We start from the raw sequence: 914,523 nt of genomic DNA, 5'->3' as shown, positions 1-914,523 counted from the left end.
GGCGAGCGTGTTGAGCCAGCTTTCCAGCACCATGGCGGTGCCGCAGAAGGCCGCGCCGCTGGCGAAGCGCAACACCGCCCAGGAGACCCAGGGCTCGCTCACCAGAAGCAGCAGCACCGACATGGCGCTCATGGAGGCGAGCGCGGCGAAGACCCGGATGTGCCCGACGCGGCGAATCAGCAGCGGCGCCAGCAGCACCGCGACGATGAAGCCGGCGTAATAGGCGGAGCCGAACAGGCCGATCACCGTGTCCGACAGGCCGACCTCCCGCCCGCGCACGGCGACCACCGTCATGGCGAGCCCGTTGGCGCCGAGCAGCAGCGCGGCGGCGATCAGAAGCGGGACGAGGCGCGCGAGAAGCGGCGGGGAACTCCCGTGCGTGCGCGCGGCCGGTCCCTGCGCTGCGTCGACGGGCGCGCGCCCCTCGGGATCGATCTCGGACGTATCGTCCCGGGCGAGGTCTGCGGCGGAAGGGCTGGACATCGGTCGTGGTCGGTCGTGGTCGGTCTGGTCTGGCCGCCCCGTCGGGGCGCGGATCGCTTGACGGGCGAGGGCATTTGAAGCGGCGAGGATCGCTCGAACCACAGTGCGCCGCCGATTGCGGCGGAGCAAGGGCGGGGGCCGCCCGGTCCCTGCATGGCGGCCCCGCGACCGCCGCCGGTCCGGCGATGCGTCACCCCCGTGCGCAAATCCGGGTCTCGCAAGTCGGGCGCTCGCAAATCGGGTGTCTTGCGCCGTGCGTCGCTGCTACCGGTGCCTCGACACACCGGACCGGGAGACCCGCATGAGCCTGACGAACTGGGCGCTCTTGATCACATTGTCGATCCTTTGGGGCGGCACGTTTCTTCTCGCCCGGATCGCCGTCGTGGAGGTTCCGCCGCTGACGCTGGTCTTCCTGCGCGTCGCGCTCGCCGCATTGACGCTGCATGCCGTGCTGCGGGTTCGCGGCCTGCGGTTTCCGCTGGAGCCCCGCTTGCTCGGCGCCTTCGCCGTCATGGGGCTGTTGAACAATGCCATTCCCTTTTCGCTGATCTTCTGGGGGCAGACGGTGCTCACCGCCAGTCTCGCCTCGATCCTCAACGCGACGACGCCGATCTTCACCGTGATCGTCGCCGCCGCGATCGTCGCGCAGGAGCCGCTGCGCGGGCATCGGATCGCGGGCATCGCGGTGGGGTTCGCCGGGGTGGTTCTGCTGCTGCTGCCGGGACTGCGCGGCCTTGGCGTCTCTCCGGTGTGGGCGCAACTGCTGTGTCTGGGCGGGGCGCTGTCCTATGCGTTTGCCGCGACCTTCGCCAGGCGCTTCAGGGGCGTGCCCGTGCTCGTTGCGGCGGCTGGACAATTGAGCGCCTCGAGCCTCCTGGTGCTGCCCCTGGCGGCCTGGCAGGCGGCGACCTGGCAGGGCACCGGCTGGGCGGTCGCCGACACCGGCGCCGGCGTCTGGCTCTCCGTCGTGGCGCTTGGCACCCTGTGCACGGCGCTGGCCTATCTGATCTATTTCCGCCTGCTGGTGGAGGCGGGCGCAACCAACGCCTCGCTGGTCACGCTGCTGATCCCGGTGACGGCGAGCGTGCTGGGCGCGCTGACGCTCGGCGAAAGCCTGACGGGTCCGCAGCTTTCCGGCATGGCCGTGCTGCTCGTCGGTCTGGCGCTTCTCGACGGCCGGATCCTGCGTTGGCGCCGGTCGTCCGCGCTCGCGCCCGGCGACGATTGACGCCGGCTCATGCTTTCGCCGGGGACGGTCCGCCTTCGGGCAGGGCCGCGACGCGGGCGGCGAAGCGGTCGTAAAAGGCGCCGAGATGCGCCGGCGCCTCGGCCCGGCAGGCCTTGAGGGCCGCATTTGCAGCCGCCGCATCGCCGGCCGACAGCGCCTCGATCAGCCGGGCGTGCATGGCTGCGAGCCGCCTGAAGCCGTCGCTTGCCGCATGATCCGGATCGCCGACCAGCGCGAAGAGCCTCACCGCCACGCTCTTGCCCTTGAGCGGGATCGCATCGGCCTCGAGAAGCGCGAAGTCGGCGGCGGCTTTCGCGGTCGCTTCCGAGACGAGGCAGTCGGCGCCGATGGCCTTGCAGCTCGATTCGATGCGCGCCGCCACATTCACCGCGTCGCCGATCACCGAATAGTTGAAGCGCCGGTCGGAGCCCATGTTGCCGACGCAGGCCTCGCCCGTGTTGAGGCCGATGCCGATCCGCACGGTTTGCGCCGCAAGGCCGCGCGCCTGGAAGCCGAAGGCGTCGCGCGCGTTGAGCGCGTCCACTTTGCGCGTCATGGCAAGGGCCGCCCGGCAGGCGTGGCGGGCATGGTCCTCCACCGTCATCGGCGCGTTCCAGAAGGCCATGATGCTGTCGCCGATGTATTTGTCGATGGTTCCGCCCTCGGCCTGGATTTCCTCGCTCAGCGGCGACAGAAGATCGTTGAGGAAGGCGACGAGATCGGTCGGCGCGAGCTGTTCGGAAATCGGCGTGAAGCCGCGCACGTCCATGAAGAGGATCGTCATGTCGCGCATCTCGCCGCCGAGCCTGAGCGTGTCGGGCGCGCTTTCCAGCCGCTTGACCATTTCGGGCGCCAGATACTGGCCAAAGGCTGCGCGCACGAAGCGTTTCTCCCGCTCCGTCAACACGTAGAGCAGGGCGGTCGCCGCCGCATAGACGACGAAGAGCGTGACGGCGGTCGGATAGACCGGATCGAGCAAAAGGCCTTGCGTCTGGAAGAGGTGGATCGCGCCGCCGTAGAGCCCGGCCGCGAGCACGCCGCCGATGGCCGCCGCCCACAGCGCGCCGAGCGTCACCACCAGCGCGATGACGGCGAGGCCGAGCAGGAAGGTCGCGATGACCTCCGCCCCGTCGGCCCAGTCGGGGCGGCTGAGAAACGCGCCCGACAGGATCTGCTCGGTCGCCTGCGCATGGACGGAAACGCCCGGCACGAGCTCGCCGAGCGGGGTCGCGCGGATGTCGAGCAGGCCGACGGAGGAGGTGCCGACGAAGACGATCTGGCCCTCGATCAACGCCCGCACCGCGTCGCGGCGCGCGGGGTCGAGAATGTCCGCGGCGGAGACGTAGCGCTCCGGCCGGTCGGCGTTGAAATGGACCCAGAGTTCGCCGTCCTGCGTTGTCGGGAAGGGGATTGCCCCGACCTTGATGTCGGTGACGGCGGTCGTGCCGACGTCCAGCTCGCCGCTCGCGGCTGCGGTGCGCACGATGTGACCGCGCGCGCCCTGCGCCACCCGCAGGGCCTCCAGTGCGAGACTGGGATAGAGCCGGTCCCCGTCGGAAAAGAGCATCGGCACGCGGCGCACGATGCCGGTCGTGTCCAGCCGCGACAGGCTGATCCCGCCGACCCCGGTCGCGGCGGCCTCCAGCTGCTCGAGATTGGTCAGCGCGGAGGCGAAGGCCGGCAGACTTTCGGTCGGATCCGCGCCGGAATAGGCGAAGCCGGCCTTCAGCGGCGGGCGCGTCTCTCCCGTCCGGGGCATGACGGCGAAGCCGAGCACGACGGGGCCTTGCGCGATCGCCTCGGCGAAGCGCGCGTCCGTATCGGGCAGCGCGGCGCGCAGCGTTTCCGGCGTGGCGAGGTCCGGGCGTTCGCCGATCAGCTCGGGAAGGTAGCGATGCGGCGAGAGGCGATCCGCCTCGGCGAAGAGAATGTCGAAGGCGATGACGGCCGCACCCATCTCGGTGAGCGCGGCGGTCAGTTCCGCCAGCCGGTCGCGGCGCCAGGGCCACTGGCCGTGAACTGCGAGCGCGCGCTCGTCGATGTCGACGATGCGCACCGGAAGCTCCTGATGCGGGCGGGGCCACAGGCGCTGATAGCCGTCGAAGCCGATCAGCCGCACGGCCGAGACGAAGCCCGGATCGGCGGCACGCAGCAGCGTCACGCCAACCAGCACGAGACCGGCCGTGAGGGCGACGAACAGGCGTTTGCGGCGAATGATGCGCATCTCTTGCGGCCCCCCGCGTCAGACCTCCGCTTGGGCGGAGGGCCACGCGCGGAAAGCCTAGGAGATGGCGGTGGGCCTCGCAAGCAACGGAGGCGAAGCCGGGGAGACCCGGCGCGGGCAAGCCGACACGGGTCCCTCAACAGTGGGATGGCAGCGCGCGGACGCGCGCCGCTGACCCGTGCCGGCGATGTCCGGCGAGGGGTTACGCTTGCGCGGTCAGTTCCGCCGGGCGCTGTTCCAGATCGCGCGCGCTGCGCCGCACGGCCTTTTGCACCTTTTCGAAGGCGCGCACCTCGATCTGGCGCACGCGTTCGCGGCTGACGCCGAATTCGCCCGAGAGATCCTCCAGCGTCATCGGGTCTTCCGACAGCCGGCGCGCCTCGAAGATGCGCCGTTCGCGCTCGTTGAGCACCTCCATCGCCTCGCTCAGCATCTTGCGGCGCTGTTCGAGCTCTTCCTGCTGGGCGTAGATGGCTTCCTGGTTCTCGCTGTCGTCGACGAGCCAGTCCTGCCACTCGCCGCCTTCCGATTCCGCGCGGATCGGGGCGTTGAGCGAGGCGTCGCCGGTCAGGCGACGGTTCATCGAGATCACGTCGGTTTCGGTGACACCGAGCTTGGTGGCGATCTCGGTGACCTGTTCCGGCTTCAGATCGCCCTCGTCGAGCGCCTGGATCTTGCCCTTCAGCCGGCGCAGGTTGAAGAACAGCCGCTTCTGGTTGGCGGTCGTGCCCATCTTCACCAGCGACCAGGAGCGCAGGATGTATTCCTGGATCGCCGCCTTGATCCACCACATGGCGTAGGTGGCGAGACGAAAGCCCTTGTCGGGCTCGAAGCGCTTGACCGCCTGCATCAGGCCGACGTTGCCTTCCGAGATCACCTCGGAAATCGGCAGGCCGTAGCCGCGATAGCCCATGGCGATCTTCGCCACCAGACGCAGGTGCGAGGTCACCAGGCGTTCGGCCGCCTGCGGGTCCTCGTGCTCCTTGAAGCGCTTGGCGAGCATGTATTCTTCCTGCGGTTGCAGCATCGGAAACCGCCGGATTTCATCGAGATAACGGCTCAGTCCGCCTTCGGCCGAACTCGGAACCGGAATGTTCTGGGCCATCTGTGCACCCTTTCTCCCACTGGATCCCCAAAGACCCCTGGATCCCGAAAGACCGTTAGATCTTCAAAGACCACTAGATCCCAGAGGATCGACGACCCCTCCGGACCCGGTCGCACCGGATCGCCGCATGCGCGGGTCCCTCGACGGGCATCTTCACCGGCGCCCTGTCGGCACGCCGGTCTTCCAATATATGCGGCATCGTGACGAAAACACGGCCTGATTTGTCGTCAGACGTGGGAAATCGCGCGAAACGCCGCGACGAGGGCGGCAAGATCCGCCGGCAACGGACTTTCGAAGCGCAGGGTCTCGCCGCTCGTGGGATGCGCGAAGGCGAGCAGGCGGGCATGGAGGGCCTGACGGGGAAAGGCGGAGGCGGTTTCGCGCGCCGGATCGGGCAGTGTCGCCGCCTTGGTGCGAAAGCCCGCGCCATAATCCGCATCGCCGATGAGCGGATGGCCGATATGGGCCATGTGGACGCGGATCTGATGGGTGCGGCCCGTTTCCAGCCGGCAGGCGAGCAGGGCGGCGACCGGCGCGCGGCCCGCATCGCGCGCGCCTTTCGCGTAGAAGCGTTCCTCTACCTGCCAGTGGGTGACGGCATGGCGGCCGCCGGAGCGGGCGACCGCGATCTTCTGCCGGTTGGCGGCGGAGCGGGCGAGATCGGCGTCGACCGTGCCCTTGAGCTGCGACGGCGCGCCCCAGACCAGCGCGCAATATTCGCGCTCGAGCGGGCCCGTGCGGCCGTGATCGGCGAATTGGGCGGAGAGCGCCTGATGCGCCCGGTCGGTCTTGGCGACCACCAGAAGCCCGCTGGTGTCCTTGTCGAGACGATGGACGATGCCGGGACGGCGCACGCCGCCGATGCCCGACAGGCTGTCGCCGCAGTGATGCAGCAGGGCATTGACCAGCGTGCCGGTGGCATGCCCGGCACCGGGATGGACGACGAGCCCGGCCGGCTTGTCGACGACGATCACCTCGTCGTCTTCATGGACGACGGTAAGCGCGATGGCCTCGCCTTGCGGCTCGGCCGGCTCGGGTTCGGGCAGGTCGAGCGCGAGGGCCTCGCCCGCGTTGACCCGGTATTTGGGCTCGACTATGGTCCGCCCGCCGACGCGGACCCGGCCGTCCCGGATCAGGGACTGGACCCGGCTGCGGCTCAGCTCCTCGACATGACGCGCCAGGCACTGGTCGAGCCGCGCGCCGTCCTCTTCCGCTGCAACCGTAACCTCGACCCGATCGGTTTCGGGCGACTCTGGGGTGGACATCGACATGACTCATCCGGGTTTGAACGACGACGAGACGGATCGCGAGCCGCCGCTCGACCCGGCAGCGGAACGCCTTCAGGCGAAACTGAAACGCCTGCTCGCCGTTTCCGGTCTGATCATGACGCTCGGTTTCATGGCGGTCTTCGCGGCCATCATCTACAGGCTGTCCGAGGGCGGCTCCGCCCCGGATGCTGGCGATATAGCCGCAACCATTGCCATCGGCAAGGACGCGCGGGTGGAGAGCATGGCCCAGGCGGAGGGCATGCTGATCCTGCTGGTGCGCGAGGGCGCGGCCAGCAAGCTCCTCTATCTCGACCCGGCAACCGGGCGGGTCCTCGGCGAGACCGCCTTCGTCGCCCGCTGAAGTGTCCCGCCGCGCGGCGCGCGCGTCGCTGAGCCGGCTGTGGAGAATTTCGCAACACGGGTCTTGCATTCGCGGCGAAGAGCGTCTAGATACGCGGCTCTTCGTCACGAAGACCCGCGATGCCCCCATCGTCTAGCGGTCTAGGACGCCGCCCTCTCACGGCGGAAACAGGGGTTCGAGTCCCCTTGGGGGTACCATTTTCCCGGACGACCCATGCCCGGGACGTGCAGTGTTTTCCTGCTTTCCCAAGTAAGCCTCCCTGAAATCCGGTGTTTCCTGGCGCCTTGCCGCATGGCCCGTGCGATTGCGCGGGGGGATGACCCTTGCCGTTCCGGCGTCGGGCCGTCAGGCCGTTGATCCGGCCTGACGTCGGTACCGGCACGCGTTGCGCGGCCTTTCTCCCTCTTCGCGGCTCAGGTTCCGCAAAAGGTCTGCAGCACCCGCTCCCCGGCGGCCGGCGGCGTCGTGTAGGCGGCGCGGTCGGGGCGGTCCGTGTAAGGGTCGGCCAGCGCGTCGAGCAGATCATGCAGCGGGCGCAGGTCGTTACGGGTTGCGGCGGCAAGCGCCTCCTCGACCTTGTGATTGCGCGGAATGACGGCCGGATTCGCCGCCCGCATCAGACAGAGCGACGACTTTGTCGGCTTGGGGTTCTCGCCGAGCCGCGCGCTCCAGCGCGCGTGCCAGGCGGCGAAGCCTGCATCGTCGAAGGCCCCGCCCGCCGGGCGCCTGTCTTCGGCGAGGGCACTCGCGAGATCGCGGAAGGTGTTGGTGTAATCGGCGCTTGCGGTGTGCATCCAGTCGAGCAGATCCGCGATCAGGGCCTCGTCGCCCTCGCGCTCTCCGAACAGGCCGAGTTTCTTGCGCATCATCGCGAGCCAATGCGTCTTGAAGCGGGCCGGAAAGCCGTTCACGCATTTTTCGGCCTGCGCGATGGCCGCGTCGGTGTCGGCGTCGATCAGCGGCAGCAGCGTTTCGGCGAAGCGGGCGAGGTTCCACTGCGCGATCACCGGCTGGTTGGCATAGGCGTAGCGGCCCATGCGGTCGATGGAGCTGAACACCGTGGCCGGGTCGTAGACATCCATGAAGGCGCAGGGGCCGTAGTCGATGGTTTCGCCCGACAGCGCGACATTGTCGGTGTTCATCACGCCGTGGATGAAGCCGACGCGCATCCACTCGGCGATCAGCGCCGCCTGACGCTCGGCCATGGCATCGAGCACGGCGAGCGCCGGGGTGTCGGCGGACGCCGCTTCGGGAAAATGCCGCTCGAGCGCATGGGCGAAGAGGGCCGGCAGCAGCGCGGGATCCCGATGGGCCGCCGCATACTGGAAGGTCCCGACGCGGATGTGGGAGCGCGCGACCCGCGTCAGGATGGCGCCGGGCTGGGGCGTGTCGCGAAACACCGCCTCGCCGGTCTTGACGACGGCGAGCGCGCGGGTGGTCGGCACCTTGAGCGCGTGCATCGCCTCGCTGACGATGTATTCGCGCAGCATCGGCCCGAGTGCTGCGCGCCCGTCGCCGCCGCGCGAATAGGGGGTGCGCCCCGATCCCTTGAACTGCAGATCGACGCGGGTGCCGTCGGGGGTCACATGTTCGCCCCAGACGACCGCACGGCCGTCGCCGAGCATGGTGAAATGCCCGAACTGGTGCCCGGCGTAGGCCTGCGCGAAGGGGGTGGCGCCGGTGGGCGGCGTATTCCCCGAAAACAGCTTCGCCAGACCGTCGCCGTCGAGCGCGGAGAGGTCGAGACCGAGCGTTTCGGCGAGGGCGTGATTGACGATCACCGTCTCGGGGGCCGCGACCGGCTGCGGCGGCAGGGCGGTGTAGAAGGCTTGCGGAAGCCGGGTGTAGGTCGTGTCGAAGCGAAAGCCCGGGTCGATCGTCACTGCGTGGCCTCGATTGCGTGCTGGCGAAGGATCTCAAGGGGAACGTAGTCCAACGCATGGGCGTCGCAAGCCTCGAGAATGACCGGCGGCGCCACGTCCGCCTCGAGCGCTTCGCGCCAGCGCAGCGCGCACAGGCACCAGCGGTCGCCGGGAGCGAGGCCGGGAAACGCGAACTCCGGACGCGGCGTCGACAGGTCGTTGCCGCGCGCCCGGGTGAAGGCCAGGAACGCCTCGGTCATCTGCGCGCAGATCACATGTCGCCCCCGGTCGCGGTCGTCCGTGCGGCACAGGCCGTCGCGAAAGAAGCCGGTACGCGGGGCAAGGCAGCAGCTGCGCAGCGCGCCGCCGAGGACGTTGCGCGGGGCGGGATGCGGAATGACGTCGCTTGCCATAGGCGGATCCTCTTCGGTCACATGTGCGAACGGGGGCTCCGGCCCCGGATTGCAGGCTGCGCCAGGTTCCGCGCGGCCGCACACCCCCTGTCGTAGGCAGGTGGGCGGAACGCGACGGATCGGCGGTTTGCGTTGCCGCGTAACACGCATAAACTGCCGTAACGTCGCCGCCCGGGCAATCCGGCGCGAGGCGGACGCGGCATTTGTGAGCCGTCTTCTGCAGGGGCGGGTTTTGCAAGCAAGAGCGTCCGGATGCGGCGTGTGCGGTGAAAGGGCGCGCGTGGACATGGATGAACCCGTGCGGTCCGGCGAGGCCGGAAGCAGACAGACCCGCGGGGAGACCGCGGGGGAGGACAACGCACCGTCGTTCGATCCACATGCTGACCGTCGCGCGCCGGAGCCCCCCCCAGCGTCGGGTTTGCACGCGCAGGAAATCAAAGCGTCGGGCTTGCACGCGCAGGAGAACAAAGCGTCGGGCTTGCACGCGCAGGAGAACAAAGCGTCGGGCTTGCACGCGCAGGAGAGCAAAGCGTCGGGCTTGCACGCGCAGGAGAGCAAAGCGTCGGGCTTGCACGCGCAGGAGAACAAAGCGTCGGGCTTGCACGCGCAAGGAAGAAACCCGTCGGGCTTGCACGCGCAGGAAATCAAAGCGTCGGGCTTGCACGCGCAGGAAATCAAAGCGCCGGGCTTGCACGCGCAGGGGACAGAAGCCCGGGCGCCGGCCGAGCCCCTGACGCCGGGCGGTCCTGCATTGGACCCGGGCGTCTGCCGCGATCCGGATGACCGACGTGCCGGGGCCGCCCCGGACGACAAGGCGCGATCCGACCCACCGGCTCCTGCCGACTTCGGGCGGGCGGAGTGGGAAGGCGCGGCGCTGCGCCTCGCTCTGGAGACGGCGACGACGCCGATCTACGTCTGCGATCGCGATTACATCATCCGATTTGCGAATGACGCCTATGCGGGAATCGAAAGCAGGGATGCGTCCGATATCATCGGGCGGCCGGTGGCCGAAACCATCGGCCATGACCTGTTCCGGCTGCGCAAGCCGAACATCGACCGTGCGCTGGCCGGGGACGCCGTGTCGTTTCGCGCCTGGATCTGGTCGCGGACCGAGCGGCGGGGCGATCAGTACGAGGTGTCCTACCATCCGGTCCGCGATGCCGCCGGGCGGGTGACGGCCGTGCTGGCGCGGGCCGAGCCGATCCGTCCCAGCGAGGCGCCGCAGGCCAGCGAGCAGGCCTACCGGAAGATCTTCCGTCTGTCGCAGGACGGGCTTCTTCGCCTGACGCCGGTGCGCAGACCGGACGGGCGGCCGATCAATTACCTGATCATGGAAGCCAACCCCGCGATTGCCCGCGCGGCGGCGCGCGAGTTGCGCGAGCTGGAGGGGGCCTTGCTGTTCGATGTGCTGGCGCGCCTGCTGCCGGGCGATCTGCCGGCCCGTTTCGCCGAGGTGCTGGCGACCGGCGCGCCGCAGCAGTTCGAGTATCACCATCACCTCGATGCCGAGCGCGGCTGGTGGCGGATCAGCATGTTCCGAAGCGCCGAGGAGGAGCTGACGGTGCTGTTCAGCAACATCAGCGCCACCGTCGATCGGCGGCGCGAGTTGCAGGTGCTCACGCATCGTCTGGGCGAGGACAAGCGCCGCCTCGAGCGCCTTTACCGAACCGCGCCGGCGCTCTTGGTGTCGCTGTCCGACGCCGGCGTGGTGGAGGAGGCGAGCGAGGCCTTTCTCGACCGCCTCGACCGCCCGCGCGACGAGGTGATCGGACGGTCCTTCGGGGAGCTCGTGGCGCCCGAAGCGCTGGACAGTCTGAACGAGGAAATCTGGCCGCGCCTGTTTCGCACGCGCAGCGTCGCCAACGAGCCGTGCCGCCTGTGCGTCGGTCCCGAGCTTTCCGTCGTCGATGTGGAGCTTTCCGCGCAGCTTCTGGAGGACGACAGCGGGATGCGCAAGGTGACGATGATGCTGACCGACGTCACCCGTCGCAATCGCGCGCTCTACGAAAGCCGCCGCGCGGAACGCGACTATCGTCTTCTCGTCGACCGCCTGCCCGACCTGATCTCGCGGGCGCATCCCGATACCACGCTGTTTTTCGCCAACCGTCACTACATCGATTTCTTCGGCCCCGACGAAGAGGCGCTGATGGGTCGGCGCTTCATGGAACTCGTGCCGGCCAAGTTTCGCGAGCCGCTGATGGCGCAGCTCGCCGCCATGACCCGGGAACACCCCGTGTCGATGCAGGAACAGGTCAACCACGATCACGCGGGCCGGGCGCGCAACATCCTGTGGATCAGCATGCTGATCCACGACCTGAGCGGGCGGCCGCGCGAAATCCTGTCGATCGGGCGGGACGTGACCCCGCTCAGGGAGGCGAACAACCGCCTGCTCGATCACGCGTCGCGGCTGGAGGCGGCGAACGAAAGCCTCAAGCAATTCGCCTTCGTCGCATCGCACGACCTGCAGGAGCCCCTGCGCAAGATCCGGCTCTACGCCGATGTGATGCAGACCGCGCTCGGCGCCGAGGACGAGGCGGAATTGCAGTCCGCGCTGGAGGTGATCGTGCGCGCGGCGCGCAACGGCAGCCGCCTGATTTCCGACCTGCTGAGCTACACGCAGGCGACCAACCGGCCGCTGGAGCGCACCCAGCTCCGGGTGGAGACGGTGGTGGCGCAGGTGCTCGACGACCTCAAGGAGGAGATCCAGGCCGCCGGCACGGCGGTGGAGGTCGAGACCGACCCGGTCCCGATCAGCGCGGATCCGGTCTCCTTGCGGGAGATCGTCTACAATCTGATCACCAATGCGCTCAAGTATCGCGCGGCCGACCGGACTCCGCATCTGCGGGTGCGCTTTCAGGCCTGCGCCGACGACGAGGCGCATTGCCTGACCGTTGAGGACAATGGCATCGGCTTCGACCCGGAGGGGGCGGAGACCATGTTCCAGCCGTTCAAACGCCTGCACGGCCGGGCCGTGGCCGATGGCAGCGGCATCGGGCTCGCCATCTGCGAGGCGGCCGCCAACCGGCATGGCTGGACGGTGACGGCGCGCGGGTGGCCGGGCACCGGCGCGCGCTTCGAAATCCGCATGCCCCGCTGAGCGAATGCCCCGCTGAGCGCATGCCCCGTTGAGCGCAGGGCCCGACAAGCGCAAGCTTTGACAAGCGCAGGGTCGCGGATGGGCGGCGGCGGGCAATCTCATGCCGGCCCGGGTTCCGGGTGTCGCGATCCAGCCGCGATCCGGGACGCGCCCGGCGGTTCAGCCGCCGGCCTTGCGCTTCGACCGGTCGCCGGCGCGGTGCCCGGTCTTGCGCCCGGAGGGGGCCGTGGCGGCATCCGTGGCGGCGCTTGCCGTGTCGTCCGGCTCCGCTGCCGCCGGCTTGTCGGTCTTCAGCCGCTTGCGCGCGGCACCGATGCGCGCCGACAGCGACTGCGCCACGGAGGAGAGCGAGCGCTCCTCGTCGCCCCGGGCCGACACGCCCGCCGGCGGCGGCGTGGCCTCCGACGCCGGTTGCACGGTCGGCGGGGCGTCCGGCGAGGGCGCGGAAGACACCTCCGGCGCTTCGGCCGTCGGGGGGGCGGCTGTCGGGGTTTCGGGTGCGGGCTGCGCGTCGAGGCGCGCGCTGACGATGTCCGCCAGATCGGTCAGTTCGCGGCGCAGCGAGGCGAAGGCGTCGTTGCTGTGCAGGTCGGCCCGCAAGCGGGCGTTCTCCGCCTCCAGCCGGTCGGTTTCGGCATCGAGCCGGGCGAGGCGTTCGGCATCGACCGGCGACAGCCCGGCGTCGGACTCGGGCGCGGCGGCGCGCGCGTCTTCCAGCAGCACCGACAGGCGGGTGATTTCCGCCTGGGCGGCGATCAGCTTGGATTCGGTGTCGAACAGCCGGTCGTCGCGGGCGCGTCGGGCCTGTCGATCGGCGGGGCGCTCGCTCCCGGCGCTGTCGCCGCCGGTGCCGGCCTGCGCGACCTTCAAGGCGCGGCGCAGGGCGGCGAGTTCGCTCTCCAGCGAGGCGATGCGCGCCAGATCCGAGGACCGCCGCAGATCGCCCGTTCCGTCCTCCGGGACGGCGGCGGGCGCCTCCGACGTTTCCGGCGCGGCGCTCAGCCGCTTGAGGCTGCGCTCCAGATCGCGTTGGCGGGCCCGGGCGCGGGCCAGCGCCTCCTCGTGCTCCTTGAGGTCGCGGCGCAATTCCTCCTCGCGGGCATGCGCCTCCAACAGCGCCTGATCGCGCGCGACGAACTCCTTGCGCAGGTCGCTGGCCGCGGCCTCCGCGCGGTCGCGGGCGACCCGGTTGGAGACGAGCTCGTTCTGCAGGCGCTCCAGACCGGTCTCGAGCCGGCGCTGTTCAAGCGCGTTGCGGGCCTTGAGGGCGCCGATCTCGGCGCGGACATCGGCATGGCGCATGGGCGAGGTCGCCTCGACCGCCTGCCGCGTGAGCCGGACGGCGCGCCGCCACACGGCGGACAGGACCGCCAACGCCAGCAGACCGGCGGCGCAGAACCCGAGCGCGACATACATCGCCGCTTCGATCACGGCCGGTCACCATCGTGTTGCGAGGCCGCGCGTGGCGGGGCGGCGTGGTGCAGGGCGGGCATTCTGGGGCTCGTCGCGTTGGAGATTGCCTCCCTTGCTTACCCGACGCGCGCATTTCCGCCAAGCATCCAGCGTGGCGCAGGGTCAAAAAGGATTCCAGGTGGGCTCCGGCGTGAACTTCAGATAGCCGATGTTGACCCCGAGCCGGGCGCCGACGCCGGCGCGCACCGGCACCACGTAGATGTCGTGGTTGGACAGGACCGTCATGCCGAAGCCGCCCACCAGATAGGCGGATCCGTTCACCCCGACATAGCGCCGGTGGATCGCGTCCGTGGAGGGAAGATTGTAGACCAGCATCATGACGCGCGCGCCGTCGCCGCCGATGTCCCAGCCGAAGGACGGGCCCTGCCAGAAGACCTTGTGGGTACCGGCATTGCGGGTGAAGAGCTGCCCCTCGCCGTAACGCGCGCCGGCGAGCAAGGCGCCCGAGCCCTCCTGCCCGAGGATATAGCCGTTCGGCTGTCCGTAGGTCGACACGGCCCGCTCGATGACCGAGGCGAGACCGCCGGAAACCTGGCCGAAGAACCGGTGACCGGCATTGACCATCTCCGCCTGGCTGTATTCGTCGGGTCGGGCAACCGGTTCGCTTTGCGCCAGTGCGGGACGGGCGCCGTCGAGGGCGAGGACCGCGAGCAGGCCGAGCGCGAGGCACAGGGCGTGCATCCGGTCGTGCATCTTGGGGAGACGGAACGCGGCGAAGCCGAAAGAGACCATGGAAAATGTCCTTTCCTGCGGGTTCCGGCACCGGCGCGCGGCGCGGGCTTGCCGGACTCTGCAAATCGGGGGCACAGTCGCACCGGGCGACCGCTTGAGGCGGGGCGGCCCGGGAGGCGGTTCGGGATTGATTCGGTGCCAGAGTGTAATGGAAATCGGAGCAGAATAAGGTGGAGCCGGGCGGCCGTAGCGGCGGCCGTGGCCGGCGGCCTTTTCGTGGCCGCACCCGCCCGCGCGCCGGCTCAGGACTTCGCCACGGACGTGATGACCGGCTATGCGCTCGCGGGGCACGATCCGGTAGCCTACTTCATCGACAGGCGACCGCGCGAAGGCCGGCCCGATCACGAAGTGCGCTGGGGCGAGAGCGTCTGGGTGTTTCTCAACGAGGGCAACCGGGCGGCCTTCGAGGCCGATCCCAGGACCTATGCGCCCGCGTTCGCGGGCTGCGACCCCTACGCGCTGGCGGCGGGCTTCACGACTGCCGGCAAACCGCAGCTGTTCGCGCTGAACGGCCGGCGGCTGCTTCTCTTCCACTCCGAGATCAACCGGTTTCTGTTTCTCGCCGATCCGCGCACCTATCTGGCCGCCGCGGAAGACAATGCGGAGCGGCTCGGCTGCCTGGCGCCGTGACCGCGTCGCCGCGGCGGGGCCGCGGCTCGCTTGGCAGCGCGCCGGCGGGGATGTAACGCTTTTCCAAACGCGCGAATCAGCGGCCGCGCCGGGGCGGGCGTGCCCGGAAGGCCCCGGCCCGCAAGACCTGAACAAGGACATCCGGCGCCGCAGTCGCTGAGGCCCAAATTTACCAAGGACGACCGCATGACCTCCATCGACGACCTTTCCGCCCTCGACCTCGCCGCGCTGGTGGCCAGCCGGGTGTGCCACGACATCATCTCCCCCGTCGGCGCCATCACCAACGGGCTGGAAGTGCTCGACGAGGAAGACAGCGAGGACATGAAGGAATTCGCGATGGACCTGATCCGCAAGAGCGCGCGTCAGGCTTCCGCGAAGCTGCAGTTCGCGCGTCTCGCCTTCGGTGCGGCCGGATCTGCCGGGGCGGAGATCGATCTCGGCGACGCCCAGTCGGTCGCCTCGGGGTTCCTGGCCAACGAAAAGGCCGACCTGGAATGGAACGTGCCGCGCCTGCTGATGGGGAAGAACCGGGTGAAGCTTCTGCTCAACCTGATCCTGCTCGCCAACCAGTGCGTGCCGCGCGGCGGCCTGATCAAGGTGTCCATGGAGGGCGAGGCGAGCGCCCCCCGCTTCGAGCTGCGCGTGACCGGATCGACCACGCGCGTGCCGGCGGTGCTCACCGACATGATGTCCGGGCAGGAGCCCGAGCGGATCGATGCCCATACGGTGCAGCCGGTTTACGCAATGCTTCTTGCACGGGATTCGGGAATGAATTTAGAAGTCGTTAAGGAAGAAGACGGTGTAAAAATCACCGCCACGACAGCTGAATGATCCGCTTCTTCCCGTGTTCGACAGGTTTCAATCTATCTTAACTGTTTGAGCTTCATTCTCACGCCGAGGGATGGGTGGTCCGGTCGTTGGTCCGGGCTTAGTGCCAGTAACCAGTCGGGTGAGTTTGACCATGGACGACTTGCTTAGCGAGTTCCTGACAGAAACGAACGAGAGCCTCGATGTCGTCGACGTCGAACTCGTGAAGTTCGAACAGGAACCGAACAACGCGAAAATTCTCGATAACGTTTTCCGGTTGGTGCACACCATCAAGGGAACGTGCGGGTTTCTCGGCCTGCCGCGCCTGGAGGCGCTCGCCCATGCCGCCGAGACGCTGATGGGCAAGTTCCGGGACGGCGCGCCGGTCACCGGCGAGGCCGTCACGCTGATCCTGAACTCGATCGACCGGATCAAGGACATCCTGGCCGATCTCGAGGCGCAGGGCGGCGCGGAGCCGGAAGGCAGCGACCTGGACCTCATCTCCGAACTGGAGCGCATGTCGCTGGCCGCCGAAGCGCATGCCGACGGATCCGACGAGGCCACCGCCGAGGCGGAGGCCGACGACGGCATGGCGCACGGCGATCTGGTCGACCAGACGCTGGAACGCCCGCTGCGCCCCGGCGAGGTGTCGCTCGACGAGCTGGAACGCGCCTTCCGCGAGGCGGAAGTCGAGGTCGAACTGCCGGCCGAGGCGGAGGCCGAGGCCGACGCGGACGAGCCGGCCGCCCAGACGCCTGCGGCGGCGCTCGCCGAGCAGGCCAAGGCGAAGGCCCGGGACGCCGCCGCCGGCAAGACGCAGGACAAGGGCCAGGCGGCCGCGTCCGGCGAGAAGAAGGCGTCGGTGTCCAGCCAGTCGATCCGGGTCGCGGTCGAGACGCTGGAAGACCTCATGACGATGGTCTCCGAGCTCGTGCTGACCCGCAACCAGCTGCTCGAGATCGTGCGCCGCCACGAGGATTCCGAATTCAAGGTGCCGCTGCAGCGTCTATCCAACGTGACGGCGGAACTGCAGGAAGGCGTCATGAAGACGCGGATGCAGCCGATCGGCAACGCCTGGCAGAAGCTGCCGCGCATCGTGCGCGATCTCAGCCAGGAACTCGACAAGCCGATCGAGCTCGAGATGCTCGGCGCCGAGACGGAACTCGACCGTCAGGTGCTGGAGTTGATCAAGGATCCGCTGACGCACATGATCCGCAACTCGGCCGACCACGGGCTCGAGATGCCGGCCGACCGGCGCGCCGTCGGCAAGCCGGAAAAGGGCACGATCACCCTGTCGGCCTATCATGAGGGCGGGCACATCATCATCGAGGTGCGCGACGACGGCCGCGGGATCGATGTCGACCGGGTCAAGGCCAAGTGCATCGAACGCGGGCTCGCCACCGAGGCCGAACTGGAGAAGATGACGGATCAGCAGATCCACAAGTACATCTTCCACGCCGGCTTCTCCACGGCCGCCAACGTCACCTCGGTCTCGGGCCGCGGCGTGGGCATGGACGTGGTGCGCAACAACGTCGAGCTGATCGGCGGGTCCATCGACCTGCGCTCGGTGTCCGGCAAGGGCTCGAGCTTCATCATCAAGATTCCGCTGACGCTGGCGATCGTCTCGGCGCTGATCGTCGAGGCGGGCGGCGACCGCTTCGCCATTCCGCAGCTGTCGGTCGTCGAACTGGTGCGCGTCCAGAACGACTCCGAGCCTTGCATCGAGCGGATCAAGGACACACCCGTGCTGCGGCTGCGCAACAAGCTGCTGCCGCTGGTGCAGATGTCCCATCTGCTCGGCGTCAACCCGGACGTGGCGGAAGCCTCGGTCGACTCCGACACCGGCTTCATCGTCGTCATGCAGGTCGGCAGCCAGACCTTCGGCGTGGTGGTGGACGCGGTCTTCCACACGGAGGAAATCGTCGTCAAGCCGATGTCGACGATGCTGCGCAACCTGACCATGTTCTCCGGCAACACCATCCTGGGCGATGGTGCGGTGATCATGATCATCGACCCGAACGGCGTCGCGGCGGCGATGGCCAGCCACGCCTCGAGCATGGTCGCGGAGGAAGAGCGCAAGGAGCAGGAAGAGGCAATCACGGCGGCCCTCGACGGCCAGTCGACGGTCTCCATGCTGCTGTTCCGCGCCGGTTCGGCCGAACCCAAGGCGGTGCCGCTGTCGCTGGTCACCCGGCTGGAGGAATTCGATGTCGCGAGCATCGAGCACTCCAACGGCCGCGATCTGGTGCAGTATCGCGGCGCGCTCATGCCGCTGGTCTACATCGACCCGGCGCAGACGCGCCGAGCCGAGGGCACGCAGCCGATGCTGGTGTTCTCCGATGCCGGCCGCTCGATGGGCCTCGTGGTCGACGAGATCGTCGACATCGTCGAGGACCGGATGAACATCGAGGTCGGCTCGGACCGGCCGGGCGTTCTCGGCTCGGCGGTCATCAAGGAGCGGGCGACCGAGGTGATCGATCTCGGCTACTTCCTGCCGCAGGCCTTCGAGGACTGGTTCATGCGCAAGGAGATGGACATCGCCGCGCTGACCAAGAAGGTGCTGCTGGTCGACGACAGCGCGTTCTTCCGCAACATGCTGACCCCGGTTCTCAAGGCGGCCGGCTATGACGTGACCGCCGTGCACAGCGCGGCCCAGGCCTTCGAGCTGCTGGAAAACGGCGACACGTTCCACGCGGTCGTGTCCGACATCGAGATGCCGGAAATCAACGGCTTCGAGTTCTGCGAGGCGCTCCGGCGCGACCCGCGGTTCCGCAAGCTGCCGATCCTGGCGCTGTCGGCGGTCGTCTCGCCGGCCTCCATCGAGCGCGGGCGCCAGGCCGGCTTCGACGACTATGTGGCCAAGTTCGATCGTCCGGGGCTGATCGCCTCGCTCAAGGACATGTTCTCCGGTGAAGTGGAGATTGCGGCATGAGCAACGCCGAAAACAACGGGATGAACTCGGACGACGTCATCCAGTATGTGACCGTCGTCATCGGGGGGCAGCTCTTCGGACTGCCGATCAGCCAGGTGCACGACGTCTTCGTGCCCGATCGCGTGACGCGCGTGCCGCTGGCCGCGCCCGAGGTCGCGGGCGTCCTCAACCTGCGCGGGCGGATCGTCACGGCGATCGACATGCGCAAGCGCCTGCATCTGCCCGAGCGCGACGAGAACACGCCGGTGATGGCGGTGGGGATCGAACACAAGGGCGAGAGCTACGGCCTGGTGATCGACACGGTGGGCGAGGTGCTGCGCCTGTCCTCCGGGTCGCAGGAGCCCAACCCGTCCAACCTCGACAAGCGCTGGGCGGAGATCTCCGGCGGCGTGCATCGCCTGGACGGCAAACTGATGATCATCCTCGACGTGGCGCGTCTGTTCGGCGCCATGGTGGAACAACCCAAGGCGGCCGCGTAAGCGGTCGTCCTTCGCCCCTGGGCTGTCAGGCCGGGTTCGGCACTCGGGAGTTACTGAAATGAAGCATTGTCTCGTCGTCGACGATTCCAGCGTGATCCGCAAGGTCGCCCGTCGCATCCTGGAGGATCTCGACTTCACGATCTCGGAAGCCGAGGACGGGCTCAAGGCCCTGACCGCCTGCCGCGAGCACATGCCGGATGCGATCCTGCTCGACTGGAACATGCCGGAGATGGACGGACTGGAGTTCCTGCTCTCGCTGCGCCGCGAGGACGGGGGCGACCGGCCGGTCGTCGTCTTCTGCACGACGGAAAACGATGTCGCCCACATCACCCGCGCCATGCGCGCCGGGGCCAACGAATACATCATGAAGCCGTTCGACAAGGACATCGTGGAAGCGAAGTTCCAGGAAGCCGGACTTATCTGATCACCTCGCGGGGTTCCTTACATGATCGCTCCTTCTTCTGCGGCGGCCACCCAGGGCGGCGCACACCCCGATAGTGTCCGGGTCATGGTCGTGGACGACAGTGTCGTCATTCGCGGCCTGCTCAGCCGGTGGGTCGACGCCGATCCCGCGCTCAACCTCGTCGCCTCGCATCGCAACGGCCGTCTCGCGGTCGAGGACATCGAGCGCAGCAATCCGGACGTGGTCGTCCTCGACATCGAGATGCCGGAGATGGACGGCCTCACGGCACTGCCGCTGATGCTCAAGAAGAAGCGCGATCTCATCGTGGTCATGGCCTCGACGCTGACGCGGCGCAACGCGGAAATCAGCCTGCGCGCCCTGTCGCTCGGCGCGCAGGACTATGTGCCCAAGCCCGAGAGCAACAGCGAGGTCACGACCTCCGTCGACTTCCGCCGCGAACTGATCGAGAAGGTCAAGGCGCTCGGACAGCGCAGGCGCGCGTCGGCGCTGCGCGGCCGGCCGATGCGGGCCCAGACGGCGGCCGGCAAGACCGTGTCGCAGCTTCCCGTGTCGCGCGGAGGCGAGGCGGCCAAGGGCTACACCCGCATGGCCGCCGCGCCCGTGGCGGCGCCCGCCCGCGTCGGGTTTCAGACGCGGCCCTATTCGAACGTGCGCCCGCGCATCGTGGCGATCGGCTCGTCGACCGGCGGTCCGCAGGCGCTGCAGCAGGTGCTCGCCGACATCGGCCCCGCGATCCGCGACGTGCCGGTCGTGGTGACCCAGCACATGCCCCCGACCTTCACCGCCATCCTTGCCGAGCATCTTGCCAAGGCGGCCATGCGTCCGGCCAAGGAGGCGGAGGACGGCGAGGTGCTCAAGCCCGGCCATGTCTATGTGGCGCCGGGCGGCCGCCACCTGACGCTGACCAAGGACGGCGGCCAGCCGGTGGCGCGGCTGGAGGACGGTCCGCCGATCAATTTCTGCAAGCCCGCCGTCGATCCGTTGTTCGACAGCGTGGCCAAGGTCTATGGCTCCGCCGCCCTCGCGGTCGTTCTGACCGGGATGGGCCATGACGGCGCCAATGGCGTGAAGACGATCTCCGCCGGCGGCGGAAGCGTCATCGCGCAGGATGAAGAAACCAGCGTCGTGTGGGGTATGCCGGGCGCAGCCGCGCAGACCGGCGTGTGCTGCGACATTCTTCCGGTGTCGCGGATCGGCCCGAAAATCGTCGGCTTGTTGAGTGGAGGCCCCAGGTGATTGCGTCCCAGTTCGAGTTTCTCAAGCAGTACCTGAAGGCCAATTCCGGGCTCGTGCTCAGCAACGAGAAGCAGTATCTCGTCGAGAGCCGGCTGCTTCCGGTCGCGCGCCGGCACGGTCTCGCCAGCCTCGGGGATCTGATCCAGGCGATGCAGCGCCCCGGCGCGCGGCAGATCGCGACGGATGTGGTCGAGGCGATGACGACGAACGAGTCGTTCTTCTTCCGCGACGCCACGCCGTTCAAGCATTTCCGCGAGGTGATGCTGCCGGCCATGCTCAAGGCCCGCGCCGACCGGCGCGCGGTGCGCATCTGGTGCGCCGCCGCCTCCACCGGCCAGGAGCCCTATTCGCTGGCGATCTGTCTCAAGGAGGAAGCGCAGAAGATCGGCGGCTTCCGCTTCGAGATCATCGGCACGGATCTCTCCGGCGAGGTGCTCGACAAGGCCCGCGGCGGCATCTACTCGCAGTTCGAGGTGCAGCGCGGCCTGCCGATCCAGATGCTGCTCAAGTACTTCACCCAGAAGGGCGATCTCTGGCAGATCAATCCCGAACTGCGGTCGATGGTGCAGTGGCGCAAGCTGAACCTGCTGGAGAGCTTCTCGTCGCTCGGCACCTTCGACATCGTGTTCTGCCGCAACGTGCTGATCTACTTCGACCAGCCGACCAAGGTGGATGTGCTGCAGCGGGTGTCGCGCCAGATGGCCGGCGACGGCTATCTGGTGCTCGGCGCGGCGGAAACGGTGGTCGGCCTCACCGATGCCTTCCGCCCGGTGCCCGAGCATCGCGGCCTCTACCAGACGACGGCCGGCGCGTCGACGGCCGGTCTGACGCGCTCGCGCTTCACCGTCGCGGCCGGCTGAGGCGCCGCCGGGGCGGCGCGGCGCTCAAGGCGCGCGAGCCGGCACACGAGCGGGACGACGACACGGCAACGGCCGGCCCTTTGCGGGGCTGGCCGTTTTCGCGTTTTCGGCATCGCGTTTTCGCGCGGGGGGGCTACCAGGCGAGCGTCTTGACCTTGGGATCGAAGAGCAGGCTCTCGATGGCCGGCCAGCTGCCCATCTCCACCCCGTCGATATAGTCGTCCTTCGTCAGCCCCGCCGCCTGGGAGCAGGCGCCGCACATCACCACGCGGCCGCCGTCGGCCATGAAGGCGGTGAGCATGTCCTGGATCGAGGCATTGTCGTCGCGCATCAGACCGTGGACGTGGGACGGGCGCTTCTTGTCCGCCAGGTAGACGGCCCGCACGTTGAGCCAGATCGCCACCGGCTTGTGGCCACCCTTGAGGACGCGCTGATGGGCGAACATGATGGCCTTCGCCGCCGCCCAGGTGTCGTCGGTCGTCAGGTTCACGAACAGACCGGCGGTCTTGTCCGGCTCGGCCTGCGCGGCCGGCGCCGACGCGAAAACGGCGAAAACCGTGAGAAGGGCGGTGAGGAGGAGAGGGGGCAGGGCGCGCATGCGGGAGGCTCCTAATGGTTTCGAAACAATGAATCCTTAAGGAGCGGCGGGCCCGTCGACCTTGAGAAAGATCAAGGTCGGGGCGGGAGAGGCGCACTGTTCCGGCGACGACGCCCGGGCAAAAAGCGAAGGCCCCGCGCGGAGGGTCCGCACAGGGCCTTTGCGATGGGACAGACCATCGAGTGCAGGGGATTATTGGCGGTGCCGAAAGGCCGTGCGGCCTCAGGCCGCCTTTTCTTCCGGCTCGCGCAGAACGTAGCCGCGTCCCCAGACCGTCTCGATGTAGTTCTTGCCGGACGTCGCGGCGGCGAGCTTCTTGCGAAGCTTGCAGATGAAGACGTCGATGATCTTCAGTTCCGGCTCGTCCATGCCGCCGTAGAGATGATTGAGGAACATCTCCTTGGTGAGCGTGGTGCCCTTGCGCAGCGAGAGCAGCTCGAGCATCTGGTACTCCTTGCCGGTGAGATGCACGCGCTGGCCTGCGACCTCCACCGTCTTGGTGTCCAGATTGACCACCAGATCGCCCGTGGTGATGACCGACTGCGCATGCCCCTTGGAGCGGCGCACGATTGCATGGATGCGGGCGACCAGCTCGTCCTTGTGGAACGGCTTGGTCATGTAGTCGTCGGCGCCGAAGCCGAGGCCGCGAACCTTGTCCTCGATACCGGCGAGGCCGGACAGGATCAGGATCGGCGTCTTGACCTTGGAGACGCGCAACGTCCGCAGGACCTCGTATCCCGACATGTCGGGAAGGTTGAGATCCAGCATGATGATGTCGTAATCGTAGAGCTTGCCGAGGTCGATTCCCTCCTCGCCAAGATCCGTCGTGTAGACGTTAAAGTTCTCGGATTTGAGCATCAGCTCGATGCTCTGCGCCGTCGCGCCGTCATCCTCGATCAACAGGACACGCATGCCAATCCCCTATGTCTGCCTATCCTGGGCAAGCCGCGCCGGCGGGTACGCTCCCGGTGCGAAGGACTGCGGTTAACCTCCGACTCACTGTGTGAGACAATGGTTAACAAATTCTGATTCACACTCGCAAGCACCGATGAGGCCGTATTGGGAAACTTTCCCAATCTCTTGAAAAACCTGAGGAAATCCTTTCCTCAAAATCTTCAAGTGCCACATTAACAAGCCGGGGTAACCGACTCATGCGACTCAGCCTCTACGCCGGGCACGGGCCCAAGGACGGCTCACCATCCAACGAAAGCCCTCCCTGTTAAGATTAATCAGAGTCGTAAATGATACGTTACCTTGAAGCATAAACCTGCAAATCGCCATAACCTCTCGGTAGCAATTGGCGCGGAAATGCCGGGAAACCGCGGGTTTCATGGGTTAGACTGAAGGGCGCGCCGGCGTGCGCGGACGACGCGGAGCGAGGCCATGGAGCCGCTTTTTGCCGAAATCGAGTCCTTGATGGCCGCCGAGGTGTTCGGCCGGGTCGTCTCGGTTCAGGGTCTGTTGCTGGAGGTCGCGGGGCCGATCCACGAGATGAGCGTCGGCGCCCGCCTCGAGGTGGAGACGGGCGAGGGCGTGCCGCCGGTGCCGGCGGAGGTGGTCGGCTTTCGCGACGGCCACGCGCTGTGCATGCCCTTCGCCGGGCTGGAGGGCGTGCGCATGGGATGCCGGGCGGTGCTTTCCGCGCGCGAGAGCCTCGCCTATCCCTGCAATGCCTGGCTGGGGCGCGTCGTCAACGCCATGGGCGAGCCGATCGACGGGCGCGGGCCGCTGCCCACGGGCGGCTCGGCCCGCCGGCTGCGCTCGACCCCGCCGCCGGCCAACGAGCGCGGGCGGGTCGGTCCGCCGCTCGATCTCGGCGTGCGCGCGCTCAACACTTTCGTGACCTGTTGCCAGGGCCAGCGCATGGGCATCTTCGCCGGCTCGGGCGTGGGCAAGTCCGTGCTGATGTCGATGATCGCGCGCAACATGACCGCGGATGTGGCGGTGATCGGCCTGATCGGCGAGCGCGGGCGCGAGGTGCAGGAATTCATCGAGGACGACCTCGGGCCGGAGGGCCTCGCCCGCTCGGTCGTCGTCGTCGCCACCTCCGACGAAAGCGTGCTGATGCGCCGGCAGGCGGCCTATATGACGCTGACGGTGGCCGAGCACTTCCGCGACGCCGGGCGCAATGTCATGTGCATGATGGATTCCGTCACGCGCTTCGCCATGGCGCAGCGCGAGATCGGCCTGTCGATCGGCGAGCCGCCGACCTCCAAGGGGTATACGCCAACGGTCTTCACCGAACTGCCGCGCCTGCTGGAGCGCGCCGGGCCGGGCCGGGCGGGCACGGGCACCATCACGGGGCTGTTCACGGTGCTGGTGGAGGGCGACAATCACAACGAGCCCGTGGCCGACGCGGTGCGCGGCATTCTCGACGGTCATATCGTGATGGAGCGGGCCATTGCCGAACGCGGTCGCTACCCGGCGATCAACGTGCTCAAGTCGGTCTCGCGCACCATGCCGCGCTGCGTGCCGGAGCCGGTGGAGCCGGTGTTGCGCCGGGCGAAACAGTTGATGGCCACCTATTCCGACATGGAGGAGCTGATCCGGCTCGGCGCCTACAAGCGCGGCTCGGATCCGGTGGTGGACGAGGCGATCGGGCGTCACGACGCGCTGGAAACCTTCCTTGCGCAGGGCAAGGGCGAGGCGACGCGCCTTGATGAAGGATACACCGATCTTGCCAACCTTTTGGAAATGACTCTCGCGTAATCTGAGCTTGAAAAGGGAGTTTTCGAGTAATGAAGTCGCGTGAGAGTCTCATTCGCCTGAAGCAGTTCCAGGTCGACGAGCGCCGTCGGCAACTGGCGCAGATCGAGTCGATGGTCGACGAGTTCAAGCGCATGGCGCAGGAGCTCGACGACCAGATTGCGGCCGAGCAGGAGCGGGTCGGCATCACGGATGTGAGCCATTTCGCCTATCCCACCTTCGCCAAGGCGGCCGCGCAACGGCGCGACAATCTGCTGGAGTCGGCCGACGAGCTGACCGGTCAGCTGGAGGCCGCGCGCGAGGCCCTGCGCGAGGCGCTCGAGGAACTCAAGAAATTCGAACTGCTCGAGGAGCGCGACCAGATCCGCGAGCGCAACGAGCGCGAGGCCGCCGAACAGGACGCCCTCGACGAGGTCGCCGCGCGCCGTCACATGCGCTGACCGACGTCTCCGCGAGGACGCGGTGCGGCGGGGAAGACGGGAGGCCGCCGCCGGGGCTGGCCTTTGCCCGTTGGTTCGGGAATAGTCGCAGGGGACTGCTCGCCCGGGAGGCGTGGCGGGCTCCGCCCGCCGCCCGCCCCCGGTCCCAGGATCGCCCGCGCACCCGGATCCGTCCACATGTCTTCGTCCCCATGTCTTCGCGTCCCGTGATCCCGCGTCTTGCGATCGCGGTTCTGCTGCCCGTCGCCACCTTCAGCTTCGCGCTCGGCCTGGTGTTGCCGCTGATGCGCTTCGAGCGGCTTTTCCTGCTGGAGGACCGCCCGTCGTTGCTCGACATCGTCGCCGGTCTGTGGCGCGACGGGGACGCCGCGCTTGCCACCGTGATCGCGGCCGTGTCGATCGTCTTTCCCGCCCTCAAGATCCTGCTCGTTCATGTCACCGCGCTGACCGGCGCGCGCACGCGCCCGCTCGCCGTGATGAACGCGCTCGGCAAGTGGTCGATGATGGATGTGATGCTGGTCGCGCTGGTGATCTTCGCGGCCAAGTCCAGCGGTCTGGCGGCGGCCGCGACCCTGCCGGGCCTGTGGTTCTACGCGACCGCCACCTTCGCCACGGCGCTGGCGGCGACGCTGGCGCGCAGGGCCGGGTGAGAGGCGCCGGGCAGACCAGCGGTGGCGGCTACGACGGGCGCTTCCGGTCGGACGGGTCCGGGTGCGGCGGCGGGGCCTGCTCCATCACCCTTCGGAAGGTCTCCAGCCATCGCATCGCCTGGTTCTCCGGGATGCGCAGATGCTTGCATCGCAGATGGGCGAGCGCCAGAAAGACCTGATCCGACAGGCCGGCGGCGTGGCACATGTTGATCAACTCGTCGATGCCGGCCTGATAGATGGCCCGCTGCACCGCCTTGAGGGAATGCTGCGTATGCGCGGCGATCATCTGGAAGGCGTCGTGGCTGCGTCCCTCGGCAAGCAGCACGAGGATGATCGTCCCAAGCCGGTATTCGCCGTCCTTCACCAGCTGCTGCAGCTCCGCGACGCCGCAGGTCTCCAGAAAGATGTCGAAGCGCCGTCGCAGATCCTGACGCACGTTGTCGGGCGCGGCGACGTCGCGCGGGTCGCTGCCCGAGAGGATCGCCTCGAGCCGGACACGCGTGGAGGCGTTGACGTGGGGGATCAGCCACTCGCAGATCAGCGGCGTGAGATCCGGGCGCGCGCTCATCCGCGCCCGCAGCGGAGCGTCCGACAGGGAGCGCTTGGCAAGCGTGCGCAGCGCCCAGTCGGAGTAGGTCGAATTGACGTTCCCCGCCATCTCGCGCCAGACCTTGGTGCGCCCGACCTCCACCAGCGTGTCGGACAGCCGGCACGGCATGTCGGCGCGCCGCGCCAGCGCGACGAGGTGGGACTGGGGCATGCGTCGGGCCAGCTTGATCAGATCCGCCTCGCTGAGGCTCGGGCTGTGCTCCAGCATGGGCGCGGCCACCTTGATCTCGTCGCTGGCCAGCCGATAGGCGACCGCCTGCGGCGTGTCGCGCCACGGCGCCATGCGGTGCGACAGGCGCGCGCGTTCCTCCGTCTCGCTGCCGTCCAGAAGCTTCAGGATGATCTCGCAAAACAACTCCAGCTCCGCCGGGGTATGATGGCCCACGCGGTCGAGAAACACGTCGGCAACGCGCTGCAAAAGCTTTGCGCGCGCGTCCGGCGCAGGATTTCGTGCGAGCTGCAGCAGGTCGCGGAGCATGAAGTCATCCCTTTTCCCAGATTATCATGCCGGCCGGCTTGTTACCATTCGGTTGAAAAATTCTGGCATTACATCTTCTTCACAAGGTTTTCCGTTTGCATGAGTGCATTGTGCCCGTCGTCGGTTGACGGGGACTTCTGGTTCGATAGGTAAGGGAAACCGCAGACCGTACGTTCGCGTATCGGGCGGGCCTTGATAAAGTGACCGGCATCGGCCGGTTCTCTCGCGCCGGTACTGCGCCCCGCGTGCGCCATGGAGGTTACATGTCACGTTTCCCGTTTGCCGCCATCGCTCTTGCGATTGCCGTTCTCGTGTCGGGGCCGGCGCCGGTCATGGCGCAGGAGGCGTCGCCGGCAACGGCCGGGGCCCTGCAGGACGCGGCCGAGCGCGCGAACGCGCCGGAGGGCGGCTCCGGGTCGGCGCCGGCGGCACAGGCTGGCGGGTCTTCGCCTGCGCCGACGGCACAGGCCGATGGGTCGTCGTCTGCGCCGACGACGGGCGAACCGGGCGCGGATGCGCTGATCCGGCTTCTCAATGATCCCGGCGTGCGGGACGCACTGACCGACTATCTGCGCACGCAGGAGGCCGCGACCGCCGGCGGGCGCGGCGGCGGCTCGGGCGCGGCCCGGGGCACGCCCGCCCCGGCGGCCGAGGGGGGCGCGGACACGACCGCCGACGGCGGCGGCGGCGAGGCTGCGGCGGAGACGGGCGAGGATCCGCCCGCCCCGCATCTGGCCGTGCGGATCGCGGAGGCGACGCAGGCGCTCATCGAGGAGGGGCGCGATTTCCTCAACAAGATCAAGCGTGCCTTCACGGCCCTGCCGACCGCATTGTCCTATGCCAGCGGCGCGGACTGGTCGGACGTGCAGGAGGCCGCGATCCAGTTGCTGCTGATCGCCGTGGCGGCACTCGGCATTCTCTATGCGCTGCGGCGGCTCGCCGATCACCTCTTCGCCCGCCTGGTGGCGCGCACCCGGGCCGCGACGGTGCTGCGCCGCGCGGGCCTGCTTCTGGCGCGCGCCCTCGTCGAAGCCCTGGTGGTCGCGATCGCCTTCGGCGGCGGCTATCTGGTGGCGATTTCGTCCGGTCCGGAGGGCGGCCGGGTGGACCTGGTGGAATCGCTGTTCCTCAATGCCTTCTTCTTCATCCAGATCGCCAAGGTGTGCACCCGCTTCGCCCTCAGCCCGAAGTTCTCCGAGCTGCGGCTTGTGCCGCTCGACGATGCGCAGGCGCTTTACTGGCGGCGCTGGCTGTTCGCGATCTACAACCTGCTCGGCTACGGCACGATGGTCGTCGTGCCGGTGGTCTCCGACGACATTTCCTTCGTGCTCGCCAATTCGCTCAGGATGTTCATCGTGCTCGGCAGCGTGGGGCTGGCGATCGTCGCGGTGCTGCGCAACCGGGTCGCGACCCGCGACCGGATCCTCGGCTATGCGGAAGCACGCGGCAATGCCATCGCCTCCGGCATGATCGAGCTCGCCGCGCGCACCTGGCACCTGTTCGCGATCTTCTACGTGCTGCTGCTGTTTTCCGTGTGGCTGTCGCGCCCCTTCGGCGCGACCACCTTCATGCTGCGCGCCACCGTGCTGTCGGTGCTGGCGATCATGATCGGGACGCTGGTGTCGCTGGCGCTCACCCGCACCATCACCGGCGGCATCCGCCTGCCGGCGACGGTCCACGCGCGTCTGCCGATGCTCGAACGCCGGCTCAACGCCTTCATTCCGCGAGTCCTCTCGATCGTGCGGCTCGGCGTCTTCTTCGGGGTGCTGATCGCCATCCTGCATGCCTGGGGCGCCGTCGACGTCACCGGCTGGTCCGCCTCGCGCGACGGTCAGGAGTGGATCGGCCGGGCCATGTCGGCCGGCATCGTGATCCTGATCGGGTTCTTCATCTGGCTGGCGGTGATCTCGTGGATCGATTTCCGCCTCAATCCCGTCAGCCGCATGCCGACCTCGCGCGAGAAGACGCTGTTCGGCCTGTTCCGGAACGCCTTTTCCATCATTCTCGTGATCATGGTGTCGTTGCTGGCGCTGTCGGAGATCGGCGTCAACATCGGGCCGCTGATCGCCGGTGCCGGTGTCTTCGGTCTGGCGATCTCCTTCGGTTCGCAGAAACTCGTCCAGGACATCATCACCGGCGCCTTCATCCAGGTGGAAAACGCGATGAACGAGGGCGATGTCGTGACGCTGGGCGGCGTCACCGGAACGGTGGAGAAGCTGACCATCCGCTCGGTGCGGCTGCGCGACCTCGACGGAACGGCCCACGTCATTCCCTTCTCGACCGTCGACCGGGTGGCGAACTTCATGCGCGGCTTCGCCTATCACGTCGCCCAGATCGGGGTGGCCTACGACAGCGACATCGGCGAGGTGAAGATGGCGATGCATGTCGCCTTCGACCGGCTGAAGGAAGGCGACCTCGGTCCGGAGATCCTGGAACCGCTCGAGATGCACGGCGTGACCACCTTCGGCGACAGCGCCATCACGGTGCGCGCCCGGATCAAGACGACGCCGGGCATGCAATGGGCGGTCGGGCGCGCCTACAACGAGCAGGTCAAGCGCGCGTTCGACGAGCGCGGCATCGAGATCCCCTTCCCGCAGGTCACCTACCATCCGGGCAAGGAGGCGCTCGCGCCGCCCCAGACCTCTGTCCAGGGCGCGCCGCAAGGCGCGTCTCAAGGGGCATCGCAGGGGGCATCTCCGGGCGCGTCCGCCGGCGACGGCGCGGATGGAGCCTCGGGTCAGGCGTCCGAGGTCGGCGCGCAGGAGGCGCGCGAGCGCCTGCCGCGCCGCATCCGCCGCTCCGGCCGGCGCTGGCGCGGACGGCGGACCCGGGACAGCGCCCCCGATGTGCCCGACGACGGCGACGACGGCTGAGGCACGTCGCCGCAGGGCCGGATCGCGCCCGGGCGCCGGTTTCACCGGCGAAGCCGGCAGCGACGCGACGGCGGGGTCGAGGCGCGAATTTTTTCGAGACGTGAAAATTCTCTCAAGGTCGGGGCATTCGGGAAAAATCATTCCCCGAATGCCCGAATATAGAGTTTCACAACCTATTGTGGCCCGGTTCTCGCAGGACTAGGGTGCGCAAAGGGGCGTTCAGGCGAAAACTGATTGCCGGGGGCGATGCGTGTGAAAGACGCGTCCGCTCCGCCCCATTCAATAGATCGGGAGAGAATAGATGATCATCCGCCGCACCATGAAAGCTGCACTCATGGGCGTCAGTCTCGCCATGTTCGCGGCTTCGGCCGCCTCGGCGAAGACCCTGGTGTATTGTTCCGAAGGGTCGCCGGAAGGCTTCGATTCGGCGCTCTACACGACGGGCACGACCTTCGACGCCGCCGCCAAGCCGGTGTTCAACCGCCTTGTGGAATTCAAGCGCGGAACGACGGAGGTCCAGCCGGGCCTGGCCGAAAGCTGGGAGGTTTCGGAGGACGGGCTGGAGTACACCTTCAACCTGCGCAAGGGCGTGAAGTTCCATTCCACCGAAGGGTTCACGCCGACCCGGGACTTCAACGCCGACGATGTGATCTTCACCTTCGAGCGTCAGCGGGACAAGGACCATCCGTGGTATTCCTATACCGCCGGCGCGTCCTGGGAGTATTTCAACGGCATGTCCATGCCGGACCTCATCAAGGAGATCGTCCGGGTTGACGACTACACGGTGAAGTTCGTGCTGACGCGGCCCGAAGCGCCGATGATGGGCAATCTGGCGATGGACTTCGCTTCGATCCAGTCGGCCGAATATGCCGACAAGCTGGCCGCCGACGGTCAGATGGACATGATGAACCAGGTGCCGGTCGGAACCGGTCCGTTCCAGTTCGTCGGGTACCAGAAGGACGCGGTCATCCGCTACCAGGCGTTCGCGGATTACTGGAAGGGCAAGCAGCCGGTCGACAATCTCGTCTTCGCGATCACGCCGGACGCCTCCGTGCGGCTTCAGAAGCTGAAGGCGGGCGAGTGCCACATCATGCCGTATCCGGCGCCGGCCGATATCGCCGACATCAAGGCCGACGAAAACCTGACGCTCATGGAGCAGCAGGGCCTCAACGTCGGCTATCTGGCCTACAACACGCAGGTCGCGCCTTTCGACAATCCGAAGGTGCGCAAGGCGCTCAACATGGCCATCAACAAGCAGGCCATTCTCGACGCCGTGTTCCAGGGCTCCGGCATGGCGGCCAAGAACCCGATCCCGCCCACGATGTGGTCCTACAATGACGCCATCGAGGACGACCCCTACGATCCCGAGGCGGCCAAGAAGATGCTCGAGGCAGCCGGCGTGACCGACCTCGACATGAAGATCTGGGCGATGCCGGTGCAGCGTCCCTACAACCCGAACGCGCGTCGCATGGCCGAGGTGATCCAGGCGGATTTCGCCAAGATCGGCGTCGACGTGGAGATCGTCTCCTATGAGTGGGGCGAGTATCTGAAGCGCTCCACGGAGCTGGATCGCGACGGCGCGGTGCTGCTCGGCTGGACCGGTGACAATGGCGATCCGGACAACTTCCTCGCCGTGCTGCTCGGCTGCGATGGCGTTGGCGGCTCGAACCGCGCCCATTGGTGCCACCAGCCGTTCGAGGACGTGATCCAGAAGGCCAAGACGGTCTCCGACAAGGAGCAGCGCACCAAGCTGTACGAAGAAGCGCAGTTCATCTTCAAGCAGCAGGCGCCCTGGGCCACCATCGCGCATTCGGTCGTCTTCATGCCGATGTCGTCGAAGGTCACCGGCTACGTGATGGATCCGCTTGGCGGCCACTGGTTCGACGGCGTCGACCTCGCGGAGTAACCCGCCGGACTGACCGGCGCCGCGCCTGCCTGACCGCGGGGCGCGGTGCCGGTGCCATACTTTCGCACCGGCCGGCTGCCGGCCGGTGCCTGCCTCTGGACCCCTTCGATGATCCGCTTTCTCGTCAGCCGCCTGGCGCTGCTCGTGCCCACCTTCCTGGGCGTGACCATCGTCGCCTTCGGTTTCATTCGTCTTCTTCCCGGCGATCCGGTCCTTCTTCTGGCCGGCGAACGCGGGGTTTCCGATGAACGCTATGCCGAACTCATGGAGCAGTTCGGCTTTTCCAGACCGATCTGGGAACAGTATTTCGATTATCTGGTCGGGATCCTGAACGGCGATCTGGGCGTGTCCATCGTCACCAAGAAGCCGGTCGTCACCGAGTTCATGACGCTGTTTCCCGCGACCGCCGAACTTGCGCTCTGCGCCATCATCATCGCGGTGGCCTTCGGCATTCCCGCCGGCATCTTCGCCGCGGTGAAGCGCGGCTCGTTCTACGACCAGACGATCATGGGCACCGCGCTGGTCGGCTATTCCATGCCGATCTTCTGGTGGGGCCTGCTGCTCATCATCCTGTTTTCCGGCATCCTGCAGTGGACGCCGGTGTCGGGCCGCATCTCGCTGATGTTCTTCTTCCCGCAGCAGACCGGCTTCATGCTGATCGACAGCCTGCTGTCGGGCCAGCCGGGCGCCTTCACCTCGGCCGTGCGGCATCTGATCCTGCCGTCCATCGTGCTGGCGACGATCCCGCTGGCGGTGATCGCCCGTCAGACCCGGTCCGCCATGCTCGAGGTGCTGGGCGAGGATTATGTGCGCACCGCCCGCGCCAAGGGGCTGCGGCCGAGCCGGGTCATCGGCCTGCACGCGCTGCGCAACGCGCTCATTCCCGTGGTGACCACCATCGGCCTTCAGGTCGGGGTGCTGCTCGGCGGCGCGATCCTGACCGAGACGATCTTCTCCTGGCCGGGGATCGGCAAGTGGATGGTCGAAAGCATCGCGCGGCGGGACTACCCGGTCGTGCAGGGCGGGCTGCTGATGATCGCGGCCATCGTCATGCTGGTGAACCTCACGGTCGATCTGCTCTACGGGCTGATCAATCCGCGTATCCGCCACACCTGAGATCCGAGACCGGGACACCTCATGAGTGAACTCGACACGAGTGCCGCCGTCGAGGCGGAAAGCCGGAGCGCCACGCGCAAGATGCTGGCGGAATTCTGGTTCTATTTTTCCCAGAACACGGGCGCGGTGATCGGGCTGGTGTTCTTTGTCGCGCTGGTGGTGGTGGCGCTGGCCGCGCCGGTGATCGCGCCACACGATCCCGGTGTGCAGTTCCGCGAGTATTTCCTGGTTCCGCCGGCCTGGTCGGAAGGGGGCACGACCACCTTCCTGCTGGGAACCGACGCCGTGGGGCGCGACATTCTTTCGCGGCTGATCTACGGGGCCCGCTTTTCGCTGTTCATCGGCGTTCTGGTCGTCGGCATCGCGCTGAGCGGCGGCATCGTCATCGGTCTGATCGCCGGGTTTTTCCGCGGCTGGGTCGATACGGCGATCATGCGGGTGATGGATGTGATCCTCGCCTTTCCGTCGTTGCTGCTGGCGCTGGTGCTGGTCGCCGTGCTGGGGCCGGGGCTGATGAATGCGATGATCGCCATCGCCATCGTGCTGCAGCCCCATTTCGTGCGTCTGACGCGCGCCGCCGTGCTGGCGGAGCGCTCGCGCGACTATGTGGTCGCCGCGCGGCTCGCCGGCGCGGGCCGGTTGCGGCTGATGTTCAAGACCATCCTGCCGAACTGTCTGGCCCCGCTGATCGTGCAGGCGACGCTGTCGTTCTCGACCGCGATCCTCGATGCCGCGGCGCTCGGCTTCCTGGGCATGGGCGCGCAGCCGCCGACGCCGGAGTGGGGCACCATGCTCGCGGAAGCGCGCGAGTTCATCCTGCGCGCCTGGTGGGTCGTGACCTTCCCGGGCCTTGCGATCCTGGTCACGGTGCTTGCCATCAACCTTGTGGGCGACGGCTTGCGCGACGCCCTCGATCCCAAGCTGAAGCGGAGCTGAGCCATGGCGCTTCTCGAGATCCGCAATCTGAGCGTCGAGTTCGACACCGCGCAGGGGCCGTTCCGGGCGCTCAAGGGCGTGGACTATACGGTCGAGGGGGGCGAGGTGCTCGCCATCGTCGGCGAATCGGGCTCGGGCAAGTCGGTCGCCATGCTGGCGCTGATGGGGCTCCTGCCCGACAGCGCCACGGTCACCGCCGACGTGCTGGCCTTCGAGGGGCGCGACCTGCGCGACCTCTCGCCGGCGGCGCGGCGCAAGGTGATCGGCAAGGAGATCTCGATGATCTTCCAGGAGCCGATCGCCAGCCTCAATCCCTGCTTCACGGTGGGCTTCCAACTCGACGAGGCGCTCAAGGCGCATACCGATCTCAACCGCCGCCAGCGCAAGGACCGGGTGATCGACCTGCTCGAGGCGGTCGGCATTCCCGAGCCCGCGCGGCGGGTCTCGGCCTTTCCGCACCAGATGTCCGGCGGGCAGTGCCAGCGCGTGATGATCGCCATCGCCACCGCCTGTCACCCCAAGCTGCTGATCGCCGACGAGCCGACCACGGCGCTCGACGTGACCATTCAGAAGCAGATCCTCGATCTTCTGACCCGGCTGCAACGCGACACCGGCATGGGCCTCATCATGATCACCCACGACATGGGCGTCGTCGCCGAGACGGCCGACCGCGTCGTCGTGCAGTATCAGGGCCAGCAGATGGAAACGGCGGACGTTCTCACGCTGTTCGAAAACCCCTCGCATGCCTATACGCGCGCGCTGCTTTCGGCGCTGCCGGAAAACGCCACCGGCGACCGCCTGCCGACGGTGGCCGACTACGCGCAGAGCATCGCCGCCGAGACCGTGGCCGAAACCGGGGAGACGCGGACATGAGCGACGTGATCCTGAAGGTCCGCGACCTCAAGCGCGACTATGTCATCCCCGGCGGCCTGTTTTCCAAGCCGAAGCTGCTGCATGCGGTGAAGGGCGTGAGCTTCGATGTCGAACGCGGGTCGACGCTCGCGGTGGTGGGCGAGTCCGGCTGCGGCAAGTCGACGCTCGCGCGCATGCTGACGATGATCGATCCGCCGACGTCGGGCACCATCGAGATCGACGGCATGGAGATCGACATCGCGAGGAAGGGCATTACCCGGGAGATGCGCCAGCAGGTGCAGATCGTCTTCCAGAACCCCTACGGCTCGCTCAACCCGCGCCAGAAGATCGGTGCCGTGCTGGAGGAACCGCTCCTGCTCAACACCGACATGCCGGCCGCCGAGCGCCGCGACGCCGCGCTCGCGATGCTGGAGAAGGTCGGGCTCAAGCCCGAGCATTACGGGCGCTACCCGCATATGTTCTCCGGCGGCCAGCGCCAGCGCGTGGCGATCGCGCGGGCGATCATGCTGCGCCCGAAGCTGCTCGTCCTCGACGAGCCGGTGTCCGCGCTCGATCTCTCGGTGCAGGCGCAGATCCTCAATCTGCTCGCCGACCTGCAGGACGAGTTCAACCTCACCTATGTCTTCATCAGCCACGATCTGTCGGTGGTGCGCTACATCGCCGATCAGGTGATGGTGATGTACTTCGGCGAGGCGGTGGAGCACGGGACCCGCGACGCGGTGTTCGAGAACCCGCAGCACGACTACACGAAGACGCTGTTCGCCGCGACGCCGCGCGCCGACGTCGACAGCATCCGCAAGCGGCTCGCGGCGAAGGCCTCCGCCGCCTGAGGCGGAAGGGACCGGCCTCCGGGCCGGGGTCGCCGTCCCCGATCCTGCAAGCCCCCGCGCCCGCGCGGGGGCTTTTTCGTTCGTTGCATATGTGACGCGCGTGTGACGCGGGCGGTGTCATCGAACCGTCACTTGACGGCGCTAAATATTTCGATATTTCTCGAAATATGGATAAGTCAAACGCCATTCTCGCGCTCGCAGCGCTGGGTCAGGACACGCGTCTCGATGTCTTTCGCCATCTGGTGAAGGTCTCGCCGGAGCGCGTGTCGGCCGGTGACCTCGCCGAGCGGTTCGCCGTCAGGCCGAACACGCTGTCGACCCATCTGGCGCAGCTCCAGCGCGCCGGGCTGATCGCCTCGGAGCGCGAGGGGCGTCTTATCCGCTACCGGGCCGATCACGAGGGCATCGCCGGGCTATTGGATTTTCTGGTCGGCGACTGCTGCGGCGGGCGGCCGGAGGTGTGCGGGTCGCTGACGCTGGTGGCGGCGGCGGACGGGCGGGGTGTCGTCGGGACCGACTGACGAGCCGACAGGATCACTGTGCAACGGGGGCAAACCACCCATGAGTGTTTTCGAGCGTTATCTTTCCGTCTGGGTGGGGCTGTGCATCCTCGCGGGCATTCTTCTGGGCAACCTTCTGCCGGGGCTGTTTTCGGGGTTGGCCCGGCTGGAATACGCCTCGGTGAATTTCGTCGTCGCGATCCTGATCTGGGCGATGGTCTATCCGATGATGGTCGCGGTGGATTTCGCCAGCCTGCGCGACATCGGCCGCAGGCCCAAGGGGCTGGTGATCACCGTGGTGATCAACTGGCTGATCAAGCCGTTCACGATGGCCGCGCTTGGGGTGTTGTTCTTCCAGCATGTGTTCGCGGACCTGATTCCGCAGGAGAACGCGTCGCAATACATCGCCGGTTTGATCCTGCTGGGCGCCGCACCCTGTACGGCGATGGTGTTCGTCTGGTCGCAGCTGACGCGCGGCGATGCCAATTACACGCTGGTGCAGGTCTCCCTGAACGATGTGATCATGGTGTTTGCCTTCGCGCCCATCGTCGCGTTCCTGCTCGGGGTGACGGATATCGCCGTTCCCTGGGAAACCCTGCTGCTGTCCGTCGGCCTCTATGTGATCATTCCGCTGGCCGCCGGCGCGCTGACCCGGTCCGCCCTGCTGCGCGGGGGCGACGGCGCGGCGCTCGACCGGTTCAACGCCCGGGTGAAGCCTGCGTCGATGGTCGGCCTGCTGATGACGGTCGTTTTGCTTTTCGGCTTTCAGGGGCGGATCATACTGGAAAGTCCGGCCCTGATCGCGCTCCTGGCGGTGCCGATCCTCGTTCAGTCCTATGGCATTTTCGCGCTGGGTTACCTCTGGGCCTATCTGTGGCGCGTGCCGCATGCCGTCGCCGCCCCCTGCGCCCTGATCGGGACGTCCAACTTCTTCGAGCTTGCGGTGGCGGTCGCCATCGGGCTCTTCGGACTGAACTCCGGGGCGGCGCTCGTCACGGTGGTCGGCGTTCTGGTCGAGGTGCCGGTCATGCTGAGCCTGGTTGCCGTTGCCAACCGCACGCGCGCGGCCTTTCCGGAGAGCGGGGCGCAGCCGTCGTGACAGGAGCAAGGCGTGCCGTTCCCCTTCTCGGTCTCACCCAGATCGTCGGCTATGGCACGCTGATCTATGCGGTCGTCCTCACCGCGCCGCGCATTGCCGAGGACATGGGCTGGTCGCGCGCGCTGACGCTGGGCGGGCTGTCTTTCGGCCTGCTGGTCGCGGGTCTTCTTTCGCCGCATGTCGGCGCGCGCATCGAGAGCTGGGGCGGGCGCCGGGTGATGGCGACCGGCTCGCTCGTCGCCGCCCTCGGGCTTGCGGCGATGGCCTCGGTGTCGCACCCGCTCGCCTATTTCGCCGTGTGGGGCGTGCTGGGGGCGGCGATGTCGATGGCGCTCTACGACCCGGCCTTCGCCACGCTCGGCACGCTGTTTCGCGAAGGCGCGCGCAGCCGCATCACGGCGCTGACGCTGATCGCGGGCTTCGCCTCCACGCTCTCCTGGCCCGTGACGCACTGGCTGCTGGAGGCGCTCGACTGGCGCGGCACCTATCTCGTTTATGCCGGCGCCATGCTGGGCCTTGCCCTGCCGGCGCATCTGCTGCTGCCGGTGCCGCCGCGCGATGCGGAGGCGACCACCGCCCGGTCCGCGCCGACGCCGGCCGCCGGGGACCATCTCTTCGCCGATGCGGCCGCTCGGGGCGCGCGCGCCGCCTTCTGGGGGCTGGCCATCGGCTTCAGCGCCAATGCGTTCCTCTTCATCGGCCTGTCGGCGCATCTGCTCGCCGTGTTCATCGATCTGGGGCTGGCGGCGGCAGCCGCCGTTACCGTCGGCACGGTGATCGGCCCCTCGCAGGTGGGCGCGCGGATGCTGGAATTCGCCGTGGCGCGGCGGGTGTCGCCGCTCATCGTGGGGCTCACCGCCGCCGCGACCCTGCCGCTCGCCTTTCTGCTGCTGGCAACGCTCGGGCTGACCCCGGCCTCGGCGGCGGCCTTCGCCGTGCTTTACGGTGGGGCGAACGGGCTCGTCACCATCGTGCGCGGCACGCTGCCGCTCGCCCTCTTCGGCCCCGACGGCTATGCGCGGCTTCTGGGACGCATCGCGCGGCCCGTGCTGATCACCGGCGCGCTCGCGCCCTTCGCCATGGGCGCGGCCATCGATCTCGCCGGGCCGACCGCGCCGCTGCTGCTCGGCTTCGCCGCCGCCTGCCTGTCCTTCGCCGGGCTTGCCTGGGTCGTCGCCGTCCGCCGACGGGTCCACGCGTCGCGCGCGACCTGATCTTCCGCTCCCGCTCTCGACGTGTCCGGCGATCTCGGGCACAACACCGGAACGAAGTCGCGGCAACCGGGGGAGCGAAAACGTCCATGAGCGCGCGCGGACACGTGCATATTCTCGGGGCCGGCATCGTCGGGCTCGCCACGGCCGCGACGCTGCAGGCGCGCGGGCATGAGGTCACGCTGATCGACCGGGCGGAGCCCGGCTCGCAGACCTCGCGCGGCAATGCCTCGGGCATCGCCTGGACCGATGTGGCGCCGCTCGCCTCTCCGGATGTGTGGCGCAAGGCGCCCGGCTGGCTGCTCGATCCGCTCGGGCCCCTGTCGATCCGCCCCGCCTATGCGCTGTCGATCCTGCCGTGGATGCTGCGCTTTCTCGCCGCCTCGCGGCCCTCCGCGATGCGCCGCTCCGTGGCCGCGATCGCCGCGCTCAACGCCGAAGCGCTGCCGGCCTGGGAGCGGCTGTGGACGCAGACGCAGACCGGCGGGCGGGCGCGCCACGAAGGCTGTCTCGACGTCTTCGACAAGCCGGGCGAGGTGGCCCGCGCGCGGCCGGGCTGGCAGCTCCAGCGCGACCACGGCATCGAGGTGCGGGAACTCTCCGGCGACGAGATCCGCGCCATGGAGCCCGATCTCGGGCCCACGGTCGCCGGCGGCGCCTTCATTCCAGGCTGGGCCCATCTCGACGATCCCTTCGCCATGTGCGGCGATCTGGAGAGGGTGGTGCGGGCACGCGGCGGCACGATCCTGCGCGGCGAGGTGGTCGGCCTGACCGCAAACGCGGATGCGGTCCAGCTGTCGCTGCGCGACGGGCCGCTCATCGCGGCCGAGCATCTGGTGATCGCCGGGGGCGCCTGGTCGCGGCGTCTGGCCGCAGCCCTGGGCGAGGACGTGCCGCTCGATACCGAACGCGGCTACAACATCACCGTGCCGAAGCCCGGCGTGTCCTTCCGCCGCTTCATCATGTTAGCCGGCTATGGATTCGTGCTCTCGCCGATCGCGGCGGGCTTGCGGATCGGCGGCGCGGTCGAGTTCGCCGGCCTGACGGCGGAGCCGAACTGGGCGCGCGTCGACGCGCTGGTGGCCCGCGCCCGGCGCGTGGTGCCGGGTCTGAAGGCGGAGACGGGCGAGCGCTGGATGGGCTTTCGCCCCTCGCTGCCCGACAGCCTGCCGGTGATTTCCAGGAGCCGCACGGTGCCGCGCGTGGTCTATGCCTTCGGCCATGCCCATCACGGATTGACCCAGGCGGCGACGACCGGCGAACTGGTGGCCGATCTGATCGCGGGCCGGGCGCCCGGGATCGATCTCGCGCCCTATGCCGTCGACCGCTTCTGAAGGAGGATCTTCCATGGCGCGCCACACGTTCTTCTGTCTCGACGGGCATACCTGCGGCAATCCGGTGCGGCTGGTGGCCGGCGGCGGGCCGCAGCTTGCCGGCGACACGATGCTGGCGCGGCGTGCCGATTTCCTCGAGCGCTTCGACTGGATCCGCACGGGCCTGATGTTCGAGCCGCGCGGCCACGACATGATGTCGGGCGCGATCCTCTATCCCCCGACGCGCGACGATTGCGATGTCGGCGTGCTCTACATCGAAACCTCCGGCTGCCTGCCGATGTGCGGCCACGGCACCATCGGCACGGTGACCATGGCGCTGGAGGAAGGCCTGCTCACGCCCGCCGAGCCGGGTGTCGCGCGGCTCGACACGCCGGCCGGTCTCGTGCTGGCGGAGTACGTGCGCGAGGGCGAACACGTCGTGTCGGTGCGGCTGACCAATGTGGCGTCCTTTCTGGCGGCGACGGATCTGGAGATCGACTGCCCGGAGCTTGGCCGGCTTACCTTCGATGTCGCCTATGGCGGAAACTTCTACGCCATCATCGAGCCGCAGGCGCATTTTCCGGGCGTCGGCGCCATCGACGTCGACCGGCTGGTGGCGATCAGTCCGGTCTTGCGCGCGCGCATGAACGAGGTCTTCGAGATGGTGCACCCGGACGATCCGCGCATTCGCGGCATCACCCACATCCAGTGGACGGGGCCGGCGACGGTGCCGGGCGCCCATGCCCGCAACGCGGTGTTCTACGGCGACAAGGCCATCGACCGCAGCCCCTGCGGCACGGGCACTTCGGCGCGGATCGCCCAGCTGCACGCGCGCGGTCAGCTGGGCGTCGGCGATGCCTTCGTGCATGAAAGCGTGATCGGCTCGACCTTCACCGGCGGCATCGCGCGCGAAACCACCGTCGGCGGGCGGCCCGCCGTCGTGCCGACCATCGAGGGCTGGGCGATCCGCACCGGCACCTCCACCATTACGCTCGACACCCGCGATCCCTATATGGCCGGCTTTTCCGTCGCCGGCACCGGCGTGAAGCGCTATCCCGGGCCGTGAGCCGGACCGCTCGGTCCGTTGGGCGGGGAGGGTGCGCGGCGGCCGCAAACCGGATAGGTAGGGGCGGCAACTCAAGGGAATCGCGTCATGGATTGGTCCCCCCAACAGGAGGCTGCGCTCGCCGAGGTCGCGCGCTGGCTGAAATCCCGCGACAAGCAGGTGTTCCGGCTCTTCGGCTTCGCCGGCACCGGCAAGACGACGCTCGCCCGCCATCTGGCGGACGGGATCGACGGCGACGTCGCCTTCGGGGCCTTCACCGGCAAGGCGGCGCATGTGCTGCGCCAGAAGGGCTGCGACGGGGCGACCACGATCCACGCGATGATCTACCGTCCGCGCGGGCGCAAGGACGAGGATGAGGACGAGGAGGAGGGCGCGCTCAGCTTCTCCATCAACCGCGATTCGGTCGCCGCCAAGGCGAGCCTCATCGTCATCGACGAATGCTCGATGGTCGACGAGGATCTGGGCCGCGATCTCCTGTCCTTCGGCACGCCGGTGCTGGTGCTGGGCGATCCGGCGCAGCTGCCGCCGGTGAAGGGCGGGGGCTTCTTCACCGAGGCCGAGCCCGACGTGATGCTCACCGAGGTGCACCGCCAGGCGCGTGACAATCCGATCGTCCACATGTCGATGCTGATCCGCGAGGGCGAGGATCTGGCGCGCGGCGACTATGGCGACAGCCGGATCATCTCGCGGCGCGAGATCGACGCCGGCGCGATCCTGGCCGCCGATCAGGTGCTGGTCGGCACCAACCGCACGCGCCGGCTCTACAACGGCCGCATTCGCGAGCTGAAGGGCTTCACCACGCCGATGCCGGCGGTCGGCGACAAGCTGGTGTGTCTCAGGAACGACAAGACCAAGGGGCTGCTCAATGGCGGGCTTTGGACGGTCAAGCGCCTGCGCCCGTCGAAGGGCAACACGCTGCGCTTCGACGTGAAGCCGGAGGAGGGCGAGACGCGCTCCAAGGTGGTGTCGGTCAAGGTGCTGCCCGGGCTCTTCGAGGAAGGGGGCGAGCAGATCCCCTATGCCATGCGCCGGCGCTCCGACGAGTTCGACTACGGCTATGCGCTCACCGTCCACAAGGCGCAGGGCTCGCAATGGGACGATCTGGTGCTCTTCGACGAGAGCTGGGCCTTCCGCGAGTATCGCGACCGCTGGCTCTACACGGCGGTGACGCGGGCGGCCGAACGCATCACGGTGGTGCGGTAAGTCCGGCGGTGCGCTGACCGCCGCCCGCGCCCTGTGGGCAAGCGGCCTCGCGAGATCGGGCAAGACTGGTGCGGCGCCGGGCGGCCGCGTAGAGTGCGCTCCCCGCGCGGCGCTGCTCGCGGCGCGCCGGGGCTTCCTGTTTTTTGCGAAGGATCCGTTCCATGACCGAGACCGCGTCCGCCCCGACTTCCGGCGCCCCGAATGCGAAGACCGCCGGCCTGCCGCCGGCGGTGGCCGCCAGGATCTGCCGGCGCATCGCGGAGGATCTGGCGTGCCGGCCCGAACAGGTGTCGGCAACGGTGGAGCTGCTGGACGGCGGGGCGACGGTGCCCTTCGTCGCGCGCTACCGCAAGGAGGCGACCGGCGGGCTCGACGACACGCAGCTGCGCACGCTGGAGGAACGGCTCGGCTATCTGCGCGAGCTCGAGGACCGGCGCGCGTCGATCGTCGCCTCCATCGACGAACAGGGCAAGCTCGACGACGATCTGGCAAAGAAGATCGCCGCCGCCGACACCAAGGCGCAGCTTGAGGATCTCTATCTTCCCTTCAAGAAGAAGCGGCGCACCAAGGCGCAGATCGCGCGCGAGGCGGGGCTGGAACCGCTCGCCGACCGGCTGCTCGCCGATCCCTCCCGCGATCCGCAGACGGAGGCCGCCGGCTTCCTCGACGCGGACAAGGGCGTTGCGGACGAAAAGGCCGCGCTCGACGGCGCGCGCCAGATCCTGATGGAGCGTTTCGCCGAGAATGCCACGCTCGTCGGCCGGCTGCGCGACCATCTGATGCGCGGGGCCGTGGTGCGCTCGCGCGTGGTCGAGGGACAGGAGGAGGCCGGCGCCAAGTTCTCCGACTATTTCGACTATTCGGAAAAATGGGCCGACATCCCGAGCCACCGGGCGCTCGCCCTGCTGCGCGGACGCAACGAGGGCGTGCTGGCGCTCGATCTCGCGGTCGACGCGGAGGACCCCGCGCCCGTGCCGCCGGTGGAGCGCATGGTGCGGGCGGCGGCCGGGATCTCCGACGAGGGCCGGCCGGGCGACCGCTGGCTTTGCGAGACCGCGCGCTGGGCATGGAAGGTGAAGCTGGCGCTGCATCTGGAACTCGATCTGATGACGCGGCTGCGCGAACGCGCCGAGGACGACGCCATCCAGGTCTTCGCGCGCAACCTCAAGGATCTTCTGCTCGCCGCGCCGGCCGGGGCGACCTCCGTGCTCGGCCTCGATCCGGGCATCCGCACCGGGGTCAAGGTGGCGGTGGTCGACGCGACCGGCAAGCTGGTGGACACGGCCACCATCTACCCCTTCCAGCCGCGCAATGACGTCTCGGGCGCGCGCGCCGCGCTGCTGGCGCTGATCGCAAAGCATGACATCGCGCTGATCGCGATCGGCAACGGCACGGCGAGCCGCGAGACGGATCGCCTGGTCGCCGATGCGCTCGGCGACGTGCCGGTCGGCCGGCGCCCGGTCAAGGTGATCGTCAACGAGGCGGGCGCCTCGATCTATTCGGCGAGCGCGCTGGCGGCGCGCGAACTGCCCGACGTCGACGTGTCGCTGCGCGGCGCGGCCTCCATCGCCCGCCGTCTGCAGGACCCGCTCGCCGAACTGGTCAAGATCGAGCCCAAGTCCATCGGCGTCGGCCAGTATCAGCACGACGTCAACCAGACCAAGCTCGCCCGCGCGCTGGATGCGGTGGTGGAAGACGCGGTGAACGCCGTCGGCGTCGATCTCAACACCGCCTCGGCGCCTCTTCTCACGCGTGTCTCCGGCCTGTCGGCGGGGCTCGCGGAGGCCATCGTCGCCCATCGCGACGCCAATGGCGCCTTCGCCAGCCGCCGGGACCTGCTCGCCGTGCCGCGTCTGGGGCCCAAGGCATTCGAGCAATGCGCCGGCTTCCTGCGGATCGCCAACGGCACGAACCCGCTCGACGCCTCGGCCGTGCACCCGGAGGCCTATCCGGTGGCCGAGCGCATCGTCGCCGCCTGCGGACGGCCGCTCTCGGAGGTGATGGGCAATGCCGCGCAACTGAAGGCGCTCGACCCCGAGCGCTTCGTGGACGACACCTTCGGCCTGCCGACGGTGCGCGACATCCTGGCCGAGCTGGAAAAGCCCGGCCGCGATCCGCGACCCGAGTTCAAGACGGCGAAGCTGACGGACGGCGTGGAGACCATGGCGGACCTCAAGCCCGGCATGTCGCTGGAAGGGACCGTCACCAATGTCACCAACTTCGGCGCCTTCGTCGACATCGGCGTGCATCAGGACGGGCTGGTGCATGTCTCGCAGATCGCCGACCGTTTCGTGCGCGACCCGTCCGAGGTGGTGAAGGCCGGCGACATCGTGCGCGTGCGGGTGATGGAGGTCGACATGGCCCGCAAGCGTATCGGTCTTTCGATGCGCAAGGACGCGGGAACGGGCGATGCGGCCGGCGGCCGCCCCGGCGCGGATCGCGGACCGGGTCCGAAGCGCGGGGCGGGGGCGAAGGGCGCGCCCGGAAAAGGCCCGGCCAAGGGGCGGGGGCAGGGATCGGGCCAGCGCGACGCGGGCGGCAATGGCGCCATGGCCGCCGCCCTCGCCGAGGCCTTCAACAAGAAGAAGCGGTGACGGGGCACGCGGCCGGCGCGCCGGTTCACGTCGCCCCGTATTGCGCCTGCATGTAGGTCCAGTAGTTGCCGAGGTGGTGCTGCCAGAAAAAGTCCGACGGGTCGTCCGGATTGCCGCCGGGCGTGGCGAAGAGCGGGACGCGCGCGCCGGCGTCGGTGTAGTTCAGCGACAGTTGCAGGTGCGACAGGGCGGAATCGACAAGGTGTGAAAGCGCCGCTCCGTCAACGGCGGCGGTCTCGCCCGTAGGCACCGGAACGGCCCCGACGGGCCGCGTTTCGGCGGCGAGTTGCGCCTTGAGCGTGTCGGTGAGCGCGCGGGCCTGCAGCTCGGACTGCTTGCGCAGGGCCACGCTCATCGGCTCGAGCGCCGCCTGCAGGGTCGCGAGGCGCGGATCGAGGGTCGCGGGCGGCGTCCCCTCATAGGCGCGCAGCGGATTGGGCGTGTTCAGATCGCTCGGGATCTGCAGCGTGAAGGGCACCTGCGGCACCCATCCCTGCGTGCTCAACACCGTCCAGGCCAACCCGCGCACCCCGGCGATGGCGGCGTAGTCGTTGCCGTAATGGTCGTTGCCGGGCTTCGCAGGGGCAAAGACGTAGGTCTTGGCGGCGGCCTTGGAAATGCTCGCGAAGGGGCCGGAGGCATGGCGCACGAAGGAGGTCAGAAGGGTCGCCAGCGATGCGCCCTGGCTGTGCCCGGTGATGAAGATCTCCGCGTCCGGGTTGGCCGAAAGCGCCAGCAGCGTCAGGAGAAGCGGCCGGTCGGTGGTCAGCAGCATCAGGAGCAGGCCCAGCGTGAAGCCCAGATGCGTGCCGGCGACCACCGCGCTGCCCGCCTCGTCGCGGGCGAGGTGAAACGGGATGTCGATCTCCTTGCCGCCGGCGGGGATCTTCAGATCGAGCCGCGCGTCGACCAGCGGAAACAGCAGGTCGGCCAGAATGCTGGGCGTGGTGTCCACCGTGCCGCGCACGACGATGGCGTGGCGGTTCGGATTGGCCTCGTCGCGCCACACCTGCCAGAGATTGTCGAGCAGCGTCGCCCGGGACGGCGAGAGGATGTCCACCTTCGACCAGCCGAGCGCGGCCGGATCGGGGGTCGGCACGGGGATCGCCGGCACGCCGTAGATCGCCTGCGACAGCGCGAGCATGGCTTTCGCTTCGTCGAAATCGAAACCGGACTGGATCATCTAGCACGCCTTTCGCATTCAAGCCGGTGCAGGTGCACCTCGGACGCGCAGGATAGACCGGAAACAGATCCCATGATTGTAATATTGGAGACTGCACGCAAAAAAGCCCGCCGGAACCCGGCGGGCCTTGTCATTCGGTCGGTATCCGACATGCAGCCGAAAGCGCCTGCGCCCGAGACCGTCCGGCCCCGGGCGTTGGTCCAGGCGCCTCGCCTCCTGACGGGGGCGCCGCAGAGTCTTATTCGGCTTCGTCGGCCGAGCCGGAGTTGAGCAGCGCGTAGCGCTCGGCGCCGATCTTGTCGAGAAGCTCGAGCTGGGTCTCGAGGAAGTCGATGTGGCCTTCCTCGTCGGCCAGCAGATCCTCGAAGATCTTCATCGAGACATAGTCGCCCTCGTCATGGCAGATGTCGCGCGACTTGGCGTAGGAGGCGCGCGCGTCATGCTCGCCGGCGAGATCGGCCTCGAGCACTTCCTTGACGTTCTGCCCGATGCGCAGCGGCGCGACCTTCTGCAGATTCGGGTGTCCTTCGAGGAAGAGGATGCGCTCGACGAGCTTGTCGGCGTGCTGCATTTCCTCGATCGACTCCTCGCGCTCCTTCTTGGCGAGCTTGGTCAGCCCCCAATCGTCGAGCATGCGGTAGTGCAGCCAGTACTGATTGACCGCCCCGAGCTCCAGATAGAGCGCCTCGTTCAGTCGCTCGATGACCTTTTCACTGCCCTTCATGCGAAATCTCCTGAGGTTCCAGCGTCCGGCGATGGGTTCTGTCCGGGCGCGCAATGGGTACAGCTTAGAATTATTCCAAACTTCTGTGAAGGCTTTACGCCGAGATTTCCCCTTCGGATCTTGTGCCCCGCCGCGAGACATGGTGTCGCAAGCCATTGCGGCAAAAGCCGGCGCCTTGTGAACCGGAGGCCGTCCGCTTGCGTTTACCCAGTGTTGGAATTGCAGGGGACCGTGAATGTCTTATGTCATTGCTTATCTGGCGACGGCAGTCGTGTTTTTCGGGATCGACTATGTCTGGCTCACCCGGGTCGCCGGGTCGTTCTACCGCGACCGGCTGGGCGCGCTGATGGCCGACGAGGTCAATTTTCCCGTCGCGGGTGCCTTTTATGCCGTCTATGTGGTCGGCATCGTGATTTTTGCGGTGTCGCCGGCGCTCAAGTCCGGCCAGTGGCAGGACGCGTTGATCTACGGCCTGCTGTTCGGTTTCTTCGCCTATGCCACCTACGATTTCACCAATCTCGCCACCTTGCGCGACTGGCCCGTGGTGGTAACGCTGGTCGACGTGACCTGGGGCACGACGGTCACCGGCGTGTCGGCCTGGGCCGGCTACATGATCACGCGCCAGTTCGTCTGATTCTCCGGAACCGTTCGGGCAACCTTCGGGCTGGCAATCCGCTTGCCTTGACCGCGCCGCCTCGGCCATCCTGCGCGCCAGAAACAGCGCCAGACAGAGCGCAAGGCACAGCGCAAGGCAGGGGAGGGCGAACATGGCCGGAGCGGGCGACGTGGCATTGGTGACGGGGGCGAGCGCCGGGGTCGGGCGGGCCTGCGCGATTGCCTTTCTCAAAGCCGGATACAGGACGGTGCTGGCCGGGCGGCGGGCGGACAGGCTGGAGGAGACGGTTGCGCTTTCCGGCGCGGACGCCGATCTCGCGCTCTGCGTGCCCTGCGACGTGAGCGACCCGGTCGCCGTGGACGATCTCTTCGGCGCCATCGCGGACCGCTTCGGCCGGCTCGACGTCGTCTTCAACAATGCGGGCACCACAGTGCTGGGCAAGCCGGTCGGCGATCTCACCTTCGAGGACTGGCGCAAGGTGATGTCGGTGAATGTCGACGGCGCCTTTCTGGTCGCGCGCGCGGCCTTCAACCAGATGCGGGCGCAGGACCCGCAGGGCGGACGCATCATCAACAACGGCTCGATTTCCGCCCATGTGCCGCGCCCCGGCTCGGCCGCCTATACCGCGTCCAAGCACGCCATCACCGGGCTGACGCGCTCCATCTCGCTGGACGGCCGCCCCTTCGACATCGCCTGCGGACAGATCGACATCGGCAACGCGGCCTCCGACATGACGGCGAAGATGCCCGACGGCGTGCCGCAGCCGGACGGCTCCGTGCGCCCCGAGGCGGTGATGGATGCTGCCCATGTGGCGAGTTCCGTGCTGCACATGGCCGCGCTGCCGCTCGACGCCAACGTGCAGTTCATGACCGTGATGGCGACGAAAATGCCCTATATCGGGCGCGGCTGAGCCGGACATGGCCGGCTGCCACGCCGCGTCCTCCCGGACGTCGCGTGAGCGACGATCCGGGACCGGGGAGGCACGGCCTTTCGATCTCGCGGCGCTTGGAACGCGCGCCCGGTGGCTCTCCGATCCCGGCTTGCCGCTGCGCTGCAGCCGGGATTGTTCGTTTGAAGGAGTGTTAGAGTGGGGGCGGTCTCCCGGCCCATAGATTGCCGGGAGACCGGTGGCAGGCGACCGTTCCGGGATTGGGTTTCCACCCGTCGTCATCAGGGTCCCTGCCGCTTCCTTTTCCCGCTTGGAGAGTTGATGGGGCCTCTGGCTGTCACCACGCCCGCGAACAATCCGAAGCCTGATCAGGATACCACCGCCATGGCTTTTCTGGAACATGCCCCACCCCATGTCGTCGGCATCGATGTCTCGAAGCAGACGCTGGCCGTCTCCGCCTGTCGCGGCAATGCGGCGCGCAGCGTCGCCAACACGACCCGCGCGATCCGCAAGCTCGTCGCCGGCCTGCCTTCCGGCACGCTGGTCGTCTGCGAGCCGACCGGCGGATATGAACGCCTGCTGCTGGTTGAACTCAGGGCCGCAGGGGTCCCCTGCCACCGGGCCGACACCTTGAAGGTCAAGGCTTTCGCACGCTCCTTCGGACGCCTGGCCAAGACCGACGCGATCGACGCCGGTCTGCTCGCCGCCTACGGGCAGGAGCGCTGGCAGCGCCTGTCGCTGCATCAGCCAAGCGGAGACACACAGGCCAGGCTGGCCGCGCTCGTGGCCCGTAGGCAGGATCTCATGGCGATCCGGGTCGCCGAGCTCAATCGGGCCAAGTCTCCGGGCTGCGCGTTGATTGCCTCTTCCTGCAAGGCGCTCCTGCGGACGCTGGACCGGCAACTGGCGGCGCTCGATACAGCCATCGACGCGCTGTGCGTCCGCTGCAGACTGCTTGCCCGGCGCATCGCTCTTTACCGCAGCCTTCCGGGCGTGGGGCCGCGAACCGCCATCGCACTCGCCGCCACCATGCCCGAACTGGGGACGATGACCGGCAAGCAGGCCGCCTCTCTCGCTGGCCTTGCTCCGCACCCCAGAGACAGCGGGACACTCCGGGGCTACAGAAAGACCCGCGGCGGACGCCCGCAGATCCGCTCCCTCCTGTTCATGGCCGCCCTTGGCGCGGCACGCAGCAAGGGCCCGTTAAAGCCCTTCTATCAACGACTTGTCGAAAACGGAAAGAAGAAGCTCGTCGCTCTCACGGCCGTCATGAGAAAGATCGTCGTCATCCTAAATGCACGCATGAGAGACGAACTCAACGCAATGAGTTGATGACGCGGAGAGTGCGGTCTATCTTTGTCGGCAGTCTCGCGCGCGGCTGAGCCGCGCCGCTCACACGGTGAGATGCGCGCGCACGGCGCGCTCCTCCATTTCGTGCGCGTCGCCGGCGAGCACGACCTCGCCCCGGTCCATGACGGCGAAGCGGTCGGCAAGATCGCGGGCGAACTCGAAATACTGCTCCACCAGCACGATCGCCATCTCGCCGGTGTCGCGCAGATAGGCGATCGCCCGGCCGATGTCCTTGATGATCGAAGGCTGGATGCCTTCCGTCGGCTCGTCGAGCAGCAGCAGGCGCGGACGCATGACGATGGCGCGGGCGATCGCGAGCTGCTGCTGCTGGCCGCCGGAGAGATCGCCGCCGCGCCGCCGGAGCATGTCCTTGAGCACGGGGAACAGCTCGAACACCGTGTCGGGCACCTTCCGGTCGCGGCGCGGCAGCACGGAAAAACCGGTCTCCAGGTTTTCCTTCACGCTCAGCAGCGGGAAGATGTCGCGCCCCTGCGGCACCAGCGCGATGCCGGCGCGCGCGCGGGCATAGGGCGTCAGGCGGGAGATGTCGCGCCCGTCCCACAGGATCTTGCCGGACGAGATCGGATGCTGGCCGGAAATCGCGCGCAAGGTCGACGTCTTGCCGACGCCGTTTCGGCCCATCACGCAGGTGACGTGACCCGGCACCGCCTCCAGGCTCACGGCCTTGAGGGCCTGGGCCGCGCCATAGTGGAGGTCGATCCGCTCCACCGCGAGGCGGGCGGCGGCGGTCTCGATCCCGGTCCCGGGCCCGGTCTTTCGGGCGGTCTCGGGGGCAGTCTCGGGGGCGGGGTCAGCGGCCGAGATAGACATCGATCACCCTCTGGTCGTTGGAGACATGGTCGAGTGAGCCTTCCGCCAGAACGGAGCCTTCGTGCAGCACGGTCACCTTCACGTCGAGGGCGCGCACGAACTCCATGTCGTGTTCCACCACGACGACCGAATGGGTCGCCGAAATGTCGCGCAGCAGCGTTGCCGTTGCCGCCGTCTCGGCGTCGGTCATGCCGGCGGCCGGTTCGTCGATGAGCAGCAGTTCCGGGTCCTGGGCGAGCAGCATGCCGATCTCCAGCCATTGCTTCTGGCCGTGGCTGAGGTTGCCGGCGAGATCGCCGCGCCGCTCGGCGAGGCGGATCAGCGTCAGCAGATCGTCGATGCGCGCCGTTTCTTCCCGGGTCCTGCGGTGAAACAGCGTCGCCCAGGGCGTGCGCGGGGCCTTGAGCGCCAGCGCGATGTTGGTCTCCACGGTGTGGCTTTCGAAGACCGTCGGCTTCTGGAATTTCCGCCCGATGCCGAAGCCGGCGATCTCCGCCTCGTCATGCGCGGTCAGATCGATCCCGCCCTTGAAGGTGAGGTCGCCGGTGTCGGGGCGGGTCTTGCCGGTGATCACGTCCATCATGGTCGTCTTGCCGGCGCCGTTGGGGCCGATGATGGCGCGCATCTCGCCGCGCCCGATCAGAAAGGAGAGGTTGTTGAGCGCCTTGAAGCCGTCGAAGGAGACGCTGACGCCGTCGAGGTAGAGAAGCGTGTCGGTCACGGTCATCGGCTTACTCCGCGGCCTGGCGGCTGTCGGTGGACGCGGGGGCGTCCGTGTCCCGGCCCGAGTCGGTCCGTGCGGGCTTGCGCGTTGCGCGCGCCTTCAGGGACACGGCGAGGCCGACGATCCCCTTGGGCAGGAACAGCGTGACGACGACGAAGAGCCCGCCAAGCGCGAACAGCCAGAACTCCGGCAGGGCGGCGGTGAACCAGCTCTTCGCGAAGTTGACGAGGCCGGCCCCCAGGATCGGGCCGATCAGCGTGCCGCGCCCGCCGACGGCGACCCAGATCACCGCCTCGATGGAGTTGGCCGGGGCGAATTCGCCGGGATTGATGATGCCGACCTGCGGCACGTAGAGCGCGCCGGCAAGCCCCGCCATCATGGCCGAGAGCGTCCACACGAAGAGCTTGTAGTGCTCCACACGGTAGCCGATGAAGCGGGTGCGGCTTTCCGCGTCGCGCACGGCGATCAGCACCTGGCCGAGCTTGGAGGAGGTGAGCGCGATGGCGAGCAGCAGCGCGCCGGCGAGCGTCAGGGCGGAAGCCGCGAACAGGCCGGCGCGGGTCGCATCCGCCTGCAGGTCGAAGCCGAGCAGGTCCTTGAAGTCGGTGAGCCCGTTGTTGCCGCCGAAGCCCATGTCGTTGCGGAAGAAGGCGAGCATCAGCGCGAAGGTCATCGCCTGTGTGATGATCGACAGATACACGCCGGTCACCCGCGAGCGGAAGGCGAACCAGCCGAAGACGAAGGCGAGCACCCCCGGCACGACGAGCGCCATCAGCAGCGCGAACGGAAAGAGATCGAAGCCGGTCCAGTACCAGGGCAGGGCGTCCCAGTTCAGGAACACCATGAAGTCGGGCAGCAGCGGGTCGCCATAGACGCCGCGCGATCCGATCTGGCGCATCAGATACATGCCCATGGCATAGCCGCCGAGCGCGAAGAAGGCGGCATGGCCGAGCGAGAGAATGCCGCAATAGCCCCACACCAGATCGAGCGCCAGCGCCAGCAGCGCATAGGTGAGATATTTGCCCATCAAGGTGACGGCATAGGTGGGCACATGCAGCGGATGGCTCTCGGGCAGGGCCAGATTGAGCGCGGGCACGAGGATGGCGAGCGCCACGAGGGCGATCAGCAGGGCGAGGCGTCCGCCGGTCAGCCCGCCGGCAAGATAGCGGTGCATCATGATTCCACCGCCCGGCCCTTGAGCGCGAACAGACCGCGCGGGCGCTTCTGGATGAACAGGATGATGAAGACCAGCACCAGGATCTTGGCGAGCACCGCGCCGGCGAAGGGCTCCAGGAACTTGTTGGCGACGCCCAGCGTCATCGCGCCGAGCAGCGTGCCCCAGAGATTTCCGACGCCGCCGAAGACCACCACCATGAAACTGTCGATGATGTAGGCCTGACCGAGGTTGGGCGAGACGTTGTCGATCTGCGACAGGGCGACGCCGGCGATGCCGGCGATGCCGGAGCCGAGCCCGAAGGTGAGCGCGTCGATCACCGGCGTGCGGATGCCCATGGAGGCGGACATGCGCCGGTTCTGCGTCACCGCGCGCACGGTCAGGCCGAAGCGGGTCGCCTTCATCAAGAGCAGCAGCCCGGCGAAGACGACGAGCGAGAAGACCACGATCCACAGCCGGTTGTAGGTGATCGTCATCTGCCCGATCTCGAAGGCGCCGGACATGAAGGAGGGATTGCCGACCTCCTGGTTGGTGGGGCCGAAGATCGTGCGCACGCCCTGCTGCAGGATCAGCGACACGCCCCAGGTGGCGAGCAGCGTCTCCAGCGGCCGGTCGTGCAGGAAGCGGATGATGCCGCGCTCGATGGCGATCCCGACGAGGGCGGCGACCAGAAAGGCGGCCGGCAGCGCGACCAGCAGCGAATAGTCGAAGAATTCCGGCGCGTGCGCGCGAAACAGGCTCTGGATCACGAAGGTGGTGTAGGCGCCGAGCATCACCATCTCGCCATGCGCCATGTTGATGACGCCCATCACGCCGAAGGTGATGGCGAGCCCGATGGCGGCCAAGAGCAGCACGGAACCGAGCGAGATCCCGAACCACACGTTGCGCGCCATGTCCCAGGCGGCCTGAACGCGCTCGATCCGCTCGATGGCGGCGTTGGCCTGGTCGTGCAGATCGGCCTGGGCGGCGTCGCTGGAAAGCCCGGTCAGCAGCGACAGCGCGTCCCGGTCGCCGCGCGCGGCCAGCACGTCGATGGCCGCGCGCTTGTCCTCCAGCGGCCGGTCGGAGGCCAGAAGCGCGGCCGCACGCGCCTCGCCGAGGGCCGTGGCGACGGCCGGATCGGTCTCGGCGGCGAGGGCCGCCTCCAGCGCGTCGAGACTGTCGACGTCCTGCGCCTTGAAGATCGCGTCGGCGGCGGCCAGCCGGATGGCGGGATCGGGGGCGCGCAGGGTGAGCGTGCCGAGTGCTGTGCGAATGGCCCGGCGCAGCCGGTTGTTGACGCGGATCTTGTCGACCGCGCGGCGCGCGGCGGTTCCGGCGTCCGCGCCGGTCAGCGGATCGGTCAGCCGGTAGTCGCGCCCGTCCCGCGCGCCGACGAAGACCCGGCCGTCGCTTGCGCGGGCGTAGAGATCGCCCTCGGCCAGCGCCTCCAGCACGGGGGCCGCGCGGGGATCGCCGGTCGCGGCGAGCGCGTCGATCTGCGCCTGGGTCTCGTCGAAGCCGCCGCCGGCGAGCGCGTCGACGAGCGGGCGCAGCACCTCGACGTCGGATTTGTCGTTGGACTGGGCACGCGCCGTTGACGGGCCGAGCGCGAGGCTCAGCGCGCAGACAAGCGCCGCGAGGAACGGCAGCAGGAGACGCGCGGCGCGCGGGCGAAACGGTCGGACGCGGTCTGGCGGCATGGGGAGACGGTCACCGGCTTTGGAGAAACGGAAAGGACGATCCGGGATCGGAAGGGCCGCGACGGGCCTTGGCGTGTCATGGATCGGGCGGAACGTCGCGGGGGGGTCGGGGGAGGCGGGTGCATTGCCCGCCTCCCTCCCCCCTGGATGCGACGGCGGGCGTCAGGTGCCCGAGCCGCCGCATTTTCCGGTGGCGGTGTTGAAGTTTCCGCAGGACAGCGGCTTGCGCCAGTCGGCGATCAGGTCCTTCGAGCCTTCGAGGTAGTCGGACCAGGCATCGCCGACGACCATGCCGGAGGTCTCCCACACGATCTCGAACTGGCCGTCGTCCTGGATCTCGCCGATCAGCACGGGCTTGGTGATGTGGTGGTTCGGCATCATCGCCGAATAGCCGCCGGTGAGATTGGGCACGGTCACGCCGATGATGGCGTCGATCACCGCGTCGGGATCGGTGGTGCCGGCCTTCTCGACCGCCTCGACCCACATGTTGAAGCCGATGAAATGGGCTTCCATCGGGTCGTTGGTCACGCGGGTGTCGTCGCCGGTGAAGGCGTGCCAGGCGTCGATGAACTCGGCGTTGATGTCCGTGTCGACGGACTGGAAGTAGTTCCAGGCGGCGAGATGGCCGACCAGCGGCTCGGTGTCGAGCCCGGCGAGTTCCTCCTCGCCGACGGAGAAGGCGACGACCGGAATGTCCTCGGCGCGGATGCCGGCGTTGCCCAGCTCCTTGTAGAAGGGCACATTGGCGTCGCCGTTGATCGTCGAGACGACGGCCGTCTTCTTGCCGGCGGAGCCGAAGGCCTTGATGTCGGAGACGATGGTCTGCCAGTCGCTGTGGCCGAAGGGCGTGTAGTTGATCATGATGTCCTCGGCGGCCACGCCCTTGGACTTCAGATAGGCTTCCAGGATCTTGTTGGTGGTGCGCGGATAGACATAATCCGTGCCGGCCAGCACCCAGCGCTCCACGCCTTCCTCGTTCATCAGATAGTCGACGGCCGGGATCGCCTGCTGGTTGGGCGCGGCGCCGGTGTAGAAGACGTTGCGCTGGCTTTCCTCGCCCTCGTATTGCACGGGGTAGAAGAGCAGGCTGTTCAGCTCCTCGAAGACCGGCAGAACGGACTTGCGCGACACCGAGGTCCAGCAGCCGAAGACCGCCGCGACCTCGTTGACCTCGATCAGCTCGCGCGCCTTTTCCGCGAACAGCGGCCAGTCGGACGCCGGATCGACCACCACCGGCTCCAGCTTCTTGCCGAGCAGGCCGCCCTTTTCGTTCTGCTGCTCGATGAGCATCAGCATGGCGTCCTTGAGCGTGGTCTCGGAGATCGCCATGGTGCCGGAGAGCGAATGCAGGATGCCGACCTTGATGGTCTCCTCGGCCTGCGCCGGGCTGGTGAGCGCCGTGGTGGCGATCAGCGCGCCGACCACGGCCCCAATCGCGAAACGTCTGGACTGGATTTTCATTGGGTTCCCCTCTGTCGCGTCTGTTCTGGAAGGAAGAGACGACAGACGAGGAGATCAAGAACCGTGCCAGCCGCGGTTTCGGAGCGGCCTCGGGACGAAGGTCATTTTCCTAACAAAGCGTTACCTTACGTCCGTCGCCAGGTCGCGCGCGCAAGGCCGGTCGGCCTCGCGGTGCATAATTGTGCGCCGCGAGGATGAATTGCATAAACTTTTTGCAGTGCAATAAATCTGGGCGCCGCCGCCGGGGCGGCCTCAGCGGGCCTCGACCACGCCGGCCTTTTCGTGGGCCGCGATGGTCTCGTCGCTCAGGCCCAGGACCTCGGCGAGCACGGAGCGGGTGTGCTGGCCGAGCGCGGGCGGGGCGACGGTGTCGTCGACCGGCGTCCTGGAGAAGCGCAGGGGGCTCGCGACGCCCGGCACCTCCATGCCGCCGGCATGGGTCATGCGCGTGGCGAGGCCGCGCGCCTTGGCCTGGGGTTCCTCGAACACCTGGTCGATGGTGTTGATCGGCCCGCAGGGCACGGCGGCCGGTTCCAGCGCTGCGATCCACTCGCGGGTGGTGCGGGTCTTGAGGATCTCCGCGACCTGCGGCGCAAGCGTCTCGCGGTTGGCGACGCGGGCACTGTTGGTGGCGAAGGCGGGATCGGCGGAAAGCTCCGGCCGGCCGGCGAGCTCGCAGAAGCGGGCGAACTGCCCGTCGTTGCCGACGGCGAGGATCAGATGACCGTCCGCCGTCTCGAAGGCCTGATAGGGCACGATGTTGGGATGCGCGTTGCCGAGCCGGGTCGGCGGGGTGCCGGAGGCCAGATAGTTGAGCGCCTGATTGGCGAGCGAGGCGACCTGTACGTCGAACAGGGCGAGGTCGATGTGCTGGCCCTCGCCGGTGCGCTCGCGATGGCTGAGCGCGCCGAGGATCGCGACCGTCGCGTTCAGCCCGGTGAGAATGTCGGCGAGCGCCACGCCGACCTTCTGCGGTCCGCCGCCGGGCCTGCCGTCCGCCTCGCCGGTGACCGACATCAGCCCTGCCATGCCCTGGATCATGAAGTCGTACCCGGCCCGCTTGGCGTAGGGGCCGGTCTGGCCGAAGCCGGTGATGGAGCAGTAGATCAGGCCCGGATTGATCTTCGACAGACTGTCGTAGTCGAGGCCATATTTGGTCAGTCCGCCGACCTTGTAGTTCTCGACCAGAATGTCGGACTTTTCCGCGAGCCGGGTGAGCAGCGCGCGTCCCTCTTCCGTCGTGATATCGACGGCGACGGATTTCTTGCCGCGGTTGGCGGAGAGGAAATAGGCGCTCTCGCGGGTGTCGCCCTCCGGCCCCTCGATGTAGGGCGGGCCCCAGCCGCGCGTGTCGTCGCCCGTGCCGGGACGCTCGATCTTGATCACCTCGGCGCCCATGTCTGCCAGCGTCTGGGTCGCCCAGGGCCCGGCGAGCACGCGGGAAAGGTCGAGGACGCGCAGATGCGACAAGGGGCCGGTCATGAGGGATCTCGCTGAATGATGTGAGAATTTGGCGCAAGTGGTAGCCCGCCTGTGCCGGGGCGTCCAATGACTTAGCGGAGAAACCCCATTCCGGGCGGTCTTGTAGGGGGGAAGCCGGCGGGCGGGCCGTCTCAGGCCGCCTGGCGTAGCGAGAAGCCGCGCCCGTCGGCGCTGGAGACGAGCCCGAGCCGGTGCAGCGCGGCAAGCACGGCGGTGACGGCCGGCAGGCAGCGCCGGCCCTGCTTGAAGGAGGCGGCGATGGTGGCGGCGTCGAGGGGGCCGTCGGCCTCCATCAGGCGGGCGAGCACCGCCGGCGTCTGATCGCGCTCGGCGCGCGGGAAGGCGGGCTTGGGGCCGCGCGCGACGGCGACCGGCGCGACGCCCAGATCGGCCTCGATCTGCTCGGCCTTGTCGGCGTCGGAGCCGAAGCGCGGGATCTGATAGTCGGGGCGCAGCCAGCGCACATGACCGCGCGCTTCCTCGCGGGCCCGCTCCTTGTTGAGCGCGACGAGGCGGGCGAGGATCTCCTCTTCGCCCAAATCCGCCGGCCAGCCGTAGGCGGCGGCGACGGCCGCGTCGAGCCGCTCGTGCAACTCCTTGAGGATCAGCACCAGCCCGTCGTCGAGGATCGTCCGCTCCTTGTCGGAGAGGTCGCCGGCGGCGGCCCCGGCCTTCAGCCGCTCCAGCACGTTGTAGAGCCCGGTGAGCGTCAGGTGATCGTGGTCTTCGAGCACCTTCTTGCGATGCGCATCCAGCTCCTCGGCGATTGCGCCGATCTCCGCCCGCTGCTCCAAGGCCGCGTCGGGGAAGGGGAAGGGATCGAAGCAGCGGGATTTCGAGTAGCGCGGATCGTTGCCGACGCCGAGCCAGCCGCCAGCGCGCAAGGCCCAAAGCCCATGAATGCGCGACGAGAGAACGCCGAGGGCGAAGGGATCGTCGAGACCGATGGCGACCAGCATGTTGTCCGGCAGGATCTCCTGTCCAAGGAACTGGAACACCCGGTGCTTGGTCGTTTCCACGGTGGCGATGTAGCGGGGGAGATCGGCGAGGGCGGGACGAAGCTCGCTGCGGGGTTTGCCGAAGAGCCACCAATTCTGGGCGTAGGAGATCGCGTCCTTTGTCGGGGTTGCCGCATCGGCAACGTGCTTGTCGCGCGTCGCCTTCACCGTCACCTGCAAATGCTGATAGACCTCGGGAAACCGGTGACGCACCTCCTCCGCCGTGAGCCCGAAGAGATCGATCACCATGACGCCGCGCGGCCGGCCGGTGAGATCGCGGCCGTTGCGATAGGCGCGGATGTGATTCTCCAGCCCCGGCCGGCGCCCGAGACCGAGATGCGCGGCCTCTTGCGGCGTGACGATGAAGCCGGAGCCGTGGAGTGCCATGCCGCGGGACGACAGGCCCTCGTTGGCCTTGAGCTCCTGCACCGACGACACATCCACGCCGACCGTGAGGTCGGAATGGATGATCCCGCGCTTGTCGCGAAAGGCGATCACCGGGCTGTCGCTGTCGAGGCCGGCTTCCGCGACCACCTCGCGCAGCCGGCCCTCGTGGGTGCCGGCGCGCGCCACCGTCATGGCGATGCGCACCGCCGCGCTGTCGCGAGTGACCTTGGTCCAGGGGTGGTCGGGGATCGCCAGAACGAGCGACAGCGGCTTCTTGGCGGTGAGATGGCGCACCATCACCCGGCGCTGGAACACCTGGCTGATCGAGTTGGTCGTCACGAAGCCGAAGCGCTTCAGCCTTGTCCTGGGGCGCAAGAGGATCTCCGCCGCCCGGTCCCACCAGTACATGACGAAATCCGCGCTTTCGTTCATGTGCGGGTGGGCCGCCCAGAGCGCTTGCGCATAGGCCGAGCCCATGCGCGCGCGGATGTCCTTGCCGCCGACGAAGGGCGGATTGCCGACGATGTAGTCGGCCTTGGGCCAATCGGGCACGCGCGGGTCGGGCAGCACCTCCTTGCCGTCGACCACCCGCGGCAGCGGCTGGCCGTCCCAGGCGAGCACCGCGTCCATGCAGCGGATATTGTCGAACTTGCGCAGGATCGGCTCGGTCGGCGCGACGCCCCGGTTCTTGAAGTGCCATTGCAGATGGCCGATCCACAGCACCAGCTCGGCGATGGCGGCGGCGCGCGGGTTGACTTCCAGTCCCAGGAACTGATGCGGGTCGACCGCGTGCCGGTCGAGCGCCAGCGCCTCCTGCCCGCCGAGATCGACGAGCGTTTCCAGCACCTTGCCCTCGAGCTTCTTCATCAGCTCCAGCGAGACATAGAGAAAGTTGCCGGTGCCGCAGGCCGGGTCGAGCACCAGCGTCTCGCAGAGTTTCTCGTGAAAGGCCCGGGCGATGGCCACCGCGTCCCTGTCGCGCCCGTCGGCGCGCAGCCGCTCGATGGTGGCGAGGCTTTCGTCCCATTCGCCCTGCAACGGGTCGATCACGGTGGCGATGACGAGGCGTTCGACATAGGCGCGCGGGGTGTAATGCGCGCCGAGCTTGCGCCGCTCGCCCGGATCGAGCGCCTGCTCCAGAAAGGTGCCGAAGATCGCCGGCTCCACGTCCTTCCAGTCGTGGCTGGCGGCCGCGACGAGTTCGTCGATTTCCTCCCGCGCGAGCTTCAGCGCCCGGCGGTTGGCGAAGAACGCGCCGTTGAAGCGCTTGACCTTCTCGCGGATCGTGGCGGTGAAGCCGCCCTCGTCCATCGCCTTCCACAGATCCTCCATCATGCCGGGGAAGATCTCGGGCTTGTCGGCGCAGTCCTTCAGCAGTGTCTTGAAGCTGTCCCTGGGCAGAAGCTCGACATCCTCCGCGAACATCGTGAAGAGCACGCGCATGAGGAACATCGCGACCTCTTCCGCCGGATAGCCCTCGCGCTCCAGCGCCTGGCTCACCCGGGCGATGCGGCCCGCGATCTCGCGCGTCACCTTGGCGGCGTGGCGCGAGGGGTCGAGGTCCATCGGCGCGCGCCAGATCGCGGCGAGCCGCGCGCGCACTTGCGGGTCGCGCAGGTCCTCCAGATAGATGCGGAAGGAGCGGCGGTCGGGAAACTGGTCGTAGGCCTTCCCGTCGCGGCGGAAGTTGGCATAGACCTCGATGCAGTGGCCGACGTCGCAGACCAGCACGAAGGGCGGCGGCTCATGGCCCGCCGGCAGCAGGCGGACGTAGTTTTCCGCCTGCTTGTAGGCGTTGATCATCAGCGAGTCCCAGGCGCGGTCCGCGCCCGAGCGCCGGCCGCGCGGGGCGGCGTCGAGGCCGGGCGGGGGCGGCGCCTCGCCCATCTTCTTGTCGCCCGACCAGCGGCTCTGCTTGGCCTCCAGCACGAAACAGTCGCGCTTGTAGAGGTCGATGCGCTTGTGGGAGACCGTGCCGTCGCGCGCGGTTTCGCGCACCACGCGTTCGAAGACGTAGTCATTTTCGGCATGACTCGCGCCGGCGCCGTCGGGATGGGGTTCGCCCAGCACGTCGCACAGCTCGGTGAGGAAGAGGGCGTAATTGGCGCGCTCCTGGCCGCCTTCCCGACCCTGCCATTTGGCGATGAACGCTTCCACCTCGGATTGCATCCGGCCCCGACTCCCTCGCCTCAGTCCTGACGCTTTTCGCCCAAGACCGGCCGCCGTGCAAGCGCCGCGCGCGCCGTCAGCCGGCGCGTTGGATCGCGTGCGCCGTCAGTCGGCGCGTTGGATCGTGTGCGCCGTCAGCCGGCGCGGCGGGCGCGGGCGAGATCGCGGGTATAGTCGCCGAGCGCGGTGAGCGCGGCCAGCGCCGCGTCGGTGTCGCGGGCGGCGAGCGCGTCGGCCAGCGCCGCGTGCAGGTCGGCGATGCGGGTGCGGTCGCGCATGCGGTAGGTCAGCATGTTCATCAAGGGCTGCATCGCCTCGATGACCCCGGCCATCTGGAAGGACAGCACCGGGTTGTCGGCGGCCTCCACCAGCGCGCGGTGGAAGCGCACGTCGGAGGCGCAAAAGGCCTCGTCGGTCAGCGGGTCGTCGGTCAGGGCGTCGCCGCGCTGGGCGGCGGCCTCGGCGCGCAGAACCGCGAGATGATCGTCCGTGCGCCGTTCGGCGGCGAAGGGCACGCAGGCGGCTTCCAGCGCGAAGCGGGCCTCGATCGCCGCCTCGATGGGGATCTCGTTCATGCCGATCAGCAGCGTCGAGGTGGTGACCAGCGCGTCATGCGCCTCCGACCAGCTCAGCCGGTTGACGAAGGCGCCCCCCGTCGGCCCGCGCTGGGTGCGGATGAGATTTTGCGCCGCCAGCCGCTTCAAGGCCTCGCGCACGGTCGGGCGCGACACGCCGAAGCGCTCGGCCAGCTCCGTCTCGCTCGGCAGCCGCTCGTCCACCATCAGCCGGCCGTCGACGATGGCGTCGCGGATGGCGTCGGCGATCTGCTTGGACAGGCCCTCGCGGGTGATGCCGGAATACTCGATTGCCATGGGCTCTCCCTCGGCGCGCGAGCTTAGAGAGCTGATTGAGCGCGGTCAAATGTCAATCCAATAAATGTCAGACAAAATAATGTTTGACATTAACGGACCCGTTTTCGATGCTTCCGGCCGAAGAGGGGCGGGCCGATGGCGTGGCGGGATCGCGTGGCATCGCCGCTCCGGACAAACGTGCACCCAAGAGAGCGTGCACGAGGATCGGCAGGGCCGGGGGAAACGCGCATGGGAGACCGTGCTGGCAACGGCTTCGGGGACGCGGTGCTTGGCGCCGCTGGTGGAGCGATAACGACGGCGGGGGCGATGCGTGCGGGTCGGGCGCGGGCGTTTGCCTGGGTCTCCTTCTTCGCGCTGGTGCTCGCCGCCTGGGCGGTGCTGACGGCGATGGCCGCCGCCGTGCAGCTTCCGCCCGGAGCCGAGGTCTTCGGCGCCGACTACTGGCGCGCGCTGTGCACCGTGACGCCCGGGCTCGCGGGCCTGCCCGCCCTCGTCGCCATGTGGGGCGTCATGAGCCTTGCCATGATGGCGCCGACGGCGGTGCCGGCTCTCAGGACCTATCTCGATCTGGCGTCGGCGGGCGCTGGCGGGATCGCCGGCTTCCTCGCGCTTCTCGGCGGTTATCTGGCCGCCTGGCTCGGGTTTTCGGTCGTCGGCGCGGGGCTGCAACTGTGGTTTTCCGCGCAAGGGCTGCTGCGGCCCGACGGCGTGCTGCTGGCGCCCGGCCTCGCCGCGCTGCTGCTGCTGGGGGCCGGGCTCTATCAGCTGTCGCCGGCCAAGGCGGCCTGTCTCAGCCAGTGCCGGGCGCCGCTCACCTTCTTTCTGGGGCATTGGCGCGCGGGCGTCGCGGGTGCCGCGCGCATGGGGCTGCGGCTGGGGCTTGTCTGCGTCGGCTGCTGCTGGGCGCTGATGCTGCTCGCCTTCGTCGGCGGCACGATGAACCTCGCCTTCATGGGGCTCGCGACGCTGGTCATGGTGGTGGAAAAGCTGCCCGACATCGGCCGCTTCGTCACCCGGCCGCTGGCCGGGGCGCTGATCCTCGCGGCCGCGTGGCAGGGCGCGGCGGCCGCCGGCCTGATCTGAGTTCGGAACTGAAAAACGTCAAACCCAAAAGACAATCGGGGAAGGAAACGGCATGGCGAGTTGGGCCATCAAGGGGGAGTTGATCCTCAACTGCAATTGCACGGTGTTCTGCCCGTGCGTCGTGTCGCTCGGCAAGCATCCGCCGACGGAAGGCTATTGCCAGGCCTGGGCGGGCGTGCGCATCGACGCCGGTCACTATGAGGGGGAAGACCTGTCGGGCCTCAACGTCGGTCTCATTCTCGACATTCCGGGCCAGATGGCGCGCGGCAACTGGAAATGCGCCGCCTATATCGACGAGCGGGCGTCCGAGGCGGCCTACGACGGGCTGATCGAGATCTTCTCGGGCCGCGCGAGGGGCACCACGGGGCTGTTCAAGGTGCTGGTCTCGGAGTTCCTCGGCGCGGAGCGCGCGCCTGTCGACTTCGTGACCGAGGGCAAGACCCGGCGGCTGACGGTCGGCAAGGCGATCCAGGGTGCTGTCGCGCCAATCGAGGGGCCGGATCCGGATACCGACGTCATGGTCACCAACACCGGTTACTGGATGGGGCCGGATGTCACCGTCGCGACGGCCTCCAAGGGGCGGGTGCGCGCCTTCGGCCGGGTGTGGGACTTCGACGGCCGCAGCGCCGAGATTTGCCAGATCGACTGGGCCGGGCAAGGCTGAGGCGGAGCCGCGCGCGAAACAACCGCGCAAGACGACCACACGACAGGAGGGACGAGCATGAGCTTCAAGGCGCTGATCGTGGACAAGGACGACGAGGGCAAGACCTCGGCGGGCGTGCAGACGATCGACGAAAGCCGCTTGCCGGAGGGCGACGTGACGGTGGCGGTCGAGTATTCCACCGTGAACTACAAGGACGGGCTGTGCCTCGGGTCCGGCGGCGGGCTGGTCAAGACCTATCCGCATGTGCCGGGGATCGACTTCGCCGGCACGGTCGAGGCCTCCGACGATCCGCGCTACACGCCCGGCGACAAGGTGGTGCTCACCGGCTGGCGCGTCGGCGAGATCTGGTGGGGCGGCTATGCGCAGAAGGCGCGGGTCAAGGCCGACTGGCTTGTACCGCTGCCGGACGGGCTCACGACCCGCGACGCGATGGCCGTCGGCACGGCCGGCTTCACCGCGATGCTCGCGGTGATGGCGCTGGAGGATCACGGTCTCAAGCCGGGCGACGGTCCGGTGCTGGTGACCGGCGCGGCCGGCGGCGTGGGGTCGGTCGCGACCGCGATCCTGGCGCATCTCGGTCACGAGGTCGCCGCCGTCACCGGACGGCCGGAGACGGCGGACTATCTCACGGGCCTCGGCGCGAGCCGGATCGTGGCGCGCGAGGAGATCAACGAGACGGTGAAGCGCCCGCTGGAAGCCGAGACCTGGGCCGGCTGCGTCGACGCGGTGGGCGGGGCGATGCTCGCCCGCGTGCTGGGGCAGATGAAGTACGGCGCCTCGGTTGCCGCCGTCGGTCTGGCCGGCGGCGCGGGGCTGCCGGCGACCGTCGTTCCCTTCCTGCTGCGCGGGGTGAACCTGCTCGGCATCGATTCCGTCATGCGGCCCCATGACGACCGGCTGCGCGCCTGGGGACGGATCGCGCGGGATCTGCCGATGGACAAGCTCGCCGACATGATCCAGCCGGCGACGCTCGCCGACCTGCCGGAGCTCGGCCGCGCGATCCTCAAGGGCGGCGTGCGCGGGCGTGTCGTGGTCGACGTCAACGCGTAGGAGCCAGGCGGCGGGTCGGTGTCCGCGCACGACCGGCCCGGCCCGCTGCTTTTCTTTTGCCGGCATCTTCGCTACGACTGTTTCCCGCCGTAGAGGGACCGGGTCGCCGCGCCCTCCGGCAGGGGGAACGTGCCATGACCATGACCGCATCGTCGCTTTCGTCCGACAACCCGTTCCGCGTCAGCCGCGCGATGCGCGACGACGAGGCGCGGCGCTATGCCGACGACGGCTTCGTGCTCGTGTCCGGTGCCTTCGACCGCGCGGCACTTGCGACAATCGAGGCGGAGGTGGCCCGGCTCGAGGCCCTGCCCGAGCGCTCCGGACAGCATTGGGTCTACGGCGAGACGATCGCCGATCCCGACCCGCGCCGGATCGTCGCGCGGATGGAGAACCTCGCCGCGCATTCGCCGGTGTTCGACGCCCTCAACGCGGCGCTGCTCGACTATGCGGAGGTGGCGCTGGGCGAACCGGCGGTCCTGTTCAAGGAAAAGCTCAACTTCAAGCGCCCGGGCGGGGCCGGCTTCACGCCCCATCAGGACCAGCAGGCGGGCTGGTGGACCTATGCCAGCCGGTTCGTCTCGATCATGGTGTCGATCGACGCCGCGACGGTGGAAAACGGCTGCGTGGAATTCGCCGCCGGCCATCACCGGCGCGGCATGTTCCGCGAATGGGAGCCCTTGAGCGACGCGGACATGGCGGACATGACCTTCGTGCCGGTGGAAACCGAGCCCGGCGACGTGGTGCTGATCGACAGCTTCTGCCCGCATCGCTCGCAGACGAACCGCGCGTCGACGCAGCGGCGCCTGTACTTCGCCACCTACAACCCGGCGCGCGAAGGCGATCATCTCGCCCGCTATTATGCCGACAAGCATGCGAATTATCCTCCCGACGTGGACCGGGACGCGGCGCGCGACTACACGTTCCGCGTCTGACGACCGGCAGGGTGGCGGGTGCCGTGGCGTGCCGCCCGGCCCGGCGCGACCGGGACCCCGGTCCCATGCGATGACGATACCGGCCCACGCGATCACGATACAGGAAAGGCCCGACCTTGCTCCGCACTCCCGCTTCGACCCCGGCCGGCGACCGGCCGGCCAAGTTCACCCGTCTTCGCCAGCTCCTCACCCGTCCCGAGCTTGCCTTCCTGATGGAAGCGCACAGCGGGCTGTCGGCGCGCATCGTCGAGGAGGCCGGCTTCGAGGGGATCTGGGCGTCGGGCCTGTCGATGTCGGCGACGCTCGGCGTGCGCGACAACAACGAGCTGTCCTGGACCCAGGTGCTCGACATGCTGGAATACATGTCGGACGCCTCGTCCCTGCCGATCCTGGTCGACGGCGACACCGGCTACGGCAACTTCAACAATTTCCGCCGCTTCGTGCGGAAGCTGTGCGAGCGCGACGTCGCCGGCGTGTGCATCGAGGACAAGATCTTCCCCAAGACCAATTCGTTCCTGGGTGAGAACCAGCCGCTCGCCGACATCGACGAGTTCTGCGGGAAGATCAAGGCGGGCAAGGACACGCAGCTTCACCCCGACTTCACGATCATCGCCCGCATCGAGGCGCTGATCGCCGGGCGCGGCGTGGACGAGGCGCTGACCCGCGCCCACGCCTATGTCGAGGCCGGGGCGGATGCCATCGTCATCCACTCCAAGAAGAGCACGGCCGACGAGATCTTCGACTTCTGCCGCCAGTGGGACAACCGGGCGCCGGTGGTGCTTATTCCCACCAAGTATTACCGCACGCCGACCGAGCGCTTCCGCGAGATCGGCGCGTCGATGGTGATCTGGGCGAACCACAATCTGCGCAGCTCGATCCAGGCGATGCGCGACACCTGCGCCAGGCTCAAGGCGGAGGAGACGCTGCTGGAGGTCGAGGGCGCCGTCGCGCCGCTGGGCGACGTCTTCGCGCTCGCGGGCGCGGCCGAACTGGAAGAGGCGGAGAAGCGCTATCTCGCCGCCGAGACCCCGGCGCGCGCGGTGATCCTGGCGGCCACAAGGGGCGAGAGCCTCGGGGACCTCACCGCCGACAAGCCCAAGTGCATGCTGCCGGTGCGCGGCCAGTCGCTGCTGGAACGGCAGGTGGAGGCGATGACCCGCCAGGGTGTCGGCGACATTTCCGTCGTCGTCGGCTATCGCGCCGATGCGGTCGACGTGCCGGGCATCGCCAAGATCGACAATCCCGCGCATGACACGAGCGGCGAGGCGCGCTCGCTGTCGCTTGCACTCGCGGAAGGCGACGGCGACGTGATCGTCGCCTTCGGCGATATCCTCTACCGGCCGTTCTTCCTGTCGCTCTTCGACGATCGCGACGAGGACATCGTGATCCTGGTCGATCCTGCCCCCGACACGGACGGCGGCGAGACCGTGCGCGACGGCGTGGCCTGCAGCGCGCCCTTCCGCGACGAGATGGCGCTCGACAGCGCCGCGCCCGTGCTGGAACGTTTCGAGGCCGGTGGCCGGGACGGCGTCTGGGTCGGGCTCTTGCGGGCGAACGCGCGCGGCGCGGCGTTGATTCGCGCGGCGCTCGCCGCGCTGGAGGCCGAGGGCGCGCTCGATACCGCCGACATCGGCGCCGTGCTGACCCGCCTTGCCGAAGAGGGCACGCGGATCGGGGTGGTCTACGTGCGGGGCTACTGGCGCAACGTCAACGATCTGATGGATCTCGCCCAGGCGCGGGACGCGGTGTGAGGACGCGATGATCGAGGCTTCCGACTTTCTCGGCGCCGCCAAAAGCGCCGGCATCGACGTCTTCACCGGCGTGCCCTGCAGCTTTCTCACGCCCCTGATGAACGCGGCGATCTCCGATCCGCAGACCTCCTATGTCGGGGCGACCAGCGAGGGCGAGGCGGTGGCGATTGCCGCCGGAGCCTGGTTCGCCGGGCGCGAGACGGCGGTGATGTGCCAGAACTCCGGGCTCGGCAACGCCGTCAATCCGGTGACCTCGCTCAATCATCCCTTCGAGATCCCGACGCTCCTGATCACCACCTGGCGGGGCGAGCCGGGCGTCAAGGACGAGCCCCAGCACGCGCTGATGGGCGAGATCACGCCGCGCCTGCTCGACCTGATCGGCGCGATCCGCTTTCCCTTCCCCGACACGGCGGAAGCGGTCGGCCCGGCACTCGCCCGGGCGGTCGCGACCATGCGCGACACGGGCCGGGTCGCCGCCATGGTGCAGCCGAAGGGGGCAATCGCGCCGCAGCCGCTGGAAGAGTCCGAGGCGCGGCCCGCGCCGCGCGCGACCGTGCTGGACTTCACGCCGGACGCGGCACCCGAATCGCGGATGGACGTGATGGCGGCGCTGATCGCGGATCTGCCCGCGCGCGCCGGCGTGATCGCCACCACGGGCCACACCGGGCGCGAGCTGTTCACGCTGGAGGATCACGCCCGCAACCTCTATTGCGTCGGCTCCATGGGCGGGGCGAGCGCCATCGGCCTCGGCGCGGCGCTCAACAGCCGCCGGGAGATCGTGGTGCTCGACGGCGACGGCGCCGCACTCATGAAGCTCGGCAATTTCGCGACCATCGGCGCCGAGGCGCCGGCCAATCTGACGCATGTGCTGCTCGACAACGGCCAGCATCTGTCGACCGGCGGCCAGGCGACGGTCTCGCCGCATGTGGATTTCGCGGCCGTGGCGGCGGCGTGCGGCTATCGCTTCGCGGCGCGGGCGAGCGGCGTTCAGGCATCGCGTGCGGCGCTTGCCTCGGCGCTGGCGAGCCCGGGGCCGCGCTTCCTGCATCTGCGGGTCGCGCCGCAGGCGGTGTCCGGTCTCGGCCGGCCGACCGTTCCCCCGCGCGAGGTGGCGCGGCGGTTCCGCGGCTTCCTGACGGAGAGCGGGGCATGAGCGACAGTCCGATCCTGCTCACGCCGGGACCGCTGACCACCAGCGCCCGCGTGCGCCAGGCGATGCTGCGCGACTGGGGCTCGCGCGATCCGGCCTTCATCGCCCTGTCCGCCGGCGTCATGGACCGGCTGACGCGGATTGCCGGCGGCGACGGGCGTCATGTCTGCGTGCCGCTTCAGGGCAGCGGCACTTTCGCCATCGAGGCGATGCTCGCGACGCTCGTGCCGCGCGGCGCGCGGGTGCTCCTGCTGGTCAACGGCGCCTATGGCCGCCGCATGGCCGATATCTGCCGGCGGATCGCCCGCGACTGCGAGATCTACGAGGTCGGCGAGACCGAAACGCACGACCCGGCGGAGGTCACCCGGCGGCTGGAGGCCGATCCGCGTCTCGCCTTCGCGGCGATGGTCCATTGCGAAACGACATCGGGCCTGCTCAATCCGCTGGCCGAGATCGCCGCGGCGGTGCGCGCGGCCGGCCGGCATCTGCTGGTCGATTCCATGAGCGGCTTCGGCGCGCTGCCGATCGACATGGCGGCGCATGATCTCGCCGCCGTCGCGGCCTCTTCAAACAAGTGCCTGCAGGGCGTGCCCGGGCTTTCCTTCGTGGTCTGTCGCCGCGACCTTCTCGAGGCGGGGCGCGAGAACGCCGGCTCGGTCGTGCTCGACCTCGCCGCGCAGGCGCAGGGGCTTGAGGCGGACGGGCAATGGCGCTTCACGCCGCCGACCCATGTGGTCGCGGCACTTGCGGCCGCGCTGGACGAGCTGGACGAGGAGGGCGGCCCGCCGGCCCGGCTTGCCCGCTACGGTGAGAACTGCCGGCGCCTGACCCAGGGCATGGCCGATCTCGGCTTTTCGACCGCGCTGGACCCGGGCGTGCAGGCGCCGGTCATCGTCTCCTTTGTCGAGCCGGAGGCGCGCTGGTTCGACTTTCAGACCTTTTACGACGCCCTGCGGGCGCGGGGCTTCGCGATCTACGCGGGCAAGATGCGGGCGCTCGGCACGTTCCGCATCGGCGTGATCGGCGCCATCGACCCGCCGGTGATCGAGGCGTTCCTGGAGGCGGCCGACGGCGTTGTTACAGAAATGAAACAGAAATTGATCCGCTGACGCCCCGCGCCGCGACGCCCGCCGCACCGGCCCGTCCGGCGGGCGCGGCATCGCGATCCGGCGGTCTTCGCGCCGCGCCGGGCGGGCGGGCTGTCTCCAGGCGCGACGAGAAAAGTCCTTGAAAACCGACCCTCCACCGACCGGCGTCGCGCGTGTCTCCCGACCGGCACCGGCGGCATGCCGCCTGTGAGGCAGCTTCCGCCGGCCGGTGCGCGTTGCGCGCGTCGCATGTGGATGTGACCATTGCAACTTTGTGAAGCCGGGATCGCTTGTCCGGCTTACTCGACAGCCTGGGGACTTTCCGATACTTAGCGGGGTCTGCACACTGCGGAAGGCCGATCGCGCCGCGCCCGGGTTCCGCAACGGACCAAGGGCCGGCGCCCGCGACCTGTTCGGAGCCGATGGCACGAACACGGGGTCAGCGGTTGCGACGGATCTTGAGTCGATAGCCGGCTTCGGGAGCTTTCGTTTGCCTGCAGGCGGTTGCGCCGCACCGAGTTGACACGATCCGGATTGTCTCCGACAGTTCTCCGGATTTGGGGGTACACAAGAATGAAGCCTGACCGGCCGAGCTTTTCCGTGGTTGCCGAACGTCGATTTCGCCTTGCGGGAAAGGCGATCATCGAACAGCACAATCCCTACTTCCTGCCGGTCGACCAGCAGCGCGAGGCGTGCGAACGCCAGGGCATCCCCTTTGTCAGTTTTGCCCATTACGACTATCTGGGCCTCGGACAGCACCCGGATGTGATCGACCGCGCCCGCGCGGAACTTGAGCGCCTGGGTGCCGGCGTCGGCGCCTCCCGTCTGGTCGGCGGCGAGCGGGCCGGTCACCGCGCCTTCGAGACGGAGCTTGCGGAGTTTCTCGGCGTCGGCGACGTGATGACCCTGGTCAGCGGTTATCTGGTCAATGTCTCCCTGATCAATTTCCTGATGGGCCCGCGCGATCTGGTGCTCATCGACGAGCTGGCGCACAACTCCATTTTCGTTGGCGCCAAGAACGGGCGCTATGACCATCGCACCTTCGCCCATAACGACATGGACGATCTCCAGCGCCAGCTCGAGGAGCTGCGCGGGCAGTATCGCAACGTGCTGGTCGTGGTCGAGGGGCTCTATTCGATGGATGGCGACATCCCCGATCTGCCGCGTCTCGTCGAGCTCAAGGACGAGCACGATGCCTGGCTGCTGGTGGACGAGGCCCATTCCTACGGCGTGGTCGGCAAGACCGGTCGCGGGCTTTGCGAGCATTACGGCATCGATCCCAAGCGCATCGAACTGACCGTCGGCACGCTGTCCAAGTCCTTCGTCTCCTCCGGCGGCTTCGTCTGCGCCGAGAAGGGGGTGATCGACTGGTTTCGCTTCACGCTTCCCGGCTTCGTCTACAGCGTCGGTCTGTCGCCGGCGACGCTCGGCAGCGCGCACGGGGCCCTGGCGCATCTCAAGGCGCATCCCGAGCGGGTCACGCGGTTGCACGAGAATTCCGTCTACTTCCGCGACGCCGCGCAGGCGGCCGGGCTCGATACGGGGGCGGCGATCGGCTACGGCGTGGTGCCGATCCTCTTCGCCTCGCCCGAGCAGACGATGATCGCCTCGCAGGCGCTGCTGGAAAACGGGATCTATGCGCCCCCCATCGTCCAGATCGGGGTGCCGAAGGATCAGCCGCGCATCCGCTTCTTCATCTCCGCCGAGCACACCAGGGCCGAGATGGATCGGGCGGTGGAGATCGTCGCCGGGATCGTGACCGGAAACGACGACGCGAGAGCGCCACGCTCCGCGGCGGCCGGAGGCTGATCGCGCTGATCGTGCGCGGGGCCGGGTCGCGCGCCGGCGCGCAGGGCCGAGAGGTGATCGGAACGATGCGTCGCAAGCACGCACTGCGGAGAGCGGGACGGGGGGGAGCGAGACGGGCGGCGGGCCTGACCGCAGGTGTCGCCGCGCTCGCCGGTCTGCTGTGGACCGCACCGGCGGTCGCGCAGGAAGGCACCGAGATCCGCCACGCGCCACAGCAGAAGGCGGTCGGCTCGCAGGTCGAGATCGTCGACGAACTGCCGGTGATCCGCCCCGAGTTTCCGGTGCCGGACGAGCCGAACATGCTGTTCTATCTGCAGCGTTCGACCAATCCGAACACCATCGTCTATGCCGCGCAGTTTCGCGAGGACGGGCGGCTCGATCCGCGCGAGCCGGTCGTCGCCTACTGGCGGCGCTTCAACACCACCGGCGAGCGCAAGCCGCTGAAGATGATGGAAGATGCCTTCGCCTTCGGCGTGCGGGCGCAGGCCACCGGCGATCCGGACGTCTTCGACCTCTATGTGGTGTCCTACCCCGAGCGGAAAGCCACGGTGCGTCTGGTCGAGCCCGGCAGGGCGGAACTGGTCCTGCAGTCGGGCCGCCACGCAATGCGGCCGCTCTACGCCTATGTCGACGTGGACGAAAGCGGTCTGGTGCCGAGCGTGCGCAAGGTCGTGGTGCTCGGCCGCGACGCGGAGACCGGCAAGGCGCTGGTGGAACGCATCCAGATAGAGTAACCCTTCACCGCCGTCCCGAACCGGCCCCGCACGACCGCGCCGCGCGGCGCGTGCGCGGACCCTTCCGGGCATGCAGAAGAACGAGAAACCGCCGGCGGCGCGACGGGCGTGCCTTGAGCCGGACGAGGGTCAGAGGTTGACAGGAACATGACGATGTCTTCCGCCAGGGCGATCCGCACCGCGATCGTTGGAGCCGGCAATTGCGCGAGTTCGCTTGTGCAGGGCGTGGCCTATTGCCGCGCCATGGGCGATGCGGCGGTCGGGGTGCCCTTCCCCGAACTCGGCGGCTATGTGCCCGGCGACGTGGAGATCGTGGCGGCCTTCGAGGTCGATGCGCGCAAGGTCGGCAAGACGGTCGGCGAGGCGGCGGTGGCGCTGCCCAACTGCACGGAAATCTTCCACACCGATCTCGCCGCCATGACGGCGCCGGTGCTGCGCGGGCCGGATCTCGACGGCGTCTCGGCCTTCATGCGCAACCAGGCGCCGGACCGCAGCTTCGTCGTCTCGCCGGAGCCGGCGCTCGACAAGGCCGGCGTCATCGCCGCGCTGAAGGAGGCGCGCGCCGAGGTGGTGATCAACTTCCTGCCCGTGGGGTCCATCGAGGCGACGGAGTTCTACGCCGAATGCGCGCTGGAGGCCGGCTGCGCCTTCGTCAACGGCATTCCGGTCTTCATCGCCTCCGATCCGGCCTGGGCCGAGCGGTTCCGCGCGGCCGGCGTGCCGATCCTCGGCGACGACTTCAAGGCGCAGTTCGGCGCGACCATCACCCACCGCGCGCTCGCGCGGCTTGCCGACATGCGTGGCGTGAAGATCGACAGGACCTACCAGCTCAACGTCGGCGGCAACACCGACTTCCTCAACATGATGGACGGCGACCGGCTCGCGACCAAGCGCGAATCGAAGACCGAGGCGGTGCAGACGGCGATGCACGACCGCCTGTCCGACAACGAGATCCGCATCGGCCCGTCCGACTATGTGCCGTGGCTCGACGACCGCAAGGTCGCCTATGTGCGGCTCGAGGGGCGGTTGTTCGGCGGCGTGCGCACGCATGTCGAGATGCGGCTGGAGGTCGAGGATTCTCCCAATGCCGCGGCCATGGCGATGATCGCCATCCGCTGCGCGAAGATCGCCCGCGACCGGGGCCTTGCCGGCCCGATCGAGGATGCGAGCGCCTTCCTGTTCAAGCACCCGCCGGTTCAGGTGGAGGATGCGGAAGGCTACCAGCGTCTGCTCGCCTTCACGGGCGACGCGGAGGGCTGAGCCGTGGTGCGCCCGGCCGAGCCCGCGCGCCCGGTGGCGCTGATCACCGGCGGCAGCAGCGGCATCGGTCTGGCGCTGGCCCTGCGTCTTGCGCGCAAGGGGTACGATCTGGCGCTGCTGGCGCGCCGCATCGAGCGGCTCGACGACGCAGCGTGCAGGATCGCCGAGGCCGTTCCGGCGGCGCGAGTTGCGCGCCTTGCCGTCGATGTCGGCGACGAGGCGCAGGTTGCCGAGGCCGTCGCCACCGTGAACGCAACGCTCGGGACGCCGCGCTTCGCGGTGCTCAACGCCGGCATCGCGCGGCCGGGCAAGTTTCTCGAACAGCCCCTGTCCGACCACAGCGAACAGATGCGCACCAATTACCTCGGCGCGCTGCATGTGGCGCATGCGCTCGCGCCGGCGATGCGCGCGGCCGGCGGCGGGCACATGGTGTTCGTCTCCTCCGGCGCGGCCTTCTTCGGCATCTACGGCTATGGCGCCTATGCGCCGTCGAAATTCGCCATGCGCGGGCTGGCCGAGGTGCTCAGGGTGGAACTCGCGCCGCTGAACATCAAGGTCACGCTCGCCTATCCGCCGGACACCGACACGCCGCAACTGGAGGCGGAAAACCGCACCAAGCCGGCCGCCACAAGGGCGATCACCGCCGGCGGCGGCCTGTGGTCGGCGGACCGGGTCGCGGAGCGCATTCTCGCCGGCGCCGAGCGCGGCCGTTTCGTCGTGGCGCCCGGCGCGCAGATGCGGCTGCTGGCGCATGGGCACAGTCTGCTCGCGCCGCTTTTGCGCCGCTACCAGATCCGGCTTGCGCGAAAGCACGAGCCGTGACCCCCGCTCTTTCCCCCTTCGTCGTCGCGCCGGTCTCTCCGGTGCTGGCCGCAGGCGCGATCCTCGCCGTGCTGGGTGTCGGGACGCTGGCGCTGGCGGTCGCGAGCCTCGTGCCGGCGACCGCGCAAAAGGCCCGCGACCTGTGGCCGACGCTCGGCACGGAGGTGGTGATCGTCGCCGCCGGCGTCGTTCCGTTTCTCATCGGTGGGATCGTGCTGCACGCGGCGCTCGGTGCCCTGCTCGCACGCCTCGGCTACGAGGCCGCGCATGTGGCCTGGACGCAGGCACGGGGCGCGCGCGCAGGTCCCGCGATCGCCTTCGGCCTGTGTCTCACGGCCGCCGCCGTCGGGCTGGTGCTGTGGCCGTCGCGTCTCGAAGAGCTCGGCCTGGCGCCGCTCATCGCGGGCGGTGCCGGGGTGGCGCTGGTCGCTTGCCTTGTCGCGCGGGCGCTGCCGCGCGGGCGGGTCCGCAGCGCGGCGGAGCTGATCGCCTTTCCCGGCGTGCCGGCGGTGCTGTTCGCGGCCTGTGCGCTCACGCCCGGCTACGGCGGACTGGTGCTGCTCGCCTTCCTGCTGGTGGAAACCTACGACAGTTACGCCCTGTTCGGCGGCAAGCTGTTCGGCCGTCGGCCGGCCTTTCCGGTGCTCAGCCCGCGCAAGACGGTCGAGGGGCTGGCCATCGGCGGGATCATGCTCGCGCTCACCGCCGCGCTGCTCGGCCCTCTGGTCTTCGGCTGGGGTCTTGCCGCGTCGTTGCTGGCCGCGCTGGTGATCTCGGCGGCGGCGGTGGTCGGCGATCTCGCCGCCTCGCGGTTGAAACGCGCGGCCGGGGTCAAGGACTATCCGGCGGTCCTGCCGCGCCAGGGCGGCGCGCTCGACATCGTCGATGCCTGGCTGATCGCCGCGCCGGCGCTGGTTCTGGTCGCGGAGGTGGCTGCCTGACGACGGCGGCTCTAGAACAGAAACGCAAGGGCGGCCGGCAGCGGCCCCAGAAGCGCGATGGCATAGGCGGCGGCGGCCGCGTCGTCGGCCATGATCCCGAGCCCGCCCTTCACCCTGTCCTGCACCCAGTCGACGGGCCAGGGCTTGAGGATGTCGAAGGCGCGAAAGGCGATGAAGCCCGCGATCCACCACACAGGATGCTCGGGCAGGGCGATCAGCACGGCGGCGGCGCCGAAGGTCTCGTCGATGACGACGATCTGCGGATCCTCCTCGCCGGTGTCGCGGGCGACGACCGCCGACGCCCAGACACCGACGGCGAAGACCAGCGCCAGCGCGGCGATCTGGACCGGCAGCTGCAGCGGCAAGAGGGCGGCCGCCAGCGGCAGTCCCAGCGCCGCGCCGACCGTGCCGGGCCACACAGGCGACAGGCCGGCGCCGAAGGAAAGGGCGAGGAGACGGGCAAGACGGGCCATGGCGGGACGCCTATGATGGACGGCGGGAATCGCGGATGCGGCGGTGCCTTAGCATGAAACGAAAATGCGGGCGATGACGGGATCAATGGGACAGCCGGAGAGGACTTCGCGGACTGGCGTGCGCGGACCCGGGCGCGCACCCTTTCGCGTACTTTGGCGCGAAGCGGGGGGCGGCGCATGAGGGCGTTCGGCTCGCTCGCCGCGCGCGCGCTTTTTCTGCGCGTGGTCCTCAAGGCCGCGATCGTGGTCGGCGTGATCGAGATCGTGTTTCTCGCCGAGGGGCTGACCGGCACGCTGGAGCGTGTGCTCGCCAATGGGGGCACGGTGCCGGTCGCGGTGTCGGTGCTGCTGCTCACCGCGCCGGAGATCTTCGACTTCGCGCTGGCGCTCGCGTGCGTCATCGGCGGCTATTTCGCCTTCGTGGCCGCGCGCGAGGAGCGCGAACTGGTGGTTCTGTCGGCGGCCGGCGTGTCGCAGGGGCTCGCCGTGCGCGTCGCGCTGGCGGTCGGCGTGGTCGCCTTCGCCGCGAGCCTGCTGGTGTCGGGCTTCGTCGATCCGCTGGCGCGCAGCGTCAACCGGACCGTCGTATTCGACCTGAAGCGCGACCTGCTGTTTCGCCGCATCACCGAGCCGAGCGAGGGAACGCTCATCGAGACGATCCGGGGCAAGACCTTCGCCGCGCTGAGCGATGCCAGCGTCGCCCCGCCGCACGAAAGCCTCTTCGTGCATCAGCCGGGCGAGGACGGGAGCTGGCGCGTGACCCAGGCCGGCGACTGGCGGCTGATCGGTCCCGATGCCGACGGCACCTACAACCTCGGCCTCGGGCGGGTCATCGCCTATGATTTCATCCGGGTCGACGCGGCCCGGGATCGTGGCGTGCTGCAGGGCGGACGCGGGCCCAACCTGCGCGCCCTCGCCGACCCCGATATCGCCGGCGTGCCGCGCCTGCCGCAGGTGAAGGTGGAAAACGTCTCGGTGCCGGTCAGTCTGGAAAACGTGCTGCGTCACGTACCGCGCGGCGAGGTGGCCGAGGAATGGACCCTGCTGGAAGCGCTCGAGCCGCGCATCGCCGCCGATCCGGCGGGCCGCGAGGCGCGCGAGATCGCCGGGGAGCGCGCGGCGCGGGCGCTGGTCGTGTTCCTGGCGCCGCTTCTGGCGCTGCTGGCGTGCACCTTCGCCGGCGGCGGACTGGGGCGCTACTTCGCCCTGCCGCTCGCCTGCACCGGGCTCCTGGCGCTCGATGTCGTGGCGCGGGCGCTGCTGGGAGAGCTCGCCGTCGGCGCCCCGCTGGCGATGGCCGGCGTGGGAGTCGCGGGCGCGGCCGCGCTCGCGCTCATGCTGGTGCTCGCGGTCACCGCGCGCGCGGCCACGCTGCTGCGCCCGGTGACGGAGCGGGCATGATCATGGACGCGCGGCCGCTTGTCCCGGCGAGACTGGCGCCCGGCCTGCGCGCCGTTCGCGCGCCGGTGCTCGGCATCGCCGGGCGGCGCGCGCTCGGGCTTTACGTGCGGGTGACGGCGCTGGTGATGACCATGTTCCTGATCATCGCCTGGGCGATCGATCTGGCCGAGCAACTGGACGGCATCCTCGCCCGCGCCGAGGCGCTGGAGCGGTCGCCCGCCGGCCTGTTGGCGATCTATCTCGTCTACCGGATGGCGGATATCGTCACGCGGCTTTTTCCCGTCGCCTGTTTCATCGGCCTCTTCGCCAGCGAGCTCTATCGCCTGTTCAACCGCGAGACGACGATCCTGGGGGCGGCCGGCTGGTCGCCGCGCCAGACGCTGCTGGTGGTCGGCGTCTTCGCGCTGATGGCTGGGGCGTTCCAGTTCACGCTGGAGCGCTGGCTGCGGCCGGCGGCCGTCTTCGCGCAGGCCGACCTGCAGCTCGGCGGCTATGGCGCGCGTTTCGTCGAGGGGCGCGTGTCGGGAAAGCGCTGGTTCGTGGTCGATGGCAACGCCATCCGCGCCCATGTGGTGCGCAGCGCCACGCCCCATCTCACGGATCTGGAGGTCTATCGCGGCGTGGTCGCGGGCGATTTGCGCGACGTGCTCGTGGCGGAACGCGCCGAGCCGACCGGGCGGCCGGGCTTCTGGCGCTTCCGGAACGTCCATCTGTGGGCGAGCCTGCCCGGCGAGGACGGGCGCGGCGGGGAGGGAGCCGGCGCGGGTGAGGCGGCGGGCGCCGGTTTCGCGCAGCGTTCGCTCTACATGATCTCGCGCTACGACACGCTCGAGGTGCGCCTCGACCTGCTTCCCGAAACGCTGAGCTACTACGACGTGCCGGCCTTCTATCTGCCGCAGGCGCCGCTGGAAGCGCTGGCGCAGGAGAGCAACCCTCTGAAAACGCCGGACGTGGATGCCGCGCTGTGGCGGCGCTGGGCCGCCTTCATCCTGCCGGGCGCCTACGCCCTGCTCGGGGCCAGTCTCGCGCCCATCGCCGGCTCGGGCCGCATGGTCGCGCCGGGGCGGATCGTGGTGCTGGCGATGGTCGGCTATTTCGCGCTGGTGGCGACGAAAGTGTCCTGGGCGATGGGCGAGATCGGAGCCCTGTCCGGTTTCACCAGCAGCTGGATGGGGGTCTGGCTGGCGCTTGCCGGCGTCGTCGTCGCGCAGGCGATCCTGTCGCGCCCGCATTAGCGGCGGTCCGGTGGACCGGGAGCTACGGCGGCGTGGGCGCCCGTCGGCGATGCGCGCCCGGCGTCAGCCGTCCATGCGAGGATGCGCGCTGCGGGCCGCCGCGATGCGCGGATAGACGTGCTCGGCGGCGCGGGCGAGCATCTCCTCGTTGTCGACCTCGGCCCAGGCCAGATCCTCGATCTTCGGCAGGGTGATCGGGTGGCTGCGGCCGAGCGCGACCATGCCGCTTTCGTAGTCGGCCATGGCGTTGGCGGCGACCATCTGCGGGCCGATGGCCTTGAGGTGCGCCACCGCCGCGCCGGTCAGATAGGTCACGCCGACCAGTTCGCCGCGCGGGGCTTCGTCCCACTGCGTGCGCTGCTTGGACATGTCGCGCAGGCAGGGGCCCGGCTCCCGCTCCTGCGCCCAGACGTAGACCTCGTCGCCGGCCCCGGTCGCACCGGACACGAGCAGGGCCGACATGTCGCGCGCGGCGAGCGTCGTCTCGATGGCGCGCGGCTCGAAGATCAGGTCCGATTCCAGCACCAGACAGGGCCCGTCCTGGCCCTCCAGCCCGACAAGCAGGCTGTGCAGCGAGCCCTTCTCGCTGAAGGCGGGATTGTGACGCAGCTCGATCCCCGGCAGACGCGTGTCGACCAGCTCGCGATACTGATCGGCGAGATGTCCGGTCACGATCCGGATCGCCGCGACTTCATGCGCGCGCAGGGTCGCGACCGCGTCTTCCATGAAGGTGCGCGTCCCGATCGACAGAAGCCCCTTGGGGGTGATGCGCCCGCGCGCGCCCATACGGACGCCGCGCCCGGCGGCAAGAAAAATCGCTGTGATGTCGACCATGGACCCGTCGGCGTGTGATAAGGCGACGGCAGGTATAGGCGAGGGCCGAACGGTGAGCAAGAACCCCGGCGTTTCCCGGGAGGGGCGCGGGGTGTGCGGCCCGAAGCAAGGCCCGAAGCATGGCCCGAAGCAAGGACAGACAAGAATGCGTGCGGAACCCAACCGCCCCCCCCGATACCGGGATCTCCTTGACGCCCATCGACGTGAGAAAGGCGCCGCCGAATGGCGTGGCGACTGGGGGGTGGCCCTGTTCGCCCGGCCGGCGAGTTTCCCGCTGGTGTGGCTGCTGGCGCGCACGCGCGTCTCGCCCACGGCCGTCACCCTGTCCTCGGTGCCGCTGGTGGCGGCGATGCCGGCGATCGCGCTGCTTGCCCCGCCCGCGCTCGCGGGGCCGCTCGTCGTGCTGTGCGCCTGTCTGTTTCAGGTGATCGATTGCGTCGACGGCGGGCTGGCGCGCGCCACCGGGCGCTTTTCGCGGCTCGGCGGGACGCTCGATTTCCTCATCGACATGGTGCAATGGGGCGTTTTCTACGCGACCGTGGGGCTGCTGGCGGATCAGGCGCTCGGGACCGGTGCGCTGTGGACAGCGCTGGGTCTCGTCGCGGGCTGGACGCGTCTTTACGCGCGCGTCGTGCGCGATGCGGCGGAGCCGGCGCGCGTCGAAACCGCCGGGGAGGGCGGCGAGACCGCTCCCGCCGGCCGGATGACGCCGCTCGATCTGATCCATGCCTTTTTCGCCGGCCTGAGCGGGGCGCTTCCGGTGGCGCTTCTGCTGGCCTGGTGGGCGGAGGCGCTGCCGGCCCTGCTGGTGTTTCTGCTCCTCTATTCGGCGGCCGACGTGATCGAGGCGCTGGCGCTCACCGTGCGGCGTCAGGCCCAATGACCCGCGACGCGCGAAAGTCGGGCGGCCTGCGCATCGTCCAGATCTGCCCCTACGACATGGCCCGGCCCGGGGGCGTGCAGACCCATGTGCGCGATCTCGCCGCCTGGCTCGCAGGCGAGGGGCATGCGGTGCGCATCGTCGCGCCCGAGCCGGTGGAGGGGGTCCGCCAGCCCGGCATCGATCATTGCGGACGGGCCCGGCGGGTGAAACTCTTCGGCACCGGCTTCGAGATCAGCTTCGCGGGCCGCGCGCACCGGCGGCGTCTCGTTGCGGAGCTGAGAGATTGGGGCGCGGATCTGGTGCATCTGCACACGCCCTGGACGCCGCTGATGGCCTGGCAGGTCTGGCGGGACCTCGCCCTGCCGACGGTCACCACGTTTCATGCCACGCTGCCCGACGCCAGCGCGCGGGGGCTTGCGGCGCGGGCGCTGCGCCTTGCCGCGCGCCACTTTCTGCTGCGCTCGCGCGCCGTGATCGTGCCCTCGCCGACACCGCTTGCGCATTTGCGGCCCGAGGCGGTGGGGGTGGCCGCGCAGGTGCTGCCGCCCAGCATCGATCTCGCGCCATGGCGGGCCGCCGGCGAGGCGCCGTCGCAGCCGGCGGGCGAGCGCTTGGGGGAGGGGGAGATTTCCCTCGTCTTTCTCGGCCGCTTCGAGGCGCGCAAGGGGCTCGACGTGCTGCTCGACGCCTGGCCGGAGATCGCGGCGCGCGCGTCGGGCGTGCGGCTGACGGTCGCCGGCGGCGGGCCGATGGAACCGCTGCTGCGCTCAGCCCTTCAGGGGCCGGCGGGCGACCGGCTGACGTTCGTGCCGACGCCGGATGCCGCCACCGCGCGCCGGCTGGTGGCCGATGCGGATCTCCTCGCCGCGCCGTCGCGCTATGGCGAGAGCTTCGGGCTCGTCCTGATCGAGGCGATGGCGGCGGGCACCCTGCCGGTCGCCGCGGCGAATGCGGGATACCGGACGGTGCTCACCGGTCCCGGCGCCGATCTCCTGGTGCCGCCCGGCGATGCGGGGGCGCTGGCCGGCCGAATCGTGGCGCTCGCGCGGGACGCGGCGGCCCGCGCCGCGCTCACCGACTGGGCGGCGGCACATGCGACGACCTTCGGGATCGCGGCCACGGGACCGCGTTTCGTCGAGGTATACCGGCGGGCGCTCGCGCCGGATCAGGTGCCTCCGGATCGGGCCCTGAAAGGTCAGCCGGGCAGCGTCGCGTCGGCGCGCTCGAAGCGCGAGGGCTGAGGGAACCAGCCCCGCAGGGTGTTGCGCACATGGGCGACGACGCGGGGATTGGGCGCCTTGTTGAAACTGTCGTTGAGGGTGGCGGTCACCGGCCGCTGCCGGTCGAGCCGCAGCAGCTGGTACCAGGTCCAGGGCAGGAAGTTCTCCAGCGACGCGTAGCCCGTCATGCGGCGGCTGTCGGTTGCGTCGGCGAGCACCGCCCGTCCCGTCTCCAGAAGGTAATGCGGGTAGAGATACTCCGGCGGAACATTGTCGCCGGTGCGGAAGCGCGCGGTGCGGGTCGCCGCGATCTCGGCGGGGAAGCGGTCGCACATCTCCTCGAAGACGGCACGCTCGATCAGCCGCGGCCCATGCGCCAGAAAGCGTCTGCGGTGGGGAGAAAACTCCCGGTCCAGCGCGACATTCGCCGTGGCCAGCGCCAGGTTCCACGGGGTTTCCGTGTCCGCCTTGAGCTGCGAATGGACGGGCGCGAGGCGGGCCTTGGCGAAGATCTTCGCCCGCCCGTCACGGCTGAGAAAATCCGCGAGGCGCGCGTCGTTCAGGAACAGCATGTCGTCCTCGCAGTAGAGGAAGCGTTCCGAGACGCCGGGCAGTTTCGCCAGATGGCTGACGATGGCGAAGGAGTTGAAGGTCGGCAGGATCGCCGGGTCCATCACCGCGTCGTGGTGATGGACGACGACATCAGGATGCTCCGTGTCGAGCCACCCGGGCACCTGCGGGCGGCAGGTCAACAGATGCACCTTGCGCACGAAGGGCGCGAAGCGCTCCAGCGAGCGCAGGGAAAAGCGCAGGATCTCGAGATTGTCGCGGGTGCGGTTCGGGTTGCGGTCGTGTCCGGTCGCGGCATATTGCCCGAGCTGGTCGGCGTAGCCGGGAAAGGTGTCGTCCACCCAGGTGTAGACGACATCGATGGCGTCGGGGCAGATGGCGGTATCCGGCATGCGGGCGGGCCTTTCGTCGCAAGGGGCGTCGGCGCGGGCGGTCGGCGCGCGCGATCCGCCGGGCCGGCGTGACGGGCGGCGGGGGCGGCGGTCGGAGGGAGTTCATTTTTGTCGCCGATCTCTATAAACCCGGTCGCGAAGCTCACGCAATTCGGGACCGGACGGGGACGTTTTGACAAGCACCATGCAGCCGCGCGCCGAGGATCTGGTGATCGCGGCGGATTTCGGCACCTCGGGCGTGAAGGTCGCCGCGCTCGATCCGCAGCTTGCGCTCATCGCCACCGCGACGGCCGCCTATCCGCTCTCCTTTCCCGGTCCCGACCGGGCGGAACAGGCGCCCGACGACTGGTGGGCGGCGCTGGGGCAGGCCCTTGCCGAGCTCGCCCGCGCGATCCCGGACCTCGATGCCCGCGCCCGGGCGCTGGTGTTCTGCGCGCAGATGTGCGGCCTTGTCTGCGTCGACGCGCGCGCGCGCCTGCTGCGCCCGGCGATCATCTGGATGGACAAGCGTGCGGGCGCGCTGTCGCGCGACATGAACGGCGGATTTCCCGCGATTGCCGGATACCGGATCGACAAGCTCTTGATGTGGACGCGCATCGCCAATGGCGCGCCGTCGCACAACGGCATGGACCCGCCGGCCAAGATGTTGTGGCTCAAGCGCCACGAACCGGAGGTCTGGGCGGCCGCCGACAAGCTGCTCGACGTCAAGGACTGGCTGATCCTCAAGGCCACCGGCGCCTGCGTGACGACCGCCGACAGCGCCAATCTGACCTGGATGATGGACACGCGCCCGGGCCGCGAGGGGTGGTCGCCCCGCCTTGCCGGCCGGCTCGGGATCCCGCTCGACAAGCTGCCGGAGATCGTCGACGGCACGGCGGTCGCCGGGCATCTGGGCGCGGCGGCGGCGGCCGATCTCGGCCTGACAGAGGGCCTGCCGGTGATCGCCGGCGCGGGCGACGTCGGCGCGACGGCCATCGGCTCCGGCGCCATGGCCGACGGACAGCTGCACGCCTATGCCGGCACCAGCGCCTGGCTGAGCGGATTCTTTCCCTCCCGGCGGATCGACATCTTTCATGCCTTCGCGACCATTTCGAGCAGCGCGTCCTATCGCCCGCTGCTGATCGCCACGCAGGAGAGCGCCGGCACGGCCTTTGCCTGGGCGGCGCGGCTGATGGGTGGCGCGGCCGGCGACGGGGATGCCGCGCTCGCCGCGCTCTACGAGGGGATCGGCGAGGGGCGGGCGGACGATCCCGTCTTCGTGCCGTGGCTCGCGGGCGAGCGCGTGCCGGTCGACGACGACCGGCTGCGCGGCGTCTTCTACGGGTTGAGCGCGCAGCACGACCGCGCGGCGCTGCTGCGCGCGACGCTCGAAGGGGTCGCGCTCAACATGCGCTGGGCGCTCGACAAGGTCGCGCGGCAAAAGGGCGTGCGCCACGATCTGCCCATTCCGCTGGTCGGCGGGGCGGCGGTGAACCCCGTGTTCGCGCAGATGCTTGCCGATGCGCTCAAGCGGCGGATCGAGGTGCGCGCGCCGCGTCACGCGGGCGTGCGCGGGGCCGCCGCGCTCGCCGGCACGGCGCTCGGCTGGTTCGACCGGGTGGAGGCGGCGACACCGGTGCTTGCGTCGGGCCCGGTCGCGGTCTACGAGCCGCAAGAGGCGGGCATGGCGCGTCTCGATGCGCGCGCCGCATGGCTCGACCGCCACCGCAAGGCGCTGATTTCGCTCTATCGCTGAGCGTGCCCGGCAAGGAGAAGGCCCGATGATCGACGGATTGTTCAAGCGCCACATCGACCCGCTGTGGGAGAGCCTGTCGACCCCGCTCATCCGCCTCGGCATGACGCCGAATCAGGTGACGGGCACGGGGCTCGTCCTCGTCGCGGCGGTCTCGGCAGCCTATCTGTGGCACGAGAACGCGGCGCTCTTCGGCCTGACGCTGGCGGTGGCCTTCGCCTTCGACGCGCTCGACGGCGCGGTGGCGCGCCGCCGCGCCATGTGCACCAGGTCGGGCGGCTATTTCGATGCCATGGTCGACCGCTACCAGGAACTGGTGGTGCTCGCGGCCATCGCCGCCGTGCACGATCTGTGGGCGCTGGCGCTCTTCGCGCTCGCCGGCGGGGTCTTCACCAGCTACGCCAAGGCCCGCACGGCCATCGAGATCCCCATCTCCAACGAGGCCTGGCCGGATCTGTTCGAGCGGCTGGAGCGCGTCATCTTCCTGTGCGCGATGCTGCTCGTGGCCGGGGCCGCGCCGCTGGCCGGGCTGACGGCGACGGGCGTCGTCACGGTCGGGCTCGCGGTCTATGCGGGCCTGTCGCATCTCACGGCGGTGCAGCGCATGCGCCGGGCGGTGGCGATGCTCACCGCCGCCGACCGGGAGCGCGACGGCTGAGGGGCGTCAGCACAGCCAGCAATCTGCGGGCACGGTCGGCGCGCTGACCGGATTGCCGGCATCGATCCAGCCGACGATGCCGCGCGTGACGTGATCGACCTTGTCGTAGCCGGCGCGGGTGGCGAGATAGCGCGCGACCATCTCGGAGCGGTTGCCCGTCCGGCACACCAGCACGACCGGGTCGTCGGGTCCCGCGACGGCCTTGATCTCCTCAAGGAAATTCGGGTTTGCCTTGCCGTTCTCGTCGAAGACGGTGACGAGCCGCGCGCCCTCGATGACGCCGGTGTGGGCCCATTCGTCCGGGCGGCGGATGTCGACCAGTACCGCGCCTTCCGCCAGTTTGGCCTTCAGCGCGTCATTGTCGAGATTGCCGAAATCCGGGCCCTTCACGGCGAGCAGTTCGACGTCGAACTTCAACGTGGCATTCGGCGGGATGACACGGCCCGCGCCGCGCGCGCCGTAGCCCATCTCGGGCGGAATGATCAGCTCGCGCCGGCCGCCGACCTTCATGCCGGCAACACCCTCGTCCCACCCGGGAATGACCCGGCCCGCGCCGAGGGGAAAGGAGAAGGGCTCGCCACGATCACGACTGGAATCAAACTTCGTGCCGTCTTCGAGCCAGCCGGTGTAATGCACCGTGACGGTGGCGCCGGGCACGGCCTCGGCGCCGGTGCCGACGGTCAGATCGGTGATCTTCAATTCACCGGCCGCGGCCGGGACGATCAGGAACACAAGGGCGGCTAGCGCCGTCAGAAATCGGGACATGGAAAGCCTTTGCGGATGAAGCGTCTCTCACGTCCAAGACTAACGCGCCCGACCCATGCGGCAAACCGTGACATCCGGTCGCCGGGTCACAACCGCGTGTGGCTTGCACGGTGCGCGCCGGGTCGCCATCCTGCGTGAGCGCGCCCTGGCGCGCCTGTACGGCAGGTGAGTGTCGCATGGGGGAGCGCAATGGGGAGCGCCGCAATGACCGGGAATGATCCGCAACCCGTTTCGCCACAAGGGCTCGATCCGGCGGACGCGCGGCTTGCCGACGAGTTGCTGTCAATCGCGGACGGGGCCGGGAACCGCGCACCGATCACCGATGGGGACCCGGGCTTCGATCTGGCGCGTGCCTATCGCGTGTCGGCGGCGATCCGGGATCGGCGCATCGCGCGCGGCGCGCGCGCGCTCGGGTGGAAGATCGGCTTCACCAACCGCACCATCTGGGACGAATACGATGTGCATGCGCCGATCTTCGGGCCGGTTTACGACACGACGGTCGCGCGGATCGACGGCGAGGCGCGCTGCGGCATCGCGCATCTGATGGAGCCGCGCATCGAGCCGGAGATCGTGTTTCGCATCGCGGCACCGCTTGCGCCGGGCCTGAGCGAGGCGGAGCTTCTGGCGCGGATCGACGGCGTGGCGCTCGGCTTCGAACTCGTCCAGTCGCCCTATCCGGGCTGGCGGTTTCAGGCGGCCGACACGGTGGCGGCCTTCGCGCTGCACGGGCTGTTGCGGCATCGCCCGTTCGTCGCCATCGCGCCGGACACCCGCGCCGATTGGCTCGCGCGATTGTCGACCTTCTCCCTGACGCTTGCGAAGGACGGGGTCGCTGTCGACCGGGGACACGCGGACAACGTGCTCGGCGGTCCGCTCAGCGCCCTGAAGGCGCTGGTCGACGGTCTCCCGGACACCGCGCTCGCGCAAGCGATCGGCCCCGGCGTCCTCGTCACCACGGGCACGCTGACGCGCGCCTTTCCGGTCGCGCCGGGCGAAACCTGGGAAACCCGGATCGACGGTCTGCCGCTTCCGGACATCCGTCTCGAGATGACGGTCTGAGCGTCGACCCGCGGGCTTCGGCTGTCCGGAGAATGCGTGCATGACGCAGCGTAAGTGGCGGATCCGTCAGGCGAAACCGGCGCCGTTTTTGGGATTGAAACGCCGGGTGTCGGGCCTAAACTGCGCGCGACCCGCCCCGCCGCCCGTTCCTTCTAGTTGGGAGACTGTCTCGTGACCGAGCCCGTTCGTTACTCCGTCGATCAGGACATCGCGCTGATCGCCGTCGACAATCCGCCGGTGAACGCGCTGTCGCAGGCCGTGCGTGCCGGCCTCAAGGCGGCCATGGAGCGTTTCGCCGCGGACCCGCAGGCCAGGATCGCGGTTCTCTACGGCCTCGGGCGCACCTTCATCGCCGGCGCGGACATCAAGGAATTCGGCAAGCCGATGGCCGAGCCGTTCCTGCCGGACGTCATCGCCGCCATCGAGGCCTCGGACAAGCCGGTGATCGCCGCGCTGCACGGCACGGCGCTCGGCGGCGGGCTGGAAGTGGCGCTTGGCTGTCATGCCCGCGTGGCGCTTGCCACCGCCAAGGTGGGACTGCCGGAGGTCACGCTCGGCATTCTGCCCGGAGCGGGCGGCACCCAGCGCCTGCCGCGTCTGACGGGGGCGGAGGCCGCGCTCGACCTCATCACCAGCGGCCGGCACGTCGGCGCGCGCGAGGCGGAAACGCTCGGCATCGTGGATGCGGTCGTGGAGGGCGACGACGTGCTCGAGGCGGGTCGCGTCTTCGCGCGCGGGTTTCTGGAAGGGGGCGCCGCGCTTCGGCGCACGGGCGAGATCGATCCGGGCGCCAAGCCCGAGGAGGTCTTTGCTTCCGTGCGGGCCGCGACGAAAAAGCGGGCGCGCGGCCAGCTCTCGCCGATGGTGGCCATCGACGCGGTGGAAGCGGCCTATGATTTGCCCTTCGCCGACGGCATGGCGCGCGAGCGCGCGCTCTTTACCGAGCTGATGAACTCCGACCAGCGCGCCGGGCTGATCCACGCCTTCTTCGCCGAACGCGCGGTCTCCAAGATCCCCGAGGCCGGCACGGCGACGGCGCGGCGGGTGGAGAGCGTCGGCGTGATCGGCGGCGGCACCATGGGCAGCGGCATTGCCGTCGCGGCGCTCAATTCCGGGCTCTCCGTCACGCTGATCGAGCGCGACGCGGAGAGCGTGGAGCGCGCGCGCGGCATTGTCTCCAGGCTGCTCGACGACGGGGTGCGGCGCGGCAAGCTCACGCAAGACAAGCGCGATGCGCTGCTGTCGGAGGCCTTTTCCACCAGCACGGAGTATGCCGCCCTGTCCGACGCCGATCTGGTGATCGAGGCGGTCTTCGAGGACATGGACGTCAAGAAGCAGGTCTTCGCGAAGCTCGACGCGGTCGCGAAGCCCGGCGCGATCCTGGCGACGAACACCTCCTACCTCGACGTCAACGAGATCGCGGCGGCCACCACGCGCCCGCAGGACGTGATCGGCTTCCACTTCTTCTCGCCCGCCCATGTGATGCGGCTCCTGGAGGTGGTCGTCGCCGACAAGACGGCGCCCGACACGGTGGTCACCGGCTTCGCGCTCGCCAAGCGCATGAAGAAGGTCGCGGTGCGCGCCGGCGTGTGCGACGGCTTCATCGGCAACCGGTTGCTCAACACCTACCGCAAGGCCGCCGACTACATGGTCGAGGACGGGGCGAGCCCTTACGAGATCGACAAGGCGCTGGTCGACTTCGGCTTCGCGATGGGGCCCTTCGCCGTCGGCGATCTCGCCGGTCTCGACATCGCCTGGGCGGGCCGCAAGCGGCGCGCGGCGACCCGCGACCCGCGCGAGCGCGTCGTCGGCTTCGCGGACCGTCTTTGCGAACGCGGCTGGTTCGGCCAGAAGACCGGGCGCGGGTTCTACCTTTACGAAGAGGGCGCCCGGCGCGGCACGCCCGACCCGGAGGTGATCGCGATCATCGAGGCGGAGCGGGCGGAAAAGGGCATTACTCCGCGCGACTTCACGCATGAGGAGATCATCCGCCGCTACATGGCGGCGATGGTCAACGAAGCGGCGAAGACCGTGGAGGAAGGCATTGCGCTGCGTCCGCTCGACGTCGATGTCACCATGCTGATGGGCTACGGCTTCCCGCGCTGGCGCGGCGGGCCGATGCATTATGCCGACGCGCAAGGGCTCGACACCATCCTCGCCGACCTGCGCCGCTTCGGCGAGGAAGACGCCTTCTTCTGGGAGCCGGCGCCGCTGCTGGTCAAACTGGCCGAGGCGGGCGAGACCTTCGCCTCGCTCAACGACAGGAACTGAGCGTCGGGAGCGGCGTGTCCGGGGCTTCCCGGACGCGGGCGGTGCCCTAAAACCTGATCCATCGAAGGCCTCGCCGATCTCCCGGCGGGGCCTTTTCAAGATCGCTCGTGCCCGTTTCCCGGAGCCGGATGCCCGGCCCCGCAAGATCCCCGGAGCCCATGGATTCTCTCACGCAATTCGCCCTCGGGGCCGCCGTGTCGACGGCCTGTCTCGGCAAGACGCTGGGCCCGCGCAAGGCGGCGCTCGTCGGCGGGGTGCTCGGCACGCTGCCCGATCTCGACGTGTTCCTGCCCTTCGACGATCCGGTCGACAGCTTCGTGTTTCATCGCGGCTGGACGCATTCGCTGATCGTGCATGCGCTCGCCGCGCCGCTGATCGGCGAGGTGCTGGTGCGCCTTTTCCGCGCCTTGCGCACGCAGCGCCTGTGGGTCTACGCGACCGTCTATCTGTGCTTCGCCACCCATGCGCTGATCGATGCGATCACCGTCTATGGCACGCGCATCCTGTGGCCGCTTTACCCCGATCCGGTGGGTGTGGGATCGGTCTTCATCATCGATCCGCTCTATACGCTGCCGCTGCTCGCGGCGGTGATATGGGCGCTGTTCAAACGCGACTGGGGCCGCGGCTTCGCGCGCGGACTGACGGCCGCGCTCGTCGTCAGCACGGCCTATCTCGGCCTTTCCGTCGTCCTGCAGGACCGGATGGAGGCGCGCGCCCGCACCATCTTCGCCGACGCGGGCCTCGCGCCGGAGCGCGTCTTCGCCATCGCCGCGCCCTTCACGACCCTCGTGTGGAAGGTGATCGGCCTGGAGGACGGGCGCTACCACAATCTCTATCTGTCGTTTCTCGACGATCCGGACGCGCGCCCGCGCATCTACACGCATGCGCGCGGCGCCGATCTGGCGCGCTGCCTGGACGAGACGCCGGCCTTCGACAAGCTCGCCTGGTTCAGCCGGGGGTTTTACCGCGTGGAGTGGGTGGACGACAGGATCGTCGTCTCCGATCTGCGGATGGGGCTGACGCCGGGCTATGCCTTCCGCTTCGCCATCGCCCGGGAGACGGGGGACGGCGCGACGGTCGCCATCTACCCCGAACGGGACCTCAGCCATCGCCGCAACGCGGACGGGGACGTCGACTGGCTGCTGGCGCGCCTGCAGGGCCGGCCGGCGGTGCGGATGGCCGAGGATCTCTCGCCGGATCCGGACGGACCCGTCCGGCGGATGTGCTGACGGCGACCCGCGCCGGCGCGAGCGGGATTGCCGGCGGGCGCGCGCGGGTGTAGGTCGAAGGACGCGCATGCGCGGGGGACGCGCAACCGGGGGGCGTTCGAATGCGACAGACGGAAGGGTTCGGCGACGCCGTCAGGCGCAGCTTCGCGACGGGCGGCGTGGACAGCGCCTATGCCTGGGCGCGGCTCGTCCTGTCGATGCTGCTCGCCACCATCGGCGGGGTCGGCATGTGGTCCGTCGTCGTCGTGCTGCCGGCGGTGCAGGAGGAATTCGGCGTCGACCGGGCTGACGCCTCGCTGCCCTACACGGCGACCATGGTGGGTTTCGCGCTCGGCAATCTGCTCATCGGCCGCTTCGTCGACCGCTACGGGGTGACGGCGCCGCTGGCGCTCGCCTCCGCGGCCCTTGGAACCGGCTTCCTGCTGGCCGCGCAATCGCCCGATCTCATCGTTTTCACCGCGCTTCAGGGGGCGGCGATCGGCTTCGGCGCGGCCGCGACCTTCGGGCCGCTGCTCGCCGATGTGTCGCACTGGTTCGAAAAGCGGCGCGGGCTCGCGGTCGCGGCGACCGCATCGGGCAACTATTTCGCCGGCGCGCTGTGGCCGCTGGTCCTGCAGGCCGTGATGCAGGATCACGGCTGGCGCGGGGCCTATCTCTTTGCCGGCATCGTCTGCCTCGTCGTGCTCATTCCGGTCGCCTTCCTGCTGCGTCGCCCGCCGCCCCACATGCGCGCGGCGTCCGATCTCGTCCCGCGCGCCGAGCCGATGCCGGCGCGACGCATCGACCTCAGCCCCAACCAGCTGCAGGGGCTGCTGATCGTGGCGGGGCTCGGCTGCTGCGTGGCCATGGCCATGCCGCAGGTGCATATCGTCGCCTATTGCGTCGATCTCGGCTATGGCGTCGCGCGGGGCGCGGAGATGCTGTCGCTGATGCTCGCCGCCGGGATCGCCAGCCGGCTGATCTCCGGCGTGCTCGCCGACAAGATCGGCGGCGTGCCGACGCTGCTGATCGGCGCGGTGCTGCAATGTCTCGCGCTCTTTCTCTACATCCCCTACGACGGGCTTGCCTCGCTCTATCTCGTGTCGCTGATCTTCGGCCTGTCGCAGGGCGGGATCGTGTCGAGCTACGCGATCGTGGTGCGCGAGTATCTGCCCGCGCGCGAGGCGGGGCGGCGCGTCGGCACGGTGATCACCGCGACCATCGTCGGCATGGCGCTGGGCGGCTGGATGTCGGGCTGGATCTACGATCTCACCGCGTCCTATCAGGCGGCCTTCCTCAATGGCATCGCCTGGAACGGGCTCAACATTCTGGTGATGGTGTTCATTCTCTGGCGCACGCGCCCGGCCCGGCTGGCGCCGGCCTGACCCCGCTAGTCGGACGATCCGCCGGCATGGACGCGGGCGATGAGCGCCAACGCCTGCCGGTTGCAGCCCTTGTCGATCATCCAGGCGAGCAGCGCGCCCGGCGCGGCGCCGGCGAGGTCCGCCGGGCGCAAGGCGACCTGAAAGTCCCGCATCGTGCCGTCGAGCGAGACCAGCAGGCGACCGTCCCCGGCGAGCGTGTCGCGGGGCAGCGCCAGATCGTTGTCCCCGGCCGGCCAGACGAGATCCGCATGGCGGGCGTTGTCCGAGCGCAGCGTGACGGAGACGGCGTGCGCCGCCTCGCGTCGCCACAGCAGGAAGCTTTCCGGGCGGGCGCAGCGCGGACCCGAACTGTCGGCGCTCATGTGCCACAGGCCGGGCGGCGGCGGCAGGTCGCCGGCATCGGCGCGCGCCGCGCCGAGCACGCTGGAGCGGGCCGTCTCGCCGGCGAGCAGGCCCTTCAGTCCGGATAGCAGTCCGCCGCGCGGCGTGCCCGGGGCGGCGCCGTCCCCGGGTGTCGCGGCAGGGCCCTGATGCGGCCCGGTGAGCGTGATCATGCGCCCGTCGCGGGCGATCAGCGTCAGTCTGGCCCCGGCGGGCAGGTCGAGCGTTGCATCGGCGGTGAGCTCCGTGCCCGGCGCGTAAGTCTCGGGCACGGCACTTGCGGCGGCCACGACGAAATCGGCGGCGCGCGCCGGCGACGGCGTCAGCGCGCAGATCGCCAGACCCAACGTCAGACCCAACGTCAGACCCAACGCCAGGACGACGGCATGCGGTGCCCGGCGCGGCGACGGGCGATGCGCGGTTTGCGAAGTGGGCCGTGTATCCACGCGCGGCATCCTTATTTGCTTTCGAGGGTCACTGTCGCGCCCCTTGCCCCGGCGTGCAAGCGGGCGAGATGGAACCGCGCCAGCGGATCGTCGGGGCGCTCCGCCAGAAGGGTCTCCAAGGCCCGCGCGGCCGCGTCGGGATCGGTGTCGAGGCTGGCATAGGCCGCGCGATAGGCGGCGAGCCAGCCGGCGCTTGCCGCGTCCGGGGCAAGCGGCTCGAAACAGGCGAGCGGCGTCGAGCGGCCCTTGAGCAGGAGGCGGGCTGCGGGGCGCAGGATCTGATCGCCGGCGCAGGCGGCGGCGACCGTCTCGCTGACGAGCAGGCGCGTGCCGAGCGCCTTGTTGGCGCCTTCGAGCCGCGCGGCGGTGTTCACCGTGTCGCCGAGGCCGGTGTAATCGAAGAAGCGGGCGCCGCCGAAATTGCCGACGATGGCCGGCCCCTTGTGCACGCCGATGCGGGTCACGCCGAGGGTGAGCCCTTCCGTCGCGAGGGCTTTCCGGTGGTCTTGCGAGAAGGCGTCGAGCGCCAGCGCGAGGCGCACCGCATGGGCGGCCTGATCGGGATCGTCGTCGGGCGCGCCGAAGAAGCCGATCACCGCGTCGCCGACGATCTTGTCGATGGTCGCGCCATGTGCGGTCATCCTGTCGCACAGACCGTCGAGATAGCCGTTGAGCACCCGGCCGACCTCCTGCGGCGGGAGGGTTTCGGCGAGCGTCGTGAACCCTTCCAGATCGGTGAAGACATAGGTGACCTCGCGCGTTTCGCCGCCGAGCGCGAGCGACAGCCGGCCGCTGGCGATCCGCGAGACCACCGCCGGACTCACATAACGGGCGAAGGCGTCCTGCAGAAACGCGCGCTCCGCCCGCTCGGCGCGCCAGCGCGCGAGCCCGAGAAGCAGCGCGGTCGCAAGGCCAGCAAGCGGCGGACCGGCGAGCGGCGGCAGCATCACGCCCGCGCGGATCAGCCCGGCGGCACCGGCGGCATAGGCTGCAAGCCCGGCAAGACCGCCGAGCCACAGCCACGCGGGGCGGGCGGTGCGCCCGACGCCCGCCACCAAAAGCGCCACGGCAAGGGTGAGCGCGAGCGACAGGCCCGGCGGCGGGGTCGGCAGCGTCAGTCCCGCGAGATGCTGTGCGGTCAAATGGGCATGGATCGTCACGCCGGGCAGGCTGCCGGCTTGCGCGCCCCGGGTCGCCACGAGGGGTGTCGGATGCCGGTCGATTGTGGGCAGATCGGTGCCGATCAGCACGATCCTGTCGGCGAACCAGACATCGGGCAGCAGGGCGGCGGTGTGGGCCGGATAGGTGGCGAAGGCCGGGGCCCCGTCCGACCCGTGCGAGTAGAGGATACGGCCCGCCCGCTCCGGCGCCGGAAGGGCCGGCGGCGTGCCGACGAGTGCCTCCGCGAAGCTTGGCGTCTGCGTGCCGTGAGGCCCTCGCGGACGGGGCAGGTGGCGGACGATGCCGTCGACCTCGTCGCGCTCCAGCGCGATCCAGCCGCTCGTCCGCCCCGCGAGCCCATCGGCAAGGTAGGCGGCCTGCCGCGCGCTCAACCCGTCGTCCGTGTCGGCGCGCGCCAGCACCACCGGTGTCGCGACCGTCTCCAGCGCGGCGATCAGATGCGCGTCCTTCGCCGGGTCGCTCGGCTGGTCGAGCAGGATGTCGAGGCCGATGGCCCGTGCGCCGGCGGCATCGAGGCGCAGGATCAGGTCAGCGAGAAAGCCCCGGTCGATGGGCGAGCGATAGGCGAAGCCGGCGAGCGTGTCCTCGGTGATCGTCAGCACGGCGATCTTGTCGCGCACCTGAGCGTCCGGCGTCGGCGCGAGCGCCAGCGCGCGGTCGCCAAGCGCGGGATCGAGCCGATGTCCGACGGCGAGGGCGACAAGGCTGGCGAGCAGGGCGGCGACCAGCATCTGCGCGCGGCCGACGCCGCGCGGCGGACGCGGGATCATGAGGCGGGGTTTGCGGTCATTGCGGCGTGTCGAAGCGCTTGATGTCGGACTGCGTCCCGTCGCGATAGGTGAGCTGGACGCTCACATAGCCGACCGACTTCGCAATGTCCGCATGAACCGTGGAGCCCGGCCCGCTGCGCGGGATCGCATGCGGATTGTCCGGGTCGCAGGGGCCGATCTCGAACACCCGGTCGGGCGTGTCGGTGTCATAGCCGTAGCGCACTTCCTCGATGGCGCAGCGGTAGCTGATCAGATGCGTGAAATAGACAAGCCGCCGGTCGTCCCAGTCCTGAAACGACAGCCAGCCGGTGGACAGACGCTCCAGAATGTCCTTCTGGCCCGCGATGAGCGCGCCCGCCGGGGTGAAGGTCACGGGAAACGGCCCCTGCATCTGCCCGCGGATGTCGCGGTAGCTCACCGCGATCTCCGTGTCGCCCACGGAGCCTGGAAGCTCGATCATCGGATAGGGCACCGGCTGCCCGGTCGTGGGATCGACGGCGCCGGGCACGAAGCCGGTGGAGCGCATCTCCTCGCCGGGCAACTGGACGAACACCTCCTGCGCCCGGTCGGCGATGGCGAGCGTCAGCATCCAGCCCTGATTGGAGCGCATGGCGTTGAGTGTCACCGGATTGGCGATGGCCGCCGTGTTGAGCGTCGACAGGGCGGCGAGCCGGCTCTTGGCGTCCTCGATCTGCTCCGCCGCCATCTGCTGGTCGATGAAATAGCCGAGGAACCGCCCCTCCTCGACGCCCGTCATGAAGCGTTCGAGCAGCGCCTTCTCGCGCGTCTTGTCGGCGGTGGTCTGTTGGCCGAGGCGGGCCTGGCTGTAGTCCTGCGACAGCGCATAGGCCGCCGGCGTGAAGTCGGGATGGGCCTCGAGAAAGGCGCTCAGCCGGCGCACCCGCTCCTCGCGCTCGGCGAGCAGGATCTCGGCGAAGAGCGTCGTCGGGTCCTGGCGGCCCTGCGACAGCGCGCGGTAGACCTCGCGGGCGCCGGCCGGGCCTTCCTGGATCTTCAGCACCGCCTGAAAGCGCAGATGCGGGTCGACCTGCGGCATGCCGAAGGCGAAGTACTTGAGATAATCCTGCCGGGCCTTGGGATAATCGCCCCGGATCTCGCGCAGCCGTGCGTTGGAATAGAACTCGTGCGGCCGAGTCGGTGTCTCGACGAGCAGCGAGCGGCTGGCGAGCCGGGCGAACAGGCGCTCGACCTCGCCGGCGCCGCCGGCCTCGGCCGCCGCCAGCCGGTCGCGGGCAAGGGCCGCGAAGGTGCCGTCGGGAAAGCGGGCGAGATAGGCGCGGATCTGATCCGCGTCGCCGCTGTCCTTCACGTCGTTCCACAGTTGCAGTTCGAGCTGAACGTCGGAGGTCTGCGCCGGGGCCCGGGCGTCCGGCGCGGTCGCGACGCCGCCCGGCAGGAAGACGACGTCGGCGGTCAGCGAGGAATGGTCCCAGGGCACCTGCGCGCCCCCGGTCTCTTCCACCACGCGCCGGCGCACGGCCTTGAACACCGCCTCCACGGTCGCGCCGGGGGCGAGCAGTTCGGCCGCGATGGCCGCCGTATAGGGGCTGTTGAGCCCGGCGCCATCGGCCGCCACGCTGCCCGGTGCGGTGGCGAAGGAGATGAAACTCCCGCGCGGCGTCGATTGCAGCAGCGCAAAGCCCCCCGCATTGCCGGCCGAGCGCGTCAGCGCGGTGTTGCGGCAGGCATCCAGGATCACGACGTTGGCGCCGTCGTGGGCGGCTTCCACGCGCGACAGCAGCCAGTCGACGCTGAGCGCCTCGAACTCCGCGTCCACCTCGTCGCGCAGATCGGCGCCCAGCGGCGCGAGATAATTCTTGCCGCCGGCCTGGAAGCCGTGACCGGAATAGTAAAGCGCGGCGAGCGTGTCGTCGCCGGCCGCGGACAGCGTGTCGGTGAAGTCGCGCACGGCGCGTTTCATGTCCCGCAGGTCCGCGTCGAGCACCAGCGTCACCTCGAAGCCGGCGCGCTCCAGCGTGTCGGCGATGAGCGCCGCGTCGTTGCCGGGGTTGGCCAGCGGGCTCAGCGTGTCGCTGTCGTAATTCGCGTTGCCGATGACCAGCGCATGGCGCGCGGCCATCGCGGGACCCGCGCCCAGCACGACCGCCAGGGCAAGAAACAGGACAAGCCGGGCGGCGACGCGCGCGGGCCAATGCGGCCGGCGAGAGCGGGAACGCAGGGGCGGGTGTGCGGTCATGGCAATCGGTCCTGTCTTCGGGCGCCTTGCGGCCTCTTTGGACATGCAGTCCGTTTCGGGAATTGCAGCCCATCGGGCGCGGCGCGTCAATGCACGCTGCCCCGCGCGGCGCGGCGATGTTTCCGATCTTCGCCCGCCTGCGCTACCCTGTCCGTGATGAAGACCACATTTCGCCCCTCCCACCCCTATCTCGCCGGGCCCGGCTTTCACGCCTTCGCCCATCGCGGCGGCGCGCTGGAGTTTCCCGAAAACAGCCGCCAGGCGTTTCGCGCCGTGCGCGATCTCGGCTACCGCTTCATCGAGATCGACGTGCAGGCGACGTCCGACGGACAGGTCGTCGTCTTTCACGACGACACGCTGGAGCGCACCACGGACGGGCGCGGCGTGGTGTCGGCGCAGCGCATGTCCGATCTCGCCGGCGTGCGCATGGAGGGCGGCGAACCCCTGCTGACGCTCGCCGAAGCGCTCGAGGATTATCCCGACATGCGCTTCAACATCGACATCAAGACCGATCAGGCGCTTGCGCCGACGTTGGCGCTTCTGAAGGCGATGAGCTGTCTCGAGCGGGTTTGCGTCGCCTCCTTTTCCGACCGGCGGCTGGCGATCGCCAAAGCCGAGCTGGGGCGGGAGCTTTGCGTGAGTTCGGGGCCGCGCAGCGTCGCGGCGTTGCGCTTCGGGTCGTGGAAGATGCCGGTGCGCACCCCCGACGTCGCCTGCGCGCAGATCCCGTTGACGCAATACGGCGTGCCGCTCGCCACGCGCGGCTTCCTGCGCCACTGCAATGCCCGGGGCATCGCCGTGCATGTGTGGACCATCGACGACGAGGCCGAGATGCGCCGGCTGATCCGCAAGGGGGTGAACGGCCTCGTCACCGACCGGCCGGCCCTGCTCAAGCGCGTGGCGCAGGAAGAGGGCGTCTGGTGACGGGCCCGACGCGGCGCGCCGGTTCTTGATTCCGTTTCGCGGCTCACCGATATCTGGGCGGCCCGGGCCGCGCGCGGCCCCGGCGCCGACTTTCCAACGACGTCACCAAGAGGAGCTTCGCGCACCCATGACGAGCGAAACGACGAGCGCGGCGCAGGATGCCGCGCCGCAGTCCCACGCCTTTCAGGCCGAGGTTGCCCGGCTTTTGCACCTGATGGTGCATTCGGTCTATTCCAACAAGGACATCTTCCTGCGCGAGCTGATTTCCAACGCGGCCGACGCCTGCGAGCGGCTGCGCCATGCCGCGCTGACCGCCCCCGATCTGACCCGCGAGGATCCCGACTTCCGCATCCGTCTGGAGGCCGATGCCGACGCGAAGCGGCTCGCCATCGTCGACAACGGCATCGGCATGAGCGAGGAGGAGATGATCGCCAATCTCGGCACCATCGCCCGCTCCGGCACCCGCGCCTTCATGGACAAGCTGGAGGAGGCGAAGGACGGCTCGGCGCTGATCGGCCAGTTCGGCGTCGGCTTCTACTCCGCCTTCATGGTTGCCGACCGGGTCGAGGTCACGAGCCGCGCGGCCGGCAGCGATCAGGCCCACCGCTGGATCTCCGACGGCACGGGCACCTTCACCGTCGAGCCGGTCGACCCGTCCGGTGACGACGTGCCGGCGCGCGGCACACGGGTCGTGCTGCATCTGAAGGACGACGCGGGCGACTATGCGACGCCGGCGACGCTGGAGCGCATCGTGCGCGCCTATTCCGCGCATGTGCCCGTGCCCATCGTGCTTGTCGGCGCGACACCGGCGGAGACGGAGGACGGGGACGCGGAGGCGACCACCGAGCGCCAGCTCGCCGATGGCACCGCCTTGTGGACCAGGTCGAAGTCCGAGGTCAGCGCCGAGGAATACGCTGAATTCTACGGCCATGTGTCGGGTCAGTTCGACGAGCCGGCGCTGACGCTGCACTATCGCGCGGAAGGCCGGCACGAGTATTCCGTGCTGATCTTCCTGCCCTCGATGAAGCCCTTCGACCTGTTCGATCCCGACCGCAAGGGCCGGGTGAAACTCTATGTGCGCCGCGTCTTCATCGCCGACGACGCGGACCTCCTGCCGGCGTGGCTGCGGTTCGCGCGCGGCGTGATCGACAGCGCCGATCTGCCGCTCAACCTCTCGCGCGAGATGCTGCAGCACAATCCGGTGCTGGAGGCGATCCGCAAGGGGGTGACGAACCGCATTCTCTCCGAGTTGCAGAAGCTCGCGGACAATGACAGCGAGACCTACCTGAAGATCTGGGAAAACTTCGGCGCGGTGCTGAAGGAAGGCATCTACGAGGACTTCGAGCGCAAGGACAAGCTGCTCGGCCTCGCCCGTTTCCGCTCGTCGAAGGACGGTGGCGCGACCTGGCGCTCGCTCGCCGACTATGTCGCCGACATGAAGGAGAACCAGACGCAGATCTTCTACGCCACCGGCGCGAGCCAGGAGGCGATTGCCGCAAGCCCGCATCTGGAAGGTTTCCGGGCGCGCGGCGTGGAGGTTCTGTATCTCGCCGATCCGGTCGACGCCTTCTGGGTGCAGATGGCGCAGGGCTACGACGGCAAGCCGTTCCAGTCGGTGACGCAAGGGGCGGCGGCGCTCGACCAGATCCCGCGCGACGACGCGGCGGACACGGAGGCCGAAACGGCCGACGACGCGGGCGCGTCGAAGACCGACGAAGGGCTCGTCACCGCCTTCCTGAAGGAGACGCTCGGCGACAAGGTGGCCGATGTGCGCGCGTCCGTGCGGCTTGCGGAAAGCCCGGTCTGTCTGGTCGCGCCGGAGCATGGTCCGGACCGGCAGCTCGAAAAGCTGATGGCGCGCCAGGCCGGCGGAGCGGCGGGCTTTGCCCCCGTGCTGGAGTTCAACCCCGGCCACGGGCTGGTCAAGGCGCTGTCGGGCAAGCTCGAGGCGGCCGGCGACAAGAGCGATCTCGCCGATATGGCCTGGCTCCTGTTCGACCAGGCGCTGATCCTCGACGGCGAGGTGCCGGGCGATACGGCCGCCTTCGCCCGGCGCATGGCCGGGGTCATGCAGAAGGGCCTTGCCTGACGCGCGGCACAATTGGTCGGGCACGATCGGTCGCGAAAGGAAGCGGCCCGGCGCGTTTCGGCGTGCCGGGCCTTGTCATGCGGGTTTTTGCGGTGGGGCGGCTCAGTCGCCGAGCACGACCAGCACCATGGAGATCACCAGCAGGAGCGCCATGGCGATGTTGAAGAGGCGTGCGTGACGCGGGTCGTGCAGGAAGCGCCCGACCACGGCCCCGAAGGCGAGCCACGGCAGGCAGCCGACGATGGCCGCCAGGATGAAGACGGCGGCCAGCACGCCGGCCTGCGCAAGCACCGCCTCGCCCGGCTGCAGATAGGCGGTGATCGCGCCGGCGGCGATCAGCCAGGCCTTGGGATTGACCCATTGAAACAGCGCGGCGCCCAGGAAGCTGCCCTTGCGGCCGAGATCGCGCGCGCCATCCGCGCCCTCGCTGGCGCCGACGGGGGCGGTGGCGATCTGCCAGGCCAGCCAGGCGAGCACGGCGAGGCCGACGATCTTCATCGTGTCGACCACATAGGCGATGGTGAAGACGGTCTCGCCCAGACCGACGGCCAGCGCGAAGATCATCGCCGCGAAGCCGAAGACGATGCCCCACAGCACCGGCAGGCCGCGCCGCACGCCGACCGCGCCACCCACGGCCGTCAGCAGCACGTTGTTGGGACCCGGCGTCGCCGAGCCGACGAAGGCGAAAAGGGCGAAGGCGTAAAGCTGTTCGACGCTCATGTGATGGTTCCGACCCCTGACCGGCCCGGCGTCTCACGCCGACCTGCGTTCACTCCGCTTTCTGTTCCGCTTCCTGTATCAGCCCGTAACTCCGCGTGTCGACCCTGGCGAAGGGGCCGGCCGCATAATCGTATCCGCCCAGCTCGTTCGGCCCGATGGCGGGATCGCGCGGGGCGGCGTAATAGACCCGCACCTCCCGGATCTTGCCCGTCGCTGCGAAGCGGAAGACATCCACGCCGCGAAACCAGATCTTCTGCGCCGGCTTGACCGCCGTCCATTCGGCGACGGCCGTGCCGGCCTGCGGATCGGCGAAGACGGTGTCCAGCACCCAATAGGCGCCGTTGTCCTCCGCGTCCCGCCGCCACTGCACATAGAGGCTTTCCACATCCGTGAACGGCCCGAACATCCCCTTGGGCAGATAGTGACAGGCATTGTCCTCGAACAGGGAGAAGAAAGCCGATTTCTCGCCTGAGTTGCAAGCCCGAAAATAGGCCTCGACCGCCTGGACCAGCGCTGCCCTTGCCGGGTCTTCCGATTTCGGAAAAGGGGCAAGCGTCATGACGCGACCGTCTCGCGCGCGGGCCGGCTTGCGGCGAGACCGGCGCGGGTGAAGGCAAGCGCGGGCGGGGCCGGATGGCGCGCGAGCGCGGAAGCCTCGACCGCGGCCGGGCGGGCGAAGCGGCCCGTGCCGGTCGCCGGGGGCAGATACCGGCGAACCAGTTCCCTGGCGGCGGCGAGATAGGCCTCGTCGGGGCGGCGTTCGATTTCCGACACCTCGGCGATGAAGGCCCGCGCCGCCGCCGGTATCCCGGCGAGATCGAGGCGGAGCCGCCCTTCGGGCCCGTGCGAAAGCAGGCCGTGTTCCTCGAAGACGGCGAAGAGGATCAGCCCCGTGCCGGAATCGAAGTTGCGGTTCCAGTCGGGCTCCAGCGGATAGCGGAAGCTGCGGTCGAGCAGGATGAACTCCGCCACCGCCTCGGCGTCGACCAGATCGCTCTCCCGGCAGGCCAGATAGGACTGCAGGTCGACCTTGATCTCCTCGAGCAGGCCCGTGAACCAGCGGGTCTTGATCGCGACATTGGTGTCGAAGGGGCGCGCGCCCTGATGGTGGAAATAATCGTGCAGATAACCCCAGACGCAGCGCGCCTTGTAGTTGGCGCGCGGATCGGGACCGGTCGGATTGCGGATCGCGAGACCGTCGGCGGCCGCGCGCACGGCGGGCAATGTGATCTCGTTGTAGATGCGGTGGAACTTGTTGAAGAAGAAGACCGCATAGTCCTGCTTCGCGACCGGCGTCGCGGCCTGGATGTTTTCGGGAAAGAACACGATGTTGTTGCCGCTCATCAGCCCGGCCGTTCCGTCGATGAGATGCGACGACTGGCAGATGTTTGCCGGGTGGGGAAAGCGCGCGTAGAGCCGCAGATAGGCGGGGTCGGAGGGTTCCTCGCGCCAGGCGAGGAAGGTTTCGAAGCGCCAGCCCGTGCGTCCCCCGTTGGCGAGACGCAGCGGCCCGAAGAAGAAGAAGGGCGCGCCATCGCGCGGCGGCACGATGGCGTCGCGCGCCGCGCCGAAATCCGGCGGCGTGTCGAGACCGGCCGCGATCCATCTCTCGATGTCGGCGGCGAGGGCCTTTGCATAGGCGGCTTGCCCGCAGGCGCGGGCGGTCGCGCCCGCGAGATCCGCCGCGACGGGCAGGAGTTCCCGGGCCCGCGCATGCCGGGCGGGGGCGATGGTGCCGTCCGCCTCCTGCAGGTCGGCGAGCGCGTGCGTGGCCGCGATCAGCGCCGGATCGAGCAGCGTGTCGAGATCACAGGGTCGGAACATGGATCGTGAACCCCATCGGCACGGCGCCGTGATCCTTGACGACGGTGAGACCTTCCTTCTCCACCGCGGCGAGCGTCGTAATGCAGCCGTCGAAGTCTCCGGCCGCGCAGCGGCGGGCCGCCTCGGCATTGCTGGTGACGAGCGTCAGGTCGTGGAAGGGCGAGACCAGCGAACTCGGCGCCGGGTGGCTTGCCACCGAGCGGATCGGCGCCTTCGGGTCGCGGGCGGCGAAGACCATGTTGAAGGTGTCGAACAGGAAGAGATCGGCGAGCACCATCTTCCCCAGATAGGGAAAGACCAGATTGTGCAGGTCGGGATAGACGACGCAGCCGAGAAGCGCGGAATCCGGCTCGGCGACGACCATCTCGATCGCCTCTTCCAGCGTTGCGTGCAGCGCGACCTCGGCGGTGAGATCCCGCTGGCCGATGTAGTGGCGGGCGGCGGCCTCGCAGTTGGTGCCGCCGGGCCCCAGCGTGCGGATCAGGCGGATGCGCTCGAGCGCGGATGGCGGCTTGACGGCGATGTTCATGTCGGTCTCCGGGCTTGGGTCTGGCGCCGGCCTGACAGGAGCCCGGATGGGCCCCGGCCGGTCGCGGTGCGGCGCACGCGCAGGGGCGGCCGCTCCCTGTCGGACGCGCTCCGTCGTGCGTGTGGTCTGGATTGGCTCGGGAATGGCGGCCAGTCGCGGCGCGCCAGTCGCATGGGGTCGTTAAGTCATTTTCCGACTAACTGGTCCTTGGCTGCCTTTTCCTTGACGGTCTCGTCCCTGGTGGGGCGATGGCGGGGCGATGGTCTCGTCGTGCGGTGCGTCCTGGGTCCGATGCGCAACTTGAATGTGCATGGTGTCAGATTTATGATTTTTGCGTGTATTTGAAATTCGAAATTCATTCGAGTTCGCCGGTAAATATCTATTTCTGCTACGCTCCGGACGGTCGTGTGGGGCCGCGTCCCTCGATTGCCGGACCGGGCGCCGCCGACTAGGTTTATGCGCGCGCGGCCCCGGGCGGCGGCGCGCAGGGACGCGCGAGAACGCCAGGGCCTGCCAAGCGCAGCGGACAACGCCGGAGAGACGTCAGTGTTCGAACTCAAGGACATCGAGATCCTGCAGGACATCGTGCGCGCGGGCGGCTTTCGGGCGGCGGCGCAGAAGTACGGCCTGTCGCAATCGGCGATCTCCAACCGGGTGCTGGCGCTGGAGAAGCGGCTCGGCATCCAGATCTTCGACCGCGGCCGGCGCCAGGTGCGCCTCACGCCGGTGGGGCGCCGGTTCCTGGAGGAGGCGCAGCGTCTCGTCGCCGCGCGCGACCGTCTGGTTCAGGAGATCACCCGGCCGGGCGGGCTGAGCGGCACGGTGCGCATCGGGGTCGCGGAGACCATCGTGCACACGCTGCTGTCCGATCTTCTCAACCAGCTCAAGGCGCGCCATCCCAAGGTGCGCTTCGAATTGTCCGTCGACACCTCCCGGCAGTTGAGCGCGGCGCTTGCTGACGACGATCTCGACGTCGCGATCCTGCTGAGCGAGAGCGTGCCGCGCGGGGCGGCCTCGGTGCCGCTCGCGCCGCTGGAACTCGGCTGGTACGAGGCGGCGACGCGCCCGCCGCGCGACGCGGCGATGCCGGTCGCCGAGCTTGCCCGATGCACGATCGTGAGTTTTCCCAAGGCGACGCCGCCGTTCCGCGAGCTGGAATCCGTGCTCGCGGCGCCGGATCTGCCACCGCCCGAACTGCACGGCTCCGCCTCGCTGTCCACGGTGATCCATCTGGTCGCCGACGGCTTCGGCATCGGGGTGCTGCCCGAGCGCATGGCGGACGCGCCGCCCTTCGATCGTCAGATCCGCGCGCTGCCGGTCGCGGAGGCGGCCCGGCTGACGCCGCTGCGCTTCGTGGTTGCCTATATGCCGGAGCGAAATCGCGAGGTGGGGGCGGAAGTTGCCGCGGTCGCGAAGGCCTGTGATCAAACTGATGCATAAAAACGATCAAAAAACTTTTAGTATGATAACTTGACAAGATCAAAAGCGCTCGCGATCCTTCCCGCACAAGGTTCACCAGTGGGAGGCGCGTGCCTGTGTCCGTTGCAGCTTCGTCGAAGGACCTGTCTTTCCAGCAGGTGCGCGATCTCGGCCCGCGCGATCTGCGCAGGGCGATCCGGGCCGGGCGCTACGCCGGTCCGACGGCCGGCTGCGCCCCGGGACGTCTGCAGGGCAATCTGGCGATCCTCCCCGGCGATCTCGCCGACGATTTCCTGCGGTTCTGCCTGAGAAACCCGAAGCCCTGTCCGGTGATCGGCGTCTCGGAGCCGGGCGACCCGCATATCCCGGCGCTTGGCGCGGATCTCGACATCCGCACGGATCTCGGCGGCTATCGCGTGTTTCGCGGCAGTGACGGCGGCCGGCATGTCGGGACCGACGATCTGACCGCGATCTGGCGCGACGATCTCGTCGCCTTCGTGCTGGGCTGCTCGTTCTCCTTCGAGGACGCGGTGGTGCGCGCCGGCATTCCGCTGCCGCATGTCGCGGCGGGGCGCAATGTGGCGATGTATGTCACCTCGCTGCAGACCGCGCCGTCGGGACCGTTTCGCGGGCCGGTGGTGGTCTCCATGCGCGCCTTCTCGCCGTCCAACGCCATCCACGCGATCCTGCTGTCGGACCGCTACCGTCTGGCGCATGGCGCGCCGGTGCACATCGGCGATCCGGCGGCCATCGGGATCGCCGATCTGTCGAAGCCCGATTTCGGCGACGCGCCGGATCTGGCGCCGGGCGACATTCCGGTGTTCTGGGCCTGCGGCGTGACTCCGCAGATGGCGATCCGCGCCGCCCGACCCGACCTCGCCGTCACCCATGAGCCCGGCCACATGCTGGTCACCGATCTTTCCGCCGATGCCGCCGAGCACACGCTGGGCGGGGTCGGTCCCGCGTCGACGTCAACCATATCCAGAGGAGCCACATCATGACGCGCATCTTCACCCGCCTTGCCGCCGCTTCGGCGGTGTCGCTCATCGCGCTTTCCCCGGCGCTTGCCGAGGAGCTGTCGGTCGTCGGCAGCTGGAGCAACCTGCCGCTGCACCAGCAGTTCGAGGCGCCGTTCTGGACCGAGACCCTGCCCGCGGCGTCCAACGGCGAGATCTCCGTGCAGATGACCACCCACAACCAGATGGGCATCCAGGGCAGCGACGTGTTCCGCATGCTCGGCGACGGCGTCTTCGACGTCGGCATGACGGTCGCCGACTATGCCGTCGGCGACGCGCCGGAACTGGAAGGCCTCGACGTGCCGCTCGTCGCCACCACCCCGGCCGAGGCGAAGGCCATGGTCGCCGCCGCGCGGCCGATGGTGGAGGAAATCTTCGCCGACCGCTTCAACGCCAAGCTGCTCGCGATCGCGCCCTATCCGCCGCAGGTCGTCTTCTGCAAGGGCGAGGTGACCGGCCTCGACGATCTCGCGGGCAAGAAGATCCGCGGATCGGGCCGCATGACCACCAAGTTCCTCGAGGCGCTGGGCGCGGAAGGCGTCAACGTCGGCTTTTCGGAAGTGCCGGGCGCGCTGGAGCGCGGCGTCATCGACTGCGCCGTCACCGGCTCCGGCTCGGGCTACAGCGCCGGCTGGTGGGAAGTCACCGACACGCTGATGACGCTGCCGCTCGGCGGCTGGGACTCGGTCGTCACCGCGATGAACATGGATCGCTGGGAGAGCCTCTCCGAGGAGACCCAGGCGCTCATCCAGACCGAGATCGAGACCAACTTCGAGGCGGCGGCCTGGGACGTGTCGGCCGGCTCGCTGGAGACCGATATCGCCTGCCTCACCGGAAACGGCGAGTGCCCGATGGGTGAGCCCGCGGCCCTGACCCACGTCGCCCCCAACGACGCGGATGTCGCCAAGGCCCGCGCGATCCTGACCGACACCGTGCTGCCCGAGTGGGCCGAGCGCGCCGGTCCGGACTGGGCGATGCGGTGGAACGCGAGCGTCGGCAAGGCCGTCGGCGTCGAGATCCCGCTGCAGTAACCGAAACGATCCGGCGGAGGCGACACTCTCATGATCGATGCAACCGTTCACGCGCTCCGGCGTGTCAATGCGGGGCTCGCGCTCGTTCTCGGCGTGGTTCTGATCGTCACCGCCGGCTTCGTCATTCTCGACATCACCCTGCGCCAGTTCGCCCGCTCCCTCGGTGGGTCGGACGAGATCTCCGGTTATGTGATGGCCGGGGTGGCGAGCTGGGGGCTCTCCTATGCGCTCACCGAGCTTGCCCATGTGCGCATCGATCTGGTGCGCCAGCGGCTGGCCGCCGGCGGGCGGGCCCTGATGGATCTCTTTTCCATCACCGTGCTCGCCGGCACCGCCGTGATCATCGCCGTGCAGGCCTGGCCGGTGCTGGAAAAGACTTTGGCGCGCGGCTCGCGCGCCAACACCGCGCTTGAAACGCCCCTGTGGATCCCGCAGCTCGTGTGGTTTTCCGGCTGGCTGTGGTTCGCCGTCTCGGCCTCGCTGCTGGTCGTGCTGACCGCCGTTCTGGTGGCCCGGCGCGATCTCGGCACGGCGGAAAACCTCGTCGGGGCGGGCACCGACACCGGTGAGCGGGAGGACGCGCGATGATCTGGAGTGTCGCCGCCGCGCTGATGGGCCTGCTCGCGCTGTCGATCCCCGTCGGCATCGTGCTCTTTCTGCTGGGCTTCGGGATCGACCAGTTCTTCACGCCGTTTCCGCTGCTGCGCGGGCTCGGCCAGGTGGTCTGGTCCGCCTCGAACTCCTCGACGCTGATCGCCATTCCCTTCTTCGTGCTGCTCGGCGAGGTGCTGGTGCGCGGGGGCGTGGCGGAAAAGACCTATGCCTCGCTCGACAAGTGGTTTTCCTGGCTGCCGGGCGGGCTGATCCACGCCAACATCGGCACGGCGACCATGTTCTCGGCCACCTCGGGATCCTCGGTCGCCACCGCCGCGACGGTCGCCACCGTCGCCATGCCCCAGGCCGAACGGCTCGGCTACGATCCCAGGCTCTTCTCCGGCGCGATCGCCGCGGGCGGCACGCTCGGCATCCTCATTCCGCCGTCGATCAATCTGATCGTCTACGGCTTTCTCACCGAGACCTCGATCCCGCGCCTGTTCCTCGCCGGTCTCTTGCCGGGTCTGCTGATGGCGCTCGCCTTCGTCGTGGTGACGGCGATCCTGTGCAAGATCCGTCCCGGGCTCGGCGGGGTGAGCCGCAGTTTCACCTGGGGCGAGCGGCTCGCCAGCTTGACGCAGCTCGTGCCGATCATGATCCTGTTCACCACCGTGATCGGCTCGATCTACGCCGGCTGGGCGACGCCGACGGAATCGGCGGCCGTCGGCGTCGCGATCGCACTCGCCATCGCCGCCGCCCATGGCGGCATTTCCGGGCGGATGATGCGCGAGAGCCTGCTCGGCACCATCCGCATCACCGCGATGATCATGCTGGTCATCGCCGGCGCCTATTTCCTGAACTTCACGCTTGCCTCGGCGGGGCTGGGGCGGGAGTTGCAGGACCTGCTCGGCGGTCTCAACATGTCGCCGCTCGGCACGCTGCTCGTGGTCATCGCGCTCTACATCGTGCTCGGCTTCTTCATCGAGACGCTGTCGCTGATGGTGGCGACGATCCCGATCATCGTTCCGGTGATGGCGGGGCTCGGCTACGACAAGGTCTGGTTCGGCATCCTGATGATCGTGCTGGTCGAGATGGCGCTGATCACGCCGCCGGTCGGGCTCAATCTCTATGTGGTGCAGGGCGCGCGCAAATCGGGGCGCATGACCGAGGTGATGCTCGGCACCATCCCCTATGTGCTCGTCATGCTGGCCATGGTCGCGCTTCTGGTGCTCGTGCCGGACGTCGCGCTCTTCCTTCCCGACAGCCTTTGAGGACACCCATGCAGTTTACCGCGAATGACGTGCCGCTTCCCGCGCGGCTCGACGCGCTCACCGTGGCCGGCTGGACGGGCCGCAACGAAGACACCATCCGCCATCACATCGAGGAACTGGCCGCGCTCGGCGTGACGCCGCCCTCCGCCGTGCCGCTCTACTACCGGGTCGCGACCGATCTGCTGACCTTCGCCGATGCCATCCAGGTGGTGGGCGAAGGAACCTCGGGCGAGGTCGAGCCGCTCTTGGTGACGACCGGCGGGCGGCTTTACCTCGGGCTTGCCTCCGACCACACCGACCGCGATCTGGAGACCCACTCCGTCGCCCTGTCGAAACAGGCCTGCGCCAAGCCGGCGGCGAAAACCCTGTGGCCCTTCGCCGAGGTCGAGGATCATCTGGAGGCGCTGGAGCTGCGCTCCTGGATCCGCGAGACGCCGGAGGCCGAGTGGACGCTCTATCAGGAGGGAACGCTCGCGTCGATCCGGCCGCTGGACGAGCTGATCGAGGCGTCCGGTCTCGAAGCCGCGCGGGCGGGCGGGACGACGGCGGCGATGCTGTGCGGCACGCTCGGCGCGATCGGCGGGGTGCGTCCCGCCGCCGCCTTCCGGATGGAGATGCGGGACCCGGTCCTTGATCGCACGCTCTCGCACGGGTACCAGATCGAGACGCTTCCGATCGTGGCCTGAATCTCGGCCAAAGATCTGGCCAGTGTCCTGGCCACGGCCCCGGCGGGGGGCATGGCGGGGTCGCACACCCCTTTCACCAACACCGAGGAGCTTCATGGGAGAGATCGTCGAGAAGGCAAAGTCCGCCATTGCACGGGTCGAGGCGCTGGGAGAGGGCGAGGGACAGCTGTTCACGGAGTTCAGCGCGCCGCGCATCCTGTCCGCCGCGCTGGAGGCCGAGGCCCGCGTCGCCGCGGCCCCCGAACCGCTTCCGCTCGCCGGATTGCTCGTCTCGGTCAAGGATCTCTACGATGAAGCCGGCCAGCGCACCACGGCCGCCTCGCGGCTGCTCATGGAGCGGGCACCGGCCAAACAGGATTGCCCGGTCGTCGGGGCCGTGAAGGTTGCCGGCGGCGTGCCCTTCGGTCGCACCACGATGAGCGAGCTGGCCTATTCCGGCGTCGGGCTCAACCCGCATTACGGCACGCCCGGCAATGCCTTCGACGCCGAGGGCATTCCCGGCGGATCGACGTCGGGCGGCGCGCTCACCGTGGCGCTCGGGCTCGCCGACGTGGCGCTCGGCACCGACACGGGCGGCTCCGTGCGCATTCCCGCCGCGATCAACGGGCTCTACGGTCACAAGCCGAGCCAGGATCTGGTGTCGATGCAGGGCGTGCATCCGCTGGCCAGATCCTTTGACAGCTGCGGCCCGCTGGCGCGCGATTTCGCCACCATGCTGGCCGCGCTGCGGGTGATGAGCGGGCGGACCGGTCTCGACGGGACGCCGGCGGACGGGAGCTTGCGTCTGGCGGTGCCGACCGGCGCCTTCACCGGCGATCTCGACCCCTGGGCGGAGGCGCATTTCGAGGCGGCCAAGGAACGGCTCGCCGCCTGCGGCCACGAGCTCATTCCCCTCGATCTCGGCTTTCTCCACGATGCGCTGCCCGCCAACCGGCTGCTGGTGTCGGCGGAAGCGCATGAGGTCTACGGCCGGGATCTGGAAACGCTGGAAGAGATCGGCGACCCCCGCGTGCTGGCGCGCATCCGCATCAGCGAAGGTGCGACCCCCGAAGAAATCACGACGGCGCGCAGCGTGCGGGCCGATGTGATCGCCCGTCTCGCCACCGCGCTGTCGCGCTTCGACGCGCTGATCGCGCCGACGCTGCAGATGCACCCGCCGAAGATCGCCGAGGCCGAGGCCGACTTCGACCGGGTCAATGCCGCGATGCTGCGCAACACCTCGATGCTCAACTTCGCCGATGCCTGCGCGCTGACGCTGCCGACGAGGACGACCGGCGAGGGACGTCCGGGCGCGCTGATGGTCGGCGGGGCGAAGGGGGCGGATGCCCGCGTGCTCGCCGTCGGCGCCCGGCTCGACCGGGATCTCAACGGCTGAGGCCACGGCCGACGCAGGGAACAAGGGACGGCGTCGCGCGGGCGGCGCCGTCTTTTTTTGGATGTTCGCTCCGGTGTCCGGCTCAGGTCCACTCGACCCTTGCGCCAAGCTCCGTCAGCTTCTCCACGAAGCGCGGGTGGGCGCGGCGGATCGGATCGGCCTTCTTGATCAGCGACTCGCCCTCCACCTGGATCGCGGCGAGGAACAGCCCCAGCACGACGCGGATGATATAGGGCGCTTCGACCACGGCCGGGCGCAGGGCATTGCCGCCGAAGACGATCAGCCGGTGCGGATCGGACAGATGTACCCTTGCGCCGAACTTGGCCAGTTCGGAGCTCCAGGCGAGCGCGCCCTCATAGATCTTGTTCCAGAACATGATCTCGCTGTTGCAGCCGACCGCCACGCCGATGGCCTGCGGCAGCAGGTCGGCCGGGAAATAGGGCCAGGGCGCGGCCTCGATCTTGGGTAGCATCTCGCGGGTGTAGGGACGCTGGATCTCGCGGGTCCAGCCGGTCACGGTGATGGCCTCGTCCGTGACCTCGAATTCCAGCCCGAGTTTCGCGAGCTGGCGCAGGATCAGCGTCATATGCGGGGTGATGTCGGTCTTGACGCTCACCCGGCCGCCGGTGACGCCGCCGATCGCCAGGAAGGTCGCCACCTCGTGGTGATCGTCGGGCACACGCACCCGCGCTCCGCCCAGTTCGTCGACGCCGGTAATCGTCAGCCGCGAGGTGCCGAGCCCCTCGATCTTCGCGCCCATCGCCGTGAGCATGGCGCACACCGCCTGAACATGCGGCTCGGAGGCCGCGTTCATCAGCACCGAGGTGCCCCTGGCGGTCGCCGCCATCATGGCGAAGGTCTCGGTCGCCGTCACGGAGGCGTAGTCGGCCCAGATCTCCTGCGCCGCCGGCCGGCTGGAGCAGCGGATGTCATAGGGCTGTGTGGAGACGATGCGGCTGCCGAACTGCTCCAGGATCTCCAGATGCGGATCGATCTCGCGCAGGCCGAGCGCGCAGCCCTTGGCGTCCGTGTCGAAGATCAACTGCCCGGTGCGCACCATGACGGGCGCGAGCAGCAGCACCGCGGAGCGAATGCCCAGCGGAAGCTCCGCGCGCGCGGCGCGAAAGGCGGTGAAGTCGTGGCGGATCGTCAGCGTCGCCCCGTCGTCGGCGCGCGCGACGCTTGCCCCCATTTCCTCGAAATAGGCGAGGATCTTCGCCACGTCGCTGATCTGCGGCACATTCTCGATGGTGACCGGCTCGTCGGTCAGCAGCGTTGCGCACAACATCGGCAACACGGCATTCTTGTTGCCCGACGGGACCACCGTGCCCGAGATCGGGATGCCGCCGTGTACGAGAAGGTCGGCCATGCGATACGCGCTCTCCAGATGACGGCGCCGGCGCGGCCCTTCAAGGCCGACCGGCCCGGGCCGAAGCCGCAACGGCTCCGGCGGGGTGACGGCCGGGCGCGCGTCCCGCGCGACCCGACGATTCTCGATATCCTTCCGAAGGTCGTTTCCTACTGGAGAAAGCGCGCGACGGCAAACCTTCCCGCATGACCGGGCCGCGTGCCGTCGGTCGTGCGGCGGGCCTCAGCCCGTCTGGCGCGCCGCGCCGGTCTTGCGCGTGTCCGAGACGATGCGGCCCGCCTCCATGCGGATCAGCCGGTCGCACTGGTCGAAGCGGTGTTCGTCGTGGGTGACCGCGATGACGAGATGCCCGTCGCGCGCCATCTGCGGCACCAGGACGTCGTAGAAGAGCGCGCGCCGGACCGGATCCTGGTCGGCGGCGAATTCGTCGAGCACGACGATGGGGTGCCCCTCGGCCAGCGCGACGGAAAGCGCCAGCCGCCGCTTCTGCCCGCTCGACAGCTCCAGCGTGGAGAAGCGGTCGTCCTCCACCCGGACGCGATGGGCCAGGTCCAGCGTCTCCAGATGCGCCGGCAGGGCCGCGCGTTCCTCCGCGTCGAGGCCATAAAGCCGCGAGAAGAGGTGGAAGTCGCTGAAGACCGTGCTGAACAGATGCCGGTAGCGCGGCAGATCGGCCGCCGTGACCGGCGCGCCGTCGATCAGGATCTCGCCGGCATCCGGCCGGCGCAGGCCGGTGAGCACGGAAATCAGCGTCGACTTGCCGGCGCCGTTGCCGCCGCACACGAAGACCACCTCGCCGGGCGTCAGCGTGAGGTCGATGGGCCCCACGGTGAAGCTCTCGTCGGTGCCGCCCGCGCTGGTGCTGGTCAGCGTCGCCGTCACGCCGCGCAGCTCGATCCGGCGGAAGGCCGGGCCCGTTGCGCTTTTCGGCGCAGGAACCGCGTCCGGTTCGCTCTCGGCGATGAGATCGCGCTCCAGATCGTCGATCATGCGTTTGGCCACGGCCGCGCGGGCGAAGGACGAGAGATTGCCCATCACCGTCTCGATCGGCCCGTAGGTGAGCAGCACGACGGTGAGGATCTGCAGCACCGTGCCGGTGTCGGTGCCGGCCAGAAGCGGCAGGCCCACCACGATGACGCACAGGAGGCCCATCATCGCGCCCTGGCCGATCACATTGCCGAGGCTGAAGTAGCGCTCCGACACCACCTTGAGCGCCCGTTCGCGGGCCACCGTCTCGTCGATGTCGGCTTCCAGATCCGCCCTTCGGCTGCGGCGCAGGCGCAACTCCTTGTAGCCGCGCAGCACGTCGTTGACGCGGTCGAAGAAGCTCCATTCGATGCGCGCGGCTTCCTCCGCGGTCGCCTGCGCCGGACGTTGCGCGAGCACATAGCCGAGCCCGCCGATGACGACGGCGGCAAGCGTGGCGAGCCCGCTCGGCCACGACAGATAGAACAAGTACGGGATGCAGAAGGCGATCAGCAGCGCGGCTTCCAGCGACTCGATGAAGTTGGTCGAGGCGTTGGCGATGTGGTTCACGCCCTGGGTGACGATGGAATAGACCTTGCCCTGGTCGCGGCGTGCGAGATAGTCGGCGCGCGCGTCGAGCAGGCGACGGGCGAGGCGCACGCGCAGCCGTCGCTTGGTCGTCTCGACCAGACGGAAGCTGCCGACCCGGGCGAGATGCGAAAACGTCAGCGTCAGCAGGATGGAGCCGGCCAGCAAAGCGATGTTGCCGGTGGCAAGGGCCGCGCCGCCCGCGATCGCGTTGATCGCATAGATCATCGAGGTGCGCGTCAGGCTTGCCAGGATGGCGTAGACCAGCACCGGCGAACGCAACAGGTTGCCGTCGCGCACCAGGAACGAGACGAGCAGAACGAGGCTTGCCGTCGGGGCGTCGCTCTTGTCGGGGCCCTGTGCCGGCTTGGTTTTTTCCTCGCGTTGCGTCACGCGCTCGCTCTCCGCCTTGTCGCGCCTGATTCCGTCGCGTCTGCCCCGTCGCGTCCGGTGCCTCCGTTCGTGCGATCGCCCCCGCCCGTCGCGGCCCCTCGTCCTAGGCCAGTTGCCGGTTTCGGGCAAGCCGAAAGCCGGGGCGGGGGGCGCCGGGGGAGACCCGCGGGCGCCGGTGTTCGCGTCTCCGGGGGACATGGTCGCGCCGCCAGCGCCCGGTGGCCCGGAACGCGGGGGCGGGGAGGGCGATCTCCACGGCGTCGCGCAACGCCGGGCGGGTCAGGTCTTCGTCGCAAGCGTCCCGCGCACGAAGGCCTCGATCTCGCCGGCCGGGTGGGCGCCGGCCAGCCGGGCCACCTCCTTGCCCTTGTGCCACAGGATCAGCAGCGGAATGCCGCGGATCCCGAGATCCTGCGAGACGCGGGGATAGTCTTGCGTGTCGATCTTCGCGAAGCGGACGCGCGGCGCCATGGCCTTGGCCGCCCTGGCGAACTCCGGCGCCATCATGCGGCAGGGGCCGCACCAGGGGGCCCAGTAGTCGACCACCAGCGCCACCTCGTCGGAACGCGTCGCCTTGTCATGGGTCGTCAGGTCGAGGACGGCCACCGTCCCGTCGGCGAGCGCGGCGCCGCACGCGCCGCATTTGGGCCTGGCCGACAGCCGTGCGGCCGGAAGCCGGTTGGTCCGACCGCAGACCGCGCAGGTTGCCTTGACAGTATCTTGCATGGCCGATCCCTCGATATATTCATCTTGACGAATATATGGGCGCGAGCCTGACCGGGAACAAGACGGGTCCGTGGCGCGCGCTCCGGCGGGATCGACGGGGCTCTGCGCCGGCACCGCACGCCGGCTGGGGAAACGCGCGCAGGCACCGCCGAGATCCCTTGACAGGCCGCGTCGGCGCCGACTATATGCGGCCATCGTTCGCGCGCAGGCCTCGCCGCGCGCCGGATGGCGGAGTAGCTCAGTCGGTTAGAGCAGCGGAATCATAATCCGCGTGTCGGGGGTTCGAGTCCCTCCTCCGCTACCATTCCTCCAGAAATCGCAATACTTTAGAGCAATCCTGCTGCCGTCGGCGTTGGGCTGGGGGCGATGTTGTCAGGTCGGATTTCAACGTCCAGCGCGTTGACCGGCGAGCGCCTGTCATGCGCGCCAGCGTGAACAGCGCGAAGCCGCTTTTTCCTTTCGACAGGGCCCGGTTGAGATTCCGCCGGCCGTCACCTCGGCCTCGGCGAAGCCGTCCGTGCCGGTCGGGTGGAAGCGAAGACGGTTCCCGGCCTGTGTGCCATTGCCGAGCCGTCGATGTGACCGGGTGGCTGGGCGCGTGTCACTTCACATGGGCCTGGTCTTCCGGGCGGGTCGCCAGACGGTCCGTTTCCGCAAGGCGCCGGCGCTGACCGGTTCGTTCTTCGGCCAGGAGCACGGATGTTTCCGTTGTGCTCCGCACCCCAAAAGGACATCCGTGCGACCCGGCATCCGGCCGACGCAACGCGCCGGCCGAATGCCGTGTCAGGATGGCGGTCGCGGTAGGCCGTTCAGGCGAAGCGGCGACAGGCCTTCCGTAAGCGGAGCATCAAAGGCCCTCAAGACATGCCAGCAGCTTGTCCGGCTCCAGCGCCTTGCAGATGTGACCCGGCGGCCGGGCCGTCGGCGTGTCCTCGGCCGCGAGCATGGCATTCAGGATTGCCTCGTCCACGGCCTCGACGGTCGCCAAGTAAACCGGGTCCAGACATTCGTCGTTGAGCGAGACCAGCGTCTTGAACGGGGCGCTCACCTGCGGCAGGTCCATTTCGTTGGCCGTGCTGAAGGCCAGAAAGATATCGCCGGAGTTGTTGCCGCCGGGCGTTCCGCCGCGCCCGATCCCGATGCTGCCACGGCGGGCCAGCCGGTCGAGTTGCGAGGGAAGCAGCGGGAGATCGGTCGCGATCACCGCGATGATCGAGCCGCGCTCCGTTTCAAACCCCGGCAGCCGGTCGTCGCGCATCGTCTCTCCGACCGACTTGCCGAGCACCTTGAGCCAGGGCCGCAGACCGTGGTTCGCCTGAACGAGCACGCCGATGGTGTAGGCACCGCCGTCGATCTCGATCACGCGCGACGCGGTTCCCGTTCCTCCCTTGTATTCGTAACAGATCATGCCGGCACCGCCGCCGACATTGCCCTCGCGCACGGGGCCGCCCGCGGCGTTGGCGAGCGCGCGCAAGGCGTGGTCGGGTCGCACGTGGAGCCCGTTGATATCGTTCAGAACGCCATCGTAGGTCTCCGCCACGACCGGCATGGCCCACAGATGATGGCGCTCCCAGGTCTCGCGATAGGTGTCGAGGATCCAGCGGACGGCGCCCTCATGCGCCGCGCCCACGCTGTGGGTGTTGGTGATCAGGACTGGTCCGACGAAATAGCCGCCATCGCGAATCCAGTGGCTCCCGGTCATCTCGCCATTGCCATTGAGCGCGTGAATGCCGGCAAACACGGGCCTCGGGGTCGGTTCGTTGCCGCGCGGAAGGATCGCGGTCACGCCGGTCTGGACCGGCAGGCCGCCGGTGGCGAGTGCCGGATCGCGACAGGACGACAGGGTCTCGAAGCCGACGAGCACCCCACCGACATCGGTGATGGCATTGTGCCGCCCTGGCACTCCGGGAAGCGTCAGGCCAAGGTCGCGGGCGCGGTTCTTTTTCATGGGGGTGCTCATCTTTTGCGGGCCCGCAGGTAGAGGCCGATCGATGCGATCACGAAGGACGCGAGCAGCATGATCGTCGCGATCGCGTTGATCTCCGGTTTGATCCCGCGCCGCAGCATTCCGTAGATGTGAACCGGCAGGGTCGTGGAATCGACGCCGGAGATGAAATAGGTGATCACCAGATCGTCCATCGAGATGATGAAGGCGAGCATGGCGCCGCCGATGACCCCCGGCGCGATCATCGGAAGCGTGATCCGCCGGAACGTGGTCCAGCCGTCGGCGCCGAGATCGGCGGACGCCTCCTCCAGACTTTCATCCATATCCGCCAGACGCGCGCTGACGACCACGAAGACATAGCTGCACAGGAACGTCGTGTGCCCGATCACGATCGTCTGAAGACCGAGGCTGAAGCCGAAGGAGACGAAGAAGATCAGCAGCGCGATGCCCAGAATGATGTCGGGCATGATCATCGGCATGAACATCAGTGCCCGGTAGAAGCCCTTCAGCCGAAACCGGAAGCGGGCCACCGCCAGCGCCACGGCCGTTCCGAAGATCGTCGAGACGAGCGTCGTCAGGAAGGCGACCGTCAGGCTGTTGAGGACGGCACTGTAGAGCTGGGCGGTCGATTCCACATAGAGCGTCTGCTCGTTCAGCGTCGTGGGAAAGCCGAAGATCGTCCGGTACCAGTCGAGCGTGAACCCTTCCCAGATCATCATGTTGACCGGGTTGGCGTTGAACGAGAACACGACGATCAGCAGGATCGGGACGTAGATGAAGGTCAGGAACAGCCAGCCGAAGACGGACAGGAAAACGGCGCCGGGCCGCATCCGGGTTTTCATCGTTCATCCTCCTCGCGCGCCTGTCGCGCCTCGGCCCGACGGTCCTCGCGCGACAGAACCCTGACGTAGATCATGAGCAGGACGAGAACGGCGGCCATGACCATCATTCCGAGCGCCGAGCCGAACGGCCAGTTGCGCGCCGACAGGAATTGCTGCTCGATGAGATTGCCGATCATCACCACCCGGGCGCCCCCCAGAAGCGAGGGCACGATGAAGTTCCCGAGACTTGGAATGAAGACGATGATCGAGCCGCCGACGATGCCGGGCAATGTCATCGGCAGGATCACCCGCAGGAAGGTCTGCAAGGGGCTGGCGCCCAGGTCCTGCGAGGCCTCGATCAGGCTTCCGTCCAGCTTCTCGATGCTCGAATAGAGCGGCAGGAACATGAAGGGGATGAAGACGTAGGTCATCCCGATGACCACCGCGATATCGGTGAAGATGATATCCAGCGGAGCGTCGACCAGTCCCAGGCCCAGCAGTGCCTGGTTGAGAAAGCCGGTCGGACGCAGGATGAGAACCCAGGCGAACAGGCGCACGATCAGGCTGATGAAGAACGGCAGGGTGATCAGGAAGATGAAGAAGTTCCGCCATCGTTCCGGCTGACGGGCCACCCAGAAGGCAAAGGGATAGCAGATCACCAGACAGGCGAGGACCGTGGTCGCCGCAAGTCGGATGGAGCGCAGGAAGATGGAGATATAGACCGGATCGAACTGGTCGTAGCGCGTGTCCGCCCAGCCCAGGATCCGGCCGTAGTTGAGGTGGGAAAAGGCCCAGTCGACACCCCCGTAAAGGCCGGGAGTGAGGAAGGTGTAGACCACCATGATGCCGAGCGGCCCGAGAAAGAAGATGGCCAGGAACACGGTGGGCGCCGACAGCAGCCCGTACAGGGACAGGGCGCGCCGGGCTCTCAGCGAAGTGAACCGCGCCATCATGCCGGTGCGTCCTCTGCTGCGATCAGGTGCATGGCGTCGTGCGGCACGAACAGATCGAGCGGTTGGCCTTCGGCGAAGCGGGCGGCATCTGTCTGAGCCCGGACTGTCGCCCGGAAGGGCGGCAAGCCGTCGCGCCGCACCACGAGCTGATAGTCCGTGCCGATGAAATAGCTTTCCGAGATCGTGCCGCGGATCGCCTGACCGGCGGTCGTGCTGTCCGGTGACGCGATCACGCTCTCCGGACGGATCAACACCTTGACCCGGGCTCCTTCGACGAGGTCGCCTCGGCGACAACCCGCAAGCACCGTGTCGTCGGACAGGCGAACGTCGCATGTGTCGCAGTCGGTCGCCACGATCGTGCCCGGCAGAAGGTTGCTCTCGCCGATGAAGCGGGCGACGAATTCGTTCCTCGGGTAGCGGTAAAGCGCTTCCGGCGCGTCGAGTTGCTGGATCTTGCCGCCTTCCAGGACCGCGATCCTGTCCGACATCACAAGCGCCTCTTCCTGGTCGTGCGTCACGAAGATGAAGGTGATGCCCAACTCGTGCTGAAGGCCTTTCAGTTCCTCCTGCATCTTGTGGCGCAGGTTCTTGTCGAGCGCGGACAGCGGCTCGTCGAGAAGCAGAACCTTGGGGCGCGCGACAAGCGAGCGGGCCAGCGCCACGCGTTGTTGTTGGCCCCCGGAGAGTTGCGCGATGCGGCGTTCGCCGAAGGCCCCGAGCCCGACCATCTCCAGCATGTCGCCGACGCGCTTGCGGATTTCCGCCTTGTCGACGCCGGCGACCTCGAGACTGTAGGAAACATTCCGCGCGACGCTCAGATGCGGAAACAGCGCATACCGCTGGAACACGGTGTTGACGGGACGCTTGTGCGCGGGACGGCCGCCCATGGCCACCCCCTCGATGTAGATTTCGCCGGCGTCCAGATCCTCGAAGCCGCTGACGGCGCGCAGCATTGTCGTCTTGCCGCAGCCGGACGGTCCAAGCAGGGTGAGGAACTCATTGTGGGCGATGGTCAGCGAGACGTTGCGAAGGGCGTGGATCTTTCCGCCTTCGGGCGCATCGAAACTCTTCGATGCCCCTTCGATCTTCAGGACAGCGGACATGGAAGCTCCGGATGGAATGGGGACAGGGGCACGGCCCGGTCGGAAAAGCGGGCCGTGCAGGCAAACCCGGTCGGGACGCGCCTATTGGGCGGTTTTGATCCGCACCCACTCTCTGTTGTAAAGCTGGAGATCCCGGCCGAGATCCTCGAAGATCTGCAGCTTGTCCATCACGTCCTGCGGCGGATAGATCGTCTCGTTGGTGGCGATGTCCTGTGGAATGAATTCCATCGCCGCGCGGTTCGCCGTGCCGTTGAGCTGCTGCGCGACGTTCAGGGCCGCGATTTCCGGCTGAAGGTAGAAGCGCAGGAAGCGGTTGGCGTTCTCCATGTTCGGGGCGCTTTTCAGCACGCACATGTTTTCCTGGTACATGGTCGCTCCCTCCTCGGGAATGACGTAGGCCAGAATGTCGGGCGCCTGCTTCACGAAGATGTTGGCCCCGACATACCAATGCGCGGCGGCCACGTCGCCGGCCTGGACCAGCGGCACGCTGTCATAGGTGAAGGCCGTGACGTTGCCCTTACGCTCGAGAATGAAATCGGCGGCGGCCTTGATCTCGTCCGGATCGGTCGAATTCACCGAGGTGCCGTTCATGATGTGGCCGATGCCGATGGTCTCGCGCAGGTCGTCGAGCAGGATGATCTTCTGGTCCTGTTCCGCCAGCGCGAAGAAATCCGCCCAGCTCTCGAGCGTGTCGACCTTCTGCTTGTTGTAGACGATCCCGACGGTGCCCCATGAGTAGGGCAGGCAGTACTCCGCGTTCGGGTCGGTCTTGGCGCGGAGGAACTGCGGGTCGATGTTCTCGAAGGCCGGATCGGATCCGATGTCGGTCTTCGCCAGCAAGCCCAGCTGGTACATGATGTCGTGCATGTGCACCGAGGGAAAGACGATGTCGTAGCCGGTCGCGCCGGCCTGGATTTTCGCCAGCATCTCCTCGTTGGAGCCATAGGTGTCGAGATTGACCCTGATGCCCGTTTCCTCGGTGAAGCGGGTCAGGACCGCCGGATTGATGTAATCGCCCCAGTTATAGAGGTTGAGTTCTCCCTCGGCCCCTGCGGAGGCGGTCGCCGCGGTGAGCGCCGCAAGCGCGGCAACGGCCGTCGCGGCGCGACGGATCGATGTGTGAGTCATTGCTTGTCCCCTGGAATTATTGCTTTGGAAGTTCTTCCCGGCACCTGTGAGCGGCCGGGTTGTGCCGTTTAGGAGATTGAAATATGACATTTCAGTCAAACGTTATTTTTCTTTCATATCGAGGCGCTCATGGAGACCGGTTTTTCATCATTCCCGCTCGTGAAATTCGATGAATTTATCAAGCGTTTGCAGGACGAAACGCCGAGACTGCCCAAACAGGAGGCGCGGCTGGCGCAGTTCATCAGTCTCAATATTTCGTCTCTCGGCCTGGAGACCGGCAAGTCGCTTGCCGCCAAGGCGGGTGTCTCGGAGGTCACCGTCGGACGGCTTCTCCGGCGCCTCGGGTGTGATGGAATGAAAGGCCTGAAACAGCTGTTGCGCGAGCACTACTCGGTCACCACGGCGTCATTTGTCTCCGATGGCGATATTCCCGATCGATACCAGCAAACCCATGAAGCGGAAGTTCAGGCGCTGACGAGCGTCTTCATCCAGACCGGCGGAGAAGACTGGGAGACCATCACGCGGCTCGTCACCGGGTCCGACCGGATCTATGTGACCGGTTTCCAGTCCGTGCGTGGGCTGGTGGAGGACTTTCACCGGCGTCTGGCGCTGGCGCGCCGGGATGTGTTTTTCCTGTCGGCGCATGACGACATGCTGGTGGAGTGGCTGACGCCCGATCCGCGGCTGGCGGCGCGGACCTGCCTGATCCTGGTGGATGTCGTGCCCTATGCCACCGAGACGGTGAAGCTCGCGCGCCTGGCCAAGGCGCAGGGGCGCTCCATCGTCGTGATTTCCGACGAATACTGCCACTGGAGCCGGGATCTGGCGGACGCGGTCATCTATGCCCCCTCCAGGACCGGGCTCTTTCTGGAATCGACGGTCGGGATCGTCGTCGCACTGAGCCTGATCGTCGATGCCGCGGCCGCCGGCGATCCGGATCAATCCGGCCGCCGGCTCACGGAGTGGAAGGCGAACTCCAAACGTCTGGGGATCTTCTAGCGGGCCAGGCCCCAGTCAGCGGGCCGGGCCCCTTTGTGTCATGAGAACGCACAGGCTTGCCCGCGCGATCAGTCGACGCTGTCGAGCGTCCTGCGCAGCGTGTCGACCATTTCATCGATATGCGCCTCTTCCAGGATGAGAGGCGGGGACAGGGCGATGATTTCGCCGGTGACCCGGATCAGCAGGCCCGCCTCGAAACACTTGACGAAGGTGTCATGGGCCCGCCGTCCAACCGCGCCGTCGCGTGACTCCAACTCGATCCCGGCGATGAGGCCGAGATTGCGGATGTCCCGGACGTGCCGCGCATCGCGAAGCGAATGCATCTTCTCTTCCCACAGTCCGGCAAGCGACGCGCCCCGGCGCAGGAGGTTCTGGCTTTCGTAGACATCAAGCGTGGCAAGGCCGGCCGCGCAGGCCGCAGGATGGCCGGAATAGGTGTAGCCGTGGAAGAGCTCGATGGTATCGGGCGGCGCGGTCATGAACGCCTCGTGCATATGATCGCGTACAAAGACCGCGCCCATCGGGACGACTCCGTTGGTGAGCCCCTTGGCGGTGGTGAAGAGATCCGGCAGGACGCCGAAGTAATCGGCGGCGAACGGCGTTCCGAGGCGGCCGAAGCCGGTGATCACCTCGTCGAAGATCAGCAGGATCCCGTGCCGGTCGCAGATCTCCCGCAGACGCTCCAGATAGCCCTTGGGCGGCACGAGCACGCCGGTCGAGCCGGCGACCGGCTCGACGATCACGGCGGCGATCGTCTCCGCGCCATGCAGGGCCACCAGCCGCTCGAGATCATCCGCAAGCTCGGCCCCGAACGCCGGCTGCCCACGGCTGAAGGCGTTGCGCTCAGGGTCATGCGTATGCCGCAGGTGATCGACACCGGCCAGGAGCGCGCCGAAATGGCGTCGGTTGTTGACGATGCCGCCCACCGAGATGCCGCCGAACCCGACGCCGTGATAGCCGCGTTCACGCCCGATCAGGCGCGTGCGGGAACTGTCTCCCCGCGCCCGGTGATAGGCCAGCGCCATCTTCAGGGCCGTGTCCACCGACTCCGACCCCGAGCCGGTGAAGAAGACATGGTTGAACCCCTCCGGTGCCACGGCCGTCAGCCGTTCGGCGAATTCGAAGGCGATCGGGTGCCCCATCTGGAAGGAGGGCGCGTAATCGAGCGTTTCGAGTTGACGGGCGACGGCCTCGGTGATCTGCGCATGGCCGTGCCCGGCGTTGCAGCACCACAGGCCCGCGGTGCCATCGAGAATGCTGCGATCGTCGTCGCTGCGATAGTGCATGCCCCTGGCCGACACCAGCAGGCGCGGAGCCTCCTTGAATTGCCGGTTCGCGGTGAACGGCATCCAATAGGCATCGAGAGACTGATTGCTGGACGATCTTTCGGAAACTGCGGCTGCGGTCATGGTCGGTCCTCCTGAGTGACTGTCAGTGAGCACCGAACCTTGAATGAAGAAAAGTCTGTTTTTCTCTTGGAATAAGCCGTTCTTTTCATTGAATGCGAAGACCGAATGTTTATGATCGTAAACATGCTAAACGGGGACGATCTGTCAAAAGACGTCGGCTTGCGGTTGCGCTCCCTGCGCAGGGCGCATGGGCTGTCGCAACGCGAACTGGCGAAGCGCGCCGGTGTGACCAATGGCTTCATTTCCCAGTTGGAGGCGGCCAAGATCAACACCTCGCTGAGCGCCTTGAAGCGGGTGCTCGACGGCATCCCCATCGGGTTGTCGCAGTTTTTCGCCTATGAACCGGAGCGCGAGGAGCAGGTTTTCTTCGCGGCGGAGGACCTGACCGAGATCGGCAAGGGCCGCATTTCCTACAGGCAGGTCGGCGGCAATCTGTTCGCGCATGACCTTCAGATGCTTCACGAAGTCTACGAGCCGGGTGCGGATACCGGCCGGGTCATGTTGAGCCATCAGGGCGAGGAGGCCGGGATCGTCATCGAAGGACGGCTGGAGGTCACCGTCGGCGACCAGACGAAAGTGCTGGGGCCGGGCGATGCCTATCTCTTCAAGAGCGCGACGCCGCACCGGTTCCGGGCGATGCGCAATCAGCGTTGCGTCGTGGTGAGTGCCTGCACGCCCCCGACCTTCTGACCGTGGGGCGCGGAAACGCGGGTCGCGACCTTGGTGCGCCCGGCGCGGCACCGGGCGGGTCGTTGATCCGCCGGGAGCGCGACCGGGTGCGCCGCGCCTTTCGGATGCGCGCCGCTCTTGCGCATCGCCTGACCTGCCGCATTGCCTGACCTGCACCTTCCGGGGCACGCGGGCGAGGCTCCGTGGTGGACGACCGTTCTTGCGGTGAACCAGGCGGGGCCCGAAGCGGGTTGGCTATTCAACTTCGTTATATCCAATTCGCTACATATCAATTGCTGTGAATGTGTGAGGCTTCCTACAACGGGTGCGACAGGGCCGAAGTACAAAGGCAGTTGAATGACGCAGTATCCCGACCTCCGACTCTTCATCGGCGGCGCCTGGCGCAAGACCCCCGACACGCAGCCGGTGACCAATCCGGCGACCGGACAGACGATCGGCACGCTGCCCGTCGCGCGGCGCTCCGATCTCGACGACGCGCTCGATGCCGCGCGCTCCGGCTTTCGCATCTGGAGCCGGACTGCGCCGCGCGAGCGGGCCGATACCCTGATGCGCGCGGCGGCGTTGCTGCGCGAGCGGATCGAGCAGGTTGCCCGCGATATCACGATGGAGCACGGCAAGCCCCTGCATGAGGCGAGGGCAGAGGTGATCCGCGGCTGCGAGTTCCTGGAATGGGACGCGGGCGAGTGTCAGCGTCTCTACGGCCGCACGATTCCCGCGCCGCAGGGCATGACGCTGTCCGTCGTGCGCCAGCCGATCGGCACGGTCGCGGCCTTTTCGCCGTGGAATTTCCCGATGAGCCAGCCGGCCCGCAAGATCGCCGGCGCGCTGGCGTCGGGCTGTTCGATCATTCTCAAGGCGGCCGAGGAAACCCCGGCCGGGGCGGTGCATATCGCGCGTGCCCTGCAGGACGCCGGGCTGCCCGACGGGGTGCTCAACCTCGTCTTCGGCGTGCCCTCGGAGATTTCCGGTTACCTCATCCCGCAGGATCAGGTGCGCCTTGTCGCCTTCACCGGCTCGACCGTCGTCGGCCGTCATCTGACCGGGCTCGCCTCCGATCACATGACGCCGGTGCTGATGGAGCTCGGCGGGCATGCGCCGGTGATCGTGTGCGACGATGTCGACCCCTCCGCCGGCGGCGTGATGGGGGCAGCGCGCAAGTTCCGCAATGCCGGGCAGGTGTGCACCTCGCCGACGCGCTTCTACGTCGACCGCACGATCGCCGAGCCCTTCACCGAGGCCTTCGTCGCCAGGGCGCGGGCGCTCGCCGTGGGAGACGGTCTCGAGCCGGGCACCGAAATGGGACCTGTCGCCAACGACCGGCGGCTCGCCGCCCTGTCGGAGCTGGTCGAGGATGCGGTTGCAAAGGGGGCGGAGCTGCGCACCGGCGGGCGGCGGATCGGCAATCGGGGCTGCTTCTTCGAGCCCACGGTGCTCGCCAATGTGCCGCATGACGCGCGCATCATGAAGGAGGAGCCGTTCGGGCCGGTGGCCATCGTCAATCCGGTGGGCTCGCTCGACGAGGCGATCGGCGAGGCGAACCGTCTGCCCTTCGGGCTCGCCGCCTACGGCCTCACGCACACGTCCGCGAATGTGAACCGTCTCGTCGAGGAGGTGGAGGCCGGCAATCTGTCGATCAACACGCTCGAGGCGTCCTGGCCCGAAACGCCGTTCGGCGGCGTCAAGGCGAGCGGCTACGGCCGCGAGGGCGGGGAAGAGGGGCTTCATCACTACACGGTGGTGAAAAACGTTGCGCACAGGATGGCGCTGGGCTGACGGCGGCGCCGCGACCGCGCACCCGCAAAGGTGGGACGCGGCCGGGTGTTGCCAATGCAGGATTGTTCAAAGCCGGAATTCACCAAGGCCGGAATTCACCAAGGGAGGACAAGATGTCGATCGTATCTCGGTTTGCCAGGGCCGGCGCGCTGTGCGCGGCGGGCCTCATGGGGCTCGTCTCGGCGTCGGACGCCGGCGCGGCGGAATTCCGCCTCGGCCTGATCACGCCGCCCAACCATGTCTGGACCAAGGCGGCGCAGAGCTTTGCCGACGACCTGTCGACCGCCTCCGACGGCGCGCACAGCGTCACGGTGTTCCCCGCACGCCAGCTCGGCAACGAGGCGCAGATGCTGCAGCAGCTCCAGTCGGGCGCGCTCGACATGGCGTTTCTCACGGTCGCGGAAGTGTCGAACCGCGCGCCCGATTTCGCGGCCTTCTACGCGCCCTATCTCGCCGAGGACATTGCCCATGCCGGGCGCATCCTGCGCTCTGACACGGCGCGCGGCATGCTTGCGCAATTGCCCGAGACGGTGGGCGTGGTCGGCGTCGCCTTCGGCGGCGCGGGACTTCGCCAGATCGTGTCGCGCGGCAGCGTCGAGAGCGCGTCGGATCTTGCGGGGCTGAAGCTGCGCATCACCCCCTTCGATCCGATCCTCGACTTCTACAAGGCTCTGGGTGCCGCGCCCACGCCGATGCCGCTTCCCAGCGTCTACGACGCACTCGCCAACGGTCAGGTCGATGCGATCGACATGGACGCGGAACTGATCTGGGCGCTCAAGTACTACGAGCATGCCGACACCATCGTGCTCAGCAACCACATGATGTTCCCGATGGTGGGGCTGGTGTCCGGTCGCGTCTGGCGCGGCCTGTCGGAAGCCGACCGCACGATGATCTCCGAGTTGATGGCGAAGCACGTCGACAGCACCATCGACACCTATGGCTCGCTTGAGGGTGGCTGGATCGAGAAGTTGCGCGGCACGGACAAGACCGTGATCGATGTCGGGCCGGAGTTCTTCGGCGAGACGATTGCGCAGTGGGATGCGACCTGGTCCGAAAAGGCGCCGTCTCTCTCCGCCATCCGCGCCGAGGCGGATGCGCTGAAGTAACTCGGCAAACGAATGCGGGCGGGGCCGGCCGGATGCCGGTTTCCGCCCGTCCCTGTTGCCCGTCCCTGTTGAAGGTCGCGTGCATGCTGGATCGGATTTCCGCGTTCTGGGCGAAGGTTGAGATGGCGCTGGCCGCATGGCTTGCCATGGCGGTCTCGGCGCTCATTCTGCTCAATGTCGTCACCCGAACCGCCGGTGCGGCCCTGTTCTGGGTGGACGAACTGGCCGTCTACGCGATGGTCTGGATGACGTTTTTCGCCGCCTCGGCCGCGATCCACCATCGCCAGAGCGTGTCCGTCACCCTGCTGCAGGACCTGCTTCCCGCGCGCGGCCGCGCGCGCCTGTCGCGGGCGGTGGATGCGGTGGTCTTCGGCTTCGCGGTCTTCATGCTCTGGGTCTGCTGGCGCTGGTATCTGCCGCTCGATTTCGCGCGCGCGGGATTCGATGTTTCCGACTTTCAATCCGAGACCTTCAATTTCATCTACTCCGAGCCGACCACGACGCTCGGCATTCCCAAGGCATACGTGTGGTCGGTGATGTGGCTGTTCGCCATCGGCGCGACGCTGCACAGCCTGGCCAACCTGTTCCGTGCGCCCGCCGAGGGGACCCTGCCATGATCACGCCCGCGCTGTTTCTGGTGTTCCTGCTGTCGGCGGTGCCGATCGCCTTCGTCCTCGCGCTGACGGCGGTGGCCTATATCTTCGAGAGCGGCAATAGTGTGCTGCTCGACAGCTTCGCGCAGCAGCTGTTTTCCGGGGTGGAGAACTACGGGCTGCTCGCCATTCCGCTGTTCATGCTGACGGGCGAACTGATGAACGACGGCGGCATGACGCGCCGTCTGATCGCCGCGGCGCGCGTCTTCGTCGGCGGATTTCGCGGCGGGCTCGCCTATATCAATCTCGTCGCCAACATGTTCATGGCCGCGATCATCGGGTCGGCGGCGAGCCAGATCGCCGTGATGAGCCGCGCGATGGTGCCCGCCATGGAAAAGGAAGGCTACGACAAGGGCTTCGCCGCCGCGACCACGGCGGCCGGCGGGTTGCTTGCGCCCGTGATCCCGCCCTCGATGCTTTTCGTGATCTACGGGGTGCTTGCGCAATTGCCCATCGGGGACATGTTTCTGGCCGGGATCCTGCCGGGCCTGATGCTGGCGGCCGCCTTCGCGCTGGTGATCGCGGTGATCGGTGTCGTGCAGGGCTTCCCCAAGGGGGAGTGGATGTCGGCCCGCGATGCGGCGGGGGCGCTTCTTGCCTGCCTGCCGGCCGCGCTCATTCCCACCGCGATCATCGGCGGCATCCTGCTCGGCGTCGCGACGCCGACGGAATCGGCCGCCGTCGCCTCGCTGATCGCCTTCCTGGTCGGGTGGCTCGGCTACAGGGAACTCGCGCCCGCGCGGCTCTTCGCGATCTTCAAGCGCACGGCAATCACCTCCGCGATGGTGATCTTCATGATCGCCGCCGCCAATGTCTTCGGCTGGGTCGTCATCTACGAGGCCCTGCCGCAGAAGCTCGCCCTTCTGGTGACCCTGGTGACCGAGGACCCCTTCCTGTTCCTGCTGATCGTCAATTGCGGCCTTCTGCTCGTCGGCATGCTGATCGACGGCATCGCGGCGATCATCCTGGTGACGCCGATCCTGCTGCCGATCGCGACCGGCACCTACGACATCGATCCGTTCCATCTCGGCGTGGTGATGAGCCTCAATCTGGTGCTTGGCCTGCTCACGCCGCCGGTCGGCGTCGGCCTCTATCTTGCCTCGGCGATGAGCGGGGCGTCGACCGGGGCGATCCTCAAGGCGCTCTGGCCGTTCCTCTTGGCGGTGACGCTGATCCTGGGGGTGCTGAGCTACTTCCCCGTGCTGACGACGGCGCTCTTGTGATCGTCGCCGCGCGGGCGGCATGACAGATCGCGACCGGCGGCCCGCAGCGCGTCCAGCATGGCCTCGCCGGCCGGCGACAGCCGGCCGTGCATGCGGAAGGAAACGCCCACCGGGCCGGTGCCGAAGGGGACGTCCCAGTCGATCCGCGCCAGACTGCCGGCGGCGATGTCCTGTTCCGCGACATGCACGGGGAAGAGACCGATCAGGTCCCTCGCCTGGAGCATGGCCCGGTTGGTCAGGTAGGAGATCGATTCGAACATCACCGCGGGAAAATACTGGTCCTCGTCGATGAAGAATTTGTCGAGCTGCCGCCGCAGGCTCGTCTCGACCGGCGGCAGGATCCAGCCGAAGGGCTTGAGATCCTCGAAGGTCACGGCGCGCCGGCCGGCGAGCGGATGGCCGGGCCCGCAGACCGCGACGATGCGCTCGTCGAAGAGCTTTTCCTGGGTGATCTCGCTGCGGTGGCGATGGGTCGGCAGACGTCCCACGACCATGTCGATCTCGCCCGAGCGCAGCGCGGGCATCAGCGCCTCGTTGGTCCCTTCCACCACCTTGACCGCGACGTTGGGTCGCTCGGCCAGAACCCGTTCGATGGCCTGCGGCAGCAGCGTCGGCGAGGCGGCGAGCAGCGTGCCGATCACGACGCGCCCGCTGCTGCCCTCGATCAGGTCGTCGAGCTCCTGAGCGGCGTTGGACACCTGCGCGAAGATCAGCTTGCCGTGCCGGATCAGCGCGTCGCCGAAGGCGGTTGGAACGACGCCGCGATTGGTGCGGTCGAAGAGTCGGACCTCGAAGTCGAGTTCCAGATCCTTGATCATCTTGGTCGCGGCCGGTTGCGAGATGTTCAGCTCACGCGCGGCATTCTGGATGCTGCGGTGCTTCCCGATGGCGACGAGGAGGCGCAACTGCTTGAACTTGAGCCGCGTCAGAACCCGATCGACGATCCGAGTGTGACGCGTCGCCATGTGGGGTCCCCTAGAAAACAATGATGCCCGTCCGCTGCTCGACGGTGCTGACGACGCTCATGGCAGCAAGCGCGGAACTGCGTGGATTGTCCGCCAGGGCGGTCCCGCGGATCCGGAAGTCGAAGTCCCCGAACGCGCCCTCGGCGTACACCTCGTGGATGTTAGCCGAAATGCGCGGATCGGCAACGAGCTCGACGCGCGTGTCGTCGAAGCCGACGCCGGCAAGGGCCACGGCCGCCGCGACATTGGCGTTCCTGGGGTAAAGCGTGGCGGCGGCGCGGGCCGATCCGGAGAAATGGGTCCGGGGCGTATCGCGAAGCGCACTCAGGTCGAAGGCCTCTTCGGCGGGAGAGCCGGCCCAGCCCTGCGGCGGCTTGCGCCCGACGTAGCGCACCGAGGCGAGCCCGCCGACGCGCGCGGCGCGCAGGACGTCGAGCGCTCCGATGGCGCCGCTTGCCAACCGCAGGCGCCCGCCTCCGGCGCGCGCGGCCGCCGCGAGCGCGTCATGCAACTGCGTATCGGCAAGCGCGCCGGTCGCCAGCGTCGTGAGGTCGCGGCCGCCGCGCAGGACCGCCGGGCCATGAGCATGCAGCCCCGGATGCCCCGCGCAGTCGATCACATGATCGACCTCCGCCGGCAACTCCGAGACACAGGACACGACACGCGGACGCGCGTCGTCCCCGCCGTCGCTCCCGGCGACGCGCTCCGGGCGCAGGATCGTCGCGGCGATGTGGTGACCCCGCTCGGTGAGCTGGGTCGTGACATAGCGGGCGATGGCGCCGCAGCCGATGAGTGCGATGGTCATGGGACGTCCTGTCTTTGGGTAGAAGGTATCCCGGTATCCAGGCGCAGGGCTATTCCGTCTGGTTATATCGATCTTCCATGTTTCGATTTCGGCGGCCGCGCGCGGTCTGGTTCACTCGCGCCAGATCGGTGGCGCTCACACGCGCCGTCTCCCTCGCGCGTCGCGCGAACCGGAAACCGGCCCGCCGCGCAGCCTCCCGCACGGTCAAGACACAGGACGCGAACACGATGAAATACAGCAGACTGGATGCGAAGGATCATGCCCGCGCGCACATGCGCGGGATCTGGGCGGCGGCGCTCAATCCGTTCCGGGACGATCTCTCGCTGGACGAGGCGGGCCTGCGCGCCAACATCCGCCACTGGATCGACGATCTCGGCATCGCCGGTCTGTTCATCGCCGGCAAGCAGGGCGAGTTCTTTTCCATGTCGCTGGCCGAGCGCAAGCGCAACTTCGAGATCGCGGTCGAGGAATGCGACGGCAAGGCCGGCACGATCATGTCCGTGTCGGACCAGAACTATGACACGGTGCTGGAACTCGCCCGGCACGCCCAGGATTGCGGCGCCGATTACATCGTGGTGCATGCGCCGGTGCTGAGCTTCGTGCACGACCGGGGCGAGGTGCTGTATCAGTACTACAAGGGCCTGTGCGACCGGCTCGACATCGGCATCGCCATGTGGAGCCACCCGGACTCCGGCTATCTGATGACCCCGCAGGAATGCGCGCGTATCGCCGAGCTTCCCAACATCGTTGCGATCAAATACTCGGTGCCGCGCCCGATGTATGTCGAGCTGACCCGTCTCGTCGGCGACAAGATCCAGGTGTCGACGGCCTCCGAGGAGGAGTGGCTCGACAACATCGAGGAGCTGGGCTGGCGGCTCTACCTGTGTTCCTCGCCGCCCTATCAGCTGCAGACGGCCAACGACCGCCGCATGGACGCCTACACACGGTTGGCCTTCGAGGGAAAGTTCGCGGAAGCACGCAAGGTCCGCGACAGTCTCGAGCCGGTGCGCGAGGCCATGCGCCGCTCGCGGCCGGACGACAAGCCGCAGGCCTTCGGCAAATACTGGCAGGAGCTTCTGGGTCAGGTGGGTGGACCGGTCCGTCGGCCGATGCTCGATCTGACCGACGCGGAGCGCGCGACGATCCGCGCGGCCTTCGAGGGCTGCGGCCTCAAGCGCTGACGCCCCCGGATCCCCGACCGTGACGCTCACCGGCGAGGCGCTGGCGATCCTGTCCGCGCTGTTCTACGGGCTCGCCGGCGTCGCCATCGCGCGCGGGCGGGCGCGGGCGCAGGCCGACAACGGTCTGTTTCTCTCCGTCCTGACGACGGCGGTCTTCGCCGCCGGCGTGTGGGGGATCGTGGGCGAGGTGCCGCGTTTGTCCGAGGCCGAGGCGCGGTGGGGGCTATTCTGGTTTGCGCTCGCCGGTCTTCTCGCGAGCGTCTTCGCGCGCCAGGCGCTCTATCGCTCCACCGAACTTGCCGGTGCCGTGACCGCGAGCCTGTTGCGCCGGCTGATCCCGGTCTTCGCGGTGCCGGTTGCCCTGGTGCTGCTCGGTCAGGCGGCGCGCGCGGAGGATCTGATCGGCGGCGGGCTCGTGCTGCTTGCCGTCGTCTGGCAGGCGGGCGCGCCCGCGCCGGTCGACCGGCGGTATCTTCTGCCCGGCGTGCTGTTCGGCGTGGCCTGCGCGGCCCTTTATGCGCTCGCTTACGGTTTGCGGGCGCTCGGGCTTGAGCGACTTCCCGACCCGGCTTTCGGCACGGCCTTCGGCGCGCTGGTCGCGATCGTCTGGATGCTCGGCGGCGCGCTTCTTCGCGCCGATCGGCGCGCGCGCTGCGCCCGGTTGCTTGCCGATCGCGGTCGCTGGCAGGTGCTGGCCGCGCTCTCGCTGAGCGCGGGCCAGACGCTCCAGTTCTTCGCCCTGCAATCCGCCCCGGTGGCAAGGGTGGCGTTTCTCGGGGTTCTGGACACGGTGTTCTGCGCGCTTCTCGCCGCCGTTCTGCTGCGCGGGGAGGGGCTTTGCCCGCGTCGCCTTGTCCCGGCGCTGGCCCTGGCGATCGCGGGAACCGCGCTGCTGGTGTCTCCGCCTTGATATTCCAAATTTCGATAGCCGATTGCGTCGAGCCCGCTCACACGGAATGGTCAACTCGCATAGGCTTCATGTCACACACACATGTTTCGGGAAGGACCGCATGAGCCAACATCCCAAGCTGCGCCCGTTCAATTTTCACAAGTGGGTCGAGGACAACGCCGACAAGCTGCGCCCGCCGGTGGGCAATCAGTTGCTGCACAAGGACGGCGACATGATCGTGATGGTCGTCGGCGGCCCCAACACCCGCATGGATTTTCACGACGATCCGGTCGAGGAATGGTTCTTCCAGGTCAAGGGCGACATGATGCTCAAGATCGCCGACGGCGGGAAGATCTATGATGTTCCGGTCCGCGAGGGGGAGGTTTTCCTTCTGCCCGCGCATGTGCGTCACGCGCCGCAGCGGCCGCAGGAAGGGTCGGTCGGCATCGTCGTCGAGGCGCCCCGCCAGCCGGGCATGACCGAAGGCTTCGAGTGGTACTGCTTCGAGTGCGAGGGCCTCGTACATCGCGCCGAGGTGTCGCTGGACGGACCGGAAGGCATCGTGACGGAGCTGCCGAAGATCTACGAGGCGTTCCACGCCAGCACGGAAGCGCGGACCTGCCCGCATTGCGGCGCCCTGCATCCCGGCAAGGGCAAGCCGCCCGAAGGCTGGGTCGCCTTGTGAGACACGCCGCGCGCGCCGTTGTCGTTTCGATCCACGCCTCCGCGAGGGAGGCGACCGCCCGCCGTCCGGGCCGGGCTGCCAATCTTGGCGTTTCGATCCACGCCTCCGCGAGGGAGGCGACATTCACGCCAAGCGTCGCGCCGCTTGGGCGGATGTAGTTTCGATCCACGCCTCCGCGAGGGAGGCGACCTACGACGGCGTGTCTGCAACCCCGGGCACCGGCGTTTCGATCCACGCCTCCGCGAGGGAGGCGACATCTCACCCTGTCGATGGAACCGCCAACCACTGCGTTTCGATCCACGCCTCCGCGAGGGAGGCGACCACTTGTGCCGCGATGTCCGACACAACGGCCACCCTGTTTCGATCCACGCCTCCGCGAGGGAGGCGACGTCCGGATGTCCGAGATTTCGGCGCGGGCCTCGCTGTTTCGATCCACGCCTCCGCGAGGGAGGCGACTTGTCGATCCAAACGGCGAGCCGGTCAAACATCCGTTTCGATCCACGCCTCCGCGAGGGAGGCGACCCTGGTCGGCCGGGTGTCCGGTCGGGATCACAAGTTTCGATCCACGCCTCCGCGAGGGAGGCGACTGAGTTCCGCCTCGCCCTCGTCCTCGACGGTGTAGTTTCGATCCACGCCTCCGCGAGGGAGGCGACTCTCCTCCCGCCGCACGGCGAGCGCGCGCCGTGTGTTTCGATCCACGCCTCCGCGAGGGAGGCGACCCGGGGCCGTCCGTCGCCGATGTCAAGCAGGAGGCGTTTCGATCCACGCCTCCGCGAGGGAGGCGACACAGCGTGGACAAACGCCATCTTGCCGGGCGACGTTTCGATCCACGCCTCCGCGAGGGAGGCGACGTGGCGGAGGTGGGGCGCCTGAGGGCCTCGCTGGAGGTTTCGATCCACGCCTCCGCGAGGGAGGCGACCGTCTTTGAGGACGTAGACCAGCAGGAACGAATGGTTTCGATCCACGCCTCCGCGAGGGAGGCGACCTGAGCGTCGAGCCGTTGCTGGGGCCGGTGGATCGTTTCGATCCACGCCTCCGCGAGGGAGGCGACCAAGCTCCGCGATCCGGTCTTCCAAAAACTGCGCGTTTCGATCCACGCCTCCGCGAGGGAGGCGACTGTTGTAGCTGGACCATTCGGCCGGGCGGATCGCGTTTCGATCCACGCCTCCGCGAGGGAGGCGACGCCTGGTCGGCCGGATGTCCGGTCGGGATGACAAGTTTCGATCCACGCCTCCGCGAGGGAGGCGACTCGACATGGCCTGAGGTGTAAACGCAGGGAATACGTTTCGATCCACGCCTCCGCGAGGGAGGCGACATGCGGGTCGACTGGGACGGCGCCGACGCGGACAAGTTTCGATCCACGCCTCCGCGAGGGAGGCGACTCCCCTCCATATACCGCTTTGAAATGACTGGAAAAAGGTCCGTCGTTTCGCGAAGGATTGCCGCCTGGTCGCGCGCGACGTGCCGGTTTGCCGATACGCGCCAAAAGGATCAAGGATTTCAAAGAGCCCGGCGGGTGCGAACCCTCCGGCCTTTTCAGGCACGCTTCCGGTCCGCGCTGCCCCGCCGCGAGGTCGGGCGGCTGTCACACGATCAGCGGTCCACCCAGGTCCGCCGCCGGCTTCGCGCCGACATGCTCCACCCGCCGGTGCCAGTTCGCACCGAGATAGTAATACCTCAAGCTGTCGTGGTCCGGGTCGATGATGCCTTCCAGACGTGCCTTCAGCCTGGTCCATTGTGCCGGATCGACCTCGATCTCGAAAACCGAGTACTGAACGCGTTGGCCGAAATCGCGGCAGGCCTTGGCGACCGCCCGCAAGCGGCGGGCGCCATCGCCTTGCGACGTGCGGACGTCGTATGTCACCAGCACCAGCATCCGGCGCCTCCTACTTCCAGAACCACGGTGGATAGGCGTCGAGATCGCCGCGCAGGTGGCGCGCCAGCATCTGTGCCTGAAGATAGGGCACCAGCCCGAGCGGTGCCGTCTCGCCAAGAAAGGGGTGGCGGCGCTCCTCCTTCTTGCGCTCCTGCCAGGCGGTCAGAACGGTCTTTCGTGCCTCCTCCGTCAGAAGAACGGCTCCGCCGTCCCGGACCTCGAAGTCCGCTGCGCGTACCTGTCGCCGGTTGAACAGGGACAGCGCAAGCCTGTCCGCCAGGACGGGCCGAAGCTCTTCCATGAGGTCGAGCGCCAGACTTGGCCGGCCCGGGCGGTCCCGGTGCAGGAACCCGACGGCGGGGTCCAGTCCGTGGCTCTCGCAGGCGGACCGGCACTCGTGCGTCAGCAGCGTGTAGAGGAAGGACAGCAGCGCGTTCACCGGATCGAGCGGTGGCCGGCGGCTGCGGCCGGTCCAGCGGATGGTCGCGTCGGGCGATCTGATCAGGTGGTCGAAAACCGAGAAATACAGATTGGCCGCTTCGCCTTCCGATCCGCGCAATTGTTCGCACGTCTCGTCGGATGCCTCGGCGCGGCGGACAATCCGGGCCATGCGCTCGGTCGCCGCGCCGAGCCGCTCGAGCGCCAGCGGCTCGAAGTCGCCCCGGTAGTCGCGCAGCGCGCGCATCAGGACCGAGCGCTGGTTCGCCACCTTGCCGATGACGATCGAGCGGACGATCTCCACCGGCGCGTCCGAGGCCCGGTACTGCGCGCGACGCAGGAGAACGTTGCCCGAGGTCGGGCCTTCGATCCGGGCAAGAAACCGGCCGTTGCGCTCCAGCAGGACAAGAGTGATGCCGGCCGCCGCGCAGGCGCCGATCAACGCCGGCGACAGATAGACCGCCCCGAACACCACCACCGAGGCCAGCATGTGCAACGGCACGCGGGCCCGCTCCGTGCCCTCCACCTCCGCGACCAGATTCTCGCCGTCCTTGCGCAGGCTGGCGCCCTCGGTGGTGATGTAGACGGTGTTCAGCAGTTTCTTCACGGGCCGTCGTCCTTCAACACATCCTCCAGCATCCGCCGGCGCCAGGGCTTCACGGCGGTTGAAACGACCGCGGGCCGGCAAAGCGACTTGAGCGAACAGGCCCGGCAGCGGGAGCTGTGAACCGTCGGCGGGGGCGTCCGCCGGGACCGGAAAACGGCGGCGAGCTCCGTCACGGTGTCTTCCGTCATCCGCCGCAGCTCTTCGTCGAAGGGCACCCGGACCCTGCGCTTCGTGGTGGCGTAATACAGGGCGCCTTCCGGAACCGGCTGTCCCGTCATCTCCTCCAGGCACAGTCCTTGCGCGCAGAGTTGCACCTCGTCGGCCCGGTGGAGCTTCGGCTTGCCGCGTTTGTACTCGATGGGGTAGGGGACCTCCCCGGTCTCGCCGGGGAGAAACTCGACCACATCGGCCACGCCGGCGAGATTGAGCCGTCCGGAGGCGAGCGGCAGTGCCATCACGCGCCGGACGCCGCGGGCCTGACGGCGACCGCCCTTGTCCGCGACCGCGTGCTGGACGTGGCCCTCGGCCGTGAAGCGGTTGTCGGCCCACAGTCGTTCCAGATGGATGAGGGCGGCCTGACGCAGGCAGTAGACGGCATGCTGCAGGGCCGACAGGGGCATCGGCTCCTCCGTGCGTTGCGCCTCCGCGCTGTCCCGCGTCAGGTCCATCGCCCGGACGCTCAGAGCTTCTCGATGATCTCGACACCGGGCGGGCAGGCGTCCCGGTCGATCTCGACGATGTAGTCGGAGAACCGGCGGGCCGGCGGTTCGTTGCCGATCCGCTTGTCGTCGACGGATCTGAACGCGCCGTCGACATTGCGGCCGATGCGCAGGAGGTCGAAGAGCTTGTGCGCCGGCGCGTTGCCGAGCGCACTGTCGTGCTTGAAGACGATCAGCTTGCGCGTCGCCATTTCGCCCCGCGCGGCGGCGCGGTCATGCTCGAACATGTTGGCGAGGGCCTCCCACAGAAGCTCCAGGTCGGCCTGCGAGAAGCCGGTGCGTTCGGCGAATTTGGCCGATACGAAACCATGGGCGACATAAAGCCCGTAGGGCACGATATGCTTGCGGCCCATCGTGCGGTTGTCGGTCCGCTCGACGCTGTCGTCGCCCTCCACCTTCTCCTTCTTTTCCGCCTCGTTGGTGGCCGCCATGCGGGTGATCGAGATTTCCAGCGGCAGGATCGGCTCGACGGACGTGGCGAATGTCATCTGCACCGGTCCCTTGACCTGACCGCAGTTGATGCCGGTCGACATGACCGCGCCGAAGGTGCGCACGTCGAAGAAGTTCGCGCACATGAAGCCGCGCAGCTTCGCAAGTTCGCCGTCGTCCTTCGGATTGAGCTTCCTGGCCGTGTCGAGTTTGGCGTCGTCGGGGGAGAGCGCCTTGTAGGCCTGACGGTGCTTCTCGTTGAGGATCGCGCCCTCCTCGACGTAGATGTGGAATCCGTCCTCGCCGGTGCGGGCGAGATCCACGTAGTTGCGGATCTTGCGCTTCAGGCTGACGTCCGAAACGAGGCCCTTGTTGGTCTCCGGATCGAGACGCGGCAGGTTGCCGGCGTCCGGATCGCCGTTGGGGTTTCCGTTGACGACCTCGAAGACCAGGGCGAAGTCGTGGCGGTTCTGAAGTGCGGTCATGCTGCGGTGTCTCCGGAGTTTTGGGTCTCGGACGCCTTGTTGAAGAAGTGATTGCGCTGGTGGTAGTAGCCGAGCCCGAACAGCGCCTGTTCCTCGGCCGTCAGCGCGGCGGGAAACGGATCCGCGCCGGGCTCCATCCTCTCCATGATCGAGGCGATCAGCTTTTCGAGGTTCACGCGCCGTCCGGGCGCATGCTTTCCGACCTTGGACAGGTGGTTCGCCGAGCCGCTTTCGAGCAGGGCAAAGACCTTGCGGGGCTGCGCGGAGGCCGCGCCATAGAACTTGTCCTTGATGGTCGCGTTGACCTTGCCGCCGAGGGCGGCGGACTGGGCCTGTTCATAGGCCGCGAACAGACGACCGAGCAGATAGCCTCGATCCTTGAAGTCCGGATCCAGTGACACGGGAACCTCCCTTTTGAAGTTGCGAACCAGAACTGCTTTCAGGATGCCGGCGCGCAGCGCGCTCACCCGCCCGTCCGCGCGGATCCGAGTCAGGACCGCCGCCATCAGGGTGCGCGGGTAGTCGGTGGCGGACAGGATGGAACGCATCCACTCCCCGGCGAGATTGGGCTGGACGTTCTCGCGCTTGCCTTGAACGGCGGTCTCCTGGAGGTATCGCCAGAGCGGCGGATATCCCTCGCGCGGCGGCGGTTCGATCCGCATGTCCTCGACGAACTTCTGGTAATTGGCCGTGAGGGCGCCGAACGTATCCTCGAAATGGAAGCGCACCGACAGGCGGGCGGCATTGGGAGCGAGCCCCAGCACGTGGAAGCGCACGCCGTCGGCGAGCTTCGGTTCGACGTCCGCCAGGTGCTCGCCCTTGCGAAGGCGGTCCAGCTGGACGGCGATCTTCTTGCTCTCCGCCGCGTCCTCCGCCTCGGCGGTGCCCGTTTGATCCACGAAGCCGCCGAACATCGCTTCGGCCTTCTCGGCCGCCGACGGGTCCGGGGCTTGCGCCCAGAACACCGTCGACGCATCGCCGATCTGAACGCGGTGCCCGCTGTCGCGCTCGAGAAAGCGGTTCAGGACGGTCGTGTACTTGAAGGCGGCCTCCTCGGAGACCGGCGCGTTGTCCCCCTGATCGTGGCCGTAGGAGGTGAAGGCGTCGAGATTGAAGGAGACAAGCGCGGCTCCGGAGGATTGCGCGCCCCAGACCCCCTTGATCGAGGGGTGCAGACGGGCGACGGGCGCGACCGTTCCCGAAACGAGGCAGATCTGCCGTTCGGCGGCCCCGCGCGCCTGCAGCGCGCTCCAGGCGTCTTTCGCCGCCGGGCGGTCGTGCAGATAGGCGCCTCGCAGGCGGTCTCGCTCGAACGCGAAGATCACGTTCTGATCCTTCATCTCCTCCGGCCAGGCCGGCGGCTGAAACCGCTCCGGCGTCCAGTGGTGCAGAAACTCCAGGAACGCGCGCAGCCCCGGATCCTCCGTCCCGGCCAGCAGCGCCGCGTGATGATCCACGAAGGCGGCGTGTTCGGCGGCCGTGCGCTTGCCGTCGCCGGCCGTCACGCCGAGCACGTAGGATGTCTTGTCCCAGAACGTGTTCGGCGAAATTCCGGCCGTCCTCTTGACGGCTTGCGGCACCAGCATCGGCCTCGGTTTCGGCTTCTTCCCGCTCGTGTCGCGCAGATCGATGACATGCGCGACGGACCCGTCGTCGTCGAGAGAGATGCAGAACCCGATCTTTTCGCTGGAAAAGCCCGGGGCGGGCGCATCCGGCAGGCGGTCGTAGGCGGCCGCGAGAGAGGCGAGAATGCTCATCGGCAAATCTCCGGCGATCCCGGAGGCGGCACGCGCATCACGCCGTCCTCAAGCTTTGCGCGGAAGAACATCGACGGCCGCCCCGGTGCCTGATGGTCGATGTCCCAGAGCATGAAGCCCAGATCCAGGCTTTCGCGGATCGCTAGCGGCAGGTCCTGCCCGGGCGGGATCGGCTCGAAGCTCGCCGCGAACTCGCGCGTGCCGAGGCACGGCTGATGAAAGCACTGGCCGCGCGCGGCCCGCCGATTGAAGATGTCGAGGTGCTTGCCTGCGTTGTCCTCCGCGCCGGCCTTGTCGGTCAGCTCGAAGCGGGCCTCGATGACATAGGCGGGGGCGACCAGAACGGTGGCGGCGCGCTGCTGGCGGTCCTCGTCGGCCAGAAGCTGAAGGCCGCCGAGGTCGCCGCGCTTCATCGCGCTCCTGATCTTGCCCGTGGGCGCCTTGTGCCCGACCTCGTTGCGGCGGATCGACTGAAAGCGGATCGGCTCCAGGACATGGATGGCCTCCACCACCCAGCGGATGGCCGGCTTCCAGTGGATCGCCTCGAGAATGCCGCGCGCGGCCGAGGGCGTCATCACGTCGTAGCTGACCCGCTCGACCTTCATTTCCGGTCTGGTGAAGCAGCCATACCGGCCCCAGACCTTCAGACGGATTCCGTAGGACATCCGCTAATCCTCCAGACTTCTTTGTATGGGAACGTTATGTTCCCTTCTACTTCTCTTGACAACCCCTGTCCATTAGCCTACGAATGGCGCTGCAAAAATGGGACTCGCTATTATGAAACGCCAAAATATCCCCAAACGTCGCCGATACACATTCACAGTAAGGGTTGGTTCGTTTGCGGTCGCTATCGAGTTGGATATTGACCCCATATAGCTAAGTTGGTGTCGCCCCTCGTATGGGGCGTGGATCGAAACTTTGTTTGCGAGCGTAAAGTGCTCCTTCTGTAAGGGCGGTGAGCTCGACTGTCGGGCTCGCCGCCTTCTCCTAAATCACGTTGCTTGGCATGGGCAGATCGTCGGCTTCCTCCCAGACGAGGCCGACGGACTCCCGGTACAGGCCGGGGGTCTTCAGAACCGCGAACTGGTCGCCGCGCAGGTCGGGGCGTTCGAAGGCGACGTGGCCATTGCGGATCAGCGCGTCGCGGTCCGTGGGCGCGACCTGGACCGTGTATCCCTGAAGCGCGCGCGCGAGCGTGCCGGAAGACATCTCCGGCGCATGCAATCGCGCGATGGCGTCTTCCGCCGGCGCGTCGTAGGCGACGATCACCGGGACCAGTCCGCTGTCGATCATCCGGAACCGCTCGGCCGCCGTGCGAAAGGCGAAATCGGTCCCGCGCGCCGTGCCCGTGAACAATTTGAGAATGCCGCGCGCGTCCAGTCTGTCGCCCATGCGCCAGTAGACCTCGGCGAAATAGTCCTCGATGGCCGCAAGCGACAGCAGGTCGTCGTGGCGCCCGAGCATGCGCTGCATGTCGGTGACGAGGCTCCTGACCTCTCGCGGCGGCGGATAATCGGGGGCGGAAAAGACGGTGACGATGCTGTCCCCGGCCTGCGCGCGGCCCTCACGATTGCAGCGCCCGGCCGCCTGCACGATCTGGTCGAGACCGGCCTCGGCCCGCCAGACCTTCGGGAAATCGATATCGACGCCGGCCTCGATCAAGCTGGTCGCGATCACCCGGCAGGAGGACTTGGCCTCCAGCCGCTCGCGGATGCGCGCCAGAACCTGACGCCGGTGAACTGCGCATTGCCGGGTGGTGAGGTGCACGAGGCCCTCCAGGCCGCTTGCCTGCGCGTCGCGGAACAGCGCGCGCGCATGCTTGCGACTGTTCACGATCACAAGGCCCCTTGGGGCCTCGCGCAAGGCCGCGATCAGCTCGTCGTTCGCCATGTCGCCGACCCGGCGGACGGTGGCGCGCCGGAGCGTATTGGAAAGCTCTTGCGGGTCCGGCGCCAGTTCCCGCCCCCGAAGCGGCAACCCGCCCTCCAGCTTGTCGGCGTCCAGCGCCGGTTGGGTGGCCGTGCAGAGCACAATGCTGCAGCCATAAGACTGCGCCAGTTCCCGAAGCATGCGCATTGCTGGCTTCAGAAGGTCTCGCGGAAGGGTTTGCGCCTCGTCGAGGATGACCACGCTTCCCGCGATATTGTGCAGTTTGCGCGCGCGGGAGGGCTTGGCCGCGAAAAGGCTTTCGAAGAACTGGACATTGGTCGTCACCACCACGGGCGCGGCCCAGTCTTCCATGGCGAGCTTCAGCTTCTCCGCCTGCTGCCGGTCGTCCGTCCGCCCCGGCGGTCTGCGGTCTTCATCGATCGCGGAGTGGTGTTCCAGCACATGGTCGGCGCCAAGAACGCTCCGGAAGATGTCGGCCGTCTGATCGATGATCGAGGTGAAGGGAAGGGCGTAGATCACCCGACGGTGCCCGTGAAGACGGGCGTGATCGAGGGCAAAGCCGAGCGAGGCCAGTGTCTTGCCGCCGCCTGTCGGGACCGTCAGGGTGAACAGCCCCGGCGCTTCGCCCGCCCTGGCGCGGACATGATCCAGAATGCGCGCGCGCAGCCTGTTGAGGTCGGTGGAGAGGTCGCGCTTTCTCTCCATGCATGCGTCGAAGCGCTGGAGAAGCTCCGGCAGGCGGGCCTGAAGCGTTGGCCATGATCTGTCCTTCATACGCTGTTCGAGCGCGGCGTAATGGGCTTCCGTATCCTTGAAATCCGCGTCCACCAGGCATGAGAAGATCATGCGCGTGGCGACGGAAAGCGAGAAGAAGGCCTCCTTCGGGTCCGAGAAGGTCGCGAACAGGGCGGGAGCGATGTCGCCGGGCGGCGAGGGGAGATCGGTCCGCCACACCGGATCCAGGGTCGGCAGCTCGGATTGCAGGCGCCTGTCGAGGCAGGCCGCGGTGTCGTTCAGCCGATCCGGCAGGCCGGCGTGGTGCCCCGCGATGCAATAGGCGATCAGCTCCGCCGTGGCCCTGTCGAGGGGGCGTTCCCAGGCGTGTTCGATGACGGCAAGGGCGCCGGCGGTCGAATGATCGACGCGGATATCCTCCCCTTGCAGCCGGCGCTCGAACGCCTCGCAGTATTTCCCGAGGTCGTGATAGAGCCCGGCCAGAAACGCCGCGCGGTCCAGGCCCAGAGGGTCTGCAAACGCCGCGGCCAGGACCGCGACCGCCGTGAGGTGGTCAGGCAGCGGCTGCCAATCGGTCCGGTCGGGGGCCTTGCCCGAATGCGCGAAATACACGCCGATGCTCCAGTCAATCTATCATTGCAACAAAACGTCATCCGGGCCGCGGCCAACGGCGCCGTCGGCGTGCAGGTCGGCACGCGTGTCTCAAATTTCTGCCATTTTAGGTTTAGGAGAAAGGTCTTGGCAATGCATCTCAGGCGCGAGACCGGAACCCAGGGCGGCTGGGTTCATGCCGGGCATGTGCGCAGACGCCGGATCGCATCGTTCATGATCGAGTCTTCCATTTGGGCATGATCATGACGCGATGGGACACCGGTGAATATCCCCTGGATTGGTGGACGCCGTCTTCCCTGAATTCGACGCAAGGAGGCCATGCAGGGATCCGGCAACTTCAGTGGTGAGTTCAAGCGCGATGCTGTCGCGCAGATCGCCGGGCGGGGCTATCCGGTTGCGGAGGTGTCGCAGTGGTTGGCGTGAGTCCACACGCGCTATGCGTGGAAGACGAAGTCCTCGAAGCCCTCGGGAGGCGATGAGGATCACGCGGCAGAGAGACGTTGTCTGAAGACGGAGCTGGCGCGCGTCACCGAGGAACACACCATCTTAAAAAACCACCGCGTGTTTCGCCAGGGATGCAAAGCGAGATACGCGCCTGATGCCGAGCATCGGCAGCGGTTAACGGTGCGCGGATGTGCCGCTGCCTGCGTATCCGGCCCGGTGGTTCGATGTCGATGCGCCGGACCGGGCATGGGGGACAGACATCACCATTAGCCGGACCCGGGAGGGTTTTGCCTATCCGGCCGTGGTGATCGACCTGTTCTCACGCCGCGTCATCGGCTGGTCATCGCACGGTCGGCAGATCGCTGATGTCGTGCTGCAGGAATTGCCGATGGCGGTGTGGCGTCGAAAGCCGAAGGGCACGGGTCTGGTCCATTCTGATCAAGGCTCGCAATTCACCAGCATGGACAGGGCGGCGGTCCTGAAGCAGCACAATCTCGAGCATTTCGAAACGATGCTCGCCGACGGATCGGCAACCGTCATTCTCGCCGACGGCTCGGAGGCGACGGTGACCGCCGCGCGGATCCTCTCTTCCGCCGATCCGGTCGGGGACGGCCGCCGTGGGGCGGCCGTCGATGCGGGCGCGGTCAGCCGCCGAGGATCAGGCGCGGCAGGGTGAGCGACAATGCTGGCAGGAAGGTCGTCAACAGCACCACGGGCAGATAGGCCAGGAAGACGAACACCAGCGTGGGCAGGAGCATGCGGGCGAGCGGCACATTTCCGATCAGCCCGGCGAAATACAGGATCGGAGCCGTGGGCGGGGTGATCAGGCCCATTCCGAGGTTGGTGGCGATGATGGCCGCGAATTGCACCTGATCCACGCCGGCCTGCTGCATCACCGGCAGCAACAGCGGCGCGGCGAGCAGGATGCCGCTGACATCCTCCATGAACATGCCGACGATCATCAGGAAGATATTGGCCATCAGCAAGAGCACGATCGGATTTTCGCTGATGGCGAGGAAGCTCTCGAGGATCTGCTGCGGCACGTCCTCCAGCGTCCAGACCCGGCCCAGCATGGAGGCGAAGAAGATCATCAGCAACAGCACGCCGGTGGTCCGCCCGGCCCGCCAGATCACGTCCGCCAGGTCGCTCCAGTCGATGTCGCGATAGAGATAGATCGACACGGGAATGGCGTAGAGCACCGCCACGGCGGCGGCCTCGGTGGGGGTGGTCACCCCGCCATAGATGAAGCCCAGGATCAGCACCGGCATCACGAGGCCCATGCCGGCCCTGCGGCCGCGCCGGGCGACTTCGCGCGCGAACTGGCGGGCGTCGACCGGTGGCGGCGTCACCAGCGGCATGCGCCGGGTCAGCACGCGGTTCCAGAACGCCAGCAGCGAGCAGAGCAGGAGGCCCGGCACCACCGGCGCCAGGAAGCTCGCGAGGATCGAGGTGCCCGTGACCCAGCCGAAAAGGATCATCGAGGCGCTCGGCGGGATCAGCAGCGCCAGCACCGCCGAGGCGGAGACCAGCGCCGTGGCGTAGCCGCGATCGTAGCCTCGGGCCTCCATGCGCGGGATCATGATGGTGCCGATCGCCGCGACGGCCGAGGAAGCCATGCCGGAAATGGCGCCGAACACCGCCGTCGCCATGATCACCACGATGCCCAGTCCGCCGCGCATCCGGCCGACGAGACTGTCGGCGAGATCCACCAGACGTTCGGCGATGCCGCCGCGGCTCATGATGCTGCCGGCGAGGATGTAGAGCGGAATGGCGATGACGACGATGGACGAGAGCTTCGAATAGCCCGCTCCCACCAGAAAGCTGGCGGAGCCGAAATCTCCGAACAGCACCAGAAAAAGCACCGCGCCGGCGAAGCAGAAGGGCACCGGAACGCCAATCACCAGCAGCAGCGTCAGCAGCAGGGCGTCATAGATGATGATGTCGCTCACGCCATCGCCTCCCCGTCGGCCGCCGGCCCCAGGACGAGGCGTCGGACGCGCTCGAGAAATTCAACGGTGAAGTAGAGCGTCATCAGGCTGAGCCCGATCGGCATGATCGCATAGACCCAGGACATGGGCAGGCCGGTTTCCAGCGACATGGTGCCCCGGCCGATGCTGTAGTCGAGATATTGCCAGGCCCACACCGACATCCAGCCGGCCAGAACCACGGTGATCAGGCCGGCAAGGGCACTGAGCGCCAGCCGGGGCCGGCCGTAGGGCAGGATCAGGTCCACCAGGCTTGCCGAGATGTGGCCGCGTTCCCAGGCGCCGTGGCTGGCGCCGAGAAAGTAGAGATAGACCGCGACGAAACTCGCCAGTTCCTCGATCCCGAAGATCGAGATGCCGAGGACATAGCGGGTGAAGACCTGAATGGCGATCAGCAGGGTGAGCACCGCGCCGCAGGCGACCAGCAGGATCCGCTGCAGGCGCAGGGTCCAGTTCCAGGCCGTCAACGCGCCGCCGCGCAGGAAGCGGGGGGTGTTCACCGTGTCCGGCGAGGCGGCGAGCGGCAAGGCCCTGTCTCCCGCTGCCGCGATTTCGGTTTCCGTCTCGTTCTGCATGTCCGGGCGTCCTCCCGATCGCCGTGTCACTGCCCTGCGAGAAAAAGCGGATCGCGCGGGGGCCGCGACGATCCGATCCGTCTCCCGAATGGCGTTCGGATTACTCCACGCCGAGCGAGGCCTTCAGCTTGCCGAGCGTCTCCTCGCCGAGTTCGTCGGCGATCTCCGGCCAGACGTCGCGCCGCACGATCGCCGCCAGTTCCTCAAGCTCCGCCTTGTCGAAGGTGACAACGTCGATCCCGGCCTCGCGCATTGTCGCCAGGGCGGCGGCGTCGGCGGCCGCGACATCCTCGAAGCGCTCGGCGCTGACCTGCTGCGCGGCGTCCAGCAGCACCTTGCGGTCCGCATCCTCGAGGTTCGCGTAGGTGTTGGCGTTGACGATGAACCAGTCGCCCTCGAAGTGGGTGTTGTACTGGACCCACGTCTTGGTGATGTCCTCAAAGGACTCCAGCGTCATGTTGGCCGTGCCGCCGACCTGGCCGTCGACCACGCCGGTCTGCATGCCGGTGTAAAGCTCCGCCCAGGGCACCGTCGCGGTGTTGTAGCCCAGTCGCTCCAGCAGCACCCGGTGGGTGATGCCGCCCGGCCAGACGCGCACCTTCAGATCGTGACTGGCGTCGAAATCCTTGACGTTTTCGACCGGCTTGGCGAAGCCCGCACCGCCCATGCCGGCGCCGAAGACGCCGAGCGGGGTCAGGCCCTGCGGTTCCAGAACGTCCTTGACGATCGAGAAGACCGCGCCGCCGGGCGAGAGCGATTCGCGCGCGGTGTCGTAGTCGATGAAGGCATAGGGGAACCAGGTGATGGCGAGGCGCTTGTCGCTGCTGGTCGCCAGCGGCTGCATGGCCATGTCGACCGCGCCCTGGATCACCTGCTCGTAGACCTCCGTCCAGTCGCCGAGCTGGCTGGCGGGGTAGACCTTGATCTTGATGCGTCCCTCGGTGCCCTGCTCGACCAGTTCGGCAAAGCGCAGCGCCGCGGCCTCACCCTCGGAGCCGGGCTTTTTCAGCGTCGACAGGCGCAGGGTTTCCGCCTGCACGCTGCCGCCCATCAGCACCGCGGCCGTCGCGGCGGCCAGCGCATAGGTGGCAAGTCTTTTCGCGTGATGTCTCATCCGGGTGCTCCTCCAGCAGTGCGCCACTCCTTCGCGCCGGTGCGGCGCGACCTCCGCGAGTGGAGATTGTGTGACCATACAAAACGATCAATCAAACGCTATCAGTGATTTTTTTGGTCCGTCAATCGGTGATTTGCGAAATATTCCGAAAGAATCGATTGGCGGGCTGATCTTGCGTCGCGTAAGATGTCGTGCTTGTCTGGGTATTGTCCGGTATTTACGTCAGACAAAAAGCGGTGCTATGCCATAGGGCGGAAGGTCTGACGGACGCGGGCGGCCGGGCGTCAGCCAAGAGGCGCCGGCCAAGAAGCGCCGGCCAAGAGGTCCGGGGGCGACACGCAAGCGGGGCGCGACGCAAGGCCGGGCGGTCGAGCGTTGCGGCGGCGTGGCTGACGAGACGACGGGAAGAGAGGAGAGGTCTGCTGTCCGCATTGTTCGACAAGACCGCGTTCGCCGACGCGGATACGCCGATCTACCGTCAGATTGCCAACGCCATCGCCGCGAAGATCGCCTGCGGCGAGTTGTCCGCCGGGGAGCGGTTGCCGCCGCAACGCGATATCGCGCGTCAGGCGGGGGTGAATCTGACGACGGTCACCCGTGCCTTTGCCGATCTGCAGGAGCGGGGCCTGGTCACGAGCCGCCCGGGCCGGGGGTCGCTGGTTGCCTCTGGCCGGGAGGCGGCGCATTTCAAGTCCGCGCCGCTGGACGAGCAGGGCTATATCGACCTGTCGGTGAACCGTCCGGCGACGACCGGCTATCTGGAAGCGCTCGCAGCGCTGCTGCCGCGCCTGCCGGAAGACCCGCGTTACGCCGCGCTGCAGGATTTTCACGAACCGGAAGGCCCAGACTGGGCGCGCGAGGCGGTTGCCGGCTGGCTTGCCGCGCAGATCGAGGGTGAGGCCCCGGCGCAGCGGCTGTTGGTGACCAACGGCGCGCAGCACGGGCTCTCCTGCGTGCTGGCGGCGATCGCCCGGCCGGGCGATGTCATCCTCGCCGATGCGCTCACCTATCAGGGGATCGGCGCATTGTGCCGGTCGCTCGACCTCGTTCTGAAGCCGGTGGACATGGACGACGAGGGCATGCGGCCCGAGACCCTTGCCGGTGCCTGTGCCGAGCTGGCGCCGCGCGCGGTGTTCCTGGTGCCGACCTTGCACAATCCGACCACCGTCACGCTGGCCGAGGAGCGCCGCCGCGCCCTTGCCGGGATCGCCCGGAACCACGGTGCGCTGCTGATCGAGGACGATGTCTATCGGCCGCTGAAGGACGGGGCGCCCCGGGCGTTCGTGGCGAGCGATCCCGATATCACGATCCACCTGAGCGGCTTTTCCAAGAGCATTGCGCCGGGTCTGCGCTTCGGGGCGGTTCTGGCGCCGGCGTCGCTGGTTGGCGATATCGCGGCGATGCTGCGCATCAACTGCTGGAGCACGGGGCCGCTGACGGCGCTGATCGCCGCGCGCCTGATCGAGGACGGCCAGGTCGGACGGATCCTGGAGGGGCAGAAGCGCGAGTTCGAAGCGCGTCAGATGCTCGTGCGCGAGCTGCTGGGCGACGTCGACCTGTCGCAGGATCCGCAGGCGCCCCACGCCTGGGTCCACCTGCCGGAGCCGTGGCATGCGAATGCCTTCGTGCGCGCCGCCGCGCAGGCCGGCGTCGGCGTGCTGTCGGGCGAAGCCTTCGCCATCAGCCGCAACGCCGTGCCGCATGCGGTGCGCCTCAATGTCGGGGCGGCGCGTTCGCGCGCGCAGTTGCGCGAGGCGCTGACGCGTCTGCGCGAGGTGTTGCGGGACGACCGGCATCTGCTGGAGCCGGTGATCTGAGCCGCCGGAGGGCGGAGCGCCAAGGCCGGAGCGGGAACCCCGCGCGGTTGCGATCTTCACGAATTCGAACGGGGGAGGCGATGTCCATGTCGGCAGCGACGGACACGGAAATTCTGGTCATCGGTGGCGGTGTCATCGGCCTGTCAGCGGCCCTGCGGCTGGCCGACGAGGGGCGCGAGGTGACCTTGCTGGAGCCCAACGAGCCGGGCTCCGGCGCCTCCTATGGCAATGCCGGCACGATCGCCGAATATGCCATCATTCCGGTCGGAACACCGGCCGTGCTGCGCAATCTGCCCGATCTGCTGTTCAGCCGGGTTTCGCCGCTGTCGGTGCGCAAGGCGGCGTTGCCGACGCTGTTTCCCTGGTTGCTGCGCTTTGCCTATGAATCCCTGCCGGGCCGGATGCGTCGCAACGTCGCCGCCCTGGCGCCGCTGCTGGCCGAGGCCTCCGGCGGGTGGCATGAGCTGTCGGCGCAGATCGCGGCGGACGATCTGTTCCGGCACAATGGCTGCGTCTACGCCTATACCTCGATGCGCGATTTCAGGGCCGCGCAAGCGGACATTGCCCTGCGCGGCACCCATGGCATCGCGCAGGAACTGCTGTCGAGCGACGACCTGAGCCGGCTGGAGCCGCACTTGCCGCCCTTCGAAGGGGGCGCGGTGCTGTTTCCCGACGCCATGAGCATGACGGACCCGGGCGAGGCGATGCGCCGTCTCGCGGTGGCGGCCACGCGGGCGGGCGTCCGCATCCTGCCCCGGCGGGCCGTGCGGCTGGAGCGGCAGAGCGCCCGCGTGCGGGTGACCACGCCCGAGGGCGCGCTCACCGCGCGCCGCGTCGTGATCGCGGCCGGGGCGCACTCCAGGGCGCTTGTGGCGCAGGCCGGCGAGCGGGTGCCGCTCGACACGGAGCGTGGCTATCACATCGAGTTCGACATGCCGACGCCGCTTCTGTCGCGTCCCGTCTCGCCGACCTCCCGGGGCTTCTACATGGTGCCGATGCAGGGGCGTTTGCGCATCGCGGGGCTGGTGGAACTGGGCGATCTGGCCGCACCGGCCAACGCGCGGCGGTTTGCCCAGCTGGAGGAGGGCGCGCGGACCTTCTTCCCCGATCTGGGCAAACCGGATCGCACCTGGCTGGGGTTTCGTCCGTCGATGCCGGATTCGGTGCCGGTCATCCGCCCGGTGCGCGGGGCGCCCGAGGTGATCCTCGCCTTCGGTCACGGCCATCTGGGGCTGACGCTGGCGCCCGTCACCGCCCGTATCGTCGGCGATCTGGTCGCCGGGCGCACCGCATCCGGGTGAGGCGCGCGCCGGCGGGCGGCCATCCCCTATCCGGCGCGCCGCAGGGGCAATTCCGCGCCGGCGGTCACAGCGTGTCGAGAGGAAAGACCGGGCGACGGACCCGTGTGTAGGTGCGCCGCGACAGATCGGGCGAACACAGGCCTCCCGCGTCGGTCACGATGATCTGCGAGGCAATGGGCCGGAACGCGCCCTTGAAGTGGTTCATGGACTTCACGGCGACGATCGATTTCTCGGCCGGTTCTATTCCCACCACGCGCAGGATATTCAGGTCGTAGAGCTGCATCCGCTCGGACACGATCATGATGTCGAGGCCGTCGACGCGCAGGCACACGCTGGTGCCCGTCGACGCGGGCAACCCGGTGAACATCGGGCCCTCGAAGTGGAAGCGGCCGTCGCTGACCGCCATGACCGTGCCGGTCACCTCGATCGGTCCGCCGCCGACGGTCGGGTCGATCTTGCCGCCGATGGCGAGGGTGACTTCGGCCCCGACGCCACGCCGGGCAAGCAGGGCCGCCGCCTCGGGGTCGAGCAGTGCGGCTGCCGCCGCGTTTTCGACGCCGGCCTCCAGAAGAGCCGAGATGAGCGCGGTGCAGTCGCTGTGCGCGCCTCCGCCGGGATTGTCGGCATAATCGGCGATCACGATGGGACCGTTGCCCGGTTCGGCCGCCTTCAGTCTGCGCATGCACTCCTCCAGCGGGATCGGACCGTTCCAGGTGTCGCGGTGCTCCCAGATCTCGTCGCAGATGCGCAGGGCGACGGCGTCGGCGGTTTCGCGGGTCGCGGTCCGCGCGTCGTAGGTCACCAGAACGCTCGGCCCCGACGCCCAGACGTCGGCGTCGGGAAAGCCGGCGTTGATCGCCACGTTCAGGATGCCGGGCGCTTCCATCTCCCGCGCCGCGCTTTCCAGCAGGCGGCACATCGGACCGTCGTCGGAGGTCCGGCCGTCGTCGCACCCCAGCAGGACCGGGGGGCGGTGCACCGCTATCCGCGGGACGCTGTGCCCGGCCATGGCCTCATGCAGGCGCTCGCTGGCCTCCCGACCGACCGCGCGCAGGTCGACATGCGGATAGGTGCGGAAGGACACCGCGATCTGCGCAAGCTCCGAAAGCGCGTCGAAGACATTCGCATGCAGGTCCAGCGTGACAGCGATGGGAATGTCGTTGCCGACGACCGTCCGCAGTTCTCTCAGGAACTGGCTTTCACCATCCTGATCGGTCTCGGTCACCATCGCGCCATGCAGCGCGACGAAGACGCCGTCATAGGGGCCGCCGGCCTTGAGGCGGCGGAGGCATTCGCCCGTGATCTCGGTGCGGGCGGCTTCCGAGACCGGTCCGCCCGGCTGGGCATGGGCGCCAAGGATGTAGTCGGCCGACCATCCCTTGTCCTCGGCCACATCGATGCAGCCGCCGATTTCCGACCCGGTGTTTCTGAATTCCGCAAGAACATCCTGCCCCAGGAAATACTGGGTGGAGCGGAAGTCCTGCATCTCGGTCATCAGCGACGTGAAGGTGTTGCTTTCATGGATGAAGCCGATCACGGCCACGCGAAAACGCATGCCTTGCCTCTCGTTTGTTGGCGTCGTGCCCCCGATAGGCCGGGGCGCCCGGTGGATCAGTGATTGATGATCTGCTTGAGGAACCTGGCCGAGCGTTCCTCGCGGGGGTTCGCGAAGAAGCCCTCCGGCTCGTTGACCTCGACGATCTCGCCGGCATCCATGAACACCACCCGGTCCGCGACTTTGCGCGCGAAGCCCATCTCGTGCGTGACGCACATCATGGTCATCCCGCCGCCGGCGAGGTCGACCATCACGTCGAGGACTTCGGAGATGCTTTCGGGGTCGAGGGCGGAGGTCGGCTCGTCGAACAGCATGATGTCCGGCTTCATGCACAGCGAGCGGGCGATGGCCACGCGCTGCTGCTGTCCGCCGGACAGTTGCGAGGGGTATTTATGCGCGAACCCTTCCATGCGCACCTTGGCGAGATAGTCCATCGCCTGCTCTTCCGCGTCGGCCTTCGGGATCCTGTGCGTGCAGATCGGCGACAGCGTGCAGTTGTCGAGCGCGGTCAGATGCGGGAACAGATTGAAATGCTGGAAGCACATGCCGACGTGATTGCGGACCTTGCGGATGGTGCCTTGCGTGTCGTCGAGCTCGATCCCGTCCACGTAGAGGTGCCCGGACTGGTATTTCTCCAGGGCATTGACGCAACGGATCAGGGTCGACTTGCCCGAGCCCGACGGGCCGCAGACCACGATGCGTTCGCCCTTCGCGATCTGCAGGTTGATGTCCTTCAACACATGGAAGGCCCCGAAGTACTTGTTCATGTTCTCGAAGTTGATGGCGGTCTCGGCAAGCATCTCCGATCTCCTTGTCGGTTGACCCGGGGCCAGGCCCATCAGGCCATCCATTTGATTCTGGTCTCGATCCGGCGCAGCACCCATTCGATGAGCAGAACCAGCACCAGATAGTGCGCGGCCGCGATGTAGTAGACGCGCAGGTCGAAGGTCTCGGAGAAGATCATCCGCGCCTGTCCCATCAGGTCGAAGACGGTGATGATCGCCAGCAGCGATGTCGCCTTGACCATCAGGATGTATTCGTTGCCGAGCGGCGGCAGCGCCTTGGCGAAGGCAATGGGCAGCAGCACCCGGCGAAAGCTCGTCCAGCGGGTCAGGTTGAGTGCCGCGTTGGTTTCCAGAACCGACGTGGAGATGGTGTCGAGACTGCCCCGGATGATCTCCGCCTGATAGGCGGTCGTGTTCAGCACGAGCGCGAGAAGGCCGCAGTAATAGGCGTCGCGGAAGAACCACCACAGGCCGAGGGCGCGAAGCTCCCGGCTGAACTGGCCCGAGCCGTAGTAGATCAGGAACATCAGCACGAGCAGCGGCACGCCGCGGAAGATGTTGACGTATCCAAGCGCGAGAAAGCCGAGGATCCCTTTCGATCGGGACCGGGCCAGCGCGATCGGCAGGGCCACGAAGAAGCCGATCACGACCGACAGGGTGCTCATCACCGCCGTGAGGACGAGGCCGTCGTTCCAGCGCGACAATTCTCCGAAATAGAGGTCAAACATCGCCGGTCTCCTCCCGGATGAAGCCTCTGGAGACGCGCTTCTCGACCTGCTTCTGCGCCCGGGTCGAAAGCGTGACCAGCACGACGTAGATGACCGAGATCAGGCCGAAGAACAGGAACGGCTGGCGGGTGGCATTGATGGCGACCGTCGCCACATGGGTCAGCTCGAACAAGGTGATGACCGACACCAGCGAGGTGTCCTTGAGCAGGATGACCCAGAGATTGCCGAAGCCGGGAATGGCGTGGCGCCACACCTGCGGCAGGATGACCTTGACGAAGGCGTTGACCGGAGACAGGCCGAGAGACGCGGCGGCCTCGAACTGCCCCTTGCCGACGGCGTTGAGCGCGGCGCGGACCACTTCGCTGCCATAGGCGCTGATCACGAAGGCGAGCGCCATCATGCCGGCCACGAAGGGGCTGATCGACAGGTTGGAGCCGGGGGCGATGACCTCCACCAGCCACGATACGATTGCCTGCGACTGGTAGTAGAGGATCAGCAGCGTCAGGATTTCCGGCAGGCTCTTGAAGACCGTCGTATAGGCGCGCCCGAACAGCCTGACCGGCATATGGCGCGACACCTTGGCCCAGTGGATCAGAAACGACAGGACGATGGCGAAGGGAAAGGTCGCGATGGCCAGGGCGAGCGTGACGCCCAGCCCGTACAACAGTTCATCGCCCCAGCCGCCGCTTCCGTAGGAAAGAGAGTTCAACCAGGTCATGTCGTCCTCTGTCGGGCCGCGCCGGAGAGGCGCGACGCCCGCTGTGGCGAGGGGATGGCGGCAGACCGGACCCGTGCATCAAGGTGTCCGGCCTGCCTGCGACGACCTGCGCCGCAGGGACGCGGGCCTGTGCGGATTACCGGTTGAACAGTTCGCTCACGTAGACGGGCTTGCTCATGATGTCGAAGTCGAAATACGTCTTGCGGATCTCGTCGTAGGTGCCGTTGTCGATGATCGTCCTGAGCGCCTCGTTGACCCGGGCCCGCAAGGCGTCATCGTCCTTGCGGAAGGCGATGCCGGCGCCGACGGTGCCGTCCATCAGGAAGCTTTCGCCGACGAACTCGCAACACTCCACGCCGTCGTCCATCCAGTCGCCGATGGCGAACTGGCTCGACAGGACCAGATCGATGCGGCCGCTTTCCAGGTCCATCAACGCTTCGCCGAGCTTGGGAAAGAGCTTGATGTCGCTGTCGGGGAACCAGTCGTCCAGCACCTTCGCCGAGACGGCGCCCTGTTGCGCGCCGATGGTCAGCCCCTTGAGCGTTTCCGGCCTGGCGTCCGTGAGCGCGACGTCCTTGAGCTTCACGAAGCGCATGGCGTTGTAATAATAGGGATCGGTGAAACTGACCGCCTTCTGGCGCGCGGGCGTGATTGCCATCGACGCCACCATGACATCGAATTTCCTGGCGTTGAGCGCGGGAATGATGCCGCCCCAGTCATGGACGCTCCACTCGCACTCGACCTTCATCTGCGCGCAGATGGCGTTGCCGATATCCACGTCGAAGCCCTCGATCGCTCCGTTTTCGGATACGGAGTTGAACGGAGCGTAAGCGCCCTCGGTTCCCATCCTGAGCGTCTCGGCCGTTGCCGGGACAAGACCCGCCATCGTCATGGCGACCGTGAGCGCCGAGATCCTGAAGAGCGATTTCATGCTTGGTTTCCTCCACCGCAGGCTGTCCGAGCGCGCTGTCTCGCGACGTGATTTGTTCCCTGTCTCCGCGCCGGTCATGATTTTTTTTCCATCGACCGTTCGGAACATCATGATTTTTTTGAAAGTATCCCTGCGTTGCTTGATCGAACAATGCAAAAGAAGTATTCCAAGGCATGAGGAAATCTAATGACCCGGCGCATGCCAGATCCGAGCGCAAGCGGATCCCGAGCCTGAAGGCCATACGGGTCTTCGAAGCGGCCGCCCATCATCTGAGCTTCACCAGGGCCGCCGACGAGCTCTCCGTCAGCCAGGGCGCCGTCAGCCATCAGATCAAGCTGCTGGAAGAAAATCTCGGCGTTCGCGTCTTCGTGCGTGGCAGCAAGGGGATCTCCCTGACACCGCAGGGCATGCTTCTGAACGAGACCTGCAAACGCGCCCTCGACGAGATCAGCGAAACCCTGTCCCTCATCCGGAAGGTTCGCGACACGAAGACCCTGAACGTCAGTGCGGGGCCGTTCTTCGCCCTGAAGGTGATCGCGCCGCGAATCTCCGACTTCATGAACGAGAATCCGGGATTGCAGCTGCATCTGAACAACGTCCGCTCCAGCGCCTCCTCGCCGGGACCCGACGACGTCTTCATCGAGTATTGCGAGGACGCGCCGGCCGGGACGCATTCCTTCGAGTTGCTGCGCGAAAAGCTCGTTCCCGTGTGCGGCGGCGATCTCATGGGGAGCGTCGAGAGCCCCATGGACCTGCTGCGCCGTCCGGATGTCACCCGTTTGAACTATCGCGACCTGAAGGACTGGGAGAGCTGGCTCGACCAGGAGCGGATCGAGACCGGCGGCAATCACCCCAATCTCGTTTTCGACGACCAGCACACGATCATCGAGGTCGTCCGTTCCGGTCAGGGGATCGCGCTCGCGGATCGCTCCCTCATCGACCAGGACGTGAAGGCCGGCCGGATCTTCGTGATCTCCGAGAGCTATATCCAGCCGTCGCTGTCCTACAAGTTCGTCTGCGCCGAAGGCACCGTCGCCGCCACGTCCTATGTGGACGTGTTCAGAAAATGGCTGATGAAGGAAATCTCCGAAATCCAGGGGCGCAGCACAAGCGCCTGATCCCTGTCCGTCACCGATCAGCGCGCCCCCTGACGGCGAAGCCGACCGGCGGGTCTTTCCAGCGCGCCCTTCGTGTCGGCCGGTGAGAACAGCACCAGGCCCCTTTTGCTTTTCCGCGCGCCGTCGTAGAGGACGGGCATGACATTCGACGTGATTGTTCTCGGGGCCGGCGCTGCCGGCCTGATGGCGGCGGCGACGGCGGGACAGGCCGGGTCGCGGGTGCTCCTGCTCGATCATGCCGAGGCGGCGGGCAAGAAGATCCTGATCTCGGGCGGCGGCAGGTGCAACTTCACCAACATGGAAACGGCCCCGGACCGGTTTCTGTCCGAGAACCCGCATTTCGCCAAATCGGCGCTCGCCCGCTACACGCAATGGGACTTCCTCGCGCTGGTCGACCGCTACCGCATTGCGTGGCACGAAAAGACGCTGGGGCAATTGTTCTGCGACGGCTCCGCGCGGCAGATCGTGGCGATGCTGCTCGAGGAATGCGCGCGGGGCGGGGTCGAGATCCGGCTGTCGACGCCGATCGGCGAGATCGGGCATGGCGACGGCGTGTTTCGCGTCGCGGGCGAAACGGCGCCCCATCTGGTGATCGCCACCGGCGGTCCCTCCATTCCGAAGATGGGGGCCTCCGGGATCGCCTATGAGATCGCGCAGCGCTTCGGGCTGCCCGTGGTGCCGCCGCGGCCGGCGCTGGTTCCGCTGACGCTGGGGGAAGAGGCGCAGGCGTTTCGCGGGATCACCGGCGTGTCCTGTCCGGTCACGGCGCGGGTCGGCGACACGGCCTTTTCCGAGGCGGCCCTCTTCACCCATCGCGGGCTGTCGGGGCCGGCGATCCTGCAGGCGTCCTCCTATTGGACGCCCGGCGCGCCGGTCGTGCTGGAACTGATCGCGAACGCCGCGGAGATCCTGAGTGACGCGCGGCGGCGCTCGCCCCGCTCGCGGCTGCGCGCCGTCCTGAGCGAGCACCTACCCAACCGTCTGGCCGAGGTTCTGGCGGCGCATATCGGACTGAAACGGGAATTGGGAAACACCTCGGATGCGGATCTCCAACGCGCCGCCGACACCCTGCGGGCCCTGACCTTCCATCCCACCGGCACCGAAGGCTTCGCCAAGGCCGAGGTGACGGCCGGCGGGATCTCGACCGACGCCCTGTCGTCGCGCACGATGGAGGCGAAGAGCGTTCCCGGTCTCCATGCCATCGGCGAGGCCGTCGATGTGACCGGCTGGCTGGGCGGCTACAATTTCCAGTGGGCCTGGTCTTCCGGGTGGGCGGCCGGCCGGGCCGTCTCCGCAAGGCGCCAGGGCTGAAGACCGAGCCCGCCCCGGCGGCATCGCGGCGTCCGCGCCGGGCCACTCTGCGTCGGGACATCCGCAGGCGCGGGGAGGGCCGCCCGGGCGCCGGTGGGGGACTCAGAACGCCTGCGAGGGCAGCCAGAGCACGAGGGCGGGGAAGGCGACAAGCAGCGTCAGGCGCAGGATGTCGGCGAGGATGAAGGGGAAGATGCCCCGCACGACGGTGCCTTGCGTCACGTCGCGGGCCGTGGCCTGGACGACGAAGAGGTTCATGCCGATCGGCGGCGTGATCAGGCCGATTTCCGCCACCGTGACCACGATGATTCCGAACCAGATGAGATCGAACCCGAGTTCCAGCGCCACCGGGGCCAGCAGGGGTACCGTCAGCAGGATCATGGACATGGAATCCATGAAACACCCCAGCACGATGTAGAAAATCAGGATCAGGATCAGCACGGTGGTGGGGTCGAGCCCGGAGGTGCGGATCTGATCGATCAGGAACTGCGGCAGGCCGGTGTTTTCCAGGAAGAAGTTGAACAGCGCCGCGCCGATCAGGATGAAGAAGATCATGCCCGTCAGGGCCGCCGTTTCGAAGACGGAGGCCTTGAGCTTCGCGCGGGTCAGCTCGCCCGAGGCGAGGGCGAGAAGAAAGGCGCCCACCGCGCCGACGGCCGCCGCCTCGGTCGGCGAGAACCAGCCGAGATAGATGCCGCCGATCACCACCACGAACAGCAGGACGACCGGCCAGACCTTCTTGAGGTGGCGCATGCGGTCCTGCCAGCCGGTGCGTTCGGCGCGCGGGGCGATCTCCGGCTGCAGCCGCACGCGCACCATGATCGCGCCGGCATAGAGCAGCGCGCCGAGCACGCCGGGCACCAGCGCCGCGATGAACAGCTGCCCGATGGAGCTCTGGGTGAGCAGTCCGTAGATGACCAGCAGCACCGAGGGCGGGATCAGAACGCCGAGCGTTCCCCCGGCCGCGACCGTGGCGGTGGACAGCGACGGGTCGTAGCCGTGCCGTTTCATTTCCGGCAGGGCGACCCGGCCGATGGTGGCGACGGTGGCCAGCGACGAGCCGCAGATCGCGCCGAACACCGCGCTCGCGCCCACCGTGGTGACGGCCAGCCCGCCCTTGCGGTGGCCGATGTGGGCGTTGATCACAGCGAACAGCGACCGCGACAAGCCCGCGTGCGAGGCGAACACGCCCATCATCACGAAGAGCGGGATCACCGAGAAGGAATAGGGAAAGATCGATTCGAACGGGCTGGAGCCGAGGATGTAGGACACCCCGATCCAGCCGTTCAGATACCAGTAGCCGAGCGCGCCGATCACCCCCATGGAGATGGCGACCGGGAAGCCCAGACCGATCAGGATCAGGGCGGCGGCGAAGCCGGTGAGGCCGAGAAGCGATTCAGTCATGATCGGGCTTCCCCTGCAGGGCGTCACGGAACTGGAGGAGGGCGCCGAGCATGGAGGCGGCGAGGCCGATCAGCAGCGGGTACCAGTACCAGGCGATCGGGATGCCCAGCTGCTGCGAGCGGTCGCCGAACATCGTCCGGGTCTGGAAGGTCAGGAAGCCCTGCCACAGCATCAGCCCCAGGAGGGCGAGCGTCGCGACGACGGCTACCGCGCGCAAGGCGAGCATCAGCTTGCGGGGCATCGATGTCAGCAGGAAATCCACGCTCACATGCGCTGCCGCCATGAAGGCATAGGGCATCACGAGCCAGGCGCCGGTCACCACGAAGAGCTGCACCAGATCGACCACGCCTTCGATCGGCAGGCCGATCCGGCGGCCGAGAACATCGGCCACCGTGACCAGGGCGGCGGCTCCATAGGCGGCGACCCCGGCAACGGCCATCGCCGCGACGAGCGCTCTCGCCCCTTTCATCACACGTCTCACCGGTTTCCCTCCTCACCGATCGCCCGACGCAGACTTGCCCACGCAGACCCGCCAACGCCGGCGCGCCGACGCAGACCCGTCAACGCCGGCCCGCGCGTCACGGCGCGGGCCGGCGTCGAACGCGGGTGCGGTCCGCGTCAGTCCTTGTTCGCGGCCTCATACTCGCGGATCTTGGCGCGCATGGCCTCGAGGATTTCCTCGGCATTGTCGACGCCGGCGTCCCGGACCGACTGGAGATAGGACGCCATCATCGGCTGAAGCGCCTCTTCCCAGCGCGCCCGCTCGTCCTCGGACAGCGTGCGGATCTCGTGACCGGCGTCGATCGCATCCTGCCGGCCGGGCGCATCCCACTGATCCCACCAGTCGCCGAATTTCGCGACGAGGTCGGCGCCGGAGTACTGGTCGATACAGGCCTGTGCCGTTTCGCTCAGCCCGTCGTAGGCGCGCTGGTTCATCACGTAGAAGAAGGACACCGTGTAGGCGCCGAGGTCCAGGTGATAGTTCAGCACCTCGTTCAGGCCGAAGCTCTTGACCGGATCCCACGGAAAGACGGTGCCGTCGATGACGCCGCGCTGGAGGCTTTCGTAGACCTCGCCCGGCGGCAGGCCCTGGGGATCGGCGCCGAGGAAGGACAGCATCTGCGACACGGCCGGGCTCGGCGTGCGGATGCGCAGCCCCTGCATGTCCTCCATCGTCTCGACCTTCTTCTCGCCGGTGTGCAGCAGGCCGCCGTTGTGCGCATGCAGCGCCAGCACCTTCAGGCCGCGATATTCCTCGGCGAGATACTCCGGATAGAGCTCCCACAGTGCGTAGCTCGCGGCGCCCGCGTCATCGGTCAGGAAGGGCATGTCGATCAGCGAGGTGCGCGGGAAGCGCCCGCGCGGGATGCCGTGAAGGCCGTGGGCGATGTCGACCACGCCGGCCATCACCTGCTCCTGCTGCCGCGCGACATTGCCGAGCTGCGAGCCGGCGGGGAAGATCTCGAACTCGACCTCGCCGCCGGTGCATTCGGTGATCTGCTCGGTCCAGGGCACGATGAAATCCGTGTGGATGCCGTGCACGGCCGGAAGATAGTGGCTCACCTTGAGCGTCGTCTGCGCGTTTGCGCCGGTCGCGCCGGCGATCGCCAGGACGGCCGAAACGGCCGCGCCCGCAAGCCATGTGGATTTCCGTGTCATGTCGTTTCCTCCCATTGTAGTTCCAGGTTGAGGCGAACGTGCAGGGACAGGGCCCCTACAGCGCCAGCTTGATCCGCGCCCCGTTTCTGGCGCGGGAACAACAGGCCATCATGCGACGGCTCTCGGCACGCTCGCCGCGCGTGAGAACCTTGTCGCGGTGGTCGATCTCGCCGTCGAGCACGGTCACCTCGCAACTGCCGCACAGACCTTCGCAGCAGTCGGAGGCCACGTCGATCCCCGCCGCCTGGATCGCGTCCAGCAGGGTCTGGTCGGCGCCGACGTGCAAGGTCAGGCCGGAGTCCTTCAGCTCGACATCGAAGGCGGTTTCATTGTCCGGGTCCAGTCCGGCGTTGGCGGTCGAGAAATGCTCGAAATGCAGCGTGCCCTCAGGCAGATCGGCCGTCAGGGTCTCAAGCGCGGTGATCATGCGCTCGGGTCCGCAGCAATAGATCTGGCCGCCCTCGGGCAGCGCGTCGACGATCGCCGCCAGATCGGCGCGGGCGCCGTCTTCCTTCGCGTGGATCGTCACCCGGCCCGCATGATCGGCCTCCAGCCTGTCGAGGAAGGCCATCGTGCGGCGCGCGCGGCCGCAGTAGTGCAGGGTGTAGTCCTTGCCGAGCGCCTTGAGCCGGTCGGCCATCGCCAGGATCGGCGTGATGCCGATGCCGCCGGCGATCAGCACATAGTGGCCGGCGTCCTCGTCGAGGCGGAACAGATTGCTGGGGCCGCGCAGGCGCAGGTCCATGCCGGCGCGCAGGGTCTCGTGCATGTAGCGCGAGCCGCCGCGGCCCTCGTCCTCGCGCAGGATGGCGAGCGCGTAGCCCGGCGCATCGGGGTGTCCGCACAGCGAGTATTTCCGGTCGTAGCCGCCGGCGACCAGCTCCACATGGGCGCCCGCGCTCCAGCGCGGCAGCGGCCGGCCCCTGGCGTCCTCCAGCGTCACTCCGAGGATACCGTCCGCCTCGGCCCGCACCTCGGTCACGCGGACCTTGCGGGCGATGTCGCGGCGTGCCGGCGCGCCGACGGGAAAGTGGAGGTTGGTGTTCGCCAACTCCGGCCGCCGGCGTTCCGGGTTCTGCGCCGGGTCCCATTCGACCCACAGATGATCGGGACCGCGGAAGGAGGTGTTGGGCAGATAGGTGAAGGTCTGCTCCGACAGCCGCAGGTGCGGAAGACGGCGGGTCATCTCCTCGAGGAAGATCCGCATCTCCATCCGGCCGATGTTCTTGCCCATGCACTGGTGGCTGCCGTAGCCGAAGGTGAGGTGATCCACCGCGTTGTCGCGATAGATGTCGAACCTGTCGCCATCCTCGAAGTGCCGCTCGTCCTGATTGCCGGAGGCCTGGACGATCAGCAGTTTCGCGCCCTCGGGCAGATCGACGCCGCCGAGGCGCGTCGGCGCCGTGGTCTGACGCCGCCAGGCAACGATGGAGCCGGCGTAGCGCAGGCATTCCTCCACCGCGTTCGGGATCAGGCTCGGATCCTCGCAGATGTCCTCCCAGGCCTGGCGGTGGGTGAGCAGCGTCTTGAACATGTTGGCGGAGGCCAGCGAGGTGGTCTCATGCGCCGCCACGATGATCGCCATCATCATGGAATGGACGTAGCTGTCGGTGACCACGTCCGGCATCTCGGCGTTCTTGCGGATGGTCTCGTGCATCCAGCCGGTGCCCTCGGGTTCCTTCTTCATCCGCTCGATGATCTGGCCGGCGTATTGCCAGAAGCGCCCCACGTCGTGGGCGATGGCGATCTGCTGCTCGTCCGTGGGGCGGCCCCAGGTGTTGACCGAGTGGGCGACGGAGAAATTGCGCAGCACCGCGATGTCGTCCTCGGGCACCCCGAGGAAATGCAGCGCCACGTTCAACGGCACCTCATAGAGCATGGCGTCGACCAGATCGACGCGGCCGGCGTCGATGAAGGCGTCCATCTTCTCGCGCGTCAGCCGGCGGACCATGTCCTGGTGGTGTTCGAGATTGGCCGGGATGAAATGATCCAGCAGCGCGCGCCGGCGCTTCATGTGCGCCGGTTCGTCCTCGTTCACCATGGTGCGGTTCATGGCGTAGCCGTAGTCTCGCAGAACCTCCATCGCCTCGGGCGGGGCCGGGGTGATCTTCTCCAGCACGTTTCTGGGCGAAAACAGGATGTTGTCGCGGAACACGGCCTTGATGTCGTCGTAGCGGCTGACGACCCAGTAGCCGAGCGTGTCGGCATAGAATACGGGAAGCTGGTCGCGCGACCAGCGCAGCGCCTCGGCCGGATCGACCTGGTAGGGGCCTTCGAAGGCGTCGAAGGCGCGCGCCATTGCCTCGGGATCGGAGACGGGGCAGCCGCCCTGTCCGGCGCGTGCCGCCGTGGCGTCGTCGAACGGGCAGCCTCGCACTTCGGTCCGTGTCTGTTGCGCCATGTGACCCATACCTCCCCTCGTGTCGAACCCGATCCGCGAAACCGGTTTACTTGACGTATATCGGACATTCAATCGCAAATAATGCAATATGGATTGCGAATATCGGGACGCGCCGTTGCCGAAGTCGCGGAATGTGGCTAAGGGCGGGGCGGACGGACAACGGCAAGGCAAGGCGCTGAATGGCACATGGCACGCTTCAAACCCTCGATCGCGGCATCGAGGCCCTTCTGCTGGTTGCCGGCACGCCGGGCGGGCTCAAGGTGAGCGATCTCGCCGAGCGGCTCGACCTGCACCGGGCGGTGGCCTATCGGATCGTCGCCACGCTGGCGGCGCACGGCATGGTGCGGCGCCTGGACGACGGGCGCATCGTGCTCGGCGCGACGGCGTTTCAGCTCGGCGCGCAGGCGGCCGACAGCGTGCGCTCCATGGCGCGACCCGTGCTGGAGGACCTGGCCGAAGCCACCGGCGCGACGGCCTTTCTGTCGATGGCGGAAGGTCGGGAGTGCGTCGTGGTGCAGACCGCCGAACCGCGCCGGGCGGCGGTCAACATCCACTACCGCGTCGGCATCCGGCACCCGATCGACCGTGGCGCGGCCGGCATCGCCATCCTGGCGGCGCGTGAGGAGCAGCCGGAGGAGCCGGAGGAGGTCCGCTTTGCCCGGGCCCATGGCTACAGCGTCACGCGGGGCCAGCTTCACAAGGGCGCCGTCGGGGTTTCGAGCCCCGTCCGCCTGCCCGGCGCGGCCTTCGCGGGGCTGGAGTACTCAATCGGCGTCGTCGCGCTGGAGGCCTTCGATCTGGACACCGCCTGCCGGGCCGTACCGGACGCCGCCCGCATGCTCTCGGCCCGCTTCGCCTGACACGCGCGCGGGCGGATGTCAGGCACGCCGGCCTCGTCCTGCATAGGCGCCCGCGCGCCGCGAAGCGGGCCCCGCCGCGGCGCGGATGCTGACGCAAGGGGACCGGCGGGCTTTCGGTCAAGTTCAAGGACTTCGATATCAGTCGGGACGCTGCCCGAAGCCTGTCGACGCGCCGGCTGGTCGCGGGCATCAGTCGTGTTATAGCTGACGTGCGCGGGGCCCTGCCGCGGCCCCTTTTCGAGCCGGTATCGATTGCACGAATGATTTCGAGAGAGAGCCGCTCCATGAGCACAGCCCGTCCAGGCGCCCAGGATCGCACATCGCTGGTGTCCTCCGCGTTTGCCGCGTTGCGCGGGGCGGTTTGGGGCACGGGGGCGATGAGCCTTGTCATCAATCTTTTGATGCTGACGGGCCCCTTGTTCATGCTGCAGGTGTACGATCGGGTTCTGGCCAGCGGCTCCGTCCCGACGCTCGCGGCGCTCGGCGGTCTGGTGGTCGCGCTCTACATGTTCTTCGGGTTGCTGGAGGGGGTGCGCGGGCGCCTGCTTTCGCGCATGGGTCAGCGGGTCGATGCGCGGCTGTCGACCCCGGCCTTCGAGGTTTCCTCGCGGCTGCCGTTGCAACTGGGCGCGCGGGCCGAGCAGGTGCGACCCGTTCAGGACATCGACACGCTGCGCCAGTTCGTGTCGGGGCCGGGGCCCGCGGCCTTCTTCGATCTGCCGTGGCTGCCGGTCTATCTGGCAATCGTCTTTCTCTTTCACACGCTGCTCGGCTTCGTGGCGCTGGCCGGCGCGCTCGTCATCTGTGTTCTTATCGCGCTGAACGAGGCGTTTTCGCGCAAGCCGGCGGCCGAGGCGGCGCAGGAAGCAGGGCGGCGCGCAGCGCTTGTGGAAGCCGGGCGGCGTAACGCGGAAGCGGTGCAGGCGATGGGGATGCGCGCCGCGCTGTCGGCGCGCTGGCAGGCGGCGAACGACCGGTTTCTCGAGCGTCAGCGCCGGGCGTCGGATCGTGCCGGGAGCTTCGGCTCGGCGATCAAGGCTGTGCGCTTCGTGCTGCAGTCGGCGGTTCTGGGGGTGGGCGCCTGGCTCGCCATCGACCAGGAGATCACGCCCGGCGTGATGATCGCGGCCTCGATCCTGACCTCGCGGGCGCTCGCGCCGGTCGAGCAGGCGGTCGCGCAGTGGCGGGGCTTCGTGGCGGCGCGCCAGAGTCTTGGGCGGCTGCGCGGGCTGCTGGTCGATGCGCCCGATACGGACACGCGTCTCGCGCTGCCCGCGCCTGAACAAAATCTCAGGATCGAGGGCCTGGCCGCCGCGCCCGCCGGGTTGACGACGCCGGTCGTCCAGGGCGTGTCGTTCGCGCTTTCGGCCGGCGACGGCCTGGGCGTGATCGGGCCGTCGGGGTCGGGCAAGTCGACGCTGGCGCGCGCGATCGTCGGTGTCGTGCCCGCGCTCAAGGGCGCGCTGCGCCTCGACGGGGCGGAACTGTCGCAATGGTCGGATGAACAGATCGCCGGCTTCGTCGGCTATCTGCCGCAGGACATCCAGCTTTTCGAGGGCACAATCGCGGAAAACATCGCCCGCTTCGATCCGGACGCGCGGGACGAGGACGTGATCGCCGCGGCGAAGCTGGCGGACGTGCACGAACTGATCGTCTCGCTGCCCGAAGGCTACAACATGCAGATCGGAGCGGCGGGGCTGACGCTGTCGGGCGGTCAGCGCCAGCGGATCGCGCTGGCACGCGCCCTCTACCGGTCGCCCTTCCTGGTGGTGCTGGACGAGCCGAACTCCAATCTCGACGCGCAAGGCGAAGCGGCGTTGACCCGGGCCGTGTCCGCGATGCGGGCGCGCGGCTCCATCGTGATCGTGATCGCGCACCGGCCGAGCGCGATCGCCGCCGTCGACACGCTGCTGTATCTTCAGGACGGGCGGATGGCGGCCTTCGGTCCCAAGACGGAGGTCATGAAGAAAACGATCGCGCCGGCCGCGTCGAGCGGTTCCGCAGGGCACGGAGGGGGGTGAAATGGCGGCTAGGGAAGATCCGCAGCGGGGGTCGACATCGCCGGACAGCGACCGGGTGCTTCGCAGGAGCATCCGGCGCAATCTGGCGGTCGGTCTGGCGCTGGTCGTGTTGCTTGTCGGCGGCGCGGGCGCCTGGGCGGCGATGGCGGAGATCGCCGGCGCGGTGGTGGCGACCGGCACGGTGGTTGTCGAAAGCGAGGTCAAGCAGGTCCAGCACCAGGAAGGCGGGATCGTGCAGGAGATCCGCGTGCGGGACGGCGATGCGGTTGTGGCGGGCGATCTGCTCATCCGGCTCGACGATACGGTCACGCGGGCGAACCTTGCCGTTGTGACCAAGCAGTTGCTGGAACTGGGCGCCCGGCAGGCGCGGCTTGCGGCGGAACAGGCCGGGGCGGCAGAGGTCGTGTTCGCCGCGCCGTCCTCAGTCCCAACGGATGCGCAAGCCGATCTGTGGCGCGAAATCGCGGAAAGCCAGCAGGCACTGTTTGCGGCGCGCCGGGTGGCGCTCGCGGGCCGCAAACGTCAGCTGGAAGAGCAGATCGTGCAGTTCGAGCGCCAGATCGAGGGGTTGGCGGCGCAGCGCGACGGCAAGGCGGCGGAGATCGCGCTGATCGAGGAGGAATTGGCCGATCTGGAAGCGCTGTTTGCCAAGAAGCTGGTGGCGAAGTCGCGGGTCACGGCGCTGAAGCGCGACCGGGCGCGGCTCGTCGGCGAGCGCGGCGGGTTCATTGCGCAGATCGCCCAGGCGCGCGAGGCGATCAGCGAGCGGCGCATCCAGATCCTGCAGCTCGGGGAGGAGCGCCGGGCCGAAGTGCTGACCGAATTGCAGGAGGTGCGCGGGCGCATCGCGCAGCTCGAGGAGCAGAAGATCGCGGCGGAGGACCAGTTGCGCCGGGTCGAGATCCGCGCCCCGCGCTCCGGTGTGGTGCACCAGTCGGCGGTGCATACGATCGGCGGGGTGCTGGCCGGCGGCGAGACGGCGATGCTGATCGTGCCGCAGGAGGACGGGCTTGTGATCGAGGCGCAGGTGGCGCCGGTCAACATCGACCAGATCGGTCCGGGCCAGGCGGCGCGGGTGCGCTTCCCGAGCTTCGATCAGCGCACGACGCCGGAACTCGCCGCGACGCTCCTGACCGTCTCGCCCGATCTCAGCCGCGACGAGACGACGGGCCTGACCTTTTACACCGCCCGGCTTGCGATCGCCGAGGACGAACTTGTCCGCCTGTCGGGGAGGGCGCTGGTGCCCGGCATGCCGGTCGAGGTGTTCCTCACCACGCAGGACCGCACCGTGCTCTCCTATCTCGTCAAACCGCTCACCGATCAGATCGCCCACGCCTTCCGGGAAAGGTGAGGGTGCAGCACCCATCGCATCCGCTCAGGGCGAGCCGTTGCCTCAGGTTTTGCGGGAAGGGAGTGCGGGATCGGCGGGCCGCGTTCGCGGGGGGAGCGCCTCGGCCGCGGCTTCGGTCCCGCTTGGGCGTGAGACCGCGCGTTTCACCAGGCGGGTGACATCGTCGACGCATGCCAGGCAGGGCTTTTCCACGACATGCCAGCTCGCCACGGCGAGCGGCAGCGAGAGGGCGAGGCTGGACAGCCCGATCAGGACCGGAGGCAGGTCCGGGACGTTGGCATGCAGCGTCTGGGCGATGGGCCAGTGCACGATGTAGAGCCCGTAGGAATAGTCGCCCAGACGGTTGTAGCGCCGCAGCCACCCCGCCGGCAGGAACGCCAGCCAGAAGAAGCTGTAGCCGGCCGCTGCAATGCGCGCGAGGTCCGACAGGGGCGTGCCGGCGAGCAGCCAGGCGCCGGCCCAGCCCGCAAGCATCAGACCCGCTGACAGGGGAATGACCCGGCGAAACACCCAGACGAACGCACCGAAGGCGAAGCTGACCGAAAAATGCGCCGCGTGATCGACAAAGGCGATCTGGTCGCGCAGGTCGGTCAGAGACGTCAGCGCGCCATAGGACAGCAGAAGGACCGCGAAAGCGGCGGCGAATGCGCGCTCATGTGTCAGGAGACCGCAGCAGAACGCCAGAAAGACACCTGCGTAAAGGATCAATTCGTAGCGCAGGGTCCAGATCAGCACATTCACCGCACCGGCGACGGGCTGGGCTTCGAACACCCCCGGCAACGGCATGTCCGGATAGGTGGTCAGCCCGGTGACCAGCGGATACAGCCAGGTCTCGCCGCTCAGGACATAGTCGGCGAGCGGAAGGTCGGTGTTGAGAGGGCCGATCACAACCACAATCGCGACGCTGACCACCAGAAGCGCGGGGAACAGGCGCAGGCCCCGGGACACCCAGAACCGCACGCCGTCGCGTCGTTGCAACAGGCTGGCGGTCACCAGAAACCCGCTGAAGATGAAGAACAGGTCGAGCGCGCGAAACCCGCTCGCATAGACCAGGGCTTCGACGGGGTCCTCGCTCTCGACCCGGCCGCTGGTGATGTTGTAGCCGTGCGCGAAGACGATCGCGACGGCGCCGAGCATGCGCAGGGCATTGAAATTATTGTCTCTGCGCGCGAGTTCCGAAGGTAGTCTCATGATGCCCCGCCGTTCGGTGCCGCAGGGGCCGTGCGATCCCGCAAGTGACCGCGGATCGATATCACGGCGGGGCTTTATGCTTTGCGAATGACGGCCGGGCGCGCGGGGCGGTCAGCTTTCGAGGAACTCGACCTCGATGAAGGCGCATTCGAAGTCGTTGGCGTTGATCACGTCGTGTTCGACGCCGAGAGTGCGGAAGTACGGCACGCCGGTCTTCAGCTGGGCGCGATGCGTGACGCCGCCGGGCTCGTGCAGCTCCAGCTCGCCGTCGAAGAGCGGGACCACCACGTAGTCATGGGCGTGGGTGTGCCAGCCCGTGTTGTCGCCTTTCGCCGGAAACCGCCACTCTGTCACCCGCGTGCGGGCGTTCTCGATGAGCACGGTACCGCGGGCCGTGCCTTGGGTGGCTGTGCCGTCCGATGTGCTGTTGGCCGATGTGTCGCACATGATCGCGTTGCTCCCTGTCCTGATGCCGTCTTCACGCCCTTCCGACGCTGTCGCGGGCCGGTTGTGCAAGCGGCGGCGACCGGTCCGGCCGCCGCCGTGCGTCTCATCGTGGCGTCAGGCGCGCGGTTCAGGCAAGGGCCGCGCGGATCGCGTCCAGCGTGCGGGCGCGCGCGTGGCGGGCGGCCAGTGCCGTTTCCATGTCGACCTTCACGAAGCGGGTCGGCGTGTGCGGCTGCAACTGGCCGATCAGATCCATGTCCGCCGAGATCACCGTCCCGATCATGAAGTAGCCCCCGCCCGACACCGCGTCGCGGTGCAGAACGATCGGTTCGGTGCCGCTCGGCACCTGGACCGAGCCGTAGGGGTAGCAGGCGTCGGTGATGTTGGAGGGGTCCGCGCCGGCGCCGAAGGGCTGTTCGCGCGGCACGAACTCCAGCTTGCGCCCGCCCTGGAAACGATAGCCCATGCGGTCCGCTTCGTTGGCCACCTTCCAGGTGTCCTCGAAGAAGTCGCGCTGCGCGGCTTCCGTGATGCGGTGCCAGTAGAGACCGGGCAGCACGCGCAGTTCCGCCGGGTTGCCCGGCGCGCGCCGCAGGTCCGCCGCCACCTGCGCGCCCGCGCGCGCCGTGCGGGCCGGCGTTCCGAGCGGCAGGGTGTCGCCCGGCTGCACGTTGCGTCCCTCCACGCCGCCGAGCGCGCCGATGGCGTAGGTCGAGCGGCTGCCGAGCATCGGCGGGGTGTTGATGCCCCCCGAGATCGCGATGTAGGCGCGCGCGCCCGCCTTCAGGAAGTCGAAGGACAGCACCTGACCGGCCTTGACCGGGAAGGCGGTCCAGGTCTCGCGCGCCTCGCCGTCCACCTTCGGCGGCAGCTCTGCGCCGCACACGGCGACCATGGCGTCCTCGGTGAACTCCAGCTCCGGTCCGACGAACACGCATTCCAGACCGGCGGCGTCCTCCGGGTTGCCGACGAGCAGGTTCGCCGCGCGCAAGGAGAGGCGATCCATGGCACCGCCCATCGGGATGCCGAGGTGGTAATAGCCCGGCCGCCCCATGTCCTGGATAGAGGTGGCGATGCCGGAGGAGATCACGTTAATCGGCATAGAGGGCCTCCATCAGCTTGGCGTTGGTGCCGTCGATGTCCGCGTTGAAGTCGTCCAGCGAGAAGCGGACGTTGCGGATGCGCGGGCGGAAGGTGTTGGCCTGGACCTCCTCCACCGCCGCGTCGTACTCCTCGCGGGTGATCGGCTTGAAGCGGACGATGTCGCCCGGCTTGAAGAACACCATGAAGTCCTTGAGGTAGGACACCTCCTGCTGCGGATCGAAGATCGGCATCGGCGTGATGCCGAACATCTGGTAGCCGCCGGCGCCGCGCACCGAATAGATGCAGGAGAAGCTGCCGCCGTAGCCGACCGTGAGGCGCGGCGTGTCGGTGCGCGGACGCAGGTACTTGGGCACCTGGATCTGCCGCGCCCGCTCGACCATCTGGTAGAGGAACGGCAGGCCCGAGACGAAGCCGACCATGGAGACGAACCACGGGGCGCCGGAGTGGGCCTTGATGAAGTCGTCGACCGTGTCGTAGCCGTTGATGCGCGCGGCATATTCGATGTCGGTCGCATTCGGGTCCTGGTGCCGCTCGCGGAAGCGCATCAGCGTCTCGTGCGTCCACGGGTCCTGATAGTAGACCGGGATCTCGACGATCCGCGTGTCGAGCACCGGCTCGGCGCTCTCGGCGGTCGCCTCCAGGCGCTTCAGTTCCGCCATCAGGTCGTCCGGCGCAATCACGTCCGGGTCGAACTTGATCTGGAACGAGGCATTGGCCGGGCAGATCTCGGTGACGCCCTTGATGTTGGCCTCGCGCACGGCGTTCGTCATCGACAGGCTGACGAAGAACGCCTCGAGCGACATCGCCTCGTCGACTTCGACGAAGATGTGCTCGTCGCCGCCATAGGTGTATCGGCTACTCATGTCGCAGAGCCTCCCTTCTGCTTGATCAGGTCGAGATTGGCCTCGAGCCAGGGCTCCAGCCAGCGGGTGTGGACGGCGCTCTTTTGCAGCTCCTCGCTCTCCAGCAGCGCCTCGAAGAGCGGGGCCGTGGTCGGCAGGCCGTCGATGCGCAGCTCGCCGAGCGCCCGCTTCAGCCTGAGCAGCGCGCGGTCGCGGTCCTCCGCCCAGACGATCAGCTTGCCGAGCAGCGAATCGTAGAACGGCGGCACCGCATAGCCGGGGTAGAGCATGTGGTCGAAGCGCACGCCGGGGCCGTCGGGCGCCAGCAACTCGCCGACGACGCCGGGAAACGGCATGAAGTTGTTGGCCGGATCCTCGGCATTGAGGCGCACCTCGATGGCGTGGCCGGCCCGTGTCACGTCGCTTTGGGCAAGCATCAGCGGTGCGCCGCCGGCGATGCGGATCATCTCGGCGACGAGATCGACGCCGCAGATCATCTCCGTCACCGGATGCTCCACCTGGATGCGGGTGTTCATCTCGATGAAGTAGAAGTCGCCGCTTGCGTCGTCGTAGAGGTATTCGATCGTGCCGGCGCCCTTGTAGCCGACGGAGGTCGCCAGCGCGACGGCCGAGCGGCAGAGGTCTTCGCGCACCGTTTCCGACAGCACGGGGGAGGGGGCTTCCTCCCACACCTTCTGCCGCCGGCGCTGCAGCGAGCACTCGCGCTCGAAGAAGTGGACGACGCGTTCGCCGTCACCGAGCACCTGCACCTCGATGTGGCGGGCGCGCTCGATCACCTTCTCGATGTAGATGCCACCGTCGCCGAAGGCGGCCTTGGCCTCCGAGGAGGCCTGCGGCGCGAGACGGGCGAATTCGTCGGCATCGTGGGCGATGCGGATGCCGCGCCCGCCGCCGCCGGCGGCCGCCTTGATCATCACCGGGAAACCGATCTCGGCGGCGAGCCGGGCTGCCGCCTCCATGTCCTCCACGATCCCGTCGCTGCCGGGAACGGTCGGCACGCCGGCCTTTTGCGCCTGGGCGCGGGCGGCGGCCTTGTCGCCCATCAGGCGGATCGTGTCGCCGTCGGGACCGACGAAGATCAGCCCGGCGTCGGCGACCGCATCGGCGAAGGCGGCGTTTTCCGCCAGGAAGCCGTAGCCTGGGTGGATCGCGTCGGCGCCGGTTTCGCGCGCGGCCTTCAAAAGCGCGTCGACGTCGAGATAGGATTTCGCGGCCTGCGGCGGGCCGATGTCGACCGCCTCGTCGGCCATCAGCGCCGCGCGGCTCGTCGCGTCGGCGGCGCTGTGGACCTGCACCGTCGCGATGCCGAGATCGCGGGCGGCGCGGATGATGCGCACCGCGATCTCGCCGCGATTGGCGATCAGCAGCTTGCGGATGGGGGAGTGTGCCACGGGCGCCCTCAGTCGAGTTCGAGGACGGTCTGCCCGGCCATCACCGGCTCGGCATCGCCGATGGGAAAGGCGCTCGCGGTCCCGTCTGCATCGGCCTTGACCTCGTGGAAGGTCTTCATCACCTCAACGAGGCCGATGGTGTCGCCCTTGGCGATCGCGTCGCCCACCTCCTTGAAGGGGGGCTGATCCGGCGCGGGCTTGCGGTAGAAGGTGCCGGGGATGGGGGATTTCACCTCGTGCTTGGCCATTTTGGTCTCCTCCTGGGATTGGTGTGTGTCCGGGATGGCGTGTGTCAGGCGGCCGCGATCTCGCCGACCGCCGCGTGGACCGCGCGGGCGATCTCGACGGCGTTCGGCGTGTCGGAATGGACGCAGATGGTTTCGGCGCGCACGGTGAGCGGCGTGCCGTTGACGGACTCGATCCGCCCGTCGCGCACGGCGGCCACCGCGCGGCGCGCCGCATGGTCGGGGTCGACGGCGTCGTGTTCGCGGGTGATGATCAGCCGGCCGTCGTCGTCATAGTCGAGATCGGCGAAGAACTCGGCGAGAAACCCGATGCCCCGCGCGGTATAGATCTCCTCGTGCAGCGTGCCGGCCAGTCCGAGCACCGGAACGCCGTAGACCTCGGCGGCGTCGGCAATCGCCTCGGCGATGTGCTCCATGCGCGCGGCCATGCCGTAGAGCGCGCCATGCGGCTTGAGATGCGACAGCGTCAGGCCTTCCGCGTCGAGAAACCCCTTCAGGGCGCCGATCTGATAGAGGACGATATTGGCCATCTCCGCGCGGTCGATCTTCATTTCGCGACGCCCGAAGCCCGGCAGGTCGGGCAGGGAGAAATGCGCGCCCACCTTGACCCCGTGCCGGCGTGCGAGCTCGACGGTGGCGCGCATGTGGTTGGGGTCCGATCCGTGGAAGCCGCAGGCGACATTGGCCTGGGTGATGAAGGGCATGATCGCCGCATCGTCGCCCATCTTGTAGAGCCCGAAGCTCTCGCCCATGTCGCAGTTGATGTCGACTGGCATCTTGGCGGTTCTCCTCAGTCTTTCAGCGATGCGACGTAGCGCAGACGGATCTGGTCCGCGATCACCGCAAGGATCAGCAGGGTGCCGAGCACCACGGTTTGCAGGTAGGATTCGATGCGCGCCAGGTTCATGCCGTTCTGCACCAGGCCGATGAACAGCGCGCCGAGCACGACGTTTTCCAGCCGCCCGACGCCGCCGCGCAGGCTGACGCCGGCGATCACGCAGGCCGCGATGGATTCCAGCGGCATGGAGGCGCCGATGTTCGCCTCGCCCGTGTCGAGGCGCGCCGTCAGCAGCATCCCCGACACGGCGGCGAAGAAGGCGCACAGCGTGTAGGTCAGGAACAGCGTGCCCCCGGTGTTGATGCCCGACAGCGAGGCCGCCTTGGCGTTGCCGCCGACGGCGTAGAAATAGCGGCCCTGCGGCGTCCAGTAGAGGAAGGCGTAGAGCCCCAGCACCAGAAGGGCGGCGACATAGACGGGGGTCGCGATCCCGAACAGCGAGCCGAAGCCGAAGATGTCGCCGAAGGCCTGCGGCATGCCGTAGACGGGCACGCCGCCGGTCAGATAGAGCGCGATGCCGAAGCCGACCGAGGCCATGCCGAGCGACATCATGAAGGGCGAGACGTTGAAGAAGGCGACGCCGAGCCCGTTGACCATGCCGATGGACACGCCCGCCGCGATGCCCGCGACGCAGCCCACGGCAATCGCCATGCCGGCCATCTCCGGAAACAGCGCGTAGACCGACGACATGGTCAGCGCCCCGACCACCGAGGACAGCGCCAGGATGGTGCCGACGGAGAGGTCGAAGCCGCCGGTCAGGAGCGCCAGCATCTGCCCCAGCGAGACGATCATCAGATAGACCGACTGGCGCAGGACGTTCATCAGGTTGCGCGGTGTCAGAAAATTGTCCGACAGCAGGGTGAAGACGACAATCGCGATCACCAGCAGGAAGGGCAGGATGCCGAGGCGCACGAAGAGGCGCTTGAGGAGGTCGCCGGCGCCGCCGGTCTTTCGTGCCGGCGCGGGTGCGGCTGGGTGTGCGGTATTGTCCGCCATCACGCGTCCTCCCGTTCGAAGAAATGGGCCAACACGTTTTCCTCCGTGAGTTGGTCGGCCGGAAGTTCGGCCTGCGCGCGGCCGCGATAGAAGACGTAGGCGCGCGTGGTCAGATGCAGGATTTCGGGCAGGTCGGACGAGATCAGCACGATCGCGACGCCGGATTTCGCCAGCTCGACGATGAACTCGTAGATCGAGGCGCGGGTGCCGACGTCGACGCCGACGGTGGGTTCGTCGAAGACGATCAGGTCATAGGCGCGCGTCAGGCTGCGGGCGAGCATCGCCTTTTGCTGATTGCCGCCGGAAAAGTGCTCCACCATCCGTTCGATGCGCGGCGGCGAGAGATTGAGCCGCCCGGCAAGCTCGGCGACCTTGCGCCGCTCGCCGGCACGGTCGAGCAGCGGACCGTGCGAGAAGGGGGCGATGTCGAGCGAGGCGAGCGCCACGTTCTCGCGCACCGAGCGCATCATCATCAGCCCTTCCGTGCGCCGGTCGGAAGGCAGGTAGAGAAAGCCGTCGCGGATATTCTGCCTCGGGCTGTGACCCGTGACGTCGCGATCCTTGAGACGCACGCGGCCGCGCGCGATGGCGCGCGCGCCGAAACAGGCCTGCATGAGCTCCGACTTGCCGGAGCCGACAAGGCCGGCCATGCCGACGATCTCGCCGGCGCGCACGCGCATCGACACGTCGACGACGGTGTCGTCCTCGGTGGTCAGGCCGTCGATTTCGAGCACCGTGGGCCCGGGCGGGGGAAGACGGAGCTCCGGGAAGATGCTGCCGACCACCCGGCCGGTCATCAACCGGACCAGATCGTCCTCGCTGACCGTCTGCGCATCGACCGTGTCGATGTAGCGGCCGTCGCGCAGCACGGTGATGCGGTCGGCGATCCGGCGGATCTCGGCCATGCGGTGGGTGATGTAGACGATGCCGACACCGCGTGCGGTGAGCTTTTCGATCAGCTCGAACAGATGGTCGGTCTCGTGATTGGTGAGCGAGGCGGTGGGCTCGTCGAGGATCAGCACCGACAGGTCGGAGCGGAACGCCTTGGCGATCTCCACCATCTGCTGCTCGGCGCGCGTCAGATGGTCGACGCGCCGCTCCGGGCGCAGGGCGAAGCCGAGCTCGTCGAGGATCTCGGTCGCCTCGCGGCGCATCCGGGCCCGGTCGATCAGCCCGCCGCGGGTGTGTTCGGCGCCGAGGAAGAGGTTTTCCTCCACGCTCATCTGCGGAATGAGCGAAAACTCCTGGAACACGGCGGAAATGCCATAGGCCCGCGCGTCATGCACGGAATGGAGCGTCACCTCCGCGCCGCGCAGCCGCAGGTGCCCGGCGGTCGGCGTGTTGGCGCCCGCGAGAATGGAGATCAGCGTCGACTTGCCCGCGCCGTTCTCGCCGAACAGCACATGCACCTCGCCCGCCCTGAGGTCGAAGGACACGCCGTCGAGCGCCCGCACGCCGGGATAGTCCTTGGTGACCGCGACGGTCTGCAGCAGGGGCGGTGCAGCCGACGGCTGCACCTCCTTCTGCGAGATGGCGGTTTCGATCGTCATGACCGGCTCCCCGCGTTCGCGTTGCGCAGGCGCACGATCATTCGACCGAGAACACCGGGCGGAAGCCGTTCGGCGCGAGTGTCGAGGCGGGGTCGAACTCGCCGTGGTTTTCCTGCGTCACGACGTAGAGCGCCGGGCCGACGTGCTTGTCGTAGTCCTTGCCCTCGAGAATGCGCACCGCCTGATCGACGGCGATCCGGCCCTGGATGACGGTGGAGTCGGTCGGCGCGGCAAGGATCTGGCCGCGGGCGATGCCCCGGTCGACGCCCGGCGTGTAGTAGTAGGAGACGACCTTGACGCTGTCGGTCAGCCCGCGCGCGCGCAGGATCGGCACCGCCGCTTCCGCCGTCACCGCCGTGCCGACGATGTAGTCGAGATCGGGATAGGCCTCGAGCGTGTCTTCCACGAGCTTGGCCTGGGCTTCCTTGCCGGTGTCGCCGTATTTGGTGTCGACGAGGTCGATGGCGCTGCCCTCGATGGCGCCCTGGAACCCGGCGTTGCCGGCTTCCACCCAGCCCGCGCCCGCCGGTCCGGGGAACCAGGCGACCCGCGCCGGATCGCCGCCGGCGGGATGCAGCTCGGCCAGGAAGGCGCCGGCCTTGGCGCCCATTTCGCCGAAGGAGACCAGCGACTTCGCCGAAAGCTCCGGCGACGACATGCCGTTGATGACGTCGATCACGGGAATGTCCTTGGCGCGGACCTCGCCGACGAGGTTGTTGAGCCCGTCGAAGGAAATGGCGCCGATGATCACCGCGTCGGCGCCGGCCGACACGCAATCCTCGATCTGGGAGATCTGGGTGCTCAGTTCGGTGTAGCCGCCGGCCTCGACCACGTTGAGCGTCACGCCGAGACGGCGGGCCTCCTCGACGACGCCGTAGTTCACGCCGAGCCAGTAGGCGTCCTTCATGTGCGGGAAGGAGACGCAGATGTCCCACTTCTGCGCGGCGGCCTCGAGCGGGGTGTAGTCCTTGGAACTGCGCGGGCTTTCCATATTGAACGGCGGGTCCCACACCTCGACGGGATAGGGGAACCAGTCGTCGGCGGCGGCGCCGGCGGTCAGGGCGAGCGCAAGCGCCGCCGACGATGTCACGGTTTTGAACAGATGCGTCATCTCAGGCCCTCTGGAATGGCTGGGGACGGTGTGCGTCCATTGTCCTGCCCGCCTCTCGACGGGCGGTTCCGAGATGAAAAAACGCGGGGGAAGAATTGTAAAATACGAATATACGAGATACGTTTTCTGAAAATCAGAACGAGATGCCCGATGGGTGGGCAGTGCCCGTTCCGGTGTCAGCTCCCGGCGCAGGCGAAGGGGCGAGCGTCCAGAGAATTGTATTATATACGATTTTCGGAACGGGTCGGGTGCGCAACATCAAAAGACGGCCATCACCCTCGGTCGTTTTACGAATGATGTTTCTCTGGAAGCGATATAATCGGAATCGCGAAAATGAATGAGCCGACCATTCGACAGATGCGCTACTTCATTGCTGTCGCCAACACGGGCCAGATCAGCCGCGCGGCGATGGAACTGAACGTGTCGCAATCGGCGGTGACGACGGCGGTCAAGCATCTTGAGGAGATCGTCGGCGCGACGCTGCTCAACCGGCACGCGGGCGGGGTGGCGCTGACCTTCGAGGGCGGGATCTTTCTCGACCATGCCCGGCGGGTGCTGGCCGCCGTCGACGAGGCGGTGCGCTCCCCCCGGCGGCTGCGCGACAATGTCCGGGGCGTGCTGCGGCTGGCGATGAGCTACACGGTCGCCGGCTATTTCCTGCCGCCGCATGTCGAGCGCTTCGCCCGGGCCTTTCCCGACGTCGACCTGCGCCTCACCGAGGCGCCGCGCGGCGTGATCGAGGAGGGGCTGGTGTCCGGCTCCTTCGACCTCGCCGTGATGCTGGTGTCGAACATCTACAATCAGGAGGGGCTGACCTATGAGACGCTGCTGCAGTCGCGGCGTCGGCTGTGGCTGTCGGCGCAGCATCCGCTGCTGGAGCGCCCGCGCATCGGGCTCGCGGATGTCGCCAAGGAGCCCTACATCATGCTGACCGTCGACGAGGCCTCGAACACCGCGCAGCGCTACTGGAACCGCACGAGCTACCGCCCGCGCACCGTGTTTCGCACCTCCTCGGTGGAGGCGGTGCGCTCGATGGTGGCGAACGGCATGGGGGTGACGATCCTGTCGGACATGGTCTACCGGCCGTGGTCGCTCGACGGGCGGCGGGTGGAGGTCAAGCAACTCGCCGACCGCGTGCCCACGATGGACGTCGGTCTCGCCTGGGCGGCGAATGTGGAGCAGAACGCCGCCGTCACCGCCTTCCGGGAGTTCATGCATCTGGGCGACGATCTGACCGCGCGCTGATACGCCAGATGCGGTCGGCCCGGCTCGCCTATCGCGCCAGCCAGCCGCCGTCGACGGGCACGACCGCGCCGTGCAGGAAGCCGGCGAGATCGCTGGCGAGAAAGGCCACGGGGGCCGCGATATCCTCCGGCGTGCCCCAGCGCCCGGCGGGAACGCGGGCCATCAGCCCGGCGGTGCGCGCCGGGTCGTCGCGCAGGGCGGCGGTGTTGTCCGTGGCGACATAGCCGGGCGCGACGGCGTTGACGTTCACGCCATGGGCGGCCCATTCGTTGGCGAAGGCGCGGGTGAGCTGGACGATGGCACCCTTGGCCGCCGCATACCCGGGCACCTGGATGCCGCCCTGGAACGCCAGCACCGAGGCGACATTGACGATCTTGCCGTGACCGCGCGCCACCATGCCGCGCCCTAGATCGCGCGTGAGAAGGAAGGCCGCGTCGAGATTGACGGCCATCACCGCGTCCCAGTCGTCCGTCGGGTGTTCGGCGGCCGGTGTGCGGCGGATGATGCCGGCGTTGTTGACGAGGATGTCGACCGGCGCGTCCCGCCCCTCCAAGTCCCTCACGAGATGCGCCAGCGCCTCGCGGTCCGAAAGATCGCAGGTCCTCGCGGTGAAGCGCCCGCCGCCAAGTGCGATGCGCCGGCGCAGGTCCTCCGCCTGTGCCTCGATCGTGGTGCCCACCCCGATGACGTCGGCGCCGGCCTCGGCCAGCGTCGCGGCGATGGCGGCCCCGATGCCGCGGCTTGCGCCCGTCACAAGCGCGGTCTTGCCGGTGAGATCGATGGTGACCGCCATGGGGGGGTGTCTCCCGTTTGCCTCAGCCGATGAGCAGCCGGCGCGGGTCGGCCAGCAGGCGGGCGTAATGGCCGAGAAAGCGGGCGGCGTCCGCGCCGTTGATCACCCGGTGGTCGTAGGAGAGATCGAGCGGCACCATCGGCACGGGCACGAAGGCGTCGTTCTCCCACACCGGCACCTGCTCGGTGCGGGTGAGGCCGAGGATCGCCACCTCCGGCGGGTTGACGATGGGCGTGAACCCCGTGCCGCCGATGCCGCCGAGATTGGAGATCGACATGGAGGCCCCGCCCATCTCCTCGGGCCGGATCTTGCGCGCCTGCGCGCGCCCCGCGAGATCGGCGATGTCGGAGGCGATCCGCCACAGACCCTTGGTGTCCGCGTCGCGCACCACCGGCACCATCAGGCCGGCGGGCGTGTCCACGGCGATCCCGATATGGACATAGGACTTGAGGTGCAGCGTCTCCCCGTCCGGGCTGAGCGAGGCGTTGAACCTTGGAAACGCCTTCAGGCAGGCGGCCAGCGCCTTCACGTGAAAGGCGAGTGTCGTCAGCTTGATGCCGCGTTCGCCCGCTTCCTGCCTGAGGCTGGCGCGAAAGGCCTCGACCCTGCGGATATCCGCCCGGTCGTGATGCGTCACCTGCGGGATATGCGCGTTGGCGGCGGCGAGATTGTCGGCCGCGACCCGCGCCATGCGGCTCAGCGACTCTTCGGTGACCGGCCCGTGCACGGCGTGGTCGACGTCCCAGTAGCGGCGGCCATCGCCGGCCTGCGGCGCGGGGTGGCTTGCGGGGGCGGTCTCGCCGGACAGATGCCGGTCGACGTCCTCCCGGGCGAGGGTTTCGCGGCCCGAGGCGGCGGCGAGCGCGTCGAGATCGACGCCCTTGCGCCCGGCATAGGCGCGCACGGAGGGCGCGGCGATGTAGCTCATGACGTCCTCCTCACCAGCTGGTCGAGATGTACTGGCTTTCCATGAATTCGAGCATGCCCTCGTGCCCGCCCTCGCGGCCGAGGCCCGACTGTTTGGTGCCGCCGAAGGGCGCGGCCGGATCGGAGACCAGCCCGCGATTGAGCCCGACCATGCCATAGTCGAGGCGCTCGCAGACCTGCAGGCCGCGTTTCATGTCCTGCGTGAACACATAGGCGACGAGGCCGTATTCCGTCGCATTGGCCCGGCGGATCACGTCGTCGGTGTCGGAAAACGTCTGAAGCGCCGCCACGGGGCCGAAGATCTCGTCGTGCACGCAGTCGGCCGTTTCGGGCACATGCGTCATCACGGTCGGGGGATAGAAGAAGCCCTTGCCGTCGGGCACCGTGCCGCCGAGGGTGATCCTGGCGCCCTTGTCCACCGCGTCCTGCACGAACTGCGCGACCTTTTGCTGCGTGTCGCGGTTGACCAGCGGACCGACGTCCACATCCGGATCGAGCCCGTTGCCGAGTTTCAGCCGGCCCATGGCGGCGGTGAATTTTTCGGCGAAGGCGTCGGCCACCTTTTCGTGCACGTAGAAGCGGTTGGCGGCGGTGCAGGCCTCGCCGAGATTGCGCATCTTGGCGAGCATCGCGCCTTCCACCGCCGTGTCGAGATCGGCGTCGTCGAAGACGATCAAGGGCGCGTTGCCGCCTAGCTCCATGGCCGGCTTCAGCACCTGGTCGGCGGCCGAGCGCAGCAGCTTGCGCCCCACGCCGGTGGAGCCGGTGAAGGAGACCACCCGCACGCGCGGGTCGTGCAGCAGATGATCGACGAGCTGGCCCGAGTGCTTCGTCGGCAAGACGTTGATCAGCCCCTTCGGCACGCCCGCCTCTTCCAGCAGGGGCATCAGCGCCAGCATGGTGAGCGGGGTTTCCCCGGCGGGCTTGATGATCACCGGGCAGCCGGCGGCGAGCGCCGGGGCGATCTTGCGGGTGCCCATGGCGGCGGGATAGTTCCACGGCGTGACGAGAACGGCGATCCCGGCCGGCTTGTGCTGCACCAGGATGCGCGCGCCCGACGCCGGCGCATGGGCCACCATCCCGTCGGCGCGCACGGCTTCCTCGGCGAACCAGCGGAAGAATTCCGCCGCATAGGCGGCCTCGCCGCGCGCGTCGTTTCCGGCCTTGCCGTTTTCCAGCGTGATCATGCGGGCGAAGTCGTCGAGCCGCGCGGTCATCAGCTCGAAGGCCTTGCGCAGCACCTCCGAGCGCTGGCGCGGGGTGCGCGCGGCCCAGTCGGCGAAGGCCGCCTCGGCCGCGTCGAGCGCCGCATCGGCATCGGCGGGATCGGCGGAGGCGACGGAGGCCAGCACCTCCTCGGTCGCCGGGTTCACCACGTCGAAGCGTTCGCCCGAGGTCCCGGGGCGCCAGTCGCCGCCGATGTAGAGGTCGGTGTACTGCTGAACGGCAAGATCCATGGGGAAAGCCTTTCGGGTTTCAAAGAAGATGGCGGAGCGGATCGCCGAGGCGCTCGGCGAAGCCGCTGGTAAGCGCAAGCGCCTCTTGCGCGGACAGCTGCGCGGCGCCGCATTCGCAGGTAACGGTGAGCGCCTCGCCGTCTCGGGTGAGCGTCAGCACCGGGGCGGCCTCGCCGCCGAGGCTCAGCGCGGTGACCGGCGTGCCGGTGAGATCGCGCAGGATCACATCCGGCGCGGGCGCGTCCTCGCCCGCCGGTTCGCAGGCGCCCAGACCGGCGCGATCCGGATCGGCGTAGAGCGTGGTACCGGCGCGGGACGACGTCTCCACGGTGATGGCCGCAGGCGCCGGCGCGGCATCGGTCGCGGCGCGCAGCGCGGCGGCGGCGAAGGCGGCCAGCACGGCCGTGCGGCGCGGTGGCGCGCCGGTCTCCTCGGCCAGCCAGGCCAGCAGCGCGTCGAGGTTGGCGGCCGGGACGCGCGCCTCGATGCGGCGCGTGGCCCCGCCGGTGCCGGCGGTCGCGGCGCTCGCTTCCGGAGTCGACGCGGGAAGGGCTTCGAGCGTCGTCAGATCGGCGACATGGAATGGCTGCGGCACCTTGGCGCGCACCAGCATCGCAAGATCGAGGCCGCGTTCGCGGGCCAGGCGCCTGGCCTTGGGCGAGGCGAGGATCTTGCCGCCGGGCGTGGGGGGGGGCGCCGCCGTCGCCTCAGGTGCCGCGGGGGCGGAGGCTGCCTTTTGTGCTGCATCCTCTGGCGTGGGCGCTTGCGGCGCGGCGGTCGGTGCCGGCTTCGCATCGCCGCCCGGCCAGGCGGTCAGCGGCGTTTCGGGCATGGTGTCGGCAATGAGCGCGATCACCTCGCCGACGGGAACGGTGGCGCCGGCTTCCGCGAAGAGACCGGCGACATAGCCCTCGATGCCGGCCGGCACCTCCATGGCGCTCTTGTCCGTCTCGACCTCGAGCAGGATGTCGTCGGCGCCGACCCTGTCGCCCGGCGCCTTCTGCCAGGTCAGGATCACGGCGCTGTCCTGCGCCATGCCGAGCGCCGGCATGATGATGGGCGTGCCCTCGGGGGCGAGGGGCGCCTGCGGTGCGTCGACGGCATCGGGGGCCGGGGCTGTGTCTTCGGCCGCCGCGTCCGTGTCGGCGTCCGCCGTTTCGGAAATCCGGGCGACGACGTCGCCGACCGGAACGCTGTCGCCGGCCTGCGCCCGCACGTTCGTCAGATAGCCTTCCGCCTGGGCCTCCACCTCCATGGTGGCCTTGTCGGTCTCCACCTCCATCAGCGCATCGCCCGGCTTGATCGCATCGCCCGGCTGCTTGAGCCAGGCGACGATCAAGCCGCTGTCCTGCGCCATGCCGAGGGCGGGCATGATCACGTCATGCGGCATGGACGAGCTCCCCGCGGCAGATCTTGCGCGCATTGTCCGCGACCGCCTCTGCGGTCGGCACCGTCAGGTCCTCCAGCGCCGGCGAGAAGGGGACGGGCACGTCCATCGCGCCCATGCGGATCACCGGCGCATCCAGATGGTAGAAGGCCTTTTCACTGATGCGCGAAGCGATTTCGGCGGTGACGCCGTAGCTCTGGTGCCCCTCGTCGATGACGATCGCCCGCGACGTCTTGCGCACCGAGTCGAGCACCGTTTCCTCGTCGAAGGGCACGAGCGTGCGCGGGTCGATGACTTCGGCAGCGATCCCGTCGCGCTCCAGAAGCGCGGCGGCCTGTTCCGCCACCTGCACCATGGAGGAGGTGGCGACCAGCGTCACGTCGCGGCCCGAACGCGTCACATTGGCCTGGCCGAAGGGGATCAGATACTCCTCCTCCGGCACATGGGCCTTGTCCTGATACATCAGCTTGTCTTCGAAGATCACGACCGGGTTGTCGTCGCGGATCGCGGTCTTCATCAGACCCTTGGCCTCATAGGCGGAGGACGGCATGGCGACCTTCAGCCCCGGGATGTGGGCGACGAGCGCCTGAAGGCTTTGCGAATGCTGGGCGGCCGAGCGCCGCGTGGCGCCGAGGTTGGTGCGCAGAACCAGCGGCACGGTCAGCTTGCCGCCGGACATGTAGTGCGTCTTGGCAGCCTGATTGCAGAGCTGGTCCATCACCAGATAGAGGAAGTCGCCGAACATCAGGTCGACGATGGGGCGCGAGCCGGTCATCGCCGCGCCGACGGCGATCCCCATGAAGCCCGGTTCCGAGATCGGCGTGTCGATCACCCGTTCGGTGCCGAATTCCTCCACGAGACCCGACAGCACCTTGAAGGGCGTTCCGGCCTCGGCGACATCCTCGCCGATCAGAAAGACGGTCGGGTCGCGGCGCATTTCCTCGGCGATCGCCTCGTTGACCGCCTTCGACAGAGTGATTTCGCGGCTCATGAGCGGGCTCCTGCGAGATAGTCGAGGGCGTGATCGACGCCGGCGAAGACATGCATGTCGACCTCGGATGCGTCCGGATAGGGCGCGTTGAGCGCATGCTCGACGGCGGCCTCCGCCTCCGAGCGGATCTCCTCGTTGACCGCGACCAACTCGTCGGCGGAGAGGATCTTCTGCTCCTCCAGCCACTTGCCGAAGTTGACGATGGGGTCGCGGTGGGTCTTCCACTCCGCTTCCTCGTCCTTGGAGCGGTAGTAGTCGCGGTTGATGTCGCCGACGTGGTGGCCGTGATAGCGGTAGGTCTTGAGCTCGATGAAGAACGGCCCCTCGCCCTTGCGGCAGCGTTCTGCCAGTGCGTTCGCAAGCTCGTTGACCGCGAGCACGTCCTGCCCGTCGACCGTATGGGCCTCGATGCCGAAGGCCTCGGCGCGGGCGGTGAGCGATCCGGCGGCGATTTCCTCGGTCTTTGTGTATTCGCTGTAGCCGTTGTTCTCGCAGGCGTAGATCACCGGCAGTTTCCAAAGCGCGGCCATGTTCATGACCTCGTACCAGAGGCCCTGCGCGGTCGCGCCGTCGCCGAAGAAGCACACGGTCACGAAGTTCTCGCCGAGCCGTTTCGACGACAGGGCGGCGCCCGTCGCGATGCCCATCGAGCCGCCGACGATGGCGTTGGCGCCGAGATTGCCGTGGCTCTGGTCGGCGATGTGCATCGAGCCGCCCTTGCCCCGGCAATAGCCCTCGGCCTTGCCGAGCAGCTCGCAGAACATCGCCTTGAAATCGGCGCCCTTGGCCACGCAATGGCCGTGGCCGCGATGGGTCGAGGTGATGCGGTCCGCGTCGGTGAGCGCCTCGCAGATGCCGACGGCGACGGCCTCCTGGCCGGAGTACATATGCGTCAGCCCGGGCATCTTCGCGGACAGATAGAGCTGGTTCGCATTGTCCTCGAAGGCGCGGATGCGGACCATCTGGCGATACATGCGGATGTAGTCTTCCGCGTTGTGCGTGCGCGTATCGGACACGGGACGGGTCTCCTCCTCAGGCGCGCGGGGCCCTTCGGGTGCGCGCGACGGGCGGTCCGGCGGCGACGTCGCGAAACGCCGCCACCGAACGCCGTCAGTAGCGGTTGGCGATCGGCAGATCCTCGGCCGGAAACAGGCTGATCACCTCCACACCGGTTTCGGTGACGACCACCTCCTCCTCGATGCGGGCGGCCGAATAGCCGTCGGCGGCCGGGCAATAGGTCTCCAGCGCGAAGACCATGCCGGTCTTGATTTCCATCGGATGATCGAGCGAGACGGCGCGCGAGATGATCGGGCGCTCGTGCAGCGCAAGCCCCAGCCCGTGGCCGAACTGAAGGCCGAAGGCCGCCTCCTCGCTGGGGAAGCCGAACTCCTCGGCCCTCGGCCAGGCCTGGGCGACGACATCGGTCGAGACGCCGGGGCGGATCAGGTCGATGGAGGCGTCGATCCACTCGCGCGCCTTGACGTAGGCATCGCGCTGGGCCGAGGTCGCCCGGCCGATGTTGAAGGTGCGGTAGTAGCAGGTGCGATAGCCCTGATAGGACTGCAGGATGTCGAAGAACGCCTGATCGCCGGGGCGGAAATAGCGGTCGGTGAAATTGTGCGGATGCGGATTGCAGCGCTCGCCGGAAATCGCGTTGATCGCCTCGACGTCGTCCGAGCCCATCTCGTAGAGCATCTTGTTGGCGAGCGCGACGATGTCGTTCTCGCGAATGCCCGGCTTCAGCTCCTCGTAGATCATGTGATAGACGCCATCGACCATCGAGGCGGCCTGGGTGAGAAGCTGGATCTCGTCCCAGTTCTTGATCTCGCGCGCGGCCAGCATGATCTGCTGACCGTCGACGACATTGAGGCCTTCCTCCTGCAGCGCGTGGAACATGGCCGTCTCGGCGTAGTCGACGCCCACCGGCATGTCGGCCATGCCGGCATCGCGGATCAGCCCGGCGATTTCCTTCGCGTATTTGCGCATCAGGCCGAACTCGGGCGGGATGGTGCCGCGCATGCCGACGACGCCGGCGCGGCAATGGTCGGGCACCAGCCAGTCGGAATACTTCTGGTGGTGCACGGCGGCCGAGCCGAAGTCCCAGACATAGGGCGCGTCGTCGCCCGTCAGCAGGCAGAAGCGGCACATCTTGTCGCGCTCCCATTCGCCGATCTTGGTCGCCGAGACGTAGCGGATGTTGTTGACGTCGAAGAGCAGCAGCGTGCCGGCCTTGGAGGCCTGAAGCGCCTGGCGGGTGCGGGCGAGCCGGTAGCGGCGCAGCCGGTCGTGGTCGATCCGCCGTTCGAAGTCGACCGAGGTGTGACCCCAGGCCGGGATCCGGCCCTCCCACTTCCAGTGGGGCTCGAGATCCTGCGGGGTCAGCACATTGGGGGTGAGGGCGAGGGTCATCGCGAAAGCTCCTTTCGCCGCCAGCGCGGCGGTCAGGACACAGGGGAATTCGGGCACGCGTCTTCTTCGACGCGCGGGGCGCGGGCGGCGCGCCTCACTGCATGATCATGCCGCCGTCGATCATCAGGAGCTGGCCGGTCATGTAGTCGCTCTCGTTCGAGGCGAGGAAGGCGGCGGTGCCCTTGACGTCGTCGGGCGTCGACAGCTGCTTCATCAGGATCATGGTCTGGGCGAGGTGGTCCATCGACTGGCCCTCCTCCTCGAACATGCCGATCTCCACGAGATCCTTGTCGAGCTGTTCCCACAGTTCCGTCTTGACCACACCGGGGCCATAGCCGTTCACCGTGATCTTGTGCGGCCACAGCGCCTTGGCGCCGCCGATGATCATCGCGAGCGCGCAATACTTGGAGCAGGAGTAGGGGATCACGTCGAGGAAGGCGGTGCGCGAGACGATCGATCCGACGTTGATGATCTTGTAGGGATGATCGTCCATCGGGCCCTGCTCGATCATCTTGCGGGCAGATTCCTGCATGCCAAGGAGCATTCCCTTGGCATTGATGTTCATGATCATGTCCCAATTGTCTTCGTCGATGTCCATGAACATGCGGGGCTTGTTGATCCCGGCATTCATCAGGGCGACGTTGATCGAGCCGAATTCCTCCGCCGTGGCCTCGACGGCGGCGCGGTTGTCGGCGCGTTTGGTGACGTCGAGCTTCAGCGCGATGGCCTTGCCGTTGCCGGCGGCGTTGATGCGGGCGGCGACCTCAGTCACCCCGTCGACGTTGATGTCGCCGAGCGTGACGTTGGCGCCCTGCGCGGCGAAATACTCCGCGTTCGCGGCACCCATGCCCTGGGCGGCGCCGGTGATCAGGATGTTCTTGCCCTTCAGGCGATTGGGGTCCATGCGTTCCTCCCATCAGAGTTTTCCCGCCTCCCGCAACAGCCGGTCGGCGCGGTCTTGTGCCGCTTGCAAAGCGGATTTCGGGGATTGGACGCCACGCAGCATGTCGTGGCATTCCTCGCCGCAGATCTGGATGATCCCGCTGATCTCGGGGATCGGCGGACGCGGCCAGAACTGCAGCTCGTCGCGCCAGGACATGGCGTCGACGGTCTCGAAGATCGGCGACAGGCGCCGCACTTCCGGATCGGCCCCCACCGAGTAGCGCGGATTGGTGCGGCTGCCGTGCTCGACGTAGAGCTTCTGGGCTTCGGGCGAGGTGAAGACGATCAGCGCCTCCACGGCCGCCTCCAGCCGCTCCGGCGCGATGTTCGCGGGGATGGCGAGCAGATAGCCGCCCACCGGCGCGATGGGGCTGCCGGAGGGGCCGGACGGGTGCGGCAGGTAGCCGACCTTGCCATGGGCGGCACAGGCCGGGTTCTGCTCGAAATAGGGGGCCAGCAGCGTGTAGCCGTAGGCCATGGCGACCTTGCCGTTGGCGAAGGGTCGGACCCGCTCGTACCAGGACATCGACAGGATGTCCGGCGGTGAATACTGCAGCAGCGTCATCAGGTACTCCGCCGCCTCCAGGCTGCGCGGCGTATCGATGAGCGCGCGATAGCCGCCCCCGGCGAGGCGGGTTGCGTCATAGCCGCCGGCCTGTTTCGGCAGGTCGAGGACCGGCTGGCCGAAGTCGGCGCAGGTCATGATGAAGGTGTGGCCGAGCGCGGTGCCGCGCGCGGCGTTCCAGGCGATGCCGTAGCGCCCCTGGGTGGGCTCGTGCAGCACCTCCGCCGCCTTGAGCAGGGCCTTCGTGGTGTGCGGCGGCTCGAGCCCGGCTTCGGCGAAGAGATCCTTGCGGTAGAACAGCATCTCCGGCGTCGTCTGGGAGGGCACGCCATAGGGGCGTCCGCCCCAATGCGCGCCCTGCCAGCCGGCGGTGTGGAAATCGCTGGGCGCGAGGCGGTCGACGTCGAGCACCTCGTCGAGCGGCAGCAGATAGCCGCTTTCGGCGAACTCGCCGACCCAGGGCAGATCGAGCGCGACGAGGTCGTAGCGGCTGGTGGGGCGCTGGGCGTTCTTGAGCGCTTCCTCGTGGAGCCGGTCGATGGAAAACGCCCGCTGCTGGATCGGGCAGCCGATAACCTGCTCGAACTGCCGCTTGAGGCCGTGCATCACCATGAAGGTGGGGTCGCCGTGCACCAGCACGCGCAGGCCGCCGGTGAGCTTGAGCGGTTCCAGGAGCACCTGCGGCGGCTGAATGGTCTGGGCGGCGAGATAGGAGCCGCCGAAATAATAGTCCTGCGTGTCGGCGCGGGCTTCCGCCGTGCCGAAGCTCTGGGCTGCCAGCCGGCGCAGCCGGGTGCTGAAGCGCGTCCAGGCGTCCAGCATCTCGGCACTGGGGTGCAGGGAGAAGCTCTTGCCGCTCGCGGTGCGGGGGCGCTGCTCGATCAGGCCCGCGTCGATCATCTCGCGCATGCGCCGGGTCGCCGTGGCATAGGGAACGCCCGACGCACCGATCAGGGACGTCGGCGTCACGGCCTTGGCTTCGAGATGGCGTTTAACGAGATAGGCGGACATCTTCACGTATGGGTTGGGAGCGGATATCTCCATCAGGCCGTCGAGCTCTTCGTCGAAACTCTCCAGAAACCCGAGGACCTGGAGGATTTCCGTCTTGGCTTGTGGCGTGAGGGACGCGCGCTCCCTGACCATCTCTCCCTTGGCGTCGCTCATCGGGGTGCTCCAGATTGTCCCGGTTCCGGAACCACGCTTCGATTTCCCCAAATCGGACTTTTTCTGGATCGACATTGATCGTCTCCTGAACACTGGGTGAGAGGACGCGGTCGCAAAACGCGCGAATTATCCATTTTGGATACTACAATATCCGAAATGGACTTCATTGCGGGCGCGGGCATCGCTTCGTGGGGGCACGCTGAAGTTGGACGCGCGGGATCGCGTCGCCGCGGGCCTGGAGGGGCCTTGCGCGCTTACGAATTAAAGGTCGCACAGGCGGCCGAAGTGGGAGGAAAACCATGACCAAGACGATGCGTGCCCTGATGGGCGCGACGACCGCGATTGCGGGCATTGCCCTTGCCGGCACCGCGATGGCCGAGACGATGAAGATCGGCATCACCCAGAACAACGTGGGCGTCGACAGCTATCAGACCACCTACGAGCAGGCCTTCATCTCCGCGGCCGAGGCCAATCCGGACGTCGAGACGGTGGTGCTCGACGCCGGCGGCGACGTGGCGCGCCAGATCGCGCAGATGGAAGACCTCATCCAGCAGGAGGTCGATGCAATCATCATCTGGCCGACCAACGGCGAGGCGGTGATCCCGGCGGTGCGCAAGGCGCAGAACGCCGGCATTCCGGTGATCGTCACCAACTCCAACATCGCCGAACAGGGCTTCGACTTCGTGAAGTCCTTCTCCGGGCCGGACAACATCACGCAGGGCGCGCGGGCCGCCGAGATCATGTGCGACAAGTTCAAGGACATGGGCATCGCGGGCGAGGCCCAGATCGTCCAGATCTCCGGCCAGCCGGGCTACACGACCGCCATTGAGCGGGCCAAGGGCTTCGAGGATCGCCTGCCCGAGGTCTGCCCGGACGTGACCCTGGTGGAGACCCAGCCGGGCGACTGGAACCGCGAGAAGTCGCAGCGGGTGATGGAGGCCTTCCTCGTCAAATACGACGATATCGACGGCGTCTATGCCGGCGACGACAACATGGGCGTCGGCGCGCTGAACGCGGCAAAGGCGGCCGGGCGCGACGGCATCATCTTCGTGGGCGCAACCAATTTCTCCGTCGGCTACGAGGCGATGGAGCGCGGCGAATACTGGGGCTCGATCTATCAGTCCCCGGTCGACGACGCGGAGGCCGCGCTGCAGACGGCGATCGACGTGCTCGAGGGCAAGGATGTGCCCTTCCTCAACTACTTCGACACGCCGAAGATCACCCAGGACAACATGAGCGAGTTCGACAAGCCCGTGTTCTGATCGCAGCCGATCCTGCCCGCGCGGGCCCTTGCACGGGCCCGCGCGGTGTCTGACAAGAGGCACGCGCATATGGCGCCATGGGCCAGCGGCCCGGGCGCATGTGCGTCGTCGCGGCCGCGCCGAGGACAGGGCCCCTTGCCCGCTCCGCGCAGGGCGTTCCCCGCCGGACGCATCGGCAGCGCGACGCCTCGGCGCCTCAAGGGGGCCCGGCGTTCCGGAGGGTGGAGCGTCGCGATGTGCGGCGGCGTCAGACGCATAATAAGAAATTTCAACAGGTTAGGGAGGATCTGTTGGCCGACATCACGAACAGGACGGATGGCCGCCGGCGCGCGTCCGGGGAGGAGCGCATGGGATCGACGACGCTTGCGGGCGTGGGGCGCCTGCTGGCCCGGCAGGGCATTCTGATCGCCTTCGCCCTTTTCATGATCGGGTTCACGATCGCCAACGAACGGTTTCTCGATCCCGACAACATCATGGGGGTCGTGCGGTCCTCGGCGATCCTGGGCGTGATGGCGCTGGGGGTCACCTTCGTGGTGATCAGCGGCAATCTGGATCTCTCCGTCGGCTCGATGATGTCCTTCGCGACCATCGTCGTGCTCGATCTGCACGACAAGGTCGGTCCCGCGCTGGCGATCCCCGGCATGTACGCCATGGTGCTGCTGCTCGGCGCCTTCATCGGGTTCCTGGTCGGTTATCTCAAGCTCAACTCCCTGATTGTCACGCTCGGCATGCTGTCGGCCATCCACGGGCTGACGCTGACCTATTCCGGCGGCAAGAACATGGACATCGCCGACAAGGAGGGCACCTGGTTCTCCGTCTTCGGCCAGTCGGACATCCTCGGCATTCCGGTGCCGATCCTGCTCTTCGCGCTTCTGGCCTCCGTGCTCGGCATCGTGCTGGCGAAGACGCCCTTCGGGCGTAAGGTCTATGCGGTCGGCGGCAACGGCACGGCGGCGACCTTCTCCGGCATCCGCCGGGCGCGCGTCGTCTTCGCCTGCTATCTGATGTCGGCCTTTTGCGTCGCCACCGCCGGGCTCATCCAGGCAAGCCGCTCGCTCGGCAGCCAGAACACCGTCGGCCAGGGGCTGGAACTGGAGGTGCTGGCCGCCGTCATTCTCGGCGGCGCGTCGCTGCTCGGCGGCTCGGGCACCATCTTCAAGACCGTGATCGGTGTGCTCATTCTCGGATTTATCCAGAACGGACTTTTGCTGGTCGGCCTGCAGTTCTACGCCCAATACGTCGTCACCTGGATCATCATCATCCTTGCCGTCTGGCTCGATATCGCGGCCAAACGCGGCAAGCTCTGGTCGCCGATCGCGTGAGGGAGACGCTCATGGAACCTGGAACCCTCAGCACCTTTCTCAAGCGCGGCGCCATCTGGGGCTTCATCGTGCTGGAGCTGATCTTCTTCTCCGTCGCCGGCGAATATCTGTCGCTCAGCGACAAGGCCTTCATGGATCTCGACAACATACTGCTGCTGCTGAAGCAGTCGGCGCCGATCGGGATCATCGCCGTCGGCATGACCATCGTCATGATCAACGGCAACATCGACCTGAGCGTCGGGGCCATCTTCGCGTTCTCCGCCGTGATCCTGCTCGACAGCATGACCTGGCCGATCTTCGCCGGGCTCGGCGACGGCGTCATCCTGGTGTCCTGGGCGCTGGCGCTGATGACCGGCATGCTGCTCGGCGCGATCAACGGGCTGATCGTCTGGAAGACCGGGGTGGACGCCTTCATCGTCACGCTGGGCGCCATGCTCGGCTATCGCGGCCTCGTCTTCATGTACAACGGCGAACAGCCGACCTCGCATCTGAACTGGACGCTGGTCGACTTCGCCGAGGCGCAGTTTCTCGGGCTCCACACGGCCACCTGGTTCCTGCTCGCCACCGTCGCCGCGATCTGGTTCCTGATGAATCGCACCGTGCACGGGCGCAATGCCTATGCCATCGGCGACAATCGCGAGGCCGCGGTCAACGCGGGCATTCGGGTCGGACCGCATTTCCTGATCAATTTCATGATCATCGGCTTTCTCGCCGCGCTCTCGGCCGTTGTCTTCTACTCCGAGTCCGGCTCGGTGAACCCCAATGACGGCGAGCTCTACGAGCTGTGGGCGATCACGGCGGTGGTGCTCGGCGGCACCAAGCTCACCGGCGGGTCGGGGTCCATTCTCTCCACGCTCGGCGGCGTCATCGCCATCCAGCTTCTGCGCAAGGGGCTCGGCCATATCGGCGCGGACACCGAGACGGTCAATCTGGTCATCGGGTTGATCCTGATCGCGGTGCTCTTTCTGGATCGACAACTCAATCTCAAGGGCCGGGAGGCATTGCGGGTATGAGCGCGCCACATCGAACCGAGGCCGTCCCGGCGCTGCGTCTGGAAGGCATCGTGAAGACCTTTCCGGGTGTGCGGGCGCTCGACGGCGTGTCGCTCGAGGTGCTGCCGGGCGAGGTCCATGCGCTGATGGGCGAGAACGGCGCGGGCAAATCCACGCTGATGAAGGTGCTCGGCGGTCTGCATCAGCCCGACGCGGGGCGGATCGTCGTCAACGAACAGCCCGTGCGCATGGCCTCGCCGCTCGACGCCAAGTCGAAGGGGATCGTCTTCATTCACCAGGAACTGAGCCTGGCGGGCGAACTGACGGTCGCGGAAAACATCTATCTGGGCGAATTGCCGAAGAAGCGCTTCGGGCTGGTCGACTGGGGCACGCTTTACGAGAAGACGTCCGCGATCCTGAAAAAGCTGAACGTCGGCTTCGGCCCGAAGGCCCGGGTCGGGGATCTCTCCATCGCCAACCAGCAGATGGTGGAGATCGCCCGGGCGCTGACCGTCGACGCCAAGGCGGTGATCTTCGACGAGCCGACCGCCTCGCTCACGGACGCGGAGAAGGTCGTCCTCTTCGACGTCATCGCCGATCTCAAGGCGCATGGCGTCGGCATCATCTACATCTCCCACCGCATGGAGGAGATCTTCAAGATCACCGACCGCATCAGCGTGCTGCGCGACGGCTCCTATCGCGGCACGCTGGAGACGGCGGAAACGAACGAGGACGAGGTCACGCAGCTGATGATCGGGCGCAGCCTCGACCTGAGCCGCAACACCAGCCACCACGCGCCGGGCGACGTGGCGCTGGAGGTGGAGGGCCTGTCCTGCGGCACGCTCTACACCGACATCAGCTTCCAGGTGCGGCGCGGCGAGGTCGTCGGCTTCTACGGGCTGGTCGGGGCGGGGCGGACGGAGATCGCGGAGACGCTGTTCGGGTTGCGCGAGCCGAGTGCCGGCAAGATCTATCTCGACGGCAAGGAGACCCGCATCCACTCGCCGGCGGACGCGATCGCCAAGGGGATCTCGCTGGTGCCCGAGGATCGCAAGGGGCAGGGCCTAGTGCTCGGCATGAACTGTCGGGACAACATGACCCTGCCGCAGGTGGACGACCTCAAGGCCGGGCCCTTCGTGGCGGAAGGCGCGGAGATCGCCATCTTCGACCAGTACCGCGACCGGCTCGACATCCGCACGCCGGGCTGGAAGCAGACGGTCGGCAATCTGTCGGGCGGCAACCAGCAGAAAATCGTCATCGGCAAGTGGCTGTCGATGCATCCGAACGTGCTGATCGTCGACGAGCCGACGCGCGGCATCGACGTCGGCAGCAAGTCGGAGATCCACAATCTGATCCGCGATCTCGCCGGACACGGCTATGCGGTCATCGTCATCAGCTCGGAGATGCCCGAGGTGCTGCACGTCAGCGACCGGATCGTGGCGATGTACTCGGGCCGGATCATCCGCACCTTCACCTCCGAGGAGGTGAGCGAGGACAATCTGATCCAGGCGATCTCCGGCATTTCGCCCGACAGGGCGGCCTGAGGCGCGGCCGCGCGGCCCGTCCGACGTTCGAAAACCCGAACGCGGGCGGCGGAGCGGCGTTCGGAAATCCGAACATTGCGCCGCGGTAAGCCCGCATGAATCCTCGGAAATCCGCGCTTTGCCGGTTTGGCACGATGCTTGCGGAAGGAACGGCACCGTACATGTGAGGTGCCGCAATGATCCCAGACACGCTCGATAGTTCCGCCCTGGCGGCCTGGTTGCCGGGGGCCACGCTTCCAAGCCTTCTCCTGATCGCCTTCCTGGGGGCGGCGATCAGCTTCCTCCTGCTGCCGCGCGTCGGCAAGGCGGCCGGTGCGGTCGCGGCGATTTTGCCCGCGAGCCTGTTCGCCGCCTTCGTGACCTTCGTTCCGGTGCTGGCGGTCGGCGACGGCGTGCCCAACGTCCTGCAGACCGTGCAGTGGGTGCCCTCGCTCGGGATCGATTTCGACCTGCGTCTCGACGGCTTCTCGCTGCTCTTCGTCCTGATGATCACCGGCATCGGCACGCTGGTGGCGCTTTATGCCGGCTCCTATTATGCGGAGAAGCCGGCGGCCGATCGCGGACGGTTCCTCAGCTACATTCTGCTGTTCATGGCGGCGATGCTCGGCACGGTGCTGTCCGACAATCTCGTCGTGATGTTCGTCTTCTGGGAGATGACGAGCCTCATTTCCTTCCTGCTGATCGGCTTCAATTCCACCTCGGCGGACGCGCGCAAGGCGGCGCTCCAGTCGCTGGTGATCACGGCGGGCGGCGGTCTGGCGCTGTTCGGCGGCATCCTGCTGATCGGCATGGAGGCGGGCACCTTCTCGCTGATGGCCATCACGCAGGATCCGGGCCTGGTGACCGCCAGCCCCTGGTTCGGCGTCATCGCCACGCTGGTGCTGCTCGGCGCCTTCACCAAGTCGGCGCAATTCCCGTTCCACTTCTGGCTGCCCAACGCCATGCAGGCGCCCACGCCGGCTTCCGCCTATCTGCATTCCGCCACGATGGTGAAGCTCGGCGTGTTCCTGCTGGCGCGCTTCGATCCCGTGCTGACCGCCTCGCAGACGGTCGCAATGGTGATCGTCGGCGTCGGTCTGGTCACCATGCTCGTGTCGGCGGTGCTGGCCCTGCGCTCGGAAGGCCTGAAGGCGATCCTGGCCTATTCGACGGTCGCCTCGCTGGCGCTGCTGGTCACCCTGATCGGCCTCGACGGGCCGACCACGACGGTCGGCATCGCGGGCTTCATCCTGGCGCATGCGCTCTACAAGGCCGCGCTGTTCTTCTGCGCCGGCATCGTCATCCATGCGACCGGCGCGACCCGCATTCGCGATCTCGGCGCCCTGTTCGGCCTGCTGCCGCTCACGGCGATTTCCGCGATCCTGGCGAGCCTGTCGATGGCCGGCCTGCCGCCCTTCGTCGGCTTCATCGCCAAGGAGTATGTGTTCGAGGCCAAGCTCGACTCGTCCTTCGCGGCCATCGTGACGCTGGTCGCGGTGATCGTGAACTCCGTGCTGGTGGCCATCGCCGCCATCGTCGCCCTGCGGCCGTTCTTCGCCAGGACGTCGGCCTTCAAGGGCACCCCGAAGCATGGCGAGACGCTCGGCATGACCACCGGACCGGTGGTGCTGGCCACGCTCGGCGTCTTCTTCGGCCTCTTCGCCGACATCCCGCAGTATTACATCGTCGGTCCGGCCGCCATCGCGCTTGCCGGCACGCCCTTCTACGTCTCCTTCGAGATCTGGCACGGGCTGACGCCGATGCTCGCCCTGTCGGCGCTGGTTGTGGCGCTGGGCGGCCTGCTGGTGTGGAAATGGGTTCCGATCCACACCGCGCTCGGCCGGCTGTCCTTCCTGGACCGCTATTCGGTCGAAAAGGGCTATGACGCCCTGTTCAACGGTCTCCTGGGGCTGGCGCGGGTCAGCACGCAGACCATCCAGAACGGCGACATGCGGACTTATCTGGTCGCGACAATCGCCGTCGTCACCGGCGCGCTGGGCTATGCGATCCTTGCCGGCGGGTTCGGCGCGGATGCGGCGGGTCTCAGCCTGCCGGCCTTCGCGGGCGAGGAAATCCGGCCCTATCTGGTGATCGTGTCGCTGCTGGTGGCCGTCGGCGCGGTGGTCGCGGCGCTTGCGCGCTCCATGGTCGTGTCGCTGGTCGGCGTCGGCCTGTCGGGCTACGGCATCGCGATCCTGTTCCTGAAGAACGGCGCGCCGGACCTCGCCCTGACGCAGTTCCTCGTCGAGACGCTGTTCGTGGTCATCGTCACGGCCGTTCTGGTGCGGCTGCCGGCCATCGCCGACGGTCTGCGCAGCTACTCGCGCTTCGACCTGCGCCCCGGGGATGCCGTTCTGTCGGGCGTGTTCGGTCTGGCGCTCTTCGTCGTGCTTTTGTCCATCGCGGCCAAGCCGTTCAACCCGACGGTGACCGACTATTACGCGGCGACCAGCCTGACCGAGGCCTTCGGGCGCAACGTGGTGAACGTGATCCTGGTCGACTTCCGGGCGCTCGACACGCTCGGCGAGATCGCGGTGGTGGCCTTCGCGGCGATCGCGGCCTGGGCCGTGCTGGCCGGCGGCGGCGGTCGCAAGACGGCGACGGGGACGTCCGACCGGGCGCTTCCCTCGCTGATCTTCGCGACCACGGCGCGCATGTTCTTCGTGCTGATGCTGGTCGTCTCGCTGATCGCGCTGTTCCGCGGCCACAACGAGCCGGGCGGCGGCTTCATCGGCGGGCTCATCGCCTCGGCGGGCTTCGCGGTGCTGGCGCTGGCGCTCGGCATCGAGCGGGCCCGGCGGGCGCTGCTGCTGCACCCGGTGGTGTGGATGGGCGTCGGTCTGGTGCTTGCGATCCTGTCGGGCATTCCCGGCGCGGTGCTGGACGAGTCCTTCCTCACCCACAAGTGGGCGGAACTGAACCTCGGCTTCACAACGCTCAAGGTGGGGACGACCTACCTCTTCGACATCGGGGTCTATCTGACGGTGATCGGCGGCGTGCTCGCCTTCCTGATCCGCATTCAGGAGCAGTCCGCCGGTGGATCGGCCGGCGACGCGCCGGCGCCCGTCACGGCGCCTCAAACCCCCGCAAGCCCCTATTCCCCGTCCACGCGGTCGTCCGCAATCCAAGGAGCGTCGGCATGATCTTCATCTACGCCGCGACCATCGCCATCGTCGCCGGAGCCGGGATCTACATGATCCTGGCCCGCAACCTGGTCCGCATCGTCATGGGCGTCGCCCTGCTCGCCGCCTCGGCCAACCTGCTGATCTTCCTGTCCGGACGGCTCGGCTCGGTGGCGCCCCCGATCATCCCGGACGGGGCCGACACGCTGGCGGCGAGCGCCGCCAATCCGCTGCCGCAGGCATTGGTGCTGACCGCCATCGTCATCGGCTTCGCGCTGACGGCCTTCGCCGTGGCGCTGGCGGTGAGGGCCTACCGCTCGCTCGGCACGCTGGATTCCACCGCGATGCATGACGCGGAGGCGCTCGGCTCCCCGTTCGCTGCCCCCAAGCTCACCGCTTCCAAGACCACCCCGCAGGGCTGAGGCGACCATGACCGAACATACCTACAACCTTCTGGTTCTCGTCTTCCCGGTTCTAGTGCCGCTGGCGCTGGCGGCCGTGACGGCGGTGCTGTGGCGCAGTCCGGGCCTGCAGCGCCCGGTCGCCATCCTCGGCCTCGGCGCGATCCTCGGCTGCTCGGTGCTGCTCGTCATGGCGGTGCTGCGCTACGACATTCTGGCGGTCGAATTCGGCTCCTGGCCGGTGCCCTTCGGCATCTCCTTCGTCGCCGACCGGCTGGCGGCGGCGCTGGTCGCGATCACCGGCGTGCTGGCGCTGTGCGTCGGCATCTTCAGCCTGCGCGACATGCGCAAGATCCATCTGCGCGGCGGCTTCTACCCGCTGTTCTTCGGCATGATCGCCGGCGTCAACGGCGCGTTCCTGACCGGCGACGTTTTCAACCTCTATGTCTGGTTCGAGGTGATGCTGATCACCTCGCTCGGTCTGCTGGTGATCGGGCGCACGAAGGCGCAGATCGACGGCGCGATCAAATACGCGCTGCTGAACCTGATTGGCACCGTGCTGTTCCTGATGGCCGTCGGCCTTCTCTACGGCGCGGCCGGCACGCTGGCCTTCGCCGATCTGGCCCGCGTGCTGCCGACGCTGGAGCCGACGCCGGGTCTCGTGGGGGCGGCGATCCTGTTCCTCTGCGCTTTCGGCATCAAGGCGGGCGTGTTCCCGCTGTTCTTCTGGCTGCCGGCGAGCTACCACACCGCGCCCTTCACGATCTCGGCGATCTTCGCCGGTCTCTTGACCAAGGTCGGGGTCTATGCCGCGTTTCGCGTCTTCACCCTGCTGTTCACGGTCGAGGAGTCGGGCATTCGCGAGATCGTCGCCGTGGTCGCGGCGCTGACCATGGTCACCGGCGTGTTCGGAGCGGCCGTGCAGTGGAACATCCGCCGCATCCTGTCGTTCCACATCATCTCGCAGATCGGCTACATGCTGATGGGACTGGCGATCGCGACCCCGCTCGCGCTGGCCGGCGCGGTGTTCTACATCGTCCACCACATCATCGTGAAGGCGAACCTGTTTCTGCTGGCCGGCGCGATCCGCCAGGCGAGCGGCACGGACGACCTGAAGAAGTCGGGCGGGCTGCTCAAGAGCCATCCCTGGCTCGCGGTGCTCTTCCTGGTGCCGGCGCTGTCGCTGGCCGGCCTGCCGCCGCTGTCGGGCTTCTGGGCGAAGTTCCTGGTGGTCGACGCGTCCTTCAAGGGCGACATGGCGTGGCTTGCGGCGGTCGCACTCTTCACCGGTCTGCTGACCCTCTACTCCATGACCAAGATCTGGATGGAGGCCTTCTGGAAGGCGCCGGCCACCGAGCGTGTGCGGGTGCGCCGCGTGCCGCTGGCGATGACCGCGCCGATCGTGGTGCTCGGCGCCATCACGCTCGCCATCGGCTTCAACGCCGAGCCCTTCGTGCAATTCGCCGAAATGGCGTCGGTCACCCTGACCGACCCGGACGTCTATGTCGCCGCGTTCTTCGGAACCGAGACCGACGTCGGCGCCGTCACCCTGGAAAGGAGCGAATGATGATCAGCCTTGCCAAGCGCCTGTTGGCCTTCGCGGTGCTCTGCGGCGTATTCCTGGTGGAACTCGTCAAGGCCTCCGTCGATGTGGCGATCGCGGTGTTTTCCGACACCACGCGCCTCAGGCCCGCCATCGTCGCCGTGCCGCTCGATCTCAAGACCGACATGGGCATCGCGACGCTCGCCAATCTGGTGAGCCTGACGCCGGGCACGACCTCAATGCATGTGTCGGATGATCGCCGGACGCTGTACGTCCATGTTCTGGATCGCGACAGCGACGAAGAGGTCATTCGCGGAATCAAGGACACGTTCGAAACCCGCGTGCGGGCGGTGGAGCCGGCCGGCTCCGACGACGCACGCGGCAACAAGGGAGCCGTGGCATGACCATCGAACCGCTCGTGTCGATGCTCGACACCTTCAACACGATCCTGATCCTCTTCGTGATCGGGGCGTTCACGCTGACCGCGGTCCGGCTGGTCAAGGGCCCGACCTACGCCGACCGTTTCGTCGCCATCGACATGCTGACCGGGCTCGGCGTGGCGGCCTGTGCGCTGACGGCGCTGGCGACGGGACGCGACGAGTTCCTCGACGTCGCCTTCGCGCTGGCGCTGATCGCCTTCGTCGCGACCGCCGCCTTCGCGGCCTTCCTGGAGCGCAAGGCGGCCGCCACGCAAGGGCGGACCGCGCGGCAAACGGCGACCGGCAAGCCCGTCGCCCGCACCAAGTCCAAGACGGCCGAAGGAGTGGCATGATGGTCGAGATTGTCGCACTTCTCGTGAAACTCGTCGGCGTCGGCTTCCTGCTGGTCGCCACCGTGGGGCTGCTGCGGTTCTCCGATCCCTTCCAGCGCATGCACGCCGCGACCAAGGCGGGCACGCTGGGCGCGGGACTGGTGCTGGTCGGCACGATGGTGAACAAGTCCAGCATGGACGCCACCATCACCGGCGGCCTGACGCTGCTGTTCCTGATCCTCACCATTCCGGTGGCGAGCCATCTTCTGGCCCGCGCCGCCTATGTGTCGGGCGCGCGGCTCGCCGGCGTCGGCGAGGCGGACGCCCTGCGCGACGTCATCGACCGGTTCGACGAGCCGCTCGAGCGGCAGGCCGAACGGGTCGACTTCGTCGCCGGGGGCGCGCCCCAGGGTGGCGGAACGGCCGCGCCGGAGGCGGTGCTCAATGCCGATCCGGTCCTTGGACAACTGCCGGAGCAGAACTTTGCCTCGCTCAAGGACGCGATCGCGCCGGAGCGCGTGCGCTTCGCCGCGGTTGGCAGTGCCGCGCCGCTGCTGGCGCGCCGCGCGGCCGGCTTTGCGGCCCGCACGGCCCTGCCGCTCACGGCCGTGGTGGCGGTCGACACCAAGTATGTCGACGCGACCGACAACAGCGCGGAGACCATGCGGCTCATCCGGGACAAGGTCAGCCACTGGCTGCCGGACCTGCGCGAGCTGTCGGACACGCTCGGCGTTCCCATCGATCTGGTCTATGAGGAAGGCAACGCCGAGGCGCTGATGGCCGGCGTCGGCGATGTGCGCGAGTTCCTGGTGCTGCCCATCGAGGGCTGGGCCGATCACGGCGTCGGCGTCGCCACGCCGCATGCGACCAAGGAGCCCGACGGGCTGCTGCGGGTCGCCGGCATGCACCCCGGTCCGGTGATGTATGCGGTGGACGAGCAGAAGGCGGGGCCCGTCGCCGTGGTCTTCGACGGCTCCTACAACGTCTGGCGCGGGCTGGATCTGGCGCTGGTCGAGGGGCTTTGGACCATGAGCGAGTTGCGGGTCTACGGCTTCGTCGACGCGGCCTCGCGCGCGGAGATCGAGCGGCGGGCGGCCGAGGCCAGGGTGCCGGTGGTCTTCTCCGGTGCCGACGAACAGGCTCCCGAGGGCGCCATGCTGCCGGAGGCGGTCGCCCGCGACGCGGTGGCGGTGATCCTGCCGGATCTGCCCCGGCCCCTGCGCACCCGCTGGTACGGCGTGTTCTGGCTGGACAAGATCTCGCCGGGATGGCGCGGCGACGTTCTGGTCTGGACGTGATCCGGCCCGCCGCCTAACCTTCACGGTACCGAAAACCGAAGCGACGCGCGGGGGATGGCCATCGGCCATCCCCCGTCCGCCTTTGAGCGCCAAGCGTTGGATATGCTGCCGTGAGCACAGGGATTGGAAAGCCGCGATGACGTCGAAAGGAATGCCGGGCGGGTCGGCGGATCGCCCCGCCGGTCCGGCCTCGCGGTGGCGACGTCCGCACGATTGGCCGCTGGTCTGGCGGTTGCCGGTGATGATGGCGGCCCTTGTGCTGGTGCTCGCCGTCGTCCTCACGACCCTCGGTCTGCGCGAGCTCGAAAAGCGCGACGTCTTCGTGCGCATCGATGTCGCCAGTGCCTTTCTCGACACGCTCGCCGGGGTCGTCGAACCGGTTGTGGCGCAAGGCGGCGCGGTGGCGGAGATGGAGGCGCTTCTGTCGGCGGCGGCACGCTTCAAGCCCGCCCTGCGCAACGAGGCGGTGGCCGCCTGCTGTGCCGCCGGGGGCGAGATCGTGATCACCTCGTCCTATCCCGACGAACAGGACACCACCTTGCGCGAAACCGAGGCCGCGCTGACGGACTGGCTTGCGGCCAATGCCGACCTTGCCGTCGGCGAAACGGCCGTGCGGGTCGTCGAGGAGCGATCCAAGCTGCTCGTCGTGCAGGCTTATCCGCCGCGCAACGGCGCGCCGCTGCGGCTCGGCGCGGCCTTCGATCTGGAGCATGAGTTCGCCCGGCACGCGCAATTGCAGCGGGCGGCGATCGCCATCGACATCTCGCTCTCCGTGCTGGCGGCGCTGATCACCTTCTTCGTGTCGCGCCACAGCCTGAAGCCGATCGACACGCTGACGCGGGCGCTGGCCGATCCCGATCACGACCTGGAGGCGATCGGCGACGCGGCGGGGCCGCACACGGAAATCGGGCGGCTGCATGCGGCCCTGAAGAGCCGGGCGGAGGTGGATGCGCGCGCATCCGCGCTGGCGCGCGCGGAAGGGGAACGGGCGCGCGAGGCGATGCTCGCCAAGCTCGCGGCGGGGCTGGCGCATGAGGTGCGCAACCCGGTCGCCGGCATGAGCGCGGCCGCCTCCACCCTGCGCCGCTACGGCGACAACGACGAGGTGCGCGAGGAAACCATCGCGCTGATCGAGCGCGGCCTGCAGAGCATCGACCGTGTCGCGGCCAGCATGCTGTCGACCTACCGCCCGCCGGAGGGCAAGCGCGATCTGCTGCCCGCCGATCTGGACGACCTCAAGACGCTGATCAATCCGAAGGTGCGCGCCAAGCGCATCGCGCTGGAGTTTTCCAACGGGCTCGCAACACCTTTCGCCACCAATGCCGATGCGGTGCGCCAGATCGCGCTCAACCTGTTGCTCAACGCCACCGAGGCGACGCCGCAGGGCGGGAGCGTCGGCTTCGAGGCGCGCGTCGCCGAGGCCACGCTCATCCTGCGCGTCACCGACGGCGGCCCCGGACTGCCCGACGAGGCCTTCTCCGTGCTCACCGGCGAGGGCCGCGCGAAGGGGCCCCAGTCGCGCCGCCTAGGGCTTTGGCTGGTGCATCAGCTCATCGACGATGTCGCGGGGCGGATCGCGATCTCCACGAAATCCGACAAGGGCACGGCGATCACCATCACCATCCCCGCGCAGGAGAGCGAGACGGACAATGCCTGACATGATCCTGCTCGTGGAGGACGACGAGATCCTCGGCCCCTCCCTGCGCCAGCGGCTGGTGCTGGACGGGTTTTCCGTCGAGCACGCGACGACGCTTGCCGGCGCCCGCGACATGCTGGCGAAACGCGCGCCGAGCTTCGTGTTGTCCGACATCCGCCTGCCCGACGGGTCGGGCGCGGATCTGCTCGCCGAGATCATCGCGCAGCACGGCTCGGTGCCGACCATCTTCATGACCGCCTATGGCAGTCTCGATCAGGCGGTGGACCTGGTGCGGGCCGGGGCGCGCGACTATCTCGCCAAGCCCTTCGATCTCGACGAACTGGTGGCGCGCATCAAGGACATGCTGACGCCGGCCGACGCTCCGCTCGGCGAGGGGCCTTTCGCGACGCTCGGCCTGTCGCCGGCGACCCAGGCGCTGCGCGGCACGCTGGACCGGCTCGCCGGGGTCGACCTGCCGGTCCTGCTGATCGGCGAGACGGGCACGGGCAAGGAGGTCGCGGCGCGGTATCTGCATGCCGCGGGCTCAGGCGGAGAGCGGCCGTTCGAAGCCGTCAACTGCGGGCAGATTTCCTCCGAACTGGCGGATTCCACCCTGTTCGGCCATGAGCGCGGCGCGTTTACCGGCGCGCACGACCGGCGCATCGGCGTCATGGAAAGCGTCGCCGACGGCACGCTGCTGCTCGACGAGATCGGCGAGACGCGGCACGACCTGCAACTCAAGCTGCTGCGGGTGCTGCAGGAGCGCAGGTTCCGCCGCCTCGGCGGCTCAAGCGATCTGGAGTTTCGCGGGCGGATCGTCTGCGCCACCAACATCGATCTGGCCGAGGCGGTGAGCGACGGCACCTTTCGCGAGGACCTGCTGTTTCGCATCAACGTGGTGACCCTGCGCCTGCCGCCCTTGCGCGAGCGCCCCGAGGAGATCGCGCCGCTGCTCAAGACCTTTGCCGCAAGCGCCGCGACGCGCATGGGGGTCACGGCGAAGGAGGTGTCGCAGGCGGCCCTCGATGCAGCCCGCGCACACGACTGGCCGGGCAACATCCGCGAATTGCGCAACCGGGTGGAACGCGCCGTGGCGCTGGCGAGCGGGCCGGTGATCGCACCGCAGGATCTCTTGCCCGAAGTCTCGACGGGAAGCGCCGTGTCGCCGGGGGGCGCGGCGCGCGCGCCCCACCCTGCGCGCGATCCGGACGACCCCTTCCCCTCGCTGGCCGAGGTGCGCGACCGGGCCGAGCGCGCGCATATCGTGCGGGCGCTGGAGGCGAGCGACGGGCGGCTGCAGGATGCGGCGGAGCTTCTGTGCGTATCGCGCACGACGCTGTGGGAGCGCATGCGCCGGCACGGGATCGAACGCGGCTGAGGGCCGGCCGGGCGCGCGGTTTTCAATCGTCCCATCGGCGGCGGCGTCAGTCGTCCCAGTGTGGAAAGACGTCGGGGCCGTAGAGTTCGGCGATGCGGGCGCGCTCTCCTTCGTCCGGGCGGGCGTGCGACAGATGCCGGCTGGTGAGCGTGCCGCCGTGCAGTCCCGCAAGCTGGACGGCGGTCTGCGCCATCAGGATCAGCCCGGCGATGCCGTTGAGCACCACCGCGCCGCTGTCGAAGCGGGTCAGGCCGGCCTTGTCCATCAGCGCCATCACGACCCCGCCGGCCGGGATCACCACCTCGGCCGCGCCGAGATCGCGGGCAACGGCGTGCTCGATGGCGTCCAGGAGTTCGGCGCGGGCCCGCGCGTCGTCGAAGGCCGCGCCCAGCGCGGTCAGCCGGGGCGTGTCGAGGACGGCGATGCCGGCCAGCCGGGCGTCGAGCCGCGCGGCGCGCAGGGCGCGGTCCAGCCGGGCGGCATATTTGGCGTTGGGACAGATGAGGCCGTAGGACTGGCCCATCATGTGGCTGAGCGCAATGCTCGTCTCGCCGAGCCCAAGCACGGGAAAGGGCGCGATCTCGCGGGCTTCCTCCAGGCCGATATCGAAGAAATTGCCGATCACGAAGGCGTTGGCCTTTTCCGCCACCGCGCGGCGCAGGTTGGCCAGCACATCGCCCTTGGACTCATGCGCCAGTGTCGCGTGATACTCCGCGATGCCGCGCTGCGTGCCCTTGAGAACGATCTCCGTCGCCGGCGCTTTCGCGCGCGCGAGCATCGCCTCCAGATGCGCCGGATAGCCGCCCCAGGCGTCGAGCCGGCCAAGGCTCTGGTACCAGATCCGCATGACGCCCCCCGCTCAGTCCGGTTCGCCGGCCGGCGCCGCCGTCGCGGACCGGCGCAGGCGCCGCCGCAGCCCGGAGAGGAGCGGCATCAGCAGAAAGACGAGGGCGAGCGCCAGAAACCCGGCGGCGATGGGCCGGTCGAGAAAGATCGCGAAGTCGCCCTGCGACATCTCCAGCGACCGGCGCAGCCCGCCCTCCATCATCGGACCGAGGATCAGCGTCATGATGATCGGCACCAGCGGGAAGTCGAGCTTGCGCATGACGTAGCCGATCAGGCCGAACACCGCCAGAAGGCCGAGGTCGAACTGGCTGTTGGCGAGGCTGTAGGCGCCGACGACCGTGAACCCCAGAATGACCGGAAAGAGGAAGCTGTAGGGGATGCGCAGGATCGACACCCACATCGGGATGAAGGGCAGATTGAGCACCAGCAGGATGACGTTGCCGACATACATGGAGGCGATCAGCGTCCACACGAGATCGCTTTGCTCCTGGAACATCATGGGGCCTGGCACGATACCGTTCATCAGGAGCGCGCCTATCAGGATCGCGACGACGCCGGAGCCCGGGATGCCGAGGGTCAGAAGCGGCAGCAATGCGCCGTTGGCGGCGGCGTTGTTGGCGCTTTCCGGCCCTGCGACGCCCTCGATCATGCCGGTGCCGAATTTCTCCGGCGTGCGCGACAGGCGCTTTTCGGTGACATAGGACATGAAGGCGGCCGGGATCGTTCCCATCCCCGGAATGATGCCGATCAGGAAACCCATGATCGTGCCACGCGCCATTGCCGGCGCGGAGCGGCGGGCGTCCTCCCGCGTGACCCGCAGCTTGCTGACCGCCGTCTTGCCGAAGCTGGTCGAGGGGTCTTCCAGGTTCTTGAGGATTTCGCCGACGCCGAACAGGCCGATGATCGCGGGAATGAAGGCGATGCCGTCGAGCAGATGCATCTGCCCGAAGGTCAACCGCGGCAGACCCATCACCGGATCGGTGCCCACCATCGCCAGCAGCAGCCCGAAGACCGTGGTGATCAGCCCGCGCAGCACCGAAGAGCTGCCGAGGGTGACGACGAGCACGAGGCTGAGCACGATCAGCGCGAAGAACTCCGGCGGGCCGAAGCTGAGGGCGAGCGAGGTCAGCGGCAGGGCGATCATGGCGAGCACGCCGACGGTGACCGTGCCGCCCACGAAGGAGGCGACGGCGGCGATCGCCAGCGCCGTGCCGGCGCGCCCCTGCCTCGCCATCATGTGCCCCTCGACGGCGGTCATCGCGGCGCCGCCGGTGCCCGGCGTGTTGAACAGCACGGCGGTGATCGTGTCGCCGTACTGGCAGCCGTAGTAGATCGCCGCGAGCATCACGATGGCGGCGGTGGGGTCCATCGCCGCGGTGATCGGCAGCAGGATCGCGATGGCGGCCGAGGGACCGAGCCCGGGCAGCATGCCGACGAGGGTGCCGAGAAAACACCCGGCAAAGGCGAAGAGCAGGTTTTCCAGCCGCAGGGCGTTGCCGAACCCGTCGAGGAGCAGCCCGAAGTTTTCCGTCATGGTCGAAAGGGTCCGTTACAGGCCGAGCACGCCGCCCGGCAGGGGAACGTTCAGCAGGCCCTTGAAGAAGGCGTGATAGGCGAAGGCGAGGACGAGCGCGAGGCCGGCGCTCAACAGCAGCCGGTGCCGGCCCAGGACGGCGAACATCACCAGGAAGAACAACACCATCGCGGGGCGAAAGCCGATGTCCTCGATGAAGACGGCAATGGCCAGCAGGGCCACCAGCACGGTGGCGATCCGCGCATAGGCCCAAGGCTCCCGCGCGAAGGCGACGTCCGGCAAGGTGTCGGGCCGCGCGACCGCCTGAAAGAGCAGCCCCAGCGACAGGAGCGCCAGAATGCCCGCCAGAATGGCGGGGAAGAACCCCGCGCCGGGACCGAGGAACGAGTAGAACTGCATGCTCGCGGCCTGCTGGGCGATCACGCCGGCCACCAGCAGGAGCGCCAGGGCCGCGATCGTATAGGCGCCATGCACTCTGCGCATTGGCCGTCTCCCCATGTGTCCGTGGTTCGAGCCGGGTGTGAAGCTCAAGGCTGTGCTCGAGACGGGCTCGGAATGTGGTCGAGAAGGTCGGGGCCGTGCTCCCGGCGCCGGAATCCCGTCTCGGGATCCCGGCGGAGGAGACGTTACTGCTGGGCGCTGCGGGCCAGCTCGATCAGCCGCGCCTGGCGCGCCTCGAAGGCGGCCCAATAGTCGTCGAGCGTGTCGGCGGCCATGTAGTTCGATTCCAGCGCGAGCGCGGTCAAGCGCGCCTGAAACTCCGGCTTGGCGATGACGGTCTCGATGGCGCCCGACAGGGTCGCGACCGCATCGGCCTCCATGCCGGCGGGGCCGATCACCGCGAAGGACGACGGCGCGGCGACGTCGATGCCCTGATCGTTCAGCGTCGGCAGATCGGGCAGGAAGGCCGTGCGTTTCTCGCCGAAGAAGCCGATGGCGCGCATCTTGCCGGCCTCGATGTGCGGGATCGTCGTCTGCGTGCCGTTGATCGCGACATCGACATCGCCCGCGAGAAGCGCCGTGACGAGGGGCGCGGCGCCGTCGAAATGCACGAAGGCGAACTGAACGCCCGTGGCGTCTTCCAGCGCGATGCCGGGCAGGTGCCCGTTGCTCATCAGGCCGACGGTGCCCATGCGGATCGTGCGCGGGTTTTCCCGCGCCGCATCCACCAGGTCGTTGACGGTCTGGAAGGGACTGTCGGCCTGAACCGCGAGAAGGTTCGCGCCGGAAATGTAATGGGCGATCGGGGTGAAGCTCGACCGGTCGTAGGGCGCCTGACGGGCCTCGTCGACATAGGTCATGACCAGCGAGGGCAGCGAGGCGAGCGACAGCGTGTGGCCGTCCGGCTCCGCCCGGGCAAGCGCCGTGCTGCCGATCTGCGTGGTGGCGCCGGGGCGATTGACAACCTCGAAGGGCACGCCGAGTTCGGGTTCCAGAAACTCCGCCAGCAGGCGGGCGCTGACATCCGTGGTGCCGCCGGGCGAGAACGGCACGATCACAGTGATCGGCTTGTCGTCCTGCGGAAAAGCGCCCACCGACGCCGGCGCGAGCGAAAACAGTGCGGCCGCGATGGCGACGCTCTTGATCAGGTTGCGCATGCATCCTCCTCCCAAATGCGGTGCAACGGGTCGGACGACGAAACGTCCGGCACGACCGACCATCGCAAAGTGTCGACAGTAGAGTCAACAGAATTGCGTAATTCGAATGACGAATGCGAAATTTTCGAGAAAATCAGGCGTTTGAGCGGTCTTCAGTGACATTCTTCGAAAATGTGTCGACACTTTTGCGGCCGATGGCGCAATGTGGCATCCGGTCGGGCGCGGACCTTGCCTAAAGCGCCGCGCCGGTCGCGTGTCCTTCGGCCGTGGCGGTCATCAGGTCCGCGGGCGCGCGGGCATCGCCCACCCGGTGCACCTCCAGGCCGGCGGCGATCAGGGGCGCTGCCAGCGCGTCGTCGGGGGCTCGCGGGCTCGCATAGGCGAGAAAGGCCAGATCCTCGACCGCGCCGCGCTTGCCGGAGTAGACATTCGCATACTCGAGCCGCCCCGCCTCGAGCGCCTCGCTCCACACAGGATCGGCGAGCGTGACGATCTCGACCGATTCCTGCGCGAGGCGGCGCAGGATGCCCTGGCGGGCGACGATCCACAGCTCCGAGGCAATGGAATCGCGCGGCGTGATCAGCACGACCCGCTCGAAGATCCCGGCCAGATGTTCGGCCGCCGCATAAACGCCGTCGGACTGGTCCATGTCGTGGATCACGGCGGTGCCCGGCTGGCGTTCGGACAGACGCAGCACCTCGTCCATCGCGGCGTGCAGGTCGGGCACCAGACCCTCGGCGCGGACCGCCGGCGGGATCCAGTCCGGGGGAATGGGCGTGGCGCCGGTGGCCAGCACCACCGCGTCGGGGGCATGCGCCAGCACGTCGTCGAGGCCGGCGGTCGCGCCAAGCTCGATCCTTGCGCCCGCGCGCAGGGCCGCCGCATGCTGATAGTCGTAGACGCTGGTGATCGTCTCGCCGCCGGGCAGGCGGGCGCGCAGGCGGGCCTTGCCGCCGACCTCCGTCCCGCTGCCGAGCACGGTGACGTCGTGCCCGCGCGCGGCCGCCAGCCAGGCGGCTTCCATGCCTGCGATCCCGGCGCCGACCACGACCACGCGTTTGCGCCGCGCGGCGGGGGCGGGTTTGAAATCGGTCTCGTCGGGCGCGGCGACGCGCGGATTGTTCACGCAGCGCAGCGGCCCCTGAAAGAGCGTGCCGTAGCCCCAGCAGGTGTTGCAGGACAGGCAGTAGCGGATCTCGTCGCTGCGCCCGTCCGCCGCCTTGTCGAGCCATGCGGGATCGGCGAGCAGCGCCCGGCCGACGCCCACCAGATCCGCCTCGCCGGCGGCGAGCACGCCCTCGGCCTCCGCCGGATCGGTGATGCGGCCGAGGATCATGGTCGGCACGTCGCCACAGGCCTTATGCAGCCTGCGGTGGAGGTCGCGATAGGGCAGCGGCGGGCCGTAGCGGTCGGGAATGTGCATCTCGAGGGAGCGGGCATGCGACCCTTGCGTGAAGGACACGTAATCGGCGTTCCCGGTCGCGCAGAGCCGGGTCGCGATCGCCGCCGCCGCGTCAGGGCCGACGCTGCCCGCCACGCCGTCGTCGCCCGGCAGCTTCAATCCGAGGATGAAACTGGGCCCGCAGGCCGCGCGCAGCGCCGCCAGCAGATCGCGCAGAAGACGCGTGCGCCCCTCCAGGCTGCCCCCGAAACCGTCCGTGCGCCGGTTGGCATGGGGCGACAGGAACTGATGGAACAGATGCCCGTGGCCGGCGGAGATTTCCACGCCGGCCATGCCGAAGGATTGCAGCCGCGCCGCGCTTTCGGCGAACTCCGCGATCATCGCGCCGATTTCCGCTTCCGTCAGGGCGTGCGGGACCGTCCAGCTCAGATCGTCGGGCAGGACCGAGGGGCCGATGGCCGCGCGCGTGCGTCCGCGCACATGGCGTCCGCGCCCAGGGTGCTGAAGCTGGGCCAGCAGCAGGCCGTCATGCGCGGCAACCGCCTCGACCCACCGGCGGAAGGCGTCGGCATTGGCCGGATCGCGGACCTGAACCTTGGGCTGATCCGCCTGCGAGGACAGCATGGCGAGCGGCTCGGAGACGATCATCGCGGCCCCGCCTTGGGCGCGGTTCGCCGTGTAGCGGATCAGCGCGTCGGTGATCCGCCCGCCTTTCTGCATCCGCGTCGTCATGGACGCGTGGACGAGCCGGTTGCGCAGGGTTCGCCCGGCCAGGCGAAACGGGCTTTGCAGCCCCGGATAGGCGGACCCGGCCCCGGGCGATGCTGTTGCGCTCATGGTTCCTCTCCCGACAACAGCGCGACGCTGGCGGCCAGGGCCGTGCGGTCCGCGTCGCGCGCGATCAGCACCAGCGTGTCGGCGATCTCCGCCTCCACCGGCCACGTCACGGGGCGGGGCGTGTCGAACAGAAGCCGCACGCCCTGCACCGCGTGGATGCGCCCGTCCTCGAAGGTGACGAGCCCTTTCACCCGCAGCAGGCTGTCGCCGAAGGCCGTGCGCAGATGCGCGACGAAGGCGGCATAGCCCGGCCAGGTCACGGGGCAGGACAGCCGCACGGCGCAGGTCACATAGCCGTGGGTGTGGGGATGCGCGGAGGCGTGGTCATGCGCATGCCCGTAATGCTCGTGATCGCAGGCCGGCGCTGGCATCGCGGCTGGCAATCCGGGACCGGCCGCGCCGGCCGTCAGGACGATGGCCGGGTCGATTGCGCCGGAGACGGCGGTCAGCCGCCCGGCCCGCGGATTGAGGGCGGCGACGGCCGCCTGCGTCGCCCTCAGCGCGTCGTTCGACGCGATGTCGCTCTTGGTCACGATCACCCGGTCGGCCAGCGCCACCTGCATCCGCGCCTCGTCGAAGTCGGCAAGCTGGGCGGCGCCGTGCACCGCGTCGAGCGTGGTGAGGATCGCCGCCAGCCGCACGAAGCGGGCCACGAAGGTGCCGCCGGCGAGCGCGGTGGCGATGGGGGCGGGGTCGGCGAGGCCGGTCGTCTCGACGACGATGCGGGAAAAGCGCGGGATCTCGCCGCGTTCGGCCTTGTAATAGAGCTCTTCGAGCGTGTCCTCCAGCGAGGTGGTCAGCGTGCAGCAGATACAGCCCGAGTCCAGGAGCACCGTGTTGCCCTCGTCGCCTTCGCTCACCAGCGCGTGGTCGAGCCCGACCTCGCCGAACTCGTTGACGATGACGGCGGTATCGGCAAATCCCGGGTGCCGGATCAGCCGCGACAGCAGCGTCGACTTGCCGCTGCCCAGAAAGCCGGTCAGCAAGAAGAGCGGGATCGGCGCGCTCATGCGCCGCGCGCCAGATAGCGGCCGGAGGGTTTTTCGCGCACGTCCGGCGGGATCGCGCCATCGCGTGCGATCACGCGGCCGCGCAAGAGCGTCATCACCGGCCAGCCCTTCAGGGTCATGCCCTCGAAGGGCGAATAGTCGGCGAAGCTTTCCAGCGCCGCCGGGTCGACGGTGCGCTCCAGATCTGGGTCGACCAGCACGAGATCCGCGTCGCGGCCGATGGCGATCTGGCCCTTCGACGCAAGACCGTAGAGCCTTGCCGCATTGGCCGATGTCAGCGCCGCGATGCGTTCAAGCGGCACGCCACGCGCGTGGTACCCCTCGTGCAGCAGCACCGGCAGCAGGGTGGCAACGCCGGGCAGGCCCATGGTCGCCGACCAGATCTCGCGCTTGGTCTCGCGCTTGCGCGGCACGTGGTCGGTGCCGATGGTCGTCACCGTGCCGTCGAGAACGCCCTCCCACAGCGCGTCGATATCGCCCTGGGAGCGGACCGGCGGGTTGACCTTGGCAAGCGGCCCGGCCGCCGCGTCGCGGGTCAGCGCCAGGTAATGCGGGCAGGTTTCGACCGTCAGGGGCACGCGGGAGCGGCGGCGATGCCGGCGGGCTTCCTCCAGCGCCTCGCGGCTCGACAGGTGGACGATATTGACCGGGCAGCCGGTTTTCTGCGCGAAATAGCCCACGCGGTGGACGTTCTCCGCCTCCAGGAAATCCGGGCTCTGCTCGTCCCAGGCCGCGAGATCGGCGCGGCCGGCGCGCCTCAGCGGATCGCGCAGGGCCGGGATCACCTCGACGTTCTCGCAATGCACGCCGAGCACGCCGCCCGGCACTCCCCGGGTTTCCAGCATCGCCTGATAGAGCAGCCCGTCGTCGATCTCGGTGAAGCCCTTCGAAAGACCGGCCTGGCCCTTGTACTGGAGGTAGAGCTTGGCGGAGTTGATGCCGAAGCGCCCGGCGACCTCGGCAAGCGTTTCCACATGCAGGCGATGGGTGAGGCCGATGTGGAAGCCGATGTCGATGCAGCTTTGCCGGACCGCGAGATCGCGTTCGCCCGGCAGGGTCTCGCGCGGGTCGGCCGTGCGGTGAAAGGAGAGCACGCTGGTCACGCCGCCAAGGGCGGCGGAGCGCGCCTCCGTCTCGTAATCCGTCTCTGGCGATCCGTAGCCGAAATGCACGTGCGGATCGACCAGCCCCGGCATCAGCAGCAGGCCGTCGCAGTCGATGGTCCGCTCGGCCGGCAGCGTCGCGTCGGGGGCGAGAATGGCCGCGATGCGCCCGTCCCTGATCCCGACCGCCCCCGGCATCACGCCGACATCGGGGAGAACCAGGCGGGCATCGCGCAGAAGCAGGTCGAGGATCATGCGGGCGTCTCTTTGCTGTCTGGGGGCAGGGTGACTGGGGGCAGGGTGTCTGGGGGCGTCTCTGCGGGTTTCGGGCTGTTCAGGGTGCTCCAGGTCGGCTCTTGTGGCGGCGCGCGCCGTCCGGTGCCGCAATGTCCGAAATTGTGTTGACACTTTTGCCCCTTCGTCAAGGGGCTCTGCGCCCCTGTGGCTTGCAGCCGGCTACGGTGCGATCAGGGGTTTGACGAAAAGGGATGGCGGGAAATCACCGTTTGACGCGTTGTGAGCGGACGGATGTTTCTGAAAAATAGCCTGTATTTCTTCGATCAGCCTGCGGGCGGATCGTCGGGTCAGGCGGGGTGGGCCGTCCGGAAGGCCGGGGGCGATTGTCTGTGCCTGGATCCCGGTCGCCGCAGACGCAGCGCGACTCCCGTCAAATTCACCCAAAAGTGTTGACAGTTATGCGAGGCGGTCGCAGTCTTCGTGCCGGTCCCGGGAGGGGGCCGGCGCCGCATGCGGCGTGGTTCGTACCATCATCAAGGGAGGACACCGCGATGCCCATCGTGACCGTTGCAATTCCGGAAGGGGTCTATTCGCGCGAGCAGAAGGACACGCTGATCGGAGAGCTGACCGAGGCGATCGTGCGGGTGGGGGGCGAGCGCCAGCGCGCCATCACCCGCGTGATGATCCAGGACTATCCGGAAGGAAACTGGGGCTCGGCCGGCAAGACCTTCGTGCGCAAGCCGCCGGTGGACGACGGCTGAGTTTCCCTTCCCTCAGGCCCGGCCGCACGAAGCTGCGGCCGACCTGCTTCCCCGCGCCTCGGGTCGGGGCGGGCTCCCCTCATGTGGAGACATGCGCGCGCGCGACGGCGCGCCGATGCTCCGTCCGGCGCATGCGCAAGCGGGCGAAGCGCGTCGGCGCGTTGCAGCCGAAAGAGGCCGCAGCGCAGGCTTTGAGGTCGCGGGCCGCCGCTCATCTTTTGAGGTCGCGGGCCGCCGCTCAGGCGAAGATCCGGCGAACCTCCGCGCACACCCGGTCGATCCTGTCCTCGCTCATGTGATAGCCCGAGGGCAGGTTGACGCCGCGCGCCGCCATCGCGTCGCCGACGGTCTCGGCCGGCAGGTGGCGCAGGCTGTCGCGTCGCTTCGCGTAGGGCGGCAGGGTGGACAGCCGCGAGAAGAAGGGGCGCGAATCGATGCCCTTCTCCTTCAGCGCCGCCATGATCGCGAATTTGTCCAGGCCGAAGGCGGCGTCCGGCACGATGGTGACCATCCAGTAGGAATTCGTCACGCCCGCCGGCTCGGCGTTGAGCCGCAGTCCGGCGACGTCGGAAAGCCGGTCCGCGTACTGGCGGAAGATCCGCCGCTTCTCGGCGATCAGCGTGTCGAAGCGCTCCATCTGAGCAAGCCCCACGGCGGCCTGCAGGGCGCTCATCTTGTATTTGAAGCCGACCTCGTCGTTGAGAAAGAAGCGGTCCCCCGGCGGCCGGCCGTGGTCGCGCAGCTTCAGGACGCGCGCCAGAATGTCCGCGTCGCTGGTGACGAGCATGCCGCCTTCGCCGGTGACGACCGTCTTGGATCCGTGAAACGAGAAGACGCCGACATCGCCATGGCTGCCGGCGGGGCGGCCGTTCAGTCGGGAGCCGAGCGCCTCGGCCGAATCCTCCAGCAGGAACAGGCCGTGCCGGTCGGCCAGCGCGCGCAAGGCGGGCCAGTCGACCACGGAGCCGTAGAGATCGACCCCGATGATCGCCTTCGTCTTCTCCGTGATCGCCGCCTCGACCTGCGCCGGATCGAGGCACCAGGTGTCCTCCAGAATATCCACGAAGACCGGCGTGGCGCCGACATAATCGACGGGCGCGACCGAGGCGATCCAGGTGACGTCGGGCACGATCACCTCGTCGCCGGGCCCGATGCCACGGGCGGCGAGCGCCAGATGGATGGCGGCCGTGCAATGCGGCAGCGAGACCGCATGCTTCACGCCGACCGTTTCGGCGAAGAGCGTTTCGAAGCGCGTGTTGTACATCGCGTGGTTCTCGAACCACGCATTGCGCGCCGCGTCGGCGGCATAGGCGACCTCGAGATCCGTGATGGACGGACCGGCAACGGGAATGACGTCGGACGACACCGGAACACCTCCTGGCTGGATGTCTCCGTGTGCCATGCACGGTGCGGATGCGCAATCGCCAACGACCTGTCGACGGACGGTCGTCCGCCGCTTGGCGACGGCGGGGTTGGGCGTTATGGTCGCGCGGGATTCGAGAAGGGATGCATCACGTGGCAGACGATCGCGCGGAATTCGAGGACATGAAGCGGCGCCAGAGCCTGGCGCTCGGGCAGGACGCGGAGGTGTTCGGGCGCAGCCTCGACATGATGGTCGACCTCGACCGCTACGACTATTCCTATCTGTGGAGCTGGCTGGGCGTGCCGATCATCCAGTTCCCGGCGGATGTGATGGCCACGCAGGAAGTCGTCTGGAAGACCCGGCCCGACGTGATCATCGAGACGGGCGTGGCGCGGGGCGGATCGGTCATCTTCATGGCCTCGCTGCTGGAGATCATCGGCAAGGGCAAGGTGATCGGCGTCGACATCGACATCCGCGCCCACAATCGCGACACCATCGAGACCCACCCGATGTCGCGCCGGATCGACCTGATCGAGGGCTCCTCGGTCTCCGACGAGACGCTGGCGGAGGTGCGGGCACGCATTCCCGAGGGCGCGTCGGTCATGGTGGTGCTGGATTCCGACCATTCGCGCGACCATGTGCTTGCGGAGTTGCGCGCCTATGCGCCGCTGGTGACCAAGGGCTGCTACATGGTGGTCGCCGATACCGCCGTCGGCCATCTGGACGCCGACAAGGCGCCGAAGAAGCGCTCCAAGATCTGGTACAAGGGCGACGAGCCGCTTGCCGCGCTCAATCTCTTCCTGCAGGAAACCGACGCCTTCGAGGTCGACGCCGAGATCAACGGCAAGCTCGTGCTGTCGTCGTCGCCGGGCGGATACATCGTCAGGACCTGACATGCCGCAAGGTGCCGGCCCCGCGGTTCGGTTGCGCAAACCGGTGCCGGACGACTTTCCTGTCATGCGCACGATCCGCGAAGATGTGGAGACGCAGCATTTGCTGCTCGCCTATCCGCATGCCGAACGCGCTCCGGCCGAAGCCTGGTTTGAGCGCAAGATGGCGGACACGCAGACCGTCTTTCTCGTGGCGACCGACGATGCCGGCCACGGGGTCGGCTACGTCCAGTTCTCCGGTCTTCACCGCGCCGGGCGTCACGCGAGTTTCGGCATCGCCATCGCCGCGCGGCGGCGCGGTCAGGGGTATGGGCGCGCCGCGGTGATCGCGGCCCTCGACCATGCGCGCAAGGCACTCGATCTGCGCAAGCTCCTCCTCGAAGTGCGGTCGGACAATCTGGCGGCGCGGAAGATCTATGCCGATCTCGGGTTCCGCACGGTCGGTCGGATGGTCGACCACTACTTCGACGGCGAACGATTTCACGACGTTGATCTCATGGAAAAGGCGATAGGCGGAGACGCGGGATGAAGGTCGTCATTTCCCAGCCGATGTATTTCCCCTGGGCCGGGTTCCTGGCGCAAATGGCGCTGGCCGATGTCTTCATCTGGCTCGACGACGCGCAGTTTTCCAAGGGCAGCTTCACCAACCGGGTCCAGGTCAAGACCGCGCAGGGCGTCAAGTGGATGTCCATTCCGCTTCAGGGGAAGGGCAGCTTTCGCCAAATCCGCGAGTTGGAAGCGGGTCGCGCGGACTGGCATCGGGCGCATCGGGCGCTCATCGCGCAGGCGCTGCGCGGCCGGCCGCATGTCGCGGACGCTCTGGACATCTTCGATGCACTCGACCATTCGGCCCCCTTGTGCGACGTGCTGGTGCAGTCGGCGGAAGCGCCGGCGGCCGCGATCGGGGTGCTGCCGAAGACGCGGATGACCTCCACCGAGCTCGGTGTCGAGGGCCAGTCCTGGGAGCGCGTTTTGAGCCTGGTCAAGGCGGTGGGCGGCACGGAGTATATTTCTGGACGCGGCGGCCTTGGCTACATCGACCACGAGGCATTCGAGGCGGAGGGGGTGAGCGTCCGCTACATGGATTACGCCCCGCATCCCTGGCCGCAGGATCCGCCGCCCTTCACACCCTATGTGACGGGGCTCGATCTCATCGCGAGCGTTTCGCGGGACAAGGCGCGCGACCATCTCAATCCGGCGACCCTGGACTGGCGGGAGGCCAAGGCGCAGATGGCGAAGGCTCAAGCGGAGGATACGACGTGACACTGGAACACGAACTGGATCGCACCGCCTTCGAGCGGGACGGCTTCACGATCATTCCCGGGTTCTACGACTACGAACGGCAGGTCGAACCGATCCGGCAGGGTGTGCGCTGGATCGTCGAGACCCTTTGCAGGAAACACGGGGTCGATGCGCCGGTCGAGACGGTGGAAGAGGCGATGGGGCCGGGCTACCTCGCGCTGGCCGCGGCGAACCGGAGCTGGGGCGGCGAGGTCTATGATGCCGTCAAGCAGATCCCGGGTTTCATGAGCCTCGTCAGCGACCCGCGCAACGCCGAGGTGTTTCGCGCCCTGCGTCCCGACGCGGTGCCGGGTCTGGCTGCCGGTGGATACGGCATCCGCATCGATTCTCCGGGCGAGGAGAAATTCCGCGCCGCCTGGCATCAGGAGTTCCCCGCGCAGCTGCGCAGCCCGGACGGGATGGTGTTCTGGTCGCCCCTGATCCCGATCACGGCGGATCTCGGTCCGGTGGAGCTTGCGGTGGGCTCGCACAAGGAGGGCATCGTTCCCGTTCGGCGCGACGACGGCGGCGTGGGCAAGTCCGGCGCCTATGCCCTGCGTCTCGACCGCGAGGAGGAGCGTCTGGCGCGCTACGAACACGCCGCGCCGCTGACCAATCCCGGCGACCTGATCGTCATGGATTTCCTGACCTTGCACCAGTCCGGTTTCAACCGTGGCTCCATGCCGCGCTGGTCCATGCAGTTCCGCTATTTCAACTTCAACGATCCCACCGGCGTGAGGTTGAGCTGGAAGGGCTCGTTCGCCGCCGGACAGAGCTTCGAAACCCTCCTGCCCGAACTGGTCGCCGATTGATGAGCAGCATCTGCCGGATTTGCGAGAGCCGCATCGAGGCGCCCGACTTTCGGGCACCGGCACCGGCCATGACCTCCCTGTCCACGCTGATCGCGGCCGAAACCGAGGTCGGCGTGTGTCCGGGCTGCGGTCACGTGCAGTCGCCGGATCTTCCCGACGTGCAGGCCTTCTACGATCGCGAGTATCGCATCTCGCTGCAGTCGGACGATCACGATCAGCTCTATGAGCAACGCGACGGGTCAACCGTGTTTCGCACGGACCGGCAAGCCGAACTCGTGCTGGAACTCGACCTGCCTGAGGGCGCACGCATTCTCGACTTCGGCGCGGCCAAGGCGGCGACGCTGAAGAAGGTCGTCGACGCCCGGCCCGATCTGGAGCCGCATGTCTTCGACGTGTCCCGCGACTACTGCCCGCATTGGGACGGCTGGATCGCGGCCGACAACCAGGCGACCTACGACCTGCCGGAGCGCTGGGCCGGACGGTTCGACGTGATCACCGCGCATTTCGTGCTGGAGCATATCGCCGATCCGGTGGCGGTGTTCGAGACCCTGCGCCGGTGCCTCGCGCCGAAGGGGCGGCTGTTTTTCACCGTGCCCGATCCGCTCGCCAATCCGGGCGACCTTCTGGTGGTCGATCATCTCAACCACTTCACGGAGCCGAGCCTTCGCGCGGCCCTGTCGCGGGCCGGCTTCGGGACGATGGACTTTCGCGCCGAAGGCTTTCGCGGCGCGCATGTGGTGGTGGCGCGGCCGGGACCGGGAGACGAAACCGACGGTTCGCCGGCGGTCGCCGAATGCGTAACCTCTGTGCGCGCGGCCCTCGCTGGCTGGGGGGGCATGCTGGAAGGCATCGCCCGCGCCGAGGTCGCCGGGCGAAGGGTGGCGATCTATGGGGCCGGCTTCTACGGGACGCTGATCGCCAGCCGGCTTGGCGAGAAGCCCGTGTGCTTCCTGGACCGCAACCCGCATCTGCAGGGACAGACGCATCTCGGCTGCCCGGTGCTGACGCCGGAGGCGTGCCCGGACGACATCGAGGCGATCTTCGCCGGGCTCAACCCGCTGCACGCCCGTCGCATCCTCCCGCACAGCGAGAGCTGGATTCCGGCCGGCGCGCGTCTGATCTATCTGGAGGGCTGAGGGGGCTGGAGGGCCGAGGGGGCTGGAGGACCGAGGGGGCGCCCGCTGCCTTGTCGGCTTACGCTTCGCGCGTGAAGGCCGGCCAGGCGAGATCCGCCTCCGAGATCACCGCCGGCTCGGCGGGCCAGTCGATGGCGAAGGCCGGGTCGTCGTAGCGAAAGCCGCGGGCCTGGCCGGGCACATGCAGCCGGTCCATCTGGTAGAGCACCGACGTGTCGTCGGCGAGGGTCAGGAAGCCGTGCGCGCAGCCTTGCGGGATGACCAGAGCGCGGCGGTTTTCGGCGGAGAGGTCGAATCCCTCCCATTTTCCGTAGCTCGGGCTGTCGGGGCGCAGGTCGGCGACCACGTCGAAGATGGCGCCCGCGACCACCCGCACGATCTTCGCTTCCGCGTGCGGCGGATCCTGCCAATGCATGCCGCGCAGCGTGTGGCGCCTGTGGTTGGTCGACAGATTGATCTGCGAGGAGGGGAAGACGATGCCCGCCGCCTCGAATTCCTGCGGACAGAAGAGCCGCATGAAGGCGCCGCGCGCGTCCTCGTGAGCGCCGGTCTCGACGCGGACCAGCCCCGCGATGCCGGTCTCCGTGAAGTCTAGCACGGCAGGATCCGGGTCTGCGGAATGGCGGTCACGAAGCGGGTGCCGCCGGCCTCGAGCTCCGAGAGCTGCGCGCGGATTTCCTCGGCGAGGTTCCAGGGCACGATCACCACGTAATCCGGTTTCAGCGCCTTGAGGCGCTCCGGCGCGACGATGGGAATATGGCTGCCCGGCAGCAGCTTGCCCTGCTTGGCGTGGCTCCGGTCGGCGATCAGGGCGATGTCCTCGGCGGTGACGCCGCAGACATTGAAGAAGGTGTTGCCCTTGGCCGCCGCGCCATAGGCGGCGACGGTCTTGCCCTCGGCGCGCGCCTCGGCGAGGAAGGCGCGAAAACTCTCGCAGCAGGCGGTCACCCTGTCCTGAAATCCGTCATAGGCGGCGCGCGTGTCGAGGCCCGCCTCACGCTCCTCGGCGAGCGTCGCGGCAACGGCCGGCGTGGTCGGGTGGCCGGCACGCGCCTGGCAGGCGAACACGCGCAGCGAGCCGCCATGGGTCGGAAGCCGCTCGACGTCGAAGATGCGCAGGCCGGCGCTTTCGAACACGCGCTCCACCGCCAGCAGGCTGAGATAGGAATAATGCTCGTGATAGATCGTGTCGAATTCGACGAGGCGGATCAGATTGAGCAGATGCGGGAACTCGAAGGTGGCCACCCCCTCGTCGGCCAGCACCTGGGGAAAGCCGCGGGCGAAATCGGCGATGTCGGGCACATGGGCGAGCACGTTGTTGGCCGCCATGAGGTCTGCCTGGATGCCCTCGGCCCGCAGGGTCCGGCCGAAGGCCTCGCCGAAATACTCGATGCGGGTGTCGATCCCCCTGGCGCGGGCCGCCTCGGCCGTGCTTGCCGTCGGCTCGATGCCGAGCACCGGAATCCCGGCGGCCTGAAAATGCTGCAGCAGGTAGCCGTCGTTGCTCGCCACCTCCACGACCCGGCTTTGCGGGCCGAGCGCGAAGCGCGCGGTCATTGCCTCGGCGTAGCGGCGCGCATGCGCCACCCAGGAGTCCGAATAGGACGAAAAATAGGTGTAATCCTCGTCGAAGATGTCGCTGTGGGCGACCACCTCGTCGGCCTGAACCAGATGGCAGGCATCGCAGACCCGCACGACCAGGGGATAGGACCGGTCGCGCCCGGCCGCCACATCGGCTTGCGTGACATAGCTGTTGGACAGCGGCGTCTCGCCGAGGTCGGCCAGAACGGTGGAGAGCGGGGCTTTGCAGAAGCGGCAGGTGGGCTGTGTCGTCATGGGGTCCGGTCCGCCAGCGTGAGATAGGCGTCGATCTGGGAAAGCGTGTGCTGGTGCATGTCGCGACCTTGGGCGAGCGCGCGGTACCAGTCGGCCGTCCACGCCAGCAGCGCGTCGCCGTCCAGCCGGTCGCGCCAGGCGAGCGCGCCGCGGGCAAGGGTCGTGTCGAGGGAGAGCTGTCCCATCTCCCGGGGGCCGGTGTCCGCCGGCCGGTCCCAGCCGTCGGTGAGATCGAGCGCCTGCATCATGCCGTCGGCGATCTGCGCGACGGTGCGCACATGCGCCGGCTCCGGGCCGAAGTTCAGGGCGAGCGGCACGTCGCGGCCGTTCCCGAGCGCCTCCAGATAGAGGAGATAGCCGTTCAGGCAGTCGAGAACGTGCTGCCAGGGGCGGGTCGCGCCGGGGTTGCGCAGCAAGGGCCGGGTGCCGGCGCGCATCGCCCGCCACAGGTCCGGCACGATGCGATCTTCCGCGAAGTCGCCGCCGCCGATGACATTGCCGGCGCGCGCGGTCGCCACCACGGCGCCTTGCGTCTCCGCGTAGCTCTCGCGCCAGGATTCCACCAGCAGCTCGCAGGCCGCCTTGGAGGCTGAGTAGGGATCGTGCCCGCCAAGCGGGTCGCTTTCGCGAAAGGGGCGGCCGCTCTCGTCGTTGCGATAGACCTTGTCGGTCGTCACCACGAGGGTCAGCGGGAAGGGGGCGCACCCGCGCAGGGCCTCCAGAAGGCAAAGGGTGCCCTGCACGTTGGTGCGCCAGGTCTCCTCGGGGGCTGCATAGGAGCGGCGCACCAGCGCCTGCGCGGCCAGGTGGATCACGACGTCGGGACGGGCCTCGCCGATGGCGCGGGCGAGACGGTCGCGGTCGCAGATGTCGCCGAGGGTGCCCGGTGCGTGCCGGTCAAGCCCGGAGAGCGCGAAGAGGCTCGCCTCGCCCTCGGGCGCGAGCGCATAGCCGAAGACCTCGGCGCCGAGCCGCGACAGCATCCACGACAGCCAGGCTCCCTTGAAGCCGGTGTGGCCGGTCAGGACCACGCGCTTGCCGCGCCAGAACGCGGGCGATCCGGATACCATGGATCACCAGACCTTCCAGGGGGCTTTGCCGGAGGCCCACAGGGCCTCGAGATGGTTCTTGTCGCGCAGCGTGTCCATGGCGTACCAGAAACCGTCGTGCCGGAAGGCGCGCAGGTCGCCGCGCGCGGCGAGCGTTTCGAGCGGGGTTCCCTCGAAGGGCGTGGCCGGTCCGTCGATCAGGTCGACGACGGACGGCTCCAGCACGAAGAACCCGCCGTTGATGCGGGCGTTGTCGCCGGCCGGCTTCTCCACGAACCGGCGCACCGTGTCGCCGTCGATCTCCAGCGCGCCGTAGCGGCCCGGAGGGACGACGCTGGCGATGGTCGCCGGCTTGCCGTGGGCGCGATGAAAGTCGATCTCCGCCGCGATGTCGATGTTCGACACGCCGTCGCCATAGGTCATGCAGAACGGCTCTTCCGGCTTCAGGTAGTCGCGGATGGCGCGGATGCGGCCGCCGGTCATCGCGTTTTCGCCGGTGTCCACCAGCGTGACCCGCCAGGGCTCGGCATTCGTCTGAAGATAGCTGATGCTGCCCTTCGACAGATCGACCGAGATGTCGGAGGCGTGGAGATGATAGTTGGCGAAATATTCCTTGATCATGTAGCCGCGATAGCCGAGGCACACGATGAAGTCCGTCACGCCGTTCGCGGCGAAGATCTTCATCACATGCCACAGGATCGGACGGCCGCCGATCTCGATCATGGGCTTCGGGCGCAAGTGGGATTCCTCGGAGATCCGGGTTCCCAGCCCGCCGGCGAGAATGACTGCTTGCATGACGGTCCAGAGCGTCTGTGGCGTTTGGCGGATACTTATCGGGATTGACCGGCGAGTGCCACCCATAATCGGGGAGGATCGGGACGGGGCACCCGTGTCCGCCGGCTCACGCGCGGCCCAGCAGCGCCCTGCGGAGCTTCAGCTTCAGGATCCTGAACTCCGAGGAGCGGACACGCTTGGCGGCGTAGCGGTCGATCAGCAGGTCGAGCAGAAACCGTTCCGCGCCGCTCCACGCGCGGTCGGCCACCGCCTGCCGGCACAACGGGCGGAAGCGGTCGAGATCGGTGCGCTTGTTCTCGATCTGCGTGCTCAGCGGCAGCCGGACCTTGGTCGGCGGGGTGCTGCTCGCGCGCACGCCGATGCGCTGGGTGAAGGTGGCCGCGTTGCTGCCCACGACCGCCTCGTCGAGGATCACATGCAGCAGGACGAGATGGTCGTTCGCCCAGCCGACGGGGTAACTCTCCCAGGTGTTGTGGTAGTAGTGCCGCAGACGGTCGGTGCGCCACAGGCCATAGATCCACGAGGGATGGCTGAAGAACATCCGGCGCAGGATATTGATCACGCGCGGTGCCGGCCAGTCGGCGATGTAGCCGCTCTCCTTCACCCGGTTCTTGCCCGGTCGTTCGGAGCGCACATGCGTGGCCGCCAATGCAGCGTCGGGGGCCGCGTCGAGAAGCCCGACGGCGGTCTCGAGAAAATTCGCGGAGGCCAGGTCGTCGTCGGCGCGCCACAGGAAGTACTCGGTGTCGGCGGCCGCCAGGGCATCGAGAAAATTCTGGGCCGAGCCGACGTTTTCCGGGTTGCGGTGATAGATGAACCGCGGATCGCGCTCGGCGAAGGAGCGGGCGATCTCGCCCGTCCGGTCGGTCGAGGCATTGTCGAAGATCCGCACGACGAAATCCGTGTAGGTCTCCTCGGCGATGTTTTTGAGGCATTCGCCGATCAGATCCTCGCCATTGTACACCGGCAGACCGATCGTGACGCGGGGCGGGTTCACAGACATGCGTTTCTGGCTCCGGGGACGCTTGGGCGGATGGGGGCACGGCGGTGCCCCCGTCTCGTGCGCGGAAGTCTCGTGCGCGGAAGTCTCGTGCGTGGAAGTCTCGCGCGCGGGACCGGACAGGCGCGAAGGCGGGACGCCCCGCCGGCGGATCGGCGGAGGCCTTAGCATCAAATGGCGGTTCGGGGAAGCCGCCGCGACGCCCCGCTCGCTTGCCCGGCTGCCGGCGAGCGTGCATAACGCGCGCGCGACGCGCCGCGCGCTGGCGCGGACGCTCCCTGGCGGCGCAGGACCTTGCGCGAAACATCGGTGATGCGAGACCCTCATGGCCCGCAAGAAGTCTGCCTTTCGGACGTGGCTGTCCGGTCGTCGGCTGCGCTGGCTGGTGCTGCGCGCGGTCGGAGCGGTTGCGCCGTCGCTGGTCGCCCGGGTTCATTTTTCCGCGCGCTCGGTGCGCGCCGAGGAGGCCGCGCGTCACGTCGTTGAAAACGCGCGCGAGCCGGTTGTCCTGCGCCATTCGCCGGCGGAGGCGCGCGACATACTCGCGCCCGCCGCCCGCACCGACACGGGCGACACGCGCGGAACGGCGGCCGGCACGGGCGCGATGCGCTATCAGACGATGTATCTGGCCGACTGCGCGATCCTCGGTCACACCCGCAGCGTGGTGCGCCGGCGCGATTGCGCCCTGGTGAATTACGACGCGTCCCCCGGCAACTGGAATTACGCCAAGCCGGCGCGCCTGCGCGCGCTGTCCGCCGGGCCGGAGCCGCATGTGCTGCTCGACGGGACCGGGCATTTCTTTCATTTCTTCGCCAACGGGCTCATGCCGGTGCTGCGCTATCTGGAACGCGATCCGCAGGCGCGGATCACGCTGGTCGTGCCGACGCGGCTCTTCGGATTCGAGGCGGAAACGCTCGCCGCGCTCGCCGCCGCCTTTCCCGGTGTGACGTTGAAGCCGCTTGCGCGCGACGAAAAGATCGTCGGCGCCGAGGTGCTGTGGCTGATGGCGCTTTGCACCGATTATGAATGGATGCCGGTGACGCGGGCCCGGGCCACGGTCCTGCGCGAGATGCTTCAGCGCCACTGGGCGGCCGGCGGAACGCCGGTCGCGCCGCCGACCGCGCGTCTCTATCTCGATCGGGGGGAGGCGAAACTGCGCAGGCTGACCGACGCGGCCGAGGTGCGCGGGGGTCTGGAGCGGGCGGGGTTCCGGTCCTTCGTCGCGCATGCCGGCAATTTCCCGGAGCAGGTCGCCGCGTTTCACGGGGCCGAGGAGATCGTCGCCGTGCATGGCGCCGGCCTGACCAATCTCCTCTTCTGCCGGCCGGGCACGCGGGTGATCGAGGTCTTCCCCGAGAACTTCATCAAGAGCACCTACTTCTGGCTCGCCCGCCAGCTGGAGCTCGACTATCGCTATGTCATCGGCGGACCCGGCGATTACGATCAGGCCTTCGCGGCGGGCGCCGATCGTCTCGCCCGCGCGGTGACGGCCCGCGTCTGACGGGCTTGTGCGGGGACTTCCGGCACGCGCGTCGCCGCGCTTGCTTTTTCGCTCACCGGCAGGTGGCCAGGAGGTCGCCGAGAGGGGTTTTCGGATCGCCGATCCTGTCCGTCGGCGGCGTCAGCCCCGCCTTCAGCAGCTTGCGGGCGCTCATGTAGGCGCGCGGCGCGCCGAGCGCGTCGACGGCCACCAGGCGTCCCGAGCGGATGTACCAGTGCGAGCGGCCCTCGCCGGCGACATCGCGCACCACCACCGCGTCGCCCGGCGCCGACAGGCCGGCGATCTGGAGCTTCGTGGCGTATTGGTCGGACCAGAACCAGGGCTCGGGGGCATAGGCGTCGTCCGCGCCGAGGATGTTGCGCGCGACGAGCGCGCCCGTGTCGACCGCGTTGCCGACGCTTTCCAGGCGCAAGGGGCCGTCGGGCAGGTCGAAGGTCGCGCAGTCTCCGGCGGCCCAGACGCCCTCGCGGGAGGTGCGCCCGCGCGCATCGACGCGGATGCCGTTCGCGCAGGCGAGATCCGCCTGCTCGGCAAGCGCGGTTTCCGGCAGGGCACCGATCCCGACGACCACGCAGTCGACCGCGATCCGGCTGCCGTCGCCGAACTCGGCGGCCGTCACGCGATCCGCGCCGTGAAGCCGGACCAGCTGACAGCCGAGCCGCAGGTCGACGCCGTTCCTCCGATGGGTCTCGGCCAGCCAGTCGGCCGTCTCCGCTCCCGTGACGCGGGCGAGCAGCCTCGGCGCGCTTTCGATCAGCACGACCTCCAGACCGCGCGTGCGGGCCGCCGCCGCTGCCTCCAGACCGATGTAGCCGCCGCCGATCACCAAAAGCCGCGCGCCCGGGACGAGATCCGCGCGCAGCCGGTCGATGTCGGTGCGTGCGCGGATGGTGTGGACGCCGGCGAGCCGCCCGCCGATGGCCTCGGGCAGGGGGCGGGGGCGGGCGCCGGTCGCAATGACCAGATGGCGCCAGGCCAGCCGTTCGCCGTCTGCGAGGCGGACATGGCGACTTTCGAGTTCGATCTCCGCGACCCGCAGACCCGTGCGCAGGGTCACGTCGTGACGGGCGAACCACTCCGGCGGTTTCAGGGCGAGCCGGTCGCGTCCGACGTCGCCGAGCAGGTAGCCCTTGGACAGGGGCGGGCGCTGATAGGGGGCATCGGCTTCCGCGCCGATCAGCGTCACGGGCGCGGCGTAGCCGCCCTTGCGCAGGGTCTCGGCGACAGTGAGGCCCGCCTGGCCGGCCCCGACGATAAGCGTGCCGGCATCGGCGGCGTGAGAGGCGGCGGGCATGTCAGAACACCACCACCGAGCGGATCGACTTTCCCTGGCGCATCAGCTCGAACCCGTGGTTGATCTCGTCGAGCGACAGGGTGTGCGTGATCATGGAATCGATCTCGATCTTGCCGTTCATGTACCAGTCGACGTAGCGCGGCACGTCGGTGCGCCCCTTGGCGCCGCCGAAGGCCGTGCCCTTCCACACGCGCCCGGTGACGAGCTGGAAGGGACGGGTGCTGATTTCCGCCCCCGCCGGTGCCACGCCGATGATCACCGAGACGCCCCAGCCGCGATGGCTGCATTCCAGCGCGGCGCGCATCACCTCCACATTGCCGGTCGCGTCGAAGGCGTAGTCGACGCCGCCGATGCGGTCGGCCTCCGTCTTCGTGAGATCCACGATGGCCTGGACGATGGAGCCGTCGATCCGGCTCGGGTTGAGGAAATGGGTCATGCCGAAGGCGCGCGCCATCTCCGCCTTGTCGTCGTTGAGGTCGATGCCGATGATCATGTCGGCGCCGGCCATGCGCAGCCCCTGGATGACGTTGAGGCCGATGCCGCCCAGGCCGAAGACGGCGGCCGTCGCGCCGACTTCCACGCCGGCGGTGTTGATCACCGCGCCGATGCCGGTGGTGACGCCGCAGCCGATGTAGCAGATCTTCTCGAAGGGCGCGTCGGGGCGCACCTTGGCGAGCGCGATCTCCGGCATCACCGTGTGATTGGCGAAGGTCGAACACCCCATGTAGTGGTGCACCGGCGTGCCGTCGAAGAGCGAGAAGCGGGTGGTGCCGTCCGGCATCAGGCCGCGTCCCTGGGTTTCGCGAATGGCGGTGCACAGGTTGGTCTTGCCGGACAGGCAGGACGGGCACTGGCGGCACTCGGGGGTGTAGAGCGGGATGACATGGTCGCCCGGCGCGAGCGTCGTCACCCCTTCGCCGACCTCCAGCACGACGCCGGCGCCCTCATGGCCGAGGATCGCGGGAAACAGCCCCTCCGGATCGGCGCCCGACAGGGTGAACTCGTCGGTGTGGCAGATGCCGCTGGCCTTGATCTCGACCAGCACCTCGCCGGTCCTGGGGCGCTCGAGCAGGACGTCCATGACCTGAAGCGGCTCTCCGGCCTTCAGAGCGACGGCGGCGCGCGTGCGCAGGGGAGCTTGCATGGGGAAAACCTCGATCAGTTGAGCGTTTGCGGGAGGAAGAGCACCAGGGGCGGCAGCAGGACGATCAGCGCCAGGCGCAGGATGTCCGCGACCCAGAAGGGCGTGATGCCGCGAAAGATCGTCGCGGTGGCCACATCCGGCACCACGGACTTGAGAATGAAGACGTTGAGCCCGACCGGCGGCGTGATCAGGCTGATCTCCGTCACCACCACCACGACGATGCCGAACCACACGGGGTCGAAGCCGAGCGCTGTGATGACCGGAAAGAACACCGGCACGGTGAGCACGATCATCGACAGGCTCTCGAAGACGCAGCCGAGCAGCAGGTAGATGAGCAGGATCATGGCCATCACCGCCATGGGGGGCAGGTCGTTGGCCGTGATCCAGCCGACCAGCGCCTCCGGCAGGCCGGCGATGTTGATGAAGTTGGAGAAGATCCAGGCGCCGATCAGGATGGCGAAGAGGGCCGCCGAGGTCATCGCCGTCTCGGTGAGCGCGGTCATCGTGATGCGCCAGGTCAGCTTGCGGCGCCAGAGCGCGATGGCGAAGGTGCCCATCGCGCCCATGCCGGCGGCCTCGGTCGGCGAGAAGGTCAGATTGAGCGGGGCGAAATCGAACAGGCCGTAAAGCCCGCCGATCACGAAGACGAAGAGCCCGAGCACCGCGAACACGCCCTTGAGCGCGGCGAGACGCTCGCGCCAGTCGCTGCGCTCGCCGGCGGGGCCGGCCTGCGGTCGGCGCGCCACGACGAAGGCCACGGCCCCGAGATAGAGCAGAATTCCGAGCAGGCCCGGCACGAGGCCGGCCAGAAACAGCGCCGCGATGGAGCTTTGCGTCAGCAGCCCGTAGAGGATGAGGATCACCGACGGCGGGATCAGGATGCCCAGCGAGCCACCGGCGGCGATGGTCGCGGTCGACAGCGCATCGTCGTAGCCGAAGCGGCGCATCTCCGGCATGGCGACGCGGCTCATGGTCGCCGCGGTGGCGAGCGAGGAGCCGGAGATCGCGGCGAACAGGCCGCAGGCGGCCACCGTCGCCATGGCGAGCCCGCCGCGCAAATGGCCGAGAAAGGCATAGGCCGCGCGGTAGATCTCGCGGCTCATGCCGGACTGATTGACGAAGAGCCCCATCAGCACGAACAGCGGAATGACCGACAGGCCATAATCGCGCGCGGCGTCGGTGATGAGCCGGGCGGACATGGACAGCGCGGCGGACATATTCGTGTGGAGCGCGTAGCCGACGATCCCCACCAGCCCCATGGAAAAGGCGATCGGAACCCTGATGAGGGCGAGCAGGAGCACGACGGCGAAGCCAATGAGAGCGGAAACCATCCGATGTCGACCTTCCGGAACTGAAGGGGAGGCATGTGACCAGCGAAGACGGTCAACGAAGACGGGCCAGCGAAACGGGTGCGACGCTGGCGGACGCGACGACGGGGAAAGGCCGACCGGCGCCTTACACGAGCCGGGGTCGCACGATCAGCAGGACGCCCCTGAGCACCATCGCGGCCGCGCTTGCGCCAAGCCCGATCACGATGCCGATGGCGATCCAGCCGACGGGCAGACGCAGATAGAGCGTCACCTCGCCGTAGCCGAGCGTGCGCAACGCCGCGACCCAGCATTTCTCGAGCGGCCAGAGCAGAGCCAGGCCGAAGACGATGTTCACGGCGGCGTCGCGCCAGCGGGCGAGCCAGGGCGGGATGGCCGTGTCCATCAGGTCCACCGCGATGTGGCGGTCGAGGAAACACAGCGCCGGCATGGCGGCGAAGACGGTCGTCGCCAGCAGCACCTCGGTGATTTCCGCCGCCCCCGGGATGGGGGCGTCGGCGAGGCTGCGCATCAGGACGTCGGCGAAGGTGAGCCCCATCATCGCGAAGAGGGCGAGGGCCGCCAGCCCGAGGGGGAGGCGCGCCGTGCGGCGCACCACGTTCGCGATCAGCTTCGCGATCGGGCTCGCGATCATTCGCGATCCCCGTCGCCGGTCTCGGCCATTACCTGGGCGACCCGCCGGTCGAACTGCGCCTTGGCGGCGGCCGCGTCGATGCCCTTCTCGGCGATGCGCGCCAGAACCTCCTCGCGCGCTTGCGTCACGATTGGAGCGAAGAGGGCGAGATCCTCCTCGCTGGCGACAAGGATCGGGCCGCTGTTGGCCTGCGTGCTTTCCCGTGCGACGGCGTCGCCGCCGTCCCACAGCTTGCCGAACAGCCGGCTCAACGGCGCGCCGACCAGCTCGGCGTCGAGTTTTTCGCGGATGTCCTCGGGCAGGGCCTCCCAGCGGTCGCGGTTCATGAGGACGGCGAAGGAGCCGCGGTAGAGCCCGCCCGGGACCTCGAACATCACCGGGGCCACCTCGTCGAGCTTGAAGCCGAGACGGCTGTCGATGTTCATGGTGACGCCGTCGGCGGCGCGCGCGGAGAGGGTTTCATAGACCTTGGTGGCCGGCACCTGGATGCCGATGCCGCCGAGGGCGGAGAGCACCTGCGCGCCGACCCCGCCCGGCGAACGCAGCTTCAGCCCCTCCACATCGGCGAGCCCGGAGATCGGATCGGCCAGATGCAGTTGCGCGGGGCCATGGGTGAACATGGCCAGCGTCTTGAACTCGCGCTGCTCGCCGGCGGCCGCCAGATGATCGCGCCAGACGTCCCAATAGGCGGCGGAAACAGCCTCCGCCGTCCCCTCCACGCCGGGAAGCTCGGCAAGCTGGGCGGTGACGAAGCGGCCGGGATTGTAGCCGTGGAAGATGTAGGTGATGTCGGCGGCGCCATCGAGCACGAGGTCGGCCATCGCCGGCGGCGGGGCGAGGCCGAGCTTCACCTCCGCCGTCACCCGGCCGTCGGTGATCTCCTCCAGGCGCTCGATGAAGGCCGGCCACATCTGCGAGTTGGCGACATGGGTGGGCGGCGCCCAGGACGCGATGGTCAGCGTGGTTTCGGCCTCGGCCCGCACGGGCTGCGGCGCGAGCGCGGTCAGGCTGATGAGGGCCGTCAGGGCCGAAGCGGCAATGCGTTTCATGTCGGTTTCCTCCCGGATTGTCCCTCTTTCGGGGCTTGCTCCGTCTTGGCTGGGGGTGGGTGTCAGACCTGGGTTTCGGGGATGGTGATCACGGCGCCGTCGAGCTGCGGGCCGACCGCGATCTGACAGGACAGCCGGCTGGTCGGGCGGGCCGTCACGGCGGCGAAGTCGAGCATGTCGCGCTCCGCCTGTTCCGCCTCCGGCAGTCCGGCGAAATGGGCCTCGTCGACAAAGACATGGCAGGTGGCGCAGGCCATGGAGCCGGCGCATTCGGCGACGATTCCGTTCACGTCGTTGGCGATGGCGGTTTCCATCACCGACCGGCCGTCGACGGCGTCGATCTCCTTGCGGGTTCCGTCGGGCTCGACGAAGGTGATCCGGGCCACGTGGTCTCTCCTTGGTTCGGGCGTTGCGGGGTCGGCCGACGGCTAGGCCGCCGCGCCGCCGAGGCGGACCCGCAGCGCCTGGGGTCCGCGAAACGACAGGGTCGGCGTCCAGGACATGGGCTGATCCGGCACCAGGCTCATGTGCGGGAAGCGCGCGGTCATTTCCTCCAGCAGGATGCGCAGTTCCAGCCGCGCCAGCGGCGCGCCGAGGCAGGTGTGCAGGCCGTTGCCGAAGGCCACGTGGTCGCGCGGGTTGGGCCGCGTCACGTCAAAGGCCTCGCCCTGCGCGAAGGTCGCCTCGTCGCGGTTGGCGGAGGCGATCGACAGCAGCAGCCGGGCGCCCTTCGGCAGGTCCTGGCCGGCCACGGTGACGGGCTCGCGCGCCGTGCGGCGCCAGGCGACGACCGAAGGCGCGAAGCGCAGGCCTTCCTCGACGGCCGCCGGGATCAGCGCGGGGTCGTCCAGGAGCTTGCGCCACTGGTCGGGATGGCGCAGCAGCGCGTGGAACATGTTGCCGGCGGCATTGGTCGTCGTCTCATGACCGGCGAGCAGAATGCCGAAGACGAGCGAATTGATCTCGTTGATCGTCAGCGTCGCGTCGTCGCCGTCGCGCGCGGCCAGCAGGAAGCTCGGATAGTCGTCCTTCGGCGCGTCCATGCGCGCCTTCACCAGAGCGACCGCGTAATCCCAGAAATCGGCGAGATCGGCCGCCGCCTCGGCAAGCTCGGCGTCGGTGGGGCGGCCCCAGATCATGTTGAGGCGCAGATCGCCCCACTTCTTGATGGTGCGCGGATCGAAGTCCGTCTCGCCGAGCAGCAGGAAGGCCGCCTGGGCGGGGAACTCGTAAAAGACCGCGTCGACCAGATCGACCTCGTCCCGCCCGGCCGCGCGTTCCGCCTCCAGACGGTCGAGATATCCGCGCACCAGATCGCGCAACGCGTCTTCATAGAAGGAGAAGCGGCGGACGTTCAGAAAGCGGGCCGCGATCTTGCGAATGCGCGTGTGGCGCGGCGGATCGCAGGCGACCTGCACCGCCTCGTTGGTGAAGTTCCGGCTCTTGAGATAGGCCGCGACGCTCTGCGGCCAGGGACAGATCGGCTGGGTGGCGATTTCGGCGGAAAAACGCTCGCTATCGGCGAGGATGCGGCGCACGTCCTCGCGGCGCGTGACCACCCAGTAGTCGATCCCGGGCGAATGGAAGATGGGCACCTCGGGGCGGATGTCGGCGAAAAAGGCGTGCATGCCCTCATGCGCGAACGGGGCATGGGTCGCGCTCGCGTGCTGCATGGGGCATTGCGCGCGCTGGCGGTCCGCCACGGGCCCGGCGGTCTCGGTCATCGGCTTTTCTCCCTCGCAGGCAGCGGATGGCTGCCTTGGGACGGGACGCTAACGCCGTCTTTGTTGTCATGTCAACATAATGTTGACATGACAACGATCGGCGTTGCCAAGAGCCGGAGGGCACGGCAGACTGAGGCCATGACAGGTGAGACCGATCTTGACTTGCCGGACGAGATGTTCCTCGTGCGGGTGGACCACGAGGAGACGGGCGACACGCGGGAAACCCTGAGTTTCTCGCGCTCGCCGACCGTTCTTCTGACCTTCGCGGCGAACCGCTTCACGCGCATGGCCTCCAAGATCTACCAGGAGCGCTACGATCTTGGCGCGATGGACTGGCGGATGCTGGTGATGCTGACGCGCGAGCCGGGGGCGACCGCGGCGCGGGCGTCCGAGACCATCGGCATCGACAAGGGCGCGATCAGCCGCTGTCTGCACCGGCTGGAGGGCAAGGAACTGGTGCGCGCCGGCGCGCTTCATGCGAACGGGCGCAGCCGCGGCTGGTATCTCACAGCCGCCGGCCAGACGCTCCACGACACCATCCTGCGCGAGGCGCTGGAGCGCCAGCGCCGGCTGTTTCAGGGGTTCAGCAAGGCGGAGGTCGAGGCCCTGTGCGACATGCTCCAGCGGTTTCTGGAAAACCAGAAGTCCCTAGTGGCCGAGCCCGGTGGCAGCCGGCCCGACTGAGCCCGCGCGGGGGACGAACGCAAACGGCGCCGGTCTTGCGACCGGCGCCGTTTTCTCTTTCGGACCTGTTGCAGCCGTCCCGGGTCAGAACAGGACCGAGGGCAGCCACAGGGCGATCTGCGGGAACATCACCACCAGCGCCAGACCCAGGATCTGCAAGGCCACGAAGGGCAGGGCCGCGAAGTAGATGTCGTTGATCGTCACCTGCGGCGGCGCCACCGAGCGCATGTAGAACAGATTGTACCCGAACGGCGGGGTCAGATAGGCCGACTGCATCGACAGCACGAAGAGGACCGCGAACCAGGTCGTGTCGAAGCCGAGATCGCGCACGATGGGCACGAAGATCGGCACCGTGATGAAGATGATCGCGAAGTCGTCCAGGAACATGCCGAGCAGGAAATAGACCGACAGCATGAACAGGATCACCACCATCGGCGACACGTTGAAGTCGTCGATCAGATCCGCGACCACGAAGCCGCCGCCCAGACCCACATAGACCTTGGAAAAGAAGACCGCGGCCAGGGTGATCCACATCAGCATGCCCATCAGCTTGGTCGTGGACAGCATGACGTATTGGAGCGTCGGCCAGTCCAGCCGGCCGCGCATGGCGGCGATCGCCAGCGCGCCGAAGGCGCCGATCGCCGAGGCCTCGGAGGGCGAGGTCACGCCGCCGATGATGCAGCCGAGAACGGTGGTCACCAGCAATCCCGGCGCGATCAGCGAGCGCAGGGCCTTGATCTTCTCAAGTCCGCTCACCCGCTCGCTCGCCGGGGCCGGCGGGCCCATCTCCGGCCGAAGCCGGCAGCGGATGAGAACGTAGAGAATGTAGATGCCGGCCAGCATCAGGCCCGGCACGACGCCGGCGGCGAACAGCTTGCCGACCGATTCGCGCGCCAGGAACGCGTAGATGATCATCAGAACGGACGGCGGGATCAGAAAGCCGAGCGCGCCGCCGGCCATGATCGTGCCGGTCACCAGCCGCTTGTCGTAGCCGCGCTTGAGCATCGCCGGCAGCGCGATGATCCCAAGCGACACGGTCGCGGCACCCGACACGCCGGCCATCGCCGCGATCAGCGCGCAGATCAGCACCGTGCCGATGCCCAGACCGCCCGGCAGGCCGCCCATCAGCTTGTGGATCATCCCGAACAGGTCGTCGGTGATGCCGGAGCGTTCGAGCACGAGGCCCATGAAAATGAAAAGCGGCAGCGAGACGAGCAGGAAATTGTCCATCGCCCCGTAGGCGGAGGCGACGAGCAGATCGAGACCGCCATCGCCGAAAATGAGGAAGGCGGCGCCGGCGCCGGAGATCATCAGGGCGAAGGCCAGAGGCGCGCCCATGATCATCAGCACCAGCATCGAGGCAAACATGATGCCCGTGATGGCCGCCGGATCGAGATCGACCATGAGTTTCCTTTCTGCACGCGTCGCCATGCGGCGACAGGCGTGGAACAGGGAGGCGGTGCGCTCAGTCCTCGGTGATCGGGCGTCCCGCCAGCCGAAGCCCGGCGCGCACGATCTCGGCGAGCACCTGCAGCATCAGCAGGGCGACCGCCACCGGGATCACCGTCTTGAAGGGATAGAGCGGCGGCTGCCAGATGGACCGCGCGGAGTATTCCCGGGCCGCCCACGACTCGGCCGCGAAGCCGATCGCCATGTCGAGGAACACCGCCAGCACCAGCATCAGCAGCCCGAACACGATGAGATCGCACAGCGCCTTCAGCCACTCGGGCATCAGCCCGTAAACGACCTCGGAGCGCACATGCGCGCCGTGCCGCAGCGTGTAGCTGCCCGCCAGGATGCAGAACGTGCCGTAGAGCATGGTCGACAGCTCATGCGCCCAGATCGTCGGGGACCCGAAGAAATAGCGGGCCACGATTTCCCACATGAGGGCGCCGACCATCACCAGCGTCAGCCAGGCAATGGACCGCCCGACAAGGTCGGACAGCCCATCCTGCGCCACGAGATATCGGGCGACCACCGTCATCACTTCAGACGGCCCTGCGCCTTGGCGTTTTCCACGAGGATCTCGATCGCCTTGGCGGTGCGCTCCGACTTCGCGGCCTCTTCCTGCCAGACCGCCTGGGCGGCCTCGGTCAGGCTGGCCGAATCCTCGGCCGGAAGCGTGGCGAAGGTGAAGATCTCGCCGTTGCCGGCCTCGATAATCCGGTCGTTGCCGTCCTCGAGCCAGGCATGGATGTCGGCGGCATACTGGTCGATCGCCTCCTGCAGGATCGCGCGATGCGCGTCCGACAGGCCGTTCCAGGTCTCGGGGTTGGCGATGATCGTGTCCGTCCAGCCCGGGTTGAGCATGTTCAGGAACGTGTAGTGGGTCGCCACCTCGTTCAGCTTGAGCTGCTCGTATTCGACCGGACCGCCGTAGATCGCGCCGTCGATGACGCCCGTCGACAGGCCGACATAGAGCTCTTCCGCCGGCAGGTAGACGGTCGGAATGTCGAAGGACTGCAGCACCTTGGCGACCTGGCCGGTGGCGCGGATCTTCATCGACTTGAGATCTTCCAGGCTCGACACCGGCTCCTTGGTCAGAAGGTCGTAATCCGACCCGTAGCCGCGGCCGATCAGCTTGACGCCCTTTTCCGCGTAGGCCTCGTCCAGCAGCTTGGCGAAGGTCTCGTTGGCGAAGATCGCGGCCGCCTCGTCCCTGGAGGTCCAGAAGCCCGGCAGACCGGCCTCGATGTTGCCCATGTCGACCATGCCCGGCCAGTAGCTGCCGACGCCGTAGGCGATGTCGATGGAGCCCTTGGAGACCGCGTCGACGAATTGGTCGGAGGCGACGAGTTCGCCGCCGCGCAGGTAATGGATGCGCAGCTTGCCGTCCGACTTCTCCTTCACCGTGTCGCGGAACTTCTTGGCGATATGGTCCACCTCGGTCCCGTAGAAGGTATGGAAGCGGATGCGCGTGGTGTCCGCAAGCGCGACTTCGCCCAGCAGAACCACCGCGGCGAGACCGGCGGCGATACGTCCGACCGTCTTGAACTTGAACATGTTTCCTCTCTCATAGACCCTGCCCGCCCGAATGTTCCGGGGCGGGTACGCGAGGTGAGCGCGTCGCCCGTTTCGCCGGACGACCGCCTGGTCGCGACCGCCGCGATCCGCGCGGCCGACCGACCGCCCGGACCCGGAAGTCCTCCCGCCCCAACCCCTAACTTCGCGCAGTATTTTGCGCAATAAAAAATATGATTGTTCTGTTATTTTTGGCGCATGGTCGGGAAAATTGCGTAAATTCCGAGTCTTGTGCCGGATTATTGAGCGCGGGGAAGTGGAGCGCGCGCAGGCGCGAGGGCGGCAGTACGGCAGCGGTGCCGGCGCCGGAGAACTACGCTCGAAGGCCAAGTAATGCGCGGCCCCGATTATCGAGCGACTTGCCTGTGTCCCGCCGCGCCGGAGGCGGCGCGTGGTCTGACGATGGCGGAGACTATCCCCCCATGCGTCGATCCGCCAGTCGACGAAAGGCGGAGGCGCTCACGATCCTGATCGTTGTGCCGGGGTCGACCGGGGCGCGGCGGGGGCATGACGCCGGCGCGCGCGGTCTTTCCCCGGTCTCAGAGGTAGGGTGGTGTGCAGGCCGAGACCACGACGGCGGGGCGGTCCGAGATGTTGCGGAAGCGGTGCGGCACCTGGGAGTTGAACAGATAGGCGTCGCCCGCCTTGAGGATCTTCTTCTCCGTGCCGACGGTCACCTCGATCTCGCCGGAAATGACGATGCCGCCTTCGTTTGCCGGATGTTCGAGCATGTCGGGTCCGGTGTCGGCGCCGGGCTCATAGGTCTCGTGCAGGATCTGGAGACCGTGCGCGCGGGCGTCGCCGACCTGGCGCAGGGTCAGCGCCCCCGCCACCTGTTCGTGGCTGGTGTAGAGGCGCGAGGTGAGGTCGCGCAGCTGCGTCGGCGTGAAGAAGACCTCGCCGGTCGTTCCCTGATCGGGCTCGAAAAACTCCGACATGCCGACACCCAGCCCGCCGAGGATCTTGCGCAGGCTCGCGACGGAGGGGCTGCTCTTGTTGGTCTCGATCATGGAAATCTGGCCATGCGGCACACCGGCGGCCTCGGCCAGCTGACGTTGCGACAGCCCGTATTGAGCCCGCAGTTCCCTGAGCCGTCCACCAACGTCGAAATCGTCCATCGTCACCTCCGCTGCCGCACCGGATTTACCCGCTCCCCGCGCATTGCTCAAGATCTCTTGCGCCCCCGGGGATTTGGCTTGCTCAAATTCCTGCGCGAAGTTATGGCTATTATCTGAGTTTCACTGATGCGGAGGAGCGGGCATGTCTCGGACCGAAGAACTTATCCAGCGGCGCACGGCGGCCGTGGCCACGGGCGTTGCGACCCGCGGCATCTATGCCGCCAAGGCCGAAAACGCCGAATTGTGGGACGTCGACGGCAATCGCTTCATCGATTTCGCCGCCGGCATTGCCGTCAACAACACCGGCCACCGGCACCCGAAGCTGCTCGCCGCGGTCGCCGAGCAGGCCGAGGCCTTCACCCACACCTGCTTCCATGTCGCGCCCTTCGAGGGCTACGTGAAGCTGGCCGAGCGGCTGAACGCGGCGACGCCCGGCGATTTCACGAAGAAGACGATGCTGGTCACCACCGGCGCCGAGGCGGTGGAGAACGCGGTCAAGATGGCCCGTGCCCACACCGGGCGCTCCGGCGTCATCGCCTTCTCCGGTGCCTTCCATGGGCGCACGCTGATGGGCATGGCGCTGTGCGGCAAGGTCGCGCCCTACAAGAAGGCGTTCGGCGCGATGCCGCCGGAGGTCTATCACGCGGCCTTCCCGAACGCCTATCACGGCGTGACGAGCGAGATGAGCCTCGCCCAGCTCGAGCAGCTGTTCAAGACGACCATCGATGCCGATCGCGTCGCCGCGATCATCATCGAGCCGGTGCAGGGCGAGGGCGGCTTCAACATCGCGCCGCCGGAGTTCCTCAAGGCGCTGCGTGAGATCTGCGACACCCATGGCATCGTGCTGATCGCCGACGAGGTGCAGGCGGGCATGGCGCGCACCGGCAAGCTCTTCGCCATGGAGCATAGCGGCGTGGCGGCCGATCTCGTCACCATGGCCAAGGGTCTGGCCGGCGGCTTCCCGCTGTCGGCGGTGACGGGCCGTGCCGAGATCGTCGACGCGGCGCCGGCGGGCGGCATCGGCGGCACCTATGCCGGCAATCCGCTGGCGGTCGCGGCCGCCAATGCGGTGCTCGAGGTGATCGAGGACGAGGGCCTGTGCGCCCGGGCCGACGAGATCGGGACGCGGATCAAGGGCCGCCTGTCGGCCATTGCCGAGCGTCAGGGCATGGAAGCCATTGGCGACGTGCGCGGGCTCGGCGCGATGATCGCCTTCGAACTCGTCAGCGACCGGGCGTCGCGGGCGCCGGATGCGGCCCTCACCCAGGCGCTCGTCAAGGAAGCGGAAGCGCGCGGGCTGATCATCCTGCCCTGCGGCACGCGCGGCAACGTCATCCGGCTGCTGCCGCCGCTGACCACGCCGATGGAGCAGGTGGACGAGGCGCTCGACATCCTCGAAGCCGCGCTCGAGGCCGCCGTCGCCAGCGCCGCGCGCGCCGCCTGAGGCGGTCGACGTCTCACATGCGATACGCGGATCCCGGGCACGCCTGTCGTGCCCGGGCCTTTTTTTAGGCCGCGCCCGATTGCGCGGCGACGGGCGCGACGATACACGCGCCCCGGAGCTCACGCACAGGAGTTGATCCCATGAAGCAGAATCTCATCGCCGGCGAATGGCGCGGATCGGCCGATGCCTCGGAGAACCGCAATCCCTCCGACGTCACCGATCTGATCGGCCTTTATGCCAGCGGCACGGCGACGGATGTCGAGGATGCCGCCCAGGCCGCCCGCGCCGCCCTGCCGGGCTGGGTCGCCGCCGGCCCGCAGCGGCGGTCGGATCTGCTGGAGGCGGTCGCGCAGGCGCTGTTTGCCCGCGTCGAGGAGATCGGCACGCTGCTCGCCCGCGAGGAAGGCAAGACGCTGGCCGAGGGCAAGGCCGAGACCATGCGCGCCGCACAGGTGTTCCGCTTCTTCTCCGGCGAGGCGCTGCGCATGCCGGGCGATTGCGTCGCCTCGGTGCGTCCCGGCGTCGGCGTCGAGGTGACCCGCGAGCCGGTGGGCGTCGTCGGGCTGATCACGCCGTGGAACTTCCCGATCGCGATTCCGGCCTGGAAGATCGCGCCGGCGCTCGCTTATGGCAACACGGTGGTGATGAAGCCGGCCGATCTGACGCCGGGCTGCGCCCATGCACTGGCCGAGATCCTGGTCGAGGCCGGCGTGCCGGCCGGTGTCTTCAATCTGGTGATGGGTCGCGGCTCGGTGGTCGGCAGTGCGATCGTGCGCCATCCGCAGATCGATGCCATCTCCTTCACCGGCTCCGTGCCGGTCGGTCGGGGGCTCGCCATCGAGGCCGCGCAGTCGCTCAAGAAGGTGCAGCTGGAGATGGGCGGCAAGAACCCGATGGTGGTGCTCGACGACGCGGATCTCGACGTCGCCGTCGAGGCCTGCCTGAACGGCGCCTTCTACTCCACCGGCCAGCGCTGCACCGCGTCGTCGCGGCTGATCGTGCAGGCCGGCATTCACGACGCCTTCGTGGAGCGCCTTTCGGCCGCCGCGCAGGCGCTGAAGGTCGGCCATGCGCTCGACCCGGCGACCCAGATCGGACCCGTGGCCTCCGAATCGCAGCTCGCCGGCAATCTCGACTATGTCGACATCGCCCGCAAGGAAGGCGCGGAGGTCGTCGGCGGCGAGCGCCTCAACGGCGAGACGCAAGGCTTCTTCCAGCGTCCGGCGCTGTTCCTCAACGCGACCAACGCCATGCGCTCCAGCCGCGAGGAAATCTTCGGCCCCTGCGCCAGCGTCATCAAGGTCGCGGATTTCGACGAGGCGCTGGCGGTCGCCAATGACACCGAATTCGGCCTGAGCTCGGGCATCTGCACCGCGAGCCTGAAGTACGCGCGCGAGTTCCGCCGCCGCTCGGCCGCCGGCATGGTGATGGTCAATCTGCCCACCGCCGGCGTCGACTATCACGTGCCGTTCGGCGGGCGGAAGGGCTCCTCGCACGGCCCGCGCGAGCAGGGCCGCCATGCGGCGGAGTTCTACACCGTGGTCAAGACGGCCTACGAATTCGCCGGCTGACCCGGGCGACCCGCGCCGGTTCGAAACCTCACAGACCGTCCGCGTACCCGCGCGGGCGGTCCTTTCGTTCGGGGGGAGGGCCGTCGACGGGCGAGCCCGGACGGTCGCGCCGGCGCGTCAGTCGCGGGCGACGTCCTTTTGCCGGGCCGGGTCGCGCTGGAACTCGGACGGGGTGACGCCGAACTTCTGCTTGAACAGGCGCGAGAACTGGGCCTGGTCGGCGAAGCTGAAGCGGTGCGCGACCTCCGAGATCGCCACGTCGCGCGAGGCTTCGAGGCGGTCGCGCGCGGCGATCAGGCGCTGGTCGCGAATCTGCTGGCGCACGGTGCCGTTCACGTCGCGGAACAGGTCGTGCAGGTAGCGCTTGGAGATGCCGCAGCCTTCCGCGATCAGCTCCGGCGTCAGGTCCGGGTTCTTGAGATTGGCGCGGATGAATTTCTCCACCCGCAGAAGATGGGCGGCGCGCACCGAGGAGTAGCCGCTTTCCGAGGCGCTGTCGCTTTCGGTGAGCGCCAGGCCGAGGAGTTCCAGCAATTGCCGGCCGATGGTGTTTCCGCCGGTCTCGGTGAGCGTGTCGATCTGGCACTGCGCGTGGCCGACCATCGCGGCGAAGAGCGCCGCCGACCCGGAGGTGGCATCGATGACGCGGGCGCAGAAGCGGTCCGGCTGACGGACCCGCTCCGACAGGGCCTTGCGGTTGACCTTCAGCACGAAGAGGTCGTTCGGGCGCTCGTACATGAAGCGGTAGGGCTCGTCGCCGCGCTCGATGATGAAGCCGCCCGGATCGCAGCTCACATCCCGGCCGAGCTGACGGAACTTCACCGAGGTGACGCGCGGCAGGGTGACCAGATACTCCTCCTCGCGCGCGCCGCTGATGTGCGAGCGCCGCCGCTCGTATTTCACCGGATCGGAGGTGAGCCGCGACAGGCTGGCATGCCCGAGGGCGGCGCGACTGAGCCGGCCGTTGAAATGAATGCTGTCCTGGAAGTCGAGCTCGAGCGGGAAATAGGCCTCCGAGATCACGCTGCTCCAGCGGCTGGAACGGTGCTGCGGCTCGGCTGACGTCGTCGAGAAGCGGAACCCGGCGGTCATATCAGTAGTCCTCCCGCAGATACTGTTACGCAAGCCCGCGCGTTCATACAAATTATTTCTCGATTCTGCGCTGAGCGACAAATCGGAGTGCGCACAACGTCAAATATTTATGCGCCTCCGGTCAATCACTTGTGCGTGCAGCGTCAAGACCCGAAGCACGTAATCGTGGACTCTTGCTTTCGAGATCGACGTGCAGGAGGAGCGCGCCGGTTCGGGAGGACAAAAAAGCGAACCCCGCTGGCGGGCCTTCTGCGTTCAAGCAGAGGACCGAACTCATGGCATCTAGAAAAGTGGATCCGATCACCCTGTCGGTGGTGCGGGGCGTGCTGGAAACGACGCAGCGCGAGATGACGCTCGCGCTCGAGAAGACCGCGCGCAGCTCGGTGTTCAATCTGGCGCACGACTATTCCACGGCGCTGTTCAACCACACGCCGGAGATGATCCTTCAGGGGCAGGACATTCCCATTCACCTGGGCAGCCTGATCCCGGCGATGAAGGCGGTCGACAGGTTCTTCGACGGCGACATCCACGAAGGCGACCTGATCCTTCACAACGACCCGGACTACGCCGGCAGCCACATCATCGATACCTGCATGTACTATCCCGTCTTCTATGAGGGCGAGCTGGTCTTCTGGACGGTGTGCAAAGGCCATCTGACCGACATCGGCGGTCCGGTTCCCGCCGGCTACAACCCGGAAGCCAAGGAGATCTACGCGGAAGGCCTGCGCATTCCGCCGATCAAGATCTGGGACAAGGGGGTGCCGCGCAACGACATCCTCAACATGCTGCTCACCAACATGCGCGCCCGCCGCGACCAGGAAGGCGACTTCAACGCGCTGATCGGCGCCTGTCAGGTGGGCGCGCGCAATCTGACCGCGCTGATGGACAAATACGGCAAGCGCACGGTGCAGGACTGCATCGAGGTGCTGCTGGACATGGCCAACAAGCACATGAACAGCCTGATCGCGAAGGTGCCCGACGGCACCTACACCGGCACGGCCGTTCTGGAGGACGCCGGCCACGGCTTCGGCGACTTCGACATCACCGCGACGGTCACGATCAAGGGCGAGAGCTGCCACATCGAGATCGAGAGCCCGCCGCAGATCCCGTATTTCATCAATTCCTACGAGGGCAACAGCTACTCCGGCGTCTACCTCGGGCTGATGATGTTCGCCCAGCTGCCGCCGCCCTACAACGAGGGCCTCTACCGCAACGTGACGGTGGACATGGGCCCGCGCGGCACGCTGTGCAACGCCAAGCCGCCCGCACCGCACGCCAACTGCACCACCACGCCGATGGAAACGCTGACCGACGCGGTGCGGCTCGCCTTCGAACAGGCGGCGCCGGACAAGGTCTCGGCGAGCTGGGGCCATGCCAACGGCTGCAACATCGCCGGCTGGGACACCCGTCACGACGAGGAATACGTGACCATGGTGCTGGCCTCGATCATCTGCGGCGCCGGCGCCACGGCGAGCCAGGACGGCTGGCACGTGCGCGGACCGGAGTGCTGCTTCGGCGCGCTCACCTCGGGCGACATCGAGATGCTCGAGCACTCCTATCCGATCATCATTCACCGCTACTCGATGATGACCGACTCCGGCGGGGCCGGGAAGTTCCGCGGCGGCTCCGGCGCCTGCTGGGAGGTCGAGCCGCTCGACAAGCCGATGACGCTGGTCACCTTCGGCGAGGGCCGCCGGATCCCGGCCATGGGTGCCGGCGGCGCGAGGTCGACCATGATCGAGACCAAGGTCGGCCGGCTCGAGATCACCCGCAACGGCAAGACCGAGGTGATCACCGACAACGTCATCGAAACCATCCACCCGGGCGAGCGGGCGGCCAACAAGAACCCGGGCGGCGGCGGCTTCGGCAACCCGTTCGAGCGCGAGATCGGCCGCGTGGTCGACGACATCCGCAACGGCCTCGTCAGCATCGAGGGCGCCCGGCTCGACTACGGCGTCGTCATCGCCGACCCCGAAACGCTGGCGGTGGACGAAGCCGCCACCGCCAAGGCGCGCGCGGCCGCGGCCTGACGCCCCCGACAAGAAAGGACATTTCCAATGCGTAGCAAATATCGTCTGGGCATCGACGCGGGCGGCACGTTCACCGACTTCATCCTGGCGAGTGCCGAAGGCCAGGTGCAGATCTTCAAGGTGCTGTCGACGCCGACCGAGCCGACCAAGGCCATCCAGAACGGTCTGGCGCTGATCGCCGAGGAAACCGGCCTCTCCGCCAAGGAGATCGTCTCCAACTCCGACCTGTGCATCAACGGCACCACCGTCGGCCTCAACGCGCTGATCACCCACACCGGCGCCAAGACCGGCCTGATCGCCACCGAAGGGCACCAGGATTCGCTCGAGATCCGTCTCGGCCACAAGGAAGACGGCTACCGCTACGATCCGGACTATCCGCCCGCGACGATGCTGGTGCCGCGCCATCTGCGCAAGGGCATCCGCGAGCGGGTCATCTCCGACGGCAGCGTGCGCACGCCGCTCAACGAGGACGACGTGCGCGCGGCCTGCGACTACTTCATCGCCGAGGACGTGGAATCGGTGGCCATCAGCTTCGTCTGGTCGGTGCTGCATCCCGAGCACGAGCGCCGCGCGGCGGAGATCGTGCGCGAGATGATGCCGAATGTCCGCCTGACGGTCGGCAGCGAGCTCTATCCGCAGGTGCGCGAGTACACCCGCACCTCCACGGCCGTGGTCAACGCCTATCTGGCGCCGATCCTGCAGCGCTACGTGGAGGCGATCGACGCCTATTTCCGCGAACTCGGCTCAAAGAACCCGGTGCGCTACTTCCAGTCCAACGGCGGTCTGGCGCTCGGCAAGGTCGTGTCCGACCAGTCGGTCTATGCGATCAACTCCGGTCCGGCCTCCGCGCCGCAGGCCGCGCTCGACGTCGCCAAGCCGTGGGACGAGAAGAACATCATCACCTGCGACATGGGCGGCACGTCCTTCGACATCACGCTGACCAAGGACGGCAAGGCCAACATCAACAAGAACATCGACTTCCTGCGCTACCGCATCGGCATTCCGATGATCCAGGTGGAAACGCTGGGCGCCGGCGGCGGGTCGATCGGCTGGATCGACGAGATGGGCCTGATGCAGATGGGCCCGCAGTCGGCCGGCTCGGAGCCGGGACCGGCCTGCTATGGCCAGGGCGGCGAGCGCCCGACCACCACCGACGCCAATCTCGTGCTCGGCTATCTCAACGCCGACGGCCTCGTCGGCGGGCGGCTGCCGCTCGATCTGGACAAGGCGCGCAAGGCGATCAAGACGCATCTGGCCGACCCGCTGGGCATCAGCGTCGAGAAGGCGGCGCACGGCATGTTCACCATCGTCAACAACAACATGGTGAACGCCATCCGCCGGGTGTCGGTGGAACGCGGCTACGATCCGCGCGACTTCGTCCTGATGGGCGCGGGCGGCGCGACGGGCGCGCATATCACGGCGCTGGCGCGCGAGATGGGCATCTCCAAGGTGCTGGTCAACAAGCTGGCCTCGGGACTGTGCGCCTACGGGCAGATCATCTCCGACGTGAAGTACAACTACATGGCCCCGGCGCCGCTGCGCCTGCAGGGCGCCGAGGCGGCGAAGACGCTCGACGCCCTGTTCAACGACCTGGAGACCAAGGGTCGGGACGATCTGTCGGGCGACGGCTTCACCGAGAGCGACATCACCATCAGCCGCACGCTCGACATGCGCTATGTCGGCCAGGTGCACGAATGCACGGTGGAGATCGACCCCTTCGAGGTCACGGAAGACAGCCTGGAGACCATCAAGGCCGCGTTCCACGCCCGTCACCGTGAGCTCTACACCTACGACGAGCCGCACAATCAGGTCGAGGTGGTGAACGTGGAAAGCACCATCACCGGTCTGGTCGACAAGCCGCCGCACATGAAGCTGGCGCGCGGCAAGGGCGCGGCCTCCGCCCTCAAGGGCCACCGCGACATGGTGTTCAACGCCGACGGCATCGCGCAGAACACGCCCGTCTACGACGGCTCCGCCTTCGGCGCCGGCGACGTGCTGCACGGGCCGGCGGTGATCGAGGAGGTCACGACCACCATCGTCGTGGAGCCGGGCTGGACGGTGACCCTGCACGAGACCGGCACCTACGTCCTGACGGCCGACGCGCCGGAGGCGGGCGCGCTGCCGGCCAAAGAGCTGGCCGAGGCCTGAGCCATGCAGGCTGAGGCGCGTGTGGGGGGCGTCCTCGAGGCGTCCAAGGTGAGCGTGGCGTTCGGTGGCTTCACGGCGCTGAGCGACGTGACCCTCACCATCACCCCCGGCACGGTGCACGGGCTGATCGGGCCGAACGGGGCGGGCAAGACCACCATGGTCAACGTCCTCACCGGCTTCCAGGCTCCGACGTCCGGCCGCGTGACCCTGAGCGGTCAGGATGTCGGAACCCTGCCGGCGCACGCGTTGCGCCGGCAGGGGGTTGCCCGCACCTTCCAGGCCGGGCGGCTGTTCGGCGGGCTGGACGTGCTGGACAATCTGGCCGTCACCGGGGTCGGGCTCGGTCATTCCCGTCATGCGTCGGAGGTCGAGGCGCTGCGTCTGCTCGAATGGATGGGCGTGTCCCATCTCGCCGAGCAGCCGGCGGCGGGGCTGCCCTACACCGACGAACGCCGCGTCGGCATCGCCCGGGCGCTGATGTTCGCGCCGCAGTTCCTGCTGCTCGACGAGCCGGCGGCGGGCATGTCGGAGGAAGAGGCCGCCGATCTCGCCGGGCTGATCCGCCGCGTGGCGACGGATCTGGGCACCGGGGTGCTGCTCATCGAACACAACGTCGCGCTGGTGCTGTCGGTGACGAGCCACGTCTATGTGCTCGACGCCGGGCGGCTGATCGAGGAAGGCGACCGCGGCGTGATCACCGCCAGCCAGCGGGTGCGCGACGCCTATTTCGGTGCCGACCAGGAGGCCGCGTGATGTCCAAGCTCGGAGTGTTCGATCTCTCGGTGCGTTACGGCAAGGTGCCGGCGATCACCGATCTGACCATGCAGGTGGCGGAGGGCGAGCGCGTCTTCGTCTCGGGACCCAACGGGGCGGGGAAGTCCTCGCTGCTGCGGGCGATCAGCGGGGCGGTTCCGACCACGCACGGCCGCATCGAGATGGACGGCGACCTGCTGACCGGCCGCCGGCCGGAGGCGATCGCCCGCCTCGGCCTGTCGATGGTGCCCGAGGGGCGCGAAATCTTCGCCACCCTGTCGGTTGAGGAAAACTTGCGGGTCGGCACCGGCATCCGCCGCGACCGGGAGGCCATCGAGACCGACCTCGCGGAGGTCTTCGACGCCTTCCCGATCCTGCGCGAACGGCGGGCGGCGAGCGCCGGCGCGCTGTCGGGCGGGCAGCAGCAGATGCTCGCCATCGGCCGCGCGCTGATGACCAATCCGAAACTGATGATGGTCGACGAGCCCTCGCTCGGTCTGGCGCCGAAGATCGTCGACCAGGTCTACGACACGCTGTGCGCGCTGCAGGAGGAACGCAGCCTGACGCTTCTGATCGTGGAGCAGAGCTCGCTGCGCGCCGCGCGCGTCGGCGGACGGATGCTCCTGATGCGCGGCGGCCGGATCGTCGGCGAGGGCAATGCCGCCGACATGGTCGACCGCGACGCGCTGGCGCAGGCCTATTTCGGCGCGCCTCAACCCGCAACGGAGGCGGCTTCATGACCAACCTCGCCCAGCTTCTCTTCGACGCGACGGCGCTCGGCGGAATCTACGCCATGGCCGCGCTCGGCATCGCGCTGATCTTCGGCGTGATGAATCTGGTGAATTTCGCGCATGGCGAATATATCGCCTTCTGCGTCTTCGCGCTGATCGTGCCGTCCACCGACGCGGTGGCCGTGATGTTCCTCGGCAACGCGCCGGCGCTGATCCTGGTGCCGCTGGTGCTGCTCATCGGCGCGGCCATCGCGGTGGCGTCCGAATACGCCGTGTTCCGGCATCTGCGACGGGTCGAACCGGTGGCGCTGATGATCGCCTCCTTCGCGCTCGGCTTCGTGATCCGCAACGTGCTTCTGGCGGTCTATGGCGGGCGGCCCAAGGCGATCAGCCTGTGGCCCGATCTCAACGTGCCGATCTCGATCGCCGGCGCCGACGTGCCGCTGCTGCAGATCATCGTCATCGTCGCGACGCTCGCCGTCGTCACCGGGCTTGCGCTCCTGCTGAAAAAGACGCGCTTCGGGCTGGAAATGCGCGCGGCGGCCGAGGATTTCACCATGGCGCGGCTTTTGGGGGTGCGGGCCAATGTGGTGATCACCGGCGCCTTCGCCCTGTCGGGCGCGCTCGCGGCGGCTGTGGGTCTGATCATGGCCACCCAGACGGGCGTCGCGGATGTGCGCATGGGCGGCCAGATCATGCTGGTGGCCTTCATCGCGACGGTGATCGGCGGCCTCGGGTCGCTGCCCGGGGCGGTGGCCGCCGGGTTTCTGATCGGCGCGGTCTCGGTGCTGCTCCAGGCGTTCCTGCCGCTGGAGGCCCGCCCGTTTCGCGATGCCTTTCTCTACACGCTGGTGATCGTCTGCCTGCTGGTCCGTCCGCAGGGGCTGTTCGTTCCCGCCTCCGCCAAGCCGAGGGTCTGAGATGACGTCGAAACACGCGCAGAACCGTCTCGCGGCCTATTCCACGCCGCTGATCCTGGCCGCGATCCTCGCCGCGCTGGTGGTGCTCGTCACGCTGTTCGGCGACAAGGCCATGGCCCGCACCGCCGCCGAGGTGCTGGTCCGGGTGACGCTGGTCGTGGCGCTTTGGATCTTCGTCGGCAACTCCGGCATCATCAGCTTCGGCCATGCCGGCTACATGGCCATCGGCGCCTATTGCTCGGCCTGGCTGACGCTGAAGCCGCAAAGCAAGGCGCTGTTCCTGCCCGACCTGCCGCAATGGCTGATGCAGGCGCAGTGGGACGTCTTTTCCGCCTCGCTCGCCGCCGGCGGGCTGGCGGCGCTGGTCGCCTTTCTGTCGGGGGCGGCGATCCTGCGGCTGTCCGGGATCGCGGCGGCGATTGCCACCTTCGCCTTCCTGGCGATCGTCAACACCGTCTATTCCAACTGGGAGGGGGTGACCGGGGCGACGTCGTCGGTGGTCGGCCTGCCGCGCTACGTCGACCAGTGGGTTGCGCTCGGCTGGGCGGTCGCGGCCATCGTGGTGGCCAATGTCTACGCCAACTCCGCCTCGGGGCTCGCGCTGCGCGCCTCGCGGGAGGACGAGGTCGCCGCGCGGGCGTCCGGTGTCAACATGTACCGCCACCGCCTGCTGTCGCTGGTGATCTCCGGTTTCTTCGCCGGCGTCGCCGGCGCGCTGCTCGGCCATTCCATCGGCGTGCTCAACCCCGACAGCTTCTATCTCGGCATCACCTTCATCTCGCTGGCGATGCTGGTCGTCGGCGGCATTGGCAGCCTGTCCGGCGCGGTCACGGGCGTGCTGGTCCTGTCGCTGCTGATCGACCTGCTGGTGCGCGCCGAACAGGGCATCGCAATCGGCTCCACCAGCTTTTCGCTGCCCTCCGGCAGCCAGGAAATCCTGATCGGGATCGCGATGATCCTGGTTCTGATCGTCCGCCCGAGCGGGCTGACGGCGGGGCGGGAGTTCAAGATCAGGCTCAAAAAGACCTGACCGCCCCCGCGCCAACAAAAACCGACCACCACCAGAGGAGTACTCCCATGAAACGACTGGCTCTCGCCACGGCCCTTGCCGCCGCCACGCTGCCGGCCGGGGCGCTCACCGCCGCCGCCGACGACATCACCGTCGGCTTCGCCATCGCCCAGTCGGGCTGGATGGAAGCCTATGACACCCCGGCGGCGACGGCGGCGAAGATCCGCATCGAGGAGATCAACGCGAACGGCGGGCTGCTCGGCCGCCAGATCGACTGGATCGTCGCCGACACCAAGACCGACCGGCAGCAGTCGGCCAAGGCCGGGCTGCAGGTGATCGACGCCGGCGCGGACATGATGATCGTCAGCTGCGACTACGACTTCGGCGCGCCGGCGGCGCTTTCGGCGGAAGCGGAGGGCATGGTGTCCTTCTTCCTGTGCGCCGAGGACGTCAAGGCCGGCATCCAGGGCGTCGGCCCGCATGCCTTCTCCGGCTCGGTGCTGGCCGCCGTGCAAGGCGCGACGGTGGCCGAATGGGCCCATGCCAGGCGCGACGCGCGCACCGGCTATGTGCTGCTCGACACCACCATCGAGTACAACAAGGGCATCTGCACGGGCTTCGACTGGATGTTCCCGCAGCTCGACGGAACCGAGATCGTCGGCCGCGACACCTTCAAGAACGACGACGCCTCCATCGCCAGCCAGATCTCGCGCATCAAGGCGCTGCCGAGCCAGCCGGACGTGATCATGCTGTGCTCCTACATTCCCGGCGCGGCCTCGGCGGTGCGCCAGCTGCGCGCCGCAGGCATCACCTCGCTGATCCTCAACGGGTCCGCCGCCGACGGCTCCTACTGGCTCGACGCCACGCCGGATCTCTCGGGCTTCATCGTGCCGGTGCAGGGCTCGATCTACGGCGACGATCCGCGCCCCGAGGTCGAGGCCTTCAACACGGCCTACGCGGAAAAGACCGGCGCGCGTCCCTCCAGCCAGTACGCCTATCCGGGCTACATCCTGGTCGACCTGTGGGCCAAGGCGGTGGAACGCGCCGGCACGCTCGACGGTGCCGCGGTGACCGCGGAGCTTGAAAAGATGCGCGACGAGCCGACCGCCTTCGGCCCGCGCAGCTTCTCCGCCGAGCTGCATCACCAGAACACCGCCGAGATGCAGATCATCGAGATCACCGACGGCACGCCGGCGGCGGTCGACAGCTGGACCATCACGCAGCCGGTGCCGCTCGAGGTGCTGCTGAACTGATCGCCGATCCACGTGCCCCATCGTATCGGGACTGCCCCGTCCCTTGGGGGCAGGACCCGGATCGGCCACTTGGCGTCCCCGGCACCGGGGACGCCTTTTTTGTTGCCTTAGTCGGCGTCTTCGATGCCGAAGGCTGAGAGAAAGCGGTCCACCGCGCGGGTGATTGCCTCGGACGGGTCATCCGGGCAGGGCATGCGGTAGATGTGCTGGCGGATGCCGATGTAGACGATGCCGCCGTGCAGGTTCCAGATGTCCTCCATGGTCGGCGCGTTGCAAGCGGGCGCCTCCGCCTCGATCTCGGCGCGCAGAGGTCGCAGGATCACCTCGCCCAGATGCTTCAGGTAGCGCCGGTTCAGTTCCGCGCCGCAAAGCCCTGAAAACATGAAGATGCGCATCCATTCGTATTCGAAGATGAGCCGGCTGTACTCGGTGTAGAAGGCGAGCAGACGGGCGCGCAAAGGCACGCTGCGGTCGGTCAGCCGTTCCGGCCAGTCCGGGGCCAGCCGGTCGAGATAGACACGCTCGTAGACCGCCTCGATCAGCTCGTCCTTGGTGGCGAAATAGTTGAACAGCAGCGACTGGGTCACGCCGAGACGCCTGGCGAGATCGCGGGTCTTTCCGTCGAATCCCACCTCCGCGAAGAAGGCCACCGCGCCGTCGATGATCTGCCGCCGCCGTTCCTCCGGCGGCAGCCGTCGCCGCGTGCCTCGCGTCGCTTCCGCAAGCCCCTGCGCCCCGTCCGTCGTGTCCATTCGTGGTCCCCGTTGTCTCGGCCGCCCACAATCTACTTGCATTTGTCCGATTTTTATAGATCATTCGATCAACAAGGTTGAGCAGCTGCTCAATAAGGGCGTGGGCAAGCGCCGTCACAAGGGAGGAAGCCATGAAGGCATCGGCGGGCGGTTACGCCCGGGCCACCGACGTGCGCCATGCGCTGGAGCTGCTCGAGGCAGCCGACGGCGCGGGCCGGGTGCTGGCCGGCGGGCAAAGCCTGGTCGCGGCGATGAACATGCGCCTGTCGGCGGACGATCTGCTGGTCGACATTTCCCGGATTTCCGAACTGTCCGGCGTGCGCGACACGGGCGACGCCCTGCACATCGGCGCGCTGACGCGCCATGTCGCGGTCGGCGCCGATCCGCTGGTGCGCGACCATGTGCCGCTGCTGGCGCAGGCGGTGTCGCGCATCGCCCATGCCGCGATCCGCAATCGCGGCACCATCGGCGGGGCGCTCGCCCATGCCGATCCTGCCGCCGAGTTTCCCGCCTGCGCCCTGGCGCTCGATGCGGTGCTGCACATCGAGGGGCCGCAGGGGCGGCGCGATGTGGCGGCCGGCGATTTTTTCGTGGATCTCTTCGAAACCGCGATCGGGGAGGGCGAGATCCTCACCGGTCTCACCGTGCAAAAGGCGGTCGCCGGCGAGGCGCATGCGCTTGAAGAGGTCGCGCGGCGCTCCGGCGACTATGCGCTTGCCGGCCTGTGTCTGGTGAAGCGCCCGGCCGGGCATCGGGTCTCGCTGCTCTCCGTCGGACCGCGCCCCGTGCTGGCGACGAATGCCATGGCCGCGCTCGACCGCGGCGATCTCGACGGCGCGGTGGCGGCGCTCGGCGAAGAACTCGATCCGCCGTCCGACACGCAGGCGACCGCCGCCTACCGGCGTCATGTCGCCGGCGTCCTGCTGCGCCGGGCCGTCGCGGCCATCGAGGGAGGAAGCGCATGAGTGAGATGTTTCGCGACACGGTCGACATCGAGCTGACCGTCAACGGCGAGCCGGTCGAGGCGCGGGTGCCCGCCGGCCAGCATCTGATCGATTTCCTGCGGCTTCAGGTGGGCCTGACGGGCGCGCATGCGAGCTGCGAGCACGGCGTGTGCGGGGCCTGCACCGTCGATGTCGACGGGCAGGCCGTGCGCGGCTGCCTGATGCTCGCCGCCCAGGCCGACGGGGCCGAGGTCTGGACCGTCGAGGGCCTGTCCGACACCGCCGCCATCCGCGATCTTCAGGACGCCTTCGTCGCGCGCAACGCGCTGCAATGCGGCTTCTGCACGCCCGGCATGCTGGTCTCGGCGCGCGAGCTTCTGGCGCGCGGCGGCGTGCCGACGCGCGCCGAGATCCGCGAGCACATGTCCGGAAACTACTGCCGCTGCACGGGCTATGAGGCCATCGTGGACGCGGTCGAGACGGTGGCGCGCGCGCGGGCCGGAAAGGGGGCAGCATGACCATTCCGTTCGGCAATCCGGATCGGCCCAACTCCTACATCGGCAAGACCGTGCCGCGCCCGAACGCGCGCCGGCTTGTCGAGGGGCGGGGCAAATACGTCGACGACATCGTGCTGCCGCGCATGGTGCATGTCGCCTTCGTGCGTTCGCCCTTCGCCCATGCCCGCATCGCGGGGATCGACGCAAGCGCGGCGCTCGGCGTCAAGGGCGTTCTGCGGGTCTTCACCGGCGCGGAGATCGCCGAGGTGTGCACGCCCTGGGTGGCGGTACTCGCCCATCTCAAGGGGCTGAAATCCCCGCCCGAACATGCCATCGCCGTGGAGCGGGCCTGCTGGGTCGGGGAGCCGGTTGCCGCCGTGGTGGCGACGTCGCGCGCGGCGGCCGAGGACGGCGCGGCGCTGGTCGAGGTGGATTACGAGCCGCTGCCGGCCGTCACCGACATGATGCGCGCGCTCGATCCCGAGACGCCCGTGCTGCATGCCGACATGGGCGACAATCTCGCCTTTCGCCGGCTGCACGAACAGGGCGACGTCGATACGGCCCTCACCGAGGCGCATACGGTCGTCTCCGCGCGCTTTCGCACCGCCCGCCACACCGGTGTGACGCTGGAGCCGCGTTCGATCCTGGTCGACTGGAACCCGGCCGAGGGCCAGATGACCGCCTATCACGCGACCCAGGCGCCGCACATGATCCAGGCGGTGCTGGCCAAGCATCTCGACCTGCCCGAGGGGCGCGTGCGCGTCGTCTGCGATGATGTCGGCGGCTCCTACGGCATCAAGGTGCATGTCTATCCCGATGAGGTGGCCACCGCCGCGATCGCGAAGATCATGGGTCGGCCGGTGAAATTCGTGGCCGATCGGCTGGAGAGCTTCACCACCGACATTCACGCCCGCGATCACGAGATCGAGGCGCGGCTCGCCGTCGCGCAGGACGGGCGCATCCTCGCCATGGACGTGGACGACTGGACGGCCATCGGCGCCTATTCCGTCTACCCGCGCACCTCTGCCATCGAGGGCAACCAGGTGGTGAACCTGTGCGGCGGGCCCTACGACTTCGAGAACTACCGCGCGCGCACCAGCGTCGTCTTCCAGAACAAGACGCCGACGTGCCAGTATCGGGCGGTAGGGCACCCGATCGCGGTCGCGGTCACGGAAGGGCTGGTGGACATGGCGGCCGCGAAGCTCGGGCTCGATCCGGTCGAGATCCGTCGTCGCAACATGTATGCCGACGATGCCTATCCCGTGACCTCGCCGGCCAACATGCGCTTCGAGGGCCTGTCGCATCATGCTTCGATGGCCAAGCTCGTCGAGCTGATGGACTATGACGCGCTGCGCGCCGAACAGGCGGCCTTGCGCGAACGCGGCATCCATCGCGGCATCGGCATCGCGAGCTTCATCGAGCTGACCAACCCCTCGCCCTTCATGTACGGGATCGGCGGCGCCCGCATTTCCGCGCAGGACGGCTGCACGGTGCGCATGGATCCCGACGGCTCGCTCGTCGCGCTGTCGGGCGTCACCGAGCAGGGGCAGGGCACGGAAGCGATGCTCGCCCAGGTCGTCGCCGAAGGCGTCGGCGTCGCGCCGCAGCGCGTGCGGGTGATCACCGGCGACACGCAGGTCACCCCCTATGGCGGCGGCACCTGGGCCTCGCGCGGCGCCGGCATCGGCGGCGAGGCGGCCCTGCGCTCCGCCCGGGCCCTGCGCGATTCCATTCTGGAGGTCGCCGCCGCGCTGCTTCAGACGGAGCAGGCGCAGCTTGATGTCCGCGACGGCGCGGTGGTCGACGGCACGTCCGGCGAGGTGCGCATGCCGCTGGAGGAACTCGGCCGCATCGTCTATTTCCGCGGCGATACGCTGCCCAAGGGCCTGCCGCGCGAACTGGTGCAGACCCGCCATTACATCACCTCGGATTACCCCTTCGCCTTCACCAACGGCGTGCAGGCGTCCTATCTGGAGGTCGACACCGAGACGGGCGTCGTCACGCTCCTGAAGCACTGGTGCGTGGAGGATTGCGGGCGCATCATCAATCCGCAACTCGTCGACGAGCAGATCCGCGGCGGCATCGTCCAGGGGCTGGGCGGCGCGCTCTTCGAGGAAATCCACTACGACGCGGACGGCCAGCTGCTCAACGGCTCGATGGCCGACTATCTGGTGCCGATGGCCGGGGAAATGCCCGACATGGTGATCGGTCACGTGGAGACGCCGACCATGGAAAGCCTGCTCGGCGCCAAGGGGGCGGGCGAGGCGGGCACCGCCGGCGCGCCGGCCGCCGTGATGAACGCGATCAACGACTGCCTGCGGCCCTTCGGCGCGCAGGTCACCGACATGCCCTTTACGCCGGAGCGCATCCTGCGCGCGCTGGGCACGCTCCGCGACTGAGCCCGATCAAAAGCCGGGGCGCGGGAGGAACGACGCCCCACACCGAGGGAGGAAAGCATGAACTTCAAGACATTGACGCTTGCCAGCGTGGTGGCCCTCGTCTCCGCCGGAGGCGCGGCCGCGCAGCAAACCATCACCGTCAACATCGGCTCGTCGCACCCGGAGCAGAACATCTGGGTCTATGCGATGAAGAACACCTTTCAGCCGGAGGTGAACCGCCTTCTCGCCGAGGCGGGCGACTACCAGGTCAACTGGGTCGAGTCCTACGCCGGCACGCTCTACAAGTTCACCGACACCCGCGAGGCGGTGATGGACGGGATCGTCGACGTCGGCATGGTCGGCACGGTCTGGGAAGGGGCGAACATGCCGCTCCAGAACGTGACCTATTTCACGCCGTTCGCCACCGAAGACCACAAGATGCTGATCGACATCTTCGACGATCTGTCGCAGAACCTGCCCGAGCTGCGCGACAGCTGGGCGCAGAACGGCATGGTGCATCTGTCGTCGCTGATCACCGACAGCTACGACATCTACGCGACCTTCCCGGTCGCCTCCTTGGCGGATCTCCAGAACCGCAAGCTGAACGCGCCGGGCACCTCGGCCAACTGGCTGCGCGAGACTGGCGCGACGCCCGTCGACGGTGCGCTGACCACCTATTACACCAACATCCAGACCGGCGTGACCGAAGGCACGCTGTCCTTTGCATCCGGCATCCTGCCGACCCGCGTCTATGAGGTCGCGCCGGAACTGACCCGCGTCGGCATCGGCTCGATGTATTTCGGTGGCATCGCGGCCAACAAGGACTTCTTCGAGGGCCTGCCGGAGCCCGTGCAGGCGGCCTTCCGCGAGGCCGCGAAGGCGACGTCACTCGCGCACGGGCAGTATGTCGAGGATCTCGCTACCCGCGCGCTGAAGGAAATGCAGGAGGCCGGCCTGACCATCCACGAGCTGCCCGAGGCGGAAAAGGCGAAGTGGGTCGAGGGTCTGCCGAACATCGTCGAGCCCTGGCTGGAGCAGACGGGCGACGCCGGCCGGGTCGTGCTGAAGGCCTATTTCGACGCCCTGCGGGAACGCGGCGCCACGCCGCTGCGCGCCTGGGACGCGGGGCTTTGATCCTCGCCCCTCGACCGATCCGATGACCGCCGCACCGCCCGCGCTTTCGTGCGGGCGGTGTCCCGTCTTTCCTTTCCAGCACATGCGGTTGCGACGATGAGCGATGAAAGCCAAGCGGACCCGGACGACGGTTTCGTCCCGCCGTTCTCGCAGGCGCCCTTCGGGGCGATCCTGGCCAGCGTGGCGGCGGTAATGTCCTCCGTCGGAACGCTGGGGATCGGTGCCTTGATGCTGCTGATCGTTGCCGATGTCCTCGGACGCAATTTCTTCAACGCGCCGATCACCGGGGTGGCGGAAATCGCCGCGCGCGCGGTGGTCGCCATCGTCTTTCTCCAGATCGCAGCCGCCATCCTGCAAAAGCGCCTGACGCGCGCGGATTTCCTGGTGCGTCGCCTTGCCAAGGTCTCGCCGCGCACCGTCTGCCTGCTGGAGGCGGTGTTCGCGCTGACCGGGGCGGTGGTCTTCGCGCTGATCGTCTGGGCGTCCTGGCCGAAGCTCGCCAGCGCCTGGGCGACCTCGGAGTTCTTCGGCGTGCAGGGCGTGTTCACGATCCCGACCTGGCCGTTTCGTGCGATCACCGTCGTCGGCGCCGGCGTTGCCGTGCTGGCCGCGCTCTACCGGGCGCGGGACGAGATCTGCAAGCTGAGGAGGCCGGCATGACGACGCTTGCCATCGGCTTCGCGCTGGTCGGGGTTCTGATCGCCCTCGTGCTGCTCGGCATGAACATCGCCTATGCGCTCTTTGCCGTCGCCTTCGCCGGTATCTGGATCATCCGCGACAATCTCGACCTCGCCTTCCGGATGCTGGAGCTCACCGCCTACAGCGGCATCGCCGACTATCTCTTCGCGACCATTCCGCTTTTCGTGCTGATGGGATTGCTGGTCAGCGTGTCGAACGTCGGGCGCGACACCTTCGAGGTGGCGGAAGAGCTGCTGCGGCGGATGATCTGCGGGCTCGGCGTCGCGACCGTCGCGGCCAATACGGTGTTCGCGGCGGTGACGGGGGTTTCCATCGCCTCGGCGGCCGTCTTCACCCGCGTCGCGGTGCCGGAGATGACCCGGCACGGCTATCGCCCGGCCTTTTCCGCCGGCACGGTCGCGGGCTCGTCGGTGCTCGGCATGCTGATCCCGCCGAGCCTGCTGCTCATCGTCTACGGCGTGCTGGCGGAGGTTTCCATCGGCGGCATGTTCATCGCCGGCATCGTCCCGGGCCTGCTGCTCGCCGGCGGCTTCGTGGCGATGCTGATCGCGGTCACCATCGCCTTTCCCGGCTTCGTGCTGACCGATCCGGAGGCTGCGCGCGAACGCCGGCTCGACCGTGCTATCGAGCCGATGCCGGTGTCGCGGATGATCGCCAAGCTGCTGCCGATCCTGGCGCTGGTGGTTCTGGTGCTCGGCGGTCTCTACACCGGTTACTTCACGCCGACGGAGGCCGGCGGCGTCGGTGCCTTCGGCGCGCTGATCGTCGCGCTGTCGCGCCGTTCGCTCGACCGCCACAAGCTGTGGCAGGTGATGAAGCAGACCGGCGTCATCTCGGTCTCCATCCTGATCCTGCTGATCGCAGCGAGCTTCTACTCGCGCATGCTTTCCATCGCGGGCCTGCCCAACGCCATTGCTGGCCTGGTCGCGGACACCGGCCTCGGGCCGATGGGCTTCCTGGTGTTCTATGCGGCGATCATCCTGCTCATGGGCATGATCCTCGACAGCACCTCGATCCTGCTCATCATGGTGCCGATCGCCGCCCCCATCGCGCTCAGCATGGGGCTCGACCTCAGCCATTTCGGCATCGTCACCGTGCTCGCGGTGGAGATCGGCCTGCTGACGCCGCCCTTCGGCATCTCGGTCTTCACCGTGCACAACACGTTGAACGATCCGTCAGTCTCGGTGGAACAGATCTTCGCCGCAACGCTGCCCTTCATCGGGGTGATGATGGCGGTGCTTGCGCTGGTGATTGTCTTTCCGACGCTCTCGACCGTGTTTCTCTAGAACCGCAAGCCTTGCGTCAGAACTCCGGCGGACAGCAGGCGTCGCCGATGGATACGAGGTTCGAGGTGCGCAGGATCCGTACCTCGCCCAGATCGCCGCACAGCGGGTCGTCGAAGGGCCCGTTGGGTTCCGGGAGCAATTCCACCGCAAGCGCCGTCAGCGGCGTGTCGGGATCGAAGCCGATCTCGTCGAGCCGGGCGGCGATCTCGTCCACCTTCCAGATCGCTTCGGCCGTCGGCGGCAGGCCGGCCGTGCGTCCCCGGCTGCGGCGCTTGCGCAAGGGCGCGCCCTTGCGCAGGTCGATCTGCACGTTGCGATGGGTCGCGCCGTCAGCCTGCACGATGCGTCCGTAGAGCACGAACCAGACCTCGGTGTTCGGATCGCGCGGGCCGACCTCGCGGGCGTTGAGGATCGGTGTGGCATAGACCGAGGAGGCGGCGAGCAGGCTCTTCGTCCGGCGCACCGCGCAGGACAGGCGCGGGGCGGGGTGCTGCACGCCTTCCAGCACGAAGGCGGGGCCGAAGCGCCCCTGCGCGGTCGACCAGAAGGGCGCGGCCGCCGTCCCGCGCGGATGGCCGACGCGCAGTTCGTAGGTGAAGAAGCCGAAGAGTTCCGCCGATTGCGAGGTCAGATGCGCCGGCAGCGGCACCGCGTAGTGCCGGTCGGAATCGGCGGCCGGGATCAGCGGCTGCATGGCCGACAGGCCGGCGAAATCGTCGCTCTGGCCCGGCCGGATCACGCGCACCGTCTCAGGGTCGAGATCGATCTCGGCGTAAGGCGGCGGGTCGGCGGCCGGCTCGTAAGCCGGAAGGAGCATCGGGTCGGGCGTGTTCCACAAGACCCGGGCGTAGTAGATGTCGCGCGGGTCCTTGTCGGGATCGTCCTCCAGTTCCAGCCACAGCATGCGCTCGCGCGGGGCGGTCGCCTCATAGTCGCCGAGAATGCGGTAATCGGCGAAGGCAAGCCCCGCCGATACGACCTTGGGCGCGACGCGCGGCGGCGTGGCGACGGGAAGATGCGTCTCCAGCGCGATCGTCTCGCTCGCTCCGTTGGCGAAGCGCGCGACGAGCTCATAGGTCACGCGGGCTTCCCTAGGAAAGCCGTCGGTGTCCACGGGCGGGTTCATCGCATCGAGGAAGACGATGTCGACGCCCTCGCGCTCCGGTGTGGCCCGCAGGGCCTGCTGGTTGACCGCATGCTCGACGGACAGCGTGCCGAGGCTCTTGGTGGAGACCTGTCCGCCCGGTACCAGTTCCACGCGCCGCCGCAGGCTGAGCGCCGGGGCGGCCAGCCCGATCCAGCTCCAGTCGCGGTCGAGCGTCACGGTGACGACATTGAGCCAGATCCGCTCCAGTTCGCTCGGGCTGGTGATCGTCAGCGCGCCATAGTCCGGCGACAGATGATGGCGCAGGCCGGCGCAGCCGAAGACGGTGCGTCGGCCCGGCGCGCCATAGAGCGTATTGTCGTCGGCGACGAGTTGCACTGCCGCCGCCAGCCGCTTGGCGAGCACCGGCGAGGGGCCGGCCTGCGCCACCGCGACGCGCGTCGGGGCGGCGGCCGGCGGATCGGGCTGCAGGAAGACGGAGGCGAGCCGTTCCTGCGGTGTTGTGGGGGCCAGCAACGCGCTTTCCGTCGCAGCCGGTGCGCGCAAGGCGCCGGGCCACAGTTCGCCGATGGCGCCATGGCGGGCCGCGTCGGAGCCGAAATAGGCATGATCCACCCGGGAGACGGCGCGCAGGGCGACCTTCACGTCGCGCGCCGTCGGCAGCTTGATCGCGCCGGTTTCGGAGCCCGGCGCCGCGCCGGCGGTCGACCAGACGACGTCCGCCAGATGCGCGCAATCGATCCACTCCAGTTCGAGATCGACCGGGTCGGCCCTGTCGAGGTCCACGAGCGCAGGGAAGCTGCGATAGGTCGTGTAGAGCGGCACGTAGCCCGTCTCGCCGCCGGCCGGGTCGAAGCGGGGTGCTGCGACGAGGACGGTGATCTCCAGATAATCGGCGTCCGGGTCCGGCATCGCCGGCAGCACCTGCGCGCCGGGACCGGCGAGCAGATTGGCGCGGGCGATGTCGCGCAGATGCTCGAAGGCGCCGGGATAGTCGGTGTAGACCGCCTGCGGGTACTGGATCGTCGGGCGGGTCACCGCGAAGCGGCGCGGGACGGCCAATGCGCCGCCGTCGCGGTCGCGCGCCGTCACGGGGCCCGGTTTGACGTGCCGCTTGAAGGCGTGGCGCGCCACCGGGGCCGGAGCCGGATTGGCGGACGTATCGCTCAGGTCCGGACCGCCGCCGGTGGTGTCGGCAAGGCGCACGCGGAACTCGTAGCTGCGCCCGTAGCGCAGGGGCACCGCATCGGCGCCGACGCCCTCGAAGGGCAGCGCGCGCGGACGCGGCGGTCCCGACAGAAGCATCTCGTCGTCGCTCGGGGCGGTCAGCGAACCGCCTTCCCAGCGCGTGAAGAAGGCCGGCAGCCAGAAGGCGTCGCCGAGCGTCGTCGGGTGAACCTCGACGGTCATTTCGCCGGTGAAGGGGGGGATCTGGGCCGTGCCGAGCGACAGGCCGGAGGAGGCGATCCCGGTCAGCGAGGTCCAGTCGCGCGTGCCGGCTGCGCGCACGTCGACCCGGTAGCCGAGCACCGCGCTCGGCGCGTCCGGCGGGGTCGAGCCGTCCATCTCGGTACCGGCGCCCCGGTTCATGCCGACGAGCACGTCCTCGTCGTCCCAGGCGAGCTGGATGCCGGGGTCGATCTGCACCTCCGGCTGGTCGGCGCCCTCGTCTTCGTCCTCGTCCGTCGCGATCAGCGCTGAGAGCGGCTGGCGGGCGTGCACGATCTTGGCGAAGCCGTCGTCGAAGGCGGCCGCCTCGGGAAACACCTGGTCCAGCGCGCCGAAGGCGGCCGCGCCGGCGGCATCCGTCGCGACGGGAAACAGCGTCGCGGTGAAGACGGAACGGGCCGTTCCCTGCGTCAGCTCGGGGATCCGGGTGGCGTGCAGCTTGAGATAGTCCGGGTCGACGGCGGCCTGCGCGGCGAAAGGGCTGCCGGGCGCCAGCGTGAAGAACAGCCAGCCGCCGGGAAAGGCGGGGTCGAGCGGGATCTCGACGCTGTGGATCAGCCCGGCGGCGCGGGCGACCGCCGGCTGGCGCATGGCGATGGCGAAGGCCTCGCCCCAGCTGATGTCGTCGCTCGGCGGCTTGATCGGTCGGCCGGGCGGCGGCGCGCATTTCAGCAGGCAGGCATAGGTGTCGTCGGTGGAGGCGAGCGGCGTCTTCGGCGCGACGAAGGCATGCGACCGGCGATAGCTGTTGGGCAGATACTTGCGGATACGGAAGGTGTCCGAGCGCTTGTGGCTCGCCGGCGGGCGCGTGATCTTGAACTGCGCGCGCAGCCAGTCGAAGACGCCTGTCTGGCTCGCAGGCGGCACCAGCGTCGTCGAGGCGCCGGTGGGCGGCACGTCGGCGACGGTCGGCACGCGGCCCGCATCGGCCGAGACATGCGGCTGCAACTCGAGCTTGGTGCCCGCGAAGGACGGTGCCGCCGGCGCGCCGGGCGCGGTGGAGGCGAGCGGCTGGGCCGGATCGCCGACCGGCACCAGCAGCACGTTGAGCGTCAGCCGCGCGGTCGCGGCGTCGTAGCTCTGCAACAAAGGGATGATCGTCAGGCGTGGCGGCGTCATGGCCTGTCTCCCCTCACAGCCTGTTTTCCTGCGAAATGCCGACGCTCATCTCGATGGAGAAGAACAGCAGCTTCACGTAGATGCCGACCTCGCCGGCGTATTTGGCGTAGTCGCCATCGCTGCGCTTGACGATCATCAGCGAGAACTCCCCGGCCACGCCCACGGTCACCACGGTGAGGTCGACCTCGGCCTTGAAGAAGATGAAACCGCCGAACGCCCAGGCGCTGTCATAGGCGATCACCGGGCCGAGACCGACGGCGACGACGGCCTCGAAGCCGCCGACCCCGCCGCCGAAGCCGATCCCGATATAAGCCTTGAGGCTGAAGTCGATGGTCGATACCACGCCGGCGGTCGCCGGCATGCCGCCGGGCGTCGTCGCCGGCACCAGTTCCGGGTAATAGGTCTTGCCGCCGATCTTCAGCTTGACGCCGTAGACGAATTTCCACGGCGTCGTCGGCGTCGTTCCGTCGAGCGAGATGACGATGCTGCCGCCGACGTAAGTCGCGTCGGAGACCGTGGGATCGCTGCCGGGCGGCAACAGATCGGGGGGAATGTCGACCTTGCCCTGGCCGGCCTCGAAGACGGCCGCGATCTTGAGCTTCAGGCCGAGGATGGAGAACTCGCCCGGCGCGACGGTCTTGATCTTGCCCTTGAACTTGACGTTGGTCGCGGCAAGGTCGATCGGCGGCACGGTGGAGCGCGGCAGGAAGCCCGGCAGGAACTCCAGCATGCTCTCCAGCGTCGGATGCATCAGCGAGCCGATCTCGACCAGCTGCGGGCGCACATGGGTGCCGCCGACCAGGGAGGCGCGCATCCCCGACATGTCCTCCAGACCCAGAATGTCGGTCCACACCTTGAGGTGCGGCATGGTCAGCGACCATTCGCTCTCCTCGATCCTGAGATCGATCGAGGTCTCGTCGTAGTCGAGCCGGGTCGCGGCGTCCGCGCTGTCGGACAGGAGCACGTCCTGCGCGCCGGGCGCGAAGCCGACCGGCGGCACCAGCCGAAAGAAGCCGCTCGCCGGCGACACCTCCAGGCGATGCGCGCCGGCGGGGCCAAGCGTGAGCGCGACATCCTCCGGCGGAAAGAGCCCGGCCCCGGCGGTGCGGGCGAAGATGTCGGCGAAAAGGGCGGGCAGGCCGGCCCGGATCGCGCGCGACCCGATGGGGATATGGGGACGCCGGAAGGCAAAGGAGTGGGTCGGTGTCGCCTGGACGAAGGCGTAATCCACCCGGGGTGCTGCGCCACGGAAGAGGTCGCCGGGATCGAGAAAGCGGATCTCGCTCGCGGGCGCCGGCACGACGATGCGGTCGTCGACCGGGTCGGCGGCGAGCCCTTCGCGGACGATCGGCACGCCGTCGGGCACGGCTTCCGCGCCCTCCGGTCCGTCGGGATCGCCGGGGCCTGAAAAGGCGGCGACCGCCCAGGCTCCGGACGGGCCGAACTGCGGCGCGCCGCGCAGCGCGCCGACCAGCACCGGCGTGCCGCCGTCGTCGGCATGGCCGGCTTCCACCCGGCGCACGCGACAGCGGAAGCCCGAGGCGTCGAGCGCCAGCAGCGTATCGACGGGACCGCCGGCGGGGCCCTGCGTCTCGAGAAGCACGCCGAGGTCGCGCGGCGTGATCGGGTTCCCGACCGGTTCCAGATGCAGGTAGCCGACGGCCCCGCGCATCGGCGTGCGTCGATGACCGGCCTGCGTGCCGATCTCGGCAACGCAGTCGAAGGCCATCGGATAGACCTTGCCGCCGTCGGGCAGGGTGATCGCCGGCCGGTCCGCCGGGCGGATGCGGGTCACGTCGAAGACCCCGCGCACGAGCCCCGGGTGAATGTCGTAGGGCGTGGGGCTGGGCGCCGGCTGGCCCGGTTCCACGCGGCGGAAGTCGAACAGGCCCGGCGAGGCGGCCTGCCAGCCGCTGTCGCGGCGCAGCACCCCGCCGCCGCCCTGGCGTTCGATGGTCACGGTGCGGGTCGCGCGGATGCCCCAGGGATAGATGGTGGAGACGAATTTCACGACCTCCAGCGCCGTGCGGCCGACCATCACCTGGAACTGCACCTTGGCGGCCTCCGCGAAGGCGGCGAAGGGGTTGGCCCAGTCGCTAAAGGTCGACCCGCCGTAGCCGGACAGGTCGAGCCGGGTCGCGGGCACGCGCGGCCGGGCGATGGCGAACTCGCCGTTGAACATCGCCTCCACCGAGGTGTCGGGACCGGCGGTCGCGCCGAGCACGGAAATGTTCAGCGGCGCGCCGCTCGTCAGGTCGACGCCGTTCAGCGTCTGCAGGGCGATCCCCTCGAAGGAGGCGCTTTCGCGTGGGGGAGGCGCGGTCGGCTTGCCGGCATGCAGCGTGAGGTGATGCGCGCCGGTGAAATCCTGGCCCGCGTCGAAGGTGGGGCGCGTCAGCTCGGCGCGGTCGGCGGCGCGGGTGGCATCCGGCGCGGGGCGCAGCGACAGGGCGGCGCGAATGCCGAACGGCAGCGTTGTGAGAACGTCGAGCCGCTCGCCGGAGCCGAAGCCCGCGATCATGTCTTCCAGCGCGATGTCGGGAATGGCGGGCGCAAGCCGGGCGGAGCGACCCGACACCACCGCGCGCCCGCCGTCGCTCGCCGAGGCGAGCGGGGTGGGGAAGTATCCGAGCGTGAGAAGGTCCTGATCCGCGTCGAGCGTGCGCACCGGCTCCCACTGGATCTGGGGCAGGGCGAAGACCCTGAGCCGCGCCCGGCGCGCGCCGACTGCAAGGCCCTGCAGCACGAAGGGATGGGCGGACGCCGGGCCGTCTCCGCCGGGCCGGTCCGGTTCGGGGGACGGTTCGCCTCCCGGCGGGATTTCCGAGGGCGGGACTTCGGAGGGCGGCTGCTTGCGGTGTGTGGCCGCGTCGATACGGTCGCCCCCGCGCGTCAGCAGTTCGACGCCGATCTGGTGGCGCGCGGTGGAGACGTCGAGCAGCGAGACGTCGCCGCGCCGCACCAGGGGGCCGGCGGTCTTGGAGAAATTGCCGATGGCGGTGGCGGTGTTTTCCGGCGGTTGCGCCGCCTGCCCGCGCTTGCGCGCCCGGCCCCACTCCGCCTGTTCTTTCTCGGAGCGCAGGACCACCCCGCCGGCCGTCTGGCCGGGGCGTGCGCGCACCTTGGGATCGATCGGGCGCACATAAGGCTTGGTCGGATTGCAACGCGCCAGCTGCGGCGCCGGCAGATCGGCGGCGAAGGCGACCTTGGGCGGATGGGCCGGATCGGCGCGCCAGCCGACGGCGGCGCGCACCGGCACGCGCGTGTCCGTCTCCTGCGACAGCACGGGGCCGCGATAGGCGCTCGATACATAAGGGTCGGGCAGGGTCGGCAGCCAGTTCGCCAGTTGGAAACCGAGCTCCAGCGCGCCGGAGGTCAGCGTTTTCCCGTCCTCCAGCCGCCCGTCGAGGGCGCGAAAGGCCGGTCCGTGAACCCGCATCACCGCGTTTTCGCCGACGAGCCGGACGGGCGCGCCGGTCGGGGACGCAGGCGTTGCGCCGATCACCGCAAGGCGCTCGGACTTCCCTTCCTCCGTGTGCAGCGCAAGCACAGTGGAGTCGGGCAGATCGAGCGGACGCCCGCGATGGTCGACGGGGCGCGACAGCAGGGCGGCGGCGGAACCGCTGAAGGCGAGGAAATGCCGGTCGTCTCCCGCACATCCGAGCGCGAGCACCGGACGTTCGCCAAGCGCGATGTCAAAGGGTTGGCGGCGATCCGCATCGCCGACCGCAAGCGGCCACAGGGCGTAGCGGCTGGTGGCACTCGCTGCGGCCTGCGCGTTCACATCGAGCAGCGCGAAGCGACCGAAGCCGATGGTGAGCACCGGGTCGCTCAGTTCGACGGTGCCCTCCAGGCTGGCCCAGCCGACCGCCGCCCGGCCCGCCAGACGCGTCAGCCAGAAGCCGAGGCCGCTCGCCAGCGGCAGGTCGAGCGGCGTCGTGGTGCGGGTGACCGGCACGAACCAGCCACCGTCCTTGACCTCCAAAGCCTCGGCAACCTTCGCCAGCCGCCAGTCGACCGCGTCGGCGCGGAAGGTGTCCGGCCGGGCTTTCGTCTCGAACAGCAGGCCGTTGAGCGCGCCGACGAAGCGCACGCCGGTCGCGCGGGAAAACTCGATCGTCTGGCCGTCCAGCGTCGCCGATCCGCCGTCGAGAGAGAGCTGTACGCCAGCGGGTCCGAACGCGATCTTCAGCGTCTTGGGCGGCTTGATGTCGGCGGCCTCGCAGGCGTGCTCGGGGTCGGGCGCATAGGCGAGGTCCAGTTCGAGCGTGCCGTCCAGCGGATCGTCGAGCGCGGAGGGATCGCCCCCTGTAAACCGGCCCGTGCCGCCGGTGACGGGCAGGCCCGCATAGGCATCGCCGGTTGCCGCCGGATCGAGCAGACGCGCGGCGATCCAGACCGTGCCGGCGGAGACGGTCACGGTGGTCTTGTCGGCGCGGCGGCGGATCTGGGCGCTGGAGAAAAGCAGGGCCGGCGCGCCTGCGCCCTTGACCGTCAAGGCGGTGAGGCCGGCGGGCAGGAACAGATCGAAGTCGCGGCGCAGACCCGCCAGATCATCGAAAGGGCCGAGCCGCCGGCTCGGCGCGAGCGCGGCGACATCGGCGCGCGGACCGAGCCCCAGTGCCGCGAGCGAGGCGAAGGCATCGCGCGGGCGCACGAACCCGGCCGGATGCAGGTCGGCCCTTTCAAGGTCCGTGTCCGCGCCCGGACCGAACACCCGCTCCAGATCCGCGTCGTCCGCCAGACTGTCGGCGTCGGGGGCCGTGTAGTCCGGTCGGCGCCGGATCTCGGCCGCGACGATCCGCGTCAGAACATCGAGATCGGAGGGATCGGCACGTCGCGACGCGCGCAAGCCCAGTGTGGCGGCGGCAAGACGCGCCCTGGCGCTGTCTTCCTTCGCGGTCTTCTCGGGCATGCCCCCCTCCCAGGTATCGTAAGACTGTCGTGCAAAAATCTCAGCCTGACGCGCAGGTTCGAATGCGGATGCGAGACACCCCGGCAGCGCCGCGCGGCTCGGGTCCGGTGTTCCATCTCCCGATCCGGGGAGCGGTCCGGGCTGCCCTGCCCCCGCGCCGCAACCCGCTCGGCGTCCAATCCAGATTTGGTTGTAATAATCTAATGTACAATCAAAGGTAACATCGTTTCGTGTGCGTGTCATGACGTCACGTGATGTGGGGGTGCGTTTGCCTTTCCCTCTGTCTCTTCCTGTGTCTTTCCCTCTGCCTTTCCGGCTGCTCTTCCGGGGAGCGGCTGCTGCAATCGGCACCCTTGATGGATCTCCTTTCGATGGAGGCATGGGTTCGCGTGCCGGGGCCTGGAAAAGGCCCCGCCACGCAGGCCGGAACGGGATGCGCCGGGGCGGTCGCCGAAGCGCCGTCTTCGTCGCGCAGAGACTGTAAATTTCATGCAATCATTAAATATAACTCAGGTTGTATATCAAGAGATTCAGTTGTAGTGGGTTTTGTTTTTGAAATTAACGTCGTTCATTCGGACAAAGAACTTGTGCGCGGGGCAATTGTTTGGAATATTTCAATTATAAGTGGTATTTTTCATTGTTTCACGATTAGCGAGATATGGGGTCGCCATGTTCGACATCACCACGGTGCGCGAGATCGATTACGGCGCGAGCGGCGTCGTCTATGTCTATCAGGACCATGACAACCCGAAGCTCTGGTACATGGTGCCGGTTCCCACGCTTCGAACGGTGAACGGGGCGCCCGCCTTCTCGCTCGTCGAATACACGAAGAACGGCGGCGGTCTGTCCGGACTTTGCACCTTCGAGATGGAACTGGTGCAGCCGCCCGCCGCCAAGGAAGCGGCGAAGCAGGTGCTCGGGGACGACATCAGCTGGGGCGGGTTCACCTGGGTCGGGGGCACCGCGTATTTCTATTTCGACGTCGAGGGCGAGACGGATGTGCTGGCCGTGGAGCCGACGCTTTACGGCACCAATGTCGCCGCCTTCCAGATCCCGCTGGAGACGGCGGAGGCGCTGAACACCTTCAAGACCGCCTATTCGCAAGGCGGCGGCGCGTCGCCCTTTCGCGTCGAATACGACATGCAGGTTCTGACCAAGCTGCTCGGCGCGAAGGCGACGGTGAAGTACCGGGCCGAGGCGGCGATCGAATACGAGAAGACCTACAAGACCGTGCGCGACACCTGGGGCAACCAGAAGAAGGTGTTGCAGGACGTCAAGCAGGTGCTGCAGCAGTCGGGCGCCGGCGAGGTCAAGGTCGAGATCGGGCCCGGCAGCACGCAGGAGCTGGAGCAGCGCGTGCGCGACTGGGGCTGGACGACGCTGGAAAACCAGGTCGCCAACACGGTTGCCGCCGCCGCGACCATGGCGACGGGGCCGAACCCGGTCTCCGCCACCACCTCCTTCGAGCAGACCTATGTCGAGGACACGGTGATCGACTGGTCGACGCCGGTGTCGAGCTTCATGCGCAAGTTCTCGGCCGAGGAATGGAGCAAGCTCTTCATCGAGGTCGACAATCGCAAGTTCTCCGTGGTCTTCAACCTGATCGGACAGTTGAGCCGCACCGACGACGGCGATCCGATCGCGGACTCCGTCACCGTCACCGTCGAGTATCCGACCCGCACCACCGACAATACCTTCACGCTGATCGTCACCGACGGCGACCAGTCGTCGAAGGTCTACGAGGCGCCGGGGGACTTTTCGGGCGGCGACTACAATCCGCAGTTCACCTATTCCTTCGTGATCCAGTTCAAGGACGGAACCTCCTACCAGAGCGACAAGATCACCACGAGCGACACGCTGATCAACATCACGCCCAATGTCTTCGGCACGCGGCAGGTGGCCTTCATCGGCCAGGACGTGCCGTTCGTGAGCGGGTCCTCCGGCACCGTGAAGGCGGTCAATATCGACTTCTTCTTCGCCCCGCCCTCGGGCAATCCGGCCATCGTCCAGACCAAGACGATGACCGCCAATGGCGACGACAACGCCGTCACCTTCGACAGCTACTACAATCTGCCGATCGGGCAGGGGTACACCTACCGCCTGCGCTACCAGATGTCGGACAATTCCGTGGTGGTCTCGCAGCCGCCGGGCGCCCTGTCGAGCGCGCCCGACAACACCGGCTCCGGCAATGCCGACATCGTCTTCGTGCAGGATCCGAAGGGGTTGTTCACCCAGTTCACGCTGCGCGCCTTCAACTACGTCGGCGCCCCGGCCAATCTCGTTCTCGTGGACGTCAACGCCCAGTATTTCGATCCGGCCAACGATCCGGGGAGCTGGCTGTTCGAGAACACCTGGTCGAACTGGCAGCCGGAGGGCTTCCTGAGCTTCGCCGAGCCGCGCTGGAACTTCCAGGCCGTCGATAACGCCAATTCCGCCTATTACAATATCTCGGGCACGGTGTTCTACGACGACGGCAGCAACTTCACGCTGACGAATTACAAACAGTCCAGCGAGTACAAGACGCTGACGATCACCAACACGATCGAGAATTACAGCATTCTCGTGGACACCGGCCTGATCGACTGGACGCAGGTGGCCAACGTCAATCTGACGTTGTTCCAGCTCAAGAAGGACGCCAGGGAGAAATTCGGCGACGCGCTGCCCGACTTCTTCACCAAGCCGCGCGAGGAGATGACCCGCGAGGAACGGGCGGTCGCGGAGGGCTCTCAGGAGAACCTGCTGCTGTTCAACATCCTGGGGAGCAGCGACGGCCAGCCGGTCGACAATCTGCAGCGCTACTACGGGCTTCAGCGGCCGCGCGAGGACCCGGAGGTGGAGTTCTACTACACTGCTGTCTACGTCATGAAGCAGGGCGGCGAGAAGCGCACGCTGAGCGACCAGAAGGTGGAGGGCAAGCTCTCGGTCGAGCTCCCGGCGGTACCACCGCCGACGACCACACCCGGCATCGTGCGCCACGCCGTCAAGCCGGACGCGCTCGCCGCGCACATGCGTACGCAAGGCTAGGGGCCATGACCGCCCTGTCCGCGGATGGCGGCGGCGGGGCCCCGGGCAACCGGTCCACGCCGGTTGCCGCTCTTGCGGCTCTCGCCGGCGGGGCGGGGTCGCGTCCGCAGACCCTCGCAGCGCTCGTCGCGGCAGTGCGCGCGGCGGGGCCGGAGGCGCCGCATTCCGGAGGCGCCTTGCCGCCAAGCGATCTCACGCCGTCCGGCGCGCCCTTCGAGGCGGCCGTCGTCTGGCCGTCCGGGGACCTTCGCGTCAGCCTCGATCCGTGTCCGGGCGCGCCGGCGGCGGCGCGTCGCGCGGCCTGCCTGTCCGCCCTCGACGCGATGGCGCGGCGGGCGTCCCTGTGCCGCCAGCAACGGACCATTCTTGCGCGCGTCCGCGACTGGCAGGACGCGCATCCGGCCCGCTATGGCGCCTGGCTCGGCCTGCGGCCGTTAGGCGGCGGGGATGCGGCTTCGGTGCGCGCGAAACTCTATCTCGACGTGCCCGTCGACGCGCCGTGGCAGGCCTTCGAGGAAGACCTCGTCGGCGCGCCGCCGGTGCTGCCGAACCGGGACATCCGGCTCACCATGATCGGGCTCGATCCGCTCAAGGGCGGCGCGGAGCTCTACTGGCGCTGCGGGCGGCTCTATCCGGGCGAGATCGACACGCTCTTGCGCCGCTTTCGCCTGCCCGAACGCGGACGGGAAATCGTCGCCTGGATCGAGGCGCTGACACAGCGCAGCCTGCGCTTCGAGCTGCCGGCCTATGACATGGGCTTCAGCTGCGCCGTCGACGCGGGGTTCGTGCCCCGCGTGTTCACCTGGTACGCCAATGCGACGTCGTTCCTGGGACCTCCCGAACGCTGCCGCGCCGCGCTCCTGCGGGTCGGGGAAGCAGCCGGCTGGCCGATGGACGATTATCTCCGCCTGACCCGGCCGGACGCGCGCGGCCGCGTGCCGATGCACGGGCTCATCGGCGCGATCCTCGCCGACGGCGCGCCGCTCGCCGCAACGGCGACGGTTGCCGTCGATGCCGCCTTTGACGGGGAGGGGCGCCATGGCTGATGCCGTGCTCGACCGCCTGCTTTCGCTGCAATCGCAGAGCGGCGCCTTCCCCTCCACGGTCGAGGGACCCGACGGGTCGGTCGTCGACGAAACCTGTTTCGTGACGGCGCAGGTGGCGTTGCTTCTGATCGAGGGACGCGCCGGCGTGACAGGGGCGGCGGCGCATCGGCGCGCGCGCGCCATCGAACGGGCGCTCGATTTCGTCGAGACCTGCGCGGCCGATGACCCGGCGGGGGCCTTCTGCTTCTATCCGCCGGGGCGCGCGACGCCGCGTCTCGATATCGCCCTGCCGCCCGATGCCGACGACACGGCGCTCGGCTGGCTCGCGCTGATGGCCGGCGGCCGGCGCACGCCTGCTGATGCGCGCGCGGCGCTGACCGCGTTGATCCCGCGGCTTGAGGTGCGCGCGGCGCGGCGCGGCGATCCGCCCTTCGCGCGCGCGCCGCTGTTGCGGACCTGGTTCGCGGCGCCGGACGCGCCCAACCCCGTCGACCTGATCGTCAACATCAACATTCTGGCCGCGCTCGCCGCGGCCGGCTGTTCGCCCGAGTTCTGGCGTGTCCGGGCCGCGCGCCTGCGCGCGCTCCTGCCCTCTCATCAGCCGGACCGCTCCGAGCTGCGGAGCCTTGCGCCCTATTACGCCGACGGGGCGGAACTGGCGATCGCAGGTGCGCGCGCCGTGCGCGTCGGCGTGGCGGAGCTGGTCGGTGTGGCCGGGATACCGGCACCGGCCGGCGATCCGCTCGGCCGGCCGCTCTACTGCAATGCGCACGGCCGCCCGATCTGGCGCGCGCCGGCGCTCCAGCTTGCCCGACGTTGGCTTCGCCCCGCGTTTCCACGCATCGATACAACCCTGATTTCGGGAGGTTCCCATGACGTTCATGCCCAGATCCGCCTTCGCTGACCTGTCCGCGGGTGAGCGCCCGGCGGCCCGCGCCAGCACCAAATACATGGAGACCTTCCAGCTCTCGAAGCCGGCGCTCGGCGGCACCGACATCCGCACCTATGCGAATACCGCCGGCAATCTGGACCTCTACACCATCGGCACCAACAACGAGATCTACCGCCTGCGCCGGGGGGAGAACGCCGAGGCGCCCTATCACGACACCAACCTGAAGATCACCGGGCGCCAGCTTTTCCTCTACACCTCGGGGACGGAAAGCAGCGATACGCCGAACATCCTGGCGCTCGGCGACAACGGGCAATTGCGGCTCGCCGAATACAAGGCCACCACCCAGACCTATTTTCAGCAGGAGACCCGGCCGGCCGACGCCACCCAGACCATCCGCCAGTTTCGCGGCGTGCGCGGCATCACCGGCAATATCTACGTCAACGTCATGCTCGACGTGCCGGGCGAAACCTATGGTCTGCTCGCCAACAATTTCTTCAAGCCCGGCAGCAGCGAATGGGCCGGTCGGGTCTGGGCGCCGATCATGGGGCCGGGCGGCACGCAGGCCGAGGTGCTGTCCATCGCCATGGTCGAAAACAGCGCCGTGCAGTCGGCGATCTTCGCCATCGGCAAGGATTATGACGTGCTCTTCTCCGAAAGCAGCGACCGGACCTCGCAGCTCCGCGCGCTCGGGTTCAAAAAGGCGACGGCGCTCTCCGTTGTCGTCGACCGGGACGACCGGCTCAACATCTTCGCGGTGGAGAAGGACACCGGGAAGCTGATGCTGAAGAAGGAGAAGAAGTACCAGTCCGGCACCGTCAAGCAGTTCGACGACTGGGTCTATGTCGATGCCGGTCAGAGCGTGAAGCTCACCCAGATCTATGCCTCGCAGTGTTTCAACGACCTGCTTCAGGTCTTCGGCATCGGCGACGACGGGCGGCTCTGGCGGGCCGGCGAGGTGCCGGGCACGGGCCGTTCGGCGGAGCCGGTGTGGAACACGCTGTTTCCCCTCGGCAACGAAATCCCGACCGATCCGGCCTCGCAGGCGACGATCTTCACGGTCGGGCGCGATCTTGCCGGCTACGCGGAGGCCTACACCGTCTCGGCGGTGGGCGAACTCACCCGCTTCTGGCAATCGCCGACCTCGCAGCAGTGGTTCGAGGAAAGCGTCGAGCTCTTTCGCGGCGACAACGAGATGGTGCCGGTCGAGACCCATGCGCTGGAGCTTGTCGTGCTCGACGAGGACGGCATGCCGATGTCCTTCGCGCCCGTCTCCATCCAGGCGTCGTTCCTGGTGACGCTCTTCGTGGACGGGCGTTCCTACCGGTGCAGCCAGCTCAACCGGGTCACGGTCGAGACCGGCCCGAACGGCAAGGTCGTCGTCTACCAGAAGGCCAATGCGCTGGCCGGCGCGACGCTTTATGTCGAGACCCCGTCGACGCTGGCGGGCAGTCCGCTCGCGGTGGAGCCCAACCTGCAGCTTCAGGAGAAGCTCGCCACGCTCTCGGTGGACGACATCAAGAACGCCAGGGACGCGAAGGGCGACTATCTGCTCCCGGCGGAGTATCGCACCAGCGACGAATACGCCCAGAGCCTGCAGCAGATCACCCAGGCCTCCATGCAGATCGCCGGGCAGCAGGAAACCCGGGTTGGCAAGGTCGCCTATCACACGGTCAGCCGGGCACGCGCGGCGCGCGGGTTCAATCCACGTCTGAACCTCGCCGCGCTCGAAGGCACCAGCTGGGCGATCGATTTCTCCTCCGGCTTTCCGCAGTACCAGGACATGACGCTGGACGAGGTGGCCGCGTGGAAGACCTCGCGGCTTGCGGCGATGCAGAGGGACGACGCGGACGGGGCGGTCGGCGGGTTTCTCGGCATCGACTGGGGCGATGTGTGGAACGGCATCAAGAACGCCGCCGAATTCGTGGTGAACGGGCTGACCAAGATCGTCGTGGAGATCGTCGAGGGCATCGGGCGGGTGCTGTTCGAGATCGGCGGCAAGGTGTTCGAGGCGATCATCGAATTCGCGCAGCAGGCCTTCGACTTCGTGCAAGGGGTTTGGGAGTGGCTGAAGGTGAAGCTGCGCCAGCTCTTCGAATGGCTCGCCTTTCTGTTCAACATTGGCGATTTCGTCCGCATGGCCGAGGCGGTCGAGCACAACACCCGGGTGCTGCTCGATTTCACCGTCGATGGTGTGGAGCACGTCAAGAGCCTGATCCTCGGCGGCATCGACACGATGAAGGACAGTCTGCAGGCGACCGTCGACAGCTTCGTGAAGGAGCTTCTGAAGGAGGACAATCCGACCTACGACCAGTTTTCCAAACAGGAGGAAATGTCGGACGACGAGGCCTATCAGCTCGAACACAACATCTTCGCCAACGCCTATGAGCAGAACGGCGGCAATGCCAGCGAGAAGGGGGAGACCTCCGTCACCGTGATGACGCAGACGGCCTTCGCCTCGTCCCTGCAGGACCTCGTCACCATGCTGGAGGATCTGGCCGACAACTTTCAGTTCGGCGACGGCAAGGAGGCCTTCGACGAGGCGGTCGGCTATTTCACCGCAATCGGCGACAATCCCAATGACGCGCTCAATCTTCTGGTCAGCGGCGTGGTCAAGACCATGGAGAGCGTCGCGCTCTTTGCCCTCGATGCCGCCAGGGGCGTCATCGCGACGATCATGGATCTGATCCGGGAGGTGGTGGAGGCCTTTCGCGACGTGCTGTTCGCGGAGTGGGAAATCCCGATCGTCTCGCAGCTCTACAAGTTCTTCACCGGCAAGACGCTGTCGATCCGGGTGAGCCAGATCGCGTCCTATCTGATCGCGATCCCCTCCACGCTGATCTACAAGCTCGCGACGGGCAGCGCGCCCTTCCCGGACCAGGCGTCGCTCGACGCCTACAAGAGCTACATCACCGTCGACTGGCTGAAGTCGAAGTTCGGCATCCAGAGCGAGAAGGCGCTGGCCGTCGACATGGCCCAGGAAAAGGTCGTCGCGCAGATCGCGCTCGGGGTCTATGCCGGGGCGATGGGCGTGCGGCTGTTCACCGACAGCCTGACCGGCTTCCTGAGCTCCACCGCCGCCGTGCAGCCGGACCAGCCGACGAAACTGCCCGCGAACATCAAGACCTACGTCGGCAAGTGGAAACCGAAGGGCAAGTCGCTCGCCGGTCTCGCGGCGGTGATCCTGCGCTACACGACGACCTTCGCGACCATGCCCTGGCTGATCCGGCCGGGCGCGCCGGCGCCGAGCTGTCCGGCCGGCGACAAGGGGTTCGCCGGCACGATCTGGATCTGCCAGCTCATCTTCGGGCCGACGCGCGGGCTTTTCGTGCTGGCCGTGGTGCCCGGCGGGCGGCCGCGCGTCTACACCGGCGAGATCACGCTGACGCTGTGGGGCGTGGCCAACATGATCATGGTGGCGTGGAACTACAACGACAGCCAGACGAAGGACAAGCTCGCCAAGCTCGGCCTGTCGCGGGCGCTCACCAACATCATTCCGGGCCAGGTGACGCGGGTGCTGTTCGTGCCCGACATCCAGGAGGCGACCTATTTCGTGCCGGCGATCATCGGCGAGGTGCTGCAGGTGGTCGGCTATCTGGGCTCCGCCGGCGTGGCGATCGCGGAACTGGTCGAAGTGGGCAAGACCGACTTCGACAGCCTGAAGATCGAGGGGTAGGCGGGGGGGGCGGCTGCGTTTGCGGCAACGTGGCATGCCCACCGCAGCGGGCGTGCCTCTCCGACCCCGGCTCCCGGCTCTGGCGCGCGCTGACGCTTGGCCGGGGTGACGCAAATGTGACGCGTCGGGTGTACCAACCGGCGTCATCCCGGCTGCAGCGCAGCGGAAAGCCGGGATCGGGGAGCCGAAGTGGCGCGGCAAGGCCCGGCGATGACCCCACTCACCGGCGTCATGCCGGGCAACGCGGAGCCGCGACCGGGTACCCAATCGCTGCCAGAGCGGCGGTGTGAGGCGCGGGGCAGGCGGGGCGCACGGGCCTTCTCTTGAATTCTGAGGGCGCCAATGGGCCCCGGGTCTCCGGCTTTGCCTCCGTCCGGGGTGACGCGCGTGTGAAGCGCCGGATGTCGCCGTCGACCGTGTTCCGCACAGTTAAAAAAAACCCGCGGCCGGGATGGCCGCGGGCGAGTCTGTGAGTGCTGTCTCGCAGGTGGAGCAAGGCCCCCCGGATCAGGCGAGGTCGAAGCGGTCGGCCTCCATGACCTTGGTCCAGGCCGCGACGAAGTCCTTGACGAACTTCTCCTGCGCATCCGCCTGGCCGTAGACCTCGGCGAGCGCGCGCAGCTGCGAGTTGGAGCCGAAGACCAGATCGACGCGTGTGCCGGTCCACTTCACGGCGCCGGTCTTGCGGTCGCGGCCCTCGAACACGGTCGAGGCCTCGTCGGCCGGCTTCCACTCGGTCGCCATGTCCAGCAGGTTGACGAAGAAGTCCGTCGTCAGCTGCCCCGGACGGTCGGTGAAGACGCCGTGGCGGGAGCCGTCCCAGTTGGCGTCGAGCGCCCGCATGCCGCCGACGAGCACGGTCATTTCCGGCGCGGTGAGCGTCAGCAGATGGGCCTTGTCGACCAGCAGCTCCTCGGGCGACAGCGTGTAGTCGGTCTTGAGGTAGTTGCGGAAGCCGTCGGCCATCGGCTCCAGCACGTCGAAGGACTCCGCGTCGGTCTGCTCGGCGCTGGCGTCCATGCGGCCCGGCGTGAAGGGCACCTCGACGTCGTGACCTGCATCCTTCGCCGCCTTTTCGACGGCGGCCGTGCCGGCGAGCACGATGAGGTCGGCGAGCGACACCTTCTTGCCGCCGGAGGCCGACGCGTTGAACTCGGCCTGGATACCCTCCAGCACCTTCAGCGCCTCGGCGAGCTTCGCCGGCCGGTTGACCTCCCAGTCCTTCTGCGGGGCGAGACGCACGCGCGCGCCATTGGCGCCGCCGCGCATGTCCGAGCCGCGGAAGGTCGAGGCCGACGCCCAGGCGGTGCGCACCAGCTCCGAGACCGACAGACCGGAGGCGAGGATCTTCTCCTTGAGTGCCGCGATGTCGGCGGCGTCGACCAGCGGATGATCGACCGCCGGAATCGGGTCCTGCCAGATCAGGTCTTCTTCCGGCACTTCCGGACCGAGGTAGCGCGTCTTCGGGCCCATGTCGCGGTGGGTCAGCTTGTACCAGGCACGGGCGAAGGCGTCGGCGAACTCCTCCGGGTTTTCATGGAAGTGGCGCGAGATCTTCTCGTAGGCCGGGTCCATGCGCATCGCCATGTCGGCGGTGGACATGATGATCGGCACCTTCTTGGACGGATCTTCGGGATCCGGCGCCATGTCCTCTTCCTGGAGGTCCTTCGGCGTCCACTGCCACGCGCCCGCCGGGCTCTTGGTCAGTTCCCATTCGTATTTGAACAGGACGTCGAAATAGCCCATGTCCCACTGGATCGGATTGGGCGTCCAGGCGCCTTCCAGACCCGAGGTGATGGTGTCGCGGCCCTTGCCGCTCTTGTGGGTGGACAGCCAGCCGAGCCCCTGGGCCTCCAGCGGCGCGCCTTCCGGCTCCGGGCCCACATTCGAGACGTCGCCCGCGCCGTGGGTCTTGCCGAAGGTGTGACCGCCGGCGGTGAGCGCGACCGTCTCGTAGTCGTTCATCGCCATGCGGGCGAAGGTCTCGCGGATGTCCCTGGCCGACGCCAGAGGGTCCGGGTTGCCGTCCGGGCCTTCCGGGTTGACGTAGATGAGGCCCATCTGCACGGCCGCGAGCGGGTTTTCCAGCTCACGGTCGCCGGAATAGCGGCTCTGTTCGTGGTCGGTGGTGGCGAGCCACTCGTTCTCCGAGCCCCAGTAGATGTCCTCCTCCGGCTCCCAGATGTCGGCGCGCCCGCCGCCGAAGCCGAAGGTCTTGCCGCCCATCGACTCGATCGCGGCATTGCCGGCGAGGATCATCAGGTCGGCCCAGGAGATCTTGTTGCCGTACTTCTGCTTGATCGGCCACAGCAGGCGCCGGGCCTTGTCGAGGTTGCCGTTGTCCGGCCAGCTGTTGAGCGGGGCGAACCGCTGGCTGCCCGTGCCGCCGCCGCCGCGGCCGTCGGCCGTGCGGTAGGTGCCGGCGCTGTGCCAGGCCATGCGGATGAACAGGCCGCCATAATGACCGTAGTCCGCCGGCCACCAGTCCTGGCTGTCGGTCATCAGCGCATAGAGATCCTGCTTGAGCGCCGCGAGATCGAGCGACTTGAACTCCTTGGCGTAGTCGAAGCCCGTGCCCATCGGATCGGTCAGCGACGAGTTCTGGGCCAGGATCTTCAGGTTGAGCTGTTTCGGCCACCAGTCGCGGTTGGTCACGAAGATCTTGCCGGTAAACGGGCAGCCGCTCGGCTTGTCGTCGGTCAATGCGTCCATGGGTCTCTCCGATCGTCTTGCGCATTCCCCCCGGAATGCCGGAATGTCTTGCGCCCCGCGCGGGATCGCGGGGTCGTATGCCCGGAAGCAAACGGAGCGGCGCCTCGCCTGCCCGGTCGCACCGCCGGGGCGAACCTTGCAGGCGGGCAGGCGGGCGGCATGTCATCCACCGAAGGCGCCGCGCTCCGATCCTTCCACGGAAATGCTACCGCCCTGCGACCATCAGAGAAATGCGTATTTATTGATTTTTCGATCAGGAAAACTGATTGAATGATTTCGGCCGCACCGGGGCCGGTCGCTGTCCAGCAGCGGGCTTCCCGGAGCGAAAGCGATTGGACTTCAGCGTCTTGATCCAGGTCATATCGTGCCGGCCGAAGGCTTCCTATCGTGGCACAGAGCATCGGGAGGCCCGGGGAGGGGCCGCCGGCGCTTCGTATCGCGACGGCGATCGCGCATCGCATCGGAAGGAGGAGTCGACGTCGCATCTGCGGCGCCGACGCGGAGGACGCCATGATGGGGACGCCATGACGGGGACACAATGACCGGGCCGACCGGCCGCACGCCCCTTTCCGAGGAGGCGCTGCGTCCCGCCGTGTCGCGGGCGGACTTCGACTTCGACACCACCGAAAGCCTGCCGGAGCCCACGGGCTGGCTCGGACAGGACCGCGCCGTCGACACGCTGCACATGGCGGCGACGATCCCGCATTCCGACTTCAACGCCTTCGTGCTCGGGCGTCCCGGCAGCGGCCGTCATGCCATCACCCGCGAGATTCTGGGGCAGGCGGCGGCAGCCCGCCCGCGCCCCCGCGACTGGGTCTATGTCAACAACTTCGAAGCGCCGCACAAGCCGACCGCCATCGACCTGCCGCCCGGGCGGGCCGTCGCCCTGCGCCGTGCGATGGAAACGCTCGTCGACGATCTGGCGAACGAGATCCCGGCGCTGTTTGAGTCCGAGGACTATCAGGCGCGCCGGCGCGCCATCGAGGAAACCTTCTCGCAAGCCCATGAAGAGGCGATGGGCGCGGTTTTCAAGAAGGCGCGGGCGCGCAACGTGGCCATTCTGCGCACCCCGATGGGCTTCACCTTCGCCGCGCTGAAGGACGGCGAGGTGCTGTCGCAAGAGGCCTACCGCGCGCTTGACGATGCGGAGCAGGCCGCCTTCGAGGCGGCGATGGAGGAAACGCAGAAGGAACTGTCGGAAGCGCTGCAGTCGGTGCCCGGCCAGCAGAAGGAGCATCGCCGCCAGGTCGAGGAACTGAACCAGTCGCTGGCGCGCGAGGGCGTGGACGCGGCGATTGCCGGGGTCAGCCAGGCCTTTGCCGGCCACGAAAAGGTCGAGGCCTATCTCGAGGCGGTGCGCCGGGATCTGATCGACAACGCCGAACTGTTCCTGATGCGTGAGGACGGCGCGGAGGCCGGCACCTTCCCGGTCGCCAACACCCGGCATTTCGCCAAGCCGCAGTTCCAGCGCTACACGGTCAATGTGATGGTTTCCCACGATGGGGCCGGGGGCGAGGGGGTGGGCGAGGGCGCGCCGGTTGTGGCCGAGGACCTGCCGACGCTCGCCAATCTGATCGGGCGGATCGAATATGCCTCGCAGATGGGCGCGCTGGTCACCAATTTCACGATGATCCGGCCCGGCGCGCTGCATCGCGCCAACGGCGGCTATCTGATCCTGGATGCCCGGCAGGTGCTGCTGGAACCGATGGCCTGGGACGCGCTCAAGCGCTGCCTGCGCAGCGGCGAGATCGCGATCTTTTCTCCGGGCGAGCGGCTGAGCCTGATCTCGACCGTGTCGCTCGATCCCGACCCGGTGCCGCTGCGGACCCGCGTGGTGCTGATCGGGGAGCGGCTGCACTACTATCTTCTGTCGGCGCTCGATCCCGATTTTCCGCATCTGTTCAAGCTGGCCGCCGACTTCAGCGACCGTCTGGCGCTCGATGCCAGCGCGAAGGCCGGCTATGCCCGCCTGATCGGCGATCTGGCGCGACAGGCGAAGACCCGCGCGCTGGACGCGGGCGCGGTGCTGCGGCTCTTCCAGGAAAGCGTCCGGGCGACGGGCGACGCGGAGCGGCTGACGCTCAACACCGACCATCTGTCGGATCTGGTGCGCGAGGCCGACTATTGGGCCGACCAGCGCTCGGCCGCGACCATCGGCGCGCGGGACATCGACACGGTCGTCGCCGAGCGCGAGCGGCGCGCCGGCCGGTTGCGGGATCTCGATCAGGAGATGATCACCCGCGACACGGTGCTGATCGACACGGACGGGCAGCATACGGGTCAGATCAACGCCTTGTCCGTGCTGCAGATCGGGGGATTTGCCTTCGGCCGGCCGTCCCGCCTGACCGCGCGCACGCGGCCCGGGAGCGGCAAGGTGGTCGACATCGAGCGCGAGACCGATCTCGGTGGCCCGCTGCATTCCAAGGGCATCCTGATCCTGCAGGGCTATCTCGCCGCGACCTATGCCACCAAGGCGCCCATGTCCTTGTGGGCGAGCCTCGTCTTCGAGCAAAGCTACGGCGGCGTCGACGGCGACAGCGCCTCGGCCGCCGAGCTCGTCGCGCTCCTGTCGTCGCTGGCCGAGGCGCCGATCGACCAGTCGCTGGCGATCACCGGCTCGGTCAATCAGTTCGGCGACATCCAGGCGATCGGCGGGGTGAACGAGAAGATCGAAGGCTTCTTCGACATCTGCGCCGCGCGCGGTCTGACCGGGCGGCAGGGGGTGCTGATCCCGGCGGCCAACGTCAAGAACCTGTGCCTGCGCGAAAGGGTGGTTGAGGCGGTCGCGGCAGGCGACTTCCGGATCGTGCCCCTCACCACGATCGACGACGCGCTGGAGGAACTGACCGGCTGTCCCGCGGGCGTGCGCGGCGACGACGGGACCTATCCGCCCGGCAGCGTCAACCGCCGGGTGGAGGAGCGGTTGACAGGGTTTGCCGACATTCGCAGGCGGTTTGCCGGGGAGGGGCGTCATGACGGACGACAGGGCGCATCCTGAGGCAGGTGCCGGAGGGTCGGCGGCGCGCCTGCGCGTGGTGGTCGCCGCGAGTTGCCATGCCGACGCCGAAGCCGCTCTGGCGCTCGCCGCCGCGCTCGCCCGCATGACGGGCGCGGAGTTGCAGGGCGTTCTGGTGCGCGATCAGGCGGTTCTCGATGCGGCGACGCATCCCGGCGCGCGTCTTCTGGGCTATGGCGGCCGCCCCGTGCCCCGGATGAGCGGCGCGGCCATGCTGCGCGCCTTCGAGGCGGACGCCCGCCGCTTCGAGCGCGATCTCGCCCGCCTGTCCCAACCTGCACCGGCCGACGCGGTGCGCATCCTGACCGGGCGGCTTCCCGACGCCATGCGCACGGCGGCCGCGGCCGGGGATTTCGCGGTTCTCGGCTTCCGGCATCTGAGATACCATGGACGACAGGATGCGGCGCGCGCCGGGGCCGACCTCGTTCTGGCGCTGGGCGCCGGCATTGATCCGCCGGCCTTCGCGGCCGACCTCGCGCGCGCGCTCGGCAGGCACCTGATCGTGCTGGCGGCGGCCGGCGAGGAGGCGCGGGTCGCCGCCTGGTTCGATGCGCGCCCCGGGCCGCGTCCCGACATTCGCGCCTATCGCGGCGCGCAGGGACTGGTCGCCGCGCTCGACCGGCTCGGCCCGGAAGGCGTCGTGCTCGCGACGGAAGAGCGCGATCCGCGCGTCCTGGACCGTCTCGTCGAAGCGGCCAGATGCCCGGTGATCCTGCGCGTTCCGGCGGCCGGTTGAGCGGAGGTTCCGCTACAAATCTCCCGTGGGCGATGACGCGTAGACGCGAATAAAACACACGCAACGGGAGGATGACATGGCGAGCACAGCCGCTCCGGGCTTTGGCGCGCAGATCCGCAGGTCGCCCTTTTTCGACGCGACCCTGCGCTGGGGCGCCAGGGGTTTCTCGGTCTACAATCACATGTATATTCCGCGCGACTTCGGAGATCCGGTCGCCAATTTTCACGCCCTCGTCCATGACGCGATCCTGTGCGACGTCGCCGTCGAGCGTCAGGTCGAGATTTCAGGGCCCGATGCGGCGCGCTTCGTGCAGATGCTGACGCCGCGCAACCTTTCGCGGCTTTCGGTCGGGCAGTGCAAATACGTGCTGATCACCGGTCCCGACGGCGGGATCCTCAACGATCCCGTCCTGCTGCGTCTCGGCGAGGAGCGCTTCTGGCTGTCGCTCTCCGACAGCGATATCCTGCTGTGGGCGCAGGGGCTTGCGGTCCATGCCGGCATGGACGTGCACATCCACGAACCCGACGTCTCGCCCCTGCAACTGCAGGGCCCGAAATCGGCGGCCGTGCTGCGCGCGCTGTTCGGCGACCGGCTCAAGGATCTGAAGTACTTCGGGCTGCGCGAGGTCGATCTGGACGGCATCCCCCTGGTGGTCTCGCGCACCGGCTGGTCGAACGAGCTCGGCTACGAGCTCTATCTGTGCGATGGCAGCAAGGGCGATGCGCTTTGGGAAAAGATCATGGCCGCCGGTCAGCCGCTCGGTCTCCGGCCCGGCCATACCTCCGCGATCCGCCGGATCGAGGCGGGGATGCTCTCCTATCGCGCGGACATGGACATGACCACCAATCCGTTCGAACTCGGGCTCGACCGGCTGGTCGATCTCGACATGGAGGCGCCCTTCATCGGCAAGGCGGCCTTGCGGCGGATCAGGGCAGAGGGCGTGCGCCGCCGACAGGTCGGGCTGGAGATCGACGGGCCTCCGCTTCCGGGCCCGAACACCACCTTCTGGCAGGTTCGATCCGACGGAGACCCGGTCGGTACGCTGACCTCGGCGGTTCACTCGCCGCGCCTTGAGAAGAACATCGCGCTGGCGCTGGTCGGCACGGCGCACGCGGCGCTCGGAACGCGTCTGGAGGTCGCGATGCCGGACGGCGTGCGCGGGGCAAGCGTTGTCCCGAAGCCGTTCTACGATCCGAAGACGGACAGCCCGACGGGACACGCCTGACGTCGAGACCCGCTCGCCTGCGCCCCGCCGCACCTGCTTCCCCTGGCCCGGGGTTTTGTCCGGGCCGGGGGATTTGTTTCAGGGTTTGCAGGCGTTTACGGCGCGTTTTGCCATGACGGTGATGAGGTGGGCGCGGTAGTCGGCGGAGCCGTGGATGTCGGCGAGCAGGCCGTTTGCGTCGGTGGTCACGCCGGCGATGGCGTCGGGTGAGAAGTCGGCCTCAAGGGCTGTTTCCAGGCCTGTGTGGCGGAAGACGCCGTCGGCGCCGGCGCCCGTCACCGCGACGCGCACGCCCGCGTCGGTCCTCGCCACGAAGACGCCGACCATGGCGTAGCGCGAGGCGGGGTTGGGGTATTTGGCGTAGGCGCAAGTTGTGGCGGCCGGGATCTCCACCGCGGTGACGATCTCGGTGTCGTCGAGCGCGGTCTCGAACAGGCCGGTGAAGAAGTCCTCGGCCGCGATCTGGCGCCTGTCGGTGTGGATCGTCGCGCCGAGCGCAAGGGCGGCGGCGGGATAGTCGGCGGCCGGGTCGTTGTTGGCGAGCGAGCCGCCGATCGTTCCCATGTGGCGCACATGCGGATCGCCGATGTGGCCGGCAAGGCTTGCGAGCCCCGGCAGCAGACGCTGGACGATCTGCGAGGTGGCCACCTCGGCATGGGTCGTCGCCGCGCCGATGCGCACCCCGCCCGCGCCGGTCTCGGCAATGCCGGCCATGTCGGCGATGTGGCGCACGTCGATCACATGGGAGGGCGCGGCAAGCCGCTGCTTCATCGTCGGCAGCAGCGTCTGCCCGCCGGCCAGGATCTTGCCCTCGTCGCTGGCCGCAAGCTTCGCCGCCGCGTCGGCCACGCTCGTCGCCCGGTGGTAGCTGGTCTCATACATCCTCGGGTCTCCTCACCCTGATCCCGTCTTCGCCGGATGGCCCGTCTCCCGTGAGGCTTGCCCTGTGAGCCTTCCTCAATGGGGCTTGCCGGACCGACCGGCACATCATCCGTGCTGTCGTCGTGGCGCTCCTCCCCGCGACCGACCCGGGCCGGCCGCGGGGGCTTGAGCGCCTTACTCGGCCGCCTGCGCGGCCTGCGCGCCCTGGAGCGCGCGCCACACGTTGGCGGGTGTGGCCGGCATCTCCAGCGCGTTGGTGCCGATCGCGTCGGTGATCGCGTTGATCACCGCCGGCGGCGAGCCGATGGCCCCGGCCTCGCCGCAGCCCTTCATGCCCAGCGGATTGCCCGGGCATTCCGTCACCGTCGTCATCAGCCGGTAGGACGGCACGTCGTCGGCGCGCGGCATGCAATAGTCCATGTAGGAGGCCGACAGCAGCTGCCCGTCCGCGTCATAGGCCGCGTTCTCGTAAAGCGCCTGGCCGATGCCCTGCGTCAGCCCGCCGTGCACCTGACCCTCCACGATCATCGGGTTGATGATCGTGCCGAAGTCGTCGGCCGCCACGAAGTCCACGATCTCCGTCTTGCCGGTCTCCGGATCCACCTCCACCTCGCAGATGTAGGTCCCGGAGGGGAAGGTGAAGTTGGTGGGATCGTAGAAGGCCCCCTCCTTCAGCCCCGGCTCCATGCCGTCGGGCATGTTGTGTGCCGTATAGGCGGCCAGCGCCACCTGGAAGAAGGGCAGCTCCTTGTCCGTGCCCGCCACCTTGAAGGTGCCGCCCTCCAGCGTGATGTCGCCTTCCGACGCCTCCATCAGATGGGCGGCGAGCTTCTTCGCCTTGGCCTCCACCTTGTCGAGCGCCCGCGAGATCGCCGACATGCCGACCGCGCCCGAGCGCGAGCCGTAGGTGCCCATGCCGAACTGCACCTTGTCGGTGTCGCCATGCACGATCGACACCGTGTCGAGCCCGACACCCAACCGCTCCGCCACCAACTGGGCGAAGGTCGTCTCGTGCCCCTGGCCGTGGCTGTGCGAGCCGGTCAGAACCTCGATGGTGCCGACCGGATTGACCCGCACCTCCGCCGATTCCCACAGGCCGACGCCGGCGCCGAGCGAGCCGACGGCCTGCGAGGGCGCGATGCCGCAGGCCTCGATGTAGCAGGAGAAGCCGAGACCCCTCAGCTTGCCGCGCCGCGCGGCCTCCGCCTTGCGCGCCGCGAAGCCGTCGTAGTCGATGGCCTTGAGTGCCGCGTCCAGCGAGGCGTCGTAGTCGCCCGCGTCGTAGCACATGATCACCGGGGTCTGATGCGGGAAGGCGCGCACGAAGTTCTTGCGCCGGAACGCGGCCGGGTCCACCCCCAGTTCGCGCGCCGCCGTCTCCATCATGCGTTCCACCAGATAGGTCGCCTCCGGCCGGCCCGCGCCGCGATAGGCGTCCACCGGCGTGGTGTTGGTGTAGACCGTCTTCACGTTCGCATGGATCGCCGGGATGTCGTATTGGCCCGACAGCAGCGTGGCGTAGAGATAGGTCGGCACCGAGGAGGAGAACAGCGACATATAGGCGCCGAGGTTCGCCACCGTCTTGACCCGCAAGCCGGTGATCCGGTTGTCGGCGTCGAGCGCCATCTCGGCCTGCGAATGATGGTCGCGGCCATGGGCGTCGGTGAGGAAGGCCTCCGTGCGGTCGCAGGTCCATTTGACCGGCACGCCCGTCTTCTTCGAGGCCCACAGGCAGACCATCTCTTCCGGGTAGATGTAGATCTTGGAGCCGAAGCCGCCGCCGACATCCGGCGCGATCACCCGGAGCTTGTGCTCCGGCGCGATGTTGTAGAAGGCCGAGAGCACCAGCCGCGCCACATGCGGGTTCTGCGAGGTGGTCCACAGCGTGTAGTGCTCTTCCGCCGCGTCGTAGGAGGCAAGCGCCGCGCGCGGCTCCATCGGGTTGGGCACCAGACGGTTGTTGCGGATCTCCATCTTCGTCACATGCGCGGCCGCGGCGAAGGCCGCGTCGACCGCCGCCGCGTCGCCGATCTCCCAGTCGAAGATCAGGTTGCCCGGCGCCTCCTCGTGCAGCTGCGGCGCGCCCGGCTCGAGCGCGTCCAGCGCATCGACCACCGCCGGCAGCGGGTCGTAGTCGACGACCACCGCGTCGGCCGCGTCGCGCGCCTGCGTGCGCGTCTCGGCGACGACCACCGCCACCGCCTGGCCGACATGGCGCACGGTCTCGCCCTCCAGCGCCCGCCAGGCGCCCATCTTCATCGGCGTGCCGTCCTTGGAGTGGATCATCCAGCCGCAGATCAGGTTGCCGACCCCGTCGGCGACCAGTTCCTCGCCGGTCAGAACCGCGATCACGCCGGGCATGGCGCGCGCGGCCTCCGCGTCGATGCCCCGCACCTTCGCATGGGCGTGCGGCGAGCGCACGAAGGCGGCATGGCACATGCCCGCCACCGCCATGTCGTCCGTGTAGCGCCCCTTGCCGGTGATGAAGCGCTTGTCCTCGCGCCGCTTCACCGGCGCGCCGATGCCTTCCGTCGATCCTGCCATTGCATCCTCCCTCAAGGGTCCTGACCGGCTCCGGGGCGCAGCATCGCGTCCTCCGTCTCCGGCGTGCCTGTTTGGCTCACCTGTCCGGCTCGCCTGTGTGGCGTGCCTGTGTGGCTCACCTGTGTGGCGTCTCCGCCTGCGGCCCTCGCGCCCCCCGGCGCGCGCCGCCGTCTCCTCCCGCCGCGCCTCCCCGGAGGCTCCTCCGCAGATGCTCTTCCGAAGAGGCTCTTCCGAAGACGCGCGGGGTTTCCTCCAGGGCCGTCACCGTCCAGGGGCGCCGTCCTCCAACGGCGCTCTCTTGCCGGTATGCCTGCAGCGCGCCCCGTCCGTCCCGGGTTCGTCCGGGCCGTCCCGGCCGGGCGCCGCCGGCCTATTCGGCGGCCGTCTTCATCCCCGCCATGGTCTCGCTCGCCGCCGCGATCGCCTTGACGATGTTGTGGTAGCCGGTGCAGCGGCAGATGTTGCCCTCCAGCTCCGCCCGGATCGTCGCCTCGTCGAGCGGCGCGCCCAGGCGCTCGATCATGTCGACGGCGGCCATGATCATCCCCGGCGTGCAGAAGCCGCATTGCAGGCCGTGATGCTCGCGGAAGGCCGCCTGCACCGGGTGCAGCTCGCCGCCCGACGCCAGACCCTCCACCGTCGTCACCGACGCGCCCGAAGCCTGCGCCGCCAGCATCGTGCAGGCCTTCACCGCCTTGCCGTCCACATGCACCACGCAGGCCCCGCACTGCGAGGTGTCGCAGCCCACATGCGTGCCCGTCAGACCCGCGCCCTCGCGCAGGAACTCCACCAGAAGCGTGCGGTCCTCCACCGTCCTCGACACCGACTTGCCGTTCACCGTCATGGTCACTTCGGCCATGCGCATCCTCCCTCGTTAACCCTCGTTCGGTCTCTCTCGTTCAGGCCCGATATCCGGTCAGGCCCGATATCCGGTCAGGCCGGTCCCGGTCCTCGATCCCCGGCCCATCGCGCTGGCCCGTCGCGCAGGCCCGTCGCGCTGGCCCGTCGCTCCGGTCCTCTGTCCTGCGCTCAGGCCCGGCATGCTTCGCACCCTCGTCCCGTCCACGCGTCGACCCATCCACACTTCAACTCGGTGTCCGACCCGGGACCCGGTGTCCGGCCCGGCCGGCGGCCCGGCGCCCTCGGGGGCAGCGGGAACCGGGGACACGGGGGCACCGGGGACACGGGGGGCACCGGGGCGCGCGACCTCAGCTCAAGAGCGCCAGAAGCGCGATCAGACCGGCCAGCGCGATCAGGCCCCACATCATCGGGCCGCCCAGAAAGCCGCGTTCGGCCGCCTGTTCGACCCGTTCCTCCACCTCATGCGCCGCCTTGCCGAGATCCTCCGCCGCGTGCTCCACACGCTCCTCGACCGCATGCGCCGCCTCCGACACAGACTGCGACACCCGCTCCGTCATGCTCTCCTGCGTTTCGGTCGCGGCCTCGGCCGTGTCGGTCGCGGCCGTCGTCGCAGCGGTCGCGGAAGCCGCCGTCGCCGCGCCATCCCCGGCCGCCGTCTCCCCGGCCGCCGCGCCGTCGCCCTCCACGATCTCCTTGAACGCGCTGAAGAACTCGTCCGCCATCTTGCGCGACGTCGACACGATCAGCCGGCTGCCCAATTGCGCCAGCTTGCCCCCCACCTGCGCATGCACCTTGTAGGTCAGAACCGTCACCGGACCCGCATCGGCGCCTGCACCGGAGCCGGCGTCGCCCGCCTCTTCCGCAGCCTCCTCGGCCAGATGCACGTCCGCCGAGCCCTTGGCAAAGCCCGCGACACCGCCCTTGCCCTCGCCCACGATCGTGTAGCTCTCCGGCGGGTTCAGGTTCTCAAGCGTCACCCCGCCCTTGAACGTCGCCTTCACCGGGCCGATCTTCGCGACAACCGTCGCCGTCATCTCCGTGTCCGAGACCTTCTCCAGATCCTTGCACCCCGGAATACACCGACGCAGAACATCCGCGTCGTTCAACGCATCCCAGACCGCGGCCCGAGCCGCAAAAATCCGGTACTCCCCAACCAAATCCATAAAGCGTCCTCCCTCGCGGACGGGTCCGGCTCCGTCTGGTGCGGCCGTCGCCCCTTCCGCGCGATCCATGAAACGCCATGGGGCGCGGGTCTGTACACTGTACTTTCTGGCAGAGTGCCCGGGGCAGGGGGAGAGAGACGGCCGCCGTTTTGCCGCAGCGGCCGGCGGGCGCGCTTGAAATCGGGGGGCGGACCCCTAGACTGATCCGGTGCCGCAAAGACCCGATCCGAACGGGCGCGCATCGGCACGAGGGAGGAGACCGTGCGGTCGACGGATGGCATCACCGATGCGGGCGGGGCGACCTACGCCTGCGGGGTCACCCATGCGTGCGGGGTCGCTGTGCTGAGCACAGCCGATCCCCGGGACGCGGGCTTCTGGCGCGCGGTCGCCGAGGCGCGCAGGCGCGGCGACGCCGGCTTCGCGCTGGTCTTCTTCTCCGCCAGCCGGATCGCGCCGGACGCCGTGTGCGCGGCCATGGCGGAGGCTTGCGCGGGCCTGCGCTATGCGGCCTGCTCGACGTCGGGCGAGGTCACCCGCGAGGGCCTGTCCGAAGGCAATCTCGTCGTTGTGCTCTTTCCAGCCGACCGGTTTCGCGTCGACGCCCTGCGCCTTGCCGGTATTCGCGGCGCGGGCATGGAGCGGATGGTGCGCGAGGTCGGCGCGGCCAAGCGCGCCTTCCGCCCGGACGCGGAACGCGTCGGCGACGGCAGGGCCTTCGCGCTGTGCCTGATCGACGGGCTGTCCTTCGCGGAGGAAGCCGTGTCGGCCGCCCTGCACTGGGCGCTCGACGACATCCCGCTGCTCGGCGGCTCGGCCGGCGACGACATGCGCTTTTCCGCGACGTCCCTGATCCTCGACGGGGAGATCGCCACCGACTGCGCCCTCGTGCTTCTGGTGGAGACGGACATCCCCTTCCAGGTGTTCAAGACCGACAATTTCGTGCCGACGCCGGCGAAGCTCGTGGTCACGCGCTCCGATCCCTCGCGGCGCGTCGTACATGAGTTCAACGCCGCGCCGGCGGCGGCCGAATACGCCCGGGTGATCGGCATGGACCCGCATGCGCTCTCGCCGATGAGCTTCGCCTCGCATCCGCTCGTGGTGCGGGTTGGCGGCGAATACTATTGCCGCTCCGTGCAGAAGATGAACGCGGACGGGTCGCTGTCGTTCTTCTGCGCGATCGACGACGGCATCGTGATGACGGTCGCCGAGCCCGCCGGCATGACGCGCAGCACGCGCGACGCCTTCGATGCGGTCGACGCGCGGCTCGGCGGAATCGATTTCGTGCTCGGCTTCGATTGCGTGCTGCGCCGGATCGATGCGCGCAACCGGCAGGTGACGCACAGGATTTCGCGGATCTACCGCGAGAACAATGTGGTCGGCTTCTCGACCTACGGCGAGCAATATCTGTCGATGCATCTGAACCAGACCTTCACCGGCATCGCCTTCGGCACCGGGGCCGCCAACGGAGCCGCCACCGGAGCAACTGTGGAGAGGCGCGCATGAGCGGGCTCGACGTCCAGGATCCGGAACGGCTGAAGAAGATCAACGCGGCGCTGATGCACCGGGTAGAACGGGCCATGGATCAGCAGGGCAATGCCTTTTCGCTGTTCCAGACGGCGATCTCGCTGGACTCGGAGGTGCGGCGGCGCACCGACGAACTCACCACCACCCTGCGCAATCTGGAACGCGCCAACGCCGAACTCGCCCGCCAGAAGGAGATCTCCGAGCGCGCGGACGCCTCCAAGACCCGCTTTCTGGCCGCCGCCAGCCACGACGTGCTGCAGCCCCTGCATGCGGCGCAACTCACCATGTCGGCGCTGCACGACCTGCAGGAGAGCGAGCGCGGGCGCGCGATGGTGGCGCAGGTCGAGCGCTCGCTCGACACGATGCATGAGCTTTTGCACACGCTGCTCGACATCTCGCGTCTGGATGCCGGGGTGACCGTGCCCGACTACGCGGCCGTGCCGCTCGCGCCGGTGGTCGCCTCGCTCCTGTCGGACCTGCGGCCCACCGCCGAGGCCAAGGGGTTGCGGCTGCAGACCGCCATCGCCGACGCCCATGTCTGGTCCGACCGCACCATGTTGCGCCGCATCCTGCAGAACCTGATCTCCAACGCCATCCGCTACACCGATCAGGGGGGCGTGCTGATCGGCACCCGGCGGCGCGGCGCGCGGGTGATGATCGAGGTGGTCGACACCGGCTGCGGCATCCCGCTGGCGCAGCACGAGCGGATCTTCGACGAGTTCCATCGCGGCGCCAATCCGGGAAGCGGGAGCGACGGGCAATGCGCGCTCGGGCTCGGCCTGTCCATCGTCAAGCGGCTGGTGGAGGCGCTGGGGCACGATCTTTCGCTGATGTCGGAAGTGGACAAGGGCAGCCGCTTCCGCATTCTCGCGCCCCATTGTCCGCCGCCGGCCGATCCGCCGCAGCGTCCGGCCCCGCCGGCGCGCTCCGGCACGGACGGCGCGCTCAAGGGGCGCCGGGTCCTTTTGGTGGAGAACGACGGCGACGTGATCCGCGCCATGTCGACGCTGCTGGAGACCTGGGGCTGCGTCTTTCGCGTGGCGCGCACGCAGGAGGCGGCGGTCGCGACCCTCGAGGGCGGCGGCTGGGCACCCGATCTGATCATCGCCGATCAGCATCTCGACCGCGGCGATCTCGGCACCCGGGTCGTCCGTGCGGTGTGCGCGCGCCTGACGCGCCGGGTTCCGGCCATCCTGGCGACGGCGGATGCGGCGGAGCCGGTGCTCGCGCAGGCCGCCGCGCTCAAGGCGGAGGTGATGACAAAGCCGGTGAAACCGGCGCAGCTGCGCGCCCTCATGACGCATATGCTGATGGCGCGCGACGACGCGTGAAGGCCGCAAGGGCCGGGGGGGCGGGTGACCGGATGGCGCCGGGGAACCTGACCTCAGACCCGGTCGGGCGGGGCGTCGTCCCGGGCCCGCGCGAGGGCGCCGAGGCCGGTGAGCGCATCGAGCCGGGCGATCTCGATCACCGCCTGTGTCCGGCTGAAGACGTTGAGCTTGCGCAGGATCTCCGAGACATGCGCCTTCACGGTCGTCTCGCCGACCTGCAGTTCATAGGCGATCTGCTTGTTGAGAAGGCCGTCGCACAGCATCCGCAGAACCTTGAGCTGTTGCGGCGTCAGGCTGCTCACCCGCCGGATCATCTCCTCGACATGGGCGTCGAGGCGGGAGGCCTCGTCGCCCTGGAGGTCCTGAGGCACGAAGACCGCGCCGTTGATGACCTGCTGGATCGCGTCGGCCAGCGTCGCCTTGCGCGCCGATTTCGGCAGGAAACCGGCCGCGCCATAGGCCATCACCTGGGACACGATCCGAGGGTCCTCGTGGCCGGAGACGACCACCACGGGCAGGCGCGGGAAATGCGTGCGCAGATGCAGCAGGCCGTCCATGCCCTTGACGCCGGGAATGTTGAGATCGAGCAGGGCGAGGTCGAAGCCCGCATCCTCCTCCAGAATGCGGCAGGCCTCGTCGAGCGATGCGGCATCGCGCGTGTCGGCGGCCGGGTAGGCGAGTTCCACGGCGCTGTGCAGCGCCTCGCGAAACAGCGGATGATCGTCGATGATCAGGAATTTCGCCATGGCGCCGGGTGTCATGTCGTGAAGGGGCGTGTCGCCGAAGGTCATGTCGTGCACTCGCCGGGAGCGACCATACGCGTCCCCCGTGCGGCAATGCAACGTGCAACTGGGCACGGCACTTGCCGTCCGGTCGCGCTTCCCGCATGCGGCCTCCCGTTCCGCGCGGGTTTGAGGGCAGGGGAATATGCGCGTAGCGCCATGCCTTCCCGCTTCAAGCATCGGAAATGCGGGGGGCGCCGGCAAGCGGACTAAAGGCCAAGAGACCGGGGGGCTCGAAGGCGGCGCGGGTGCGGCCGGATTCACGCCGGTTCGAGCTCCTTCGCGGGCGCACGGGTCTCGTCGCCGAAGGCGCGGGCGATGTGATCGGCGAGGCGGCGCGCGGTCAGCCCGGCGTCGGAGGCGGTTTGCAGCACGATCTCGGTGTCGGCCAGCGCCGGCATGGCGTGACCTGCGTCGAGCGCCAGATCGGCCGGGGCCATGTGGCGCGGCAGCACCGTCACGCCCAGCCCGGCGCGCACGGCGGCGAGCGCGCCCGTCAGCGCGCCGCAGACATAGGCGGCCCGCGCCCGTCGGCCGGTGGCCGCCAACGCGTCGAAGGCGCGTTTGCGGTAGACGCAGGGCTCGGGGCTCACCACCAGCGGGACCGTTTCGCGCAGGGCAAAGGCCTCGGGGCTGGCGGCGACCCAGACGAGCGGCTCGCGCCAGACCCGCTGCCCGTCGACGGGGCCGCTCGGCTCCCGCTTCAGCAGGGCGACGTCGAGCGCGCCGGCGCGAAACAGGTCGATCAGGTTCAGCGTCAGGTCGCAGGTCACCTCGAGCTGGACGCCCGGATGGCTGGCGGCGAAGGCGGCGAGCACCGTGGAGAGATCCGTCGTGGCGAAATCCTCCGGCGTGCCGAGGCGCACCAGCCCCGCCACCTCGCCCTCGCGGAAGGCGGCGAGCACCTGCGTGTGCAGTTCGAGGATGCGGTTCGCGTAGTCGAACAGCCGCTCGCCCGCCGGCGTCAGCACCACCGCGCGGGCGCTGCGGCGGAAGAGGCGGGCGCCGAGCGCGGTCTCCAGCTTGCGGATCTGCAGCGACACGGCGGACTGGCTTCGGAACAGCTCCACGCCGGCGCGGGTGAAGCTGCCCGTGCGGGCTACAAGAACGAACGCGCGCAGCAGCGGCAGGTCGACGGTTTCGGGCAGTGCCTTCATGAGTTTTGCCAATGGATGATGCGATCACAATTCATTTATCAAATTCATCGGCCCTGTCTACGGTCGCCGCCATCGCCCGATCGGCGGATCGCCGTGCGCGCCGCGCGCCGCGCACCGTCCGCGTCCTCCCCCTCGGGTATTGCTAGCCGGAGACGACAGAATGAACGTGCATCCCGCGGCCCGTGCCGCTTCCTCCGATACCGGGTCCATCGGCGCATCCGACGCCGTGCCGATCGCCATCGCCCATGGCGACGGCATCGGCCCGGAGATCATGTCGGCCGCGCTCAAGGTGCTGACGGCCGCCGGCGCGCGGCTGGCGCCGGAGGAAATCGAGATCGGCGAGGCGGTCTACGAGCAGGGCCTGACCTCGGGCATCGCGCCGGAATCCTGGGATGTGCTGCGCCGCACCAAGGTCTTCTTCAAGGCGCCGATCACCACGCCGCAGGGCAAGGGCTACAAGTCCCTCAACGTGACGATCCGCAAGACGCTCGGCCTTTTCGCCAACGTCCGGCCCTGCGCGGCGCTGTCGCCCTTCGTCGCCACCAAGCATCCGGACATGGATGTGGTGATCGTGCGCGAGAACGAGGAGGATCTTTACGCCGGCATCGAGCATCGCCAGACCGACGAGGTCTACCAGTGCCTGAAGCTCGTCTCGCGGCCGGGCACGGAGCGCATCGTGCGCTATGCCTTCGACTATGCCCGGGCGAACGGCCGCAAGAAGGTCTCCTGCTTCTCCAAGGACAACATCATGAAACTGACCGACGGTCTGTTTCACAAGGTGTTCGACGAGATCGCGGCGGAGTATCCGGAGATCGAGACCGATCACTGGATCATCGACATCGGCACCGCGCGGCTGGCGGCCAGGCCCGAGATCTTCGACGTGATCGTGACCTCCAACCTCTATGGCGACATCATCTCCGACGTTGCCGCCGAGATCAGCGGCTCGGTAGGGCTCGGCGCCTCGGCCAATGTGGGCGAGCATTGCGCGATGTTCGAGGCGATCCACGGCTCCGCGCCCGACATCGCCGGGCAGAATGTCGCCAACCCGTCCGGCCTGCTGCTCGCCGGCGTGCAGATGCTGGTCCACGTCGGCCAGCCGGAGATCGCAAGCAAGATCCACAACGCCTGGCTCAAGACCATCGAGGACGGCATTCACACCGCCGACATCCACAAGGCGGGCGACAGCGCGGAGAAGGTCGGCACGGATGCCTTCGCCGAGGCCGTGATCGCGCGGCTCGGCGAGAGCCCGCGCACACTTCCCGCCGTCTCCTATGCGCTCGACGCCAGGCCGGTCGAGATCGCGCCGCCGCGCCGGCCGGCGCCGCAGGTCAAGACGCTCGTCGGCGTCGACGTCTTCGTGCACTGGCGCGAGGCGGATGCGGATGCGCTCGCCGCGGCGCTCAAGTCGGCGAACGCGGTTGAGGGGCTGGATTTGATCCTGATCACCAACCGGGGCACCAAGGTCTGGCCGGAGGGACTGCCGGAGACCTTCGCGACCGATCACTGGCGCTGCCGCTTCATGTTCGACGGCACGGGCCAATCGGCGCAGGTGGCGGCGCTGCTGACGCAGCTTGCCAAGGCCGGCATCGATTTCGTGAAGACCGAGCATCTTTACGAGTTCGACGGCCAACTCGGCTATTCGCTGGGGCAGGGCCAGTAAGAGGGACAGTAAGCGGGGCGCGCGGGAACGCGCCTGCACGAGTATGTCGGCGCCTGGACGGGCGGGCGCCGACGGGCAGGGCGGCGGCGCTTTCGGGCTCCGCCGCCCTTGTCGTTCCCTGGTGGGAGTTCGCCTGACCGTATCGCCACACTCTCCCCGGCACCGAAGCGCCGGGGAGAGTGTGCCATCACAGGCGTGGCGTCAGAGATCCGTGTACTTTTTCTTCTCCGCCCTGGCACCGGGCTGGGTGAGCGCGCCGGTCACCGCCGGGCCGACGGTCTGCACGTAGCGCCACAGCGCGCCGGAGGCGCCCACATCGCTCTCGAGCGGCGTCCAGTCGGCCTTGCGCGCGGCAAGCTCTTCGTCCGAAAGCGCAACCTCGAGCGTGCCCGCGTCCGCGTCGATGGTGATCATGTCGCCGTCGCGCAGCAGCCCGATGGGACCGCCGACGGCGGCTTCCGGTCCGACATGACCGATGCAGAAGCCGCGCGTCGCGCCGGAAAAGCGGCCGTCGGTGATCAGCGCCACCTTGTCGCCCATGCCCTGGCCGTAGATCGCGGCGGTGGTCGCCAGCATCTCGCGCATGCCGGGGCCGCCCTTAGGGCCCTCGTAGCGGATGACGAGCACCTCGCCTTCCTTGTAGTCGCCGCGCTCCACCGCCTTGTAGGCGGCTTCCTCGCGGTCGAAGCAGCGCGCGGGGCCGGTGAACTTCAGGTTCTTCATGCCCGCGACCTTCACGATCGCGCCCTCGGGGGCGAGATTGCCCTTCAGGCCCACGACGCCGCCCCAGGACGACAGCGGGTTGGACACCGGGCGGACCACGTCCTGATCGGTCGGAAAGACCACGTTCTCCAGATTCTCGGCGAGCGTCTTGCCGGTGACGGTCAGGCAGTCGCCGTGCAGGAGACCCGCGTCGAGCAGCGCCTTGAGCACGATGCCGACGCCTCCGACCTCGTAAAGATCCTTGGCGACATAACGCCCGCCGGGCTTGAGATCGGCGATATAGGGCGTCTCGCGGAAGATCCGCGTCACGTCGTTGAGGTCGAAGTCGATGCCGGCCTCATTGGCGATCGCCGGCAGGTGCAGACCGGCATTGGTCGACCCGCCGGTGGCGGCGACGACGCGCGCGGCGTTTTCCAGCGACTTGCGGGTGACGATCCTGCGCGGCGTGATGCCCTTTTCCAGGCAATGCATGACCGCTTCGCCCGAGGCCTCGCAAAAGGCGTCACGGCTTTCGTAGGGCGCGGGGGCGCCGGCGGAGCCGGGGATCGCGAGCCCGATCGCCTCGGACACGCAGGCCATGGTGTTGGCCGTGAACTGGCCGCCGCAGGAACCGGCCGACGGGCAGGCGACGCATTCGATCTCCTTCAGCTCCTCCGCCGACATCTTGCCGCTCGAATGCTGGCCCACGGCCTCGAACACGTCCTGAACGGTCAGGTCGCGCCCGCGCAGGCGGCCGGGCAGGATCGAGCCGCCGTAGATGAACACCGACGGCACGTCCATGCGCACCATCGCCATCATCATGCCGGGCAGCGACTTGTCGCAGCCGGCCAGGCCGACGATCGCGTCATAGCCGTGTCCGCGCACCGTGAGCTCGACCGAATCGGCGATGAGATCGCGGCTCGGAAGCGAGGCGTACATGCCCGCATGCCCCATGGCGATGCCGTCGGTGACGGTGATGGTCGTGAACTCGCGCGGAGTCCCGAAGGCGGCCTTCACGCCCTTCTTCACCGCCTGCGCCTGACGGCCCAGCGAGATGTTGCAGGGCGCGGCCTCGTTCCAGCAGGTCGCGACGCCGACGAAGGGCTGGGCGATCTCCTCCTCGGTCATGCCCATGGCATAGTAGTAGGAGCGATGCGGGGCACTCGACGGTCCGACCGACACATGCCGGCTGGGCATCCGCGACTTGTCCCAGGTCTTCTTCCCCGTTGTTGCGCTTTCGCGATCCCCATCCGCCATGTCGTGCCGTTCCTCCGCTGTTGGTTTCGACCCCAAGTGGTATCAGGTCGCTCGCCGTCTTACCAAGTAATACTACGGATATAAATGCCGGGGAGCATCGATTGCGGGAGATCGGCGCCCGGCATGGGCGCCGGGGCGCGGCGGGTCAGGGCCCAAGCAGGCGGTCCACCGCGGCGCCGATATCCGCCACCGTCGCGGAAGGGGCGGGCGTGGCGCGGCCTTCGTCGCCCTTGCGATACTTGCCGCTTCGCACCAGGAGCGCCGTACCGGCCCCGGCGCGCAAGGCGCCGGCCACATCGGCCTCGGCATCGTCGCCGATCATGGCGACGTCTGAGAGCTTCAGCTCCATGCTTGCCGCGGCCGCCGCGAAGAAGGCGGGGGCCGGCTTGCCGAGCACCCTGGCCGAGGTCTCGCTGGCATGTTCCAGCGCGGTGACGAAGGCGCCGGCATCCAGGCTGAGTTCGCCGTCGGTGTCGCGGAAGACGCGATTGGTGGCCAGCGCCAGGAAGGGAGCGCCGTCGACGATCTGGCGGAATGCGGCGTTGAGGCTCGCGTAGGTGAAGGCGGGTCCCGCGTCGCCGACGACCACGGCCCGGGGACCGGTGGTGCGGCAGGGGGCGAAGTCCTTCATCAGATCGGCGTGGATGAGCAGATGCGGGGCGTAGCCGTTCCCGCCGAGCCAGGCAACGGCGGCCTGTGCCGGGGTGAAGACATGGTCGCGCGCGACGTCGAGATCGTGGGCGGCGAATTGCGCCAGCAGGGCGCGCACCGGCTTGCGGGTGGTGTTGGTCACGAAGCGGTAGGGCAGGCCGGCGGCATCGAGCCGCGCGAGCGCGGCGCGGGCGCCGGGCAGCAGCGTCTCGCCGGACGTCACGACGCCGGCAATGTCGATCAGCACGCCCTTGACCATGGCGCTCACGATGACGGCGGGCACGGGAAGGGTCAAGATCGCGCTCGTTCCGCCGGGTTTCGCCCCGGACCGTCAGGCGGCGGCGACGCGCTGCAGGAAGGTCTCCACCGTCTCGCGCAGGCGCTGGTTCATCTCGATCACCTGCGTGCTGGTCGCATCGACGCGTTCCGACGAGGAGCGGGTGCGTTCCACCGCCGTCATCGCCCGGTCGATGTTGCTGACGACGTCGCGGGTGCCGTTGCTCGCGGTTTCCGCCGAGGCGCTGATCGATTGCGTGGCCCCGCGCTGGCGGTCCACGGCCTCCGCGATGGCCGAGGTGGAGCCGCTGGCGGCGGCCATGGTTTCGGCGATCCGGGCGATGGCGTCGACGGCTTCGTTTGTGGACGCCTGGACCTTGCGGATCTGGTCGGAGATCGACACGGTGGCCTTGGCCGTCTGTCCGGCGAGCTGTTTCACTTCGGAGGCGACCACGGCGAAGCCCTTGCCGGCGTCTCCGGCGCGCGCCGCCTCGATGGTGGCGTTGAGCGCCAGCATGTTGGTCTGCTCGGCGATATCCGTGATCAGCTTGACCACCTTGCCGATGTCCTGCGCGGCCTCGGCCAGATCCGCGACCGAGGCGTTGGTGCTTTCCGCGCGGCGCGCGGCGTCGCCGATCGTCGCGATGGTCTCGCCGATCCGCATCGTGATTTCCTCGATGGACCCGGTCACGCCGTCCGCAGCTTCGGCCGTGCTCGCGACCTCGCGATGCGCGAGCTGGCAGGCCTCCCGGGCTTCGGCGGTGCTCGAGGTGGCCGTGTCGGCGATGCCGGTCAGCTCGTGCGCGGCGCTGTCGAGATCCGCCATCAGCCGGTCGACGCCGTCGACGAGGGTGCTCGCCTGGCTGCGGAAATCGTCGATCATTGCCTCCATCGCGGCCTGGCGCTCGCGGGCGGCAGCGCGTTCGCGCTCCTGCTCTGCGGCCAGACGCTCGCGCTCGACCAGCCCCGTGCGGAAGGCGGCGACCGCGCGGGCCATCAGGCCGAGCTCGTCGGAGCGTTCCGTGCCCTCGACCGGGACGGAGAGATCGCCCTCGCCGAGCCGGTGCATGCTGTCGGTCATCCGGCGCAGCGGCTTGAGCACGCGGGCAAGCACGCCGAAGGCGGCGGCCGCGAGACACCCAGCACCAAAGAGAAAGGCAATCGCGATGGTCCACAGCGCGGCGCGGGCATCCTCGGCGGCGCGGGTCTCGATGCGCGCGACACCGGCGCGCACCGACGCGGAAATCTCGCTCAGGGCCGTCGCCATGGCGTCTGCCGCGCGGCGGTCGCTCGCCCGCTGGGCGATCATCGCCTCGGTGATCCCCGGCACGTCGCCTTCCAGCACGCGCGCCTGTTCGGCGAGCGGCGCCAGCAGCGTGTCCCAGTCGGCCTGTCCCGCGACTTCGGTGCGGGCGGCCTCGACGCGCACGGCGAACTTGTGGATCTCGGCGGTCAGCGCCTCGCGCGCCTCGGGCCCGGGATCGCCGCGAAACGCCACCACCGCGAGCCGCAGATCGGTGAGAATGCGGGCGGCCGCCGTCACATGGCCGTCGAGCGTATCCAGCATGGCCCCGCCCTGTTCGATGCGGGCCTGCGCGTCGATCGTCTCGGCGAGCGGCGCGAGCCCGGCCTGGGCGAGCGCCGCCAGCGCGGCGTCGGCCTCGGCGCGCGCCTGTGCGAAGAGGGACTTCTGGCTGTCCGAAAGTGATCCGTCCGCCGCCTCGGCGAGCAGCGCCTCGATGTCGGACAGCGGGGCGGTCAATTGTCCGAGCGCCGGGCGGGCCGGCGGCGGCACCTTGAAGCGCATGCGCTTCGCCGTGGCGCTCAGGCTCGCGGCGGTGTCGGCGAGGGGGTCGGGCAGCAGCCCCTCGGCCACTGCGGTACCCAACTGGTCCAGCGCGGCGCCGATGCGGTCGATCTCCCGGGCGAGCCCCGCGGCCTTGGCGAAGGGCCCCTGGACGACGGCTTCCTCGGAGCGGAAGGACAGCGTGGCCTGACGCACGGCATCCGCCGTTTCGGCGACGGCGCGTTCGCTCGCCACCGCCAGCGCCTCCAGCGTCTCGGCGTTGTCGCGATAGGCCGCGCGGGTCGCGGCGACCTCGGCCGCCTGGGCGGGAACCGCGTCGAGCCCGGCGACAATGGCCGTGAACTCCGCCCGGGCGGCGTCGTCGGCGAGACGCTCCGTGGCGCGGGCCAGCCGGCCGCGCTCGTCCGCGATCACCTGCGTCAGAGCGGTCTGGGCCTCCGGCGTGCCACCGGCCAGAAAGGCGTTGGCGCGCACCATCACCGCGCGGATGCCGTCCAGTGTCTCGCTGGCCGTCGAGGCGGCGCCGAGATGCGCCGACAGGGTGCGGATCGATGTGAGGCCGCTCGCCCCGATCGCCGCCATCGCGAGCGCGATGATCGCCAGGCCCGCAAGGGTGGTGAAGGCGAGACCCTGCCGCACGCGTGCTGAATGTCGTGTCATGTGTCCACTGCCCCCGGATCGCCGCCTTGCGGCGTTTGCGTGGTCTACTTTCCGCAGCGTGAGAGAGAAGGATTAAGGCCGGGTTATCGCATCGCAACAGGGCGGCGCGGGCACGTGCGAAAAAGGCCCTTGAAGCTCTAGCGACTGGAGATCCTATCCTTGTCTCCAAGGTCGAAAGACTCAATCCGGCGAGACGATGACAGGACAGGTGACATCATGACCCGTATCGGGGACACGCAAGCCGTCGCGGCGCGGCAGGGGCACGGATGCCGTGCCGACGAAGCCCCCGCCGAGGACACGGCGAAGGCTCCTTCCCTTGCGCGCGACCGCGAAGAGGGGGCCTTCGCGCGCGACCGCGAGACGGCGGAGGCAGGCTGCTGTGCCTCCCGGGCGCCGGGCTGCGGCGATGTGCCGCCGGCCTCGCGCGCCACCGGAGACGGCCGCAGCTTCCGGGTGACCGGTCTCGACTGCGCGGAGGAGGTCGCCATCCTCAACCGCGTGCTCGGGCCGGAGATCGGCGGTGACGAACACCTCGCCTTCGACGTGATCAACGGTCGCATGACCGTGCTCGACAGCGCGCGTCCCATTTCGGACGCGCGGATCGCGCAACTCGTCGCGGGCACGGGCATGCGCGCGAAACCCTGGGATGCCGAAAGTGCGGAGGCCGACCACGCGGCGCATCTGACCCGTCAGATCCGCTTCACGGCAGCGAGCGGGGTCTTCTGGCTCACGGCAATCGTCTATCACGTGATCGAGACGGGCGGGGCGGGCGCCCTGTCGCTCTTCGCCGGGCATGGCGACACGCCGATGCCACTGGCCGAGGTGGCGCTGTTCCTCGCGGCCATCGTCTTCGGCGCCTGGCTCGTCGCGCCCAAGGCGCTGTCGTCGGCCCGCCGTCTGTCGCCGGACATGAACCTTTTGATGATGGTGGCGGTGACGGGCGCGGTCGTGCTCGGCGAATATTTCGAGGCGGCGACCGTGGCCTTTCTCTTCGCGCTGTCGCTGACGCTGGAAAGCTGGAGCGTGGGGCGGGCGCGCAACGCGGTCGCGGCCCTGCTCGATCTCGCGCCGCCGACGGCGCGGGTGATCCGCGAGGACGGCAGCGAGGCGGATGTGCCCGCGTCCGAGGTCGTGGCGGGCATGCGGTTCGTGGTGCGCGGCGGCGACCGGATCGCGCTCGACGGCGAGGTGGTGTCGGGCATCGGCGCGGTGGATCAGGCGCCGATCACCGGCGAAAGCGCACCGCAGCCAAAGGAGCCGGGCGATCCGGTCTACGCCGGCACGATCAACGGCGACGGCACGCTGGTGGTGCGCGCCAGCCGGGCGGCCGAGGACACGGTGCTCGCCCGCATCATCCGCATGGTGGGCGACGCCCATGCGCGCCGCGCGCCGGTGGAGCAATGGGTGGCGAAGTTCGCGCGGATCTACACCCCGGCGGTGCTGGCGCTTGCCGTTCTCATCGCGCTGGTGCCGCCGCTGCTGTTCGCGGGCGCGTGGGAGAGCTGGATCTACAACGCGCTGGTGCTTCTGGTGATCGCCTGTCCCTGTGCGCTGGTCATCTCGACGCCGGTCTCCATCGTCGCGGCGCTCGCCTCCTCTGCGCGCCAGGGCGTGCTGATCAAGGGCGGCGCCTATGTCGAGGCCCCCGGCCACACAACGGCGCTGGCGCTGGACAAGACCGGCACGCTGACCTTCGGCACGCCGGAAGTCGCGCGCATCCATCCGCTTAAGGGCGCGTCGGAAGAAACGGTGCTGGCCGCAGCGGCCGCGCTGGAGCGCCGCTCGTCGCATCCGCTGGCGCGCGCGATTCTCGCCGCCGCCGAGGCGCGGGGCCTTTCGGAGAGCATTGCCGAGGACACCCGCAGCCTGCCGGGGCGCGGCATCGAGGGCGTGCTCGAGGGCAAGCCGGTGTGGCTCGGCTCCGACCGGCTGGCGCGGGAGAAGGGATTTGGCGATGCGGTTCCCGCCGACCTGCGCGCCCACATCGAGGACGCGGGCAACACGCTGGTCGCCGTGGGCGACGCGGACCGGCTCATCGGTCTTCTCGAGCTGCGCGACCGCATTCGGCCGGAGGCGAAGGCCATCGTGGGCGCTCTGCATCGTCAGGGGGTTGCGACCATCGTGATGCTGACCGGCGACAATGAACGCACCGCCCGGACGGTCGCCGCCGAGGTCGGCATCGACGAGGTGCGCGCCGATCTGTTGCCGGAGGACAAGGTGGCGGCCATCGAGGATCTGGTCGCCCGTCATGCCATGGTGGCGATGGTCGGCGACGGGGTGAACGATGCCCCGGCCATGGCGCGGGCCCATTATGGCATCGCGATGGGGGCGGTCGGCTCCGATGCCGCGATCGAGACCGCCGACATCGCCCTGATGACCGACGACATCGCCCGGCTTCCGTGGCTGATCGGCCATTCGCGGCGCACGATGGGCGTCATCCGGCAGAACATCGCGCTGTCGCTCGCCACGAAGGCGTTCTTCGTGGGGCTGACCGCCTTCGGGCTTGCCTCGCTCTGGGGGGCGATCGCCGCCGATGTCGGCGTCTCGCTGCTGGTCGTGGCCAATGCCCTGCGCCTGTTGCGCGGCCGCGACGTGCCCGCGCCGCAGGTCGCATGAGGCGCGCCCGGGGCACTGCCCCGGGCCGCGCTCAGCTGCCGGGATGGCGGGAGAAGACCTCGGTGCTGCCGTCGCGCCGGATCAGATGGACCTCATAGGCCTCCTGGTCGTCGCCGAAGTCCATGCCCGGCGAGCCGAGCGGCATGCCGGGCACCGCCAGTCCGACCGCGTCGGGGCGTTCGTCGAGCAGGCGGCGCACGTCGGCGGCCGGCACATGGCCCTCGATCACATAGCCCCCGACCCTGGCGGTGTGGCAGGAGGCCATCTCTTGCGGCACGCCGGAGCGCATCTTGAAGCGCACCAGCGCGCCGTTCGGCACGTTCTCGCCGCTGACCGAAAAGCCGTTCTCTTCCATGTGTTCCATCCAGGCGACGCAGCAGCCGCAGCCGCTCGTCTTCTTGACGGCGACGTCCGGCGCCTGGAGGGCGGACGATTGCGCGGGTGGCGATTGCACGGGCGTCTCGGCCTGCGCGGGCAGGGTCGCAAGGCCAAGCAGGCCGGCCCCGGCGAGGGGGATTGCCACGATTGCTCTCAGGTTGGCGATCAGACGTGTACGCGGCGTGGTCATGTCTTTCTCCCGCAGGCGGTTCCCGGTCCGGTCTGGCCCCGATATGGGGTGATGCGCGCGAGCGTAAAGGCTCCAGCTGGGTGAGGTTCAAGCCCCGGTTTCGCGCGTCGCGTGTCGGCGTGGTGAAGGGGCCGGGAAGATGCCATGGAGGACGCAACCGACGATGCCATTTCCGGGGCGGAGAAATTGACGCGCGGGCGGATCGAAGCTGTTATGGTCGCGCCGAAGCGAGCCGCCGAAGCGAGCCGCCGAAGCGAGCCGCCGAAGCGGGTCGCCGGACGGGGCGGCGCCGCCGGCGGATGTGTGCCGTGTCCGGGCCCGTTTCGGGCCGGGTCCGGACCTGATGTGGACCTGAATCGGGCGTAGGAGGAGGGACGAGCCATGCGGCGATCGCGCATCGACGCGGCCTACAAGGGGCGCGCCAAGTGCGAATCCTGCGGCATTCGAAGCCTGGTGCTCTTCGCGGATCTCAAGCGCGAGGACTTCGACCTGATCCACATGCCGATCGAGGAACTGGTCTTCGACCCCGGAGCCCAGCTCTATGCCGCCGGCGATCCCGCGACGAGCGTCTTCACGGTGCGCAGCGGTCTCGTGAAGCTGCTCCAGTATCTGCCCGACGGATCGCAGCGCATTGTGCGTCTGCTGCGCCCCGGCGCCACGGCGGGGCTGGAGGCTCTGGTCGCCGAGGAGTTCGCCCACACCGCCATCGCGCTGCAAAAGACCGAGGTCTGCCGCGTGCCGCGCGAGGTGGTGGAACGGCTCGACCGCGAAACCCCGCGCCTGCACACCCAGTTGATGCGGCGCTGGCACGACGCGCTGCGCCAGGCCGACGACTGGCTGTCGGGCTTGTCCACCGGCAACGCCCGCGAGCGCCTCGCCCGCTTCGTGCTCAGCATGGCCGACGACCACGGCGCGCTGACCCTGCTCACGCGCGAGGATCTCGGCTCCGTGCTCGGCATCACCACCGAACATGCCAGCCGCACCGTGTCGGAGTTCAAGCGCCAGGGGCTGCTTACCGATCACGGCTACAACCGGTTCGACGCCGATCTCGGCCGGCTGCGCCAGGTGGTTGACGGCACTGCCGCCTGAGAAACGTCCTGGGAGACTTCCTGTGAGCCTGCCCGCCTCGCCGGCCCGGACCACCAGCGGGCGGGCCGGTCCATGAGCGGTGCGCGGCGCGACCTCACAGATCGCGCTTGGAGAAGTACCAGTCGACGTAGTCGTAGCCCTTGCCGGCGCGGGCATCCGCCTCCTCGGTGGTGGCCGGCGGCGGGACGATCACCTTCTCGCCCGGCTGCCAGGCCTCGGGGGTTGCGACGCCGTTGGCGTCCGATGTCTGCAACGCCTTGAGCAGGCGCAGGAATTCATCGATCGAACGGCCGTTGCTCATGGGATAGTAGACCATCGCCCGCAGCTTGCCCTCGGGATCGATGAGGAAGGTCGCGCGCACCGCCGAGGTGTCCGAGGCGCCGGGCTGTATCATGCCGTAGGCATGGGCCACCTCCATCGACAGGTCGGCGATGATCGGGAAGTCGACCTCGACGCCGAAATTCTCCTTGATGCTGCGCACCCAGGCGATGTGCGCATAATGGCTGTCGATCGAGAGGCCGAGCAGCTCGCAGTTCAGCGCGCGGAAGTCGTCCGAGGCGCGGGCGAAGGCCATGAACTCGGTCGTGCAGACCGGCGTGAAGTCGGCCGGATGCGAGAAGAGAATCAGCCACTTGCCGCGATAGTCCGACAGCGAGCGCGTGCCATGGGTGGTCGGCGCGGTGAAGTCCGGCGCGGGCTCGTTGAGACGCGGCAGGCCGGGTTGCGAGGTGTGGATCTGGTCGCTCATGAGAGGCTCCTGTTACCTTTATTCGAAACTATGAATATTATGGTCGCAGCTCCGCCGCGGCCGTCTTGCGGAGGCGCTACTGCGTCGCGAAGACGCAGGCGCGGTGCGGCGCGGGTGGCTGCGCGCCGGGGCCGCCCGCCTTCAGCACGGCGGCCAGTTCGGTGTTGCCGGAGACCAGTTCGTCCAGCGTGATCCCGTCGAGGGTCTGGTAGAAGGCCTCGATGGCGCGTTTCAGCGCCGGGCGCAGCCAGCAGCAGGCGATCAGCGGGCAGGTGTTCTCGCCGCCCTCGAAACACTCGGCGAAGGGGAGATTGGCCTCGAACACCCGCACGACCGAGCCGACGTTGATGGTTTCCGCCGGCCGGGCGAGCCTGAGCCCGCCGTTGCGCCCGCGCACCGCCTTGATGAACCCGTGCTGGCCGAGCAGCCGCACCACCTGCGCGAGATGGTTTTCCGAGGCGTTGCAGGCGCGCGCGATCTCGCGGCGCCGGGCGCTGCGCTCCGACAGGACGGCGCAATACATCAGCGTGCGCATGGCGAGGTTCGTGCGGGTCGTGAGGCGCATGCGTCTGCTCCGCTCGGGTGTGAGGCAAGGCCAAAAATACGCACCCTTGCGCGGAACGATTTGATAAATGTCATGACAAATGGCGTGAGCGCCCAATAATTGACTTTCAGATGCGCATTTACGGATAGTCTCTTGCCCGGCTCCGAGCCCTCTTCCGAAGCTTCCCTGGATCGTGACGCCGTTCAGGCCCGCCTGCGGGCGATCTGCGCGCCGGCGGCCCGTCTCCTGTCGCGGGCAAGCGGGCTGGCGACGCTCGCCGCGCTGCTCTGGCTGGCGCAGGCCGCGCTGGTCGCCGATGTGATCTCCGGGCTCGTGCTGGATCGCGATCCGTGGCTCGGCCTGTGGCTGTCCTGCGCGGGCTTCGCGGTGCTCGGGTTGACGCGCGTGGGGCTGTCGACGGTCTCCGCGCGCATGGCGCATCGTGCCGCCGACCGGGCGGTCGCCGCCTTGCGCCACGATCTGTTGCGCCGCTCGGCCGTGCGGGCCGCGCAGGGGGCGGCAACAGTCGGGTCGGCCGAGATCGCCGCGCTGGTGTCGGAAAAGGCGGCGAGCCTCACGCCCTATCTCACCCGCTATCGCCCGGCCATGGCGCGCACCATGGTGATGCCGCCGGTGATCCTCGCCGTCGCTCTCTCCATGTCCTGGGCGGTGGCCGGCATCCTGCTGGTGGCCGGGCCGCTGATCCCGGTGTTCATGGCGCTGGTCGGCTATGCCGCGCGCGAGGCGAGCGAGCGGCAGATGCAGGAAATCGGCAGCCTGAACGCGCTGGTTCTGGAGCGCATCAACGCGCTCGTCGACATTCGCCTGCTCGACGCTGGGGCGCGCACGCTCGCCGGCTTCCAGGGCGCCGCCGACCGGTTGCGGGCGCGCACGATGGAGGTCCTGCGCATCGCCTTCCTGTCGTCGGCCGTGCTGGAGCTGTTCGCCGCGCTGGGCGTGGCGATGGTCGCGGTCTATGTCGGCTTCGCGCTGCTCGGCGAGTTTACCTTCGGCGCCTATGCGACGCCGCTGACGGTGTGGGAGGGCGTGTTCCTGCTGCTTCTCGCGCCGGAGTTCTTCCAGCCCCTGCGCGATCTGGCGAGCGCCTGGCACGACAAGGCCGCCGCCTCGGCGGTGGCCGGCGAAGTCGCGCGCCTGGAGGCGGAGGAGGGCGCCGAGATCCTGGGGCACGGCGCGGGGGCCGATCCGCTCCCCGGGGCGGCCGATATCGCGCTGTCCGGTGTGCGGGTGGCGGTCGGCGGCGCTTTCGGGTCTTCCGGCTCGCTGTCGGAGGAGATCGCCTATCCCGACATCGCGATCTCCGGCGGCGAGCGGATCGCGCTCGTGGGGCCGAGCGGGTCGGGCAAATCCACCCTGCTCGCCGTGATGGCGGGCTTGCGGGCGCCGTCCGGCGGTACGGTCCGCGTTGCGGGGCACGCGCTTTCGGCGGAAACGGCGGACGCCTGGCGGGCCCGGGTCGCCTGGATCGGCCAGACGCCGCATTTCCTCAACGCGAGCTTGCGCGCCAACCTGCGTCTCGGGGCGGCGGAGGCGTCACCCGACACGCTCGCGCGGGCGCTCGAGGCCGCGCGCGGGCGCGGGATCGTCGCCGCGCTGCCGCGCGGGCTCGCCACACGGATCGGCGAAAGCGGTCACGGGGTGTCGGGCGGCGAGGCGCGGCGGTTGATGATCGCGCGCGGGCTTGCCGCCGACCGGGACGTGGTCTTCGCTGACGAGCCCACCGCCGATCTCGACGCGGCGACGGCGGAGGCCGTGGCCGAGGGACTGCTGGCGCTCGCCGCGCGCGGCGCGACCCTCGTCGTGGCGACGCATGACATGCGGCTCGCCGCCCGGATGGACCGCGTCGTACGGCTGGAGGGCGGGGCATGAGGGCGCTGTGGCGGGTGTTTCGCCGTATCCTGGCCGGCAATCGCTGGGCGATGACGCGGGGCGCGCTGCTCGCCGCCACCGTGCTGATGGCCGGCGTCGCGCTGCTCGGCCTGTCGGGCTGGTTCATCACCGCCGCCGGCATCGCGGGTCTCGCCGGCGGGCTCGTCGCCTTCGATGTCTTCCGTCCGAGCGCCGGCGTGCGCTTTCTGGCGCTGGGGCGCACGGCGGCGCGCTACGGCGAGCGCCTGCTCACCCACGATGCCACCTTGCGTGGGCTCGCCGCCCTGCGCGGCGCGCTGCTCGCCGCGATGATCGAGCTGCCGTTCCGCCGGCTCGCGGCCCTGCGCAGTTCGCTCCACATGAACCGGCTGACGATGGACGTGGACGCGCTCGACGGCGTGGCGCTGCGGCTGGCGATTCCCGCCGCCGCCGGCTTCGCGACGCTGTCGCTCGCCTTTCTCGTGCTGTGGGCGCTGGTCGGGCTGGGGCTTGCGGCGTGGCTGCTCGTCTGCGGCACCTTCGGGGCCGCGCTCGGGCTCGCCGTCGTCTACGTGAAGGGGCGCGCGCCCTCGCGCCGCTCGGCCGCCGCGCTGCAGGCCTTTCGCATGCGGGTGATCGACCTCTTGCGCGCCCGCGCCGATCTGGTGGTCTACGGCCGGCTTCAGGATCAGGTGACGCACGCGCTGGCCGCCGAGGCCCGGCTGCGGGCCGACCTCGACGCCAACGACCGGGCGGAGCAGTCGGGCGCGGTGGTGCTCGGCGTGACCGAGACGCTGGTCTCCGCCGGCGCGCTGACGCTCGGCGCGTTTCTGGTGGAACGCGGGGAGATCGGCCCGGCGCTGGCGGCGCTTGCCTTCTTCGCAAGCCTTGCGCTGGCGGAGGCCTTCGCGCCCCTGCGGCGCGGTGTCGCGGAACTGGGGCGCATGGTGGACGCCGCGCGCCGGGTGGAGCGTCAGTTGGCGCGCCCTGACGAGGGGGACGTATCCGCTCCCCGCGCGCCGGCAACGCCCGTTGAAACGCCCGTCGAACCGCCCGAGACCGAAACCGCGGCGCTGCGGTGCGCGGCGCTGACCTATCGCCATGCGCCGGGGGCGGCCGCCGTGCTCGACGGCGTGACGCTGTCGGTCGCCGCCGGCGAGACCGTCGCGCTGACCGGGGCGAGCGGAGCGGGCAAGAGCACGCTGCTCTTTCTCGCGGCCGGACTGCTGGCTCCGCAGTCCGGCACGGTGCATCTCGCCGGGCAGGATATCCGCGCGCTCGCCGAGCCGGAGCTGCGCGCCCGCGTCGGCCTGTTGCCGCAGCGCAGCGCCTTGATGAGCGGCACGCTGCGCGAGGCGCTGACGCTGGCGCGCCCCGACCTCGACGACGCGGCGCTCTGGGCGGTGCTGGAGACCGTGTGTCTCGGCGACGTGGTGCGCGCGCGCGGCGGGCTGGACTTGCGCCTCGGCGAGGCGGGCAGCGGCCTGTCGGGCGGCGAGGCGCGGCGGCTGGCGCTGGCGCGGGTTCTGGTCCGCCGGCCCGCGATCCTGCTGCTCGACGAGCCGACGGAAGGGCTGGACGACGCGTTGGCCGCGCGCGTGCTGACGGGGATCCGCAGCCATCTGCCGGAGGCGGCCGTGCTGATGGCCTCCCATCGCGCGGTCGAGCGCGACGCGGCGGACCGCTGCATTGCGCTGGGGGGTGTCGCGCTGGGCGGTGTCGGTCCGCGGGAGGAAACCGTCCAGGTGGCCGCGAGCCAAAGCGTCGCAGGTCAAAGCGGTATGCCCGATACCCCTTAATGACAAATGTCAATGCCCGGGACCCGGCGCTCGGGCATGACTTTCCCGTCAAATGCGCATCGTGGATGCACATTTCCCACGAGGCAAACGGGGACTCGCTGTCATGGACCTCGACGTCGTTGAGCTGTCGCGCCTGCAATTCGCGCTGACGGCCATGTATCACTTTCTGTTCGTGCCGCTGACGCTCGGCCTGTCGATCATCGTGGCCATCATGGAGACGGTCTATGTGATGACCGACCGTCCCATCTGGCGCCAGATGACCAAGTTCTGGGGCACGCTCTTCGGCATCAACTTCGTGCTCGGTGTGGCCACCGGCATCACCATGGAGTTCCAGTTCGGCATGAACTGGAGCTACTACAGCCACTATGTGGGCGACGTCTTCGGCGCCCCGCTGGCGGTGGAGGGCCTGATGGCCTTCTTCCTGGAGGCGACCTTCGTCGGCCTGTTCTTCTTCGGCTGGGACAAGCTGTCCAAGGTGGGGCATCTCACCGTCGCCTGGCTGGTCGCCATCGGCTCCAACTTCTCCGCCCTGTGGATCCTGATCGCCAACGGCTGGATGCAGAACCCGGTGGGCGCGACCTTCAATCCGATGACCATGCGCATGGAGATGACGAGCTTCTTCGACGTCGTCTTCAACGACGTGGCGCAGGCGAAGTTCGTGCACACCGTGTCGGCCGGCTATGTCACGGCGGCGGTCTTCGTGCTCGGCGTGTCCGCCTGGTACCTGATCAAGGGCCGGCATGTGGATCTCGCCCGCCGCTCGATCGCGGTCGCCGCGAGCTTCGGCCTCGCCTCGGCGCTGTCGGTCGTGGTGCTCGGCGACGAGTCCGGCTATTCGGTCACCCACTCCCAGAAGATGAAGCTCGCCGCGATCGAGGCCATGTGGGAAACGGAACCCGCGCCGGCCTCCTTCACCGTGGTCGGCTTTCCCGACCAGGAGGCGCGCGAAACCCATTATGCGATCCATGTTCCGGCCGTCATGGGGCTGATCGGCACGCGCTCGCTCACCCAGGAAATCCCCGGCATCAGCGAACTGGTGGCGCAGGCCGAGGAGCGGGTGCGCTCCGGCATCATTGCCTATGACGCGTTGATGACCCTGCGCACCGAGCGCGAGGCCACGCCGCAGGCGGTGAAGGACACCTTCGAGCAGCACAGCGCCGATCTCGGCTTCGCTCTCCTGCTGAAGCGCTATGTGGACGACCCGCGCGATGCGAGCGAGGCGCAGATCCAGCAGGCGGCGAACGACACCGTGCCGACCGTCTGGCCGCTGTTCTGGGCCTTCCGCATCATGGTCGCGCTCGGCTTCGGCTTTATCGCCCTGATGGCCTATTTCTTCTACCTGTCGAGCTTCCGGGGCATGCGCTTCCCGCGCCCGGCGCTGTGGCTCGCGGTGATCGCGATCCCGACGCCGTGGATCGCGGCGGAACTCGGCTGGTTCGTCGCCGAATTCGGTCGCCAGCCCTGGACGGTCGACGGCGTGTTGCCGACGGCGCTCTCCGTCTCCCACCTCGGCGTCACCGAGGTGCTGATCACGCTCTCCGGCTTCATCCTCTTCTACACGGTGCTGTTCATCGTCGAGATGGGCCTGATGATCAAATACATCCGCAAGGGGCCGTACATGGACGTGAAGGAAACCGAAGAGTGGATGGCGCGTCGCGCCGCCCGGCTCAACGGCAACGGCACCAGCACCGGCAGCAGCACCGGCGGCCTTGCCGCCCAGCCCGCGGAGTAAGCGTCATGATCCTGCATGAACTCATCGACTTCGACATCCTGCGGGTGATCTGGTGGGGCCTGCTCGGCGTCCTGCTGATCGGCTTCGCGCTCACCGACGGCTTCGACATGGGGGTGGGCGCGCTGCTCCCCTTCGTGGCGAAGACCGACATCGAACGCCGCATCGCGATCAACACGGTCGGTCCGGTCTGGGAAGGCAACCAGGTGTGGTTCATCCTCGGCGGCGGGGCGATCTTCGCCGCCTGGCCGCCGCTCTACGCGGTGAGCTTCTCCGGCTTCTACCTGGCGATGTTCCTGGTGCTCGCCGCCCTCATCCTGCGTCCCGTGGGCTTCAAGTACCGCTCCAAGCGCGACGACGCGAGGTGGCGCAGCACCTGGGACTGGGCGCTCTTCGTGGGCGGGGCCGTGCCGGCGCTGATCTTCGGCGTCGCGGTCGGCAACGTCCTGCAGGGCGTGCCGTTCCGGCTGACCGAGGATCTGATGCCGCTCTACGAGGGCTCCTTCTTCGGCCTGCTCAACCCCTTCGCGCTGCTGGCCGGCGTTGTCTCGCTCTCCATGCTGGTGATGCACGGCGGGGCCTGGCTGTCGCTCAAGGCGGAAGGGCCGGTCGCCACCCGCGCGCGGACCTTCGGCGCGGTGGCGGCACTGGTCGCCATGGCGAGCTTCGCGCTGGCCGGCGTGTGGCTGGCGGTCGGCATCGACGGCTACGCCTTCACCGGCCCGGTCGCGACCGACGGGCCGTCCAATCCGCGTCTGACGGAGGTCGTGCACGCGGGCTCCTGGATGAGCGCCTATGCGGAACGTCCGTGGATCGCGATCGCCCCGCTGATGGGCTTTGCGGGGGCCGCGCTTACCTTCCTTGGCCTCAAGGCGGGCCGCGAGGTCTCGACGCTGCTCGCGTCGAAGATGGCGATCCTCGGCGTGATCTCGACGGTGGGCCTGACGATGTTCCCCTTCATCCTGCCCTCGACCATCGACCCGCGCTCGTCGCTGACGGTGTGGGACAGCTCCTCGTCGCACCTCACGCTGTTCGTCATGCTGGTGATGACGGTGATCTTCATGCCGATCATCCTTGCCTACACCGCCTGGGTCTACAAGGTGCTGTGGGGCAAGGTCGGCGAGGCCGACGTCACCGAAAGCGAAACCGCATATTAGAAGGACACTCGCCATGTGGTATTTCGCCTGGCTTCTCGGACTGCCCGTCGCGGCCCTCTTCGCGGTCGTGAACGCAATGTGGCTGGAAATGGCGGAGGATCGGCGCCTGGAAGAGAGCACATCCCGGCCCAACGACCGCTGAGCATCGCGCGTCTGCCGACGACGGATCGTGACACGCAATCCTTGCGCCCCGACGCGGACCCCGCGCCGGGGCGTTTGCGTCGCGCCTTGAGCCATCGGAGCGGGTCCGCGCGCGATCGAGCCGCGCCTGCGCCAGCGGGCAGCCAAGGGATAGCCGACGAACAACCGACAGACAGCCGTCATACGGTCGGGCTAGACCGGTCGGCATTCCCGGGTCCGCGCGATTCGGGCCTGTCCGTCACCGACCGTTGCGGGATCCTCCATGCTGCGCCTCGTCCATGCCTTTTTCAATTCGCTGTCCGGGCTGAAGTTCGGCCTCGCCCGGGAGGCCGCCTTGCGCGAGGAGATGATCCTGATCCTGCTGTCGCTGCCGCTGGCGCCGCTGCTCACGCTCGATCCCTGGCGGCTGATCGCGCTCTGGGGCTCGCTGCTGCTGGTGCTTGCCATCGAGCTGCTCAACACCGGGATCGAAAAGCTCGCCGACCGGGTCACCCGCGACGACGACGATCTCGTCAAGGTCGCCAAGGATTGCGGGTCGGCGGCGGTGCTGATGGGGCTGATCATCGCCGCGTCGGTGTGGGGCGTCGTCGCCTGGGAGCGGTTTGCCGGCTGATCCCGCCGGCCCCGCTCGGCCGACACTCAGCCGCCGGCGGCGCGCAGCTGGGGCCGGGCGCCCGCCGTCTCGTACTGCCGCACGAGATCGGAAAGGTCGTCGCGCGCCCGCAGGCCCGCCTGCCGCGTCGAGTTCCAGACCACGGTGCCGCGCGCCCGGCGGCCGTCGGCCCACTCGACAGTGACCTCCCGGTCGAGCAGCGCGACATCTACAAGGTCTTCGCTGAACGCGATCTTGATGCCGCTGCGGCAGATATCGACCAGACGCGCGCGGAGCCTGTGTCCGCCGACGCCGACGGTCACCGGATCGCTGGCCGCGATGCGCGTTTCGGCGCGGCGCTCGGCCACGTCGCTCGCCACGCCGGTGGCGAACTCCTCAACCGCGCGCGACAGTTCCGAGGCGACGTCCGAAACGCTGTCGGAGACGTGGCGCACGCGGCCGGCCTCCGCGTTCGCCGTATCGACGGCACGGGCGAGACCCGTCAGGCTGCCGGCGACGGTGTTCGACTTCTCGATGGCCCGGTCGATGGCTCCGGCGATGCCGCGCGTCGCCTCGTCCTGCACCTCCAGCGCGCTGGCCAGCGCCTGCATGCGTTCCGCGATGCCCTGAACGTTCTCGCCGATGGTTTCCATCGCCTGCACCGTGTCGCTGGTCGCGGCCTGCATTTCGCCGATCTGGGCGGCGATCTCGTCGGTGGCCCGGGACGTCTGGTCGGCCAGTTCCTTCACTTCCGCCGCGACGACGGCGAAGCCCTTGCCGGCCTCGCCGGCCCGCGCGGCCTCGATGGTCGCGTTGAGCGCCAGCAGATTGGTCTGGTCGGCGACGGAGCGGATGAGCGCCAGAACGTCGCCGATGCGCTCGGCCGAGCGCGCCAGTGTGCCGACGTCGGCGGAGGCGCGTTCGGCGACATCGCGCGCGGTGTCGACCTGCGTGCGCGTCACCCGGGTCTGTTCGGTGATCTCCTCGATGGCGCTGGCGACCGAGCCGGCCATGTCGCCGATCGAGCGGATCTCGGTCAGCGCCTCGGTCGACGCGCCGTCGGCGGCGCGGGCCTGATCCGCCGCCGCGCCGCTTTCCTGCGCGAGGCGCGAGCTGGTTTCCGCCATGGTGGCGGTCTCGCTCGACAGAGCGCTTTCCACCCGCCGGGTGGTGTCGCGGAAGCGCTGCACCAGGCCTTCGATCCGGTCCTGGCGGCGAAGCTCCTTGTCCCGGTCCGTCTCGCTCTGGTGCTCCAGCGCGGTGCGTGCCACGGCGTTGTCGCGGAAGACGGCGAGCGCGCGGGCCATGTCGCCCACCTCGTCGCGGCCGTCGAGCGCGGCGACGTCGATGTCGGTCTCGCCGTTGGCGAGCCGCGTCATGGCGGCTGTGGCCCCGACGATGCGCGCGGCGACGCGCCTCATGAAGTAATGGACGGCGAACCCCGTCACGGCGAGCGCCAGGCCCGAAACGGCGAGGATGGTCAGCAGGTTGGTCAGGGCTTCTGAGCGCATCTGTCGGGCGAGCGCGATGTTGGCGGCGCCGGCCGCGATGACCAGATCGACGGCGGAATCGAGCGCCTCGGTGGAGCGGGCGAAATAGTCGTCGAAGGAGATCGGATAGGCTCCCGTGCCGGCCGCCTCGTAAAGGCGCGCGCGCAGGGCGAGATAGCTGTCGAAGTAGCGCGCGCGCATGGTCTCCAACGCGGCGGCGACCTCCGGAACGAGGTCGGTGTTGTCCGCAAGGCTCTGAGTCAGGCCCCAGGACTGAAGCACGCGGCCGTGCGACTCGTGCATTTCCACGAGGTTCTCCGACGCCACCGGCGCGCCGAGCGCGGTGGCGATGGCGAAATAGGTCCGCTCGCGCCCGCCGTATTCGCGGATGATCCAGGCGCGTTGCATCAGGAGATCGTTGGCGATCACGGCGGCGGGCGTCAGATGCGCGGGCGGTCGTACCAGACCGCCGAGGGTGTTCATCCCGGCGATGGTCTCCTTCAGTGCGTCAATGCGGGCGCCGATGGCCGCTTCGCGGTTCGCGGCGGCGACGGCGAGATTGGGATCGATGTCGCGGCGGATCTCGGCCAGCCGGTCGCGCAGCTCCGAAACCCGGTTGCGAAACTCCGCCTCGCCGGGCAGGTCGACCGCGTCGAGATGGGCGTCGAGGGAGGCGAAGAGGGCGTTGGACTTGTCGCGCTGGGCCAGCAGCATGTCGTTGAAGGCCTTGGGAAAGGCGGTCGGCAGGGCCAGCCCGACCTGGGCGAGCGAGCGTTCCAGCGAGATCTCGATGGTCGCCTTGTTCAGATAGGACAGGGCGGTCACCGCATCACCTGCGGTCCGGCTGGCCTCAAGGCGCCGCAACTCCCCGACGAGCGCAATGACGGTCGCGATCACGACGACGACGGCGGTGCCGCCGGTGAACACCAGACTGGCATTGCGGATCGAAAGCATGGCGAGCGCTCCAGGTCGTCGGGATCAATGTGGGCGCAGAAAGCGACGCGCATTCGCACGGACGCTCTACGCGGAAATACTCACACGCAAAGGTCGTGTGACTCGGTGTCCGAATCGTTAAGGCGCGCCGTCCCCCGGTGACGGCGGCGCGTCAGACGCAGGCGGTGATTGGCGGGGCGGATGCTGGCCGGGGCGGTCGGATCGGCGCCGGCCGTTTGGCGCAGGCTGGGCAATGGATCCGGCCGCATGGGCGCGGCACGCGGGGTGCAACCGCCTGAAACCTGAGGGTTCTGCAAGGTCCGCCGGCAACGGTCGATCTCCGCCCGCGCATCCGAGTTCCCGGGCGCAGCCCCCGGGCACGGGGCGCGGCGGCGATGTGGGAGCGCCAGGCCGGGCGTGTCGGTCTCTCTGCCGCTTGAGCGAGAATGAAAGTCAATTTGTTCCGAAACTGCAAAAGAAATGAGAGTGTTCTTAGCCGAGATCGCAGTCGAGCGCTTCGAAGCGGTCGAAGCGCAGCGGATTCCGGTCGTCCTGCGCAAGCCGTGTCTGGACGGTCTTCGCGCGCCCGCCCGCAAATCCCGGCAGGGGGTGGCCCGGCAGGGCGGCGAGCGCCCGGTTGAGGCCGACGTAGACGAAGAGCGGGCGGCGGTGATGGCGGCAGGCGGCGCCCAGCAGGGCGCGCAGGTCCGCGCGCGGCAAGGGCGCGCCGGGCGCCACGAACACGGCGCAGACGAGCACCACCGGCAGGCCGCGCTCCCGGCGCGGCGACGACACGAGCAGGCCGGTGTCCGAGCGATGCAGCGCGTAGCCGAAAGCCGGGCTCGACAGGCGATCACGCAGCGCGTCCGCTGTCCAGGCGATGCCGTCCACGCCCTCCAGCCACCGGGCGACGGCGGCGAGATCCTCGTCGGCGGCGGGATCGTGCAGCGTCCGTGAGCGAACCGTGTGGCGCCCCGCCACGGGCGATCCGATCCCGAGGCGCGGGGTGAGCGACAGCGTGTCGGCGAGCTTCAGGAAGCGGGCGTTCAGCGGTTTCGAGTTCGGATTGGGTAGGGCATAGATCGCCCGGCTCGCCGGGGCGTCGCGCAGGCGGCGGTCGAGCGCGGCATAGAGCCGTCGCACGGCGGCGAAGCCGCGATGCTCTGGCACGAGGAACAGATCGACCAGCTCGCCGGCCTGAAGGAGCGCGTCCCCCTGGCGCAGGCGGCGGTGGACGATGGCCGCGCTGCCGACGATGCGGTCGCCGTCCATCAGGCTCACGAGGCGTGGCGGCGGCATGCCGACCCGGTGTTTCCAGGCGAAGTGACCGGGCGCCAGCTCCGGCCGGTCCCGCCCGAAGGCCCGGCGCGCGGCGTCGGCGAAGGCGCCGGGGTCGGCGGGACACGTGTCAACGATCGTCAGCGGGGGCGGCGGCGGGGCGGGGGGCGGAGCAGGGGGCATGCGGCGGTCCCGAAAGCGGCGGTGTCCGGCACCGCGCAGCGATTGATAGACCTTCGCGGAGACCTCCGGCAACCCGAAGTCGCGGCGGGCGGCGCCGGACGGCGGCGACGATCCGACGCGACGGGTGCGAACAATCGGACCATTCACGGATTGGTGCCATTTCCATCGCTGGCTCGACGGCCGAAAATTTTGGAACGGATCGGATTCCGGTAATGAATGGCAATATTGCCCGGCAAATTCCTGAGAAAATTTTAGGCAAAACCGGATTCGGGCTTGTCATCCGCGATCACACGGCTAACCATGGAACCAATAAGGTTAAAGGTGCAGAAAAGGTCCGCCCCCGTGGAGGTCACGTCCCGGTCGCAACGCAACTCCAGTCTGGCGCTCGAGCGCCTGCGCATTCTCGTCGATCAGGTCGAGCGCGAGGGGCGCGACCAGCTGCCGACCGAGCGCGAGCTGTCCGAAGAGATCGGCGTCGGCCGCCGGGCCGTGCGCCGGGCGCTCGACGTGATGGAGGCGGAGGGGCGGATCTGGCGGCGTCAGGGTGCCGGCACCTTTCTGGCGGCGGCGCGCGCGCCCGGCGATGGTGATTTTCGGCGGCTGCCGGAAATGAGCAACATGGTCGAGGTCATGGAGGTGCGCCTGCGTCTCGAGCCGGCGCTGGCGCGGCTGGCGGCGGTGCGGGCAAGCGCCGCTGACGTGGCGCGCATGCGCGCGCTCAGCCGCAAGGTCGAGGCCGCACAGGACATGGACAGCCGCGAGCTGTGGGACGGCGCGCTGCACCGGGCGGTGGCGGAGGCCGCCGGCAACACGCTGTTCCTGGCGCTGTTCGATGTGGTCGACCGGGTGCGTCAGGACGAGATCTGGCGGCATGTGCGCGAGGCGCTGAGAACCAGCGACACGCTGGTGCTCTATCGCTCGCAGCACGCCGATCTGGTCGATGCCATCGAACGGCGCGATCCCGTCGGCGCGGAGCGCGCCATGCGGCGTCACCTGCTGGCGCTGCAGGAGCGGCTGCTGCTGCACCCGGTCGGGGAACCGGAGGAGGCCGACGATGGCGGATAAGGCGGGGTCGCGGGGCGACGGCGCGCGGGCGCTGTTGCGGGTCGAGGATCTGGCAATCCGCTTCAAGGGCGCGCGCGCCAATGTGGTCGACGGCGTGTCCTTCTCGGTCGCGCCGGGCGAGACGCTCGCGATCGTCGGGGAAAGCGGCTGCGGCAAGTCGGTCACCGCGCTGTCGCTCATGGGGCTTTTGCCGATGCCCCCGGCCGAAATCGTCGCCGGTCGGGCGGTGTTCGAGGGGCGCGATCTCTTCTCGCTGCCCGCGCGGGCCATGAGCGAGATGCGCGGCGACCGGATTTCCATGATCTTTCAGGAGCCGATGACCTCGCTCAATCCGGTGTTCACGGTGGGCGACCAGATCTGCGAAGTGATCCTGCGTCATCGCAAGGTGAGCCGCGCCGAGGCAAGGGCGCGGGCGCGCGAGATGCTGGAGCGGGTCAAGGTGCCGGCCGCCGACAAGCGGCTCGACGACTATCCGCATCAGATGTCCGGCGGCATGCGCCAGCGCGTGATGATCGCCATGGCGCTCGCCAACGATCCGACCCTGCTGATCGCCGACGAGCCGACGACCGCCCTCGACGTGACCATTCAGGCGCAGATCCTCGACCTCATGCGCGCGCTGCAGGACGAGACCGGGGCGGCGCTGATCATGATCACCCACGATCTCGGCGTCGTGGCCGAAGTCGCGGACCGGGTGGCGGTGATGTACGCCGGGCGTGTCGTCGAGGACGGCCCCGTCGGGCCGGTGTTCGAGGATCCCCAGCATCCCTACACCATCGGATTGATGAGTTCCGTGCCCTCGTTGGGGCCGCGCACCGGGCGTCTGGCGACCGTGCCGGGCCTCGTGCCCACGGTCGATGCCATGCCGGCGGGATGCCGCTTCGCGCCCCGCTGTCCCTTCGCCGTGGAGCGTTGCGCCAGCGAGACGCCCGCGCTGACGCCGGCCGGCGCGGGCCATGGCGTCGCCTGCCTGCGCGCGCCGCTCGAAGAGACCGCCGGAGGGGCTGCCGCATGACGACCGACACCGCACGCGACACCGCCCCGCTGTCGGCTGACAGCCCCTTCCTGCTCGAGGCGCGCGATCTGAAGCGCCACTTCTCCAGCGGCTGGTCGCCCTTCGCCGAGCCCTCGGTCGTGCGCGCGGTCGATGGCGTGACGCTTGGCGTGCGCAAGGGGGAGACGCTGGCGATCGTCGGGGAGAGCGGCTGCGGCAAATCCACGCTCGCCCGGCTGCTGCTGCGCCTGATCGACCCGAGCGCGGGCCAAGTGCTCTACGACGGCAAGGACATCGCGGCGCTGCCGGCGGGCGAGATGCGGCGGCTGCGCAAGGACCTTCAGTTCATCTTTCAGGACCCGTTTTCCTCGCTCAATCCGCGCATGACGGTCGGCGCCATCGTCGAGGAACCGATGCGCGTCCATCTCAAGCTGTCGCGTCGCGCGCGGCGGGAGCGCATGGCGGAACTGCTGACCCGGGTCGGGCTGCGCCCCGAATTCGCCGACCGCTACCCGCACGAGTTTTCCGGCGGCCAGCGCCAGCGCATCGGCATCGCCCGCGCGCTCGCCTCGGGGCCGCGCGTTGTGATCGGCGACGAACCGGTCTCCGCGCTCGACGTGTCGATCCAGGCGCAGGTGATCAACCTGCTGGAGGATCTCAAGGCGGAGTTCGACCTCACGCTGGTGCTGATCGCGCACGATCTTGCCGTCATCCGCCACATGAGCGACCGGGTGGCGGTCATGTATCTGGGCGAGATCGTCGAGCAGGGGCCGACCGATGTGCTCTACGATGCTCCCGTGCATCCCTACACGCAGGCCTTGATGCGCGCGATCCCCGTGCCGGCGCCGGGCGCGCGGGCCGCGGGCGGACATTTGCAGGGCGATGTTCCGTCGCCGCTCGATCCGCCGCCGGGCTGCCGGTTCCACACCCGCTGTCCGTTCGCGACCGCGCGCTGCGCCGAGGAGCGGCCCGCGCTCACGGCCGCGCCGGGCGACCGGCTTGTCGCCTGCCATCACTGGGAGCAGGCCGCGCAGGCGGCGTCCGATCTCGTGCGCGTTCCACCGCGCAGCCCGGCCGCCGAGCGCCGGTTCGCCCTTTACCGGGACATGAGCGACGCGGCGAGAACGTCGCAGCCCGGCCCCTGACCCACGTCCGATCACGCTTCACCGGAGGAGTTCCCATGAAATCGAGATTGCTCACCCTCGCCCTGCTCGGGCTCGGCGCGGCGCTGGCGCTGCCGGCGCAGGCGGCCGATCTCAGGATCGGCCTGCAGGACGACGCCGATGTGCTCGATCCCGACCAGTCGCGCACCTTCGTCGGGCGTATCGTCTACGCCTCGCTGTGCGACAAGCTGGTCGATATCACGCCCGATCTGGAGTTCGTGCCGCAGCTCGCGACCGGCTGGTCCTGGTCCGAGGACGGCAAGACGCTGACGATGGATCTGCGCCAGGGCGTCGTCTTCCATGACGGCACGCCCTTCGACGCAGAGGCCGTGAAGGCCAACATCGACCGCTCCAAGAACCTGCCCGAAAGCCGGCGCAAGAGCGAGGTCAAGTCGATCGAGAGCGTCGAGGTGACCGGAAGCCATCAGGTTGCGATCAAGCTCGCCCAGCCCGACGCGACGCTGCTCGCGCAGCTCGCCGACCGCGCCGGCATGATGCTGTCGCCGACGGCGGCGGCCGAAGCCGGCACGGACTTCGGCAACAATCCCGTGTGCTCCGGCCCGTTCTCCTTCGTGGAGCGCATCCAGCAGGACCGCATCGTGCTGGCGAAATTCGCCGACTACTGGAACGCCGAGGCAATCCATTTCGACACGGTGACCTTCCTGCCGATCCCCGACACCACCGTGCGACTGGCCAATCTGCGCGCCGGCGATCTCGACATGCTGGAGCGCCTCGCCGCGCCCGACGTCGCGTCGGTGAAGGCGGACGACAGCCTGCTCTACGCGGAGGCGGTGAGCCTCGGCTACCAGGGCATCACGGTGAACATCGACAATGGCGAGCGCGGCGATAACATCTTCGGCAACGAAGCGAAGCTGCGTCAGGCGTTCAACCTGGCGATCGACCGGCAGGCGCTCAACCAGGTGGTGTTCGAGGGCGTCTTCGCGCCGGGCAACCAGCCCTTCGCGCCGACGAGCCCGTGGTATGACGACAGCAACCCGGTGCCCGCGCGCGACATCGAGAAGGCCAGGGCGCTGATGGCCGAAGTGGGCGTCGAGACGCTCGAGGTCGAGGTGCAGGTCGCCAACAATCCGGTCCAGACGCAGATGATGCAGGTCGTTCAGGCCATGGTCGCGGAAGCGGGCATCACGGTGAAGCTCAAGTCCATGGAGTTCGCCAGCCTGCTCGCCGACCAGTCGGCCGGCAACTACCAGGCGAGCCAGGTGGGCTGGTCGGGCCGGGTCGATCCGGACGGCAACATCCACCAGTTCATGACCTGCAAGGGCGGCATCAACGACTCCAAGTACTGCAACCCGGAGGTCGACCGGCTGCTCGACGCGGCGCGCACCTCGAACGACACCGCCGCCCGCAAGGAGAGCTACGATGCCGCGCGTGCGATCCTCAACGAGGATCTGCCGATCATCTACCTCTACCACCCGACCTGGATCTGGGCGCTCGACGGCAAGATCGAGGGCTTCACCCCCTATCCGGACGGCATGATCCGGCTGGAGAACGTGAAGTTCAAATCCTGACCGTCCAACGTCGCTGACCCTCGCGGATCCCGGCCCGACCGGGATCCGCGCCTCCCATCCGGATCCGTTCGATGCTCGCCTTCATCGCCCGCCGTCTCCTGATCGCGATCCCGACGCTGTTGCTGGTGTCGATCTTTGTCTTCGCGCTGCAAAAGCTGTTGCCGGGCGATCCGGCGCTGGTGCTCGCCGGCGAGGAACGCGATCCCGAAACGCTCGCCTTCATCCGCGAGAAGTACCGGCTCAACGATCCGATCCTGTTTCAGTACTTCTATTGGCTGGGCTCCGTGCTGCAGGGCGACCTCGGCGTCTCGCTGCGCACGAACCAGCCCGTCACCCAGCTGATCGCCGACAAGCTGCCCGTCACCATCCAGCTCGCGACGATGGCCATGATCATCGCCATGCTGATCGGCATCCCGGCCGGCATCCTGTCGGCGGTGAAGAAGGGCGGGCCGGTGGATTACATCGCGAATTTCGTCGCGCTGTCGGGCCTGTCGATCCCCAATTTCTGGCTCGGCATCATGCTGATCATGCTCGTCTCGGTGCAGCTCGGCTGGCTGCCGGCCTCGGGCTACGAAAGTCCCTTCGTCGATCCGTTGCGCTCGCTGGAGACCATGATCATGCCGGCCTTCGTGCTCGGCACGGCGCTCGCCGCGACGCTGATGCGCCACACCCGCTCCTCCATGCTCGGCGTGCTGAAGGCGGATTACGTGCGCACCGCCCGTGCCAAGGGGCTGGCCGAGCGCGTCGTCGTGCTGAAACACGCCTTTCGCAACGCGCTGCTGCCGGTGGTCACGCTCGGCGCGCTGCTGTTCGGCGAATTGCTCGCCGGCGCGGTGCTCACCGAGCAGATCTTCACCATCCCCGGCTTCGGCAAGCTCATCGTCGACGCGGTCTTCACCCGCGACTACGCGGTGGTGCAGGGCGTGGTGCTGTGCACGGCGGCCGGCTTCATCCTGATGAACCTGATCGCGGACGTGCTCTACGTCCTGCTCAACCCGCGCATGAGGACGGGCCGATGACCGCCGCCGCGCCTTCCGCGCCCCCCAAGGCCGCGCCCCCGAAGAGCGAAGCGCCCGAGACCGCCGCGCCTCGCAGAAGCCGGGTCTGGACGAAACTCAAGCGCAACCGCAGCGCGCTCGTCGGCGCGGTGCTGGTCGCCTTCTTCGTCGCCGTCGCGCTGCTGGCGCCGGTCCTGCCGATCGCCGATCCGATGGCGACGAGCTGGACGGCGGTGCGCCAGGCGCCTTCGGCAGCCTATTGGCTCGGCACCGACGAGATCGGCCGCGATATCCTGTCGCGCATGATCTGGGGCGCGCAGGCCTCCTTGCTCGCCGGCGTCGTGTCGGTGCTGATCGCGGTTGTCATCGGCGTGCCCTTCGGTCTGGTGTCTGGCTATTTCGGCGGCTGGATCGACCAGATCATCTCGCGCATTACCGATGCGCTGCTCGCCACGCCCTTCCTCATCCTCGCCATCGCGCTCGCCGCCTTTCTCGGTCCGAGTCTGACCAATGCGATGATCGCCATCGGCCTGTCGGCGACCCCGATCTTCATCCGGCTGACGCGCGGACAGGTGCTCAGCGTCAAGACCGAGGACTACGTGGAAGGCGCGCGCGCCATCGGTCTCACGCACACGGCGATCATGGGCCGCTATATCCTGCCCAACGTCTTCGCGCCGGTGCTGGTGCAGGCGACGCTGACCATCGCCACGGCGATCATCGCGGAGGCGAGCCTCTCCTTCCTCGGCCTCGGCCAGCAGCCGCCGCACCCGAGCTGGGGCTCGATGCTCAACGTCGCCAAGAACTTCATGACCCAGGCGCCCTGGATGGCCTGGTGGCCGGGGGCCGCCATCTTCCTCGTCGTCCTCGGCTTCAACCTGCTTGGCGACGGCCTGCGCGATGCGCTCGATCCGCGCGAAGGCTGACGCCACGCGCCAACCAAGAACCAACATCCCAGGGAGTGCCGATGTCCGTCTTCACCACCAGACCCGAGATTCAGGGCACCTTCGGCGTCGTGACCTCGACGCATTGGATCGCCTCGGCGGTCGGCATGAAGATCCTCGAGGCCGGGGGCAATGCTTTCGACGCGGCGGCCGCGACCGGTTTCGTGCTGCAGGTGGTCGAGCCGCATCTCAACGGTCCCGGCGGCGATCTGCCGGTGATCCTCTACGAGGCGGAACAGGACCGGATCCAGGTGATCTGCGGGCAGGGTCCGGCGCCCGCCGGCGCCACGCTCGAGCACTATCGCGGCGAAGGCATCGACCTCATTCCCGGCAACGGGCTGCTCGCGACCGTGATCCCCGGCGCCTTCGACGGCTGGATGGTGATGCTGCGCGACCGGGGCCGCCTGCCGCTGCGCGACGTTCTCGAACCGGCGATCTATTATGCGCGCGCCGGCCATCCCCTGTTGCCGCGCGTCAGCGCGACGATTGCCGGGCTCGCGGAGTTCTTCGAAACCGAATGGCCGACGTCGCATGCGACCTGGCTGCCGGGCGGCTCGGCGCCGGCGGCGAACACGCTGTTCGCCAATCCGGGTCTCGCCGACACCTGGGAGCGGCTGTTGCGCGAGGCCGAGAGCGTTTCGGGCCGCGAGGCGCAGATCGAGAAGGCGCGCGACGTTTTCTATCGCGGCTTCATCGCCGAGGCGATCGGCGACTTCTTCGCGCGCAGCGAGGTGATGGACGGCAGCGGCGCCCGGCACAAGGGCGTCTTGACCGCCGACGATCTCGCCGGCTGGCGGGCGGGCGTGGAAGACCCGCTGACCCACGATTACGGCGCGTGGACCCTCGCCAAGACCGGGCCCTGGGGGCAGGGTCCGGTGCTGCTGCAGGCGCTGTCCCTGCTGGAGGGCACGCAGATCGGCGACGTCGACCCGGGCGGCGCCGATTTCGTGCATCTGGTCGCCGAGGCGATGAAACTGGCCTATGCCGACCGCGAGGTCTATTACGGCGATCCGGACTTCTGCGAGGTGCCGCTGGCGCATCTTCTGTCCGACGCCTATGCCGCCGAACGCCGCAAGCTGATCGGCGCGCGCGCCTCCTTCGATCTGCGCCCGGGCATCGTGCCTGGCTACGAGGGGCAGGCGCACAAGACCATGGTGGCCATCGAGGCGCTCGGCATTTCCGAAGGCGGCGTCTACGAGCCGACCATGGCGCATCTGTCGGAAAAGCGCGGCGACACCGTGCATGTCGACGTGATCGACCGCTGGGGCAACATGGTCTCGGCGACCCCCTCGGGCGGCTGGCTGCAATCCTCGCCGGTGGTGCCGGAGCTCGGCTTCGCGCTCAACTCGCGGGCGCAGATGTTCCTGATGACGCCGGGTCTGCCGACGTCGCTCGCGCCGGGCAAGCGCCCGCGCACGACGCTGACGCCGAGCCTCGCGCTCAAGGACGGCCGGGCGACGCTCGCCTTCGGCACGCCGGGCGGCGACCAGCAGGACCAGTGGCAATTGTCGCTCTTCCTGCGGCTGGCCCATCACGACATGTCGCTGCAGCAGGCCATCGACATGCCGCTGTTCCACACCACCCATTTCCCGGCGTCCTTCCACCCGCGCCAGCGCCAGCCCGGCCACATCATGGTGGAGGAAAACTTCGGCGCCGACGTGATCGGCGACCTGCGCGCGCGCGGCCATTCGGTCGAGGTCGCGCCGCCCTGGAGCATCGGCCGTCTGACGGCGGCGAAACGCGAGCCGGACGGGCTGCTCAAGGCGGCCGCCACGCCGCGCCTCATGCAGGCCTATGCCATCGGACGCTGAGGGAGGCGCGCCATGACCTATTCCATCGTCGCCCGCGACCCCGAGACGGGGGCTTTCGGCGTCGCCGTCGCGAGCCGCTTCTTCGCCGTCGGGGCGCTTGTGCCGCATGTGCACGGGTGCGCGGGCGCGATCGCGACCCAGGCCTTCGTCAGCCCGCTCTACGGCACCGACGGGATGGACCTGTTGCGCGCCGGCAAGAGCGCGGAGGCGGTCCTGCGCGCCGTGACGGAGCGCGACGCGGGACGTCACTCCCGCCAGATGCATGTCATCGACGCACTGGGGCGCGGGGCCGCCTTCACGGGTGACACATGCGTCGACTGGGCGGGGCATGAGATCGCCGAGGACGTTTCGGTCGCGGGAAACATGCTGGCCGGGCCGCAGGTGCTGGAGGCGACGCTCGCCGCCTATCTGGAGCACGCGGATCTCGCCTTCGACGCGCGGCTGATGCGGGCGATGGAAGCCGGCGAGGCGGCCGGCGGCGACAAGCGCGGGCGCCAGTCGGCGGCCCTTCGCATCTGTCGCGGCGAGGCCTATCCCTGGCTCGACATCCGCGCCGACGACCATGCCGATCCGCTTGCCGAACTGCGCCGCCTGCGCGCGGTCGCGGGCGAGCGGTTCCTGCATGTGGCCGAGGCGCTGCCGACCGCCGACAATGTATCGGGCACCCTCGACCGCGGGCCCCTGGACGCGAAGATCGTGGCGCTGGAGGCCGCGCGGGAGGACGCGGGGCGCCCCAGCGCCTCTCACGCGAGCCCGCCCGCCGGCCCGCGCCGGACGTAACGGAAAGTCGCGGAACAGCACTCAATGTTACCCAGCAGCGTTGCGCGGCGATACGGATGCATGTGCAACCGTTCCCCGGAGCGGTCGCTTGCGTGTTTCTTGCGATCAATCAGAAGATTTGTCGTATAAATCAAGAGATCCCCGATAATCTTCATCGATGGCTGAAAAATAAGTCGAAAAATATTTAACATGCCCAAAAAATGGACAAATTAACAAAGTGACCTACTGTTAATGCTGCATTGCACAATATATGAGATCTGATAATTTGCGTGAACGCTTGGTTCGTATGGGACTTGTTCTGGTGTGTTGGCTTAGCGGGCGCATATTATACTAAAATAGTGTTGCGGATCCTCCGTCTTTCCTGAACGCTGGCGGTTCGGGACGCGCGGCGCCATCGCCGCCACGTCCCCACGAAAAACCCGCAAAACAACCCGGCGGGAACAGCGAAAGTCTGGAGGAGACACGTCCATGATCAAGCGACCAGTCAGTCGCCGCAGCGTCCTGAAGGGCACGGCGGCCGCAGGTATCGGCCTTGCCGCGCCCAACCTGTTCATCCGCAAGGCCAATGCCTTCACCAACGAGCCGACGGGCAGCACGGTGACGCTCGGCTTCAACGTTCCGCAGTCCGGGCCCTATGCCGACGAGGGGGCGGACGAACTGCGCGCCTATGAACTCGCCGTCGAGCACCTCAACGGCGGAGGCGACGGCGGCATGCTGACGACCTTCTCGTCGAAGGCGCTCAAGGGCAACGGCATCCTCGGCAAGAAGGTCGAATATGTCACCGGCGACACGCAGACCAAGTCGGACGCCGCGCGCGCCTCCGCCCGCTCGATGATCGAGAAGGACGGCGCCGTGATGATCACCGGCGGCTCGTCGTCCGGCGTGGCGGTCGCCGTGCAGGCGCTGTGCCAGGAAGCCGGCGTGATCTTCATGGCCGGTCTGACCCACTCCAACGACACCACCGGCAAGGACAAGAAGGCCAACGGCTTCCGCCACTTCTTCAATTCCTACATGTCGGGTGCGGCGCTCGCGCCGGTGCTCAAGAACGCCTATGGCGCGGACCGCAACGCCTATTACCTGACGGCCGACTACAACTGGGGCTACACGACCGAGCAGGCGATCCGCGAGGCGACGGAAGCCATCGGATGGAACACGGTGGAGACCGTGCTCACCCCGCTCGCCGCGACGGACTTCTCGTCCTACATCGCGCCGGTGCTCAACTCCGACGCCGACACGCTGGTGCTCGTCCACTACGGCGGCAACATGGTGAACTCGCTCACCAACGCCGTGCAGTTCGGCCTGCGCGACCGGGTGGTCAACGACAAGGACTTCCAGATCGTCGTGCCGCTCTACTCGCGGCTGATGGCCAAGGGCGCGGGCGAGAACGTGAAGGGCATCTTCGGCTCCACCAACTGGCACTGGTCGCTGCAGGACGAGGGGTCCAAGACCTTCGTGAAGTCCTTCGGCACCAAATACGGCTTCCCGCCGAGCCAGGCGGCCCACACCTGTTACGTGCAGACGCTGCTCTATGCGGACGCGGTGGAGCGGGCCGGCTCGTTCAACCCCTGTGCCGTGGTCGAGGCGCTGGAGGGTTACGAGTTCGACGGCCTGGGCAACGGCCCGACGCTCTATCGCGCCGAGGATCACCAGTGCTTCAAGGACGTGCTGGTGGTGAAGGGCAAGGAGAACCCGACGTCGGAGTTCGACCTTCTCGAGGTTGTCGAGGTGACGCCGGTGGAGCAGGTGACCTATCCGCCCGACCATCCGCAGTTCGCCGGCGGCGAACTCGGCACCTGCAACCCGGGCGCCTGATCCGGGTCTCCCCGACACGATCCCTCCGGCCGCGCGTCGCGCGGCCGGTTGCCTCGTCCTTTCGGGCCGCTTCGCCGAAACGGGAAGAACAATGGACGCATTCATCCTTCAGGTCCTCAACGGACTGGACAAGGGCAGCGCCTACGCGCTCATCGCCCTTGGCCTGACGCTGATCTTCGGAACGCTCGGCGTCGTCAATTTCGCGCATGGCGCGCTGTTCATGCTCGGCGCCTTCTGCGCCGTCACGCTGAGCCGGCTGCTGTCGATCGCCCATGTCACCGTCGATCCGGAACGCACCGACTTCCTGGGCAATCCGCTCAAGGTCCGCACGCCCTATGTGGAGGAATGGTTCGGCCCCGAGATCGGCTCGGCGATCATCGACTGGTCGGTGCCGCTCGGCATCCTCTTCGCCATTCCCGTCATGGTGGCGATCGGATTCGCCATGGAGCGCGGGCTCATCAAGCATTTCTACAAGCGCCCCCATGCCGACCAGATCCTGGTGACCTTCGGTCTGGCGATCGTGCTGCAGGAGATCGTCAAGTACTTCTACGGCGCCAATCCGATCCCGACGCCTGCGCCCGACGTGCTGGTCGGCTCGCTCGATTTCGGCCTGCTGGTCGGCTTCGATCCCGGCACCGTCATCTACCCCTACTGGCGGCTGATCTACTTCGTCTTCGCCGCGATCCTGATCGGCGCGGTTTTCGCCTTCCTGCAGTTCACGACCTTCGGCATGGTGGTGCGCGCCGGCATGGCGGATCGCGAGACCGTCGGTCTGCTGGGCATCAACATCGACCGCCGCTTCACGATCATGTTCGCCATCGCGGCCTGCGTCGCGGGGCTTGCCGGCGTGATGTACGCGCCGATCAACTCGCCCAACTACCACATGGGCATGGACTTCCTCGTCCTGTCCTTCGTCGTGGTGGTGGTCGGCGGCATGGGCTCGCTGCCCGGCGCCGTGTTCGCGGGCTTCCTGCTCGGCGTGCTGGAGAGCTTCGCCTCCATGCCGGCGGTCGTCACCACCATTCCCGGCATCAACCAGATCATCATCTACCTGGTGGCGATCGTCATCCTGCTGACCCGGCCGCGCGGCCTGATGGGTCGCAAGGGCGTCATGGAGGGCTGATCCCATGCTCGGACTGAATGCCAGGGACACGACGCTCTTCCTGATCGTCATGGTGCTGACGCTGTTCGCGCCGTTCCTGCTCAACCCCTTTCCCGAAGGCTCGGCGCTGGCGCAGTTCAACGCCGGCTACCCCGACCTGATGCAGCGTTTCGTGATCTTCGGGATCTTCGCCATCGGCTTCAACATCCTGTTCGGCCTCACGGGCTATCTCTCCTTCGGCCATGCCGCCTTTCTGGGCGTCGGCTCCTATGCCGGGGTGTGGATGCTGAAACTCCTGTCGATGAACGTGGTGCCGGCGATCATCGTCTCGGTGATCGTGGCGGGGCTGTTCTCGCTGCTCGTCGGCTATATCTCGCTGCGCCGCTCGGGCATCTACTTCTCGATCCTGACGCTCGCCTTCGCGCAGATGTCCTTCGCGCTCGCCTATTCGGTGCTGACACCGATCACCGGCGGCGAGACGGGCCTGCAACTGGCGCTGGACGATCCGCGCATCCTCGGCGTCAGCCAGACGGCGGACGGCTCGATCCCGCTCACCAATTTCTTCGGGATCGAGATGCGAGACGGCTTCGAACTGGCGCTGGGCGGATGGCTCTTCACCTTCAACTTCGGCTACTACCTGTGCGCCGTCGTCATGCTGGTGGCCTTCTACGTGGCGATCCGCATCTTCCGCTCGCCCTTCGGGATGATGCTGAAGGCGGTGAAGTCGAACCAGCAGCGCATGCTCTACACCGGCCTCAACCCCAAGCCCTACACGCTGGCCGCCTTCGTGATCTCCGGCATGTATGCCGGGCTCGCCGGCGGGCTGATGGTGGCGATGGACCCGCTCGCGGGGGCCGAGCGCATGTTCTGGACGGCGTCGGGCGAGGTGGTGCTGATGACCATTCTCGGCGGGGCCGGCACCCTGATCGGGCCGGTGCTCGGCGCGGGCGCCATCAAATACATGGAGAACATCATCTCCAAGCTGAACGAGAACATCCTGCACGCGTGGTTCGCGATGCTGCCCGACGGGCTGGAGGATTTCGTCGTGGCGGTGATCTACCCCTTCATCGGCAAGGGCTGGCACCTGACGCTCGGCATCGTCTTCATGCTCGTCGTCATCTTCCTGCCCGGCGGCATGGTCGAGGGCGGCCAGCGCATCGGTCGGCTGTTCACCCGTCGCAAGACGGCGAACAAGGACAAGGCGGCGGCCGGCTCGGCCCCGTCCGCGGCGGAGTAAGCGCGTCATGGGTATTCTCGAAGTCAAGGGCGTCAACAAGAGCTTCGGCGGTCTGAAGGCGTTGCACGAGGTCAATCTCGATGTCGAGGAAGGCTCGGTGCACGCCATCATCGGGCCGAACGGCGCCGGAAAGTCGACGCTGCTCAACTGTTTCGTCGGCAAGCTGGAGCCGGACACCGGCTCCGTCACCTTCGACGGCAAGTCCCTGCTCGGCATCAAGCCGCATGAAATCAACCAGACCGGCGTCAGCCGGGTGTTCCAGACGCCGGAAATCTTCACCGAACTCACCTTGCTGGAAAACGTGATGATTCCGGCCTTCGCCAAGCGCGACGGCGCCTTCCAGGTCAAGGCCTGGGGCGGGGTCGGCGACGAGGCGGAGATCGGCGAGGCGGCGATGGAGATGCTCACCGACCTCGGCCTCGGCGCCAAGGCGGACCAGATCGCCGGGCAGTTGTCGCGCGGCGACAAACGTCGTCTGGAACTGGCCATGTGCCTGATCCAGAAGCCGAAACTCCTGCTTCTCGACGAGCCCACGGCCGGCATGGCGCGGGCCGACACCAACAACACGATCGATCTGCTCAAGCAGATCTCCAGGCGCGGCATCACCATGGTGGTGATCGAACACGACATGCACGTGGTGTTCTCGCTCGCCGAGAAGATCTCGGTCCTGGCGCAGGGCACGGTGATCGTCGAGGACGTGCCGGAGAAGATCAAGGGCAATCCCAAGGTGCAGGAAGCCTATCTCGGAGGGGCTCATCTATGACGGACACGACCACCCCCGACGCGCCGGCAGGCCACAAGGCCGATGGCGGGCTGATCTCCGACGATCCCTGGAAGGGCACGGCGCCGGGCGTTCCGCCGGTTGCGGCCAAGGGCGGGCAGCGCGCCTATTTCCAGGTCTGGGACCTGCACGCCTATTACGGCGAGAGCTACGTCGTGCAGGGCGTGAGCTTCAACGTGCGCGAGGGCGAGATCGTCGCGCTGCTCGGGCGCAACGGCGCGGGCAAGACCTCCACCCTGCGCGCCATCGCGCGCGCCGACGAACCGGAGGTGCGCCACGGCGAGGTGTGGCTCGACCACAAGCCGCTGCACGAGATGAAGTCCTATCAGGCGGCGCAGAACGGCATCGGGCTGGTGCCGGAGGACCGGCGGATCATCCAGGGGCTGACGGTGGAGGAAAACCTGCGGCTGGCGCAGATCGCCCCGCCGCACGGCTGGTCGCTGGAGCGCATCTACGAGCTGTTTCCCCGCCTGGCCGAACGCAAGACGCAGGAGGCGACCACCATGTCGGGCGGCGAGCAGCAGATGCTGGCGCTGGCCCGCGTGCTCGCCCGCGACGTCAAGCTGCTGTTGCTCGACGAGCCCTACGAGGGCCTCGCGCCGGTGATCGTTCAGGAGATCGAGAAGACGCTGGAGGAGATCAAGTCGCTCGGCATGACGACGATCATCGTCGAGCAGAACGCGATCGCGGCGCTCCATCTGGCGGATCGGGCGCTCATTCTCGACATGGGCGAGATTGTCTTCGACGGCACCGCGCAGGACGTGCTCGACAACGAAGAGCTGCGCCAGGAGTATCTGGCGCTTTGAGCCGCTTTCCCGGGCCTGAGCGGGACCGGGCGGCACGACACGCCTCCGCCGGGCGACCGGCGGGGGCGTCTTTTTTGCCGGCACCGGCGCGAACCGCCTGGCCGGCATGGGCGCCGGCGTGCGTGCGCCATGGGACGCGGGGTGGCGCGCGACGGGCCGCCGCCGGACGTCGCATATTCACCGTTCCTTCACCACAAGCAGAGGAGGGCGTTGCGGAAGGCGCTGCGTTTAACCCGGTTTGAGGACGACCCTTGTCATGTTTCCCGAGCTGAAGGGGAGTGGCATGACGAAATCGTTCTTTCGCAAGGAAGCGCTGCAGGCCGCCACGCGCGTGGAGGACGTGCAACGCACGATGCGCGTGTCGAGCGGCGCGACACGCCTGACCGCGGCGGCCCTCGCCACCGCGCTGGCCGGCGCCGTCACCTGGAGCGCCTTCATCGACGTTCCGATCCATGTCGAGGGCAACGGCGTGCTGGTGCGCGGCGGTGGCACCCTGGTGACCCCGGTCGCGGCGAGTGCGGCGGGCTACATCGCGCAGATCCCGGTGCGTCCCGGCCAGACGGTCGCGCCCGGCGACGTGCTGGCGCGCCTCGTGCTGCCCGAGCGCGAGGCCGAGGTCGCCAAGAACACGCGCATGCTCAAGGATCTCAAGCGCAGCGCCGAACACAAGGCACGGCTGCGCGAGGCCGACGCGCGGGCCGAGACGGCCTCCTTCGACCGGCAGACCCGGGCGCTGGAGACGCGGATCGCGGCCCTGTCCGGAAAATACGACTGGCTGCAGAAGCGGCTCGCTGATCTTCAGAAGCTGCAGGCCGACGGCGTGGTGTCGAAGGACGCGGTCTCCACCGCACGGATCGCGGCCGGGGCGGCGGGCGACGATCTCGCCGCCGCGCAAGCCGAGCGCGTGGCGCTCGACATGCGCCGCGAGGAAGCGGCCTCGGCGCGCAAGCGCGCGGCCCTGCAGGACCAGCTCGAAATCGAGCGCGTGGCGGCGGATCTGGCCGCCGCCCGCGCCATTCTCACCGCCGGGTCGGTGATCAAGGCGGATGCCGGCGGCGTGGTCACGGCGATCAACACGCGTCCCGGCGCGCTGGTCGCGCCGGGCGCGCCGGTCTTCGAGATCATGACCGGAGATGCCGCCGCCACCGGCCGGCTCGAGGCGCTCGCCTTCGTCCCGCTTCAGGCGGGCAAGCGGCTTGCCGCCGACGATCGGGCGCTGGTGACGCCCGCCGATCTGCCCGTCGACCGGCACGATCGGCTGATCGCCCGGGTGGCGGAGGTCTCCGACGTGCCGGTGTCCACCGACAGCTTGCGCACCGCGCTCGGTGACGACACGCTGGTCGAGAAGGTGACGGCGAGCGGCCCCGTGTTCGAGGTGCGCCTGACCTTCGAGCCCGCCGGCGACGACGGGGCGGGCTATGCCTGGACGACGACGCGGTCGCCACACATCGCGCTCACGCCGGGCACGCCCTTCGAGGCGCGGGTGACGGTGGAGCGGCGGCCGCTGCTGGCGCTGGCGGTGCCGGCCTTCAAGCGGTTCCTGCATCTTCCCGAGGACGACTGGACGGGGCGGCGCGAATGAGCGCGGGCGTGAAGTCACCGCGCACGGTGCTGCAGATGGAGGCGACCGAATGCGGCGCCGCCTGTCTGACCATGGTGCTGAGCGCGCACGGGCGCGAGATCCCGCTGGAGGACGCCCGCGAGCGCTGCGGCACGTCGCGCGACGGCGTGGACGCGGCGGCACTCGCCCGGGCCGGCGAAAGCTACGGTCTCAGGGTCAAGGCCGTGCGGCGCGAGCCCGACACACTCGCCGAGCTGCCGCTTCCCGCCGTTCTGCACTGGAATTTCAACCATTTCGTCGTTCTGGAAGCCGTGCATGGCGACCGCTACGTGCTGCGCGATCCGGCGGTGGGGCGGCGCGTGGTCGACCGGGCGGAGATGGACCGCAGCCTGACCGGGCTGGTGCTCGTCATGGTGCCGGGGCCGGATTTTGAAGCCGGCGGCGTGCGTCCGCGCATCCTGCCGGCGTTGCTGCGCCAGGCGTCGGGCTCCTGGGACGCCATGGGCATCGTGTTCCTGTGCGGCGTGGTCGGCATCGTGCCGGGGCTCGTGCTGTCGGGTGCGATCCAGACCTATTCCGATTATGTGGTGGCCGAGGGGCGCGTGGAATGGCTGGAGGTCATTCTGGCGGCCCTCGTGGTCACCGTTCTCGTGCAGGTCGCGCTCGCGGGTCTGCGCGAATGGATCGTGGCCGGGCTCAAGTTGAAGATCGGCGTGGTGATCGCCGCGCGCGCCTTCGAGCATGCCCTGTTCCTGCCGCTCACCTTCTTCGCGCAGCGCAATGCGGGCGAGGTGGTGTCGCGGCTGAGGATCGGCTCGGAAATCGGCGGAACGGTCGCCGGTCCGCTGGCGCAGATGCTGCCCAATATCGTGGTGGCGCTCGGCTACCTCGCGATCATCGCGCTCTATGACCTGGTGCTGGGGGCCATCGTCGCGGCGGTGGCGCTCGCCAATCTCGTGGTGCTGGTGCGCCTGTCGGAGCGTCTCGCCGAGGCGAATCGTCTGCAAAACGTGCTCGAGGGGACGGCGAGCGGGGTCGCCACGGCCGGCTTCATGGCTTTCGATGCCTTTCGCCTGCTCGGTCGCGAGGATCTGTTCGCGCGCCGCTGGCTTGCTGCGGAAGAGGCCGCGCTCGATGCGGAGCAACGGCTCGGCACGATCCGCACGCTGGTGACTCTCGGTCCGACGGCCGCGACGCTGCTGATCTCCATGTGCGTGCTGGGCGTCGGGGCGATGCGGGTCATGTCCGGCGATCTGGCGCTCGGCGGACTGCTGGCGCTGCAGGTACTGGCCGGTCTTGTCGCCGCGCCCATCGCCGCCATCGCCGCGCATTACTGCGCGCTCCAGGAAGCGGCGGGGGCGATCCTGCGACTGGAGGATCTGACCAACCACCCGCGCGACCCGCTGATCCGCCGCGACAGCGATGCCGCATCCGCAACGGTCCGCGACGGCGCGGGGCTGTGCCTCGAGCGTGTGCGTTTCGGCTTCGGCACGGGGCCGGATCTCTTCGCCGACGTGACGCTCGACTTCGCGCCGGGCAGCCTGACGGCGGTCACCGGCGTCTCGGGGGCGGGCAAGTCGACGCTGGCGCGCATCGCCGCCGGCCTTCTGGCGCCGCGTGGCGGCACGGTGTCCCTCCACGGCCGGACGCTCGCCGACTGGCCGCACGCCGAGCTGCGCCGCAAGCTGCAATATGTGCCCCAGTCGAGTGCGGTGCTGACCGGCACGATCCGCGACAACATCACCATGTGGGACCCGTCGATCGACGACGCGGCGATCACGGAGGCGCTTGAACTTGCCGGCGCGCAAGACATGGTGACCCGCGCCGGCGGGCTCGCCGTGCGGCTGTCCGCCGACCGGCCGGGTTTGAGCGGCGGCGAGATCCAGCGTCTGGCGCTCGCCCGCGCGCTCGCCCGCCGCCCGTCCGTGCTGGTTCTCGACGAGACGACCAGCGCGCTCGACGCGCTGATGGAGGAAGAGGTGCTCGACGGATTGCGCCGCTCGGGCGCCGCGGTGCTGCTCGTCACCCATCGCATCGGCTCGGCGCGGCGCTGCGATCGGGTGGTGCATCTCGACGGGCGCGGCGGCGTCGCGCTGGCGCCGGCGGCGGAACCCCCCATGATGGACGAAACGCCGGGGAGGGCGGTCGCATGAGCCAGCAGACCGGCACCGACGATCTCTTCGCAGCCTCCGCCCGGCGGATCGAAACGCTGCTGACGGCCGAGAAACCGGCCATGTCCAAACCCGACCCGGCGCTTGTCGAGGCGCTGGGCGCGGCGGCCAGGGCCGTCGGTGGAACGCTTGTCCCGGGCAGCGCGCTGGTGCCCGGGGAAGCGCGCATGGCCTCGATCGAGCGGCTGACCCGGGTGGCCGGGCTGCAACCGCGCGCCGTGCGGCTGACCGACCAGCGCATCGGCGAGGCGCCGGCGCCGATCCTCGCCTTCCGCAAGGCAGACGCGGAGCAATCGGGCGATCCCGTTCTGCTGTCGCGGTCCGGCGCGCGCTGGAGCTTGGCGGACGCGGAAAGCGGCTGGCGTCCGCGAAAGGTGGCAGAACTCGCGCTGGAGGACTTCGAACCCGATGCGGTGCTGGTCCTGCCGGCCCTGCCCGACACGCCGATCACCGGCAAGGCGCTCCTGCGCTTCGGTCTGATGCAGGGGCGCGGCGATCTCGCCGCCTTCTTCGCCTTCACGCTGACCGCCGGCCTGATCGTGGCGCTGCTGCCGGTGCTGACCGGTCCGCTGTTCGACACGGTGGTGCCGGAGGGCGAGCGGGGTCTGCTCGTCGACATGATGATCTTCTTTGCGGTGCTGTTCGCGGCCAATCTGTTGACGCGCTTTGCCGCCGGCATCGCCCAGCTGCGCCTCGACGGGCGCATCGGCTTCTTTTTGCGGGCGGCCGCGCTCGACCGGGCGATCCGCATCGGCGAGGCGGCGGCGGCGCGCGGCGAGGGACTGCCGGCCGCGCCGATCGCCGCGCTCGCCAGCCGCTCGATGGCGCGCTGGCATCGCGGCTGCTGGGGCATCGCGCTCTCCGTGTCGGCGAGCCTGCTGGTCGCCCTGCCGAATGTCGTCGTGATCGGACGAACCTCCGGCACCGGCGCGGCCCTCATGGGCGGCGTCCTGCTGGCGCTGGTTGCCGGCGGGGCGCTGATCGCCCGCGCGCGGGTGCGGGCGCTGCTCCACGGGCTGGTCGCGCCGCAAAGCTGGATGACCACCGCCTACGAGGGCCTGTCGATGATCGACACGGTGCGTGCGACCGCCGCCGAGGGCCGCGTGTTCGACCGCTGGACCGACGGCTTCGTGTCCCTGCGCCACCGGTTCCTGAAGGCGGACCGGGTGGGGGCTGCCGCCTCCGCGCTGGAGGGCGCGGTCGAGGGCACGCTGGTGTTCACCGCCATCGTCGCGCTGGCGCTCGCCGGCGGCGTGGCGGCCGGTGGCCAGCCGGTCGCGCTCGTCGTGGCCGCCGGCAGCATCGCCGGTGCCGTATCGGCGCTGCTCGGCGCCTTCAATCAGGCGACCATGCTGGGGCTTCAGTACCGGATGATCACCCCGCTTCTGACGGCGGCCCCGCGCCCGGCCATCGACGGGGCCGCGCCGCCGCCGCTTCAGGGGCGGGTCGCCTGTCGCGATCTGACCGTGCGGCACAGGCCGGGCGCGCCGGCGGCCCTTTCCAGCGTCAGCCTTGACATCGAACCGGGCACGCATGTCGGCATCGCCGGCCCCTCGGGCGCGGGCAAATCGACGCTGATCAAGGCGCTCATCGGTCTCGTGCCGCGCGAGGACGGCAAGATCTGGTTCGACGGGATCGATCTCGACGGGCTCGACGATCGCGCGCTGCGCCGTCAGGTCGGCATCGTCGGCCAGGGCGGGCGGCTCTTTCCCGGGACGCTCTTCGACAACATCGCGGCCGGCACGGATCTGACGTTGGACGAGGCGCGCACCGCGCTCAAGCGCGCCGGGCTCGCGCGCGACGTCGCCGCCCTGCCGCTGGGGCTCGGCACGCCCATCGGCGACACCGACTGCGGCTTTTCCGGCGGGCAGATCCAGCGCATCCTGCTGGCGCGCGCCTTCGCCGGCCATCCGCGCCTGCTGATCCTGGACGAGGCGACGAGCGCGCTCGATCCCGCGCTTCAGGCACAGATCGCCTGGGCGGTCGACGAGATGGACGTGACGACCCTCAGCATCGCCCACCGGCTGGAAACCCTGCGCAATTGCGACAGGATCCTCGTGCTGGAGGCCGGGCGTATCGTCGAGGACGGCGCCTATGCCGATCTTTGCGCAAGGGGCGGATTGTTCGCCCGGCTCGTCGACGCGCAGGCCGCGGCCTGACGGCGCCCCTCCGCAGGAGCGTGAAAGATAGATGTCACGCCCGCCGCACCGGTCCTCGCAGGAAGACCGGTGCGGTGGGCGTTCGCGTCTTGAGTATTTGTCTTATCATTCGTTTAACCATCTGACCAAAATGAAGAATTGATTCCTCTGCCTTTGCGGAATCGCAAGAAACGCCCGCTAGCGTTACCCCCGCAATCACGTTTCGGAGGTGGCGGAATGAACAAGGAACTGCACGCGAAATTCGACGAGCTCGACGATGCCATTCCGCTGGATCGCCTGGCGGGCGTTTCCGGCGGCACGCGGGTCTTCTCCAACGATGACGGCGACTGGAGCGATCCGGATGCCGGCGTTCACGCCGGGGTCTCCGGCTCGACGGGCGACGCGCATCTCGGCGCCTCCGGCAGCGCTCATGTCGGCGACGGCGTGTCGGGGCATGTGGGCCATGGCAGCGTGTCCGGCGCGGCCGGCGTCGGCGCGGATGCGCATGGCGAGGCGCATGCCAGCGCGGGTCCGGTGAGCTCGACCGTGTCGGGCGACGCACAGGCCGGGGCGGGTGTGTCCGGCGAGGCGCATTCCAATGCCTCCGACACCGGGGCGTCGGCCTCGGCCGGGGCCTCGGCGAGCGTGTCGGGCGACGCCAGTTCCACGGTCAGCACCCATGGCGTTTCGGCCTCCGAGACGGCCGGCGGGTCGGCGACGGTCGGCGCGGACGCCAATGGCTCCGCCGACATCCAGCACGGGCATGGCGCCTATGGCGCGGGCGGCTCGGGCAGTGCGATGGCGGGCGCCGGCGCGGAAGCCCATGCCGGCGGCGACGGGTCGATCCATGGTGTCGGTTCGGCCGGCGGGTCCGGTGGCGTCGATGCCGGCGAGGTCGGCATCGGGGGCGAGGCGCATGCGGGCTATTCGCATCACCACCTGAACTTCGGTCTGGGCGGCGACATCGCGGCCGGTCTCGGCATCGACTTCGACTTCCACTTCTCGATCGACACGAAGCCGTTCGAAAACGCCTTCCATTTCTTCGACCATCACTTCGGGCCGGCGATTTCCCATGCCGCGCAGGAAGTGGGTCACGAGGCCAGCCATCTGGCGCATGAGGCGGGTCATGCGATCAGCCACGAGGCCCATCAGGTGGAGCATGCGGTCAGCCATGCCGCCCACAAGGTCGGCCACGCCGTGAAGCATTTCTTCCACCACTGGTGATCCGCTCCCGGATCGACCGTCAACGAGACCCCCGAAAGTGAGGAGCGAAGATCATGAGCATGGGTAAGGATGCGGTTCAGCAGGTGAAGGACATCGTCACCGGCATGGTGACCGGCGGCGCGTCGCTTGCCGGCTGGTCGGCCGGCGAGGCGGTGCTGCTCGGCGCCAAGGCCGAGGAGGCGACCACCGCGCGCCTCGCGCTCGGTCAGGATTTCAACGCCGCCGTCGACGCATCCATCGCGGAAGCCGAGATGGTTCTGGTGATGGACGTCTTCTGCAAGGCGCTGGCCGAGACCGGCGATGCGGATGCCGCCTTTGACAAGGTGGTGGCCATGAAGATGCAGGCCGCCGGTGACGCACCGGGCAACGAGACCGCGCAGAAGGTCGCCCGGGCGACCTATGCGGATGCGATCAAGGGCGGGCTCGCGCCGCAGGCGGCGATGCTGAGCGCCTTCCTGTCGGCGGGCGCGACCATGCGGCTCGCGGCCTCGGGCGCAGCTGCGGCCACGCATTGAACCGACACCGCACGGAACGTCTTTGCGGAAAGGGCCGGATCTCCGGCCCTTTCTTGTTTGCGGGTCACTCTGATGATCCGGCCCGATCGAGCCCGGGCAGGCGGCCGGGCGACAGGATGCCGGCCGGGTCCAGCGCCCGCTTGAGGGTCGCCAGCACATGCCCCCAGTCGTCCGGCGCCTCGCCCAGGGCCGGCACCGTCGGCCAGCCGAGGCGATAGGGCGAAAAGCCGGCGGCGGCGCACGCGGCGATCAGGCGGTCATGGGCGCGCATGGCGTCGGCGTCGGAGGCCGCGTCGTCGCGATCCCAGGCCAGCGAGACATAGGCATGCAGCGCGCGCGACGAGACGGCCTGAAGCCCGAGCGCGGGATGCAGCCGTGTGCCGGCGACCGTCGTCGTCACGATCTCCTCCAGCGTTCGGATGGCGGCCCCGTCGAAGGGCAGCGCCGGGCAGAGCCACAAGAAACCGCAGCCGTCGAGATCGGGATTGCCGGGCGTCTCCGGGCGCGTGGCCTTGCCCCAATAGGCGCTCATGACGTTGGCGCCGTCGGAAAAGCCGGTGATCGGGGTTTCAAGCCGCGTGCCGTCGTCGGCGCGGTCGCTCGATGCCTTCAGGTCGCGGCAGTGGGGGCCGAGTTCGCCGACGACCAGCTTGCCGGCGACCCGCATCAACTCCGGATGCGGCGCGGTGAGCACCACCGACAGCGCCCAGTCGTCGGGCGCGATTGTCAGCGCCTCCGGCGTTGCGTGATGACGCCCGACGAGGGAGGACACGCGCTTGGCCCCGTTCCAGATCGCCGCGGCATGGGGGGCGACGAGGCCCGCCGTCACCAGCCGTCGCAGGGCGGCGACGGCCCCGTCGAGCCGTTCGGCCGGGCCGATGTCGGCGAGGATCGTGCTGGCATGCGGCAGGGTCGGTTGCAGCGTGACGCGGCCCGACAGCACGACGCCGAGGCTCGACTGGCTGAACAGCCCCTCGACCAGCGGGCCGGCGGGGCGGGCGTGCAGCGCCGAAAGCTCCGGCAGCTTGTGGCGGCCGTGGCCGGTGCGAAAACGCTGCCCCGTCGCCAGCGCCACGTCGAGATCCCACAGCCCGGCGAAGCGGTCTCCTTGCGTCCCCGCGCCTTCGCCGCGTTCCAGCGCATTGGCGAGCACGCTGGCATCCGTCGGTCCGCCGAAGGAGGGCAGATGCCAGGCGAGGCCCTCCGCCTTCAGCCGCGCCTGAAGCGCCGCGAAGGTCACGCCCGGCTCGATGCGGGCGGTGCCGTTCTGGAGATCGAGGTCGAGGATGCGGTCGAGGCGGGAGAGATCGAGCACCACCGCATCGCGCGGCGGCAGCGCCGAGCCGAGCCCCCAGCTCCGTCCCCGGCTGACGGGATGGACGGGGACGCCGTGCCGGCTCGCCAGCGCGAGAAGACCCGGCACGGCCTCGGCCGTTTCCGGTGCCAGCACGGCCAGCGGCCGCGCGGCCCAGGGGATCGTCGCGCGCAGGAAACGCGGTTCGATGGCGTCACCTCGCGCCACGGCGGCCGGGCCGAGGAGGTCGGCCGCGCCGGAGAGAAAGGCGGCGAGGGCTTGCGCCTCGCGCGCCGATTGCGCGTCCATCCGTCCCGTCATCGTCGCACCCCCGTCGTCCCTTTATGCTCATCGGCGCGCCGATTAGACGCGATTCGGCGCGGGCGTGCGACGCTGCACGGGTCGGTCAGCCGAGCACCTCGGCGACCGCCTCGCGGGTCTGCGCGACGATGGTGTCGGCCTCCGCGTGGGTCAGGCAGAAGGGCGGGGCGAAGCCGAGGATGTCGCCCTGCGGCATGGCGCGGCCGATCACGCCGCGCTTGACGAGGGCGGCGGCGATCCGCGGGCCGACCTTGTCGCCGGCGTCGAAGAAGGTGCGCGTGTCCTTGTCCTTGACGAATTCCACGGCGCAGAGAAGCCCCTCGCCGCGCACCTCGCCGACGTTGGCGTGGCCTTCGAGCGCGTTGCGCATCTCGGCATTGAGATAGCCGCCAACCTCGCCGGCGTTGGCGACGAGGTTCTGCTCGTCGATCAGCTTGAGGTTTGCGACGCCGGCCGCCGCGCCGATCGGATGCGCGGAATAGGTCCAGCCGTGGCCGATCGGGCCGTTTTCATCCGTGCCCTGTTCCAGCACCTTCCACACCTTGTCGTTGACGATGGAGCCCGACAGCGGCGCATAGGCCGAGGTCAGCCCCTTGGCAATGGTGATGATGTCGGGCGTCAGGCCGTAGTGGTCGGAGCCGAACATGGTGCCCAGACGCCCGAAGCCGGTCACCACCTCGTCGGCGATCAGCAGGATGTCGTGGCGTGCCAGCACCTCCTGGATCGCCGCCCAGTAGCCCGCCGGGGGCGGCACGATGCCGCCGGTGCCGAGCGCCGGCTCGCCGATGAAGGCGGCGATGGTGTCGGCGCCCTCGCGGGCGATCAGCGCTTCCAGATCGGCGACGCAATGGGCCACGAAATCCGCTTCCGACATGTCGAGGTCGGGTCGGCGGAAATAATAGGGCGCGGTCGTGTGGTGAACCTGCGCGAGCGGCAGGTCGAACTTCTTGTGGAACAGCTCCAGCCCCGTCAGCGAGCCGGTCATCAGGCCCGAGCCGTGGTAGCCGCGCCAGCGCGAGATGATCTTCTTCTTCTCGGGGAGACCGCGGATGTTGTTGTAATACCACACGAGCTTGATGTTGGTCTCGTTGGCGTCGGAGCCCGACAGGCCGAAATAGACCTTCGACATGCCCGCCGGCGCGCGGTCGAGCACCATCTTCGCCAGTGTGATGGAGGTCTCCGTGCCGTGGCCGACATAGGCGTGATAATAGGCGAGTTCGCGCGCCTGCGCGGCGATGGCGTCGGCGATCGCGGTCTGGCCGTAGCCGACGTTCACGCAATAGAGCCCGGCGAAGGCGTCGAGCAGCTTCGTGCCGTCGCGGTCCTCGATGAACACGCCCTCGCCGCCGGTGACGATGCGCGTCGGGCTTTCGCCGCGCGCATGCTGGGCCAGATGCGTGGAGGGGTGCATGAAGGCCTCGCGGTCCCACTTGTCGAGCTGGTCGTTGGTCAGCATTTGTGTCTCCCGTTTGGTGTCTGGGTTGTTTGTGCCGGGTGTTTCGTGTCGGGTTCTGCGCGCCGCGCGGCCCCTCAGGCCCAGTCGCGGCACACGTATTTGAGGTCCATGAAGTCCTGCATGCCGAGCGCGGCGCCCTCGCGCCCTAGGCCGGATTGTTTCATGCCGCCGAAGGGGATCGGCGCGCCGGTCACCTTGGTGCGGTTCACCGCCACCATGCCGTAGCGCAGGGCCCGTGTCAGGCGATAGATGCGCCGGGCGTCCTGCGTGTGCAGATAGGCGACCAGACCGTATTCGCTGTCGTTGGCCCGGGCGATGGCCTCCGCCTCGTCGTCGAAGGGCGCGATGGCGGCGACGGGGCCGAAGGTTTCCTCGCGCATGATCAGCGCGTCATGCGGCACGTCGGCGAGCACCGTCGGCTTGAAGAACAGCGGTCCGGCGTCGTGCCGTTCGCCGCCGGTCAGAAGCCGTGCCCCGCGCTCCAGCGCGTCGCGCACATGGGCCTGCTGCTTGGCGACGGCATTCTCGTTCATCAGGGGGCCGATGTCGGGGTCGTCGAGCCCGCGTCCCACGGTGAGCGCGGCGGTGCGCTCGGCAAACGCCTTGCAGAAGGCGGCATAGAGCGGGCGGGCGACATAGAAGCGGTTCGCGCCGAGGCAATCCTGCCCGGAGGTCGCGAACTTCGCCTTGACCGCTTCCTCCTCCGCGCGCTCGAGATCGGCGTCGGAGAAGACGAGAAACGGCGCATGCCCGCCCAGTTCCAGCACCATGCGCTTCACCGTCTCGGCGCATTGGCGGTAGATCAGCCGGCCGACCTCGGTGGAGCCGGTGAAGGAGACGGCCCGCACGCGCGCATCCGCCGTCCAGGCGCCGACGATGGTCGCCGCGTCGCCCGGTACCACGTTGAAGACGCCCGGCGGAAAGCCCGCGCGTTCCGCGAGCTCGGCGAGCGCCAGCGCGGAATAGGGCGTCTCGTGCGAGGGGTGGACCAGCACGGTGCAGCCGGCGGCAAGGGCGGCGGCCGCCTTGCGGGTGATCATGGCGCAGGGGAAATTCCACGGCGTGACGAGGGCCGCGACGCCCACCGGCTCCAGCCACAGCTCCATTTCCGCGTCGGGCAGATGCGAGGTCACGCTGTCGATGTTCGGCCGCTTGGCTTCCTCGGCGTAGAACTCGGCGAAGGAGGCGGCATAGTCGATCTCGCCGCGCGATTCGGAGATCGGCTTGCCCTGTTCCAGCGTCATCAGCCGGGCGAGATCCTCCTTGTGCGCGACGATCAGGTCGAACCAGCGGCGCAGCGCGTCGGAGCGCACCTGCGGCAGGGCGCCGGCCCAGTCGGGAAAGGCGGCGTCGGCCGTGTCGATCGCGGCGCGCGCCTGATCGCGCGTCAGCGCGGCGACCTCGCCGAGCGTGGTGCCGCGCGCCGGATCGCGCACGGCAAGGGTGTCGCCGGTCTCGCCCGACACCCAGCGTCCGCCGACATAGCCGAACTGACGCACCAGGCGCAGGTCGCTCACCCCGGTGATGCCGCTGACCGGGCCGGCATTGCGCGCCGCCGCGCCGGTCCGCATCTCCCGGTCCGCGCTCGCATCGCCCGTCACGGTCTGGCCGGTCGCCGTTTGGCCGGTCGCCGACCTGTTGGTCACTGTCTGGCTGGTCATGGCGTCGCGCTCCCTCCTGAGACGTTCCGTTGCCGTGCAGGATGGCGCGGATCGCGCAGGAGATGCGTCCAATTCATGCGGCGCGAGCAGACGATCCGTCTTTTCTCGCCGGCCTCAGGCGTCCGATCGGTCGCCTGAGGGCAGAAGGGCGTCGAGCGGCGGCGGGCCGTCGGCCTTCACCGGCTTGGTGACGATGTAGGTGTAATAGCGCGCAAGCCCCAGACCCTGCTCCAGCATCCGGTCGATCAGCCGCTGGTAGCTGTCGACGTCGCGGGTGACGATCTGCATCAGGTAGTCGAAGCCGCCGCCGAGCGCCCAGCACTGGACGATTTCCGGCTCGCCGCGCACCATCTGTTCGAACGCCTGAAAGGCGCCGGCGCCGTGGTTGTCCAGCTCGAGCGTGACGAAGACCGTGACATGCGGGGCGAGCTTTCTGAGCGCGATCTCGGCGCGGTAGCCGGCGATGATGCCGGCCTTCTCCAGCCGCTTCAGCCGCTCCCAGCAGGGCGTGGGGGAGAGGTTGATGCGGCGCGCCAGATCCGCCTTGGACAGGCGGCCCTCGCGGGCGAGGACGGAGAGGATGGCAAGGTCGCGGTCGTCGAGGCGCAGCATGTCCAAGGTCTTACAGGGGGAGGCGCGCGTCTGTCCATGTCGTCGGTCTGGCGACAGGGCGCGTCCCATGGCGCGGCTCACGCGGTGCAGCGACCCCGCAACGGAATGCAATCGCCGCAAGCGACATCTGCTGGTCTGATCGCGACACGGCCGCAAAACCCCTGTCCAAGACCGCCACGTCGTGTGTACAACGCGAAGAAGCTGTTTTTTCTCGCACAATGAGGGGATACATGCCGGCTGTCGAACTACCGTTCTCCCGGGCAGAGTTTACGCGGCGTCTCGAAAAGGTGCGCGCCGCCATGCGCGAACAGGAAATGGATGTCCTGTTCGTGGAGGATCCCTCGAACATGGCCTGGCTGACCGGCTACGACGGCTGGTCGTTCTACGTGCACCAGGGCGTGCTCGTCTTCCACGACGAGGACCCGATCTGGTGGGGCCGTCTGCAGGACGCCAACGGCGCGATCCGCACGGTGTGGATGGATGACGACCGGGTGTCGGGCTATCCGGATTTCTTCGTGCAATCGACCGTGCGCCATCCGATGGAGACGCTGGCCGCCATCATCCGCAGGCATGGCTACGAGGCCCGGCGCATCGGCGTCGAGCTGGAAAACTACTACTTCTCGGCCAAGGCCTATCTGACGCTGCAGGCGGAATTGCCCGACGCCCATTTCGTGGATGCGACCGCGCTGGTGAACTGGCAGCGGGCGGTGAAGTCGGAGGAGGAAATCGTCTTCATGCGCCGCGCGGCGCGGATTTCTGAGAAGGTGATCGACGGCATCCTGGCGCGCATCGAGCCGGGCATGCGCAAGACCGATCTCGTCGCCGAGATCTATGCCGACGCCATTCGCGGCACGGAGGATGCCTGGGGCGACTATCCCGCCATCGTGCCGCTGCTGCCGAGCGGGTCGGACGCGGCCGCGCCGCATCTCACCTGGGACGGGCGGCTGATCGAGAAGGGGTCGGCGACCTTCTTCGAGATCGCCGGCTGCTACCGCCGCTATCACGCGCCGTTCTGCCGGACGGTCTATCTGGGCAAGCCGCCGCAATATCTGCTGGACGCCGAAGCGGCGCTGGTGGAGGGCCTGGAAGCGGGGCTCGACGCGGCGCGCGCGGGCAACACGGCGGCCGACATCGCCGAGGCGCTGGGCGCGCCGCTGGCACGCGCCGGCATCGACCGCGCCGCGCGCTGCGGCTATCCCATCGGCGTGTCCTATCCGCCCGACTGGGGCGAGCGGACGATCTCGCTGCGCCCCGACGACGACACCGTGCTGGAACCCGGCATGACCTTCCATTTCATGCCCGGGCTTTGGATGGACGACTGGGGGCTGGAGATCACCGAGAGCATCCTGATCACCGAAAGCGGCCCGGCGGAGTGTCTGTGCAACCGGCCGCGGGCGCTTTTCGTCAAGGATTAGGGCTGCTAAACCTTGGCCATGTCCCTGCTCGACGACACGCGCGCGATTCTCGCCGACCTGATCGCCTTTCCCACGGTGTCGGCGGACAGCAATCTGGAGCTGATCGCCTATGCCGCCGACCGGCTCGGGGATCTCGGCGCGCGCACCAGCGTGATGACCGACCCGAGCGGCCACAAGGCCAATCTCTTCGCCACGCTGGGGCCCGAGGGCGACGGCGGTATCGTGCTGTCGGGGCACAGCGACGTGGTGCCGGTGGAGGATCAGGACTGGTCGTCCGATCCTTTCACGCTGCGCGAGGCCGACGGTCTGCTCTACGGACGCGGGACCTGCGACATGAAGGGCTTCATCGCGGCGGCCCTTGCGGTCGCGCCGCGTTATGCCGCCCTCGATCTCGCCCGGCCGGTGCATTTCTGCTTCACCTATGACGAGGAAGTCGGCTGTCTCGGCGCGCGCCAGCTCGTCGACGATCTCAAGCGGCTGAAGATCCGCCCCGCCGTTGCCATCGTCGGCGAGCCGACCGAGATGCGGATCATCGAGGGCCACAAGGGCTGCTGCGAATACACCACCACCTTCACCGGGCTCGAGGGCCACGGCTCCAACCCGGACGCGGGCGTCAACGCGGTGGAATACGCCGTGCGCTACGTCTCGCGGCTGATGGAACTGGCCGAGGCGCTGAAGTCCCGCGCCCCCGCCGACAGCCGCTTCGAGCCGCCCTGGACGACCTTGCAGATCGGCAGCCTCTCCGGCGGGGTGGCGCATAACGTCATCCCCGGCCACGCCAGCGTGGAGTGGGAGATGCGCCCCGTGGTGGAAGCCGACCGGCTCTTCGTGCGCGCGCAGATCGAGGCCTACGCCGCCGAGGTGCTGCTGCCGGCGATGCGCGCGGTCGCGCCGCAGGCGAGCATCGAGACGCAGGTGATCGGCGAGGTCTGCGGGCTGGAACCCGCAGACGACAACGAGGCCCGGCGCATCGTCGCCGAACTCACCGGGGCGAATGGCGCGGATGTGGTGGCCTTCGGGACCGAGGCCGGCCTCTTTCAAGGGCTCGGCATGTCGGCGGTCGTCTGCGGACCGGGCTCCATCGCCCAGGCGCACAAGCCGGACGAATACGTCAGCCTCGACCAGCTGCAATCCTGCCTCGACATGCTGACCGGGCTGGAGCGCCGGCTGACGGCCTGAGCGGCCATTTCTCAGAAAGGACGCGGATGCAACCGGCGCTGCGCGGTGTTGTGTCCGTGGTTGCAATTCCTGACTGCGTTTGCAGAAAATTCCCTTTCTGGTTAGGCTCGTTTCGGCGCTGCATGTTTCGCTCGCGCCGAGTCCTGTTTTGCGTTCGTCAGCCATTTCGCTTGAGGAGTTCATCATGGTCAGTTCCAGGGAAGATCGCCCCAGCAACAAGGACATCATGACGCGGATCGTCGTGAAGTGCTGGACCGATCCCGATTACAAGGAAAAGCTCGCCAAGGATCCCCGCCGAATGCTCGAGGAGGAGGGGTTCGAGTTCGAGAAGGGCGGCGACGTCAAGGTGCAGTTCCACTTCGACAGCAAGGATGTGAAGCATATCGTCATCCCGACGCCGCCGGACATCCTGAAGCTCGACAAGGACGACCTGATGACCATCGCCGCGCAGGTGATCGCCATTCAGCTTGAGCTCTTCTGACGCGCGCGGAGTGCCCATCATGACCGTGCCCGGAATCTCGCCGCCCGAGGGGGCGGCGAGCCTTGCGGCGTTGCTGGCGCCGCTCACCGTCGAGACGTTCTTTGCCGACTATTACGAGAAGCAGCCGTTGCATCTGTCGGGGCGCGGCGTCGCCGACCGCTATCCGGCGTTTCCGGGGATCGATGGCTTCGAGCATCTGCTTTGGAGCCAGGAGGAAAAGCTGCGCCGGGTGCTGCGCGTGAACCGGCAGGGGACCTACTTTCCGATGCCGCATCCCTCGCAGGGCAAGAGCCTGTTCCGCTGGTCGGTGGACCGGCTCGCGGAGGGCTGCACGCTCATCCTCAACGGCATGGACACCATGTCGGTGCCCGTGGCCCGGGCCGCGCGCGCCATCGAGGCGGAGTTCGGCGGCAAGGTCGCCGCCAACGGCTTTCTCACGCCGACCGAGCAGCAGGGTTTTCTCGCCCATTTCGACACGCATGACGTCTTCATCCTGCAGCTCGAGGGCACCAAGCGCTGGCCGCTGTTCGACCAGCGCATCGAGCTGCCCATCGACCGGCAGATCCATCTGATCGATCAGGCCAGCGTCGGGGCGCCGAGCGCGGTGTTCGATCTGGAGCCCGGCGATCTGCTTTATGTGCCGCGCGGCCTGGTCCATGGCCCGCACACGCTGGAGGGGCATTCCTTCCACATCACCATGGGCTTCCGGCCGCTGCGCTGGGTCGACTACCTGACGCATCTGGTGCAGATCGCGGCCGAGCAGGACCCGGCCTTTCGCGCCTCCATCCTGGAGCGCGAGGGCGAGGGGTTCGAGACGCTGCTGTCGGACAAGCTCGACCGGCTGGTTGCGGCCGCCGGCAAGCCGCGTCCGCGCCGGCTCGCCATGGAGCGGTTTCACGAGACCTTCGGCGCGCAGCTCCGCCCGCTGCCGGGCGCGCACATCCGCACCGCCACGCAGGCCGAAACGATCCTGGCCGACACGCCGCTGCTGCGCCGGCCGGAGTGTCCCTGTCATGTCTATGAGCAAGGCGACGCGGTGCGCATCCAGTTCCCCGGCATCGGCATCGCCACCGACGAAAACCTGCAACCCGGTTGCATCGAGGCGCCGCTGATCGCCGGCGGCGCGCTGCGGAAGATCGCGCGCTCCACCGGGCCCTTCACCGCGCGCGATCTGCCCGAGCCGCTGGAACTTGCCTCGCGCGTCGATCTGGTCCGCACGCTGGCGAAAGCCGGACTTCTGGTCGTCTGCGGCGAGGAATGATCTGCCACGGCGATGTCACCCGGGTGCCGGGACACGCCGGGTGCCGCCGCCTCGTGCGCCACGCGCTCGCGCCCCTGCGGGAATCAGCGCCGACCGATTGGCTGTCGCAGGCCGCCTGGGAGGCGCTCGAGACGGAGGGGGCGGAGGCGCTGACGCGTCTCGCCGTGCCGGAAACGGTGCTTGTCCAATGCGCCGGCGGCGCGGCGCCGCTTGCCGGGCTCGAAGCGGTCGACGATCCGGTCAACCTGCTCGATGCGGCAGCGGCGGGGAGCCTGCTGGCGGCGCTTGGCCGCTTCCTGAGCGACTGGCGCCAAGGCGTCGCGGCCATGCTTGAGCGGCTCGCGGCCGACCGTCATGCCCTCTCGACGCAGCTCGCCATCGCGCCCGGGGCGCATGTTTCAGCCATCGAGGGACCTTGCAGCGAGTATCACGGGGCGGCCTGCGTGCGGCGGATCGTGTTTTCCGACGGGCGGGCGGTCGCCTACAAGCCGCGCCCGGTGACGCGCGAGGCACAATGGGCGCGACTGGCCGGGTGGCTGGCCGAGACGGAGATCGCGGAACTCTTCGCCGCCGACACGCTGGTCCGCGACGGCTACGGCTGGTGCGCGTGGATCGCGGCCGGGGAGGTGCCGGACGACGCGGCGCTTGGTGTTTTCTACAAGCGGGCCGGGGAACTGCTGTTCTGGCTGTGGCTCACCAATTCGCGCGATGCGGTGGCCTCCAACCTTGTGGCGCGCGGCGCCGAGCCGGTGCTGATCGACTGCGAGACCTGCTTTTATCCGGGCCATGCCGACGCGGCGTCGGATCTGTCGCGCACCGGCTATCTGCCGACACCGGGCGGCGATCCGGCGCGCTCGCGCAGCGGGCTCGCCCGGGCGGCCGAGGTGCGCCATGCGGTGCGCGCCGTGGAGGTCGATGCCGCGGGGCGTGTCGCTCTGGTCCGCCGTGAGGTCGCGGACGCATCCCTGCGCCACTTGCCCCGCCGAGGCGGGCTTGCGCGGCCCGTGCAGGGCGCTGCCGTGCGGCGCGGTTTCCGCACGGCCTGGCAACGGGCGGCCGCGCGCGCGTCCGACCTGCTGGCACCCTCCGGTCCGCTGCGGGTGGACGTTTCCGGGACCGGGACCAAGACGGAAGCCGGGGCGGGGCGTTTCGTGGTGCGTCCCACCGTCCTCTATGGCGAGTTGCTGGCCGGCTATCTGGCCGCCGCACGCCGCACCGGTTGGCTCGACGAGATGCTGTCCGCCCTGCCGCCGCCTGCGGGGCCGTCCGATCCGGACGCGCAAGCGAGGGTGCGCGCGCAGGAGCGCGACCAGCTCGCGGCGCTTTCCATTCCCGCCTTCGCCTATCGGGCCGTGGGGGAGGAGGTACGTCTGGTCGCGCCGGATCTTCCGCTCAAGGGCATGATCTCCGGGGAAGCCTGTGCGGCGCGCCGGCTTGCCGCGCTGGACGAGACGGGGCTCGCCGCAGCACTTGCGGAGATCGAGGCGGCCCTTTGCGCGGAGAGCGACCCTACTCAAACGGAATGAAGCTTCGCGCCTCGTAGCGCTTGCGCCAGCGCGGGTCGGCCTCGACGAAGGCCACCGGCAGCAGGTCGAAGGCGATGGAAATGCGCGCGTCGGCGCCGTCGTAGGGCGCGACCGAATGGGCCAGACCCGGCCGGGCGAACAGGGTCAGATCGCCGGGCCGATTGGCGATCTCGACCGGCGCCGACGTGCCGTAGCGGGTCGTGCTGCCGCTGGTCGAGACGTTGAGATGCCCGTGCAGCGGATAGGGGTGGGCGTGCTGCGGCAGGCCCTGGCCGGCGCGCAGGATGTTGGACCAGCACTGGATGTAGGCGGGCTTGGGTTTGAGGTCGAGTTCGGCGCGCAGATGCGAAATCGCGGCGCGCACGGCCGCGCGCAGGGCGTCATAGGCCGGTCCGGCCCGGGCGAACAGGTTGTAATGCGCATAGCGGGAGGAGGCGACGTCGTCGTGGCGCGCGTCCCAGTCCGCGCTCATCGGCAGGGCCAGAACCTCGGCCTCGCGGGCGAGGATGTCGTCGCGCAGGGCGGCGAGCGCGTCCGCCGCCTCCCAGCGGTAGATCCTGAGCGGCACGCCGTCGATCTCATGCGCGGCGCTCAGGGAGAGGCATTGTCCATCATCGGGGCGGGGGCCGGTCGACGTCGTGCCGGTGCTGGCGGCGCGACTGGCGAGGGGGGCGGTGTGTGCGGCCATGGCGGCGGTCCGTGCAGCGTTTCGGCAAGATGGGTGACGAAATCGGGCGCCTCGGCGGCGCGGGCCGCCAGATCCTGTGTGTCGAGCGGCGGGGCGTCGGTTTCCGGCGCGTCGAACAGACCCATGCCGGAGAGCACGGCGTTCCAGTTGCGCGCGCGGTAGAAGTGGCCTGGGTCGTTGTCGATGCGCTCGAAATCGCCGTGCCGTGCCTCGGCCAGCAGACGGGCGAGTCGCGGGCCCGGCGCGCGGGTCTGGATCTCGCGCCAATAGGCGCTGTCGCGCCGCCGGCTCAGCCGGTAGTGGGCGAAGACGAAATCGGCGGTGGTGTCGAAGCGCTCCCGGCACAGCCGGTCCCAGCGCCCAAGATCCGCAAGGCCGGGCACCAGCGACATGATGTTGGCCTGTGTCATCGCCAGCCCGGTCGATTCCAGCGGTTCGATGAAGCCGAAGGCGCCGCCGAGCGCGACGCAGTTTTCCGCCACGGCGCGGGCATGGCGGCCGTGCCGGAAACGGATGTGCATCGGCTCCAGATCGTCGTCGGCGGAGAGGCCGAGATGCGCCTTCAGCCGCGCGGTCGCGTCGTCGGGTGTGAGATGACGGCGCGCGTAGCAGTAGCCGGCGCCGAGCCGCGACCACAGCGGGATTTCCCAGATCCACCCCGCCTCTTGCGCCGCGCAGCGGGTGAAGGGGAAGGGTCGCGTCGCGATCCGCTCGTAGGGCACGCGCAGCGCGACGGCCGCGTCGTTCGGCAGGGTGTCGTCGAGCCCGTGAAACGGCGTTTGCAGGGCATCGCCGAGCAGCAGGCCGCGAAAGCCCGTGCAGTCGATGAAGAGATCGGCCTCCAGATCCTCCACCGCCGCGATGGCCCGCCCGCTCCGGCGCACGCGTTCGGCATGGGCCGCGATCCGGGTGACGCCGCGCGCGGTCGCCAGATCGCGCAGAAAGCCGGCGTAGCGCGTGGCGCAGACATGATAGCCGCGCGCGCCCTGTCCGGGGTCGAAGCGGTTGGCCCGGCACAGCCAGGTCGCGGGGAAGGCGTCCTGCGCATGCGGATGCGCGTCGACAGGGCCGGCAGGCCGGCCGAAGGGGTGGAAGAAGCCGGTGCCCAGATCGGCGAACTCCTCGAAGGCGATGCCGATCTTGTAGGTGCCGTCGACGGCGCGCAGGAATTCGGCCTCGTCGATCCCGAGCGCCGCATTGAAGCGGCGCGACACGGAATTGAGCGATTCCCCGACGCCGAGCGGAGGGACATCGGGCGATTCCATCACGGCGATGTCGAGGGACGGCAGAAACCGATTGAGATAGGCGGCCGCCATCCAGCCGGTCGCGCCGCCCCCGATGATCGCGATGTCGACCCGCGCGTGCATCCTCCCCCGCTCCCGTGCCCTTTTCCGTGCTGTCAGGATGTCCTGCAACTATGAGTGGGTCAAGCGGGAAGGCGCGCTTCCCGCAAGGGCACCCTGTCCGACGGGGCTGGGACTGACGCAGCGTTGCGGCGGCGTCCGCAATTCCGCGAATTGGGCATGTGACAATTTGATGACACTCTGAGGGGGGCTTTCCCTCGGCGGAAAGCCGTCTTCCACGGGAGGAGCCGATGATCAGTCTGGAAGACTGCATCGCGATGAGCGGGCTGAGCGAAGAAGAAATCCACGCCATCGCCGAACACGAACACGTCAGCGACGCGGTCGCCTGCGGCCTCGCGCAGTATCTCTCGGCGGCGAAGACCGGAACACAGAGCGTCCGCGACATGATCGTCGACGACATTCGCGCCGCGCAGGCGCGCGGGGATGCCGGACACGTGCGCGAGCTTTTGCATGTGCTGCATCATTTCCTGCGCGCGCATCCCGAGGCGCGACCGGCGGTGCATCCCTGGAGCGGCAGGTTCTGAGCTGTGCGGGCCTGCCGGGCGAGGCCGGCGTCGGTGCGAGAGGAAAAACGCCCGGGCCGCCGAAGAGGAGGGAGACAGCGGGTGCCCGGGCGGGGCCGACGCGCCGGGGGCGCGTGCGGCCGATGTCTGTGCCGCGCGCGTCTCAGAAGGACAGGATGCGCGCGTTCTCCGCGATCAGGTGACCGGCCATCTGCGGCGGCTTGGCGACGCCGACGCCGTCGAGCAGCACCTCGGGACCGCTGTCGCGGTTGGGAAGATAGATCGCGCAGACCTCCACCGGCGTGCCCTCGGACATCAGCTTCTTCATCAGGTCCTGCGGACCGATGCCGAGCGGCTTCTGCGGGGCGGTGGCGGAGGCGGGCGCGTCCTTGAGCGCAAGATCGGCGGCCGGACCGCACAGCAGGATGCGCGTGCCCGCGCCCTGCTGCATCGACTGCATGGTGAGCACCATCGCCATCATCTGCGTCTGGGCGTCGGGCGCGGCCAGCACGGTCACGAGGTCGGGCTTGGTGCCGTCGGCGGACTCGGCCTTGACCGGCAGGGCGGCGGCGGCCGTGACGGCGAGCGCGAGAACCAGTTTCCTGAACATGTAGGGTCGTCCTTGTGCTTGGGAGGAAAGGGATAAGGGAAAGAGGCGCCTAGGCGTCGTCGCGGCGGGTGAAGGCGGCCAGTGCGACATAGGCGAGGATCGTCAGGCCGATGGCGCCGGTGACGCCGATGGCGATCAGGACGATCACGTCGATCGGGCCGCCGATGTCGGAAAAGCCCGAACTGGTGATCCATTGCACGAAGAGGATGGCGGCGATGGCGCCGACCGGGGCCATCAGTTCCGCGCGCAGCAGGCGGCTGCCTTCGAGCCTGTGCTCGCGCACCACGACATAGACGAAGGCGATGGTGATCGCGACGGCGGCGACGACGAGCCCCCAGAACAGGAGGGGGCCGAAGATTTCCTCGAACACCGCGAGAATGGTGGAAAAGGTGAGATCCTTCATGGTCGCTCCTCCCTTACGCGCGGCCGCGCAGCATGGCGTTGTAGGTGGCCTTCAAGGCGATCTCCTTCATCAGCCAGGAGATCCACAGCTCTTCCAGCGGCGCGATCACGCCGGGGAAGGAAGGCGTGAGATTGTTGTTGTAGTCGAACTCCACCAGCATCGCCCGGCCGATCCGGGTGATGAGCGGGCAGGAGGTATAGCCGTCGTAGCGCGCGTCGCTCTCGCGTCCGGCGATCTGGGCGACGAGATGGTCCTCGACCACCGGCACCTGCCATTTCACGCTGGCCGCCGTCTTGCCCTTGGGCACGCCGGCGACGTCGCCCACGGCGAAGACGTTTGGATAGCGGGTGTGGCGCAGGCTGTGCTTGTCGACCTCGACCCAGCCCTCGTCGACCCATTTGCCGGTCTTCCACGAGAGCGGGCTGTTCTTCACGACATCGGGCGCGCGCATCGGCGGAATGACGTTGGTGAAGTCGTAGCCGATCTCCCTGGGCCCCTCCGGCGTGTCGAAGGTGGCGATCTTGCGGCCCGGGTCGATCGCGGTCATCACGTGGTCGTAGACGGGCGCGACGGCGCGATCCTCGAACAGCATGCGCACCTTCTCGTTGACGATCGGCACCGAGAAGAAGGTCTTGTTGTGGGCGGCGTAGACGATCTCGGTCTTGGCCCGGGTGCCCTTGCGCCGCGCATAGTCGTCGGTGAGGAAGGTGTATTTGAGCGGCGCGCCGGCGCATTTCATTTCCGTCGCCGGACGGGTGAAGAGCGCGACGCCGCCCTTTTCGGTGAAGCGGTCCATCTCCGCCCAGGTTCGGGCGGCGTAGTCCGGGCCGGCATAGACCGCGCCGATGCCGTTGGTGCCGACGAGATCGAGCGACATGCCCTCGATGGCCTCGAAGTCGAGCTTCAGACCGGCGGCCACCACCAGATAGTCATAGGCGATGGATTTGCCGCTCGTGGTCACCACGCGCTTCGCGTCCGGATCGATCTCCGCGGCGCCTTCCGCGATCCAGTCCACGTCGCGCGGCAGCCAGTCGGCGGTGGCGGTGGTGGAATAGTCGGCCGGCTTGAGGCCGGCGGCGATCAGCGTGAAGCCGGGCTGGTAGTAATGGTCCTTGCGCGGATCGAGAATGGTGACCTTCGCGCCGTCGAGCCGATCCATCAGCCGGTTGGCGAGCGCCGTGCCGGCCGCGCCGGCGCCCAGAATGAGGATGCGGGCGTCCGTCTTCACCGTCTGCGCGGCGCGCGCGGCGGGAACCGTGGACAGGGCCGCGAGGCCGGCGGACAGGGCGAGGAAATTGCGTCTGGTGGTCTGCAAGGCGTTTCTCCCGGTTCCCCGGCGACCCGCGTTCCGGCGCGCCAGGCACGCCCGAACGTCCCCGCACGGAGTGAATACATTCGTTAATGTGAATTAAAGAGCGCCCGCCCATCGGTCGCGTTGATTTTTCGCAATCCGCCGAAAAAAAAGTGGTGTTTCAAATGCGCCTAAAGTCGCAAGCCGCCTGAACAGCCCGGTTTCCGGGCGTCATTCCGGGTCTCAGGTCTCGGACGGCGTGTCGGTTTCCGAGTGCACCGCGAGGCGGACGCGCTCGGCGGCGAAGCGGGTGCGGCTGTACTGGATCGGCCGTCCCTGCGGATCGGCGTTCACGGCGATGGTGACGAGCACGACGGCGCCCGGCTGCAAGCCGAGATCGGCCCGGTCGGCGCTTGTGGCGGGGGCGGCGGAAATCTCGGTCGCGACGCGCACATAGTCGGTCACGCCGCAGGCCGCCAGCGCCCGGGTGATCGACGGGTCGCGGGCGTAATGGGCGGGAAGCTCGGCGAAGCGGTCGGCGTCGAACCAGCTCGTCGCCCGCGACAGCGACGTGCCGTCGGCCTCGCCCACGCTTTCCAGCCGGATCACGGGCGTGTCAGGCGCCAGATGCAGCGCCTTGGCGACTGCCTCGCTGGCCGGCTCCGTGACCGCCTCGACCAGCCGTGTCGTGGCGCGGGCGACCTGTCCGCCGAGACCGGCGGAAAAGCGGGTGCGCGGGCCGATCGGATAGGTGACGCGGTTGTGCGGCACGATGGAGGTGCCCCGTCCCTGGACGGTGGTCACCAGCCCGTCGCGGGCGAGCGCTGCCAGCGCCTGGCGCACGGTATGGCGGTTGACGTCGAATTGCGCGGCCAGCGCGGCTTCCGTCGGCAGCTTGCCCGTCTCGTCATAGGCGCCATTGCCGATGGCCGCGCGGATGTCGTCGGCGATCTGCCGCCAGAGCGCCACGCCGCTGCGCCGTTCCAGTTCCCCCACCCGCTGCGTCTCCTTCGTTGCCGCAGGCTGTCGGCCGCGTCTCTTCGCCGTTTGTAGCGATCTGTCCGGCGTCATCAACCCGTCATCTCGAAGGGGTAGATTTCCCTTCGTTGGTTGTCTATAAAACTATATAAATATGCCGAGCGGGTTAGAACGGCCCGGCGGACCAGACGCGACGCCGGTTCGACCCTGACCCATGGCCCGGGAAAGAGCCGGGGACGGGCCGGAAGGGGCCGGTGCCGGGGTCTGGCAGTCGGGACGGCGGCAGGATGCCAGGCGGCGGAAAGACGGGGCCGCGCGGGGTGGCCGCACGATTAAGGCACCGCGCGGGGCGCGCGGTTGCAGTGACAGGGAACCGCGCGCCCCGCGTGGTTGAAGCGAACAGGGACTGCGCGGGGCGCGGTCCGGGGACAGGTCGGGCGCGCGGCGTGCGGCCCGAAAAGCGGAGCAAGGGATGTCGGTTGATGCAACGCCGGTGCCGCCCGATGCGGCGGGACTGAAGACCCTGATGGATGTGCTCGCGGCCTCGCCGCGCGCCGAGATTGCCGCCTGTGCCGAGGCGCTGGAGCCGTTGCCGGACGCCGCGCCCGTGCGCGGTCCGGAGGTCGGTCTGGTGATGGTGCGCGGGCGCATCGGCGGCGACGGCGCGCCCTTCAATCTGGGCGAGGCGGCGGTCACCCGCGCCACCGTGCGGCTTGCGGACGGGACGGTCGGTCACGCCTATGCGCTCGGCCAGGACCGTGCCAAGGCCCGGCTGTCGGCGATCCTCGCCGCCCTTTGGTCGCAAGGTACCCGCCGCGCCGACGTGGAGCGGGCGGTCTGCGCGCCGCTCGCCGCCGCGCGCGCCGCCGAGGTGTCGCAGGTGCGCCGCGAGGCCGCCGCGACCAAGGTCGATTTCTTCACAATGGTGCGGGGGGACGACTGATGTCCGCGACAGGCTTTTCCGCAGCCGCCGTCGAGGGGGGCTTCGCCGATCCCGTGCTCGATGCGCAGGCCGCCTTTCATGCGCTGATGCAGGCGATGGCGCGCCCGGGCACGGTGCAGCCGCTCGCCGTCGAGGCCGGGCCGCCGCAGCCCCCCGCGCCGATGACGCCCGGTCTCGCCGCCGTGGCGCTGACGCTCGCCGATCCCGACACGCCGGTCTGGCTGTCGCCCGCGCTCGCCACCCCGGCGATCAAGGCGTGGCTTGCGTTCCATTGCGGCTGTCCGGTCGTCGACGATCTCGGCACGGCGGCCTTCGTCTTCGCCGATACGGCGGAGGCGGTGCCGGACATGGCCGCGCTTTCAGCCGGAACGCAGGAGTATCCGGATCGCGGCGCGACGCTGGTGCTCGCCGTTGCCGCCCTTGAGGGCGGTCCGGCTCTGACGCTCGAAGGGCCCGGCATCGACGGGTCGACCGCCCTCGCGCCCTGCGGCCTTGCCGAGGACTTCGTCGCGCAGCGGGCGGCGAACCGCGCGCTCTTTCCGCGCGGCGCCGATCTGATCCTTGTGAGCGGAATGCAGGCGGTGGCGCTGCCGCGCTCCACCGTCGTCACCCGTCGCGAACTCCAAGAGGCCGTCTGACATGTATGTTGCCGTCAAGGGCGGAGAGGCGGCCATCGCCAACGCCCACAAGATGCTCGCCGACCGGCGCCGGGGCGACCGGTCGCTCCCCTTCATCACCATCGACCAGATCGTCGAGCAGCTCGCGCTCGCCGTCGACCGGGTGATGGCCGAGGCGTCGCTCTATGCGCCCGATCTCGCGGCGCTCGCGGTCAAGCAGGCGCGCGGCGACATGATCGAGGCGATCTTCCTGCTGCGCGCCTATCGCACCACGCTGCCGCGCTTCGGCGCGTCGCGCCCCATCGAGACCGGCGAGATGATCGCCGAGCGCCGGATTTCGGCGACCTACAAGGATCTGCCCGGCGGTCAGGTGCTGGGCCCGACCTTCGACTACACCCATCGCCTGCTCGATCCCGAGCTGGCCGGAGAGGCGGAGGTCGATCCCGCGCCGGCGCGCGCGGAAGAAGGCGCGCCGCTGACCCGGGTCGCCGACATTCTGGCGCATGAGGACCTGATCGAGGCGGCGTCGAAGGACGACGCGGCCACGCCGGAGCCCTCGGGCGACCTGACGCGCGAGCCGATGGAGTTCCCGATGGCCCGCGACCTGCGCCTGCAGGCGCTGGCGCGCGGCGACGAGGGCTTTCTGCTGGCGCTCGGCTATTCGACCCAGCGCGGCTACGGCCGCACCCACCCCTTCGCCGGCGAGATCCGCATGGGCGAGGTGCTGGTGGAAATGGACGTGCCCGAGCTCGGCTTCGCCGTGGCGCTGGGGCGGATCAAGGTGACCGAGTGCCAGATGGTCAACCAGTTCGCCGGCTCGGCCAAGGCGCCGCCGCAGTTCACGCGCGGCTACGGGCTCGTCTTCGGCCAGTCGGAGCGCAAGGCGATGTCCATGTCGCTGGTCGACCGGGCCTTGCGCGCCGGCGAGCTCGGCGAGGACCGGGTGGCGCCCGCGCAGGACGAGGAATTCGTCATCTCGCATGCCGACAACGTGCAGGCCACCGGCTTCGTGGAACACCTGAAGCTGCCCCATTACGTCGACTTCCAGGCCGAACTCGATCTGGTGCGCCGTCTGCGCAGGGAATTCGACGCGCGACAGGCGGCGGATGACGCCGCCGGACCCAGCCAGGAGGCGGCGGAATGACCATGCTCAGCCAGGACATCGCCAGTTACAACTTCGCCTATCTCGACGAACAGACCAAGCGCATGATCCGCCGGGCGATCCTCAAGGCGATCGCCATTCCCGGCTATCAGGTGCCCTTCGCCAGCCGCGAGATGCCGATGCCCTATGGCTGGGGCACCGGCGGCGTGCAGGTCACGGCCTCGATCATCGGACCGGGCGACACGCTCAAGGTGATCGACCAGGGCGCCGACGACACCACCAACGCCGTGTCGATCCGCGCCTTCTTCCAGAAGGTCGCCAATGTCGCGGTGACGACGCGCACGGGCGAGGCGACGATCATCCAGACGCGCCACCGCATTCCCGAGGAGCCGCTCGGCGAGGGGCAGGTCATCGTCTATCAGGTGCCGATCCCCGAGCCGCTGCGCTTCCTGGAGCCGCGCGAGACCGAGACGCGCAAGATGCATGCGCTCGAGGAATACGGGCTGATGCACGTCAAGCTCTACGAGGACATCGCCCGTCACGGTCACATCGCCACCACCTATGCCTATCCGGTGCTGGTCGCCGGCCGCTATGTGATGGACCCCTCGCCGACGCCGAAGTTCGACAATCCGAAGATGGACAATTCGCCGGCGCTGCAGCTCTTCGGCGCGGGCCGCGAGAAGCGGATCTACGCGATTCCGCCCTACACGAAGGTGGTGAGCCTCGATTTCGAGGACCATCCCTTCGAGATCCAGTCCTTCGAGGAGCCCTGCGCGCTGTGCGGCGCGGAAGGGACCTATCTCGACGAGGTCATTCTCGATGACCGGGGCGGCAAGATGTTCGTCTGCTCCGACACCGACCATTGCGAAACGCGGCGCGCCGCCGGGCATCGTGGCCGGCTCGCGGCCGAGGACGCCTATGCCACGAAGGAGACGGCGCAATGAGCGCGTTTCACGACGACGCCCGACCGCTCCTGTCGGTCGCGGGCCTGACCAAAATGTATGGAGCGCGCACCGGCTGCCGGGACGTCGATTTCGACGTCTACCCGGGCGAGGTGGTCGCCATCGTGGGCGAATCCGGCTCCGGCAAGACGACGCTGCTGAACTGCATTTCCACCCGGCTGGAGCCGACGCGCGGTTCGGTGCGCTACCGCATGCGCGACGGCGAGATGCGCGACCTCTACCGGCTCGGCGAGGCCGAACGCCGGCTCCTGATGCGCACCGACTGGGGCTTCGTGCATCAGAACCCGGCCGACGGGCTGCGCATGACCGTGTCGGCCGGCGCCAATGTCGGCGAGCGGCTGATGGCGGTCGGCGAGCGTCATTACGGCACCATCCGCGAGACGGCGCTCGGCTGGCTCGGCCGGGTGGAGATCGCCGAGGATCGCATCGACGACCAGCCGCGCGCCTTTTCCGGCGGCATGCGCCAGCGGCTGCAGATCGCGCGCAATCTCGTGACCGGCCCGCGCCTCGTCTTCATGGACGAGCCGACCGGCGGTCTCGACGTGTCGGTGCAGGCGCGCCTGCTCGATCTGTTGCGCGGGCTTGTGGCCGATCTCGGCCTGTCGGCCATCGTCGTCACGCATGATCTGGCGGTGGCGCGGCTCCTGTCGCACCGCATGATCGTGATGAAGGACGGCGCGGTGGTCGAGGCCGGTCTCACCGACCGGGTGCTCGACGATCCGCAGGCGCCCTACACGCAGCTTCTCGTTTCCTCGATCCTGCAGGTGTGATCATGACCGACACGACCCTCTCCGGTTCGACCTCCGATGCCATGGCCGCCGCCGTGGTTCGGGTCGAGGCGCTCTCCAAGGCGTTCACCATGCATCTGCAGGGCGGCCTCGTGCTGCCGGTGGTGGAGGGCGCGACCTTTACCGTCGACGCGGGCGAATGCGTCGTGCTCGGCGGCCCCTCGGGGGCGGGCAAGAGCTCGATCATGAAGATGCTCTACGGCAATTACGCCGCGCAGGGCGGGCGCATCCTGGTGCGCCATCGCGAGGAGATGGTCGATCTCGTTGCCGCCGAACCGCGCCAGGTGATCGCGATCCGTCGCGACACCATCGGCTACGTCAGCCAGTTCCTGCGCACCGTGCCGCGCGTCACCGCGCTCGACGTGGTGGCCGAACCGCTGACCGCGCGCGGCGCCGATGCGGAGGCGGCCCGTGCCCGCGCCGCCGAAATGCTCGCCCGCCTCAATGTACCGGAGCGGCTGTGGTCGCTGCCGCCGGCGACCTTTTCCGGCGGCGAGCAGCAGCGGGTGAACATCGCGCGCGGCTTCATCACCGATCATCCGGTGCTGCTGCTCGACGAACCGACCGCCTCGCTCGATGCCACCAACCGGCGCATCGTCATCGAGATGATCGCGGAGAAGAAACGGGCCGGCGTCGCGCAGATCGGCATCTTCCACGACGAGGAGGTGCGCGAGGCCGTCGCCGACCGGATCATCGACGTCACGGCCTTCGCGCCGCAGCGCGCCGCGTGAGGGAGGGTCGCATGACGAAACTCGGCGAAACCCCGCTCGTTCACACAACGGCCGAGGTGCACGACAGCCGGCTCGGTCGCTACACGGAAGTGGCCGAGCGGGTGCGCATGAGCGAGACCGATTTTGGCGACTATTCCTACGTGATGCAGGACGGCATCATCTGGTGCGCCGAAATCGGCAAGTTCGCGAACATCGCGGCGGCGGTGCGGATCAACGCCACCAATCATCCGACCTGGCGCGCCACCTTGCACCATTTCACCTATCGGGCGAACGACTACTGGCCGGACGCCGAACCGGACGAAGCCTTCTTCGACTGGCGGCGCGAGGGGCGGGTGCGGATCGGCCACGACGTGTGGATCGGGCACGGCGCGACGATCCTGCCCGGCGTCACGGTCGGCGACGGCGCGGTGATCGGCGCCGGCGCGGTCGTGTCGCGCGATGTGGCGCCCTACCAGATCGTCGGCGGCGTTCCGGCGAAACCCATTCGCGCCCGCTTTCCCGAGGATATCGCCCGGCGCATGCAGCGTCTGGCCTGGTGGGACTGGGACCACGACCGGTTGCGGGACGCCCTTGCCGACTTCCGCGAGCTCGACGCCGAAGCCTTCCTGAAGCGCCACGAAACGGTGGGCTCGGACGCTTAGGTGGCTCCGTAAAAATACTGTCAATCAACTGTCATGAAACCGCAGAAGCCCTGTCATGAATGACCGGTATCGAATGTCCCAACACAAAAATTGGGGCGTCTATGTTCAAGTTAGAGGGTGTCACGCGCAAGTTCGGAGCGAACACGGCGGTGAAGGCGGTGTCGCTGGATATTCCGGACGGGCAGATGGTCGGGATCATCGGGCGGTCGGGCGCGGGCAAGTCGACCCTGCTGCGCATGATCAACCGGCTGATCGATCCCAACGGCGGTCGGATCGTCTTCGGCGAGACGGAAGTATCGAGCCTGCGCGGTCAGGCGCTGCGCGACTGGCAGCGCGACTGCGCCATGATCTTCCAGCAGTTCAACCTGGTGCCGCGGCTCGACGTCTTGACCAATGTGCTGCTCGGCCGGCTCAATCACCGCTCCTCGGTGAAGAACCTGCTCGGCATGTTCTCGCGCACCGAGCGGGCGATGGCGATCGCCGCGCTGGAGCGGCTCGACATCGCGCAGACGGCGCTGCAGCCGGCCGGCACCCTGTCGGGCGGCCAGCAGCAGCGCGTCGCGATTGCGCGCGCGCTGATGCAGCGGCCGAAGATGGTGCTCGCGGACGAGCCCATCGCCTCGCTCGATCCGCTGAACGCCCAGAAGGTGATGGACGCGCTGAAGGACATCAACGCGCGCGAGGGCATCACCGTCATCACCAATCTGCACACGCTCGACACGGCGCGCAGCTATTGCGAGCGGATCGTCGGCATGGCGCAGGGCGAGGTCGTGTTCGACGGCACGCCGGAGATGCTGACGAGCGAGGCGGCGCGTCGCATCTACGGCGCCGACAGCCAGGAGCTGTCGGAAGCGATCACATCCACCAGCATCACGGCCGCGCCGCGCGCGGCCAAGGCATCCGAGGGGGCGCTGCAGCCGGTCTACGCCGGCTGACCTTGCGCGCGCGCTCCCGGATGCGGGGGCGGGCGTTCGGCGGTCTCGTATCCTAGTGGGAGCGTCGGTCCGTGCGGGCCGCGTGTCCCCGCGCCCACGGATCGGTGTCCCACGTCACGGGGCCCAAGGGACTCAAACGGCCGGGTGATCCGGACCACAATGGAGACGTCAATGCTCAAGAGCACTCTTCTTGGCGCGGTTGCGGCCGCCACGCTTCTTCTGACCGGCGGCGCGATCGCGCCGGTGCAGGCGGAAGACCTCAAGGAATTCCGCATCGGCATTCTGGGCGGCGAGAACGAAGCCGACCGTCTGCGCAACTTCCAGTGCCTGACCGAAAAGCTCCCCGACGTGCTCGGCGTGGAAAAGGTTTCGCTCTTCCCGGCCGCCGATTACGACGGCGTCGTGCAGGGCCTGCTGGGCGGCACGCTCGACTACGCGGAACTCGGCGCCTCGGGCTATGCCAAGGTCTACCTGAGCGATCCGAAGGCGGTCGAGCCGATCCTCACCACCATCCAGACCGACGGCTCCACCGGCTATTATTCGGTGATGGTGGCGCATGCCGACAGCGGCATCACTTCGCTGGAGGACATGAAGGGCAAGAAGCTCGGCTTCGCCGATCCGGACTCCACCTCCGGCTTCCTCGTCCCCTCCGTGACGCTTCCCGAGGCGATCGGCGGCCCGATCGACGGCTACTTCGCCGAGACCGGCTTCGGCGGCGGCCATGAGAACCTGGTGCTCGAGGTCGTCAAGGGCACCTTCGACGCCGGAACCACCTGGGCCTCGGGCGTGGGCGACTTCAAGGACGGCTACACCTCCGGCAACCTGCGCAAGATGGTCGACAAGGGCATCCTCGACATGGATGACCTGGTCGAGATCTGGAAGTCGCCGCTGATCCCGAACGGCCCGATCGTGGTGCGCAGCTCGATGTCGGACGACATGAAGGCCAGGTTCAAGGCCTTCATGATGGCGCTGCCGGAAAGCGACAAGGACTGCTTCTCCGCGATCCAGGGCGGCGACTACGCCGGCTTCACGGAAGTGAACGAGGACTTCTACAAGGCGATCATCGCCGCCCGCAAGGCGAAGATCGGCTCCTAAGCCTCACCTGTCCGGGGCGGGCGCCGGCCGATGCCGGCGCCCGTCTCGCGCCCGCCAGACTGCCTCGCCGGACTGCGCCGCCAAGCCCGCCTCACAAGACTGGCCCCGCCGTCAGATACGTCCGCACAGAGCCACGAGACCGCCCATGTCGTTCGCGACGACCGCCCCGCCGTCCGCCGCCGCCCCCGATGTTCCCGAGTTGTCGCCCGAGGGCGCGCTGGTCGAGCGGCATTACCGCGAGCAGATGGCCCGCCGGCGCCTCTACACCTGGGGCGGCATCCTGGCGATTCTCGTCGCGCTGTCGGGCTCGCTGTGGTTCGCGAACGAGACCAACGCGGGCAAGTTCTTCGACCGTCTGCCCTATTTCTTCGACTTCCTGGGCGATCTTGCGCCGCGCGACGCGATGGAAGTCTGGCGCGCGCTGTTCGATCTGCCGTCACCCTATGACGACGGAAGCTTCAAGTACAACTATCCGGAAGGGCGTGTGTATCTCACCGAAACGTTCTACGTCCCGGAATATTTCTACAAGATGCTGGAGACGCTCAACATCGCGCTGCTCTCCACGCTGATCGGCTTTACTTTCGGCTTCCTGCTGTGCTTCGTCGCGGCGAAGAACCTGGTGACCAATCCCTGGCTGCGCGGCGCTGTGCGCCGCCTGATGGAGTTCCTGCGCGCCTTTCCGGAGATCGTGATCGCCGGCTTCTTCGTCGCCGTCCTCACGCTCGGTCCGGTGCCCGCCATCATCGCGGTGTCGATCCACACGGTGGGCGCGCTCGGCAAGCTGTTCTTCGAGGTGGTCGAGAACGCCGACATGAAGCCGGACGAGGGGCTGCGCGCGGTCGGCGCCACCTGGTTCGAGCGGGTGTGGTTCGGCATCGTGCCGCAGGTCATGCCCAACTTCATGAGCTACGCGCTGCTGCGGCTGGAGATCAACGTGCGTGCCTCGACCATCATCGGCGCGGTCGGCGGCGGCGGCATCGGCGAGGTGCTGCGCCTGTCGATCAGCCGCGGCCACGAGGCGAAGACGCTCGCCATCATTCTTCTCCTGTTCCTGACGATCGTCGCCGTGGACCAGTTCTCCGCCTGGCTGCGTCGCCGTCTCGTCGGCGATCAGGCCTTCGAATTCGGACGCTGAGAGGCTTGAGGTCCATGGCTGTCACGCATACCGCCGACTTCGACGCGGCCGCCGTCGATGACATCGCGTCCCGGCATCCGCAGGTCTTCACCCGGAGCGCCTGGAAGCGCTACCGGGCGCCTCTGGCGCTGGTGCTGATCGCGCTCTACAGCGTCTACTGCTGGTGGTTCTTCGGCATCGGCAAGGTGCTCAACGACGCCAATTGGGACATCGCCGGCAATTATCTCGCCGACTGGGTGTCCTACGAGGTGCGCCCCGATTTCGAGATCGAACGCGACGGGGCGATCTTCCTGGAGTGGTCGCGCTTCTCGCCGCTCGGCTCCGATCCCGATCCCGACTGGATTTCGATCGAGACGGCCCGCATGGAGCGCACCGTCGCGGCGCCGGCAGCCGGCTCCGCCGCGACGTTGGACTCCAAGGTCTCCAATTCCTTCATGGTGCCGGGCGCGCAGGGCACGCAGCCCGACACGGCCGCCCCCACCGCCGACGCAGGCGACACCGATGCTGACGACGCGGATGCCACGTCGTCGGGCGGCGGTTCCAGCTTCTCCTTCATGGCGCCCGGTGCGCCGACCGCCAGCCGGCCCGCCGTGCCGGAGACCGCGCCAAAGGCGCCCGACACGGTCGTGGAGGAGGTGATCACCGCCGCGACCGTCACCATGGGCGCGGACAACCGGATCGAAATCGGACCCCGGGAGGTCCTGCTCGTGCGCGGGTCGGAGTCGGTTCTTGTGCGGCTCGGCGAGGACGACATCGTGTCCGTCGACGGGGATCTGCCCGACTGGGCGGAGCAGCGGCGCGCGGGACGCAAGGTGGTGGCCTATTTCGGCTTCGCCGGTCGCGTCGAGGTCGATTACGACGCGGTGAAGGTGCGCCACCGGTTCCTCGGCTGGGAAAACTTCGTCTTCGACGCCAGTTCGCCCTTCTGGGGCAAGAGTGCCGGCGAGGTCGCCAGCCTGATCGTCTCGGGCGAGCGGATCGATCCGGAGCGCTCCAACCTGGCGCTGGCCTGGAACAACATTCTCTACAATGCGGACTGGCAGCATCTCGATGTGTGGACCAAGCTGCTGCAGACCATCGTGATGGCCTTCGTCGGCACGCTGTTCGCCGGGATCGTCGCCTTTCCGCTGGCCTTCCTGGCGGCGCGCAACATCACCCGCAGCCGGCTGATCAACCAGATCAACAAGCGCTTCTTCGACTTCCTGCGCTCCGTCGACATGCTGATCTGGGCGCTGTTCTTCACCCGCGCCTTCGGCCCCGGACCGCTCGCCGGCATTTCCGCCATCTTCTTCACCGATACGGGCACGCTCGGAAAGCTCTATTCCGAGGCGCTGGAAAACATCGACGACAAGCAGCGCGAGGGCGTGAAATCCGTCGGTGCGTCGCCGACCTCGGTGCAGCGCTTCGGGGTGCTGCCGCAGGTCCTGCCGCTCTTCGCCAGTCAGGCGCTGTACTTCTGGGAGTCGAACACCCGCTCGGCCACCATCATCGGCGCCGTCGGCGCCGGCGGCATCGGTCTCAAGCTGTGGGAAGCGATGCGCACCAATCAGGACTGGGAGAATGTCGCCTACATGGTGATCCTGATCCTGATCGTCGTCTTCGTCTTCGACGGGGTCTCCAACGCCCTGCGCTCGCGGCTGATCGGCACGCAGCGCCACTGAGCCGGCGCCGCCGCACGGGTCGCCGACGTCCCGTGCGAACGCTTGGGCCCTGCGTCTTCGCCATCGCCCGAGGGGCGGGGATGGGGTAGGCAGGGCGGCGATGGCCAGGGATACGGGCAGGGCTTTGCACCTCGGGCTTCGGGACGGGACACCGGCGGTCCGGGAGGCGCTGTGGCAGCCCGCGCAAGCCGGCACGGGCCCGGCGCACATTCGGCGCAAGGCCGATCAGGAAAGGTATGACACACGCATGCGATACGCCGTCTATTTCACGCCGCCTTCGTCGCATGAGGTGGTTCGGCGTGCGGAAAGCTGGCTCGGCCGCAGCGTCTTCGGACGCGTGGTCGCGCCCGCGCCCATCGGTGGCCTGTCGGCGGACGCCCGCGCGCCGCTGGTGCGCGCGCCTGCGCGCTACGGGTTCCACGCCACGCTCAAGGCGCCGTTCAAGCTCGCGGAGCAGGCGCGCGAGGCCGACCTGATCGCCGGGGTGGATGCCTTCGCCGCCGGCCATGCGCCGGTGCCGGCCCTGCGGCTGGAGGTCTCGCGGCTTGGCGGCTTCTTCGCGCTGACGCCGGCGGCGCCGTCGCCGGAGCTGCAGGCGCTGGCGGACGCGGTGGTGCATCGCTTCGAGCCGTTTCGCGCGCCGCTCACCGAGGCGGACATCGCCCGGCGCAACCCCGACGCGCTGTCGCCGCGCCAGCGGGCCTATCTGACGGATTGGGGCTATCCCTTCGTCTTCGAGGAGTTTCGCTTCCACATGACGCTGAGCGAGCGGCTGTCGGACCCCGAGGCCTCGACCGTCGGATCGGCCCTGCGCGCTCACTTCAAGGAGGCGCTGGCGGCGCCCTTGCCCATCGACCGGATCGCGGTTTATCGCGAGACGGCGCGGGGCGCCCCCTTCACCTGCATTCACGAGGCGGCGCTTGTCCGCGACGCCGCGACCCACCCGGCCTGAAAGACGCAAGAATGGAAAAGACGCTGACCAATGCCCGGATCGTTCTGGGCGACGAGGTGATCACCGGTTCGGTGCATGTGAAGGACGGCGCCATCGTCGGCCTGGACACCGCGCCGAGCAGTGTGACGCAGGCGGAAGACATGGAAGGCGACTTCCTCATTCCCGGCCTGGTCGAGCTGCATACCGACCATCTCGAGAACCACTACATGCCGCGCCCCAAGGTGCAATGGAACCCGATCGCGGCCGTATGCGCGCATGACGCGCAGGTGTCGACCAGCGGCATCACCACCGTGTTCGACGCGCTGCGCGTCGGCCTCGACGAGGATGCGGACGTCACCGGCCACGACATGCGGCGGCTGGCCGACGCCATCGAGGCGGGCGTGGCGCGCGGGCGGCTCAGGGCCGATCATTTCATTCATCTGCGCTGCGAGGTGTCCGCGGCCAACTGCATGGAGATGTTCCAGCTTTTCGATGGCGATCCGCGCGTGCGGCTCGCCTCGCTGATGGATCACTCGCCCGGGCAGCGCCAGTTCGCGAGCCTCGATGCCTATGCCGTCTACTACAAGGGCAAGATGCGCATGACGGACGCGGAGTTTACCGCGTTCTGCGAGAAGCGCCTGAAGGAGTCGGCCACCTATTCGGACAAGAACCGCAAGGCGGTGGCCGAGGTTGCGCGCGAGCGCGGCATCGTGCTGGCGAGCCACGACGACGCGACGCGCGACCATGTCGAGGAGGCGGTCGACCTCGGCATCCGCGTGGCCGAGTTTCCAACCACGGTGGAGGCGGCGCGGGCGTCGAAGGAGCAGGGCCTTGCCGTGCTGATGGGCGCGCCGAACGTCGTGCGCGGCGGGTCGCACTCCGGCAACGTGTCGGCACGCGATCTGGCCGAGCGGGGGCTGCTCGACATCCTGTCGTCCGACTACATCCCCTTCAGCATGATCCAGTCCGCCTTCTTCCTGGGCGAGGTGGTCGAGGAGGTGTCCCTGCCGCAGGCGGTGGCCATGGTGACGCGCAATCCCGCCGCCGCCGCAGGTCTGGACGACCGCGGCGAGATCGCGCTCGGCAAGCGCGCCGATCTGGTGCGGGTGCGGGTGGAGGAGCATATCCCCATCGTGCGCTGCGTGTGGCGCGAGGGGCGCCGGGTGGCGTGAGCGCGCGCAGCCCCATGCCGTCCGCGACCCCGGGCTGCCTGATCGCCGTGGTGGGCCCGAGCGGGGTCGGCAAGGACACCTTGATGAGCGCGGCGCGGGACCGGCTTGCCGGACGCGGCGACCTCTTTTTCGTCCGCCGCACCATCACCCGGCCGCAGGCAAGCGATGCCGAAGTGCATATACCGGTCACCGATGCCGCCTTCGACCGGGCGCGCGCGGACGGCGCCTTCTGCTTCTGGTGGGAAGCGCATGGCCTGAAGTACGGCCTGCCCGCCTCCCTCGTCGGCGATCTCGCGGCGGGGCGGCACGCGGTGGTCAACGGCTCGCGCAAGGTGCTCGCCGACATGGCGCACAGGTTTCCGCGCCTCGCCATCGTGTCGCTGACGGCACGGCCGGAGGTGGTGGCACGGCGTCTGGCGGCCCGCGGCCGGGAAAGCGCGGAGGAGATCGCCCGGCGCCTGTCGCGCACGGTGGAGATTCCGGCCGTCGCGCCGATGCGCACAGTAGACAACAGCGACGATCTCGGCACCGCCATCGCCGACCTCGTCGCGGCGATCGAGAGCTTTGCGCAAACGCCCGCCCGCTCCGCGTGAGCGGGGCGGCGCCTCGGCTCGCCCGCGTTTGCGCCGCGTCCCCATATCCTGGTTCGTGTCCCGTTGCGCCCGCGTGTCGCCCTCGCGTCGCCTTGCCTCGCGCCCGCAGCCAGGACGTGCCTTTTTCGGAAAATGCATCCTGAGGGTTAGATTTAGTCGCGAATCATCCCAAGCTTGGTGGCGTGCGATCCCTGCCAGCCCGACCGGCGGTCCGGTTCCGGCGCAGCGATCGCCGCACTCAAGCCAAAGGACGCGGGATGAAACGCATGCTGGTCACGCATGCCACCAGCGGGCTGGTCCTCAGCCTCAATGCGCAGGTGGCGACAGATCGAATCGTGGCGGAGATCCGCGCGGGCCGCTATGAGGCGCGCGAACTGGAAACGGCCTCGCGACTGGTGGAGCCGGGAGACCGGGTGCTGGAACTGGGGGCCGGCATCGGCTTCGTGTCCGCCGGTGTGATGCGCAATGTCGCGCCGGCCTTCTATGCCGCGGTGGAAGCGGATGCGCGTCTGATCCCGCATATTCACGAAACACATGCGCGTAACGCGGTCACCGGCGTCGAGGTGATCCATGCCGCCTTCGCGACCGACCCGGCCGTTCTCGCGGCCGGATCGGTCGCCTTTCGCCGACATCGGGAGTTCTGGCGCTCCGGCATCGGGCAGGATCAGCCTGGCAGCCTCGACAGCGTGGCGGTGCCCGTGCGCGATGCCTCCGCCTTCATTGCCGAGCACGATATCTCCGTCCTGATCGCGGACATCGAGGGCGCGGAACTGGAGCTGTTCCGACATATGGCGTTCGGCACGCTTGCCAGGATCATCGTGGAGCTTCACCCGCAACGCTTCGGCCGTGCGGGGGTGCGCGAGATCTTCGCCCGTCTGGGCGCGGCAGGCTTTGTCTACAACGAAGCGCTGTCGGCGGGCGCGGTGGCCTGTTTCGAATCGCCCCGGGCCATCTCGACGACGCGAAACGCGGGCCTCCGGCTTGCCGACCAGGACGCCTTGCCATGATCGTGGAGGCAGAGATCCGCCGATCCCGTCGGTCGCCAGGCTTACAGGAATGATCCATATGCAGGACTGAAAGGAGACTGGACCCTGCAAAATTTCGCGAGCTTTTCTGTCGGAGCTCGAGTTAGATCAACAAACATGATTATTTTTATCGTAATATAGGAATTGGATTCAAATTATGATTATATTTTAGAATATTTTTAAAAGAATCAACGGCAGTGCAAAGACTCTATTTCATGATGTTAACAAAATTCCGGGTGACGATTATTTTTTGATATGGTGTCTTGTTAGGAAAACATTATTACAGGTTGAGCCAAAGTTGGGCCGTGCCAATTGCAGATTGCGGGTATTGTCCCGTGCGGTGACAACCGGAGGATGTGTGCAATGAAGCTGCGGGCCCTTCTTCCGGCCGTGATCCTGGCCCTGATCGTCGGGGCGGGTTCGGCCAAAGCCCAGGACGGGACTCGGAATCCGGCGCCGGAAACGGCTGGCGAGAGGGTGATCCTCACCGTCGACGGAAACCTCGCCGACGGGGCGCCGGTGGATTTCACCCGCTCCGAGCTGGAGGCGCTCGGCGTCGAACGGGAAGAGACGTCGACGCCATGGTTCGACGATGTGGTCGTGTTCGAAGGGGTGCGTCTGTCCAGGGTGCTGGACCACGTCGGTGCGCAGGGACGCACGCTCGTTGCGACCGCGCTGAACGAGTATTACGCGGAGATCCCCCTGTCCGACGCGCGGGACCATGACGTCCTGATCGCGCTCAAGGCGAACGGCGCCTACATGAGCGTGCGCGACAAGGGGCCGCTGTTCGTGATCTATCCCTTCGACCGCAAGCCGGAGCTTGAGAACGAGCTCTTCTACACCAAGTCGGTATGGCAGCTGCGCCGGCTGACCGTGAAGTGACCGTCATGTCCGAGCCGCCGCTCTCGAAGGGGCCGTTCGCCCTTGCCGACCGGTTCCGCCATGCCGCGATCGCCTTGATCGCCGTGCTCGTGGTCGTGATCCTGGTGCAGACCGAGATCGTCGTGTCGACGGAGGACGCGGTGGAGCGCTCGATGCGCTACGACATCGCGATGACCGGGCTCAACGGCCGGCTCGACGCCGTCAACGCCATGGAGCGCCTGTCGCGCTACGCCGCCAGCGGCGCGGCGCAGGATGCGGAGACCGCGCGGCTGTTCTACGACATTCTCGCCGGGCGGATCGACACCTGGCTGTCGGGGGCGTTCGGCGCCTTCGTCGCCGAGGAGCCGGCGCGGCGCGAGACCCTGCTGCGCCTCAGGCGCGAGGTCGCCGCGCTCGCGCCCGCCTATGCCCGTCTCTCCGAGCCCGGGCAGGTGGCGGCGATCGACGCGATCCTGTCCGACGTGGTGGCCGACATGTCGCGCATCGGCGGCGAGGCGATGATGGACAATCTGCGCAAGGCCAACGAGATCCGCGAGACCCTGCGCCAGCACCAGAGGCTCCAGCATCGCTTGATCGTGACGCTGATTTGCTTCGGCGCGCTGTTGCTGGTGTTCATGTCGATCCAGGCCCGCAGGCTGAAGCGGGCGCGGGCCGAGGCGGAGCGCAACGCGCGCGGCTTCGAGGCCGTGTCACGGCGCGATCCGCTGACCGATCTGGCCAACCGGCTGGCCTTCAACGCGGCGCTGGAGGAGGCGTTGCGGGCGCGTGCCGCGCGCAACGACGGCCATGGCCTGTTCCTGCTCGCGCTCGATCTCGACGGCTTCAAGGGCATCAACGACATGCTCGGGCATGTGGCCGGCGACCGGCTTCTGGTCTCCGTCGCGCGCCGGCTGGAGGAGATCGCCCACGGCTGGGGCGGCGAGGCGCTGATCGCCCGGCTCGGCGGCGACGAGTTCACCGTGTTGCTGTGGGTTCCAGGCGGCACCGAGGCGGCCGTCGCCAGGGCGCGCGAGGTGATCGAGGCGCTGCAGCGCCCGCATGAACTCGACTACGGCAGCGTCGTGGTCAACGCGAGCATCGGCCTGGCGTCGGCCACGCCCGACATCGCCCAGGGCACGGTCTTCATGCAGAACGCCGATCTCGCGCTTGGCCAGGCCAAGGCCGCGGGCAAGGGCCGCGTGCGCGTCTACGACAGCTCAATGCGCGTCAATGCGACCCGTCGCCAGACCATCGAGGCGGGGATCGAGGACGCCCTGCGCGATGGCGACATCGTTCCCCACTACCAGCCGCAGGTGGACATGGCGAGCGGCCGGATCACGGGGATGGAGGCGCTGGCGCGCTGGTACCATCCCCGGTTGGGCTGGGTGCCGCCGAGCGAATTCGTACCCATCGCCGAGGCCAGCGGCCAGATCGTGGAGATCGGCCGGCATATCCTGCGCTCGGCCTGCCGCGACGCGACGCTGATCGGCGATGCGGTTCCGGTCTCCGTGAACCTTTCGGTCGCGCAGCTGGCGCAGCGCGATCTCGCCGAGACCGTGGCCGCCATCCTGAAGGAAACCGGCTTGCCGGCCCGGCGGCTGAAGCTGGAGGTGACGGAGAGCATGGTGATGTCGGACCCGCACCGGGCCGTCGCCATGCTGGAACGCCTCAAGCGCCTCGGCGTGTGGCTGGCGCTCGACGATTTCGGCACCGGCTATTCCGCCCTGTCCTACCTGCGCAGCTTCGACTGGGACGAACTGAAGATCGACCGCACCTTCGTGCAGACGCTGGAGACCGATCCCAACAGCCTGTCGATCATCACCTCCATCGTGGAGCTGGCGCGGCGGCTCGATATCGCGGTGACCGTGGAGGGCGTGGAAACGCCGGCCCAGGTGAGGCTGCTCACCGAGGTGGGATGCACGATCGCGCAGGGCTTTCTCTACGGTCGCCCGGTTCCGGCCCCGGAGTTCGGAGCGATGCTCCTGCGCTCCCTGCAGGGCAAGGGGCACGGGCCGGCGCCGGCCTCCGGACCCGGCAACGTCGCCCGCGCCGCCGTGCGCTCCTGAAGGCGCGCGCCCGGCGGTTTGCCGTTGGCCCGCGAACCTGATATCGACAAGCCTCCTTGTTGTCATCCCCGCCCGCGCGGGCGCGCGCGGACCGGTTGCGGTCCGCATGCCGGGCGTCCGCCGCCTTGCCTTTCAGGAGCTTGTTCGAATGTCCGAGCCTTGCGTCATCTGCGTGGCCATCACCGGGTCCGTTCCGCAGAAGTCCGACAATCCGGCCGTGCCGATCACGATCAGCGAGCAGATCGAGAGCACGCAGGAAGCCTTCGAGGCCGGCGCGACCATCGCGCATTGTCACGTGCGCGAGGAGGACGGCACGCCGACGTCGGACCCCGAGCGCTTCGCCCGTCTCGTCGAAGGCCTGAAGACGCATTGCCCGGGCATGATCATCCAGCTGTCCACCGGCGGTCGGTCGGGCGCGGGCAAGGCGCGCGGCGGCATGTTGCCGCTGGCACCCGACATGGCGTCGCTGTCGGTGGGATCGAACAACTTCCCGACCCGCGTCTACGAGAACCCGCCCGAGCTGGTCGACTGGCTCGCATCGGAAATGCGCACCTACAAGGTGAAGCCCGAGATCGAGGCCTTCGACCTGTCGCATATCTTCCAGGCGGCGAAGATGGTCGAGGACGGGCGGCTCGACGGACCGCTGCACGTGCAGTTCGTCATGGGCGTCAAGAACGCCATGCCGGTGGATCGCGCCGTGTTCGAGTTCTACGTCGAGACGACGAAGCGGCTGATGCCGGACGCGACCTGGACGGCGGCGGGCATCGGCCGGCACCAGCTCGAGCTGAACCGCTGGAGCCTGGAGCGCGGCGGGCATTGCCGCACGGGGCTGGAGGACAACGTGCGCCTCGACCGCGACACGCTGGCGCCCTCCAACGCCGCGCTGGTCAAGCGCACGGTGGACCTTTGCGCGGAGTACGACCGGCATCCGGCCTCGGTCGAGGAGGCGCGCCGTCTTCTCGGTCTGGCCGCATAAGCGGGCGGTGAGCGCGAATTCGGCTCGGCAGGTCGTCCACTACGTCACACTTGCGTCCGACAGGACCCCGGGGCTCGAGCGTTATCTGGAGACGCTGGGATCTTTCGGCGTGACGCCGCATGTGGTGTGGACCGGGTCTCCCTATCCCGGTCACCTGGCGGCGATGCGGTTGCTGAAAGACCATCTGGAGACCCGGCCGGCGGAGGAGATCGTCGTCTACACGGATGCCTATGACGTCGTCATGATCCGCGACCCGGCCGATCTCGTCGCGCGGTATCGCGCCTTCGGCGCGCCGATCGTGTTTTCCACCGAGCCCGGGTTCACCTACAAATTGCCGGGGCGATACCGGGCGTCGCGGCGCTATCCGCCCGCCGGCGGCCGCAGCGGGATGTACCGCTTTCTCAATTCGGGCGGATACATCGGGACCGCGGGGGCGCTCACGGCCATGCTCGGCGCGCTGCGCTACGAGGGGGCGCCGGACTGCGACCAGACGCTGATCAACCGGTGGTTCATGGACCACGCCGCCGCCGCGCTCGACTATGATCAGACGATCTTTGCAAGCAGCGCCTGTCAGGTGGGGCTGGAGCGGCGTCTCTACCGCGTCGAGGACGGACGGCTGGTGCACACCCGCACGGGCGCAGCGCCCGTGTTCTTTCACTTCCCGGCGGAAAACAGGATCGCCTCCGCGCGCATTCTGGACATGCTGCCGGGCGCCTTCAAGCGACTGCCGCCACGGCCCGGCGAGCGCTGGCGCTTCTTCAAGAACATGCTCGAAACCCGGCTTCCCTATCTGCTCGACCGCCCGGCCTATCCGCTCGAGGATCTCGTCGGACTTCTGCTGTTTCGCGCGCTGCCCGCGACCGTGGCCGTGGGGGCGGCGGTGGCCATCTGGCCTTTCTGACGCCGCGGACGGGCCGGTCGCGCGATCGGCGGATCGCACGACTGTCACGTGAAATTGACATGCGTCAAAATCAATTGACAGCGACGGGTGTAGACTTTCCGTGACAAGGGAGGTCGACCCATGCGCATTGTGCTCATTCATCCGAACTATCACTCGGGCGGTGCCGAGATCGCCGGAAACTGGCCGCCCGCGTGGGTCGCCTATCTCGCGGGCCATCTGAGGGACGCCGGCTTCACCGACATCCATTTCATCGACGCGATGACCAACGACATCGGCGACGAGGAAATCGCGCGGCGTCTGGAGGAATTGCAGCCTGACATCGTCGGCACCACGGCGATCACGCCCTCCATCTACAAGGCGGAGACGATCCTCAAGATCGCCTCGGAGGTGGTTCCGGATGCGCTCAGGGTGCTCGGCGGCATCCATGCGACCTTCATGTACAAGCAGGTCTTTTCGGAGGCGCCCTGGGTCGATGTGATCGTGCGCGGCGAGGGCGAGGAGATCTTCCGCGAGCTGGTGCGCACCGTCGCCGAGGGCCGTTGGCCACGGGACCGCAAGCAGATCAAGGGCCTGGCCTATGCCGACGACGACGGCACCTTCGTCGCCACGCCGGCGGCGCCGACGGTCAAGGAGCTCGACGCGATCAATCCGGACTGGTCGTTGCTGGAGTGGGGCAAATACATCTATGTGCCGCTCGGCGTGCGCGTCGCCATCCCCAACATGGCGCGGGGCTGCCCCTTCACCTGTTCCTTCTGCTCGCAATGGAAGTTCTGGCGCGATTACCGGGTGCGCGACCCGAAGAAGGTCGTCGACGAGATCGAGACGCTGGTCAACGACCACGACATCGGATTCTTCATCCTGGCGGACGAGGAGCCGACCATCAACCGCAAGAAGTTCATCCAGTTCTGCGAGGAGCTGATCGCGCGCGGCCTGCCCGACAAGGTGAAATGGGGCATCAACACCCGCGTCACCGACATCATGCGCGACAAGGAGTTGCTCTCGCTCTACCGCAAGGCGGGGCTCGTGCATGTCTCGCTCGGCACCGAGGCGGCCGCGCAGCTCAAGCTCGACCGCTTCAACAAGGAAACCAAGGTCCAGGAAAACAAGGAAGCGATCCGCCTGCTGCGCGAGGCCGACATCTTCGTCGAGGCGCAATTCATCGTCGGGCTGGAGAACGAAACGGCCGAGACGCTGGAGGAAACCTACCGCATGGCGTGGGACTGGCAGCCGGATCTCGCCAATTGGGCGATGTATACGCCCTGGCCGTTCACGCCGCTGTTCCAGGAACTGGGCGACAAGGTCGAGATCTTCGACTTCGAGAAGTACAATTTCGTCACGCCGATCATGAAGCCGCAGGCCATGGACCGGGGCGAATTGCTCGACCGGGTGATGAACAACTACCGCCGCTTCTACATGCAGAAGGCGCTGTTCCATTACCCCTGGCGGGGCACGGGCTTCCGCCGGCGCTATCTGCTCGGCTGTCTCAAGGCGTTCCTCAAGGCCGGGTTCCAGCGCAAGTTCTACGACCTCGGCAAGGCCAACTACTGGGGCCCGCAGTCGAAGAAGACGGTCAACTTCAACTTCGACCGCACGCGGACCATCGCGCCGGCCCAGCTCGAGGATTGGGCCGCGATCCACGACCGCAAGCTGGAACTGCAGAAGGCGCGCGCGAAGCTGGCGGGCGAGGGCGAGGCGAAACCGGGCGAGGCACCGGACGCCGCCCGCACGATGGCCTGCGGCGGCGGCACGCAGCAGATGACCGATGCCTGAGGCGGCCGGCGCGGCCCGGGTCGCGCCACGCCCCGTCGATCCCGGTGCCGCGCGGCGTGCGGCCGCGAGCGATCCCGGTGCCGCGCCGCCTGCCCGCGACACCGGAGCCCGCACCGACCGCATCGGGCCGAATGCCGCCCTGCAACTGGCCGCCGCCCTTTCCGATTGGCGCGGCGACGCGGTGGCGCGCGCTTTGTTCGCCCGCGTCGGCCTGGTCGATTGGCTGGACGATCCGCCTGGTGCGCTGGTCCCGGCCGCCCCCGTCGAGCGCCTCTACGCCTGCCTATATGCCGATTTCCCGCAAGATGCGGCGCGGCTGGCCGCCGAGGCCGGACGGCGCACCGCCGATTACGTCATCGCCAACCGCATTCCCGCGCCGGTGCGCGGCCTGCTCACCGCGCTTCCCCCGGTTCTGGCCGCGCCGTTGCTCATCCGGGCCATCGAAAAAAACGCCTGGACCTTCGTCGGCGGCGGCAGGCTGACGGTGGTGTCGCGCAAGCCGGCGACCTTCGCGTTGCAGGATCATCCGCTGACGCTCCCCGGCGTGCCCTGGCACGCGGCGGTTTTCGCGCGACTGTTCCAGGTGCTCGTCAGCCCGCGGGCGCGGGCCTCAGTGGTCGAGGATCGCGGCTTGGCGGGCGCTGCGATCGCCGTCTCCTGGACGTAACGCGCAGGGCGTGCCGTGCATCGCGGGAGGCCTCTCTTCCTCTTGAGTTTTCTCAATTTTTAATCGATTGTTCCGGCATTGTAATTTTTGGGGAGGGGTGTGTGGAGCGCGACACTCGATCGGGCGTGCCGCACAGCGTGTTTTCGCTCGAGGCGGTGGCGCCGTCCGAGCGCTTCGATCTGTGGCGCGACAGCATCAATTGCGTATTCGAGGTGGATGCCCCGAAGGAGCGGCGCAAGGCCGGCTTCGAGGCGGAGGTCGATGCGCATCTCGTCGGCGATCTCGCGGTGGTGCGCACCCGGACCCTGGCGCAGTCCTGGGCCCGCTCGCCGGAGCTGATCGCCCGCGACGGCATGGATCATTTCATGATCCAGATCTACGAAACCGGGACCATGGAGTTCAGCCATCGCGGACGGGCGCAGACGTTCCGGCAGGACGCTCTGGTGGTCTTCGACCTGGCGCAGGCCATGCAATCGCGCACCAGTGACTTCACCAACCTGTCGCTGCTTCTGCCCCGCCCCGTGCTCGAGCCGCATCTCAAGCATTCCGTCGACCACCACATGCAGGTGATCGACGCGCGCAACCCGCTCTCGACCTTGCTGATCAACCATGTTCGAACGCTGAAAAACGTCGCGGGCAGTCTCACTCCGGCGCAGGCGGTCGAGGCGAGTGCCGCGAGCACCGGTCTGGTGGCCGCCTGTCTCAATGCCAGCGAGCCGGAAACGGAGGCGCAGGCCGCCGGTGTGGCCTTCGCGCTCATGGTGCGCGCCAGGCAGGAGATCGAGCGCCGTCTCGGCGATCCCGACCTGTCGCCGGCGGCGATCGCGCGCGCCGTCGGCGTGTCGCGCACCCGGCTCTACGAGATGTTCGCCGCCTTCGGCGGGGTGCGTGCCTATATCCGCGAACGCCGGCTGCGGCTTGCCGCGCGCATGCTGCTCGACCGGCGCTGCGCCGACCGGCCGGTGTCGCGGATCGCGCTCGATTGCGGCTTCGTCAACGACAGCGCGTTCTCCCGCGCGTTTCGCGCGCAGTTCGGCGTGACCGCGAGCGATCTGCGCGCCGACCCGGGGCGCGGGCGGGCGGACACCGACATCGTCGAGATGGTCGACCGGCGCTACGAGGACTGGATCCGCACGCTGAGCGCCTGACGCGGGGGCTGACCCGGGCGCCTGATCCCTGGCGCCTGAACCCTGGCGCCTCCTGATCCCTGGCGCCTCGTGTCGGCCTTCATCCCGCGCCCATCGCGCCGGGACGCCCGTGTTCTGACATCGGGGAAGACCGCGTGGCCGAAACCGGCCGGCCGCCCGGTGGTCGATGGTCAGTAGTCAGCGCTCGGCGCTCGGCGTCCGGTACCCGGCGACCTCCGGTCAGCGCCAGGCGGTGAGGGCGGAGCCGTTCGGCGTCGTTCCGTCCAGCCGGTTTCCGCCGGTGGCGCGCAGAACGGCGAGTTGCTTGTCGAACAGGCCCGTCAGAATCACCTCGCGGCCGCGCAGCGACCAGCCGGTGACATTGCCGAGATCCGTCCCGAGACAGCCGAAGGTGGTGGCCGTGCCGGAGGGGCGACCGCCGGGGGCCTGAAGCGTGAGGTCGCATTGCTTGCCGGCGACGTCGAGACGCCAGGTGCCGGCGTAGTCGCCCGCGCCGGGCTGGCGCGCCGGGGCGGAGGGGGCAATGCCGCTGCCGCCAAGCAACATGGCGACGGCGCTGCCGACCGCATTGGGGTCGAGCGACACGGACGCGGTGGAGCGGCTGGTCTTGGTGTGGCGGGTGCCGTCGGCGTCCACCCAGGACTTGCTGTCGGAGGAAAGCGTCGTGGTGCGCCGGATCGGCTGGGCAGCGGGTGCCGCGCCGAAGACCGGCCCCGGCTGGGCGAAGCCGGTCGCGGCGGTGGGGGCAATGGCCGCACGCTGGGTGGACGGGGCGGTCTGGCAGGCGGCGAGCGCGAGCGCCAGGACGGGCGTGAGGGCGAGGGGGCGGAGGCACGAGGCGAGGCGTTTCACGGAAGCGGTTCCCGACGATCATGCCGACGCGCGCAGGGCACGCCGGACGCTGAAGACCGTCTTGCTTCCCGTGTATTGACGTTGCGTTCAAGCGGCGGCGCCCGGGTCGGGACGGGGCACACAGAATTCCGGATGCGGGGCAAAGCGTGCCACGCCCGGGCCTTGCCCACCCGTGCCGGCAGCGATCAGCGCGCGTGGGCGGCGATCACGACCTGCCGCCCGTCGGCGCGCAGGGCCGCATCGAGATCCTTTGGCAGGGGGTGATCGCAGAACACCGCATCCACGTCCGTGATGTGGCCGCCGCGCACATGCGCCGCCCGGCCGAACTTGGTGGCGTCGAGCACCAGAAACGCCTTGCGGCAATTGGCGAGGATCGCCTGCCGTGCCGCCACTTCCTCCTCGTGGAAGTCGAGCAGCGTGCCGTCCGTGTCGACGCCGGCGACGCCGAAGATCCCGATATCCACCTTGTAGGCGCTGAAGAAGCGCTCGGTCTCCGCGCCCAGCGTGTCGCGGTCGCCGTGGCGCAGCCGCCCGCCGGCGATGGTGACCTCGAAACTCTCGGCCTGGGAGGCGGAAAAGGCGACATGCAGATTGTTGGTGAAGATGCGCAAGGCGGTGTGGCGGGCGAGCGCCTGCATCACGATCTCCGGCGTGGTGCCGATGGAAAAGGCCAGCGACGCGCCGTCGGGAACCTCTTGCGCGACGCGCTCGGCAATCGCCCGCTTGGCGGGCAGATTGAGGATCTGGCGGCGGGCATAATGCAGATTGCCGACGGGGGCGGGCGGCTCCACGCCGCCGTGGGTGCGCCGGAGAATGCCCTGTTCGCACAGCCGCGCGAGATCGCGGCGGATCGTCTGCGTGGTGACCTGGAAGCGCTCGGCCAAGGCCTCGACGGAGGCGAAGCCGTCCGACTGCACCAGATCCGCAATGTCCCGCTGACGGTCCGTGATTGTCAGATCACCAGTCATGGACAGGGAGTTTAACGATTTCACATGAACAATAAACTACGTTCATATGAACGTCCCGTGACGGGCTGGAGGCGACGGCCGCCATAAAGCGGCGAATCGCGGGGAATGTCCAGCGGTGAGGGCCGCAAGCGCCCCGGAACGTCCGGCGACGTCGGATCGCCCGCTGCATCGCCGCGACGTGCCGCGCGCCGCAGGTTTCGGCCATCACATATTGTCGACAGAGACGACTAGACGAACGGCTTTTCATTACTGCCAGTCCAAAGTCCGCAGGCCACCAGGGTATTGATCTACGCACTTTTGACGGGTCCGATCCCCGGTCCCGTCGGTCTGTGCCGTGTCGACGCGGGCGCCTCGTGGGGGTGATATTCGGAAAAATACATATATAAGTTGTAGATAGGCTCGATCACGCAAGTTTCGTAGAAAATAGATTAGAATTCTGACCTAAGGAAACTCAGGAAATTTCGGATTTATATTTCGTTAACCGGCGCGGAGTGCAGTCTTCTCGAGAATGGCGGGAATGTGGAGATCCGCATTTTTGGGCCGTGAACACTTCATGCCGAGGACTGTGACATGCGACGATACTCGATACGCAACAAACTCTACTGTGGCTTTGGCGCCGTCCTTGTCCTGACGACGGTGCTGGCCGGCTTCGCTTATTGGGCGGCCAATCAATCGCGCGACCGGTTTTCCGACTATCGCGGCGCGGCGCGGCAATCGGTGATCTTCGCGGATATCGCCGATCAGGTGCTGGCCGCGCGCCTCGGTGTGATGAAGTATCGCGCGCTGGACGATGACGCGGCGGCCGAGGAGGTGCGGGCTGCCGTCGCGACGTTGCTCGACCAGCGCGCCCGCGCGCTCGAGCTTGGCGGGGCGGCGGCGGATCGCGTGGCGCTCGAGGATCTTGCAGAGCAGGCGCGGGCCTATCTCGCGGCCTTCGAGGCCGCCCTCGGCCATGAAGAGCAGCGCCACGACCTGACCGATACGATGCTTCCGCTCGGCACGGAAACCCGCAAGACGCTCACGACGATCCTCGTCGGCAGCTACGGAAACAACGACATCGCGGCGGCCGTCTATGCCGGAAAGGTTCTGCAGCATCTGTTGCTGGCGCGCTACTACACGCTCGAGTATCTGCGCGGCGCGAGCGAAGCAAAGCGCGCGCGCGTTAATCGGGAACTCGACCTTGCCGAGAGCGAACTTGCGGATCTGACCGCGGCGCTGTCCGACGCCGGGCGGCGCGCGTTGGCGACAGAGGTTGCGGAGGGCCTCCAGCGGTTTCGGCAACTCTTCGCCGGGGTGGTGGCCGCGACGGGAGAGCGGGACCGCCTCTACACCCAGGACCTCGACCGCATCGGTCCGCAGATGCTGTCGCGCGCGCTTCAGGAAAAGGCGGATATGATTGCCCGGCAGGACCGCATCGGGCCCGAGATTTCCGAGAGATTCGAGACGCAGGTCGGTGTGGCGATCGGCGTCGGTCTGCTGTGTCTCATCATCGGCGCCGCGATTGCCTATGGCCTGTCGCGGATGCTGTCGCGGCCGGTGGTTGCCCTGACCGGCGCGATGGCGCGGCTTTCCGACAACGACTTCGATCTCGACGTCCCGGCCCGCGATTCCGCCGACGAGATCGGCGACATGGCGCGGGCGGTGGAGGTGTTCCGCGACCGCATGGCCGAGGGCGAGCGGCTCAAGGCCGAGCAGGCGCGCGAGGCCGAGGTCAAGGCGCGGCGGCAGGCCGCGATCGAGGCCGCCACCGCGGATTTCCGCGCCGCGGCGCAGACGGCCATCGCCTCGGTGACCAGCGCCGGCGCGCAGATGGAGGCGGCGGCGAGCGGTCTGTCGCAAAGCGCCCGCGAGGCCGCCGCACAATCCGGGCGGGTGAGCGAGGCCTCGGAAGAGGCGAGCAGCAACGTGCAGACCATCGCCACGGCGGCGGAGGAACTGTCGGCCTCCATTCAGGAGATCTCGCGGCAGGTGGCGACCTCCGCCTCCATGTCGCAGACGGCGGTGGTCAGTGCCGACCAGACCTCGGCCCGGGTGCAGTCGCTGGCCGGCGCGGCGCAGAAGATCGGCGAGGTGCTGAGGCTGATCTCCGACATCGCCGAGCAGACCAACCTTTTGGCGCTCAACGCCACCATCGAGGCGGCGCGCGCCGGGGAGGCGGGGCGCGGCTTCGCGGTGGTCGCGGCGGAAGTGAAGGAACTCGCCGAACAGACCACCCGCGCCACCGATCAGATCGGCCGGCAGATCTCCGAGATCCAGGGGGCGACCGGCCTCGCCGTGACCGACATCGAGGGCATCACGGCGACCATCCGGGAGATGGACCAGATCGCCGCCACCATCGCCTCGGCGGTGGAGGAGCAGGGGGCGGCGACCCAGGAGATCGCGCGCAACGTCCAGACCGCCGCGGCGGGAACCGGGGCCGTGAGCGAAAGCATCGTCCATCTGAGCGCGACCGCCGAGCAGACCGGCGGGGCCTCCAGCGAAGTGCTGTCGGCGGCAACCGATCTGAACACACAGGCCGAAAGCCTGCGCGCCGAGATCGACCGCTTCCTGGAGCGGATCCAGGCGGCCTAAAGCGTTTCTCGTGTCCGCTGGATCGCTCGAAACGCTCCATGCCTCCGTTGTTCCGCAATGTCGCGCGCGCAAAAGTCTCCGGCTCTTGCTGAATTGCTCTGGCCGAGCGCTGTCGGGACGACGCCCATCCGCCAGGGAGGGCCGGTCCTCTCCGGGAGACGTCCCCGGCTGACGTCTTCGGGACACGGACCCGACGACGCCGAGAAACCCCCGTGGAAACCCCCGTGCGATGGCGCGGGGGTTTTCGTGTGCGCGCGTCGGCGGGAGCCGGGCATCGCTCTCGCCCTCGCCCTCGCCCTTTCCTTTCCCCCGACGCTGCCCGTCGATCCGCCGGACTGTGCGTCGCGTATCGTCCCCGCCAGACGTCATCGCCGGAACGCTCCGCGTAATTTTTGCAAATGAGTTGCATCTTCATTGACAATTGCAAATCGTTCTCATAATCATTCGGAACTGTAGTCGGCCGGAGCGCCGGCGGGCGGCGGTTGCGTCGACGGGCGACCCATCCCGGGAAACGACGGGATGGAGCGGGGCGGATGCGACAGGATTTCGGGTTCGGAAGATGTCTGGAAGCCGCGATGCCGCAAGGCGGACCGGCGTCGGAAAGGGAAGGTGCGATGATTGGAGTAACGAGGCGCGGCGTGGTTCGGGGCGCGATGGCCATGGCCCTTGCCGTGGGCGTGTTCGCGGGGAGCGTTCTGACGCCGCAGGCGGGCCGGGCGGCGGAGCCGCTCACGGTCGTGGCCACGACGGGCATGATCGCCGATGCGGCGCACCAGGTCGGCGGCGAGGAGGTGACCGTTCGCGCGCTGATGGGGCCGGGCGTCGATCCCCATGCCTATCGCCAGACGCGCAGCGACATCGTCGCGCTGGCCAATGCCGATCTCGTGCTGTGGCACGGGCTCTATCTCGAGGCGCAGCTCGAGACCTTCATGCTGGAACTCGCCGAGGGCGGCAATGTCGTCGCCGTGGCCGAGAAACTGCCGCGCAACCTCTTGATCGCGCATGACGATTACGACGACAAGTTCGATCCGCATGTGTGGATGAACCCGAACCTGTGGTCGCGGGTCGTGCTGGCCGTGCGCGATGCGCTGATCGCCACGCGCCCCGAGGCCGAGGCCACCTTCCGCGCCAATGCGGACGCGCATCTCGCCGAGCTCGACGCGCTGGCCAATTACGCCGTGCGCGTGCTCTCCTCCGTGCCGGCGGAAAGCCGCGTGTTGCTGACCGCGCATGACGCCTTCAACTATTTCGGCTCCGCCTACGGCTTCGAGGTGATCGGCATTCAGGGCATCTCGACCGAGAGCGAGGCCGGGCTGCAGCGCATCGCGGAGCTGGTGGACATGCTGGTCGCGCGTGACATCAAGGCCGTCTTCGTGGAAAGCTCGGTGTCCGACCGCAACATCCGCGCCCTTGTCGAGGGGGCTGCGGCGCGCGACCATGAGGTCGCCATCGGCGGCGAACTGTTCTCCGACGCGATGGGCGAAGAGGGAACCTACGAAGGCACCTATGTCGGCATGATAGATCACAACGCCACGGTGATCGCCCGCGCGCTCGGCGGCGAAACGCCGGCACGCGGTATGTCGGACCGACTGACCATCAACTGAAAGGCGACGCAATGACGAGCAGTCCCGTCAATCTGGCGGCCGCCGACGGCCGGGCGATCAACCCGGCCGTGACGTCGTCAAGCCCGCTGACCATTCGCGGCATGACCGTGTCCTATGGCGAGAAGCCGGCGGTGTTCTCGGTCGACGCGAGTTTCGCGCCCGAGGCGATGACAGCGATCATCGGGCCGAACGGCGCGGGCAAGTCGACGCTGCTCAAGGCGGCGCTCGGGGTCATCCCGCGGGTGTCGGGCGAGGTCTATGTCTTCGGCAAGCCGATCGAGGCGATGCGCGCGCGTATCGCCTATGTGCCGCAGCGTGCCAGCGTCGACTGGGATTTCCCGACCACGGTGATCGACGTGGTGCTGATGGGCCTGTATCGCCGGGTCGGGCTGCTCGGCCGCCTGACGGGCGCGCATCTTGCACGCGCCCGTGCCTGTCTCGACCGGGTGGGCATGGCCGATTTCGCCGACCGGCAGATCGGGCAATTGTCCGGAGGGCAGCAGCAGCGTGTGTTCCTGGCGCGCGCGCTGGCGCAGGATGCGGATCTCTACCTGCTCGACGAACCCTTCGCCGGCGTCGACGCGGCGACCGAACGGGCGATCATCGACGTTCTGAAGGCGCTGAAGGCGGAGAAGAAGGCCGTCGTCTGCGTGCATCACGATCTGGCGACCGTGCAGACCTATTTCGATCACGTGTTCCTCATCAACGTGCGCAGAATCGCGGAAGGCACCGTCGCCGAGGCCTTCACGGCCGAGACGCTGCATGCGACCTACGGCGGGCGTCTGGCGAGCGCGCATATCGATCAGCTCAACATCGCCGGCGGGGCGGCCGGCGGGGCGGCATGAGCGCCCTTGTCGACGCATTGTTGCTGAACGCCGGCTACAATGCCGCGCTGGTGGGCATCGGCGCCGCGCTGCTCGGCTTCGCCGCCGGGGCGTCCGGCACCTTCCTCTTCCTGCGCAAGCGGGCGCTGGTGTCCGATGCAGTGGCGCATGCCACGCTGCCGGGCGTCGGTCTCGCCTTCATTCTCATGGTGCTGCTGGGCGGCGACGGGCGCAATCTCGTCGGTCTGCTGGCCGGCTCGGCCGTCTCCGCCTGGATCGGGCTGCTGCTGGTCGAGGCCATGGCCCGGCGCACGCGGCTGTCGGAGGATGCGGCCATCGGCGCGGTTCTCTCCGTCTTCTTCGGGGCCGGGATCGTGCTGCTCACGGTCATCCAGACCATGTCGCAGGGACGTCAGGCGGGGCTGGAGAGTTTCCTGCTCGGCTCCACGGCGGGCATGCTGTTTCAGGACGCGGTGGTGATCGCGGTCGGCGGGTCGCTCGCCGTGCTCGTCACCTGGCTGTTGCGCCGGCCGATGACGCTCGTCGCCTTCGACGCGGAGTTCGCCGCCGCCAACGGCTACGACGTGCGCCGGCTGGACCTGGCGATGATGGGGCTTGTCATGTCCGTGACGGTCATCGGCCTGAAACTCGTCGGGCTGATCCTGATCGTCGCCATGCTGATCATTCCGGCCGTGACGGCGCGCTTCTGGAGCGAGAAGAGCGAGCGGATCATCTGGTCCGCCGGTCTGGTGGGCGCCGTCTCGGGCTATGTGGGCGCGGCGATCTCGGCCTCCGCGCCGTCGGTTCCCACGGGGCCGATCATCGTGCTCGTCTGCGCCGGGCTGTTCCTGCTGTCGCTGTTCTTCGCGCCGGCGCGCGGGGTGGCGGCCGCCGTCCTGCGGCGCTGGCGGTTTCAGCGTCAGGTGCACCGCCGGCAGGGGCTGCTGGCGATGGCCCGCGACGAGGCGATCCACGATCCCCTGACGCTGAAGGTGCTGCGCCGGGAAGGGCTGATCCGGCCCGATGGCGTGGCCACCGACACGGGCCGGGCGCAGGCCGCGAAGATCGCCCGCGACGAGCGGCGCTGGGACATCGCGCGCGAGGTGCATCAGGACGCCGGGCTCACCGGCCGCTACGACGGGCTGACGCCCATCGAGACCGTGTTCACGCCAGACGAGATCGCCGATTTCGACCGCCGGCTCGCCCGCCCGGTGCCGGTCGCCGGCTCCGGCGCAAGGGGAGGGGCCGCGTGATGGGCGCCGAATTCGTGCAATTCTCGTTGACACCGATCCTGATCGGGGTCTTCTCCGCCATTGCCTGCGCGCTGCCGGGCAATTTTCTGGTGCTGCGCCGGCAGGCGCTGATCGGCGATGCGATCAGCCACGTCGTGTTGCCGGGCATCGTCGTCGCCTTCCTGCTGACGGGCACCGTGGCGGCGCTGCCGATGCTGTTCGGCGCCGCGGGCGCCGCGGTGTTCGCCGTGATCCTGATCGAGGCGATCAAGCGGCTCGGGCGCATCGAGCCGGGCGCGGCGATGGGCGTGACCTTCACCGCGCTCTTCGCCGCCGGCGTGCTGCTGCTGGAGCAGTCGGACACCTCGACCGTCCACCTCGACGTGGAACACGCCCTGATGGGCAATCTGGAAAGCCTGATCTGGTTCAAGGCCCAGGGCTGGCACTCGCTGCTCGATCCGGTGGCGCTGGCGGCGCTGCCGCCCGAACTCACGCGCATCGCCGTCGTCTGCGCGCTGGTCGCGGTGCTGACGCTGGTGTTCTGGCGACCGCTGAAGATCTCCACCTTCGACGAGGGCTTCGCGCAGGCGCTCGGCCTGCCGGTCGGTCTGATCGGCTTCGCCCTGGTGGTGGTCGCGGCCATCGCCGCGGTCGCGGCCTTCGACGCGGTCGGCTCGATCATCGTGATCGCGATGTTCATCTGCCCGCCGGCAGCGGCGCGGCTGATGACCAACCGGCTGGAGGTGCAGGTTGCCTGGAGCGTTGCCTTCGCGACCCTGTCGGCGGTGCTGGGCTATGTCTTCGCCGGCTACGGGCCGCTGTGGTTCGGCGCCGACAATGCGGTCAGCGCGGCCGGCATGATCGCCACCGTCTCGGGCGTCATCCTCGGGCTCGCGTGCCTCTTCGCGCCGCATCGCACCCGCATCGGCGTGCCGCAGGGCCAGGAGTGAGCAACGGGCAGGAATACCGACACGGCAGGAATGACGAGACGCCGGGGGCCAAGGCCTCCGGCGTTTCGTCGTGTCGGTCGTGTCGCGCGGGTCTGCTCGCGCGGGTCAGTCGGTCGCCGGCGTCTTACGCGTGCGCGATCCGGCCGGGCGTTTGCGCGGCGCCGCCTTCGCCCCGGCGGGAGCCGCCGCCGGTTCGGCGCGCGTCTCGTCTCCCGTCTCGCCCGTCGTCTCGCCGACGTTGAGGATCTCGTGCATGCGCGCCAGAAGCTGGCGGGTGCGTGGCTCCATCTCGTCCGGGTCGCCGACGATGTATTCCACCGTGCGGATCGCGCGGTCGCGCTCCTGCGGGTCCGACAGAAGCTCGGCGAGCGCCAGCAGGCCCCGTTCCGGCTCGAAATGGGCGATCAATGTCTGCTCGTGGATCATGCGTGCGCGGGATGCCGGATCCATGTCCGCGAAGGGCGCATGCGTGGAGAGAACCTCCGCCGAGCGTTGCAGGCGGTCGCGGCGCACGTCGCCGCGCGTGTCGGCCATCAGCACCAGCATGCGCACCACGGCTTCCGGGTAGCCGCCGGTCTCGGTGTGATCGAGCGCGGCGAGCACTTCGGGCAGCATGCGAAGCTGATCGACGGTCTTGCGGGCGCGCTTGTCGGCGCGGGCCTTGCCGAACCAGGCGGAGAAGGGACTTGCGTAGAGCGACAGGAAGGCGAGTTCCGTCGTCATGGCGCGCATGTCGCGCACCACGTTCCAGGTCTGCTCGATCCCGTCCGCCCACAGCCGCTCGAGCGCGACGAAGGGATTGTCCGGCGCGGCCTGCTGACGGGTCGCGCGCACCTGCTCGGCGAGCGGGCCGATGCCGGCGGTCAGCGGATTGTTGGAGGCGAGCGCCCTGCGCTGGAGGCGCAAGGGGTGCATGGCGCGCATCAGGTTGGCGGAATGTTCGCTCACGCTCGCCTGAACCATCGGGCGCAGCGTCGTGTCGTAGGCTTCGGCCAGATGTTCCGACATGCGCGCGACGGAGGCGAAGGCGAATTCCTCTTCCCGCCCGTCGTCGCCGACGTTTTCCAGTTCCGCGAGCTTGCGCTTGTGGAAGCTGACGGTGAAGCGCGTCTCGTGGCCCTCGCCGATCTGATCCTCGATCTTCATCTCGTAGAGGCCGGGCGGCAGGGCCTCGATGGTCTTCAGCGTCGAGGCCATCTGCGTGTGTTCGCGTCGGGCCACCGAGGAGGAAACGAAGATGCCGAGGTGGCCGACCTGCTCGTGGATCATGTAGATGATGCGCTGGCCGCGGATCTCGATCTCGCGCTCGTCGGAATAGGTGTCGGAGATCCAGTTGAGCGCCTGCGGCGGCGGCGTGATGTTGTCGCCATGCGAGGCGAAGACGATGATCGGCGCGCGGATCGCCTTGGGGTCGATCGGGCGGCCGGTCTCCAGCCGTGCCTCGTTGCGCGCGAGCTTGTTGCCGACGAAGAGGTTCTCGACGATCCAGCGGATCTCGGCCTCGTTCATCAGATAGAAGCCGCCCCACCACTTCTCGAAGTCGAGGAAGCGCTCCTCGGCGTGGTCGACGTCGGCATAGAGGTCGTAATACTTGCGGAACCAGGTGCGGCCGGGGTTGAGCATCTCGAAGTTCATCACCAGGTCCGCGCCGTCGAAGACGCCGCCGCCGAGGTCCGAGGACACCAGCGCCGGCAGAACGCCGCCCACCATGCCGCCGGTGTAGCGCATGGGGTCCTGACCGATCTTGCCGGACCAGTAGGCCATCGGCGCGCCGTTGAGCACGATCGGGCCGGTGAGATCCGGATTGGTCGCCGCCAGAATGGCCGTCGCCCAGCCGCCCTGACAGTTGCCGACGACGACCGGCTTGGGCGCGTCGCGGTGGCGGCGGTGGATCTCGCGCAGGAAGGCGGCCTCGGCATGGGTCACGTCGGCCAGCGTCTGGCCCGGTTCGGGGACCGGGCGGAAGGCCACGAAATACACCGGATGCCCGTCGCGCAGCGCGACGCCGACCTGGCTGTCGGGCTTGAAGCCGCCGATGCCCGGGCCGTGTCCGGCGCGCGGATCGATGATCACATAGGGGCGCTTCCAGTCGAAGGTCTCGACGCCCTCCGGCGCGGTGATGCGCAGCAGAATGTAGTTGCAGGGCCGGGGCAGGTCGGCGCCGTCCACCGCCACCTCGTAGTCGTAGACGAGCACGGGCGGCGCGCCCGCGGCCTCGTGCTCGATGAAGCGGTCGCCGCGCTTGCGCAGGGCATCGAGCGTCAGCAGCGTGCGCTGGCTGGTGTCGGTCAGGTAATCCGCGCCGGCCCTCGCGAGCGCCTCCGGCTCGCGAAAGTCCGCGAGTTGCGCGAAGACCTTGCGGCTTGCCTCCGTGAGGGCGCGCGACCCGTCCTCGAGCGTTTCCTGAAGCCGGCGCGCGTGCCGGTCGAAGGCGGTCTGGACGAGCCGGTGCTGCAGCGTCGCGGTTTCGTTCAGGCTCTCGGCGATGCGCAGGCGGTTCTCGAGAAGGTGGTCGTGCATGGCGTGATCCTTTTTGTCGTTAGCCGACGATGTGGTAGCCGCCGTCGATCGGGTGAACGGTGCCGGTGACATTGGCCGCCTCGCGCGAGGCCAGGAAGGCGGCATAGGCGCCGACATCCTCGATGGTGGCGAGCATATGCGTCGGCGTGCGGGCGGCGTTGTCGGCCATCAGCTCGTCGAAATGGGCGATGCCGCTGGCGGCCCGGGTCGACAGGGGCCCTGGCGACAGGGCGTGAACGGAAATGCGCTTCGGCCCGAGTTCGGCGGCCGCGTAGCGGGTCGCGGATTCCAGCGCGGCCTTCACCGGTCCCATGATGTTGTAGTGATCGACGACCTTCTCCGATCCGTAGAAGGTCACGGTCATGCAGGTGCCGCCCTCCTGCATCAGCGGTTCGGCGCGCTGGATCATGCGCAGGAAGGAATGCACCGAAATGTCCATGGCGCTGGCGAAGCCGTCGCGGGAGCAGTCGATCACCCGGCCGTGCAGATCGTCCTTCGGGCAGAAGGCGATCGAGTGCACGAGCACGTCGAGGCGCCCCCATGTCTGCTCGATTTCATGGAACACCGCATCCATCTGGGCATCGTCGGTCACGTCGAGCGGCGCGATGATGGGGGCGTCAAGACGCTCGGCGAGCGGGCGCACATGCGGCTCGGCCCTGGCGTTTAGATAGGTGACGGCAAGCTCCGCGCCCTGGCGGTGCAGGGCCTCGGCGCAACCCCAGGCGATCGACTGGTCGTTGGCGATCCCGACGACGAGCGCGCGTTTTCCGGCGAGAGAGAACATCTGCACTTCCATCCATCCTGCTTCGATATTTTGCGGTGCAGCATAGACTCGATAAATGTCGCAAAGGTGAATGTCGCGAGACCTCCGGTTTTGCACGTAGATCGGGCTCCCGACCGGAGGCTGTCTCTACGGGATGCGCAGCGGTGCATGGGCCCGCGCTGGCGCGCGGAAATTGGTGGTATCTTAACGGCCTGCCCGCATGGTGTGCGGTGTCCGGCCACACCCGGAGGTGGTCGGCGAGGCCGATGTGCGGGTTTGCGTTTCGGGATCGATGCACCGGCGAGCGGGCAACAGGCCGGCGAGAAGGCAAGAGGATGATGGTCGCGATGCGCATGGCTGACACAGGTACCCGGGACGCGGACGCGGACGCGGTCGAGGAGTGCCCCGCCGAGGGTCCGTGTACCGACACGGCGCGGGATCGGTCCGTGGCCGCGCGTCCCCGGGACGCTGTGTCGGAAAGCCCGTCCGGCGCCGCGCCGCCGGTCGTGCGCGAGGTGTCCGCGCAGGACTGGGATGCCTTCGTCCTGCGCTTCGAGGACGCCATCCAGGAACAGCTTCAGGACTTCAACGCCGCGCGACGCTCGGACGACAAGCTGCGCCGGCTCGGCGTATTTCGCGGCGACACCCCCGTCGGCGCGGCCTTGCTGCGCAAGGTGCGTGTGCCGGTGACGGGCGGCGCCATCTATTCCACCCGCTGGGGGCCCCTGTGGCGTCCCGCAGGCGCCGATCCGGCGCCGGACGACCCGGAGGCGGTCTATCGCGCGCTGGTGGACACGGTCGTGCGCGATGAGGGGGCGGGGCTCGTCTTCATGCCGCGTCCCGACCCGGCCTTCGGCGAGGCCGATCTCGCCGCGCTCGACCGGCTCGGGTTTCGCGCCGCCCCGCCGCTGCACAACGCGGCGCGCTATTTCGTCAATGTCGATCTCGCGCCCGACGCCATCCGCAAGAGCCTGTCGCAGAAGTGGCGCTACAACCTCAAGAAGGCTTTGCGCGAGGGGTTGGAGACCGGGCTCGTGCACGGCGAGGAGGGCCGGGCCGAGGTGCTGGCGCTCTACGAGGAAATGGTCGCGCGCAAGAAGTTCGTCGATTATTCGCCGATCGACACGCTGGCCCGCCGGCTCGCGCATCCGCTCGATGCCCTGCGCCCGCGCATGTTCGTGACGCGCAAGGACGGCCGGGCGGTCGCCATGGCGGTGGTCGATGTGTGCGGCGACACCGCGTCCTTCCTCTATGGCGCGACGAGCGACGCGGCCCTGCCGCTGCGCGCGGGCTACGCGCTGCAATGGGCGGTTCTGGAGTATCTTTCGGCGCAGCCGTCGATCCGCTGGTACGGGCTCGGCGGCGGCGGCGACACCGAGAACTGCTCGCTGCATCAGTTCAAGCGCGGCATGACCGGAAAGGCCGGGCGGACCGTGCCGGAGCCCTCGCCGCGCTACATCGGCGGGCGGAAGTGCCCGACCGCGCTGGTGCGCGTCGCCGTCTCCAGCCGCGACATGCGCAACCGTCTGCGCGAGGGGCTGGGGGCCGCGTTCTCCCTGCGGCTGGGCGGTTGAAACCGCCCGGCACCGCCCCCGGCTCCGCCCCGGCCACCGCCTGACACGCGTCTGTTACACGTCGCCCCTAAAGACAAGGTCTTGTCCTTTTCCGGAGGGGTTTTCATGACCGTTTTTCGCCTGGGCGCGCTGTCGGCCGCGCTGCTTGCCTCCACCGTGGTGGCATCCGCCGAGCCCGTTTTCAATCGCATTGCCTCGTTCCCGGTGAACACCAATCTGCCGGCGGACATGGATCCAGCCACCGAGACCTCGGCGGAGATCATTTCCGCGACCGCCGACGGCATGACGCTCGTCTATTCCGACAGCCCGCTGGAAGCGATCGGCATGATCGACATCACCGATCCGGCCGCGCCGAAGCCGGCCGGCGTCGTGATGCTCGAGGGTGAGCCGACGGCCGTCTCCGTGATCGGGGCGAAGGTGCTCGCCGGCGTCAACACCTCGGCAAGCTTCACCGACCCGTCCGGCCATCTGGCGGTTATCGACATTGCCTCGCGGCAGATCGAGGCGCGCTGCGATCTGGGCGGCCAGCCGGATTCGGTCGCCGTGTCGCCGGCGGGCGACATCGTCGCCATCGCCATCGAGAACGAACGCGACGAGGACCTGAACGATGGCGTGATCCCGCAGATGCCGGCCGGCAATCTGGTGATCTTCTCGCTCGCCGACGGCGTGCCGGATTGCGACAGCCGCATCGTCGCCGATCTGACCGGGCTTGCCGAGGTGGCCGGCGACGATCCCGAGCCGGAGTTCGTCGACATCAACGCCAACAACGAGATCGCCGTCACGCTGCAGGAAAACAACCACATCGCCATCGTGAACGGCGCCGACGGCTCCATCGTCAGCCATTTCTCCGCCGGCGCGGTCGATCTGGACAATGTCGACGTGGAAGAAGAGCGCGCGCTGACCTTCGACGGCACGCTGAAGGGCGTGGCGCGCGAGCCGGACGCGGTGCAGTGGCTCGACGACGAGCGCCTGGTGACGGCCAACGAGGGCGACTACCGGGGTGGATCGCGCGGCTTCACGATCTTCTCGAAGTCCGGCGAGGTGCTGCACGAATCCGGGCTCGACTTCGAGTATCGCGTCGCGCTCGCCGGGCATTATCCCGAGCGTCGGTCGGGCAACAAGGGCGTCGAGCCGGAGGGCATGGAAGTCGGCACCTTCGGCGAGAGCACCTATGTGTTCCTGCTGTCGGAGCGCGGCTCGGTGATCGGTGTCTATGAGGACACGGGCGAGACCCCGGCCTTCAAGCAGCTTCTGCCGACGGCGCTCGCGCCGGAAGGGGCGGTCGCGATCCCCGGTCGCAACCTGCTCGCGGTCTCCAACGAGGCGGACCTGATCGAGGATGGCGGCGTGCGCTCGCATGTCACGATCTATGCCTATGCGGAAGGGGCGCCCGCCTATCCGATGATCGTGTCGACCATGGACGCGGAAACCGGGCGCCCGGTCGGGTTCGGCGCGCTCTCGGGCCTTGCGGCCGATCCGAGCGAGCCGGGCCGTCTCTACGCGGTGAACGACAGCTTCTATGCCATGCAGCCGACGATCTTCACGATCGACGCCACGCAGCAGCCGGCCCGCATCACCAAGGCGACGCGGGTCACCCGCGCCGGCCAGCCGGCCCAGCTGCTCGATCTGGAGGGCATCGTGTCCGACGGCGCGGACGGCTTCTGGCTCGCCTCGGAAGGGCGGACCGACCGTCTCGTCCCGCATGCGCTCTACCATGTCGATGCCGAGGGCGAGATCCGGACGCAGGTGCCGTTCCCGGCCGAACTCCTGGCGGTGGAGCGCCGGTTCGGTGCCGAAGGCATCACGCTGATCGGCGACACGCTGTGGATCGCGATCCAGCGCTCCTGGAAGGACGATCCGGAGAACACCGTGAAGCTCGTCGCCTACAACACCGAAACCGGTGAATGGGGCGCGGTACGCTATCCGACCGAGCCGGCGGAAAGCGGCTGGGTCGGCCTGTCGGAGATCACCCTCCACGGCGATCACGTCTACATCGTGGAGCGCGACAACCGGATCGGCGCGGCGGCGAAGATCAAGAAGCTGACCCGCGTGGCGCTGTCGGAGTTGCAGCCGGCCCCGCTCGGCGGCGAGCTGCCGCTGGTGACGAAGGAAGACGTGCGCGACTTCATCCCCGATCTCACCGCCACCGGCGGCTATGTCGTGGACAAGATCGAGGGCTTCGCCATCGACGCGGACGGTGTGGGCTATGCCGTCACCGACAACGACGGCGTCGACGACAGCAATGGCGAGACGCTGTTCTTCTCCATCGGAAAGATGTGACGGCGTCAGGCCACGCACATGTGAAGACAGAAAGGCCCGGCGGATCGCCGGGCCTTTTTGTTTGCGAAATCCGGTTCTGATGGGCGCGCGCCCGGGTCAGGCGCGGCGGAAGACCATCCCCCCAGCCGCGCGTCAGGCGCGGCGAAAGACAAGCATGGTGAAGAGGCCGAGCGGGCCGAGACGTTCCTCGTGCTCCAGCGTCATGGTGGTGTTGTCGAGCACCGTCTCGCGGCGGAACAGCGGGTCCCAGCCGAGCTTGTGCGCGAAGCGCGCCAGGCCGCGTTCGATCCAGGCGAGAAGCCCGCGCTCACGGGCGAAGTGGTTGACGATGATGACCGTTCCGCCCGGGCGCACGACGCGTTCGAGTTCGGCCATCACCTGCGCCGGATCGGGCACCACCGTCATGACATACATGACGGTCGCCAGATCGAATTGCCCGTCCTCGAAGCGCATGTCGGCGGCATCCATGGCGTGGAGACCCGCCACATTGTCCAGGCCCTTGCGCGCGACGCGTTCGTGCGCGCGCTTGAGCATCGGTTTCGACAGGTCGATGCCGGTGATCGTCAGCTTGCGGTCGTAGAGCGGCAGGGACAGGCCGGTGCCGACGCCGACTTCCAGCAGATCGCCGGAGAGCCGGTTTGCCGCGCGGGCCGCCGCGCGCTGCCCGAAGACGAGCGGGGCGGTGAACACCCAGTCGTAGACCGGCGCCCAGCGGGCATAGGCGCTTTCAACGTCTTCATGCGTTCCCGCACTTCTGGCGGACGGCGCAAGGATGCGGTCCAGCCAGCGGCGCAGGCGGGTGACGGGAAAGAAATCGGTGGTCATTGGGCGGCTGCCGTCGTTGTCTGGGAAGGGGAGGAGGTCGCGGCGCGGCCCGAGGCGAGGCCGGCGGGCACGGTGCGGTCGATCCAGCCGCCGCCGAGCACCCGGGCGCCGTCGCCCTCCTCGTCGAAGAAGACGCAGGCCTGGCCGGGCGCGACGCCGGTTTCGCCGTCGAGAAGCTCGACGACGCAGGTGCCGTCGCCGACCCGAAGGACCGCCGGACGCGGCGGCCGTGTGGAGCGCACCTTGGCGAAGATCTCGCGGCCCGTCTCGCCGATCTCCGCAAGCGTGTCGGGTCCGATCCAGTTGACGTCGCGCAGCACGATCTCGCGGGTGCCGAGCGCCTCGCGCGGGCCGACGACGACGCGGCGTTCGGCGGCGTCGAGACGCACCACGTAGAGCGGTTCGCCCATGGCGATGCCGATGCCGCGCCGCTGTCCGATCGTGTAGTGGATGATGCCGTCGTGGCGGCCGAGCACGCGGCCGTCCACATGCACGATCTCGCCGGGCTCCGCGGCGTCGGGCTTCAGGCGCTCGATCACGTCGGCGTATTTGCCCTGCGGCACGAAGCAGATGTCCTGGCTGTCCTGCTTCTCCGCGATCTCCAACCCGAATTCGCGCGCCAGCTCCCGGGTCTCGGGCTTCGTCATCCCGCCGAGCGGAAAGCGCAGGAAGTCGATCTGCTCCTGGGTCGTGGCGAAGAGGAAATAGCTCTGATCGCGGTCGAGATCGACGGGGCGGAACAGGGCGCGCTTACCGTCGACGAGCGCGGAGCGGATGTAGTGGCCGGTGGCCAGCACGTCGGCACCCAGCGTCTTTGCCGTCTCCAGCAGATCGGAGAACTTGACCGTCTGGTTGCAGGCCACGCAGGGAATGGGCGTTTCGCCCGAGATGTAGCTTTCGGCGAAGCGCTCGATCACGGCCTCGCGAAATCGCTCCTCATAGTCGAGTACATAGTGGGGAATGCCGAGCCGTTCGGCCACGCGCCGGGCATCCTGGATGTCCTGACCCGCGCAGCACGCGCCGGCGCGGTGCACGGCCTCGCCGTGGTCGTAGAGCTGGAGCGTGACGCCGATGACGTCATAGCCCTCGCGCTTCATCAGGCCGGCGACCACCGAGGAATCCACCCCGCCGGACATGGCGACGACCACGCGCGTCTCGGCGGGGGGCTTGGGCAGGTCCAGGCTGTTGCGCATCATGGTCACCTTGCGGTCTCTGTCCGCGGGATGCACGGCGTCGGCCGTGGGGAGGCATCGCACGGAGGTGGTTCGCGTCTTGCCGCCGCGGGGTGGGTCCGCGCGGGCGGCAGCGGGTGCGGGTGTGCTGAAATCGCGGCCGGTCCAGGCCGTCCGTCCGTCGCGCCGCAAATTCGTTGGCGCGACTATAGCGGATCGGCCGAAGGAAGGCCAAGGGCACAAGGCCAAGAGCACGTCGCGTATCGCCATCCCGACCCGGCAGATCTTTCCCGCCTCGGCAAAGCTTTCCGCGCATGTGGGGGCTTGGGCGGGCGCAGGCAAGCCGGTCGCCGGCGAAAAACCCCGGAAATTCGCCGATTTCGCGTCTTGGCCCGGCTCTTGCTGACATCATTGCGACGAAAAGTGCGCGGATGCCGCCCGGCGGCCCGCGCGATCACCGACGGAGAGACGCGTGACGCTTTCCACCTCCCTGCCGATCCCCGCGCCGTCACCGGAAGGCGCCGCCACGGCACGCGCCAGACCCGGTCCGGGCCAGGCGATGGCCGGTGTCGGGACGGCGCCGTCCATGTTCGGCCAGCTGCTCGGCGAGGCGAGCGGGCGTGCCGCCGCGGTGACCGGCGCCGCCACGGGCCAATTGCGCCCGGCCGAGGCCGGGGCGGGATCGCCCGCGCCCGCGATGGCGGCGGTCACGACCGCTTCGGCCGCGGACAACAGTCAGGCAGCGCGCCTCGCGGCGGCGACCGCGACCTCCTCGGTGACGGCCGACGCGGCGGCGCTGAAGGCCGTTTCGACGGCCGGCGCGGGGGCTCCGACCGTTCCGGATACGGCGGCGCCCGTGTTTTCCTCTTCTTTCATCGACGGGGGCACGGTGGCGTCGCGGGATGCCACGGCCGCGCGGATCGCGCAAAAGGGCCTGTCGACGGATGTGTCCGTGCCCTCCGGCGATCCGACGATGCTGCCCGCCTCCGGCGCGGCGCAATCGGCCGACGGCACGCCTCCGCTCAGCCTCGCCGCCGCGCCCCTGGAAGGTGCGACGGTGGCGGGAGCGGCCCTGGTGGGCGCGGCTCTTCAGAATGAGCCGGAGAATGAGCCGGCGAATGGGCCGTCCGCCGCGATTTCGATCGCCGGCGCGGGCGCGGGTACGACCGGCGCGCCGACGCTCACGTCCGCCACGGGACTGCCTGTATCGCAGAACGGGGACCCGGTGACCTCGAGCGCCGGCGCGACCCCGACCGCGACGTCAAAGGGTGGCGAGGCGTCCATGTCGCTCCGCGCGGACGCGCTTGCGGCCGAGGGGGCTGGCGCCGTGGCAGCGGCCCGTCCGGCACCCGGGGCCGCCATGGCCGCCGCAGCGCCGGCATCCGGACGCGTGCCTGCCGGGCTGGCGACCGCGCCCGGCGGCGCAGCGGCAGCGCCGGTTTCCCTGACACAGGGAATCGCCACCGCATCGCCGACGGTCGCTGCCGTGCCCGCCGATGGTCTTCCCGACACGTCGGCTCCGGTCGTGCGCGCCGCAGGCGTCGCCGCGTCCGCCGGCACGGACCTTACGCAGCCGGAACCGGTCGCGCCGATGGCGACGACCGGGCGCGCCGGCCTGTTGTCGGGCACGGGACCGGCGAGCGTTTCGAATCAGGTTCCATCCGACCCGTCGATCTCCGGGGTGCGTTCTGAGCAGGCCCTGGCCGGGCTCCCGGCGTCCACCGTGTCCGCAGCGGCGTCCACCAACGACGGTCCGGTCGATGCGACCACTCAGACAATCACTCAGGCGACGACCCAGGCAACCACCGATGCGACCGGCGGGGCGCCGCGCCTCGGCGGATCGGCAACCGGAGCGCCGCCGTCCCTCGTCGGGGCCGTGACGCCCGGTGCGGCGACAGCTGACGGCATGGCCCGGTCAGCGCCGAGCGGTGGGCTCGCGGCGATGCCCGAAAGCGCGCCAGCCACCGGGACCGCAACTGCGGAGACCGCCATGTCCGGCGCCTCCGAAGGCGGCGCGGACGCACCGTCGACGGCCGCCAGGACGACGCCGGACGGCGCATCCGCCGCGAAGGCCACCGGTGCCGATCCGGCGGCGGCGCAGCCCGCGACCTCGGCGGGCGTTGCGGCCCAGACCATGCTGCGCCGGCCGGCAGCCTCCGCGGGGGCGTCCGAAGGGCGGGCGCCCGACGCGATCACGATCGAGACAGGCCCGCGCCCGGTTGACGGATCGGGGGCGCAATCGTCTGCCGCGCCCGGCACGGGCGTCGGATCCGCCAGCACTCCCGCGTCCGCGCCGGGGCTGCCGGCGGGAGAGGCGGGGATGACCGCTGCCCAGTCCGCCACCGCCCAGTCCGCCACCTCCCTGTCCACCGGATCCCAGACCACCGGGGCCCAGACCGCCGGGGTCTTGTCAGGCGGGTCGCTGTCCGGCGACACGATTGCCGCGGGCGATGCCGCCCCGGACGCGGCGGCGAGCGGTTCGCCGCGCCCGTCGACGTCCCCCCCGGTGTCTGCGTCAGCATCCCCGGAGGAGGGCGCGGCCCAGCAGTCCCAGTCCCAGTCCCAGTCTCAGTCCCAGTCTCAGGCCCAGCCGCAGGCGTCTCCCCCGGCGGCAGCGACGCCGGCACCGGTGCGTGTCGGCGTCAGCGCGGCGGCGCTCGCCTTCGCGGCCGCCCTTTCGGATGGCGCGTCGGGTGACGGCGGGAGCGACTTCGACGGCTTCGGCGAGTTTCTGGCGCGCGGCGACGGGGTGAGCCAGGCCGGCGCGAACGGCCGCTCCACGGCGGTTCTGCCGCAGAGCGCGCCGCAGCAGGCCGCCGCCGCCACCCATCTGGCCGCCGAAGTGGCCCGCTTCGCCGCCAAGGGCGAGACCAGGTTCCAGATCCGCATGGATCCGGCGGAGCTCGGGCGCGTCGACGTGGAACTCAAGATCGGCACGGACGGAACGGTTCGGGCCCATCTGGCGGTCGAGCGCAGCGAAACGCTGGATCTTTTCATGCGCGATCAGCGGGGCCTTGAGCGGGCGCTGGACGCGGCCGGGCTGAAGCTCGACGGCGGGTCGGTGCAATTGTCCCTGAAGGACCAGGGCGGCTTTGCGGGATTCAACCGGCCGGATGACGGACGCGGCGAGGGATCGCCCGGCGGCGAGGGGCAGGGTGGTGGAGGCGACGGCGAGGATGACGACGCCGGGGCCGCCATCGTGTCCCGTGTGCAGGTAAGCGGCGCGCGCGGCGCGCTGGACATTCAGATCTGACCCGACCGGGCCCTTGCGCGGAACGGATGACGAGGAGATGAGCATATGAGCGGGATCGAGGGCCTGAGCGGCGCAACCGGCGCGGCGGCGGCGGCTTCCGGGGCGGGGCAGAGCGACAAGTCGCGGCTCGATGCCAATTACGAGCTGTTCCTGTCGATGCTGACGACGCAGATCCAGAACCAGGATCCGCTCGATCCGACGGACTCGTCCAAATACACCGAGCAACTGGTGCAGTATTCCTCGGTCGAGCAGCAGATCAAGACGAACGATCAGCTCGCCGGTCTTCTGTCGGTCATGGCGGCCTCCAGCGCGTCCAACTATGTCAGCTACATCGGCACCGACGTGGTTGCGTCGGGCGCCACGACGCGCCTCGACGACGGCGAAGCGAACTGGACCTACGAGACCGCCGAGGGCGGTCCGGCGCGGGTCGAGATCCGCAACAGCCTCGGCGCGGTGGTCTACGCCGGCAATGCCGAGCTGAACGCAGGGCGCGATACCTTCACCTGGGACGGTCGCACCAACAGCGGATCTACGGCGCCGGACGGCGACTACACGGTCACGATCGCCCGCTACGACGCCAACAACGATCCGAAGATCCGGGTTCGCACGGAGGTTTCGGGCACCGTCGACGGTGTGGAGTTCACCGACACCGGCGCGGTGCTGACGATCGGCGGCGCGCGCATTCCGGCGAACGCGGTGATTTCGGTGAGCCGCAGCTGATCCTCGCCGGGGGCGGTGCCGCGACACCCGCGCGCCGCTTCATTTCTTTTGCGCGGGCAAGCGTTTCTCCTTGCGCGCGTTCCGCCCTTCTCAATTTGCGAATCCCCGTGTATCGCATCAACGTGGCGGAAACCGGCCGGTCCGGCTGCGTTTCGCTGGGCTTGAGTCGTTGCAATTCTTACCGAATTGTTGCGCGTCGCTTAGGCAAATTTTAAAAAGCCGCGGTTATTCTCATAGTCAACGTGGTCATGTTGAGTGTGAGAGTACAATGACCGACCGAGCGAGTGCACGAGTCAAATATGTGATCGGTCCCGACGGGTCTCCCCTGACGATCGCCGATCTGCCGCCCGCCACGACGCGGCGCTGGGTCATCCGGCGCAAGGCGGAAGTGGTGGCGGCCGTCCGGGGCGGTCTGCTGTCTCTGGACGAAGCCTGCAAGCGATATACGCTGACGGTGGAGGAATTCCTGTCCTGGCAGAGTTCCATCGACCGCCACGGACTGGCCGGTCTGCGCGCGACCCGCGTTCAGCAGTACCGCAACTGACGGCGCGGGCGGCCACTGTGCCGCCCTGGCGATCCGCTTCCCAAACCGCCCCGCGATTGCGGTGACGAGGCCGGCGACACGCCGGCCTTTTCGCGTTGGCGCGGCCGCGCCGCGCGGCGCGCGTCCGACCGCGAGGCGGGGGCGGGGGTGACTCGCGGCGCAAGCGGCGAAATGGTTAACGAGGGGGTCGATTCTGCCGGGTCGCATTCGCATTTCGCTAGGAAAAAGCTCAGGAATTCCGGGAATTTAACCAATCGCTAACGCGCGTTAACACCTTGTTTACCATCTGGCGGGCAAATTTTGCCTACCGGCCGTCCGGGGGAGCGTTTTCACCATCCCCCTCATCCCCAGGCTCCCCTGGATGGCGCGGGTCTTCTTGGTATCGCCAAGCGCATCGGATGGGTGGCTCGTGAACGCACTGAACGATCTCGTCAAGGCTCTCGGCCCGGCCCGGCTTGCCGCCATGGGCGCGGTGGCGGCCATTCTCATCGGCGTCTTCGCGTTCATCATGCTGCGCGTGACCGCCCCGCAGATGACGCCGCTCTACACGGATCTGACCTTCGACGATTCCGCGGCCATCGTCTCGCAGCTCGAAAGCCTGGCGATCCCCTTCGAGATGCGCAACGACGGCGCCACCATCATGATCCCGCAGGAGGAGGTGTTCCGCACCCGCATGCGGCTCGCCGAACAGGGGCTGCCGCTCGGCGGCTCGGTCGGCTACGAGATCTTCGACCAGGCCGATACCCTCGGCTCGACCAGCTTCGTCCAGAACATCAACCGCACCCGGGCGCTGGAAGGCGAACTGGCGCGCACCATCCGCTCCATCGGCCGCATCAAGGCGGCGCGGGTGCATCTGGTCATTCCGGAGCGCAAGCTGTTCCAGCGCGACCAGCAGCCGCCGACCGCCTCCATCGCGCTGACCGTGCGCGGCTCGCTCGATCCGGGCCAGATCCGCGCCATCCAGCACCTCGTCGCCACGGCGGTGGAGGGGCTGCAGCCCAATTTCGTCTCCATCGTCGACGAGACCGGTCGGCTGCTCGCCAGCGGCGCGGGCGAGGAGGGCGAGGGCTTTCTGGCGTCCTCGCTCGCCGAGCGCCGCCAGTCGATGGAATCGCGGCTGCGCACGCAGATCGAGGAAATCCTGAATTCCGTCGTCGGCGTCGGCCGGTCGCGGGTGCGCGTGGCGATGGAGCTCGACCACAATCGCATCACCGAGACCCAGGAGACCTTCGACCCGGACGGCCAGGTCGTGCGTTCCACCCAGACGCGCGAGGAGAACTCCTCCACCATCGGCCGCACCGGGGCCGTGACGGCGGCGAACCAGCTGCCCGAGGCGGGGCAGGACGGCGGCGAGGCGGCCAACCGCGATATCTCCAACCAGGCCGAGGAAATCGTCAACTTCGAGATCTCCAAGTCGGTCAAGACCGAGGTGATCGAGGCCGGCGGCGTGGAGCGTCTGTCGGTGGCGGTGCTGGTCGACGGCGTCTATGCGCCGAACGAGAACGGCGATCTCGTCTACGAGCCGCGTTCGCAGGAGGAGCTCGACCGCATCGCCGTGCTGGTGCGCTCGGCGGTCGGTTTCGACGAGGCGCGCGGCGACACGGTGGAAGTCGTGAACCTGCGCTTCGCGCAAGGCCCGACCGCGCTGATCGGCGAGGAGGAGCCGGGCCTGTTCGAATTCACCCGCGCCGACATGATGCGCTTCATCGAACTGGGCGTGCTGTTCCTGATCGCCCTGCTGCTGACGCTCTTCGCGGTCCGCCCGCTGGTCAAGCGCATCCTCACCGTCGAGGAGCCCGAGACGCCGGCCCTGCTCGGCGCCGACGGCCAGCCCATCGAAGGGGCGATGCTCGCCGACCAGTCGGGCGAGAGCTCCGCCCAGGAGCTGGACGAGGACGGCGAGCCGCGCATCGAGTGGCTGGAGGAGGCCCAGGCCCAGGGCGCCGTGCAGGTCGCCACCATCTCCAAGGTCGGCGCGCTGATCGAGGAATATCCGAATGAAGCCGTCGGGATCATTCGCAGCTGGATGAACGAAGCCGCATGAGCATTGCACAAAGCGTACAGAACCAGCCCGGCCAGCAGCTGACGATCAGCAACACGGAGGCCGAACGGGAACTCAAGGGCGTCGAGCGCGTCGCCGTGCTGCTGCTTGCGCTCGGCGAGAAGCACGGGCGGCGCATCTGGGAGCAGCTCGACGAGATGGAAGTGCGCGAGATCTCCGCCGCCATGGCGCGTCTCGGCCCCGTCACGCCGAAGATGCTGGAGGAGCTGTTCGTCGACTTCGTGAAGAAGATCTCCTCCAATGGCGCGCTCAACGGCAACGTCGACGTGACCGAGCGGCTGCTGTCGAGCTTCCTGCCGGGCGACCGAGTGTCGGTCATCATGGAGGAAATCCGCGGGCCGGCCGGCCGCAACATGTGGGAGAAGCTCTCCAACGTGCAGGAGAACGTGCTCGCCAACTACCTCAAGAACGAATACCCGCAGACGGTCGCCGTCGTGCTGTCGAAGATCGACCCGGACCATGCCGCCAAGGTGCTCGGCATCCTGCCGGAGGAACTGGCGCTCGAGGTCATCTCGCGCATGCTCAAGATGGAGGCGATCCAGAAGGAGGTGCTGGAGAAGGTCGAGCAGACGCTGCGGGTCGAGTTCATGTCGAACCTGACCAACACCAGCCGGCGCGACAGCCACGAGATGATGGCGGAGATCTTCAACAACTTCGACCGTCAGACCGAGGCGCGCTTCCTGGCCGCGCTGGAGGAGGACAACCGCGAGTCCGCCGAACGCATCAAGACGCTGATGTTCACCTTCGACGACCTGATGAAGCTCGACGCCGGCAGCTGCCAGACGCTGCTGCGGCACGTGGAGAAGGACCGCCTGGCCATCGCGCTCAAGGGCGCGTCGGAGACGGTGCGCGAGTTCTTCTTCGGCAACATGTCGTCGCGCGCGGCCAAGATGCTGCAGGACGACATGGAAGCGCTCGGCCCGATCCGGCTGCGCGACGTGGACGAAGCCCAGTCGGGCATGGTGGCAACCGCCAAGGACCTCGCCGCCAAGGGCGAGCTCATGCTCTCCAAGAGCAAGGGCGACGACGAAATCATCTACTGAGTGGCCTGACCTGCAATGATGACACGATATGCGAGTTCGCAAATGAAGGCCCACCGGTTCCTGTTCGACCGCGATTTCGCGACGATCGACGTCGGCGAGACGGAGCCGGAGGCGCCGTCCGAGCCGGTGGAACCCGAGGTGCCGATGATGCCGGTCGCCGAGCACGAGGCGCTGCTGGCCGCCGCCGAAGAGGCCGCCTTCGAGCGCGGGCGGGCGGCACGGGCGGCCGAGGAGCAGGAAAACGAGGAGGCGCGGCTTGCCGGCGAGGCGGCACGGCTCGCCGGCGAGGTCAACGCGCTGATCGGCCAGCTCGACACCGAGCAGGAGCGCCAGGAAAAGGACGCGGTGGCGCTCGCCTTTCTGGTCGCGCGGCGGCTGTGCGCGCATCTGATCGCGCGCGAGCCGCTCGGCGAGATCGTCGCGCTGATTTCCGAGTGCCTCGGGCCCTTGCGCAAGGCGCCGCATCTGGTGATCCGCGTGCGCGACGGCGACATCGAGGCGCTGAAGGCCAGGGTCGATCCGCTGGTGAAGGAAAAGGGCTTCGAGGGCCGGGTGGTGTTTCTCGGCGAGCCGGAGCTCGCGGCGGGCGACTGCCGCATCGAGTGGGCGGACGGCGGCATCGTGCGCGACCGCCGCGCGCTGGAAAAGCAGATCGACCAGGCGGCGCGTCGCTACTTCGAGGGGCGCCGGGTTGCCCGGACGCCCGACCCCACCCCCAACCAGGAGGCCGCTGACCGGCGGAGCGCGGAATGAGCGATACGGATCAAGCCGCCAAGGAGCGCGGTGGGCTGCCGCTCACCGAGATGGAAGCCCAGGGCGTGCACCACGACGACGGCGAATACTCGCAGGCCCGCGGCGCGGCCGATCTGGAGGCCGTCTTCGACGTGCCGGTGCAGATCTCGGCCGTGCTGGGCCACGCCCGCATGCATGTGTCGGAACTCTTGAAGCTCGATGCGGGCACCGTGCTGAAGCTCGACCGCAAGGTCGGCGAAGCCATCGACATCTACGTCAACGACCGGCTGGTGGCGCGTGGCGAGGTGGTCCTCGTGGAGGACAAGCTCGGCGTCACCATGACGGAAATCATCAAGTCCGATCGCTGATCGGAACAGGAGAAGACCCATGCGACTGTTGATCGTCGGCACGCTCGAAGGCCAGTTGATCACCGCCTCGAAGATCGCCATGGACGGCGGCGCGGCGGTCGTCCACGCGGACACCGTTGACGACATGCTCAAGACGCTGCGCTCCGGGCGCGGCGCGGACCTGGTGATGGCGGACGTCGATCTCGACATCGGCGACCTGATCGCGCGGCTCGAGGGTGAGCGCATTCACGTGCCGGTCGTCGCCTGCGGCGTGAAGACGGACGCCACCGCCGCCGTCAATGCCATTCGCGCCGGCGCCAAGGAATACATTCCGCTGCCGCCCGATCCGGAGATGATCGCCGCCGTGCTGGCGGCGGTGGCGCGCGAGCGCTCCTCCATCATCTATCGCGACAACGCGATGGCCGCCGTGGTGCGCCTCGCCGAACAGATCGCCGGCTCCGACGCCTCGATCCTGGTGACCGGCGAATCCGGCTCGGGCAAGGAGGTGATCTCGCGCTTCGTGCATGCCCGCTCCAACCGGGCGGACAAGCCGTTCATCTCCATCAACTGCGCGGCCATTCCCGAGCACCTGCTGGAGTCGGAGCTTTTCGGGCACGAAAAGGGCGCCTTCACCGGCGCGGTCGCCCGGCGCATCGGCAAGTTCGAGGAAGCGAGCGGCGGCACGCTGCTGCTCGACGAGATCTCGGAGATGGACGTGCGGCTGCAGGCGAAGCTCCTGCGCGCCATCCAGGAGCGGGTGATCGACCGGGTGGGCGGCAGCAAGCCGGTGGCCGTCGACATCCGCATCATCGCCACGTCCAACCGCGATCTGGCGGAGGCGGTGCGCGTGGGCACCTTCCGCGAGGATCTGCTCTACCGGCTCAACGTGGTCAATCTGAAGCTCCCGCCGCTGCGCGAGCGCCCGGGCGACATTCTCGAGCTCGCCGGGCATTTCGTCGAGCGCTACGCCCAGGAAAACGGCGTGCCGAAGCGTCCGATCTCCGACGAGGCGCGGGCGATGCTGGTCGCCAATCCGTGGCCGGGCAACGTGCGCGAGCTGGAAAACACCATGCACCGCGCGGTGCTGCTGGCCACGGGCGATGCCATCGACGTCGACGCGATCCGCATGCCGGACGGCAGCCCGATCGCCGCCGGACAGGGCGCGGACGCGCGCGTCGCGGCCAGTGCGGCGGCGACCGCCGAGGCCGTCAGCCGCGCCTTCGTGGGCCGCACCGTGGCGGATGTGGAGCGCGATCTCATCCTCGACACGCTCGACCATTGCCTGGGCAACCGCACCCATGCGGCGAAAATCCTCGGGATCTCGATCCGCACCTTGCGCAACAAGCTGAATCAATATGCCGATGAGGGGCTGGACGTTCCCGCGCCCGGCGAGGCGCGCGTCGCCGTGGCGTGAGCGTGACCCTGAGCGTGAGCGGGAATGGATCGGATCGGACGGCGCGGCGCCGGCGGTGTGAGGATGGACGATGAGTGAGGTGACGGCGAGCGGCGGCGGCCAGGGCAACGTGCCGGCGGATCCGCAAGCGGCGGGTCAGCCCGCCGGCGGCGGCCTCAACCTCGGCGCGTTCGGCGTCAACGTCGCGAGCTTGTGGGACAGCATCAAGCGCGGCGAGATCGCGCTCGCGCTCGGCGTGATGATCATTCTGGTCGTGCTGATCCTGCCGATGCCGGCGTTCATGCTCGACCTGTTCCTGGCCATCTCGATCATCTTCTCCGTGCTGATCCTGATGACCGGCCTGTTCATCCAGAAGCCGCTGGAGTTCTCGTCCTTTCCCACCGTGCTGCTGATCGCCACGATGCTGCGGCTGGCGCTCAACCTCGCCTCGACCCGGCTGATCCTGTCGGGCGGACACGAAGGCACCGATGCCGCCGGCCAGGTCATCCAGGCCTTCGGCAACTTCGTGATGGGCGGCAATTTCATCATCGGGATCATCGTCTTCTCGATCCTGGTGATCGTGAACTTCATCGTCATCACCAAGGGCTCGGGGCGTATCGCCGAGGTCGCGGCGCGCTTCACCCTCGACGCCATGCCCGGCAAGCAGATGGCGATCGACGCGGATCTCTCGGCCGGGCTCATCGACGAGGCGACCGCGCGTCAGCGCCGTCGCGATCTGGAGGACGAAAGCTCCTTCTTCGGCGCCATGGACGGCGCCTCGAAATTCGTGCGCGGCGACGCCATCGCCGGCCTGCTGATCACCTTCATCAACATCGTCGGCGGCATCATCATCGGCGTCGCGCAGATGGATCTCTCCTTCGGCGACGCGGCGACGACCTACACGCTGCTGACCATCGGCGACGGGCTGGTGTCGCAGATCCCGGCGCTGATCGTCTCCACCGCCGCCGGTCTGCTGGTCTCCAAGGCGGGCGTCTCGGGCGCCGCCGACAAGGCGCTCGCCAAGCAGCTCTCCGGCTATCCCAAGGCGCTCGGCATGTCCTCCTTCGTGATGGTCACGCTGTCGCTGCTGCCGGGCATTCCGATGCTGCCGTTCCTGGGGCTTGCGGGGCTCGCCGGCTATCTCGCCTTCAAGGCGGGCAAGCAGCAGCAGGTGGTCGCGGAACAGGCGAAGGTCGCGGAAATCGCGGCCGCCGAACCGCCCGCGCCGAGCGAGCCGCCGATCGCGGATTCGCTCAAGATGGACGAGCTGCGCATCGAGCTCGGCTATGCGCTGCTGCCGCTGATCAACGACCAGGGCGCGCAGGGCGACCAGCTCACCGAACAGATCAAGGCGCTGCGGCGTCAGCTGGCCTCCGACCTCGGCATTCTCATGCCGCCGGTGCGCATCCTCGACAACATCCAGCTCGGCGCCAACGACTATGTCATCAAGGTCAAGGAAGTGCCCGCCGGTCAGGGCCAGCTCTTCCCCAACCACTACATGGTCATGGATCCGCAGGGCGGGCAGGTGAACCTGCCGGGCCAGCACACCACCGAGCCGACCTTCGGCCTGCCGGCGACCTGGGTGGAGGGCCAGTACCGCGAGGACGCGGCGCTGCGCGGCTACACGGTGGTCGATCCGGCGACCGTGCTGGCGACCCATCTGACCGAGACGATCCGCGGCAATGTGTCGGAACTGCTGACCTACGCCGATGTGCAGAAGCTCCTGAAGGAAATCACCGGCGAGCAGGCCAAGCTGGTGGAGGACATCGTGCCCTCGCAGATCACCGTGTCGGGCATCCAGCGGGTGCTGCAGGCGCTGCTGGCCGAGCGCATCTCGGTGCGCGATCTCGGCACCATTCTGGAAGGCATCGCCGAGGCGACCGGCTTCACGCGCAATCCGGCCCATATCGCGGAGCATGTGCGCTCGCGGCTGGCGCGGCAGATCTCGGCCGCCAACACCGCGCCGGGCGGCTATCTGCCGCTCATCGCGCTGTCGCCGCAGTGGGAGCAGGCGTTCCTGGAATCCATCGTCGGCGAGGGCGAGGACCGTGCGCTCGCCATGGCGCCGTCGAAGCTGCAGGATTTCGTCCGCCTCGTGCGCGACGCCTTCGAGCAGGCGGCCCAGGCCGGCGAGGTGCCGGTGCTGCTGACCTCGCCGCAAACCCGCCCCTTCGTGCGCTCCATCGTCGAGCGCTTCCGCGCCCACACCACCGTCATGAGCCAGAACGAGGTCCACCCGCGCACCCGGCTGAAGACGGTGGGCACGGTGTAAGGTCGCTTGCATGCATCAAAGAGTTTCAATAACGTCATACACTCAAAAATTGTTTAAGTTGAATTGATCAATTGAGGTCTCGAATGGTCGACCAAGAAAAAAAGACCCCACTCCCCAATCTCAATGGGGTCGGGGAGCGGTCACGGCTTTTTCCCGTCCTTGCGGAAACATCGAAAGAAGGACGAGCACTCTCAATTCTGCTGGCGTGTGTCGCGAACGTTCGCGAGCTAGGCCAAAGCCTGCTGTCAGATCTCGGTGTGAGGGTCGGTGTACGGGCCGAAGTAGAGACTTTCACTGAAGTTGTGTTCGAGAAAACCGGAAGCGACAAGAGCTTGCGTCCTGATGGTTTGATCTTAGTCCGAAATGGATCTCGGCAATGGCCCGCCATTGTAGAAGCAAAAATTGGGAATTCGGAACTATCACAGGAGCAAATTGAGAATTATCTTGATATCGCAAAACAGAATAAGATTGACGCTGTAATTACAATATCAAATCAGTTTGCGCCGCTTCCAAGCCACCATCCGGTGCAGCTCGGCGCAATTTCGCGCAGAAAGTCAGAGTTATACCATTGGTCTTGGATGCATATTCTGACAGAGTCAAAAATACTTCTAGACAATGATAATGTTGCAGATGAAGATCAAAGACTCATTCTGAATGAACTTGTCCGCTTTCTCGCTCATGACAGCACTGGCGTGAAGCATTTCAGTCAGATGCCTTCGGAATGGACCACTGTGCTGTCAACGGTTCAAGCAGGAGGTGGCCTCTCTCAGACCTCTGCAGACGTGAAGGCTGTCGTCGGAGCATGGCATCAGGAAGGGCGTGATCTTAGCCTGACCCTTAGTCGACAGATCGGGCGCAATGTTAAGATCAGGGTTCCGCGTGCACAACGGGCAGATCCAACGGCGCGGCTGAAGGCAGACTGCAAGGATTTATGCTCGGATAACTGCCTAAGGCTCTCGCTTTCTGTTCCTGATGCTGCCTCACCAATCGAGGTTGTCGCTGATCTTAAAACAAAATCGATTGCGGCGGTGATGCGCTTGAAAGCGCCTGCTGACAGAAAGACAACAAAGGCACGTATCAACTGGTTGCTGCGGCAGCTGAAGAAGGCAGAATCGACCGAGCTACACGTTCGTCTGTATTGGCCGGGACGGGGCCCCTTTTCACAGTCCACGCTTGAAGAATTGCGTCGAAACCCTGATTTGGTTCTCGAAAATAATAATAAGTCGAATGTTACCTCGTTCGAGGTGCTTCTAGTGCGGGACTGCGGTCCGAGATTTTCCCAGAGAAAGAATTTTATCGTGGATCTTGAGACCGTTGTTCCAAGCTTTTATCTCGAGGCTGGACAATATTTGCGGGAATGGCAAGCGCCTGCTCCTAGAATCCGGGAGGAAAAATCAGGGCCGAAAGATGTGGATACGGAGGCGCTGCAAGAAGAGGCGGAGCGCGAGGCCGGAGATTTTTATGAAAATTAAGTGGTCGATATCTTCGAATGCCTATTCTGCGAAATTTCACTAATCCTTTAAGCGCCTCACTATGCCTGAATTGGAAATAGCTCCGCGTGGCGGGCTTCGATGCGCGGCCAGAGGGTCGCGGCCTCGGGCATGTCGAGAGCGAAGGTCTCGCGCAGGCAGGCGACGAGGTCGTCGGCGTCGTGCAGCAGCGTGTCCTCGGTGGCCTCGGCGGTGACCGTCTTCAGCACCTTGCCGCGCAGGATCAGGTGCCGGTCGGCAAGCCGGCGCTGGGCGGTCAGATTGCGGACGAAGGGCGAGCCCGGATCGCTCTGCAGCGTGTGGCTCGCGCCCTCGAAGCGGTCCGCCGGCACGGGCTCGGGCAGGAAGTCGAAGCTCGAGACGTTGCCGTGCGCGTCGTCGGTGAGGCGCCAGAAGCCGTCGCCGGTCTCCGAGATGTGCAGGGCGTAGGGCGCCTGGAGAGTGCTGCCGGCGGTGAGCGGCAGGGGCGCGAGCTGGCTGCCGCCATAGCCGACGTCGACGAGAAAGGCGCCCGCGTCGAGATCGACGCGCAGGCACTTGTGGTTGTCGGTGAGCGCGGGCGTCTCGGCGCTGCGGCCCACATGGCCGGAGAGCGGCGCGACGGAAAAGCCGATCTCGCGCAGCGCCCATTCCAGCAGCGTGTTGACCTCGAAGCACCAGCCGCCGCGTCGCCGGACGACGATCTTGTCATAGGCATGCGCGGCGTCGGTCGCCACGGCGCGGCCGAGTTGCTGATCGAGATTCTCGAAGGGGACGGCGGCGAGATGGGCGCGCATCAGCGCCGTCAGCGTGTCGAGATCGGGGCGGAGGGCACCGGACCAGCCGATGCGGTCGAGATAGGCGGAGAGCTGCATGGGCGTGACCTATCGCCGGGTTGTGGCGAAAATGCAGCAAAGACAGAGGGTTGAAGGATTACGTAGCGTCACACCTTGATGTCGAGACTGTCGATCGCCTTGTCGATGGCGTCGTTCTGCTCGCCGACCTTGGCCTGGGCTTCCGTCTGCACGCGCTGCACGACCTTCTGGAACAGAAGTTCCGTGGCGCGTTGCGTCGAGGCGACGTTGACGCCGAATACATTGGAGGCGACGGCCTGCTGCGTCAGGAATTTCTCGGAATGCTCGCGCTGCTTGGCACGCCAGGCCTTGTTCCGTTCGTAGAACGAAAACTCCTGAGACCTGCCGAAGGAAGAACCGATGCCAGGCATGGGGCGCCCATGTTGGTGTTAACCGCGTCCCAGCCTCGCCGATCATGGTTAACACGCCCTTACCGCCGGCGCATTTTGCGAGGCGGGCCGAACCGGCCGTGCCTCATCTCGGAACCTGCTGGGTGATGCAATGGATGTTGCCGCCGCCGAGCAGGATCTCGCGCGCCGGCACGCCGACGATCTCGCGATCCGGGAAGAGGCCGCGCAGGATCTCCCCGGCCTCGGCGTCGGTGCGCGGGTCGAGCAGCGGATAGACCACGCGCGTCGTGCCTATGTAGAAGTTGCAGTAGCTGGCCGCGAGCCGTTCCCCGGCCCGGCGGACCATGCCGTCCGCGCGCGCGTCGATGCCGTCGGCTTCCGCGGCGCTCATGAACAGCGGCCCGGGCATCGGCAGCTTGATGACGCGCAGGCGCCGCCCTCTTGCGTCTTTCGCTTGGGACAGGAACGCCAGCGCCTCGGCGGAGCGGGCATGCTGCGGGTCGCCTGGATCGTCGGTCCAGGTGAGGGCGACGAGACCCGGCGCGCAGACATGCAGCAGATTGTCGACATGGCCGGTGGTCTCGTCGCCATGGACGCCGCGCGGCACCCAGAGCACGGTCTCGACGCCGAGGTAGTCCTCCAGCAGGGCCTCGATCTCCGGCTTCGAGAGCCCGGGATTGCGGCCGGGGCTGAGCAGGCATTCCCCGGTTGTGTAGGCCGTGCCGTCGCCATCCACATGGATCGCGCCGCCTTCCAGCACGAGGGGCGCGCGGTAGCGGTCCGCGCCCTCGATCTCGGCGACCTTCGCCGCCACGGCGTCGTCGCGGTCCCAGGGAAAATAGAGCCCGTCGTGAAGCCCGCCCCAGGCGTTGAAGCGCCAGTCGACGGCGCGGCGGGTGCCCGCGCCGTCGACCACGAAGCTCGGTCCGATATCGCGCATCCAGGCGTCGTCGCTCGACAGTTCCACGACGCGAATGCCCGGCGACAAACGGGCGCGCGCGTTGGCGTATTGCCCGGCCGAGACCGCCATGGTGACGGGATCGGAGGGGTGGATCGCCTCGGCGACCGCGACGAAGGCGTCCTGAGCCGGCTTGGCGTTGAGGCGCCAGTTGTCCGTCCGCTCCGGCCAGACCATCCAGCATCCGGCGTGCGGCTCGAACTCGCCAGGCATGCGGAACCCGTCGGCGCGGGGCGTGGAGGCGAGCAGGCGGGGCATGGCGCGAAACTCCCTTGCCGCTCGTCAGCCCCGGCGCGACGCGCCGTCGAGGGTCGTCAGGGGGCCGTAAAGCTCCGGCCGGCGGTCGCGGAAGACGCCCCAGCCGGCGCGCAGGGCGGCGATCTCGTCCAGATCGACGGTCGCGGTGAGCACGGTCTCGCTGGCGCGGTCGGCCTCGGCGATCTTGGCACCGGTCGCGTCGGCGATGAAGGAGGAGCCGTAGAAGGTGAGCTTGGTGCCGTTGCGTCCGGGTTCCGTACCGATGCGGTTTGCGGCGACCAGCGGCATCAGATTGGCCCCGGCGTGACCCTGCATGACGCGCTGCCAGTGCGCGGCCGAATCCCATGTCGGATCGAGCAGTTCCGAGCCGATGGCGGTCGGGAAGAACAGCATCTCGGCGCCCATCAGCGCCATGGCGCGGGCCGTCTCGGGAAACCACTGGTCCCAGCAAATGCCGACGCCGATGCGTCCGAAGCGGGTGTCGAACACCCGGAAGCCGGTGTCGCCGGGCGAGAAGTAATATTTTTCCTGATAGCCCGAGCCCTGCGGAATGTGGCTCTTGCGGTAGACGCCGAGATTGGCGCCGTCGGCGTCGATGATCGCGATGGAATTGAAGCGTGCCTGACCGGCCAGTTCATAGAAGCTCACGGGAATGACGACGCCGAGTTCGGCGGCGAGCGCCTGCATGCGCGCAATCGTCGGCTGCGCGTCGGCAGGCTCGGCGCGCATCAGCAGGTCCGGCGCTTCATCCTGACAGAAATAGGGATACTCGAACAGCTCCTGCGGCAGGATGATGTTGGCGCCCCGGCCGGCCGCCTCGCGGATCAGTGCCTCGGCGCGCGCGACATTGTCGGCGCGCTCCGGCGCGCAGGCCATCTGCAGGGCGGCAAGCGTGACGTGTCTCATGAAATCCTCTGTGGTGCGTCCCGTGGCGTGGCGTCCCTTGGCGTCGCGTGGCGTCGCACAGGCGGGAGCGAGCCCGGTCGGGCGGGGCGGCGGGGCGGGGGTTGATTGCAACGCGCGCTTGCGCCTATCTGACAGACATTCCCGCCGCCTGCCAAGGGGACGCGTGCCATGTCCGTCGTTTCGCTCGATCTCGCCGGTTACACCGACCTGCCGCCCGGCAAGGTCGCGATGATCGTCACCTATCTGGAAATGCGCGCCCAGCCGCTGGTGCGCCGGATCGAGCGCCCGGATCTCGCGCTTGAGCGCATCACGGACCCGGACCCGGCGGCCTATCGCGCGCTGTTTCGCCGGATCGGCCACGACTGGCTGTGGTTCGGGCGTCTGGGCGCGGATGACGCGGAATTGCTGAAGCTGCTTCAGGAGCCGGCGCGCGAACTCTACTTCTGTCGCAGCAACGGCGAGGCGGTCGGACTGCTGGAACTCAATTTCGCCGATCCGGAGAACGCGGAACTCGCCTACTTCGGCCTGGTGCCGGAGGCCATCGGCAGCGGCGCCGGGCGCTGGCTGATGAACCAGGCGCTCGCCCGGGTCTGGGCGCGGCCCGAGACAAAGCGGATGTGGCTGCACACCTGCACCGCCGACAGCCCGCAGGCGCTCGGCTTCTACCGCTCCTGCGGCTTCACGCCCTACAAGCGCGCCATCGAGGTCGCCGACGATCCGCGTCTGAGCGGCCTGCTGCCGGAAACGGCGGGGCCGAACATTCCGGTCATCGACGTCTGACGAAGGCTCGGGCCGTCACGCCCGCATCCTGAGCGGCGTCGCGCCGGTGGCGCGCCGGATATCCTCCGGCGTCGCCTGAAAGACGCTGTTCGGCGCGCCGGCGGCGGCCCACACCGTGTCGAAGCGCAGAAGATCCTCGTCGATATGGACCGCCACGTCGCCGGCATGACCGAGCGGGGACACGCCGCCGATGGCGAAGCCCGTGCGGGCGCGCACCGTGCGCCCGTCGGGACGGCGCAGGGGCTCGCCGATCCGCTCAGCAACGCCCGCCTCGTCGACCCGGTTCACCCCGCTGACCAGAAGCAGGATCACGCGGTCGCTCTCGGCGCCGAGATAGACCAGCGACTTGACGATCTGCGCCACCTCGCAGCCGCAGGCAGCCGCCGCTTCCTCGGCGGTGCGCGTGGAGGCGGGCATGTCGTGGATGTCGATGGTCAGGCCGGCCGCGCGGGCCGCCTGCGCGACGCGCTCCTTGCTGCTCCGCGCGCCGCGCTCCTTGCTGGAAACGGTTGCCATCAAAAAGTCCTAACTCGCGTTAACCATGTTTGCGACTTCCGCAGTGGAAGAATCAGTGGGAGTGCTCCGTGCTGCTGCGGTGCGTGACAGACTATGGTAAACGTTTCCGTTAAGAGTTCGTTTACTGAATGCGTGCGCGTCCAGGGCGGTGCCGCGCGCCATTCGATCACGAGCCTCGATCGCTACAGGCCCCGAGCACTTCGAGCCTGGATCGCTATGAGCCTCGATCACGACGAGCCGAGTGCCGGGCGGGGCCTCGGTGGATTTGGCCGGAACAGGAAGCCGCATGACGAGATCGCGTGACAATGTCGTACCGCACGCCAAGGTGCGCAGCCTTCGCGATGCGATCCGCAAGGTCAAGCTCGCCGAGGTCGAGCGCACCGATGTGGTGGTCGAATTGCAGGAGTCCGAGCGTGCCCGCCTCGAGTTGCTCAGCGAGGAACTGCAGGACGTCTTCAAGGAAGTGCCCGAGGACGACGACCAGTTCTCGTTCCAGATCGTGCCGGGCAATGTGCCGCGCCTGTGGATCGACATCACCAGCCATGTGGCGATGGGGCGCGACAAGCGCACCTACCGCTTCATCAAGGATACGCGCATCGGCCGCACGGTGATCCTCGAGACGACCGAGCTCGAGGACATGGCCGACTGCATCACCGAATATATCGCCGAGCGGGTCCTGGAGCGCGAACGCGCGGTGGAAGGCGACTGGTTGTCGAAGCGCCTGCGCGAGGCGCCGCCGGCCCAGGCGGCTCAGGAGGCGGGAAGCGCGGAGGCCGACCCGCCGCAGGTGCCGCATGTGCGCGGCCTGTGGGGTCCGTTCGCGGCCTTCGCCGTCGGGCTTCTGGTCGGCGCCGCGGCGCTCATCGGCTATGCGTGGTTCGCCAATCCGCTCAACTGACGCGCGTCACGGTCGCTGGATCAAGATCTTCCGAGAGCGATATCTCCCCAGGCGCGCTCCCCAGGCGTTGTCGCCAAAGGGCGTCAGGCTACGGCTGCGGGCGTGCCGGGAATCGCGAGACTGTGCCGCGCGAGCGTGTCCACACCTCCCGCGTCTTCCAATGTCTGCGCGCGAAAACCGCGCTCTTCCATCTCGCAGGTCCAGGCGCCGTGCGCACCGTCGATCGAGAACAGATTGTAGCGCGCCGCCGGGCGCTTGTGGCCGGGGCCGTTGGAGGCCGAGGGCACGCAGATCACGGGAACCGGTCCGTGCGGGCCCTCGATATGGGTGCGCGTGGCCAGATGGGTGTGGCCGTGCAGGACGAGTTCCGCGCCCGCGCGCTTGATCGCGGCGCGCACGCGCGAGGCGTCCGTCAGCCGCTTGTGCCAGGCGGTCGCGCCGCGCTGCGGCGGATGATGGATCATCACGACCCGGAACACTCCTTGCGCGCCCAACGCCTCCAGCGTTTCGCGCAGGTGGCGTGTCTGACGGCTGCCGATGCGTCCGGTGGCGAACCACGGGCCGCTGGCGCGCGCGCTCGACACGCCGACGAGGGCGAGGGGGCCGCGTTTGCGCACATAGGGAAAATGCACGCCCGGCGCGCCGTCCCCGGTCATGTAGGGCGCCCAGGCCTCGCTGGCCCGGCGCAATGCGCCCGGCACATAGGCGTCGTGGTTGCCCGGAACCACGGACAGGCGATCCGGTGGCGCGAGGGCATCGAGCCAGCGCCGCGCGGCGGCGATCTCCTGATCGAGCGCGATGTTGACGAGATCGCCGGTCAGCGCGACATGGTCGGGCGCCTGGCGGCGCATGTCGTCCACAAGGCGGTCGAGCCAGGAGGCGGTCAGGGCGCGCGCGCGGTTGCGATGCCAGTTGACGTAGCCGATCATGCGCTTCGACATCAGGTCGCGCAGGCGCGCGTCGGGCATTGGACCCAGATGCGGGTCGGACAGGTGGGCAAGGCGGAACATGGCGTCACATCAGAAGGAAGCGGTCCGCCGGTCAAGCAAAAAGCGCCGCGGTGGAACCGGGCGCCTTGCAGGGGCGCGACAGGTCGCGCCCGAAGGAATCGTGGCCGCGCGCGGGGCGCGCCCCGGGATGTGTCAGTTTGCGCTGAAGGTGGTCAGCGTCGCGGCAATGCGCGGGTTGGTCAGATCGACCGCCGGCCGCCATGCGAACCGCCGCTTCCTGCGAGCCGTGAACAACGCCGTGAACATGGGAGTCTCCTTTGGGCGTCCGAAGGCATCGCGTCGCGCCCTATTGCGCGGGATCGCCTGCGGACGCGCGGAATGTGGTCGCAGTCGGCGCGCTTCACAACACACGCTTTCGCAGTGCTCCCCTGCGCGGCCCGCATGGCCGGTTAAGAAAGCCTTGCCGGTGCGACGGCCGGCGTCCGGCGGGAGCGGGGCGCGGTGAGTGCTGCGCGGGGATACCGGCCGTCGTGGTTCGCGCGCCGGGCGAGCGCGCTCATGATCGGGCTCGGTCGGGTCCGGCGCGCAATGACGCTCGGCGTGCGGGTCGCCGCCTTCGACGATGAGGGACGCGTCCTGCTGGTGCGTCACAGCTACACGCCGGGCTGGTATCTGCCCGGCGGCGGCGTCGATCCGGGCGAGACGCTGGCGGCGGCGGCGCTGCGGGAATTGCGCGAGGAAACCGGGGTCGCGACGAACACTCGACCGCGCCTCGTCGCGATCTATCAAAACGCCCGCATCGACCCGCGCGACCACGTCGGCTTCTATCGTCTCGATGGCGTGGCGCAGCCGCCGGGCGGCTTCACGACAGGCCTGGAAATCCGCGAGGTCGGGTTTTATTCGCCCGACGCCCTTCCCGAAGGGGCGACGCCCGCCACGCGGCGGCGGCTTGCCGAACTCGCGGGGCAGGCGGAGATTTCCGAGACCTGGTAGACGCGGCGTGGGCGCCGTGCAGAGCTCACGCGGCGAGCGGCAGCCGGTCCCGGTCGTGCGGCGCGTCGAGATCGAGCACGGGCCCGAGCGGCACGATCCGTGTCGGGTTCACCGTCTCGTGCGAGCCGTAGTAATGCGTCTTGATGGTTTCGAAGTCGCAGGTGCCGGCGACGCCCGGGTGCTGATACAACTCGCGCAGGTAGTTGGAGAGGTTCGGATAGTCCACGATCCGGCGCAGGTTGCACTTGAAGTGGCCGACATAGACCGGATCGAAGCGCACCAGCGTGGTGAAAAGACGCCAGTCGGCCTCGGTGATCCGTCCGCCGACGAGATAGCGCTGGCGCGCCAGCCGGTCCTCCAGCCAGTCGAGGCTCTCGAAGAGCTGCGTCACCGCCTCTTCATAGGCGCCTTGCGTGGTGGCGAAGCCGGCCTTGTAGACGCCGTTGTTGACCGTGTCGTAGACGCGCGCGTTCACCGCGTCGATCTCCTCGCGAAGCTCCTGCGGATAGACGTCGAGGCGCGTCTCCACGCCGTCCAGGGCGTCGAAGGCTGCGTTGAACATGCGCAGGATTTCCGAGGATTCGTTGGAGACGATGGTTTCGCGCTCGCGGTCCCAGAGGATCGGCACGGTGGCGCGGCCGGAATAGACCGGATCGGCCTTCACATAGACCTGCCAGGCGGTTTCGGCACCCGTCACCGGATCGGGCTCGGCGAAGGTCCAGCCGTCGTCGAGCATCAGCGGCTCGACCACTGAAACGGTGATCGTGTCCTCCAGCCGCTTCAGCCGGCGCAGGATCAGCGTGCGATGGGCCCAGGGACAGGCGAGCGAGACGATCAGGTGATACCGCCCGGCCTCTGCCGCAAAGCCGCCGCTGCCGCTCGGGCCCGGCGCGCCGTCGGGCGTAACCCAGTTGCGGAAGGCGGAAGTCTTGCGCACGAACCGTCCGCCGGTCGATTTCGTGTCGTACCAGTCGGTGTGCCAGACACCGTCCACGAGACGTCCCATGGGTGGCCTCCCTGTCGCTTCCTGTCGATTGCATCGTTGTCTGTGCGGAAAGATGGGGGAGGGACATCTTTCTTCAACGCTCTGGAAAGTGCGTTCACCTTGCGTGAACGATGGTCCCGCCGGCCGGGTGTCGGGAGGAGGCCGCAAACGGCTTTACGACGCGCCGGCCCCATGCTATCGACCCTGCCACCGCGGGCGCAGGGTCCGCGAACGGGGACCCACCGGCATGACCGCCTTCAACCGGCAGCGACGACGAGAACTGCGACGAGGCTTGTCCTCGCGCTTCGCGCCGCGCGCGGTCCCGGCTGCCGTCGTCTGAGGCAAGACGACAGGGGCGGTCGGCGACGCGGCGGCTGATCTGCCTTTCGTTCATCGTCGAGATCCCCATCATGCTTGCCAATGCCTGGCTCATCCGGACCGAACAGCCGTCCGACCTTCCGCATGTCGAAACCCTTCAGGCCGAAGCCTTCGGGCCCGGCCGGTTCGCCCGCACCGCCTTCCGGCTGCGCGAGGGTGTTGCGCACGATCCCCGCCTCAGTTTCGTCGGGCTGAGCGGCGAGGCGATCGCCGGCTCCGTGTGGCTGACCCGGATTTCCATCGGCGACACGCCGTCGCTGCTGCTCGGGCCGCTGACCGTCGCGCCGGCCTTCAAGAGCCAGGGGCTCGGTCGGCTGCTCGTCGCGCATGTGCTCAAGAGCGCGCGTGCGCTCGGCGAAGGCTCCGTGCTGCTCGTCGGCGACGCGCCCTATTACGGCCCGCTGGGGTTCGAGCCGGTGCCGCCGGGGCGCATCACGCTGCCCGGTCCGGTCGATCCGGCCCGGCTGCTGATCGCGCGGCTCGATCCGGATGCGGAGATGCCGGCGGGCGCCACGCGCGGCGGAGCGCCGCGCGTCTGAGATGGCCGGGCCTGACGCGATAACAACCGGTCAGCGCCCTTCGCGGTACCACAGCAGCGAGACGGCGCCGAGCAGAAGCGCAAGGCCCAGAAGGCCCTGGAACAGCGGATAGCGGTCGACGCCCTTCAAGACGCTCGCATCCGTGGTGCGAAAGCCGATCCAGCCGTCGCCGGCAAAGGCGGAGGCACGGCGCAGCGGCACCACGCGCGGCATCAGCAGTTCGCCCCCGGCATCCGCGACGCGGCGCACCGAGCCGCCCGTTTCCGAGGCGAGCCCCGCCAGCGTGGCGGTCGTGCTGAGGACGTCGGTGAACTCGCGCGGGTTGGGCGGGCCGACATGGACGAGCGCCTTGCGCGTGCCGTCGTCGACCGTGTAGAGGCCGAGATCGGGTGCGGGCGTGTTCGCCCGCCACAGGCCCGGCGACACTTCGGTCGGCGTGAGCGTGCGGGTCTCGCCGCCCGGCAGCGTCAGCGTCAGATCGCCGACGGCCTCCGAGATCGTCTGCCGTTCGGCGACGACCTCCGCGCCGCGCGCGGAAAGCCGAAGCGCCTCTTCCTCCAGATCCGGTTCCTGCATGAGCCAATGGGCGAGGCGGCGCAGCAGCGGCACATGCGGTCCGCCGCCCTCGTAGCCGCGCGCCCACAGCCACACGTGATCGGACAGCAGCACCGCGACGCGGCCCTCGCCCTCGCGCGAGAGCACCAGGAGCGGTTTGTCGTCTACCCCGTTCATCAAGGTGTCGCCGGCGGCCACATTGGCCTCCACCAGCCGGAACCAGCGGCTCCAGTCGGGCGGCGTCGCGGTTGCGCCGGGCAGTCCGCGCGTCACGGGATGGCGCTCGCCGGTGTCGGAGATCGCCGCGCGGAAGGGCTCCTCGTAGATCATCCCCGTCGGCTCGGCCGGAAGCACGGGCGAGAGCGGCGTGCGGTAGAGGCTGCCGCCATCGGCATAGTCCGGGCCACTCGCCACCAGCACGGCGCCGCCGTCGCGCACGTAGCGGGCGATGTTGTCGAAATAGAGCAGCGGCAGCACGCCGCGCCGCACGTAGCGGTCGAAGATGATCAGGTCGAATTCGTCGATCTTGGTCGAGAACAGCTCGCGCGTCGGGAAGGCGATCAGCGACAGCTCGTTGATCGGCGTCCCGTCCTGCTTGTTGGGCGGGCGCAGGATGGTGAAATGCACCAGATCGACCGAGGCGTCGGACTTCAGGAGATTGCGCCAGGTGCGCTCGCCCGCGTGCGGGCTTCCCGAGACGAGCAGCACGCGCAGGTTCTCGCGAATGCCCTCCACGGTGACGACGACGCGGTTGTTCAGTTCGGTCAGTTCGCCGGGCAGCGTGTCGGCGGAGAACTCGAAGATGTTGTCGCCGCCGTGGGCGATCTCGACGGGAATGTCGAGTGTGGCGCCGGGGCGCGCGCGGTGTTCGGAGACGATCTCGCCGTCGCGGCGCACCAGGATGCGGGCATCGCCGCCCGCCTCCGTCCGGCCGTGATCCTGAAGTTGCAGCGTGACGACCTGCTGCGAGCCGACAAGCGCGAATTTCGGCGCCCTGGCGATGGCCAGCCGCCGATCGACCTCGTCCTCCCGGCCCGTGACCAGACCGTGCAGCGGCGCGTCGAAGCCGAGATCCTCCGCCTTTTCGGGGATATCGTGCACCTGCCCGTCGGTGATGAGAACGGCGCCGCCGATGCGTTCCGGCGGCACATCGGACAGACTGTCGGCGAGCGCGGAGAAGAGCGCCGTGCCGTCCGCCGTGCGGCCGTCGCCGCGTCCGGCGCGGGTGACGCGCACCTCGTAACCGGGCAGGGCGGCGAAGCGCTCCTGCAGCGTGGCAAGCGCCGCCTCGGTGGTCTCGGCCCGGTCCCCCAGCCGCTGGCTCTGGCTGTCGTCGACGATGACCGACACGACGCTGGCAAGGGGCTCGCGGTCCTCGCGTTCGACCGCCGGGCCGGCGAGCGCGGCGACGAGCAGCGCCATAGCCAGCCCGCGCAAGGGCCAGGCCGGCAGACGCATCACCGCCGAAAGCACCGCGAGCGCGACGGCGAGGACCGCGGCGGCGGAGAGCGCCCAGATCGGCAGCAGGGGGTCGAAGGACAGGGACCAGATCACGCGCGCGCTCCTATTGTCCGAGCCGTTCCAGCAGGGCCGGGATGTGCACCTGATCCGCCTTGTAGTTGCCGGTCAGCGCATACATCACGATGTTCACGCCGGCGCGAAAAGCGAAGTCGCGCTGCACGGGATCGGCCGGCACGGTCGGGTAGAGATAGGTGCCGGCCTCGTCGATCGCCCAGGCGGCGGCGAAGTCGTTGCCGGTGATGAGGATCGGCGACACCCCGTCGCCGGCGCGCACCGGACGCCCCGAGGCCGCGCGCGGATCGGTCTCCACCGCCTCGACCCACAGCGGGCTGCCGGTGTAACGGCCCGGGAAACTGTCGAGCAGATAGAACGCCTTGGTCAGCACATGGTCGGGCGGCACCGGTTCCAGCGGCGGGATATCCAGCCCGTCGAGCATCGCGCGCAGCCGCAGCACCGAGGGGGAGGTGCCGAAGCCGCTGATGCCGGAGGACAGCTGGTCGGCCGTGTCGAAAAGGATCGTCCCGCCGTTGCGCATGAAGGCGTCGACCCGGGCAAGCGTGTCGGCGTCCGGGATCGGCGTTTCCTCGGAGACCGGCCAGTAGAGCAGGGGGAAGAAGGCGAGTTCGTCGGCCGCGACGTCGACGCCGATCGGCGCCTCGGGCTCCAGCGCCGTGCGGCCCGCGAGGAAGCGGGTCAGGCCGTAGAGCCCCTGCCGGCTCATCTCGTCGCGCGCGCCGTCGCCGGTGATCACATAGGCAAGCCGCGTATCGAGGGTCGCGTCGAGCGCGCGGATGTCGTCCGAGGTGTCCTGTGCCTGCGCGGCGACCGGAGCCAGCAGCGGCAGCACCAGCAGGCCGGCGGCGAGCACGCAGGTCGCGCCGGCAAGCCGGCCGCGCAGGCCGCGCCGGTCGCCGCGCAGGGCCATCATGGCGAGGGCGTCGGCGAAGAGCAGCAGCAGCGCGAGCACGAAGAGCGCGGGGCGCAGGTCGGTCGCCTGCGCGCTCGGATAGGTCGAAAGCGTCGCGCGCTCGGCAAGCGGGCTCAGGTCCAGCCGGCGCGCGTTGTCCGGGTCGGTGAACAGATTGACCGCGCGAAAGGCGTCGTCGCTGCCGTAGAGCCCCGGTGGGTGGCGGCGGCCCGGCGCGATCTCGTCGGTGGCTCCGATGGGAATGGCGGAGGCCGGCGGCGGGCCGAGGCGGCCGTAGCCGTCGAGCAGCCGCGAGGGGGCAAGCTGGGGCATTGTGTCGGCGGCGCGCGTGGCGGAGGCGGGTGCGCCCGTCTCCGGGCCGGCCGTGGCCGGCGCTGTCGTCGAAAGGGCCACGACCCGGCGCAGCATCTCCACGAAGGTGCCGGACAGCGGCAGGTTCGACCAGCTCGTGTCGGCGGAGACATGGAACAGCACCAGCGTGCCGCGCCCGCGCGGCGCGGCGGTGACCAGCGGCGTGCCGTCGGCGAGCACGGCCCAGCTGCGCTCGGCGAGATCGGGGCCGGGCTCGGCCAGCACCTGCCGGCTGACGGTGACGTCGGCGGGCACCTCGAGGCCCGCGAAGGGCGAGCCTTGCGAGAACTCGGCGAGCGGTTGCGGGTCATCCCAGGACAGGCTGCCGCCGAGCGCCCGGTCGCCGGCGCGCAGGGGCGTGGGGATCAGGTCGTCCGTGCCACCGGCCAGGCGCGGGCCGGCGAAGCGCACCAGCACGCCGCCCTGCTCCACCCAGCGCGCGACCGCGTCGCGGGCGCTCGGCGGCATGCGGCCGACGTCGGCCAGGATCAGCACCGAGGCGCCGCTTTCGATGAGCGCGGGGATCGCGTCGTCGAGCGCATCGGCGCGCGGGCGGCGCAATTCGGTGAAGGGCGACAGCGCGCGGTCGAGATAATAGAGCGGCGAGAGCAGCGGCTGCGCCTGATCGACGGAGGCGCCGGAGACCAGGCCCACGGTGCGCCGCTGCCACCGGTCGTCGAGCAATTGGACGCCGGCTGCGCTCTGCTCGCCGACGATCTCCAGCCGCGTCACGTCGTTGCGCAGCTCGACCGGCAGGTCGAAGCGCGCCGTGCCGCGCGTCTCGTCGCCGTCGTAGGTGGCCAGTGTCTCGCCCAGAACGAGCCCCTTGCGGTCAAGCGCCCGCACGCGCACCGGCGGCGCGCTCGCCGCGCCCGGGAGAACCGTGGCCGTCAGGGCATCGACGTCATTGCGCGCGTCGGCCAGCACCGACGGCCTTGTGGGGTCGGTGTGAATGCGCAACTCGGCGTCTCCGGCAATGGTGGCGAGATCGTCCAGAAAGCGGGGTGTCGTCGCCTCCGCCTCGTCGGCCGTCAGCCAGACGACAGCGCCGGGGGCCTGCGTCGCGGCCGCCTTGCGAAGCGCGATGGTCACCGCGCCGCGCGCCGCCGGCCAGGGGCGCGGCTCCAGCGCGCGCAGCCGCTCCAGCGCCGCGGTCGCCGTCTGTGGTCCCTCCGGCTGGTCCGGTCCCTCGGCGGTGGCGACCAGATAGACGGTCCGGCTGTCGGCGGCGGCCGCGTCGATCAGCCGTTCCGCCGCCTCGCGACGGGTATCCCAGGCGTGGGCGGAGGCCCAGCCGTTGTCGAGCAGGATCCACAGCGGCCCGTCGCCGGCGGGCGTTTCGGTCGCCGGGCGCCAGATCGGGCCGGCGAGTGCCAGAATGAGGGCTGCGGCGAGGAGAAGCCGCAGGATCGTCAGCCACAGCGGGCTCTTGTCCGGGGTTTCCTCGCGCCGGTCGATGTCGGCCAGCAGCCGGGCCGGGGGAAAGGCGATCTGGCGCGGACGCGGCGGAATCAGCCGCAGCAGCCACCAGATGGCCGGCAGAAGCAGCAGGGCGGCGAGCGCCAGCGGTGCTGTGAAACCCAGAGGGATCAGCGAACTCATGCCCCGTCTCCCCTGCCATCGGCCATCAGAAGTCCGCTCAGCCGGCTGTGCAGCACCAGCATCGGCTCCGAGGCGGGCCGGTCGGTGTGATGGACCAGAAACGTCCAGCCGGCGGTGCGCGCCATGTCGGACAGGGCCGTGCGATGCGCGTCGAGCCGCTCCGCATAGGCCGCCTTCCACTCCTGCGCCTTGCCGGAGGTCAGGCGGAAGCCGGTTTCGGGATCGCGGAACTCGGTGCGGCCGGTGAAGGGGAAGGTCTCCTCCACCGGATCGAGCAGCATGACGATATGGGCGCGCGCGCCGGTTGCCGCGACGGTGCGCATCCACGCGAGCGTCTCTTCCAGCGGATCGAGCAGGTCGCCGATCAGCACCACGTCGGAGAAGCGGCGGATTTCATGCGGGTCGGGCAGGCTCACGGGATCGCGCACATGGGCAAGGGCGGCGGCGATGCGCTCGGCCGCGTGGCGGTCGGACACCGGGCGGCGCAGGCCCGGCAGACCGACGCGCTCGCCGGTCTCGGCCAAGAGATCGGCAAGCGCCAGCAGCAGCACCAGCGCGCGGTCGCGCTTCAGCGTCGGTGCGAGGTCGGAGCGGAACGCCATCGACGGCGACAGGTCCGCCCAGAGCCATACGGTGTGCGCGGCTTCCCACTCGCGCTCGCGCACATAGAGATGATCGTCGCGCGCGGAGCGGCGCCAGTCGATGCGCTTGACCGGCTCGCCGGCGAGAAACGGACGGAACTGCCAGAAATTTTCGCCAGACCCGGCGCGCCGGCGCCCGTGCCAGCCGGCGTTGGTGGTCATGGCGACCTGTTTGGCCTCGACCAGCAGGTCCGGCAGCGCATCGGCGAGCGAGCGGGCGGCGCCGACGATTCGCGGCCAGGGCTCGCCGTCGCCGGAGGCCGATGTGTCGCGGGCGGAGCCCAGACCGAAGCGGGCGGCGGGACCGGTCATGCGCGCTCCTTACCCGATCCGCGACTTCACGCGGCCGATCAGGCTGCGGATGGTGTGACCGTCGGCGCGCGCGGCGAAGGTCAGCGCCATGCGGTGCTGCAATACCGGTTCGGCGAGCGCCAGCACGTCATCGACCGAGGGGGCGAGGCGGCCGTCGACCAGCGCGCGGGCGCGCACGGTGAGCATCAGCGCCTGGCTGGCGCGCGGCCCCGGCCCCCAGGCGATGAGACCGGCGAGCTCGTCGTCGGTCTCGCCCGGACGCGCGGAGCGCACCAGCTCCAGAATGGCCTCCACCACGCTTTCGCCGACCGGCATGCGGCGCACCAGCTGCTGGCAGGCCATCAGCTCGTCGGCGGACATGGCCGCCTCGGCGCTGCCGTCCTGGGCGCCGGTGGTCTCCAGCAGGATGCGGCGCTCCGCGTCGCGGTCGGGATAATGCACGTCGATCTGCATCAGGAAGCGGTCGAGCTGCGCCTCGGGCAGCGGATAGGTGCCTTCCTGCTCCAGCGGGTTCTGGGTCGCGAGCACGTGGAAGGGGCGCGGCAGGTCGTAGCTGTGGCCGGCGACGGTGACGTGATACTCCTGCATCGCCTGCAGCAGCGCCGACTGGGTGCGCGGGCTGGCGCGGTTGATCTCGTCGGCCATCAGAAGCTGGGAGAAGATCGGCCCCTTGATGAAGCGGAAGGCGCGGCTGCCGTCGGCGGCCTGGTCCATCACCTCGGCGCCGAGAATGTCGGAGGGCATCAGGTCGGGCGTGAACTGGATGCGCCGCGCATCGAGGCCGAGCACGGTGCCGAGCGTTTCCACGAGCTTGGTCTTGGCAAGCCCCGGCACGCCGACCAGCAGACCGTGGCCGCCGGACAGGAGCGTCACCAGCGCGCGTTCGACCACGCTTTCCTGGCCGAAGATGATCCGCGAGATCTCGGTGCGGGCCGCGGCGATCTGCGCCATCGCGGCTTCCGCGTCGCGGACCACCTGGTCCTGATCGACCTCCGGGGGAGTGATTGCGCTCATGATTGCTCGTCCCTTCCTGTTCCGCCGCCCGGTATTATAGACCGTGTTCGATGGCCGGTTACGCCAGCTTGTGTCGCCGGCCGGCTCGCTGACCGGTTTGCCGGCTCGTTTGCCAGCCTGTTTGACAGTGCCGCCGGCGAGGCCTAAGGCCAAGAGGCATGTTTTCGCGTCCGGCTTCCGTCCGCATCCGGCGTCTGGTCTCATCCGGGTTACGCCATTCGGCGACACCTGGATGCCGGCGTCCCGGATCGAGCCGGCGGCGTGCGAGGATCCGGCTCCCCGCGCGTCTCGCGGGGCGGGTCCCTCTTGCACCGCGGCGTCGGCGCCCCACCTGACAGGACGGGCGCGCCGAAATCAGATGACAAATCAGGGTATGGGCCAAATCATGGCGGCGACAACTGGATCGGATGAAAAAGCGATGAGCCAACCTCTCCAATCCGGCGAAGCCACGCTCCCCGCCGGTCTGGCGGATCTGGTCGCGCGCGCGGGCGATGCGCGCACTCCGCCGCCCGTGGAGCGCTGGAACCCGCCGTTTTGCGGCGATCTCGACATGCGCATCGCGGCCGACGGGCGGTGGTTCTATCTGGGGTCGCCGATCGGGCGCGACCGCCTTGTGCGCCTGTTCGCCTCCGTCCTGCGCCGCGACGCGGACGGTCGTCACTATCTTGTGACCCCGGTCGAGCGAATCGGGATCACCGTCGACGACGCTCCCTTTCTGGCCGTCGAGCTGCATGCCGAGGGCGCCGGCGACGGGCAGCTCCTGACCCTGCGCACCAACGTGGGCGATGTGGTGCGCCTCGATGCCGAGCATCCGCTCAGGTTCGAGAGCGAACCGGAGACCGGCGGCCTCAAGCCCTATGCGCTGGTGCGCGGCCGGCTCGAGGCGCTGTTCACCCGCGCGCTGCTGCATCAGCTCGCGGAGCTGATGGTCGAGGACGCAAACGGCGCGGTCGGCGTGTGGAGCGGGGGAACATTCTTCCCCGTCCCGGCGGAACAGGCGCAGAGGAGCGGGGGCGCATCGGGGTGAGCGTGTCGACGCGCGCAGGCGCGCGTGCCTATCTCGAGTCGGCCGATGCCTTCGTGGCCGAGGCCCGCATGCGGCTGGAAACGGCGCCGCGCGACGAGGTGGGCGACCACATCCTCAATCCGGACATGGGGCCCTTCGCCTTCGCCCGGCACGCCCCGCGCGATGCCGCGGTGCTGATCCCCGTGATCGATCGACCGGGCGGGGCCACCGTGGTTCTGACCCAGCGCACCGAGCATCTGCCCTCGCATGCCGGCCAGATCGCGCTGCCCGGCGGCAAGATCGATCCCGGCGACGGCGGTCCGGTCGGCGCCGCGCTGCGCGAGGCGGAGGAGGAAATCGGCCTGGCGCGCGATCTCGTGGCGCCGGCGGGGATCCTGCCGACCTATCTCACCGGCTCCGGCTACCGGGTCGCGCCGGTCGTGGGGCTGGTCGATCCGTCCGCCCGCTTCACGCCGGAACCGGGCGAGGTGGCGGAGGTCTTCGAGGTGCCGCTCGCCTTTCTCATGGACGAGATCAACCACCAGCGTCAAAGCCGTTTGCTTGCGGGAAAACCGCGCTACTTCTACGCCATTCCCTATGGAGAACGCTACATCTGGGGCGTTACCGCCGGGATCCTTCGCACCTTGTACGAGACGGTCTGTCGCTGATGCTGCGTATCATCCTCACTCAACTGTTTCTCTTCCTTCTTCCCTTCGTCGGCTATGCCATCTGGCTCTTCATCAACAAGAAGGCGCAAACCTCCGAGAACTGGCGCAACGGTCCCATCGTCTGGCTGGTGATTGCCGGGCTCGGTCTCGGTGTCATCTTTCTGGTGACGCTGGCCACCCGCGAGGGCGTGCCCGAGGGGCAATGGATCAAGCCGACCGAGTTCCGCGACGGCGAACTCGTCCCGGGTCACTACGAGTGAGGGCCGGGCGTGGCGACGGGATGTGACCATGGGGCCTGACCATGCAGCGTGACGGGGGGGCCGGCGCGACGGCCGCCCGCATCGAGGCGGACTGGCTGAAGGCGCCCGAACTGCAAGCGGTCTTCGACGCGCTGGAGCGCGACGGCGACACCGCGCGCGTGGTCGGCGGCGCGGTGCGCAACACGCTGCTCGGCCTCGCCGTCACCGACATCGATGTGTCCACCACCGCCGAACCGCAGACCGTGATGGAGCGCGCCCGGGCGGCGGGGCTGAAGGCGGTTCCGACCGGTTTCGAACACGGCACGGTGACGGTGGTCAGCGCCGGGGTGCCCTTCGAGGTGACGACGCTGCGCGAGGACGTGGAAACCCATGGCCGCCACGCCACCGTGCGCTTCGGCCGCGACTGGCAACACGACGCGGAGCGGCGCGATTTCACGATGAACGCGCTCTATGCCGACCGCCGGGGCATGGTCCACGACCCGGTCGGCGGACTGCCGGATCTCGCCGCCCGCCGGGTGCGCTTCATCGGCACGGCACGGCACCGCATCGCCGAGGATTATCTGCGCATCCTGCGCTTCTTCCGCTTCCACGCGCAATATGGCGAAGGCGATCTCGACCCCGACGGCATGGCGGCGGTCACCGAATTGCGCGACGGGCTCGACGGGCTGTCGGCGGAGCGCATCGGCATGGAGATGCGGAAGCTGGTCGCGGCCCCGCGGGCCGTTTCGACGCTGCGCGAGATGGAGCGCGCCGGCATCATTGCCCATGTGCTGGCGATGCGCGGCGGGCTCGAGCCCTTTGCCGCCCTGCGCGCGCTTGATACAATCGCGCCCGAGGCCCGCGAACCCGGTCTGGCGCTCGCCGTGCTCAGCGACGGCGGCGAGGCGGATCTGGACCAGACGGCGGATCACCTGCGCCTGTCCAACGCCGAGCGCAAACGCATGAAGGCGGCGCATGCGGCCTCCGCCGCCGTGGCCGCCTGGCGCAGCGCCGGGCTCACGCGCGTGCCCGAGCGGCGGTTGAAGGAACAGCTCTACCGCGAGGGGCGGGCGGCGGCGGTCGACGGGCTGCTCTATGCCTGGGCCAACGTTGGCGCGCCGGCGGACGATCCCTTCTTCGCCGAAGCGCTTGAGGGCCTGCGCCGGCTGGACGTGCCGGTCTTTCCGCTGACCGGACGCGATCTGCTCGCCGCCGGGATCGCTCCCGGGCGCGAGGTCGGCGCGCGTCTCGCCCGCGCCGAAGCCGCCTGGATCGAGAGCGGTTTCGCGCTTTCCGGCGACGACCTGCTCGCCGCCGCGATGACGGAGTGATCCGGCCCGGCGGCGAGCAGTCCTCCCCGGCGACTTGACTCAGGTCATCGTGTTTCCGCCGTTTTTACGGTTCGCTGTGTCCCGGACGACCGACGAACGGTTGCGGAAAAGGGAGGAGCGCCACGATGATCGACCATGTTCTTGTCGCGACCGACGGGTCCGATACCGCGCGCAAGGCCGTCGATATGGCCGCCGGGGTGGCCAGGGGCTTCGGCGCCCGGCTCACCGTGCTGCATGTGCTGCTGCACGGGCGCCGGGCGGAGGAAGCGAGCCGGCTTGCCGAGGTGGAGCATCTCGTGCGTCATGTCACATCGACGACCATGCCGGATGCCGCCAATGTGCCGGCCACCATGAACGAGCTTTTCCGCAGCGCGCAGAGCGGCGAGGAGACGGCGCGGATCGTCTCGGCGCTGGGCGACCGGATCGCCGAAATGGCCGCTGAGCGGGCGCGCGAGCTTGGCGTCGCGGACGTGCGGATGCGCGTCGTGCCGGGCGATTATGCGGAGGCGATCCTCGACAGCGCCGGGGACCTCGGTGCCGATATGATCGTCATGGGCAGCCGGGGTCTCGGCGGGCTCAAGGGGCTCTTGACGGGCAGCGTCTCCAACAAGGTCACCCAGCACGCGTCCTGCAGCGTCCTGACCGTGCGATATGGCCCCGGCGGGTCACGGATCGACGAATTCCCCGGTGACCGTCAGCCCCTCGATGGCCGTGGCGCCGTCGGTCTTCAGGATCGTGCGCGGCACGGCGCCGGCATGGGCGGCCAGATGGTCGGCGAAGCTTTCGGAATGGGTGACGATCCACACCTGCGTGCGCTCCGCCGCGCGGGCGACGACGCGCGCCAGCGGCTCCAGAAGGTCGGGGTGCAGGCTCGCCTCCGGTTCGTTCAGCGCCAGGAAGGCCGGCAGGCGGTAGGACAGCAGCGCGCCGACGAGCGCCAGATAGTTCAACGTGCCGTCGGAGAGCTCATGCGCGGCGAAGGCGCGCGGCAGGTCTGGAAAGCGCAGCGCGAAGCGGCAGTCGGCGCCGCCGGTGACGACCTCCAGCCGGGCGCCGGGAAAGGCGTCGTCGATGGCCTCTTCGACGTCCACCGGATCGACCTTCACGTCCCACAATGTGGCGAAGACGGCGGCGAGGTCCGCGCCGTCGGAGGCGAGCGTCGGCGTGGTGAGCGCGAGCGCCGGGCGGCGCAGCGGGCTCTCCGGATCGGTGCGAAAGGCGTGGTAGAAGCGCCAGTCGAGAAGCGCGCGGCGTGCGATGTCGAGTTCGGGAAAGCGGGCGCCGTCGCGAAAGGCGGCAAGCGCGGTTTCCGAGCCGAGCAGCTCGTTGTCGTAGGTGATCCGGCCGCCGTCGGCGGCGCGCAGCCAGGCGGTGGGCCCGCGCCGGTCCATGAGCGCGATGTCACGCGCCCCGCTTGCCAGCGTCAGCCGTTCCTCCTTGACCAGGGGTTCGAGCGGCAGCGCCGCGTCGCTGCCGCGTTTGGGCAGGCCGATCTCGACCGCATAGGTGAGATCGCCGAGCGTGGCCGACAGCGTCAGGCGGACCGGACCGCGCGTGCGCGTGCCCGCCCACAGGACGCTCTCCACCCCGCCGTCCTCGGCGATGGCGCGGGTGATGCGCCCCTCCGCCGCCGCGCGCAGCAGCGACAGCGCGCGGTAGAGGTTGGTCTTGCCGGTGCCGTTGCGGCCGACGAAGACGGTCAGCGCTCCCACCGGCAGATGCAGGGCGCGGATGGAGCGGTAGTTCGCGATCGACACCCGCGTCAGCGGCGGCAGGGACATGACATGCCTCGTGGTACATGCCTCGCGCGGTGATCGACGCCGGCCGGCCGTCAGCCGGCCGTTAGCCGATCAGGGCCATTTCACCACCGGCGGCATGGACGACAGGATCGAGGCGACGTTGCCGCCGGTCTTCAGCCCGAAGATCGTGCCCCGGTCGTAAAGCAGATTGTACTCCACGTAGCGCCCGCGCCGGATCAACTGTTCCTCGCGCTCCGCCTCGCTCCACGGCTTGTGGAAGTTCGCCCGCACCAGCCTGGGGTAGATGTCGTGAAAGGCGAGGCCGACGTCCTTGGTGAAGGCGAAGTCGGCCGCCCAGTCGCCGGAGTGCAGGTAGTCGTAGAAGATACCGCCGATGCCGCGCGCCTCGTTGCGGTGTTTGAGGAAGAAATAGTCGTCGCACCACGCCTTGTAGCGGTCGTAGTCGGCGACCTCATGGGCGGCGCAGGCCGCTTCCATCGCCGCGTGGAAGGCGCGGGTGTCCGGGTCGTCCTGGGTGCGGCGGGCATCGAGCACGGGGGTCAGGTCGGCGCCGCCGCCGAACCACTGCCGGGTGGTTACCACCATGCGGGTGTTCATATGCACCGCCGGCACATGCGGATTGTGCAGATGCGCGATCAGCGAGATGCCCGAGGCCCAGAAGCGCGGGTCCTGGTCGGCGCCGGGGATCTGGCCGCGAAACTCGGGCGAAAACTCGCCGTGCACGGTCGAGACATGCACGCCGACCTTCTCGAACACGCGGCCCTTCATCATCGACATGACACCGCCGCCGCCCTTGGCGCCGCTGGAATCAATGCGCTCCCAGGGCGTGCGCTCGAAGCGTCCGGCGGGCGTCTCGGCAAGCGCGCCCGGAAGGGCGGCATACTCGCCCGCCTCGTCCTCGAGCGCCTCGAACTCCGCGCAGATACGGTCGCGCAGGCTGGCGAACCACACCCGGGCCTCGTCCTTCTTGGCCTCGATGTCGTCTGGAACCGGGCCCCCCTTGACCTCGCCCTTGACCTCGGCCTTCACGCCGCCCGCATTGCTCATGTGTCGTTCCGTCCCCGTCGTTTCGAACCAAGAATGGCGTTTCAAACTGGAAATGTCGTCTCGTTCGCGCCCCGTGTCATCGCAGATCGCGGCGCGCGGGAAAACCCTTCGCGGCCCCCGCGCGGGCCTATCGGCTGTAGATCAGCGGATAGGCCTCGGGCTCCATCGCGTTGCCGTCGCACTCGGGCTTGGCGCGATATTCGATCATCCGGAACTCCGCATCCACCAGCCGGTGGCGCTCGAAGGTGCCGCAATCGCCGAGCCCGCGGTCGACGGTGAAGCTCGAGACGACGCGCCGCTCCATGTCCCACACCGGATTGAACAGGATGTAGGGAGACATGCGCGGGTGGCCCTTCACGTTCTGGAAGCTGAGCAGCGTGTGTTCGCCCGGATCGAACAGATAGACCTGCGCATAGGCGTAGGCGACATTGTGCATGCCGAGCGCGCAGCCGAGCTCCCAGATCGCGCCTTCCTCGCTCGTCTGGTAGCCGGTGACGCCGAAGCGGTCGATGGCGGCCCGCCAGTCGCAATCGTAGACCTCGGCGAGCCTTTGCAGAAGCGCCTCCGGCACGTCGCCGGGCCGGACCTGGTACTTCTGAAACAGATTGGAAAAGTCGACCGGATCGTCTTCCCCCGCCGCCGGATCCCCGGCCGCCGCCGGGACCATGCAACCGGCCCCGCCCTTCACGTCCATCCGGAAGGGCAGAAAGCCCTGGCGCACGATCGTCAGCTTGCCGCTTTCGATCTCCACCGCCTCGCCCTCCTCGGGCGCGAAGGCGAGGTCGAGAATGACCCGGGTGTCGCCGTCGGCGCTTCGATAGAGCTGGACGGCATGAAGATCGTAGCCGGCCGCCGCGCCGCCGGTCGCGATCCGGGTGAGGTTTACCACGTCGTCGCCGATGCGCAGGCGCGCCGGGGCGCGGAGATGATCGAAATCGAGATCCTCGAGAAACACGGTGGCGAAGCGGTCGGAACCGGGATCGCGGTTCGCCTGCCAGAGCGTGACGCGGCAGGCGGCGGGCGGCGGGATGTCGCTTTCCCTGAACAGGCGGATGTCGAGGGTGGTCGTGTCCTCGGCGGCCGATGCGGGCGACGCCACGAGGTCCGCCGCCAGACAGGCGGCAAGGGCGGAAAGCAGGACGGCGCCAGAGGCGGCGGACTCCGGGCCGAAATACCGGGCCCGCAGGCCCCGCGCGAAGCGCCGGAACGCCATGATCATGCGACAGTCTCCCCTCCCAGAACCGGGATAGGTTAGCCGCCTGCCCGGGCGAAGCAAAGGGGATCGGCGTGGGCCGCGCCGGCGCCGCCGGTCAGCCGTCCGCCGCGAAGCCGCCGGTCTGGCGCAGCGCCTCGCCGAGCACCATCGCGGCGGAGACCGCGACATTGAGCGAGCGCACGCCCTCGACCATGGGAATGGTCACGCGCGCATCGACGGTTTCGTGCACCGTTGCCGGCACACCGACCGATTCCCGCCCCAGCATCAGCAGGTCGTCGGCGCGAAACGAAAAGCGGGAAAAGGCCTTCTCGGCCCGCGTCGTGAGCAGCACCAGACGCCGGCCTTGCGTGCGGCGCCAGTCCTCGAAGGCGTCGAAGCCGAGGTGGCGGACGAGGGCCGCGCGCTCCAGATAATCCATGCCGGCCCGCCTCAGCGCATGGTCGGACATGGGAAAACCGGCCGGTTCGATCAGATGGACGGTCACCCCCAGACAGGCGCCGAGACGCAGCATCGTGCCGGTGTTTTGCGGAATGTCGGGTTGATACAGAACGAGATCGGGCATGAGGCAATCGACCGTGGAGCAGGGGGCCGGGCGGAACGCACGTGTTTCATGGGTGATAGACTGCGGGTTCGGCGGTGTCATGCGAAATGCCGCGCGGGCCCGGCGAACCGGGACGGCCGCGCGCGGCCCCGCATGCGGCAAGAGGAAGGACGACGGGTGATCGACCGGCTTCTGAGATGGTTTGAAACGCGGATCGATCCGCTGGCCCCGCTTCCCGCGCGGCCCGTGCCGTCGGGCGCCTTCGGCTATCTGTGGTTCTTCGTCTCGCAGGCGAAGCTCGCCTTCGCGGCCATGCTGGCGCTGGGCGGGATCACCGCGGTGATCGAGGCCGCGCTCTACGTCTATGTCGGCGATCTGGTCGATCTGATGCAGACGGGGGAGCGGTCCACCTTTCTGCGCGACCATGGCGGCACGCTGTTGCTCATGGGCGCGACGGTGCTGCTGCTGCGCCCGCTGGCGGCCACGCTGACCTCGCTGGTCGAGGAACAGGTGATCGTGCCCGGCTTCTTCAACCTGGTGCGCTTTCAGGGCCATGCGCAGATCACCGACAAGTCGCTCGCCTTCTTTCAGGACGAATTCGCCGGGCGAATCTCGCAAAAGGTCTGGCAATCGGGTCAGGCGGCGGGCGACTTCATGGTCAGCCTGCTGCAGATCGTCTGGTTCATTCTGGTCTTCGCGCTCTTCACCCTGTCGCTGGCGGCAAGCCTCGACGGATGGATCGGACTGGCCGTGCTGGTCTGGCTCGCCGCCTTCGCCACCACGGCGCGAATCCTCGTGCCGCGCATCCGCAAGACCGCCAAGGAGACCGCGAACGCCGCCTCCGGCGTCACCGGCCGCCTGGTCGACAGCTACGGCAACATCCAGACGCTGAAGCTCTTTTCGGACGCATCGCATGAAGACAAGGGCACGCGGGCGGCCTATCGCAATTTTCTGGCCGCCATCCGGCGCTTCACGCGCACGCTGACGGCCATGCGCGTGTCGGTAAACCTCCTGTCGGGGGTCATGATCACGACGATCGCGGGCCTCGCCGTCACCTCCTGGCAGGCGGGTGCCATCACCACCGGCAATGTCGCGCTGGTCATGGCGCTGGTGCTGCGGCTGCATGTCCTGCTGGGGCGGCTGATGGGGCAGTTGAACGGGCTGTTCCGCGCGCTCGGCACGCTGCACGACAGCGCCGAGACGATCACCCGGCCGGTCACGGTGCGCGACCGCCCGGACGCGGGGGCGCTGGAGGTCTCGCGCGGAGAAATCCGCTTCGACCGGGTGACCTTTCATTACGGCAAGGCGGGTGGCGTGATCGAGGATCTGTCGCTGACGATTGCGCCCGGCGAACGCGTCGGTCTGGTCGGGCGGTCGGGGGCGGGCAAGTCGACGCTGATGAACCTGTTGCTGCGCTTCTACGATCTGGAGGGCGGACGCATCCTGATCGACGGGCAGGACGTGGCGCGCGTCACGCAGGAGTCCTTGCGCGCGCGCATCGGTGTGGTCACGCAGGATACGGCGCTGCTGCATCGCTCGATCCGCGACAACATCGCGCTGGGACGTCCCGAGGCGGAAGAGGCCGCCATCCGCGCGGCCGCCGAACGGGCGCATGCGCTGGGCTTCATCGAGGCCCTGCGCGACAGCCGGGGGCGCACCGGCTTCGACGCGCATGTGGGCGAGCGGGGCGTGAAACTGTCGGGCGGCCAGCGCCAGCGGATCGCCATTGCGCGCGTTCTGCTGAAGGACGCGCCGATCCTGGTGATGGACGAGGCGACCTCGGCGCTCGATTCCGAGATCGAGGCGGCGATCCAGGAAAGCCTGAGCGAGTTGATGGCCGGCAAGACGGTGATCGCCATCGCGCACCGCCTGTCGACGATTGCGGCGATGGACCGGCTGATCGTGATGGACCGGGGCCGCATCGTGGAGACCGGCCGGCACGAGGACCTGCTCCAGGCCGGCGGGCTCTACGCCGACCTCTGGCATCGCCAGTCGGGCGGGTTTCTCGCGCCCGAGGAGGCGAGCGCGCAGAACGGCGTGCCGGGCACCCCGGAGGCGCGCGCGCGGGTGTAGGCATCGGCTCCTGTCGTCCCCGTCTGCCTTCCCGTCCGCGTCCCCGTTTGCGTCCCGGTCCCGGTGGTGGGTGTCCCGTTTCGCCAACGGGGCTTCACGGACGGTCATTGCAAGCCGGCAACGTATCTGTTGCGAATTGGCAACTCGCGGCTGCGTTGTACCGGTCGCGGGCGGAAAACGGCTGCGCGGCGTCGCCGCGTGGTCTATTGTCCGCTCATCGTCGTCGATCCGGTGCCTGCCGGGTGTTCGACCGGATGCCGGTCGGACACCGAATTCCTCCACCGAATGACGGCTGGACACCGAAACGGTCTGGCACCGAACACGACAATCTTGACCGCAACCTCGAACGCACAGGAGGGCCGCATGGATAAAGTCTGCATGATCGACATGCGCGCCGCGCGCCGCTCCCTTGCATCGTTCGGCGACTGCCGCAGGGCGTCGATCCTCGAGGAGCGGGCCCCGGCCGCATCGGCCCCGGGCACCGCCGGCTAGCGGTCCGCTGCCGCCCGATCCGGGCGCGCCGCATCCCCCGTTTTCCTTTTCCATCCAGTCGCGGCCGCCCTACGCGGTCCGGCACATTCCTGTCGTCACCGGTCCAATCCGCCTTGCGGATGCGCGCGCAAGCTCGCGCGTCTGCGCCGGGACTCCCTTTCGGTTTGCACTCGCGGGAGACATTCGTCATGCCCCCCACTCTGTTCTGCGCGCGCCCGGTCTTCTCCGCGCGACACGCCCTGGGAGGCGCGCTGTCCGGTCGGACCGGCGCCGCCGCCTTGCGGGTTTTGCGCATTGTCGCCGGCGTCGCGCTGCTCACGCTCGCCCTGGCGATCCTGCTCTATCTGCCGGTCGCGATCCCGCATCTGGCGCGGATCGACGCGGTCGTCGTAGACGGCGCGGCGCGCCCCGCGGCGACGGTCGTCGGCGATCTTCTGACCCTGTTCCTGGGAACGCTGGTCATGGCCTTCGGCGTGGTCAGTTTCGCGCTGGCCGTGGCGCTGACGCCGGCGTCGCCCCGTCCGATCTTTCCGCCGGCGCGCAGCGCGCGCCGGACCCCCGCGCGTTCCGCGTCCGCTGCGCCGCGCCTGTCCATCGAAGAGGAAGCCCGCCATGTTCGCCTGGTTTGAGCGTCTGATCGATCCTTTCGGTCCCAGCGACGAGGACGACCGGTCGCCGCCGCCCGCCGGCCTGCTTGCCTTTTGCTGGCACTACACGAAACCGGTGTGGCCGGCGCTCGCGGCGGTCTCCTTCATGGGGATGCTGGTGGCGATCTTCGAGGTGATGATCTTCTCCTTCCTCGGCGATCTCGTGAACTGGCTGGCCGAGGCGGAGCGCGACACGTTCTTCGCCGACAACGGCGGCAGGCTGGCGTGGATGGCGGCGGTCATCCTGATCATCCTGCCGCTGCTCAACCTCGCCTGGGAGATGCTGTTCCACCAGGGGGTGATGGGCAACTACCCGATGATCCTGCGCTGGCGGGTGCATCGCTACCTGCTGCGCCAGAGCGTCGGCTTCTATCAGGACGATTTCGCCGGCCGCATCGCGACCAAGGTGATGCAGACCGCGCTTGCCGTGCGCGAGGTGGTGACGCGCGTGCTCGACGCGCTGGTCTATGTGTCGGTCTATTTCGTGGCGGCGCTGTTTCTCGTCGGCGAGGCGGACCCGCGGCTGGCCGCGCCGCTGGTGGTGTGGCTGCTGGCCTATGTGGGCGTGCTGGTGTTCTTCGTGCCGCGCCTGAAGAGCGTGTCGGCGGCGCAGGCCGATGCGCGCTCCACGATGACGGGCCGCGTCGTCGACGCCTATACGAATATCGCCACGGTCAAGCTCTTCTCCCATGCGGAGCGCGAGGAATCCTACGCCCGGCGCTCGATGCGGGCGTTCCTGCACTCCGTCTATCGGCAAATGCGTCTGGTGACGGTTCTGAACACCTCGCTCAGCATCATCAACATGCTGCTGCTCTTCGCGACGGGGCTGGTGTCGATCCTGCTGTGGCAGCGCGCCGCCGTGACCACCGGCGACATCGCCGTGGCGGTGGGGCTGGTGCTGCGGCTGCAGGGCATGTCGCAGTGGATCCTGTGGGAAGTCTCCGGCATCTTCGAGAACATCGGCACGGTGCAGGACGGCATCGCGACCATCTCGCGCGAGCGCGCGGTGCGCGACCGTCCGGACGCCGGGGCGCTTAAGGTGACGAAGGGCGAAATCCGTTTCGAGAACGTGACCTTCCACTATGGCAAGGACGCGGGCGTGATGGAGAACATGACGCTTCGTATCGCGCCGGGCGAAAAGGTCGGTCTGGTCGGGCGCTCGGGGGCGGGCAAGTCGACGCTGGTCAACCTGCTGCTGCGCTTCCACGACGTGGAGGGCGGACGCATCCTGATCGACGGTCAGGATATCTCCCGGGTGACACAGGACAGCCTGCGGGCGCAGATCGGCGTGGTGACGCAGGACACCTCGCTGCTGCATCGTTCCGTTCTCGACAACATCGTCTACGGTCGCCCCGATGCCGGCCGCGAGGCCGCGATGGCGGCGGCCCGTCGCGCCCATGCCGACGGCTTCATCCCTGATCTCGTCGACGGGCAAGGACGCACCGGCCTCGACGCGCATGTCGGCGAGCGGGGCGTGAAACTGTCGGGCGGCCAGCGCCAGCGGATCGCCATTGCGCGCGTTCTGCTGAAGGACGCGCCGATCCTGGTGATGGACGAGGCGACCTCGGCGCTCGATTCCGAGATCGAGGCGGCGATCCAGGAAAGTCTCACCGAGCTGATGGCCGGCAAGACGGTGATCGCCATCGCGCACCGCCTGTCGACAATTGCCGCGATGGACCGGCTGATCGTGATGGACCGGGGCCGCATCGTGGAGACCGGCCGGCACGAGGATCTGCTCCAGGCCGGCGGGCTCTACGCCGACCTCTGGCATCGCCAGTCGGGCGGGTTTCTCGATGTCGAGACGGGCGAGGGAGGCGGGGACACCGGCGGACGCGGCGCGGCCTGAGGGGCCGCGCCGTCGCCGCGCGTTCGCCGGGTGCGGACTTTTTCGCAACAGGATCAGGTGGTCGCGCGTCGCTTCGGCCTCGGCGAAAAATCCGCGACAAAGCGTCGTCTTGGCCAAGGATGATCTGGACAAGCGGGGACGGAGGTGCCAATAACCCCTCTGCTTGGAAAGGTGCGACAGCCGCACCTGCCGCCCTGACAACGTGCTCCGCCGCCCTCCGCCCCGTCATCCGGAGGAGCCGGCGGTTTCAGGTCGTTGTCGCCGGGCCTGAAGATCAAAAGAGGACGCGACCTTGGCACAGCAGGATACGGTCGAACCCACACGCCGCGATTTCCTCTATATCGCGACCGGGGCGATGGGCGCCGTCGGCGCGGGCGCGCTGGCTTGGCCCTTTATTCACCAGATGAATCCGGATGCATCCGCGCTCGCGCTGGCGTCGATCGAGGTCGACGTGTCGGCGATCGAGGAAGGCCAGTCGATCAGCGTGATGTGGCGCGGCAAGCCGGTGTTCATCCGCAACCGCACGGCGGCCGAGGTCGAGGAGGCCAGTGCGGTCCCGATCTCCGATCTGCCGGACCCGATGGCGCGCAACGCCAATCTGGCGGCCGACGCGGACGCGAGCGACGTCAACCGCGGCGTCGAAGGCAACGAGGCGCTGATCGTCATGGTCGGCGTGTGCACCCATCTGGGCTGTGTGCCGCTCGGCGAGGCCGGCGAGTACAACGGCTGGTTCTGCCCCTGCCACGGCTCGCACTACGACACCGCGGGGCGCATCCGCAAAGGCCCCGCGCCGGAGAACCTTCTGGTTCCCCCGTTCGAGTTCGTCTCGGACGGCGTCATCAAGATCGGCTGATTTAGCGGCAGTTTCGAGGAGGCAGCCATGGCTGGACATTCCAACTACGTGCCGCAGAGTGCGGCCGCCAAGTGGCTCGAGAGCCGCCTGCCGGTCATTTCGCTCGTTCGCGGCTCTTTCGTCGACTTTCCCACCCCGAAGAACCTCAACTACTGGTGGACCTTCGGCGGTATCCTGTTCTTCGTGCTGATCGCGCAGATCCTCACCGGCGTCGTGCTGGTGATGCATTACACGCCGAGCACGGACGCCGCGTTTGCGTCGGTCGAGCACATCATGCGCGATGTGAACTTCGGCTGGCTGCTGCGCTACCTGCACTCCAACGGCGCGTCGATGTTCTTCATCGCCGTCTTCATCCACATGTTCCGCGGCATGTACTACGGCTCCTACAAGGCGCCGCGCGAGATCTCGTGGATCCTCGGCGTGATCATCTTCCTGATCATGATGGCCACCGCCTTCATGGGCTATGTTCTGCCCTGGGGCCAGATGTCCTTCTGGGGCGCCACCGTGATCACCAACCTGTTCTCGGCGCTGCCGCTGATCGGCGAGCCGGTCGTGCAGTGGCTGTGGGGCGGCTTCGCGGTCGACAATCCGACGCTGAACCGCTTCTTCTCGCTGCACTATCTCCTGCCGTTCATGATCTTCGGCGTCGTGCTGCTGCACGTGTGGGCCTTCCACACCACCGGCAACAACAACCCGACGGGCATTCAGCCGAAGTCCAAGCAGGACACGCTGCCGTTCCATCCGTATTACACGATCAAGGATCTGTTCGCGATTGTCGTGTTCATGATCTTTTTCGCCTACTTCGTGTTCTACATCCCGAACTACCTCGGGCACGCCGACAACTACATCCCGGCGGATCCGCTGGTGACCCCGGCGCACATCGTTCCGGAATGGTACTTCCTGCCGTTCTATGCGATCCTGCGTGCCGTGCCGGACAAGCTCGGCGGCGTCATCCTGATGTTCGGCGCGATCGCGGTGCTGTTCATCCTGCCGTGGCTCGACACGTCGAAGGTGCGCTCGGGCGCCTACCGTCCGCTGTTCAAGCAGTTCTTCTGGATCTTCGTGCTGGTGTGCATCGGCCTCGGCTATCTGGGAGCCATGCCGGCGGAAGGCATCTACGTGATCCTGTCGCAGATCCTGACCGCCTATTACTTCGCCCACTTCCTGATCATCCTGCCGCTGCTCGGGTTCCTTGAGAAACCGAAGCCGCTGCCGGCGTCGATCTCGGAGTCGGTGCTCGGCGGATCGGGCAGCGGTCAGCCGGCCGGTGCGGTCGCCGCGCCGGAAACCAAGTGAACCGCGGACGAGATTGGGAGTTCTCCTTCATGAACACGATGATCAAATCCGCCAGGGCCGCACTGGTGGCGCTCGCCGCAGTGACCTTTACCGGGCCGGCGCTCGCCGCCGGCAAGGGGCCTGAGATCGAGCGGCAGGACTGGTCCTTCGCCGGTCCCTTCGGCAGCTACGACCGGGCCCAGCTGCAGCGCGGCTTCAAGGTCTTCAAGGAAGTCTGCGCCTCCTGTCACGGGGCTGAGTATCTGGCGTTCCGCAACCTGGCGCAGCCGGGCGGCCCGGAGTTCACCGAGGATCAGGCCAAGGTGATCGCCGCCGAGTACATGGTGCCGAAGGGCGTCGACGAATGGGGCGACCCGGTCGAGGGTCCGGCGGTTCTCGCCGACCGCTGGCCGTCGCCGTTCCCCAACGAGACCGCGGCGCGGGCGTCCAACAACGGCGCCTATCCGGTCGACTTCTCCACGCTCGCCAAGGCGCGCGCGGTGGCGAGCGGCTTCCCCGGCTTCGTCTTCGACATCTTCACCCAGTATCAGGAGCAGGGCCCGGATTACATTTACAACCTGCTGACGGGCTATGAAGATCCGCCGGAGGATGTGAACCTTCTGCCCGGCCAGTACTACAATCCGAAGTTCATTTCGGGCAACGCGATCTCCATGGCGCCGCCGCTCTTCGAGGAGGCCGTCGAGTACACCGACGGCACGCCGATGACGGTCGAGCAATACGCCAAGGACGTGTCGGCCTTCATGATGTGGGTGGCCGAGCCGAAGCTCGAGGAGCGCAAGAGCATGGGCTTCCGCGTGATGATCTTCCTGATCGTCTTCGCCTCCCTGCTCTACTTCACCAAGAAGTCCCTGTGGCGCGACGTCGAGCACTGAGCCTGCGGAATGTGATAGAAACAAAAGGCCGCCGGACGATCCGGCGGCCTTTTTGCGTGTTCGCGGGTCCGGCCGTCCCATGAGCCGGCGTCGGCCGATGCATGCGACAGGGGTCATGCGCGCAGGTCGATGCGCGAAATTCATTGCACGCGGCCGAGGCGTCGCGGACGAAGGGAGTTTTCAGGATGCGGGATGCGGTGTTGGGCGTGATCGGCGGGTCCGGCCTCTACGATCTGCCAGAGCTTGAGGACGCGCGCTGGGAGACGGTGGAGAGCCCCTGGGGCGCGCCGTCGGATCAGGTGCGGGTCGGCACCATCGAGGGGCTGAAGGTGATCTTTCTGCCCCGGCACGGACGCGGGCACCGCTATGCGCCCTCCGACATCAACTATCGCGCCAACATCGACGTGATGAAGCGCTGCGGCGTGACCTCGCTCGTCTCCGTCTCCGCCTGCGGCTCGCTCAAGGAGGCCTATGCGCCGGGCACCTTCGTGCTGGTCGATCAGTTCATCGACCGAACTTTCGCGCGGGAAAAGAGCTTCTTCGGCGCCGGCTGCGTCGCGCATGTCTCCATGGCCGATCCGGTCGCGCCGCGTCTGGTCGACCATGTGGAGGCGGCGGCGCGCGCGGAAGACCTCACCATCCATCGCGGCGGCACCTATCTCGCCATGGAGGGGCCGCAGTTTTCCTCGCTCGCGGAGAGCGAACTCTATCGCAGCTGGGGCTGCGACGTGATCGGCATGACCAACATGCCGGAGGCCAAGCTCGCCCGCGAGGCGGAGATCTGCTACGCCACCGTCGCCATGGTCACCGATTACGACAGCTGGCATCCCGATCACGGGTCGGTCGACATCCAGGCGATCATCAAGGTGCTGCACGAAAACGCCGACAATGCCCGTCGCCTGGTCGCGCGCCTTGCCAGGACCTTCCCGCGCACCCACGAAGCCTGTCCGGTCGGCTCCGACACGGCGCTCGACTATGCGCTGCTCACGGCGCCCGAGCACCGCGATCCGGACCTCGTCGCCCGGCTCGACGCGGTCGCGGGACGTATTCTGGGCCGGTGATCCCGGCCGCTTATCAACGACAGGACGAGAGACGCGACGATGGCTGAGACTTCCGTGTCCGATGAACTGCTGGCGGCAATCCGCACCATCCCCGACTACCCCAAGAAGGGCATCCTCTTTCGCGACATCACGACGCTGCTCGGCGACGCGCGGGCGTTTCGTCGCGCGGTCGATGCGCTGGTGCACCCCTGGGCCGGCTCCAAGGTGGACCAGATCGCCGGCATCGAGGCGCGCGGGTTCATTCTGGGCGGCGCGGTCGCGCATCAGCTGTCCGCCGGTTTCGTGCCGATCCGCAAGAAGGGGAAGCTGCCGCACGATACGGTGCGCATCGCCTATTCGCTCGAGTACGGTCTCGACGAGATGGAGATGCACAAGGATGCGATCAAACCCGGCGAGAAGGTGATCCTGGTCGACGACCTGATCGCGACCGGCGGCACGGCGGAGGCCGCGACGAAGCTGTTGCAGCAGATCGGCGCCGATGTGGTCGCCGCCTGTTTCATCGTCGATCTGCCGGATCTCGGCGGTCGGGCGAGGATCGAGGCGCTCGGCGTGCCGGTGCGCACGCTCGTCGCCTTTCCGGGGCACTGACCCCGCGCGGCGCGCGGGCGGACGCCGGCGGAGGAGGCGATGACGAGCGCAGCGCAGGACGATCCGACCTTCGACGCCGGGTTTCGCGCGGCGTTTCGGGAGTTGCTCGCCTGGCGGCGCGACGTGCGCCGCTTCAAGCGCGATGCGGTTTCGCCGGAGCTCGTGACGGAGGTCCTGGAAGAAGCGCATCTGGCGCCGTCGGTCGGCAACAGCCAGCCCTGGCGATTCGTCCTGGTCGACAACGCGGCGCGGCGGGCGCGGGTGCGGGAGAGCTTTCGCGCGGCGAACGCCGAGGCCCTGGCGGAGTATTCCGGCGCGCGCGCGGCGACCTATGCGCGGCTGAAGCTCGCCGGGCTGGAGGATGCGCCGGTGCATCTCGCGGTCTTCTGCGACGAGGGGACGGGGCAGGGCGCCGGTCTTGGCCGACGCACCATGCCGGAAATGCTCGCCTATAGCTGCGTGTGCGCGATCAATACCCTGTGGCTTGCGGCGCGGGCGCGGGGGCTCGGCGTCGGTTGGGTGTCGATCCTCGATCCCGATGCGGTGACGGATGCGCTCGATGTGTCGACGCATTGGCGTCTCATCGCCTATCTGTGCATCGGGTGGCCGGTCGAGACGCATCGCGACCCGGAACTGGAACGCGCCGGCTGGGAAGCGCGACGGGGACTGACGGAACGGGTGTTCAGGCGCTAGGATGGCGCCGTGCCGCCGCGGCGACGCGCGGGCGGGATCATGCAGACAGTGTTCGGGGGATACCACATGGCGATGAGCATTCGCTCCATCACCGACGACGATCGCGCGGCGGTTGTCGACTTGCTGACACGGCGCTGGACCAGCCCGGAAATCCTGATCGAGGGCGAGGCCATCGACGCCTCCCGCCTGCCGGGCTTCCTGGCCGAGGACGACGGGGAGCTCGCCGGACTCGTCACCCTGATCAAGCGGGAGACCGAGTGGGAGATCCTGACACTCGATTCGCTCAACCGATGGAGCGGCACGGGCTCGCTGCTCCTGAACGCCGTCGTCGGCGCGGCTGTGGAGAGCGGCATCCGTCGCCTTCTGGTGCGCACTTCCAACGACAATCTCGATGCCTTCCGCTTCTACCAGCGACGCGGCTTCCGGCTCGCGAAACTGGTGCCCGGCGCCATCGACGAGGAGCGCAAGGTCAAGCCGGAAATCCCGCTCACTGGCGAATACGGCATTCCGATCCACGACGAGGTGATGTTCGTGCGCGAGGTGTAGGCGCACGGACCGGCCGCCTGCGGCGCCGGCCTGGCGCCCGTAGGCGGCGTGTTCAGCCGGTGCCCGCCGGGGCGTCCGCGTCTGCCGCGACCGGCTTCTTCGCGACCAGCACCTTGCCGATGAAGGAAAAGACGGTGACGCCGTCCTGGTTGACGCCCTCGTTGGCGTGGACAAGCAGTCCCCAGCCGGGGCGGGACTTCAGATCCTTCTTGTCGGTGAGCACGGACGTGTAGCGGATCGTGTCGCCGGCGAAGACGGGGCGGATCCACTTCAGGTCGGTGAAGCCGGGCGAGGGGCCGAAGCGCGGGGCGGTCCCCGAGGCAGCCTGTTCGGCCTGCATGTGGGCGACCATGAGTTTCATCCACACCGCGGCGGTGTGCCAGCCCGAGGCGCAGAGCGCGCCGAAGTGGGTGGCCCTTGCCGCCTCGTCGGACAGATGAAAGGGCTGGGGGTCGAAGGCGCGCGCGAAGCGCACGATCTCTTCCGCCGTGAAGGTATAGGCGCCGAGGTCGCGGCGCGCGCCGATCTCGAGATCCTCGAACCAGGTCATGCCGCCGCCTCGCGTCGCTCGAACAGGATGGCGTTCTTCTGCGTCATCACGGGCGCGCCGTCCTGGTTGGTCACCGTCATCAGGAACTCCACGAGACCCAGCGTGGGGCGCGACTTCAGCGCCCGCGCGGACAGCACCTCGGCCTTGGCGCTCAGCCGGTCGCCGGGATGGACGGGGCGCATCCAGCGCACTTCCTCCACGCCCGGAGAGCCCTTGCAGGTGGATGCGAGCAGGAGATTGTCGCACAGCAGGCGCATGAGCATGGAGATCGTGTGCCAGCCCGAGGCGGCGAGCCCGCCGAGCAGCGACGCCTCGCCGGCGGCCTCGTCGAGATGGAAGGGCTGGGGATCGAAATCGCGCGCGAAGGCGATGATTTCATCGCGGGTGACGGTCTTCGCGCCGAGGTCGAGCGTGTCGCCCGGGCGGAAGTCCTCGAAACTGCGGAACGTGCTCATGCGCTTGATCTATACGCAGTCTCGCCCGACTGTCGAGAGGGTGTGCACGCATGCGGTGTCGCCCGGCGGCGGGGCATATGGGTGCCCCGCCGCCGGTGACGCAGTGCGTTACTCGGCGGACATGAACGCGAAGGGCTCGGCCTCCACGAAATGCTCGGCCGCGTTGCCGGCGTAGTATTTGCCGCCGGCGATCGGCAGCTTCTTCGGCGCGGTGCCTTCCGAGAAGTCCAGATCCGCGAAGTCGACCCAGAAGGTGTTCGGGGTGGTCGCGGAATCGAAGTAATAGACCATGTTCTTGTGATCGGCCGCGGTGCGCCACAGGGTCGAGGCGATGTTCGGCTGTCCCGGCGTGCTGATCCCCAGCGGCACCGAAACCCCGCGCATCACCGAGAGCGTCTGCGCGACCGCCTGATTGGCGTAGCTCTGCCCCGGAACGGCGGCGAGGAAATGCTCGTCCGCGCTCTTGGTGGTGGCGTTCAGCAGGAACGACGCGCGCACGAAGCGGTCCGCGGCGCTGGCGGTGCCCGGCAGGAAGGCGGTGCCGCCGATCTTGTCCCAATAGGCGGTCAGCGCAAGCTGTTCGTCGTAGGTCGGCGAGTTGGTCATCACCTTGTAGTCCTTGCCGTGATGAACCACCAGCTTGCCGTCGAGATACTCGAAGATCGCCGAATCGCCGCTCGGATCGGAGATCGAGACATGCAGCGTCGACTTCGAGCCGTTAGGAAGGTCGGGGGCGACAATATGCAGGGGCGCGTCCTGCATGGCCGTCACCGCTTCCGCCACGGAGGCGAAATTGTCGAGCAGATACTGCGGCCAGACGCCGACCATCATCGGAGCGCCGTTGCCGGGCTCGCCGTAGTCGGATTCGGCCAGGTAGAGCAGATTGACCGCCAGACCCTTCTCGTTCATCCCGTCGGCGGTGGCGATGTTGTAGCCGGACGCGATCACGCTGCCGTATTTGGAGGTCCAGGTCGGGCTGTCGGGACCGGCGTTGCCGCTGCGCTCCATCCCGCGCGGGAAGAGCCACAGGTCGGTCTGCATGTCCTCGACCCAATCCATGTTGCGGCCGGTGATGACGGTGTTCTCGTCGCCCACATAGAGCGCGCGGGTGCAGGCGTCGGCCACGGTCGGAAGCAGGCTGGTTCCCGCCATGAGGGCGGCGGTGAAGGCGGCGAGCAGTCTACGATGTGTCATGGGTCAGCCTCTTGAAGATGGAACGAAGGAGGACCTCCTCCGCCGCGATCCCTAGAAGACGGACCTTAAGAAACGAAAAAGCCGGACGCGCGGGCGCGTCCTGAGCTTGATGACAAGGGGTGGAAACTCCTTTGTCGTCATACCGGGCAAGCGTCAGCGCGACCCGGTATCGGAGAGCCAACAACCCTTCTTGCTCTAAAGGGTGCCCCAAGCGGGCTCCCTGCCTCTCCGATCCCGGATCTCCGCTACGCGGCGTCCGGGATGACGACCTTGCAAGGCTTTGTCAGCAGTCTGCGGACGCGCGGGCGCGTCCGAACCAGAAAAAGGGCGCGCGCGGGCGCGTCCGGCATGGGGAAAACGAGGACGCCCGATCGCGTCCGGCCGCTGTCAGGTGTTGAACTTGAACAGCATCACGTCGCCGTCCTTGACGACGTACTCCTTGCCCTCGTCGCGCGCCTTGCCCGCGTCCTTGGCTCCGGTTTCGCCGCCGAGCGCGACGTAATCGTCGAAGGCGATGGTCTGGGCGCGGATGAAGCCGCGTTCGAAATCGGTGTGGATCACGCCGGCCGCCTGCGGCGCCTTGGTGCCCCGGCGCACGGTCCAGGCACGGGCCTCCTTCGGGCCGGCGGTGAAATAGGTGATCAGCTCCAGCAGGTCGTAGCCGGCGCGAATCAGCCGGTCGAGGCCGGGCTCCTCGAGACCCATGGTCTCCAGGTATTCCGCCTGTTCGGCGTCATCGAGCTGGGCGATCTCGGACTCGATCGCCGCCGAGATGACGACGCAGGCCGCGCCTTCCGCCGCCGCCATCTCCTGCACCCGCTGCGACTGGGCGTTGCCGGTGGCCGCCGACCCCTCGTCAACGTTGCAGACATAGAGGATCGGCTTGGTGGTCAGCAGGTTCAGCCCCGTCAGGAGCTTCTGCTCCTCGGGCGTGGAGACGTCGAACAGCCGGGCGGGCTTGCCCTCCTGCAACAGCGCCAGCGCGCCTTCCATGATCGGGATCAGCGCCTTGGCTTCCTTGTCGCCGCCGGTCGCCTTCTTCTTGAGCGGCGCCAGGCGGCGTTCCAGGCTCTCCATGTCGGCGACCATCAGCTCGGTCTCGACGGTCTGGTCGTCGGCGATCGGGTCGATCTTCCCGTCGACATGGGTGATGTCGTCATCCTCGAAGCAGCGCAGCACATGGGCGATGGCGTCGACTTCGCGGATGTTGGCAAGGAACTGGTTGCCGAGGCCCTCGCCCTTGGACGCGCCGCGCACCAGGCCGGCGATGTCGACGAAGGTGAGGCGGGTCGGCACGACATTGGCGGACTTGGCGATCTCCGCGATGCGGCGCAGCCGCGGATCGGGCACCGCCACCTCGCCGGTGTTGGGTTCGATCGTGCAGAAGGGGTAATTGGCGGCCTGCGCCGCCGCCGTCTTGGTCAAGGCATTGAACAGCGTGGACTTGCCCACGTTCGGCAAGCCGACGATGCCGCACTGAAAACCCATGTCGTGTCAGTCCTTCTTTCCCAGAAGCCGGGACAGTTGCTCGGCGAGGGGCCCGCGCGCGCGGTCGCTCCCCGTTTTGGAGGTGTCGCGTGTCGATGCGCTGCGCGTCTCCGCCCGTCCGGCGGTGGCCGCTGCGGGTTTCGGCGTCTTGCGCGCGGACGGGGGGGAAGGGGCGAGCGCGCGATGAAGCCGGTTGCAGAATTCCCCGGCGTTGTCCGCCAGGAGCAGGCCGATCTCGCGGCCCGTCTCCTCCAGCAGGGGATCGAGCCAGTCGCTGTCGGCCTTGGCGAAATCGCCGAGCACATGGGCCGTCACGCGGTCCTTGTGGCCGGGATGCCCGATGCCGAGGCGCACGCGGGCGTAGTCCTTGCCCAGATGCGCGTCGATGGAGCGGATGCCATTGTGGCCGCCGCTGCCGCCGCCGGTCTTGATCCGCACCTTGCCGGGCGCGAGATCCAGTTCGTCGTAGAACACGATGACATCGGCCGGCGTGAGCTTGAAGAACCGGGCCGCCTCGCCGACGGCCCGGCCCGACTCGTTCATGTAGGTCTGCGGTTTCATCAGGAGGACCTTTTCGCCCTCCAGCGTTCCCTCGCAGACCTCGGCGTGGAAGCGCGACCGCCAGGGGCCGAAGCCCGGATGGCGGTCGTGGATCGCGTCCACGGCCATGAACCCGATGTTGTGCCGGTTGCGGGCGTATTTTGGCCCCGGATTGCCGAGGCCGACGATGAGACGCATGAGGGGCTCTCCGTCAAACGCGACCGGCGAGGGGTGCCCGCCGGATCGCGATCCGGGCGGGCAACGGCCTCATTCTTCCGTTTCGGCCTCTTCCTCGGCCTCTTCGGCGTCCGCACCGGCGCCACCGCCCGGCGCGGCGATCGTCGCGATGGTGAAGTCGCGATCGGTGATCGTCGGCGTGCAGCCCTGCGGGATGTCGACGGCCGAGATATGGATCGAGTCGCCGGCTTCCGCCTTGGCAAGGTCCACGATCAGCGCCTCGGGGATGCTGTCGGCCGGCACGGTCATCTCGACCGTGTGACGGACCACGTTCAGCACGCCGCCGGCCTTGATGCCCGGGCATTTCTCTTCGTTGACGAAGTGGACCGGAATGTCGACAGTCAGGGTCGACCCCTTCGCCACCCGCAGGAAGTCGATGTGGATCAGAAAGTCGCGCACCGGCTCGAGCTGATAGTCCTTCGCGATGACGGTGTGCTTCTCGCCGTCGACCTCGATGATGCCGAGGTTGGTCATGAAGCCGCCGCGGTAGAGCGCGAGGGTCGCTTCCTTCGAGGGGATCGCAATCGGAAGAGCAGCTTTCTTGTCGCCGTAGATCACGGCGGGGATGAGGCCCTGACGACGAAGTGCCCGAGCGGCCCCCTTGCCGACCCGATCCCTCGCCGAAGCCTTCAGCACATAGCCTTCAGCCATGGCAATTCTCCTTGGTGTCTTGAGAAAACGGGCCGCCGCCAGGCGATGCGGACCGACGTCTCGCGGTCCGCAGGCCGCACGAGGCCCGCATGCGCCGCCTCCAGGGGTGCAGGTGCGCGCGCGTCTCTTAGCGGAAGCCGGCGCGAAGGGCAAGGCGTGCGTGTCGACCGAGCCCCCGGTTGCATGCGCAGGCACGGCGATTTCGGCTTGTACGGCCCGTCGCGAAATTGTATCGCCGCAAGACCGCCGTTGCTTCTGGCACGGTGTCGGATCGGTTTTCGGGGGCAGGCCGTGCGATACGGCAGAGCATCGTCATGACCAGGCGCGTCGCAGTTCTTTCGATCCTGACGGCCGTGATCGGCCTGTGCGGCGCGGGCGCGCGGGCCGAGGAGCATCATGCGGCCCTGCTTGCACTGGCGAAGGGGGTGATCAGGGACATCGCCGCCTACGAGATGGTGGTCGAGGCCGTGATCGCCCACAACACCAGGACCGCCGGTTATGACGCGGCCCGCATCGCGGCCCTGGATGCGCAGTGGCAGGCCGAGATGATGACGGGCAACCTTGACTTGATCGACGCGGTGCTCACCAACGACCTGTCCGCCTTCCTTTCGGACACGCAGCGGGCCAGCAACGGGCTTTTCACCGAGATCTTCGTGATGGACGCCCGGGGGCTGAACGTGGGACAGAGCGCCGCGACCAGCGACTACTGGCAGGGCGACGAGGCGAAATGGCGCAAGACCTTTCTCGTCGGCCCCGGCGCGGTGCATCTCGGGCCGATGCGCCGCGACCCGTCCACCGGCGCGCTCCAGATCCACGTGAGCACGGCGATCGTCGACCCCGCGACCGGGCGGCCCATCGGGGCGATCACCTTCGGCGTCGCCGCGAGCCGGCTGTAGCCGGGCGCCGGCGCCCCTTCCGGCTCCGGCGGACGCATGCTATGACCCGCCGATCGAAAATCACAGACCGAGGCCGGATGTCGATGGCGCGCAGCGGTGCCGTCGGCGGGGACCGGGTCGACGGGAGGATGCCATGAGAAACTTCAGCAAACGCGCTCTGGTCAGCAAACGCGCCCTGGTCAAGGGGCTGGCGGTCGCCGGTCTCGCCCTTGCCTGCGCCGTGACCGCGCCGGTGCCCGGCGTCGCGGCCGACAAGATCACCGTCGGCGCCCTGCGCTTCACCTCGCATGCGCCGAGCTTCGTCGCCTTCGAGCGCGGCTATTTCGCCGACGAGGGGCTGGAGGTCGAGTTCAAGTTCTTCCAGGCGGCGCAGCCGATGGCGGTGGCGATTGCCTCCGGCGATGTCGACTTCGGCGTGACGGCGGTGTCGGGCGGACTGATCAATCTCGCCGAGAAGGGCGCGATCAAGGTGGTCGGCGGGGCGCTGCAGGAAGAGGCCGGCATCGACGGACAGATGATCCTGGTCTCCAGGGCCGCCTATGACGCCGGCGTCACCACGCCGGCCGATCTCAAGGGGCGCAGCTTCGGCATCACCCAGGCCGGCTCCTCCTTCCACTACATGGCGCACAAGATCGCCGACAAGGAAGGCTTCGATCGCTCCGAGATCACCCTGCGGCCGCTGCAGAAGGTCGGGGCGATCATCGGTGCGCTGAAGACCGGGCAGATCGATGGCTGGACGATCGTGCCGCATATCGGCAAGGCGCTCGCCGGCGGGGAGGAGATCGAGGCGATCGGCATGGTCGCCGACTACATCCCGAACTATCAGGTGACCACGGTGTTCACCTCCACCGAAAACGTGACGGACCGCCCGGAACTCGTCGAGCGCTTCCTCGGCGCCTTCGCGAAGGGCGCGGCCGACTTCAACGCCGCCCTGGTCGACAAGACCGCCGGCGAGGCGGCGGCCGAGGACATGGTCCGTCTCATCCACAAGTATGTCTATGTCGAGCGGCCCTACGAAAAGGCCGCGCCGTCGATCCGCAACGGTGCCATGCGCGTCAACGAGGGCGCGCGTCTGACGCTGTCCTCGGTCTCCGACCAGCTCGACTGGTTCAAGTCGGAAGGACTGGTGCCGGAGACGGTGACGCTCGACATGCTGGTCGACACGCGCTTCGTCGAGACCGACTGAGGCGCGGGTTTCCCTGACCTGACCGGAAAAGCCCGATGGATCTCCTTCTGCGCGGCGTGTCGCATCGCTATGGCGACACGCAGGTCCTGAGCGACATCGACCTCGCCGTCGGCGCGGGGGAGATCGTGTGCCTGATCGGGCCGTCGGGATGCGGCAAGTCCACCTTGCTCCGCTTCCTCGGCGGCCTGGAGCGTCCCGAGCGCGGCGAGGTGCTCACCTCCGGCCGGGCGCCGGAGGGCTCGCTCAACCCGCTGACCTATGTGTTCCAGGACTTCGCCCTGCTGCCCTGGCGCAGCGTGGCCGGCAATGTGTCGCTGGTACTGGAGGATCACGGCCTGTCGGCCGTCGCGCGGCGGGAGATCGTCGACGACGTGCTGGCGCGCACGGGCCTGAGCGATTTCCGCGACGCGCTGCCGCGCCAGCTGTCCGGCGGCATGAAGCAGCGGGTGGCGATCGCCCGGGCGCTGAGCGTGCGTCCGGCGGTGATGCTGATGGACGAGCCGCTGTCGGCGCTCGACAGCCAGACGCGGGAACTGCTGATGGACGATCTGGTCGCCCTGTGGCAGCGCGAGCGCTTCACCGCCTGTTATGTCACCCACAATCTCGCCGAGGCGGTGCGGCTCGGGCACCGGATCGTGGTGCTGTCGCGCCGGCCCGGGCGCATCCGCACCATCGTGGAGATCGACCGCGACCTTGCGGATCGGGCGACGCCCGACCCCGACCTGGACCGCATCCAGCGCGAGTTGTGGCACCTGTTGCGCGACGAGGCGCGCGCCGCCGACCGGGAGCTTGCCGATGACGCAGCTTGACCATGCCGCCCCGTCGGCCACCCCGCCGGCCAACGCGTCGCAACCAGTCGACGCGACGGGGACGACCGAGGCCGCGCGCGGAAGCGGCGAGGCCCGTCCCGTTCCCTATCGCGGCGGCGGGTTCCGGCCGGTGCGCGTCCGGTTTGTCGGTCCGCTGGTTTTCGTCGGGCTCATTCTGGCCTGGGAAGCGGGCTCGCGGACGGGCGTGATCAGCAATCTCGTGCTGCCGGCGCCGAGCGAGGCGGCGGAAGCCTTCGGCCAGCTGATCGAGACCGGGCAGCTCTGGCGTCATCTCGAGGCGTCTCTGCAGCGCCTCGTCATCGGCTGGACGCTGGGCACCTCGCTCGGCGTGCTGGTCGGCTTCATGATCGGCCTGTTTTCCTTCGCCCGCGCGGGCCTCTTGCCGCTCGTCTCGGCCCTGTTTCCGATCCCCAAGATCGCGCTGCTGCCGCTCTTCGTCATCTGGTTCGGCATCGGCGAGGGCTCGAAGGTCGCCACCATCCTGTTCGGCTCGTTCTTTCCCACCGTCATCGCGACCTATGGCGGCGTCGACAATGTCGACCGCTCGCTGGTGCGCATGGGCCAGTCCTTCGGACTGAGCTGGACCTCGATCGTGCGCAAGATCATCCTGCCGGGCGCCATGCCGGCGATCCTGTCCGGGTGCCGGATTTCCGCCTCCATCGCGATCATCCTGCTGGTCGCGGCGGAGATGATCGGCGCGGAATACGGCGTCGGCGCCTATATCCTGATGGCCGGCAGCCTGTTCGCCACCGATCAGTTGCTCGCCGGCGTGGCGATCCTGTCGATGCTCGGCCTGATCGTCGGCTGGCTCATCGGCCGCGCGGAGCGCTGGCTGCTCAGCTGGCGCGGGTAAAAGACACTTGCTCAACCCGGCAATGACAATTGTCGGGTGTAGTCGACGTTTTGATTATATTTGCCTGCGTTTCCAGAATACTTGTCATGCTCGATTTCGGGTTTTCGCTCAGTAATATTATTGCGTAAATTTCGCGGATGGATCACGAGATGAACGGCCTCATTGCCCGGGCCCGCATGCGGTGGCAGGCGCTGCCCTCTCCTTTCCGACGTGGCGTGCGGCGCACCGCCGTCATCGTTGCCGGGTCGGTGTTGTCGTCGGCGCTTGCGACCGCGATCCTGTTCCGGCATCTGTCCGGCGACCGGTACAACGACGCGCTCCTCGCCGGCACGCTGATTCCTCTCGTGCTTGCGACCCTGTTTTCCGGGGTGTGGCTGCGCGATTACCTGCTGATCCATCGCCTCGCCGAGGAAAATGCGGCGCTGGCCGCGCGCGACGAACTGACGGGCGTTGCGAATCGGCGCGCGTTCTTCGAGTGGCTGGACTCCCGCCGTGACGGACCGGAGAGCATCGCGCTGTTTCTGATCGACATCGATCACTTCAAGCGCATCAACGATCGTTTCGGGCACCTCAATGGCGACGCGGCCCTGCGGGCGGTCGTCGACCGCTTGCGCGCGGTGGCGCCGGAGACGGGGTGCCTGGCCCGCTTCGGCGGGGAGGAGTTCATATTCGCGCTGCCTTGCGCGCGCGGGCAAGACTGCTGGGACGACGCCATGGCGTGGGCCGAGGGCTTTCGCCGGTCGGTTGCCGCCGAGCCGCTGCGGCTCGACGGTTCGGCGCTCGATGTGACCGTCAGCGTCGGGGTGCATCTGACGACCCCGCCCGAGGCGTTGAAGTCCGCGCTCTATCACACAGACGTCGCGCTGTATGCCGCCAAGGCCGCGGGCCGCAATTGCGTGATCGCGTCCCGCGACGTCCGCGACGTCGTGTCCTGACACATCGAGGTGGCGCGTCTTGCGCGCGCGACGTCAGTCGAGGCCGGCGCGGTGGAACACGCGGCTCTCGCCGCTGCGGGCGACCGCATGCACGTCGTAGCGGGCGGTGGGGTCGGTGCCCATGCCGAGCGATCCCTGCGGCATGCCCGGCACGGCGAGACCGGCGATCTCCGGTCGCTCGTCGAGCAGCTTGCGCACCGCCTCGAGCGGCACGTGCCCTTCCAGAAAATAGCCGCCGATGATGGCCGTGTGGCAGGAGGCCATCGCATCGGGCACGCCGAGCTGTGCCTTCACCGGGGCGAGGTCCTCGCGGTCGCGCATGGCAACCGCATAGCCGGCCTGGCTCATCGCCTCGCCCCACGCCGAGCAGCACCCGCACCAGGGGGTCTTCCACAGCGTGATCTTTTCCGCCGCCGAAGCGGGGGCAGGGAGCGCGACCAGGGCGGCGGCCGGCGCCATCAGGGTCGCGACGAGCGTGAGAGCGGCAAAAGCGCGGATCGGCATGGAACGGGCCTCCTGACTGAATGTTACCGGTCTCGGGTAGCTGTTCCAGCGGGGGGAAGGTCAAGGCGGGGCGCGGTTGCGGTGGTCACGAGATCGTGCGCGTCGCTTGCCGCTGCGGCATGCTTCGATATCCTTTTCGGGGAGGCCGCCATTGCAAGACGGCCGTTGAAAACCACGGGAGGACGTCATGATCATTCGCAGCCGCACCGCCGGGCTCGCCGGCGTCGCAACTATCGCAACGCTTATCGCAATGCTTTCCGCGACCCTGGCCGAAGCGCCGGCGCGCGCCGACGATCACCGCACGCCCGCGCCGGAGGGCGCGCGCGTCTATTTCATCGCACCGCAGAACGGGGCCACCGTGTCGAGCCCGGTGACGGTCCGCTTCGGCCTTTCAGGCATGGGCGTCGCGCCGGCCGGCGTCGAAAAGGGCGGCACCGGCCACCATCATCTGCTGATCGATCAGGAGCTTGAGGACTACGACACCGCGATCCCCGCCGACGACGCGCATCGCCATTTCGGCGGCGGTCAGACGGAAACCACGGTCGATCTCGCGCCCGGCACCCACACGCTGCAACTCGTCGTCGGCGACCACAATCACATCCCGCACATGCCGCCGGTCGAATCCGCGCGCATCACCATCACCGTGGAGTGAGGCGGGCGCAGGGTTCGCACGCGGAAACGGCGCGGCGGGAGGCCCGTCGCGCCGTTGCAAGAATCAGATCGTTTCGCCCGGACCGCAGGGCCGGGGCGTGGATCAGTTGAACAGGCTGGACACCGACTGTTCGAGCGCGGTGCGCGAGATCGCCTCGCCGATCAGCGGCGCGATGGAGACCGTGCGGATGTTGGGGGCGGCGAGCACGGCGGCCGTCGGCTCGATGGAATTGGTGATCACCAATTCCTTGAGCTTGGAGGCGCTGACGCGGGCGACCGCGCCGCCGGACAGGACGCCGTGCGTGATGTAGGCGGTCACCGAATTCGCGCCCTGGTCGAGCAGCGCCTCGGCGGCGTTGCACAGCGTGCCGCCGGAATCGACGATGTCGTCGACCAGCAGGCAGTCGCGGCCCGAGGGGTCGCCGATGATGTTCATCACTTCCGATTCGCCAGGCTTGTCGCGGCGCTTGTCGACGATGGCCAGCGGCGCGTCGATGCGCTTGGCGAGCGCGCGGGCGCGCACCACGCCGCCGACGTCCGGCGAGACGACCATGACGTTTTCGGTCGAGTAGCGCTCCTTGATGTCGCGCGTCATCACCGGGGCGGCGAACAGGTTGTCGGTGGGAATGTCGAAAAAGCCCTGGATCTGGCCGGCGTGCAGGTCGAGGGTGAGCACCCGGTGCGCGCCGGCATGGGTGATCAGATTGGCGACCAGCTTGGCGGAAATCGGGGTCCGGCCCGAGGCGCGGCGATCCTGGCGCGCGTAGCCGAAGTAGGGCATCACCGCCGTGATCCGCTTGGCCGAGGAGCGGCGCAGCGCGTCGATGATGATGAGCAGTTCCATCAGGTGGTCGTTGGCCGGGAAGCTCGTCGACTGCAGGACGAAGACATCCTCGCCGCGAACGTTTTCCTGGAGTTCAACGAAGATTTCCTGATCGGCGAAGCGGCGTACCTGGCACTTGGCCAGCGGCGCGCCGAGATATTTCGACACTTCCTCGGCAAGCGCCCGATTGGAGTTGCCCGCGACAATCTTCATGGCCCGCAAGTCCTTCATTGCTGCGCCGCCGGCTCGGACGCGACTGCGGCACGGGAAAGGGTCACACGTGGTGCGTCAGCTCTTGGCGCGGCGTCAGCCGCATGAGCTTCTTGGCCTTCGGGAACGGCCGGGAGATCGCGGCAACGGGCCACGGGTGAGGCGTCTCGGACGTCCGGCAGGCGGCGGCGTTGTAGCAATCGGACCGGCGTTTAACAACCGGCGACGCCGCCGTGTCGCCACCTTTTTTGCATTTCGGTGACGCGGGGCTCCGACCGTGGTCCCGCAGCCGGCGCGCGGTCGGGACGCTTTGCGCAAACGCGGCCGTCGAGCCGGCGGTCAGCGGTTGAGCCAGGCGGCCAGATCGGCGACCGCGCGCCGTGCCGCGCGGTCGATGGTCTCCGTGTCGATCCCCGCCCAGGGATCGCCGGCGGCGCCGGCGGAGGCTTCCTGTCCGAGAATGCGGTGCGCGCGGTTGCCCTGCGCGTCGATCACGTCGAACACATAGAACAGCGTGGTCGAACTCTGGTCGCCGGAGGCCGAGAGATAGCCGTTGACCCGATAGGTCGCCGGCGCGCCCACGCGGCGCACCAGGCGCAGGTTGCGGGCCCGGGCCTCGGCGCCGATCCGGCGCGAGAGCGCGTCGGCGATGTTGCCCGGCGCGCCGGTGAAGGGATCGAAGGCGATGGTCGCCTCGGCCGGATTGACGGAAGGCGCTGGCGCCGAGGCCTGCCGACCCGCCGACCCCGCGCCGTCCGCGACCATGCCGGGGGGCAGCGGTTCGCCGGCGCAGGCGCCGAGTGCGAGGGCGGCCGCAAGAGCTGCGGTGCGGAAAACGGGGGCTCGGAAACTGGGTGTCACGCGCATCTGGCCTTCGGCTTTGCCTCGGTCGTCTTTCATGTCTTGCCAGGGACCGGCGGCCCCGCTCGCTTTTCGTTTAGCCCGGCTTGACCGGCAGGTCGAGAGGAAGCTTCGACAGGCCCTCCGCCGGACCGTCGCCGGTCAGATAGCTCTGGCCGAGGCTCATCGCCGTGCCCGTGTCGGAATCCATCAGGATCATGTGCAGGAAAACCACCATGTTCGGCACGATCTCCGCCGGATTGTCGCGATAGGCCATCGGCCAGTCCATCCAGCTCGGCGAGAACCGGGTGCCCAGCGAATAGCCGCAGGCATTGAGCCGATGCGCGCCCTCGCCGCGCCGGTCGACCTCGCGGGCATGCGCGGCGAAGACGTCGCCGAAGGTATGGCCGGGTGTCAGCGTTTCCTCCACCGCCGCCAGGGCCGCGCGCGCCGTCTCGTGCAGCGCGACGTGGCGCGCCGTCGGCGTGCCGACCACCACGGTGCGCATCGCCGCGACGTGGTAGCGGCGAAACACGCCGGCCCATTCCAGCGTCAGCTGATCCTGTGCATCGAGCGTCCGCCGTCCGGTCTGGTAGCGGCACAGCAGTGCCTCCGGTCCCGAGCCGATGACGAATTCATTGCCCGGATAATCCCCGTCGCCGGCAAAGACCGCGCCCTGCATCGCGGCGAGAATGTCGCCCTCGCGCGCGCCCGGGCCGATCAGCGGCCAGGCAGCCTCATAGGCGGCGTCGGTGAGCGCGGCGGCCCGGCGCACCATCTCGATCTCCGCCGGGCTCTTGACCGCGCGCAGGACGGCAACGATCCGCGAGGCATCCTCCAGATCGGCGATTTCCGGCAGATGGGCGGTGATCTCCATGGCGATGCGTCCGGTCATGCCATGGGTGTCGTATTCGACCCCGAGCCGGGCGCCGTCGAGACCGAGTTCGAACAGCAGGTCGCGCAACTGCAGCACGGGGGAGGCGCCGTCGCGATCCTCCCAGACGCGGATGTCGCTGACGATGGAGGTGGCGCGCGCCTGCCGCAGATCGGCGGAGCGGGTCAAGAGCACGATCCGGCCGTCGCGGGTCACCACCATGGACTGGAAATGGCAATAGCCGAAGGTGTCGTATCCGGTCAGCCAGAACATGCTTTCCGGGGAAAACAGCAGCAGTGCGTCGTGATCGGCCCCGCCCATGCGCGCGCACAGCGCGTCGAGGCGTTGGGCGTATTCGGCACGGGAGAAGGCGAGCGCCATGACGGGTCAGGCTCCGGTGAGCGCGATGGCCGACATCAGGCGGCCGTAATCGGCCTCGCCGCGATGGGTGGCGCGGCGATAGGAGAAGAAGCTCGCCTCGTCGGCATAGGTGCAGCGTTCCAGATCGGCGATCTTCCCGACGCCGGCGCCGGCGAGGCGGGCGCGGATATAGGCGGGCAGATCGAAGCGGACATGGCCGGGCCGGGTCTCGGGCGTGAAGAAGCCGGCGTTGTCCGCCGAGGCCGTGAGAAAGCGGTCGCGAAAGGCGAGGTCGACCTCGTAGTTCGCCTGCGAGATGGTCGGGCCGAGCACGGCGACGACCCGGTCGCGCTGGGCCCCGAGCGTTTCCATCTTCACCAGCGTCGCGTCGAGAATGCCGGTGAGCGCGCCGCGCCACCCGGCGTGTGCCGCGCCGACGACCCGGGCGAGCGGATCGGCGAAAAGCACCGGGCCGCAATCGGCGGTCGAGATCCCCAGCGCAATGCCGGGACGGTCGGTCACGAGGGCGTCGCCGCGCGGCTGGTCGTCGAGGCTCCAGGGCTCGGAGACGACGATCGCATCCGCCGAATGGTGCTGGTGCGGGGAGACGAGCGCGGCCGGGGCCACGTCCAGAAGACTGGCCACGCGCGTGCGGTTCTCCAGCACGGCGGCCCGCTCGTCCCGCGAGCCGAGGCCGACGTTGAGCGAGGCGTAGAGCCCCCGCGACACGCCGCCGGAGCGGGTGAAGAAGCCGTGAACGATGCCGTCGAGGCCGGCGAGATCGGGAGAGGTGAGCATGGGGAACGGGACCTGGGCCGGACTTGGAATTTTCGCCGATGGTGGGGGCAAGCGCACGGCCTGTCAAACCGCCTCACACGCGGCGTGTCACGCGGCGTCGATCACACCGGATCGAAGGGCGCGAGCGCGATGTCGGGCGGCGCCAGTGCCAGCACCTTGAACAGGGTGCCCATCTGGTCGGGGCCGGCAAGGCGTTCCACGTCCTGGCGAATCCGCTCCTGGATTTCGGGGGCCTTGCCGGCGCCGAGTTGTCCGGCGCGTTCGAGCAGACCGAGATCGAGCAGGAAATCGCCCTGGGTCATCAGCCGGCGGGGGCTGAGCCCGGGGCGGCATGCGGCGCGGGCGAGCGCCTCGAAATTCACATGGGCGGTCAGATCGGCGCGGCCCGGCTCCGCCAGCACGGGGGCGTAGGCATGGGCGGCGACCGCCTGCAGCGTGTCGCCGGGGGCGGTGGCCGCATAGCCGTAGTCAATGACCAGCGCCGCGCCGCCCTGCGCCGCGAGGCGCTCGGCGAGCGCTGTCATGATCGCATTGGCGGTGGGCTGGACCTCGAGGATCGTGCCGTCGCCGCTTGCGCGAAGCGCGGCAGGCAGGTCGTTGGTGGCGAGCGTTCCCGCGCCGAGCTGGAAGCGCAGGCTGCCCGCCGCGTCGAGCCCGACGCAACGCTCGCGCCACACGCCCTCGTGCCGCACGTATTGGCGGATCGGCAGGGCGTCGAAAAACTCGTTGGCGACCGCAAGCAGCGGCGCGTCGTCGGGCAGCGTGTCTTGGGTATCGTGCCAGACGGGGGTGACGCCGAGCGGTGCCAGCGCCGCGCGCTGGGCCTCGCGCAGGCGCGGGCTCGTCTCCACCAGATGCAGCGTGATCGCGTCCGCGAAGGCCGGGCGCAGCCGCGCGACGCGCATCGTGTCGGCGGCGAGCGTGCCCCGGCCGGGGCCGAGTTCCGCCAGATGCACCCGGTCGGGCACGCCGAGCCGTTGCCAGGCATGCAGCAGCCAGGCGCCGACGATCTCGCCGAAAAGCTGGCTGACCTCCGGCGCGGTGACGAAATCGCCCGAGGCGCCGAAGGGCTCGGCATGGAGATAGTAGCCGTGCTCCGGATCGCCGAGACACAGGGCCATGTAGTCGGCGACCGAGATCGGCCCCTGCGCCGCGATCAGCCGGCGCAGGCGGGAGAGCAGCGGCGCCTCGGGCGTGTCGGGCGCGTCCCGGAGCCCGTCGCCCGTCATGGGCGGGTCTCGCCGGCCGGGCGGGAAAGCGCCCGAGTGATGGCCCAGAGCCCGACCGCGATCATCGGCAGCGACAGCAGGATGCCCATGGTCAGGCCCGGGCCGAGATAGCCGATGTGCGCGTCGGGAACGCGGAAGAATTCGACGAAGGAGCGGGACAGTCCGTATCCAAGCGCAAATGTGCCGGCGATCAGGCCGGGACGTTGCAGGCCGCCGCGCGCCACCAGAATGCGGGCGATGACCAGGAGCAGCAGCCCCTCAAGGGCGGCTTCGTAGAGCTGGCTCGGGTGGCGCGGCGCGTCGCCGGCGCCGGGAAACACCATTGCCCAGGGCACGTCCGTGACCCGGCCCCACAGCTCGCCATTGATGAAATTGGCGATCCGTCCGAAGAACAGGCCGATCGGCGCCACGACGCCGGCCAGATCGAACAGCGTCCACAACGGGATCTTGCGCGCGCGGGCGAAGAGGATCATGGCGACGACGACGCCCAGAAAGCCGCCGTGGAACGACATGCCGCCGGACCACACGGCGAGCGCGTCGAGCGGGTTTTGCAGGTAGTAGCCCGGCGCATAGAACAGCACATAGCCGAGGCGCCCGCCGAGGATCGTGCCGAGCGTGGCGTAGACGACGAAATCGTCGACGTCGGCGAGCGTCGGGCGCGGCGTGGCGCCCCAATGGCGGTCGGTGGCGACCAGCGACCGCATCATCCGCCAGCCGAGCAGAAGTCCGGCGATATAGGCGAGCGCATACCAGCGGATCGCGAAGGGGCCGAACTCGATCAGAACCGGGTCGATCGAGGGAAAGGGCAGGACGAGGGTCGGCATGGGATCTCCCGGGGAGTCGGGCGGTGAAAGCGGGCTGCGCGTCGGTCGGCGCGACGTTGACGAGGTTCCGCTGCCCGCGTCAAGAGGGGCAGCCCGCGCTCACGACAGCGTGTCTTGCGCGCGGGGACCTGACCTTGCGCGGCAGCTCGCGCGGGGTGGGGAGGACCGCCGCGACAAAATCTCCCGCGCGGGGTGTTTCGCAACGCGCCAAACCGCATTACCTAGAAGACAGCATCAACCAGCCGCGCCGGGCCGCGGGATTGCCTCAAGGGAAGGGCCGTCATGACACAGGGACCGAATCGCGTCCTCGACGATTTCGCCAAGCTGATGACCGACGCGGCCGGCGTCGCCCAGGGTGCGCGCCGCGAGGTCGAAGCGGCCGTGCGCGCCCAGGCGGAGCGGTTTCTCGCGGACATGGATCTGGTGAAGCGCGAGGAGTTCGACGTCGTCAAGGACATGGCGGTCAGGGCGCTCGACAAGGTGGAGGCGCTGGAGGCGCGGGTCGCCGAGCTCGAGGCGTCCGCCGGTGCGCCGGGCGACCGCGAGCCGCCGGCAAACGACAGCTGACCCCGCCGGCGGGCCATCCGCCGCTTGCGGTTGGGGGGCGGATATCGGGCGCGTGACGCAACGTCGCGTCGGTATTTCCGTCCACAGGGGGAAACCGTAAAGGAAATGTGAACATATCTTTGCGGTCGTATCTGCCTGTATACTGAAAACAGACGGGGATTCGCGCGACCGCGCGCGGCCGCTTCAATTGCCGGGTCGTCGCTCGAGTTGTCGCAGCGGGCACGGGTCTTCGTTCCACGGCAGGATACCGTCCTGCGGACCGACATGGGCGGGCGCGGTCCTCATCCGGCCGCCGTCCCGCAAGCCGGGAGGAACGACATGAGCCTCATCGACATCGATTTCGAACGGCCCGCGAATCCCGTCGACACGATCGAGCATATCGCCGCCATCAACGACTGGTCCTTCGAGCGCTCCTGCGACGAGGAGATCACGATTTCCGTCGCCGGCGGCTGGTGCGACTACCACGTTTCCTTCTCCTGGATGGAGGATCTGGAAGCGCTGCATCTGGCCTGCGCCTTCGACGTGAAGGTGTCCGAGCCCCGCCGCACGGAGGTCGTGCGGCTGCTGGCGCTGGTCAACGAGCAGCTGTGGATGGGGCATTTCGACCTCTGGAAGCGCGAGGGCGTGGTGATCTTCCGCCAGTCGCTGCTGCTGGCCGGCGGCGCGGAGGCCACCTCCGCGCAGATCGAGGGACTTCTGACCCACGCGCTCGAGACCTGCGAGCGCTACTATCAGGCCTTTCAGTTCGTCGTCTGGGCGGGCAAGAGCGCCACCGAGGCGATCGACACGGCCTTGTTCGAAACGGCAGGGGAAGCATGAGTTTTTCCAAGACGCGACCGCTGGTGCTCGTCGGCGCCGGCAAGATGGGCGGTGCCATGCTCGCCGGCTGGGTCGCGGCCGGAACCGATCCGGCGTCGCTCGTCGTCGTCGATCCGGCACCGTCCGACGAGATGCGCGCGCTGCTGTCCGAGCACGGCATCCGTCATGCGGAGCGCGCGCCGGACGATCTTTCCGCCGGCGTGCTGCTGCTCGCGCTCAAGCCGCAGATGATGGCCGATGCCGCGCCGGGCTTCGTGTCCCTGGTCGCGCAGGACACGCTGGTGATCTCGGTCGCCGCCGGAACGCCGGCGGCGCTGTTCGAGCGTATCTTCGGCGATGTGGCCGTCGTGCGGGTGATGCCGAACACGCCGTCGCAGGTCGGCCGCGGCATGAGCGTGGCCTTCGCCAACGCCCGCACGGACGCGGTGCAAAAAGCGACCGTCGACACGCTGCTCGCCGCCATCGGCACCTCGGCCTGGATCGAGACCGAGGACCAGATGGACGCGGTGACCGCCGTCAGCGGCTCCGGCCCGGCCTATGTGTTTTATCTGGTCGAAGCCCTCGCGGCGGCAGCAGAAAAGGCCGGCCTGCCGGGCGACCTCGCCATGACGCTGGCGCGCCAGACCGTGTGCGGGGCGGGCGAGCTTCTCTATCGCTCGGACCTCGCGGCCGCCGACTTGCGCCGCAACGTGACCTCGCCGAACGGCACCACCGCCGCCGCGCTCGATGTCCTGATGGCCGACGACGGTCTGCAACCGGTGCTCGACCGGGCCGTGGCCGCCGCCCGGCGGCGGTCGCAGGACCTGGCCGGCTGACGCCTTTCGCCGCAAGGTCTGGACGACCGGCGGTTTCGCTCCACATCGGACATCGAGACGCAACGCCGATGGGCGGTGACATCCGGGAGACGACAGATGGCGACGAAGAAGACACGGGAAAAGATCGTTTCGGCGTTTCTCGCCCTGGTCGCGGCGAAGGGCTGGCACGGGTTCGACATGGCGGATCTCGCCGCCGAGGCCGGGGTCAAGCTCTCCGTGCTGCGCGCCGCGTTTCCGACCAAGCTCTCCTGCTTCAAGGCCTTCCTGTCGGAGATCGACCAGACGGTGCTCGACGGGATCGACGCCGAGATGGCCGACGAGCCGGGCCGGGATCGCCTGTTCGACGTGCTGATGTCGCGGCTCGACGCGCTCGCGCCGCACCGGGACGCGATCAGGGCCCTCAAGGACGCCGCGCGGGCCGATCCGCAACTGGCGCTGCGGCTCAATTCGGCCGCCGTGGTCTCGCAGCGCTGGATGCTGACGGCGGCGGGCCTGCCCTCGTCGGGCGCGCGCGCCGGCGTCATCGCGCAGGGGCTGGTGGTCGCCTTCGCCCGTGTGGTCGATGTCTGGCTCGATGACGAGGACCCCGGACTGGCGCGCACCATGTCGGCGCTCGACAAGGAACTGGACGAGGGCGAGGTGTGGCTCGGCCGGCTCGACCGCATCGGCAAGATGATGAATCCGCTGTTTTCCGGCCTGCGCCGGCGCGCCGCGCGCAAGGAGGCGGCCGGGGACGGCGCGCGGGCGTCGCACGACGACGACGGGACTTCCCCAGCCTCCGCCTGACGTGTAATCTGCGTTGTGGCGGCGCGCAGCAGGTCGATCCCGGATGAGAGTGTCTTCGGGATCCCTTCTTGTTGTCCGATGCGGATCTCCGTTCCCGCCGTGAGCGGTTCCGATCCGCGCGGAGTTTTCCTCTCGTAGACCGTCAGGTTTCCATCATGAGCGACATGATTTCTTCCGCCGGCGCCGCGCCGGCGCTGTCCTTCGACGATTTTCTGAAAGTGGACATTCGCGTCGGCCGCATCGTGGAGGCGGCGCCGTTCCCGGAAGCGCGCAAGCCCGCCTACAAGCTGCGCATCGATTTCGGGCCGGAGATCGGCATCAAGAAATCCTCCGCGCAGATCACCCGCCACTACACGCCGGAGACGCTGGAAGGCCGGCTGGTGATGGCCGTGGTCAATTTCCCGCCGCGCCAGATCGGCCCGATCATGTCGGAGGTGCTGACGCTGGGCGTGCCGGATGCGGACGGCGAGGTGGTGCTGCTCGCGCCCGACAAGGACGTGCCGATCGGCGGCCGGCTTTACTGAGCGTGGTTTGTGACGCACGGGGTCGCGCGTCAGGCGGCGCGTTTCAGCCATGCGATGAACCGACGCAGCGGCAAGCGAGGATCACCCCGCGTGACGATGTAATAGGCGAGGTGGCTCGCGGGATCGTCGAAGAGAATGGCGAGGCGACCCGTGTCGATGTCGCCTTGCACCAGCGCACGGGCCTGTAGGGAAAGCCCCTGTCCGGCGTGCAGGGCCGAGAGTACGAGGGAATTGGTCGGAAAGTGCCGGTGATGGGGCGCGTCGAAGTCGATACCGTGCGCCGCGCTCCATCGCCTGTGCTCCACGCGATCGCGCTCGAACAACCAGCACCGATCCGCGAGATCGGCGGCGGTGCGGGCCGGCGTGGCTCCGGCGACATCGGGCCGTGCGACGACCAGATAGTCGGCAGGGGCGAGCCGTGTGCAGGTAACGCCCGGCCACTCCCCTTCGCCGTAGCGAATTGCCATGTCGAACCGGTCCGCTCGCAGGTCGACGATTTTCAGACTGGGCACGAGTTCGAGATTGATTTCGGGATGGTGGGCCCAGAAATCCCCGAGACGCGGCATCAGCCAGGTTTCGGCGAAGGAGGGAGGAAGCGCGATCCGCAAGGGGCGCCGGTCCTCGTCGGCCGTGAGAGACGCGACCCCGGCCTTGAGCGTGTCGAATCCCTCCCGCGTCGTTTCGGCGAGGATCTCTCCGGCTTGCGTCAGGACAATACCGCGTCCGCTCCGCTCGACCAGTGGCTGTCCGATCTGGTTCTCAAGACGCCGAACGTGCTGCCGCAACGCCGCTTCGGTGACGTTCAGCACGGTCGCCGCGGCGGCGTAACTGCGTGCGCGGGCAACGCAGTCGAAGGCGCGCAGGGCGGCCAGCGAGGGCATTCGTGTCCACTCCATGCCGTAGTTTGGCTTTCACCGCGGAACTCCTTCAAGCGTGAATTGGCGCGCGTTCGCCCCTAGCGTTCTGGACACACGCGGTGTTGGCGAAGGGAGAACGTCATGGATGTCTACACGTGGATTGCCTTTGCCGGCGCGAGCCTCGCGCTGCTCGCGGTTCCTGGTCCGGTGGTCATGCTGCTGATCGGCTATACGCTCGGTCACGGCGGACGTGTGGCGGCCGCGGCCGTTCCCGGCGTGGTGCTGGGAGACTTCGTCGCCATGTCGGTGTCTCTCCTCGGCGCCGGAGCCGTCCTTGCCGCATCGGCGGAGATGTTCCTCGCGCTCAAGCTGGCGGGCGCGGCCTATCTGGTCTGGCTCGGGATCTCGACCTGGCGTGGGGCGGAGGGCGGCGTTTGCGTCGCGGCGCCCGACGGACGACACGGGTGGCGGGCGCTGCGCGACGCGTTCCTCGTCACGGCGTTCAACCCGAAGGACATCGTGTTCTTCGTGGCCTTTCTGCCGCAGTTCATCGCGCCCGACCGCCCTCTGGTGCCTCAGATCCTTCTGCTGGAGGCAACCTTCCTGACGCTTGTCGTGATCAGCAACGGGCTCTGGATCCTGCTTGCCACCTCGGTATCGCGCCAGCTTCGCAAGCCCACGCGGTTTCGCGCGGTCAACCGGATCGGCGCGAGCTGTCTTGTCGGAGCCGGCGCGATGACCGCGTTGAGCCGCTGACCCGGCCGACGCCGTTGGCGCTATACGGGAATGCGCACGCGGGCGCGCAGGCCGCCGAGGGCGGGGCTTTCGTCGAGCACGATGTCGCCGCCGTGGCCGCGCACCACGTCGCGGGCGATGGCCAGCCCCAGCCCGCTGCCGCCCGAATCCTGGTTGCGGGCGCTGTCGAGCCGGTGAAACGGACGGAAGACGCTTTCGCGCGCGTCTTCCGGAATGCCGGGCCCGTCGTCCTCGATGAGCACGGTCAGCCATCCCTCCTGGTGTTGGGCGTTGATGCGCACGCGATTGCCGAAGCGGGCGGCGTTGGTCACCAGATTGGTCAGCGCGCGCTTGAAGGCGATCGGTTTCAGCGTGACCATCGGCTCGCCGGCGTAGTGCGAGGTGACCTCGGCGTCGAGGATTTCCGCCTCCGCCTCCAGATCCTCGATGACCAGCGCCATGTCGGTCGGCTGCGCCTGCTCGTCGCCGTCGCCGCGGGCGAAGGCGAGATAGTCCTCCAGCATCGTCTTCATCTCGTCGACATCGTGCTGGAGCGCGCGCACCTCCTCGCTGTCCTCCAGAAGCGCGAGCTGAAGGCGGAAGCGGGTGAGGATCGTGCGCAGATCGTGACCGACCCCCGCGAGCATTGCCGTGCGCTGTTCGATCTGGCGCTCGATCCGCCGGCGCATCTCGATGAAGGCCTGCGCGGCCCGGCGCACCTCATGCGCGCCGCTCGGCCGGAAGTCGTCGATGGGCCGGCCCTTGCCGAAGCTCTCCGCGGCGGTCGCCAGCCGTTCCACGGGCCGCGTCTGGTTGCGCAGGAACAGCATGGCGATGAACACCAGCACCAGCGACGTGGAGACCATCCAGACGATGAAGATATGCGAGTTCGACGCATAGGTCTGGCTGCGCCGGGCGATGACGCGCAGCACGCGGGCGTCGAGCTGGATGCGGATCTCCACGAAGCTGGAGCGGCCGACCGTGTCGATCCAGAAGGGGCGGCCGATCTTCTGGCTGATCTGTTCCGACAGATAGAGGTCGAGGATCCCGAAGAAGGGCTTGGGGCGCGGCGGCGGAAGGGGATCGGGCGGCAGCACCGTCACGCTCAGGTCGAGCGAGTCGCGTGCCATGTCGGTGAAGGCGACATAGCCGTCCTCCTGGGGATAGGTCTCGAGCACGTCGACCAGAAAGGCGATCTCGCCGACGATCGCCTCGGACAGGCGCTGGGTCACGAGATCGTAGTGGCGTTCCATGAAGACGAAACCGAGGACGCCCTGCATCACGACGATGGGCGCGACGATGATCAGCAGCGTGCGGCTGAAGAGCCCCTTGGGGCTGCGCTTGTAGAGCGCCTTGGCCAGCGCGCGATAGGGCGTCGACAGGATGTCCAGCGCGCGCTCCAGCGGGGCGGCGATGACGGGGGGCGCCACGCGGCGCAGGGCGGCCTGCAGGCGGCGCGTCAGTCGCATACGAGGCGGTATCCGATCCCGCGCACCGTCTGCAGATAGAGCGGATTGCCCGGGTCGGCCTCGATCTTGCGCCGCAGCCGGTTGATCTGGACGTCGACGGTGCGCTCTCCGAGGCCGCTGCCGTCGCCGACGATCTCGGTGCGTGGAACAGTGTCGTTCGGCTTTTCGGCGAACAGGGCGAGGATTTCCTTTTCGCGGTCCGTCAGGCGCACGGGCGTGTCGCCGCGCTTGAGTTCGCGGCGGGCGGCGTCGAACACGAAGGGGCCAAAGCGGATATCGGCGGGCGGCGGCAGATCGGGCACGGTGCGCCGGCGCAGGATCGCCTGAATGCGCAAGAGCAGTTCGCGCGGTTCGAAGGGCTTGACCAGATAGTCGTCGGCGCCCGCCTCGAGCCCGGCGATGCGGTCGGCCGCGTCGGAGCGCGCCGTCAGCATCAGGATCGGAACGTCGGCGGAGCTGCGCAGGTCGGCGGCAAGCTCCAGCCCGCTCTCGCCCGGCATCATCACGTCGACGACCAGCAGATCGAAGTCGAGGCCGGCAAGCCGGCGCCGCGCCTGGGCCGCGTTGGCGGCGACGGTGATGCGGAAACCGGCTTCCGACAGGAAGCGCTTGAGCAGGGCGCGGATGCGGGCGTCGTCGTCGACCAGCAGCAGGTGCGGCGCGTCGTCCGCCGGCGTCGCGGCCTTCGGGCGGTCTTTCGGGCCGTCTGTCGTGCCAGGAGGGCGCGGGGCGCTGTCGGCGAGGGAGGCGGTCACGGGCGGCTCCTCAAGTGCGCTCGATCAGTCGCGCGACCTCCGCGCGCTGATCCGGATCGATCATGTTGAACAGGAAGTGTCGCGCCGCATCCCGGCTTTCCGGAGGCAGGGCGGCGAGGGCGGCCTGGATCCGCTTCGCCTGGAGCCGCATCAGCCGCAGCGCCAGCTCCTGGCCGCGCGGAGTGGCGAACAGCAACCGCTCGCGCCGGTCGGATGCGCCGGGCTCCTGGACGATGTATTGCTTCTCGACAAGCTGCTTGAGCACCCGCGCCAGGCTCTGTTTGGTGATCCGCAGGATGCCGAGCAGGTCGGAGACCCGCAGCCCCGGATTGCGGCTCACGAAATGCAGCACCCGATGGTGCGCGCGCCCGAAGCCGAATTCGGCAAGGGCCGCGTCCGGATCGGAGGTGAAATCGCGATAGGCGAAAAACAGCAGTTCGATCAGGTCGATCGGGACGTCGGAAGGCGCCGGGCGCGCCGCGGAGGACGCCGGTTCGGACGTCGAGAAATTTATGTCAGTCATATTGACTTAATTCCGACCGATTGTTACATGTAGGCTGTCTCTGGCGAAATGATCGTACGCCATCGTCTGGTATCCGTTCTGGATGTTGTCGAGCGATCGAGCAGAGCGCGTCCTTCCCGGTCACGGCATCGCGGCGGTTTCCTGCGATGGCCGGCGTGGTCAACGGCGCCGGCAGCATACAAACACTTCACGCCGCGCGCAAAGCCGGTCGGGAGCGGACGGACGGAACATCTGACACATCGGCGCGGGCTGATCGCGCCACACATTCGAAACGAGGGGACGATCCCCCAAGCAGGCCGCGGGAGACTGCACCATGGCGCATATGCCCTTTGACCAACTCCAAGGCGAAATCTGGTACGACGGCGCGTTCGTGCCCTGGGCGGACGCGAAGCTGCACGTGCTCAGTCATGGTCTGCACTACGCCAGCAGCGTGTTCGAGGGCGAACGCGCCTATGGCGGCGAGGTGTTCAAGCTGGAGGAGCACACCCAGCGTCTGCACGATTCGGCCAACATCCTCGGTTTCGAGATCCCCTACAGCGCCGAGACCATCAACGCGGCGACGCGCGAGCTGCTGTCGCGGATGAAACTCGTGGACGCCTATGTCCGCCCCGTCGCCTGGCGCGGCAGCGAGATGATGGGCGTGTCGGCGCAGTCGAACACGATCCATCTCGCGATCGCCGCCTGGGAATGGCCGAGCTACTTCGATCCGGAGCAGCGGCTGAAGGGCATCCGCCTCGACATGGCGCAGTATCGCCGCCCCGATCCCGCGACGGCGCCTTGCCGCTCCAAGGCGGCGGGTCTCTACATGATCTGCACGCTGTCGAAGCACGAGGCGGAGCGCAAGGGCTACGCCGATGCGCTGATGCTCGACTGGCGCGGCCAGATCGCGGAGGCCACCGGCGCCAATGTGTTCTTCATCAAGGACGGCAAGATCCACACGCCGACGCCGGATTGCTTCCTCGACGGGATCACCCGGCGCACGGTGATCGATCTCGCCAAGCGGCGCGGCTTCGAGGTGATCGAACGCGCGATCCAGCCGGAGGAGATGGAGGGCTTCGAGGCCTGCTTCCTGACCGGCACAGCGGCCGAAGTGACGCCGGTCTCCGAGATCGGGCCGTATCGCTTCGAGGTCGACGCGATCACGCGCACGCTGATGGACGACTACCACCTGGAGGTTCTTCCCGAAGCGCAGCGCAAGGTGGCGGCGGCCGGCTGACGGTCCCCCTACGCCCCGCAGAAGCACCGGCAGGCGGCGAGCGGCCTGCCGACGATATCGAAGAAGGCCCGCGCGGATGCAACCGCGCGGGCCTTTTGTCTTGCCGGTGCGGTGAGGGTCGGGTGTCGCGGCGTGACCGATCAGCCCGGCGCGGCGGAAAAGCGGAACAGCCGCCCGCCTTCCGTGATCGCCACGATGGCAAGCGCGGTCAGCGCCAGCACGGCGAAGCCGATGGCGATCGGCAGGACCGTGCCGTCGTAGGTCTGCGCCACGACGAAACCGATCACCGCGCCGCCCGCGGTGGTGATGAAGCCAAGCATCGACGAGGCCGTTCCGGCGATATCGCCGAGCGGTTCCAGCGCCAGCGCATTGAAGCTCGGGCCGACGAAGCCGAAGCTGAACATCATGGCCGCCGTCAGGGCGGTGAACAGCACCACGCTCTGCGGGGCCAGCAGCGCGGCCAGCACCTGCAGGGCGCCGATGACGACGAAGGCGATCAGCGCGCCATGCGACAGCCGGCGCAGGCCGAAGCGCGCGAGCAGCCGGGCGTTCAGGTAGGAGGCGACGGCGAGCGAGGCCCCCGAGATCGCCAGCACGACCGGGAAGGCGGGGCCGAGATCGAAGGTCTCGGTGAAGATCTGCTGGGCGGCGGCGACGAAGGCGAAGAGCACGCCGATGATGACGCCGGTCGCGCACATGTAGCCGATGGCGATCCGGGTGGTCAGCGTGCGGCGGTAGGCCGCGAGCAGCGCGCCGGGGGCGAACGGGCGCCGCGCCGCGGGCGGCAGGGTTTCGCCGAGCCGCAGCGCGCTCCAGACCAGCATGACGAGCCCACCGAGCGTCAGCAGCAGGAACACCGCGCGCCAGGAGGCGACGAAGAGCACGAGCTGCCCGATCGAGGGCGCGATGATGGGCACCGTCATGAACACCATCATGGTCAGCGACAGGATGCGGCCCATGCGTTCGCCGGCGTAGCAATCGCGCACGATGGAGATGGCGACGACACGCGGCGCGGCGCAGCCGATGCCCTGCAGCAGGCGGGCCAGCAGCAGCTGGTCCATGGTGGTCGCCATTACGCTCACCACGCCGGCGGCGGCGTAGAGCGCCAGTCCGCCGAGCAGCACCGGGCGCCGGCCGTAGCGGTCCGACAGCGGGCCGTAGATCAGTTGCGCGGCGCCGAAGCCGAACAGATAGACCAGGACGACCTTCTGCCGGTCGTTGTCGTCGGGCACGTTCAGCGCGGCGCCGATGTCGCCGAGCGCCGGCAGCATGATGTCGATGGCAAAGGCGTTGAGCGCCATCAGCGCCCCGATCAGGGCGACGAATTCGACCGGTCCCAGCCGGTGCAGGCGTTCTGGAGCGGAGGACGTGTCGGAAGTCATGCGCGTCCCCCTTGAAATGATGTGCCTGAAAAGGAGCGGATAAACCTGAAGTCGCAATCCCCCGCACACTTCCCGTGTTCGCGGGAAAGGTCAAGTCGCGGCGCCGGGATGCCTCATGCGGGCCAATCGCGCACGGGGAGGCGGTGCGGGAGCGCGGCCGACGCCGGCGTTCAGGAGCGCGCCCAGCGGTCCGCGTCCGCGGTGTCGCTGTCGCGCGCATCGACCCAGGCGCCGGCCGTGCCGTCGTTCAGGTGTTCCTTCTTCCAGAAGGGGGCGCGGGTTTTGAGATAGTCCATGAGGAATTCCGCCGCCTCGAAGGCCGCGCGGCGGTGGCGCGAGGCGGCCACGACGAGCACGATGTTGCCGCCCGGTGCGATGCGGCCGTAGCGGTGGATCGCGGTCAGGCCGGTGATCGGCCAGCGCGCGCAGGCGTTTTCGGCGATGCGGCGGATCTCCGCCTCCGCCATGCCCGGGTAGTGTTCGAGTTCGAGCGCGGCCAGCCGGCCGTCCTCGTCGCGGCACAGGCCGGTGAAGGTGACCACCGCGCCGACGTTGCGCGCGCCGTCGGCGGCCGAAAGCCGGGCGATTTCGTGGGCGACGTCGAAATCCTCGGCCTGGATGCGGACGGTCACCGGGGGCGCGATGTCGGTCGAGGCGTCCATGCGCGCGCCCTCAGCCGCCGGTCATCGGCGGAAAGAAGGCGATCTCGCGCGCGCGGCCAAGCGGCGCGTCCTGCTCGACATGTTCCTGGTCGAGCGCCACGCGGATCGCATCCTTGTTGGCAAAGGCGGCGGCATGCGCGTCGTCGCGCGCCGACAGCCAGTCGATCAGGCCGGAAACGGTCGTGACATTGTCCGGCACCTCGATGGTTTCGGAGTCCTGCCCGACGCGTTCGCGCACCCAGGCGAAATAGCGAACCTGCATTGTCGCGGTCCCTCCCGTGTCTCGCGCGCACTATTCGGTGATCAGATGGCCGATCCCGGCGCGGAAATAGTCGTATCCGGTATATAGCGTCAGCACGGCGGCGATCCACAAGGCGGAGAGGCCGGCAAGCTGCGTGCCCGGCAGCACCGCCTCGCCGGCCGGGCCGGCCAGCAGCAGAGCGATGGCGACGAGTTGCACCGTCGTCTTCCACTTGGCGAGCCGGGTCACGGGCACGCTGACCCGGAGATCGGCCAGAAACTCGCGCAGGCCCGAGACGAGGATCTCCCGGCACAGGATGATCGCGGCGGCGATCATTGACCAGCCGCCGATATCGCCGGCGCCGACCAGCAGCAGCAGGCACACGGCCACCAGCAGCTTGTCGGCGATCGGGTCGAGCATCTGCCCGAGGCGCGACTGCTGCTGCCAGGCGCGGGCCAGATAGCCGTCGAAGAAATCGGTGATGGCGGCGATCACGAAAATGCCGAGTGCCACCCAACGTGCCGTATTGCCGGGAAAGTAGAAACAGGCCATGACCCCGGGAACCGCCAGAATGCGCCCGTAGGTCAGGATGTTGGGGAGGCTCCAGACATGGGATCGCGACATGGAGACGTGGACTTGCCTTTTTTCGGGAAAGCGCGAGCGAACCGCCGATCCTTCAACCACGTGTGCCGGGAAAGGTCAATCGGCGAGGGCGGGACCGGCGCGCGGCGGTGGCTCTGCGATCCGGATGTGCGGTGGCTCTTCCGCAGCCGCGCGCGCTTCGCTACAGACGGGACATGCCCGGGGCGGATGCCGCCCGCGTCCCGCCCGAGCCCTGAAAAACGGAACCTGAAAAACGGAACCTGAAAAAGGAGCCGCCGTGACCGCCCGCGAGAATGCCCTTGGACAGCCGATCGGCGCGCCGGTCCCCGACTGGACGCCGCGCGCCGCGCCGCCCCGCGCCATGATGCAGGGCCGCAGCTGCCGGCTGGAGCCCTTCGACCCGGCCCGCCACGCGGCCCCGCTCTTCGACGCCTATGCGCAGGACCGGGCGGGAAGGATCTGGACCTATCTGCCCTATGGGCCCTTCGACAGCGCCGGGGCCTTCGCCCGCTTCGCCGACGACACGCTTTGCGGCGACGACCCGCTGTTTCATGTCGTGGTGGAGACGGAGACGCAGCGCCCGCTCGGCGTCGCCAGCTTCCTGCGCATCGACCGCGCCAACGGCGTGATCGAGGTCGGGCACATCAATTTCGCGCCGGCCCTGCAGCGCACGGTCGCGGCCACCGAGGCCATGTATCTGATGATGGTCCGGGTCTTCGACGAACTCGGCTATCGCCGCTACGAATGGAAGTGCGACGCGCTCAACGCGCCCTCGCGCAGGGCGGCGGAGCGGCTCAGCTTCGTCTATGAAGGCACCTTCCGCCAGGCCACGGTCTACAAGGGCCGCAACCGCGACACCGCGTGGTTCGCGATCACCGACGCGGAGTGGCCGGCGGTGAAACGCGCCTTCGAGGCCTGGCTCGATCCGGCGAATTTCGATGGCGACGGGCGCCAGCGGCTCGGGCTTGCGGAGATCCGGGCCCGGATGGCGGGGTAAGCGGGCTCAGCCGAACAGGCGCTCGCCCTGTTCGTCGATGACCTGCTTGGCCTTGCGGATGCAGAATTCCACCGCCATGTCCTCGCCCGGCATCACGTCGGCGCGGATGAGACGGTGCTCGCGCGGATTGCCATCGTCGTCCGGTTTGGAGATTGTGCCGGCGATCTGCCACTGGCCGTCGCGGGCCACCGGGGCGGGGGTGATGGTGAAGCCCTTGTAGTCGACGCTGGCATGCGTCGCGCCGCCGCCGGCGTCGTCCTTCCCGCCACCGAACAATCCGCCGAAGATCCTGCCAAGCACCATGGGTCCGCTTCCGTCGATTGGTCGTTCAGATTACAGCGCGGCGTCGCCGCCGCGCGCCCGTCCGGGGCCTATTCGGCGGCCTCCGCGAGGGCGCGCGTGCCGAGCTCGCGCCGCGTCCAGTGCCGCCGGCACAGGGAAACATAGCGATCCTCGCCGCCGATCACCACCTGCTCGCCGTCCTCCACGATCGCGCCCGACGCGTCGAGCCGCGCGACCATCGTCGCCTTGCGTCCGCACCAGCAGATCGTCTTGACCTCCTTGAGCGTGTCGGCGAGCGCGAGCAAGGCCGCGCTTCCGGGAAACAGCTTTCCCTGAAAGTCCGTCCGCAGACCGTAGCACATCACCGGGATGTCGTGGTCGTCGGCGATCCTCGCGAGCTGCCAGACCTGAGGCTCGGTGAGGAATTGCGCCTCGTCGACGAAGACGCAGTCGACGGCCTCCCGCTTGAGCCGGCCGGCGACATGGGTCGCGAGATCGGTGTCGGCGTCGAAGGTGTCGGCCTCGCGCGCCAGACCGATGCGCGAGGCGATGCGGCCCTTGCCGGCCCGCTCGTCGATGGCGGCCGTGAGCACCAGCGTGCGCATGCCGCGTTCGCGGTAATTGTAGTCCGCCTGCAGCAGGATCGTGGACTTGCCGGCATTCATCGAGGAGTAGGTGAAGTAGAGCTTGGCCATCGCATCGGACCCGGTTGGACGAAACCGCGTCAGTCTTGCCGGATTCGCCCGCGCCGTTGGGCCGTCACCGCCGTTTTGCACAGCTATTGCGCCGGACCCTGGGCCGGCGGCCGGCTCATTCGTGGAAGTGGTCGTAGATCGTGCGGGCGACCGCCTCGGAGATGCCCTCCACGGCCATCAGGTCGTCCATGCCGGCCTTGGACACCGCCTTGGCGGTGCCGAAATGGCGCAGCAGCGCGCGCTTGCGGCTCGGTCCGATGCCGGCGATTTCGTCCAGCGGGCTCCTGGTGATGTCCTTCTTGCGGCGCGCGCGGTGGGAGCCGATGGCGAAGCGGTGCGCCTCGTCGCGCAGCCGCTGCACGAAATAGAGCACCGGATCGCGTTCGGGCAGCATGAAGGACGCCCTGCCGGGCATGAAGAATTTTTCGCGGCCCGCGTCGCGGTCGGGCCCCTTGGCGATGCCGACGAGCGGCACGTCGTCCAGCCCCAGCGCGGCCAGCGTCTCGCGCGCGGCCGTCAGCTGGCCCTGGCCGCCGTCGATCAGCACGAGATCGGGCCAGGGGGGCAGCACGGTCGGATCGCGGGCCTCGCTCGCGGCGCCTTCGGCCGCCGCATCGTCGGGCGCCGCCGTGTCCGGGTCTCCCGGCGCCGGCGTCGCGGCGGCGAACGTCGGGCGGGCGTCGCCATGTTCCTTCAGGAGCCGCGAGAACCGCCGGGTCAGCACCTCGCGCATCATGCCGTAGTCGTCGCCGGGGACCAGATCCTCCGACTTGATGTTGAACTTGCGGTAGTGCGCCTTGGCGAAGCCCTCGAGACCGGCGACGATCATGCCGCCGACGGCATTCGTCCCCATGATGTGGGAGTTGTCATAGACCTCGATCCGCCGCGGCGCGGCGGGGAGATCGAAGACCTCGGCCACGCCCTTGAGCAGGCGCGCCTGGCTGCTGGTCTCCGCAAGGCGGCGCCCCAGCGCCTCGCGGGCGTTGGTCGCCGCGTGCTCGACCAGCTCGCGCTTCTCGCCGCGCCGGGGGATCGCCACCTCGACCTTGTGGCCGGCGCGTTCGCTGAGGGCGGCGGCGAGCAGCTCGCGCTCGGCGATGTCATGCGACAGCAGCAGCAGCCGGGGCGCCGGCTTGTCGTCGTAGAACTGGGCGAGGAAGCTCTCCAGCACCTCCGCCTCGCCGAGCGACTTGTCGGCGCGCGGAAACTGCGCGTAATTGCCCCAGTTCTGGCCGGTTCTGAAGAAGAACACCTGGATGCAGGTCTGCCCGCCCTCCTGATGGACGGCGAAGACGTCGGCCTCCTCCACCGTCTGCGGATTGATGCCCTGATGCGACTGGACGTGCGACAGAGCCGCGAGCCGGTCGCGATAGACGGCGGCGCGCTCGAAGTCGAGCGCCTCGGACGCCTGTTCCATCTGTTGGGCCAGTTCCTTCTTCACCATCTGGCTGCGCCCGGACAGGAAGGCCTTCGCCTCCGCGACGAGGCCGGCGTAATCCTCCGGCGAGATCTCGCCGGTGCAGGGGCCGGCGCAGCGCTTGATCTGGTAGAGCAGGCAGGGGCGGGAGCGGTTGGCGTAATAGCTGTCGGTGCAATTGCGCACAAGAAACGCCTTCTGCAGGGCGTTGATCGTGCGGTTCACGGCGCCGGCCGAGGCAAAGGGGCCGAAGTAGCTGCCCTTGCGCCGGCGCGCGCCGCGATGCTTGACCAGCGCCGGCGCCTCGTGATCGCCGGTGACCAGAATGTAGGGAAACGACTTGTCGTCGCGCAGCAGCACGTTGAAGCGCGGGCGCAGGCGCTTGATCAGGTTCGCCTCGAGCAGCAGCGCCTCGGTTTCCGTGCGCGTCGTCACGAATTCCATCGAGGCGGTCGCCAGGATCATGCGCAGGATGCGGTTCGACTGGCCCTGCAGGCGGGTGTAGCTCGTCACCCGCTTCTTCAGCGAGCGTGCCTTGCCGACGTAGAGAACCTCGCCGTCGCCGTCGAGCATGCGGTAGACGCCGGGTCCGAGCGGCAGCCGGCGCACGAAATGGGCGATCACGTCGACGCCGCGCGCCTCCGGTCCGAGCGGCGTCGGCGCCGTCTCGAAGGCAGGGTCGGGGCTGTGCGCGGGCGGCTCGTCGCTGGCCTGCTCCGGGCGGTCGGTCGGCTGTCTGGCGGTCATTCCGCGATGCCTACGACGTCCGGCGTCTCCCATGCAAGATGCTGGCCGCCGTCGAGCGCGATCATCTGGCCCGTGATCGAGGGCGTGTCCCACAGAAATCGCACGGTGCGGGGAAATTCCGCCAGTCCGGGTCCGCGCCCGAGCGGCACCCGCGCGGCCTGCTTCTCGAAGTCCTCGGGCTGCTGGCGGGTGTTGGCGAGCGTCGGGCCGGGGCCGATGGCGTTGACGCGGATGCGCGGGGCGAGTGCCTGCGCCATCGTCCGCGTCGCGGTCCACAGCGCGGCCTTGGACAGCGTGTAGGAGAAGAACTGCGGCGTCAGCTTCCACACCCGTTGATCGATGACGTTGACGATCAGCCCGGTGTCGCCGTCGGGCAGGCGGGCCGCCATCTCCTGGGCCAGGAAGGCGGGCGCCCGCGTATGGATCGCGTAATGCGCGTCGAAGAGCGCCGGCGTCAGCGTGCCGATCTCGTCCTTCTCGAAGATGGAGGCGGAATTGACCAGCAGCCGGACGGGGCCGAGCGCGTCCGCCGCCTCCGCCATCAGGCGGGCGGGGCGGTCCGGGTCGGTCAGGTCGCCGGCGACCACGGCGGCCGTGCCGCCTTGGGCCTCGATCTCGCGTGCCAGCGCCTCGGCTTCCGCGCGCGCGGTGTTGACGTGAAGCGCCACGGCGAAGCCGTCGGCGGCAAGTCCTTCCGCGATGGCGCGGCCGATGCGTTTTCCCGCGCCGGTGACGAGCGCGACGGGACGGGACGACGACGGGGGGACCACGGCGGAGGCTGAGGGGGCTGACATGGCGGCTCTTCTGGATGAGGGCGGGGCGAGGTCGGCGGGAGACGGAGGCGACCTCACCGGATCGCCCGCAGACCGGGGCGGTGACCCGAATACGTTGCCCGCCGCCGGTCCGATCAGCCGATCAGCCGACCTGGCCGACCTGGAACACCACGAAGATGTAGAGCCCGTAGAGCGCGGTCATGACGAAACCGGAGGGGCGGCGGATCGTGACGTGAAGAGCCGCGAAGGCCAGCACCAGCAGCGCGCTCGCCAGCATCACCCAGAGATCGATCTTCAGCACCTCCGCCGGGATGGCGATCGGCACGACAACGGCGGTGATGCCGATGATGGCGAGCAGGTTGAAGACGTTCGATCCGATCACATTGCCGAGCGCGACGGCCGTATGACCGCGAATGGCGGCCATCAGCGAGGTGACGAGTTCCGGCAGCGAGGTGCCCAGCGCGACGACCGTCAGGCCGATCACCGCATCCGACACGCCCCAGGTGCGCGCCAGCGCCGAGGCGCCCTCGATGGTGAAATGCGCGCCGAGCGGCAGGCCGATCAGCCCCAGCAAGATGAACAGGATGGCGAGCGCCGGACTTTCCGGCACGCCGTCGACCTCCTCGAAGGGCGCGCCGTCGTCGTCGTCCGCATCGCCGGCGGCGGTCGCGGTGCCCTTGCCGTTTTCGGCGCGGTGGGTGCGGGTGGCGCGCACCGATTCCCAGAAGAACACCATCAGCAGCAGCAGAAGGACCGCGCCGTCCAGCCGCGAGATCGGGCTGTGGAAGCACATGCCGATGAAGACGAGGGTGATCACCACCATGAAGATGGAGTTGCGGGTCGCGCCCTTTTCCTTGCAGGAGGTGGCCGCGATCAGCGCCGGCATGCCGAGCACCAGAAGCACGTTGGCGATGTTGGAGCCGACCACATTGCCGATGGCGATGCCCGGCAGGCCGTCCAGCGCGGCGCCGAGCGAGATCACCAGTTCCGGCGCGCTGGTGCCGAAGGCGACGATGGTCAGGCCGATCACCAGGGTCGGGATGCCGAGCTTCTCGGCGATGCTGACCGCGCCGCGCACCAGCACGTCGCCGGCGACGATCAGCACCACAAGCCCGCCGATGAGGCTGACGTAGTCGATTAGCATGGAGTGGCGATCGGCATGGAGCGGTGGGTCCGGCCCTGTTCTGGATCGAGGTGGCGGCAACGGCAACGACGCTTCGGCGCGCCCGTGAGCGCGTTCGATCGCGCGCGAACGCCGGCCGGCGGGAAGCACCGCCCGTATATATGCATTCGCCCGCCCATGAAAACCCCAATCGCCGGACGGGCCATGAGCGCAAAGGGCGGCGGGGGCAGGGCGCGACGCGGCGAGGGCGGTAAACGCTTCGCTTACCCTGTCATCAAAAAATCACCGGCTGCCGCTGGAAGGCCGCATTTCCTGACAGCGCCTGCCACATTCGCTTCCCATATGGAGAGGTGTTGGGGGGCGCGGTCCGGTCGGTCCGGCCGCGACAACCGAAAAATCTGTTTGGAGTGTGCACATGACGCGTTCAGCTGTCGCCGCCTTGACCATCGCCGCCGCGCTCGGCGCCGGCCCGGCGCTTGCGGCCGATCTTCCGCAGCCGAGCGAGCCCATGCCCTACGCCGATCCCGTTCCGGCCGAGCGGTTCGACTGGTCGGGCTTCTACTTCGGCGGTCACGCCGGGTGGACCTGGTCCGATTCCGAGACCCGCAACGGCGTGACGGGGCGTTTCACCAATCGCGACAATGGCGTCAGCGGCGGCGTGCATGCCGGTTACAACCACATGCTGACGCCGAACTTCCTGCTTGGTGCGGAGGCGGACTTCACCTTCTCCGACATCGACGAGACGCGCACGGTCGCGGGCGTGAGCTATCGCACGTCGAGCGACTGGAACAGCACGATCCGGGGCCGCGCCGGCTGGGTCTTCGACCGCTTCATGGTGTTCGGCACCGGCGGTCTGGCGATCGGCGATCTCGGCGTGTCCGCCAATGGCGTGTCCGACAGCGCGACGCGGGTCGGCTGGACGGCCGGCGCGGGCATGGAAGCGCTGGTGACCGAAAACGTCACCGCGCGCGTGGAATACCAGTATCAGGACTATGGCTCCGAGACCTTCACGCTCGGCGCGCAGTCCTACAAGACGGATCTGACGAACAATCAGGTGCGCTTCGGTCTGAGCTACAAGTTCTGACCCGACCGCGCGACTAACCGACGACGACAGGCGGGGGCCGGGAAACCGGACCCCGCCTTTTTCGTATCGGCGACGCCGCGCAGGCCGGCCGATATCAGCCGACCGGCCGCGTCTTGTCGAAGGCAGGCACGGCCGCCTCGAAGGCGTCGAGCCAGGCGACCAGCTTCGGGTGATCGGCGCGCCACGCACCGGCGAAGCGCAAGTCGAGGTAGCCGAGGGCGCAGGCCAGCGCGATCTGGCCAAGGTCGGGAACGGAATGCGGGGCGACGCGCGCCGGCGGATCCGCTTCCAGGGTCGCCAGGGCCCGCGCGACCTTGTCCGCCTGATAGGCAACCCACTCCGCGTGCCGGCGCTCCTCGGGCCGGAAGCGGGCCTCGTAGATCTGCAGGATGCCGGCATCCATGATGCCGTCGGCGAGCGCCTGCAGGCGCAGCACGGGAAACCGCGCCTCGCCCTCGGGCAGGATCTGGCCGCCCCCGGCAAGCCAGTCGAGATACTCCGCGATCACGCGGCTGTCATAGAGCACCGTGCCGTCGTCGAGCACGAGCGCCGGGATCTTGCCGAGCGGATTCTGGCTGCGGATCGTGTCGGCGGGATCCTTGGTGTCGGTGGGTTCCACCGTGATGCGCTCCATCAGGCCGAGCACATGGGCCGCGATCTTGATCTTGCGGCCGAAGGGAGAGGGCGGGGAGGAGCGAAGAACGGGCATCGGGGGTGTCTCCGGATGAGGGGCGAGGGGGATGCGCGGTGCGCGGGGCGGTGAGTCCGGTGCAGTTTGCGCGTTTGCCGCGGCGATGCAAGCCGGCCGCCCGCCGGTCCGCCCCTGTCGGTTTTCACGAGGCTTCACGCCATGGTTAACAGAAAATTCGCTTGTTCCTCCAGCGCTTTAAAATCCGCATAAGTTACAGGGCGTTGTTGAGGGAAATTGTCCGCGTTGCGGTAAGATCCCGGTAAGACGGTCCTCCTAGCGTCCCCTGTGTCGGCGGAAAGCCCGGCGTTTTGAAAGGCGACGAGGACAGGCCATGCAGCTCACATTGACCTCTCCGGTCCGTGCCGCGACCAAGGCGGCGGTGCTGTCGGCCGTGGTCTATGCGCTCGCGGCCCCGTCGCTGGCGCCGCTGCGGCCCGAGATCATCGACGCCCCGCTGTCGCGCTATCACGCCGCCGTCAATCAGACGGTCGCGGATCTCCGCCCCGGCGCGCGGCTGATCACCGAGCCCCTGCGCCAGTCGCCACATTTCGCGCGCCAGCGCGTCGCCGCGATGCTGCGGGACTAGGAGGACGCCGATGGGCTGTCAGGGGTGGATCGTCCGCCACCGCTCGGGCCGTTCCGCGTCGTCGCAATCGGCCGGGCCTTCGAAGCTCTCCAGCGCGAAGGCGTAGTTGCGCCACTGCCAGCTTGCCCGATAGCCGCAGACCCGGTCGGAGCGCCCCACATAGGACGCGCTCAGCCGGCCGCTTTCGGCCTCGAAGGACGGCGCGCTCAACAGGTCGGTCCCGACCCAGCCGAAGCGCGGATCGTGCAGGGCGAACTGCAGCGTCTCGACGCCGCCGATTTCCCCGGAATCGCGCAGATAGAGACGATGGGTCACCCGCCCGCCGCCGGCGGTGCAGGGAATCGCATAGAGCGTCGCGACCGGGGACAGCACCGCGATCAGAACCTCCGCATCGGCCAGCCTGGCACTCGCCGGGTCCTCGCAGGCGCTGGAGCGGGCATGGCGATCGAGCACGGCGTAGGGAATGCCGAGGGCCGTCACGGCCTCGGCGCGCGACGGCGGGCGCACCGGCGGCAGGCCCTGCGGGGCTGCGACGCGCTCGGGCAGCGCGGCGTCTCCGGCGCGCTCGCGCAGTGCCGCCAGACCGGCCGCGAGCCCGTCGAGGGGAAAGAGCGCGTCATGCGCGCCGCCCAGCGCATCGAGATAGGAGATGCGAAGTCGCATTCCGCGCTTCAGCGCACCGAGGATCTCCGCACCGGCGGCGCCATCGGTGACGAAGAAGCGGCGTTCATCGCCGAACAGACCCCATTCGCCGGGGCGCAGCACATGCACCAGACGGCCGTCGACCTCCCATTGCATGGCGCGCGCATCGTCGGGCCGCGCGGCCCCGGCGTGGAAGGCGAGCGTCCAGGCGGGCTCCGCCCCGACCGTCGGCGCGAGTTCGAGCCGGCCGGCGGCCTCCCCGGTCACCGCGTCCGCGCCGTCGACGGTGAGGGCGCATCGCCCGCTCCCGGCCCCGGTTGCCGCCTCATTGCAGATGAGCGCGAAGGCGCCGAAGGTCGTATCGGCGCGCGCGGGCAGGGACGCTGCCACGAGCGCGAGCGCGAGTGCGGCGGCCTGCAGCGGCGCGCGCCGTCGGGCGCGCCTAGCGGGCTGGGGCTGGAACATGGATCTGGCCTTGCCGGCAGGCGCGCCTGTCGACGGCGCGGCAGGAGCGGAACGCGAGGTCCCGGGTGAAGCAGATGCGCACCTCGGCGAGCCGCCCGTCGCGGCACGTCACGGCCATCGCCGTGTCGCGCAGCCCCGGGTTGGCGAGGCGGAAGGCGGTTTCCACCGCGTCCGGGGCGATGCGTGCGCCGCGCTCCGTGGTGCGAAAGGCCGCCGGGATCTTCACCTTGTCGAAAGCCCGGCGGGTGAGCGCGAAATAGTCGTCCGGCGCAAGTCCCGAGCAGCTTCCGTGCTTGCGCCACTGATGGCGCGCGAGCCCCCGGCTCGGCATGATGTCGAGGATGCTCTCGACCGCGTCATAGGGAGCGTTGCGCGGCCCCGCGCCCTCGCAGAAGTCCGGATAGCCGCGCTCGTATTGCGGCCACAGCCCATGCACGATGAAGCGGTAGGGTTTGGCGGCCTGGCATTGCATGGGGTCGGCGTCACGCCCGGCGCGCGCGCAATAGGAGGGCGACCAGGACAGGGCGAGGACGTAGTAGTCGAAATCGCCCGCGCGCTCGGCCATGGCCTTGTCCGGGGCCGTGCCCGGAAGCCCCACAAGGAGCGCCAGCAGGAGCAAGGCTGTCGCGACGGCGGCGCGGCGCGGGCGCGGCATCTCAGGGACGGACCGTGCGGCAGCGCCCGTCGTAGACGCGCCAGGGGTCGAGACCGGCGACGCAGGCACGCAGGTTCCAGCTCACGCCGACGAAGCCGCTGTGTTCCATGATGGCGTAATAGACGTGGCGGGTGCGCCCGTCGCTCATCTGCGCGCGCGCCTCGCAGAAGCGGCGGGCGTAGGGGCTCGGCCGGTTGACGGTGTAGGCCGTCTCGACGACGCGCGTCAGCGCCCGGATCCGCAGGTCGCCGATGTAATCGGCATCCGCGCGGGCGATCTGGCCGGCGACGGCGCGCTGCACGCCCGGCGCAGCGCAGTCCGGCACGCGCGGCTCGCCGCCCCATGAGAAATAGGGCCGTTCCTGCGCCACGGCAGTGCTGCCGGCGGGCGCGAGGACGGCGATGACCGGGAGCGCCATGAGCGCCAGCACCGGGCCGGCCATCCGGGTCGCCCTGGCGCGGCGGAGGAAAGCGAACATGAACGTCTCCCTGGTTTTCGGCGTCGGCTTTCGGCGTCGGCTCTTCGACGTGCGACGGGTCTCCCACGCGGGGCCGGCCCACCGAGGTCGTGACGACGATTGGACGATGCGCCAGCGCGCCCGCGCGGTCAAGCCGCCCGGCGGCACGGCCCGGGAGGATTGCGGTCGCCGCTCCGGTCGTCGCTCTATTCGCCGGCGAGGTCGATCAGTCGCCAGTCGGCGCCGGGCCCCTGCGCCAGCGTGTCGGTCAGCCAGGGCAGCAGGATCTGAAGCTCGTCGCGCAGCACATAGGGCGGATTGACGATCACCAGACCGCTGCCCATCATCGGCCTGTCGGGATGCGCGCTGCCCGCGAAATGCTCCACCGCCATCACCTTCGCAAGGCCGCCCTCGCGCAGGCGCTGATAGAAGCGGTTGACCTGCTTGCGGTCCTTGATCGGATACCAGACCGCATAGACGCCGGTCGGCCAGCGCCGCCACGCCTTGACGAGGCGGGCGGCGAGCGTGTCGAACTCGTCGGTCGCCTCGAAGGGCGGGTCGATCAGCACCAGCCCCCGGCGCTCCTTCGGTGGCACGAAACTGCCGAGCGCCAGCCAGCCGTCCAGCGCGATGGCCTTGACCTGGCGGTCGCCGGCGAAGAGCGTGGCCAGCGTCGCGTGATCGGACGGGTGAAGCTCCGTGGCGGTCAGCCGGTCCTGCTTGCGCAGCAGCCGGCGCGTCAGCAGCGGAGACCCGGGATAGAAGCGTAAAGGCGCGTCGGACGCCGCCGTCTCTCCGGCCTCGGCATTCAGCGCCGCGACCACGTCGAGCCAGGGCGCGAGCAGCTCGGCGATGGCCGCCGGCCGGGGCGTCTCCAGCACCCGGGCGATGCCGGCCTGCCATTCCCCGGTGCGCCGGGCCTCGCCTTCCAGAAGATCGTAGCGGCCGATGCCCGCATGGGTGTCGATCACCCGGAAGGCGGCCGGCTTGGCCTTCAGATAGGTGAGAATGCGTGCCAGCACCGCATGCTTGAGCACATCGCCGATGTTGCCGGCGTGGAAGGCGTGACGATAGTTCACAGGGAGGCCTCGCCGGATGCGGGGTCTGCCGTGCGCGACAGGAACACCACCGCCTTGTCGCCGTGGTCCAGGGTGCCGATCTCGACGAAGCCGAGCCTGCGGTGAAAGCGCAGGGACCCGGGATTGGCCGGGCGGGTGTTGACCTCGCAGGCGAGCGGCAGGCCGGCGGTCGCGGGATCCTCCGCGAGCCGCGCGATCAGCGTTTCATAGAGCCGCTGACCGATCCCGAGCCCGCAGGCGTCGGGCGCCAGCGCGATGCGGTCGACATAGGTAAAGCGGCCAAGGCGCTCCTTCAGCCAGGCGAAATTCGGGCTGTCGTAGCGCGCCGTATGGTCGAGGCAGATCAGCAGACCCGCCGGGCGGCCGTCGACCTCGGCGACGAGCGTCGCGCGGGCCTGCGCAACGAGCGCATCGAGCGCGGCGCCGGTCAGGCTGCCGACGGCGGGAAGATTGGCCTGATTGACCGCCAGAACGGTGTCGCGGTCGCCGGGGGCGAAGGCGCGGATGCGCCCTGTCTGCTGTGTGGCGGCGGGTGCGCGGCACTTCGCGGGCGAGGAAACGTCGGTGTCATCTGTCATGGGCGGATCTATGCGAAGTCGCGGCCCCAAAGGCAAGGGGCGTGGCGCCCGCTGGCGGCCCCACTTATACGATCAGCGCGGCGCCCTCAGGTGGGCCGCCCCGCGCCGGCGAGTTGGCTGGGCAGACGGTGGGGAAGCGGGTGGCAAAGACAACCGCCGCGGACGGGGCCGTCCGCGGCGGAAAGAGCTTGTGTCATCGGTCTCTGTCGGTCCCTGGAGACCTCTGTCGGTCCTCGGAGCCGGCGTTGAGAGGCTGGCCTTGTGGGGCCAATGGGGGCCGGGCCAATGGGAGCCGGGCCATTCGGATCGGAACCCTTGAGAGCCTCGCGGGGAGAGCCTCTCGGGGAGAGCCTCGCGGGGAGAGCCGCCTGGGGGGCGACCCTCCCGATGCGTTCTGCCGGTGCATCCCGGGCCTGTTCATCCCGCGTCGGTGCATCTGGGCCGATGCATGAACGGCCGATGCTCGAGCGCGCGGGACGCGTTACTCCGGCTGCGGTGCGTCGCCGGCGTCCTCGATCTGAAGCTCGACCGCCTTCGGTCCCTTGCCATGCCGGTCGGGCTCGGTCTCGAAGGAGACCCGCTGGCCGCTGTCCAGCGTGGTGAGGCCCGAGCGTTCGACAGCCGAGATATGCACGAAGACGTCGGGCTCGCCCGAATCCGGCATGATGAAGCCGAAGCCCTTGTCGGACTTGAAGAACTTCACGGTGCCGGATTGCCGCGGGCCGCGCTCGACCGGCGGTCGCTCGCGCCGCGGACCACGGAAGCCGCCGCCGCCCCCGTCGCGCGGGCCTTGCCCCTCGCCCCGGAAGCCGCCGCCCTCGCGCGGGCCCTGTCCGCCGCGAAACCCGCCGCCGTCACGGGGGCCGCCGCGAAAGCCACCGCCGTCGCGCTGGCCATATCCGCCGCTGCGGCGCTCGTCGGGACCGCGATCCTGCGGGGTCCGGTCGCCGAACCCGCGCCGGGGCGGTCCGCCCTCGCGCCGATCGTCGCGCGGGGGCCGGTCGCCGCCGCCGAAGCGGTCGCCGCCGCCGAACCGATCACCTCCACCGAACCGGTCTCCGGCAAAGGGCGCGCCGCCGCCCTCGAACGGTTCACCGGGGCCGGCCGGAGCTTCCCAGCCGGCCTCGCCGAAGGCCTCGCGGCGCCCGCCGCGCGCGGGCTTGTTGCGCTTGCCGTAATCGGAGCCGCCGAAATCGTCCGGCTCCCCTCCGAATTCCTTCGAACCACCGCGCCGCTTGCCTTGCCGACGGTTGTTCGAACGCCAGTCATTCATCTTGAAGTCACCTTTACTGGCCCGCTGTCCTGCCGGGCCGGGATCGTTGTCTGCGTGCGCGTCGGACCTGCCTCGCCTCGTTCTCCGCAACGCCTGCTTGCATGTCGGGCAGGATGCTTCCCCTTGCGGCGGACGTCCTCCGGCCCGTTTCGGGTCTGCCTGACGCAGGGGCCTCGGCCGGTTCGCGCCCGACCGCGATCCCGGTGCACCCCATGCCGACCGCAGTTGCATCATATGTGCGGAGGCCGCGCGGGAGCAAGGAAAACCCTAGGGTCGCCCCCCGTTGTCGTGCATCGGCCGACGGGCGGTCGGCTCGCTCCATCGCTCGCCTGTTCGTTTTGACAGGGGCGGGTGCCGACCCCGCCCCGGACATGCTTGTCAAGGCGCGCGCACGCGGGTTACCTGTCGCGCGTGCCGCGCAAGCAGGAAGGGAACACGATGAGCGATCAGACAGACGCCGCGCAGGGCCAGGAGCCGCCGATCCAGGTGATCGTCGTGCCGGTGACCGGCTTTCAGCAAAACTGCTCGGTCATCTTCGACCGGGAGACGAAGCGCGGCGCGGTGATCGATCCCGGCGGCGATATCGAGCGGATCGAGAAGACGCTGCGCGAGCACGGGGTCGAGGTCGACAAGATCGTGCTGACGCATGGGCATATCGATCATATCGGCGGGGCGGCCGATCTCGCCGAACGCCTTGGCGTGCCGATCGTGGGGCCGCACGAGGCGGATCGCGAGCTGATCGACCGGGTGGAGGAACAGGCGCGCCAGTTCGGCGTCGCGGGCGTGCGCCGGGTGGACCCGGACACCTGGCTCGACGAGGGCGACACGGTGGAAATCGCCGGGCGCAGCTTCCAGGTCCTGCATTGTCCCGGTCACGCGCCGGGCCATGTGGTGTTCTTCGATGCGGAGCTTCGCTTCCTGGTGTCGGGCGACGTGGTCTTCGCCGGATCGGTCGGGCGCACCGATCTGCCCGGCGGCAATCACGAGACACTGATCGCCTCGATCCGCGACAAGCTGCTGCCGCTCGGCGACGACGTCACCTTCCTGCCCGGACACGGGCCGGCCTCGACGCTGGGGCAGGAGCGCAAGACCAACCCCTATCTGCGCTGATCCGCGCAGGTTCCGGGTCTTGGCCGGCGGCATGTCGCGCCTATCTTGAGCGGTCAGAAGGCGGCGCGCCGGACACCGGGCCGCTGCGCCAATGGAGTAGCCAGAGATGCGACACACCGTCTTGCTCGCCGCCGTGGCGGCCTTTTCCCTCTCGCTCGCCGCGCCGGTCGGGCCGGCTCAGGCGGGGCAGGACTACATGGACCGAATGATCCTGCTGGACCGGCTGAAGCGCGACGAGGCGCGCGGCGGGCCGACCATCAAGGGCGGCCGCTCGCCGTTCCAGCAACGGGTCAAGGTGTGCAACGAGATGCCGACCCCGGTGCGCGATCCCAAGACCGGGGAGCTGGTCAAGGTCATGAAGGAAGTCTGCTGGATGGAGTGAGCGGAGCCCGGTCCGGGCTCTCCTCCCTTCAGGCACCCGGCGGCGCGGGGGTTACAGCAGGCCGCGCAGCGTCTCGATCCGGTCGTTGACCAGCCAGCCGTAGTAGTTTTCCTCCGGCCAGCGCGCCTGGCCGGACGCGCGCCGCCGCTTGTACTGGGCCGCCCGGGTCCAAGGATCGCCGAGATTGTAGAGCGTCGCGGTGATTCCCGGGTTCTTGGAGATGTCGACGCCGCCGACCTGCCGGTAGGCGTCGATGGCGTCGCGCAGTACGGCCGCCATGTAATGCAGCGAGCGGGCCGGGTCCATCGTGGAGCGGTAGACCTCCTGCGCGTCGCGCGCGGTCAGCTTCCGGAAGCCGCTTACCCGGGCGACCCGGTCGCTCATCTTGAGCACGGTGAGCGGGGACAATTGGCCGAGGCCGAAGCTCTGGCCGGCGAACAGCGGCTGGAAGAAGGTCTCGTTGAAGGTCTTGTCCGGATAGCGGACGCCGTCGACCTGCCGGTTGCGGAACCGGCTGTTCCAGTAGCGCTGGTAACAGCTCCAGCGGGCGTTGCTGTCGCGCTTTCCGGCATTGCAGCGCTCGAACTCGGGGCGCTGGACGAAGTCCTCCACATGCTCGTCGCCGAAGGCGAATTCGATGCGGATGCCGGCATAGGCGAGCGCCTTGACGTAATAGGACTGGGCGCTGTCGAGACTGTCGTAATTGTAGGTGTGCTCGCCGACGATCGCGCCGATCATGTGGATCGGATCGATGCCGTAGCTGTCGGCCACGCGCTTGATGTTGCGCATCAGCCGCGTGTCGCGGCGCAGCACGGCGACGATGCGGTCGAACTTGGCGTCATAGGCGCTGTTGCTGGCGGCCGTGCGCCGCGCCGAGGCGAAAGGGATCTTCGGCTGCCGCGCGTTGCGATTGCCTTCCGGCACGAGCGTCGCGGCCTGCAGCGCATGCGCGCCGACCCCCACCGTCGCCGGCGCCTGGACCGGGGCGGCGAGCATCAGCGCCGCGATCCCGAGGGCGGCGGTCAGGCGCGTCGCGCCGATCTTGGCAAGGCTAGGTGTCATGATGGGGCCGATCGCGGCTGTTCGTGATTGTGTCTTGAATATACCGGCTCGGGCGCCCGGGGAAGACGTCCCCGATGCATGTCTGCCGTCGTCGGGGCGCGGGGCGGGGTCCCGGGTGCGCGGCGCGGGCCCGTTTCCCCGGCCGTGCAGGGGGCGAAACCGCCAGATGTCGAGGGCCCTCATCGGGCGCCTCCTTCGTCTGGCATCGGCGACGTCGCCGGCCCGAAGGCCGCCGTCTCGTCGGCAGCGTCCGGGTGTGTCGTGGCCGGTGGCGGGACCGGTGTCGCCGTCGCCGCCGGACCGGCATAGAGGCGCACGGAGGGCGGAACGCCATACTCGCGCAGCATCCCCTCGTGCCGACGCAATCCGCACAGCTCGCGCTGCACGAGCAGCGCCCAGAGTGCCTCGCAGGCCTCGGCATGGCGCGTCTGCCAGCGCCGTTCGGTCTCCGCAACGTCCACGGCGGTCCGTCGCGCTGCGTCGAGACGCCGATGCGCGCCGTCCAGCCGGTGCAGCGCGGTTTCCAGCCGGGCACCGGCGCGGCCGAGTGCGGCGGCCATCTCGCCGGCGGTCTCCTGGCGCAGGGCGGCGGCGAGCGGGTCGTCGGCGGAAGCGGTGAGGGAGGAGGGAGGACGCAGGCTCATGGGGACCGTGGAGATGGAGCTGGACCGATGCCGGAGTGAGGGCGGAGAAAGGGCGCGCTCAAGGGCGAGGCCCGTCAGGCGGCCGGCGGGGCCGCATGCGCGACGCCGCCGGTCAGCGGGGCGGAGACGCCCGTCGTCAGCGGGAAGCTGATCGGCAGTCCGCGCAAGGTCCGCATGGCGAGAAAGGCGAAGCACTCCGCCTCGATGGCGTCGCCGCGCCAGCCCACGTCCTCCGCGGTTCGGATCTCGGCGCCCGTGCGCGCGGCAAGCTCGGCGAGCATCTGCGGGTTGCGCCGTCCGCCGCCGGCCACGATCAGCCGCGACGGGCGTTTCGGCAGCCGGTCGAGACCGGCGCCGACGGCCGCGGCGGAAAAGGCCGTCAGCGTCGCCGCACCGTCGGCGACCGTCAGTCCCCGGGCGAGATCGGAGGTGAAGTCGTTGCGGTCGAGCGACTTGGGATAGGCGGCGGCGAAGAAGGGATGGGTCAGCGCCTGCGCCAGGCGGGCCTCGTCGACGGTGCCGGCGCGCGCGCAGGTGCCGTCGCGGTCCATGTCCCCCAGTCCGTGCGCGGCGATCCAGTCGTTGACCGGGGCATTGGCGGGGCCGGTGTCGAAGGCATGCGGCGTGCCGGCTGAATCCACCCAGGTCAGATTGGCGACGCCGCCGAGGTTCACCACCGCCGTGTCGTCGCCGGCGCCGATGCGCTCCAGCAACGCGGCATGATAGATCGCCGACAAGGGCGCGCCCTGACCGCCGGCGCGCATGTCGGCGCTGCGGAAGTCGTCGACCACCGGAATGCCGAGGCGGGCCGCCATCTCCGCGCCGTTGCCGAGCTGGCGCGTGCGGCCCGGTCCGTCCGCTGTCGGCGGGCGATGGAGCACCGTCTGGCCGTGAAAGCCGATCACGGCGATGTCGGTCGGGCGCAGGCCGGCGTCGCGCAGCACGGTGGCGACCGCGTCGCTTTGCGCTTGCGTTACCCGGGCCTCGGCGCGGGCGAAGAGGGCGGGCTCGGCGCCCGAAAAGCCCCAGGCCCGCGCGGCGGCCACCGTCTCCTGCAAGAGCGGCTTCAGATCGCCCGGATAGGGTTCGAGACGCCACACGCCGAATTCGGACACGGTTTCGCCGTCGGTGCGGATCGCGGCGACGTCGATGTTGCCGTCGAGAACGGTGCCGGTCATCAGGCCGATGGCCCAGGCTGGGGTCATAGGTGCGAAATCCCGTCTGGCGTGAGGGCGCGGTCCGTGTCGAGCGGTCCGCGCGGTTTTCGAAAGGGCGGCAGTCGCGCGATCATGCGCGCAATCGGGGCCGCCGATCAATTCGTGTGCTCCGGTTTGCCGGGGGCAGGAGAGGGAGGGCAACAGGCGAGGGCGCGAGCTGCGGTGCGGATCAGCACTTTCGCCCGTCGGTCGGGCCGGGTCTGTGACGCCGGTCACATGTCCGTGAAGAGGCAGTCTCGCCTCACTCCCGCGCCGGTCCGATCTCTGTTCGGCAGAGGCCATAGGCGTCGGACAGGCGTGCATTGAGCGCGGGATCGTCGGGGGCGTCCAGCAACCGGGTCCAGGTGCCGTCGGCCTTGAGCGCGTCGAGCGTGCATTGGCAGGCTCTTTCGCAGATGCCGGGCTCGGCCGCCACGCTGCAGGACATGGCGCAGGTCTCGACGAAGGTCTGCTCCGTGCGGTCCGGGGCAAGCCCGAGTGCCACGACCGCCCAGACGCTGCCGAACAGGATCGGCTGGTGCAGCAGATAGACGAGCAGCGAATGGCGCCCGGCCAGGGCGGCAAGACCGGCGATCCGGCCGCGGGCGCGCCAGGCGGCAAGGGAGCGCCAGGCAGGACCATCGCGAAAGACCCGGGTCGCGGCGACCGCCAGCAGGATGACGCCGAGCCAGGGGAAGACGGGGACGAAGTCGACCGAGAGCGGCGGGGTGGCCACCAGACCGGTCCAGCCGAACCAGGCGTCGCCGGGAAAGGAGACCCGCAGGCCGAGCGGCAGGGCGAGGACAATGAGCCCCGCGAGCGCCGTCACCGCCGGCGGCGCAGCGACGAAGGGCAGGGCGATGAGGGAGCCGAGCGCGATCGCGTGCAGGATGCCGAAGCGCACGAACTGATCGCCGAGCGCCAGCCAGGTGACGAGGCTGATCGCGCCGGCGGCAAGCGCGACGCGGGCGATTCGCCGAAGCGCCGGGCGCCAGCGGATCCCGGCCTCATGCGCCAGCACCAGCGAGACGCCGACCAGCGCCAGGAAACTCGTCGCGATGGCCGCGGCGAACAGGCGCCAGCCGAATCCGCGATCGACCGGCCAGTCGACCAGGGCGAACCAGCTCAGATCCCAGGAGAAATGATAGACGGCCATGGCCGCCAGCGCGATCCCGCGTCCGACGTCGAAGACATCGAGGCGACGGGGGCCGGCCGGCCCGCCATGCGCGAAGGAACGTGCCGGGAGTGTCGGTCCGGCGGGCGACGGCTGCGCGGGCGACGGCCCGTCGCCTTGCGTGTCCGGATCGTGTGAGGACGACGGTCCTGGGGGAGGGGAACCCACCCCGGTCAGCCGTCGGGAAAGGCGAAGAAGGCGATCATCGTGATGGCGAGCACGGCCACGACCACCCGCAGGGCCACCGGCCAGGGAGAGGGTTTGCGCGCCGCGAAAGCATCGTCCTGCACGTGATCCGATACCGCCATCGTTGTCTCCACGCTGCGTGATCCCAGGTCCAGAGGATACGCGTTATGGTTAACGATGTGTAAAGAGCCAATCGCGCTGCGGGTGCGTGTTGTTCAGCACTAACTGCAGCGCGATTTTTCACTCTGTGGAAAACGAGCGCCTAAAGCTCGAGCGCGTCGAGGCCGGCTTCCAGGTGATCGGCGAAGAGCGGCATTTCCAGCAGATATTTCGAGGTCGAGCCGACGGCGCGTTCGCGCGCCTCCTCTACCGCCTGCTCGAAGTCGCCCGCGTCGAAATCGCCGCGCCCGATCCACACCATGGCGACGACCTCGGCGGCTTCGTCGACGTTCAGATCGTCGATCAGTTCCCGCACTTCCTCGCCGGTCATGTCGTCGGCTTCTTCCTCGGCCAGGCCGTCGTGGGCGTGGCTGTCCTCCAGCGTCTCGGCGTCGAATTCGATGTCGTGCTCGCCGCCGTCCTCGAAGGAATCCTCGAGCGATGCCGAGGCCGCGCGGGCCTTCTGGATCAGCATCCGGATCGTATCCGGAGACAGGGACAGATCGACCGCCATGGTCACGCACTCCACTTGCTGCGCTCGTCGCCGGGATCGGCGGAGCGTATTTCGCCGACCGCCCACCCTCCGGCAGTCCGCTCGACAGTCTTTCCCACGGGCTCTCCCGACGGTCTTTCCGACGGGGTAACCGACAGTCCAACGGACCGCGGCGCGGCGCCTTGATCCAGCGCAACCCGGTGAGGGCGGGGACGCGAGCCGGACGGCGCCGGGCGGAATCGCGACGAACTTACGCACCGGATGCGGTCTTGGCCAGTGCCAAGAGGCGCGCGGGTGCGCGCCTGCAAAGCGGTGCCGGTGAGGCGGGGAAAGGGTCAGCGCGACTGGATGACCATCGCGTCGAGGCCGATCTGCCGGACGCCGTCGGTCAAGGGGCCGCCGAAAAGCGACAGCGATGCGGCGAAGACCAGGCCAAGGGCGATCGCCGCGATCAGCGGCGCGCCGTTGGTCGCGTCTGCGGGGGCGCGGCCGGCGCGCAGCGGCGGCGTGCGGTCGACGATCGGACGGCTCATCGTGCGTCTCCCGGCCTGTGTCCGCTTCGCTTCGCATCCGCGATGCGCGTCGGGCGGCGCGTCGGGCGGCGCGGCGGAGCGGAGCGCTGCGGCGCGGCGATGAGCCCGCGGGCGATCCGGCGCGCGAGCAGGGTCAGCAGCGCGAGCATGGCCGCGAAGACGGCGGCGAGAACGCCGATGGCGAGGCCGTCGGCCGGTGTCGCGCTCGCCGCGCGGGCGCTGGAGGCGATGAGCAGGGCGGGCACCGTGCCGCCCAGCATGACGAGAAGCGCCTGGCGGACGACCGGCGCGCGCCGGCGCGAGGAGCGAAGAGAAGAGACGCGGATACGCATGACAGACTCCGGGACGTCGGGGTCGGGACCGTGGAGACCGCCGGGCATGTCGTACCCGGCGATCCGCTGACCTTGGCATCCTTGCCGGGGAAATGGGCCGTGCCGGGCCGCCAATCTGGCGCTCCGCGTGTCATTTCGCGGCCAATTCGTGGCAGGGGCGGGCGGCGCGGCCGGCCTCCTGTCTGCAATTTCGCGCTTCGCCTTTACCGATTGGCAGGAGCTTTGTGGGAGCCTGATCGGCGACTCCCGCAGCGGCCCGGTCCGCCGCGGCGGAAGCGGTCCCGTCGAACGGACGTCCCGACGAACAGACGATGAAAACGAGCGCCATGGACAGTGTTGAGCGTTTGCCTGCCGAAAACGATCACGATCAGGCCACCGCGCGTCCGCCGGTCCGCGCCGCCGGGGGGGAGCCGTCCCTGTCGCTCGCCGGTCTCGACTTCTTCATGGTCGACATCCAGGCGAAGCGGCTGGTGTGGATGGAGCCTCAGGCGCTCGATTTCGAGCAGATCGCGGGCCTCAACGAGGCCAGCCTGTCGAGCGCGCTGAGAAATCTGGCGCAAAACGACCAGAAGCAGATCCTCAACCTGATCCAGCACACGGTGAAGCATGGCAGCGCCGGGCCGGTCGAACTCGGCGGCGACGATCTCGGCAACGGGCTGTCGTTGATCGCCACGCGCTATCAGGCCGAGGGCGGACGGACCTTCGTCGTCGCGGTGGCCGGCAGCGACCTCGAGGAAGAGGGCACCGGCACGGCCGTTCGCGGCGTCGCCCCGCTCATCCGGCATCTGGTGGAAGGCAGCGAGCGGGCGGTGCTCGTCGTCGACAGCTTCGGCTACCTGCGCTACGCCAACCAGGCGCTGTTCGACCTGTTCCAGATCCCCGACGCGTCGTTGTGCATCGGCCGCAACATCGCCCATATCCCCAACCGCGTCGGCAAGACGCTGACCTCGGTGGTGCTGACCACGCTCGCCCGCCGCGCGCCGGTGGAGGGCAACAAGCGGTTTTTCCTCGCCAGCGGCGATTCCATGACGCTGAAGTACGACATGATCCCCTTCCGGGTGTCGGCGGGACTTGGCGGCGTGGTGTTTTCGGCCGAACGCATCAATGAATGCGCGATCGACTTCCAGCAGATCTTCAACATGGTGCATGCGCCGCTGCTCGTGGTCGATCTGCGCTCGCGCATGCTGGTCGCCTCCAACAATGCCGCGCGCAAGACCTTCGCCATCACCGAGCAGATGATGGAAGCCGCGCCGATCACCGAAACCATGCTGCACCCGCGCACGCTGGTCACGCTGGTCGATCATGCCCGCAAGGGCAGCACGACCCCGACCCAGGCGACGGTCAGCGGCTTCGACGGGGTGACCCGAAGCAAGCGGCTGCGCGCCAGCCTGCTCGACGGCGGGCGCACGCAATATCTGCTGATCGAAAGCAAACACTGAGCCTGCATGCGACCGGCCCCCGGGCCGGCCGACGGCTCAGCCGTCAAAGAGAGACCCGTCGCAAGTGCCGAGCCGAGAAACGCCGTCGACCGGTCGGTCGATGCGGGCGGCGGAGCGCGCCCGCGGCCAACGGTCCTCCCGGCACGCGCCACGCCTTGCCTGCAAGTGCCTGCAGTCGCGTTCCGTCGGGCCGATTCCGCCCGAAATCGTCGGCCGACTGGCCCGGACAGAGCGAAAGTCGCGACCGCCGCGCGCCTTCCGGGGTCCGGGATGCCGGGGTAGGTATTTGCACTTATTCGTCATCAAATTGTCATCTGTGACGAGTGCCAATATCCATTTCCGCTCAATTGACAGTGTCGAACTTTTCTATTTTGAATCTGGCTTTTTATCGGTAAATTCTTCGATTTATATTTGTCGATTTGATTTACGCGCTCTTTACGCACCCGATATGAGCATCAGAAGTTGATTTCGTGTGGCATTGCACGCCACCTGGCCGCGATGCCCGCTTCGACCCTCACAGGTGCGTAGAGGTGCGTCATGCGCAGACCCGTCTTGCAGTGGATTTCCGCGCGCGACGGCGTGGCAGCCGTCGAATTCGCGATCGTGTTTCCGGTCTTCCTTCTGATGATGCTGGGAATCCTCGCCTACGGCCTCTATTTCGCCGCGGCGCACAGTCTCGCGCAGCTCGCCGCCGATGCGGCGCGGGCCTCCGTTGCAGGGCTCACCGATCACGAGCGCGCCGCCATCGTGCGCGATCACGTGCGCTCCGCCGCCAGCGGCTATGCCTTCATCCAGCCGGCCGGCATCGAGGTGGAGACCGGATCCGTCCCCGGGAGCGCACGGCAATTCCGCATCGTGCTGCGCTACGACGCGGCCGATCTGCCGATCTGGCAGATGGAGCCTCTCCTGCCGTTGCCGGCCCGCACCATCGAGCGCCGGATCGTGGTCGTGAAGGGCGGATATTGAGGAGGCGGAGATGGACCGGAATTCTGGACGTTTGCGTCGTGCGGGCCGTCGAACCCGACCGGGGGCATCGACCCTTGCGGCCGGCCTGGCGGGGAACCGGGCGGGCTCGGTGAGCATCGCGGCGGCGGCCGGCTTCGCGCTGCTGGCCGCGATTGCCGCGCTCGCGATCGACCTGGCGTCTCTCTACGTCGAGCGTCGCGACCTGCAAGGCGTGTCGGATGTGGCCGCCATGGCCGGCGTCGCGGATCTGGCCAATGCCGAACGCGTGGTCGCGGAGGTGCTCGACGCCAATGGCGTCGCGGCGGAGGCACGCGTGGTGCGCGGCCGCTACGTGGCCGACGCCAGAGTGCCGCATGACGCCCGCTTCACCCCCGGCGAACGGCCGTTCAACGCGCTGCGGGTCGAGGTCAGCCGGCCCGGGCGCGTGTTCTTCGCGCGGGTCTTCGACGTGCAGGGGCCGCGGATCGGGGTCTCCGCGCTGGCGGCGACGGCGGAGCTTGCGAGCTTTCAGGTCGGATCGCGGCTTCTCGCCCTGCGCGGGGGCGTCGCCAACGCCCTGCTCGGCGGATTGCTCGGTACCAATGTCTCGCTGTCGGTGATGGACTATCGCGGGCTTGCCGACGTCGATCTCGATATCGTCGATCTCCTGCAGGCGGTGAACGTGCAGGCCGATCTGCGCCTTGGCACCTATGACGAGGTTGCCGCCGCCGAGGTGTCGCTGGCCGACTTTCTCGCGGCGGCGGCGTCGGTTGCGGGAAACTCCGGCGCGCCGGCCGCCGGGGTCGCGCTGCAGCGCCTGTCGCGGTCGGCGGCGCGCGGGCTCGAGGTGCCGCTGTCGGCGCTGTTCGATGCCGGGCCCTATGGCGGGCTGGCCCTCGGCGACCGGGCGCCCGGGCTCGATATCCGGGCGAGCGCGATGCAACTGGTGTCCATCGCCGGCATTCTCGCCAACGGCGCGCGGCAGATCTCGGTCGATCTCGGCGCGGAGGTTCCGGGGCTCTTGTCGCTCGACCTCGACCTTGCGGTCGGCGAGCCGATGCAGGGCTCTCCCTTCATTCGGGTTGGCGCGCCCGCGTCCACGGTCTCCACGGCGCAGACGCGGCTCAGGCTGGTGGCCGAGGTCGGCGGGCGCGGCCTGCTCGGGGGCATCGCGGTGCGCTTTCCGCTCGCCCTCGATCTCGCCTACGCGCGCGCCGGGCTGGCCGAGATCCGCTGCCGGGCCGGCCGCGCGTCGCGGGTCTCGCTGGAGGTGCGCCCCGGCGTGGCGGAGGCCTGGATCGGCGAGGTCGCGCACGGGCGGATGGACGATTTCTCCCGGCCGCTTCAGGTGACCGCGGCGCGGATCGTGCGCGCGCCGCTGATCAGCGCCTCGGCGCGCGCGCATGTGCGCCTCGGCAGTGCGCAAGCGGAGACCGTGCACTTCTCGCGCCGCCAGATCGAGCGGCGCACGGTGCAGCGCGTGGCCTCGTCCGGCCTCGTCGGCGGGCTCGCCGGGTCGCTTCTGGAGGACATCGACCTGGAGGTCCGGGTGCTCATGCTCGGTCTGTCGATCAGGCCGGTCAGCCGGCTCATCGGCACGATCCTGAGCGAGGTGGCGGCGCCGGTGGATGCGGTGCTGGAAACGCTGCTGCTGACGCTGGGGGTGAGCCTGGGCGAGGCGGACGTGAGCGTGCAGGACGTGCGCTGTGACGGTGGCACGCTTGCAGGCTGAGCTTGACGGCCGAGCCTGGCGGGCGGGCGCCCGTGCGGTCGCGCGGGAGCGGTGGGTCACTGGCGCCTGAGCGGTGGGAATGCCCGTTTGCCGCCGGACAGGGCCTTGCACCCGTGCCGGTGCGCGACTAGGCTCGCGCGCCGTCACATCACGTGCTTCACCGGGAGAGCATCATGGCCTTCATCGCCGACGCGCTGGCGCGCGTCAAACCCTCCGCCACCATCGCGGTCACCAACAAGGCGCGCGAACTGAAGGCCGCCGGTCGCGACGTCATCGGCCTGGGCGCCGGCGAACCGGACTTCGACACGCCGGACAACATCAAGGCGGCGGCGATCAAGGCGATCAACTACGGCAAGACCAAATATACCGCCGTCGACGGCATTCCCGAGCTCAAGGCGGCGATCGTCGACAAGTTCGCCCGCGAGAACGGCCTGACCTATGCGGCCAACCAGATCACCGTCAGCACCGGCGGCAAGCAGGTGCTTTACAACGCGCTGATCGCCACCATCAATCCGGGCGACGAGGTGATCATCCCCACGCCCTATTGGGTCAGCTATCCGGACATGGTGCTGCTCGCCGGCGGCGAGCCGGTGATCGTGGAGGCCGACAAGGCGACCTTCAAGGTGACCCCGGAGGCGCTTGAGGCGGCGATCACCCCGAAGACCAAGTGGCTGATTTTCAACTCGCCCTCCAACCCCTCCGGCGCGGCCTACACCCGCGACGAGCTGAAGGCGATCACCGACGTGCTGATGCGCCACCCGCATGTGTGGGTGATGACGGACGACATGTACGAGCATCTCGTCTACGACGACTTCGCCTTCACCACGCCGGCGCAGGTGGAGCCGGGTCTCTACGAGCGCACGCTCACCGTCAACGGCGTGTCCAAGGCCTATGCGATGACCGGCTGGCGCATCGGCTACGCCGGCGGTCCGGCCGAGCTGATCAAGGCGATGGCCAAGGTGCAGTCGCAGTCGACCTCCAACCCCTGTTCCATCGCGCAGTGGGCGGCGGTCGAGGCGCTGAGCGGGCCGCAGGACTTCATCCCGAAGAACAACGAGGTGTTCAAGGGCCGGCGCGATCTCGTCGTCTCCATGCTCAACCAGGCCGACGGCATCACCTGCCCGACGCCGGAAGGCGCCTTCTATGTCTTCCCCTCCTGCGCGGGCACCATCGGCAAGACCGCGCCCTCGGGCAAGGTTATCGAGAGCGACGAGGACTTCGTCACCGAGCTTCTTGAGACCGAAGGCGTTGCGGTGGTGCACGGTTCGGCCTTCGGCCTCGGACCGAACTTCCGCATCTCCTACGCGACCTCGACCGAGGCGCTGGAAGAGGCCTGCACGCGCATCCAGCGCTTCTGCGGCAATCTGACCTGATCGCATCCCGCGCGGAAACGACAGGATCGAAAGGCCGGCGGACGCAACGTTCGCCGGCCTTTTTGCATGCCTCGGCGCGGTCGGCGCGTGCTGCGCTGCGGCATCGGTTTCCCTTGCCATCGGCGGTTCATCGGCGCGACGATGTCCGTCCGCCCGCGACCGGCGGGCGGCGGTTTCGACGCGGCCCGCCCCGGTCATCGCCGCGCCCGAAGCCGGATGTTTGCGCCACACACCCCGTCGCCGATGAGATGTGGCGGGCCGGCGCGAACGGGCCGATGGCCGGGAGAAAGGGACAGCCCCATGGCCGGCAACACAGCCGCCGCCGGTGTGGCGGGTTCGCGGTGCATCGCCCTTGTCGGGCCCTTCGGCAGCGGCAAGACCTCCCTCATGGAAGCCATGCTGGCGCGCGCGGGCACGCTCACCCGCCAGGGCACGGTGGCCGCCGGCAATACGGTCGGCGACGGGGCGCCGGAGGCGCGCGCCCATGCCATGAGCGTCGAGGTCAACATGGCCGAGGCGGAGTTTCTGGGCGACCGTTTCACCTTTCTCGACTGTCCCGGCGCCATCGATTTTCTCGGCGAAAGCGCGGGCGTGCTGGCCGGCTGCGATCTGGCCATCGTCGTCGCGGAAGCCGATGAAAAGAAGGTTCCCGCGCTCCAGGTCATTCTCAAGACGCTGCAGGACCGGGGCGTCCCGCATCTGCTCTTCGTCAACAAGATCGACCGCACTGCGACGCGCATCCGCGATGTACTGAGCCTGCTGCAGCCGGCCTCCTCCGTCCCGCTGGTGCTGCGCCAGATCCCGATCTGGAACGACGGCATCGCGACCGGCTTCATCGATCTGGCGCTGGAGCGTGCCTTCGTCTACCGCGAGCACGCGGCGAGCGAGGTCATCGAGATCCCCGACGCGGAGATGGCGCGCGAGGTCGAGGCGCGGTTTTCCATGCTGGAGACGCTGGCCGATCACGACGACGTGCTGATGGAGGCGCTGCTGGACGACATCGCGCCGGAGCGCGAGCGGATCTTTCAGGACCTGGTGCGCGAGACCCGCGAGGGTCTGATCGTGCCGGTGCTGTTCGGCTCCGCCGACCATGGCAACGGCATCGGGCGGTTGCTGAAGGCGCTGCGCCACGAGGCGCCGGACGTTGCCGACACGCGCGCGCGCCTCGGCCTGTCGGAGGAGACGGGCACGGTGGTGCAGATCCTCAAGACGCTGCACACGCCGCATGCGGGCAAGCTGTCGCTGGCGCGCCTGCTCGCCGGGCAACTGGCGGACGGGGACACGCTGACGCGCGGCGACGGGTCGACGGCGCGCGTGTCCGGTCTCTTCGCGGTGATGGGCCAGCAGGCAACCAAGCGGGCGCCGGCGGGGCCCGGCGAAACGGCGGGGCTCGGCAAGCTGGAACATGTGCTCACCGGCGAGACGCTCGGCGGGGGCCATGCGCCCGCGCAGCTTGCGACGCTGGACCTGCCCGAGCCGGTGCTGGCGCTTTCGGTCGCGCCGCGCGAACGCAGCGACGAGGTCAAGCTCTCCACGGCGCTCGCCCGGCTCGTGGAGGAAGACCCCTCCTTGCGGGTCACCCAGGCGCAGGCGACGGGCGAGACCCTGCTCGAGGGGCAGGGCGAGATGCATCTGCGCGTGGCGCTGGAGCGTCTCACCGGCAAATACGGCCTCAGCGTCGAGACGGACGCCCCGCGCGTGCCCTACCGCGAGACGATCCGCGGCACGACCAGCGTGCGCGCCCGGCACAAGAAACAGTCCGGCGGGCACGGCCAGTTCGGCGACGTGGCGCTCGACATTCGCCCGCTCGATCGCGGCGAGGGCTTCCAGTTCGCCGACACGATCACCGGCGGCGTGATCCCCAAGCAATATATTCCGGCGGTGCGCGCCGGGGTGGAGGAGGCCTTGCAGACCGGCACGCTCGGCTTTCCGACGGTCGATCTCGCGGTCACGCTCACCGACGGGTCGTTTCACAGCGTCGATTCCTCCGATCAGGCGTTTCGCATGGCGGCGATCCAGGCGATGCGCGAGGGTCTGCCCAAGTGCAAGCCGGTGCTGCTGGAGCCGGTGTGCCGGGTCACGATCCACTGCCCGAGCGAGGCGACGCCGCGCATCAACGGCATTGTCTCGGCCCATCGCGGGCAGTTGCTCGGCTTCGACGCGCGCCCGGGCTGGCTCGGCTGGGACGAGGTTCAGGCGATGATGCCGGAAGCCGAAACCGCCCGGCTGATCGTCGAACTGCGCTCCGCGACGGCCGGCGTGGCGAGCTTCCGCAAGAGCTTCGATCATCTCGCGGAGGTCGGCGGCAAGGCGGCGGAGGAAATCTGCGCCCGCCATGGCCGTCAGGCGGCGTGACGCCATGACGACGGCAGGGCCGGGGCGCGCTCCGGCCTTGCCGGCCGAACCTCCCGCGCGCCCTCTGGAAACCGCCCCGCGCGCCCCTACCTAAACCTGCGTGGGGATGTGAGGGGCGTTCGCGCAGGGAGGTGACACGTGCGTTCACGGATATTGGCGATTTCGGCCGCGGCGCTGCTCTACGGCCTGTCCACGGAGATGGCCTTCACCCAGACGGTGCATGCCACGGACGAGGCGCGGGTCTCGGTCACGCGCACGGTGGCGGATCTCTCCTTCCCCTGGGGCTTCGATTTCCTGCCCGACGGCTCGGTGCTGGTCAATGAGGTCGGCGGGCGCATGTGGTGGGTGACGCCGGACGGGCGCGAGCGCATCGAGGTTGCCGGCGTGCCGGAGGTGCGGGCCTCGGGTCAGGGCGGACTGCTCGATCTGGTCGTCGATCCCGACTTCGCGACGACGGGGCGCGTCTTTCTCACCTATTCCGAACCCGGGCGCAGCGGCGCCGGCACCACGGCCGCGCATGCGCGCTTCGTCAAGGAGGGCGGCGCGGCGCGGCTTGAGGATGTCACGGTGATCGCCCGCATGGACCGGCGGACGGGGGGCGGACGGCACTTCGGATCGCGCGTCGTGCCGGCGCCCGACGGCACGGTCTTCGTCACCACCGGCGACCGGGGCGACCCGGACCGGGCGCAGGATCCGCGCGACCATGCCGGCAAGGTGTTGCGCGTGGCGCGCGACGGCACGGCGCCGGCCGACAATCCTTTCGCGAATGGAGGCGACGGCCTGCCGGAGATCTGGTCCACCGGGCACCGCAACATTCAAGGCGCGGCCATCGATCCGGCGACCGGCGTCCTGTGGACCGTGGAACACGGCGCGCGCGGCGGCGACGAGATCAACGTGCCGCAGGCCGGGCTCAACTACGGCTGGCCGGTGATCTCCTACGGGCGGCAGTATTCGGGCGGCAAGATCGGCATCGGCACGGCCGCCGAAGGCTATGAGCAGCCGGTGCACTACTGGGATCCCTCCATCGCGCCCTCCGGCATGACCTTCTACGCGGGTGACGCGATCCCCGCCTGGCGCGGCGATCTCTTCGTCGGCGCGCTCAAGGACCGGCTGATCTCGCGTCTGGAGGTGCGCGACGGCAAGGTGGTCGGCGAGGAACAGATGCTGCAGGGCGACTACGGCCGCATCCGCACGCTCAGGAATGCGCCCGACGGCAGCCTGTGGTTTTCGACCGACGAGCCCGACGGGGCGCTGTACCGCATCGCAGCGCCCTGAAGGATGGTCTGACAGACCAAGCGGGAAAGCCGTGCGCGGCTCACCGCACAGTGATTTGCGCGTGTTCCCCGCGCCCGGCATGACACGGGGACGCGAGTGACCGAACCGAAGGAGAGACGGCCCATGCCGACCATCCGCAAGCGCCCCTCCTGGGCCCTGCCCGAGAGCGCCGTGACGCCGGAAGAGGTGTTTCTCAACCGCCGCCAGATCCTGGCCGGGCTCGGCGCGGGCGCCGCGATCGGGCTTGGCGGCGGGTTGATGCCGTCGCCGGCGCGGGCCGAGAGCGATCCGAGCGCCGGCCTCTATCCGGCGCCGCGCAACGAGGCCTTCACGGTGGAGCGCGCGATCACGCCGGAAACGGTCAGCTCCACCTACAACAATTTCTACGAGTTCGGCTCCCACAAGCAGATCGCGCGCGCGGCGCAGGCCTTGCAGATCCGCCCGTGGGAGATCGTCATCGACGGGCTTTGCGACAATCCGCAGACCATCGGCATCGACGACCTTTTGAAGAAGGTCTCGCTGGAAGAGCGTGTCTACCGGCTGCGCTGCGTCGAGGCCTGGGCCATGACCGTGCCGTGGACGGGTTTTCCCTTCGCCGATCTCGTCCGGCTCGCCAGCCCGACGACGGATGCGAAATACGTGCGGATGGAGACCTTTCTCGATCCTGACACGGCGAGCGGACAGCGTGCGCGCTGGTACCCCTGGCCCTATGTGGAGGGGCTGACGCTGGCGGAGGCCACCAACGAACTCGCCTTCCTGGTAACCGGCGTCTACGGCAAGCCGGCGGCCAGGCAGTTCGGTGCGCCGCTCCGCCTCGCGGTGCCGTGGAAATACGGCTTCAAGTCGATCAAGTCGATCGTGCGCTTCTCCTTCACCGCCGAGCGCCCGGTGAGCTTCTGGGAAGAGGTTCAGGCGTCGGAATACGGGTTTTGGGCCAATGTGAACCCGGAGGTGCCGCATCCGCGCTGGAGCCAGGCGACCGAGCGGCTGCTCGGCTCCGACGAGCGCGTGCCGACACGGCTCTTCAACGGCTACGGCGACCAGGTCGCCGATCTCTACACCGGCATGGACGGCGAACGGCTGTTCATGTGAGCGGGATGCGCGCCCGGCGACATATGCCATCGGAATGAAAAGCCCGGCGCCGCGATGCGCCGGGCTTTTGCGTTGCGTGCCGGGGGCAAAGGCGGTCAGCGCAACAGCGGCAGACGGCCGGCGATGCGGTCGATGGCCTTGCGCGGCCCGTAGAACAGCAGTCCGTGCACCGGCTGGGCATCGCGGGGGGCCGCGGCAAGGAGGCGGGCGTAGTCGTCGTAGCTGCGCGTCTTGAGCGCGGCGTCGGTATAGGCCGCGCGATAGGGCAGGGCCTCGGCCGCCGCATCGAGATCCCGCAGCGCCTCGGCCGGGGCGCAAAGGATCGGCAGCGGAATGGCGACGATCCCGGCGAATGTTTCCCCATCCGCGCAGGTCACGTCCGGGCCGACGAGATCGGGATGGGCCTTGCCGAAGGCCATGGAAAGGACGGCCGCGACATTGGCCTTCAGGCCGGTCGGCAGGGCGTCGGACACGACGATAACGGCCTTGTGCGGCATGGACGAATGCTCCTTCGCGTCGAGTGGCGTCGGAGCGGTTCTAGCGGGCTGCCTTCCGGGCGGTCTTGAACGATCCTAACCCCCGCCGGCCTTGCAGGAGCGATCCCGGTCAACGCCGATGCGCGGGCCGTGGGCGACGAGACGGCCGGGCGTCGCTCCGTACTGGCGGCGAAACTGCCGGGTCAGATGGGCTTGATCGCAGAAGCCGGCCATCTGCGCGGCCTCGGCGATGGGAGCGCCGTCGAGCATCGCCGCCTTGGCGCGTTGCACGCGATGGCGGATGTGCCAGGCGTAGGGCGACAGGCCACAGGTCCGGGTGAAGACCCGCATCAGATAGTTGGGGTGCAGCGACACAAGGCCTGCCAGGGAGGCCAGCGACAGGGGCGGATCGCCGGGCGCATGCGCCTCGATGGCGGCGCGCACCCGCCGCACGGCAGACGGCTCGCGGCCGGGCGGGCGCAGCCGCGCCCTGCCGTGCAGGGCGAAGGCCAGCGACAGCACGGCCTGCACGGCCTCCTCGATCGCCAGCGGATCCGCTTGGGCGTCCGTTCTCGGCGTGTGGGCCGTGCCGAGACGCGCGGCGAGCCGGGTCAGGGCACGTCCCAGAACCCGCCCGTCATCCGCCGGCGTCACCTCCGCGAAGCCGGGCAGGCTCCGCAGATCGAGGGTACGGCGCACGGCGGGCTCATCGGCATAGACCATCACGTAGCGCAGGGACCCGTCGAGCGCCTCGCCGGTGTGCGGCTCTTCCGGGTTCATCAGCGACAGCCGGCCGGGTGGCAGCACCTTGCGTTCGCCGCGGCAGGTGTAGCCGCCCACGCCGTCCAGAATGGCGCCGATGGCGAATCCCTCATGGGCGTGGCGGGGAAAGCGGTGCGTGTCGAAGCGGGCCTCGAAGACCTCGATGCCGCCGAGCCAGCCCAGATGATGCAGCCTGTTGCGCTCCACGCCGTCTCCCCTTGCAACGACTGCCTTGAAGCATTTCCGCGGGGCGGGCAGGGCGCAAGCGTGCGGGCAAAAAAAATGCCGGGCCATGAGGCCCGGCAGTTATTTGATTTTGCCACTTGCGTGGCGCAATCACCTTCCAGAGGGGAACAGCTGGTCGCATCACACGTCGCTGGGAGGAGGAAGCGACGAAGCAGACCAACAGCCTGTTGCTTATATGCAGTGCACAACGCGCTTAATCAAGAAGCAGTCTCGCAATGCAGATATGCATTTAGCGGGTAGCTGGCCAAGGGCCTTGTCAGAATGCGCAGATCCCGATTGTGCGGTGCATTGCAGATGGGCGGTTGTTGCCTGAAACGCGGGCGTTTTGCTCAGGATCCGAGCAAAGGCGAAGGCCAAGACGGACCCGCCGTGCCGCTGTCGCGGCACGACGGGTCCGGTCCGGCTGTTGTCTGTGGGGGGCCGGGGAACTGCGGTACGCTTGGCAAACTCCCTGGTAAACTCCTTGGCACGCTCTCTGGCACGCTCTCTGGCCCGCGCCGTGGGGGCGTCAGAACGTCCAGCGTTCGGCCTTGGAGAACAGGAAGTCGCGGAAGGCCATGACGCGGGCGGTGTTCCTGAGTTCCGAGGGATAGACGAAATAGGTGTCGAAGCTCGGCACCGCCGCCTCGGGCAGCAGTTGCACCAGGCCCGAGCCCTCCTCGTTGATGTAGTCGGGCAGCAGCGCGATGCCGATGCCGCGCTGCACCGCGCGGCGGATCGCCACGACGTTGTTTATGCGCAGCACGCACCTGCGGTGCTGGCCCGCCGGCAGGCCGGCCGTCTCCAGCCAGTTCATGTCGCGCAGGTAGGAGGGCGCGTGCTCGCCGAAGGTGATGATGCGGTGACCGTCCAGATCGTCGATCGAGGCCGGCGCGCCGAAGCGCTGGATGTAGGCGGGCGCGGCGAACAGGTGGAAGTGCACCGTGAACAGCTTGCGCTGGATCAGGTCCGGCTGGGTCGGCTGGCGCAGGCGGATCGCCACGTCCGCCTCGCGCATGCTGAGGTCCAGTTCGTCGTCGGCGAAGATGAGGCGCAGCTCCATCTCCGGATACATGTCGACGAATTCGTTCAGCCGCTGGGTGAGCCAGGTGGAGCCGAGCCCCACGGTGGTGGTCACGCGCAGCGCCCCGCTCGGCTTCTCGCGGCTGTCGGTCAGCCGCGTCTGCGCCGCCTCCAGCTTCATGAACACCTCGCGGGCGGTGCGATAGAGCACCTCGCCCTGCTCGGTCAGCAACAGGCCGCGCGCGTGGCGGTGGAACAGCGGCACCTTGAGGTCGTGTTCCAGCGCGCTCACCTGCCGGCTCACCGCCGACTGGCTCATGTTCAGCATCTCGCCCGCATGGGTGAAGCTGCCGGCCTGCGCAGCCGCATGAAAGATGCGCAGTTTGTCCCAGTCCAACGGCACGGTGATCTGGCCTCGCGGTCTTCGGTCGGGCTTCGGGTCTATGAGGTTATTCGGCGGCTGCTGCGCCGGCAACGTCCTGCTCGGCGAGGAAACGCTCCGCCTCGAGCGCCGCCATGCAGCCCATGCCCGCCGCCGTCACGGCCTGGCGGTAGACCTCGTCGGTCACGTCTCCGGCGGCATAGACGCCGGGGATCGAGGTCTGCGTGCTGTCGGGCGCGGTCCAGATGTAGCCGGACGGCTTCATCTTCACCTGATCCTTGAACAGCTCCACGGCCGGTGCGTGGCCGATGGCGACGAAGAAGCCGTCGGCCGCCAGATCGCGCGTCTCGCCGGTCTTGACGTTCCTGATGCGGGCGCCGGTCACCGTCTTCGGCACGCCGCCGCCGAGCACTTCCTCCACCACGCTATCCCACACGACCTCGATCTTGTCCGACTTGAACAGCCGGTCCTGCAGGATCTTTTCCGCGCGGAATTCGTCGCGGCGGTGCACCACGGTGACCTTGGACGCGAGGTTGGAGAGATAGAGCGCTTCCTCCACGGCGGTGTTGCCGCCGCCGACCACGATCACCTCCTTGCCCCGGTAGAAGAAGCCGTCGCAGGTCGCGCAGGCCGAGACGCCGGCGCCCATGAAGGCCTCCTCGCTCGGCAGGCCGAGCCACTTGGCCTGCGCGCCGGTGGCGATCACCAGCGCGTCGCAGGTGTAGGTGGTGCCGCTGTCGCCGACGAGACGGAAGGGCCGTGTCGACAGGTCGGCTTCGAGGATCGTGTCGTAGATCAGCGCGGTGCCGACGTTTTCCGCCTGCTTGCGCATTTCCTCCATCAGCCAGGGGCCCTGGATGGGGTCGGCGAAGCCGGGGTAGTTCTCCACATCGGTGGTGATGGTGAGCTGGCCGCCGGGCTGGATGCCGGTCACGAGGGCGGGCTCGAGCATGGCGCGCGCGGCATAGACGGCGGCGGTGTAGCCGGCGGGACCGGAGCCGACGATCAGGAGCTTGTGGTGCTGTTCGGCCATGGAGTGTCTCCCTGGGAGGATACGTGGCGAGCGGGTGAGGGCGATCAGGCGGGCGCGTGCGGTGCGTCACCGAGGGCCGCGCGATGCCGGGCATGGTGCCAGCGGATCGCGGCGGCGATCCGGGGCGTGGAGTCGATTGGCTCGTAGGTAGTCGTTTTCAGCGGTCCAGGGAAGGGGTGGACCGCCCCGATCTCGCCGAGCGCGGCCAGAAACAGATCAAATTTCCGATGGCCGCCCGAAGGGTGGAAAACATGGATGGCGCGCCCGGTGGCCAGCGCCTCGCCGATCATGTTGGCCGAATCGGCGGTGGCGACCACCGCATCGGCATTGGCGAGATACTGCAGGAGCGGGTTTTCGCCCGTCCCGTCCCACATCAGGTGCCCCGGCATCGCGGTAAAGGCCCGAAGCGCGTCGTGCAGCGGCACCGGCGTGCGCCGCGAACCGGTGATCATGAAATGCGCGCCGGCGGCGTCGAGCCGTTTCAGCCCGTCCACGAAACCGGAGACGTCGAGATCGTTGAAACGGTAGTGCCGGCTGTCGCCGCCGACGAGCACCGCGACGCGCGGATGCGGCAGGCCTGCGATCCCGGGCAATGGCGCGGCGCGGGCCGCCGCGATGCGCTCGGCCGAGAAGCGATGCGGCCCGGTGGCCGTCACCACGACGTTCTCGCCGCGCAGGTCATCGTGTTCGGCGACCCAGATCAGGTCGGCGGCCCTGGTGCCGATGCGCGGGTCCTTGAGAAACACCGTGAAGGTGCGCCCGCCGCTCGCCTCCTTGATCGCCCGCAGATAGGCGACCGCGCGCCGGCCCGAGGCGATGGCGATCTCGGGAAAGGGCGGGCGAATCGGGCTCGTCGGCCGGTGGGGCGCATCGCGCGGGTCCACAGGGCCGTAGGGCATGAGCCAGCTCCAGGGCGCGCGGGGCGCCACGCGGCGGATCTCATAGGCGCGCTCCAGCGCCTCGGCGACACCGATACACTGGGTTTCGTCGCCCGCCTTGCCGTCGCTCACGATCCAGATCCGTGCGTCGTCCACAGCCCGTTCGCTTTCGTGATGTTTCCCGTTCATGACGCCCGTTGTTATAGTATTGCAGGTTTGCGCAAAAAATCATAAGTGCCTACCCGAACGGCAGGTGCCCGGCGCGCGGGTGCCGGGCGACCGGCCTGGCCCGCGGGGTGTGGCCCGCGCGGGCCGTATGCCGGCGATATGCGCTTACGTGCCAGCGATGTGCGAAGGAGACCAGAGTGAAAATCCGCCTCGACGCGATTGATTGGCACATCCTGAAAGAGCTGCAGGACGACGGACGCATCACCAATGTGGAGCTGGCGCGGCGCGTCGGCATTTCCGCGCCGCCGTGCCTGCGCCGCGTGCGCGCGCTGGAGGAGGCGGGGCTGATCAGGGGCTACCGCACGCTCCTGGACGAAAAGCAGCTCGGCTACGATGTCACCGCCTTCGCCATGGTCGGGCTGCACAGCCAGACCGAGGCCGACCTCAACGCCTTCGAGGACCGGATCACCGGCTGGTCGGAGGTGCGCGAATCCTACATGCTCTCCGGCGAGGTGGACTTCCTGCTGAAATGCGTCGTGCCGGACCTGCAGACCTTCCAGAACTTCATCATCCGCGACCTGACCGCCGCCCCCAACGTCGACAGCGTGCGCACCGCGCTGACCATCCGCCAGACCAAGAACGCCCCGGTGGTGCCCATCGAGCGGGTGGAGTAGGGCGGGGCTGCCAAAGCGCTCCGGTGGATGGCATGGCCGGGGCCCCCTCTACCGATCTGATCGGCCGCGAAGGTGGGTGGGTTTGCGCAATTGGGCGCTCGTGCAACTCGGCCGCGCCGTGGGATCGGCTGATCCCGCGAGCGGCGCCGCCGCTTGGGGCAAGGCTCCAGCGTCTTCGTCCGCGGAATGTCTCCGCCAGCGACGGGGTGCAAGACGCGTCCCGGACATGCAGGAACCGTACAGCAAAGGGCGGGGCCGAACCGGCGCCGCCCTTATTGTTGTTGTCTGCAAGGATGCTCTTTGTGCAAGGCGATCGTCGGCTCCGGCGATCGCATGCCGCGCAGGCTTTTGCGCCGGCCCCTCGGCCTCAGCCGAAGACCACCTCGATGATCTCATAGGCGCGCGCCCCGCCGGGGGCGGTGACCTCGACGCTGTCGCCGACGGCCTTGCCGATCAGCGCGCGGGCGATGGGCGAGGAGATCGAGATGCGGCCCGCCTTCACGTCGGCTTCCACGTCGCCGACGATGGTGTAGGTCTTCTCTTCCTCGGTGTCCTCGTCGACGAGCTTGACCTTCGCGCCGAACTTCACGGTGTCGCCGGACAGCTTGGTGACGTCGATCACCTCGGCGCGGCCGAGCTTGTCCTCGAGCTCCGAGATGCGGCCCTCGTTCAGGCTCTGCTGCTCCTTGGCCGCGTGATACTCCGCGTTTTCCGAAAGGTCGCCATGGGCGCGCGCTTCCGCGATCGCCGCAATGATGCGCGGACGCTCTTCCGACGTCCGCTGCTTCAGCTCCTTTTCCAGCATGGCGTAGCCAGCGCTCGTCATCGGAACTTTTTCCATAGGTCCTCGACCCTTCTTCTGGCGTCTTCCGGCGCCTCTGGTGCCCGTTCCGGCGCAACGGCAACCCGAGGCGCCGTGTGCTGGACCGACCGGTCCCGGCGTCTCCTGGATCGACGTGGCCCGGCCCGGGACGGCCGGCCCCGCGCCCCGACGCGAACGGCCGGGAGACGCGGGGGAGACGCGAAAACATGTCAATGCCCGGCCGGGCGGACCGACCGGGGTGATTTCGTTTCAGGCTCGGGCGAAATAGGCCTGAAGCGGATACACTTCAAGGTGACCCGAAGCGTAGGCCTCAATGCCCTTCGCCGCTGCGATGGCGCCTGCCAGGGTCGTGTAATACGGAACCTTGTGCAGCAGGGCCGCCCGGCGCAACGACCGGCTGTCGGAAAGGGCCTGCCGGCCTTCGGTGGTGTTGAAGACCAGCTGAACCTCGCCATTCTTGATAGCATCGACGATGTGCGGGCGGCCTTCAAGCACCTTGTTGACCTTGGCGCAGGAAATCCCCCGCTCCTCCAGAAAGCTCTGCGTGCCCTGGGTGGCGATCACCTTGAAGCCGGTTTTCGCCAGCCGTTCGATGGCCTCCACGATCCGCTCCTTGTCCGCGTCGCGCACCGACACGAAGACGGTGCCGCTCGTCGGCATGCGCGAGCCGGCGCCGAGCTGCGACTTGGCGAAGGCGATCTCGAAGCTGCCGTTCAGGCCCATCACCTCGCCGGTGGAGCGCATCTCCGGGCCGAGCACCGTGTCGACGCCCTGGAAGCGGGCGAAGGGGAAGACCGCCTCCTTGACCGCGATATGGTCGAGCTTCGGCGTCGTGAGGGCGAAGTCGGCAAGCGGCTCGCCGGCCATCACGCGGGCCGCGATCTTGGCGATCGGCTGGCCGATGGTCTTGGCGACGAAGGGCACCGTGCGCGAGGCGCGCGGGTTGACCTCCAGCACGAAGATCTCGCCGTTCTTGATCGCGAACTGCACGTTCATCAGGCCGCCGACCGCAAGCCCCTTGGCGAGGGCCCTGGTCTGGCGCTCCAGCTCGGCGATGGTGTCGGCGTCGAGCGAGTGGGGCGGCAGCGAGCAGGCGCTGTCTCCGGAGTGGATGCCCGCTTCCTCGATGTGCTCCATGATGCCGCAGACGAAGACGTCCGTTCCGTCCGAAAGCGCGTCGACGTCGACCTCGATCGCCCCGTCGAGATAGCGGTCGAACAGCAGCGGGTTCTTGCCCAGAACCGTGTTGATCTGGCCGGTCTTGTCGTTCGGATACTTGGCGCGCACCTCGGAGGGCACCAGCTCGGGCAGCGTGCCGAGCAGATAGGTGTTGAGCGCCTCCTCGTCGTGGATGATCTGCATCGCCCGCCCGCCGAGCACATAGGAGGGGCGCACCACGAGCGGCAGGCCGAGGTCGGCGACCACGAGGCGGCTTTGCTCGACCGAATAGGCGATGCCGTTTTCCGGCTGCTTGAGCCCGAGCTTGTGAAGGAGCTTCTGGAAGCGGTCGCGGTCCTCGGCGAGGTCGATCATGTCCGGCGCGGTGCCGAGGATCGGCACGTCGGCATCCATCAGCGCCTGGGCGAGCTTCAGCGGCGTCTGGCCGCCGAACTGCACGATCACGCCGTGCAGCGTGCCGGCGCGCTGCTCGGTGCGGATGATCTCCAGCACGTCTTCCGATGTGAGCGGTTCGAAGTAGAGCCGGTCGGAGGTGTCGTAGTCGGTCGACACCGTTTCCGGGTTGCAGTTGACCATGATGGTCTCGAAGCCCGCGTCCTGCAGCGCGAAGGCGGCGTGGCAGCAGCAGTAGTCGAACTCGATGCCCTGGCCGATGCGGTTCGGGCCGCCGCCCAGGATCACCACCTTCTTCCGCTCGCTGGGTGCGGCCTCGTCGGCGAGCTTGCCGGCGAAGGGGCGCTCATAGGTGGAATACATATAGGCGGTCGGCGAGGCGAACTCGGCCGCGCAGGTGTCGATGCGCTTGTAGACCGGATGCACGTCGAGCTTGAGGCGGGCGGCCTTCACCTCGCGCTCCTCCAGCCCCGCGAGGCCGGCGAGGCGGGCGTCGGAAAAGCCCATGCCCTTGAGCATGCGGAAGGCCTCCGCATTGTCGGGCAGGCCGTGGTCGCGCACCTTGGCTTCCAGATCGACGATGGTCTCGATCTGGCGCAGGAACCAGGGGTCGATGTGACAGGCGCGGTGGATGTCCTCCACCGACATGCCGAGGCGCAGCGCCTGGCCGACCTTGAGCAGGCGATCCGGCGTCTGCTGGGCCAGCGCGGCGCGAATGGCGTTGGTGTCGTCGTCCTGGCCAAGGCCGGGGATCTCCACCTCGTCGAGACCGTTGAGGCCGGTTTCCAGACCGCGCAGCGCCTTCTGCAGGCTTTCGGGGAAGGTACGGCCGATGGCCATCACCTCGCCGACCGACTTCATCGCCGTGGTCAGCGTCGGTTCCGCGCCCGGGAACTTCTCGAAGGCGAAGCGCGGGATCTTGGTGACCACGTAATCGATGGACGGTTCGAAGGAGGCGGGGGTCGCGCCGCCGGTGATGTCGTTTTCCAGCTCGTCCAGCGTGTAGCCGACGGCGAGCTTCGCGGCGATCTTGGCGATGGGGAAGCCGGTCGCCTTGGAGGCGAGGGCGGAGGAGCGCGACACGCGCGGGTTCATCTCGATGACGATGAGGCGCCCGTTTTCCGGATTGACGGCGAACTGCACGTTCGAGCCGCCGGTCTCGACGCCGATCTCGCGCAGCACCGCCAGCGAGGCGTCGCGCATGATCTGGTATTCCTTGTCCGTGAGCGTCAGCGCCGGGGCGACGGTGATCGAATCGCCGGTGTGCACGCCCATCGGATCGATGTTCTCGATGGAGCAGATGATGATGCAGTTGTCCGCCCTGTCGCGGACGACCTCCATCTCATACTCCTTCCAGCCGATCACCGATTCCTCGACCAGCACCTCGGTCGTCGGCGAGGCGTCGAGGCCGCGCTCGATGATGTCGAGATATTCCTCGCGGTTGTAGGCGATGCCGCCGCCCGTGCCGCCGAGCGTGAACGAGGGGCGGATGATCGCCGGCAGGCCGATGTCGTCCAGCGCGTCGAGCGCCTCGGCCAGCGAGTGCGCCAGCCGCGAGCGCGGCGTCTCCAGCCCGATGCGGCCCATCGCCTCGCGGAACATCTCGCGGTCCTCGGCCTTGTCGATCGCCTCGGCGGTCGCGCCGATCATCTCCACGCCGTATTTCTCCAGAACGCCCATCTTGCGCAGCGACAGCGCGCAGTTCAGCGCCGTCTGCCCGCCCATCGTCGGCAGCAGCGCGTCGGGGCGTTCCTTCTCGATGATCTTGGCCACCAGCTCCGGGGTGATCGGCTCGATGTAGGTCGCGTCGGCCAGATCCGGGTCCGTCATGATCGTCGCCGGATTCGAGTTGACCAGGATGGTGCGGTAGCCCTCCTCGCGCAGTGCCTTGCAGGCCTGGGTGCCCGAATAGTCGAACTCGCAGGCTTGCCCGATCACGATCGGACCGGCGCCGATGATCAGGATGGAGGAAATATCTGTACGTTTGGGCATGGGTCGCTCGCGAGGATACGCCCGCACGCGCAAGCGGCGCGATGCGGGAGGGAAGGACATCGTGTCGAAGTGTTCGGCTGAGCGCGCCTTATAGGGAAAAAGAGAGGTCTGCGAAACCCCATCGCCGCCGTTTCGGCACAAGCGTTTCGCGCGGGCAACGCCCGGGCCGGATCGCCGCCGGATGGATTCGGGCGGAGCGGGTCAGGGCGCGCGGTCGTCGTTCGCGGGCGCGTCCGCCTCGGCCGGGGAGGCTGCGTCGCCAGGGTCGGCATTGGGGCCGGCGTCGGGGCCGGGCGCCTCGGCCAGCGAGGTCTCGCCGTTGAAGTCGTCGATCCCCTTGGAAATCGCATAGCAGGCCAGGCGCACGGACTTGGGGATCTCGACCGGGCGACCGTCGCGGTCGCCTTTCTCGTAATACTGGATCATCCGCTTCTTGAGCCCCAGACGGTCCGCCGCGTCCTTCTGCTTCAGGCCCAGCGACTTGCGCCACTGTCGGAAATGCTCCGGGGTCATGACCGCGAAGCCGGTTCGCTCATCCGCCTTTTTCGTCATGTCCGCCCCGGTCCGGTTCCGCCCGTTTCGTGTCTGTCTTGTGCCCGTTTCGCGCGGTCGGGGGATCTTGCCCCATCCTGCCGCCGCGCCCCATTCTGCCGCCACGTCCTGCACTGCCGCCCCGTCCTTGCGCGTCGCCGGGTCCCGCGCTTGCCGTCCCGGCTCTGCCGACCTGGCGCGCGATGGCGCACCATGTGCTCCCGCCCTCGGCAGATCCATCAATCGGGGCTTGCCGGGAAAATGTCAAACTTCGCCGCTTTCCTACATTTACCTTCCGCCGGGAAACGGGCCTCGGTCGGCGGTTCGATCTGGAACGCCAAGGCCAAGCTTGATAAGCCGTTTGGAATGCCGTCGAGACAAGCAGGGCGCGGCACGCCTTTGCGGCGACACGCCGCATCGGCGATCCCTGCGCAGCGGTGATGGATGCTCCCATGTTAGCGCGCCCCGAAGCCGTTCCCGCAAGCGACCTGTTGTGCGTCCACGCGCGCGCGCAGGCCGGCCTTGCCGACTATTGCGCCCTGCGCGGCATTTCCCATGCCCGGATCCTGCAAACGCTCGGCGGCGACGCGCCGGACGGCCCGCCGGCCCTTTGGGATCACATGAGCCTGCGCATGCATGCCCTCGTGCTGGAGGCCTGCAGCGTGGAGGCCGGCGATCCGGCCTTTGCCCTCAACTGGACGCGGTCGCTCGGGCCGGGGCCGGATGACACGGTCTCCCTGGCGGCCCGCTATGCGCCGGATTTCCTGAGCGCGCTGGAGGTCAGCGCCCGGTTCCTGCGCATCGTGGTCGACGCGGTGGAGACGGAGATGCGGCAAGAGGGCGCGCGAGCCACGCTGTCCTATTCCTTCTCGCGGGCGCTCGTCTGCCGGGATCAGTTCACCGACCGCTCGTTGAGCAAGACCTTCGCCCGGCTGATGATCTGCGCCGGTCCGGGGGTGCGCCTGGAGCAGGTGGACCTGGCCCGCGGCCGTCCGGGGTCCGGCGTGGCCCATGAGACGTTCTTCGGCGCGCCGGTGCGGTTTTCCGCCCCGCGCAATGCGCTGCATTTTCGCGTCGATCCGGCCGGTGCCCGCAATCCCCTGCACGACACGGATCTCTTCGCCGCACTCTGCGACCTCAACCGCCGCCGGCTCGACGAGCGCAAGCGCGTCCAGGATTTCGTCTCCGCCGTCAACGACGCCATCGGCGCCCGCGTCGCCGAACCGGCGCTCACCGCCGCCGACATCGCCTCGGACCTGGCCATGAGCACCCGGGTGCTGCAGCGCCGGCTGCGCGAGCGCGGCCTGACGTTTCACGCGCTGCACGATGCGCTGCGCCAGCGCATGGCCTCCGATTTTCTGCGCCATACCGACCTGACGGTCTCGCAGATCGCCTTCCGCCTGGGATTCTCCGCGACCGGGAACTTCACGCGGGCGGCGCGGCGCTGGTTCGGGTGTCCGCCGTCGGTGTGGCGCGGCGGGGGAATTTCGGCCTGATGCACGTTTGGAGAGAGATTTCGATGCGACCTCCCGTTTTTCGCGAGCGGGTGCTGATGCCGGCCGTTAACCGCTGAGAAGATTGCGGATGTTTCACAGTGCGCGGCGGCGTTCGTCTGTCGCGGGCCATGGAGTTCCGGCGCCGGACCTCATTCTTTGGAATTATTTCTGCTTTGAAGTACTCAAGAAATCGAAATCGTAATCGTCAAGTTTTCAGTCTTGAACGTCTCTCATCTCAAGTTTCACGTCGGGGTCTTGCGAACTTCCAAAAATAAAACCTCCTAAAAATCATATTAATGGCCGGCCGAGACGTTGCGGCACACCGCTCTTTGGTTGCCGCCGGAGCGTTTGGCATCACATCATGACGAAAAATCATGTCTCGATTGCCTTATTTTTCATTCCACGGAGCGAAATGATAAGAAAATGGCGTAAAATGAGAACGTCGGCCGCAACGGAAAGTGAGATAGTTCCGTCGTCGCCGAGTGGGTGTCGCAGCGGCCACGTGCCCCGCCGACAGCCGGCGTATGGAGTGTTTCACAGCCTGTAACGCAGCGGGAGCGTGCGGGATCGGCGATCTCTGTTCGGCCTCGGGGGTCCCGGCCGAACGACCGTATCGGCGATCGGGAACCGGGGCATTGGCCCAGGGCCCGCGAACAACAGAAAAACGCAACGAGAAGAGTATCGGAATGTTGGACATATCGGGGAAACGCGGCGTGGCGCCGGATCTGGCGGGGCCGATCGACGTTGACGCCAAGGATGACCGCAAGCTTTCGATCGCCGAAATGGCCGAGACCTTCGGGGTTACCTTGCGCGCCCTGCGCTTCTACGAGGAAAAGGGATTGCTCAATCCCGAACGCCGCGGCGCGCGCCGGTACTATCATGCCCGCGATATCGGGCGCATGCGGGTGATCCTCCAGGCCAAGCGTCTGGGCCTGACCCTCACCGAAATCCGCGACGTCATCGCGCTGGTCGAAGGGCGCATGGAACGCGGGGCGCAGCTGGCGCAACTGCGCGAGATCTGCCGCCGTCAGGACGAGATGCTCAAGGAGCAGCAGCTTCAGCTGCGCGACCAGATCGCGGAGATGGATGACGTCCTGACCGCGCTCGACGGGCTGATCGAAGCCGGCGCGCCTGCCTGATCCTGCCGCACGGGCTGCAACTGAGGTCGCCGGACCGGTCGTCGCCGATCCGGGGCCTGTCAAAAAAAACGCCGGGGCGACCCGGCGTTTTTTGTTGCGTTGCGTGCGGACTGCGCCCGCCCTCAGGCGGCCGGCGCGGAGGCCTTTTCCGCCACCGGCTGCTGGCCCTTGCGGGCGCGCATCAGGTTGGTGAAGCGCAGGAAGAGATAGTGGCTGTCGCGCGGTCCGGGCGAGGCTTCCGGGTGATACTGCACGGAGAACACCGGCCGGTCGCCCAGCCGAAGCCCGCAGTTGGAGCCGTCGAACAGCGATACGTGGGTTTCCTCCACGCCCTCGGGCAGCGTCTCGCGGTCGACCGCGAAGCCGTGGTTCATCGAGGTGATCTCGACCTTTCCGGTCGTGCGGTCGAAGACCGGATGGTTCGCGCCGTGGTGGCCCTGGTGCATCTTCACGGTCTTTGCGCCGAGCGCCAGCGCGAGCATCTGGTGGCCGAGGCAGATGCCGAAGACCGGCAAGCCGCTTTCGACCAGCTTGCGGATCTCGGGAACCGCGTAGACGCCGGTCGCCGCCGGATCGCCGGGGCCGTTCGACAGGAAAATGCCGTCCGGATCGTGGGCCAGAACCTCCTCGGCGGTGGCGGTCGCGGGCAGCGTCGTGACGTCGCAGCCGGCATCGGTCAGAAGCCGCAGGATGTTGCGCTTCATGCCGTAGTCGATGGCCACGACCTTGAACGGACCGTCGGTGCGCTCGCCGTAGCCCTTGTTCCATTCCCAGGGCGTTTGCGTCCAGCCGTAGCTCTGGCCGGCGGTGACGTCCTTGGCGAGATCCATGCCGACGAGCCCGGGCCAGTTCGCGGCCGCTGCCTTCAGCGCGTCCTTGTCGAAGTTGCCGTCGGGATCATGCGCGATCACCGCGTTGGCGGCGCCGGTCTCGCGGATCAGCGCGGTGAGCGCCCGGGTGTCGATGCCCGAAAGGCCGATGATCCCGCGCGCCTTCAGCCAGGCGTCGAAGTGGCGCGCCGCGCGGTAGTTGGAGGGCTCGCTGACGTCGGCGCGCACGATGGTGCCGCGCACGCCCGAGGCGGCGGCCATGTTGACCGTCTCGACATCCTCGTCGTTCGTCCCCACGTTCCCGATATGCGGGAAGGTGAAAGTGACGATCTGCCCGGCATAGGACGGGTCGGTGAGGATTTCCTCGTAGCCGGTGAGGGCGGTGTTGAAGCACACCTCGGCGCAGGCCTGGCCGGTCGCGCCGAACCCCTGGCCTTCGATGATGGTGCCGTCGGCCAGCACGAGGATGGCCGTGGGCGGCGTCGCGGACCAGGCGTCGGCGGTCGTCATGTGGTGCTTTCTCGTTTCGAACGGTGACTGTTCTGGCGTGCCGGGCGCTTTGGCTGTCGCGCGTCGGACACCTTGCTCTTTCGCACTGGACGCCTATTTCCTGCGACCTGGCGGCTCGTGTCTTGCGATCCGAGTGCCTTGACGCAGCACGGTGTTGGTGTCAACGGTGCTTTCGAGGGCCGCACTTTATGGGAAGCCGGTGCAACGGTCAACTCTCGGCCCTTCGAAAAATATAGAAGAAAAACAAAGACTTGATCGATGAACGTCATGTCCTGGAGTTCCGTTTCGCCGAAACGGACCCGGAGCCGACGAGCGGACGACAGGGTAGGTCATGCGTGAAAGGATCGATGCGGCGCTGCAAGGGGCCGTGGAGAGCAACGACAAACATCGGGCGGCGACGCTGCGCCTGCTGCTTGCCGCGATCCAGGATCGCGACGCGCGGGCGCGGGCGAGCGGTCGCGACGGGGTTGCCGATGCCGAGATCGAGCAGGTTCTGCAGAAGATGGTGCAGCAGCGCAGCGCCTCGATCCGCGATTTCGAGGAGGCCGGACAGCTGGATCTCGCCGAACAGGAGCGGGAAGAAGTCGAGATCATTCGCGAGTTTCTGCCCAAGCAGTTCGACGATGTCGCCATGAAGGAAGCCTGCGAGGATGTCGTGCGCGACATCAACGCAAGCGGCTTGCGCGATATGGGGCGCTGCATGGCGGCACTCAAGCAGCGCTATCCGGGGCAGATGGATTTCGTGCGCGCCAGCTGCGTGGTGAAGGATCTTCTCCGCCTCGACTGACACCGCCGGCTCCGCCTCGACCTTGACCGTCGGCCGGTCCGCTCCGGCCCCTCGCGGCCGGTGGCCGCGTCCGGGCCGCCGCCCTGTCCACACACCGTGCACGGCTGTCCCCATCGCTTCCTCGATGCGCGCCTTGCGCGTGGTGCGCCCCGCCTCCTTGCGATAGACTGCGCCGCTCGCGGACGCCATGCAGCCCGCGCGCCGGGACCGGGCGTGGGATCCCGTGTGGGGGGCAGGGCCTGACCGGGTCGCACCGTCCGGGCCCGCGACGATCCTCGCGCCGTGTGGGCAATCTCCGCCGTCGATCCGCCTTGTTCGAACAGGACCAGACATGCGCTTTTCTCCCGGATTGCTCGACGAGATCCGCGACCGGCTTCCGATTTCGGATGTCGTGGCGCGGCGCGTGAGCTGGGACCGGCGCAAGAGCCAGCCGGCGCGCGGCGACTTCTGGGCCTGCTGCCCGTTTCACCAGGAAAAGACGCCGAGCTTCCACGTCGACGACCGGCGGGGGCGCTACAAGTGCTTCGGCTGCGGCGCGTCGGGCGATCACTTCCGCTTTCTCACCGAGACCGAGGGGCTGAGCTTTCCCGAGGCGGTGGAGCGGCTCGCCGAACAGGCCGGCGTTCCCCTGCCGGCGCCCGATCCGCAGGCGGCGGCGCGGGCCGAGCGGCGCGCCGGTCTCGCCGAGATCTGCGAGATGGCGGCACGCTTCTTTCAGGACGAATTCGCGACTTCCAGCGGCGAGGCGGCGCGCGCCTATGTCGCGCGGCGGAAGCTGTTGCCGGAGACCTTGCGCGAATTCCGCTTCGGCTATGCGCCGAACGGGCGCGACGCGCTCAAGCGCCATCTGATCGGCAAGGGCGTGGACGAGGCGCAGATGATCGAGGCCGGGCTCGTCATCCGTCCCGACGACGGGCGCGCGTCCTACGACCGTTTCCGCAACCGGCTGATGATCCCGATCCAGGACGACCGCGGCCGGGTGATCGCCTTCGGCGGGCGCACGCTCGACCCCGACGGCCAGCCGAAATACCTCAACTCCCCTGAAACGCCGCTGTTCCACAAGGGAACGATGGTCTTCAACTTTCACCGCGCCCGCGAGCCCGCCCATCGGTCGGGCCAGGCGATCGTGGTGGAAGGTTACATGGATGCCATCGCGATCTGGCAGGCCGGCATGCGCAATGTGGTGGCCGCGCTCGGCACGGCCTTCACCGAGGAGCAGGTGGCCAGGCTCTGGCGGCTGGCGCCGGAGCCGGTCGTCTGTTTCGACGGCGACGCGGCGGGCGTGTCGGCGGCGCACCGCGCGGTCGACCGCATCCTGCCGGGGCTGAAGAGCGGCTATTCCTTCGGCTTCGTGTTCCTGCCCGACGGCAAGGACCCGGACGACCTGATCCAGACGGGCGGGCGCGAGACTTTCGCCGGTGCGCTCTCCGGCAGCCGGCCGCTGATCGAGGTGCTGTGGGAGCGCGAGGTGCAGGCCGCGCGCATCGACACGCCGGAACGGCGCGCGGCGCTGGAAAAGAGCCTCGACGATCTGGTGCGCACGATCGCCGACGAGCGGGTGCGGCGCGGCTACCAGCTCGACATCCGTCTGCGCCTGTCGAACCTCTTCTACCAGCAGGCCCGCGCGCAGCGCGGCGCGGGAGGCGCGCGCCCCGCCCGTCGTCCCGGCGCGAGCGGGGCGGAGGAGCCCTCGCTGCCGGCGCGCGGCGGCGACCTGCCCGAAACGACGATGTTCGGCAATGAGCGCATCCTGTGCGGGCTTTGCCTCAAGTACCCGCATCTGCTTGAGCGCCACGTGGAGCGGCTGAGCACCGCCGGCTTCGGCGACGCGCTGCATGCGCGCTTCCGAGACGAATTGTGCCGTATCGCGACGGAGCTGGAGGATGTTCCCGTCAGCCGCTTCTTCGAAACGCTCGACACGCGCTTCTATCAGATCCTGAGCGAGGCGCTCGGCGAGGGGGAGGCGGGGCCGATGCATGAGCCGGGCGCGCGCGGGCAGGCGCGCTTTCGCGATCTCGCCCAGCGGCTGCCGATCCTGCGCTTCGACCCGCCGGTCGACTTCGTGGAGGATCTCTTCGCCCACTACCTCGACCTGCTGGAACTGCGCGCGGCCGAGGCGGATCTGGAGGAGGAACTGGCGTCGCTCGGCGATACGCTGGAGGAAGGCGACTGGGAGCGCATCCGCGCCCACTCGCAGGATCTCGCGCGCCGGCGCGAGGAATGCGCGCGCGACGAACACGCGCTCGCCGAGCGGGCGCGCCAGCTGCGCGGCGGCGGTGCGGAAACGGCCGCTGTCCCGCTGGCGGCTCCGGCGTAAGGGGCGTAAGGGGGCTCCCCGCGCAGTATCGCGGGGCGAAGGGGGCTCACGCGATGGGGATTGCGCGCCGAATCGATTGACGCGCGGCGAATCACTCTTGCGAATCCCCGCCGGTACGCTACATAGACCCATTAGACAGCGTTCGCGCCGCGTCCGGCAGCCCAGACGGCATCGCCTCCCAAGCGGCAGGAAATCACCCGGCTGTCTCAAAAACCCGTATCGGGTTCGGTGTCGCAAACCACCGATCCACATGCACGCTCGCGGAGACGTTCGGTGTCGAGGCGAGGTCCAGCTTGTCGAATCGTCTTGCAGGGTTAAGTGGCACTTAACGGACAGCATTTACCAGTAGGAAATCGACGCCCGGATCCGCGGTGACGCGGAGGCGGGCCGTGCCTCGTCCGCGTGCATCGGCATGCGGTGGCGGGCGGGCGATCCCGAATTGAAACGCGACAGCGCCAGGCCGCGAGAGGCCGGCGAGGCCGGAGAAAAACATGGCAGCTAAAGCGACGCAGGCGGACGAGACCCAGGAGACCCCGAGCGAGACCGGCGACGGGCCGCTTCTGGATCTGTCCGATGCCGCCGTCAAGCGGATGATCAAGCTCGCCAAGAAGCGCGGCTACGTCACCTATGAGGAGCTCAACGAGGTGCTCCCGTCGGAGGAGGTGACCTCCGAGCAGATCGAGGACACGATGGCGATGCTGTCCGACATGGGCATCAACGTCATCGAGGAAGAGGAAGCCGAGGAAGCGGCCAACGACGACGCCCAGGGCGGCGAACTCGTCGAGGCGGCGCCCACGGCGGTGGCCAAGACCACCACCAAGGAGCCGGCCGACCGCACCGACGATCCCGTGCGCATGTATCTGCGCGAGATGGGGTCGGTCGAGCTTCTGTCGCGCGAGGGCGAGATCGCCATCGCCAAGCGGATCGAGGCCGGCCGCGAGGCGATGATCGCCGGCCTGTGCGAAAGCCCGCTGACCTTCCAGGCGATCATCATCTGGCGCGACGAGCTGAACGAGGGCAAGGTCCTCCTGCGCGACATCATCGACCTCGAGGCGACCTACGCCGGGCCGGATTTCAAGGCCGACGGCGAGGGCGACGAGACCGAGGGCGACGAGGCGGCCGCGCCGGCGCCAGCCGCCAAGGCTCCTGCCGCCGCCGATGCGCCGGCCAAGCCCGAGGGCGCCGCCGAAGGCGAGAGCGAGGGCGATGGCGACGGCGAGGACGACGACGAGTTCGAGGCCAACATCTCGCTCTCGGCGATGGAGGCCGAGCTCAAGCCGAAGGTGCTCGAGACCTTCGACCGGATCGCGGACGAATACAAGAAGCTGCGCCGCCTGCAGGATCAGCTGGTCGAGAACAAGCTCGCCAACAAGACCCTGTCGCCGTCGCAGGAGCGCCGCTATCGCAAGCTCAAGGAAGACATCGTCGTCGATGTGAAGAGCCTGTCGCTCAACCAGCAGCGCATCGACGCGCTGGTCGCGCAGCTCTACGACATCAACAAGCGGCTGATGGGCTACGAGGGCCGGCTGCTGCGCCTCGCCGACAGCCACGGCGTGGACCGCACCGACTTCCTCAAGCAGTATCAGGGCAACGAGCTCGATCCGAACTGGATCCGCAAGGTCGCCAATCTCTCGTCGCGGGGCTGGAAGAGCTTCGTCGCCGATGAAAAGGACGCGATCCGCGAGCTGCGTCAGGACATTCAGGCGCTCGCCTCCGAGACCGGTCTGGAAACGGCGGAGTTCCGCCGCATCGTCTCCATGGTGCAGAAGGGCGAGCGCGAGGCGCGCATCGCCAAGAAGGAGATGGTGGAGGCCAACCTGCGCCTCGTCATCTCCATCGCCAAGAAGTACACCAACCGCGGCCTGCAGTTCCTGGACCTCATCCAGGAAGGCAACATCGGCCTGATGAAGGCGGTCGACAAGTTCGAGTATCGGCGCGGCTACAAGTTCTCCACCTATGCGACATGGTGGATCCGGCAGGCGATCACCCGCTCGATCGCCGACCAGGCGCGCACCATCCGCATTCCGGTGCACATGATCGAGACGATCAACAAGATCGTGCGCACCTCGCGGCAGATGCTGCATGAGATCGGCCGCGAGCCGACGCCGGAGGAACTGGCCGAAAAGCTGCAGATGCCGCTGGAAAAGGTCCGCAAGGTTCTCAAGATCGCCAAGGAGCCGATCTCCCTCGAAACGCCGATCGGCGACGAGGAAGACAGCCATCTCGGCGACTTCATCGAGGACAAGAACGCGGTCCTGCCGATCGACGCGGCGATCCAGTCGAACCTGCGCGAGACGACGACCCGCGTGCTCGCCTCGCTCACCCCGCGCGAGGAACGCGTGCTGCGCATGCGCTTCGGCATCGGCATGAACACCGATCACACGCTGGAAGAGGTCGGCCAGCAGTTCTCGGTGACGCGCGAGCGTATTCGCCAGATCGAGGCCAAGGCGCTCAGGAAGCTCAAGCATCCGAGCCGCTCGCGCAAGCTGCGGTCCTTCCTGGACAGCTGATCGCGCGTGCCGGACGGTTCCTGAAAAACCCGGCGGCGACGCCGGGTTTTTTGTGTTACGGCGCGCGCGTTTCCCGACCACGGATGCGATTGACGCGGCGCATGCGCTCCCTCAGCCTGCGGGCATCCGCCGGCCGTATCGGATCGGATCGCGGCGGGAGTGGATCCCGCGAACCCGGAGGCGACGACCATCACCGCAGCGACGGACATCGTGCCGGACCGCCCGGGGCGGCAAGCGATGCCACCCGGCGACCGACGGGCGTGGGTGGCGGGCCTTTCGGCCTCGCTCGTCCTGCATGCGCTTGTCGTGGCGCTGATGGTCGCTGCGCCGGAGCCGGACCGGACGCCGCCCCCGGGGATCGAGGACGCACCGCTCGAGGTTGAGCTCGTGCCGCCGCCGGCCGCGCCGCAGGCGCCCGAGGTCGCGCCGGCCCCCGCTCCCGAACCGCCGGCGCCGGAAGAGGCGGAGACCGAAGCGCCCGCAGCCGTTCCCGAACCCGAGCCCGCGCCGGAACCGGAGCCTGTGCCCGAGCCTGAACCCGTGCCCGAACCGGAGCCCCAACCGGAGCCCGAACCGCAAGAGGTCGAGGACGCGCCGCAGCCGGAGGCCGGCAGCGTTCGGACGTTGCAGGCGGTCGAGGAGTTCGCCGAGGAGGCGCGCCCCGCTGAGGGCACGCGGGACGAAGCGCTCCGCGACGCGCTGCCGCCGGCCGCCGAAGACGCGCCGTCTGCCGCAGACGCGGGCGAAAATGGGGGCGAGACTACGGGCGAAGATCCCGCCCGGGCCGACGCCGGGGAGGCGGCCGGCGAACCGGCCGAGGCCTCCCGCGAGGAGGGGGACGTCCCGGCCGGGGACATGGGCGCCGATGATGCGGCGACGGAGACGGCGCGCGCGGAAAACGGGCGCACCGACACCGAGACAGCCGACACCGAAACACCTGAAACAGCGGTCGGCGAGACCGGCGACACGGAGAACGCCGAGACAGAAACCACCGACACAGAAAGCGCGGAGGACCCTGCGCCCGAGGCGGAGAGCGCCGAGGGGCCTGAGGCCCTGGGCGAGGTCGCGCGCGAAGGCGAGACAGCGGTGGACGAGGCCCCTGCGAGCGCGCCGGATGGCGAGGGGGCTTTCGCGGCCATCGCGGCGGCCGCGCCGCGCGCCAAGCCGGTTCCGCCGCCGGAACCTGTCCTGCGGGATCTGGCGCGGACGGTGCCGGGCGCGCCGGGGCGCGCGGTGGAGGACGAGACCTTGCCGCCCGGCGTGCGCCTGCCCGGGCGCGCGGTGGAGCTGACGCCGCCTGGCGGCGGTCCGCGAACCGGGTCTGCGCAGGAACTCTTCTCCAACCAGATCCTCGGTGGCGCGCGCGGGCGCACGGCGATGGCCGGTCTGTCCGGACCGCAGCGGCTCAATCTTCTGTGCGTGACGGAACTGCGCGCGCAGATTTCCAGCCTCTATCCCGACCGGCCGGCGGAACTGCTGCCGTCCTTCCGCCCCGCCCCGGGCAATGTGCTGGAACCGGCCCGCGCCGCCTATCGCTCGCGCGGGCAATGGTACGAGCTGAATTTCCGCTGCGAAACCGACCCCGGCGTGACCCGGGTCGAACGCTTCTCCTTCCGCGTCGGCCCGCCCGTCCCGCGCTCCCAGTGGCGCGCGCGCGGTTTTCCGGCACGGTGAGGGGGCGGAGCCCGCTCTGGCGTGGGATGCCGTTGCTCGCCTTGACGTCCGTCTAATATAACTATAAAACTAGTTTTATAAATTAATCGTAGCCTCCGGGAGCGCGAGCGGAAATCTCATGAGCGACGACACACGGACCGAAGATGCGGACACTGCGGCCGCCAGTGGCGTGGCGGCGGCGGACTGCGCGCCGGGGCTCACGCTGGAGGAAGCCGCGCAGGGGTTTGCCGCCATCGGGTCTGAGGCGCGGCTGGCGGTGGTGTTGGCGCTGGTCAAGGCGGGGTCGGCGGGGCTGACCGTCGGGGATATTCAGGCGCGCACCGGCATGGCTGCTTCCACGCTCGCGCATCACCTGCGCTTTCTCGCCGCCGGCGGGCTGATCTTTCAGGAAAAGCAGGGACGGGCGGTGATCAGCCGCGCGGCCTTCGACCGGCTGGAACATCTGGCCGGGTTCATCATGAAGGAATGCTGCGCCGACGAATGGACGCCGGACGCGCCGGCGCCCGATACCCCACGACACAGGACAGCGACCGATGGCTGACGCCTCTTCCTCCTCTTCGCCCGAGGCCGGGTGCTGCGGTCCGGCCAGCCCGCCGGCCCGGCCGGGCGTTCCCTGGGGCCGCATTCGCGCCGCGCTGACGACGCCCTGGACGCTGGTCGTCGGTCTGCCGCTTCTCGTGGCGGTGCTCGATCCGGCGCGGACCGTCGATGTGATCGTCTTCGCGCTCACCGCCTTCGCCGGGACCGCGCCCTATATCGCTTTCGCCGTGTTTCTGATCGCCGCGCTCAAGGCATCCGGCGCGGAGGCGACGGTGGGCCGCGCCTTTCAGGGGCGCGAGACGCCGGCGATCCTGCTGGCCGCGCTGTTCGGCGGGCTCGCGCCCTTTTGCTCCTGCGAGGTCATTCCCTTCATCGCCGGCTTGCTTGCCGTCGGCGCGCCGCTCTCCGCCGTCATGGCCTTCTGGCTGTCCTCGCCGCTGATCGACCCGCCGACGCTCCTGATCACGGCCGCCGCGCTCGGCTGGCCCTTCGCCATCGGCAAGGCGGTCTTCGCGGTCGCTCTGGGGCTGGTCGGCGGCTTCGCGGTCAAGGCGCTGCTTGCAGCAGGCTTCTTCGCGGCGCCGGTGCGGGCGCGGTCCTCGGGCGGCTGCGGCTGCGGGCCGTCGCCCTTTTCCGGCCGTCCCGTCTGGCGGTTCTGGCGGGAGGCGGCGCGGCGCGCGACCTTCGCCACCGAGCTCAGGGCGAACGCGCTGTTTCTGGTGAAGTGGCTTGCCTTTGCCTATGTGCTGGAGGCCCTGCTCGTCACCTATGTTCCGGCGCAGACGATTGCCGGGCTCGTCGGCGGCGAGGGCGTGTTGCCGGTGGCGACTGCCGCGCTCGTCGGCATGCCGGCCTATCTCAACAGCTATGTCGCACCGCCGCTGCTTGCCGGCCTGATGGAGCAGGGCATGACGGCGGGCGCGGCCATGGCCTTCATGATCGCCGGGGCGGTCAGCTCCGTGCCCGCCATGGCCGCCGTCTGGTCGCTGGTGCGCGCGCCGGTCTTCGCCGCTTATCTCGGGCTCGGGGTGTTGGGCGCGATTGTCTCGGGGCTGGCGTTCCAGGCGGTGATGTGAGCCGGGGAAAGGGAGTTCCTCTCTCTTGAACCGCCGGCGCGGCGGGGACACACTCCGCCGCGCCGCCGGCTTTCACGCGGGCGATGCCGATTGCCGCCCCCTATTGCCTTCAAAGGATCCGCTCATGTCGTCTTCGCCCTCCGCCGACACCCGCGCGCTCGTTGAGCGCTATTTCGCTGCCTTCAATGCCGGCGACACGGCCGCGATGGCCGAGCTCGTCACCGACGATGTGGCGCATGACGTCAATCAGGGCGGCCGGCGCCAGGGCAAGGCGGCCTTTGCGGAGTTCAACGCGCATATGACGCGGTGCTACAAGGAAGAGCTCTCCGACATGGTGATCTTCGTCGCCGAGGACGGCACGCGCGCGGCCGCCGAGTTCATCGTGTCGGGGACCTATCTGGCGAGCGACGAGGGGCTGCCGGAGGCGAAGGGACAGACGTACCGGCTGCCGGCGGGCAGCTTCTTCGCCATCCGCGAGGGAAAAATCGCGCGCATCACGACCTATTACAATCTCCAGGACTGGATTGCCCAGGTCGGCGCCTGACGCCGGCGCGAGAGAGGTCGGCGCCTGACGCCGACAGGCAAAAAGCCGGCGCCTGACGCCGATGCGGGAAAGGTCGGCGCGGGGTCTGCTTGCCGGCGGGGCTCTTCGATCCCGGCTCTCACTGCATTCGGCCGGGATCACGCGGTGGCGATTCGCTGTCTGCGGCCGACTGTCCCGGATGGGTCGGCGCGCGCCTGCCAGGCAAGGCGTGACGGCATCGCGGGCCGCGGACTGGTGGCGCAAATCGCCACGCGCGCGACGCTCAGCCGCTCTTGCGCGGGCGGGAGAACACCATCTTCTGGTTGGCGAGCAGCTCCGGCGGGCCGACCCAGGCATAGGCGAGCAGGGCCGGTTCCGTGGTCGACACGGTGATGCGGTGCATGTGTTCGGGCGGGTTGAAGATCATCGAGCCCGGCGCATAGACGCCCTGGTGGTTTTCCGAGACCGATCCGGACAGGCAGATGTAGCTCTCCGAAATTCCCTTGTGCGAATGGGCCGGATAGGTGCAGCCCGGTGCGAAGAGCACCAGGCCGAGGATCACCTGGTCGCTCAGCACCGGGCCGGTCGGGCCGCAGATCTCCGCATAGGCGAACTTGCGCTCCAGACCCTTGGGCACCTTCTCGTAGCCGTATTGCCAGACGAGCCGGTCGGCGACCGCTTCCACCGCCCGGATGAAGGGTGCGGTGCGCTCCAGCCGTCCCTCGTCGAGGGCGCGCTTGAGATGCGCGGTCACCGGCTTCTGCGCGGGCTCGGCGAAGCCGATCGGCCCGTTCGCCTTCAGCACGCGGCCGATGGCCTCGCGCACGGCGCGCTGATGGGCGCGGATGCGGTCCGACCCGCCCGACGACAGAAAGCGGTAGAGCTCATAGTACTCGCGCAGCAGGTAGCCGAGGTCCGGCAGGTCCGCGAGGCGAAGGTCGGTCATGGCGTTTCCGTCTCCCGTGCCGCTCCCTGCGGAGGGCATCGGCATCCTGATCGATATCTTGGCTGTGGGGAACCTCGCGCAGGCGCAGGTGCAAGCGTGGTCCAGGGGCGTCATCCGGCGCTACGATCCCGTCACCGGAGCGCGACGGGCCGACGGGTCCGGCACCGGACAACACACGGAGGGCGCGTCATGCATGTGATCATCGTCGGGGCCGGCATTGCCGGTCTGTCCACCGCCTGGGCGCTGATCCGGCGGGGCGTTGCCGTCACCTTGATCGAGCAGGGGCCGATCCCCAATCCGCTGTCGGCCTCCGGCGACCAGCATCGCATCATCCGCCGCGCCTATGGCGGGCAGGGCGGATACCAGCGGCGCATCGGCGCCGCCTTCGAGGCGTGGGACAGACTGTGGGAGGATCTCGGCGCCAGGCATCTGGTGGACACCGGCTTTCTGCTCGTCTCCCAGACGCCGGACGACGAGGCGACGGAGTATCGCGACGGTCTGATCGCCGGCGGCTATCCGCTGGAGGAATTCGGCGCGCGGGAGGCGGCGGAGCGCTATCCGTTCCTCGATCCCGCGCATGTCCGCTTCGCCGCGACGAGCCCGGAAGGCGGGGTGCTGCTGTGCCGGAAGATCGCCGCCGACATGGCCGGCTGGCTGCGTCGGGCCGGCGCGACCTTGCGCGAGACCACGAAGGTGACGTCGGTCGATGCGGCGAAGGGGACCGTGACGCTGGCGGACGGCGAGACGCTCAGCGCGGATCACGTGGTGGTCACGGCCGGGGCCTGGGTGCTCGATCTCTTCCCCGTGCTTTCGGGCCATCTGACCAGCTACCGAACGGCGGTCGCCTATCTCGCCCCGCCGGCCGACCTGAAGGCCGCCTGGGAGGCCGCGCCGGCGATTCTCGATGTCGGCGGCACCGTCGACGGCTATGTGCTGCCGCCGGTGGCCGGCACCGGCTTGAAGGTCGGCGCGGGCGTCCACAAGGTGCCGTGTCACGCGAACGACCGACGCACGCCGGAGCCGGGCGAAGGCGAGATCATCCGCAATCTCTTCGCGCCGCCCTTCGCCCGGATCGATGACTATGCGGTGACCGACGTGGTGACCTGCGCCTATACGTTCACCCGCGACGAGCATTTCTTCGCGGCGGCCGAGGACCGGGCGACGATCGTCTCGGCCTGTTCCGGGCACGGCTACAAGTTCGGTGCGGTCGTCGGGGAGCGGATCGCCGAAGGCGTGCTCTCCGGCGATCGCGAGACGATGCGGGAATGGCTCGAGGCGCGCGATTGACGCGCGGGGCTTAAAGCGCGCGATTGAGCCGGCCAGGGCTTACGCGCTTTGGCCGCGCCCGCGGGCGGGCAGCATGCGGGCCATCACCCGGTCCTTGAGCACCACGCCGTGCCAGATCGTCGCCGCCACATGCAGCGCGATCAGCGCGATGAAGGCGGGCTTGGACAGCTCGTGGACCTCGCCGGCCGCCTCGATCCCGAGATACCAGGCGGCCGCGCCGGTGAGCGGCACCGCGATCAGCAGCAGGTAGAACAGGGCGTAGGTGGCGCGCATGAGAAAGAGCGTCGCGGGCGTGCCCTTCGGCTCGGGCGGGGCGCCATGCGTCGCCTTGAGCACGAGGCGCCAGACGGTCAGCGCCAGGATCGCGAAGCCGGCCCAGATGTGCAGGTTGCCGAGCAACGCCTCGCCGGCGCCGATCCGCTCGCCGTATTCGGCGGCCTCGCCCAATTCCTCCATCGCCTCGGCGAAGACGATCTGGAAGACGACAAGGGCGGCAACGACCCAGTGGAGAACGATCTGCGTCGGGGAATAGGCGGCCGGCGCCGTGCCGGCGGCGGGCTCCTGCGCGGTTGGCGCAGGGGCGGACGATGTATCGGCGGACATGGAAGCACCTCTCCGGTCGAAGGACGGGACCCGGTCGCCATGAAGCGGCCCGGTTGTGAGGATGCGAGCGTCTCGCGCACGTGTCGCTGAGCTATGTCAAGAGTGTCGCAAGATGTCGCAGGGACGGGCCCCGGCGATGACTTGCGACAGAAACGGGCGGTGGCCGCGGGCCGCCACAGAAAAAGGGGGCGGCCAATGGCCGCCCCCGATGTGTTCACGCGCGGTGCGCGGGTCAGCCCTTGCGGCCCTCGTCCACCGCGTCGCGAATGAAGCGCGGCAGGGCGAAGGCGGCGGCGTGAACCTCCGGCGTGTAGTAGCGCGTGTCGAAGCCGGCCGCGTCGAAGCGCTCGGTGAGCACATCGACCGGCGTCTTGCGCAAGTCCGCGTTGTCGCTGGCCCAGCCGAACGCCATGTGGCCGCCGAAATAGGTCGGGATGGCCGCGACATAGGCCGCCGCGTCCTTGTAGATCGACGCGAAATGGCGCACCGAGGTGACCAGTTCCGCACGCTGCAGGAACGGCACGCCGTTCTGCGTGACGAGCACGCCACCGGGCGTCAGGCAGCGGTGGACGTTGCGGTAGAACTCTTGCGTGAAGAGCACCGCGCCCGGTCCCATCGGATCGGTGGAATCGACCATCACCACGTCGAAGCGCCGATCCGTCTCGGCGACGAAGCGCGCACCGTCGGCGATCACCAGATCGAAGCGCGGATCGTCGAACACGGGCGCGTTGAACTCCGAGAAATTCGTCCTGGAGAACTCCACGACCGCATCGTCGATCTCGACCTGCGTCAGCCGGGCGATGCCGGGATGCTTCAGCGCTTCCTCGGCCATGCCGCAGTCGCCGCCGCCGACGATCAGAACCTCGCGCGCGGCCCCATGCGCCAGGATCGGCACATGGGCCATCATCTCGTGATAGATGAACTCGTCCGCGGTGGTGACCTGGGTGATCCCGTCCAGCATCAGGACCTTGCCGAAGACCGGGTTCTCGAACAGCACGAGATCCTGATGCTCGGAGCGGTCCTGATACAGAACGCTGTCGCAGGCGTAGTTCACCTCGACGCCCGGATAGAGCGTTTCCTTGAAGGTCAGGCCCGAACTCATGCGACTTGCCTGCCGCGCAGAAGCTCGCTGACCTCGCAGCGCCCGGGCGCGAAGGCACGCTCGAGAACCTCGACGCATTTCTCCGGGATCGCATCGCCGCACATGAAGACGTCGAAGGCGGCATAGCCGGCCTCCGGCCACGTGTGGACGGAGATGTGACTTTCGGCAAGCACCGCCACTCCGCTCACGCCGGTCGGCTCGAACGGATGAAGATGAATGTGCAGCAGGGTCGCGCCCGCCTCCTCGACGCAGGTCTTCAACGCTTCCTCGATATAGGGAAGGTCGTCGAGCTTTTCGGCATCGTAGAGATCGATGATCAGATGCGATCCCGCACAGCGCACGCCATCCTTCTCGATGAAGTGATCGAGCCGGTCGTCCTGCGTGAGCACTGCGGACGTTTCGTATTTGTCTTCCGTATGGGTGGTGCTTCTTGGCTCGATGCGGTCGACCGCGTCCCGCGTGGACGCATGCGATCCGTCGTAGTCACGAGCCTCCAAGTCCATCCCCAATTGGAAGAGGCCGTCGTCAGACATGGCGGTCTCCCCAACCAGTAGATGAAACCCGGGTTCAGTCCCGAAGCACCACCGTATAAGCTCGCCGTGAGTCGATTTCAATGCATTTTTTCTGGTCAGGACAAATCGCAGGAAAGTCGGCTAAGCAATTGACAGGAAAAACGGACCGGAAGAATGGCGCTCACCGTAATTAGTTTGACGGGTAAGGAAATAGAGCCCGTGCTTTCCGCGCTCGCGGACCTTCGCGTCGCCGTGTTTCGCGACTGGCCGTATCTTTACGAGGGGTCGCGCGCCTACGAGGAGGACTATCTGGCGCGATACGCGGCGGCACCGGGCGCGGTGGTCGTGGCGGCGCGCGACGGCGACCGGCTGGTGGGGGCGGCGACGGGGCAACCGCTGGCGCAAGAGGTGGAGGAGTTCCGCGCGCCCTTCGCGGCGGCGGGCCACGATCCGGCGCGTTTCTTCTATTTCGCCGAATCCGTGCTCGATCCGGCGTATCGCGGCCAGGGCATCGGCCATGCGTTCTTCGACCATCGCGAGGCGCATGCCCGCGCGCTGGGCTTCGACGCGGCCGCCTTTTGCGCCGTCATCCGGGGCGACGACGATCCGCGCAGGCCCGACGGCTATCGACCGCTCGATCCGTTCTGGCGCAAACGGGGCTACCATCCGGTCGACGGGCTCACCGTCGGCTTCGACTGGCCCGATATCGGCGAGACGACCTCCAGCCGCAAGGCGCTGCAGGTCTGGATCCGCGAGGGGCTGGGACCGGCGTGAGCGTTGCGCGCGCCGGCCCCTTGCGGGCGGTTACTGCTGCAGTTCCCAGGTGACGTTGACGCGCACCTGCAGCGTGGTCTCGCCGGCTTCCAGCGGCACGGCGTCCGCGGCGCCTTCCATGGCGGAGCGGGCCATCATCATCTGCGGGCGCGGGGAATAATCCTGCTCCGAGATCGACAGCACCCGCCCGAGGTCCACGCCGGCGGCCTCGGCATAGAGGCGGGCCTTGCGCAGGGCATCGGCCATGGCCGCCTTGCGCGCCGCGTCCTTGCGGGCGTCGGCGTCGCTGACGACGAAGGACAGGCCGTCGATGCTGTTGGCGCCGTCGCGCACGACCGCATCGAGCAGGCCGCCGAGGCCGCCGAGATCGCGGACCCGGACCGTCACGGTGTTGGACACCTGATAGCCGACGAGTTCCCGGCTGTGGTCGATGGGATCGTTGGGCTTCACGCGCCGGTACTGCGGCACGACGGAAAAGTCCGAGGTCTGGATATCGCGTGCCTCGACACCGGTGTCCTTGATGCGGGCGATCACGGATGTCATCGCCTCGGTGTTGGCGGAAAGGGCCTCGGCAGCCGTCGGCGCCTGGGTGACCACGCCGCTCCTGACCATCGCCATGTCGGGCGCGGCGGTGACGCTTCCGGTGCCGGTCATGTCGAGCGTGGCGACGCGCGGGCTGTCGGCGGCGGCCGGCGCGGCCAGGGCGACGGCGAGCAGGGCCGCGGGCAGGAGCGCGCGGCGGGTGGTGAAGAGACGCATTGAGAAACTCCCGATCCAGCCCCGTTCGCCGGGGCCCGAAATTGTGTGTCCGATCGTCCGCAATCGCGAGATCGCGGGGCCGATCGCGCGGACCTTCCGCTTCAATTGCGGCGTGTCGAAGGCGGCGTCAGGGGGTGCCCCCGGCCTCCTTCGCGCCATTTGCGCCATTCGCGCCGGACGTCATGGCGATCGGCTCGCCGACGTCGCCGTCGGCGGACAGAAGCACGGCGATCGGGCGGGAGGCGGGAAACTGCGCACAGATGATCAGCACCATCACCGTCAGCGGCACGCAGAGCACCATGCCGGTCACGCCCCAGATCGAGCCCCAGAAGGCGAGCGACAGCATGATCACGAGGCCCGACATGTTGAGGCTCGTGCCCATCAACCGGGGTTCCAGCAGGTTGCCGATGGAAAACTGGATGGTGCCGAGCCCCAGGCTGATGATCAGGAAGGGCGTCAGGTTGTCGAAATAGACGAGCGCCAGCAGGCTGGGGAAAATCACCGCCGTCAGCGAGCCGATGGTCGGGATGTAGTTCAGCAGGAAGGCGATGAAGCCGAACAGCGCGGCATAGGGCAGGCCGAGGACGGTGAGCAGCACATGCGTCAGCACGCCGGTGAGCACGCTCACCGCCGTCTTGATGCCGAGATAGTGCCGCAGCGCCACGGCGATGCGCTCGCGCACCTTGAAGGCGATCTCCGCGCGCTCGGGCGAGGTGAACAGCCGCAGCATCTTGCGGTCGAAGGTCTTCTGCTCGAGCAACAGGAACAGCACGTAGATGAAGACCAGCGAGGCGGATCCGGCGATGGTGGTGATGGCATTGGCGCCGGCGGCGATCGCCCGGTTGAGCGCGTTGTCGGGCACGAGATCGCGCAACTCGAGCGGGTTTTCCAGCCCCAGCTTTTCGGAATAGGTGGCGACGAGCGCCTCGAGCCGGGCCTGATAGACCGGCGCGTCGCGCGCCAGCTCGGTCAGGTTCGCCGTGACGATGTCCACCACCATGGTCGAGACGCCGAAGATGACCGCCAGGGCCGCCGGCAGCGCGACGACGGGCGGCAGGCGATAGGGCCCGAGGGGAATCGCCCGGATCGCCGCCGCGAGGGCGTTGATCAGGTACCAGACGAGGATCGCGATAACGAAGGGCAGAAGCAGCGCCCGGCCAACGACAAGCAGCCATCCGATCAGCGTCAGCGAGACGAGCACGAGGGTCACGGTGAGGGGAAAGCGCGGCATGGAAGCCTCTCGACTGGCACGGACGACCGACGCGGCGCGCAATGGCCGCGTCCGCGCGCCTCTGCTTGTCGCGCGGTTTGCCGCTCAAGGCAATGGGCCGATGGCCGGCCGCGCAGGAGGGAAGGATCAGGGCGTCGCGAGACCGGTCAGTCTTGACCGGTCAGTCTTGCGGGCAGGGGGCCGGGGTTCGCCGGATCGTGCGCCCCTCGGTGCCGATCGCGAAGCCCTGCGTTCCGCGCGAGCCGAGCATCACGGCCTCCGCGATGGGCGACAGACTGGCCGTTTCGGCGCGCCATTCGATGATGAAATTGGCGCCGATTCCGCCCGAGCGGTCGGTCACATCCACGACCGCGCTGAAGGAGGCGAAGGGCGCGAGCGGCGTCTCCTCGCCCAGCATGTCCCTCACCTTCGCGCCGCTCGCGTCATGATAGCTGACCCGGGTCAGCACCAGATCCGTGTCGGGATCCACATTGTGCACCAGCACGGTGGACGCGAATTGCACCCGGCCTCTGTCGGAGCTTGGAACCTCGGAATAGGCGGGCAGGTAGATCGTCTCCGCCGTCGCCCGTGCGCTGCAGGGAAGACTGTCCTGCGCGCCGGCCGCCGCCGTCCAGCCCGCGACGGCGACGGCGAACGACGCGGCGAGGACGCGGGTCGGCAGGAGGGCGGTGAGCCGGAACATGGGCGTATCCTCGGTCTGTCCTTGAGGGTCGGCCGCGCCCTGCGATGGCGACGGCCTTCTCCTGACGTAGCATGCCCGGCCGGCGCGGCGGGAGCAAAACCTCGGGAAAGGCCGCGCGCCGGCGGCACGCCTCGCTTGTCAGCCATCGCCCGCCTGCTATACCAATGCGTCAAGGTGTCGCCGCGCTCGCACCCGCTGCGTTGCACCATGGGCCTGTAGCTCAATTGGTTAGAGCCGTCCGCTCATAACGGATTGGTTGGGGGTTCGAGTCCCTCCGGGCCCACCAACTGCCTTTTTTGACCATTTGTCAAATATTTTAACAATAAAATCAATAACTTAACTTTCAGAAAATGGCCCAGCCAAGCCATTTTGACGGTATCCTGACCCCCAAAATACCGCCAGTTTTAAGCCTCGGATACCGTCAGGCCGTTTTTGCCCTAGTAAAGCCGCAGCGCCTTCAATCCAAAAATACCGTTAACCATCAAATATTTTGACGAATACAGCAACACCTCGAATCTAGGCGCTTTTGGATGGCGGCATTTTCGTCTTGGTTGCGGGTTCGAGTCCTCAACACGAAACCACGTGCAACCACACCAACTTTTGCCAAGTCCATCCAACCAAATGTTGTCTGCGCTGCTGCTGAATCGAGGGACAGCTATAGAGGCCCCCGTAAGCGTGGACTCGTCTAACGAGCAGCCGTCTGATTCAGATCGGTGCGACCTGCGGGCCGCCGTTCGGCTGACAACCCTTGTTCGAAGCCAGAGGTCAGTGAGTGTATTTTAAAATCGGTCATTGTCATCGGGCGCGAATACTAGCAGTCTCTCAGTGCCGTCGTCCGAGTAAAGCGAATGCGATCTCGCATAAAATACATCCACTGCGGGGACTTATGAACGAAAACGAATTAAGAGATTACCTGTTCAGTAACCACAAGGACGATCTGCATTCCTTGATAGTCGAGAAGCGTGAACCTCTCGCCCTGCCAGAAGGATCTTTCCCTAGCATAGCGGACCTTCTTCAAAATCGGACGGAAACGAAGATCAATCGAATGATTGAAGATCTAGAGGAGCTTCAAATCGACGGAAAAGAGGTACGTTTGGTTCGAGACGGTGACAGTACGACTCGTATTGATCTACTAGGAATCATCTCGGGTTCAGGCGATCTCGTCATAATCGAACTAAAAAAATCTACCCAGACAGAGCGCCAAGCGTTCAATGAGCTTTTGGGCTACGCAAATCACTTCTGCACTTTGTTCCCGCCGCTGTCTGAGTCAAGCCTGATGTCGGTTCTGATTGCACCGATGGAAGGAAGGGGCGTTAGAGATGCACTGGCGCAAGAACTGATCATCAACAATAAGAACGTCCTCGCTTTTATTCCTCGGATGGATGGCGATCAAATCGTGCTTGAGACATATTATCCAAGCGAACTGTACTACCGTTGGATCGAAAACAATGTCCTCGACGATGGGTCGATGACTGTGGTGACGGCATCCTTTCCTTTAATCGACGGGTGGATTGATGCAGGCGAGCCCGGCTGCATGCCCCCAGACTATGCCCAAGATGCGTTTAAAATCATGACGGGATTAGTCTCGCAGAGACTTGAAGCAGCAGGGCTACATGGGCTCATCTATGCGCGGCAGTACTGGGCTGAGACCACCGCGGTCTTCGCCCTTCCGAACACCTTGGTTCTCTGCATTGTGAATCCATTCAGCCCTCTCAGAGCTTCATCTTCTGAAGGTAAGGTTTCTGGCACCTCCGATCCGTCTCGACTAGAAGCGGTGCAGGCCCTAATCGATCAAGTTCCCAATAATGAATACTGGTTGGAGAGCTTGCACTCGGCGTTTATTGGGCAGGCAATCCGTATTATGCAGGATTCCTTTGATGAATTCTTCATGGGAAAGGATGGCGTTTCCGTTTTGCCGGAAATATGCACCCCTGATTGGAGAAGCTTCAAGACCAGCATGATTGAGGCAGTAATTTGCCATAACATGCACATAAGGCTTAGCGGGATTTTGCGAACCGTTTTCAGCGATTATATCGCTCATTGCTATCGAAACGGCATCGACGATATCTACTTTTCGGATGACCTTCCGAAGTTTGGTTACATCGCCCATGATCATTTTCTAGCGGCATGGGAAATACTAAGCGGGCTTTCGTGGACAGAAACAGACGCTGACGATTGACGGCCTCGCGTTGACACTTGGAGGCATGCGGCACCCTATCAACCTTGGGGCTGCTACTAGCGGCGATGATCGAGTGGCACATAATGTTCGAGCTTCGTGACGACAATGATCGTCCGGCGCCGGCCTCTCCGGAGCAACCGGCGCAGATGGGTTGGGTGCTCGCGGCTTAGCGGGAATGCTATTTAAGATTTCTGGATTGTTATCAAATTGGGGATATAGAGGACGACGACGAAGCGAAAATTGGCCCATAATTTGCCGCAGAAGCCTGTCGTTCTCATCAGAATCTGATATGCTTTCGCTGTCGTTGCGAGCGAAATGGCTAGCTCACGACACCGGAAAAAGTGACGGGATTTCGGACGGTACCGGGAAAATAGAGCACCCTAAATCATTGAAATTATTATTTTCTTTGATCCAGTGGGGCCCACCATCTTCTCAATGATTTGTAGCATTCCTGCGGAGTGACGGGCGGTTCGTTGAACCTGATTGTTCGGGATCTCCGAATTCCTGCGCCGACCTCCCGCCCAATGCTCGCCCAGAAGGCGCGCCGCCAGACTCCGCCGTGTCCCCTGCGGCTTCCGGGACACAGGTGTGGCCTGTCTGCGCCAAAGCCGCCTTTGGCAGGTTGCGCAATCGTTTGCGCTGCAGAATACTCCGCCGCACCGATGGGCCGGATCAGTCGAGGACGCTTCCGGAATGAACGACCACTATACCGCCGCCCGGCATCCCTTCTGGGCCCGCCCGCCGAAATGGCTTGCCGCGGCCGCCGTGACGGCGCTTGTCGCCAACACCTTCGTGGTGGCGGTGGTGAATTACTACATCTACTGGGCGCGGGCGCGCTTCATCGCCACCCATCCCGACTATGTGGCCCAATATCCGCCGACGATCAGCCGCGCGCTGTCCGATCCGTTGATCGGCGAGCCCTTCGCCTTCTGGATTTCCCTGAGCGCGGGCATTCTGTTCGTGGGCGTGTGCGTGGTCGCGGGTCTGTCCCTGCTGGCGGCCCGGCATCTAAAGGACGTGTCGCCGGCGACCGCCCGGACCATGGCGGCGGCCGCCTGCACGGCCATCGTGCTGCAGATCGGCGCCTCGGCGGGCATGGTCGTGCTCAGCCAGTACCGGATGGGCGTCGACAACGACATGCATATGGTCGGCAGCTATCTGTTCTTCTTCTCGCAAGGCTTCGTGGTGCTGTCCGGGCTGCTGATCTCGACCAGCATCCTGCGGAACGAGGAGGTGCATCCGGTCCTGCATGCGACGGCACTGGTGCATCTGCCGGCGGCGCGCATGCGCCGGACGGTCGGCAAGATCAGCGCCGTGCTGGCGCTGAGCTATCTGGTGCTCTTCGTCGTCAAGGACATCACCCTGCCGCTCGGCAACGCGGCCGTCTATCAGGCCTATGTGTGGACGGAACCGGCGGTGATCTCGTCCTTCCTGCTGTTCGTGTCGATCTTCCACCTCGATCTGGTGATGGTGCTCCGCCGCTATCGGGCGGCCGCGTGTGCCGCGCCGGACGCCACTGCGGCCCCGGCCGACGCATCGCTGCTGCGGCACTGAGTCCGGCGCTTAGTGCGGGACACGGGCGCGGGACCCGCGCGGTTGGCGCGCGGAGGGTCTGCCGCCGCCGGACCGTCAGGCGGGACCCGGCGCGGGGTCGAGAACCGGATCGAGAAGGGTGTCCTGCACCTGCGCGATGCGCTCCAGGGCGCTGTGCGCGGCGGCGGCAATCCGGGGGTCGATCCCCTCGGTCAGCGGGGACGCCGGCTGGGACGTCGAGGACGCGGTCCCGGAGGACGTGGGCAGGTCGGTCCTGCCGGAGACCATCGCGCCCTGTGCCGGATTCCGGCCGTCCCGCGTTGCCTCCTGCGTGTCCGGGCATCCGGACCAATGGTCGACCCACAACAAAGACCAGCTCATTCCACCCTCCTTTTGGACGTGCCGCAGCCTGCTTCTATCCAGCGATCTTGTGATCTCTGTGACACGCAATCAAGGCGGAAGATATTTTTTGGAATAACGTCTGGGTTGTGCTCGTGGCGAGCGGACCGCCTCCGCACCCCCGCCGGGGATTTGCGGCGGGGGCGCGCAGGGAGGTGTGGGCCGAAGCCCGGCCTCGTCAGCCGCCGTTTCCGGTCAGCAGCCGTTCGGGCGCTGCGGGCCGAGATCGATCTGGCACTCGTTGGTAAGGGCGCCGATGGCCGCGCCGCCGGCCGCGCCGGCGGCTGCTCCCAGGAGGACCGGACCGCCGGCGACGGCGAGCACGCCCGCGCCGGCGGCGGTGCCGATGGCGCCGCCCGTCACGCCGCGTTCGAACCGATTGGATCCGCAGGCCGCCACCAGGAGGGCGGCGGCGGTGATGGCCGCGAGGCGCGGCCCGTGCCGGAGACGCATGAGACTTCCTTCCAGACTTGCGGGTTTCACAAAGTGCCCGGCCCCGGCGCGATGCTGCTGGCAAGCGGTGAACGCGCGGTAAACGCCGGACGGCGTCCGCGGGCGGCCGCGGCGCGGGCAGCCCTTGCTCCGGCCTGTGCCTTCGACTAAGACACGACCTCAGTTTCCCCTTCTCGACATTAGCGGAGCGGCAGGCACCTATGGCGCGCCAGTTCATCTATCACATGCACGGTCTCACCAAGACCTACACGGGCGGCAAGAAGGTTCTCGACGGGATCAATCTGTCGTTCTATCCCGACGCCAAGATCGGCATCCTCGGGCCGAACGGCGCGGGCAAGTCCACGCTCCTGCGCATCATGGCCGGCACCGACAAGGACTTCACCGGCGAGGCCTGGGCGGCGGAGGGCGCCAAGGTCGGCTATCTGCCGCAGGAGCCGCAGCTCGACGAAAGCAAGACGGTGCTGGAAAACGTCATGGAAGGCGTTGCCGACAAGCAGGCGATCCTCGACCGCTACAACGAGCTGATGATGAACTACTCCGACGAGACGGCGGAGGAGGGCGCCAAGCTCCAGGACATCATCGACAGTCAGAACCTGTGGGATCTGGAGTCCCAGGTCGAGATGGCGATGGAAGCGCTGCGCTGTCCGCCGGGCGACTGGGCGGTCGACAATCTGTCGGGCGGCGAGCGCCGCCGCGTGGCGCTGTGCAAGCTGCTTCTGGACCAGCCGGACCTTCTGCTGCTCGACGAGCCGACCAACCACCTCGATGCCGAGACGGTTCACTGGCTCGAAAAGCACCTGCGCGAGTATCCGGGCTCGGTGCTGATCATCACCCACGACCGCTACTTCCTGGACAATGTCACCGGCTGGATCCTGGAGCTCGATCGCGGCCGCGGCATTCCGTACGAGGGCAATTATTCGGCCTATCTGGAGAAGAAGGCCAAGCGCATGGAGCAGGAGTCGCGCGAGGACGCGGCCCGACAGCGCGCCCTGTCGCGCGAGCGCGAATGGATGGGCATGAGCCCCAAGGCGCGCCAGACCAAGTCCAAGGCCCGTATCAAGGCCTATGACGAGCTGCTCAAGGCGAACGAGGACCGGCTCAACAATCCGGCCGCGCAGATCGTCATTCCCGCCGGGCCGCGTCTGGGTCAGAACGTCATCGACGTGGAGGGCATCTCCAAGGCCTTCGGCGACAAGCTCCTGATCGACGACCTGTCGTTCAAGCTGCCGCCGGGCGGCATCGTCGGCGTGATCGGTCCCAACGGCGCGGGCAAGTCGACGCTGTTCCGCATGCTCACCGGGCAGGACAAACCCGACAGCGGCACGATCACCATCGGCGAGAGCGTGAAGCTCGGCTTCGTCGACCAGTCGCGCGACGCGCTCGATCCCAACAAGACGGTGTGGGAGGAGATCTCCGAGGGCGAGGAGGTGATCTACCTCGGCAAGAAGGAGATCAACTCGCGCGCCTATTGCTCCGCCTTCAACTTCAAGGGCGGCGACCAGCAGCAGAAGGTGGGCTCGCTCTCCGGCGGTCAGCGCAACCGCGTGCATCTCGCCAAGGTGCTGAAGTCGGGCGCCAACGTGCTGCTGCTTGACGAGCCGACCAACGATCTCGACACCGAGACGCTGGCCGCGCTGGAAGACGCGCTGGAGGATTTCGCCGGCTGCGCCGTGGTGATCAGCCACGATCGCATGTTCATGGACCGGCTGGCGACCCACATGCTCGCCTTCGAGGGCGACAGCCACGTGGAGTGGTTCGAGGGTAACTTCGAGGACTATGAGGCCGACAAGATCCGCCGCCTCGGCGCGGATGCGGCCAACCCGAAGCGGATCAAGTACAAGCCGCTCACACGCTGAGCTGGCCGACCCCACGGGCCGAAACGACGCAAGCCGCGTCCGCGCACCCCGCGCGGGCGCGGTTTTTCGTCTGGGCGGCGTTCGCCGCTCCGACCGGCGCGCCCGCGTTTTCCGACCGGCGGAATCGGACTAGGGTTGCGACTGGAAGGCGCGGCGCGGGCGCATCGGGGCTTGCGGCAATGTCCCCGCACCCCGCGCGGCTGCAAAACGCAACGACCGTCTGCGAGCGGGAAACGCGACAGCGGCGGGCCACGGCTGCGTGAGATTGGACAATGGAGACCAGGATGACGGCCGATCTCTTCGGGCGCGAACAGGCGGAAGACTTGATCAGCGCACCGGCGCGCAAGGTGTCGGGCACGGTCGTGCAGGCGCTTGCCACGAAACGGCCCGAGGATTTCCGCACCGAGTGGACGGCGGCGCTCAAGATCGGCTTCGAGGGCATTCCCGGCGACCGGCATTCCGGTTTCACCCGGCGTTCCGGCGGACGCGAGCCCTGGTATCCGAACGGCACGGAGATGTGCAACGAGCGCCAGATCTCGGTGCTGTCGGCGGAGGAACTGGCCGCGGTCGCCGCCGACATGGGCATCGAGCGTCTGGAGGCGGGGTGGATCGGCGGCAATGTGGTGACCGAGGGCATTCCCCGTCTGTCGCTCGTCCCGCCGCGCACGCGTCTCGTCTTCGCCGGCGGCGTGGTCCTGCGGGTCGACGGCGACAACGCGCCCTGCCGGATCGCGGGCAAGGCAATCGCCGAACGCTGCCCCGGGCACGAGGGGCTGGATCTTCTGTTTCCCAAGGTCGCGCGCCGCCGGCGCGGGCTGGTCGCCTATGTCGAGCGCCCCGGCGTCATTCGCCCCGGCGAGGCGGTGACCGCCCATATCCCCGAGCACTGGCTCTATCGCTAGCCACCTCCCGCGTCCCGTCGGGAGCGGTGTCAGGTGTGGTCGGCGCCGTCATCGGACCCGTCGGCGTCGACGCGGCGTGTGACGCCCCAGTCCTGCAGCGTCGCGTTCATGTCGTCGAGCACGAAGAACCGCGCCGCGTCGCGGTCGTAACCCTCGTCGAGCAGCGTCTCATAGGGGCTGTGGGCGTGGCGGACGCGGGCGGTCATCGCCTGCCACAGCGCGATGGCCGGCGGCAGGTGGCGCAGATGGGGGGCAAGCGCGCCGTCGAGCACGGCCTCGGCATCGCCATAGGGAATGCGCGGCGCGAGCCGGCGCAAGTGCCGGCGCATCTCGCGCTGGCGCTTCGTGCCCTTGCCGCGCAGCATCGCCGCCTCACATCAGCCGCGCGACGATCGCCGAAAACTCCGCCCGGCTGTTCACCCCGAGCTTGGCGTAGATCGCCTTGCGGTGGGTGCGCAGGGTGTTTTCGCTGATGTCGAGGTCGCGGGCGATCTCGGTTTCGGGCAGGGCGCTGGCCAGATGCACCGCGACGGCGCTTTCGCGCGGGGTCAGGTTGAACAGCAGCCGCAGGCGCGGTTCCAGCGTGGGCGGTGGCGCGTTGCCGCGCGACAGCACGAGCACCGCGCCGCGCGGACCCGCCGGGCCCGGGTCGGGCAGCAGAACGGGGTAGAGTTCCCCGAGCATCGGCCCGTCGTCGCAGGTCAGGCACAGATCGCTTTGCTGCGTCGGATCGGGGCCGGTCGGGCGCAGCAGCGCGGCAAGGGCTGCGGTCAGCGTGCGCTGGGTGAGCGGATGCGCGAACTCCAGACGGTTGCCGCGCCGCCCGGTGGGAACGAGCAGGCCGCAGGCGCCCTCCAGCAGGCGCTGGGCCGCCTCGTTGCGGGCCAGGATCGTCGCCTGCCGGTCGAGCAGAAACGCCGAACTGCCGCGCTTGTCGAGCACCTGAAACAGCAGCGCGAGACCTGGGGCGGCGACGGAGGACGACGGGTGAAGGATCATGCGGCGGTCCTGCGCGCGGGCGCAGCCTCGGGTTGGGGGCGGACGCGCGGAGCCTCCCTCATGGCGCGGGCGGCACGGCGGACGGCGCGGCGGCGGGAGCCGGGTCGGCGGCCGGTGTCGGGGGCAGCTTCAGCGCGGCGCGCACGCAGTCGCCGAGTGCCAGGAAATCGGCGCGTCGCGGCGAGGTCTTGCGCCAGGCGAGCCCGACCACGCGCTGCGGCTGCGGGTCGGTGAAGCGCAGCAGGCTCACCCGCTCGTCGCGCACCTCGACCGAAGCGCAGAGTTCCGGCAGCAAGGTGACGCCGTAGCCGGCGGCGACCATCTGCATCACCGTCGACAGGCTCGTCGCGCCGAAGGTGGAGCGTCCCGTGGGGCGCAGTCCCTCGCAATAGTTGAGTGCCTGGTCGCGCAGGCAATGCCCTTCCTCCAGCAGGAGCAGGGAGGCGCCGTCGATGGTCGAGGGATCGACCCGGTTGCGCTCGTCGAGGTCGGGGCCGTTCTGCACCGCGAGCAGGAAGCGGTCGTCGAACAGCGCATGGGTTTCCAGGTCCGCGCCGTCCAGTGGCAGGGCGGCCAGGATCACGTCGAGATCGCCATGCGCGAGTTCGTCGACCAGCGAGCGGGTCAGGGTCTCGCGGATCTGAAGGTCCACCTGCGGATAGGCGTGCGTCAGCTCGGGCAGGACCTGCGGCAGCAGATAGGGGGCGATCGAAGGAATGATGCCGAGCCGCAGCGTGCCCGTGAGCACCTGCCCGGAGTGGCGGGCATAGTCCGTCAGGTCGCGGGCGTCGGAGAGTATCCGCGCCGCGCGCCGGGCGACCTCCCGTCCCCGTTCGGTGAGGCGCACCGCGTTCGGCCGGCGCTCCACCAGCGCGATGCCGAGCGTGGCTTCCAGTTCGCGGATCTGCATCGACAGGGCGGGCTGGGAGACGGAAACGTCTTCCGCGGCGCGCCCGAAATGACGGTGCCGGGCCAGCGCATCGAAATAGCGAAGTTGGCGAAGGGTCAGCATGCCTATCAGGTATGCTGATGTGCCGCGGCGTTCAATGGGGTTTGTGCTGATGCCTATGCGCGAGAATGCCGCCCCGCCGGTGGCCTTGCGCCGTCACGATCCGCCGTCGTCCTCGCGCTCGAACCAGCCGACGCTTGCCCCGGCCACGCTGTCGGTGCGGGCGAAATAGGGCTTGATGTCGATGAGCGGCGTTCCGTTCAGGCAGTCGATGCCGCGCACGATCAGGCCGTCGTCGGTCCGCTCCACCAGTTCCGACACGCTGAGCGAGACCGGATTGGGCCGGATCGGCGAGCGCAGGGCGAAACAGCCGTGCGCGCCTTTCGCGAAGGAGGGGGCCTGCACGATCAGATCGCGGCGCGCCCGGTGCATCCAGTAGAGCAGGATCACATGGGTGCAGCTGTCGATCGAGGCGAGGCCGGGCAGATACTCGGGCTTGAGGCGGACGCGGGCGGTGGCGTCGCTGGCGCGGGCGTTGCGCGGGCAGGCGTCCGGCGTTTGCCAGGGTGTTTCGATGTGGCCGATGAACACCAGGCCCGCGTCGGGGGCAAGCTCCGCGGGATCGCGGGCGAGCCGCTCTTCGCCGGGGCGCGGCGGTTTCACGGGGGAGGAGTGCGTCGTGTCTGTCATGGTTCATACCTCGCGCATGGGGGCCTCGCGCATGAGGGCCTCGCGGATGGGGGGCCTCGCGCGTGGGCGCCTCGCGGGTTGGGGGCCTCGCGCGTGGGGGCGCTGCCGCCGGACGGCGCGTGACCATAATCCCTTCCCGCCGTTCTGTCTTCCACGCCGGAAAAGGGTGTCCGGCCCGTCTCTAAAATTTTAGACGATTGAGGGACAGTTTTTTCGAAACAACTTTTCGACTTTTATTATAAGGCGACGTGCGTCACTGCAATTTTTGTTCACGTGGGCCATGCTATTTCACGCAAACTGAAGCTACGAACAGCGAATCGAGGCCCTGTCCATGATGGCGAACACGGAGCTCGTAAACTTCGAGGCCCTTGCCCGGGAAGACGATATCTCCCGGCGGAACGATCTGGCATGCAACGTCGCCATGCTGTTCTCCCTGACCTCCGAGACCTGTTCGGAAGAGCAGATCCAGATCTATGATTCGGTTCTGGTACGTCTGTCGGAGATGGTGGAGCAGCAGGCGCGCGAGTTCATTGCCGGCCGCCTTGCGGCCTTGCGCCGGGCGCCGGAGGCGACGGTGCGCCGGCTCGCCGGCGACGAGATTGCCGTCGCGCGGCCCCTTCTGGAGCGCTCCACCGTGCTGCGCGACGGCGATCTGATCGACATCGCCTGTCACCATGGCGACGATCATCGCCTGGCCATCGCCACCCGCGATATTCTGTCGGAACTGGTGACCGACACGCTCGTCGAAAAGGGCGGCGAGCGGGTCAAGCGCCGGCTGGCGGAGAACCTCGGCGCGAGCCTGTCGCGCCACGGGGTGCGCCACCTGCTCGATGCCGCGCGGCTCGACGAGGACCTGCAACTGGCGCTCGCAGAGCGCGAGGATCTGTCGGAGACCGATATCGCGGAGCTTGCCTCGCTTGCCGGCGAGCGGGTCCGGATCCGCCTCTTCGACCGGGCGCGCCGGGCGGCCGGCGCGGTGCCGCAGGCGGCGCAGATGGCGGCGCAGCGGCTGTCCAACGACTTCTGGCTCGCCCGCTACGACTTCGAGACCGCCATGGGGCGGGTCTGCGCGCTGGCCCGCGATCCCGGGCTCGACGAGGCGACGCTGCTCAGGTTCGCCGAGGAAGACCGCTTCGCGGAAGTGGTTGCGATCTTCGCCATCCTTGGCGACATCGGGCTGGAAGAGGCCAAGCACTGGATGGTGCGTCTCGATGTGGATCCGTTCCTGATCGTCGCCCGCGCCAGCGGGTTGCGCCCGGCGACCGTCGGCGTGCTGCTGACGATCGGTCCGTGGCGCTACCGCCTGCCGGACGCGGAACGCCGCCGGCTGGTCGAGCGCTACGAGCGGATCGTGCCCGCCCAGGCGCGCAATCTGCTGGCCCAGTGGCAGGGGCGGATCGCCTGCTGATTTCGCGGCGGCCGGGGCGGGATACGCGATGTTCCGCCTTGGACAGGTCATGAAACCTCGAGTACCTTTTCGCATGTTACCAGCGTCGCCCGCATCGTGATCGCCTTGGCCGCGCGCTCCGGGCGGATCGACCGGACGGGGCTGGCCCGACAGGGTCGCGGCGCATGGGGCGCGCCCGGGCGCAAGGGGGCCGCAGGGCACTGCGGAAGGGGCATCATGAAGACCATGAAGACTATGCGTTTCGGCGCGGGGATCGTCCGCGCGGCCATCTGTCTCGTGTTCATGGCGGTGGTCTTCGCGCCCGCCGCACAGGCGCAGGGACTTCTCTCCGTTCTCGCGCAGCAGGAGGCCGGCACGGCCGCCGCATCCGACGCCCCGCCGGATGCGCCGGGCACCGGGCCGACGGTGGCGCCGGTCGATTACCGGACGCTGGCCTTTGAGGTGCGCGACGCCTTCGCGCGGGCGGTGACCGCCGCCGATGCCTTTCCCACGCTTGCCGGGCAGGCTCTCGCCGCCCATTCCCCCGACGACACGCTGGCGTGGCTTTGGTCGTCCGTGGCGGTTCTGGGGCTTTCGGCGCTGGCGGGCATCGCCGCGCTCGCGCTCACCGAACGCTGGGGCCGGCACCGGTTCCTGCATCTCTACGATCCCAACCCGACCGGGCGGGCGTCCAAGATCGGATATCTCTTCACGCGCGCCTTGATGATGGGGGCGGGGCTCGTCGTCTTCGCCATCGTCTCGGCGGCCGTGGCACTTGCCTTCGTCTCCGGCCACGAGCCGTCGCGGGTCACGGTCTTCACCGGGCTCGAGGCGGTCGCGGTCATCCTCGTGCTGCGCATCATCTTTCGCAACGTGCTCGCGCCCGACGCCCGATCGCATCGCATGATCGGCTTGCAGGATGCGGAAGCGCATGCGCTCTACCGCGCCCTGATCGGCGTGGCGGGCGTCGCCTATGTCATCGTCGGCCTGTGCGCCTGGATGGCGGCCATGCGCCTCGACCCCGACGCGCACAAGCTGGCGCTGCTGTTCGGGGCCGCCTTCGCCTGCATCGCCCTCTCCGGGGTCGCCATCGCGTTCCGCCGGCCGATCACGCGCCTCATCTCGGGCGGCATCGCGGCAACCGACGGCGCGGGCGAGCAACCGCTCTGGCGGCGGGTGGCGACCCTGCTGTGGCTTCCGGTCACGCTGGTCTATTTCGCGGTGGCCTTCCTGTTCTCCGGGGTGCGGGTGCTGCTCGATCTGCCGGCGGCGCTGGGGCTCGTCGGGGCGCCGGTCTTCGCGCTGCTCGTCGGCGCCGTCGTCTACGGCCTGCTGGTGCTGGTCATCGACACCTGGCTGCTGCCGCGTCTCGACAGCGATGCCGCGCAGGCGCGCACGGCGGAGGATCTGGAGCGGGCGGCGACCAGCGAGGGCGGCGAGGCCGACACGGCGGCGACCCGCGCGCAGGCCGAGGCGGAGGCGCTCGACGCGGAAGGCGCGCGCTCGCCCTATCGCGAGTTGCTGGATCACGGCGCGGCGATCCTCTCTATCGTCGTGGGGCTCGGGTTTCTGCTGTCGCGCTGGGGCGTGCCGCTGTCCGACGACAGGTTTCTTGCCGCCAATCTCTTCGAGATCGGTCTGATCCTGTTTCTCGGCTACATGGCCTATCGGGCCGTGGCGATCTCCATCGACCGGCAGATCGCGCTGGAATCGGGCGGCACGGAAAAGAACGAGGATGCCGAGGTCGGCGGCGCCGGCGAAAGCCGGCTTGCCACGCTTCTGCCGATCTTCCGCAATTTCCTGCTGATCACCATCGTGGTCATCGCCGGCATGATCGCCCTGTCGCAGCTCGGCGTGAACATCGGGCCGCTGTTCGCCGGCGCCGGCGTCGTCGGGCTCGCGGTGGGCTTCGGCGCGCAGACGCTGATCCGCGACATCTTCTCCGGCGCGTTCTTCCTCATCGACGATGCCTTCCGCAAGGGCGAATACATCGACATCGGCGACGTGAAGGGCACGGTCGAGAAGATCTCGATCCGCTCCATGCAGCTGCGCCATCACAACGGACCGCTCAATACGGTGCCCTTCGGCGAGATCAAGTTCGTGAAGAACTTCTCGCGCGACTGGGCGATGATGAAGCTCGCTTTCCGCGTCACCTACGACACCGACGTTGAACGCATGCGCAAGCTCATCAAGAAGTTCGGCCAGGAGCTGCTGGAGCATCCCGACTACGGGCCGAAATTCCTGCAGCCGGTGAAGTCGCAAGGTGTCACGGCGCTGGAAGACTCGGCGATGATCGTGCGGGTCAAGTTCATGACCCGGCCGGGCGACCAGTTCGAGCTGCGCAAGGTGGTCTACGCCGGCATCCGGGATCTGTGCGAGCGCGAGGGCATTCACTTCGCTCACCGCGAAGTCACCGTGCGCGTCCAGCAGGAGGCCGACGACCCGCGCCAGTTTTCCGAGGCCGAGAAAAAGGCCATCGGCGGCGCCGTGCTGCCGGTGGTGGACGAGCAGGCCGCGCAGCGGCAGGCCGCGACGACGGCCGCCGCCGAGGGACGCTAGACCCGACGCGTTGCCGCAACGTCTTCGCCGCGCGCTCCCGCATCGATCTCCGGCGCGGGCCCGCGGGCGGCTTGCCTGTGGGCTGGGCCGATGCCCTGGCCCAATCCCCCCGCGCCCCCGTGTCCGCTTGCCGTGTCCGCTTGCCGTATCCGCCTGCGGCGCCGGTCCTTTCGGCGTTTGCGCTTCCCCTGACGCTTCCCCTGACGCTCCATGGATTTCGAGCGTGTCGCGACGTTTCGCTTGAATCCTCGGCAATCCACGTATAAAGATATCTTTATATCTTGCTGTTGAGGTTGCGATGACGACGACATCCCGTCTGGGCGTGGAACAGGTGCTGAGCGGATTGCGCACCGCCGGTGAGGCGACGCGCCTGCGCCTGCTCGCATTGCTGGCCGACGGCGAACTGACCGTGAAGGACGCGACCGTCATTCTCGGCCAGAGCCAGCCGCGCATCTCGCGGCATCTGAAGCTCCTGACCGAGGCCGGACTGGTGCAGCGCTTTCCCGAAGGCGCCTGGGTGTTCTATCGCCTCGGGGACGGCGCGATGGGCGAGTTCGCCCGCGCGCTGCTCGACCGCCTCGATCCGGAGGACGCGGTGCTGGCCGCCGACCGGGTGCGTCTGGCCGCGACCCGCCGCGCCAAGGCGGAAGCCGCCGCCGCCTTCTTCGCCGCCCGTGCCCGCACCTGGGATCAGGAGCGCTCGCTGCATGTGCCGGAAGCGGCCGTGGAAGCGGCGATCCGCGAGACGGTCGGGGATGTGCCGTTTCGCACCTATCTCGATCTCGGCACCGGCACGGGCAGCCTGTTGTCGCTCTTCTCCGACCGCTACACGCAGGCGCTCGGCATCGACGCGAGCCATGACATGCTCACCGTGGCGCGCGCCAATCTCGACCGCGAGGGCGTGAAAAGCGCGCAGGTGCGCCATGGCGACATTCACGCGCTCAACGTGCCGGTGGAAAGCTTCGATCTGGTCTCGATCCACCAGGTCCTGCATTATCTCGACGATCCGGGCCGGGCCATCGCGGAGGCCGCCCGCGTGCTGCGCCCCGGCGGCCGGCTGCTGATCGTCGATTTCGCCCCGCATGAATTCGAGTTCCTGCGCGACGCGCATGCGCATCGCCGGCTCGGATTTTCCCACGAGCAGATGCATCGCTGGCTGGAAGAGGCCGGTCTCGACGTCGTGGAAACCCGCGATCTCGTGCCGGACGCGCGCGACAGCGATCATCTCACCGTCACCATCTGGCTTGCCCGCGATCCGCGCATCGTGTCGGACCTGCCGGATCTCAACCGGACCCAGGAGGTCGCCTGATATGCAAACCGCTGACAAGTTTCGTCGGTTCGAACTGGGCGCGGACAGCGACGTGTCCGTCTCCTTCGAGTTCTTTCCGCCCAAGAGCGAGAAGATGGAAGCGTCGCTGTGGTCGGCCGTGCAGCGGCTGGAGCCGCTGGCGCCGAGCTTCGTGTCGGTGACCTATGGCGCCGGCGGCTCGACGCGCGAGCGCACGCATCGCACCGTCAAGCGGCTCGTCGACGAGACCGGGCTCGCCCCGGCCGCGCATCTGACCTGCGTGGGCTCCTCGCGCGACGAGGTCGACGCCATCGTGCGCGACTACCACGACATCGGCGTGCGGCACATCGTGGCGCTGCGTGGCGACCCGCTGGAAGGCCTCGGCGCGCGCTACACGCCGCAGCCGGACGGCTACGCCTATGCCTCCGATCTGGTGGAGGGCATCCGCCGCATCGCCGATTTCGAGGTCTCCGTCTCCGCCTATCCCGAGCTTCATCCCGAAAGCGCGGACTGGACGGTGGAGATCGACAACCTGAAGCGCAAGGTGGACGCCGGCGCGACGCGCGCGATCACCCAGTACTTCTTCGAAAACGACATGTTCGAGACCTTCATGGAGAAGGTGCGGGCGGCCGGCATCGACATTCCGATCGTGCCGGGCATCCTGCCGATCGTGAACTTCGAGCAGACCATGGTGTTTTCCGCCAAGTGCGGCACCTCGATCCCGCACTGGCTGGCGCGGCGCTTCGCCGGGCTCGACAAGGACGTGGAGACGCGCAAGCTGGTCGCCTCGGCGGTGGCCTGCGAGCAGGTGCTCGATCTGGTCGACCGTGGCGTGAGCGACTTCCACTTCTACACGATGAACCGTGCGGACCTGACCTACGCGATCTGTCACATGCTGGGCCTGCGCCCGGCCCCGGAAGAAAAGCAGGCGGCCTGAGACCAATCATGACCAAACCCCGTGACGCAGCGGCGGTGCTCACCGCCGCGGCCAAGACCCGCATTCTCGTGCTCGACGGCGGCATGGGAACGATGATCCAGGATCTGAAGCTCGACGAGGCCGGCTATCGCGGCGCGCGCTTCGCCGACTGGTCCTGCGACGTGAAGGGCAACAACGATCTCTTGAACCTGACGCAAGGCGAGGCGATCCGCGACATTCACGTGGCCTATCTGGAGGCCGGCGCGGACATCGTGGAGACCAACACCTTTTCCTCCACCACCATCGCCCAGGCTGATTATGCGATGGAGGAGCTCGCCTATGAGCTCAACCGGGAAGGCGCGCGGCTGGCGCGCGAGGCCTGCGACATCGTCACGGCGCGCGAGCCCGACAAGCCCCGCTTCGTCGCCGGGGCGCTGGGACCGACCAACCGCACGCTCTCCATCTCGCCGGACGTCAACAATCCGGGCTTTCGCGCCGTCACGTTCGACGAACTGAAGACGGCCTATGCGGAAGCCGCGCGCGGGCTGATCGACGGCGGGTCTGACCTGCTGCTGGTCGAGACCATCTTCGACACGCTCAACGCCAAGGCGGCGCTTTTCGCCATCGAGGAAGTGTTCGAGGAAAAGGGCCTGCGCCTGCCGATCATGATTTCCGGCACGATCACCGATCTGTCCGGACGCACGCTGTCGGGCCAGACGCCGGAAGCCTTCTGGTATTCGCTGCGCCATGCGGAGCCGTTTTCCATCGGCCTCAACTGTGCGCTGGGCGCCAAGGAGATGCGCGCGCATATCGCGGAACTGTCGCGCGTCGCCGACACGCTGGTCTGCGCCTATCCGAACGCCGGTCTGCCCAACGAGTTCGGCGAATACGACGAAAGCCCGGAAGCGATGGCCGAACTGGTCGGCGAGTTCGCGCAAAGCGGCCTCGTCAACATCGTCGGCGGCTGCTGCGGCACCACGCCGGGCCATATCCGCGCCATCGCCGAGGCGGTCGCCGGCCATGCGCCGCGCACGCTCGCCGCGCCGGAGCGCTACATGCGCCTGTCGGGGCTCGAGCCCTTCGTGCTCACGCCGGAGGTGAATTTCGTCAATGTCGGCGAGCGCACCAACGTCACCGGCTCGGCGCGCTTCCGCAAGCTGATCAAGACCGGCGACTACAACACCGCGCTGGACGTCGCCCGCGATCAGGTGGAAAACGGCGCGCAGATCATCGACGTCAACATGGACGAGGGCCTGCTCGACTCCAAGGAGGCGATGGTCACCTTCCTGAACCTGATCGCCGCCGAGCCGGACATCGCCAAGGTGCCGGTGATGATCGACAGCTCCAAGTGGGAGGTGATCGAGGCCGGGTTGAAATGCGTCCAGGGCAAGGCGGTGGTCAACTCCATCTCGCTCAAGGAAGGCGAGGAGGCCTTCCTGGAGCAGGCCCGGCTCGTCAAGCGCTACGGCGCGGCGGTCGTGGTCATGGCCTTCGACGAGACCGGCCAGGCCGACACCTACGCCCGCAAGACCGAGATCTGCAAGCGCTCCTACGACATTCTGGTCGAGAAGGTCGGGCTGCCGCCGGAAGACATCATCTTCGACCCGAACATCTTCGCGGTCGCCACCGGCATTCCCGAGCACGACAACTACGGCGTCGACTTCATCGAGGCGACGCGCTTCATTCGCGAAAACCTGCCGCATGCGCATGTGTCGGGCGGCGTGTCGAACCTGTCGTTCTCCTTCCGTGGCAACGAGCCGGTGCGCGAGGCGATGCATTCGGTGTTCCTCTACCACGCCATCCAGGCGGGCATGGACATGGGCATCGTCAACGCCGGCCAGCTCGCCGTCTACGACGATCTCGACGCTGAATTGCGCGAGCTGTCGGAGGACATCGTCCTCAACCGCCGCTCCGATGCCACCGACCGCATGCTCGACGCGGCCGAGCGCTTCCGCGGCAAGGGCGGCAAGCAGAAGGTGCAGGACCTCGCCTGGCGCGAGAAGCCCGTGGAAGAGCGGCTCAGCCACGCGCTGATCAACGGCATCACCGATTACATCGAGGCCGACGTCGAGGAGGCGCGCGTGCGCGCCGAACGTCCGCTGCACGTCATCGAGGGCCCGCTGATGGACGGGATGAACATCGTCGGCGACCTGTTCGGCGCCGGCAAGATGTTCCTGCCGCAGGTGGTGAAGTCGGCCCGCGTGATGAAGCAGGCGGTCGCCTATCTGATGCCCTTCATGGAAGCCGAGAAGCGCGAGCAGGGGATCGAGGACATGCCGAGCGCCGGCAAGGTGCTCCTCGCGACCGTCAAGGGCGATGTGCACGACATCGGCAAGAACATCGTCGGCGTCGTGCTCCAGTGCAACAACTTCGAGGTGATCGACCTCGGGGTCATGGTGCCGGCCGCCAAGATTCTGGAGACCGCGAAGCGGGAGAAGGTCGACATCATCGGCCTGTCCGGGCTGATCACGCCGTCGCTCGACGAGATGTGCCATGTGGCGGCGGAAATGGAGCGGGAGGGCTTCGAGCTGCCGTTGCTGATCGGCGGCGCGACGACCAGCCTGATCCATACGGCGGTGAAGATCCATCCCAACTATCGTCGCTCGCAGGCGGTCTATGTCACCGACGCGAGCCGGGCCGTGGGCGTCGTCTCGCGGCTCCTGTCGAAGGAGCAGCGCGAGGGCTATATCGCCGACCTGCGCGGGGAATACGCCAAGGTGGCGGAGGGGCACGCCCGCTCGCGCCAGCAGGGCAAGCGCACGTCGATCGCCAAGGCGCGCGAAAACCGCTTCAAGCCCTCCTTCGAGGCCTATCGGCCGACCGTGCCCGCCTTCCTCGGCACGCGCACGGTCGACGATGTGTCGCTGGAGGATCTGGCGAGCGCCATCGACTGGACGCCCTTCTTCGCGACCTGGGAGATCAAGGGCACCTATCCGGCCGTGCTGACCGACAATCGCTACGGCCCGGCGGCCAAGGCGCTCTACGACGACGCGCGGCGGATGCTCGACGAGATCGTGCGCGACCGGCTGCTGTCGCCGAAGGGCGTCGTCGGCTTCTGGCCGGCGGCGGCGCGCGGCGACGACATCGTGCTCTTCGCGGACGAGACGCGCGCCACCGAATGCGCCGTGCTGCACACGCTGCGCCAGCAGATGGAACGCGCCTCCGGGACGCGGGCCAATCTGGCAATGGCGGATTTCGTCGCACCGGAGGACAGCGGCATCGCCGATTACGTCGGCGGCTTCGCGGTCACGGCCGGCCATGGCGAGGACGATATCGTCGCGCGCTATGTGAAGGACGGCGACGACTACAACAAGATCCTCGCCCAGGCGCTGGCCGACCGGCTGGCGGAGGCCTTCGCCGAGCGGCTGCACGAGCGGGTCCGCCGGGAGTTCTGGGGCTATGCGCCGCAGGAAAATCTCTCGGTCGAGGATCTGATCGCCGAGAAGTACCAGGGCATCCGTCCGGCACCCGGCTATCCGGCGCAGCCGGACCACACGGAAAAGCAGACGCTGTTCGACCTGCTCGACGCGCCGACCACGGCCGGCATCACGCTGACCGAAAGCTTCGCCATGTGGCCGGGCTCGTCGGTGTCGGGGCTCTATTTCGCCCATCCCGACAGCCATTACTTCGGGGTCGGCCGGATCGAGCGGGATCAGATCGAGGACTATGCCCGGCGCAAGGGCTGGGACGTCGCCGAGGCCGAGCGCTGGCTCGCGCCGATCCTGAACTACGATCCGGTGCAGCGCGAGGCCGCCGAATAAGCAGCCGCGCGGGCGGGACAAAGGCCGGGCAAACCGCCCGGCCGTTTCCCTGCATTGGCGTGCCGCGCCGGCGTCCGGGGGGCGCTCCGCGTTGGCCGGTCGCGGTCGCGTCGGCTGAAAAGATTGTTCGAGAAAACTGACCTAATCAAGCGTTTCGAATTGCGTATATCTCCATAACGAGAACGGCGATGGGACTCGCCCGCAACCCGATATGGAGTATCCCGATGACATCTCCCCTGTCCGTCCTGAAGGTCGAATCCTCCGCGCGCCGCGAGGGGTCCGTGACCCGGCGCCTCGCCGACCGTGTGATCAGCGAGCTGGCCGCCGGCCCCGCCGGGCTCGATGTGGTGACGCGCGACGTCTCGCTCGGCCTGCCCGTGATCGACGAGGCTTGGGTGGCGGCCAATTTCACCGATCCGGCGGAGCGCACGGCGGAGCAGAAGGCCCGGCTGGCGCTGTCCGACACGCTGGTCGCCGAGGTGAAGGCCGCGGATGTGCTGGTGATCGGCGTGCCGGTCTACAACTTCGCGATCCCCGCCGCGCTGAAGGCCTGGATCGACCTGGTGGCGCGCGCCCGCGAGACCTTCCGCTACACCGAGAACGGGCCCGAGGGTTTGATGACCGGCAAGCGTGCCATCGTGCTGCTCGCCTCCGGCGGCACGCCGGTCGGCTCGGAGATCGATTTCGCATCCGGTTACCTGCGCCATATTCTCGGCTTCATCGGGATCACCGATGTGACGATCGTCGCGGCGGACGAACTGATGTTCGCCGGCGAGGAGCGCATTCTGGAGGCCGAGCGAGGCGCGGAGCGCGCGGTCGAGGCGTTGTCCGCGGCCGCCTGAGCGGTTGCCCCCCCCCGGGGCCGAAACGTCACGGACCCGGAAGGGCGCCACCGTCGCGGCAAACGCGCCCGAGGGCCGCAAAACGCGCCCCTTCATCCCAGTCCAATGACATGGTCGCCCGCCGGGAGGCGAGCCTCAGGGCGGGGGCAGTCGCCGGGCGCTGTACGCAAGGTGTGCCTGTCCGCGACGCGACGGCACGTCCCATGTCACCGGGACGCTGCGCCGGGCCGTATGTCCATGAAGGATCGTGGCGATGAACTGCCGGAATGGACTGCGGAGATGACCGGCCGATGAACCATGCTGAAGGAGTGCCGATGGCATCGTGACGCCCGGCATCCCCTCCGTAGGCGAACGCGTCGGCGTGACAGACCAGCGCCGCGCGCCCGAACGCCGGGCGCGCGGCAAGTGGTATCGATGCCCGGCATGACGCGAGGGGGCCGGTGGTCCCACCGGGATGCGTCCGCCCGGCATGGTCCCCGGGCCAGCCGAGCCGGCCCGAGCGAGCGTCATCGCGATTTGACGGATTTTCTTGTTCTTCTTCGGATATCTGTGTTTGCGCGTCACGTCCGCGCCAGGGCCACGTCTTTCCTTGTGAACCCTGCATTGGACGGACGGGGAACTCCCCGTCCCGTCGGGCGCTACGCCACCGTTCGAGCGATCGGATCGGTGAGAGCGATCAGATCACCCCGACCACGATGGCGGCGACGAAGCCGAACGCCACGCAAACAGCCAGCACATTCAGATTGCGGACAAGTGTCATTGTCTGGCCTCCCGCACTCTTTTCAACCCTGCCATGGTACGTGACGCAAAGGGGGCGGCAAAGAAAAAAAGATGCTGCGATGCACCCGCCGGCGCGATCAATCGATCGCGCGTCGCCGAACTTCGGGAACAAGGTCCCGCGCGAGCGAAATGCGTTGTCGCCCAAGTCGTTTGCTTTTCTCGAGAGGACTCAGGACAGTGACGGATCGCCGAATGGGGGAAGTCCGACCGGCGGCAACCGGTAATGGTCAGAGCTTCCCTAGAGTCATCTGCAAATTAACGAGAATGAAACTTGCGCTCCCCATCCTTGTGTAAAACGGGTTGTAGGGGACTGCAGATGAATGCGGCGCAACTAGAGCAGTTGGCGCGCAACGGATCCGCCTCGAGCACAGGCGCGCTTGTCGCAGCCCTCGCGGAACTGTTTTGCACGGCCGAGGAAGACGAGCGCGAACGGGTCAGCCTGATTTTCGGCGACATCGTCATGCGCGTGCTCGACCGGGTGGAGGGCGAGGCGCGCTGCGCGCTGTCGAGCCGGATCGCGGGCGAGGCCAATGCACCGAAAGAGGTGCTCAAGACGCTCGCCAAGGATGACGACCTCGAGGTCGCGCTCCCCGTTCTGGAGGGCAGCGAATCTCTGGACGACGACGATCTCGCGGCAATCGCGGAGGTGGTGTCGGACGATCACCTGATGGCGCTGGCCAAGCGCAGCGACGTGCAGCCGTCGCTCGCCAAGGTGATCGCGCGCAAGGGGGACGCGCCGCATCTGCATACGCTGACGCGCAACCACGACGCGGTTTTGTGCCCGGAGTGTTTCGACACGCTGGTGGCGCGCGCGCGGCGCGACGAGACCCTTCAGGAGGCGCTCGCCGAACGCGAGGACATGCCCAAGCCGGCCGCCGCGCGGCTGGTCAGCTTCCTGTCGCGCGAGCTCACCCAGCGCGTGAAGGATCTCAATTCCAACGACACGCTGGTGAAGGCCATCGCCGAAAAGGCGGCGCGCGAGGTCGAGATCCAGTTGCGCGAGTTCAAGGGCGCCAAGTCGAAGACCGACCAGCTCATCGAGGGCGCGATCGCCGGCAGCGTGCCGATGGACAAGGCGCTGACCATATTCGCGGACAAGGAGCGCGCCTTCGAGATCGCCCGGCTGCTCGCCGGGCGTATGGGCTGGCCGGAGAACGTCGTGGTGCCGCTGATCACACGCGAGGACGACCTGCCGCTCATGTGCCTGTGCCGGCTGAGCGGCGTCACGCCGGAGGCCTACATGAAGCTCGCGCGCATGCGCGGCAAGCGCATGCGGCTGTCGTCGTCCGTCGCCAGCGAGGCGATGCGCCGCTACGCGGAACTGACCGACGACAAGGCCCGGGCGCAATTCACCGCCATGGCCAAGAAACTTCGGCTGCCGGCCAACCTGCCGACGAGCGCCGGCTCCCCGACAAGCCACTGACTGTCGGGGCCCGAAGCCGGTCGCGACGCGCGGGCGGCGACGCATCCCGGCGCGAGACCGGGTCGCGCGGCCGGTCCGTCACATGTCGCGCAGGCGTTCCTCCAGCCAGCGGCCGGCCAGCAGCGTCTTGCGATCGGCCCCGATCGCGCCCACGGCCTGCATGCCGAGCGGCAATCCCGCATCGTTCACGAGACCCGGCACGTTGAGCGCCGGCGCGCCCATCAGCGTCCAGACCCGGTTGAAGACGGAGGACCCGGTGGAGGCCAGTCCGAGCGGCGCGGCACCCGGTGCCGAGGGCGTCATCAGCACATCGACGGTGGTCATCAGATCGGCGAAGGCCCTCCGGGCGCTTGCGGCCGTCTCCTGCGCCGCGTCATAGGCCTCGCCCGAAATCGCCGCGCCCGCCTCCAACGTCTCGCGCAGGACGGGGCTGATCCTGTCCGGGGCGAGATCGGTCTCGGCGGCCAGCGCGCGGGTCGCCTCGTAGTCCTGAATGGTCTGATGCGCGGCGAAGGCCTCGCGGAAGATCGGCGGCAGGGCGATGCGCGTCACCGAGGCGCCGGCGCGCTCCGCGCTCTGGCGCACGCGCTCCTGCGCGGCCTCCATGTCCGGATCGGCCTCCGCGAAGGGTTGCGGCTCGACGAGACCGATGCGCGGCGGGGTCGCCACCTCGCCGTCGATGCGCCAGTCGCGCCCGGCGAGAATGCCGGCGCCGAAGGCGACATCGGCGACGCCGGCGGCGAAGACGCCCAGCGTGTCGAGCGACCAGGAGAAATACTTCACGCCGGCGATGGGCAGGCGGCCGAAGGTGGGCTTGAAACCGGCGATCCCGCAAAAGGCGGCCGGGCGCACCACCGAGCCGCCGGTCTGGGTGCCGAGTGCCAGCGGAAAGAAACCGGCCGACACGCCGGCGGCCGACCCGGAGGACGAGCCGCCCGGCGTGTGGTCGAGGTTGCGCGGGTTGCGCGTCGGGCCCGGCTGGAAGAAGGCGAACTCGGTGGTCACCGTCTTGCCGAGCACGGCGGCCCCGGCCCGGCGTGCGAGCGCCACGACGGCCGCGTCGACCGCCGGGCGGGTCTCGGCGTGGATGGGCGAGCCGTAGGTGGTGATGCGGTCGCCGGTGTCGATGTTGTCCTTGACCCCGAGCGGCAGGCCGGCGAGGGGCCCGCGCGCCCGGCCGGCGGCGGCGCGGGCGTTCGCGACGTCGTGCTGCACGAAGGCGCGCACCTCCGGCTCGCGTGCGGCGATGGCCCCGTCGATCTCGTCGTACAGGGCGTCGACGGTCAGGGTGCCGCTCTCCAGACGGCGGGCGAGGTCGAGGGCTGACAGCATGAATTCCTCCCGAATGTGGCTCGTGATGATGCCCATTCGGGAAGGAACTTCAAGCACTCAGGCACGGGCGAGGGCGCATGCGGCGGCCTCCGTGCCGGCGCGGCCCCCCGGTGACCCGGCCCGGTGACCTTGCGTCAACCGCCCCGCTTGCGCTCCGGATGCAACGTCTTGCCCAGGATATGCGCGTCGCGCCCGATCACATGGGAACTCGCCCCGACGATGAGATTGTCCGGTCCGCGCACCACCGAGGCGTTCTTGTTGGGATAGGGCAGGCTCGCCAGAAAGTGCTGCATGCAGTTGAGGCGGGCGCGCTTCTTGTCGTCGGACTTGATCACCGTCCAGGGCGCGTCGGCGGTGTCGGTGTAGAAGAACATCGCCTCCTTGGCTTCCGTGTAGTCGTCCCAACGGTCCATCGAGGCGCGGTCGATGGGCGAGAGCTTCCACTGTTTCAGCGGATCGGTCTCGCGGGCCCGGAAGCGACGGCGCTGCTCCTCGCGGGAGACGGAGAACCAGTATTTGAACAGCCGGATGCCCGACTGGCACAGCATCTGCTCGAACTGCGGGCATTGTCGCATGAAGTCGAGATATTCATTGGGCGAACAGAAGTTCATCACCCGCTCGACGCCGGCGCGATTGTACCAGGAGCGGTCGAAGAACACGATCTCGCCGCCGGACGGCAGCCATTCGATGTAGCGCTGGAAATACCACTGCGAGCGCTCGCGGTCGCTCGGCTTGTTGAGCGCCACGACACGCGCGGCGCGCGGGTTGAGATGCTCCATGAAGCGCTTGATCGTGCCGCCCTTGCCGGCCGCGTCGCGGCCCTCGAAGAGGATCACCACCTTCTGTCCGGTTTCCTCCACCCAGCGCTGCGCCTTGAGAAGCTCCACCTGAAGCGCCGCCTTCTGGCGCTCGTAGACCTTGCGGCGCATCTTCACCGCGTAAGGGTAGTCGCCGGTCTCGAAGAGCTGGCGCACGGCCTGCGGGTCGTGACGCATGTCGGCGAGCGTCTGGCGCCGCCGGATGCCGGCCTCGATCGCCGCGCGGTGGCCCGGATCGGAGGCGTTCGCCGGGAGGTCGTCCGCCGCGACGTCTTCCGGGACGGCGGTCGCCGTGTCCGCCTGGAGCAGCGTTTGCGCGTCGGTTTCCGCCTCCGTCTCGGCGATGGGGTCGATGGGTGCAGTGTCCTTGGTGTTTTTCGTTGCCGGCATGGTGTCCCCGCATGGTCTGTGTCCGGCCCCCGTCCGTTGTGGCGGGAGTATGGAAGGCGGGTAGCACGCGGGCGTGATTCTGTCGTTGATACCGCTCAATCCGGCATGACACCTTCGGCCAAGGGGTTGGCCGGCGCAGCTCCCGCGCGCCGGCTGCCGTCGTTGCCTTGCCCTGCCTCTCCGTGTCCGGACCACCGGCTCAGCGGCACAGCTTCTGCACGCCGGAATAGGTGGTGAAGGTGCCGGTGCGCGGGTTGAAGCTGCGGTACTTCGCATCGCAGTAGCGGTACCACTCCGCCGTCCACGGGGCGGGGCGCTGCTGACCGACCACGACCGGGGCGGCCGGACGGTAGTGCGGCTGGGCCGCCGGATAGGCCGGGCCGTAGCGGTGGGGATGCGGCGGCACATAGACCGGGTCCGGCGCGACCGGCTGCGGCGCGGAGAGAACCGATCCCAGCATGGCGCCGGCGGCCAGCCCGATCACGCCGATGGCAAGCGCGGCGCCCAGATCGTCGTTCTTCTTGTGACGGCGATGGACGCGCTGGTCGCGGTGGCGGTGCGGCCTGTGGACCTGATGATGGCCGCCGCCGTTCTTCCAGTGCTTGCGGCCGCCGCCGGCCTCGGCCGGGGTGACGCTCGGCAGGACGAGGGCGCCGGCGAGCGTGGCGGCGATGAGCTTTGCGGGCAGGGACGAGACGAGGCGGGTCATGAACGGGCTCCTTCGCGGGGATTGCGGATGCTCAAGTCTGTCGCGAAGGTGCCACGTGCCCCTTGAACGGCCCGTGAGAGGGCCGTTCATCTGGCGTTCAGGTGATCCGGCCGGGCGGATCAGCGGCAGAAGCGGTAGCGGCCCGAATAGGCGAGGTAGTGGCCGGTGCGCGGATTGAAGCTGCGGTATTTGCGCGAGCAATAGGCGTACCATTCCGGCGTCCAGGGCGCATGGGCGCCGCGCCGCGCGCGGTAGACGCGTCGGTCCGCCACATAGGGCGGATTGAGCGCCTGGCTGGCGATGATGCCGGTCGCCAGGCCGATGACCCCGGCCGCCGCGGCGCCGCCGCCGCCATAGCCGAAATAGACGCCGCTGCCATAGCGCGGGCCATACCGGGGATAGGGGCGATAATAGCGATAGCCGGGGCGATAGACGCGGTAGCCGGGGCGATAGACCGGAACCGGGCGGTAGACGGGAGCCGGCCGGTAGATGCGGCGATGGCGGTAGATCCGCTGGCCACGCGGCACGGGACGCCGGTCGATGATCACCACATCGCCGCCGCCGTATCCGGGTTGCAGGACCGTGTCCGGCTGGGCGACGGCCGGCGCGGCGCCGACAAGGGCCGCGCCCGCGAGCGCCAGGGCGCCGGCGGCGGCACCCCCCAAGGAACGGCAAAGGGAGCGGGAGAGGGAGCGGACAAGTGAGCGGGAAAGGGCGGTCATGCGCGAACTCCTTTCGCATGTCTGACGAGGGCGCGGAGACATCGATGTGTCCACCCCCCGGACCCTTGTCCATGGACCGACCGTATTGTGGCGAGACCGTGACCCTGCGGCAGGCCTCGGGATTTCACGTAGCGCGGGGGGAGGGCGTGCGGGCAGCGCCGAGGGGACAGGGCGCTCAGAAAGAGCGGTCCCGGGGCGACGCGCGATTGCATCCGCGCGCCCGGGCGGGCAAAACGGGCGTCGCACCACAAGCGGGAGATCGGATGTGAGCGAAGAGAGCGAAAAAAGCGTGATCCGACCGACGGATGACGAGGCGCGCGCGCTGGCGAAGCGGCTGATGCGCACCGCGCGTTTCGCCGGTCTGGCGGTGCTCGATCCCGAAACCGGGGCGCCCTTCGCCTCGCGCGTGGCGCTGGCCAGCGAGATGGACGGCGCGCCGGTCATGCTGATCTCGCAGCTCTCCCATCACACCCGCGCGCTCGACGCCGATCCGCGCTGTTCGCTGCTCGTCGGCGAACCCGGCAAGGGCGACCCGCTCGCGCACCCGCGCCTGACGCTGGTCGGGCGCGCCGAGCGGATCGCGCCCGACACGCAAGCGCATCGCCATGCGCGTCGGCGCTACCTGATGCGGCACCCCAAGGCGAAGCTCTATGTCGATTTCGCCGATTTCGCCTTCGTGCGGCTGAACATCGAGCGCGCGAGCCTCAACGGTGGCTTCGGCAAGGCCTATGAGCTCGTCGCCGACGACGTCCTGTTGCCCGCCGATGGCCTCGACGCCTTTCAGGAGATGGAGGTCTCCGCCATCGCCCACATGCACGAGGATCATCTCGACGCCGTGCGGCTCTATGCGGAGAAGCTCGCCCGCGCCGGAGCGGGCGACTGGTATCTGTCCTCGCTCGACCCGGAAGGGCTGGATTTCGTCGACGGCGACCGGGTGGCGCGGCTCGTCTTCGATGCCCCGCTGGCCGCCCCGCAGGACCTTCGCGCCGTGCTGGTCGACCTTGCGCAGCGGGCGCGGGCGCGGGCATGATCCGCAAGACCTGCGATGCGGCATGCCGCCCGCTCCTCGGACGGGTCGTCCACCGCGATCATCCGACGCGGTCTGCCGCGATCTTCAGCGGCCGTTTCTTGATTTGCACAGGGAGTTCCGACGCGTGACGCTTTCCACCTCTCGCCGCCCGTGTCGCCGCCCCTGTCGCCGTATGGGGGTCCGTTTCGCGCCGGTCTTGGCGATCTTCGCGATCTGCGCGGGCATTTTCGCGGCGCCGGCCGCCGCGCAATATCGTCTGGCCCCCTTCAAGGACCGGCTGTTCGACTATCCGGCGATGCTGTCGGGCAAGCCGAACGACGCCTTCGTGATCGTCGACTACGACAAGCGTCGCGACATCCACCGCCGCGACAAGGTCTGGGAGCGGCAGGTGCATGGCGAATACGTCTCCATGCGCCCGCGCCGCAGCCAGGAGGACCTGACGCTTCAGGCCAATGGCCGGACCGTCTCCTACATGCGCGTCGGCACCCCGCGCGGCGCCAGGTCGATCGTGATTTACGTGCATGGTCAGGGCGGTAACAGATTTCAGGGAATGAATGATGTCAGCTTCGGCGGCAACTTCAACCGCATCAAGAACCTGATGGTGCGCAACGACGGCGTCTATCTGACGCTCGACGTCAAGGACTTCAAGGCCGGCGGGGCGGCCGACATCAAGGCGCTGATGCGGCACTATCTGGGGCAGGCGGCTCAGGACGCGCGCGTCTATGTCGCCTGCGGCTCGATGGGCGGCTTCCTGTGCTGGCGGCTCGCCCGGGACGGCGACGCGGCGCGGATGATGGGCGGTCTGCTGCTGATGGGCTCGACCTGGGATCCGTCCTATCTCGACAGCGCCACCTTTCGCGCCGGCCGCCTGCCGATCTATTTCGGTCACGGCAGCTGGGACGAGGTCTACGACTGGAAGCGGCAGGCGGCCTTCTACGAGCGGCTCAAGGCGCGCGCGCCGCGCTATCCCGCCCGCTTCGTCCTGTTCGAGACCGGGACCCACGGCACGCCGATCCGCATGACCGACTGGCGGCTGGTGCTCAACTGGATGTTCGCCGCGACCGGGCGGTAAGGACCGTGCCGGACGGGCTCGCCCTCTACACGCCCGCCCAGCTTGCCGCCGTTTTCGCGACGCTCGGCTTCGCGGCCCTTGTGAAGGGAACGACCGGCCTCGGCTTTTCCACGACGGCGCTGCCGCTTCTCGTTCTCGCCGTGGGACTGGAACAGGCGCTGGCCCTCGTTCTGCTGCCGTCGCTCACGAGCAATGTTCTCGTCATGCGCAGCGCCGGCCATTTCCGCGAAACGCTCGTCCGCTTCTGGCCGATGTTCGCCGCGACGGTGCCCGGAGTCGTCCTCGGATTGTGGATTCTTGGCGGCACCGACACGGCCTATCTGGTGATGATCCTCGGCCTCGTTCTGGTCGCCTACGCCCTGCACGGGCTGACCGGCGCGCGTGTCGCTCTGCCGGAGAAAACCGCTCGGCGACTGCAACCGGCGAGCGGCTTCTGCACGGGGCTGATCAACGGGATGACGGGCTCGCAGATCATGCCGCTCCTGCCCTTTCTCTTGTCGCAGCACCTCACGCCGGATCGGCTGGTTCAGGCGATGAACATCTCGTTCACGCTCTCCAGCCTGATCATGGTCGTCGGGCTGTCGCATCTGGGGCATCTGACACCGGCGAGCCTTGCGGTCTCGGGCGCCGGGCTGCTGATCGTCCTCGCCGGGACGATGCTGGGCGCGCGGGTGCGGCGTCGGCTGTCGCCGCAGGCCTTTCGCGTCGCGGTGCTTGCACTGTTGCTCGTCCTGGGGGCCGGCCTCGTCGCGCAAGCCCTGTGACCGCGTGTCCGTCGGTCTCTGTGGGGCCGCACGGATCGGGCCCGGGCAAGCTTGTGATTGACGGCCTGTGGGATGCACCCGAAAGTTGCTTTTCGGACCTTTGCGCGGGAGCATGACGGAGGGCGCGGCATGGACAGCTTCAAACTCACCGCCTGGAACATCGAGCACTCCGACAAGCTGCTTGACGGGCTGACCGATGCCGATCCGGCAAGGCGGGCGCGGGCGGAAGATCGCCGCGATGCCATCGCCGCCGAAATCGCCGCCCTCGACGCGGACATCCTGCTCGTCACCGAGGGGCCGAACGGGGAGGCGCGGGCCACGGCCTTCTTCGATCTCGTCGCGCCCGGCTACCGGGTGGTGACGCGCGGCACGACGGATCGCGAGGCCTACGGGATGCGCGGCACGGATGCGACGACGGGGCGCCAGTGGATCTGGTTCCTGCTGCGAACCTCCGCGCCGATCTCCGGCACGCTCCTGCATCTCGATCGCTGGCAGGCCCTGACGGAGGCCAATTCCGACGGGGCGCATGCGCGGGGACGCTGGGACGTCTCCTATCCGAAGTCGGTCGGCGACGCGCTCGAATTCGACATCGACCGCAACCACGGCCACTGGCGCCACCCGCAGGTGCTTCTGGCCGAGATCGGCGGCGCGCGGGTGGAGGTGATCGGCGCGCATCTGAAGAGCAAGTTCACGCGCACGGGCAGCAGCGGTTCGCCGTCGGACGACGACTTCTTCGCCAACAATCCGAAGCTCGTCGCCGAGTTGATCAAGGCGCGCACCAAGATCACGACCGAATGCGCCGACATCCGCCACTATATCGACGCGCGCTTCGCGGCGGACGCGAGTGCCGCGATCATCGTCGCGGGCGACCTCAACGACGGTCCCGGCAAGGAGCGGATCGAGCGCCGCTTTCTCTATCACGACCTGATCGGCGCGCTGCAGGGGGAGGTGTTTTTCGCCCGCCGGTTTCTCAATCACGCGCTGTTCGACGCGCCGGAGGACGAACGCTGGTCGGTCCGCTTCCGCGACCGGCTCGATCCGGGCCGCGATCCGCACATCCTGCTCGATCACATCCTGTTCTCGCAAAGCCTGACGGGAAACCGGCAGGTCGAGCCCTTCGCCTATCGGGCGCGCGCCGGAGGCGGGTTGGTGGAACACGCGGTGCATCACGCGGTGACGGGGCCGCGCCCCGCGCATGCGATGACCAGCGATCACAAGCCGGTGTCGATGGTGTTCGACAGGCGCGCCGTGGCCCAGGTGTGAAGTCCAGGGCGGCCGGTCGCCTGACGCGGCCGCCCGTGAGTGATCATGCCGCGCGGATGTTGGCGAGGAAGGTGTCGAGTTCGCCGCGCAGCGTTTCCGACTGTTTGGCGAGCCCTTCCACCGTGGACAGCACCTGGCGCGCGCCGGCGCTGGAGTCGACCGCGCGTTCGCGCACCGTGCTCATGGTGCGGGTGATGTCGGCACTGCCCGCCGCCACGTCCCCGACGTTGCGCGCGATCTCCGAGGTAACCGCCGTCTGCTCCTCGATGGCCGAGGCGATGGCCGAGACCTGACCGTTGATCCGCTGCACCGCCTCCACGATGCCACCAAGGGCTGCGCCGGTGTCGGCCGCGCCCGACTGCATGGCGCCGACCTGCCGGCTGATGTCGCCGGTCGCCTGTCCGGTCTGGCTGGCGAGCGCCTTGACCTCGCCGGCGACCACGGCGAAGCCCTTGCCGGCCTCCCCGGCGCGCGCCGCCTCGATGGTGGCGTTGAGCGCCAGCAGGTTGGTCTGGTCGGAGATGTCGCTGATCAGCCGCACCACGTCGTCGATCCGCGCGGCGGAGGCGGCGAGATCCGCGACCGTTTCGCTTGCCCGGCCCGTGTCGTTCGAGGTCGCGCCCGTCGTCGCGAGTGCCGCGCTGACCTGCCGGCTGATCTCGCCGATGGAGGCCGACAGTTCCTCCGCGGCGCTTGCAACGCTCTGGATGCCGGCCTCGGACTGCTCCGCCGCGGCGGCGACGGTGCCGGCGCTCGCCGAGGTTTCCTCCGCATTGGCGGCGAGCACATGGGCGGCCGCCTCCAGTTCGCGGATGGCGACGCCGATCCCGTCGGACACCTGCTTGACGGTCGCTTCCAGACTGTCGGCCAGACGTTGGGTCGCGGCGCGCTTCTCTTCCTCGATGCGCGCTTCCTCCTCGCGCGCCTGCTCCTGCAGGCGCTGGATCTCGATGGTCTTCTCGCGGAAGTCCTCGAAGGCGACGGCCAGTTCGCCGATCTCGTCGCGGCTGGTAATGCGCAGTTCGACGGAGGTGTCGTTCTGGGCAAGCCGGTTGAGCGCATTGACCACGAGCCGCAGCGGACGGCTGATGCCGAAGACCGCGATGACGACCGCCAGCCCGCCGCCGACGACGAGTGCGATCGTGGCGACGATCGCCATCAGCTTCAGCGCGCTGCGCTCATGCGCCCGGGCGGTCTCGCTGGACTCCGCCATGAACCGGTCGAGCTCTTCGGTGAGCAGGGTGAGCTCGCGGTTGAGCCGGGCCTGCTCGATCTCGATATCGCCCGCCAGGCGCTCGGCGGCGGCCATGTCCTCGGCCCGGATGTGCCCCACCACCGCATCGAGATGGTCGGTGTAGGTCGCCTGCTCCGCCTCGATGCGTTTCAATTGCGCCAGAACGTCGCGATACCTGGCGCGATTGGCCTCGGTCACGGCAAGCGCGATGCCCTTCTCCGCGATGCGCTCGGCGACCAGGATTTCCTCGCCGACCGTTTTCGCCAGCGCGGCGAGCTCGCGCGTCAGCTTCTCGAAGTCCGCTTCTGCCTCGCCGCTGGGGATGCGGCTGACGCGCAGAAGGCGCTCCAGAACGAGGGCCTGTTCGAGCTGATGCAGGCTGACCCGCGTGACATTGCTGGTGAGCGGCACGGTCTCGTCGGCGATCTCGTCGAGTTCCTTGCCGATGCCCTGCATCTGCACCAGTCCGACGCCGGCCACCAGCAGGAGCATGGCGCCGAGGAAGGCCACAAGGCCGAGGATCTTCGCGGTGATCGACCGCAGTCGTGACGGTTTGGTGGATGTGTGCCCCATCGCTTGCTCCCTGGGGTCGGGCGCACGGGCCGCGACCCGCCCGTTGGCCGGCTTCAATCGGATAACGTAAGGGCAATTGCGCACCCAAGAGGTTAAAGACTCATGATTGCAATTGCGGAGCATCTGTTTCTTTTTTGAGGCGGTACTTTTCCGTGTATCGAAAGATAAAATTTAAATAAAATTGATTTAAATAATAACTGTTACTTTTGTCATTGAAATTTCCGTCCGGGCCCGGTGGTTCCTGTCGCAATTGCGGGTCCGGGGCGCAGGCGGCGGCCGGCGCGCGCGCCCGGCTGCGCGCAGCGTCCCGGTTCCCGAATTCTGGTGGCCGAAACGAAAACGCGGCGGGTTCGGGCCCCGCCGCGTTCACCAGAACCTCTATCAAAGCCCGATTTCGACTCAGGCCTTGCCCCAGCCGCCGGCCGTCGGGGTGATGACGGTGACCGCCTCGCCGGCCTTGAGAACCGTCTGGTCGCAGCCTTTCAGCTCTTGCGTCGTGCCGTCGAGACGGCGTACGAGCGTGCGGCCCAGTTGGCCGTCACCGCCGCCTTCCATGCCCTTCGGCGGCAGGGTGCGGTGGGAGGAGAGGATCGCCAGATCCATCTCCTCGAGGAAGCGGATCGTGCGCTTCGTGCCGTTGCCGGCCGACCATTTGCCCGTGCCGCCCGAGCCCGCGCGGATGTGAAAATCCTCCAGCAGGACGGGGTAGCGGAACTCCAGCACCTCCGGGTCGGTGAGGCGGGAGTTGGTCATATGCACATGCACCCCGTCGGTGCCGTTGAACCCGGGACCGGCCGGCGAGCCGGAGCACAGCGTCTCGTAGTATTGATAGGTGTCGTTGCCGAAGGTCAGATTGTTCATCGTGCCCTGGCTGTTGGCCATCGCCTTCAACGCGCCGAAAAGCGCGTTGGTGACATGCTGCGAGGTCTCCACGTTGCCGGCGACGACGGCGGCCGGATAGGTCGGCTTCAGCATGCAGCCGTCGGGGATGACGATGCGGATCGGCCGCAGGCAGCCGGCGTTCATCGGAATGTCGCCCTCCACCATCACGCGGAAGCAGTAGAGCACCGCCGCGCGGGTCACCGGTTCCGGCGCGTTGAAGTTGTTGGGCATGACGTCGGAGGTGCCGGTGAAATCGACCGTTGCCTCGCGCCGGCCCTTGTCGACGGTGATCTTCACCCGGATCGTCGCGCCCTGGTCGGTGGCGTATTCGAAGGAACTGTCGGTAAGCGCCTCGATCACCCGGCGCACGCTTTCCTCCGCATTGTCCTGTACGTGGCCCATGTAGGCCTGCACGACGTCCAGGCCGAAATGCCCGACCATCTTCCTGAGTTCCTTCACCCCCTTCTCGTTGGCGGCGATCTGCGCCTTCAGGTCGGCAACGTTCTGGGTCACGTTGCGCACCGGCCAGGGGTGGTCGGTCAGCAGCTTCACCAGCGCCTCCTCGCGGAAGCGGCCCCGGTCGACGAGCTTGAAGTTGTCGATCAGCACGCCTTCCTCGTCCACGGTGGTGGCGCGCGGCGTCATGGAGCCGGGGGCGGAGCCGCCGACGTCGGCGTGGTGACCTCGGCTTGCCGCCCAGAACAGGATTTCCTTGCCCTGATCGTCGAAGACCGGGGTGACAACGGTGATATCGGGCAGATGGGTGCCGCCGTTGTAGGGGGCGTTCAATGCGAACACGTCGCCCGGCGCGATGTCGCCGGCGTTGAGCTTGATGACGGTCTCCACCGAACGGTCCATGGAGCCGAGATGCACCGGCATGTGCGGCGCGTTGGCGACCAGCGCGCCGGAGGCGTCGAAGACCGCGCAGGAGAAGTCGAGCCGCTCCTTCACGTTGACCGAATAGGCGGTGTTTTGCAGCGTCACGCCCATCTGCTCGGCGATCGACATGAAGAGGTTGTTGAACACCTCCAGCATGACCGGATCGGCCTTGGTGCCGATGGCCTCCGCGCGCGTCAGCGCCTCGACCCGGCGCAGCACGACGTGATCCTTGGCGGTGATCTCCGCCTCCCAGCCCGGCTCGACGACGATCGTCTGATGCGGCTCGATGATGAGGGCCGGGCCCTTGACCCGATTGCCGGGCTTGAGGCTCTCGCGGTCGAAGAAGCCGGCGTCGTGCCAGTCGCCGTCGGCGAAGATCTCGCCGGTCTCCCGGGGGGCGGGGCGGGCGTCGTCGAGGGCCGCGTCGGATTCCGCGATGCCGGAGCCGCCGCCGACCGCTTCCACTTCCAGCGCCTCGACGACGATGGGCTTGTCGTCATAGACGAAGCCGAATTGCGCGCGGTGGGCGTCGGCGAAGGCCGCGACCATCGCGTCGATGTCGCCGTTCGCGTACGGAACGGCAATCGGCGTGTCGGTGCCGTCGTAGCGCAGCAGCGCGCGCGGCACGTCGGCGATGCCGTCGGCCGGCACGCCCTGGCTCGCCACCTCGGCGCGGGTTTCTGCCGTGAGCCGGGCGACCAGATCGCCGAGTTCGCCGAGCGCGGCCGGCTCCAGCCGCTTGACGACCGCCTGCTGGCGGGTGGCGCGGATGTCGGCGAGCCCCATGCCGTAGGCGGAGAGAATGCCGGACAGCGGATGCACGATCACCGTCGACATGCCGAGGCTGTCGGCCACCGAGCAGGCGTGCTGGCCGCCGGCGCCGCCGAAGCAGGTGAGCGCGTAGTCGGTGACGTCATAGCCGCGCTGGACGGAGATCTTCTTGATGGCGTTCGCCATGTTCTCCACGGCGATCTTCAGGAAGCCTTCGGCGACTTCCGCGCCCGTGCGTCCGTCGCCGATCTCTTCGGCCAGCGCGTCGAATTTCGCCACCACCGCGTCGCGGTCGAGCGGCTCGTCGCGGCCGGGGCCGAAGATCTTCGGGAAGAAATCGGGCCGGAGCTTGCCGACCATGACGTTGGCGTCGGTGACGGCGAGCGGGCCGCCGCGCCGGTAGCACGCCGGGCCGGGATTTGCGCCGGCGCTGTCCGGGCCGACCTGGAAGCGGCCGTCCTTGTAATGCAGGATCGAGCCGCCGCCGGCCGCCACCGTGTGGATCATCATCATCGGCGCGCGCATGCGCACGCCGGCGACCTCGGTCTCGAAGGCGCGTTCGTATTCGCCGTTGAAGTGGGAGACGTCGGTGGAAGTGCCGCCCATGTCGAAGCCGATCACGGCATCGAAACCGGCCATCTTCGAGGTTTCCACCGCGCCGACGACGCCGCCGGCGGGACCGGAAAGGATCGCGTCCTTGCCCTGGAAGAGGTCGGCGGCCGTCAGACCGCCGGACGACTGCATGAACATCAGCCGGCAGTCGGTGCCGTCGAGCTGAAGCTCGCTTGCCACCTGCTCCACGTAGCGGCGCAGGATCGGCGAGAGATAGGCATCGACCACGGTCGTGTCGCCGCGCCCGACGAGCTTCATCAGGGGCGAGACCTCGTGGCTCACCGAGACCTGCGGGAAGCCGATCCGGCGCGCGACCTCGGCGACGCGGGCTTCGTGCGCGGGATGGGCGTAGGCGTGCATGAAGACGATCGCGAGCGAGCGGATGCCGTCGTCATAGGCGGCCTTGAGATCGCGCTCCACGGCGGCGAGGTCCGGCTCGGCTTCCACCGTGCCGTCGGCGCGCACGCGCTCGTCCACCTCGACGACCTTTTCGTACAGGAGTTCCGGCTTGACGATCTCCTTGGCGAAGATCTCGGGGCGTGCCTGATAGCCGATCTCCAGCGCGTCGCGGAAGCCTTTCGTCGTCACCAGCAGCGTGCGGTCGCCCTTGCGCTCCAGCAGCGCATTGGTCGCGACCGTGGTGCCCATCTTCACCGTGGCGATCCGCTCGGCGGGGATGCGGGTCTCGGCATCGATGCCCATCAGGTCGCGAATGCCCTGGATGGCCGCGTCGCGATAGGCTTCCGGGTTTTCGGACAGGACCTTGTGCGCCTTGATGGCGCCCTCGGGGGTGCGGGCGACGATGTCGGTGAAGGTGCCGCCGCGGTCGATCCAGAAGTCCCACTTGCCCGTCGTCATGCTGCGTCTCTCCCTTGTGTGTCCGGCTTGCCGGGCGCGGGCGCCCGCTGACTTGAATGCGCTGTCGTCGCACACTTCAATAATTTATCGATAATTTGTCAACGTAATTCCGCCCGGGATGCTCCGCCGATCCCGGTGCGGGCGGGCGCGGACCGGCGGCGCTTGCGCCGGCCCGCGTCGCGTTACGGTTGGCTGCGCATGTTCTCCGGCAGCCAGGTGGCGATCTCCGGAACCGCGATGACGATGAACACCATCAGCAGCATGATCGCGAACATCGGCAGCGCCGCCTTGGAGATGTAGCCCATCTCGTGGCGGGTGATGCCTTGCAGCACGAAGAGGTTGAAGCCGATCGGCGGCGTGATCTGCGCCATCTCGACCACGATCACGACGAAGATGCCGAACCAGATCATGTCGATGCCGGCCGCGCGCACCATCGGCTCGACCACCGCCATGGTCAGCACCACGGCGGAGATGCCGTCCAGGAAACAGCCGATGATGATGTAGAAGACCAGCAGCGCCATCAGCAGTTCGAAGCGCGACAGCTCCATCCCGCCGATCCATTCCGCCATGCCGCGCGGCAGGCCGGTGAAGCCCATGGAGAGCGTCAGGAAGGAGGCGCCGGCCAGGATCAGCGCGATCATCGCGGAGGTCCGCGTGGCGCCCATCAGGCTCTCGGTGAAGGTTTTCCAGGTGAGCGATCCCTGCCAGGCGGCGAGCACCAGCGCGCCGATGACGCCGATCGCCGCCGCCTCGGTGGCGGTGGCAAGCCCTGCGTACATGGAGCCGATCACGGCGAGGATCAGCATCATCACCGGGATCAGGAAGCGCGCGTTGTGCAGCTTCTCCAGGAAGGTCATCCCGGGCTCGGGGTCGGGCTTGTAATTTTTCGACAGCTTCGCGTAGATCGCGACATAGCCCATGAAGAGCCCGGCCAGCACCAGCCCCGGCAGGACGCCGGCCATGAACAGCTTGGTGATGGATTCGTTGATGGTCACGCCGTAGACGATGAGGATCAGCGAGGGCGGGATCATCAGCCCCAGCGTGGCGGCGCCGGCGAGCGTGCCGATCACCATGTGTTCGGGATAGTTGCGCCGTCTCAGTTCGGGGATCGACATCTTGCCCACGGTGGTGAGCGTGGCGGCCGAGGAGCCCGACACGGCGGCGAACACCGTGCAGCCGACAATGTTGGTGTGCACCAGCCCGCCCGGCAGGCGCGCCATGAAGGGCGACAGGCCGCGGAACATGTCCTCCGACAGTCGCGTGCGGTAGAGGATCTCGCCCATCCAGATGAAGAGCGGCAGCGCGGTCAGCGTCCACGATGAGGACGACGCCCAGATGACCGTGATCATCGCATCGCCGGCGGGACGCGAGGTGAAGAGTTCCACGCCGACGAAGGCGACGCCGACCAGCGCGAGGCCGACCCACACGCCGGTGCCGAGCAGCAGGAACAGGACGAAGAGAAACAGGATGACGGGGGCAAGCGCTTCCATGGGCCTTACTCCCCGTGGCTCTGTTCGACCGTGTCGGACGTGATGCCCGGGTCGCCAAGAAACAGCATGCGGATGAAATGGTCGGTCATCGCGATGGCGAGCAGCACGGAGCCCGCCGCCATTGCGGTCTGCGGGATCCACAGCGGCGTTGCGTCCTGTCCCTGGCTGATGTCGTTGAACTTCCAGGACCAGTAGGTCGCCTTGATTGCATAATGGGCGACGAACCAGGTCAGCGCCGAGCCGATGGCGAAACACCAGATCTCCATCCAGCGCCGCTTGTCCCCCAACATGTTCAGCACAAGGCTCACCCGGATGTGCGCGCCGCGGTTGAGCGCATGGGCGAAGGCGAAGAAGGAGGCCGCCGCCATGGCGTAGCCGGCATAGCTGGTGGCGCCTGGAAAGGTCAGTCCGGTCCAGCGCGCGACCATCTGGCCGACGATGATGGCGAGGATCGAGACCAGGCACAGGGCGGCCAGGATGCCGCCCAGCAGGTAGAGGCCGTCGAGAAGGCGGCGCAGGCCGCGCCCAAGGGAGGTCATGGGGTCGTCCGCTCACGAGCTGTCGTCGGCGCGCGGGCGCGCGACGGATCTGAAAGATCGGGTCTTGGGAAACGTGCCACGCGACCGCGCGATGCGCGGCGGCCGGGCGTTGCCCCCGGCCGCCGCCCGTCGGCGGTCCGTCAGTGGCGCGTCACATCGCCTTGTAGGCGTCGACGATGGCCTTGCCCTTGTCGCCGGCCGATTCCAGCCACTCGGCGGTCATCGCCTCGCCGATCTCGGCGAGATCCGCCTTGAGCCGGTCGCTCGGCTTCTCGACCGACATGCCGTTTTCGGCGAGGCCCTCGAGCGTGAAGGTCGTGTAGGCCTTGGCCTTTTCCAGACCGGCGGTTTCCGCGGTCTCGGCGCAGGAGGCGAACACGGCCTTGGTCTCGTCGGACAGGCCGTCCCAGGCGTCCTTGTTGACCATCACCGCGTTGCGCGGCAGCCAGGCGTCGACCTCATAGAAGTGGGAGACGTTTTCCCACAGCTTGCGGTCGTAGCCGGTGGCGCCGGAGGAGACCATGGATTCCGCGACGCCGGTGGCGAAGGCCTGCGAGACTTCCGCCGCCTCGATCTGGACGGGCAGCATGCCGGTCAGTTCCGCGAGCTTGGCGGTGGCGGCGTTGTAGGCGCGGAACTTCAGCCCCTTCATGTCCTCGACCGAGGTCACTTCCTTGTTGAAGTACATGCCCTGCGGCGGCCACGGCACGGAGTAGAGCAGCACGAGGTTCTGCTCCGCGAGCGCCTCCTCGATCGCGCCTTCGGCCGCCGACCACAGCTTGACGGAATCGTCGAAGGAGGTGGCGAGGAAGGGGATGCTGTCGACGCCGAACAGCGGATCCTCGTTGGCATGCGCCGACAGGAGCCGCTCGCCGATCTGCACCTGGCCGGTCTGCACCGCCCGCTTGATCTCCGCGCCGCCGAACAGGGCGCCGCCGGGATGGGTGACGATCTCGATGTCGCCGCCGGTGCCCTCGGTCACGCAGGCGGCGAATTCCGCGCCGTTCTCGGAATGGAAGTTCGAGGCCGCATAGGCCATCGGCATGTCCCATTTCTCCGCGGCCGCCGGCAGGGCGGAGGCGGCGAGAAGGGCGGCGGCGGACACGAGTCCGACGGTGGATTTGGGGGTGGCTGTCATCTTTGTTCTCTCCTCCAACGGCCCGCGCCAGGATCTTGTGGCGGTCGCGGGCAAGGCTCTCTGGTCGGATCGACCGCCCCCGGTTTCTCCGGGGTGCCGGGCGTCAGTCTAGACGGCGAAGCGTTCCGGCGAATAGGGGGTCAGGTCGATGTTGGGACTTCGCCCGCTCACCAGATCGGCGACGAGGCGGCCGGTGCGCGGGCCGCCGGTCAGTCCGACATGGTGGTGGCCGAAGGCCATCAGAACGTCGCGGTGGCGCGGCGACGCTCCGATCACGGGAATGGAATCCGCCGGCGCCGGCCGGTGGCCCATCCATGGTGTGGTGGTCTCGAAGGCAAGGGTCGGAAAGGCGCGGCGCAGGCCCGCCTCCAGCACCTTGAAGGGGGCGGCGGAGGGGCCGGCGGCCAGCCCGCCGAACTCCACGATCCCGGCGAGGCGAATGCGCCCGTCCATCGGCGTGATCACGAACTTGTCGGAGGCGACCATGGTCGGCGCCACCGGATAGGCGCTCGGCGCCTCCAGCTCGATGTGGTAGCCGCGTTCGCTTTCCAGCGGCACGGTGACGCCGAGCGTGCGCGCGAGCTCCTTCGACCATACGCCGGTCGCCAGCACCGCCCGGTCGCAGGCAATCGTGCCCTGGTCGGTGTCGAGACCGGTCAGCCGCTCCGCCTCGAAGCGGAAACCCGTCACGTCGGCGCGGCGGATGGTGCCGCCAAGCTGCTCCAGATGCGCGGCCAGATCCTTCACGTAGCGGCCGGGATCGCGAATGACGCCATGGTCCGGCAGGCGCACGGCGAAACGGTTGGCGGGACCGAGCAGCGGATCGAAGCGGGCGAGCGCCTCGCCCTCCAGCGTGTCCCAGCGGAAGCCGGCCTCGCGGCGCAGACCCCAGCCGAAGGCATCGGCCTCGAAGGCCGCGCGATCGCGGTAGACATAGAGATAGTCGGAGGGGCGCAGCCAGCGCTCCGCGTCGGTTCCGGCGCACAGCGCGCGATGCTGCTCGAGGCTGTCGCCGATCAGCGGCAGCAGGGCGGCGGCGATGCGCCGCGCTTCGGCGTCCGTGCAATGGGAGAGATAGCGCGCCAGCCACGGCAACAGGCGGGGCAGATAGGACCAGCGCAGGAAGAGCGGGCTTTGCGGGTCGAGCAGCATGGCCGGCGCCTTGCCGAGCAGGCCCGGAACGGTCACCGGCACGATGGCGCAGGAGGCCAGCACGCCGCCGTTGCCGTGGGACGTGCCCTCGCCGGGGCCGGCCCGGTCGACCAGCACCACGTCGTGGCCGTCGCGCGCAAGCCAGATCGCGGTGCTGACACCGACGATCCCGGCGCCGATCACGGCGACCCGTTTGCGATGAGCCTGTGCGTCTCCCACGCAATCCTCCCTTGCGTCAGCGCAAGAGTGTCGAGGCTTGCGTCTCTTGTCAATAATTTGTCGATAAAGTGTCATTCTTTTCGAGGGGGCGGTCGGCCGTCCGCCGCGCTTGACCCGGGCGCGGGCTTCGGGCCCTCTTGCCGGACGTGGGAAAAAGGCGGTTTGGACGTGTGCCGAGCGCGGACAGGACGCGACGGGGAGGGAGGCCCGCATCATGCGCAGAGCGGATGACGAGGATGACGACAGCTGGGCGGATCGCTGTGCGCCGGCGGTCGGCATCCTGATGCTGGACACGCGGTTTCCCCGCATTCCCGGCGACATCGGCAATCCGTCGACCTTCGCCTTTCCGGTGCGCTACCGCATCGTGCCGGCCGCCTCGCCCGACCGTGTGGTGCGTGGTCGGGCGGACGGACTGCTGGCGGCTTTCGTCGCGGCGGGCGAGGCGCTGGTCGCCGAGGGCGTGCGCGGGATCACCACCTCCTGCGGGTTGCTGTCGCTGATGCAGCACGATCTTCAGGCGGCGTTGCCGGTGCCGGTGGCGGCCTCCTCGCTCATGCAGGTGCCGCTGGTGGAAAGGCTGCTGCCGCCGGGCCGGCGCTGCGGCATTCTCACCGTGTCGGCGCCCGATCTCACGCCCGCGCATCTGGCGGCGGCGGGCTGCGCGCCCGACACGCCGGTGGCCGGCACGGAAGGCGGGACGACCTTCACCTCCGCGATCCTGGCCAATGCGCCGGACTTCGACGTTGAGGGAGCGCGGGCGGACACTATCGCGGCGGCGCGCGCGCTGGTCGCCGCCCGACCGGAGGTCGGCGCGATCGTGCTCGAATGCACCAACATGGCGCCCTATGCCGCGGACATCTCGGCCGCGACGGGGCTGCCGGTCTACTCCATCGAGACCTTCGTGACCTGGTTTCACGCAGGTCTGCGGCCCAGGGTGTTCGCGCAAGCGGCGGCTGCGCCGGTGCGCTAGACGCGCGGCGCGGTTGCCCCGCGCGGGCGACCTGCCGTAGCCTGACAGGTGCGTCGCGCTTCGGGGGCTTGAATGACGCGTCGCGCGCCGGGGACACGTCCGGGGCGATTTTCGGGAAAGGGATCAGAATGTCTGACACGCCATCGCGGGCGGATGAGGCCGCGGCCACGGGCCAGGGCGCGCCGGCCGCAACCGTGGGACCGGTCGTGTCGTCCGCCCATTTAGCCTCCGGCGCCATGCCGGCCCTGTCGGAGGTGGAATTCGCGGTCACCATGATGGTGAACGCCTACCACCGCTGGATGGTGCGCTGCATGGCGGCTGCCGGGGCGCCGGGGATGAGCCCGCTCGACACGCTGGTGCTGCATTCGGTCAACCACCGCGACCGGCCGAAGACGCTCGCCGACATCTGTCTCGTGCTCAACATCGAGGACACGCATACCGTCGCCTATGCGCTGAAGAAGCTGCAGAAGGGCGGTCTCGTCACCACCGGCCGGCTCGGCAAGGAGAAGACGGTGGCGATCACGCCGGCGGGCGAGGCGATCTGCCTGGAGTATCGGCGCCTGCGCGAGGCGCTGCTGGTGGGGCCGGTCAAGGATCTCGGCATGGACCAGACGGAACTGTCGCGGCTTGCGGCGATGCTGCGCTCGGTCTCGGGGCATTACGACCAGGCGGCGCGGGCGGCGGCGGCGATGTGAGGCCGACGCCCCGACCGGCGCGGCGGCGTCGGCCTGTCACGCCACCCTGGTTGCCCGCGCGCCGTGTTCCGGCCGCGGCCGTCCGTCCACGAGGTCGCCGGTCCGCCCGTCCGACAGATCCATCGGCTTGCCGAAGAGGAAACCCTGAACCTTGTCGCAGCCCGTCGCCCGCAGCAGGGTGACCTGCTCGTCGTTTTCCACGCCCTCGGCGGTGATGGTGACGCCGAGCGAGCGGCCGAGCCCGACGATCGAGGCGACGATGGCGTCGGTCGTGCGGTTCTTGCCGAGCGTGGCGACGAAGGCGCGGTCGATCTTGATGGTGTCGAAGGGAAAGCGCGACAGGTAGCTCAGGCTCGAATAGCCGGTGCCGAAGTCGTCCATGGCGACCGACACGCCCATCTCCCGCACATGGGTCAGCGTCTTCACGACCGCCTCGGTGTCGGCGATCAGCAGGCTTTCGGTGATTTCGATTTCCAGGCGACGCGGGTCGAGCCCGCTTGTCTTCAGCGCGTGGGCGACCCGCTCCTCCGTCTTGCCGGGGCGGAACTGGGCGGGCGAGACGTTGACGGCGACCGTCAGCGCCGGGTTTTCCCAGGCCGCGGCCTCCTTGCAGGCGCGGCGCAACACCCAGGAGCCGATTTCCTCGATCAGGCCGCAATCCTCGGCGATGGGAATGAAGACGGTCGGCGAGATCGTACCCTTGTCCGGATGCTCCCAGCGCAACAGGGTCTCGTATCCGGTGAGTTGCAGGTCGCCAAGCGAGAACTGCGGCTGATACAGCAGGCGGAACTCGTCGTTGGCGAGCGCCTTGCGCAGATCCTCCTCCAGTTCCTTGCGGCGCTGGGCTTCCTCGTCCATGTCCGGCGAGTACCACTTGAAGGTCGAGCGGCCGGAGTGCTTCGAGCGGTAAAGCGCCAGATCGGCGCAATGCAGGATGCGCGAGGACCGCCAGGCCGCCTCGCGCGCCTGGGCGATGCCGATGGAGAGCGAGATCTGCAGATCCTTGCCGTCGATGCGCGTCGGCGCCCGGGTCGCCTCGATCATCGTGGCGGCCAGGCGCGTCACCTCGCGCCGTTCGGTCACCGAGGTGATCAGCACCGCGAACTCGTCGCCCGACAGGCGCGAGACGAGATGATCGCCGAAGACGGAGCGCAGCCGGTCCGCGATCACCTGGAGGAACAGATCGCCCACCGCATGGCCATGCGTGTCGTTGATCTGCTTGAACTTGTCGACGTCAATCAGCATCACGGCGATGTTGGTCGCCTTGGCATTGGCGAGCCGCAACGCCTCGTTCAGCTTGGTGGAGAACACCGTGCGGTTCGGCAGTCCGGTCAGCGCATCGTGATGGGCGAGGAACTGGATCGTCTGACTGGCCTTGAGCCGGTCGCGAAAGCGCATCCAGACGAAGAAGGCGGCGACGAACATCGCCACGCCGCACAGCACGACCACGATGGCCACGCCGAAATTGACGAAATCGTTCAGGAAGATGCCCGTGGTGCTCAGGTCATGGGCGAGGACGAGCGCCCCCATCACCTGCGTCCGCGAGGCGAGGGGAAGCGCGATCAGGGCGGTCAGCGACGTATCGGTGCGGTGTTCGAAGGCCGTCGGTGCGGTGAAGGCCGGTTGGCCGTTTGCCAGCACCTCGCGCAAGGGGGCGGCGAGCCGGGCCTGCAGGCCCGGCGGCAGCGCGGCGTCGCCGACCGGCACGATCTGCTGCGCAACGGAATGCGGGGCGGCATCGGCGGCGGGGCGCACGAACCACACGGTGGCAAGGGGACGTTCCAGTCCGTGGCTGTCGAGATGCGCGACGAAGGTGTCCACGTTCCGCTGAAGGTCGCGCTGGATCTCCTCGCGCGACCGGGCATGCGAGCTGCGCACCTCCCAAAGGTCCAGGGACGTGCGCAGTCCCGCCGGACGCGGGTCGCCCGCCGGCGACGGGCCATCGTCCTGCTCCGCGCCGCCGGCCGCGCGCATATGCGACTGCAGGTCGCGCGCAAGCCGGGTCGTCGCCTCCTTCGCATCGCGCTCGAACAGGGCCTGGGCGAACCACAGGTTCGCGCCCTGGATCGCTCCGGCGAAGGAAAAGACGATCAGGATGCCGGCAACGACTCCGAGCAGCGTTTTCAGTTTCTTGAGCACTGGTCACCCCGTGGCGTGCCGGGCCGGCACCATGTATCGGTAGTCTGACAGGGGGAGGTTTCCAGACCCTTTATCGGATGCAACCGGACCGCCCCGAGCCGTCGCCGGCGATAACCCGGCAACTGACCCGAAAAGGACGCAGCGATGACGCAGACAGCGACGAGACGCGAGAGCGATTCCATGGGGCCGGTCGACGTGCCGGCGGACCGCTACTGGGGCGCCCAGACCGAGCGCGCCCGTCACCGCTTCGCGATCGGCACCGAGCGCTTTCCGCTCGAGATCGTGCATGCGCTGGCCCGGATCAAGGCGGCGGCCGCGCGGGTCAACGCGGACCTCGGCGTGCTGCCGGCCGATCTCGCGACCCCCATCGCGGCGGCCGCGCAGGAGGTGGTCGACGGTCGTCTCGACGGCGAGTTTCCCCTGAGTGTCTGGATCAGCGGCTCGGGCACCCAGGCCAACATGAACGTCAACGAGGTGATCGCCAATCGCGCCATCGAGATGATGGGCGGGGTTCTCGGCAGCAAGGAGCCGGTGCACCCCAACGATCACGTCAACCGCTCGCAATCCTCCAACGACGTCGTCCCGAGCGCCGTGGCGTTGGCCGCCGCGCTGCTGATCGAGCGCGCGGTGCGCCCGGCGGCGGTCGCGCTCAGGGACGCGCTGGCCGACAAGGCCGAAACCTGGCACGGGCACGTGAAGATCGGCCGCACGCACCTGATGGACGCGGTGCCGATGACGCTCGGCCAGGAGTTCGCGGGCTACGCCGGGCTGATCGACGCCAATCTTGCGCGGCTCGACTTTGCCCGCGACGGGCTGTTGCCGCTGGCGATCGGCGGCACGGCGGTGGGCACGGGGCTGAACGCGCCGGCCGGCTTCGCCGAGGCAGTGGCCGCCGATCTTGCCCGCCAGACCGGCCTGGACGTCACCCGCGCGGCCAATCCCTTCGCCGCCATGGGCTCGCACGACGCGCTGGTGATGGCGTCCGGCGCGCTGCGCACGCTGGCGGTCTCGCTGCACAAGATCGCCAACGACATCCGCCTGCTCGCCTGCGGTCCGCGCGCCGGCTTCGCCGAGCTGCTGCTGCCGGAGAACGAGCCGGGGTCCTCGATCATGCCGGGCAAGGTCAATCCGACCCAATGCGAGGCGCTGGCCATGCTCACCGTTCAGGTGATGGGCCTCGACACGGCGGTCGCCATGGGCGGGGCCGGAGGACATCTGGAGATGAATGTCTACAAGCCCCTGATCGGTCACAATGTCGTCACGGCCGCACGCTTGTTGAGCGACGGCATGACGAGTTTCACCGCGTCGGCCGTGCGGGATATGGAGGTCAATACGGGGCAGCTGGAGACAACCGTCGGGCGGTCCCTGATGCTGGTCACCGCGCTCGCGCCGGAGATCGGCTACGACATGGCGGCCAGGGTCGCGCATCGGGCCCATCACACCGGCACGAGCCTGCGCGAAGCGGCGCTTGCGCTCGAGGCGATCGATGCCGCGACGTTCGACCGGATCGTCGATCCGGGCGCCATGACCGGCGATCTGCCGCCCCGGACCGCCTATCGCGGCGCCGAGGGAGACGCGGAACGCGACGGCTAGCCGGATCGTCCCGCCGGGGCGAGGTCGGGAAAGAGGCCCAGGGCGAAGGGGAAAGGGCAGGGGGCATGAGCATCTGGTCGAGGATCAGCGCGATCGCGTCGGCGATCGGCGCCGGCGGCGTCGAGGTGGTCGACCGCATCGTGCAGTTCATCGCGACCGCCGGCGACGGGCGCGGCGGCGATCGCTCCGTCGCCTTCACGGTGGCGATGATCGCGCTCTCGGCGAAGATGGCGAAGGCGGACGGCGTCGTCACCGGCGAGGAGGAAATCGCCTTCCTCGACGTCTTCGACATTCCCGCCGGCGAGGAGCGCAACGTGGCGCGCCTGTTCAATCTCGCCAAGCAGGACATCGCCGGCTTCGAAACCTATGCCGAGCGTCTGGCGGCGCTGTTTCCCGACGACACGGACATCCGCGTCGACATTCTCGACGTGTTGTTTCATATCGCCAAGGCGGACGGACTGGTGCATGAGCGCGAGGTCTCCTATCTGCGCCGGGTCGGCGAGATCTTCGGCCTCGACGCGCGCAGTTTCGACCAGATCCTGGCGCGTCACACCCGCGACGGCGGCGATCCCTATCTGGTGCTCGGCCTGACGGGTGAGGCCTCCGACGAGGAGATCAAGCGCACCTATCGCAAGCTCGTGTCGGAAACCCATCCCGACCGGCTGATCGCGCGCGGCGTCCCGGAAGAATTCGTGCGCATCGCCAACGACCGGCTGGCCGCGCTCAATGACGCCTATGCCAAGATCATCGCCGAGCGCGGCGGGGCGGGCGCATGAGGCTTTCGCCCGTGTCGCCGATGGCGTAGACAGCGCACCGGCTTCGGCTTTCCTGCAACGCGTTTCGGGGTTTTCATGAGCGTCAAGACCGACACCTCCCTGCCGGCGGCGCGGCTGCGCCCCTCGCCGAACCACAACGACCGGCCCGAGGGCGCGCGCATCGATCTGCTGATCCTGCATTACACCGGCATGGAGAGCGGCGCGGCCGCGCTGCAGCGGCTGATCGACCCGCGCAGCGAGGTGTCTGCGCATTATCTGGTGGAAGAGGACGGCACGATCCTGCAGCTCGTGCCCGAAGCCCGGCGCGCCTGGCATGCCGGCGTCGCCTTCTGGGCCGGTGCGCGTGACATCAACGACCGGTCCATCGGCATCGAGATCGTCAATCCGGGCCATGAGTACGGCTATCGCCCCTTCCCGGAGGCGCAGATCGCGGCGGTGACGGAGCTTGCCCGCGACATCTGCGCCCGCCACGCAATCGCGGCGGAACGCGTGTTGGCGCATTCCGACGTCGCGCCGGCGCGCAAGCAGGACCCCGGCGAACTGTTCCCCTGGGCCGAACTTGCCGCGAATGGCGTCGGGGTCTGGGTCGATCCGGAGCCGGTCGGCGGCGGACGCTACCTCCAGGAGGGCGAGGAGGGCCAGCCGGTCGAGGCGCTGCAATCGATGCTCGCGCTCTTCGGCTACGAGGTGCCGATCGACGGCGTGTTCGGCGACGCGACGCGCCTCGCCGTCACCGCCTTCCAGCGCCACTATCGTCCGCAGACCGTCGACGGGGTGGCCGACATGTCGACCATTTCGACGCTCCACCGCCTGCTGCAACGCCGCCCCGGCCTCGGTTGAAGGCGAATTTTATTGCAATGCAGCAAGAACCTGCCGAGGCCGTGCCGCGATCCGGCCCCGGCCTTGCCATGATCTTGCCCCGGTTGATGCATTTCGCGCGATCCTGACGAATTTTCGCCTCGAAACGCGAAACATTTCGTGTTCCCCGGTGCCGGATTTTTGTCGCACCGCAGCGTCATATCCCCGCCCCCACACGAAGACGCACACCGAAGATGGAAGGTCGGGGACACATGACGATCGCTCACCGCACGAAGCTCGTGGCAGCCCTTGGTCTGGCGCTTGTCGCCGGCGCCTGTCAGACCGCGACGGTCGCGACCACTACGGTCGATCCGGCGCTGCTGGAAGGCAACGCGAAGGCCCAGGCTCTCGATCCGCTGATCCGCAAGGAAGCGGCGCGGCACGGGCTCCCGGCGGACCTCGTTCATGCGGTCGTTCGGGTCGAGAGCAACTACAATCCCAAGGCGCGGGGGCGCGCGGGCGAGATCGGGCTGATGCAGATCAAGCCGCGCACGGCGCGCGGCGAGGGCTTCAAGGGCAGCGCCCGGGCGCTCTACGATCCGGCCACCAACCTGAAATACGGCATGCGCTATCTCGCCGGCGCCCACAAGCGCGCCGGCGGCGATCTGTGCGGCACGATCCTGCGCTACAACGCCGGCCATTACGCCAAGCGCATGAACCCGGTCAGCCGGCGCTATTGCGCCAAGGTCAAGCGCATCCTCGCCGACGCGGGCTGACGCCTCAGCCGCGCGGCGGGATCTCGACCAGCCGCGCCAGAGCCCGGGCCTGCGGGTCCGCTTCGCCGGCAAGCCCGGCGGCGGTTCCGGCCCGGTCTGCGGCCGATTTCGCCTGATTGAGCTTCCACACGCCGTCGAGCGTCTCGACCTCCAGCACGAGGCCGACGATGGCGCGCATCATCCGCTCCAGATAGTCGGCCGGCGCGTCGGACACGGCCCAGGGCGCGGGGCGTCCCGCCTCGTTGCGACGGGTGAGCCGGTCGAGCATGGTGCGCACGTCGGCCGGATCGTCGAGGCGGCGCAGGGTGCCCTTCGCCTCCACCGCGACATAGGCCCAGGTCGGCACGACCTTTCCCGTCTCCGCCTTGGTGGCGTACCAGCCGGGCGAGACATAGGCCTGCGGCCCTTGAAACAGCGCGAGCGCCGGGATGCCGTCGCCCACCGCCCGCCAGTGCGGATTGGCGCGCGCGACATGCCCGAGAAGGCGCATCCGGCCGTCGTCCGCCTCATCGACCACGACCGGGATCTGCGTGCAGGCGAGCCCGCCGGCACCCGTGAAGAGCGCGGCGAACTGAAGCTCGCGCATGGCCGCGACCAGCGCCCCGCGATCCCGCACCCTGTGGGCCTCGATTGCATACATTCCTCGATGTCCCTCGTAGCGCGGGCTTTGCCTCCGGCGCCGCAGTGTGCCATTCAGGTGGCTCTGTTGAAGAGCCAGTTGGATCAGACTTGTGGGACCAGTCGCGTGCTCGAGGGACTTCTGACGCTGGATCGCGCGGCAAGCGTGCCGCTGCCCGATCAGATCTATCGCGGCGTGCGCGATGCGGTGCGTGCCGGTCGCCTGTCCGCCGGCGCGGTGTTGCCGTCGAGCCGGCGGCTGGCCGAAACGTTGGCCGTATCGCGCAACACGGTGACGGCGGCCTATGAGCTGCTCGCCGCCGAGGGCGTGATCGAGGTGCGGCGCGGGGCGGCGCCGCGGGTCTGCGGACATGACCGCGATCCGGTCGCGGCGGCGGCGTTGTCCGACGCCACGCCCGCGGTCGGGCTGTCGGCACGGGGGAAGGACCTGTCGCGCCTGCCGTGGGCCGCGCCCGATCGCGCCAGGGCGAAGCGGCTGGAGCCCGGCACGCCGGCGATCGACGTCTTCCCGCGCGACGAATGGGCCCGCGCCTTGCGCCGCGCTGCGCGCCGCCCGGACCGGCGCGAGGTGCTGTACGCGCAGACGAGCGGGCTCGATCGTCTGCGCGCGGCCTTGGCCGTCTACCTGGCGTCGGAACGCGGGGTGCGGGCGGAGCCGTCGCAGATCCTCGTCACCCCCTCGACGCAGGCGAGCCTGTTTCTGCTGGCGACCTGTCTTGCCGATCCCGGCGAAACGGTGTGGCTGGAAGACCCCGGTTATCTCGGGGCCCGCGCCGCGTTCCTGGGGGCCGGGCTGACAATCGTGCCGATGCCGGTGGACGACCAGGGCGCCGATCCCTCGGCGATGGCCGGGGCGCCGGCACCCCGGCTCGTCTATGTCACGCCCTCGCATCAGTATCCCACCGGCGTGACCATGCCGCTTGCGCGACGTCTCGCGGTGCTGGAGCAGGCCCGCCATGCGGGCGGGCTGGTCGTGGAGGACGACTACGACAGCGAGTTCCTGTTCGAGGGGCGGCCCGTCGCCGCGCTTCAGGGCCTGTCGGGCGGGGGCGAGGCGGTCTATCTCGGCACCTTCGCCAAGAGCCTGCTGCCGGGCCTGCGCGTCGCCTATATGGTGGTGCCCGCGCAACTGGCGCCGGATCTTGCGGCGGCGCAGCGCGCGGCCGGGCTCTATGCCAATGTCGCGACGCAGGGCGCGCTCGCCGAATTCCTCGAGACCGGCCGCTATCGGGCGCATGTGAAGCGCATCCGCACCGTCTATCGCGGCCGGGGCCTCGCGATGGCCGAGGCGCTGCGCCGGGCGGTCGGCAACCTCGGACAGGTCGCCGATCCGACCGGCGGGGTTCAGCTCACGCTGCGCTTCGATGCGTCGCGCGACGATGTCGCCATCGCCGAGGCGCTGCAGGCGCGCGGCTTCGGCGTCGCGGCCCTTTCGACCTATGCCTTGGCGACCGATGCGCCGGCGTCGCCCGTTTCGGGGCTGGTGATCGGCTTCGCCGACGCCACCGAAACGGATGTGGCGGAGATCGCCCGCGCGGTCGCGGCCGCACTGGCGGTGGCGGAGTGATCCGGCGGGGGCCTCGGGCGCGTCGCGCTTGACCTTGCGGGCCGGGGGGCCTACCTGTCGCCGGTCAGCCGGCCGGACGACCGCTCCCGCAAGCGCGGAAACGCCGCGGGGGAGGAAAGTCCGGGCTCCACGGAAAGACGGTGCCGGGTAACGCCCGGCGGGGGCGACCCCAGGGAAAGTGCCACAGAGAGCAGACCGCCGTGGCTCAGGCCGCGGTAAGGGTGAAAGGGTGGGGTAAGAGCCCACCGCGCGACCGGCAACGGGAGCGGCACGGTAAACCCCACCGGGAGCAAGACCGAATAGGGGTGGCGTGGGATCCCATGGGATCCCGGCCCGTTTCCAGGCCAGCCGCCCGGGTAGGTTGCGTGAGGCATCCCGCAACGGATGTCCCAGATGAATGGTCGTCGCGCGCGGTTTCGGCCGCGCCTTACAGAACCCGGCTTAAAGGCCGGCTGACACTTCTTTTCCGACCTCGTCCAGACCCCTTCGCCGGGATCCCGCGCGCACCGCGCGCGCGGTGGAAAACGCTTGCGATTTTCGCAATTTGCACGGCCGCCGCACGCGGGCGACGGGTGTTGCCTTGCGCGGATTTCCGCGCGGTTCGCCCGCCTCCCCAGGCCATCGAAACGCAATCTTAAGCTTAACCGTGGATAACTTCCAGACGGTGCGGGTTGCGCCTTGGGGAGGGGGCTTAGACCACTCGATTCCATTGACGCCCATGAGGTCCCATGATATCCCAAATCATCCCGTTTCAAGATGAGGCGACGGGGTCGGGTTGCCGCGTGAAGGGTGTGCATTCGGCGCAGCGCCCGGCCTGTGAGGTCGTGCGCGCTTGCGCCGCGTTCAGTGACTGGGGGATTGGCTGGGGCCGGGCGGACGACGCTCGGCAATGGGGCGAGAGAATCGATGGCCGACTTCGTGTCGCATTACACCAATCGGCTCGACGCCAAGGGGCGGGTCTCCGTTCCTGCGCCCTTTCGCCAGGCTCTCACCCGCGACGGTTTCGAAGGTCTCTATTGCTTTCCCTCCCTGCATCATCCGGCGGTGGATGCCGGCGGACACCAGCTTGTGGCCGAGATCCGCAAGCGGCTGGAGGGGCTTGCCACGCTCACCGACGATCACGATGCGCTGTCCACGGCCCTCTACGGGGCGAGCGAAACCCTCAAGATCGACCGGGACGGGCGGGTGATGCTGTCCGACACGCTGCGCGAGCATGCCGGGATCGGGGATCAGGTGACCTTCGTCGGCCAGGGCTACAAGTTTCAGATCTGGGAGCCCGCGCGGTTCCGCGCCCATCGCGCGGAGGCGATGCGGCGTGCCATGGAAATGTTGAAGGGCGGGGCGGCTCAGTCGGCCGCGCCGGCTGCGGAGGGCGTGCAATGACCGCCGCGCCCCAGACGCCCCGAGAGGCGACCTCCCATGTGTCCGACGCGCCGGCCGAGGCTGCGCCGCATATCCCCGTCATGCTCGACGAGGTGCTGGAGGCGCTCGCGCCCGCGCCCGGCGAGACGGTCGTCGACGGCACCTTCGGCGCTGGCGGGTACAGCCGCGCGATCCTGGCGCGCGGCGCCCGTGTCGTCGCCATCGACCGCGACCCGGATGCGATCGCGGCGGGGCAGGCGCTTGCGCGGGACAGCGACGGCCGGCTGACGCTGGTTCAGGGGCGCTTTTCCGATCTCGACCGCCATTGCGCGGAGCTCGGTCTTGCCGGTGTCGCCGGTGTCGTGCTCGATCTCGGCGTGTCCTCCATGCAACTCGACCGGGCCGAACGCGGTTTTTCCTTTCGCCACGATGGTCCGCTCGACATGCGGATGGAGCGCGCCGGCCCCTCGGCCGCCGATGTGGTCAACACGACCGCGCAGAAGGATCTGACGCGGATCATCGGATTGCTGGGCGAGGAAAAGCGCGCCTCGGCCGTGTCGCGCGCGATCTGCGAGCGGCGCACGCAGGCCCCCTTCACGCGGACCGCCGATCTCGCGGCGGTGGTGGAGAAGGTCGTCGGCCGGCCGCCGCGCGGCGCGAAGATCCATCCCGCGACGCGGACCTTCCAGGCCCTGCGCATTCACGTCAACGGCGAGCTCGATCAGGTCGCAACCGCCCTGGGTGCCGCCGAAAGGGCGCTGGCGCCGGGCGGGCGGCTGGTGGTCGTCACCTTCCACAGTCTCGAGGACCGCATCGTCAAGCGCTTCCTCGCCGACCGCAGCCGCCGGCACGCGGGCGGCTCGCGTCACCTGCCGGAAACGGATGTGCCGCCGGCGACCTTCGACATGCTGGTCAAGGGCGCGCGCGCGGCAAGCGACGCGGAGGCGGCGCGCAATCCCCGGGCCCGCTCCGCGAAGCTGCGTGCCGCGGTGCGCACGCAAGGTCCGGCCCGCGATCTCGACCCGGCCTCGCTGGGCCTGCCCCGGCTTGCGGCGCTTGTTGACGCGGAGGAGCGGTCATGATCTCGCGCTACGTCAATCTGGTGCTGGTTATCGGCGTGCTCGCGGCGGCCGCCACCGTCTACGACATGAAGCACGACGCGGAGCGCGCGGCCGAGCGCGTGGCCGAGCTGCAGCGCAAGATCGACGAGGAGCGCGAGCGCCTGCAGATCCTGCGCGCGGAATGGGGCCTGCTCAACGATCCGGCGCGGCTTCAGCGCCTCGTGGAGCGCTACAACGAACACCTGAACCTGCAACCCCTGTCGGTCGAGCAGATCACGCGGATCGACGACGTTCCGGTGAAGCCGGTGCAGCTCGAACCGATCGACGGCGCGCCCTCGCTCGGCGGCTATGCCGGCACGACCCCGACGGTGCGATAGGAGGCGGCATGGCGATCAACGACGAACCCGTTTCCTTCCTTCAGCGCCGCACGGTGGGCGAGCGCCACGTGCCGCGCGGGCCCTCGACGCGGGCGGTGCGCGGACGCGTGCGCATGGCGATGGCGGTCTTCGCGCTCGTCTATGTGGCGATCGGCGGACGACTGGTGCATCTGGGGTTCAGCGAACCGCCGCAGGCGGCGTCCTATATCTCGGCCGAGGACAGCGTCGCCGCGTCCCGGCCCGATCTCGTCGACCGCAACGGCGAGATCCTGGCCACCGACATCAAGACCGCCTCGCTCTATGCGGAGCCGCGCAAGATCATCGACGTGGACGAGGCGCTGGAAGGGATCGCGAGCGTCCTGCCGGAGCTCGGCACCGACGCGGTGCGCCGGCGGCTCGCCAGCAACGCCGGCTTCATCTGGCTGAAGCGCGAGCTCACGCCGCGCCAGAAGACCCGGCTGCACGATCTGGGTATCCCCGGCATCGGCTTCCTGGAGGAAAACAGCCGCTTCTATCCCGGCGGCCCGACGGCGAGCCACATCGTCGGGTCGGTGAATGTCGACAACCAGGGCATCTCCGGCATGGAACTGGCCGTCGACCGGGCCTGGCTCGGCGACCTGCAGGCGGCGGGCTTCGCCGCCGACCGGCCGATGGAACCGGTCAGGCTTTCGGTCGATCTGCGGGTGCAGCACGTGGTGCGCGACGAATTGCGCAAGGCGCTGGAGCGCTACCGGGCGATCGCCGGCATCGGCATCGTCCTCGACACGCGGACAGGCGAGGTCGTCGCCATGTCGTCGCTGCCCGATTTCGATCCGAACGATCGGGCGCAGGCGCTGGAAAAGGCGCGCATGAACCGCGCCACCGGCGGCGTTTTCGAGATGGGCTCGGTGTTCAAGGCCTTCACCGTGGCGATGGCGCTCGACAGCGGGCGCGTGACCATGAACGACAGTTTCGACGCGACGCGGCCGCTGCGGGTCGGCCGGCGCACGATCAACGACTTCTACGGCAAGAAGCGCGTCCTGTCGGTGGCCGAGACCTTCATCTATTCCTCCAACATCGGCACCGCCAAGATGATGCTGGCGACCGGCATCGACACCCAGCAGGACTTCATGAAGCGCCTGGGGCTGCTCGACCGGATGGAGACGGATCTGCCGGAGGTGGCGGCGCCGCTGCTGCCGCCGAAATGGAACGAGCTGGCCGCGATCACGATTTCCTTCGGGCACGGCGTGTCGGTGACGCCGATGCAGACGGCCGTGGCGGCGGCGGCGGTGGTCAACGGCGGCCGGCTGATCCCGCCGACCTTCACGCCGCGAACCGAGGACGAGGCCGCCAAGCTCGCCACGCAGGTCGTGGATCCGCGCACCAGCGAGATCATGCGCTATCTCTTCCGTCTCAACGTGCTGAAAGGCTCGGGCCGTCGCGCCGAGGTGCCGGGCTATCTCGTCGGCGGAAAGACCGGAACGGCGGAGAAGATCGAGGACGGCCGCTATGTCTCGGACAAGCGCCGCAACTCCTTCCTGTCCGCCTTCCCGATGGACGATCCCCGCTATGTGGTGCTCGTGGTGCTCGACGAGCCCAAGCCCGAGCGCGAGGGCATCGGCGCCACGGCGGGCCTCAACACGGCGCCGACGACCTCGGCCATCATTCGCAGAATCGCCCCGATGCTCGGGGTTATGCCAAAGTTCGGGGATACGACGGAGACTGTCTCGATTTCCTACTGACCGGAAGCCGGGCCGTGCCGGGGTCGCACCAGGGCGCGCCGACTTCCCAACGAAGACGCACAACGGATATTGGCGCACGACATGCTGCTGAAGGACCTCACCGGCGAACAGGTGCTCGCCGCGCCCGAGTTCGAAACCGAGATCGCCGGTTTGTCCGCCGACAGCCGAACGGTTTCCCACGATTTTCTCTTCGCCGCGCTGAAGGGCGCGCAGGCGGACGGCACGCGGTTCATCGCCGATGCGCGCGCCGCCGGCGCCGCCGCGCTGCTCGTCGGGGCCGATACCCCGGCCGTGGCGCTCGGCGACCTCGCCGATCTGCCGCCGGTGATCGTCAGCGACGATCCGCGCCGGTCGCTGGCGCTGATGGCCGCGCGTTTCCATCCCGGCCAGCCCGACACGACGGTGGCGGTGACCGGCACCAGCGGCAAGACCTCCGTCGCCGTCTTCGCGCGCCAGATCTTCGCGGCCGCCGGCCATGTCTCGGCGAGCCTCGGCACCATCGGGACGGTGACGAGCCGGGGCGCCGAGTATGGCGGCCTGACCACGCCCGATCCCGTGTCGCTGCATGAAACGCTGGCGCATCTTGCCGCCGACGGCGTGACCCACGCGGCGATGGAGGCCTCCAGCCACGGGCTCGACCAGCGCCGGCTCGACGGCGTGCGGCTTTCCGCCGCCGCCTTCACCAATCTGGGGCGCGACCATCTCGACTACCATCCCGACATGGAGGCGTATCTGGCCGCCAAGATGCGGCTGTTCGATACGCTGCTTGGGCCCGACAAGCCGGTCGTGCTGGAGCCGGACGCGCCCTACGCCGACCGGGTGATGGCGCTGGCGCGCGAGCGCGGGCAGCCGGTGTTCACCGTCGGCGCGGGGGGGACGGATCTCGGTCTCGTCGACCTGCGTCACGACGGCTTCGCGCAGATCCTGACGCTCGAGACGCAAGAGGGACGGCGCGAGGTGCGCCTGCCGCTCGCCGGTCGGTTCCAGGTCTCCAACGCACTCGTCGCGGCGGGGCTCGCGCTGTCGGTCGGGATTGCACTCGACACGGTTCTGGAAGCTCTCGAGGCGCTGGAAGGCGCGCCGGGCCGGCTCGAATGCGTCGGCGAGAGCGACGACGGGGCGCTCGTCTTCGTCGATTACGCGCACAAGCCGGAGGCACTGGAAAGCGCGCTGGCCGCCCTGCGCCCCTTCACGCAGGGACGGCTGATCGTCGTCTTCGGCGCCGGTGGCGACCGGGATCCGGGCAAGCGGGTGCTGATGGGCGAGGCCGCGGCGCGCCAGGCGGATGTGGTCATCGTCACCGACGACAATCCGCGCCATGAGGACCCGGCGGCCATCCGCGCGGCGATCCTGGAAGGCGCGCCGGCAGCGCTGGAGGCCGGCGAACGCCGCGACGCCATCGAGGCGGCCATCGGCATGCTGCAGGCTGGCGACGTGCTGTGCATCGCCGGCAAGGGGCACGAGCCGGGGCAGATCGTCGGCGACGACGTGCTGCCGTTCTCCGATCACGATGTGGCCCGGGTGGCGCTCGCGGCCATCGCGGAAAGCGATCTCTTCGCCGCGGCAAGCGATTCCGACGCCGATTTCGACATTGATCTCGCCGCGGTCCTCGACCGCGATCTGGGGAGCGGGTCCGAGGCGGATGCGCAGGACGCGGCGGCGGTCGCGGACGATCCCGCGACCCGCGATGCCGAAGACGCGCCCCAGGAGGCGGATCTCGACCTTGCCGCCTTCGAGGACATGCTGCTCGGCGAGGCGGAGGCGCGGGACGCGCCCGACGCGACGCCTGTGGCGCATGAGCGCGATGCCGACGATGTCATGAACCTGGACGCCGGCGGCGAGGATGTGGAGCGCCTCGAGACAGTCCCCGCCGAGGAGTGGCCGGATGCGCAGGCGGCCGACGCCGCGCCGGAGCCAAGCGCGGCGACGGACGAGGAAGCAGGCGAGGGGACCGGTCTCGACCTGGATCTCGATCTCGAGGCGCTGCTGGAGGCACCGCTCGAAACCGGCGAGGTGGAGTCCGAGCCGTCAGAGGGGGGGCAAGAGGGCGTAGGTCAGGACGACGCGGCCCACGCGGACGCGTCGGATCTCCCGTCTCCGGAAAGCGTTGCGGGCGAGGACGATGCCGCCCCGGACGCATCCGAGACATGGGCTGCGCTGGATGATGCGCTCCTGGTCGACACGGGCGACGCCGGGAGCGAACGCACCGACAGCGAGGATACTGACAGCGAGGATACGGACAGCGAGGATACCCACGGCGAAGGCGCCGGCTTCGACGACGCGGGCGCCGAAGCGGAAAGATCCGAAGAAGCTGGCGTTCACGATGAGGGCGGTGACGACGCTGCTCCTCAGGCCGTCGCGCCTGAGGACATCGCCCCTGAGGACATCGCGCCGCAGGAGAGCGTTCCAGCCGACGCGGAGCACCCGTCGCAGGACACGGACGGTGCCGCGGCCGCTCTGCTCGCCGGGGCTGCCGTGGCGAGTGCCCTTTCGACGCCCGCCCGTGCGCCGGTCGGGGGCGCCGTGCCGGGCGCCACGCCCCTGCCGGAGTGGGAGGAGCCCGATCCCGACCGGCCGCTGTGGACGATTGCGGAAATGGTCGAGGCCACCGGCGGCACGATGGAAGGGATCGACGATCCCGCCACGGCCGTCGTCGGCCTGTCGATCGACAGCCGCACATTGGCGGCCGGCGAGGCCTTCATCGCCATCGTCGGCGACCGGTTCGACGGGCATGCCTTCACCGGTGCCGCGCTCGACGCAGGCGCCGCGCTGGCGGTCGTGGCGCGCGACAAGCGCGCCGATCTGCCCGCCGACGGGCGGTATCTTCTGGTCGCCGATCCGCTGGAGGCCCTGCGCGACCTGGCGCGGGCGGCGCGGGCGCGCAGCCGGGCGCGGATCGTCGCCGTCACCGGCTCGGTCGGCAAGACCGGCACCAAGGAGATGCTCAGGCTCGCGCTCGACGCCTCGGGCCGCACGCATGCTGCCGTCGCCTCCTTCAACAATCACTGGGGCGTGCCGCTGACGCTGGCGCGCCTGCCCGTGCAGGCGAGGTTCGGCGTCTTCGAGATCGGCATGAACCATGCCGGCGAGATCACGCCGCTCGTGCAGATGGTGCGCCCGCATGTGGCGATCATCACCACGGTCGAGGCCGTGCATCTGGAGAATTTCGGCTCGGTGGAGCGCATCGCGCAGGCCAAGGCGGAGATCTTTCTCGGGCTGGAGCCGGGCGGGCTCGCGCTTCTCAACCGCGACAACCGCCAGTTCGATCTGCTCACCTATCTCGCCAAGACCGCCGGGGTGCGCCGGATCGCCACCTTCGGGCGCGAGGGGCCGGCCGACGTGGAGGCGGAACGCATCTCCGCGCAGGTCGGCTGCACGTCGATTTCCGGCCATGTCTTCGACCGGGAGATCACCTACAAGGTGGGCGCGCCGGGCCGGCATCTGGTCACCAACAGCCTCGCGGTGCTCGCGGCCGTTGTCGAACTGGGCGGCGATCTGGCGCGCGGCGCGCTGGCGCTCGGCGAGTTTCACGCGCCGAAGGGGCGCGGCGCGCAAGTGACCCTGCGTCTGCCGGACGGCGAGGCCACGGTGATCGACGAGAGCTACAACGCCAATCCGGCCTCCATGCGCGCGGCCCTGTCGCTCCTGAAGGAGACGCCAGTCGCCCGTCCGGGGCGGCGCATCGCGGTGCTCGGCGATATGCTGGAACTGGGCGAAAGCGAGCTGCGCCTGCACGGCGAGCTGCTCGGCCCGCTGCGGCAAAGCGATGTCGATCTGGTCTATTGCGCGGGCCGGCGCATGCGCGCGCTGTGGGACGACTTGCCGAAGCACCTCAGGGGCGCTTATGCCGAGGAGGCCGAAAGCCTGCGTCCCCTGCTGCTGGACGACATCCGCCCGGGCGACGTGATGATGATCAAGGGATCGCTCGGCAGCCGCATGGGGCCGCTGGTCGAGGCGCTCCGAGACGAATTCCCCGTCGGCGACGACGGATCCCGATAGGACGCCTGATGCTCTACTTCCTCGTCGAGTTTTCCGACCAGTTTTCCGCGCTGAACGTGTTCCGCTACATCACGTTCCGCACCGGCGGCGCGATCATGACCGCGCTGCTGTTCATCTTTCTCTTCGGCCCGGCGATCATCAATTCGCTGCGCCTGCGTCAAGGCCACGGTCAGCCGATCCGCGCCGACGGGCCCCAGAGCCATCTTCTGACCAAGAAGGGCACGCCCACCATGGGTGGGCTGATGATCCTGTCGGGCATGATCGTGGCGACGCTGCTCTGGGCCAATCTCGCCAATCCCTACACCTGGATCGTGCTCGGCGTGACCGTCGGCTTCGGCCTGATCGGCTTCTATGACGACTATCTCAAGGTCATCAAGGCCTCGCACAAGGGGTTCAGCGGGCGCAGCCGGCTGGGGCTCGAGTTCGTGATCGCCGGCATTGCCGCATGGGCGGTCACCTTGCTGGAAGCCGACGCCCTGAGCACCTCCGTCGCCTTTCCCTTCTTCAAGGATGTGGCGCTCAACCTGGGGCTCTTCTTCATTCCCTTCGCCGCCTTCGTGATGGTCGGCGCGGGCAATGCGGTGAACCTGACCGACGGGCTCGACGGGCTGGCCATCGTCCCGGTGATGATCGCCTCGGCCTCCTTCGGCCTGATCGCCTATCTGTCGGGCAACGCCGTCTTCGCCGACTATCTGCAGATCCATCACGTCAGCGGATCGGGCGAGCTTGCCGTGCTGTGCGGCGCGGTGATCGGGGCCGGCCTCGGGTTCCTGTGGTTCAACGCGCCGCCGGCGGCGATCTTCATGGGCGACACGGGATCGCTTGCGCTCGGCGGCATGCTGGGCGCCATCGCGGTGGCGACCAAGCACGAGATCGTGCTCGCCATCATCGGCGGTCTGTTCGTGCTGGAGGCGGTCTCGGTGATCGTGCAGGTGCTGTCCTTCAAGACCACCGGCAAGCGGGTCTTCAAGATGGCGCCGATCCATCACCATTTCGAACATCTGGGCTGGACGGAGAGCCAGGTCGTGATCCGCTTCTGGATCATCGCCGTGGTGCTCGCGCTGATCGGCCTGGCCACGCTGAAGCTGAGGTAGACGCATGATCGCGGTCGAGAGCTTCGCGTCGAAATCGGTGGCCGTGTTCGGGCTGGGGGCCTCCGGCCTCGCCGCCGCGCGCGCACTCGTCGCCGGCGGGGCGCGCGTGGCCGCGTGGGACGACACGCCCGGCCGCCGCGCGGCCGCGCAGGAGGCGGGGCTCGACGTGGTGGACCTCGCGCGGGCCGACTGGTCGGCGTTCGATGCGCTGGTGCTCGCGCCCGGCGTGCCGCTGACCCATCCGGCCCCGCACTGGAGCGTCGAGAAGGCACGCGCGCAAGGGATCGAGGTGATCGGCGACATCGAGCTCTTCCTGCGCGAGCGCAGGCGGCGGGCGCCGGGCGCGCCCTTCGTCGCCATCACCGGCACCAACGGCAAGTCGACCACCACCGCGCTGATCGCGCATTGCCTTCGCGTCGCCGGGCGCGACGTCGCCATGGGCGGCAACATCGGCGTGCCGATCCTCGACCTCGATCCGCCGGCACCCGGACGCATCCATGTGGTGGAGTGTTCCTCCTACCAGATCGATCTCACCCCGGGGCTCGACCCTTCCGTCGGGGTCTTGCTGAACATCACGCCGGATCATCTCGACCGGCACGGGACGCTCGAAAACTACGCCGCCGTGAAGGAACGGCTGATCGCCGGCAGCACCACCGCGGTGGTCGGCATCGACGACGCCTTGAGCGCGGCCGTCGCGGACCGGGCGGAGCGCGCGGGCAAGCGCGTGCTGCGCCTCGGCGTGCGCCACCCGGTGTCGCATGGCGTCTATGCCGAAGGCGGTGCGCTCCATGTGGCCGAGGACGGGGCGCAGACGCGCTTCATGGATCTGGCCGGCATCGCGTCCCTGCGCGGGGCGCATAATGCGCAGAACGCGGCGGCCGCCGTTGCCGTGTGCCGGGCGCTCGGGGTGGGCGACGCGGCGATCCGCAAGGGGCTTGCGAGCTTTCCCGGTCTCGCCCACCGCATGGAGACGGTGGCCCGGGCAGGGCGCGTGCTCTTCGTCAACGACAGCAAGGCGACCAACGCCGAGGCCGCCGAGCGGGCGCTGACGAGTTTCGAATCGATCTACTGGATCGCGGGGGGGCGCGCGAAATCCGGGGGCATCGCCTCCCTCGCGCCGCATTTTTCGCGCATCGCAAAGGCCTACCTGATCGGTGAGGCGGCGGCGGATTTCGCGGCGACGCTCGAAGGTCACGTGGCCACGGAGCAGGCGGGCACGCTGGAGCGCGCCGTCGCGGCGGCCGCCCGCGACGCCGCCGCCGATCCGCGGGGCGAGCCGGTGGTGCTTCTGTCGCCGGCCTGCGCCTCTTTCGACCAGTTTTCCGATTTCGAGGCGCGCGGCCGGGCCTTCGCCGAGGCCGTTGCCCGTCTCGCCGCTCCGCAAGATCCGCAGCAGGACGCGCCGCGCCCCGGCGCCTCCGAATCCGATGCTCAGGAGGCCGTGTGATGGTCAGCCGCGCCGACCGCAGTCCCTTCGCCGAATGGCTCTGGACCGTCGACCGATATCTGGTCGTCGGCTTCGTCGCGCTGATGATCGGCGGGATCGTGCTCTCCTTCGCCGCGAGCCCCGCCGTGGCCGAGCGGCTCGACATCGACAGCTATCACTTCATCAAGCGTCAGGCGCTGTTTCTCGTGCCCGCGCTGGTGCTGATGCTGGCGGTCTCCGCGCTTACGCCCCGCATGGTGCGCCGCGTCGCGCTCATTCTCTTCGGCGTCTCGCTGGTGCTGATGATCGCGACGCTGTTCATCGGGCTGGAGGCCAAGGGCGCGCGGCGCTGGATCAGCCTCTTCGGCTTTTCGATCCAGCCCTCGGAGTTCCTGAAACCGGCGCTCATCGTGCTCATCGCCTTTCTCATGTCGGAAGGCGGGCGGCGCCCGGAGGTGCCCGGCACGCTGTTCTCGATCCTGCTGTTCGCAATCTCCGCGGCGCTGCTCGTCGCCCAGCCGGATTTCGGCCAGACGATGCTGATCACGCTCGTCTTCGCGGCGATGTTCTTCCTCAACGGGCTGCCGTGGGTCGCGATCGTGCCGATCGGCGTTCTGGGGCTCGGCGGGCTGGTCGCCGCCTATATGACGCTGCCGCACGTGCAAAGCCGCGTCGACCGCTTCCTCGATCCCAGTTCCGGCGACACCTTCAACATCGACCGGGCGATCGAGGCTTTCGTGTCGGGCAGCTGGTTCGGGCGGGGGCCCGGCGAGGGCACGATCAAGCGGGTGCTGCCGGAAAGCCATACCGACTTCATCTTCGCCGTCGCGGCGGAGGAATTCGGCATCATCGTCTGCCTGATGCTGCTGCTCGTCTTCGCCTTCGTGGTGCTGCGCGGGCTTGCCCATGCGGCGCATGACTCCGACCCCTTCGGCCGGCTGGCGACGGCCGGGCTGATGGTGCTCTTCGGCATCCAGGCGGGCATCAACATGGCGGTCAATCTCAACCTCATGCCGGCCAAGGGCATGACGCTGCCCTTCATCTCCTACGGCGGCTCGTCGCTGGTCGCCACGGCGGTCTCCATGGGCTTCGTGCTGGCGCTGACGAGGCGCCGGCCCGACGCGGCCCGCAACGACGGCGTGGTCGTCTCCCGCCTGTCGGCGCAAGCGATCTGAGCGAATCCATGGCGCGCACCTTTCTTCTCACCGCCGGGGGAACCGGCGGGCATCTGTTTCCTGCCCAGGCGCTGGCGGCCGAACTGCGGCGGCGCGGACATGTCGTGGAGCTTGCGAGCGACGCAAGGGTCGACGCCTTCGCCCGCGATTTTCCGGCGCGCAAGGTCCATGTGATCTCCTCCGCGACGCTCGGCGGGCGCTCGCCGGTCGCGCTGGCCCGCACCGCGTGGCGGCTCGCCAAGGGCACGCTGCAGGCGCGCGGCCTGCTGAAGCGCCTGAAGCCCGACGCGGTGGTCGGCTTCGGCGGCTATCCGACCTTTCCGCCGATGTTCGCGGCCTTTCTTTCCGGCGTGCCCAGCGTGCTGCACGAGGCCAATGCGGTGATGGGCCGCGCCAACCGGATGCTGGCGAAGCGCGTCGATGCCATCGCCACGAGCTTTCCGCTCGCCGACACCGGATCGCCCGCGCTGGAGGCGAAGATGGCGCGCACCGGCAACCCGGTGCGCGACGCGGTGATCGAAGCCTCCGCGATCCCCTATCGGGCGCCGGAGCCGGACGGAGCGTTTGCGCTTCTGGTGTTCGGCGGCTCGCAGGGCGCGCGCTTCTTCTCCGATGCGCTGCCGCCGGCGCTGGAGGCGCTGGACGCCGACACGCGTGCCAGGCTGCGTCTGGTGCAGCAGTGCCGGCCGGAAGACATGGAGCGGGTGCGCGCCGCCTATGAGCGCATCGGCGTGCAGGCGGAGCTTGCCCCCTTCTTCGCCGACATGGCGGCGCGGATCGCGGCGGCGCATCTGGTCGTCTGCCGGTCGGGAGCGTCGAGCGTCAGCGAGCTTGCGGTGATCGGACGTCCGTCCGTTCTGGTGCCGCTGCCCCATGCGCTCGACAACGATCAGGGCCGCAACGCGGAAATGCTCGCCGGCGCCGGCGGCGCCTGGCCGGTGGCGCAGGCGGAACTCGACACGCAGCGCCTGGCGGTGCTGCTCGGCGAACTGATGGGCGATCCGGACCGTCTGGCGCGGGCGGCGGACAACGCCCGGGCGGCGGGACGTCCGGACGCGGTCGCGCGGCTCGCCGATCTCGTCGAGCGGGTGGCGGCGGGGGCGCCCGTCGCCGGGGACCGCGCCGACACCGATACCAACAAGACAGATCAGGGAGCGGCATCATGAAGATGTCCCAGGACATCGGTCCGGTTCATTTCATCGGGATCGGCGGCATCGGCATGAGCGGCATCGCCGAGGTGCTGCACATGCTGGGCTACACGGTGCAGGGGTCGGACGTCTCCGACAGCGCGAACGTCAAGCGCCTGCGCGCCAAGGGGATCGAGGTCCATGTCGGCCACGACGCGGAGAACCTCGGACAGGCGCGGGTGGTCGTCGTGTCCTCCGCGATCCGGCGCGACAATCCGGAGCTCATCGCCGCGCGGGCCAAGATGCTGCCGGTGGTGCGCCGCGCCGAGATGCTCGGCGAATTGATGCGCTTCAAGCAGGCGATCGCCGTCGGCGGCACGCATGGCAAGACCACCACGACCTCGATGATCTCGGCGCTTCTGGATGCCGGCGGGCTCGACCCGACCGTGATCAACGGCGGCATCATCAACGCCTATGGCACCAATGCGCGCATGGGCCAGGGCGACTGGATGGTGGTGGAGGCGGATGAATCCGACGGCACCTTCGTCAAGCTGCCGGCCGACGTCGCGGTGGTCACCAACATCGATCCCGAACATCTCGATCACTACGGCGATTTCGACGGGGTGCGGGCGGCCTTCCTGCATTTCGTCACGAACGTGCCCTTCTACGGCTTCGCGGTGATGTGTCTCGATCACCCGGAGGTGCAGGCAATGGTCGGACGCATCGAGGACCGCCAGGTGATCACCTACGGGCAGAACCGGCAGGCGGACGTGCGCTTCTACGATCTGACGACCGACGGACCGACGTCGATCTTTTCGGTCGAGTTGCGCGACCGTCCGACGGGCGCGAGCGAGACCATCGAAAACCTGAAGCTGCCGATGCCGGGTCTGCACAATGTGTCCAACGCGGTCGCGGCGATCGCGGTCGCCTGGAAGCTCGGTCTCGACGCTGCGGCGATCCGCAAGGGGCTGGCGGGCTTCGGCGGCGTCAAGCGGCGCTTCACGCATACCGGGACCGCCGGCGGCATCGATGTCTTCGACGACTACGCCCACCACCCGGTGGAGATCCGCGCCGTGCTGGCGGCGGCGCGCGCGGTCGCGCAAGGCGAGGTGATCGCCGTGGTGCAGCCGCACCGCTTCACCCGTCTGGAAAGCCTGTTCGACGAGTTCTCGACCTGCTTCAACGATGCCGACCATGTGATCTGCGCGCCGGTCTATGCCGCCGGCGAGGCGCCGCGCGAGGGCATCGATCATGTCGCGCTCGCCAACGGCATTCGCGCCAGCGGCCACCGTCAGGTCCATGTCATCGATGGCGAGGCGGCGCTTGCCGGCGCCGTCGCGTCCATCGGCAAGCCGGGCGATTACGTCATGTGCCTGGGGGCGGGCAGCATCTCGCAATGGGCGCAGGCCCTGCCGGAGGGTCTGGCGAAGGCGCTGGAGGCCAGGGGCGCATGAGCTTTCCCGACCTCGTCGCGGAACACGGGCTCGACCGCATCGGCCTGCGCGGCAAGCTGACGGCGAACCAGCTGCTGTCGGCGGTGACCTGGTTCCGCGTCGGCGGTCCGGCGCAACTGCTGTTCCAGCCGGCCGACACCGAGGATCTGGCGCTGTTCCTGCGCCATCTCCCCCGGGACGTGCCGGTGCTGCCGATCGGGCTCGGCTCGAACCTACTGGTGCGCGACGGCGGCATTGCGGGCGTCGTGGTGCGGCTTGGCGCGCGTGGTTTCGGTCAGGTTTCGGTGGAGGCCGACGGGGCGATCCGCGTCGGCGCGGCGGTGCCCGACCGCAAGCTCGCCGAGGCGGCGGCCACGGCGGGGCAGGGCGGCTTCGCCTTTTACGCCGGCATTCCCGGCGGGATCGGCGGCGCGCTTCGGATGAACGCCGGCGCGCACGGCCACGAGACCCGCGAGGTGATGGTGGAGCTGACCGCCGTGACCCGGTCGGGCGAGATCGTGCGTCTGACGAATGCCGACATGGCCTATCGCTATCGCCACAGCGACCAGCCCGGCGACACGATCTTCACCGAGGCGGTGTTTCGGGGTGTGCCGCGCGACGAAGCGGCCATTCGCCAGGAAATGGCGAAGGTTGCCGCGCATCGCGAGGCGGCGCAGCCGATCCGCGAGAAGACCGGCGGCTCGACCTTCAAGAACCCGGATGGTCATTCGGCCTGGAAGCTGGTCGACGCGGCCGGCTGCCGGGGTCTGCAGATCGGCGGCGCGCGCATGTCCGACATGCATTGCAACTTCATGATCAACACGGGCGCGGCGACGGCGGAGGATCTGGAACGCCTCGGCGAGACCGTGCGGGCCCGGGTGCTGGAAACCAGCGGCATCGCGCTCGAATGGGAAATCAAGCGCCTCGGGCTGTTCCCCGAGGGGGTCGAGATCGCGCCGTTTCTCGGCGCGCGCAACGCGGAGGTGGCCGCCGATGGCTGAGCCCAAACACGTCGCCGTCCTGATGGGCGGCTGGTCGGCGGAACGCCCGGTGAGCCTCAAGACCGGCGAGCCCTGTGCCGCCGCGCTGGAGCGCGCCGGCTACCGGGTCACCCGCGTCGACGTGCAGCGCGACATCGGCCGGGTGCTGGAAGAGCTGAAGCCCGATGTCGCCTTCAACGCCCTGCATGGCCCCTTCGGCGAGGACGGCTGCATTCAGGGTCTGCTGGAAATCCTCGGCATTCCCTACACCCATTCGGGCGTGGCGGCGTCCGCGCTCGCCATGGACAAGGCCAAGGCCAAGGCGGTGATGAAGGCCGCCGGCATTCCGGTCGTGGAGCACAAGGTGCTGCACCGTCTGGAGGCGGCGAAGGCGCATGCGCTGCCGCCGCCCTATGTCGCCAAGCCGGTCAGCGAGGGCTCGTCCTTCGGCGTGCTGATCGTGGGGGAGGATGCCGAGCATCCCCCGCAGGAGCTCTATCGCGACGACTGGCCCTATGGCGACATGGTGATGGTCGAACGCTATGTGCCGGGGCGCGAGTTGACCTGCGCGGTGATGGAAAACGTCGCCCTCGGGGTCACCGAGGTGATGCCGATCGGCCACGGCTTTTATGATTACGAGGCCAAATATGCCCCCGGAGGTTCGCAACACATCCTTCCGGCGGAAATTTCACCATTTGTTTACCAAGAAGTACAGAAACTTACACTCAAGGCGCATCAGGCACTGGGCTGCAGAGGCGTGACGCGGGCCGACTTTCGCTTCGACGAGCAGCCGACCGGTGGCGGCGAACTCATCTGCCTCGAAGTGAACACCCAGCCCGGGATGACGGAAACCTCGCTCGTGCCAGAGATCGCGGCCCATGCCGGCCACTCCTTCGAGGAGTTGGTCAGTTGGATGGTGGAGAACGCAAGTTGCGGACGTTGAAGGCAAAACGGCAAGACGACGGGATGTCGCCGATGGAAACGGCGCTGGCTCCGCGCGGCCGGGGCGTGGCCCGGCTGCACCGTCGTCCGCTGTGGCGCGCGGCCGGTGTGCTGCAGGGCCTGCCGCGCTGGTCGGGAACGGCCGGCGCTCTCGTCTTCCTGGCGGCGACCATCGCCTATGGGGTTGCCATCGGCGGCTACGGCCGGATGGTCACCGAATCACTCACCTCCGCGGCCGGCTTCCGCATCGATGCGGTGAAGCTGTCGGGCCAGCGCGAGATCACCGAATTCGAAATTCTCGAGGCGCTCGAGATCGAGGAGGACACCTCGCTCGCGCTGTTCGATGCGCGGGCCGCGCGCGAGCGGCTCGCCCGCATGCCCTGGGTCGAGACCGTGTCCGTGCAGAAGCTCTATCCGGGCACGCTGCAGGTGCGCATCGACGAGCGCGACGCCTTCGCGCTGTGGCAGCGCGGCGACAGCCTGTCGGTGATCGATGCCGAGGGCCGCGTCATCAGCGACGACGTCGACGGGCGCTATGCCAACCTGCTGATGCTGATCGGCCACGGCGCGCAGTATCGCGGCGGCGAGGTTCTCGACGCGCTCGGCCAGGTGCCGGACCTGCGGGCGCGGGTGCGCGCCGCGCGTCTCGTCTCCGACCGCCGCTGGGATCTGTTGCTGGAAAACGGCATCACGCTGCGCCTGCCCGAGGAGGGCATGGTGCGCGCGCTGGCCGATGTGCTGGCGCTCGATGCGGAAAACGGCCTGCTGGCGCGCGACATCACCATGGTCGACATGCGGCTCGCCGACCGGGTCATCGTGCGGATGACCGACGAGGCCGCGCTGAGGCGCAAGGCCGGCACCTCCGGGTTCGAAACGCGCCGGCGCACGGGAGCGGACACATGACGCGGTCGGCCCATCCCGTCTATCTGCCGCGCATGCGCCCGCTGCCTGGACGGCGGGCGGTCGTGGTTTCCGTGCTCGACATCGGGTCGAGCAAGGTGTGCTGCCTGATCGCCAAGCTGACGCCGCAAAGCGACGACGCGGTGCTGCCCGGGCGCACCCATTCCATCGAGGTTCTGGGCTACGGCTATCAGCGCTCGCGCGGACTGAAGTCCGGCGTCGTCATCGACATGGATCAGGCCGAGCACGCGATCCGGCTCGCCGTCGACGCGGCCGAGCGCATGGCCGGCTTGACGGTGGAATCGCTGATCACCAACGTGAGCTGCGGACGCCTGGCCTCGGAGATCATCACCGCCAGCGTCGGCCTCGACGGCGACGCGGTGTGCGATGCCGACATCCAGCGGGTGCTGGCGGCCGGCAGCGCGCATACGGTGGGCGAGGGCCGCGCCGTCATGCACGCGCTGCCCATCGCCTATGCGCTCGACGGCAATCGCGGCGTACGCGATCCGCGCGGCATGATCGGCCGCCGGCTCGGCGTCGACATGCAGGTCGTCACCTCCGAGATCGCGCCGGTGCGCAATCTCGAACTCAGCATCAATCGCGGCCATCTCTCGGTCGAGACGATGGTCGCCACGCCCTATGCCAGCGGCCTGTCGACACTGGTCGCGGACGAGACGGAACTCGGCGTCGCCTGCGTCGACATGGGCGGCGGCACGACCACGATCTCGGTCTTCGTCGAGGGGCAGATGGTGCATTGCGACGCCATCGCCGTCGGCGGCCATCATGTGACGATGGACATCGCCCGGGCGCTGTCGACACGGCTCGCCGACGCGGAACGCATCAAGACGCTGCAGGGCTCGGCGCTGCCGAGCCAGGCGGACGAGCGGGATCTTCTGTCGATTCCGCCGGTGGATGCCGACAGCGACCTGCCGCACCAGATCCCGCGCGCCATGCTGACGCGGGTGATCCTGCCGCGGGTCGAGGAAATCCTGGAGCTGGTGCGCGACCGGCTGGCGGCCTCCGGCTTCGCCGGGCGGGTCGGCAAGCGCATCGTGCTCACCGGCGGCGCGAGCCAGCTCACGGGTCTGAGCGACGTGGCGCGCCGGGTGCTCGGGCGCCAGGTGCGCATCGGCCGGCCGCTCGGCGTCGCCGGCCTGCCCGAAGCGGCGAAGGGGCCCGCCTTCGCCTCGGCCGTCGGGCTTTTGATCTATCCGCAGGTGGCGCAGGTCGAACAGTTCGAACCGCGCGATCTGCGCAGCCGCTGGAGCTTCGGCTCCGGCACGCTCGCGAAAGTAGGGAACTGGATACGCGAGAGTTTTTGAAGGCGGCACGCCGCCTTCGAAGAAGCGCCGGGCCACCGGCGAAACGTGAGGGAACCGTTAGGTTGAAACGGACGTCCAGGAGGGGCGTCCATGGGGTCGCGAGGAAGCCATGACCATCAATTTGCAAATGCCGGATCTTCAGGAACTGAAGCCGAGAATCACGGTGTTCGGCGTCGGCGGGGCCGGCGGCAATGCCGTGAACAACATGATTCAGGCCGGCCTGCAGGGCTGCGATTTCGTCGTCGCCAACACCGACGCGCAGGCGCTGGCCAGCAACCACTCCGAACGGGTCGTCCAGATGGGCGTCGCCGTGACGGAAGGTCTCGGCGCGGGATCGCAGCCCGACGTGGGTGCTGCGGCCGCCGAAGAGGTGATCGACGAGATCAACGACTATCTGTCGGGCTCGCACATGGTGTTCATCACCGCCGGCATGGGCGGCGGCACGGGCACGGGCGCGGCGCCTGTCATCGCGCGGGCGGCGCGCGAGATGGGGATACTCACTGTCGGCGTGGTCACCAAGCCGTTCCAGTTCGAGGGCGCCCGGCGCATGCGCATCGCGGAAGCGGGCATCCTGGAACTGCAGAAGGCGGTCGACACGCTGATCGTCATTCCCAACCAGAACCTCTTCCGCATCGCCAACGCGCAGACCACCTTCGCCGACGCCTTCGCAATGGCGGACCAGGTGCTCTACTCGGGCGTGGCCTGCATCACCGACCTGATGGTCAAGGAAGGGCTCATCAACCTCGACTTCGCCGACGTGCGCTCGATCATGCGCGGCATGGGCAAGGCGATGATGGGCACCGGCGAGGCCTCCGGCGAGAAGCGCGCGATCCAGGCGGCCGAAGCGGCCATCGCCAATCCGCTGCTCGACGAAACCTCGATGAAGGGCGCGCGCGGCCTGCTGATCTCGATCACCGGCGGCAACGACCTGACGCTGTTCGAACTGGACGAGGCGGCCACCCGCATCCGGGAGGAGGTCGACTCCGAAGCGAACATTATACTGGGCGCGACCTTCGACGAGAGCCTCGACGGCATCATCCGCGTGTCGGTCGTGGCGACGGGCATCGACAAGGAAATCCGCGAGGACGTGTCGCCGGCCGAGGCGCGCATGGCGGAACTGACCCAGCGCCTGAAGACCATCTCCGATCCGGCCGGCGAGACGCCGGCCGAGCGTCCCGCGCCGGCGGCGCCGGCCCGTCCCGCGACGCAGGTCCGCCAGGCCGCGGTCGAGCGGCTGGAGCGGGAACTGGACATCTCCGAGCCGGTCAAGGCGGCGACCGATCCCGACGTGGAGATCGCGCCCTTCTCGCCCGCGCCGGAGATGCTGGAGAAGGACACGCCGGTCACCGACTTCGACGCGCCCGAACAGGCCACCGCGGCCGACGAGACGCCCGTGGTCGAGCCCTATATCCCGCCGGCGGCCGAAGCGCCGGGCGCCACGCCGCGCATGCCCTCGATCGAGGATTTCCCGCCGGTGGCGCAGCGCGAGATGCGGGCCCGGCGCGAGCCGGACGCCGAGGCGGCGGCCGCACCGCGGCATGCCGAGGCGCGCCCCGATCAGCATCACGCCGATCATGGCGACGAGCGTCGTCCGATGGGGCTTCTGCGGCGCCTCGCGAACGGACTTGCCCGCCGCGAGGACGAAGAGCACGGCGAGCACGAGTCGCATCGCGAGGTGCCGCCGGCGCCGCAGGCGGTCGCTCCGCGTCCGGCACCGGCACAGCCGCGTCCCGCCGCCCCGCAGCCGGCTCCGCAGCAGAGCGCGCCGCAGGCGGCCCGTCCGGCCGCCCCGCGTCCCGCCGCCCCGCGCCCCGCGCCGCAGGGCGCCGCCGGTCAGCTCGACCTCAACGGGCGCAGCGCGCCGCAGCCGCGGCCGGTCTCGGAGGACGATCAGCTGGAGATTCCGGCCTTCCTCCGCCGCCAGGCGAACTGACGGGAACGGCTGCCCTCACGGCCTTTTCCTCGCACGGGCGATCCGGACCCTCACCGGATCGCCCGTCCCCTTTCGCATCGGCGGCAAAGACGCGGGTGCGTTCGAAAAATCCTTTTTGAAACAGCCTGTTGGCCTTTAATTCTTCGTTACATACCGTAACAAAGCTTTATTTAGATCCCTTCCGCGCAGCCTGTATGGTGCGCCTGCATCCGACAGGGATGCGATTCACGAGGCGATTACGACGCGATTCGGTGGTGCCGCAGGGCGCATGCGCTGCCCAAAGGGGTGGCAAGGGGTGCCGGTCGATCCGGACCGCTCCGAGCATGGTCCGCGATCCGTCCGGGCCTGCTGCTTTCGGGGCGCATGGCCTGCCGGAGCCTGGAGCGCGACATCGGGCGCGCAGGACCTGGTACACAGGATCCGGCGCATGGCATCGGGCAGCATCGCGCGGGCCAGGTCACACATGGCCGGTCGGCTTCGCTCTCGGGGATCACGCAGGTCAAAGACAGGGTGTTGACGCCATGCATGTAGGTTCCGACCGGCAGACCACACTTGCCGGAAGCGTTTCCCTCACGGGCATCGGCGTTCATTCGGGCGACGCGGCCACGGTCACGCTCCATCCGGCGGATGCCGGCACCGGCATCGTGTTTCTCGGTCAGAACCGTCAGACGGGCGAGGACATCGAGATCCCGGCGCATTGGCGCGCGGTGAGCGCGACGTCGCTGTGCACCGTTCTGGGGGATCCCGCCGCCGGCGGCGTGTCGACGGTCGAGCATCTGATGGCGGCGCTGCGCGGCCTCGGTGTCGACAATGTCGCGGTCGAGCTCGATGGGCCGGAAATGCCGATCATGGACGGCAGCTCGGCGGCATTCGTGGCGGCGATCGATCAGGTCGGTCTGCGCCGGCTGGGTGCCGCGCGCCGCTACCTGCGGATCAAGAAGACCGTCCGTGTCGATCAGGGCAATGCGTGGTGCGAGCTGCGTCCCTTCGACGGATGCCGCTTCGATGTCACCATCGATTTCGACGCCGAGGTGATCGGCCGGCAGCGCCTCGTGCTGGATCTGACGCCCGACGCCTTCCGCAAGGAGCTCGCCCGGGCGCGCACCTTCGGCTCGGTGCAGGACGTGGAGAAGCTCTGGTCGCTGGGCTTCGCGCTCGGTTCCTCTCTGGAAAATTCGGTGGCGATCTCCGAGGGGCGCGTGGTCAACCCGGAAGGGACGCGCTGGGCGGACGAATTCGTCCGGCACAAGATGCTGGACGCCGTGGGCGATCTGGGTCTGGCCGGTCTGCCGCTGATCGGCGCCTATCATTCCTACAAGGGTGGCCATCGCATGAATCACGCCATTCTGGTCGAGCTTTTCGAGTCGGCCGGGCGCGATGCCTTCGAGATCGTCGAGGGGAGTTTCGGGCGCGAGCGGGTGGCGGCCGGTCGGCCGGCGGAGCGTGCGCTCGCGGTGGCCGGGCACGGCGCATCCTGATTGCCGGGCCCGATTGCCCGTCCCTATTGTTTGGCCCGATCGTCTGCCCGTCTTGTTGTGGCCGTGGGCCCGTTTTCGGCCTTGCACAGTTGCGCATTCGGCCGGTGCCGCATGCCCCGCGGATCGGGGCAGCCATAAAAATGCACCAAATCTCGGTCACATGACGTGACGCGGCGGGGGTTTCTCCGTTACAACACGCGCGCCGGATCGCATGGGGCGAGCCGCGACACAAGGCGGGCTCTGTGCCTTGGGGCCCGTTGTGCGGGCTGCGCCTGCCGGTCAGGCCAGTCGCGCGGGCCGGGAAACGGGCTGCGTTCGCGCAGGACAGATGAGTCGAGACGAGTCGACGGGTCGCACCGGTTTGCCGTTCGGCGGATGCGTCGTCAGGCCCGGGCATGGCACCCGGAGCCGAAAGGCCAGGAGTAGGACAACGTGATGGGGGCTAATCCCGACAAGGGCGCGCGCCGTCTGCTGATGAGAGGGGTTCGCGGTGCGGGTTTCGCGGCGCTGACGGCGTCCGTGCTTGCGCTCGGCGCCTGTTCGTCGACGAGCGACGACGATTTCGCCACGAACGACACCCCGCCCGAGGTCCTGTACAACGAGGGTCTGGCGCTCAGGAACGAAGGCCGGCTGGCGGACGCGCGCGTCAAGTTCGAAGAGGTGGACAAGCTCCACCCCTATTCGGAATATTCACGCAAGTCCCTGATCAATCTGGCCTATCTGAACTACTCGACGGGCAAGTTCACCGAAGCCATTTCGGCGGCCAAGCGGTTCGCGACGCTGTATCCGGGCGACGAGGACACCGCCTACGCGCTGTATATCATCGGCCAGTCCTACCATAAGCAGATCCCGGACGTGACCCGCGACCAGGAAATGACCAAGCGGGCGCTCGCCGCCTTCGGCGATCTGGTGCAGCGCTATCCCGATTCCGAATATGCGGAAGACGCGCGCACCAAGATCCGGATCGCCCAGGACCAGCTTGCCGGCAAGGAGATGGAAGTCGGGCGCTACTACCTGAAGCGCAACCATCAGATCGCGGCGATCAACCGCTTCAAGGCCGTGGTCCTGGAGTATCAGACCACCCGTCACGTCGAGGAGGCGCTGTTCCGCCTCACCGAGAGCTATTATCAGCTCGGCGTGATCAACGAGGCGCAAACGGCGGCGGCCGTGCTCGGACACAATTTTCCCGACAGCGACTGGTACAAGAACGCCTTCTCCCTGCTCAAGACCGGCGGCTACTCGCCCGACGAGGATCAGGGAAGCTGGATCAGCCGGGCATTCGACGGTATCTCTTTGTAAGGGACGAGCCCGTGTCCCCCGGGGCACGGGACCGCCCGCGGCCGGTCCGTCCGGCCTTCGAGATCCCGCCCGGCGCGATCGCGCGCCGCCTTGCTTGAAACCCCTTGCTTGGGCCCCCTGGCCAGGAATCGGTTGTTCGCCCGCATGCTCGCTGCGCTCGCCATTCGCGATATCGTTCTGATCGACCGGCTCGAGCTGACGTTCGGGGCGGGCATGTCGGTGCTCACCGGCGAGACCGGCGCGGGAAAATCCATTCTTCTCGACGCCCTGAGCCTGGCGCTCGGCGGGCGCGGCGACGCGGGGCTGGTGCGCCATGGCGAGACGCAGGGGCACATCAGCGCGGCCTTCGACGTGCCGATGGCGCATCCGGTGCGCCGGCTTCTCGCCGAGAGCGATCTTGAGGCCGACGGCGACGTGATCCTGCGCCGGGTCCAGGCGGAGGACGGGCGCAGCCGGGCCTTCATCAACGATTCTCCGGTCAGCGTTTCCCTCCTGCGGCGAGTGGGCAGCCTGCTGGTGGAAATCCACGGGCAGAACGAATCGCGCGCCTATACCGATCCGGCCGAACACCGCCGGCTGCTGGACTCCTTCGCCGGCTGCGAGCGGGAGGCGCAAGCCGTCGCCGAGGCGCATGCGGAGATGCGCCGGGCCGAAAAGGCCCTGAAGGCGCAGGAGGAGCGCATCGCCTCCGCCCGGGCGGAAGCCGATTATCTGCGCGCCTCGGCGGAGGAACTGGCGACGCTCTCTCCGCAGCCGGGCGAGGAGGAAGAGCTGGCCGCCCGGCGCCACGCGATGATGCAGGTGGAGAAGATCGCCGGCGATCTCGGCGAGGCCTACGATCTCCTGAACGGCTCCGCCTCGCCGATCAGCGAGGTGGCGTCCCTGTGGCGGCGGCTGGAGCGCAAGGCGGAGCAGGCGCCGGAGCTGCTGTCGACGCCGGTGGCCGCGCTTGCCGAGGCGCTCGACCGGCTGGAAGATGCGCGCGCCGGGCTGGAAGCCTCGGTGCGCGAGACCGAATTCGACCCGCGCGCGCTGGAGGCGACCGAGGAACGGCTTTTCGCCCTGCGCGCGGCCTCGCGCAAATTCAAGGTGCCGGTGGAGGAACTGCCGGCGCTGAAGGAGCGCTTCGACGCCGATCTCGCCGCGCTCGACGCCGGCGAGGGCGCGCTGGCCGATCTCGAGGCGGCCGCCCGCGCGGCGGTGGAGGCCTATGATGCGAAGGCGGCGACCCTCTCGGACAGGCGGACCCATGCGGCGCGGCTGCTCGAAGACGCCGTGGCGCGCGAGCTTCCGGATCTGAAGCTGGAACGCGCCCGCTTCATGGTGGATCTTGCAAGCGATCCGGGAAACCGCACCCGCGAGGGCATCGACCAGATCGAATTCTGGGTGCAGACCAATCCGGGCACCAAGCCGGGCCCGATGATGAAGGTTGCCTCGGGCGGCGAGCTGTCGCGCTTCCTGTTGGCGCTCAAGGTATCGCTCGCCGACAAGGGCTCCGCGCCGACCCTGGTGTTCGACGAGATCGACACGGGCGTGGGCGGGGCGGTGGCCGAGGCGATCGGCGCGCGGCTGGCGCGGCTGGCGCGCGAGGTTCAGGTGCTCACCGTGACCCATGCGCCGCAGGTGGCGGCACGCGCCGACGGGCATTTCCTGATCTCCAAGGAAGACGCGGACGCGGAGCGCGTCGCGACGCGGGTGACGCGGATCGACGTCGACCACCGCCGCGAGGAAATCGCGCGGATGCTCGCCGGCGCGACGATCACCGACGAGGCCCGCGCCGCCGCCGACCGGTTGCTCGCCGACGCGCCGGGGCCGCGCGGCTGACCGCGGCCCCCTTCGGCGTCATCCCCAGATCCCGCCATGATCCTGCTCGTCTGGCGCGGCGTTTCGCCCTATCTTGCCGCGCGGGGCCGCGCGGACGGCCCGTCACGTCTCAGTCCCGTCACAGCCAAGCGATCAAGCGCCCATGACCGACACCGATCTCGCAGACCGTGCCGTCGAGGATCTGACCCTGGAGGAGGCGGCGGCCGAACTGGAACGGCTCGCCGCCGAGATCGCCGAGCACGACCGGCGCTACCACGGCGAGGACGCGCCGATGATTTCGGATGCCGCCTATGACGCGCTCAAGCGGCGCAACGATGCCATCGAGGCGCGGTTTCCGACCCTGGTGCGCTCCGACAGCCCGTCCCTGCGCGTCGGCACGGCACCGGCCGACGGCTTCGGCAAGGTCACCCATGCGATCCCGATGCTGTCGCTCGACAATGCGTTTTCCGATGAGGACGTGCGCGATTTTCTCGGCCGTATCCGCCGCTTTTTGAAGATCGATCCGCTGCAGGGCACGATCGCGCTCACCGCCGAGCCGAAGATCGACGGCCTGTCGCTGTCGCTGCGCTACGAAAACCGCAAGCTGGTGACGGCGGCCACGCGCGGAGACGGGACCGTCGGCGAGAACGTTACGCAGAACGCGCGCACCGTCGCCGATATCCCCCAGACCCTGCCGGACGACGCGCCCGACATCGTCGAGGTGCGCGGCGAGGTTTACATGCGCCACGAGGATTTCCGGGCGCTGAATGCGCGCATGGAGGCCCAGGGCACCAAGGTCTTCGCCAATCCGCGCAACGCGGCGGCCGGCTCGCTGCGCCAGCTCAACCCGGAGGTGACGCGGGCGCGCCCCTTGCGCTTTTTCGCCTATGCCTGGGGAGAGATGAGCGCGTTGCCCTGCGACACGCAGTTCGACATGGTTATGAGGCTCGGCGCCTGGGGTTTTTCGGTCAACGACCGCATGCGCCGCTGCGAGAGCGTGGAAGAGGTACTCGATCTCTATCACGCCATCGAGGAGGACCGGGCGCACCTCGGCTATGACATCGACGGCATGGTTTACAAGGTCGATCGTCTCGACCTGCAGGGGCGGCTCGGCTACGTCTCGCGCGCGCCGCGTTGGGCGATCGCGCATAAGTTTCCGGCCGAAAAGGCCTTCACCGTCGTGAACGAGATCGAGATCCAGGTCGGGCGCACCGGTGCGCTGACCCCGGTGGCCAAGCTCGAGCCGGTGACGGTGGGCGGCGTGGTCGTCTCCAATGCGACCCTGCACAACGAGGACTACATCAAGGGCATCGGCTCGTCCGGCGAGGAACTCCGCGAGGGCAAGGACATCAGGGTCGGCGACACGGTGCAGATCCAGCGCGCCGGCGACGTGATCCCGCAGATCCTCGACGTGGACCTCGACAAGCGGCCGGAGGACGCGCAGCCGTTTGCGTTTCCCACCACCTGTCCGGCCTGCGGCAGCCATGCGGTGCGCGACGTCAATCCGGCAAGCGGCAAGATCGACGCGGTGCGCCGCTGCACCGGCGGGCTGGTATGCCCGGCGCAGGCGAAGGAGAAGCTCAAGCACTTCGTGTCGCGCAACGCCTTCGACATCGAGGGGCTGGGCGACAAGCAGGTGGCGTTCTTCTACGAACTGCCGATGGACGAAGGTGGCATTCGCCAGCCGGCCGACATCTTCACGCTGGCCGAGCGCGACGCGGCGTCGAAGATCAAGAAGCTGAAGAACCGCGACGGCTGGGGCGAGACCAGCGCGGCCAATCTCTTCGCCGCCATCGACGCACGCCGCTCGGTGCCGCTCAACCGCTTCATCTATGCGCTCGGCATCCGCCACGTGGGCGAGGGCAATGCCAAGCTGCTGGCGCGGCACTACGGCAGTTGGGCCGCCTTCGCCGACGCGATGACGGCGGCCGCAGACCGGGAATCCGATGCCTATCGGGATCTGATGGATATCGACGGGATCGGCGCGACGGTGGCCGGCGCGGTGGTGTCCTTCTTCGAGGAGGCGCACAACCGCGAGGCGCTGGAGGCACTGCTGAAGGAGGTGACGCCGCAGGAGATGGAGCGGGTGGACGCCGAAGACAGTCCGGTCGCCGGCAAGACGCTCGTCTTCACCGGCACGCTGGAGAAGATGAGCCGCGACGAGGCCAAAGCCAAAGCGGAAGCACTGGGCGCCAAGGTCTCCGGCTCGGTGTCGAAGAAGACCGATCTCGTCATCGCCGGTCCGGGCGCGGGCTCGAAGCTCAAGAAGGCGGCCGATCTCGGGGTCGAGGTGATCGACGAAGATGCCTGGCTGGAGCTGGCGGGGCGCGGCTGAACTGCAGGGGCGAGGCGCGCCGGGAGCCTGTCGGGGCGCGGGTTTCGGCGCCGGATCTCGATCTGGCGCGGGAACATGCTATATTGGTCCAAAGCGCGAACAGATTCGCACCATCCCCAAGCCCCATCGCGAGACCCGAGACTGCATGCCCGATCTTCCCGGTGACCCGTCCGACCCGTTCCGCCGCGCGCAGACCCTTGCGCCGGCCCCTCCGGCGGGCGGTGGCATCGCGGCGCGCGCAAGGGCCGCGCTCGCGCCCGCCCCCTCGGCCGCACCCTATCTCGACGCGCTCAACCCGGAGCAGCGCGCGGCGGTGGAGGCGCTCGACGGTCCGGTTCTGGTGCTCGCCGGGGCCGGCACCGGCAAGACCAAGGTGCTCACGACGCGCATCGCGCATATTCTCGCCACGCGCCGCGCCTTCCCGAGCCAGATCCTCGCCGTCACCTTCACCAACAAGGCGGCGCGCGAGATGAAGGAGCGCATCGCCGCGCTGATCGGCGACAGCGCCGAAGGCATGCCCTGGCTCGGCACGTTCCACGCGATCTGCGTCAAGATCCTGCGCCGGCACGCCGAGCTTGTCGGGCTCAAGTCCGGCTTCTCCATTCTCGACACGGACGACCAGATCCGGCTCATCAAGCAGATCATCCAGGCCGAGGGGCTGGACGACAAGCGCTGGACGGCGCGCGCCTTCGCCAGCCTCCTCGACGGCTGGAAGAACCGCGGGCTGACGCCGGAGCAGGTGCCGGAAGGCGAGGCGCGCAGCTTTGGCAACGGCAAGGGGCGGGCGCTTTACGAGCAGTATCAGGAGCGGCTGTCGATCCTGAACGCGGCCGATTTCGGCGACCTGCTGCTGCATGTGATCACGCTGTTCCGCACCCATGCGGATGTGCTCGCCGACTATCAGCGCCGCTTCGCCTTCATGCTGGTGGACGAGTATCAGGACACCAACATCGCGCAGTATCTCTTCCTGCGCCTGCTTGCCCAGGGCAACACCAACATCTGCTGCGTGGGCGACGACGACCAGTCGATCTATGGCTGGCGCGGGGCGGAGGTCGACAACATCCTGCGCTTCGACCACGATTTTCCGGGCGCCAAGGTCATCCGGCTGGAGCGCAACTACCGCTCCACGAGCCATATCCTCGCCGCCGCCTCGCATCTGATCGCCCACAACGAGGAACGGCTCGGCAAGACGCTCTTCACCGACGTTCAGGACGAGGAGGGCGAGGACGAGCGCGTCAGCGTCGCCGCCTCGTGGGATTCGGAGGAAGAGGCGCGCGCCATCGGCGACGAGATCGAGGCGCTTCAGGCCAAGGGGCACAGTCTGGACTCGATGGCGATTCTGGTGCGCGCGTCCTTCCAGATGCGCGAATTCGAGGACCGCTTCGTCACGCTCGGGGTCAACTACCGGGTGATCGGCGGCCCGCGCTTCTACGAGCGCATGGAGATCCGCGATGCCATGGCCTATTTCCGCTGCATCGTGCAGCCGGCCGACGATCTCGCCTTCGAGCGCATCGTCAACACGCCGAAGCGGGGGCTTGGCGAGGCGAGCCTGAAACTGGTGCATGCCTATGCCCGCGCCAACCGCATCCCGCTGATGCAGGCCGCCTCCGACCTCTGCCAGACGGAGGAACTGCGGCCCAAGGCGCGCACGGCGCTCAGGATGCTGCTCGGCGATTTCGACCGCTGGCGCGATCAGATGGCGTCGATGTCGCACACGGATCTCGCCGAGATCGTGCTGGACGAGTCCGGCTATACGGAGATGTGGCGCAACGACCGCTCTGCGGAGGCGCCGGGCCGGCTCGACAACCTCAAGGAGCTGGTGCGCTCCATGGAGGAGTTCGAATCGCTCGCAGGGTTTCTGGAGCACGTCTCGCTGGTGATGGACCGCGACGCGCAGGGCAACGCCGAGGCGGTGTCGCTGATGACGCTGCATTCGGCCAAGGGGCTGGAGTTCGACACGGTGTTCCTGCCGGGCTGGGAGGAGGGGCTGTTCCCCCACCAGCGCGCGCTCGACGAATCGGGCCGCGCCGGGCTGGAGGAGGAGCGCCGGCTCGCCTATGTCGGGCTGACGCGGGCGCGGCGGCGGGCGAAGGTCTGGTTCGCCTCCAACCGGCGCATTCACGGCCTGTGGCAGTCGACGGTGCCCTCGCGCTTTCTCGACGAGCTGCCCGAGGCCCATGTCGACGTGGTCGAGGCGCCGACGCGCTATGGCGGCTACGGCGGCGGGGGCTATGGCGCAAGCCGCTTCGACACGCGCGATCCCTTCCAGGCGAGCTATTCGACGCCGGGCTGGCAGCGCGCGCAGAAGGCCCGCACCAAGGCCGGCGGCGACAGCGGCTTCGCCGGTCGCATGGGCGGCGGGAGCGCGCGCGGCGCCGGCGGTCCGCGCACCATCGAGGGCGAACTGGTCGCCAAGTCGGTCGCCGAAACGCCGTCCGCCTTCTCGATTGGCGAGCGCGTCTTCCACCTGAAGTTCGGCTATGGCGCGATCGTCGCCATCGAGGGCAACAAGCTCACCGTCGATTTCGAGAAGGCGAGCACCAAGAAGGTGCTCGACAGTTTCGTCGAGCGCCATTGAGGGGCGTTCAGCACCCGGACGGGACGCCGAGACCGCCGCGTTCGTCGTAAGCGGTTTGCAGCGCCGCCGGACACGCCTTCCAGACCCGCCAGTCCTCCCTCGGATCGACGTCCGGCGGGCGGTCGCTCCAGGCCCACATCTGCGCCAGCTTGGCCTTGCACATCGCGTGGTCCCGGTTTCTGCGTTGACACAGAAGCCGCAGCGTCGCGCCACTGATGTTGACGCCTTCCGTGATCGTGTCGGCGTCGATCCGCACCCCTTGAAAGGTGACATTGCCGAGATCGGCGTCGCGCAGGTTCGTGCCGGCGAAGTCGATGCCGACCGCTTCCGATCCGACGAAAGACGCGCCGAAAAGGCGGGCGCCCGACAAGTTGGCGTTCTGGAAGGTGACGTTGGTGAAGCGCGCGATGTGGCGCTCCCGATCCGGCGCCTCGAGGAGAAGGCGCACGGGACGTTCGGGCCGATCCAGGGGCGTTCCGAGCGCGCGGGAGAAATCCACGCGGTCCAGCGTCGTGTTCAGGATCTGCAGTCCCGTGATGTCGGCGCCGACGAACGCGGCGGAACGGATCGTCAATCCCTCGAGCCTGGACCGGGAGAGATTGACGCCGGAAAGATCGGAATCGGAGAACAGGGTGCGCCCTGCCGTCGTGGCGTTTCGGATCTCCAGCCCGGACAGGAACACACCGCGGTCGCAGGTCAGGACGGACCGCGAGGGCAACGTCGGTGTCTCGGTCAGCGAGCCGCCGTTGTTTTCGCAGGACAGATCCACGCCCACGATGTCTTCCCCGGCGCCGAAGAGGACGTTGATCGCGGTGATCTTTCCGGAATTGCCGGAGCTTTTCGTGGTCAGCAGGCTCCAGGCGGCCACCAGTCGGCCGAATTGCCATTCGGCCTTTTCCTCAAGATATCGCTTCCGGTCTTCCTCGCGCGCCATCAGGTCGATCACGAAGGCAATGAGCGTCACGATGATCGCGAAGTGGCTCAGAGCCGCCAGAATGCGGACCACGTGCCAGTCGTCCAGCCGGTCGGCCAGCCTTTTCAAACGCCCCCCGTCACTCATAAAAGCCCAGGCCCCTTGCTGTTGAAAATTTCAGTCTGCAAAACGTCGCGCGTCACGCGCGGCATCAAGGTTTCCGGTCGTCTTCCGGGGTGTCGCGCTCATGCGGTAACGGGATCAGCATGTGGCGCTCCTGGATGAAGGGGTGCAGCGCGACCGCCTCGCGCAGGATCTTCTGCCCCAGTCGCATGCGCCCCTGGCCCATGAGAATGCGCGCCTTGCCGCTCATCGCGCCGAAGTGGCGCGGCTCCAGCGCCAGCGCCCGGTCGAGATCGGCAAGCGAGGCGTCGTATTTCTCCTGAAGAAACAGGACGAAGGCGCGCTGGTTCCAGCCTTCCGCATAGTCGGGCGCGCGGGCGACCACCTCGTTGAGAAGGACCCGGGCGCCTTCGAAATCATAGGATGCGCGCTTGTCCATCGCTTCGCGGGTCATGGCGTTGATTTCGGGCGTCGGAGCGGCGTCGATCCAGCCCTCCCAGATCTCGGCTTCGATGGCGCGGGCCTCGCGCTCGCTCGCCGCCGCCTTGAGGGCGGCGAAAAGAGCATCCGTGTCGGCGCGTGCAAGGGCCGGGGCGGAAACAAGGGCGGCGATCACGGCCGCGAGCAGCCCGCTCGCCGCCCGCAGCCGGCGCAGCCATCGCCCCGGGGCGTCCGGCGCATCGCCGGCTCTTGCGCATGTCATGGCGGTCTCCTTCCGCAGCGGTTCGCCCGGCACGTCCTCAAGGATGCCGCGTCGAACGGCTGTCGCCAAGGGGCAGGAGGTCGGACGCCAAACACGTGCCGCGCGGTTGACTTGGCGCGCGCGGGACCGCAAGCCTCTTGTCGATCACTGTTCCTCCTCCGTTCGCGGATCATCGCTCCGCCCTGTCAGGACCACCCCGTCATGTCCCCCGTCATCATCGCCGTTGCCCTGATCGCCGCCGCCGGCGTCGCCGCCCAGTGGCTTGCGTGGCGCTTCCGCCTGCCGGCGATCGTGCTGCTCCTGGCGGCCGGCGCGCTCGCCGGGCCGGTCACGGGTCTCGTGCAGCCGGACGAACAGTTCGCCGGCCTGGTGCAGCCGCTCGTGGCCGTCGCCGTTGCGATCATCCTGTTCGAGGGCGGGCTGACGCTGAACTTCCACGACTTGCGCGAAAGCGGGACGGGCGTGCGGCGCATCGTCATCCTCGGCGCGCCGATCACCTTCCTGCTGGCAGGTGCGAGCGCCTATTACGTTGCGGGCCTGAGCCTGTGGCCGGCGCTCGTCTTCGCCGGCATTCTGGTGGTCACGGGCCCCACGGTGATCATTCCGCTGCTGCGCCAGTCGGCGCTGTCGCGGCGGCCGGCCGCGCTGTTGCGCTGGGAGGCGATCCTCGCCGATCCGCTCGGCGCGCTGATGGCGGTCTTCGTCTACGAGATCTTCCTCGTCACGTCGGGACACCACGACGCCGACACGCTGATCCTGCGCATCGTCGTCGCGCTCGTGCTGGGGCTCGCCGGGGGCTGGTACGCCGGCAAGGCGCTGGTGCAGGCCTTCGTGCGCGGTCACGTGCCGGAATACCTGAAGATCCCGGTGATCGTGACCACCGTGCTCGGCACCTACGCGATCTCCAACGCGGTGCTGGAGGAAAGCGGGCTGCTGACGGTGACCATGCTGGGGCTGGCGCTCGGCAATTCGCGCATCGCCTCGCTCGGGGAGGTCAAGCGCTTCAAGGAGATCATGACGATCCTGCTGGTCTCGGGCGTGTTCATCATCCTGACGGCCTCGCTGGAGCCGCGGGAACTGGCGGCGGCGGTCGACATGCGCACGCTCGCCTTCGTGCTGGTGGTGCTCTTTGTCGTGCGTCCGGTCTCCATCTGGGTGGCGACCATCGGCGCCGGCCTGACGTGGCAGGAACGGGCGCTGGTCGGCTGGATCGCGCCGCGCGGCGTGGTCGCGGTGGCCGTGTCGGGGCTCTTTGCCGGCCTCCTTGTGGCGCGCGGCGTGGAGGACGGGGAGCGGCTGGTGCCGCTTGCCTTTGCCGTGGTGGTGGCCACGGTTCTGGCGCATGGCTTTACCATCGGCCCGCTGGCGCGCGCGCTGGGGCTGGCCTCCGGCGGGCGCGCGGGGCTTCTCATCGTCGGGGCGAACCGGTTTACCGTGGCGCTTGCCGCCAAGTTGAAGGAGCGCGACATCCCCGTGCTGATGACCGACCGCAACTGGGGGCGGTTGCGCCATGCCCGCCAGGCGGGGATCGAGACGCATTACGGCGAAATCCTCTCCGAGGTCGCGGAACACACGATCTCGCTCGCACCCTACAGCCATCTGCTCGCGGCGACCGACAACGACGATTACAACGCGCTGGTCTGCACCAACTTCGGACCGGAGATCGGCCGCTCGGAGGTGCTGCAGATCGGCCGCGACAAGGAACCGACGCCGGAGCATCGCCAGCTGTCGGTGACGCTCGGCGGGCGGCCGTTCCTGGCGAACGCGGGCGGGCTGCACAGTCTGATCGCCCGGGTCTCGGAAGGCTGGCGCGTGTCCACCACGGTGCTCAGCGAGGAGTATGACGCCGCTGCCTATGCCGCCGACCGCTCCGACGAGGCGATCCCGCTGTTCGCGCTCACCGCCGGCGGGCGGCTGAAACCGGAACCCGCCTCCGATGCCAGCGGTCTCAAGCCCGGCGACATGATCGTGACCCTGTTGCCGCCGGCGCCCAAGTCTGCGCCGAAGTCGGCGAAATCCGAGACGCGCGATGCCCGTTGAAGCGGAGCGGTCCGGCGGGTAAAGGGAAGGCCCGTCCCTGAACCGGAGCCCTCATGTCCACCGTTCGCGTCCGTATCACCGCCGAGGAACTCGAGGCGAAGCGCATCTACGAGCTGCTTGCCCGCGATTTCGAGGACGACGGCAATCCCGTCACCGTGTTCGAATCTTCTCCCGACGGGCGTGAATGGACCGCCGAGATCCTGCTGTTCGACATGAGCGTGGACGATGCGGCCGCGCTGGTGCGCGACCGGCTGGGCGCCGACGCCTTCGCCGCGCCGCTGGAAGCGGTTCCGCTCGACGACATCAACTGGGTGGAAAAGAGCCTGGAGGGCCTGTCGCCGGTCTCGGCCGGCCGCTTCTTCGTGCATGGATCGCACGACCGGGACAAGCGCCCCTTCAACGCGCTCGCCATCGAGATCGAGGCCGCGCTCGCCTTTGGAACGGGCCATCACGGCACGACGGCCGGCTGCCTGATCGAACTCGACCGGCTGCTGTCGCGGCGCTCCTATCGGCGCATTCTGGATCTGGGGACCGGCACCGGCGTGCTGGCGATCGCGGCGGCGAAGCGGGCGCGTCAGCGGGTGCTGGCGAGCGATATCGATCCGGTCGCGACGCTGACGACGCAGGCCAATGCCCGGCACAACCAGGTCGGCCCGCTGGTGCGCGCGGTGACTGCCGCCGGCGTCGACGCCCGCGTCTTCGCGGAAAACGGGCCCTTCGATCTGGTGGTGGCGAACATTCTCGCAAGGCCGCTGATGCGCATGGCCGCGGCGCTGGGCCGGCGGATGACCCGCGAGGCGACATTGGTTCTCTCGGGCCTGCGCGTCGAGGACGGGCCGCGCATTCTCTTCGCCTATGGCGCGCAAGGGTTTCATCTGGCCCGACGTCAGGAGCGCGACGGCTGGCTGACGCTCACGCTGGTGCGCGGCCGCCGGGTTCCCTGATCGACGAGCATATGCCCGATCGATCGCGCGCGAAGGGCCCATAACGCGAAACGGGGTCCGATCGGCTGACCGGACCCCGTTTTCTTCAGGTGTCGTGGGTGAGGGCGCTCAGAATGCGCTCGTCACCGCACCCTGACGCTCCAGCTCGGCACGGTCGTAACCGTGGGCGGCCAGCGTGGCATCGTCGAGCGACAGCAGGTAGCCGTTCACATAGCGGCGGGCCTGACGCTCGCGGGCGCTGACCAGGCCGTCGAAGGCGCGGCGCATGAAGCTCTTGCCGCCGGTGCTGGCGAGCGAGGTGGACGTGATGGTTGCGATAGCCATGTCTTCAATCTCCAGGTCGAGGTCTCATGTGTCGCGGAGCGCGACAGAGTTTCCTCCCTCAAACTCTTGACCAGGATAATGGGGAGCGCGCCGCGCCGCGAAAAGAGCGATAAGTGCATGGCTGTGCTGCAGATGTTGCATGTGCGAAGTAACGATATTGCAGCGCGGTATAGGTTTTCGGACCGAGAGTTGCGGCGGCGTGCCGGCGGTGCCCGCATCGCGGGCAGGGTGCCTTGAGGTCAGGCAGGAAACGCCTTTTGCGGGCGCCCGCGATCGGCTAGCGTTCGGCGCATGTTTCAAAGCTTCGACACGGTCATCGATCCGTCCGTCGGCTCCGCGCGGTGCGCGGCGCTGCGGCAAGAACTGAACTCCCGCGGCCTCGACGGGTTCCTCATTCCGCGCGGCGACGCGCATCAGGGCGAATATGTTCCGCCGTCCGAGGCGCGGCTCGCATGGCTGACCGGTTTCGCCGGATCGGCCGGCACGGCGGTCGTGCTCGCCGACCGGGCGGCGATCTTCGTCGACGGGCGGTACACGATCCAGGTGCGCGAGCAGGTCGACACCGCCGTCTTCGAGCCGCTGCATCTGATCGAGATGCCGCCGGCGACCTGGCTCGGCGGCGTGCTGAAGCCGGGCAACCGGCTGGGATACGATCCGATGCTGCACACGGTGGCCGGCGCGCGGCGGTTGCGCGCCGCCTGCGAGGCGGCCGGCGCGGAACTCGTCCCTGTCTCGGACAATCCGGTCGATGCGGTGTGGACCGACCGTCCCGCGCCGCCGGTCGAAGCGGTCGTTTTGCACGACGCGGCGCTGGCCGGCGAGGCGGCGCGGGACAAGATCGCGCGCATGCAGGTGGCCGTGAGCGAGGCGGGCGCCGACGCGCTGGTGCTGACGCAGCCCGATTGCATTGCCTGGCTGTTCAACATTCGCGGCGCCGACGTGCCGCATACGCCGGTACCGCTCAGTTTCGCCCTTCTGCCGGCGCAGGGCCGGCCCCGGCTGTTCATCGCGGCGGGCAAGCTCTCCGATGCGGTGCGCGAGGCGCTTGACGCGCTGACCGACATCGACCAGCCCGACGCCCTGGTGCCGGCGCTTGCCGCGCTCGGGGCGGACGGCGCGCGCGTGATGCTCGATGCGAACTGGGCCGGCGACGCGCTGGCCACGGCCGTGACGGGCGCGGGCGGACGGGTCATTGAACGCGACGATCCGGTCACGCGGGCCAAGGCGATCAAGACGGCGGCGGAGATTGCCGGCGCGCGCGCCGCGCATCTGCGCGACGGGGCGGCCTATGCGCGCTTTCTCGCGTGGTTCGACGGAACCGTCGCCGGAGGGCTCGACGAGATCACGGTGGCGGAGACGCTGGAGCGGTTTCGTGCGGAGACCGGCGCGCTCAAGGAGATCTCCTTCGACACGATCTCGGCGGCCGGCCCCAATGCGGCGATCCCGCATTACCGGGTCGACCGGGCGAGCAACCGCCGGATTCCGCCCGACAGCCTGTTCCTGATCGATTCCGGCGCGCAATATGCCGACGGCACGACAGACATCACCCGCACGATGGCCGTCGGCGATGTCGCGGCGGAGATTAAACGGCATTTCACGCTGGTTCTGAAGGGCCATATCGCGATTGCCACGGCACGGTTTCCCGTCGGCACGAGCGGCGCGCAGATCGACGCGCTGGCGCGCATCGCGCTGTGGAAGGCGGGGCTCGACTTCGACCATGGCACGGGCCATGGCGTGGGATCCTATCTCTCGGTGCACGAGGGACCGCAGCGGATCGCCAAGTCGGGGCATGTGGCGCTGGAGCCGGGCATGATCGTCTCCAACGAGCCGGGCTTCTACAAGGCCGGCTCGCATGGCATCCGCATCGAGAACCTGGAACTGGTGACCCCGCCCGCGCCCATCGCGGACGGCGAACGGGAGATGCTCGGCTTTGAGGCGCTGACGCTGGCGCCCATCGACCGGCGTCTGGTGGTCGCCGATCTGCTCGACGCGGGCGAACGGGACTGGCTCGACCGCTATCACGCGCGGGTGCTGCGCGAGATCGGCCCGCTGGTCGATCCGCAGACGCGAGCCTGGCTGGAGGGGGCCACCGCGCCGCTGTAGGCGGCGCGAACCAAAAGACAGGGGCCGCTGTAGGCGGCGCGGAACAAGAGACACGGGCCCCTGTAGGCTCCACGGGACAGGCGACACCGGGGCGCTGCAGGCGGCGCCGCCGGCTGCCGCCTGCTTCAGCGGTGTTCCTCGACCTGCTGGCTGATCAGTTCCTTGTTGAAGAAGCGCAGCGCGCGCACATGCGTTGCGTGGCCGATCACCTGTCCCGGGTCGTTCGGGTCAACCACGGGCAGGCGGTTGGTGCCGCTTTCGTCGAAGACCCTGAGGGCCGTTTCCAGCGTGTCGGTCAGATGAAGATAGGGGGTTCCGGCGCCGACGTCGAACTCGGGCCGCTCCGCGTCGGCGGGCAGGCGTTCCACGAAGTCGGACACATGGACGATGCGCACCAGCCATTTGTGCGCGCCCTCGTGCAGCATCACGCCGCGCATCTCCAGCTGCCAGTGGAAATAGGAGCGCCCGTGCACCGCCTGGGTCAGGCCGGTGGCGATGGAAACGGAGATCAGCAGCGCGATCGACAGCGCATAGCCGCCGGTCAATTCGAAGACGATCATTGTGGTGGAAAACGGCGCGCCGAGAACGGCCGCCGCCACCGCGCCCATGCCGAGGATCGCATAAAGCCCGTGCGAGGAGGCGAGTTCGGGAAAGACGGCGGCCGCGATCAGCCCGAAGGCGCCGCCGCACATGGCGCCGAGATAGAGCGAGGGCGAGAAGATGCCGCCGCCAAAGCGCGAGGCCAGCGTGATCGAGGTCGCCGCCGTCTTGAGCACCAGAAGGATGAGAAGCGTGGCAAGCGGCAGTTGGTGCTTGAGCGCGGCATCCGTCGCCTCGTAGCCGACGCCCAGCACTTCCGGGAAGAACACGCCGATGCCGCCGACCGCGAGGCCGCCGGTGACCGGCCGCAGCCACAGCGGCATGGGGATGTTGCGCGCCACCCAGTCGCTGCCGATCAGCGCGAACTGGAAGATCACGGCGACGGCGGCGCAGGTCAGCCCCAGCAGGGCGAAGGCAGGCAGCTCCCACAGCGAGGTGATCTGATACTCGGGGATGATGAAGGCCGCCACGTCGCCGAACCACAGGCGCGACAGCATGGTCCCCACAACCGAGGCGATCACGATGGGCACGAAGGCGGTCAGCGCGTAGTGGCCGAGAATCACCTCATGGGCGAAGAGCACGCCGGCGATCGGCGCGTTGAACGAGGCGGAGACCGCACTCGCCACGCCGCAGGCGAGCAGGATGCGCCGCGCCGCGTCGGGCAGGCGGAAGGTCTGGCAGATCGCCGTGCCGATGGTCGCGCCCAGATGCACCACCGGCCCCTCGCGCCCCGCGCTGGCGCCGCAGCCGAGCGACAGGGCGGTCACGAAGGCGGAGGAAATGCCCGACCAGAAGGGCAGACCGCGTCCGCCTTGCGCGCGCGCCTCGATGACGTCGGCGACGCCGCCGGCGCGCTGTTTCGGCTGGATGAACTGTAGATAGAGCCCGACCACGAGCCCGCCGGCGGCGGGTGCGAGCAGGATCACCCACCAGGGTACGGCGGCGGCGGCCGAGACCACCGTTTCCTCCGCCGTGCCGAGCCAGGTCCACTGGATCGCGCCGATGGCCATGCGGAACAGGATCGCGGCCACCGCCGTCAGCACGCCGATCAGCACCGCCAGCAGCCAGACCAGCGGCAGGCGCGTCGTGCGGAACAGGCGCAGGTTCGGCTCGATCCAGCGGATCGCGATGGCGGGAAGGCGTTTCACCTGATCGAGAAGAGAGGGCATGGCACCCTTGAAACCTTGACCGCCGGCGTTGCGTCCCGCCTCAGCGCTTGGTGATGGAAATGGACCGCCCGGCCCGTTCGGGACGGCCGAGCACATCGTGCGACGCCTTCATGGCCGAAAGCCGTTCGGCGACATCCTCCGGCCAGGGCACCACCTTGCGCGCGGTGAGATCGACATGCAGCGACACCTGTTCGGAGGTGGCCGACAGGAAGCCCTCTTCGGCATGGTGAAGCTCCTGATAGAGATGCGCCTTTTTCGCATCGAAATCAACGAGCTGAACCGTGGCGTAGACCGGATCTCCCCGCTCCAGTTCGCGCAGGTAGCACAGATGCACCTCGGCGGTGAAGAACGAGGCGCCGCGCGTCGCCGCATACTCCGGACCGAGGCCGAGCGCGATGAACGCCTCGTCGAGACAGGTGTCGAACAACACGTTGTAGTAGGCCATGTTGAGATGGCCGTTATAATCGAGCCATTCGTCCTTCACGGTCTGGATCGAGCCCTTGAAGGGGGCCGGAAACTGGGCAACCTCGGTCATGCGCCGCCTCTTGCTGGGGCCGGACTGCGCGGTGCGGCGGCGAAGGCGCGCGCGGCGCGGAAGTCTTTGGCCGGGATGGTCGTTTTTGCTAGTGTGCGCCAAACCTAGTCCGAGGCCGCGCGCGAAGGCAAATCGCGCCCGCGTCGGACGGGCGCACCGCCCGCTGACGTCGGGAGTTGCGCCACAGTCGGAGAGGGCTCATGTCGCTTGCCTCGCTGCAACAGACGGTCGATCGCAACGATGCGGGAATCGATCTCGTCGTGAAGATCCTCGCGCAGCGCTTCGGCGAGCGCTTCAGCGCGGCGCAGGCGGTGCGCGAGCAGCATGCCCACACCACCACCTGGCTGCCGACCCAGGCGCCCGACGGTGTCGTCTTCGCCCGCTCCACCGAGGAGGTGGCCGAGACCGTGCGGGTCTGCGCCGAACACCGCGTGCCGGTGATCCCCTTCGGCACCGGCTCCTCGCTGGAGGGCCACGTCAACGCGCCGGCGGGCGGGATTTCCATCGACATGTCGCAGATGAACGAGATCCTCGCGGTCCATCCGGAGGATCTCGACTGCACGGTGCAGGCGGGGGTGACGCGCACGCAGCTCAATGCGCATCTGCGCGACACCGGCCTGTTTTTCCCGATCGATCCGGGCGCCGATGCGAGCCTCGGCGGCATGGCGGCGACGCGGGCGTCGGGCACCAATGCGGTGCGCTACGGCACCATGAAGGATGCCGTCCTGGCGCTGACCGCGGTGATGGCGGACGGGCGGATCGTCCGGACGGGCGGGCGGGCGCGCAAGTCCTCGGCCGGCTACGACCTGACCCGGCTGCTCGTCGGCTCGGAAGGCACGCTCGGCGTGATCACCGAACTGACCCTGCGCCTGCACGGCATTCCCGAAGCCGTGTCGGGCGGCGTGTGTCCGTTCCCCGATCTCGAGACGGCGTGCAATGCCGTGATCATGACCATCCAGTGCGGCCTGCCGGTGGCGCGGATCGAATTGCTCGACACCAACCAGGTGCGCGCCTGCAACGCCTATTCGAAGCTCGATCTCGCCGAGACGCCGACGCTCTTCGTCGAGTTCCACGGCACGCAGGCCGGCGTGCGCGAGCAGAGCGATCTCTTCGGCGAGATCGCGCGCGACTGCGGCGGCGGCGATTTCGTCTGGGCGACCCAGGCGGAGGAGCGGACCCGGTTGTGGTCGGCGCGCCACGACGCCTATTGGGCGGCCATGGGCCTGCGCCCGGGCGCCAAGGGCGTGTCGACCGACGTCTGCGTGCCGATCTCGCGGCTTGCGGATTGCATCGCCGAGACCAACCGGGATATCGAGACGATGGGCCTTGTCACCGCCATCGTCGGCCATGTGGGCGACGGCAACTTCCATGTGCTGGTGCTGGTCGACACCGACGATCCGGCCGAGATCGCGGCCGCCGAGGAGTTCATCGAGCGGCTCAACTGGCGGGCCATCGACATGGGCGGGACCTGCACCGGCGAACACGGTGTGGGCCAGGGCAAGATGAAGTATCTGGCGCGCGAACACGGCGCCGGGCTCGATGTCATGCGCGCGATCAAGACCGCGCTCGATCCGATGAACATCCTCAATCCCGGCAAGATCGTCGCGGGCGGCTGACGCGGCGGGAACGGGAACGGCCAGTCCGGGAGAAGTGCCCTGAATTCGATCTACATCACGATCGGCCTCGCCGTCCTCGCGGTGCTCCTCGCCGCGCTCGTCGGACCGTTCTTCATCGACTGGACGGCCTATCGCACCACCTTCGAACGCTACGGCGAACGGCTGCTCGGCCATCGCGTCGCGGTGATGGGCGACGCGGAGATGCGGCTGCTGCCCACCCCGATGCTGACCTTCACCGACGTGCGGGTGGGCGAGCCGGAAGATCCGCTGCTCGCCGTCTCGCGCTTCGCCGTGCGCATCGAGCTGCCGCCGCTGATGAAGGGCGAGGTGCGCATCATCGACATGACGCTCGAGCGCCCCGCGCTCAACCTGTCGCTGGACGAGCGCGGCCGGCTCGACTGGTTCACCGCGCTCGGGCGCAACGGGTTGCTGGACACGGTCGATCCGGACCTTGTGATGCTCGAACAGGCGAGCGTGCGCGACGGGCGGATCGCCATCGTCGATGCGCGCAACGGCGCGCGGCACACGCTCGAGGACGTCGATCTCACGGTCTCCGCCCGCTCGCTGCTCGGTCCCTACAAGATCGACGGCATGGCAAGCCACGCAGGACAACGGGCGACGCTCATGCTGGCCACCGGACGGCGCGACGCGGACGGCGGCATCCGCCTGCGCGCCGGCATCACGCCCGTCTCCGTGCCGGTGGATCTGGTCGCCGACGGGCGGGTGACGCTCGATGGCGGGCGCCTCGGCTACGAGGGCCGGTTCGATCTCGCCTCGGTCACGCCGGAGGATACGCCCGAGCGCGCATGGACGAGCGAGGGCGCCTTCGCGCTCGACATCGACACGCTGCGACTCCGGGAGACGACCCTGCGCTACGGCGCGGAGGACCGTCCCGTCACGCTCACCGGCCACATGGATCTGGCGCTCGCCGCGCCGGTGCGTTTCGACGTAACGGCCAGCGCAAATCAGATCGATCTCGACCGGATCGCCGGGCGGGGACCGCAGGACCCGCTGGCGGCCGAGGAGGCCGGCCGGGTGCTGCTCACGGCCCTTCAGGGGCTGCCGCATCCCCCGGTCGAGGGAACCGTGACGCTCGATGTGCCGGCGCTCGTCAGCGGCGGCGGTCTCATGCAGGAGTTGCGCATCGAGGCAAGCCGGCTCGCCAGCGGCTGGCGCATTGCCGAACTGTCCGGCCAGGCGCCGGGGCGCAGCCCCTTCCTGCTGCGCGGCGATCTGGAACTCAAGCCGAGGCCCGCCTTTCGCGGCAGTTTCGCGGTGTCGGTGGCGCAGCCCAACGCCTTCGCGGACTGGTGGCGGCAGGGCGTGGTGCTGGACGCGGCGGTCGATCCCTTCGCGGTGGAAAGCCGGCTCGACGTGTCGCCCGAGGGGCTCGCGCTCACCGATCTGGTGTTCGAGATCGCCGGCGAGACAGGGCGCGGTGCGATCAGCTACCGCGTGCCGCGCAACGGACCGCCGGTCTTCGAGGTGGATCTCGACGCCGACCGGCTGAACGCCGATCAGGCGGTGCTGCTGACCCGTCTCCTGCTCGGCGGCAAGAAGGGGGCGACGATGACCGGCGCGCTGGGCGACACCCAGGTGGCGCTGCGGCTCTTCGCCGAGGAGCTCGAGGTCGGCGGGCTCGAGGCCTCCGCGCTCGCGGTGCGCGCGGCCTATCAGGACGATGTGCTGACCGTCGACGAGGCGAACCTCGCCGATCTGGCCGGCGCGCGATTGAGCGCTTCCGGGCGGATCGAGCGGCTGTCCACGTCGCCGTCGGGTCGCCTGACCGTCTCCGTCGATGCCGAGCGGCTGGAGGGCGTGGCGGCGCTCATCCGCCGTCTGGCACCGGAGCGCGAGGGTCTGGCGCCGTTCACGTCGCGGCCCGAGGCCTTCGCGCCGGCGCGTCTCACTGTCGTTTTCGACGGCGAGGCGCTGGCCGGCGGAGAAGGGGCCGGCACGCAGGCCCGCATGGCCGCCGAGGGAACCGCCGGCGGCACGGAGATCGATGCGGATTTCGGGCTCACGGGCCGGTTTGACACCTGGCGCGCGGCGGCGGTGGATTTCGAACTCGGGATCTCCGCCGAGGAAGGGACCACGCTGCTGGCGCAACTGGGCCTGCCGGTCCTGCCGGTGGCGGATCTGGGGGCGGCGCGGATCGAACTGGGCGCGGCCGGCATTCCGGAGGAGGGGCTCGACGGGCACGCCCGATTCTATCTCGATGACGCGTCGCTGGTCGGCGTCGGCACCCTGTCGATGCCGGGGAACGAAGAGGTCGCCTATACGGCGGATGTGGTCGCCAAGGCCGACAATCTCCTGCCCTTTTCCCTGCTGACGGGGCGACTGCCGTCGCTGTCGAGTTCCGTCGAGGCGGTGGATCTCGTGGCGACGGTCGAGGGGGTGGGCGATGCCTTCACGCTCGCCGGCCTGTCGGGCACGGTCGCGGGCACGCGCCTCGACGGCGCGGTCGAGGTCGATCTCCGCCAGGCGATGGCCGATCTCGATCCGCGCGTGCGCGGCCGGCTCGCGCTGTCGGACATGGACCCGGCGGCCCTCAGCGACCTGATGCTCGGGGCCGATCAGCTGAGCGCGGCGCGCAGCGGAGGGTCCTGGTCGACGCTCGCCTTCGGACCGCCGGTGCTCTCGGGTCTCGATCTGGCGCTCGATCTGGCCGTGGAGCGCATGCGGCTCGCGCCCGCGCCGGACGCGACCGGGGTCGCCGCGACGCTCGGCCTGAAGTCCGACAGGCTGACGCTGGACGTTTCGCAAGCGGATTTCGCCGGCGGGCGGCTGACCGGCACCTATGCCGTGTCGCGGGCCGGGGGACAGGCGGGTCTGAACGCCTCGCTGCGCCTGGAAAACGCCGATCTCGACGATCTCGTATGGCAGCGCGCCGCGCGGCCGGTCGCGAGGGGCCGCGCCGATCTGTCGCTCGATCTGGAGGGGGCGGGGCGCTCGCTGTCGGGCATCGTCTCCAGTCTCTCCGGCGGGGGCACGCTCGGTGTGCGCGACGGCGAGCTGCGCGGGCTCAATCCGCGCGCCTTCGATCTGGTGATCCGGGCCGCCGATGCGGGGCTGGAGCTCGACGACGACACGATCCGCACCGCCTTCGCCAGCCATCTGGACGCCGGCCGGCTGCCCTTTGCGACGCTGGAGGCGAGCGCGACGATCTCCGGCGGGGTGGTGCGCGTCAGCAATCTGTCGCTCGACACGGAGGCGGCGACCGTCTTCGGCAATGCGCAGGTCGACATGGACACGCTGAGGCTCGACAGCGACTTCTCGCTGGAGGTCGACCCGGGCGCCGAGGCGGTCACGGGGGCCGAGCCGGAAGTGGGGCTGGTGTTCTCCGGCGATCTCGCCGCGCCGGAGCGCAGCATCGACATCGCCCCCTTCACCGCGTTCCTGACGCTCAGGGCCTTCGAGCAGGAGGTTCGGCGGATCGAGGAACTGCAGGCCGAAATCGACGCGCAGGAGCGGGAGATGGACAATCGCCTGCGGCTCATCGAACGCGAACAACGGCGCGAGGAGGCCAGGCAACGCGCGCCAGGGGACCCGCCGCGCGAGGAACGCTCCCTGCGTTCCGCCGACGAGCCGCCACAAGCGCCGCCAGAGCCGCAAGCGCCGCAAGAGGAGGCGGAGACGCCTGCGGGCGACACTTCCGCGACCGACGCATCATCCACGCCGGATGCGCCCGCTCGGGACGGCGAAACCGCTGTCCGCCGGGACAGCGCGCCGGCTGCGCAACCGCGCCCCCGGCAGCCCGCTCCGCAACCCTCGCCCGCGGAAGGCTTTCAGGATCGCATTCGCGCCGCGCTGGAGGAGCTCGACGCCCGCGGCCGGGCCAATCCCGCCGAGACGTCGGACGGCGCGCCCATGCAATTGCTGCCGCCGCTCGATCCGCCGGTCTTCATCGAGCGCGCGCCGGATCAATAGAGACGAGGATCAGGCGCGGTCGCGATAAAAGGCCAGCGCGGCGACGCGCAGCGCCGAGGACAGCGCCGGCGGGGTTTGTGCCGGATCGACATGGCGGGCATCGTCGATGCGGGCCACGAGGACCGGCAGGCTGACCGCCTCTTGCGCCGCCATCGCCTCGAGCGCGGTCCAGAAGTCCGGTTCGAGCGCGAGGCTCGTTCTGTGTCCGTGCAGGGTGAGCGAGCGTTTGACGAGGGCCATGGCTGCGGTCGGGGTGCGGCTATCTGTCGGAATGAGAAGGGGTCTGTGGAGGCCGGCCGGCGCAATTGTCTGCCAGCGAACCGGGGCGCGTCGCCGCTTTGCGAGCCTTTACGCGTCGGCAGGCCCGTCGTTCGGCGCCTTGTGCTTCGTCCCGGATTGCTCTTCCGCATCGGACAGGCGATGCGCGTCGAGGTGACGCTCGGTCGTTTCCCGCCGCCGGCGATCCTCCAGCCGTTCCGCCTTGGTGCGCCCGTGCAGGCGCCGGTTTTCCGCCGCCCGCGCGTCCTTGTCGCGGCGCTTCGCCGCCTTGCGGGCCTGTCGCAGATTGATGACGTCTGCGCTCATATGACGCCTTTCGCTCACATGCCGGCTTTGCTCACATGCCGCCTTCGCTCACATGACGCTCAGGCCCGGGGCCGGTCCGGCCGGGTCAGGTCTTCTTGCGGAAGGCGTCGAGCGAGACGACGTCCGCCCCGGCAGACTCGTCGGCGTCCGCGTCCGGCGCTCCGTCCTGCTTCGCACCGGCGGACTTTTCGTCCGCGCGCGGCGCGGGTTTCGCGGCGTCCGTGCCGGTCGGATCGCCCATCGAGCGCTCGATCTCGGCGAGCTGGGCTTCCGCCTGCTCGTGCGCCTGCGCCGCCTCGACGAGGTCCTCGGGCAGTTCCTCCGCGGTCTTGCCCGGCTCGAACTCGAGCGCGAATTGCACGGACGGGTCGAAAAAGCCCTTGATGGCGGAAAACGGCACGAACAGCTTTTCCGGAATGCCGCCGAAGGACAGGCCGACCTCGAAGGCGTGGTCCGTCACGGTGAGATCCCAGAACTGGTGCTGCAGCACCACCGTCATTTCCTTCGGGTAGCGTTCCTTCAGGCGCGGCGAGATCCGCACGCCCGGCGCATTGGTGTCGAAGGCGATGTAGAAGTGGTGCTCGCCGGGCAGCCCGATACGGCTCACCTCGGCAAGGATCTTGCGGACGGCGCCGCGCAGCGCATCCTGAATGACGATATCGTAGCGGATCAGGTCTTCGGCCATGAGGTGGAACTGCCGGTTTTGACTCGGGGTTTTGCTCAACATGACCCGCAGGGGGCGTCTTGAAAAGGGCTGGCGGGTGCCGACCACCATTCTTTTTCGCCCTTTTTCGCCGCAGTGCCGTCTTCGATGCCGCATCGCCGCATGCGACGGCTCACCGACCCTTGCGAGGGCATGGCCGCGATCGGCACGGATACGGTCGAGAAAGGCACGTCCGAGGCCGGCGCGGTCTCCGCGGGCACAAGCGCAAGACGGCAGAAGTGGAGGCTTCTGTTGCCAGGTGCCTCCGGACCCCGCCTGTCGGGGCTAACCGACGGGACTTTGGTGGACTACCGGCACCGCATTACGCGGCGACGGCGTTGTCCATAGCATAGTTGTCGTTTGCAACTATTGAGACGGCCCGATAACGGCGGAACCATGCCGGACGAAAGAAATGCCTTTACACCCTCGTCGATCCTGTTTCGCCCCCGCCGAAACCCGCCGCTCACACGGCTTCTGGCCGGATGTCGCGACGGGCTTGGGTGGAGGCGCCGGGTACCGCCCCCGGGTCCGATAGGCTTATTACGCAAACCGTTTATCGTCATAGTCGGCCGAAACCGACAGACGGAATATAGGCATTCATTCCGGCTTTGCAAACACCGTGCGGATCTTTGCGCGCACACACCTCTCGCGGTCTTGTGAGCCGGTGTCATTGGGCATCGGCGCGCGCGCGGCGTAAAACCGGGGCATCGAGCGTCGCAGTCGAAAGGACAGAAGCGATGATGTCACGGCGGAAGATTTCACGGCGTATGGCCGTTCTGGCGGTGGTCGGCGGCCTGGTCGCGGGCGGGGCCGCGCAGGCCGGCTGGTTTTCGAGCGACGACACCGGCGCGGTCTACACCGGCCTCGTGGAGGGGGTCGCGGTCGGCGGTTACGATCCGGTCGCCTATTTTCGTCAGGGGCGCGCGGTCGAGGGATCGGCAGCCATCACGACGACCCATCGCGGGGCGGAATGGCGGTTTTCCAGCGAGGAGAACAAGGCGGCCTTCCTCGCCGAACCGGCGAAATACGCGCCCGCCTATGGCGGCTATTGCTCCTGGGCGATCGCGGAAGGCAAGCTCGCCAAGGGCGACCCGAAGAACTGGGACATCGTCGACGGCCGGCTCTACCTCAATTACAACGCCAGCATCCAGAAGCGCTGGCAGGCCGATATCCCCGGCTTCATCTCCAAGGCCGACGCCAACTGGCCGGAGCTTGCGCCGAAGTGACGCCGACCGCCGGCGCGGGTGGATTGCGGGCGTAACCCGTCGCGGCCCTTCCCTGCGCCGTGCGCATCCCTTGCCTCGTCCGGCACGCGGCGCGACAGTTCAGTCTTGAGAGAATCGCACCTGACGGAATCGTCGGCTGGCGGACGCGCGCGGGACCGAGCACTGTGGACCAATATCACGACCTGATGCGGCGCATCCTGCGCGAGGGGCACCGCAAGACCGACCGGACGGGCACCGGCACGCTGTCGGTGTTCGGCCATCAGATGCGCTTCGATCTGGGGAAGGGCTTTCCGCTCGTCACCACCAAGAAGCTGCATCTGAAGTCGATCGTGCATGAGCTTCTGTGGTTTCTCGCCGGCGACACCAACATCGCCTATCTCAAGGACAACGGCGTCCGGATCTGGGACGAGTGGGCGGATGAAAACGGCGATCTCGGTCCCGTCTACGGCTATCAATGGCGCTCCTGGCCGGCGCCGGACGGGGCTTCCGTCGACCAGATCGCCAAGCTCCTGGAGATGATCCGCAAGACCCCCGACAGCCGCCGGCTGATCGTCTCCGCCTGGAATCCGGCGCTGGTCGACGAGATGGCGCTGCCGCCCTGCCACGCGCTGTTCCAGTTCTATGTGGCCGACGGCAAGCTCTCCTGCCAGCTCTACCAGCGCTCTGCGGATGTGTTCCTCGGCGTGCCGTTCAACATCGCCTCCTATGCGCTGCTGACCATGATGGTGGCGCAGGTCACGGGCTACGAGCCCGGCGACTTCGTGCATTCCTTCGGCGACGCGCACCTGTATCTCAACCACCTGGAGCAGGCGGAAACGCAGCTCGCCCGTACCCCCCGGCCGCTACCGACCATGACGCTCAACCCGGATGTGCGTGATCTCTTCGCCTTCCGCTTCGAGGACTTCACGCTGACCGGCTACGACCCGCATCCGCATATCAAGGCGGCCGTCGCGGTGTGAGCCGCCAGGTCGCCGGTCACGCGTCGCCGGTCACGCGTTCCGGGGCCGCGAAACCTCGGGCGCGTAGAGCGCGACCGGCGCGCCGACCCCGCGCAAGGGGTGCGCGCCCATCGTCTCCATCGGTTCATCGACAAGGGCCGCCACCGCTTCGGAGATCAGCACCGGACGGTTCAGCGTCTTGGTCAGCCGTTCGATGCGGCTCGCCGTGTTGACCGCGCGGCCGATCACCGTGAAGTCGAGCCGCTCCGCCCCGCCGATGTTGCCGAAGAACACGCGGCCCTCGTGCAGGGCAATGCCGCTGCGCAGCGGCGGCAGGGTGTCGTCGCCCTTGCCTTCGCCGTCGCCTTCGCCCTCGCCGTTGCCCTCGCCGCCGCCCAAGTGCAGCTCCGCGACCGCGTCGAGCGCGCTGCGCGTCGCGGCGAGGGCGGCCCGCGCGGCGTCCTGCGGGCTGTCGAAGCGGGCGTAGGCGAAGGCCGCGAGCAGGCCGTCGCCCATGAATTTCAGCACCTCGCCGCCGGCGTCGGAGATCGCGGCGACGATCGCGCCGAAATAGGCGTTGAGCAGGCGCAGCACCGTCTCCGGCGCCATCCGGTCGGTCAGGTCGGTGAAGCCGCGCAGGTCCGACACCCAGATCACTGCGTCGATGGGCAGCCCGTCGCCCCGGTGGATGGACCCGTCGAGGACGCGCGCGCCCGCCTCGCGGCCGAGGTAGGTGGTCACCACATTGGCGGCGAGCTGTTCGGCGATATGGCGCTCGACGTGCAGCGCGAAGATCCGCGCCGCCCGCGCGAAGCGCGTATAGAGCGTGTCGGAGAAGCCGCCGGGCTGTCGGGTGGCGATGGTCATCGCGTTGTGATAGCGCCCGCCGGCGCGCAGCGGCATGGCGACATAGTCGCTGAACCCGGCGGCCTCCAGATCCGCGATCAGCGGATAGCGGGCGGCGGCCTGCGCATCGCCGGCGCGCACCCGCACCGTCTCGCCGTGTTCGATGACGCGAAACAGCGGATTGCGGCGATAGGCGTCGGAGGCGAGTGCGGCCTGCGGGACCTTGATCTCGTCGCACAGCCGGTCGGCGCGCTCCCAGTTGCAGCCGAAGCCGTAAAGCTGCGGGTGCAGCGTGCCCACATGCAGGCTGGCGCGGTCGAGCGGGTGGCCGTCGTCGATCAGCCGCCAGACGAAGTCCTCGAACAGATGGAGCAGCTCGCTTTCGTCCAGCGCCGTGGTGAGCAGCCAGTCCTCGATGGTCTGGTCGAAACCGGACGGCGGTGGCCCGTCGGCGTAGCGGCGCGAGCGGCGCACCAGCGTGACCGTCGCCGGGTAGGTTCTGCCCGAAGGCGCCGGTCGCTCCGTCTCCGTCATGCACGCCTCCCCGCCGTTCGAACGCTTGCCGGATCGGCCCAGTCTACACCGTCGCGGGCCGATCTGCCGCGCCCGCCGCAGGCCGCCTATGCCTTCAGCCCGTAGCCGGTCTTGAAGATGCGGGCGATGATGGCGAGGCAGATCCCCAGGAACAGCAGGGTCATCGTCAGGCTGAGCGCCACGCCCACGTCGGCCTGGCCGTAGAAGCTCCAGCGGAAGCCGGAGATCAGGTAGACCACCGGGTTGAACAGCGTCACCGTCTGCCACAGCGGCGGCAGCATGTTGATCGAGTAGAAGCTGCCGCCGAGAAAGGCGAGCGGCGTGATCACCAGCAGCGGCACGAATTGCAGCTTCTCGAAATTGTCGGCCCAGATGCCGAGAATGAAGCCGAGCAGGGCGAAGGTCACGGCGGTCAGCACCAGAAAGACGGCCATCCACACGGGATGCTGGATCTCGATCGGCACGAAGAGATGCGCCGTCGCCAGGATGATGACCGCGACCATGATCGACTTGGTGGCCGCCGCGCCGACATAGGCGATGACGATCTCCAGAAAGGAGACCGGCGCGGAGAGCACCTCGTAGACCGTGCCGGTGAAGCGGGGAAAATAGATCCCGAAGGAGGCGTTCGACACGCTTTGCTGCAGCAGCGACAGCATGATCAGGCCCGGCACGATGAAGGCGCCGTAGCTCACCCCGTCGACCTCGGAAATGCGCGAGCCGATGGCCGCGCCGAAGACGACGAAATAGAGCGAGGTGGTGAGCACCGGCGAGACGATGCTCTGGAACAGCGTCCGCCCCGTGCGGGCCATCTCGAACTTGTAGATCGCCTTGATGGCGTGGAAATTCATGACGGCGCCTTCACCAGATTGACGAAGATGTCCTCGAGCGAGCTTTGCTCGGTGACGAGATCGCGGAAGCGGATGCCTTCCGCGTGAAGATCGCGCAGCAGCGCGGTGATGCCGGTGCGCTCGCCGCGCGTGTCATAGGTATAGACGAGGCTCGTGCCCTCGTCGGCGAGCTCCAGCCCATGGGCGGCGAGGCTGTCGGGAACCGCGTCGAGCGGGTCGACCAGATGCAGGGTGAGCTGCTTGCGCCCGAGCTTGCGCATCAGCTCCTTCTTGTCCTCCACCAGAACGATCTCGCCGCCGTTGATCACCCCGACCCGGTCGGCCAGATCCTCGGCCTCCTCGATGTAATGGGTGGTCAGGATGATGGTGACGCCGGTGTCCTGCAGCCGGCGCACCACGCGCCACATGTCGCGGCGCAGCTCCACGTCGACGCCGGCGGTGGGCTCGTCGAGGAAAAGCAGGCGCGGCTCGTGGCTGAGCGCCTTGGCGATCAGCACGCGGCGCTTCATGCCCCCCGACAGGGTCATGATCTTGCTGTCTTTCTTTTCCCAGAGCGAAAGATCGCGCAGGATCCGTTCGATCAGGGCCGGATCCTTCGGCTTGCCGAAGAGCCCGCGCGAGAAGCTCACCGTCGCCCAGACGGTCTCGAAGGCGTCGGTGGTCAGCTCCTGCGGCACCAGGCCGATGAGGCTGCGCGCCGCGCGGTAGTCGCGCACGATGTCGTGGCCGTCGACGGCGACGCTGCCGCCGGTCGCGTTCACCAGACCGCAGACGATGGAGATCAGCGTCGTCTTGCCGGCGCCATTGGGGCCGAGCAGGGCGAAGAGCTCCCCGTGCTCGATGGAGAGATCGACGCCCTTGAGCGCCTGAAAGCCCGTGTCATAGGTCTTGGACAGACCGGAAATCTCGAGAATCGGTGCCATGGAACCCCGGGTGGCAGTCTGGAAACGACCGCCCGCCCGGCGGATCGCGGGGCGGGCGGGCGCAGCATACAGGCCATGGCGCGGGGTTCAACGCCCGCTTTCGCGCGCGTCGCGGAGGAAGAGGCGGCCGCCCGTCCGCTCGGCGCGTCGTCACCTGCACCGCCTGGCGCGGCGGGCGTCAGAAGCCGACGTTGATGAGCTGCACGCGGCGATTGATCTGCGCGTCCGGGTTTTGCGGATCGCGCAGGTTCTCTTCGCCGAGCCCCACCGCCTCGAGCTGTTCGGCCGGCACGCGGAAGGTCGTCACCAGCGCCTCGCGGATCGCATTGGCGCGACGCTGCGAGAGCTCCAGATTGTACTCGCGCTTCCCCTTCGCATCGGTGTGGCCGACGACGAAGAACCGCTGGCCCCAGAGGTAGGGCGTGTGCAGCGCGTCCGCGATCAGGCCGATGGTCTCGTAGGACTCGGGCCGGATGCGATCGGAATCGAAGTCGAAGGTGATTTCCACGTTGAACTGGCGCAGCCGGGCAAGCTGCTCGGCGAGCGGCAGCGAGGTGCTGGCGTTGTCGCCCGGGTTCTGCCTGATGTTCTGCAGGGCCTGGGCGCGCAGATCGTCGGCGCTGAACTCCGCCTTCGCCTGGGCGTCGCGCAGGCTGTTGATGATCTCGTTGCGGGAGAGCTGCGTCTGCGCCGCCGTCGGGGCGAGGGTCAGCGGGAGCGCGAGGGGAAGAGCGACGAGCGCCGCGGCGAAGCGCGCGCGCGGTGTCGGGATGCGCTGTGTCATGCGATGTCTCCGGGTCTGGCGGGTCGGGCGGCGCATCAGCGGTAGCCGGCGTCGGTGATCGCCTGATTGCAGGCGGCGCTGACGGAGGGTTCGGCCTTCAGCAGGCAGGTCAGCACATGGCCCTTGCCGGGCTTGGTGCCGCTGCAATACTGCCGCGCGTCACGGTCGCAGATCTGGCCGACCGCCGCCTGAGCGGCGAAGCGGGCCTCGAGCGACAGATAGACCTGGACGTAATCCGCCTTGCAGGTCGCGGAGATCTTGTCGGCATTGTCGGCGAGGCATTGCTGCATCCGCCCGTTGCCGAGGTTGACCGACTTGCAATAGGTCTCGATGTCCTTGCCGCAGCTGGAGTGCAGGATCTTCACGGCGTCGGCGAAGCCGACGGTCTGTGCCGCGGCGGGCGCGGCAGCGGCCAGCGCCGCGGCCCCGGACAAGGCCAGGGCGAAGACGAGTTTGGGCAGTCGCATGGTGTCCCCCTTCGCTCGGGCGCGTGGATCGGCGCCCTTTCGCAACGGCTCCACTTTATGCCAAGCCTGTGTCAGTTCTATCCTGATAATTTTGGCAGGCCCGCGCCCTCGCGCCGGCGCGCGTGCTTGTCACGCCGCGGTTCCGGCGCCCTGTCCGAGTCGATGCCAGCGGCGGTCGAGATAGACCAGCGTCTCGGCTTCCGGCGTGCCGGCGGGCGGGCAGGCCGTGCCGTCGAGCAACCGGGCGGTGACGAGGGTCGCATCTTCCTGCTCCAGGGTGCCGGCCACCCGGGCGCGGAACCAGGTCGCGATGCGCGTGTAGCGCGGCTCGCCGGTGGGCAGGCGCTCCCAGGGCTCGGCATCGCCGAAGCGCTGTGCGCCGGGCGTGGCGCACAATTGCGCGAGTGACTGGTCGCAGTAGCGCAGGAAATGCACGACCATCGTGTCGGCGGCGAGCAGGGCGGCGGCGGAGGACGAGCGGGCGGACAGCGAAAACGCCACGACCGGCGGGGTGGCGCTCACCGAGATCAGGGAACTCACGGTCAGCGCCACCGGGCCGTGCGCGCCTGCGGCGGTGATCACGGCAATGCCGGCGGGGTGGCAGCGAAACGCCTCGCAAAAGGCCTGAGTCAGCGCGTGCGGGTCGGTCATGATCGTGTCCTCCTCTGTCGGGGTTTTCCACCCGGCGATCTTTTCCTCATGGCGATGGGCCCGGGCGGAGCGTAGGTCAGGGGCTGCGCGTCACGAAGCCGGCGATCTCGGCACGCAAGCCCCGGCTCACCGCCTCGAACGCCTCCGCCGACCAGCCCTCCAGCATCGGGGCATCGCGCCAGTCGTCGCGGTTGCCGAACTGGAACGGCAGGTCGAAACAATGGGTCGCGCCAAGATCTCCCGGGCCGGCGAAGGCGGTGAAGCGGTGCTGGGTGACGCGCACCCCGCGCGCCGCCGCCGCCCGGCCGATGGCGTCGGCGAAGCGCCCGAAACCGTGCCAGGACGCGCGGGCGACCGTCTCCGCCCGGTCCCGCGACCAGCTCTCGGGGACCGGGTCTTCGGGAAGAGACTCGCCGGCCGTGCGGGCGCGCAGCGTCTCCAGAAGCAGGCTGGCGGCGCGCGTGCCGGGCGCATAGGGGGGCAGGAACACCGACATCTCCTGCGCGGTGACGCGCAGGTGGAGCGCCTCGACATGCAGGGGCAGGTCGGCGCCGGCGCGCTCTGTGGGCCAGACCGGGAGATACATCGGCGGGATCGCGCCGGGGATGCGCGGACTGTCCGCCAGCACCTTTGCTCCCGCCTCCAGCAGGGCGCCAGGCACCCAGCCTCCGGCGTTCCTGTCGCAGGTCTCATGGACCCGCGCGGTAAAGGCCCGCCGGCTGTCCGCCGTCCACGGCGTGATCGCGGGAATGGAAAACAGCGCCGTGCGCCGGATCAGGCCCCGTGTTTCCGGCAGCGAGGACAGGGCCCAGGCGTACCACGCCCCGGCGGACTGGCCGGCCAGCGCGATGCGATCCGGGTCGCCGCCGAAATCCCCGATGCGGTCGGCCACGACGCGAAGGGCGGCGAGGCAATCCTCGATCGGGCGATGGCGGTCGTCCGCGACACCGTCGTCGAGATGCCCGGCGGGGCCGATGCGGTAGTTCAGCGTGACGACGACGAGGCCTTCTGACGCGAGCCGTTCGCCGCGATACCAGCGTGCGGCGCCCCCGCCGCTGACCCAGGCACCGCCGTGCAGGAACACCAGCACGGGCAGGCGATCCGCCTCCGCCGGTGCCCAGACGTTGAAGAAGAAGGCGTCGTCGCTTTGCGGGTTGTCGCGGATGCCGGGTCCCATCACGCCCTCCAGCCGGCTCGGCAACTGGGGAAACACGGGAACGTCGGTGAGCTCCGCGCCCTTAAGCTGGCCGCTCGACGGGACGGTCGCGGCGCACGGATTGGCCGGATCGGACAGGGTGGCGTAGCGCAGGCCGTGGAAGGCATCGATGCCGTTCCGGCGCACCCCGCGCGCCGCGCCGCGACGCACGGGCCGGTCCTCCAGGGTCGGGGGCATGGGGGTCTCTCCGGGGTTCGGGGCGTGCGGCACCGGCACGCGATGCCGGGGCCGTCGAAACCGCCGGCGGCGCGCTCGGGACGCGCCGCCGGCGGTGCGTCACACGAGCGGGGTCGGTTGCTCGATCCCCAGGAAGCCGGCGCCGCCGATCTCGTAGCACAGCGGGCTCGCGGCGATGGCGTGACGCACGCCGGTGTTCACGTCGCGCCACAGCCGGCCGAGCGGGTTGGCCTCGGCGAAGAGCGCGGTGCCATGCAGCCAGGCGAGGTCGTTCATGGCATCGGCCAGGTTGCGGGTCGCATGGGCGCAGCAATTGCGCACGCTGGCGCGCTCGGCGACCGTCATCGGCGTGCTGCCGGCGGCTGCCGTGTCGATCATGTCGGCGGCGCGCTGCAGACACATTTCGGCGGTGTCGATCTTGGCCTTGGCGGCGCCGATGCCCTGCACGAAGGCGCCCGAGGTGGACTGCGGGTGGTACCGGGAATAGGTGATCGGCCGCTTGGCGGAGATCTCGCCGACCATGTCGAGCGCCGCCTTCGCGCCGCCCAGCGGGCCGGAGATGATCACGGTGGGGAACATCGAGACCGGCGTGAGGCGCTGGAGAAAATGCGCGTCCTCGCGCGCTTCCAGCGCCGGACCGAGCACCGTGTCGGCGTCGACGACCTGATCGGCGGGCACCCACTGGTTCTCGGCGACGAAATTGTTGCTGCCGGTGCCGCGCATGCCGATCGTGTACCAGGTGTCCTTGATCGTATACTGGTCCTTGTGCAGCAGCACGAAGCCGGGCCGGGGCGCGCTGCCGTCGCCCTCGTCCAGAGCGGTCGCGCCGATTGCCCACTCGGCATTGAGGATGTTCGACCCGAAGGGCCATTCGCCGTTCACGCGGTAGCCGTCGCCCTCGCGCACCACCTTGCTGCCCATGGCGACGATCACCGAGGCCATCTTGACCGGTTGCCGCCCGGCGAAGATGCGCGCCCGGGCGCTCTCGGGAAAGCGCAAGGGCAGCAGCGACGAGACGCTGGAAATCACCGAGATCCAGGCGGAGTTCGGACAGTACTGGCCGATGGTGCTGGTGACGTCGAGCAGCATGCGCGCGCCGCCCTCCGCCCCGCCGTTGACCGCCAACGTGTTGATGCCGAAGACGCCGGTGGTCTCCAGAGCGGCGATGGAGTCCGCCGGCACGCGGCGTTCCTTGTCGGCGCGGGCCGCATTGTCGCGCAGCGTCGGGCCGATCGCGTGCACGCGCGCGATCATGCGCTCGGTGGCGTCTTTTTGAAGTGTGGTCAACATGGGGCGTCTCCTCAGAATCCGAAGGCGGCATTCACGGCGGCGAGGTCCATGACCTCGCGCACGTCGGTGATTTCGCCGTCGCGGACGGTGATCACGTCCACGATCTCCAGCGACACCGTGTTGCCGTTGTGCAGGGTGGCGGTTTCGCTCAGATGCAGGATGCCGACGCCGGTCTCCTCGTCGGCGTGCAGGCCCTTGAGCGTCATGGAGAGCGAGCCGGGGACGAAAGCCTTGGCGAGCCCGCCGAGCAGCTCGTCGAAGAAGCCCTCCCAGCCTTCATAGGTCTTTGCGATCGGGCAGGTGTCGCCGACCACGGTCCAAGTCACGTTCCTGGATACGATCTGCTTCAGGGCGTCGTGGTCGCCGGCGCTGTGGCCGCGCCAGAACGCCTCGATGACGGATTTCACGGTCATGTCTGTCCTCCCGGATTTGGATGTGCGCCGCCGCGCCGGCGCGGACGCACCGCGACGGAGACCGGTCTTGTCGGCCGGTTCGGGCGTCGCGACGCGCGCGGTGTGCATCCTGACGATGCACACGGCGTCACCGGCGCGATTGCGCGAACGCGGAGACGGGCTTGTGGGATGGGGCGCGGCGTCGTCTCAGACGAAGCGGATCTCGTGCTCGGCGCCGAGGCGCACGACCTCGGCCGGATCGGTCAATCCGTCGATCGCGGCCATGTAGTCGTACATCTTTCCCGTCGGGGAGACGAAGACCAGCGCGCGCGCGGTCTTGCCCGAGCGATTGAAGAGTGCGTGGGGAATGCCCATCGGCAGCATCACGCTGGTGCCGGCGCCGGCGACGATGGTTTCGCCCTCCATCTCGAACTGCATTTCGCCCTCGAGAATGTGCAGGGTTTCGTCCTGGGTCTCGTGGAGGTGGGCGGGGACGAAGCTGTCCGGGCCGAATTCGGCGTGCATCAGCAGCGCGCTCGGCGTCTTGTGCAGCGGCACGTAGGGCTCGCCGAGGATCGTCCATTTCTGACCCTTGAAGCCCTGCTCGATGGTTGCGGCACCCTTGCTGAAATCCATGGTCTCTCTCCCGTTTTCGCGCGCTGCATCGCCGGCTCGGTCGTGAGGATCACGACGTGGCGGTGCGGTTTGCGCGCATTTCTTCCGTTCCGTGGCGCTGGTTGTCGCTCGCCGGTCCGAAGGTGTTGCCCGCTTGACGGCGCTGTCATTCGGGCGTTTCATTTGTTTTAGGATTAAAAGAATGCGGGGTGTCGCCTCGCTTCTCTATCCGGATACTGCGGGGAGTGTACGCATGGTGCGGGAAACATCCTTGGACGCCTCGGTCGTTCGTCCTGCGTCGATGGCGCGGCACTTTCTGTTCGAGACGACCGATCTGGACGAGGCCTGCGAGCGCGTCGGACAGGTGTTCTGCAAACACCGGATCGATTTCGCCGGGCGCGGGCGCGCGCTTGCCAGCCGTCAGCATTATGCCGCGCTCGGGCGGGTGGCGCTCAGTCACATCACCTATGGCGAGGAAGTGGCGATCGACGCCGGCGAGCCGGAAGACTGGTTCATGGTGCATTTCATCGACCGTGGCCGCTGCGCGATGAAGGTCGGCACGCACGATCTGGTCGCCTCGCCGCGCATGAGCGTGATCACCTCGGCGACGCTGCCCCTGCACATGACCTGGACGGCCAATTGCGATCACCTGGTGCTGAAGGTCGACCGGGCGGCGCTGGAGCGGTGCCTGTCGGTCCAGATCGACGACGCGGTGACGCGCCCGCTGGTGTTCCTGCCGGACATGCCGAACGAGACGCAGGAAACCGCCTGCTATCGCCGCACGCTCGACTTCGTCATCCGCGAGCTGGACGCGGACGACTCCTTCTTCCTGTCGCAGGCCGGGCGACGCCAGCTCGAGGACATGCTGATGCATCAGCTTCTCGGCGCGTTCCGGCACAATTACTCACAGGCGCTCGCCGCGCCGGCGGGGGCCTGCGCGCCGCGCCATGTGGTGCGCGCGGAGGAATTCATCCGCGCCAACGCCGCGCAGGCGCTCACGGTGGAGGACATCGCGGCGGCGTCCGGCGTCGGCGTGCGAACCCTGTTCGAGGGCTTCCGCCGGTTCCGCGACACCACGCCGATGGCGCGGCTGAAGGCGGTGCGGCTCGAGGGCGTGCGCGAGGACCTGCTCGCGGCCGCGCCCGAGGCCTCCGTCACCGCCATAGCGATGAACTGGGGCTTTTCCAACCTCGGCCGCTTCGCCGATGCCTATCGCCGCCGCTACGGCGAATTGCCCTCGCAAACGCTCAAGGGGATGCGCTGAGGCGCCTGCCCTGTGCTCATGCCGGGCCCTTGTGCTTCCCTTGTATGCTCCGGGCCTGCCTGCGAGGATGGCGCCCGGCGAGAACACGGTCTGCGGTTCGGGGAGGACAGCGACGATGAGCGGACATGGCTATCAGAGCGGGCGGCTCAATCTGCCCTTCGTCGGCATCGCGACCTTCGGCAAGCGGCCTTACGTGGAGACCTGGGACGCCATCGACGCGGAGGTGGCCGTGCTCGGCGCGCCCTTCGATTTCGGCACGCAGTTTCGCGCCGGCGCGCGATTCGGTCCGCGCGCGATCCGCGAGGCGTCGACGCTCTTCTCCTTCGGGCACGCGGGCGCCTACGATCACGAGGACGACGTCACCTATCTGCCCGACAGCGTGCGGATCGTCGATCTGGGCGATGCGGACATTGTGCATACCGACACCGCGACAAGCCACGCCAACATCGCCCATGGCGTCGGCAAGATCCTCGACGCGGGGGCCTTTCCCGTGGTGCTCGGCGGGGACCATTCGGTCAATATTCCCTGCATCGAGGCCTTCGCCGGACGCGGGCCGATCCATATCCTGCAGATCGACGCGCATCTCGACTTCGTGGACGAGCGCCACGGCGTGCGCGCCGGCCACGGCAACCCGATGCGCCGGGCGGCGGAGAAGGACTATGTGACGGGTCTCACCCAGGTCGGCATCCGCAACGTGTCGTCCACCGCGCGCGAGGGCTATGAGGCGGCGCGTGCCATGGGCGCCGACATCCTCTCCGTGCGCCAGATGCGCAAGCTCGGGCCGCAAGGCGTGATCGACCGCATCCCGAAGGATGCCCGGGTCTATGTCACGCTCGATATCGACGGCTTCTGCCCCTCCATCGCACCCGGCACCGGCACGCCGAGCCACGGGGGATTTCTCTACTACGAGGTGCTGGAGATGCTGCAGGCGCTCAGCCGCCGCCACGAGGTCGTGGGCATCGACCTGGTGGAGGTGGCGCCGGACTATGACCAGTCGGGCTCGACGGCGATCCTCGCCGCGCAGATCCTGCTGAATTTCCTGGGGTTCGTGTTCCACGCAAGAGGCGCGTGAGCGGCGACGGCGCGTCAGCGCATGCGCCGCGGATCGCACAAATGCTCACGATGACAACGGCGGGAGTAGGAATGGTGGGTGCACGGGGATTCGAACCCAGGACCGGCTGATTAAGAGTCAGCTGCTCTACCAACTGAGCTATACACCCATGGCCATGTCGGCCGGACCCGCGAAGGGTCCCACGCGCGATCCGCGTTGTGCACGCGGCGCCGTGAGAGGGGTATCTACCGAAAGCGCGCGGGCGATGCAAGCGTTTTGATCGTTTTCCTGTTCGTGACCGCTCGGCTGGGGATATCCGGGACAGGCAACAGGCGGATGGGCAGCAGGCGGATGGGCAGAAGGCGGATGGGCCGGGATGGACGGACGCGCCGCCCGCAATTCAGTCGCCCGATTCAGTCGTCCGGTGTCTCAGTCGGATCGCGCGCCGGGCGCCTTAAAACTTTCGACAAGTCGGGCGGTGTTTGCGTGAAATTTCCTGACTTAGAGCTTGACCGGTCACGGGCGCGCGGATAGTTTGCGCAGCGTCGCCGGTGGCCCGGCGGCGCCCTTGCCGACTCGTCGCGATTTCAGGGCCTCGTTCGGGGTTGAAATCGGCGGCGCGGCGGAGATGCGGGTGCCGGGCAGCGTCGGCACGATGGCACCCGCCTTTGAACGGGATCGCCCGAACGGGGACGGTGTCACCCGAAAGGGATCCGTCCGGGGCATGAAGAGGGTTGGACGATGGGCATGACGCTCATTCTTGTATGCGGGGCGCGCGCGACCGGGACGAGGTAACCCTCGCTTTCCCATGGGACGACGCGCGCGAAAGGCCTCCTCGGGGGCCTTTTTTATTGCCCGCCTGCCGGGACAACACTCTCACGGGGCCAGACGCGAACCGCCTGTCGAGACAGCACGCTTGTGAAATCGAGGATGTGACAATGAAGCGCGAGATGACCGGTGCCGAAATGGTGCTGCAGGCACTCAAGGACCAGGGGGTCAGGCATGTGTTCGGGTATCCGGGCGGCGCCGTGCTTCCGATCTACGACGAGATCGTCCAGCAGGACGGTCTCGAGCACATTCTCGTGCGGCACGAGCAGGGCGCGGGCCACGCAGCGGAAGGTTATGCGCGTTCGACCGGCAAGCCGGGCGTCGTTCTTGTCACCTCGGGGCCGGGGGCGACCAACATGGTCACCGCGCTCACCGACGCGATGATGGATTCCATTCCGCTCGTTTGCATCACCGGACAGGTGCCGACCCATCTGATCGGCAACGACGCCTTTCAGGAATGCGACACGGTCGGCATCACGCGCCCCTGCACCAAGCACAACTGGCTGGTGCGCGACATCAAGGATCTGCCGCGCATCCTGCACGAGGCGTTCTACGTGGCGACCAACGGACGGCCCGGCCCGGTCGTCGTCGACATTCCGAAGGACGTGCAGTTCGCGACCGGCGCCTATGAGCCGCCCAACAATGTCGCCCACAAGACCTATCGCCCGAAGGTCAAGGGCGACATGGAGGCGATCCGCCACGCCGTCGAACTGATCGCGCGGGCCCGCCGGCCGATCCTCTACACCGGCGGCGGCGTGATCAATTCCGGTCCGGCGGCGACGCAGCTGCTGCGCGAATTCGCTCAGCTCACCGGCATTCCCGTCACCTCGACGCTGATGGGGCTCGGCGCCTATCCGGCCTCCGGCGAGCAGTGGCTCGGCATGCTCGGCATGCACGGCACCTATGAAGCCAACATGGCGATGCACGACTGCGACGTCATGGTGAACATCGGCGCGCGCTTCGACGACCGCATCACCGGCCGCCTCGACGCCTTCTCGCCGAACTCGCTCAAGGTGCACATCGACATCGACCCGTCCTCGATCAACAAGACGGTCAAGGTGGACGTGCCGATCGTCGGCGACGTCGCGCATGTGCTGGAAGACATGGTCCGCATGTGGCGCACCGGCTCGCATCAGGTCGACAAGGACGCGCTCGGCGAGTGGTGGGCGCAGATCGACCGCTGGCGGGCGCGCAATTCGCTCGCCTATCGTCCTTCCGAGGACTTCATCATGCCGCAATACGCGATCCAGCGGCTTTACGAGATGACCCGGGATCGCGAGACCTATGTCTCCACCGAGGTCGGCCAGCACCAGATGTGGGCGGCGCAGTTCTACGGCTTCGAGGCGCCGAACCGCTGGCTGACGTCGGGCGGTCTCGGCACCATGGGCTACGGTCTGCCGGCGGCGCTGGGCGCGCAGGTGGCGCATCCGGACGCGCTGTGCATCGACATCGCCGGCGATGCCTCAATCCTTATGAACATCCAGGAGATGTCGACGACCGTGCAATACGGCCTGCCGGTCAAGATCTTCATCCTCAACAACCAGTACATGGGCATGGTGCGCCAGTGGCAGCAGCTGCTGCACGGCAACCGCCTGTCCCATTCCTACATGGACAGCCTGCCGGACTTCGTGAAACTCGCCGAGGCCTATGGCGCGCACGGCATCCGGGCGGAAAAGCCGGGCGAGCTGGATGCGGCGATCGAGGAGATGCTCGCGGTGAACAAGCCGGTGATCTTCGATTGCCGGGTGGCGAACCTCGCCAACTGCTTCCCGATGATCCCCTCCGGCAAGGCGCATAACGAAATGCTGCTGCCCGACGAGGCGAACGACGAAGCGGTGGCCAACGCCATCTCCGCGGAAGGCAAGGCGCTGGTCTGAGCGCGTCGATCTGGAAGACGAGACACATGAACGCACAAAATCTCAATGCCCCGTCGGCCTATTTCATGGCCGATATCGAGGAGCCCTCCGAAAGCCACACGCTCTCGGTGCTGGTGGATAACGAACCGGGCGTGCTGGCGCGCGTGATCGGCCTGTTCTCCGGGCGCGGCTACAACATCGACAGCCTCACCGTGTCGGAGACCGAGCACGAGAAGCACCGCTCGCGGATCACCATCGTCACCACCGGCACGCCGATGGTGATCGAGCAGATCCATCATCAGCTGGAGCGGCTGGTGCCGGTGCATCGGGTGACCAACCTCACGGTCGATGCGCGGCGGCGCAACTACGAGAAGCCGCTGGAGCGCGAGCTGGCGCTGATCAAGGTCGCCGGCGTCGGCGAGAAGCGGCTGGAAGCGCTGCGCCTGGCGGATGCCTTCCGCGCCACGGTGATCGATGCGACGGCCGAGCATTTCGTGTTCGAGATCACCGGGCGGACCAACAAGGTCGAGCAGTTCGTTTCGATCCTGAAGCCGCTCGGTCTGGTGGAAGTCTCGCGCTCCGGCGTCGCCGCGCTGCAGCGCGGGCCGGACGGGCTGTGATCGCGACGCGGACGGCGGCGAGGGTCGCCGTCCGCGCAATCCCTCGGGCGCCGGTCGGCCTCTTGCGTCGCCGCCGCCGATCGGGTACCCATTCGAGGCGTTAACCGATTGTTGAGCGCTTGCGCTCAGCCTGAGAACGACGGGCGCTCAGCCTGAAAGAGACAGGCCATCGCGATGGCCGGGCGGAAACGGGTCGATCAAGTCCCCGCAACCGCGAAGACGAGGAACGGATTGTCCGCATGATCGCCGCTGGCACCCCTGCCGATATCGCGATCTCCACGCGCGTTCCGCGCGGCGGACCCCTTGGCCTTGGCGGCCTCCTTCTCCTTATCAGCCCCTGAGCGTCGGCTGCTTCCGCTTGGACGGAAGCGGGCACTCAGGGGAGCCTTCTTCGAAATCCCTTCGTTTTTTGGAGCGCGCGTTCCCGCGCGCAGGATTTTAGGGCCCGGGCGGCGCCGTCCGCGGGCCCGGCTTGAGAGGACCGACACATGGCTGGCAAGGACCACGTCTTCATCTTCGACACCACGTTGCGCGACGGCGAGCAGTCGCCCGGCGCCTCCATGACGCTGGAGGAGAAGCTGCAGGTCGCCGAAATTCTCGACGACATGGGCGTCGACATCATCGAGGCGGGCTTTCCCATCGCCTCCAACGGCGACTTCGAGGCGGTGAGCGAGATCGCCCGCCGGGCCAAGCGCTCGGTGATCGCGGGCCTGGCGCGCGCCATTCACGCCGACATCGACCGGGCCGGCGAAGCGGTCCGTCACGCCGAACGCGGCCGTATTCACACCTTCGTCTCGACCTCGCCGATCCATCTGGAACACCAGATGAAGAAAACGGAAGCGCAGGTGCTCGACATCATCACCGACACGGTGACGCGGGCGCGCAACCTGATCGACGACGTGGAATGGTCGGCGATGGACGCGACCCGCACGCCCATCGAGTATCTGTGCCGCTGCGTCGAGGCGGCGATCCGCGCCGGCGCGACGACGATCAACCTGCCGGACACCGTGGGCTATGCCACGCCGGACGAGTACAAGGCGATGTTCGAGACGATCCGCGCCCAGGTGCCGGATGCGGACAAGGCGGTGTTTTCCGTCCATTGTCACGACGATCTGGGCCTGGCGGTCGCCAATTCGCTGGCCGGGGTTGCCGGTGGCGCGCGGCAGATCGAGTGCACGATCAACGGCCTGGGCGAGCGTGCGGGCAATGCCGCGCTGGAAGAGATCGTCATGGCGATCCGCACCCGCGCCGACGTGATGCCCTATGATTCGAGCGTCGATCCGAAGTATCTGACGCGGGCGTCCAAGCTGGTGTCGGCCGTTTCCGGCTTTCCGGTGCAGTTCAACAAGGCGATCGTCGGCAAGAACGCCTTCGCGCATGAAAGCGGCATCCACCAGGACGGCATGCTGAAGAACGCCGAGACCTACGAGATCATGAAGCCCGCGGACGTGGGCGTGCGCGCCACCTCGCTGGTGATGGGCAAGCATTCCGGCCGCCATGCCTTCCGCCAGAAGCTGGAGGAACTGGGCTACGAGATCGGCGACAACGCCTTCGAGGAGGCCTTCCGCCGCTTCAAGGATCTCGCCGACCGCAAGAAGCACGTCTACGACGAGGACATCGAGGCGCTGGTCGAAAACGAGATCGCGACCCAGGGCGAGCAGATCAAGGTGATCGCGCTCACCGTCATCGCCGGCACGGGCGGCCCGCAGAAGGCGATCCTGACCATGGATGTCGACGGCCAGCACATCACCAAGGAAAGCACCGGCGACGGCCCGGTCGACGCGACCTTCAACGCGATCAAGGCGATCGTCCCGCATGAAGCGACGCTGTCGCTCTATCAGGTGCACGCCGTGACCGAGGGCACGGACGCGCAGGGCGAGGTCTCCGTGCGGCTGGAGGCCAACGGACGCATCTCCACCGGCAAGGGTGCGGACACCGACACGCTGGTCGCCTCGGCCCGCGCCTATGTCTCGGCGCTCAACAAGCTGATCGCCCGCCAGAACCGCCCGGACCACCAGGAACTCAGGGCCGTGTGAGGCGCTGCTTTCTGCAATCCAATGTTGCTTAGCACTTCAGTGTTTTGATATATAACTTGAAGTGCGGGGTGGAATTGGATTATATATTTACGGAGTTGCAGTGAAAGCTGCGCTCATTCCAGGGCCCGCGACCATTATTGGCGCGGGTCTCTGTGTTTCAAGATGCTGTTCGTATATCTTGATGAATTTGGACATATAGGCCCTTATGTTGCGCGGGCCGAGACTAGTTATAACGAAAGTCCGGTTTTCGGCGTCGGTGGTATTATTCTTCCTGAAGCAGAAGTTCGCAATTTTGCTACATTTTTCTTGCAGCAAAAACAGTTCGTTTTCCGAGATGAAATAGAGCGATCGCGCCAAATTCCTGCCAAATGGGAGAAGAAGGGGACGTCCTTTATTCGGCCCAGTCCTCTTGAAAAATATCCCGTGCTTCGGCAATTGCTGAATCGTATCTTGAACAGGCTGGAGCGGCGGGGTGGTGGCGTTTTCTATTATGGCAGGGAAAAATTTCGAAACCGAACGGATTTGAATTCGAATGGTTTGTATAAGACTGTTGTTTCTCATGCGATTCGGAAATTGAATGGCTATTGTGAAGACAATGGAGAGACTTTTATTCTCATATTCGATCAGCATTCCGCTCGAAAGGAATTACTCGAGGCATCGATTAAGACAATGTATGGAGAGAAGCCATGTCGAGCGATGGCAAGTCCTCCATTTGAGGTCGAAAGCTACGCAAACCAGAATATCCAATGCGCTGACTGGATTGCCACGATTGTTGGTAGAATTTTTGCCTATTCGCTGTCTCCGGTCGAGTTCGCCGATTACCAGATTGTCGACCGCTACCTTGGGGACCGGCTCCAGAATCTCGCAGTGCGAAGTGAGTGTATGCGTCGGCCGGCTTATCGCAGGTGATCTTCGCCGACCGCATTCAAAGATTTCGGTTGAATTTGACTGATTCAGCCCGGCTCAGCCCATGCCGGTGGCGAAGCGGCGTGCGAGGGCGGGGGAGAGGATCTGCAGGCAGTCGAAGGGGGCGTCGTCGATCACCGTGCGCTGGCGCTGGCGAAAGCCGATGCCCTCCATCATGCGGCGCGCGGGTTCGTTGCCCGAGGCGACGAAGGCGATCAGATGGGTGAAATAGGTGTTGTCGAAGTACCAGCCGACGAGCGCGTCGGCGAGTTCGGAGGCATAGCCCTTGCCCCAGAAGTCTGACTTCAGGCAGATGCTCAGCGCGACCTCGGAGGTCTCCTCATAGACCGAGAAGCCCGCGCGGCCGACGAAGACGCCTTCCGGCAAGGTCGCCTTCCACTGGCTGAAGCCGCGCCGCTCCTGGCCGGAGATATAGTCCTGCAGGTGGCGTTCGGCGTCGCCGCGGCTGGCGATCACCTCATGCGAGGCGAGGAAACGGTTGACGTCCGGGTCGCGGTGCAAGGCGTAGAGATCACCGAGATCTCCCGGCGTGAAGGCGCTGAGCATCAGCCGTCGCGTCTCCAGGATCGCAGTGGGCGCCATCTTGTCCTCTCCTTGGTCCCCGAAAGCCGGCGGCGCGGCCCGCCGGCCCGGCCCCGTCATCGGCACATGGTCGCGGTCGGGGGCCGTGGCGCATTTCGCGCCTCAGGTGTCTGTATTCGGAGACCGCCGATCTCCGTGTCGAATCGCCGGGTGCGATCTCCGCTCCCGGTCTCGGTTCGCGGTCGCCGCTCCCGGTCGCCGCTCCCGATCTCCGGAGGCGGAATGACGAGCCGGTCCCCCGCCGGTCGCGAATCCGCATGTCATCCTGCGCGCTTCGAGCGCGGAGCATACCATGGCTGGCGGCGGCGATCTGCTGTCCAAGCCAAAATTGTTTCGCTGCAGTGCACATACTTCCGCGTGCACTGCGATGCGCTGCTATCTACGCGCCATTTGTGCATGAATCAAGGCAGTGCAATCTTAGCACGTAGTCTTCCGCATGGTGTCGGACAGCGTGTCGACGAGTTCGGCGACGTCCATGGCGCTCGGGTCGATGCGCGGCCAGTCGGGCAGTTGACCGCGAAAGAAGGTCTCCTGCCGCTTGGCATAGCGGCGGGTGTCGGTCGTGGCCCGCGCACAGGCGGCCTCCAGCCCGGCGCGATCGTCGGGCAGCGCGCCGAGCTCGCGCACGCCGATGGCCTTCATCGCCGGCAGCGTCGGGTCGAGATCGCGCGCCAGGAGGGCGCGGGCCTCTTCCACGGCACCGGCGGCGACCATCGCGGAGAAGCGGGAGGCGATGCGGGCGTGCAGCCAGGGACGCGGCGGAGCGAGCACAAGGCGCTGCACATCGGCCGGAACCAGGGGGGCGTCGCGGGTGCCCTGCCAGTCGGCGAGCGAGCGGCCGGTGCCGTCGATGACCTCCAGCGCGCGCACCAGCCGTTGCGTGTCGCCCGGCGCCAGCCGCGCGGCCATGACGGGGTCGCGGGCGGCGAGCGCCGCATGCAGCGCCCCGGCGGGTGCCGCGTCGGCCTGCGTGCGCCAGCGGGCGCGGATGGCGTCGGGGATGGGCGGAATTCTGGACAGGCCCTGCGTGAGCGCCTTGAAGTAGAGCCCCGTGCCGCCGACGAGAACGACCGGGCGATTGTCCTGTGCCGCCGCGCGCAGGATCGCGGCGACCTCCGCGCGCCACGCGGCGACGGAATAGGGGGTGGCGGCATCCAGGTGCCCGTAGAGGCGGTGCTCGGCGCGCGCCAGATCGGTCGCCGGCGGGCGGGCCGTCAGGATGTCGAGGTCGCGATAGACCTGCATGCTGTCTGCATTGACCACCAGCGCGTCGAGCCGCTCGGCCAGCGCCGTCGCCAGCCCCGACTTGCCGCTGGCCGTTGGCCCCGCTATCAACGTCACCGCACCCGCCAAGGCGTTGTCGCCCTCCTTCATCCGGGATCCGTCTGCCAATGTCCTACGTTGCCACCCTGATTTGCGATCCGGCGCGCCCGGTTCTCGATGCCGACCGCCTTGCCGCCGTGCGCGCCTGCGTGCCGGGACTGAGCGAGAGCGACACGCTTGCGCCGGGCGTCGCCGAGGATCTGGCCTTCGAACTCGCGCCCAAGGACCGCGCGTCCGAAGAGGCCGCGCCCGAGGCGATCGCGGAGATCGAGCGCGCGATCCGCGATCGCCTCGGCGATGCGCCCGTCGACGTTGTTGTGCAAAAGCGCGCGGGGCGGCGCAAGCGTTTGCTCATCGCCGACATGGATTCCACCATGATCGGGCAGGAGTGCATCGACGAACTGGCCGATGTGCTGGGCAAGAAGGCGGAGATCTCCCAAATCACGGAACGCGCCATGCGTGGCGAACTGGAGTTCGAGCCGGCGCTCCGGGAACGCGCGGCGATGCTCGCCGGGCTCGACGCCGGCATCGTCGACACGGTGCTTGCGACCAAGATCACAGTGACGCCGGGCGCGCGCATGCTGGTGCAGACCATGCGCGCCGACGGGGCCTATTGCGCGCTGGTCTCGGGCGGTTTCACGGTGTTCACGTCGGTGGTGGCGGAGTGGCTCGGCTTCCACGAGCACCGCGCGAACCGGCTCGAAAGCACCGACGGAAAGTTGACGGGGCGGGTGGCGGAGCCGATCCTCGGCCGGCAGGCCAAGCGCGACCGGCTGAGCGCCTTGCTCGCCGAACAGGGGCTGCCGGCCGAGGCCGCGCTCGCGGTCGGCGACGGCGCCAATGATCTCGCCATGATCGATCTCGCGGGGCTCGGCGTTGCCTATCACGCCAAGCCGGCCGTCGCCGCGGTGGCCGACGCCCGCATCGACCATGGCGATCTCACCGCGCTCTTGTACATCCAGGGCTACCGCGCGGCGGATTTCGTGCGGGATTGAGCTTGGCGGTCAGGCCGGAACGAGCGCGTCCGGCCAGCGGCGCGGATGCTCGGTGACGAAGACGATGACATCGGCGCCCGGCAACTCCGGTTGAATGTCGGCGATCAGGCGCAGGTTGAGGGCGTCGACCTCGCGCGCACGCACCAGCCGTCCGGGATCGTAATAGACGGTCACCACGTGGCTGCGGCCGACCTTGATCACCGAGAGATCGACCAGCGTGCCGCCGTCGTCCGCGAGGGCTGCGCGCAGCGCCCGCCGGGCGGTGGCAATGGTCTTCGGCTCGGCCGTGGCGCCGGCAAGCTCGGACAGGCCCTGCATCAAGTCGCGGCGATACTGGCCGAGCACCAGCAGACACAGGCCCATGACGACGATGGAATCGCCGACCGGCGCGACCGGTGCCAGAAAGCCGTCGCGGAACAGATAGATCGCGCCGAGACCCAGCCCGGCCGAGGCGGTCATCAGGCCGTCGAAGAGGGCCGCCTTGGATTCCAGACGCAGGATGTCGCTCTTGCGCCCGGTCCGGATCCAGGCATAGCGCTGCCATCCCCACAGCAGAAGGCAGGTCGTGCCGATGACCGCGAAATAGGCCAGCATCGGGGCGAAGCGGAGCTCGGGGCCTTGCGCGCCGGTCAGATGATCGTGGATCTGCATGGCGGAGGTGGCCACGGCGAAGACCACGAGCCCCAGAAGGGACAGCGCGCGGAAGGTGGTGAACAACGCCTCGTCGGCCGCGTAGCCAAGCGGTCGGATCCGGTCCGGACCCGCGTCCACGCGCCGGCTGATGCGCTGTCCGAGATAGGCGGCGAGAAAGCCGATCAGCGAGAAGAGCCCGTCCACAAGGATCGCGGTCGAATTGGACAGCACCGCGGCGGCGACGCCGACGGCCCCCATGAAGAGATTGGCGGCCATTCCGACAAGAAGCGAGCGGCTTTCGAGGCGCGCCATGCGCGTGCGGTCCATGGTGATGCGTCCGTTGGAGGGGCGCGGCCGGAAAAGCCGCCGCGGGCAGACGATGACGGGAAACTGACGGGACTTGAGCGCGTTCCCGCCGAGCGCCTTGCGACATTAGCACGTGTCGATCGGCCGGGCCACGTGCGGGGCCGGGGGGACGTCCGGCGTGAAAGGCAGGGAAGAAAAAAGGGCCGCGACATCGTCGCGGCCCGGTATCGCTTGTTCGCGGTCGTGCATGCGCAGTCCTGCCCGTGGCGCTTGCCGCGGCCCGGTCGCTCGGACGCCGGCCGGATGCGCCCGGCTCACTCCTCGATGGGCAGGGGAATGAAGCGGACCTCGCCCTGCGCATTGGAGATCAGCAGCAGGGCGAGACGGCGGTCGTCTTCCTTCAGCTCCTCGATCCGGTTGCGGATGTCGGCGGGGGTGGAAACCGCTTCCTGGGCGACCTCGACCACGACGTCGCCGGCGCTGATGCGCTTTTCGGCCGCGTCCGAGCCCTCTTCCACGGCCGTGACGACCACGCCCTCGACCTCCTCGGAGATCGAATACTGCTGGCGCAGCTCGTCGCTCATCGGCGCGAGGGTCATGCCCATCATCGATGTCGCCGCCGGAGCCTCGTCGCCCGGGGGCGTGGTGCCATCCGCGCTGGCGACATCGGCCTCCTCGAGCCGCCCGAGGGTGACCTGAACGGTGACTTCCTCGCCCTTGCGCAGGACGATGACGTCGACCTCCTCGCCCACGGCCGTGTCGGCGACCATGCGCGGCAGATCGCGCATTTCCGGCACGCGCTGGCCGTTGAACTCGAGGATCACGTCGCCCGCCTCGAGACCGGAGGCTTCCGCCGGACCGCCCTCGGTGATGCCGGCGACAAGCGCGCCCTCGGCGGCGTCCATGCCGAGGCTTTCGGCGATCTCGTCCGTCACTTCCTGGATGCGCACGCCGAGCCAGCCCCGGCGGGTCTCTCCGAACTCGATCAGCTGGGCGATGACGTTGGTCGCGATGGAGGAGGGGATCGCGAAGCCGATGCCGATCGATCCGCCGGACGGCGAGATGATCGCGGTGTTGATGCCGATCACCTCGCCGGCCGCATTGAACAGCGGGCCGCCGGAGTTGCCCCGGTTGATGGACGCGTCGGTCTGCAGATAGTTGTCGTAGGGACCGGAATTGATGTCGCGGTTGCGCGCCGAGACGATGCCGGTCGTGACCGTGCCGCCGAGGCCGAACGGGTTGCCGATCGCCATCACCCATTCGCCGACGCGCATTTCCTCCGACGCGCCGAAGGACACCGCCTTGAGCGGGGCATCGGGCTCGACCTTCAACACGGCGATATCCGTCTTGGGATCGGTGCCGATCACCTCGGCCGGCAGCTTCGTTCCGTCGTTGAAATTGACGTTGATCTCGTCGGCACCCTCGATCACGTGATTGTTGGTGACGATGATGCCTTCCACGCCGTCCAGCACGAAGCCGGAGCCGAGCGACTGCACGCGGCGGGGCCGGTCGGGGCTGCGCTCCTGACGGTTGAAGAACTCGTCGAAGAACTCCTGGAAGGGCGAGCCCTCGGGAACCTGCGGCCGGGGAACGGAGCGCTGGGCGGTCACGTTCTGCGCGGTGGAAATGTTCACGACCGCGTCGAGCAGAGACTCGGCAAGGTCGGGCACGGACTCCGGTCCGTGCGCGGCGGCGACGCGCGGCTCGGCGATCGCGAGCCCGGCGCCGACCACGGCGATTGTCGCGGCAATCGCGATCCGGCGGGCGAGACGCGTCGCGCGGCCGGCGCGCGGCGCGCTGGCGCCGGGCAGCACGCCGTCGGTGTAAAGCTGGGCCATGGGCCGTTGTCCTCCAGTCATGATGTCAGTCAACCGGGATTAAGTGGTCAGCCGGGAATACGCGATCCGCCAGGGAACGGACTTGCGCAAGGCCACAAGCTCCACGAAGGGCATCGCTTCCGCCGCTGCTCCCGCGAAGTCTGTCCCGTCTGGCGCGGCCGCTCAGCATAGCCCGCTTCGCGCGGGTCGGGGAAGCGGGCCGGCGCCGACCGGCGATCACGATCCCCGGATCTCGTTCCGTGCCGCCGCGTCCGGTGATCCGAAGCCGGCGATTCGACCCGGGTATGCCCGGACCGGCGATACGAGATCATCCCCGGACCGGCCACACATTATCCCCGAACCAGCCACACCAGGGCGACGCCGGCGGCAAGCGCCACGAGGCCGGCGGTGCGCAGGGTCTGATCCGGCAGATCGAGCATCTGCCGGATCGCGGTCTTCATCGCGCCCGGCGCCAGCGCATAGAGGGTCCCCTCCAGCGCCAGCACGAGGCCGAGCGCGACAAGCAGTTCGCTCACCGCTGGACGGCGGCGGTCGGCGTTTCACCCGGCGCCCGGGTGGCCGGAGCGCGCGTCGGCGACAGTTCGGTGCCCCGCGGGTCGCGGAAGTAGCGGAAGAACTCCGAGTTCGGCGACAGCACCATGGAGGTGTCGCCGGCCTGGAGCCCCGCCGCATAGGCCTGCATCGACCGGTAGAAGGAGAAGAACTCCGGATCGCGGCCGAAGGCGTCCGCGAAGATGCGGTTGCGCTCGGCGTCGCCATCGCCTCGGATGATCTCGGACTCGCGGTTGGCCTCGGCGATGATCACCGTGGCGTCACGGTCGGCGCGCGAGCGGATCCGGCGGGCCTGTTCCTCACCCTGGGCGCGGATCTCGGTCGCTTCCCGCTGACGCTCCGTCTGCATGCGGCGGAACACCGCGTCGGAGTTGGTCTGCGGCAGGTCCGCGCGGCGGATCTTGACGTCGACCACCTCGATGCCGATCGGCGCGGCGCGGGCCGCCACGTCGGCGCGGATCTCGTCCATCAGCTCGGCACGCTCGTCCCGCACGACCTGCACGAAGGTCGCCCGCGCCAGCACCGAGCGCAGGCTCGACTGGAGGAACGTGGCGAGACGCTGGTTCGCCTCGTTGGTGTTGTTCACCGTCTGGTAGAACAGCACCGGGTTGGTGATCCTGTAGCGGGCGAAGGCGTCCACGATCAGCCGCTTCTTGTCGGAGGCGATGGCCTCGATCGGCGGCATGTTGAGGTCCAGCACGCGCTTGTCGAAGTAGAGCACGTTCTGCACAAAGGGGATCTTGAATTTCAGGCCCGGGTCCTGTTCCGCCGTCTTGATCTGGCCGAACTGGAGCACCAGCGCCTGCTGCGCCGGATTGACGATGTAAATCGACAGGTAAAGAGCGATCGCGGCGACCGCGATCACGATCCCGCCGATGCCGAGAAGACCGTTCTTCATTACTGGTTCCCTCCGGTGCGGCTCTGACCCTGATTGCGGTTGAGCTGATCGAGCGGCAGATACGGGACGACGCCCGAGTTGCCCGCGCTTTCGTCGATGATGATCTTGTTGTTGGCGCCGAGCACCTGTTCCAGCGTCTCGAGATACAGGCGCTCGCGGGTCACGTCCGGCGCCTTCACGTATTCGTCGAGAACCTTGATGAAGCGCTGCGCCTGACCGTTCGCCTCGGCGATGGTCTGGTCGCGGTAGGCGTTCGCGGCCTCGAGCACGCGGGCGGCCTCGCCTCGCGCTTCCGGCACGATCCGGTTGGCGTAGGTCTGCGCCTCGTTCTGGATGCGCTCCTGGTCGGCGCGCGCGGCCTGCACGTCGCGGAAGGCCTCGATGACCTGCTGCGGCGGGTCGACCTTCTGCATCTGCACCTCGGTGACCTCGACGCCGGCGCCATAGCCGTCGAGCGCGGTCTGCATCAGCTCCTGCACGGCGATCTGGATCGGCGTCCGGTTCTCGCCGAGAATGGCGTCGATGCGGCTTTCGCCGACGACCTCGCGCATGGCGCTCTCGGCCACCGCCTTCACCGTGCCTTCCGGGTCCTGGATGTTGAACAGGAAGTTGGACACGCCCTCCGGCGTGTTGCGGATGCGCCACTGCACCTTGAAGTCGACGTCGACGATGTTCTCGTCGCCGGTCAGCATCAGGCTTTCCTCGGTGACATCGGTGATCGACACGCGGGCGCCGCGCACGGTCTCGCGCATGCCGACCGTGAGCTCGCGGATGCGCTGGACTTCCGGCGTGTAGACGCTGCCGACCGGGTAGGGCCAGTTGTAGTTCAGACCCGGCGCCGTCTGGTTGGACACCTCGCCGAAGACGAGTTCGACGCCGACCGCGCCTTCCTGCACGCGGTAGAAGCCGGTCGCGAGCCAGATCGCGGCGGCGATCACCACCGCGAGCAAGATGCCCTTGCCGCCCAGATTGCTGCCGCCGGGCAGGACGGATTTCAGCGTGTTCTGGCTGCGTTTGAGAAGCTCTTCCAGATCGGGCGGGTTGCCCCCGCCACCGCCGCCGCGCTGCGGACCGCCGCCCCACGGGCCGCCGCCGCCGCCGGAACCGCCGCCCCAGGGGCCGCCTCCGCCGCCGGACCCGCCCCAGGGGCCGCCGCTACCGTTCTGGTTGCTCCAAGGCATCAAAACATCCTTCGCTGGGGATCCCGCCCGCGGGAGGCGTCGAGATCCGGTTGTGTTCTTGCGCCCCCTCGGCCATGACGGATGAAGCAGGGGCCTTGTCGGGTTATAGGAAGAACGCCGGGGGCTTTCAATGAAGCCCGCGTCGCGCAAACCTTGCGTCGCAGGTGGCGTCGGGGGCCGGCAATGTCAATGTCCGCGCCGCGATATGGCGTCGATTTCCGCTGCTCCCCTGCGGAGATGGTTTACGTCAGCGCGCCGCGGGCGCGTCGGGCGGCCTCGAGACCGCTCTCGCGGGCGCCATGGGCGGTGGAATAGGCGGTCGCGGACACCGCCTCGCCGGCCAGAAGAACCCGCTCGTCAACGCCCTGGCGCAGAACCGCGCGGGCCGCCGCGCGGCCGGGCAGCGCGCAGGAATAGGCGCCGCCGACATGGGCGTCGGTGGTCCAATGGGTGGCGGTGGCGCGGCGGATGCGGCGGCCGATGTCGGCCCCGAAGCAGTCCTTGAGCGCGGCCTTGGCGAAGTCGACCATCGCCGCCTCGCCCTCGGCCTGCAGACCGCGCGCGGTTTCGCCGCACATCTGCGCCACGATCACCGGGTGTCCGAAATGGTTGAGCACGAAATTGATCGGCGCGCGGGCGGGCGTGGCCGGGGTCATCGTGTCGATGTAGCTGGTGTTCGCGACACCCGTCAGCGGCGCGTCGAGCAGGAAGGCGACCTTCTCGGCCACGCCGAGCGGACAGTCGGCGGCAGCCTGCAGCACCTCGTCCGGCAGCTGCGGCGTCATGCGGATCGCGCCGCCGGTCAGCACGTTGGTCGACACGGTGAGAATGACGCAGCGCGCCGACAGCGTGCCGCGATCGGTGGTGACCGCGACCCGCGCCGCCGTGCGGTCGATCTCGCGCACCGTCACGTCGAGATGGACCGGCACGCCGGCCGCGACGCGGGCGACGAGCGCGCCGTATCCCTCGACCACCGGCCAGTTCTCGCCGGTGTCGGCATAGGCGGCGAGATCCAGCGTCGAGATCCGTTCCGGCGGCAGAGAGGACAGAAGCGTCATCCAGTGGCGGGCGAGCGGCCACCACGGACCGGCGGTGTCGCACAGGCTTTCGGCCGCCACGTCGCGCCCGGCCGCGCCGGCGGCCTCCGCCGCCTCGAAGGCCGCTTCCACCGCATCCCAGGCGGCGGTGGCCTCGGCGGATGTCGCCTTTGCGCCGTCGAGATAAAGGCTCGCCGAGCGTCGGGTGCCGCGCGTCTCATAGGCGATCCCGAGCCGGTCGGCCGCCTCGCGGAACGGGTTGCGGGAGGCGGAATGCAGCCAGTGACAGCCGCGGTCGAAGGGGATGCCGGGAAAGATGCGCTCATCCGTCCAGGCGCGCCCGCCGACGCGCGATTTCGCCTCCAGAACCGCGAAGGAGAGGCCGGAGGCGGCCAGCGCCTCGCCGGCGGCCAGCCCGGCCGCACCGGCGCCGATCACGACGACATCGACCTCATGCATGCGTCCTGCTCCCTCTGTCGCGCGCTGTCTCTCGCGCCGTCCCGTACGTCCGCTCAGCCCGTCAGCCGCTCCGCGTGCCAGGCCATGTGGTCGGGCAGGAAGGTGGAGACGAAGTAGTAGGAGTGGTCGTAGCCGCCCTGCAGGCGCAGGGTGACGTCGACGCCGGCCTTGCGCGCGGCCGCCTCGAACACCCAGGGCTTCAACTGCTCCTCGAGAAACCCGTCGGCCGCGCCCTGGTCGATCAGGATGTCGCCGGCCCAGCCTTTTGTCGCGACCAGATGGGTCGCGTCATGGGCCGTCCAGGCCGCGCGGTCCGTGCCGAGATAGGCGCCGAACGCCTTTTCGCCCCAGGGGCAATTCGTCGGATTGACGATCGGGGCGAAGGCGGAAACGGAGCGGAAGAGCTCGGGGTGCTTCATGGCGAGCGTCAGCGCGCCGTGGCCGCCCATGGAATGGCCGCTCACGCCGATCGCCTCCGCCCAGATCGGCAGCTCCGCCTGCGCCGCGTCGATCAGATCGCGCGTGATGTAGCTTTCCATCGCGAAATGCGGCGCCCAGGGGGCCTGCGTCGCATCGACATAGAAGCCCGCGCCCTGACCGAGATCGTAGGCGGCGTCATTGGCGATGCCGTCGCCGCGCGGGCTGGTGTCGGGGGCGAGCACGATCATGCCGAACTCGGCGGCAAGGCGCTGGTAGCCGGCCTTGGTGGTCGCGTTCTCCCAGGTGCAGGTGAGGCCCGAGAGATAGACGAGCGTCGGACAGGCTTCGCCGCGCAGGGCCTCGGCCGGAAGGAAGGCGGCGAACTCCATGTCCGTTCCGGTCGCAGCGGACGCATGGCGATAGACGCGCTGCGCGCCGCCGAAGGCGCGCGCGGAGGACACAAGCTCAAGCGTCATGAGGGAAAAACTCCAAACGGGTGAGGGTGGGAAAAAGCGGGCGATGCGGTGTCAGGTCCCGGCGGGACGCCGCATGTCGACATGCGGGATGCCATCCTCAGGATAGATATCCGAGACGCAATGAAAACCGTGCGCCTCGTAAAATCCCTGCAGGTGTGCCTGGGCGGCCAGCTCCACGTCGTGGTCGGGGAACAGGCGCGCGCAGGTGGCGAGGCCCGCGCGCATCAGATAGTCGCCAAGCCCGCAGCCGCGCCAGGCCGGAGCGGTCACGATGCGCCCGAGCCGGGCGGCGCGCCCGGCCGCCCGGGCGTCTGCGGGGGCAAACAGCCGCAGATAGGCGGCGAGGTCGCCGTCCTCGCTTTCCACAAGGAAATGCCGGGCCTCGGCATCCTGTCCGTCGATCTCGGGATAGGGGCAGACCTGCTCGACGATAAAGACATCGACGCGGAGTTTCAGGACCGCGTAGAGGCGGGCAAGGGATAGGGCGTCGAAGGCGAACCACCCGGCGCGCAGAGGCGCCCGTCCGGCGACGGCCGGCGGCGCGGGGACGCCGTCAACCGGGGCACCGTCGCGGGGAGCGCCGCCGGTCGCGGTAAGGTCGGTGGCCGTGTCGTTCACGCGGTGTCTTCGCTGTCTTCCGCCTGCGTGCGCGCGGTGCGGGCGAGTTGGGAGATCTGCGCCTCCAGCCGGTCGAGCGCCTCGCCGGTGCGCTCGTGCGCGTCGCGCAGGCTCTTCAGGCTGGAAGCGATCAGCGACAGCTCCGTGCTCATCGGGTCGTCGTCCGGCGCGTCGCCGAGCCCGTAGAGCAGCCAGGTGGGGCTGACCGCGAGGAAACCGGCCAGCATCGTCAGCCGGTTGGCGCGCGGTTCGGAGCGCCCGCTTTCCCAGGCGGTCACGGTCGCCGTCTTGACGCCGAGCCGGCGCGCGAGCTGCGCGCCGGACAGGTTGGCCGCCTCGCGGGCGCGGCGGATGCGCCCGCCGATCGTGTCGCGGTCGCGGGCTTCCGACCAGATGGTCTCGGTTTCGCTCATGGTCGGTCCTCCCGGATGTGCGGCCTGTCGGGGTTTCGCGTCAGTCGAAGGTGACGACGGAGCGGATCGACTTGCCCTCGTGCATGAGGTCGAAGCCTTCGTTGATCTTCTCCAGCGGCATGGTGTGGGTGATCATCGGGTCGATCTCGATCTTTCCGTCCATGTACCAGTCGACGATCTTCGGCACGTCGGTGCGCCCGCGCGCGCCGCCGAAGGCCGTGCCGCGCCAGGAGCGGCCGGTGACCAGCTGGAAGGGGCGGGTGGAAATCTCCTGCCCGGCGCCGGCGACGCCGATGATGATCGATTCGCCCCAGCCCTTGTGCGCGCATTCCAGCGCGGTGCGCATCACGCCCACATTGCCGGTCGCATCGAAGGTGTAGTCCGCGCCGCCCTTCGTCAGATCGACGAGATAGGGCACGAGATCGCCCTCCACCTCCGCCGGATTGACGAAGTGGGTCATGCCGAAGCGCTCGGCCATGTCCTTCTTGGCCGGATTGATGTCGACGCCGACGATCATGTCCGCGCCGACCAGACGCGCGCCCTGGATGACGTTCAGACCGATGCCGCCGAGGCCGAAGACGACGACGGTGGAGCCGGGCTCGACCTTGGCGGTGTTGATCACCGCGCCGATGCCCGTCGTCACGCCGCAGCCGATGTAGCAGATCTTGTCGAAGGGGGCGTCCTCACGCACCTTGGCGAGGGCGATCTCCGGCACCACCGTGAAGTTGGCGAAGGTCGAGGTGCCCATGTAGTGGAAGACCTTCTCGCCGTTCAGCGAAAAGCGGCTGGAGCCGTCCGGCATCACGCCCGCGCCCTGCGTGGAGCGGATCTTCTGGCACAGGTTGGTCTTCGGGTTGAGGCAGTACTCGCACTCGCGGCATTCCGGCGTGTAGAGCGGAATGACGTGGTCGCCGGGCTTCAGGCTGGTGACGCCCTTGCCGACCTCGCGCACGATGCCGGCGCCCTCATGGCCGAGGATCGCGGGGAAGATGCCTTCCGGGTCGGCGCCGGAGCGGGTGAATTCGTCGGTGTGGCAGATGCCGGTCGCCTTGATCTCCACCAGCACCTCGAAGGGCCGGGGCCCGTCCAGCTGCACGGTTTCGATGGTCAGCGGCGCTCCGGCCTTGTGTGCGACGGCGGCACGTACGTCCATGATGTGTCCTCCTGGGGTGCGCGGCGTTTCGCGCGACCGTGTCTCTCGGGTGCGATCCTAGGCGGGGTTGCAGGCGGGCGGCAAGGCCGGCGGGCGACGCGCAGACGCTCAGGCGCGACGTGACTTCGCGTCAGGAGCGACGCCGATAAGTGAGGAAGGTGACGTCAGCGCTGTCCTTCGCGCCACGTTCGGGCGTCTCGCGGGCCACCTCGCGCCACATCCCCGGATCGATCCGGGGAAAATGCGTGTCGCCCTCAGGGGCCAGATGGACGCGGGTGATCTCCAGCCGGTCGGCGAGCGGGAGGGTCGCGGCGTAGATCTCGCCGCCGCCGATCACCATCACCGCGCCGGTGCCTTCCGCGCGGGCCTGCGCGCCGGCCAGCGCGATCGCCGCGTCGAGCGAAGCGACCGTTTCGACGCCCTCATGCGCCCATGCGGCATCCCGCGTCACGACGATGTTGGCGCGACCCGGCAGCGGGCGGCCGATGGATTCAAAGGTCTTGCGGCCCATGATAACCGGATGGCCGAGGGTGAGGCGCTTGAAGCGCTTCAGATCCGTGGACAGGCGCCAGGGCATGTCGCCGTCCGCGCCAATCACGCCGTTCTCGCCGACGGCGGCGACCAGCACGAGTTCGGGCGCGGTGGGATCCGGCATGGGGCGGGTCTCTCCCTATTCGGGTGACAGGGCATGCGAATGGCCTGCGCGAGGAGGGCGGGCCGCTTCGATTCGCCACCTGCTTCTAGCGTTCGACCGATCGGTCTGTCGACCGTCAACATGACTTGGTGTTGGTTGCGGGCAGGAGGGCTCCGATCGTGGCTCCCCGATCCCGGCTCTCATTGCATTCGGCCGGGATGACGCTGAGTATTTGCGTTGCTCACAATGACCAAAAACGCGCACCGGCGTCATCAACTCATTGCGTTGAGTTCGTCTCTCATGCGTGCATTTAGGATGACGACGATCTTTCTCATGACGGCCGTGAGAGCGACGAGCTTCTTCTTTCCGTTTTCGACAAGTCGTTGATAGAAGGGCTTTAACGGGCCCTTGCTGCGTGCCGCGCCAAGGGCGGCCATGAACAGGAGGGAGCGGATCTGCGGGCGTCCGCCGCGGGTCTTTCTGTAGCCCCGGAGTGTCCCGCTGTCTCTGGGGTGCGGAGCAAGGCCAGCGAGAGAGGCGGCCTGCTTGCCGGTCATCGTCCCCAGTTCGGGCATGGTGGCGGCGAGTGCGATGGCGGTTCGCGGCCCCACGCCCGGAAGGCTGCGGTAAAGAGCGATGCGCCGGGCAAGCAGTCTGCAGCGGACGCACAGCGCGTCGATGGCTGTATCGAGCGCCGCCAGTTGCCGGTCCAGCGTCCGCAGGAGCGCCTTGCAGGAAGAGGCAATCAACGCGCAGCCCGGAGACTTGGCCCGATTGAGCTCGGCGACCCGGATCGCCATGAGATCCTGCCTACGGGCCACGAGCGCGGCCAGCCTGGCCTGTGTGTCTCCGCTTGGCTGATGCAGCGACAGGCGCTGCCAGCGCTCCTGCCCGTAGGCGGCGAGCAGACCGGCGTCGATCGCGTCGGTCTTGGCCAGGCGTCCGAAGGAGCGTGCGAAAGCCTTGACCTTCAAGGTGTCGGCCCGGTGGCAGGGGACCCCTGCGGCCCTGAGTTCAACCAGCAGCAGGCGTTCATATCCGCCGGTCGGCTCGCAGACGACCAGCGTGCCGGAAGGCAGGCCGGCGACGAGCTTGCGGATCGCGCGGGTCGTGTTGGCGACGCTGCGCGCCGCATTGCCGCGACAGGCGGAGACGGCCAGCGTCTGCTTCGAGACATCGATGCCGACGACATGGGGTGGGGCATGTTCCAGAAAAGCCATGGCGGTGGTATCCTGATCAGGCTTCGGATTGTTCGCGGGCGTGGTGACAGCCAGAGGCCCCATCAACTCTCCAAGCGGGAAAAGGAAGCGGCAGGGACCCTGATGACGACGGGTGGAAACCCAATCCCGGAACGGTCGCCTGCCACCGGTCTCCCGGCAATCTATGGGCCGGGAGACCGCCCCCACTCTAACACTCCTTCAAACGAACAATCCCGGGCAAGGCGCAGCCGCGACCCGCGATCGGAGAGCCAAATGGGTTCGACTTGATCCCCCGCAGCTTGCCGAAGGCAGGTGCAGAGGGAAAAAGCCGCCGTGGATCGGCCGCAGGCTGGAGCGCCTGGTTGCGCTCCTTGTCGACGAGCGCGTTCGACTTGATCCCCCCGCAGCCTGCCGAAGGCAGGTGCAGAGGGAAAAAGCCGCCGTGGATCGGCCGCAGGCTGGAGCGCCTGGTTGCGCTCCTCGTCGACGAGCGCGTTGGACCTGATCCCCCCGCGTCGTGCCTCCGGCCCGCGCAACAAGAATGCTGTCTTGGCCGACAGGCCAAGCGCAGAGGAAACCAGGCCGTGGATCGCCTCAAGCGGCGATGGTGCTTAATTGCGCTCCTTGTCGACGAGCGCGTTCGACTTGATCCCCCCGCAGCCTGCCGAAGGCAGGTGCAGAGGGAAAAAGCCGCCGTGGATCGGCCGCAGGTCAGAGCGCCTGGTTGCGCTCCTTGTCGACGAGCGCGTTCGACTTGATCCCCCCGCAGCCTGCCGAAGGCAGGTGCAGAGGGAAAAAGCCGCCGTGGATCGGCCGCAGGTCAGAGCGCTTAGTTGCGCTCCTTGTCGACGAGCGCGTTGGATTTGATCCACGGCATCATGCCGCGCAGCTTCTCGCCGACTTCCTCGATCTGGTGCGCGTCGTTGAGGCGACGGGTCGCCTTGAAGCGCGCCTGGCCGGCCTTGCATTCCTGCATCCACTCGGAGGTGAACTTGCCGGTCTGGATGTCGGTGAGGATGCGCTTCATCTCCGCCTTGGTTTCCGGCGTGACGACGCGCGGGCCGGACATGTACTCGCCCCATTCCGCGGTGTTGGAGATGGAGTAGTTCATGTTGGCGATGCCGCCCTCGTAGATGAGGTCGACGATGAGCTTCACCTCGTGCAGGCACTCGAAATAGGCCATTTCCGGGGCGTAGCCGGCTTCCACCAGCGTCTCGAAGCCGGCGCGGATGAGCTCCACGAGGCCGCCGCAGAGCACCGCCTGCTCGCCGAAGAGGTCGGTCTCGCACTCTTCCTTGAAGGTGGTCTCGATGATCCCTGAGCGGCCGCCGCCGACGCCGCAGGCGTAGGAGAGGCCGAGTTCCAGCGCGTTGCCGGAGGCGTCCTGATGGACGGCGACGAGGCACGGCACGCCGCCGCCCTTCTCGTATTCGCCGCGCACGGTGTGGCCCGGGCCCTTCGGCGCGACCATGAGGACGTCGACGGTCGACTTGGCCTCGATCAGGCCGAAGTGCACGTTGAGGCCGTGGGCGAAGGCGATCGCCGCGCCGTCGCGGATGTTGTCGGCGATGTGGTCCTTGTAGATGTCGGCCTGCAACTCGTCGGGCGTGGCCATCATCATCAGATCCGCCCAGCCGGCGGCTTCGGCGACGCTCATCACCTTGAGGCCGTCGGCCTCGACCTTCTTGGCCGTCGTGGAGCCCGGACGCAGGCCGACCACGACCTCGGCGACGCCGCTGTCCTTGAGGTTCAGCGCATGGGCGCGGCCCTGGCTGCCGTAACCTATGACGGCGACCTTCTTCGACTTGATGAGATTGAGATCGGCGTCGCGATCGTAATAAACGCGCATGGTTCGTCTCCCGTTTGGCGTTTCAGGGATAAGACGCCGTCGAGGGTTCGGCGGCGCGGGTTCGCGGTTTTCAGCCCGGCGGTCGGTCTTGCGCCTTGGTCTCGGGCGGAAACTCGGGTGGAAACTCGGCTGGAAACAGGGTGAGAAACTGGTCGACGGCGCGCCGGGCGCGGGCGGCGAAATCGGCCTCCGCGCCGGCGGGCACCTCGCCCAGCAGCCAGCGGCCGTGCGCGTCGCGCACGATCAGGCCGTAAAGCGTGCGATAGGCGTCGGTCGCATCGTTCAGAGCGATGTGCCCTTGCGCGGCACCCGCCTCCAGCAGCGCCCGAGCGCGCTCGGCGATGCGCTCGCGGCCGCGCTCCTGCAGCAACCGGCCGAGCGGCGCGCCCTCGCGGCTGGCATGCGCGATGGCAAGCCGATTGAGCGCCAGCGAGGTGTCGCCGGCGAGCACGGTGAGCAGATCCTCGGCGAAGGTGACGAGCCGGTCGCGGAAGGCGTCGCGGTCGAGCGCGCCGCGCGCCTCATGCGGCACGCGCACCTTGGCCGCCTGATGCGCGACGATGGCCGCCAACAGCCCGTCGCGGTCGCCGAACCACTTGTAGAGGCTTTCCTTGGAGCAGTTTGCCGCACGCGCCAGGGCCGCCGTCGTCAGCGCCTTCTCCCCGCCCTCCACCACAAGCCGCAGCGCCGAGGCAAGGACCTCGTTCTGACGCTCGGTGAAGTCGGGGACGGGAGCGGGGGTCATCGAAAACTCTGACGGGGGCTGAAAGGGGCTTGCGCGGGCGCGCTCGGGTGAATGCGAAAGAGCGGCCTGAACGGTCGCGGAGGGAGGGGTGGTTCCGTGGTCCGAGATCACCGCCAACTGCAGCGCGTTTCGCCGACCGATGAATGCGTACCGTACCGTACGGTTCGTGACGGAGAGTGCCGCGTCGGTGCGTCGGCGTCAAGCGGGAAAATGAGGTTGTGTGGCGATGATGACGACGGGGGAAAACCCAACCCCGGAGCGGTCGCCTGCCACCGCTCTCCCGTCTGCTGAGGGCCGGGAGAGCGCCCGCAGATTAACACCATCGCGGACAAACAATCCCGAACGCGGCACCACCCACCACCGTCCTCCCGGACGCGGCGAAGCGAAGGTCCGGGATCCAATCGGGTCCGGAGCGGTGGGTCGGGGCTTCCGGTGACAGCCGCAAGCGCAGGGACCCTCTCGGCCGATACGGCTGCCAATGGGCGGCCCCGGGTCGCGGCTTCGCCTTGCCCGGTATGACGCTGGTGTGGGCTCTTTCGCCACCCCTTGCGCGGCCGATCGAGACACGCGAAACTGCGGAAGTTTTCAATCGAGGCGCGCGCATTGGCCGATCCGGATTTCGACCGCGTAGAGTTCGAAACGTGGCTCAAGGGGCATCCGCGCGAGGTCGCCGTTGCGCTCGCGTCGCGCGCGGCGCTGCGGGTGTTGCCAATCGTCGGAAGGCATGTGCCGGTCGACGAGGAGTCCGCCGACACCGTTTTTTTGCCGGTGTTGCGTGCTAGCACTCTGGCGTGGGTGTTTGTCGATGACAGGAACCACGCCAGAGTAAAACGCGCCTCCGCCTCCGCCGCCTCCGCCCGCGCCGCCTCCGCCGCCCACGCCGCCTCTGCCGCCGCCGCCTCCGCCCGCGCCGCCTCCGCCGCCCGCGCCGCCTCCGCCGCCTCCGCCGCCTCTGCCGCCGCCGTCTACGCCTCCGCCGACGCCTCCGCCGCCGCCGCCGACTACGCCCGCGCCGACGCCGCCGACGCCGCCAGAGCCGCCGCCAGAGCCGCCGACGACGCCGCTGCCTTAAAGTCAGATCGTGAGGCAATCGAGGACGGTCTATCCGCGCTGGAATTGGTGCGCCGTCCACTCTGGTCAGAGGGGCAGCCCAAGGAACTCACGAACGACTGGCAAAACCTCCGCAAAGATCTCCTCTCCCTCGATCCCATCTGGTCGGTCTGGACCGAGTGGTACGACGACCGGCTCGCGGGACGCCCGGCGGATCTGGAGTTCGAGATCGCGCGAGCGAATCTCCCGGAGGATCTTTGGGAGGAGGGTGCGAAGGCGGTCAACGCGGAACTGAAGCGCATCCGGGACACGTTGCCGAAGAAGGATGCGCAGGCGGTTGCCGAGCGGGACGACGCTTCGTCCAGAAGTCGCGAGGACATACCATCCGAAACCGGCGACCCCGCCGGGGATGCGGTCGGCGAGGCGATAGGCGATGCCGGCTCGAGCGACGATGGGAGCGGGCCTGAAGGCGATTCATCGCCCGCCGGAAACGAGCAGCGCCGGGCAGTCGAACGGGGGCTGATATCGCAGGCGCCCGTGTCGGCCGTGATCGAGGACGGTCGGATCGGCGCGCGGGACAGTCCGCCGGACGCCACGCCGCCGGTCGATCACCCGGAAGATCTCGAGCAGCGGCTGCACGCGCAGTCCGCGCTTGCCGGCAAACTCCTCGCGACGTTGACCGAGATGCCGCACAATCTCGGGCAGTATCTTGCAAGGGATCTTGCACATTTCCAGCAGGTGGCGGAGCGGCGCCCCCCGGTTTGGTACGCGCTCGACGATGCGGCTCAAGATCTCCGCGATCATCTCGGCCTGTTGGAAGACCTGTCCTGGCCCGGCGCGACGCGGCAGGATGTCGAGCGGCTATGCCGGCGCACCGAGGAGCTTCGGCCGTTGCTGCAGCCCAAACAGCCCAAGTCGCCGGAGCCCGATCCGTCGGCTCCCTTGGATCCGCCGCCCGTGCTGGACTTGACGCGGGTATCTGACGATGCGCTCGAAGAGGTTTTCGAGGGCATCGAGGATACGATCCAGAAGGATGGCGGGCGCGTTCTCGCGCCGACAGCCGTTGCGGCAATTGAGCATTACATTGAGGAGGGGCGTGAGGCCGGTGAGCCGTCCGATCCTAGCGCGGCCGGGGAGGCGGCGCGTCGGGGGCGCTTCTCGCGTGCGTTGCGAGGGCTTGCAGGCGTCCTCGGCACCGGCGCCGCTGCAATCTCGGCCGGGATCGCGACGAATGTGCTCACGGTGCCGGAGGCGGCAGCAACGGTGGGACAGCGCTTCAGCGAGATCTTTCAGGTTATTGTGCGGTTCTTTTTCTAGCGGACGCCCGAACCTCCGTGCCTCTCCGATCCCGGGTCGCGGCTGCGCCTTGCCCGGGAGGACGCAGTCTTGTGAGGGGGCGGGATGGGGCGCATGGCTGGCGTCCTCCCGGACGCAGCGCAAGCGGAGATCCGGGACCGGAGAGCCACATCAGGTGCCGTGATGCCCCGGCTCCTGCGAAGACGAAGCTCCTTCGCGTGGCCCCCTACACCAGCAACTCGCCCTTCGACACGATCACCGCCTGACCGCCGATGCGCACGGCGTTGAGCGTGCCGTTGTCGACGTCGATTTCCAGATCGATCATCGAGGGGCGGCCCATGTCGATGCCCTGTTCGATCCTGAGGTAATGCGTGCCGTCGGTGGGCTCGTCGAAATGGCGCACCACGCCGGCGAAGGCGGCCGCGGCCGAGCCGGTCGCCGGGTCCTCGACGATGCCCATGCCGGGGGCGAACATGCGGGCGGAAAACGTGCTATCATGCGCGGTCGTCTGGCGGCAATAGACATAGGCGGCCGGGTGATCGCCGCCGCCGAAGGCGTCGGTCCAGTAGGTCATGTTCGGGCGCACGCGCGACAAGGCATCGAGATTGGCGACCGGAACGAAGGCATAGGGAACGCCGGCCTCGAAGGCCGCGGGGCGGTGATTCTCGAAGCCGACCTCATTGGGTTCCAGCGAGAGGGCCGCGGCGATGATGTCCTTGTCCCCGACCGGATCTGCCGGGCGGGGGAGGCGCGGCACGTCGAACTCGGCGAAGCCCGCCGCGCCGTTCTTCAGCACGACGCCGCAGCGCACGTTGCCGACGGCTTCTTCCAGCATCACCACCGCGTTCTGATCCGCGTCCGTGTCGCCGAAGCGCTCCTTGGCGAGCAGGATCGCCGTGCCCACCGTCGGATGTCCGGCGAAGGGCAATTCGCGGGCCGGGGTGAAGATCCGCAGCTTCGCCGAATGGGCCGGGTTGTCGGCGGGCAGCACGAAGACGGTCTCCGACAGGTTGAACTCGCGGGCGATGGCCTGCATGCGCGCCTCCGACAGCCCGTCCGCGTCCAGCACCACGGCGAGCGGATTGCCGGCGAGCGCCTGGTTGGTGAAGACGTCGAGCACGAAGAAGCGTCGGGCCATGATGCGCGGTTCCCCCTGGGTTGCGGTCCGGATTGCGGTCCGGTTTTGTGGTCTCGGTTGCGGTCCGATCGCGGCGCCGCCGCACGCCTGCGCGAACGACCCCGGCGCGAACGACCCCTACGCGAATGACCGGCGGGCATTGATCTTTTTCAAGGCCGGGTGCCGTCCGGCCGGGCGAGACTGTCGCATGCCGCCGACGCAGTTTCCAGCCGTCGAACGCCCGCGCCGCCGCTTGCGGCTGCGCGATGCGTTAACGCGGTCTTAACCGCGCCGGCGTCCGGGCGCCGCGCGTGGTCGTCGCCTACGGGAGATTACGTGGGACAGCGCGCCGCAGGGTGTCGGGACACGGCGGGATTGCACGTAAATTAGAAAAATCTAATATATGAAAACATGAATTAACTGGAGGGTTGGTCATGCGCTACGCAACCGGTCTCGGCGAACGGTACTCGCCGCTGTATTTTCTCACCGCGCTCGGCGCCGGCGGTTTGTCGGTGGCCTTCTTCATGTTCCTGATGTGGATGACGCCGCATGAGGGCGTGCCGATCGCGACCTTCGACACCGCGCTCGCCGCGTTCCAGGCGGGCGGTCTCGCCATGAAGGCGCTGATTGTCGGCGCCTATCTGGGGGTGACGGTCTTCGTCGTTCTCCATGTCCGCACGCTGGTGTGGAACCTCAGGGAATACGCCGCCTTCAAGCGCACCGACGCCTATCGCGCTCTGCGCGAGAGCAATGCGGAAACGCAGTTGATGGCGATCCCGCTGACCCTTGCCATGAGCGTGAACGCCTCCTTCATCGTCGGCGCGCTCTTCGTGCCGGGCCTGTGGTCGATCGTGGAATATCTCTTCCCGGCGGCGATGGTCGCCTTCCTGGCAATCGGCGTCTATGCCATGCGCATCTTCACCGATTTCCTGGCGCGCGTGCTCACCAGGGGCGGCTTCGACTGCGCCAAGAACAATTCCTTCGGCCAGATGCTGTCGGTCTTCGCCTTTTCGATGGTCGGCGTCGGGTTCTCGGCACCTGCGGCGATGAGCCATTCGCCGGCGGTCACCGCCGTGGCGACGATGCTGTCGCTGGTCTTCGTGGTCGCGGCCCTCCTGTTCGGCGCGATCATGCTCGTGCTGGGCTTCCGCGCGATGATGGAGCATGCCGCGAGCCTCGAGACGACGCCGACGCTGTGGATCCTCATCCCCATCGTGACGGTGCTGGGCATCGCGCTCTACCGGCTGAACATGGGCCTTGCCCATACCTATGGCGCGGAATGGCACGCGGCGTCGGTGTTCTTCTTCCTGTCGACGCTCTTCGCGGTGCAGATCCTGTTCGGCATCATCGGCTATGCGGTGATGACGCGCTTCGGATACTTCGAGCAATATGTGCGCGGGCAGGGCCGTTCGGCCGGGGCCTTCGCGCTGATCTGCCCGGGCGTGGCGCTCTGGGTCTTCGGCAACTTCGTGATCAATGCGGGGCTGGTGCGGCTCGGCGTGGTCGATCCGTTCTCGGTGGTCTGGTTCGCGCTCTATGTTCCGCTCGTGGCGCTTCTGGCGATCACGATCCGCACCTACTTCCGCCTCAACGCCAAGCTCCTGTCGGCGCCTCGCGCGCCGGTCTCCGGGGCGGCCGTGCCGGCGGAGTAACACCGCCCGCCCGACAGCCGCTCAGTCGACCCGACGGGTCGCGCGCACCGCGCGGCCCGTTTGCGTCGTGGGCCGTGCGCCTTTCCATCCACAGGGAAAGGCGTCTCGCGTGAACCGGGGCGGGATCGCGCGCGTATCGCCGGCATGACCTTATCCCTCGACAGTTTTCCGCAAGGCGGCACCGCCGTCGTCATCGGCGCCAGCGGCGGCATCGGCGCGGCCTTCTTCTCCCACCTTGAGGCCAGCGGGCGGTTCGCGCGGCTGGTCGGGCTGTCGCGGGCCAGCGATCCGCCGCTCGATCTTCTGGAAGAAGCGAGCATCGAACGCGCGGCCGCCCATGTGCGCGATCTCGGCGATCTGAGGCTCGTCATCGATGCGACCGGCATCCTGTCGGACGCCGAGATGCAACCGGAAAAGACCCTGCGCCAGATCGATCCGCGGCAGATGGCACGTGCCTATGCGATCAACGCCATCGGCCCGGCACTGCTCTTGAAGCATTTCGGTCGGCTGTTTCCGCGCAATGGCAAGAGCGTCTTCGCGACCCTGTCGGCCAAGGTCGGCAGCATCGGCGACAATGGGCTCGGCGGCTGGATCAGCTACCGGGCGGCCAAGTCCGGGCTCAACCAGATCGTGAAGACCGCGTCCATCGAGCTCGCGCGGCGCACGCCGGAGCTTGCGGTGGTTGCCCTGCACCCCGGCACCGTCGACACGCCCCTGTCGAAACCCTTCGCCAAGGCCGGCCTCACGGTGCGGACGCCGGAAGAGGCCACTGAGCATATGCTGTCGGTGATCGAAAGCCTCGACGGGGGCGAGACCGGCGGCTTCTTCAGCTACACCGGCGAGCGGCTGCCCTGGTAGAGCGGCTGTCTCAGGCGCCGAAGAGATACCCCGGCAGGCCACGCGGACCGGGCGTCAGGCAGTAGAGATAGCCGGACACCGTATCCGGCGCGGCGCCGGGGTCGACGGGTGGCTGCAGGGTCGTGATCGCCAGCGTGTCGAGATCGGGGCCGCAGAAACACGGCATCGTGGGCCTGGGCGCGGGCAGTGGCAGGCTCGCGACGCGGGTGCCGTCGGGCGCGAAGCGGTTGAGCACCCCGGCGGAGACGCCGGCCGACCAATAGTGCCCGTCTGCATCCACCGTGCCGCCGTCCGGCCGGCCCGTCTCGTCGGTCATCTGGGCGAAGCGCCGCCGGTTGGCGATGGCGCCGGTGGCCGGCTCGAAGTCCCAGGCATCGACCCAGCCGGGCCGGCTGTCCGCGTGATAGAGCGTGCGCCCGTCCGGCGACCAGGCGAGGCCGTTCGACACCATCAGATCTTCGACCAGGCGGGTGCAGTCTCCCGTCGCGGTGACGCGATAGAGCGCCGCAATCGGCTGGCGGTCGGGCCGGTCGTCCATGCTGCCGATCCAGAAGGCCCCGTCCGGGCCGACCTTGCCGTCGTTGAGACGCGTATGCGGGCGGTCCGCCTCGATCTCCACCAGCGTCTCGAACCCGCCCGTCTTGAGATCGAGCAGGCCCACCTGGTCGCGCAGGGCGGCGACGAGGGTTTCGGGATTGCGCGTGAGCCCTACGGCGGAGATCACGTCCGGCATGTCCCAGCGCTGTTCGGCGCCGCTCGCCCAGTCGAGCGCATGCAGGCGACGTCCGAGGATGTCGCACCAGTAGAGGCGCTGCGTGCGCGCATCCCAGGTCGGGCTTTCGGCCAGCCGGCATCGGGTGTCGGTCAGGCGCGAGATCGTCGGATCCATGACGGTGCTCCGGTGCGTGTGAGGGGAGATCCGCGCGCAGGTGAGATGCGCGGGTCAGCTCGCCTGCGGCAGGGGAAAGGCGGTCGATTTCGTCACCGTGCGGATCGCGAAGGACGAGCGCATGCGCGACACGCCGGGCAGGCGCGCCAGATGATCGCGGTGAATGCGTTCGAAGTCGAGCGGATCGGCGGCCGCGATCCGCAGCAGGTAATCCGCGTCGCCGGCCATGAGATGGCATTCCATGATCTCCGGCGAGCGGGCGACGGCCCGTTCGAAGGCGGAAAGCACGTCGTTGGATTGCGAGGTGAGCGAGATCTCGACGAAAATGTCCATCCGCCGCCCGATGCGGGTCTGGTCGAGCAGCGCGACATAGCGCTCGATGACGCCGGCATCCTCCAGCGCGCGCACGCGCCTGAGGCAGGCGGACGCCGAGAGGCCGACCGCCTCCGCCAGATCGGCGTTGGCGATCCGGCCGTTTTCCTGAAGCAGGGTGAGGATGTGACGGTCGATCCGGTCGAAGGTCATCGGGCTCGCAGATTATTCGAAAGACAGGGCATGGAGCGCACGAATGTTGCGTTGACGGACGCCCCGACGTCAAGTTCGCAATCACATTCGAGCCCGCCTCGCGTACACTGCATCATAGGGAGACAGTTCTTCAGGGGAGGAGACGACGATGCGCATTGGCGTTCCCAAAGAGATCAAGAATCACGAATATCGCGTCGGCCTGACGCCGGCGAGCGTGCGCGAACTGGCGGCGAACGGCCACGAGGTGGTGATCGAGACCGGTGCCGGCGCGGGCATCAATGCCGCCGATGCGGACTATGAGGCGGCGGGCGCGCGCATCCTGGCGAGTGCGGCCGAGGTCTTCGAGGCGGCGACCATGATCGTCAAGGTCAAGGAGCCGCAGGCGGTGGAGCGGGCGATGCTGCGTCCCGACCACATTCTCTTCACCTATCTGCACCTGGCGCCCGATCCGGAGCAGACGGCGGATCTCGTCAAGTCCGGGGCGACCTGCATCGCCTACGAGACGGTGACGGATGCGCGCGGCGGCCTGCCGCTTCTCGCGCCCATGTCGCAGGTGGCCGGCCGGCTGTCCATCCAGGCGGGTGCCACCGCGCTGGAGCGCGACAGCGGCGGCGCGGGCATTCTTCTCGGTGGCGTTCCCGGCGTTGCGCCGGCCAAGGTGGTGGTGATCGGCGGCGGCGTCGTCGGATCGCAGGCGATCACCATGGCGCTGGGGCTCGGCGCCGACGTGACGGTGCTCGACCGCTCGATCGACGTCATGGAAGAACTCTCCGAGCGCTTCGGGGCGGCCCTGCGCACCGTCTATTCGACGCGTGCGGCGGTGGAGGAATATGTGCTGTCGGCGGATCTGGTGATCGGTGCCGTGCTGGTCGCCGGCGCGGCCACGCCCCGGCTCGTCACGCGGGAGCAGGTGGCGCGCATGAAGCCCGGCTCGGTGCTCGTCGACGTGGCGATCGATCAGGGCGGCTGCTTCGAGACCTCGCGTCCCACGACCCATACCGATCCCACCTATGTGATCGACGAGGTCGTGCACTATTGCGTGGCGAACATGCCCGGCTCCGTGCCGCAGACCTCCACCCATGCGCTCAACAATGCGACGCTGCCCTTCACGCTGGCGCTCGCCAATGCCGGCTACCGGGAGGCGTTGCTGGCCAATCCGCACCTGCTGAACGGTCTCAACGTGCATGGCGGCCATGTGACCTGCAAGGCGGTGGCCGACGCGCTCGGCTATGAGTACATGCCGGCGCTCGAGGCGCTCCGGACGGTGCCGGCCGCCGCCTGACGCTCGCACCCGCAATCCGGGTCGCCGGGTCGATCCGGATGCGGAGACGTCTGCGAAACGTGGCTGCAAGGAACCGCAAGAAGAAAAGGCCGACCGGGGCGCCCCGGTCGGCCTTTTCCGTGTTTTGTGCGTTCGCTCGGTCGCGCGACGCGCTTTTCGCTCCGAAACCGGAGACGCGCTTTTCGCTCCGAAAACGGGGCAGGGCGCCAGACCCTTGCGTGCCGTTTGCGGAGGCGACCGCGCGGATTTACGGGCAGGCGACGCGGTAGCGACGACCGTAGCGGTCCGTCGCGACGCAGTTCTTCGGCGTCGTGGCCGAGCCCGCGGCCGCGCCCGCGACGCCGCCCACGGCCGCGCCCACCAGCGCGCCCCCGGCGCCGCCGCCATCCACGGCCGAACCGATGACCGCACCGGTCGCGGCGCCGAGACCGCCGCCAACCAGGGCCCGGTCGCGCTGGCTGTCGGACTGACATCCCGCGACCAGAAGGGTTGCGGCCGCGCCGATCAGGATATGCTTCATCTCGTGACCTCCAGGTGTTCGGCGCGGCCGGACGAAGTCGTCTCGGCCGCGCCAGGTGGACTCCCGGAGATCCCACCTGCCGAATGCGGCGACGTCAAGGTCTCGCCAAAAGACGAGGTATCGGCGATGGTTAGCGACGTTTACGGGCAGGCGACCCGATAGCGCCGGCCGTAGCGGTCGGTCGCGATGCAGTTCTTCGGCGTGGTGGCCGAGCCGACCATCGCGCCGCCGACACCGCCGACCGCGGCACCCACCAGCGCGCCGCCGACGCCGCCGCCGTCGATCGCCGAACCGATGACGGCACCCGTCGCGGCACCGAGACCGCCGCCGACCAGGGCCCGGTCGCGCTGGCTGTCGGACTGGCAGGCCACCAGCAACAGGGCGGCGCCGCTCACCAGAACAATCTTCAACATCTGCTCACTCCTCACGTTCGTCTATCCGGGCACCCGCCCCGTCCGCGACTGTCGGGCCCGAGTGGCGAACGCGCACCGCAGCAAGGCCTTTTCCGTCCCGAACATAATCTACAATATGTACGCCTTTGCGCGTCGCAGTGACACAGATCATTGGCATCCCCATCTTTTTGTTAAGGCGGGCGTGCGGGACGCCACGGCTTTCGCGCGGGACTTGCGCTCGTCTCAGGGCGCGCGGCGCTTGCGGAGACGGGCAAGCAGCCCTTGCGTGGAGCCGTCGCGATCCGCCGCCGGGGCCTGTCCCTTCAGGATCGGCAGAAGCTCGCCGGCCAGCGTCTTGCCCAGTTCGACGCCCCACTGATCGAAGGAATCGATGCCCCAGATAAGGCCTTCGACGAAGACGCGGTGTTCGTAGAGCGCAAGCAGGCGGCCGAGCGCATGCGGCGTCAGCTTGTCATGGATCAGCGTGATCGAGGGCCGGTTTCCGGGGAAGGTCATATGCGGGGCGAGGCGGGCGACCTCGGCCTCGCTCTTGCCAGCCGCGCGCAGCAGCGCCTCGGTCTCCTCGCGCGCCCGTCCGCGCATCAGCGCTTCCGACTGCGCCAGGCAATTGGCCAGAAGCAGGTCGTGATGCGCGCGCAGATGCGGCTCGTGCCCTTCAGCGGCGACGATGAACTCGCAGGGCACGATCTGCGTGCCCTGGTGCAGCAGCTGGAAGAAGGCGTGCTGGCCGTTGGTGCCGGGCTCGCCCCAGACGACGGGGCCGGTGTCGCGCATCACCGCATCGCCCGCAAGCGTCACCCGCTTGCCGTTCGATTCCATGTCAAGCTGCTGCAGATAGGCGGGCAGGCGGGCGAGGCGCTGGTCGTAGGGCACGACGGCGCGGGTCGGATAACCGAGCAGGTTGCGATGCCAGATGCCGGCAAGCCCGAGAAGAACCGGCAGGTTCGTCTCCAGCGGCGCGGTGCGAAAGTGGCGGTCCATGTCCTGCGCGCCGGCCAGGAAGTCGGCGAAACGCTCCGGCCCGACCGCCAGCATCACCGGCAGGCCGATGGCAGACCACACCGAATAGCGGCCGCCCACCCAGTCCCAGAAGCCGAAGACGCGCTCCGGCGCGATGCCGAAGGCCTCGACCTTGTCGCGGGCGGTGGAGACGGCCGCGAAGTGATCCGTCACGGCCGCCTCGCCGAGGGCGGCGACGAGCCAGGCGCGCGCCGTGGCGGCGTTGGTCATCGTCTCGACGGTGGTGAAGGTCTTGGAGGCCACGACGAAGAGGGTGCGCGCCGGATCGAGCCCGGCGAGCGTGTCGGCGATATGCGCGCCGTCGACATTGGAGACGAAATGCAGGCGCGGGCCGTCGGCATAGGGCACCAACGCCCGGCACGCCATCGCCGGTCCGAGGTCGGACCCGCCGATGCCGATGTTGACGACATCGGTGAAGGGCGCGCCGCGATGGCCGCCGACCATGCCGGAGCGCACCGCGTCCGCGAAGCCGCCGAGCCGGAGAAGCGTCTCGCGCACGCCGGGCATGACGTCGCGGCCGTCGACGTGGATCGGCGCGTCGGTGCGGTTGCGCAGGGCGACATGCAGGACGGCGCGGCGTTCGGTCTCGTTGATCGCTGCGCCGGAGACCATCGCGTCGCGGCGCCCTTCCACATCGCAGGCCCGGGCGAGATCGAGCAGCCGCGCGCGGCTGTCGTGCGTCCAGGAAAGCTTGGAAAAATCGACCAGCAGGTCGTCGAGCTCGACGGAAAACCGGGAAAACCGGTCCGGATCGGCCTCGAACAGGGCGCGGATGCCGTGTTGTGCCGCCTGTTCGGCATCCCGGGCGAGCATGGACCAGATGTGCGCTGCCTGCATGTCGTCTTCCCTTGCCCGTCATTTTGCTGTCATTCACGGTGAACACAGTGCCGAGCCTTGCGCGGGGCCGTCCGGACGATCGGCCCCGCGCGGGTGCATTCGATCATGTCGCCGGACGGAAAGAAAGTCCCCGCCCCGGTGGACACATGAGGGCGATGCGGGTCAAATGTCCGATGACGGGAGCAGGGCAGGGAGCGCGTCCGGGGGCCATGTACGAGATCCAGCACGCCCATGCCAGGGGCCGGCATGCCAGAGGTCGGTCGCTGTCCCCGCCGACCCGGGCCAGGGCCGACGGACACATCGTCGATACGCTGATCGCCGAGCGGGGCCGGCAGGTCATGGCGAGCCCCTATTGGCCGCTGCTGCGCCCGCTCGCCCATGCCCTGCTGCGCTACCGTCCCGCGGTCGAGATGGCCGACACCATCGCCGGCATGAACGGGCTCGAGGTCTTCACCTATCTGAGCGAGTTGCTCCGGCTCAAGGTCGAGACGCGCGGGCTCGACCGCGTGCCGGGCACCGGCGCCGTGGTGCTGGTGTCCAATCATCCGACCGGCATCGCCGACGGGGTGGTGCTGTTCGACGCCATCAAGAGCCGCCGCACGGATCTTGCGATCTTCGCCAATCGCGATGCGATCCGCGTCAATCCGAAGCTCGAGGACATGATCGTCCCGGTCGAATGGCGCTCCGAGTTCAAGTCGCGCGACAAGACCAAGGAGACCCTGCGCGCCGCCGCGCGGGCCTTCGACCGCGACCGGGCGGTGGTGCTGTTTCCCTCCGGCCGGCTGGCCTACATGCACGAAGGGCGGCTGACCGAGCGACCGTGGATGACCTCGGCCGTGGCACTGGCGCGCAAGCACCGCGTGCCGGTCGTGCCGGTGCACATGGGCGGGCGCAACTCGCGGCTGTTCTACGCGCTTGCCCGCATCTCCACCGAATTGCGCGACATGACCGTCTTCAACGAGTTGCTCAACAAGACGGGGGCCTCGGTGCCGGTGCATTTCGGAACGCCCATCGACCCCGACGCCCTCGACGGCGATCCGCAGGACGTGTCCGACCGCCTGCGTCGCCATTGCGCCGAGACGCTCGCCCGCGATCCCGACGCGGAGTTTCCCGGCTGAAGGCCCGGAGCGGGCGGGCGATCCGTCAAATGAAAAGATAGGCGGTGTAGCCGACATAGGCGGCGAGAAGCCCCGCGCCGGCGGTGCGCGGCACCCTGCGACCCGTCGACAGCAGCAGCGCCAACGCCAGCGAGGCGCCCAGCATCACCGGAATGTCGATGAGGCGGATGCTCTGCGCGATGGGCAGCGGCGAGACGAGGGCCGTCGCGCCGAGGATCGCGAGCACGTTGAAGATGTTGGAGCCGACGACGTTGCCGACCGCGATCTCCGGCTGGCGCCGCCAGGCGGCGACGATGGAGGTCGCGAGCTCCGGCAGGCTGGTGCCGACGGCGACGACGGTGACGCCGATCACCGCCTCGGAAATGCCGGCCGCGCGGGCGAGGTCGCTGGCGCCGCGAACCAGAAGATCCGCACCGGCCATCAGCGCAAGCAGACCGCCGCCGACGAAGGCGAGGGCGGCCAGCGGCGACAGCGTGGCGGCAAGACCCTCCGCCTCTCCGTCCTGCCCGCGGGCAAGCCAGGCGCTCGCCGCGAGATAGGCGGCCAGGGCGGCGAGCAGGGCGAGGCCGGCGCCGCGTTCGACCGACCCCATCCGGGCAAGTGCGGCAAGGGCAAAGGCGGCGACGAGCATCACGACGAGATCCCGGCCGAGGCCCGGAAGTCGGGTGGGCGGCGGGGCGATCAGCGCCGTCAATCCGAGGATCAGCAGGATGTTGGCGGTGTTGGAGCCGACCACATTGCCGACCGCGATGTCGGGCGCGCCGGCAAGTGCCGCGCGCAGCGACACGATCAGTTCCGGCATCGAGGTGCCGAAGCCGACGACGGTCAGTCCGATCATCAGCGGCGAGACGCCAAGGCGTGCGGCGAGGCTCACCGCCCCGCGCACCAGACCCTCGCCGCCGGCGAAGAGAAGCACCAGGCCAAGGCCGACGAAGGCGACATCCATCCACATGGGGGCTGGTCCGAAACAGGAGGGAAGGAGCCCCGCCGGGAATCGGCGGGCGGATCCGGGCGATATATGGGAGGGGAGGAGCGCCGCCGCAAAGGGCGGGGCCGCCGAAAAATGTCAGCGGGCGCCAAGCGCGGCGGCCGCTGCCGCGCGGGCCGCGATGCCGTCCCAGTCGCCGCTGGCGATGGCCTGCGGCGTCGCGATCCAGGAGCCGCCGACGCAGGCGACATTCGGCAGGGCCAGATAGGCGGGCGCCGTCGCGGCGGTGATGCCGCCGGTGGGGCAAAAGCGGGCCTGCGGCAGGGGGGCGGCCAGCGATTTCAGCAGCGCGACGCCGCCGGCGGCCTCGGCCGGAAAGAGTTTCAGCCGGGTGTAGCCGACCTCCAGCAGGCGCATCACCTCCGAGGCCGTCGCGGCGCCGGGCAAGAGCGGCACGTTGCCGCCGGCGGCGGCGAGCAGCCGCTCGGTGGCCCCCGGCGAGACGACGAAGCGCGCGCCCGCCTCGGCCGCTGCGTCATATTGTGTCGCATCGAGCACGGTCCCGGCGCCGGGGATCGCGCCCTCCACCTCCGCCGCGACCGCGCGGATCGCGTCGAGGGCGGCGGGCGTGCGCAGGGTAATCTCGATTGCCGGCAGGCCGCCGCGCACCAGCGCGCGGGCCATCGGCACCGCCTGCGCGGCTTCCTCGACGACGAGGACGGGGATCACGGGCGCGGCCGTCATCACGGCGTCGAGGCGGGCTGTGTCCTGGGTCATGGGTGCGCTCTCTCCGGATTTTTGGTGCGGCGTCTGCATCAAAACGGGGCGCGGCGCTCAGCCGCCGAAGACATGCGCACCTTCGTCCGCCGGTCCGGCCATGGCGCGAAAGGCGGTGAAGAGATCGCGCCCCACACCCGTTTGATGATGCGACAGATCGGCGGTCGCGGCGGGGCGGGCAGCGAAGGCCGCCTTGTCGCCGATCACCTCCAGCCGTCCGGCCTCGGCGTCGACGCGCACAATGTCGCCGTCGCGCACCCTGGCGATCGGGCCGCCGTCGACCGCTTCCGGGGTCACGTGGATCGCCGCCGGCACCTTGCCCGAGGCGCCCGACATGCGCCCGTCGGTGACAAGCGCGACCTTGAGGCCCCGGTCCTGCAGCACGCCGAGCGTCGGCGTGAGCTTGTGCAACTCCGGCATGCCGCAGGCGCGCGGCCCCTGGAAGGGCAGCACCGCGATGAAGTCCTCGCTCAGTTCGCCCGCCTTGAAGGCGTTCTGAAGGGCCTCCTGCGTGGCGAAGACACGTGCGGGCGCCTCTATCACCCGGCGCTCGGGCGCAACGGCGGAGATCTTGATCACCGCGCGGCCGAGATCGCCGTCGAGCACCTTGAGCCCGCCGTTGGGCTGGAAGGGCGCGGTCACCGTGGTCAGCACCTTGGGGTCGGCGCTGCTCTCGGGGGCGGAAACGCGGGTGACGGTGCCGTCGTCCGAAAGCCGCGCCTCCACCGTGTAGCCGGACAGGCCGGTGCCATTCACCGTGCGCACGTCCTCGTGCAGCAGCTTGTCCGACAGGAGGTTGGCGATCAGCGTGCCCATGCCGCCGGCCGCCTGGAAGTGGTTCACGTCGGCGAGGCCGTTCGGGTAGATGCGCGCGATCAGCGGCACCACGTCGGAGAGCTCGGAAATGTCGTCCCAGGTGAGCCTGATGCCGGCGGTCCTGGCGATGGCGACCAGATGCATTGTGTGATTGGTCGATCCGCCGGTCGCATGCAGGCCGACGACGCCATTGACGATGGCGCGCTCGTCGATCATCTCGCCGACCGGCTGATAGGCGTTGCCGAGCGCGGTGAGCGCCAGCGCGCGTTGGACCGCCTCGCGGGTGAGCGCGTCGCGCAGCGGCGTGTTCGGATTGACGAAGGAGGCGCCGGGCAGATGCAGGCCCATGATCTCCATCAGCATCTGGTTGGAGTTCGCCGTGCCGTAGAAGGTGCAGGTGCCCGGCGAATGGTAGGATTTGCTCTCCGCCTCCAGCAGTTCGGCGCGGCCGATCTTGCCTTCGGCATAGAGCTGGCGGGTCTTCGCCTTCTCGTCGTTGGGCAGGCCGGAGGGCATCGGCCCGGCGGGCACGAAGACGGCCGGCAGATGCCCGAAGGACAGCGCCGCGATCATCAGGCCCGGCACGATCTTGTCGCAGATGCCGAGGAAGACGGCGGCGTCGAACATCTGGTGCGACAGCCCGACGGCCGCGCTCATGGCGATCACGTCGCGCGAGAACAGCGACAGTTCCATGCCGGTCTGTCCTTGCGTGACGCCGTCGCACATGGCCGGCACGCCGCCGGCGACCTGCGCCACCGCGCCGACCTCGCGGGCGGCGGCGCGGATCACCTCGGGAAAGCGTTCGTAGGGCTGATGCGCCGAGAGCATGTCGTTGTAGGCGGTGATGATGCCGAGGTTGGGCACCACGTCGCCGGCCAGCCGGTCCTTGTCGGTCACGCCGCAGGCGGCGAAGCCGTGGGCGAGGTTGCCGCAGGACAGCGTCGCGCGCTTCGGCCCGTCCTGAGCCGCGGTGCGGATGCGCTCCAGATAGCGGGCGCGCGTGTCGCGGCTGCGCGCGGCGATCCGCTCGGTGACGGCGGCAATCGTCGGATGAACGCTCATGGCGGCATGTCTCCCGGTCTGCGTGCGGCGGTCGCGCGACCGCCCGATGGCGGCGGCGCTGCGTGGCTGCCTCTCCTTTTAAATCGATTTAAGTTCCCGTTCAACGCGCGCAGGAGAGTCTGCTCCGCACGTCCCGGTCGTGCGCTCAGATCAGATCCTCGAACCAGGTGCGCCGGTCGCGCTCGATCAGCGCGATGGCGGCAGACGGACCCCAGGTGCCGGAGGTGTAGCCCTTGGGCGGCTCCTTGTGCGCGGCCCAGGCCTCCAGGATCGGATCGACCCAGGCCCAGGCGGCCTCGACCTCGTCGCGGCGCATGAACAGCGTCTGGTTGCCGCGGATGACGTCCATCAGCAGGCGTTCGTAGGCGTCCGGGTTGCGGACCTTGAAGGCGGCGGCGAAGGACATGTCGAGCGGAACCTGACGCAGACGCATCCCGCCCGGGCCGGGGTCCTTGATCATCACCTGCATGCGCACGCCCTCGTCGGGCTGCAGGCGGATCACCAGCCGGTTCGGGTCGACGTGGCCGACGTCCTCGCCGAAGATCGAATGCGGGATCGGGCGGAACTGCACGACGATTTCCGACACGCGCGCCGCCAGCCGCTTGCCCGTGCGCAGATAGAAGGGCACGCCCGCCCACCGCCAGTTGGCGATCTCGGCCTTGATGGCGACGAAGGTTTCGGTGTCGGAGGAGGGATCGTCCAGTTCCTCCAGATAGCCGCGCACCGCGCCGCCGGACGAGGCCCCGGCGCGATATTGTCCGCGCACGGTCCGTGTCGGCGCAAGGTCGGCGCCAATGGGGGTAAGGGCTTTCAGAACCTTCAGCTTTTCGTCGCGCACCGAATCCGCGCTCATGGATTCCGGCGGCTCCATCGCCACCAGGCACAGAAGCTGGAGAATGTGGTTCTGCACCATGTCGCGCATGGCGCCGGCGGTGTCGTAATAGCCGGCACGGCCTTCCACGCCGAGGGATTCGGCCACCGTGATCTGCACGTGGTCGATGTGGGCGGCGTTCCATAGCGGCTCGAACAGCGCGTTGGCGAAGCGCAGCGCCATCAGGTTCTGGACCGTCTCCTTGCCGAGATAATGGTCGATGCGGAAGATCTGGTCCTCGCGAAACACCTGTCCGATCGCCGCGTTGAGCGCGCGCGCCGAGGCGCCGTCCTTGCCGATGGGCTTCTCGATGACGATGCGCGACAGGTCGGTGGCCAGACCTTCCGAGCCGATGCGGGCGCAGATCGAGCCGAAGAAGTCGGGCGACACCGCGAGGTAGAAGGCACGCACCACCCCCTCGCGCCCGGCGAGCAGCGCGGTGAGATCCGGCCAGCCGTCGCCCCCGGCGGCATCGACGCTGAGATAGCGCAGCCGGTCCAGGAAGCGCGTCAGGGCGGTCTCCTCGACGTCGCTGACGTGCTCGCACACGGCTTCGCGGGCGAAGGCGCGGTATTCGCCGTCGCTCATGGGGCGGCGCGAACAGGCGATCACCCGCGCGTCGTCCGGGATCTGGCCGTCGAGATCGCGATGGTAAAGCGCGGGCAGCAGCTTGCGGTGCGCGAGGTCTCCGGTCGCGCCGAAGACGATGAGATCGAACGGGTCGACTTCGATGACGCGGACGGCCATGAGAATCCTTTCACATCGACGGGGCGCGGGGGACGCGCGCGGGCCCTGGCGCCAAGGGTGCCGCATCGGACCCCGGGTCGGCAATGCGCGCGCCCGGCGCCCCCGGCCGCGCCGACGCGCTCCGCGGACCGCTCGGCAGGTGGCCGGTCAGAATGTCCGTGCGGGGCGAGTAGTTCGCGAAGATCGGCAGATTGGCCGCGCCGGCGGCCCCGGCGTCCGGACCGAAGGAGCCGCGCATCAGGCGCGGCGGACGGCGGGCCTCGGGCGCGGCGCGGGCGAGTGCCGCGTCGAGCCCGGCGAGGAAGCGCTCGGGCAACCCGCCGTCGAGATCGAAATCCACGACCACCAATGGCAGATCGAGCAGGGAGATCGCCGACCAGATCGCCGGCGTCAGGGCCGCGATGCAATCGTCCATCCACTCCGCGACCGCCGGATGTCCCTCCGCCACGGCGCGGTCCAGATCGGCCCGGGTCCCGGCCGCAACGCCATGATGGGCGAGGTGGCGTTTCAGCGCGACCAGCGAGGCGCGGGTCAGGAGCATGTCCATCTCGCCGGGCGGGCGCGGGGCGGAGGCCAGCCGGCTCGGCGGCACCGGCATCATGGCGACATCGCCGGCATTGCCGTTCACGCCCCTGAGGCAGTCACCGCCCTGCACGACGCCGCCGCCGACGGCGGGGCCGAGAAAGAGATAGAGGAAATCGTCGGCATGGCGGCCGGCGCCGGAAAACAGCTCCGCGATCGCCGCCGCCGTGCCGTCGTTCTCGGCCAGCACCGGCAGATCGATGCGCGCTTCCAGAAGGGCGGCGGCGTCGACCCCTTCCCAGCGGCGGAAGGTTTCGGCCGACAGGCCCAGTTCGTGCAGCCAGGCCCCGAGGTTGAACGGCATCGCCAGGCCGACGCCGGCGATGCGGGCCTGCGCGTCGGCCGGGACCCGCTTGAGCAGGGTGGCGATGTCGCGGGCCACGAGATCGACGGCCTCCTCGGGGGGCGGCAGCGGGCCGTCGTGCCACTGGCGCGCGATGATGCGGCCCGAGAAATCGGCGAGCACCGTCTCGATGGACGTGCGGTCGAGGCGCACGCCGAAGGCATAGGCCCCCTCGGGGGCAATGCGCAACAGCGTCGCCGGCTGCCCGCGCCCGCCGTGGTGGCGCTTGCCGTGCGTTTCGATCAGCCCGTTGGCGGCGAGATCCTGAATGATGCCGCCGATGGCGGCATTGGTGAGCCGGGCGAGGCGGGCGAGATCCGCCTTGGACGCCGCGCCGACCCGGCGCAGCGCCTGCAGCACGATGCGCTCGTTGTAGCGGCGCAGCTGAACGGAGTTCGATCCCTGCCCGACCAGACGCCGAGGTCGCATTTGCGCTGCCATCGCCCCTCCTTCTGCAGACCGGTCCTTTCTCCGGATCGGTCTCGCGCCGCATATCCGAGACCGCCCTTCTGGATCTCCCTCTGGCCGACGCGCTTCGGCAAGCCAGTCCCCAAGCGTCGAAAGTCCGTAAAGTCAAAGTATTTATTTCGTTTGATTAAATTATTGAGGCGGGTCGAGATCTTGTCAATCGACCCGGTGACGGCGTCCGAGACCGGGTGACGCAGACGGGGTTCGCGTGCGATGATTCCCCCGGCTTCGACCACACCAGCACCCATCACCTCACGCCAGTTCATATCGACACAGGCGATGCGAATGCCGACGGGAGACGACAACGTCATGGAAGAGACCTCCGGTGCAGCGAAGCGAAACGCGCCGCACGACGCGGCGTTCCTGGCCCGCGCCATCGCAGCCGGCCGGGGCGAGGTGCCGGCCGATCTGGTCGTGCGCGACGTGCGGCTCTTCTCGGTGATCGACGGGTCGACGACCGCAACCGACATCGCCATCGTCGGCGACCGCATCGTCGGCACGCATGGGCAGTACAACGGACGGGCTGAGATCGACGGCGGCGGTCGCATCGTCGTGCCGGGCTTCATCGACACGCATCTGCATGTGGAATCCTCCCTCGTCACGCCGCTGGAGTTCGACCGCTGCGTGCTGCCGCGCGGCGTCACCACGGCGATCTGCGATCCGCATGAAATCGCCAATGTTCTGGGCGTCGACGGCATCCGTTACTTCCTGGAGGCGAGCGAGCGCACGGTGATGGACCTGCGCGTGAACCTCTCCTCCTGCGTGCCGGCGACTGCCTTCGAAACGGCAGGGGCGCGGCTGGAGATCGACGACATCGCGCCGCTCGCCGATCATCCCAAGGTGATCGGTCTGGCGGAATTCATGAATTTTCCGGGTGTTCTGGCGCGCGATCCGCAGGTGCTCGCCAAGCTCGCCGCCTTCCAGGACGGGCACATCGACGGCCATGCGCCGCTGCTCTCCGGTCTCGATCTCAACGGCTATCTCGCCGCGCGCATCCGCACCGACCATGAGGCGACGACGGCCGAGGAGGCGCGCGAGAAACTCGCCAAGGGCATGAGCATTCTGATCCGCGAAGGGTCGGTCTCGAAGGATCTCGATGCGCTCGCCGAGGTGCTGACCCCGGACACGGCCTCCTTCGTGGCGCTGTGCACCGACGACCGCAATCCGCTGGACATCGCGGAGGAGGGCCATCTCGACAGCATGATCCGCCGGCTGATCGCGAAAGGCGTGCGCCCGCAGGACGCCTATCGCGCGGCGAGCTGGTCGGCGGCCACCGCCTTCGGCCTGCGCGACCGGGGGCTGGTCGCGCCGGGCTGGCGCGCCGATCTCGTGCTGCTCGACGATCTGGAAACCTGCGCCGTGGCCAGCGTGATTGCCGGCGGGCGGGTCGCCGATGCGGCCGCCTTCGCGGTCCGCCCGCCGCTTGCGCCCATCGGCCTCGCCAGCGTGCATCTGCGTGCCCTGTCGGCCGCAGACTTTCGCGTGGAGGCGGGATCGGCGAATGCGCATGCGGTGATCGGCGTGGTGCCGGGCCGGATCATCACCGAGCATCTGACCCGCACGCTGCCCCAGCGCGACGGCGCGGCCGTCGCCGATCCGGCAGGGGACATCGCCAAGGTCGCCGTGGTCGAGCGTCACGGCAGGACCGGCGGCATCGGGCGCGGCTTCGTCGCCGGCTTCGGCCTGCAACGCGGCGCGATCGCCTCCTCGGTCGGGCACGACAGCCACAATGTCTGCGTCGTCGGCGCGGACGATGCGTCGATGGCCACCGCCGTTAACCGGATCGCCGCGCTTCAGGGCGGGTTCGTCGTGGCGGACGGAGATCAGGTGCTGGCGGAGCTCGCCCTGCCGCTCGCCGGGCTGATGAGCCTCGCCCCCTTCGAGGAGGTGCGCCATGCGCTGGAAGACTTGCGCGGCGCCGCGCGCGATCTCGGCTGCACGCTGCCCGAGCCCTTCCTGCAGGTCGCCTTCCTGCCGCTGCCGGTGATTCCGCATCTCAAGATCACCGACAAGGGCCTGTTCGACGTCGACCGCTTCCAACTCGTGGAGGCGGGCGCGGCTTCGGACGGCTGACGTCGGCAGGGTCGGTTGCTCTTGGTGCAGCCTCGCCTTTCGCCTATCCTGAGGTGAGCCGGACCCGGATCAGGAGGTGCTTTTTACGTTGACGTAAAGGGAAGCTTTGGTCATGGTTTCGGTCGCCGGCCCGGGAGGAACAAGGGACCGGCGAAGAACCATGCAGGGAGGAGCATCGTGACCGAAACGCAGGCCTGGCTTGCCACCTTCAGCCCGAAACCCGTGCACAGCTATCTGGACGAGGCGATCCGAGATCACGGGTCGCGGCCGGCGATGGATTTTCTCGGGCGCGGCTGGACCTATGACGAGATCGGGGCGATGTCGCAGCGCGTCGCCGCCGGATTGCAGGCGATGGGGCTGGGCAAGGGCGACAAGGTCGGGCTGTGTCTGCCCAACACGCCCTATTACACGGTGTTCTATTTCGCGGTGCTGCGCATCGGCGGCATCGTGGTGAACTTCAATCCGCTCTATGTGGAGCGCGAGATCTCCTTCCAGGCGCGCGATTCCGGCGCGCGGATCATGGTCACGCTCGACCTCAAGGTGATTTACGACAAGGTGGAGGAGGTGCGCCGGGAAGGCGCGCTCGACACCATCGTCGTCTGCCCGATGGCCGACATCCTGCCGCAGCCCAAGAAGCTGCTGTTCACGCTGTTCAAGGGCAAGGAGCGCGCGAGCATCCCCGAGGACGCCGCGCATCCGCGCTTCGCGGACGTGATGGCGAAGGGGCGCGGGGCGCCGCGCGACGCGGAGATCGATCCGCTGACCGACATCGCCGTGCTGCAATACACCGGCGGCACCACGGGCGTGCCCAAGGGCGCGATGCTGACCCATGCCAATCTGTCGGCCAACATCGAGCAGATGCGCACGATCTTTTCCGCCGCCGAGCCGGGCAGGGAGAAGATGCTCTGCGTGCTGCCCTTCTTCCACGTCTTCGCGATGACGGTGGCGCAGAACCTCTCCGTCGTGCTCGGCGCGGAGATGGTGCTGCTGCCGCGGTTCGAGCTGAAGATGCTGCTCGACACCATCAAGCGGAAGCAGATCACGCTGTTTCCCGGCGTGCCGACCATCTACACGGCGATCAACACCGCGGAGATGACGAAGAAATACGACCTCACCTCGATCAAGCTGTGCCTGTCGGGCGGCGCGCCGCTGCCGGTCGAGGTCAAGACGCAGTTCGAGACGATGACCGGATGCTATCTGGTGGAGGGCTACGGGCTGACCGAGGCCGCGCCCGTGGTCGCCGCCAATCCGCTCGACGAGAACCGCCGGGCCGGATCGATCGGCCTCGCGGTGCCGGGCACGGTCGTCGGCTTCCGCGATCTGGAGGATCTGACGAAGGACGTGGCCGAGGGCGAGAAGGGCGAACTGGTGGTCAGCGGACCGCAGGTCATGGCCGGCTATTACAACCGTCCGGACGAGACCGCGCGCACGCTCGAACACGGGGTGCTGCACACCGGAGACGTCGGCTATCGCGACGCGGACGGGTTCATCTATCTGGTCGACCGCATCAAGGACCTCATCCTGTGCTCGGGCTACAACGTCTATCCGCGCGTCATCGAGGAGGCGATCTACCAGCATCCGGCGGTCGAGGAGACCATCGTGATCGCCATCCCCGACAAGTACCGGGGGCAGACGCCCAAGGCCTTCGTCAAGCTGCGCGAGGGCACGGCGCTGACGGCGACCGAGCTCAAGACCTTCCTCAAGGACCACCTGTCGTCGATCGAGATGCCGCATGAGGTGGAGTTCCGCGACAGCCTGCCCAAGACCATGGTCGGCAAGCTGTCGAAGAAGGAGCTCGTCGAGGAGGAAGAGGCGAAGCGCGCCGCCCAGGCGGCCGAGGCGGCCGCCGGGTGAGCACGGCGGGCGGCGTTGGCATGGGCGGCGCAGGCGCCGTGCGCGCGGGCGGTGAGGAGCGCGGCAGCACCACGCCCTTCGTCGTGCTTGCGGCGGGCGTGCCGGCTTGGCATTGTCGCCCGATCCGCTTCCTGCCTTTTCGCAGTCTTTCTCACAGTCCGGGACCCCGCGCCGCATGACCGCCGACCTGCCGACCTATCTCACCACGCGCGAGATGGCGGACCTGCTTCGCGTCAAGGAGCGCAAGATCTACGATCTGGCGGCGGCCGGCGAGATCCCGCATTCCCGCGCCACCGGAAAGCTGCTGTTTCCTCGCGACGTCGTGCTCGCCTGGATCGACAACGCCAGCGAGACGCCGTCGCCGGACGCGGCCCGTCCGCCGGTGGTGCTGGGCAGTCACGACCCCTTGCTCGAGTGGGCGCTGCGCGAGTCCGGATCCGGGCTCGCGGCGCTCTTCGACGGCAGTCTCGACGGGCTCGACCGGTTCGAACAGGGTGAGGGCATCGCAACCGGCCTGCATGTCGTCCAGGACGAGGGCTGGAACACGGACATCGTGACCCGGCGCTTCCGCTTCCAGCCCGTCGTTCTCGTGCAATGGGCGTGGCGCAACCGGGGTGTCATCGTGCCGCCGGGCAATCCGCTGGGGCTCGCCCGGCTTGCCGATTTGCAGGGCCGCAAGGTGGTGCGGCGCCAGCCGCAGGCCGGCAGCCAGCTGCTGCTGGACCGCATGCTGGGCGACGAGGGGATCGCGCCCGAGGAGGCCTCCAACGGTGGCGCGGCGGTCGCCCGCGACGAGCGCGAGGCGGCGCTCGCCGTGCTCGACGGGCGCGCCGACGCGGCCTTCGGGCTGGAGGCCTCGGCGCATCAGTTCAAGCTCGATTTCGTGCCGCTGTGCGAGGAACGCTTCGATCTGGTGGTCGCGCGGCGCGAGTGGTTCGAGCCGCCGTTCCAGGCGCTCGTCGCCTTCACCCGCACGGCCGCATTCCGCGACATGGCGGAGGCGCTCGGCGGCTACCGCACCGAGGGCATCTGGACGCCGCTCTTCAACGGCGGATAGGCCGGCGGGGGAGGGCGTCTTGCGTCACGGGCCGTCCGGGCGGATGCCGTCGCGGCTGGCGACCTCGCGGCCGAGGACCGTCTCGCGCCACATGGTGTAGAGCGAGCCGGCGATGATCAGCGCCGCCCCGGCATAGGTCGCCAGCGCCGGAAGGTCGCCGAAGACCAGAAAGCCGATGAGCGTCGCATAGAGCAGGCGCACATAGTCGAGGGCGGCGATCGCGGAGGCCTCGCCGGCGCGAAACGCGCGGATGTTGCACATCTGACCGGCCCAGGACACGATCCCGACCACCACCAGAATGCCCAGTTCCGAAAGCGTCGGCGGCACCCAGGCATACAGCGCGATGGGCAGCATGATCAGGCCGACGAAGACCACCTGATAGGTCAGGATGGTGACCGGGCGTTCCTGCTGCGACAGCTTGCGGATGACGGTCATCACCACGGCCGCCGCGGCCGCGCTCACCACCGCGAGCCCGGCGTAGAGATCGATGCCGGCCGTGCCCGGACGCAGGATGACGATGACGCCGAGAAAGCCGATGAGGGTCGCGCTCCAGCGGTGGCGGCCGACCGTCTCGCCGAGGAACAGGATCGCGAAGATGGTGATGAAGAACGTCTTGGAAAAGGCGATGGCCGTGGCATCGGCCAGCGGCAGATGCACCACGGCGGTGAAGCCGGCGAGCATGGCGACCGCCGCGCAGATCACGCGCACGGCGTGAAGATGCGGGAACCTCGTCGCGAGCGATCCCGGCAGGCCGCGCAGGATCGTCGGCGCGATGATCGCGCCCATCACGATCTGGCGCAGCAGCACGATCTCGGCGACGGGCAGGCGCTGGCCCAGCAGCTTGATCAGCGTCACCATGACCGTGAGAAACAGACCGGCCAGCAGCATCCACAAGGCGCCGCGCACGTTGCCCGGCAGGCGCGACAGCCGGGCACCGGCGGCCGCGTATCGCTCGGCCAGCCGGGAGCGCGCGGGGGAGGGCAGCATGAACGAGAACCGCTTGGTTGCGCGGCGGACGCCGCGTGGGTGGGCACGTCCAGCATAGCGCTTTCCCGACGTCTGGCAAAAGAGGGGCCGGCCTTGCGCGATTTCGGGGCTTGGCGCGCGGCGTGGCGACCCGTTAAGGTCTGGTCCCCGGTGTCAGGTCCGGCGGGTCCTCCCCGCCGATCCCGGCGCCGGTTTCCCTGAGGCGGTTTCTTCCGGGGCGTCGCCGTCACCGCAGGCGGACGCCAGGGCGGCGGGTCTTGATGGGGCTTGACGGATTTCGAGTGCGCGTCAATTCGCTGTCCGGACACTTGGTGCGGGCAGCGGACCCTCGATGCGGGGAGCGATGCGGACGGGGGATGCGTATGTGACCGCTCCCGCATCCGTCCTACCTGTTTTCTTCATCTCAAAGAGGCGTACGGCATGAACGACATGGCACCCGGCAAGTTCGGCATCGGCGCGCCGGTGCGGCGCAAGGAAGACGTTGCGCTTGTCACCGGGCATGGTTGCTACACCGACGACATCCAGCCCGAGGGCGCCCTGCGCTGCCACGTGCTGCGCGCCTCCATGGCGCATGCGCGCATTGCGCTGGGCGATCTGTCGGAGGCGCGCGCCGCGCCCGGCGTGGCGCTGATCCTGACGGCCGACGACATCACGGACCTCGGCCTGATGCCGACCAAGGCGAATGTCACGCAGCCCGACGGCACCAAGGCGGAGGTGCCCCCGCGCCCGGTGCTGGCGCGCGACATCGTGCGCCACATCGGCGAGCCGATCGCCTTCGTGGTGGCCGACACGATCGCCAACGCCAAGTCGGCGGCGGAGCTGATCGAGGTGGATTACGAGCCGCTCGACGCCATCGTCGACACCGCCCAGGCCCTTGCGCCCGACGCGCCGCTGGTGTGGCCGGAGCGGGGCTCGAACCTCGCCTTCACCGTGGAAATGGGCGACGCGGAGGCGACCCGACAGGCCTTCGAGGCCGCGCATCACGTGACGCGGATCGAGATCGTCAACAACCGGCTGGTGTGCAACTACATGGAACCGCGCGGCTGCATCGGCGAATATGATGCGGCGAGCGGGCGCTACACGCTCACCGCCGGCACCCAGGGCGGCCACGGCATGCGCGGTGTCATCGCCGGCGACATCCTCGGCATCGACGCGGCCGATCTCCGGGTGATCACGCCCGATGTCGGCGGCGGGTTCGGCACCAAGAATTTCGTCTATCCCGAGTATCCGCTGGCGCTGGTCGCGGCGAAGCGGCTCGGCGTGCCGGTCAAATGGGTCAGCGAGCGCACGGAGCATTTCCTGGCCGACGCGCACGGGCGCGACAATGTCACGGCGGCCGAGGTCGCCATGGACGAGACCGGCCGGTTCCTCGGTCTGCGCATCGATCTCGTCGCTGCGATGGGCGCCTATCTGCACCAGTACGGGCCGTTCATTCCCAACATCGGCATGACCATGTCGACGGGCCTCTATGATATTCCCGCCCTGCATGCCAAGCTCAAGGGCGTCTACACCAACACGATCCCGACCGACGCCTATCGCGGGGCCGGACGGCCCGAGGCGGCCTATGTGCTGGAGCGGCTGGTGGACAGGGCGGCGGCCGAGATGGACCTGGCGCCGGCGGAGATCCGGCGGCGCAATTTCATCCCGCCGGAAAATCTGCCCTACACCACGCCGACCGGGCGGATGTACGACACCGGCGATTTCGCCGCGCATATGGACATCGCGCTGAAGACGGCGGACTGGGACGGCTTCGAGGCGCGCGCGCAAGCCGCGGCCGAGCGGGGGCTCTATCGCGGCATCGGCCTTGCGACCTACATCGAGGCCTGCGCCTTCGCCGGCTCGGAGGAGGCCACGGTGGAACTGGGGCAGGACGGCTCGCTGACGCTGCTGATCGGCACCCAGTCGAACGGCCAGGGCCACGCCACCGCCTACGGCCAGATCATCGCCGAGCAGTTCGGCGTCGACCTCGATGCGATCACCATGATCCAGGGCGATACCGACCGGGTGCGCCGGGGCGGGGGAACGGGCGGATCGCGCTCGATCCCCATCGGTCTGCCGTCGGTGCTCGAGGCGTCGAAATCGCTGGTCAAGAAGATCAAGGATCTCGCCGCCGACAAGCTGGAGGCGGGGGTCGAGGATCTGGAGCTCATGGACGGCGCGGTGCGCGTCGTGGGCACCGACCGGGCGGTGACGCTTGCCGAGATCGCCGCAGCGGCGCCCGAGCCCCTGTCGGGCCGCGAGGCGGTCAAGCAGGCGGAGGCAACCTATCCCAACGGCACGCATGTCTGCGAGGTGGAGATCGATCCCGAGACCGGCGACACGCGGATCGTCGACTATGTGATCGTCGACGACTTCGGCGTCACCGTGAACCCGCTGCTGCTCGCCGGACAGGTGCACGGCGGGGCGGTGCAAGCCATCGGGCAGGCGTTGATGGAGCACACGGTGTTCGACGAGGACGGGCAGCTGGTGACCGCCTCCTTCCTCGACTACCAGATGCCGCGCGCCGCCGATATTCCGGACTTCCGTTTCCAGACTCACAATGTGCCATCGACCACCAATGCGCTTGGCATCAAGGGGGCGGGCGAGGCCGGCACCATCGGCGGCTGCCCGGCGGTGATGAATGCGGTCAACGACGCGCTGCGGCGCGGCGCGGGCGTCCAGCATATCGACATGCCGGCCACGCCGTTCCGCGTGTGGCAGGCCATCGCCGCCGCGCGGTCCTGATCGGCCGCGCGGTCCCGGCCCGACCGTCAGGCGTCCCCCGGCCCCCGTTCCCCCGGCCCCATTCCTGCGGTTCCATGAGGTGTGCCGGGGGCGGCCGTGCCTTGGCCTGCGTGCAGGGCATGCGCTGCACGCACGCAAGACTTGCCGAACCGGCACTTCGGCTTCATACATTCATCATATAAATTGTCAGGAGTCCTTAGGATCGGGCACCGCGCGCGGTGTCGCGCCGGCCCGCTCCGCAGCACGCCTGCCCGAATACACATTCCGAAACTCCTGCCCGAAAGCCGGTTCATGTCCCGCACGCGCGCCGATGCGCCCCCCGCGACCTCCGCGTCGCCCGCCGCCGATCTCAACGCCTACAATCCCGGTCTCGGCATCGCCCTGAAGGTGGGCTCGGCGCTCGTCTTCACCGGCATGGTGGCGCTGGTGAAACTGCTGGACGGGCGCTATCCGGTCGGCGAGGTGATCTTCGCGCGCAGTTTCTTCGGCCTCATCCCGGTGCTCATCATGGTCTGGTGGCGCGGCGAGGGGCCGGGCGTGTTTCTGACCCGGCGGCCCTTCGGGCACATCGGCCGCGCCATCGTCGGCGGATCGGCGATGGCCATGTGGTTCGCGGCACTCGCGCGCCTGCCGTTGCCCGACGCGACGGCGATCAGCTTTTCCGCGCCGCTGATCACGGTGGTCTTCGCGGCGCTGATTCTGAAGGAGCGGGTGCGGATCTACCGCTGGACGGCGGTCGCCGTCGGTTTCGCAGGGATCATGATCATCCTGTCGCCGCATCTGGGGGCGGGCGAGGCGTCGCGGGACACGGCGGTGGGGGCGGGGTTCGCCTTCGGCGCTGCGGTGTTCATGGCGCTGGCGATGATCACGGTGCGGCGGCTGACAAACACGGAACGGACCTCGACCATCGTCATCTGGTTTGCCTGGGTGACCGCCGTGCTGGCGCTGATGACGGCGCCCTTCGGCTGGGTGGTGCCGGACGCGGGCGACGCGATCATGCTGGTGTCCATCGGCCTCTTCGGCGGCGTGGGGCAGATCCTGCTGACCCAGAGCTATCGCTATGCGGATGCGTCGACCATCGCGCCCTTCGACTATACGACGATGCTGTGGACGGTGATCGTCGGCTGGGCGGTCTTCGCGGAACTGCCGACCATCGAGGTGCTGATCGGCGCCGTCTTCGTCATCGGCGCCGGGGTCTTCGTCATCTATCGCGAGAGCCGGCTCGGGCTCGACCGCTCGAAGGAGCGGCGCACCACCACGCCGTCCAAGGCGTGAGTCGCGCCGTTGGCGCGCAGGCCGGCGCCAGAAGGCCTTGAAGGGTCAGAACGCCTTGAAGGTGATGATGGTCTTGGTGTCGAGGATGCCGTCGAAGGGGTGGACCTTCTCGTTCACGAAGTGTCCGATGTCGGCATCGTCGTCGACATAGAACTTGACCAGAAGATCGTAATCGCCGGCGGTCGAATAGATCTCGGAGGCGATCTCGGCGTCGGCGATGGCATTGGCGACCTGATAGGCCTTGCCGAGGTGGCATTTGATCATCACGAAAAAGGGAACCATGAAACTCTCCGCTGCGGGGGCGTGCGCGAGTCGCGCCTTCGGGCGAGTGAAGCGGAAGTGCCGTCCGCGGGCAAGGGGCGCCCTTGCGGGAACTTCTGCGTGAACACGCCGGTGAACATTGGAAAACTTTAATGATCGCGCACTTGCGAAGTTGCGGCCCATCGTCGAACCTGCAAAGACGGGATCGAGGGCGCGCGCAGGGCAGAAGTGCCCGGCCGGACACGCCATCCGCAGCGCGCCGGCCGAGGTGGGCGATCCGACCGGCGCAGGCCGCGCCGAACTGAAGCCGTATCGCAACGAACTGGAAGTGTGAGGCATGACGAGCCGCCGGGGCACAGGAACCGAGACGCCGGGCGCGACGCAGCGTCGGGAGGCGTCCGGGTCGGCCGGCGGTGGCCTGTCGCGGCGGGCCGCGCTGGGCGTCGTCGGGGCCTCGGCCGTGGCCGGACTTGCGCGGCCGGCGATCGCGCAGCCGACGATCGAATGGAAGATGGCGACCGCCTGGCCGGCGGACCTGCCGGGTCCGGGCCGCTCCGCGCAACGCATCTGCGATGCGATCGCGGAGATGAGCGACGGCCGCATGCGGGTGCGCCTGTTTCCCGTCAACGAACTCGTGCCGGCGGGGCAGGTCTTCGATGCGGTGTCCTCCGGCACGGCGCAGATGGGGCACGCGGCCTCCGCCTACTGGCAGGAGCGCATGCCCGCCGCGGTCTTCTTCACCGCCATTCCCTTCGGCTTGATGCCCCATGAGCACGTCACCTGGATCGAGCAGGCCGGCGGGCAGGAGCTCTGGGTCAAGCTTTACGAGCCCTATGGCGTGCGTCCCTTCATGGGCGGCAACAGCGGGGCGCAGATGGGCGGCTGGTTCACCCGGCCCGTCGCGACGCCGGAGGATTTCAGGGATCTGAAGGTCCGCATGCCGGGGCTTGGCGGCGAAGTCATGCGCCGGCTCGGCGCGACGCCGGTGTCGCTGCCGCCGGGCGAACTCGTGTCGTCCCTGCGCAGCGGGCTGATCGAGGCGGCGGAGTTTCTCGGGCCGGCCGACGACCGGGCGCTCGGCTTCCAGGACGTGGCGAAGCTCTATTATGCGCCGGGGTTTCACGAGCCCAACGGCCTGAGCGAGGCGCTGGTCAATGCGGTGGCCTTCGACGGGCTGGCGGACGACCTCAAGGCGATCGTGCAGGCGGCGTGCCGGGCGGAGACGCTGGCGTCGATGGCGGAGGGCGACTGGCGCAACGCCGAGGCGCTGCATCTGCTCACCACGGAGGACGGCGTTGAGGTGCGCCGCTATCCCCCGCCGGTGCTCGAGGCGCTGCGCGCCACGGCCGGCGACGTGGTCAACGGCTATGCCGAGGCCGGCGGTCTGGAGCGCGACGTCTACAAGAGCTATTTCCGCTGCATGAACAAGCTCAGGCCGTGGAGCCGGGCGACCACGCGCTGGTTCCTCGAAGGGCGCGACGGCTGACACCGGCGGCATGTCCGGCGGCGTGTCGGGGTCCTTTCGCAGGCGCGAGGGTCAGGACGCGGGCGGATGCTTGAGGTCGTCGGGAAGTTCGCGAAAACGCCCGTCGCGCAGGGCTGCGAGGGCGAAATCCACCATCGGCTCGAACAGACGATCCTGATGCCCTTCCGGCAGGCAGCGGCAGGACTGGGCGACCAGCGCCGGGTGGAAGAACATGATCAGCGAATGCTGGAACAGCATCGCCGCCGTCTCCGGATCCTGTTCGGCGAAGTCGCCCGAGGCGATGCCCTCGGCGATCACGGCGCCGAAGCTTGCGCGCATGGCCGCCTTGTGGGTCTCGATCTCGTCCCAGGCTTCCTCCATCGCCGCCTCGAGCAGATCGTGGATTTTGCGATTGTCGGCGTAGCGCTCGCGCATGTGATGGAAGTGGCGGCGCACCATGGCCCGCAGCCGCTCGCCCGGGCTCAGGTCGGCCTCGCCCGTCCCGCCCGTCATCACGGCGCGCAGGTCCGCGGTCACCAGACCCGTGACGGCGCGCGTCAGATCCGCCTTGGAGGCGAAGAAGCGATAGACATTGGCCGGCGACATGCCGAGCTCGCGGGCGATGTCGGCAACCGTCGTCTTCTGATAGCCGTAGACGTGAAACAGCTCGTTCGCCGTTTCCACGATCCGTCGGCGCGTCTCCTGCGCGGCGGCACTGGTGGTGCCGTCGCGGGTCGCCGCCTGATCGTTGGTCCCTTTTTCCGTCGCCAGAATGTCGGTCATGCGAGCGGGCCTCGTTTCCTCTCCTGTCCGCGCGCCGTTGTCGCGCGCTGAACGTCCAGCCAAGTGCCATGTCCTGCCGGACGCATAGTTTGCCGGCATGGTGCGAGGCAGGATCCCGGGCATGCGCCGGCCGCAATGCCGGCAGACATCCCGAGGACCACGGCCGGCGGCCGTGTCGTCCGCCACCGGGATCCGGCGCCTTGCCTCCTTCGCCTGCGCCGGTCTCCCACCTCCGCCTTACCGGAGAATGGGGAGTGCCGCGCGGCCGGTCAACGCCTGATGTCTGATATATATTCTCTGACGTTTCTTGACAATCGTCATAACGCCCTCATATTGACGAGGCGTCAGCGTCGCGGTCGACCGGCCCGATGCGCATTCGCACCCGTCCCCCCAATCGCGCCCTCATGTCGCGCGGGACCGATCCTGAGGACACCGCGAGGTCTGATCCGATGCCTTCCCCGCTTCGCTCTTCGATGCCCGGTGCGTCGCACCCTGTGCTGGACCCTGCGATGTCCGACCGGTCGAGGCCCGACGTCGCTGATCCGCGCGAGCACCGCGGTGGCCCATCGCGACGGCCGCTGGCCGCGCTGCTTGCCGCCAGTCTCGCCGTGGGGCTTGCCGCCTGTCAGCCGGAGCCGGGCGGCGACGCGGGGCAGGTGTCGGAGCCGCGCACGGTCTGGGTCGAGGCGGTGGAGGCGCCGCCCGCGCGGCGCCTGTCCTATCCCGGCACGATCCGCGCGCGCTCCGATGTGCCCTTCGCTTTCCGCGTCGGGGGCAAGCTGTCCGCCCGGCTGGTCGACGTTGGCGATCCCGTCGCGCCGGGCGCGGTGATCGCGCGTCTCGACCCGTCCGACCTCGAGGCCACGCTCAGCGCCGAAACGGCCCGCGAGCGCGCCGCCCGGGCCGAGGCCGAGCGCTCCGCGGACGATCTGACGCGGGTGGCCGCGCTCAAGGACAAGGGCCATGTCAGCCAGGCCGCGCTCGACCGGGCGCAGGCGGCCGCCGATGCGGCCTCCGAGACGCTGAAGGCGGCCCGCGAACGCCGCCGTCTGGCGGAAAACCAGCTGGCCTACGCGGTCCTGCGGGCCGATGCCGAGGGCGTCGTGACCTCCGTGCTGGCCGAGCCGGGCGAGGTCGTTGCACTCGGCCAGCCGGTGATCCGCATGGCGCGCACCGACGCCCCGGAGGCGGAAGTCGCGATCCCCGAGGCGCATATCGCCGACGTCGCCGGCGCAAAGGCGACCGTGACGCTTTGGGCGGCGCCCGAACGCGCGTTCCCCGCGACCCTGCGCGAGCTCTCGCCGCAGGCCGACCGTGAGGCGCGGACCTTCACCGCGCGCTTCGCCATCGAGGGCGCGCAGGATGTCGCCCGTCTCGGCATGACGGCGACCGTGCATCTGTCGCCCGAGGCGGCGACGGAAGGGGTGGCCGTGCCGCTGTCGGCGGTGTGGTACCGGGGCGAGGCGGCGCATGTCTGGCGGGCCGAACCCGGGGAGACGCAGGTCACGGCCGTGCCCGTCGCGGTGGTGCGCTTCGACGCCGCGCATGCCATCGTCACCGGCGATCTGCCGCTCGGCGCGCATGTGGTGAGCCTCGGGGCGCATCGGCTGGACGAGACCCGCAAGGTGCGCGTCGAGCTGCGCGACGAGACCGGCCCGGTGGTGATGGGAGCGGCGCGATGAGCGGCTTCAACCTCTCCGCGCTGGCGCTGCGCCATCAGACGCTCGTCCTGTTCTTCATTCTGGTGACGGCGGCGGCCGGCATCTGGGCTTATGGCAATCTCGGGCGCAACGAGGATCCGGCCTTCACGGTCAAGGTGATGGTCGTGACCGCCGCCTGGCCCGGCGCGACCGCGCAGGAGATGCAGGATCAGGTCGCCGACAGGGTCGAGACCCGGCTGCAGACGCTGCCCTATCTGGGGCGGCTGGAGACCTACACCCGCCCCGGCTTCATGGCGACGCAGATCGTGCTGCGCGACGACACGCCGCCGAGGGACGTGGAGGACCTGTGGTACCAGGTGCGCAAGAAGGTCGGCGACATTCGCGCGGATCTGCCGCCGGACGTGCGCGGTCCCTTCTTCAACGACGAATATTCCGACGTCTACGTGCAGGTCCACGCGCTCACCGTCGACGACGTGCGCTGGGTGGAGTTCTCCGATCTCGCGGAAATGGCCCGGCAGAGCTTCCTCGCCGTTCCCGGCGTGGAGAAGGTCCAGCTCTTCGGCGAGCAGGACCAGAAGATTTTCGTCGAGATCTCCTACGCCAAGCTGGCGACGCTCGGCATTCCCGCCGCGGCCATCTTCGAGGCGCTGGCGGACCAGAACGCCGTGGTGCCGTCCGGCTCCGTCGACACGCCGAGCGAGACCGTGCAGGTGCGCGTCAGCGGCCGGCTCGGCGGGGTCGCGGCAGTGGCCGCCGTGCCCGTCAAGGTCGGCGACGAAACGCTGCGGCTCGGCGATATCGCCACCGTGCGGCGCGGCATTTCGGACCCGCAGAGTTATCTTGCCCGCTACAACGGCCAGGACGCCATCATGCTCGGCATCGCCATGTCGGAGGGCGGCAACGTGCTGGAGCTGGGCGAACGGCTGGCGGTCAAGGCCGACGAGATCCGTGCCCGGCTGCCGGTCGGCGCCGAGCTGCATCAGGTCTCCAACCAGCCCGAGGTGGTCGAGGAGGCGATCGGCGAATTCCTGCTGAAGTTCGTCGCCGCGATCTCCATCGTGCTTCTGGTGTCCTTCCTGTCGCTCGGCTTTCGCACCGGCATCATCGTGGCGCTGTCGGTGCCGTTGACGCTGGGTGGCACCTTCGTCGTCATGCTGCTGCTCGGCATCGATCTGGAGCGCATTTCGCTCGGCGCGCTGATCCTGTCGCTGGGTCTTCTGGTGGACGATGCGATCATTGCCATCGAGATGATGGTGGTGAAGATCGAGCAGGGGTGGGATCGCGTCCGCGCGGCCTCCTATGCCTGGGAATCCACCGCCTTTCCGATGTTGTCGGGTACGCTGGTGACGGCGGCGGGCTTTCTCCCCGTGGGCTTCGCCCAGTCGGCGGCCGGCGAATATGCCGGCGGCATTTTCTGGGTGGTGACCTCCGCGCTGCTGATCTCCTGGATCGTCGCGGTGGTCTTCACGCCCTACCTCGGGCTCAAGCTGCTGCCGAAATCGCTGGAGGCCCATGCGGCCGAACGCGGCGACGTCGACGAGGACGCGATCTATCGCACCCGGGGGTACGAGCGATTCCGCCGCTTCGTGTCGGCGGCCGTGCGCTTTCGCCTGCCCGTCGTGCTGATCACGCTGGCGCTGCTGGCGACGGCCGGCTACGGCATGGGCTTCGTCAAGAAGCAGTTCTTCCCCAATTCCTCGCGGCCCGAGGTGCTGGTCGAGCTGAAGGGGCCGGAGGGCGCGTCCTTCGCCGCGACCGAACGCGAGGCGCGCAAGCTGGAGGCCTGGCTCGCCGAGAGTCCCGACGTCGACTATTTCACCACCTACATCGGCGCCGGCGCGCCGCGCTTCTTCCTCGCCTACAATCCGGAACTGCCCAATCCGAGCTACGCGCTGATCCTGGTCCAGTCGAAGGGCGGCGATCACACCACGCGTCTGGTGGAGCAATTGCGCGCGCGCTTCGAGCAGGCCGAGGGCGCGGTGCGCGGGCGGGCGAACAAGCTGGAGCTTGGGCCCCCCGTCGGCTATCCGGTGCAGTTTCGCGTCGTCGGTCCGGACCGCGACGAGGTGCGCGCGATCGCGGCAAGGGTGCGCGAGACGATGCGGGCGCATCCGGCGACGCGCAACACCGAGCTCAAGTGGGGCGAGAAGGTGAAATCCGTCCGTCTCGAGGTCGATCAGGAACGGGCCCGTGCCCTCGGCCTGTCCACCCAGGAAATCGGCCAGTCGCTGCAGGCGCTTCTGTCCGGCGTCGAGGTGACGCGCCTGCGCGAGGGGCGGCATGCGGTCGGCGTGGTGGTGCGGGCGCGCGAGGCGGAACGCGCCGCGCTCGGCGATATCGGCGATCTGGTGATCAACGTGCGCGGCGGGCGGGCGATCCCCGTCTCGCAGGTCGCGCGGATCGAATATGTCTCGGAAGAACCGATCCTGTGGCGACGCAACCGCGAGACCGTGCTCACCGTGCGGGCCGATGTGATCACCGGCGTGCAGGCCCCCGACGTCACCGCCGAGCTCCTGCCGGAGATGGCGGCCATCGAGGCGGAGCTTGCCCCCGGCTACCGGATCGACGCCGGCGGCGCGGCGGAGGAATCGGCCAAGGCCAACACGGCGCTCGCCAAGGTCTTTCCGGTGATGCTGCTCGCCATGGCCATGCTGATCATGCTGCAGATGCACTCCTTCTCGAAGATGATCCTGGTCTTCCTGACGTTTCCGCTCGGCCTCGTCGGCGCGGTGGCGGCGCTGCTGATCGCCGACGCGCCCTTCGGGTTCGTGGCGATCCTCGGGGTGATCGCGCTGGGCGGCATGGTGATGCGCAACACGCTGATCCTCGCCGACCAGATCGAGCACGACCTGAAGGCCGGGGCCACCATGCGCACGGCCATCGTGGAATCCACCGTGCGCCGCGCCCGGCCGGTGATCCTCACCGCGCTGGCCGCCGTGCTCGCCTTCATCCCCCTGACGACCAACATCTTCTGGGGGCCGATGGCGATCTCGATGATCGGCGGTCTCACCATCGCCACGGTGCTGACGCTGGTCTTTCTCCCGGCCCTCTACGCCCTGTGGTTCCGCAAGCGGCTCGACAAGAGCGATGCGGAGCTGGAGGCCGCCTCCACGCCCCCCTCCCTGGCACGGGCACGCGAAAACCCGACGGAGACGACGGCCGGCAAGGCATCCGATCCGGACACCGACACGGCAGAGCGCACACCGGACCCCGCGCCGGCTCTGCCCCGGGCGGCGGAGTGACTCACTGAGTCCTCCGCCGCCGACCGTGACATTCCTGCAACTTCCTTCAGAAAACAAAATCGCCGGGCGCAAATGTCGCGCCTGCCTAGAAAATGTGCATTCGTGCGCGACGCGCCGTCTACGTTAAAAAACTGATACAAAATACCCGGTTTGCGCGCAGCGCGACGATCCTGCGCGGTCGGGTGTCGCAACGTCACCATTCGAAAGATGAAATTGCTGCACTGCGTCATCGTTTGCGGCCTGAGAAAGAGGCTGTTGCCTCCCTCAGGCGCAACGGTACATCTTCCCTAAACGTAATGGCTGGGTCCGCTCTACGGGCCACAACACACAGTGGGGAGGTTGACGTCGCTTATGGGGTACAAGGTCAAGGCGGCACTTCTTTCGATGACGGCGCTTGCCGTCTCGATGACTGCAAACAACGCGCTGGCGGGCGGTTTTGCACTGCGTGAGCAGAGTTCCTACTACCAGGGGATGTCTTTCGCCGGATATGGCACAACCGGGCCGTCGATCTCGTCGATGTTCTGGAATCCGGCGACGCTGACCGGGGCCGGCGAGGGATGGACGATCGAGGCGCACAATACGATCGTCGTGCCGAAGGCGGAGATGGACGGAACCTTCACGTCGAACGGCGTGCCGCTTCCCCCCTTCGGCGTGGTGCTGCCGAACAGCTCGGTGCCGTCGGGCGACGTGGGCAATGATGCCTTCGTGCCCGCAAGCTATGTTGCCTATCGGCTGAACGACCGGGCGGTGTTCGGCGTGTCGGTGAATGCGCCCTTCGGTCTCTCCACCAAGCCGACGGACAATTGGGCCGGACAGTTCTACTCGCGCTCCTCCAAGGCGATGTCGATCAATGTGACCCCGACCATCGCCTATGAGGTCAACGACATGATCTCCGTGGCGTTGGGGCTCCAGATCCAGCACTTCGCGGTCGCGCTCAAGCAGGCGGTGCCCAATGTGCCGGGCTTTCCGACGGCGGGGCTCGTGGGCGAGGATATCGGCTTCGGCGTCACGGCCGGTGTGACGGTCAAGCCGTTCGAGGGCACGGAGATCGGCGTCGGTTACCGGTCCATGGTGATGCATGAGCTGGACGGTCAGCAGTTTTCGCCGGCCGGGATCGCCCCGATCCGCGCCCGGCTCAAGACGCCCGACATGGTGAACCTCTCCGTCAAGCAGCGGGTGACCGATGCGTTCCGCGTGCTGGGCACGGTCGAGTGGACCAACTGGAGCCGGTTGAAGACGCCGGTGGTGGTGCCGCTCGTTCCCGGTGTCGCCTCGACGCCGCTGCCGTTCAACTACGACGACGGTTGGTTCTTCTCGGTGGGCGGCGAATACGACGTCACCGAGGATCTGACGCTGCGCGCGGGCTTCGCCTATGAGATGTCGCCGATTGACGAGTCGATCCGCTCGACTCGGCTTCCGGACAACGACCGCTACTGGTTCTCCGCCGGTGCCAGCTACGAGGTCTTCGAAAACCTCTCGCTCGACCTCGGCTACACCTACATCCACACCGCGGATACGAAGGTGAACATCGTGCCCGGCCACCAGGACTACAAGCCGGCGCTTGGAAGCTATTCCTCGAATGTGGATGCGAACGTGAACATCGTCTCCGCCTCGATGCGCTACCGCTGGGGCGGGCCGCATGCGCGCGCCGAGGCGAACGCCCGCGGGTATTGATCCCACGAGGGTCTTGATCTGAAGGGCTGAAACAAGTCCCGAAAGGGCCGGCGGAGCGATCCGCCGGCCCTTTCGGTGATAAAGCCGCCCGGGGCGTCCTCCCGGACGTCGCGCCTGCGACGATCCGGGACCGGGGAGGCACGGCTTTCCAGGGTGCGGGGTCGCTCGCTCCTTGGCTCTCCGATCCCGGATCTCCGGCTTCGCCTGCGTCCGGGAGGATGCGGAGAAACGCGCCCCTCCTTTGCCGGCAGATCAAGGCCGGCGGAGGTCGTCGCCGGCCGTTTTTCTGGCGTCCCGCGTCAGAAGGCCGCCGGGTAGAGGCCGCCGTCGACCAGCACGTTCTGGCCCGTGATATAGGCCGCGTGGGCGGAGCAGTAGAAGGCGCAGATCCGGCCGAACTCCTCCGCCGTGCCGAAGCGTCCGGCCGGGATTTCCCCTTCCTGTCGCGCGCGCGCCGCCGCGACGCTGGTGCCGGCCTGTTCGGCCGCGCGTTCCAGGCCGCCGCGCAGCCGGTCGGTGTCCATCTTGCCGGGCAGCAGGTTGTTCACCGTCACGTTGTTCCGGGCATAGGTGCGTCCCACGCCGGCGAGGAAGGCCGTCAGCCCGGCGCGCGCGCCGCTCGAAAGGTCGAGCCCCTCGAGCGGCATGCGCACGGTGATCGAGGTGATGTTGACGATGCGCCCGAAGCCGCGCGCCGCCATGCCGTCGGCCACCTGCTGGATCATCTCGATGGGCGAGATCATGTTCTGGATGACGCCGTCGATCATCGCCTCGCGGTCGAGCTCGCGATAGTCGCGGCGCGGCGGTCCGCCGTTGTTGTTGACGAGAATGTCCGGCTCCGGGCAGGCCTCGAAAAGGGCGGCCTGGCCCTCGCGCGTCGAGACGTTCGCGGCGACCGGGGTGACGGAGACGCCGAAGCGCGCGCCGATCTCCTCGGCGGTGCGCGCCAGCCGGTCCGCGTCGAGCCCGTTGACGACGAGGTCGCAGCCCGCTTCGGCGAGGGCTTCGGCGCAGCCGCGCCCGAGCCCCCGGCTCGAGGCGCAGACGATGGCCTTGCGGCCGGTCAATCCGAGATCCATGCGCGTGTCCTTCCTTCTCGCCGCCCGCCGGCGGCTCCGTCTTTTCTGCAAGCGTTGCCGAAGTGATAGCGGAGCGCGCGGGCGCAAGTCCATGGGCCGCGGCGCCGGCGACGCACCCCCGACCCGCGCCCGACAGGGCCCGGCGCAGGTCGAGACAGGCGCCCGGCGAAGCATTCGCCCGGGCAATCCTTGCCGGGTGTCATATTTCTGAGACCGGAATCGAGCACATAGGGCGCGAAATCCTTGAGGAGCGCGCCATGTCCGTCGAACCGGCCCAGCGACACTTTCGGGCGATCTTCCTGTCCGACATTCACCTCGGCACCCGTGGCTGCCAGGCCGATCTGCTGCTCGACTTCCTGCGGTACCACGATGCCGAGACGATCTATCTCGTCGGCGACATCGTGGACGGCTGGCGGTTGCGGCGGATGTGGTACTGGCCGCAGGCGCATAACGATGTCGTCCAGAAGCTCATGCGCAAGGGGCGCAAGGGCGCGCGGATCGTCTACACGCCGGGCAATCACGACGAGTTCCTGCGCGATTTCCTCGGCACCCATTTCGGCGGTATCGAGGTGGTCGACGAGACGGTGCATGAGACAGCCGCCGGCAAGCGCTACCTGGTCATCCACGGCGATCGCTTCGACGTGGTCGTGCGCCATGCCAAGTGGCTCGCCTTCCTCGGCGACTGGGCCTATGTCTCGGCGCTCAACATGAACACCGCGCTCAACATCGTGCGCCGGCGGCTGGGGCTGACCTACTGGTCGCTCTCCGCCTGGGCCAAGCTCAAGGTCAAGAACGCAGTCAATTTCATCGGCAAGTTCGAGGAAACGCTGGCCGCCGAGGCCGAGCGGCTCGGCGTCGACGGCGTGATCTGCGGACATATTCACCATGCGGCCGACCACTCGGACTTCGGCACGCATTACATCAACACCGGCGACTGGGTGGAGAGCTGCACGGCCATTGCGGAGCATCACGACGGAACGTTCGAGATGATCCGCTGGGCCGAGCTGCGCGCGCAGGCGACGGTTCCCAAGGCGGCGACGCGGGCCCAGGCGGCGGCATGAAGTCGCTTCTGATCGTCACCGATGCGTGGCGGCCGCAGATCAACGGGGTGGTGCGCACACTCGAACGCACCATCGAGGACATGCACGCGCGCGGCGTGCGCGTCGAGCTGATCACGCCGGCCGACTACCGCACGCTGCCCTGTCCGACCTACGCGGAAATCCGCCTCAGCCTGACGACGCCCGGCGCCCTGCGCCGGCGAATGCTGGCCTATGACTGCGAGCACCTGCATATCGCGACCGAGGGGCCGCTCGGGCTGATGGCGGTGCGCGTGGCGCGCAGGTCCGGGACGGTCTTCACCACGAGCTATCACACGCGGTTTCCGGAGTATCTGTCGGCGCGCGTGCCGGTGCCGCTGGGGTGGTCCTATGCCTGGATGCGGCGGTTTCACAACACCGGCTTCGGCTGCATGGTCGCGACGCGCACGCTGGAGGACGATCTCGCCGCGCGCGGGTTTCGCAATCTGATGCGCTGGTCGCGCGGCGTCGATCACGAGCGCTTCCGGCCCTTCGAACGCACGGCGGGCAGCGGCGTGCTGCCCGACAGCCTGCCGCGCCCCGTCTTCATGTATGTGGGGCGCGTGGCGGTGGAGAAGAACATCGGCGCCTTTCTCGATCTCGACCTGCCCGGCAGCAAGGTGGTCGTGGGCGACGGTCCGCAGCGCGCGGAGCTGGAGAGCGCGCATCCCGAAACGCTGTTCACCGGCGCGAAGACCGGCGAGGCGCTTGCGCGCCACTACGCCGATGCGGATGTCACCGTCTTCCCGAGCCTCACCGACACCTTCGGCAACGTGGTGCTGGAATCGCTCGCCTGCGGCACGCCGGTCGCGGCCTTCCCGGTCATGGGGCCGCTCGACATTCTGGAGGGGACGGGGGCCGGCGTGCTCGACACGGATCTGGAGAAGGCCGCGCTCGCGGCGCTGAAAATCCGCCGGACCCGCTGCCGTGACGTGGCGCTGGAGTACACCTGGGCCCGCAGCACCGACCAGTTCATCGAAAACTGCCATCGGGCGAAGGACATCGCCGCGCAAGCCACGCAGGCGGCCTGACGGCGGCCGGGACCGGAGCCGGACATGCTTGTCGCGCGGGCGTCGGCGGTTTATCCCGGCTATGGTTTGTTCCGGTAAGCGCATCGCGGGGTGCGTCCGGAGCATACGCACCGCAAGGGGCCGTCGTGCCGGGAGCAGAAGACATGGATCAGCAGGTCGAGACGCCTGGACAGGCGCCAGGAGAGGCGCCAGGGTTCGACGATATTCTGGCCGCGCGCGAGCGGATCGCGGGACAGGCCGTGCGCACGCCGTTGCTCACATCCGCCTTTCTCGACGCGACGACCGGCGGGCGCATCCTGATCAAGCCGGAAAACCTGCAGCGCACCGGCTCCTTCAAGTTTCGCGGGGCCTTCAACCGGCTGTCGATGATCCCGGAGGCCGACCGGGCGGCGGGGGTCGTCGCCTGTTCGTCGGGCAATCACGCGCAGGGCGTGGCGGAGGCCGCGCGGCTGCTCGGCATGCCGGCGACCATCGTCATGCCCGAGGACGCGCCGAAGGCGAAGCTCGACCGCACCCGGCGCGCCGGGGCACGCGTCGTCACCTACAAGCGCGGCATTGAGGATCGCGATGCGATCTCTCACGCAATCGCGGCGGAAACGGGCGCGACCTTCGTCCATCCCTTCAACGATCCGGGCGTGATCGCCGGGCAGGGGACGCTCGGTCTGGAGCTGTGCGAGCAGGCGGCGGAGATCGGTGCCGAACCGGACGCGGTGCTGACATGCGCCGGCGGCGGCGGGATGAGCGCGGGCGTCGCGCTCGCCTTCGAGCGGCTCGCGCCGGACTGCGCCTTCCATCCGGTGGAGCCGGCCGGTTTCGACGATATCGCCCGCTCGCTCGCGGCCGGGGAACGGCTCTCAAACCCCAGCGAATCCGGATCGGTGTGCGACGCGATCCTCACGCCGATGCCCGGCGAACTCGCCTTTTCGATCCTGCGCCGGCGGGCCGGCGGCGGTCTGGTGGTGAGCGACGACGAGGCGCTGGCGGCGGTCGCCTTCGCCTTCCGCGAGTTGAAGCTGGTGGTGGAGCCGGGCGGCGCGGTCTGTCTTGCCGCCGTGCTCGCCGGCAAGCTGCCCGTGGAAGGGCGGACGATCGCGCTGACCCTGTCAGGCGGCAATGTCGATCCGGCGCTGCTGGCCTCGGCTCTGGAGCGCTTCGGCTGAAGCCTGTCTGTCGATTCAGTTGAAGACGCGCGGCGTGCCGGGATGGCGCATGGTGCGATAGGCGTAGACCTCATGCGCGACGCTGTTGGTGCCGACGCCCAGCCAGGCGCAACGCAGCCGCAGGAACTTGCCGTAGGTCTTGTGGCCGATGCCCGTTTCCTTCATCAGCATGGCCACCGCGCCGTCGTTCTGCGAGGCGAAGGTGTCGCGCACCGCGCCGTCGCGCAGGTTCAGGTGGCGGGCGACGAGCCAGATGATGGCGTCCATGTCCTCGCGCTCCACCAGCGTCAGCAGGATGTTCTCGAAGCTGAGCTCGCCGGAGGCGATCTGGATGCGCACCTCGTGTCTGGAGAAATGCTCGCCATCGATCTCCAGCCCGGCGTCGCGGTCGTCCATCACGGCCTGGGCGGCGATCTTCTCCAGCGCCGCGTCGTCGTCCAGCGCCTTTTCGAGCGCGGCCGGCATCAACGGACAGTCCGTCTCGCCGACGAGTTTCATGTCCTCGCGGAAGGTCTCGTCGGTTGCGCAGCGATGGGCGAGCGCGCCGAGCAGCTTGCGGTCGCCGTTCGACAGGATCAGCAGGGCAAGAAGGGCGCGCACGGCGAATTCCGCGCCTGCGTTCTGCAGCAGCGCGTTGACGACCGCGAAATTGCCGCGCGCGATGAGGGCGTCGGAGACCTTTTCCGGCACGCTCTCGCGTCGGGCGATGGCCAGGCGATGCCGGTCGCAGCGATTGCGCGCGACTTCCGTGAGCTTGCGTTCGCTGATGACGGGGGAATGCTCGAGGATCGCCTCGCTGATGTCGAAGGCTTCGGTCGCGAGCCGGTCCGCCAGTTCGGTGGTGATGCGGTCGGTGCGCGCGAGGCGGACGACGATGTCGAGCCGCGTGGCCTGGTCGAGCTGATCGAAGACATCGAGCACGAGCCCGGAAAACAACGTGCGCTCGGCCTCCGTAGGGTCACGTTCGACCTTGTCGGCGTATTGCGCGCTCAACAGGCGAACGAGTTCCGACCGGGCCGATGATTCCCGCGTTCTTGCCAGTTCCTCCAGCCGCGCAAAAAGCATTCTGTCGCAATCCGAATGGTCGTGAAGTCGTTTGCCTGCGGATCATCGCAGGTCATTCGACAAAGATACACTCGAAAGGGTTAATGATCGTGAAAACTGCGGAAGGGGAAGGAGGTGGGCTTGCGGCCGGGGCCCGTCACTCCCGGCAGGGCACGGCGCGGCACTGCCAACGCGCGCCGCGTCAGCGGACCCGCGACTGGCGTTGTCAGCTGAACAGCGACTGGCGTTCGCCTTCGGAGAGACGGGCGAGCGGATCGTCCGATGCGTCGCCGTCGTTCGCGGCGTCTTCCTGCCACTTGCGTTCGTCGGCGGTCTCGGTGGCCGCGCGGGCCGGGGCCTCGAAAACGTCGGCTTCCAGCAGATCGGCCTCGGTGATGCCGCTCACATCGGCAAGCGCGGAGGCGCCGGTCTCCTCGTCGGCGGCATCGACCATGTCGATATCGTCGATCGCATCCACCGCGAAGACGTCGGCTTCCTGCTCGGCCGTCTCTTCGGCCGACGCGGCGTCGGACGCATCCTCGTCATCGTCGCTCTGGTCGAACGCATCGTTGCCGGCGAACAGCGCGTCGATCTCGTCGGCGCCGGCGGTGTCCCCGGCAAAGGCCGCGGCCGCTAGGTCGTCGGCGGTCAGGTCGGCCATGAGGTCGGCGCTCGCGTCGGCCGCGTCCTCGGCGCTCTCCGCTGCTTCGGGTTCCGCGTCGTCGCCCGCGTCGGCGGTTTCTTCGGACGTCTCGGCGGGGCCGAAGAGTTCGTCCACCGCGTCCTGATTGACGCCGCGGCCCTCGAGCTGGGGACCGTTGAGCAGATGCGCGTCCGGGCGGCTGTCCTGACGCAGTTCCAGATCCTTGGCCTCGAGATCGTCGATGCCCCAGATGGAGATCATCAGGTTGATGCGCGATTCGAGGTACTGGAGCACCTGCACGATCTTCTGCGTGCGCTGACCGGTCAGGTCCTGGAACGAGCAGGCCATGAAGATCTCGGTGGCGCGCGCGTCGATCTCGTCGCAGGTCGCCTCGTCGGCGCCGGCCTCGCGCAGCGTCCAGCCGTGTTCCTGGATCGCTTCGGCGGCGGCGAGGATCTCCTGGGTCGCGGCCTCGGTCTTGGTGACGATCGCGTCGAGTTCGTTGGAGGCTTCGCTGAAGCGGTTGCCGTCGTCCGCCTCGTGCTTGATGTTGGCGATCTCGCGCTTGGTGCGCTCGATGGCCTCCTGCATGTCTGCGATGTCGAGGCGGATGCGGTCGATGTTGGGCACGGTGCGGTCGCGCACCATGGCCTTTTCCAGCCGTCCGATGGCGTCGAGCACGACCTGGGTCTCGGGCTTCTGGTTGCGCTTCAGATATTCGTCCAGAAACCAGCGGCCCCGCTCCGTCTCGGTCAGAGCGCCGAAAAGCGCTTCGTAATCGCTCTCCCGGATCGCGCTGGGCGTGCTGTTTTCGGCCATTGCTGGTCTTCCGCGTCGCTGGTTACGTGGTCGGCGCCGCAGCGCGTGATCGAACGTCCTCAAGGCATAATCGCCAAATCCTTAAAATCGGTATAGAAGGCCGCTCGCCCCTCCCAAAGGGATCCGTCTCCATGTCCTTGCGGTATCGCGTGGCCGCGCTGTTCGCGGCCTATTTCTTCGGTCTCGGCCTGTTTCTGCCCTATTTTCCGCTGGTTCTGGCGGAGGCCGGGCTGAGCCCGGCGGAGATCGGCACCGTGCTCGCCCTGCCGCTCGCCGTCCGCCTCATCGCGAATCCCCTGGTGGGCGCGCTGGCCGACCGCTACGCCCGACCGGGGCCGGCGCTCGCCGTCCTGTCGGCGCTGGCCGCGCTCGGGTTCGCGGGGTTGGCCGCCGTCTCCGGCTTCTGGTCCATCGCGCTGCTGCTGGCCGTCACCTCGCTCGCCTGGGGCCCGATCGTGCCACTGAGCGACGCGCTGGCGGCGCGCGTTCAGCGCGAGGGGGGCGGCGACTACGGCCGCATGCGGCTGTGGGGCTCCATCGCCTTCATCGTCGCCAACATCGGCGGCGGTGCGCTCGTCGGCGCGGCGACCGAGTTGGTCGTGGTCGGCGGCATCGTCGCCGGGCTCGCGGTCTCGGCCTTTGTGGCGATGGCGCTGCCCGTGGCATCGGTGCGCGCGGCGCCGCAGACGGCGTCGCCGCAAGACCCGACCGCGCCGCCGGCGCGCACCCTCTGGTCGCCGCGCTTTCTGCTGATCATCGCGGCCGCCGGCTGCGTGCAGGCAAGCCACGCCGCCTACTACGCCTTTTCCGCCCTGCACTGGTCGCAGGCCGGCTTGAGCGGGGTCTGGGTCGGCGCGTTCTGGGGGCTCGGCGTCGTGACGGAGATCGCGCTCTTCGCCATGGCCGGGCGGATCGGGGCGCGGATCGGCCCCGGCGGGCTGCTGGCGCTCGGGGCGGGGGCCGCCATCCTGCGCTGGGTGCTGTTTCCCTACGCGGTCGACCCGGTCTCCATCGCCGCGCTGCAGGTGCTGCACGGGCTGACCTTCGGGGCGACGCATCTGGGCGGGGTCGCCTTCGTGGCGGCGAGCGCCCCGCGCCACTGGGCGGGCGCCGCGCAGGGCGTGGCCTCGACGGTGGTCGGGGGCCTGACCGCGCTCGCCTCGGCGCCCGCCGGCGTGCTCTACGCCATCGGCCCGGCGCTCGCCTTCGACGCGATGGCCGGGCTTGCCGCGCTCGGGCTCGTGTCGCTGGCGCTCGCGCGGCTGGCGTTTCACCCCGCGTCGCCGTAAGCGCCCTGGTGAGGGGCTGACCTCAGCCCCACAGCTCGGCGGTCGGCGGGAAAAGCCGGCTGCCCTCGAAGCGCAGGCCGGGCGCGCGGTCGGTTTCCAGCAGCAGCGGCGCGTCGAGATCGACGTAATCCGCCCCTTGCGCGACCAGAACCGCCGGCGCCATGGCGAGCGAGGTGCCGAGCATGCAGCCGACCATCACCTTGAAGTCGCGGGCCCGCGCGGCCTGCAGCAGATCGAGCGCCCCGGTCAGCCCGCCCGTCTTGTCGAGCTTGATGTTGACCGCGTCGTAGAGCGGCGCGAGACGCTCCAGATCCGCGCTTGTGTGGAGGCTTTCATCCGCGCACACGGGGATTGGACGCGCCAGCTCCGCGAGCACGCTGTCGGCATCCGCCGGCAGCGGCTGTTCGATCAGCTCGACGCGGGCGGCCGCGCAGGCAGCCATGTTCTCCGCGAAACTCTCCGCCGACCAGGCCTCGTTGGCGTCGACGATCAGCCGCGCCTCGGGGGCCGCCGCGCGCACAGCCGCGATGCGCGCCGGGTCGCCCGGACCGCCGAGCTTGATCTTGAGCAGCGGTCGGGCGGCGGCGCGCGCGGTGTCCGCCGCCATCTTCTCCGGCGTGCCGAGGCTGATGGTGAAGGCGGTGTCGCAGGCTTCGAGTGCCGGCAAGTCCGCCAGCCGCCAGGCCGGCGTGGCGGACCGCTTGGCCTCCAGATCCCAGAAGGCGCAGTCGAGCGCGTTGCGTGCCGCGCCGGCCGGCATGCCCGCCTGCAGCTCGGCCCGCCCCAGCCCGCGCGCCACGTCCGGCGCAAGGGCGGCGATCTCCGCCATCACGCCCTCGACGGTCTCGCCGTAGCGGGCGTAGGGCACGCATTCGCCGCGCCCGACGTGCGGACCCTCGCTGAGGGTCGCGACGACGACATGCGCATGGGTGCGCGCGCCGCGCGCGATCGCGAAGCCGCCGGCGATCGGCCAGCTGTCGGTGGTGACCTCGAGAGTGACCGTCATGCCGAGGGGAACTCGCGGGCGATGCGCTGCACGATCGACGCGCAGCCGAAGCGGACGGGGTCCGTGGTCGGCAGCTCGTAGGCGCGTTCGATCTCGGTGAGCTCGCGCCGCGCGTCGGGCTCCGACAGGGCGGCGGTGTTGACGCAGATGCCGACGCAGCGGATCTCCGGATTGGTGAGGCGGCCGAGCGCGATGGTCATGTCGATGACCTGCTGGATCGTCGGCAGCGGCGTGTCGACCCCGCGCATGGTGGTGCGGGTGGGCTCGTGACAGACGACGAAGGCATCGGGCTGCGAGCCGTGCAGCAGGCCGAGGGTGACGCCGGCGAAGGAGGGGTGGAACAGGGAGCCCTGACCCTCGATCACGTCCCAGTGGTCGGGCTCGGCGGCCGGCGAGATCCATTCGGCCGCGCCGGAGATGAAGTCCGCCACCACCGCGTCGAGCGACACGCCGCGCCCGGAAATGAAGATGCCCGTCTGGCCGGTCGCCCGGAAGTCGGCGTCGAAGCCGGCATCGCGCATTCCCTTTTCCAGCGCCAGCGCGGTGTATTTCTTGCCGACCGAACAGTCGGTGCCCATGGCGAGCAGGCGCCGTCCGGTGCGCCTGGTGCCCTTGCCGGTGGCGAACGCGATCTCCGAATGGCGCACGTCGCGCAGATGGCGGCCCGTGCGGGCGGCGGCGTCGCGGATTTCCGGCACGTCCGCCAGGCGCATGTGCAGGCCGCTGGCCACATCGAGGCCCGCTTCCAGAGCCGCCACGATGGAATCCACCCAATGCTCGGGCAGCACGCCGCCGGCATTGACCGCGCCGATGATCATCGTCTTCGCGCCGGCTTCCGCCGCCTGCTTCGGCGCCATGTCGGGCAGACCGGCGTCCGCCTTGCAGCCGTCGAGTCGATATTGGCCCAGGCACCATTCGCGCCGCCAGTCGACGATGCCGAGGCCCGTCTTGGCGGCAAGCGCGTCCGGCACGTCGCCGAGAAAGAGCAGATAGGGGTGGGCGATTTCCATCGGGAACTCCTTTGCGCGGGCTGCGCGACCGGGTTACGCACCCGTGTGCGCGATGTCGGTCGATGCGGGCATGAGACGCGACAGGCGCGGCTGGACGCTCATGGTTGCGCCAAGGTATACGTGTCGATCAGGACGCGGGGCAAGAGGCGCGCGCCTCGCCGGCGCGATGCCCGGCAGGTGCCTGCGAACGCCCGGCAGGTCTCTGCCAACGCCCGGCAAGCACAGGAACGCGCATGACGATCCATCCCGCACAGGATCTGCCCGGTCTGCGGGTCGAGACAGGCGACGGCGGGGCCCGGATCGTGGCGGACGGGCCCTGGACGATCCACCACAGCACCCGACTGGAGAGCCTTCTCGCGGAGCTGCCGGCCGAAAGCGCCGGCAAGGTCACGCTCGACGCGTCGCAGCTCACGGCGCTCGACACCGTCGGCGCCTGGCTGCTGCACCGGCTGCGCGGGGATCTCGACTACCGCGGCGTCCGTGTCGAGATCTCGGGCCTGCGCGACTCGTATCGCCTCCTGCTCGCCGAGGTCGAGCGGCACCATCCCCCGCCCTGGAAGCCCATGCGCCATCCGATGTCGCTGCTCGGCATTCTGGAGCGCACCGGCCGGGCCGTGGTCGAGATCGGCCACGACATCCGCTCCGTGATGCATATCGTCGGATCGCTGGTCAGCGTGCTGTCCGGGGTGTTCCTGCGCCCGCGCTGCCTGCGGCTGCCCTCGGTCTTCAGCCAGTTCGACCGGACCTGCCTCGGCGCCGTGCCCATCGTGGTGATGATGAGCTTCCTGATCGGGGCGATCATCTCCCAGCAGGGCGGCTTCTACCTGCGCAGCTTCGGCGCGGAGGTCTATGTCGTCAATCTCGCCGGCGTCCTGGTGCTGCGCGAGCTCGGCGTGATCCTGACGGCGATCATGGTCGCGGGCCGCTCCGGCTCCGCCTTTACCGCCGAGATCGGCTCCATGAAGATGCGCGAGGAGATCGATGCGCTGCATGTGATCGGGCTGAGGGTCACCGAGGTTCTGATCCTGCCGCGGTTGCTGGCGCTCATTCTGGCGCTGCCGGTGCTGACCTTCCTGTCGAACCTCGCCGCCCTGGTCGGGGCCGGGCTGGTGAGCTGGCTCTATCTCGACATGGCGCCGCGCGTCTTCATCGACCTGATGCAGGTTGCCGTGACCGTCGACACGCTCCTGGTCGGCCTCGTCAAGGCGCCGTTCATGGCGCTGATCATCGGGCTGGTCGCCTCGGTGGAGGGCATGAAGGTCTCCGGCTCGACCGAATCGCTCGGGCGCCACACCACGCTGTCCGTTGTGAAGTCGATCTTCATGGTGATCGTCGTCGACGGCCTGTTCGCCATTTTCTTTTCCTCGATCGGAATCTGAATGTCGGTCTCGCCCGAAGCTTCCGTTTCCGCGTTGTCGACGCCGACGAAGGAGGTCGTGCTCAAGGCGCGCGGCGTCACCGTCGGCTTCGGGTCCACGCTGGTGCTGGAGAACCTGGATCTCGACGTCTACCGCCGCGAAATCCTCGGCTTCGTCGGCGCCTCGGGCACGGGCAAGTCGGTGCTGATGCGCGCGATCCTTGGCCTGACGCCGCGCCGGGCCGGCTCGGTGGAGGTGTTCGGGACGGATCTCGCCACGGCGAGCGACGCGGAGCGGCAGGCGATCGAGCGGCGCTGGGGCGTGCTGTTCCAGCAGGGCGCGCTGTTCTCCTCGCTCACCGTGCGCCAGAACATTCAGGTGCCGATGCGCGAGCACATGACCATGTCGCAGCGGCTGATGGACGAACTCGCCCTGCTGAAACTGGAAATGGTGGGCCTGTCGCGCGCCGCCGCCGACAAGTTCCCGGCCGAACTCTCCGGAGGCATGATCAAGCGCGCGAGCCTCGCCCGCGCGCTGGCGCTCGATCCGGATCTGGTGTTTCTCGACGAGCCGACCTCCGGCCTCGACCCCATCGGGGCGGCCGCCTTCGACGATCAGGTCATGAAATTGCGCGAGACGCTGGGACTCACCGTCTACATGGTGACCCACGATCTCGACAGCCTGCATTCCATTTGCGACCGCGTCGCGGTATTAGGGGACAGACGCGTGTTGAGCGCCGGCACCGTCGAAGAGCTGATGCGCTTCGATCACCCCTGGGTGCAAGAGTATTTCAACGGCGTCCGGGCGTTGCGCCGGGTGTGAGCGAGAGTCTGAGGTCACCATGGAAACCCGCGCGAACTATGTGGCGATCGGCGCCTTCGTGTTCGTCACGATGTTTCTGGGCTTTGCCTTCATCTACTGGCTCGGCAGTTCGTCGGAGGGGCCGCGCGCCCTGCCCGTAAAGGTGATCTTCAAGAACAACGTCACCGGGCTGTCGGTCGGCGGCAACGTCAACTTCAACGGCATCAAGATCGGCGATGTGGGAGAACTGGGCTTCGATCCGGACGATCCGTCGGTGGTGATCGCCACGATCCGCGTCAGCCCCTCCGCGCCGCTCAGGGCCGACGTCAAGGCGACGCTCGGGTTTCAGACCCTGTCGGGCATCGCCTATGTGGAATTGTCCGGCGGCACGTCGGATGCGCCGCTGCTGCTCGATCCCGACGCCGAGGAACCACCGGTGATCCATGCCGAACGCTCCGCCTTCGAGGACATCGTGGAGGGCGCGCGCGACATTCTCACCCGCGCCGACACGACGCTCGGGGCGCTTGAAGAGATCGTCAGCGACAACCGCGAGGAGGTCAATCAGATCGTCCGCAACGCGCGGGTCTTTTCCGATTCGCTCGCCGCGAACGCGGACGGCGTCGATACCTTCATGAGCAGCGTGGCGAGCACCGGCGAAGCGCTGACCGAATTGTCCGGGCGGCTGGAAGGCCTCGTCGACAGCGCCACCACCATCGTCGATGCGATCCCGCCGGAGAAGGTCACCGAGATCGTGAACGATGCCTCCGAGATCACCTCGAAGGTGGCGGGGGCGGCCGACGGGCTCACCGGGCTGATCGACGACGCGGAACGGGCGGCGAACGATCTCGCCGCCTTCACCGTCGGATTGAACGAAAGCCTCGCCGAATTCGACAAGGTGGTCGCGGCGATCCGGCCCGAGGCGGTGTCGCAGATCGTGGAGGATGTCGCGGACTTCTCGCAGGTGCTGAGCTCCCGCTCCGACGACATCGACCGCCTGGTGGTCGCCACCACCAAGACGATGGAAAACATCGAGGCGGTGACCGATGTGGCGGTCGACAACGAGCAGAACATCCGCGAGGTGCTGGTCGATGCGCGCCGGATCGGCGACACGCTGGTGGTCAGCGCCGCGCGGCTGGACGGCATTCTCGCCGCCGTGGACCCGGCGCGGGTGGAAAACGTGCTCGCCTCCGTCGACCGGGTGACGGAAGGGGTGGCAGGGCGTACCGAGACGATCACCACGGCGATCGACCGCGCCGGCGCGGCGGTGGCAAATGTCACCGAGTTCAGCGAAAGCCTGAAGGGGCGCGGGCCCGACATCGACCTCATCATTTCGGACGCGCGCAATCTCGCCGAAACGCTCAACGCCACGGGAACGCGCGTGCAGGGCGTGGTCGAGAAGATCGACGCCATGGTGGAGGCCGATGGCGAGGGGCTGATCGCCGAGGCGACCCAGGCGGCCGCCTCGATCCGCAAGGTCGCCGATGTGCTGGCCGAACGCGTCGGCCCGATCGCCACGGGGCTGGAAAAATTCACCGTGCGCGGCTCGGCGGATTTTTCGGCCGCCATGGGGCAGCTCAACCGGACGCTGGTGGAGATCCAGCGCGCGGTGTCCAATCTCGACCGCAATCCGCAGCGGGTGATCTTCGGCGGCGACGACAAGCCGGTCTTCGGCGGAGCGCAGAGACGATGACGGTGCGTTTGCGAGGGGGCGCGGTTGCGGGGCTTGCCCGGGGCGGGCGGCTGCGCGTAACGTGCCGCTGCAAAACAAACACGGGTGCACGGGTACGATGACGGGGCCACGGGGGGCGCAGGACGAAACGGCGCGCAGGCGCGCCGGCGGGGCATGGCGCCGGGTGGTGCGCATGGCGGCGCTGGCCGGGATAATGGCTCTGGCCGGCTGTGCCGGGGGCGGGGCGCCGGATGCGCTTTACGGGCTCGTCGCTCCGGCCGAGATGCAGGTGGAGGCGCGCCGCCGCGCGGCCTCCGTGCAGGTGCTGGTGCCCCCGCCGCGCGCGCTGCAGGCGCTCGATACCTCGAACATCGCCGTCGTCGACACCGGCCCGGTCTACACCTATTTTCCCAAGGCCGCCTGGACGGACACGCTGCCGAATGTGGTGCAGGCCAAGATCGTCGAGACGCTGGAAAACACCCGCGGCCTGCGCGGCATCGGCCTGCCGGGCGAGGGGCTTCTGATCGACTATCAGCTCCAGACCGACCTGCGCGCCTTCGAGCTGCGCATCGACGGGCAGGACCGCGCGGTGGTCGAACTGATGGCGCGCCTCGTCGACGACCGCAACGGCCGGACAAAGTCCAGCCGGATCTTCCGGGCGGAGGTCCCGGCCTCCAGCACCAATGTCGCCGATGCCGTGCAGGCCATGAACCGCGCCGCCGACGGCGTCTTGCGCGAACTCGCCGCCTGGGTGCTGACGCGGGTGTGAGGTGGAGGCTGGTGAGGGGCGGAGCGCAATCGCATCTCGTCACGCTCCTGAACGATATTGATAGGTTTGAAGGAGACCAATGTACGCAGCGCGAACAGAGTGACCAGAGCATCGGCCTCAGGCGTGTTTAAAATGGACGGGAGGCGGCCGTTCGCCGCAGGAAACACGACCATTTGCTCAGGGGACCGGAACCGACCTTTGCTGCGCTGCGCATATTTGTCCGTTTCATCAGGCTCTGTACGGTGGACGGTGTAGATCCGTTTCTGCAGGGTCAGGGCGCTTGCTTTCCTCCGAGCGGCGGATGCTATAGCCTGTATCGCGCAGGAGAGGACACCCGGCCATGCATGTCACGCGTGCAACGATCAACAATATTCGGATCATCGATGACTTTGAATTCGCACTCGATTCCAAAACACCAGCCGCGGGCTGGCATGTGTTTCTTGGCGACAACGGGTCGGGAAAATCGACTGTTGTGCGGTCCATCGTTCTTGCCCTGATAGGCGCAGAAAACGCTGCCGCCTCACGGCAGGACTGGAACGGATGGCTTAGAGAAAACGTGTCCGCCGGCTCGATTGCGTTGAGTGTTCGACAGCACGCGAAACACGATCGCTGGAGTGGAAACGGGCGAACGTCGCAGAACGCATTCACCGTTAGGGTGAATATGGAAAAGAATGACGCGACCAGTTTGGTGGAGACTTCTTTTCAGAAGGGGTCAAACGGCCCACGGACTGTATGGGGTAACGGAAAGGGCTGGTTCTCGGCTGCGTTTGGCCCCTTTCGCCGTTTCCGTGGCGGCGATCGCGAATACGACCGCCTTTATTATAGCCATCCGAAACTTGCTCCACACCTTTCGGCTTTCGGGGAGGACGTTGCCCTATCCGAGGCGTTGGAATGGGTCCGCACGGCTCGCTTCAAGGCACTAGAGGACGATGCGGTCGCTTCCTCGCTCGTCCAAGGGATTACTGAGTTCTTCAACGCTTCCGACCTCCTCCCGCACGGCGCCCGCATTCATGGCGTCACCGCTGACGGCATAATGATCGACAACGGCGATGGAGCGGTCGTCCCTATCGAAGAGATGTCGGACGGCTATCGCTCCGTCCTGTCGATGACCCTTGAAATCCTGCGTGCGATGGACACAGCCTACGGACGCGATACCTTCTTGGCTGCTCTCAAACGCGGCGCGCCAACTACAATCGACTTGCCCGGCGTGGTGCTAATCGACGAGGTTGATGCCCATCTTCATCCGACTTGGCAGGAGCGTATTGGCGAGTGGTTCATAGCCAGCTTTCCGGAAGTACAGTTTCTCGTCACCACGCACAGCCCTATCATCTGCCGCGCGGCGCGGAACAACTCAATCTGGCGACTTGCAACACCCGGGAGCGATGAGCCATCGAGACGTATTGCTGGTAAGGACTTCGATCGATTGGTCAACGGGAATCTGACCGAGGCCTATGGGACTGAGCACTTTGGACGGGACGTAGAGCGATCGGAGGCGTCTGGAGAGCTGCTGAAGGAGTTAGCAAACTTGAACCGGCGTGAGATGCGCGGCCAACTCGACAAGGCAGACGCGGTGCGCCTGACCGAGCTTCGCTCTATTCTCCCCACTACCGCCACGACCATCTGACATGCGTCGGCTGTGGGACCCGGGCTTGCCGCAGGCCGCCTTGGAAGGGCTGAACCAATATCAGGATGAGGTGGACGGGGCCGCGGACTACGCAGCGCGGGTCGCGACGGCAAAGAGCGCATTCAGCAATCGCAATCGTAGAACCAACGCCATCTTCCGCGACGTTCGCGCGGCGCTCGCGAAAATGGCCGGTGACGCGGTGCGCTGTGCATATTGCGAGGACTCCGCCGCTGACGAAGTAGAGCACGTCAAGCCGAAGGACCTTTATCCCCAAAGTGTCTTTCGCTGGCCAAACTACGTCTATGCTTGCGGGCCGTGTAACGGACGCAAGCGTAACAAATTCTCGGTGATTGATGCTGGAGGCACGATGGTTGATATCACGCGGGCGCGGGGCGCTCCGGTGGTCGCTCCGGTGGAAGGCCTGCCCGCGTTGATCGACCCGCGCTCTGAGGATCCCATGCAGTTTTTCGACATGGATTTGCAGGGAACGTTCGTCGTACTAGAAGCACTTGACCTGAATCCAGTCGATGAGGCCCGTGCCACATTCACGATTGAACTCCTCGGTCTCAACAGGGACCTACTGTTAACAACGCGGCGGGACGCCTATCTCGGATATCGCGCCCGGCTCTCAGAGTACTCGGCGAGGGCCGAGCAGGGTGCGGAGGAAGCTGAGCTCGACGCCATTCGCTCAAGCCTTCTACGGTCGCCGCATCCCACAGTCTGGGAGGAGATGAAGCGCCAAGCCCACTTAATCGAGGAACTTCGGATGCTATTTGCGGCGGTTCCTGCTGCGATAGAGTGGCGGCATTTCCCCAATGCCTTCGCATATTGATGCCTTATCTTGCGGGAGCCTGCTGGAAAACCTGACGTTCATTTGTTCTGTGACCTTGGTCGTTTTGGGCTTCATGGAGTTATTCGCTGCGGCTTCCATGAATGGCTGCTTCGGGGAAGGCTGCACCGCAGCGCGCCAAGCGTGTCTCAAGGGCGGCTATGGGCCGTCAGTTGCGGTCCACCAGGAGACCGAAGCGCTCAAGATGACGCTGGGCAGCATCGTTGCGCGTGCCCAGACTGACCCGCTCAAGACTCCATCACAAGCAACAAAAAGCGCGGCCCCTTTCGGAGGCCGCGCCTTTCGCGTTTTAGTGCGTCGTCGACGTGTCGGCGGTCGTCAGTCCAGACGGCCGCTGGCGTGGGCCAGCATGGTGTAGACCTTGCCGGTGTCCGACGTGAGATACGTCTGGCTCATGATGTTGTCGCGGTCGTTGCGCGACACCTGCGCCAGAAGCTGCTCGAAGTCGCCGAGGTAGCGGTCCACCGCCTCGCGGAACTCCGGATCGCGGGCGTATTTCTGCCGGATCTCGTCGAAGGTCTGCTGGCCCTGCAGGGTGTAGAGCCGGCGGGTGAAGACGTGCCGCTCGCCGCGCTTGTAGCGCTCCCACAGGTCGATGAACGTGTCGTGGTCGATCGCCCGGGCGATGTCGATGGACAGCGAGTTGAGCGATTCCACCATCTGCAGCGGCGAGCGGCCGCCCGCGTCGTCCTGCGGGGCCTCGTCCTGCGAAGCCCGGCGCAGCAGGTCGCTGACCCAGCCCTTGCCTTGCGCGGGCGCTGGCTTGTCGCTGCGTTGCGGCGTCGTCGGCTGATCGAAATCGCTCAGCGTCTTGCGGCGCAACTCGCCCGACAGCTCGGCGCGCGGGGCCGGAGCGGCGGGGCGCTGCGGCGCGGCCGGCTGCGGGGCAGGGGCCTGCGCGGGGGACGGGCGCGATGCGGCGCGCGGCGCCGGTTCGGCCCGCGACACGGAGGCGAGCGTCGCCCCCGCCGCCGCCGTGCGCTGTTCGCCGGCGCGCGACGTGTCCAGCGCGTTCGACTGCCTGGCCACGATCTCCGAAAGCTCGGAGAGCGCACGCACCTGCTCGCTGACGACCTTGCGCAGGGCCGAGGTCGACTGTTCGGCCTCTTCCGGCAGGTCGAGAATGCCGCGCTTGAGTTCGGCGCGGGTCTTCTCCAGCTCCCGGTGCACGTCGCGGGCGACGTCGCGCATGCGGGTCGTCGCCTCGGTGAAGCGCTCGGAGGCCTCGCCGAGCGTGCGCGACATCTCCGCGACCACCTCGTCCTGCGCGGCGCGGACCGTCTCGCGGGCCTTCTGACCCTCGAGACCGGCCGACATGCGCATGGACTCGAACTGCTCGGTGACGGCGGCCGTGGCGGCTTCGGCGGCCGCCGCGAGCTGGCCGGTCACGTCGCGGCTCTTGGCATCCGCCTCGGTGAGCGCGGCCTGCATCTGGTCGGCGAAGCTGCGCATCAGGCTGTCGACCGCCTCGGTCTTGGCCAGCAGCGTGTCCGCGACCTCCTCGATGGCCGTCTTGCGCTCGCCCACCCGGCTTTCCACCGTGCGGTTGGTTTCCTCCAGGTGCTTGGCGGCGTCCGTGAGCATCCGGCTGTGATCCTCGAGGCGCCCGGAGAGCTTGGCGAGATCCGCCAGCACCGTCTCCGACACGTTGCGCAGAACGCCCGTCTGGTCGGTGAGGATGCCGGTCGACTCGGTGGTCTCTGTAACCGCCCGGTCGATCGCGGTGCGGAACTCGCCGGCGCTGCGCGACAGCGAGGTCTCGACCTTGCCGAGGTTCTCGTCGGCCGAGGCCAGCACGTCGGAGAGGGTGCGGTTCGACTGGTCGAGCCGCTCCAGCAGGCCGGTGATGTCGCTTTCAAGCTGCGACTTGGTGCGCGTGAGGATCTCGGCCGCCGACGCGCTGCGCTCGTCGAGCCTGGTGACCAGATCGTCGCCGGCCTCCACCAGCGCGCGGGTGGCATCGAGCCCGGTGCGCGCGAAGGTGTCGGTGACGTCCTTGCCCTTGACGGTGATCGCGTCGAGGATCGCGTCGTGCACTTCCTGCACGCGGCTGGTGAGATCCTGGGCGCGGTCCTCGATGGCCGTCACCAGCGCGTTGCCGTCCGTGCTGACCAGGCCGGCCAGCTTGCCGGAACGTTCCTCCAGCGCCGCATTGAGCGCCTCGGCCCGCGACACGAGATCTTCGGCGACCGCATTGCCGCGCTCGGCCAGCAGATCGGCGGCCGCGCGCACGGCGTTGGCCACCTGGGCGCGCACGCCGTCGGCCTCGCCGGCCACGGTGTTGCGGATTTCCTCCACCGTGCGGGCCAGCACCATGCGGGCCTGCTCGCTTTCGGTGTTGAGCGTCGAGGAGACCTCGGCGACGGTCTGCGTGAGCATCTCGCGCGCCTTCTCGCTTTCGCCGCCGAGCGCGCCGTTCATCTCGCCGAGCGTGCCGACGAACATGGCGCGCGCCTTCTCGCTTTCCGCGGCGAGCGACTGCGCCGCCTCGCCGATGGCGGTGAGCAGCAGGTCACGCAGCTTCTCGCCCTGGCCGGACATGGAGCCGGTGGCGGTGGTGAGCGCCTCGACGATGCTGTCGGCGGCCTTCTGGCTCTCGCTCTGCAGGGCGCCGCGCGCCTCGCCGACGGACCCGAGCACGATCTGGCGCAGGCGCGCGCCCTCGCCCTCGAGCTTGGTCGTGGCCTCGCCGAGCGTCGTCTCGACGGTCTCCTTCAGCCGGCCGCTTTCGCCGCTCAGCGTCTCCGACAGCCGCTCCACGGTGGTGCCGGCCTCGGTCAGCACCTCGCTGAGTGTCTGGCGGGCCCGCTCGCTTTCGCTGGTGAGCGTGCCGGAGATCGCCGCGAGGCGATCGGCCAGGATGCGTTCCAGCTCGGCGGAGCGGTTGTCCAGCGTTTCCGCGACCTCGAAGACCTTGGAGCCGAGCGACACGTTGATCTCCGCGATGCGGTCGGACAGCGTGTCGGTGAGCTCCTGGCTCTGCCGCGACAGCACCGTCCCGGCATCCGTGAGGCGATGGTCGAGCGCCTTTTCCATCTCGCTCTGGCCGTCGACGAAGGCGGCGGCGATCTCGCGCGTGCGGGCGATCAGCGTCTCGCTGATCTGGCGGGCGCGGGCGTCCAGCGCCTGATCGATGCGCTGCGTGCCGGTCGACATGGTGTCGGCGAGGTGATCCGCCTTCTCCGACATGGCGGTGGCGGCGAGATCGACCTTCTCGCCGATCGACGCCTGGAAGCTGGCCAGATGCTGCTCGATGGTCTCGCCGACCGCGCGCGAGCGCTCCGACAGGCTGTTGCCGATCTCCTCGGCGCGGGCGCTGAGCGTGGCGCCGACCTCGTCCACCTTGGTGGACAGCTGGACGGTGATCGCTTCCGACCGGTTTTCCAGCACGTCGGACAGGGCCACGGTGCGTTCGCTGAGCGTCGTCTCGAACTGGGCGGTGCGCGTCTCGAGCGTGGCGTCGAGCTTCTGGATGCCGCCGTCGAGCGTCGTGTCGAAACCGTGAATGCGGCTGTCCAGCGTTGCGGCCAGCGACGTGGCGCGCTGGTCGATGCCGGCGGTGAGCGTCTCGATCCGCCCTTCGAGCGTCGAGTCGATCCCCTGCAGGCGGGTGTCCAGCGTGTCGGTGAGCGACGACGTGCGCTGGTCGAGGCTCGCGTTGAGCGTCTCGATCCGGCCGTCGAGGGTGGTGTCGAGGCCCTGGAGGCGGGTGTCGAGCGTTTCGGCCAGCGACGTGGCCCGCTGGTCGAGCTGCGCGGTGAGCATCTCGATGCGGCCGTCGATGGTCTCGCCAAGCGCCTGCGAGCGCGTGTCGAGGGCGGAGACGAGGGCGTCGCCCCGCTCGCCGATGAGGGTTTCCATCTGCGACAGGCGGCCGGAGAGGCCGTCCTGCAGCGCGCCGCCGCGTTCGGCGAGCGTCGCGTCGAGGCGGTCGCCGATGACCGTCAGGTCGCCGGCCACGCGCTCGCCGCGCGAGCCGATCAGATGCGCCAGCTCCGTGCCGGTTTCCGACAGGGTGCGGGCGAAGTCGGACGTATGGGCCGCCAGCGAGGTGGTGAGCGTGCCCGCCGCCTCGTCGAGCGTGGTGCGGAAGGTGGCGGTTTGCGTGTCGATCAGCGTCGCCATTTCACGGTTGCGCTGCTCGAGCTTCTGGTCGAGCGCCTCGCCGTTGACGGAAATGGCTTCGTGGATGCGGTCGCCGACCGAGCCGAGGCGCTCGGCGAGCTCCGTGCCGCGCACGGTGATCGTCTCCGACAGGCTGCCGGCCGTCTCGTCCAGCTTGGATGCGATCTCGCCGCCGCGCAGCGACAGGTCGACGACGATGGACTCGCCCGTGCCGCGCAGGATCTCGGCGACCTCGTCGGTGCGTGCCGACAGGGTTTCGACGATTTCCGCGCCCTTCACCGAGATCGTGTCGGTCACTTCCTGACCGCGCAGCGCAATGCTCTCCACGACCCGGTTGCCGGTGTCGGCCAGCGAGGTGTCGAGGCCGGTCACGCGGCTGTCCAGCGTGGTCAGCAGCTCGTCGGTGCGGGTGGTGATCGTGTCGATCAGCTTGCCGCTGGTGAGCGACAGGTTGGCGGTGATTTCCTCGCCGCGCTGGGTGATCGTGTCGCCGACCGTCTGGCCGGTCGAGGTGAGCGCCTCGGTGATCTCCGTGCCGCGCGCCGACAGCGTGTCGACGATCGAGGTGCCGGTGGTGGCCAGCGTCTCGTTGATCTGGTCGCCACGCTCGCCGAGTGTCGTGAACAGGGTCGTGGAGGTCTGCTCGAGGCGGTCGTTGATCTCGCCGCCGCGTGCCGCCAGCGTCTCGATGAAGTCGGTCGCGGTGGTGGCGAAGCGGTCGTTGATCTCCGTGCCGCGCGTCTGCAGCGTTTCGGCGAACTCCGTGCCGGTCTTCGACATGGTCGCGACGAGCTGTTCGCCGGTGCCGGTGAGGCGCGTGACGAAGCTCTCGCCGTTCTGCGCCAGCGACTCGATCAGCTGGCCGCCGGCGGTGTTGAAGGTGTCGGTGATTTCCTGGACGCGGCCGTCGACGGTTGCCGTCAGCTCGCCGACGCGCGCGTCGATGGCGCCGGTCAGGCGCTCGGTGGCGCTGTCGGCGATGCCGGAGATCTTCTCCGAGGTCGATTCCAGCTGCGCCGCGAGGCTTTCATGCGCGCCGGTGATGGAATCGCGCACCCGGTCGGCGTTGGAGACCACGGCCTCGCGCTGCGCGACCAGCTCGTCGATCAGCGAGCGGATCTTCAGTTCGTTGTCGTTGTAGGAGCGTTCGAGCGAGGACACCTCGTTGTGCACCAGAACTTCCAGCTCGCTGGCGCGGGCGATCGCGCGCTCGATGCCGTCGCCCATGGCGGCGACTTCGCGACGGATGGCCTGGCCGACGCTGAGAATGGATTCCTTGGCGACATCCTCCGGTTCGGCGAGGCGCAGGGCGACTTCGGTCATGCCGCGGGCGACGATGCGCATCTCCTGCGCGCGGAAGATCATCAGCGCCATGGCCCAGAAGAAGAGCACCGGCACGACGACCGCGACCGTGGTCAGGATCAGCGAGGGCGAGGAGACGAGATCGCCCGGCGCGTTCATCGCCGCAAGCTCGGCGGAGAAGGCGGACGAGGCGAGCCACCAGCCGCCGGCGATCCACAGGATCGACAAGGCGAGCGCGAACCAGAAGGGCGCCGAGGTCGGGCGCCGCTGCAGGGCGTAGATGAGATTGCCGATCGAGCGACGGTCGTCGTTGGCCGCCGAGCTCGGCCGGCCGCCGCCGCCGCGCCCGCGCCGCGAGGTGGCGCGGGGGGGGTCGTCGGAGCTATTCGCCGCCGGCGCCGTCTTTGCCGTGTCGCCGCTGTCCGAGCGGGCGGGCTCGCCCGACGCGGACGCGCTGGCCGTCGACCCTTCGGCTTCGTCGCCGAAATCGATCTTCAGCGCTTCTTCGACAGCCGACAGGGCCGCCTCGGCGGGATCCTTCGCCTTCGGGGGATTTGCCATGTTGAACTCGCCTCGCGTCCGTACTCGTTACACATCGGGTGGCGCGGCGCGACCGGCGCCGCGTGCCCTTGGACGGCCAACGCACCCCGGCAGGCCCGCCGAAGTCGATGGATCGGGGGGTGGTTCTTGCGCGACCGGCCGGCCTCTGGCCATCGCACACACGCCCCCTGAACTTGCCGCACTCCCAAAGCTAATGACACAATCGGAACCCGCGAACAAGAATTTGCAGAGTCAAGACAAGGAGATGGACGCCATGTCGGAGGCCGCGAAGGGGAGGGGGCGAGGGCCGTCCGGGCCGGGGGCAAAACGGTCGCGCGGACCCTCCAAAGCGCAGGCCGCGTGGCTGGCGCGCGGGCTCGACCAGGCCGGCGGCAAGCTGCCGCTGTTCGATCCCGAAGGGCGCCGTGTGCCGGAGAAAACAATCCGCGCCTGTCTCGCCGCGGGGTGGGCAGAGCCTTGGTTTTCCAACCCAATCAAGCCCGACTGGCTGGTTTGCCGGCTGACGGATGCAGGCCGCTCGGCGCTCGGCGAAGACCCGCGCTGACCACCCTTGCCCGATACGCAGAGCGGATGGAGGGCGCCGCCTCGGCCGGCCCGTCCGGCGCCGTCGCGGGGAGCGGCGCGGCCTGTCGCGCGAATGTGTGAAGACGCGTTAACCAAAGATTCACTTTGTTTGTCGCCCCCGACGCCGGGGCCGCGCGGATTTAACCCGGCCTTCGGGAAATCTGCCGATGCTGGCGGTCAGGAGACGCCCGCACCCGTCGCGGGCGTGACAGACAGCAAGGGCAGCCGTCATGCGACAGGCCACGGCGACACGCAGCGACATACCGGCACGCGGCATCGCGCCGGTCGATATGGTGCATCTGTCCCGCCACACGCTGGGCAACCGGGATCTCGAGCGCGAGGTTCTCAAGCTCTTCATCCGTCAGGCCGAGATCGTGATGGCGCGGATCGACGAGGGCGACAGCGCGGCCGTGCTCCTGGAGAAGGTGCACACGGTCAACGGGTCGGCCAAGGGGATCGGCGCCTGGAAGGTGGCCGAGGCGGCGGAGGCCGCGGAGGCGGCGCTGCGCGCCGGCGCAAGGGCGGATCTCGACACGCTGCGCGCCGCGATCGAGGACGTGGCCTTCTTCATCGACGGTCTTCTCGACGCCTGAGGCAGGCCTGCGGGAGCGCGCTCGCGCGGTCTCTCCCGTTGTTGCCCCGTGGTTCTGCGGGCGGGGGCGGTGCTTGACGTTTGAGCGGGATTGGTTATGTCGGTTGCGAACCGCCTTTTCCCTTCCTTTCACGCAAGCGTCGAGATCCACCGCCCATGCCGAAGATTACCTACATTACCGCCGACGGTGCCGAGACAGTCGTGGAGGCCCCGGTCGGCTCCACGGTGATGGAAAACGCGATCAAGAACATGGTGCCTGGCATCGAGGCGGAATGCGGCGGTGCCTGCGCCTGCGCGACCTGCCATGTCTATGTCGACGACGCCTGGTCGGAGGCCACCGGATCGCCCGAGCCGATGGAAGAGGACATGCTCGACTTCGCCTACGACGTGAAGCCGACCTCCCGCCTGTCCTGCCAGATCAAGGTCACCGAGGCGCTCGACGGGTTGATCGTCCGCGTTCCCGAACGCCAGGCCTGAGCCGCGCGCCGCGCGGCGCCCTTGGCGGGCGCGCACTGCGTCCGAAGACGCGGACCTCGCTGCGCTTGCGCGGATCGTCTGGCCCGAGCGCGAGGGGGATTTACTCGGCGGGGGCTGCGGCCGTACGGCCGATGAAGCGGACCTCGTTGCCCTCGCGCGGATCATCGGGAATGAGCCGTGCGAGCACGAGGCTCACGCAGGCCATGCCGGCGCCGATCAGGAACACGGCCGCCGGCGACACCAGCCAGATCAGTCCGAAGGTGGCGGGAATGAACACCGCCGCGATGTGGTTGATGGTGAAGGCGACGCCGGCCGTCGGCGCGATGTCGGCAGGGTCCGAGATCTTCTGGAAATAGGTCTTCATCGCGATGGCGATGGCGAAGAAGGCGTGGTCGATCACATAGAGCGCGCCGGCCAGTGTCGCGTTGGTGACGAAGGCATAGGTCGTGAAGACCGCGATCAGCCCGACGTATTCCACGGTGAGCGCGGTGCGCTCGCCGACCCTGCCGATCAACTGGCCGATCTTCGGCGCCAGGAGCATGTTGACGACGCCGTTGAGCAGGAACAGCCCCGCGACCTCGTGCACGTCGTAGCCGAAGCGCTCGACCATCAGGAATCCCGCGAAGACCGTGAAGATCTGCCGCCGCGCGCCGCCCATGAAGGTGAGCGCGTAATAGAGCCAGTAGCGCTTGCGCAGGACGAGCTTCTTGCGCTGCGGCACGCCCTCGCGAAACTGCGGGAAGGCGACGATCAGAAAGGTCACCACGACGAGGGTCAGCAGCCCGGCGATCAGGAAGACGGTGGCGAAACTGAGCTCGAAGGTCTTCCAGGCGACGAAGATCAGCCCGTAGGCGACCAGCTGCGCGAAGGCGCCGACCGCGATGATCTTGCCCATGCCGGCGGCGGCGGTTTCCTTGGGCAGCCATTGCAGCGAGAGCGACTGGTTCATCGTCTCGTAGTAGTGGAAGCCGACCGACATGATGAAGGTCGTCATGTAGAAGCCCCAGGCGGTGGGGAAGTAGCCCGTCACCGCGACGCCGACACCCAGAAACGCCAGCGACAGATAGGCGAGCGTCTGCTCGCGCATCACCAGCAGCACATAGACGGCGGTGAAGGCGAGGAAGCCCGGGATCTCGCGGATCGACTGCTGGATGCCGATCTCGCGGCCCGTGAAGGCCAGTTCCTGCACCGCGAAATTGTTCATCAGGTTCCACCACGCGGCGAAGGACAGCTGCATGGCGCCGGCCATGATCATCAGGAGCATGAGCGGCGAGCGCCAGCCGGTGGCGGCGGCGGGCGGGAGCGGGGCGGAGGAAACGGGCGGTGTCATGACGCGGTCTCGGATGGGGCGGTGGCGATGTCTTGAAGCCTGACCCTCCTGATAGCGCGGATCGGCCTTGCCGCGTTATCGGCATTTTGTCAGATTATGTCGCGGAGCCGCCAGGTGCCCGCCCGTGTCCCCGGACGGGGCCTGTGCCGCAGAAGGTCCGTCCGATGCCCATGCCGCGCGAGTATCAGATCGCCAGCGCCGAGTTCGAGCGGCTGTTGAACGCCGCGCGCGACGAGGCGGGCCTGACCACGCGCAACCAGGCCTGGACGATGGTGCAGGCGGTGTTTCGGGTGTTTCGCCGCCGCCTCGCGCCGGAGGACGCCATCCGCTTCGCGCAGGCGCTGCCGGCGCTCGCCCGCGCGCTGTTCGTGGCCGACTGGGAGCCGGGCGAGGAACAGATCGTTGCCTTCGCCGACCGCGAGACGATGACGCGCGAGGCGCAGTCCCTGCGCAAGCACCACAATTTCGCGCCGGACAGCTGTATCGCCGATGTCGCGGTTGCGCTGCGCGCCTGTGTCGACGGGCCGGCGTTCGACCGCGTGCTGGCGCGCCTTCCGGCCGAGGCACGGGACTTCTGGGCGGTTCCGCCGGCGAGCGGCGGGCGAGGAAAAACCCTATGACCATTCACCCCGCACGGCAGGACCGCCTGCCCCAGGACCATCCCGATCCGATCATCTCCTATGTCGGCGAGCAGGCGCCGGGAACGGAGACGGCGCCGCACGCCCATGACCGGGCGCAGCTCTTTCATATCCAGCGCGGATCGGTGACGGTGGAAACGGAGGCCGGCAGCTTCGTGGTGCCGCCGGAACGCGCCATCTGGCTGCCGCCGGGCGTCGTGCATTGCTCCACCTATCACACCGCCACCGACATCCGCTTTCTGTACCTGCGCACGGACGGCTTGCGCGCGCTGCCCGAGCGCCCCTGCGTGGTGCAGGTGACGCCGCTGCTGCGGGAACTCATCCTGGCCTTCATGGCGTCGGCCCCGGACTACGGGCCGCAGACGCCGACGGCGCGTCTGGCGGCGGTGCTGGTGGATCAGATCGCCGCGTCCCAGGTCGCGCCGCTGCATCTGCCTCTGCCGACGTCGGAGCGCCTGCGGGCGGCCGTCGCGCCGCTTGTCGAGGATCCGGCGGCGCCGGTCACGGTCGAGGCGCTCGCCCTCAGGGCGCATCTCTCGCTGCGCTCCTTCGAGCGGCATTTCTCCGCCGAGACGGGACTGACCCTGCGCGTCTGGCGGCGTCAGGCGCGGCTGATGAAGGCGGTCGAGTGGCTGTCCCAGGGCACCGCCGTCGGCGAGATCGCCGACCGGCTCGGCTACGAGGGGCCGAGCGCCTTCGTCGCCTCCTTCAAGGCCGCCTTCGGCGTGACGCCGGGGCGCTATTTCAGCGGGCCGCGCAAGGGGGACGCATGAGAAAACGCCCCCGCGCGGGGTGCGCGCGGGGGCGATTGTCGGGGAGCATCGCCGGGGGCGATGCCCTTTGTCGGGTCGGCTGCGGATCAGGCGGCGCGCACGCCGGAGAGGAACTTGTCGACCTCGCCGCGCAGCATTTCCGACTGCTTGGACAGCTCGTTCGCGGCCGCGACCAGCTGGGTGCTCGCCGCGCCGGTTTCCTGCGCGGTGCTGCTCACGCCGGCGATGGTGCTGGTGACCTCGCTCACCCCGCCCGACACCTGCTCGATGTTGCGGGCGATCTCGAAGGTCGCCGCGCCCTGCTGCTCGACGGAGGCCGAGATCGCCGTGGAGACGGCCCGGATCTGCTGGATGGTCTCGCCGATGGAGCCGATGGCGCCGACGGTCTCCTGGGTCGCGCCCTGGATGCCCTTGATCTGCTTGCCGATCTCCTCGGTCGCCTTGGCCGTCTGGCCGGCCAGCTCCTTCACTTCCGCCGCGACGACGGCGAAGCCCTTGCCGGCCTCTCCGGCGCGCGCCGCCTCGATGGTGGCATTGAGCGCCAGCAGGTTGGTCTGTTCGGCGATGTCGGTGATCAGGGCGATCACCTCGCCGATCTTGTCGGCCGCACTCGTCAGCTGCGAAACGCGCTGGTTGGTCGCGTCGACATTGGTCACCGCCACCTCGGACACCTGCTGGGATTCCGAAACCTGACGGTTGATCTCGGAGATCGAGCTGGAGAGTTCCTCGGCGGCGCCGGACACGGCCTGCACGTTGGTGGAGGCTTCCTCGGCCGCCGCGGCGACGGTCGCCGAGCGGGTCGAGGTTTCCGCGGCCGAAGCCGACAGCGTCTGGGCGGAGGCGAGCATCTCGGTGGCCGCCGAGGCGACCGATTCCACGATCCCGCCGACGGCGGCCTCGAAGTCGGCCGCGAGCTTCTCCCGCGCGGCTTTCGCCTGCGCTTCGGTGCGGGCCTCCATTTCCTTCTGTTCGGCTTCCAGGCGCTTCACCTCAAGGGCATTGTCCTTGAAGACCTGCACCGCGTCGGCCATGTCGCCGATCTCGTCGGTGCGGGTGGTGAAGGGCACCTCGGTGTCCAGCTCGCCGCCGGACAGCCGACGCATGACCGTGTTCATGCGGCTGATCGGATTGGAGATCGAGCGGGCGAAGAAAAAGCCGAGCGCGCCGGTGATCAGCACGACGACGGCGCCGAGCATGAAGATCTGGTTGCGCAGTTCCATCGTCGGGGCGAGGATTTCGGCCTCGTCGATTTCCGCCATCAGCGCCCAGGTGACGCCGTTGAAGGTGATGGGCGTATAGCCGGACAGGACTTCGGTGCCGCGATAGTCCTCGGTCACCATGACGCCGGTTTCCCCGGCAAGGGCGGCCCGCACCGTCTCTGTTTCGGCGCGTCGGGTCAGGATGGTGCTCGGCTCGCCGGTCTGGCGGAAGCGGCTTTCGGAGCGCATCAGGAAGTCGGAGCCGACGAGATAGGTCTCGCCCGTTTCGGCGAGACCCACCGCATTGCCCATGATCCGGTTGATGCGGTCGATCGGCATCTGGAACACGAGCGCGCCGGCGAAACCGCCCGCCGCGTCCTGAACGGGCGTGGCGATGAAGCTCGCGGGCGCGTTGTTGGAGGGCGCGTAAGGGGCGAAATCGGTGAAGGCGACCGCGCCGGTCTGCGACGCACCGCGCACGCTGCGGAACACCTTTGCGATGTCGGTGTCCTTCCACCGGCCGGTCAGCAGATTGGTGGCGAAGTCGTTTTCCTTGAACACCGAATAGACGAGGTCGCCGGCGGCGTCGACGAGGAACACGTCGTAGTAGCCGCGCGTCTCCATCAGCTTGCGGAACCAGGGATGATAGGTGGCGTGGGCCGTGCTGTAGGCGCTGCCGTCGCTGGCGGCGTCGAGCTTGTGCTTCTCGCCGAGCGGATGCGGATTGTCCGCGATATAGGCCCGGCGCAGCATGTCGTTCGCCGCCACGCCGCTTGCGCCATAGCCGTCGGCGAAGGCCGTCAGCGCCTCGCGCACCGTGGCGTTGTCCGCGACCAGCGCGAGGTCTTCCTCGATGCTCTTGAGATAGTCCTGCATCTCGGATTTGCGCGAGGCAACGAGCGACTTCATCTTGAGCGAGGCCGCGTCGGACAAAAAGGCGCTGGACGAGAAGTAAGACGATATTCCCGTAATAATTGTTGCAGCTAGAGCGATTGCAACTATCAATAGGGGCAGCTTCGTGGAAATCCGGAGCGAGCGCATTGATGGGGTTCCGTGTTTATTATCCCGACCTCGCGGAGCATCGCTCAAAATTCTTAATCGTATGTTTTCATAAATATTCATCCTTCGTTGAATACTGACGGACGTCCGTATTTCGCAGGATCAGGCGTTCAAACGAACGTGGTCGGCGGTCGATTGCGGACAGGACGGAAAAAGAAAAGGCCTGAACGGCCATCGGTCGCGGTCCCTTGGCGCGAAAAACAGAGGGGATTTAAATATCGCGTCCACACGCGGTGCGCGAATACTGTGAGGCGTGTCGCGCGCGATTTGCCCGGCCTGCGTGTGCGGGCGTGACCGAAGCGTATGGGGCGCGGGGCGCTCAGAATCCTGAGCCTAGCGCGCCAGTTCCTTCATCGCGGATTCCAGCCCTTCGAGCGTCAGCGGATAGTGGCGGCCGCCCATCAGCTTCTCGATCATCTGGATCGAATGCGTGTAGGGCCAGTGGCGCTCGGCGACCGGATTGAGCCAGACGCTGCGGGCGTAATGCCCCGTGAGGCGCTCGATCCAGGTGGAGCCGGCTTCCTCGTTCCAGTGCTCGACCGAGCCGCCGGCGTAGGCGATTTCATAGGGGCTCATCGAGGCGTCGCCGACGAAGACCAGCTTGTAGTCGGGCCCGTATTTGTGCAGCACGTCCCAGGTCGGGATCCGTTCGGAATGGCGCCGGGCGTTGTTCTTCCAGACGAATTCATAGGGGCAATTGTGGAAGTAGAAATACTCCATCACCTTGAATTCGGTGCGGGCGGCGGAAAACAGCTCCTCGCAGACCCGGATGTGGTCGTCCATCGAGCCGCCGATGTCGAAGAACAGCAGCACCTTGACCGCGTTGCGCCGCTCCGGGCGCATCTGGATGTCGAGCATCCCCTTGTGCGCGGTGGCGCGGATGGTGGTGTCGAGGTCCAGTTCGTCGGCCGCGCCGCTGCGCGCGAAGCGCCGCAGGCGCTTGAGCGCCACCTTGATGTTGCGGGTGCCGAGTTCCACGGTGTCGTCGAGATCGCGGAAGGTGCGCTTGTCCCACACCTTCACCGCGCGCCGGTGCCGGCTCTCCTTTTGCCCGATGCGCACGCCTTCGGGGTTATAGCCATAGGCGCCGAAGGGCGAGGTGCCGGCGGTGCCGATCCATTTGTTGCCGCCCTGGTGGCGGCCCTTTTGTTCCTCCAGCCGCTTTTTCAGCGTCTCCATCAGTTTCTCGAAGCCGCCAAGCGCCTCGATCTGCGCCTTTTCTTCCTCGGTGAGGTGCTTTTCGGCGAGCTTACGCAGCCAGTCCTCGGGCAGCGCCTCCGCCTCGATTGCCTGGCCCAGTTCCAGCCCGTTGAAGGTCTGGCCGAAGACGCGGTCGAACTTGTCGAGGTTGGCCTCGTCCTTCACCAGGCAGGTGCGGGCGAGGAAATAGAAATCCTCCACCTGTTTTTCGGCGAGATCGCGCTGCAGCGCCTCCATCAGCGTCAGATACTCCCGCAGGGAGACAGGCACGCCGGCGCTGCGCAAATTGGTGAGGAAGGTGATGAACATGGCGCGAAGGTAAGTGGCGGCGGGGGCGCTGTCCAGAGCGGCCGTGCGGGCGCGGTTGCGGCGGCTTGTGCGCCGCTCAGCGCGGCGTGCGCCCGCTTCCTTCCTCCAGCAGCGCCTTGGTTTCCGGGTCGCCCTTGAAGAGTTCGCCCATGACGTCGGACACCGCCGGTCCCCGGCGCCCGACGAAGGGGGCCGGGCGGCATACGGCGATGGCCGCGATGCCGACGCGGGCGGTCAGCAGGCCGTTGATCACGCCCTCGCCGAGGCGGGCGGAGAGGCGGGCGGCGAGCCCGTGGCCAAGCAGCTGCGAGACGAGACTGTCGCCGGCGGCCATGCCGCCGGTCATCGCCAGATGGGCGACCACATGGCGCGCGAGCCGCAGGAAGCCGAAGAGGCCCGGGCGGCCGCCGTAGAGCGTCGAAAGGCGACGGATGATGCGCAGGTTCTCCAGCAGCACCACCGCCAGATCGAGCGCGGCGCGCGGCGAGACGGCGGTGACCACCGACACCCGTTTGACGCTGTCGTTGACGATGCGCACGGCGCGTGCGTCCAGCGGACCGAGCAGGTCGCGCTCGGCGAGGCGCACGAGATCGCGCCCGTCGATCACCTCGCGCAGATGCGCGGCGAGGCTCGCGCGCCCGGCCGCCGTTTCGGGCCGCTCGCGGTAGAGCGCGATCAGCTCGTCGAGACCCGCGCGCGCGGCCGCGTCGTCGTCCCGCTCGGCCGCCTCGTCCAGCCGGGCGCGCACCGCGTCGATGCGTTTCAGACGCGAAAGGCCCACGACCTCGCGCACGGCGAGACCGATCGCCGCGAGCCCGGCAAGGGCGGCCAGCGCCAGACCGAGCCAGCCGAGCCAGTCGGTACGGGCGAAGAGCTCGCGGATCAGCGCGTCGACCGACAGGCCGAGGGCGAGCGAGGCGAGCCCGCCCAGGCCGATCGCCAGCCAGCGGCCCCAGCGCATCCCGCGTGGGGGCGGCTCGGGCGCTTCGGCGGTCCCGCCCGGGGCGAGCGCGGTCGTCTCGGCTGCGTCGGGTTCCGGCGTGACGTCCATCCGCAGCCGCGCCTCGTCGAGGCGGACGGCGGTCGGCTTGCGCTTGCGCGCGGGGCGGTTCGCGCCGCCGTCGGTGCGTCTCGGCGTGTCGCTCATGCCAGATGGTCTCCGAACAGGAAATGCAGCGCGCGGTCGAGGCGGATATGCGGCAGCGACAGGGTCAGGCCTTCCGCCGTTTTCTGCAGCGCGGGCGGACGGAAGCGGACGAAGCGCACGCCCGGGCCGTCACCAGATCCGTCGCCGGCCCCGGGATCGGAGGAAAACACCGCGTCCGGGTCGTCGGGCAGGTCGCCGGGAAACAGCGCGATCTCGGTCGCGCCGTCGTAGACATCGCCGTTGACCCGTTCGCCGGGAAGCGGCGTGCCGAGGATGGCGGGAACGTCCTCGCCGTCGTGGGTGAGCGTCGCCTCGCGCGTGGCGCGGATCGCGGCCAGCGCCAGCACGTCGACCTCGGCGCCGCCGTATTCCGCGCGGTCGATGGCGCGGGCGACGAGGCGGCGTAGGATCGCCTCCAGCCGGTCGTGATCGGCGCGGTGCAGGTGGTCGGCCTTGGTGGCGGCGAACAGGATGCGGTCGATGCGCCGCGTCAGGATCGAGAACAGGCGCGACACCTTGCCCGGGCGGAAGGCGGCGAGGATCTCGGTCAGCGCCGTCTCCAGATCGGCGACCGCCGCCGGACCGGCGTTGAGTGCGTTGAGCGCGTCGACCAGCACGATCTGCCGGTCGAGCCGGGCGAAATGGTCGCGGAAAAAGGGGCGCACCACGTGTTTCTTGTAGGCCTCGTACCGGCGTTCCATCATCGCCGCCAGCGATCCGGGCGACGCCGGCGCGTCGGTCCCGTCGAGATCGAGCGGGGCGAAGGTCAGCGCCGGCGAGCCCTCCAGATCGCCCGGCATCAGGAAGCGGCCGGGCGGCAGCATGGAAAAGGCGCGCTCGTCCGCGCGGCAGGCGCGCAGGTAGTCGGTGAACCGCCCGGCAAGCCGCCGGGCGCGCGTCTCGTCGGCCTCCGCCTGCGGATCGAGCCCGTCGAGCTCGGCGAGAAAGGGCCCGGCGACCGTAGCGCGGGTCGTGTCGCGGGCGCGGGTCAGCGCCTCGGCGCTGAAGCTGCGATAGTCCTTGGTCAGCAGCGGCAGATCGAGCAGCCATTCGCCGGGATAATCGACGATGTCGAGGTTGAGCCGCCCGCGCCCCAGCGTGCGCGACAGGAAATGCGCGGATTCGAACTCGATGGTCAGCCGCAGTTCGGCGATCTGGCGGGTGGACTGCGGCCACAGCCGCTCGCGCACCAGCGTGTCCACGTGGCCCTCCACGTCGAAGCGCGGCACCGCGTCGTCGGGCTGGGGCTCCAGACGGGCGCCGGCGATGCGCCCCTGCGCCGCCGCCTCGAGCATCGGCAGCCGTCCGCCGTGCATCAGATTGTGCACCAGCGCGGTGATGAACACGGTCTTGCCGGCGCGCGACAGGCCCGTCACGCCGAGGCGGACGGTCGGCGTTCCGAGATCGCCGACGGTCTCCGCCAGATTGTCGACGGAGTAGCGCAGTTCATCGGTGAGCCGTGTGAGGAAGGTCTTCTGGGTCAAGGCATGTCTCCGCGCCGCCATGTGGGGAGCGGACGGGAAGGGTACAAGGCGCGCGCTCGCGGGACCGGTCAGGCCGGGTCGCTGGAGGAGGGCGGCGGGCCGCCGTCGTTGGCGGCCTCGGGCAGGGCGGAAATGGTGGCGGAGGCGGGCAGGTGGCGCGGCAGGCAATAGGCGACGACGCGCCCGCTGCGCCGGTCCACGTCCGACCAGCGGTTCGCCGCGAAATCGATGACGGTCAGCGCCGCCGTGGGATATTTGGCGGCAATGGCGTCGACGAGCATCTGGTTGCCGCTGCCGATGAGTTCCAGGGCGCTGTCCTGGGTCGCCGGATTGTGCCCGATCAGCAGCAGCGTCCTCGCCCCGCCGCCGAGCGCGCGGATGGTGTCGACATAGTCCATCTCCGACTCGTCGTAGAGCCCGCGGGTGATGCGCACGTCGGTCTCGCCGGTCAGATAGGGCAGCACCAGCGCCAGCGTCTCGCGCGTGCGCCGGGCGCTGGAACACACGATCTTGTCCGGGATCAGCCCGTGGCGGGCCATGTGCGCGCCCACCTCCGGCGCCGCGCGCAGACCGCGCGCATTGAGCGGACGGTCGAAGTCGGGGAGGGCGGGATCGTTCCAGTCGGACTTGGCGTGTCGCAAAAGCATGAGACGCAGCATGTGGGTGTCCTCCTTCGCGACGCGCTCCCGCCACATCATACGAAGCCCGCTCCCCGCGCCACAAGGGTAAGATCGGGATGAGGACGTGGCGCGGGGTCAGTCCGCCGCGTCGCCTGCGTCCTGCTGCGTGCGATACTCCAGCAAATCGCCGGGTTGACACTCGAGCACCTCGCAGATCCGCTCCAGCGTCTCGAAGCGCACGCCCTTGACCTTGCCGGACTTGAGCAGGGACACGTTCTGCTCGGTGATGCCGATGCGCTCGGCGAGTTCGCGCGAGCGCATCTTCCGGCGCGCCAGCATGACATCGAGATTGACGATGATCGGCATGGGGAGACGCCTTACACGAACTGGCGGTTTTCGTCCGCCAGCCGGGCCGCTTCCTCCAGCGTCCAGCCGAGCACCAGCACCAGAACGCCGGCGATCGTCATGGCGATCTGGTCGCTGGAGATCGCCACCACGACCTGACGCGCGCCCTCCGGCGCGGGCAGGCTCGCCAGGGCGCTCGCCGCGGCGCCGACGGCCACGCCCAGGGGCGCGGAGAGCAGCACGATCAGGCCGATCCGCTTCAGCCACCGCCCGCTGCGCGGCGTGAACACCTCACCCCGTGCGAAGCCGAGGAACAACGCCCGCGTGGCCAGCAGCCCGGCGATGGCGACAAGAACCGGCAGGGCGCCGATGGCGATCAGGCCGGCGCGGATCGCGGGCGGCAGCACGGTGTCGGCAGGAAGCGCGAAGGCATCGGCGATCAGGAGGTCGAGGCCATCCGGATCGAACAGCGGAAATCCCAGAAGGGCCGCGCCGAGCGCCAGGGCGCAAAGGAGCGTGATCCAGGCCATTGCGCGACTGACGCGGATGATGCGGGTCAGACGTCGCGGGGAGGGGGAGGGGGATGCCATGCGGGAGCTCCAGAAGGATCGCGAATTGAGATATTCTCATGAGGATTTACAAATTTAACGTTATACAATAAATTTTCATCGTCAACATGGGATTTCCGGCGTGGCCATCGGGCCGTGCCGGCGCAAGCGGAGCCCGATCCATGGCGGTATTGCCCTGTTCATCCCTTGTCCTGCGGCCGCTGGCCCTTCGCCTTGCCGCCGTGCTTGCCCTGTCCCTGGCAACGGCCTGCTCCCACGTGCCGCTCGCCAGCATGGCGCGGCTCTCCGGCTTTCAATGGGAGGCCACCGATCCCGGCCGATTGCGCGTCGCCATCCGCCATCCGGAGGGGATCCGCGTGCCGGAGGGCGGGGCGGTGATGGTGATCGAGGAGCGGCGGGTGGCCGACGGATCGCTGATCTACCGCGAGGATTTCACCTTCGAGCAGATACGCGAGGGGCGGGAGCTTGCAGCCCTTGCGGGCGAGCGCCGGCCGGGGGAGACGATCAGCGTGTTCCGCATCGCGCCGGAGGATGCGCCGCGGATGCGGCAGGTGCAGGCGCGCGTGCGCGCGACGTCGCCGCAGGCGCGCGCCCTGCGCGAGGGGCGGCTGGCGGTCTCGGTACGCGGTTGCCGCGTCGGGCCGTCGCCTGCGCCCGGGGCGCGGCAAGAGCCGGTGCGGGTGACGACCTATCTTGCCGCCGAGGGGCTGTCCGGTTTTGTGCCGCTGGTGCGGGACTTCGACCTGACGGCCGCCATGCGGGAGGCGACCCGGGCCGCCGAGGCTTCGGGGGCATCCCGGCCAAGCGCCCCTCCGGACGAGGTTCCGCCCCCAGGAAGGATTCCCGTGTGCCCCTCACCGGGCGCGCCGTCCCGATAGGCGACGGCGCCGCCACGGTTCACCTGGCTTGGCTCGTTGCGAGATGGCGGGCGAAGGCGGCCACCAGGGGACCGATGGTCTCGGCCTGGGCGGGCAGGGTGTAGACCAGCCACAGGGTGTAGTCCGCCCCCTCGCCGGCGAAGCGCCACAGCGTTTCGCAGCGGGTCTTGCCCTCGGTCTCGCCGGTGCGGAAGGACAGCCCGCTCTCCGCCGCGCCGCTCAGGCGCACCTCCGCGAAGCCGGCCTGCGAGAAGCGGGTGCGAAAGGTCTCCGCGACGCGGCCGCTGGCACCCGCCGGGTGGCTGCGCAGAACGCCGCTGATCCCGTTGCTGGACTGATAGACGCAGCCCGCGATCCGGTCGGGCGCGCTGGACAGCACCCGGATGCGGCTGAGCGTGGAGATGCGGTCGGGGCATTCGAGCCCGGTGAAATGGCGCATGCCGGTGGTGACCGTGCGCCATCCCGAATCGCCGCCGGTCGCCTGGGCGGCCGCGGGTGATGGCCCCGGCCCGAGACTCGCACCAAGCACGAACGCCAGGCCCAGCGCCAGACCCGGCGTCAGCCCCAGCGTCGGCCGCAGGAGGCCCCGGGCGGCACGCGGCCGGGTCAGCGTCCGTCGCGGCGGTTGAGAAAGGCGAGGCGTTCGAACAGATGCACATCCTGTTCGTTCTTCAGGAGCGCCCCGTGCAGCGGCGGGATCAGTTTCTTCGGATCCCGTTCGCGCAGGCTGGAGGCGTCCATGTCCTCGTTGAGCAACAGCTTGATCCAATCGAGCAGCTCCGAGGTCGACGGCTTCTTCTTCAGGCCCGGTGTGTCGCGCACATCGTAGAAGATTCGCAGCGCCTCGCGCAGCAATTCCGCCTTCAGCCCGGGGAAGTGCACCTCCACGATCTCCGACATGGTGTCCGCATCCGGGAAGGTGATGTAGTGGAAGAAACAGCGGCGCAGGAAGGCGTCGGGCAGTTCCTTCTCGTTGTTCGAGGTGATGATGACCACCGGGCGCTGATGCGCGCTCACCGTCTCGCCCGTCTCGTAGACGTGGAACTGCATGCGGTCGAGCTCCTGCAACAGGTCGTTGGGAAACTCGATGTCGGCCTTGTCGATCTCGTCGATCAGCAGCACGGGTCGCGTGTCGGCGGTGAAGGCCTCCCACAGCTTGCCCTTGCGAATGTAGTTGGCGATGTCGTGCACCCGGTCGTCGCCGAGCTGGCTGTCGCGCAGCCGCGACACCGCATCGTATTCGTACAGGCCCTGTTGCGCCTTGGTGGTGGACTTGATGTGCCACTCGATCAGCGGTGCGTCGAGCGCGGCCGCGATCTCCTGCGCCAGAATGGTCTTGCCGGTGCCGGGTTCCCCCTTGACCAGAAGCGGCCGTTCGAGCGTTACGGCCGCGTTGACCGCGATCCGCAGGTCCTCGGTGGCCACGTAGGCCGACGTGCCCTCAAAGCGCATGAATATCCTCGCATGTGGGTGAACTCGCCGCGCACGTTAAGTGGCCCGGCGGTGGCGCGCAAGATGTGCCCGAAGCCGGGCGGCGGGCGGCATTTGTTGCCGGGAGCGATGGTCAAAGCTGCCGGGGGTGCGGCGGCGAGCGGGCCTCGCGGCGGTTCGGAAATCCATTAACTATCTTTTTCCTTCAACGACTTGGGGATGCGCGCCGAGATTGGCACGCGCCTTGCGATCTCCGCAGCCGAGACCGGTGCGTCCGAGCGACCGGGCAGTTCCTCGATCCGTCCTGGAGGTTCACATGGGTGTTTTTGGTGCATTGAACGCGGCCGTGTCCGGCCTGTCCGCGCAGGCCTACGCGCTGGAGAACATCTCCGGCAACATCGCGAATTCCGCGACCACCGGCTACAAGCGGCTGGATACCTCGTTTTCCGACCTGGTGGGCGGCGGCAAGGGCGCGCAGCCCGGCCAGATCGCCGGCACCGTGTCGGCGAGCTCGCGCGCGACCAACGGCCTGCAGGGCGACCTGCAGCAGAGCCAGGTCGACACCTACATGGGCATCAACGGCAGCGGCTACTTCGTCGTGCAGGGCAAGGCCGGCGAGGTCGACGGGCGCACCATCTTCTCCGGCGACGATCTCTACACACGGCGCGGCGACTTCGAGGTCGACCGCGAGGGGCGTCTGGTGAATGGCGCGGGCTACTACCTGATGGGCCAGCCGATCGACCCGGTGACGAAGAACGTGTCGGGCAGCGTGCCGGAGATCATGACCATCGACACCTCGGTGATCCCGGCGGTCGTCACCGACCGCATTGCCTACGAGGGCAACCTGCCGACGACGCCGCAGACGAGCGACTATCTCAACGGCGGGGCGGATACGCTTGACGCGACGCTGACCAAGGCCTCCACGGGTGCCGCGCCCGACGCCGCCGCCGCGGGTCAGACCGTCGGCGTGGACGCGATCAACGCGGACGACGAGGTGGCCTTCCTCAATTCCTCGATCGCCGGCGAGGCGATCACCGTCTACAACGCCAGCGGCACGCCGGTGAACGTGCAGATGCGCTGGGCCAAGACTTTCGAGGACGACGGCTCCCAGCCCGACACCTGGTCGCTCTACTATCTGACGGATTCCGACGCGACCGGTGCCAACCCCAAATGGACCAAGGTGTCCGACGCGCAGTTCGCGTCCGACGGGTCGATGAGCGTGCCGGCAAGCGACAGCATGACGCTTTCGGGTCTGGCGGTCGACGGCGAAACGGTCGGCAACGTGACGCTCGACTTCGGTCTCGGCGCGCTGACGCAGTTCTCCGATAGCAACGGCAGCGCCAAGATCTCCAAGCTGACGCAGAACGGCTATCCCTCCGGCGATCTCTCCGGCATCTCGATTTCCGAGGCCGGGCGTCTGGTCGCCTCCTACTCCAACGGCCGCACCCGCGAACTCTACGAGATCTCGCTGGTCTCCTTCTCCGGCGAGGCCTGGCTGGAACGCGTCGACGGCGGTGCCTTCGAGGTGACGCCGGAATCGGGCGAGCCCATCGCCGGGGCGACCGGGCGGATCGTCGGCAAGCGGCTGGAAGCCTCCAACACCGACATCGCCGACGAGTTCTCCAAGCTGATCGTCACCCAGCAGGCCTATTCCGCCAACACGCGGATCGTCAGCTCCGGCGACGAGATGCTGCAGGAAGCGATCAACATGATCCGGTAAGGGCAACCATCGGCGCCGGTCCCCTCGGCATCCGTCCGGGGGCCGGCGCCGACCCGCATCGGCGGGTGCCGCGTGACGCAACGGGCCGCAGGATACGATGGGACTGAGCAGCGCACTCAACACCGCCTTGATCGGACTGGGCTTCAACCAGCGCCAGCTCGACGTCGCGGCCACCAACATCGCCAATGCCGATACGGTCGGCTACACGCGCAAGTCCGTCTCCGCGTCGGTCACCTACGACGGCAACGGGATCGTCACCGGCGTCGATACCGACAGCATGCGGCGCTATCTCGACGAGGCGGTGCAGGGGCAGTATCGCACCTCGCTCGCCGAGTCGAACTACGCCGGCGTCGCCGAGCAATACACCGCGCGGCTCGACACGCTGTTCGGCACGATCCAGGACCCCGGCTCGCTGGCGGCGACGGTCAACGCCTTCACCTCGTCCGTCTCCAACCTGGTCGCGGGGCCGGAGGCCTATACCAACCGGCTCGAGATGGTCCGCGCGGCGGGGGAACTCGCCGCCAAGCTCAACAGCATGTCCGACGACATCCAGGGCATGCGGCAGGAGGTCGAGTACCAGATCGCCGACCAGGTCGATCGGGTGAACGATCTGCTCGGCAACATCAAGGACATCGACCGCCAGATCATCGCGGCGAGCCAGGACGGCGACAAGCCGGTCGGGCTGATGGACCAGCGCGACATGCTGCTGGAGGAACTGTCGGGCTTCATCGACATCGAGGTGAAACCGACCGAGCAGGGCGGGGTGCGCGTGCACACCTCCGGCGGCACGCCGCTCTACGATGTCGACACCATGCGGCTGACCTTCGACGCGCGCGGCAACGTGAGCGCGACGTCGCTCTATGACGTCGATCCGTCGCAGCGCCGGGTCGGCACGCTGACCCTGGAAAACTCCGAAGGCAGCAAGATCGACCTGCTGGCGACCAAGACGCTGCGCTCGGGCTCGCTCGCCGGCCTGGTGGCCATGCGCGACGGCGCGCTGGCCGATGCGCAGACGCAGCTCGACGAACTGGCGGCCGGCGTCGCGCGCGCCTTCTCCACCCATGTGGAGCCGGGCACGGCCTATCCGGCGAGCGGCACGCAGACGGGCTACGAACTCGATCTCGCCAATCTCCAGCCCGGCGACAGCCTGTCCTTCGACTACAAGGATCTCGGCACAGGACGCACCAAGTCGGTGACCCTCTACCGTTCGGACGGTCCCGAGCCGCCGGCGCTGACCGCGACGAACGACCCGGATTCGATCTTCCTCGCGGTGGATTTCTCCAGCGGCAACTATGCGACCATCGCCGGCAATATCCAGGCGGCGCTCGACGGGGACGCGCGCATCGGCGCGGGCACCTTCGCCGTCGCCAATCCGGGCGGATCGACGCTGCGGCTGGAAAGCACCGCGCCGGCCTCGGTGCGCATCGAAAACGCCGTCACCAATGAAACCGCAAGCGGGCCGTCGGTGCATGCCGATGCCTTCGCGCTGTTCGTGGACGACGGCGGGCAGCCCTTCACCGGGCTTGCCGACGGGCGCCCGAGCACGCCCGGCTTCGCGGCGCGGATCAACGTCAGTTCGACCTTCCAGACGGATCCGTCGTTGCTGGTGGAATATGCCTCGGGCATCGCCAGCGGCGATGCGACCCGGCCCCAGGCGGTGCTCGACAAGCTGACGCTCACCAAGGCCGCCTTCTCTCCCGGAACGCGCATCGGCGGCGCGAGCTCCGTCTTCGAGGGGTCGATCAACGACTTCGTCACCGCGGCCGTCTCGCATCAGAGCGGGCGCTACGCCCAGGCCAAGGCCACCGCGACGGGGCAGGAGGTGGTGACGTCCAACCTCAAGTCGCGGCTCGACGCCTCGTCCAAGGTCAGTGTCGACGAGGAACTGGCGCAGCTCGTGCAACTGCAGAACGCCTATGCGGCGAACGCGCGCGTCATGCAGGTCGTGCGCGAACTCTACGACATCCTGATCCGGAGCTAGACCCGAAATGGCGATCACACCCTATGGCAGCGGGTTCCAGGCGCCGGGCATGGCGGCGCAACTGACGAAGCTGCGCAACGACATGAACGAGCTGAATCGCCAGCTCGGCACCGGTCTCAAATCCGAAACCTATGGCGGCCTGGGTTCGGAGCGTGTGCTCGACCTGTCGCTGCGCCAGCAGCTTTCGGAAATCGGCGTCTACAAGCAGACGATCCAGATCGCCGACCTGCGCCTCGACACGCTCGACAAGACCAGCGAACGTCTGGAAAACATCCGCATCGAGGGCAAGAAGGCCGCCGATCGCAACAACTTCGAGATCTTCAGCGACGGGCGGACGTCGTCGCAGACGTCCTCCGAGATTTCCTTGCGCGAATTCATGGCGCATCTGAACACCGATGTCGGCGGCCGCTATCTCTTCTCCGGCAAGGAGGCGGACACGCTCCCGGTTCAGAGCCTCGACTACATTCTCGAGGGTGACGGCAATTACGCCGGGCTGAAAACGGTGATCGACGAGTACAATCAGGCCGACCTGGGCCCGCTCGGCAACGGCCGTCTGACCACCGCGCGCACCGGCACGCAGGTCAGTCTCGCCGAGGACGGGACGCATCCCTTCGGGATGAAGATCGACAGCATCTCCGTCGGCGCCTCCAATGTGAATGTGACCCAGACCGCCGGGCCGCCGGCCTCGCTCGATATCGACTTTGCCGGTCAGCCGGAGCCGGGCGAGGGGATCCGGGTGTTCTTCACGCTGCCGGACGGGACGAAGAGTGAGGTGGAACTGGGCGTTTTCGGCGGTCCCGACGATCCCGAATTCACCTTCCAGCGCGGCGCGACGCCGGACGACACGGCGCAGTTCTTCAAGGACGCGCTCGACAGCGCCTTGACGCGGGCGGCCAATACCGAGCTGAAGGCGGCCTCCACGGTGCGCGCCTCGGAGGCCTTCTTCGACACCGCGCCCAAGTCGCCGGCGCCTCCCGGGTATCAGCCGATGGCCCGTGTCGTGCCCACGGCCGGCCCGCCGGACGATTTCACCACGGCGACCACCCTGCGCGACGGCACGGCGGATACGGTCGCCTGGTACACCGGCGACAATTCGCCCGGCAATCCCCGGACGGACGTGCGCGCCACGGTCGACGAGAATCTCACCGTCAATTACGGCGCCCGCGCCAACGAGGCCGCCTACCGCGAGGTGGTGCAGTCGCTCGCCGCGCTGGTCGCCTCGGACTTCTCCTCCGGCCAGCCGGACAATCAGAAATTCTACGAGGAAATGGCACAGCGCGCCTACGACGGCATGACGCCGCCGGGCGCCGAATCCTCGGGCATTCGCCGCAATCACATGGAGTTCGCCGCCGTGCAGCGCACGGTCGCGGATGCCGAAACCCGTCACCGCGTCGCGGAAGGCTCGGTGAAGGGCGTGATCGACGAGATCGAGGGGATCGACAAGGAAGAGGTCGCGATCAAGCTTCTGTCGCTGCGGACCTCGCTGGAGATCAGCTATCAGGCGACGAGCATGACGCTCAACCTGTCGCTCGCCAATTATCTCTGACGGCGCTCCATCGCCCGTCGGAGATGTATCCCGGCGCAGAAGGCGCCGGGCGACCGCGCAGAACGCGCAAACGCACCGGGCCGCGCAGAATGCGCAAATGGACTTGGCCGCGCAGAATGCGCAAACAGACGAAGGGGCCGGCCCGCGGGCCGGTCCCTTTTCGTTTGGGATCTGTCTGTTGGGAGGGCGCCGGAGAGGGACACGCGAAAACGCCGGCTGCAGGAGCCGGCGTTGCAAGGCAAGGGGCGGGGATTTCGGAAGGGCCGTGCGGCCTCAGGTGCCGCGCAGCCCCTGCGCGATGTTGCGGTTGATCTGGATCAGCGTCGTCAGCCGCTCCGGGCTCGGATTGGTCATCACGTCGAGCGTGTGCTTGAGGATGAAGGCGCCGAGCGACCCGAGGTTCTGCTTGAGCTCGAGCGGCAGCGGGTTGTCCTCGCTGGTGACCGACGTCGCCAGGATCGTCCAGAGGCGACGATTGTAGGTCAGCGCCTCGTCGAGGGTGACGGAACCGCCCGTGTCCCAGTCATCCTTGACCGCCTGAAGGCGTGCGGCCGCCCTCAGCAACAGGGTCGCTTCCAGCTCCCTCGGGCTCACGGTCGACTGCGTCGTCTGCTGATATGCTGCGGTGGCCTGATTGTACATTCTCGATCAGTTCCCGTTCGTACTCGACCAGATCCCTTGCTCGCTTCAGGGCAACGTAAAGGGATCCGGTTAAGATCTCATTGTTGATCCTGTCCACGAGCCGCATGGCGCTCGGCGCCGCCTCGACGAAGTCCCTCACCAGGTCGAAGTAGATCTCCCTGTGCCTGCTGATGTCCCGGTTCAGGTACATCAGCTGGATCGCCAGGTAGATCCGTTTCGCCGGCGTATTGGCCGTTGCCGCGGTGTAGATGTCCTTCTCCCGCAGGATCGGTTCGTCGCCCTCGATGAAGATATGCGTGCGGTGATCGCCATTGGTGATGACGGTCGACCCGACGATAAATCGTTCCCGGGGGCGAAGTTCGATCTTCAAGGCCATGATTGAGAATCGCATAGCTGGTTGATTCAAGCAACAAGTAATTACAGTAATTATCCTCGGGTATCCAGGAAAAAATAGATCGGAAATAATTGCCGATCAGTATTCGTATAAGGTGGGTAAAAATTTCTTACGTCCGTGCGCCGGCTGTCCATCCTGTATCGCGACCGATCAGGCTTGGGGTGGCGCTGGCGGAGAACGGCGCGCTTGCTCGGGCCCGGCGAGGCGCGCGACCGTGCCGTGGGGCGGGAGCCGCGCGCACGAAAAAGGGCGGCGGGATGACCCGCCGCCCCGATTTCGAGCGGTCCGAGAGGGACGATCGGCTTAGAAGAGACGCAGCACCGCCTGGTCGGCCTGCGAGGACAGCGACAGCGCCGTGGTGGACAGCTGCTGGCGGGTCTGCAGGGCCAGAAGGTTGGCGCCTTCCTCGTTGGTGTCGGCGAGCACCAGGTTGTCCGCACCCGTCTGCAGGGTGTTGACCGACGACTTGGTGTAATCCTTGCGGATCTGCACCGTGGAGAGGTTCGAACCGAACTTCGATCCGGCCTCGCGCAGGGTCACCAGGGCGTCCGAGAGTTCGTCCAGCGCGGCGTTCGCCTCGGTGTCGTTGAGGCTCGTCACATTGGTGATGTTGAGGCCCGAGGAGGTGAGGTCCTCGCCCTGAATGGTCAGCTCCGACTTCGAGGCCGCGTCGCGCTTCTCGTTGAAGGCCACGGTCAGCTTCGAGGAGGAGGAGTTGATCAGGTTGATGCCGTTGAAGCTCGAGTCGTCGGCGAGCTTGTCGATCTGGCCCAGGATGTCGTTGAACTGGGTGACCAGCTTCTGGCGGGTGGTGGAGTTCGCCGCCGGATTGGCCTGGGTGGTGATCGACAGGCTGTCGGCGTCGCCGGTGCCGGTGCCGTTGGTGAAGTTGACCGCGGTTTCGCCCGCGTCCACGAAGTCGCCATCGGCCGGATCGGACAGGTCGATGGAAGAGTTCGAGCCGAAGCCGAGCGATGCGGCCAGCGTGGTCGCCTGCGAAGAGGCCGTCGTCTCGCCGTCACCGCTTGCGTCGGTGATCGTCAGGTTGACCGTGTCGGCGTCCGCGCCGGTGAGCTTGAACTTGCCGGCGTCGGTGACTTCCGCCGTGGCGACGCCCGAGGCGTTGATCACGTCGAGCACGTCCTCGACGGTCGCGACCGGGCCGGTGCCGTCCACCTTCTGCGTGGTGCCGACCGTGATGCTGATGTCGGAGACCGCGCCGGTGTTGGTGTCGGTCGTCTGCACCGTGATCGTGTCGCCGGCGCCGAAGCCGAGGTTCGACAGGGTCTGGCGCTTGGCCTGATCCTGGATCGATTCACCGGCAACCGGCGTCAGCAGGTTGGTGGAGATCGACGAGGAGCTTTCCACGACCGTGCCGGAGCCGGCTGTTCCGTCCTGCAATGCCTGACGGGCCGTCGACTGGGCGCTTTCCACCAGCTTGGTGATGGCGGTGATACCGTTGTCGGCGGCCTCGATCGTCTTGATCGCGTTGCCGATGCCGTCGAGCAGGTTGTTGAGGTCGTTGGCGCGGGCCGAGAGGGCCTGCGAGGTGAAGAAGTTGGTCGGATTGTCGAGCGCCGAGTTGACCTTCTTGCCGGTGGCAAGCTTGTTTTGCGTCGACGCCATCATGTCGGCGGTGTTCTGGAGCGTCAGCAGGTTCTGACGCACGCCGGCGGAAAGGGTGATATCGGACATTCGGAATTCCTTTCTGGCTGTCCAAAGCGGTGGCAGCCTCGTCCTGAGGCTCGCAGCCAGACTGGCGGGGAAACGCTAATTTAAGGTTAACAACCTCTTTCACGCTTTCCGAATATGCCTGTTCCTACAAAGGGTTTGTTAACCCTATCGCAACCGACTCAAAAAAAGCGGCGGGTCGAAACCCGCCGCTTTCAAAGGCTCGGTGTGTCGCTTGCGACTTAGAGAAGCCGCAGCACCGCCTGGTCCGACTGCGAGGACAGCGACAGCGCGGTCGTGGACAGCGACTGACGGGTCTGCAGGGCCAGAAGGTTGGCGCCTTCCTCATTGGTATCGGCGAGCACCAGGTTGTCCGCACCCGTCTGCAGGGTGTTGACCATGTCGTTGGTGAAGTCCTCGCGGATCGTCACCGTGTTGAGGTTCGCACCGAAGGTCGACCCGGCCTCGCGCAGCGACGTCAGGGCGTTGGACAGCGAGTCGAGGGCCGCGTTCGCCTCCGCATCGCTCATGCTCGACACGCTGCCGATGTTGAGACCCGACGAGGTGAGGTCCTGACCCGAGATCGTCAGCTCCGACTTCGACGACGCGTCGCGCTTCTCGTTGAAGGCCACGGTCAGCTTCGAGGAGGAGGAGTTGATCAGGTTGACGCCGTTGTAGCTCGCATCCGCGGCGAGTTCGTCGATCTGACCGAGGATCTCGTTGAACTGCGACACCAGCTTCTGGCGGGACGAGGAGTTCGCCGCCGGGTTGGCCTGCGTCGTGATCGACAGGCTGTCGGCGTCGCCCGTTCCCGTACCATTGGTGAAGGTGACGTCGGTCTCGCCGGCGTCCACATAGTCACCATCGGCCGGATCCGACAGGTCGACGCTGGAGTTGGCGCCGAAGCCGAGCGAGGCGGCCAGCGTGGTGGCCTGCGAGGAGGCCGTCGTCTCGCCGTCACCGCCCGCATCGGTGACCGTCAGGTTCAGCGTGTCGGTGTCGCTCCCGGTGATCTTGAGCTTGCCGGCATCGGTCACTTCCGCCGTGGCCACGCCCGAGGCGTTGATCACGTCGACCGCGTCCTGCACGGTCGCGACCGGACCGGTGCCGTCCACTTTCTGAGTGGTGCCGACGGTGATCTCGATGTTGGAGACAGCCCCGGTTTCCGTATCGGTCGACTGAACCGAAATCGTGTCGCCGTTTTCGAAGCCGAGGTTCGACAGCGTCTGACGCTTGGCCTGATCCTGAATGGATTCACCGGCGACCGGCGTCAGGGAGTTGGTGGAGATCGACGAGGAGCTTTCCACGACCGTGCCTGCTCCGGCGCCGCCGTCCTGGAGCGCCTGACGCGCCGTCGACTGGGCGCTTTCCACCAGCTTGGTGATCGCCTTGATACCGTTGTCGGCGGCTTCGAGCGTCTTCGTCGCGTTGGAGATGCCGTCGAGCAGGCTCGACAGTTCGTTGGCGCGCGAGTTCAGGCTCTTGGAGGTGAAGAAGTTGGTCGGATTGTCCAGCGCGGAGTTGACCTTCTTGCCGGTGGCGAGACGGTTCTGCGTCTGCGCCATCATGTCGGCGGTCTGCTGGAGGGAGTTCAGGTTCTGGCGAACGCCAGCGGAGAGAGTCACACTCATGGGTCGTACCTTCCTGGTAACCGGTTTGCGCAACGCGTCCTCGTTGCCCGGTCACGCTAGGCGCCCGAGTCCGAACAGCTCGTAAAAACAATAGGTTAACGGGAGTTAGGGTTAATCGGTCGTTACCTTTGCAATGTGCGGGGGGGGCGGTGGATGCTGCATGGGGCAATCCGTGCAGGCGCCGGGGCGAAAGGGCTCGCCGAATCAGGAAGAAACAGGGATAATGAAGCAAAGCGCGGCCGCCCGATGCGGGCCGGCGCGCCGCCCGGGGCTGGCATGTCCGCCGGATGAAGCAGCGAAATCGGTGATCGCACGAGACTGCCGTCAGGTGTTCCGAGTGCGCCCGAACCGGAAAGACCGCGAAACCCGAAAGACCGCGAGATGACCCTGTTTACCTTTGACCGCTGCACGGTCGTTGCCGAAATCGGCATCAACCACAACGGCAGCCTGGATCTGGCGCTTGAGATGGTCCGGGCCGCGCATCGCGCCGGGTGCGACGCGGTTAAGTTCCAGAAGCGCACCGTCGACGTCGTCTATACGCCTGAGGAGCTCGCCCGGCCGCGCAAGTCGCCGCTCGGCGAGACCAATGGCGATCTCAAGCACGGGCTGGAGTTCGGGCGGGCGGATTACGAGCGCATCGCCGCGCTGTGCGCCGACCTTGGCATCACCTGGTATGCCTCGCCCTGGGACGAGGCCTCCGTCGACTTTCTCGTCGACCTCGACGTGCCCTATCTGAAGATCGCCTCGGCGTCCGTCACCGACCGGGAGTTGCTGATCCATGCGGCGCGCAGACGCGTGCCGCTGCTGGTGTCGACCGGCATGTGCGACCTGACCATGGTGCGTGCCGCGGTGGAGACGATCGAGGGCGCGGGCGGCGAGATCGCCTGTCTCTATCACTGCACCTCGACCTATCCCACGGCGCCGGAGGAGATCAATCTCGCCGGCATCTCGACGCTGCGCGAGCGCTTTCCCCACCTCAAGATCGGTTATTCTGGCCACGAGGAAGGAGTCTTGCCGAGCATTCTCTCGATCGCCTATGGCGCGGTGTCTGTCGAGCGTCACTTCACGCTCGATCGCAGCATGTGGGGCTCGGATCAGGCGGCCTCCATCGATGTGGCGCAGATGACGGAGATGATCGCCGGCATTCGCCTCGCCGAAATGGCGCGCGGCGATGGCAAGATCCGGATCCACGAGCGCGAGAAGCCGGTGATCGAGAAGCTGCGTCGCAAGGACACGCTCGAGGCGCAGCGGGTGTGAGGACCGCTCCCGGACATCGGCTGTCGGGCATCGGCTCGTCCGGCGCTATCGAGGGCCCGCCATGCGCACCTTGAACGTGCTGCACCTGGCCTCCTTCGTCGGCAATCTCGGCGACAACGCCATGCACGATGGCGCGTACCGCATGCGCGCGGAGGATTGGCCGTTTGATATTCGCTACACGCGACTCGAGATTCGGGAGTTCATTCACTGGCGCCGGAGGGTCTTCGACGATGATTTCGTCGATTACGCGAATACATTCGATCTGGTTCTTTTCGGCGGTGACAGCACCTTTCAGACTTGGCGCTGCGACACGCAATGCGGAACGTGCCTGGACATGGCGCCTGGTTATCTATCCCGTCTTCGGGTGCCTGCGGTTTTTTATGGAGTTGGCGTTGATGCCACGCGCGGTGTTGTGCCGGAGGCAATGGATCGGTTTCGGGCGTTTCTGGATGCAGGATTGCAGTGCAAGGGGATGCGATGGTCATTGCGCAATGACGGGTCCGCTTCGCTGATCGCCGAGCACGTCGGTCGGCGCTATGCTGCGGAAATGACCGTTATCCCAGACGGTGGGATGTTCGCAGATCCCGGATCCTGGCGCCACCCGGAGCGACCGACTACGGCACGGTTACTGTGCGTCAATCTTGCGGGTGACATGCCCGATATCCGTTTCGACGGAGTGTCTCATGAAGACAAGCAGGTGGAATTTCAGGCGACGCTCGCAGACGGCATCGACCGACTGCTCACGCGTCACCCAGATCTGGGGGTCGTTCTGACGCCGCATATTCACTCGGACCTGACGATCATCGCCGGCGTCATGGCCAAGTTGGATGACCACCACCGCCGCACGCGGGTTGGCGTGGCGCCCTACGTATCGGGAGATCCAAACTGGGGGAGCGTCATTGATCTCTACCGAGGCGCGGATGCCGTGCTTGCCATGCGCTTTCATGCCAACTTGACATCGATCGGGTTCGGTACGCCGACCATTGGCATTTCTACACATCACAAGATCGCGGGTCTGTTCGAGGGGCTGGCCATGCCTGAGCGCGTGGTGCGCTCTGCGTCTCGTGCCAACGTTGCGCGGGCCTTTGAGCTCGTAGAGACTGATCTTGGTGAGAGCGTTGCCATCGTCGCGCGTCAGCGTGCTGCCGTGGCGCGCGAGCGAGAGCGTTTGCGTGCATTTCACGTGGACGTTGCGAATTGGCTCGACACCCGGCTATAGGCCCTTTGCAAGCCAGCCGCCGTCCACTGGCAAGTCGATACCCGTGACGTATGACGAGGCGGGCGAGGCGAGAAACAGGCACGGGCCAACCAGATCAGCCGGCTCGCCCCAACGCGGCAGCATCATGCGCCCCAGTCGGTCGGCATGCGACGCGGGATCTGCGTGGCTGCGGGCCGTCATGTCGGTGTGAATGTAACCTGGACACAGGTTATTCGCGCGCACATTTCGATTGCCGTAATCGCGCGCGAGCGCTCGTGTCAGCTGGCCAAGGCCTGCCTTGGCAGCCTGATAAGAGGGGTTGTCCGGGAAGCCTCGCATCGCCCCCAGGCTGGTGATGTTGATGATGGACCCTCCGCCGTGATCCGCCATGATCGGCGCGATTGCACGCGCGAGCCTGAAGGGGGCGCTAAGATTGACCGCGATCGTCTCTTCCCAGACCGAGTCGGCATAGGGAGATGGCGCGGACAGGCTGACTCCGGCGTTGTTGACGAGGACATCGATGCGCTCAAACGCCTTCAGTGCTTCCTTGACGATGCGATCGGTGCTCTCCGGTTGACGGAGATCCGCCACATCGGTGACGACGTTCGGGTCTGATGAAATCTCGGACAAGGGCTCCTGCAGCTTGTCGACTGCAAACACGCGCGCACCCGCGGTTCGAAAACCGTCGGCAATCGCGCGTCCGTTGCCGCGAGCCGCGCCCGTGACGATGACCGAGAGACCAGTGACGGAAAACTGATGATACATGTCAGGGCGGCACCGCTTTCAGGAAGGGAGCGTGGAGTTTGCATCGAATCGTGCAATGGTCAAATCCGAGAAGCCGGATTTGGAATCGCCGTGTCGACGCTCTGTATCTGTTGCGGCCGGGTGTTCCGAGCTACGCGGCGGAGCGAAGGTGGAGGCTGCGGTGGACATGCGCGGCATCAACGCGGTGACGGACCAGGACGATGACCAGCTACGATGAGGAGCGCGGCACCGCTCCCCCGTCCCGCGACTATCACGACTATGTCTTCAGGAACGGACGTTTTGTCGGCGATTTTGAGGGCATGTATCAGAACAGCACCGAAGTGCCGTGGCACCAGGACAAGACTGCGTATGACACGATTTCCAACATCGACATCGCGATCTTGCAGCGTCATCACTATGCATCGATTTGCGATGTAGGCTGTGGCCTCGGTTACTTTACGCAGAGATTGTATTCTGAACTTGTGACGCCGGACGGAAAAGCGCCTCGCGTGGTCGGGCTGGACATCTCTCAGACTTGCATTCGCAAAGCCCAGGACATGTTTCCGTCAGTTTCTTTCCGAGTTGCAGATTTGCTTGCGAATCGGTTAGGCGATCTTCCTCAAGATTTCGACCTGGTCGTGGTGCGCGGTGTTCTTTGGTATGTTCAGCATTCGCTGGATGCCTTTCTGAGTCGTGTTTGCGGATTGGCATCGACAAGGGGGCGGGTTCTCGTAACGCTCCCCTTCCCGCCCAGCGACACTTGGGTCGGGCAGGATGTCCTGGACAGCCCGGCAACACTCCGCAGTCGCCTACAGGACCATATCGATCTGAATTACTGGTGCGTTGAAGAGGACAGTGTCTATGGTGGCGCGCCGCTTTGCCATGGGTTCGGCATTGTTCGGACTTGAGGGGTTTTGCTCATGAGTGGACGCATCGGTCTTATCGTCCAGGCCAGAATGGGGTCCGTTCGTCTGCCGGGCAAATCCCTGCGCCCCCTTGCCGGAGAAGCTCTCGTCGGCCGTGTTCTGGAGCGTGTAAAGCGGGCGAAGCGGCCCGACCTGGTGGTGCTGGCGATTCCGGACCTCCCGCAAGATGCTCCCCTTCATGAGCTTGGCGTGCGTCACGGGGTGCCGGTGTTTCGCGGACCGGACGAGGACCTTGTGGAGCGCTATCTTCTGGCAGCGCACGCTTTCGGGATTGACACAATCGTTCGTGTTCCGGGCGATAACCCATGCCCGGAGCCTTGGGTGATCGACATGACGATTGATTACCACCTATTGTCTGAAAACCATTTTACATCGAGCTATCCTGATTTTCTCGATAATGGCTTCGTGGATGGCATCGGATGCGAAGTGTTGGACATCCATGTCCTGAAACAGGTGCGGGATCTGACGGTGGATGCTCGTAATCGGGAGCATCCACACACGTTTCTCTACGAAAACCCGGACCGGTTTCACGTTATGTCGCCGCCTTGTCCTTTGGAAATCCGTCGGCCAGACATCGTGCTCGACGTCAATACCGAGCCGCAGTTTGCGCTGATGGCACGTCTGTACGAAAGCCTCTATTGCAAGAACCCCATGTTCGATGTCCATGACGTCATCCGGTGGTGGGATCTGACGCACGCAGAGGAGGCGGAGAGCGGTGCCGCGGTGACCTCCGTCGTTTCGACCGGGATTGCGCCCAGACGGGCGTGAGCCGGTGCGCTGTCGGCACCAAACAGGGCTTCGCTCTGATATCTTGCGTAAAATGCGATTGGCGGTGAGTGCAGCGCCATGACTATGCCGGTTGGCCAGGAGAGACCACATGACTGTCGAAGGACGCGTTGTCTACTGGAACGGGCGGTTCGTTCCGGAAACAGAAGCGCGGGTCTCTATTTACGATTCCGCCTTGATGTTCGGCGATACCGTTTTCGAGATGACCCGATCGTTCAACGGGGTGCAATTCAAACTGCGTGCCCACCTCGAACGGCTCTATGCGGGGCTGAAAATCCTGGAATTTCCGCCGGTTATGTCGATCCAGAAGCTGGAGCAAGCGTGTCTGGACACGATCGACGCCAACCGCCACTGCTTCCAACCGGATGATGAACACCGGTTGATGATCAACATCACCCGCGGTCTGTTGGGAATCTATCAAGACGAGGTCGCCATTCCCAACGGGCCCAATGTCATCATTGCGGACTTTCCCCTGCGCTGGACGGTGGCGTCGATGGGGGAGCTGTTCGAGCATGGGATCAATGCGGCTATCCCGGCACAACGCGTGATCCCGGCACGGTACTTGGATCCCAAGATCAAAAATCGTTCGCGCCTTCACTACATGATGGCCAACATTCAAGTCTCGAGGTTCGCAGGCGAGAGAAATTGGGCTCTTCTTCTTGATGACAGCGGGTTTATAGCGGAGGGCACTGGAGACAACTTTTTTATTGTTAAGAATGAGAAGGTCATTACACCTCGAGGGCATAATATCTTACGTGGGATCAGCAGAGACTATATCATAGAATCCTTGTGTCCCGCGCTTGGTCTGGATGTTGAAGAACGCGATATAGAGCCCTACGACGTCCATGGGGCCGATGAAGCATTCATGACCGGAACGCCGTTCTGCATGTTGCCTGTCACGTCGCTTGACGGACTGGCCATAGGCGGCGGCCGTCCGGGGCCGGTGTATCGGCGTCTTCTTGAGGCGTGGGGCGAACGGGTTGGCCTTGACATAGCGCAGCAGATCAAGCGTTGGGCTCGGGACGCGAAACCGGCAGGCGATGCCCCAACGCCTTATCGTTTCAAGGCGACGACGGAGACGAATTGAGGGCAACCGCCGCGAGTGGCGCCAAAGGTCGGCGATTGTCTGCTGGCAGAAAAGAACCGGCCGGCTATTCCCCTGCGTCGAGCCAGCTGCGCAGATCGGCTGCGAGCGTTGGAACGATGTCCGCGGCCGCGCCTTCGGGGTCGAGGCGGACGTAGCGCGTGCGGGGATGCCAGGGCGGGTTTTCCTGGCCCAGCAGCACCGTGCCGGTTACCGGGCCGAACCGCCATGTGGGGACGCCGAGTGCGCCGGAGAGTTCCGCGGCGGACGTATTGGCCGAGATGACGAGATCCATGCAGGCGGTCAGGGCGGCGGCGGTTTCCAGATCGTCGAAGAGGTCGAGGTCGTCCCAGCGATGTAGCGTGAAGGGGGTCTGTGCCTGCAGTTCGGCGATTTCGGCGCTTCGGTCGGTGTAATCGAGCAGCACGAACTCCGCCCCCTCGAGCTGAAGCAGGGGCAGCAGATCGGCAAGCGTGAGGTAGGAGCGCGCGCGCAATGTGGTCTGTTTGCCGCTCGTCCAGGACAGGCCGATCTTTGGTCGAGGTCCGTTCAGAGGCGGGCGGGCGCGCAGCTCCCTCACGCGCTGGGGATCGGCCGTCAGATAGCTTTCGTGGCGCGGAAAGGCGTCGATCGTCGGGCGCAGATACATCGGCAGGGCGCCGAGCGAGGATTGAACGTCGTAATCCTCCGCGCCGACCGGCCTTCCGCGGGCATCGTGCCGGCGTACGCGCACCTCGATCTGCGGGAAGTTTCGCGCGAGCAGGGGCACGAGCTTGGAGGGGCACTCCAGGATCACCCTGTCGGCCTGCTCGGCCAGTTCGGCCAGCATCGAGCTTGACCGCAAGACATCGCCGATGCCCTGGTCGTTCCAGACCATCAGCGTCTTGCCCGCCAGCGGCTCGCCCTGCCAGGCGGGCGTCGTGAAATGGCGGATCAGGATATCCTTGAGCCGCGCCTCCACCCGGCGTTCGGCCAGCGCCCAGCCGCGTTCCAGATCGCCGGCGGCGAGACAGGAGTAGCCGAGGTTCAGTGCCGCATTGTGGCGCTGCGGGTCGAGCGCGAGCGCCGTGTCGAGGGCTTCGACGGCCTCCGCGAAGCGCCCGAGACCATGCAGCGCCTTGCCGCGCACGATATGGCTGTCGACGCCGACGAGGCCGAGCGCCATTGCCCGGTCGGCTTCCTCCAGGGCGAGGCGGAAATCGCCGCTGCCCCAATAGGAGTTGGCGAGAGAGAGATGATAGGCGGCGTCGCGCTCGAGGTTGAACGCCTCGGCCCTGGCGCGCAGCAGATCGCGGGCCTCGCTGGCGCGGTCGATCTGGTTGAAGGCGTCGGCGAGACTGAGGATCGCGAGCCGATGACCCGGCGCGCTCGTCAGCGCGAACTCGAACACGCGCACCGCTTCCTCGTATTTTTCCGCGAGACTGAGCGTCTGTCCCAACTCGACCAGCGTCTCGACGTTGTCGGGGTCCGCCCGCACCGCCGCCTCATAGGCGGGCAGCGCTTCGGCGAAGCGGCCCATGCGGCGCAACAGCAGGGCACGGCGATGCAGCAGGGCCGGGGCGGGGTCGGCGAGTTCGGTCAGCGCGGCCTCCGTCGCGGCCAGCACGGCCGGCAGGTCGTCGAGCTTTTCCAGGCAGTCGAGAAGATTGAGACGGTAGCGCGCTTCCTGGGGGGCAAGGCGCACGGCCCGCTCCAAAAGGTTCAGGGCCCGTTTCGGATAGCCCTGTTCCAGGAAGCACAGGCCGAGCAGGTTGGTCGCCTCGACGTTGCCGGGTTCCTTCTTGAGGATCTTCTCGTAAAGGCTTCGCGCGCGCGCGATCTTGCCATCGCGCTGCAGCAGGAGCGCCTTGCGCATCGTTTCGAGGGGTGCCGGAGAGGAAGAGGCCATGCGCCGTCCGTGTCGTTGAACGTGGACGGGCAGACTATCCGATTCGCGATCGCTCGGGACGCGCCGTGCGGCCGGCAGGCCGCCGGTTTTGGCCCCGGGCGGGGCGCGCCCGCGAATGGGCTACAGGCTTCGGTTGACGCCGAGCCCGGTCATGTCCTGATGCGTGGTTTCCGCGAAGGCGCGGCGCAGGCGCAGCAGCGACTCCTCCGGGATCTGGCGGACCACCTCGCCGGTCTCGGTGTCGATGGCGCGAAAGACCAGCGAATCCGTGATCGTGTCGCGGTATTCCTCGCGCTTGATGCTCGACGAGGACACCGAGCGCGTCTCGTTGCCGCTTTCCGGGCCGTTCTCCGCCGCCGGACGGGCGAAGGCGCTCTCCTCGGATGGCTGGACGGCTTTCGCAGGCGCAATATCCGTCTGCGTTGCCGGCTCGACCGCCGGACTGGGGCTGCGTACCGCGGGAGACGCGGTCGGCGTCGCCGGTACCCTGACTGCTCCCGTATCCATGACCCTCTCCCGTTGCGAATGGCCGGTGACTTCGCTCCGGCTGCGACGTTTTCGAGAAACGTCAGACATGCTGCTACATTAACCGCTTTCCGGAGAAGCAGCCTGCTTGAATTCGCATGTCGAAAAATCGGGTGACATGCAAGACCATCACGAAGTCTTACGCGAAAACTGTGAATACTGCGTTAATGAAATCGTTAGAATTTCAACCCCGGCGGTTTTGATCCCGATTCGTTCGGCGGGCTGCGTATGTTGCTTATTTGTTCTGGTGCCGGAGGGGGGCGGGAAAACGCCTGCGCCGCCGCCCCGTCCGCTGGGACGAAGGACGGCGGCGCTGAAGCGGCGAGCGGGAATGGCGATCGGAAATGCGGTGGGGCGTGTTCTGCGGTCAGCCGCGGCTGTCGGCGTGGGCGGGTCGCTTTACAGCGCCCGGTTGACCGCGATGCCGTCGGCGGGCGTGGGGGCGCGCGGGGCGCTGCCGCCGGGGCCGTAGGTGGTGGGCGCGCGGCGCGACCCGGCGCCTTCGGCGACCTTGCGCATCAGGTTGTCCGCCACCTCGCGCGCGGTGGCGAGCACGGCGAGATTGATCCGCAGCACGGGCTGGAACTCCGCGTGCCGGCGTTTCAGGTCCTCCACGGAAGCCGGGGCGAGGTTGCCGAGCGACACCGTCTGGTCGCGCACGAAGGTCATGCCGCGCATGTAGACGCTGACGAGGTTGGCCTTCTCCGGCTGCAGCAGCCCGGCCTCCTCCAGCTTGCCGGCGCGCACCAGCTCCGTCTCCGCCTCGATGATCTTGAGGAGTTCGGCCATGGTTTCGGCGAGGCGGTTGCACACCGCCTCGGCGGCGGCCTGGTCGGCGATGGCACCGGAAAAGAACTCCGGGGCGATCTGGGACAGCGTCTTGGTGTCGAGGCTCATCGTGTGGAGGTCTCCTGCAGGGCAAGCAGTTCGCGATGGACGGAGTCGGCGATGCCGATGCCGCCGGAGCGGGCAATCGTGTCGGCGTATTGTTCCACCAACATGCCGCGCCAGGCGTCGGAACCGGCGCCGCCGCCCCAGGTTCCGGCACTTTCCTCAAGGCCGGCGAACATGGTCTGGAACATGGTGTTGAGGAAGATCGCCTCGAATTCCTCGGCCTGCTGGCGCGCGGTCTGCGCGGCCCCGGCTCCGGCCTGGTTGGCGGCGCCAAGCGCGCGGCTGCGGGCGCCGGCGAGGACGGTGTCGATGCCGAGCGCCTCCATCACATCACCTCGATTTCGGCCTGCAGCGCGCCGGACGCCTTGATGGCCTGCAGGATGGAGATCATGTCGCGCGGGCCGATGCCGAGCGCGTTCAGCCCGTCGACCAGCTGTTGCAGCGTGACGGTGCGCGGCAGAACGGCGAGGCGGTTGTCGCTTTCGTCGTCGACCAGGATGTCGGTGCGCGGCTCGACCGCCGTGACGCCGTTGGCGAAGGGGAGCGGCTGGACCACTTCCGGCGATTCCGCGATGGTCACGGTGAGATTGCCTTGCGCGATGGCGACGGTGGACACCTTCACGTTCTGACCCATCACGATGATGCCGGAGTTTTCGTCGATGACGATGCGCGCGGGCAGGTCGGGCTCGACGATCAGCTGCTCGATGTCGGTCAGAAGATCGACGATGTTGCCGTCGAAGTCGCGCGGCAGGTCGACGCGCACGGTGGCCGGATCGAGCGGCTCGGCGGTCGGCAGGCCGATCAGTTCGTTGACCGCCAGCGCCATGCGCCGCGCGGTGGTCAGATCGGGGTTGCGCAGCGCCAGACGCAGGCTGGTCATGGAGGCGAGCTTGAAGTCGATCTCGCGCTCCACCAGCGCGCCGTTGGCGATGCGCGCGGAGGTCGGCACGCCGCGCGTCACCGTCGCAGCATCGCCCTGGGCGGTGAAGCCGCCGATCGCCAGCGGACCCTGGGCAATGGCGTAAACCTCGCCGTCGGCGCCGAGCAGCGGGGTGACCAGAAGCGTGCCGCCCTGCAGGCTGTCGGCGTCGCCGAGCGCGCTCACCGACACGTCGATGCGCGTGCCCTGCGTGGCGAAGGCCGGCAGGTTCGCGGTGACCATCACGGCGGCGACATTGTCGGTGTTGAGGTCGAAGCCGCGGGTGTTGACGCCGAGACGCTCCAGCATCGCCTCCAGGCTCTGGCGGGTGAAGGGCGCGTTGCGCAGGCTGTCGCCCGTGCCCTGCAGGCCGACGACCAGGCCGTAGCCGATCAGCTGGTTGTCGCGGATGCCCTCGAAGTCGGCGATGTCCTTGATGCGCGAGGCGGCATGGGCGGCCGTCGCGGCGACGAGGATCGCCAGCACCACCAGCAGGCGCAGCAGCATCGACGAGAGGGGCATGAGCGAAGGGGTCAGCGTTGGCATGGGCGCAAGGTCCGCTTGGGTGGCGTTCGCGTCTCTCCATGCGAGCGCCATGCCAGAATTCAGGGACTTGTTTACCTTTTTTCAGGCCCTTGAATTTGCGAGCGAAATTGCACCCTGCCGCGCACGGAGGCCCGGTCGGCGCCGGATGGGGCGGCAAGAATTGCCGGCCTGTTAACGCTTCGTTTACCAACTCGGAAAATTGTGTAGCGATGATCGCCACCGATATCGAGGTCGTCCGTTCGCGGGCGATGCAGCGCCAGAGGGACCTGCCATGAGGATCTCCGGTTACACGCCCGTGTCCGGCACGACCGGCCGCAACGCGAAGAAACGCGCCGGCGGCACGGGCGAGAGCTTCGACGTTTCCTCGCCCGACCGCTCTGCCGCGACCGCCGGAGGCGGGGCGGCGCACTCGATCGGCGGGATCGATGCCTTGCTGGCCCTGCAGGAAGTGGACGATCCGCTGACCGGCCGGCGCAAGGCGATGGCGCGCGGTCACGATCTCCTCGACGGCATGGAGGCGCTGAAGGCGGATCTGCTGGCGGGCCGGGTGTCCCCGGACCGGCTGCACCGGATCATGGGCCTGCTGCAGGCGCGCAGCGACAGCGGAGATGCGGCGCTGGAGGGGGTGATCGACGAAATCGAGCTGCGCGCGCGTGTCGAACTGGCCAAGCTCGGCGAGTTTGGGTTGTAGGCGGCGCGCGCCGCAAAGGGGGCCGAAAAACCGGGCGGCGTACCCCCGGTGACTGTCAAAATCTGAGGCAAATACCTGAAAAACATAACAAAAAAATGATATTATTTTCCGCGAGCGCGCCGTTGTCGTGCGCGGCGCGTCCCGCTATATTCCGCGCGGCCACATGGGAGCCGGAGTGGGACATGACGGTTGAGTTGGACGCCGAATATCGTCCGAGCGAGGACGAGCCTTTCATGAACGAGCGGCAGCGCGAGTATTTTCGGCGCAAGCTGCTCAAGTGGAAGGAGGAGCTTCTCAAGGAAAGCCGCGAGACGCTTGCCAATCTCCAGGAGGAAAGCCAGAACCATCCCGACATCGCCGATCGCGCGTCGTCGGAGACGGATCGGTCCATCGAATTGCGGGCGCGGGATCGCCAGCGCAAGCTGATCGCCAAGATCGACGCCGCGCTGGAGCGTGTCGCGGACGGGTCCTACGGATATTGCGTGGAGACCGGCGACCCGATTTCGCTCAAGCGGCTCGAGGCGCGCCCCATCGCGACGCTGTCGCTGGAGGCGCAGGAAGCGCACGAGCGGCGCGAGAAGGTCTACCGCGACGATTGACAGGACGGCGCGGGCCGGCGGTGGATCGATCCGCCGGTCCGCAGCCTCGCCCTGCGGTGCCTGCGACCGCGGGCCCCGGCCGGCGACGTCCTCGCCGGCATTTTTTTGGCGCACCCGATTTTATGGGCTCACCTGACGTTTCAGGCCTTTCTTGAAGCGCCCCGGGCGACCGGTCGCGCGTTCGCGCCGCAGCCTCTGCCAGTTGCTTCTGTCCTTGGCGTTGGCCCGTCGTTCTGGCCAGGCGCTTTGGCTCGTGGCTTTGGCCAGGCGATCCGGATCGGACTTCGCGCCGCCGGATCGACACGCGCTCTCCGACACTTGCCGTCATGAGATCCCCGCCCGGCCCTGTCCCGCATGGGCATCCTCGAATTGCGGTGGGGCAGACCTTGCGGTCAGGCTTTTGCAATTGCAGCAACGTGACGGCCGCGCGGTGCAATCGCTGCCGCGTTAACCTCTGGCAACGTCCGGCCGGGTCACTTGACACAGCGAAAATTGTGTTCCTCTGCGTAAAAATGCCGAGTGTTGTGCGGAAATTTGCCTGCAACTTTTAGTAATTAAGACTTTAGAAATATTTTGTATACTGCCGAGTTAATATTTCTCAAAGGTGCGGATGTCTAATCTTCGGAGGGGTGCCGAGCGATCGGCGCCGCGACCTTCAGCGAACTGGACAGACACGCCATGATCGATCTCTTGATTCTGACGGATGAGGCAACGCCCCAGCCCAATCTGGTGGCGCAGCTCTTCGCGTCTTTCAATGTCGTTCAGGCCCCCGCGGCCCGTGCAACGCAGGGCGACGTCGACGAGGCCCGCGTCGTGCTGATCCACGCCGGGCTTCGACTTGCCGGGACGGTGCAGCGGATCGCGGAGCTGACCGGCGAGGCGCGGCGGCGCGACGACATGATCTATGTGGCGCCGGACCGCGAGCGGGTCGGCGTCGTTCAGGCCGAGGCGCTCGGGGTCGGACAGGTCTTTGCCGAGCACGACAAGCTTGACAAGGTCCAGGCGGCCGTCCTTTCCATTCTCAACCGGGATCTCAATGTCGCCCTTGCGATGCGCTCGAGCCGGATTGCATCAGCGGTCGAGACGACGGATGCGCTTTATCGCGATGTCTCCGCGGCCATGCGGGCCAACCGGCCTTTGCCGCTGCGCGCGCTCGACGGCAGCGTTTCGGCGATTGCCGGCGCCATCGGCAACGACGGGCTGAGCGAATGGCTGAGCGCGGTCGAGATGCACCACAGCCAGACCTGCCGCCACATCATGAATGTCGCCGGTTTCGCCAGCGCCTTCGCCCGCCACATCGGCCTGGACGAGGCGGACAACCGTCTGCTGACCGAAGCCAGTCTGCTGCACGATGTCGGCAAGCTCTTCATTCCGATCAGCGTTCTGGAAAAGCCGGGGGCGTTGAGCCCCACGGAACGCAAGGCGATCATGAACCATCCGCAAAAAGGCGAGGACGCCGTGCGCAAATGCGGCAAGGCCAACCCGATGGTGCTCGCCGGTATCCGCAGCCATCACGAATATCTCGATGGCACGGGCTATCCGGACGGTCTCGCCGAAGACCGGATTCCGCCGCTCGTGCGGATGCTGACCATCGTCGACATCTTCTCCGCTCTCACCGAGAAGCGCGCCTACAAGGAGGGGATGACGCCCCGGCTGGCGATCGCCCAGATGGCGGAGATGCGGGGCAAGCTCGACCAGAAGCTCTTCGCCGCCTTTCGCACGATGGTGCTCAATCCGGTCTTCTCCTCGCAGCGCGGCGCCAGCGCATCGGCGGACCGTCTCGGCCCCTGCCTTCGGGACGGGCGGCATCCGCTGGAGGCTACGCCGGCGGGCAGGGTGGCGCGCCGCGGCGTCGCCTGAGCGACGCCGCCAAACACGGCCGGCGGGGCATCCGCGCACGACGGCCGCGCGGAACCGGTGGTTTCACTGACAGGAAATGGAACGGGCACGGTCCGCCGGGGAGCGGGAGACCGTGCCCGTTCGCCGTTCGTGCCTGGGGAGCAATGGAACGGCTGGGGAGGGGGAGCGCGCCGGCCTGCCGAAGGGGAGGCGGGCCGATGCGGGACGGGGAGCGGTGCGGCGACCCCTCGGGCCGCCGGAGCGCAGTGTCAGAAGGGCAGCACGATGTCGAGAACCTGGCTGCCGTAGCGCGGCTGCTGCACGTCGGTGATCTGGCCGCGTCCGCCGTAGCCGATGCGGGCCTCGGCGATCTTCGAGCTCTCGATGGTGTTGTTGGAGGAAATGTCCTCCGGACGCACCACGCCGGCGACGATCAGTTCGCGCACCTCGAAGTTGACGCGCACCTCCTGACGGCCTTCGATCACCATGTTGCCGTTGGGCAGCAGCTGGGTGACGACGGCGGCGACCTTGGTTTCCAGGGTTTCCTCGCGGTCGACCTTGCCGCTGCCCTTGAACTCCGAGGCGCCTTCCGAGGACACCAGATTGTCGGCGCTCGTGCCCGAGGGCAGGAACAGCGTGTTGATCGCGGCCCCGACGGCCCCGCCGGTGCCGCTGGAATCCCTGCCCGAGCGGCTGCGCTCGGTGGCATTGTCGAACTCTGCCCGGTCGGAGATCGTCACCAGAACGGTGAGGATGTCGCCGACCCGGGCCGCGCGCTGATCCTTGAAGAAGGCCCGCGCGCCGGAGCGCCACAGCGAGTTGGAATTGTAGTGGACAGCCTGCGGCGTCGGCATCGGCATCTGCACGGGGCGATAGCCGGGCGTCGTCGTCGGGTCCTGGATCGCGGTCAGCGCCGGGGCCTGACCGACCTGCGACAGGCGGTCGGCGGAGCCGCAGGCGGCGGTGGCGAGCGTGAGCGCCAGAACGGCGGCGGTCTTCACGAAACGGGAGTGCGGAGCCATCAGTTCGTCTCCCCAAGCTGGGCCAGGCGGCGGTGACCGAGGCCGACCACGACCTGATCGTGTGCGTGAACGATGCCCGACACAGTGCGACGGGACTGAAGATTGACGATGTCGACCACATCGCCCTCGGCGCCGTTGGCGAGCGCCTGGCCGATGGTGGTCAGAGTCAGATTGCCGGAGCGGTAGATCAGCGTGACGCGTTCGCCGCGCTTGACGAGGAGCGGCGGCTCGAAGTCCGCAGAGCGCAAGGGGCTGTCGGCGCGCACCGACCGGCGGGCGGCGAGACCGACGAGCTGCGAGACCTCGGTGACGGCCTGGTCGGTCATGCGGCCGCGCGGCAGTTTCTGCAGTGTCAGGTCATCGGCGGTGATGACCGTGCCGCGGGCGATGGGATGGCGGGCGGCGACAACCTCCACCATTTCCAGCGCGCGGCCCGCAACGGTATGCGTCACGACGCGATTTGCCGTGGCGATGCGCACGCGCGCGGTCAGCCGGCCGTTCGCGCGGTTCCAGGCGAGATCGCGCACCGCGATCGGCCGGGGCAGGTCGGCGGAGACGAGGTGCGTGTCCTCCACGCCGCTGAGCGACAGCTCCAGCGCGGCGGGCTCGATGTCGGGATGGCGGGCGGCCAGCGCGTCGCGCACCGCCGCCTCGACCTCGCGCGGGCCGATGTGCTGCGCGAGACGCTCGACCACGACCTGGCGCAAGCCGTCGGTGGCGGCATCGAGATAGCCGGCGGCGCGGGCCCGCTCGGCGACCGTGGCGGCCGGCACCTGGCCGCGCGTGCCGAGATCCGGCGCGCGGAAGATCGGCACCGTCGCGGCGCGCACGGCCTCGGGGTAGAAATCGCCCACGGTGACGACATCGGCCGTGACCGCGACATGCGAGCGCAGGCTGCCGGCGGCAAGCGCATGGCCGGTGGCCAGCAGCAACAGGACGGCGGCGGTAAGGCTTTGGCGGATCATCGTCGGTCTCCTTCAGCGCGCGCGGCGCGTCAGCGCAGGTTGGAGGTGGTGGACGACATTTCGTCGGCCGCCTTGATGATGCGCGAGTTCATCTCGTAGGCGCGCTGGGCGGCGATGAGATCGGAGATCTCGCCGACCGCGTCGACATTCGCCATTTCGAGATGGTTCTGCATCAGATCGCCGAAACCGTCCTCGCCGGGGGCGCCGACGACGGCCGCGCCGCTCGATTCCGTCTCCAGGAACAGGTTGTCGCCGATGGCCTCGAGGCCGGACTTGTTCACGAAGCGGGCGATCTGGATCTGGCCGAGCTGCTGGATCGCATTGCCGGCGCCGACCACCTGCACCTGGCCGTCGGCGCTGATCGTGACGTCGCGCGCGTCCTGCGGAATCACGATGCCCGGGTCGACCGCATAGCCGTCGACGGTGACGAGCTGGCCGTTGGCATCGCGCTCGAAGGAGCCGTCGCGGGTGTAGGCGGTGCCGCCGTCCGGCATCTGGATCTGGAAGAAGCCCTCGCCGCGGATCGCGACGTCGAGTTCCTTGCCGGTCTGGGCGAGGTTGCCCTGGCTCATGATGCGCGCGGTCGAGGCGGTCTTGACGCCCGAGCCGACCTGCACGCCGGTCGGCACGATGGTGCCGTTGGCGGAGGTGTTGGTGCCCATGCGCCGCAGGTTCTGATACAGCAGATCCTGAAAGTCCGCCCGCTGGCGCTTGTAGCCGGTGGTGCGCATGTTGGCGACGTTGTTCGAGATGACCTCGACATTGAGCTCCTGGGCCCGCATGCCGGTCGCGGCGATGTGAAGTGCCTTCATGGCGTCATTCCTTTCGCTTGGCCGTTCGTCGGGCCTCAGGCCTGAACCGTGCCGAGCCGCTCGATGGCGGTCTTGCGCAGCTCATTGCCTTCGGAGAGCATCTTGGAGACCGAGGTGTAGGCGCGGGTGATCTCGATCATCCGCGTCACCTCGATCACGCCGGAGACGTTCGACTTCTCGATGGCGCCCTGCAGCACGGTCACATTGTCGGCCGGCAGCGGGTTTTCACCGGCGAAGAGATTGTCGCCGACGCGCTCGAGAAACTGCGGATTGTCGAATTCGACCACGCGCAGCCGGCCGCGCTGACCGAGCGAGGAAGAGATCGTGCCGTCCTCGGCGATGGTGATGTCGGTCTCGTTCGCCGCGAAGGTGACGGGGCCGCCCTCGCCGAGAACCGGCAGGCCCTGGCTGGTCACCAGCTGCCCGGTGGCGTCGAGATGCAGCGCGCCGTCGCGGGTGTAGCGTTCACCGGCGGGCGTCTGCACGACCATGAACCCCTCGCCCTCGAGGGCGATGTCGAAGGGGTTTTCCGTGATCGAGATCGACCCCGGCTGGAAGTTCGACGACTGGCCGTAGTCCAGGACGTAGGAATAGACCTGGTCGCCGGTCTCGAACTCGCTCGCCTCGGCCACGGGCATCAGATACTCCTCGAACAGGAGGCGCTGTGCCTTGAAGCCGTTGGTGTTCATGTTGGCCAGATTGTTGGCCACCATGCTCAATTGGTTGCGAAGGGCCGTCTGTCGAGACAGCCCGATCAGAAGCGCATTCTCCATATCACCGTTCCTGTGCTCCCCAGCGAGCGACCGTCTCCCCAGATCGGCCGCTCGTTAACCATGTAAGCAGGGACCGTGCCAGATTGTGCGATGCTGAAATCATTGAGAAAATCGGGGTGCGGCCGGATCCGGGCCCGGCAGGAGTGGCCGCGCGCCGCTGCCGGGCGGCAAAACTTGCCGCATTCTGCAAGCCGTTAACGGATTGGTAACCACTCGTTAACCATTCTCTCTTTAGATATAGGGATCGCGCGGGAGGGGCTGCGCAACGAGAGAGTACCGACATGACGGCGGATGCGGATGCAGCCGACGCCCAGGCCGAAGAGGGCGAGGGCGATGCCGGCGGCGGCAAGAAGAAAAAGCTGATCATTTTCGGGGCGGGCGGTCTGGTCCTGCTTCTCGTCGGTGGCGGTGCGGCCGCCTATTTCCTCGGCCTGTTCGGCGGGTCCGAGCCGGTGGCCGAACCCGGCGCCGAGCCGGTGGTGGAGCAGAAGCCGGTCGTCTTCTACGACCTGCCGGAGATGACGGTGAACCTGTCGACGGACGGGCGTGCCACCTACCTGAAGGTGCGCATCGCGCTGGAAGTCGCAGACGACAACGTCGTGGACAAGATCGAGCCATTCCTGCCGCGCATCCTCGATGCCTTCCAGGTCTATCTGCGCGAGTTGCGCCCGGCGGATCTGGAGGGCTCTTCCGGATTGTTCCGACTCAAGGAAGAGTTGCTCAGACGGATCAACACGGCCGTCTACCCGGCGCGGGTGGAGGGCGTGTTGTTCAAGGAAATTCTGGTTCAGTAGGGTCGCACTGCCATGGCCGACGACGACGATCTTGGCGACATCGACGAAGCCTGGGGCGAGGCGCTTGCCGAGCAGGGCGGGGGCGACGACGACGACGAGGATCTCGCCGCCGCCTGGGGCGCCGCGCTCGAGGAGCAGGGCGTCGCCGGGGGCGACGACATGGCCGCCCAATGGGCGGCGATGATCGACGACAGCGAGCCGGAACTCGAGAACGCCACCCGCGGCGCAGATCGTATTCTCAACCAGGAGGAGATCGACAACCTCCTGGGCTTCAACATCGAGGACACGATCGCGGCCGATCAGAGCGGCATCCGCGCGCTGATCAACTCCGCGATGGTGTCCTACGAGCGTCTGCCGATGCTCGAGATCGTGTTCGACCGCCTGGTGCGGCTGACCACGACGTCCTTGCGCAATTTCACCTCCGACAACGTCGAGGTGTCGCTCGACAGCATTTCCTCGGTGCGTTTCGGCGACTACCTGAACTCGATCCCGCTGCCGGCGATCCTCGGCGTGTTCAAGGCGGAGGAATGGGACGGCTTCGGCCTGTGCACGGTGGAATCGAGCCTGATCTACTCGATCATCGACGTGCTGCTCGGCGGCGGACGGGGCATGTCGGCGGTGCGCGTGGAGGGGCGGCCCTATACGACCATCGAGAGCAATCTCGTGCGCCGCATGATCGAGATCATCATGCAGGACATGGAGCAGGCGTTCTCGCCGCTCTCGCCCGTCAGGTTCAATCTGGAGCGGCTGGAGACCAATCCCCGCTTCGCCGCGATTTCGCGTCCCGCCAATGCGGCCATCCTCGTCGAGCTGCGCATCGACATGGAAGACCGCGGCGGCAAGATCGAAATCATGATGCCCTATGCGACCCTGGAGCCGATCCGCGATCTGCTGCTCCAGATGTTCATGGGCGAGAAGTTCGGCCGCGACCCGATCTGGGAGGGCCACCTGGCCACCGAGATCTACGCCGCCGAGATCGACGTCGACGCGGTGCTCTACGAAACGCATCTGCCGCTCGGCCGTGTGCTCGACCTGCAGGTTGGGGAGACTTTGCTCTTCGACGTATCGCCGAACGACCCCGTCGCCATAAAATGCGGGGGGATCCCCCTCACCGAAGGCGTGATGGGCAAGGACGAGGATGCGATCGCCGTGCGCATCGAGCGTGGCTTGCAAAAGCCCAAGATGACCCTGGCCGCGTTCGAGCGGGCCATGCAGAAGGAAATGGACCCAACATGAGCACGATGCCCGTCGGACTGATGATCGAAAGCCTCGTCGCCGTGCTGCTGCTGGTGACCATCGGCTATTGCGTCATTCTCAACAAGCGCCTCAAGCGCCTGCGCGCGGACGAGGAAAGCCTGCGCGCCACCATCTCCGAACTGATCACCGCGTCGGAAATCGCCGAGCGCGCGATCATCGGGCTCAAGGCCACGGCCGGCGAGGCCGACCGCACGCTCGGCGCGCGGCTGGTGAGCGCCGAGCAGCTGTCGCACACGCTGTCCGACCAGATCCGCACCGGCAACGCCGTGCTCGACCGCATCACGCAGATCACGGCGGCCGCCCGCACGCCCGCGGAGGCGCCCGCGCCGCAGCCCGCGGTCCAGCCGCAGGCGGCCGCGCCCGCAGCACCGGCTCCCTCGGCGCCCCCCTCGGCCCCCTTGCGCGCGAGCGACATCCGCTCCGCCGCGATGGAAGCGACCGCCCGCCTCGAGCACTTCCGCAAGCGCAGCGCGGAGCAGGCCGCATGACGAGCCTGCGCCTGATCCCCGTTCTCCTGCTGGCGGCCAGTGCCCTTCTGGGCCTTAAGCTTGCGGATCTGCTGCTCGCCGGTGACGGGGTCACCGGCGGCGGCGTGAGCGTGGCGATGGCGCAGACGGCCGACGAGACCGCCGGGGCAAACGCAGGCGAGGACGCGCCCGCGCAGGACGGCGACGCAGCGGCGGACGGTGCGGCCGAGGCGCCGTTGCCCGATGGCGGACTTGCCGGCGGCGACGCGACGGGCGAGGGCTTGCCGGCGGGGCTGGAGCTCGGCGGTTCGATCGCCGAGCGCAAGGTGCTGGAGTCCCTGAGCGACCGGCGCCAGGAGCTCGACCAGCGCGAGCGTCAGTTCGAGCTGCGCGAGCAGATCCTCAAGTCCACCGAGGACCGGCTGAAGAAGAAGGTCGAGGAAATCCGCGCGCTGGAGGCCAGCATCACCGAGCAGCGCGAGGCGGAAAAGGCCAAGCGCGACGGCGATCTGCGCAATCTGGTCATGATGTATGAATCGATGAAGGCCAAGGATGCCGCGCGCATCTTCGACCGGCTCGATCTCGATATCCTGCTGGAGGTGGCCAAGGCCATGAAGCCGCGCAAGATGGCCGACATCATGGGCCGCATGTCGCCGGAGGCGAGCGAGCGCCTGACGGTCGCGCTGGTGCGCGGACGCGAGGCGGCACTCGACCCCCAGGCGGGCGACGCCACCGGCGTGGATGCGCTTCCGAAAATCATGGGCAACTGAGATGGCGGCGACCCCGCGTTTGCGCGGCTTGCGCGTGTGTGCGACGCGCGAAAGGGGGCGTTAAGCAGGCGCCGCTACACTGGCGCGACGTCAGGCGCTTGACGAGGAACGCGGGTGAACACGAACCGTCGGCCAGTTGCAGGAGCATTGCGCGCCGCCGCAAGCGCGGCGCTGCGCGGTTGCGTGCGTCCCGCACGGACCGTCGCGGGGCTGGCGCGCGCGGGACTCGTCGCGCTGGCAACGGTCGCTGCCGCCGTCCCGCTCGCCGCCGAGCCGCTCGACGCGACGCTCGCCGCCACGCAGGAGGACGGCTACGGCCGTCTCGTCCTCACCTTCGCCGACCGCACGCTGCTGCCCGAGTACGATGCGCTGGCCTCCAACGGCGTGTTGCGGATCCGCTTCCAGGACGAAGTGCGCGTCGACGTCGATACCGTGCCCATCGACATGCCAAACTACATCTCCATCGCCCGCCGCGATCCCGACGGCTCCGCGATCCGTTTCGCGCTGATGGCGGACTTCCGGGTGAACACGATGGAGGCGGGCGAAAAGCTCTTCATCGATCTGCTGCCGCCGGGATGGACGGGCATGCCGCCGGGACTGCCGGACGATGTGGTGCGCGAACTCGCCAAGCGCGCCGAGGCGGCGCTGCGCCGGGCGCGCGCGCTGGAGCAGGCCCGGCTCAAGGGCCAGGAGGAGCCGCGCGTCGATCTGCGCATCGGCAGCCATCCGACCTTCACGCGGCTCGCCTTCGTGTGGAACGTGAACTTCGATTCCGCCTTCGTGCGCGAGGGCGACATGGTCAAGGTCACCTTCAACCACGAAACGGACCTGGATCTTGGCCGGCTGCGCGCGCAACTGCCGCCCGGGGTGGTCGACGCGACCGCCTTCACCGACGAGGGCAAGCTGAAATTCCTGCTGCGCACCGCGCCCGACGTCGACATTCGCGCCTTCCGGGAAGAGGACGCCTATGTGGTCGACGTGACGCCGCGCGACATGCCCACCGATCCGGTGAACGCGCAGATCGACGAGGCGCTCGCCGAACGCACGGGAACGCCGAGCGGGGCCCGCGATCTCGTCGTCGCGCCGGCCGGACCGGTCTCCGCCGAAGCCGCCGCACCGCAGCCCGAACCCGAACCCGCGCCAGAGCCTGAGACCGGGAGCAGCGAGGGGGGCACGAGCCCGGAACGCCCGCCCGTGCCGGCGCCGCCCGTAAAACCCGCCGCCGATGCGGCCGAGGGCCCGACACCGGACACGCCGGCCGAACCGAGCGACGTTGCGGAGGCTCCGGCGCCCGTCGCGGAGAGCGAACCCGAAAGCGCGGCCGCGCCGCCGGCCGCAACGTCGGAACCGGCCGAAACGCCACCGCCAACGCCCGAGGGAGCAAGCGTTCCCCCCGTCATCGACCTTGCGGCCTTTGCGCCCGAGACACCCGAGGCACCCGAGAGCGCCCCCGCGGGCCCGGCGGCACTGCCGGATGCGGTCAATCCGGAATCCACGCCGGCCGGCTATGACGACGAGACCCGCCGTTTCGTCGCAGCGGAAGCCCGGCGCATCGGCGACATCGTGCGCGTGGTGTTTCCCTTTTCCGAGCCGGTGGCGTCCTCCGTGTTTCGCCGCCATGGCAGCATGTGGCTGGTCTTCGACACGGGCGATCCGGTGGACGTGCGCGGCATGCGCTCGGTCCTGGCCGAGGACGTCGAGTCGGTGGAGGTGACCACGGGCGACGGCTGGCAGTCGATCCGGATCGATCTGGAGCAGGAGAAGCTCGCCACCATCGGGGTCGACGGCAGTTCGTGGGTGATGACCATCGGCAACACCATCCTCGAGCCCTCCCGCCCCCTGGTGATGGAACGGTCCGTGCGCAGCGACGGCAGCACCGTGATCACCGTGCCGTTCCGCAATCCGGCGAACGTGCGCGAGATCCGCGACCCCTACGTCGGCGATATCATCACCACGGTGACGGGGCTCGGGCCGGCGCGCGGCATTCTCAAGTCCCAGTCCTTCGCCGAATTCGACGCGCTGATGTCGGCGCATGGCATCGCGGTGCGCGCCAAGGCCGACGATCTCGAGGTGCGCGCCGAGGGCGACACGGTGGTGATCGCCCGCCCGCGCGGGCTTGCGGTGTCCAACGGCGATCTGGCGCGCGGCTCGCGCGTGCTGGAGCCGCTGGCCGATCCGTCGAGCCCCGGGCAGATCGATCTCGGCAACCTCATGACGAGCGATACCGAGCACTTCCTGCGCAAGATCAAGGAGCATGAGTTCGCCATCGCCAACACGCCGCTGGAGGCGCGGCGCATTCCGCGCATGAACCTGTCGCGGTTCTATCTGGCGCATGGGTTCGCGCATGAGGCGCTCGGATTGATGCGGCTCGCCGCCGAAGACGACCCGGCGATCACCCGGGAACCGAGCTTCAACCTGCTGATGGGCGCGGCGCAGGCGCTGGCGGCGCGCCCGCGCGAGGCGGAGAGCTACCTCGACAGGCCCGAGCTCATCAACAACGCCGACGCGGCTGTGTGGCGCACGATCACCTCCGCCGCGCTGCGCGACTGGTCCGGGGCGACGCGCAACATGAGCCGCGGCGAGGCGGTGATCGGCAATTATCCCGTTCTGGTGCAGACGGAGTTCAATCTGGCCGCCGCACGCACCATGGTGGAGGTCAACGATTTCGGGCAGGCGGCGGCGGTGCTGTCGGAGATCGATCCGAGCCTCGCCACGCCGAAGCAGGCGGCGCGCTACGACATCATTCGCGGCCAGGTCGCCGATGCCTCGGGCCGCTCGCGCGAGGCGCTGACGGCCTTTGACCTGGTGCAGCGCTCGGACGAGCGTCCGCTGGCCGCCGAGGCCGCCTATCGCGCCCTGCGCATCCGCCACCGCGACGGCGATGCAAGCACCGAGGACACCATCGACGCGCTCGCCGGCCTCGCGGCCTCCTGGCGCGGCGACGAGACCGAACTGAAGACCCTGCGCTTCCTGGCGCAATTGCTGGTGCAGAACGGCGAGTACCGGCAGGCGTTCGAGGCCATGCAGTCCGCCGTGCAGGCGAACGGCGGGGCGGACACGACGCGGCTGCTGCAGGACGAGATGAGCGCCGTCTTCGCCAACCTCTACCTGAACGGTGAAGCGGACCGCATGTCGCCGGTCAAGGCGCTGGCCCTGTTCTACGATTTCCGGGAAATGACGCCGGTCGGGCGCCGGGGCGACGCCATGGTGCGCCGGCTGGCCAACCGGCTCATCGCGATGGACCTGCTCGACCAGGCGGCGGAACTCCTGCGCCATCAGGTCGACAACCGGCTCAAGGGCGCGGCCCGCGCGCAGATCGCGGCCGATCTGGGCGTCGTCTATCTGATGGACCGCAAGCCGGAGGAGGCGTTGCGCGTGCTCAACAAGACCCGGCAGGCGAAGCTTCCGCGCGAGCTGGAGCGCCAGCGCAACATGGTGGAGGCGCGCGCGCTGACCGAAAGCGGCCGCCCCGATCTGGCGCTCGAGATCGTGCGCAACATGCGCGGCGAGGACGTGGAGCGGCTTCGGGCCGATACACTGTGGGCGGCGCGCAGCTGGCGCGAGGCGGGCGAACAGCTGGAGGGCATCGTCGGCGGGCGCTGGTCCGACCCGATCCCGCTGGCCGATCAGGAGCGCGCCGACATCCTCAAGGCGGCGATCGCCTATTCGCTCGCCGACGACGGCTTCAGCCTCAGCCGCCTCAAGGCGAAGTTCCTGGAAAAGATGAGCGACAGTCCGGAGGCGGCGGCGTTCGAGGTCGTCACGCGGCCGGCCGAGGAGCGCGGCGTGGAGTTCGTCTCCGTCGTCGACAGTCTGGAGACGGTCGATTCCCTCGACATCTTCCTTCAGGAATATCAGCGCAAGTATCTGCAGCCGAGCATCACGCCCGAACCGGCCATCGCTCCGGCGCCGGCCGTCGAGCCGGCCGAGGACCGCACCGCCCGGCGCGACGGCGCGCCGGATGCGCCCGCCGCGCCCGCGGCCGAAGCGCAAACGGCGGACGCCGGCTGAGCGGCCAGACCTAGCCGCTCGCGAAACTCTGCACGAGACTGCCCGCGATCAGGTTCCAGCCGTCGACCAGCACGAAGAAGATCAGCTTGAACGGCAGGGAAATCACCACCGGCGGCAGCATCATCATGCCCATCGACATGAGCACCGAGGCGATCACCAGATCGATGATGAGAAACGGCAGATAGAGCAGGAAGCCGATCTCGAAGGCCCGACGCAACTCGCTGATCATGAAGGCGGGCACCAGAATGCGCAGGCTCAGCTCTTCCGGCGTTTCCGGTGCCGGCTGACCGGACAGTTCCACGAAGAGCTCGACATCCTGCTCGCGCACATTCGCCCGCATGAAGAGGTGGAACGGCTCGGAGGCGCGTTCGAAGGCCTCGTCCAGTTCCACCGACCCCTCGACGAGCGGCTGGATGCCCTCGTTGTAGGCGGCCTCGAAGGTCGGGGCCATGATGAAGGCGGTGAGAAACAGCGCCAACGACGTCATCACCGCGTTCGGCGGCGCGGTCTGCAGGCCGATGGCCGAGCGCAGCAGCGACAGGACGACGATGATGCGGGTGAAGCTTGTCACCATCACCAGGATCGACGGGGCGAGGCTGAGAACCGTAAGCAGCGCGATCAGCTGAACCGCGCGCTCGGTCAGGCCGGTGCCCTCGCCGAAACCGATGGAGATGTCCTGGGCGGAGGCCGGGCCGAGCAGAAGCGCGAGAAGCCCGGCGGAGCCGAGGGCGACCGCCAGCGCGGCGCCCGTCAGGCCGAAACGCCATCGGCGCGGCCGGGCGGTGCGGCGGCCCCGTCGAATCATTTGTCCTTCGATCCGCCGATCTCGCTCAGAAGGCGTGCCATTTCCTCCTCGATCGCATCCATCGTGACGTCGCTTCTGCCGTCCTTCTTCGGGGCCGGCGCCTCGGGTTCCGCAGGCGCGGCAGCCGCCGGCGCAGGCTCGGGCTCGGCAGGAGCCTTGGTGTCCGGTGTCGCGCCTGTCTGGGCGGGGCCGCTCTGCGCGAATTCCGCGAGCAGGGCCTCTTCCAGCGACGGAGCCGGTTTGGCCTCGGCGGCGGGCTTGGATTCCGCCGGTTTGGGTTCGGCAGGTTTCGGCTCGGCAGGCTTGGGCTCGGCCGGTTTTGGCTCTGCCGGCTTCGGCGCGTCCGGCTTGGGGGCGGCGGGTTTGCTTTCGGCCGGGACGTCCGGCTTTGCGGCTTCGCCCGCCGGTGCCTGCGCCTTTTGCGGCTCTGACGGGGGCGGCGTTGCCGGGGCGGCGGGCTTGGCCGGCGCCGGCTCGGGTGTCGCCGGTTTCACGTCGGCCGGTTTCGTGTCGGCCGGCCTGGCCGCAGCCTCCGCCTTTGCCGCCTCGGGCTTCGGTTCGGGCTTTGGCTCACTTGCCTTCGGGTGGTCTGAGGCGTCGGCCCGGGCCGGGCCCTGTGGAGCTTGGCTCTGGGGCCGGGCGGGGTCCTTCGTCGGCGGTTCGGCGTCGCCGCGCGTGCCGGGGCCTGGAGCGGTCGCCTCCGGGGCCGGCTTCGCCGGACGCGGGTTTTCCTCTGGCTGGGGGAAGGCCGTGCGGGCCGTCGCGGCCGGGCCGGAGGAGGGCGGTGTGATGGCGCGGCGCGGCGGGGCGGGCTGGCGCGCCGGGGCGGCCGGTTCCCCTTGCGGGCGCGCGGCGGCCGACGCGTTGCGGGCAAGACCGGCGACGGCCGCTCCGGCGGCGGCGACCGAGGCGCCGGCACGATGCAGCGGAGAGGCCGGGCGGCGCGGGTCTTCCGCAGGCGCCGGCGCGGGGCGGGCTTCGGCGGGAGCCGCATTGCGCGGCGAGGGACGCATCGGTGCCTCCGGCGCGGAGGGCGCCTGCGGAGGGCGCGAAGCGGCCGGGCGGGCCGGCGGGCGTGGCGCAGGGGCCGGGGCGCGCGGCGCAGCTGGCGCCGGGGTCGGCGGAACCGGTGCAGCCTGCGCGGGAGCCGATTGAGCGGGAGCCGGCTGTGCGGGAGGCGGTGCGACCGGTGCCTGCGGCGCGGCCGGCTCGTATTCATTGGCCGCAAGGGCGGCGGCGGTCGCTTCGGCCGCCGCCGCCGAGGGCTGGCGCGGATAGGCCTGGGCGACCGGCACGCCGCGCACGATGCCGCGTTCGACCACCACATCGCTCGGACCGCCGACGAGCAGCAGATGCTCGACATTGTCGCGGCGGATCAGGATCAGGCGGCGGCGCGCGTCGAGGGCGGCGGCGTCCATCACCGCCACGCGCGGCTGACGGGCCCGTCCGCCCATGGTGCGGGCGCCGGACACCCGCCGCAGGATCCAGACGAAGACGGCGATCAGCAGCAGAACCACCACCACGGCGATGAAGAAGCCGATGCCGCGGGCCAGGCCCGGCTCCATCTGGAAGGTATCCACCAGCCAACTTGTCATGCCATTCGGCCTTTTTTCTCGAAACTCTTTGCCGCGACGCACAGCCGCGGCGCCGCATGTTTTTTTGAGACCCGGCTTCCCGGAAGCCCGGGCGGGCGTTTGCCCGGGGCCCGTTTCCGCCCGTGCGAGGCGCGACGCTTGCGAACCGCGCGGAACACGGGTGGCGAATCCCGACGTTCGCCCGCATTTGTTTATCCGCTTTGCGCGATTCTCACAAAGAAGGAAGCGCGCGGGCGGCAAAATTTGCCCAAGGCGCCCCGCACTCTGCAACGCGTGGGCACCGCGCGCGGGAGCGAATTGGCGCATTTGCGCGCCCGAAGATTGCCAGTTCGTTAATCGTTAACCGCCCGTTAACCATATGCCCGGCAGGATCTGCCGAGCAATGACGGAGTCGGATGCGGACCGCGACCATGGCGATCACTGATCTCAATCTCTTCCAGGCGCTGAAGGCGAAGATGCAGTGGCATCAAAGCCGCCAGGGCGTGCTGGCCGAAAATGTCGCCAATGCGGATACGCCCGGCTACCGCGGGCGCGATCTGGAGGAATTCTCCTTCGAAACCGCGCTGCGGGCGCGCACGGTCGGCATCGAGACGGCGCGCACCAGCAGCGGTCACCTCAAGGGCTCCATGCTTCGCGAAACCGGCGGGGCAAAGGCCGATCCGGTCACCGGCTTCGAGGTCACACCGGACGCCAACACCGTGGTGCTGGAGGAGCAGATGATGAAGGTGACGGCCAACCAGATGGACTATCAGGCCGTGACCTCGCTCTACACCAAGGGGCTCGGCCTGATCCGAACCGCCCTGTCGCGTGGCGCGTGATGGCGCGTCCCCGGCTTGAATTCAGGTAAGCGCGAAGGAGTGTCGCCGTGGATTTCATGAAGTCGATCTTCGTCGCCGCCACGGGCCTGAAGGCCCAGAACGGGCGCATGCGGATCATCGCCGAAAACATCGCCAACGCGGATTCCACCGGGCGCACCCCGGAGGACGATCCCTACCGGCGCAAGATCCCGACCTTTCGCACCACGCTGGACCGCGAACTCAATGCCGAGGTCGTCAAGCTCGGTCCCGTCGAGGTCGACCGCTCCGACTTCAAGCAGCGCTACGAGCCCGGCCACCCGGCGGCCGACGCCAACGGCAACGTCAAGATGCCGAACGTCAGCACGCTGGTGGAAATGACCGACATGCGCGAGGCGCAGCGCTCCTACGAGGCCAACCTCAACCTGATCCAGTCGACGCGGCGCATGCTGCAGAAGACCATTGAAATTTTGCGCGCCTGAGCTTTCGCCGCGCGCACCTGAAATCCCGCGCGCCTGAGCCTGCGCCGCGCGCACCTGAAATCCCGCGCGCTTGAGCTCATGCCGCGCGCATCTGAAATCCCGCGCGTCGTCGTGACGTTCGCGCCCGCCCGATCCGCACGTACCCGGAGTAACCGCCATGTCGATCCCCTCGATTGCCGCCAACGCCTATCGCATGACGTCCGCGCTCGCCGGTGCGAATCAGGATAAACCGCTGGACAAGGCGTCGACGGGCGCGCCCGACTTTGCCAACATGGTGAAGTCGGCGGTCGATACCGTCGTCGAACAGGGGCAGAAGTCGGACGCGCAGGCGCTGGCGATGACGCAGGGCAAGGCCAATGTCGTCGATGTCGTGACGGCGGTCGCTGAAACCGAGGTCGCGATGGAAACGCTGGTCTCCGTCCGCGACCGCGTCATCTCCGCCTATCAGGAGATCATGCGCATGCCGATCTGACGTCTCTCTGCCGGCGGTGCGTTTGCCGCGCCGGGATGAGGACGGGCCTGCGCGCCGGGGCATAGGGTGACGGGGCCGCGGGCGAGGGGATGCGGAAGCGATATGGTGAGGCCGGAATGACGGGGCCGGAGGTGCTCGATATCGCCCGCCAGGGGATCTGGACGCTGATCATCGTGGCCGCGCCGCCGATGGTCGTCGGCCTTGCGGTCGGCGTGGTGATCGCGCTGTTTCAGGCGCTGACCCAGATCCAGGAGATGACCCTCGTCTTCGTGCCCAAGATCCTGGCGATCTTCGTGACGCTGATCGTCACGCTGCCCTTCATGGGGCAGGCGCTCAACAGCTACACCGCGCGGCTGGCGGATCTGATCATCGGCGGCGGATAGGCCATGACGCTCGACATCGCGCTTCTGCCGCAGGTCGCTCTTTTGTTCATGCTGATGTTCGCGCGCATCGGCACCATGCTGATGCTGATGCCGGCGCTCGGCGAGACCTCGATCTCGCCGCGCATCCGGCTGGCCATCGCGGTGCTGCTGACGCTGGTCTTCTATCCGCTGATGACGCCGCTTTACGACGTGACGGCCACGACGACCCTCGCCCGTGTGATGGTCCTGTTCGCGAGCGAGTTCGCCATCGGTTTCTTCATTGGCCTGAGCGCCCGGCTGATCACCTATGCGCTGTCGATCGCCGGCATGATCATCGCCACCCAGTCGGGTCTGGCCTTCGCCATGGCCACCGATCCGACGATGGACGGCCAGCAGGGCGCGGTGATCGGCTCGTTTCTCTCGCTGCTCGGCATCACGCTGGTCTTCGCCTTCGACCTGCACTACCTCGTCATCGCGGCGATGCACGACAGTTTCCAGCTGTTCCCGCCCGGCGCCGGTCTTCCGATCGGCGATCTGACGGAACTGGCGACCGGGCTGGTCGCGGAGATCTTCGAGATCGCGGTGCGCCTGTCCGCGCCCTTCATCGTCGTCGGGCTTGTGTTCTATTTCGGCCTCGGTCTGCTCAACAAGCTGATGCCGCAGATGCAGATCTTCTTCATCGCCATGCCGCTCAACATCGCCATCGGAGGGGTGATGCTCTTCGCCCTGCTGGTGACCATGATGATGTGGTATCTCAGTCATTTCGAAACGGCGTTCGGCCGGTTCATCGCGGGGTAGACGATGTCCGAGCAGACAGACGACGCCGAGAAGACAGAAGACCCCACGCAAAAAAAGCTCGACGACGCGCTGAAGAAGGGCGACGTCGCCAAGAGCCAGGAGGTCTCCACCTGGTTCGCGATGCTCGGCACGGGGCTCGTGGTCGCCATGCTCGCGCCATCGGCCGCCGACGGCCTGCACGACGCGCTGCGCGGCTATCTGGTGCATGCGCACGACATTCCCGTCGACGGGCCGGCGCTCGGCGAGTTGTGGCAGGACACGGGGACCCGGCTCGCCGCCATCCTGGCGCTGCCGCTTCTGCTGCTGCTGGCGATGGCGCTGATCGGCAACATGATCCAGCACAATCTGGTCTGGTCGGCCGAGCGGATGAAGCCGAAGCTCAACAAGATCTCGCCGCTGGCCGGCTTCAAGCGGCTGTTTTCCTCCGAAAGCCTCGTCAACTTCGCCAAGGGGCTGGTGAAGATCGCGGTGGTGAGCGGCGTCATGGTCGCCGTTCTCTGGCCGCATCGCGCGGAGATCGACACCATGATCTTCCGCGAGACCGGCGTCCTTCTGGAGGAAACGCGCGAGCTGATCCTGCAGCTCATCGCGGCCATCCTGGCGGTGATGACCGTCGTGGCGGCGCTCGACTACCTCTACCAGCGCAACAAGTGGTTCGAGAAACAGAAGATGACCCAGCGCGAGGTCAAGGAGGAGTACAAGCAGACCGAGGGCGATCCGCTTGTGAAGGGCAAGATCCGGCAGCTGCGCATGGAGCGGTCGCGCAAGCGCATGATGGCGGCGGTGCCGGAGGCGACCGTGGTGGTCACCAACCCGACCCACTATGCGGTCGCGCTGAAATACGAGCAGGGCATGCAGGCGCCGATCTGCGTGGCCAAGGGCACGGACCAGATCGCGCTGAAGATCCGCGAGATCGCGCGCGACAACGAGGTGCCGGTGATCGAGAACCCGCCGCTCGCGCGCGCGCTGCACGCGCTCCTCGACATCGACCAGGAAGTGCCGGAAGAGCAGTATCGCGCGGTGGCGGAAGTGATCGGTTTCGTTTATCGAATGCGGGAACGCGGATCGTGGCGCGGCTGAGCGGCGCCGCGTCGCCGGAGACAACGAGCTGGAACGGCAGGCGCGCGCCGTCGGGCGCTGCGGGGTGACACATGAACGAGACGGATTCCGGCCCGAAGGGGCCGGCCCTTGACCGGCCGGAGCGCTCCGGCAGCATCAGCCTTCTCATTCTCCTGGCGCTGGCCCTGGTGGCGGCTGCCGTCGCCTTTGCCTTCATGACGCGCGAACGGGCCGAGCCCTATGTGCTGGCGCTGCTCGGCACGCTCGCCGTGATCGGCATCTTCTCCCTCTTCGCCGCGGCGATCGGGCTGGTGCGCTTCACCATGCGCACGCCCCCGAGCCCGGTGCCCGCGGCCTTCGTCAACACGCTCGACGAGGGCGTGCTCGTCACCGAGCGCGACGGGCGCATCGTTTACGCCAACGCCGCCTACGCGCGGATCGTCGGGGCGGCGTCCACGAGCGACGTGCGCGGCGTGGAACGGGTCTTCTCGCATGACGCGGGCGCCACGGACGCGATCTTTCATCTTGCCCGCGCCGCCGAGGACGCGCGCGGCGGCGAGGAGGAAATCCGCCTGTCGCATGCGCTCGGCGCCGAGGACGGGCCGCCGTGCTGGTACCGGGTACGCGTGCGCCCGCTCGACCTGCCGAAGGCGTCCGGGGGCAAGGACACGCGCGCCTGTATCGTGTGGCAGATCGCCGACATCAGCGCGCACCGCACCGAGCAGGAGACCTCCTTCCAGGAGCTGCAGCGGGTGATCAATTTCCTCGATCACGCGCCGGCGGGTTTCTTTTCCTGCGATGCGGCGGGCCGTCTCGTCTATCTCAACGCCACGCTCGCCGACTGGCTCGGCTACGATCTCGTCACCTTCAAGACCGGCACGGTGGCGCTCTCCGACTTCATTCGCGGGGATGGCGCCGAACTTCTGCTCTCCATGCAGGGGCAGCCGGGCGAAGTGAAGAACGAGACCTTCGATCTCGATCTCGTCGCGCGCAACGGGCGCAGCATCCCCGCGCGGATCCTGCATCGCGTGCCCTTCGGGGCCAAGGGGCTGGCCGGCGAAAGCCGCTCGCTGGTACTCAACCGCTCCAAGGGCGAGGACGCCTCGGAGGCGCTGCGCTCGTCGGAAGTGCGCTTCGCCCGCTTCTTCAACAACACGCCGATCGCCATCGCCTCCATCGGGCGCGACGGCCAGATCCAGAAGACCAACGCCCCCTTCGTGCGCCTGTTCGGCGTCAGCGAGGGCGGGTCCGGCGCGGCGAAGATGGTGGATCTCGTCACCGGCACCTCGCGGCCCGCGCTTCAGGAGGCGCTGGCGGCGGCCGCCGACGGGCAGAGCGAGATCCCGCCGGTCGAGGTGCGGCTGGACGAGCGCGAGGAGGGGCGCTCGGCGACCGTCTATGTCTCGGCGGTGCGCGACGGCGAGGACGACGGCGATGCGGCCATCGTCTACGTTCTGGAAACGACGGCGCAGCGGGTCCTGGAGGCGCAGTTCGCGCAGGGGCAGAAGATGCAGGCCATCGGCCAGCTCGCCGGCGGCGTGGCGCATGACTTCAACAACGTCCTGACCGCGATCATCGGCTTTTCCGACCTGCTGCTGGCGAGCCACCGGCCGAGCGATCCGTCCTTCCAGGACATCATGAACATCAAGCAGAACGCCAATCGCGCCGCCGGCCTCGTGCGGCAGCTGCTGGCGTTCTCGCGCCGCCAGACGCTCCGGCCCAAGGAACTGGCGCTCAACGACGTGCTCGCCGACCTGTCGATCCTGCTCGACCGGCTGCTGGGCGAGAAGGTGGAGCTCAAGGTCGTGCACGGGCGCGACCTGTGGCCGGTGATGGCCGATCTCAACCAGCTCGAGCAGGTGATCGTGAATCTGGCGGTCAACGCCCGCGATGCCATGCCCGAGGGCGGCCGGCTGACGATCCGCACGCTCAATGTGTCCGAGGACGACTCCAAGACCTACGACAACACGCGAGGAATGCCGGCGGGCGAATATGTGCTGACCGAAGTGGTCGACACCGGAACCGGCATGACGCCGGAGGTGATGGAGAAGATCTTCGAGCCGTTCTTCTCGACCAAGGACGTCGGCAAGGGCACCGGTCTGGGGCTCTCCACCGTCTATGGCATCGTCAAGCAGACCGGCGGTTTCATTTTCTGTGCCAGCGAGATCGGCGAAGGGACCACCTTCCGCATCTTTCTGCCGCGCCACGTGCGCGAGGAGGGTGCGGAAACCGAGGTCAAGCAGGTGGAGCAGCAGCCGCTTGCCGATCTCACCGGCTCCGCCACCATCCTTCTGGTGGAGGACGAGGAGGCCGTGCGGGCGTTCGCCGCGCGCGCGCTGACGTCGCGCGGCTACACGGTGCATGAGGCATCGAGCGGCGCGGAGGCGCTGGAGATCATGGAAGAGACCGGCGGCGACGTCGATCTCGTGGTCTCCGACGTGGTGATGCCGGAGATGGACGGGCCGTCGCTCCTGCGCGAGTTGCGCAAGACGCGGCCCGATCTCAAGATCATCTTCGTGTCCGGCTATGCCGAGGACGCCTTCGAGAAGAACCTGCCGGAGAACGAGAAATTCTCGTTCCTGCCCAAGCCTTTCACGCTGAAGCAGCTGGCCACCGTGGTGAAGGACGTGCTGGCGACCTGAGCGCCGGCACCGCCCTGGCCGGCGGTCGCGCTTGCCGACGTGCGGGCGGGCCTTGATGCATTCATGGGCCGGACGCCTGCATGCGCGGGCATGACCCAGGCATTGCCCGTCTCCGGGGCGGTCGGGTGGGGATGGGGCTGGCGAACGCGCGTCAGGCGCACTGGCGTGTCGCGGGAACTGGCGTGTCCCGGGACTGTGTCAGGGACGCAGGGATACCCGGCGCCCTCCGACGATTCTCAAGCTTGCGGGAAATCGCGCCTCAGGCGCCGGCGCCGGGTGCGCCGCAGCCGCCGAAGCGCTCGGCCTTCTGCTTCATGTTGAGCAGGCTCTGGCGCGGATTGTATTCCGGCTGGGTGAGCGCGAAGACCTGTTCCAGCGCCGTGCCCGCATTGTTGACGACGAAGACGTCCTGCACCACCAGCGTGTCGCACTCCTTGCCCTGGAAGCGGATGCGGATGCGGAACTTGCGGTCGCCGTTGTCGGAGGGGCCGAATTCGGAATCGAGCGCCGGATTGGGCTCGGTGACGACCCGTTCGAGCACCACCATGTTGGGCTGGTTCTGCGCGATCGGCGTGCCGCGTTCGGTCGCGCTGGCCAGGATGGTCTGGCGGATCGTGTCGGGGTCGGCCCGGACGGTGACGGATTGCGCCCCGGCCGGGACTGTGAGCACGGCCTGTTGCGGTTCGACATCCGCCGACGGACGGCGGCTCGACTGGCACGCGGCAAGCGCCAGCGCGGCGGTCACGACGACGAAAACGCGAAACATCATGGCGGAAAACCCTTGCGTTGGGCCGCTCGCGCGCACCCGCTGTGCGCCGGATCGGCGGCTGCGGGGTCGGCGGTCCTGTCTGTCAAACTCTGTCAAACGGTTCCGACGATGCGCCAGCAAGGTTAACAAACCCTCTTGGCCGCAGCATCCCGCGTAACGTTACCCGGCGCGCGGTGCCGGATCGCGCGTGTCGGGCCGACCCTGCGTGCGGATCGCGGTCAGAATGTGTCGCCGGTCTCGAAGCCGCCGCCGCCGAAGCCCCCGCCCGAGCCGAATCCGCCACCGCCGAAGCCCGTGTCTCCGTCGCCGGGACCGGGAAAGGTCCCGCCCATGGAGCCCGGCAGGCCGATGCCGCCGGGAAAGCCGACGTTGCGGCCGTGGCGCCCGCGCCGGCGGCGCGACTTCTTCGCCCGGGTCCAGTAGTCCGCGCCGGAGAGCGCGCCCTTGGCCAGTTCCCCGAGCAGGACGCCGGTGAGACTGTCGTCGTCGAAGGTCGTCTCCCAGGTGTCGTAGCGATTGCGGCGGAAGCGCCGGGCGAGCTTGGCGAGATCGTCGCGGCGCCGGGCGAGATCGGCGAGCGAGGCCTGCTCGGCCTCGATGGTGCGGGCGAGACGGTCGATGTCGCGGTCGAGGTCCTTCAGCCGGGCGACGATGCGCTCGTCCTTGGGCGAAGGGGTCGCCAACGCCTCCTGATAAAGGGTCGAGAGGTCCTCCGAGCGCAGCGATCGCAGCAGCGCGGCCTCGGCTTCCTTGAAATCGGTGTCCGTGCCGGCGAGAAACGGCTGTTCGCGCGCGGAAAGATCCTCCAGCGCGGCTTCGAGCGCCTCCAGCTTACCCGTGATTTCCTCGATGCGCGCGTCCGTGGCCTCGATCCTGGCGGCGAGATCCTCGCCGGCGAGATCGGCGGCGGCTGCGCGCGACAGGCGGCCCAGTTCGGCTTCCTCCTCGGCGGCTTCCGCCTCGCGGTCGCTGGCGTAGGCGGCCAGCCGCTCCGGGATCTGCTGCAGCATCGCGTAGTTGGGCCGTGCGTCCTGATAGCGGATCAACCCGGCCACCCAGCGATCGAGCAGGCGCACGAGCCCGCCGGAGGCGTAGGACGACGTGCCGAAGTCGCGCTGCCACAGATAGAGAAACAGCGGATCGTCCTCATAGGCGCGGCCCTTCTCCGCCCGGTCGGCCTCGGCCTGGGTCGCCTTGGCGCGGGCGGCCTCGGCGGTGGCGCGCGCGGCCTGCGCGCGCTCGCTCTGCGCGGCGAAGGCGGGGTCCTGCGCCAGACGCGCGTCCACGTCTTCCAGCAGCGCATCGAGCCGGTCGCTCGCCGCGTCGCGCTCGCGCGTCAGCTTGCGGCGCTCCTCGGTCAGCGTGGCGATCTCGCCTTCATGCGCGGCCACCTCGGCCCGCAGCGACGACAGGGCGAGCTCGCGCTGATCGAGCCGCGCGCGCGCCGCCGCCTCGTCGCGATCGATGCGCTGGCCGAAGGCATGCTTGCCGCCGTCCTTGAGACGAAAGCGGGCCAACTCGCGGAACGCCTCGAGCTCCGCCGTGCGCAGGTCGTTCAACGCGCGCATCGCCTCGTCGACGCGCCGCTTCACCCCGTCTTCCTCGCGCCGGATCTCGCCGAGGGTGCGCTCGATCGATCCGAGCGTCTGGCGTCCGCTCACCATGCGGGAGCTCCTTCATTGGCCGGGATCGCCGGGCCGGTGCGTCGGGCGGTTACCATTGCGTGATCGCGCCCTGCTCGACCGCCGCGCGCCAGGTCGGCTCCAGCCGCCCGCGCACCTTGGTGCCAAGCAGCGCGTCCTGAACGATGCCGTCGGCTTCCTTGTCCCGGCGCACCGCGTCGAAGGTGCTTTGCGGCACGCGCTGCGCCCAAAGGGTCACCGTCGAGGTCTCGCCGGTTTCCTCCGAGGTGATCTCGCGCGGCAGGGCGGTGCCGTCGGGGCCGATCGCCTCGACCACCAGATAGGTGTTGCGCGCCGCGCGATTGGCGTCGGGAATGCGGGTGACGCCGGTCGGCACGCCGGGGCGGGAGACGATGCGCACCTCGAAGGTTTCGAGAAGGCGCGCCTCGAGCGCGCGCAAATCCGCAAGGGCTGAACGCGCGGCGTCCGCGTTGCCGTCGGCGGCGGCTGCCTGACCGCGTGCCACGAGCGTTTGCGCGCGCTCGAGCGGCACGTCCGTCTCCGCCACCTCGGAGATGCGCCCGGCGAGCGCCGCGAGATCGGCCGGCAGCGTCTGCGTCAGTTCGATGCGCAGCGCCTCCGCCGCGCGCTCGCGCGGCTGAACGACCAGGAACCGCCAGGCGAGACCGGCCGCGACCAGCAGCACCAGCGCGATGAGCAGCCATTTGCCCCAGCGCGCGCGGGTGACATAGAGCATGGCCAGCGTGCGCTGAAAGCCGGCGGCCGGCGGCGCATAGACGAAGCGGTTCTGCTTCAGGCTCTCGACGCCCTCTTGCAGGATGCGGTCGGAGACCTCGATGCCCTGGCTTTCGTAGATCTCCCGGAGCCGGGTGATCATGGCCGCGTCGCGGGCGTCGGCGTCGAGTTCCTTCAAGGCAATGCGTTCGTCGTGGCGCAGCGTGTCCACGACGTCCATCGCCATCATCAGTTCGTCAAGCGGCGCCTTCCTGGCGGACTCGGCGGGCATCGATACGCTCCCGTTCGCGGATCCGGATGGGGCGCGCCGGGGATCGCCCGGCGCGCGTGGCTCAGGCGCCGATCATGTTGCCTTGCGCGGCCAGCTTGGCAAGACGGCGCTTGCCGTCCTCCACCGCGTCGCGGATCTCCTCGGAGTTCTTCGTCGACTGAACGCGCATCTCGGCGATGATCTCGCGGGAGTGGACCTGGAAGTTGACGACCGAGTCGACGAGCTTCTTCACGGCGGCCGCCTGAACGGTCGGGCCGTAGCCGGCCTTGAGCGCGGCTTCCTGCACCGCGTCGCCGATATCGGCGAGCGTTTCCAGCGACTTCGACACGCCGTCCTTCATCGCGTTCAGCGTTTCGGTCGACTCATGCAGCCCGTGCAGCCCGGTGAAGGAGGCGTTGAGCGCCGTCAGCACCGAATCATTGGTGGAGAAGAAGCTCACCGACTGCGCATAGATGCGTTCCTTGGCGTTGGTCGTCTGCATCAGACGCGCCATGATCACTTCCGACGTGTTGTAGCCGATGGTGAGGTTGTCGGAGAGGTCCTTGGCGATCTGGTAGCGCTTTTCCTCGTCCTGCATGGCGCGCATGGTTTCGTCGCGGGCAAGCTCCAGCCGCGCCTTGCCGGCGGCGTCGTCGCTCGGGTGGGCCTCCACGGCGGTGTTGGCCGTCTCCAGCTCGGTCTTCGCCGCCTCGAGGCGGGCGGTCGCGGTGTCGAGCACCTCCAGCGCCAGCACCTCGGCCTGTTTCAGCGCGCCACGGAAATCGCGGTAGGCCTCGAGAATGCGGCGCTCGCGCTCGATCTGATCCTTGGTGTCGCGGGCGACGTCGGTGTAGGTGTCGCGGATCTTGCCGAAGCGGTCGGAGATCGTGCCGCGCGTCATGTCGCGCCACTTGTTCGACAGGTTCTCGAAGAAGGAGATCTTGCCGTCGGCGAGCTGGTCGACCATGCCCTTGGCGTCGTCGCGGATCGAGTTGAACGCCTCGGTGATCGCCTCGTAGCGCTCGCCGATGGACATCGCCTGGATCTCGTTGCGCACCACCTCGTTGAAGGTCTGCGCCTGGCCGAGCGTGCGGGTGATGACGGCGATCCTGTCGGGCGACAGATCGGAAATCTGCTCCAGCAGCGCGTTGATCGGGGCTTCGGCGACGCCGTCCGGCATCAGGCCCATGTCCCGCAGGGCGCCCATGGCCCGGTCCAGATACTGCATCGGCGACAGGGCCGTCCCCGTTGCGTTGCCCGTCGCCATCTCCGGCTGATCCATCGTCTGAGACATCCCCGTGTTCCCTGTCCTGTATCGCTCAAGCGGTGCCGCGTATCCGGGCCCGGTGCGAGGCCGTCGCGGTCATCGTGCCGCCGGCTTCGGTGCGTTGGAGTTAAGCATAGAAAATGCGACAGGAACACGTCCACGCCGCCTTCGGGGGATCGTCCGTCCGCGACGGCGGGGCGCAGGGCCGGCCGGCCCGTCACCCGGTCGCGAGATCGGCCGCGGCGATGCGCGCGGCAAGCCGCGCGTTGTTGCGCACCAGCGCGATGTTGGTGGCGAGGCTGCGCCCTTGCGTCAGTTCGTAGATCGCGGACAGGATGAAGGGTGTGACCTGCTTGCCGGCGATGCCGCGCCGCGCGGCCATCTGCACCGCCTTGTCGATCACCGCCGCCATTTCGTCGGCCGGGATCTCGTCGGCCTCCGGCACCGGATTGGCGATCAGCACGCCGCCATGCCCGCCGAGCGCGCGGCGCATGTGCAGCAGCCGGGCAATGGCGTGCGGCTCGTCCATGCGAAAGGGGGCGGGGAGCCCGCTGTCGCGCGACCAGAAGGCGGGAAACGCGTCCGTGCCATGGGCGATCACCGGCACGCCGCGGGTTTCCAGCACCTCCAGAGTCTTGGGCAGATCGAGCAGCGCCTTGGCCCCGGCGGCGACCACGCAGACGGGCGTGCGCGCCAGTTCGTCCAGATCGGCGGAGACGTCGAAGCTCGCTTCCGCGCCGCGATGCACACCGCCGATGCCGCCGGTGGCGAAGACCGCGATTCCCGCCGCATGGGCGGCCATCATGGTCGCGGCGACCGTGGTCGAGCCGGTGCGCCCGGTGGCGAGTGCGATGGCGAGATCCGCGCGCGAGCATTTCATCGCGTCCGTGGCCTCCGCCAGCCGCTCCAGCGTGCCCTCGGACAGGCCGATGTGAAGCTTGCCGTCGAGCGCCGCGACGGTCGCCGGAACGGCGCCTTCGGCGCGGATGTCGGCCTCCACCATGCGCGCCGTCTCCGCGTTCTTCGGCCAGGGCATGCCGTGGGTGATGATGGTGGATTCCAGCGCGACCAGCGGGCGCCCCTGTGCGCGGGCGTCGGCCACCTCCTCGCTGAAGAGGAGCGGCGGGCCAGCGAGGGCGTTTCTGTCTGTTGTCTGGGACATGATCCGTTCCGGTGCGTGCTGTCCGGCGCGTGCGCCGGGTCCACCTATACGCAGCCGCGCCCCCGGCGTCGAGGGATTGCGAGCGCGGTTCGCGGACCGCGCGCGCTGTCGTGGGAATCAATCAATGGATGTGTTACATTCGTTATACGTTTCCAGATTGCAATTGCGTCAAGCTGCCAGTCGTTCAGGCCGTTCCGAGGAGTGGAGGAATAAACATGGTCAAGCTGCCGAATATCGTCCGTACCGTGCTGGGGGGCGTGGCCGTGGCCGTGCTGTCGGGGGGCATGCTTGCGGCCCCGGCGCCGGCGCGGGCGGAAACGCTCACCGTCGCGCTCTACCCTTACGTGCCGCGTTACGAGCAGTTCGTAACGGCCATCACCTCCGCCTGGGCGGCGGTCGAGCCGGGTGTGACGCTCGACTTCGTGCCGAAGGACCAATGGGACGGCGGATACTCCATGAACCCGCCCGACAACGTCGATGTCTTCGTCTTCGACGCGATGTTCTTCAATGACTTTCGCGCCAACGGCTTTCTGGAATCCATCGCCCCGAACGAAGTGCAGAATGCCGGCGACTTCGTCGACTATGCGCGCGAGGGCGTGCAATATCAGGGCAACTATTATGCGCTGCCGCTGCTCGGCTGCTCCAATGTGCTGTTTTACAAGGAGGACGACCAGCAACTCGCCAATGCGACGACCTTCGACGAGGTGACCGGCACGCTCAACCAATGCACCTTCACCAGCCAGATCCCGCCGGACCGGCGCGGGCTGATGCTGGACATGTCCGGCGGCACCACCAATGCCGCGCTCTATCTCGACATCGCCCATGGGCTCACCGGCACCTATCCGCTGCCGCTGCCGCCGAACGAGCAGAGCCTCAACACCGATGCGGTCGCCGATCAGCGCCAGTTGCTCGCCACCTCCAGCTTCTTCAACGCGACCGTGCCGACCGCCGGGGAATACGAGCGGGCGGAGTGGTTCAGCGAGGGCTTCGGCCGCGCGACCATCGGCTACACGGAATCCATGAGCCAGATGAGCGATGCGACGCTCTCCACCATCGCCTTCAAGGTGATGCCCTTCGGAGACGGCACCCAGCGGCCGCTCTTCTATGCCGATGTGATCGGCGTGAACACGACGACGGTGGCGCGCGGGACGCGCGACATGGCGGTGAAGCTCGCCAATGTGATGGCCAGTTCCGACACGATGGTCGCCAGCGTCGGCGCGACGGCGAGCGAGCCGCGCCCGCAGTATCTGATGGTCACCCGCACCAGCGCCTTCCAGACGCTGGGAGCCCAGTTCCCGATCTATCAGAAGATGCATGGACTGGTGACCGGCAACGATCCGCTGCTGTTCACCCTCGATGCCGACGCGCGCGACTGGCTGTCGTCGATGAAGGGCGTGATCCGCAGCGATGCGCGGGAGAATTTTCCCTGCGGTTGCGATTTCAAGGCGGCCACCGTCATTCCCGACAATTCGGCAGCCGCTGCGATCTGCGATCAGACCTGCTCGTCGCACGGGGGATGGAACGGGCAATGGACCAACGACCCGCCGGCGGCGACGGGCGGATCGGTGTGCGGTTGCAACGCCTGTCCGGTGCAGGCGACGCCGAGCCTGATCAGCGTCGGCGTGGAACGCGAGAAGCGCTGACCTTGGCGGCCCGATCTTCGCGATCCGGCGGTCGAGGCACGACAACGGGCGGGCGGCGTCAGGCCGTCCGCCCCATCGCCGTTTCGACGGCCGGCCAGGTCAGCGTCGGCGGGGCGGCCCCTTCGGCCTGCAGCGCGAGGGCGGCGGCGGCCTGGCCGGCGCGCACCGCATCGGCGAGCGGCCATCCCCTGTCGAGGCCGACGAGCGTGCCGGCGATCAGCGCGTCGCCCGCGCCGGTCACGTCGACGATGGGGCCGGAGGGCGTCGCCAGCGTGTGGATGCCGGTCGCGTCGGCGAGCGTCGCGGGCCCCGCGCCGTCGCTGATCACGCAAGCGGCAAGCCCTCCCGCGCGCAAGGCGATTGCAAGCTCCGCCGGGGGCGGCAGATCCGCATCGGCCTGACGGCGTGCACCGGGCTCCCCGCGCAGCGCGGCCACCAATGCCGCCGCTTCGCCGCGATTGCACAGAAGAAGATCGAGGCGCGGCAGCAGGGCCGCCAGACGCGGCGCCTTGGCCCGCGACACGGTGTCGGCGACCAGGCAACGGCGGCGCCTGCCGCCGCGCGCCGCCAGTTCGTTGAGCACGGGGGAGGGCAGATTGGCCTCCAGAAACCAGAGCCCCGCGTCCGCGACCGAAGGCGCGTCGGCATCGAGATCGCCGGGCCGCAGCGCATCGGTGATGGCGCTGTCGACGACGGCCGCCGCAAGCGTGCCGTCGGGGTCGTGCAGCGCGATGTAGCGGCCGGTCGGGTGTTGGTCGCTCCGCCCAATGGCCCGCGTGTCGACACCGGCCCCGGCGAGCCGCGCCAGCAGGCTGTCGCCCTCGGGATCGCGACCGACCCGGCCCACGAGCGCCGCGCTTGCGCCAAGCCGCGCGGCGGCGGTCGCCACATTGGCGGCAACCCCGCCGGGGCGCGCCGATAGCCGGGCCGGCGTCGACGTATCGCGGGCGATTTGGCGCGATCCGCGCGCCAGCGTGTCGAGATGAATGGCGCCGAAGGCGGCTATCGGCATGACGGCTGTCCTCTCACGGCGTGTCGGGCTCTCCGGGGACGCCGCCGGGCGGGCGTCGGCGCGCCGGGATCGCGCGGCTCGGGACCTTTCCTATAGCCCGGGCGCGGCCCCTGGCGCGAAGGCTGATTCTGCCCTGCGTCCGGGTCCACGACGCGACCGTGCCGTCGCGTTTCCGATCGGCGCGCCGGCGCTGCGGAGAACATATTTTGAACATACTATGAAACATATCGCGATATCAATAATTTAATCGTCGTTGCGCAATGAGAACAAATAAGGTACAAAAGCGGAGTTTGAATCGCCGGCCCTGGCATGGAATAAGGAATGCACGCAGATGGCACAGAATTCACTCCGCTTGGTCGAAGGCATTCAAATGGACAAGACGAAGGCGCTGGACGCCGCCCTTTCGCAAATCGAGCGCGCGTTCGGCAAGGGCTCCATCATGAAGATGGGGCAGGGCCAGGTCGTCGAGGTGCAGACGGTGTCCACCGGCTCGCTCGGTCTCGACATCGCGCTGGGCGTCGGCGGTCTGCCGCGCGGGCGCATCGTGGAGATCTACGGACCGGAATCCTCGGGCAAGACCACGCTGGCGCTGCACACGGTGGCGGAAGCGCAGAAGACCGGCGGCATCTGCGCCTTCATCGACGCGGAGCACGCGCTCGATCCCGTCTATGCGCGCAAGCTCGGCGTCAACATCGACGACCTGCTGATTTCGCAGCCCGATGCCGGCGAGCAGGCGCTCGAGATCGCCGACACGCTGGTGCGCTCCGGCGCCATTGACGTGCTGGTGGTCGACTCGGTCGCGGCGCTGACGCCGAAGGCGGAGCTCGAGGGCGAGATGGGCGACAGCCTGCCGGGCATGCAGGCGCGGCTGATGAGCCAGGCGCTGCGCAAGCTCACCGCCTCGATCTCGCGCTCCAAGTGCATGGTGATCTTCATCAACCAGATCCGCATGAAGATCGGCGTCATGTTCGGCTCGCCCGAGACCACGACCGGCGGCAACGCGCTCAAGTTCTACGCCTCCGTGCGTCTCGACATCCGCCGCATCGGGGCGATCAAGGACCGCGACGAGGTCGTTGGCAACCAGACCCGTGTCAAAGTGGTCAAGAACAAGCTGGCCCCGCCGTTCCGCCAGGTCGAGTTCGACATCATCTACGGCGAGGGCGTGTCGAAGATGGGCGAATTGCTCGATCTCGGCGTCAAGGGCGGGATCGTCGAGAAGTCCGGCGCCTGGTTCTCCTACAACAGCCAGCGGCTCGGGCAGGGGCGGGAGAACTCCAAGCAGTTCCTGCGCGAAAACCCCGAGATCGCCGACGAGATCGAGCTGGCCATTCGCCAGAACGCGGGCCTGATCGCCGACAAGATCACCGACGCCTTCTCCGAGGGCGATGGCGACGGCGACGCCGAATAAGGACCTTCACCGCCCGCGATCCGCATCGACGCGGACTGCGGGCGGGCGTCCGAGTGTCTGTCGCCTCAAGTCTTTCAGATGCACCGTGCTCGTGCGTCGACCTGGCGCCACAACCGGCGGGGCCGTACAGGGCGGGGCCGGGCGCCCGGTTCTCCTTCGAACAGGCCGGTGAATGCTCAAGGGGGGCGGCGGCTGCTCGTTTCGCCGCCCGCTCTTTCGACTGCTTCGCCGCACGCGTCCCGCGCTGGACTTGGGGCCGGTGCAGGGCTACAAGCGGCGAAAGATCGAAGGTTCGCGCTCGCTTCGCCTTCTCGCACGCCCGGGCGCCTGTCCGACGCCGGCCGGTCCCGACCGCGAGGAGCATGCGCCCCACGGGTGTGCGGCGGCGAGCGCCCGGCGCAGTGGATGGCAGCTTCATGAGCGGTGTAAACGAAATCCGGACGGCATTTCTCGACTATTTCGCCAAGAACGGGCATGAGGTCGTCCCCTCGGGCCCGCTGGTGCCGCGCAACGATCCCACCTTGATGTTCACCAACGCCGGCATGGTTCCCTTCAAGAACCTCTTCACCGGTCTGGAAACGCGCGACTATCGCCGCGCCGCGAGCTCCCAGAAGTGCGTGCGCGCCGGCGGCAAGCACAACGATCTCGACAATGTCGGCTACACCGCCCGGCATCACACGTTCTTCGAGATGCTCGGCAATTTCTCCTTCGGCGACTATTTCAAGGACCGGGCGATCGAGCTGGCCTGGAATCTGATCACCAAGGAGTTCGGGCTGCCGAAGGACAAGCTGCTCGTCACCGTCTACGCCGAGGACGACGAGGCCTTCGACCTGTGGAAGCGCATCGCCGGGCTCTCCGACGACAAGATCCTGCGCATCGCGACCTCCGATAATTTCTGGGCGATGGGCGACACCGGTCCGTGCGGTCCGTGTTCGGAAATCTTCTACGATCATGGCGAGCACATCTGGGGCGGGCCTCCGGGCTCGGCCGAAGAAGACGGCGACCGCTTCATCGAGATCTGGAATCTCGTCTTCATGCAGTATGAGCAGCTGCCCGACGAGCGGGTCGCGCTGCCGCGTCCGTCCATCGACACGGGCATGGGGCTGGAGCGCATCGCCGCCGTGCTTCAGGGCGTGCATGACAACTACGACATCGACCTGTTCCGCGCGCTGATCGCCGCGTCGGAAAACGCAATCGGCGTTGAGGCCGAGGGGGCTGCGGCGGCGAGCCACCGGGTGATCGCCGATCATCTGCGCTCGGCGAGCTTCCTGATCGCCGATGGCGTCCTGCCCTCCAACGAAGGGCGGGGCTATGTGCTGCGTCGGATCATGCGCCGCGCCATGCGTCACGCGCATCTGCTCGGTGCCGAGGATCCGCTGATGTGGCGGCTCGTGCCGACGCTGGTGCGCGAGATGGGGCGTGCCTATCCGGAGCTCGGCCGCGCGGAAGCGCTGATCAGCGAGACGCTGAAGCTGGAGGAGAGCCGCTTCCGCAAGACGCTGGCGCGCGGCCTGACGCTGCTCGACGAGGCCAGCGCCGATCTCGGCGAAGGCGCGGAGTTCGACGGCGAGACCGCCTTCAAGCTCTACGACACCTATGGCTTCCCGCTCGATCTGACGCAGGACGCGCTGCGCGCGCGCGGCATTTCGGTCGACACCGACGGCTTCAAGGCGGCCATGGAGCGCCAGCGGGCCGAGGCGCGCGCCGCCTGGTCCGGCTCCGGCGAGGCCGCGACCGATACGGTCTGGTTCACGCTCAAGGAGCGGCTGGGGGCGACGGATTTTCTCGGCTACGACACGGAGACCGCGGAGGGCGTGATCGCCGCCATGGTCCGCGACGGCGCGGAGACCATGGAGCTGAAGGAGGGCGAGCGCGGGGTCGTGATCCTCAACCAGACGCCCTTCTACGGCGAATCGGGCGGTCAGGTCGGAGACACCGGCACCATCCGCGGCGAGGGGCTCGAGATTGTCGTGCACGACACGCAGAAGAAGGCCGACGGGCTGTTCCTGCATGAGGTGACGGTGACCTCCGGCAAGGCGACGGTGGGGCTTGCGGTCGAGCTGCAGGTGGACGGCCGTCGGCGCGGCGCGATCCGGGCGAACCACTCAGCGACCCATCTGGTGCATGAGGCGCTGCGGGAGGTGCTCGGCACCCATGTGGCGCAGAAGGGCTCGCTGGTCGGCCCGGACCGGCTGCGTTTCGACTTCTCTCACCCCAAGCCGATGTCGGACGCGGAGCTGCGCGAGGTCGAGGCGATTTCCAATGAGGTCGTTCTGCAGAACGCGGCTGTCGAAACGCGCCTGATGGGCGTCGACGATGCCATCGAACAGGGCGCCATGGCGCTCTTCGGCGAGAAATACGGCGAGGAGGTCCGCGTCGTGTCTATGGGCACGGCGACCCGCGGGTCCAAGACGGGCAAGACCTATTCGCTCGAACTGTGCGGCGGCACCCACGTGCAACGCACCGGCGATATCGGTCTGGTGACGCTGGTCGCGGAAGGCGCGGTCGCCGCCGGGGTGCGGCGGATCGAGGCGCTCACCGGCGATGCGGCGCGGCGCTATCTCGGCGAGCAGGACCAGCGGGTGCGCGAGATCGCCGCCGCGCTCAAGGTCGCGCCCGGCGATGCGGCGGCCCGGGTGGCCGCGCTTGTCGAGGAAAAGCGCAAGCTGGAGCGCGAGCTCGCCGACACGCGCAAGAAGCTCGCGATGGGCGGCGGCGGCGAGGCCGGCGACGCGGGCCTGCGCGAGGTCGCCGGCGTCAAGCTGATGGCGCGCGCCGTGGAGGGGCTGAATCCCAAGGACCTCAAGGGTCTGGCCGATCAGGCGAAGCAGCAGGTCGGCACCGGTGTCGTGGCGCTGATCAACAAGGGCGAGGACAACAAGGCCTCGATCGTCGTCGCGGTGACGGAGGATGCGACCGGGCGCTTCAACGCGGTCGATCTGGTGCGCGTCGGCTCGGCCGCGCTCGGCGGGCGGGGCGGCGGCGGCCGGCCCGACATGGCGCAGGCCGGTGGCACCGACGCCACGAAGGCGGACGAGGCCTTCGAGGCGATCGCCGCCGCGATGGCCGACAGCGCGAGCCTGACGGAGGCCTGAGGCCATGACCGCCGGTCGCGAACGCTCCGAAACACCGGGCGCCGATCGGCAAACATCGACCGAAGGGGCGCAGGGGATTTCGGGCTCTCGTTCGGGCTCTCGGGGGACACAGGCCGGGTCGGAGCCCGGCACGGCGTCGCCCGAGGCGGAGCCGCTGGACATCATCGGCGCCGGGATCACGGAAGGCGCGCGCCCCAGCGGGGTGTTCGCCAAGGCGAGCCCCGCCAAGCGCCGGCTCTACCGCTGGCTGGAACTGGGATCGGCCGGCGACCGGCAGGGCATCTGGGTGGACCGGCTGCTGGTCGTGTTCATCTTCGCCACCGTGGTCCTGGTGGTCCTGGAAACGGTGCCGTCGATCGAGGCGCGCTGGCGCGATGCGTTTCAGATCCTCGAATTCGCGGCGGGCCTCGCCTTTCTGATCGAATATCTGGCCCGGCTCTGGGTGGCCGATCTGCACCCGCCGTTTCGCCGGCTTCGCCCCGTGACCGCGCGGCTGCGCTATGCGGTCCAGCTGCCCGCGATCATCGATCTGCTGGCCGTCCTGCCCTTTCTGCTCGGCTTCGTGCTGCCGGCGGCCGACTTCAAGGCGCTGGTGGTTCTGCGGCTGCTGCGCTTCTTCAAGCTTGCACGCTATTCGCCGGCGCTGCGCTCGCTCGCCAATGCAATCGCCGGCGAGCGTCACGCCCTTGCCGCGAGCCTGGTGATCATCTTCGGCGTCATGCTGCTGGCGGCGACGGCGATGTATCTGGTCGAACGCGACGTGCAGCCTGAAAAACTCGGCACGATTCCCGATGCCATGTGGTGGGCGCTCGCCACGCTCACGACGGTCGGCTACGGCGACGTCACGCCGGTGACGGCGGTCGGCAAGGTGCTCGGCGGGCTCGTCATGCTGATGGGCTACGGGCTGTTCGCGCTGCCCATCGGCATTGTGGCGACGGCGTTCGCGCGTGAGATCCATGCCCGCGATTTCGTGGTGACCTGGGGCATGGTGGCCAGCGTGCCGCTGTTCGAGGACCTGAAAGCCTCGGAAATCGCGGAAATCGCCAAGCTGCTGCGCGCGCTCTCGGTCGATGGCGGGCAGGTGATCACGCGCGTTGGCGAGGAGGCGACGAGCATGTATTTCATCGCGCGCGGCGCGGTCGAGGTGGATCTCGATCACACGCGCGCCCGGCTGGAGGAGGGCGCCTTCTTCGGCGAGATGGCGATCCTGGGCGGACGCCGGCGCCTGGCGTCGGTCACGGCGCTGGAGGCGACCCAGCTCATGGTGCTGGAAGCCGGCGACCTCCACCGGCTGATGAACAGCAAGCCGGAGGTGGCGCGCAAGATCCTCGACGAGGTACGCGAGCGCCGGCGCCGGGGCTTCGCGCCGGGCGACATCGTGCCGGAGGAACTGGTCGGCTCCGATCCGCTCGAGGACGGAACCGTGCGCGACGACCCGGCGGCGTGCGAACCGGACGCGACGCAGGCCGAACTGTTTCCCGAGCCCGGCACCGATCAAGACCGAGAGGACGGCACCGATCCGGCCGCCGCGTCCGATTGCACGCCGGAAACGGACCCGGACGGCCCGACGCGCTGAGGCGGCGGGCCGCACCGAAGTCCGTCAGGCGTCGATCGGCACCTCGATGTCCAGCAGCGGAGCGTATTGCTGGGCGCCGAAGATGTCGGGATCGCCCGGGCTGCCGCTCGGGCGGGGCCGCAGGATCGTGAACTTGATGGCATTCGCCGGATCGTACTCCACGAAATCCGTGATCCGGTTGTCCGAGATGCGGTAAAGCGCGGCGATGGTTTCGCGGGTGAGCACCCGGCTGCGTTTCACCGCTTCGTAGACGTCGCGTTCGCGGAAGATCACGTCGAAGGTGATCTTGTCCGTGCCCGCGTTCTTCGAGCGGATGGTCTTTGCGAGGTCGCTCAGCTTGCGGGGGGCCATCATGCCGTCTCCATGTGATCTGCGCCGACGGTTTCGGTGAAGGTGGGAAAGAGGTCGAGCGGATCGTCGACCGCCATGGTGTGGTTCACGGTCCAGCGGTAGGCGGGGCTTGCCTCCATCACCTCGTCGAAGACAAAGGACACGCCGCCGGCGGTGCCCTTGACGTCCGGCAGCCGGGCGTAGAAGAGCTGGCGGGTGCCGGTCATGGTGAGTTCCTCCGCCATCTCCCGCGTCGGGGCGACGCCCTGGACGAGCACGAGCAGCTCGTGCGCGGGCTTGTCGCGCAGGGGCTCCATCTCGCCCATGATGCCGTCTCGCCCGAAGACATTGTAATGCAGCGACCAGCCGGTCTCGCCGAAGCGCTCGACCACCTGCGCCCGGGCCCAGGCGATCACGTCGTCCACATGGGCGATCGTGTAGGGGTCGCGAATGCCGGCCATGCCGACGAAGCGTTCGCCGAGCTTGCCCGAGCCCTCGAGCTTCACGCGAAATTCGTCGGCCGGCTCGAACCGCATGCCGGTGACGCGGGTGGTCTTCTCCGCGACCTGTTCGTAGTGGCAGTCGGTCATGTCGAGCAGACCGCCGGCCACATATTCGTGGAACGGGTTGGAGCGCTCGTACATGGCGTGGCCGGCGACCGAGGCGATCGTGCAGCGCTGGTCGGGGCTCATGGCCGTGACCTCGACCTTGCCCGGCGCGATCTCGCCCATCACGGTTTCCTTTGCGCCATAGGGCTCGGCGCAAAACGACGCGCACTCCAGGACCTTGCCGAGGTAGTAGGCCTCGGCCTCGGCATGGCCCTCGTGCAGGGCGGCGGAGGCGAAGACCGCGCTGTCGGAGGCGCGCCCGCCGATGATGACGTCGCAGCCCTCTTTGAGGAGCTTCAGGAAGGGATGCACGCCGGCCATGGCGACGATGCGCTCGGAGGCGTCGAGTTCGGCCTCGTCGAGGTCCGCGCGTCCGTCGAGACCGAGCACGCGCGAGCCCGAACGGATCTTGCCGCGCACGATCTCCTTGTCGACCTCGGAATAGAACCAGCCGAGCTTGAACGGCGCGAGCCCGTGCTTTTTCGCAAGGTCGCGAATGATCTGGACGTACATGTCCACGCGGCTGTTGGAGCCCGTGTCGCCCGCCGAGCCGATGATCATCGGCTTTCCGGTCTCGCGGGCGGCCAGGAGCATCGCCTCCAGGTCGTGTTCCTGCCAGGCCCTGGGGCTTGCGCAGGTGTCGCTGCCCAGCGGCACGGGGCCGATGTCGTCGCTGCCCGAGTCGGCGGCGATGTAGTCGGGTCCGGCGTCGACCCCGATGCGGAAGCTCTCCGTCTTGAGGGGCGCGAAGCCCAGATGTCCGTTCGGACAAATGACCTTGAGCGATTTCATGTGGCTTCTCCGATATGAACGCAGTTCACCCGGTGCCAAGCACGGCACGTGCCAATCCGGAGAATTTTTTCAAGTGATTGTTTTCATGATAAAAAATGGAAAATTCAGGGTGGCGCGGCAGAGGCGCGCGTTGAATGCGCGCGGGCCTGCGTGAGATTCACGCAGGCGTCATTCCCAGCTTGATCATCTGATGGCGCAGGGCATGGCGGCTGATCCTCAGCCGGGCGGCCGCCTCCTTCATGTTGTTGCCGGACGCGGCAAGCGCGCGGTCGATGAGGGCCTTCTGATAGGCCTGCGTGGCTTCGTGGAAGCCGAGCCCGGCGGCATCCTCCGTCAGCGCCGGGGGCGGGATCGCCGCGCTCGCCGTGTTCGGGGTGTCCGGGGCCTCGCCGTCGGCGGGGGTGATGGTGCTGCTTCCCGCGCGCACGGTGCGCAGGATGCGGTCGGGCAGGTGGCGGGGCAGGATGACGTTCTCGTCCTCCAGGATGAAGATCCGCTCGAGCAGGTTCTCCAGTTCGCGCACGTTGCCGGGCCAGGGGTACTTGAGGAAGATGTCGGCGGTCTCGTCGCTGAGGCCGCGAATGGCGCGGTTGTAGCGCCGGTTCTTGAGCTCGATGAAATAGTCGGAGAGCAGCAGCACGTCGCGCCCGCGATTGCGCAGCGCCGGCAGATTGATCGCCACCACCTGCAGCCGGTAATAGAGATCCTCGCGGAAGTTCCCCGCCATCACCTCCGACAGGAGAACCTTGTTGGTGGCGGCGACGACGCGGACGTCGACGGCTGTTGTCTTGATCGCGCCGACGCGGCGGAACTCGTGCGTGTCGAGAAGGCTCAGCAGCTTGGTCTGGAGCATGGGCTCCATTTCACGGATCTCGTCGAGAAAGATCGTTCCGTGATTGGCGGCCTCGACGAGGCCGACCTTGCGCTCCACCGCGCCGGTGAAGGCGCCCTTCTCGTGGCCGAACATCTCCGATTCCAGCAGGGCGCTCGGGATCGCGGCGCAGTTGATGTCGACGAAGGGTCGCTGCGCGCGCGACGACAGGCGGTGCAGCATGCGCGCAATCATGCCCTTGCCGGTGCCGGTCGGGCCGTAGATCAGGACGTTCTGGGCCGGGCTTCTGGCCACGCGCGCGATCAGGGCGCGCAGTTCCACCATGCTCGGATGGTCGCCGATCAGATCGTTGTCGTATCCCGCCACGCTGTCTCCCGTCCGGCCCGGTCGTGCGGCGGGGCGGGACACGGTTACAGGGTGAAATGCGTCCAGTCCCCGCGACACGGATTGCCCTCGTGAAAATATAGACGGTGATCGGCAACGCAATAAACCGTCGAGGAAATGGTCCGGGCATCGTCGCCGGCGGGATGCTGGCACAGCGGGCCGGCGTGCGGGGTCTCGTCCGCGTGCTGGGCCATCAGCCGCATCAGCGCCGCCGCCGTCGGGGGTGTTCCGGGCAGCTGCGCCTCAAGCGCTGCGAAACGCCGGCGCGAGTTTTCCGCGACACGGTCGTCGCGCGCCGGCAGGGTGTCGCCGGCAAGCTCCCGACTCACGAAGTGATTGGTGCGCCAGACCGGGGCGGCGCGCTCCACCGCGACCGTCTCGGCGCCGAGTTCGATGGCCGCGCTCGCCCCTTGCGCATCGGCGAGGACCAGCGTTCCGCCGCCGGCATGCGGGCGCGCGCGCACCAGCCGGACGGCGTCGTCCACCGTGCGGCAGGTGGCGAGGATCCGGGTCATGAGGAAATAGCGCAGCCAGCCGACGCGATGCCGGCGCACGCCGACTTGCGTATCCACCAGAACCAGGCCGGCGGCGTTCATGCCGCTGGAATAGGCGCCGGGCGCGCCGAGACTGCCGACACACAGGAGCGCGCCGGTGTCGATGTCGGGGCCCTCGTGGCGCGCCACGCTCTGAACCCCCAGATGCGTGCCGGCGAAGTCGCGGTTCTTCGCGACCAGCGGCCCGGCGTCGTCGCCGACGAGGGCGAGTGCCGAGCAGCCGTCCTCGTCGGCGCGCGCGCCTTGCGCCAGATCGCGCAGGATGCCGAGATGCAGATGCGCGAAGAGGTCGTCGAGGTCGAGACCGAAGCCTTCGGCGATCCCGCGCAGTTCCTCCATGGAGGCGGGATCTTGGGTCTCTGCGAAATCCCGTTGCGCGGCCAGATAGCGCTCCGCCTCGGCGTCGATCAGGCCGTCGGCGCGGGCCTGACTCACGCGGGCGAGCGTGGCCTCGGCGACGGCCGCCCGTGTGACGCCGCTCCGTGCGGCCTGTGCGGCCTGGCCGGCGCCGCGCGCACGGGGCGGGCCGGTCAGCGACAGCGGCGTGCCGCGTGGAAGGTCGGGGGTGTTCATGTCAGGCGGTCTCCAGCAGGGAGATGTTCTCGTGCACGCGGTGGCAGGCGACCCGGTGCCCGGATTCCAGGGTCTCGGTCGCCGGCGCCTCGGACTTGCAGCGCGCGATGGCCAGCGGACAGCGGGTGTGGAACTTGCAGCCCGAGGGCGGATCGAGCGGGGTCGGCAGGTCGCCGGTCAGGCGCACGCGCGCGCCCTTGTCCGTGGCGTCGACATCCGGCACCGCCGACATCAGGCTCTGGGTGTAGGGATGGCGCGGACGGCCGAGGACCGCCTCCACGGGCCCGGTTTCCACGATCTCGCCGAGGTACATCACCGCCACCCGGTTCGCCAGATAGCCGATCACCGAGATGTCGTGCGAGATGAACAGATAGGTCAGCCCCATCTCGCGCTTCAGGTCGAGCAGAAGCTGGATGATCTGCGCCTGGATCGAGACGTCGAGGGCGGACACGGGTTCGTCGCAGACGATGAACTCCGGACCGCTCACGAGCGCGCGGGCGATGCCGATGCGCTGCCGCTGCCCGCCGGAGAACTGATGCGGATAGCGGTCGAGCTGGTTCGCCTTCAGTCCGACCTTTTCCATGATCGCGACGACCTTGTCGCGCGTCTCGGAGCGACCGCGCGCGAGCCCGTGCAACGCCAGCGGCAGGCCGATGATCTCGGCGACGCTGCGGCGCGGATTGAGGGAAGCGTAAGGGTCCTGAAAGATGATCTGCATGCGCCGGCGCAGCGCCTTCATGGCGTCGGGCGACACGTGGGTGATGTCCTGGCCGTCGAAGCGGATGGTGCCGGCGGTCGGCTCGTGCAGCCGCAGGATGGTGCGCCCGAGGGTGGACTTGCCGCAGCCGCTCTCGCCGATCAGGCCGAGAACCTCGCCGCGGCCGACGCTGAGCGACACGTCGTTGACGGCGCGCACGACCATGGGAGGAACGCGGGCGAGGCGGTCGCCGAGCGACAGGCGGCCGCGATAGGTCTTCTCCAGGTGGTCGACCTGAAGCAGCGGGGTATCCGGCGTCGTCATTGGGCGACCTCTCGTGCGGCATGGATGCAGCGCGCGCGGCGGTCCGCGCCGGTGTCGTGCATCCCGATGGGCTGGAGACAGGCGGGCGTGCGTTCGGAACACCGCGAATAGAAGCGGCATTGCGGCGGCAGGCCGATCAGGTCGGGCACCTGTCCCTCGATCGGTTGCAAGGGCTGGCCACGCAGGGACAGGCGCGGGATCGAGGCGAGCAGCCCCTTGGTGTAGGGATGGCGCGGCGCGGCGATGACGTCCCGCGTCGGGCCTTCCTCGACCACCTGGCCGGCATACATCACCATCACCCGGTCGCTGTGTTCCGCCACCACGCCGAGGTCATGGGTGATCAGCACCACGCTCATGCCGAGCTTGCGGCGAATGTCGGAGATCAGCTCCAGCACCTGCGCCTGGATGGTCACGTCGAGCGCGGTCGTGGGCTCGTCGGCGATCAGCAGCTTGGGCCGCGAGGCGAGCGCGATGGCGATCATGATCCGCTGACGCATGCCGCCGGAAAACTCGTGCGGATACTGGGCGAGACGGTCGGCGGGGGAGGGGATGCCCACCAGCCCCAGCATTTCCAGCGTCCGCTCGCGTACCGCCGCGCGGCGCGCCCGGCGTCCGCTCGGCAGCTCCTCGTCGTGCGCGTAGAGCACCTCGGCAAGCTGCTCGCCGATGGTCAGCGCGGGATTGAGGGCAGTGAGGGCATCCTGCATCGTCATGGCGATGTCGCGCCCGCGAATGGCCCGCATCTGGCGCGGAGTGAGCGCGCGCAGATCCCGGCCGTCGAAGCGGATCGCGCCGCCGTCGATGCGCCCCGGGGCGCGGACCAGGCCGAGAACGGAGGAAAAGGTCACGCTCTTGCCCGATCCGGATTCGCCCACGATGCTCAGGCATTCGCCGCGCCGCACGGCGACGTCGACGCCGTCGACCGCGCAGACCGTGCCGTCGGGCGTGTCGAACACCGTGCGCAGGCCGCTGACCTCGAGAAGGGTGTCGGGGGTCGTGCTCATTCGTGGAACCTCGGATCGAAGGCATCGCGCAGGCCCTGGCTGGCGACGTTGATGGCGAGCACCAGGAGGAGAATGGCGATGCCGGGAAAGGTCGACACCCACCAGGCGTCGAGAATGAAGGCGCGGCCGTCGGCGACCATCGATCCCCAGGAGGCGGTCGGCGGCTGAACGCCGAGACCCAGGAACGACAGGCTCGCCTCCAGGATGATCACATGCGCCATGCGGATGGTTGAGACGACGATCACCGGCGACAGGATGTTGGGCAGGATCTCGCGCACCATGATGTGCGCCCGCGAGGCGCCGAGCGCCCGGGCGGCCTCCACATACTCCAGCTCGCGGCTGACCAGCGTCTCGCCGCGCACGACGCGGCAGGTGATCACCCACTCCTTGTAGGCCAGCGCCATGATGACGTTGATCAGGCCCGGGCCGAGCATCGCCATCAGCCCGATGGCGAAGATCAGGTAGGGAAAGCCGAGCAGGATGTCGACAATACGGGAGATCACCACATCGACCCAGCCGCGCAGATAGCCCGCCGCCAGACCGGCGGCGATGCCGATGGTGGTGGCGACCAGCACCACGGCGGCGCCGATGAAGATCGAGATGCGCGCGCCGTAGATGATGCGCGACAGGATATCGCGTCCAAGCGCATCGCAGCCGAGCGGATAGGCCCAATCGCCGCCGACCGCCCAGCCGGGGGGCTGGAGGCGGCGGAAGAGATCCGTCTCGTTGGGGTCGTGCGGGGCAAGCAAGGGGGCGAAGACGGCCAGCACCACGAACAGCAGCACGATGGCGGCGGAGGTCATGGCCAGGCGGTTGGTCGCGAAGCGCTTCATGTTGCGCTGGAAGATCGAGACCCCGGCGCCCGGAGGTGAACCGGGAGGCTGGGTGGCGGGAGAGGTTGCGGTCGCGGCGGTCACAGTTTCACCCTCGGATTGAGCAGCGTGTAGAGGATGTCGGCGAAGAAGTTCAGGAACACGTAGGTCACGGCGTAGAAGAGCACCGCCGCCTGCACGAGCGGGTAGTTGCGCAGGAAGATGCTCTCCACCACCAGACGGCCGAGGCCGGGCCAGCCGAAGACCGTCTCGACGATCATGTTGCCGCCGAGCAGCGAGCCGGTTTCGATGGCGGCGACCGAGACCGTGGGGATCAGCGCGTTCTTCAGGGCGTGGCGGAAGATGATCCGCGTGCGCTTCAGACCCTTGGCCTCGGCGAAGGTGATGTAATCCTGCCGCATGACCTCCAGCATGGAGGTGCGGGTGACGCGCATCAGGATCGCCGTCATCGGAAGCCCGAGGGTGATCGCGGGCAGGATGATGTGCGACAGCGCGTCCCAAAAGGCGTCGAGGCGCCCGTGCAGCAGACTGTCGATCAGCAGGAAGTGGGTGATCGGCTCGACCTCGCTGTCGAAGCCGATGCGGCCCGAGACCGGCAGGATCTGCAAATGCACCGCGAAGAGCATCAGCAACAGGATGCCGAACCAGAAGCCGGGCAGCGACACCCCGAGAAGCGAGCCGACGGTCGCCATCTTGTCGAAGATCGAGTTCTTGCGAATGGCCGCCAGCACGCCCAGCGGAATGGCGGTGACGAGCGCGATGATCAGGGCGACCAGGCTGAGTTCGATCGTCGCCGGCAGCCGCTCGGCGATGACCTCGCTGACCGGACGGCGGTGATAGAAACTCAGGCCGAAGTCGCCCTGAACGGCGTTTCCGACGAAGATGAGAAAGCGCTGGGCGATCGGCTTGTCGAGGCCGAGGTCGCTGCGCAGGGCGGCCTCGTCCTCGGCGCTGACGTTCTGGTCGCCGATCATGATTTCGACCGGGTCGCCCGGCGTGAGCGCCATCATCATGAAGACGATGAGACTGACGCCGAGCAGGACCGGGACGAGGTGGACGAGACGTTCGACAAGCTTGCCCAGTGGCATTTCGATCTCTCCGGGGCTGACGCGATCAGTCGACGCAGGCGTCGTGCAGGTTGATGCGGCTGTCGGCGCTCGGCTGCCACCCGCTCAGGCGCTTGGAGACGCCGTAGAGATCCTGCGGAACCCACAGATAGACGTAAGGCACGTCGGCCGCGGCCATGGCTTCGGCCTCGCGATAGAGGTCGGCGCGCTTCGCCCGGTCCGTTTCAACCGCGGCCGCGTCGAGAAGCGCATCCAGCTCCGGGTTGGAATAGCCGGCGGAGTTGCCGCGGTCGTCGGTGCGGTGGGTGGGGTTGAAGATGCCGTAGGGGTCGAGCGAGCCGTTGCCCCAGGAGGTGAAATACATGTCGCCGGACTTCGCTCCGCCCTTGGTGCGCCACTTGCTGGTCAGCTGGCCGGCCTCGCCGACGGTGACGGTGGTGCGGATGCCGGCCTTGTTCAGCAGCGAGGCGACGGCCTGTGCGGTGTCCTTGTAGGCGCCGGTGGTGTCCATGACGACGTCGATGCCGTCGGGATAGCCGGCCTCGGCCAGCAGCGCGCGCGCCTTCTCCGGATCATAGGGGATGGCCGGCAGTTCGGTGTTCTTGCCGAAGGCGTCGGGGCTCAGGATGCCGCTGATCGGCACGGCGTTGCCGCCCAGGATCCGGTCGACGATCAGGTCCTTGTCGATGGCATGGGCGAGCGCCTGGCGGACCTTCAGGTCGGCGAACAGCTCGTTTTCCATGTTCATCGCGATGAAGAAGGAGCGCGTGCCGTTGACCGCCATGACGTCGGTGTTCGGATTGGCCTTCACCTGGGCGACCGAGAAGGGCGGCAGCTCGTTGATGATGTGGACGTCGCCGGCCAGAAGGGCCGCGACCCGCGAGGCCGACTCCGGGATGAACTTGAAGATCGCCCGCTCGACGCAGGCCGTGCCGACCGGGGGAATGTCGGACGCACCGCCGTAATAGTCCTCGAAGCGTTCCAGGATGATCGCGTCGCCCTTGCGCCAGTCCGCGAGCCTGAAGGGGCCGGTCCCGTTGGTCTGCGTGGCAAGGCCGGCGGTGCCGACCTTCTCGACGAAGTCCTTCGAGACGATCTCCTGGAAGGGCAGCATCGCGGGCAGCAGCGGCCAGGGCGAGGACAGGGTGAAGCGCACCGTCGTGTCGTCGAGGATCTCGACCGCGGTCAGCGGGCCGAGCAGGCTCTTGCGCGGGCTGGTCTGACCGTCGCCCATCCCGCCGTCGGCGATCATCCGGTCGAAGGTGAACTTGACGTCCTCGACCGTCAGCGGCGTGCCGTCATGGAAGGTGATGCCCTCGCGGATGGTGAAGTCGTAGGTCGTCGGAGACACCTGCGTGAAGCTTTCGGCGATCTCGGGAACCACGTTCATCGACGCGTCGCGGGTCACCAGACCGTCGTAGATGTTGCGGATGAGCGTTTCCGTCTCGCGGTTGCGATGGTTCGCCGGGTCGAGCGTGTCGGCGTCGCGGGTGAAACCCACCCGCAGTTCCGACGCCTGCGCCGCCGGCAGCGCGACGAGCAGGGCCGTGGCCGAGGCGATCAGCGTTCTTCTGGCAAGGTTCATGATTGTTCTCCCATTTGGTCGAGCCGTGTTTCGGATGCGCGATACGTGCGCCAAAGCTGGACCTCCCCCGCCGAGCAAACGCCGTGCCAGACGCGAGAAAAAGGAGGGCCTGGAAAATATCAATTAATACAAATGATTATAGGAGGGGGTTTGTCGATCGCTGTCACGATACTCGCGACATGCGTGAGGTTCACGCAGATGTGCGATTCTCACGCGGGGCGGTCGGCGGCGGAGCCGCCGCTGTTCCGCATGCCACTCGCGCCGCTTGCGGCGTCGCCGCGGTGCCGGCGGCGGCGAGGCGGCCGCGGCAGGGCGCCGCCCGGCTCAGCCCGGCACGAGGCCGGGAGGCAACTGGCTGTAGACGGGATCGCCATACCAGAAGACGTCGGTCGGGCCGATGGCATAGTCGACGACGTTCCAGCGGCCGTAGGCCTGCCTCAGCAGCACATAGGTCGTGATGGTGTCCATCACCTCCGCCTGGTCCCGCAAGAGCGTGCGCGACAGGTCGATGGGCACGCCGCCGGGACGCTGCGGCGAGACGATGGCGAAGGCCCAGCCCTCCGACACGCGCAAACGGTCGACCACGAATTCGACCGGTGCGCCGACCCGCACCTCCACGAGGGGGCGGATCGCGTTCATCAGATCCTTGCGCTCCTGCGTGCCGCGCGCCGGCTCATAGGCCGGCTGGGCGTGGGCGCCGGAGAGGGGAACCGTCAGCGTGACCGCCAGGGCGACGAGAAGCGCGACGCCGGCGCACAGGAGGCGCGTCGGCCAGATGGCGGGGAACGGCGGTCGGCGGACGGAGAGTGTCATGGCGGCGCTTCGTATCGGGGCATCGGAGGATCGGGGCGGATGGATCGGCCCCGGCAACGGCGGAACCCGACGGTAGGCCAAAACAAGGGAAGCGGCAAATGCGCCTCAGGCCAAAACGGGCGCGGCAGGTGTGCCGCCGCTCGAAAAAAAGAGGCGGCAAACCTGCCGTCGGTCGAAAAAGGAGCGGCAAACCTGCCGCGAGTCAAAAAAGAAGGGGGCGGCAAACATGCCGCCCCCGGGGGGGGAATCGTTCGTCCCGGTCGTGCCGAGGCGGCCGATCAGCCGGCCATGGCCTTCTGCAGGTTCTCGTCGATCTTGTCGAGGAAGCCGTTGGTGGTCAGCCACTTCTGGTCCGGGCCGACGAGCAGCGCCAGATCCTTGGTCATGTGCCCCGATTCCACCGTGTCGATGCAGACCTTTTCCAGGGTCGCGGCGAACTTCGCCAGCTCGTCGTTGCCGTCGAGCTTGGCGCGATGGGCCAGACCGCGGGTCCAGGCGAAGATCGAGGCGATCGGGTTGGTCGAGGTCTCCTCGCCGCGCTGGTGCTGGCGGTAGTGGCGGGTGACGGTGCCGTGCGCGGCCTCCGCTTCCACCGTCTTGCCGTCCGGGGTCATCAGCACCGAGGTCATCAGGCCCAGCGAGCCGAAGCCCTGGGCGACGATGTCGGACTGGACGTCGCCGTCGTAGTTCTTGCAGGCCCAGACGTAGCCGCCCGACCACTTCAGAGCGGCGGCGACCATGTCGTCGATCAGGCGGTGCTCGTACCAGATCTTCTTGGCTTCGAAGGCGTCCTTGAACTCGGTGTCGAAGATCTCCTGGAACAGATCCTTGAAGCGTCCGTCATAGGCCTTGAGGATCGTGTTCTTGGTCGACAGGTAGCAGGGAACGCCGCGCTGCAGGGCGTAGTTCATCGAGGCGCGGGCGAAGTCGCGGATCGAATCGTCGAGGTTGTACATCGCCATCGCGACGCCCGACGACGGGGCGTCGAAGACCTCGTGCTCGATCTCCGTGCCGTCCTCGCCGACGAATTTCACCGTCAGCTTGCCCTTGCCGGGGAAGCGGAAGTCGGTGGCGCGGTACTGGTCGCCGAAGGCATGACGGCCGACGATGATCGGCTGGGTCCAGCCCGGCACCAGGCGGGGCACGTTCTTCATGATGATCGGCTCGCGGAAGATCACGCCGCCGAGGATGTTGCGGATGGTGCCGTTCGGCGAGCGGTACATGCGCTTGAGGCCGAATTCCTCGACGCGCGCCTCGTCCGGGGTGATCGTGGCGCATTTCACGCCGACGCCGTATTCCTTGATCGCGTTGGCCGCGTCGACGGTGATCTGGTCGTCGGTCTCGTCGCGCTTCTCGATGCCGAGGTCGTAGTACTTCAGGTCGATGTCGAGGTAGGGGTGGATCAGCTTGTCCTTGATGAACTGCCAGATGATCCGGGTCATTTCGTCGCCGTCGAGTTCGACAACCGGGTTTTCAACCTTAATCTTCGCCATAATGCCAATGACCTCGTCTTCTGGGTGGCCTTGCGCGCCGCGCGCGCCGAGAGTCCGTCGGTCGCAGCCGCCGGCCCGGCAGGCCCGCCGCGATGTCCGCGCGGCCCCTATAGCAAAGGGGCGGGCAAACGCAAAGCTAGGCATTCGTCTTGGACCGGAAGCCGCGCCGGCGGCGGGAGGCGCCTCCCGACGCGGGGCCGGCGGACTGCGTCGGCCGCGCCGGCCTTGACGATCCGGCGCCGGCGTCGGACACAATTGGGGGATCCAGCCGAGAAAGGGCGAGGCTCGCGATGAGACCTTTCCGTTGTGCCGTGCCTGTGCCTTGCGTGCCTGTGCCTCGCATGCCTGTGCCTTGTGTGCCGCTGCCTGTCGTACTGGCGCTGTTGCTGGTCTGGTGCCCGTTGGTGTGCGTGGCCGTGACCGCAGGCACGTCCCGCGCGGCGGCCAGCGAGGCCGCGCGGACCGCGCCCGTCGTCCTGTCCGTCGACGGGGCGATCGCCGCCCCCGGCTTCGTGAATTTCACAAGGGCCGACCTGGCGCGCCTGGGGTTGCATCGCATCGAGACGGTGACCCCCTGGAGCGACACCGCGACAGTGTTCGAGGGACCGCTGCTGCGGCGCGTTCTGGAGCATGTGCGCGCGCGCGGCGACACGCTGAAGGCCGTCGCCCTCAACGACTATCGCATTACCATCCCGGTGTCGGATGCGCGGCGGCACGATGTGATCCTGGCGATCTCGGAGAACGGAAAGGCCCTCGGCGTGCGCGAGCGCGGGCCGGTGCGCGTGGTCTATCCCTGGTCGGCCGATCCGGATCTGCGCAGCGAGCTCTATTACTCGCGCGCGATCTGGCAGATGCGGCGGCTCACCGTTCTGCCGAAGGGCGGGTGAAACGTCCGGTTGTGGTTGCGCTTTCCCTCCGCGCGCGCGGGCTGTAAGCTGACAAGGCTGCCCGCGGAGCTTGCCCTATCGAAGGGCGGTCGGGCAGCCGGGGCCGGACGGGGCGAGGACGGAAGGTCGGGCGCATGGATCTCAGCGGCAGGTGGGTGCGGACCCTCTACGGGTCGCTCATGGTGGGCGTTGCCATCATCACGGGCTCCCTCTTCGTCGTGATTTCGACCCTCAACACCCAGAACAACGAAGACAAGGCGGAAACCCGGCAGAGCCTGATCTGGTACAGCGCGCAGCTCGTCGTCGAGTACAAGGACCTGCTGCATGCGCTCGATTCGCTCATTCTGGAGCCGGGCGTGACGGCGCATCGCGCGGAGGTGCAGGCCCGGTTCGACATCGTCTGGAGCCGCGCCATGCGCCTCGGCGACGGGGCCGTGGGACGCGAGCTGGAACGGGTCGACCAGGGGGCGGGCCGCATTCCGGATCTCGCGAGGGCCGTGCGGGAGGCAGACGCCCTCGTCGGACGGGCGGCGTCGGGGGACATGGCGGCGGCCGAGATCCTGCGCGCCGAGCTGCTGACCTGGCGGCCGACGCTGGAGGCTTTCCGCTCCGGCGTCTACGCCATTCAGCGCGCGGCGGCCGAGCGCCAGCGCGCGGTCCTGCGCGGCACCGTCGACATACTCCTGTTTCTGATCATCGGCCTGTTGGTCGCGGGCTTTTCCATGGGCGGGCTGTTGCTGCGCGACCGGAGCCAGCTGATGCGTCTGCGCGGCCAGCTCGAGCGCCGGGTGGCCGAGCGCACCGACGAACTGGCGCAGGCCAATGCCGATCTGCGCGCCGCGAACGACCGCCTCAGCCAGTTCAACAACCTGGCCTCGCACGACCTGAAGGAGCCGGTGCGCAAGATCGGCGTCTTCTCGGATCTGCTGCTGGACGGCATCGCGCGGCGCGATGCGGAGACCATCGACTATGCCGCCGGCGTGATGCGCGCCTCGGCCGGGCGCGCCAAGGCGCTGATTTCCAATCTGCTGACCTATTCGGTCGCAAGCGACCGGGATCTCCAACGGGAGGACGTGGCGCTCGGCGACCTGATCGCCCGGGCGTGCGACAGCCTGTCGGAACAGATCCGAGAGTGCGGCGCGGAGATCGAGGTCTCCGGGGGCGACACCCGCCTCGACGGAGACCCCGTGTTTCTGGAGCAGTTGTTCCAGAATCTCATCGCCAATGCGGTCAAGTTCCGAAAGCCGGACCAGACGCCGCGCGTGTCGATCCGGGTCGCGCGGGGCGAGGACGGACGGCCCCTGCGTGTCCATGTGCGCGACAATGGCATCGGCTTCGACATGGCGCACAAGGCCCGCGTCTTCGAGCCGTTTCACCGGCTGCACGGGCGTGAGCATTTCGCGGGAACCGGCATGGGACTGGCGATCTGCGCGGCGATCGCGCAGCGCCACGGCTGGACCATGGATGTGACCAGCCGCCCCGGCGCGGGGGCGGATTTCTTCATCGATCTCGGCCGGTCCGACCTGAGCCGGGAGGCGCAGGCGCCGGCCTCCGTCGCCACCGCCGCCGAGTGACGGCGCACCGCCGCCGCGGGGCCGGTCGCGGCAGCGCCTGTCTCAGCCGGCCGCCTTCATGCGCCGTGCCGACAGGGCGATGGCGATATAGCTCCAGCCGTTGATCAGCACGGCCGTGCCGGCGAGCAGGCCGAGCGCCCACAGCGCGGACGACGGGAACTCGAACCAGATGCACAGGGCCGCCAGGATCGACAGCAGGCCCGCGGCCAGCAGCCAGCCCCAGCCGTCATGCGGGCGGACCTTGAAGGCGAGCAGGATCTGGGTCAGCCCCTGCGCCAGCAGGATGCCGGCGACCACCAGCGTCAGCGCGAAGGCGCCGATGACCGGGTTGAAGTAGACGGCGACCGCGCCCACCAGCGCGATGACGCCCGTGAGGATATCCCACAGGAAGCCGCTCCAGCCCTTGACGGAGAAGGCGTGCCAGATCTGGGCGGCGCCGCCGATGGCGAAGGCCACGGCGATCACCAGCGTGACGGCGATGGAACTGGCGAGCGGCACCGTGATCATGGCGGCGCCGCCGATCACGAGCGCGATCCCGAGCGCCAGGAACCAGCCCCATTTGTCGCGAACGGTCTCGGTGATGGGAACGGGGTGTGTCTGAGCGGTCATGGGAAGCCTTCCGTGAAAAACGCGTCGAAAACAGTGTCCCATCCTACTCCAGCCGGGATGTCGGTGCGATGGCGTCTTGTCCGCCGGGGCAAAGGTCTGGGGATTGTCGGATCGGAAATTCTCATATATGAGAAAAAATCCCATAACGTGAGGCGGGCGTCCATGCGCGACGAGGATCTGGCTGACCGGTTGACGCGCTTGCGCAAGGCGCGCGGTCTGACGCTGGAGGATCTGGCGGCCTCCAGCGGCGTCAGCCGGGCGAGCCTGTCGCGCATCGAGCGGGCGCAGATCAGCCCCACGGCGGCGACGCTGGGGCGTCTTGCGGCCGCCTTCGGGCTGTCGGTGGCGGAGCTCTTCGCCGGCGTCGCGGTGTCGGAGGCGGCACTTCAGACGCGTGAGGCGCAGGCGGTCTGGCGGGATCCGGAGACGGGCTTCGTGCGGCGCGTCCTGTCGCCATCGACGCCCGGATTTCGCGGCAGTCTGATCGAGGGGTGTCTGCCTGCCGGGGCGGAGATCGCCTATCCGGTCCCGCCCGTCGCCGATCTGGAACACCATCTCGTCCTGCTGGAGGGCGTGCTTGAGCTGTCCCTCGCCGACGAGACCTATCGGTTGAAGCCGGGCGACGGCGTGCGTTTTCGCCTCCGTGGGCCGAGCCGCTACCGCGCGACCGGGGCCCGTGCGGCCCGCTACATCCTGTGCGCCATAGCGCCCTGATCCAGGAGGACAGCCATGAGCGATGCGAATGCGACGGGCGAGGGCCGCGCCCCTTTCGAGCCCGTGATCGAGCGGCTGTCCGGCGCGGAACTCGCCGCGTCGGTTCCGGCGCTGGGCGCGCTGCTCAGGGCCTGCGTGGAAGGCGGGGCGGGCGTCGGCTTCGTGTTGCCGCTTTCCTCCGAGAGGGCTGAGCGGTTCTGGGCGGGGCAAGCGGCGGCGCTTTGCGAGGGAGGGGCCCATCTGCTGGTCGCCCGGTTGAACGGGCGCATCGTCGGCACGGTGATGGTGATCCCGGCGCGGCAGGACAACGGCCGCCACCGGGCGGAGATCGCCAAGATGATGGTGCATCCGGACGCCCGTCGCCGGGGCCTGGCCCGCCGGCTTCTCGCGGCGGCTGAAGATCTCGCGCTGTCGCTGGGACGCAGGCTTCTGGTGCTCGACACGGTCACGGGCGACGCGGCGGAGCGCCTCTATGCCGCGCTCGGGTACCATAAGGTCGGCGTCATTCCGGGCTATGCGGCGGCCGCGCGCGGGGGGCTGGACGCCACCACGGTGTTCTACAAGCAGCTGACGTGAGGCGTGGAGGCGACCCGCAAAGCCTCTTTCAAAGCGGGCGGCCTTCGGCTACATCCCGCGCATGAGCAGAAACGCAAAGATCCGCGAGGAGGCGCGCCGGCTCGACCTGCCACCGCCGGTCGTCATCCTCTGTGAACCGCAGCTTGGCGAGAACATCGGCACGGCGGCGCGCGCCATGGCCAATTTCGGCCTGCGCGACCTGCGCATCGTCAACCCGCGCGACGGTTGGCCGAGCGAGAAGGCCCGCGCGGCGGCAAGCCGCGCCGACCACGTGATCGAGGCCGTTCAGGTGTTCGACAGCGTGGAGGCGGCGATTGCCGATCTGGAGTTCGTCTTCGCCACCACGGCGCGCAGCCGCGAGGTGCCCAAGCCCGTGCGCGGGCCGGACGAGGCAGCGCGCACCGCGATCCGGCTGGGGGCGCAGGGCGCGCGCACCGGCTATCTCTTCGGGCGCGAGCGCTGGGGGCTCAACAACGACGAGGTGGCGCTCGCCGACGAGATCGTGACCCTGCCGGTCGACCCCGACTTCGCCTCGCTCAACATCGCCCAGGCGGTGCTGGTCTGCGCCTACGAATGGCGGCTGAAAGCGGTCGACGGGGCGCTGCCCTTCCGTCTCGACGAGGAGACGAATCCGCCGGCGAAAAAGGACGACCTGCAGCGGCTCTTCGAGCATCTGGAAGGCGCGCTCGACGCGGTGACCTTCTTCCGCCCGCCGGAAAAGCGTCCGTCCATGGTGCGCAACCTGCGCAACATCCTGCAGAAGGCGACGCTCACCGACCAGGAGGTCAAGACGCTGCGTGGGGTGATCGCCGCGCTCGAGCGCCGGCCGACCCGTCCGCACGCCGAAAGCGCGGACGCGCCGTCGGACGGCTGAGGACATGGCCGCGCGCGAGGGCGGGGCGGACCCGGCACGGCCGGTGCTCGTCTTCGACAGCGGGGTCGGCGGGCTCAGCGTGGCGCGCGAGATCCGGCGCCTGACCCTTGAGCGGGCAATCGTCTATCTCGCCGACGATGCCGGCTTTCCCTATGGCGCGTGGGAGGGGGATGCGCTTACCCGACGCTGCGTCGACCTGGTGCGCAAGGCCGTGTCCGAACACGATCCGGCGGCTGTCGTCGTCGCCTGCAACACCGCCTCGACGCTGATCCTGCCGCCGCTGCGCGCCGCTCTCGCCATCCCCGTCGTCGGCACCGTGCCGGCGATCAAGCCGGCCGCGGCGCGCTCGCGGTCCGGCCTCGTCTCGGTGCTGGCGACGCCGGCGACGGTCACCCGCGACTACACATTCGACCTGATCCATCGCTTCGCGCCGGAGACCGCGATCACGCTGGTCGGGGCGGGCGGTCTTGCCGCGCTCGCGGAAGACAAGCTCGCCGGGCGCCCGGTCGACAGGGATCGGCTCGCCGCCGAGATCGCGCCCTGCTTCTGCGAACGGGACGGCGCGCGCACCGATGTCGTGGTGCTGGCCTGCACCCATTTTCCGCTGTTGCGGGAGGAGCTTGAGGCGGTGGCGCCGTGGCCGGTGGACTGGCTCGATCCTGCACCGGCCATCGCCCGCCGGCTTTGCGAGGTGCTGGACGTGGACCCCGGCGCGCGGGCGGCGGGAGGCGCGCGCGGTGCCGTCACGGCCGTGTCGACCTCGGGCCGGGATCTGGCGGTGGTTCGCGCCGTCCTCGACGCCGTCGCACGGTCGTGAGATGGCGCCCCCGGGTCAAAGCAGCGCGGTCAGGTCGTCCCAGGCGACACGCACGCCGGTGACCCGGTGGCCGAAGGGCCTTTCGTCGCAGCGGTCCGTTTCCCGGCCGCCGAGCCGCGCATAGAAGGCGCGGGCGGACCTATTGTCCTCGAAGACCATCAGCGACAGGGTGTGCTCGCCGCGCGCTGTCAGATGGCGGGCGATCTCGCGCATCAGGGCGCGTCCGACGCCGCGTCCCCTGGCGGCGGGAGCGACGTGGAGATTGTCGAGATAGGGCTGCGGCCGGCACCAGACGGCGGCGAAGCCGAGCAGGGGGCCGTCGGCGGCCGCGTCCCGGGCGACCAGCACCAGATCCCGGTCCTGCGGCGTGTAGCTGTGCCAGCGCGCCGTGAGACCCTCGGGCACGTCCCGCGCCAGCACCGCGTCGGGGAGCGTGCCGGCATAGGCCGCCTGCCAGCTGCGGATGTGCAGGGCGGCGATCGCGGCATGATCGGGCGGTTTGGCCGGCCGGATGACGAGGCGCGCGGTGTCCATGCCGCGATCTGAGCACGCCCGGTTTCCGGCCGCAATGCGCGAGCGCGAGGCGGCGGCACGCCCTTTCGCAGGTTTGACAAAGAGACCGGCTTGCAGTAGCACACGCGCACCCGGCCGATCCTGAGCGATCCGCCGGGTTTTCACGCACCCGTGGACCCTCGCGCCGGCGCTGATTGGCCGGGGATCCTGTCGCCGGACCCGCACGTGCTGCGGACTTCGGAAAGGAGGGCGCGTTTCCTTGACACGACAAGAATGCGAAGGAACCGCGTATGTCGAAGCGCCATGGCGTTAAGTACAAGATCGACCGCCGGATGGGCGAAAACATCTGGGGTCGCCCGAAGTCTCCGGCAAACCGCCGCGAGTACGGCCCAGGCCAGCACGGTCAGCGCCGCAAGGGCAAGCTCTCCGACTTCGGCGTGCAGCTGCGCGCCAAGCAGAAGCTGAAGGGCTACTACGGCAACATCTCCGAGAAGCAGTTCCACAAGATCTATGTGGAAGCCTCGCGCATGAAGGGCGACGCCTCGGAGAACCTGATCGGTCTGCTCGAGCGCCGTCTCGACGCGATCGTCTACCGCGCGAAGTTCGTGCCGACCGTCTTCGCCGCGCGCCAGTTCATCAACCACGGCCACGTCAAGGTGAACGGCCGCCGGGTCAACGTGTGCAGCTACCGCTGCCGCCCGGGCGACGTCATCGAAGTGCGTGAGAAGTCGCGCCAGCTGCCGATCGTCATCGAGGCGACCCAGCTCGCCGAGCGCGACGTGCCGGACTATGTGGTCGCCGATCACTCCAAGATGTCGGCCACCTTCCAGCGCGTTCCGACGCTGGCCGATGTGCCGTACCCGGTGATCATGGAACCGAACCTCGTGGTCGAGTTCTACTCGCGTTAAGCGGGATCACACCTCCGCCTCGTCTCCCTCCTGGAGGCGGCGAGGCTGCCGTTCGAAGGGCGCGCCATCGGCGCGCCCTTTGTCGTGTGCGGGGTGTATGTGTCCTCGACAGGAGGGCGGGCGCGTTCGCCCTCCTGCCGCGCCGACCTCTCCGCCTTCCAAAGATCGCGCTTTTCATATTCGGCTGCTCGAATATGATGGGCGCAGAAGAGGGAGGACACAGCATGACGATTTCCAGACGCGGCGTTCTGTCGTCGGGGCTTGCCAGTCCCTTCGTGCTGCGCGGGGCGCTTGCCGGGACGGCGACGCTTGCCGGCGGCGGCCTAGCCGCAACTCCCGCGCGCGCCAATGAGAGCGCGCATCGCTTCACGCTCGGCGACAGCGAGATCACGGTCCTGAGCGACGGCGGGCTGTCGCTGCCGGCCTCCACGCTTGCCACCAATGTGGATGATGCGGAGCGCAGCGCCTTCCTGCAATCGCACGGGCACGACACCGAGACGCGGGCGAGCGCGATCAACGTGACGCTGATCCGCAAGGGCGACGCGCTGATTCTCGTCGACACCGGCGCGGGCATGAACTTCTTTCAGGAGGCCGGATTTCTCGCCGACAATTTCGACGCGGCCGGTCTCGACCGGGACCGCGTCACCCATGTGGTGCTGACCCATGCGCATCCCGATCACGTATGGGGGATCATCGACGACTTCGACGAGAGCGAGCGTTTCCCAAACGCGCAGTATCTGATGGGCGCGCGGGAATGGGACTTCTGGATGAACCCGGACTTTCTTGCCGAGAACCCGGAGGAGCTGCATTCCTTCGCGCTCGGCGCGCAGCGCAATCTCGGCGCGGTGGCCGAGAAGATCACGCGGGTGGACGCCGATCATGCGGTCGTCTCCGGCGTCACCATGATCGCGACGCCCGGGCACACGCCGGGCCATATGTCCGTTCTGGTGGAGGACGGCGGCGCGCAGCTGCTGGTTCTCGGCGATGCCCTTACGCATCCGACCGTGTCCTTCGAGAAGCCGGACTGGCAGCCCTCCACCGACCAGGTCCCGGAGCTGGCCGTGCAAACGCGCAAGACATTGCTCGACCGCGTGGCGACCGACGGGCTGATGCTGATCGGCTATCACCTGCCCTGGCCCGGGGTGGGACGGGCGGAAGCCAAGGACGGCGCCTGGCGTTACGTGGCCGAGGGCTGAGGTCGCGCGCCTCAGCGGCGCGGAGCGGTCGAAATGCCGGCGGAGCGGGTCTCGACCGTGGCGACGCCGTCGCGGTCGACCTCCACGATGGCCGTGCCGACCGAGGCGGAAACGCAGCCGGCGAGCAGCGTGCCGGCCACGAGCATGGCGGCGAGGGGCGCGGCAAGGCGGCTTTGCGCGAGGCGGGCGGTGTATCGGGTGGCGGGCATGTGGTTCTCCCGGGGCGCGGCGCGGTCTTGCCAGAGCGTCGAGGGGCGGGCATTGTCCGCACCGGATGGCGGCCCTGCGGTGGCCTGCCTTGCGTTCAAGATGACACGGACCGCACGGACGCCGGCCGGTACGGCGATCCCGTCCGTGACGGACACGTTCCACAGAGGTGACATGCCGGAGCCAGACCTTCAAGCCCGCCCGCCGGCGGACGCCGCGCGCCACGATGCGGCCGACGGACCCGGCGGCTGCCCGCCGCTGTTTCGCGATGCGCCCGCCTCGGTCGGTTTCAAGAAGCTGCGCAAGCGTCTGCTGCGCGAGGTGCGCGAGACCATCGACGCGCATGGCATGATCGCGGCGAGCGCGCAGGCGCCGCGCTGGCTCGTCTGCCTGTCGGGCGGCAAGGACAGCTACACGCTGCTGGCGGTCCTGTGGGACCTGAAATGGCGCGGCCTGCTGCCGGTCGATCTCGTCGCCTGCAACCTCGATCAGGGCCAGCCCGGGTTTCCGGCGCATGTGTTGCCGGAGTTCTTCGCCCGGCACGCGATCCCGCATCGCATCGTGCGCCAGGACACCTATTCGATCGTCACGGAGAAGGTGCCGGAGGGTAAGACCTATTGCTCGTTGTGCTCGCGGCTGCGGCGCGGGCTTCTGTATCGCACGGCGCGCGAGGAGGGGTGTTCGGCCATCGTGCTGGGCCACCATCGCGACGATGCGCTGGAAACGCTGTTCATGAACCTCTTTTACGGAGGACGTCTTTCGGCCATGCCGCCCAAGCTCCTCAACGACGACGGCGATCTGCTGGTGCTGCGCCCGCTGATCGCCTCGGCGGAGGCCGATATCGCCCGCTTCGCCCGGGCGATGGAGTTTCCCATCATCCCCTGCGATCTGTGCGGCAGCCAGGACGGGCTTCAGCGCGCGCAGGTGAAGGCGATGCTGGCGGAGTGGGAACGCGCCGCGCCGGGACGCTTGTCCGTCATGGCGCGGGCGCTGGCCAATGTCCGCCCCTCGCATCTGCACGATCCGCGCCTGTTCGATTTCGCCGGCCTGATGCCCGGCACCGACGCCGAGGCCCGCGAAGAGGCGGAGCCCTGCGGCGCGAGCGTGGCGATGACGCAGCGGATGTTCTCTCCGCATTAGGCCGCAGTTGCGTCAGCCCCTTGCAGGGAGGGCAGGACCGCCGGCCGGGTCGGGCCGGTGTGGGTATCGGCCGGTGTGCCCCGCTCTCCTTCAATCCCAACCTGGGGCCTGCCGCCCAGAATCCTCGACAAAGGCCGTTGCGCCGGTCCCGTTCGGTGCGTCGGCCTCCGGCGTCTCTTCTCCGCATCTCTCCTCACCGGCGGCCGGGGCCGCCGTCCTCCCCCAGCATTCGCGGACTTCGACATGATCTTGCAACGGCCGTGCGGCATCGACTTCGGAACCTCCAACTCCACGGCCGCGCTTCCCGACAACGGGGGCGGCGCCCGACTGGCGCCCCTTGAGGGCGACAACACGGTGCTGCCGAGCGCGCTGTTCTTTTCCTTCGAGGACAGCGAGTTGCGCGTCGGCCGGGCCGCTGTCGGAGCCTATGTGGAGGGGATGGAAGGGCGGTTGATGCGGGCGCTGAAAAGCGTCCTGGGCTCGCGCACGATGGACGAGCGCACCACCATCAGGGCCCGGCGCTGGACCTTCTCGGAGATCATTCAGGTGTTCGTGACGCAGGTCCGCCGCCGGGCGGAAGCCGCCGCCGGCCACGCCCTCGACGCGGCCGTCTTCGGGCGTCCCGTGCATTTCGTCGACGGCGATCCGGTGGCGGACCGGCGCGCGGAAGACGAGCTGCGGGCCATTGCGCGCGCCGCCGGGTTCGCGTCGGTGGAATTTCAGTTCGAGCCGATTGCCGCCGCGCTCGACTACGAGCGCCGCGTGGCGCGGGAGGAACTGGCGGTGATCGTGGACCTTGGTGGCGGCACCTCGGATTTCGCCATCGTCCGCGTCTCGCCGGAGCGCAGCGGCCGGGCGGATCGGCGCGAGGACATTCTGGCGAGCACCGGCGTTCACATCGGCGGAACCGACTTCGACCGGCTTTTGAGCCTCGCCTCGGTGATGCCGGAGCTCGGCCATGGCACGCGCTCGCGCGATCCCAGACGGGATCTGCCGAACTGGGCCTTTTTTGAACTCGCGACCTGGCACCGGATCAATTTTCTCTACACGCCCCAGATCCCGACGAAGCTGAAGGAGCTGCGGCAGGATGCGGCGGAGCCGGAGAGGATCGAGCGTCTGGCCGCCATCATCGCGGAGCGTCAGGGACACGCTCTGGCCTCGGCCGTCGAGGCGGCGAAGATCGCGCTGTCGGAGCGCGCGGACCATCGCCTGCGGTTCCGGGCCGGCGCGGCCGAGCTCGATGTCTTGATGGAAAAGGACGGTCTGGAGGCCACGATTGCCGGGGCGGTCGGCGATGTCGAACGCGCGCTGGAAACCTGTCTCGCTCAGGCGGGCGTCGGGGCCGGGGAAATCTCCTCGGTCTTTCTGACCGGCGGATCGGCGTCAATCCCCTTCGTGCGCAACCGTCTGACCGGCCTGTTTCCCGAAGCGCAGGTCATTCAGGGAGATGCCTTCGGCAGCGTGGGAACGGGGCTGGCGCTCGATGCGGCCCGCAGGTTCGGGATCGGTTGAGGCGCAGCCGTCCGCGCCGTGTCAGTCGACCACGCGTGCGACACGGCGTCTGGGTTGCCTGTCGCGCCGGCGTCAGGACCCGGCTTCGGCCGTGCGATCGAGACCGACGGACGCGCCGGCGGGGCGGTTGCGGACCAGGATCACGAGCGCGGATGTGGCGGCCCGCGCATCCTTGGCGGCGAGCCCGCCATGGGCGCGGCAGGTGTCGGCATCGCTGACGCCGTTGGCCGGGGCGAAGACCATGAGATCGGCGCAGGCGATGCGGCGCAGGCTGCCGTCGGTTTCGTCGGCGAAGGTCGTCAGGCCGAAGCCCAGGGTGAGGGCGGCGCCCAATCCGGCGAGTTTCGCAAACCGCATGGTCACTTCCTTTCGCTACGCGCTTGGGCTTTCGCTACGCGCTTGCCTCAAGCGCCTGTCGGCCGAAGCCGCGAGCCGTCTCGGTGGAACGTCCGATGACGATCCCGCCGGAAGGCGATCGCGCCCGAAGACGGTGTGGATGTAGCGTGCGGTGCGTGAGCGTGACCTGAAACCGACGTTCATCCTTCGTTCAGATTAGGGTGATTCGGCAAATTTTGCCTAGTCAGTAAATTTCATGAAAAAAAGGGCGGATCCACTTGGATCCGCCCTTTTGGGTTTTGGCGTTAACCATTCGTTAACTTGTCGTCAGGCCGACTGCCGCGTCTCGATGCCTTTTTCGGTGAGATGCGACTGCAGTTCCTGGCTCTGGAACATCTCGCGGATGATGTCGCAGCCGCCGACGAACTCGCCCTTCACATAAAGCTGGGGGATGGTCGGCCAGTCGGAAAACTCCTTGATGCCCTGACGCAGGTCGTCGTCCTCCAGCACGTTGATGCCCTTGTAGGGCGCGCCGATGTAATCGAGGATCTGAACGACCTGGCCGGAAAACCCGCACTGCGGGAAGGCCGGCGTGCCCTTCATGAAGAGCACGACATCGTTGGTGTCGACTTCGTTCTTGATCCAGTCCTGAATGCTCATAGTCCGTCCTTTCGTTCTGCCGGGGTCAAGGTCCAGCGACCGGGGTTCGGCGGGTCAGTCGGGCGCGCTGGTCTGCAGCGCCAGCGCGTGGAGTTCGCCGCCCATGTTGCCCTTCAGGGCCTGATACACCATCTGATGCTGCTGCACGCGCGTCTTGCCGCGGAAGGTCTCCGACACGACCACCGCCGCGTAGTGATCGCCATCGCCGGCCAGATCCCGGATCTCCACCCGGGCATCCGGGAGCGCTTCCTTGATCAGGGCCTCGATTTCGCGCGCCTGCATTGCCATCGTATCGTCCTTCTTGCCGGGTCGCCATGCCGGTCCAGATTGCCGTGACGTCGCTCAGACGCCGCTCATGTAGTCCGCGAACCAAGTGTCGTGGCTGTCGCGAAGCTTTGCAACGGATATGGTGAGAACGCCCTCCACCGTCAAATCCGGTCCGCCGACGCGGCCGATCTCGACGATCTCGAGCCCGGCGTCGCGGGCGTCTTCCAGCACAGCCGCCGCCCGTTCGGGCGTGAAGCTGAGCACATAGCGGCCCTGATCCTCGCCGAACAGCGCGGCATGGGCGGGGGCGGGCACCGAGACCGTGCAGCCCCTGTCCCCGGCCATCGCCATTTCCGCGAGCGCGACCGCCAGGCCGCCGTCGGACACGTCGTGCACGGCGGTGACGCGGCCGGCGCGAATCAGCGCGCGCACGAAATCGCCGCGCCGCTTTTCCGCCGCCAGATCGACCGGCGGCGGCGCGCCGGCCTCCTCGCCCAGGATGTCGCGCTGATAGGCGGAGCAGCCCAGATGCGTGCCATGGCCGCCAACGACGGCGAGGATGTCGCCCTCGTTGGCGAAGGCCAGCGTGGCGCGGGTCGTCACGTCGTCGAGCAGGCCGACACCGCCGATGGCCGGCGTCGGCAGGATCGCCTCGCCGCTGGTCTCGTTGTAGAGCGAGACATTGCCCGACACGATGGGCATCTCCAGCGCCTCACAGGCCGCGCCGATGCCTTTGATCGCACCGACGAGCTGGCCCATGATCTCGGGCCGCTCGGGATTGCCGAAGTTGAGGTTGTCGGTCGCTGCCAGCGGTTCGGCGCCGACGGCGGTCAGGTTGCGCCAGCATTCGGCGACCGCCTGCTTGCCGCCCTCGAAGGGGTCGGCCTCCACGTAGCGCGGCGTCACGTCGACGGAAAAGGCCAACCCCTTGCCGGCCTCGCCGACGCGAATCACGCCGGCATCGCCACCGGGGGAAGCCACCGTGTTGCCCTGGACGAGCGTGTCGTATTGCTCATAGACCCAGCGCCGCGACGCGCCATTGGCATTGCCGACGAGGGTCGCGAGCGCGGCCGCGTAATCGTCCGGCTCCGCCACCTCGGCCGGCGACAGGACGGGCCGCTTCGCGCTTTCCAGATGCGGGCGGTCGTATTCCGGCGCCTCGTCGCCGAGTTCCTTGATCGGCAGGTCGGCGACGGTCTCGCCCTGGTGGTTGACGATGAAGCGCAGCGTGTCGGTGGTGTGGCCGACGACGGCGAAATCGAGGCCCCACTTCTTGAAGATCGCCTTGGCCTCGTCTTCCTTCTCGGGGCGCAGCACCATGAGCATGCGCTCCTGGCTTTCCGACAGCATCATCTCGTAGGCGCTCATGCGCTCCTCGCGCACGGGAACGGCGTCGAGCTCGAGCGTGATGCCGAGATTGCCCTTGGCGCCCATTTCCACCGCAGAACAGGTCAGCCCGGCCGCGCCCATGTCCTGGATGGCGACCACGGCGCCGGTGCGCATCAGCTCCAGACAGGCCTCCAACAGGCATTTCTCCGTGAAGGGATCGCCGACCTGCACGGTCGGGCGCTTTTCCTCGATGGTCTCGTCGAACTCGGCGCTCGCCATGGTCGCGCCGCCGACGCCGTCGCGCCCGGTCTTGGCGCCGAGATAGACCACCGGCAGGCCGACGCCTTCGGCCTTGGAAAGGAAGATCGCGTCCGTGCGGGCGATGCCGGCGGCAAAGGCGTTCACCAGGCAATTGCCGTTGTAGCGGGCGTGGAACTCCACCTCGCCGCCGACCGTTGGCACGCCGAAGGAATTGCCGTAGCCGCCGATGCCGGCGACGACGCCGGACACCAGATGCCGGGTGCGCGGATGCTCCGGCGCGCCGAAGCGCAGCGCGTTCATCGCCGCGACGGGCCGCGCGCCCATGGTGAAGACGTCGCGCAGGATGCCGCCGACCCCGGTCGCCGCGCCCTGATAGGGCTCGATGTAGGAGGGGTGGTTGTGGCTTTCCATCTTGAAGACCACGGCCTCGCCGTCGCCGATATCCACGACGCCGGCGTTCTCGCCCGGCCCCTGGAGCACGCGCGGGCCGGTGGTCGGCAGGGTCTTCAGCCACTTCTTCGACGACTTGTAGGAACAATGCTCGTTCCACATGGCCGAGAAGATGCCGAGCTCGGTGAAGGTCGGCTCGCGTCCGATCAGCTCCAGAATGCGCTGATACTCGTCGGGCTTGAGGCCGTGCGACTCGATCAGGTCGGGCGTGATGGCGATGTCGTTGGGGATCATGGGCGGTCGGCACCTTGGACTGGGAAGATGCCGCCCGTGTAGCAAACCGGGCGCACAAAGGGAATTCTAGACATGTCCGCGCGCGCCGCGCAGGATCGCCCTCCCCGGGGCCGCCGCTTGCGCGGGCTTCGTATCACTGGGCGGGAGACGCTGCATGACCGCATCGCGGGATCTGTTCCTCATTCTCAACGGCAAGGCGGCGGCGCGCGACGACGTGCGGGCGGCCGTCGAGGCGGTGCGCGCGGCCGGGCACGGCGTGGAGGTGCGGGTCACCTTCGACCCCGAGGATGCGACACGCTTCGTCGGTGAACTCGCCGCCCGCGCGTCCGCCGACCGACCCGATGTCGTCGTGGCGGGCGGCGGCGACGGCACGGTCAACGCGGTGGTGTCGCAGGCCGTGGCGCAGGACTGCGCCGACGGGCTCGCCTTCGCCGTGATGCCGCTCGGCACGGCCAATGATTTCGCACGAGGGCAGGGGATCCCGACCGAGGATCCGCAGGCCGCGCTGACGCTTGCGGCCGAGGGGGCTGCGCGGGCCATCGATCTGGGCAGGATCAACGACCGGCTCTTCGTCAACCTGGCGAGCGGCGGCACGGTGACCCACATCACGCGCGAGGCGGACCCGCGCGCCAAGCGGGTGCTCGGCGGGGTCGCCTATCTGCTGGCCGGGGCGAGCCGGCTCGGCGAGCTGACGCCCTCGCAGGCGCGGTTCGAGGCCGAGGACTTCCGCTGGGAGGGGCGGTTCCTGGCCATGGCGGTCGGCAACGGGCCGATGGCGGGTGGCGGCGTCACGCTGTGTCCCGAGGCGGTGCTGGACGACGGCCTGCTCGATCTCACGATTCTGCCCTATCCGGACATGGAAGGCGTGTTGCCGTCCTTGTCGGAGATCTTCAACGGGACCGGCGACGAGGCACGCCGGATCGCGGAGCGCACCCGTGTCCGGACCCTGACCATCGACAGCGCGGCGCCGCTGGCGATCAATCTCGACGGCGAGGCGACGAGCGCGACGCGGATCGAGGTGGAGGTGCTGCCCGGTGCCGTCTCCTTCGTGCTGCCCGCGCGCGGCTGAGCCCCCCTTGCGCAGCACCGGCGGCCCGCCTTGACAAAGATCACGGTGTCGGCGGCACGATCATTTTAGACTTCATGAAACCAACAGGCTTCGCGCGATCCGTCGCGATATCGGCAGGGAGGTTCATGATGCTGGCTCGCACATTCCGTCTGGCGGCCGTTGCGCTCGCCGCTTTGGCGTTTTCACCGATGACCATTGTGCCGGCGAAGGCCCAGGGGGCGTTGCTGGACCAATATGTGGCCTTCATCGGGCCTGCCGATCATTTCAACTCGCGCGGTCAGCGGCTGACCCAGCCCTGGCAGATCCTGCGGCAGGACCGGGCGAACTATCATCGCTTCGGCATCCGCGACGCGGGCGATCAATACGACGGCTACTTCGGCTCCGCGGAAAACCGGGCCCGCATGGAGCGGATGATCCGCAACGGCTACATCAACGCCAACGCCGCGCGCCGGATCGTGAACGGCAATGTCTGGGTGCGCGTGGAGATTTACCGCAACGCGGTCAACGTCACGGTCGAGTGAAGGAGCGCCAAAGGGGGCGCATGTGTGCCCGCCGGGCGGCTCAGCCGCGCCGGTCGAAGGCGGAGGGGCGTTCCATCTGGTAAACGACCTCGCCGACCTCGTCCATGCGGGCGGAAATCGCCGCATGGGCATCGTGCAGGCCCTTGTTGTAGAAGGCCCCGCCGATCTCGCGCGCGAGGAAGCCGAGCAGCGTCTCGGCGTCGAAGGTGCCGAGTGCGACGTCGTATTCGGTGGCGAGATGGGTCTGCAGGCGCTCCACCAGGATCGCGGTCTCCTCGCGGGTGAAGGGATTGTCGGACATGTCGATCCTCCCGTTGCCGTGCCGAAAGGGAAAGGCGATCGCGCGTCGCCTGCGGGAAAGGCCGCGTCAGGCCGGCGCGAGCGTGTCGACGATCCCCTTGAAGAAGGCCAGTCCGTCCGTGCCGCCCTGCAGCGGGTCCACCAGATTCTCCGGATGCGGCATCATGCCGAGCACATTGCCGCGCGCGTTGGTGATGCCGGCGATGTCGTCGAGCGAGCCGTTGGGATTGGTGCCCTCGGCATAGCGGAAGGCGATGCGGTCGCCGTCCTGCAACGCGCGCAGGGTGTCGGCGTCGGCGAAATAATTGCCGTCGTGATGGGCGACCGGGCAGCGCCAGACGCCGCCCTTTTCCAGCGCGCGGGTGAAGGGGCTGGCGGTTGAGGCGGTCTGCAGCTTCACCTCGCGACAGACGAAGGTGAGCCCGGCGTTGCGCATCAGCGCGCCGGGCAGCAGGCCGGCCTCGGTCAGCATCTGGAAGCCGTTGCACACGCCCAGCACGAGCCCGCCCCTGTCGGCGAAGGTCCGTACGGCCTCCATGATCGGCGCGCGCGCGGCGATGGCGCCCGAGCGCAGATAATCACCGTAGGAAAAGCCGCCCGGCAGCACCACCAGATCGACCGCCGGCAGGGTCGTGTCCGCATGCCACACGGCGAGCGGATCGACGCCGCTCGCCAGCTTGAGCGCATGCATCATGTCGCGTTCGCGATTGGAGCCGGGAAAGGTGATGACGGCGGATTTCATGGCGGACGTCCTTCGGGTCAGACCAGGAACACGACGGCGAGACCGGCGGCCAGCGCCGGCAGCAGGATGAAGATCGCCGCCTTGATCAGCAGGAAACGAATGGCTTTCGCGGCATCGTCGTCCATGGCCGGGGCACTTCTGTCGGCATGCCGTCGAAAGGCGCGCGCGCCCGTCGACGGACAGGCGGCATCACAGGATTTCGATGGCGTAATTCTCGATCACCGTATTGGCGAGCAGCTTCTCGCACATCTCGGCGAGATCCGCGCGCGCGGTCTCGGCATTGGCGGTGGCGAGGTCCACGTCGAAGACCTTGCCCTGGCGCACGCTCTCCACACCGGAGAAGCCGAGCGCGGCAAGCCCGCCCTCGATCGCCTTGCCCTGCGGGTCGAGGACGCCGGCTTTCAGGGTGACCGTCACGCGTGCTTTCATGGGGCATCTCCGCAATCGCTGGGGCACCGCGCCCGCTCTCTGGCTGCGCCCGCCCGTCGTCGGCGCCAACTTGGCGGCGCCCGTTCGTCTCGCGCCGCTTCTAGCGCGGCGCGGGGGCGGAAGAAAGCCCCTTTGTCCGGGCGCGTGCGTCCGGGCGCATGCGTCTGGCGACGGCATCAGCCCGCCAGAAACGCCGCGACCCTTGCGTTGAACCACTCCGGGTTCTCCAGGAACATGAAATGGCTGCCGCCGGCCTCAGCCTCCAGGATCGCGAGCTCCGCGCCGGGAATGCGGTCCGCGATCCAGCGTTGCGACTGAACGGAGAAGATGCTCGCCTCGGCGCCGACCACGAGGGTCCGGTTACGGATGGCGGCGATTTGCGGCCGCCAGTCGAGCACGCTGTGATCGTGCAGCAGCCGGGCGGCGAGGTCGCGCGGCAGCTTCACGTTCTCCCTCGCGATCCAGTCGAGCTCGGCCTCTGCAATCGCGGAGGTGAACATGCCGCGAATGAGCTCCTTCGTGGCGGCCGCGGTCGTCGCGCCGCGCACCGCGGCCTCGAAGTCGGCGAGCGCGGTCATGTCGGGGAAGAGGCAGCCGGCATTGGCCCTGGTGGTCTCGTCCCAGCCGGGCTGGGCGAGGACGGCGGGTGCCTGGTCGACCAGCAGCAGCCGGCCGAGCGGACGTTCCGCCTCGAACAGCGACAGATAGGACCAGATCACCGAGCAGCCCATCGAATGGCCCATCACGTCCGGCCGGTCGAGATCGAGCGCGGCGAGGACGTCATGCAGATCCTTGGCGAGACGCTGGATGCGGTAGCCGATTGGCGGCGGCACGGAGGCTCCGTGCCCGCGCATGTCGAGCGCGATCACCCGCCGATCCTGCGAAAACGCCTCGATCTGGTGCCGGAACGCCGCCGCCGATTGCGACCAGCCGGGCACGAGGACCAGAGGGGCCCCCGCGCCGGATTCGGTGACGTGAAGCTCCGCGCCGTCGCCGACGCGAATTGTGCTGTGCTGCATGGTTTTCCTCCCCTCAGATCATGCTCACCTTAGAGCGTGGGAAGGGCGAAGGAAAACCGGAAGTGGAGAACTGGCCGGACCGCACAAACCACCCGCGTGCCTCGCGCCGCAAAAACCACCGACGTGTGCCTTGCGCCGCAAAACAAACTCGCGTGTGCCTTGCGTCGCAAAACAAACCCGCGGGTGCCTGGCACCGCAAAACAAACCCGCGGGCACCTGGCACCGCAAACCAAACCCGCGGGTGCCTGGCACCGCAAAACAAAAAAAGCCCCGGCGTGGAGCCGGGGCCTGTGTCTTGCGTCGCTGCGGCGGGTGCTACTTGACGAGCACCGGGCCGGAGCCGATCGGCCGGTCGTTGTCGTTGAGGATGCCGAGGCGGCGGGCGACTTCCTGGTAGGCCTCGAGCATGCCGCCGAGGTCGCGCCGGAAGCGGTCCTTGTCCAGCTTCTCGTCCGACTGGATGTCCCACAGCCGGCAGCTGTCGGGGGAGATCTCGTCGGCGACGACGATGCGCATCATGTCGCCTTCCCACAGCCGGCCGCATTCGATCTTGAAGTCGACGAGGCGGATGCCGACGCCGAGGAACAGCCCGGTCAGGAAGTCGTTGACGCGGATGGCCAGCGCCATGATGTCATCCATCTCCTGCGGCGTGCACCAGCCGAAGGCCGTGATGTGCTCTTCCGAGACCATCGGATCGTCGAGGGCATCGTTCTTGTAATAGAACTCGATGATCGAGCGCGGAAGCTGGGTGCCCTCGTCGAGACCGAGCCGCTTGGACAGCGAGCCGGCGGCGACGTTGCGCACCACCACCTCGAGCGGGATCATCTCCACTTCGCGGATGAGCTGCTCGCGCATGTTCATGCGGCGCAGGAAGTGGGTGGGGATGCCAATGGCGTTCAGGTGATTGAAGATGAACTCGGAAATCCGGTTGTTCAGGACACCCTTGCCATCGACGATCTCGTGTTTCTTGTTGTTGAAGGCGGTCGCGTCATCCTTGAAGTGCTGGATGAGCGTTCCCGGCTCGGGCCCTTCGTAAAGGATCTTGCCCTTGCCTTCGTAAATGCGCCGGCGGCGGTTCATAGGCACGTACCGTGTTCGTGAGAAGAAATCCATGCGGGTCGGAAGCGCTCCTTCGGGCCGGGCGCCAGACCCTGTCCCTGTCGTCCGGCTGTCGTCAGGAGCCGGCTGTCGTCGGGAGGAGGTCGGGCGTCCAGGGCCGTGGTCGTCGGGTCGTCGCCCCCCGCGCGATGGCGCGGAACCTACACGATCGCCCCGCAAAGTACAATCGAGCCGTTGCGTCCGATGGCGCCCCCTGAACGAATGGGGTGGACCCGGGATTCGCACTGCCGCGCCGGCGGTGCCCTCGCTCCCCGCATCGGGCCGGGCATCGCGCCGGGCATCGTGCCGGGGATTTGCGGCCGATATCGCGTTGATTTGGGCCGCTTGCAGGGATATGCAAGAGCGAACCGAATCCCTACATGTGTTGTGGGTCGGGCCATGGACGGTCGCGACCTGCGCGGGATCCGACCCTTGACCCTTCCGGGACCCGGCGAACAGGCAGGAGAGACACGCATGAGCACGTTCAACCGTCGCGAGGAGGCGTTTGAGAACAAGTTCGCCCACGACGAGGAGCTGCGGTTCAAGGCCGTTGCGCGGCGCAACAAGCTGCTCGGGCTGTGGGCTGCCGAGAAGCTGGGCCTCGACGCCGACAAGGCGCAGGACTACGCCAAGGAGGTGGTGCGCGCCGACTTCGAGGAGCCGGGCGACGAGGACGTCTTCCGCAAGATCCGCAAGGACTTCGACGACGCCGGGGTCGATCAGTCGGATCACCAGATCCGCCGCACCATGGAAGACCTGCTGCATACGGCGGCCGAGCAGATCCAGGCCGAAGGCTGAGACAGCCCCTGCGATCCTCCGGATCGCCCCCGGGAAGCGTTGAGGGTGCGTGCCGCCGGGCGGTGGCGCGCGCCTTGCGTTCCGGACCGTGGACGGTCCTCGCCTGAATGGGCCGCGACCGGGCCTCGTCTCAATGGACCGTGAACGGTCCGTGTCTGAATGGACCTTCGACGGTCCTTGCCTGAAAAAGGACCTCTGAAAGGACCTCTCACATGAGCGACCCGCGCGCGCCCCTTTCCAACTCGCTTGCCGACACGCTCGCGCAGGACACCACGATCGTGACCGCCTGGTCGACGATGGCGGTGCCGGCCGTGGTCGAACTGCTGGCGCGGGCCGGCTATGGCGCCGTAACGCTCGACATGCAGCATGGCGCCCATGACATCGCATCGGTGCGCGACGGGATCGCGGCGGCGGTGCTCGGTGGGGCGGCGGCTCTGGTGCGTCCGCCGGTCGACGATTTCGCGACCGTGAGCCGGGCCTTCGACCTGGGCGCGCAGGGCGTGATCATGCCCATGGTCAACTCGGTGGACGATGCGCTGGCACTCGTCGCCGCCGCCAAGTATCCGCCGCTGGGCGCGCGCAGCTGGGGGCCGCATCGCGCCGCCATGCTGCAGGGCGTGACGCTGGACGACTATCACCGCGCGGCCAATCGCGCGGCGGTCGTCTTCGCGATGATCGAGACGCCGGCGGCTGTCGCGGCGCTCGACGACATTCTGGCGGTGGAGGGGCTCGACGGCGTCTTCATCGGTCCCGCCGACCTCTCGCTCACCCTGTCCGACGGCGCCGAGATCGCGCCGGGCGCGGAGCGGGTGCAGACGCTGGCCGGCGAGGTGGCCGCCAAGGCGCGCGCGGCCGGTAAACATGCCGGGATCTATACCAACAGCGTGGAGGACGCGCGGCGGGCGAAGGCGATGGGCTTCCAGCTGATCGCGCATGGCTCGGACGCGGGCATCGTGCTCGAGACCGCCGGACGGATGGCACGCGACCTCGACTGAGCGGGCGACCGACGCGGGCGAGGGGCGCGCGGGCGGGCAGGCGACGCCGGGCTCCGCAATTTCCCCAAGAGGGCGATCCCCGAGCGGCGGGGTGTCGCATTAAGTTTCGGGTTTCGCTATCTATCTTGGAGCCATCGAGCGGTGCGCTCCGGCGATGCCTGTCCAGGGTGGCGGCGTCGACGTGTCGCGCCGGAAACCGTTTTCGGAGCGCTCACCCATGTGGAAGCTCGCCGCCGTTCTGCTCATCGTCATCGCGCCGACGCTCGCGGGGATCTTCGCGCTGATCCCGATGACCTACTTCGGGATCAACGATTACGAGCCATGGCTGCTGGCTGCCTTTGCCGGTGCCGGGGCGCTGGTCGCGTTCCCCGTCAGCTATTTCGTTGCCGGGCGCATTCTGGCGCTGATCAACGAGAAGCCGCGCGCCGCGAACTGACGCGGCCCAGAGAAAAAGCCGCGAACTGACGTGCCGCGTGCGCGCGTCGGTCGATCAGTCGAGTCCCTTCATCAGATAGGCGAAGGTCATGAGCCCCTCCGGCCAGGGGCCGTGGCCGCTTTCGTGGTTGAGGTGCCCGCTCTCGCCCGCGTCCTGGAAGTGCGCGCCCCAGGCGTGGGCCCAGTCCTTCGCCGTCTCGAAGGTGCAATGCGGATCCGTTCGGCTCGCGATCACGCGGGAGGGGAAGGGCAGGGGCCCGCGCGGCAGCGGCAGAAAATCTCCGACATCGAAGGCAGGCTTCGGGCTCTCGCGGGCAAGGTCCGTCGGCGCCACCAGAAAGGCGCCGCGCACCGCACCCTTCGGCAGGGTGCGGGCCGCATGCACGATGGTGTTGACGCCGAGCGAATGCCCGACCAGCACCACGGGGCGTTCGGCCCCGTTCACCGCCTCCTCGAGCGTTTCGACCCAGGCCTTGCGCACGGGTCGAAAGCGGTTCGGCAGGTCGATGAGACGCGCGGAGGGCATTTTCGCCCGCCAGCGCGTCATCCAGTGGTCGGCCGGGGTTTCGCCATAGCCCGGCACCAGCAGAATGTCGGCATCGGCGATCTTCATCGGCTCACGCCTCCCCGAAGACCCGCGCGAAGATCGTGTCCACCGCCTTGGTGTGGTAGCCGAGGTCGAAGCGGGCGCGGATGTCCTCTTCCGACAGGGCGGCGCGCACGTCCGCGTCGTTGAGCAGTTCCTCGAGGAAGTCGACCTCGGCGCTGCCGCGCGTCTGGTAGCTGTCCCAGACCTTCATCGCGTTGCGCTGGACGAGGCGATAGGCGTCCTCGCGCGACACGCCAGCCTGGGTCAGCGCCAGCAGGATGCGCTGCGAATGCACCAGGCCGCCGAGGCGGTCCATGTTGGCGATCATGCGCTCGGGGTAGACCACGAGCTTGTCGATCACGCCGGTGAGACGCGCCAGGGCGAAGTCGAGGGTGACGGTCGCATCCGGGCCGATCATGCGCTCCACCGATGAGTGCGAGATGTCGCGCTCGTGCCACAGCGCCACATTCTCCATCGCCGGCATCGCGTAGGCGCGCACCATGCGGGCGAGGCCGGTGAGGTTTTCCGTCAACACCGGATTGCGCTTGTGCGGCATGGCGCTGGAGCCCTTCTGCCCCGGCGAGAAGTATTCTTCCGCTTCCAGCACCTCGGTGCGCTGCAGGTGACGCACTTCCGTCGCCACGCGCTCGATCGAGGAGGCGATGACGCCAAGCGTGGCGAAGAACATCGCATGGCGGTCGCGCGGGATGACCTGGGTCGAAACCGGCTCGACGGCGAGGCCCATCGCCTTGGCGACATGTTCTTCCACGCGCGGGTCGATATTGGCGAAGGTGCCGACCGCGCCGGAGATCGCGCAGGTGGCGATTTCGGCGCGCGCGGCGAGCAGGCGCGTGCGGCAGCGGTCGAACTCGGCGTAGGCCTCGGCCATCTTCAGGCCGAAGGTGACCGGCTCGGCGTGGATGCCGTGCGAGCGGCCGATGCAGACGGTGTCCTTGTGCTCCAGCGCGCGGCGCTTCAGCGCGGCGAGCAGCGCGTCGAGATCGGCGAGCAGCAGGTCGGCGGCCCGGGTAAGCTGGACGTTGAGGCAGGTGTCGAGCACGTCGGAGGACGTCATGCCTTGATGCACGAAGCGCGCGTCCGGGCCGACGATCTCGGCCAGATGCGTCAGGAAGGCGATGACGTCGTGCTTGGTCTCGCGCTCGATCTCGTCGATGCGCGCGACGTCGAAGGTCGCCGCGCCGCCCTTCTCCCAGATGGTTCTGGCCGCGTCCTTGGGGATCACGCCGAGCTCCGCGAGCGCGTCGCAGGCATGCGCCTCGATCTCGAACCAGATGCGGAACTTGGTCTCGGGCGACCAGATGGCGACCATCTCGGGCCGCGAATAGCGCGGAATCATACGTGAAGCCTCGTGAGCGGGAGAAAACTGCGGCTCTCCTAGCAGACGTGGCCGTGCCGCTCAATCCGGAGCCGGAGTCATTCCGCCGAGCGGGGCTTGATGCGCGCGAAATACCAGGCGGCGGCGAAGAGCGGCACCAGCATGACGGGAAGAAGCATGCGCGCGCCCATCACGCCGAAGATGTAGCTCGAGGTGGCGGCGGTGAAGGCCGTTTCCCAGAACATGCGCATGGACAGGGCGTTCGTGTGCCAGGGATCGTAATAGGCGCGCATCTGCAGGAAGAACAGGAAGCCGGTGATCCCGGCGGTTCCGACCGACAGGGTGATCAGCATGGCCGCGAAGCGTGCCACGGGCCGGCGCCGGCGCGGCCACGACAGGATGCGCGCCGCCCCCCAGCCGAGCCAGCCGCCGAGGAAGCTCCCCAGGCCGAAGACCGCGAGCACGGCGAGCGAACGCCCCGACAGCCCCTCGTTGCGCAAGCCGAGCGTCAGCGCGGCGACGGCGGCGGTGATCAGGCAGGCCCACACGAGGGCGAAGACGAACGGGCGCACGGGCGGGGCTGATCCTGAACGGGAAACGGGCGGCGCGGGAGAGCGGGCGGCGCAGGCGCGCCGCCGGACGCTCACGATACGCTAAAGAGTGGCGGCAGTGCGACGCAGGGTCAAGCGCGCGCGGCTTCGGCGGCCGCGCGGATCGCGTCGATGTTGGCGCGGTAGCCCGCGACGCCGTCGCCCCTGAAGACGGCGGAGCCCGCGACAAGCACATTGGCGCCGGCGGCGGCGACCAGCGGCGCCGTCTCCGGCGTGACGCCGCCGTCGACCTCGATGTCGATCGGCCGCTCGCCGATCATCGCCTTGATGCGCGCGACCTTGTCGACCATTGCGGTGATGAAGGACTGGCCGCCGAAGCCCGGATTGACGCTCATCACCAGGATCAGGTCGAGCCGGTCGAGCACATATTCCAGCACGCTTTCCGGCGTGGCCGGGTTGAGCGAGACGCCGGCCTTCTTGCCGAGCGCGCGGATCGCCTGCAGCGAGCGGTCGAGATGGGGGCCGGCCTCGGCATGAACGGTGATGATGTCGGAGCCGGCCTTGGCGAAGGCCTCCAGATAGGGATCGCAGGGCGCGATCATCAAATGCGTGTCGAACACCTTGTCGGTGTGCTTGCGCATGGCCGCGATCACGTCGGGTCCGAAGCTGATATTGGGCACGAAATGGCCGTCCATCACGTCGAGATGGATCCAGTCGGCGCCGGCTTCCACCACGTCGCGGACCTCTTGGCCGAAGGCGGAGAAATCGGACGCGAGCATGGACGGGGCGATGGTGACCGGGCGGGACATGGCGATGAAAACTCCGCAAGGGGCGAGGGGAGCTTGGCGCTAGCACAGGCGGGGGCCGGCGACAAGACATCGGCGGGCCGTCCGCGCGCGGTATGCCGATGGAGTGGGCCGCCTATCCGTCGGGCTCGGATCCGGTGCGTGGGGCCGGGTTTTCGTTCGCTCGCTCCGGCGCGCCGGCGAGCGCGCGGTCGGCGAGCGGTTTGAGGATCCAGGGCAGCAGATAGATCGGCAGTTGTCCCAGACCGAAGTAGAGCCACGCGAGATCCGGCAGCGTGCCGCCCAGGGCGGCGACAAGAAGCCCCATGTTGCGGTTGCCGGTGGCATGCGCCAGCACGAAGGCGCGGTCGCTCCCGGCCGGCCGAAACACCAGGAAGGTGACCGCCATCTGGGTGAGGGCGACGGCGAAGGTGAGCGCGCCGATGCCGAGCGTGAGAAGGGGCCGGGCCAGAAAGCTCTCCGCCACGCCGTCCATCACGGCGACGGCGAAGACGAAGAGCAGCGCCACGTTCAGCCCGTCGATATGGGTGCGGGCGGCGACGATGCGCCGTGCGCCGAAGACGCGGCGCAGGATCGCCGCCACGGCCGCCGAGGCGGCGAGCAACCCGGCGAGCCGCAGCGCGAGGCCGCCGGCATCGACGGGCAGCGTGTCGCCGAGCAGCAGCCCCGCGATCAGCGGCGCGGTCAGCGGCGCGGCCAGCATGGTGGCGCAGACGAGCGCCAGCGCCAGCGCGCCGTCGAGCCCGATCAGCGCGACGAAGGCCGGTGCCGACATCACCGGCGGCGCCGCGGTGACCAGGAAGGCGGCCATCGCCAGTTCCGGATAGGCGGCGGCCACGCCCGTCGTGGTGAGCGCCAGCGCGGTCGCGACCGGCACGGCGAGCAGCATCCACACACCGGCCGGCGCGACGAGACGGGGCGCGCGCAGATAGGCGGTCACCGCCGCCGGATCGACCCGCAGAAAGGCGAGGACGAGCAGCAGGAAGATCGCTTCTTCCACGAACGGGCGGAACAGCGCGGACAGCGGTGGCAGGAAGAGGCCGACGAGGGCGCTTACCGCTACGGCACGCGTGCCCTGGCGGCCGAGCCAGGCGAGGCAGCGCAGGGGCAGATGAAGCGCGGACATGACGGATTTCCTGACCGCGGGCCGGACGACTCGCGCTAAGGGATTGGAGGGAAACCAACAAAATTTGCGCGAACAGTATCGCCGGACGCGACTTCGGCTTGCAAGCGGCCCGTGTTCGGTGTGGATAGGCGGCATGCGCACCTTCGACGCCATCGTACTCGGCGGGGGACTCACCGGTCTCAGCGTGGCCCTGCATCTGCAGGCGCGCGGCTGGCTGTGTCTCGTGCTGGACCGGGCGGGACCGGGAGAGGAGGCGTCCAGGGCCAATGCCGGCATTCTGGGCTGCGATGCCTTCCTGCGTCCGGATCTGCCGCTCACGACCGGCGAAGTGCTGCTGCGCCTGGTGCGCCCCGGCGGCGCGACGCGGATCGATCCGCGCGCGCTGGCGTCGCTGATTCCGTTTCTCAAGGTGGCGGGCGCCTTCGACGCGCCGCGCGCGGTGTCGGGCGCCGCGCGGGCCCTGGCGCCCTTGCAGGCGGCGGCGATCGGCGAACATCTGGCGCTGGCGCGCGCGGCGAGCGCCCTGCGCTTCTTCCGCCGCACCGGCTGGGTCAAGCTCTACCGCCGCCCGGCGTCCTTTCAGGCGAGCGAGCAGGACCGGCATTTCGCCCGCATCTTCGGCGTGTCCTATGCGGTCCTGTCGGACGACGACCTCAGGGAGATGGAGCCGGATCTGGCATGGCCGGATCTTGCCGCGATTTCCTGGCCGGACAGCCAGTCGGTGTCCTCGCCCGGCGGGGTGGCGAAGGCCTACGCGCGGCTCTTTCGCGAGCGCGGCGGCGCGGTGGAAACCGGCAATGCGGCAACGCTGGTGCGGATCCGCAGCGGCTGGGCCGTGCGCGGCGCGCGCGGCGAGGCGCGGGCGCCCGTCGTGGTCGCCGCGCTCGGTGCCGCGACGCCGGACATCCTGCGTTCGCTCGGGGTGTCGCTGCCGGTTGCCGGGTTGCGCGGCTATCACCGTCATTTTCGCGCCGTGCACGGGGTGCGCCTGTCACGCCCCGTCACCGATGTCGACGGCGGGTTCACCCTGACGCCGATGGATCGCGGCGTGCGGCTCGTCGGCGGCCATGAACTGACGCATGCGGACGCGCCGCCGCGCGACACCGCGCTGGAGCGGGCGGAACGCGCGGCGCGCGCGCTGTTTCCGCTCGGGGCGCGGGTGGAGGAGACGCCGATCCCGGCGGTGCGCGCCTTTCTGCCGGACGGGCTGCCGGTGATCGGCGCGGTGCCGGATCTGCCGGGCCTGTGGCTGGCGGTGCCGCATGCGCGCGACGGCTTCGCGCTGGCGCCGGCGCTCGGGCGTCTGCTCGCCGAGACGATGGCGGGAGAACGTCCCTTCGCCGACCCCGCGCCCTTCGCCCCGACGCGGTTCCTGTGAGATCGATGCGGTAAGACGGCCGCGCCTCAGGTCTCGCGCAGCGGCAGGGCGACGGTTTCCTTCACCGTGTTGACCACGATGCGCGACTGCACGTCGGAGACGAGCGTGTTGTCCAGGAGCTTCAGTCTCAGAAAATCGTCATAGGCCTTGATGTCACGGGTCACGACCTTGATCAGGTAGTCGACGGCGCCGGTGACGCGTTCGCAGATCACCACCTCGGGCCAACGCTCCAGATACTTGTCGAAGGTCTCCATGTTCTCCCGGCTCGGCACGGCGAGCTTGACGAAGGCATAGGCGACGAAGTTCAGGCCCACCGCCTCGCGGTCGACGACGGCGACCACCTGACGGATGACGCCGTTCTCCTTCAGCTTCTTGATCCGTCGCCAGCAGGGCGTCTGGCTCATGCCGGCCTCGCGGGCGACATCGGCGATCGACAGCGATGCGTCGCGCTGGAGAATCTGCAGGACGCGGATGTCCGAGGGGTCGAGAAGGGATTTTTCGCTCATTCCGCTCTTTCGGGGAAGGATATTGTCGCTAATCGGGTGAGGGCCGGCATGTTAGCACAGAAATTGACCCGGAACAGGACCATAATGGTGTCATGCAAACATCAGGCGCAGCCGACCGATGTCGGGCCGCGCCGGGCAGGCGGGCGCCCGCGACCGATTCCGGCCCGCGCCCCGATGCTCATGATCTGACGGAAGAGGAGGCCGTCGCCATGAACGCCATCACCCGACCCGTGACGCTCGACGACAAATATGTGGCCACCCATGGCCGCGTCTATCTCAGCGGCATTCAGGCGCTGGTGCGCCTGCCGCTCGATCAGGCCCGGCGCGACGCGCAGGCCGGTTTGAGGACCGGCGGGTTCATCTCCGGCTATCGCGGCTCGCCGCTTGCCGGATACGACAGCGAACTGATGCGCGCGCGCCGGCACACGGACGCCGCGAACATCGTGTTCAAGCCCGGCGTCAACGAGGAACTGGGCGCCACCGCCGTGTGGGGCTCGCAGAAGGTCGGCCACCACGGCAAGGGCTCCGACTACGACGGTGTCTTCGGCATCTGGTACGGCAAGGCGCCGGGGGTCGACCGTGCCGGCGACGTGCTGCGGCAGGCCAACGCCAGCGGCACGGCCGAACACGGCGGCGTGCTGGCGCTCGCCGGCGACGATCACCTCGCCAAGTCGTCGATCCTGCCGGCGCAGTCGGAGTTCTTTTTCGAGCATGTCGAGATGCCGGTGCTCAATCCGTCCGACATTCAGGAAGTGCTCGACTACGGTCTGCACGGGATCGCCCTGTCGCGCTTTTCCGGCCTGTGGACGGGCATGATCTGCCTCGCAGACACGATGGACGCCTCGGCGACGATCTCGGTCGATCCGCGCCGCCTCGCCTTCGTTCACCCGCGGGAGAAGGATCCGCGCCGGCACCATGATCTCAACCGGGTGCTGCTGCTCGGCAACCGGCTGGAGACCGAGCGGCTGTTGCGCGACATCCGCGTGCCGGCCGCGCAGGCCTATGTGCGCGCCAACGGGCTCGACCGGGTGGCTTTCGGCGCCACGCGTCCGCGCATCGGTCTGGTGGCGACCGGCAAGGCCTATCGCGACCTGCGTCAGGCGCTCGACCTGATCGGCCTCACCGAGGCCATGGCCCGCGACATCGGACTGGCGATCTACAAGGTGGCGATGCCCTGGCCGCTGGAGCCGACCGGCGTCACCGAATTCGCCCGCGGGCTCGAGCGGCTGATGGTCGTGGAGCACAAGCGCGCCTTCCTCGAACCGCAGATCAAGGAGCTCGCCTACGGTTGGCCGGACGGCGCGCGGCCAAGGGTCTGGGGCAAGACGCGCCCTGACGGCACGCCGTTCCTGACCGACGTTCTGGAACTGACCGTCGCCGAACTGATCCCGGCGCTTCTCGCCTTCCTGCCGGGGGAGATTGTCACGTCCGAGATGCGCGCCGTCGCGGAGCGCATGAACAAGCAGGTGATGTGGTCGCAGGGTCATGCGGAGCGTGCCGCGCGCGTGCCCTATTTCTGTTCCGGCTGCCCGCATTCCACCTCCACGCTGGTGCCGGACGGCGCGCGCGCCATGCCGGGCATCGGCTGCCACGCCATGACCGAGGTCGCCGGGCGCACCACCGACGGGCAGATCGCCATGGGCGGCGAGGGCGCGCTGTGGGTCGGCCAGTCGGCCTTTTCCAACGACACCCATGTCTTCGCCAATGTCGGCGACGGCACCTACTTCCACTCCGCGATCCTGGCGATCCGCCAGGCGGTCGCCTCAAAGGTCTCGATCACCTACAAGATCCTCTACAACGACGCGGTGGCGATGACCGGCGGCCAGCCGGTCGACGGCACGCTGACCGTGCCGCAGATCACCCGCCAGCTCGAGGCGGAAGGGGTCGAGCGCGTCGTCGTCGTCAGCGAGGAGCCCGATGCCTATCTTGGCCGCCACGATCTGGCGCCGGGCACGGATGTGGTGCATCGCGACGAGCTGATGGCGGTGCAGCGTGATCTGCAGGCGGTCGCGGGCGTGACCGCGCTCGTCTACGACCAGACCTGTGCCGCGGAAAAGCGCCGGCGCCGCAAGCGCGGCAGTTTCCCCGATCCCGACAAGCGGCTCTTCATCAACGACCGCGTCTGCGAGGGCTGCGGCGACTGCTCGGTGCAGTCGAACTGCCTGTCGGTGGAGCCGGTCGCGACGCCCTTCGGCGAGAAGCGGCGGATCAACCAGTCCTCCTGCAACAAGGACTTCTCCTGCGTGAAGGGCTTTTGTCCCTCCTTCGTCTTCGTGGAGGGCGCGGAGCTGCGCAAGGCGGAGGCCCATGGCCTCGACATCGACGCGCTGGTCGCCGCGCTCGATCCGGCGCCGGTCGCGCCGCTCGACGTGACGCTCAACGCGCTGATCGCCGGGATCGGCGGGGCCGGCGTCACCACGCTGGCCGCCGTGCTCGCCATGGCCGCCCATATCGACGGCAAGCAGGCCTCGACGCTCGACATGACGGGTCTGGCTCAGAAGGGCGGTCCGGTGACCTCGCATCTGCGGTTTTCGACCGCCGACAGGGCGATCGAGGGGCCGCGCGTGCCGACCGCGAGCCTCGATCTGCTGATCGCCTCCGACATGGTGGTGGCGACCAATGCCGAACAGCTGGCGCTGATCGACCGGTCGAAGACCGCCGGCTTCGCCAATTCCCGCGTCGCGCCGACAGCGGAGTTCGTGATGAAGCAGACGCTCTCCTTCGACGAGGCGCGCATGCGTCGCACGCTGGAGGAGGCGTGTCCGCTCTTCGTCGGCCAGGATGTGGCGAGCCTCGCCGAGGCGCTCTTCGGCGATGCGATCTACGCCAACATGATGCTGGTGGGCATGGCGCATCAGGCCGGCCGCCTGCCGCTCGGCACGGCGGCCATCGAGACCGCGATCCGGCTCAACGGCGCGGCGGTGGCGAAGAACCTCGCCGCCTTCCGCGCGGGCCGGGTGCTCTTCGCGACGCCCGAGGCGATCCTCGCCGCGATGCCGTCGCCCGAGGCCGACGAGGGGCCGGAGGAGATGGAGCTCGGGGATCGTATCGCCTATCTGGCGCGCGAGCTCACGGCCTATCAGGACCGGGCCTACGCGGAGCGCTTCCTCGCGGCCATTGACCGGGTGCGGGCGGCGGACGCGCAAGGCGGCAACGGCACCATGCGGCTCACCCGCACGGCCGCCGACATGCTGTACAAGGTAATGGCCTATAAGGATGAATACGAGGTCGCCCGGCTTTATTCCGACCCCGCCTTCAAGGGGAAGCTCGCCGCCCAGTTCAAGGAGCCGGGTAAACTGAAAGTGATGCTCGCCCCGCCGCTGATCTCGCGCGCGCTCGATCCCAGGACCGGCCGGCCGAAGAAGATCGCCTTCGGGCCCTGGGTGTTTACCGCCTTCGGCCTGCTTGCGAAACTGAAGGGCCTGCGCGGCGGACTGTTCGACCCCTTCGGAAAGTCTGCGGAGCGGCGCGCCGAGCGGGCGCTGATCGCAAGCTATCTGGCGGACCTGGAGCGCATCGCCGGCGCGGTCGGCTGCGTCAACTACGGGCTTCTCGTGGAATTCGCCCGGGTGCCGGATCTGGTGCGCGGCTTCGGTCCCGTGAAGGCGGCCAATCTGGAGAAGGCGGCCGCAAAGCGGGCCGATCTGCTCGCGCGGTTCGACGCAAGCGGGACGATGCCGCATCTGGAGGCGGCCGAGTAGGGCGCCTCGCGCGCGTTGCCGTCAGCCGCCCTCGGCGAAGCGTGTTTTCCAGGTGGGGAGCGTATCGCCGGGGGCGGGGGTCGCCGCATGGACGCCGCGCGCGATCGCGCGGGCCATGACGGCGGCGGCTTGCGCGCCGGCCTCCACCGTCTCGGCGAGCGGGTTCGTTAGCGGGCGTTTGCCCGTCGACAGGGCGAAGACCAGATCCCCGTCCAGCGGGGTATGCGCCGGCCACAGGGCCCGGGCGAAGCCGTCATGCGCCATCACCGCCAGCCGTTTCAGCGCCGACTTGTCGAGATCGAGATCGGTGGCGATGACCGCGATGGTCGTATTGGCGCCCTCCGTCATCGCGTCGAGCTTGGTGCGTATGGTGGCGCAGTCCGGCGTCCACGCGGGCAGGCCGAGCCCGCCGAACTCCCCGTCGCGCTCGAAGGGCGCGGCCCAGAAGTGGGGTCCGTCGCCCATGATCGGGCTGCCGAGCGCATTGACGGCAACCAGCGCGCCGAGCGTCGCGCCGCTCGACAGCCGCACGGAGGCCGAGCCGAGCCCGCCCTTGAGGGTGGCCGTCGTCGCGCCGAGGCCGGCGCCCGCCGTCCCGATCTCGAAATTCTCCGCGGCGGCGCGCACGGCGGCGCGGCCGAGCGCGGCATAGGGGTTGGTCTCGCCCCACTCCTTGTCGCCGCCGTTCAGCAGATCGAAGAGGATCGCGGCCGGCACGATCGGCACGCGGACGTCGCCGACGGCGAAGCCGCGCCCGTGTGCCGCCAATTCCATTTGCGCGCCGGAGCCCGCGTCGAGGCCGAAGGCGGAGCCGCCCGACAGCACCAGCGCGTCGACCTGCTGCACGGTGAAACCCGGATCGAGCAGGGCCGCCTCGCGCGTGCCGGGCGCCCCGCCCTGGATCGCCACCGAGGCGGTGACCGGCGCGTCGGGCAGAACCACGGTCACGCCAGACTTGAGCCGCGTGTCGCCCGCGTTGCCGACCCTGAGGCCGGGCACGTCGGTGAGCAGATTGCGCAAGGCGGGCATGGCGCGTCAGATGCGGTGATAGGCGCGGTCGAGATAGATCAGCGCCGGCCCGCGCTCGCCGAGCGCGATGTCGACGATCTCGCCGAAGATCACGGAATGCGTGCCGATCTCGGAAATTTCCGTCACCCGGCAGTCGACGGTGACGCGCGCGCCGGCAAGCGCCGGGGCGCCGGTGGTCAGCTTCGTCCAATCCGCCATGGCGAAGCGGTCGTCGAGCGGCAGGTCGCCCTTGCCGGCGAAGGCGTTGGACAGCTCTTCCGCGTCCGCCGGGAGCGTGTTGATGGCGAACAGGCCGTTGGCCTTGATGAGGGCGTTGATGCGGGCCCGCCGGTTGACGCAGACGAGCACCGTGGGTGGTGCGTCCGACACCGAGGTGACGGCGGACACGGTGGTGCCGCAGCGTCCGCCCGGGCCGTCGGTGGTGGCGATATGCACCGCCGTGCCGAGGCGGCTCATCGCCTCGCGAAAGGATTCTGCGTCCACGCGGGGCTCCTTCCAGCGACTTCCGTCGCTCATCGCCAGCCGTGCGGCAAGGCTGTTCATCATTCGGTCCTTTCACGGCCCGTCCAAAAGGTCAGGCACCGGGTGCGTGCCGCGCCAGCGAGACCGGGGCGTCGTCTTTGGGCAGTCGGTTCACGCTCGCCATCGGTAACGCTAACGAGGCTTCGTTTCAAATACGTTGCTCAGTCCGCGCGGTTCAGTCGAAGCGACGGACCGGGCCGTGCAGGCGCTCATATGTCGGACGGCGGCGCGCCGGCAACCCCAGCGCGTTCACCTTAACGGGCGAATCTTCCGCCCGCCCCGTTCAGTCGCCGTCCGGTCTTGCGTAAACTCTTCGTTAAAGATCGAAGGGGGAGTGCGGGATGGGCCGGCTTGTCTGGGGAATGGTCGCGCTGTATCTGGCGATCGGGATCGCCTTGTGGTCGGCACCCGTCTTTGCGTCGCCGGAGGTGGTGCATTTCGCCGACGCGCGCGTCGCGCCCGGCACCATCCTGGTCAAGAACCGGGAACGCCGGCTCTATCTCGTCCAGCGCGGCGGCACCGCGCTGCGCTACCCCGTTGCTGTCGGCAAGCGCGGCAAGGCCTGGGTCGGACGGACCTATATCAATGGCATGCATGTGCGTCCCGCCTGGTCGCCGCCGGCGGCCGTGAAGCGCGATCTGCCGCATTTGCCCGACGTGATCCCCGGCGGCGCGCCGAACAACCCGATGGGCGTCGCCGCGATGACGCTGGCCGGCGGCGAATATGCGATCCACGGCACCAACCGGCCGGGCCTCATCGGCCGCGCCGTGTCCTACGGCTGCATTCGCATGCGCAACTCCGATATCGCCGATCTCTTCCGCCGGGTGCGGGTGAACACGCCGGTGATCGTCGTCAACTGACGCAAGGTCGCGCCCCGCCCGGCGCCACATGGGCCGGTTACGGGTTCCTGCGGATTATAATGTTCATACTTTCGAATATTATTTCGTACGATTTGAACGGAGTTATCCCATGTTGTCACTCTCCAGGCGAAGCTGGTCGCCCTATGTGGCCGGCGTGATCATCGGCCTGCTGCAGATCCCGGCCTTTCTGCTCGTCGACACCGCGCTCGGCGCGTCGTCCTCCTTCGTCACGGCGGGCGGCTGGCTCGCCGCCCTCGTCGATCCGGCCGCGTCCGAGATCGCCTATTTCTCCAAGTACATGGTGTCGGAAAAATACTTCTGGCAGTCGGCGCTGGTCGCCGGCATCGCGCTGGGCGCGTGGCTGTCGTCCAGCGTGTCCGGCTCGCGTCGCGCGGGCTTTTCGCCGGCCTGGACGCGGATGACCGGGGTCACGTCGCTGGCCGGCCGCATGGCCTGGGGGTTTGCCGGCGGCTTCGTGCTTCTGCTCGGCGCGCGCATTGCCGGAGGCTGCACGTCCGGACACGGCATCTCCGGCATGGCGCAGCTTGCCGTCGGGTCGACGGTCGCCGTTGCGGCGATGTTCGCCGGCGGCATCCTGACCGCCGCCCTGTTCAAGAAGGTTTGAGGAGACACACGATGTCGATTGCCTGGCTCGTCCTGCTCGGCCTGACCATGGGCCTCGTCTTCGGCGTGGCGCTGGAGAAGAGCCGCGTGATGGAACCCGGCGTTCTCGTCGGCCAGTTCCAGTTCCGCAACTTCACCATGCTGAAGATGTTTCTCGCCGCCACCATCACGGGGCTGGTGGCGCTGGCGGTGCTGAACGGCGCGTTCGGGGTCGCCTTGCATCCCAAGACCTTCGCGCTCGGTCCCGTCCTCGTCGGCGGGCTGATCCTGGGGGTGGGCATCGCGCTCGCCGGCGCGTGCCCCGGCACCGCGCTCGCGCAGGCCGGAGCCGGCTATCGCGACGCCTGGGCGGTGATCGCCGGCGGTATCGGCGGCGCGATTGTCTTCGGCTATTTCAAGGCGCCCATCGACGCCGCGCTCGACTGGGGCTCCTTCGGCAAGATCACCTTCGCCGATCTTCTGCCGGTGCCCTTCTGGGCGCTGGCGCTGGGCTTTGCGGCCGTGCTCGCCGTCGGTCTCGCGGTGCTGGAGCGGCTGGTGCCCTGGCAGGCGGACATGGACAAGGCCGAGGACATGCTCGGCGATCCCTCCCGTTCCGATGGCGGTGCGCGCCCCGCGCCGGCGGAATAGGAGACGTCGGGTCCGATCCACCCGAACGTGCGCGGCTCCGGTCGGTCTCCGGCCGGAGCCGTCTGCGTTGCGGCGCGTCCCGTCGCCTTGCGTCCGCGTACAGTCTCTTTCGCGCGTGCGGCCCCTTGTGCGCAGGCGCGCCGCGCCGCACGCTTGCCGCGTGACGGCGACACATGACGGAGGGCAGGCGATGCTGGGTGCGCTGACGGTCATTTTGAGCTGCCAGCTGATCGGCGAGATCCTGGTGGCGGCGAGCGGGGCGCCGGTGCCGGGGCCGGTGGTCGGCATGGTGCTGCTGTTCGCCGGGCTGATGGTGCGCGGACGCATCCCGGACGCACTCGCCCGGGTCGGCGACGCGCTGCTCACCAATCTCGCCCTGCTGTTCGTGCCGGCCGGCGTCGGGGTCGTGCTGCATCTCGGGCTGCTGGGGCGCGAGGGGCTGGCGATCACGGTGTCGCTGCTGGTCTCGACACTCGTCACCATCGCCGTCACGGCGCTCGTCATGCGCTGGAGCTTGCGCGGGGACGGCGGTCCGACCGATGTCTCGGTCGAGCCCGCGAAAGACGAGGACCGGTGATGGAGGCGCCGCTTGCCGACGTCTGGGTCTATCTCTCCGCGAGCCCGCTCGCCGCGCTGACCTTCACGCTGATCGCCTATCAGATCGGGCTCGCGCTTGCTCGCCGCGCGCGCCTGCATCCGCTGGTCAATCCGGTGCTGATCGCGGTGGCGCTCATCGCCGGGCTGTTGATCGCGACGGATACGCCCTATGAGACCTATTTCGACGGGGCGCAATTCGTGCATTTCCTGCTTGGCCCCGCGACCGTGGCGCTGGCAATCCCGCTCTACCGCCAGTTCGACAAGGTGCGGCGCTCCGCCTTCGCGATTCTCGCAAGCCTGCTGACGGGATCGGTGACGGCGGCGGCGTCAGCGGTCGGCCTCGCGGCACTCTTCGAGGCCGCGCCGGAAACGCTTGCCTCGCTCGCGCCGAAATCGGTGACGGCACCGGTCGCCATGGGCATCTCCGATGCGCTGGGCGGGCTGCCTTCGCTGACCGCCGTTCTTGTGATCCTGACCGGCATCCTGGGGGCCGCGCTCGGCCCGCTGGTGCTCGATCTCGTGCGGGTGCGCGACTGGCGGGCACGCGGCTTCGCAATCGGCGTCGCGGCCCATGGCATCGGGACCGCGCGGGCCTTGCAGGTCAACGAGACCGCCGGCGCCTTTTCAGGGCTTGCCATGGGGCTCAACGCGCTGGCGACCGCGCTGCTGCTGCCGCTGCTCTGGCGCCTCGTCTTCTGACGGCGCAGAACTCCGGGTGCCGTCAGGGGCAGTCGTTGTCGCGCACGTAGCGCGCCTTGACGTAGCCATCGATGACCGCATTGCCGTTGGAATGCGTCACCGGGCACCAGCGCTGCCCCCAGGGCCGGGACGTCGGGATGCAAGGGCCCCGCAGGGCGATGATGCCGTGGCGGCCGGGCGGCAGGCGGTCGACGATGGCCGAGCGCGCCGAGGCGCCGGCGCGCATGTTCAAGACATCGCCTTGCGCGACATTGACCACGCGCAGGCAGCCGGGGCCGCTGGTGGCGCCGGCGGGGGGCGCCGCGCCGGCAAGGAGAAGGGCGGCGAGCGCCAGAGGGGCGACCGCGAAAGAGGGGCGAACCGGAGATTTCATCGATGGAGTCCTGTCGGGGTTTCTTCTTCCCCGGTATCCTTGGCGCAGATCGTGGCGGCCGCGGGGCAGCCGGGCGCGCTCAGGCGCCGGCGGCCCGCAACCATGTGCGCGGATCGACCTCCGGGCGCCGCCTGGTCGTTCCCGACAGGGCCTGGCAGAGGTCGGCGACCGCATCGAGGGAATGCACCGCTCGGAACTCGTCGACATGCGGCAGCATCGCGCGCACGCCCTTGGCGCGGGCCTCGAAGCCCTCGAAGCGCAGGAGCGGATTGAGCCAGATCAGCCGCCGGCAGGACCGGTGCAGCCGGTCCATCTCGCGCGCCAGATCCTCGTCGGTGTCGCGTTCGAGCCCGTCGGTGACCAAGAGCACGATGGGGCCGCCCGACAGGACACGCCGCGACCAGTCCCGGTTGAAGGCATGCAGCGCGGTCGCGATCCGGGTTCCGCCCGACCAGTCCTCGACGCCCTCGCTGCAGGCGATCAGCGCCTCGTCCGGGTCCTTCATCCGCAACTGGCGGGTGACATTGGTCAGCCGCGTGCCGAACAGGAAGGTGTGGACGTTGCGCCGCTCCTCGGTCAGTGCATGAAAGAAATGCAGCAGGATGCGTGTGTATTGGCTCATCGAGCCTGAGATGTCGCACAGCGCGACGACCGGAGGGCGGCGCAGGTCCGGCTTTCGGTGACGCAGGTCGATCATCGCGCCGCCGGTGCGCATGGAGGCGCGCAGCGTGCGGCGCGGGTCGACCCGTCCGCGCGCAGCGGCGATCAGACGGCGCCGGCGGATCTTCTCCATCGGCAGAACCATGCGCCGCAGCGCCTCCTTCGCGGCACGGATCTCGTCCGCGTCCATCTGCGCGAAGTCCTTGGTCTGCAACACCTCCCGGCCCGACACGGTGAAGCGCGCGTCGATCTCCAGTTCCTCGCGCTCGGTCTCGGCCTCGCGTTGGCGGGTCGCCTGAAACGCCTGGGCGACGCGGGTCTGTCCGGCCTTGGGCTTTTGCGGGTCGGAGCGCGCCGGGGCGACCGGCGAGAGGATCGACAGGAGCTTTTCGACAAGCCCGCGCGATTTCCAGTAGATGCGAAACGCCTCGTCGAAGACCGCGCGATGCTCGCGCTTGCGCACGAAGACGGCATGCAGCGTCCAGTAAAGATCCTCGCGGCTCCGGATCCCGGCGATTTCCACCGCCTCGACCGCATCCACGACGCTCGCCGGCCCCACCGGCATCCCGGCGCGGCGCAGGGTGCGGGCGAAATGCACGATGTTGTCGGCGATGCGCCCGCGCCGGTCGTCCTCGCCCGTCGGGCCGTCCGGGGGCGCGCCGCCGTGGTGTGTGCCGTCGGTCTCGCGCATGGGCGTCAGACCGCCGCCGCCTGTTCGCGGTCGAGATCCTGGCGGATCTCGTCGACGATCTGCCGGGCCTTCGAGCCGCGCACGCGCTCGATGTCGTCCTGATACTTGAGCAGCACGCCGAGCGTGTCGGAGACCATGTCGGGGTCGAGCGCGATCTCGTTCAGCTCGGTCAGGGCGGTTGCCCAGTCGAGCGTTTCGGCGACGCCGGGCTGCTTGAACAGCTCCTCGTCGGCGCGCAGCTTCTGCACGAAGGCCACCACCTCGCGGGCGAGGCGTTCGTCGGCGCCCGGCACCTTGCGGCGCACGATTTCCAGTTCGCGGGCGGCGTCGGGATAATCGACCCAGTGGTAGAGACAGCGCCGCTTCAGCGCGTCGTGGATCTCGCGGGTGCGGTTGGTGGTGATGATCACGATCGGCGGCGCCTCGGCGCGGATCGTGCCGAGCTCGGGGATCGTCACCTGATTGTCGGCAAGCACCTCCAGCAGGAAGGCCTCGAAAGCCTCGTCGGCGCGGTCGAGCTCGTCGATCAGGAACACCGGCGGGCCGGCGAGCGAGGGCTGGAGCGCCTGCAGGACGGGACGCTTGATGAGAAAACGGTCGTCGAAGACGGACTTCGACAATTCCGCGTGGTCCATGTCGCCGGCCGCCTCGCTGACGCGGATTTCCACCATCTGGGCGGCGAAATTCCATTCGTAGACAGCGGTGGAGACGTCCAGCCCCTCATAGCACTGCAGGCGGATGAGATCGCGGCCGAGCGCCGCCGACAGCACCTTGGCGATCTCCGTCTTGCCGACGCCGGCCTCGCCTTCCAGGAACAGCGGGCGCTTCAGTTTCAACGCAAGATGCAGCACCGTGGCGAGCGCGCGGTCGCCGACGTAGCCCTGGCTCTCCAGGAGGGACAGCGTGTCGTCGATGGAGGCGGGCATCGTCTTTTCGGCCGGGTGGGGCGTGTCGGAGGGGGTCTGCGAGGTCATCGGATCTCCCTGATCGCTCGCGCGGGGCGGCGCAAGCGCCCGCGTCGTCGTGTTCTCGGAGGGCATCCTAACCGCCCGGCGGGCCGCTTGTCAGGTGGACCATAGAGCCATAGAGCCATAGGGGCGCAAGGCGACGCGGGGACTCGCGACCCGGGCAGAGCCTGTGACCATTTACGATACGTTAACCATGTCGGGCGGAGCATGATTGTGCGAGGGGGCAAGTGGAGGATCCTGTCATGACGACATCGGACTTCAAGCGTCAGCTCGACGGCTACGGTCTCCTGACCGCGCAGATCCTGTATCACCTTCCCGACCATCCGAAGCTCCTGCAGAGCTTTCTGTGGCAGACCTTCGACAAGGCGCCCGATTTTCCCGAACTCACGCGGTTTCTTCATTTCTGGGAGCGCGATATCGAGGGGCGGCTGCATTCGGTCACCGTCTCGCACCGCGATCTGATCGGGCCGACCGACTGGCGTCTGCTCGAGGCGAACCCCGTGCTGCATTGAGTCGCGCGGGGTCTTGCGCCGGGCGCCGGGCCGGCCGGGTCAGCGGCCCGGCAGGTCGAGCCCGGCCCCCTCGCGCATGACGGCGCGGGCCTCAGCCGTGAACTCGGAGCCCGCGCCGTCGTGCAGCACGAAGCCGGGCAGCAGCCGCAGGGGCGCGCGGCTTGCGCGGATCGCGCGCACGATCACGCGGGTCGCCGCCGCCTCGGCCCGGGGTCGGAGCGGGATCACGTCGAGCGCGCCGAAGCGGCCGGGCAGCACCTCGAGGATCTCGCCGAGCCCGTCGGCGCGGAAGATCAGCGTCAGCGATCCGCCCACGCGCAGGAGATCGGCGGCCGTGCGCGCCCAGGGCTCGAGCCCGCGCGCGTCGAGCACATGGGCACTGGCGCGCGCCGCCGCCGGCGAAGTGCGCACCTGCCCGTCGGCATAATAGGGCGGGTTCATGATCACGTGATCGGCGAGACCCGGCGTCAGCCCGGCGGCATGGCGGTCACGGCCCTTGCCGGTCACATCGGCGGCGAGCAAGGCGATGCGCCCGGCAAACCGCATGTTTTCGGGCAGGGCAAGGGCGGCGCGGGCGAGATCGAGGGCCGACTCGTCGCGATCCACCAGCGTCACGCGGATCTGCGGCAGGCGCGCGGCGAGACAGAAGCCGGCCGTGCCCACGCCGGATCCGAGATCGACCACATGGCCCGTCGCGGTCGCCGGCACGGCGGCGGCGAGATAGACGGCATCGAGCCCCGCGCGATGCCCGCCGCGCGCGGGCTGCAACACCTGCACCCGGCCGCCGAGAAAGGCATCCTGCGTGATCTCGCCCGCGGGCGGGGTCCCGTCAGTGGCGTCCTCCGCGACGCTGCCCGTCGCGAGCCTGTCAATCACGAGGTCTGCCCGCCCTTGGCGGCATCGTCGGAGAGTTCCTTCTCAAGGCCGGCCTCGACGAGCACGCGTCGGGCGGCGGCGAGATCCTCGTCCTCGATCATCACGCGGCGGGCAAGGATGCCGATCGAGCCTTCCATCATGCTCATGTTGGAATCCAGCACGAGGTGGGGAATGCCGGCGTCGCCGAGCAGGGCCTCGACAAAGGAAATCAGCACGGGGTCGTTGGTGCGCAGCAGGGGGAGCATGCTTGTCCTTCGCGTCCTTGTCCTTTGCGTCGGGCGGCTTCGCGCCACCATAGACGAAAGCGGCCCCCGGGGCGATGCCGCGATACAGCGGCGGCCAATGCGAAGCGGCGCCTTCAACAGTCGGTGCGGCGAAAGATGGCTTGCCCGAGCAAGGGGGCAGACCTATTGTCCCCGCGACATGAAAACAGGAAAGGCCTGACATCGTGGGCGCAGTCGTTCCCTTGCGTGAAAACCGGTCCGAGCCGGCGAGCATCCAGCACCTGGTCGATCTCACGAGCGCCGGAATGCAGGCGGTCAACGAGGTGATCCTGTCGAAGGCCGGCTCCAACGTGGAGCTGATCCCGGAAATCGCGCGCCACCTGATCTCTTCGGGCGGGAAGCGCCTGCGGCCGATGCTGACGCTGGCCACCGCCGAGATGTACGGCTATCGCGGCGAGGGCCATGTGGCGCTGGCGGCGAGCGTGGAGTTCATGCACACCGCGACGCTGCTGCACGACGATGTCGTCGACGAAAGCGACATGCGGCGCGGCAAGCTGGCCGCACGCAAGCTGTGGGGCAACCAGGCGAGCGTGCTCGTCGGCGACTATCTGCTCGGCCAGGCCTTCAAGATGATGGTCGACGTCGGCTCGCTGGAGGCGCTCGACATTCTCGCCAGCGCGTCGGCGGTGATCGCCGAGGGCGAGGTCATGCAGCTCGGCGCGGCGCAGGATATCACCACCACCGAAGAGCGCTACATGCAGGTGATCGAGGCCAAGACGGCGGCGCTCTTCGCGGCCGCCGCCGAGGTCGGACCCGTGCTGGCGGGCGCGGACGCGGAGGCCAAGCGGGCCGCGCGCGCCTACGGCATGGCGCTCGGTCTCGCCTTCCAGCTGGTCGACGATGCGCTCGATTACGGCGGCACCGCCAGCGATCTCGGCAAGGACATCGGCGACGACCTGCGCGAGGGCAAGATCACGCTGCCGGTCATTCTCGCCATCCGGCGCGGCAAGCCGGAGGATCTGGCGTTCTGGAAGCGCTGTCTGGAAGAGCGCGTCGTCGAAGAGGCCGATCTGGAAAAGGCGATCGCCCTGATGCACGACACCGAGGCACTCGCCGACACGGTGACCCGGGCGCGCGGCTTCGGCGAGGAGGCGAAGGCGGCGCTTGAAACCCTGCCCGCCGGGCCCCACCGCGACGCGCTCGCCGAGGCGGTCGACTTCTGCATCTCGCGGGTGAGCTGAGGCCGGTTTTCCACCGGCAGGCGACCGGGAGACCCCACGGCCCAAATGGGCCGTGCCGCAGGGCACGCCGGCGCTTCGCTCGGGCGACGTGGGAGTTTGTCGCGGCCTGTCGCCTCCCCCGCCCGCGTCATCCCGCACGCAGGCGCAGCCGGAGATGCGGGATCGGGGAGGCACGGCGGCTTTGTCGACTTTTCGCGTTGACGCGGCCGCTCCGGGTCTAAGCGGCCCTTCCGGGGCTCTCCGATCCCGGGTCGCGCTGACGCTTGCCCGGGATGACGGCGGAGGGGAGAGGGGGCGCCCGGCGTTCTCGGAATGATCCCTTCGTGCCTGTGGTCCAGACCCCATTCGCCCATGCATTTGCAGGCGAGCAGCCTGCCGCACGCCGGCGCTTCCATCCGGCGACGTGGGAGTTTGTCGCGGCCTGTCGCCTCCCCCGCCCGCGTCATCCCGCACGTAGGCGCAGCCGGAGATGCGGGATCGGGGAGGCACGGCGGCTTTGTCGACTTTTCGCGTTGGCGCAGCCGCTCCGGGTCTAAGCGGCCCTTCCGGGGCTCTCCGATCGCGGGTCGCGGCTGCGCCTTGCCCGGGATTGTTCGTTTGAAGGAGTGTTAGAGTGGGGGCGGTCTCCCGGCCCATAGATTGCCGGGAGACCGGTGGCAGGCGACCGTTCCGGGATTGGGTTTCCACCCGTCGTCATCAGGGTCCCTGCCGCTTCCTTTTCCCGCTTGGAGAGTTGATGGGGCCTCTGGCTGTCACCACGCCCGCGAACAATCCGAAGCCTGATCAGGATACCACCGCCATGGCTTTTCTGGAACATGCCCCACCCCATGTCGTCGGCATCGATGTCTCGAAGCAGACGCTGGCCGTCTCCGCCTGTCGCGGCAATGCGGCGCGCAGCGTCGCCAACACGACCCGCGCGATCCGCAAGCTCGTCGCCGGCCTGCCTTCCGGCACGCTGGTCGTCTGCGAGCCGACCGGCGGATATGAACGCCTGCTGCTGGTTGAACTCAGGGCCGCAGGGGTCCCCTGCCACCGGGCCGACACCTTGAAGGTCAAGGCTTTCGCACGCTCCTTCGGACGCCTGGCCAAGACCGACGCGATCGACGCCGGTCTGCTCGCCGCCTACGGGCAGGAGCGCTGGCAGCGCCTGTCGCTGCATCAGCCAAGCGGAGACACACAGGCCAGGCTGGCCGCGCTCGTGGCCCGTAGGCAGGATCTCATGGCGATCCGGGTCGCCGAGCTCAATCGGGCCAAGTCTCCGGGCTGCGCGTTGATTGCCTCTTCCTGCAAGGCGCTCCTGCGGACGCTGGACCGGCAACTGGCGGCGCTCGATACAGCCATCGACGCGCTGTGCGTCCGCTGCAGACTGCTTGCCCGGCGCATCGCTCTTTACCGCAGCCTTCCGGGCGTGGGGCCGCGAACCGCCATCGCACTCGCCGCCACCATGCCCGAACTGGGGACGATGACCGGCAAGCAGGCCGCCTCTCTCGCTGGCCTTGCTCCGCACCCCAGAGACAGCGGGACACTCCGGGGCTACAGAAAGACCCGCGGCGGACGCCCGCAGATCCGCTCCCTCCTGTTCATGGCCGCCCTTGGCGCGGCACGCAGCAAGGGCCCGTTAAAGCCCTTCTATCAACGACTTGTCGAAAACGGAAAGAAGAAGCTCGTCGCTCTCACGGCCGTCATGAGAAAGATCGTCGTCATCCTAAATGCACGCATGAGAGACGAACTCAACGCAATGAGTTGATGACGACGCAGCGTGGGACGGGGCGCCCTGCGCTCTCGGAGTGATCCCTTCGTGCCTGTGGTCCAGACCCCATTCGCCCATGCATTTGCAGGCGAGCAGCCCGCCGCACGCCGGCGCTTCCATCGGGCGACGTGGGAGTTTGTCGCAGCCTGTCGCCTCCCCCCGCCCGCGTCATCCCGCACGCAGGCGCAGCCGGAGATGCGGGATCGGGGAGGCTCGGTGGCTTTGTCGACTTTTCGCGTTGACGCGGCCGCTCCGGGTCTAAGCGGCCCTTCCGGGGCTCTCCGATCCCGGGTCGCGCTGACGCTTGCCCGGGATGACGACGCAGCGTGGGACGGGGCGCCCTGCGCTCTCGGAGTGATCCCTTCGCGCCTGTGGTCCAGACCCCATTCGCCCATGCATTTGCAGGCGAGCAGCCCGCCGCACGCCGGCGCTTCCATTGGGCGGCTTGGGGGGGACGACGCTTGTCGCTTCCCCGCCCGCGTCATCCCGCACGCAGGCGCAGCCGGAGATGCGGGATCGGGGAGGCACTGTGGCTTTGTCGACTTTTCGCGTTGACGCGGCCGCTCCGGGTCTAAGCGGCCTTTCCGGGGCTCTCCGATCCCGGGTCGCGCTGACGCTTGCCCGGGATGACGGCGGAGAGCGGGGGCGGGTCGCCCGGCGCTCTCGGAGTGATCCCTTCGCGCCTGTAGCTCAGATACCGCTCAGCCCATGCGTTCGGAGGCGAAGCTGCCCGGGCTTGCGGGGAAGACCACCGTCTTGTTGCCGTTGAGGAACACGCGCCGGTGGATATGGGCGTGGATGGCGCGGGCGAGCACCTGGCTTTCCACGTCGCGGCCGAGCGAGATGTAGTCCTCCGGCGACTGCGCGTGGGTCACCCGGACCGTGTCCTGCTCGATGATCGGCCCCTCGTCGAGATCGGTGGTGACATAGTGGGACGTCGCGCCGATCAGCTTCACGCCGCGCTCGAAGGCCTGCTTGTAGGGATTGGCGCCCTTGAAGCTCGGCAGGAACGAGTGGTGAATGTTGATGATGCGGCCCGACATGGCGGCGCACATCTGCTCCGACAGCACCTGCATGTAGCGCGCCAGCACGATCAGCTCGGCGCCGGTTTCCTCGATGATGGCCATCTGCCGGGCCTCGGCCTCGGCCTTGTTGGCCTTTGTCACCTTGATGTAGTGGAAGGGAATGTCGTGGTTCACCACGACTTTCTGGTAGTCGAGGTGGTTCGAGACGACGCCGACGATGTCGATCGGCAGGGCGCCGATGCGCCAGCGGTAGAGCAGGTCGTTGAGACAATGGCCGAAGCGCGAGACCATGATCAGGACCTTCATCCGCGCCGATTCGTCGAAGAAGGTGTAGTCCATGTCGAGGCTCTTCGCGCGCTCGGCGAAGCCGTCCTGAAGCCCGTCGAGCGTCGCGCCGGTCTCGGAATTGAAGCTGACCCGCATGAAGAAGCGGCCCGTCTCCTTGTCGTCGAACTGGGCGGCGTCGGTGATGTTGCAGCCGTTGTCGGCCAGATAGGACGAGATCGCGGCGACGATCCCGCGCCGGGAGGCGCAGGTGACGGTAAGAGCGAAGGCGGTCATCGACGGTTTCCCCGGTTCGCGACTGTCATGATTGCAGGATGCTCGAATGCAGGATGGTGCCCGGCCGTCGCGGTCGGGCGTCGTGGTCTCGACGCCGGCGGCCGGACGGCTTGCAAGTCTTGGCATTCGTCGCAGGCCGTACCACCGTGGAAACCGGCGCGAAACAGAAAAATCCCGACCTGAGACGCGCAAAATGCAGCGACGGACGGGCGACGCAGCGGCAGGCCTGCGTGGCAGGCACTTCGGAAGAGGCGCCGCTGCGACGGCTGGGCGCCTCAGCGGGACGGCGGCGCGACGGCCGCGACCGGCGCGGCGGCGATCCACCAGTCCGCATGCGCGCTCCGCAGCCGCGTCTCTCCCGCCTGCGCGGCGGCGAGATCGTCGAACAGGGCGAAGCAGGTCGCGCCGGAGCCGGACATGCGCGCGACGCGCACGGCATCGAGGCCCTCAAGCGCCGACAGCACCGTGCCGATCTCCGGCGCGAGCGCAAGTGCTGCCGCCTGAAGGTCGTTGCGCGTGCCGCCAAGCCAGGACCACAGCGCCTCGCGGCTGGCGAAACCGGCGTCGTCGATGGCGGGAAGCGGGGCATTGTCGCGCCTCTCCAGCGCCTTGAAGACGGCGGGCGTCGACACGGCGACGCCGGGATTGACCAGCAGCACGGCATGCGCGGGGAAGGGGCTGAGCGGGCTCAGCACCTCGCCGATGCCGGAGGCGCGCACCGGCCGGGAGGCCAGGCACATCGGCACGTCGGCGCCGAGCTCCAGGGCAAGCGCCGCGAGGTCGTCGTCCGCGAGATCCGGCTGCCAAAGGTCGCGCAGCAACATCAGGGCGGCCGCCGCATCGGCCGAGCCGCCGCCGATGCCGGATGCGACGGGCAGGGTTTTCTTGAGATCGAGGGCGACATCGGGCGTCTCGCGTCCCAGATGCGCCGCCAGACGGCGGGCGGCCTTCCAGACGAGATTGTCGTCCGTCGGGCCGGCTGCCTCGAGGGCGGCGGCGAAACGGCCGCTCACTGCCAGACCGGGCGCCGGGGCGGGGCGCAGCGCAAGCCGGTCGCCGATGGCCGGGAAGGCGGCGAGCGTGTCGATCAGGTGGTAGCCGTCGTCGCGCCGCCCGGTGACATGCAGGGCGTAGTTGATCTTGGCGCGGGCAAGACGCGCGGGAACACCGGCGGACCCGGAAGACGCGGGCAGGGACATGTCGTCGATCTCAGCCGCCGTTTTGCGCCGGGTCCGTGGCGGCGGCCGGCGTGCCGTTCTCCTCGGGCAGACCGTTTTCGATCTTCTCGAGGATCTTCGGCAGTTCCTCCGGCTCCGGATCGAGATCGCGGGCATGATTCCACTGGAAGCGGGCCTCGATCCGACGTCCCACCTTCCAGTAGGCATCGCCGAGGTGATCGTTGATGATCGGATCCTCGGGGCGCAGTTCCACGGCCCGTTCCAGCTCCCGCACGGCTTCCTCGTAGCGGCCGAGCCGGTAGTAGGCCCAGCCGAGGCTGTCGACGATGTAGCCGTCGCGCGGGCGCAGATCGACGGCCTTGCGGATCATGTCGAGCGCCTCGGGCAGCTTCAGGCCCCGGTCGACCAGCGAATAGCCCAGATAGTTGAGGACCAGCGGCTGCTCCGCCGACAGCGCCAGCGACTGCCGGAAATCGGCTTCCGCCGGCCCCCAGTTCTTCAGCCGCTCGCGGCAGATGCCCCGGTAGTAGTAGAGCGGCCAGTGCTCTTCCGCGGGCGCGTCGATGGTCGCGATGCCGCGGCTGTAGACCTCTTCGGCCTCCTCGAACAGCTTGTGCGAGCGCAGCACGTTGCCGAGCGCGGTGATCGCGTCCAGGTCGCTCGGGTCGCTTTCCACGAGCGCTTCCAGATGCGCGCGGGACTCCTCGAGGTTTTCCAGCGCGTTGTAATTGATGCCGATCTGGATTTCCGCGTCGCGCTTCAGGGGCGAGGTGTCGGAAATGCCCTCCAGCACCTGGATCGAGCGGTCGAACTTGCCGAGCTGATCGAACAGCCCGGCCAGCGCGATGGCCGCCACGTCGGCATCGCGGTCGAGGTGCAGCGACAGCTGGAGGAAGACGGCCGCCAGTTCCTCGCCGCCGTCGCGGGCAAGGGCCGCGCCCAGCCCGTAGAGGACCTCCGCCGCCCCGCTCACCGGATCGCGGGCGACGGTGCCGAGTTCCGCGCCGGAGGCGATGGCCTCGCGCGTCGCGAGGATCATCGGATGTCCGCGCAGCAAGGTGTTGTAGTCGTCGAGCACCTTGAGCGCCGCGTCGCGCTCGCCGAGGCGGGCCAGCACCCGCGCATAGGCATCCGTGACCCTGAGCGCGCCGGGGTCTGCCTCCGTCGCGATGGCCAGATTGTCGCGCGCGGCCTCCAGCCGGCCGGCGTGATCCTGGATTAGGGCCGAGTGATAGGCCATGAAGACCGTGTACCAGTCCGGGCCGTCGAGGGCTGCGATCGTGTCGAGGGCGAGATCCGTCTCGGCCTTGGCCTCCAGCGCCCAGGCGGCGACCAGCCCGGAGGCAAGCGCCGCGAGCGGGCCGCGCCCCTCGTTCTCGAGATATTCGCGGGCGGCGGCGGCGCGGTTGTCGCGCAGCGCCTCGGCCGCGACCATCAGGCGCGCCAGGAAATGATCGGGCTGTTCGGCGAACAGCCGCTCGGCAAGGGTGAGGGCGTCGGCCAGATCGCCGTTGGCGAGTTTCAGCACGAAGGTCCGGTCGAGCAGGAACGGGTTGCCCGGGTCCTGGTCCAGCGCCTCGCCGAAAAAGGCGGCGGCATTGGCGAGATCCCGGGACTGACCGGCGAGCCGTCCGGAGAGATAGCTGCCGCTGAGCGTGATCGGGAGCCCGGCCTCCGTGCCGGTCGGCTGGCTGGCGATCTCGGCCGAGGCGGGGGTCGCGGCCGGCAGCGTCGTTGCGAGCGTCATCGCGATGGCGAGCACCGCCGCGACAGGGCCGCGCGCGGATCCGTGCAGCGGCGTGGAGCGGGGCGGGGGAGTGGAGCGGGATCGGATCATGATGTCGGTCTTGGGTCCCCGGATCTTGCTGATGGCGACACGAGTCACGCGCCTCACTTGTCGAGCCGAGCATGGCGGTATTGTGTCCGCGCCGCAAGCGACGCTCCGTCACTGTGCCGCAAAGTGCGCCGGGGTGGCCGCGCACCGTGCCGCAGAGTGCGCCGGTGGCCGCGCACCGTGCCGCAGGGTGCGCCGGTGGCCGCGCCGCTCGCCGTGCCCGTTTCGTCCTGCGAGATATGGTGCGCAACCCGTCCGCGACAACGAGATGCGGGCTTCGCCTTGCGGAAAACCCTTTGTTTCATGCACTGCATCATTTAAGGGGGGAACGTCCGGGACGGGACGGCCCCGACCGGACTGTGGCGTGCTGGCGCGGCACGCGGGCGGACGGGCCCGCGATGCGGCGCCGAGAAAGGGATGTGCGGGCAATGACCAAATGGGTCTACGGTTTCGGTGACGGCAAGGCCGAGGGAACCGCCGAGATGCGGAACCTTCTGGGCGGCAAGGGCGCGAATCTGGCCGAGATGTGCAATCTCGGGCTGCCGGTGCCACCGGGCTTCACGATCACGACCGAGGTCTGCACCTATTTCGATGCGCACGACAAGACCTATCCCGAGGGGCTGAGCGAGCAGGTCGACGCGGCGCTGGAGGCGGTCGCCGCCATCACCGGCAAGCGGTTCGGGGATCTCGACAATCCGCTGCTCGTCTCGGTGCGCTCGGGCGCGCGCGTGTCGATGCCGGGCATGATGGACACCGTCCTCAACCTCGGCCTCAACGACGCCACCGTGCCGGCGCTCGCCAAGGCCTCCGGTGATCCGCGCTTCGCTTACGACAGCTACCGCCGCTTCATCCAGATGTACGCCGATGTGGTGATGGGGCTCGACCATCACGCCTTCGAGGAAATCCTGGAGGCCTACAAGAGCGAGAAGGGGCACACGCTCGACACGGATCTGTCGGCGGACGAGTGGACGGTTCTGATCGCGCGCTACAAGGCGCTGGTCGAGGAAGAGCTGGACACGCCCTTCCCGCAGGATCCGCACGAGCAGCTCTGGGGCGCGATCAGCGCCGTGTTCCGCTCCTGGGAGAGCGCGCGGGCGATCACCTATCGCCGGCTGCACGACATCCCCAACGACTGGGGCACGGCGGTCAACGTGCAGGCCATGGTGTTCGGCAACATGGGCACGGATTCGGCCACCGGCGTCGCCTTCACGCGCAATCCCTCCACCGGCGAGAAGGCGCTCTACGGCGAGTTCCTGATCAACGCGCAGGGCGAGGACGTGGTCGCGGGCATCCGCACGCCGCAGGACATCACCGAAGCCGCGCGCATCGCCGCCGGGTCCGACGCGATGTCGCTGGAAACGGCGATGCCGGAGGCCTTCGCCCAGTTCCAGGAGATCTGCGCCCGTCTCGAGGGCCATTATCGCGACATGCAGGACCTGGAGTTCACCATCGAGCGCGGCCGCCTGTGGATGCTTCAGACGCGTTCGGGCAAGCGCACGGCGCGCGCCGCCCTCAAGATCGCCGTCGACATGGCCGACGAGGGCCTGATCACGCCGGAGGAGGCGGTGATGCGCGTCGATCCGGCCGCCCTCGACCAGCTTCTCCACCCGATGATCGATCCCAAGGCGGAGCGCGACGTGCTCGCCAGCGGTCTGCCGGCCTCGCCGGGCGCGGCCTCGGGCGAGATCGTGTTCTCCTCCGACGAGGCCGAGGAAGCGCGCGGCGCCGGCCGGCCGGTGATCCTGGTGCGCGTCGAGACCAGCCCGGAGGACATCCACGGCATGCATGCCGCGGAAGGCATCCTGACCACGCGCGGCGGCATGACCAGCCACGCGGCGGTGGTGGCGCGGGGCATGGGCAAACCCTGTGTGTCGGGTGCCGGATCGCTGCGCATCGACTACCGCGCGGGCACGCTCACCGTGGCCGGGCGGCGTCTGTCGAAGGGCGAGCGCATCACCATCGACGGCACCAGCGGGCAGGTGCTGGTCGGCGAGGTGCCGATGCTGCAGCCGGAGATGTCCGGCGAGTTCGCCCGGCTGATGGAATGGGCCGACGCGCGGCGGCGCATGGCGGTGCGCACCAACGCCGAAACGCCGGCCGACGCGCGCGCCGCGCGCGAGTTCGGCGCCGAGGGCATCGGCCTGTGCCGCACCGAGCACATGTTCTTCGACGGCGAGCGCATCCTGGCGGTGCGCGAGATGATCCTCTCCGACAGCGAGGACGGCCGGCGTGCCGCCCTCGACAAGCTGCTGCCGATGCAGCGCGGCGATTTCGCCGAGCTGTTCGAGATCATGCAGGGCCTCCCCGTCACCATCCGCCTGCTCGACCCGCCGCTGCACGAGTTCCTGCCGCACACCGACGAGGAAATCGCCGAGGTGGCGTCCGCGATGCAGGTGTCCGTCGAGCGGCTGCGCGAGCGCGCGCTGGAGCTGCGCGAGTTCAACCCGATGCTCGGGCATCGCGGCTGTCGGCTGCTGGTCTCCTATCCGGAGATCGCGGAAATGCAGGCGCGCGCCATCTTCGAGGGCGCGGTCGCGGCCGCCAAGGCGACCGGCGCGCCGGTCACGCCGGAGATCATGGTGCCGCTCGTCGGCATGAAGGCGGAGCTCGATCTGGTGCGCGCGCGCATCGACGCCATGGCGGAGATGGTGGCGCGCGAGACCGGCACCGCCGTCGCCTATCAGGTGGGCACGATGATCGAGCTGCCGCGCGCCGCCCTGCGCGCGGCCGAGATCGCGGAATCGGCGGAGTTCTTCTCCTTCGGGACGAACGACCTGACGCAGACGACCTTCGGCATCTCGCGCGATGACGCGGCCTCCTTCCTCGGCAGCTACCAGCGCCTCGGGGTGGTGGAGCGCGATCCCTTCGTCACGCTCGACCGCGATGGCGTCGGAGAACTGGTCGAGATCGGCGCCAATCGCGGGCGCTCGGTGCGTGCGGATCTCAAGCTCGGCATCTGCGGCGAGCATGGCGGCGATCCGGCCTCCATTGCCTTTTGCGAGTCGCTCGGGCTCGACTATGTGTCGTGCTCGCCCTTCCGCGTGCCGATCGCGCGGCTGGCGGCGGCGCAATCCGCTTTGTCGCGGGCGCGCGAGGCGCGCGACGCGGCCGAATGATCCGCCGTCCGGACACCGTCGAGGCCCTGCGCGCGGGCGGCAAGGCAGCCCTGACCCGCGCCCTCACGGCGGTCGAGACCGAGACCGACCAACAGGCGCTGGCGCGCTTTCTGGACGCGGCCGAGGGCGCGGCGCGCGCCCGCGTGCTCGGTCTCACCGGGCCGCCGGGCGTGGGCAAGTCGACGCTGACCAATGCGCTGATCAAGGCCTTTCGGGCCCGTGGCGAGACCGTCGGCGTGATCGCCGTCGATCCCTCGTCGCAGATCACCGGCGGCGCGCTGCTCGGCGACCGCACGCGGCTCAGCACCGATCCTGAGGACACAGGCGTCTTCGTGCGCTCCATGGCCGCGCGGGACCGTCTCGGCGGGCTGTCGGATCACGCCATCGCCGGCGTCGTGCTGATGCGCGCGGTGATGGACCGGGTGATCGTGGAATCGGTCGGCATCGGCCAGTCGGAGGCGGATGTCGTCCATGCCGTCGACACGCTGGCCCTGTGCATCCAGCCCGGATCCGGCGACAGCCTTCAGTTCATGAAGGCGGGCGTGATGGAACTGCCCGATCTCGTCGCCGTCACCAAGGCCGACATGGGCGCGCTCGCCCGCCGTGCGCGGGCGGATGTGGAAGGGGCACTTTCGCTGTCGCGCCCCGCCGGCGCGGGGCCCTTGCCCGAGGTGCTGCTGGTGTCGGCCGCGAGCGGGGAGGGGCTCGACGCCTTCGTCGCCGCCTGCGATACGCATCTCGATGCCGCGGAGGCCGACGGGCGATGCGCGAGGCGCCGGCGCGCCCAGGCGCGCCATTGGGTGGATGACACGATCACCCGCCGCTTCGGCACGGTGGGACGGGCGCGCTGCGACGTGGAGCGGGCGATCGCGGAGACGTCGGGGCCCTTCGCGGCCATCGCCGCCCTGGATGCGGACATGCGCGCGCGTCTGGCGGCGGGACCGCGGCGCGCGGATGGCCGCGCGGAGGACGGCGGGGAGGTCTTCAGGCGCTGAGCTGGACGCCCCGCTCCTTCCGTGACTCGTGCCCCTCGAGCCGCGCGACAACGGCCGGCACCTCCCCGGGCGGAACGGGCCGCGACAGGTAGAAGCCCTGAAGCCGGTCGCAGTTGGTGCGCTGCAGGATCGCCGCCTGCTGGCGGGTCTCGATGCCCTCGGCGACCACCTTCATGCCGAGCGCCTCGCCCAGGTCGATGATCGTCGACAGGATCGCATGCGCATGCGGGGCGACCTCGAGGTCGGCGATGAAGCTGCGGTCGATCTTGAGCGTGTCGAAGGGGAAGCGGCGCAGGTAGCTCAGGCTCGAATAGCCGATGCCGAAGTCGTCGAGCGCGACGCGAATGCCGAGCTCCTGCACCTGCTGCAGCACCTGGAGGATGTCGACGTCGCTGTCGGCGAAGACGGTTTCCGTCACCTCGATCTCCAGCCTCCGCGGCTCGAACCCGCAGGCCGACAGCGTGTCGCGCAGATCCTCGATGAAGCGGGGATGGCGGAACTGGCTCGGCGAGACATTGACCGCCAGACCGAGCTCCGGCCAGGCTGCCGCGTCCCGGCAGGCCCGGCGCAGCACATAGAGGCCGACTTCGTTGATCAGGCCGATTTCCTCGGCGATGGGAATGAACACGCTGGGGCTGACGCTGCCCATCACCGGATCGTTCCAGCGCAGAAGCGCCTCCACGGAGAGCACCTTGACCCCGTCGATGGTGGTCTGGGGCTGATAGACCACGTCCAGCCGGTCGTGCGCGATGGCGTCGCGCAGGGCATGGGCGAGGTTCTCGCGCGTGCGCACGTGCTCTTCCATGCCCTCGTCGAAGAAGGCCCAGCGGCCGCGCCCGCCCGCCTTGGCGGAGTAGAGCGCGATATCGGCCTTGCGCAGCAGTTCTCCCATGGACAGGCTGTCGTCGGGCGCGATCGCCGCGCCGACGCTGAGACTGACGTGCAGATGCGTTCCGTTGACGAACATCGGCACCGAAAAGCGGTCCTGAAGGCGCTTGAGAATGTACTCCAGGGCGGCGCGCGACGCGCAATTCGGCAGCACCAGCGCGAATTCATCGCCCGAGATGCGCGCCAGCGTCGCGTTTTCCGGAACGAGCACGCGCAGCCGGCGCGCCGCCTCGCGGATCACGTCGTCGCCGGCCGCGTGGCCGAGCGTGTCGTTGATGTCCTTGAAGTGGTCCAGGTCGATGTAGAAGACGCCGATCAGGCCCTTGTTCTCGCTCCAGTCCGTCAGTTCCTCGCGAAAGCGGTTGGCGAAGAACTCGCGGTTGGCGAGCCCGGTGAGACTGTCGTGCAGGGCGGCGTGTTGCGCGCGTGCCTCGCTTTCCGCCAGGCGCCGCGTGTTCTGCCGGGTGTAGAAGAGCACGACGCCGGTGAGGCCGGCGATGGTCGCGGCCAGGAAGAACAGCATCGGCCCGACACCGGTCAGGATCTGCGTGCCCGGCGTGGTGGCGTTCCACGACAGCCAGCCGACCGGAACGCCGAGCGGCGACGACAGCGTGAGATGGGCGGAGGCGGGCGACGGGGCGCTGTCGACCCTCGCGCTCAGGCCCGTGACGCCGGCGCGGCTTTCCAGTGCCGCGAGCCGTTCGCCGGTGAGCTTCTTGACGCCGACCAGCACCGCCGGGGCGCGCCGCTCGGGCACGAACTGCTTGAGTTCGGGGGAGATCGCCGTGACCGCCACATAGGCCGGCACGCCGTCGACCGAGGCGAAGCCGGTCTCGTGGATCGACCGCGTGAACGCGTTGGCCGGGCGCTCGATCACATAGAGACCCGATGGCAGGCGGCGAAAGCTGGTGATGAAGCGCGCCCGGGTGCGCGCGATGAGCGGCCAGATGTCGGCCACCAGATCGCGCATCTGCTGCGGGTCGACGCTGCGCCCCTCAAGTGCCGCGTAGAGCGGTGCGCCGTCCTCGCCGACCACAACCACCGTGTCGTGACCGTGATTGGGATAGAGCCACTGGCCGAGATTCACGTCGAGCCAGTCGATGTTGAGGCTCAGCGGACGCGTGTAATAATCGGTGAGATCCCAGACGGCCGCGCCTTCCTGCTCCTTGGCCAGCAGTTCCAGTTGCAGGTGCGCGCTGTTGTCGAGCAGCTGGCGCTCGCTCTCCAGCGCCGCCCGGTCGGCGGACTGCGACGTGTAGGCGATCAGTGCGACCGAGAAGGCAATGGCAAGCAGCACCAGCCCCACGACCGGGAACAGGATCGCGTTTGCCAGTCGTGCGCCGTGGTCAGTCTTCGTCGCGACCATTCAAATCCCTCTTCAACCCGACCGAGGGTTGCACGATCCCTTTAATAAATGACATCGAAAACTAGTTAACCACCCTCAACCAAGGTGACCGTTTTCTTTTGATTCGCAAAGACCTGACGCTGGGTTACTTGGGCTGCGAGGCAGACCGGCGGCGTTGGTCGCGGCAGCGCTTCGAGCAGGTGCGCACCGCCTCCCAGTCGCGCGCCCACTTGCGCCGCCAGGCGAAGGGCCGGCCGCAGACCGCGCAGATCTTGCGAGGCAGGTCGCCCTTGCGGCGCATCTTCATGCGCGGGACCCCGGAGTGTCGTCGGGCGGGCCGAAATCCAGCGACAGCTGCGCGGTGCCCGTGGCCGGTCGACTTGCCCGCTGGCCGCGTTGCTTCAGGCCGCTCTTGCGGCTGCCGTGCCGGTTTTGAATGCGATCCGCCTGCGCCCGAAAGGCCGTGCCGTCGCGCACCGCCCAGATGCGCTCGCGGGCGGCCCGCGCGGCGGCGAGGTGATCGACCACCGGCCGGGGGTAGCGCGTGCCGAGCAGCCCTGCGGCCTCCGGCCACTTCCAGGGCTCGTGCAGAAAGGCGTCCGGCACGCCGCGAAGCTCCGGCACCCAGGTCCGGGTGAAGGTGCCGGCCGGGTCCTGATCCAGCCCCTGCTTGACCGGATTGTAGATCCGGATGGTGTTGATGCCGGTGGTGCCCGACTGCATCTGCACCTGCGGCCAGTGGATGCCCGGTTCGTAGTCGACGAAAAGGCGGGCGAGATGGGCTCCGGGGGCCTTCCAGTCGAGCCAGAGGTGATAGCTTGCCACCGCCATCAGCATGGCGCGGGCGCGAAACGGCAGCCAGCCGGTCGCCGCGAGCGCGCGCATGCAGGCGTCGACGAAGGGGAGGCCGGTTTCCCCGCTGCACCAGGCGGCGAGGCGGGCCGCGTCGCTTTCGGCCGGGCGCAGGCCGTCATAGGCGCGATGCAGGTTGCGGTGCTCGATGGAGGGCGCGTCCTCGAGTTTCTGCATGAAATGCCCGCGCCAATGCAGCCGGGCCTCGAAGGAGGACAGCGCCCCGCGCCAGGCGCCGTCCGCCGCGCCCAGAGCCTCGCGGCGGGCGCGGGTGGCGTGCAGGGTCTCGCGCAGCGACAGCGTGCCCCAGGCGAGGTGCGGCGATAGGCGCGAGCAGGCGCGTGCGGCCGTGACCGGGCTCGACATCGCCCGGCGATAGGGCTTGCCTCGGTCGGTGAGGAAGCTGTCGAGGCAGGCGCGCGCCGCGCGGCGACCGCCTGTCTGGCGCCCCGCGCAGGCGTCGGGCGCAAGGCCGAGGCTGGCTGCCTGCGGGATCGCGCCGGGGTCGATGCCGGCGAGCGGCGTCAGCGCGGGTGCGGGCGCGGGCGGCTCCGCCATCTCCCGGTCGAAGCGGCGGGCCCAGCCGCTGCGGCTGGCGAGCCGGCGCACGACACCGTCCTGACGCACTTCATGCCAGGCGATGCCGCGCTCGGCACACCAGGCGCCGACCGCGCGATCGCGGGCGTAGGTCCAGCCGTTGCCGGTTTCCTGATGCGACCACAGCGCCGCGATGCCGTGGCGTGCGGCAACCGCCTCCAGCGTTTCGATGACACCGCCGACGCGCACCACCAGCGGCTGACCGAGGTCTGCGAGCGCCGTGCGCAGGTCGTGCAGGCACTCGGCCACGAAGGCCCATTGGCGCGCCGACATGTCGGGCGCCTGCCAGAGGCCGGGCTCCACGACGAAGAGCGGCAGCACCGGACCCCGCGCGGCCGCCGCGGCGAGCGGGCGGTGATCCTGACAGCGCAGGTCGCGCTTGAACCAGACGACGTGAAGCGGGGGGCGAACGATTGTCATGAACTGTGGCGCGGCGTGGAAGGGGACAGCGGAGGTCGGAGGGCTTCACCAGAATTCGGTGCCGGGGCGGCCCTTGAAGGGGCCCGCGATCCAGGAGGTGATCCAGCCGCCATAGAAGCGTCCGTCCTGCGCCCGCACCCGCTCGGCGCCAACGAAGCAGGCCAGTTCGGGCACGGCATAGAAGGCGAGATGGTCGCGCAGCTGCGCGAAGGCGCCGGCAGCGGCCGCGTAGCTCCAGGCAATGCCGTCGAGCGTCGGGCCGCCGCCACGCACCGACCAGTAGGTCGCCATGCCCTTGAATTCGCAGTAGCTCGTCTGGACCGCGCGCTCCAGGGCGCTCATGTCGATATCGGCGACCGGCAGATAGTAGGTCGGCGGATGGCTCGTTTCCAGCACCCGGATCGCGGTCCGCGTGTCGGCGAGGACGCGCGCGCCGCACTCGACCCGCACGCGCTCGGCAACCGCCTCGAGACGCGGCGGGCGCGGGTAATCCCACACGGATTCGACCGGGCGCGGCCCGCCGCCCGGGCCGGGCTCATCCCGCATGGGAGCGGGCCTCGCACTCCGCGCGCGCCGCGCGGTGGCGCTGCTGCCAGGCCAGGAAGCCGCGATAGCCGAGTTGCGCGAGCTGACGGATGCCGGGCACCGAGAAGATCCAGGCCGCATGCCGAAAACCCGGAAGCGCGCGCCAGATGCGGGCGAAGGCATCGACGCCCACATGCCAGGTGCCGTCTGGGTCGCGCACGTGAAAGCGTCCGAGCAGATCGTCGCGCGTCTTGCCGACCGGCAGTTGCGCGTCGCTCAGCGTCAGAATATCGGTCCAGCGGATCGCGTCGTCGCGGTCGATCCGGCTGTAGAAGCGGATTTCCATGCGGCAGACGGGGCAGTCGCCATCGTGGAAGACCTCGAGCGCCGGGCGGTGGTCATCCTGCGTCACGACGCGCCTCCCGACGCAAGACTGCGCTCGATGGCGCGGCGCAGGCGCGCGGAGTCCGGCGTGGTCATCGGCGTGAACCAGTCGACCAGCCGGCCGTCCGGGCCGATCAGATATTTGTGGAAGTTCCAGCGCGGCTTGCCGAGCGGACCGGCCTGCGCGCTCGCCCACTTGTAGAACGGCGTGGCCTTGTCGCCGACCACCGTGGTCTTGTTGGTGAGCGGGAAATCCACCCGATAGGCCGACTGGGTGAAATGCTCGATGTCGGCTTCCGTGCCCGGCTCCTGACCGCCGAAGTCGTTGGACGGCACGCCGATCACCACAAGGCCCTTGTCGCGATGCTCCTCATAGAGCGCCTGCAGCGGCGCATATTGCTGGGTGAAGCTGCAACGCGACGCCGTGTTGACCACCAGCACCGTCTTGCCGCGATAGGCGGCGAGCGGCATCTCGCTGCCGTCGATCGCGGTCAGCGAGAAGTCATGCGCGGTTTGCTCGGGGTCGGCGGCGGCCGACCCGGCGAAAAGCGATGCGATCAAAGCCATGGCAAGCCTCGCAAGCATGTCGGGTCTCCCTCTTTGCTTGAGGGAGACTACGGCCTCGCGCGGGGCGCGGATCGCCGCGGCCTTTCGGACGTGGGCGGGGCAAAATGTCGCAAGGGCGGGCGCGGACCGGCCCGTCAGATGAGCTGAAGGCCCCGGAAACTGGCGTGTCCGTCGCGGCCGACGATGATGTGGTCGTGCAGCGCGATGCCGAGCGGCTTGGCGATCTCGGCGATCTGATTGGTCATCTGGATGTCGGCGCGCGAAGGTGTGGGGTCGCCGGAGGGATGATTGTGCACCAGAATGATCGCGCTTGCGGAGAGTTCCAGCGCGCGCTTCATCACCTCGCGCGGATAGACCGGCGTGTGGTCGACCGTGCCGCGCTGCTGCACCTCGTCGGCGATCAGCGCGTTCTTCTTGTCGAGAAACAGGATGCGAAACTCTTCCCGGTCGGAAAAGGCCATCGCCGTGCGCACGTAGTCGAGCACCGCCGACCAGGAGGAGAGGACCGGCTTCTTGCGCACTTCCTCGCGCAAAAAGCGCTGCGAGACGGCATGGGCGAGCTTCAGCTGGTCGACGACCCGCTGGCCCACGCCCTTGACCTCCATAAGCCGCGCCGGCGGGGCGGCGAGCACATCGGCGAAGGAGCCGAAACGGGCGATCAGCGCCTTGGCGATCGGCTTGGTGTCGGCGCGCTTGATGGGCGAGAAGAGCAGCAGCTCCAGCATCTCGTAGTCCTGCAGCGCCTCATGTCCGCCGTCGCGAAAGCGCTGGCGCAGCCGGTCGCGGTGCCCGTGATAGTGCGGCGCCGCGCTGGCGTCTGAGAACCCGCTGTCGTCGGTGCCCATCGTCGGCCTCCCTCGGTGCGCTCAACGCGATCCTTGCGCCACCGGGTTGTCGAGGCCGGCGGGCGAGAGGGTGAAGATCTCGCAGCCCTCTTCCGTGATGCCGACCGAATGCTCGAACTGCGCCGACAGCGAGCGGTCGCGCGTCACCGCCGTCCAGCCGTCGCCGAGCACCTTCACGTGCGGACGTCCGAGGTTCACCATCGGCTCGATGGTGAAAATCATGCCGGGCTTGAGCTCGATGCCCTCGCCGGGCCGGCCGTAGTGCAGGATGTTCGGCATGTCGTGGAACAGCCGGCCGACGCCGTGGCCGCAGAAATCGCGCACCACGGAACAGCGCTCGGCCTCGACATAGGACTGGATCGCCGCGCCGATATCGCCGGTGGTGTTGCCGGGCTTCGCGGCGGCGATGCCGCGCAGCAGCGATTCATAGGTGACCTCGATCAGTCGCTCGGCGGCGCGCTTGGGCTTGCCGACCGCATACATGCGGCTGGAATCGCCGTGCCAGCCGTCGAGGATGAAGGTCACGTCGATGTTGACGATGTCCCCGTCCTTCATCGGCTTGTCGTTGGGGATGCCATGGCACACCACGTGGTTGATCGAGGTGCAGCACGACTTGGTGTAGCCGCGATAGTTCAGCGTGGCGGGAACCGCGCCGTGCTGCTTGCCGAAGGCGAAGACGAAGTCGTCGATCTGCTGCGTGGTGGCGCCGGGCTGCACCAGCTCCGTCAGCGCGTCGAGGCAGCGGGCGGTGAGTTGCCCGGCCTTGTGCATGGCGGCGAAATCCGCGGGATCGTAGAGCCGGATCTGGCCGGTGTTCTTCAGCGGGGCGGTGGCGGCGTCGATGTAAGTGACCATCGGTTTCTCGTGTTGGGCGCGGGCTCGGCGCGCACCGCGACGGGCGCGCGTTGGCCGTTCGCCGGTCTCGTCATGGGCGTCCCCGACAGATCCGGTGTATCCGGGACCGGTCCGGGACGTTCGGGTCCGGTCCGGGGCCGGACTGCGTCGAAAGCGCGCCGGGAGGACGTCCGGACTGGTCCGGACCGCCTCCACGTCTCGATCCCGGCCGACGCGCGACCGGTCACGGCGGTTTGCAGGTTTTCATAGCCTTAAAACGACGCGCGCGCCCGCGCAATCGGCTTTCGCGGACTGGCTGCACCCGCGCGCTTCACACCATGCGCTTGCCTCTTGCGCGCGCCCGCGCGGAGGGGTACCCAAAGACGGACGCGGACGTGGTGGAACCGGTAGACACAAGGGACTTAAAATCCCTCGGCCTTGCGCCATGCGGGTTCGAGTCCCGCCGTCCGCACCATGTGCCGAGCCGTGCGTAGCATGTTCCGAAAAGGGGTGCCGGGGTCCCGCAAAAGACGCGCGGCGTCCTGTATGACGGATGCCGGGTCGTGAGGGGCGCGCGGGCTTCGAGGGGGCGCGCAGCGCGGAAACTCCGCGACCGGCGGGACTGCCTGACCACAGACGACGAAAGACGCCGATACGTGATCTCGCTGCGCCCCGTTCTCAACGTTCTCGGCTTCCTCTACGTGGGCCTGGCGACCGCCATGCTGATCCCGGCCATGGTGGATGTAGCCGCGCGCAATGCCGACTGGCAGGCCTTCGTCATGTCGGCGCTGATCACCGGGCTGATCGGCCTCCTGATGTCCGTCGCCGTCGGCGGGTCGCTCGCCGAGGGGCTGAACATGCGCCAGACCTTCGTGCTGACGACGCTGTCCTGGATCACGCTGCCGGCCTTCGGCGCGCTGCCCTTCCTGTGGCTTGGCGTGGGCTATGCGGATGCGGTCTTCGAGGCGGTGTCGGGCTTCACCACCACGGGGTCGACCGTGCTGTCGGGGCTCGACGGATTGCCGCCGGGCCTGCTCGTGTGGCGCTCGCTGATGCAGTGGATGGGCGGCGTCGGCATCATCGTGATGGCGATCGTTCTGCTGCCGCATCTGCGCGTCGGCGGCATGCAGCTCTTCCAGACCGAAAGCTCCGACCGCAGCGAGAAGATCGTCGCCCGCTCCATCGAATTGGCGCGGCTGATCGGCGTGTCCTACCTGTTCCTGACGTTCCTGTGCGGCGTCGCCTACTGGGTCTCCGGCATGAGCGTCTTCGACGCGGTCAACCACGCCTTCACGACGATCGCCACGGGCGGCTATTCCACGCACGACCTGTCCTTCGGCTATTTCACCAATCCGGCGACCGCCTGGGTCGCCATCGTCTTCATGGTGATCGGCTCTCTGCCCTTCGTGCTGATCATCCAGGCGCTGAGGGGCGAGCCGCTCGCGCTGTGGCGCGACCCGCAGGTGCGCGCCTTCATCGGCTTCGTGGTTCTGGTGTCGCTGGCCGTCACGGTCTACCTCGGCCTGCAACACCGGGTGCCCTTCGCCGATGCCTTGCGCATGTCGGCCTTCAACATGATCGCCGTCGTCACCGGCACCGGCTACGCCTATGGCGACTTTACCACCTGGGGGCCGCCGATCGTTGTGCTCGGCCTGCTGCTGATGTTCGTCGGCGGCTGTACCGGCTCGACCACCGGCGGCATCAAGATCTTCCGCTTTCTGGTCTTCTTCGGCACCGTGCGCGCGCATCTGCGGCGCATGGTGCGGCCGAACCGGGTGCTGCCGGAATCCTACGGCAAGACGCGGCTGACGCCGGAACTGTCGTTCTCGGTGCTGGCCTTCCTCGTCGTCTACATGGGCACGGTCGGCGTGATCACGCTGCTGCTGGCCGCCTTCAACCTCGATCTGGTCACCGCGCTGTCGGCGGCGGCGACGGCGGTCGGCAACGTTGGCCCGGGGCTTGGTCCGATCATCGGGCCGGCGGGCAATTTCGCGCCGCTGCCCGACGGGGCGAAATGGATCCTGTCCTTCGCCATGCTGATGGGGCGTCTGGAACTCTTCACCGTCATCGTGCTGCTCGACCCGGACTTCTGGTCGCGCTGACGGCCGGCGTCCCCGCCATCGTTATCGGGAGGATGTCCCTTGCGCTTTCCCTCAGCCCTCGTTCCGGGCCGCCTCGTGCGGCGCTACAAGCGGTTCCTGGCCGATGTGGTGCTCGACGAAACCGGCGAGGAGATCACTGCCCATTGCGCCAATCCGGGCTCCATGCTGGGGCTGAAGGAGCCGGGCCTGCGCGTCTATCTCTCGCGCTCCGACAATCCCAAGCGCAAGCTCGCCTATTCCTGGGAACTGGTGGAAGCGGATGGCGCGCTGGTCGGCATCAACACGGCCCACCCCAACCGACTGGTGGAGGAGGCGCTTCTCGCCGGCGCGATCCCCGAGCTTGCCGGTTTCGCCGACCTGCGCCGCGAGGTGAAATACGGGAAAAACAGCCGCATCGACATCCTGCTGGAGCAGGGCGACGGGCGGCCGGTCTACGTGGAGGTGAAGAACGTCCACCTGATGCGCGACGCGGGGCTTGCCGAGTTTCCCGATTCGGTCACCGCGCGCGGAGCGAAGCATCTGGTGGAGATGGGGGACATGGTGGCCGAGGGCGCGCGCGCCGCGATGGTTTATCTGGTCCAGCGCCCGGACTGCTCGGCGCTGTCGCTTGCCGCCGACATCGATCCGGCCTATGCGGCGGCCTTCGCCGAGGCGCGCGCGCGCGGCGTCGAGGCCTATGCCATCGGCTGCCGGGTCACGCCGCAGGAGATCGTGGCGGAGCGTGCGGTCACGCTCCGCGTGTGACCGGGTTCGTTCGGGAGCGCGGGGGAGCGTGCGCGCCGGTCAGGCGACCGCGTCGCCGCCCTGCTGCACCACGATCAGGCTGCCGTTCGGCACCCGCGCGGCGAGATCGATCACATCCTGGTTGAGCAGCCGCACGCAGCCCGAGGACACCGCCTTGCCGATGGACCATTCCTCCATCGTGCCGTGCACGCGGTAGAGCGTGTCGCGGCCGCCTTCGTGGATGTAGAGCGCGCGGGCGCCGAGCGGATTGTCGAGGCCGGGCTCCATGCCGTTTCGGTATTTCTCGAGTTCCGGTTCGCGCGCGATCATGTCCGCCGGCGGTGTCCAGCGCGGCCAGGCGCGCTTGTAGGCGATGCGCGCGCGTCCGCCCCAGGAGAAGCCCGCGCGGCCGATGCCGCAGCCGTAGCGCATCGCCTGGCCGTTCTCCATCACCAGATAGAGAAACCGGTTGGGCGTATCGACGACCAGCGTGCCGGGCTTCTCGGGCGTGGCGTAGGGCACGATCTGCCGGAAATAGACCGGATCGACCTTGCGCAGGTCGACGGCCGGAACAGGGAATTCTTCCTGCGGCATCGCCGCGTACATCGACAGATAGTAGGGGTCGATCGCGGGCCGTGCCGGCGTCGTGACGGCGCCGTAACGCGCGCTCCCCGTGGTCTGGCTGGTGCAGCCGGCCGCTGCGAGACTGGCGGCTCCGATCAGGAAGCCGCGTCGGGAAAGGGCACCGGACGAGGTGCGAAGCGTATCGGTCATCGGGATCACATTGCATGAGAAAACGACACGACCGTGTCTGCGGTCGCGGCGAAGAGGGAGACGGACGGGCGGCTGTCTCAGCGCGGCGGCGGCGTTTCGATTGCCATCGCGGTGGCTTTCGGCGGGCTGACCGGCGTGTGCGCCCGTTCGACGGGGGCGGGGTGCGGAGCGACGATCCTCGGTCCGTCGGGCAGGATGTAGGGCGTGCAGGCGGTGACGCGCTGGCAGCCGGGCATCGCCATGATGTTGCCCGGCGCGGGCGCCGGCGCCGCGATCATTGGCGGTTCGCCCAATGACGGTTCGCCCAATGGCGGCTCCCCGGCGCGAAGGGGCGACGCGACGCCGGATGCGTCCCCCGCCGGTGCGGCCTGCGCAAGCGAAAGCACACCGCCGGCATGGGCGGTGAAGGCAAGCAGCAGAAGCGCGATCAAGGCGCGCCGAATCCGGGAGCCGACGTCCGTCATGGCGCTTTAGTGCCCTCGGAATTGCGTCGAAATATGGACGCCCGGGTCACAATTGCGCGATGGGGAAGCTGCCCTGCGCGGCGCGCATGGCCGCCGAACGCGTCAGCCCTGCGTGCTCGTCGCGATGGGGGGCTGGAACTGCCAGCCCATGTCCCAGGGGAAATAGATCCAGGTGTCCTGCGAGACCTCGGTCACGAAGGTGTCGACCAGCGGCCGGCCCATCGGCTTGGCGTAGACGGTGGCGAAATGCGCGTCGGGCAGCATGTCGCGGACCACGCGGGCGGTTTTGCCGGTGTCGACGAGGTCGTCGATGACGAGCACGCTCGACCCCTTGCCGCCGTTGAGATCGATCACCTTGGGGTCGACCGGCTTGATGACCTTCAACGACCCTTGCGTTTCATAATCGTGATAGGAGGCGACGCAGACGGTCTCGATCATCCGGATGCCGAGCTCGCGGGCGACGATGGCGGCCGGAACGAGCCCGCCGCGCGTGATGCAGACGATCGCCTCCCACGATCCCTGTCCCGACAGGCGCCACGCAAGCGCCCGGCTGTCGCGGTGAAACTGGTCCCAGGAAACGGGAAAGGCCTTGGGCTGGTTCGGGTTTTCCATCGCGTGTCGGTCCTGTTGCGGCGAATCGGGTCAGGGGGCGAGAAGACTGTCGACGGCCGCGCGGACCGCCCGTTCGGCGGTCTCGAGCAGGGCCGTGTCGCGGGCGCGCACGACGACCTGCGTCGAGAAGCGGCCGTCGTTGGAACGGGGATAGGAGCCGATCATGACGCCGGGATGCGCGTCCTGGATCTCCCTGAGCGCGCCGGCGAGGCGGCTTTCGGGCAGATCGGCGTCGATCGCGGCGGTGTGCATCTTCAGCCCCGTCTTCAGCGTCGGGGCGATGGCGTCGAGCATCGCCTGCATGACCGCCGGCACGCCGGCCATGACATGCACATTGCCGATCCGGAAACCCGGCGCCCTGGAGACCGCGTTCTCGATCAGCTCCGCGCCGTGCGGGATGCGGGCCATGCGCAGCCGCGCTTCCGTCAACTGGCCCTCGGGATAGAAGGCGCGCAGGATCGCGACCGCGCGCGGATCGTGATCGATGCCGACCCCGAAGGCCCGGGCAATCGCATCCGCCGTGATGTCGTCGTGGGTCGGGCCGATGCCGCCGGAGGTGAAGACATAGGTGCACCGTTCGCTCAGCGCCCTGACCGCCTCGACGATGCGCTCCTCGACATCGGGCACGACGCGGACCTCGACCAGATCGATGCCGATGGCGGTGAGAAACTCCGCCAGATAGCCGATGTTCTTGTCCTTGGTGCGTCCGGACAGGATCTCGTCGCCGATAACGACGAAGCCCGCCGTGACGATATCTCTTTGCGGATCGGTGGTCATGCGCGTGTCTTCCAGGGTTCGGGCTCGGGCGGCGTCAGCGCGCCTGCGGCGGGCGCCAGCCATACAGCCAATCGAGCCGCGCGAGAAGACGCTCGCCCGACAGGGCGCGCATCACCATGTCGCGCCCCACGGCCAGCGGTCCGGCCAGGTGATAGACGCGGTCGTTGGCGCGCGCCAGGCGCAACACGCGCTCGGCCCGGTCCTGGCGTTCGTGCTGATAGGCGGCGAGTGCGCGGGCCGGGTCGTCGCGATGCGCCTCGAGCTGGCGGGCCAGCGCCTCGGCGTCCTCGATGGACATGCCCGCGCCCTGTGCCGCGAAGGGCAGCATCGCATGGGCGGCGTCGCCGAGCAGGCCTATGCGGCCGTGCACCCAGGTGGTGCCGGGGTCCATCCCGCACAGCGCCCACTTCAGCCAGTCCTGCGGCAGCGCCAGAAGCTCCCGGACCTCCGCCGCCCAGCCGGAGAAGCGGGCCTTCAGCGCCTGCGGGTCGGCCGGGGTCGACCAGGTTTCGGCGTCCCAGTCCTCCTTCACCAGCGCGACGATGTTGAACTGGCGGCCGGCGGACACGGGATAATGCACGACATGGGCATCCGGCCCGAGCCACAGGCCGGTCACGGTGCGCCAGCGCTGTGGCACCGCATCGATCGGCAGCACCGCGCGATAGGCCGTGCGGCCGCTGAAGACCGCCTGACGCAGCCCCAGGATGCGCCGGCGCACCGTGGACCAGACGCCGTCGGCGCCGATGAGCGCGGCGGCGCGGGCGTGATCGCCGGCCTCGTCGGTCTCCAGATCGAGCCGCACGGCGTCGTCGTCCTGCTGCGCGTCGCGCACGCGGGTGCCGAGCCTCAATGTGATGTCGGGGGTGGCGCCGGCGGCGTCCAGCAGCACACGTTGCAGGTCGCCGCGATGGATCACCAGATAGGGCGCGCCGTAGCGTGCTTCGGCGGTGCGTCCCAGCGGCACCTCGGCGATGGCGGCACCGGAACGCCCGGACAGGATCTTGATGGCCTCGGGCGCGACCGCGAGACGCCGCAGCGGCTCCTCGAGCCCGAGATCGCGCAGCACGTGAAAGGCGTTCGGGGAGATCTGCAGGCCGGAGCCGACCGGCTCCAGGCTGGGCGCGCGCTCCAGCACGGTGACGGGCCGGGAGCGGCGCGCGAGGGCAATGGCGGCGGTCAGTCCGCCGATGCCGGCGCCGGCGATGTAAAGCGGATCACGCATGAGCGACTGGAATCCGAAGAGGGGCGCGCCGCCCGCAAGTCACCGTCCTTGCGGTGCGAACGGGCGGGCCGGGCGATCAGGCGGCGCTGCTTTCCGGCGTCCACACACAGTGCGCCGGATCGGCCTCGCCGGGCGCGAGATCCGGATTGTAGCGGTAGAGGGTCGAGCAATAGGGGCACACGATCTCCGTCTCGTCGCCCATGTCGAGATAGACGTGGGGATGATCGAAGGGCGGCTTGGCGCCGATGCACTGGAATTCCTTCGCGCCGATCTCGATCTTGTCCAGGCCGCCGTCGTTTTGAAAGTGGGGGACGACACCATCCGCCATCGCATCCATCCGTCTTCTTGAGTGGGTTGCCGAGTGCGCGGACCATACGCAGGAACGGCCTGCTTGAACAGGGGGCTTGAACCGCGCCAGGCGGAACCGGCCGGGCAGGTTCGTGCGCCGCCGCAATGCTGCAGAAAGCGCGGTCGCTGCCGCGTCCGCCCGGTCGCCGCGGGTACGGCAGGGGGTTTTCATTTTCCGCGCGGGCGCCTATCGTGAAGCCCGCCCCGTATTACGTTTACGTCAAGGTAAATACCCGGATGCCCCATTTCGACTCCGCCGGCCTGAAGCTCGCCTATCTCGACGAGGGGCGCGGCGATCCGATCCTTCTGATCCACGGGTTTGCCTCTAACAAGGCCGTGAACTGGGTCTATCCCGGCTGGGTGGATGTGCTGACCAAGGCCGGACGGCGGGTGATCGCCATCGACAATCGCGGTCACGGCGAGAGCACCGGCACCCATAATCCCGACGACTACGGCGCGCCGACCATGGCGGAGGATGCCCGGCGGCTGCTCGATCATCTCGGCCTCGCCCGGGTCGATGTCATGGGCTACTCGATGGGCGCGCGCATTTCCGCCTTTCTGACGCTCAATCACCCGACGCGGGTGCGCAGCGCGGTGTTCGGCGGCCTCGGCTACGGCATGGTCACCGGCATCGGCAATCCCGAGCCCATCGCCTCGGCGCTGGAGGCCGAGCGCTTTTCCGACATCACCGACCGCACGGGGCGGGCCTTTCGCGCCTTCGCCGAGCAGACCAAGTCCGACCGGCTGGCGCTGGCCGCCTGCATGCGCTCCTCGCGCCAGAAGATCAGCGAGGCCGAAGTCGCGCGCATCGCGCAGCCGGTTCTCGTCGCCGTCGGCACCAGGGACGAGATCGCCGGCTCGCCGGCGGACCTTGCGAAACTGATGCCGCGCGCCGGCGTGCTCGAGATCCCCAACCGCGATCACATGGTCGCGGTGGGCGACAAGGTGTTCAAGGCCGGCGTGCTCGACTTTCTCAAGAGCGTCGAGGGGGGAGGGGCTGCATGAGCGATCGCACGCGGAGTTTCACGGGCGCGGACGGCAACCGGCTGGTCGCCGACGAGTTTGGCGACGGCGGCCGTCCCGCGTTGCTGCTGCACGGGGGCGGGCAGACCCGCCACGCCTGGGACGCGACCGGTGTGCGTCTCGCCGAGCGCGGCCTGCATGCCTGGAGCGTCGACCTGCGCGGCCATGGCGACAGCGACTGGGTGGCGAGCGGGGCCTATGACTTTCTGGACTACGCGCGCGACGTCGTGGCGCTGTCCGACACGCTTGCCGGGGAAACGGGCCAGCGGCCGATCGCCATCGGCGCGTCGCTGGGCGGCATCGCCTCGCTGATGGCGGAGGGGAAGCTCAGGCCTGGCGCGCTGTCGGCCCTGGTGCTCGTGGACATCACGCCGCGCATGGACCCGTCGGGCGTGAGCAAGATCCTCTCCTTCATGGCGGACCGCGTCGAGGACGGGTTTGCCACGGTGGAGGAGGCCGCCGACGCCATCGCCAGCTACCTGCCGCACCGCGCCCGTCCGTCCAGTCTCGACGGGCTGGCGAAGAACCTGCGCCAGCATTCCGACGGGCGCTTTCGCTGGCACTGGGACCCGCGGTTCATCCAGAACAAGCATGCCCACGACGAGGACCCGCATCGCGCGGAGGAGGATCTGGTCGCCGCCGCCCGGGCCCTCGACCTCCCCGTCCTGCTGGTGCGCGGCGGCAAGTCGGAGCTCGTCACCGACGCGCATGTGGAGGAGTTCCTGACGCTCGTGCCCCATGCCGAGGTCTCCGATGTGGCCGGCGCCGGCCACATGGTCGCGGGCGACCGCAACGACGTCTTCGCCGGCGCGGTTGTCTCCTTCCTCGACCGTCTCGCCGCCGCCTGACATCTTCGCGAGCCGAGGGCGCCGCCGCCCGTCCGCGCTTTCGCGGGCCTTGCGCGAGGTGGCGCGCGCGTGGCCTTCCGCCGGTCGCCCGTCCTTTGAAATCCCCGATATCCCCGCAGTTTCGCTCCTGTGGACGCCGCGCCGGCGCGGGGAACGTACGCGGACTGTCGCCGCATCCTGTGAATTTAGTAGAAGCCAATTATATCAATATTTTACATGGTTAATCGAAAGTTAAACCTGCATGTGAGCGTGCTTGAGGATCGCTTGAAGACGGGGCTTCAAGGCACTTTAAATTCACAGGTTTCGAATATTTGGAGCGGCGGGTGGTTTCGGCGGTCTTCAAGTGTCGCTCGAGGTGCCTGCCAGACAGAATCAAGCCGTGCTCGCCGCGACACGGAATCAGTCCGGCGCGGCCGCGTCAAGGCGGCCCCGCGCGCTCTTGGGACAAGGCTGAGCGGAATCGGTTAACGAAATGATTCCGTCGTTTGGAAGCCGCCGGAATGCCGGCGGCTTCGGTCATCGTTTCCGTTCGTCGACCCTGGCCGCCGCGCCCGCGATCACCGGCCGTGAAAGACCGGCGTGCGCTTTTCGAGAAAGGCCGTGCGCCCTTCCTTGAAGTCGGCGCTGTCGAAGCAGGCGTCGGCGAGCGACTGGCAGTGGGCGAGCGCCTGGGGGTCGAGCGTTGCGGTCAGCGCGTCGATGCCCGCCTTGGCCGCGCGGAGCGTCAGCGGCGCGCCGCTGGCGATGGCCTCCAGCATGTGCGCGGTCTCGGTGTCGAGCTCCTGCGGGGCAACCACCTGATCGACCAGGCCGAGTTGCCGGGCTTCCTGTGCGTCGATGCGGCGCGCGGTGAAGAACAGGAGCTTGGCGCGCGCCGGTCCCACGAGCCGCACCACATCGGCGAAGGCGGTGGGCGGATAGCCGACGCCGAGGCGCGCGGCCGGAATGCCGAAGCGCGCGCTTTCGTCGGCGATGCGGATGTCGCAGGCAGCCGCGATGCCGAGCCCGCCGCCCAGGCAGAAGCCGCGGATCATCGCCACGGTGGGCAGAGGGCAATCGCGCAGCGCGTCGAAGGCGGCCGCGTTGCAGGCTTCATAGGCCCGCGCCGAGGTTGCGTCGCGGCGCACGGTCTCGAACTCGGAGATATCGGCGCCCGCGACGAAGGTGGCCTCGCCCGACCCGCGCACAGCGATGACGCGCACGCCCGGCGTCGCGGCAAGCGCGGCGAGGGCGTCGGGAATGGCCCGCCACATGTCGAGGGTCACGGCATTGCGCCGGGCCGGATTGTCGATCACGAGCCAGCCGATCGCGCCGTCGACGCGGGTGGCGATGGCGGGCGTGGCGGTCTCGCGCGGGGCGGAAGAAATGTCGGACATGCAGGGCTCCAGATCGGACCGACGGGTCCATGTCTTCAGGCTCTCGTGTTTTGGCAGGCGCCGCGCCGGCTGTCCACGCGACGCCCGCCTGGCGCCTCCTATGGTCATCGGCCCCCGGATCGCTATATGATGCGTCCAACGCCGGCCCGGCGTGAACCGGGCCCGCCGTGGTGGGCTGCCGTGCCCGAGCGGGCGAGGATCCGGGCCACCGCGTCACGATCAGGAGGCTGCGATGCCGCAATCCACGTCACTTCCGGATGCCGCCCGGCTGCCGCGCCACGATCCCGTGTGGGAGCGATTGCGCGAGGAAGCGGAGGCCATGGTGCGCTGCGAGCCGGCGCTGTCGTCCTTCGCCTATGAGACCGTGCTCAATCACGACCGCCTGGAGGAGGCGGTGGTGCATCGCCTCGCCGACCGGCTCGGCCATGTGGTGGTGTCGCCGTCGCTCATTCGGCAGACCTATCTGGAGGCGCTGGCCGACAGTCCCGAAATCGTGGATGCGTTCCGCGTCGACATCGTTGCCGTCTACGATCGCGACCCGGCCTGCACGCGGTTTCTCGAGCCGCTGCTCTACTTCAAGGGGTTTCACGCGCTGCAGACCCACCGCCTCGCCAACTGGCTATGGAAGCGCGGGCGGCGCGATTTCGCGCTCTATCTGCAAAGCCGCAATTCCGAGATCTTCCAGGTCGACATCCACCCGGCGGTGCCGGTCGGCAACGGCGTCTTCATGGATCATGCGACCGGGATCGTGATCGGGCAGACCGCCCAGATCGAGGACAATGTCTCGATCCTCCAGAACGTGACGCTCGGCGGCACGGGCAAGGAAGAGGGCGACCGTCACCCCAAGATCCGCCATGGCGTGCTGATCGGCGCGGGCGCCAAGGTGCTCGGCAACATCGAGATCGGTCATTGCTCGAAGGTGGCGTCCGGGTCGGTCGTGCTGATCGACGTGCCGGCGAACTCCACCGTGGCGGGCGTGCCGGCGCGGGTCGTCGGCAAGGCCGGATGCAGCGAGCCGTCGCGGACCATGGATCAGCTTCTGGTCAGCGACGAGGGAAGCGGCGCGGCCGCCGACTGAGGCGTCAGAGGGTGTCGCGGGCGGCAGGGCGTGGAACGGGGTCCTTGGGGAAAGGAGCCGGTTCGCCCTTGGTTCGCCGCGCGGAATATGGTGGTGTGCGCGCTTCATGGCGGGGGGCGCCCGCCGGCGTCATCAGATCACCGGAACCGGCGCGCCGGTCAACCGAAGGGAGTTTTTCGTGAAGCCTGACGAAATCCGCAAGCTTGAGGCCTATCTGCAGAAGAAGTTCGAACTGCCGAAGCTTGCCGTCCGGGCGCGGCCGAAGAAGGACGACTCGGCCGAGGTCTACATCGGCGACGAATTCATCGGCGTGCTGTATCGCGATGACGACGACGAGGACCTGAGCTGGAATTTCCAGATGGCCATTCTCGAATTCGACCTCGAGGAAGGCTGAGCGGTCCGCCGCTGATGTTCACGATGTCGCGCCTTGCGGGGGGCGACGGTTCGGAACGGGATTTGACGGGGCGGGATGGGCACGCGGGATCGCGTCGCCGTCCCGCCCCGTTGTGTTTGCACAGGTGGAGAGCACAGGGGGCTTTTACTGGGTGTTTGCACGGCGCGTTTGTACCGGGCGCATGAAACGGCCCAGTTGAACGGAATGCTTCCGCGTGGTGGCCGCTGGCGCGGCCTCAGTTGCCGCGCACGAAGGACGCGACAAGGCCGCGCATGGCCCCGTCCAGTTTCCGCCAGTCCGCAAGATGCGCCTGGCGGAAGCGATAGCTGACCACGAGGCCGGTTTCGCTCCTGAGCGTGCGCTGGCAGGTCGCCGCGAGATTTCGGTCGCGCGGGGTGAAGCAGCGCGCGGCGAACAACTGCCCGTTCTCGCTGCGATGGGCAACGAAATCCGTGCCCGCGCTGCTGTCGGCGACAAGCGGCAGCAGGGCAAGCCCCGCCGGGCCCGGCAAGGCATCGCCGGCCGCCAATGACAGCCACACCTTCTCGAAGCGCGTGTTGGTGTCCATCTGCCCGTCGTCGGCGCGCAGCGCGACGGACATGACGGGCGATGTGTCTCCGAAGTCGGCGAAGGCGTCCGCGTTCGCCTGCGAATACCCCTCCATCGACGGCCAGAGAACCGTGAGATCGAGACTGTCGCTGGCCCGGTCCGCCCCGGCGGGCGGCAGGCCGTGGCGCAGCATGTTCCCCGGGATCGACAGGGCAAGGCCTGCCATCTCGGTCTCCAGGGAGGTCCGGGTTTCGCTGAAGGAGGAGGGTGTGCGGGCATAGGACACCCACCCGCGAACGGTCTGCGCGACAAGCGCCGTTCCGGCGAGCGCAAGGGCGAGAACCAGGGGCGTGAAATGCCGCGCGCGCATCCCTGTGCCGGTCGGCAGCGTGATCGGCATCATGCGCGGTCTCCGGCCCCGGCGGCACAAGCCTGCGGCCCGCGGACGCGGGGCCTGTCCCGGTGCGGGACGCGTGTCCCGTCCTGAGGCGGGAGAAGGCAGGCGGCGTTCGCCATTTTCTTGGTTACCAGTCGGTTAATGCGCGAAGCCAAACGGCACGCTATTTGCTGGAAGCAAAGGGCGCTTGCGCTTAAGGTTCCGTGAAGATTGGTTAACGAGGGGTTAACGGGGTTATGATCGACTTGGCGATCGCCGCTTACATCGGTGCTGCCGGCTTCGTGATGGCAGGGATTCTGGGAAGTTTCTATCAGCTCGTGACGGGCGAGCCGTTGCGGTTTTCGATTTCGTTGGAAACCTGGTTGAAAGGCGTGGCGACCGGCTTCCTGTGCGTGTTCGCCGGGCCGTTCATCATCATGCGCAATGCGATTCGGGGGCATCGGATCGAGCATCGCCCGCTCGGCTGGCTGGTCGCGTCGTCGACCATCGCCGGGATGTGGAGCATCTGCTCCGGCGTCTTCGTGCTGCAGCTCGCCTTCACCGTGCTCTTGTGAGACGGGGTGGGGATCGGTAAACGGGGCCACATTCCGACAGGTCCCTGAAACCGTCCGCGAGCGAGGTAGGAATGCCCCTTTACCGACTGGACGCGCATGTTCCGGAAGTGCCCGACGACGGGGCGGTCTGGATCGCGCCGGATGCGACCGTGATCGGCCGCGTCGTTCTCAAGTCGCACGCCAGCGTCTGGTTCGGCGCCGTGCTGCGCGGCGACAACGAGGCCATCACCATCGGCGAGACCTCAAACGTTCAGGACGGCTGCGTTCTTCATACCGACATCGGCTATCCGCTGACGGTGGGCCGGGGGTGCACCATCGGCCACAAGGCGATCCTGCACGGCTGCGAGATCGGCGACAATTCCCTCGTCGGAATGGGGGCGACGGTTCTCAACGGCGCGCGCATCGGGCGCAACTGCATCGTCGGCGCCAATGCGCTGATCGCGGAGGGCAAGGTGATCCCGGACAACTCGCTGGTCGTCGGCATGCCCGGCAAGGTCGTGCGCCAGCTCGACGCGGCCGCGATCCAGGGCATCGCGAAGTCGGCGGCCGGCTATGTCCGCAACTGGCAGCGCTATGCGGCCGGGTTGGCGCCGGTCTCATAAAAAAAAAGCCGGTCCCGAAGGACCGGCCCTGGCAACCCGGTCCGGGGTGGGGAGGGGTTGGCCGAGTTGCCAAAAGGTGGTGGCGCAAAGATGCGACCTCGGGAGTGTCCCCTCAGTCGGAGATGCTGGCGACCGTGCTGACGCGCTGGTCGCTGATGGCGGCCCATTTCGCGGGATGCCGGGTGGATTGCCGTTTCACGAAACGATACGGCGCGGAATACCAGGGCAGGACCGCCTCGATCTGGTTGTCGAGGATGACGTCGCCCTGATCGGTGCGCACGGTCAAAACCGCGTGCCCGGAATTGTTGGTGTCCTTCACGACGGTGATGAGCAGGGCACTGGCCGGCCAGCCGCGGGCCCGCAGCACGCGCTGTTTCTCCAGCACATATTCCTCGCAGTCGCCGGCCCCTTCCGTCGGATAGGTCCAGTATTCCTCGACGCCGAAGAGCTCCTGGTCCGTCACGGGGCGGACCTGCCGGTTCACTTCCGCGTTGACCGCGACGAGCTCGTTCCACCGCGCCCGGTCGAGCTTGACCACCACGGCGGAGTCGTTTGCCGTCCGACATTCGTCCGGGTTTTCCGAACAGAAGCCGACATGGCCCACCGGTGCGCGGGTCGCCGATCCGACTTCCATGAAACGGCCGGTGTTGCGGTCCGCCTGCGCCGTTCCACTGGCGAGCACGATACAGGCGGCAATGGCGTACTTCAGTTTACTTGTGTGTTTCATCATGTCTACGCCCTCCCCAAGGCTGCGTAGACATTGACATTTGCGATTTTATTTCATGCAAAATGCCGAAGTTGATCTTTATGAAAGTAAAAAACGATTTTTACTTAAATAAATACTTGTTTTTATTCAAGTTGGATGCGAATTCGATTCAAGTTTTATCGATCCCGGATTTCCGCCGTTTCGCTGCTGTCGTACCGCGCCCGCATGTCCGTGCCCGGCCCCGAACCGGGGCGCGGCGACGCTGGCGGATGGGCTGCGGGGGTTGAAAAAAAGTGCCGAAAAAATGCGCCGGCGGAGCGTGGCCGGGCCGGCAGGCGGGGCGTGGATCGCGACGACCGGTGGCGGGGCCGCCGGCAATGCATCCGGGATCGTCCAGCGGTCGTCGGAAGGGGCCTGGCGCGTGCCGGCGCGCGCAGGCGCGGCGCGGTCGGGTCATACAGGGTGATGAAAGGAGGAAAAACCGCGAAAACGCGCCGGAGCGGGTGTCGGCACCCGCCGCGACCGCTCGGGGCCCGCTTTGGGGCGGGCCAAGTCAGGAGCCGGTCAGGTCAGGATCGGGTCAGGAGATGTGTTTTTCCAGCAGATCGCGGTTCTGGACGTTGGCGAATTCGACCGCGATTCCGTCTTCGGTGTGACGCACGACCCGGGCGCGCATTTTGCCGAGCGCGATGGAAATGCCGATTTCCGGCTTGACCTCGGTCTTCAGCGACGCCCCCGAGAGCGAGACGTCTACGATGCGGCACTTGTAGCTGCGGCCATCGGGAAGAACGATCTGGGTGAACGGGTTCTTCGGTGTGAAGCGCTCGTGGCGGCGGTCTTCCGGCAGGTTCAGGACGTCGCGATTGGCAAGCCATGTCAGGACGTTGGCCAGTTTGTCGCGTTTGCGCAGCGGGGCGTTGATGCGCATCGCGAAGCCGCCCTCGATCTCGCGCACCACCTCGCCCTCGATCCGGCCGATATGGTCGAGATACGCGATCACCTTCTCGCCCACGCGGGCGCCGACGGGGGTCACCAGCGACACGCCACCCGGCGACATGTCGAGGGTCTGGCACGGGTATTCGCGCCGGTTCTCCAGCATGAAACGTCCCAGGACGCTGACCTTGACACGGCTATGCCGGCGACGATCCAGCCGCCGGGCGGCGGCAGTCGTGCGATATGTAAGAGCCGTGGCCTGCGCCATCCGTCGTCGACCTTCCCTGGAGCACAACGGCCGCGCGTGCCGTTTTGTCGGTGCATCCCGAAAAGTAGTCCCGGACGGTTAACACTCGGTCAATCGCCGTCACGCGCGCGCCGGGCCGCCTCTTGATCGCGGCCCGGGCGGTTCAGTCCTCGATCACGCGCCGGCGGGCTTACGACTTGCCGCCGTCGATCACCGTCAGATGCTGGATGCGGCGTCCCGCCTGAACCGCCGCCGGAGGCGGGGTGAAGGCGCGTTCGGCCGTCATCACCGGCACGGGGCTTGCTGCCCGGTGGGGGGCGCCGGTGTTGGTCGCGCTCAGGAAGGCGGGCTGCTCGTCCGGCCACAGAAGGCGAACGCTCTTCACCGACTGGGACAGGATCGGATGCATGCCGACCCAATAGGGCTGTTCCAAAGCGACACAGGCGCCGAGCACGCGGCTGCAGCCTTCGCCGGGGATGTGCAGCGGCAGGAGCAGCATCTCCATCTCGATGCTCTGCTCGCGTTCGGTGTAGCCGGACAGGCCGAGCACGGCGGCGGCCGCGTCCTCGGTGACGGCGGCGAGCAGCGTCGACAGGGCCTCGTGGTCCTCGCGCGACCAGCCGCGCAGGATGTTGCGGTTCTTCAGCTCGCGGCAATGCAGGGTGCACAGGCGCGTCCCGGCCAGGCGGTAGCGATAGGTCTCGCGGTCGACGAGTTCCAGAATGAACGTATCGCCGAGCAGGCTGCGGATGCTGCCCGGTTCGATCTCGCTGCGATCGGGCGCGGGGCGGCCGTCCCTCAGCGCGTCCCAATACTCGTATAGGCGCTGCGTTACCGGGTGTTTCATCTGTCCTGCCCCTCGCTGTCCTGCGGTTCGAAAGGCGCCGTGCCGGGGGGGCCTGCTCGATGTGTCCCTGATCGGAACAGGACGGGACCGGCGCGCCGTTTGCGGGGATCGGTGCAGATGGCATGCCACTTGGCCGGGGCGGGCGCGTTTACCGGTCTTTAAGGTTAACAAAGGGTTTCGATTGTCGGGGGCGGGCCGCGCGGTCAGTCTCGAGGCGTTGGCTCATTGCGTCGAACCGGGCATTGACGACTTCGACGTGGCGTCGGGCGCGCCTACCGCGCGGTGACAAAGAGACACGCATCACCGATCCTGATCCGCTCCGCCCGCGCCCGATGCGCGGCGGGGCGTTTTTTTGCGCGGCGTCCCGCTCTTGATCTTGGGGCGGAATGGTCCAAGTCTCGGACGCGGCCGCCCGGCCGCCGTTTCGCGGTTCGGGCGTCGGTTTCCGGCGCGTCGCCGTTTTCCGCCTGTCCAGCCCGGATCTCCCAACCCCCGGATCTCCCAACCCAAAGGCCCGCCCATGTCCGATCCCGCCCCGCACGATCCCTTCACCCGCATGCCGCCACCGCCCGCGCAGCCGGTGTTCAACCTGCCGCGCGTGGTGACCTGGCTTGCCGGGCTGCTGATCGGCATTCATGCGGTGGTCGACTGGGGCCTGTCGCGGGAGGGCGAACTCGACGTCCTTCTGACCTTCGCGTTTCTGCCGGCGCGCTATGCGCTGGACGGGCTCGCGGGGATGAGCCTGCCGGGCGGGACGGCGGCGAATGTCTGGACGTTCCTGACCTATGCCTTCCTGCATGGAAGCTGGGGGCATCTGATCATCAACGTCGTGTGGATGGCCGTCTTCGGCAGCGCGCTGGCCCGCCGGCTGGGGCCGGGCCGCTTTCTGCTGCTGTCGGCGATTTGCGCCGTCGCCGGGGCGGCGCTGCATCTTTATCTGCACTTCGGCGAGCCGGTGCCGATGATCGGGGCCTCGGCGGCGATCTCGGGACAGATGGCGGCGGCAACACGCTTCGTCTTCCAGACGGGCGGACCGCTGGGCGCGGTGCGGCGAACCGATGCGGCAGCCTACCGCGTGCCGGCGACGGGCTTCCTGGGGGCGCTTTCCAACCCGCGCGTGGCGATGTTCCTGACGGTTTGGTTCGCCATCAACCTCATCTTCGGCGTCGTGACGCCGGGGCTCGGCGGAACCGGCGGCTCGATCGCCTGGGAGGCGCATATCGGCGGCTTCGTGGCCGGTTTCGTATTGTTTTCCCTGTTCGATCCGGTGCGGCGCGCCGGGCCGTGACGCGCTCCGGCGCGCGCATTGCCGATTGCGCCGCACGGCAGATTTGTCATGATACGGGCCTGCGGCGTCCTCCGGGGCGCCGAACCGGAGACAAGATCGGCTTCAGTCGGGAGGAGGCGCGCATGACGGTCGCATCGATTTTGAACGAGAAGGGACGGGACGTCGTCACGGAGCGGTCCACGACCCAGATGCGCGAAATCTGTGCCATTCTCGGACGGCGCCGCATCGGGGCGCTGGTGATCGCCGACGACGATGCGCCGATCGCGGGCATCATCTCGGAGCGCGACGTGGTGCGCGCGATCTCCGAGGATGGCGTCGATGCCCTCGACAAGCCGGTGTCGGCCTATATGACCGCCGAGGTGGTGACCTGCCAGCCGCAGGAGACCGTCAACACGGTGATGGCCCGGATGACCGGCGGGCGCTTCCGCCACGTGCCGGTGCTGCAGGACGGCAAGCTCGCCGGGCTCATTTCCATCGGCGATGTCGTCAAGCACCGCATCGCGCAGATCGAGCGCGAGGCGGAGGAGATGCGCAATTACATCGCCATGACCTGAGGCGGGCCCGCGAAGGGCGACGACCTGAGGCCACCGCCTCGAGCGCAATCGGTTTTCCGCGCCGCCGTCAGCGTCCGGCGGCGCGAAAGCCGTGTCAGCCGTAGATGTCCTTGGGATCGTAGACGCGGGCCCCGCCGGCGTGTTCCAGCGCCGTGGTGCCATCGTCGCGGCGCACAAGGCGGCGATAGAAGCACGCGCGGTAGCCGACGTGACAGGTGGCGCCATTCCCCGCCACCCGGACACGCAGGACGAGCGCGTCCTGATCGCAGTCGGTGAGGATCTCCACCACCTGCTGCACCTGGCCCGAGGTCTCGCCTTTCTTCCAGAAGGACTGCCGCGAGCGGCTCCAGTACCAGGCTTCCCCGGTCTCGAGCGTGCGATCGAGGGCTTCCGCGTTCATGTAGCCGACCATGAGTACGGTGCCGTCGTCCGCGTCGGTGACGACGCAGGCGATCAGCCCGTCGGCATCGAATTTCGGCTGGAAGGTCGACCCCTGCTCGACCTCGCCCTTGTCGCCGCGCGTGGCGAACTTCGTTTCCGTCATGTCCCGATCATGTCCCGATTGAAGTGCTGCGCCGGACCGGGCGGGCCCACGCGATCACGGACCGCGCGGCCCAGGCGGTCTGGTCCGCGCGGTCCGGTCGATGAGGGGTAGGGGTGCCAGGCCCGCCGCGTCAACCGCGGCGGGTGTCGCGCACCAGGTTCATGAAGCGGACCTGTTCGCTCGGATCGTCGCGGAAGACGCCGGTGAACTGGGTCGTGATGGTCGACACGCCGCGCTTCTGCACGCCGCGCATGGTCATGCACTGGTGCTCGGCCTCCAGCATGACCGCGATGCCGCGCGGCGCCAGATGGGTGTCCATCGCCTCGATGATCTGCGCCGTCAGGTTTTCCTGGGTTTGCAGCCGCTTGGCGTAGATGTCGACCACCCGGGCGATCTTCGACAGGCCGACCACGCCTTCGGAGGGGTAATAGGCCACATGCGCCTCGCCGACGAAGGGCAGCACATGGTGCTCGCAATGCGAGAAGAAGGGAATGCCGCGCACCAGAACGATGTCGTCGTAGCCGCCGACGTCCTCGAAGGTGCGCTTCAGGTGTTCCGCCGGGTCCTGGAAGTAACCGGAGAAGATTTCCTCATAGGCCTTGGCCACGCGCTTGGGCGTGTCGATCAGCCCCTCGCGGGCCGGGTCGTCGCCGGCCCAGGCCAGCAGCGTGCGCACGGCGGCCTGAGCCTCCTCGCGCGTCGGGCGTGTCTGGGACGGTTCGGCACGGTCGGCCCTTTCGCTGACCGGCTTCAAGATAGCGTCCATTGCGGGATCCCCCGTTTGAGCTCTGTTCGGCATCCGATACGCTGCCCTTACCCCTTCGGACCACCTGGTCCGTCTGCATTTTCGAACGCGACCCGCGCAGCCCTAGCGTGGCATTCGGTTCGAAATAGGGCGCCCCGGACGGGCGCCCCGCTGTCTCTGCCGCCTTCGGCGCCGTTGTTTGCCAGGCGCCCCCTCATGCGGCAAGGCCCCGCCCCACGTGCGCGTTTCCTTCCGGCGTGGCGACCTATATATAGGGGACGAGAACGCTGTGAAGCCGTTTCGCGACCCTCACACGGTGTTGAAGAGGCGCCCATGCTCGACGACGTTTACAATGCGAAGATCCTCGAACTGGCCGGAAACATTCCGCGCCTCGGCCGGCTCGACGCTCCGGACGCCAGCGCGCGGGCGCATTCGAAACTGTGCGGATCGACCGTCGACGTCGATCTGTGCATGCGAGAGGGAGTTGTAACCGATTTCGCGCACGACGTGAAAGCGTGCGCGCTGGGCCAGGCGGCCTCCTCCATCATGGCGCGCCATGTGATCGGCGCCACGGCCGGGGAGTTGCGGCAGGTGCGCGCGCAGATGCGGGCCATGCTGAAGGAGGGCGGTCCGGCTCCGACGGGCCGCTTCGCCGAGTGCGCCTGCCTGGAGCCGGTGCGCGACTACAAGGCGCGCCACGCCTCGACCCTGCTCACCTTCGACGCCGTCGTCGAGGCGCTCGACAAGATCGAAGCGGCGCGCGGGTCCGACGCGGCCTGATGCCGCCGGCGCCGGTTTCGCTTCATCGGGACGAGCGCGGACCCCGTTTCGCCCCGTCTGCCGCATGGTTCTCATGACGTTCGACCCCCCATCTTCGCCCGCGGCGCGACGCGGTGTCGCGGCCTGGATCATGCTGGCGCTGATCCGCGTCTATCAGCTGACGCTCTCCGCCTTCATGGGGCGCACCTGCCGCTATGCGCCAACGTGCTCGGAGTACACGGCCGACGCGATCCGCCGCTACGGCGCCTGGGCGGGCGGATGGATGGGCCTGGCGCGTCTGCAACGCTGCCGGCCGGGCGGCTGCAGCGGCTTTGATCCGATCCCCGAGGCGCTGCCGGCCGACGCGTGCTGGTCTCGGCCCTGGCGCTATGGGCGCTGGGGCTGCGACCACATCGATCCCGCGACCCGGCTCGACTGAGTGCGCCGCCGCCAGCCATGCGGTTTCGGGAGCGGTCATGCGTTCGCGGAAGAGGACTTTCCCGCGCTTCCGGACTATGCGCAAACTGCCTGTAAACCTGTCCGGGGCGATCGACGGATGCCTGCTCGACCTCTTGCCACACTCTCAGAAGCCGTGACGACGCGCCGGGCCACGCCGGCCGATCTCGCGGCCTTGATTCGCATCGAAACGCAGGCCTTCGCGGGCGACCGGATCTCCCGTCGCAGCTTCCGGCGCTTTCTCGACGCCGAGACCGCCTCCTGTCTGGTCGCCGAGCGGAAAGCGGGCGATGGTGCCGGCGAGATCCTCGGCTACGTCCTTTTGCTGTTTCGCCGTGGCACCGCGCTTGCGCGGCTTTACTCGCTGGCGCTGGCGCCATCCGTGCAGGGGCTCGGATACGGCCGGGCGCTGCTGGCGGCGGCCGAGGCCGACGCCTTCGAGCGCGAGCGTCTCGTGCTGCGGCTGGAAGTGCGCGAGGACAATGCGGCGGCACGCGCGCTCTATGAGCGGGCGGGCTACCGGCCGCACGGGCGGATCTCGAACTATTACGAGGACGGCTGCGCCGCCTTGCGCATGGAAAAGCTGCTCTACGGGGCGCGGCCGCCGCGGGCCGCGCCGCCGTTCCTGCCACAGTCGACCGAGTTCACCTGCGGCCCCGCCTGCCTGATGATGGCGCTCGCCCATTTCGATCCGGCGACGCCGGCCGGCGCGCGGCTCGAGCTGCGGCTGTGGCGCGAGGCGACGACGATCTTTCTGGCCGCCGGTCACGGCGGCTGCGGCCCCTATGGGCTCGCGGTCGCCGCCGCGAAGCGCGGGCTGTCGGTCGAGGTGCGGCTGTCGCCGCCGGGGCCGGTGTTCCTGTCGAGCGTGCGCGATCCGGCCAAGCGGCGGGTGATGGAGATCGTTCAGGCGGACTATCGCGACGAGGCGGCGGCGCTCGGTATCCCGGCGCGGGACGATCCGCTGGACGCGCGCGGACTGGCCGAGGCGGTGGCCGGCGGCGCGCTCGCCATCGTGCTGATTTCGGAGAACGTGATGTTCGCGCGACGCGGGGCCCATTGGCTGCTGGTGCATGGCTGCGACGCGCGCCATCTCTTCGTGCACGATCCCTGGCTCGGCGGGGAGGGGCTGGAAACGGCGCAGGACGCCGGCACCCTGCCGATCCCGCTCGATACCTTCGACCGCATGGCGCGCTGGGGCAAGCCGCCGGTGCGCGCGCAGATCCTGTTGAGAAAGGTCTGATCGTCCATGGCGACCTGGGTGGTGCTCGTCGACAATCCCAAGGACCTGTCGAACGCCGACACGCCGCACAAGGTGATGAGCGTGCGCGACTACATGATGCGGCCGAAGCTGTTTGCCGGCACGCATCCCAAGATCATCAATCTCGCGCGGTCCTACGGCTATCAGGGCGCGGGCTATTACGCCTCGCTGCTGGCCGAGGCGCGCCAGCATCGCGTCCTGCCGACGGTCGAGACCATGCTGGAACTGTCGCGCAAGGCGCTGTACCGCCACGCGCTGCCGGAACTGGAGGACAGTCTCAACCGGGGGCTGGCGAAGAGCGGCGCGCCGCTCGCCGCCACCCGGCTGCTGGTCTGCCTCGGCCGCACCCGTGATCCCGCGCTGGAGGCCTTCGCGCGGCTGCTGTTCGACTGGTACCGATCGCCGGTGGTGCAGGTCGATCTGCGCCCCGGCGAGTGGGTGACGATCGCGCGCATCCGGCTCGTGAGCATCGCCGATCTCGATGCCGAAAGCCGTGCCTTCTTCCTGGAAAGCCTCGACCGCTACACCCAGCGCGCCTGGCGGGCGCCGAAACAGCGGCTTGCGATGAAATATGCGCTCGCCGTGCTGTTCGATCCACGCGAGGAACTGCCGCCCTCGAGCCAGACGTCGCTGCGGCATCTCGCCCGTGTCGCCGCGCGCCAGGGGGTGGAGATCGTGCCCATCGGCAAGGGCGATCTAGACCGGCTGGCGCAATATGACGCGCTGTTCATCCGCGAGACGACGAACATCGACACGCATACCTACCGCTTCGCCCGCCGCGCCGTGCAGGAGGGGATGCCGGTGATCGACGACCCCGTGTCGATGATCCGCTGCACCAACAAGGTCTATCTGTCGGAACTGATGGAAACGCACGGCATTCCGGTGCCGAAGACCGCCGTGCTCGCCTCGGTCGCGGAGGCGAAGGGGATCGAGGCCCGGCTCGGCAGCCCGGTGGTGCTCAAGATCCCGGACGGCTCCTTCAGCCGGGGCGTGTTCCGCCTCGCCGGCGAGGCGGCGATCGCGGACAAGGTGAAGGACCTGCTGGAGGACAGCGACATCATCCTGGCACAGGAATACTGCCCGACCGACTTCGACTGGCGGATCGGCGTGCTCGACGGCGAACCGCTCTTCGCGGTCCAGTATCTGATGGCCAAGAAGCACTGGCAGATCGTGCGCCACGAGGACGGCAAGCCCGCCGTGGAGGGCGGCTTCAAGACGGTGCCGCTGGCGGAAACGCCGCCCGCGGTGGTCGACACGGCGGTGCGGGCCGCCCGGCTCATCGGCGACGGCTTCTACGGCGTCGATCTCAAGGCGGTGGGCGATCGGGTCGTGGTCATCGAGATCAACGACAACCCCAATCTCGATCACGGCGTGGAGGATGCGGCGGAAAAGGACATGGTGTGGGAGCGCCTGGTGCGCTGGTTCGTCCGCCGCATCGAGGCGCGTTAGACATTAAGTGAAATGAGAAACGAATGGCCATCTAAGTCTATAAAATAATATACAATAAATGTATTTTTAGTTAATATATCTATATTTATATTTTACTTAGATGTTGGGGTGGGGTGAATTTATTACTGAAAGTTAATAGAAAATGATCGAAGTTTCATTTGAAAATGAATGTTGTGATTTGGATCGACTTGTGTTGGGAGTGGGAAAATTTCAGATTGCAGAATTAGCTCATGCTACTCTAAGATATCGTTAACGTAGTATGCGAGCTAGTGTGGGGCTAAGGTGATTTCGAGATACCTTGTTGTTTTTGTTTTCTTATTTGTCGTTGGTGCGTGCAACTCGGGTCCAGATCCGGCGGATATTGTGTCGATTGAGCGCGCTGATGAATTGAAGACTCAGACTGCTTCTTCTGGCGGCAGCAAGACTCTCAGCACTGCATACAGTCCTTCTCAAGTTGACGCTTGCCTTACGGCATCTGAGGCGCGCAGTTGGGCCGGCGGGGTAGATGACCCTATTGGACTCAAACAGTTGTTCGATGATTTAACTTCACCTGTGGTAAGTTTGGGGGGGGCGCTTTTGATCCCGAGCCACATGACGAATACAACCGGGATCATCGTCTCGGCTTTAAGTAATAGGGCTCCTTCATCTGGAACGCCGATTTGTGGTAATTGGTGCGGTCAAGGGCACCCTGCGGCTGGACGCAACCCGCCAGTTACAGATCCACTGGATGCCATCTGTCGTGCTCACGACCTCTGTTATCGGGATCGGGGAATGTATGATTGCGGTTGTGATCAGACGTTGGTTGATTCAATTTTAGCAAATCAGACATTTATAGATCTGAACAATAATGGTAAAAAAATAGTTACCGCTCTTAGATCTTCTCCCTGTTTCAATGGGTGTAAAGTATTTGAAGGTCATAGAATTTGTGGCGATAGGCGGATTAGGTGATTCATGAATATAAATTATATTGAATTTTATATTGAAATTGGAGATAAGATAGATACTTTATGGAATATGTTTATTGCGATTCATATTGCTGCATTTGGATTTATTTTTCTATCTAGAAGGCATAAAAATTTTTTAACAATTTTATTTTGCCTTATTGGTTACGGATTTTTCTCATATATCAATATGAATGCACTTGTATCAAGTTATGAATTGTTGAATTATATAATTTTTGATATAAAAATTATGGTGGAAAGCGGTATTTTTAATGGCGATCATAAATCTATATCTTATCTTATTAGTAAAGATTACAGTAATAGAAGGCTAACTGTTTTATATATTCATATAATAGCCTTCATTTTTATTATTTATATTTTGTTCAGCGGATGGCGTCCGAAATTCATCGATCGGGCTTCGGGTTAGTGCGATCCTTGGGGTCTTGCTTAGCGTTTTCAAATACTCTACCCCGGCTTTGTTTTGCGCCCGGGGAGTTGCGCGCTCTCACAGGTACAGAACCGTTTACGTTCTAGATGCCCACCCACGCTTACCTGCCGCGTTTGCAGGAGTGAGCCCGGAGAGATGCCATGATCCATCTGACCTTTCCCGACAAGTCCGTGCGCGATTTCGACGCCGGCGTGACCGGCGCGGAGATCGCCGCCGGCATTTCCAAGTCGCTCGCCAAGAAGGCGGTCGCGGTGACGCTCGACGGCGAACTCGCCGACCTGTCGCTGCCGATCAGGCGCGACGCGGCGATCGAGATCGTCACCCGCGACGACCCGCGCGCGCTGGAGCTGATCCGCCACGACGCCGCCCATGTGATGGCCGAGGCCGTGCAGGAGTTGTGGCCGGGCACGCAGGTCACCATCGGCCCGGTGATCGAGAACGGCTTCTATTACGATTTCAAGCGCGACGAGCCCTTCACGCCCGAGGACCTGCCGGTCATCGAGAAGAAGATGCGCGAGATCATCCAGCGTGGCGAGGCCTTCACCCGCGAGGTGTGGTCGCGCGACGAGGCCAAGCGCCACTTCCTGTCGAAGGGCGAGACCTACAAGGTCGAGCTGATCGACGCGATCCCGGAAGATCAGGAGCTTCGCATCTACCGGCAGGGCGACTGGCTCGATCTGTGCCGGGGGCCGCACATGGCCTCCACGAAGCAGATCGGCGACGCCTTCAAGCTGATGAAGGTGGCCGGCGCCTATTGGCGCGGCGACGCCAACAACGAGATGCTCACCCGCATCTATGGCACCGCCTGGGCCAATGAGGCAGAGCTCAAGGCCTATCTCCACATGCTGGAGGAGGCGGAGAAGCGCGATCACCGCAAGCTCGGCCGGGAGATGGACCTCTACCATTTCCAGGAGGAAGGGCCGGGCGTCGTCTTCTGGCACGCCAAGGGCTGGACGCTGTTCCAGACGCTGGTCAATTACATGCGCCGGCGGCTCGAGGCCGATTACGACGAGGTGAATGCGCCGCAGATCCTCGACAAGGCGCTGTGGGAGACCTCCGGCCACTGGGACTGGTATCGGGAGAACATGTTCGTCACCGAGACCGAGGACGAGCGCGTCTTCGCGATCAAGCCGATGAACTGCCCCGGTCACGTTCAGATCTTCAAGCACGGGCTGAAGTCCTACCGCGACCTGCCGCTGCGCATGGCCGAGTTCGGTGCGGTGTCGCGCTACGAGCCCTCCGGCGCGCTGCACGGGCTGATGCGCGTGCGCGCCTTCACGCAGGACGACGCGCATGTCTTCTGCACCGAGGAGCAGCTGGCCGACGAGTGCCTGAAGATCAACGACCTGATCCTGTCGACCTATGCCGACTTCGGCTTCGAGGAGATCGTGGTCAAGCTCTCGACCCGGCCGGAAAAGCGCGTCGGCTCGGATGCCTCCTGGGACCACGCCGAGGCGGTGATGGCCGAGGTGCTGAAGATGATCGAGGCGCGCTCGGGCGGGCGCATCAAGACCGGCATCCTGGAAGGCGAGGGCGCGTTTTACGGACCGAAGTTCGAATACACGCTGCGCGACGCCATCGGCCGCGAATGGCAGTGCGGCACCACGCAGGTCGACTTCAACCTGCCCGAACGCTTCGGCGCCTTCTACGTCGATGCCGACGGGACCAAGAAGACGCCGGTCATGGTGCACCGGGCGATCTGCGGGTCGATGGAGCGCTTCCTCGGCATCCTGATCGAGAACTACGCCGGTCATTTCCCGCTGTGGCTCGCGCCGCAGCAGGTGGTGGTGGCGACCATCACGTCGGATGCCGACGACTATGCGCGCGAGGTGCTGGCGGCGGTCAAGAAGGCGGGGCTTCGCGCGGAGATCGATCTCAGGAACGAGAAGATCAACTACAAGGTCCGCGAGCATTCGCTGGCCAAGACCCCGGTCATTCTGGTGTGCGGCAAGCGCGAGGCGGAGGAACGCACGGTCAATGTGCGCCGTCTCGGCTCCAAGCATCAGACCGCCATGGGGCTTGACGAGGCGATCGCGAGCCTGTCCGACGAGGCGGTGCCGCCGGATCTGAAGCGGGCGGCCGGCGACGTCTGACCGGCACGGGACACCACGTGATGCGCGCCCGGCGGGTCCTCCCGCCGGGCGTTTTCGTAAAACGGCACCTTCGCCAAACCGTCACGCAGTTTGTCTACGTATACTTGTTCGGGGAATCGGCTTAAGCGACCGGGACAGACGAGAACGGCCTGAGGGTTTGCGGTGCACGAGACGGAGTTGAGCTACGCCAACGCGGATCACCCGTGGGTGAAACGCTCTCTCATCCGGGTCATCGAGACGCTGTCCGGGCGCCGTGTGCTGCTCGGTTACTACCGCTACTGGCGCGATGCCATCGCCTCCACCTCCGCGACCAAGTGGAGCGACCTGCTGGCGCTCGTCGGCGTGGAGATCGTGGTGGAGGAAGGCCATTGGCCTCCGCCGGTGCTGCCCGAGGGGCCGCTGGTGATGATCGCCAATCACCCCTATGGCCTCGGCGACGGGCTGGCGGTGCTATCGCTCGCCGAACGTCTCGGGCGGCCCTATCGCATCCTGATCAACAACGAGCTGCTCAAGGCGCCGGAGATCCGCCCCTACGCGCTGCCTATCGACTTCGAGGAAACGGAAGCCGCCCTTCGGACCAACATGAAGACGCGGCAGGAAGCGCTGAAGCTCCTGAAGGAGGGGGTGACGATCGTCGTCTTTCCCGGCGGCGGCGTGGCGACGGCGGACAAGCCCTTTGGCCGCGCGCAGGAACTGCCGTGGAAGACCTTCACCGCCAAGATGATCCGCGCGTCGCGGGCAACCGTGCTGCCGGTCTATTTCGACGGGCAGAACTCGCCGCTGTTTCATCTGGTGTCGCGTTTTTCGCTGACCCTGCGGCTGTCGATGTACATCCGCGAGTTCCGCCGCATCATCGGCTCGGATCTCGCCGTGCGCATCGGCGCGCCGATCCCCTTCGAGGATCTCGCCGTCTTCGGCGATCAGCGCAAGATGATCGAGCACCTGCGCCACCGCGTCGTCTCGATGGCGCCGCCGGAGATGCGACGCCGGCGCGCGGTGCGGCGGCCGTCGCGGCCCGCCATCTGAGGGGCGCTGCGGGACGGCGCGCCGGTTCCGCGTTTGCGGTCCTGCGTCCCGGCTACTGCTTCAGGACCTGGGAGGTCAGCACCTCCACCTCGCCATGTTCCGCGGTCTTGACCTTGAACTTGCGGGAATAGAGCTGATCGTCGTTGCGGGCGATCACCTGGTATTCGCCCGAGGCCAGGACGAAGGCGGGAAAGGCGCCGTTGGCCTCCGCCACCTGGTCGCCGCCGGGCGTGAGCACGCTCCAGGCGGTGTTGGCGAGCGCCTCGCCGCCCGGTTCGTCCACGAGCTTCAGCGTCACCCGCGCCGCGTTGTGATAGACCGTGGCCTCGGTGAGCTTGCCCGGTTCGACCCGGATGTCGGCGCGCACGGTGGCGTTGATGGCGCCGTAGCGGCTGACCACGTGATAGGTGTCGGCGTTCAGCCGCACGATCTCGCCCGGCGCGATATCGCCGGCGACCAGCTTGCGCTCGCCGCGATTGTCGAACTCGCGTTCGTAGATATCGAAGCGTACCCGCCCGACCCGGATATCCTCGTGCCCGGAAAACTGGGCGTCGAGCTTCATGCCGCCGGCGTTGAGCAGCATGGTGCGGCTTGTCACGCCGGTGCCGACCTCCAGCCGGCTGGTGCGTCCGGCATAGCCGAAGGCGGCATGCACCAGATAGCTTCCCGGCTCCAGACGGAGATCGGCGTCGCCGCCGTCGACGCTGGCCACCAGATCGAGCGTGCCGTCATCGCCCGGCGTGTCGGAGTAAACCCGCCAGGCAACGCCCTGCGTCAGCGTCGGGCTCGTGTCGCTGAGGCGCGCGACCAGATACACCGGGGCCGGTCCGCCGACGCTGGGCATGCCCGTCTGCGGCGTGATCGCGGGCGCATAGGGGACCGCGGGCGTCAGCGCGCCGCGCACCAGGCCGCCACCTTCCAGGAGCGCGTCGAGCGGCGGGTCCTCGGACCCGTTGAGCGGCGGATCGTCGGGCAGGTCGGCGTTGCCGCTTTGGGCCTGGAATTCGTCGGGCTTGGGCGGCGGCGTGACGCTTTCCTGCGCCGTGGCGGGCGCGACCAGAAGCGCAAGGGCGATCAGGCCCGCAAGCGTCGAAGGGATGGCCCGCATGGGGGAGGCGTGTCCTCTGTGTCGTAGGCGTCGTCGCAATGAAGCTTTTCCGTTTCTTCCCCAAGACTGGGGCGATTTCAAGTCGCGCGGGGCGGGGCGCCCGCGCGACGCGCGCGCGTCCCTGCGCCGGGACCGTCGCCCCGTCCCGATTGACAGCGTCGCCAGTCCGGTTAGGTGAAGGGGACGCCGACCGTCTCCGGTCCGAGAAAGGAACGCCATGACCTCTCCTTCGCCCGATCTGATGTCCCATCTGCTGACGCGCCGCTCGCATCCGGCGGCGACGCTCGCCGAGCCCGCGCCGGACGGCGACGTGCTGACCCGGATGCTGCAGGCGGCCGCCCGCGTGCCCGACCACGGCAAACTCGCGCCCTGGCGATTCGTGCTGATCCGGGGCGACGCGCGCCATGCGCTCGGCCGCAAGCTGGTGGCGTTGCTGGACGCACGCGGCGAGGCCCTGTCGGACGAGCGGCGCCAGCAGGAGGAAACCCGCTTCTCCCGCGCGCCTCTGGTCGTCGCGGTCGTCAGCAAGGCGGCGGTGCACCCCAAGATCCCCGTGTGGGAGCAGCAGCTTTCCGCCGGAGCGGTGTGCATGAATCTGATCCATGCGGTGCATGCGGGCGGCTTCGCTGCGCAGTGGCTGAGCGAGTGGATCGCCTTCGACGACGAGGTCGCCGGCCTGCTCGGACTGGCCGAGGCTGAGCGAATCGCCGGCTTCGTGCATGTCGGCACGCCGACCCAGACGCCGAGCGAGCGTGCCCGGCCCGATCTCGAGGCCCTCATCACGGAGTGGACCGGCGCATGAGCACCTATTCCTACAAGGTCGCCGACGGCCACGGCCTGCCGCACAATCCGTTCAAGGCGATCGTCGCGCCGCGCCCGATCGGCTGGATCTCGACGCGCCATCCGAACGGCAGCCTCAATCTCGCGCCCTACAGTTTCTTCAACGCGGTCAGCGACAGTCCGCCGATCGTGATGTTCTCCTCCTCCGGCTACAAGGACAGCGTCACCAACGCGGACGCCGGCGGCGACTTCGTGTTCAACCTGGCGACGGAAGATCTGAAGGTGGCGATGAACCGCTCCTCGGCGCCCTATCCGCACGGCGTGTCGGAGTTCGACAAGGCCGGGCTGACCCCGCTCGACAGCGATCTCGTCTCCGCGCCGCGCGTCGGAGAGGCGAAGGCGGCGCTGGAATGCCGCACGCTGCAGACGCTGCGTCTCACCGGTCTGGACGGTGAGATGTCGGACAACTGGGTGGTGTTCGGCGAGGTCGTGGCGGTCCATATCGCCGAAGACGTGCTTGTCGACGGGCGGTTCGACGTGACAAGGGCCCGCCCGCTGTCGCGTCTCGGCTACATGGACTATGCGGTGACGGACGCGGTGTTCCAGATGACGCGGCCGAAGGCCGACTGACGGGTCTCGAAAAGACGAGACCCGTCGGCCGCGTCCCGGCAGGGGATGCGAAGAGGGCGCGCACGGGCGCGCCCTTGAGCTTGATGACAAGGGATGGGAACTCTTTTGTCGTCATACCGGGCAAGCGTTAGCGCGACCCGGTATCGGGGAGCCAATAGTCTTTCTACTGGTCAAGAGTTTCCCGCGCGTGCTCCCTGCCTCCCCGATCCCGGATCTCCGCTTCGCGGCGTTTGGGATGACGACCGCGCATGGCGGTGTCAGCAGTCCGAGGGCGCGCCCTTTTCGGTCTCCGCGTGTCGATGGCCCGGGTCGATGGCCCGGGTCGATGGCTTGTGTCGGCTCAGCTTCCGCCGTCGGCGGCCCGCGCCCGGGCGATCACCTTCTCCGCGCGCCGCAGATGCGGCCGGTCGAGCATCTCCCCGTCGAGGCCGACGACGCCCGGATCGCCGGCTTCGGCGAAGGCGTCGATGATGCGCCGGGCCTTGGCGACCTCCTCGGGCGAGGGCGTGAAGACCGCGTTGATCACCGGCACCTGGGCCGGGTGGATCGCCATCTTGGCGGTGAAGCCGTCGCGCAGCGCCTCCTCGGCCTCCGCGCGCAGGGCCTCCATGTCGCGGAAATTGGTGAAGACCGTGTCGATGGGCGTGGCCCCGGCGGCCACCGCGCCGAACAGGCAGAGATTGCGGGCAAGCCGAAACGGCTCGGTGAAGGCGCCGGCCGCATCGCGGTTGCCGAGCGCGCCGATGTCCGCCGACAGATCCTCCGCGCCCCAGGCAAGCCCTTCAAGCCGCGGGCTCGCGCCGGCGTAGCTGCCGAGGCCGAACAGCGATCCGGCCGTTTCCGTCGCCACGACGAGGATGCGGGTCGCGCCGTCCGGCCGCTCGGTCTCGGCCTCATACACGGCGAGCTTGGCGTCGAGATGCTGCACGTCGCGCCCCGATTGCGCCTTCGGCAGCATGATGCCCTCGGGCCCGGCCGCCATGACGGCGGCGAGGTCGGCGTCGGTCTCTCCCGTACCGAGGGCGTTCACGCGCACATAGAGGCGGGGGCGTCCGGGTGTGTCGCGGGCTTCGGCGAGGAAGCGCGCCGTGATCTCGCGCGCGCTCTGCTTGGCGTCGAGCGCGACGGAATCCTCCAGATCGATCAGCAGCACGTCCGCGCCGCTGCCGAGCCCCTTGGCGAGCTTGCGCTCGCTGTCGCCGGGGACGAAGAGAAGCGAGCGCATGATCAGGCGCCGCCCGACCGCTTGCGCATGAAGGCCTGCCGGCGGCACACGGCGACGAGGTCGTCGGTCTGGTTGAAGGCCTTGTGCTCGAATTCGACGATCCCCGCGTCGGGACGCGAGCGCGATTCGCGCTTGGAGATCACTTCGGTGGTGCAATGCACGCTGTCGCCCTGGAACAGGGGATGGGGGAACTTCACGTCGCTCATGCCGAGATTGGCGATCGTGGTGCCGACCGTGGTGTCATTGACGGAGATGCCGATCATGAGCCCGAGCGTGAACAGGCTGTTGACCAGCGGTTGGCCCCATTCCGTCTGGGTCTCGCAGAAATGGCGGTCGATATGCAGCGGCTGCGGATTGAGCGTCATGTTGGAGAAGAGCATGTTGTCCATCTCCGTGACCGTGCGGGTCAGCGTGTGATGGAACACGTGTCCGACCTCGAAGTCCTCGAAATGCAGTCCGGGCATGGGGGTCTCCTCTCCTGTTTTGACGCATGCTGTCGCGTTTTGCGAATCGGCTCTGACGATTTAACGGGCAAAAGCCTTGAGGCAACAAGGCGTAAGCGTCGTTAACTCCTCGTTAACCAAATCGGCCCGACCCTTAACCAAATCCTAAGGCATGCGTTTGTGAGGAGTGCGGAGCATGAAAGTGGGCGAGCCGTTCTCGATCGCGTCCAGGATCGAGCAAGCTTTCCAGTCCGCAAGCACCACCACCGGAGCGTCCTTCGACTATCTGGTGAAGACGGCGCAGCGGGAATCCAACTTCGACGAGGACGCCAAGGCACGCACCTCCAGCGCGTCGGGACTGTTCCAGTTCATCGAGAGCACCTGGCTGGAGACGGTCAAGCAATCGGGCCACAAGCACGGTCTGGGGCATTATGCCGACCAGATCCAGCGCACCTCCAGCGGGCGGTACAGGGTCGCCGATCCGGCGATGCGCACCGAGATCCTCAATCTGCGCGACAATGCCGAAATCGCCTCGCTGATGGCCGGGGAACTTACCCAGAAGAATGCCGACTACCTGCGCAGCCGGCTCGGCCGCGAGCCGAACGAGGGCGAACTCTACATCGCGCACTTCCTCGGCGCCGGCGGCGCGAACAAGCTGATCCGGCTTGCCGAGACGCAACCCGATCTCGCGGCCGACCGGGTGTTTTCCCGTCAGGCGCGGGCCAACAAGCCGATTTTCTACGACCGGGGCGGGGCGCGCACCGTCGCCGAGGTCTATGCCAATCTCGTCGCCAAGCACGGCGGGGCGACGCCCACCATTCCCGGCGCCGGGCTGACCCGGGTCGCGGCGCTGCCGCAGGTCAAGCCGGGGGAGGGGATCGCGCCGGGCGGCCCGGCGAGCGGTCTGACGGTCGCCACCGCCACGTCCGATGTGACCGCGCCCTCGACCGCCTCGGAGGCCGAGCGCGGGCTGACCATGGGCGATCCGACCCGGCGGGTGCTGACCGCCTGGTCGGCGACCGACGAGATTTCCTCGCCGTTTCACGCGCTCTTCCGCAACGGGATCGAGGCGCAGCGGTCCAAGTTCGAATCCACGTTCCTGACCGCCTTCGCCGCGCAGGAAGAGGGTCAGCGCGAGGCGCTGCAACGCGCCGCGCAGCGTCAGGAGGTGGGCACCGACGCCTACAGCGAACGGCGCTCGCGCGTGCTTGCGCAACTGGGCAGCACGCAGCCCGGCCGCATCGGCGACGGTCAGCCGATGGATCTCACCGGTTTCCTGAGTTATCGCCCGAACGTCCAGCAGAAGGATCTGTTGCCTCCGGTCTGACGCCCTTCGGGGCATGGCCGCCCTCTTTCGTCTCCTGCCGCCTGGCCGCCTTGGCGCGCGCAATCTCCCGGTTGCGCGCGCTTTTTCTTGCCGGGCGCCCCCTTGCGGAGCGGTCTCGGCCCATCCTGCAATCATGGTGAACGAAGCATTAAGCCTTTGCCGGCATACTGAAGCCGCGGCCGGGGAAAGCCGCACGAAGGGATGTCGCGAGATGATCGTTCAGCAGTTCCTGCGATGGGTGGCGAGCGCGCCGGAGGCGCGGCGGGCCGAGGCCACGAGCGCGCTGGCGCGGGCCTATCTCTATTCCGATCTCGACGCGGACGACCGCGAGGCGGCCGAGGCCGCGATGATCCTCCTGCTGGACGATCCGAGCGCGAAGGTGCGCAAGGCGCTCGCCGAGGCGCTGGCGCGCAGCGCGGACGCGCCGCGCGAGGTGATCCTGGCCCTCATCAACGACCTGCCGCAGATCGCCGCGCCGGTATTGCGCTATTCGCCGATCCTGCTCGATGCGGAACTGGTCGAGGCCGCGACCGGCTTCGCCGACCCGCTGCCCGAGGCGATCGCGCGCCGGGCGCATCTGGCGCCGTCGGTCGCCGCCGCGATCGCCGAGGCGGGCGGGGCGGATGCCTGTTTCGCGCTGCTGACAAATCCGACCGCCGTGGTGCCGGCCGCGAGCCTGGCGCGGATCGCGCAGCGGCACGGGGCGACGGCGGCCATTCGCGAAGCGCTGATGGAACGCGGCGACACGCCCATCGCGGTGCGGCAGATGCTGCTCCAGCAGGTCGGCGATCTGTTGCGACATCATCCGCTGGTTCGCCGGGGGTTGCGCGAGGATCGCGCCCAGGCCGTGGTGGCGGATGCGCGCGAACGCGCCACCGTGTCGCTCGCCGACCGCGCCGCACCGCAGGACACGCAGGCCCTCGTCGCCCATCTGGTCGAGACGGGGCAACTCACGACCGCGCTGCTGCTGAGAGCCCTGTGCACCGGCAACGCCGCGCTCTTCGAGGCCGCGCTGGTGCATCTCTCCGGCCTTTCGGGGCACCGGGTGCGGGAGGTTCTGGCCGGCGGGCGGATGCCGGCGGTGCGGGCGCTGCTCACCAGGGCGGAGATCCCGGCGCGCACGCATCCGCTGTTCTGCGCCGCCGTCGAGGTCTGGCGGGAGATCGCGGTGGAAACCGCGCATCTGCCGGAAACCGGGCGCACGGTGACCCTGGCGCGGCGGGTGATCGGCTCCGTTCTGGAGCGCTACGCGCGGATGGACGGGGTGGAGGCGGACGATCTGGTGGTGATGCTGCGCCGGTTTTCCGCGGAGATCGCGCGCGAATCGGCACGCACCTACGTGCAGCGGCAAATGGCGGCCTGACGGGCCGCGCGCTCATGCGTCGCGTGCAGGCGCAACGTTCAGGCGCAACGTTCAGGCATCCGGGGCTTGCGGATCGCCGGGCGCGGTTCGGGCGATGAAATCCTCGGTGACATCGACGAGCCGGTCGACCAGCGCGCGGGCGGTGGCGTTGTCCTCCTGCTGCGCCGTTTCGGCGACCATGGCGCGCACCGCGTCGACATGCTGTTCCACCAGCTTCAGCGGCAGATCCTCGCGGGGCACATGCTCAATCAGGTGGCACAGGTTGCCCGCCACGGAGCCGACCAGCGGATAGCCGAAGGTGCTGGCCTGTCCCTTGATGTCATGCGCGGCGCGAAACAGCGTGGCGCAGCGCTCTTCGGTGAGGCCCTGGTCGCGGATCTCGGTCCAGGCGGTGGCAAGGGTGTCCGCCTCACTCGCCATCCAGCCGTCGAAATCGTTCGACAGGCGTTCCAGCGCGGCTTCGGCCGATTTCACCGGGTCGAAGCGCGCGGCCTCGCGGTCGCTCATCACGCGGACCTTCGAGCGCAGGTCGCGGGGCGGCTTGACGATCTCGGCGCCGTCTTTCGATTTGCTGGAATCGCTCGCCATCTGCGTGTCCCTCGCCGGGTTGTCGGGGCAGGTTGTCCGGGCGCGCGCCCGGGGGGCGGATCTCCCGTTCCTGCCGTACCGAACGCTCTTGCCGGACCGAATCGCGCACCGCATCGCGGTGCCGACGATCAGTGAAAGGTCGACTCGGGCTCCCTGTCCACCCCCTGACTGTGGGGGATGTCGTCGCCTCCGTCCAGAACGTAACCGTCGTCCTCGCCCTGGCCGCGCCGTTCCGGACCGAGGAAGGCGGGATGCTGGAACCGCCGCCGGTCCGGGCCGATGAAGGCGCGAGTGCGCACGAAATCGCGCGGATGAAGCACGCAGTTCGCGATGCGCAGATAGAGCCCGCGGGGCGAGACCGGCTTGCACAGGATTTCCGTGACGCCGCTGTCGCGGGCGGCAAGCACGCGCCGCTTCTCGGTGTGGGAGGTGATGGCGATGATCGGCACGAAGCAACCCGGGCTCTGCCCCTGCCGCAGCATGCGGGTGAGCTCCGCGCCGTCGAGAATGGGCATCAGCCAGTCGAGGAGAATGAGGTCCGGATCGCGGCTCTGGGCGATCTCCAGTGCCGCCGCGCCGTCCTCCGCTTCGTAAACCGTGCGCACGCCGAAGCCGGAAAGCATCATGCGCAGGATCTGGCGCATGTGCGGATTGTCTTCTGCGATGAGAACCCGAAGATCCGCGAGATCGAGAAGAGGAAGGGCCATTGATACCTGAACGACTGTGGCGACACGGACGGCGCGTCCCCCCGCGCCCGGTCCGGCGACAGCCGACCCGGTGACGACAAGACGCGTTTGGGCGCAATCGTATCCGGCAAAGACTTTACAAAAAATTGCAAGTATGGCGCGCCGCACCCGGAAGGCGGTCGCCGCCCTCCGGCGTCAGTAGCGGAACATCTCGGACAGGATGCGCTCGTCCCAATTGTGGTCGGCGTCGAAGAGCGCGAGGCTTTCCGAGTTCGTTTCCTCGCGCACCCGCACGTCCGTGACGTTGCGGATTTCGGTGTAATCGGCGGCGGCGCTGACCGGGCGCTTGCTGGTTTCCAGCACGGTGATGCGCACGCTCACCCTGTTGGGCAGGAGCGCGCCGCGCCAGCGCCGGGGCCGGAAGGCGCTGATCGGCGTCAGCGCCAGCAGTTGCGCGTCGATCGGCAGGATCGGGCCGTGGGCCGACAGGTTGTAGGCGGTGCTGCCGGCCGGGGTCGCGACGATCACGCCGTCGCACACCAGTTCCTCCATGCGCACGCGCCCGTCGACGGAAATGCGCAGCTTCGCGGCCTGGTGCGTCTGGCGGATCAGCGACACCTCGTTGATCGCGAGGGCGGAATGGATGTGTCCCAGCGCATCGGTCGCTTCCATCACCAGCGGGTGAATGCGGCTGACCACGGCCCGTTGGATGCGCTCCAGCAGATCCGTCTCGTGGTATTCGTTCATCAGGAAGCCGACCGAGCCGCGGTTGAGCCCGTAGATCGGCTTGCCGGTGTTCATGAAGCGGTGCAGCGTCTGCAGCATCAGCCCGTCGCCGCCGAGCGCGACGATCACATCCGCCTTCTTGGGATCATGCGCCCCGTAGCGGCGTTCGAGAGCGGCCCGCGCGGCGTCGGCTTCCTCGGTCTCGCTTGAGACGAAGGCCAGTTTCTCGATAGGGTGCATGAGCCGATCCATGCGATCGATCTAGCACTTTCCGCCGGCCTTTGGGAATTCGTCTTGCGATGAAATCGACCACCGACATCCGTCTGATCTATTCGACCTTTCCCGACATGGAGAGCGCGCGCGACGCGGCCGCCAAACTGGTGACGCTGCGCCTTGTTGCCTGCGTCAACATGTGGCCGGGCATGGTGTCGGTCTATCGCTGGCAGGGCGCGGTGGAGGAGGGCGCGGAGGTCGTGGTGCTTGCCAAGACCAGCGCGGCGCGGCTGGAGGAGGCGATGGCGGCCATCGTCGAGTTGCACCCGTTCGACGAACCGGCCGTGCTGGCGCTCGACGTGGCGCACGGCAGCCCCTCGTTCCTCGACTGGATCCGCGCCGAAACGCGCGGCGGCGCGGTCGACTGACCTTCGCACCCGGACCTGTCGG

General features: G+C 68.3%; 796 protein-coding genes, 5 tRNA genes, 2 other RNA genes, 6 pseudogenes and 1 CRISPR repeat array (1 of these 810 only partly in view). Of the genes and pseudogenes, 421 read left to right on the top strand and 388 right to left on the bottom strand.

The features are described from left to right. Positions 1–483, bottom strand: partial view of an MFS transporter gene (locus ABL312_RS14975; RefSeq protein ID WP_349358207.1) — the beginning only. Its footprint begins 873 nt before the window's first position; only the first 483 of its 1,356 coding nucleotides appear in the window; it begins with the start codon at positions 481–483; its stop codon lies beyond the left edge, outside the window. 301 nt (positions 484–784) lie between these two features. Between ABL312_RS14975 and ABL312_RS14970 the strand changes: the two genes are divergently transcribed. After that, positions 785–1,711 carry a DMT family transporter gene (locus tag ABL312_RS14970; protein WP_349358206.1) on the top strand — a complete coding sequence of 309 codons (927 nt, stop codon included), beginning with the start codon at positions 785–787 and terminating at the stop codon, positions 1,709–1,711. A gap of 7 nt (positions 1,712–1,718) precedes the next feature. Here ABL312_RS14970 and ABL312_RS14965 read toward each other — a convergent pair whose 3' ends face one another. The 3 genes from ABL312_RS14965 to ABL312_RS14955 all read right to left on the bottom strand — a co-directional run bounded on the left by ABL312_RS14965 (position 1,719) and on the right by ABL312_RS14955 (position 6,311). Then, positions 1,719–3,935, bottom strand: coding sequence for an adenylate/guanylate cyclase domain-containing protein (locus tag ABL312_RS14965; RefSeq protein ID WP_349358205.1), 2,217 nt, complete (start codon positions 3,933–3,935; stop codon positions 1,719–1,721). A 202-nt stretch (positions 3,936–4,137) separates the two neighbouring features. Continuing rightward, positions 4,138–5,040 carry an RNA polymerase sigma factor RpoH gene (gene rpoH, locus ABL312_RS14960; RefSeq protein WP_349358204.1) on the bottom strand — a complete coding sequence of 301 codons (903 nt, stop codon included), beginning with the start codon at positions 5,038–5,040 and terminating at the stop codon, positions 4,138–4,140. 227 nt (positions 5,041–5,267) lie between these two features. After that, entirely contained in the window at positions 5,268–6,311 is a 1,044-nt protein-coding gene (locus ABL312_RS14955) for an RluA family pseudouridine synthase (protein ID WP_349358203.1), read from the bottom strand. On the opposite strand from ABL312_RS14955, the gene ABL312_RS14950 reads away from it, so the two are divergent. Together ABL312_RS14950 and ABL312_RS14945 are read left to right on the top strand one after the other, a co-directional pair. Beyond that, positions 6,310–6,669: a hypothetical protein gene (locus tag ABL312_RS14950; protein WP_349358202.1), complete on the top strand. Its 360-nt coding sequence runs from the start codon at positions 6,310–6,312 to the stop codon at positions 6,667–6,669. The two genes, ABL312_RS14955 and ABL312_RS14950, sit on opposite strands and share 2 nt — an antisense overlap. A gap of 121 nt (positions 6,670–6,790) precedes the next feature. Next, positions 6,791–6,866: transfer RNA gene (locus ABL312_RS14945), tRNA-Glu, on the top strand. 216 nt (positions 6,867–7,082) lie between these two features. Here the strand turns inward: ABL312_RS14945 and ABL312_RS14940 are convergent. Both ABL312_RS14940 and ABL312_RS14935 read right to left on the bottom strand, forming a co-directional pair. Then, the gene (locus ABL312_RS14940) at positions 7,083–8,552 is read right to left on the bottom strand and encodes a protein adenylyltransferase SelO (protein WP_349358201.1); all 1,470 of its coding nucleotides are present in this window, start codon (positions 8,550–8,552) and stop codon (positions 7,083–7,085) included. Next, positions 8,549–8,944: a DUF2237 domain-containing protein gene (locus ABL312_RS14935; RefSeq protein WP_349358200.1), complete on the bottom strand. Its 396-nt coding sequence runs from the start codon at positions 8,942–8,944 to the stop codon at positions 8,549–8,551. The genes ABL312_RS14940 and ABL312_RS14935 overlap by 4 nt, the downstream gene beginning before the upstream one ends. Before the next feature lie 298 nt (positions 8,945–9,242). On the opposite strand from ABL312_RS14935, the gene ABL312_RS14930 reads away from it, so the two are divergent. Further along, complete coding sequence (locus ABL312_RS14930) at positions 9,243–12,041, top strand: PAS domain-containing protein (protein ID WP_349358199.1); 2,799 nt, start codon at positions 9,243–9,245, stop codon at positions 12,039–12,041. 159 nt (positions 12,042–12,200) lie between these two features. On the opposite strand, the gene ABL312_RS14925 is transcribed toward ABL312_RS14930, so the two are convergent. Beyond that, positions 12,201–13,472, bottom strand: coding sequence for a hypothetical protein (locus ABL312_RS14925; RefSeq protein WP_349358198.1), 1,272 nt, complete (start codon positions 13,470–13,472; stop codon positions 12,201–12,203). A 144-nt stretch (positions 13,473–13,616) separates the two neighbouring features. Further along, positions 13,617–14,195, bottom strand: a complete 579-nt coding sequence (locus ABL312_RS14920; protein WP_349361421.1) for a DUF1134 domain-containing protein — start codon at positions 14,193–14,195, stop codon at positions 13,617–13,619. A gap of 267 nt (positions 14,196–14,462) precedes the next feature. Here ABL312_RS14920 and ABL312_RS14915 point away from each other — a divergent pair, with 267 nt between their 5' ends. The 7 genes from ABL312_RS14915 to ABL312_RS14885 all read left to right on the top strand — a co-directional run bounded on the left by ABL312_RS14915 (position 14,463) and on the right by ABL312_RS14885 (position 21,614). Next, a complete protein-coding gene (locus tag ABL312_RS14915; protein ID WP_349358197.1) occupies positions 14,463–14,876 on the top strand; it encodes a YHS domain-containing (seleno)protein in 414 nt (137 codons plus the stop codon). A 186-nt stretch (positions 14,877–15,062) separates the two neighbouring features. Further along, entirely contained in the window at positions 15,063–15,707 is a 645-nt protein-coding gene (chpT, locus tag ABL312_RS14910) for a histidine phosphotransferase ChpT (protein ID WP_349358196.1), read from the top strand. 130 nt (positions 15,708–15,837) lie between these two features. Beyond that, positions 15,838–18,615 (top strand): hybrid sensor histidine kinase/response regulator, encoded by a 2,778-nt coding sequence (locus ABL312_RS14905; RefSeq protein WP_349358195.1) that lies wholly within the window; start codon positions 15,838–15,840, stop codon positions 18,613–18,615. Beyond that, complete coding sequence (locus tag ABL312_RS14900; RefSeq protein ID WP_349358194.1) at positions 18,612–19,094, top strand: chemotaxis protein CheW; 483 nt, start codon at positions 18,612–18,614, stop codon at positions 19,092–19,094. Before ABL312_RS14905 ends, ABL312_RS14900 begins: the two co-directional genes overlap by 4 nt. Before the next feature lie 58 nt (positions 19,095–19,152). Continuing rightward, positions 19,153–19,518, top strand: a complete 366-nt coding sequence (locus tag ABL312_RS14895; RefSeq protein ID WP_349358193.1) for a response regulator — start codon at positions 19,153–19,155, stop codon at positions 19,516–19,518. Positions 19,519–19,539: 21 nt separating this feature from the next. Next, positions 19,540–20,754, top strand: coding sequence for a chemotaxis response regulator protein-glutamate methylesterase (locus ABL312_RS14890; RefSeq protein WP_349358192.1), 1,215 nt, complete (start codon positions 19,540–19,542; stop codon positions 20,752–20,754). Next, positions 20,751–21,614, top strand: a complete 864-nt coding sequence (locus ABL312_RS14885) for a protein-glutamate O-methyltransferase CheR (RefSeq protein ID WP_349358191.1) — start codon at positions 20,751–20,753, stop codon at positions 21,612–21,614. The genes ABL312_RS14890 and ABL312_RS14885 overlap by 4 nt, the downstream gene beginning before the upstream one ends. Before the next feature lie 133 nt (positions 21,615–21,747). Here ABL312_RS14885 and ABL312_RS14880 read toward each other — a convergent pair whose 3' ends face one another. Both ABL312_RS14880 and ctrA read right to left on the bottom strand, forming a co-directional pair. Then, positions 21,748–22,212 carry a DsrE family protein gene (locus ABL312_RS14880; protein ID WP_349358190.1) on the bottom strand — a complete coding sequence of 155 codons (465 nt, stop codon included), beginning with the start codon at positions 22,210–22,212 and terminating at the stop codon, positions 21,748–21,750. 222 nt (positions 22,213–22,434) lie between these two features. Further along, positions 22,435–23,124, bottom strand: coding sequence for a response regulator transcription factor CtrA (gene ctrA / locus ABL312_RS14875; protein ID WP_349358189.1), 690 nt, complete (start codon positions 23,122–23,124; stop codon positions 22,435–22,437). A gap of 471 nt (positions 23,125–23,595) precedes the next feature. Between ctrA and fliI the strand changes: the two genes are divergently transcribed. From fliI to ABL312_RS14860, 3 genes are all read left to right on the top strand, one after another. After that, the gene (gene fliI, locus ABL312_RS14870; RefSeq protein ID WP_349358188.1) at positions 23,596–24,921 is read left to right on the top strand and encodes a flagellar protein export ATPase FliI; all 1,326 of its coding nucleotides are present in this window, start codon (positions 23,596–23,598) and stop codon (positions 24,919–24,921) included. 29 nt (positions 24,922–24,950) lie between these two features. Next, the gene (gene fliJ, locus ABL312_RS14865; RefSeq protein WP_349358187.1) at positions 24,951–25,358 is read left to right on the top strand and encodes a flagellar export protein FliJ; all 408 of its coding nucleotides are present in this window, start codon (positions 24,951–24,953) and stop codon (positions 25,356–25,358) included. A gap of 191 nt (positions 25,359–25,549) precedes the next feature. After that, positions 25,550–26,008, top strand: a complete 459-nt coding sequence (locus ABL312_RS14860; RefSeq protein WP_349358186.1) for a paraquat-inducible protein A — start codon at positions 25,550–25,552, stop codon at positions 26,006–26,008. Positions 26,009–26,036: 28 nt separating this feature from the next. Here ABL312_RS14860 and ABL312_RS14855 read toward each other — a convergent pair whose 3' ends face one another. After that, on the bottom strand, positions 26,037–27,095 hold the full coding sequence (locus ABL312_RS14855; RefSeq protein WP_349358185.1) for a DUF2336 domain-containing protein: 1,059 nt from the start codon (positions 27,093–27,095) through the stop codon (positions 26,037–26,039). A 263-nt stretch (positions 27,096–27,358) separates the two neighbouring features. On the opposite strand from ABL312_RS14855, the gene ABL312_RS14850 reads away from it, so the two are divergent. From ABL312_RS14850 to ABL312_RS14790, 13 genes are all read left to right on the top strand, one after another. Then, positions 27,359–29,968 (top strand): mechanosensitive ion channel domain-containing protein, encoded by a 2,610-nt coding sequence (locus ABL312_RS14850; protein WP_349358184.1) that lies wholly within the window; start codon positions 27,359–27,361, stop codon positions 29,966–29,968. A gap of 319 nt (positions 29,969–30,287) precedes the next feature. Continuing rightward, positions 30,288–31,874 (top strand): ABC transporter substrate-binding protein, encoded by a 1,587-nt coding sequence (locus ABL312_RS14845; protein WP_374730211.1) that lies wholly within the window; start codon positions 30,288–30,290, stop codon positions 31,872–31,874. A 108-nt stretch (positions 31,875–31,982) separates the two neighbouring features. Then, the gene (locus ABL312_RS14840; protein WP_349358182.1) at positions 31,983–32,990 is read left to right on the top strand and encodes an ABC transporter permease subunit; all 1,008 of its coding nucleotides are present in this window, start codon (positions 31,983–31,985) and stop codon (positions 32,988–32,990) included. A gap of 21 nt (positions 32,991–33,011) precedes the next feature. Next, complete coding sequence (locus tag ABL312_RS14835; RefSeq protein WP_349358181.1) at positions 33,012–33,926, top strand: ABC transporter permease subunit; 915 nt, start codon at positions 33,012–33,014, stop codon at positions 33,924–33,926. A gap of 3 nt (positions 33,927–33,929) precedes the next feature. Beyond that, positions 33,930–34,799: an ABC transporter ATP-binding protein gene (locus ABL312_RS14830; RefSeq protein ID WP_349358180.1), complete on the top strand. Its 870-nt coding sequence runs from the start codon at positions 33,930–33,932 to the stop codon at positions 34,797–34,799. Beyond that, a complete protein-coding gene (locus tag ABL312_RS14825) occupies positions 34,796–35,629 on the top strand; it encodes a dipeptide ABC transporter ATP-binding protein (RefSeq protein WP_349358179.1) in 834 nt (277 codons plus the stop codon). Before ABL312_RS14830 ends, ABL312_RS14825 begins: the two co-directional genes overlap by 4 nt. Positions 35,630–35,796: 167 nt before the next feature. Beyond that, entirely contained in the window at positions 35,797–36,150 is a 354-nt protein-coding gene (locus tag ABL312_RS14820) for a metalloregulator ArsR/SmtB family transcription factor (protein ID WP_349358178.1), read from the top strand. Positions 36,151–36,190: 40 nt separating this feature from the next. Beyond that, positions 36,191–37,228 carry an ACR3 family arsenite efflux transporter gene (arsB, locus tag ABL312_RS14815; RefSeq protein ID WP_349358177.1) on the top strand — a complete coding sequence of 346 codons (1,038 nt, stop codon included), beginning with the start codon at positions 36,191–36,193 and terminating at the stop codon, positions 37,226–37,228. Continuing rightward, positions 37,225–38,442, top strand: a complete 1,218-nt coding sequence (locus ABL312_RS14810; RefSeq protein WP_349358176.1) for an MFS transporter — start codon at positions 37,225–37,227, stop codon at positions 38,440–38,442. Before arsB ends, ABL312_RS14810 begins: the two co-directional genes overlap by 4 nt. A gap of 86 nt (positions 38,443–38,528) precedes the next feature. Next, positions 38,529–39,773, top strand: coding sequence for an FAD-binding oxidoreductase (locus ABL312_RS14805; protein WP_349358175.1), 1,245 nt, complete (start codon positions 38,529–38,531; stop codon positions 39,771–39,773). Between the two features lie 13 nt (positions 39,774–39,786). Next, positions 39,787–40,818 carry a 4-hydroxyproline epimerase gene (locus ABL312_RS14800; protein ID WP_349358174.1) on the top strand — a complete coding sequence of 344 codons (1,032 nt, stop codon included), beginning with the start codon at positions 39,787–39,789 and terminating at the stop codon, positions 40,816–40,818. 87 nt (positions 40,819–40,905) lie between these two features. Next, complete coding sequence (locus ABL312_RS14795) at positions 40,906–42,021, top strand: ATP-dependent RecD-like DNA helicase (RefSeq protein ID WP_349358173.1); 1,116 nt, start codon at positions 40,906–40,908, stop codon at positions 42,019–42,021. 161 nt (positions 42,022–42,182) lie between these two features. Then, complete coding sequence (locus tag ABL312_RS14790) at positions 42,183–44,615, top strand: Tex family protein (RefSeq protein WP_349358172.1); 2,433 nt, start codon at positions 42,183–42,185, stop codon at positions 44,613–44,615. A gap of 25 nt (positions 44,616–44,640) precedes the next feature. Here the strand turns inward: ABL312_RS14790 and ABL312_RS14785 are convergent, their stop codons facing one another. Both ABL312_RS14785 and bfr read right to left on the bottom strand, forming a co-directional pair. After that, complete coding sequence (locus ABL312_RS14785) at positions 44,641–45,798, bottom strand: hypothetical protein (RefSeq protein WP_349358171.1); 1,158 nt, start codon at positions 45,796–45,798, stop codon at positions 44,641–44,643. Positions 45,799–46,036: 238 nt separating this feature from the next. Continuing rightward, the gene (bfr, locus tag ABL312_RS14780; protein ID WP_349358170.1) at positions 46,037–46,522 is read right to left on the bottom strand and encodes a bacterioferritin; all 486 of its coding nucleotides are present in this window, start codon (positions 46,520–46,522) and stop codon (positions 46,037–46,039) included. Positions 46,523–46,757: 235 nt separating this feature from the next. Here bfr and ABL312_RS14775 point away from each other — a divergent pair, with 235 nt between their 5' ends. From ABL312_RS14775 to ABL312_RS14765, 3 genes are all read left to right on the top strand, one after another. Beyond that, positions 46,758–47,156, top strand: a complete 399-nt coding sequence (locus tag ABL312_RS14775; RefSeq protein ID WP_349358169.1) for a DUF2177 family protein — start codon at positions 46,758–46,760, stop codon at positions 47,154–47,156. 133 nt (positions 47,157–47,289) lie between these two features. Next, a complete protein-coding gene (locus ABL312_RS14770) occupies positions 47,290–48,048 on the top strand; it encodes an SDR family oxidoreductase (protein WP_349358168.1) in 759 nt (252 codons plus the stop codon). Between the two features lie 363 nt (positions 48,049–48,411). Next, complete coding sequence (locus ABL312_RS14765) at positions 48,412–49,359, top strand: transposase (protein ID WP_349357457.1); 948 nt, start codon at positions 48,412–48,414, stop codon at positions 49,357–49,359. 60 nt (positions 49,360–49,419) lie between these two features. On the opposite strand, the gene urtE is transcribed toward ABL312_RS14765, so the two are convergent. The 8 genes from urtE to ABL312_RS14725 form a co-directional block, all read right to left on the bottom strand. Continuing rightward, a complete protein-coding gene (gene urtE / locus ABL312_RS14760; protein ID WP_349358167.1) occupies positions 49,420–50,208 on the bottom strand; it encodes an urea ABC transporter ATP-binding subunit UrtE in 789 nt (262 codons plus the stop codon). Beyond that, on the bottom strand, positions 50,189–50,935 hold the full coding sequence (urtD, locus tag ABL312_RS14755) for an urea ABC transporter ATP-binding protein UrtD (protein ID WP_349358165.1): 747 nt from the start codon (positions 50,933–50,935) through the stop codon (positions 50,189–50,191). Before urtD ends, urtE begins: the two co-directional genes overlap by 20 nt. 4 nt (positions 50,936–50,939) lie before the next feature. After that, complete coding sequence (gene urtC, locus ABL312_RS14750) at positions 50,940–52,109, bottom strand: urea ABC transporter permease subunit UrtC (RefSeq protein WP_349358164.1); 1,170 nt, start codon at positions 52,107–52,109, stop codon at positions 50,940–50,942. Beyond that, positions 52,106–53,788: an urea ABC transporter permease subunit UrtB gene (gene urtB / locus ABL312_RS14745; protein ID WP_349358163.1), complete on the bottom strand. Its 1,683-nt coding sequence runs from the start codon at positions 53,786–53,788 to the stop codon at positions 52,106–52,108. Before urtB ends, urtC begins: the two co-directional genes overlap by 4 nt. Before the next feature lie 162 nt (positions 53,789–53,950). After that, positions 53,951–55,249, bottom strand: coding sequence for an urea ABC transporter substrate-binding protein (urtA, locus tag ABL312_RS14740; RefSeq protein ID WP_349358162.1), 1,299 nt, complete (start codon positions 55,247–55,249; stop codon positions 53,951–53,953). A 252-nt stretch (positions 55,250–55,501) separates the two neighbouring features. Beyond that, the gene (locus ABL312_RS14735; RefSeq protein ID WP_349358161.1) at positions 55,502–56,731 is read right to left on the bottom strand and encodes a CaiB/BaiF CoA-transferase family protein; all 1,230 of its coding nucleotides are present in this window, start codon (positions 56,729–56,731) and stop codon (positions 55,502–55,504) included. A 131-nt stretch (positions 56,732–56,862) separates the two neighbouring features. Next, on the bottom strand, positions 56,863–60,285 hold the full coding sequence (locus ABL312_RS14730) for a DNA methyltransferase (RefSeq protein ID WP_349358160.1): 3,423 nt from the start codon (positions 60,283–60,285) through the stop codon (positions 56,863–56,865). Positions 60,286–60,419: 134 nt separating this feature from the next. Further along, a complete protein-coding gene (locus ABL312_RS14725; RefSeq protein WP_349358159.1) occupies positions 60,420–61,157 on the bottom strand; it encodes an FCD domain-containing protein in 738 nt (245 codons plus the stop codon). A gap of 228 nt (positions 61,158–61,385) precedes the next feature. On the opposite strand from ABL312_RS14725, the gene ABL312_RS14720 reads away from it, so the two are divergent. The 12 genes from ABL312_RS14720 to ABL312_RS14665 all read left to right on the top strand — a co-directional run bounded on the left by ABL312_RS14720 (position 61,386) and on the right by ABL312_RS14665 (position 74,441). Then, on the top strand, positions 61,386–62,240 hold the full coding sequence (locus ABL312_RS14720; protein ID WP_349358158.1) for a DUF2182 domain-containing protein: 855 nt from the start codon (positions 61,386–61,388) through the stop codon (positions 62,238–62,240). A gap of 52 nt (positions 62,241–62,292) precedes the next feature. Beyond that, a complete protein-coding gene (locus tag ABL312_RS14715; RefSeq protein WP_349358157.1) occupies positions 62,293–62,904 on the top strand; it encodes a DUF1326 domain-containing protein in 612 nt (203 codons plus the stop codon). Between the two features lie 57 nt (positions 62,905–62,961). Continuing rightward, the gene (acuI, locus tag ABL312_RS14710) at positions 62,962–63,954 is read left to right on the top strand and encodes an acryloyl-CoA reductase (RefSeq protein WP_349358156.1); all 993 of its coding nucleotides are present in this window, start codon (positions 62,962–62,964) and stop codon (positions 63,952–63,954) included. Between the two features lie 134 nt (positions 63,955–64,088). After that, positions 64,089–64,886 carry a phytanoyl-CoA dioxygenase family protein gene (locus tag ABL312_RS14705; RefSeq protein ID WP_349358155.1) on the top strand — a complete coding sequence of 266 codons (798 nt, stop codon included), beginning with the start codon at positions 64,089–64,091 and terminating at the stop codon, positions 64,884–64,886. A 116-nt stretch (positions 64,887–65,002) separates the two neighbouring features. Further along, entirely contained in the window at positions 65,003–66,637 is a 1,635-nt protein-coding gene (aepX, locus tag ABL312_RS14700; protein WP_349358154.1) for a phosphoenolpyruvate mutase, read from the top strand. Between the two features lie 7 nt (positions 66,638–66,644). Next, entirely contained in the window at positions 66,645–67,790 is a 1,146-nt protein-coding gene (aepY, locus tag ABL312_RS14695; RefSeq protein ID WP_349358152.1) for a phosphonopyruvate decarboxylase, read from the top strand. Beyond that, positions 67,787–68,896, top strand: a complete 1,110-nt coding sequence (locus ABL312_RS14690; protein ID WP_349358151.1) for a 2-aminoethylphosphonate--pyruvate transaminase — start codon at positions 67,787–67,789, stop codon at positions 68,894–68,896. The genes aepY and ABL312_RS14690 overlap by 4 nt, the downstream gene beginning before the upstream one ends. 552 nt (positions 68,897–69,448) lie before the next feature. After that, positions 69,449–70,684: an aminotransferase class I/II-fold pyridoxal phosphate-dependent enzyme gene (locus ABL312_RS14685; protein WP_349358150.1), complete on the top strand. Its 1,236-nt coding sequence runs from the start codon at positions 69,449–69,451 to the stop codon at positions 70,682–70,684. Positions 70,685–70,749: 65 nt separating this feature from the next. Next, positions 70,750–71,418: a DUF4833 domain-containing protein gene (locus ABL312_RS14680; RefSeq protein WP_349358149.1), complete on the top strand. Its 669-nt coding sequence runs from the start codon at positions 70,750–70,752 to the stop codon at positions 71,416–71,418. A 153-nt stretch (positions 71,419–71,571) separates the two neighbouring features. Next, positions 71,572–72,678 (top strand): inositol-3-phosphate synthase, encoded by a 1,107-nt coding sequence (locus tag ABL312_RS14675; protein ID WP_374730210.1) that lies wholly within the window; start codon positions 71,572–71,574, stop codon positions 72,676–72,678. A 3-nt stretch (positions 72,679–72,681) separates the two neighbouring features. Continuing rightward, a complete protein-coding gene (locus ABL312_RS14670; protein ID WP_349358147.1) occupies positions 72,682–73,500 on the top strand; it encodes an SDR family oxidoreductase in 819 nt (272 codons plus the stop codon). Then, positions 73,497–74,441, top strand: a complete 945-nt coding sequence (locus ABL312_RS14665) for a phosphatidate cytidylyltransferase (RefSeq protein ID WP_349358146.1) — start codon at positions 73,497–73,499, stop codon at positions 74,439–74,441. Before ABL312_RS14670 ends, ABL312_RS14665 begins: the two co-directional genes overlap by 4 nt. Positions 74,442–74,452: 11 nt before the next feature. Here ABL312_RS14665 and ABL312_RS14660 read toward each other — a convergent pair whose 3' ends face one another. After that, positions 74,453–74,914 (bottom strand): phosphatidylglycerophosphatase A, encoded by a 462-nt coding sequence (locus tag ABL312_RS14660; protein WP_349358145.1) that lies wholly within the window; start codon positions 74,912–74,914, stop codon positions 74,453–74,455. Between the two features lie 177 nt (positions 74,915–75,091). Between ABL312_RS14660 and ABL312_RS14655 the strand changes: the two genes are divergently transcribed. Together ABL312_RS14655 and ABL312_RS14650 are read left to right on the top strand one after the other, a co-directional pair. Then, complete coding sequence (locus ABL312_RS14655) at positions 75,092–76,315, top strand: LptF/LptG family permease (RefSeq protein WP_349358144.1); 1,224 nt, start codon at positions 75,092–75,094, stop codon at positions 76,313–76,315. After that, the gene (locus ABL312_RS14650; RefSeq protein WP_349358143.1) at positions 76,312–77,550 is read left to right on the top strand and encodes an LptF/LptG family permease; all 1,239 of its coding nucleotides are present in this window, start codon (positions 76,312–76,314) and stop codon (positions 77,548–77,550) included. Before ABL312_RS14655 ends, ABL312_RS14650 begins: the two co-directional genes overlap by 4 nt. A gap of 63 nt (positions 77,551–77,613) precedes the next feature. Here the strand turns inward: ABL312_RS14650 and ABL312_RS14645 are convergent, their stop codons facing one another. Then, positions 77,614–78,384, bottom strand: coding sequence for a phosphocholine cytidylyltransferase family protein (locus tag ABL312_RS14645; RefSeq protein WP_349358142.1), 771 nt, complete (start codon positions 78,382–78,384; stop codon positions 77,614–77,616). A 241-nt stretch (positions 78,385–78,625) separates the two neighbouring features. On the opposite strand from ABL312_RS14645, the gene ABL312_RS14640 reads away from it, so the two are divergent. Together ABL312_RS14640 and ABL312_RS14635 are read left to right on the top strand one after the other, a co-directional pair. Then, positions 78,626–79,267, top strand: coding sequence for a CDP-alcohol phosphatidyltransferase family protein (locus ABL312_RS14640; RefSeq protein ID WP_349358141.1), 642 nt, complete (start codon positions 78,626–78,628; stop codon positions 79,265–79,267). Further along, the gene (locus tag ABL312_RS14635) at positions 79,264–80,508 is read left to right on the top strand and encodes a glycosyltransferase family 4 protein (protein ID WP_349358140.1); all 1,245 of its coding nucleotides are present in this window, start codon (positions 79,264–79,266) and stop codon (positions 80,506–80,508) included. Before ABL312_RS14640 ends, ABL312_RS14635 begins: the two co-directional genes overlap by 4 nt. Here the strand turns inward: ABL312_RS14635 and ABL312_RS14630 are convergent. Beyond that, entirely contained in the window at positions 80,463–81,449 is a 987-nt protein-coding gene (locus ABL312_RS14630) for a stealth conserved region 3 domain-containing protein (RefSeq protein ID WP_349358139.1), read from the bottom strand. The genes ABL312_RS14635 and ABL312_RS14630 overlap by 46 nt on opposite strands. A gap of 184 nt (positions 81,450–81,633) precedes the next feature. Between ABL312_RS14630 and ABL312_RS14625 the strand changes: the two genes are divergently transcribed. Both ABL312_RS14625 and ABL312_RS14620 read left to right on the top strand, forming a co-directional pair. Beyond that, complete coding sequence (locus ABL312_RS14625) at positions 81,634–83,184, top strand: FGGY family carbohydrate kinase (protein ID WP_349358138.1); 1,551 nt, start codon at positions 81,634–81,636, stop codon at positions 83,182–83,184. A gap of 25 nt (positions 83,185–83,209) precedes the next feature. Further along, entirely contained in the window at positions 83,210–83,839 is a 630-nt protein-coding gene (locus ABL312_RS14620) for a CDP-alcohol phosphatidyltransferase family protein (protein ID WP_349358137.1), read from the top strand. A 6-nt stretch (positions 83,840–83,845) separates the two neighbouring features. Here ABL312_RS14620 and ABL312_RS14615 read toward each other — a convergent pair. Then, positions 83,846–84,136: pseudogene (locus ABL312_RS14615) on the bottom strand (rhodanese-like domain-containing protein); the annotation flags it as partial. Between the two features lie 87 nt (positions 84,137–84,223). Next, positions 84,224–84,604: pseudogene (locus ABL312_RS14610) on the bottom strand (FKBP-type peptidyl-prolyl cis-trans isomerase); the annotation flags it as partial. A 204-nt stretch (positions 84,605–84,808) separates the two neighbouring features. Here ABL312_RS14610 and ABL312_RS14605 point away from each other — a divergent pair. From ABL312_RS14605 to ABL312_RS14590, 4 genes are all read left to right on the top strand, one after another. Continuing rightward, entirely contained in the window at positions 84,809–85,663 is an 855-nt protein-coding gene (locus ABL312_RS14605; protein WP_349358136.1) for a hydratase, read from the top strand. A gap of 171 nt (positions 85,664–85,834) precedes the next feature. Then, positions 85,835–87,934 (top strand): 3-hydroxyacyl-CoA dehydrogenase NAD-binding domain-containing protein, encoded by a 2,100-nt coding sequence (locus tag ABL312_RS14600; protein ID WP_349358135.1) that lies wholly within the window; start codon positions 85,835–85,837, stop codon positions 87,932–87,934. A gap of 158 nt (positions 87,935–88,092) precedes the next feature. Continuing rightward, positions 88,093–89,163 (top strand): metal-dependent hydrolase, encoded by a 1,071-nt coding sequence (locus ABL312_RS14595; protein WP_349358134.1) that lies wholly within the window; start codon positions 88,093–88,095, stop codon positions 89,161–89,163. Between the two features lie 101 nt (positions 89,164–89,264). Next, entirely contained in the window at positions 89,265–90,527 is a 1,263-nt protein-coding gene (locus ABL312_RS14590; protein WP_349358133.1) for an MFS transporter, read from the top strand. A 5-nt stretch (positions 90,528–90,532) separates the two neighbouring features. On the opposite strand, the gene ABL312_RS14585 is transcribed toward ABL312_RS14590, so the two are convergent. Genes ABL312_RS14585 through ABL312_RS14575 form a run of 3 tightly spaced genes read right to left on the bottom strand, consistent with a single transcriptional unit; the run spans position 90,533 to position 95,524 of the window. Beyond that, positions 90,533–91,354, bottom strand: a complete 822-nt coding sequence (locus tag ABL312_RS14585) for a hypothetical protein (RefSeq protein ID WP_349358131.1) — start codon at positions 91,352–91,354, stop codon at positions 90,533–90,535. 11 nt (positions 91,355–91,365) lie between these two features. Then, a complete protein-coding gene (locus ABL312_RS14580) occupies positions 91,366–93,306 on the bottom strand; it encodes an adenylate/guanylate cyclase domain-containing protein (RefSeq protein WP_349358130.1) in 1,941 nt (646 codons plus the stop codon). A 16-nt stretch (positions 93,307–93,322) separates the two neighbouring features. Next, positions 93,323–95,524: a caspase family protein gene (locus ABL312_RS14575; RefSeq protein ID WP_349358129.1), complete on the bottom strand. Its 2,202-nt coding sequence runs from the start codon at positions 95,522–95,524 to the stop codon at positions 93,323–93,325. A gap of 156 nt (positions 95,525–95,680) precedes the next feature. Between ABL312_RS14575 and ABL312_RS14570 the strand changes: the two genes are divergently transcribed. Next, complete coding sequence (locus ABL312_RS14570; RefSeq protein WP_349361420.1) at positions 95,681–96,448, top strand: glycerophosphodiester phosphodiesterase family protein; 768 nt, start codon at positions 95,681–95,683, stop codon at positions 96,446–96,448. Between the two features lie 127 nt (positions 96,449–96,575). Continuing rightward, positions 96,576–98,537 carry a molecular chaperone HtpG gene (gene htpG / locus ABL312_RS14565; protein ID WP_349358128.1) on the top strand — a complete coding sequence of 654 codons (1,962 nt, stop codon included), beginning with the start codon at positions 96,576–96,578 and terminating at the stop codon, positions 98,535–98,537. 102 nt (positions 98,538–98,639) lie between these two features. On the opposite strand, the gene ABL312_RS14560 is transcribed toward htpG, so the two are convergent. Genes ABL312_RS14560 through ABL312_RS14545 form a run of 4 tightly spaced genes read right to left on the bottom strand, consistent with a single transcriptional unit; the run spans position 98,640 to position 101,610 of the window. Next, the gene (locus tag ABL312_RS14560; protein ID WP_349358127.1) at positions 98,640–99,257 is read right to left on the bottom strand and encodes a LysE family translocator; all 618 of its coding nucleotides are present in this window, start codon (positions 99,255–99,257) and stop codon (positions 98,640–98,642) included. 49 nt (positions 99,258–99,306) lie between these two features. Next, positions 99,307–99,816, bottom strand: a complete 510-nt coding sequence (locus ABL312_RS14555) for a nuclear transport factor 2 family protein (RefSeq protein ID WP_349358125.1) — start codon at positions 99,814–99,816, stop codon at positions 99,307–99,309. Continuing rightward, positions 99,813–101,081 (bottom strand): DUF6421 family protein, encoded by a 1,269-nt coding sequence (locus ABL312_RS14550; protein ID WP_349358124.1) that lies wholly within the window; start codon positions 101,079–101,081, stop codon positions 99,813–99,815. Before ABL312_RS14550 ends, ABL312_RS14555 begins: the two co-directional genes overlap by 4 nt. Next, positions 101,065–101,610, bottom strand: a complete 546-nt coding sequence (locus ABL312_RS14545; protein ID WP_349358123.1) for a hypothetical protein — start codon at positions 101,608–101,610, stop codon at positions 101,065–101,067. Before ABL312_RS14545 ends, ABL312_RS14550 begins: the two co-directional genes overlap by 17 nt. 546 nt (positions 101,611–102,156) lie before the next feature. Here ABL312_RS14545 and ABL312_RS14540 point away from each other — a divergent pair. The 7 genes from ABL312_RS14540 (at position 102,157) to ABL312_RS14510 (ending at position 109,002) form a co-directional block, all read left to right on the top strand. Then, positions 102,157–103,050 (top strand): LysR family transcriptional regulator, encoded by an 894-nt coding sequence (locus tag ABL312_RS14540; protein ID WP_349358122.1) that lies wholly within the window; start codon positions 102,157–102,159, stop codon positions 103,048–103,050. A 122-nt stretch (positions 103,051–103,172) separates the two neighbouring features. Beyond that, on the top strand, positions 103,173–104,030 hold the full coding sequence (locus ABL312_RS14535; protein ID WP_374730209.1) for a putative hydro-lyase: 858 nt from the start codon (positions 103,173–103,175) through the stop codon (positions 104,028–104,030). Beyond that, positions 104,027–105,076 (top strand): TRAP transporter substrate-binding protein, encoded by a 1,050-nt coding sequence (locus ABL312_RS14530; protein ID WP_349358121.1) that lies wholly within the window; start codon positions 104,027–104,029, stop codon positions 105,074–105,076. The genes ABL312_RS14535 and ABL312_RS14530 overlap by 4 nt, the downstream gene beginning before the upstream one ends. A 30-nt stretch (positions 105,077–105,106) precedes the next feature. After that, on the top strand, positions 105,107–105,664 hold the full coding sequence (locus ABL312_RS14525; protein ID WP_349358120.1) for a TRAP transporter small permease: 558 nt from the start codon (positions 105,107–105,109) through the stop codon (positions 105,662–105,664). Beyond that, positions 105,661–106,941 carry a TRAP transporter large permease gene (locus ABL312_RS14520; protein WP_349358119.1) on the top strand — a complete coding sequence of 427 codons (1,281 nt, stop codon included), beginning with the start codon at positions 105,661–105,663 and terminating at the stop codon, positions 106,939–106,941. The genes ABL312_RS14525 and ABL312_RS14520 overlap by 4 nt, the downstream gene beginning before the upstream one ends. 8 nt (positions 106,942–106,949) lie before the next feature. Continuing rightward, positions 106,950–107,627: a DUF2848 domain-containing protein gene (locus ABL312_RS14515; protein WP_349358118.1), complete on the top strand. Its 678-nt coding sequence runs from the start codon at positions 106,950–106,952 to the stop codon at positions 107,625–107,627. A gap of 94 nt (positions 107,628–107,721) precedes the next feature. Continuing rightward, positions 107,722–109,002, top strand: a complete 1,281-nt coding sequence (locus ABL312_RS14510) for an amidase family protein (RefSeq protein WP_349358117.1) — start codon at positions 107,722–107,724, stop codon at positions 109,000–109,002. A gap of 82 nt (positions 109,003–109,084) precedes the next feature. Here ABL312_RS14510 and ABL312_RS14505 read toward each other — a convergent pair whose 3' ends face one another. Then, positions 109,085–110,371, bottom strand: coding sequence for a UDP-N-acetylglucosamine 1-carboxyvinyltransferase (locus ABL312_RS14505; protein WP_349358116.1), 1,287 nt, complete (start codon positions 110,369–110,371; stop codon positions 109,085–109,087). Between ABL312_RS14505 and ABL312_RS14500 the strand changes: the two genes are divergently transcribed. Beyond that, positions 110,351–110,560, top strand: coding sequence for a hypothetical protein (locus tag ABL312_RS14500; protein ID WP_349358115.1), 210 nt, complete (start codon positions 110,351–110,353; stop codon positions 110,558–110,560). The genes ABL312_RS14505 and ABL312_RS14500 overlap by 21 nt on opposite strands. A gap of 33 nt (positions 110,561–110,593) precedes the next feature. Here the strand turns inward: ABL312_RS14500 and ABL312_RS14495 are convergent, their stop codons facing one another. Together ABL312_RS14495 and ABL312_RS14490 are read right to left on the bottom strand one after the other, a co-directional pair. Next, on the bottom strand, positions 110,594–112,318 hold the full coding sequence (locus tag ABL312_RS14495; protein WP_349358114.1) for a cyclic peptide export ABC transporter: 1,725 nt from the start codon (positions 112,316–112,318) through the stop codon (positions 110,594–110,596). Between the two features lie 279 nt (positions 112,319–112,597). After that, positions 112,598–113,044 carry a thioredoxin domain-containing protein gene (locus ABL312_RS14490; protein ID WP_349358112.1) on the bottom strand — a complete coding sequence of 149 codons (447 nt, stop codon included), beginning with the start codon at positions 113,042–113,044 and terminating at the stop codon, positions 112,598–112,600. A gap of 227 nt (positions 113,045–113,271) precedes the next feature. Here ABL312_RS14490 and ABL312_RS14485 point away from each other — a divergent pair. After that, positions 113,272–113,348, top strand: a tRNA-Met gene (locus ABL312_RS14485). A 543-nt stretch (positions 113,349–113,891) separates the two neighbouring features. Here ABL312_RS14485 and ABL312_RS14475 read toward each other — a convergent pair. The 5 genes from ABL312_RS14475 to ABL312_RS14455 all read right to left on the bottom strand — a co-directional run bounded on the left by ABL312_RS14475 (position 113,892) and on the right by ABL312_RS14455 (position 118,994). Continuing rightward, positions 113,892–114,992 (bottom strand): P1 family peptidase, encoded by a 1,101-nt coding sequence (locus tag ABL312_RS14475; protein WP_349358111.1) that lies wholly within the window; start codon positions 114,990–114,992, stop codon positions 113,892–113,894. Positions 114,993–115,000: 8 nt separating this feature from the next. Continuing rightward, the gene (locus tag ABL312_RS14470; RefSeq protein ID WP_349358110.1) at positions 115,001–115,831 is read right to left on the bottom strand and encodes an ABC transporter permease; all 831 of its coding nucleotides are present in this window, start codon (positions 115,829–115,831) and stop codon (positions 115,001–115,003) included. Then, a complete protein-coding gene (locus ABL312_RS14465) occupies positions 115,828–116,763 on the bottom strand; it encodes an ABC transporter permease (protein ID WP_349358109.1) in 936 nt (311 codons plus the stop codon). Before ABL312_RS14465 ends, ABL312_RS14470 begins: the two co-directional genes overlap by 4 nt. Beyond that, positions 116,760–117,866 (bottom strand): ABC transporter ATP-binding protein, encoded by a 1,107-nt coding sequence (locus ABL312_RS14460; RefSeq protein WP_349358108.1) that lies wholly within the window; start codon positions 117,864–117,866, stop codon positions 116,760–116,762. The genes ABL312_RS14465 and ABL312_RS14460 overlap by 4 nt, the downstream gene beginning before the upstream one ends. An 81-nt stretch (positions 117,867–117,947) precedes the next feature. Beyond that, positions 117,948–118,994 carry a spermidine/putrescine ABC transporter substrate-binding protein gene (locus ABL312_RS14455; protein ID WP_349358107.1) on the bottom strand — a complete coding sequence of 349 codons (1,047 nt, stop codon included), beginning with the start codon at positions 118,992–118,994 and terminating at the stop codon, positions 117,948–117,950. A gap of 129 nt (positions 118,995–119,123) precedes the next feature. Here ABL312_RS14455 and ABL312_RS14450 point away from each other — a divergent pair. Both ABL312_RS14450 and ABL312_RS14445 read left to right on the top strand, forming a co-directional pair. Beyond that, positions 119,124–119,327: pseudogene (locus tag ABL312_RS14450) on the top strand (MurR/RpiR family transcriptional regulator); the annotation flags it as partial. Between the two features lie 21 nt (positions 119,328–119,348). After that, positions 119,349–119,993 carry an SIS domain-containing protein gene (locus ABL312_RS14445; protein ID WP_349361487.1) on the top strand — a complete coding sequence of 215 codons (645 nt, stop codon included), beginning with the start codon at positions 119,349–119,351 and terminating at the stop codon, positions 119,991–119,993. A gap of 68 nt (positions 119,994–120,061) precedes the next feature. On the opposite strand, the gene ABL312_RS14440 is transcribed toward ABL312_RS14445, so the two are convergent. After that, on the bottom strand, positions 120,062–121,402 hold the full coding sequence (locus ABL312_RS14440) for an aspartate aminotransferase family protein (protein WP_349358106.1): 1,341 nt from the start codon (positions 121,400–121,402) through the stop codon (positions 120,062–120,064). A 141-nt stretch (positions 121,403–121,543) separates the two neighbouring features. Between ABL312_RS14440 and ABL312_RS14435 the strand changes: the two genes are divergently transcribed. From ABL312_RS14435 to ABL312_RS14415, 5 genes are all read left to right on the top strand, one after another. Beyond that, positions 121,544–122,092 carry a cupin domain-containing protein gene (locus ABL312_RS14435; RefSeq protein ID WP_349361418.1) on the top strand — a complete coding sequence of 183 codons (549 nt, stop codon included), beginning with the start codon at positions 121,544–121,546 and terminating at the stop codon, positions 122,090–122,092. 336 nt (positions 122,093–122,428) lie between these two features. Further along, on the top strand, positions 122,429–123,865 hold the full coding sequence (locus ABL312_RS14430; RefSeq protein ID WP_349358105.1) for an NAD-dependent succinate-semialdehyde dehydrogenase: 1,437 nt from the start codon (positions 122,429–122,431) through the stop codon (positions 123,863–123,865). 113 nt (positions 123,866–123,978) lie between these two features. Then, entirely contained in the window at positions 123,979–124,971 is a 993-nt protein-coding gene (locus tag ABL312_RS14425; RefSeq protein WP_349358103.1) for a TRAP transporter substrate-binding protein, read from the top strand. Between the two features lie 83 nt (positions 124,972–125,054). Beyond that, positions 125,055–125,588 carry a TRAP transporter small permease subunit gene (locus tag ABL312_RS14420; RefSeq protein ID WP_349358102.1) on the top strand — a complete coding sequence of 178 codons (534 nt, stop codon included), beginning with the start codon at positions 125,055–125,057 and terminating at the stop codon, positions 125,586–125,588. Next, on the top strand, positions 125,585–126,847 hold the full coding sequence (locus ABL312_RS14415) for a TRAP transporter large permease (protein ID WP_349358101.1): 1,263 nt from the start codon (positions 125,585–125,587) through the stop codon (positions 126,845–126,847). Before ABL312_RS14420 ends, ABL312_RS14415 begins: the two co-directional genes overlap by 4 nt. Here ABL312_RS14415 and ABL312_RS14410 read toward each other — a convergent pair. Together ABL312_RS14410 and ABL312_RS14405 are read right to left on the bottom strand one after the other, a co-directional pair. After that, the gene (locus ABL312_RS14410; RefSeq protein ID WP_349358100.1) at positions 126,814–127,812 is read right to left on the bottom strand and encodes a LysR substrate-binding domain-containing protein; all 999 of its coding nucleotides are present in this window, start codon (positions 127,810–127,812) and stop codon (positions 126,814–126,816) included. The two genes, ABL312_RS14415 and ABL312_RS14410, sit on opposite strands and share 34 nt — an antisense overlap. A 10-nt stretch (positions 127,813–127,822) precedes the next feature. Next, on the bottom strand, positions 127,823–128,617 hold the full coding sequence (locus tag ABL312_RS14405; RefSeq protein ID WP_349358099.1) for an aspartate dehydrogenase: 795 nt from the start codon (positions 128,615–128,617) through the stop codon (positions 127,823–127,825). A gap of 227 nt (positions 128,618–128,844) precedes the next feature. On the opposite strand from ABL312_RS14405, the gene ABL312_RS14400 reads away from it, so the two are divergent. The 3 genes from ABL312_RS14400 to ABL312_RS14390 all read left to right on the top strand — a co-directional run bounded on the left by ABL312_RS14400 (position 128,845) and on the right by ABL312_RS14390 (position 131,372). Beyond that, positions 128,845–129,798, top strand: a complete 954-nt coding sequence (locus tag ABL312_RS14400) for a dihydrodipicolinate synthase family protein (RefSeq protein WP_349358098.1) — start codon at positions 128,845–128,847, stop codon at positions 129,796–129,798. Positions 129,799–129,817: 19 nt separating this feature from the next. After that, a complete protein-coding gene (locus ABL312_RS14395; protein ID WP_349358097.1) occupies positions 129,818–130,708 on the top strand; it encodes a DMT family transporter in 891 nt (296 codons plus the stop codon). A 100-nt stretch (positions 130,709–130,808) separates the two neighbouring features. Next, complete coding sequence (locus ABL312_RS14390; RefSeq protein ID WP_349358096.1) at positions 130,809–131,372, top strand: 3-hydroxyanthranilate 3,4-dioxygenase; 564 nt, start codon at positions 130,809–130,811, stop codon at positions 131,370–131,372. A 23-nt stretch (positions 131,373–131,395) separates the two neighbouring features. Further along, positions 131,396–132,754: direct repeats of the CRISPR family, unit length 32 nt; unit sequence GTTTCGATCCACGCCTCCGCGAGGGAGGCGAC. Between the two features lie 203 nt (positions 132,755–132,957). Here ABL312_RS14390 and cas2 read toward each other — a convergent pair. The 7 genes from cas2 to cas3 form a co-directional block, all read right to left on the bottom strand. After that, positions 132,958–133,248: a CRISPR-associated endonuclease Cas2 gene (gene cas2 / locus ABL312_RS14385; RefSeq protein WP_349358095.1), complete on the bottom strand. Its 291-nt coding sequence runs from the start codon at positions 133,246–133,248 to the stop codon at positions 132,958–132,960. Positions 133,249–133,258: 10 nt separating this feature from the next. Continuing rightward, entirely contained in the window at positions 133,259–134,293 is a 1,035-nt protein-coding gene (cas1c, locus tag ABL312_RS14380; protein ID WP_349358094.1) for a type I-C CRISPR-associated endonuclease Cas1c, read from the bottom strand. Further along, the gene (gene cas4 / locus ABL312_RS14375) at positions 134,290–134,961 is read right to left on the bottom strand and encodes a CRISPR-associated protein Cas4 (protein ID WP_349358093.1); all 672 of its coding nucleotides are present in this window, start codon (positions 134,959–134,961) and stop codon (positions 134,290–134,292) included. The genes cas1c and cas4 overlap by 4 nt, the downstream gene beginning before the upstream one ends. A gap of 11 nt (positions 134,962–134,972) precedes the next feature. Continuing rightward, positions 134,973–135,926 (bottom strand): type I-C CRISPR-associated protein Cas7/Csd2, encoded by a 954-nt coding sequence (gene cas7c / locus ABL312_RS14370; RefSeq protein WP_349358092.1) that lies wholly within the window; start codon positions 135,924–135,926, stop codon positions 134,973–134,975. Next, the gene (cas8c, locus tag ABL312_RS14365) at positions 135,923–137,683 is read right to left on the bottom strand and encodes a type I-C CRISPR-associated protein Cas8c/Csd1 (protein ID WP_349358090.1); all 1,761 of its coding nucleotides are present in this window, start codon (positions 137,681–137,683) and stop codon (positions 135,923–135,925) included. The genes cas7c and cas8c overlap by 4 nt, the downstream gene beginning before the upstream one ends. After that, complete coding sequence (gene cas5c, locus ABL312_RS14360) at positions 137,680–138,348, bottom strand: type I-C CRISPR-associated protein Cas5c (protein WP_349358089.1); 669 nt, start codon at positions 138,346–138,348, stop codon at positions 137,680–137,682. Before cas5c ends, cas8c begins: the two co-directional genes overlap by 4 nt. A 322-nt stretch (positions 138,349–138,670) precedes the next feature. After that, the gene (gene cas3 / locus ABL312_RS14355) at positions 138,671–140,920 is read right to left on the bottom strand and encodes a CRISPR-associated helicase Cas3' (RefSeq protein ID WP_349358088.1); all 2,250 of its coding nucleotides are present in this window, start codon (positions 140,918–140,920) and stop codon (positions 138,671–138,673) included. Positions 140,921–141,238: 318 nt separating this feature from the next. On the opposite strand from cas3, the pseudogene ABL312_RS14350 reads away from it, so the two are divergent. Then, positions 141,239–141,866: pseudogene (locus tag ABL312_RS14350) on the top strand (DDE-type integrase/transposase/recombinase); the annotation flags it as partial. 142 nt (positions 141,867–142,008) lie between these two features. On the opposite strand, the gene ABL312_RS14345 reads toward ABL312_RS14350, so the two are convergent. From ABL312_RS14345 to dctP, 3 genes are all read right to left on the bottom strand, one after another. Then, a complete protein-coding gene (locus ABL312_RS14345) occupies positions 142,009–143,313 on the bottom strand; it encodes a TRAP transporter large permease (RefSeq protein WP_349358087.1) in 1,305 nt (434 codons plus the stop codon). Beyond that, positions 143,310–143,924, bottom strand: coding sequence for a TRAP transporter small permease (locus ABL312_RS14340; protein WP_349358086.1), 615 nt, complete (start codon positions 143,922–143,924; stop codon positions 143,310–143,312). The genes ABL312_RS14345 and ABL312_RS14340 overlap by 4 nt, the downstream gene beginning before the upstream one ends. A gap of 100 nt (positions 143,925–144,024) precedes the next feature. Next, a complete protein-coding gene (gene dctP / locus ABL312_RS14335; protein ID WP_349358085.1) occupies positions 144,025–145,038 on the bottom strand; it encodes a TRAP transporter substrate-binding protein DctP in 1,014 nt (337 codons plus the stop codon). A gap of 431 nt (positions 145,039–145,469) precedes the next feature. On the opposite strand from dctP, the gene ABL312_RS14330 reads away from it, so the two are divergent. Together ABL312_RS14330 and ABL312_RS14325 are read left to right on the top strand one after the other, a co-directional pair. After that, a complete protein-coding gene (locus ABL312_RS14330; protein WP_349358084.1) occupies positions 145,470–146,855 on the top strand; it encodes a PLP-dependent aminotransferase family protein in 1,386 nt (461 codons plus the stop codon). Positions 146,856–146,941: 86 nt separating this feature from the next. Then, the gene (locus tag ABL312_RS14325) at positions 146,942–148,156 is read left to right on the top strand and encodes an FAD-dependent oxidoreductase (protein WP_349358083.1); all 1,215 of its coding nucleotides are present in this window, start codon (positions 146,942–146,944) and stop codon (positions 148,154–148,156) included. 64 nt (positions 148,157–148,220) lie between these two features. Here the strand turns inward: ABL312_RS14325 and ABL312_RS14320 are convergent, their stop codons facing one another. From ABL312_RS14320 to ABL312_RS14300, 5 genes are all read right to left on the bottom strand, one after another. Next, the gene (locus ABL312_RS14320) at positions 148,221–149,711 is read right to left on the bottom strand and encodes a M81 family metallopeptidase (RefSeq protein ID WP_349358082.1); all 1,491 of its coding nucleotides are present in this window, start codon (positions 149,709–149,711) and stop codon (positions 148,221–148,223) included. Positions 149,712–149,767: 56 nt separating this feature from the next. Further along, the gene (locus ABL312_RS14315) at positions 149,768–150,511 is read right to left on the bottom strand and encodes an amino acid ABC transporter ATP-binding protein (protein WP_349358081.1); all 744 of its coding nucleotides are present in this window, start codon (positions 150,509–150,511) and stop codon (positions 149,768–149,770) included. Between the two features lie 38 nt (positions 150,512–150,549). Then, positions 150,550–151,224 (bottom strand): ABC transporter permease subunit, encoded by a 675-nt coding sequence (locus ABL312_RS14310; RefSeq protein ID WP_349358080.1) that lies wholly within the window; start codon positions 151,222–151,224, stop codon positions 150,550–150,552. Beyond that, the gene (locus tag ABL312_RS14305; protein ID WP_349358079.1) at positions 151,217–151,942 is read right to left on the bottom strand and encodes an ABC transporter permease subunit; all 726 of its coding nucleotides are present in this window, start codon (positions 151,940–151,942) and stop codon (positions 151,217–151,219) included. The genes ABL312_RS14310 and ABL312_RS14305 overlap by 8 nt, the downstream gene beginning before the upstream one ends. 136 nt (positions 151,943–152,078) lie before the next feature. Then, the gene (locus ABL312_RS14300; RefSeq protein ID WP_349358078.1) at positions 152,079–152,873 is read right to left on the bottom strand and encodes a transporter substrate-binding domain-containing protein; all 795 of its coding nucleotides are present in this window, start codon (positions 152,871–152,873) and stop codon (positions 152,079–152,081) included. A 173-nt stretch (positions 152,874–153,046) separates the two neighbouring features. On the opposite strand from ABL312_RS14300, the gene ABL312_RS14295 reads away from it, so the two are divergent. Both ABL312_RS14295 and ABL312_RS14290 read left to right on the top strand, forming a co-directional pair. Beyond that, on the top strand, positions 153,047–153,991 hold the full coding sequence (locus ABL312_RS14295) for a LysR family transcriptional regulator (RefSeq protein ID WP_349358077.1): 945 nt from the start codon (positions 153,047–153,049) through the stop codon (positions 153,989–153,991). Positions 153,992–154,129: 138 nt separating this feature from the next. Further along, positions 154,130–155,302 carry an aminoacetone oxidase family FAD-binding enzyme gene (locus ABL312_RS14290; RefSeq protein WP_349358076.1) on the top strand — a complete coding sequence of 391 codons (1,173 nt, stop codon included), beginning with the start codon at positions 154,130–154,132 and terminating at the stop codon, positions 155,300–155,302. 102 nt (positions 155,303–155,404) lie between these two features. On the opposite strand, the gene ABL312_RS14285 is transcribed toward ABL312_RS14290, so the two are convergent. The 4 genes from ABL312_RS14285 to ABL312_RS14270 form a co-directional block, all read right to left on the bottom strand. Beyond that, positions 155,405–156,706 (bottom strand): TRAP transporter large permease, encoded by a 1,302-nt coding sequence (locus tag ABL312_RS14285; RefSeq protein ID WP_349358075.1) that lies wholly within the window; start codon positions 156,704–156,706, stop codon positions 155,405–155,407. After that, entirely contained in the window at positions 156,699–157,175 is a 477-nt protein-coding gene (locus ABL312_RS14280) for a TRAP transporter small permease (RefSeq protein ID WP_349358074.1), read from the bottom strand. The genes ABL312_RS14285 and ABL312_RS14280 overlap by 8 nt, the downstream gene beginning before the upstream one ends. A 149-nt stretch (positions 157,176–157,324) precedes the next feature. Then, complete coding sequence (locus tag ABL312_RS14275; protein ID WP_349358073.1) at positions 157,325–158,365, bottom strand: TRAP transporter substrate-binding protein; 1,041 nt, start codon at positions 158,363–158,365, stop codon at positions 157,325–157,327. Positions 158,366–158,420: 55 nt separating this feature from the next. Continuing rightward, entirely contained in the window at positions 158,421–160,766 is a 2,346-nt protein-coding gene (locus ABL312_RS14270; RefSeq protein ID WP_349358072.1) for a cytochrome P450/oxidoreductase, read from the bottom strand. A gap of 179 nt (positions 160,767–160,945) precedes the next feature. Here ABL312_RS14270 and ABL312_RS14265 point away from each other — a divergent pair, with 179 nt between their 5' ends. The 3 genes from ABL312_RS14265 (at position 160,946) to ABL312_RS14255 (ending at position 164,998) form a co-directional block, all read left to right on the top strand. Beyond that, positions 160,946–161,626, top strand: a complete 681-nt coding sequence (locus tag ABL312_RS14265) for a helix-turn-helix domain-containing protein (RefSeq protein ID WP_349358071.1) — start codon at positions 160,946–160,948, stop codon at positions 161,624–161,626. Positions 161,627–161,910: 284 nt separating this feature from the next. Continuing rightward, positions 161,911–163,647 carry a type I secretion system permease/ATPase gene (locus ABL312_RS14260; RefSeq protein WP_349358070.1) on the top strand — a complete coding sequence of 579 codons (1,737 nt, stop codon included), beginning with the start codon at positions 161,911–161,913 and terminating at the stop codon, positions 163,645–163,647. Between the two features lies 1 nt (position 163,648). Beyond that, a complete protein-coding gene (locus ABL312_RS14255) occupies positions 163,649–164,998 on the top strand; it encodes an HlyD family type I secretion periplasmic adaptor subunit (protein WP_349358069.1) in 1,350 nt (449 codons plus the stop codon). 42 nt (positions 164,999–165,040) lie between these two features. Here ABL312_RS14255 and ABL312_RS14250 read toward each other — a convergent pair whose 3' ends face one another. The 10 genes from ABL312_RS14250 to torT form a co-directional block, all read right to left on the bottom strand. Beyond that, on the bottom strand, positions 165,041–166,189 hold the full coding sequence (locus ABL312_RS14250; protein ID WP_349358068.1) for an acyltransferase: 1,149 nt from the start codon (positions 166,187–166,189) through the stop codon (positions 165,041–165,043). Between the two features lie 111 nt (positions 166,190–166,300). Then, positions 166,301–166,636 carry a cupin domain-containing protein gene (locus ABL312_RS14245; protein ID WP_349358067.1) on the bottom strand — a complete coding sequence of 112 codons (336 nt, stop codon included), beginning with the start codon at positions 166,634–166,636 and terminating at the stop codon, positions 166,301–166,303. 127 nt (positions 166,637–166,763) lie between these two features. Continuing rightward, on the bottom strand, positions 166,764–167,738 hold the full coding sequence (locus ABL312_RS14240; RefSeq protein ID WP_349358066.1) for a biotin-dependent carboxyltransferase family protein: 975 nt from the start codon (positions 167,736–167,738) through the stop codon (positions 166,764–166,766). Next, positions 167,728–168,603 carry an allophanate hydrolase subunit 1 gene (locus ABL312_RS14235; protein WP_349358065.1) on the bottom strand — a complete coding sequence of 292 codons (876 nt, stop codon included), beginning with the start codon at positions 168,601–168,603 and terminating at the stop codon, positions 167,728–167,730. The genes ABL312_RS14240 and ABL312_RS14235 overlap by 11 nt, the downstream gene beginning before the upstream one ends. Further along, positions 168,600–169,994, bottom strand: a complete 1,395-nt coding sequence (locus ABL312_RS14230) for an acetyl-CoA carboxylase biotin carboxylase subunit (protein ID WP_349358064.1) — start codon at positions 169,992–169,994, stop codon at positions 168,600–168,602. Before ABL312_RS14230 ends, ABL312_RS14235 begins: the two co-directional genes overlap by 4 nt. Before the next feature lie 8 nt (positions 169,995–170,002). Then, on the bottom strand, positions 170,003–170,242 hold the full coding sequence (locus ABL312_RS14225) for an acetyl-CoA carboxylase (RefSeq protein WP_349358063.1): 240 nt from the start codon (positions 170,240–170,242) through the stop codon (positions 170,003–170,005). A 44-nt stretch (positions 170,243–170,286) separates the two neighbouring features. Continuing rightward, positions 170,287–171,015, bottom strand: coding sequence for a 5-oxoprolinase subunit PxpA (pxpA, locus tag ABL312_RS14220; RefSeq protein WP_349358062.1), 729 nt, complete (start codon positions 171,013–171,015; stop codon positions 170,287–170,289). Positions 171,016–171,029: 14 nt separating this feature from the next. After that, positions 171,030–172,073: an ABC transporter permease gene (locus ABL312_RS14215; protein ID WP_349358060.1), complete on the bottom strand. Its 1,044-nt coding sequence runs from the start codon at positions 172,071–172,073 to the stop codon at positions 171,030–171,032. Further along, positions 172,073–173,623 carry a sugar ABC transporter ATP-binding protein gene (locus ABL312_RS14210; protein ID WP_349358059.1) on the bottom strand — a complete coding sequence of 517 codons (1,551 nt, stop codon included), beginning with the start codon at positions 173,621–173,623 and terminating at the stop codon, positions 172,073–172,075. The genes ABL312_RS14215 and ABL312_RS14210 overlap by 1 nt, the downstream gene beginning before the upstream one ends. Positions 173,624–173,660: 37 nt before the next feature. Then, on the bottom strand, positions 173,661–174,734 hold the full coding sequence (torT, locus tag ABL312_RS14205; RefSeq protein WP_349358058.1) for a TMAO reductase system periplasmic protein TorT: 1,074 nt from the start codon (positions 174,732–174,734) through the stop codon (positions 173,661–173,663). Between the two features lie 333 nt (positions 174,735–175,067). Here torT and ABL312_RS14200 point away from each other — a divergent pair, with 333 nt between their 5' ends. Further along, positions 175,068–175,979, top strand: a complete 912-nt coding sequence (locus ABL312_RS14200) for a LysR substrate-binding domain-containing protein (RefSeq protein WP_349358057.1) — start codon at positions 175,068–175,070, stop codon at positions 175,977–175,979. A gap of 28 nt (positions 175,980–176,007) precedes the next feature. Here the strand turns inward: ABL312_RS14200 and ABL312_RS14195 are convergent, their stop codons facing one another. From ABL312_RS14195 to ABL312_RS14155, 9 genes are all read right to left on the bottom strand, one after another. Further along, positions 176,008–176,772, bottom strand: coding sequence for an SDR family oxidoreductase (locus tag ABL312_RS14195; RefSeq protein ID WP_349358056.1), 765 nt, complete (start codon positions 176,770–176,772; stop codon positions 176,008–176,010). Between the two features lie 22 nt (positions 176,773–176,794). Further along, the gene (locus ABL312_RS14190) at positions 176,795–177,700 is read right to left on the bottom strand and encodes a 2-oxo acid dehydrogenase subunit E2 (RefSeq protein WP_349358055.1); all 906 of its coding nucleotides are present in this window, start codon (positions 177,698–177,700) and stop codon (positions 176,795–176,797) included. A 10-nt stretch (positions 177,701–177,710) separates the two neighbouring features. Further along, positions 177,711–179,156, bottom strand: a complete 1,446-nt coding sequence (locus tag ABL312_RS14185) for an NAD-dependent succinate-semialdehyde dehydrogenase (RefSeq protein WP_349358054.1) — start codon at positions 179,154–179,156, stop codon at positions 177,711–177,713. A 19-nt stretch (positions 179,157–179,175) separates the two neighbouring features. Further along, complete coding sequence (locus ABL312_RS14180; protein ID WP_349358053.1) at positions 179,176–180,546, bottom strand: biotin/lipoyl-containing protein; 1,371 nt, start codon at positions 180,544–180,546, stop codon at positions 179,176–179,178. Continuing rightward, a complete protein-coding gene (locus ABL312_RS14175) occupies positions 180,536–181,534 on the bottom strand; it encodes an alpha-ketoacid dehydrogenase subunit beta (protein ID WP_349358052.1) in 999 nt (332 codons plus the stop codon). Before ABL312_RS14175 ends, ABL312_RS14180 begins: the two co-directional genes overlap by 11 nt. Further along, a complete protein-coding gene (locus ABL312_RS14170; protein ID WP_349358051.1) occupies positions 181,531–182,550 on the bottom strand; it encodes a thiamine pyrophosphate-dependent dehydrogenase E1 component subunit alpha in 1,020 nt (339 codons plus the stop codon). Before ABL312_RS14170 ends, ABL312_RS14175 begins: the two co-directional genes overlap by 4 nt. A gap of 94 nt (positions 182,551–182,644) precedes the next feature. Then, positions 182,645–183,943 (bottom strand): M24 family metallopeptidase, encoded by a 1,299-nt coding sequence (locus tag ABL312_RS14165; RefSeq protein ID WP_349358050.1) that lies wholly within the window; start codon positions 183,941–183,943, stop codon positions 182,645–182,647. 94 nt (positions 183,944–184,037) lie between these two features. Then, on the bottom strand, positions 184,038–184,847 hold the full coding sequence (locus ABL312_RS14160) for an SDR family oxidoreductase (RefSeq protein ID WP_349358049.1): 810 nt from the start codon (positions 184,845–184,847) through the stop codon (positions 184,038–184,040). Positions 184,848–184,859: 12 nt separating this feature from the next. Next, the gene (locus ABL312_RS14155; RefSeq protein ID WP_349358048.1) at positions 184,860–186,614 is read right to left on the bottom strand and encodes an extracellular solute-binding protein; all 1,755 of its coding nucleotides are present in this window, start codon (positions 186,612–186,614) and stop codon (positions 184,860–184,862) included. A gap of 299 nt (positions 186,615–186,913) precedes the next feature. Between ABL312_RS14155 and ABL312_RS14150 the strand changes: the two genes are divergently transcribed. The 12 genes from ABL312_RS14150 to ABL312_RS14095 all read left to right on the top strand — a co-directional run bounded on the left by ABL312_RS14150 (position 186,914) and on the right by ABL312_RS14095 (position 201,842). Continuing rightward, the gene (locus tag ABL312_RS14150) at positions 186,914–187,876 is read left to right on the top strand and encodes a sugar ABC transporter substrate-binding protein (protein WP_349358047.1); all 963 of its coding nucleotides are present in this window, start codon (positions 186,914–186,916) and stop codon (positions 187,874–187,876) included. Positions 187,877–188,223: 347 nt separating this feature from the next. Further along, positions 188,224–189,198 (top strand): ABC transporter permease, encoded by a 975-nt coding sequence (locus ABL312_RS14145; RefSeq protein ID WP_349358046.1) that lies wholly within the window; start codon positions 188,224–188,226, stop codon positions 189,196–189,198. An 11-nt stretch (positions 189,199–189,209) separates the two neighbouring features. Further along, entirely contained in the window at positions 189,210–190,211 is a 1,002-nt protein-coding gene (locus ABL312_RS14140) for an ABC transporter permease (RefSeq protein WP_349358045.1), read from the top strand. Continuing rightward, complete coding sequence (locus ABL312_RS14135; RefSeq protein ID WP_349358044.1) at positions 190,208–191,734, top strand: sugar ABC transporter ATP-binding protein; 1,527 nt, start codon at positions 190,208–190,210, stop codon at positions 191,732–191,734. Before ABL312_RS14140 ends, ABL312_RS14135 begins: the two co-directional genes overlap by 4 nt. 176 nt (positions 191,735–191,910) lie before the next feature. Further along, positions 191,911–194,856, top strand: coding sequence for a hydrogen gas-evolving membrane-bound hydrogenase subunit E (gene mbhE, locus ABL312_RS14130; RefSeq protein WP_349358043.1), 2,946 nt, complete (start codon positions 191,911–191,913; stop codon positions 194,854–194,856). Beyond that, a complete protein-coding gene (locus ABL312_RS14125) occupies positions 194,853–195,257 on the top strand; it encodes an NADH-quinone oxidoreductase subunit K (RefSeq protein ID WP_349358042.1) in 405 nt (134 codons plus the stop codon). The genes mbhE and ABL312_RS14125 overlap by 4 nt, the downstream gene beginning before the upstream one ends. A gap of 7 nt (positions 195,258–195,264) precedes the next feature. Further along, entirely contained in the window at positions 195,265–196,803 is a 1,539-nt protein-coding gene (locus ABL312_RS14120; protein WP_349358041.1) for a Na+/H+ antiporter subunit D, read from the top strand. After that, complete coding sequence (locus tag ABL312_RS14115; RefSeq protein ID WP_349358040.1) at positions 196,800–197,183, top strand: Na+/H+ antiporter subunit E; 384 nt, start codon at positions 196,800–196,802, stop codon at positions 197,181–197,183. Before ABL312_RS14120 ends, ABL312_RS14115 begins: the two co-directional genes overlap by 4 nt. Next, positions 197,180–197,551: a monovalent cation/H+ antiporter complex subunit F gene (locus tag ABL312_RS14110; RefSeq protein ID WP_349358039.1), complete on the top strand. Its 372-nt coding sequence runs from the start codon at positions 197,180–197,182 to the stop codon at positions 197,549–197,551. The genes ABL312_RS14115 and ABL312_RS14110 overlap by 4 nt, the downstream gene beginning before the upstream one ends. Continuing rightward, entirely contained in the window at positions 197,548–198,828 is a 1,281-nt protein-coding gene (mnhG, locus tag ABL312_RS14105; protein WP_349358038.1) for a monovalent cation/H(+) antiporter subunit G, read from the top strand. Before ABL312_RS14110 ends, mnhG begins: the two co-directional genes overlap by 4 nt. A gap of 136 nt (positions 198,829–198,964) precedes the next feature. Next, entirely contained in the window at positions 198,965–200,485 is a 1,521-nt protein-coding gene (locus tag ABL312_RS14100) for a HAMP domain-containing sensor histidine kinase (RefSeq protein WP_349358037.1), read from the top strand. Beyond that, positions 200,478–201,842 carry a sigma-54 dependent transcriptional regulator gene (locus ABL312_RS14095; RefSeq protein ID WP_349358036.1) on the top strand — a complete coding sequence of 455 codons (1,365 nt, stop codon included), beginning with the start codon at positions 200,478–200,480 and terminating at the stop codon, positions 201,840–201,842. The genes ABL312_RS14100 and ABL312_RS14095 overlap by 8 nt, the downstream gene beginning before the upstream one ends. A 46-nt stretch (positions 201,843–201,888) precedes the next feature. Here the strand turns inward: ABL312_RS14095 and ABL312_RS14090 are convergent, their stop codons facing one another. The 7 genes from ABL312_RS14090 to ABL312_RS14060 form a co-directional block, all read right to left on the bottom strand. Further along, entirely contained in the window at positions 201,889–202,689 is an 801-nt protein-coding gene (locus ABL312_RS14090; RefSeq protein ID WP_349358035.1) for an aspartate/glutamate racemase family protein, read from the bottom strand. Between the two features lie 12 nt (positions 202,690–202,701). Continuing rightward, the gene (locus ABL312_RS14085; protein WP_349358034.1) at positions 202,702–204,222 is read right to left on the bottom strand and encodes a tripartite tricarboxylate transporter permease; all 1,521 of its coding nucleotides are present in this window, start codon (positions 204,220–204,222) and stop codon (positions 202,702–202,704) included. Positions 204,223–204,237: 15 nt separating this feature from the next. Beyond that, complete coding sequence (locus tag ABL312_RS14080; RefSeq protein ID WP_349358033.1) at positions 204,238–204,705, bottom strand: tripartite tricarboxylate transporter TctB family protein; 468 nt, start codon at positions 204,703–204,705, stop codon at positions 204,238–204,240. Between the two features lie 143 nt (positions 204,706–204,848). Beyond that, a complete protein-coding gene (locus tag ABL312_RS14075; protein ID WP_349358032.1) occupies positions 204,849–205,820 on the bottom strand; it encodes a tripartite tricarboxylate transporter substrate binding protein in 972 nt (323 codons plus the stop codon). A 232-nt stretch (positions 205,821–206,052) separates the two neighbouring features. Next, entirely contained in the window at positions 206,053–208,059 is a 2,007-nt protein-coding gene (locus tag ABL312_RS14070) for an NAD(P)-binding protein (RefSeq protein WP_349358031.1), read from the bottom strand. Beyond that, entirely contained in the window at positions 208,056–209,069 is a 1,014-nt protein-coding gene (locus ABL312_RS14065) for a GTP-binding protein (protein WP_349358030.1), read from the bottom strand. Before ABL312_RS14065 ends, ABL312_RS14070 begins: the two co-directional genes overlap by 4 nt. Next, positions 209,066–210,427 carry an amidohydrolase family protein gene (locus ABL312_RS14060; RefSeq protein WP_349358028.1) on the bottom strand — a complete coding sequence of 454 codons (1,362 nt, stop codon included), beginning with the start codon at positions 210,425–210,427 and terminating at the stop codon, positions 209,066–209,068. Before ABL312_RS14060 ends, ABL312_RS14065 begins: the two co-directional genes overlap by 4 nt. 533 nt (positions 210,428–210,960) lie before the next feature. On the opposite strand from ABL312_RS14060, the gene ABL312_RS14055 reads away from it, so the two are divergent. Then, positions 210,961–211,170: a tautomerase family protein gene (locus ABL312_RS14055; protein ID WP_349358027.1), complete on the top strand. Its 210-nt coding sequence runs from the start codon at positions 210,961–210,963 to the stop codon at positions 211,168–211,170. Between the two features lie 238 nt (positions 211,171–211,408). Here the strand turns inward: ABL312_RS14055 and ABL312_RS14050 are convergent, their stop codons facing one another. Continuing rightward, positions 211,409–212,536, bottom strand: a complete 1,128-nt coding sequence (locus ABL312_RS14050; RefSeq protein WP_349358026.1) for a DegT/DnrJ/EryC1/StrS family aminotransferase — start codon at positions 212,534–212,536, stop codon at positions 211,409–211,411. Between the two features lie 179 nt (positions 212,537–212,715). Between ABL312_RS14050 and ABL312_RS14045 the strand changes: the two genes are divergently transcribed. The 5 genes from ABL312_RS14045 to ABL312_RS14025 all read left to right on the top strand — a co-directional run bounded on the left by ABL312_RS14045 (position 212,716) and on the right by ABL312_RS14025 (position 216,652). Continuing rightward, positions 212,716–213,426, top strand: coding sequence for a CmcI family methyltransferase (locus ABL312_RS14045; RefSeq protein WP_349361417.1), 711 nt, complete (start codon positions 212,716–212,718; stop codon positions 213,424–213,426). A gap of 64 nt (positions 213,427–213,490) precedes the next feature. Further along, complete coding sequence (locus tag ABL312_RS14040) at positions 213,491–213,952, top strand: GNAT family protein (RefSeq protein ID WP_349358025.1); 462 nt, start codon at positions 213,491–213,493, stop codon at positions 213,950–213,952. Then, positions 213,949–214,686: a WbqC family protein gene (locus ABL312_RS14035; protein ID WP_349358023.1), complete on the top strand. Its 738-nt coding sequence runs from the start codon at positions 213,949–213,951 to the stop codon at positions 214,684–214,686. The genes ABL312_RS14040 and ABL312_RS14035 overlap by 4 nt, the downstream gene beginning before the upstream one ends. Then, positions 214,683–215,516: a phytanoyl-CoA dioxygenase family protein gene (locus ABL312_RS14030; protein WP_349358022.1), complete on the top strand. Its 834-nt coding sequence runs from the start codon at positions 214,683–214,685 to the stop codon at positions 215,514–215,516. Before ABL312_RS14035 ends, ABL312_RS14030 begins: the two co-directional genes overlap by 4 nt. Further along, positions 215,516–216,652 (top strand): methyltransferase domain-containing protein, encoded by a 1,137-nt coding sequence (locus tag ABL312_RS14025; RefSeq protein WP_349358021.1) that lies wholly within the window; start codon positions 215,516–215,518, stop codon positions 216,650–216,652. The genes ABL312_RS14030 and ABL312_RS14025 overlap by 1 nt, the downstream gene beginning before the upstream one ends. A 58-nt stretch (positions 216,653–216,710) precedes the next feature. On the opposite strand, the gene ABL312_RS14020 is transcribed toward ABL312_RS14025, so the two are convergent. The 5 genes from ABL312_RS14020 to ABL312_RS14000 form a co-directional block, all read right to left on the bottom strand. After that, on the bottom strand, positions 216,711–217,250 hold the full coding sequence (locus tag ABL312_RS14020; protein ID WP_374730135.1) for a dTDP-4-dehydrorhamnose 3,5-epimerase family protein: 540 nt from the start codon (positions 217,248–217,250) through the stop codon (positions 216,711–216,713). Then, positions 217,244–218,488 (bottom strand): class I SAM-dependent methyltransferase, encoded by a 1,245-nt coding sequence (locus ABL312_RS14015; protein ID WP_349358020.1) that lies wholly within the window; start codon positions 218,486–218,488, stop codon positions 217,244–217,246. The genes ABL312_RS14020 and ABL312_RS14015 overlap by 7 nt, the downstream gene beginning before the upstream one ends. Further along, a complete protein-coding gene (gene rfbG / locus ABL312_RS14010; protein WP_349358019.1) occupies positions 218,485–219,558 on the bottom strand; it encodes a CDP-glucose 4,6-dehydratase in 1,074 nt (357 codons plus the stop codon). Before rfbG ends, ABL312_RS14015 begins: the two co-directional genes overlap by 4 nt. Before the next feature lie 3 nt (positions 219,559–219,561). Then, positions 219,562–220,332, bottom strand: coding sequence for a glucose-1-phosphate cytidylyltransferase (rfbF, locus tag ABL312_RS14005; RefSeq protein WP_349358018.1), 771 nt, complete (start codon positions 220,330–220,332; stop codon positions 219,562–219,564). A gap of 106 nt (positions 220,333–220,438) precedes the next feature. Then, positions 220,439–221,335, bottom strand: a complete 897-nt coding sequence (locus ABL312_RS14000; RefSeq protein ID WP_349358017.1) for a glycosyltransferase family A protein — start codon at positions 221,333–221,335, stop codon at positions 220,439–220,441. A gap of 322 nt (positions 221,336–221,657) precedes the next feature. Between ABL312_RS14000 and ABL312_RS13995 the strand changes: the two genes are divergently transcribed. Beyond that, positions 221,658–222,833, top strand: coding sequence for a glycosyltransferase family 61 protein (locus ABL312_RS13995; RefSeq protein WP_349358016.1), 1,176 nt, complete (start codon positions 221,658–221,660; stop codon positions 222,831–222,833). Between the two features lie 52 nt (positions 222,834–222,885). Here ABL312_RS13995 and ABL312_RS13990 read toward each other — a convergent pair whose 3' ends face one another. The 7 genes from ABL312_RS13990 to ABL312_RS13960 form a co-directional block, all read right to left on the bottom strand. Then, on the bottom strand, positions 222,886–224,127 hold the full coding sequence (locus tag ABL312_RS13990; RefSeq protein ID WP_349358015.1) for an FAD-dependent oxidoreductase: 1,242 nt from the start codon (positions 224,125–224,127) through the stop codon (positions 222,886–222,888). A 1-nt stretch (position 224,128) separates the two neighbouring features. Beyond that, positions 224,129–225,259, bottom strand: a complete 1,131-nt coding sequence (locus ABL312_RS13985; RefSeq protein WP_349361415.1) for an S-(hydroxymethyl)glutathione dehydrogenase/class III alcohol dehydrogenase — start codon at positions 225,257–225,259, stop codon at positions 224,129–224,131. A gap of 26 nt (positions 225,260–225,285) precedes the next feature. Next, entirely contained in the window at positions 225,286–226,602 is a 1,317-nt protein-coding gene (locus tag ABL312_RS13980; RefSeq protein ID WP_349358014.1) for a TRAP transporter large permease, read from the bottom strand. A 124-nt stretch (positions 226,603–226,726) separates the two neighbouring features. Continuing rightward, the gene (locus ABL312_RS13975; protein WP_349358013.1) at positions 226,727–227,233 is read right to left on the bottom strand and encodes a TRAP transporter small permease; all 507 of its coding nucleotides are present in this window, start codon (positions 227,231–227,233) and stop codon (positions 226,727–226,729) included. Continuing rightward, the gene (locus ABL312_RS13970) at positions 227,230–228,282 is read right to left on the bottom strand and encodes a TRAP transporter substrate-binding protein (RefSeq protein ID WP_349358012.1); all 1,053 of its coding nucleotides are present in this window, start codon (positions 228,280–228,282) and stop codon (positions 227,230–227,232) included. Before ABL312_RS13970 ends, ABL312_RS13975 begins: the two co-directional genes overlap by 4 nt. 62 nt (positions 228,283–228,344) lie before the next feature. Further along, positions 228,345–228,668 carry a 2Fe-2S iron-sulfur cluster-binding protein gene (locus tag ABL312_RS13965; protein ID WP_349358011.1) on the bottom strand — a complete coding sequence of 108 codons (324 nt, stop codon included), beginning with the start codon at positions 228,666–228,668 and terminating at the stop codon, positions 228,345–228,347. 42 nt (positions 228,669–228,710) lie between these two features. Continuing rightward, on the bottom strand, positions 228,711–230,006 hold the full coding sequence (locus ABL312_RS13960; protein WP_349358010.1) for a cytochrome P450: 1,296 nt from the start codon (positions 230,004–230,006) through the stop codon (positions 228,711–228,713). Positions 230,007–230,144: 138 nt separating this feature from the next. Between ABL312_RS13960 and ABL312_RS13955 the strand changes: the two genes are divergently transcribed. Continuing rightward, positions 230,145–230,690, top strand: coding sequence for a MarR family transcriptional regulator (locus ABL312_RS13955; RefSeq protein WP_349358008.1), 546 nt, complete (start codon positions 230,145–230,147; stop codon positions 230,688–230,690). An 84-nt stretch (positions 230,691–230,774) separates the two neighbouring features. Here the strand turns inward: ABL312_RS13955 and ABL312_RS13950 are convergent, their stop codons facing one another. The 4 genes from ABL312_RS13950 to ABL312_RS13935 all read right to left on the bottom strand — a co-directional run bounded on the left by ABL312_RS13950 (position 230,775) and on the right by ABL312_RS13935 (position 234,829). Continuing rightward, positions 230,775–232,094, bottom strand: coding sequence for a TRAP transporter large permease subunit (locus ABL312_RS13950; RefSeq protein ID WP_349358006.1), 1,320 nt, complete (start codon positions 232,092–232,094; stop codon positions 230,775–230,777). 61 nt (positions 232,095–232,155) lie between these two features. Next, entirely contained in the window at positions 232,156–232,668 is a 513-nt protein-coding gene (locus ABL312_RS13945) for a TRAP transporter small permease subunit (protein WP_349358005.1), read from the bottom strand. A gap of 5 nt (positions 232,669–232,673) precedes the next feature. Then, complete coding sequence (locus ABL312_RS13940; protein ID WP_349358003.1) at positions 232,674–233,693, bottom strand: TRAP transporter substrate-binding protein; 1,020 nt, start codon at positions 233,691–233,693, stop codon at positions 232,674–232,676. Between the two features lie 557 nt (positions 233,694–234,250). Further along, a complete protein-coding gene (locus ABL312_RS13935) occupies positions 234,251–234,829 on the bottom strand; it encodes a cupin domain-containing protein (protein ID WP_349358002.1) in 579 nt (192 codons plus the stop codon). 142 nt (positions 234,830–234,971) lie between these two features. On the opposite strand from ABL312_RS13935, the gene gabT reads away from it, so the two are divergent. Together gabT and ABL312_RS13925 are read left to right on the top strand one after the other, a co-directional pair. Next, the gene (gabT, locus tag ABL312_RS13930) at positions 234,972–236,273 is read left to right on the top strand and encodes a 4-aminobutyrate--2-oxoglutarate transaminase (protein ID WP_349358001.1); all 1,302 of its coding nucleotides are present in this window, start codon (positions 234,972–234,974) and stop codon (positions 236,271–236,273) included. A 140-nt stretch (positions 236,274–236,413) separates the two neighbouring features. Beyond that, a complete protein-coding gene (locus ABL312_RS13925; RefSeq protein WP_349358000.1) occupies positions 236,414–237,844 on the top strand; it encodes an aldehyde dehydrogenase family protein in 1,431 nt (476 codons plus the stop codon). A 117-nt stretch (positions 237,845–237,961) separates the two neighbouring features. Here ABL312_RS13925 and ABL312_RS13920 read toward each other — a convergent pair whose 3' ends face one another. After that, entirely contained in the window at positions 237,962–238,936 is a 975-nt protein-coding gene (locus ABL312_RS13920) for a helix-turn-helix domain-containing protein (RefSeq protein ID WP_349357999.1), read from the bottom strand. 275 nt (positions 238,937–239,211) lie between these two features. Between ABL312_RS13920 and ABL312_RS13915 the strand changes: the two genes are divergently transcribed. The 7 genes from ABL312_RS13915 to ABL312_RS13885 are packed head-to-tail and all read left to right on the top strand — an operon-like array spanning position 239,212 to position 247,780. After that, positions 239,212–240,966, top strand: a complete 1,755-nt coding sequence (locus tag ABL312_RS13915) for a hydantoinase B/oxoprolinase family protein (protein ID WP_349357998.1) — start codon at positions 239,212–239,214, stop codon at positions 240,964–240,966. A 27-nt stretch (positions 240,967–240,993) separates the two neighbouring features. Beyond that, positions 240,994–243,114: a hydantoinase/oxoprolinase family protein gene (locus tag ABL312_RS13910; RefSeq protein WP_349357997.1), complete on the top strand. Its 2,121-nt coding sequence runs from the start codon at positions 240,994–240,996 to the stop codon at positions 243,112–243,114. Positions 243,115–243,162: 48 nt separating this feature from the next. After that, positions 243,163–243,867 carry an ABC transporter ATP-binding protein gene (locus ABL312_RS13905; protein ID WP_349357996.1) on the top strand — a complete coding sequence of 235 codons (705 nt, stop codon included), beginning with the start codon at positions 243,163–243,165 and terminating at the stop codon, positions 243,865–243,867. Beyond that, positions 243,867–244,607, top strand: a complete 741-nt coding sequence (locus ABL312_RS13900; RefSeq protein WP_349357995.1) for an ABC transporter ATP-binding protein — start codon at positions 243,867–243,869, stop codon at positions 244,605–244,607. The genes ABL312_RS13905 and ABL312_RS13900 overlap by 1 nt, the downstream gene beginning before the upstream one ends. Continuing rightward, positions 244,604–245,518, top strand: a complete 915-nt coding sequence (locus tag ABL312_RS13895) for a branched-chain amino acid ABC transporter permease (protein WP_349357993.1) — start codon at positions 244,604–244,606, stop codon at positions 245,516–245,518. The genes ABL312_RS13900 and ABL312_RS13895 overlap by 4 nt, the downstream gene beginning before the upstream one ends. Position 245,519: 1 nt before the next feature. Beyond that, the gene (locus ABL312_RS13890) at positions 245,520–246,548 is read left to right on the top strand and encodes a branched-chain amino acid ABC transporter permease (protein WP_349357992.1); all 1,029 of its coding nucleotides are present in this window, start codon (positions 245,520–245,522) and stop codon (positions 246,546–246,548) included. A 47-nt stretch (positions 246,549–246,595) separates the two neighbouring features. Then, positions 246,596–247,780, top strand: a complete 1,185-nt coding sequence (locus ABL312_RS13885) for an ABC transporter substrate-binding protein (RefSeq protein ID WP_349357990.1) — start codon at positions 246,596–246,598, stop codon at positions 247,778–247,780. Positions 247,781–247,887: 107 nt separating this feature from the next. Here the strand turns inward: ABL312_RS13885 and ABL312_RS13880 are convergent, their stop codons facing one another. Then, the gene (locus ABL312_RS13880; protein WP_349357989.1) at positions 247,888–248,532 is read right to left on the bottom strand and encodes a TetR/AcrR family transcriptional regulator; all 645 of its coding nucleotides are present in this window, start codon (positions 248,530–248,532) and stop codon (positions 247,888–247,890) included. Between the two features lie 131 nt (positions 248,533–248,663). Here ABL312_RS13880 and ABL312_RS13875 point away from each other — a divergent pair, with 131 nt between their 5' ends. From ABL312_RS13875 to ABL312_RS13850, 6 genes are all read left to right on the top strand, one after another. Further along, complete coding sequence (locus ABL312_RS13875; protein ID WP_349357988.1) at positions 248,664–249,497, top strand: FAD binding domain-containing protein; 834 nt, start codon at positions 248,664–248,666, stop codon at positions 249,495–249,497. Next, positions 249,494–249,994 (top strand): (2Fe-2S)-binding protein, encoded by a 501-nt coding sequence (locus ABL312_RS13870; protein ID WP_349357987.1) that lies wholly within the window; start codon positions 249,494–249,496, stop codon positions 249,992–249,994. Before ABL312_RS13875 ends, ABL312_RS13870 begins: the two co-directional genes overlap by 4 nt. Further along, the gene (locus ABL312_RS13865; protein WP_349357986.1) at positions 249,991–252,372 is read left to right on the top strand and encodes a xanthine dehydrogenase family protein molybdopterin-binding subunit; all 2,382 of its coding nucleotides are present in this window, start codon (positions 249,991–249,993) and stop codon (positions 252,370–252,372) included. The genes ABL312_RS13870 and ABL312_RS13865 overlap by 4 nt, the downstream gene beginning before the upstream one ends. Positions 252,373–252,429: 57 nt before the next feature. After that, positions 252,430–253,485: a C4-dicarboxylate TRAP transporter substrate-binding protein gene (locus tag ABL312_RS13860; RefSeq protein ID WP_349357985.1), complete on the top strand. Its 1,056-nt coding sequence runs from the start codon at positions 252,430–252,432 to the stop codon at positions 253,483–253,485. A 96-nt stretch (positions 253,486–253,581) separates the two neighbouring features. Next, positions 253,582–254,145 (top strand): TRAP transporter small permease, encoded by a 564-nt coding sequence (locus ABL312_RS13855; RefSeq protein WP_349357984.1) that lies wholly within the window; start codon positions 253,582–253,584, stop codon positions 254,143–254,145. Beyond that, positions 254,142–255,470 (top strand): TRAP transporter large permease subunit, encoded by a 1,329-nt coding sequence (locus ABL312_RS13850; protein WP_349357983.1) that lies wholly within the window; start codon positions 254,142–254,144, stop codon positions 255,468–255,470. The genes ABL312_RS13855 and ABL312_RS13850 overlap by 4 nt, the downstream gene beginning before the upstream one ends. A 16-nt stretch (positions 255,471–255,486) precedes the next feature. Here the strand turns inward: ABL312_RS13850 and ABL312_RS13845 are convergent, their stop codons facing one another. Next, positions 255,487–259,143, bottom strand: coding sequence for a hypothetical protein (locus ABL312_RS13845; RefSeq protein ID WP_349357982.1), 3,657 nt, complete (start codon positions 259,141–259,143; stop codon positions 255,487–255,489). A 13-nt stretch (positions 259,144–259,156) separates the two neighbouring features. Next, complete coding sequence (locus tag ABL312_RS13840; RefSeq protein ID WP_349357981.1) at positions 259,157–264,058, bottom strand: hypothetical protein; 4,902 nt, start codon at positions 264,056–264,058, stop codon at positions 259,157–259,159. A 669-nt stretch (positions 264,059–264,727) separates the two neighbouring features. Between ABL312_RS13840 and ABL312_RS13835 the strand changes: the two genes are divergently transcribed. The 4 genes from ABL312_RS13835 to ABL312_RS13820 are packed head-to-tail and all read left to right on the top strand — an operon-like array spanning position 264,728 to position 272,693. After that, positions 264,728–267,082: a hypothetical protein gene (locus ABL312_RS13835; RefSeq protein WP_349357979.1), complete on the top strand. Its 2,355-nt coding sequence runs from the start codon at positions 264,728–264,730 to the stop codon at positions 267,080–267,082. 5 nt (positions 267,083–267,087) lie between these two features. Continuing rightward, positions 267,088–268,128, top strand: coding sequence for a hypothetical protein (locus ABL312_RS13830; RefSeq protein ID WP_349357978.1), 1,041 nt, complete (start codon positions 267,088–267,090; stop codon positions 268,126–268,128). Beyond that, positions 268,121–269,032 carry a hypothetical protein gene (locus ABL312_RS13825; protein WP_349357977.1) on the top strand — a complete coding sequence of 304 codons (912 nt, stop codon included), beginning with the start codon at positions 268,121–268,123 and terminating at the stop codon, positions 269,030–269,032. The genes ABL312_RS13830 and ABL312_RS13825 overlap by 8 nt, the downstream gene beginning before the upstream one ends. Beyond that, complete coding sequence (locus tag ABL312_RS13820) at positions 269,001–272,693, top strand: hypothetical protein (RefSeq protein ID WP_349357976.1); 3,693 nt, start codon at positions 269,001–269,003, stop codon at positions 272,691–272,693. The genes ABL312_RS13825 and ABL312_RS13820 overlap by 32 nt, the downstream gene beginning before the upstream one ends. A gap of 507 nt (positions 272,694–273,200) precedes the next feature. Here the strand turns inward: ABL312_RS13820 and katG are convergent. Next, positions 273,201–275,405: a catalase/peroxidase HPI gene (katG, locus tag ABL312_RS13815; RefSeq protein ID WP_349357975.1), complete on the bottom strand. Its 2,205-nt coding sequence runs from the start codon at positions 275,403–275,405 to the stop codon at positions 273,201–273,203. Between the two features lie 538 nt (positions 275,406–275,943). Between katG and ABL312_RS13810 the strand changes: the two genes are divergently transcribed. From ABL312_RS13810 to ABL312_RS13800, 3 genes are all read left to right on the top strand, one after another. Beyond that, positions 275,944–278,403: an AAA family ATPase gene (locus ABL312_RS13810; RefSeq protein ID WP_349357974.1), complete on the top strand. Its 2,460-nt coding sequence runs from the start codon at positions 275,944–275,946 to the stop codon at positions 278,401–278,403. Further along, positions 278,378–279,157, top strand: coding sequence for a hypothetical protein (locus ABL312_RS13805; protein ID WP_349357973.1), 780 nt, complete (start codon positions 278,378–278,380; stop codon positions 279,155–279,157). Before ABL312_RS13810 ends, ABL312_RS13805 begins: the two co-directional genes overlap by 26 nt. A 76-nt stretch (positions 279,158–279,233) precedes the next feature. Beyond that, positions 279,234–280,382: a glycine cleavage T C-terminal barrel domain-containing protein gene (locus ABL312_RS13800; protein WP_349357972.1), complete on the top strand. Its 1,149-nt coding sequence runs from the start codon at positions 279,234–279,236 to the stop codon at positions 280,380–280,382. A gap of 78 nt (positions 280,383–280,460) precedes the next feature. On the opposite strand, the gene ABL312_RS13795 is transcribed toward ABL312_RS13800, so the two are convergent. From ABL312_RS13795 to ABL312_RS13780, 4 genes are all read right to left on the bottom strand, one after another. Further along, entirely contained in the window at positions 280,461–281,264 is an 804-nt protein-coding gene (locus ABL312_RS13795) for a xanthine dehydrogenase family protein subunit M (protein WP_349357971.1), read from the bottom strand. Positions 281,265–281,438: 174 nt separating this feature from the next. Next, positions 281,439–283,808: a xanthine dehydrogenase family protein molybdopterin-binding subunit gene (locus tag ABL312_RS13790; RefSeq protein ID WP_349357970.1), complete on the bottom strand. Its 2,370-nt coding sequence runs from the start codon at positions 283,806–283,808 to the stop codon at positions 281,439–281,441. Between the two features lie 370 nt (positions 283,809–284,178). Further along, positions 284,179–284,667 carry a (2Fe-2S)-binding protein gene (locus tag ABL312_RS13785; RefSeq protein ID WP_349357969.1) on the bottom strand — a complete coding sequence of 163 codons (489 nt, stop codon included), beginning with the start codon at positions 284,665–284,667 and terminating at the stop codon, positions 284,179–284,181. Positions 284,668–285,016: 349 nt separating this feature from the next. Next, complete coding sequence (locus tag ABL312_RS13780) at positions 285,017–285,832, bottom strand: carbon monoxide dehydrogenase subunit G (RefSeq protein ID WP_349357968.1); 816 nt, start codon at positions 285,830–285,832, stop codon at positions 285,017–285,019. 261 nt (positions 285,833–286,093) lie between these two features. Here ABL312_RS13780 and ABL312_RS13775 point away from each other — a divergent pair, with 261 nt between their 5' ends. Continuing rightward, entirely contained in the window at positions 286,094–287,335 is a 1,242-nt protein-coding gene (locus ABL312_RS13775) for an FIST N-terminal domain-containing protein (protein WP_349357967.1), read from the top strand. Continuing rightward, positions 287,332–288,687 carry a hybrid sensor histidine kinase/response regulator gene (locus ABL312_RS13770; protein ID WP_349357966.1) on the top strand — a complete coding sequence of 452 codons (1,356 nt, stop codon included), beginning with the start codon at positions 287,332–287,334 and terminating at the stop codon, positions 288,685–288,687. Before ABL312_RS13775 ends, ABL312_RS13770 begins: the two co-directional genes overlap by 4 nt. 53 nt (positions 288,688–288,740) lie before the next feature. On the opposite strand, the gene ABL312_RS13765 is transcribed toward ABL312_RS13770, so the two are convergent. Both ABL312_RS13765 and ABL312_RS13760 read right to left on the bottom strand, forming a co-directional pair. After that, complete coding sequence (locus ABL312_RS13765; protein ID WP_349357965.1) at positions 288,741–289,478, bottom strand: response regulator transcription factor; 738 nt, start codon at positions 289,476–289,478, stop codon at positions 288,741–288,743. 251 nt (positions 289,479–289,729) lie between these two features. Next, the gene (locus tag ABL312_RS13760; protein WP_349357964.1) at positions 289,730–290,626 is read right to left on the bottom strand and encodes a LysR family transcriptional regulator; all 897 of its coding nucleotides are present in this window, start codon (positions 290,624–290,626) and stop codon (positions 289,730–289,732) included. A gap of 160 nt (positions 290,627–290,786) precedes the next feature. Between ABL312_RS13760 and ABL312_RS13755 the strand changes: the two genes are divergently transcribed. Then, a complete protein-coding gene (locus ABL312_RS13755) occupies positions 290,787–292,286 on the top strand; it encodes an NADP-dependent isocitrate dehydrogenase (RefSeq protein WP_349357963.1) in 1,500 nt (499 codons plus the stop codon). A gap of 201 nt (positions 292,287–292,487) precedes the next feature. Here ABL312_RS13755 and ilvD read toward each other — a convergent pair whose 3' ends face one another. The 3 genes from ilvD to ABL312_RS13740 form a co-directional block, all read right to left on the bottom strand. Then, complete coding sequence (ilvD, locus tag ABL312_RS13750; RefSeq protein ID WP_349357962.1) at positions 292,488–294,245, bottom strand: dihydroxy-acid dehydratase; 1,758 nt, start codon at positions 294,243–294,245, stop codon at positions 292,488–292,490. A 145-nt stretch (positions 294,246–294,390) separates the two neighbouring features. Next, positions 294,391–295,191 (bottom strand): TIGR01458 family HAD-type hydrolase, encoded by an 801-nt coding sequence (locus ABL312_RS13745; RefSeq protein WP_349357961.1) that lies wholly within the window; start codon positions 295,189–295,191, stop codon positions 294,391–294,393. A 36-nt stretch (positions 295,192–295,227) separates the two neighbouring features. Further along, positions 295,228–297,639: a methyl-accepting chemotaxis protein gene (locus ABL312_RS13740; protein ID WP_349357960.1), complete on the bottom strand. Its 2,412-nt coding sequence runs from the start codon at positions 297,637–297,639 to the stop codon at positions 295,228–295,230. Positions 297,640–297,855: 216 nt separating this feature from the next. On the opposite strand from ABL312_RS13740, the gene ABL312_RS13735 reads away from it, so the two are divergent. Next, entirely contained in the window at positions 297,856–300,255 is a 2,400-nt protein-coding gene (locus ABL312_RS13735; protein WP_349357959.1) for a cation-translocating P-type ATPase, read from the top strand. A 31-nt stretch (positions 300,256–300,286) separates the two neighbouring features. On the opposite strand, the gene ABL312_RS13730 is transcribed toward ABL312_RS13735, so the two are convergent. Further along, positions 300,287–300,823 carry a DUF411 domain-containing protein gene (locus ABL312_RS13730; RefSeq protein WP_349357958.1) on the bottom strand — a complete coding sequence of 179 codons (537 nt, stop codon included), beginning with the start codon at positions 300,821–300,823 and terminating at the stop codon, positions 300,287–300,289. Positions 300,824–301,204: 381 nt separating this feature from the next. On the opposite strand from ABL312_RS13730, the gene ABL312_RS13725 reads away from it, so the two are divergent. Beyond that, on the top strand, positions 301,205–301,912 hold the full coding sequence (locus ABL312_RS13725; RefSeq protein ID WP_349357957.1) for a Crp/Fnr family transcriptional regulator: 708 nt from the start codon (positions 301,205–301,207) through the stop codon (positions 301,910–301,912). A 94-nt stretch (positions 301,913–302,006) separates the two neighbouring features. Here the strand turns inward: ABL312_RS13725 and ABL312_RS13720 are convergent, their stop codons facing one another. Then, positions 302,007–302,660 (bottom strand): peroxiredoxin, encoded by a 654-nt coding sequence (locus tag ABL312_RS13720; protein WP_349357956.1) that lies wholly within the window; start codon positions 302,658–302,660, stop codon positions 302,007–302,009. A 76-nt stretch (positions 302,661–302,736) separates the two neighbouring features. Next, the gene (locus ABL312_RS13715) at positions 302,737–303,225 is read right to left on the bottom strand and encodes an Rrf2 family transcriptional regulator (protein WP_349357955.1); all 489 of its coding nucleotides are present in this window, start codon (positions 303,223–303,225) and stop codon (positions 302,737–302,739) included. Positions 303,226–303,357: 132 nt separating this feature from the next. On the opposite strand from ABL312_RS13715, the gene cydD reads away from it, so the two are divergent. From cydD to ABL312_RS13685, 6 genes are all read left to right on the top strand, one after another. Then, the gene (gene cydD, locus ABL312_RS13710; RefSeq protein WP_349357953.1) at positions 303,358–305,094 is read left to right on the top strand and encodes a thiol reductant ABC exporter subunit CydD; all 1,737 of its coding nucleotides are present in this window, start codon (positions 303,358–303,360) and stop codon (positions 305,092–305,094) included. Next, on the top strand, positions 305,091–306,872 hold the full coding sequence (locus ABL312_RS13705) for an ATP-binding cassette domain-containing protein (protein ID WP_349357952.1): 1,782 nt from the start codon (positions 305,091–305,093) through the stop codon (positions 306,870–306,872). The genes cydD and ABL312_RS13705 overlap by 4 nt, the downstream gene beginning before the upstream one ends. 103 nt (positions 306,873–306,975) lie before the next feature. Next, positions 306,976–308,604 carry a cytochrome ubiquinol oxidase subunit I gene (locus ABL312_RS13700; RefSeq protein WP_349357951.1) on the top strand — a complete coding sequence of 543 codons (1,629 nt, stop codon included), beginning with the start codon at positions 306,976–306,978 and terminating at the stop codon, positions 308,602–308,604. 5 nt (positions 308,605–308,609) lie between these two features. After that, the gene (cydB, locus tag ABL312_RS13695; RefSeq protein ID WP_349357950.1) at positions 308,610–309,758 is read left to right on the top strand and encodes a cytochrome d ubiquinol oxidase subunit II; all 1,149 of its coding nucleotides are present in this window, start codon (positions 308,610–308,612) and stop codon (positions 309,756–309,758) included. A 13-nt stretch (positions 309,759–309,771) separates the two neighbouring features. Further along, a complete protein-coding gene (cydX, locus tag ABL312_RS13690) occupies positions 309,772–309,900 on the top strand; it encodes a cytochrome bd-I oxidase subunit CydX (protein WP_349357949.1) in 129 nt (42 codons plus the stop codon). 261 nt (positions 309,901–310,161) lie between these two features. After that, a complete protein-coding gene (locus ABL312_RS13685; RefSeq protein WP_349357948.1) occupies positions 310,162–310,512 on the top strand; it encodes a diacylglycerol kinase in 351 nt (116 codons plus the stop codon). Positions 310,513–310,538: 26 nt separating this feature from the next. Here the strand turns inward: ABL312_RS13685 and ABL312_RS13680 are convergent, their stop codons facing one another. Then, the gene (locus ABL312_RS13680) at positions 310,539–312,935 is read right to left on the bottom strand and encodes a methyl-accepting chemotaxis protein (RefSeq protein WP_349357947.1); all 2,397 of its coding nucleotides are present in this window, start codon (positions 312,933–312,935) and stop codon (positions 310,539–310,541) included. Between the two features lie 471 nt (positions 312,936–313,406). Beyond that, positions 313,407–314,375, bottom strand: coding sequence for a hypothetical protein (locus tag ABL312_RS13675; protein ID WP_349357946.1), 969 nt, complete (start codon positions 314,373–314,375; stop codon positions 313,407–313,409). Between the two features lie 342 nt (positions 314,376–314,717). On the opposite strand from ABL312_RS13675, the gene ABL312_RS13670 reads away from it, so the two are divergent. The 18 genes from ABL312_RS13670 (at position 314,718) to ABL312_RS13585 (ending at position 337,000) form a co-directional block, all read left to right on the top strand. Further along, positions 314,718–315,440, top strand: coding sequence for a FadR/GntR family transcriptional regulator (locus ABL312_RS13670; protein ID WP_374730134.1), 723 nt, complete (start codon positions 314,718–314,720; stop codon positions 315,438–315,440). After that, a complete protein-coding gene (locus ABL312_RS13665) occupies positions 315,430–316,452 on the top strand; it encodes an ABC transporter ATP-binding protein (RefSeq protein WP_349357944.1) in 1,023 nt (340 codons plus the stop codon). The genes ABL312_RS13670 and ABL312_RS13665 overlap by 11 nt, the downstream gene beginning before the upstream one ends. Then, positions 316,449–317,576, top strand: coding sequence for a dipeptide ABC transporter ATP-binding protein (locus ABL312_RS13660; RefSeq protein ID WP_349357943.1), 1,128 nt, complete (start codon positions 316,449–316,451; stop codon positions 317,574–317,576). The genes ABL312_RS13665 and ABL312_RS13660 overlap by 4 nt, the downstream gene beginning before the upstream one ends. 35 nt (positions 317,577–317,611) lie before the next feature. After that, positions 317,612–319,123, top strand: coding sequence for an ABC transporter substrate-binding protein (locus ABL312_RS13655; RefSeq protein ID WP_349357942.1), 1,512 nt, complete (start codon positions 317,612–317,614; stop codon positions 319,121–319,123). 71 nt (positions 319,124–319,194) lie between these two features. Continuing rightward, on the top strand, positions 319,195–320,142 hold the full coding sequence (locus tag ABL312_RS13650; protein ID WP_349357941.1) for an ABC transporter permease: 948 nt from the start codon (positions 319,195–319,197) through the stop codon (positions 320,140–320,142). Further along, entirely contained in the window at positions 320,139–321,044 is a 906-nt protein-coding gene (locus ABL312_RS13645) for an ABC transporter permease (RefSeq protein ID WP_349357940.1), read from the top strand. Before ABL312_RS13650 ends, ABL312_RS13645 begins: the two co-directional genes overlap by 4 nt. Before the next feature lie 41 nt (positions 321,045–321,085). Next, positions 321,086–322,873, top strand: a complete 1,788-nt coding sequence (locus tag ABL312_RS13640) for a gamma-glutamyltransferase family protein (RefSeq protein WP_349357939.1) — start codon at positions 321,086–321,088, stop codon at positions 322,871–322,873. A 12-nt stretch (positions 322,874–322,885) separates the two neighbouring features. Further along, entirely contained in the window at positions 322,886–323,653 is a 768-nt protein-coding gene (locus ABL312_RS13635; protein ID WP_349357938.1) for a DUF1028 domain-containing protein, read from the top strand. A 468-nt stretch (positions 323,654–324,121) separates the two neighbouring features. Next, positions 324,122–325,465 carry a substrate-binding protein gene (locus tag ABL312_RS13630; protein WP_349357937.1) on the top strand — a complete coding sequence of 448 codons (1,344 nt, stop codon included), beginning with the start codon at positions 324,122–324,124 and terminating at the stop codon, positions 325,463–325,465. A 91-nt stretch (positions 325,466–325,556) separates the two neighbouring features. Continuing rightward, positions 325,557–326,588 carry a branched-chain amino acid ABC transporter permease gene (locus ABL312_RS13625; RefSeq protein ID WP_349357936.1) on the top strand — a complete coding sequence of 344 codons (1,032 nt, stop codon included), beginning with the start codon at positions 325,557–325,559 and terminating at the stop codon, positions 326,586–326,588. A 4-nt stretch (positions 326,589–326,592) separates the two neighbouring features. After that, positions 326,593–327,804 (top strand): branched-chain amino acid ABC transporter permease, encoded by a 1,212-nt coding sequence (locus tag ABL312_RS13620; RefSeq protein ID WP_349357935.1) that lies wholly within the window; start codon positions 326,593–326,595, stop codon positions 327,802–327,804. A 7-nt stretch (positions 327,805–327,811) separates the two neighbouring features. Continuing rightward, entirely contained in the window at positions 327,812–328,567 is a 756-nt protein-coding gene (locus ABL312_RS13615) for an ABC transporter ATP-binding protein (protein WP_349357934.1), read from the top strand. After that, a complete protein-coding gene (locus ABL312_RS13610; protein ID WP_349357933.1) occupies positions 328,564–329,391 on the top strand; it encodes an ABC transporter ATP-binding protein in 828 nt (275 codons plus the stop codon). The genes ABL312_RS13615 and ABL312_RS13610 overlap by 4 nt, the downstream gene beginning before the upstream one ends. 283 nt (positions 329,392–329,674) lie before the next feature. Beyond that, entirely contained in the window at positions 329,675–330,973 is a 1,299-nt protein-coding gene (locus ABL312_RS13605; RefSeq protein WP_349357932.1) for an NHLP bacteriocin system secretion protein, read from the top strand. 8 nt (positions 330,974–330,981) lie between these two features. Next, the gene (locus ABL312_RS13600; protein WP_349357931.1) at positions 330,982–333,105 is read left to right on the top strand and encodes a cysteine peptidase family C39 domain-containing protein; all 2,124 of its coding nucleotides are present in this window, start codon (positions 330,982–330,984) and stop codon (positions 333,103–333,105) included. Beyond that, a complete protein-coding gene (locus ABL312_RS13595; RefSeq protein WP_349357930.1) occupies positions 333,102–335,282 on the top strand; it encodes an ATP-binding cassette domain-containing protein in 2,181 nt (726 codons plus the stop codon). The genes ABL312_RS13600 and ABL312_RS13595 overlap by 4 nt, the downstream gene beginning before the upstream one ends. A 216-nt stretch (positions 335,283–335,498) precedes the next feature. Further along, entirely contained in the window at positions 335,499–336,485 is a 987-nt protein-coding gene (locus ABL312_RS13590) for a hypothetical protein (protein ID WP_349357929.1), read from the top strand. Between the two features lie 53 nt (positions 336,486–336,538). Beyond that, positions 336,539–337,000, top strand: coding sequence for a hypothetical protein (locus tag ABL312_RS13585; RefSeq protein WP_349357928.1), 462 nt, complete (start codon positions 336,539–336,541; stop codon positions 336,998–337,000). A 64-nt stretch (positions 337,001–337,064) separates the two neighbouring features. Here the strand turns inward: ABL312_RS13585 and ABL312_RS13580 are convergent, their stop codons facing one another. The 4 genes from ABL312_RS13580 to ABL312_RS13565 all read right to left on the bottom strand — a co-directional run bounded on the left by ABL312_RS13580 (position 337,065) and on the right by ABL312_RS13565 (position 342,344). Then, entirely contained in the window at positions 337,065–338,615 is a 1,551-nt protein-coding gene (locus ABL312_RS13580) for an FAD-binding oxidoreductase (protein ID WP_349357927.1), read from the bottom strand. 85 nt (positions 338,616–338,700) lie between these two features. Continuing rightward, the gene (locus ABL312_RS13575) at positions 338,701–340,071 is read right to left on the bottom strand and encodes an aspartate aminotransferase family protein (protein WP_349357926.1); all 1,371 of its coding nucleotides are present in this window, start codon (positions 340,069–340,071) and stop codon (positions 338,701–338,703) included. Between the two features lie 74 nt (positions 340,072–340,145). Then, the gene (locus ABL312_RS13570) at positions 340,146–341,642 is read right to left on the bottom strand and encodes an NAD-dependent succinate-semialdehyde dehydrogenase (protein ID WP_349361414.1); all 1,497 of its coding nucleotides are present in this window, start codon (positions 341,640–341,642) and stop codon (positions 340,146–340,148) included. 204 nt (positions 341,643–341,846) lie between these two features. Next, the gene (locus ABL312_RS13565; RefSeq protein WP_349357925.1) at positions 341,847–342,344 is read right to left on the bottom strand and encodes an Lrp/AsnC family transcriptional regulator; all 498 of its coding nucleotides are present in this window, start codon (positions 342,342–342,344) and stop codon (positions 341,847–341,849) included. Between the two features lie 230 nt (positions 342,345–342,574). Between ABL312_RS13565 and doeA the strand changes: the two genes are divergently transcribed. The 5 genes from doeA (at position 342,575) to ABL312_RS13540 (ending at position 348,206) form a co-directional block, all read left to right on the top strand. After that, the gene (doeA, locus tag ABL312_RS13560; protein WP_349357924.1) at positions 342,575–343,759 is read left to right on the top strand and encodes an ectoine hydrolase DoeA; all 1,185 of its coding nucleotides are present in this window, start codon (positions 342,575–342,577) and stop codon (positions 343,757–343,759) included. Between the two features lie 18 nt (positions 343,760–343,777). After that, entirely contained in the window at positions 343,778–344,938 is a 1,161-nt protein-coding gene (argE, locus tag ABL312_RS13555; RefSeq protein ID WP_349357923.1) for an acetylornithine deacetylase, read from the top strand. Positions 344,939–345,122: 184 nt separating this feature from the next. Further along, positions 345,123–345,419, top strand: coding sequence for a hypothetical protein (locus ABL312_RS13550; RefSeq protein ID WP_349357922.1), 297 nt, complete (start codon positions 345,123–345,125; stop codon positions 345,417–345,419). A gap of 19 nt (positions 345,420–345,438) precedes the next feature. Continuing rightward, positions 345,439–346,680 carry a JmjC domain-containing protein gene (locus ABL312_RS13545; RefSeq protein WP_349357921.1) on the top strand — a complete coding sequence of 414 codons (1,242 nt, stop codon included), beginning with the start codon at positions 345,439–345,441 and terminating at the stop codon, positions 346,678–346,680. Then, positions 346,677–348,206: a DUF4135 domain-containing protein gene (locus ABL312_RS13540; RefSeq protein ID WP_349357920.1), complete on the top strand. Its 1,530-nt coding sequence runs from the start codon at positions 346,677–346,679 to the stop codon at positions 348,204–348,206. Before ABL312_RS13545 ends, ABL312_RS13540 begins: the two co-directional genes overlap by 4 nt. Here ABL312_RS13540 and ABL312_RS13535 read toward each other — a convergent pair. Beyond that, positions 348,190–348,774 carry a hypothetical protein gene (locus ABL312_RS13535; RefSeq protein ID WP_349357919.1) on the bottom strand — a complete coding sequence of 195 codons (585 nt, stop codon included), beginning with the start codon at positions 348,772–348,774 and terminating at the stop codon, positions 348,190–348,192. The genes ABL312_RS13540 and ABL312_RS13535 overlap by 17 nt on opposite strands. A gap of 23 nt (positions 348,775–348,797) precedes the next feature. Then, positions 348,798–350,261 (bottom strand): tryptophan halogenase family protein, encoded by a 1,464-nt coding sequence (locus tag ABL312_RS13530; RefSeq protein WP_349357918.1) that lies wholly within the window; start codon positions 350,259–350,261, stop codon positions 348,798–348,800. A 227-nt stretch (positions 350,262–350,488) separates the two neighbouring features. On the opposite strand from ABL312_RS13530, the gene ABL312_RS13525 reads away from it, so the two are divergent. Further along, positions 350,489–350,782 carry a hypothetical protein gene (locus ABL312_RS13525; RefSeq protein ID WP_349357917.1) on the top strand — a complete coding sequence of 98 codons (294 nt, stop codon included), beginning with the start codon at positions 350,489–350,491 and terminating at the stop codon, positions 350,780–350,782. Between the two features lie 142 nt (positions 350,783–350,924). On the opposite strand, the gene ABL312_RS13520 is transcribed toward ABL312_RS13525, so the two are convergent. The 4 genes from ABL312_RS13520 to phnF all read right to left on the bottom strand — a co-directional run bounded on the left by ABL312_RS13520 (position 350,925) and on the right by phnF (position 354,061). Next, positions 350,925–351,371: a hypothetical protein gene (locus tag ABL312_RS13520; RefSeq protein WP_349357916.1), complete on the bottom strand. Its 447-nt coding sequence runs from the start codon at positions 351,369–351,371 to the stop codon at positions 350,925–350,927. A 49-nt stretch (positions 351,372–351,420) separates the two neighbouring features. Continuing rightward, positions 351,421–351,774 (bottom strand): DUF5368 domain-containing protein, encoded by a 354-nt coding sequence (locus tag ABL312_RS13515; RefSeq protein ID WP_349357915.1) that lies wholly within the window; start codon positions 351,772–351,774, stop codon positions 351,421–351,423. Positions 351,775–351,787: 13 nt separating this feature from the next. Beyond that, the gene (locus tag ABL312_RS13510) at positions 351,788–353,089 is read right to left on the bottom strand and encodes an FAD/NAD(P)-binding oxidoreductase (RefSeq protein ID WP_349357914.1); all 1,302 of its coding nucleotides are present in this window, start codon (positions 353,087–353,089) and stop codon (positions 351,788–351,790) included. 219 nt (positions 353,090–353,308) lie between these two features. Then, a complete protein-coding gene (gene phnF / locus ABL312_RS13505; RefSeq protein ID WP_349357913.1) occupies positions 353,309–354,061 on the bottom strand; it encodes a phosphonate metabolism transcriptional regulator PhnF in 753 nt (250 codons plus the stop codon). 454 nt (positions 354,062–354,515) lie between these two features. Here phnF and phnG point away from each other — a divergent pair, with 454 nt between their 5' ends. From phnG to ABL312_RS13395, 22 genes are all read left to right on the top strand, one after another. Continuing rightward, positions 354,516–354,986 (top strand): phosphonate C-P lyase system protein PhnG, encoded by a 471-nt coding sequence (gene phnG, locus ABL312_RS13500; RefSeq protein ID WP_349357912.1) that lies wholly within the window; start codon positions 354,516–354,518, stop codon positions 354,984–354,986. Next, the gene (gene phnH / locus ABL312_RS13495; protein ID WP_349357910.1) at positions 354,986–355,624 is read left to right on the top strand and encodes a phosphonate C-P lyase system protein PhnH; all 639 of its coding nucleotides are present in this window, start codon (positions 354,986–354,988) and stop codon (positions 355,622–355,624) included. Before phnG ends, phnH begins: the two co-directional genes overlap by 1 nt. Position 355,625: 1 nt before the next feature. Further along, positions 355,626–356,747 (top strand): carbon-phosphorus lyase complex subunit PhnI, encoded by a 1,122-nt coding sequence (locus ABL312_RS13490; RefSeq protein WP_349357909.1) that lies wholly within the window; start codon positions 355,626–355,628, stop codon positions 356,745–356,747. Beyond that, positions 356,744–357,649 (top strand): alpha-D-ribose 1-methylphosphonate 5-phosphate C-P-lyase PhnJ, encoded by a 906-nt coding sequence (locus ABL312_RS13485; protein ID WP_349357908.1) that lies wholly within the window; start codon positions 356,744–356,746, stop codon positions 357,647–357,649. Before ABL312_RS13490 ends, ABL312_RS13485 begins: the two co-directional genes overlap by 4 nt. Further along, the gene (gene phnK, locus ABL312_RS13480) at positions 357,646–358,437 is read left to right on the top strand and encodes a phosphonate C-P lyase system protein PhnK (protein WP_349357907.1); all 792 of its coding nucleotides are present in this window, start codon (positions 357,646–357,648) and stop codon (positions 358,435–358,437) included. The genes ABL312_RS13485 and phnK overlap by 4 nt, the downstream gene beginning before the upstream one ends. 41 nt (positions 358,438–358,478) lie before the next feature. Further along, a complete protein-coding gene (phnL, locus tag ABL312_RS13475) occupies positions 358,479–359,186 on the top strand; it encodes a phosphonate C-P lyase system protein PhnL (protein WP_349361413.1) in 708 nt (235 codons plus the stop codon). A gap of 11 nt (positions 359,187–359,197) precedes the next feature. Continuing rightward, positions 359,198–359,827: a DapH/DapD/GlmU-related protein gene (locus ABL312_RS13470; RefSeq protein WP_349357906.1), complete on the top strand. Its 630-nt coding sequence runs from the start codon at positions 359,198–359,200 to the stop codon at positions 359,825–359,827. Positions 359,828–359,928: 101 nt separating this feature from the next. Further along, the gene (phnC, locus tag ABL312_RS13465; protein ID WP_349357905.1) at positions 359,929–360,762 is read left to right on the top strand and encodes a phosphonate ABC transporter ATP-binding protein; all 834 of its coding nucleotides are present in this window, start codon (positions 359,929–359,931) and stop codon (positions 360,760–360,762) included. A 171-nt stretch (positions 360,763–360,933) separates the two neighbouring features. Continuing rightward, positions 360,934–361,857, top strand: coding sequence for a phosphonate ABC transporter substrate-binding protein (gene phnD / locus ABL312_RS13460; RefSeq protein WP_349357904.1), 924 nt, complete (start codon positions 360,934–360,936; stop codon positions 361,855–361,857). Between the two features lie 145 nt (positions 361,858–362,002). Further along, the gene (gene phnE, locus ABL312_RS13455; RefSeq protein WP_349357903.1) at positions 362,003–362,992 is read left to right on the top strand and encodes a phosphonate ABC transporter, permease protein PhnE; all 990 of its coding nucleotides are present in this window, start codon (positions 362,003–362,005) and stop codon (positions 362,990–362,992) included. 14 nt (positions 362,993–363,006) lie between these two features. Further along, positions 363,007–364,653, top strand: a complete 1,647-nt coding sequence (gene phnE, locus ABL312_RS13450) for a phosphonate ABC transporter, permease protein PhnE (RefSeq protein ID WP_349357902.1) — start codon at positions 363,007–363,009, stop codon at positions 364,651–364,653. A 247-nt stretch (positions 364,654–364,900) separates the two neighbouring features. Further along, a complete protein-coding gene (locus ABL312_RS13445) occupies positions 364,901–365,605 on the top strand; it encodes a DUF1045 domain-containing protein (RefSeq protein ID WP_349357901.1) in 705 nt (234 codons plus the stop codon). 11 nt (positions 365,606–365,616) lie between these two features. Further along, positions 365,617–366,756 (top strand): alpha-D-ribose 1-methylphosphonate 5-triphosphate diphosphatase, encoded by a 1,140-nt coding sequence (locus tag ABL312_RS13440; RefSeq protein ID WP_349357900.1) that lies wholly within the window; start codon positions 365,617–365,619, stop codon positions 366,754–366,756. Positions 366,757–366,770: 14 nt separating this feature from the next. Beyond that, on the top strand, positions 366,771–367,349 hold the full coding sequence (gene phnN, locus ABL312_RS13435) for a phosphonate metabolism protein/1,5-bisphosphokinase (PRPP-forming) PhnN (protein WP_349357898.1): 579 nt from the start codon (positions 366,771–366,773) through the stop codon (positions 367,347–367,349). A 257-nt stretch (positions 367,350–367,606) separates the two neighbouring features. Continuing rightward, positions 367,607–368,356, top strand: a complete 750-nt coding sequence (locus tag ABL312_RS13430) for an FkbM family methyltransferase (protein ID WP_349357897.1) — start codon at positions 367,607–367,609, stop codon at positions 368,354–368,356. A gap of 381 nt (positions 368,357–368,737) precedes the next feature. After that, positions 368,738–369,256 (top strand): molybdopterin-dependent oxidoreductase, encoded by a 519-nt coding sequence (locus tag ABL312_RS13425; protein ID WP_349357896.1) that lies wholly within the window; start codon positions 368,738–368,740, stop codon positions 369,254–369,256. 5 nt (positions 369,257–369,261) lie between these two features. Then, positions 369,262–371,301: an EAL domain-containing protein gene (locus ABL312_RS13420; RefSeq protein ID WP_349357895.1), complete on the top strand. Its 2,040-nt coding sequence runs from the start codon at positions 369,262–369,264 to the stop codon at positions 371,299–371,301. Between the two features lie 148 nt (positions 371,302–371,449). Beyond that, complete coding sequence (locus ABL312_RS13415; RefSeq protein ID WP_349357894.1) at positions 371,450–372,277, top strand: 3-keto-5-aminohexanoate cleavage protein; 828 nt, start codon at positions 371,450–371,452, stop codon at positions 372,275–372,277. A gap of 7 nt (positions 372,278–372,284) precedes the next feature. Continuing rightward, the gene (locus ABL312_RS13410; RefSeq protein WP_349357893.1) at positions 372,285–373,178 is read left to right on the top strand and encodes a glycosyltransferase domain-containing protein; all 894 of its coding nucleotides are present in this window, start codon (positions 372,285–372,287) and stop codon (positions 373,176–373,178) included. A 120-nt stretch (positions 373,179–373,298) separates the two neighbouring features. Then, positions 373,299–374,948, top strand: a complete 1,650-nt coding sequence (gene bchE, locus ABL312_RS13405; protein ID WP_349357892.1) for a magnesium-protoporphyrin IX monomethyl ester anaerobic oxidative cyclase — start codon at positions 373,299–373,301, stop codon at positions 374,946–374,948. Continuing rightward, on the top strand, positions 374,941–375,615 hold the full coding sequence (bchJ, locus tag ABL312_RS13400) for a bacteriochlorophyll 4-vinyl reductase (protein WP_349357891.1): 675 nt from the start codon (positions 374,941–374,943) through the stop codon (positions 375,613–375,615). Before bchE ends, bchJ begins: the two co-directional genes overlap by 8 nt. Before the next feature lie 101 nt (positions 375,616–375,716). Beyond that, positions 375,717–376,763: a helix-turn-helix domain-containing protein gene (locus ABL312_RS13395; protein ID WP_349357890.1), complete on the top strand. Its 1,047-nt coding sequence runs from the start codon at positions 375,717–375,719 to the stop codon at positions 376,761–376,763. Between the two features lie 219 nt (positions 376,764–376,982). Here ABL312_RS13395 and ABL312_RS13390 read toward each other — a convergent pair whose 3' ends face one another. Together ABL312_RS13390 and ABL312_RS13385 are read right to left on the bottom strand one after the other, a co-directional pair. After that, complete coding sequence (locus ABL312_RS13390) at positions 376,983–377,615, bottom strand: AprI/Inh family metalloprotease inhibitor (protein ID WP_349357889.1); 633 nt, start codon at positions 377,613–377,615, stop codon at positions 376,983–376,985. Between the two features lie 185 nt (positions 377,616–377,800). Then, complete coding sequence (locus tag ABL312_RS13385) at positions 377,801–378,583, bottom strand: DeoR/GlpR family DNA-binding transcription regulator (protein ID WP_349357888.1); 783 nt, start codon at positions 378,581–378,583, stop codon at positions 377,801–377,803. A gap of 570 nt (positions 378,584–379,153) precedes the next feature. On the opposite strand from ABL312_RS13385, the gene ABL312_RS13380 reads away from it, so the two are divergent. The 5 genes from ABL312_RS13380 to ABL312_RS13360 all read left to right on the top strand — a co-directional run bounded on the left by ABL312_RS13380 (position 379,154) and on the right by ABL312_RS13360 (position 385,764). After that, positions 379,154–381,154, top strand: a complete 2,001-nt coding sequence (locus ABL312_RS13380; protein WP_349357887.1) for a HAMP domain-containing methyl-accepting chemotaxis protein — start codon at positions 379,154–379,156, stop codon at positions 381,152–381,154. Between the two features lie 614 nt (positions 381,155–381,768). Beyond that, a complete protein-coding gene (locus ABL312_RS13375; RefSeq protein WP_349357885.1) occupies positions 381,769–382,758 on the top strand; it encodes a metal ABC transporter solute-binding protein, Zn/Mn family in 990 nt (329 codons plus the stop codon). 11 nt (positions 382,759–382,769) lie between these two features. Next, complete coding sequence (locus ABL312_RS13370) at positions 382,770–383,603, top strand: metal ABC transporter ATP-binding protein (protein ID WP_349357884.1); 834 nt, start codon at positions 382,770–382,772, stop codon at positions 383,601–383,603. After that, positions 383,600–384,835, top strand: coding sequence for a metal ABC transporter permease (locus ABL312_RS13365; protein ID WP_349357883.1), 1,236 nt, complete (start codon positions 383,600–383,602; stop codon positions 384,833–384,835). The genes ABL312_RS13370 and ABL312_RS13365 overlap by 4 nt, the downstream gene beginning before the upstream one ends. After that, positions 384,835–385,764, top strand: coding sequence for a metal ABC transporter permease (locus ABL312_RS13360; protein ID WP_349361412.1), 930 nt, complete (start codon positions 384,835–384,837; stop codon positions 385,762–385,764). The genes ABL312_RS13365 and ABL312_RS13360 overlap by 1 nt, the downstream gene beginning before the upstream one ends. Before the next feature lie 105 nt (positions 385,765–385,869). Here ABL312_RS13360 and ABL312_RS13355 read toward each other — a convergent pair whose 3' ends face one another. Both ABL312_RS13355 and fabI read right to left on the bottom strand, forming a co-directional pair. Next, complete coding sequence (locus tag ABL312_RS13355) at positions 385,870–388,284, bottom strand: DUF3141 domain-containing protein (RefSeq protein WP_349357881.1); 2,415 nt, start codon at positions 388,282–388,284, stop codon at positions 385,870–385,872. Between the two features lie 19 nt (positions 388,285–388,303). Next, a complete protein-coding gene (gene fabI, locus ABL312_RS13350; RefSeq protein WP_349357880.1) occupies positions 388,304–389,068 on the bottom strand; it encodes an enoyl-ACP reductase FabI in 765 nt (254 codons plus the stop codon). 425 nt (positions 389,069–389,493) lie between these two features. Here fabI and ABL312_RS13345 point away from each other — a divergent pair, with 425 nt between their 5' ends. Together ABL312_RS13345 and ABL312_RS13340 are read left to right on the top strand one after the other, a co-directional pair. After that, the gene (locus ABL312_RS13345) at positions 389,494–390,621 is read left to right on the top strand and encodes a GNAT family N-acetyltransferase (RefSeq protein WP_349357879.1); all 1,128 of its coding nucleotides are present in this window, start codon (positions 389,494–389,496) and stop codon (positions 390,619–390,621) included. Between the two features lie 105 nt (positions 390,622–390,726). Further along, the gene (locus ABL312_RS13340) at positions 390,727–392,901 is read left to right on the top strand and encodes an esterase-like activity of phytase family protein (RefSeq protein ID WP_349357878.1); all 2,175 of its coding nucleotides are present in this window, start codon (positions 390,727–390,729) and stop codon (positions 392,899–392,901) included. A 132-nt stretch (positions 392,902–393,033) separates the two neighbouring features. Here ABL312_RS13340 and ABL312_RS13335 read toward each other — a convergent pair whose 3' ends face one another. From ABL312_RS13335 to ABL312_RS13325, 3 genes are all read right to left on the bottom strand, one after another. Continuing rightward, a complete protein-coding gene (locus ABL312_RS13335) occupies positions 393,034–393,726 on the bottom strand; it encodes a class I SAM-dependent methyltransferase (protein ID WP_349357876.1) in 693 nt (230 codons plus the stop codon). Then, on the bottom strand, positions 393,723–394,922 hold the full coding sequence (gene mnmA / locus ABL312_RS13330; RefSeq protein ID WP_374730133.1) for a tRNA 2-thiouridine(34) synthase MnmA: 1,200 nt from the start codon (positions 394,920–394,922) through the stop codon (positions 393,723–393,725). The genes ABL312_RS13335 and mnmA overlap by 4 nt, the downstream gene beginning before the upstream one ends. Positions 394,923–395,306: 384 nt before the next feature. Further along, the gene (locus tag ABL312_RS13325; protein WP_349357875.1) at positions 395,307–395,609 is read right to left on the bottom strand and encodes a hypothetical protein; all 303 of its coding nucleotides are present in this window, start codon (positions 395,607–395,609) and stop codon (positions 395,307–395,309) included. A 241-nt stretch (positions 395,610–395,850) separates the two neighbouring features. Between ABL312_RS13325 and ABL312_RS13320 the strand changes: the two genes are divergently transcribed. From ABL312_RS13320 to ABL312_RS13275, 10 genes are all read left to right on the top strand, one after another. Further along, positions 395,851–398,151, top strand: a complete 2,301-nt coding sequence (locus ABL312_RS13320) for a flagellar hook-length control protein FliK (RefSeq protein WP_349357874.1) — start codon at positions 395,851–395,853, stop codon at positions 398,149–398,151. 45 nt (positions 398,152–398,196) lie between these two features. Beyond that, the gene (locus tag ABL312_RS13315; RefSeq protein ID WP_349357872.1) at positions 398,197–398,871 is read left to right on the top strand and encodes a flagellar hook capping FlgD N-terminal domain-containing protein; all 675 of its coding nucleotides are present in this window, start codon (positions 398,197–398,199) and stop codon (positions 398,869–398,871) included. A 268-nt stretch (positions 398,872–399,139) separates the two neighbouring features. After that, positions 399,140–399,415 (top strand): DUF1153 domain-containing protein, encoded by a 276-nt coding sequence (locus ABL312_RS13310; protein WP_067217848.1) that lies wholly within the window; start codon positions 399,140–399,142, stop codon positions 399,413–399,415. Between the two features lie 409 nt (positions 399,416–399,824). Next, entirely contained in the window at positions 399,825–401,459 is a 1,635-nt protein-coding gene (gene fliF, locus ABL312_RS13305; RefSeq protein ID WP_374730132.1) for a flagellar basal-body MS-ring/collar protein FliF, read from the top strand. Then, a complete protein-coding gene (gene fliG / locus ABL312_RS13300; protein ID WP_349357871.1) occupies positions 401,456–402,520 on the top strand; it encodes a flagellar motor switch protein FliG in 1,065 nt (354 codons plus the stop codon). Before fliF ends, fliG begins: the two co-directional genes overlap by 4 nt. 42 nt (positions 402,521–402,562) lie before the next feature. After that, positions 402,563–403,273: a FliH/SctL family protein gene (locus ABL312_RS13295; protein WP_349357870.1), complete on the top strand. Its 711-nt coding sequence runs from the start codon at positions 402,563–402,565 to the stop codon at positions 403,271–403,273. Further along, positions 403,270–403,620, top strand: a complete 351-nt coding sequence (gene fliN, locus ABL312_RS13290; protein ID WP_374730131.1) for a flagellar motor switch protein FliN — start codon at positions 403,270–403,272, stop codon at positions 403,618–403,620. Before ABL312_RS13295 ends, fliN begins: the two co-directional genes overlap by 4 nt. 19 nt (positions 403,621–403,639) lie before the next feature. Beyond that, positions 403,640–405,013, top strand: coding sequence for a sigma-54 dependent transcriptional regulator (locus tag ABL312_RS13285; RefSeq protein ID WP_349357869.1), 1,374 nt, complete (start codon positions 403,640–403,642; stop codon positions 405,011–405,013). 70 nt (positions 405,014–405,083) lie between these two features. Next, positions 405,084–407,264, top strand: coding sequence for a flagellar biosynthesis protein FlhA (flhA, locus tag ABL312_RS13280; protein WP_374730130.1), 2,181 nt, complete (start codon positions 405,084–405,086; stop codon positions 407,262–407,264). Positions 407,265–407,347: 83 nt separating this feature from the next. Further along, a complete protein-coding gene (locus tag ABL312_RS13275) occupies positions 407,348–408,736 on the top strand; it encodes a hypothetical protein (protein WP_349357867.1) in 1,389 nt (462 codons plus the stop codon). A 59-nt stretch (positions 408,737–408,795) separates the two neighbouring features. Here the strand turns inward: ABL312_RS13275 and ABL312_RS13270 are convergent, their stop codons facing one another. The 4 genes from ABL312_RS13270 to aguB form a co-directional block, all read right to left on the bottom strand. After that, the gene (locus ABL312_RS13270; RefSeq protein ID WP_349357866.1) at positions 408,796–409,608 is read right to left on the bottom strand and encodes an arylamine N-acetyltransferase; all 813 of its coding nucleotides are present in this window, start codon (positions 409,606–409,608) and stop codon (positions 408,796–408,798) included. Between the two features lie 68 nt (positions 409,609–409,676). Next, positions 409,677–409,958, bottom strand: a complete 282-nt coding sequence (locus tag ABL312_RS13265) for a hypothetical protein (protein ID WP_349357865.1) — start codon at positions 409,956–409,958, stop codon at positions 409,677–409,679. 103 nt (positions 409,959–410,061) lie between these two features. Next, complete coding sequence (gene aguA, locus ABL312_RS13260) at positions 410,062–411,153, bottom strand: agmatine deiminase (protein ID WP_349357863.1); 1,092 nt, start codon at positions 411,151–411,153, stop codon at positions 410,062–410,064. A gap of 24 nt (positions 411,154–411,177) precedes the next feature. After that, on the bottom strand, positions 411,178–412,059 hold the full coding sequence (gene aguB, locus ABL312_RS13255; RefSeq protein ID WP_349357862.1) for an N-carbamoylputrescine amidase: 882 nt from the start codon (positions 412,057–412,059) through the stop codon (positions 411,178–411,180). A gap of 168 nt (positions 412,060–412,227) precedes the next feature. Between aguB and ABL312_RS13250 the strand changes: the two genes are divergently transcribed. Further along, on the top strand, positions 412,228–412,839 hold the full coding sequence (locus ABL312_RS13250; RefSeq protein WP_349357861.1) for a GNAT family N-acetyltransferase: 612 nt from the start codon (positions 412,228–412,230) through the stop codon (positions 412,837–412,839). 15 nt (positions 412,840–412,854) lie between these two features. On the opposite strand, the gene ABL312_RS13245 is transcribed toward ABL312_RS13250, so the two are convergent. Beyond that, complete coding sequence (locus ABL312_RS13245) at positions 412,855–413,355, bottom strand: YbaK/EbsC family protein (RefSeq protein WP_349357860.1); 501 nt, start codon at positions 413,353–413,355, stop codon at positions 412,855–412,857. 286 nt (positions 413,356–413,641) lie between these two features. Here ABL312_RS13245 and ABL312_RS13240 point away from each other — a divergent pair, with 286 nt between their 5' ends. Next, positions 413,642–414,253, top strand: coding sequence for a hypothetical protein (locus ABL312_RS13240; RefSeq protein WP_349357859.1), 612 nt, complete (start codon positions 413,642–413,644; stop codon positions 414,251–414,253). Positions 414,254–414,336: 83 nt separating this feature from the next. Here the strand turns inward: ABL312_RS13240 and ABL312_RS13235 are convergent, their stop codons facing one another. Continuing rightward, positions 414,337–415,263 (bottom strand): metallophosphoesterase, encoded by a 927-nt coding sequence (locus ABL312_RS13235; protein ID WP_349357858.1) that lies wholly within the window; start codon positions 415,261–415,263, stop codon positions 414,337–414,339. A 441-nt stretch (positions 415,264–415,704) separates the two neighbouring features. Between ABL312_RS13235 and ABL312_RS13230 the strand changes: the two genes are divergently transcribed. After that, complete coding sequence (locus tag ABL312_RS13230) at positions 415,705–416,196, top strand: NUDIX domain-containing protein (protein ID WP_349357857.1); 492 nt, start codon at positions 415,705–415,707, stop codon at positions 416,194–416,196. A gap of 25 nt (positions 416,197–416,221) precedes the next feature. Here the strand turns inward: ABL312_RS13230 and ABL312_RS13225 are convergent, their stop codons facing one another. Next, positions 416,222–417,202 carry a glutathione S-transferase family protein gene (locus tag ABL312_RS13225; RefSeq protein WP_349357856.1) on the bottom strand — a complete coding sequence of 327 codons (981 nt, stop codon included), beginning with the start codon at positions 417,200–417,202 and terminating at the stop codon, positions 416,222–416,224. A gap of 389 nt (positions 417,203–417,591) precedes the next feature. On the opposite strand from ABL312_RS13225, the gene ABL312_RS13220 reads away from it, so the two are divergent. Beyond that, complete coding sequence (locus ABL312_RS13220) at positions 417,592–418,098, top strand: N-acetyltransferase (protein ID WP_349357855.1); 507 nt, start codon at positions 417,592–417,594, stop codon at positions 418,096–418,098. Between the two features lie 30 nt (positions 418,099–418,128). Here ABL312_RS13220 and ABL312_RS13215 read toward each other — a convergent pair whose 3' ends face one another. Genes ABL312_RS13215 through ABL312_RS13200 form a run of 4 tightly spaced genes read right to left on the bottom strand, consistent with a single transcriptional unit; the run spans position 418,129 to position 425,022 of the window. Then, positions 418,129–420,207, bottom strand: a complete 2,079-nt coding sequence (locus tag ABL312_RS13215; protein WP_349357854.1) for a hypothetical protein — start codon at positions 420,205–420,207, stop codon at positions 418,129–418,131. A gap of 10 nt (positions 420,208–420,217) precedes the next feature. Beyond that, positions 420,218–423,055 (bottom strand): DUF4159 domain-containing protein, encoded by a 2,838-nt coding sequence (locus ABL312_RS13210; protein ID WP_349357853.1) that lies wholly within the window; start codon positions 423,053–423,055, stop codon positions 420,218–420,220. Beyond that, positions 423,052–424,008, bottom strand: coding sequence for a DUF58 domain-containing protein (locus ABL312_RS13205; protein WP_349357852.1), 957 nt, complete (start codon positions 424,006–424,008; stop codon positions 423,052–423,054). The genes ABL312_RS13210 and ABL312_RS13205 overlap by 4 nt, the downstream gene beginning before the upstream one ends. A gap of 9 nt (positions 424,009–424,017) precedes the next feature. After that, the gene (locus tag ABL312_RS13200) at positions 424,018–425,022 is read right to left on the bottom strand and encodes a MoxR family ATPase (protein ID WP_349357851.1); all 1,005 of its coding nucleotides are present in this window, start codon (positions 425,020–425,022) and stop codon (positions 424,018–424,020) included. Between the two features lie 418 nt (positions 425,023–425,440). Between ABL312_RS13200 and ABL312_RS13195 the strand changes: the two genes are divergently transcribed. The 5 genes and pseudogenes from ABL312_RS13195 to ABL312_RS13175 form a co-directional block, all read left to right on the top strand. Then, on the top strand, positions 425,441–426,049 hold the full coding sequence (locus ABL312_RS13195) for a DUF1285 domain-containing protein (protein ID WP_349357850.1): 609 nt from the start codon (positions 425,441–425,443) through the stop codon (positions 426,047–426,049). Further along, positions 426,046–426,696, top strand: a complete 651-nt coding sequence (locus tag ABL312_RS13190) for a CoA pyrophosphatase (RefSeq protein ID WP_374730129.1) — start codon at positions 426,046–426,048, stop codon at positions 426,694–426,696. The genes ABL312_RS13195 and ABL312_RS13190 overlap by 4 nt, the downstream gene beginning before the upstream one ends. Further along, positions 426,696–426,956, top strand: a complete 261-nt coding sequence (locus tag ABL312_RS13185; protein WP_349357849.1) for a DUF6111 family protein — start codon at positions 426,696–426,698, stop codon at positions 426,954–426,956. The genes ABL312_RS13190 and ABL312_RS13185 overlap by 1 nt, the downstream gene beginning before the upstream one ends. A 41-nt stretch (positions 426,957–426,997) precedes the next feature. Further along, a complete protein-coding gene (locus ABL312_RS13180; RefSeq protein WP_349357848.1) occupies positions 426,998–428,266 on the top strand; it encodes a CCA tRNA nucleotidyltransferase in 1,269 nt (422 codons plus the stop codon). Between the two features lie 125 nt (positions 428,267–428,391). Continuing rightward, positions 428,392–428,856: pseudogene (locus tag ABL312_RS13175) on the top strand (universal stress protein); the annotation flags it as partial. Between the two features lie 75 nt (positions 428,857–428,931). On the opposite strand, the gene ABL312_RS13170 reads toward ABL312_RS13175, so the two are convergent. The 4 genes from ABL312_RS13170 to ABL312_RS13155 all read right to left on the bottom strand — a co-directional run bounded on the left by ABL312_RS13170 (position 428,932) and on the right by ABL312_RS13155 (position 432,851). Beyond that, positions 428,932–430,047, bottom strand: a complete 1,116-nt coding sequence (locus tag ABL312_RS13170; protein ID WP_349357847.1) for an AAA family ATPase — start codon at positions 430,045–430,047, stop codon at positions 428,932–428,934. A gap of 69 nt (positions 430,048–430,116) precedes the next feature. Next, complete coding sequence (hemF, locus tag ABL312_RS13165; RefSeq protein ID WP_349357846.1) at positions 430,117–431,073, bottom strand: oxygen-dependent coproporphyrinogen oxidase; 957 nt, start codon at positions 431,071–431,073, stop codon at positions 430,117–430,119. 127 nt (positions 431,074–431,200) lie between these two features. Continuing rightward, positions 431,201–432,292, bottom strand: coding sequence for a DUF1176 domain-containing protein (locus tag ABL312_RS13160; protein ID WP_349357845.1), 1,092 nt, complete (start codon positions 432,290–432,292; stop codon positions 431,201–431,203). Positions 432,293–432,383: 91 nt separating this feature from the next. Beyond that, positions 432,384–432,851 carry a tRNA (cytidine(34)-2'-O)-methyltransferase gene (locus tag ABL312_RS13155; RefSeq protein WP_349357843.1) on the bottom strand — a complete coding sequence of 156 codons (468 nt, stop codon included), beginning with the start codon at positions 432,849–432,851 and terminating at the stop codon, positions 432,384–432,386. A gap of 156 nt (positions 432,852–433,007) precedes the next feature. On the opposite strand from ABL312_RS13155, the gene ABL312_RS13150 reads away from it, so the two are divergent. The 11 genes from ABL312_RS13150 to ABL312_RS13100 all read left to right on the top strand — a co-directional run bounded on the left by ABL312_RS13150 (position 433,008) and on the right by ABL312_RS13100 (position 443,797). Continuing rightward, positions 433,008–434,903, top strand: a complete 1,896-nt coding sequence (locus ABL312_RS13150) for an ABC transporter ATP-binding protein (protein WP_349357842.1) — start codon at positions 433,008–433,010, stop codon at positions 434,901–434,903. Between the two features lie 363 nt (positions 434,904–435,266). Further along, positions 435,267–435,395: a hypothetical protein gene (locus ABL312_RS13145; protein WP_349357841.1), complete on the top strand. Its 129-nt coding sequence runs from the start codon at positions 435,267–435,269 to the stop codon at positions 435,393–435,395. 188 nt (positions 435,396–435,583) lie between these two features. Further along, the gene (locus ABL312_RS13140; RefSeq protein WP_349357840.1) at positions 435,584–436,024 is read left to right on the top strand and encodes a hypothetical protein; all 441 of its coding nucleotides are present in this window, start codon (positions 435,584–435,586) and stop codon (positions 436,022–436,024) included. After that, positions 436,008–437,888, top strand: a complete 1,881-nt coding sequence (locus tag ABL312_RS13135; RefSeq protein ID WP_349357839.1) for an ABC transporter ATP-binding protein — start codon at positions 436,008–436,010, stop codon at positions 437,886–437,888. Before ABL312_RS13140 ends, ABL312_RS13135 begins: the two co-directional genes overlap by 17 nt. 292 nt (positions 437,889–438,180) lie before the next feature. Further along, positions 438,181–438,741: a ubiquinol-cytochrome c reductase iron-sulfur subunit gene (gene petA, locus ABL312_RS13130; protein ID WP_349357838.1), complete on the top strand. Its 561-nt coding sequence runs from the start codon at positions 438,181–438,183 to the stop codon at positions 438,739–438,741. 27 nt (positions 438,742–438,768) lie between these two features. Beyond that, on the top strand, positions 438,769–440,037 hold the full coding sequence (locus tag ABL312_RS13125) for a cytochrome b/b6 (RefSeq protein WP_349357837.1): 1,269 nt from the start codon (positions 438,769–438,771) through the stop codon (positions 440,035–440,037). Between the two features lie 29 nt (positions 440,038–440,066). Further along, a complete protein-coding gene (locus ABL312_RS13120) occupies positions 440,067–440,909 on the top strand; it encodes a cytochrome c1 (protein WP_349357836.1) in 843 nt (280 codons plus the stop codon). Positions 440,910–441,094: 185 nt separating this feature from the next. Next, the gene (locus ABL312_RS13115; RefSeq protein WP_349357835.1) at positions 441,095–441,970 is read left to right on the top strand and encodes an S-methyl-5'-thioadenosine phosphorylase; all 876 of its coding nucleotides are present in this window, start codon (positions 441,095–441,097) and stop codon (positions 441,968–441,970) included. Between the two features lie 39 nt (positions 441,971–442,009). Then, positions 442,010–442,558 (top strand): adenine phosphoribosyltransferase, encoded by a 549-nt coding sequence (locus ABL312_RS13110; RefSeq protein WP_349357834.1) that lies wholly within the window; start codon positions 442,010–442,012, stop codon positions 442,556–442,558. A 39-nt stretch (positions 442,559–442,597) separates the two neighbouring features. Further along, complete coding sequence (bluB, locus tag ABL312_RS13105) at positions 442,598–443,251, top strand: 5,6-dimethylbenzimidazole synthase (protein WP_349357833.1); 654 nt, start codon at positions 442,598–442,600, stop codon at positions 443,249–443,251. Positions 443,252–443,317: 66 nt separating this feature from the next. Beyond that, the gene (locus tag ABL312_RS13100) at positions 443,318–443,797 is read left to right on the top strand and encodes a GNAT family N-acetyltransferase (RefSeq protein ID WP_349357832.1); all 480 of its coding nucleotides are present in this window, start codon (positions 443,318–443,320) and stop codon (positions 443,795–443,797) included. A 52-nt stretch (positions 443,798–443,849) separates the two neighbouring features. Here ABL312_RS13100 and ABL312_RS13095 read toward each other — a convergent pair whose 3' ends face one another. The 6 genes from ABL312_RS13095 to ABL312_RS13070 all read right to left on the bottom strand — a co-directional run bounded on the left by ABL312_RS13095 (position 443,850) and on the right by ABL312_RS13070 (position 448,912). Continuing rightward, positions 443,850–444,347: a MaoC family dehydratase gene (locus tag ABL312_RS13095; RefSeq protein WP_349357831.1), complete on the bottom strand. Its 498-nt coding sequence runs from the start codon at positions 444,345–444,347 to the stop codon at positions 443,850–443,852. Beyond that, entirely contained in the window at positions 444,344–444,802 is a 459-nt protein-coding gene (locus tag ABL312_RS13090; protein WP_349357830.1) for a MaoC family dehydratase, read from the bottom strand. The genes ABL312_RS13095 and ABL312_RS13090 overlap by 4 nt, the downstream gene beginning before the upstream one ends. 108 nt (positions 444,803–444,910) lie before the next feature. Continuing rightward, the gene (locus tag ABL312_RS13085) at positions 444,911–445,996 is read right to left on the bottom strand and encodes a linear amide C-N hydrolase (RefSeq protein WP_349357829.1); all 1,086 of its coding nucleotides are present in this window, start codon (positions 445,994–445,996) and stop codon (positions 444,911–444,913) included. Positions 445,997–446,383: 387 nt separating this feature from the next. Beyond that, entirely contained in the window at positions 446,384–447,484 is a 1,101-nt protein-coding gene (ychF, locus tag ABL312_RS13080) for a redox-regulated ATPase YchF (RefSeq protein ID WP_349357828.1), read from the bottom strand. A gap of 6 nt (positions 447,485–447,490) precedes the next feature. Then, the gene (gene pth / locus ABL312_RS13075; protein ID WP_349357827.1) at positions 447,491–448,222 is read right to left on the bottom strand and encodes an aminoacyl-tRNA hydrolase; all 732 of its coding nucleotides are present in this window, start codon (positions 448,220–448,222) and stop codon (positions 447,491–447,493) included. A gap of 69 nt (positions 448,223–448,291) precedes the next feature. Beyond that, on the bottom strand, positions 448,292–448,912 hold the full coding sequence (locus ABL312_RS13070) for a 50S ribosomal protein L25/general stress protein Ctc (protein WP_349357826.1): 621 nt from the start codon (positions 448,910–448,912) through the stop codon (positions 448,292–448,294). A gap of 314 nt (positions 448,913–449,226) precedes the next feature. Here ABL312_RS13070 and ABL312_RS13065 point away from each other — a divergent pair, with 314 nt between their 5' ends. From ABL312_RS13065 to ABL312_RS13045, 5 genes are all read left to right on the top strand, one after another. Further along, positions 449,227–449,808, top strand: a complete 582-nt coding sequence (locus ABL312_RS13065) for a hypothetical protein (RefSeq protein ID WP_349357825.1) — start codon at positions 449,227–449,229, stop codon at positions 449,806–449,808. A gap of 133 nt (positions 449,809–449,941) precedes the next feature. Then, entirely contained in the window at positions 449,942–450,994 is a 1,053-nt protein-coding gene (locus ABL312_RS13060; protein WP_349357824.1) for an ABC transporter substrate-binding protein, read from the top strand. A 35-nt stretch (positions 450,995–451,029) separates the two neighbouring features. Continuing rightward, positions 451,030–451,803, top strand: a complete 774-nt coding sequence (locus tag ABL312_RS13055) for an ABC transporter ATP-binding protein (protein WP_349357823.1) — start codon at positions 451,030–451,032, stop codon at positions 451,801–451,803. After that, on the top strand, positions 451,790–452,677 hold the full coding sequence (locus ABL312_RS13050; protein WP_349357822.1) for an ABC transporter permease: 888 nt from the start codon (positions 451,790–451,792) through the stop codon (positions 452,675–452,677). Before ABL312_RS13055 ends, ABL312_RS13050 begins: the two co-directional genes overlap by 14 nt. A 149-nt stretch (positions 452,678–452,826) precedes the next feature. Continuing rightward, positions 452,827–453,612, top strand: coding sequence for a GGDEF domain-containing protein (locus tag ABL312_RS13045; protein ID WP_349357821.1), 786 nt, complete (start codon positions 452,827–452,829; stop codon positions 453,610–453,612). A 33-nt stretch (positions 453,613–453,645) separates the two neighbouring features. Here the strand turns inward: ABL312_RS13045 and ABL312_RS13040 are convergent, their stop codons facing one another. Beyond that, positions 453,646–454,116: a DUF411 domain-containing protein gene (locus ABL312_RS13040; protein WP_374730128.1), complete on the bottom strand. Its 471-nt coding sequence runs from the start codon at positions 454,114–454,116 to the stop codon at positions 453,646–453,648. Positions 454,117–454,303: 187 nt separating this feature from the next. On the opposite strand from ABL312_RS13040, the gene ABL312_RS13035 reads away from it, so the two are divergent. Next, positions 454,304–454,768 carry a DUF4399 domain-containing protein gene (locus ABL312_RS13035; RefSeq protein WP_374730127.1) on the top strand — a complete coding sequence of 155 codons (465 nt, stop codon included), beginning with the start codon at positions 454,304–454,306 and terminating at the stop codon, positions 454,766–454,768. 102 nt (positions 454,769–454,870) lie between these two features. On the opposite strand, the gene ABL312_RS13030 is transcribed toward ABL312_RS13035, so the two are convergent. From ABL312_RS13030 to lgt, 6 genes are all read right to left on the bottom strand, one after another. Then, positions 454,871–455,803: a ribose-phosphate pyrophosphokinase gene (locus ABL312_RS13030; protein ID WP_349357820.1), complete on the bottom strand. Its 933-nt coding sequence runs from the start codon at positions 455,801–455,803 to the stop codon at positions 454,871–454,873. 336 nt (positions 455,804–456,139) lie between these two features. After that, entirely contained in the window at positions 456,140–456,667 is a 528-nt protein-coding gene (locus tag ABL312_RS13025) for a hypothetical protein (RefSeq protein WP_349357819.1), read from the bottom strand. A gap of 70 nt (positions 456,668–456,737) precedes the next feature. Beyond that, positions 456,738–457,895, bottom strand: coding sequence for a Xaa-Pro peptidase family protein (locus ABL312_RS13020; RefSeq protein WP_349357818.1), 1,158 nt, complete (start codon positions 457,893–457,895; stop codon positions 456,738–456,740). A 6-nt stretch (positions 457,896–457,901) separates the two neighbouring features. Next, a complete protein-coding gene (gene pgeF / locus ABL312_RS13015) occupies positions 457,902–458,672 on the bottom strand; it encodes a peptidoglycan editing factor PgeF (RefSeq protein ID WP_349357817.1) in 771 nt (256 codons plus the stop codon). A 101-nt stretch (positions 458,673–458,773) separates the two neighbouring features. After that, positions 458,774–459,901, bottom strand: a complete 1,128-nt coding sequence (locus tag ABL312_RS13010; RefSeq protein ID WP_349357816.1) for a class I SAM-dependent methyltransferase — start codon at positions 459,899–459,901, stop codon at positions 458,774–458,776. Then, positions 459,898–460,725 (bottom strand): prolipoprotein diacylglyceryl transferase, encoded by an 828-nt coding sequence (lgt, locus tag ABL312_RS13005; protein ID WP_349357815.1) that lies wholly within the window; start codon positions 460,723–460,725, stop codon positions 459,898–459,900. Before lgt ends, ABL312_RS13010 begins: the two co-directional genes overlap by 4 nt. A 282-nt stretch (positions 460,726–461,007) precedes the next feature. Here lgt and ABL312_RS13000 point away from each other — a divergent pair, with 282 nt between their 5' ends. The 5 genes from ABL312_RS13000 (at position 461,008) to ABL312_RS12980 (ending at position 464,236) form a co-directional block, all read left to right on the top strand. Further along, positions 461,008–461,292, top strand: coding sequence for an accessory factor UbiK family protein (locus ABL312_RS13000; protein ID WP_349357814.1), 285 nt, complete (start codon positions 461,008–461,010; stop codon positions 461,290–461,292). 318 nt (positions 461,293–461,610) lie between these two features. Next, the gene (locus ABL312_RS12995) at positions 461,611–462,111 is read left to right on the top strand and encodes a YbjN domain-containing protein (protein ID WP_349357813.1); all 501 of its coding nucleotides are present in this window, start codon (positions 461,611–461,613) and stop codon (positions 462,109–462,111) included. Next, entirely contained in the window at positions 462,108–462,926 is an 819-nt protein-coding gene (gene proC / locus ABL312_RS12990) for a pyrroline-5-carboxylate reductase (protein WP_349357812.1), read from the top strand. The genes ABL312_RS12995 and proC overlap by 4 nt, the downstream gene beginning before the upstream one ends. 96 nt (positions 462,927–463,022) lie before the next feature. Next, complete coding sequence (locus ABL312_RS12985; protein WP_349357811.1) at positions 463,023–463,712, top strand: TetR/AcrR family transcriptional regulator; 690 nt, start codon at positions 463,023–463,025, stop codon at positions 463,710–463,712. 164 nt (positions 463,713–463,876) lie between these two features. Further along, complete coding sequence (locus ABL312_RS12980; RefSeq protein WP_349361405.1) at positions 463,877–464,236, top strand: tRNA-binding protein; 360 nt, start codon at positions 463,877–463,879, stop codon at positions 464,234–464,236. Between the two features lie 29 nt (positions 464,237–464,265). On the opposite strand, the gene ABL312_RS12975 is transcribed toward ABL312_RS12980, so the two are convergent. Then, positions 464,266–465,117, bottom strand: a complete 852-nt coding sequence (locus ABL312_RS12975; RefSeq protein WP_349357810.1) for a LysR substrate-binding domain-containing protein — start codon at positions 465,115–465,117, stop codon at positions 464,266–464,268. A 117-nt stretch (positions 465,118–465,234) separates the two neighbouring features. Between ABL312_RS12975 and ABL312_RS12970 the strand changes: the two genes are divergently transcribed. After that, on the top strand, positions 465,235–465,849 hold the full coding sequence (locus tag ABL312_RS12970) for a LysE family translocator (protein ID WP_349357809.1): 615 nt from the start codon (positions 465,235–465,237) through the stop codon (positions 465,847–465,849). Positions 465,850–465,869: 20 nt separating this feature from the next. On the opposite strand, the gene ABL312_RS12965 is transcribed toward ABL312_RS12970, so the two are convergent. Genes ABL312_RS12965 through ABL312_RS12955 form a run of 3 tightly spaced genes read right to left on the bottom strand, consistent with a single transcriptional unit; the run spans position 465,870 to position 468,575 of the window. Further along, the gene (locus ABL312_RS12965; RefSeq protein WP_349357808.1) at positions 465,870–467,297 is read right to left on the bottom strand and encodes an ATP-binding protein; all 1,428 of its coding nucleotides are present in this window, start codon (positions 467,295–467,297) and stop codon (positions 465,870–465,872) included. Then, complete coding sequence (locus ABL312_RS12960; protein WP_374730126.1) at positions 467,288–468,052, bottom strand: response regulator; 765 nt, start codon at positions 468,050–468,052, stop codon at positions 467,288–467,290. Before ABL312_RS12960 ends, ABL312_RS12965 begins: the two co-directional genes overlap by 10 nt. Positions 468,053–468,062: 10 nt before the next feature. Further along, positions 468,063–468,575 (bottom strand): MarR family transcriptional regulator, encoded by a 513-nt coding sequence (locus tag ABL312_RS12955; protein WP_349357807.1) that lies wholly within the window; start codon positions 468,573–468,575, stop codon positions 468,063–468,065. 313 nt (positions 468,576–468,888) lie between these two features. Between ABL312_RS12955 and ABL312_RS12950 the strand changes: the two genes are divergently transcribed. Continuing rightward, positions 468,889–469,791, top strand: a complete 903-nt coding sequence (locus ABL312_RS12950) for a branched-chain amino acid aminotransferase (RefSeq protein WP_349357806.1) — start codon at positions 468,889–468,891, stop codon at positions 469,789–469,791. Positions 469,792–469,931: 140 nt separating this feature from the next. Here ABL312_RS12950 and ABL312_RS12945 read toward each other — a convergent pair whose 3' ends face one another. The 4 genes from ABL312_RS12945 to pgsA form a co-directional block, all read right to left on the bottom strand. After that, the gene (locus ABL312_RS12945; RefSeq protein ID WP_349357805.1) at positions 469,932–471,173 is read right to left on the bottom strand and encodes a multidrug effflux MFS transporter; all 1,242 of its coding nucleotides are present in this window, start codon (positions 471,171–471,173) and stop codon (positions 469,932–469,934) included. A 170-nt stretch (positions 471,174–471,343) separates the two neighbouring features. After that, positions 471,344–471,835, bottom strand: coding sequence for a molybdenum cofactor biosynthesis protein MoaE (locus ABL312_RS12940; protein WP_349357804.1), 492 nt, complete (start codon positions 471,833–471,835; stop codon positions 471,344–471,346). Between the two features lie 10 nt (positions 471,836–471,845). Next, a complete protein-coding gene (moaD, locus tag ABL312_RS12935; protein WP_349357803.1) occupies positions 471,846–472,097 on the bottom strand; it encodes a molybdopterin converting factor subunit 1 in 252 nt (83 codons plus the stop codon). A 30-nt stretch (positions 472,098–472,127) separates the two neighbouring features. Beyond that, positions 472,128–472,700, bottom strand: coding sequence for a CDP-diacylglycerol--glycerol-3-phosphate 3-phosphatidyltransferase (gene pgsA, locus ABL312_RS12930; protein ID WP_349357802.1), 573 nt, complete (start codon positions 472,698–472,700; stop codon positions 472,128–472,130). A 256-nt stretch (positions 472,701–472,956) separates the two neighbouring features. On the opposite strand from pgsA, the gene ABL312_RS12925 reads away from it, so the two are divergent. After that, on the top strand, positions 472,957–473,676 hold the full coding sequence (locus tag ABL312_RS12925) for a GNAT family protein (protein WP_349357801.1): 720 nt from the start codon (positions 472,957–472,959) through the stop codon (positions 473,674–473,676). Between the two features lie 6 nt (positions 473,677–473,682). On the opposite strand, the gene ABL312_RS12920 is transcribed toward ABL312_RS12925, so the two are convergent. The 5 genes from ABL312_RS12920 to ABL312_RS12900 form a co-directional block, all read right to left on the bottom strand. Beyond that, positions 473,683–473,979: an HlyU family transcriptional regulator gene (locus tag ABL312_RS12920; RefSeq protein WP_349357800.1), complete on the bottom strand. Its 297-nt coding sequence runs from the start codon at positions 473,977–473,979 to the stop codon at positions 473,683–473,685. A gap of 68 nt (positions 473,980–474,047) precedes the next feature. Further along, entirely contained in the window at positions 474,048–474,653 is a 606-nt protein-coding gene (locus ABL312_RS12915) for a thymidine kinase (RefSeq protein WP_349357799.1), read from the bottom strand. A 115-nt stretch (positions 474,654–474,768) separates the two neighbouring features. Then, positions 474,769–476,817, bottom strand: coding sequence for an excinuclease ABC subunit UvrC (gene uvrC, locus ABL312_RS12910; protein ID WP_349357798.1), 2,049 nt, complete (start codon positions 476,815–476,817; stop codon positions 474,769–474,771). After that, a complete protein-coding gene (locus ABL312_RS12905; protein ID WP_349357797.1) occupies positions 476,814–477,611 on the bottom strand; it encodes an SDR family oxidoreductase in 798 nt (265 codons plus the stop codon). Before ABL312_RS12905 ends, uvrC begins: the two co-directional genes overlap by 4 nt. A gap of 121 nt (positions 477,612–477,732) precedes the next feature. Next, a complete protein-coding gene (locus ABL312_RS12900; protein ID WP_349357796.1) occupies positions 477,733–478,734 on the bottom strand; it encodes a calcium/sodium antiporter in 1,002 nt (333 codons plus the stop codon). Between the two features lie 394 nt (positions 478,735–479,128). Between ABL312_RS12900 and ABL312_RS12895 the strand changes: the two genes are divergently transcribed. Beyond that, positions 479,129–479,797 carry an outer membrane protein gene (locus tag ABL312_RS12895; RefSeq protein ID WP_349357795.1) on the top strand — a complete coding sequence of 223 codons (669 nt, stop codon included), beginning with the start codon at positions 479,129–479,131 and terminating at the stop codon, positions 479,795–479,797. Between the two features lie 94 nt (positions 479,798–479,891). On the opposite strand, the gene ABL312_RS12890 is transcribed toward ABL312_RS12895, so the two are convergent. Beyond that, the gene (locus tag ABL312_RS12890; RefSeq protein WP_349357794.1) at positions 479,892–480,506 is read right to left on the bottom strand and encodes a glutathione S-transferase family protein; all 615 of its coding nucleotides are present in this window, start codon (positions 480,504–480,506) and stop codon (positions 479,892–479,894) included. Between the two features lie 313 nt (positions 480,507–480,819). On the opposite strand from ABL312_RS12890, the gene ABL312_RS12885 reads away from it, so the two are divergent. Then, positions 480,820–481,074, top strand: a complete 255-nt coding sequence (locus tag ABL312_RS12885) for a hypothetical protein (protein ID WP_349357793.1) — start codon at positions 480,820–480,822, stop codon at positions 481,072–481,074. An 18-nt stretch (positions 481,075–481,092) separates the two neighbouring features. Here ABL312_RS12885 and ABL312_RS12880 read toward each other — a convergent pair whose 3' ends face one another. From ABL312_RS12880 to ABL312_RS12855, 6 genes are all read right to left on the bottom strand, one after another. Continuing rightward, positions 481,093–482,181, bottom strand: a complete 1,089-nt coding sequence (locus ABL312_RS12880; RefSeq protein ID WP_349357792.1) for a hypothetical protein — start codon at positions 482,179–482,181, stop codon at positions 481,093–481,095. Beyond that, the gene (locus tag ABL312_RS12875; protein ID WP_349357791.1) at positions 482,159–482,746 is read right to left on the bottom strand and encodes a ribonuclease T2; all 588 of its coding nucleotides are present in this window, start codon (positions 482,744–482,746) and stop codon (positions 482,159–482,161) included. Before ABL312_RS12875 ends, ABL312_RS12880 begins: the two co-directional genes overlap by 23 nt. A 91-nt stretch (positions 482,747–482,837) precedes the next feature. Continuing rightward, positions 482,838–483,314 carry a cytoplasmic protein gene (locus ABL312_RS12870; protein WP_349357790.1) on the bottom strand — a complete coding sequence of 159 codons (477 nt, stop codon included), beginning with the start codon at positions 483,312–483,314 and terminating at the stop codon, positions 482,838–482,840. A gap of 185 nt (positions 483,315–483,499) precedes the next feature. Beyond that, positions 483,500–484,372, bottom strand: a complete 873-nt coding sequence (locus tag ABL312_RS12865) for a 23S rRNA (adenine(2030)-N(6))-methyltransferase RlmJ (RefSeq protein WP_349357789.1) — start codon at positions 484,370–484,372, stop codon at positions 483,500–483,502. Next, entirely contained in the window at positions 484,369–484,950 is a 582-nt protein-coding gene (locus ABL312_RS12860; RefSeq protein ID WP_349357788.1) for a GNAT family N-acetyltransferase, read from the bottom strand. Before ABL312_RS12860 ends, ABL312_RS12865 begins: the two co-directional genes overlap by 4 nt. Positions 484,951–485,431: 481 nt before the next feature. Then, positions 485,432–486,223: a cold-shock protein gene (locus ABL312_RS12855; RefSeq protein ID WP_349357787.1), complete on the bottom strand. Its 792-nt coding sequence runs from the start codon at positions 486,221–486,223 to the stop codon at positions 485,432–485,434. Between the two features lie 438 nt (positions 486,224–486,661). Between ABL312_RS12855 and ABL312_RS12850 the strand changes: the two genes are divergently transcribed. Both ABL312_RS12850 and ABL312_RS12845 read left to right on the top strand, forming a co-directional pair. Beyond that, positions 486,662–487,333, top strand: coding sequence for an MBL fold metallo-hydrolase (locus ABL312_RS12850; protein WP_349357786.1), 672 nt, complete (start codon positions 486,662–486,664; stop codon positions 487,331–487,333). A gap of 106 nt (positions 487,334–487,439) precedes the next feature. Further along, a complete protein-coding gene (locus ABL312_RS12845) occupies positions 487,440–487,715 on the top strand; it encodes a hypothetical protein (RefSeq protein ID WP_349357785.1) in 276 nt (91 codons plus the stop codon). Between the two features lie 51 nt (positions 487,716–487,766). Here the strand turns inward: ABL312_RS12845 and ABL312_RS12840 are convergent, their stop codons facing one another. From ABL312_RS12840 to ABL312_RS12805, 8 genes are all read right to left on the bottom strand, one after another. Next, on the bottom strand, positions 487,767–488,777 hold the full coding sequence (locus ABL312_RS12840; protein WP_374730125.1) for a DUF1402 family protein: 1,011 nt from the start codon (positions 488,775–488,777) through the stop codon (positions 487,767–487,769). 179 nt (positions 488,778–488,956) lie between these two features. Continuing rightward, positions 488,957–489,421 (bottom strand): DUF6665 family protein, encoded by a 465-nt coding sequence (locus tag ABL312_RS12835; protein WP_349357784.1) that lies wholly within the window; start codon positions 489,419–489,421, stop codon positions 488,957–488,959. Positions 489,422–489,495: 74 nt separating this feature from the next. Continuing rightward, positions 489,496–490,626, bottom strand: a complete 1,131-nt coding sequence (locus ABL312_RS12830) for an anhydro-N-acetylmuramic acid kinase (RefSeq protein WP_349357783.1) — start codon at positions 490,624–490,626, stop codon at positions 489,496–489,498. A 253-nt stretch (positions 490,627–490,879) separates the two neighbouring features. Continuing rightward, positions 490,880–491,773: a heparan-alpha-glucosaminide N-acetyltransferase gene (locus ABL312_RS12825; protein WP_349357782.1), complete on the bottom strand. Its 894-nt coding sequence runs from the start codon at positions 491,771–491,773 to the stop codon at positions 490,880–490,882. Between the two features lie 191 nt (positions 491,774–491,964). Beyond that, positions 491,965–492,099: a hypothetical protein gene (locus ABL312_RS12820; protein ID WP_349357781.1), complete on the bottom strand. Its 135-nt coding sequence runs from the start codon at positions 492,097–492,099 to the stop codon at positions 491,965–491,967. Between the two features lie 140 nt (positions 492,100–492,239). Beyond that, positions 492,240–492,650: a DUF3775 domain-containing protein gene (locus tag ABL312_RS12815; RefSeq protein ID WP_349357780.1), complete on the bottom strand. Its 411-nt coding sequence runs from the start codon at positions 492,648–492,650 to the stop codon at positions 492,240–492,242. Positions 492,651–492,964: 314 nt separating this feature from the next. Beyond that, positions 492,965–493,162, bottom strand: a complete 198-nt coding sequence (locus ABL312_RS12810) for a hypothetical protein (protein ID WP_349357779.1) — start codon at positions 493,160–493,162, stop codon at positions 492,965–492,967. Beyond that, positions 493,159–493,494 (bottom strand): hypothetical protein, encoded by a 336-nt coding sequence (locus ABL312_RS12805; RefSeq protein WP_349357777.1) that lies wholly within the window; start codon positions 493,492–493,494, stop codon positions 493,159–493,161. The genes ABL312_RS12810 and ABL312_RS12805 overlap by 4 nt, the downstream gene beginning before the upstream one ends. A gap of 311 nt (positions 493,495–493,805) precedes the next feature. On the opposite strand from ABL312_RS12805, the gene ABL312_RS12800 reads away from it, so the two are divergent. The 7 genes from ABL312_RS12800 to msrP all read left to right on the top strand — a co-directional run bounded on the left by ABL312_RS12800 (position 493,806) and on the right by msrP (position 503,705). Further along, positions 493,806–494,933 carry a hypothetical protein gene (locus tag ABL312_RS12800; RefSeq protein ID WP_349357776.1) on the top strand — a complete coding sequence of 376 codons (1,128 nt, stop codon included), beginning with the start codon at positions 493,806–493,808 and terminating at the stop codon, positions 494,931–494,933. 537 nt (positions 494,934–495,470) lie between these two features. After that, a complete protein-coding gene (locus ABL312_RS12795; RefSeq protein WP_349357775.1) occupies positions 495,471–495,899 on the top strand; it encodes a TadE/TadG family type IV pilus assembly protein in 429 nt (142 codons plus the stop codon). 109 nt (positions 495,900–496,008) lie between these two features. Next, positions 496,009–497,610: a TadG family pilus assembly protein gene (locus ABL312_RS12790; protein WP_349357774.1), complete on the top strand. Its 1,602-nt coding sequence runs from the start codon at positions 496,009–496,011 to the stop codon at positions 497,608–497,610. Between the two features lie 173 nt (positions 497,611–497,783). Next, the gene (locus ABL312_RS12785; RefSeq protein ID WP_349357773.1) at positions 497,784–498,983 is read left to right on the top strand and encodes a pyridoxal phosphate-dependent aminotransferase; all 1,200 of its coding nucleotides are present in this window, start codon (positions 497,784–497,786) and stop codon (positions 498,981–498,983) included. Positions 498,984–499,283: 300 nt separating this feature from the next. After that, complete coding sequence (locus ABL312_RS12780) at positions 499,284–501,338, top strand: elongation factor G (protein WP_349357772.1); 2,055 nt, start codon at positions 499,284–499,286, stop codon at positions 501,336–501,338. Between the two features lie 138 nt (positions 501,339–501,476). Next, positions 501,477–502,613: a PQQ-dependent sugar dehydrogenase gene (locus tag ABL312_RS12775; RefSeq protein ID WP_349357771.1), complete on the top strand. Its 1,137-nt coding sequence runs from the start codon at positions 501,477–501,479 to the stop codon at positions 502,611–502,613. A 123-nt stretch (positions 502,614–502,736) separates the two neighbouring features. Beyond that, positions 502,737–503,705: a protein-methionine-sulfoxide reductase catalytic subunit MsrP gene (gene msrP, locus ABL312_RS12770; protein ID WP_349357770.1), complete on the top strand. Its 969-nt coding sequence runs from the start codon at positions 502,737–502,739 to the stop codon at positions 503,703–503,705. Positions 503,706–503,800: 95 nt separating this feature from the next. On the opposite strand, the gene ABL312_RS12765 is transcribed toward msrP, so the two are convergent. The 5 genes from ABL312_RS12765 to ABL312_RS12745 form a co-directional block, all read right to left on the bottom strand. Next, on the bottom strand, positions 503,801–504,202 hold the full coding sequence (locus ABL312_RS12765) for a DUF2000 domain-containing protein (RefSeq protein ID WP_349357769.1): 402 nt from the start codon (positions 504,200–504,202) through the stop codon (positions 503,801–503,803). 75 nt (positions 504,203–504,277) lie between these two features. Next, positions 504,278–505,150 carry an AraC family transcriptional regulator gene (locus ABL312_RS12760; RefSeq protein ID WP_349357768.1) on the bottom strand — a complete coding sequence of 291 codons (873 nt, stop codon included), beginning with the start codon at positions 505,148–505,150 and terminating at the stop codon, positions 504,278–504,280. A 547-nt stretch (positions 505,151–505,697) separates the two neighbouring features. Continuing rightward, on the bottom strand, positions 505,698–506,588 hold the full coding sequence (locus ABL312_RS12755) for a LysR family transcriptional regulator (RefSeq protein ID WP_349357767.1): 891 nt from the start codon (positions 506,586–506,588) through the stop codon (positions 505,698–505,700). Positions 506,589–506,640: 52 nt separating this feature from the next. After that, positions 506,641–507,606 carry a thioredoxin-disulfide reductase gene (trxB, locus tag ABL312_RS12750; RefSeq protein WP_349357766.1) on the bottom strand — a complete coding sequence of 322 codons (966 nt, stop codon included), beginning with the start codon at positions 507,604–507,606 and terminating at the stop codon, positions 506,641–506,643. 44 nt (positions 507,607–507,650) lie between these two features. Then, positions 507,651–508,673: a mitochondrial fission ELM1 family protein gene (locus ABL312_RS12745; protein WP_349357765.1), complete on the bottom strand. Its 1,023-nt coding sequence runs from the start codon at positions 508,671–508,673 to the stop codon at positions 507,651–507,653. Between the two features lie 176 nt (positions 508,674–508,849). Between ABL312_RS12745 and ABL312_RS12740 the strand changes: the two genes are divergently transcribed. Next, positions 508,850–509,326 (top strand): Lrp/AsnC family transcriptional regulator, encoded by a 477-nt coding sequence (locus tag ABL312_RS12740; protein ID WP_349357764.1) that lies wholly within the window; start codon positions 508,850–508,852, stop codon positions 509,324–509,326. Between the two features lie 367 nt (positions 509,327–509,693). Here the strand turns inward: ABL312_RS12740 and greA are convergent, their stop codons facing one another. The 3 genes from greA to ABL312_RS12725 all read right to left on the bottom strand — a co-directional run bounded on the left by greA (position 509,694) and on the right by ABL312_RS12725 (position 514,265). Next, entirely contained in the window at positions 509,694–510,167 is a 474-nt protein-coding gene (greA, locus tag ABL312_RS12735; RefSeq protein WP_349357762.1) for a transcription elongation factor GreA, read from the bottom strand. A gap of 231 nt (positions 510,168–510,398) precedes the next feature. After that, entirely contained in the window at positions 510,399–513,713 is a 3,315-nt protein-coding gene (gene carB / locus ABL312_RS12730; protein WP_349357760.1) for a carbamoyl-phosphate synthase large subunit, read from the bottom strand. 201 nt (positions 513,714–513,914) lie between these two features. Further along, positions 513,915–514,265: a helix-turn-helix transcriptional regulator gene (locus ABL312_RS12725; RefSeq protein WP_349357759.1), complete on the bottom strand. Its 351-nt coding sequence runs from the start codon at positions 514,263–514,265 to the stop codon at positions 513,915–513,917. A 431-nt stretch (positions 514,266–514,696) separates the two neighbouring features. Between ABL312_RS12725 and ABL312_RS12720 the strand changes: the two genes are divergently transcribed. Both ABL312_RS12720 and ABL312_RS12715 read left to right on the top strand, forming a co-directional pair. Then, positions 514,697–515,740, top strand: a complete 1,044-nt coding sequence (locus ABL312_RS12720; RefSeq protein WP_349357757.1) for an AraC family transcriptional regulator ligand-binding domain-containing protein — start codon at positions 514,697–514,699, stop codon at positions 515,738–515,740. Between the two features lie 686 nt (positions 515,741–516,426). After that, positions 516,427–516,879 carry a MerR family transcriptional regulator gene (locus tag ABL312_RS12715; protein ID WP_349357755.1) on the top strand — a complete coding sequence of 151 codons (453 nt, stop codon included), beginning with the start codon at positions 516,427–516,429 and terminating at the stop codon, positions 516,877–516,879. 122 nt (positions 516,880–517,001) lie between these two features. Here the strand turns inward: ABL312_RS12715 and carA are convergent, their stop codons facing one another. Next, the gene (gene carA, locus ABL312_RS12710) at positions 517,002–518,219 is read right to left on the bottom strand and encodes a glutamine-hydrolyzing carbamoyl-phosphate synthase small subunit (RefSeq protein WP_349357754.1); all 1,218 of its coding nucleotides are present in this window, start codon (positions 518,217–518,219) and stop codon (positions 517,002–517,004) included. 331 nt (positions 518,220–518,550) lie between these two features. Between carA and ABL312_RS12705 the strand changes: the two genes are divergently transcribed. The 7 genes from ABL312_RS12705 (at position 518,551) to ABL312_RS12675 (ending at position 527,667) form a co-directional block, all read left to right on the top strand. Continuing rightward, on the top strand, positions 518,551–519,006 hold the full coding sequence (locus tag ABL312_RS12705) for a GatB/YqeY domain-containing protein (protein ID WP_349357753.1): 456 nt from the start codon (positions 518,551–518,553) through the stop codon (positions 519,004–519,006). A 331-nt stretch (positions 519,007–519,337) separates the two neighbouring features. Then, a complete protein-coding gene (gene dnaG / locus ABL312_RS12700) occupies positions 519,338–521,323 on the top strand; it encodes a DNA primase (RefSeq protein ID WP_349357752.1) in 1,986 nt (661 codons plus the stop codon). 491 nt (positions 521,324–521,814) lie between these two features. After that, positions 521,815–523,833: an RNA polymerase sigma factor RpoD gene (gene rpoD, locus ABL312_RS12695; RefSeq protein WP_349357749.1), complete on the top strand. Its 2,019-nt coding sequence runs from the start codon at positions 521,815–521,817 to the stop codon at positions 523,831–523,833. Positions 523,834–524,097: 264 nt separating this feature from the next. After that, positions 524,098–525,507, top strand: coding sequence for a DUF930 domain-containing protein (locus ABL312_RS12690; protein WP_349357748.1), 1,410 nt, complete (start codon positions 524,098–524,100; stop codon positions 525,505–525,507). Between the two features lie 118 nt (positions 525,508–525,625). Next, positions 525,626–526,048 (top strand): metalloregulator ArsR/SmtB family transcription factor, encoded by a 423-nt coding sequence (locus ABL312_RS12685; protein WP_349357747.1) that lies wholly within the window; start codon positions 525,626–525,628, stop codon positions 526,046–526,048. Beyond that, on the top strand, positions 526,041–527,123 hold the full coding sequence (locus tag ABL312_RS12680; RefSeq protein ID WP_349357746.1) for a permease: 1,083 nt from the start codon (positions 526,041–526,043) through the stop codon (positions 527,121–527,123). The genes ABL312_RS12685 and ABL312_RS12680 overlap by 8 nt, the downstream gene beginning before the upstream one ends. Positions 527,124–527,247: 124 nt before the next feature. Beyond that, a complete protein-coding gene (locus ABL312_RS12675) occupies positions 527,248–527,667 on the top strand; it encodes a ketosteroid isomerase-related protein (RefSeq protein ID WP_349357745.1) in 420 nt (139 codons plus the stop codon). 262 nt (positions 527,668–527,929) lie between these two features. On the opposite strand, the gene ABL312_RS12670 is transcribed toward ABL312_RS12675, so the two are convergent. Further along, complete coding sequence (locus tag ABL312_RS12670; protein ID WP_349357744.1) at positions 527,930–528,592, bottom strand: dimethylsulfonioproprionate lyase family protein; 663 nt, start codon at positions 528,590–528,592, stop codon at positions 527,930–527,932. Between the two features lie 189 nt (positions 528,593–528,781). Between ABL312_RS12670 and ABL312_RS12665 the strand changes: the two genes are divergently transcribed. Further along, positions 528,782–529,879: an FAD-dependent oxidoreductase gene (locus ABL312_RS12665; protein WP_349357743.1), complete on the top strand. Its 1,098-nt coding sequence runs from the start codon at positions 528,782–528,784 to the stop codon at positions 529,877–529,879. A 39-nt stretch (positions 529,880–529,918) separates the two neighbouring features. On the opposite strand, the gene ABL312_RS12660 is transcribed toward ABL312_RS12665, so the two are convergent. From ABL312_RS12660 to speD, 3 genes are all read right to left on the bottom strand, one after another. Beyond that, positions 529,919–530,482 carry a cytochrome b/b6 domain-containing protein gene (locus ABL312_RS12660; RefSeq protein ID WP_349357742.1) on the bottom strand — a complete coding sequence of 188 codons (564 nt, stop codon included), beginning with the start codon at positions 530,480–530,482 and terminating at the stop codon, positions 529,919–529,921. A 232-nt stretch (positions 530,483–530,714) separates the two neighbouring features. Then, on the bottom strand, positions 530,715–531,584 hold the full coding sequence (gene speE / locus ABL312_RS12655; protein WP_349357741.1) for a polyamine aminopropyltransferase: 870 nt from the start codon (positions 531,582–531,584) through the stop codon (positions 530,715–530,717). Then, positions 531,581–532,117: an adenosylmethionine decarboxylase gene (speD, locus tag ABL312_RS12650; RefSeq protein ID WP_349357740.1), complete on the bottom strand. Its 537-nt coding sequence runs from the start codon at positions 532,115–532,117 to the stop codon at positions 531,581–531,583. The genes speE and speD overlap by 4 nt, the downstream gene beginning before the upstream one ends. Positions 532,118–532,315: 198 nt before the next feature. On the opposite strand from speD, the gene ABL312_RS12645 reads away from it, so the two are divergent. Beyond that, a complete protein-coding gene (locus tag ABL312_RS12645; RefSeq protein WP_349357739.1) occupies positions 532,316–532,870 on the top strand; it encodes a GNAT family N-acetyltransferase in 555 nt (184 codons plus the stop codon). A gap of 30 nt (positions 532,871–532,900) precedes the next feature. Here ABL312_RS12645 and ABL312_RS12640 read toward each other — a convergent pair whose 3' ends face one another. The 3 genes from ABL312_RS12640 to ABL312_RS12630 all read right to left on the bottom strand — a co-directional run bounded on the left by ABL312_RS12640 (position 532,901) and on the right by ABL312_RS12630 (position 535,542). Continuing rightward, positions 532,901–533,629 (bottom strand): SIMPL domain-containing protein, encoded by a 729-nt coding sequence (locus ABL312_RS12640; RefSeq protein ID WP_349357738.1) that lies wholly within the window; start codon positions 533,627–533,629, stop codon positions 532,901–532,903. Positions 533,630–533,756: 127 nt separating this feature from the next. Then, a complete protein-coding gene (locus ABL312_RS12635; protein WP_349357736.1) occupies positions 533,757–534,860 on the bottom strand; it encodes an AI-2E family transporter in 1,104 nt (367 codons plus the stop codon). 160 nt (positions 534,861–535,020) lie between these two features. After that, positions 535,021–535,542 carry a DUF3124 domain-containing protein gene (locus ABL312_RS12630; protein WP_349357734.1) on the bottom strand — a complete coding sequence of 174 codons (522 nt, stop codon included), beginning with the start codon at positions 535,540–535,542 and terminating at the stop codon, positions 535,021–535,023. A 209-nt stretch (positions 535,543–535,751) separates the two neighbouring features. Here ABL312_RS12630 and ABL312_RS12625 point away from each other — a divergent pair. The 3 genes from ABL312_RS12625 to ABL312_RS12615 all read left to right on the top strand — a co-directional run bounded on the left by ABL312_RS12625 (position 535,752) and on the right by ABL312_RS12615 (position 539,275). Further along, positions 535,752–535,828 (top strand) — tRNA-Ile (locus ABL312_RS12625). Between the two features lie 600 nt (positions 535,829–536,428). Beyond that, entirely contained in the window at positions 536,429–537,721 is a 1,293-nt protein-coding gene (locus ABL312_RS12620; RefSeq protein ID WP_349357732.1) for a hypothetical protein, read from the top strand. Between the two features lie 693 nt (positions 537,722–538,414). Continuing rightward, positions 538,415–539,275 carry a hypothetical protein gene (locus ABL312_RS12615; protein ID WP_349357730.1) on the top strand — a complete coding sequence of 287 codons (861 nt, stop codon included), beginning with the start codon at positions 538,415–538,417 and terminating at the stop codon, positions 539,273–539,275. A gap of 75 nt (positions 539,276–539,350) precedes the next feature. On the opposite strand, the gene ABL312_RS12610 is transcribed toward ABL312_RS12615, so the two are convergent. After that, positions 539,351–539,635 (bottom strand): hypothetical protein, encoded by a 285-nt coding sequence (locus ABL312_RS12610; protein ID WP_349357729.1) that lies wholly within the window; start codon positions 539,633–539,635, stop codon positions 539,351–539,353. Between the two features lie 213 nt (positions 539,636–539,848). Further along, on the bottom strand, positions 539,849–540,106 hold the full coding sequence (locus ABL312_RS12605) for a hypothetical protein (RefSeq protein ID WP_349357728.1): 258 nt from the start codon (positions 540,104–540,106) through the stop codon (positions 539,849–539,851). Between the two features lie 200 nt (positions 540,107–540,306). Between ABL312_RS12605 and ettA the strand changes: the two genes are divergently transcribed. Further along, positions 540,307–541,962: an energy-dependent translational throttle protein EttA gene (gene ettA, locus ABL312_RS12600; RefSeq protein WP_349357727.1), complete on the top strand. Its 1,656-nt coding sequence runs from the start codon at positions 540,307–540,309 to the stop codon at positions 541,960–541,962. Positions 541,963–542,246: 284 nt separating this feature from the next. Then, entirely contained in the window at positions 542,247–542,864 is a 618-nt protein-coding gene (locus ABL312_RS12595) for an MOSC domain-containing protein (RefSeq protein WP_349357726.1), read from the top strand. A 29-nt stretch (positions 542,865–542,893) separates the two neighbouring features. On the opposite strand, the gene ABL312_RS12590 is transcribed toward ABL312_RS12595, so the two are convergent. From ABL312_RS12590 to tsaA, 4 genes are all read right to left on the bottom strand, one after another. Continuing rightward, entirely contained in the window at positions 542,894–543,229 is a 336-nt protein-coding gene (locus ABL312_RS12590) for a DUF2293 domain-containing protein (RefSeq protein ID WP_349357725.1), read from the bottom strand. Between the two features lie 7 nt (positions 543,230–543,236). After that, positions 543,237–543,863, bottom strand: coding sequence for a LuxR C-terminal-related transcriptional regulator (locus tag ABL312_RS12585; protein WP_349357724.1), 627 nt, complete (start codon positions 543,861–543,863; stop codon positions 543,237–543,239). Positions 543,864–543,921: 58 nt separating this feature from the next. Beyond that, positions 543,922–544,875: a LysR substrate-binding domain-containing protein gene (locus tag ABL312_RS12580; protein ID WP_349357723.1), complete on the bottom strand. Its 954-nt coding sequence runs from the start codon at positions 544,873–544,875 to the stop codon at positions 543,922–543,924. Positions 544,876–544,968: 93 nt separating this feature from the next. Next, positions 544,969–545,502, bottom strand: coding sequence for a tRNA (N6-threonylcarbamoyladenosine(37)-N6)-methyltransferase TrmO (gene tsaA / locus ABL312_RS12575; protein ID WP_349357722.1), 534 nt, complete (start codon positions 545,500–545,502; stop codon positions 544,969–544,971). A gap of 331 nt (positions 545,503–545,833) precedes the next feature. On the opposite strand from tsaA, the gene ABL312_RS12570 reads away from it, so the two are divergent. From ABL312_RS12570 to ABL312_RS12545, 6 genes are all read left to right on the top strand, one after another. After that, positions 545,834–546,910, top strand: a complete 1,077-nt coding sequence (locus ABL312_RS12570; protein WP_349357720.1) for a DUF2336 domain-containing protein — start codon at positions 545,834–545,836, stop codon at positions 546,908–546,910. A gap of 216 nt (positions 546,911–547,126) precedes the next feature. Then, on the top strand, positions 547,127–549,448 hold the full coding sequence (locus ABL312_RS12565; protein ID WP_349357719.1) for a mechanosensitive ion channel family protein: 2,322 nt from the start codon (positions 547,127–547,129) through the stop codon (positions 549,446–549,448). Positions 549,449–549,746: 298 nt separating this feature from the next. Next, positions 549,747–550,757, top strand: coding sequence for a metalloregulator ArsR/SmtB family transcription factor (locus ABL312_RS12560; protein WP_349357718.1), 1,011 nt, complete (start codon positions 549,747–549,749; stop codon positions 550,755–550,757). Between the two features lies 1 nt (position 550,758). Beyond that, positions 550,759–551,673 (top strand): methylenetetrahydrofolate reductase [NAD(P)H], encoded by a 915-nt coding sequence (metF, locus tag ABL312_RS12555; protein ID WP_349357717.1) that lies wholly within the window; start codon positions 550,759–550,761, stop codon positions 551,671–551,673. Positions 551,674–551,681: 8 nt separating this feature from the next. Then, positions 551,682–555,413, top strand: a complete 3,732-nt coding sequence (metH, locus tag ABL312_RS12550; protein ID WP_349357716.1) for a methionine synthase — start codon at positions 551,682–551,684, stop codon at positions 555,411–555,413. Between the two features lie 224 nt (positions 555,414–555,637). Further along, positions 555,638–556,255, top strand: coding sequence for an NAD(P)H-dependent oxidoreductase (locus tag ABL312_RS12545; protein WP_349357715.1), 618 nt, complete (start codon positions 555,638–555,640; stop codon positions 556,253–556,255). Positions 556,256–556,931: 676 nt separating this feature from the next. On the opposite strand, the gene ABL312_RS12540 is transcribed toward ABL312_RS12545, so the two are convergent. Then, positions 556,932–557,180 carry a hypothetical protein gene (locus tag ABL312_RS12540; RefSeq protein WP_349357714.1) on the bottom strand — a complete coding sequence of 83 codons (249 nt, stop codon included), beginning with the start codon at positions 557,178–557,180 and terminating at the stop codon, positions 556,932–556,934. Between the two features lie 171 nt (positions 557,181–557,351). Between ABL312_RS12540 and ABL312_RS12535 the strand changes: the two genes are divergently transcribed. Further along, complete coding sequence (locus tag ABL312_RS12535) at positions 557,352–558,458, top strand: DUF2336 domain-containing protein (RefSeq protein WP_349357713.1); 1,107 nt, start codon at positions 557,352–557,354, stop codon at positions 558,456–558,458. 78 nt (positions 558,459–558,536) lie between these two features. Here ABL312_RS12535 and ABL312_RS12530 read toward each other — a convergent pair whose 3' ends face one another. From ABL312_RS12530 to ABL312_RS12515, 4 genes are all read right to left on the bottom strand, one after another. Next, positions 558,537–559,790: an amidase gene (locus ABL312_RS12530; protein ID WP_349357712.1), complete on the bottom strand. Its 1,254-nt coding sequence runs from the start codon at positions 559,788–559,790 to the stop codon at positions 558,537–558,539. A 134-nt stretch (positions 559,791–559,924) separates the two neighbouring features. Continuing rightward, entirely contained in the window at positions 559,925–560,998 is a 1,074-nt protein-coding gene (ppk2, locus tag ABL312_RS12525) for a polyphosphate kinase 2 (protein ID WP_349357711.1), read from the bottom strand. A gap of 199 nt (positions 560,999–561,197) precedes the next feature. Continuing rightward, positions 561,198–561,707, bottom strand: coding sequence for a BA14K family protein (locus ABL312_RS12520; protein WP_349357710.1), 510 nt, complete (start codon positions 561,705–561,707; stop codon positions 561,198–561,200). Positions 561,708–561,826: 119 nt separating this feature from the next. After that, positions 561,827–562,429 (bottom strand): BA14K family protein, encoded by a 603-nt coding sequence (locus ABL312_RS12515; protein WP_349357709.1) that lies wholly within the window; start codon positions 562,427–562,429, stop codon positions 561,827–561,829. Positions 562,430–562,694: 265 nt separating this feature from the next. Here ABL312_RS12515 and ABL312_RS12510 point away from each other — a divergent pair, with 265 nt between their 5' ends. From ABL312_RS12510 to ABL312_RS12495, 4 genes are all read left to right on the top strand, one after another. Then, complete coding sequence (locus ABL312_RS12510) at positions 562,695–563,459, top strand: DUF2470 domain-containing protein (protein WP_349357708.1); 765 nt, start codon at positions 562,695–562,697, stop codon at positions 563,457–563,459. A gap of 196 nt (positions 563,460–563,655) precedes the next feature. Next, on the top strand, positions 563,656–564,531 hold the full coding sequence (locus ABL312_RS12505; protein WP_349357707.1) for an alpha/beta hydrolase: 876 nt from the start codon (positions 563,656–563,658) through the stop codon (positions 564,529–564,531). Positions 564,532–564,536: 5 nt separating this feature from the next. Beyond that, a complete protein-coding gene (locus ABL312_RS12500; protein WP_349357706.1) occupies positions 564,537–565,295 on the top strand; it encodes a sulfite exporter TauE/SafE family protein in 759 nt (252 codons plus the stop codon). A 129-nt stretch (positions 565,296–565,424) separates the two neighbouring features. Continuing rightward, complete coding sequence (locus tag ABL312_RS12495) at positions 565,425–566,558, top strand: endonuclease/exonuclease/phosphatase (protein ID WP_349357705.1); 1,134 nt, start codon at positions 565,425–565,427, stop codon at positions 566,556–566,558. A 43-nt stretch (positions 566,559–566,601) separates the two neighbouring features. Here ABL312_RS12495 and ABL312_RS12490 read toward each other — a convergent pair whose 3' ends face one another. The 6 genes from ABL312_RS12490 to ABL312_RS12465 form a co-directional block, all read right to left on the bottom strand. Continuing rightward, entirely contained in the window at positions 566,602–568,365 is a 1,764-nt protein-coding gene (locus ABL312_RS12490) for a methyl-accepting chemotaxis protein (RefSeq protein WP_349357704.1), read from the bottom strand. A gap of 399 nt (positions 568,366–568,764) precedes the next feature. Further along, a complete protein-coding gene (locus ABL312_RS12485) occupies positions 568,765–572,367 on the bottom strand; it encodes a hydantoinase B/oxoprolinase family protein (RefSeq protein WP_349357703.1) in 3,603 nt (1,200 codons plus the stop codon). Positions 572,368–572,549: 182 nt separating this feature from the next. Further along, on the bottom strand, positions 572,550–573,857 hold the full coding sequence (locus tag ABL312_RS12480; RefSeq protein WP_349357702.1) for a TRAP transporter large permease subunit: 1,308 nt from the start codon (positions 573,855–573,857) through the stop codon (positions 572,550–572,552). Between the two features lie 5 nt (positions 573,858–573,862). Beyond that, entirely contained in the window at positions 573,863–574,396 is a 534-nt protein-coding gene (locus tag ABL312_RS12475) for a TRAP transporter small permease subunit (protein WP_349357701.1), read from the bottom strand. Positions 574,397–574,547: 151 nt separating this feature from the next. Further along, a complete protein-coding gene (locus ABL312_RS12470) occupies positions 574,548–575,534 on the bottom strand; it encodes a TRAP transporter substrate-binding protein (protein WP_349357700.1) in 987 nt (328 codons plus the stop codon). A 108-nt stretch (positions 575,535–575,642) separates the two neighbouring features. Beyond that, positions 575,643–576,905, bottom strand: coding sequence for an FAD-dependent oxidoreductase (locus ABL312_RS12465; RefSeq protein ID WP_349357699.1), 1,263 nt, complete (start codon positions 576,903–576,905; stop codon positions 575,643–575,645). A gap of 214 nt (positions 576,906–577,119) precedes the next feature. On the opposite strand from ABL312_RS12465, the gene ABL312_RS12460 reads away from it, so the two are divergent. Both ABL312_RS12460 and ABL312_RS12455 read left to right on the top strand, forming a co-directional pair. Then, entirely contained in the window at positions 577,120–577,875 is a 756-nt protein-coding gene (locus tag ABL312_RS12460; RefSeq protein ID WP_349357698.1) for an aspartate/glutamate racemase family protein, read from the top strand. Between the two features lie 128 nt (positions 577,876–578,003). Next, entirely contained in the window at positions 578,004–578,570 is a 567-nt protein-coding gene (locus ABL312_RS12455; RefSeq protein ID WP_374730124.1) for a winged helix DNA-binding protein, read from the top strand. 36 nt (positions 578,571–578,606) lie between these two features. Here the strand turns inward: ABL312_RS12455 and ABL312_RS12450 are convergent, their stop codons facing one another. Then, positions 578,607–580,709 (bottom strand): bifunctional diguanylate cyclase/phosphodiesterase, encoded by a 2,103-nt coding sequence (locus ABL312_RS12450; protein ID WP_349357697.1) that lies wholly within the window; start codon positions 580,707–580,709, stop codon positions 578,607–578,609. A gap of 144 nt (positions 580,710–580,853) precedes the next feature. Between ABL312_RS12450 and ABL312_RS12445 the strand changes: the two genes are divergently transcribed. From ABL312_RS12445 to ABL312_RS12430, 4 genes are all read left to right on the top strand, one after another. Continuing rightward, on the top strand, positions 580,854–582,302 hold the full coding sequence (locus ABL312_RS12445; RefSeq protein ID WP_349357696.1) for a class II fumarate hydratase: 1,449 nt from the start codon (positions 580,854–580,856) through the stop codon (positions 582,300–582,302). 65 nt (positions 582,303–582,367) lie between these two features. Next, on the top strand, positions 582,368–583,078 hold the full coding sequence (locus ABL312_RS12440) for a DnaJ family molecular chaperone (RefSeq protein WP_349357695.1): 711 nt from the start codon (positions 582,368–582,370) through the stop codon (positions 583,076–583,078). 75 nt (positions 583,079–583,153) lie between these two features. After that, on the top strand, positions 583,154–583,918 hold the full coding sequence (locus tag ABL312_RS12435) for an N-acetylmuramoyl-L-alanine amidase (protein ID WP_349357694.1): 765 nt from the start codon (positions 583,154–583,156) through the stop codon (positions 583,916–583,918). A gap of 230 nt (positions 583,919–584,148) precedes the next feature. After that, positions 584,149–584,652 carry a transglycosylase SLT domain-containing protein gene (locus tag ABL312_RS12430; protein WP_349357693.1) on the top strand — a complete coding sequence of 168 codons (504 nt, stop codon included), beginning with the start codon at positions 584,149–584,151 and terminating at the stop codon, positions 584,650–584,652. Positions 584,653–584,656: 4 nt separating this feature from the next. On the opposite strand, the gene ABL312_RS12425 is transcribed toward ABL312_RS12430, so the two are convergent. Continuing rightward, positions 584,657–585,292, bottom strand: a complete 636-nt coding sequence (locus ABL312_RS12425; protein WP_349357692.1) for an FMN-binding negative transcriptional regulator — start codon at positions 585,290–585,292, stop codon at positions 584,657–584,659. Between the two features lie 105 nt (positions 585,293–585,397). Between ABL312_RS12425 and ABL312_RS12420 the strand changes: the two genes are divergently transcribed. The 23 genes and pseudogenes from ABL312_RS12420 (at position 585,398) to ABL312_RS12310 (ending at position 617,203) form a co-directional block, all read left to right on the top strand. Further along, positions 585,398–586,858, top strand: coding sequence for a PLP-dependent aminotransferase family protein (locus ABL312_RS12420; protein WP_349357691.1), 1,461 nt, complete (start codon positions 585,398–585,400; stop codon positions 586,856–586,858). Positions 586,859–586,922: 64 nt separating this feature from the next. Next, an RNA gene (rnpB, locus tag ABL312_RS12415) (RNase P RNA component class A) lies at positions 586,923–587,318 on the top strand. Positions 587,319–587,764: 446 nt separating this feature from the next. Then, positions 587,765–588,241 (top strand): division/cell wall cluster transcriptional repressor MraZ, encoded by a 477-nt coding sequence (gene mraZ / locus ABL312_RS12410; protein WP_349357690.1) that lies wholly within the window; start codon positions 587,765–587,767, stop codon positions 588,239–588,241. Continuing rightward, positions 588,238–589,302 carry a 16S rRNA (cytosine(1402)-N(4))-methyltransferase RsmH gene (gene rsmH, locus ABL312_RS12405; protein WP_374730123.1) on the top strand — a complete coding sequence of 355 codons (1,065 nt, stop codon included), beginning with the start codon at positions 588,238–588,240 and terminating at the stop codon, positions 589,300–589,302. The genes mraZ and rsmH overlap by 4 nt, the downstream gene beginning before the upstream one ends. Further along, complete coding sequence (locus ABL312_RS12400; protein ID WP_349357689.1) at positions 589,299–589,658, top strand: hypothetical protein; 360 nt, start codon at positions 589,299–589,301, stop codon at positions 589,656–589,658. The genes rsmH and ABL312_RS12400 overlap by 4 nt, the downstream gene beginning before the upstream one ends. A gap of 8 nt (positions 589,659–589,666) precedes the next feature. Beyond that, positions 589,667–591,379 (top strand): penicillin-binding protein 2, encoded by a 1,713-nt coding sequence (locus ABL312_RS12395; protein WP_349357688.1) that lies wholly within the window; start codon positions 589,667–589,669, stop codon positions 591,377–591,379. Between the two features lie 81 nt (positions 591,380–591,460). Next, positions 591,461–592,909: pseudogene (locus ABL312_RS12390) on the top strand (UDP-N-acetylmuramoyl-L-alanyl-D-glutamate--2,6-diaminopimelate ligase); the annotation flags it as partial. A 210-nt stretch (positions 592,910–593,119) separates the two neighbouring features. Continuing rightward, positions 593,120–595,378, top strand: a complete 2,259-nt coding sequence (locus ABL312_RS12385) for a UDP-N-acetylmuramoylalanyl-D-glutamyl-2,6-diaminopimelate--D-alanyl-D-alanine ligase (RefSeq protein ID WP_349361400.1) — start codon at positions 593,120–593,122, stop codon at positions 595,376–595,378. A gap of 8 nt (positions 595,379–595,386) precedes the next feature. Beyond that, complete coding sequence (gene mraY / locus ABL312_RS12380; protein WP_349357687.1) at positions 595,387–596,472, top strand: phospho-N-acetylmuramoyl-pentapeptide-transferase; 1,086 nt, start codon at positions 595,387–595,389, stop codon at positions 596,470–596,472. Between the two features lie 4 nt (positions 596,473–596,476). Further along, the gene (gene murD / locus ABL312_RS12375; protein WP_349357686.1) at positions 596,477–597,919 is read left to right on the top strand and encodes a UDP-N-acetylmuramoyl-L-alanine--D-glutamate ligase; all 1,443 of its coding nucleotides are present in this window, start codon (positions 596,477–596,479) and stop codon (positions 597,917–597,919) included. Further along, entirely contained in the window at positions 597,919–599,073 is a 1,155-nt protein-coding gene (gene ftsW / locus ABL312_RS12370; RefSeq protein WP_349357685.1) for a putative lipid II flippase FtsW, read from the top strand. Before murD ends, ftsW begins: the two co-directional genes overlap by 1 nt. Positions 599,074–599,081: 8 nt before the next feature. Beyond that, positions 599,082–600,239: an undecaprenyldiphospho-muramoylpentapeptide beta-N-acetylglucosaminyltransferase gene (gene murG, locus ABL312_RS12365; protein ID WP_349357684.1), complete on the top strand. Its 1,158-nt coding sequence runs from the start codon at positions 599,082–599,084 to the stop codon at positions 600,237–600,239. Next, entirely contained in the window at positions 600,236–601,654 is a 1,419-nt protein-coding gene (gene murC, locus ABL312_RS12360) for a UDP-N-acetylmuramate--L-alanine ligase (protein ID WP_349357683.1), read from the top strand. The genes murG and murC overlap by 4 nt, the downstream gene beginning before the upstream one ends. Next, on the top strand, positions 601,651–602,634 hold the full coding sequence (gene murB, locus ABL312_RS12355; RefSeq protein WP_349357682.1) for a UDP-N-acetylmuramate dehydrogenase: 984 nt from the start codon (positions 601,651–601,653) through the stop codon (positions 602,632–602,634). The genes murC and murB overlap by 4 nt, the downstream gene beginning before the upstream one ends. Next, positions 602,627–603,556: a D-alanine--D-alanine ligase gene (locus ABL312_RS12350; RefSeq protein WP_349357681.1), complete on the top strand. Its 930-nt coding sequence runs from the start codon at positions 602,627–602,629 to the stop codon at positions 603,554–603,556. The genes murB and ABL312_RS12350 overlap by 8 nt, the downstream gene beginning before the upstream one ends. A 32-nt stretch (positions 603,557–603,588) precedes the next feature. Then, entirely contained in the window at positions 603,589–604,458 is an 870-nt protein-coding gene (locus ABL312_RS12345) for a cell division protein FtsQ/DivIB (RefSeq protein WP_349357679.1), read from the top strand. Continuing rightward, positions 604,455–605,777, top strand: coding sequence for a cell division protein FtsA (gene ftsA, locus ABL312_RS12340; RefSeq protein ID WP_349357678.1), 1,323 nt, complete (start codon positions 604,455–604,457; stop codon positions 605,775–605,777). The genes ABL312_RS12345 and ftsA overlap by 4 nt, the downstream gene beginning before the upstream one ends. A 109-nt stretch (positions 605,778–605,886) precedes the next feature. Then, positions 605,887–607,710, top strand: coding sequence for a cell division protein FtsZ (ftsZ, locus tag ABL312_RS12335; protein WP_349357677.1), 1,824 nt, complete (start codon positions 605,887–605,889; stop codon positions 607,708–607,710). 521 nt (positions 607,711–608,231) lie between these two features. After that, complete coding sequence (gene lpxC, locus ABL312_RS12330; RefSeq protein ID WP_349357676.1) at positions 608,232–609,188, top strand: UDP-3-O-acyl-N-acetylglucosamine deacetylase; 957 nt, start codon at positions 608,232–608,234, stop codon at positions 609,186–609,188. A gap of 474 nt (positions 609,189–609,662) precedes the next feature. Next, positions 609,663–610,487, top strand: a complete 825-nt coding sequence (locus ABL312_RS12325; RefSeq protein ID WP_374730208.1) for an outer membrane protein assembly factor BamD — start codon at positions 609,663–609,665, stop codon at positions 610,485–610,487. A gap of 144 nt (positions 610,488–610,631) precedes the next feature. Next, positions 610,632–612,311, top strand: a complete 1,680-nt coding sequence (gene recN / locus ABL312_RS12320) for a DNA repair protein RecN (protein WP_349357674.1) — start codon at positions 610,632–610,634, stop codon at positions 612,309–612,311. A 142-nt stretch (positions 612,312–612,453) separates the two neighbouring features. Continuing rightward, the gene (gene ligA / locus ABL312_RS12315; RefSeq protein WP_349357673.1) at positions 612,454–614,625 is read left to right on the top strand and encodes an NAD-dependent DNA ligase LigA; all 2,172 of its coding nucleotides are present in this window, start codon (positions 612,454–612,456) and stop codon (positions 614,623–614,625) included. 145 nt (positions 614,626–614,770) lie between these two features. Beyond that, positions 614,771–617,203, top strand: coding sequence for a UvrD-helicase domain-containing protein (locus ABL312_RS12310; RefSeq protein ID WP_349357672.1), 2,433 nt, complete (start codon positions 614,771–614,773; stop codon positions 617,201–617,203). Positions 617,204–617,210: 7 nt separating this feature from the next. On the opposite strand, the gene ABL312_RS12305 is transcribed toward ABL312_RS12310, so the two are convergent. Together ABL312_RS12305 and ABL312_RS12300 are read right to left on the bottom strand one after the other, a co-directional pair. Then, the gene (locus ABL312_RS12305; protein WP_349357671.1) at positions 617,211–618,263 is read right to left on the bottom strand and encodes a pentapeptide repeat-containing protein; all 1,053 of its coding nucleotides are present in this window, start codon (positions 618,261–618,263) and stop codon (positions 617,211–617,213) included. A gap of 64 nt (positions 618,264–618,327) precedes the next feature. Next, entirely contained in the window at positions 618,328–618,942 is a 615-nt protein-coding gene (locus tag ABL312_RS12300; protein ID WP_349357670.1) for a tetratricopeptide repeat protein, read from the bottom strand. A 201-nt stretch (positions 618,943–619,143) separates the two neighbouring features. On the opposite strand from ABL312_RS12300, the gene ABL312_RS12295 reads away from it, so the two are divergent. Beyond that, positions 619,144–620,982, top strand: a complete 1,839-nt coding sequence (locus ABL312_RS12295; RefSeq protein WP_349357668.1) for a sodium:proton antiporter — start codon at positions 619,144–619,146, stop codon at positions 620,980–620,982. Positions 620,983–621,035: 53 nt separating this feature from the next. After that, positions 621,036–621,926, top strand: coding sequence for a 50S ribosomal protein L11 methyltransferase (locus ABL312_RS12290; protein WP_349357667.1), 891 nt, complete (start codon positions 621,036–621,038; stop codon positions 621,924–621,926). Positions 621,927–622,034: 108 nt separating this feature from the next. Here ABL312_RS12290 and ABL312_RS12285 read toward each other — a convergent pair whose 3' ends face one another. Continuing rightward, positions 622,035–622,250 (bottom strand): hypothetical protein, encoded by a 216-nt coding sequence (locus ABL312_RS12285; RefSeq protein WP_349357666.1) that lies wholly within the window; start codon positions 622,248–622,250, stop codon positions 622,035–622,037. A 291-nt stretch (positions 622,251–622,541) separates the two neighbouring features. On the opposite strand from ABL312_RS12285, the gene ABL312_RS12280 reads away from it, so the two are divergent. Next, a complete protein-coding gene (locus ABL312_RS12280; protein WP_349357665.1) occupies positions 622,542–624,353 on the top strand; it encodes an aminopeptidase P family protein in 1,812 nt (603 codons plus the stop codon). A 125-nt stretch (positions 624,354–624,478) separates the two neighbouring features. Here the strand turns inward: ABL312_RS12280 and ABL312_RS12275 are convergent, their stop codons facing one another. Together ABL312_RS12275 and ABL312_RS12270 are read right to left on the bottom strand one after the other, a co-directional pair. Continuing rightward, positions 624,479–626,122, bottom strand: coding sequence for a chloride channel protein (locus tag ABL312_RS12275; RefSeq protein ID WP_349357664.1), 1,644 nt, complete (start codon positions 626,120–626,122; stop codon positions 624,479–624,481). 40 nt (positions 626,123–626,162) lie between these two features. Next, positions 626,163–626,657, bottom strand: coding sequence for a thioesterase family protein (locus ABL312_RS12270; protein ID WP_349357663.1), 495 nt, complete (start codon positions 626,655–626,657; stop codon positions 626,163–626,165). A gap of 200 nt (positions 626,658–626,857) precedes the next feature. Here ABL312_RS12270 and ABL312_RS12265 point away from each other — a divergent pair, with 200 nt between their 5' ends. Next, positions 626,858–628,273 carry an FAD-linked oxidase C-terminal domain-containing protein gene (locus ABL312_RS12265; protein WP_349357662.1) on the top strand — a complete coding sequence of 472 codons (1,416 nt, stop codon included), beginning with the start codon at positions 626,858–626,860 and terminating at the stop codon, positions 628,271–628,273. A gap of 81 nt (positions 628,274–628,354) precedes the next feature. Next, the gene (locus ABL312_RS12260) at positions 628,355–632,203 is read left to right on the top strand and encodes an AsmA-like C-terminal region-containing protein (protein WP_349357661.1); all 3,849 of its coding nucleotides are present in this window, start codon (positions 628,355–628,357) and stop codon (positions 632,201–632,203) included. A 9-nt stretch (positions 632,204–632,212) separates the two neighbouring features. Here ABL312_RS12260 and ABL312_RS12255 read toward each other — a convergent pair whose 3' ends face one another. The 4 genes from ABL312_RS12255 to ssrA form a co-directional block, all read right to left on the bottom strand. Then, the gene (locus ABL312_RS12255) at positions 632,213–632,443 is read right to left on the bottom strand and encodes a ribbon-helix-helix domain-containing protein (protein WP_349357660.1); all 231 of its coding nucleotides are present in this window, start codon (positions 632,441–632,443) and stop codon (positions 632,213–632,215) included. A 108-nt stretch (positions 632,444–632,551) separates the two neighbouring features. After that, positions 632,552–632,788 (bottom strand): DUF4169 family protein, encoded by a 237-nt coding sequence (locus tag ABL312_RS12250; protein WP_349357659.1) that lies wholly within the window; start codon positions 632,786–632,788, stop codon positions 632,552–632,554. Positions 632,789–632,873: 85 nt separating this feature from the next. Next, positions 632,874–633,473, bottom strand: coding sequence for an SspB family protein (locus ABL312_RS12245; RefSeq protein ID WP_349361399.1), 600 nt, complete (start codon positions 633,471–633,473; stop codon positions 632,874–632,876). Positions 633,474–633,729: 256 nt separating this feature from the next. Beyond that, positions 633,730–634,110: a transfer-messenger RNA gene (gene ssrA / locus ABL312_RS12240) on the bottom strand. A 148-nt stretch (positions 634,111–634,258) separates the two neighbouring features. Between ssrA and ABL312_RS12235 the strand changes: the two genes are divergently transcribed. Both ABL312_RS12235 and ABL312_RS12230 read left to right on the top strand, forming a co-directional pair. After that, a complete protein-coding gene (locus ABL312_RS12235) occupies positions 634,259–634,717 on the top strand; it encodes a YHS domain-containing (seleno)protein (RefSeq protein WP_349357658.1) in 459 nt (152 codons plus the stop codon). A 164-nt stretch (positions 634,718–634,881) separates the two neighbouring features. Beyond that, positions 634,882–635,676 carry a thymidylate synthase gene (locus ABL312_RS12230; RefSeq protein WP_349357657.1) on the top strand — a complete coding sequence of 265 codons (795 nt, stop codon included), beginning with the start codon at positions 634,882–634,884 and terminating at the stop codon, positions 635,674–635,676. A gap of 30 nt (positions 635,677–635,706) precedes the next feature. On the opposite strand, the gene ABL312_RS12225 is transcribed toward ABL312_RS12230, so the two are convergent. From ABL312_RS12225 to ABL312_RS12180, 10 genes are all read right to left on the bottom strand, one after another. Continuing rightward, entirely contained in the window at positions 635,707–637,035 is a 1,329-nt protein-coding gene (locus ABL312_RS12225) for an adenylate/guanylate cyclase domain-containing protein (RefSeq protein ID WP_349357656.1), read from the bottom strand. An 86-nt stretch (positions 637,036–637,121) separates the two neighbouring features. After that, on the bottom strand, positions 637,122–637,883 hold the full coding sequence (locus ABL312_RS12220) for an ABC transporter permease (protein WP_349357655.1): 762 nt from the start codon (positions 637,881–637,883) through the stop codon (positions 637,122–637,124). Then, entirely contained in the window at positions 637,880–638,806 is a 927-nt protein-coding gene (locus ABL312_RS12215; protein ID WP_349357654.1) for an ABC transporter ATP-binding protein, read from the bottom strand. Before ABL312_RS12215 ends, ABL312_RS12220 begins: the two co-directional genes overlap by 4 nt. A gap of 178 nt (positions 638,807–638,984) precedes the next feature. Continuing rightward, positions 638,985–639,590 (bottom strand): OmpA family protein, encoded by a 606-nt coding sequence (locus ABL312_RS12210; RefSeq protein WP_349357653.1) that lies wholly within the window; start codon positions 639,588–639,590, stop codon positions 638,985–638,987. A 35-nt stretch (positions 639,591–639,625) separates the two neighbouring features. Beyond that, positions 639,626–640,057: a cysteine rich repeat-containing protein gene (locus ABL312_RS12205; protein ID WP_349357652.1), complete on the bottom strand. Its 432-nt coding sequence runs from the start codon at positions 640,055–640,057 to the stop codon at positions 639,626–639,628. Between the two features lie 129 nt (positions 640,058–640,186). Next, on the bottom strand, positions 640,187–640,708 hold the full coding sequence (locus tag ABL312_RS12200) for a flavin reductase family protein (protein WP_349357651.1): 522 nt from the start codon (positions 640,706–640,708) through the stop codon (positions 640,187–640,189). 76 nt (positions 640,709–640,784) lie between these two features. Beyond that, the gene (locus ABL312_RS12195) at positions 640,785–642,101 is read right to left on the bottom strand and encodes a carboxylesterase family protein (RefSeq protein WP_349357650.1); all 1,317 of its coding nucleotides are present in this window, start codon (positions 642,099–642,101) and stop codon (positions 640,785–640,787) included. A 99-nt stretch (positions 642,102–642,200) separates the two neighbouring features. Beyond that, entirely contained in the window at positions 642,201–643,391 is a 1,191-nt protein-coding gene (locus ABL312_RS12190) for a hypothetical protein (protein ID WP_349357649.1), read from the bottom strand. A gap of 11 nt (positions 643,392–643,402) precedes the next feature. Next, positions 643,403–643,804, bottom strand: a complete 402-nt coding sequence (locus ABL312_RS12185) for a nuclear transport factor 2 family protein (protein WP_349357648.1) — start codon at positions 643,802–643,804, stop codon at positions 643,403–643,405. Positions 643,805–643,990: 186 nt separating this feature from the next. Continuing rightward, a complete protein-coding gene (locus tag ABL312_RS12180) occupies positions 643,991–644,419 on the bottom strand; it encodes a cupin domain-containing protein (RefSeq protein ID WP_349357647.1) in 429 nt (142 codons plus the stop codon). 250 nt (positions 644,420–644,669) lie between these two features. Between ABL312_RS12180 and ABL312_RS12175 the strand changes: the two genes are divergently transcribed. After that, positions 644,670–645,662, top strand: a complete 993-nt coding sequence (locus ABL312_RS12175) for an AraC family transcriptional regulator (protein ID WP_349357646.1) — start codon at positions 644,670–644,672, stop codon at positions 645,660–645,662. A 115-nt stretch (positions 645,663–645,777) separates the two neighbouring features. Further along, on the top strand, positions 645,778–646,734 hold the full coding sequence (gene speB, locus ABL312_RS12170) for an agmatinase (RefSeq protein ID WP_349357645.1): 957 nt from the start codon (positions 645,778–645,780) through the stop codon (positions 646,732–646,734). 72 nt (positions 646,735–646,806) lie between these two features. On the opposite strand, the gene ABL312_RS12165 is transcribed toward speB, so the two are convergent. Then, positions 646,807–646,882, bottom strand: a tRNA-Lys gene (locus ABL312_RS12165). A 769-nt stretch (positions 646,883–647,651) separates the two neighbouring features. Here ABL312_RS12165 and ABL312_RS12160 point away from each other — a divergent pair. The 4 genes from ABL312_RS12160 (at position 647,652) to ABL312_RS12145 (ending at position 652,962) form a co-directional block, all read left to right on the top strand. Beyond that, the gene (locus ABL312_RS12160; protein ID WP_349357644.1) at positions 647,652–649,418 is read left to right on the top strand and encodes an acetolactate synthase 3 large subunit; all 1,767 of its coding nucleotides are present in this window, start codon (positions 647,652–647,654) and stop codon (positions 649,416–649,418) included. A gap of 26 nt (positions 649,419–649,444) precedes the next feature. Beyond that, positions 649,445–650,017, top strand: a complete 573-nt coding sequence (gene ilvN, locus ABL312_RS12155) for an acetolactate synthase small subunit (RefSeq protein ID WP_349357643.1) — start codon at positions 649,445–649,447, stop codon at positions 650,015–650,017. Positions 650,018–650,505: 488 nt separating this feature from the next. After that, the gene (locus tag ABL312_RS12150; protein ID WP_349357642.1) at positions 650,506–652,053 is read left to right on the top strand and encodes a 2-isopropylmalate synthase; all 1,548 of its coding nucleotides are present in this window, start codon (positions 650,506–650,508) and stop codon (positions 652,051–652,053) included. A 162-nt stretch (positions 652,054–652,215) separates the two neighbouring features. Then, positions 652,216–652,962, top strand: a complete 747-nt coding sequence (locus tag ABL312_RS12145) for a DUF3800 domain-containing protein (protein WP_349357641.1) — start codon at positions 652,216–652,218, stop codon at positions 652,960–652,962. A gap of 54 nt (positions 652,963–653,016) precedes the next feature. On the opposite strand, the gene ABL312_RS12140 is transcribed toward ABL312_RS12145, so the two are convergent. Together ABL312_RS12140 and miaA are read right to left on the bottom strand one after the other, a co-directional pair. Continuing rightward, positions 653,017–653,562: a GNAT family N-acetyltransferase gene (locus ABL312_RS12140; protein WP_349357640.1), complete on the bottom strand. Its 546-nt coding sequence runs from the start codon at positions 653,560–653,562 to the stop codon at positions 653,017–653,019. Positions 653,563–653,979: 417 nt separating this feature from the next. Further along, positions 653,980–654,936 carry a tRNA (adenosine(37)-N6)-dimethylallyltransferase MiaA gene (gene miaA, locus ABL312_RS12135; protein ID WP_349357639.1) on the bottom strand — a complete coding sequence of 319 codons (957 nt, stop codon included), beginning with the start codon at positions 654,934–654,936 and terminating at the stop codon, positions 653,980–653,982. Positions 654,937–654,953: 17 nt separating this feature from the next. Between miaA and serB the strand changes: the two genes are divergently transcribed. Next, entirely contained in the window at positions 654,954–655,880 is a 927-nt protein-coding gene (gene serB, locus ABL312_RS12130) for a phosphoserine phosphatase SerB (RefSeq protein WP_349357638.1), read from the top strand. Between the two features lie 9 nt (positions 655,881–655,889). Here serB and ABL312_RS12125 read toward each other — a convergent pair whose 3' ends face one another. From ABL312_RS12125 to ABL312_RS12060, 14 genes are all read right to left on the bottom strand, one after another. Then, complete coding sequence (locus ABL312_RS12125; protein WP_349357637.1) at positions 655,890–656,840, bottom strand: cation transporter; 951 nt, start codon at positions 656,838–656,840, stop codon at positions 655,890–655,892. A gap of 293 nt (positions 656,841–657,133) precedes the next feature. Beyond that, positions 657,134–658,657: a DegQ family serine endoprotease gene (locus ABL312_RS12120; protein ID WP_349357636.1), complete on the bottom strand. Its 1,524-nt coding sequence runs from the start codon at positions 658,655–658,657 to the stop codon at positions 657,134–657,136. A 329-nt stretch (positions 658,658–658,986) separates the two neighbouring features. Then, positions 658,987–659,172: a DUF2065 domain-containing protein gene (locus tag ABL312_RS12115; RefSeq protein WP_349357635.1), complete on the bottom strand. Its 186-nt coding sequence runs from the start codon at positions 659,170–659,172 to the stop codon at positions 658,987–658,989. Further along, positions 659,169–660,107 carry a protease modulator HflC gene (gene hflC / locus ABL312_RS12110; protein ID WP_349357634.1) on the bottom strand — a complete coding sequence of 313 codons (939 nt, stop codon included), beginning with the start codon at positions 660,105–660,107 and terminating at the stop codon, positions 659,169–659,171. The genes ABL312_RS12115 and hflC overlap by 4 nt, the downstream gene beginning before the upstream one ends. After that, positions 660,107–661,288: an FtsH protease activity modulator HflK gene (hflK, locus tag ABL312_RS12105; protein WP_349357633.1), complete on the bottom strand. Its 1,182-nt coding sequence runs from the start codon at positions 661,286–661,288 to the stop codon at positions 660,107–660,109. The genes hflC and hflK overlap by 1 nt, the downstream gene beginning before the upstream one ends. 242 nt (positions 661,289–661,530) lie before the next feature. Beyond that, positions 661,531–662,784, bottom strand: coding sequence for an NAD(P)/FAD-dependent oxidoreductase (locus ABL312_RS12100; protein WP_349357632.1), 1,254 nt, complete (start codon positions 662,782–662,784; stop codon positions 661,531–661,533). Between the two features lie 53 nt (positions 662,785–662,837). After that, entirely contained in the window at positions 662,838–663,680 is an 843-nt protein-coding gene (fghA, locus tag ABL312_RS12095) for an S-formylglutathione hydrolase (RefSeq protein WP_349357631.1), read from the bottom strand. Positions 663,681–663,731: 51 nt separating this feature from the next. Beyond that, the gene (locus ABL312_RS12090; protein WP_349357630.1) at positions 663,732–664,298 is read right to left on the bottom strand and encodes a GNAT family N-acetyltransferase; all 567 of its coding nucleotides are present in this window, start codon (positions 664,296–664,298) and stop codon (positions 663,732–663,734) included. Then, positions 664,295–664,711: a helix-turn-helix domain-containing protein gene (locus ABL312_RS12085; RefSeq protein WP_349357629.1), complete on the bottom strand. Its 417-nt coding sequence runs from the start codon at positions 664,709–664,711 to the stop codon at positions 664,295–664,297. The genes ABL312_RS12090 and ABL312_RS12085 overlap by 4 nt, the downstream gene beginning before the upstream one ends. Positions 664,712–664,751: 40 nt before the next feature. Further along, positions 664,752–665,864, bottom strand: a complete 1,113-nt coding sequence (locus ABL312_RS12080) for an S-(hydroxymethyl)glutathione dehydrogenase/class III alcohol dehydrogenase (protein WP_349357628.1) — start codon at positions 665,862–665,864, stop codon at positions 664,752–664,754. A gap of 130 nt (positions 665,865–665,994) precedes the next feature. Continuing rightward, on the bottom strand, positions 665,995–666,519 hold the full coding sequence (locus tag ABL312_RS12075; protein ID WP_349357626.1) for a dihydrofolate reductase: 525 nt from the start codon (positions 666,517–666,519) through the stop codon (positions 665,995–665,997). Between the two features lie 251 nt (positions 666,520–666,770). After that, entirely contained in the window at positions 666,771–667,718 is a 948-nt protein-coding gene (locus ABL312_RS12070) for a transposase (RefSeq protein ID WP_349357457.1), read from the bottom strand. Between the two features lie 808 nt (positions 667,719–668,526). Further along, on the bottom strand, positions 668,527–669,546 hold the full coding sequence (ilvC, locus tag ABL312_RS12065; RefSeq protein WP_349357625.1) for a ketol-acid reductoisomerase: 1,020 nt from the start codon (positions 669,544–669,546) through the stop codon (positions 668,527–668,529). A gap of 70 nt (positions 669,547–669,616) precedes the next feature. Further along, positions 669,617–670,291: a TetR/AcrR family transcriptional regulator C-terminal domain-containing protein gene (locus ABL312_RS12060; protein WP_349357624.1), complete on the bottom strand. Its 675-nt coding sequence runs from the start codon at positions 670,289–670,291 to the stop codon at positions 669,617–669,619. Positions 670,292–670,894: 603 nt separating this feature from the next. Here ABL312_RS12060 and ABL312_RS12055 point away from each other — a divergent pair. Further along, positions 670,895–672,658, top strand: coding sequence for a hypothetical protein (locus ABL312_RS12055; protein WP_349357623.1), 1,764 nt, complete (start codon positions 670,895–670,897; stop codon positions 672,656–672,658). Between the two features lie 205 nt (positions 672,659–672,863). Here ABL312_RS12055 and ABL312_RS12050 read toward each other — a convergent pair whose 3' ends face one another. Next, positions 672,864–673,775 (bottom strand): PhzF family phenazine biosynthesis protein, encoded by a 912-nt coding sequence (locus tag ABL312_RS12050; protein WP_349357622.1) that lies wholly within the window; start codon positions 673,773–673,775, stop codon positions 672,864–672,866. A 413-nt stretch (positions 673,776–674,188) separates the two neighbouring features. On the opposite strand from ABL312_RS12050, the gene ABL312_RS12045 reads away from it, so the two are divergent. Then, on the top strand, positions 674,189–675,406 hold the full coding sequence (locus ABL312_RS12045; protein ID WP_349357621.1) for a hypothetical protein: 1,218 nt from the start codon (positions 674,189–674,191) through the stop codon (positions 675,404–675,406). A 144-nt stretch (positions 675,407–675,550) separates the two neighbouring features. Next, positions 675,551–676,264, top strand: a complete 714-nt coding sequence (locus ABL312_RS12040) for an SDR family NAD(P)-dependent oxidoreductase (protein ID WP_349357620.1) — start codon at positions 675,551–675,553, stop codon at positions 676,262–676,264. Positions 676,265–676,274: 10 nt separating this feature from the next. Here the strand turns inward: ABL312_RS12040 and ABL312_RS12035 are convergent, their stop codons facing one another. Continuing rightward, positions 676,275–677,153, bottom strand: a complete 879-nt coding sequence (locus ABL312_RS12035; protein ID WP_349357619.1) for an SMP-30/gluconolactonase/LRE family protein — start codon at positions 677,151–677,153, stop codon at positions 676,275–676,277. A 54-nt stretch (positions 677,154–677,207) separates the two neighbouring features. Further along, positions 677,208–677,678, bottom strand: a complete 471-nt coding sequence (locus tag ABL312_RS12030; protein ID WP_349357618.1) for an Lrp/AsnC family transcriptional regulator — start codon at positions 677,676–677,678, stop codon at positions 677,208–677,210. A 148-nt stretch (positions 677,679–677,826) separates the two neighbouring features. Here ABL312_RS12030 and ald point away from each other — a divergent pair, with 148 nt between their 5' ends. Further along, complete coding sequence (gene ald, locus ABL312_RS12025; protein WP_349357617.1) at positions 677,827–678,960, top strand: alanine dehydrogenase; 1,134 nt, start codon at positions 677,827–677,829, stop codon at positions 678,958–678,960. A gap of 247 nt (positions 678,961–679,207) precedes the next feature. On the opposite strand, the gene ABL312_RS12020 is transcribed toward ald, so the two are convergent. The 3 genes from ABL312_RS12020 to pgi all read right to left on the bottom strand — a co-directional run bounded on the left by ABL312_RS12020 (position 679,208) and on the right by pgi (position 681,750). Continuing rightward, positions 679,208–679,480, bottom strand: coding sequence for a glycine zipper domain-containing protein (locus ABL312_RS12020; RefSeq protein ID WP_349357616.1), 273 nt, complete (start codon positions 679,478–679,480; stop codon positions 679,208–679,210). A gap of 140 nt (positions 679,481–679,620) precedes the next feature. Then, entirely contained in the window at positions 679,621–679,893 is a 273-nt protein-coding gene (locus ABL312_RS12015) for a glycine zipper domain-containing protein (protein WP_349357615.1), read from the bottom strand. A gap of 222 nt (positions 679,894–680,115) precedes the next feature. Further along, the gene (gene pgi, locus ABL312_RS12010; RefSeq protein WP_349357614.1) at positions 680,116–681,750 is read right to left on the bottom strand and encodes a glucose-6-phosphate isomerase; all 1,635 of its coding nucleotides are present in this window, start codon (positions 681,748–681,750) and stop codon (positions 680,116–680,118) included. A gap of 209 nt (positions 681,751–681,959) precedes the next feature. Between pgi and ABL312_RS12005 the strand changes: the two genes are divergently transcribed. Beyond that, positions 681,960–682,868, top strand: coding sequence for a 1-acyl-sn-glycerol-3-phosphate acyltransferase (locus ABL312_RS12005; protein WP_349357613.1), 909 nt, complete (start codon positions 681,960–681,962; stop codon positions 682,866–682,868). Between the two features lie 25 nt (positions 682,869–682,893). Here the strand turns inward: ABL312_RS12005 and ABL312_RS12000 are convergent, their stop codons facing one another. From ABL312_RS12000 to ABL312_RS11980, 5 genes are all read right to left on the bottom strand, one after another. Beyond that, a complete protein-coding gene (locus tag ABL312_RS12000) occupies positions 682,894–683,820 on the bottom strand; it encodes a calcium/sodium antiporter (protein WP_349357612.1) in 927 nt (308 codons plus the stop codon). 114 nt (positions 683,821–683,934) lie between these two features. Further along, complete coding sequence (gene eda, locus ABL312_RS11995) at positions 683,935–684,573, bottom strand: bifunctional 4-hydroxy-2-oxoglutarate aldolase/2-dehydro-3-deoxy-phosphogluconate aldolase (RefSeq protein WP_349357611.1); 639 nt, start codon at positions 684,571–684,573, stop codon at positions 683,935–683,937. Between the two features lie 57 nt (positions 684,574–684,630). Continuing rightward, entirely contained in the window at positions 684,631–686,451 is a 1,821-nt protein-coding gene (edd, locus tag ABL312_RS11990) for a phosphogluconate dehydratase (protein ID WP_349357610.1), read from the bottom strand. 145 nt (positions 686,452–686,596) lie between these two features. Then, on the bottom strand, positions 686,597–688,069 hold the full coding sequence (zwf, locus tag ABL312_RS11985; RefSeq protein WP_349357609.1) for a glucose-6-phosphate dehydrogenase: 1,473 nt from the start codon (positions 688,067–688,069) through the stop codon (positions 686,597–686,599). 10 nt (positions 688,070–688,079) lie between these two features. Continuing rightward, complete coding sequence (locus tag ABL312_RS11980) at positions 688,080–689,435, bottom strand: ROK family protein (RefSeq protein ID WP_349357608.1); 1,356 nt, start codon at positions 689,433–689,435, stop codon at positions 688,080–688,082. Between the two features lie 336 nt (positions 689,436–689,771). Here ABL312_RS11980 and ade point away from each other — a divergent pair, with 336 nt between their 5' ends. The 3 genes from ade (at position 689,772) to ABL312_RS11965 (ending at position 694,446) form a co-directional block, all read left to right on the top strand. Beyond that, positions 689,772–691,535, top strand: a complete 1,764-nt coding sequence (gene ade, locus ABL312_RS11975; protein WP_349361398.1) for an adenine deaminase — start codon at positions 689,772–689,774, stop codon at positions 691,533–691,535. Between the two features lie 273 nt (positions 691,536–691,808). Further along, positions 691,809–693,389: a long-chain fatty acid--CoA ligase gene (locus ABL312_RS11970; RefSeq protein ID WP_349361397.1), complete on the top strand. Its 1,581-nt coding sequence runs from the start codon at positions 691,809–691,811 to the stop codon at positions 693,387–693,389. Between the two features lie 175 nt (positions 693,390–693,564). Beyond that, on the top strand, positions 693,565–694,446 hold the full coding sequence (locus ABL312_RS11965) for a helix-turn-helix transcriptional regulator (RefSeq protein WP_349357607.1): 882 nt from the start codon (positions 693,565–693,567) through the stop codon (positions 694,444–694,446). 24 nt (positions 694,447–694,470) lie between these two features. Here the strand turns inward: ABL312_RS11965 and ABL312_RS11960 are convergent, their stop codons facing one another. Continuing rightward, complete coding sequence (locus ABL312_RS11960) at positions 694,471–695,433, bottom strand: DMT family transporter (protein WP_349357606.1); 963 nt, start codon at positions 695,431–695,433, stop codon at positions 694,471–694,473. A gap of 420 nt (positions 695,434–695,853) precedes the next feature. Between ABL312_RS11960 and ABL312_RS11955 the strand changes: the two genes are divergently transcribed. Next, positions 695,854–698,157: a xanthine dehydrogenase family protein molybdopterin-binding subunit gene (locus ABL312_RS11955; RefSeq protein WP_349357605.1), complete on the top strand. Its 2,304-nt coding sequence runs from the start codon at positions 695,854–695,856 to the stop codon at positions 698,155–698,157. Between the two features lie 291 nt (positions 698,158–698,448). Next, positions 698,449–699,432 (top strand): DMT family transporter, encoded by a 984-nt coding sequence (locus ABL312_RS11950; RefSeq protein WP_349357604.1) that lies wholly within the window; start codon positions 698,449–698,451, stop codon positions 699,430–699,432. 45 nt (positions 699,433–699,477) lie between these two features. Here the strand turns inward: ABL312_RS11950 and ABL312_RS11945 are convergent, their stop codons facing one another. Further along, the gene (locus tag ABL312_RS11945; RefSeq protein ID WP_349357603.1) at positions 699,478–699,714 is read right to left on the bottom strand and encodes an Lrp/AsnC ligand binding domain-containing protein; all 237 of its coding nucleotides are present in this window, start codon (positions 699,712–699,714) and stop codon (positions 699,478–699,480) included. Between the two features lie 316 nt (positions 699,715–700,030). Between ABL312_RS11945 and ABL312_RS11940 the strand changes: the two genes are divergently transcribed. After that, positions 700,031–701,179: a TRAP transporter substrate-binding protein gene (locus ABL312_RS11940; RefSeq protein ID WP_349357602.1), complete on the top strand. Its 1,149-nt coding sequence runs from the start codon at positions 700,031–700,033 to the stop codon at positions 701,177–701,179. A gap of 51 nt (positions 701,180–701,230) precedes the next feature. Here ABL312_RS11940 and ABL312_RS11935 read toward each other — a convergent pair whose 3' ends face one another. Further along, positions 701,231–701,941 (bottom strand): TetR/AcrR family transcriptional regulator, encoded by a 711-nt coding sequence (locus ABL312_RS11935; RefSeq protein ID WP_349357601.1) that lies wholly within the window; start codon positions 701,939–701,941, stop codon positions 701,231–701,233. 509 nt (positions 701,942–702,450) lie between these two features. On the opposite strand from ABL312_RS11935, the gene ABL312_RS11930 reads away from it, so the two are divergent. The 3 genes from ABL312_RS11930 to ABL312_RS11920 all read left to right on the top strand — a co-directional run bounded on the left by ABL312_RS11930 (position 702,451) and on the right by ABL312_RS11920 (position 708,518). Further along, entirely contained in the window at positions 702,451–703,623 is a 1,173-nt protein-coding gene (locus ABL312_RS11930) for an efflux RND transporter periplasmic adaptor subunit (protein WP_349357600.1), read from the top strand. Then, a complete protein-coding gene (locus ABL312_RS11925) occupies positions 703,620–706,844 on the top strand; it encodes an efflux RND transporter permease subunit (protein WP_349357599.1) in 3,225 nt (1,074 codons plus the stop codon). The genes ABL312_RS11930 and ABL312_RS11925 overlap by 4 nt, the downstream gene beginning before the upstream one ends. Positions 706,845–707,195: 351 nt before the next feature. Further along, positions 707,196–708,518: an OmpP1/FadL family transporter gene (locus ABL312_RS11920; protein WP_349357598.1), complete on the top strand. Its 1,323-nt coding sequence runs from the start codon at positions 707,196–707,198 to the stop codon at positions 708,516–708,518. Positions 708,519–708,817: 299 nt separating this feature from the next. Here the strand turns inward: ABL312_RS11920 and ABL312_RS11915 are convergent, their stop codons facing one another. Further along, complete coding sequence (locus ABL312_RS11915; protein ID WP_349357597.1) at positions 708,818–709,597, bottom strand: SDR family oxidoreductase; 780 nt, start codon at positions 709,595–709,597, stop codon at positions 708,818–708,820. Between the two features lie 257 nt (positions 709,598–709,854). On the opposite strand from ABL312_RS11915, the gene ABL312_RS11910 reads away from it, so the two are divergent. The 3 genes from ABL312_RS11910 (at position 709,855) to ABL312_RS11900 (ending at position 712,864) form a co-directional block, all read left to right on the top strand. Beyond that, positions 709,855–710,658 carry a UDP-2,3-diacylglucosamine diphosphatase gene (locus ABL312_RS11910; protein ID WP_349357596.1) on the top strand — a complete coding sequence of 268 codons (804 nt, stop codon included), beginning with the start codon at positions 709,855–709,857 and terminating at the stop codon, positions 710,656–710,658. Continuing rightward, positions 710,655–711,704, top strand: a complete 1,050-nt coding sequence (locus ABL312_RS11905; RefSeq protein ID WP_349357595.1) for a glycosyltransferase family 1 protein — start codon at positions 710,655–710,657, stop codon at positions 711,702–711,704. The genes ABL312_RS11910 and ABL312_RS11905 overlap by 4 nt, the downstream gene beginning before the upstream one ends. Positions 711,705–711,847: 143 nt before the next feature. Beyond that, on the top strand, positions 711,848–712,864 hold the full coding sequence (locus ABL312_RS11900) for a threonine/serine dehydratase (protein WP_349357594.1): 1,017 nt from the start codon (positions 711,848–711,850) through the stop codon (positions 712,862–712,864). A 15-nt stretch (positions 712,865–712,879) separates the two neighbouring features. On the opposite strand, the gene ABL312_RS11895 is transcribed toward ABL312_RS11900, so the two are convergent. Both ABL312_RS11895 and ABL312_RS11890 read right to left on the bottom strand, forming a co-directional pair. Next, positions 712,880–713,929, bottom strand: coding sequence for a DUF2336 domain-containing protein (locus ABL312_RS11895; protein ID WP_349357593.1), 1,050 nt, complete (start codon positions 713,927–713,929; stop codon positions 712,880–712,882). Positions 713,930–714,134: 205 nt separating this feature from the next. Beyond that, positions 714,135–715,370 (bottom strand): protein phosphatase CheZ, encoded by a 1,236-nt coding sequence (locus ABL312_RS11890; RefSeq protein ID WP_349357592.1) that lies wholly within the window; start codon positions 715,368–715,370, stop codon positions 714,135–714,137. A gap of 131 nt (positions 715,371–715,501) precedes the next feature. On the opposite strand from ABL312_RS11890, the gene ABL312_RS11885 reads away from it, so the two are divergent. Next, the gene (locus ABL312_RS11885; RefSeq protein ID WP_349357591.1) at positions 715,502–716,659 is read left to right on the top strand and encodes an MFS transporter; all 1,158 of its coding nucleotides are present in this window, start codon (positions 715,502–715,504) and stop codon (positions 716,657–716,659) included. Between the two features lie 22 nt (positions 716,660–716,681). Here the strand turns inward: ABL312_RS11885 and dgcA are convergent, their stop codons facing one another. Continuing rightward, positions 716,682–717,665, bottom strand: a complete 984-nt coding sequence (dgcA, locus tag ABL312_RS11880; protein ID WP_349357590.1) for an N-acetyl-D-Glu racemase DgcA — start codon at positions 717,663–717,665, stop codon at positions 716,682–716,684. Then, the gene (gene dgcN, locus ABL312_RS11875; protein WP_349357589.1) at positions 717,662–718,675 is read right to left on the bottom strand and encodes an N-acetyltransferase DgcN; all 1,014 of its coding nucleotides are present in this window, start codon (positions 718,673–718,675) and stop codon (positions 717,662–717,664) included. Before dgcN ends, dgcA begins: the two co-directional genes overlap by 4 nt. Before the next feature lie 233 nt (positions 718,676–718,908). On the opposite strand from dgcN, the gene ABL312_RS11870 reads away from it, so the two are divergent. From ABL312_RS11870 to ABL312_RS11845, 6 genes are all read left to right on the top strand, one after another. Then, a complete protein-coding gene (locus tag ABL312_RS11870) occupies positions 718,909–720,054 on the top strand; it encodes an ABC transporter permease (protein WP_349357588.1) in 1,146 nt (381 codons plus the stop codon). After that, positions 720,055–720,855, top strand: coding sequence for an ABC transporter ATP-binding protein (locus ABL312_RS11865; protein ID WP_349357587.1), 801 nt, complete (start codon positions 720,055–720,057; stop codon positions 720,853–720,855). Between the two features lie 19 nt (positions 720,856–720,874). Beyond that, positions 720,875–722,524: an MlaD family protein gene (locus ABL312_RS11860; protein ID WP_349357586.1), complete on the top strand. Its 1,650-nt coding sequence runs from the start codon at positions 720,875–720,877 to the stop codon at positions 722,522–722,524. A gap of 97 nt (positions 722,525–722,621) precedes the next feature. After that, positions 722,622–723,272, top strand: a complete 651-nt coding sequence (locus ABL312_RS11855) for an ABC-type transport auxiliary lipoprotein family protein (RefSeq protein WP_349357585.1) — start codon at positions 722,622–722,624, stop codon at positions 723,270–723,272. A 340-nt stretch (positions 723,273–723,612) separates the two neighbouring features. Continuing rightward, positions 723,613–724,896 carry an ATP-binding protein gene (locus ABL312_RS11850; protein ID WP_349357584.1) on the top strand — a complete coding sequence of 428 codons (1,284 nt, stop codon included), beginning with the start codon at positions 723,613–723,615 and terminating at the stop codon, positions 724,894–724,896. A gap of 25 nt (positions 724,897–724,921) precedes the next feature. Continuing rightward, positions 724,922–725,728 carry a retron system putative HNH endonuclease gene (locus ABL312_RS11845; RefSeq protein WP_349357583.1) on the top strand — a complete coding sequence of 269 codons (807 nt, stop codon included), beginning with the start codon at positions 724,922–724,924 and terminating at the stop codon, positions 725,726–725,728. Between the two features lie 336 nt (positions 725,729–726,064). Here the strand turns inward: ABL312_RS11845 and ABL312_RS11840 are convergent, their stop codons facing one another. Continuing rightward, complete coding sequence (locus ABL312_RS11840; RefSeq protein ID WP_349357582.1) at positions 726,065–731,734, bottom strand: antitoxin; 5,670 nt, start codon at positions 731,732–731,734, stop codon at positions 726,065–726,067. 253 nt (positions 731,735–731,987) lie between these two features. Here ABL312_RS11840 and ABL312_RS11835 point away from each other — a divergent pair, with 253 nt between their 5' ends. The 3 genes from ABL312_RS11835 to ABL312_RS11825 all read left to right on the top strand — a co-directional run bounded on the left by ABL312_RS11835 (position 731,988) and on the right by ABL312_RS11825 (position 733,367). After that, a complete protein-coding gene (locus tag ABL312_RS11835) occupies positions 731,988–732,278 on the top strand; it encodes a hypothetical protein (RefSeq protein ID WP_349357581.1) in 291 nt (96 codons plus the stop codon). Positions 732,279–732,528: 250 nt separating this feature from the next. Next, entirely contained in the window at positions 732,529–732,891 is a 363-nt protein-coding gene (locus ABL312_RS11830) for an Hpt domain-containing protein (RefSeq protein ID WP_349357580.1), read from the top strand. 155 nt (positions 732,892–733,046) lie between these two features. Further along, positions 733,047–733,367 carry a 2Fe-2S iron-sulfur cluster-binding protein gene (locus ABL312_RS11825; protein ID WP_349357579.1) on the top strand — a complete coding sequence of 107 codons (321 nt, stop codon included), beginning with the start codon at positions 733,047–733,049 and terminating at the stop codon, positions 733,365–733,367. A gap of 100 nt (positions 733,368–733,467) precedes the next feature. On the opposite strand, the gene ABL312_RS11820 is transcribed toward ABL312_RS11825, so the two are convergent. Then, positions 733,468–734,697, bottom strand: a complete 1,230-nt coding sequence (locus ABL312_RS11820) for an MFS transporter (protein ID WP_349357578.1) — start codon at positions 734,695–734,697, stop codon at positions 733,468–733,470. A 164-nt stretch (positions 734,698–734,861) separates the two neighbouring features. Here ABL312_RS11820 and ABL312_RS11815 point away from each other — a divergent pair, with 164 nt between their 5' ends. Both ABL312_RS11815 and ABL312_RS11810 read left to right on the top strand, forming a co-directional pair. Beyond that, on the top strand, positions 734,862–735,317 hold the full coding sequence (locus ABL312_RS11815; protein WP_349357577.1) for a DUF2267 domain-containing protein: 456 nt from the start codon (positions 734,862–734,864) through the stop codon (positions 735,315–735,317). Beyond that, positions 735,314–736,108, top strand: coding sequence for a helix-turn-helix transcriptional regulator (locus tag ABL312_RS11810; RefSeq protein ID WP_349357576.1), 795 nt, complete (start codon positions 735,314–735,316; stop codon positions 736,106–736,108). Before ABL312_RS11815 ends, ABL312_RS11810 begins: the two co-directional genes overlap by 4 nt. An 86-nt stretch (positions 736,109–736,194) precedes the next feature. Here ABL312_RS11810 and ABL312_RS11805 read toward each other — a convergent pair whose 3' ends face one another. From ABL312_RS11805 to ABL312_RS11775, 7 genes are all read right to left on the bottom strand, one after another. Then, positions 736,195–738,216 carry a methyl-accepting chemotaxis protein gene (locus ABL312_RS11805; protein ID WP_349357575.1) on the bottom strand — a complete coding sequence of 674 codons (2,022 nt, stop codon included), beginning with the start codon at positions 738,214–738,216 and terminating at the stop codon, positions 736,195–736,197. Between the two features lie 483 nt (positions 738,217–738,699). Then, complete coding sequence (locus tag ABL312_RS11800) at positions 738,700–739,875, bottom strand: VWA domain-containing protein (protein WP_349357574.1); 1,176 nt, start codon at positions 739,873–739,875, stop codon at positions 738,700–738,702. 76 nt (positions 739,876–739,951) lie between these two features. After that, complete coding sequence (locus ABL312_RS11795) at positions 739,952–741,022, bottom strand: TIGR01620 family protein (RefSeq protein ID WP_349357573.1); 1,071 nt, start codon at positions 741,020–741,022, stop codon at positions 739,952–739,954. Further along, complete coding sequence (locus tag ABL312_RS11790) at positions 741,019–742,506, bottom strand: YcjX family protein (RefSeq protein ID WP_374730122.1); 1,488 nt, start codon at positions 742,504–742,506, stop codon at positions 741,019–741,021. Before ABL312_RS11790 ends, ABL312_RS11795 begins: the two co-directional genes overlap by 4 nt. 68 nt (positions 742,507–742,574) lie before the next feature. Next, positions 742,575–743,165, bottom strand: a complete 591-nt coding sequence (locus ABL312_RS11785) for a histidine phosphatase family protein (protein ID WP_349357572.1) — start codon at positions 743,163–743,165, stop codon at positions 742,575–742,577. A 96-nt stretch (positions 743,166–743,261) separates the two neighbouring features. After that, complete coding sequence (locus ABL312_RS11780) at positions 743,262–743,492, bottom strand: helix-turn-helix transcriptional regulator (RefSeq protein WP_349357571.1); 231 nt, start codon at positions 743,490–743,492, stop codon at positions 743,262–743,264. Positions 743,493–743,503: 11 nt separating this feature from the next. Continuing rightward, complete coding sequence (locus ABL312_RS11775; protein ID WP_349357570.1) at positions 743,504–744,061, bottom strand: DUF2975 domain-containing protein; 558 nt, start codon at positions 744,059–744,061, stop codon at positions 743,504–743,506. Between the two features lie 140 nt (positions 744,062–744,201). On the opposite strand from ABL312_RS11775, the gene ABL312_RS11770 reads away from it, so the two are divergent. Then, positions 744,202–744,918 (top strand): hypothetical protein, encoded by a 717-nt coding sequence (locus ABL312_RS11770; protein WP_349357569.1) that lies wholly within the window; start codon positions 744,202–744,204, stop codon positions 744,916–744,918. 19 nt (positions 744,919–744,937) lie between these two features. On the opposite strand, the gene ABL312_RS11765 is transcribed toward ABL312_RS11770, so the two are convergent. Beyond that, positions 744,938–745,357: a hypothetical protein gene (locus tag ABL312_RS11765; RefSeq protein WP_349357568.1), complete on the bottom strand. Its 420-nt coding sequence runs from the start codon at positions 745,355–745,357 to the stop codon at positions 744,938–744,940. Between the two features lie 167 nt (positions 745,358–745,524). Further along, positions 745,525–746,370 (bottom strand): MoxR family ATPase, encoded by an 846-nt coding sequence (locus ABL312_RS11760; protein ID WP_349357567.1) that lies wholly within the window; start codon positions 746,368–746,370, stop codon positions 745,525–745,527. Between the two features lie 295 nt (positions 746,371–746,665). On the opposite strand from ABL312_RS11760, the gene ABL312_RS11755 reads away from it, so the two are divergent. The 3 genes from ABL312_RS11755 (at position 746,666) to ABL312_RS11745 (ending at position 751,596) form a co-directional block, all read left to right on the top strand. Beyond that, the gene (locus ABL312_RS11755; protein WP_349357566.1) at positions 746,666–748,069 is read left to right on the top strand and encodes a flagellar hook-basal body complex protein; all 1,404 of its coding nucleotides are present in this window, start codon (positions 746,666–746,668) and stop codon (positions 748,067–748,069) included. A gap of 97 nt (positions 748,070–748,166) precedes the next feature. Continuing rightward, on the top strand, positions 748,167–750,050 hold the full coding sequence (flgK, locus tag ABL312_RS11750) for a flagellar hook-associated protein FlgK (protein ID WP_349357565.1): 1,884 nt from the start codon (positions 748,167–748,169) through the stop codon (positions 750,048–750,050). Between the two features lie 7 nt (positions 750,051–750,057). Further along, positions 750,058–751,596, top strand: a complete 1,539-nt coding sequence (locus ABL312_RS11745) for a hypothetical protein (RefSeq protein WP_349357564.1) — start codon at positions 750,058–750,060, stop codon at positions 751,594–751,596. 273 nt (positions 751,597–751,869) lie between these two features. Here the strand turns inward: ABL312_RS11745 and flaF are convergent, their stop codons facing one another. The 4 genes from flaF to ABL312_RS11725 form a co-directional block, all read right to left on the bottom strand. Beyond that, positions 751,870–752,238 carry a flagellar biosynthesis regulator FlaF gene (gene flaF, locus ABL312_RS11740; RefSeq protein WP_349357563.1) on the bottom strand — a complete coding sequence of 123 codons (369 nt, stop codon included), beginning with the start codon at positions 752,236–752,238 and terminating at the stop codon, positions 751,870–751,872. Further along, complete coding sequence (flbT, locus tag ABL312_RS11735) at positions 752,120–752,614, bottom strand: flagellar biosynthesis repressor FlbT (protein WP_349357562.1); 495 nt, start codon at positions 752,612–752,614, stop codon at positions 752,120–752,122. Before flbT ends, flaF begins: the two co-directional genes overlap by 119 nt. Before the next feature lie 321 nt (positions 752,615–752,935). Next, on the bottom strand, positions 752,936–754,327 hold the full coding sequence (locus ABL312_RS11730; protein ID WP_349357561.1) for a flagellin: 1,392 nt from the start codon (positions 754,325–754,327) through the stop codon (positions 752,936–752,938). A 218-nt stretch (positions 754,328–754,545) separates the two neighbouring features. Then, positions 754,546–755,934 carry a flagellin gene (locus ABL312_RS11725; RefSeq protein ID WP_349357560.1) on the bottom strand — a complete coding sequence of 463 codons (1,389 nt, stop codon included), beginning with the start codon at positions 755,932–755,934 and terminating at the stop codon, positions 754,546–754,548. 381 nt (positions 755,935–756,315) lie between these two features. Between ABL312_RS11725 and ABL312_RS11720 the strand changes: the two genes are divergently transcribed. Further along, positions 756,316–757,191 (top strand): N-acetylneuraminate synthase family protein, encoded by an 876-nt coding sequence (locus tag ABL312_RS11720; RefSeq protein WP_349357559.1) that lies wholly within the window; start codon positions 756,316–756,318, stop codon positions 757,189–757,191. A gap of 61 nt (positions 757,192–757,252) precedes the next feature. Then, a complete protein-coding gene (locus ABL312_RS11715) occupies positions 757,253–758,410 on the top strand; it encodes a polysaccharide pyruvyl transferase family protein (RefSeq protein ID WP_349357558.1) in 1,158 nt (385 codons plus the stop codon). Here ABL312_RS11715 and ABL312_RS11710 read toward each other — a convergent pair. Further along, a complete protein-coding gene (locus ABL312_RS11710; RefSeq protein ID WP_349357557.1) occupies positions 758,405–759,154 on the bottom strand; it encodes an SDR family oxidoreductase in 750 nt (249 codons plus the stop codon). The two genes, ABL312_RS11715 and ABL312_RS11710, sit on opposite strands and share 6 nt — an antisense overlap. Before the next feature lie 200 nt (positions 759,155–759,354). On the opposite strand from ABL312_RS11710, the gene ABL312_RS11705 reads away from it, so the two are divergent. The 3 genes from ABL312_RS11705 to ABL312_RS11695 all read left to right on the top strand — a co-directional run bounded on the left by ABL312_RS11705 (position 759,355) and on the right by ABL312_RS11695 (position 761,932). Next, positions 759,355–760,041, top strand: coding sequence for a class I SAM-dependent methyltransferase (locus ABL312_RS11705; protein WP_349357556.1), 687 nt, complete (start codon positions 759,355–759,357; stop codon positions 760,039–760,041). A gap of 12 nt (positions 760,042–760,053) precedes the next feature. Then, entirely contained in the window at positions 760,054–760,827 is a 774-nt protein-coding gene (locus ABL312_RS11700; RefSeq protein ID WP_349357555.1) for a cytidylyltransferase domain-containing protein, read from the top strand. Positions 760,828–760,936: 109 nt separating this feature from the next. Beyond that, a complete protein-coding gene (locus ABL312_RS11695; protein ID WP_349357554.1) occupies positions 760,937–761,932 on the top strand; it encodes an aminotransferase class IV in 996 nt (331 codons plus the stop codon). A gap of 64 nt (positions 761,933–761,996) precedes the next feature. Here the strand turns inward: ABL312_RS11695 and ABL312_RS11690 are convergent, their stop codons facing one another. From ABL312_RS11690 to ABL312_RS11670, 5 genes are all read right to left on the bottom strand, one after another. Next, positions 761,997–763,817 (bottom strand): tetratricopeptide repeat protein, encoded by a 1,821-nt coding sequence (locus ABL312_RS11690; protein ID WP_349357553.1) that lies wholly within the window; start codon positions 763,815–763,817, stop codon positions 761,997–761,999. Between the two features lie 120 nt (positions 763,818–763,937). Beyond that, positions 763,938–764,324, bottom strand: a complete 387-nt coding sequence (locus ABL312_RS11685; protein ID WP_349357552.1) for a flagellar protein FlaG — start codon at positions 764,322–764,324, stop codon at positions 763,938–763,940. Positions 764,325–764,741: 417 nt separating this feature from the next. Then, complete coding sequence (locus tag ABL312_RS11680; RefSeq protein ID WP_349357551.1) at positions 764,742–765,239, bottom strand: flagellar protein FlgN; 498 nt, start codon at positions 765,237–765,239, stop codon at positions 764,742–764,744. Then, positions 765,236–765,562, bottom strand: coding sequence for a rod-binding protein (locus tag ABL312_RS11675; protein WP_349357550.1), 327 nt, complete (start codon positions 765,560–765,562; stop codon positions 765,236–765,238). The genes ABL312_RS11680 and ABL312_RS11675 overlap by 4 nt, the downstream gene beginning before the upstream one ends. Continuing rightward, positions 765,562–766,662, bottom strand: coding sequence for a flagellar basal body P-ring protein FlgI (locus tag ABL312_RS11670; protein WP_349361395.1), 1,101 nt, complete (start codon positions 766,660–766,662; stop codon positions 765,562–765,564). Before ABL312_RS11670 ends, ABL312_RS11675 begins: the two co-directional genes overlap by 1 nt. 310 nt (positions 766,663–766,972) lie before the next feature. Between ABL312_RS11670 and ABL312_RS11665 the strand changes: the two genes are divergently transcribed. The 3 genes from ABL312_RS11665 to ABL312_RS11655 all read left to right on the top strand — a co-directional run bounded on the left by ABL312_RS11665 (position 766,973) and on the right by ABL312_RS11655 (position 769,851). Then, positions 766,973–767,392 carry a flagellar assembly protein FliX gene (locus ABL312_RS11665; protein ID WP_349357549.1) on the top strand — a complete coding sequence of 140 codons (420 nt, stop codon included), beginning with the start codon at positions 766,973–766,975 and terminating at the stop codon, positions 767,390–767,392. A 182-nt stretch (positions 767,393–767,574) separates the two neighbouring features. Beyond that, positions 767,575–767,991, top strand: coding sequence for an RNA polymerase-binding protein DksA (gene dksA, locus ABL312_RS11660; protein ID WP_349357548.1), 417 nt, complete (start codon positions 767,575–767,577; stop codon positions 767,989–767,991). Between the two features lie 678 nt (positions 767,992–768,669). Further along, the gene (locus tag ABL312_RS11655) at positions 768,670–769,851 is read left to right on the top strand and encodes an HD domain-containing phosphohydrolase (RefSeq protein ID WP_349357547.1); all 1,182 of its coding nucleotides are present in this window, start codon (positions 768,670–768,672) and stop codon (positions 769,849–769,851) included. A gap of 248 nt (positions 769,852–770,099) precedes the next feature. On the opposite strand, the gene flgH is transcribed toward ABL312_RS11655, so the two are convergent. The 4 genes from flgH to flgF are packed head-to-tail and all read right to left on the bottom strand — an operon-like array spanning position 770,100 to position 773,402. Next, positions 770,100–770,852, bottom strand: coding sequence for a flagellar basal body L-ring protein FlgH (gene flgH / locus ABL312_RS11650; protein ID WP_349357546.1), 753 nt, complete (start codon positions 770,850–770,852; stop codon positions 770,100–770,102). Beyond that, positions 770,852–771,817: a flagellar basal body P-ring formation chaperone FlgA gene (flgA, locus tag ABL312_RS11645; protein ID WP_349357545.1), complete on the bottom strand. Its 966-nt coding sequence runs from the start codon at positions 771,815–771,817 to the stop codon at positions 770,852–770,854. The genes flgH and flgA overlap by 1 nt, the downstream gene beginning before the upstream one ends. Positions 771,818–771,846: 29 nt before the next feature. Then, positions 771,847–772,629, bottom strand: coding sequence for a flagellar basal-body rod protein FlgG (flgG, locus tag ABL312_RS11640; RefSeq protein WP_349357544.1), 783 nt, complete (start codon positions 772,627–772,629; stop codon positions 771,847–771,849). A 35-nt stretch (positions 772,630–772,664) separates the two neighbouring features. After that, a complete protein-coding gene (flgF, locus tag ABL312_RS11635) occupies positions 772,665–773,402 on the bottom strand; it encodes a flagellar basal-body rod protein FlgF (RefSeq protein WP_349357543.1) in 738 nt (245 codons plus the stop codon). A gap of 281 nt (positions 773,403–773,683) precedes the next feature. On the opposite strand from flgF, the gene ABL312_RS11630 reads away from it, so the two are divergent. From ABL312_RS11630 to ABL312_RS11610, 5 genes are all read left to right on the top strand, one after another. Then, on the top strand, positions 773,684–774,196 hold the full coding sequence (locus ABL312_RS11630; protein ID WP_349357542.1) for a flagellar basal body-associated FliL family protein: 513 nt from the start codon (positions 773,684–773,686) through the stop codon (positions 774,194–774,196). 12 nt (positions 774,197–774,208) lie between these two features. After that, positions 774,209–775,432, top strand: coding sequence for a flagellar motor switch protein FliM (fliM, locus tag ABL312_RS11625; RefSeq protein WP_349357541.1), 1,224 nt, complete (start codon positions 774,209–774,211; stop codon positions 775,430–775,432). Next, positions 775,429–775,941, top strand: a complete 513-nt coding sequence (locus ABL312_RS11620) for a DUF6468 domain-containing protein (RefSeq protein WP_349357540.1) — start codon at positions 775,429–775,431, stop codon at positions 775,939–775,941. Before fliM ends, ABL312_RS11620 begins: the two co-directional genes overlap by 4 nt. Next, the gene (locus ABL312_RS11615) at positions 775,938–776,690 is read left to right on the top strand and encodes a hypothetical protein (protein ID WP_349357539.1); all 753 of its coding nucleotides are present in this window, start codon (positions 775,938–775,940) and stop codon (positions 776,688–776,690) included. The genes ABL312_RS11620 and ABL312_RS11615 overlap by 4 nt, the downstream gene beginning before the upstream one ends. 183 nt (positions 776,691–776,873) lie before the next feature. Next, positions 776,874–780,701: a hypothetical protein gene (locus ABL312_RS11610; protein WP_349357538.1), complete on the top strand. Its 3,828-nt coding sequence runs from the start codon at positions 776,874–776,876 to the stop codon at positions 780,699–780,701. Positions 780,702–780,711: 10 nt separating this feature from the next. Here the strand turns inward: ABL312_RS11610 and fliP are convergent, their stop codons facing one another. After that, entirely contained in the window at positions 780,712–781,506 is a 795-nt protein-coding gene (fliP, locus tag ABL312_RS11605) for a flagellar type III secretion system pore protein FliP (protein ID WP_349357537.1), read from the bottom strand. Then, positions 781,503–783,407, bottom strand: coding sequence for a hypothetical protein (locus ABL312_RS11600; protein ID WP_349357536.1), 1,905 nt, complete (start codon positions 783,405–783,407; stop codon positions 781,503–781,505). The genes fliP and ABL312_RS11600 overlap by 4 nt, the downstream gene beginning before the upstream one ends. Before the next feature lie 104 nt (positions 783,408–783,511). Here ABL312_RS11600 and flgB point away from each other — a divergent pair, with 104 nt between their 5' ends. The 7 genes from flgB to cckA all read left to right on the top strand — a co-directional run bounded on the left by flgB (position 783,512) and on the right by cckA (position 789,710). Next, complete coding sequence (gene flgB / locus ABL312_RS11595) at positions 783,512–783,919, top strand: flagellar basal body rod protein FlgB (protein WP_349357535.1); 408 nt, start codon at positions 783,512–783,514, stop codon at positions 783,917–783,919. A gap of 47 nt (positions 783,920–783,966) precedes the next feature. Further along, entirely contained in the window at positions 783,967–784,377 is a 411-nt protein-coding gene (gene flgC / locus ABL312_RS11590; protein WP_349357534.1) for a flagellar basal body rod protein FlgC, read from the top strand. Positions 784,378–784,534: 157 nt separating this feature from the next. After that, positions 784,535–784,849, top strand: coding sequence for a flagellar hook-basal body complex protein FliE (fliE, locus tag ABL312_RS11585; protein ID WP_349357533.1), 315 nt, complete (start codon positions 784,535–784,537; stop codon positions 784,847–784,849). Between the two features lie 116 nt (positions 784,850–784,965). Next, positions 784,966–785,232: a flagellar biosynthesis protein FliQ gene (fliQ, locus tag ABL312_RS11580; protein WP_349357532.1), complete on the top strand. Its 267-nt coding sequence runs from the start codon at positions 784,966–784,968 to the stop codon at positions 785,230–785,232. Between the two features lie 3 nt (positions 785,233–785,235). Next, complete coding sequence (gene fliR, locus ABL312_RS11575) at positions 785,236–786,009, top strand: flagellar biosynthetic protein FliR (RefSeq protein ID WP_349357530.1); 774 nt, start codon at positions 785,236–785,238, stop codon at positions 786,007–786,009. A 3-nt stretch (positions 786,010–786,012) separates the two neighbouring features. Next, positions 786,013–787,089, top strand: coding sequence for a flagellar biosynthesis protein FlhB (gene flhB, locus ABL312_RS11570; protein ID WP_349357529.1), 1,077 nt, complete (start codon positions 786,013–786,015; stop codon positions 787,087–787,089). 71 nt (positions 787,090–787,160) lie between these two features. Beyond that, on the top strand, positions 787,161–789,710 hold the full coding sequence (cckA, locus tag ABL312_RS11565) for a cell cycle histidine kinase CckA (RefSeq protein WP_349357528.1): 2,550 nt from the start codon (positions 787,161–787,163) through the stop codon (positions 789,708–789,710). A 259-nt stretch (positions 789,711–789,969) separates the two neighbouring features. On the opposite strand, the gene ABL312_RS11560 is transcribed toward cckA, so the two are convergent. From ABL312_RS11560 to ABL312_RS11540, 5 genes are all read right to left on the bottom strand, one after another. Continuing rightward, positions 789,970–790,479, bottom strand: coding sequence for a hypothetical protein (locus ABL312_RS11560; protein ID WP_349357527.1), 510 nt, complete (start codon positions 790,477–790,479; stop codon positions 789,970–789,972). Between the two features lie 218 nt (positions 790,480–790,697). Beyond that, the gene (locus ABL312_RS11555) at positions 790,698–792,143 is read right to left on the bottom strand and encodes a hypothetical protein (RefSeq protein ID WP_349357526.1); all 1,446 of its coding nucleotides are present in this window, start codon (positions 792,141–792,143) and stop codon (positions 790,698–790,700) included. Between the two features lie 49 nt (positions 792,144–792,192). Next, complete coding sequence (locus ABL312_RS11550) at positions 792,193–793,128, bottom strand: DUF6384 family protein (protein ID WP_349357525.1); 936 nt, start codon at positions 793,126–793,128, stop codon at positions 792,193–792,195. A 61-nt stretch (positions 793,129–793,189) separates the two neighbouring features. Beyond that, complete coding sequence (locus ABL312_RS11545) at positions 793,190–794,401, bottom strand: cell surface protein (protein WP_349357524.1); 1,212 nt, start codon at positions 794,399–794,401, stop codon at positions 793,190–793,192. A 190-nt stretch (positions 794,402–794,591) separates the two neighbouring features. Continuing rightward, positions 794,592–795,536, bottom strand: coding sequence for a pseudouridine-5'-phosphate glycosidase (locus ABL312_RS11540; RefSeq protein ID WP_349357523.1), 945 nt, complete (start codon positions 795,534–795,536; stop codon positions 794,592–794,594). A 215-nt stretch (positions 795,537–795,751) separates the two neighbouring features. On the opposite strand from ABL312_RS11540, the gene bcmE reads away from it, so the two are divergent. Continuing rightward, entirely contained in the window at positions 795,752–797,179 is a 1,428-nt protein-coding gene (bcmE, locus tag ABL312_RS11535; protein WP_349357522.1) for a thiamine pyridinylase, read from the top strand. Between the two features lie 58 nt (positions 797,180–797,237). Here the strand turns inward: bcmE and ABL312_RS11530 are convergent, their stop codons facing one another. Continuing rightward, positions 797,238–798,191, bottom strand: coding sequence for a PfkB family carbohydrate kinase (locus tag ABL312_RS11530; RefSeq protein ID WP_349357521.1), 954 nt, complete (start codon positions 798,189–798,191; stop codon positions 797,238–797,240). Positions 798,192–798,522: 331 nt separating this feature from the next. On the opposite strand from ABL312_RS11530, the gene recA reads away from it, so the two are divergent. The 3 genes from recA (at position 798,523) to ABL312_RS11515 (ending at position 804,270) form a co-directional block, all read left to right on the top strand. Next, the gene (recA, locus tag ABL312_RS11525; protein ID WP_349357520.1) at positions 798,523–799,599 is read left to right on the top strand and encodes a recombinase RecA; all 1,077 of its coding nucleotides are present in this window, start codon (positions 798,523–798,525) and stop codon (positions 799,597–799,599) included. Positions 799,600–800,015: 416 nt separating this feature from the next. After that, on the top strand, positions 800,016–802,694 hold the full coding sequence (gene alaS / locus ABL312_RS11520; RefSeq protein WP_349357519.1) for an alanine--tRNA ligase: 2,679 nt from the start codon (positions 800,016–800,018) through the stop codon (positions 802,692–802,694). Positions 802,695–802,698: 4 nt separating this feature from the next. Next, positions 802,699–804,270 carry a cyclic nucleotide-gated ion channel gene (locus ABL312_RS11515; protein ID WP_349357518.1) on the top strand — a complete coding sequence of 524 codons (1,572 nt, stop codon included), beginning with the start codon at positions 802,699–802,701 and terminating at the stop codon, positions 804,268–804,270. 24 nt (positions 804,271–804,294) lie between these two features. Here ABL312_RS11515 and ABL312_RS11510 read toward each other — a convergent pair whose 3' ends face one another. The 11 genes from ABL312_RS11510 to ABL312_RS11460 all read right to left on the bottom strand — a co-directional run bounded on the left by ABL312_RS11510 (position 804,295) and on the right by ABL312_RS11460 (position 816,159). After that, positions 804,295–804,624, bottom strand: a complete 330-nt coding sequence (locus ABL312_RS11510; RefSeq protein ID WP_349357517.1) for a DUF4387 domain-containing protein — start codon at positions 804,622–804,624, stop codon at positions 804,295–804,297. Further along, entirely contained in the window at positions 804,621–806,000 is a 1,380-nt protein-coding gene (locus ABL312_RS11505) for an acyclic terpene utilization AtuA family protein (protein WP_349357516.1), read from the bottom strand. The genes ABL312_RS11510 and ABL312_RS11505 overlap by 4 nt, the downstream gene beginning before the upstream one ends. Before the next feature lie 157 nt (positions 806,001–806,157). Next, positions 806,158–807,198 carry a sigma 54-interacting transcriptional regulator gene (locus ABL312_RS11500; RefSeq protein ID WP_349357515.1) on the bottom strand — a complete coding sequence of 347 codons (1,041 nt, stop codon included), beginning with the start codon at positions 807,196–807,198 and terminating at the stop codon, positions 806,158–806,160. A 44-nt stretch (positions 807,199–807,242) separates the two neighbouring features. Next, positions 807,243–808,343 carry a C45 family peptidase gene (locus ABL312_RS11495; protein WP_349357514.1) on the bottom strand — a complete coding sequence of 367 codons (1,101 nt, stop codon included), beginning with the start codon at positions 808,341–808,343 and terminating at the stop codon, positions 807,243–807,245. 1 nt (position 808,344) lies between these two features. Beyond that, complete coding sequence (locus ABL312_RS11490; RefSeq protein ID WP_349357513.1) at positions 808,345–809,364, bottom strand: oligopeptide/dipeptide ABC transporter ATP-binding protein; 1,020 nt, start codon at positions 809,362–809,364, stop codon at positions 808,345–808,347. Next, complete coding sequence (locus tag ABL312_RS11485; protein WP_349357512.1) at positions 809,361–810,368, bottom strand: ABC transporter ATP-binding protein; 1,008 nt, start codon at positions 810,366–810,368, stop codon at positions 809,361–809,363. Before ABL312_RS11485 ends, ABL312_RS11490 begins: the two co-directional genes overlap by 4 nt. After that, entirely contained in the window at positions 810,365–811,201 is an 837-nt protein-coding gene (locus ABL312_RS11480; RefSeq protein ID WP_349357511.1) for an ABC transporter permease, read from the bottom strand. The genes ABL312_RS11485 and ABL312_RS11480 overlap by 4 nt, the downstream gene beginning before the upstream one ends. A gap of 80 nt (positions 811,202–811,281) precedes the next feature. Then, on the bottom strand, positions 811,282–812,289 hold the full coding sequence (locus tag ABL312_RS11475) for an ABC transporter permease (protein WP_349357510.1): 1,008 nt from the start codon (positions 812,287–812,289) through the stop codon (positions 811,282–811,284). Positions 812,290–812,314: 25 nt separating this feature from the next. Then, positions 812,315–813,853: an ABC transporter substrate-binding protein gene (locus tag ABL312_RS11470; protein ID WP_349357509.1), complete on the bottom strand. Its 1,539-nt coding sequence runs from the start codon at positions 813,851–813,853 to the stop codon at positions 812,315–812,317. Between the two features lie 324 nt (positions 813,854–814,177). Beyond that, positions 814,178–814,666 carry a hypothetical protein gene (locus ABL312_RS11465; protein WP_349357508.1) on the bottom strand — a complete coding sequence of 163 codons (489 nt, stop codon included), beginning with the start codon at positions 814,664–814,666 and terminating at the stop codon, positions 814,178–814,180. Between the two features lie 278 nt (positions 814,667–814,944). Further along, positions 814,945–816,159, bottom strand: coding sequence for an NADP-dependent isocitrate dehydrogenase (locus ABL312_RS11460; RefSeq protein WP_349357507.1), 1,215 nt, complete (start codon positions 816,157–816,159; stop codon positions 814,945–814,947). Between the two features lie 416 nt (positions 816,160–816,575). Between ABL312_RS11460 and ABL312_RS11455 the strand changes: the two genes are divergently transcribed. Beyond that, entirely contained in the window at positions 816,576–817,046 is a 471-nt protein-coding gene (locus tag ABL312_RS11455; protein WP_349357506.1) for a molybdopterin-dependent oxidoreductase, read from the top strand. A gap of 134 nt (positions 817,047–817,180) precedes the next feature. After that, complete coding sequence (locus ABL312_RS11450; RefSeq protein ID WP_349357505.1) at positions 817,181–818,620, top strand: ATP-binding protein; 1,440 nt, start codon at positions 817,181–817,183, stop codon at positions 818,618–818,620. 42 nt (positions 818,621–818,662) lie between these two features. Here the strand turns inward: ABL312_RS11450 and ABL312_RS11445 are convergent, their stop codons facing one another. After that, positions 818,663–819,229 carry an HdeD family acid-resistance protein gene (locus ABL312_RS11445; protein ID WP_349357504.1) on the bottom strand — a complete coding sequence of 189 codons (567 nt, stop codon included), beginning with the start codon at positions 819,227–819,229 and terminating at the stop codon, positions 818,663–818,665. 162 nt (positions 819,230–819,391) lie between these two features. Between ABL312_RS11445 and ABL312_RS11440 the strand changes: the two genes are divergently transcribed. The 4 genes from ABL312_RS11440 to murI all read left to right on the top strand — a co-directional run bounded on the left by ABL312_RS11440 (position 819,392) and on the right by murI (position 822,210). Beyond that, the gene (locus ABL312_RS11440; RefSeq protein ID WP_349357503.1) at positions 819,392–819,943 is read left to right on the top strand and encodes an XRE family transcriptional regulator; all 552 of its coding nucleotides are present in this window, start codon (positions 819,392–819,394) and stop codon (positions 819,941–819,943) included. Between the two features lie 15 nt (positions 819,944–819,958). Continuing rightward, positions 819,959–820,519: a GNAT family N-acetyltransferase gene (locus tag ABL312_RS11435; protein WP_349357502.1), complete on the top strand. Its 561-nt coding sequence runs from the start codon at positions 819,959–819,961 to the stop codon at positions 820,517–820,519. A 61-nt stretch (positions 820,520–820,580) separates the two neighbouring features. Further along, entirely contained in the window at positions 820,581–821,393 is an 813-nt protein-coding gene (locus ABL312_RS11430) for an RNA methyltransferase (RefSeq protein ID WP_349357501.1), read from the top strand. A gap of 4 nt (positions 821,394–821,397) precedes the next feature. Then, entirely contained in the window at positions 821,398–822,210 is an 813-nt protein-coding gene (gene murI, locus ABL312_RS11425) for a glutamate racemase (RefSeq protein WP_349357500.1), read from the top strand. Positions 822,211–822,225: 15 nt separating this feature from the next. Here the strand turns inward: murI and ABL312_RS11420 are convergent, their stop codons facing one another. Next, positions 822,226–822,744 carry a GNAT family N-acetyltransferase gene (locus ABL312_RS11420; protein ID WP_349357499.1) on the bottom strand — a complete coding sequence of 173 codons (519 nt, stop codon included), beginning with the start codon at positions 822,742–822,744 and terminating at the stop codon, positions 822,226–822,228. 269 nt (positions 822,745–823,013) lie between these two features. On the opposite strand from ABL312_RS11420, the gene rpsD reads away from it, so the two are divergent. Further along, positions 823,014–823,631 carry a 30S ribosomal protein S4 gene (gene rpsD, locus ABL312_RS11415; protein WP_349357498.1) on the top strand — a complete coding sequence of 206 codons (618 nt, stop codon included), beginning with the start codon at positions 823,014–823,016 and terminating at the stop codon, positions 823,629–823,631. A 224-nt stretch (positions 823,632–823,855) separates the two neighbouring features. Then, positions 823,856–824,827, top strand: a complete 972-nt coding sequence (locus tag ABL312_RS11410) for an MBL fold metallo-hydrolase (protein WP_349357497.1) — start codon at positions 823,856–823,858, stop codon at positions 824,825–824,827. A gap of 11 nt (positions 824,828–824,838) precedes the next feature. Here ABL312_RS11410 and ABL312_RS11405 read toward each other — a convergent pair whose 3' ends face one another. Next, entirely contained in the window at positions 824,839–825,036 is a 198-nt protein-coding gene (locus tag ABL312_RS11405) for a hypothetical protein (protein WP_349357495.1), read from the bottom strand. A 172-nt stretch (positions 825,037–825,208) separates the two neighbouring features. Between ABL312_RS11405 and ttcA the strand changes: the two genes are divergently transcribed. Next, the gene (ttcA, locus tag ABL312_RS11400) at positions 825,209–826,174 is read left to right on the top strand and encodes a tRNA 2-thiocytidine(32) synthetase TtcA (protein WP_349357494.1); all 966 of its coding nucleotides are present in this window, start codon (positions 825,209–825,211) and stop codon (positions 826,172–826,174) included. A gap of 243 nt (positions 826,175–826,417) precedes the next feature. Further along, positions 826,418–827,686 carry an Hsp70 family protein gene (locus tag ABL312_RS11395; RefSeq protein ID WP_349357493.1) on the top strand — a complete coding sequence of 423 codons (1,269 nt, stop codon included), beginning with the start codon at positions 826,418–826,420 and terminating at the stop codon, positions 827,684–827,686. Between the two features lie 72 nt (positions 827,687–827,758). Here ABL312_RS11395 and ABL312_RS11390 read toward each other — a convergent pair whose 3' ends face one another. The 4 genes from ABL312_RS11390 to purL form a co-directional block, all read right to left on the bottom strand. Beyond that, positions 827,759–828,043 (bottom strand): antitermination protein, encoded by a 285-nt coding sequence (locus ABL312_RS11390; protein WP_349357492.1) that lies wholly within the window; start codon positions 828,041–828,043, stop codon positions 827,759–827,761. A gap of 306 nt (positions 828,044–828,349) precedes the next feature. Beyond that, complete coding sequence (gene grxD / locus ABL312_RS11385; RefSeq protein WP_349357491.1) at positions 828,350–828,682, bottom strand: Grx4 family monothiol glutaredoxin; 333 nt, start codon at positions 828,680–828,682, stop codon at positions 828,350–828,352. A 54-nt stretch (positions 828,683–828,736) separates the two neighbouring features. Further along, positions 828,737–828,970 carry a BolA family transcriptional regulator gene (locus tag ABL312_RS11380; RefSeq protein ID WP_349357490.1) on the bottom strand — a complete coding sequence of 78 codons (234 nt, stop codon included), beginning with the start codon at positions 828,968–828,970 and terminating at the stop codon, positions 828,737–828,739. A gap of 54 nt (positions 828,971–829,024) precedes the next feature. Then, complete coding sequence (gene purL, locus ABL312_RS11375) at positions 829,025–831,223, bottom strand: phosphoribosylformylglycinamidine synthase subunit PurL (RefSeq protein ID WP_349357489.1); 2,199 nt, start codon at positions 831,221–831,223, stop codon at positions 829,025–829,027. Between the two features lie 154 nt (positions 831,224–831,377). Here purL and yegS point away from each other — a divergent pair, with 154 nt between their 5' ends. Together yegS and ABL312_RS11365 are read left to right on the top strand one after the other, a co-directional pair. Next, positions 831,378–832,292 carry a lipid kinase YegS gene (yegS, locus tag ABL312_RS11370; RefSeq protein WP_349357488.1) on the top strand — a complete coding sequence of 305 codons (915 nt, stop codon included), beginning with the start codon at positions 831,378–831,380 and terminating at the stop codon, positions 832,290–832,292. Positions 832,293–832,417: 125 nt separating this feature from the next. Next, positions 832,418–832,813, top strand: a complete 396-nt coding sequence (locus ABL312_RS11365) for a hypothetical protein (RefSeq protein ID WP_349357487.1) — start codon at positions 832,418–832,420, stop codon at positions 832,811–832,813. A 40-nt stretch (positions 832,814–832,853) separates the two neighbouring features. On the opposite strand, the gene ABL312_RS11360 is transcribed toward ABL312_RS11365, so the two are convergent. From ABL312_RS11360 to purC, 6 genes are all read right to left on the bottom strand, one after another. Continuing rightward, on the bottom strand, positions 832,854–833,114 hold the full coding sequence (locus ABL312_RS11360) for a DUF2164 domain-containing protein (RefSeq protein ID WP_349357486.1): 261 nt from the start codon (positions 833,112–833,114) through the stop codon (positions 832,854–832,856). A 66-nt stretch (positions 833,115–833,180) separates the two neighbouring features. Further along, a complete protein-coding gene (purQ, locus tag ABL312_RS11355; protein ID WP_349357485.1) occupies positions 833,181–833,855 on the bottom strand; it encodes a phosphoribosylformylglycinamidine synthase subunit PurQ in 675 nt (224 codons plus the stop codon). A 17-nt stretch (positions 833,856–833,872) separates the two neighbouring features. After that, positions 833,873–833,980: a phosphoribosylformylglycinamidine synthase-associated small membrane protein gene (locus ABL312_RS11350; protein WP_349357484.1), complete on the bottom strand. Its 108-nt coding sequence runs from the start codon at positions 833,978–833,980 to the stop codon at positions 833,873–833,875. Positions 833,981–834,044: 64 nt separating this feature from the next. Next, positions 834,045–834,284 (bottom strand): phosphoribosylformylglycinamidine synthase subunit PurS, encoded by a 240-nt coding sequence (purS, locus tag ABL312_RS11345; protein WP_349357483.1) that lies wholly within the window; start codon positions 834,282–834,284, stop codon positions 834,045–834,047. 176 nt (positions 834,285–834,460) lie between these two features. Then, entirely contained in the window at positions 834,461–835,303 is an 843-nt protein-coding gene (locus ABL312_RS11340; RefSeq protein ID WP_349357482.1) for an alpha/beta hydrolase, read from the bottom strand. 315 nt (positions 835,304–835,618) lie between these two features. Next, complete coding sequence (gene purC / locus ABL312_RS11335) at positions 835,619–836,416, bottom strand: phosphoribosylaminoimidazolesuccinocarboxamide synthase (protein WP_349357481.1); 798 nt, start codon at positions 836,414–836,416, stop codon at positions 835,619–835,621. Between the two features lie 459 nt (positions 836,417–836,875). Between purC and ABL312_RS11330 the strand changes: the two genes are divergently transcribed. The 3 genes from ABL312_RS11330 to ABL312_RS11320 all read left to right on the top strand — a co-directional run bounded on the left by ABL312_RS11330 (position 836,876) and on the right by ABL312_RS11320 (position 838,630). Further along, positions 836,876–837,199, top strand: a complete 324-nt coding sequence (locus ABL312_RS11330; RefSeq protein ID WP_349357480.1) for a DUF1476 domain-containing protein — start codon at positions 836,876–836,878, stop codon at positions 837,197–837,199. Between the two features lie 212 nt (positions 837,200–837,411). Continuing rightward, positions 837,412–838,194: an aldolase/citrate lyase family protein gene (locus ABL312_RS11325; RefSeq protein ID WP_349357479.1), complete on the top strand. Its 783-nt coding sequence runs from the start codon at positions 837,412–837,414 to the stop codon at positions 838,192–838,194. A gap of 217 nt (positions 838,195–838,411) precedes the next feature. Next, positions 838,412–838,630 carry a hypothetical protein gene (locus ABL312_RS11320; RefSeq protein ID WP_349357478.1) on the top strand — a complete coding sequence of 73 codons (219 nt, stop codon included), beginning with the start codon at positions 838,412–838,414 and terminating at the stop codon, positions 838,628–838,630. A gap of 54 nt (positions 838,631–838,684) precedes the next feature. On the opposite strand, the gene ABL312_RS11315 is transcribed toward ABL312_RS11320, so the two are convergent. The 5 genes from ABL312_RS11315 to ABL312_RS11295 form a co-directional block, all read right to left on the bottom strand. Continuing rightward, positions 838,685–839,242, bottom strand: a complete 558-nt coding sequence (locus tag ABL312_RS11315) for an alpha/beta fold hydrolase (RefSeq protein ID WP_349357477.1) — start codon at positions 839,240–839,242, stop codon at positions 838,685–838,687. A gap of 4 nt (positions 839,243–839,246) precedes the next feature. After that, positions 839,247–840,575 carry an adenylosuccinate lyase gene (gene purB, locus ABL312_RS11310; RefSeq protein WP_349357476.1) on the bottom strand — a complete coding sequence of 443 codons (1,329 nt, stop codon included), beginning with the start codon at positions 840,573–840,575 and terminating at the stop codon, positions 839,247–839,249. Positions 840,576–840,652: 77 nt separating this feature from the next. Then, on the bottom strand, positions 840,653–841,126 hold the full coding sequence (locus ABL312_RS11305) for a hypothetical protein (protein WP_349357475.1): 474 nt from the start codon (positions 841,124–841,126) through the stop codon (positions 840,653–840,655). A 110-nt stretch (positions 841,127–841,236) separates the two neighbouring features. Then, positions 841,237–841,914 carry a ribulose-phosphate 3-epimerase gene (gene rpe / locus ABL312_RS11300; protein WP_349357474.1) on the bottom strand — a complete coding sequence of 226 codons (678 nt, stop codon included), beginning with the start codon at positions 841,912–841,914 and terminating at the stop codon, positions 841,237–841,239. A 112-nt stretch (positions 841,915–842,026) separates the two neighbouring features. Beyond that, on the bottom strand, positions 842,027–843,037 hold the full coding sequence (locus ABL312_RS11295; RefSeq protein WP_349357473.1) for a sodium:proton symporter: 1,011 nt from the start codon (positions 843,035–843,037) through the stop codon (positions 842,027–842,029). Positions 843,038–843,170: 133 nt separating this feature from the next. On the opposite strand from ABL312_RS11295, the gene ABL312_RS11290 reads away from it, so the two are divergent. Next, the gene (locus ABL312_RS11290; protein ID WP_349357472.1) at positions 843,171–844,415 is read left to right on the top strand and encodes an FAD-binding oxidoreductase; all 1,245 of its coding nucleotides are present in this window, start codon (positions 843,171–843,173) and stop codon (positions 844,413–844,415) included. Positions 844,416–844,441: 26 nt separating this feature from the next. Here ABL312_RS11290 and ABL312_RS11285 read toward each other — a convergent pair whose 3' ends face one another. Beyond that, the gene (locus ABL312_RS11285; protein WP_349357471.1) at positions 844,442–844,921 is read right to left on the bottom strand and encodes an Lrp/AsnC family transcriptional regulator; all 480 of its coding nucleotides are present in this window, start codon (positions 844,919–844,921) and stop codon (positions 844,442–844,444) included. 209 nt (positions 844,922–845,130) lie between these two features. Between ABL312_RS11285 and ABL312_RS11280 the strand changes: the two genes are divergently transcribed. Then, on the top strand, positions 845,131–848,622 hold the full coding sequence (locus ABL312_RS11280; RefSeq protein WP_349357470.1) for an indolepyruvate ferredoxin oxidoreductase family protein: 3,492 nt from the start codon (positions 845,131–845,133) through the stop codon (positions 848,620–848,622). A gap of 21 nt (positions 848,623–848,643) precedes the next feature. Here ABL312_RS11280 and ABL312_RS11275 read toward each other — a convergent pair whose 3' ends face one another. Further along, entirely contained in the window at positions 848,644–849,651 is a 1,008-nt protein-coding gene (locus ABL312_RS11275; protein WP_349357469.1) for a P1 family peptidase, read from the bottom strand. A 6-nt stretch (positions 849,652–849,657) separates the two neighbouring features. After that, on the bottom strand, positions 849,658–850,134 hold the full coding sequence (locus tag ABL312_RS11270) for a flavin reductase family protein (RefSeq protein WP_349357468.1): 477 nt from the start codon (positions 850,132–850,134) through the stop codon (positions 849,658–849,660). A gap of 380 nt (positions 850,135–850,514) precedes the next feature. On the opposite strand from ABL312_RS11270, the gene ABL312_RS11265 reads away from it, so the two are divergent. From ABL312_RS11265 to ABL312_RS11245, 5 genes are all read left to right on the top strand, one after another. Then, a complete protein-coding gene (locus ABL312_RS11265) occupies positions 850,515–851,033 on the top strand; it encodes a L,D-transpeptidase (RefSeq protein ID WP_374730121.1) in 519 nt (172 codons plus the stop codon). Positions 851,034–851,142: 109 nt separating this feature from the next. Continuing rightward, positions 851,143–851,658, top strand: a complete 516-nt coding sequence (locus tag ABL312_RS11260; protein WP_349357467.1) for a YeeE/YedE thiosulfate transporter family protein — start codon at positions 851,143–851,145, stop codon at positions 851,656–851,658. 11 nt (positions 851,659–851,669) lie between these two features. Further along, on the top strand, positions 851,670–852,287 hold the full coding sequence (locus tag ABL312_RS11255; protein WP_349357466.1) for a YeeE/YedE thiosulfate transporter family protein: 618 nt from the start codon (positions 851,670–851,672) through the stop codon (positions 852,285–852,287). Between the two features lie 190 nt (positions 852,288–852,477). Next, positions 852,478–852,864 carry a CidA/LrgA family protein gene (locus ABL312_RS11250; RefSeq protein ID WP_349357465.1) on the top strand — a complete coding sequence of 129 codons (387 nt, stop codon included), beginning with the start codon at positions 852,478–852,480 and terminating at the stop codon, positions 852,862–852,864. Continuing rightward, positions 852,864–853,583 (top strand): LrgB family protein, encoded by a 720-nt coding sequence (locus ABL312_RS11245; RefSeq protein ID WP_349357464.1) that lies wholly within the window; start codon positions 852,864–852,866, stop codon positions 853,581–853,583. Before ABL312_RS11250 ends, ABL312_RS11245 begins: the two co-directional genes overlap by 1 nt. A gap of 22 nt (positions 853,584–853,605) precedes the next feature. Here ABL312_RS11245 and ABL312_RS11240 read toward each other — a convergent pair whose 3' ends face one another. The 3 genes from ABL312_RS11240 to ABL312_RS11230 all read right to left on the bottom strand — a co-directional run bounded on the left by ABL312_RS11240 (position 853,606) and on the right by ABL312_RS11230 (position 856,281). Continuing rightward, positions 853,606–853,956, bottom strand: coding sequence for an SH3 domain-containing protein (locus ABL312_RS11240; RefSeq protein ID WP_349357463.1), 351 nt, complete (start codon positions 853,954–853,956; stop codon positions 853,606–853,608). 79 nt (positions 853,957–854,035) lie between these two features. Next, positions 854,036–855,307 carry a VWA domain-containing protein gene (locus ABL312_RS11235; RefSeq protein WP_349357462.1) on the bottom strand — a complete coding sequence of 424 codons (1,272 nt, stop codon included), beginning with the start codon at positions 855,305–855,307 and terminating at the stop codon, positions 854,036–854,038. A 5-nt stretch (positions 855,308–855,312) separates the two neighbouring features. Further along, entirely contained in the window at positions 855,313–856,281 is a 969-nt protein-coding gene (locus ABL312_RS11230) for a MoxR family ATPase (protein WP_349357461.1), read from the bottom strand. A gap of 236 nt (positions 856,282–856,517) precedes the next feature. Here ABL312_RS11230 and ABL312_RS11225 point away from each other — a divergent pair, with 236 nt between their 5' ends. Next, entirely contained in the window at positions 856,518–856,787 is a 270-nt protein-coding gene (locus tag ABL312_RS11225) for a Usg family protein (RefSeq protein ID WP_349357460.1), read from the top strand. Positions 856,788–856,826: 39 nt separating this feature from the next. On the opposite strand, the gene ABL312_RS11220 is transcribed toward ABL312_RS11225, so the two are convergent. Together ABL312_RS11220 and ABL312_RS11215 are read right to left on the bottom strand one after the other, a co-directional pair. Further along, positions 856,827–857,663: a methyltransferase gene (locus tag ABL312_RS11220; protein ID WP_349357459.1), complete on the bottom strand. Its 837-nt coding sequence runs from the start codon at positions 857,661–857,663 to the stop codon at positions 856,827–856,829. Continuing rightward, on the bottom strand, positions 857,660–857,908 hold the full coding sequence (locus ABL312_RS11215; RefSeq protein WP_349357458.1) for a DUF2007 domain-containing protein: 249 nt from the start codon (positions 857,906–857,908) through the stop codon (positions 857,660–857,662). The genes ABL312_RS11220 and ABL312_RS11215 overlap by 4 nt, the downstream gene beginning before the upstream one ends. A 203-nt stretch (positions 857,909–858,111) precedes the next feature. Here ABL312_RS11215 and ABL312_RS11210 point away from each other — a divergent pair, with 203 nt between their 5' ends. Further along, entirely contained in the window at positions 858,112–859,128 is a 1,017-nt protein-coding gene (locus tag ABL312_RS11210; RefSeq protein ID WP_374730120.1) for a polyprenyl synthetase family protein, read from the top strand. A 799-nt stretch (positions 859,129–859,927) separates the two neighbouring features. Next, positions 859,928–860,875: a transposase gene (locus ABL312_RS11205; RefSeq protein ID WP_349357457.1), complete on the top strand. Its 948-nt coding sequence runs from the start codon at positions 859,928–859,930 to the stop codon at positions 860,873–860,875. A gap of 704 nt (positions 860,876–861,579) precedes the next feature. On the opposite strand, the gene purU is transcribed toward ABL312_RS11205, so the two are convergent. The 3 genes from purU to ABL312_RS11190 form a co-directional block, all read right to left on the bottom strand. Further along, the gene (gene purU, locus ABL312_RS11200) at positions 861,580–862,464 is read right to left on the bottom strand and encodes a formyltetrahydrofolate deformylase (RefSeq protein WP_349357456.1); all 885 of its coding nucleotides are present in this window, start codon (positions 862,462–862,464) and stop codon (positions 861,580–861,582) included. 275 nt (positions 862,465–862,739) lie between these two features. After that, complete coding sequence (locus tag ABL312_RS11195; protein ID WP_349357455.1) at positions 862,740–863,663, bottom strand: 4-(cytidine 5'-diphospho)-2-C-methyl-D-erythritol kinase; 924 nt, start codon at positions 863,661–863,663, stop codon at positions 862,740–862,742. Between the two features lie 10 nt (positions 863,664–863,673). After that, positions 863,674–865,479 carry a tetratricopeptide repeat protein gene (locus tag ABL312_RS11190; RefSeq protein ID WP_349357454.1) on the bottom strand — a complete coding sequence of 602 codons (1,806 nt, stop codon included), beginning with the start codon at positions 865,477–865,479 and terminating at the stop codon, positions 863,674–863,676. Positions 865,480–865,904: 425 nt separating this feature from the next. Between ABL312_RS11190 and ppdK the strand changes: the two genes are divergently transcribed. Further along, positions 865,905–868,592, top strand: coding sequence for a pyruvate, phosphate dikinase (ppdK, locus tag ABL312_RS11185; RefSeq protein ID WP_349357453.1), 2,688 nt, complete (start codon positions 865,905–865,907; stop codon positions 868,590–868,592). Continuing rightward, on the top strand, positions 868,589–869,587 hold the full coding sequence (locus ABL312_RS11180; RefSeq protein ID WP_349357452.1) for a methylmalonyl Co-A mutase-associated GTPase MeaB: 999 nt from the start codon (positions 868,589–868,591) through the stop codon (positions 869,585–869,587). Before ppdK ends, ABL312_RS11180 begins: the two co-directional genes overlap by 4 nt. Here the strand turns inward: ABL312_RS11180 and ABL312_RS11175 are convergent. From ABL312_RS11175 to map, 8 genes are all read right to left on the bottom strand, one after another. After that, positions 869,577–871,841 carry a bifunctional diguanylate cyclase/phosphodiesterase gene (locus ABL312_RS11175; protein ID WP_349357451.1) on the bottom strand — a complete coding sequence of 755 codons (2,265 nt, stop codon included), beginning with the start codon at positions 871,839–871,841 and terminating at the stop codon, positions 869,577–869,579. The two genes, ABL312_RS11180 and ABL312_RS11175, sit on opposite strands and share 11 nt — an antisense overlap. A gap of 124 nt (positions 871,842–871,965) precedes the next feature. Further along, the gene (locus ABL312_RS11170) at positions 871,966–872,121 is read right to left on the bottom strand and encodes a DUF2256 domain-containing protein (protein WP_349361392.1); all 156 of its coding nucleotides are present in this window, start codon (positions 872,119–872,121) and stop codon (positions 871,966–871,968) included. 2 nt (positions 872,122–872,123) lie between these two features. Then, the gene (locus ABL312_RS11165; protein ID WP_349357450.1) at positions 872,124–873,689 is read right to left on the bottom strand and encodes a deoxyribodipyrimidine photo-lyase; all 1,566 of its coding nucleotides are present in this window, start codon (positions 873,687–873,689) and stop codon (positions 872,124–872,126) included. A 45-nt stretch (positions 873,690–873,734) separates the two neighbouring features. Beyond that, positions 873,735–874,235, bottom strand: a complete 501-nt coding sequence (locus ABL312_RS11160) for a DUF427 domain-containing protein (RefSeq protein ID WP_349357449.1) — start codon at positions 874,233–874,235, stop codon at positions 873,735–873,737. Continuing rightward, positions 874,225–874,626, bottom strand: a complete 402-nt coding sequence (locus ABL312_RS11155; protein ID WP_349357448.1) for a DUF393 domain-containing protein — start codon at positions 874,624–874,626, stop codon at positions 874,225–874,227. The genes ABL312_RS11160 and ABL312_RS11155 overlap by 11 nt, the downstream gene beginning before the upstream one ends. Continuing rightward, positions 874,623–875,165: a glutathione peroxidase gene (locus ABL312_RS11150; protein ID WP_349357447.1), complete on the bottom strand. Its 543-nt coding sequence runs from the start codon at positions 875,163–875,165 to the stop codon at positions 874,623–874,625. The genes ABL312_RS11155 and ABL312_RS11150 overlap by 4 nt, the downstream gene beginning before the upstream one ends. Positions 875,166–875,299: 134 nt before the next feature. Further along, positions 875,300–876,010, bottom strand: a complete 711-nt coding sequence (gene radC / locus ABL312_RS11145) for a DNA repair protein RadC (RefSeq protein WP_349357446.1) — start codon at positions 876,008–876,010, stop codon at positions 875,300–875,302. Between the two features lie 21 nt (positions 876,011–876,031). Then, positions 876,032–876,865, bottom strand: a complete 834-nt coding sequence (gene map, locus ABL312_RS11140; RefSeq protein WP_349357445.1) for a type I methionyl aminopeptidase — start codon at positions 876,863–876,865, stop codon at positions 876,032–876,034. Positions 876,866–877,233: 368 nt separating this feature from the next. On the opposite strand from map, the gene ABL312_RS11135 reads away from it, so the two are divergent. The 3 genes from ABL312_RS11135 (at position 877,234) to sfsA (ending at position 879,690) form a co-directional block, all read left to right on the top strand. After that, positions 877,234–877,319 (top strand) — tRNA-Leu (locus ABL312_RS11135). A gap of 181 nt (positions 877,320–877,500) precedes the next feature. Beyond that, positions 877,501–878,946: a TrkH family potassium uptake protein gene (locus tag ABL312_RS11130; RefSeq protein ID WP_349357444.1), complete on the top strand. Its 1,446-nt coding sequence runs from the start codon at positions 877,501–877,503 to the stop codon at positions 878,944–878,946. Positions 878,947–878,985: 39 nt separating this feature from the next. Continuing rightward, the gene (gene sfsA / locus ABL312_RS11125; protein ID WP_349357443.1) at positions 878,986–879,690 is read left to right on the top strand and encodes a DNA/RNA nuclease SfsA; all 705 of its coding nucleotides are present in this window, start codon (positions 878,986–878,988) and stop codon (positions 879,688–879,690) included. 39 nt (positions 879,691–879,729) lie between these two features. On the opposite strand, the gene ABL312_RS11120 is transcribed toward sfsA, so the two are convergent. The 6 genes from ABL312_RS11120 to ABL312_RS11095 form a co-directional block, all read right to left on the bottom strand. Further along, positions 879,730–880,443, bottom strand: coding sequence for a L,D-transpeptidase (locus ABL312_RS11120; protein WP_349357442.1), 714 nt, complete (start codon positions 880,441–880,443; stop codon positions 879,730–879,732). Positions 880,444–880,520: 77 nt separating this feature from the next. After that, complete coding sequence (locus ABL312_RS11115; RefSeq protein ID WP_349357441.1) at positions 880,521–880,874, bottom strand: hypothetical protein; 354 nt, start codon at positions 880,872–880,874, stop codon at positions 880,521–880,523. A 135-nt stretch (positions 880,875–881,009) separates the two neighbouring features. Further along, the gene (gene gpt / locus ABL312_RS11110; RefSeq protein ID WP_349357440.1) at positions 881,010–881,519 is read right to left on the bottom strand and encodes a xanthine phosphoribosyltransferase; all 510 of its coding nucleotides are present in this window, start codon (positions 881,517–881,519) and stop codon (positions 881,010–881,012) included. A gap of 30 nt (positions 881,520–881,549) precedes the next feature. Beyond that, positions 881,550–882,296, bottom strand: coding sequence for a molybdopterin-binding protein (locus ABL312_RS11105; RefSeq protein WP_349357439.1), 747 nt, complete (start codon positions 882,294–882,296; stop codon positions 881,550–881,552). A 34-nt stretch (positions 882,297–882,330) separates the two neighbouring features. Further along, complete coding sequence (locus tag ABL312_RS11100; protein ID WP_349357438.1) at positions 882,331–883,518, bottom strand: FAD-dependent monooxygenase; 1,188 nt, start codon at positions 883,516–883,518, stop codon at positions 882,331–882,333. Between the two features lie 76 nt (positions 883,519–883,594). Further along, positions 883,595–883,846, bottom strand: a complete 252-nt coding sequence (locus ABL312_RS11095; protein ID WP_349357437.1) for a zinc-finger domain-containing protein — start codon at positions 883,844–883,846, stop codon at positions 883,595–883,597. Between the two features lie 257 nt (positions 883,847–884,103). Here ABL312_RS11095 and ABL312_RS11090 point away from each other — a divergent pair, with 257 nt between their 5' ends. Both ABL312_RS11090 and ABL312_RS11085 read left to right on the top strand, forming a co-directional pair. Further along, positions 884,104–884,871: an alpha/beta hydrolase gene (locus tag ABL312_RS11090; RefSeq protein WP_349357436.1), complete on the top strand. Its 768-nt coding sequence runs from the start codon at positions 884,104–884,106 to the stop codon at positions 884,869–884,871. Beyond that, positions 884,868–885,737, top strand: a complete 870-nt coding sequence (locus ABL312_RS11085) for an alpha/beta hydrolase (RefSeq protein WP_349357435.1) — start codon at positions 884,868–884,870, stop codon at positions 885,735–885,737. The genes ABL312_RS11090 and ABL312_RS11085 overlap by 4 nt, the downstream gene beginning before the upstream one ends. Before the next feature lie 557 nt (positions 885,738–886,294). Here the strand turns inward: ABL312_RS11085 and ABL312_RS11080 are convergent. Next, positions 886,295–887,113, bottom strand: coding sequence for an enoyl-CoA hydratase (locus tag ABL312_RS11080; RefSeq protein ID WP_349357434.1), 819 nt, complete (start codon positions 887,111–887,113; stop codon positions 886,295–886,297). A 232-nt stretch (positions 887,114–887,345) separates the two neighbouring features. Between ABL312_RS11080 and cysE the strand changes: the two genes are divergently transcribed. Both cysE and ABL312_RS11070 read left to right on the top strand, forming a co-directional pair. Continuing rightward, positions 887,346–888,191, top strand: a complete 846-nt coding sequence (cysE, locus tag ABL312_RS11075; RefSeq protein ID WP_349357433.1) for a serine O-acetyltransferase — start codon at positions 887,346–887,348, stop codon at positions 888,189–888,191. Positions 888,192–888,369: 178 nt separating this feature from the next. Further along, complete coding sequence (locus tag ABL312_RS11070) at positions 888,370–888,585, top strand: DUF3126 family protein (protein ID WP_349357432.1); 216 nt, start codon at positions 888,370–888,372, stop codon at positions 888,583–888,585. Positions 888,586–888,820: 235 nt separating this feature from the next. On the opposite strand, the gene ABL312_RS11065 is transcribed toward ABL312_RS11070, so the two are convergent. Continuing rightward, the gene (locus tag ABL312_RS11065; protein WP_349357431.1) at positions 888,821–889,537 is read right to left on the bottom strand and encodes a hypothetical protein; all 717 of its coding nucleotides are present in this window, start codon (positions 889,535–889,537) and stop codon (positions 888,821–888,823) included. A gap of 230 nt (positions 889,538–889,767) precedes the next feature. Here ABL312_RS11065 and ABL312_RS11060 point away from each other — a divergent pair, with 230 nt between their 5' ends. Further along, positions 889,768–890,085, top strand: coding sequence for a DUF6949 family protein (locus ABL312_RS11060; protein ID WP_349357430.1), 318 nt, complete (start codon positions 889,768–889,770; stop codon positions 890,083–890,085). Positions 890,086–890,156: 71 nt separating this feature from the next. Then, a complete protein-coding gene (locus ABL312_RS11055; RefSeq protein WP_349357429.1) occupies positions 890,157–890,687 on the top strand; it encodes a gamma carbonic anhydrase family protein in 531 nt (176 codons plus the stop codon). Positions 890,688–890,799: 112 nt separating this feature from the next. Here the strand turns inward: ABL312_RS11055 and ABL312_RS11050 are convergent, their stop codons facing one another. The 3 genes from ABL312_RS11050 to ABL312_RS11040 all read right to left on the bottom strand — a co-directional run bounded on the left by ABL312_RS11050 (position 890,800) and on the right by ABL312_RS11040 (position 893,420). Further along, complete coding sequence (locus tag ABL312_RS11050) at positions 890,800–891,417, bottom strand: transglutaminase-like cysteine peptidase (protein ID WP_349357428.1); 618 nt, start codon at positions 891,415–891,417, stop codon at positions 890,800–890,802. A gap of 556 nt (positions 891,418–891,973) precedes the next feature. Further along, complete coding sequence (locus tag ABL312_RS11045; RefSeq protein ID WP_349357427.1) at positions 891,974–892,594, bottom strand: PilZ domain-containing protein; 621 nt, start codon at positions 892,592–892,594, stop codon at positions 891,974–891,976. A 169-nt stretch (positions 892,595–892,763) separates the two neighbouring features. Further along, positions 892,764–893,420, bottom strand: coding sequence for a PAS domain-containing protein (locus ABL312_RS11040; protein ID WP_349357426.1), 657 nt, complete (start codon positions 893,418–893,420; stop codon positions 892,764–892,766). Between the two features lie 520 nt (positions 893,421–893,940). Here ABL312_RS11040 and ABL312_RS11035 point away from each other — a divergent pair. Further along, the gene (locus ABL312_RS11035; RefSeq protein ID WP_349357425.1) at positions 893,941–894,708 is read left to right on the top strand and encodes a rhomboid family intramembrane serine protease; all 768 of its coding nucleotides are present in this window, start codon (positions 893,941–893,943) and stop codon (positions 894,706–894,708) included. A gap of 122 nt (positions 894,709–894,830) precedes the next feature. Then, a complete protein-coding gene (locus tag ABL312_RS11030) occupies positions 894,831–895,262 on the top strand; it encodes a CBS domain-containing protein (protein WP_349357424.1) in 432 nt (143 codons plus the stop codon). A 94-nt stretch (positions 895,263–895,356) separates the two neighbouring features. Here ABL312_RS11030 and hisI read toward each other — a convergent pair whose 3' ends face one another. Both hisI and folE read right to left on the bottom strand, forming a co-directional pair. Next, on the bottom strand, positions 895,357–895,806 hold the full coding sequence (gene hisI / locus ABL312_RS11025) for a phosphoribosyl-AMP cyclohydrolase (RefSeq protein WP_349357423.1): 450 nt from the start codon (positions 895,804–895,806) through the stop codon (positions 895,357–895,359). A 130-nt stretch (positions 895,807–895,936) separates the two neighbouring features. Further along, positions 895,937–896,572: a GTP cyclohydrolase I FolE gene (folE, locus tag ABL312_RS11020; protein WP_349357422.1), complete on the bottom strand. Its 636-nt coding sequence runs from the start codon at positions 896,570–896,572 to the stop codon at positions 895,937–895,939. A gap of 312 nt (positions 896,573–896,884) precedes the next feature. Here folE and ABL312_RS11015 point away from each other — a divergent pair, with 312 nt between their 5' ends. The 7 genes from ABL312_RS11015 to ABL312_RS10985 all read left to right on the top strand — a co-directional run bounded on the left by ABL312_RS11015 (position 896,885) and on the right by ABL312_RS10985 (position 904,984). Next, positions 896,885–897,331: an iron-sulfur cluster assembly scaffold protein gene (locus ABL312_RS11015; RefSeq protein WP_349357421.1), complete on the top strand. Its 447-nt coding sequence runs from the start codon at positions 896,885–896,887 to the stop codon at positions 897,329–897,331. A gap of 73 nt (positions 897,332–897,404) precedes the next feature. Continuing rightward, positions 897,405–897,749 carry a membrane protein insertion efficiency factor YidD gene (yidD, locus tag ABL312_RS11010; protein WP_374730119.1) on the top strand — a complete coding sequence of 115 codons (345 nt, stop codon included), beginning with the start codon at positions 897,405–897,407 and terminating at the stop codon, positions 897,747–897,749. A 153-nt stretch (positions 897,750–897,902) separates the two neighbouring features. Next, positions 897,903–899,009, top strand: a complete 1,107-nt coding sequence (locus ABL312_RS11005; protein WP_349357419.1) for a GNAT family N-acetyltransferase/peptidase C39 family protein — start codon at positions 897,903–897,905, stop codon at positions 899,007–899,009. Between the two features lie 6 nt (positions 899,010–899,015). Then, positions 899,016–900,476 carry a RimK family protein gene (locus ABL312_RS11000; RefSeq protein ID WP_349357418.1) on the top strand — a complete coding sequence of 487 codons (1,461 nt, stop codon included), beginning with the start codon at positions 899,016–899,018 and terminating at the stop codon, positions 900,474–900,476. Between the two features lie 951 nt (positions 900,477–901,427). Then, on the top strand, positions 901,428–901,844 hold the full coding sequence (locus tag ABL312_RS10995; protein WP_349357417.1) for a hypothetical protein: 417 nt from the start codon (positions 901,428–901,430) through the stop codon (positions 901,842–901,844). Positions 901,845–902,005: 161 nt separating this feature from the next. Beyond that, complete coding sequence (gene thrS, locus ABL312_RS10990) at positions 902,006–903,958, top strand: threonine--tRNA ligase (protein WP_349357416.1); 1,953 nt, start codon at positions 902,006–902,008, stop codon at positions 903,956–903,958. 162 nt (positions 903,959–904,120) lie between these two features. Then, positions 904,121–904,984: a lysophospholipid acyltransferase family protein gene (locus tag ABL312_RS10985; protein WP_349357415.1), complete on the top strand. Its 864-nt coding sequence runs from the start codon at positions 904,121–904,123 to the stop codon at positions 904,982–904,984. A gap of 52 nt (positions 904,985–905,036) precedes the next feature. On the opposite strand, the gene ABL312_RS10980 is transcribed toward ABL312_RS10985, so the two are convergent. Next, positions 905,037–906,092, bottom strand: a complete 1,056-nt coding sequence (locus ABL312_RS10980) for a hypothetical protein (protein ID WP_349357414.1) — start codon at positions 906,090–906,092, stop codon at positions 905,037–905,039. Between the two features lie 217 nt (positions 906,093–906,309). Here ABL312_RS10980 and ABL312_RS10975 point away from each other — a divergent pair, with 217 nt between their 5' ends. Further along, complete coding sequence (locus ABL312_RS10975) at positions 906,310–906,894, top strand: nitroreductase (RefSeq protein WP_349357412.1); 585 nt, start codon at positions 906,310–906,312, stop codon at positions 906,892–906,894. Beyond that, the gene (locus ABL312_RS10970) at positions 906,891–907,502 is read left to right on the top strand and encodes a flavin reductase family protein (RefSeq protein ID WP_349357411.1); all 612 of its coding nucleotides are present in this window, start codon (positions 906,891–906,893) and stop codon (positions 907,500–907,502) included. Before ABL312_RS10975 ends, ABL312_RS10970 begins: the two co-directional genes overlap by 4 nt. A gap of 340 nt (positions 907,503–907,842) precedes the next feature. On the opposite strand, the gene ABL312_RS10965 is transcribed toward ABL312_RS10970, so the two are convergent. Both ABL312_RS10965 and ABL312_RS10960 read right to left on the bottom strand, forming a co-directional pair. After that, positions 907,843–908,727, bottom strand: coding sequence for a CoA ester lyase (locus ABL312_RS10965; RefSeq protein ID WP_349357410.1), 885 nt, complete (start codon positions 908,725–908,727; stop codon positions 907,843–907,845). Positions 908,728–908,729: 2 nt separating this feature from the next. Beyond that, entirely contained in the window at positions 908,730–909,191 is a 462-nt protein-coding gene (locus tag ABL312_RS10960; RefSeq protein WP_349357409.1) for a MaoC family dehydratase, read from the bottom strand. Between the two features lie 175 nt (positions 909,192–909,366). Between ABL312_RS10960 and ABL312_RS10955 the strand changes: the two genes are divergently transcribed. Next, complete coding sequence (locus ABL312_RS10955; protein ID WP_349357408.1) at positions 909,367–910,497, top strand: transglycosylase SLT domain-containing protein; 1,131 nt, start codon at positions 909,367–909,369, stop codon at positions 910,495–910,497. A gap of 211 nt (positions 910,498–910,708) precedes the next feature. Next, positions 910,709–911,860 carry a DUF2336 domain-containing protein gene (locus tag ABL312_RS10950; protein WP_349357407.1) on the top strand — a complete coding sequence of 384 codons (1,152 nt, stop codon included), beginning with the start codon at positions 910,709–910,711 and terminating at the stop codon, positions 911,858–911,860. A gap of 51 nt (positions 911,861–911,911) precedes the next feature. Here the strand turns inward: ABL312_RS10950 and ABL312_RS10945 are convergent, their stop codons facing one another. From ABL312_RS10945 to ABL312_RS10935, 3 genes are all read right to left on the bottom strand, one after another. Next, positions 911,912–912,448: an Hpt domain-containing protein gene (locus tag ABL312_RS10945; protein WP_349357406.1), complete on the bottom strand. Its 537-nt coding sequence runs from the start codon at positions 912,446–912,448 to the stop codon at positions 911,912–911,914. A 128-nt stretch (positions 912,449–912,576) separates the two neighbouring features. After that, on the bottom strand, positions 912,577–913,155 hold the full coding sequence (locus ABL312_RS10940) for a response regulator (RefSeq protein WP_349357405.1): 579 nt from the start codon (positions 913,153–913,155) through the stop codon (positions 912,577–912,579). Between the two features lie 174 nt (positions 913,156–913,329). After that, positions 913,330–914,100, bottom strand: a complete 771-nt coding sequence (locus ABL312_RS10935) for an NAD kinase (protein ID WP_349357404.1) — start codon at positions 914,098–914,100, stop codon at positions 913,330–913,332. 59 nt (positions 914,101–914,159) lie between these two features. Between ABL312_RS10935 and cutA the strand changes: the two genes are divergently transcribed. Beyond that, positions 914,160–914,501, top strand: coding sequence for a divalent-cation tolerance protein CutA (cutA, locus tag ABL312_RS10930; protein ID WP_349357403.1), 342 nt, complete (start codon positions 914,160–914,162; stop codon positions 914,499–914,501). Positions 914,502–914,523: the final 22 nt, after the last annotated feature.

Origin of the sequence: Stappia sp., from assembly GCF_040110915.1 — a bacterium.
GTDB lineage: Bacteria > Pseudomonadota > Alphaproteobacteria > Rhizobiales > Stappiaceae > Stappia.
This window is presented reverse-complemented; position numbering and strand designations above follow the sequence as displayed.

Bases quoted from the DNA above. Each gene is read 5' to 3' on its own strand.
- ABL312_RS14970 (WP_349358206.1), top strand. From the start codon at position 785: ATGAGCCTGACGAACTGGGCGCTCTTGATCACATTGTCGATCCTTTGG.
- ABL312_RS14965 (WP_349358205.1), bottom strand. From the start codon at position 3,935: ATGCGCATCATTCGCCGCAAACGCCTGTTCGTCGCCCTCACGGCCGGT.
- rpoH (WP_349358204.1), bottom strand. From the start codon at position 5,040: ATGGCCCAGAACATTCCGGTTCCGAGTTCGGCCGAAGGCGGACTGAGC.
- ABL312_RS14950 (WP_349358202.1), top strand. From the start codon at position 6,310: ATGACTCATCCGGGTTTGAACGACGACGAGACGGATCGCGAGCCGCCG.
- ABL312_RS14955 (WP_349358203.1), bottom strand. From the start codon at position 6,311: ATGTCGATGTCCACCCCAGAGTCGCCCGAAACCGATCGGGTCGAGGTT.
- ABL312_RS14935 (WP_349358200.1), bottom strand. From the start codon at position 8,944: ATGGCAAGCGACGTCATTCCGCATCCCGCCCCGCGCAACGTCCTCGGC.
- ABL312_RS14920 (WP_349361421.1), bottom strand. From the start codon at position 14,195: ATGCACGCCCTGTGCCTCGCGCTCGGCCTGCTCGCGGTCCTCGCCCTC.
- chpT (WP_349358196.1), top strand. From the start codon at position 15,063: ATGACCTCCATCGACGACCTTTCCGCCCTCGACCTCGCCGCGCTGGTG.
- ABL312_RS14905 (WP_349358195.1), top strand. From the start codon at position 15,838: ATGGACGACTTGCTTAGCGAGTTCCTGACAGAAACGAACGAGAGCCTC.
- ABL312_RS14900 (WP_349358194.1), top strand. From the start codon at position 18,612: ATGAGCAACGCCGAAAACAACGGGATGAACTCGGACGACGTCATCCAG.
- ABL312_RS14895 (WP_349358193.1), top strand. From the start codon at position 19,153: ATGAAGCATTGTCTCGTCGTCGACGATTCCAGCGTGATCCGCAAGGTC.
- ABL312_RS14890 (WP_349358192.1), top strand. From the start codon at position 19,540: ATGATCGCTCCTTCTTCTGCGGCGGCCACCCAGGGCGGCGCACACCCC.
- ABL312_RS14880 (WP_349358190.1), bottom strand. From the start codon at position 22,212: ATGCGCGCCCTGCCCCCTCTCCTCCTCACCGCCCTTCTCACGGTTTTC.
- ctrA (WP_349358189.1), bottom strand. From the start codon at position 23,124: ATGCGTGTCCTGTTGATCGAGGATGACGGCGCGACGGCGCAGAGCATC.
- fliI (WP_349358188.1), top strand. From the start codon at position 23,596: ATGGAGCCGCTTTTTGCCGAAATCGAGTCCTTGATGGCCGCCGAGGTG.
- fliJ (WP_349358187.1), top strand. From the start codon at position 24,951: ATGAAGTCGCGTGAGAGTCTCATTCGCCTGAAGCAGTTCCAGGTCGAC.
- ABL312_RS14860 (WP_349358186.1), top strand. From the start codon at position 25,550: ATGTCTTCGCGTCCCGTGATCCCGCGTCTTGCGATCGCGGTTCTGCTG.
- ABL312_RS14855 (WP_349358185.1), bottom strand. From the start codon at position 27,095: ATGCTCCGCGACCTGCTGCAGCTCGCACGAAATCCTGCGCCGGACGCG.
- ABL312_RS14850 (WP_349358184.1), top strand. From the start codon at position 27,359: ATGTCACGTTTCCCGTTTGCCGCCATCGCTCTTGCGATTGCCGTTCTC.
- ABL312_RS14845 (WP_374730211.1), top strand. From the start codon at position 30,288: ATGAAAGCTGCACTCATGGGCGTCAGTCTCGCCATGTTCGCGGCTTCG.
- ABL312_RS14840 (WP_349358182.1), top strand. From the start codon at position 31,983: ATGATCCGCTTTCTCGTCAGCCGCCTGGCGCTGCTCGTGCCCACCTTC.
- ABL312_RS14835 (WP_349358181.1), top strand. From the start codon at position 33,012: ATGAGTGAACTCGACACGAGTGCCGCCGTCGAGGCGGAAAGCCGGAGC.
- ABL312_RS14830 (WP_349358180.1), top strand. From the start codon at position 33,930: ATGGCGCTTCTCGAGATCCGCAATCTGAGCGTCGAGTTCGACACCGCG.
- ABL312_RS14825 (WP_349358179.1), top strand. From the start codon at position 34,796: ATGAGCGACGTGATCCTGAAGGTCCGCGACCTCAAGCGCGACTATGTC.
- ABL312_RS14820 (WP_349358178.1), top strand. From the start codon at position 35,797: ATGGATAAGTCAAACGCCATTCTCGCGCTCGCAGCGCTGGGTCAGGAC.
- arsB (WP_349358177.1), top strand. From the start codon at position 36,191: ATGAGTGTTTTCGAGCGTTATCTTTCCGTCTGGGTGGGGCTGTGCATC.
- ABL312_RS14805 (WP_349358175.1), top strand. From the start codon at position 38,529: ATGAGCGCGCGCGGACACGTGCATATTCTCGGGGCCGGCATCGTCGGG.
- ABL312_RS14800 (WP_349358174.1), top strand. From the start codon at position 39,787: ATGGCGCGCCACACGTTCTTCTGTCTCGACGGGCATACCTGCGGCAAT.
- ABL312_RS14795 (WP_349358173.1), top strand. From the start codon at position 40,906: ATGGATTGGTCCCCCCAACAGGAGGCTGCGCTCGCCGAGGTCGCGCGC.
- ABL312_RS14790 (WP_349358172.1), top strand. From the start codon at position 42,183: ATGACCGAGACCGCGTCCGCCCCGACTTCCGGCGCCCCGAATGCGAAG.
- ABL312_RS14785 (WP_349358171.1), bottom strand. From the start codon at position 45,798: ATGATCCAGTCCGGTTTCGATTTCGACGAAGCGAAAGCCATGCTCGCG.
- bfr (WP_349358170.1), bottom strand. From the start codon at position 46,522: ATGAAGGGCAGTGAAAAGGTCATCGAGCGACTGAACGAGGCGCTCTAT.
- ABL312_RS14775 (WP_349358169.1), top strand. From the start codon at position 46,758: ATGTCTTATGTCATTGCTTATCTGGCGACGGCAGTCGTGTTTTTCGGG.
- ABL312_RS14770 (WP_349358168.1), top strand. From the start codon at position 47,290: ATGGCCGGAGCGGGCGACGTGGCATTGGTGACGGGGGCGAGCGCCGGG.
- ABL312_RS14765 (WP_349357457.1), top strand. From the start codon at position 48,412: ATGGCTTTTCTGGAACATGCCCCACCCCATGTCGTCGGCATCGATGTC.
- urtE (WP_349358167.1), bottom strand. From the start codon at position 50,208: ATGTCTATCTCGGCCGCTGACCCCGCCCCCGAGACTGCCCCCGAGACC.
- urtD (WP_349358165.1), bottom strand. From the start codon at position 50,935: ATGACCGTGACCGACACGCTTCTCTACCTCGACGGCGTCAGCGTCTCC.
- urtC (WP_349358164.1), bottom strand. From the start codon at position 52,109: ATGATGCACCGCTATCTTGCCGGCGGGCTGACCGGCGGACGCCTCGCC.
- urtB (WP_349358163.1), bottom strand. From the start codon at position 53,788: ATGCCGCCAGACCGCGTCCGACCGTTTCGCCCGCGCGCCGCGCGTCTC.
- urtA (WP_349358162.1), bottom strand. From the start codon at position 55,249: ATGAAAATCCAGTCCAGACGTTTCGCGATTGGGGCCGTGGTCGGCGCG.
- ABL312_RS14735 (WP_349358161.1), bottom strand. From the start codon at position 56,731: ATGACCGGCCCCTTGTCGCATCTGCGCGTCCTCGACCTTTCCCGCGTG.
- ABL312_RS14730 (WP_349358160.1), bottom strand. From the start codon at position 60,285: ATGCAATCCGAGGTGGAAGCGTTCATCGCCAAATGGCAGGGTCGGGAA.
- ABL312_RS14725 (WP_349358159.1), bottom strand. From the start codon at position 61,157: ATGGCAATCGAGTATTCCGGCATCACCCGCGAGGGCCTGTCCAAGCAG.
- ABL312_RS14720 (WP_349358158.1), top strand. From the start codon at position 61,386: ATGGGAGACCGTGCTGGCAACGGCTTCGGGGACGCGGTGCTTGGCGCC.
- ABL312_RS14715 (WP_349358157.1), top strand. From the start codon at position 62,293: ATGGCGAGTTGGGCCATCAAGGGGGAGTTGATCCTCAACTGCAATTGC.
- acuI (WP_349358156.1), top strand. From the start codon at position 62,962: ATGAGCTTCAAGGCGCTGATCGTGGACAAGGACGACGAGGGCAAGACC.
- ABL312_RS14705 (WP_349358155.1), top strand. From the start codon at position 64,089: ATGACCATGACCGCATCGTCGCTTTCGTCCGACAACCCGTTCCGCGTC.
- aepY (WP_349358152.1), top strand. From the start codon at position 66,645: ATGATCGAGGCTTCCGACTTTCTCGGCGCCGCCAAAAGCGCCGGCATC.
- ABL312_RS14690 (WP_349358151.1), top strand. From the start codon at position 67,787: ATGAGCGACAGTCCGATCCTGCTCACGCCGGGACCGCTGACCACCAGC.
- ABL312_RS14685 (WP_349358150.1), top strand. From the start codon at position 69,449: ATGAAGCCTGACCGGCCGAGCTTTTCCGTGGTTGCCGAACGTCGATTT.
- ABL312_RS14680 (WP_349358149.1), top strand. From the start codon at position 70,750: ATGCGTCGCAAGCACGCACTGCGGAGAGCGGGACGGGGGGGAGCGAGA.
- ABL312_RS14675 (WP_374730210.1), top strand. From the start codon at position 71,572: ATGTCTTCCGCCAGGGCGATCCGCACCGCGATCGTTGGAGCCGGCAAT.
- ABL312_RS14660 (WP_349358145.1), bottom strand. From the start codon at position 74,914: ATGGCCCGTCTTGCCCGTCTCCTCGCCCTTTCCTTCGGCGCCGGCCTG.
- ABL312_RS14655 (WP_349358144.1), top strand. From the start codon at position 75,092: ATGAGGGCGTTCGGCTCGCTCGCCGCGCGCGCGCTTTTTCTGCGCGTG.
- ABL312_RS14650 (WP_349358143.1), top strand. From the start codon at position 76,312: ATGATCATGGACGCGCGGCCGCTTGTCCCGGCGAGACTGGCGCCCGGC.
- ABL312_RS14645 (WP_349358142.1), bottom strand. From the start codon at position 78,384: ATGGTCGACATCACAGCGATTTTTCTTGCCGCCGGGCGCGGCGTCCGT.
- ABL312_RS14635 (WP_349358140.1), top strand. From the start codon at position 79,264: ATGACCCGCGACGCGCGAAAGTCGGGCGGCCTGCGCATCGTCCAGATC.
- ABL312_RS14630 (WP_349358139.1), bottom strand. From the start codon at position 81,449: ATGCCGGATACCGCCATCTGCCCCGACGCCATCGATGTCGTCTACACC.
- ABL312_RS14625 (WP_349358138.1), top strand. From the start codon at position 81,634: ATGCAGCCGCGCGCCGAGGATCTGGTGATCGCGGCGGATTTCGGCACC.
- ABL312_RS14620 (WP_349358137.1), top strand. From the start codon at position 83,210: ATGATCGACGGATTGTTCAAGCGCCACATCGACCCGCTGTGGGAGAGC.
- ABL312_RS14605 (WP_349358136.1), top strand. From the start codon at position 84,809: ATGACCGGGAATGATCCGCAACCCGTTTCGCCACAAGGGCTCGATCCG.
- ABL312_RS14595 (WP_349358134.1), top strand. From the start codon at position 88,093: ATGGATTCTCTCACGCAATTCGCCCTCGGGGCCGCCGTGTCGACGGCC.
- ABL312_RS14590 (WP_349358133.1), top strand. From the start codon at position 89,265: ATGCGACAGACGGAAGGGTTCGGCGACGCCGTCAGGCGCAGCTTCGCG.
- ABL312_RS14580 (WP_349358130.1), bottom strand. From the start codon at position 93,306: ATGATCCCGCGTCCGCCGCGCGGCGTCGGCCGCGCGCAGATGCTGGTC.
- ABL312_RS14575 (WP_349358129.1), bottom strand. From the start codon at position 95,524: ATGACCGCACACCCGCCCCTGCGTTCCCGCTCTCGCCGGCCGCATTGG.
- ABL312_RS14570 (WP_349361420.1), top strand. From the start codon at position 95,681: ATGAAGACCACATTTCGCCCCTCCCACCCCTATCTCGCCGGGCCCGGC.
- htpG (WP_349358128.1), top strand. From the start codon at position 96,576: ATGACGAGCGAAACGACGAGCGCGGCGCAGGATGCCGCGCCGCAGTCC.
- ABL312_RS14560 (WP_349358127.1), bottom strand. From the start codon at position 99,257: ATGAGCGTCGAACAGCTTTACGCCTTCGCCCTTTTCGCCTTCGTCGGC.
- ABL312_RS14555 (WP_349358125.1), bottom strand. From the start codon at position 99,816: ATGACGCTTGCCCCTTTTCCGAAATCGGAAGACCCGGCAAGGGCAGCG.
- ABL312_RS14550 (WP_349358124.1), bottom strand. From the start codon at position 101,081: ATGTTCCGACCCTGTGATCTCGACACGCTGCTCGATCCGGCGCTGATC.
- ABL312_RS14545 (WP_349358123.1), bottom strand. From the start codon at position 101,610: ATGAACATCGCCGTCAAGCCGCCATCCGCGCTCGAGCGCATCCGCCTG.
- ABL312_RS14530 (WP_349358121.1), top strand. From the start codon at position 104,027: ATGACGCGCATCTTCACCCGCCTTGCCGCCGCTTCGGCGGTGTCGCTC.
- ABL312_RS14525 (WP_349358120.1), top strand. From the start codon at position 105,107: ATGATCGATGCAACCGTTCACGCGCTCCGGCGTGTCAATGCGGGGCTC.
- ABL312_RS14520 (WP_349358119.1), top strand. From the start codon at position 105,661: ATGATCTGGAGTGTCGCCGCCGCGCTGATGGGCCTGCTCGCGCTGTCG.
- ABL312_RS14515 (WP_349358118.1), top strand. From the start codon at position 106,950: ATGCAGTTTACCGCGAATGACGTGCCGCTTCCCGCGCGGCTCGACGCG.
- ABL312_RS14510 (WP_349358117.1), top strand. From the start codon at position 107,722: ATGGGAGAGATCGTCGAGAAGGCAAAGTCCGCCATTGCACGGGTCGAG.
- ABL312_RS14505 (WP_349358116.1), bottom strand. From the start codon at position 110,371: ATGGCCGACCTTCTCGTACACGGCGGCATCCCGATCTCGGGCACGGTG.
- ABL312_RS14490 (WP_349358112.1), bottom strand. From the start codon at position 113,044: ATGCAAGATACTGTCAAGGCAACCTGCGCGGTCTGCGGTCGGACCAAC.
- ABL312_RS14475 (WP_349358111.1), bottom strand. From the start codon at position 114,992: ATGAAAAAGAACCGCGCCCGCGACCTTGGCCTGACGCTTCCCGGAGTG.
- ABL312_RS14470 (WP_349358110.1), bottom strand. From the start codon at position 115,831: ATGAAAACCCGGATGCGGCCCGGCGCCGTTTTCCTGTCCGTCTTCGGC.
- ABL312_RS14465 (WP_349358109.1), bottom strand. From the start codon at position 116,763: ATGATGGCGCGGTTCACTTCGCTGAGAGCCCGGCGCGCCCTGTCCCTG.
- ABL312_RS14460 (WP_349358108.1), bottom strand. From the start codon at position 117,866: ATGTCCGCTGTCCTGAAGATCGAAGGGGCATCGAAGAGTTTCGATGCG.
- ABL312_RS14455 (WP_349358107.1), bottom strand. From the start codon at position 118,994: ATGACTCACACATCGATCCGTCGCGCCGCGACGGCCGTTGCCGCGCTT.
- ABL312_RS14445 (WP_349361487.1), top strand. From the start codon at position 119,349: ATGAAAGGCCTGAAACAGCTGTTGCGCGAGCACTACTCGGTCACCACG.
- ABL312_RS14440 (WP_349358106.1), bottom strand. From the start codon at position 121,402: ATGACCGCAGCCGCAGTTTCCGAAAGATCGTCCAGCAATCAGTCTCTC.
- ABL312_RS14430 (WP_349358105.1), top strand. From the start codon at position 122,429: ATGACGCAGTATCCCGACCTCCGACTCTTCATCGGCGGCGCCTGGCGC.
- ABL312_RS14425 (WP_349358103.1), top strand. From the start codon at position 123,979: ATGTCGATCGTATCTCGGTTTGCCAGGGCCGGCGCGCTGTGCGCGGCG.
- ABL312_RS14420 (WP_349358102.1), top strand. From the start codon at position 125,055: ATGCTGGATCGGATTTCCGCGTTCTGGGCGAAGGTTGAGATGGCGCTG.
- ABL312_RS14415 (WP_349358101.1), top strand. From the start codon at position 125,585: ATGATCACGCCCGCGCTGTTTCTGGTGTTCCTGCTGTCGGCGGTGCCG.
- ABL312_RS14410 (WP_349358100.1), bottom strand. From the start codon at position 127,812: ATGGCGACGCGTCACACTCGGATCGTCGATCGGGTTCTGACGCGGCTC.
- ABL312_RS14405 (WP_349358099.1), bottom strand. From the start codon at position 128,617: ATGACCATCGCACTCATCGGCTGCGGCGCCATCGCCCGCTATGTCACG.
- ABL312_RS14400 (WP_349358098.1), top strand. From the start codon at position 128,845: ATGAAATACAGCAGACTGGATGCGAAGGATCATGCCCGCGCGCACATG.
- ABL312_RS14390 (WP_349358096.1), top strand. From the start codon at position 130,809: ATGAGCCAACATCCCAAGCTGCGCCCGTTCAATTTTCACAAGTGGGTC.
- cas2 (WP_349358095.1), bottom strand. From the start codon at position 133,248: ATGCTGGTGCTGGTGACATACGACGTCCGCACGTCGCAAGGCGATGGC.
- cas4 (WP_349358093.1), bottom strand. From the start codon at position 134,961: ATGGACCTGACGCGGGACAGCGCGGAGGCGCAACGCACGGAGGAGCCG.
- cas7c (WP_349358092.1), bottom strand. From the start codon at position 135,926: ATGACCGCACTTCAGAACCGCCACGACTTCGCCCTGGTCTTCGAGGTC.
- cas8c (WP_349358090.1), bottom strand. From the start codon at position 137,683: ATGAGCATTCTCGCCTCTCTCGCGGCCGCCTACGACCGCCTGCCGGAT.
- cas5c (WP_349358089.1), bottom strand. From the start codon at position 138,348: ATGTCCTACGGAATCCGTCTGAAGGTCTGGGGCCGGTATGGCTGCTTC.
- ABL312_RS14340 (WP_349358086.1), bottom strand. From the start codon at position 143,924: ATGCAGAACGAGACGGAAACCGAAATCGCGGCAGCGGGAGACAGGGCC.
- dctP (WP_349358085.1), bottom strand. From the start codon at position 145,038: ATGAGACATCACGCGAAAAGACTTGCCACCTATGCGCTGGCCGCCGCG.
- ABL312_RS14325 (WP_349358083.1), top strand. From the start codon at position 146,942: ATGTCGGCAGCGACGGACACGGAAATTCTGGTCATCGGTGGCGGTGTC.
- ABL312_RS14320 (WP_349358082.1), bottom strand. From the start codon at position 149,711: ATGCGTTTTCGCGTGGCCGTGATCGGCTTCATCCATGAAAGCAACACC.
- ABL312_RS14315 (WP_349358081.1), bottom strand. From the start codon at position 150,511: ATGCTTGCCGAGACCGCCATCAACTTCGAGAACATGAACAAGTACTTC.
- ABL312_RS14310 (WP_349358080.1), bottom strand. From the start codon at position 151,224: ATGTTTGACCTCTATTTCGGAGAATTGTCGCGCTGGAACGACGGCCTC.
- ABL312_RS14305 (WP_349358079.1), bottom strand. From the start codon at position 151,942: ATGACCTGGTTGAACTCTCTTTCCTACGGAAGCGGCGGCTGGGGCGAT.
- ABL312_RS14300 (WP_349358078.1), bottom strand. From the start codon at position 152,873: ATGAAATCGCTCTTCAGGATCTCGGCGCTCACGGTCGCCATGACGATG.
- ABL312_RS14295 (WP_349358077.1), top strand. From the start codon at position 153,047: ATGAGGAAATCTAATGACCCGGCGCATGCCAGATCCGAGCGCAAGCGG.
- ABL312_RS14290 (WP_349358076.1), top strand. From the start codon at position 154,130: ATGACATTCGACGTGATTGTTCTCGGGGCCGGCGCTGCCGGCCTGATG.
- ABL312_RS14285 (WP_349358075.1), bottom strand. From the start codon at position 156,706: ATGACTGAATCGCTTCTCGGCCTCACCGGCTTCGCCGCCGCCCTGATC.
- ABL312_RS14280 (WP_349358074.1), bottom strand. From the start codon at position 157,175: ATGAAAGGGGCGAGAGCGCTCGTCGCGGCGATGGCCGTTGCCGGGGTC.
- ABL312_RS14275 (WP_349358073.1), bottom strand. From the start codon at position 158,365: ATGACACGGAAATCCACATGGCTTGCGGGCGCGGCCGTTTCGGCCGTC.
- ABL312_RS14270 (WP_349358072.1), bottom strand. From the start codon at position 160,766: ATGGCGCAACAGACACGGACCGAAGTGCGAGGCTGCCCGTTCGACGAC.
- ABL312_RS14265 (WP_349358071.1), top strand. From the start codon at position 160,946: ATGGCACATGGCACGCTTCAAACCCTCGATCGCGGCATCGAGGCCCTT.
- ABL312_RS14260 (WP_349358070.1), top strand. From the start codon at position 161,911: ATGAGCACAGCCCGTCCAGGCGCCCAGGATCGCACATCGCTGGTGTCC.
- ABL312_RS14255 (WP_349358069.1), top strand. From the start codon at position 163,649: ATGGCGGCTAGGGAAGATCCGCAGCGGGGGTCGACATCGCCGGACAGC.
- ABL312_RS14250 (WP_349358068.1), bottom strand. From the start codon at position 166,189: ATGAGACTACCTTCGGAACTCGCGCGCAGAGACAATAATTTCAATGCC.
- ABL312_RS14245 (WP_349358067.1), bottom strand. From the start codon at position 166,636: ATGTGCGACACATCGGCCAACAGCACATCGGACGGCACAGCCACCCAA.
- ABL312_RS14240 (WP_349358066.1), bottom strand. From the start codon at position 167,738: ATGCCGATTAACGTGATCTCCTCCGGCATCGCCACCTCTATCCAGGAC.
- ABL312_RS14235 (WP_349358065.1), bottom strand. From the start codon at position 168,603: ATGAGTAGCCGATACACCTATGGCGGCGACGAGCACATCTTCGTCGAA.
- ABL312_RS14225 (WP_349358063.1), bottom strand. From the start codon at position 170,242: ATGGCCAAGCACGAGGTGAAATCCCCCATCCCCGGCACCTTCTACCGC.
- pxpA (WP_349358062.1), bottom strand. From the start codon at position 171,015: ATGCCAGTCGACATCAACTGCGACATGGGCGAGAGCTTCGGGCTCTAC.
- ABL312_RS14215 (WP_349358060.1), bottom strand. From the start codon at position 172,073: ATGGCGGACAATACCGCACACCCAGCCGCACCCGCGCCGGCACGAAAG.
- ABL312_RS14210 (WP_349358059.1), bottom strand. From the start codon at position 173,623: ATGACGATCGAAACCGCCATCTCGCAGAAGGAGGTGCAGCCGTCGGCT.
- torT (WP_349358058.1), bottom strand. From the start codon at position 174,734: ATGACGCATCTGTTCAAAACCGTGACATCGTCGGCGGCGCTTGCGCTC.
- ABL312_RS14200 (WP_349358057.1), top strand. From the start codon at position 175,068: ATGAATGAGCCGACCATTCGACAGATGCGCTACTTCATTGCTGTCGCC.
- ABL312_RS14195 (WP_349358056.1), bottom strand. From the start codon at position 176,772: ATGGCGGTCACCATCGATCTCACCGGCAAGACCGCGCTTGTGACGGGC.
- ABL312_RS14190 (WP_349358055.1), bottom strand. From the start codon at position 177,700: ATGAGCTACATCGCCGCGCCCTCCGTGCGCGCCTATGCCGGGCGCAAG.
- ABL312_RS14185 (WP_349358054.1), bottom strand. From the start codon at position 179,156: ATGGATCTTGCCGTTCAGCAGTACACCGACCTCTACATCGGCGGCGAC.
- ABL312_RS14180 (WP_349358053.1), bottom strand. From the start codon at position 180,546: ATGCCGCATGACGTGATCATGCCCGCCCTCGGCATGGCGCAGGACAGC.
- ABL312_RS14175 (WP_349358052.1), bottom strand. From the start codon at position 181,534: ATGAGCCGCGAAATCACTCTGTCGAAGGCGGTCAACGAGGCGATCGCC.
- ABL312_RS14165 (WP_349358050.1), bottom strand. From the start codon at position 183,943: ATGACCCTCGCCCTCACCCCCAATGTGCTGACCCCGCAGGATCTCGAG.
- ABL312_RS14160 (WP_349358049.1), bottom strand. From the start codon at position 184,847: ATGGACCCCAATCGCCTGAAGGGCAAGAACATCCTGATCACCGGCGCC.
- ABL312_RS14155 (WP_349358048.1), bottom strand. From the start codon at position 186,614: ATGAGCGACGCCAAGGGAGAGATGGTCAGGGAGCGCGCGTCCCTCACG.
- ABL312_RS14150 (WP_349358047.1), top strand. From the start codon at position 186,914: ATGACCAAGACGATGCGTGCCCTGATGGGCGCGACGACCGCGATTGCG.
- ABL312_RS14145 (WP_349358046.1), top strand. From the start codon at position 188,224: ATGGGATCGACGACGCTTGCGGGCGTGGGGCGCCTGCTGGCCCGGCAG.
- ABL312_RS14140 (WP_349358045.1), top strand. From the start codon at position 189,210: ATGGAACCTGGAACCCTCAGCACCTTTCTCAAGCGCGGCGCCATCTGG.
- ABL312_RS14135 (WP_349358044.1), top strand. From the start codon at position 190,208: ATGAGCGCGCCACATCGAACCGAGGCCGTCCCGGCGCTGCGTCTGGAA.
- mbhE (WP_349358043.1), top strand. From the start codon at position 191,911: ATGATCCCAGACACGCTCGATAGTTCCGCCCTGGCGGCCTGGTTGCCG.
- ABL312_RS14125 (WP_349358042.1), top strand. From the start codon at position 194,853: ATGATCTTCATCTACGCCGCGACCATCGCCATCGTCGCCGGAGCCGGG.
- ABL312_RS14120 (WP_349358041.1), top strand. From the start codon at position 195,265: ATGACCGAACATACCTACAACCTTCTGGTTCTCGTCTTCCCGGTTCTA.
- ABL312_RS14115 (WP_349358040.1), top strand. From the start codon at position 196,800: ATGATGATCAGCCTTGCCAAGCGCCTGTTGGCCTTCGCGGTGCTCTGC.
- ABL312_RS14110 (WP_349358039.1), top strand. From the start codon at position 197,180: ATGACCATCGAACCGCTCGTGTCGATGCTCGACACCTTCAACACGATC.
- mnhG (WP_349358038.1), top strand. From the start codon at position 197,548: ATGATGGTCGAGATTGTCGCACTTCTCGTGAAACTCGTCGGCGTCGGC.
- ABL312_RS14100 (WP_349358037.1), top strand. From the start codon at position 198,965: ATGACGTCGAAAGGAATGCCGGGCGGGTCGGCGGATCGCCCCGCCGGT.
- ABL312_RS14095 (WP_349358036.1), top strand. From the start codon at position 200,478: ATGCCTGACATGATCCTGCTCGTGGAGGACGACGAGATCCTCGGCCCC.
- ABL312_RS14090 (WP_349358035.1), bottom strand. From the start codon at position 202,689: ATGCGGATCTGGTACCAGAGCCTTGGCCGGCTCGACGCCTGGGGCGGC.
- ABL312_RS14085 (WP_349358034.1), bottom strand. From the start codon at position 204,222: ATGACGGAAAACTTCGGGCTGCTCCTCGACGGGTTCGGCAACGCCCTG.
- ABL312_RS14080 (WP_349358033.1), bottom strand. From the start codon at position 204,705: ATGCGCAGAGTGCATGGCGCCTATACGATCGCGGCCCTGGCGCTCCTG.
- ABL312_RS14075 (WP_349358032.1), bottom strand. From the start codon at position 205,820: ATGCGCAACCTGATCAAGAGCGTCGCCATCGCGGCCGCACTGTTTTCG.
- ABL312_RS14070 (WP_349358031.1), bottom strand. From the start codon at position 208,059: ATGAGCGCAACAGCATCGCCCGGGGCCGGGTCCGCCTATCCGGGGCTG.
- ABL312_RS14065 (WP_349358030.1), bottom strand. From the start codon at position 209,069: ATGAGCGCGCCGATCCCGCTCTTCTTGCTGACCGGCTTTCTGGGCAGC.
- ABL312_RS14060 (WP_349358028.1), bottom strand. From the start codon at position 210,427: ATGATCCTCGACCTGCTTCTGCGCGATGCCCGCCTGGTTCTCCCCGAT.
- ABL312_RS14055 (WP_349358027.1), top strand. From the start codon at position 210,961: ATGCCCATCGTGACCGTTGCAATTCCGGAAGGGGTCTATTCGCGCGAG.
- ABL312_RS14045 (WP_349361417.1), top strand. From the start codon at position 212,716: ATGAAGCGGCGCCAGAGCCTGGCGCTCGGGCAGGACGCGGAGGTGTTC.
- ABL312_RS14040 (WP_349358025.1), top strand. From the start codon at position 213,491: ATGCGCACGATCCGCGAAGATGTGGAGACGCAGCATTTGCTGCTCGCC.
- ABL312_RS14035 (WP_349358023.1), top strand. From the start codon at position 213,949: ATGAAGGTCGTCATTTCCCAGCCGATGTATTTCCCCTGGGCCGGGTTC.
- ABL312_RS14025 (WP_349358021.1), top strand. From the start codon at position 215,516: ATGAGCAGCATCTGCCGGATTTGCGAGAGCCGCATCGAGGCGCCCGAC.
- ABL312_RS14015 (WP_349358020.1), bottom strand. From the start codon at position 218,488: ATGACGACACAGCCCACCTGCCGCTTCTGCAAAGCCCCGCTCTCCACC.
- rfbG (WP_349358019.1), bottom strand. From the start codon at position 219,558: ATGGTATCCGGATCGCCCGCGTTCTGGCGCGGCAAGCGCGTGGTCCTG.
- rfbF (WP_349358018.1), bottom strand. From the start codon at position 220,332: ATGCAAGCAGTCATTCTCGCCGGCGGGCTGGGAACCCGGATCTCCGAG.
- ABL312_RS14000 (WP_349358017.1), bottom strand. From the start codon at position 221,335: ATGTCTGTGAACCCGCCCCGCGTCACGATCGGTCTGCCGGTGTACAAT.
- ABL312_RS13995 (WP_349358016.1), top strand. From the start codon at position 221,658: ATGGCCCGCAAGAAGTCTGCCTTTCGGACGTGGCTGTCCGGTCGTCGG.
- ABL312_RS13990 (WP_349358015.1), bottom strand. From the start codon at position 224,127: ATGCCCGCCGCCTCTCACGCCGCCGATGCCGGCACGCTTATCGTCGGG.
- ABL312_RS13980 (WP_349358014.1), bottom strand. From the start codon at position 226,602: ATGGTTTCCGCTCTCATTGGCTTCGCCGTCGTGCTCCTGCTCGCCCTC.
- ABL312_RS13975 (WP_349358013.1), bottom strand. From the start codon at position 227,233: ATGATCGCGAGCCCGATCGCGAAGCTGATCGCGAACGTGGTGCGCCGC.
- ABL312_RS13970 (WP_349358012.1), bottom strand. From the start codon at position 228,282: ATGAAACGCATTGCCGCTTCGGCCCTGACGGCCCTCATCAGCCTGACC.
- ABL312_RS13960 (WP_349358010.1), bottom strand. From the start codon at position 230,006: ATGACCGAGACCGCCGGGCCCGTGGCGGACCGCCAGCGCGCGCAATGC.
- ABL312_RS13955 (WP_349358008.1), top strand. From the start codon at position 230,145: ATGACAGGTGAGACCGATCTTGACTTGCCGGACGAGATGTTCCTCGTG.
- ABL312_RS13950 (WP_349358006.1), bottom strand. From the start codon at position 232,094: ATGGTCGATCTCGATCCGGCGGCCATCACGGGCATCATGTTTGCCTCG.
- ABL312_RS13940 (WP_349358003.1), bottom strand. From the start codon at position 233,693: ATGTTCAAGTTCAAGACGGTCGGACGTATCGCCGCCGGTCTCGCCGCG.
- ABL312_RS13935 (WP_349358002.1), bottom strand. From the start codon at position 234,829: ATGGACGATTTCGACGTTGGTGGACGGCTCAGGGAACTGCGGGCTCAA.
- gabT (WP_349358001.1), top strand. From the start codon at position 234,972: ATGTCTCGGACCGAAGAACTTATCCAGCGGCGCACGGCGGCCGTGGCC.
- ABL312_RS13925 (WP_349358000.1), top strand. From the start codon at position 236,414: ATGAAGCAGAATCTCATCGCCGGCGAATGGCGCGGATCGGCCGATGCC.
- ABL312_RS13920 (WP_349357999.1), bottom strand. From the start codon at position 238,936: ATGACCGCCGGGTTCCGCTTCTCGACGACGTCAGCCGAGCCGCAGCAC.
- ABL312_RS13915 (WP_349357998.1), top strand. From the start codon at position 239,212: ATGGCATCTAGAAAAGTGGATCCGATCACCCTGTCGGTGGTGCGGGGC.
- ABL312_RS13910 (WP_349357997.1), top strand. From the start codon at position 240,994: ATGCGTAGCAAATATCGTCTGGGCATCGACGCGGGCGGCACGTTCACC.
- ABL312_RS13900 (WP_349357995.1), top strand. From the start codon at position 243,867: ATGTCCAAGCTCGGAGTGTTCGATCTCTCGGTGCGTTACGGCAAGGTG.
- ABL312_RS13895 (WP_349357993.1), top strand. From the start codon at position 244,604: ATGACCAACCTCGCCCAGCTTCTCTTCGACGCGACGGCGCTCGGCGGA.
- ABL312_RS13890 (WP_349357992.1), top strand. From the start codon at position 245,520: ATGACGTCGAAACACGCGCAGAACCGTCTCGCGGCCTATTCCACGCCG.
- ABL312_RS13885 (WP_349357990.1), top strand. From the start codon at position 246,596: ATGAAACGACTGGCTCTCGCCACGGCCCTTGCCGCCGCCACGCTGCCG.
- ABL312_RS13880 (WP_349357989.1), bottom strand. From the start codon at position 248,532: ATGGACACGACGGACGGGGCGCAGGGGCTTGCGGAAGCGACGCGAGGC.
- ABL312_RS13875 (WP_349357988.1), top strand. From the start codon at position 248,664: ATGAAGGCATCGGCGGGCGGTTACGCCCGGGCCACCGACGTGCGCCAT.
- ABL312_RS13870 (WP_349357987.1), top strand. From the start codon at position 249,494: ATGAGTGAGATGTTTCGCGACACGGTCGACATCGAGCTGACCGTCAAC.
- ABL312_RS13865 (WP_349357986.1), top strand. From the start codon at position 249,991: ATGACCATTCCGTTCGGCAATCCGGATCGGCCCAACTCCTACATCGGC.
- ABL312_RS13860 (WP_349357985.1), top strand. From the start codon at position 252,430: ATGAACTTCAAGACATTGACGCTTGCCAGCGTGGTGGCCCTCGTCTCC.
- ABL312_RS13855 (WP_349357984.1), top strand. From the start codon at position 253,582: ATGAGCGATGAAAGCCAAGCGGACCCGGACGACGGTTTCGTCCCGCCG.
- ABL312_RS13850 (WP_349357983.1), top strand. From the start codon at position 254,142: ATGACGACGCTTGCCATCGGCTTCGCGCTGGTCGGGGTTCTGATCGCC.
- ABL312_RS13845 (WP_349357982.1), bottom strand. From the start codon at position 259,143: ATGACGCCGCCACGCCTGACGATCATCCCTTTGTTGCAGAGCTACGAC.
- ABL312_RS13840 (WP_349357981.1), bottom strand. From the start codon at position 264,058: ATGCCCGAGAAGACCGCGAAGGAAGACAGCGCCAGGGCGCGTCTTGCC.
- ABL312_RS13835 (WP_349357979.1), top strand. From the start codon at position 264,728: ATGTTCGACATCACCACGGTGCGCGAGATCGATTACGGCGCGAGCGGC.
- ABL312_RS13830 (WP_349357978.1), top strand. From the start codon at position 267,088: ATGACCGCCCTGTCCGCGGATGGCGGCGGCGGGGCCCCGGGCAACCGG.
- ABL312_RS13825 (WP_349357977.1), top strand. From the start codon at position 268,121: ATGGCTGATGCCGTGCTCGACCGCCTGCTTTCGCTGCAATCGCAGAGC.
- ABL312_RS13820 (WP_349357976.1), top strand. From the start codon at position 269,001: ATGACGTTCATGCCCAGATCCGCCTTCGCTGACCTGTCCGCGGGTGAG.
- katG (WP_349357975.1), bottom strand. From the start codon at position 275,405: ATGGACGCATTGACCGACGACAAGCCGAGCGGCTGCCCGTTTACCGGC.
- ABL312_RS13810 (WP_349357974.1), top strand. From the start codon at position 275,944: ATGACCGGGCCGACCGGCCGCACGCCCCTTTCCGAGGAGGCGCTGCGT.
- ABL312_RS13805 (WP_349357973.1), top strand. From the start codon at position 278,378: ATGACGGACGACAGGGCGCATCCTGAGGCAGGTGCCGGAGGGTCGGCG.
- ABL312_RS13800 (WP_349357972.1), top strand. From the start codon at position 279,234: ATGGCGAGCACAGCCGCTCCGGGCTTTGGCGCGCAGATCCGCAGGTCG.
- ABL312_RS13795 (WP_349357971.1), bottom strand. From the start codon at position 281,264: ATGTATGAGACCAGCTACCACCGGGCGACGAGCGTGGCCGACGCGGCG.
- ABL312_RS13790 (WP_349357970.1), bottom strand. From the start codon at position 283,808: ATGGCAGGATCGACGGAAGGCATCGGCGCGCCGGTGAAGCGGCGCGAG.
- ABL312_RS13785 (WP_349357969.1), bottom strand. From the start codon at position 284,667: ATGGCCGAAGTGACCATGACGGTGAACGGCAAGTCGGTGTCGAGGACG.
- ABL312_RS13780 (WP_349357968.1), bottom strand. From the start codon at position 285,832: ATGGATTTGGTTGGGGAGTACCGGATTTTTGCGGCTCGGGCCGCGGTC.
- ABL312_RS13770 (WP_349357966.1), top strand. From the start codon at position 287,332: ATGAGCGGGCTCGACGTCCAGGATCCGGAACGGCTGAAGAAGATCAAC.
- ABL312_RS13765 (WP_349357965.1), bottom strand. From the start codon at position 289,478: ATGACCTTCGGCGACACGCCCCTTCACGACATGACACCCGGCGCCATG.
- ABL312_RS13760 (WP_349357964.1), bottom strand. From the start codon at position 290,626: ATGAAGGCACTGCCCGAAACCGTCGACCTGCCGCTGCTGCGCGCGTTC.
- ABL312_RS13755 (WP_349357963.1), top strand. From the start codon at position 290,787: ATGAACGTGCATCCCGCGGCCCGTGCCGCTTCCTCCGATACCGGGTCC.
- ilvD (WP_349357962.1), bottom strand. From the start codon at position 294,245: ATGGCGGATGGGGATCGCGAAAGCGCAACAACGGGGAAGAAGACCTGG.
- ABL312_RS13740 (WP_349357960.1), bottom strand. From the start codon at position 297,639: ATGACACGACATTCAGCACGCGTGCGGCAGGGTCTCGCCTTCACCACC.
- ABL312_RS13735 (WP_349357959.1), top strand. From the start codon at position 297,856: ATGACCCGTATCGGGGACACGCAAGCCGTCGCGGCGCGGCAGGGGCAC.
- ABL312_RS13730 (WP_349357958.1), bottom strand. From the start codon at position 300,823: ATGACCACGCCGCGTACACGTCTGATCGCCAACCTGAGAGCAATCGTG.
- ABL312_RS13725 (WP_349357957.1), top strand. From the start codon at position 301,205: ATGCGGCGATCGCGCATCGACGCGGCCTACAAGGGGCGCGCCAAGTGC.
- ABL312_RS13720 (WP_349357956.1), bottom strand. From the start codon at position 302,660: ATGAGCGACCAGATCCACACCTCGCAACCCGGCCTGCCGCGTCTCAAC.
- ABL312_RS13715 (WP_349357955.1), bottom strand. From the start codon at position 303,225: ATGCGCCTCACGACCCGCACGAACCTCGCCATGCGCACGCTGATGTAT.
- ABL312_RS13705 (WP_349357952.1), top strand. From the start codon at position 305,091: ATGAGGGCGCTGTGGCGGGTGTTTCGCCGTATCCTGGCCGGCAATCGC.
- ABL312_RS13700 (WP_349357951.1), top strand. From the start codon at position 306,976: ATGGACCTCGACGTCGTTGAGCTGTCGCGCCTGCAATTCGCGCTGACG.
- cydB (WP_349357950.1), top strand. From the start codon at position 308,610: ATGATCCTGCATGAACTCATCGACTTCGACATCCTGCGGGTGATCTGG.
- cydX (WP_349357949.1), top strand. From the start codon at position 309,772: ATGTGGTATTTCGCCTGGCTTCTCGGACTGCCCGTCGCGGCCCTCTTC.
- ABL312_RS13685 (WP_349357948.1), top strand. From the start codon at position 310,162: ATGCTGCGCCTCGTCCATGCCTTTTTCAATTCGCTGTCCGGGCTGAAG.
- ABL312_RS13680 (WP_349357947.1), bottom strand. From the start codon at position 312,935: ATGCTTTCGATCCGCAATGCCAGTCTGGTGTTCACCGGCGGCACCGCC.
- ABL312_RS13675 (WP_349357946.1), bottom strand. From the start codon at position 314,375: ATGCCCCCTGCTCCGCCCCCCGCCCCGCCGCCGCCCCCGCTGACGATC.
- ABL312_RS13665 (WP_349357944.1), top strand. From the start codon at position 315,430: ATGGCGGATAAGGCGGGGTCGCGGGGCGACGGCGCGCGGGCGCTGTTG.
- ABL312_RS13660 (WP_349357943.1), top strand. From the start codon at position 316,449: ATGACGACCGACACCGCACGCGACACCGCCCCGCTGTCGGCTGACAGC.
- ABL312_RS13655 (WP_349357942.1), top strand. From the start codon at position 317,612: ATGAAATCGAGATTGCTCACCCTCGCCCTGCTCGGGCTCGGCGCGGCG.
- ABL312_RS13650 (WP_349357941.1), top strand. From the start codon at position 319,195: ATGCTCGCCTTCATCGCCCGCCGTCTCCTGATCGCGATCCCGACGCTG.
- ABL312_RS13645 (WP_349357940.1), top strand. From the start codon at position 320,139: ATGACCGCCGCCGCGCCTTCCGCGCCCCCCAAGGCCGCGCCCCCGAAG.
- ABL312_RS13640 (WP_349357939.1), top strand. From the start codon at position 321,086: ATGTCCGTCTTCACCACCAGACCCGAGATTCAGGGCACCTTCGGCGTC.
- ABL312_RS13635 (WP_349357938.1), top strand. From the start codon at position 322,886: ATGACCTATTCCATCGTCGCCCGCGACCCCGAGACGGGGGCTTTCGGC.
- ABL312_RS13630 (WP_349357937.1), top strand. From the start codon at position 324,122: ATGATCAAGCGACCAGTCAGTCGCCGCAGCGTCCTGAAGGGCACGGCG.
- ABL312_RS13625 (WP_349357936.1), top strand. From the start codon at position 325,557: ATGGACGCATTCATCCTTCAGGTCCTCAACGGACTGGACAAGGGCAGC.
- ABL312_RS13620 (WP_349357935.1), top strand. From the start codon at position 326,593: ATGCTCGGACTGAATGCCAGGGACACGACGCTCTTCCTGATCGTCATG.
- ABL312_RS13615 (WP_349357934.1), top strand. From the start codon at position 327,812: ATGGGTATTCTCGAAGTCAAGGGCGTCAACAAGAGCTTCGGCGGTCTG.
- ABL312_RS13610 (WP_349357933.1), top strand. From the start codon at position 328,564: ATGACGGACACGACCACCCCCGACGCGCCGGCAGGCCACAAGGCCGAT.
- ABL312_RS13605 (WP_349357932.1), top strand. From the start codon at position 329,675: ATGACGAAATCGTTCTTTCGCAAGGAAGCGCTGCAGGCCGCCACGCGC.
- ABL312_RS13595 (WP_349357930.1), top strand. From the start codon at position 333,102: ATGAGCCAGCAGACCGGCACCGACGATCTCTTCGCAGCCTCCGCCCGG.
- ABL312_RS13590 (WP_349357929.1), top strand. From the start codon at position 335,499: ATGAACAAGGAACTGCACGCGAAATTCGACGAGCTCGACGATGCCATT.
- ABL312_RS13585 (WP_349357928.1), top strand. From the start codon at position 336,539: ATGAGCATGGGTAAGGATGCGGTTCAGCAGGTGAAGGACATCGTCACC.
- ABL312_RS13580 (WP_349357927.1), bottom strand. From the start codon at position 338,615: ATGACGGGACGGATGGACGCGCAATCGGCGCGCGAGGCGCAAGCCCTC.
- ABL312_RS13575 (WP_349357926.1), bottom strand. From the start codon at position 340,071: ATGCTGACCAACGACCAGCTCGACAAGTGGGACCGCGAGGCCTTCATG.
- ABL312_RS13570 (WP_349361414.1), bottom strand. From the start codon at position 341,642: ATGCGGACCGGCGCGGCGGCGCGCAATGCCGGCCCGGTCAGCGGCATC.
- ABL312_RS13565 (WP_349357925.1), bottom strand. From the start codon at position 342,344: ATGCTGCGCCTCGACGACCGCGACCTTGCCATCCTCTCCGTCCTCGCC.
- doeA (WP_349357924.1), top strand. From the start codon at position 342,575: ATGCCGGCTGTCGAACTACCGTTCTCCCGGGCAGAGTTTACGCGGCGT.
- argE (WP_349357923.1), top strand. From the start codon at position 343,778: ATGTCCCTGCTCGACGACACGCGCGCGATTCTCGCCGACCTGATCGCC.
- ABL312_RS13550 (WP_349357922.1), top strand. From the start codon at position 345,123: ATGGTCAGTTCCAGGGAAGATCGCCCCAGCAACAAGGACATCATGACG.
- ABL312_RS13545 (WP_349357921.1), top strand. From the start codon at position 345,439: ATGACCGTGCCCGGAATCTCGCCGCCCGAGGGGGCGGCGAGCCTTGCG.
- ABL312_RS13540 (WP_349357920.1), top strand. From the start codon at position 346,677: ATGATCTGCCACGGCGATGTCACCCGGGTGCCGGGACACGCCGGGTGC.
- ABL312_RS13530 (WP_349357918.1), bottom strand. From the start codon at position 350,261: ATGCACGCGCGGGTCGACATCGCGATCATCGGGGGCGGCGCGACCGGC.
- ABL312_RS13525 (WP_349357917.1), top strand. From the start codon at position 350,489: ATGATCAGTCTGGAAGACTGCATCGCGATGAGCGGGCTGAGCGAAGAA.
- ABL312_RS13520 (WP_349357916.1), bottom strand. From the start codon at position 351,371: ATGTTCAGGAAACTGGTTCTCGCGCTCGCCGTCACGGCCGCCGCCGCC.
- ABL312_RS13515 (WP_349357915.1), bottom strand. From the start codon at position 351,774: ATGAAGGATCTCACCTTTTCCACCATTCTCGCGGTGTTCGAGGAAATC.
- phnG (WP_349357912.1), top strand. From the start codon at position 354,516: ATGTCGGTTGATGCAACGCCGGTGCCGCCCGATGCGGCGGGACTGAAG.
- phnH (WP_349357910.1), top strand. From the start codon at position 354,986: ATGTCCGCGACAGGCTTTTCCGCAGCCGCCGTCGAGGGGGGCTTCGCC.
- ABL312_RS13490 (WP_349357909.1), top strand. From the start codon at position 355,626: ATGTATGTTGCCGTCAAGGGCGGAGAGGCGGCCATCGCCAACGCCCAC.
- ABL312_RS13485 (WP_349357908.1), top strand. From the start codon at position 356,744: ATGACCATGCTCAGCCAGGACATCGCCAGTTACAACTTCGCCTATCTC.
- phnK (WP_349357907.1), top strand. From the start codon at position 357,646: ATGAGCGCGTTTCACGACGACGCCCGACCGCTCCTGTCGGTCGCGGGC.
- phnL (WP_349361413.1), top strand. From the start codon at position 358,479: ATGGCCGCCGCCGTGGTTCGGGTCGAGGCGCTCTCCAAGGCGTTCACC.
- ABL312_RS13470 (WP_349357906.1), top strand. From the start codon at position 359,198: ATGACGAAACTCGGCGAAACCCCGCTCGTTCACACAACGGCCGAGGTG.
- phnC (WP_349357905.1), top strand. From the start codon at position 359,929: ATGTTCAAGTTAGAGGGTGTCACGCGCAAGTTCGGAGCGAACACGGCG.
- phnD (WP_349357904.1), top strand. From the start codon at position 360,934: ATGCTCAAGAGCACTCTTCTTGGCGCGGTTGCGGCCGCCACGCTTCTT.
- phnE (WP_349357903.1), top strand. From the start codon at position 362,003: ATGTCGTTCGCGACGACCGCCCCGCCGTCCGCCGCCGCCCCCGATGTT.
- phnE (WP_349357902.1), top strand. From the start codon at position 363,007: ATGGCTGTCACGCATACCGCCGACTTCGACGCGGCCGCCGTCGATGAC.
- ABL312_RS13445 (WP_349357901.1), top strand. From the start codon at position 364,901: ATGCGATACGCCGTCTATTTCACGCCGCCTTCGTCGCATGAGGTGGTT.
- ABL312_RS13440 (WP_349357900.1), top strand. From the start codon at position 365,617: ATGGAAAAGACGCTGACCAATGCCCGGATCGTTCTGGGCGACGAGGTG.
- phnN (WP_349357898.1), top strand. From the start codon at position 366,771: ATGCCGTCCGCGACCCCGGGCTGCCTGATCGCCGTGGTGGGCCCGAGC.
- ABL312_RS13430 (WP_349357897.1), top strand. From the start codon at position 367,607: ATGAAACGCATGCTGGTCACGCATGCCACCAGCGGGCTGGTCCTCAGC.
- ABL312_RS13425 (WP_349357896.1), top strand. From the start codon at position 368,738: ATGAAGCTGCGGGCCCTTCTTCCGGCCGTGATCCTGGCCCTGATCGTC.
- ABL312_RS13420 (WP_349357895.1), top strand. From the start codon at position 369,262: ATGTCCGAGCCGCCGCTCTCGAAGGGGCCGTTCGCCCTTGCCGACCGG.
- ABL312_RS13415 (WP_349357894.1), top strand. From the start codon at position 371,450: ATGTCCGAGCCTTGCGTCATCTGCGTGGCCATCACCGGGTCCGTTCCG.
- bchE (WP_349357892.1), top strand. From the start codon at position 373,299: ATGCGCATTGTGCTCATTCATCCGAACTATCACTCGGGCGGTGCCGAG.
- bchJ (WP_349357891.1), top strand. From the start codon at position 374,941: ATGCCTGAGGCGGCCGGCGCGGCCCGGGTCGCGCCACGCCCCGTCGAT.
- ABL312_RS13385 (WP_349357888.1), bottom strand. From the start codon at position 378,583: ATGACTGGTGATCTGACAATCACGGACCGTCAGCGGGACATTGCGGAT.
- ABL312_RS13380 (WP_349357887.1), top strand. From the start codon at position 379,154: ATGCGACGATACTCGATACGCAACAAACTCTACTGTGGCTTTGGCGCC.
- ABL312_RS13375 (WP_349357885.1), top strand. From the start codon at position 381,769: ATGATTGGAGTAACGAGGCGCGGCGTGGTTCGGGGCGCGATGGCCATG.
- ABL312_RS13370 (WP_349357884.1), top strand. From the start codon at position 382,770: ATGACGAGCAGTCCCGTCAATCTGGCGGCCGCCGACGGCCGGGCGATC.
- ABL312_RS13365 (WP_349357883.1), top strand. From the start codon at position 383,600: ATGAGCGCCCTTGTCGACGCATTGTTGCTGAACGCCGGCTACAATGCC.
- ABL312_RS13360 (WP_349361412.1), top strand. From the start codon at position 384,835: ATGGGCGCCGAATTCGTGCAATTCTCGTTGACACCGATCCTGATCGGG.
- ABL312_RS13355 (WP_349357881.1), bottom strand. From the start codon at position 388,284: ATGCACGACCACCTTCTCGAGAACCGCCTGCGCATCGCCGAGAGCCTG.
- fabI (WP_349357880.1), bottom strand. From the start codon at position 389,068: ATGTTCTCTCTCGCCGGAAAACGCGCGCTCGTCGTCGGGATCGCCAAC.
- ABL312_RS13340 (WP_349357878.1), top strand. From the start codon at position 390,727: ATGACCGTTTTTCGCCTGGGCGCGCTGTCGGCCGCGCTGCTTGCCTCC.
- ABL312_RS13335 (WP_349357876.1), bottom strand. From the start codon at position 393,726: ATGACCACCGATTTCTTTCCCGTCACCCGCCTGCGCCGCTGGCTGGAC.
- mnmA (WP_374730133.1), bottom strand. From the start codon at position 394,922: ATGATGCGCAACAGCCTGGACCTGCCCAAGCCCCCCGCCGAGACGCGC.
- ABL312_RS13315 (WP_349357872.1), top strand. From the start codon at position 398,197: ATGAGCGGGATCGAGGGCCTGAGCGGCGCAACCGGCGCGGCGGCGGCG.
- ABL312_RS13310 (WP_067217848.1), top strand. From the start codon at position 399,140: ATGACCGACCGAGCGAGTGCACGAGTCAAATATGTGATCGGTCCCGAC.
- fliG (WP_349357871.1), top strand. From the start codon at position 401,456: ATGAGCATTGCACAAAGCGTACAGAACCAGCCCGGCCAGCAGCTGACG.
- ABL312_RS13295 (WP_349357870.1), top strand. From the start codon at position 402,563: ATGAAGGCCCACCGGTTCCTGTTCGACCGCGATTTCGCGACGATCGAC.
- fliN (WP_374730131.1), top strand. From the start codon at position 403,270: ATGAGCGATACGGATCAAGCCGCCAAGGAGCGCGGTGGGCTGCCGCTC.
- ABL312_RS13285 (WP_349357869.1), top strand. From the start codon at position 403,640: ATGCGACTGTTGATCGTCGGCACGCTCGAAGGCCAGTTGATCACCGCC.
- flhA (WP_374730130.1), top strand. From the start codon at position 405,084: ATGAGTGAGGTGACGGCGAGCGGCGGCGGCCAGGGCAACGTGCCGGCG.
- ABL312_RS13275 (WP_349357867.1), top strand. From the start codon at position 407,348: ATGGTCGACCAAGAAAAAAAGACCCCACTCCCCAATCTCAATGGGGTC.
- ABL312_RS13270 (WP_349357866.1), bottom strand. From the start codon at position 409,608: ATGCAGCTCTCCGCCTATCTCGACCGCATCGGCTGGTCCGGTGCCCTC.
- ABL312_RS13265 (WP_349357865.1), bottom strand. From the start codon at position 409,958: ATGCCTGGCATCGGTTCTTCCTTCGGCAGGTCTCAGGAGTTTTCGTTC.
- aguA (WP_349357863.1), bottom strand. From the start codon at position 411,153: ATGCCCCGCCTGCTCGCCTCCACGCCCCGCGCCGACGGGTTCCGCATG.
- aguB (WP_349357862.1), bottom strand. From the start codon at position 412,059: ATGAGACACGTCACGCTTGCCGCCCTGCAGATGGCCTGCGCGCCGGAG.
- ABL312_RS13250 (WP_349357861.1), top strand. From the start codon at position 412,228: ATGTCCGTCGTTTCGCTCGATCTCGCCGGTTACACCGACCTGCCGCCC.
- ABL312_RS13245 (WP_349357860.1), bottom strand. From the start codon at position 413,355: ATGGCAACCGTTTCCAGCAAGGAGCGCGGCGCGCGGAGCAGCAAGGAG.
- ABL312_RS13240 (WP_349357859.1), top strand. From the start codon at position 413,642: ATGACGAGATCGCGTGACAATGTCGTACCGCACGCCAAGGTGCGCAGC.
- ABL312_RS13235 (WP_349357858.1), bottom strand. From the start codon at position 415,263: ATGTTCCGCCTTGCCCACCTGTCCGACCCGCATCTGGGTCCAATGCCC.
- ABL312_RS13225 (WP_349357856.1), bottom strand. From the start codon at position 417,202: ATGGGACGTCTCGTGGACGGTGTCTGGCACACCGACTGGTACGACACG.
- ABL312_RS13220 (WP_349357855.1), top strand. From the start codon at position 417,592: ATGCTTGCCAATGCCTGGCTCATCCGGACCGAACAGCCGTCCGACCTT.
- ABL312_RS13210 (WP_349357853.1), bottom strand. From the start codon at position 423,055: ATGAGTTCGCTGATCCCTCTGGGTTTCACAGCACCGCTGGCGCTCGCC.
- ABL312_RS13205 (WP_349357852.1), bottom strand. From the start codon at position 424,008: ATGACCGGTCCCGCCGCCCGCTTCGGTCTGGGCTCCGCCCGCGACACA.
- ABL312_RS13200 (WP_349357851.1), bottom strand. From the start codon at position 425,022: ATGAGCGCAATCACTCCCCCGGAGGTCGATCAGGACCAGGTGGTCCGC.
- ABL312_RS13195 (WP_349357850.1), top strand. From the start codon at position 425,441: ATGAGCCAACCTCTCCAATCCGGCGAAGCCACGCTCCCCGCCGGTCTG.
- ABL312_RS13185 (WP_349357849.1), top strand. From the start codon at position 426,696: ATGCTGCGTATCATCCTCACTCAACTGTTTCTCTTCCTTCTTCCCTTC.
- ABL312_RS13180 (WP_349357848.1), top strand. From the start codon at position 426,998: ATGCAGCGTGACGGGGGGGCCGGCGCGACGGCCGCCCGCATCGAGGCG.
- ABL312_RS13170 (WP_349357847.1), bottom strand. From the start codon at position 430,047: ATGTCCCTGCCGCCGCTGACGCGGGTGTCGATCGCGAACTACCGCTCC.
- hemF (WP_349357846.1), bottom strand. From the start codon at position 431,073: ATGAGCAATGCGGGCGGCGTGAAGGCCGAGGTCAAGGGCGAGGTCAAG.
- ABL312_RS13160 (WP_349357845.1), bottom strand. From the start codon at position 432,292: ATGATCATGGCGTTCCGGCGCTTCGCGCGGGGCCTGCGGGCCCGGTAT.
- ABL312_RS13155 (WP_349357843.1), bottom strand. From the start codon at position 432,851: ATGCCCGATCTCGTTCTGTATCAACCCGACATTCCGCAAAACACCGGC.
- ABL312_RS13145 (WP_349357841.1), top strand. From the start codon at position 435,267: ATGGATAAAGTCTGCATGATCGACATGCGCGCCGCGCGCCGCTCCCTT.
- ABL312_RS13140 (WP_349357840.1), top strand. From the start codon at position 435,584: ATGCCCCCCACTCTGTTCTGCGCGCGCCCGGTCTTCTCCGCGCGACAC.
- ABL312_RS13135 (WP_349357839.1), top strand. From the start codon at position 436,008: ATGTTCGCCTGGTTTGAGCGTCTGATCGATCCTTTCGGTCCCAGCGAC.
- ABL312_RS13125 (WP_349357837.1), top strand. From the start codon at position 438,769: ATGGCTGGACATTCCAACTACGTGCCGCAGAGTGCGGCCGCCAAGTGG.
- ABL312_RS13120 (WP_349357836.1), top strand. From the start codon at position 440,067: ATGAACACGATGATCAAATCCGCCAGGGCCGCACTGGTGGCGCTCGCC.
- ABL312_RS13115 (WP_349357835.1), top strand. From the start codon at position 441,095: ATGCGGGATGCGGTGTTGGGCGTGATCGGCGGGTCCGGCCTCTACGAT.
- ABL312_RS13110 (WP_349357834.1), top strand. From the start codon at position 442,010: ATGGCTGAGACTTCCGTGTCCGATGAACTGCTGGCGGCAATCCGCACC.
- bluB (WP_349357833.1), top strand. From the start codon at position 442,598: ATGACGAGCGCAGCGCAGGACGATCCGACCTTCGACGCCGGGTTTCGC.
- ABL312_RS13100 (WP_349357832.1), top strand. From the start codon at position 443,318: ATGGCGATGAGCATTCGCTCCATCACCGACGACGATCGCGCGGCGGTT.
- ABL312_RS13095 (WP_349357831.1), bottom strand. From the start codon at position 444,347: ATGACCTGGTTCGAGGATCTCGAGATCGGCGCGCGCCGCGACCTCGGC.
- ABL312_RS13090 (WP_349357830.1), bottom strand. From the start codon at position 444,802: ATGAGCACGTTCCGCAGTTTCGAGGACTTCCGCCCGGGCGACACGCTC.
- ABL312_RS13085 (WP_349357829.1), bottom strand. From the start codon at position 445,996: ATGACACATCGTAGACTGCTCGCCGCCTTCACCGCCGCCCTCATGGCG.
- ychF (WP_349357828.1), bottom strand. From the start codon at position 447,484: ATGGGTTTTCAGTGCGGCATCGTCGGCTTGCCGAACGTGGGCAAGTCC.
- pth (WP_349357827.1), bottom strand. From the start codon at position 448,222: ATGCGTCTCATCGTCGGCCTCGGCAATCCGGGGCCAAAATACGCCCGC.
- ABL312_RS13070 (WP_349357826.1), bottom strand. From the start codon at position 448,912: ATGGCTGAAGGCTATGTGCTGAAGGCTTCGGCGAGGGATCGGGTCGGC.
- ABL312_RS13065 (WP_349357825.1), top strand. From the start codon at position 449,227: ATGACCAGGCGCGTCGCAGTTCTTTCGATCCTGACGGCCGTGATCGGC.
- ABL312_RS13060 (WP_349357824.1), top strand. From the start codon at position 449,942: ATGAGAAACTTCAGCAAACGCGCTCTGGTCAGCAAACGCGCCCTGGTC.
- ABL312_RS13055 (WP_349357823.1), top strand. From the start codon at position 451,030: ATGGATCTCCTTCTGCGCGGCGTGTCGCATCGCTATGGCGACACGCAG.
- ABL312_RS13050 (WP_349357822.1), top strand. From the start codon at position 451,790: ATGACGCAGCTTGACCATGCCGCCCCGTCGGCCACCCCGCCGGCCAAC.
- ABL312_RS13045 (WP_349357821.1), top strand. From the start codon at position 452,827: ATGAACGGCCTCATTGCCCGGGCCCGCATGCGGTGGCAGGCGCTGCCC.
- ABL312_RS13040 (WP_374730128.1), bottom strand. From the start codon at position 454,116: ATGCCGATCCGCGCTTTTGCCGCTCTCACGCTCGTCGCGACCCTGATG.
- ABL312_RS13035 (WP_374730127.1), top strand. From the start codon at position 454,304: ATGATCATTCGCAGCCGCACCGCCGGGCTCGCCGGCGTCGCAACTATC.
- ABL312_RS13030 (WP_349357820.1), bottom strand. From the start codon at position 455,803: ATGAAGATTGTCGCGGGCAACTCCAATCGGGCGCTTGCCGAGGAAGTG.
- ABL312_RS13025 (WP_349357819.1), bottom strand. From the start codon at position 456,667: ATGCGCGTGACACCCAGTTTCCGAGCCCCCGTTTTCCGCACCGCAGCT.
- ABL312_RS13020 (WP_349357818.1), bottom strand. From the start codon at position 457,895: ATGGCGCTCGCCTTCTCCCGTGCCGAATACGCCCAACGCCTCGACGCG.
- pgeF (WP_349357817.1), bottom strand. From the start codon at position 458,672: ATGCTCACCTCTCCCGATCTCGCCGGCCTCGACGGCATCGTTCACGGC.
- ABL312_RS13010 (WP_349357816.1), bottom strand. From the start codon at position 459,901: ATGACGGGCGACGGGCTCCGGGACGCGCCCGACACGCCCGAGGCGCCG.
- lgt (WP_349357815.1), bottom strand. From the start codon at position 460,725: ATGCCGACCCTCGTCCTGCCCTTTCCCTCGATCGACCCGGTTCTGATC.
- ABL312_RS13000 (WP_349357814.1), top strand. From the start codon at position 461,008: ATGACACAGGGACCGAATCGCGTCCTCGACGATTTCGCCAAGCTGATG.
- ABL312_RS12995 (WP_349357813.1), top strand. From the start codon at position 461,611: ATGAGCCTCATCGACATCGATTTCGAACGGCCCGCGAATCCCGTCGAC.
- proC (WP_349357812.1), top strand. From the start codon at position 462,108: ATGAGTTTTTCCAAGACGCGACCGCTGGTGCTCGTCGGCGCCGGCAAG.
- ABL312_RS12985 (WP_349357811.1), top strand. From the start codon at position 463,023: ATGGCGACGAAGAAGACACGGGAAAAGATCGTTTCGGCGTTTCTCGCC.
- ABL312_RS12980 (WP_349361405.1), top strand. From the start codon at position 463,877: ATGATTTCTTCCGCCGGCGCCGCGCCGGCGCTGTCCTTCGACGATTTT.
- ABL312_RS12975 (WP_349357810.1), bottom strand. From the start codon at position 465,117: ATGCCCTCGCTGGCCGCCCTGCGCGCCTTCGACTGCGTTGCCCGCGCA.
- ABL312_RS12970 (WP_349357809.1), top strand. From the start codon at position 465,235: ATGGATGTCTACACGTGGATTGCCTTTGCCGGCGCGAGCCTCGCGCTG.
- ABL312_RS12965 (WP_349357808.1), bottom strand. From the start codon at position 467,297: ATGCGACTGACGCGCCGCCTGCAGGCCGCCCTGCGCCGCGTGGCGCCC.
- ABL312_RS12955 (WP_349357807.1), bottom strand. From the start codon at position 468,575: ATGACTGACATAAATTTCTCGACGTCCGAACCGGCGTCCTCCGCGGCG.
- ABL312_RS12950 (WP_349357806.1), top strand. From the start codon at position 468,889: ATGGCGCATATGCCCTTTGACCAACTCCAAGGCGAAATCTGGTACGAC.
- ABL312_RS12945 (WP_349357805.1), bottom strand. From the start codon at position 471,173: ATGACTTCCGACACGTCCTCCGCTCCAGAACGCCTGCACCGGCTGGGA.
- ABL312_RS12940 (WP_349357804.1), bottom strand. From the start codon at position 471,835: ATGGACGCCTCGACCGACATCGCGCCCCCGGTGACCGTCCGCATCCAG.
- moaD (WP_349357803.1), bottom strand. From the start codon at position 472,097: ATGCAGGTTCGCTATTTCGCCTGGGTGCGCGAACGCGTCGGGCAGGAC.
- pgsA (WP_349357802.1), bottom strand. From the start codon at position 472,700: ATGTCGCGATCCCATGTCTGGAGCCTCCCCAACATCCTGACCTACGGG.
- ABL312_RS12920 (WP_349357800.1), bottom strand. From the start codon at position 473,979: ATGGTGCTTGGCAGGATCTTCGGCGGATTGTTCGGTGGCGGGAAGGAC.
- ABL312_RS12915 (WP_349357799.1), bottom strand. From the start codon at position 474,653: ATGGCCAAGCTCTACTTCACCTACTCCTCGATGAATGCCGGCAAGTCC.
- uvrC (WP_349357798.1), bottom strand. From the start codon at position 476,817: ATGACCGCCAGACAGCCGACCGACCGCCCGGAGCAGGCCAGCGACGAG.
- ABL312_RS12905 (WP_349357797.1), bottom strand. From the start codon at position 477,611: ATGTCAGCCCCCTCAGCCTCCGCCGTGGTCCCCCCGTCGTCGTCCCGT.
- ABL312_RS12900 (WP_349357796.1), bottom strand. From the start codon at position 478,734: ATGCTAATCGACTACGTCAGCCTCATCGGCGGGCTTGTGGTGCTGATC.
- ABL312_RS12895 (WP_349357795.1), top strand. From the start codon at position 479,129: ATGACGCGTTCAGCTGTCGCCGCCTTGACCATCGCCGCCGCGCTCGGC.
- ABL312_RS12890 (WP_349357794.1), bottom strand. From the start codon at position 480,506: ATGCCCGTTCTTCGCTCCTCCCCGCCCTCTCCCTTCGGCCGCAAGATC.
- ABL312_RS12885 (WP_349357793.1), top strand. From the start codon at position 480,820: ATGCAGCTCACATTGACCTCTCCGGTCCGTGCCGCGACCAAGGCGGCG.
- ABL312_RS12880 (WP_349357792.1), bottom strand. From the start codon at position 482,181: ATGTTCCAGCCCCAGCCCGCTAGGCGCGCCCGACGGCGCGCGCCGCTG.
- ABL312_RS12875 (WP_349357791.1), bottom strand. From the start codon at position 482,746: ATGGCCGAGCGCGCGGGCGATTTCGACTACTACGTCCTCGCCCTGTCC.
- ABL312_RS12870 (WP_349357790.1), bottom strand. From the start codon at position 483,314: ATGTTCGCTTTCCTCCGCCGCGCCAGGGCGACCCGGATGGCCGGCCCG.
- ABL312_RS12860 (WP_349357788.1), bottom strand. From the start codon at position 484,950: ATGACAGATGACACCGACGTTTCCTCGCCCGCGAAGTGCCGCGCACCC.
- ABL312_RS12855 (WP_349357787.1), bottom strand. From the start codon at position 486,223: ATGAATGACTGGCGTTCGAACAACCGTCGGCAAGGCAAGCGGCGCGGT.
- ABL312_RS12850 (WP_349357786.1), top strand. From the start codon at position 486,662: ATGAGCGATCAGACAGACGCCGCGCAGGGCCAGGAGCCGCCGATCCAG.
- ABL312_RS12845 (WP_349357785.1), top strand. From the start codon at position 487,440: ATGCGACACACCGTCTTGCTCGCCGCCGTGGCGGCCTTTTCCCTCTCG.
- ABL312_RS12840 (WP_374730125.1), bottom strand. From the start codon at position 488,777: ATGACACCTAGCCTTGCCAAGATCGGCGCGACGCGCCTGACCGCCGCC.
- ABL312_RS12835 (WP_349357784.1), bottom strand. From the start codon at position 489,421: ATGAGCCTGCGTCCTCCCTCCTCCCTCACCGCTTCCGCCGACGACCCG.
- ABL312_RS12830 (WP_349357783.1), bottom strand. From the start codon at position 490,626: ATGACCCCAGCCTGGGCCATCGGCCTGATGACCGGCACCGTTCTCGAC.
- ABL312_RS12825 (WP_349357782.1), bottom strand. From the start codon at position 491,773: ATGGCCGTCTATCATTTCTCCTGGGATCTGAGCTGGTTCGCCCTGGTC.
- ABL312_RS12820 (WP_349357781.1), bottom strand. From the start codon at position 492,099: ATGGCGGTATCGGATCACGTGCAGGACGATGCTTTCGCGGCGCGCAAA.
- ABL312_RS12815 (WP_349357780.1), bottom strand. From the start codon at position 492,650: ATGGCGGTCGATCTGTCCCTGTCTCCGGATACGATCCGGATGCTGATC.
- ABL312_RS12810 (WP_349357779.1), bottom strand. From the start codon at position 493,162: ATGAGCCGTCCGATCGTCGACCGCACGCCGCCGCTGCGCGCCGGCCGC.
- ABL312_RS12805 (WP_349357777.1), bottom strand. From the start codon at position 493,494: ATGCGTATCCGCGTCTCTTCTCTTCGCTCCTCGCGCCGGCGCGCGCCG.
- ABL312_RS12800 (WP_349357776.1), top strand. From the start codon at position 493,806: ATGAAAACGAGCGCCATGGACAGTGTTGAGCGTTTGCCTGCCGAAAAC.
- ABL312_RS12795 (WP_349357775.1), top strand. From the start codon at position 495,471: ATGCGCAGACCCGTCTTGCAGTGGATTTCCGCGCGCGACGGCGTGGCA.
- ABL312_RS12785 (WP_349357773.1), top strand. From the start codon at position 497,784: ATGGCCTTCATCGCCGACGCGCTGGCGCGCGTCAAACCCTCCGCCACC.
- ABL312_RS12780 (WP_349357772.1), top strand. From the start codon at position 499,284: ATGGCCGGCAACACAGCCGCCGCCGGTGTGGCGGGTTCGCGGTGCATC.
- msrP (WP_349357770.1), top strand. From the start codon at position 502,737: ATGCCGACCATCCGCAAGCGCCCCTCCTGGGCCCTGCCCGAGAGCGCC.
- ABL312_RS12765 (WP_349357769.1), bottom strand. From the start codon at position 504,202: ATGCCGCACAAGGCCGTTATCGTCGTGTCCGACGCCCTGCCGACCGGC.
- trxB (WP_349357766.1), bottom strand. From the start codon at position 507,606: ATGGCCGAACAGCACCACAAGCTCCTGATCGTCGGCTCCGGTCCCGCC.
- ABL312_RS12745 (WP_349357765.1), bottom strand. From the start codon at position 508,673: ATGAACGGGAAACATCACGAAAGCGAACGGGCTGTGGACGACGCACGG.
- greA (WP_349357762.1), bottom strand. From the start codon at position 510,167: ATGGAAAAAGTTCCGATGACGAGCGCTGGCTACGCCATGCTGGAAAAG.
- carB (WP_349357760.1), bottom strand. From the start codon at position 513,713: ATGCCCAAACGTACAGATATTTCCTCCATCCTGATCATCGGCGCCGGT.
- ABL312_RS12725 (WP_349357759.1), bottom strand. From the start codon at position 514,265: ATGACGAAAAAGGCGGATGAGCGAACCGGCTTCGCGGTCATGACCCCG.
- ABL312_RS12720 (WP_349357757.1), top strand. From the start codon at position 514,697: ATGTTAGCGCGCCCCGAAGCCGTTCCCGCAAGCGACCTGTTGTGCGTC.
- ABL312_RS12715 (WP_349357755.1), top strand. From the start codon at position 516,427: ATGTTGGACATATCGGGGAAACGCGGCGTGGCGCCGGATCTGGCGGGG.
- carA (WP_349357754.1), bottom strand. From the start codon at position 518,219: ATGACGACCGCCGACGCCTGGTCCGCGACGCCGCCCACGGCCATCCTC.
- ABL312_RS12705 (WP_349357753.1), top strand. From the start codon at position 518,551: ATGCGTGAAAGGATCGATGCGGCGCTGCAAGGGGCCGTGGAGAGCAAC.
- dnaG (WP_349357752.1), top strand. From the start codon at position 519,338: ATGCGCTTTTCTCCCGGATTGCTCGACGAGATCCGCGACCGGCTTCCG.
- rpoD (WP_349357749.1), top strand. From the start codon at position 521,815: ATGGCAGCTAAAGCGACGCAGGCGGACGAGACCCAGGAGACCCCGAGC.
- ABL312_RS12685 (WP_349357747.1), top strand. From the start codon at position 525,626: ATGAGCGACGACACACGGACCGAAGATGCGGACACTGCGGCCGCCAGT.
- ABL312_RS12680 (WP_349357746.1), top strand. From the start codon at position 526,041: ATGGCTGACGCCTCTTCCTCCTCTTCGCCCGAGGCCGGGTGCTGCGGT.
- ABL312_RS12675 (WP_349357745.1), top strand. From the start codon at position 527,248: ATGTCGTCTTCGCCCTCCGCCGACACCCGCGCGCTCGTTGAGCGCTAT.
- ABL312_RS12670 (WP_349357744.1), bottom strand. From the start codon at position 528,592: ATGACCGACCTTCGCCTCGCGGACCTGCCGGACCTCGGCTACCTGCTG.
- ABL312_RS12665 (WP_349357743.1), top strand. From the start codon at position 528,782: ATGCATGTGATCATCGTCGGGGCCGGCATTGCCGGTCTGTCCACCGCC.
- ABL312_RS12660 (WP_349357742.1), bottom strand. From the start codon at position 530,482: ATGTCCGCCGATACATCGTCCGCCCCTGCGCCAACCGCGCAGGAGCCC.
- speE (WP_349357741.1), bottom strand. From the start codon at position 531,584: ATGAGTTCGGGCCTGACCTTCAAGGAAACGCTCTATCCGGGCGTCGAG.
- speD (WP_349357740.1), bottom strand. From the start codon at position 532,117: ATGTCTGACGACGGCCTCTTCCAATTGGGGATGGACTTGGAGGCTCGT.
- ABL312_RS12640 (WP_349357738.1), bottom strand. From the start codon at position 533,629: ATGCGTCTCTTCACCACCCGCCGCGCGCTCCTGCCCGCGGCCCTGCTC.
- ABL312_RS12635 (WP_349357736.1), bottom strand. From the start codon at position 534,860: ATGCCGCGCTTTCCCCTCACCGTGACCCTCGTGCTCGTCTCGCTGACG.
- ABL312_RS12630 (WP_349357734.1), bottom strand. From the start codon at position 535,542: ATGTTCCGGCTCACCGCCCTCCTGCCGACCCGCGTCCTCGCCGCGTCG.
- ABL312_RS12620 (WP_349357732.1), top strand. From the start codon at position 536,429: ATGAACGAAAACGAATTAAGAGATTACCTGTTCAGTAACCACAAGGAC.
- ABL312_RS12615 (WP_349357730.1), top strand. From the start codon at position 538,415: ATGAACGACCACTATACCGCCGCCCGGCATCCCTTCTGGGCCCGCCCG.
- ABL312_RS12610 (WP_349357729.1), bottom strand. From the start codon at position 539,635: ATGAGCTGGTCTTTGTTGTGGGTCGACCATTGGTCCGGATGCCCGGAC.
- ABL312_RS12605 (WP_349357728.1), bottom strand. From the start codon at position 540,106: ATGCGTCTCCGGCACGGGCCGCGCCTCGCGGCCATCACCGCCGCCGCC.
- ettA (WP_349357727.1), top strand. From the start codon at position 540,307: ATGGCGCGCCAGTTCATCTATCACATGCACGGTCTCACCAAGACCTAC.
- ABL312_RS12595 (WP_349357726.1), top strand. From the start codon at position 542,247: ATGACGGCCGATCTCTTCGGGCGCGAACAGGCGGAAGACTTGATCAGC.
- ABL312_RS12590 (WP_349357725.1), bottom strand. From the start codon at position 543,229: ATGCTGCGCGGCAAGGGCACGAAGCGCCAGCGCGAGATGCGCCGGCAC.
- ABL312_RS12585 (WP_349357724.1), bottom strand. From the start codon at position 543,863: ATGATCCTTCACCCGTCGTCCTCCGTCGCCGCCCCAGGTCTCGCGCTG.
- ABL312_RS12580 (WP_349357723.1), bottom strand. From the start codon at position 544,875: ATGCTGACCCTTCGCCAACTTCGCTATTTCGATGCGCTGGCCCGGCAC.
- tsaA (WP_349357722.1), bottom strand. From the start codon at position 545,502: ATGACAGACACGACGCACTCCTCCCCCGTGAAACCGCCGCGCCCCGGC.
- ABL312_RS12570 (WP_349357720.1), top strand. From the start codon at position 545,834: ATGATGGCGAACACGGAGCTCGTAAACTTCGAGGCCCTTGCCCGGGAA.
- ABL312_RS12565 (WP_349357719.1), top strand. From the start codon at position 547,127: ATGAAGACCATGAAGACTATGCGTTTCGGCGCGGGGATCGTCCGCGCG.
- ABL312_RS12560 (WP_349357718.1), top strand. From the start codon at position 549,747: ATGACGACGACATCCCGTCTGGGCGTGGAACAGGTGCTGAGCGGATTG.
- metF (WP_349357717.1), top strand. From the start codon at position 550,759: ATGCAAACCGCTGACAAGTTTCGTCGGTTCGAACTGGGCGCGGACAGC.
- metH (WP_349357716.1), top strand. From the start codon at position 551,682: ATGACCAAACCCCGTGACGCAGCGGCGGTGCTCACCGCCGCGGCCAAG.
- ABL312_RS12545 (WP_349357715.1), top strand. From the start codon at position 555,638: ATGACATCTCCCCTGTCCGTCCTGAAGGTCGAATCCTCCGCGCGCCGC.
- ABL312_RS12535 (WP_349357713.1), top strand. From the start codon at position 557,352: ATGAATGCGGCGCAACTAGAGCAGTTGGCGCGCAACGGATCCGCCTCG.
- ABL312_RS12530 (WP_349357712.1), bottom strand. From the start codon at position 559,790: ATGCTGTCAGCCCTCGACCTCGCCCGCCGTCTGGAGAGCGGCACCCTG.
- ppk2 (WP_349357711.1), bottom strand. From the start codon at position 560,998: ATGCCGGCAACGAAAAACACCAAGGACACTGCACCCATCGACCCCATC.
- ABL312_RS12520 (WP_349357710.1), bottom strand. From the start codon at position 561,707: ATGACCCGCCTCGTCTCGTCCCTGCCCGCAAAGCTCATCGCCGCCACG.
- ABL312_RS12515 (WP_349357709.1), bottom strand. From the start codon at position 562,429: ATGACCGCCCTTTCCCGCTCACTTGTCCGCTCCCTCTCCCGCTCCCTT.
- ABL312_RS12495 (WP_349357705.1), top strand. From the start codon at position 565,425: ATGGACAGCTTCAAACTCACCGCCTGGAACATCGAGCACTCCGACAAG.
- ABL312_RS12490 (WP_349357704.1), bottom strand. From the start codon at position 568,365: ATGGGGCACACATCCACCAAACCGTCACGACTGCGGTCGATCACCGCG.
- ABL312_RS12485 (WP_349357703.1), bottom strand. From the start codon at position 572,367: ATGACGACGGGCAAGTGGGACTTCTGGATCGACCGCGGCGGCACCTTC.
- ABL312_RS12480 (WP_349357702.1), bottom strand. From the start codon at position 573,857: ATGGAAGCGCTTGCCCCCGTCATCCTGTTTCTCTTCGTCCTGTTCCTG.
- ABL312_RS12475 (WP_349357701.1), bottom strand. From the start codon at position 574,396: ATGACCTCCCTTGGGCGCGGCCTGCGCCGCCTTCTCGACGGCCTCTAC.
- ABL312_RS12470 (WP_349357700.1), bottom strand. From the start codon at position 575,534: ATGACAGCCACCCCCAAATCCACCGTCGGACTCGTGTCCGCCGCCGCC.
- ABL312_RS12460 (WP_349357698.1), top strand. From the start codon at position 577,120: ATGCGCAGAGCGGATGACGAGGATGACGACAGCTGGGCGGATCGCTGT.
- ABL312_RS12455 (WP_374730124.1), top strand. From the start codon at position 578,004: ATGTCTGACACGCCATCGCGGGCGGATGAGGCCGCGGCCACGGGCCAG.
- ABL312_RS12445 (WP_349357696.1), top strand. From the start codon at position 580,854: ATGACGCAGACAGCGACGAGACGCGAGAGCGATTCCATGGGGCCGGTC.
- ABL312_RS12440 (WP_349357695.1), top strand. From the start codon at position 582,368: ATGAGCATCTGGTCGAGGATCAGCGCGATCGCGTCGGCGATCGGCGCC.
- ABL312_RS12435 (WP_349357694.1), top strand. From the start codon at position 583,154: ATGAGCGTCAAGACCGACACCTCCCTGCCGGCGGCGCGGCTGCGCCCC.
- ABL312_RS12430 (WP_349357693.1), top strand. From the start codon at position 584,149: ATGACGATCGCTCACCGCACGAAGCTCGTGGCAGCCCTTGGTCTGGCG.
- ABL312_RS12425 (WP_349357692.1), bottom strand. From the start codon at position 585,292: ATGTATGCAATCGAGGCCCACAGGGTGCGGGATCGCGGGGCGCTGGTC.
- mraZ (WP_349357690.1), top strand. From the start codon at position 587,765: ATGGCCGACTTCGTGTCGCATTACACCAATCGGCTCGACGCCAAGGGG.
- rsmH (WP_374730123.1), top strand. From the start codon at position 588,238: ATGACCGCCGCGCCCCAGACGCCCCGAGAGGCGACCTCCCATGTGTCC.
- ABL312_RS12400 (WP_349357689.1), top strand. From the start codon at position 589,299: ATGATCTCGCGCTACGTCAATCTGGTGCTGGTTATCGGCGTGCTCGCG.
- ABL312_RS12395 (WP_349357688.1), top strand. From the start codon at position 589,667: ATGGCGATCAACGACGAACCCGTTTCCTTCCTTCAGCGCCGCACGGTG.
- ABL312_RS12385 (WP_349361400.1), top strand. From the start codon at position 593,120: ATGCTGCTCGGCGAGGCGGAGGCGCGGGACGCGCCCGACGCGACGCCT.
- mraY (WP_349357687.1), top strand. From the start codon at position 595,387: ATGCTCTACTTCCTCGTCGAGTTTTCCGACCAGTTTTCCGCGCTGAAC.
- murD (WP_349357686.1), top strand. From the start codon at position 596,477: ATGATCGCGGTCGAGAGCTTCGCGTCGAAATCGGTGGCCGTGTTCGGG.
- ftsW (WP_349357685.1), top strand. From the start codon at position 597,919: ATGGTCAGCCGCGCCGACCGCAGTCCCTTCGCCGAATGGCTCTGGACC.
- murG (WP_349357684.1), top strand. From the start codon at position 599,082: ATGGCGCGCACCTTTCTTCTCACCGCCGGGGGAACCGGCGGGCATCTG.
- murC (WP_349357683.1), top strand. From the start codon at position 600,236: ATGAAGATGTCCCAGGACATCGGTCCGGTTCATTTCATCGGGATCGGC.
- murB (WP_349357682.1), top strand. From the start codon at position 601,651: ATGAGCTTTCCCGACCTCGTCGCGGAACACGGGCTCGACCGCATCGGC.
- ABL312_RS12350 (WP_349357681.1), top strand. From the start codon at position 602,627: ATGGCTGAGCCCAAACACGTCGCCGTCCTGATGGGCGGCTGGTCGGCG.
- ABL312_RS12345 (WP_349357679.1), top strand. From the start codon at position 603,589: ATGGAAACGGCGCTGGCTCCGCGCGGCCGGGGCGTGGCCCGGCTGCAC.
- ftsA (WP_349357678.1), top strand. From the start codon at position 604,455: ATGACGCGGTCGGCCCATCCCGTCTATCTGCCGCGCATGCGCCCGCTG.
- ftsZ (WP_349357677.1), top strand. From the start codon at position 605,887: ATGACCATCAATTTGCAAATGCCGGATCTTCAGGAACTGAAGCCGAGA.
- lpxC (WP_349357676.1), top strand. From the start codon at position 608,232: ATGCATGTAGGTTCCGACCGGCAGACCACACTTGCCGGAAGCGTTTCC.
- ABL312_RS12325 (WP_374730208.1), top strand. From the start codon at position 609,663: ATGAGAGGGGTTCGCGGTGCGGGTTTCGCGGCGCTGACGGCGTCCGTG.
- recN (WP_349357674.1), top strand. From the start codon at position 610,632: ATGCTCGCTGCGCTCGCCATTCGCGATATCGTTCTGATCGACCGGCTC.
- ligA (WP_349357673.1), top strand. From the start codon at position 612,454: ATGACCGACACCGATCTCGCAGACCGTGCCGTCGAGGATCTGACCCTG.
- ABL312_RS12310 (WP_349357672.1), top strand. From the start codon at position 614,771: ATGCCCGATCTTCCCGGTGACCCGTCCGACCCGTTCCGCCGCGCGCAG.
- ABL312_RS12305 (WP_349357671.1), bottom strand. From the start codon at position 618,263: ATGAGTGACGGGGGGCGTTTGAAAAGGCTGGCCGACCGGCTGGACGAC.
- ABL312_RS12300 (WP_349357670.1), bottom strand. From the start codon at position 618,942: ATGACATGCGCAAGAGCCGGCGATGCGCCGGACGCCCCGGGGCGATGG.
- ABL312_RS12295 (WP_349357668.1), top strand. From the start codon at position 619,144: ATGTCCCCCGTCATCATCGCCGTTGCCCTGATCGCCGCCGCCGGCGTC.
- ABL312_RS12290 (WP_349357667.1), top strand. From the start codon at position 621,036: ATGTCCACCGTTCGCGTCCGTATCACCGCCGAGGAACTCGAGGCGAAG.
- ABL312_RS12285 (WP_349357666.1), bottom strand. From the start codon at position 622,250: ATGGCTATCGCAACCATCACGTCCACCTCGCTCGCCAGCACCGGCGGC.
- ABL312_RS12280 (WP_349357665.1), top strand. From the start codon at position 622,542: ATGTTTCAAAGCTTCGACACGGTCATCGATCCGTCCGTCGGCTCCGCG.
- ABL312_RS12275 (WP_349357664.1), bottom strand. From the start codon at position 626,122: ATGCCCTCTCTTCTCGATCAGGTGAAACGCCTTCCCGCCATCGCGATC.
- ABL312_RS12270 (WP_349357663.1), bottom strand. From the start codon at position 626,657: ATGACCGAGGTTGCCCAGTTTCCGGCCCCCTTCAAGGGCTCGATCCAG.
- ABL312_RS12265 (WP_349357662.1), top strand. From the start codon at position 626,858: ATGTCGCTTGCCTCGCTGCAACAGACGGTCGATCGCAACGATGCGGGA.
- ABL312_RS12255 (WP_349357660.1), bottom strand. From the start codon at position 632,443: ATGGCCCTCGTCAAACGCTCGCTCACCCTGCACGGACACAGAACGAGC.
- ABL312_RS12250 (WP_349357659.1), bottom strand. From the start codon at position 632,788: ATGAGCGCAGACGTCATCAATCTGCGACAGGCCCGCAAGGCGGCGAAG.
- ABL312_RS12245 (WP_349361399.1), bottom strand. From the start codon at position 633,473: ATGGCCGAAGACCTGATCCGCTACGATATCGTCATTCAGGATGCGCTG.
- ABL312_RS12235 (WP_349357658.1), top strand. From the start codon at position 634,259: ATGGCCGTTCTGGCGGTGGTCGGCGGCCTGGTCGCGGGCGGGGCCGCG.
- ABL312_RS12225 (WP_349357656.1), bottom strand. From the start codon at position 637,035: ATGACGGAGACGGAGCGACCGGCGCCTTCGGGCAGAACCTACCCGGCG.
- ABL312_RS12220 (WP_349357655.1), bottom strand. From the start codon at position 637,883: ATGAATTTCCACGCCATCAAGGCGATCTACAAGTTCGAGATGGCCCGC.
- ABL312_RS12215 (WP_349357654.1), bottom strand. From the start codon at position 638,806: ATGGCACCGATTCTCGAGATTTCCGGTCTGTCCAAGACCTATGACACG.
- ABL312_RS12210 (WP_349357653.1), bottom strand. From the start codon at position 639,590: ATGACACAGCGCATCCCGACACCGCGCGCGCGCTTCGCCGCGGCGCTC.
- ABL312_RS12205 (WP_349357652.1), bottom strand. From the start codon at position 640,057: ATGCGACTGCCCAAACTCGTCTTCGCCCTGGCCTTGTCCGGGGCCGCG.
- ABL312_RS12200 (WP_349357651.1), bottom strand. From the start codon at position 640,708: ATGACCGACCCGCACGCGCTGACTCAGGCCTTTTGCGAGGCGTTTCGC.
- ABL312_RS12195 (WP_349357650.1), bottom strand. From the start codon at position 642,101: ATGCCCCCGACCCTGGAGGACCGGCCCGTGCGTCGCGGCGCGGCGCGC.
- ABL312_RS12190 (WP_349357649.1), bottom strand. From the start codon at position 643,391: ATGTTGACCACACTTCAAAAAGACGCCACCGAGCGCATGATCGCGCGC.
- ABL312_RS12185 (WP_349357648.1), bottom strand. From the start codon at position 643,804: ATGACCGTGAAATCCGTCATCGAGGCGTTCTGGCGCGGCCACAGCGCC.
- ABL312_RS12180 (WP_349357647.1), bottom strand. From the start codon at position 644,419: ATGGATTTCAGCAAGGGTGCCGCAACCATCGAGCAGGGCTTCAAGGGT.
- speB (WP_349357645.1), top strand. From the start codon at position 645,778: ATGAGCGGACATGGCTATCAGAGCGGGCGGCTCAATCTGCCCTTCGTC.
- ABL312_RS12160 (WP_349357644.1), top strand. From the start codon at position 647,652: ATGAAGCGCGAGATGACCGGTGCCGAAATGGTGCTGCAGGCACTCAAG.
- ilvN (WP_349357643.1), top strand. From the start codon at position 649,445: ATGAACGCACAAAATCTCAATGCCCCGTCGGCCTATTTCATGGCCGAT.
- ABL312_RS12150 (WP_349357642.1), top strand. From the start codon at position 650,506: ATGGCTGGCAAGGACCACGTCTTCATCTTCGACACCACGTTGCGCGAC.
- ABL312_RS12145 (WP_349357641.1), top strand. From the start codon at position 652,216: ATGCTGTTCGTATATCTTGATGAATTTGGACATATAGGCCCTTATGTT.
- ABL312_RS12140 (WP_349357640.1), bottom strand. From the start codon at position 653,562: ATGGCGCCCACTGCGATCCTGGAGACGCGACGGCTGATGCTCAGCGCC.
- miaA (WP_349357639.1), bottom strand. From the start codon at position 654,936: ATGAAGGAGGGCGACAACGCCTTGGCGGGTGCGGTGACGTTGATAGCG.
- serB (WP_349357638.1), top strand. From the start codon at position 654,954: ATGTCCTACGTTGCCACCCTGATTTGCGATCCGGCGCGCCCGGTTCTC.
- ABL312_RS12125 (WP_349357637.1), bottom strand. From the start codon at position 656,840: ATGGACCGCACGCGCATGGCGCGCCTCGAAAGCCGCTCGCTTCTTGTC.
- ABL312_RS12120 (WP_349357636.1), bottom strand. From the start codon at position 658,657: ATGGCCCAGCTTTACACCGACGGCGTGCTGCCCGGCGCCAGCGCGCCG.
- hflC (WP_349357634.1), bottom strand. From the start codon at position 660,107: ATGAAGAACGGTCTTCTCGGCATCGGCGGGATCGTGATCGCGGTCGCC.
- hflK (WP_349357633.1), bottom strand. From the start codon at position 661,288: ATGCCTTGGAGCAACCAGAACGGTAGCGGCGGCCCCTGGGGCGGGTCC.
- ABL312_RS12100 (WP_349357632.1), bottom strand. From the start codon at position 662,784: ATGCATGAGGTCGATGTCGTCGTGATCGGCGCCGGTGCGGCCGGGCTG.
- fghA (WP_349357631.1), bottom strand. From the start codon at position 663,680: ATGACGCTTGAGCTTGTGTCCTCCGCGCGCGCCTTCGGCGGCGCGCAG.
- ABL312_RS12085 (WP_349357629.1), bottom strand. From the start codon at position 664,711: ATGAGCGAAACCGAGACCATCTGGTCGGAAGCCCGCGACCGCGACACG.
- ABL312_RS12080 (WP_349357628.1), bottom strand. From the start codon at position 665,864: ATGGACGTACGTGCCGCCGTCGCACACAAGGCCGGAGCGCCGCTGACC.
- ABL312_RS12075 (WP_349357626.1), bottom strand. From the start codon at position 666,519: ATGCCGGATCCCACCGCGCCCGAACTCGTGCTGGTCGCCGCCGTCGGC.
- ABL312_RS12070 (WP_349357457.1), bottom strand. From the start codon at position 667,718: ATGGCTTTTCTGGAACATGCCCCACCCCATGTCGTCGGCATCGATGTC.
- ilvC (WP_349357625.1), bottom strand. From the start codon at position 669,546: ATGCGCGTTTATTACGATCGCGACGCCGATCTCAATCTCATCAAGTCG.
- ABL312_RS12060 (WP_349357624.1), bottom strand. From the start codon at position 670,291: ATGACCCCCGCTCCCGTCCCCGACTTCACCGAGCGTCAGAACGAGGTC.
- ABL312_RS12050 (WP_349357622.1), bottom strand. From the start codon at position 673,775: ATGGCCCGACGCTTCTTCGTGCTCGACGTCTTCACCAACCAGGCGCTC.
- ABL312_RS12045 (WP_349357621.1), top strand. From the start codon at position 674,189: ATGCGCTACGCAACCGGTCTCGGCGAACGGTACTCGCCGCTGTATTTT.
- ABL312_RS12040 (WP_349357620.1), top strand. From the start codon at position 675,551: ATGACCTTATCCCTCGACAGTTTTCCGCAAGGCGGCACCGCCGTCGTC.
- ABL312_RS12035 (WP_349357619.1), bottom strand. From the start codon at position 677,153: ATGGATCCGACGATCTCGCGCCTGACCGACACCCGATGCCGGCTGGCC.
- ABL312_RS12030 (WP_349357618.1), bottom strand. From the start codon at position 677,678: ATGACCTTCGACCGGATCGACCGTCACATCCTCACCCTGCTTCAGGAA.
- ald (WP_349357617.1), top strand. From the start codon at position 677,827: ATGCGCATTGGCGTTCCCAAAGAGATCAAGAATCACGAATATCGCGTC.
- ABL312_RS12020 (WP_349357616.1), bottom strand. From the start codon at position 679,480: ATGAAGCATATCCTGATCGGCGCGGCCGCAACCCTTCTGGTCGCGGGA.
- ABL312_RS12015 (WP_349357615.1), bottom strand. From the start codon at position 679,893: ATGTTGAAGATTGTTCTGGTGAGCGGCGCCGCCCTGTTGCTGGTGGCC.
- pgi (WP_349357614.1), bottom strand. From the start codon at position 681,750: ATGCAGGCAGCGCACATCTGGTCCATGCTCGCCCGGGATGCCGAACAG.
- ABL312_RS12005 (WP_349357613.1), top strand. From the start codon at position 681,960: ATGTACGAGATCCAGCACGCCCATGCCAGGGGCCGGCATGCCAGAGGT.
- ABL312_RS12000 (WP_349357612.1), bottom strand. From the start codon at position 683,820: ATGTGGATGGATGTCGCCTTCGTCGGCCTTGGCCTGGTGCTTCTCTTC.
- eda (WP_349357611.1), bottom strand. From the start codon at position 684,573: ATGACCCAGGACACAGCCCGCCTCGACGCCGTGATGACGGCCGCGCCC.
- edd (WP_349357610.1), bottom strand. From the start codon at position 686,451: ATGAGCGTTCATCCGACGATTGCCGCCGTCACCGAGCGGATCGCCGCG.
- zwf (WP_349357609.1), bottom strand. From the start codon at position 688,069: ATGGCCGTCCGCGTCATCGAAGTCGACCCGTTCGATCTCATCGTCTTC.
- ABL312_RS11980 (WP_349357608.1), bottom strand. From the start codon at position 689,435: ATGGCAGCGCAAATGCGACCTCGGCGTCTGGTCGGGCAGGGATCGAAC.
- ade (WP_349361398.1), top strand. From the start codon at position 689,772: ATGGAAGAGACCTCCGGTGCAGCGAAGCGAAACGCGCCGCACGACGCG.
- ABL312_RS11970 (WP_349361397.1), top strand. From the start codon at position 691,809: ATGGATTTTCTCGGGCGCGGCTGGACCTATGACGAGATCGGGGCGATG.
- ABL312_RS11965 (WP_349357607.1), top strand. From the start codon at position 693,565: ATGACCGCCGACCTGCCGACCTATCTCACCACGCGCGAGATGGCGGAC.
- ABL312_RS11960 (WP_349357606.1), bottom strand. From the start codon at position 695,433: ATGCTGCCCTCCCCCGCGCGCTCCCGGCTGGCCGAGCGATACGCGGCC.
- ABL312_RS11955 (WP_349357605.1), top strand. From the start codon at position 695,854: ATGAACGACATGGCACCCGGCAAGTTCGGCATCGGCGCGCCGGTGCGG.
- ABL312_RS11950 (WP_349357604.1), top strand. From the start codon at position 698,449: ATGTCCCGCACGCGCGCCGATGCGCCCCCCGCGACCTCCGCGTCGCCC.
- ABL312_RS11945 (WP_349357603.1), bottom strand. From the start codon at position 699,714: ATGGTTCCCTTTTTCGTGATGATCAAATGCCACCTCGGCAAGGCCTAT.
- ABL312_RS11940 (WP_349357602.1), top strand. From the start codon at position 700,031: ATGACGAGCCGCCGGGGCACAGGAACCGAGACGCCGGGCGCGACGCAG.
- ABL312_RS11935 (WP_349357601.1), bottom strand. From the start codon at position 701,941: ATGACCGACATTCTGGCGACGGAAAAAGGGACCAACGATCAGGCGGCG.
- ABL312_RS11930 (WP_349357600.1), top strand. From the start codon at position 702,451: ATGTCCGACCGGTCGAGGCCCGACGTCGCTGATCCGCGCGAGCACCGC.
- ABL312_RS11925 (WP_349357599.1), top strand. From the start codon at position 703,620: ATGAGCGGCTTCAACCTCTCCGCGCTGGCGCTGCGCCATCAGACGCTC.
- ABL312_RS11920 (WP_349357598.1), top strand. From the start codon at position 707,196: ATGGGGTACAAGGTCAAGGCGGCACTTCTTTCGATGACGGCGCTTGCC.
- ABL312_RS11915 (WP_349357597.1), bottom strand. From the start codon at position 709,597: ATGGATCTCGGATTGACCGGCCGCAAGGCCATCGTCTGCGCCTCGAGC.
- ABL312_RS11910 (WP_349357596.1), top strand. From the start codon at position 709,855: ATGTCCGTCGAACCGGCCCAGCGACACTTTCGGGCGATCTTCCTGTCC.
- ABL312_RS11905 (WP_349357595.1), top strand. From the start codon at position 710,655: ATGAAGTCGCTTCTGATCGTCACCGATGCGTGGCGGCCGCAGATCAAC.
- ABL312_RS11900 (WP_349357594.1), top strand. From the start codon at position 711,848: ATGGATCAGCAGGTCGAGACGCCTGGACAGGCGCCAGGAGAGGCGCCA.
- ABL312_RS11895 (WP_349357593.1), bottom strand. From the start codon at position 713,929: ATGCTTTTTGCGCGGCTGGAGGAACTGGCAAGAACGCGGGAATCATCG.
- ABL312_RS11890 (WP_349357592.1), bottom strand. From the start codon at position 715,370: ATGGCCGAAAACAGCACGCCCAGCGCGATCCGGGAGAGCGATTACGAA.
- ABL312_RS11885 (WP_349357591.1), top strand. From the start codon at position 715,502: ATGTCCTTGCGGTATCGCGTGGCCGCGCTGTTCGCGGCCTATTTCTTC.
- dgcA (WP_349357590.1), bottom strand. From the start codon at position 717,665: ATGACGGTCACTCTCGAGGTCACCACCGACAGCTGGCCGATCGCCGGC.
- dgcN (WP_349357589.1), bottom strand. From the start codon at position 718,675: ATGGAAATCGCCCACCCCTATCTGCTCTTTCTCGGCGACGTGCCGGAC.
- ABL312_RS11870 (WP_349357588.1), top strand. From the start codon at position 718,909: ATGACGATCCATCCCGCACAGGATCTGCCCGGTCTGCGGGTCGAGACA.
- ABL312_RS11865 (WP_349357587.1), top strand. From the start codon at position 720,055: ATGTCGGTCTCGCCCGAAGCTTCCGTTTCCGCGTTGTCGACGCCGACG.
- ABL312_RS11860 (WP_349357586.1), top strand. From the start codon at position 720,875: ATGGAAACCCGCGCGAACTATGTGGCGATCGGCGCCTTCGTGTTCGTC.
- ABL312_RS11855 (WP_349357585.1), top strand. From the start codon at position 722,622: ATGACGGGGCCACGGGGGGCGCAGGACGAAACGGCGCGCAGGCGCGCC.
- ABL312_RS11850 (WP_349357584.1), top strand. From the start codon at position 723,613: ATGCATGTCACGCGTGCAACGATCAACAATATTCGGATCATCGATGAC.
- ABL312_RS11840 (WP_349357582.1), bottom strand. From the start codon at position 731,734: ATGGCAAATCCCCCGAAGGCGAAGGATCCCGCCGAGGCGGCCCTGTCG.
- ABL312_RS11835 (WP_349357581.1), top strand. From the start codon at position 731,988: ATGTCGGAGGCCGCGAAGGGGAGGGGGCGAGGGCCGTCCGGGCCGGGG.
- ABL312_RS11830 (WP_349357580.1), top strand. From the start codon at position 732,529: ATGCGACAGGCCACGGCGACACGCAGCGACATACCGGCACGCGGCATC.
- ABL312_RS11825 (WP_349357579.1), top strand. From the start codon at position 733,047: ATGCCGAAGATTACCTACATTACCGCCGACGGTGCCGAGACAGTCGTG.
- ABL312_RS11820 (WP_349357578.1), bottom strand. From the start codon at position 734,697: ATGACACCGCCCGTTTCCTCCGCCCCGCTCCCGCCCGCCGCCGCCACC.
- ABL312_RS11815 (WP_349357577.1), top strand. From the start codon at position 734,862: ATGCCCATGCCGCGCGAGTATCAGATCGCCAGCGCCGAGTTCGAGCGG.
- ABL312_RS11810 (WP_349357576.1), top strand. From the start codon at position 735,314: ATGACCATTCACCCCGCACGGCAGGACCGCCTGCCCCAGGACCATCCC.
- ABL312_RS11805 (WP_349357575.1), bottom strand. From the start codon at position 738,216: ATGAAGTCGCTCGTTGCCTCGCGCAAATCCGAGATGCAGGACTATCTC.
- ABL312_RS11800 (WP_349357574.1), bottom strand. From the start codon at position 739,875: ATGTTCATCACCTTCCTCACCAATTTGCGCAGCGCCGGCGTGCCTGTC.
- ABL312_RS11795 (WP_349357573.1), bottom strand. From the start codon at position 741,022: ATGAGCGACACGCCGAGACGCACCGACGGCGGCGCGAACCGCCCCGCG.
- ABL312_RS11785 (WP_349357572.1), bottom strand. From the start codon at position 743,165: ATGCTGCGTCTCATGCTTTTGCGACACGCCAAGTCCGACTGGAACGAT.
- ABL312_RS11780 (WP_349357571.1), bottom strand. From the start codon at position 743,492: ATGCCGATCATCGTCAATCTCGATGTCATGCTGGCGCGCCGGAAGATG.
- ABL312_RS11775 (WP_349357570.1), bottom strand. From the start codon at position 744,061: ATGGCATCCCCCTCCCCCTCCCCGCGACGTCTGACCCGCATCATCCGC.
- ABL312_RS11770 (WP_349357569.1), top strand. From the start codon at position 744,202: ATGGCGGTATTGCCCTGTTCATCCCTTGTCCTGCGGCCGCTGGCCCTT.
- ABL312_RS11765 (WP_349357568.1), bottom strand. From the start codon at position 745,357: ATGCGCCATTTCACCGGGCTCGAATGCCCCGACCGCATCTCCACGCTC.
- ABL312_RS11760 (WP_349357567.1), bottom strand. From the start codon at position 746,370: ATGCGCTTTGAGGGCACGTCGGCCTACGTGGCCACCGAGGACCTGCGG.
- ABL312_RS11755 (WP_349357566.1), top strand. From the start codon at position 746,666: ATGGGTGTTTTTGGTGCATTGAACGCGGCCGTGTCCGGCCTGTCCGCG.
- flgK (WP_349357565.1), top strand. From the start codon at position 748,167: ATGGGACTGAGCAGCGCACTCAACACCGCCTTGATCGGACTGGGCTTC.
- ABL312_RS11745 (WP_349357564.1), top strand. From the start codon at position 750,058: ATGGCGATCACACCCTATGGCAGCGGGTTCCAGGCGCCGGGCATGGCG.
- flaF (WP_349357563.1), bottom strand. From the start codon at position 752,238: ATGTACAATCAGGCCACCGCAGCATATCAGCAGACGACGCAGTCGACC.
- flbT (WP_349357562.1), bottom strand. From the start codon at position 752,614: ATGGCCTTGAAGATCGAACTTCGCCCCCGGGAACGATTTATCGTCGGG.
- ABL312_RS11730 (WP_349357561.1), bottom strand. From the start codon at position 754,327: ATGTCCGATATCACCCTTTCCGCCGGCGTGCGTCAGAACCTGCTGACG.
- ABL312_RS11725 (WP_349357560.1), bottom strand. From the start codon at position 755,934: ATGAGTGTGACTCTCTCCGCTGGCGTTCGCCAGAACCTGAACTCCCTC.
- ABL312_RS11720 (WP_349357559.1), top strand. From the start codon at position 756,316: ATGACCCTGTTTACCTTTGACCGCTGCACGGTCGTTGCCGAAATCGGC.
- ABL312_RS11715 (WP_349357558.1), top strand. From the start codon at position 757,253: ATGCGCACCTTGAACGTGCTGCACCTGGCCTCCTTCGTCGGCAATCTC.
- ABL312_RS11710 (WP_349357557.1), bottom strand. From the start codon at position 759,154: ATGTATCATCAGTTTTCCGTCACTGGTCTCTCGGTCATCGTCACGGGC.
- ABL312_RS11705 (WP_349357556.1), top strand. From the start codon at position 759,355: ATGACCAGCTACGATGAGGAGCGCGGCACCGCTCCCCCGTCCCGCGAC.
- ABL312_RS11700 (WP_349357555.1), top strand. From the start codon at position 760,054: ATGAGTGGACGCATCGGTCTTATCGTCCAGGCCAGAATGGGGTCCGTT.
- ABL312_RS11695 (WP_349357554.1), top strand. From the start codon at position 760,937: ATGACTGTCGAAGGACGCGTTGTCTACTGGAACGGGCGGTTCGTTCCG.
- ABL312_RS11690 (WP_349357553.1), bottom strand. From the start codon at position 763,817: ATGGCCTCTTCCTCTCCGGCACCCCTCGAAACGATGCGCAAGGCGCTC.
- ABL312_RS11685 (WP_349357552.1), bottom strand. From the start codon at position 764,324: ATGGATACGGGAGCAGTCAGGGTACCGGCGACGCCGACCGCGTCTCCC.
- ABL312_RS11680 (WP_349357551.1), bottom strand. From the start codon at position 765,239: ATGAGCCTCGACACCAAGACGCTGTCCCAGATCGCCCCGGAGTTCTTT.
- ABL312_RS11675 (WP_349357550.1), bottom strand. From the start codon at position 765,562: ATGGAGGCGCTCGGCATCGACACCGTCCTCGCCGGCGCCCGCAGCCGC.
- ABL312_RS11670 (WP_349361395.1), bottom strand. From the start codon at position 766,662: ATGCTGCTGCGCCTGCTGGTGGTGCTGGCGATCCTCGTCGCCGCGACG.
- ABL312_RS11665 (WP_349357549.1), top strand. From the start codon at position 766,973: ATGAGGATCTCCGGTTACACGCCCGTGTCCGGCACGACCGGCCGCAAC.
- dksA (WP_349357548.1), top strand. From the start codon at position 767,575: ATGACGGTTGAGTTGGACGCCGAATATCGTCCGAGCGAGGACGAGCCT.
- ABL312_RS11655 (WP_349357547.1), top strand. From the start codon at position 768,670: ATGATCGATCTCTTGATTCTGACGGATGAGGCAACGCCCCAGCCCAAT.
- flgH (WP_349357546.1), bottom strand. From the start codon at position 770,852: ATGGCTCCGCACTCCCGTTTCGTGAAGACCGCCGCCGTTCTGGCGCTC.
- flgA (WP_349357545.1), bottom strand. From the start codon at position 771,817: ATGATCCGCCAAAGCCTTACCGCCGCCGTCCTGTTGCTGCTGGCCACC.
- flgG (WP_349357544.1), bottom strand. From the start codon at position 772,629: ATGAAGGCACTTCACATCGCCGCGACCGGCATGCGGGCCCAGGAGCTC.
- flgF (WP_349357543.1), bottom strand. From the start codon at position 773,402: ATGGAGAATGCGCTTCTGATCGGGCTGTCTCGACAGACGGCCCTTCGC.
- ABL312_RS11630 (WP_349357542.1), top strand. From the start codon at position 773,684: ATGACGGCGGATGCGGATGCAGCCGACGCCCAGGCCGAAGAGGGCGAG.
- fliM (WP_349357541.1), top strand. From the start codon at position 774,209: ATGGCCGACGACGACGATCTTGGCGACATCGACGAAGCCTGGGGCGAG.
- ABL312_RS11620 (WP_349357540.1), top strand. From the start codon at position 775,429: ATGAGCACGATGCCCGTCGGACTGATGATCGAAAGCCTCGTCGCCGTG.
- ABL312_RS11615 (WP_349357539.1), top strand. From the start codon at position 775,938: ATGACGAGCCTGCGCCTGATCCCCGTTCTCCTGCTGGCGGCCAGTGCC.
- fliP (WP_349357537.1), bottom strand. From the start codon at position 781,506: ATGATTCGACGGGGCCGCCGCACCGCCCGGCCGCGCCGATGGCGTTTC.
- ABL312_RS11600 (WP_349357536.1), bottom strand. From the start codon at position 783,407: ATGCGCCAATTCGCTCCCGCGCGCGGTGCCCACGCGTTGCAGAGTGCG.
- flgB (WP_349357535.1), top strand. From the start codon at position 783,512: ATGGCGATCACTGATCTCAATCTCTTCCAGGCGCTGAAGGCGAAGATG.
- fliE (WP_349357533.1), top strand. From the start codon at position 784,535: ATGTCGATCCCCTCGATTGCCGCCAACGCCTATCGCATGACGTCCGCG.
- fliQ (WP_349357532.1), top strand. From the start codon at position 784,966: ATGACGGGGCCGGAGGTGCTCGATATCGCCCGCCAGGGGATCTGGACG.
- fliR (WP_349357530.1), top strand. From the start codon at position 785,236: ATGACGCTCGACATCGCGCTTCTGCCGCAGGTCGCTCTTTTGTTCATG.
- flhB (WP_349357529.1), top strand. From the start codon at position 786,013: ATGTCCGAGCAGACAGACGACGCCGAGAAGACAGAAGACCCCACGCAA.
- cckA (WP_349357528.1), top strand. From the start codon at position 787,161: ATGAACGAGACGGATTCCGGCCCGAAGGGGCCGGCCCTTGACCGGCCG.
- ABL312_RS11560 (WP_349357527.1), bottom strand. From the start codon at position 790,479: ATGATGTTTCGCGTTTTCGTCGTCGTGACCGCCGCGCTGGCGCTTGCC.
- ABL312_RS11555 (WP_349357526.1), bottom strand. From the start codon at position 792,143: ATGGTGAGCGGACGCCAGACGCTCGGATCGATCGAGCGCACCCTCGGC.
- ABL312_RS11550 (WP_349357525.1), bottom strand. From the start codon at position 793,128: ATGCCCGCCGAGTCCGCCAGGAAGGCGCCGCTTGACGAACTGATGATG.
- ABL312_RS11545 (WP_349357524.1), bottom strand. From the start codon at position 794,401: ATGTCTCAGACGATGGATCAGCCGGAGATGGCGACGGGCAACGCAACG.
- ABL312_RS11540 (WP_349357523.1), bottom strand. From the start codon at position 795,536: ATGTCCCAGACAACAGACAGAAACGCCCTCGCTGGCCCGCCGCTCCTC.
- bcmE (WP_349357522.1), top strand. From the start codon at position 795,752: ATGGTCAAGCTGCCGAATATCGTCCGTACCGTGCTGGGGGGCGTGGCC.
- ABL312_RS11530 (WP_349357521.1), bottom strand. From the start codon at position 798,191: ATGCCGATAGCCGCCTTCGGCGCCATTCATCTCGACACGCTGGCGCGC.
- recA (WP_349357520.1), top strand. From the start codon at position 798,523: ATGGCACAGAATTCACTCCGCTTGGTCGAAGGCATTCAAATGGACAAG.
- alaS (WP_349357519.1), top strand. From the start codon at position 800,016: ATGAGCGGTGTAAACGAAATCCGGACGGCATTTCTCGACTATTTCGCC.
- ABL312_RS11515 (WP_349357518.1), top strand. From the start codon at position 802,699: ATGACCGCCGGTCGCGAACGCTCCGAAACACCGGGCGCCGATCGGCAA.
- ABL312_RS11510 (WP_349357517.1), bottom strand. From the start codon at position 804,624: ATGATGGCCCCCCGCAAGCTGAGCGACCTCGCAAAGACCATCCGCTCG.
- ABL312_RS11505 (WP_349357516.1), bottom strand. From the start codon at position 806,000: ATGAAATCGCTCAAGGTCATTTGTCCGAACGGACATCTGGGCTTCGCG.
- ABL312_RS11495 (WP_349357514.1), bottom strand. From the start codon at position 808,343: ATGAACACCCCCGACCTTCCACGCGGCACGCCGCTGTCGCTGACCGGC.
- ABL312_RS11490 (WP_349357513.1), bottom strand. From the start codon at position 809,364: ATGACGACGCCGGATACCCCGCTGCTTCAGGTCGACCACCTGGAGAAG.
- ABL312_RS11485 (WP_349357512.1), bottom strand. From the start codon at position 810,368: ATGAGCACGACCCCCGACACCCTTCTCGAGGTCAGCGGCCTGCGCACG.
- ABL312_RS11480 (WP_349357511.1), bottom strand. From the start codon at position 811,201: ATGAAGCGCTTCGCGACCAACCGCCTGGCCATGACCTCCGCCGCCATC.
- ABL312_RS11475 (WP_349357510.1), bottom strand. From the start codon at position 812,289: ATGCCACTGGGCAAGCTTGTCGAACGTCTCGTCCACCTCGTCCCGGTC.
- ABL312_RS11470 (WP_349357509.1), bottom strand. From the start codon at position 813,853: ATGAACCTTGCCAGAAGAACGCTGATCGCCTCGGCCACGGCCCTGCTC.
- ABL312_RS11465 (WP_349357508.1), bottom strand. From the start codon at position 814,666: ATGACACTCTCCGTCCGCCGACCGCCGTTCCCCGCCATCTGGCCGACG.
- ABL312_RS11460 (WP_349357507.1), bottom strand. From the start codon at position 816,159: ATGGCGAAGATTAAGGTTGAAAACCCGGTTGTCGAACTCGACGGCGAC.
- ABL312_RS11450 (WP_349357505.1), top strand. From the start codon at position 817,181: ATGGATCTCAGCGGCAGGTGGGTGCGGACCCTCTACGGGTCGCTCATG.
- ABL312_RS11445 (WP_349357504.1), bottom strand. From the start codon at position 819,229: ATGACCGCTCAGACACACCCCGTTCCCATCACCGAGACCGTTCGCGAC.
- ABL312_RS11440 (WP_349357503.1), top strand. From the start codon at position 819,392: ATGCGCGACGAGGATCTGGCTGACCGGTTGACGCGCTTGCGCAAGGCG.
- ABL312_RS11435 (WP_349357502.1), top strand. From the start codon at position 819,959: ATGAGCGATGCGAATGCGACGGGCGAGGGCCGCGCCCCTTTCGAGCCC.
- ABL312_RS11430 (WP_349357501.1), top strand. From the start codon at position 820,581: ATGAGCAGAAACGCAAAGATCCGCGAGGAGGCGCGCCGGCTCGACCTG.
- murI (WP_349357500.1), top strand. From the start codon at position 821,398: ATGGCCGCGCGCGAGGGCGGGGCGGACCCGGCACGGCCGGTGCTCGTC.
- ABL312_RS11420 (WP_349357499.1), bottom strand. From the start codon at position 822,744: ATGGACACCGCGCGCCTCGTCATCCGGCCGGCCAAACCGCCCGATCAT.
- rpsD (WP_349357498.1), top strand. From the start codon at position 823,014: ATGTCGAAGCGCCATGGCGTTAAGTACAAGATCGACCGCCGGATGGGC.
- ABL312_RS11410 (WP_349357497.1), top strand. From the start codon at position 823,856: ATGACGATTTCCAGACGCGGCGTTCTGTCGTCGGGGCTTGCCAGTCCC.
- ABL312_RS11405 (WP_349357495.1), bottom strand. From the start codon at position 825,036: ATGCCCGCCACCCGATACACCGCCCGCCTCGCGCAAAGCCGCCTTGCC.
- ttcA (WP_349357494.1), top strand. From the start codon at position 825,209: ATGCCGGAGCCAGACCTTCAAGCCCGCCCGCCGGCGGACGCCGCGCGC.
- ABL312_RS11395 (WP_349357493.1), top strand. From the start codon at position 826,418: ATGATCTTGCAACGGCCGTGCGGCATCGACTTCGGAACCTCCAACTCC.
- ABL312_RS11390 (WP_349357492.1), bottom strand. From the start codon at position 828,043: ATGCGGTTTGCGAAACTCGCCGGATTGGGCGCCGCCCTCACCCTGGGC.
- grxD (WP_349357491.1), bottom strand. From the start codon at position 828,682: ATGAGCATTCAGGACTGGATCAAGAACGAAGTCGACACCAACGATGTC.
- ABL312_RS11380 (WP_349357490.1), bottom strand. From the start codon at position 828,970: ATGGCAATGCAGGCGCGCGAAATCGAGGCCCTGATCAAGGAAGCGCTC.
- purL (WP_349357489.1), bottom strand. From the start codon at position 831,223: ATGATCCCCAACGACATCGCCATCACGCCCGACCTGATCGAGTCGCAC.
- yegS (WP_349357488.1), top strand. From the start codon at position 831,378: ATGACCGCATCGCGGGATCTGTTCCTCATTCTCAACGGCAAGGCGGCG.
- ABL312_RS11365 (WP_349357487.1), top strand. From the start codon at position 832,418: ATGATGCTGGCTCGCACATTCCGTCTGGCGGCCGTTGCGCTCGCCGCT.
- ABL312_RS11360 (WP_349357486.1), bottom strand. From the start codon at position 833,114: ATGTCCGACAATCCCTTCACCCGCGAGGAGACCGCGATCCTGGTGGAG.
- purQ (WP_349357485.1), bottom strand. From the start codon at position 833,855: ATGAAATCCGCCGTCATCACCTTTCCCGGCTCCAATCGCGAACGCGAC.
- ABL312_RS11350 (WP_349357484.1), bottom strand. From the start codon at position 833,980: ATGGACGACGATGCCGCGAAAGCCATTCGTTTCCTGCTGATCAAGGCG.
- purS (WP_349357483.1), bottom strand. From the start codon at position 834,284: ATGAAAGCACGCGTGACGGTCACCCTGAAAGCCGGCGTCCTCGACCCG.
- ABL312_RS11340 (WP_349357482.1), bottom strand. From the start codon at position 835,303: ATGCAGCACAGCACAATTCGCGTCGGCGACGGCGCGGAGCTTCACGTC.
- purC (WP_349357481.1), bottom strand. From the start codon at position 836,416: ATGGATTTCTTCTCACGAACACGGTACGTGCCTATGAACCGCCGCCGG.
- ABL312_RS11330 (WP_349357480.1), top strand. From the start codon at position 836,876: ATGAGCACGTTCAACCGTCGCGAGGAGGCGTTTGAGAACAAGTTCGCC.
- ABL312_RS11325 (WP_349357479.1), top strand. From the start codon at position 837,412: ATGAGCGACCCGCGCGCGCCCCTTTCCAACTCGCTTGCCGACACGCTC.
- ABL312_RS11320 (WP_349357478.1), top strand. From the start codon at position 838,412: ATGTGGAAGCTCGCCGCCGTTCTGCTCATCGTCATCGCGCCGACGCTC.
- ABL312_RS11315 (WP_349357477.1), bottom strand. From the start codon at position 839,242: ATGAAGATCGCCGATGCCGACATTCTGCTGGTGCCGGGCTATGGCGAA.
- purB (WP_349357476.1), bottom strand. From the start codon at position 840,575: ATGATTCCGCGCTATTCGCGGCCCGAGATGGTCGCCATCTGGTCGCCC.
- rpe (WP_349357474.1), bottom strand. From the start codon at position 841,914: ATGTCCCGCCCGGTCACCATCGCCCCGTCCATGCTCGCGTCCGATTTC.
- ABL312_RS11295 (WP_349357473.1), bottom strand. From the start codon at position 843,037: ATGTCCGCGCTTCATCTGCCCCTGCGCTGCCTCGCCTGGCTCGGCCGC.
- ABL312_RS11290 (WP_349357472.1), top strand. From the start codon at position 843,171: ATGCGCACCTTCGACGCCATCGTACTCGGCGGGGGACTCACCGGTCTC.
- ABL312_RS11285 (WP_349357471.1), bottom strand. From the start codon at position 844,921: ATGAGCGAAAAATCCCTTCTCGACCCCTCGGACATCCGCGTCCTGCAG.
- ABL312_RS11280 (WP_349357470.1), top strand. From the start codon at position 845,131: ATGAACGCCATCACCCGACCCGTGACGCTCGACGACAAATATGTGGCC.
- ABL312_RS11275 (WP_349357469.1), bottom strand. From the start codon at position 849,651: ATGCCCGCCTTGCGCAATCTGCTCACCGACGTGCCCGGCCTCAGGGTC.
- ABL312_RS11265 (WP_374730121.1), top strand. From the start codon at position 850,515: ATGGGCCGGCTTGTCTGGGGAATGGTCGCGCTGTATCTGGCGATCGGG.
- ABL312_RS11260 (WP_349357467.1), top strand. From the start codon at position 851,143: ATGTTGTCACTCTCCAGGCGAAGCTGGTCGCCCTATGTGGCCGGCGTG.
- ABL312_RS11255 (WP_349357466.1), top strand. From the start codon at position 851,670: ATGTCGATTGCCTGGCTCGTCCTGCTCGGCCTGACCATGGGCCTCGTC.
- ABL312_RS11250 (WP_349357465.1), top strand. From the start codon at position 852,478: ATGCTGGGTGCGCTGACGGTCATTTTGAGCTGCCAGCTGATCGGCGAG.
- ABL312_RS11245 (WP_349357464.1), top strand. From the start codon at position 852,864: ATGGAGGCGCCGCTTGCCGACGTCTGGGTCTATCTCTCCGCGAGCCCG.
- ABL312_RS11240 (WP_349357463.1), bottom strand. From the start codon at position 853,956: ATGAAATCTCCGGTTCGCCCCTCTTTCGCGGTCGCCCCTCTGGCGCTC.
- ABL312_RS11235 (WP_349357462.1), bottom strand. From the start codon at position 855,307: ATGCGCGAGACCGACGGCACACACCACGGCGGCGCGCCCCCGGACGGC.
- ABL312_RS11230 (WP_349357461.1), bottom strand. From the start codon at position 856,281: ATGACCTCGCAGACCCCCTCCGACACGCCCCACCCGGCCGAAAAGACG.
- ABL312_RS11225 (WP_349357460.1), top strand. From the start codon at position 856,518: ATGACGACATCGGACTTCAAGCGTCAGCTCGACGGCTACGGTCTCCTG.
- ABL312_RS11215 (WP_349357458.1), bottom strand. From the start codon at position 857,908: ATGCTCCCCCTGCTGCGCACCAACGACCCCGTGCTGATTTCCTTTGTC.
- ABL312_RS11205 (WP_349357457.1), top strand. From the start codon at position 859,928: ATGGCTTTTCTGGAACATGCCCCACCCCATGTCGTCGGCATCGATGTC.
- purU (WP_349357456.1), bottom strand. From the start codon at position 862,464: ATGACCGCCTTCGCTCTTACCGTCACCTGCGCCTCCCGGCGCGGGATC.
- ABL312_RS11195 (WP_349357455.1), bottom strand. From the start codon at position 863,663: ATGTCCCTGCCCGCGTCTTCCGGGTCCGCCGGTGTTCCCGCGCGTCTT.
- ABL312_RS11190 (WP_349357454.1), bottom strand. From the start codon at position 865,479: ATGATCCGATCCCGCTCCACTCCCCCGCCCCGCTCCACGCCGCTGCAC.
- ppdK (WP_349357453.1), top strand. From the start codon at position 865,905: ATGACCAAATGGGTCTACGGTTTCGGTGACGGCAAGGCCGAGGGAACC.
- ABL312_RS11180 (WP_349357452.1), top strand. From the start codon at position 868,589: ATGATCCGCCGTCCGGACACCGTCGAGGCCCTGCGCGCGGGCGGCAAG.
- ABL312_RS11175 (WP_349357451.1), bottom strand. From the start codon at position 871,841: ATGGTCGCGACGAAGACTGACCACGGCGCACGACTGGCAAACGCGATC.
- ABL312_RS11170 (WP_349361392.1), bottom strand. From the start codon at position 872,121: ATGCGCCGCAAGGGCGACCTGCCTCGCAAGATCTGCGCGGTCTGCGGC.
- ABL312_RS11165 (WP_349357450.1), bottom strand. From the start codon at position 873,689: ATGACAATCGTTCGCCCCCCGCTTCACGTCGTCTGGTTCAAGCGCGAC.
- ABL312_RS11160 (WP_349357449.1), bottom strand. From the start codon at position 874,235: ATGCGGGATGAGCCCGGCCCGGGCGGCGGGCCGCGCCCGGTCGAATCC.
- ABL312_RS11150 (WP_349357447.1), bottom strand. From the start codon at position 875,165: ATGGCTTTGATCGCATCGCTTTTCGCCGGGTCGGCCGCCGCCGACCCC.
- radC (WP_349357446.1), bottom strand. From the start codon at position 876,010: ATGGGCACCGACGACAGCGGGTTCTCAGACGCCAGCGCGGCGCCGCAC.
- map (WP_349357445.1), bottom strand. From the start codon at position 876,865: ATGGTCACTTACATCGACGCCGCCACCGCCCCGCTGAAGAACACCGGC.
- ABL312_RS11120 (WP_349357442.1), bottom strand. From the start codon at position 880,443: ATGACCGATACGCTTCGCACCTCGTCCGGTGCCCTTTCCCGACGCGGC.
- gpt (WP_349357440.1), bottom strand. From the start codon at position 881,519: ATGGAAAACCCGAACCAGCCCAAGGCCTTTCCCGTTTCCTGGGACCAG.
- ABL312_RS11105 (WP_349357439.1), bottom strand. From the start codon at position 882,296: ATGACCACCGATCCGCAAAGAGATATCGTCACGGCGGGCTTCGTCGTT.
- ABL312_RS11100 (WP_349357438.1), bottom strand. From the start codon at position 883,518: ATGCGTGATCCGCTTTACATCGCCGGCGCCGGCATCGGCGGACTGACC.
- ABL312_RS11095 (WP_349357437.1), bottom strand. From the start codon at position 883,846: ATGGCGGATGGTGTCGTCCCCCACTTTCAAAACGACGGCGGCCTGGAC.
- ABL312_RS11090 (WP_349357436.1), top strand. From the start codon at position 884,104: ATGCCCCATTTCGACTCCGCCGGCCTGAAGCTCGCCTATCTCGACGAG.
- ABL312_RS11085 (WP_349357435.1), top strand. From the start codon at position 884,868: ATGAGCGATCGCACGCGGAGTTTCACGGGCGCGGACGGCAACCGGCTG.
- ABL312_RS11080 (WP_349357434.1), bottom strand. From the start codon at position 887,113: ATGTCCGACATTTCTTCCGCCCCGCGCGAGACCGCCACGCCCGCCATC.
- cysE (WP_349357433.1), top strand. From the start codon at position 887,346: ATGCCGCAATCCACGTCACTTCCGGATGCCGCCCGGCTGCCGCGCCAC.
- ABL312_RS11065 (WP_349357431.1), bottom strand. From the start codon at position 889,537: ATGATGCCGATCACGCTGCCGACCGGCACAGGGATGCGCGCGCGGCAT.
- ABL312_RS11060 (WP_349357430.1), top strand. From the start codon at position 889,768: ATGATCGACTTGGCGATCGCCGCTTACATCGGTGCTGCCGGCTTCGTG.
- ABL312_RS11055 (WP_349357429.1), top strand. From the start codon at position 890,157: ATGCCCCTTTACCGACTGGACGCGCATGTTCCGGAAGTGCCCGACGAC.
- ABL312_RS11050 (WP_349357428.1), bottom strand. From the start codon at position 891,417: ATGATGAAACACACAAGTAAACTGAAGTACGCCATTGCCGCCTGTATC.
- ABL312_RS11045 (WP_349357427.1), bottom strand. From the start codon at position 892,594: ATGGCGCAGGCCACGGCTCTTACATATCGCACGACTGCCGCCGCCCGG.
- ABL312_RS11040 (WP_349357426.1), bottom strand. From the start codon at position 893,420: ATGAAACACCCGGTAACGCAGCGCCTATACGAGTATTGGGACGCGCTG.
- ABL312_RS11035 (WP_349357425.1), top strand. From the start codon at position 893,941: ATGTCCGATCCCGCCCCGCACGATCCCTTCACCCGCATGCCGCCACCG.
- ABL312_RS11030 (WP_349357424.1), top strand. From the start codon at position 894,831: ATGACGGTCGCATCGATTTTGAACGAGAAGGGACGGGACGTCGTCACG.
- hisI (WP_349357423.1), bottom strand. From the start codon at position 895,806: ATGACGGAAACGAAGTTCGCCACGCGCGGCGACAAGGGCGAGGTCGAG.
- folE (WP_349357422.1), bottom strand. From the start codon at position 896,572: ATGGACGCTATCTTGAAGCCGGTCAGCGAAAGGGCCGACCGTGCCGAA.
- ABL312_RS11015 (WP_349357421.1), top strand. From the start codon at position 896,885: ATGCTCGACGACGTTTACAATGCGAAGATCCTCGAACTGGCCGGAAAC.
- yidD (WP_374730119.1), top strand. From the start codon at position 897,405: ATGACGTTCGACCCCCCATCTTCGCCCGCGGCGCGACGCGGTGTCGCG.
- ABL312_RS11000 (WP_349357418.1), top strand. From the start codon at position 899,016: ATGGCGACCTGGGTGGTGCTCGTCGACAATCCCAAGGACCTGTCGAAC.
- ABL312_RS10995 (WP_349357417.1), top strand. From the start codon at position 901,428: ATGAATATAAATTATATTGAATTTTATATTGAAATTGGAGATAAGATA.
- thrS (WP_349357416.1), top strand. From the start codon at position 902,006: ATGATCCATCTGACCTTTCCCGACAAGTCCGTGCGCGATTTCGACGCC.
- ABL312_RS10980 (WP_349357414.1), bottom strand. From the start codon at position 906,092: ATGCGGGCCATCCCTTCGACGCTTGCGGGCCTGATCGCCCTTGCGCTT.
- ABL312_RS10975 (WP_349357412.1), top strand. From the start codon at position 906,310: ATGACCTCTCCTTCGCCCGATCTGATGTCCCATCTGCTGACGCGCCGC.
- ABL312_RS10970 (WP_349357411.1), top strand. From the start codon at position 906,891: ATGAGCACCTATTCCTACAAGGTCGCCGACGGCCACGGCCTGCCGCAC.
- ABL312_RS10965 (WP_349357410.1), bottom strand. From the start codon at position 908,727: ATGCGCTCGCTTCTCTTCGTCCCCGGCGACAGCGAGCGCAAGCTCGCC.
- ABL312_RS10960 (WP_349357409.1), bottom strand. From the start codon at position 909,191: ATGCCCGGACTGCATTTCGAGGACTTCGAGGTCGGACACGTGTTCCAT.
- ABL312_RS10955 (WP_349357408.1), top strand. From the start codon at position 909,367: ATGAAAGTGGGCGAGCCGTTCTCGATCGCGTCCAGGATCGAGCAAGCT.
- ABL312_RS10950 (WP_349357407.1), top strand. From the start codon at position 910,709: ATGATCGTTCAGCAGTTCCTGCGATGGGTGGCGAGCGCGCCGGAGGCG.
- ABL312_RS10945 (WP_349357406.1), bottom strand. From the start codon at position 912,448: ATGGCGAGCGATTCCAGCAAATCGAAAGACGGCGCCGAGATCGTCAAG.
- ABL312_RS10940 (WP_349357405.1), bottom strand. From the start codon at position 913,155: ATGGCCCTTCCTCTTCTCGATCTCGCGGATCTTCGGGTTCTCATCGCA.
- ABL312_RS10935 (WP_349357404.1), bottom strand. From the start codon at position 914,100: ATGCACCCTATCGAGAAACTGGCCTTCGTCTCAAGCGAGACCGAGGAA.
- cutA (WP_349357403.1), top strand. From the start codon at position 914,160: ATGAAATCGACCACCGACATCCGTCTGATCTATTCGACCTTTCCCGAC.